Annotated in this window: 612 protein-coding genes, 33 pseudogenes, 6 riboswitches and 1 other annotated feature (2 of these 652 running past the window's edge); of the genes and pseudogenes, 306 read left to right on the top strand and 339 right to left on the bottom strand. The window is 40.3% G+C overall.

Annotated elements, in window-relative coordinates; translation table 11 throughout:
- The 23 genes from BRLA_RS12870 to BRLA_RS12760 form a co-directional block, all read left to right on the top strand.
- Nucleotides 1-2,996 carry the 3' portion of a non-ribosomal peptide synthetase gene (locus BRLA_RS12870; RefSeq protein ID WP_003336209.1) on the top strand. 742 nt of this gene lie to the left of the window's left edge, so 2,996 of the gene's 3,738 nt are visible here — the last part of the coding sequence; the start codon falls outside the window, past its left edge; the stop codon is at nt 2,994-2,996.
- Nucleotides 2,997-3,021: 25 nt separating this feature from the next.
- Nucleotides 3,022-9,087, top strand: coding sequence for a type I polyketide synthase (locus BRLA_RS12865; protein ID WP_003336210.1), 6,066 nt, complete (start codon nt 3,022-3,024; stop codon nt 9,085-9,087).
- A gap of 29 nt (nt 9,088-9,116) precedes the next feature.
- Nucleotides 9,117-10,406 (top strand): diaminobutyrate--2-oxoglutarate transaminase, encoded by a 1,290-nt coding sequence (gene ectB, locus BRLA_RS12860; RefSeq protein ID WP_003336211.1) that lies wholly within the window; start codon nt 9,117-9,119, stop codon nt 10,404-10,406.
- A 21-nt stretch (nt 10,407-10,427) separates the two neighbouring features.
- Nucleotides 10,428-11,396: an ornithine cyclodeaminase gene (locus BRLA_RS12855; protein WP_003336212.1), complete on the top strand. Its 969-nt coding sequence runs from the start codon at nt 10,428-10,430 to the stop codon at nt 11,394-11,396.
- Nucleotides 11,397-11,423: 27 nt separating this feature from the next.
- The gene (locus tag BRLA_RS12850) at nt 11,424-19,187 is read left to right on the top strand and encodes a non-ribosomal peptide synthetase (RefSeq protein WP_003336213.1); all 7,764 of its coding nucleotides are present in this window, start codon (nt 11,424-11,426) and stop codon (nt 19,185-19,187) included.
- A 223-nt stretch (nt 19,188-19,410) separates the two neighbouring features.
- The gene (locus BRLA_RS12845; protein ID WP_003336214.1) at nt 19,411-27,171 is read left to right on the top strand and encodes a non-ribosomal peptide synthetase; all 7,761 of its coding nucleotides are present in this window, start codon (nt 19,411-19,413) and stop codon (nt 27,169-27,171) included.
- 116 nt (nt 27,172-27,287) lie between these two features.
- Nucleotides 27,288-40,160, top strand: coding sequence for a non-ribosomal peptide synthetase (locus BRLA_RS12840; protein WP_003336215.1), 12,873 nt, complete (start codon nt 27,288-27,290; stop codon nt 40,158-40,160).
- Between the two features lie 138 nt (nt 40,161-40,298).
- Nucleotides 40,299-44,306: a non-ribosomal peptide synthetase gene (locus tag BRLA_RS12835; RefSeq protein ID WP_003336216.1), complete on the top strand. Its 4,008-nt coding sequence runs from the start codon at nt 40,299-40,301 to the stop codon at nt 44,304-44,306.
- Nucleotides 44,307-44,333: 27 nt separating this feature from the next.
- Complete coding sequence (locus tag BRLA_RS12830; protein WP_003336218.1) at nt 44,334-50,021, top strand: MupA/Atu3671 family FMN-dependent luciferase-like monooxygenase; 5,688 nt, start codon at nt 44,334-44,336, stop codon at nt 50,019-50,021.
- A 19-nt stretch (nt 50,022-50,040) separates the two neighbouring features.
- A complete protein-coding gene (locus BRLA_RS12825; protein WP_003336219.1) occupies nt 50,041-51,642 on the top strand; it encodes a serine hydrolase domain-containing protein in 1,602 nt (533 codons plus the stop codon).
- 46 nt (nt 51,643-51,688) lie between these two features.
- Nucleotides 51,689-55,639, top strand: coding sequence for a non-ribosomal peptide synthetase (locus BRLA_RS12820; protein WP_003336220.1), 3,951 nt, complete (start codon nt 51,689-51,691; stop codon nt 55,637-55,639).
- 207 nt (nt 55,640-55,846) lie between these two features.
- Complete coding sequence (locus BRLA_RS12815) at nt 55,847-57,361, top strand: spore germination protein (RefSeq protein ID WP_003336221.1); 1,515 nt, start codon at nt 55,847-55,849, stop codon at nt 57,359-57,361.
- Nucleotides 57,362-57,367: 6 nt separating this feature from the next.
- Nucleotides 57,368-58,471 (top strand): GerAB/ArcD/ProY family transporter, encoded by a 1,104-nt coding sequence (locus BRLA_RS12810; RefSeq protein WP_041752193.1) that lies wholly within the window; start codon nt 57,368-57,370, stop codon nt 58,469-58,471.
- Entirely contained in the window at nt 58,468-59,589 is a 1,122-nt protein-coding gene (locus BRLA_RS12805) for a Ger(x)C family spore germination protein (protein ID WP_041752191.1), read from the top strand. The genes BRLA_RS12810 and BRLA_RS12805 overlap by 4 nt, the downstream gene beginning before the upstream one ends.
- An 81-nt stretch (nt 59,590-59,670) precedes the next feature.
- Complete coding sequence (locus tag BRLA_RS12800) at nt 59,671-60,267, top strand: hypothetical protein (protein ID WP_003336223.1); 597 nt, start codon at nt 59,671-59,673, stop codon at nt 60,265-60,267.
- A 145-nt stretch (nt 60,268-60,412) separates the two neighbouring features.
- A complete protein-coding gene (locus tag BRLA_RS12795) occupies nt 60,413-60,928 on the top strand; it encodes a hemerythrin domain-containing protein (RefSeq protein ID WP_003336224.1) in 516 nt (171 codons plus the stop codon).
- Between the two features lie 156 nt (nt 60,929-61,084).
- Nucleotides 61,085-62,665 (top strand): acyl-CoA synthetase, encoded by a 1,581-nt coding sequence (locus BRLA_RS12790; protein ID WP_003336225.1) that lies wholly within the window; start codon nt 61,085-61,087, stop codon nt 62,663-62,665.
- A 321-nt stretch (nt 62,666-62,986) separates the two neighbouring features.
- Nucleotides 62,987-63,637, top strand: coding sequence for a DsbA family oxidoreductase (locus BRLA_RS12785; RefSeq protein WP_003336226.1), 651 nt, complete (start codon nt 62,987-62,989; stop codon nt 63,635-63,637).
- 45 nt (nt 63,638-63,682) lie between these two features.
- Nucleotides 63,683-64,087 carry a nuclear transport factor 2 family protein gene (locus BRLA_RS12780; protein ID WP_003336227.1) on the top strand — a complete coding sequence of 135 codons (405 nt, stop codon included), beginning with the start codon at nt 63,683-63,685 and terminating at the stop codon, nt 64,085-64,087.
- Between the two features lie 257 nt (nt 64,088-64,344).
- Nucleotides 64,345-65,085, top strand: coding sequence for a 2,3-diphosphoglycerate-dependent phosphoglycerate mutase (gene gpmA, locus BRLA_RS12775; RefSeq protein ID WP_003336228.1), 741 nt, complete (start codon nt 64,345-64,347; stop codon nt 65,083-65,085).
- A gap of 62 nt (nt 65,086-65,147) precedes the next feature.
- Nucleotides 65,148-66,155 carry a tagatose 1,6-diphosphate aldolase gene (locus BRLA_RS12770; protein WP_003336229.1) on the top strand — a complete coding sequence of 336 codons (1,008 nt, stop codon included), beginning with the start codon at nt 65,148-65,150 and terminating at the stop codon, nt 66,153-66,155.
- Nucleotides 66,156-66,385: 230 nt separating this feature from the next.
- Nucleotides 66,386-67,927 carry a PTS transporter subunit EIIC gene (locus tag BRLA_RS12765; RefSeq protein WP_003336231.1) on the top strand — a complete coding sequence of 514 codons (1,542 nt, stop codon included), beginning with the start codon at nt 66,386-66,388 and terminating at the stop codon, nt 67,925-67,927.
- Nucleotides 67,928-67,956: 29 nt separating this feature from the next.
- Nucleotides 67,957-68,640: an N-acetylmannosamine-6-phosphate 2-epimerase gene (locus BRLA_RS12760; protein ID WP_197718116.1), complete on the top strand. Its 684-nt coding sequence runs from the start codon at nt 67,957-67,959 to the stop codon at nt 68,638-68,640.
- A 95-nt stretch (nt 68,641-68,735) separates the two neighbouring features.
- On the opposite strand, the gene BRLA_RS12755 is transcribed toward BRLA_RS12760, so the two are convergent.
- Nucleotides 68,736-69,548 (bottom strand): MurR/RpiR family transcriptional regulator, encoded by an 813-nt coding sequence (locus BRLA_RS12755; RefSeq protein WP_003336233.1) that lies wholly within the window; start codon nt 69,546-69,548, stop codon nt 68,736-68,738.
- A gap of 236 nt (nt 69,549-69,784) precedes the next feature.
- Here BRLA_RS12755 and BRLA_RS12750 point away from each other — a divergent pair, with 236 nt between their 5' ends.
- From BRLA_RS12750 to BRLA_RS12740, 3 genes are all read left to right on the top strand, one after another.
- Nucleotides 69,785-73,114, top strand: a complete 3,330-nt coding sequence (locus BRLA_RS12750) for a DEAD/DEAH box helicase (RefSeq protein WP_003336234.1) — start codon at nt 69,785-69,787, stop codon at nt 73,112-73,114.
- A gap of 280 nt (nt 73,115-73,394) precedes the next feature.
- Nucleotides 73,395-73,685, top strand: a complete 291-nt coding sequence (locus BRLA_RS12745) for a hypothetical protein (RefSeq protein WP_022586925.1) — start codon at nt 73,395-73,397, stop codon at nt 73,683-73,685.
- A gap of 56 nt (nt 73,686-73,741) precedes the next feature.
- On the top strand, nt 73,742-74,188 hold the full coding sequence (locus BRLA_RS12740; protein WP_003336236.1) for a GNAT family N-acetyltransferase: 447 nt from the start codon (nt 73,742-73,744) through the stop codon (nt 74,186-74,188).
- Nucleotides 74,189-74,588: 400 nt separating this feature from the next.
- Here the strand turns inward: BRLA_RS12740 and BRLA_RS12735 are convergent, their stop codons facing one another.
- Together BRLA_RS12735 and BRLA_RS24270 are read right to left on the bottom strand one after the other, a co-directional pair.
- The gene (locus BRLA_RS12735; RefSeq protein WP_003336237.1) at nt 74,589-75,152 is read right to left on the bottom strand and encodes an aminoglycoside 6-adenylyltransferase; all 564 of its coding nucleotides are present in this window, start codon (nt 75,150-75,152) and stop codon (nt 74,589-74,591) included.
- 269 nt (nt 75,153-75,421) lie between these two features.
- The gene (locus tag BRLA_RS24270; RefSeq protein WP_003336238.1) at nt 75,422-75,580 is read right to left on the bottom strand and encodes a hypothetical protein; all 159 of its coding nucleotides are present in this window, start codon (nt 75,578-75,580) and stop codon (nt 75,422-75,424) included.
- Between the two features lie 339 nt (nt 75,581-75,919).
- Here BRLA_RS24270 and BRLA_RS12730 point away from each other — a divergent pair, with 339 nt between their 5' ends.
- The 6 genes from BRLA_RS12730 to BRLA_RS12705 all read left to right on the top strand — a co-directional run bounded on the left by BRLA_RS12730 (nt 75,920) and on the right by BRLA_RS12705 (nt 80,224).
- Entirely contained in the window at nt 75,920-76,459 is a 540-nt protein-coding gene (locus tag BRLA_RS12730) for a cupin domain-containing protein (RefSeq protein ID WP_003336239.1), read from the top strand.
- Nucleotides 76,460-77,223: 764 nt separating this feature from the next.
- Entirely contained in the window at nt 77,224-77,541 is a 318-nt protein-coding gene (locus tag BRLA_RS12725) for a magnetosome magnetite crystal formation protein family (RefSeq protein WP_003336240.1), read from the top strand.
- Between the two features lie 142 nt (nt 77,542-77,683).
- On the top strand, nt 77,684-78,214 hold the full coding sequence (locus tag BRLA_RS12720) for an RNA polymerase sigma factor (protein ID WP_041752189.1): 531 nt from the start codon (nt 77,684-77,686) through the stop codon (nt 78,212-78,214).
- Nucleotides 78,198-79,385, top strand: coding sequence for a hypothetical protein (locus tag BRLA_RS12715; RefSeq protein WP_003336243.1), 1,188 nt, complete (start codon nt 78,198-78,200; stop codon nt 79,383-79,385). The genes BRLA_RS12720 and BRLA_RS12715 overlap by 17 nt, the downstream gene beginning before the upstream one ends.
- Nucleotides 79,386-79,577: 192 nt before the next feature.
- On the top strand, nt 79,578-79,778 hold the full coding sequence (locus tag BRLA_RS25145; protein ID WP_003336244.1) for a P-loop NTPase family protein: 201 nt from the start codon (nt 79,578-79,580) through the stop codon (nt 79,776-79,778).
- A 173-nt stretch (nt 79,779-79,951) separates the two neighbouring features.
- On the top strand, nt 79,952-80,224 hold the full coding sequence (locus tag BRLA_RS12705; RefSeq protein WP_197718115.1) for a hypothetical protein: 273 nt from the start codon (nt 79,952-79,954) through the stop codon (nt 80,222-80,224).
- A gap of 213 nt (nt 80,225-80,437) precedes the next feature.
- On the opposite strand, the gene BRLA_RS25300 is transcribed toward BRLA_RS12705, so the two are convergent.
- The 5 genes from BRLA_RS25300 to spoVAC all read right to left on the bottom strand — a co-directional run bounded on the left by BRLA_RS25300 (nt 80,438) and on the right by spoVAC (nt 82,997).
- On the bottom strand, nt 80,438-80,587 hold the full coding sequence (locus BRLA_RS25300) for a winged helix-turn-helix domain-containing protein (RefSeq protein ID WP_003336247.1): 150 nt from the start codon (nt 80,585-80,587) through the stop codon (nt 80,438-80,440).
- A 330-nt stretch (nt 80,588-80,917) separates the two neighbouring features.
- Complete coding sequence (locus tag BRLA_RS12695; protein ID WP_003336248.1) at nt 80,918-81,124, bottom strand: DUF1657 domain-containing protein; 207 nt, start codon at nt 81,122-81,124, stop codon at nt 80,918-80,920.
- A gap of 28 nt (nt 81,125-81,152) precedes the next feature.
- Entirely contained in the window at nt 81,153-81,506 is a 354-nt protein-coding gene (spoVAE, locus tag BRLA_RS12690; RefSeq protein WP_003336249.1) for a stage V sporulation protein AE, read from the bottom strand.
- Nucleotides 81,503-82,516: a stage V sporulation protein AD gene (gene spoVAD, locus BRLA_RS12685; protein WP_003336250.1), complete on the bottom strand. Its 1,014-nt coding sequence runs from the start codon at nt 82,514-82,516 to the stop codon at nt 81,503-81,505. Before spoVAD ends, spoVAE begins: the two co-directional genes overlap by 4 nt.
- Nucleotide 82,517: 1 nt before the next feature.
- Entirely contained in the window at nt 82,518-82,997 is a 480-nt protein-coding gene (spoVAC, locus tag BRLA_RS12680) for a stage V sporulation protein AC (protein WP_003336252.1), read from the bottom strand.
- 140 nt (nt 82,998-83,137) lie between these two features.
- Here spoVAC and BRLA_RS12675 point away from each other — a divergent pair, with 140 nt between their 5' ends.
- From BRLA_RS12675 to BRLA_RS12660, 4 genes are all read left to right on the top strand, one after another.
- Nucleotides 83,138-83,998: a DUF421 domain-containing protein gene (locus BRLA_RS12675; RefSeq protein ID WP_003336253.1), complete on the top strand. Its 861-nt coding sequence runs from the start codon at nt 83,138-83,140 to the stop codon at nt 83,996-83,998.
- A gap of 398 nt (nt 83,999-84,396) precedes the next feature.
- A riboswitch (cobalamin riboswitch) is annotated at nt 84,397-84,593 on the top strand.
- A 250-nt stretch (nt 84,594-84,843) separates the two neighbouring features.
- A complete protein-coding gene (locus tag BRLA_RS12670; protein WP_003336256.1) occupies nt 84,844-85,941 on the top strand; it encodes a FecCD family ABC transporter permease in 1,098 nt (365 codons plus the stop codon).
- 1 nt (nt 85,942) lies between these two features.
- The gene (locus tag BRLA_RS12665) at nt 85,943-86,746 is read left to right on the top strand and encodes an ABC transporter ATP-binding protein (protein WP_003336257.1); all 804 of its coding nucleotides are present in this window, start codon (nt 85,943-85,945) and stop codon (nt 86,744-86,746) included.
- 25 nt (nt 86,747-86,771) lie between these two features.
- A complete protein-coding gene (locus tag BRLA_RS12660; protein ID WP_003336258.1) occupies nt 86,772-87,797 on the top strand; it encodes an ABC transporter substrate-binding protein in 1,026 nt (341 codons plus the stop codon).
- Between the two features lie 508 nt (nt 87,798-88,305).
- Here BRLA_RS12660 and BRLA_RS12655 read toward each other — a convergent pair.
- Nucleotides 88,306-89,166, bottom strand: coding sequence for a polysaccharide deacetylase family protein (locus BRLA_RS12655; RefSeq protein ID WP_003336259.1), 861 nt, complete (start codon nt 89,164-89,166; stop codon nt 88,306-88,308).
- A gap of 152 nt (nt 89,167-89,318) precedes the next feature.
- Nucleotides 89,319-90,710 (bottom strand): hypothetical protein, encoded by a 1,392-nt coding sequence (locus BRLA_RS12650; RefSeq protein ID WP_003336260.1) that lies wholly within the window; start codon nt 90,708-90,710, stop codon nt 89,319-89,321.
- Nucleotides 90,711-91,106: 396 nt separating this feature from the next.
- Here BRLA_RS12650 and BRLA_RS12645 point away from each other — a divergent pair, with 396 nt between their 5' ends.
- Nucleotides 91,107-91,925: a purine-nucleoside phosphorylase gene (locus BRLA_RS12645; protein WP_003336261.1), complete on the top strand. Its 819-nt coding sequence runs from the start codon at nt 91,107-91,109 to the stop codon at nt 91,923-91,925.
- Between the two features lie 54 nt (nt 91,926-91,979).
- Nucleotides 91,980-93,188 (top strand): NupC/NupG family nucleoside CNT transporter, encoded by a 1,209-nt coding sequence (locus BRLA_RS12640; protein WP_003336263.1) that lies wholly within the window; start codon nt 91,980-91,982, stop codon nt 93,186-93,188.
- A 101-nt stretch (nt 93,189-93,289) separates the two neighbouring features.
- Here BRLA_RS12640 and BRLA_RS12635 read toward each other — a convergent pair whose 3' ends face one another.
- Nucleotides 93,290-94,090, bottom strand: a complete 801-nt coding sequence (locus BRLA_RS12635; protein WP_003336264.1) for a DeoR/GlpR family DNA-binding transcription regulator — start codon at nt 94,088-94,090, stop codon at nt 93,290-93,292.
- 364 nt (nt 94,091-94,454) lie between these two features.
- Between BRLA_RS12635 and mtnA the strand changes: the two genes are divergently transcribed.
- From mtnA to BRLA_RS12620, 3 genes are all read left to right on the top strand, one after another.
- Nucleotides 94,455-95,516 carry an S-methyl-5-thioribose-1-phosphate isomerase gene (gene mtnA, locus BRLA_RS12630; RefSeq protein ID WP_003336266.1) on the top strand — a complete coding sequence of 354 codons (1,062 nt, stop codon included), beginning with the start codon at nt 94,455-94,457 and terminating at the stop codon, nt 95,514-95,516.
- Between the two features lie 36 nt (nt 95,517-95,552).
- Nucleotides 95,553-96,404, top strand: coding sequence for a class II aldolase/adducin family protein (locus BRLA_RS12625; protein WP_003336267.1), 852 nt, complete (start codon nt 95,553-95,555; stop codon nt 96,402-96,404).
- A gap of 165 nt (nt 96,405-96,569) precedes the next feature.
- Entirely contained in the window at nt 96,570-97,832 is a 1,263-nt protein-coding gene (locus BRLA_RS12620; protein ID WP_003336268.1) for an MFS transporter, read from the top strand.
- Nucleotides 97,833-97,933: 101 nt separating this feature from the next.
- Here BRLA_RS12620 and BRLA_RS12615 read toward each other — a convergent pair whose 3' ends face one another.
- Nucleotides 97,934-98,272, bottom strand: coding sequence for a histidine triad nucleotide-binding protein (locus BRLA_RS12615; RefSeq protein WP_003336269.1), 339 nt, complete (start codon nt 98,270-98,272; stop codon nt 97,934-97,936).
- Nucleotides 98,273-98,580: 308 nt separating this feature from the next.
- On the opposite strand from BRLA_RS12615, the gene BRLA_RS12610 reads away from it, so the two are divergent.
- The 3 genes from BRLA_RS12610 to BRLA_RS12600 all read left to right on the top strand — a co-directional run bounded on the left by BRLA_RS12610 (nt 98,581) and on the right by BRLA_RS12600 (nt 101,331).
- Nucleotides 98,581-99,846, top strand: a complete 1,266-nt coding sequence (locus tag BRLA_RS12610; protein ID WP_003336270.1) for a Glu/Leu/Phe/Val family dehydrogenase — start codon at nt 98,581-98,583, stop codon at nt 99,844-99,846.
- 279 nt (nt 99,847-100,125) lie between these two features.
- On the top strand, nt 100,126-100,986 hold the full coding sequence (locus BRLA_RS12605; protein WP_003336273.1) for a M15 family metallopeptidase: 861 nt from the start codon (nt 100,126-100,128) through the stop codon (nt 100,984-100,986).
- A gap of 111 nt (nt 100,987-101,097) precedes the next feature.
- Nucleotides 101,098-101,331: a hypothetical protein gene (locus BRLA_RS12600; RefSeq protein WP_003336274.1), complete on the top strand. Its 234-nt coding sequence runs from the start codon at nt 101,098-101,100 to the stop codon at nt 101,329-101,331.
- A gap of 91 nt (nt 101,332-101,422) precedes the next feature.
- Here the strand turns inward: BRLA_RS12600 and BRLA_RS12595 are convergent, their stop codons facing one another.
- On the bottom strand, nt 101,423-102,304 hold the full coding sequence (locus BRLA_RS12595; protein WP_003336275.1) for a LysR family transcriptional regulator: 882 nt from the start codon (nt 102,302-102,304) through the stop codon (nt 101,423-101,425).
- Nucleotides 102,305-102,410: 106 nt separating this feature from the next.
- Here BRLA_RS12595 and BRLA_RS12590 point away from each other — a divergent pair, with 106 nt between their 5' ends.
- On the top strand, nt 102,411-103,682 hold the full coding sequence (locus BRLA_RS12590; protein WP_003336276.1) for an APC family permease: 1,272 nt from the start codon (nt 102,411-102,413) through the stop codon (nt 103,680-103,682).
- 112 nt (nt 103,683-103,794) lie between these two features.
- Here BRLA_RS12590 and BRLA_RS12585 read toward each other — a convergent pair whose 3' ends face one another.
- Nucleotides 103,795-104,676 (bottom strand): YitT family protein, encoded by an 882-nt coding sequence (locus tag BRLA_RS12585; RefSeq protein WP_003336277.1) that lies wholly within the window; start codon nt 104,674-104,676, stop codon nt 103,795-103,797.
- 244 nt (nt 104,677-104,920) lie between these two features.
- On the opposite strand from BRLA_RS12585, the gene BRLA_RS12580 reads away from it, so the two are divergent.
- The 5 genes from BRLA_RS12580 to BRLA_RS12560 all read left to right on the top strand — a co-directional run bounded on the left by BRLA_RS12580 (nt 104,921) and on the right by BRLA_RS12560 (nt 110,000).
- Complete coding sequence (locus BRLA_RS12580; protein WP_003336278.1) at nt 104,921-105,388, top strand: MerR family transcriptional regulator; 468 nt, start codon at nt 104,921-104,923, stop codon at nt 105,386-105,388.
- Between the two features lie 59 nt (nt 105,389-105,447).
- Nucleotides 105,448-106,776, top strand: a complete 1,329-nt coding sequence (locus BRLA_RS12575; RefSeq protein ID WP_003336279.1) for a hemolysin family protein — start codon at nt 105,448-105,450, stop codon at nt 106,774-106,776.
- A gap of 381 nt (nt 106,777-107,157) precedes the next feature.
- A complete protein-coding gene (locus tag BRLA_RS12570) occupies nt 107,158-108,540 on the top strand; it encodes a glycine--tRNA ligase (RefSeq protein WP_003336280.1) in 1,383 nt (460 codons plus the stop codon).
- A 372-nt stretch (nt 108,541-108,912) separates the two neighbouring features.
- Nucleotides 108,913-109,242, top strand: a complete 330-nt coding sequence (locus tag BRLA_RS12565) for an antibiotic biosynthesis monooxygenase family protein (RefSeq protein ID WP_003336281.1) — start codon at nt 108,913-108,915, stop codon at nt 109,240-109,242.
- A 515-nt stretch (nt 109,243-109,757) separates the two neighbouring features.
- Nucleotides 109,758-110,000: a hypothetical protein gene (locus BRLA_RS12560; RefSeq protein ID WP_003336282.1), complete on the top strand. Its 243-nt coding sequence runs from the start codon at nt 109,758-109,760 to the stop codon at nt 109,998-110,000.
- Nucleotides 110,001-110,137: 137 nt separating this feature from the next.
- On the opposite strand, the pseudogene BRLA_RS12555 reads toward BRLA_RS12560, so the two are convergent.
- Nucleotides 110,138-110,759, bottom strand: a pseudogene (locus BRLA_RS12555) (pyridoxamine 5'-phosphate oxidase family protein).
- A gap of 376 nt (nt 110,760-111,135) precedes the next feature.
- Between BRLA_RS12555 and BRLA_RS12550 the strand changes: the two are divergent.
- Genes BRLA_RS12550 through BRLA_RS24735 form a run of 3 tightly spaced genes read left to right on the top strand, consistent with a single transcriptional unit; the run spans nt 111,136 to nt 113,484 of the window.
- On the top strand, nt 111,136-111,789 hold the full coding sequence (locus tag BRLA_RS12550) for a MalT transcriptional regulator family protein (RefSeq protein ID WP_003336285.1): 654 nt from the start codon (nt 111,136-111,138) through the stop codon (nt 111,787-111,789).
- A 9-nt stretch (nt 111,790-111,798) separates the two neighbouring features.
- The gene (locus BRLA_RS12545) at nt 111,799-112,218 is read left to right on the top strand and encodes a winged helix-turn-helix domain-containing protein (protein ID WP_142179992.1); all 420 of its coding nucleotides are present in this window, start codon (nt 111,799-111,801) and stop codon (nt 112,216-112,218) included.
- A 51-nt stretch (nt 112,219-112,269) separates the two neighbouring features.
- On the top strand, nt 112,270-113,484 hold the full coding sequence (locus BRLA_RS24735) for a YcaO-like family protein (RefSeq protein WP_003336288.1): 1,215 nt from the start codon (nt 112,270-112,272) through the stop codon (nt 113,482-113,484).
- A 17-nt stretch (nt 113,485-113,501) separates the two neighbouring features.
- On the opposite strand, the pseudogene BRLA_RS24730 reads toward BRLA_RS24735, so the two are convergent.
- Nucleotides 113,502-113,609, bottom strand: a pseudogene (locus BRLA_RS24730) (branched-chain amino acid transport system II carrier protein); the annotation flags it as partial.
- 410 nt (nt 113,610-114,019) lie between these two features.
- Between BRLA_RS24730 and BRLA_RS12535 the strand changes: the two are divergent.
- Together BRLA_RS12535 and BRLA_RS12530 are read left to right on the top strand one after the other, a co-directional pair.
- Complete coding sequence (locus BRLA_RS12535; protein ID WP_003336289.1) at nt 114,020-115,465, top strand: alkaline phosphatase family protein; 1,446 nt, start codon at nt 114,020-114,022, stop codon at nt 115,463-115,465.
- Nucleotides 115,466-116,049: 584 nt separating this feature from the next.
- Nucleotides 116,050-117,390: a globin-coupled sensor protein gene (locus BRLA_RS12530; protein ID WP_003336291.1), complete on the top strand. Its 1,341-nt coding sequence runs from the start codon at nt 116,050-116,052 to the stop codon at nt 117,388-117,390.
- A gap of 90 nt (nt 117,391-117,480) precedes the next feature.
- Here BRLA_RS12530 and BRLA_RS12525 read toward each other — a convergent pair whose 3' ends face one another.
- The 9 genes and pseudogenes from BRLA_RS12525 to BRLA_RS24720 all read right to left on the bottom strand — a co-directional run bounded on the left by BRLA_RS12525 (nt 117,481) and on the right by BRLA_RS24720 (nt 122,635).
- Nucleotides 117,481-117,690 carry a DUF2905 domain-containing protein gene (locus BRLA_RS12525; RefSeq protein ID WP_003336292.1) on the bottom strand — a complete coding sequence of 70 codons (210 nt, stop codon included), beginning with the start codon at nt 117,688-117,690 and terminating at the stop codon, nt 117,481-117,483.
- Nucleotides 117,691-117,735: 45 nt separating this feature from the next.
- Nucleotides 117,736-118,257 carry a peptide deformylase gene (def, locus tag BRLA_RS12520; protein WP_003336293.1) on the bottom strand — a complete coding sequence of 174 codons (522 nt, stop codon included), beginning with the start codon at nt 118,255-118,257 and terminating at the stop codon, nt 117,736-117,738.
- Between the two features lie 251 nt (nt 118,258-118,508).
- Nucleotides 118,509-118,913, bottom strand: coding sequence for a VOC family protein (locus BRLA_RS12515; protein ID WP_003336294.1), 405 nt, complete (start codon nt 118,911-118,913; stop codon nt 118,509-118,511).
- A 78-nt stretch (nt 118,914-118,991) separates the two neighbouring features.
- Complete coding sequence (locus tag BRLA_RS12510; protein ID WP_003336295.1) at nt 118,992-119,573, bottom strand: SMI1/KNR4 family protein; 582 nt, start codon at nt 119,571-119,573, stop codon at nt 118,992-118,994.
- A 574-nt stretch (nt 119,574-120,147) separates the two neighbouring features.
- Complete coding sequence (locus tag BRLA_RS12505) at nt 120,148-121,722, bottom strand: FAD-dependent oxidoreductase (protein WP_003336297.1); 1,575 nt, start codon at nt 121,720-121,722, stop codon at nt 120,148-120,150.
- 109 nt (nt 121,723-121,831) lie between these two features.
- Complete coding sequence (locus BRLA_RS25140) at nt 121,832-122,065, bottom strand: TIGR03943 family putative permease subunit (protein WP_338012097.1); 234 nt, start codon at nt 122,063-122,065, stop codon at nt 121,832-121,834.
- A 14-nt stretch (nt 122,066-122,079) separates the two neighbouring features.
- A complete protein-coding gene (locus BRLA_RS24725; protein WP_236867796.1) occupies nt 122,080-122,253 on the bottom strand; it encodes a permease in 174 nt (57 codons plus the stop codon).
- Nucleotides 122,222-122,368 (bottom strand): annotated as a pseudogene (locus BRLA_RS24985) (permease); the annotation flags it as partial. The pseudogene BRLA_RS24985 and the gene BRLA_RS24725, both read right to left, overlap by 32 nt.
- A gap of 21 nt (nt 122,369-122,389) precedes the next feature.
- Nucleotides 122,390-122,635, bottom strand: a complete 246-nt coding sequence (locus tag BRLA_RS24720) for a hypothetical protein (RefSeq protein WP_003336301.1) — start codon at nt 122,633-122,635, stop codon at nt 122,390-122,392.
- Nucleotides 122,636-122,993: 358 nt separating this feature from the next.
- On the opposite strand from BRLA_RS24720, the gene BRLA_RS12495 reads away from it, so the two are divergent.
- The 6 genes from BRLA_RS12495 to BRLA_RS12470 all read left to right on the top strand — a co-directional run bounded on the left by BRLA_RS12495 (nt 122,994) and on the right by BRLA_RS12470 (nt 129,700).
- Nucleotides 122,994-123,581 carry a TetR/AcrR family transcriptional regulator gene (locus BRLA_RS12495; RefSeq protein ID WP_003336302.1) on the top strand — a complete coding sequence of 196 codons (588 nt, stop codon included), beginning with the start codon at nt 122,994-122,996 and terminating at the stop codon, nt 123,579-123,581.
- A 36-nt stretch (nt 123,582-123,617) separates the two neighbouring features.
- Nucleotides 123,618-124,238: a DUF47 domain-containing protein gene (locus BRLA_RS12490; RefSeq protein ID WP_003336303.1), complete on the top strand. Its 621-nt coding sequence runs from the start codon at nt 123,618-123,620 to the stop codon at nt 124,236-124,238.
- Nucleotides 124,239-124,255: 17 nt separating this feature from the next.
- Complete coding sequence (locus BRLA_RS12485) at nt 124,256-125,254, top strand: inorganic phosphate transporter (RefSeq protein ID WP_022584741.1); 999 nt, start codon at nt 124,256-124,258, stop codon at nt 125,252-125,254.
- Nucleotides 125,255-125,430: 176 nt separating this feature from the next.
- Nucleotides 125,431-125,859: an Rrf2 family transcriptional regulator gene (locus BRLA_RS12480; RefSeq protein ID WP_003336305.1), complete on the top strand. Its 429-nt coding sequence runs from the start codon at nt 125,431-125,433 to the stop codon at nt 125,857-125,859.
- 186 nt (nt 125,860-126,045) lie between these two features.
- Nucleotides 126,046-128,328, top strand: a complete 2,283-nt coding sequence (locus BRLA_RS12475) for a DEAD/DEAH box helicase (protein ID WP_003336306.1) — start codon at nt 126,046-126,048, stop codon at nt 128,326-128,328.
- Complete coding sequence (locus BRLA_RS12470; protein WP_003336307.1) at nt 128,318-129,700, top strand: ribonuclease H-like domain-containing protein; 1,383 nt, start codon at nt 128,318-128,320, stop codon at nt 129,698-129,700. The genes BRLA_RS12475 and BRLA_RS12470 overlap by 11 nt, the downstream gene beginning before the upstream one ends.
- 193 nt (nt 129,701-129,893) lie before the next feature.
- Here the strand turns inward: BRLA_RS12470 and BRLA_RS12460 are convergent, their stop codons facing one another.
- Together BRLA_RS12460 and BRLA_RS23990 are read right to left on the bottom strand one after the other, a co-directional pair.
- Complete coding sequence (locus BRLA_RS12460; protein WP_041752593.1) at nt 129,894-130,382, bottom strand: DinB family protein; 489 nt, start codon at nt 130,380-130,382, stop codon at nt 129,894-129,896.
- A 646-nt stretch (nt 130,383-131,028) separates the two neighbouring features.
- Entirely contained in the window at nt 131,029-131,181 is a 153-nt protein-coding gene (locus tag BRLA_RS23990) for a hypothetical protein (RefSeq protein ID WP_003336311.1), read from the bottom strand.
- Nucleotides 131,182-131,437: 256 nt separating this feature from the next.
- Between BRLA_RS23990 and BRLA_RS12450 the strand changes: the two genes are divergently transcribed.
- The 4 genes from BRLA_RS12450 (at nt 131,438) to BRLA_RS12435 (ending at nt 184,921) form a co-directional block, all read left to right on the top strand.
- On the top strand, nt 131,438-133,231 hold the full coding sequence (locus tag BRLA_RS12450) for an ABC transporter ATP-binding protein (RefSeq protein ID WP_003336312.1): 1,794 nt from the start codon (nt 131,438-131,440) through the stop codon (nt 133,229-133,231).
- Nucleotides 133,232-133,245: 14 nt separating this feature from the next.
- Entirely contained in the window at nt 133,246-135,036 is a 1,791-nt protein-coding gene (locus BRLA_RS12445) for an ABC transporter ATP-binding protein (protein ID WP_003336313.1), read from the top strand.
- A gap of 528 nt (nt 135,037-135,564) precedes the next feature.
- Complete coding sequence (locus tag BRLA_RS12440; RefSeq protein WP_003336314.1) at nt 135,565-172,137, top strand: non-ribosomal peptide synthase/polyketide synthase; 36,573 nt, start codon at nt 135,565-135,567, stop codon at nt 172,135-172,137.
- 175 nt (nt 172,138-172,312) lie between these two features.
- A complete protein-coding gene (locus BRLA_RS12435) occupies nt 172,313-184,921 on the top strand; it encodes a non-ribosomal peptide synthetase (RefSeq protein ID WP_051876119.1) in 12,609 nt (4,202 codons plus the stop codon).
- A gap of 116 nt (nt 184,922-185,037) precedes the next feature.
- Here BRLA_RS12435 and BRLA_RS12430 read toward each other — a convergent pair whose 3' ends face one another.
- A complete protein-coding gene (locus BRLA_RS12430) occupies nt 185,038-186,489 on the bottom strand; it encodes an MFS transporter (protein WP_003336317.1) in 1,452 nt (483 codons plus the stop codon).
- 30 nt (nt 186,490-186,519) lie between these two features.
- Entirely contained in the window at nt 186,520-186,912 is a 393-nt protein-coding gene (locus BRLA_RS12425) for a hypothetical protein (protein WP_003336318.1), read from the bottom strand.
- 405 nt (nt 186,913-187,317) lie between these two features.
- Between BRLA_RS12425 and fdhF the strand changes: the two genes are divergently transcribed.
- The 4 genes from fdhF (at nt 187,318) to BRLA_RS12405 (ending at nt 193,611) form a co-directional block, all read left to right on the top strand.
- Nucleotides 187,318-190,272 carry a formate dehydrogenase subunit alpha gene (gene fdhF, locus BRLA_RS12420; protein WP_003336319.1) on the top strand — a complete coding sequence of 985 codons (2,955 nt, stop codon included), beginning with the start codon at nt 187,318-187,320 and terminating at the stop codon, nt 190,270-190,272.
- On the top strand, nt 190,272-190,766 hold the full coding sequence (locus BRLA_RS12415) for a helical membrane plugin domain-containing protein (protein ID WP_003336320.1): 495 nt from the start codon (nt 190,272-190,274) through the stop codon (nt 190,764-190,766). Before fdhF ends, BRLA_RS12415 begins: the two co-directional genes overlap by 1 nt.
- A gap of 471 nt (nt 190,767-191,237) precedes the next feature.
- Nucleotides 191,238-192,437, top strand: a complete 1,200-nt coding sequence (locus BRLA_RS12410) for a dicarboxylate/amino acid:cation symporter (protein ID WP_022584755.1) — start codon at nt 191,238-191,240, stop codon at nt 192,435-192,437.
- A 184-nt stretch (nt 192,438-192,621) separates the two neighbouring features.
- On the top strand, nt 192,622-193,611 hold the full coding sequence (locus tag BRLA_RS12405; protein ID WP_041752184.1) for an acrylyl-CoA reductase family protein: 990 nt from the start codon (nt 192,622-192,624) through the stop codon (nt 193,609-193,611).
- A gap of 142 nt (nt 193,612-193,753) precedes the next feature.
- On the opposite strand, the gene BRLA_RS12400 is transcribed toward BRLA_RS12405, so the two are convergent.
- Nucleotides 193,754-194,578 carry an MBL fold metallo-hydrolase gene (locus BRLA_RS12400; protein WP_003336324.1) on the bottom strand — a complete coding sequence of 275 codons (825 nt, stop codon included), beginning with the start codon at nt 194,576-194,578 and terminating at the stop codon, nt 193,754-193,756.
- A 420-nt stretch (nt 194,579-194,998) separates the two neighbouring features.
- On the opposite strand from BRLA_RS12400, the gene BRLA_RS12395 reads away from it, so the two are divergent.
- The 8 genes and pseudogenes from BRLA_RS12395 to BRLA_RS12355 all read left to right on the top strand — a co-directional run bounded on the left by BRLA_RS12395 (nt 194,999) and on the right by BRLA_RS12355 (nt 203,778).
- Nucleotides 194,999-195,433: a hypothetical protein gene (locus BRLA_RS12395; protein ID WP_003336325.1), complete on the top strand. Its 435-nt coding sequence runs from the start codon at nt 194,999-195,001 to the stop codon at nt 195,431-195,433.
- Nucleotides 195,434-195,889: 456 nt separating this feature from the next.
- The gene (locus tag BRLA_RS22820; RefSeq protein ID WP_003336326.1) at nt 195,890-196,804 is read left to right on the top strand and encodes a collagen-like protein; all 915 of its coding nucleotides are present in this window, start codon (nt 195,890-195,892) and stop codon (nt 196,802-196,804) included.
- Between the two features lie 699 nt (nt 196,805-197,503).
- Nucleotides 197,504-198,346 (top strand): BclA C-terminal domain-containing protein, encoded by an 843-nt coding sequence (locus BRLA_RS24980; protein ID WP_425304190.1) that lies wholly within the window; start codon nt 197,504-197,506, stop codon nt 198,344-198,346.
- A 913-nt stretch (nt 198,347-199,259) separates the two neighbouring features.
- On the top strand, nt 199,260-200,294 hold the full coding sequence (locus BRLA_RS12375) for a hypothetical protein (RefSeq protein WP_003336329.1): 1,035 nt from the start codon (nt 199,260-199,262) through the stop codon (nt 200,292-200,294).
- Between the two features lie 235 nt (nt 200,295-200,529).
- Nucleotides 200,530-201,398, top strand: a pseudogene (locus BRLA_RS12370) (AraC family transcriptional regulator).
- Nucleotides 201,399-201,421: 23 nt separating this feature from the next.
- Nucleotides 201,422-202,027, top strand: coding sequence for a GNAT family N-acetyltransferase (locus BRLA_RS12365; RefSeq protein ID WP_041752181.1), 606 nt, complete (start codon nt 201,422-201,424; stop codon nt 202,025-202,027).
- Between the two features lie 187 nt (nt 202,028-202,214).
- Nucleotides 202,215-203,084 (top strand): DMT family transporter, encoded by an 870-nt coding sequence (locus BRLA_RS12360; RefSeq protein WP_003336334.1) that lies wholly within the window; start codon nt 202,215-202,217, stop codon nt 203,082-203,084.
- Between the two features lie 319 nt (nt 203,085-203,403).
- Complete coding sequence (locus BRLA_RS12355) at nt 203,404-203,778, top strand: DUF423 domain-containing protein (protein WP_003336335.1); 375 nt, start codon at nt 203,404-203,406, stop codon at nt 203,776-203,778.
- A 199-nt stretch (nt 203,779-203,977) separates the two neighbouring features.
- Here the strand turns inward: BRLA_RS12355 and mgtA are convergent, their stop codons facing one another.
- Together mgtA and BRLA_RS12345 are read right to left on the bottom strand one after the other, a co-directional pair.
- Nucleotides 203,978-206,581, bottom strand: a complete 2,604-nt coding sequence (mgtA, locus tag BRLA_RS12350; protein ID WP_003336336.1) for a magnesium-translocating P-type ATPase — start codon at nt 206,579-206,581, stop codon at nt 203,978-203,980.
- 325 nt (nt 206,582-206,906) lie between these two features.
- Nucleotides 206,907-207,082, bottom strand: a riboswitch (M-box (ykoK) riboswitch).
- A 62-nt stretch (nt 207,083-207,144) separates the two neighbouring features.
- Nucleotides 207,145-208,302: a 1-propanol dehydrogenase PduQ gene (locus BRLA_RS12345; RefSeq protein WP_003336337.1), complete on the bottom strand. Its 1,158-nt coding sequence runs from the start codon at nt 208,300-208,302 to the stop codon at nt 207,145-207,147.
- A gap of 198 nt (nt 208,303-208,500) precedes the next feature.
- On the opposite strand from BRLA_RS12345, the gene BRLA_RS12340 reads away from it, so the two are divergent.
- The 23 genes from BRLA_RS12340 (at nt 208,501) to BRLA_RS24685 (ending at nt 227,194) form a co-directional block, all read left to right on the top strand.
- Nucleotides 208,501-208,854 (top strand): BMC domain-containing protein, encoded by a 354-nt coding sequence (locus BRLA_RS12340; RefSeq protein WP_003339475.1) that lies wholly within the window; start codon nt 208,501-208,503, stop codon nt 208,852-208,854.
- Nucleotides 208,855-208,856: 2 nt separating this feature from the next.
- Nucleotides 208,857-209,297 carry a EutP/PduV family microcompartment system protein gene (locus tag BRLA_RS12335; RefSeq protein WP_003336339.1) on the top strand — a complete coding sequence of 147 codons (441 nt, stop codon included), beginning with the start codon at nt 208,857-208,859 and terminating at the stop codon, nt 209,295-209,297.
- A gap of 12 nt (nt 209,298-209,309) precedes the next feature.
- On the top strand, nt 209,310-210,743 hold the full coding sequence (gene eutA, locus BRLA_RS12330) for an ethanolamine ammonia-lyase reactivating factor EutA (RefSeq protein ID WP_003336340.1): 1,434 nt from the start codon (nt 209,310-209,312) through the stop codon (nt 210,741-210,743).
- 19 nt (nt 210,744-210,762) lie between these two features.
- The gene (locus tag BRLA_RS12325; protein ID WP_003336341.1) at nt 210,763-212,127 is read left to right on the top strand and encodes an ethanolamine ammonia-lyase subunit EutB; all 1,365 of its coding nucleotides are present in this window, start codon (nt 210,763-210,765) and stop codon (nt 212,125-212,127) included.
- A gap of 176 nt (nt 212,128-212,303) precedes the next feature.
- A complete protein-coding gene (gene eutC / locus BRLA_RS12320) occupies nt 212,304-213,077 on the top strand; it encodes an ethanolamine ammonia-lyase subunit EutC (RefSeq protein WP_238547475.1) in 774 nt (257 codons plus the stop codon).
- 32 nt (nt 213,078-213,109) lie between these two features.
- Nucleotides 213,110-213,763 carry an ethanolamine utilization microcompartment protein EutL gene (gene eutL / locus BRLA_RS12315; RefSeq protein WP_003336343.1) on the top strand — a complete coding sequence of 218 codons (654 nt, stop codon included), beginning with the start codon at nt 213,110-213,112 and terminating at the stop codon, nt 213,761-213,763.
- A gap of 16 nt (nt 213,764-213,779) precedes the next feature.
- The gene (locus BRLA_RS24975; RefSeq protein ID WP_003336344.1) at nt 213,780-214,433 is read left to right on the top strand and encodes a BMC domain-containing protein; all 654 of its coding nucleotides are present in this window, start codon (nt 213,780-213,782) and stop codon (nt 214,431-214,433) included.
- On the top strand, nt 214,430-215,911 hold the full coding sequence (locus BRLA_RS12305) for an acetaldehyde dehydrogenase (acetylating) (RefSeq protein ID WP_003336345.1): 1,482 nt from the start codon (nt 214,430-214,432) through the stop codon (nt 215,909-215,911). Before BRLA_RS24975 ends, BRLA_RS12305 begins: the two co-directional genes overlap by 4 nt.
- A gap of 43 nt (nt 215,912-215,954) precedes the next feature.
- Complete coding sequence (gene eutM / locus BRLA_RS12300; RefSeq protein WP_003336346.1) at nt 215,955-216,248, top strand: ethanolamine utilization microcompartment protein EutM; 294 nt, start codon at nt 215,955-215,957, stop codon at nt 216,246-216,248.
- A gap of 121 nt (nt 216,249-216,369) precedes the next feature.
- Entirely contained in the window at nt 216,370-216,996 is a 627-nt protein-coding gene (gene pduL / locus BRLA_RS12295) for a phosphate propanoyltransferase (protein WP_003336347.1), read from the top strand.
- Between the two features lie 5 nt (nt 216,997-217,001).
- Nucleotides 217,002-217,805, top strand: coding sequence for a hypothetical protein (locus BRLA_RS12290; RefSeq protein WP_003336348.1), 804 nt, complete (start codon nt 217,002-217,004; stop codon nt 217,803-217,805).
- Nucleotides 217,802-218,092 carry a EutN/CcmL family microcompartment protein gene (locus BRLA_RS12285; RefSeq protein ID WP_003336349.1) on the top strand — a complete coding sequence of 97 codons (291 nt, stop codon included), beginning with the start codon at nt 217,802-217,804 and terminating at the stop codon, nt 218,090-218,092. Before BRLA_RS12290 ends, BRLA_RS12285 begins: the two co-directional genes overlap by 4 nt.
- Nucleotides 218,089-219,189, top strand: coding sequence for an ethanolamine utilization protein EutH (gene eutH / locus BRLA_RS12280; protein WP_003336350.1), 1,101 nt, complete (start codon nt 218,089-218,091; stop codon nt 219,187-219,189). Before BRLA_RS12285 ends, eutH begins: the two co-directional genes overlap by 4 nt.
- Nucleotides 219,190-219,648, top strand: a complete 459-nt coding sequence (locus tag BRLA_RS12275; RefSeq protein WP_003336351.1) for a cupin domain-containing protein — start codon at nt 219,190-219,192, stop codon at nt 219,646-219,648.
- Between the two features lie 207 nt (nt 219,649-219,855).
- Entirely contained in the window at nt 219,856-221,079 is a 1,224-nt protein-coding gene (locus BRLA_RS12270; protein WP_003336352.1) for a M20 metallopeptidase family protein, read from the top strand.
- A 285-nt stretch (nt 221,080-221,364) separates the two neighbouring features.
- A complete protein-coding gene (locus BRLA_RS12265; RefSeq protein WP_003336354.1) occupies nt 221,365-221,844 on the top strand; it encodes a TlpA family protein disulfide reductase in 480 nt (159 codons plus the stop codon).
- A 13-nt stretch (nt 221,845-221,857) separates the two neighbouring features.
- A complete protein-coding gene (locus BRLA_RS12260; RefSeq protein WP_003336355.1) occupies nt 221,858-222,301 on the top strand; it encodes a TlpA family protein disulfide reductase in 444 nt (147 codons plus the stop codon).
- Between the two features lie 15 nt (nt 222,302-222,316).
- Nucleotides 222,317-222,844 (top strand): MauE/DoxX family redox-associated membrane protein, encoded by a 528-nt coding sequence (locus tag BRLA_RS12255; protein ID WP_041752180.1) that lies wholly within the window; start codon nt 222,317-222,319, stop codon nt 222,842-222,844.
- Nucleotides 222,819-223,256, top strand: a complete 438-nt coding sequence (locus BRLA_RS12250) for a hypothetical protein (RefSeq protein ID WP_041752178.1) — start codon at nt 222,819-222,821, stop codon at nt 223,254-223,256. Before BRLA_RS12255 ends, BRLA_RS12250 begins: the two co-directional genes overlap by 26 nt.
- A complete protein-coding gene (locus tag BRLA_RS12245; RefSeq protein WP_003336358.1) occupies nt 223,256-223,660 on the top strand; it encodes a hypothetical protein in 405 nt (134 codons plus the stop codon). Before BRLA_RS12250 ends, BRLA_RS12245 begins: the two co-directional genes overlap by 1 nt.
- An 877-nt stretch (nt 223,661-224,537) precedes the next feature.
- Nucleotides 224,538-226,361 (top strand): ABC transporter ATP-binding protein, encoded by a 1,824-nt coding sequence (locus BRLA_RS12240; protein WP_003336361.1) that lies wholly within the window; start codon nt 224,538-224,540, stop codon nt 226,359-226,361.
- 181 nt (nt 226,362-226,542) lie between these two features.
- Nucleotides 226,543-227,004 (top strand): N-acetylmuramoyl-L-alanine amidase family protein, encoded by a 462-nt coding sequence (locus BRLA_RS24690; RefSeq protein WP_338012095.1) that lies wholly within the window; start codon nt 226,543-226,545, stop codon nt 227,002-227,004.
- A 4-nt stretch (nt 227,005-227,008) separates the two neighbouring features.
- Nucleotides 227,009-227,194, top strand: a complete 186-nt coding sequence (locus BRLA_RS24685) for an N-acetylmuramoyl-L-alanine amidase family protein (protein ID WP_238547445.1) — start codon at nt 227,009-227,011, stop codon at nt 227,192-227,194.
- Between the two features lie 83 nt (nt 227,195-227,277).
- Here the strand turns inward: BRLA_RS24685 and BRLA_RS12230 are convergent, their stop codons facing one another.
- Both BRLA_RS12230 and BRLA_RS12225 read right to left on the bottom strand, forming a co-directional pair.
- Complete coding sequence (locus tag BRLA_RS12230) at nt 227,278-227,622, bottom strand: branched-chain amino acid transporter permease (RefSeq protein ID WP_003336363.1); 345 nt, start codon at nt 227,620-227,622, stop codon at nt 227,278-227,280.
- Nucleotides 227,619-227,881, bottom strand: a pseudogene (locus tag BRLA_RS12225) (branched-chain amino acid transporter AzlC); the annotation flags it as partial. The gene BRLA_RS12230 and the pseudogene BRLA_RS12225, both read right to left, overlap by 4 nt.
- 145 nt (nt 227,882-228,026) lie before the next feature.
- Here BRLA_RS12225 and BRLA_RS12220 point away from each other — a divergent pair.
- From BRLA_RS12220 to BRLA_RS12205, 4 genes are all read left to right on the top strand, one after another.
- Nucleotides 228,027-230,597, top strand: a complete 2,571-nt coding sequence (locus BRLA_RS12220; RefSeq protein ID WP_003336365.1) for a J domain-containing protein — start codon at nt 228,027-228,029, stop codon at nt 230,595-230,597.
- 16 nt (nt 230,598-230,613) lie between these two features.
- Nucleotides 230,614-231,285 (top strand): DUF1266 domain-containing protein, encoded by a 672-nt coding sequence (locus tag BRLA_RS12215; RefSeq protein ID WP_003336366.1) that lies wholly within the window; start codon nt 230,614-230,616, stop codon nt 231,283-231,285.
- 170 nt (nt 231,286-231,455) lie between these two features.
- Entirely contained in the window at nt 231,456-231,719 is a 264-nt protein-coding gene (locus BRLA_RS12210) for a hypothetical protein (protein WP_003336367.1), read from the top strand.
- Between the two features lie 667 nt (nt 231,720-232,386).
- Nucleotides 232,387-232,632 (top strand): hypothetical protein, encoded by a 246-nt coding sequence (locus BRLA_RS12205; protein ID WP_003336370.1) that lies wholly within the window; start codon nt 232,387-232,389, stop codon nt 232,630-232,632.
- 495 nt (nt 232,633-233,127) lie between these two features.
- Here the strand turns inward: BRLA_RS12205 and BRLA_RS12200 are convergent, their stop codons facing one another.
- Entirely contained in the window at nt 233,128-233,694 is a 567-nt protein-coding gene (locus BRLA_RS12200) for a DUF4256 domain-containing protein (protein WP_003336371.1), read from the bottom strand.
- A 238-nt stretch (nt 233,695-233,932) separates the two neighbouring features.
- Nucleotides 233,933-234,022: pseudogene (locus BRLA_RS23735) on the bottom strand (DNA alkylation repair protein); the annotation flags it as partial.
- A 182-nt stretch (nt 234,023-234,204) separates the two neighbouring features.
- Between BRLA_RS23735 and BRLA_RS24680 the strand changes: the two are divergent.
- Nucleotides 234,205-235,082, top strand: a pseudogene (locus BRLA_RS24680) (IS3 family transposase); the annotation flags it as partial.
- Here BRLA_RS24680 and BRLA_RS12185 read toward each other — a convergent pair.
- Nucleotides 235,068-235,322: pseudogene (locus tag BRLA_RS12185) on the bottom strand (transposase); the annotation flags it as partial. The pseudogenes BRLA_RS24680 and BRLA_RS12185 sit on opposite strands and share 15 nt — an antisense overlap.
- Before the next feature lie 401 nt (nt 235,323-235,723).
- Between BRLA_RS12185 and BRLA_RS25295 the strand changes: the two are divergent.
- Together BRLA_RS25295 and BRLA_RS12180 are read left to right on the top strand one after the other, a co-directional pair.
- Nucleotides 235,724-235,810, top strand: a pseudogene (locus BRLA_RS25295) (DUF6979 family protein); the annotation flags it as partial.
- Between the two features lie 34 nt (nt 235,811-235,844).
- The gene (locus tag BRLA_RS12180; protein WP_238547473.1) at nt 235,845-237,524 is read left to right on the top strand and encodes an RNA-directed DNA polymerase; all 1,680 of its coding nucleotides are present in this window, start codon (nt 235,845-235,847) and stop codon (nt 237,522-237,524) included.
- A 693-nt stretch (nt 237,525-238,217) separates the two neighbouring features.
- On the opposite strand, the gene BRLA_RS12170 is transcribed toward BRLA_RS12180, so the two are convergent.
- Complete coding sequence (locus tag BRLA_RS12170) at nt 238,218-238,601, bottom strand: hypothetical protein (RefSeq protein ID WP_003336377.1); 384 nt, start codon at nt 238,599-238,601, stop codon at nt 238,218-238,220.
- 24 nt (nt 238,602-238,625) lie between these two features.
- Nucleotides 238,626-239,423: a hypothetical protein gene (locus tag BRLA_RS22815; protein ID WP_003336378.1), complete on the bottom strand. Its 798-nt coding sequence runs from the start codon at nt 239,421-239,423 to the stop codon at nt 238,626-238,628.
- 178 nt (nt 239,424-239,601) lie between these two features.
- Between BRLA_RS22815 and BRLA_RS24675 the strand changes: the two are divergent.
- The 3 genes and pseudogenes from BRLA_RS24675 to BRLA_RS23245 all read left to right on the top strand — a co-directional run.
- Nucleotides 239,602-239,729, top strand: a pseudogene (locus tag BRLA_RS24675) (YolD-like family protein); the annotation flags it as partial.
- Nucleotides 239,730-241,091: 1,362 nt separating this feature from the next.
- Nucleotides 241,092-241,904, top strand: a complete 813-nt coding sequence (locus BRLA_RS12160) for a pentapeptide repeat-containing protein (protein ID WP_003336380.1) — start codon at nt 241,092-241,094, stop codon at nt 241,902-241,904.
- 172 nt (nt 241,905-242,076) lie between these two features.
- Nucleotides 242,077-242,435: pseudogene (locus BRLA_RS23245) on the top strand (YolD-like family protein).
- 23 nt (nt 242,436-242,458) lie between these two features.
- On the opposite strand, the gene BRLA_RS25135 reads toward BRLA_RS23245, so the two are convergent.
- Nucleotides 242,459-242,782, bottom strand: coding sequence for an imm11 family protein (locus BRLA_RS25135; RefSeq protein ID WP_338012061.1), 324 nt, complete (start codon nt 242,780-242,782; stop codon nt 242,459-242,461).
- Here BRLA_RS25135 and BRLA_RS12145 point away from each other — a divergent pair.
- Nucleotides 242,731-244,155: an IS1182 family transposase gene (locus tag BRLA_RS12145; RefSeq protein WP_003336384.1), complete on the top strand. Its 1,425-nt coding sequence runs from the start codon at nt 242,731-242,733 to the stop codon at nt 244,153-244,155. The two genes, BRLA_RS25135 and BRLA_RS12145, sit on opposite strands and share 52 nt — an antisense overlap.
- Here BRLA_RS12145 and BRLA_RS12140 read toward each other — a convergent pair.
- Nucleotides 244,139-244,585, bottom strand: a complete 447-nt coding sequence (locus tag BRLA_RS12140; protein ID WP_003336385.1) for an imm11 family protein — start codon at nt 244,583-244,585, stop codon at nt 244,139-244,141. The two genes, BRLA_RS12145 and BRLA_RS12140, sit on opposite strands and share 17 nt — an antisense overlap.
- Before the next feature lie 905 nt (nt 244,586-245,490).
- Here BRLA_RS12140 and BRLA_RS12135 point away from each other — a divergent pair.
- The 4 genes from BRLA_RS12135 (at nt 245,491) to BRLA_RS12120 (ending at nt 248,018) form a co-directional block, all read left to right on the top strand.
- On the top strand, nt 245,491-245,811 hold the full coding sequence (locus BRLA_RS12135; RefSeq protein WP_041752177.1) for a hypothetical protein: 321 nt from the start codon (nt 245,491-245,493) through the stop codon (nt 245,809-245,811).
- A gap of 15 nt (nt 245,812-245,826) precedes the next feature.
- Nucleotides 245,827-246,060, top strand: coding sequence for an ArdC-like ssDNA-binding domain-containing protein (locus tag BRLA_RS24670; protein ID WP_003336388.1), 234 nt, complete (start codon nt 245,827-245,829; stop codon nt 246,058-246,060).
- Nucleotides 246,061-246,136: 76 nt separating this feature from the next.
- Nucleotides 246,137-246,682, top strand: a complete 546-nt coding sequence (locus BRLA_RS24665; RefSeq protein ID WP_338012094.1) for a zincin-like metallopeptidase domain-containing protein — start codon at nt 246,137-246,139, stop codon at nt 246,680-246,682.
- Between the two features lie 934 nt (nt 246,683-247,616).
- Nucleotides 247,617-248,018 (top strand): PDDEXK family nuclease, encoded by a 402-nt coding sequence (locus BRLA_RS12120; RefSeq protein WP_003336391.1) that lies wholly within the window; start codon nt 247,617-247,619, stop codon nt 248,016-248,018.
- A gap of 909 nt (nt 248,019-248,927) precedes the next feature.
- Here the strand turns inward: BRLA_RS12120 and BRLA_RS12110 are convergent.
- From BRLA_RS12110 to BRLA_RS23235, 3 genes and pseudogenes are all read right to left on the bottom strand, one after another.
- Nucleotides 248,928-249,741: pseudogene (locus BRLA_RS12110) on the bottom strand (YqaJ viral recombinase family protein).
- 18 nt (nt 249,742-249,759) lie between these two features.
- Nucleotides 249,760-250,371, bottom strand: coding sequence for a RadC family protein (gene radC, locus BRLA_RS12105; RefSeq protein ID WP_003336394.1), 612 nt, complete (start codon nt 250,369-250,371; stop codon nt 249,760-249,762).
- Nucleotides 250,372-250,470: 99 nt separating this feature from the next.
- A complete protein-coding gene (locus BRLA_RS23235; RefSeq protein WP_274518956.1) occupies nt 250,471-250,974 on the bottom strand; it encodes a DUF932 domain-containing protein in 504 nt (167 codons plus the stop codon).
- A gap of 582 nt (nt 250,975-251,556) precedes the next feature.
- On the opposite strand from BRLA_RS23235, the gene BRLA_RS24435 reads away from it, so the two are divergent.
- From BRLA_RS24435 to BRLA_RS12045, 12 genes are all read left to right on the top strand, one after another.
- Nucleotides 251,557-251,697: a hypothetical protein gene (locus tag BRLA_RS24435; RefSeq protein ID WP_193376687.1), complete on the top strand. Its 141-nt coding sequence runs from the start codon at nt 251,557-251,559 to the stop codon at nt 251,695-251,697.
- A 393-nt stretch (nt 251,698-252,090) separates the two neighbouring features.
- Nucleotides 252,091-252,465 (top strand): 4'-phosphopantetheinyl transferase family protein, encoded by a 375-nt coding sequence (locus tag BRLA_RS25290; RefSeq protein WP_081870816.1) that lies wholly within the window; start codon nt 252,091-252,093, stop codon nt 252,463-252,465.
- Nucleotides 252,466-252,702: 237 nt separating this feature from the next.
- A complete protein-coding gene (locus BRLA_RS12090) occupies nt 252,703-253,365 on the top strand; it encodes a Type 1 glutamine amidotransferase-like domain-containing protein (RefSeq protein WP_003336402.1) in 663 nt (220 codons plus the stop codon).
- 40 nt (nt 253,366-253,405) lie between these two features.
- Nucleotides 253,406-253,723: a MazG nucleotide pyrophosphohydrolase domain-containing protein gene (locus tag BRLA_RS12085; protein ID WP_003336403.1), complete on the top strand. Its 318-nt coding sequence runs from the start codon at nt 253,406-253,408 to the stop codon at nt 253,721-253,723.
- Nucleotides 253,724-253,757: 34 nt separating this feature from the next.
- A complete protein-coding gene (locus tag BRLA_RS12080; protein ID WP_003336404.1) occupies nt 253,758-254,003 on the top strand; it encodes a hypothetical protein in 246 nt (81 codons plus the stop codon).
- A complete protein-coding gene (locus BRLA_RS12075) occupies nt 253,996-254,994 on the top strand; it encodes a class-II aminoacyl-tRNA synthetase family protein (protein WP_003336405.1) in 999 nt (332 codons plus the stop codon). The genes BRLA_RS12080 and BRLA_RS12075 overlap by 8 nt, the downstream gene beginning before the upstream one ends.
- Nucleotides 254,972-256,204, top strand: a complete 1,233-nt coding sequence (locus BRLA_RS12070) for an ATP-grasp domain-containing protein (RefSeq protein WP_003336406.1) — start codon at nt 254,972-254,974, stop codon at nt 256,202-256,204. Before BRLA_RS12075 ends, BRLA_RS12070 begins: the two co-directional genes overlap by 23 nt.
- 23 nt (nt 256,205-256,227) lie before the next feature.
- Complete coding sequence (locus tag BRLA_RS12065; RefSeq protein WP_041752173.1) at nt 256,228-257,472, top strand: hypothetical protein; 1,245 nt, start codon at nt 256,228-256,230, stop codon at nt 257,470-257,472.
- Nucleotides 257,462-258,715, top strand: a complete 1,254-nt coding sequence (locus BRLA_RS12060) for an MFS transporter (protein ID WP_041752172.1) — start codon at nt 257,462-257,464, stop codon at nt 258,713-258,715. The genes BRLA_RS12065 and BRLA_RS12060 overlap by 11 nt, the downstream gene beginning before the upstream one ends.
- Nucleotides 258,716-258,737: 22 nt before the next feature.
- Nucleotides 258,738-259,514 (top strand): hypothetical protein, encoded by a 777-nt coding sequence (locus tag BRLA_RS12055; RefSeq protein ID WP_003337742.1) that lies wholly within the window; start codon nt 258,738-258,740, stop codon nt 259,512-259,514.
- Complete coding sequence (locus BRLA_RS12050) at nt 259,504-260,235, top strand: aldo/keto reductase (RefSeq protein WP_003337741.1); 732 nt, start codon at nt 259,504-259,506, stop codon at nt 260,233-260,235. Before BRLA_RS12055 ends, BRLA_RS12050 begins: the two co-directional genes overlap by 11 nt.
- A gap of 18 nt (nt 260,236-260,253) precedes the next feature.
- Nucleotides 260,254-261,492 (top strand): radical SAM family protein, encoded by a 1,239-nt coding sequence (locus BRLA_RS12045; protein WP_003337739.1) that lies wholly within the window; start codon nt 260,254-260,256, stop codon nt 261,490-261,492.
- Between the two features lie 959 nt (nt 261,493-262,451).
- On the opposite strand, the pseudogene BRLA_RS12035 reads toward BRLA_RS12045, so the two are convergent.
- The 5 genes and pseudogenes from BRLA_RS12035 to BRLA_RS25275 form a co-directional block, all read right to left on the bottom strand.
- Nucleotides 262,452-263,481, bottom strand: a pseudogene (locus BRLA_RS12035) (IS3 family transposase).
- A gap of 230 nt (nt 263,482-263,711) precedes the next feature.
- Nucleotides 263,712-264,104, bottom strand: coding sequence for a hypothetical protein (locus tag BRLA_RS24095; protein WP_003337735.1), 393 nt, complete (start codon nt 264,102-264,104; stop codon nt 263,712-263,714).
- Complete coding sequence (locus BRLA_RS25285) at nt 264,023-264,283, bottom strand: YqaJ viral recombinase family protein (RefSeq protein WP_119912818.1); 261 nt, start codon at nt 264,281-264,283, stop codon at nt 264,023-264,025. Before BRLA_RS25285 ends, BRLA_RS24095 begins: the two co-directional genes overlap by 82 nt.
- A pseudogene (locus BRLA_RS25280) lies at nt 264,249-264,631 on the bottom strand (JAB domain-containing protein); the annotation flags it as partial. The gene BRLA_RS25285 and the pseudogene BRLA_RS25280, both read right to left, overlap by 35 nt.
- A gap of 408 nt (nt 264,632-265,039) precedes the next feature.
- Nucleotides 265,040-265,276, bottom strand: a complete 237-nt coding sequence (locus tag BRLA_RS25275; protein ID WP_197718117.1) for a DUF932 domain-containing protein — start codon at nt 265,274-265,276, stop codon at nt 265,040-265,042.
- A gap of 20 nt (nt 265,277-265,296) precedes the next feature.
- Here BRLA_RS25275 and BRLA_RS22790 point away from each other — a divergent pair, with 20 nt between their 5' ends.
- Complete coding sequence (locus BRLA_RS22790) at nt 265,297-266,154, top strand: restriction endonuclease subunit S (RefSeq protein WP_003337731.1); 858 nt, start codon at nt 265,297-265,299, stop codon at nt 266,152-266,154.
- A 1,315-nt stretch (nt 266,155-267,469) separates the two neighbouring features.
- Here BRLA_RS22790 and BRLA_RS12000 read toward each other — a convergent pair.
- Nucleotides 267,470-267,871 (bottom strand): hypothetical protein, encoded by a 402-nt coding sequence (locus BRLA_RS12000; protein WP_003337729.1) that lies wholly within the window; start codon nt 267,869-267,871, stop codon nt 267,470-267,472.
- A 765-nt stretch (nt 267,872-268,636) separates the two neighbouring features.
- Here BRLA_RS12000 and BRLA_RS11995 point away from each other — a divergent pair.
- From BRLA_RS11995 to BRLA_RS11885, 21 genes are all read left to right on the top strand, one after another.
- Nucleotides 268,637-269,095 carry a hypothetical protein gene (locus tag BRLA_RS11995; protein WP_003337727.1) on the top strand — a complete coding sequence of 153 codons (459 nt, stop codon included), beginning with the start codon at nt 268,637-268,639 and terminating at the stop codon, nt 269,093-269,095.
- A complete protein-coding gene (locus tag BRLA_RS11990) occupies nt 269,068-269,700 on the top strand; it encodes an outer membrane protein assembly factor BamB family protein (protein ID WP_003337726.1) in 633 nt (210 codons plus the stop codon). The genes BRLA_RS11995 and BRLA_RS11990 overlap by 28 nt, the downstream gene beginning before the upstream one ends.
- Nucleotides 269,701-269,977: 277 nt before the next feature.
- Nucleotides 269,978-271,189, top strand: coding sequence for an MFS transporter (locus BRLA_RS11985; RefSeq protein WP_003337725.1), 1,212 nt, complete (start codon nt 269,978-269,980; stop codon nt 271,187-271,189).
- A 307-nt stretch (nt 271,190-271,496) separates the two neighbouring features.
- A complete protein-coding gene (locus BRLA_RS11980) occupies nt 271,497-272,225 on the top strand; it encodes a YwiC-like family protein (protein ID WP_003337724.1) in 729 nt (242 codons plus the stop codon).
- A gap of 12 nt (nt 272,226-272,237) precedes the next feature.
- On the top strand, nt 272,238-273,434 hold the full coding sequence (locus BRLA_RS11975; protein ID WP_003337723.1) for a DUF4272 domain-containing protein: 1,197 nt from the start codon (nt 272,238-272,240) through the stop codon (nt 273,432-273,434).
- Nucleotides 273,435-273,555: 121 nt separating this feature from the next.
- Nucleotides 273,556-274,104, top strand: coding sequence for a riboflavin biosynthesis intermediates N-glycosidase (locus BRLA_RS11970; protein ID WP_003337722.1), 549 nt, complete (start codon nt 273,556-273,558; stop codon nt 274,102-274,104).
- A 36-nt stretch (nt 274,105-274,140) separates the two neighbouring features.
- Complete coding sequence (locus tag BRLA_RS11965; RefSeq protein ID WP_003337721.1) at nt 274,141-275,064, top strand: DUF7638 domain-containing protein; 924 nt, start codon at nt 274,141-274,143, stop codon at nt 275,062-275,064.
- A gap of 1,626 nt (nt 275,065-276,690) precedes the next feature.
- Complete coding sequence (locus BRLA_RS11955) at nt 276,691-288,396, top strand: non-ribosomal peptide synthetase (RefSeq protein WP_003337719.1); 11,706 nt, start codon at nt 276,691-276,693, stop codon at nt 288,394-288,396.
- A gap of 140 nt (nt 288,397-288,536) precedes the next feature.
- On the top strand, nt 288,537-296,186 hold the full coding sequence (locus tag BRLA_RS11950) for a non-ribosomal peptide synthetase (protein WP_003337717.1): 7,650 nt from the start codon (nt 288,537-288,539) through the stop codon (nt 296,184-296,186).
- Between the two features lie 18 nt (nt 296,187-296,204).
- Nucleotides 296,205-303,860: a non-ribosomal peptide synthetase gene (locus tag BRLA_RS11945; protein ID WP_003337716.1), complete on the top strand. Its 7,656-nt coding sequence runs from the start codon at nt 296,205-296,207 to the stop codon at nt 303,858-303,860.
- A gap of 137 nt (nt 303,861-303,997) precedes the next feature.
- Nucleotides 303,998-318,298, top strand: a complete 14,301-nt coding sequence (locus BRLA_RS11940; RefSeq protein ID WP_003337715.1) for a non-ribosomal peptide synthetase — start codon at nt 303,998-304,000, stop codon at nt 318,296-318,298.
- A gap of 77 nt (nt 318,299-318,375) precedes the next feature.
- Entirely contained in the window at nt 318,376-318,750 is a 375-nt protein-coding gene (gene speD, locus BRLA_RS11935) for an S-adenosylmethionine decarboxylase (RefSeq protein WP_003337714.1), read from the top strand.
- A 112-nt stretch (nt 318,751-318,862) separates the two neighbouring features.
- The gene (locus tag BRLA_RS11930) at nt 318,863-319,930 is read left to right on the top strand and encodes a hypothetical protein (protein ID WP_003337713.1); all 1,068 of its coding nucleotides are present in this window, start codon (nt 318,863-318,865) and stop codon (nt 319,928-319,930) included.
- A gap of 193 nt (nt 319,931-320,123) precedes the next feature.
- Complete coding sequence (locus BRLA_RS11925) at nt 320,124-320,498, top strand: hypothetical protein (RefSeq protein WP_003337712.1); 375 nt, start codon at nt 320,124-320,126, stop codon at nt 320,496-320,498.
- A gap of 539 nt (nt 320,499-321,037) precedes the next feature.
- A complete protein-coding gene (locus BRLA_RS11920) occupies nt 321,038-322,423 on the top strand; it encodes an APC family permease (protein WP_041752164.1) in 1,386 nt (461 codons plus the stop codon).
- A gap of 336 nt (nt 322,424-322,759) precedes the next feature.
- Nucleotides 322,760-324,370, top strand: coding sequence for a multicopper oxidase family protein (locus tag BRLA_RS11915; protein WP_003337710.1), 1,611 nt, complete (start codon nt 322,760-322,762; stop codon nt 324,368-324,370).
- Nucleotides 324,371-324,744: 374 nt separating this feature from the next.
- The gene (locus BRLA_RS11910) at nt 324,745-325,506 is read left to right on the top strand and encodes a response regulator transcription factor (RefSeq protein ID WP_003337709.1); all 762 of its coding nucleotides are present in this window, start codon (nt 324,745-324,747) and stop codon (nt 325,504-325,506) included.
- The gene (locus BRLA_RS11905; protein WP_003337707.1) at nt 325,503-326,903 is read left to right on the top strand and encodes a sensor histidine kinase; all 1,401 of its coding nucleotides are present in this window, start codon (nt 325,503-325,505) and stop codon (nt 326,901-326,903) included. Before BRLA_RS11910 ends, BRLA_RS11905 begins: the two co-directional genes overlap by 4 nt.
- A 1,127-nt stretch (nt 326,904-328,030) precedes the next feature.
- On the top strand, nt 328,031-328,579 hold the full coding sequence (locus BRLA_RS11895) for a sigma-70 family RNA polymerase sigma factor (protein ID WP_003337705.1): 549 nt from the start codon (nt 328,031-328,033) through the stop codon (nt 328,577-328,579).
- A complete protein-coding gene (locus BRLA_RS11890) occupies nt 328,542-328,778 on the top strand; it encodes a helix-turn-helix domain-containing protein (RefSeq protein ID WP_003339429.1) in 237 nt (78 codons plus the stop codon). Before BRLA_RS11895 ends, BRLA_RS11890 begins: the two co-directional genes overlap by 38 nt.
- Before the next feature lie 126 nt (nt 328,779-328,904).
- Nucleotides 328,905-329,444 carry a DUF3238 domain-containing protein gene (locus BRLA_RS11885; protein WP_003337703.1) on the top strand — a complete coding sequence of 180 codons (540 nt, stop codon included), beginning with the start codon at nt 328,905-328,907 and terminating at the stop codon, nt 329,442-329,444.
- An 83-nt stretch (nt 329,445-329,527) separates the two neighbouring features.
- Here BRLA_RS11885 and BRLA_RS11880 read toward each other — a convergent pair whose 3' ends face one another.
- Complete coding sequence (locus BRLA_RS11880) at nt 329,528-330,706, bottom strand: RCC1 domain-containing protein (RefSeq protein WP_003337702.1); 1,179 nt, start codon at nt 330,704-330,706, stop codon at nt 329,528-329,530.
- A 348-nt stretch (nt 330,707-331,054) separates the two neighbouring features.
- On the opposite strand from BRLA_RS11880, the gene BRLA_RS11875 reads away from it, so the two are divergent.
- Both BRLA_RS11875 and BRLA_RS24655 read left to right on the top strand, forming a co-directional pair.
- A complete protein-coding gene (locus BRLA_RS11875) occupies nt 331,055-331,714 on the top strand; it encodes a PepSY-associated TM helix domain-containing protein (protein ID WP_003337700.1) in 660 nt (219 codons plus the stop codon).
- Between the two features lie 61 nt (nt 331,715-331,775).
- On the top strand, nt 331,776-332,024 hold the full coding sequence (locus tag BRLA_RS24655) for a hypothetical protein (protein ID WP_238547442.1): 249 nt from the start codon (nt 331,776-331,778) through the stop codon (nt 332,022-332,024).
- Between the two features lie 520 nt (nt 332,025-332,544).
- Here the strand turns inward: BRLA_RS24655 and BRLA_RS11865 are convergent.
- Nucleotides 332,545-333,024, bottom strand: a complete 480-nt coding sequence (locus BRLA_RS11865; RefSeq protein ID WP_003337698.1) for a hypothetical protein — start codon at nt 333,022-333,024, stop codon at nt 332,545-332,547.
- A gap of 139 nt (nt 333,025-333,163) precedes the next feature.
- Nucleotides 333,164-333,346, bottom strand: coding sequence for a cold-shock protein (locus BRLA_RS11860; protein WP_003337697.1), 183 nt, complete (start codon nt 333,344-333,346; stop codon nt 333,164-333,166).
- A 243-nt stretch (nt 333,347-333,589) separates the two neighbouring features.
- Here BRLA_RS11860 and fni point away from each other — a divergent pair, with 243 nt between their 5' ends.
- The 3 genes from fni (at nt 333,590) to BRLA_RS11845 (ending at nt 336,749) form a co-directional block, all read left to right on the top strand.
- The gene (gene fni / locus BRLA_RS11855) at nt 333,590-334,651 is read left to right on the top strand and encodes a type 2 isopentenyl-diphosphate Delta-isomerase (protein ID WP_003337695.1); all 1,062 of its coding nucleotides are present in this window, start codon (nt 333,590-333,592) and stop codon (nt 334,649-334,651) included.
- Nucleotides 334,652-334,750: 99 nt separating this feature from the next.
- Nucleotides 334,751-335,989 carry an MDR family MFS transporter gene (locus tag BRLA_RS11850; protein ID WP_003337694.1) on the top strand — a complete coding sequence of 413 codons (1,239 nt, stop codon included), beginning with the start codon at nt 334,751-334,753 and terminating at the stop codon, nt 335,987-335,989.
- Nucleotides 335,990-336,182: 193 nt separating this feature from the next.
- Nucleotides 336,183-336,749, top strand: a complete 567-nt coding sequence (locus BRLA_RS11845; RefSeq protein ID WP_003337693.1) for a hypothetical protein — start codon at nt 336,183-336,185, stop codon at nt 336,747-336,749.
- 338 nt (nt 336,750-337,087) lie between these two features.
- On the opposite strand, the gene BRLA_RS11840 is transcribed toward BRLA_RS11845, so the two are convergent.
- Nucleotides 337,088-337,459, bottom strand: a complete 372-nt coding sequence (locus tag BRLA_RS11840) for a YxeA family protein (protein WP_041752160.1) — start codon at nt 337,457-337,459, stop codon at nt 337,088-337,090.
- A gap of 175 nt (nt 337,460-337,634) precedes the next feature.
- Here BRLA_RS11840 and BRLA_RS11835 point away from each other — a divergent pair, with 175 nt between their 5' ends.
- The 5 genes from BRLA_RS11835 (at nt 337,635) to abc-f (ending at nt 343,567) form a co-directional block, all read left to right on the top strand.
- Nucleotides 337,635-338,603 (top strand): YbgA family protein, encoded by a 969-nt coding sequence (locus BRLA_RS11835; RefSeq protein ID WP_003337691.1) that lies wholly within the window; start codon nt 337,635-337,637, stop codon nt 338,601-338,603.
- 346 nt (nt 338,604-338,949) lie between these two features.
- A complete protein-coding gene (locus BRLA_RS11830; protein ID WP_003337689.1) occupies nt 338,950-340,224 on the top strand; it encodes a M20 family metallo-hydrolase in 1,275 nt (424 codons plus the stop codon).
- 46 nt (nt 340,225-340,270) lie between these two features.
- On the top strand, nt 340,271-341,068 hold the full coding sequence (locus BRLA_RS11825; RefSeq protein WP_003337688.1) for an EcsC family protein: 798 nt from the start codon (nt 340,271-340,273) through the stop codon (nt 341,066-341,068).
- 109 nt (nt 341,069-341,177) lie between these two features.
- The gene (locus BRLA_RS24265) at nt 341,178-341,321 is read left to right on the top strand and encodes a hypothetical protein (protein WP_003337687.1); all 144 of its coding nucleotides are present in this window, start codon (nt 341,178-341,180) and stop codon (nt 341,319-341,321) included.
- Between the two features lie 194 nt (nt 341,322-341,515).
- A complete protein-coding gene (abc-f, locus tag BRLA_RS11820; RefSeq protein WP_003337686.1) occupies nt 341,516-343,567 on the top strand; it encodes a ribosomal protection-like ABC-F family protein in 2,052 nt (683 codons plus the stop codon).
- Between the two features lie 168 nt (nt 343,568-343,735).
- Here the strand turns inward: abc-f and xerS are convergent, their stop codons facing one another.
- Complete coding sequence (gene xerS / locus BRLA_RS11815) at nt 343,736-344,857, bottom strand: tyrosine recombinase XerS (protein ID WP_003337685.1); 1,122 nt, start codon at nt 344,855-344,857, stop codon at nt 343,736-343,738.
- A gap of 489 nt (nt 344,858-345,346) precedes the next feature.
- A riboswitch (cobalamin riboswitch) is annotated at nt 345,347-345,543 on the top strand.
- Between the two features lie 199 nt (nt 345,544-345,742).
- Between xerS and nrdI the strand changes: the two genes are divergently transcribed.
- From nrdI to BRLA_RS11790, 5 genes are all read left to right on the top strand, one after another.
- Nucleotides 345,743-346,168 carry a class Ib ribonucleoside-diphosphate reductase assembly flavoprotein NrdI gene (gene nrdI / locus BRLA_RS11810; RefSeq protein ID WP_003337683.1) on the top strand — a complete coding sequence of 142 codons (426 nt, stop codon included), beginning with the start codon at nt 345,743-345,745 and terminating at the stop codon, nt 346,166-346,168.
- Complete coding sequence (gene nrdE / locus BRLA_RS11805) at nt 346,134-348,188, top strand: class 1b ribonucleoside-diphosphate reductase subunit alpha (RefSeq protein WP_051876157.1); 2,055 nt, start codon at nt 346,134-346,136, stop codon at nt 348,186-348,188. Before nrdI ends, nrdE begins: the two co-directional genes overlap by 35 nt.
- 15 nt (nt 348,189-348,203) lie before the next feature.
- Complete coding sequence (nrdF, locus tag BRLA_RS11800) at nt 348,204-349,196, top strand: class 1b ribonucleoside-diphosphate reductase subunit beta (protein ID WP_003337681.1); 993 nt, start codon at nt 348,204-348,206, stop codon at nt 349,194-349,196.
- Between the two features lie 211 nt (nt 349,197-349,407).
- Nucleotides 349,408-350,073: a GntR family transcriptional regulator gene (locus tag BRLA_RS11795; protein WP_003337680.1), complete on the top strand. Its 666-nt coding sequence runs from the start codon at nt 349,408-349,410 to the stop codon at nt 350,071-350,073.
- Nucleotides 350,074-350,109: 36 nt separating this feature from the next.
- Nucleotides 350,110-351,066, top strand: coding sequence for a bile acid:sodium symporter family protein (locus tag BRLA_RS11790; RefSeq protein ID WP_041752157.1), 957 nt, complete (start codon nt 350,110-350,112; stop codon nt 351,064-351,066).
- A gap of 55 nt (nt 351,067-351,121) precedes the next feature.
- On the opposite strand, the gene BRLA_RS11785 is transcribed toward BRLA_RS11790, so the two are convergent.
- Entirely contained in the window at nt 351,122-351,718 is a 597-nt protein-coding gene (locus tag BRLA_RS11785) for a sigma factor (protein WP_003337678.1), read from the bottom strand.
- Between the two features lie 70 nt (nt 351,719-351,788).
- Nucleotides 351,789-352,130 (bottom strand): NAD-dependent epimerase/dehydratase family protein, encoded by a 342-nt coding sequence (locus BRLA_RS11780; RefSeq protein ID WP_238547441.1) that lies wholly within the window; start codon nt 352,128-352,130, stop codon nt 351,789-351,791.
- Nucleotides 352,131-352,205: 75 nt separating this feature from the next.
- On the opposite strand from BRLA_RS11780, the gene BRLA_RS11775 reads away from it, so the two are divergent.
- From BRLA_RS11775 to BRLA_RS11685, 19 genes are all read left to right on the top strand, one after another.
- Nucleotides 352,206-353,681: a spore germination protein gene (locus BRLA_RS11775; protein ID WP_003337676.1), complete on the top strand. Its 1,476-nt coding sequence runs from the start codon at nt 352,206-352,208 to the stop codon at nt 353,679-353,681.
- On the top strand, nt 353,678-354,781 hold the full coding sequence (locus BRLA_RS11770; RefSeq protein WP_003337675.1) for a GerAB/ArcD/ProY family transporter: 1,104 nt from the start codon (nt 353,678-353,680) through the stop codon (nt 354,779-354,781). The genes BRLA_RS11775 and BRLA_RS11770 overlap by 4 nt, the downstream gene beginning before the upstream one ends.
- A complete protein-coding gene (locus BRLA_RS11765) occupies nt 354,778-355,899 on the top strand; it encodes a Ger(x)C family spore germination protein (protein WP_003337674.1) in 1,122 nt (373 codons plus the stop codon). Before BRLA_RS11770 ends, BRLA_RS11765 begins: the two co-directional genes overlap by 4 nt.
- Nucleotides 355,900-356,467: 568 nt before the next feature.
- Entirely contained in the window at nt 356,468-356,866 is a 399-nt protein-coding gene (locus BRLA_RS11760) for a PLAT/LH2 domain-containing protein (protein ID WP_003337673.1), read from the top strand.
- A gap of 402 nt (nt 356,867-357,268) precedes the next feature.
- Entirely contained in the window at nt 357,269-357,904 is a 636-nt protein-coding gene (locus BRLA_RS11755) for a M23 family metallopeptidase (protein ID WP_003337672.1), read from the top strand.
- Nucleotides 357,905-358,021: 117 nt separating this feature from the next.
- Nucleotides 358,022-358,669 (top strand): hypothetical protein, encoded by a 648-nt coding sequence (locus tag BRLA_RS11750; RefSeq protein WP_238547471.1) that lies wholly within the window; start codon nt 358,022-358,024, stop codon nt 358,667-358,669.
- A gap of 485 nt (nt 358,670-359,154) precedes the next feature.
- Nucleotides 359,155-359,820, top strand: a complete 666-nt coding sequence (locus tag BRLA_RS11745) for an MBL fold metallo-hydrolase (protein WP_003337669.1) — start codon at nt 359,155-359,157, stop codon at nt 359,818-359,820.
- Nucleotides 359,821-360,191: 371 nt separating this feature from the next.
- Nucleotides 360,192-360,590, top strand: a complete 399-nt coding sequence (locus tag BRLA_RS11740) for an Rrf2 family transcriptional regulator (RefSeq protein ID WP_003337668.1) — start codon at nt 360,192-360,194, stop codon at nt 360,588-360,590.
- Nucleotides 360,591-361,009: 419 nt separating this feature from the next.
- Nucleotides 361,010-361,609, top strand: coding sequence for a class I SAM-dependent methyltransferase (locus BRLA_RS11735; RefSeq protein ID WP_003337666.1), 600 nt, complete (start codon nt 361,010-361,012; stop codon nt 361,607-361,609).
- A gap of 504 nt (nt 361,610-362,113) precedes the next feature.
- Nucleotides 362,114-362,443 (top strand): thioredoxin, encoded by a 330-nt coding sequence (gene trxA, locus BRLA_RS11730; RefSeq protein ID WP_041752154.1) that lies wholly within the window; start codon nt 362,114-362,116, stop codon nt 362,441-362,443.
- 1,454 nt (nt 362,444-363,897) lie between these two features.
- Complete coding sequence (locus BRLA_RS11725; protein WP_003337661.1) at nt 363,898-365,013, top strand: N-acetylmuramoyl-L-alanine amidase; 1,116 nt, start codon at nt 363,898-363,900, stop codon at nt 365,011-365,013.
- A 34-nt stretch (nt 365,014-365,047) separates the two neighbouring features.
- Complete coding sequence (locus tag BRLA_RS11720; RefSeq protein WP_003337659.1) at nt 365,048-365,536, top strand: hypothetical protein; 489 nt, start codon at nt 365,048-365,050, stop codon at nt 365,534-365,536.
- Between the two features lie 921 nt (nt 365,537-366,457).
- Entirely contained in the window at nt 366,458-367,492 is a 1,035-nt protein-coding gene (locus BRLA_RS11715) for a TauD/TfdA family dioxygenase (RefSeq protein WP_003337657.1), read from the top strand.
- 13 nt (nt 367,493-367,505) lie between these two features.
- The gene (locus BRLA_RS11710; protein ID WP_003337656.1) at nt 367,506-376,967 is read left to right on the top strand and encodes a non-ribosomal peptide synthetase; all 9,462 of its coding nucleotides are present in this window, start codon (nt 367,506-367,508) and stop codon (nt 376,965-376,967) included.
- Between the two features lie 78 nt (nt 376,968-377,045).
- On the top strand, nt 377,046-378,281 hold the full coding sequence (fabD, locus tag BRLA_RS11705; protein WP_003337654.1) for an ACP S-malonyltransferase: 1,236 nt from the start codon (nt 377,046-377,048) through the stop codon (nt 378,279-378,281).
- A 7-nt stretch (nt 378,282-378,288) separates the two neighbouring features.
- On the top strand, nt 378,289-379,878 hold the full coding sequence (locus BRLA_RS11700; RefSeq protein ID WP_003337653.1) for a serine hydrolase domain-containing protein: 1,590 nt from the start codon (nt 378,289-378,291) through the stop codon (nt 379,876-379,878).
- A gap of 60 nt (nt 379,879-379,938) precedes the next feature.
- The gene (locus BRLA_RS11695; RefSeq protein ID WP_003337652.1) at nt 379,939-391,347 is read left to right on the top strand and encodes a hybrid non-ribosomal peptide synthetase/type I polyketide synthase; all 11,409 of its coding nucleotides are present in this window, start codon (nt 379,939-379,941) and stop codon (nt 391,345-391,347) included.
- 15 nt (nt 391,348-391,362) lie between these two features.
- Nucleotides 391,363-399,141 (top strand): amino acid adenylation domain-containing protein, encoded by a 7,779-nt coding sequence (locus tag BRLA_RS11690; RefSeq protein ID WP_003337651.1) that lies wholly within the window; start codon nt 391,363-391,365, stop codon nt 399,139-399,141.
- Between the two features lie 99 nt (nt 399,142-399,240).
- On the top strand, nt 399,241-402,324 hold the full coding sequence (locus tag BRLA_RS11685) for a cyclic peptide export ABC transporter (RefSeq protein ID WP_003337650.1): 3,084 nt from the start codon (nt 399,241-399,243) through the stop codon (nt 402,322-402,324).
- A gap of 234 nt (nt 402,325-402,558) precedes the next feature.
- On the opposite strand, the gene BRLA_RS11680 is transcribed toward BRLA_RS11685, so the two are convergent.
- From BRLA_RS11680 to BRLA_RS11645, 8 genes are all read right to left on the bottom strand, one after another.
- On the bottom strand, nt 402,559-403,527 hold the full coding sequence (locus BRLA_RS11680; RefSeq protein ID WP_003337648.1) for an ABC transporter ATP-binding protein: 969 nt from the start codon (nt 403,525-403,527) through the stop codon (nt 402,559-402,561).
- Entirely contained in the window at nt 403,524-404,609 is a 1,086-nt protein-coding gene (locus BRLA_RS11675; protein WP_003337647.1) for an ABC transporter ATP-binding protein, read from the bottom strand. Before BRLA_RS11675 ends, BRLA_RS11680 begins: the two co-directional genes overlap by 4 nt.
- 11 nt (nt 404,610-404,620) lie before the next feature.
- Entirely contained in the window at nt 404,621-405,550 is a 930-nt protein-coding gene (gene opp4C, locus BRLA_RS11670; RefSeq protein WP_003337646.1) for an oligopeptide ABC transporter permease, read from the bottom strand.
- Nucleotides 405,551-405,561: 11 nt separating this feature from the next.
- Nucleotides 405,562-406,518: an ABC transporter permease gene (locus BRLA_RS11665; protein WP_003337645.1), complete on the bottom strand. Its 957-nt coding sequence runs from the start codon at nt 406,516-406,518 to the stop codon at nt 405,562-405,564.
- A 132-nt stretch (nt 406,519-406,650) separates the two neighbouring features.
- Nucleotides 406,651-408,396 carry an ABC transporter substrate-binding protein gene (locus BRLA_RS11660; protein ID WP_003337644.1) on the bottom strand — a complete coding sequence of 582 codons (1,746 nt, stop codon included), beginning with the start codon at nt 408,394-408,396 and terminating at the stop codon, nt 406,651-406,653.
- A 236-nt stretch (nt 408,397-408,632) separates the two neighbouring features.
- Nucleotides 408,633-409,202 (bottom strand): manganese catalase family protein, encoded by a 570-nt coding sequence (locus BRLA_RS11655; protein WP_003337643.1) that lies wholly within the window; start codon nt 409,200-409,202, stop codon nt 408,633-408,635.
- 16 nt (nt 409,203-409,218) lie between these two features.
- On the bottom strand, nt 409,219-409,500 hold the full coding sequence (locus BRLA_RS11650) for a spore coat protein CotJB (protein ID WP_003337642.1): 282 nt from the start codon (nt 409,498-409,500) through the stop codon (nt 409,219-409,221).
- Between the two features lie 2 nt (nt 409,501-409,502).
- Nucleotides 409,503-409,718 carry a spore coat associated protein CotJA gene (locus tag BRLA_RS11645; RefSeq protein ID WP_003337641.1) on the bottom strand — a complete coding sequence of 72 codons (216 nt, stop codon included), beginning with the start codon at nt 409,716-409,718 and terminating at the stop codon, nt 409,503-409,505.
- Between the two features lie 297 nt (nt 409,719-410,015).
- Nucleotides 410,016-410,211, top strand: a riboswitch (cobalamin riboswitch).
- Nucleotides 410,212-410,377: 166 nt separating this feature from the next.
- On the opposite strand from BRLA_RS11645, the gene metE reads away from it, so the two are divergent.
- The 19 genes from metE (at nt 410,378) to BRLA_RS11550 (ending at nt 438,137) form a co-directional block, all read left to right on the top strand.
- A complete protein-coding gene (gene metE / locus BRLA_RS11640; RefSeq protein ID WP_003337640.1) occupies nt 410,378-412,672 on the top strand; it encodes a 5-methyltetrahydropteroyltriglutamate--homocysteine S-methyltransferase in 2,295 nt (764 codons plus the stop codon).
- A 706-nt stretch (nt 412,673-413,378) separates the two neighbouring features.
- Nucleotides 413,379-415,103, top strand: a complete 1,725-nt coding sequence (locus BRLA_RS11635; protein WP_041752152.1) for an ABC transporter ATP-binding protein — start codon at nt 413,379-413,381, stop codon at nt 415,101-415,103.
- A gap of 436 nt (nt 415,104-415,539) precedes the next feature.
- Nucleotides 415,540-416,556 carry a FecCD family ABC transporter permease gene (locus BRLA_RS11630; RefSeq protein WP_425304186.1) on the top strand — a complete coding sequence of 339 codons (1,017 nt, stop codon included), beginning with the start codon at nt 415,540-415,542 and terminating at the stop codon, nt 416,554-416,556.
- The gene (locus BRLA_RS11625; protein WP_003337635.1) at nt 416,556-417,578 is read left to right on the top strand and encodes a FecCD family ABC transporter permease; all 1,023 of its coding nucleotides are present in this window, start codon (nt 416,556-416,558) and stop codon (nt 417,576-417,578) included. Before BRLA_RS11630 ends, BRLA_RS11625 begins: the two co-directional genes overlap by 1 nt.
- A gap of 1,019 nt (nt 417,579-418,597) precedes the next feature.
- Complete coding sequence (locus BRLA_RS11620) at nt 418,598-419,896, top strand: hydroxymethylglutaryl-CoA reductase (protein ID WP_003337634.1); 1,299 nt, start codon at nt 418,598-418,600, stop codon at nt 419,894-419,896.
- The gene (locus BRLA_RS11615) at nt 419,889-420,815 is read left to right on the top strand and encodes a UbiA family prenyltransferase (RefSeq protein ID WP_003337633.1); all 927 of its coding nucleotides are present in this window, start codon (nt 419,889-419,891) and stop codon (nt 420,813-420,815) included. The genes BRLA_RS11620 and BRLA_RS11615 overlap by 8 nt, the downstream gene beginning before the upstream one ends.
- A gap of 21 nt (nt 420,816-420,836) precedes the next feature.
- Nucleotides 420,837-423,515 carry a PEP/pyruvate-binding domain-containing protein gene (locus BRLA_RS11610; RefSeq protein ID WP_003337632.1) on the top strand — a complete coding sequence of 893 codons (2,679 nt, stop codon included), beginning with the start codon at nt 420,837-420,839 and terminating at the stop codon, nt 423,513-423,515.
- Nucleotides 423,508-424,650: a BtaA family protein gene (locus BRLA_RS11605; RefSeq protein ID WP_003337631.1), complete on the top strand. Its 1,143-nt coding sequence runs from the start codon at nt 423,508-423,510 to the stop codon at nt 424,648-424,650. The genes BRLA_RS11610 and BRLA_RS11605 overlap by 8 nt, the downstream gene beginning before the upstream one ends.
- Entirely contained in the window at nt 424,647-425,966 is a 1,320-nt protein-coding gene (locus tag BRLA_RS11600; protein WP_003337630.1) for a diacylglycerol/polyprenol kinase family protein, read from the top strand. Before BRLA_RS11605 ends, BRLA_RS11600 begins: the two co-directional genes overlap by 4 nt.
- Nucleotides 425,967-425,999: 33 nt before the next feature.
- Nucleotides 426,000-427,028: a GNAT family N-acetyltransferase gene (locus BRLA_RS11595; protein ID WP_003337629.1), complete on the top strand. Its 1,029-nt coding sequence runs from the start codon at nt 426,000-426,002 to the stop codon at nt 427,026-427,028.
- Nucleotides 427,025-428,623 (top strand): AMP-binding protein, encoded by a 1,599-nt coding sequence (locus tag BRLA_RS11590; protein WP_003337627.1) that lies wholly within the window; start codon nt 427,025-427,027, stop codon nt 428,621-428,623. The genes BRLA_RS11595 and BRLA_RS11590 overlap by 4 nt, the downstream gene beginning before the upstream one ends.
- A 10-nt stretch (nt 428,624-428,633) precedes the next feature.
- Nucleotides 428,634-429,947: a cytochrome P450 gene (locus BRLA_RS11585; protein WP_003337626.1), complete on the top strand. Its 1,314-nt coding sequence runs from the start codon at nt 428,634-428,636 to the stop codon at nt 429,945-429,947.
- Nucleotides 429,948-430,228: 281 nt separating this feature from the next.
- Complete coding sequence (locus BRLA_RS11580) at nt 430,229-431,245, top strand: helix-turn-helix transcriptional regulator (RefSeq protein WP_003337625.1); 1,017 nt, start codon at nt 430,229-430,231, stop codon at nt 431,243-431,245.
- 96 nt (nt 431,246-431,341) lie between these two features.
- Nucleotides 431,342-431,833 (top strand): DinB family protein, encoded by a 492-nt coding sequence (locus BRLA_RS11575; RefSeq protein WP_003337624.1) that lies wholly within the window; start codon nt 431,342-431,344, stop codon nt 431,831-431,833.
- A gap of 126 nt (nt 431,834-431,959) precedes the next feature.
- Nucleotides 431,960-433,033: a P1 family peptidase gene (locus BRLA_RS11570; protein WP_003337623.1), complete on the top strand. Its 1,074-nt coding sequence runs from the start codon at nt 431,960-431,962 to the stop codon at nt 433,031-433,033.
- Between the two features lie 279 nt (nt 433,034-433,312).
- Nucleotides 433,313-433,741, top strand: a complete 429-nt coding sequence (locus tag BRLA_RS11565; protein WP_003337622.1) for an SRPBCC family protein — start codon at nt 433,313-433,315, stop codon at nt 433,739-433,741.
- A gap of 1 nt (nt 433,742) precedes the next feature.
- Entirely contained in the window at nt 433,743-434,090 is a 348-nt protein-coding gene (locus BRLA_RS11560; RefSeq protein WP_003337621.1) for an ArsR/SmtB family transcription factor, read from the top strand.
- 712 nt (nt 434,091-434,802) lie between these two features.
- Nucleotides 434,803-435,375, top strand: a complete 573-nt coding sequence (locus tag BRLA_RS11555) for a TetR/AcrR family transcriptional regulator (RefSeq protein ID WP_003337618.1) — start codon at nt 434,803-434,805, stop codon at nt 435,373-435,375.
- Between the two features lie 65 nt (nt 435,376-435,440).
- Nucleotides 435,441-438,137: a cytochrome P450 gene (locus BRLA_RS11550; RefSeq protein WP_003337617.1), complete on the top strand. Its 2,697-nt coding sequence runs from the start codon at nt 435,441-435,443 to the stop codon at nt 438,135-438,137.
- Nucleotides 438,138-438,408: 271 nt separating this feature from the next.
- Here BRLA_RS11550 and BRLA_RS11545 read toward each other — a convergent pair whose 3' ends face one another.
- A complete protein-coding gene (locus BRLA_RS11545; RefSeq protein WP_003337616.1) occupies nt 438,409-439,086 on the bottom strand; it encodes a TetR/AcrR family transcriptional regulator in 678 nt (225 codons plus the stop codon).
- Between the two features lie 175 nt (nt 439,087-439,261).
- Between BRLA_RS11545 and BRLA_RS11540 the strand changes: the two genes are divergently transcribed.
- From BRLA_RS11540 to brnQ, 7 genes are all read left to right on the top strand, one after another.
- The gene (locus BRLA_RS11540; protein ID WP_003337615.1) at nt 439,262-440,278 is read left to right on the top strand and encodes an NADP-dependent oxidoreductase; all 1,017 of its coding nucleotides are present in this window, start codon (nt 439,262-439,264) and stop codon (nt 440,276-440,278) included.
- Nucleotides 440,279-440,886: 608 nt separating this feature from the next.
- Nucleotides 440,887-444,114 (top strand): non-ribosomal peptide synthetase, encoded by a 3,228-nt coding sequence (locus tag BRLA_RS11535; protein WP_003337613.1) that lies wholly within the window; start codon nt 440,887-440,889, stop codon nt 444,112-444,114.
- Nucleotides 444,115-444,212: 98 nt separating this feature from the next.
- Entirely contained in the window at nt 444,213-454,979 is a 10,767-nt protein-coding gene (locus BRLA_RS11530; RefSeq protein WP_003337612.1) for a non-ribosomal peptide synthetase, read from the top strand.
- A 104-nt stretch (nt 454,980-455,083) separates the two neighbouring features.
- The gene (locus BRLA_RS11525) at nt 455,084-474,547 is read left to right on the top strand and encodes a non-ribosomal peptide synthetase (RefSeq protein ID WP_041752149.1); all 19,464 of its coding nucleotides are present in this window, start codon (nt 455,084-455,086) and stop codon (nt 474,545-474,547) included.
- Nucleotides 474,548-474,645: 98 nt separating this feature from the next.
- The gene (locus tag BRLA_RS11520) at nt 474,646-476,448 is read left to right on the top strand and encodes an ABC transporter ATP-binding protein (RefSeq protein ID WP_003337608.1); all 1,803 of its coding nucleotides are present in this window, start codon (nt 474,646-474,648) and stop codon (nt 476,446-476,448) included.
- The gene (locus tag BRLA_RS11515) at nt 476,439-478,223 is read left to right on the top strand and encodes an ABC transporter ATP-binding protein (RefSeq protein ID WP_003337607.1); all 1,785 of its coding nucleotides are present in this window, start codon (nt 476,439-476,441) and stop codon (nt 478,221-478,223) included. The genes BRLA_RS11520 and BRLA_RS11515 overlap by 10 nt, the downstream gene beginning before the upstream one ends.
- A 109-nt stretch (nt 478,224-478,332) precedes the next feature.
- Nucleotides 478,333-478,585, top strand: a binding site (T-box leader).
- A gap of 378 nt (nt 478,586-478,963) precedes the next feature.
- The gene (brnQ, locus tag BRLA_RS11510) at nt 478,964-480,334 is read left to right on the top strand and encodes a branched-chain amino acid transport system II carrier protein (RefSeq protein ID WP_041752148.1); all 1,371 of its coding nucleotides are present in this window, start codon (nt 478,964-478,966) and stop codon (nt 480,332-480,334) included.
- A 781-nt stretch (nt 480,335-481,115) separates the two neighbouring features.
- On the opposite strand, the gene BRLA_RS11505 is transcribed toward brnQ, so the two are convergent.
- The 3 genes from BRLA_RS11505 to BRLA_RS11495 form a co-directional block, all read right to left on the bottom strand.
- Entirely contained in the window at nt 481,116-481,334 is a 219-nt protein-coding gene (locus tag BRLA_RS11505; protein WP_003337604.1) for a helix-turn-helix domain-containing protein, read from the bottom strand.
- A gap of 10 nt (nt 481,335-481,344) precedes the next feature.
- A complete protein-coding gene (locus tag BRLA_RS11500) occupies nt 481,345-481,827 on the bottom strand; it encodes a DUF2975 domain-containing protein (protein ID WP_003337603.1) in 483 nt (160 codons plus the stop codon).
- 733 nt (nt 481,828-482,560) lie between these two features.
- Nucleotides 482,561-483,157: a hypothetical protein gene (locus BRLA_RS11495; RefSeq protein ID WP_003337602.1), complete on the bottom strand. Its 597-nt coding sequence runs from the start codon at nt 483,155-483,157 to the stop codon at nt 482,561-482,563.
- A gap of 196 nt (nt 483,158-483,353) precedes the next feature.
- Here BRLA_RS11495 and BRLA_RS11490 point away from each other — a divergent pair, with 196 nt between their 5' ends.
- The 6 genes from BRLA_RS11490 (at nt 483,354) to BRLA_RS11465 (ending at nt 508,917) form a co-directional block, all read left to right on the top strand.
- Nucleotides 483,354-484,028 carry a DUF1232 domain-containing protein gene (locus tag BRLA_RS11490; protein ID WP_022584903.1) on the top strand — a complete coding sequence of 225 codons (675 nt, stop codon included), beginning with the start codon at nt 483,354-483,356 and terminating at the stop codon, nt 484,026-484,028.
- Between the two features lie 376 nt (nt 484,029-484,404).
- Nucleotides 484,405-484,782: a replication termination protein gene (locus BRLA_RS11485; RefSeq protein WP_003337600.1), complete on the top strand. Its 378-nt coding sequence runs from the start codon at nt 484,405-484,407 to the stop codon at nt 484,780-484,782.
- 232 nt (nt 484,783-485,014) lie between these two features.
- On the top strand, nt 485,015-486,550 hold the full coding sequence (locus BRLA_RS11480) for an FAD-dependent oxidoreductase (protein ID WP_003337598.1): 1,536 nt from the start codon (nt 485,015-485,017) through the stop codon (nt 486,548-486,550).
- Nucleotides 486,551-487,276: 726 nt separating this feature from the next.
- Nucleotides 487,277-506,455 (top strand): non-ribosomal peptide synthase/polyketide synthase, encoded by a 19,179-nt coding sequence (locus tag BRLA_RS11475; protein ID WP_003337597.1) that lies wholly within the window; start codon nt 487,277-487,279, stop codon nt 506,453-506,455.
- 85 nt (nt 506,456-506,540) lie between these two features.
- On the top strand, nt 506,541-507,839 hold the full coding sequence (locus BRLA_RS11470) for an MFS transporter (protein ID WP_003337596.1): 1,299 nt from the start codon (nt 506,541-506,543) through the stop codon (nt 507,837-507,839).
- A 337-nt stretch (nt 507,840-508,176) separates the two neighbouring features.
- The gene (locus tag BRLA_RS11465; RefSeq protein WP_041752145.1) at nt 508,177-508,917 is read left to right on the top strand and encodes a YheC/YheD family protein; all 741 of its coding nucleotides are present in this window, start codon (nt 508,177-508,179) and stop codon (nt 508,915-508,917) included.
- Nucleotides 508,918-510,462: 1,545 nt separating this feature from the next.
- Here BRLA_RS11465 and BRLA_RS11460 read toward each other — a convergent pair.
- The 3 genes from BRLA_RS11460 to BRLA_RS24650 all read right to left on the bottom strand — a co-directional run bounded on the left by BRLA_RS11460 (nt 510,463) and on the right by BRLA_RS24650 (nt 511,717).
- A complete protein-coding gene (locus BRLA_RS11460; RefSeq protein ID WP_238547467.1) occupies nt 510,463-511,011 on the bottom strand; it encodes a tyrosine-type recombinase/integrase in 549 nt (182 codons plus the stop codon).
- Nucleotides 511,012-511,233: 222 nt separating this feature from the next.
- Nucleotides 511,234-511,545 (bottom strand): hypothetical protein, encoded by a 312-nt coding sequence (locus tag BRLA_RS11455; protein WP_147400933.1) that lies wholly within the window; start codon nt 511,543-511,545, stop codon nt 511,234-511,236.
- A gap of 40 nt (nt 511,546-511,585) precedes the next feature.
- Nucleotides 511,586-511,717 carry a DUF4158 domain-containing protein gene (locus BRLA_RS24650; RefSeq protein WP_022584911.1) on the bottom strand — a complete coding sequence of 44 codons (132 nt, stop codon included), beginning with the start codon at nt 511,715-511,717 and terminating at the stop codon, nt 511,586-511,588.
- Nucleotides 511,718-512,083: 366 nt separating this feature from the next.
- Here BRLA_RS24650 and BRLA_RS11450 point away from each other — a divergent pair, with 366 nt between their 5' ends.
- The 4 genes from BRLA_RS11450 to BRLA_RS11440 all read left to right on the top strand — a co-directional run bounded on the left by BRLA_RS11450 (nt 512,084) and on the right by BRLA_RS11440 (nt 514,034).
- Nucleotides 512,084-512,695, top strand: a complete 612-nt coding sequence (locus BRLA_RS11450) for a DUF2239 family protein (protein WP_003337591.1) — start codon at nt 512,084-512,086, stop codon at nt 512,693-512,695.
- 62 nt (nt 512,696-512,757) lie between these two features.
- Nucleotides 512,758-513,198: a DUF1330 domain-containing protein gene (locus BRLA_RS11445; RefSeq protein WP_238547466.1), complete on the top strand. Its 441-nt coding sequence runs from the start codon at nt 512,758-512,760 to the stop codon at nt 513,196-513,198.
- A gap of 18 nt (nt 513,199-513,216) precedes the next feature.
- The gene (locus BRLA_RS24970) at nt 513,217-513,351 is read left to right on the top strand and encodes a hypothetical protein (RefSeq protein WP_274518954.1); all 135 of its coding nucleotides are present in this window, start codon (nt 513,217-513,219) and stop codon (nt 513,349-513,351) included.
- The gene (locus tag BRLA_RS11440) at nt 513,345-514,034 is read left to right on the top strand and encodes an alpha/beta fold hydrolase (protein WP_338012093.1); all 690 of its coding nucleotides are present in this window, start codon (nt 513,345-513,347) and stop codon (nt 514,032-514,034) included. Before BRLA_RS24970 ends, BRLA_RS11440 begins: the two co-directional genes overlap by 7 nt.
- Before the next feature lie 542 nt (nt 514,035-514,576).
- On the opposite strand, the gene BRLA_RS11435 is transcribed toward BRLA_RS11440, so the two are convergent.
- Both BRLA_RS11435 and BRLA_RS11430 read right to left on the bottom strand, forming a co-directional pair.
- A complete protein-coding gene (locus tag BRLA_RS11435; RefSeq protein WP_119912721.1) occupies nt 514,577-515,218 on the bottom strand; it encodes a L,D-transpeptidase family protein in 642 nt (213 codons plus the stop codon).
- Between the two features lie 426 nt (nt 515,219-515,644).
- Entirely contained in the window at nt 515,645-516,490 is an 846-nt protein-coding gene (locus BRLA_RS11430; RefSeq protein ID WP_003337585.1) for a D-Ala-D-Ala carboxypeptidase VanY, read from the bottom strand.
- 529 nt (nt 516,491-517,019) lie between these two features.
- On the opposite strand from BRLA_RS11430, the gene BRLA_RS11425 reads away from it, so the two are divergent.
- From BRLA_RS11425 to BRLA_RS24640, 3 genes are all read left to right on the top strand, one after another.
- Nucleotides 517,020-518,483 carry a BglG family transcription antiterminator gene (locus BRLA_RS11425; RefSeq protein WP_041752144.1) on the top strand — a complete coding sequence of 488 codons (1,464 nt, stop codon included), beginning with the start codon at nt 517,020-517,022 and terminating at the stop codon, nt 518,481-518,483.
- Between the two features lie 269 nt (nt 518,484-518,752).
- On the top strand, nt 518,753-519,202 hold the full coding sequence (locus BRLA_RS24645) for a hypothetical protein (RefSeq protein ID WP_003337582.1): 450 nt from the start codon (nt 518,753-518,755) through the stop codon (nt 519,200-519,202).
- A 187-nt stretch (nt 519,203-519,389) separates the two neighbouring features.
- Nucleotides 519,390-519,839, top strand: coding sequence for a hypothetical protein (locus tag BRLA_RS24640; protein ID WP_003337581.1), 450 nt, complete (start codon nt 519,390-519,392; stop codon nt 519,837-519,839).
- A 152-nt stretch (nt 519,840-519,991) separates the two neighbouring features.
- Here the strand turns inward: BRLA_RS24640 and cyoE are convergent, their stop codons facing one another.
- The 5 genes from cyoE to BRLA_RS11395 all read right to left on the bottom strand — a co-directional run bounded on the left by cyoE (nt 519,992) and on the right by BRLA_RS11395 (nt 534,349).
- The gene (gene cyoE, locus BRLA_RS11415) at nt 519,992-520,843 is read right to left on the bottom strand and encodes a heme o synthase (protein ID WP_003337580.1); all 852 of its coding nucleotides are present in this window, start codon (nt 520,841-520,843) and stop codon (nt 519,992-519,994) included.
- A gap of 346 nt (nt 520,844-521,189) precedes the next feature.
- Complete coding sequence (locus BRLA_RS11410) at nt 521,190-525,134, bottom strand: non-ribosomal peptide synthetase (protein ID WP_003337577.1); 3,945 nt, start codon at nt 525,132-525,134, stop codon at nt 521,190-521,192.
- Entirely contained in the window at nt 525,131-526,369 is a 1,239-nt protein-coding gene (locus BRLA_RS11405; RefSeq protein WP_003337576.1) for a MupA/Atu3671 family FMN-dependent luciferase-like monooxygenase, read from the bottom strand. Before BRLA_RS11405 ends, BRLA_RS11410 begins: the two co-directional genes overlap by 4 nt.
- 30 nt (nt 526,370-526,399) lie before the next feature.
- On the bottom strand, nt 526,400-531,061 hold the full coding sequence (locus BRLA_RS11400; protein WP_003337575.1) for a type I polyketide synthase: 4,662 nt from the start codon (nt 531,059-531,061) through the stop codon (nt 526,400-526,402).
- 6 nt (nt 531,062-531,067) lie between these two features.
- On the bottom strand, nt 531,068-534,349 hold the full coding sequence (locus BRLA_RS11395; protein WP_003337574.1) for a non-ribosomal peptide synthetase: 3,282 nt from the start codon (nt 534,347-534,349) through the stop codon (nt 531,068-531,070).
- 361 nt (nt 534,350-534,710) lie between these two features.
- Between BRLA_RS11395 and BRLA_RS11390 the strand changes: the two genes are divergently transcribed.
- The 4 genes from BRLA_RS11390 (at nt 534,711) to BRLA_RS11375 (ending at nt 538,790) form a co-directional block, all read left to right on the top strand.
- The gene (locus BRLA_RS11390) at nt 534,711-535,229 is read left to right on the top strand and encodes a hypothetical protein (protein WP_003337573.1); all 519 of its coding nucleotides are present in this window, start codon (nt 534,711-534,713) and stop codon (nt 535,227-535,229) included.
- Nucleotides 535,230-535,635: 406 nt separating this feature from the next.
- Nucleotides 535,636-536,343 carry an iron-sulfur cluster repair di-iron protein gene (gene ric, locus BRLA_RS11385; protein ID WP_003337572.1) on the top strand — a complete coding sequence of 236 codons (708 nt, stop codon included), beginning with the start codon at nt 535,636-535,638 and terminating at the stop codon, nt 536,341-536,343.
- A 221-nt stretch (nt 536,344-536,564) separates the two neighbouring features.
- The gene (locus BRLA_RS11380) at nt 536,565-537,254 is read left to right on the top strand and encodes a Crp/Fnr family transcriptional regulator (protein WP_003337571.1); all 690 of its coding nucleotides are present in this window, start codon (nt 536,565-536,567) and stop codon (nt 537,252-537,254) included.
- Nucleotides 537,255-537,560: 306 nt separating this feature from the next.
- Entirely contained in the window at nt 537,561-538,790 is a 1,230-nt protein-coding gene (locus tag BRLA_RS11375; RefSeq protein ID WP_003337570.1) for a DUF438 domain-containing protein, read from the top strand.
- Between the two features lie 390 nt (nt 538,791-539,180).
- Here the strand turns inward: BRLA_RS11375 and fabZ are convergent, their stop codons facing one another.
- Together fabZ and shc are read right to left on the bottom strand one after the other, a co-directional pair.
- Nucleotides 539,181-539,606 carry a 3-hydroxyacyl-ACP dehydratase FabZ gene (fabZ, locus tag BRLA_RS11370; RefSeq protein WP_041752142.1) on the bottom strand — a complete coding sequence of 142 codons (426 nt, stop codon included), beginning with the start codon at nt 539,604-539,606 and terminating at the stop codon, nt 539,181-539,183.
- Nucleotides 539,607-540,324: 718 nt separating this feature from the next.
- A complete protein-coding gene (shc, locus tag BRLA_RS11365) occupies nt 540,325-542,217 on the bottom strand; it encodes a squalene--hopene cyclase (protein ID WP_003337565.1) in 1,893 nt (630 codons plus the stop codon).
- A gap of 94 nt (nt 542,218-542,311) precedes the next feature.
- Between shc and BRLA_RS11360 the strand changes: the two genes are divergently transcribed.
- The 5 genes from BRLA_RS11360 (at nt 542,312) to BRLA_RS11340 (ending at nt 546,387) form a co-directional block, all read left to right on the top strand.
- Nucleotides 542,312-543,499 (top strand): DUF2515 domain-containing protein, encoded by a 1,188-nt coding sequence (locus BRLA_RS11360; protein WP_003337564.1) that lies wholly within the window; start codon nt 542,312-542,314, stop codon nt 543,497-543,499.
- Nucleotides 543,420-543,899, top strand: a complete 480-nt coding sequence (locus tag BRLA_RS11355) for a CBO0543 family protein (RefSeq protein ID WP_324826041.1) — start codon at nt 543,420-543,422, stop codon at nt 543,897-543,899. Before BRLA_RS11360 ends, BRLA_RS11355 begins: the two co-directional genes overlap by 80 nt.
- Nucleotides 543,900-544,446: 547 nt before the next feature.
- The gene (locus BRLA_RS11350) at nt 544,447-545,256 is read left to right on the top strand and encodes a TrmB family transcriptional regulator (RefSeq protein WP_003337561.1); all 810 of its coding nucleotides are present in this window, start codon (nt 544,447-544,449) and stop codon (nt 545,254-545,256) included.
- Between the two features lie 79 nt (nt 545,257-545,335).
- A complete protein-coding gene (locus BRLA_RS11345; protein ID WP_003337560.1) occupies nt 545,336-546,064 on the top strand; it encodes an AzlC family ABC transporter permease in 729 nt (242 codons plus the stop codon).
- Nucleotides 546,055-546,387 carry an AzlD domain-containing protein gene (locus BRLA_RS11340; RefSeq protein ID WP_003337559.1) on the top strand — a complete coding sequence of 111 codons (333 nt, stop codon included), beginning with the start codon at nt 546,055-546,057 and terminating at the stop codon, nt 546,385-546,387. The genes BRLA_RS11345 and BRLA_RS11340 overlap by 10 nt, the downstream gene beginning before the upstream one ends.
- A 134-nt stretch (nt 546,388-546,521) precedes the next feature.
- Here BRLA_RS11340 and BRLA_RS11335 read toward each other — a convergent pair whose 3' ends face one another.
- A complete protein-coding gene (locus BRLA_RS11335) occupies nt 546,522-546,788 on the bottom strand; it encodes a hypothetical protein (protein ID WP_022586544.1) in 267 nt (88 codons plus the stop codon).
- A 157-nt stretch (nt 546,789-546,945) separates the two neighbouring features.
- Here BRLA_RS11335 and BRLA_RS11330 point away from each other — a divergent pair, with 157 nt between their 5' ends.
- Both BRLA_RS11330 and BRLA_RS11325 read left to right on the top strand, forming a co-directional pair.
- Entirely contained in the window at nt 546,946-547,146 is a 201-nt protein-coding gene (locus BRLA_RS11330; RefSeq protein ID WP_041752139.1) for a hypothetical protein, read from the top strand.
- Between the two features lie 1,171 nt (nt 547,147-548,317).
- On the top strand, nt 548,318-549,994 hold the full coding sequence (locus BRLA_RS11325) for a multicopper oxidase family protein (protein ID WP_003337554.1): 1,677 nt from the start codon (nt 548,318-548,320) through the stop codon (nt 549,992-549,994).
- Between the two features lie 1,498 nt (nt 549,995-551,492).
- Here BRLA_RS11325 and BRLA_RS11310 read toward each other — a convergent pair.
- On the bottom strand, nt 551,493-552,947 hold the full coding sequence (locus BRLA_RS11310) for an MDR family MFS transporter (protein WP_003337551.1): 1,455 nt from the start codon (nt 552,945-552,947) through the stop codon (nt 551,493-551,495).
- A gap of 174 nt (nt 552,948-553,121) precedes the next feature.
- On the opposite strand from BRLA_RS11310, the gene BRLA_RS11305 reads away from it, so the two are divergent.
- Nucleotides 553,122-553,727: a TetR/AcrR family transcriptional regulator gene (locus BRLA_RS11305; RefSeq protein ID WP_003337550.1), complete on the top strand. Its 606-nt coding sequence runs from the start codon at nt 553,122-553,124 to the stop codon at nt 553,725-553,727.
- 570 nt (nt 553,728-554,297) lie between these two features.
- Here the strand turns inward: BRLA_RS11305 and BRLA_RS11300 are convergent.
- From BRLA_RS11300 to BRLA_RS23980, 20 genes and pseudogenes are all read right to left on the bottom strand, one after another.
- The gene (locus BRLA_RS11300; protein ID WP_003337546.1) at nt 554,298-554,981 is read right to left on the bottom strand and encodes a hypothetical protein; all 684 of its coding nucleotides are present in this window, start codon (nt 554,979-554,981) and stop codon (nt 554,298-554,300) included.
- A 172-nt stretch (nt 554,982-555,153) separates the two neighbouring features.
- A complete protein-coding gene (locus BRLA_RS11295) occupies nt 555,154-556,047 on the bottom strand; it encodes a type II secretion system F family protein (protein ID WP_003337545.1) in 894 nt (297 codons plus the stop codon).
- A gap of 47 nt (nt 556,048-556,094) precedes the next feature.
- Nucleotides 556,095-556,661, bottom strand: a complete 567-nt coding sequence (locus BRLA_RS11290) for a hypothetical protein (protein ID WP_003337544.1) — start codon at nt 556,659-556,661, stop codon at nt 556,095-556,097.
- A gap of 127 nt (nt 556,662-556,788) precedes the next feature.
- Nucleotides 556,789-557,331, bottom strand: a complete 543-nt coding sequence (locus BRLA_RS22785) for an ATPase, T2SS/T4P/T4SS family (RefSeq protein WP_003337543.1) — start codon at nt 557,329-557,331, stop codon at nt 556,789-556,791.
- On the bottom strand, nt 557,328-558,233 hold the full coding sequence (locus tag BRLA_RS11280; RefSeq protein ID WP_003337542.1) for a DMT family transporter: 906 nt from the start codon (nt 558,231-558,233) through the stop codon (nt 557,328-557,330). Before BRLA_RS11280 ends, BRLA_RS22785 begins: the two co-directional genes overlap by 4 nt.
- Before the next feature lie 24 nt (nt 558,234-558,257).
- Nucleotides 558,258-559,082 carry an AraC family ligand binding domain-containing protein gene (locus tag BRLA_RS11275; protein WP_003337541.1) on the bottom strand — a complete coding sequence of 275 codons (825 nt, stop codon included), beginning with the start codon at nt 559,080-559,082 and terminating at the stop codon, nt 558,258-558,260.
- A 418-nt stretch (nt 559,083-559,500) separates the two neighbouring features.
- The gene (locus BRLA_RS11270) at nt 559,501-560,052 is read right to left on the bottom strand and encodes a PdaC/SigV domain-containing protein (protein WP_003337539.1); all 552 of its coding nucleotides are present in this window, start codon (nt 560,050-560,052) and stop codon (nt 559,501-559,503) included.
- Between the two features lie 145 nt (nt 560,053-560,197).
- Complete coding sequence (locus BRLA_RS11265) at nt 560,198-560,389, bottom strand: hypothetical protein (protein ID WP_003337538.1); 192 nt, start codon at nt 560,387-560,389, stop codon at nt 560,198-560,200.
- Nucleotides 560,390-560,608: 219 nt separating this feature from the next.
- Nucleotides 560,609-561,028 (bottom strand): hypothetical protein, encoded by a 420-nt coding sequence (locus BRLA_RS11260; RefSeq protein ID WP_003337537.1) that lies wholly within the window; start codon nt 561,026-561,028, stop codon nt 560,609-560,611.
- Between the two features lie 164 nt (nt 561,029-561,192).
- On the bottom strand, nt 561,193-562,377 hold the full coding sequence (locus BRLA_RS11255) for an inositol-3-phosphate synthase (protein ID WP_003337536.1): 1,185 nt from the start codon (nt 562,375-562,377) through the stop codon (nt 561,193-561,195).
- Nucleotides 562,374-563,705 (bottom strand): alkaline phosphatase family protein, encoded by a 1,332-nt coding sequence (locus BRLA_RS11250; RefSeq protein WP_041752569.1) that lies wholly within the window; start codon nt 563,703-563,705, stop codon nt 562,374-562,376. The genes BRLA_RS11255 and BRLA_RS11250 overlap by 4 nt, the downstream gene beginning before the upstream one ends.
- Before the next feature lie 32 nt (nt 563,706-563,737).
- Nucleotides 563,738-564,616 (bottom strand): UbiA-like protein EboC, encoded by an 879-nt coding sequence (gene eboC, locus BRLA_RS11245; RefSeq protein WP_041752134.1) that lies wholly within the window; start codon nt 564,614-564,616, stop codon nt 563,738-563,740.
- Nucleotides 564,613-565,443 (bottom strand): sugar phosphate isomerase/epimerase family protein, encoded by an 831-nt coding sequence (locus BRLA_RS11240; RefSeq protein ID WP_003337532.1) that lies wholly within the window; start codon nt 565,441-565,443, stop codon nt 564,613-564,615. The genes eboC and BRLA_RS11240 overlap by 4 nt, the downstream gene beginning before the upstream one ends.
- 14 nt (nt 565,444-565,457) lie before the next feature.
- On the bottom strand, nt 565,458-566,255 hold the full coding sequence (locus tag BRLA_RS11235) for a TatD family hydrolase (RefSeq protein WP_003337531.1): 798 nt from the start codon (nt 566,253-566,255) through the stop codon (nt 565,458-565,460).
- Nucleotides 566,256-566,268: 13 nt separating this feature from the next.
- A complete protein-coding gene (locus BRLA_RS11230; RefSeq protein WP_003337530.1) occupies nt 566,269-567,120 on the bottom strand; it encodes a sugar phosphate isomerase/epimerase family protein in 852 nt (283 codons plus the stop codon).
- Between the two features lie 66 nt (nt 567,121-567,186).
- A pseudogene (locus tag BRLA_RS24635) lies at nt 567,187-567,762 on the bottom strand (hypothetical protein).
- 441 nt (nt 567,763-568,203) lie between these two features.
- A complete protein-coding gene (locus BRLA_RS11225; protein WP_003337527.1) occupies nt 568,204-569,634 on the bottom strand; it encodes a PQQ-dependent sugar dehydrogenase in 1,431 nt (476 codons plus the stop codon).
- Nucleotides 569,635-569,921: 287 nt separating this feature from the next.
- Entirely contained in the window at nt 569,922-570,287 is a 366-nt protein-coding gene (locus BRLA_RS23210) for an IS3 family transposase (RefSeq protein ID WP_158332770.1), read from the bottom strand.
- A 917-nt stretch (nt 570,288-571,204) separates the two neighbouring features.
- Nucleotides 571,205-571,369 (bottom strand): hypothetical protein, encoded by a 165-nt coding sequence (locus tag BRLA_RS23705; protein WP_003337522.1) that lies wholly within the window; start codon nt 571,367-571,369, stop codon nt 571,205-571,207.
- Nucleotides 571,370-572,034: 665 nt separating this feature from the next.
- A complete protein-coding gene (locus BRLA_RS23980; RefSeq protein ID WP_041752131.1) occupies nt 572,035-572,331 on the bottom strand; it encodes a hypothetical protein in 297 nt (98 codons plus the stop codon).
- 323 nt (nt 572,332-572,654) lie between these two features.
- Between BRLA_RS23980 and BRLA_RS11210 the strand changes: the two genes are divergently transcribed.
- On the top strand, nt 572,655-573,524 hold the full coding sequence (locus BRLA_RS11210; RefSeq protein ID WP_041752129.1) for a metallophosphoesterase: 870 nt from the start codon (nt 572,655-572,657) through the stop codon (nt 573,522-573,524).
- Between the two features lie 1,098 nt (nt 573,525-574,622).
- Here BRLA_RS11210 and BRLA_RS11205 read toward each other — a convergent pair.
- From BRLA_RS11205 to BRLA_RS11195, 3 genes are all read right to left on the bottom strand, one after another.
- Complete coding sequence (locus BRLA_RS11205) at nt 574,623-575,324, bottom strand: DUF4367 domain-containing protein (protein ID WP_041752127.1); 702 nt, start codon at nt 575,322-575,324, stop codon at nt 574,623-574,625.
- Nucleotides 575,308-575,805 carry a sigma-70 family RNA polymerase sigma factor gene (locus tag BRLA_RS11200; protein ID WP_035318087.1) on the bottom strand — a complete coding sequence of 166 codons (498 nt, stop codon included), beginning with the start codon at nt 575,803-575,805 and terminating at the stop codon, nt 575,308-575,310. Before BRLA_RS11200 ends, BRLA_RS11205 begins: the two co-directional genes overlap by 17 nt.
- A gap of 99 nt (nt 575,806-575,904) precedes the next feature.
- Nucleotides 575,905-576,822: a stalk domain-containing protein gene (locus BRLA_RS11195; protein ID WP_003337515.1), complete on the bottom strand. Its 918-nt coding sequence runs from the start codon at nt 576,820-576,822 to the stop codon at nt 575,905-575,907.
- 470 nt (nt 576,823-577,292) lie between these two features.
- On the opposite strand from BRLA_RS11195, the pseudogene BRLA_RS25270 reads away from it, so the two are divergent.
- Nucleotides 577,293-577,412 (top strand): annotated as a pseudogene (locus BRLA_RS25270) (IS1595 family transposase); the annotation flags it as partial.
- A 115-nt stretch (nt 577,413-577,527) separates the two neighbouring features.
- Nucleotides 577,528-577,935 carry a YybH family protein gene (locus tag BRLA_RS11190; RefSeq protein ID WP_003337514.1) on the top strand — a complete coding sequence of 136 codons (408 nt, stop codon included), beginning with the start codon at nt 577,528-577,530 and terminating at the stop codon, nt 577,933-577,935.
- Nucleotides 577,936-578,145: 210 nt separating this feature from the next.
- Here the strand turns inward: BRLA_RS11190 and BRLA_RS24625 are convergent.
- The 3 pseudogenes from BRLA_RS24625 to BRLA_RS11175 form a co-directional block, all read right to left on the bottom strand.
- Nucleotides 578,146-578,646: pseudogene (locus BRLA_RS24625) on the bottom strand (LCP family protein).
- A 26-nt stretch (nt 578,647-578,672) separates the two neighbouring features.
- Nucleotides 578,673-578,905 (bottom strand): annotated as a pseudogene (locus BRLA_RS24620) (hypothetical protein); the annotation flags it as partial.
- Nucleotides 578,895-579,422: pseudogene (locus tag BRLA_RS11175) on the bottom strand (sigma-70 family RNA polymerase sigma factor); the annotation flags it as partial. The pseudogenes BRLA_RS11175 and BRLA_RS24620, both read right to left, overlap by 11 nt.
- A 399-nt stretch (nt 579,423-579,821) precedes the next feature.
- Between BRLA_RS11175 and BRLA_RS11170 the strand changes: the two are divergent.
- Nucleotides 579,822-580,427, top strand: a complete 606-nt coding sequence (locus tag BRLA_RS11170) for a prolyl hydroxylase family protein (protein WP_003337505.1) — start codon at nt 579,822-579,824, stop codon at nt 580,425-580,427.
- A gap of 212 nt (nt 580,428-580,639) precedes the next feature.
- Here the strand turns inward: BRLA_RS11170 and BRLA_RS11165 are convergent, their stop codons facing one another.
- Nucleotides 580,640-581,074, bottom strand: a complete 435-nt coding sequence (locus BRLA_RS11165) for a hypothetical protein (protein ID WP_041752123.1) — start codon at nt 581,072-581,074, stop codon at nt 580,640-580,642.
- Nucleotides 581,075-581,328: 254 nt separating this feature from the next.
- On the opposite strand from BRLA_RS11165, the gene BRLA_RS11160 reads away from it, so the two are divergent.
- Complete coding sequence (locus BRLA_RS11160; RefSeq protein ID WP_041752121.1) at nt 581,329-582,108, top strand: alpha/beta fold hydrolase; 780 nt, start codon at nt 581,329-581,331, stop codon at nt 582,106-582,108.
- Nucleotides 582,109-582,432: 324 nt separating this feature from the next.
- Here the strand turns inward: BRLA_RS11160 and BRLA_RS25265 are convergent, their stop codons facing one another.
- Entirely contained in the window at nt 582,433-582,525 is a 93-nt protein-coding gene (locus tag BRLA_RS25265) for a hypothetical protein (RefSeq protein ID WP_425304189.1), read from the bottom strand.
- Between the two features lie 108 nt (nt 582,526-582,633).
- Between BRLA_RS25265 and BRLA_RS11155 the strand changes: the two genes are divergently transcribed.
- Both BRLA_RS11155 and BRLA_RS11150 read left to right on the top strand, forming a co-directional pair.
- Nucleotides 582,634-583,293, top strand: coding sequence for a GntR family transcriptional regulator (locus BRLA_RS11155; RefSeq protein WP_003337499.1), 660 nt, complete (start codon nt 582,634-582,636; stop codon nt 583,291-583,293).
- The gene (locus BRLA_RS11150; protein WP_003337498.1) at nt 583,280-584,272 is read left to right on the top strand and encodes a DMT family transporter; all 993 of its coding nucleotides are present in this window, start codon (nt 583,280-583,282) and stop codon (nt 584,270-584,272) included. The genes BRLA_RS11155 and BRLA_RS11150 overlap by 14 nt, the downstream gene beginning before the upstream one ends.
- Nucleotides 584,273-584,791: 519 nt before the next feature.
- Here BRLA_RS11150 and BRLA_RS11145 read toward each other — a convergent pair.
- On the bottom strand, nt 584,792-585,307 hold the full coding sequence (locus tag BRLA_RS11145) for a hypothetical protein (protein ID WP_041752119.1): 516 nt from the start codon (nt 585,305-585,307) through the stop codon (nt 584,792-584,794).
- A 304-nt stretch (nt 585,308-585,611) separates the two neighbouring features.
- Here BRLA_RS11145 and BRLA_RS11140 point away from each other — a divergent pair.
- Nucleotides 585,612-586,123: pseudogene (locus BRLA_RS11140) on the top strand (DUF4062 domain-containing protein); the annotation flags it as partial.
- A gap of 54 nt (nt 586,124-586,177) precedes the next feature.
- Here the strand turns inward: BRLA_RS11140 and BRLA_RS11135 are convergent.
- The 6 genes from BRLA_RS11135 to BRLA_RS24615 form a co-directional block, all read right to left on the bottom strand.
- Complete coding sequence (locus tag BRLA_RS11135; protein ID WP_003337495.1) at nt 586,178-588,769, bottom strand: ABC transporter permease; 2,592 nt, start codon at nt 588,767-588,769, stop codon at nt 586,178-586,180.
- The gene (locus BRLA_RS11130) at nt 588,766-589,449 is read right to left on the bottom strand and encodes an ABC transporter ATP-binding protein (RefSeq protein WP_003339250.1); all 684 of its coding nucleotides are present in this window, start codon (nt 589,447-589,449) and stop codon (nt 588,766-588,768) included. The genes BRLA_RS11135 and BRLA_RS11130 overlap by 4 nt, the downstream gene beginning before the upstream one ends.
- Before the next feature lie 24 nt (nt 589,450-589,473).
- The gene (locus tag BRLA_RS11125; protein ID WP_003337493.1) at nt 589,474-590,412 is read right to left on the bottom strand and encodes a VanZ family protein; all 939 of its coding nucleotides are present in this window, start codon (nt 590,410-590,412) and stop codon (nt 589,474-589,476) included.
- Nucleotides 590,413-590,513: 101 nt separating this feature from the next.
- Nucleotides 590,514-591,515, bottom strand: a complete 1,002-nt coding sequence (locus tag BRLA_RS11120) for a sensor histidine kinase (RefSeq protein ID WP_041752117.1) — start codon at nt 591,513-591,515, stop codon at nt 590,514-590,516.
- Nucleotides 591,516-592,199 (bottom strand): response regulator transcription factor, encoded by a 684-nt coding sequence (locus tag BRLA_RS11115; protein WP_003337491.1) that lies wholly within the window; start codon nt 592,197-592,199, stop codon nt 591,516-591,518.
- Between the two features lie 12 nt (nt 592,200-592,211).
- A complete protein-coding gene (locus BRLA_RS24615) occupies nt 592,212-592,424 on the bottom strand; it encodes a hypothetical protein (RefSeq protein WP_003337490.1) in 213 nt (70 codons plus the stop codon).
- A 466-nt stretch (nt 592,425-592,890) separates the two neighbouring features.
- Between BRLA_RS24615 and BRLA_RS23700 the strand changes: the two genes are divergently transcribed.
- Nucleotides 592,891-593,157: an IS3 family transposase gene (locus tag BRLA_RS23700; protein ID WP_148305480.1), complete on the top strand. Its 267-nt coding sequence runs from the start codon at nt 592,891-592,893 to the stop codon at nt 593,155-593,157.
- Nucleotides 593,158-593,181: 24 nt separating this feature from the next.
- On the top strand, nt 593,182-593,625 hold the full coding sequence (locus BRLA_RS23695; protein ID WP_119912715.1) for a DDE-type integrase/transposase/recombinase: 444 nt from the start codon (nt 593,182-593,184) through the stop codon (nt 593,623-593,625).
- A 474-nt stretch (nt 593,626-594,099) separates the two neighbouring features.
- On the opposite strand, the gene BRLA_RS11100 is transcribed toward BRLA_RS23695, so the two are convergent.
- The 11 genes and pseudogenes from BRLA_RS11100 to BRLA_RS11060 form a co-directional block, all read right to left on the bottom strand.
- Nucleotides 594,100-594,864 carry a CPBP family intramembrane glutamic endopeptidase gene (locus tag BRLA_RS11100; RefSeq protein WP_003337485.1) on the bottom strand — a complete coding sequence of 255 codons (765 nt, stop codon included), beginning with the start codon at nt 594,862-594,864 and terminating at the stop codon, nt 594,100-594,102.
- A gap of 285 nt (nt 594,865-595,149) precedes the next feature.
- On the bottom strand, nt 595,150-595,818 hold the full coding sequence (locus BRLA_RS11095; protein WP_003337484.1) for a hypothetical protein: 669 nt from the start codon (nt 595,816-595,818) through the stop codon (nt 595,150-595,152).
- Nucleotides 595,815-596,513: an ABC transporter ATP-binding protein gene (locus BRLA_RS11090; RefSeq protein ID WP_003337483.1), complete on the bottom strand. Its 699-nt coding sequence runs from the start codon at nt 596,511-596,513 to the stop codon at nt 595,815-595,817. Before BRLA_RS11090 ends, BRLA_RS11095 begins: the two co-directional genes overlap by 4 nt.
- Nucleotides 596,510-596,890, bottom strand: a complete 381-nt coding sequence (locus BRLA_RS11085) for a GntR family transcriptional regulator (RefSeq protein ID WP_003337482.1) — start codon at nt 596,888-596,890, stop codon at nt 596,510-596,512. Before BRLA_RS11085 ends, BRLA_RS11090 begins: the two co-directional genes overlap by 4 nt.
- Before the next feature lie 591 nt (nt 596,891-597,481).
- Nucleotides 597,482-597,709, bottom strand: a pseudogene (locus BRLA_RS23685) (helix-turn-helix domain-containing protein); the annotation flags it as partial.
- Nucleotides 597,710-597,975: 266 nt separating this feature from the next.
- A complete protein-coding gene (locus BRLA_RS11080; protein WP_003337479.1) occupies nt 597,976-598,635 on the bottom strand; it encodes an ankyrin repeat domain-containing protein in 660 nt (219 codons plus the stop codon).
- Nucleotides 598,636-598,745: 110 nt separating this feature from the next.
- The gene (locus BRLA_RS11075; protein ID WP_003337478.1) at nt 598,746-600,227 is read right to left on the bottom strand and encodes an S-layer homology domain-containing protein; all 1,482 of its coding nucleotides are present in this window, start codon (nt 600,225-600,227) and stop codon (nt 598,746-598,748) included.
- A 132-nt stretch (nt 600,228-600,359) separates the two neighbouring features.
- Nucleotides 600,360-601,055 (bottom strand): response regulator transcription factor, encoded by a 696-nt coding sequence (locus BRLA_RS11070; RefSeq protein WP_003337477.1) that lies wholly within the window; start codon nt 601,053-601,055, stop codon nt 600,360-600,362.
- Nucleotides 601,030-602,532, bottom strand: coding sequence for a HAMP domain-containing sensor histidine kinase (locus BRLA_RS11065; protein ID WP_003337475.1), 1,503 nt, complete (start codon nt 602,530-602,532; stop codon nt 601,030-601,032). Before BRLA_RS11065 ends, BRLA_RS11070 begins: the two co-directional genes overlap by 26 nt.
- A complete protein-coding gene (locus BRLA_RS23170; RefSeq protein ID WP_238547468.1) occupies nt 602,522-602,914 on the bottom strand; it encodes a LysR family transcriptional regulator substrate-binding protein in 393 nt (130 codons plus the stop codon). The genes BRLA_RS11065 and BRLA_RS23170 overlap by 11 nt, the downstream gene beginning before the upstream one ends.
- Before the next feature lie 224 nt (nt 602,915-603,138).
- The gene (locus BRLA_RS11060; protein WP_003337473.1) at nt 603,139-603,591 is read right to left on the bottom strand and encodes a nucleoside deaminase; all 453 of its coding nucleotides are present in this window, start codon (nt 603,589-603,591) and stop codon (nt 603,139-603,141) included.
- Between the two features lie 1,289 nt (nt 603,592-604,880).
- Between BRLA_RS11060 and BRLA_RS11055 the strand changes: the two are divergent.
- A pseudogene (locus BRLA_RS11055) lies at nt 604,881-605,021 on the top strand (helix-turn-helix domain-containing protein); the annotation flags it as partial.
- Between the two features lie 12 nt (nt 605,022-605,033).
- On the opposite strand, the gene BRLA_RS11050 reads toward BRLA_RS11055, so the two are convergent.
- Complete coding sequence (locus BRLA_RS11050) at nt 605,034-605,243, bottom strand: hypothetical protein (protein WP_238547464.1); 210 nt, start codon at nt 605,241-605,243, stop codon at nt 605,034-605,036.
- Between the two features lie 161 nt (nt 605,244-605,404).
- Nucleotides 605,405-606,757, bottom strand: a complete 1,353-nt coding sequence (locus tag BRLA_RS11045; RefSeq protein ID WP_003337469.1) for a glycosyltransferase family 2 protein — start codon at nt 606,755-606,757, stop codon at nt 605,405-605,407.
- A gap of 302 nt (nt 606,758-607,059) precedes the next feature.
- On the opposite strand from BRLA_RS11045, the pseudogene BRLA_RS24610 reads away from it, so the two are divergent.
- A pseudogene (locus BRLA_RS24610) lies at nt 607,060-607,385 on the top strand (IS3 family transposase); the annotation flags it as partial.
- 528 nt (nt 607,386-607,913) lie between these two features.
- Here BRLA_RS24610 and BRLA_RS11035 read toward each other — a convergent pair.
- From BRLA_RS11035 to BRLA_RS10990, 12 genes and pseudogenes are all read right to left on the bottom strand, one after another.
- Complete coding sequence (locus BRLA_RS11035; RefSeq protein WP_003337466.1) at nt 607,914-608,114, bottom strand: hypothetical protein; 201 nt, start codon at nt 608,112-608,114, stop codon at nt 607,914-607,916.
- Between the two features lie 87 nt (nt 608,115-608,201).
- Complete coding sequence (locus BRLA_RS23965; RefSeq protein WP_003337465.1) at nt 608,202-608,372, bottom strand: hypothetical protein; 171 nt, start codon at nt 608,370-608,372, stop codon at nt 608,202-608,204.
- An 88-nt stretch (nt 608,373-608,460) separates the two neighbouring features.
- Nucleotides 608,461-608,781 (bottom strand): hypothetical protein, encoded by a 321-nt coding sequence (locus tag BRLA_RS11030; RefSeq protein ID WP_003337463.1) that lies wholly within the window; start codon nt 608,779-608,781, stop codon nt 608,461-608,463.
- Between the two features lie 14 nt (nt 608,782-608,795).
- The gene (locus BRLA_RS11025; RefSeq protein ID WP_147400934.1) at nt 608,796-609,413 is read right to left on the bottom strand and encodes a hypothetical protein; all 618 of its coding nucleotides are present in this window, start codon (nt 609,411-609,413) and stop codon (nt 608,796-608,798) included.
- Nucleotides 609,414-609,420: 7 nt separating this feature from the next.
- Nucleotides 609,421-609,561, bottom strand: coding sequence for a hypothetical protein (locus tag BRLA_RS23680; RefSeq protein ID WP_003337461.1), 141 nt, complete (start codon nt 609,559-609,561; stop codon nt 609,421-609,423).
- A gap of 279 nt (nt 609,562-609,840) precedes the next feature.
- A complete protein-coding gene (locus tag BRLA_RS11020) occupies nt 609,841-610,398 on the bottom strand; it encodes a hypothetical protein (RefSeq protein WP_003337459.1) in 558 nt (185 codons plus the stop codon).
- 18 nt (nt 610,399-610,416) lie between these two features.
- A pseudogene (locus tag BRLA_RS11015) lies at nt 610,417-610,863 on the bottom strand (RHS repeat-associated core domain-containing protein); the annotation flags it as partial.
- Between the two features lie 442 nt (nt 610,864-611,305).
- Nucleotides 611,306-611,665: a DUF7674 family protein gene (locus BRLA_RS11010; RefSeq protein WP_003337456.1), complete on the bottom strand. Its 360-nt coding sequence runs from the start codon at nt 611,663-611,665 to the stop codon at nt 611,306-611,308.
- A gap of 22 nt (nt 611,666-611,687) precedes the next feature.
- Nucleotides 611,688-613,469 carry an RHS repeat domain-containing protein gene (locus BRLA_RS11005; protein WP_003337455.1) on the bottom strand — a complete coding sequence of 594 codons (1,782 nt, stop codon included), beginning with the start codon at nt 613,467-613,469 and terminating at the stop codon, nt 611,688-611,690.
- Between the two features lie 83 nt (nt 613,470-613,552).
- Complete coding sequence (locus tag BRLA_RS11000; protein ID WP_003337454.1) at nt 613,553-613,852, bottom strand: hypothetical protein; 300 nt, start codon at nt 613,850-613,852, stop codon at nt 613,553-613,555.
- A 12-nt stretch (nt 613,853-613,864) separates the two neighbouring features.
- Nucleotides 613,865-619,558, bottom strand: coding sequence for a polymorphic toxin-type HINT domain-containing protein (locus BRLA_RS10995; RefSeq protein ID WP_003337453.1), 5,694 nt, complete (start codon nt 619,556-619,558; stop codon nt 613,865-613,867).
- Between the two features lie 23 nt (nt 619,559-619,581).
- The gene (locus BRLA_RS10990; RefSeq protein ID WP_003337452.1) at nt 619,582-621,513 is read right to left on the bottom strand and encodes a fibronectin type III domain-containing protein; all 1,932 of its coding nucleotides are present in this window, start codon (nt 621,511-621,513) and stop codon (nt 619,582-619,584) included.
- An 808-nt stretch (nt 621,514-622,321) separates the two neighbouring features.
- Between BRLA_RS10990 and BRLA_RS10985 the strand changes: the two genes are divergently transcribed.
- On the top strand, nt 622,322-622,978 hold the full coding sequence (locus BRLA_RS10985) for a multicopper oxidase domain-containing protein (protein ID WP_003337451.1): 657 nt from the start codon (nt 622,322-622,324) through the stop codon (nt 622,976-622,978).
- On the opposite strand, the gene BRLA_RS25260 is transcribed toward BRLA_RS10985, so the two are convergent.
- The 3 genes from BRLA_RS25260 to BRLA_RS10975 form a co-directional block, all read right to left on the bottom strand.
- Nucleotides 622,964-623,146 carry a carboxylesterase family protein gene (locus BRLA_RS25260; protein WP_081870810.1) on the bottom strand — a complete coding sequence of 61 codons (183 nt, stop codon included), beginning with the start codon at nt 623,144-623,146 and terminating at the stop codon, nt 622,964-622,966. The genes BRLA_RS10985 and BRLA_RS25260 overlap by 15 nt on opposite strands.
- A 206-nt stretch (nt 623,147-623,352) precedes the next feature.
- Nucleotides 623,353-624,276, bottom strand: a complete 924-nt coding sequence (locus tag BRLA_RS10980; RefSeq protein WP_003337449.1) for a hypothetical protein — start codon at nt 624,274-624,276, stop codon at nt 623,353-623,355.
- A gap of 190 nt (nt 624,277-624,466) precedes the next feature.
- On the bottom strand, nt 624,467-625,462 hold the full coding sequence (locus tag BRLA_RS10975; RefSeq protein ID WP_003337447.1) for a DUF2167 domain-containing protein: 996 nt from the start codon (nt 625,460-625,462) through the stop codon (nt 624,467-624,469).
- 425 nt (nt 625,463-625,887) lie between these two features.
- Between BRLA_RS10975 and BRLA_RS10970 the strand changes: the two are divergent.
- A pseudogene (locus BRLA_RS10970) lies at nt 625,888-626,284 on the top strand (RidA family protein).
- Between the two features lie 409 nt (nt 626,285-626,693).
- Here BRLA_RS10970 and BRLA_RS10965 read toward each other — a convergent pair.
- From BRLA_RS10965 to BRLA_RS10915, 11 genes are all read right to left on the bottom strand, one after another.
- Nucleotides 626,694-627,677 (bottom strand): glycerophosphodiester phosphodiesterase family protein, encoded by a 984-nt coding sequence (locus BRLA_RS10965; RefSeq protein WP_003337445.1) that lies wholly within the window; start codon nt 627,675-627,677, stop codon nt 626,694-626,696.
- Between the two features lie 250 nt (nt 627,678-627,927).
- Nucleotides 627,928-628,884 (bottom strand): carbamate kinase, encoded by a 957-nt coding sequence (arcC, locus tag BRLA_RS10960; RefSeq protein WP_003337444.1) that lies wholly within the window; start codon nt 628,882-628,884, stop codon nt 627,928-627,930.
- Nucleotides 628,866-629,780 (bottom strand): oxamate carbamoyltransferase subunit AllH family protein, encoded by a 915-nt coding sequence (locus BRLA_RS10955; protein ID WP_003337442.1) that lies wholly within the window; start codon nt 629,778-629,780, stop codon nt 628,866-628,868. Before BRLA_RS10955 ends, arcC begins: the two co-directional genes overlap by 19 nt.
- A 26-nt stretch (nt 629,781-629,806) precedes the next feature.
- Nucleotides 629,807-631,072, bottom strand: a complete 1,266-nt coding sequence (locus tag BRLA_RS10950; RefSeq protein WP_003337441.1) for a YlbE family protein — start codon at nt 631,070-631,072, stop codon at nt 629,807-629,809.
- A gap of 102 nt (nt 631,073-631,174) precedes the next feature.
- Nucleotides 631,175-632,917, bottom strand: a complete 1,743-nt coding sequence (gene fdrA, locus BRLA_RS10945) for an acyl-CoA synthetase FdrA (RefSeq protein ID WP_003337439.1) — start codon at nt 632,915-632,917, stop codon at nt 631,175-631,177.
- A gap of 121 nt (nt 632,918-633,038) precedes the next feature.
- On the bottom strand, nt 633,039-634,088 hold the full coding sequence (gene allD, locus BRLA_RS10940; RefSeq protein WP_003337438.1) for an ureidoglycolate dehydrogenase: 1,050 nt from the start codon (nt 634,086-634,088) through the stop codon (nt 633,039-633,041).
- Nucleotides 634,089-634,125: 37 nt separating this feature from the next.
- The gene (gene allD, locus BRLA_RS10935) at nt 634,126-635,175 is read right to left on the bottom strand and encodes an ureidoglycolate dehydrogenase (protein ID WP_041752562.1); all 1,050 of its coding nucleotides are present in this window, start codon (nt 635,173-635,175) and stop codon (nt 634,126-634,128) included.
- 120 nt (nt 635,176-635,295) lie between these two features.
- Nucleotides 635,296-636,060, bottom strand: a complete 765-nt coding sequence (gene allE / locus BRLA_RS10930) for a (S)-ureidoglycine aminohydrolase (RefSeq protein ID WP_041752113.1) — start codon at nt 636,058-636,060, stop codon at nt 635,296-635,298.
- A gap of 64 nt (nt 636,061-636,124) precedes the next feature.
- Entirely contained in the window at nt 636,125-637,405 is a 1,281-nt protein-coding gene (locus BRLA_RS10925; RefSeq protein ID WP_003337435.1) for an MFS transporter, read from the bottom strand.
- Between the two features lie 55 nt (nt 637,406-637,460).
- Nucleotides 637,461-638,693 (bottom strand): allantoate deiminase, encoded by a 1,233-nt coding sequence (allC, locus tag BRLA_RS10920; protein ID WP_003337434.1) that lies wholly within the window; start codon nt 638,691-638,693, stop codon nt 637,461-637,463.
- Nucleotides 638,694-638,876: 183 nt separating this feature from the next.
- Complete coding sequence (locus tag BRLA_RS10915) at nt 638,877-640,559, bottom strand: PucR family transcriptional regulator (protein WP_041752560.1); 1,683 nt, start codon at nt 640,557-640,559, stop codon at nt 638,877-638,879.
- Nucleotides 640,560-640,760: 201 nt separating this feature from the next.
- On the opposite strand from BRLA_RS10915, the gene BRLA_RS10910 reads away from it, so the two are divergent.
- Entirely contained in the window at nt 640,761-641,627 is an 867-nt protein-coding gene (locus tag BRLA_RS10910; RefSeq protein ID WP_003337432.1) for an alpha/beta hydrolase, read from the top strand.
- A gap of 562 nt (nt 641,628-642,189) precedes the next feature.
- On the opposite strand, the gene BRLA_RS10900 is transcribed toward BRLA_RS10910, so the two are convergent.
- From BRLA_RS10900 to BRLA_RS10890, 3 genes are all read right to left on the bottom strand, one after another.
- The gene (locus BRLA_RS10900) at nt 642,190-643,182 is read right to left on the bottom strand and encodes an ABC transporter substrate-binding protein (protein ID WP_003337430.1); all 993 of its coding nucleotides are present in this window, start codon (nt 643,180-643,182) and stop codon (nt 642,190-642,192) included.
- A gap of 95 nt (nt 643,183-643,277) precedes the next feature.
- Nucleotides 643,278-644,585, bottom strand: a complete 1,308-nt coding sequence (locus tag BRLA_RS10895; RefSeq protein ID WP_003337429.1) for an NtaA/DmoA family FMN-dependent monooxygenase — start codon at nt 644,583-644,585, stop codon at nt 643,278-643,280.
- 567 nt (nt 644,586-645,152) lie between these two features.
- The gene (locus BRLA_RS10890) at nt 645,153-645,968 is read right to left on the bottom strand and encodes an AraC family transcriptional regulator (protein WP_003337427.1); all 816 of its coding nucleotides are present in this window, start codon (nt 645,966-645,968) and stop codon (nt 645,153-645,155) included.
- A gap of 140 nt (nt 645,969-646,108) precedes the next feature.
- Here BRLA_RS10890 and BRLA_RS10885 point away from each other — a divergent pair, with 140 nt between their 5' ends.
- Nucleotides 646,109-646,669 (top strand): DUF4386 domain-containing protein, encoded by a 561-nt coding sequence (locus tag BRLA_RS10885; protein WP_003337426.1) that lies wholly within the window; start codon nt 646,109-646,111, stop codon nt 646,667-646,669.
- Here BRLA_RS10885 and BRLA_RS23160 read toward each other — a convergent pair.
- From BRLA_RS23160 to BRLA_RS10875, 3 genes and pseudogenes are all read right to left on the bottom strand, one after another.
- Nucleotides 646,646-646,822 (bottom strand): annotated as a pseudogene (locus BRLA_RS23160) (cyclic nucleotide-binding domain-containing protein); the annotation flags it as partial. The gene BRLA_RS10885 and the pseudogene BRLA_RS23160 sit on opposite strands and share 24 nt — an antisense overlap.
- Before the next feature lie 703 nt (nt 646,823-647,525).
- The gene (gene dhaK, locus BRLA_RS23155; RefSeq protein ID WP_003337424.1) at nt 647,526-649,289 is read right to left on the bottom strand and encodes a dihydroxyacetone kinase subunit DhaK; all 1,764 of its coding nucleotides are present in this window, start codon (nt 649,287-649,289) and stop codon (nt 647,526-647,528) included.
- A 1-nt stretch (nt 649,290) separates the two neighbouring features.
- Entirely contained in the window at nt 649,291-650,424 is a 1,134-nt protein-coding gene (locus BRLA_RS10875; RefSeq protein ID WP_003337423.1) for a glycerol dehydrogenase, read from the bottom strand.
- A 197-nt stretch (nt 650,425-650,621) separates the two neighbouring features.
- Between BRLA_RS10875 and BRLA_RS10870 the strand changes: the two genes are divergently transcribed.
- Both BRLA_RS10870 and BRLA_RS10865 read left to right on the top strand, forming a co-directional pair.
- Nucleotides 650,622-651,650 carry a PocR ligand-binding domain-containing protein gene (locus tag BRLA_RS10870; RefSeq protein WP_041752111.1) on the top strand — a complete coding sequence of 343 codons (1,029 nt, stop codon included), beginning with the start codon at nt 650,622-650,624 and terminating at the stop codon, nt 651,648-651,650.
- 186 nt (nt 651,651-651,836) lie between these two features.
- Nucleotides 651,837-652,613 carry an ANT(4')-I family aminoglycoside nucleotidyltransferase gene (locus BRLA_RS10865; RefSeq protein WP_041752109.1) on the top strand — a complete coding sequence of 259 codons (777 nt, stop codon included), beginning with the start codon at nt 651,837-651,839 and terminating at the stop codon, nt 652,611-652,613.
- A gap of 205 nt (nt 652,614-652,818) precedes the next feature.
- Here BRLA_RS10865 and BRLA_RS10860 read toward each other — a convergent pair whose 3' ends face one another.
- Complete coding sequence (locus BRLA_RS10860) at nt 652,819-653,508, bottom strand: hypothetical protein (RefSeq protein ID WP_003337419.1); 690 nt, start codon at nt 653,506-653,508, stop codon at nt 652,819-652,821.
- 635 nt (nt 653,509-654,143) lie between these two features.
- Nucleotides 654,144-654,698, bottom strand: a complete 555-nt coding sequence (locus BRLA_RS10855) for a helix-turn-helix domain-containing protein (RefSeq protein WP_003337418.1) — start codon at nt 654,696-654,698, stop codon at nt 654,144-654,146.
- A 113-nt stretch (nt 654,699-654,811) separates the two neighbouring features.
- Between BRLA_RS10855 and BRLA_RS10850 the strand changes: the two genes are divergently transcribed.
- Nucleotides 654,812-655,396, top strand: a complete 585-nt coding sequence (locus tag BRLA_RS10850) for a LysE family transporter (RefSeq protein ID WP_003337417.1) — start codon at nt 654,812-654,814, stop codon at nt 655,394-655,396.
- A gap of 305 nt (nt 655,397-655,701) precedes the next feature.
- On the opposite strand, the gene BRLA_RS10845 is transcribed toward BRLA_RS10850, so the two are convergent.
- Together BRLA_RS10845 and BRLA_RS10835 are read right to left on the bottom strand one after the other, a co-directional pair.
- A complete protein-coding gene (locus BRLA_RS10845; RefSeq protein ID WP_003337415.1) occupies nt 655,702-656,715 on the bottom strand; it encodes a hypothetical protein in 1,014 nt (337 codons plus the stop codon).
- Nucleotides 656,716-657,063: 348 nt separating this feature from the next.
- Nucleotides 657,064-657,729 carry an MBL fold metallo-hydrolase gene (locus BRLA_RS10835; protein WP_003337414.1) on the bottom strand — a complete coding sequence of 222 codons (666 nt, stop codon included), beginning with the start codon at nt 657,727-657,729 and terminating at the stop codon, nt 657,064-657,066.
- A gap of 548 nt (nt 657,730-658,277) precedes the next feature.
- On the opposite strand from BRLA_RS10835, the gene loaP reads away from it, so the two are divergent.
- Nucleotides 658,278-658,859, top strand: a complete 582-nt coding sequence (loaP, locus tag BRLA_RS10830; RefSeq protein ID WP_022585241.1) for an antiterminator LoaP — start codon at nt 658,278-658,280, stop codon at nt 658,857-658,859.
- A gap of 310 nt (nt 658,860-659,169) precedes the next feature.
- Here the strand turns inward: loaP and ribH are convergent, their stop codons facing one another.
- The 5 genes from ribH to BRLA_RS10805 form a co-directional block, all read right to left on the bottom strand.
- Entirely contained in the window at nt 659,170-659,643 is a 474-nt protein-coding gene (gene ribH / locus BRLA_RS10825) for a 6,7-dimethyl-8-ribityllumazine synthase (RefSeq protein WP_003337412.1), read from the bottom strand.
- Between the two features lie 19 nt (nt 659,644-659,662).
- Nucleotides 659,663-660,859, bottom strand: a complete 1,197-nt coding sequence (locus BRLA_RS10820; protein ID WP_003337410.1) for a bifunctional 3,4-dihydroxy-2-butanone-4-phosphate synthase/GTP cyclohydrolase II — start codon at nt 660,857-660,859, stop codon at nt 659,663-659,665.
- 25 nt (nt 660,860-660,884) lie between these two features.
- Complete coding sequence (locus tag BRLA_RS10815; protein WP_003337409.1) at nt 660,885-661,559, bottom strand: riboflavin synthase; 675 nt, start codon at nt 661,557-661,559, stop codon at nt 660,885-660,887.
- 15 nt (nt 661,560-661,574) lie between these two features.
- Nucleotides 661,575-662,729 carry a bifunctional diaminohydroxyphosphoribosylaminopyrimidine deaminase/5-amino-6-(5-phosphoribosylamino)uracil reductase RibD gene (gene ribD / locus BRLA_RS10810; protein WP_003337408.1) on the bottom strand — a complete coding sequence of 385 codons (1,155 nt, stop codon included), beginning with the start codon at nt 662,727-662,729 and terminating at the stop codon, nt 661,575-661,577.
- Nucleotides 662,730-663,047: 318 nt separating this feature from the next.
- A riboswitch (FMN riboswitch) is annotated at nt 663,048-663,187 on the bottom strand.
- A gap of 298 nt (nt 663,188-663,485) precedes the next feature.
- Nucleotides 663,486-663,869 carry a VOC family protein gene (locus BRLA_RS10805; protein WP_003337406.1) on the bottom strand — a complete coding sequence of 128 codons (384 nt, stop codon included), beginning with the start codon at nt 663,867-663,869 and terminating at the stop codon, nt 663,486-663,488.
- Nucleotides 663,870-664,197: 328 nt separating this feature from the next.
- On the opposite strand from BRLA_RS10805, the gene BRLA_RS10800 reads away from it, so the two are divergent.
- From BRLA_RS10800 to nadE, 5 genes are all read left to right on the top strand, one after another.
- The gene (locus BRLA_RS10800) at nt 664,198-664,974 is read left to right on the top strand and encodes an NUDIX hydrolase (protein ID WP_003337405.1); all 777 of its coding nucleotides are present in this window, start codon (nt 664,198-664,200) and stop codon (nt 664,972-664,974) included.
- 75 nt (nt 664,975-665,049) lie between these two features.
- The gene (locus BRLA_RS10795; RefSeq protein WP_003337404.1) at nt 665,050-665,604 is read left to right on the top strand and encodes a cysteine hydrolase family protein; all 555 of its coding nucleotides are present in this window, start codon (nt 665,050-665,052) and stop codon (nt 665,602-665,604) included.
- A gap of 53 nt (nt 665,605-665,657) precedes the next feature.
- A complete protein-coding gene (locus BRLA_RS10790) occupies nt 665,658-667,292 on the top strand; it encodes a nicotinate phosphoribosyltransferase (RefSeq protein WP_003337403.1) in 1,635 nt (544 codons plus the stop codon).
- Between the two features lie 14 nt (nt 667,293-667,306).
- The gene (gene nadD, locus BRLA_RS10785; protein ID WP_003337402.1) at nt 667,307-667,945 is read left to right on the top strand and encodes a nicotinate (nicotinamide) nucleotide adenylyltransferase; all 639 of its coding nucleotides are present in this window, start codon (nt 667,307-667,309) and stop codon (nt 667,943-667,945) included.
- A 1-nt stretch (nt 667,946) separates the two neighbouring features.
- A complete protein-coding gene (gene nadE, locus BRLA_RS10780; protein ID WP_003337401.1) occupies nt 667,947-668,768 on the top strand; it encodes an NAD(+) synthase in 822 nt (273 codons plus the stop codon).
- Between the two features lie 153 nt (nt 668,769-668,921).
- Here the strand turns inward: nadE and BRLA_RS10775 are convergent, their stop codons facing one another.
- The 22 genes from BRLA_RS10775 to BRLA_RS10685 all read right to left on the bottom strand — a co-directional run bounded on the left by BRLA_RS10775 (nt 668,922) and on the right by BRLA_RS10685 (nt 688,698).
- A complete protein-coding gene (locus tag BRLA_RS10775) occupies nt 668,922-669,818 on the bottom strand; it encodes a macrolide 2'-phosphotransferase (RefSeq protein ID WP_041752558.1) in 897 nt (298 codons plus the stop codon).
- 660 nt (nt 669,819-670,478) lie between these two features.
- The gene (locus BRLA_RS10770; protein WP_003337398.1) at nt 670,479-670,868 is read right to left on the bottom strand and encodes a DUF6941 family protein; all 390 of its coding nucleotides are present in this window, start codon (nt 670,866-670,868) and stop codon (nt 670,479-670,481) included.
- A gap of 26 nt (nt 670,869-670,894) precedes the next feature.
- Nucleotides 670,895-671,311, bottom strand: a complete 417-nt coding sequence (locus tag BRLA_RS10765; protein ID WP_022585231.1) for a hypothetical protein — start codon at nt 671,309-671,311, stop codon at nt 670,895-670,897.
- On the bottom strand, nt 671,308-671,838 hold the full coding sequence (locus tag BRLA_RS10760) for a MauE/DoxX family redox-associated membrane protein (protein WP_338012092.1): 531 nt from the start codon (nt 671,836-671,838) through the stop codon (nt 671,308-671,310). The genes BRLA_RS10765 and BRLA_RS10760 overlap by 4 nt, the downstream gene beginning before the upstream one ends.
- A complete protein-coding gene (locus BRLA_RS10755) occupies nt 671,838-672,272 on the bottom strand; it encodes a peroxiredoxin family protein (RefSeq protein ID WP_003337395.1) in 435 nt (144 codons plus the stop codon). Before BRLA_RS10755 ends, BRLA_RS10760 begins: the two co-directional genes overlap by 1 nt.
- Nucleotides 672,273-672,276: 4 nt before the next feature.
- Nucleotides 672,277-674,058, bottom strand: a complete 1,782-nt coding sequence (locus BRLA_RS10750) for an ATP-binding cassette domain-containing protein (protein ID WP_003337394.1) — start codon at nt 674,056-674,058, stop codon at nt 672,277-672,279.
- A 71-nt stretch (nt 674,059-674,129) separates the two neighbouring features.
- A complete protein-coding gene (locus BRLA_RS10745; RefSeq protein ID WP_003337393.1) occupies nt 674,130-674,615 on the bottom strand; it encodes a hypothetical protein in 486 nt (161 codons plus the stop codon).
- An 88-nt stretch (nt 674,616-674,703) separates the two neighbouring features.
- Complete coding sequence (locus BRLA_RS25255; RefSeq protein WP_158332768.1) at nt 674,704-674,856, bottom strand: laterosporulin family class IId bacteriocin; 153 nt, start codon at nt 674,854-674,856, stop codon at nt 674,704-674,706.
- Between the two features lie 254 nt (nt 674,857-675,110).
- Entirely contained in the window at nt 675,111-675,788 is a 678-nt protein-coding gene (locus tag BRLA_RS10740; RefSeq protein WP_238547463.1) for a helix-turn-helix transcriptional regulator, read from the bottom strand.
- A 184-nt stretch (nt 675,789-675,972) separates the two neighbouring features.
- Complete coding sequence (locus tag BRLA_RS24250; RefSeq protein ID WP_003337391.1) at nt 675,973-676,137, bottom strand: hypothetical protein; 165 nt, start codon at nt 676,135-676,137, stop codon at nt 675,973-675,975.
- A gap of 71 nt (nt 676,138-676,208) precedes the next feature.
- Nucleotides 676,209-676,763 (bottom strand): DUF4241 domain-containing protein, encoded by a 555-nt coding sequence (locus BRLA_RS10735; protein WP_003337390.1) that lies wholly within the window; start codon nt 676,761-676,763, stop codon nt 676,209-676,211.
- A gap of 114 nt (nt 676,764-676,877) precedes the next feature.
- On the bottom strand, nt 676,878-677,210 hold the full coding sequence (locus BRLA_RS10730) for a hypothetical protein (RefSeq protein ID WP_238547462.1): 333 nt from the start codon (nt 677,208-677,210) through the stop codon (nt 676,878-676,880).
- A gap of 107 nt (nt 677,211-677,317) precedes the next feature.
- Nucleotides 677,318-677,803 (bottom strand): GAF domain-containing protein, encoded by a 486-nt coding sequence (locus BRLA_RS10725; protein WP_003337388.1) that lies wholly within the window; start codon nt 677,801-677,803, stop codon nt 677,318-677,320.
- A 124-nt stretch (nt 677,804-677,927) separates the two neighbouring features.
- Nucleotides 677,928-678,101: a hypothetical protein gene (locus tag BRLA_RS24245; protein ID WP_003337387.1), complete on the bottom strand. Its 174-nt coding sequence runs from the start codon at nt 678,099-678,101 to the stop codon at nt 677,928-677,930.
- A 117-nt stretch (nt 678,102-678,218) separates the two neighbouring features.
- A complete protein-coding gene (locus BRLA_RS10720) occupies nt 678,219-679,088 on the bottom strand; it encodes a GNAT family N-acetyltransferase (RefSeq protein WP_003337386.1) in 870 nt (289 codons plus the stop codon).
- A 12-nt stretch (nt 679,089-679,100) separates the two neighbouring features.
- Nucleotides 679,101-679,526 (bottom strand): MarR family winged helix-turn-helix transcriptional regulator, encoded by a 426-nt coding sequence (locus tag BRLA_RS10715; RefSeq protein ID WP_003337385.1) that lies wholly within the window; start codon nt 679,524-679,526, stop codon nt 679,101-679,103.
- Nucleotides 679,527-679,548: 22 nt separating this feature from the next.
- The gene (locus BRLA_RS10710) at nt 679,549-682,035 is read right to left on the bottom strand and encodes an ATP-binding cassette domain-containing protein (RefSeq protein ID WP_003337384.1); all 2,487 of its coding nucleotides are present in this window, start codon (nt 682,033-682,035) and stop codon (nt 679,549-679,551) included.
- Nucleotides 682,036-682,236: 201 nt separating this feature from the next.
- A complete protein-coding gene (locus BRLA_RS10705) occupies nt 682,237-685,521 on the bottom strand; it encodes a collagenase (protein ID WP_003337383.1) in 3,285 nt (1,094 codons plus the stop codon).
- A 438-nt stretch (nt 685,522-685,959) separates the two neighbouring features.
- Nucleotides 685,960-686,781: an SPL family radical SAM protein gene (locus BRLA_RS10700; RefSeq protein WP_003337380.1), complete on the bottom strand. Its 822-nt coding sequence runs from the start codon at nt 686,779-686,781 to the stop codon at nt 685,960-685,962.
- Between the two features lie 58 nt (nt 686,782-686,839).
- Nucleotides 686,840-687,553: a 2OG-Fe(II) oxygenase gene (locus BRLA_RS10695; RefSeq protein WP_003337379.1), complete on the bottom strand. Its 714-nt coding sequence runs from the start codon at nt 687,551-687,553 to the stop codon at nt 686,840-686,842.
- Nucleotides 687,546-688,094: a methylated-DNA--[protein]-cysteine S-methyltransferase gene (locus BRLA_RS10690; RefSeq protein ID WP_003337378.1), complete on the bottom strand. Its 549-nt coding sequence runs from the start codon at nt 688,092-688,094 to the stop codon at nt 687,546-687,548. Before BRLA_RS10690 ends, BRLA_RS10695 begins: the two co-directional genes overlap by 8 nt.
- Nucleotides 688,078-688,698 carry a bifunctional transcriptional activator/DNA repair enzyme AdaA gene (locus tag BRLA_RS10685; RefSeq protein ID WP_003337377.1) on the bottom strand — a complete coding sequence of 207 codons (621 nt, stop codon included), beginning with the start codon at nt 688,696-688,698 and terminating at the stop codon, nt 688,078-688,080. The genes BRLA_RS10690 and BRLA_RS10685 overlap by 17 nt, the downstream gene beginning before the upstream one ends.
- 146 nt (nt 688,699-688,844) lie before the next feature.
- Here BRLA_RS10685 and BRLA_RS10680 point away from each other — a divergent pair, with 146 nt between their 5' ends.
- Nucleotides 688,845-689,951, top strand: a complete 1,107-nt coding sequence (locus tag BRLA_RS10680; protein ID WP_003337376.1) for an Ada metal-binding domain-containing protein — start codon at nt 688,845-688,847, stop codon at nt 689,949-689,951.
- 209 nt (nt 689,952-690,160) lie between these two features.
- Here the strand turns inward: BRLA_RS10680 and BRLA_RS10675 are convergent, their stop codons facing one another.
- From BRLA_RS10675 to BRLA_RS10640, 8 genes are all read right to left on the bottom strand, one after another.
- Complete coding sequence (locus tag BRLA_RS10675) at nt 690,161-691,087, bottom strand: DMT family transporter (RefSeq protein ID WP_003337375.1); 927 nt, start codon at nt 691,085-691,087, stop codon at nt 690,161-690,163.
- Nucleotides 691,088-691,132: 45 nt separating this feature from the next.
- On the bottom strand, nt 691,133-691,798 hold the full coding sequence (locus BRLA_RS10670) for a GntR family transcriptional regulator (RefSeq protein ID WP_003337374.1): 666 nt from the start codon (nt 691,796-691,798) through the stop codon (nt 691,133-691,135).
- A gap of 260 nt (nt 691,799-692,058) precedes the next feature.
- Entirely contained in the window at nt 692,059-693,075 is a 1,017-nt protein-coding gene (gene namA / locus BRLA_RS10665) for an NADPH dehydrogenase NamA (protein ID WP_003337373.1), read from the bottom strand.
- Between the two features lie 48 nt (nt 693,076-693,123).
- The gene (locus BRLA_RS10660) at nt 693,124-694,149 is read right to left on the bottom strand and encodes an LLM class flavin-dependent oxidoreductase (protein ID WP_003337372.1); all 1,026 of its coding nucleotides are present in this window, start codon (nt 694,147-694,149) and stop codon (nt 693,124-693,126) included.
- Between the two features lie 118 nt (nt 694,150-694,267).
- Nucleotides 694,268-694,573: an ArsR/SmtB family transcription factor gene (locus tag BRLA_RS10655; protein WP_003337371.1), complete on the bottom strand. Its 306-nt coding sequence runs from the start codon at nt 694,571-694,573 to the stop codon at nt 694,268-694,270.
- Nucleotides 694,574-694,634: 61 nt separating this feature from the next.
- Complete coding sequence (yfcE, locus tag BRLA_RS10650) at nt 694,635-695,180, bottom strand: phosphodiesterase (protein WP_003337370.1); 546 nt, start codon at nt 695,178-695,180, stop codon at nt 694,635-694,637.
- 52 nt (nt 695,181-695,232) lie between these two features.
- Nucleotides 695,233-696,069, bottom strand: a complete 837-nt coding sequence (locus BRLA_RS10645) for a protein phosphatase 2C domain-containing protein (RefSeq protein WP_003337369.1) — start codon at nt 696,067-696,069, stop codon at nt 695,233-695,235.
- A gap of 149 nt (nt 696,070-696,218) precedes the next feature.
- Nucleotides 696,219-697,448: a D-alanyl-D-alanine carboxypeptidase family protein gene (locus BRLA_RS10640; protein ID WP_003337368.1), complete on the bottom strand. Its 1,230-nt coding sequence runs from the start codon at nt 697,446-697,448 to the stop codon at nt 696,219-696,221.
- A gap of 185 nt (nt 697,449-697,633) precedes the next feature.
- Here BRLA_RS10640 and BRLA_RS10635 point away from each other — a divergent pair, with 185 nt between their 5' ends.
- Nucleotides 697,634-699,013 (top strand): class II fumarate hydratase, encoded by a 1,380-nt coding sequence (locus BRLA_RS10635; protein WP_003337366.1) that lies wholly within the window; start codon nt 697,634-697,636, stop codon nt 699,011-699,013.
- A gap of 107 nt (nt 699,014-699,120) precedes the next feature.
- On the opposite strand, the gene BRLA_RS10630 is transcribed toward BRLA_RS10635, so the two are convergent.
- The 9 genes from BRLA_RS10630 to BRLA_RS10590 all read right to left on the bottom strand — a co-directional run bounded on the left by BRLA_RS10630 (nt 699,121) and on the right by BRLA_RS10590 (nt 706,418).
- Nucleotides 699,121-699,954 (bottom strand): GTP pyrophosphokinase, encoded by an 834-nt coding sequence (locus tag BRLA_RS10630; protein ID WP_003337365.1) that lies wholly within the window; start codon nt 699,952-699,954, stop codon nt 699,121-699,123.
- 140 nt (nt 699,955-700,094) lie between these two features.
- A complete protein-coding gene (gene cbiB / locus BRLA_RS10625; RefSeq protein WP_003337364.1) occupies nt 700,095-701,081 on the bottom strand; it encodes an adenosylcobinamide-phosphate synthase CbiB in 987 nt (328 codons plus the stop codon).
- A gap of 2 nt (nt 701,082-701,083) precedes the next feature.
- The gene (locus BRLA_RS10620; RefSeq protein WP_003337363.1) at nt 701,084-701,779 is read right to left on the bottom strand and encodes an adenosylcobinamide amidohydrolase; all 696 of its coding nucleotides are present in this window, start codon (nt 701,777-701,779) and stop codon (nt 701,084-701,086) included.
- Entirely contained in the window at nt 701,767-702,405 is a 639-nt protein-coding gene (locus BRLA_RS10615) for a histidine phosphatase family protein (RefSeq protein WP_003337362.1), read from the bottom strand. Before BRLA_RS10615 ends, BRLA_RS10620 begins: the two co-directional genes overlap by 13 nt.
- A complete protein-coding gene (gene cobS / locus BRLA_RS10610; protein ID WP_003337361.1) occupies nt 702,399-703,169 on the bottom strand; it encodes an adenosylcobinamide-GDP ribazoletransferase in 771 nt (256 codons plus the stop codon). The genes BRLA_RS10615 and cobS overlap by 7 nt, the downstream gene beginning before the upstream one ends.
- Nucleotides 703,166-703,762, bottom strand: coding sequence for a bifunctional adenosylcobinamide kinase/adenosylcobinamide-phosphate guanylyltransferase (cobU, locus tag BRLA_RS10605; RefSeq protein WP_003337360.1), 597 nt, complete (start codon nt 703,760-703,762; stop codon nt 703,166-703,168). Before cobU ends, cobS begins: the two co-directional genes overlap by 4 nt.
- A 16-nt stretch (nt 703,763-703,778) precedes the next feature.
- The gene (gene cobD, locus BRLA_RS10600; protein ID WP_003337359.1) at nt 703,779-704,882 is read right to left on the bottom strand and encodes a threonine-phosphate decarboxylase CobD; all 1,104 of its coding nucleotides are present in this window, start codon (nt 704,880-704,882) and stop codon (nt 703,779-703,781) included.
- Nucleotides 704,883-704,941: 59 nt separating this feature from the next.
- On the bottom strand, nt 704,942-706,006 hold the full coding sequence (gene cobT / locus BRLA_RS10595) for a nicotinate-nucleotide--dimethylbenzimidazole phosphoribosyltransferase (protein ID WP_003337358.1): 1,065 nt from the start codon (nt 706,004-706,006) through the stop codon (nt 704,942-704,944).
- Nucleotides 706,007-706,139: 133 nt separating this feature from the next.
- A complete protein-coding gene (locus BRLA_RS10590; RefSeq protein ID WP_003337357.1) occupies nt 706,140-706,418 on the bottom strand; it encodes a hypothetical protein in 279 nt (92 codons plus the stop codon).
- A gap of 237 nt (nt 706,419-706,655) precedes the next feature.
- Here BRLA_RS10590 and BRLA_RS10585 point away from each other — a divergent pair, with 237 nt between their 5' ends.
- Both BRLA_RS10585 and BRLA_RS10580 read left to right on the top strand, forming a co-directional pair.
- Nucleotides 706,656-707,648, top strand: coding sequence for a hypothetical protein (locus BRLA_RS10585; RefSeq protein WP_003337356.1), 993 nt, complete (start codon nt 706,656-706,658; stop codon nt 707,646-707,648).
- Nucleotides 707,649-707,689: 41 nt separating this feature from the next.
- Complete coding sequence (locus tag BRLA_RS10580; RefSeq protein WP_041752104.1) at nt 707,690-708,358, top strand: hypothetical protein; 669 nt, start codon at nt 707,690-707,692, stop codon at nt 708,356-708,358.
- Nucleotides 708,359-708,461: 103 nt separating this feature from the next.
- Here the strand turns inward: BRLA_RS10580 and BRLA_RS10575 are convergent, their stop codons facing one another.
- Nucleotides 708,462-708,659, bottom strand: coding sequence for an alpha/beta-type small acid-soluble spore protein (locus BRLA_RS10575; protein ID WP_003337354.1), 198 nt, complete (start codon nt 708,657-708,659; stop codon nt 708,462-708,464).
- A 264-nt stretch (nt 708,660-708,923) separates the two neighbouring features.
- On the opposite strand from BRLA_RS10575, the gene BRLA_RS10570 reads away from it, so the two are divergent.
- Nucleotides 708,924-709,796: a 5'-3' exonuclease gene (locus BRLA_RS10570; RefSeq protein ID WP_003337352.1), complete on the top strand. Its 873-nt coding sequence runs from the start codon at nt 708,924-708,926 to the stop codon at nt 709,794-709,796.
- Nucleotides 709,797-709,900: 104 nt separating this feature from the next.
- Here the strand turns inward: BRLA_RS10570 and BRLA_RS10565 are convergent, their stop codons facing one another.
- Nucleotides 709,901-711,628: a VWA domain-containing protein gene (locus BRLA_RS10565; protein WP_003337351.1), complete on the bottom strand. Its 1,728-nt coding sequence runs from the start codon at nt 711,626-711,628 to the stop codon at nt 709,901-709,903.
- A 15-nt stretch (nt 711,629-711,643) separates the two neighbouring features.
- Nucleotides 711,644-712,947 (bottom strand): annotated as a pseudogene (locus tag BRLA_RS10560) (AAA family ATPase).
- A gap of 141 nt (nt 712,948-713,088) precedes the next feature.
- Between BRLA_RS10560 and BRLA_RS10555 the strand changes: the two are divergent.
- Nucleotides 713,089-713,292 (top strand): hypothetical protein, encoded by a 204-nt coding sequence (locus BRLA_RS10555; protein WP_003342165.1) that lies wholly within the window; start codon nt 713,089-713,091, stop codon nt 713,290-713,292.
- A 180-nt stretch (nt 713,293-713,472) separates the two neighbouring features.
- On the opposite strand, the gene BRLA_RS10550 is transcribed toward BRLA_RS10555, so the two are convergent.
- The 7 genes from BRLA_RS10550 to BRLA_RS10520 form a co-directional block, all read right to left on the bottom strand.
- Nucleotides 713,473-714,948, bottom strand: coding sequence for a protein adenylyltransferase SelO (locus tag BRLA_RS10550; RefSeq protein WP_003337347.1), 1,476 nt, complete (start codon nt 714,946-714,948; stop codon nt 713,473-713,475).
- 781 nt (nt 714,949-715,729) lie between these two features.
- Nucleotides 715,730-717,169 carry a glycoside hydrolase family 1 protein gene (locus BRLA_RS10545; protein ID WP_003337346.1) on the bottom strand — a complete coding sequence of 480 codons (1,440 nt, stop codon included), beginning with the start codon at nt 717,167-717,169 and terminating at the stop codon, nt 715,730-715,732.
- Between the two features lie 120 nt (nt 717,170-717,289).
- Nucleotides 717,290-718,726, bottom strand: coding sequence for a glycoside hydrolase family 1 protein (locus BRLA_RS10540; RefSeq protein WP_003337345.1), 1,437 nt, complete (start codon nt 718,724-718,726; stop codon nt 717,290-717,292).
- A 2-nt stretch (nt 718,727-718,728) separates the two neighbouring features.
- Nucleotides 718,729-719,082 carry a PTS lactose/cellobiose transporter subunit IIA gene (locus tag BRLA_RS10535; protein ID WP_003337344.1) on the bottom strand — a complete coding sequence of 118 codons (354 nt, stop codon included), beginning with the start codon at nt 719,080-719,082 and terminating at the stop codon, nt 718,729-718,731.
- A gap of 42 nt (nt 719,083-719,124) precedes the next feature.
- Nucleotides 719,125-720,375: a PTS sugar transporter subunit IIC gene (locus BRLA_RS10530; RefSeq protein WP_081870809.1), complete on the bottom strand. Its 1,251-nt coding sequence runs from the start codon at nt 720,373-720,375 to the stop codon at nt 719,125-719,127.
- A 1-nt stretch (nt 720,376) separates the two neighbouring features.
- Complete coding sequence (locus BRLA_RS10525; RefSeq protein WP_003337342.1) at nt 720,377-720,691, bottom strand: PTS sugar transporter subunit IIB; 315 nt, start codon at nt 720,689-720,691, stop codon at nt 720,377-720,379.
- Nucleotides 720,692-720,850: 159 nt separating this feature from the next.
- Nucleotides 720,851-721,477 (bottom strand): YczE/YyaS/YitT family protein, encoded by a 627-nt coding sequence (locus BRLA_RS10520; RefSeq protein WP_003337341.1) that lies wholly within the window; start codon nt 721,475-721,477, stop codon nt 720,851-720,853.
- 167 nt (nt 721,478-721,644) lie between these two features.
- Between BRLA_RS10520 and BRLA_RS10515 the strand changes: the two genes are divergently transcribed.
- The gene (locus BRLA_RS10515; protein WP_003337340.1) at nt 721,645-723,546 is read left to right on the top strand and encodes a BglG family transcription antiterminator; all 1,902 of its coding nucleotides are present in this window, start codon (nt 721,645-721,647) and stop codon (nt 723,544-723,546) included.
- Between the two features lie 296 nt (nt 723,547-723,842).
- Nucleotides 723,843-724,007: pseudogene (locus BRLA_RS23150) on the top strand (tyrosine-type recombinase/integrase); the annotation flags it as partial.
- A gap of 228 nt (nt 724,008-724,235) precedes the next feature.
- On the opposite strand, the gene BRLA_RS10510 reads toward BRLA_RS23150, so the two are convergent.
- From BRLA_RS10510 to BRLA_RS10480, 8 genes and pseudogenes are all read right to left on the bottom strand, one after another.
- On the bottom strand, nt 724,236-725,081 hold the full coding sequence (locus tag BRLA_RS10510; protein ID WP_158332767.1) for an IS3 family transposase: 846 nt from the start codon (nt 725,079-725,081) through the stop codon (nt 724,236-724,238).
- A gap of 17 nt (nt 725,082-725,098) precedes the next feature.
- Nucleotides 725,099-725,395, bottom strand: coding sequence for a helix-turn-helix domain-containing protein (locus BRLA_RS10505; protein ID WP_003337336.1), 297 nt, complete (start codon nt 725,393-725,395; stop codon nt 725,099-725,101).
- A gap of 812 nt (nt 725,396-726,207) precedes the next feature.
- Entirely contained in the window at nt 726,208-727,485 is a 1,278-nt protein-coding gene (locus BRLA_RS10495; RefSeq protein ID WP_003337332.1) for a hypothetical protein, read from the bottom strand.
- 18 nt (nt 727,486-727,503) lie between these two features.
- Complete coding sequence (locus tag BRLA_RS10490; protein ID WP_193376689.1) at nt 727,504-729,705, bottom strand: hypothetical protein; 2,202 nt, start codon at nt 729,703-729,705, stop codon at nt 727,504-727,506.
- 1,410 nt (nt 729,706-731,115) lie between these two features.
- A pseudogene (locus BRLA_RS25250) lies at nt 731,116-731,275 on the bottom strand (DUF3147 family protein); the annotation flags it as partial.
- Between the two features lie 444 nt (nt 731,276-731,719).
- The gene (scfB, locus tag BRLA_RS10485) at nt 731,720-733,126 is read right to left on the bottom strand and encodes a thioether cross-link-forming SCIFF peptide maturase (protein ID WP_003337329.1); all 1,407 of its coding nucleotides are present in this window, start codon (nt 733,124-733,126) and stop codon (nt 731,720-731,722) included.
- Between the two features lie 77 nt (nt 733,127-733,203).
- Nucleotides 733,204-733,353: a six-cysteine ranthipeptide SCIFF gene (gene scfA / locus BRLA_RS23145; protein WP_003346275.1), complete on the bottom strand. Its 150-nt coding sequence runs from the start codon at nt 733,351-733,353 to the stop codon at nt 733,204-733,206.
- Between the two features lie 314 nt (nt 733,354-733,667).
- Nucleotides 733,668-734,282, bottom strand: coding sequence for a hypothetical protein (locus BRLA_RS10480; protein ID WP_003337328.1), 615 nt, complete (start codon nt 734,280-734,282; stop codon nt 733,668-733,670).
- Nucleotides 734,283-734,617: 335 nt separating this feature from the next.
- On the opposite strand from BRLA_RS10480, the gene BRLA_RS10475 reads away from it, so the two are divergent.
- Both BRLA_RS10475 and BRLA_RS10470 read left to right on the top strand, forming a co-directional pair.
- Nucleotides 734,618-735,217, top strand: a complete 600-nt coding sequence (locus BRLA_RS10475; protein WP_003337327.1) for a CPBP family intramembrane glutamic endopeptidase — start codon at nt 734,618-734,620, stop codon at nt 735,215-735,217.
- An 88-nt stretch (nt 735,218-735,305) separates the two neighbouring features.
- Nucleotides 735,306-735,860: a hypothetical protein gene (locus BRLA_RS10470; protein ID WP_003337326.1), complete on the top strand. Its 555-nt coding sequence runs from the start codon at nt 735,306-735,308 to the stop codon at nt 735,858-735,860.
- 299 nt (nt 735,861-736,159) lie between these two features.
- On the opposite strand, the gene BRLA_RS10465 is transcribed toward BRLA_RS10470, so the two are convergent.
- The 5 genes from BRLA_RS10465 to BRLA_RS10445 all read right to left on the bottom strand — a co-directional run bounded on the left by BRLA_RS10465 (nt 736,160) and on the right by BRLA_RS10445 (nt 741,845).
- Nucleotides 736,160-736,810, bottom strand: a complete 651-nt coding sequence (locus BRLA_RS10465; protein WP_003337325.1) for a helix-turn-helix transcriptional regulator — start codon at nt 736,808-736,810, stop codon at nt 736,160-736,162.
- A gap of 95 nt (nt 736,811-736,905) precedes the next feature.
- Nucleotides 736,906-737,520, bottom strand: a complete 615-nt coding sequence (locus BRLA_RS10460) for a superoxide dismutase (protein ID WP_003337324.1) — start codon at nt 737,518-737,520, stop codon at nt 736,906-736,908.
- Between the two features lie 619 nt (nt 737,521-738,139).
- Nucleotides 738,140-738,916 carry a nucleotidyltransferase domain-containing protein gene (locus BRLA_RS10455; RefSeq protein ID WP_003337323.1) on the bottom strand — a complete coding sequence of 259 codons (777 nt, stop codon included), beginning with the start codon at nt 738,914-738,916 and terminating at the stop codon, nt 738,140-738,142.
- Nucleotides 738,917-739,009: 93 nt separating this feature from the next.
- The gene (locus BRLA_RS10450) at nt 739,010-739,582 is read right to left on the bottom strand and encodes a hypothetical protein (RefSeq protein WP_003337321.1); all 573 of its coding nucleotides are present in this window, start codon (nt 739,580-739,582) and stop codon (nt 739,010-739,012) included.
- Nucleotides 739,583-739,880: 298 nt separating this feature from the next.
- Nucleotides 739,881-741,845: an AraC family transcriptional regulator gene (locus BRLA_RS10445; protein WP_238547461.1), complete on the bottom strand. Its 1,965-nt coding sequence runs from the start codon at nt 741,843-741,845 to the stop codon at nt 739,881-739,883.
- 481 nt (nt 741,846-742,326) lie between these two features.
- Between BRLA_RS10445 and BRLA_RS10440 the strand changes: the two genes are divergently transcribed.
- Complete coding sequence (locus BRLA_RS10440; RefSeq protein WP_003337319.1) at nt 742,327-743,151, top strand: CPBP family intramembrane glutamic endopeptidase; 825 nt, start codon at nt 742,327-742,329, stop codon at nt 743,149-743,151.
- 186 nt (nt 743,152-743,337) lie between these two features.
- Here BRLA_RS10440 and BRLA_RS10435 read toward each other — a convergent pair whose 3' ends face one another.
- From BRLA_RS10435 to BRLA_RS10425, 3 genes are all read right to left on the bottom strand, one after another.
- On the bottom strand, nt 743,338-743,925 hold the full coding sequence (locus BRLA_RS10435; protein ID WP_003337318.1) for a hypothetical protein: 588 nt from the start codon (nt 743,923-743,925) through the stop codon (nt 743,338-743,340).
- Between the two features lie 270 nt (nt 743,926-744,195).
- Nucleotides 744,196-744,738, bottom strand: coding sequence for an RNA 2'-phosphotransferase (locus BRLA_RS10430; protein ID WP_003337317.1), 543 nt, complete (start codon nt 744,736-744,738; stop codon nt 744,196-744,198).
- Nucleotides 744,739-744,805: 67 nt separating this feature from the next.
- Nucleotides 744,806-745,264: a hypothetical protein gene (locus tag BRLA_RS10425; RefSeq protein WP_003337315.1), complete on the bottom strand. Its 459-nt coding sequence runs from the start codon at nt 745,262-745,264 to the stop codon at nt 744,806-744,808.
- Between the two features lie 328 nt (nt 745,265-745,592).
- Between BRLA_RS10425 and BRLA_RS10420 the strand changes: the two genes are divergently transcribed.
- Entirely contained in the window at nt 745,593-745,955 is a 363-nt protein-coding gene (locus tag BRLA_RS10420; protein ID WP_003337314.1) for a hypothetical protein, read from the top strand.
- A 144-nt stretch (nt 745,956-746,099) separates the two neighbouring features.
- Here BRLA_RS10420 and gltS read toward each other — a convergent pair whose 3' ends face one another.
- Together gltS and hutG are read right to left on the bottom strand one after the other, a co-directional pair.
- On the bottom strand, nt 746,100-747,287 hold the full coding sequence (gltS, locus tag BRLA_RS10415) for a sodium/glutamate symporter (protein ID WP_003337313.1): 1,188 nt from the start codon (nt 747,285-747,287) through the stop codon (nt 746,100-746,102).
- Nucleotides 747,271-748,248, bottom strand: coding sequence for a formimidoylglutamase (hutG, locus tag BRLA_RS10410; RefSeq protein WP_003337312.1), 978 nt, complete (start codon nt 748,246-748,248; stop codon nt 747,271-747,273). Before hutG ends, gltS begins: the two co-directional genes overlap by 17 nt.
- Before the next feature lie 129 nt (nt 748,249-748,377).
- On the opposite strand from hutG, the gene BRLA_RS10405 reads away from it, so the two are divergent.
- The 6 genes from BRLA_RS10405 to BRLA_RS10380 all read left to right on the top strand — a co-directional run bounded on the left by BRLA_RS10405 (nt 748,378) and on the right by BRLA_RS10380 (nt 755,162).
- Nucleotides 748,378-749,262 (top strand): LysR family transcriptional regulator, encoded by an 885-nt coding sequence (locus BRLA_RS10405; protein ID WP_003337311.1) that lies wholly within the window; start codon nt 748,378-748,380, stop codon nt 749,260-749,262.
- A gap of 514 nt (nt 749,263-749,776) precedes the next feature.
- Complete coding sequence (locus BRLA_RS10400) at nt 749,777-750,475, top strand: VOC family protein (RefSeq protein ID WP_003337310.1); 699 nt, start codon at nt 749,777-749,779, stop codon at nt 750,473-750,475.
- A gap of 262 nt (nt 750,476-750,737) precedes the next feature.
- Nucleotides 750,738-751,163 (top strand): VOC family protein, encoded by a 426-nt coding sequence (locus BRLA_RS10395; protein WP_003337309.1) that lies wholly within the window; start codon nt 750,738-750,740, stop codon nt 751,161-751,163.
- Nucleotides 751,164-751,796: 633 nt separating this feature from the next.
- Complete coding sequence (locus tag BRLA_RS10390; RefSeq protein WP_003337308.1) at nt 751,797-753,206, top strand: GH1 family beta-glucosidase; 1,410 nt, start codon at nt 751,797-751,799, stop codon at nt 753,204-753,206.
- Nucleotides 753,207-753,236: 30 nt separating this feature from the next.
- The gene (locus BRLA_RS10385) at nt 753,237-753,944 is read left to right on the top strand and encodes a GntR family transcriptional regulator (protein ID WP_003337307.1); all 708 of its coding nucleotides are present in this window, start codon (nt 753,237-753,239) and stop codon (nt 753,942-753,944) included.
- A gap of 594 nt (nt 753,945-754,538) precedes the next feature.
- Entirely contained in the window at nt 754,539-755,162 is a 624-nt protein-coding gene (locus tag BRLA_RS10380; protein WP_003337305.1) for a class I SAM-dependent methyltransferase, read from the top strand.
- Nucleotides 755,163-755,561: 399 nt separating this feature from the next.
- On the opposite strand, the gene BRLA_RS10375 is transcribed toward BRLA_RS10380, so the two are convergent.
- The 5 genes from BRLA_RS10375 to BRLA_RS10355 all read right to left on the bottom strand — a co-directional run bounded on the left by BRLA_RS10375 (nt 755,562) and on the right by BRLA_RS10355 (nt 762,027).
- Nucleotides 755,562-756,764 carry a macrolide family glycosyltransferase gene (locus BRLA_RS10375; RefSeq protein WP_003337304.1) on the bottom strand — a complete coding sequence of 401 codons (1,203 nt, stop codon included), beginning with the start codon at nt 756,762-756,764 and terminating at the stop codon, nt 755,562-755,564.
- A gap of 584 nt (nt 756,765-757,348) precedes the next feature.
- Complete coding sequence (locus tag BRLA_RS10370) at nt 757,349-758,254, bottom strand: YIEGIA domain-containing protein (protein WP_003337303.1); 906 nt, start codon at nt 758,252-758,254, stop codon at nt 757,349-757,351.
- 157 nt (nt 758,255-758,411) lie between these two features.
- Nucleotides 758,412-758,870: a (2Fe-2S)-binding protein gene (locus BRLA_RS10365; RefSeq protein WP_003337302.1), complete on the bottom strand. Its 459-nt coding sequence runs from the start codon at nt 758,868-758,870 to the stop codon at nt 758,412-758,414.
- Between the two features lie 2 nt (nt 758,871-758,872).
- Entirely contained in the window at nt 758,873-759,703 is an 831-nt protein-coding gene (locus BRLA_RS10360) for an FAD binding domain-containing protein (RefSeq protein ID WP_081870808.1), read from the bottom strand.
- Nucleotides 759,703-762,027, bottom strand: coding sequence for a xanthine dehydrogenase family protein molybdopterin-binding subunit (locus BRLA_RS10355; RefSeq protein ID WP_003337300.1), 2,325 nt, complete (start codon nt 762,025-762,027; stop codon nt 759,703-759,705). Before BRLA_RS10355 ends, BRLA_RS10360 begins: the two co-directional genes overlap by 1 nt.
- Nucleotides 762,028-762,120: 93 nt before the next feature.
- Between BRLA_RS10355 and BRLA_RS10350 the strand changes: the two genes are divergently transcribed.
- The 4 genes from BRLA_RS10350 (at nt 762,121) to BRLA_RS10335 (ending at nt 765,491) form a co-directional block, all read left to right on the top strand.
- On the top strand, nt 762,121-763,161 hold the full coding sequence (locus BRLA_RS10350; protein ID WP_041752097.1) for an XdhC family protein: 1,041 nt from the start codon (nt 762,121-762,123) through the stop codon (nt 763,159-763,161).
- Nucleotides 763,162-763,164: 3 nt separating this feature from the next.
- Entirely contained in the window at nt 763,165-763,803 is a 639-nt protein-coding gene (locus tag BRLA_RS10345; RefSeq protein WP_041752096.1) for a nucleotidyltransferase family protein, read from the top strand.
- 173 nt (nt 763,804-763,976) lie between these two features.
- Complete coding sequence (locus tag BRLA_RS10340) at nt 763,977-764,774, top strand: DUF2935 domain-containing protein (RefSeq protein WP_003337297.1); 798 nt, start codon at nt 763,977-763,979, stop codon at nt 764,772-764,774.
- 468 nt (nt 764,775-765,242) lie between these two features.
- Entirely contained in the window at nt 765,243-765,491 is a 249-nt protein-coding gene (locus BRLA_RS10335) for a DUF1259 domain-containing protein (protein WP_258426276.1), read from the top strand.
- Nucleotides 765,492-765,719: 228 nt separating this feature from the next.
- Here BRLA_RS10335 and BRLA_RS10330 read toward each other — a convergent pair whose 3' ends face one another.
- Nucleotides 765,720-765,968, bottom strand: a complete 249-nt coding sequence (locus tag BRLA_RS10330; protein ID WP_003337294.1) for a hypothetical protein — start codon at nt 765,966-765,968, stop codon at nt 765,720-765,722.
- 311 nt (nt 765,969-766,279) lie between these two features.
- Between BRLA_RS10330 and BRLA_RS10325 the strand changes: the two genes are divergently transcribed.
- Nucleotides 766,280-767,074: a hypothetical protein gene (locus tag BRLA_RS10325; protein ID WP_003337293.1), complete on the top strand. Its 795-nt coding sequence runs from the start codon at nt 766,280-766,282 to the stop codon at nt 767,072-767,074.
- Nucleotides 767,075-767,401: 327 nt separating this feature from the next.
- Here BRLA_RS10325 and BRLA_RS10320 read toward each other — a convergent pair whose 3' ends face one another.
- The 41 genes from BRLA_RS10320 to BRLA_RS10130 form a co-directional block, all read right to left on the bottom strand.
- Entirely contained in the window at nt 767,402-767,941 is a 540-nt protein-coding gene (locus BRLA_RS10320) for a GNAT family N-acetyltransferase (RefSeq protein ID WP_003337292.1), read from the bottom strand.
- A 283-nt stretch (nt 767,942-768,224) separates the two neighbouring features.
- Nucleotides 768,225-769,409 carry an MFS transporter gene (locus BRLA_RS10315; protein WP_003337291.1) on the bottom strand — a complete coding sequence of 395 codons (1,185 nt, stop codon included), beginning with the start codon at nt 769,407-769,409 and terminating at the stop codon, nt 768,225-768,227.
- A gap of 47 nt (nt 769,410-769,456) precedes the next feature.
- On the bottom strand, nt 769,457-770,428 hold the full coding sequence (locus BRLA_RS10310; RefSeq protein WP_003337290.1) for an ABC transporter substrate-binding protein: 972 nt from the start codon (nt 770,426-770,428) through the stop codon (nt 769,457-769,459).
- A 344-nt stretch (nt 770,429-770,772) separates the two neighbouring features.
- Nucleotides 770,773-771,759, bottom strand: coding sequence for a helix-turn-helix transcriptional regulator (locus BRLA_RS10305; RefSeq protein WP_003337289.1), 987 nt, complete (start codon nt 771,757-771,759; stop codon nt 770,773-770,775).
- A gap of 136 nt (nt 771,760-771,895) precedes the next feature.
- A complete protein-coding gene (locus BRLA_RS23960) occupies nt 771,896-772,066 on the bottom strand; it encodes a hypothetical protein (protein WP_003337288.1) in 171 nt (56 codons plus the stop codon).
- Between the two features lie 106 nt (nt 772,067-772,172).
- On the bottom strand, nt 772,173-773,213 hold the full coding sequence (locus BRLA_RS10300; protein ID WP_003337287.1) for a sigma-70 family RNA polymerase sigma factor: 1,041 nt from the start codon (nt 773,211-773,213) through the stop codon (nt 772,173-772,175).
- A 194-nt stretch (nt 773,214-773,407) separates the two neighbouring features.
- Nucleotides 773,408-774,019, bottom strand: a complete 612-nt coding sequence (locus tag BRLA_RS10295) for a transglycosylase SLT domain-containing protein (protein WP_003337286.1) — start codon at nt 774,017-774,019, stop codon at nt 773,408-773,410.
- 170 nt (nt 774,020-774,189) lie between these two features.
- Nucleotides 774,190-774,435, bottom strand: coding sequence for a hypothetical protein (locus BRLA_RS10290; protein WP_041752094.1), 246 nt, complete (start codon nt 774,433-774,435; stop codon nt 774,190-774,192).
- Nucleotides 774,432-774,719, bottom strand: a complete 288-nt coding sequence (locus BRLA_RS10285) for a hypothetical protein (protein WP_003337284.1) — start codon at nt 774,717-774,719, stop codon at nt 774,432-774,434. Before BRLA_RS10285 ends, BRLA_RS10290 begins: the two co-directional genes overlap by 4 nt.
- A gap of 37 nt (nt 774,720-774,756) precedes the next feature.
- Nucleotides 774,757-775,086, bottom strand: a complete 330-nt coding sequence (locus tag BRLA_RS10280) for a hypothetical protein (protein WP_003337283.1) — start codon at nt 775,084-775,086, stop codon at nt 774,757-774,759.
- Between the two features lie 101 nt (nt 775,087-775,187).
- Nucleotides 775,188-775,517: a hypothetical protein gene (locus BRLA_RS10275; RefSeq protein WP_003337282.1), complete on the bottom strand. Its 330-nt coding sequence runs from the start codon at nt 775,515-775,517 to the stop codon at nt 775,188-775,190.
- 34 nt (nt 775,518-775,551) lie between these two features.
- Nucleotides 775,552-775,836, bottom strand: a complete 285-nt coding sequence (locus tag BRLA_RS10270; RefSeq protein WP_003337281.1) for a hypothetical protein — start codon at nt 775,834-775,836, stop codon at nt 775,552-775,554.
- The gene (locus BRLA_RS10265; RefSeq protein ID WP_003337280.1) at nt 775,823-776,056 is read right to left on the bottom strand and encodes a hypothetical protein; all 234 of its coding nucleotides are present in this window, start codon (nt 776,054-776,056) and stop codon (nt 775,823-775,825) included. The genes BRLA_RS10270 and BRLA_RS10265 overlap by 14 nt, the downstream gene beginning before the upstream one ends.
- A gap of 34 nt (nt 776,057-776,090) precedes the next feature.
- Nucleotides 776,091-776,246: a hypothetical protein gene (locus BRLA_RS10260; protein ID WP_236867742.1), complete on the bottom strand. Its 156-nt coding sequence runs from the start codon at nt 776,244-776,246 to the stop codon at nt 776,091-776,093.
- A gap of 62 nt (nt 776,247-776,308) precedes the next feature.
- Nucleotides 776,309-777,439, bottom strand: coding sequence for a hypothetical protein (locus BRLA_RS10255; RefSeq protein WP_003337277.1), 1,131 nt, complete (start codon nt 777,437-777,439; stop codon nt 776,309-776,311).
- Nucleotides 777,440-777,806: 367 nt separating this feature from the next.
- A complete protein-coding gene (locus BRLA_RS10250; protein ID WP_003337276.1) occupies nt 777,807-778,340 on the bottom strand; it encodes a sigma-70 RNA polymerase sigma factor region 4 domain-containing protein in 534 nt (177 codons plus the stop codon).
- Between the two features lie 714 nt (nt 778,341-779,054).
- Complete coding sequence (locus tag BRLA_RS10245) at nt 779,055-779,351, bottom strand: hypothetical protein (RefSeq protein WP_003337275.1); 297 nt, start codon at nt 779,349-779,351, stop codon at nt 779,055-779,057.
- Nucleotides 779,348-779,539, bottom strand: a complete 192-nt coding sequence (locus BRLA_RS23650; RefSeq protein WP_141397653.1) for a hypothetical protein — start codon at nt 779,537-779,539, stop codon at nt 779,348-779,350. The genes BRLA_RS10245 and BRLA_RS23650 overlap by 4 nt, the downstream gene beginning before the upstream one ends.
- A gap of 96 nt (nt 779,540-779,635) precedes the next feature.
- Entirely contained in the window at nt 779,636-779,953 is a 318-nt protein-coding gene (locus BRLA_RS10240) for a coiled-coil domain-containing protein (RefSeq protein ID WP_003337273.1), read from the bottom strand.
- Between the two features lie 217 nt (nt 779,954-780,170).
- Nucleotides 780,171-783,971, bottom strand: coding sequence for a DNRLRE domain-containing protein (locus BRLA_RS10235; RefSeq protein WP_003337272.1), 3,801 nt, complete (start codon nt 783,969-783,971; stop codon nt 780,171-780,173).
- A gap of 37 nt (nt 783,972-784,008) precedes the next feature.
- Nucleotides 784,009-786,999, bottom strand: a complete 2,991-nt coding sequence (locus BRLA_RS10230; protein WP_003337271.1) for a hypothetical protein — start codon at nt 786,997-786,999, stop codon at nt 784,009-784,011.
- A complete protein-coding gene (locus BRLA_RS10225; RefSeq protein WP_003337270.1) occupies nt 786,984-787,601 on the bottom strand; it encodes a hypothetical protein in 618 nt (205 codons plus the stop codon). The genes BRLA_RS10230 and BRLA_RS10225 overlap by 16 nt, the downstream gene beginning before the upstream one ends.
- Nucleotides 787,602-787,649: 48 nt before the next feature.
- Entirely contained in the window at nt 787,650-788,141 is a 492-nt protein-coding gene (locus BRLA_RS10220; protein WP_003337268.1) for a hypothetical protein, read from the bottom strand.
- 239 nt (nt 788,142-788,380) lie between these two features.
- Nucleotides 788,381-789,613 carry a hypothetical protein gene (locus BRLA_RS10215; RefSeq protein WP_003337267.1) on the bottom strand — a complete coding sequence of 411 codons (1,233 nt, stop codon included), beginning with the start codon at nt 789,611-789,613 and terminating at the stop codon, nt 788,381-788,383.
- A gap of 75 nt (nt 789,614-789,688) precedes the next feature.
- On the bottom strand, nt 789,689-790,522 hold the full coding sequence (locus BRLA_RS10210) for a hypothetical protein (protein ID WP_003337266.1): 834 nt from the start codon (nt 790,520-790,522) through the stop codon (nt 789,689-789,691).
- A gap of 13 nt (nt 790,523-790,535) precedes the next feature.
- Complete coding sequence (locus tag BRLA_RS10205) at nt 790,536-791,654, bottom strand: hypothetical protein (RefSeq protein WP_003337265.1); 1,119 nt, start codon at nt 791,652-791,654, stop codon at nt 790,536-790,538.
- Complete coding sequence (locus BRLA_RS10200; RefSeq protein ID WP_041752091.1) at nt 791,630-795,775, bottom strand: hypothetical protein; 4,146 nt, start codon at nt 795,773-795,775, stop codon at nt 791,630-791,632. The genes BRLA_RS10205 and BRLA_RS10200 overlap by 25 nt, the downstream gene beginning before the upstream one ends.
- A gap of 22 nt (nt 795,776-795,797) precedes the next feature.
- Entirely contained in the window at nt 795,798-797,633 is a 1,836-nt protein-coding gene (locus BRLA_RS10195; RefSeq protein ID WP_003337263.1) for a major virion structural protein, read from the bottom strand.
- A 34-nt stretch (nt 797,634-797,667) separates the two neighbouring features.
- Nucleotides 797,668-799,089 (bottom strand): hypothetical protein, encoded by a 1,422-nt coding sequence (locus BRLA_RS10190; protein ID WP_003337262.1) that lies wholly within the window; start codon nt 799,087-799,089, stop codon nt 797,668-797,670.
- Between the two features lie 39 nt (nt 799,090-799,128).
- Nucleotides 799,129-801,789, bottom strand: a complete 2,661-nt coding sequence (locus BRLA_RS10185) for a PKD domain-containing protein (RefSeq protein WP_003337261.1) — start codon at nt 801,787-801,789, stop codon at nt 799,129-799,131.
- A 16-nt stretch (nt 801,790-801,805) separates the two neighbouring features.
- On the bottom strand, nt 801,806-802,192 hold the full coding sequence (locus tag BRLA_RS10180; protein ID WP_041752553.1) for a hypothetical protein: 387 nt from the start codon (nt 802,190-802,192) through the stop codon (nt 801,806-801,808).
- Nucleotides 802,193-802,195: 3 nt separating this feature from the next.
- Nucleotides 802,196-802,615 carry a hypothetical protein gene (locus BRLA_RS10175; RefSeq protein WP_238547460.1) on the bottom strand — a complete coding sequence of 140 codons (420 nt, stop codon included), beginning with the start codon at nt 802,613-802,615 and terminating at the stop codon, nt 802,196-802,198.
- Nucleotides 802,616-802,730: 115 nt separating this feature from the next.
- Complete coding sequence (locus BRLA_RS10170) at nt 802,731-806,192, bottom strand: peptidoglycan DD-metalloendopeptidase family protein (RefSeq protein WP_003337258.1); 3,462 nt, start codon at nt 806,190-806,192, stop codon at nt 802,731-802,733.
- 10 nt (nt 806,193-806,202) lie between these two features.
- Entirely contained in the window at nt 806,203-807,255 is a 1,053-nt protein-coding gene (locus tag BRLA_RS10165) for a hypothetical protein (RefSeq protein WP_003337257.1), read from the bottom strand.
- On the bottom strand, nt 807,255-807,872 hold the full coding sequence (locus BRLA_RS10160) for an S-layer homology domain-containing protein (protein ID WP_003337256.1): 618 nt from the start codon (nt 807,870-807,872) through the stop codon (nt 807,255-807,257). The genes BRLA_RS10165 and BRLA_RS10160 overlap by 1 nt, the downstream gene beginning before the upstream one ends.
- A gap of 126 nt (nt 807,873-807,998) precedes the next feature.
- Nucleotides 807,999-812,480: a hypothetical protein gene (locus BRLA_RS10155; RefSeq protein WP_119912807.1), complete on the bottom strand. Its 4,482-nt coding sequence runs from the start codon at nt 812,478-812,480 to the stop codon at nt 807,999-808,001.
- A 65-nt stretch (nt 812,481-812,545) separates the two neighbouring features.
- Nucleotides 812,546-812,695, bottom strand: a complete 150-nt coding sequence (locus BRLA_RS24240) for a hypothetical protein (protein WP_022584841.1) — start codon at nt 812,693-812,695, stop codon at nt 812,546-812,548.
- 185 nt (nt 812,696-812,880) lie between these two features.
- A complete protein-coding gene (locus BRLA_RS10145; protein ID WP_031309176.1) occupies nt 812,881-813,372 on the bottom strand; it encodes a hypothetical protein in 492 nt (163 codons plus the stop codon).
- Between the two features lie 161 nt (nt 813,373-813,533).
- Entirely contained in the window at nt 813,534-814,592 is a 1,059-nt protein-coding gene (locus tag BRLA_RS10140) for a hypothetical protein (protein ID WP_003337252.1), read from the bottom strand.
- Nucleotides 814,593-814,948: 356 nt separating this feature from the next.
- Nucleotides 814,949-815,215: a hypothetical protein gene (locus BRLA_RS10135; protein ID WP_041752551.1), complete on the bottom strand. Its 267-nt coding sequence runs from the start codon at nt 815,213-815,215 to the stop codon at nt 814,949-814,951.
- A gap of 198 nt (nt 815,216-815,413) precedes the next feature.
- Entirely contained in the window at nt 815,414-815,659 is a 246-nt protein-coding gene (locus BRLA_RS10130; RefSeq protein WP_236867739.1) for a hypothetical protein, read from the bottom strand.
- Between the two features lie 276 nt (nt 815,660-815,935).
- Here BRLA_RS10130 and BRLA_RS10125 point away from each other — a divergent pair, with 276 nt between their 5' ends.
- Complete coding sequence (locus BRLA_RS10125; protein ID WP_003337249.1) at nt 815,936-816,943, top strand: DnaA N-terminal domain-containing protein; 1,008 nt, start codon at nt 815,936-815,938, stop codon at nt 816,941-816,943.
- A gap of 474 nt (nt 816,944-817,417) precedes the next feature.
- Here the strand turns inward: BRLA_RS10125 and BRLA_RS10120 are convergent, their stop codons facing one another.
- The 4 genes from BRLA_RS10120 to BRLA_RS10105 form a co-directional block, all read right to left on the bottom strand.
- On the bottom strand, nt 817,418-818,005 hold the full coding sequence (locus tag BRLA_RS10120) for a hypothetical protein (protein ID WP_003337248.1): 588 nt from the start codon (nt 818,003-818,005) through the stop codon (nt 817,418-817,420).
- Nucleotides 818,006-818,325: 320 nt separating this feature from the next.
- Nucleotides 818,326-819,477, bottom strand: a complete 1,152-nt coding sequence (locus tag BRLA_RS10115) for a flagellin N-terminal helical domain-containing protein (protein WP_003337247.1) — start codon at nt 819,475-819,477, stop codon at nt 818,326-818,328.
- Nucleotides 819,478-819,817: 340 nt separating this feature from the next.
- On the bottom strand, nt 819,818-820,966 hold the full coding sequence (locus BRLA_RS10110) for a flagellin N-terminal helical domain-containing protein (RefSeq protein ID WP_003337245.1): 1,149 nt from the start codon (nt 820,964-820,966) through the stop codon (nt 819,818-819,820).
- 227 nt (nt 820,967-821,193) lie between these two features.
- Complete coding sequence (locus tag BRLA_RS10105) at nt 821,194-822,390, bottom strand: flagellin N-terminal helical domain-containing protein (protein ID WP_003337244.1); 1,197 nt, start codon at nt 822,388-822,390, stop codon at nt 821,194-821,196.
- A gap of 925 nt (nt 822,391-823,315) precedes the next feature.
- Between BRLA_RS10105 and BRLA_RS22775 the strand changes: the two genes are divergently transcribed.
- Both BRLA_RS22775 and BRLA_RS10095 read left to right on the top strand, forming a co-directional pair.
- Nucleotides 823,316-827,197: a polymorphic toxin type 35 domain-containing protein gene (locus tag BRLA_RS22775; protein WP_003337243.1), complete on the top strand. Its 3,882-nt coding sequence runs from the start codon at nt 823,316-823,318 to the stop codon at nt 827,195-827,197.
- A 14-nt stretch (nt 827,198-827,211) separates the two neighbouring features.
- Entirely contained in the window at nt 827,212-827,859 is a 648-nt protein-coding gene (locus BRLA_RS10095) for a tetratricopeptide repeat protein (protein WP_003337242.1), read from the top strand.
- A 150-nt stretch (nt 827,860-828,009) separates the two neighbouring features.
- Here BRLA_RS10095 and BRLA_RS10090 read toward each other — a convergent pair.
- Nucleotides 828,010-828,699, bottom strand: a pseudogene (locus BRLA_RS10090) (IS3 family transposase); the annotation flags it as partial.
- Nucleotides 828,700-828,733: 34 nt separating this feature from the next.
- Nucleotides 828,734-828,931, bottom strand: a pseudogene (locus tag BRLA_RS25245) (IS3 family transposase); the annotation flags it as partial.
- Nucleotides 828,932-829,664: 733 nt separating this feature from the next.
- On the opposite strand from BRLA_RS25245, the gene BRLA_RS10080 reads away from it, so the two are divergent.
- The gene (locus BRLA_RS10080) at nt 829,665-830,192 is read left to right on the top strand and encodes a hypothetical protein (RefSeq protein ID WP_003337238.1); all 528 of its coding nucleotides are present in this window, start codon (nt 829,665-829,667) and stop codon (nt 830,190-830,192) included.
- 99 nt (nt 830,193-830,291) lie between these two features.
- Nucleotides 830,292-830,669 (top strand): annotated as a pseudogene (locus BRLA_RS23635) (MFS transporter); the annotation flags it as partial.
- A 358-nt stretch (nt 830,670-831,027) separates the two neighbouring features.
- On the opposite strand, the gene BRLA_RS10075 reads toward BRLA_RS23635, so the two are convergent.
- From BRLA_RS10075 to BRLA_RS10060, 4 genes are all read right to left on the bottom strand, one after another.
- Nucleotides 831,028-831,654 carry a fumarylacetoacetate hydrolase family protein gene (locus tag BRLA_RS10075; protein WP_003337236.1) on the bottom strand — a complete coding sequence of 209 codons (627 nt, stop codon included), beginning with the start codon at nt 831,652-831,654 and terminating at the stop codon, nt 831,028-831,030.
- Between the two features lie 418 nt (nt 831,655-832,072).
- Nucleotides 832,073-832,603 carry an NAD(P)H-dependent oxidoreductase gene (locus tag BRLA_RS10070; protein ID WP_003337235.1) on the bottom strand — a complete coding sequence of 177 codons (531 nt, stop codon included), beginning with the start codon at nt 832,601-832,603 and terminating at the stop codon, nt 832,073-832,075.
- 58 nt (nt 832,604-832,661) lie between these two features.
- Nucleotides 832,662-833,411, bottom strand: coding sequence for an oxygen-insensitive NADPH nitroreductase (gene nfsA, locus BRLA_RS10065; RefSeq protein ID WP_003337234.1), 750 nt, complete (start codon nt 833,409-833,411; stop codon nt 832,662-832,664).
- Nucleotides 833,412-833,558: 147 nt separating this feature from the next.
- The gene (locus tag BRLA_RS10060; RefSeq protein ID WP_003337233.1) at nt 833,559-834,782 is read right to left on the bottom strand and encodes an RtcB family protein; all 1,224 of its coding nucleotides are present in this window, start codon (nt 834,780-834,782) and stop codon (nt 833,559-833,561) included.
- Nucleotides 834,783-834,994: 212 nt separating this feature from the next.
- Between BRLA_RS10060 and BRLA_RS10055 the strand changes: the two genes are divergently transcribed.
- Nucleotides 834,995-835,555 carry a GNAT family N-acetyltransferase gene (locus tag BRLA_RS10055; protein ID WP_003337232.1) on the top strand — a complete coding sequence of 187 codons (561 nt, stop codon included), beginning with the start codon at nt 834,995-834,997 and terminating at the stop codon, nt 835,553-835,555.
- Between the two features lie 157 nt (nt 835,556-835,712).
- On the opposite strand, the gene BRLA_RS10050 is transcribed toward BRLA_RS10055, so the two are convergent.
- Complete coding sequence (locus tag BRLA_RS10050; RefSeq protein WP_236867746.1) at nt 835,713-836,033, bottom strand: hypothetical protein; 321 nt, start codon at nt 836,031-836,033, stop codon at nt 835,713-835,715.
- Between BRLA_RS10050 and BRLA_RS23140 the strand changes: the two genes are divergently transcribed.
- From BRLA_RS23140 to BRLA_RS10030, 4 genes are all read left to right on the top strand, one after another.
- Nucleotides 836,032-836,403 (top strand): EamA family transporter, encoded by a 372-nt coding sequence (locus BRLA_RS23140; protein ID WP_336603402.1) that lies wholly within the window; start codon nt 836,032-836,034, stop codon nt 836,401-836,403. The genes BRLA_RS10050 and BRLA_RS23140 overlap by 2 nt on opposite strands.
- A gap of 249 nt (nt 836,404-836,652) precedes the next feature.
- A complete protein-coding gene (locus BRLA_RS10040) occupies nt 836,653-837,825 on the top strand; it encodes a VanZ family protein (protein ID WP_003337228.1) in 1,173 nt (390 codons plus the stop codon).
- 219 nt (nt 837,826-838,044) lie between these two features.
- The gene (locus BRLA_RS10035; protein WP_003337227.1) at nt 838,045-838,833 is read left to right on the top strand and encodes a hypothetical protein; all 789 of its coding nucleotides are present in this window, start codon (nt 838,045-838,047) and stop codon (nt 838,831-838,833) included.
- Nucleotides 838,834-838,875: 42 nt separating this feature from the next.
- On the top strand, nt 838,876-839,853 hold the full coding sequence (locus BRLA_RS10030) for a hypothetical protein (protein WP_003337226.1): 978 nt from the start codon (nt 838,876-838,878) through the stop codon (nt 839,851-839,853).
- A gap of 160 nt (nt 839,854-840,013) precedes the next feature.
- Here the strand turns inward: BRLA_RS10030 and BRLA_RS10025 are convergent, their stop codons facing one another.
- The 16 genes from BRLA_RS10025 to BRLA_RS09950 all read right to left on the bottom strand — a co-directional run bounded on the left by BRLA_RS10025 (nt 840,014) and on the right by BRLA_RS09950 (nt 881,789).
- Complete coding sequence (locus BRLA_RS10025) at nt 840,014-841,303, bottom strand: NAD(P)H-dependent oxidoreductase (RefSeq protein ID WP_003344928.1); 1,290 nt, start codon at nt 841,301-841,303, stop codon at nt 840,014-840,016.
- A 36-nt stretch (nt 841,304-841,339) separates the two neighbouring features.
- Complete coding sequence (locus BRLA_RS10020; RefSeq protein ID WP_003337224.1) at nt 841,340-841,705, bottom strand: PTS glucitol/sorbitol transporter subunit IIA; 366 nt, start codon at nt 841,703-841,705, stop codon at nt 841,340-841,342.
- A gap of 61 nt (nt 841,706-841,766) precedes the next feature.
- Entirely contained in the window at nt 841,767-842,825 is a 1,059-nt protein-coding gene (gene srlE, locus BRLA_RS10015; RefSeq protein ID WP_003337223.1) for a PTS glucitol/sorbitol transporter subunit IIB, read from the bottom strand.
- Between the two features lie 23 nt (nt 842,826-842,848).
- Nucleotides 842,849-843,382 (bottom strand): PTS glucitol/sorbitol transporter subunit IIC, encoded by a 534-nt coding sequence (gene srlA / locus BRLA_RS10010; protein WP_003337222.1) that lies wholly within the window; start codon nt 843,380-843,382, stop codon nt 842,849-842,851.
- A gap of 162 nt (nt 843,383-843,544) precedes the next feature.
- Complete coding sequence (locus tag BRLA_RS10005) at nt 843,545-844,015, bottom strand: transcriptional regulator GutM (protein ID WP_041752086.1); 471 nt, start codon at nt 844,013-844,015, stop codon at nt 843,545-843,547.
- A 129-nt stretch (nt 844,016-844,144) separates the two neighbouring features.
- On the bottom strand, nt 844,145-844,510 hold the full coding sequence (locus BRLA_RS10000; protein WP_003337220.1) for a VOC family protein: 366 nt from the start codon (nt 844,508-844,510) through the stop codon (nt 844,145-844,147).
- Between the two features lie 154 nt (nt 844,511-844,664).
- On the bottom strand, nt 844,665-846,317 hold the full coding sequence (locus tag BRLA_RS09995; protein ID WP_003337219.1) for an aromatic amino acid ammonia-lyase: 1,653 nt from the start codon (nt 846,315-846,317) through the stop codon (nt 844,665-844,667).
- Between the two features lie 38 nt (nt 846,318-846,355).
- Nucleotides 846,356-847,735, bottom strand: a complete 1,380-nt coding sequence (locus BRLA_RS09990) for a condensation domain-containing protein (protein ID WP_041752084.1) — start codon at nt 847,733-847,735, stop codon at nt 846,356-846,358.
- A gap of 3 nt (nt 847,736-847,738) precedes the next feature.
- Complete coding sequence (locus BRLA_RS09985; protein ID WP_003337217.1) at nt 847,739-851,551, bottom strand: alpha/beta fold hydrolase; 3,813 nt, start codon at nt 851,549-851,551, stop codon at nt 847,739-847,741.
- A gap of 5 nt (nt 851,552-851,556) precedes the next feature.
- Nucleotides 851,557-861,894, bottom strand: coding sequence for an SDR family NAD(P)-dependent oxidoreductase (locus BRLA_RS09980; RefSeq protein ID WP_003337215.1), 10,338 nt, complete (start codon nt 861,892-861,894; stop codon nt 851,557-851,559).
- Nucleotides 861,895-861,961: 67 nt separating this feature from the next.
- Nucleotides 861,962-867,961, bottom strand: coding sequence for an SDR family NAD(P)-dependent oxidoreductase (locus tag BRLA_RS09975; protein ID WP_003337214.1), 6,000 nt, complete (start codon nt 867,959-867,961; stop codon nt 861,962-861,964).
- A 43-nt stretch (nt 867,962-868,004) separates the two neighbouring features.
- Nucleotides 868,005-874,724, bottom strand: a complete 6,720-nt coding sequence (locus BRLA_RS09970; RefSeq protein WP_003337213.1) for a type I polyketide synthase — start codon at nt 874,722-874,724, stop codon at nt 868,005-868,007.
- 39 nt (nt 874,725-874,763) lie between these two features.
- Nucleotides 874,764-878,057: an ACP S-malonyltransferase gene (gene fabD / locus BRLA_RS09965; RefSeq protein ID WP_003337212.1), complete on the bottom strand. Its 3,294-nt coding sequence runs from the start codon at nt 878,055-878,057 to the stop codon at nt 874,764-874,766.
- Between the two features lie 73 nt (nt 878,058-878,130).
- Entirely contained in the window at nt 878,131-880,005 is a 1,875-nt protein-coding gene (asnB, locus tag BRLA_RS09960; RefSeq protein WP_003337211.1) for an asparagine synthase (glutamine-hydrolyzing), read from the bottom strand.
- 16 nt (nt 880,006-880,021) lie between these two features.
- Nucleotides 880,022-880,297 carry an acyl carrier protein gene (locus BRLA_RS09955; protein ID WP_003337210.1) on the bottom strand — a complete coding sequence of 92 codons (276 nt, stop codon included), beginning with the start codon at nt 880,295-880,297 and terminating at the stop codon, nt 880,022-880,024.
- Between the two features lie 25 nt (nt 880,298-880,322).
- Entirely contained in the window at nt 880,323-881,789 is a 1,467-nt protein-coding gene (locus BRLA_RS09950) for a class I adenylate-forming enzyme family protein (protein WP_041752544.1), read from the bottom strand.
- Nucleotides 881,790-882,663: 874 nt separating this feature from the next.
- On the opposite strand from BRLA_RS09950, the gene BRLA_RS09945 reads away from it, so the two are divergent.
- On the top strand, nt 882,664-882,912 hold the full coding sequence (locus tag BRLA_RS09945) for an aspartyl-phosphate phosphatase Spo0E family protein (RefSeq protein ID WP_003337204.1): 249 nt from the start codon (nt 882,664-882,666) through the stop codon (nt 882,910-882,912).
- A 260-nt stretch (nt 882,913-883,172) separates the two neighbouring features.
- Here BRLA_RS09945 and BRLA_RS09940 read toward each other — a convergent pair whose 3' ends face one another.
- Nucleotides 883,173-884,597 (bottom strand): hypothetical protein, encoded by a 1,425-nt coding sequence (locus BRLA_RS09940; RefSeq protein ID WP_236867745.1) that lies wholly within the window; start codon nt 884,595-884,597, stop codon nt 883,173-883,175.
- A 435-nt stretch (nt 884,598-885,032) separates the two neighbouring features.
- Here BRLA_RS09940 and BRLA_RS09935 point away from each other — a divergent pair, with 435 nt between their 5' ends.
- Nucleotides 885,033-885,665 carry a nitroreductase family protein gene (locus BRLA_RS09935; RefSeq protein WP_003337202.1) on the top strand — a complete coding sequence of 211 codons (633 nt, stop codon included), beginning with the start codon at nt 885,033-885,035 and terminating at the stop codon, nt 885,663-885,665.
- Nucleotides 885,666-885,890: 225 nt separating this feature from the next.
- Here BRLA_RS09935 and tyrS read toward each other — a convergent pair whose 3' ends face one another.
- The 3 genes from tyrS to BRLA_RS09920 form a co-directional block, all read right to left on the bottom strand.
- Nucleotides 885,891-887,174 (bottom strand): tyrosine--tRNA ligase, encoded by a 1,284-nt coding sequence (tyrS, locus tag BRLA_RS09930; protein WP_003337201.1) that lies wholly within the window; start codon nt 887,172-887,174, stop codon nt 885,891-885,893.
- Between the two features lie 156 nt (nt 887,175-887,330).
- Nucleotides 887,331-888,011: a response regulator gene (locus BRLA_RS09925; RefSeq protein WP_041752083.1), complete on the bottom strand. Its 681-nt coding sequence runs from the start codon at nt 888,009-888,011 to the stop codon at nt 887,331-887,333.
- Between the two features lie 2 nt (nt 888,012-888,013).
- A complete protein-coding gene (locus tag BRLA_RS09920) occupies nt 888,014-889,612 on the bottom strand; it encodes an ATP-binding protein (protein WP_003337199.1) in 1,599 nt (532 codons plus the stop codon).
- 80 nt (nt 889,613-889,692) lie between these two features.
- Between BRLA_RS09920 and BRLA_RS09915 the strand changes: the two genes are divergently transcribed.
- Nucleotides 889,693-890,745: a DctP family TRAP transporter solute-binding subunit gene (locus BRLA_RS09915; RefSeq protein ID WP_003337198.1), complete on the top strand. Its 1,053-nt coding sequence runs from the start codon at nt 889,693-889,695 to the stop codon at nt 890,743-890,745.
- A gap of 7 nt (nt 890,746-890,752) precedes the next feature.
- On the opposite strand, the gene BRLA_RS09910 is transcribed toward BRLA_RS09915, so the two are convergent.
- Entirely contained in the window at nt 890,753-891,988 is a 1,236-nt protein-coding gene (locus tag BRLA_RS09910; protein WP_041752081.1) for a glutathionylspermidine synthase family protein, read from the bottom strand.
- Nucleotides 891,989-892,053: 65 nt separating this feature from the next.
- Here BRLA_RS09910 and BRLA_RS09905 point away from each other — a divergent pair, with 65 nt between their 5' ends.
- Entirely contained in the window at nt 892,054-892,503 is a 450-nt protein-coding gene (locus tag BRLA_RS09905; RefSeq protein ID WP_003337196.1) for a hypothetical protein, read from the top strand.
- 107 nt (nt 892,504-892,610) lie between these two features.
- Here BRLA_RS09905 and BRLA_RS09900 read toward each other — a convergent pair whose 3' ends face one another.
- The 3 genes from BRLA_RS09900 to BRLA_RS24430 all read right to left on the bottom strand — a co-directional run bounded on the left by BRLA_RS09900 (nt 892,611) and on the right by BRLA_RS24430 (nt 893,866).
- Nucleotides 892,611-893,009 (bottom strand): DUF350 domain-containing protein, encoded by a 399-nt coding sequence (locus BRLA_RS09900; RefSeq protein WP_003337195.1) that lies wholly within the window; start codon nt 893,007-893,009, stop codon nt 892,611-892,613.
- Nucleotides 893,010-893,029: 20 nt separating this feature from the next.
- Entirely contained in the window at nt 893,030-893,290 is a 261-nt protein-coding gene (locus BRLA_RS09895) for a hypothetical protein (RefSeq protein ID WP_041752079.1), read from the bottom strand.
- Between the two features lie 306 nt (nt 893,291-893,596).
- Entirely contained in the window at nt 893,597-893,866 is a 270-nt protein-coding gene (locus tag BRLA_RS24430) for a hypothetical protein (RefSeq protein WP_193376688.1), read from the bottom strand.
- A 195-nt stretch (nt 893,867-894,061) separates the two neighbouring features.
- Between BRLA_RS24430 and BRLA_RS09885 the strand changes: the two genes are divergently transcribed.
- On the top strand, nt 894,062-895,312 hold the full coding sequence (locus BRLA_RS09885) for a dicarboxylate/amino acid:cation symporter (RefSeq protein WP_003337191.1): 1,251 nt from the start codon (nt 894,062-894,064) through the stop codon (nt 895,310-895,312).
- A 101-nt stretch (nt 895,313-895,413) separates the two neighbouring features.
- Here the strand turns inward: BRLA_RS09885 and BRLA_RS09880 are convergent, their stop codons facing one another.
- The 3 genes from BRLA_RS09880 to BRLA_RS09870 form a co-directional block, all read right to left on the bottom strand.
- Entirely contained in the window at nt 895,414-896,721 is a 1,308-nt protein-coding gene (locus BRLA_RS09880) for a D-arabinono-1,4-lactone oxidase (protein ID WP_003337190.1), read from the bottom strand.
- On the bottom strand, nt 896,718-898,031 hold the full coding sequence (locus BRLA_RS09875; protein ID WP_003337189.1) for an amino acid deaminase/aldolase: 1,314 nt from the start codon (nt 898,029-898,031) through the stop codon (nt 896,718-896,720). Before BRLA_RS09875 ends, BRLA_RS09880 begins: the two co-directional genes overlap by 4 nt.
- A gap of 110 nt (nt 898,032-898,141) precedes the next feature.
- Entirely contained in the window at nt 898,142-899,431 is a 1,290-nt protein-coding gene (locus tag BRLA_RS09870) for an NCS2 family permease (RefSeq protein WP_003337188.1), read from the bottom strand.
- 476 nt (nt 899,432-899,907) lie between these two features.
- A riboswitch (SAM riboswitch) is annotated at nt 899,908-900,015 on the top strand.
- A gap of 139 nt (nt 900,016-900,154) precedes the next feature.
- Between BRLA_RS09870 and BRLA_RS09865 the strand changes: the two genes are divergently transcribed.
- Complete coding sequence (locus BRLA_RS09865; RefSeq protein WP_041752077.1) at nt 900,155-901,453, top strand: homocysteine synthase; 1,299 nt, start codon at nt 900,155-900,157, stop codon at nt 901,451-901,453.
- Between the two features lie 100 nt (nt 901,454-901,553).
- On the opposite strand, the gene BRLA_RS09860 is transcribed toward BRLA_RS09865, so the two are convergent.
- Complete coding sequence (locus BRLA_RS09860) at nt 901,554-901,895, bottom strand: hypothetical protein (RefSeq protein WP_003337184.1); 342 nt, start codon at nt 901,893-901,895, stop codon at nt 901,554-901,556.
- 338 nt (nt 901,896-902,233) lie between these two features.
- Nucleotides 902,234-902,593 carry a VOC family protein gene (locus BRLA_RS09850; RefSeq protein WP_003337183.1) on the bottom strand — a complete coding sequence of 120 codons (360 nt, stop codon included), beginning with the start codon at nt 902,591-902,593 and terminating at the stop codon, nt 902,234-902,236.
- Between the two features lie 624 nt (nt 902,594-903,217).
- Here BRLA_RS09850 and BRLA_RS09845 point away from each other — a divergent pair.
- From BRLA_RS09845 to BRLA_RS09830, 4 genes are all read left to right on the top strand, one after another.
- A complete protein-coding gene (locus tag BRLA_RS09845; RefSeq protein ID WP_003346086.1) occupies nt 903,218-903,544 on the top strand; it encodes an ArsR/SmtB family transcription factor in 327 nt (108 codons plus the stop codon).
- 174 nt (nt 903,545-903,718) lie between these two features.
- A complete protein-coding gene (locus BRLA_RS09840; RefSeq protein ID WP_003337180.1) occupies nt 903,719-905,479 on the top strand; it encodes a SulP family inorganic anion transporter in 1,761 nt (586 codons plus the stop codon).
- A gap of 386 nt (nt 905,480-905,865) precedes the next feature.
- Nucleotides 905,866-906,300, top strand: coding sequence for a hypothetical protein (locus BRLA_RS09835; protein ID WP_003337179.1), 435 nt, complete (start codon nt 905,866-905,868; stop codon nt 906,298-906,300).
- The gene (locus tag BRLA_RS09830) at nt 906,290-907,333 is read left to right on the top strand and encodes a phosphodiester glycosidase family protein (RefSeq protein WP_003337177.1); all 1,044 of its coding nucleotides are present in this window, start codon (nt 906,290-906,292) and stop codon (nt 907,331-907,333) included. Before BRLA_RS09835 ends, BRLA_RS09830 begins: the two co-directional genes overlap by 11 nt.
- Before the next feature lie 89 nt (nt 907,334-907,422).
- Here the strand turns inward: BRLA_RS09830 and BRLA_RS09825 are convergent, their stop codons facing one another.
- Nucleotides 907,423-908,505, bottom strand: coding sequence for a hypothetical protein (locus BRLA_RS09825; protein WP_003337176.1), 1,083 nt, complete (start codon nt 908,503-908,505; stop codon nt 907,423-907,425).
- A 279-nt stretch (nt 908,506-908,784) separates the two neighbouring features.
- Between BRLA_RS09825 and BRLA_RS09820 the strand changes: the two genes are divergently transcribed.
- The 3 genes and pseudogenes from BRLA_RS09820 to BRLA_RS09810 form a co-directional block, all read left to right on the top strand.
- Entirely contained in the window at nt 908,785-909,231 is a 447-nt protein-coding gene (locus tag BRLA_RS09820) for a MarR family winged helix-turn-helix transcriptional regulator (protein ID WP_003337175.1), read from the top strand.
- Nucleotides 909,232-909,798: 567 nt separating this feature from the next.
- Nucleotides 909,799-911,661, top strand: coding sequence for an NTTRR-F1 domain (locus BRLA_RS09815; RefSeq protein ID WP_081870805.1), 1,863 nt, complete (start codon nt 909,799-909,801; stop codon nt 911,659-911,661).
- A gap of 438 nt (nt 911,662-912,099) precedes the next feature.
- Nucleotides 912,100-912,504: pseudogene (locus BRLA_RS09810) on the top strand (CatB-related O-acetyltransferase); the annotation flags it as partial.
- A 322-nt stretch (nt 912,505-912,826) separates the two neighbouring features.
- Here BRLA_RS09810 and BRLA_RS09805 read toward each other — a convergent pair.
- The 5 genes from BRLA_RS09805 to BRLA_RS09790 form a co-directional block, all read right to left on the bottom strand.
- Nucleotides 912,827-913,687 carry a spore coat protein gene (locus BRLA_RS09805; protein WP_003338655.1) on the bottom strand — a complete coding sequence of 287 codons (861 nt, stop codon included), beginning with the start codon at nt 913,685-913,687 and terminating at the stop codon, nt 912,827-912,829.
- 95 nt (nt 913,688-913,782) lie between these two features.
- A complete protein-coding gene (gene kapB, locus BRLA_RS09800; RefSeq protein ID WP_003338654.1) occupies nt 913,783-914,172 on the bottom strand; it encodes a kinase-associated lipoprotein KapB in 390 nt (129 codons plus the stop codon).
- A 30-nt stretch (nt 914,173-914,202) separates the two neighbouring features.
- A complete protein-coding gene (locus BRLA_RS24235) occupies nt 914,203-914,343 on the bottom strand; it encodes a hypothetical protein (protein WP_003338653.1) in 141 nt (46 codons plus the stop codon).
- A gap of 143 nt (nt 914,344-914,486) precedes the next feature.
- Nucleotides 914,487-914,729, bottom strand: a complete 243-nt coding sequence (locus BRLA_RS09795; RefSeq protein WP_003338652.1) for a hypothetical protein — start codon at nt 914,727-914,729, stop codon at nt 914,487-914,489.
- Between the two features lie 376 nt (nt 914,730-915,105).
- The gene (locus BRLA_RS09790) at nt 915,106-915,369 is read right to left on the bottom strand and encodes a hypothetical protein (protein WP_041752074.1); all 264 of its coding nucleotides are present in this window, start codon (nt 915,367-915,369) and stop codon (nt 915,106-915,108) included.
- A 290-nt stretch (nt 915,370-915,659) separates the two neighbouring features.
- Here BRLA_RS09790 and BRLA_RS09785 point away from each other — a divergent pair, with 290 nt between their 5' ends.
- Entirely contained in the window at nt 915,660-916,268 is a 609-nt protein-coding gene (locus BRLA_RS09785; RefSeq protein WP_003338651.1) for a nitroreductase family protein, read from the top strand.
- 99 nt (nt 916,269-916,367) lie between these two features.
- Here the strand turns inward: BRLA_RS09785 and BRLA_RS09780 are convergent, their stop codons facing one another.
- The 7 genes from BRLA_RS09780 to BRLA_RS09750 form a co-directional block, all read right to left on the bottom strand.
- Nucleotides 916,368-917,792 (bottom strand): hypothetical protein, encoded by a 1,425-nt coding sequence (locus BRLA_RS09780; protein ID WP_003338650.1) that lies wholly within the window; start codon nt 917,790-917,792, stop codon nt 916,368-916,370.
- Between the two features lie 67 nt (nt 917,793-917,859).
- Nucleotides 917,860-918,825 (bottom strand): DMT family transporter, encoded by a 966-nt coding sequence (locus BRLA_RS09775; protein ID WP_003338649.1) that lies wholly within the window; start codon nt 918,823-918,825, stop codon nt 917,860-917,862.
- A gap of 168 nt (nt 918,826-918,993) precedes the next feature.
- Complete coding sequence (locus tag BRLA_RS09770; RefSeq protein WP_003338648.1) at nt 918,994-920,064, bottom strand: YheC/YheD family endospore coat-associated protein; 1,071 nt, start codon at nt 920,062-920,064, stop codon at nt 918,994-918,996.
- A 110-nt stretch (nt 920,065-920,174) separates the two neighbouring features.
- A complete protein-coding gene (locus BRLA_RS09765) occupies nt 920,175-921,086 on the bottom strand; it encodes an RluA family pseudouridine synthase (protein WP_003338647.1) in 912 nt (303 codons plus the stop codon).
- Complete coding sequence (locus BRLA_RS09760) at nt 921,083-921,823, bottom strand: glycerophosphodiester phosphodiesterase (RefSeq protein WP_003338646.1); 741 nt, start codon at nt 921,821-921,823, stop codon at nt 921,083-921,085. Before BRLA_RS09760 ends, BRLA_RS09765 begins: the two co-directional genes overlap by 4 nt.
- A 129-nt stretch (nt 921,824-921,952) precedes the next feature.
- Complete coding sequence (locus tag BRLA_RS09755; RefSeq protein WP_255253159.1) at nt 921,953-922,336, bottom strand: thioredoxin family protein; 384 nt, start codon at nt 922,334-922,336, stop codon at nt 921,953-921,955.
- A gap of 19 nt (nt 922,337-922,355) precedes the next feature.
- Nucleotides 922,356-922,746, bottom strand: partial view of a LysR family transcriptional regulator gene (locus BRLA_RS09750; RefSeq protein ID WP_003338644.1) — the 3' portion only. It continues 512 nt past the right edge of the window; the window shows 391 of its 903 coding nt (coding positions 513-903); the start codon falls outside the window, past its right edge — the gene reads right to left on this strand; the stop codon is at nt 922,356-922,358.

Here is a 922,746-nt window from a genome sequence, read left to right as displayed (position 1 = left end):
ATAATGCTACATTAAGCACGGTATGGGAAGCAATATGGGGACTGGTGCTCCAACGATATAACAATGTAGACGATGTAGTGTTTGGATCTGTTGTGTCTGGCCGAAATGCCGAAGTAGCAGGCATTAACCAGATGATCGGATTATTTATTAATACAGTTCCTGTGCGTATTCGGACAGACCGGGTAGAAACGTTTGGACAGCTTGTACAAATGGCTCAGGAAAGCTCAACTAGAGCAAAGATGTATGATTTTTTCCCGCTTTATGAGATGCCAGTAGGTACAAATATGAGTCAAGGCATCATTGACCATGTTTCTATTTTTCAAAAATCACCAATTGATATGAGTGAATCAAGCATTGAGTCAGGTACGAGGGGGCTTGCTCAAGCAATCACTCATCTTGAGTTATTGGAACAAACCAATTATGACTTTAGCATAATGGTCATCACGGGAGAGTCCTTGATCATTCGGATGGGCTACAACGCGAATTTACATAGCTACGACTTTATCAAAAGAATCTTTGGTCATATCGAGGAATTGATAGAACAAGTCATAGCGAATCCAGAAATCGAGCTTAGCCAGCTCAAGATTACGACTCTAGCAGAAGAGAATGAGCTGCTTGAGCGATTCAATGACACCATGCTTTCATATGATCGTAGTAAGACTATTCATGAATTAATTGCGCTACAAGCCAAAAAAACACCGGATCAGATAGCGGTCGTATGTGAGGGAGCTCAGCTAACATATCGTGAATTGGATGAACAAGCCAAGAGAGTCGCTTGCAGTTTGATTGATAAAGGAGTAGGCCCCAATACGATTGTTGGGTTAATGACCGAACGTTCATTGGATATGATGATCGGCTTACTTGCGATTCTTAAAGCCGGAGGAGCATATTTACCAATAGATCCGACCTATCCTGAGGAGCGTGTGAAATACATGCTTACAGATAGTGGCGCTACATTGATTCTTACCCAACGGCATTTAGTCTCAGATAACCAAATGGGGCAGGAATACATTTATCTTGACGAGACGGTAGCGTATGAAGAAGAGTCCTTGTGGAAAGCAGATACTGCTGGGTCAGAGGATTTAGCGTATGTGATTTACACTTCTGGATCAACTGGGCAGCCAAAAGGAGTCATGATTCCTCATAGAGCGGTTCATAATTTTATCCAAGGAATCACTGAGAAACTTGCTTTTACTGAAGGAAAATCAATCCTAGCTCTTACTACCATTTCCTTTGATATTTTTGTATTAGAGACGTTAGTGCCACTCACTCAAGGAATGCGTGTAGTTGTTGCAACAGAAGCACAGCAGCGTGATCCAAAATTATTAAATGAGCTGATCAAGGTTCAAAATATCAATTCCTTGCAACTCACACCTTCTCGACTGCAATTGCTTTTATACAGTGAGGCAGATTGCTTTAGCCAATTAGAACAAATCCTGATAGGAGGAGAAGCTCTTCTCCCTTCCCTATTAGCTCAACTGAAAGAACGTACACAAGCCAAGATATATAATATGTACGGTCCTACAGAAACAACGATCTGGTCGTTAATACAGGATGTGACAAATACAACTGCTATTACAATCGGAAAACCAATCGCGAATACACAAGCCTACATTCTCAATCAGCACAATAGCTTACAGCCAATCGGTATGACAGGCGAATTGTGTTTAGCAGGTGACGGCTTATCAAAAGGTTATCTGAATCGAGAGGAACAGACTTCCGAAAAGTTTGTGATAAATCCATTCCAAACAGATCGAATGATGTATCGCACTGGTGATTTAGCAAGATGGCTTCCAGACGGAACGATTGAGTTTAAAGGTAGAATCGACCATCAAATCAAGATTAGGGGCTTCCGCGTTGAGCTTGGCGAGATTGAGAATTGCTTAGTAAAACACCCAGCGGTTCACGAAGCAGTGGTGATCGTGGAGGAGGTTGGCGCTTCGCAGAATCTAACCGCTTATTACGTAGGGCAGCATGATGTAAATCCGCATGAGCTTCGTCAGGTACTTCGTCAGGAATTACCAGAATATATGGTTCCAGCACACTTTGTTTTTCTAAAGGAGCTTCCGCTTACAGCTAACGGGAAGATCGATCGAAAGCAATTACCTAAACTGAGCGAAGGTGTACGATCAAGTGAAGTGCTCATTCAGTCTCCGCATACAGAGGTTGAGCGGGAGTTAGTGGAGATCTGGAAAAATGTATTGAAACGGGATGTCATTGGTTTACATGAAAGCTTTTTCGATTTAGGCGGAAATTCCATTCTGCTAGTTCAGATGCATGCCCAAGTAGATAAAAAATATGCGGGGAAAATAGATATTGGAGATGTTTTTTCCTACTCTACAATTGCGAAGTTAGCCAGCTATATTGAATCGAGGACAGTAGAGAATCTACCATTGATTCAAATTCCAGCCATCCAGCTCCCTTCAGAATATTTTAATGTAACTGAAGGTCATAACAGTACGCTATTCACGTTTGCTTTTCAGGAAGAAATGGTTGCTGGCTTACATATGGTAGCAGATCGGTACAGTGTCGAGATAGCTGATATTTTACTTGCAATGAATCTGTATTTGTATGCTGAAGTCGGCGAACTGACTGATGTCACCCTTCAGTTGCAGACAACGGATCATAGAACCATAGCTATTCACGTAAATATGAGCAGCATTGAAGATTTTGGCGACTTATTTAGATATGTAAGAGAAGCGCGAATACAGCCAAATCTCCTTTCTCTATATTCTATACAGTCATTGGAAAAGAGCTATACAAGTAAAAAAAATGAACAAATATGGCCGTTATTTACCGAATATTCTTCTCAGTCAAACGAATTTAATCGCTTGTTTGATCTCATATTTGAATTGCAAATCGAGCCAAAAATGATTGCTTTTGAATGTCGATATGATCAAAACAAATTAAACCATGGAAAAGTCGAGGAACTCATTTATGGGTATCTCAAGCTACTTTCTCTCATGCTAGAAAATGAGCATCAAGCAACTATCTAATCGAGCTGGAAAAGAGGGGAGATAAGTGAAGAAAAAATTACTGGATTTAACAGGGGTGAATTTAACCCAAAAAGACGAGCGCACGGTTGTTCAAATGAAAAGTGTGAAAAAAAATGACATTGCGATCATCGGAATCTCTGGACGCTTCGGTGAAACGCAAAATTTGGAAGAGTTTTGGGAGACATTACGTAATGGCAACGATTGTATTCGTACGATCCCAGAGTCACGACAAAAGGATATTGATCGATTTATTAACCATGTTCAGCCGCATATCCAAAAGCGGTATTTACATGCTGCCTATTTAGAAGAAATTGATCAGTTCGATTACCAGTTATTCTCGATTTCACCTAAAGAAGCTAGTTTAATGGACCCTAATCAACGTCTATTTTTAGAAGAAGCATTCTCAGCAATTGAAGATGCTGGTTATGGCGGTCAAAAAATTACGGGAACCAGAACAGGTGTTTTTGTTGGATATAGTGCAGATGCAGACTCAGGGGAGGACTATAAGCAATATATTAAAAATGTTGCTCCATCTCTGTCTGGGGCAGCCATTCCCGGTAACATAAAGTCTATCATTGCGAGCAGAATTGCCTACACGCTCGATTTGCACGGGCCAAGCATGGTAGTGGACACAGCTTGTTCTTCTTCTTTGGTTGCTGTTCATTTGGCGTGTCAGGCGATCATTAATGGTGAATGTGATATGGCTCTTGCAGGAGGAGTCAAAATTATCATGCTTCCCTTAGACGGAGACTTTAATTCAGGAATCGGCATTTCTTCACAAAATGGACGGGCGAAAACCTTTGATAATCGATCAGATGGAACTGGCTTTGGGGAGGGTGTTGGCGTTGTAATGCTAAAAGCCCTTGATCAGGCTATACAAGATAAAGACCATATTTATGCCGTAGTCAAAGGCAGTGCTTTCAACCAGGATGGTCATTCAATTGGAATAACGGCGCCTAATTCACTAGCACAGGAAGACGTGATTGTCAGGGCTTGGAAAAATGCAGATATAGAGCCGTCGACTATTCAATATATTGAGGCACATGGGACCGGAACCTCACTAGGAGACCCTATTGAAATTAAGGGGATTCAGCGAGCTTTTGCAAAGTATACAAATCAGCAGCAATTTTGCGGTATCGGTTCGATAAAAACGAACTTTGGGCATCTCGACCATGCAGCAGGAATTGCTGGTTTAATCAAAAGTATTTTATCACTAACACATAAGGAACTTCCTCCTACAGTTAATTTCCAATATCCCAATCAAAAAATTCCGTTCGACAGTTCACCGGTCTATGTTAACGACTGTCTAAGGGAATGGGAATCGAATGGGCATCCGCGTCGTTGTGGAATCAGTTCATTTGGCTTGAGTGGTACCAACTGCCATATCGTCTTGGAGGAAGCGCCTGCACCTAAGCTGCGTCCTCCATTATCAGATCAAGCATCTAAGCCACACATTTTGTCCCTCTCCGCAAAAACTGAGGATGGACTGCGTCAGCTAGTGGATGCTTACATTCAGTATATTGAGAAAAATGAAAAGGTAAGTATAACTGATCTTGCCTATACGTCTAATACAGGCAGAGGACATTATGAATCACGATTGGCGCTGGTAGTGCGTGATCGTACTGATTTAATAGAAAAGCTATCCTTATGTAAAACGGAATTATTTGCTACGGAAGAGCGGATCGGCTGCTATTCAAATTCATTTAAGATCATACATGATCAGAAACCCAATCGAAGTGAAAAAGAGATTACGGAAGCAGATATCAGACAATTGAGCGAACAGGCAAATGCTTTAATTAGTCAGCTTGTTAAGGCAGAGTCTTCCGAAGTGCTTCTTCATCAGTTGAGCCAATTATACGTCCGTGGAGCAGAGGTGGATTGGGAAAGACTGGTGCAGAAGGAACATGCTCATAAGATAAGTCTTCCCGTATATCCATTTAATCGTAAGCGGTGCTGGGTGGAGCCAGAAGCCGTAAATTCTTACCCGCTTATGAAAAGAGCAGAAAAAGAGCTTGATTTGCCTCTACTAGATCGATTAGAAGCAGAATCGATTGATTCTATTATTTATGCAACTGATTTTCATGTAGATAAACATTGGGTGCTACATGAACATATCGTCAATGATAAATTTGTTGTGCCGGGAACTACGTATCTTGAAATGCTACTTGAAGCTTGCTATCAACAAATACCAACTAGACAAGTGAAAGTAGAAGATATTGTGTTCCTTGCGCCATTCATTTGCGAAAAAGGAGAGTCTCATAAGGTCCAAACCATTTTAAAAGAAAATGGACAAGCTTATGACTTTATCATTGCCAGTCGTTACAACGGAGAGTGGGTGCGACATGCCCAAGGGAAAGTAATAGTTGGCTTAGATGATCATGCTCCGCTGTTACAACTTGAAGAAATAAAAAACAGATGCAGCATCGAGCGCAAAGAGTTTATTCAATACGAAGAGGATTTCTCTGGTTCAGGGGCTATCATTACAGGACCTCGCTGGAATAATGTGCAGCAGGTATATGTTGGTGATGGTGAAGTGCTCGCACACTTTAGTCTGCCAGAACGCTTTGCAGCAGATAAAGATTTGTATCATTTCCATCCTTCTCTGATGGATAATGCTGTTAACTTAGCGATTAACACAGTTAGTCAGGATTTTTATCTGCCGTTTACCTACCGTATTTGTAAAGTGTACAACACAATGCCCAGCAGATTTTACAGTCATCTCAGACTAAAGCCTGATCAGTCTGAAAGTAAGGAAATTATTAATTTTGATGTGACACTAGTAAATGAAGAGGGTGTCGTATTTGCAGAAATTGAAGATTATGCGATAAAACGTGTACACCAAATGGATTTGGGAGTAAACAAAGCAAAAAATGCTAGCTTTTATTATGGCCTGGATTGGATTGAGAAGGAAATAAATCTTACAGATGAGAGCTCCAAAGATATGGGGACTGTACTTATCTTTAAAGATGAAACAAGCATTGGTGATCAAATGAGACAAGCATTTGATTCCATGGACAGGCCGTGGATTCAGGTTGAATGGGGAGCCGAGTTTGAAGAGCTTGACCAGCGCAGTTATAAAATAAACGGCCTTCAATCCGACTATATGACTTTAATCGGATTACTAAAAGAAAGAGGCATTACTCAAATCGTGCACTTGCTATCTGTTGTGGAAAAGCAGGATGTCAACGATCTTTTGGACTTGGAAGAAACGCAGAAAAGAGGCTATGAGAGTCTCGTTCGCCTGACGAAAGCTCTTTTAGAGCATAACATTCATGATGAGATAGAGATTTTGCTCGTGGCTCCATATGTATACGAGTTGAATGAACAGCAGGAATACATTCAGCCACATCACGCTACCTTATTCGGATTGGGAAAAGTGGTAACGCAGGAGTACCCGCATCTATTGTGTAGAGCAATCGATATTGACAAATGGACTACTGCAGAAACCATCCTTGCTGAACTAGGGAGTAAAGACAAGGATTATCTTGTGATGCACCGTAAGGATCAACGATTTGTGGAGGAATTCTGCGAGTGGAATTTAGATGATATTGCAGACGATTCTATCGAAATTCGCGAAAATGGAGTTTATTTACTTACAGGTGGTCTTGGTGCAATTGGGCTCGAAATGGCTCATTATCTTGCTTCGCAGGCTTCTGTCAATCTTGTATTAATTAATCGTTCTTCGTTGCCAAGTAGAGAGCTTTGGGACCAAGTAGAAGAACAGTCCCAGCCAAAATTATATCGACAAATCACAGCTATCCGCCAGATTGAAGCGTTGGGAAGTCATGTCACGGTACTAAGCGCCGATATCAGTGATCAGGATGAATTACAAGCAGTACTTGCTCAAGTTCGGTCACAATTCACGAGGATCAATGGCATCATCCATAGTGCGGGTGTAGCTGGCGAGGGATTTATCCTGCGTAAAGAGGAAGCTAGCAGCCAACAGGTGTTATCGCCAAAAGTAAAGGGTACCTGGTTATTAGACCATCTGACGAAAGGTGATCAGCTTGATTTTATGGTACTGTTTTCCTCGATTAACTCACTGTACGGTGGAGTTGGACAAGGGGACTATGTGGCTGCCAATGCTTACCTAGATGCATTTACGTCCTATCGTAATCGCCATACTGGGAAGACACTGACTATCAATTGGGCGGCATGGAAAGAAGTAGGGATGGCTGTAGAATACGGAGCTAATCGTGATGTAGGATTCTTTAAGTCCTTGTCAACTCATCATGCCATCCAAGCATTTCAGCAGGTTTTGCATAAGCAGTTGAAAAGAGTAACCATAGCAGAAATCAATTATGATAACACTCCTGAACATTTGGATGCTCTATCATTTCATCTCGCAAACCCAATTAAAACCAAGTTGGAAAAAATGGAGAGATTAAAAGATAGAAGACAACGAGCAGTAGCATCTCAAGGCTTACCAGACATTACGTTGCTAGGGCGTAATGCTAGTGAGAGTTATTCTACCAATGAGCGATTAGTAGCGCAGGTCTTTTGCTTGGAATTAGGACTCGACGAAATAAATATCTACGATGACTTCTTTAGTCTCGGTGGAGATTCTATTATTGCCGTCAAGATCGTCAATTCGGTTCAAAAGCATCTGAATAAGAATATTGGGATAAGTGAAATATTCCAAAACGTAACGATTTTTTCACTTGCGGCACATCTTTCTTCTCAAGAAGAGGGTACGAAAGAAAGCATCAGCTCTGAGCAAGCTACAGAAGCACTGAATTTGATGCCGAAGTCAGAGGAAGGAATGGAGCTAACGGGTATGCAACGTCATATCTACTTCCTTCAATCCTATAATCCTTTGATGACTGAACTTACCCTATTGATTGAACAAGAGCTTTCTGCATCTGTTGACATTGAGTTGTTGCAAAAAGCGATTGACGTAGTTACCCAACAGCATGAGGCTCTGCGGACAATTTTCCGTGAAGAGAATGGACTACCCAAACAAGTTATTTTGCCAGCTTTGCGTGTAGAGCCAGAATATGAGGACCTCTCCTATGAGGCAGATGCACATCAATTAGCTAGAAGAAAGCTGAAAGAAGCTAGAATTCGAGCTTGCGAGCTTTCAAAGTCAACATGGCGTCCGATTTTATATCGTTTACCAGAAAAGAAAACGCTCTTTGCTCTCATTATCCATTCACTGATTGCAGATCAATCGAGTTCTGAGTATATTGCGAGTGAGATTCTTCAGGTCTATCACGATCTAAAAGAAAAGAAGCAAATCGTGCTTTCACCAGAGGGTAACTATATCTCCTGGATACGCGATCAGCTTAGCTGGGAAAAGAGTGAAGGGTTTCAACTAGACCAGGCATACTGGCAACAGGAATTACAGAATCCACTTCCTCAATTAAACCTAGCAACAGATTTTCAACGTACTAAGACTCCAAGCTATCAAGGAAGCTTTTTTCCTTTTCAGGTAACGGATAAAAAGATCTACACATCCATTCAAGAAGCAATCAAACGATTAGATATTCCAATGGAAACCTATCTATTGTCAGCCTATTATCTTCTGCTACACAAGCTTACTCTTGATACGGATATCATCATAGGGATGACGGCTCGTCACCAAGGTCATTCAGATAGCAATGAAATAGTGGGAGCACTAACGAACATCTTTTGTATGCGTGTGAAGATAGAAGAAACAGATACAATCGAAGCATTATTTGCCAAGGTAGTAAAAACGAGAATGGCCGCCACTACACACAGTCGTTACCCATTTGATGCTATTGTCGCCCAGGTTAATGCCAAGCGTAGTCAACGAAATCCGATCTTTTCTACGATGTTTAAATGGCATGAATCAATGCCTGCTAACAACGATGGCGTCAGTTTGTATGATGTAAGCTTGGTAGGCGGAGCTGACACAGAACAACTGGATTTTAGATTCGAGTTCAATACGAATCTGTTCAAAATAGAAACGATAAGTAAGCTAGCTGACTATTATTTGAATATCTTGTATGAAATCAGCAAGAGTGGTTTGCGCATTCCTGACGTACAGCTTTTGTCCCAAAATCAACTGCAGGAATGGAAAGAAGCACAGGTATCAAGCATCATGGGAGATTTTGATTTTAATTTCTAACTTATAAAACAAACTAGAGGAGAATCTCTATGCTTACGCAATCAACTTCCATATTCGAACAACTAGAGTCTAATGTCCGTTCTTATTGCAGATCCTTTCCAGATGTATTTATAAAAGGAAAAAACGCAACGATGTATACCAGATCAGGAGCAAAGTTCATTGATTTCTTTGCAGGAGCTGGGGCTCTCAACTACGGGCATAATAATGATTTTATTAAAAAAAAGCTCATCGATTATTTAGACGCGGATGGGCTTGCTCATGGTCTAGATATGCATACGTCTGCCAAGGAAAGTTTTTTGCAGACCTTTAATGAGTTGATTCTTCGTCCCAGAAACTTGGAGTATAAAGTCATGTTTTGTGGTCCTACGGGAGCAAATGCGGTAGAAGCGGGACTAAAGATTGCCCGCAAGACAAAGCAACGCGCAGGTATTTTTGCTTTTACAGGTGGCTTTCATGGTATGTCTTTAGGTGCTTTGTCTGTTACCGCCAATAGCTACAATCGGCAGGCGGCAGGTGTTGATTTGCCTCAAGTCACATTTATGCCGTACCCTACTGATTTTTCGTTCGATACGATTGAATATATGGACAAAATGCTTAGCGATAGCCATTCGGGCATTGCGAAACCAGCGGCAATCATTTGCGAGACGATTCAGGCAGAAGGGGGGATTAACGTTGCCCCTATCCAGTGGCTTCAAAGATTACGCCAATTGTGTGACAAGCATGATGTGCTGTTGATTTGCGACGAGGTTCAGATTGGATGCGGTCGAGCAGGCTCCTTCTTCTCATTTGAAAGAGCGGCCATTGTTCCGGATATTGTCGTGCTTTCCAAATCTATCAGCGGTTATGGTCTACCAATGTCTCTTTTGTTGTTTAAACCAGAATTAGATATCTGGCAACCAGCAGAACATAATGGAACATTCCGCGGTAATCAACTAGCCTTTGTTGCTGCCGAGGCCGCCTTGCATTACAGAGAGCAAGAACAATTAGAAGCAGAGGTTCTACGTAAAGAAGGGTATGTAAAGCAATTCTTACATGAACAGATTGCTAGCCTGCACGACCAGATTGAAGTTCGTGGAATGGGATTAATTTGGGGTGTGGATGTGGCTAAAGCTAGTGGTTCAGATGTAAACACTGCGAAAAAGATAGCAAAACGCTGCTACGAGCGCGGTTTAATCATCGAGTGTGTAGGTCGCAATGATACCGTGGTTAAGCTTCTGCCTCCATTAACCATTGAATGGGATGAATTACAAAAAGGCTGCGCGATCTTGCAAGAATCAACGAGGGAGATCTTGAGCGGTTTCGAAACAAGCAAGATGTAAAAAGGGAGAGGAGATTACCGAATGAGATATCTACATGAAAAGGACTTGCTGAGCATCGGAATTAACTGGGATGAAACGACTTCTGTTATTGAACAGGCAGTGAAGTGCTTACAGCAAGATGACTTTTCCCAACCAATAAAACCTTATTTACGCTATGGACAAGAGCAAAATCGAATTATTGCTATGCCGGCTTTTGTAGGAGGTACGATTAATCAAGCGGGGATTAAATGGATTGCTAGCTTTCCAAATAATATTCATCAAGGTATTCCACGAGCGCACAGCGTCACTATTCTAAATAACGCAACGAATGGGGTTCCAGAAGCCATTGTTAACACAGCATTGCTTAGTGTAATTCGTACTGCTTCTGTCAGTGGAATGATCTTGAAACATTATGATGATGTTCGCAAGCAAAAAGATATCACGGTTGGCATTATCGGCTGGGGTCCGATCGGTCAATATCACTTTAAGATGGTCACTTCATTACTGGGAGATCGAATAAAAAATATTTACTTATATGATCTCAATCCAATTGACATCACGTCGATTGACCCATCTGTGAAAGAGAAGGTTATCATTGCTAAGGACTGGAAGGAAGCCTATCAACATTCGGATATCTTCATGACATGCACAGTCTCTAAAGCACCATACATTGATGCAGCACCAAAAGCAGGCTCACTTCTACTCAATGTTTCGTTACGAGACTTTACTACAGAGATTTTCCCGCATGTAAAAGGTTCAATTATTGTAGACAACTGGGAAGAGGTATGTCGGGAAAAAACGGATATAGAGTCTATGCATTTGCAATGTGGTTTGCAAAAAGAAGACACAAAATCGATTATTGATGTGGTTTGTCATAATGCCATATCTAGTTATCGTGAAGATCAGGCTATTATGTTTAATCCTATGGGGATGGCTGTTTTTGATATTTCGATGGGGCATTATTTTGTGAAAAAAGCAGAGGATTTAAAAGTAGGACAACTATTGGAATAAACATAGCATGTAGAAAGGGGGATTCCAATGAGCACCAATTTTTTGCATAACATTTTACTTGCAAGCGGACAATTTGAGCAAGAACGCTCCTACTGGCTTCAGAACTTGGAGGGTGTCGCTGATTTTAGTGGTTTCCCCGTTGAAACACGCCCTCTTGCCAATAAAGTAGAGGATATGAATTCCGTCAGCTATCCAATTCCACCTGCAATAGTGGAAAGCATTATGCGCATGAGTAACAACTCAGACTACGGCATATACATGTTTTTGCTTGCGGGAATAAAGTATCTTTTGTCTACATACCAACAGCGTTCCGATATTATTGTCGGAATGCCTGTTTTTCAACAAAAAGAGGGGGGTCAGCAGGCTATTTCCAATGTCTTGCCGATTCGCAGTTCCTTAGAGCGTTCCCTAACCTGGAAACAGGTGCTTCCTACCTTAAAAGCTACGATAGCCAATGCAGTGAAACATCAAAGTCTGCCGCATCATGTAATTGCTAGCTTATTGGGGATGTCAAATGAGGAAAAAAGCAGACCGATCTTTGGAACCATCGTTCTGCTAGATAACATACATGATCAAGCAAGTGTAGAGTCTATTCCTGCTGATATGGTGTTTCATTTTAAAAAACAAGATAAGGGTCTGATTCTCCAATTAGATTATCACCCAGCTCTCTACAGTGATGAGGGTGTTGGACAGCTAGTGAATCGTTTGTTTGTTGTTTTACACTTGATTACCAGTAAAACGGGGGATTCACTGCAAGCAATGGATCAACTTCTCACGCATTGGAATGGGTTACTGACGGGTGTGCCTACCTTACAGCTACCATTGGAGCATTCTCTTTTACATCATGCCCCAAACAAATGGGGAACTATTGAATTTACTCTCTCAAATGAGGAAAGCAAACAACTTACAAAACTAGCAGAAACAGCTGGCAGCTCTCTTTTTGTTACGCTATTAAGTGTCTGGCAATTGCTTCTTCACCGTTATACAGGTGAGAACGGCATTGTAAGCGGATGGATCAGACAGGATGATCCTAGCAAAGATGCTCCGCTTTCTATATACAGTGACTTTTCTGGAAATCCAAGCTTCAATGAATTGCTTCAGCGTGTCCAACGTACAGTAGACGCTAGCGCTTTTGAGCAGGAATTTTCGGTCTATCGAGAGTCTGCATTTCAGATTTTATTTGTAACGGGTGAGATAGATGATCCATTCTGGAGTGATGATACAGAGCTTGCTCTTGCTATTTCCCAACAAGAAGCAGGTTTAGTAGGGACCATCATTTTTGATGCGGAACGCTTTGAAGAGGAAACGATCAAACGCTTTACAGGGCATCTAACTACAATGCTAAGAGATATCATGGTTCATCCGGAAACTTCGATCGGGCAGGTTTCTCTCCTAGATGATTCCGAACGTAACCTACTTCTTACGACTTGGAATGAGACGAATATTCCATTTCCAAGTCAAACGCTTGTTCAAGAGTTATTTGAAGAGCAGGTTAGACAATCTCCAGACCAAATCGCAATTATTGACGGAAAAAGTCAGCTTACCTATCGAGAATTACATGAGAAATCCAATCAGATGGCTCATCGACTTCAACGATTAGGTGTGCAGCCAGACACGCTTGTGGGTATCAGTATGGAACGATCGCCAGAGATGATCATAGGCATCCTAGCAATACTGAAAGCGGGAGCAGCGTATCTACCGATTGATCTTACCTATCCTGAGGAGAGAATTTCCTTTATTATCAAGGACTCTCAATTATCTGTGCTGATTACCAAACAGTCTCATTATCAACAGTTTTCAAACGATGATCTGACACTAGTACTACTAGATAGCGACGCTCAGGACCTTGATCAGGAAAGCTTATCAACACCTAATAGCAACGCTACTGCTATGAATATGGCCTATGTTATCTATACCTCCGGATCAACAGGTATCCCAAAAGGGACAAGGGTTACACATCAGGGGATTGTTCGTCTCGTAAAAAATCATTCCTATATAGAATGGGAGCCTAGCGATCGTTTAGCGCAGATTAATAACACATCCTTTGATGCATTTACCTTTGAGCTATGGGGGACGCTACTGCATGGTGCGACGCTTGTGCTTATTGCGCCGGACGTTGTTCTATCTCCGTATGCTTTCCAGAAAGAGATTCAACGTTATGGGATAACCGTGATGCTATGCACGACTGCCCTGTTCAACCAATATGCAGGGGAAAGTCCTGACATGTTTACAAATATTACGGTTTTATTCGGGGGAGAAGCGGCTGATGCGAAATGGGTAAGAATAGCCTTAGAAAAAGGTAAGCCGAAGAAGCTGATTAATGTTTATGGTCCGGCAGAATGTACAACGTTTACTACGACCCATCATGTTACGCAAGTCCCTGCTGATGCTTTATCAATCCCAATCGGGAAGCCTATTGCTAATACTCAGGTCTACGTTCTCGATCAATATTTACAAATCGTCCCTATCGGAGTTCCAGGTGAGCTGTATGTAGGAGGGCCTGGTCTTGCTCTAGGATATTTACATCGACCAGAGATCACAAATGAACGCTTCATAAAGAATATATTTTCACCAAACGCAACGGATCGTTTATATAAGACCGGGGATATTGTTCGGTACTTGCCAGATGGGACTTTAAGCTACATCGGACGCAAGGATGATCAGGTGAAAATCCGCGGATTTCGAATTGAATTAGGTGAAATTGAAGCTGTTTTGGGTCAGCATCCAGAAATTCGAGATGCAGTAGTAATCATGAGAGAAGATCAAAATAGCAACAAGCAACTGATTGCTTATTTTACGACCTACAATCAAGAGATACTTTCCGCTAGTGAGCTTCGCAGCTATGCAGAGAAGAAATTGCCAGTGCATATGATCCCTGCTGCGTTTATTTATTTGGATCATGTGCCGGTTACTCCAAATGGGAAAGTAGATCGAAAAGCATTGCCGGCTCCTTTAATAGAACGAGAGGAAAGCAATACACCGCTTATTGAACCTATTACAGAAACAGAGCTCATTTTAGCTGGATTTTGGAAAGAAATAGTAGGAATTGATCGCATTAGTATCATTGATGATTTTTTTAATAGTGGTGGCCATTCCCTACTAGCTACTCAGTTGTTATCGAGAATATACCATACGTTTCATATCGAAATATCCTTGCGAACGTTCTTTGAAAATCCAACGATCCAAGCAATGGGAAAACAAATTGACGAAATCATAGCTTCCGGAGAGCAATCTGTATCAGTTCCATTAGTTCCGGTGTCACGCGATAGTGATCTTGTCCTATCGTATACACAGCAGGGAGTTTGGTTTGTTGAGCAGCTTGAACCTGGAAGTGCAACCTATAATGTCCCAGTGGCAAATACACTCAAAGGGAATTTGAACATTGATGCTCTGGAGCGTGCAGTCAATGAGATTATTCGTCGACACGAAATTCTGCGCACCAGCTTTATCTCAAAAGACGGAAAACCTTATCAGGTCAGTTATCCATTCCAGCCCATTCGCATTCCGGTGATTGATATGAGTGACGTTGTGGCTTCAGAACGCCATCAGCGTATCATTGATATGGCCAATGAGGATGCTAATCGACCGTTTGATTTAACGAAATGTCCGTTGGTGCGGTTCATATTATTCAAAAAAGATGATGAGAATTATGTCTTTTATTACACCATGCATCACCTTATTATGGATGGTTGGTCCTTACAGATATTTACACATGAGTTATCTGTTTTATATGAAGCATTTAGCCAAGGAAAACCGTCACCTTTACCAGAAATGCAGCTACAATATGCCGATTTTGCCGCATGGCAGCGTAAATGGCTAGATGGTAAAGTGATGAATCAGCAACTAGCCTATTGGAAAAAGCAGTTGGCTGGAGATTTACCTGTTTTGCAATTACCAATAGACCGGACTCGTCCGAGTGTAGCCAGTGGTGCAGGTCAGCGGGACACGTTAGTTATGCCGAAAGAGCTTGTTACGAAATTACATGTTCTTTGCAAGCGTCAAGGTGTGACTCTTTATATGGCTTTGCTGTCAGCGTTTAACGTATTGCTTAGTCGATATTCGGGCGAAACAGATATCCTAGTTGGTTCTCCAATTGCTAATCGGACACGCTTGGAGACTGAAGGGATGATTGGATTCTTTGCTAATACAATTGTATTACGCTCTCAATTGGCGGATAATCCAACATTTACTCAACTCTTAAAGCAAGTGCGGGAGGTTACGCTTGAAGCGTTTTCCAATCAGGATGTTCCATTTGAAAAATTAGTGGAGGTTTTACAACCTGAACGTACCAAAAACATCACGCCCATTTTTCAGGTGATGTTCACATTGCAAAATACTCGTCGCACAGATTTTAAACTCTCTGATGAGACGCTGATTCATCCGGAAATTGATAGAGGCACGTCTATGTTTGACCTTTTGTTTGATATCGCAGAGCATCCAGACGGCCTACTGTTGGTAGCGGAATATAACATGGATATCTTTTTTTCTACCACCATTAGCCGGATGATGGAGCATTATCGAGAGCTGCTTGAATCCATTGTGGAGAATCCAGAACAACCTATTTCTGATCTTACGATGTTGACAAAACAGGAAAAGAAACAAATTCTCGATGATTTTAATAACACTACATGTGATTTTCCAATGGACAAAACGGTGCATGAATTATTCGAAGAGCAGGTGGAATGTCGACCTACTGACATTGCTGCGATACATCGAGATCAACAAATCACGTATGAAGAGTTAAATGCTCGGGCAAATCAAATGGCGCGGTTTATCCAAAGAACTGGTTTGCAAAAGGAAGAGATCGTTGCTGTTTTCTTAGAACGCTCCATTCCAATGATGGAAAGTATTCTAGGGATTTGGAAAGCAGGTGGGGCTTATATCCCTATTGATACGGCCTATCCTATACAGCGAATTATGGGTATTCTCGAAGATTCAGGAGCGACGGTACTGATAACTATATCTGCATTTGTAACGCCTGAGATTAAACAAAACTACAAGGGCACCATTCTTTGCCTCGATGCTCAAATGGATGCCATCAATCAGGAAATGAAAGATGACCTCAGAGTGAGGGTTGAGCCTAATCAACTTGCTTATATCATTTATACATCAGGATCAACGGGCAAGCCAAAAGGGTCGATGGTAGAGCATATCGGACTTACGAATCATCTACATATGATGAAACAGCGGCTTAATTTGGGTGAAGATTGTCGAATCGCTCAAACAGCTTCTCACTGCTTTGATATTTCGGTGTGGCAATTTTTTACATCTATTATCTTAGGTGGAACAACCATTATTTATGATAATCAGATGACAATGGAGCCTAACGCTTGCATTGAACAAATTATTCAAGATCGGATAAACATCTTCCAAGTTGTTCCATCTGTTTTGTCTGTGATGTTAGATCATGTAGAAGAAAACAACTTGTCGTTAGATTGTTTTCGATATGTAAGTGTCACAGGAGAAGCAATTAAACGTAGCCTGGTAGCGAGATGGTTTAAGCTCTTCCCGCATATTCCGCTAGCGAATGCTTATGGGCCTAGTGAGGCGTCAGACGATGTTACGATTCATATCATAGATCAATTGCCTCAGAGCGAAATCGTTCCGATTGGTAAACCTCTGCACAATTTTAAGGTGTACATCGTGGATGAAAAAATGAATCTTTGCCCGGTTGGAATTAAAGGTGAAATTTGTGTGTCTGGCATAGGGGTTGGACGAGGTTATTTACATGATCCAGAAAGAACCGCCAAAGTATTTATGGACGATCCATTTGCTGATCATAAAGGGGTACGACTCTATAAAACAGGAGACATGGGACGATGGCTCTCTGATGGAACACTTGAGTTTTTTGGGCGTAAAGATTATCAGGTTAAAATTCGGGGATTCCGTATTGAATTGGAGGAAATTGAGAATCAGATCAACAATCATCCCAATATTTTAGAAACAGTAGTAATGGATATTGAGGATGCAAGAGGTCAGAAGAGCTTATGTGCATATGTGGTGCTAAAACAAGATGTGCCAATTAATCAGTTGAAAAGTCATTTAGCAAATACATTGCCAGACTATATGATTCCAGCCTTCTTCGTAAAAATGGAGAAACTCCCCTTGACTGCAAATGGCAAGGTAGATCGCAAGGCGTTGCCAAAACCTGATCGAAATGTACTAGAAAGCAAATACGTAGCACCGCGTAACAAGATTGAAGAAAAAATAATTGCGATCTGGGAAAGCGTGCTTGATACGGCTGGGATAGGTATTGAAGATCATTTCTTTGAAAACGGTGGCCATTCACTCAAGGCAACGACCGTCATCTCACGTATCAATAAGGAGCTACAGGTAGATATCTCGTTACGGGACTTTTTTGACAGACCTATCATCAAAGACTTAGCACAGCTAGTAGAGAGCAGTGGAAAAAAAGCTTATCCGATAATCCAACCTGTCCAAAAACAAGAAGCCTACCAGCTTTCTTCTGCACAAAAACGGATGTTTCTTGTAAATCTACGTGATTCAGAGAGTATCGCCTATAATATTCCGAATATGTTTATTATTGAGGGAAAAGTGGACAAACAGCGTCTACATCAAGCCTTTCAAAAACTGGTGGAGCGTCATGAGATTCTTCGTACTTCTTTCGGATGGGAAAGAGGAGAGCCTGTTCAATATGTTCAGGAGAAGCTGGAGCTAGACATAAAAGAAGTGACCTCAACACACGAACAGCTCTACTCCGTTGTGCAGTCACTTGTGGCTCCTTTTGACTTGAGCAAGGCACCACTGCTACGTGTTTTCGTGGTCACAGTAGAAGATGAATACCATGTACTTGTTCTGGATATGCATCATATCATCATGGATGGGTCATCCATAGCTATTTTGTTAGATGAACTGGTGCAATTCTATCAGGAAAAGCAACTTCCAGAACCAAGAATTCAATACAAGGATTTTTCAGCTTGGCAAAACAAGCTACTGGCGTCTGAGGTTATGCAAGGTCAAGAGAATTACTGGTTAGAGCAATTTAGCGGTCAATTACCTGTGCTTGGGTTGCCAACAGATTATCCGCGTCCGTCTGTGAAAAGCTTTGAGGGTAGTTTTGTTGAGTTCTTTGCCGATAAAGAATTGACGTTAGGATTGCGTAATCTAGCTAGCACTACAGGTACAACACTTTACATGGTGTTACTTGCTGCCTATCACGTGCTGCTATCCAAATACGCTCATCAACAGGATATCATTATCGGAACACCGATTGCTGGCAGACATCATGCAGATTTGGAAAAGGTAATCGGTATGTTTGTCAATACATTGGCCATCCGAATACAATCTGATACGCAACAGACATTTACCGAGTTCCTGCTTATGGTTAAGGAGCATGTGTTACAAGCCTTTGATCATCAGGATTATCAATTTGACATGCTCGTAGAAAAGCTGGATGCAGCAAAGGATGAGTCCAGAAATCCTCTGTTTGACACCATGTTTATCCTGCAAAATATTGAGGAGCCTTACATCACAGAAGGTAATGATGCTACTGATAAGCTATCCATATCTCGCTTTGATTATAAATATCGTATGTCTAAATTTGATGTAAGCGTCATTACGATAGAAGCTGATGAGGAGTTAGTATTTCAATTTGAGTATGCCAATGCATTATTTACAGAGAGTACGATCAACATTCTCGGAGAATCCTTTCTTAAGCTGCTAACGATCATTGTTAATGAAGCGGGTACAAAATTAAGTGATATAGAGATTGCTGAATCCTATGACTTAATCGAAATGGATATTTCTGATCAATTGGACTTTCAGTTTTAAATAAAATGGATTGGAAGTAAGACCTTGGGATAAAAACCACGGTCTTACCTTTTTTCCTTATTTTATTATAGTATTAGTGAATTTTTTTTAATTGTATGATATTGTTAAGTCATGGAATTTTCTGGCGTATGTACATTTTTCTTTTTTCATCAACTTCTGTTTTTCTAAGTACGTTTTTGAACTGAATAGAAGGCCGACAAGAGTACAAATGGAGTGGATGTATATGGGGGAAACAATGAAGATTGACAAAGCGAACGTCGAAGAAATTTTGGGATTAACGCCTTCTCAAGAAGGGATATTATTTTACTATTTATATAATCTTGAAAGTAGAGAGTATTATGAACAGTTGTCGTTAAATCTGGAAGGCAGTGTTCAACCAGAGCTAATGAAACAAGCATGGGATTACATGGCCCAACAGAATGAGATGCTACGCACGATATATCGATGGGAAAACTTAGAAAAACCTGTGCAGATCATTTTAAAGGACAAGCCGGTTTCTTTTAGACAGATTGACCTGTCGATAGTACCTGCAGAACAAAAAATGGAGAAGCTTGCAAGTGTGAAGCAACAAGACCTCCAGGAACCTTTGCATCTACATATCGAGCCGTTCCGTGTTACTTTGTGTAAATTGACGGACAATCAATATGAAATGATTATTACAAATCATCATATTTTGTATGATGGCTGGAGTAATGGTGTTTTACTGAACGAATTTTTCCAAGCTTATCATAATCTTAAAGCAGGACAGGAGCATACGGCAAAAGAGAAAAGTAAATTTAAGGATTTTATCAAATGGAGTCAGTCTCAGCAGAAGAAGGAAGAAGTTACTTTATTTTGGAAAAACCTGCTTGATGGATTCGACACAAAATCAGACGTACTTGCCCGTAAAGAATATAGCCTTGAAGCTATGAAACAGGGGAAAAGCTATACATATGGTTTCACTCAAGGATTGACCAAACGTTTACAAGCATTTGTCCAAGAGCAGAATATTACGATTGCTACCTTTTTTTATACCGTTTGGGGCATGGTGCTGCAACGCTACAATAACAATCAGGACGTTGTGTTTGGCGTAACGAGTTCGGGACGTACAGCACCGATCAAAGGGATCGATCAAATGGTAGGTCTCTTTATCAATACACTACCGTTCCGTGTACAAAACCGCTCAGACGAGACAATTATCAATTTGCTGCAAATGGTTCACCAACAAGTGAAAGCCCGAGAAGCTTTTGAGGCAAGTCCACTTGTTGATGTTAAAAAATGGACCCAACTGGATCATCAGGAGTCGATATTTGATTCTATTATGATCATTCAGAACTACCCGATGGATTTTAGTCTGATGAACAAATTTTCCGATTTGTCAGTACGGTCCTTCGAGATGAACGAATTAACCAACTATCCGCTCTGCTTGGAAATCGTCATGAACGAGGACGTAGAATTACGAATTACTTATCACCAAAATCGCTTTGACGAATCTACCATCGAGCGTATTGCTGGGCATGTGCTACAAATGACAGAAGGGATACTAAGCGACCCAAATGCAAAACTCTTCTCGATTGAGATGTTGACTCCTTTCGAGAAAACATTGATCCTTGAGAAGTTCAACGATACAACAGTAAAGAATCTACAGCAGCAAACGATTCATCAGTTATTTGAAAGTCAGGTTGAGCGTACCCCGGATCAAGTTGCTATCGTCTGTGAAGGAGCGCACCTCACATACCGTGAGTTAAATGAACGAGCAAACCAATTGGCACGTACTCTAAGAGCAGAAGGAGTAGCTCCTGATCAACTTGTTGGTATTTTGGTCGAGCGTTCCATGGACATGATAGTTGGGCTGCTAGGAATCCTGAAGGCCGGAGGGGCCTACGTTCCGATTGATCCAGGGTATCCAGAAGAGCGAATTCGCTACATGCTAGAGGATACGGATGCCAAACTGGTAGTGGTACATAGTCATTTACAAGAGAGAATCACCTTTGCTGGAAAATGTCTTGCTGTGGATGAAGAATCTTCTTATCAGGATCTCACAACCAATCTTGAACCGATTAGTACCCCATCTAATTTAGCCTATGTTATGTACACATCAGGTTCAACAGGTAAGCCTAAAGGGGTAGTGATTACTCATCAATCAGTTATCAATCAGGTGGATGGCATTACGGATCGAATTGATTTTTCTCCAGGGAAGTCGATCCTTTGTATTACGACGATTTCATTTGATCCATTCATTTTGGAAACGTTCCTTTCGCTAAGTAAAGGGGTAAAGGTTGTCATCGCTAGTGAAGCTCAACAGGCTGATCCAAAAGTATTGAGTGAAATCATTTGGAAAGAGAAAATTGATATGCTTCAAATGACACCTCCTCGTATGCAAATGTTATTGTCTTCCATGCATGGCACAGAGCGTGTCAAATGTTTAGAGGGAGTTCGTGAGATTATGCTGGGTGGAGAAGCCCCACCTGTTTCATTGCTACAAACCTTGCGTACCTACACGGGGGCACGACTGTATAATATGTACGGTCCCACGGAAACCACTGTTTGGTCATCTGTTGCAGAAATAAAGACAGGAGAGGCTATCACAGTCGGTAAGCCGCTCATGAATAAATACTTCTATGTTTTAAGTGCTCAAAATCAGCTTCAACCAATAGGTGTGGCAGGTGAGCTATGTATTGCGGGTGAAGGACTAGCAAAGGGCTACTGGAACCTTCCAGAATTAACGGCTAAAAAGTTTGTAGAAAATCCATTTGTGCCAGGGAGCCTGATGCATAAAACAGGTGATTTGGCAAAATGGCTCCCAGATGGAACCATCGAGTGTTTAGGAAGAATCGATCATCAAGTTAAAATTCGAGGCTATCGCATTGAGCTTGGAGAAGTAGAAGCGCAGCTTGTGAAAATAAAGGATGTACGGGAAGCTGTCGTAGTTGCGCGGGAAGATCAAGAGGGGACGAAGCATTTGTGCGCTTATTTTGTGGCGGATAAGCAATTAACGGTAAATGAACTAAAAAGAAGCTTGTCGTCTGAGCTTCCTAATTATATGGTTCCCTCTTATTTTATGCAGGTAGATAAATTACCTCATTCACCAAACGGAAAGATTGATCGTAAGTCGCTCCCTGCTCCAGAGGGGATTAGCATCAACACAGGAGTAGAATACGTAGCGCCTCGTACAGAGCTAGAAATCAAAATGGTGCAAATCTGGAGTGAAATTTTACAGGTAGAAAAAATAGGAATTCATGATAATTTTTTTGAACTGGGTGGACATTCACTTAGAGCATCCCAATTTATCTCGAAATTACGAAAAGTCTCTAACAAACAGATTTCGTTACGAGCAGTATTTCATACACCAACCATTGCAGAATTAGCGTCATTGATAGAAAGTGAAGCATCCATAGCAAACGGGCACATTGAAAGAGCACCTGTACAGGATTATTATCCGATTTCTTCTGCACAGAAGAGATTGTTCGTATTAGATAAAATGGAACAGGGTTCAACAACCTATAATATGCCAGCAATGATCACACTAAAAGGCAATGTAGATCGTAACCGACTGGAAAAAGCATTTCATCAATTAATTGATCGCCATGAGGCTTTACGGACATCCTTTCATTTTATAAATAATGAGGTTGTTCAACAGATTCATTCGAAAGTTACCTTTTCCATATCCGAACACTCATTACTAGAGTATATGGATGAGGAAATAGGTCAGTCTGAATTGATCAAACAAATCGTAGAAGCCTTTGTACAGCCGTTTGATCTACAACAAGCACCACTCTTAAGAGTCAAGCTAGTACATATAGAGAAGGAAGAATATCTACTCTTGTTTGACATGCATCACATCATTTCAGACGGTTCAACGCTTGAGTTATTTATCGAAGAGTTCATGAGCTTATATGCAGGCAAATCATTACCTGAATTGGCTATTCAGTATAAAGATTATACGGTTTGGCACAATTCACAGGGAGCCTCAGATGAATGGGCTAAAAAAGAGCAATATTGGCTGTCACAATTTGCTGAAGAAATTCCAATCTTGCATCTTCCGACCGATTTTCCCCGTCCTCCATTAAAAAGCTTTCGTGGAGATTCTATATGGATGGGGTTGAATAAAGAAGAGACTGCCGCGATAAATCAATTTGCCTTTGAAAACAACGTGACTCCATTTATGGTGCTTCTTGCAGCATATCATTTCTTACTGGCTACCTATTCAGGACAAAATGATCAAGTGATTGGATCACCAATTGCAGGAAGAACACATGCTGATTTACAAAACGTAATGGGGATGTTTGTAAATACGTTGCCAATTCGTAATCGTGTGGATCAAGAGGATAGCTTCGTTTCCTTTCTTGCAAGAGTGAAACAAAACGTATTGCTAGCATATGAGCACCAAGAGTATCCGTTTGAGGAATTGGTCCAAAAGCTGGATGTTGAACGGAATGTAGACAGAAACCCTGTGTTTGATACCATGTTTATTTTACAGAATATGGATAGTAAAGAGCTGACATTAGAGGATATTTCCATTAGCCAATTGGAGTTTCCAAATAAAACATCTAAATTTGACCTAACTCTTGAAGCAAAAGTAAGGGAAGGACGATATCATTTCCGTCTGGAATACTGCAAAGATTTGTTCCTTAAAAGAACGGCAGAGCAACTATTAAAACATTTTATCCATTTCGTACAAATGGTGACAAAGAATCCGAATTTGACGTTTGAAAGTTTGGAATTATTGTTGCCTGAGGAAAAAAATCAGCTTCTCGTTGAATTTAATGATACGGCAATGTTCTATGACAAGGATAAAACGATTCATCAATTATTTGCTGAACGTGTAAAGCTAACGCCTAATCAGATCGCTCTCATGTGTGAAGAACGATCGCTAACGTATCAGGAATTAGATGAGAGGGCTAACCAAATTGCTCATTATTTACTTGAGCATCATCGGGTACAACCAAATCAATTAATTGGAATCCTGATTGAACGATCTGAATTTATCTTAATCGCAATGCTTGGCATTCTAAAGGCAGGAGCCGCCTATGTACCAATTGATCCTGTATTACCCGATGAACGAGTCAAGGTAATCGTAAATGAAGCTAGCATAAGTGTTGTCCTATCTACTTCGCGTTTTATCCATCAGCTTAATGCGTTGCAATGGGAATGTCCAACGTTAGATACCTTTGTCTGCCTTGATAAAGATGAGATTACTTCCATAGACGCCAACCAAACGAACGATCTGATTGATCAGAAATTGTGGAATCATATCGGTTCAGTTGGAAATGATGAAATTTCAATTGGCGGCTGGGTAAGCAGTTATACAGGACAGCCCCTCTCTTTAGAGGAAATGAGTGAGTATAGTAAAAACGTGCTGCATAAGCTAAAACCTCATCTACATTCTCAGACGAGAGTTTTGGAAATTGGCTGCTCATCAGGTTTGACAATGTTTGAGCTAGCTCCATATGTTGGTTCTTATTATGGTACGGACTTATCTGATGTCATTATTGAAAAAAATAGGCAAAGAATGCTACGTGAAGGTGTTCCGAACATAAAACTTGCCACTTTGCCTGCTCACGAAATTGACCAATTGGATGAACGAGATTTTGATGTAGTGATTTTAAATAGTGTCATTCAATATTTCCCTAATCATAATTATTTACGCTTTGTCCTAGCAAAAGCGCTAGAGCTAATGGGGAAAAATGGGGTTTTATTTGTTGGCGACATTATGGATTTGTCGTTGAAGGAAGAGATGATACAGTCATTAACGGAGCATAAGAAAACACAGATTCAAGATGATAAGCATCGTACAAAAACTGAATTTACAACTGAACTGTTTATCTCGCGTTCTTTCTTAGAGGATTGGCTATCGAAGCATGACAAGGTTACACATGTGACTTTTTCTCAAAAAGAACACACCATCGAAAATGAGTTAACTCGATATCGATATGATGCTTTATTTACGATTGATAAAGCGTGTCTATCAGAGGATGCTTTGACGAAAAAGAATGTGAGCATTCAACGCAGACAACAACATGGTGCTTCTATGATAAATAGTCAATCTACAGAAGCAATCCATACTTTAATCGACGCTAATTCGCTTTGTTACGTTTGCTTTACTTCTGGTTCAACTGGGAAGCCAAAAGGTGTAATGATTGAGCATCGCGGAGTCCATAATTTTATCGAAGCTGCTGTGAAAATCATACCTTTCCAAGAGGGCAAAAGACTTGTCTCTGTTACTAATATTAGCTTTGATGTGCTAGTGCTAGAGACCTTTGTCCCATTGTTAAAGGGAGTTACTGTCGTTATTGCTACGGAAGGTGAGCAACGTGATCCTAAACGCTTGAGCAGGTTAATCATCAATAAAGAGGCAAGCATGATACAGGTCACTCCATCACGCCTCCAGCTTCTGATGAATGATAAGGAATGTCATCGCAGTTTGCATTTGCTTGAGGTCATTATGATTGGCGGAGAAGCTTTTTCAACTGTTCAATTGAATGGACTGCAAGCCATCACACAGGCCAAGCTGTTCAATTTGTACGGGCCTACTGAGACGACGGTTTACTCCGCGATTGCTGATTTGACCAATGAAGAAACAGTAACCATCGGACAGCCAATAGGAAATACAAGGATCTATATTGTAAACAAAGATAACAAGCTAGTCCCCCTTGGCGTCCAAGGAGAATTGTGTATAGCCGGTGATGGTGTAGCAAGAGGTTACTTGAACCAGCCTAAGCTAACCTCTGAAAAGTTTGTGTCCGATCCGTTTCATGCTGACAGCTCTGTTCGCATGTATCGTACAGGTGACCTAGCAAGATGGTGTGAGGACGGAACGCTTGAATATTTGGGAAGATCTGATCATCAGGTAAAAATAAGAGGATATCGAATCGAATTAGGGGAGATTGAGCAACGCTTACTAAGCCATGATGAGATTACGGAAGCGATCGTTCTTAGTAGCGAGGATACGTTTGGCAACAAAATATTGATTGCCTACATTGTCGCTCACAACGAGCTTTCGGTTGCTCCTCTGCGTGAATTTGTCAAAGAAGCACTGCCAGAATATATGGTTCCGGCACATTTTGTTCAAATAGAGAAGATGCCACTTACACCAAGCGGTAAGGCTGATCGCAAGGCACTTGAAAATACGACATCTAGACTTTCTACAGGTACGGCATTTGTCGCTGCCTCAAATGAGATAGAGGAAGTGCTACTTTCTATTTGGGAAGAATTACTTGGAGTCACTGGCTTTGGTGTTCACGACAATTTCTTTGATCTCGGTGGAAATTCTTTATTATTGGTGCGGATGCACAGCCGTGTGGATGAAAAATACCCCAATCATGTGACTGTTACCGATATGTTCACTTATCCATCAATTAGTAAGATCGCGAATCTAATTATGCATGGTGATAAGGAGCAAGCCAGAACCTTTACATTACCAAGCATTCCTATGGGACGAGATTATTTTGCTAGTAATCAAATGAGCGAGCCGGGTTCTATATTTGAAGCAGAATTAACATCCGCCACTATGCTGAAATTACAGCGATTAGCGGAAGTAGAACAAGTGAGCATAGACGATATATTTGTCGCTGCTTATGCATTTTTGCTATCGCAAATTAGTGGTTCCGAGCAAGTGTCTGTTCAGCTACTGATGCAAGCGCCTAATCAGTTTATGTCACTAGATGTAGATATAAGCTCAATGACTAATTTTTCTGAGTTGTTCCGCTATGTTCATCAGAAGCAAAAAGCAGAAGAGGAGATCAAGGTATACGAGGCAGATAGACTTTCTGGACTTGTTATGTCCAAGGAACCATTCACTGTTACTCCGTTACTTTACCGAAAAGGACTTGCAACGAAGCGCAGTGAGATAAATGACTTATTTGATATCCTGCTTGAGATCGAATCAGGTAGCAACTATATCAACTTCCGTCTCGACTATCAGCCTCAAAGGCTTAGAAGCGAAAAAATGAAAGAATTACTTCATGCTTATCGGAAACTCCTTGCAATGATCTTAGAAAATTAGTAACTTTCGACAGGATCGGTATTTTCAAAAAGATTGTTGCCTGATTCAATCCGTGGCAAGTATCAAGGGATCAGGCAACAGTCAATGTAACCTGAAGAAGTAGGAGTGAGACATCTGTGCTTAATTTTGATTCATTTAAATTAGATAGCTTAATCAGCGAAACTGAGAGTGACATTAAAGCTGTTGATAAAAAATCGATTGCAATTATTGGTATGTCTGGTCAATTTCCTAAGGCGTCTCATTTGGAAGCTTTTTGGAATAATCTCTGCAATGGAGAGGATTGTATAGGTCCTTTCCCTGAATCTAGGCAGGCCGATACAAAAGCGTATCTACGTACGATTAAATCTACTGCTGAAGATACTTATTATGAGGGTGCCTTCTTAGAAGAAATCGACAAATTTGACGCTGCATTTTTTCGGCTCTCACCTAAAGAAGCCTCGTACATGAGTCCAACCCAGCGTTTGTTTTTGGAATCAGCATGGCATGCTCTTGAGGATGCGGGCTACGGTGGTGAAACATGCAAAGGTAGCAAGACAGGCGTATACGTGGGATTCAGTGGAGATGCTTTGCATGATTACAAAGGATTGATAAAAGAAGTGGGACATGAATCGATCCCTTTGTTTATACCAGGCAATTTGTCACCGATTATTGCCAGTCGAATCGCATATTTATTAGATTTGAGAGGTCCGTCATTAACAATTGATACGACTTGCTCCTCATCGGCGGTGGCTATACATACCGCTTGCCAAGCTCTCCGTAACGGAGAATGCAATATGGCCATTGCCGGGAGTGTAGGTCTTCATTTTATGCCGTTAGACAATGAATTAAAACTAGGGATTGAATCATCGACACGACGTACAAGGGCTTTCGATAGGAATTCGGATGGAACAGGGGTGGGAGAAGGTGTGGCCGCCCTTATTTTAAAACCGCTGCACCAAGCCATTCATGATCGTGACCATATCTATGCAGTGATTAAAGGAAGTGCGCTTAATCATGATGGTACGTCCAATGGTCTGACTGCACCTAATGTACTGGCTCAAAAAGAAGTAATTCTTGCCGCTTGGCAGGATGCAGGTATTGAACCTGAAACCATTTCTTATATAGAAGCGCATGGTACGGGTACGGCGTTAGGTGATCCTATCGAAGTAGAGGCCATCCAAAAAGCATTTCGTACATTCACGGATCGTAGCCAATTTTGTGCAATCGGATCTGTTAAATCAAACATTGGTCATCTAGGAGCAGCAGCCGGCTTAGCAGGGATTATCAAATCGGTTCTAGCATTAAAACACAAGAAAATCCCACCGACTCTTCATTTTGAAATGCCGAATCGTCAGATTGCATTTGAGAATTCGCCGGTTTATGTTAATACGGCTTTGCGTACATGGGAAACAAAGGAAGAACCTTTGCGATGCGGTATTAGCTCCTTTGGATTAAGTGGAACAAATTGCCATATCATCTTAGAGGAAGCTCCCGTACAGGAGGATGAGGCAGCAGATTATTTGCCTCAGCGAATTGAAGTTTTAGCGATTTCTGCCAAAAGCTTGACCTCTCTTCAAGCGCTGGTACAAGAATATATCCGTTTTTTGTCGGATAAACCAGATGAGATTTTATCAGATATTTGTTATACGGCTAACAGAGGCCGCGCACATTATTCTCATCGTCTTGCTCTTGCATTTTCTACCAAACAGGAATTGATAGAAGAGTTAGAACAAGCAGCTACCGTATTATCAGCAGTTCATCCAAACGAATCCAGATTACATGTGAGTCATCATGTATTCTATGGAATCCATAAGATCGTACGCGAACAACAGTGTGATCTTTCAAAAGGAAAAGTTAGCGAGCGAGAAATTCAAGAATTTACGCAAGAAGCAAAAGAAGCAGCCCAGAAATACCTGGATACAGACCGGACAAGTTCTGAAGCCTTAGTCAGCTTATGTCAGGCATATGTGTCAGGAGCGATTATTGACTGGGATCTTATCTATAGGAATGAAAAGCGAAAAAGGATCAGCGGACCTGTGTATCCATTTGATCGCAAGCGATATTGGATTGAATCCCGAACAGCATGTATCGACGAAAGAGAGGGAAACATTTTGAATGCACATTCTACTAACTCTGAAGTAAACAACGATCATTTTGAGAGTCAGAGAATAGAAACGATTTTACAGAACGTAAAACACATGGTGTGCACGCAAGCAGAAATAAATGAGCAAGAATTTGATGTGCATGCTAATTTTTATGATCTAGGATTTGACTCAATTCTATTTATTCAACTGAACAACCAAATCAAGGATACATACGGTGTTCAAATATCCTTTACTATGTTTTTTGAAGAATTAAATAACACATACAATGTAGCAAATTATCTAGCGCAAGTCTTACCTGACAGTTTTTTTGCAAGTTCTATGAAGTGCGAGGCTATGGCTACGAAACCATCTGAAGAAACTGTACAGGTAGCAAGTAGAGAGGCTTCTCAACCACACGTATCTGACTATCAACCAGTTCCAACGGGCAATGGACATGGACAGACCGATCTAGGTGGGCTTGAGCAATTGATGAGTCAGCAATTAGAAATAATGGCAAAACAACTGGATGTATTTCGTTTACTACAGCCGAATGGTCAGAGGGAGAGCTTAGCCCCAGCTCCTATAGCAATTGATGAGCGTCGTTTACAAGCTAGAGGAGAAGCTACGATTGTACAAGAACCTCCTGTTGGTTTTAGAAATCTAGCAAAAGAAAACAACCAAAAAGAAGTGTTCGTTCCCTATCAAAAGGTTTCTTTTGAGTCAGCACATAATGTAACAATGCAAGAACGTAGCCATCTACAGGATTTTATAACGAGGTATTCTGACAAAACTCGCTCCTCCAAGCTGTTAGCGCAAAACTATCGCAATGTACTTGCTAATAATCGAAATGTGGCGGGATATCGTTCCAACTGGAAAGAAATGATATACCCAATCGTTAGCGATCGAGCTATGGGTTCTAAGCTGTGGGATATCGATGGAAATGAATATATTGACATATGCATGGGATTTGGGGTTAACCTGCTTGGACATAATCCTGCCTTTATCACAGAGGCTATCAATGAAGAGTTGAAGCGAGGCTTCCCTGTAGGTCCCATGTCACGATTAAGCGGAGAAGTGGCTGAATTAATTTCTGAAATCGCAGGAGTAGATCGGGTTGCCTTTTATAACTCAGGTACGGAAGCGGTTATGGTTGCTGTCCGGATAGCCCGAGCTTATACGGGCCGCTCGAAAATTGCTATCTTTGCAGGCTCTTACCATGGCAGCTTTGACGGTATCTTAGCTCGCACTGATACGGCTAAAGACGATGGTAGCTCCAAACCGATGGCTCCAGGTGTTCCAGCAAGCATGAGCGATGATATTTTGGTGCTTGAATATGGCAGTGAGAAGGCCTTGCAAATCATCCGGGAGAATGCCGATGATCTAGCAGCGGTATTGGTTGAACCAGTTCAAAGCCGTGATCCAGAATTACAGCCAAAAGAGTTTTTACACTCCTTGCGTGCTCTGACAACTGAGCTTGGCACAGCCCTCATTTTTGATGAAGTGATTACCGGTTTCCGTATCCATCCCGGCGGTGCCCAAGCATGGTTTGGTGTTCAGGCTGATATGGTAACCTATGGGAAAATTGTTGGAGGCGGAATGCCTATAGGTGTTGTTGCTGGAAAAACTGCCTATTTAGATTGTATTGACGGAGGATACTGGCAATACGGTGATCAATCTTATCCACCAGTTGCGGAAAAGCGTACATTCGTTGCAGGGACATTTTGCCATCATCCCTTGACCATGGTAGCCGCAAAAGTGACTCTAGAGCATCTGAAACAACAAGGAAGTACCCTACAAGAAGAGGTAAACCAACGAACAGCACGTATGTGCCAAACGCTTAACGCTTATTTTAGAGAACAAAATATCTCTATTCGAATGGTTCATTTTGGCTCTTTGTTCCGTTTTGTATTAAAAGGTACGCAAGAAATATTATTTTACCATCTGCTGTTCCGTGGTATTTATACCTGGGAAGGAAGAAACTGCTTCTTGTCCACTGCTCATACTGATCAAGATATCGAAAAAATCATTGACGCAGTTAAAGACAGTATAGAGGAGATGAAGAAAGCAGGTTTTTTTCCTGACACTCCCTTAGAAGAGAGCCTAGATAAGGGAGTTAAAAATAAGCTACAGGTACCGTTATCAGAAGAGCAAAAGCAATTATGGTTTTTTTGTCAATTAGGAGAAGAAGAGTCGCGTTCGTATAATGAATGCTTCGTGCTTCAACTAACAGGTCAATTAAAAGTGGATAGCATGCGTGATGCCATACAGCAACTTGTTGATAGACATGAATCCCTACGAACAACGATAAGCGCAGATGGCGAATATCAGTGTATCCATCCCAAAATGGTGCTTGACGTACCATTGGTTGATTTTTTAGATCAACCGGGCGTGGATGCCAAAAAACAAGCACAGGCGTGGATGGATAACGAGGGTAAACAAGTCTTTCATCTGGAAAAAGGTCCGTTATTTAAAGCCTATATCCTGCAAATAGAAAAAGATGTTTATCAGCTCGTTTTCATTATCCATCATATTATTGCTGATGGATGGTCAGTAGGTATTCTTGTAAAGGAATTGGAGTCGCTTTATACCGCTGCCTATCATGATCAGAAAATAGTTCTCCCTGAGCCTATGCAGTATAGAGATTTTATCGCATGGCAAGATAAGCAGCAGAGTCAGCTTTCAGAAGCAGTACCTTTTTGGGAGCAACAGAGTACAAAACCGTTTGAAGTACTGGATTTTCCAAGTTCAAAAATGAAGCCTGCAAAACGTAGCTACATAGGAAATCGCACAACTCTCATTCTACAAGCCGATGTTGTAAACAAACTAAGAGAGTTTAGTAAGAAGCAGAGAAATAGCTTATTTATGACTCTTTTAGCCTCTTTTCAGGTGTTTTTGCATAAGATAACAGGTCAAAATTCGATGTTCATTGGTATCCCTAGTGGAGGACAAGCGCTTGCAGGCTCCTCACATTTAGTAGGGCAATGTGTAAATATGCTACCGATTCATGGGCACATTGAGCCAGATATGACCTTTGAAAAGGTTAGTAGCGTAGTGAAAAAGAATGCCTTTGAGGTTTACCAATATCAGCATTGCTCAATGGCTTTAATTGGCAAAATGCTAGCAGCTCAAGCAAAGAGTCCTAAGCTACCTGGAATTACTGCAACCTTCAACATGGATCGGCCGACAGGCAATTTGCAATTTCCTGAATGTGCAGTAGAGTTTGTACCTTTTCCTAAGGTTACAACCAAGCAGGATATCGGACTTAATGTTATTGAAGTAGGGGCCGAATTACATCTTGAATTTGAATACAATGCTGATCTCTCTGAACATGGAATCATAGATGGATGGATCAATGGATTTGCTAGATTAGTAGAGGATTTGGTCCGTTATTCTGATCGCTCACTTTCCGGTATACCACTGCTTACACATCATCTGAAAGCGTCGCAGAACCTGAAAGAGCAAGTCCTTCTAGAAAGTAAGGATCAATTGTTTATTCATGAGCAGGTAGAAAAATGGGCGTTTGAGCATCCCGACAAGAATGCTGTTTTATGCGGGAATAGCGAAATTACGTATCAATCCCTTCATGAGCAGTCTAATCAATTAGCGCACTGGATACAGCAGATGAATATCGAACCAAATCAGCAAATGATCATTTGCTTACCTACTTCTATAGAAGCGATTGTAAGTATTCTTGCTGTGATAAAAGCAGGCTACACGTACACCTATCTAAATGAAGAACCGAGCGATCTATTACAGCATGCGGTAGTCATAACACGAGAAGCGACAGCATTTGTCAAGGAGCATGCTAAGCAGATTATTGATCTTCAAGAAATACAGGAAGATGTAAAACAGGTAGCTTCTACAAACCTACAATCACAGAATCGCAAAGACAAAATGGTGCAAATCGTACCAGATGTTGGCGGCTTTACACATCAACAGCTCATGTGTTATGCAGAGGCAGTAAAAGAAAAATGTGAGCTTACAAGCTCAGATTGTGTATATATTACTTCGGCTGATGAAGCAGGCTTCTGGGAAAAGCTGTGGATACCAGCTCTAGTAAATGGAGCGACTCTACGAATTGCTCATCAAGATGATGCTTTCCTTGGCAAAAGCAATGACACTGGAAAAACCATTTTCATTCATAAGGGTAGCCAGCTAGACGAGCATACAAAGCGTATACTGACTTCCCTACAAGAAGTTGATCTGCTCAAGCTTATTGTCCTTGATGCAGAAGTATTACTTTACCAACACCTAGCTCAATGGAAGGAATTTTTGCCGAGTGGTTCAAGGCTGTTGCGCACCTTTAGCATGAAGAAAGTTCCGATGCTTATAACAGCACATGAAGCATTTGACCGAGAACGGGCGGACCTGCAAAAGGTTCCATTAGGTTATCCAATAGGCTTTTTTCAACCAGAGATCGTAGATGATCAGAGACAGCCTGTACCAGTGGGTGTAGCAGGGAATTTGTACCTTACATGGGGACATGTTGATAAACAATTTGCGTATGCGACCAGGGAATTAACTCGATTCTTACCAGAAGGCGAATTGGAGTATATAGGAAACACAGATAACCAAGCGAGACGTAATAACCATCGCATTTATACACAAGAAATTGAAGCCGTGCTGGAGCTATTTCCTGGTGTAGATCGAGCAATCGTGAGGAATGCTGATGATCAGGCCCACAATAAAGAGCTTCTGTCTGCGTATCTCTTTACTAGTCAGCCAGATCAATTGAATATTCAAAAGCTTCGCTCGTTCCTATCGTCTTGTCTTCCAGAATTTATGCGGCCTACTCATTTTGTAAAACAAATGGGAATGCCTCTACGCAGTGCTGGAGGGCTCGATCTTTCTGAATTACCTGATCCATTTTCCTACCAAGAAGTTGAGAGTGGTTTTACTTTACCTGCCAATGATACGGAGGAAAAAATTTGGGCGATTTGGAGTGATGTTTTAGAAAGTAAGCAATTTGGCACGGAAGATAACTTCTTTGATTTAGGCGGTCAATCTCTACAGGCATCTACCATTGCTATGAGAATGCAGAAGGAATTTGATTGCTTTATCCCTTTGCATCATATGTTTCTCTATCCAACCATCAGGGAACTAGCGGCTAATACTGTACAGGGAACTGGTATGGGTGTACCTCTTATTACGAAATTGACAAAACAAGATGATTATCCGGTTTCTTCTGTTCAAAAAAGGTTATACGTTCTAGCAGAGCAGGAAGCCCAGAATGGAACTAGCTATAACCTGCCTGTCGGGATTTGTATCGAAGGAAATTTGGACTATGCAAAACTTCGTGAACAGATTAAGCATGTTATTTCTCGGCATGAATCATTGCGAACATCTTTTCACCTTAGAGAGGGAGAGATTGTTCAACAAATTCACGATGAAGTAGACATTCCATTGGTGTATACAGAAGGAACAGAGGAACAGCTAAGTAGTCTCACAGAGGAATTTGTTCAACCCTTTGTGCTTTCTGAGGCACCTCTAATACGTCTGCAACTAGTAAAAGTCGCAGAGGAAAAGCACATTTTACTACTGGACATGCATCATATTATTTCAGATGGACTAAGCATGAATATCCTGATAAAAGAACTGCTTCATTTATATCAGGGTGAACAGTTGCCAGAACTAAGTGCCACCTATAAGGATTTTGCAGCCTGGCAGAATTCATTCTTATCTACAGAAAATGTGCAGAAGCAAGAAACCTATTGGCGTAATCTACTAGCTGAACCGCTTCCTGAATTAAATTTGCCGGTTGATGTTGACGTGAATTCGACTCAAAATGGCCGGGGGCATGTGCAAAGCTTCAAGATCGATGCAGAAACAACAGCAGCTCTCAAAAAAATCAGTGATCAGTGCAAGGCAACCTTATATCATACCCTATTTGCCGTTTATGAGATTTTTCTTGCTAAATGCTGCTACACCGAGGATATAGCGGTACTCACAGTAACCTCTGGTCGTACTCATCCGTTCGTCGAAAATATGGTAGGTATGTTTGTCCATACACTACCTGTCCGCTTACAGGTGACGAGTAATAAAACATGGCTGCATATAATTGAAGAGATGAAACAGCAAATTGTGGAAATGATTGAAAATCAGGATTACCCACTGGAATACATGGTAGAGCGGCTTCAATTTCCTATTGAAAAGGTCCGCGCAGGCTTTACGTATCAAAGCGCAGATCATGAATTGCCAAATACCTTATCAGCAGGGGAATTAACGCTGACACCTTTTGAGGTTAAAAATGCAGCTACTCGTAGTGATGTAAGCTTGTTAATCCAAGAAACGAATGATGGTTTATCCTGCCTTATGGAATGCAATGCTGCTATTTTTAGCGAAACAAAGCTGGATGTATTGATCGATTGGTTCAAAAAGCTACTGATAGAGCTGCTTGAGCATCCTATGAGCGAAATTAGTAAGATACAAATGAGTAACGGGACGGAAAACTCATTATTTAACCATTTAGCCTTATCAAAGTCTGATTATGAATGTGTTTATCCATTGACAACCACTCAACGAGACATGTATTACGATATTTTGCTTACTCAAAACAATGGGCTATGTTATCTTTTCTCCACCTCCATCGATCTCCCAGCAAAGATCAATCAAGAGCGATGGAAGCAGGCAACCGAGCATGTTTTTAATCAGACACCGCAGCTTCATGCTCATCTACTTAAGAATGGCGCTACACTTTATCAAGCTGTAAAGAAAAATAGTCCGTTTTCCTACGAAGAATACAAAACAGAGGGAGCCGAAACAAGCAGTGCTTTTATAACAAAGCTGATTGAACAGGAGCTAAACGTTCCATGGAACTTATTTGAGCCAAAGCTTGTCAGATTCGTATTTGCTACTGATCAGGCTGGGAATCATACGTTTTGTATTTTAGCTCATAACCTCATCATTGATGGTGTAGGAGTAAAAATTATTATTGAGCATATCATCGCAAGCTATGAAGCTTTGGAGAACGGTACAGAATATAAACCAAAGGAAACAGAGAGCTTCCCTGCTTATGTTTCGGATAACTTACAATCGTTTGATACCAATATCATCAAAAAACATTGGAAGGAAAAGCTTTCTAATGTGGAGCAACTTTCTACTAGCGGTATAGAACAGGAATCTGCAGTTGTAAGTCAAACCACTCGGATACCAGCTGAATTGTTTGTACAGATCAAGAGATATTGTGAACAGGAGAAGGTACGGCTATCCCATTTCTTATGGGGGGTATATGGTTTGTTGGTTAAAATTTATAGCAACCAGCAATCCGATTTTCTGATACGCAATGTTATTAATGGACGTTCGCGAGAGTACTCCCATACTGTCGGAAACTTTTATCAAGTGACACCCTTATTGTTTCCACGTCATATTTTCAAACCAGATATGGAAATGAAAGACTATTTCGCTCACTTGATGAAAATAAAATCGGAAGATCATGCCTATCGAGATATTTCCATGATGGAGCAAAAAAATATCATAGGGGAAGAAGAAGTATCTTTTTACTTCAATTATCTTAACTTTACGATGATTCCGGTTTGTCAAGAGATGACTTATATTCACTATTATCATCCTCGTTATTCTGAGCGACAGGTTAATATATGGGTCAAAGCGTTATCAGATACCGTTGAGCTTTCCGTTTACTATGATCAACAGCTATTTCCGGGTGAATCATTTTTAGATTGCTTCATTCATATAGCTAAGCAGATTACAGATGGAAAGAATACCTTGTCGGAATTAGACTATCTGGGAAATCAAGCGGAGATTATTGATCAATTTAACGCAACAGAGCAAGCTTTTGACACAGAACGTTCGATTTACCATTATGTAGAAGATTACGCGCTGAAACAGCCTAAGAAGGTAGCGTTGCATTACCAAGATTGTCAGATAACCTACCAAGAAGTAAATGAAGGGGCGAATCGACTGGGTCATCTCCTACGTAAAACAGGACTAACAACAGAAGGATTGGTCGGTATTTACATGGAGCGAGCTCCACGTATGGTAGAAAGCATCCTTGCTGTGTGGAAGGTAGGAGCTGCTTATACGCCAATTGATCCAGAATATCCGCTGGATCGTGTGCTTGGAATCCTACAGGAATCGCAAGCACAGGTACTACTAACTACAAGTGATTTGGTTAGCGACACAGTAAGAAATGGCTTTGCGGGAAGAATAATCTGTCTCGACCAAATTAGAGATGATCTTATGAAGGAAAGTGCAGATAACGTAAACATACCGCTTGATATGAATCAGTTGTCTTACGTTATTTACACGTCTGGCTCTACTGGAAAGCCAAAAGGTGCGATGGTGGAGCATATCGGGATGATGAACCATATTTTTGCGAAGGTTGATGGAGTAAAAATAACATCAGAAAGTATCGTTGCGCAAAATTCTTCCCATTGCTTTGATATTTCGGTATGGCAGTTTTTTGTTGCCCTTGTATGCGGCGGAACTACAGTGATCTATCCCAATGAGCTGATTCTCAATACAAAGCACTTTATCGATCAAGTAGGACAAGACAGTGTTACTGTACTAGAGGTGGTTCCTTCTTATTTGTCAGTCATGCTTGATTTGTTGGAAAAAGAATGTCAAACCTTCCAGTCACTTGAGTACCTGTTAGTCACAGGAGAGACTCTTAAACAAAACGTAGTAAAGAAATGGTTCAGCCTGTATCCTTCCATTCCAATAATCAATGCTTATGGTCCTACGGAGGCATCTGACGACATCACCCATTATTATATGGATACAGTACCAGATATGCCGACTATTCCAATTGGACAGCCATTGCAAAATTTTAATATTTACATTGTGAATGAAAACCTTCAGCAGTGCCCAATTGGTGTAAAAGGTGAAATTCTTGTCTCTGGGATTGGAGTAGGTCGTGGATACCTGTATGATACCAAGCGAACTCAAGCAGCATTTATGGATGATCCGTTTCCTGTAGAAAAAGGACGGCGTATGTATAAAACAGGGGATTTAGGAAGATGGCTCCCAGGCGGAATCATCGAATTCTATGGACGCAAGGATCATCAGGTAAAAATTCGTGGCTTCCGAATCGAATTAGGTGAGATTGAGAGCAAATTGGTTCAAATTCCGGCCATCAATGAAGCAATTGTCACTGATCTTGAAGATGAATTTGGCAATAAGTATCTTTGCGGATATATAGTCTGCAACAGCCAGATCGATAACGCAGAAGTGAAGGCAATCTTATCGAAGGTATTACCTGCATATATGATTCCTTCCTACCTGATCCAATTAGATAAGATGCCTGTGAATACAAATGGAAAGGTAGATCGTAAAGCGTTACCTGTACCTGTAAGCGATGAAACAAGAGAATCAGTGAAAGCAGCAAATATAACAGAAGAAAAATTGCTTCAAATATGGGAAAGCGTGCTTGGAATAAAGGGAATCAGCGTGACCGATCATTTCTTTGAAAACGGTGGGCATTCATTAAAGGCAATCATGCTGTTATCACGTATTCACAAGGTTTTTGATGTCGAGATGAGTCTACGGCAAATCTTTGAAATGCCGACGATCAAGGAGCAGGCTACGTATCTTCGTAATGCACAGAAAAGCATGCATGTTTCCATTCAGCCAGCTCCAAAAAAGGATTGTTATCCATTATCTGACGGACAGAAGAGTCTCTTCCTACAGCATCAATTAAATATGGAAAGCACCAGCTATAATATGCCGGGCATTCTGCTGTTGGAAGGTGAGCTGGATAAAGGACGCCTTGAAAAAGCATTGCAAGAAATCGTACATCGTCATGAGAGCCTACGCACCTCGTTTGACCTAGTAGATGGGGAGCCGATGCAAATTATTCAAGAAGAATCTCAGCTAACTCTCAATGACATAAATGTAGAGGAGCGCGAGATTGAGGAACAAATCAAACGGTTTGTCCAGCCGTTTGATTTGAGCAAGTCTCCATTACTTCGAGTTACAATCGCGGAGTTGTCGGCTACAAGACACTTGTTATTCGTTGATTTGCATCACATTATTTCTGATGGTGTGTCTCTGGGAGTATTTATTCGGGAAATAATGGATTTATATCAAGGTAAAGAGCTTGCTCCACTGTCTATTCAGTACAAGGATTTTACCAATTGGCAGGCGCAAGAGGGCAAAAAAATCATGGATACACAAGGGGAATACTGGAAAAACATGTTTGCTAATGAAGTTCCTGTTCTCTCGCTTCCAACGGATTGGGAGCGCCCAAAAATGAAGAGTTTTGAGGGTGAACGGATACGTTTCGTGCTTGATTCGGATATAAGTCAAGGAGTATATGAGGTAAGTAAAAAAAGCAATACAACCCTTTTCATGTTGTTAATGGCGGCTTATCAGATATTACTGGCCAAATATGCCAATCAAGAGGATATTATTACAGGTACTGCGGTTGCCGGGCGTTCGCATGCTGATCTTGAAAACGTAATGGGGATGTTCATTAATATCCTACCAATACGTACGCAGCCTCAAAGCGATAAAACATTCGTACAATATCTTGGCGAAGTGAAGCAACTTATCCTTCAGGCATTTGAGCACCAGCAGTATCCGATGGAGCAATTGCCTGAATCATTGAAGCTTTCACGTGATCTTAGCCGCAATCCACTATTCGATACGATGTTTACTATGCAAAACATGGAAATCCCAGAAATAGAACTGGAGGGCATGCGGGTTTCATCATATCCATATGCTACTAAAGTGGCAAAATTCGATCTTACGTTAGAAGCAAAAGAGCAAGATAATCGACTTCATTTCGAATTGGAATATGCGACAAGCCTATTTACACCAGAAACCGCGGAACGAATGACCAGAGATTATCAGCATATTCTGCGTACGATTGTGTTAGACGATCAAGTACGATTACGAGATATCTCCTTGGAAAAAACCTTTACTAAAGTTAAAAAAGCAATTCAAACAGAAATCGACTTTCATTTTTAATGGTGTATGAAAACACAAAGTCTGATCACCCTTGAGCGAAAATTTTGGTCCTGAGGGTGATCGGGACTTATATAGAAAACCTAGAGGAAATGCATAACCAGGGGCAATCATGCAAATGGAGAGGAGAAAAAAGTAGCGATGGATAACATTACACAGAATCTGCTTCTCTCAAGCGGTGAATTAGAAGAAGAACGACATTACTGGTTAAACAAACTAGCTGGAGCTGAACAGGTAACCATTTATCCACCTGATTTTTCAAGAGGTGAACAGAAAGAAGCCCACAAGACGAGTATACCTTTTACTTTTCCTGATGAAGTGAGTAAATGGATGGTACAACTTGTCAACGGGTCAGAGCATGGCATCTATATGGTTCTTTTGAGCGGGATCAACTGTCTACTCTATAGATATACTGGTTACGAGGATTTGATCCTTGGAATGCCTGTGTTCAAGAACGATGACGCCATAGACCTGAGTCAACGGTTAGCCATTCGAACGCAGATGACGCCAAATGATACCTTTCGCACCATCTTGCATCAAGTGAAGCAATCAGTCATGGAAGCAGATCAATATCAAAATATTCCTATCATGAAAATTTTTAATGAATTAGGGCTGGTACCAAAAGATCAGCGACTCCCCGCTTTTCCCGTGGTAGTAAGCCTTCGCAATATTCATAAGGATGTACATAATGAGTTAGACCTTCTTTTTCAGTTTCATTTTTCTGGAGAACAACTGACGGGGGAAATTATTTATTCGAATGACTTATTTTATAAAGAAACTGTGGACCAAATGTCCAAGCATCTCTTCCAGATATTTACGAATGTGATGGAAAACTCTTCCCAACCACTAACAGAGCTACAAGTAATGAGTGAAGAGGAGGCTAATCAGATTATCCATGGCTTTAATCAGACAGAGAGAGCCTTTGCACGAGACAAAACCATTACAGACTGGTGGGAAATACAAGTTACCAAGAAACCTGATCAAATTGCAGTCGTGTATAAAGATCAGGCACTTACCTACAAAGAGGTAGATGAGAGAGCAAACCAGATTGCTTGGCATTTACAGCGTCATTCCTTTATTCAGGCCAATGATTGTGTGGGAGTAATGGTTGAGCGGACAGAGGAAGTGGTGATTAGTTTACTGGCAGTGCTTAAATCGGGAGCAGCGTATGTACCGATTGATCCTACGTATCCAACCGAGCGGATCGCTTATATGATTCATGATAGCAAGATGAAGGCAGTCATTACTCAATCTGCTTTTTTGAATCACATTGAGCATAATGATTCTGCTGAATACAAACCTATTTCGCTTGTGGTTCTTGATCGGGATCAAGAATTGATAGATACGGAACCAACAGCTCGGCTAGACACGATCCGTAACGCTGACAATCTAGCTTATGTTATCTATACATCAGGCTCAACAGGCAATCCGAAAGGTGTTATGGTAACCCATAGAAATGTAGGGAATTTTTTTGTCGGGATGGATGAAAGCCTACAGCCTATAGAGAGTGATACGTTTCTATCGGTGACAACCATCTCATTTGATATTTCTGTTTTGGAGCTATTATGGACAATGACTAGAGGAATTCGTCTTGTCTTGGTAGACACGCAGGAGGATACGTTAGGTAGCTATGACCATTATCTTGACCAACCGCATGTTGAGATGATCACGATGATGCAATGCACACCGTCCCGACTTAAACTACTAATGGATGCGCATGACTCACAGCGTTTGTTACAGTCTCTTCGGATTTTGTTAGTAGGAGGAGAAGCATTTCCTGCCCAATATATAGACGATCTCCATAAGAAAACCAATGCAAGAATATTCAACATGTATGGTCCTACGGAGACAACAATCTGGTCTGCGGTTCAAGAAATACCTAGACTAGCTACAAAGCACAACGAAAATATAACAATAGGAAAGCCAATCGCAAATACGCAAATCTATATTCTTGATCAGCATCAAAAGCTGGCTCCCATCGGAGTGCAAGGAGAGATTTGTATAGCTGGTGAGGGAGTAGCGAAAGGGTATTTGAATCGCATTGAATTGACTGAGGAAAAGTTTGTAACGAATCCCTTTGGTAAAACGAAGGATGAAAAAATGTTTAAAACGGGGGATATTGGTAAATGGCTCCCGGATGGAACGCTACAATGTCTCGGGCGTGCCGATCATTTAGTAAAAATACGTGGGTACCGAATCGAATTAGGCGAGATTGAGCATACATTAAACCAGCATCCGGGAATTTCTAATTCGATCGTGCTTGCCGAACCAGACCATCAGGGAGATATGCAACTCTTAGCCTTTCTAGTCATGAATTCAGAAGGAGAGAGGGGAACATCGACACAAGAAATACGTGAATATCTAATGCAGCATTTACCTGCGTATATGTTGCCACATTTTTTCAGCAAGATATCTAGCTTTCCGCTTAAACCAAACGGAAAAATTGACCGTCAAGCGCTTTCGCTACTGACTAGAAGTGATGTAGGCTCCACTGTGTTTGAAGCGGCCAGAGATGATGAGGAAGCGGTACTTATCAGTGTTTGGAGCCAGGTACTTGGCGAGGATAAGATTAGTATTCATGATCGCTTCATCGATTTAGGCGGAGATTCAATAAAAGCCATGAGGGTCGTTTCTGAGCTTTATAAGCGTGGATACAAGCTTCAAGTGAAAAGCCTGTTTGAATATCCAACGATTATAGAATTGCGACCACATCTACAGCCAATTAATCACCGGGCTAATCAGGAAGTTGTACAAGGAATCGTTCCTCTGACTCCTATTCAACACTGGTTTTTTGCCCAGCCGATGGAAGAAAAACATCATTATAATCAATCAGTGATGTTAGATAGCAAGTCTCCAATTGACTATGAAAGCTTGATGAAGGTTCTGGACAAGCTCTCTGCTCATCATGATGCTCTACGGATGGCCTTTCGACAGGAAGGAAATTCCATTGTACAGACGATTCGGGATATAGCTCAACCGGTCTATGAATGTCAGGTTTTTGATTTGACAGGTAAATCAAAAACAGATAAAGAGGTGAAAAGTGACATTCAAAGCATATGTCGAGAGCTGCAATCAAGCCTTGATTTGTGGGGTGGTAAGCTAATTAACGTTGGTTTATTCCACACGGATTATGGAGATCATTTATTTCTTACCTTCCATCATTTGATTGTCGATACCCTTTCTTTACGAATTTTATTAGAGGATCTAGAGCAAGGATATCAGCTTGCTGTGAATAATCAAGCTGTTTCGCTTCCTGATAAAACAGATTCTTATCTTGTCTGGTCACAGCAACTATACGAATATGCAACCTCATCTGAGCTGCAAAAAGAGCTTTCTTACTGGGGAAAAATAAAAGAGAACTCTGTAGAAGAAGACCGTGCCTTGGGGAGCATAGGCGAGAACGAGCGGCTGGTTGGCAGACTTTCTGCATCAGATACTCAGCTATTGCTAAAAGAGGTTCACCGTGCCTACAATACTCAAATTTATGACATTCTCTTAACGGGGCTCGGCATGTCTCTTCGCTCATGGAAGAACTCTGACATGATACTCATTGATGTCGAGGGGCACGGACGCCACGAGCTGAGTGACCAACTGGACATAACTCGGACTGTGGGATGGTTTACCACACTGTATCCAATACTTTTGGATATGAGACATCATGCTGATCTCTCCATGCAAATAAAGGAAATGAAAGAACTGTTAAAGAAAGTCCCCAATCAAGGAATCGGATATGGGCTACTCAGATACCTTGGAACGGACATGAATAAACAAGCATTGTCAGGTGGATCGCAAGCGACTTACTTATTTAACTATCTTGGAGAAATAGATGAGGAAAAGGAAGATGCTATTTTTCAGCTTTCCTCCATCCAACCAGACCATCCAATCAGCAATGCCAACAGTCGCACCCATAAGCTAATCTTTACAGGAATGATCCAAAATGGAGAGCTGACATTTTGGATGGACTACGACAGAAATCAATTTTCGCGAGAGACGATGCAAAAGGTATTGGATGGTTTTTTCAGACATCTACAAGAAATTATTCGTCACTGTACGAGTAAAAAGACCCAAGAGTTTACACCAAGCGATTTTGGGGACAACAATTTATCTATGTCAGATTTGGATGACATTTTAAGTCTATTAGAAGAATGATCTCTTATACATGAGCAGAGGTGAAATATGGAGACTAACAACGCACAAATTCAGAAAATATATTCACTCACTTCGACCCAAGAAGGAATGCTGTTTCATTCCATGCTTGATCGTACATCGGGAACATACTATCAGCAAGCCGTCTTTACAGTAGATGGCTTGCTTCAGCCAGAGCTTTTAGAGCAAAGCTTTAATATCCTGATTGAACGGTACGAGATTTTTCGGACAATGTTTGTATATGAGAAGATTCAAACGCCAAAACAGATTGTATTAAAGGAACGACCACTACAAATCCAGGTTGTCGATATATCACATCTTGATGAGGAAGAGAAAGAGTCCTATATCGAAGAATTTGTTAGGTCAGATCGTTCAAAAGGGTTTGATCTTACTCATGATACTTTATTTAGAGTTACAGTCATTCAAGCGGCAATTGATAGCTTTTACATTGTTTGGGGATTTCATCATATCCTTATGGATGGTTGGTCATCAAGTATTGTCCTAGATGAGCTTTTCCATATTTACGATTGTCTTCGAAATGAAAAAAAATGTGAGCTTAAAACGGTACAGCCCTTTAGCCAGTTCGTCAAATGGCTAGAGCAACAAAACCATGAGGAAGCGGGCGCATATTGGAAACAATATTTGGAGCAATATGAGCAGCCAAGAAGTCTTCCAGCTTTTGGTGAAGGGAGCGCATCTGGAAAATTTAAACATGGCGAAGTTATCTTCGAATTAGACGAGAAGATTACCGGAAAGCTAATGCAAATTTCTAAGCAACGCCAAGTTACGATCAATACAATATTTGAGGCATGCTTCGGTATCTTTTTGCAGAAGTATAGCAATCATACAGATGTTGTGTTCGGTTCGGTTGTTTCGGGTCGCCCTCCTACGCTACTCGGTAGTGATGAAATGGTTGGTTTGTTTATCAATACTGTTCCAAAACGAGTGAAATGCGAAGAAAATCAGGTTTTCTCATCCTTATTACAAAAAATACAGCAAGCTTCCCTTGAGTCTAAAGATTATGAGTACTATCCTCTTTATGAAATTCAGTCACAATCTCAGTTGAAGCAAGAACTTATTTCACACCTTTTGATTTTTGATAATTATCCACTCTCAAAAGGATTAGAACGTTTGCAAGATAAACAAAACATGGGCTTTTCTGTAACAGACATTCAATTTACTGAACATCCAAATTATGATTTAACTTTGCATATTCAATTTGATCAAGTAGTCAAGATAAAAATTATTTTTAATGAACTGGTTTACATAAAAGAACAAGCGGAACAATTCAAGAAGCATTTTATGCATATCCTTCATACGGTGACGTCTGAACCAGATCATTTGATCGCTCATATAGAATTATTGGATCAAGTAGAAAAAAATCATATCATTCAAACATTCACGAACGAGGAACTAGTCTTATGTGATGAAAAAACAATTCAAGAATGGTTCCAGATGCAAGTCACGGAAATTCCAGATGAGATCGCAATCGTTTATAGCGATAAAACATTGACGTATCGTCAACTAGAAGAGCTTTCTAACCAACTTGCCCATTATTTGCGGGGACAGTATCAAATTAAGCCAAATGATTTGGTCGGAATCATGCTAGATCGTAGTGAGCAGATGATCGTATCTTTGCTGGCAATTTTAAAATCCGGGGCAGCGTATGTACCGATTGATCCAACGTATCCAGTTGAGCGCATTCGTTATATTATCAACGATAGTCAAATGAAAGTGCTTGTAACAAAATCACGTTTTCAAAATCGAATTGGTGATAGATCTGAAACGGCTATCCTACTCCTTGATGAAGTAGATGCAAAGCTGGTAGCTCAATCCATTACTGTTCCCCATGGAATAAACAAAGGATCAGATTTGGCCTATGTGATCTATACATCTGGTTCAACCGGTAATCCAAAAGGGGTAATGGTTACACATGCAAATGTAAGCAACTTTTTTACAGCAATGGATCAAAAGCTACAGCCAACTACAACGGATGCTTTTTTATCAGTAACAACGATTTCCTTTGATATTTCTGTTCTAGAACTATTCTGGACACTAACACGCGGAATCCAAGTTGTCATAAGCCCTGATGATACGTACGAAAACTACGACAGTTTTTTAACGAATACGGAACAGCCACAGATGGATTTTAGCGTATTCTTTTTCTCAAGCTACGATCATCAACAGGTAGATGATAAATATTCATTGCTTTTGGAAACAACCAAGTTCGCAGACAAGCATGGCTTTAATGCTGTTTGGACTCCAGAACGCCATTTTCACGAGTTCGGTGGACTATATCCTAATCCGTCCGTAATCAGTTCGGCGCTTGCTATGATTACCCAAAACCTGCAGATCCGTTCTGGTAGCATCGTATCTCCCTTGCATGATTCTCTACGCATTGCTGAGGAATGGTCAGTCGTAGATAATCTTTCTAAGGGACGTGTTGGCCTATCGTTTGCACCGGGCTGGCATGTAGACGACTTCGTTTTACGTCCGGAAAACTACGAAGAGCGTTATGATCTTATGTTTAGACAAATAAAAGAAGTCCGCCAATTATGGCGCGGTGAAAAAGTAACACGTATAAATGGGAAGGGATACCCTGTAGAAGTCCAAGCATTTCCAAAACCAATTCAATCGGAGGTTTCAGTTTGGGTAACAACAACAGGGACAGCCGAATCCTTTATTGAAGCTGGAAAAATGGGAGCCAACATTTTAACGCATTTTCTTGGACAGGATATTTATCAATTAGAAAAAAATATTCGTCTGTATCATGAGACCCTCCGCGAGAATGGGTATGATCCAAAGCTGTTCAAGGTGTCACTCATGCTTCATACCTTTATTGATGATGATATTGATTATGTACATGACAAAGTAAAAAAACCATTTTGTGACTATCTAAGATCTAGTGTGAGCTTGATACGTAATCTGGCTAAAAATCTTACTATCGGCACAGATATGCTGGATATGAACAACGTATCAGAGGAGGATATTGAACAAATTCTGGAAGTCGCTTTTCAACGCTATTGGAATACGGCGACTTTACTTGGGACACCAAAGACTTGTCATAAATTAGTTGAGCAGCTCTATCATATCGGTGTGAATGAAATCGCTTGTTTACTCGATTTTGGTATTGATCATGCTTCTGTAATTCAAAGCTTGCATCACTTAGCTGCTTTCAAGGATAAGTACGCTAGAAAAAGCGAGGTCAAAGCTTTAGCTAGCGATACAACTCCGAGTATCCGTCCGATCACCATGATGCAAACGACGCCGTCACGGCTCAAGATGATTGCCGCTGATCCTAGCTCTCAGAAGTTTTTACAATCTCTTGAGGCCTTGCTAGTGGGCGGTGAAGCTTTCCCAGCTTCTCTGATGCATCAGATACAAAGGCAAACAAAGGCAAGCATATACAACATGTATGGTCCGACCGAAACAACAATTTGGTCGGCGATTCATCAGATAGCTGAGACAGATCAAATTGCCTACATTGGGAACCCGATTGCTAATACCCAAATTTTCATTCTTGATGAGCACCATCATATTCTACCGATTGGGGTGATCGGTGAGATTTATATCGGTGGAAAAGGAGTAGTGAAAGGTTACTGGAATAAAGAAGATTTGACTAGTGAGAAATTTATTCCGAATCCATTCTCTTCCGATCCACAGTCTCGATTGTACCAAACAGGTGATTTGGGGCGATATCGAGCAGATGGAACACTTGAATTTATAGATCGAAAAGATTATCAGGTCAAAATACGTGGCTATCGCATGGAGTTAGGCGAGATTGAAACAGCGATTCTTAAACATCCAGATATTGCAGAAGCAGCGGTTACTACTCAAACGGATGAAAATGATGATAAACAACTCGTTGCCTACATTGTCTGGAAAGCAGGAACAAATAAAATAAACAAAAATGTAACTCAACTGCGCAGTTTCCTTGCGGAGAGGTTACCGGGCTATATGATCCCTGCATATTTTGCTCCCCTGGAACAATTACCTTTAACTCCAAACGGCAAAATAGATCGGAGTGCTTTACCAGTAGACTGGACCATGATAGACACGGGCGTTGAATATGTGGAGGCTTCCAATGATAAAGAGGATGCATTAGTTGCTGTTTGGCAAAAAGTCCTAGGTGTCACTAATGTAAGCGTTCATGACAATTTTTTCTCACTGGGTGGAGATTCGATACGTGCGATACAAGTGTCTTCCTTAATTCAGAAATATCAATACAAAATTCAAATCAATGATTTATTCAAATACCCAACCATTAGAGAGCTTTCTATGCATGTAAAACAAATGAAAACAAAACGGACAACAAACCAGCTAGTTGAGGGGAATGTACGTCTAACACCTATTCAGCATTGGTTCTTTCAGCAAAATGTAACAGATGCCCATCACTACAATCACGCAGTAATGCTTCATCATGAACAAGGCTGGGACGAGCTATTGCTCCAAAAGGTATTTACACGACTTGTTGAACACCATGATGCTCTGCGTATGACGTTTCATGTAGAAGGGGAGCACGTTATACAAAATATCCGTGGACTTTCAGATCGTTTGTTTGATTATACATGCTTAGATTTCAGAGGTAAGCATGTGACGCCAGCTATGATCGAGGCTGAAGCATCTAATATTCAGGCTGGATTTACACTTAGCACAGGTCCGTTGATCGCGATTGGACACTTTAAAACGGATCAGGGTGATCATTTATTGATCGCGATTCATCATTTAGTAGTTGATGGAATCTCTTGGAGAATTCTGCTTGAAGATCTTGCCAGTGGTTATATGCAGGTACAAAACGGAGAAGCCATTTCTCTTCAGGATAAAACGGATTCGTTTAAAGAATGGTCAACAGAGCTTCATGTTTATGCCAATAGTCAAACCATTCTAAAGGAATCTACTTATTGGGAGCAACTGGCTAATGTACCGATAGCGTCCTTGCCTCAGGATCATATTGTCATTGATGATCGGATGCAGGATAGCAAGACATTAACCATGGAACTTAATCAGGAAGAGACTAACCATTTATTAAAAGAAGTTCACCATGCCTACAACACAGAAATAAATGACGTATTGTTAACGGCACTTGCTCTTACAATGAGAGAGTGGACTGGTGAAAATCGCACTCTCATACATGTAGAGGGTCATGGTAGAGAACCCATCAGTGAGAATATAGACATTTCGCGGACGGTTGGCTGGTTTACCTCTCTTTATCCAGTGTTGCTTGAAACAAAAGACACAGATATCGCCTATCATATTAAATATACCAAAGAGTATCTGCGGAAGGTTCCGAATAAGGGAATTGGCTATGGCATCTTACGCTACGTAACATCTGCTGACATAGAGACCGTCAGTCATCTAAATGTAAAGCCGCAAATTATGTTCAATTACCTGGGACAATTTGATCAGGATATCTCAACAGATGCCTTTTCAATTTCACCTTTTCGTACAGGTCCAACTCTGAGTCGCAGGGTACAGAGACAGTACAATTTTGAAATTGTTGGCATCATTCAGAATGGTGCATTACGACTTCACTTTGAATATAACCAAAACATGTACGATTTTAGTACAGTACAAAATATGATTGATCTATATAAAAAACATTTGCTTGACATTATCAATCATTGTCTCAATAAGAAAGAAAAAGAGATCACTCCAAGTGATGTAGGGAATCATACGCTCTCGATTGAAGAATTAGCTGATTATCTAGAGAATTTATAGAAGAAGAGGAGAGATTTGCATGCTACGTATAAAAGAGCTTGAGCATCAAATCACGATGGAAATGGAGCAGGCCCGTGTACCGGGTCTGGCCATCGCTATTATCCATAATAAGGAATTAGTCTATACAAAGGGATTTGGTGTGACTAGTGTGCAAGATTCAGGAGTAGCGGTAAGTCCACAGACATTATTTCGTATAGGCTCGATTTCGAAGCTGTTTACCGCCACGTTGATCATGAAATTAGTAGAGGATGGACTTCTTGAATTAGATACTCCCATCATCAATTACATTCCTTGGTTTTCACTCCAAAATCCCACGTACAATAATCTGTTAACTCTTCGGACTTTATTGAGCCATTCGGCAGGATTTAATAACGGTGGAGATTATCTTGGAAGTCGCGAATCAGATGGCTTACGGCGACATGTTTCTGAGGAGCTTTCTAAAATGAAATTGATGGCTCCACCAGGAAAGCTTCATACATATAGTAATTTTCATTACAATTTAGTAGGCTGTGTAGCAGAAGAGGTTACAGGAAAAGCTTTTGCAGCCTTAATTCAAGAAGTAGTCTTTGCTCCTCTAGAAATGAATAGCAGCACATATGATCCATTGTTTGCCATGACCCATTCTCTGGCATTGCCGCATTATATACATGATGATCAGATTTGTGTCCTGCATCGCTTTGTAGAAAATACAGCGTATTATCCATCCTTTTTTGCGATGTCAACAGTGACAGATTTAGCTAAGTTTGCCCTTTTACATATGAATAAGGAATGTGATATGGATAAGCAATTCCTTCAGGCCCAATCCATTCAGCAAATGCATGAATATAACACGCCATTATTTAACACGTATCAAAGTGGATTTGGATTGGGATTTTTCTTGCAAGAAACAGAGGCAGGTCATCGTATCTCTCGACATTTTGGCGATATTAGTAGCTATAGTGGTGATTTTGTTATGCATAAGGAGGCGGGGAGTGCTGTCATTATCCTTAATAATCGCCCCTTTCCGCATGAAAAAATTATCCGTCTCGTGTTCGAGCAATTGCAATTACCGCTTGTCCAAGCAAAAACCTCCGCAGAGCTTCTCCAAGATCAAAATAACGCCGGGGAATGCTCAGGCATTGCGGGAACCTTCTTTGGAGCTAACGTAGGATTTATAGAAATTACGAAGGAAGATCAGTCGCTATTAACCTTAAATAACCAACCAATTAGGCTACAGCTAAGGACAGGCGATTTCTTGCAGGGATATGACGAAGAGGGAAATCATGTGTTGAATCTGAAAGTGATAAGGGAAAGTGACGGTTGTGTGCAGTATCTTATGATCAATAACAATCGCTGTCACCGTTACTTATTGCCAGATGATCGGACGTCTCTAACAGCAGAGGAACTAGAAGCTTGCTGTGGGACTTATTCACACCATGGATTTCCAGACTGGGTTTATCATGTAACGTGTCAGGATCATAAACTTATCATGGAAGAGGATGGGGTTACAGAAGTTCTGATCCCAATGGAACACGGTTTATTTGTCAGTGATACGTTTAAATCGGTGCAATTTCACATTGATGAGCAAGGGCAGGTTCCCTATTTTCATCTCCATGGCACTTGGAAAATGCAGCGATTATAACGTCTAGAGGAATCATCTATCTTCTACATCTAGGAGGCTTGCATTCATGACGACTAGCAAAATCACAGAAAATCTCATACTCTCTCATGAAAAATTAGAAAAAGAAGAAGCATACTGGCTAGATCAAATGAACGGGATTAGTGCTCTTTCTACGTTCCCTATTGAATTTTTACGTACATCGCTGGAGGAATTCCAAAAGGGAGTCATCACTCATTCGTTTTCAGCAGAGGTAACAGAAAAAATTCGGATGATTGCAAATCAATCTCCATATGCAATATTGACGATTCTTGCTACTGCTCTTGCAGATCTTCTTTCACGCTACACCGAAGCAGATGATATTGTGTTTAGTACACCTGTCTTTAAACAAAAGCAAGAATTGAAAATCGTAAATAAATTACTACCGTTACGTATTCAGATACAACGAAATAAGATGACGTTTAAGCAGTTACTTATGCAAATGAGTAAAAACATCAAGGAAGCTAGCCAAAATTCCAACTATCCATTTTACCAGGTGATGACAAAAGCTGGATTGCAGGTTGAAGATGGGATATTCCCATTATGTAATACAAGCATTATGCTAGACGACATCCACGAGAAAAGCAGCGTAAGCCAATTAAAAGCTGACTCGCTCTTTAGCTTTTCTCAGAAAGCGGATCATTTACAACTCGCTCTTGAATATAATGCTAGTCTGTATAGTCATGATCGGATGCAAATGATCGTTCATCATCTAGACAATTATCTCTCTGAAGTGATGAGAGAACCGGATAAAAGCTTAATGGAAATCTCATTCCTAGATGAAGCTGAGCGTTGTCGGTTACTTTATGATTTTAACGTGAGTAGCTTTGACTATCCACGCGATAAATCGGTATCCCAGCTTTTCGAAGAGCAGGTAGAACGGACGCCTGATCGGATTGCTGTTGTATTCGAAGGGAAATCATTAACCTATCGTGAATTAAATGATCGTGCGAATCAAGTTGCCTGGTTCTTACATGAACAAGAGGTGAGTGCGGGGACAATTGTTGGTTTTATGGTGGAACGTTCTCTTGAATTATTAATTGGTATCCTCGGTATTGTTAAATCAGGTGCGACATATCTACAAGTCGATCCTGATTATCCAGAGGAGCGAATCAACTATTTACTAACACATTCTCAAGCCTCTGTGATACTAACCCAACAAAAACATAAAATGAACGGCACACAAGAACAAGCTCGTACTTTCATCATCGAAGAAATTTTGACGCAAGCAACTGCTCCTACGGAAAACCTAAACTTACCTTATCAACCTGAAGGAATTCTGTATGTTCTCTATACATCAGGTTCTACAGGAAATCCAAAAGGAGCTATGATTAGACATCATTCGTTTGTTAATCTTTTATACTGGTATATCAAGAAGCTGTCTTTTTCAGAGAATGAACGGGCTTTGCTGATTGCTCCCAATAGTTTTGATTTGGCACAGAAAAATTTGTTTAGCGTGTTACTTGTTGGAGGAAGATTAATCATCTATTCCCCGGGTCCTTTCGATTATCGTCAGATGTCGACTGTGATCGATAGAGAGCAGATAACTACGATTAACTGCGCTCCTAGTGCATTTTATCCCTTACTTTATGAAAATGTCGCCGATGATTATGCTAAGCTGAAAAGCATTCGCCACATCAGTCTTGGTGGTGAACCGATCAACATGGTTCAACTACAGCCTTGGATCAAATCGCCCCATTTTAGAGCGGAGTTATCCAACACATATGGTCCAACAGAGTGTACAGATATTTCTGGGTACCATATCTTGAACAAGGAGGAATTACAGCAACTTACTACGGTTCCTATTGGAAAACCAATACATAACGCCAAGCTTTATATCTTAGATAAACATTTGCAACTGCTTCCTCCGGGAATTCCAGGTGAATTATGTATTGGTGGGGAAGGCGTGGGGAATGGATACTTTAACGCTCCAGAGCTGACCAAAGAGCGTTTTATTGATACACCGCATCTATGCGTGCCACGCGTCTATAGAACTGGTGATTTAATGCGTTGGCTTAAAAGTGGTGATCTGGAATTTATAGGTAGAATGGATCATCAAGTAAAAATTCGAGGTTTTCGTATCGAGCTGGAGGAAATAGAAGCAAGGCTATTACAATTCCCTAGCATGAGAGAAGTGATTGTTCTTGATAAAACAGACGAGGATGGGATCAAATACTTAATTGCTTATTTCGTTTCGGAAAATGAAGTAACCCTTGATGAAATTTCCGAGTTTGCTCAAAGCCATTTACCAGATTATATGCTTCCATCTCAATTTATGCAGTTGCCTGAATTTCCGCTTACTCCAAATGGGAAAATCAATAGATTAGCACTAGCTCAATTGAAAGATTACCTTACTTCAGCTACTTCATATGAGGCGGCTAAAACTCCGCTGCAAGAGGAATTGGTACGGATTTGGAAAGATATTTTGAAGCTAGACAAAATCGGAATACAGGATCATTTTTTTCGGATAGGAGGTCACTCTCTAAAGGCAATGACGCTGGTTACTATCCTGTACAAAGAACTTAATGTGAGTCTTTCGGTCAAACAAATTTTTGATCATCCTACCATTGAGTCGCTGGAGCAGTTGATTCAGGTGTCTGGAGATTCTGCCTTTATTCAAACCCCATTGGAACCCGTGGAAGAGCGTTCGTATTACCCGATTTCTGCTTCCCAAAGGAGAATGCTGATTGTCGACGAACTGAATCAAGGGGATACAAGCTATAACATTCCTACTTGCGTAATCATTGAAGGTCCAGTCAATCCGGAACGTTTTGAAACAGCTCTTACTCAACTAATTGAACGTCATGAAGCACTCCGTACCTCGTTTGAGTGGCAAGGAGAAGAGCAGGTTCAGCGAATCCATAAACAGGTAACCTTTCATCTGAGTCAACGTAAGATACAAGAGGATGAGCTTCGTGATGCAATTCAAGAATTCATAAAACCCTTCCATTTATCACAGGCACCTCTGTTTCGCGTCGGCTTGTATGAGTTAGGACCAGAGCGTCATTTCATGATCATGGACATGCACCATATCATTTCTGATGGTATATCTATGGCAATCCTGATTGAGGATTTGATTGATTTCTATAAAGGAAAGGAACTTTTGCCATTACCTATACAATACAAGGATTTCACACATTGGCAGAATCAATGGTTTGCTTCTGAGCAGGTAAAGATACAAGAACAATATTGGAAGGATACGTTCGCTGTTCAGCCACCAGTTCTACGTTTGCTGACCGATTATCCACGCCCTTCCATACGTACAAATGCAGGGGGACGAATTTCCTTTACCCTTCCTAAGACTGAAAGTGAAGAACTTTATCAAATCGCTCAAGATACTGAATCTACCTTATATATGCTTCTGTTAGCAGCCTATAATATTTTGCTGTTTACATGTACAGGACAGGAGGATATTGTAGTTGGCACCCCAGTAGCGGGAAGGCAGCATGCTGATCTGGAAAGAGTGGTAGGGATGTTTATTAACACCCTACCAATGCGTAATTATCCTCAAGCTGCGAAAACATTTGAAGAATTCTTTACAGAAATAAAGGTACGAACACTTAAAGCGTTCGACCATCAAGATTATCCCTTTGATGCTCTAGTAGAAAAGCTTAAAATCCCAAGGGATACGAGTCGAACACCACTATTTCAAACGATGCTTACCCTTCAAAATATGAACCAAGCAAGGATAGAATCAGAAGAATTAACTTATATAGCCTATGACTTTGCGGATACTACCTCCAAAATGGATTTATCCATCATCGCTGTTGAGACGCCTGATGAGGGTCTATTATTTGATCTGTACTATTCAAGTAACTTATTCAAAAGAGAAACGGCGGAGGACTTGGGGCAAGCTTATTTACAAATTTTAAAGCAAATCCCATCTCGGTTCGACAAGACAATCGCTAGTTTTGAGCTTAGTAGGAACTCAGATTCGTCAGCGCTACCAGATGCCTTTGAGGATGAAGAATTCGATTTTTAATGTAACGTGTAAAAATAGTGTAGTAGCAAGGGAATCTTTTCCTGCTTCTACACTGTTTTTTTATCATTTTCGAAGTGGATCGATTTAAAAGAAATGGGGTCTTTGCAAGTTTGTATTAGGAATATCCAAGGTTTTCTATTATGTGCATAATCCTCCATTAACAGTACATACTTAACATACAGTCTAAGGACATGTAGAGGTGATTGCATGCCCAAACATCCATTTTTTAAACGAAGCATGGGAAAAGGACACGCGCAAGCTGATTCTATTATTACTACATCACTGAAGGACAATATAAATCAAATTCTGTCCAAGCTTGATCAGATGCCAGATCTTACCGTACAACGCTTTTCGTGGAATCAAGGTGAAGAGGCTGCCATCTTATATATGGAGGAGCTTTCTGATAAAAAATTAATCTATGAAGATGTACTTTCTCCTATGTTAAAAAACATGACGTCACTTACACAGATTGAGGATTCTTCCTTAATAAGCTGTGAGATGAAGCCAACACACTCGCTAGAGGAGATTGTACAAAGCTTATTAATTGGTAAAAGCATCTTACTGTTTCATCACCATGCTATAGCTTATCAGGTCAATACCATTTCATATCCTGATCGTTCGATTGAAGAGCCGTATCTTGAGCCAACAATCAAGGGTGCGCATGATGGTTTTGTAGAGAATGCTTCAAAAAACCTTGGTTTACTACGTAGATACATACCTAGCCCAGAATTAAAGCTTCGGCAGCTAAAAATTGGAGAACGGGGAAAAGTTACTATTACCCTGGCCTATTTGGAGGATGTAGCTAACCCAAAGGTCATAGAGGAATTGGAGCGGCGCATTCAAGCGCTGAGTCTGGATGTCATTATAAATATCGGTGAATTACAGCAATTAATCTCGAAGAATACATTCACAGTATTTCCGCAGTTTTTGGTGACAGAACGTCCTGATACGACAGCAATGCAAATTTTAAAAGGGCGTGTCGCTATTATCATGGATCGTTCCCCAGGAGTACTCATTGCACCAATGGATCTAGTTGGTTTTTTGCAAACGAAGGATGATTATAATGTCAATTGGCTATTAGCTTCGTTTGTTCGGCTGCTGCGCTATATTGCTTTTATGATTTCTCTTGTGCTTCCGGCTTTTTATGTGGCGACAATTTCGTTTCATTTCGAAGTGATCCCGTTAAAGCTGTTATTATCCATTGGAGAGTCAAGGGAAAAAGTACCTTTTCCGCCCGTATTAGAGGCTTTAGTAATGGAATTATCATTGGAAATGCTCCGGGAAGCGGGATTGCGTCTGCCGGGGCCAATCGGTCAAACGGTTAGTATTGTAGGTGGTATTGTAATTGGTCAGGCTGCAGTTCAGGCTGGTATTGTAAGCAACATTATGGTGATCGTGGTATCCATTACAGCAATTGCTTCCTTTATCATTCCTTACTACGATATGTCGTCAACCATTCGTTTACTTCGCTTTCCCATGATGATGCTTGCTTATTTCTTTGGCTATGTAGGAATTATCATGGGGTTAATGATCATGTTTATCCACCTTATTACGCTAACCTCTATTGGAACGCCGTATGGTTCGCCGCTTGCTCCGGTTCGAATGAAAGAATGGAAAGATGCCGTCGTACTTACTGCACCAAAATATTTGACTATCAGACCTCATAGTGCAAGTCCATTACAGGAAAAGAAGAAAAAGGCTACTGATCCAACAGATAGGTGATGGTAGATGGGTTATGTGAAGCATAATCAAATAACGCTGTATCAATATATTTTTTTAATTGCGGGGAATCAGGTAGGTTTGGGGATTTTATATATTCCGCGAGACTTAGCACGTGAAGTAGGAATAGATGGCTGGATATCTATTGTGCTGAGCTGGATCATCGTTTGTATCGCTAGCATCATTATCACAAAAATGATGGCCCGAAATCCCGAACTTACGCTATTCCAGTCTTTACGTATCTATTGTGGTCCAATTGTTGGTTGGTTCATGTATTTTTTGATAGCGCTCCATCTCATCTTGTTTACCTATGCGATAGTAGCAGGGTCCATTTTTTTAATCCAGGTATGGGTTCTCCAGAGAATTTCGAGCTTTTGGCTAATGAGCTTATTTGTTATCCCGATTTATATGCTGTGTTCTCATGGGTTTAAAAACATTACTCGCTATGCTCAATTTGCTATTTTGATAAGTGTGTGGATGCCTTTGCTGTTGATTTTTCCCTTACAATATGCTAATCCATTCTATCTGCTTCCGATTATGCGGGAAGGACTAGAACCTGTGATAAAAGGTATCATGCCTGCCATTACCTTCTTTTGGGGCTTTGAGATGATCATGTTTTTCTATCCTTTCTTAAAGGATAAATCAAAAGCAACAGCGGGTGCTCTCATCGCCAATACTATTTCGATGCTGGTTTTGCTGTTTGTCACCATCATCTGTTTTCTCTTTTTTTCACAGGAACAAGTGGCTAACTATATGTGGCCCACGCTTACCTTATTAAAAGTAGTGGAGTTTCCGTTTTTAGAGCGTTTTGAAGTCATTTTTCTGTCGTTTTATTTGTTTGTTCTTTCGATATCATGGATTACCCTCAGCTATTTTTCTGTCTATACCGTAGAGAATCTATTCCATGCTGAGATGAGGAAGAAACACTTTCTGATTTTTTTAGGATGTTTGATCGTCATTTCGCTTTTATATTCGCCTAGTTTTTCGGACATCCGTCATTTTTTAGAGATAGCACAGCCACTCAGCTATTTCGTGAGCTATTTGTTCCCTCTCATCTTCTTCCTGTATCTTGTCCTATTTCAAAAGGTCATACAGAGGAGGCGAGAGAGATGATTAACAAGTATTATGTTCACATGTTTCTGTGGATCGTTCTGCTCTCTTTATTGCTGAGTGGATGCTCGCAACGGATCAATATTGAGAATGCAACGTTTAATTTAACACTTGGTTTGGATAAAAAAGGGAAAAATCTGTATTACTATTCAGTAAGTCCTATTTTTAATGAAGATGCACCTAAAAAAGTAGAAACACATGAAGTTAAAGCAGATAGTATTCGTAACGCACGTAATTTTTTTGATGCTAGCTCTATCGGACTTTTAACTACTGCCAAACTCCAGCAGGTATTGATTGGACGGGAATTATTGGAGTCACATGATGTGTTTCCCTTATTAGATGTTTTGTATCGGGATGTGACTAGTGCTAGTAATGCGAATGTTTTAATGGTGGATGGGCCGGTGAAGGATGTGATTATGTTCGAAGCGAAAAACAGGCCCCGCCTGCCCATATATCTTGGTCAGTTAATTGATTCGACAGCAGTGCGGAACCTGATTTCGCGTTCTACGTTACTCGATTTTCAATGGACGGTAATGGAGAAGACGATTACACCTTATATTGGAGTTGTCAAGAAAGAAAAAAATCAATTGGAGATAAAAGGAACCGCTTTATTAAATGGGCAGGGAAAGGCTGTAACGACGCTTTCTCTTCAGGAGACTACGATTATGCATATGCTTCAACGCTTTCATAAAGGCTTGTTCTCCCTGTCGTTACCTCTGAAGGAAACAAAAAATAAAGTTGACAGCAAAATCATAAGCGCTACCTTTGAACGTGTGACTCGTAAGGTGAAGCTAGTAAAAAAGGATGATCAATTCTACTATAACATCAAGCTAAAAATGGATGCGAACCTGAATGAAAGCGTAAATTTATTTCCTGCGCAGAACACCATGAAATCAATCGAAAAGTTTCTTGAAAAGGCAGTAAAAAAAGAAACAGAGAAGGTCATAAAAAAACTCCAGCAGCACAAAGTAGATCCTCTAGGCCTAGGAGATTACATGAGAGCATACTATTATCAGGATTGGAAAAACATGCAGATGGACTGGGGAAGTGCACTTGCAAAGATAACGATTATGATCGAGCCAGAAATTAGGGTAATGTTCAACGGCTTAGTTCAAGAATAACAGGGCAATAGTTACGCTATACAAAACAGAGAAAAGCGAGTAGAATAACTGTATTATAACAGATGAGGGGGAGAACGTGTTATGGTGTCATGGGAACAAGTAGAGCAAATGCCATTAGAACAAGTCGTAGATGAAGTAATTGAACGACACACTAGCATTCATGCAAGTTGGAGCATTCCTCCTCGATCGAAACAACTGTCTACTGCTCATCTAGTCACGGCAGATACCTTATTGTGCCAGATTAGTTTATCGAAAAGCCTGCACCGTTGGCTACATATGCAGAGCACAGAGCCTGGGGATTTATTACTTGCTTGGACGAATATCGGACTTTTAGTGGAAGGTACGATGAAATGGTTCCTTAGCGTTTTTCATGAGGAAGTCCGAAATGAATGGGAGAACCAAGTCGTAAAGTTTCAAGATCACTATTCCCAAGAATCATTTTTATACATGATGAGAAAATTTTTTCATCAGCGTATTTGGTTTGGAAAAGGAGACTTCGATCGCTGGGTGATGCATGTTCACGAATGCCGCTTCTATGGTCTTAGTGAACAGCAACAATTACAAAGTCGTATGGAGCGCTTTGATGAGGCTGTCCGTGTCTATTTACACTTTTTACGTTTTCACCAGGAATTGGTCGAACAGCAATTCATCCATCAGGAAGAAGAGAATACAAGGTAAACGGTAAAAATCCAAAAGGATATAGGCATCTCTTGAGGGGCAAAAGGAGGTGCCTATTTTATTTTGGTAAAAACGTTACAACTTCTCACTATTTCTAGCAAAAACAAGTATACTAGAAGCAGAGAAAACAAGGAGGAAAAGTGCCATGCATAAAGATTTATCACCTGCATTTGAACAATTAAAGAACGAGCATGGTCCGCTCCGGCAGTTAATGGAAGAGTTGTATGAACAAGCCGTTACAATGGGGAAAACGGGAGATGAGAAGAGCTATGCTCAAAGTCTGCATTCATTAGAAGAAAAGGTAGACAGTTTTTTGCTTATGCTAGAAACGCACGCCGAACGTGAAGAATCCTTCTTTTTCCCCATGATATTTGAGCTGACGGGTGGAGAGAACGGACCTATTGCAGTCATGGAAGAGGAACACCGAGAAGCGAAACAACATTTCGTACATTTCAAAGAAAAAATGAGCACAGTAGGTGTAACGATTGACAAGAACTCAGCTATTATGACAGCCGATCCTGTAGCGAAAGCCTACGTAGTTTTATCCGATCACTTTATGAAAGAAGAGATGGTTCTTTTTCCAATGGCAAACCAACTGCTAGTAGAGGAACAGAAGGACGAGTTGCAGAGACAGTTAATGAAAGCAGACAGAAAAAAATAGGGGTAACCAAATCGGATAAAGAGACTGTTCAACGTCTGAGCAGTCTCTGCGACAGTCACTGGTGCATGAGCAAGAAAAGGTTTTATTTATGACGAAACATTCTGAAAACGTACCAAACCCATATATAATAAAGAGAAATAGTGGGGAGGTATGAAAATGAGCGAAATTCAACGAACTCGCCGCAATACATTAGGGGATATTATCAGAAGAAGCAGTCTCCGTTTTCCGAAAAAAATAGCTTTGCGTTTTAAAAGGGAGGAGGTTACCTACCAACAACTCGATTCATTAATAAACCAAACAGCTCAATACATCTGCTCTAAGGGACTGCAAACGGGTGATCGTGCTGCAGTACTATCCCGTAACTCACTTGACTTTGTAATTGTTACGTTCGCTTTAGCCAAAGCGGGAGTTATTATGGTCCCGATCAACTATATGCTGAATGTAGAGGATGTTGCATATATCATGGGACATGCAGAGATTCAGGCTTGTTTTGTTGCGCCAGAATTCCTAGCTGTAGCAGATAAAGCGAATGAGATTGCGAACTGCGAGTTGCGATTACGAGCCATCATATCAAGCCCTGCCGATCCTATTTTGGAATGGATGCCATTACGTACGATGATTGCTGACTTACCAACAGTGGAGCCCGATGTGAACTTGGATGATGATGACGTCGCTCAGATTATGTATACAAGTGGTACGGAGTCCAAGCCAAAAGGCGTTATGCTTACTCATAAAAACTTGATAGCGCAATACATGAGTGTAATCTTAGATGGTGATTTGACGGAGCAGGATATTTTGGTTCATGCTTTACCGTTATTCCACTCCGCCCAGCTTCATTGTTTCTTAGGTCCTCATTTATATGTTGGCGCAAGCGGTACTATTTTAGAGCATGCTGCACCTGCACTGATGCTTGAGACGGTAGAACGATACGGGGCAACACAGCTTTTTTGTCCGCCTACTGTGTGGATCGCATTGTTGCGTTCCGAGGATTTTGCAGCACGTAATTTATCTTCGTTACAAAAATGCTACTACGGAGCTGCCATCATGCCTGTAGAGATTATCAAAGAGCTTTGTATGCGCTTACCTCAAAGCAAGCTGTATAATTTTTATGGACAAACAGAAGTAGCTCCACTAGCCACCGTATTAAAACCACATGATCAGCTTCGCAAAACAGGCTCGGCTGGGAAGCCTGCATTACATGTAGAAACAAAAATTGTTGATGAGTCAGGAAACGAAGTGCCAATTGGCCATATCGGCGAGATTGTACATCGGAGCAGTCATATCATGCTTGGCTATTTTAAGGATGAGGAGAAAACGAGAAGTGCTTTTCAAGGTGGCTGGTTTCATAGTGGTGACCTCGGTAGCATGGATGAAGAGGGCTATATAACAGTGGTTGATCGCAAAAAGGATATGATTAAAACGGGAGGTGAAAACGTAGCTAGTCGTGAAATTGAAGAATGGATGTATCAGCATCCAAAGGTTTCGGAGGTGGCAGTGATCGGTATTCCGCATCCGTATTGGATCGAAGCAGTTACAGCGATTGTAGTAGCGAATGCAGGAGAAGAAATAGAAACAGAAGAATTATTGCAATTTTGTAAAAAAGGTCTCTCCTCCTTTAAAGTGCCTAAGTTTGTTGTGGTCACAGATCAGCTACCGCGTAATCCTAGCGGGAAAATTGTAAAAAGAGAGCTGCGCAGACAATATCAGATGTTGAGTGAAATGGATAAATTACATTGATAAGCTTTGTCTGGAAGCCTTTTTCGTAACGGAGAAAAGGCTTTTTTTCATATGCGGCAAGGTAAGGAGAGAGGTGATTATGAAATGTGGCTGAATGAGGATAAATTTTTAACGTATTAGTAATTCTAAAATGGATCGTATAAAATGGTTGACTTAAACTTTAGTTGTAACTATAATTGTTACATGTTAACAAGACGACAAGTACTGTAGAAGATTCTTTGTGAATCCCCAGTCGTTGAATAGTATATTCTTGAATCTTTTTATATGACTAGCATGGTTATGACAATAGGATTATAAATGGAAAGCTGAGGTAATGTAGCGATGACGATAAAAATTAAAGCTTACTCTGATTTTATATGTCCATTTTGTTTTTTAGGAAAAGGCCCTTTAGATGAGATCGCGAAGGAAAAAGATGTAGAGGTAGAATGGATGCCATTCGAATTGCGTCCAAGTCCTTATTCAAAAATTGATCCATGGAAGGAGCCTGACAAGCTTGGCTCCTGGGATTCCTTTATTCTTCCGACTGCTAAAAAGCTAGGAATTGATATGCGTTTGCCACGTGTTTCACCACATCCATATACACACTTGGCATTTGAAGCCTATCAGTACGCGAAGGAACAGGGGAAAGGCAATGAGTATCACCATAGAGTGTTTACAGCATTTTTCCAAGAAGAACAAAACATTGAAGATATTGATGTGCTGACAAAACTAGCGGGTGAAGTTGGACTTGATATGGATGAGTGCAGGGAAGCCTTGGTAACACGAAAATATAAAGAAGTGCATCAGAAGCTATTAAAGCATGCCTATGAAGAAGCGCAAATTATGGCTGTTCCAACGCTTGTGATTGGTGACGAAGTGGTACAGGGATTAGCTAACAAGGAAACCTTAGCAAAAATTATTGATAAGGAACTAGATAAAAATAAGACAAACGAGTTTGATGGATTGCAATGCTCACTGGACGGAGAATGCTAATAGATTGATTTCAGACTTGCTTATCTGAATTTGGAGGATACTTATATGGGTCAACTAACTAACTTAGAAATCATTCGCAGAACATACGAGGGTCCATCTTCTTCTAACGCTCAGCATTTGCTTGCAGCCCTTTCGGATTTCGTAGAATGGACGGAGGCACCAGGCTTTCCATATGGTGGAACATACATTGGTGTAGAGGCTGTCATGCAGAATGTATTTAGCCGTTTGGCAACGGAATGGGACGATTTCAAGGCAAGCGTACACACCTATCATGAAGTAAACGAGAAGGATATCATTATCGTTGAAGGGGTTTATTCTGGAACCTATAAAGCAACAGGCAAAGCGTTTCAAGCAGAGTTTGTACACATTTATCACCTTCATGAGGGAAAAATTATCAAATTTAAACAATATGTTGATAGTCATGTTGTGCAACAGGCTATGACCTTTTAAATCATCAACCGTAAATAACAGCGGTAGCAATATGGAAGGACTTGAGGCAACTAGGAACAAAGGATTCAACTGTTCTAGTTGCCTTTTTTATTTGTTTGTATCGTTTGTGTCGTTTCCACGCAGGAAATAAAATACCAATTTAATGCTATACTACATATGAATAACCTTACTTGAAGTTGAGAAAAAGAATCGTTCATGTATACCTGACAGGCTGATCACTTACGAAAGGACCTTTTGGGAAGAAAGGGGTATCAGTGATGATGAAACTAGTACTTATTCGGCATGGACAAAGTTTATGGAATCTCGAAAATAGGTTTACAGGATGGACAGATGTGGACTTATCCACGAATGGACTCCAAGAAGCAAGAGAAGCAGGAATGATCCTGAAGAAAAATGGATATGTGTTTGACGTAGGCTACACCTCTGTTTTAAAAAGAGCAATTCGTACCTTATGGATTGTTTTACATGAAATGGATCTCATGTGGATTCCTGTCCATAAAACATGGCAGTTAAATGAACGTCATTACGGGGCCTTGCAAGGTTTAAATAAGGCAGAAACGAGTCAAAAATATGGAGCAGATCAGGTTCAATTATGGAGAAGATCAACCGATGTACGCCCGCCTGCTCTGACAAAGGATGATGAGCGCTTTGAAGCCTCTCATCCAAAATATAAAGCACTAAAGGAAGGGGAATTTCCTCTCACTGAAAATCTTGAGGATACCGAAAAACGAGTTTTAGCCTATTGGGATACGGAAATTGCCCCTACATTGAAAAAAGGCCAAAAGGTCATTATCTCCGCTCATGGAAATACGATTCGGGCCTTAATCAAATATTTAGATCAAATTTCGGCGGACGGTATTGTAAGCTTAAACATTCCGACTGGTATTCCGCTGGTATATGAATTGGATGATCAATTAAACCCAATTAATCATTACTATTTAAGTATGGACGGCAAGGTTCCTGAAGGCCAAGTTCCCAAGCATATTGATATGCATTAACTGGATTGTTTGGCATTGGAGTATCTCCTTTTCCACAATGAATAGTAGGGAGTGAAGGTAAGATGAAGATGCAACGCGGAAAATTTGAAGGATTACAGAGGTTATCGAACGATAAAGGAGTAATCGCTGCTTTAGCCATTGACCAGAGGGGCTCTATGAAGAAAATGATTCAAAAAGTCAAAGGAGACTCATATCATATAGAACAGGTCAAGATTTTTAAAGAGGCTGTTTCCCGTGAATTAACTCCTTACGTTAGTGCGATCCTATTAGACCTAGAAACAGGAAAATACGGTATGAAAGCAAAGGATGATCGAGCAGGATTGTTACTTTCTTATGAGAAAACAGGATATGATGCTACGGAACCCGGACGTTTACCAGATGTGATAGAAGATTTGTCTGCTCTTCGAATTAAAGAACAGGGAGGAGATGCCGTTAAGATTTTAGTCTACTATGATCCTTGCGAACCTGCCGAGATTAATGAAAAGAAGCATGCATTCCTGGAAAGAGTAGGAGCGGAATGCAGAGCGGTAGATATACCGCTTTTTGTGGAGCCCATTGTTTATGATCAGTTTGTGGAAGACACAAAAAGCATCGAGTTTGCAAAAATAAAGCCGGCTAAAGTTAAGGCATCCATCCAAGAATTCTCGAAACCACGTTACGGGATAGATGTATTAAAGGTAGAGGTTCCTGTTAACTTCAACTATGTTGAGGGATTTGCAGATGGAGAGCATGCTTATACGAAAGAAGAAGCTGCCAGACATTTTAAAGAGGCATCAGACCTAGCTACCCTACCCTTTATCTATTTAAGTGCAGGCGTTACATCGGAATTATTCCGGAAAACCATTGAGTTCGCAATCGAAGCTGAGTCTGCCTTTTGCGGTGTACTTTGTGGACGGGCTACTTGGTTTGACGGTGTAGCTGCTTATGGAGAAGGAGACGAAGAGGGGTTGCGTCAGTGGCTACAAACCAAAGGGAAGTATAATATTGATCATTTAAACGAATTATTAGATAAAGCTTCTCCATGGTGGTCCATTTATGGAAAAGTAGAAGACATCCAAATTATAGATTAGTTCAGCTACTGCTTTGTGAGGAAAGCTAAACATAGATAGAATAAAAAAGAGTAAAACCAGTACATTCAATCCAAAACAGGAGTGTACTGGTTTTTTTGTCTTTGTACGTAGGAAAAAGGAGAGGATTGGGGAATCATGAGAACGATTACAAAAATACCTTGACGAAAATGATTACCTTATTTTAAAATTAAAACGAAAATAATTTTCATCATAGAACTGGGGAGAAGAAAATGAGCGGATTCTTTGAACATGCACAACGCTTTGGGAAATCATTCATGCTACCTATCGCTGTTCTTCCTGCAGCAGGTTTATTACTTGGTATTGGAGGAGCCCTGTCAAATCCCAATACATTGGTAGCGTATCCATTTTTAGATGTACCTTGGTTACAAGCCATTTTCACCATTATGAGTTCAGCCGGTTCTATTGTGTTTGCTAACCTAGCTATCATCTTCGCTGTTGGGATTGCAGTAGGTTTGGCTCGTTCTGATAAAGGAACCGCTGGATTAGCAGCAGTATTAGGATATTTAGTTATGAACGCCACTATTAACGCGATGCTCATTATTACGAGCAAGCTAGCAACTGAGAATTTGGCAGCCGTTGGTCAGGGAATGACGCTTGGCATTCAAACATTAGAAACTGGGGTTTTCGGAGGTGCTGTTGTTGGTGTTTTAACAGCCCTTCTGCATAATCGGTATAACAAGGTTGAACTGCCTCAATTTTTAGGATTCTTTGGTGGTTCACGTTTTATACCTATCATCACTTCATTTGCCTCTATTTTGCTGGGAGTAGCGATGTTTCTTGTATGGCCACCTATTCAATCAGGAATTTTCAAGCTAGGTGGCCTCGTTGAATCAACAGGATACATTGGAACATTCTTCTATGGATTTATTCTTCGTCTACTAGGTCCTTTTGGCTTGCATCATATTTTCTACATGCCATTCTGGACGACAGGTCTTGGCGGTTCATTGGTTGTCAATGGAACATTGGTGGAAGGAACTCAGAAAATTTTCTTTGCCCAATTGGCTGATCCAAACACAACGCAGTTTTATATCGGAACGGCTCGTTTTATGTCAGGACGCTTTATTACCATGATGTTTGGACTATTAGGAGCGGTACTGGCCATGTATCAATGTGTGAAGCCAGAAAATCGCAAAAAAGTTGCCGGTCTACTGCTTTCGGCGGGTCTAACCTGCTTTTTGACAGGAATTACGGAGCCGATCGAATTTTCATTCTTGTTCATCGCACCTGTTTTGTATGCTGTGCATGCATTCTTTGATGGTCTAGCGTTTATGATGGCTCATATTTTCCAGATTACGATTGGTCAAACCTTCTCTGGTGGCTTTATTGACTTTGTTCTGTTTGGAGTTCTGCAAGGTACTGCCAAAACAAACTGGTTATATGTTCCAATAATCGGTGTTTTCTGGTTCTTCTTGTACTACTTCACTTTCCGCTTTGCGATTAAGAAATTTAATATTAAAACCCCAGGACGTGAAACGGATCAGGGTTTACATGAGGCTGAAACGGATGGAGCACAAACAAGCCGTGCCGTTACTATTATTGAAGCCTTAGGTGGAAGCGAAAATATTAAAGATGTGGATTGCTGCGCGACTCGCTTACGTATGACCGTTTTTGACGGAGAAAAAGTGTCTGAAGAAGAGCTGAAGAAGACAGGAGCAAAAGGTGTCATTTTGAAGGGAAACGGCGTTCAAGTTATTTATGGACCACATGTGACTATCATTAAAAATGAAATTGAAGAAACATTGGGAGTGTAGGTACCGTGAATGAGATTACAAACGAAGTAATAAAAGAACAAATTAAGCATGGCTTGGTAGTATCATGTCAGGCTTTGCCTGATGAACCCTTGCACAGCGCTTTTATCATGGGGAGAATGGCACGGGCAGCTGAGGAAGGCGGTGCTGTTGGTATTCGTGCCAATACGCGGGAAGATATTGCAGAAATTAAAAAGCAGGTCAAGCTACCAATTATGGGAATCGTCAAACGCGATTACGACGATTCAGAAATTTATATCACCCCAACGATGAAAGAAATAGATGAGCTAGTCGAGACAGGCTGCGAAATTATTGCGCTAGATGCGACTGATCGAATTCGACCAGCCGGGAAAACACTAGAACGATTTGTTCAGGAAGTAAAAGAGAAATACCCGTCCCAATTGCTTATGGCGGACGTTGCTACCTTGGCAGAAGCGAAAAAGGCAGAGGAGCTTGGTTTTGATTTTGTCTCTACTACTCTCGTTGGCTACACCTCTCAGAGTATCGGGCAAAGGCTGTACGATAACGATTTTTCCCTTTTGCAAGAAATACTTGCATGTGTTTCTGTGCCAGTCATTGCGGAGGGAAATATCTTGACTCCTGCTATGGCTAAGCGCTGCTTAGAGCTAGGGGTTTATGCTGTAGTTGTAGGAGGGGCCATAACGCGTCCACAGCAGATTACAAAGCGTTTTGTTGGTCAGCTTGCGAAAGCATAATAATCACTATATCTCTCTATTAGTAAGAGAAAGGCAGATGTAGAGTCTAAAAAGAAGGCTTCGCCAATTGGTGAAAGCCTTCTTTTTTTCAAAGATTATCCTTGTTTATGCTGGTAAAGAACGCGCAATGTTTCTTGGCGTTTTGCCAATAATTCAGCATCCTCGGCTAACAGCATCGAAATGACATCAATGATGAAATAGAATGCAAGCTGGCTTTGCACCAATTGTAATTCATCACTTCGTCGAAGGTTGGATGTGAACAGGACGATATCAGAGGTATCGGTGAGGGGCGTGTGATTATAGTTTGTGATGCTAACGACAGTGGCTTCATGCGACTTAGCTTCCCTAGCAGCATCAATGACTTCACGTGTCAGCCCCGTATTTGACAGGCAAATGACCAAATCATTGCTGGTTAAAAGCGAAGCATCCATCAGCATCATATGAGGATCAATAATCGCATCGACCAGCAAGCCAAACCGTACCAATCTGTTTTTCATCTCCAGAGAGGTCAAGCCTGAGCTGCCGATTCCATAGATGTGAATAACCCGTGAGTTTATAATCAATTGAACAATCTGTTTGATAATCGCTGGATCAATCATTTCAATCGTAGACTGGATGATCTGCAAATAGGTATTTCCTACTTGAGCAAATGTATTTTCACTTGTTTCTGTAGGAGCAACCTCACGACTTAACATGATTTTAAATTCGACAAAATTATTACAGCCAATCTTCTTACAAAACCGTGTGATGGTCGAAGTGGATGTTTCTACTTTCTGTGCTAATTCTTTAATATTAATATTTAACATCAGATCCTTATGCTTCCGGATGTACTCTGCAATTTCTTTTTCCTTAGAAGATAACAGGTGAAAATTAATTTGAATACGTTCGAAGACTCCTGCTGTAGACAAAAGCCGGGCACCTTCCTCTCATGCATGAAATACTTTCATTATACTGTTTGATTTACATTTGGACAAAACATATTAACTAGGGATTGTCTTGCAGAAGGAACATTTTTTTCGATTCTAGTAGCAAAAGATGTTTGTTATCAAGGAACCTTTTCTTATTTGGAGCTGTTTCTGCTATCATAGGTACGAAAGTAAAACCGGATAGAGTAAATTAACATGCAATAGGAAGGAACAGTGCAATGAGCTTTCAGTTAAGTCGAAGGATCATTAAAACCTTGTGCGGTCAGGTCTCTTACGAAAAAGGTGACGTATATTATCGAACGGGCAAGGTGATGATTACGAATTATGACCCAGATCAACAAAGCTATCAAGCAACGGTAAATGCCGGGAGTGGTTACCAGGTTACTGTTAGAATAGACCGAGGGGAAGTGAGTGCGGAATGCACTTGTCCTACCCTTTCTTCGTACGATAAATTTTGTCAGCATACTGCTGCTGTATTGTTAAGTATACGGGATAGTGATCAGGATAGTAGCGGACCATTTAATAATCGTATCAATGCTAGTCAGATACAGGCTAGAGAGGGGATAGCTGAGGGGCGCGAGTATACCAGAGCAAAATTTGCCGATTCTATGGAGCGGTCTACAATGTTCTCTGATTCAGATGCACAAATGGCAAAACATATGCTGAGGATATTTAGCCGCCAATCGTTGCGTCCAAGCAGTACACGTACACCCCTAGATACAAGGGAGGTTCTTGACGTAGAGTTTATTTGTAGGCCCTTCCATTATGGTTATGGTAGGTACATGTTTGGTCTAGAGCTTAAATTAGGGCCAAAACGACTCTATGTGGTTAAACATATAAGAGAATTTCTTGACCGAATGGATCGTCGTGAAGGGGTTATATTCTCGAAACACTTTGCCTATGATCCTGAGCTTCATAGCTTTCAAAAAGAAAATGATGAAGTTCTTCAGCAATTAGTCCAAATTAGTAAAAACGAAAGAATGTTTCAAGATACATGGAATATATCCGTCCATGCTAATAGGAAGAGCGATGATCGGATGCTTTTGATTCCTCCTTTTTCATGGGAGCCTCTTCTAGCTCTGCTAATGAAGGCCCCATTGGTAAAACTTGAGCAGGGAGATCGTCTACTTGATGGTATCCATTTATCCGATGGGCCATTGCCTCTGGAATTTGAATTCGACCAAGCGCAGTCTACAGGCTATCGGTTGGATATTCGAGGCTTAGATAAGCTCACCATCATGGAATCATATGAAGTAGTCCTTTCGGATGGAAAGCTTATCAAGCTCCAGCAGGAACAGTGCAAGCGTCTCCTTGAATTAAAAAGAATGCTTGATCCATCGCACAGGAATCAGGTTCAGATTCAGCCCGAGCAAATGGAACCTTTTATGGAAAAGGTTATACCTGGTCTGATAAAGCTAGGAAGTGTGCATATTGCTCAAGCTGTTTCTGAGAAAATCGTACAAACACCGTTACAGGCAAGGCTATACCTAGACCGAGTGAGAGATCGATTGCTTGCAGGTCTTGAATTTCAATATGGCGATATTATCATCAACCCTTTGGAGACTACTAGCCGGAAGAGAGATACTGATCCGATTCTCATGAGGGATGGTGATCAGGAGCGACGTATTCTGGAGCTTATGGAAAACAGCTCCTTTGTGCAGACGGAAGCAGGATATTTTATGGATGATGAAGAGGCAGAATATGAATTTTTATACCATGTCATTCCCGTGCTAGAGAAGCTCTTAAAGGTATATGCAACCACAGCAGTAAAAGTAAGACTTCACACTGGGCATACTCCTCCTAAGATAACAGTAGATGTAGATGAGCGAATGCAATGGCTTGAATTTAATTTTGATATGGCTGGAATACCTGATTCAGATATTCGAAAGCTACTGAAATCGCTTGAAGAGAAGCGAAAATACTATCGATTACCTAATGGAGCATTATTACCGTTGGAAAGTGTGGAGTTCCAGGAGGTTTCCCTCTTTATAAATGAGCTAGGAATACGAAAAGAGGAGTGGAAGGAAGCGAATCTACGCCTTCCATTAGTCCGTGGACTTCATTTGATTGATTCACATGAAAGGGGCAAGAACGTCAAGCTGGGCAAATCGCTTCGACGTCTTTTAGAAAATATCCGAAATCCTGACAATCTGGATTTTCCTGTACCCGAAAGCGTAGCTCATGTACTTCGAGACTACCAGATATATGGATTTCAATGGATGAAAACGTTAGCGCACTATCGTTTTGGCGGTATTCTAGCAGATGATATGGGACTGGGCAAAACATTGCAAAGCATCGCTTTTATCGTGTCCGTGCTACCAGAGATCCGAGAGCAGGGAGTGCCAGCGTTAATTGTCTGCCCAGCTTCTTTGGTGTACAACTGGCGCAATGAGCTGAAAAGATTTGCACCCGAGATTCAGACAGTCATCGCTGATGGCAGCAGGGTGGAGCGCACTAGCATCATACGAGAAGCATCAGGGGCAGATGTTATCATTACCTCTTACCCACTACTGCGTAGGGATATTGATTTGTATGCTGCCTCGATGTTTCATACTCTTATTTTGGACGAGGCACAGGCTTTCAAAAATTACGTCACTCAAACGGCACAGGCAGTAAAGGAAATTCAGGCCAAGTATCGCTTTGCTCTTACTGGAACACCTGTGGAAAACAAACTGGAGGAATTGTGGTCGATCTTTGACGCCGTGTTCCCAGAACTCTTTCAGAATAGAAAGGCGTTCCATAATGTAACGCAAGAAGTGGTAGCTAAAAAAATTCGACCGTTTATATTACGCCGCGTGAAAACCGATGTATTAAAGGAACTCCCCGAAAAGATTGAATCACTGCAAGCGTCTGCGCTTCTACCAGATCAGAAAAAATTATATGTCGCCTATCTGGCAAAATTACAGGAGGAGACATTAAAACATTTGGATGAGGATGACTTTCAGAAAAACAAGATTAAAATTCTAGCTGGTTTGACTAGGCTTCGCCAGATATGCTGTCATCCTGCTCTGTTTGTCGAGGACTACGCAGGAAGCTCCGCCAAGCTTGAACAATTGCTAGAGGTTATTCAAGAGTGCCTAAGCGCTGGGAAACGAATACTGGTGTTCTCTCAATTTACCCAGATGCTTGGATTAATTGGTCGTGAGCTGGGGTATTTGGGGGTACCGTACTTTTATTTGGATGGGAGTACACCCGCTGCTGAACGGGTTGAGCTGTGTAACAGATTTAATGAAGGGGAGCGAGAATTGTTTCTTCTTTCCTTAAAAGCAGGTGGCACTGGCTTGAACCTGACCGGGGCAGACACGGTTATTCTCTATGATCTATGGTGGAACCCAGCTGTAGAACAGCAAGCAGCTGATCGTGCCCATCGAATAGGACAGAAAAACGTAGTGCAGGTTCTACGTCTGGTCACTCAAGGCACAGTGGAAGAGAAAATGTACGAGCTTCAGCAGAAAAAGAAAAATCTAATTGAGGAAGTAATTCAGCCAGGTCATGAAGCTTTATCTACTTTAACGGAGCAGGAAATCAGGGAGATTTTGATGATTTGATGAAATATGTATACACGAAGAGGATTTGTGTTTTACAAACGATCAATGATACGGACTTCTAGAAACACTCCGTATCATTGATATTGATATGAGAAAAAATAGAAATGATGAAAACACCTATTTTACATATAAAGAATTATAATATAAGATTATATAAATTCCAAATGTTACATGCTCATATAGTAGACTATTGTCAATAGCGACATACAATATGTAAAGATAGAATGAATGAAGATCATACAAATATAAAACAGTCATAATGAAATATTGGAGGAATCAAATGTCAGACAAGAAAGCATACGTAAACGTTGAACTATTAAAACCATTGCAACTCATTCCAACTAACTTAACATGTATTCAATGTGAAGCAAATGCCTCTTACATTCAGTGTGCGATTCCTAATCGAGAAAGCAAAGACATTCAAATAATAGCTAGATCAACGTATTGTAAAAATCATGTAGGATCAATAGCAACAAAGCGAGATATACCAATAGCAAGCACCGATGAAGAACTCAAAAATTTACGAGTAAATGGCGACTATGATGAACTATGGAAGAAACTACTGAGCTGATGATAATTGTTTCTAGTCGAGTGTAGACACAAGATATACCTGGGGGTGAATGGGTGATGATACTTAGAGAGGCCCTTGTATCGGAAGCAGAGGAACTAAGCCAACTTGCTCTAGATTCTAAGGCAACATGGGATTATGACGAGGCGTTTATTTTAGCTTGTAAAGAGGACTTAACCATAAACCAAGCATACATAGAAAAAAATCATGTTTATGTGCTAGAAAAGGAAGGCAGAGTCATTGGCTTTTTTTCATTTGTGAGGAAAAAGCTTGATAGCCTCGATTTCCTTTACATGCATCGGGACTATAAGGGGCAGGGATACGGTAGCATTTTATGGAGCTTTGTAAAAGAAAAAGCAATTGAATTAGGAATAGACAAATTTACGATTGACAGCGATCCTCATGCAAAAGGATTTTATTTAAAAATGGGAGCTAGACAAATAGGAGAAATACCTTCTACTGTGTGGAAAGATAGGATGCTGCCATTATTGCAGTATGAGCTCTAAGCTTTTGAATAGATGATGTAACAACGGGAAATGATTGTGTAAAAATACTATATGATGCTTACAAGACATGTTACATCTAGATCAAAACCAGTACCAGTATCAGTTAACCGCTAAGTCTAACGGGGAGCCTAAAAAGGACTTCCCTTAAAGTCTAGATGGTAACTTGTACAGTATTTTGTTTCATGTTAAATACGATAAAGTAAATCTATAGTGTGCAGTGACCTCTTAGGGAGAAACTGATCAAAAACGATTTGAGGCTAACAGTAACGCACCATTTCTATAATAGAAATGAAGTGCTTTAGTTTTGGCGCGCACATTACGGAAAATAAATCTGTCGATACGGCAGATTTTTTTGTACAAACAAAGCACGCAAACATAAGCCCTGTAAAGTACCTAAAAATCAGTAGATTTTGGTGGCATCCAAGGGCAATGTTTGGACATGCTTTAAAAAAGCCGTAACACGCTGATCATCATCCTGAGGATAGGTATAGTGCAAGTGATCTGCTACATATTTTGCTGTACTTCGAAATAATTCCCCCATCGTAAAGAGCGCTTTCCATGAACCTTCGTAGCTCCCATCGGCATAGGTGGATAGAAGGGATTCCCAGCATTGCTCTGAAAGATATTTCTCCAAATATTTGCTATTTTTTCCTACACTAATTGAAAAGTCCGTTTGGATACCAACCTTCCATTCCAGCATTGTCAACAGCATCGGCCTCACATATCTGTTAAGGTGGTCCAGGGCGTAAAGAATTTCTCTTCTCCATAATCCTTTTGCTACATAAGTAGAGACCCACCAGAATTCATTGCAGCAATCTGCAAAAAATGCAGCTGACGGACGCTTTACCCAATAATCTACATCGGTCACTAGATAGCTAATATCAAAATCCTGAAACAGGTCCTTGGGCACATTTGGATTCGTCCGTGATTCTTCTAGCGTTACTGCACGAATGACCCTTTCCAATATATCCCGGGAATAAACTGATTTGTCTGTTAGCTTATTATAAAACTGTAGGAAATGCGGACTCTGTTATAAATTGTTTTCATGGTTGTCTTCTGCTAGGAGGGGGGAGTAGCATTTACCATAAAGCTCGGATGAGACTTTTTAAACACGTGTTACAAGCATAAAAAAATGAACGGGTGTCTCGCTAACAATTTATACTGCTAAACCACAGCCGATCTTGACGCAAGATATGATGAGGACAAAAAAAGAAACGGACATGTTACCCGTTTCTAATCTTCTGGAGTGCGGTCAAGAAAAAGCTTAGTGACGGAAGTATACTCTCCTTTTTCTACCTCATCAGCGCTCGCTTTTTCTTCAAGTGGATCATGACCGTTCATACTTGGAGCTATTGTTGGTTCTTCCTTTGAGGAACGTTTTCTTGAGTCCATTATAATCACCACCCTACGGATTTGATCTTTCTAACATGTAGCTGTTTATGTCCTAGGTTTTACTAATTCTTAAAAACCTATCCAATAGCCGATTTTTATTTTATTATATTGGACGGTGTTTCCCTTTCAGCGGTGTTATGCTGCCTTCCTAAAGCCATCGGAAAAATGTAAGTTATTCCTCATGAGGGCAGTTTCTTCAATAACGATATGAAAAGTACAATAGTTTCACAAATGATTAGGCTACAGGCTCCTGCCCATTAATGCCCATTTTGCATTCCGATAAATAGGCAATTGCATAGGATAAAAGAAAAATATAGAAATCTCGGGAGGAGAATGAGTATGTACCCTAGACCATGCAATTACTATCAATGGAATAATCCAAGTTATAACCATAATTGGGGTTATAATTGGTATCCGAATTATTACAATTGGAATAACAACGGGAATCCTTATTATAGAAGCATCCTTTTAAAAGATTATGGATCAAAACCATTTGTAGTGAATATTGCGAAAGCTGCTAAGCAAAACAATACTTACCGCACCGCTTTATGGACAGGGAAGCACTTCCAAGTGACGCTGATGAGTATTAATGTTGGAGATGACATTGGTTTAGAAGTCCATCCGAATACTGATCAATTCATACGCATTGAAGAAGGCCAGGGACTTGTTCAAATGGGGAATAGCAAAGATAAATTAGACTTTCAAAAAATGGCCTATGATGGTTATGCAATTATGATACCAGCTGGAACATGGCACAATGTAACCAATACGGGGAAGAAGCCACTGAAAATTTACGTTATCTATGCTCCGCCTGAGCATCCATATGGTACTGTTCATAAAACAAAGGCAGATGCCATGTCTGCAGAAGGGGGTCAATAGACAAATACTGTAGTACAAGAACAGCCTTAAGGGGGGGGTTGTATTTGATTGAAAGGCTAATCAAATAGAATCCGACAAACAGAATCCAACAAAAAGTAGGACAAAAATAGGGATAAAATGCCGTACGGTTGACCACGATCCTAGAGAGAGATAGAAAATGTCTGCCGCAATATTGATATGAAAACGAGGCTGCTATTCAACATTTTGATGATTTGGCGGGGCGATAGACTTCCAGCGAGATAAGAAAACAGATACGGGCGTTTTCCGTATTTTAGTAAGTGATGAAGTCGAACAATATTACGAACTATTTAAAAAAGTCGGGGTTTATTCTCGACTTTGTTATCAAAGTCCGTTGACCGCGATCGTTTTGCAGAAAGAGAAAAGAGACATTCGAGACTAGAAAGAAGCGTATTGGACATAAATTCAGGAAACGACTTTTTCTTTTACTAATCACTTCAAGATACGTAAATGAATATAATTAAGGAGTTGTTGGCAAGTTGTTGACTAAATTCGTCAACAAGTATTACAAAACATCATAACGCCATTAAAAGTAAGTGTAAAAACTCTATCTAATCACAAATAACGACACGATAACAGAGGATCAAATCAACTGAGCTTCCCTCTGAGGAGGTATGTTTTACATGATAGAATATAACAGTAGGTGAACCTTACAAATTTGTTATATTTGCGTAAGGTTATTCGATAGTTAAAATAGAAGGTAAATGCAATAATAGTAGCATAAGAAATCAGTTGAGGTGAATGTTATGAAAGGAAATCATATTTTATCTTCTTTATGCTACTTAAGTGTCTTTTTTGCTCCATTTTTATTACCGATTATTGTTTATTTCGTAGGTGACCATGCGGTTAAAGTTCATGCTAAAAAAGCGCTGTGGACGCATCTTATTCCGTATGTAACCCTAGTTATTGGCCTTGTAGTATCAGGAACCATTGGCTTGAATCAAGGAACAGAGACAGCAGTGGGATTTAGTATCATCGCTACCTATGGTATTACTGCAATTGTAATGATTTACTATTTCATTTGGAATATTGTAAAAGGTGTAAAGGTATTAAATGAAATGTAATGGTATTAACATAATATATGATCGCTTGTTTCGTTTAGCAAAACCGTGTAGATAGAATCTATACGGTTTTTTTATCTTGTTGTAATAAAACAAAAAGATCGTCCGTCTAATTTGTGTATTAATTAAATTGGAGTGAAGAAATGTGGAGTGCAATCATGAGGTCGAACGCTTATTTGTTCATTACAAAAATGATATTTACAATTACCTTGTCTATTACACAGGAAGAACAGATGTCGAGGATTTGGTGCAGGAGGTGTTTATCAAAGTATTAACCAATTTACATCGTTTTGAGTACAAGTCTAATCCCAAAACATGGCTCTTTAGCATTGCACGACATGCTGCGATTGACTTTTACCGAAAGAAAAAGGTAAAAAAGCTACTAAGTGGGAAACTATTCCACCATCTTATCTCAACTCAAAAAACGCCAGACGAGGCTCTGGAAGCAAGCGAAGAAAGCAGGGAGCTACATACAGCAATCAGCAAGCTAAAAAAAGCTTATCGCGACGTTGTGATACTGAGAGGAATTCAGCGTCTAACCGGAGCTGAAACCGCTGAAATATTAGGATGGAGTCAAACGAGGGTAAATGTCACGATGCACAGGGCAATGAAACAACTGGAAAAAGAACTGCTCCATTCTGCAAAGGGAGGAATTAGACATGAATCTTTCTCATGAGCAAAAAAAGCTGTATGATCAATTACAAAATATGCCTCGTTATGCTTTAGATAGGCAGAAGAGTCAAGAGATTCAAAAAATGATTGGAAGAAAAGTTCAACAGCGAAGAGCTATGAATCGGATGGGACATCGTATTAAATGGGGGGCCACATGTGTAGCCATATTATGCATTTGTTTCATGTTATATAAAAATAACACTTTAATGTTACCTGCTCTTCAGTCAACAGGTAGTATTAACCTGAATGCCTCACAGGAAACGTCTGGCAAAATGAAACTAATCTCACCATTAGATGCAATGTCAGCTCCTGCAAGAGTTACCTTTCGGAAATTTTTGACAGTATTTCCGGAATTGCAGTTGTATTCCAAGGTTGAGATAGAGGAGAAAATCGATTTTGCAGAAAAACATATCTATGATGTAACTCTAGAAAAGGGAGAAAACAAAATCGCTTCTATGGAGATAGACAAGATTACAGGACAATTGAAATCATTTAATCGCATTAAGCAGGAATCAGATTCCCAAACGGCCTTGTCTGTTTCTGAAGCTCAAAAGAAAGCTACCTTGTGGCTGAAGCGTATCGATGAGAAAATCACACAGGATTACACTGCTTCTCACGTTGAATCTGCTGCACAAATTGGTGGTATAGAAGGAAAGAAACCAACGAATGTAATTCTGAGCTCTATTGTCCAATTTAAACCTGTGAATCTGCCAGAGACTTCATCGTACGATACTTATTTTGTCACACTGGATGCACAGGGGGAGTTGTTACAAATTGCATTCAAACGTACGGCAGCAAGAAGTGAGGAAGTGGAGCATAAGATTCAGACAGCGTGGAATGAAACACGGGAGGCTTTTGCTTTGAACCAACCAAACTGGGTAACGATTGGTTACTTCGAAATGAGGGGATTGCTCCATCAGCCTCCAAAGAGCCTTGGCAATCCAATTGAAGCGGCTTACTTATTGGAAATAGCAGAAGGAGAGCTAATTAAACATCGAATACGAGGGGATATTATTCCATTACTACTTGTCCACCCGACTCAAAAGAGAGGGTATCTGATTTGGAAGAGAGAAAATGGAAATAAGGCTGCAATTGAGCTAAATTGGGTAAAAGACAAGTGGGTTAGCAAGTTTATTGAAAAACAGCCAGAGGATCAACAGAAAACGAAACACTGAGGAAATGACGTTCAAAAATCAAGGAATAAAAACCGAGACCTTTTCCATAAGGCTCGGTTTTTATTTATTCACATTCAGATCAGTGGTGAACATATTTTTTCTAGTTGATAAAAAGTTGATTTTTATTTGCTTTAATTGAAAAAAAGAAAGGAGCACAAGGGAAATGACAAAGTCAAAACGTATTCGCTGGGAATGAAGCAACGGTTAGGAATTGCTCAATCACTATTAAATAACCCTCGCATTGTCATATTGGATGAACCTGCAAACGGACTCGACCCTATGGGGATGAGAGAGCTAAGAGAACTAATCACGAGACTAAAAGAAAGCCTCGGTATTACATTCTTTATAGCTATTTACTTGATGAACTTCAAAAAAAATGCAACCGGTATGTGATTATAAGGAAAGGCAAGATGATATGGTATGGCGACGATAAAGCACTTCTTGAGCAGATGGAGGAGGGAATGACGCTTGAAGATACTTTTATGAAATTAATGTCAGAATGATACCAATCGTGGTGGAGGTTTTTTTATGTTTCGTTCTGTATTTATGTACGAATGGGAAAAGTTTTGAGGAAGGCAAATGTTCTTTGTTTTATCGCGGTTCCTTTTATTGTTTGGCTTACATGCACGTTTTCGCTGGAAACGAATGCAAAAGTTAAGCTGACAGAAGTGGCTTTTAGCTCCAACATGAATTTTCATATTACTAGTTTACAAGAGATGCTTCTTACCGCATGTAATGCTATTACGATCGTGTTCTTTTCATTAAGTTTTAACGAAGAATATCGGCGTGGCAACCTGCGAATGGCTTATGTAAGACCTATTTCGATCAAGCAGGTATAAGGAAAAGTACACAAATCATGTTTGGAATTATGATGTTTTTTCCAATCCTGACCTTTTTGCTCTATCAGGTGAGATGGGGCTTATATTCGACTAAAATTAATGGAATAACGTATCCTTTAGACGGATTAAATTGTTCCCCCACACTGTTTTAATACAATCAAAGGATTGCGCATGTGTCATAAATTTTTGCTCTAATCCGCTTAATATGCTCTGTTACCGTCGTAACATTCTGTCGCTATCGTACCCCCAGATTTTTTCAAAAATTTGTTCTTTCGAAAAGACTTGTCCAGGATTTGTTGCTAAAAGCTCGATAATATCAAACTCCTTTTTCGTCAGTTCGATTTCAACTCCATTTCTCCTCATCAAGCACAATGTTATGACTGATAAAATGGATTTTCTCAGAAGGTATTTTCCCTCTTTCCTCCCTTCGAATATGAGCATGAATTCTAGCGATTAGCTCCACTAAAGAAAAGGGTTTGACGATAGGAGCAATGAAGGCCTATAATCACAGTGAGTCTGGCGGTGCTGTTATAGAATTTACGATCCCAGTGTAAGAAAAGCGCAACTGACAAATCCTCCGTAGAATTTGTAGATGCTAGCAAGGTATTTTATGAAATGCTTTATTTACAAAAAGAAAGAGGGTAAAAAGGGATGGTATTAACCAGCCCCCTTACCTCTTTTTTGTGTGATAGGCTAGAAGCCCTTATACTGAGGTTCCTCTTGTTCTAACTGTTGAACACGAGATTCCAGTTGGTCAATAATGGTTTGTGCTTGTTCGGCAGATTTTGTAAAAGCTTGCTTTGCTTGTTTATTTTGTGTACTTAATGCAAAGGTTTCTAAATCGGCCTGTGCACCTTTTAAGCTAGCCAGGGTTTGTTTTACTGAAGAAGCTACTGTCATCGATATCACCTCCTGATTTAGTATGTCTCTAACTCTTTGGTTTAAATACAACTGCGCCTAAAAAACCAAAAATAATGGCTGCCGAAATACCTGCACTGGTTACTTCAAAAATGCCTGTAATAATCCCGACAATACCATCCCGTTGCATTTCTTCCAAAGCCCCATGTACTAGAGCATTCCCAAAACTTGTAATGGGGACCGTAACACCGGCTCCGGCCCATTTGATTAACGGTTCATACCAACCTAGTCCATCCATAATAGCTCCAACTACCACTAGGGTAGACATGGTATGAGCAGGTGTTAATTTGGCAACATCCATCAATAATTGACCGATGACACAGATGATGCCTCCAACAATAAATGCCCAAATAAAGATGCTCACTCATTTCCCCCCCTCTCAATAGCTACAGCGTGTGCTACACAAGGAATCGATTCATTTTGTTGAAAGCTGAGCGGCGATAGTAGGGCGCCTGTTGCTACAACCAAAATTCGGTTCCATTCCCCATTAGCTAACCGGTTTAGCAAATGACCATATGTAACAGTGGCACAGCATGCACAGCCGCTACCCCCAGAGAAAACCTCCTGATTGTCGTGATAAATTAATAATCCACAATCTGTAAAGGCTTCGTCTCGAATCGAAAATCCATGCTTTTTCAAGAGTTTTCCTGCGATCGAATGGCCAAGTTTTCCAAGGTCGCCCGTAACGATTAAATCATAATAATCAGGCCCAATCTGCATATCTCGAAAATGAGCTTGAATGGTATCTACTGCCGCGGGAGCCATAGCTGCCCCCATATTTTGGGGATCAGTTAGTCCCATATCGACAACTTTACCAATCGTAGCAGAGGAAACCCTCGGACCTGTTCCTTGAGGTGCAACCACGGCCGCTGCGGCACCGGTTACCGTCCACTGTGAAGTGGGAGGCTTTTGTGCACCATACTCTGTGGGATAACGATACTGTTTCTCAGCAGTCGAATTGTGGCTGCAAGTACCCGTAAGAACATAATTAGCAGCCCTGCTATCTATCAATTGAGCTGCTAAAGCTAACCCTTCCATAGAGGTTGAACAAGCACCAAATATCCCTAGATAAGGTACCCCAATCGTACGTGCTGAAAAGCTTGAGGAGATGATTTGGTTCATTAAGTCCCCTGTAATAAGGTAATTGATATCTCCTTTTTGCAAGCTAGCTCGTTTGACAGCGAGGTCAAAAGCTTCTTCCATCATCATTTTTTCGGCCTTTTCAAAGCTGTCTTGCTCCAGCCAGGTATCACTATGAAGAATATCAAAATCATTCGCAATTTTTCCTTGTGCTTCAAAAGGCCCACCAACTGTTGCCGTGGATAAAATCGTTGGTTTGCTTGGAAAAATCCATGATTGATGTCCCTTTAACATCTCAAGATCCTCCTACCGCAAAAGTAAAAAACCATTTTATTAACGCGATGAAAAATGCGGCAACTACACCAAAAACGATAACAGAGCCTGCTAATTTAAACATGTTGCCGCCCACACCAAGTACATATCCTTCACTTTTGTGTTCAATAGCTGCTGAAGCAATCGAATTGGCAAAACCGGTAACAGGCACAGCGGTTCCCGCACCTCCAAATTGTGCAATCTTGTCGTAAACGCCAAAACCAGTTAGGAGAACAGAAATGGCGATTAGGACAGCAGAGGTTGGGTTTCCAGCGCTTTTTTCATCAAAGTGAAAAAAGTGAATGAAAAAGGTTTGAATAAATTGTCCAAGTAAACAAATCAAACCACCAACCCAAAAAGCCCGAATGGTATTTTTAAGCACAGGTCGTGGAGGTTCTAACGCTTTTGCAAAGGCTTGATATTCGATTTGAGTTGCGGTTAATTTACTGTTTTTTGTAGCCATTGTTAACTCCTTTATTGATGTAGTCAAAGTTAATTTGGAATACAAAGCCAGTTTTTATACCTTACTTTTATATATAAAAAGCAACAAAGTAACACAATCTAAATACATAGTAGGATTAGATGTTACTAGGGAGGATATTTATGCCTGAATTCTGGGAGATAGTTTTTAGATCAATCGTTACGCTTTTTACTTTATTGTTCTTAACCCGTTTAATGGGAAAACGCCAAATTGCCCAAGCCACTTTTTTTGAATATATTGTAGGTGTTACGATTGGCTCCATTGCGGGATTCATTTCAGCTGACGTCGATGACAGGTTTTTGAACGGATTCGTTAGCATGATCATTTGGGCCCTTATTCCATTTCTTTTCAGTTATCTATCGGTCAAAAGCAAGACAGTGAGCGATATAGTTGAAGGAAATGCTCGTGTACTGATCAAAGATGGAAAAATTATGGAGGACAATCTCAAGAAAGAGAATTATACAGGTGAGGAATTGTTAGAACAATTGCGCCTAAAAGATGTATTCTCGATTGCAGATGTTGAGTATGCGCTATTAGAGCAGAATGGTCAGATTAGTGTCCTGCTCAAAAAAGAAAATCAACCGCTTACTACCAAAGATCTGAATATCCAAGGAGCTCCAAGCCGAGAGCCTCAGACGGTCATTTTGGATGGGAATGTCATGTTAGAGCCTTTGGCAACCACAGGATTGTCGAAAAGATGGCTCCACACAACTCTCAATAAGATGGGAATACCATTGGAAAACGTTTATATAGGACAAGTAGATAGTTATGGGCAATTGAATGTAGATTTATATGATGACCAAATTACTGTACCAGTCCCTCAGGAAAAACCATTGACATTGTCTACGTTGAAAAAATGCCAAGCAGATTTGGAGACTTTTTCACTTGAAACAAAAAATAACGTGGCCAAAAAAGAATATGAAAAGGGAGCGCAAAGCTTAAAAAAAATAATAGAAGAGGTAAAACCTTTTTTACAGAGCTAATAAGGGATCGATACAGAAGCCTTTATAATAGAAACTTTGTCCAGACAAGTTACTCAAATTATCAAGAGGCTAATGTTTAGGCTACATGACAGGAACTTGGTAATGGCAGGGGGAAATTTGATTGGGAAGGCAAGCTATCCTGAATTGGATAGCTTTTTTGCCTTTCTATTACATTCATGGAAAGATAGAAACGAAGAGTGAATAAAATGAGAAAGAAAGAAATTTTGGTATAAATTAAATAACATAATTAACATTATGTGAACAAACAACTGACCGATTACTACTAAACTACAAACATTACGTAAATATTTTACAAAGTTCTTACAAACCTATCACAAATTCACCATTACCTTGCCATGTTCCACCAAATCGTGTTACACTCACAAACAATTACAACTGATTTATAGCCATGTTACGGTGTTTGATTTCAGGATCAGACTTAAAAGGGAAGTTCGGTGAAAATCCGATGCGGTCCCGCCACTGTAAATGAGGAGCAACATCCGATACACCACTGTTCACTTTTGCAGAGAATGGGAAGGGAGGATGCTTGCGAGGATTCATGAGCCAGGAGACCTGCCGTAAGATGTAACACTCCCACGAGGATGGGCAGGTGTTTGGGTAGGTCGTATGATGATAGTGTACATACACCTATAGGAATTGATTTGTCCAAAAACCCAAGCATCTGTCTCCTTTTGGAACGGATGCTTTTTTGTGCGAATCTTTAAGGAATAACATGTTAGCGGGGCGTAGAGGTCCAATTACGGTGCCACCTGCACTTGAAGCTTGGGTGATCACCGAGTTAGTAATTTCATTTCGTTACTTTGTTTTAAATAGGGGGGAGAAGCATGCAACAAACCGCCACGACAGCCCCAAGGTCAGTAAACAGCATCGGTACGCAATATACAAAAAATTGGATAGCGAAATTGATGGGAAGCGGCGTGGTATTATTTTTATCGCTGACGGTTGCAATCATGCTGGGACCAGTACAAATAGACCCAGTTACCGTTTGGAAGGTCATAGGCTCACATGTTCCTTTTGTTCAACAATGGGTAGGGACAGACGTGTCTAACGCGCAAATGCATATTGTTTGGGATATTCGACTGCCACGTGTTTTATTATCTGCGGTTGTAGGTGCCGGGCTGTCTATTGTTGGGATAGCCATTCAGGCATTGATTCGTAATCCTTTAGCTGATCCATATATCTTAGGCGTATCATCAGGGGCATCGGTGGGAGCAACAGCAGTGCTGTTATTTGGTAGTTTGGGAGTATTTGGTTCGTATGCGCTTTCTTTAGCGGCCTTTTTAGGTGCTTTGGCTTCCGTTATATTGGTGTTTCTGTTGTCTTTGGTAGGCGGAAGGGTGCAGCTAATACGTCTGTTGTTAGCTGGAATAGCTGTGTCTATTATGTTGTCAGCGCTTACTAGTTTTTTTATTATGCTGGCACCAAGAGCGGAAAGCCTTTCAAGTGTGCTGTACTGGATGATGGGAAGCTTTACTCGTGCCAAGTGGGAGTCACTTGTATTGCCAACGATTGCAGTACTTTCGTTCTTTATATTTTTATGGGTAAATGCACGCAATCTAAATTTGTTGATCCTAGGGGAAGAAACCTCTACGCTACTTGGTCTACATCCAGAAAATATGCGTAAGATTCTACTGATTACGATTTCTCTCGTTACAGGCTTACTGGTTGCTGTAAGCGGTAGCATTGGCTTTGTTGGTTTAATGTTACCCCATATTTTTCGCTTGTGGGTGGGTTCTGATCATAGGCGACTAATCCCTCTTTGTGCCTGTGGTGGAGCGATTTTTATGATCTGGGCGGATGTATTAGCTAGACTAATCATTGCCCCTGAAGAATTGCCGATAGGAATAGTCACAGCGCTTTGCGGCGGTCCATTTTTTATCTGGATGCTACGTCGTCGGGCGTATACGTTTGGAGGAAGCTAATGTGCCCACAAAATTGGACGTAGACAAGCATGTTGAGTTAAAACAAGTTGGATATGAGATCCAAGGGACATGTATCTTGCAGGATATAGATTTACACGTACAAAAAGGAGAATTCGTGGGCTTGCTTGGCCCGAATGGTAGTGGTAAATCTACTCTCCTTAAGCAGGTATATCGGACTCTATTACCCACTACAGGCAGTATCTATTTACTGGAAAGAGAGCTTGGTCAATACCAACAGAAGCAATTAGCAAAAGAATTAAGTGCAGTGGTTCAAGAAACGCAGATTCAATTTGATTTTAGTGTATATGAGCTTGTACTGATGGGACGTTCTCCACACAAGAGTATGTGGGAGCAGGAGAATAAGCATGATCTAGCGTTAGTAGAGCAAGCTCTAGCTCAAGTTGGCCTACAGAACATGGGTGATCGGAGTTATCTGAGTTTATCTGGGGGAGAAAAGCAGCGCGTCTTATTAGCAAGAGCAATTGTACAAGAGACCGATCTGTTACTGCTGGATGAACCGACTAATCATTTGGACATCCATCATCAATTAGGGATGCTCAAATTACTGAAACAACAGCAGAAAAGCGTACTGGCCGCCTTACATGATTTAAATTTGGCCGCTATGTTCTGTGATCGTCTTTATATGCTAGAAAAAGGAGTTATCGTTTGCTCTGGAACTCCACAGGAAGTTCTTCGGCCTGAAATTTTAGAACGAGTGTACAAGATTCAAACAGAAGTAACCGTTCATCCAGTTACAGGAAGAGTGAACATTCATTATATGATCCCAGATCAGGTTATCTGTTGAATAAAGGAAAAGGTAGGAAAACAAGATGAACAAACATACTATGCAAAGCTCCACTACCAAGAAGCAAGGCCTTTTGTATAAAGGTCAAAAGATGATGCTTACAATCTTTGCCGGTCTTTCATTACTAGTAAGTGGCTGTGGAAATGGGACGACTCCTCAGGCAGCTTCTACTAATTCACAGCCAGTAGCTGAGAAGATTCAAATTAAAAATGGAGAGCATACGTTAACCTTTGAACAAGCACCGAAGCGAGTAGTGAGTATGAATCAGCATGTGACCGAAATGCTACTAGCATTAGGTGTTGAAGACGTAATGGTCGGTACAGCTTATCCTGACGACGAAGTCTTGCCCGAATATAAGGCAAAATATGATCAAATCAAGCTTTTGTCTAAGCAATATCCTTCCTTAGAAGTCTTTCTAAGTGTAGAGCCGGACTTCGTTATTGGCAGAAGCTCTGCATTTACAGCAAAAGGAATTGGCAGTGTAGAGGAGCTGCAAAAAATGGGTATCCCAGCTTATACCATTACAGGAACGATATCTAAACACCCTACAGTCGACGAGGTTTATGAGGATTTGATGCAATTAGGCAAGATTCTGCATGTAGAGGATCGTGCTAAGGATATTGTTGCTAAAATGAAAACGGATATTCAGTCCATTCAACAAAAGATAGGAAATATAGAAAAACCAGTCAAAGTATTGGTCTTTGATAGTGTTAATTCAGGTTTGTATACAACAGGAAATTCCTTAGAAACGCGTTTAATCGAAATGGCTGGCGGACAAAACGTTTTTGGTGATTTAGAAAAATCATGGAGTGAAGTGAGCTGGGAAGAAGCCATAAAACGAGCTCCCGATGTAATTGTAATTAATGATTATGATAAACCAAGTGCAGAAGAGAAGATCAAATATTTACTAGAAAACAAAGCACTTTCCGATATCCCTGCTATTAAGAATAAGCGATTTGTTAGCTTGCCACTTTCCGATGTATTTGAAGGTGTTCGAAATGTACGAGCGGTAGAAATACTTGCAAAAGGATTTTATCCAGAGAAGTTCTAATAGAAGATTTCATAAGGTAGCTTTTACAGGAAGCATATGCTGGGGATATGGATTATCTTATCCTCGCATGTGCTTTTTTTATAAAGATAAAAATACAATTATATTTGCAACCTTTTTGTAACCAAATCGGTCATAGATTGTGCATAGGTACATTCATGCGGATTGATACCAATTGCACCAGGAATCGTGTGGGAGAATTAGCGTAACAGTTCCTATGAAAGGAGTTCTACATGGAAGAAATAAGGATCTATCTTCCTTAGTTTACCTTGACATGGATTTATACTGACAAGGTAAACTTTACATTCAAGACACATTGATAAAAACAAGCTAACAAAACCATTTCACAGCAACAAGCGAAAAGTTGTTTGATAACTCAAAGTCGATGATCTGAATATAAGCCAACTAAAATCCTTTTCGTAAAAGGAATCTGTTAACTAACACTCTCCCATACACTTTAACCGCCATGCTGCCACCACAGCTATGGCGGTTTTTTTAAGACGTAAAAAATCTATTTATGGCCTCTATTGGGGACAAGGGAAGGTAAATTTGCTTTCACAGGGTACTGATTCCGTATGGAAATCAACTCTGATACCGTAATCATTTCAAAGCCGCGTTTTTTAAGCTCTGGCAAAATGATTTTCAAGGCATCTACCGTTTGCTGACGATCTCCGCCATGGTCATGAAATAAGATGATATCGCCATTTCGTACATTTTTCAGCACCTTGTTGACAATCTTTTGTACCCCTGGATTCGTCCAATCCTTAGTATCCTGATGCCAGGACCACATGACAACCAAGTAACCCATCTCTTTTGCGGCAGCCACAATCTTTTCGTTATAACTACCACCAGGTGGACGAAATAGAGTAGGTACTACCCCTGTTGTTGTTTGAATAATGGATTGAGCAGACTCCAATTCGATTTTTAGTCGTTGCTTTGAAAGACGTCTCAAATCGGGATGCGTAAAGGTATGGTTTGCCAGCTCGTGATTTTGCTGTACCATCTGCTTAGCTAGCTTGGGATTTTTTTTAATGCGGTTACCGACTGTAAAAAAAGTGGATTTAACTCCATATTTCTGTAGTAGCTCTAAGATTTGAGGGGTGTAGGTTTCGTTTGGTCCATCATCAAAGGTTAGAGCAATGGCTTTTTTTTCTGTAGGCAAGTCCCAAATAGCTTCTCCCCGTTTTTCATAATAATCGCGGTTTTTTTGCCGAATCGTTACTTCATAAGAGGTGGGCTGCTCGTTGAATAGCTTTTGCTCATCAAGAAGCGATTTTGCTTGTGTTGCTTGGGGAGTATCAGAGAAAGCTTGTATAGCTAGTAGGACTATGACAAAGAGCAGGAAGAATCTATCGCTGATTTTACGTAGCATGAAGGGCTCCTTTCTGATCCGCCTTTTCTTCTTGAACGTCTTCGTGAATTTCTTACATAAACGTTAGTATGCGCTTTTTTTAGCAAAGCATGAGACATACAAGGAAGAAAGAAAAAAGCTCTGCCAGTAAGCAGAGCGTTTGGAACGATTTCTTATTTGTAGTCACCGATCAGATAATTATAGAATGGAGCATCTACATAAAAAGGATAGGAGGTAACTTTTACCTTAGGGTCAATCTTCTTAAAACCGTCAACAACTTGTGCGGATTTCTCGTTTAACGAGAAGGATTGAGCCACATAATTGTCTTTTTCCATATAGTTATTGGTAATCTGTTTATACCCATTCATTTCATTCAGCGAGAAGTAGAGTGGCTGCCACCAAGATGAAATAAGCAAACCAGTCTGATTTTCCTTATCTTTTTTTGCATACGTATGAATGATTTTGTCAAAGGCTTCTTTATCAGCTACAGATGTGAATTCAAAACTGATATCGTATTCTTTGGAGTAGGCGATGTATTTACCGTTATCAATTTTTACTACCTGATAATCAGGAGTGATGACAGGCTGACCCCATTCGGCTAAATAGATAAAAGCAGATGTTTTCGGCTCTAGTTGTACTTTTGCTACCAGCCCCTCACTTTTTAGCAAACCGATCAGTTGAATGGCATGCTGTATGTCACTATGACCATAGGTGAGTGAAAGAGCCGGGTCAAAGCGTGGGGCGAATCGTTTATCCTTGAGATTATACCCCGTAACGATATCTTGTTTAAGTGCCTCGTCCACGATCTTTTGTAATTCTTCAGCTTTGATTAAATTGGTGGTTTTCCAGGAATGAGACACCTTACTATAAATATCCTCATCAGTTGTTAGACCTAGGAAATGCTTATATTCTCCTTTATATTCGAGTACTTTTCCGATCAATAAAGCTGCTACATCAGGCGAAACAGCTTGATTTTTGATAACTGTTTGAGCAAGAGATTCTGGGAGTAGCTTTGTATCGATTGCCACAGCAATCTCTTGCGCTGCCTTCATAGGAAGCTGACCTGTTTTATAGGAGAGGGCTACAGAAGAAAAGGCTTTTTTTACTTTCGCTTCCTGATACGTATAAGCTAATTCTTTCAGACCAGCAGCACGGACCGTATACGAGATGGCATCTTGAGCGGTTAAGGATTCATTTGGCTTTAGTGTAGTGGCATTAACGATCCCTTGTTCTTGCAGAGCACTAGCGGCTTGTGCTAAAGTAGAACCCTCTTTTACATCAGTAAATGAGATTTTGCTTTCTTTTGATGGTTGTAAAGCAAGTATAGTCGATAGAGCTTGTAGATAATCAGCGCGGGTTACCTGTTTTGAAAAGGTTAACTGATAATTGGTCTGTAAGAATTGGGCATATTCATTCAAATGAGGGGCAGTGACGGCCGAAGATGTCCCCTGAGTGGCAAGCAGTAAAGTCTCCTTGGCATAAACAGATGAAGAAGCTGTTAAAACACTTAAAGCTAAGACAAAAGCTAGTCCAGGCTTTTTCATTGGATGCAGGGTTCGTTTCATGTTAGTTTGACCTCCCAATTTAGATAAATTTTAACTGAACTAAACTTTTTGCGGAAAAAGGTTTAGTTTGCTACCTGCCAGTAAAATCCATAAAATTACAATAAAAAGACGTTTTTATACTCATATTATAAAGGGATAGAAGAGCTTTTTAAAAGGATTATTTTTTTTGGAATGTAAGTAAAATGCATTAAAAATTCTGTTTATTAATCAAAAAAAACAATTTAACTGGCTAAAATACGTACAATGTTTTGTTTTAGCTTGATTAAATTCGGATATTAAAATAAAATAAGATTGCACCGATCAATTGTTGATTTCTTTTTGGTAATGTTGTGTTTTGTGATATTCTGACAGACTACATATGAGTTAAGACAGAAAAAAACAACAGGGAGGTTTCTTATGCATAAGTGGGAAGCTATAGATGAAGCTAACAAATACATAAAAGAAAGAATAAATCAAACACCAACCATCGGATTGATTCTAGGATCGGGCTTAGGTGAATTAGCGGAAGAGTTAGCTGATGCCATTGTTATTCCCTATCAAGAAATTCCTCATTTTGTGATGTCGACAGTGGATTATCATGCAGGTAAACTAATTGTTGGCAAGCTTGAAGGGAAGACGGTTGTTGCTATGCAAGGCCGCTTTCATTATTATGAGGGTCACAGTATCGAATCGGTAACATTTCCAATTCGAGTAATGAAAATGCTGGGGGTTGAGCAACTTATTTTAACTAACGCCAGTGGAGGCTTACATATCGACCAGCAGCCAGGGGATTTAATGCTCGTGACGGATCACATTAACTTAATGGGGATAAATCCGTTGATCGGGGCTAATGATGAGAGGCTGGGAGATCGCTTTCCTGATATGAGTGACACCTATTGTAAATCCTTAGCTCAGTTGGCAAGGAAGGTAGCAACACAGATAGGTGTACCTTTAAAAGAGGGTGTCTATGTGGCTTTTACAGGGCCTTCCTTTGAAACGCCAGCTGAAGTCAGAATGGCACGGACAATAGGGGGAGATGCAGTAGGTATGTCAACAGTACCAGAGGTGATTGTAGCCAAGCATGCTGGTATTAAAGTGCTGACTATCTCATGCATTTGCAATTTAGCGGCTGGTATTCTGCCTCAACCTATTACGGCTGAAGAGGTTTATGAGGCAGCAGGACAAGCAAAAGAGAATTTTTCTAAGCTTCTACGAGGCATCGTGGAGAATATGTAAGGCACAAGGTTATAAGAGTAGGTATTAAATAAAAAACAGAGGTGTAAAGTCATCATGGATTTTCTTCGAGGCCTCCTTGGGGTAATTGCAGTTCTATTTATTGCATTCTTGTTTTGTAACAATAAGAAAGGGATTAGATGGCGTCCGATTGTTGGAGGATTAGCTATCCAGTTTCTGTTTGCATTCATTGTGTTAAAGTGGGAGGCAGGTCGAGCTGTACTAAGTAAGTTCACTGACGTAATGAACCATATTATTGGTTATGCGAATGAAGGGATCAAATTCCTTTTTGGCGGGCTGTACACTCCTGATTCTAAAATTACGTTTGTCGTAGCATTTAATGTTGTGCCAATGGTTATTTTTTTCGCAGCTCTGATTGCTGTTTTGTATTATGTAGGCGTTATGCAGCTATTTATCAAATACATTGGTGGCGGTATTTCTAAAATATTAGGTACGAGTAAGGCTGAGTCAATGTCAGCAGCAGCGAATATTTTTGTAGGTCAAACGGAAGCACCTTTAGTTATTCGTCCCTTTTTAAGCCAACTGACACGCTCAGAGCTGTTTGCTGTGCTAACAGGGGGACTTGCTTCTATAGCGGGAACAGTGCTTGCTTCCTACTCTTTACTAGGTATCCCGATGGAATATTTGCTTGCAGCGAGCTTTATGGCTGCTCCTGCTGGATTAGTTATAGCTAAGCTATTCTTCCCGGAGACGGAAAATATAAAAGACCGGGAAATAAAACTGGAAAAAAATGAATCAGCGAATATATTTGATGCAGCAGCACGCGGTGCAGGAGATGGCCTGTTTTTGGCGTTGAATGTAGGAGCCATGCTGTTGGCATTTGTAGCCTTGGTTGCTATGGTGAATGGCTTGCTTGGCTATATTGGAGGACTGTTTGGTCTGGAGATAACCTTGCAGGGGATTTTTGGTTATCTGTTCTCTCCTTTGGCTTTTGCAGTTGGAGTACCATGGAGTGAGGCTGTTCAAGCAGGTTCTTATATTGGCCAAAAAATCGTATTAAACGAATTTGTTGCTTATATTGATATGGCTAAGAACATGGCAAATTTGACACCGAAAACAGTAGCAATCCTAAGCTTCGCGCTTTGTGGATTTGCTAACTTTGGCTCTATGGCAATGCTGATTGGTGGCCTTGGTACACTTGTACCTGAGCGTCGAAGTGAAATAGCTCAGGTTGGCATGAAGGTTATCTTTGCCGGTACATTGGCTTCCTTGTTAAATGGTGCGATTGCTGGGATGTTCTTGTAAGGGGTAAAACCACAAAACGCAGTTCCTTACCTATGATGTAGGCAGGAGCTGCGTTTTCGTATGTAGTCACTTACTTCTACGTCTTCTCATGCTTGGAAGTTTTAGGAAGAGGTAGGAGTTTCCTCGAAAGCGGTATCAATATCCTCATCGTCAATTTCGATATTATATCTGCTTAAAAGCTGTCGCCATTCTACAGATAAGGGCTGGTCTGTGATCACTTTTGTAATGCCTTGAAAGTCAGTAATAAAAGTAAAGCCGGCTTTATCAATTTTAGTATGATCGAGCACTAGGATTTTTTGCTCTGAGTTTTTTAACATCAGTTTTCTAATTTCCGCTTCAAATTCGTTAGAATCTGTAGCGCCTCGTTGAAGATGAAGGCCGGTACAGGAAACGAAGGATGCATCGGCAAAATAATGAGAAAGGGCTCTAGTTGCTGAGTGGCTAACATACGAAAGGGAACGGCGTTGTAGAGTGCCACCCGTTGAAATTAGTTTTACGTGTTCAGCATCCGATAGCTCTAGCTCGACCTTAAATGAATTGGTGATAACCGTAAGATTCTGTTTATTTTTTATTTTTTTGGCAATATATAATGAAGTAGTGCTGGAATCAAGCATGATTGTATCGCCGCTTTTTATGAGCTGAGCGCATTTTTCTCCTAGTTTTTCCTTTACCTCGACATAATAGCTTTCACGTACCCAAAGTGGGAAATCAGAGCGTAGTCCATCTTCTAAAATAGCTCCTCCATATGTACGGACTAAAATACCTTCCTTCTCTAATTTGTCTAAATCACGACGTATAGTCTCTTCAGAAACAGAGAATTGTTTACTAAGCTCTGTTACCATGACATTTCCTTGTTCAAATAGCATGCTCATGATTTTTTTGCGACGTTCGATTGCTAACATAATACCTCCCAAAACAATGATCTAATCCCAATCGACCTACAGGTATGTCTCTTGCCAAAAAGGATACCAAAAATAACGTTGTAAAAAAAGATAGAAAGAAAAGAAATTTGAATCATCATTTACAGAAATCCAGATGGAGTGTCGAAAAAGTTTTGACCAAAGGGCCAGAAGCAGTTGAAAATAAGTATGCAGATTAGTAAAATCAAGGTATCAGTCAATAAAAATGTTAGATTATGTGGTTTTGTGTGACTTTTGATTAGTAGCAGAAAATTTTTTGTTTTTTTGCTATAACAAAGATAAGACAAATCGTAATCTTAAGTCATTCAAATTTGAATCGACTTATCAAATAGGGGGAGGCTCTCACATGGCGACGTTTATTCAATCGGTCCGTTTTGAAGACAATACTTTATTTATTTTAGATCAGACGAAACTTCCAACTTTGAAAGAATTTTTAGAAATAGACAACATAAAGGATGCCTGGGATGCCATTAAGGAGCTAAAGGTAAGAGGAGCTCCTGCGATTGGAATTGCTGCCGCTTATGGACTATTGTTGGGAATTCATGATGCACCTGAGGACTCCTTTGAAGCCTTCTACGATGCATTCACAAAGCATAAAGACTACCTCGCGTCGTCACGACCTACAGCAGTTAACCTATTTTGGGCATTAAACCGTATGGAGCAACGAGCTTTGGCTGACCAGAACCTACCAGTGGCTGAAATTAAACAGCGTCTTGTTACAGAAGCGCATGCGATTCGTGATGAGGACGAAGAAACATGCCGAATGATTGGTGAACATGCATTGACGTTGTTTGAGGATGGCATGGGTGTGTTAACGCATTGTAATGCTGGTGGAATTGCTACGGCACGTTATGGCACAGCGCTTGCACCTATTTATTTAGCAAAAGAAAAAGGCTGGGATATCAGGGTATTTGCCGATGAGACTCGTCCTTTGCTGCAAGGAGCTCGTCTGACAGCATGGGAATTACAGGAAGCAGGTATTGATGTTACGTTAATTACGGATAGCATGGCTGCAATGGTGATGTCTAAAGGCTGGGTACAGGCAGTTATCGTAGGATGCGATCGGGTTGCGGCTAATGGTGATGTAGCGAACAAAATTGGAACGTATGGTGTAGCACTACTGGCAAAGGCTCATGGTATTCCATTTTATGTAGCAGCCCCAATGTCTACAATTGATCTGGATACCGCTACAGGGGAACAGATTCCGATTGAGGAGCGAGAAGCTGGTGAAATTATTGAAGGATTTGGCAAGCAAACGGCACCCAATGATGTCAAAGTCTTTAATCCTGCCTTTGATGTAACTCCACACGATTTAATAACAGCAATCATTACGGAGAAGGGTATTTTACGAGCTCCTTACGACAATGCATTGACAGAGTTGTTCCAGGTCACTGCAAAAAGCAACTAGATGGACCTACAGGAAACAAGGAGGACAAAACTAATCATGACCGAACCAGCGTACAAACAGATGAAAGATGAAGCTAAAATCAAACAGGATATCTGTGAGATTGGGCGTAAAGTATATGAAAAAGGCTTTGGTGCGGCTAACGATGGAAATATTTCGGTTCGTCTTTCTGCCAACGAGATCTGGATCACGCCAACCGGCGTAAGTAAAGGAGCTTTGCAGCCAGATATGCTGGTCAAAGTAAACCTCCAAGGGGAAGTATTAGAAGGAGAGCTTCAACCAACCTCTGAGATGAAAATGCACTTGAAAGTATACGAAATGCGTCCAGACATTGGCGGGATCGTTCATGTTCACCCTCCGTATGCTACAGCTTTTGCGATAGCAGGCATTCCCTTAGATTTTGCAACCCTGCCAGAATCGGTAGTGCTGCTTGGAACCATACCTTTAGCGAAATATGCGACTCCATCCACCCATGCTCTTCCGGAGTCCATTGTACCTCATATCATGAACCATCAGGGGGTTTTGCTAGAAAACCACGGGGCACTTACATGGGGAAAAGACCTGCAAACAGCCTACTATTTGATGGAATCGCTCGAATTTACTGCAAAAATTAATTGGATTGCAAAACAAATGAACGGAGCACGGGAGTTGTCAGTAGAACGGGTACAAGAGCTAGTAGCGTTACGAGAAAAAATGGGCTTAATGGGGGAGACACCACCAGGAGTCATTTGTCCACCAGGAGTCGATGTATGCTCTGTAAATAAACAAGCTATCTCTATGAAGGAGCCACAACCACTGACAGTCAAATTAGATGAACAACAAATGGAGGAGCTTGTTAGCATGGTAACCAAGGCGGTTATTTCCCAGCTACAGCATTCAAAACTGGAATAGGAAATGGTAGTGATAGAAAAAATGCGAAGCCTGTTTTCAAGGTTTTCGCATTTTTCCTTTTGGTTAAAAGTTATGTAAAAAAAAGAATGTATACTATAAAACAGATGTGATAGGATATAGGAATGCTTCTACTTGTAAGTCTGTATTTATAGGAGGGGGAATCAGGTGGAAACCGTAAAAAAACCGCATATTTTATCAAATCCATTTATACGCGTTATTCTATTGTCAGGTGTATTTTTACAGCTAGGTACCTGGGTGCGAAATTTTGCTATCCTTTTGTATGTTATGGAAGTTACCAATAATGATCCTTATGCGGTCTCCATGATTTCTGTAGCCGAATTTGCTCCTATCTTTATTTTCTCATTTATAGGCGGGACGTTTGCTGATCGTTGGAGACCAAAAAGAACAATGGTGTGGTGTGATATTTTAAGTGCCGCTTCTGTTTTTGGTGTTCTATTGACTCTTATGTTTGGGTCTTGGAAAGCAATATTCTTTGTTACGCTGTTTTCTGCTATCCTGTCTCAATTTTCGCAACCATCGGCAATGAAACTATTTAAACAGCATGTTCCAGCAGAACAATTGCAAGCGGGAATGGCGATGTTTCAAACGCTGATGGCAATCTTTATGATTGTTGGACCAGCTATTGGTACCATGGTATTTCAGAGCTTCGGTATCGACGTTTCGATCGCCCTGACTGGACTTGCCTTTTTACTCTCAGCAGCGGTGCTTTATAGATTACCAGCTGATCTGAAGCCGAAGAAGATTGATGCTACCACTGGTATTTTAAAAGAGATGACTGATGGATTCCGTTACGTTTGGTCAAAAAATGTATTACGGACGCTCAGCTTATGCTTTATGATGGCAGGCTTAGCAGTGGGGCTATTACAGCCTTTGGGTGTATTTATTGTAGTGGAGCAGCTAGGATTGCCTAAAGAGAACCTCCAGTGGTTTTTGATGACCAATGGTGCGGCTATGCTGGTAGGTGGGGGATTAGTTATGGCGATCTCTAAAAAAATCTCTGCTCAGAAGCTATTAGCTATCGGGATGATTAGCAGTGCAATTTCGGTAATTGGCATTAGTTTTTCACAAAATTTTATGCTGGCCCTTGCTTTTCAATTTATTAATGGATTGTTTTTCCCCTGTATTCACATTGGGGTCAATACATTGATCCTAATGTCTGCGGAAGAAGAATTTGTTGGTCGGGTCAATGGCGTGCTTAGCCCTTTATTTTCCGGAATGATGGTCGTAATGATGAGCGTATCTGGTGTTGTAAAAGAAACCTTTACGTTACAGGGAAGCTACCAGCTAGCAGGATTATTTTTTATCATCGGGGTCTGTGCGGTGATTCCGCTGTTTAAACTTCAGCTACAAAAGCTGGAGCCTACACAGAATACGTCTCAGCCAGCCTCTGAACCACAGCCGGAATAGTAGGATATGCATCGTTTTTTAGAGAGTTGAATAAAGAAAACACACAAGTCAGCTTGATTTACTGGTTTGTGTGTTTTTTTATTTATATGCAAAGGATTAGCTTACATATTCCATTCTAATTGTCTGCCGCCGATAATGTGGTAATGCAAGTGGAAGACCGTTTGTTGTCCATGCTTTCCGATATTTGTCACCACACGGAATCCGTTTTCTTCCAAACCGGCTTCTTTTGCTACTTTTTGAATTGCCAAATGGAGACTACCAATTCGTTCTTTATCTGATTCATCCACGCCCATAACAGAGGAAATATGTTTTTTAGGGATGACTAAGATATGTACAGGTGCGATCGGATTAATATCGTGAAACGCGTAGACATCATCATCCTCGTATACTTTTTTGGAAGGGATTTCACCTTGAATAATTTTACAAAATAAGCAATCCATCTAAAATTCTCCTCTCAAAGTTTAATATTCTTCCTCTTATTGTAGTAAAATTCCAGTGAAATTACTAGTTTCCTTCCTAATTCAGTGCTTTATTTTCTGGGAAACCGCAAAAAGAGGCAAAAATCCAACTTATTATGAATACAAATAGCAAAATCATACATACTAAATAGAGAGGGAATTTGTTACAAGAGTGCGAAAATTCTCAGTAAAATCAAAAACATAGGGCATTTTATATTTCATTTTTTGTAATATTCCTTTACAATGTTAGAAATCCTTTATCCTAGTAGAGAAAGAGAGTGGGGGAAACCATGGCACAACAGGCGACAAAAATGACGGAAAACTTAAATCCGTACGAAATTGTTCAAAAGCAAATTGAGAATGCTGCAAAATTGCTTGATCTTCCTCGGGCAGCGGTAGAGATTTTGAAAAAGCCCAAACGTGTTGTCAGTGTATCTTTTCCAGTGAAGATGGATGATGGAACTGTTCGTGTATTTGATGGGTATCGTTCGCAACATAATGATGCCATTGGTCCGACTAAGGGAGGAATTCGCTTCCATCCACAAGTAACTCTTGATGAAGTTAAGGCTCTGTCTATGTGGATGTCTTTTAAATGCGGTGTTGTGCATTTGCCGTATGGTGGTGGTAAAGGCGGAGTCATCTGTGACCCGCGTACGATGAGTCAGGGAGAATTAGAGCGTGTCAGCAGAGGATTTATGGAGGCTATTCACGATATAGTTGGACCTGAAAAGGATATTCCTGCCCCTGATGTTTATACGAATGCGCAGGTAATGGGCTGGATGATGGATACTTATAGCCGTCTAAAAGGAGCTGTTTCGCCGGGGGTTATTACCGGGAAGCCTCTTATTCTCGGCGGGTCAAAGGGTAGAAATGAGGCAACAGCGCGTGGCTGTGTGTATACGATCCTAGAAGCTTTACATGAAAAGGGCATGTCCCCTAAGGATGCCACAGTAGCAATTCAAGGCTTTGGGAATGCTGGACAAATCGCTGCTAGACTTTTGCATGAAATAGGGGCGAAGGTAGTGGCAGTGAGTGATTCAAAAACGGCTATTTATGCAAAAGCAGGACTGCATATACCCGATGTTATTACAGCCAAGGAAGCAGGTTCCCTAGGAAGTGTAGCCGGAGCTAGTCTCATTGCCCATGATGAACTGTTAGAAGTAGAAGTGGATATTTTAATTCCTGCTGCATTGGAAAATGTGATTACAACAGCTAATGTAGATCAGATAAAGGCTAAAATTATTGCAGAAGCCGCTAATGGCCCAACAACACCAGCAGCAGATGAGGTCTTGCAGCAAAAAGGGATTCTGGTCATTCCAGATATTTTAGCAAACGCAGGTGGAGTGACGGTTTCTTACTTTGAATGGGTGCAAAACCTCATGAATTTTTACTGGTCTGAAACAGAAGTAAATGACAAGTTAAAAGATGTAATGGTGCGTTCTTATCAGGAAGTAGGTCAGATTGCTAAACAATATCAAACAGACAGAAGAACTGCCGCTTTTATGATCTCTTTACTTCGCATCACAGAAGGAATGAAAGCGAGAGGCTGGATATAATTCCTTGCTAACTCAAGCGATTTTTCTTATGATATCTGTATGATATATTGTTCCCCGCCGGAAACTATACCCGGCGGGTTTTGCTGTTCCCCCACGTTCCTGTAGGTGCTTCTATAGTATGTTGATCAGGTTGGTCAGCGTGTTTTATTTAGTCGCCTTTTTTATGCAAAAAGGAAACCCTTTCCTTATCAGGATCGTCACTAACGTTGTACAAAATTTTTTCCTCATGAAGCAGTTGGATAAGCCTTGTGATTGGAAAGAGGAGGATAAAAGGAATTTATGAAAAGTGTACGTACTATTTCAGCTACTGCAATGCTCGTTGCACTATCTGCTTCTTTGGTTGCTGGGTGTCAGGGAACACCGAATAAAACACCATCTACAGGCTCAGAAAATGCACAAACGGCTGAGACTAAGGGAACGCAGCCAAGTCAGCCAACTGAGCCATTGACAGATCAGAAGGAAAGTACCGGAAATGAGACTGAAGGGGCATCCTCAGGAAATACTTCACCGGCTACCTCATCGGAAGGGACAACAGTAAAGTCAGGAAACAAAGCACAAGCAGTGTCTCCAGAGAGTATACAGGTACTAGTTAATAAACAGTATAAGCTACCAGACAGCTATAAACCTCAAGATCTCGTCTATCCAGATGTTCCTTTTTTGTTTCAAGAAAAAATTGAAAAGCGTATGATGCGTCAGGAAGCAGCAGATGCGCTTCAGCAATTGTTTGCTGGTGCGAAGCAGGAAGGCATCATGCTGGCGGGCGTATCCGCATATCGTTCGCATACAACTCAAACAAACCTATTTAATCGTTATGTGAAAAAGGATGGGGAAGAAGCGGCCAAGAAGTACAGCGCAGAGCCAGGCCACAGCGAACATGAGACTGGACTTGCCATTGATGTTTCCGGAAGCACAGGAAAATGTGCGGCAGAGGACTGTTTTGAGGGTACTCCTGAGGCCGTCTGGTTAGCTGATCATGCGCACGAATATGGATTTATTATTCGCTATCCAAAAGGCAAAGAAGCCATCACAGGCTATCAATATGAGCCATGGCATCTGCGTTATGTTGGGAAAGAAGCAGCAGGTGAGATTCACGATAAAGGTATAACACTTGAAGAATATTCAAATACTCCAACAGCATAAACTCATCAATGAAATATTTTTTTACGTTTTGTTGGGTAAAAATGTGACCCTTTTGGATTGTTACTCGTCTTACTAGATAGGGGAATGCCCCCTATGTAAGGAGTGAGTTACATGAATATGAAGCTACAATCGATCACGGCTAGCTTTTTAACAGCGAGCATGCTGTCCATAAGTCCGGTTTGGGCAGAAGAAATGACAAGTAGCATGCAAACCAAAAGCAAAGAAGTTGTGACCATACAAACACCTGAGAAAACACAATCAAACATACAAAAAAAGATAAGAAAACCAAAAAATGCTTCCATGAAAAAGTCTACTCGTGGAAACATTCAATCCGATAAAAGGTGATTTGTATTCTAAGTCAAAAAAGGCGAGTGTGCACAAAAGAAGGCACACTCGCCTTTTTTTATCGAAAGCCTGAAAGATGTACTCAAAAGGATTATCGGTTACCCTCCAATAAATCTAAAAAACACTGGAAGGCTTTAGAAATACGTTTTTTACGATGATATACAATCTGACGAAATACTCGGATATCTGGATGGGTAAAGGGAAGAATGCTGAGCTTTCCTTGCTTTACTTCCTCAATCACTGCAAGCTTTGGCAATATCGAGACCCCTAAACCATACGAAACACATTGCTTGATAGCTTCTAAGCTGCCAAATTCGTAGGATAGCTCCGTTTTGACTCCGTTCTGTTGAATTACTCTTTCTAACATATCTCGGTAGCTACAGCCCTCTTCGGTCACTATCATGGTTTCCCCTTCAAGATCATGAACGCTGATTTGTTCTAGAGAGGCTAAGGGATGATGGGGATTGCCGATTAGGACAAGCTGTTCTTCTGTTAAGACATGACAGATCAAATCGGGATCATTATGCTGTCTGTCCATGATGATTGCAATATCATAAGTGCCATTTTTGATACCCTGAACCAGATCACGGCAAATTCCTGGCTGTAGAAACAGCTTTAGACGTGGATGCATCCGACGAAGGGCTTGTAGATGAGGAGGCAAATAAAATGCCGCTAATGACTCGACTGTACCAATCGTTAGCAAGCCAGTTAACTGGGTTTGCTCGGATAAATTTTCTTTTACCTCATCTAAGAGAGCTAAAATCTGTGAAGAATAATGTAGGAGCTCTTCACCACTGTCTGTTAATTTAATTTTTCGACCATAGCGTTCAAATAAACTGGTTTGAAACTCTTCTTCCAGCCGTTGGATTTGAGTTGTGACGCTTGATTGGGCGTAGCCTAGTATCTCTGCGGCTCGTGTAAAGCTTTGCTGTCTGGCCACCTCGCGAAAGGTTCGAAGATAATAGATGTCCATATTTTCCCTTCCCATCAAAATTATCGATTGAATTTATCAAATATTATAGATAACACCGATAGAAAAGTATATGGTAAAGTGAGGTCAACTAATTTCAGGGGGACTCATGATGACAACGCAAAGTCTAACAGCTCAAACCTTACAAAAGACGTTGACCTTACCTCAAATTGTGGCTTTATACATTGGAGCAGTGCTTGGATCAGGAATCCTGCTAATTCCTGGAATAGCTGCTGAAATGGCTGGGCCCGCGTCTTTACTATCTTGGATAACGATGTCATTGGTCATGATACCAATGGCGATTACGATGGGACTCTTATCAGCCATATATCCTAGCGCCGGGGGCGTTTCTCATTTTGTCAGACTCGTTTATGGTCATCGCTTTGGCAATTTAGTTGGTTGGTTCTTCTTATTGTCAGTTCCCATTGGAGCACCAATTTTGGCAGTAACCGGTGCTACCTATGTAACCACATTGCTAGGCTGGGAGCATAGCCGTGTATATCTAATGGCAGGCCTAATAATCGCTGTTGTTGTAGGCATGAGCTTTTTGGGGATGCAGGTGACAGGACGTATACAGACGGTTGTGGTTTCCTTTATTCTGGCCATGTTAGTAGTAGCCATTGCTTCTGCTGTACCACACGCTAAGATTGAGGCCTTCACACCATTTGTTCCTCATGGCTGGCTTTCTATTTTTCAATCGGCTAGCTTATTGTTCTGGTGTTTTATTGGATGGGAAGCAGTAACTCACCTATCAGAAGAGTTTATTGATCCAAAGAAAAATGCCATGAAGGGCGTCATGATTAGCTCCGCTCTAATAGCTCTGCTGTATGTAGGTGTAGCGATCATGACGATCGCCACCTCTAGCTATGGTACAGGTATCAAAGCTTCACTCAGCACGATGGTTCAGTTAACGTTTGGTCAAGTGGGGGGCTGGGTAGTTGCGATTACCGCTCTATTTATTTGTCTAGCTACTGCCAATGCTTATGTAAATGCAGCCGCCCGCATAGCTTTTGCGTTAGCTAAGGAAAAAAGTGCTCCTGCCTGGATGGGTACCTTGCATTCACGCACACAAGCTCCATTAGGAGGACTGCTTTTTCTTAGTGGTGGTTTTGTACTAACGCTACTGTTACTCGCAAGTGGAGCGATCTCACTAGAGAAGCTAATTCAAATACCGAATGCTACCTTTATGGCTACATATCTAGGCGGGTGTCTTGCTGGGATCAAGCTTTTGCGCGGCAACAAAATGGGACATGTCTCTGCATGGATTTCTCTACTGGTCACCCTGTGCTTATATCCTTTTCTGGGGTGGGGTGGTTTGTACCCTATATGTATTTTTCTATTAGTGCATATCTTTAATAAAAAGCAGGGCAAATCTGCATAAAAAATCGTCAGATGCTTAAGTATTCTTTTTTTCAGCAAAAAGACCCACGAATGCCAGTGCTTCGTGGGTCTTACTATAGTATGTACCTATAGATCTAATGAAGGAAGAAAGGTTACCAAGTCTCTTTAAAGTTACCTACAATACGTTTAATTGGTGCCACTGTGATAAAAGCTTCTGGATCAGTAGTAAGCACTATCTTTTTGGTTTCCGACCATTGGTGTTTTACAATAACGCACATTAGTACTTGTTTGTCCTGATGAGTATAGGCACCGCTCGCATTCCAAATCGTCACACCGCGTCGGACAACAGATTTTGTGATCGCTTCAGCTACTTCGTCTCCCTTTTTGGAAATAATAGTAACTGTGATCCGATCGATATGATTAAGAACCAAATCAACTGTACGAGATCCAATGTACATAGAAATGATGGTGTACATCCCTAACTCCGGATTACCAAAATAGGAGGAAGCTATCACGATTAGTGCATTTATACACAGTCCAAAAACGCCCATCGGGATTTGAAAATACTTCACAGCGATTCTGCCTAAAATGTCCGTTCCGCCAGTTGAGCCACCTACGCGAAGGATAAAACCTGTTCCCATACTTGCAATTAGCCCACCAAAAACGGCACCCAGTAAAATATTGTGGGTCCATAATTGCTTTTGTGGAATCACATTGAGAAAGATTGAGATACAAATAACTGCGTAAATGGTATAGCAAATAAATTTCTTGCCGATTTTAAGATAACCGAGAATCAATAAGGGAATGTTTAGTACAAAATATAAAGTACCAACACTCATCCCTGTCAGTCGATATAGAAGGGTACAGATTCCGGTTAAACCACCAGGTAAAAGCTGATGGGCGGCAATTAGCGTATTGGCTCCAAAGGCAAATACTGCACAACCGATTAAAATGCCTAGCAGATCACGACAAACACACCAAACAGGATGATAAAAAAAGCGTTTTGTTTTCTCAGGAATGTCAGCAGTACTCATGTCGTTTCGTCTCGTTCTCCATTATTTTTTCTAGTTTGTAATACTCGTATGATTTTACCTAAAGCTATGCCAAGATTCAATAACGATTGAGAGTTTTAACAAGGCAATGATATGAATTTTTTGTGAGAGCTTGCGTGACAGAGAGCAACAATGTCTGTCAGGCTGGTAACATTCGCATATAGGCTAAAAATGCTCCTTTTTCTCCAAATTCGACAACCATCACGTTTGACTGTACGCTTTTGATATGACATCATTAGTAGCAGAAAGGAGGGAAAGTGATGGGACAGTGTATCGGATAGGAGAATTGGCTGTTTTGGCAAACATTTCAAAACGGACTGTGGATTACTACACGAACTTGGGGCTTTTGCAACCGAAGCGGTCTTCTTCCAATTATCGTTATTATGATGAGTGTGATTTGGAAATTTTGCAGATGATTGAACAATGCAAGTCATTACACATGCCGCTCTGTGAAATAAAGGAATTGGTAAGGAATAAACGGGAGGCTCCCAATGCCGAACAACTGTTGGCATTGACTAAAGATGTTAATCAACGTATGCAACAGCTCGAGCAGGAGATGAGTTTGCTGATAAGCCAGATTAATTCTCTGTCGGAAGAGGAGCAACATGAAGTTCGACAAAAACTGTCGGTACAAGGAACCACGCTTTTACACTCTTTATTGCTACTTTTGCCTTACAAGCAGGAAAAAAATTAGAGAGAGAAAGACTCGATGGAGGTGAACACCTTAATTCAGCGATGGATTAAGGTAACTGGTTGGAGATATTTAATTTAGTCATGGTGTTTATTTTAATTGCCTTTACTGGATTTTTCGTGGCGGTAGAATTCGCGATAGTCAAGATTCGTACCAGTCGCATTGATCAATTAGTCGCGGAAAAGAAACCAGGTGCATTAGCCGCAAAGAAAGTAATTACCAACTTGGATGAGTATTTGTCAGCATGTCAGTTGGGAATAACGATTACAGCGATGGGTTTGGGATGGCTAGGCGAACCTACTGTACATCATATGCTACAGCCACTTTTTGAAAGCATGAATATTTCAGGTGGAGTGGCCAATACCCTTTCTTTTATTATTGCATTTGGAACCATGACATATTTGCATGTGGTAGTAGGAGAATTGGCTCCTAAAACCTTTGCTATTCAAAAGGCAGAGCGAGTGACTCTGTTATTTTCAAAACCATTAATTTATTTTTATAAAGTGATGTATCCGTTTATCTGGGCTTTGAACGGTTCCGCACGCTTTCTTACTGGGGTGTTCGGGTTAAAACCAGCCTCCGAGCACGAAATGGCTCACACAGAAGAAGAACTGCGACTGATCTTATCAGAAAGCTACCATAGCGGTGAAATCAACCAAACTGAATTTAAATATGTGAACAATATTTTTGAATTCGATAACCGGATTGCTAAAGAAATCATGGTACCACGCACCGAAATGGTTGGTCTCTATCTAGATGATCCGATAAAAGAGCACATCAAAACCTTAAAATCGGAACAATATACACGTTACCCGGTTTTTGGCGAGGATAAGGATGATGTAGTCGGGATTGTAAACGTTAAAGATTTCTTCATTCATAGCTTGGGTGAGAGCGAGCTACAGATCACCAGCTTGAAAGAGTTTACTCGTCCTGTCTTAAAAGTAATTGAGACGATAGCAATCCATGACCTCTTAGTTCAAATGCAAAAGAAACGCATTCAAATGGCTATTTTGTATGACGAATATGGCGGCACTGCTGGGTTGGTTACATTGGAGGATATCATTGAAGAAATAATCGGTGAAGTCCGTGATGAATATGATGAGGATGAACGCCCACGCATTCAAGAGGTGGGATTAAACCATAAAATTATTGATGGAAAAGTGCTGATCAGTGAAGTAAATGAGATGTTTGATCTGTACATGGATGATGAAGATGTAGATACGATCGCGGGCTGGATGCTTATGCAAAATCCCGATCTACGTAAAAACGACCCAATTGTATACGAGGGCTACGAGTTCCGTATATTGGAAAAGGATGTTAATCACATTAAACGTGTGGAGATTAAGCCTGCTGCTCAGCCAGAAAAAGAAGATTCCGTTGAGAAGGAATAATCTACCTGTAAATTAGCCAAAAAAGTATAACATGCAAAGAAGGCATTTCTGGATTCGTTTATTCCGGAAATGCCTTCTAATCGTTATTCTAAAAAGCATTGCAAAGATTATCTGGTATTTATATGAACTCTCAATTGAATTTTGGACGTAAACCATGTAACATGTAATACATGGTTTACAATACCTAAGAGTTTATGTAGGCTAAACTTCTGGTGCCTTATCTTACAGGGTAAGCGCAAACCGAGCAGGTCATACATACACATTGGTCAAGAGCATCGTTTTGCTGTTGACTGTTAAGTGAAGCATAGGCTCTCATCCCGTATTTTTTAAAAGGGGCGAGAGCTTTTCAATACTTATTTGGATAAAAAGGAGTTTTAGAGAATGAGTGTAACCATGGACAAAATCGTCGCTCTTGCTAAACACAGAGGATTTGTATTTCCAGGATCTGAAATTTATGGAGGTCTTGCGAATACGTGGGATTACGGTCCGCTTGGTATCGAGTTAAAGAACAACATTAAAAAGGCTTGGTGGAAAAAATTCATTCAAGAATCTCCGTACAATGTTGGTATTGACGCGGCGATCTTGATGAATCCAAAAACTTGGGTTGCATCTGGTCACGTGGGCAATTTCAACGACCCAATGATCGATTGTAAAAAATGTAAAGCACGTCATCGAGCGGATAAGCTGATTGAAGATAAACTTGCAGAAAAAAACATCGAGCTAGTTGTTGATGGTCTTCCTTTTGAAAAAATGCAAGAGCTTATCTCAGAACATAGCATTACTTGCCCGGATTGCGGCAGCCAAGACTTCACGGATATTCGTCAGTTCAACCTGATGTTTAAAACATTCCAGGGTGTGACAGAATCTAGTACGAATGAAATCTTCCTACGTCCCGAAACTGCACAAGGTATCTTCGTAAACTTTAAAAATGTCCAACGTACGATGCGTAAGAAGATGCCGTTTGGGATTGGACAGATCGGTAAAAGCTTCCGTAATGAAATTACACCAGGTAACTTTACCTTCCGTACACGTGAATTTGAACAAATGGAGCTTGAATTCTTCTGCAAACCTGGCGAGGATATGAAATGGTTCGAGTTTTGGCGTAACTACTGCTTCCAATGGTTGTTGTCGTTAGGAATAACAGAAGAGAATGTTCGTCTTCGCGATCACAATGAGGATGAATTATCCCATTACAGTAAAGGCACTAGCGATATTGAATATAAATTCCCGTTTGGCTGGGGAGAGCTTTGGGGTATTGCGAACCGCACAGATTTCGATCTGAAGCAGCATATGGAGCATTCTGGGGAAGATTTCTCATATCTTGATCCTGAAACAAATGAACGCTTTGTACCGTATTGCATTGAGCCATCTCTTGGTGCAGATCGTGTAACGCTATCATTCTTGATCGATGCGTTTGAGGAGCAGGAACTTGAAGGTGGGGATAGCCGTACCGTTTTACGTTTCCACCCAGCGTTAGCGCCGTATAAAGCGGCTATTTTCCCATTGTCCAAAAAATTGTCTGAACCAGCTATGAAAGTGTTTGCAGACTTGTCCAAGGATTTTGTGGTAGATTATGATGAGTCAGGTTCTATTGGTAAACGTTATCGCCGTCATGACGAGATTGGAACACCACTTTGCATTACGTATGACTTCGAGTCCGAGCAGGATGGCATGGTAACGGTACGTGATCGTGATACAATGGAACAAACACGTGTAGCGATTGCAGATTTGAAAGCCTTCATTGAAGCTAAAATTTCTTTTTAAGCTTGTACAATTGTAGCATCATATGATAAGTGATAAATGGCCTGTAAGGGCTTGAGTTCTATTCAAAAAACATTTCTTTCATCAAAGCTTTTACTGCTACAAAAAGCCGTTCTCACTACAGTGTGGAGAGAACGGCTTTTTCGTGCGGAGCTTATACGATAGCAGGTTAACAAGATACTCGGAGATTGTTTGCTTTTTTACGTCCTCCTATATTTGTTCGATAATAATCTAAAACCTAATATGCCTGTTTTACAATTTACAGGATTCAACAATTGACTATGATAATCTTTATCAACTAAAATGAAGAGAGAATGAGTCTGAATAGTATAGAAATAACTGCTATTACAATACATAATAGGGGAGTGTTAGTTTATGTTTATCGAAACAAAAACGATTATTGTAAAAGAGGGTACTTCAGATTTAGTCGTGAAGCATTTTACTGGGGAAGGCGAAATCGAAAAGATTGAGGGGTTTATCGATTTAAGCGTGCTAGTAAAACGAACTCGTAAGGGACATGATGAGGAAGTTATCGTGTTAATTCGCTGGGAATCAGAAGCGGCTTGGAAAAGATGGGAAACCAGTGAAGCTCATCTGGAAGGACACCGTCAAAGCCGTGGGAAACCAAAACCAGATCATATCGTAAGTTCATCCCATGGTGTATATGACGTAAAGTCTAGTAAATCTGCCATCGTACAATCATAATTAGGATGTGTTGAAAAGAGGCGCTCATATAGCGTCTTTTTTCATGTTGTTTAACTTATGAATTTGAACCTAAATATGCTATTTAAGGTAAATTTTAGGAAAAATTAAGTGAGTCTTAAGGTATATCGCTATAAACTTATAGGCAGATATGCTACCATATTAGTAGATAAAAGGATTAATTTCCCATTATTCACATAGCAGATGAAACGGAAAAAAGATCGCATCGCATCGTATCGTATGCAAAATATCAGAGTAAACCGAGCAAAAGGTCAAATTGATTTTAGGCGAATAGGGGTAGTTCGTCATTGAAAAAGCAGAATCTAGCGAAGCAATCAGCTTTTTTCAGGTATAAGAAATAGCTACTTGCTACGTACACGAAAGAGATTTTTTGTGCGGTAGAATATAATAAAATTGTGATGATTTTTCTATTAGTTTTCCATATTATTTCTTTATTTTTCTAGTAGAATAAAAAACAGCGAGGGAGAGATCACAAAACCAAGGAAGGAGCGAAGAGCATGTCTTATGAAATTTCATATTTTACTGGACCTGTTTTATTATCGATGGCTATGATCGGCTTCTGGTTCTCTACGGTTTTGGTACGTAAAGATCTTCGCACACAAACCGTTGAGGCAGGTATTCAGGACGTAAGTGAACATCATAAACTATTGAAAAAAATGGATGATGCCACCTATAAAGATGTAAAGCAAAAATTGAAAATGAAATCGAAGAAAAACAAGAGCAACAATAGTGGAACATAGGAGTATCTTACATGCATGTGAATTGGACAATCTAATGCAGAAAAGTGAATAAGTGAGCTCCCAAAGGCTGTCGGATACATTCCGGCAGCCTTATTACGTTGGAAAAGGGTTATGAAACCAGCTCTTTTCACGAGGTTTTAATATAAGCGTTTGGTGTAGCTATCATGTAATAAGTCAGCTACATCTTCCGGGGAAAATTTTGCATGCTCGGCCAACATGACCGCTGGTTTGGGTAGGTTTTCCTTAGGTAGCCAGCTAGTTGGTTGCCAGAGGCCAGAACGTTTAAAAGCTTTAGCACAATGAACAAAGCATTCCATTACCTCTACCGCAATTCCCAATTGAGGTACTCGTTTTTGTACTTGCAATGGTTCGAGAAGCTCCTGATCTGCAATGATCTGGGCTTTTCCGTTAATACGTAATGTTTCTTCAAGTCCTGGAATGACAAAAAAGTAAGCCTACGTATGGATTAGATAAAATATTTCGCAGTGAATCTACTCGACGATTGCCAGGGCGCTCAGGTATGAGAAGATGGTGGTCATCTAGTACATGCACAAAGCCAGGATGGTCTCCACGTGGAGATGCGTCACAAAGCCCCTCTTTATTGCTTGTAGATAAAACGAGAAAAGGTGCTTTCGCTAAGAAGGAACGGCAATGCGCATCTATGAACGGAATAACTTTGTTTTTGGCTAGAGGACTTGGTGTACCAATCATTGTAAGCAGTTCTTCTTCAGATCCGATAGTATGTTGAAAGGATTTCATTTAATCAGACACCTCTTTTGAAAATAGTTGCAAATTATTATTATAATGTTCGCTAAATTTTATAAGCAGTATCAATCATATCATATTTTAAATATTTTGGCGTGGTTGGCGTAAAAGAACAAGTGGATTGGAATGGCAAAGCCTCGTTGAAATTATTGAAGCGGTTTTAGGATTAGACAACGACCACAAGTGCGTCCGCATCGTTCATTTTGGAGGAAGAAGTAACTGCTGTATGGAGAACAAGAGCAAATGTATAGGATTTATATATATGATTGTTATATATGGGAATAAATGGATAAATATACTAAAATATAATATTGATGGTAATTGTTAAAGTTGACACCTATTAAGTTACAAATGGATGGAGGGTTAGAAAATGGTAATTGGCACTAAGCTACTTGTACCAAGAACAACATCGGCCTTCGTTTCACGAAAGGAGCTCTTTAGAAGATTGGACCAAGCATTATCGCTCCCAATCACACTAATTGTCGCACCAGCATGCTATGGAAAAACGACGTCAGTAGGTTTGTGGATTAAAGAAAATCTAAAGTGTGTAGGATGGCTTTCGTTAGATACGCAAGACAATGAATATATTCGTTTTTGGAGCCATCTGATCGCGTCATTGGAAGTAGTGCTTCCAGGTGTAACTGAGAAATGTTCTCACATTTTAGATAAAGGATATCAAGATTCGTTTTCACTAATCAAAACTTTAATTGAGCACATGCAGCTCGTAAAAAAGACAGTGGTATTTGTTCTTGATGACCTCCATTTGATTTATCGAAATGATATTTTGGAGTCACTTACATGGCTGATAGAATATCTCCCTCACCATGTCCACGTACTCATCACAGCTAGAACCGAGCCTCCGCTGCCAATAGTGAAATGGCGGGCAAGAGGTCATATTTTACAGCTAGGCGTACATGATTTGCAATTTAAAAAAGAAGAAACTAGGGTGTTTTTTCATGAATGTGCGAATCTTCACTTAACGGATCAGGAAATAGAGATTCTTGTAAGTAAAACAGAAGGCTGAATTGGGGGAATGAATCTCATAGCTCTCTCAATGACAGAGAAAATCGATTTTTCAAAAAGGATACATCAAGTTAATGGCTTACATCGAGACATTTCTGACTTCTTATTTAATGAAGTGTTTCAACTTTTACCCGATGAATTGCAATTGTTTTTATTGCAAACATCTTTATTGAAAAATATGAACAGTAGCCTCTGTGATACGATAACGGGACGTTCAGACAGTCAAAGTATTCTGGAAAAGCTAGAGAAAATGAACCTCTTTATTACTCCGCTTGATGACAATCGTTCCTGGTATAGATTCCACATGTTATTCTCTGAATTTTTGAGAAATCATTTCGCGTATAAGTATCCAGAAAAGGCCTCTGAGATTTATCAAGTAGCAGGGAGGTGGATGGAAAAGTCCAATTCCTTTGAGGAAGCGGTAGAATAATATCTAGCAGGAGAACATTTTCTTGATGCGTCCCGACTTATCGAGGAATTGATGCCTTTATTGTATCAAGGCCGATATCACTTACTGGCTGGATGGATTAAGGAATTGCCAGAAAGGTATCTACTAGATAGGTCGAGTCTACATCTCATCAGCACGTCTCTTATCATAGAACAGGAAGGCGTACAGAAAGCAGATAAGTATTTGGAGAATGTCTCTGAGCACTATCAAACAATAAAGTGTACACTTTCAAGGGAAAATATAAACGAGTACGAATTTCAACTATTAGGATGCAGAGGATTAGTTTCACTGTTCAAGGGAGAGGCAGACAAATTTTTGCAATTAGTAGAAGAGAAGATAGAGCGTTTTGATCAACGTGCTTTTGAGTTTTTAGGTATATTATACGATGATCGAGAGATAAAGGTGACGGCTAGTCCAAATGATTCACTAAAAGAAGTAATGGATTTTATATCTCGGTTCATTGAAATTGAAGAGAGATCAGCGTATTGCAAAGAGACTCCACATCTAGGGACTTTGTATACATATTGGGCGGATATGAAGTATAAGTGCAATGAACTAGATGAAGCCCAAGTATTAGAAAAATTAGTTCAGCCTATGGTGGGATTGATTAGTCGGGTTGATCGTCTTCCTATATCCCCTGGAAAACCAGAGTTTCCCATTCATTTATCTTCATTAGGTGACATTTCCCATTCCCATGCTCAGATAAAACGTGCAACGCAAGGAAGGTCCATTAGCGGGGGAATGAACGGAGCGGGTGGTTCTAGAGACGTGGCCGAAAGCCGTATTCGTTCGATGGCAGAAGGATTAGAATGTTATTCCAGTTGTACATATGATGAAAGACAATTCATTTGGGCAACTGCGGATGAGCTAGGCGATGATGCCTTGGATCTGCGAAAAGTGCCTGTGTGCTCGGATGCAGAGCTTCGTCATCCAAAATGTGGAGTCATTAATCCTGTGACGGATGCTCCAATCCGATGGGTGAAAGGAATCTCTTTACTGGATCAAAGAGAGGTATGGGTTCCTGCCATTATGACATACCTTCACCTTTCTGCAGAAAGCATGGGAGAGAGGTTCTGGCTACCGATTTCTACATGGTGTGCTGCCCATGTATCTATCGAGGAAGCATTAATCAGTGCCATTTGTGAAGTGATAGAACGAGACGCTATTTCACTGACTTGGCTCCAACAGCTCCCTTTGCCACACATTGAATTTGATGAGATGGAACTTGGAAGCAAAACTATGCCGTAACCCATGTGGAGTTAATCCAGGGTTGTAAAGTATTGACTGCATGAAGTAATAAGTCCAACCGATGTAGTTAAGCATGCCAAAGAAAATACAAGACCTAGTAATATTACGCCAGGTTTACCAAATAAAGCACCAAAATTTGGTAACGTGGAGACGGATAGTTTCGTTTTTTTGAGTCATTTTTAAGAGGTTTCTGTCATATCATGCAACTTAACAATACAATTTTCGGCATTTTCTAAATGTGTATAGTTTTGAGGAGCATTTGCGTGACTTTCTATATCTCCTTATATTAGCTCCAAATACCTACTTTGTAGAGAGTATTTTAAGTGCTACTGCTATTCGTATGAGCTTTTTTACAGGAACAAGCTACTAGATTTCTGTGTGTCTGTTTTTCGATAAATAATTTTATAACATATCAAGGAACAATTAGGTTGTTTAGGTTGTATTGTATTAAGCTGACCGCAAAAAGGGAATGTTTTTCCTAATAAGGAGGAATGGTGACTTTATTGCCATTCTTTTAAATTCGGGAGGATAAAAAATGTTGGGTAAAATTGATCATATTGTGGTACTGATGTTGGAAAATCGTTCTTTTGATTCCATGGCTGGAAGACTATATGATCCTCAAAATCCAGCTCCCTTTAATAAAGTACCTCGAAATCAACCCTTTGAAGGACTGGCTGGGAAAAATCTATCTAATCCGATTTCAGTTGGAGAAACAGGGGCAGATCACAAAAAGGTACCGGTGGGAAAAGCCGGCTCATTTACTACCCCTGAGATAGATCCAGGGGAAAGTTTTGAACATGTTTTCTTCCAGATTTATGGCAAACCATTATCTTCTAAGACTGCATCTTTACCACAATCAGCGACAATGGACGGTTTTGTTACGGACTATATTCATGTACTACGCGAAAAAAACAAGCCAGTAGATGAAAGACTATATCGTCAGGTGATGGCGGGATACACTCCTACGATGTTACCCGTGTTAAGCAGACTTGCTAACGAATTTGCGATTTGTGACCAATGGTTTTGTTCTGTTCCTAGCCAAACGTGGACGAATCGCTCGTTTCTACATGCTGCTTCCTCTAGTGGTTGGGTAAATAATACTCCTTATGAAAAATGGCTCTTGGGAAATCATGCTGAGACCATTTTTGATCGTATACTTGCACAGAATAGGAAAGATCTCACATGGAGAGTGTATTACGATAAGCTTGATATGGTGTCCTTAACGTTGTTAATTCATTTTCCAAGGCTTTCACGTTATCGGAAAAGTCATTTTTCGTACATGAAGCAGTTTAAAAAAGATGCGAAAGAAGGGAAGCTTCCATCGTATTCTTTTATAGAACCTAGGTTTTTACTAGATGCGAATGATCAGCATCCCCCTCATAACGTCTTACTTGGGGAAAATCTTATATCGGAAGTTTATCAGGCAGTAAGAGAAGGTAAGAGGTGGGATCGAACACTCTTAATTGTTACGTATGACGAACACGGAGGGTGTTATGATCATGTGGCTCCTCCAAAAGCTGTTCCTCCCACGATCAACCAAAAGCACGGAGAAAAAGGATTTACCTTTGACCGCTTGGGAGTACGAGTTTGTACATTACTTATTTCTCCCTATATTGAAAAGGGAACTGTTTTTCGAGCGAAGAGAATACTAGGCGGCGTGGAACATGATGTACCACTTGACCATACCTCTATTATTAAGACGATTACAAACCGTTGGGGGTTAGGAAACTTAACAAATAGAGATAGAGCGGCTGTTGATATTAGCCAAGTATTAACCAAAAAAGAGCCAAGAAAGGATTGTCCTGTGCTGGGGCCAATTTATGCCATTGAGACATTTACTTCTGAGCTTCCTTTAAATGATTTACAATATGGGATGATCAAAGGCCTTTCTTCGTATTATAACGTGCCTATGCCTAAATTGAATAAGGTGTCAGAAGCGCTGCCTTTCCTAGAGAAACTTGTCAGACATATGGACTTATAGAAAATACAGGTTCATAAATGGTTCTCCTTTTGATAGAAAGAAACTAATTATACTCATGTGTATCTCCTTTTTTATCAATGATTACAGTAAAGCAACATTGTTTACCATAAAAAAACCTCCGATTGGATGTTGCCTTTAGATTTACCAATTATTTAAAAATTAATTTATGTCGTGATCGAATAAACGAATCGGCACGTTCCTGTTTGTGGCGTAGTTGCAAAAGTGGCGACAGAAACTGAGGAAGACAGAGAAAAGCACTATGTTTTGAGCGATTGGCTAAACATAGGATGTATCTACAGGAACAGTTCCTTTTTTGACATAGTAACAAGTGGCATTTTTGTGTGGAAAAATGGTACGAAATACAATGTATATCTTCCTTAACATAAAACTTCTGTAGGAAACTATAGGGGCTTTTTAGATTTGTAAAACAAATAAATATTTCCTATCAAAAATAATTCACAGGCTTTTAACGAATAGGGACTGGTCAATGATTTACAATGTTGTATAAGGTTTGTATAATTGTGATGGTTTGTGATTGATTAATTTATTTATCAAAAATATATTAACAAAGGTGATAACATAATATGGGAAAAAGCTTTTTGTTTTCGAATTGGTTTCGCACAAAGATCGAAGAATCTCCACAAACAAAAATGTTTAAAAAACAGATTGCAAGTAGCCAAGTCAGCATGAATATAAAGCACTCTGAAATTGAAACCCAGATGAATATGATTCGACTAAGCCAAGAGGATTTAAAGATAGCGAAAGCATTGCAACCAATGATTGCCACGCATATCCATGAGATTGCCAAAACCTTTTATAAAACAATTCTCAGTGTCCCTCACCTTAAGCAAATATTGACCAAGCATAGTACAGTAGAGCGTCTCGCAAAAAGTCTGGAATTACATTTGATGGATATGTTTGATGGTCATATAGATGATGTGTTTTTACAAAAGCGTTTCAAAGTGGCAGAGGTACATGTACGTATTGGTTTGGAACCAAAATGGTATATTGCAGCGTTTCAAAATGTTCAAGAGCATGTATTGCGAATTATTTTTGAGCAAATTTTAGATAAAAAACAATTATTAGAAGCAAGTAGTGTTATTTCAAAGATGTTTAATTTTGAGCAGCAGGTTGTCATTGAAGCGTATGAAAAAGAAAATAAGCGACGCGAGCAGGAGTATCGGGGACGGGAGCAAATTCAAACCAAAATGGCGGATATTAGCCTTATGCTTGCCTCATTAAGCCAGCAAACCACTACTTCTGTAGAACAGTTGATTTCTAGCGGCCAAGATATGAATATAGCGGTTCAGCATAGTGCAGACAAATCTAAAGAAACCCTTCAATTAGCGAGTGAAGGACAGCAACGAATGAAAGAATTGGAGTCACGTATTCGAGATATCAATAATGGTATGAATGATATGGAAGAGTTGATTGAAAAGCTTAATCACTCATCGAATGAAATTCAAAAAATTGTAAATCTTGTACAACAAATTGCAGAACAGACAAATCTACTTGCGTTAAATTCAGCGATTGAAGCAGCTAGAGCTGGAGAGCATGGACGTGGCTTTTCTGTCGTCTCACAAGAGGTACGTAAACTTTCCGAACAAACTAGACAATCCGTTCAAGATGTATCTTCACTTATTGCCCAATCGAGTCAATTTATGCAAGAAGTAGTCTCCTCCATCCGTCACATCCAACTCCTAGTAAACAAGGGACAAAAAGAGTCAGATCAAACCGAAGCAGCACTTAATCAAATCGTAATTTCCATGCAAACAAGTATAACCGAGATTGACCGAGCTACTGCGAAAATGGCACAATTCATTGAAGATGTCGAGATGATAGGGAATTCAACCCATAAAGTTTCTGAATCAGCCCAATCATTAAATCAGTTACAAGAAGCATTAGAGCAACAAGGCAGAAGATAGCGCTTTAATCTGACAAAGACGACATATAACAAACAGGCAAGTTACACAATGCCAAACTTCATTGGTAACTTGCCGAAGATTTACGATCATTTATTTAAAAAAACGAATGACATACATGATAAGTGATAGCACAACGCTAATAATAATGCATGTAACTACAGGAAAATAAAAACGAAAGTTCTCCTTTTCTACTACGATGTCACCCGGTAACCGCCCTAGATTCAGAAAGCGGCCCCCAACTTGCCAGAGTAAGCCAACTACAATCAAGACAACACCAATCACGACTAAGGTTTTCCCCATATGTACTCCTTTATTTGCACCATAACGATTCGGAATTATTCCCAATTACAAAGCGTTTTGCTTAGAGAGCTGAATCATTTGATACACGTCCACTGGTTTTTTTGTTTTCTCTTGAAAAAGATGCCCATTTTTTACATGATCAATGTACAATATTCCATCCAAGTGGTCCATTTCGTGCTGAATACAACGTGCTTTATGTCCGGAAGCCTCGATGATTTGCTCTTCACCCTGACGATTTAATGTTTTTACTACGATTGATTCAGCTCGCTTCACAGCTCCATACATTCCAGGCAGGGAGAGGCAAGCTTCATATTCAAAGGTTTCTCCCGATTGAGAAATCATTTCTGGATTAATTAATTCAACTAATCCGTCACCACAGTCTAGGACTGCTATTCGTTTCAAATAGCCCACTTGTGGCGCAGCCAAGCCTGCTCGACCAGGGTCAGCATATAGAGTATCGATTAAATTTTGTAATAATTTTTGTTCACGATCTGTGATACTGGTAATCGGCTTACATACCTTGCGCAGCACAGGATCACCCAGTTTTCGAATCATCAATTCAGCCATGTTAAAAATCAATCCTTCCATTTCGGTCTTCTTATATTGTTTTTTTCAGGGCTTACAGTACTTGTTTTACAAAAGGACTGTAAATTTATGTATTTATTCATATTATACGTTTTATTAGCTTGTTAGGGAAAGGGTTACTATTGTTGATAGGTAATTTACCTATTAAAGATGCTATGCGAAGCCTATAAAGGCTAATACAGAAAATAAACAAGGGACTGTCTACATGGGAAGGACAGCCTCTTGTTTATTTTTTAGATCCCTTGATTGTCTCTAAGCTCAACAATTGTCCCTTCAGGAGCGAGCAATTTCAGTAATCGCCCATTTTCAACTGTATAGATTTCCTGTCCATCCTTCATTTTAAGGCGATAACCTAAATGCTTCATTCTTTGAAGCTCTGCATCCAAATTTTCTACCCATAAACACAGATGTACGAGTCCTTGGGTATTGGCGTTAGGAGGATCAAGTAATTCTCCCGTTTTTCCAGTTTGGAGCTCGATATAGAAGGAATCTAGTCTTAACCAGGTATTAAAATCACGTTGGTGAAAATGAGGTGTTTCCTGAATCAGCTCAAATCCTAAAGCTTCTTGATAAAACCGCAGGGACTCTTTATACGTATTGGTTTGGATACAAATATGATGAACATAGTTTCGACTCATAACATTCTCCTATAACTAGATGTTGTTTTGCAAGTGAGCTTAAAACGTGACCATCGCTCCTTATATAACAAATCAATCTTAGTAGTCAATCTCTTCCCAATCCTGTAAATTCGTATTTGATTCTGATAATAGCTCAGTAAAGGACGAGGCAATGTAATAAATAAAATCTGGGTCATGAACATACGCGATAATCTGCCCAGCTTTTCCGCCCGGGGCCGGATCATAATCTAGCATAAGATATAGACTGCCACCTGCTAATTGAGCGAAGGGGAACCATTTCTTGTTGAATAGATATGGTTTAATTCTAGCATCTAATTCGGAAATCTCTTGCTCATCATAATATTCACTGAGGAGTTCATCTTCTTTGCAGAAATATTCTTTTGTTTCTATCATTTCGTCAAGAGAGTATAGATAAAAGGGCTCAATACAGCCTTCGCTATATTCAGGATATAGAATATGAAAATGGTAGCCACTCCCATTCTTATAACGATAAAATTCTTTGAAATCTTCAGGGAGCTTGATATCAAAGAGCGTTTCTATCTCCTGCAGGTTTTCTTCAGAAGCACCCTGTAAAGAGAGATAATTGTTATATTCCTCCTGTACATCTTCGCCGACCTTACTCAATAACAATCGTTCAAGCTCTTCAATTCGTGTTTTCATTGGGCTCATTCCACCTCTGTATATAATATTACGGTTGCAGGATTGACAGGTAGGACGTAGTTTTTCGAATCGTATCATTATCTAGCTTTCATACGAGGATATGTAGTACCCATTAATTATACTTGAAGATATGCTGGTTTAAAAAGAGCGTAATTTGTTTAGTGTTTGTAATCCTATTTTGATGGATTGAGGAAGGGTTCCATGAGTATTTTGCTAACATTCTCGTTGCTGATTGATGTTCGACTTTGAAAAGGATCATCGGCAGATTCTGTGGCTTCAAACAAAGTACGATCAGGACGTTTCTTATATTTGGATTAGTAAATAGCTTGTGTAATAGAAAATCCAAATGGGAGTCCTGTGGACACAGTTGAATGATACTCAGAAATTACCGGTAAATAGGAGCTTTATCTGCTTCTTACTCAATCAAAGGGGACACCGATCTATTAAAAAACTCGGCTAGTGTAGCAAACAATTCCCTGAGTGATGAGTGAATAGGGGCTTGTGCTGACTAATAGCCGAGCTTTATTTCGAACTGGAATGTAATTTTGGACCGGTGGTTGAACGCCGAAAATGCTTAAACAGCTGAGAGCTTAGGCCAGTACAGCTCTACTCCCTGCTTGGTGAGCAATTGTTGATAATCAGCAAGCTTGGCAGTATCCTCCCACACTTCTCTAGGCTGAAATCCTTTTTCAACACAAAAAGCGGCTAGCATTCCTGCTGACTCTCCAATATTCCATTCAACGGGATGTAGTCGATAACAACCGTTCGTGATGTGAGTGGTCCCAATATTTTTGCAAGCAGGCAAAAGATTATTTACACGAATAGGGATGAGCGCACCCAATGGGATTTGAAATGGCAAGGAGGCTACATCTATATAATTTGTACCTTCCGTGGTTGGATGCAAGTCAATGCGATAGCTGCCAATGCCAATTGTATCAAGGAAACGCTCGGCGCCCTCGTCACCTCTCCATTCTGCGCTCACATGCTGCTCCAGAACAGTAAATGCTGCTTTAATCCGGCGAGATTCTCGAATGTATGGGTACTTAGCTAATCCATCCATTGTTCCCATCACATCTGGGCGTAATCGTAATCCAGGATATCCTTCCTTTCCATCTGGTCGAGGTGCCTCTGTTTGCATCCAGTACAATAACGACAAGCTTAACTGCTTTGCCTGATTTAAATGCTTCGAGACCGCTTCTTCTGGAAGGTCATAAATAGGGGCCAGCCAATAATCGTTTTGTGGCCAGTTTACTAGGGTAATATCTGTAGAAAAGGTGCCGGGAACAAAATTTAATTGATCAATGATTCTTCGATACGTATATAAAGAAAATTTTTCTGTATCAGGGAACAAGGAGTATTCAATTGGCTGTAATGTTCTGGGGTCGGCTGCCGTAAAGCTTAGCTGACGAGCTGGCCAAAAGTCAGGCTTGTAATTCCGCCAAAACTCGTAGTCTGCTGGTTTATCTATAACGTGGTTTTCTCCTTCTACATAGTCCATCGCAAACACATATGTCGAGGCCTGAATGTCAAAGGGTCTTGCATCCCCGTCTATAGCATGAGGCTCACCGGTTTCGTATTGAGACTCAGCCCCAGTGACATATTCGACATTAGCCATAGGTAAAAGATCACCACATTCTGTAGCATCTAGGAAATAGGGGGCTTTTATCGTCAGGGTAATCTCGTTGTCACATTGGGAAAGCGTAACAGAACTAACGGTATCACCGTGTGTTTCAACTGAAATCGGTTTAAAACGAGTTAAAATCGTAACTAGTCCACTATGCACATAAGGTGCTAGCATTTCTTCCATTACGGACAAATAGACGCGGGGGTCAGCACATAGTCGACTAACACTACCATTACCCGGATCAAGATTGTATTTTAAACGTGCTTCTGTCGTCAATGGGAAGTGCAAACGGTAGTAGTCCCGAACTTGATTACGAAATTGACGATAGGTTTGGGTGCAACCAAACTGCTCAATCCAACGATGCTCATCAGGTGGTACGGCCTGACTAGTAAATTGCCCGCCAATCCAATCTGTTTCCTCTGTAAGTATTACTTTTTTTCCAAGCCGTGCGGCGCCTAAAGCTGCTGCAAATCCACCTACACCGCCGCCGATAATGGCAACCTCTGTTTCTAATTCCTTATGCATCTAAACGACCTCCTTTAGTGTATATGAAAAAACAGGGTATATATTGGTTTTAACACAGAAAGAGGTAAATGAAACCTAAAAATTGTAAAAAATAAAATATTTCATAAATCTAGCTGTTAGGGAGAGCAGAATAGTAGACATAAGGGTCTTTCGGTGCTGGTACCTGTGAGATTTGCTGAGCCTGTAAAACGAGAAGTTCATTGCCTTCAAATGTTGTCATGCCTAATGTTCCCTTCACCTTCACCCAGCTATCTGTCTTAAATTCCTTGGCAGTGGGCGAATGTATAAAAACTCCGGATACCTGTTCGTCTGCTGTACAGCAGGATACATTGTTCGGTGTTATCTCATATTCACTCCCTAGCTTAAGGGGGTGGTTTTTTGTGTGAGAAAGAGAACAATTCCTACCACTGCCGCAACGATAAAGGCAAACAGCGTTCGATATAATACCATCTGCGAATCAATAGGAAATGCTGTATATGTTGCTGCCATCACAACAGGATTAATGATTGGACCTGCTAATAAGAAAACCATTCCCACATAAACAGGCATACCTTTTATGAATCAACCGGCGCACGATTGGTACGATGGCACATTCACAGACAGGAAAAATAAATCCCAGCAGCGTAGCGAAAGGGATAGCTATTAATGGGTGCTTAGGTGTCCAGTTTCAAACAGTTTCGTCACGTACGAAGGTTTGTAATAATGCAGAAAAAAACACACCAATCAACACAAAGGGAATGGCTTCTAGCAAAATGCTAAAGAAAAGCGTTTTTACATCTAATAGCTGTGGGGAAGAGAGTAGGGCAGGAAGAAAGGAAGTGAGCTGATCACCCGACAAAAATAGGTATAAAAAGGCTCCGATGATGAGCACAAAGCCTAATTCCAATGTGATCGTACGAAATTTTGCGAGCATGTAAAACCTCCTGTACAGATATTTTGCGAAGGAACATCCATCCAACAATTCATATGTACATAAACATTTCATTGACATGTTCAGTTCTGCTCATAGTCATAACAATACCAGAAAATCGAAATCATTACGATTTATTTCAGGGAAATTTTTCTGCATATAAGCTAGTACAGAAGGGAATAGATTCGGAACCCGCGAAGACTATTTTGAGGGGGAAAAAACTGTTTGTATAAAAGCCAATTCTATCTTTTTCATTTCTGACACAGCTAAGTTTTCTAACAAATTGACATCTGTTCTGTCTGTGAACTATACTTTTCTTTGCAAGTAAGTGCTTGCATTCATAAAATTAGGGTGAAAAGAGATGAGGAAAGAATCGACAAATGATAAAATTCTGCAGGCTACGATAGACTTGTTAAAGGAACAGGGCTACAGAGCTACGACTACAAAAGCAATTGCCGAAAAAGCCGGAGTCAATGAAGTGACGATTTTTAGGAACTTTGGCAGTAAAGACAAAATTATGGAAATGATCGTGCAAAGGCACACTTTTCAGATGGACATCATAAGAGATTACTTCACATGGGAACTGGAAGTGGACCTGTTACATATCGGCCAATATTTTTTGCGGCAACTTACTGAGATGCAGGATATTATTTCAATTAGTTTTCGTGACCCGACTGTGTTTGCTGAGCTTGTGAAAAAAATCTCGATCCAGCCAAATCAGTTTAAACAAATGTTGACTGATTATTTTGCTAAAATGAAGGAAAAGGGTAAGATAGCTGATATTGATTGTGTTGCTACGGCAGAATTATTTATTTGTCTCACGACGGGCTACTTTTTTATGCGATTCAGTTTGTGTCGTTCGTTAATTACGTTGAATGAGCAAGAAATAATGCACCATACTATAAACACATTCATCCGAGGGATATCACCTGGGACTCCTTCTGAATAGTTTTGCACGAGATTTGGAGAAAGAGGAGGAGCATTTATGATTTTTAGACCAAAGGACGATAAATTTTTTAGTACGTTAAGCCAGATTGTAAGTATAATTGAGGAGTCTGCTCAGTATTTTGCTCAATTTCCTGAGAAGAACGATGGAGATCTGGTTACCTTCTCTAGTGTCATGAAAGACTACGAGCATAAGGCAGATACACACATACATAAAGTAATTATGGAGTTAAACAAGGCATTTATCACACCTATTGAGCGCGAAGACATCTTGGCATTGGCTGTGAAGCTAGACGACGTACTAGATGGTTTTGAGGAGCTTTCCTCTCGCTTGGAGATTTATAATATCCAGAAGTGGGACGAGCACATGAAGGAGTTTACGGTTCTATTGCTTGCAGCTACTAAGGAGATTGCAGGAGCGACCGATCTGTTGTTCCAGAAGAAAATGAACGAGATTCATCCTTATGTAGTAAGAATAAACGATCTAGAATCAAAAGCGGATGCCGTATTAGATAAAAGTATTCGTCAGCTTTTTGCTTCTCAAAAAGACCCGATTGCCATTATGCAGTATAAAGAGATTTATGAGATGTTCGAAGGCGTTGCAGATAGCTGTGAGGATGTAGCCAATGCACTGGAAACGATCATCATGAGAAATGTCTAAAGAAGAGGGGTTCCATGATGGATAGTGTACTTTTTATTTTGGTTTGCATCATCATCCTGGGTTTAACTTTTGACTTTATTAATGGGTTTCACGATACAGCCAATACGATTGCCACTTCCGTTTCTACAAGAGCATTGCCTCCCCAAGTAGCAATTGTGATGGCAGCATTGATGAATTTTTTTGGTGCCTTATTGTTTACAGGTGTAGCTCAAACCATTACAAAAGATATTGTCGATCCTTTTTCTCTTGAAAATGGTTCGATCGTCCTCTTATGCGCCCTTATTGGTGCGATAGCTTGGAATCTAATTACCTGGTACTATGGCATACCTAGTAGTTCTTCCCATGCGCTAGTTGGTTCGATTGCTGGTGCTGCTATCGTTTCAGAAGGTTTATGGAGCTTAAATTACTCAGGGTTTATTCGGATATTGGAAGCATTGCTCATCTCCCCTGTTGCAGCACTGATTATTGGATTTTTAGTTATGTCCTTATTCAAGATAGTATTTCGCAATTCTAATCTGGCTAAAACGAACAAGGGATTTCGCATTCTTCAAATCATGACGGCTGCTTTGCAATCATTTAGCCATGGAACTAATGATGCACAAAAAACCATGGGGATTATGACGATGGCTTTGATCACAGCAGGCTTCCAGACAACTACAGACATTCCAACCTGGATTCGTGTCTCTGTCGCATTAGCAATGGGACTTGGTACCATGGTAGGCGGATGGAGAATTATTAAAACAGTTGGAGGCAAAATTACCAAATTGAAACCGGTTAGCGGTGCGGCAGCAGATTTGTCGTCAGCCTTTATCATTTTTGGATTTACTTTCCTACACTTGCCTGTTAGTACAACACATGTCATCTCTTCATCCATTATGGGGGTAGGATCAGCACAGCGTGTGAAAGACGTAAAGTGGGGAGTAGCACGACGGATCGTGTTTACTTGGATAATCACTATGCCGATTACCGCACTCTTGTCAGCATGTTTATACAAGGTAGTCATGCTATTTGTGTAAAAGAATACACCTAAAAGATAAAGGAAACCGATCATGTTCATCAAGGACAGAGTCTGTTTGAATGCTACCCTTTCCATGTACCTTGAGGTATATCTTTTAGGTGTTTTTTTTGTGGCAAAAAAGGTATAAAGTAGGGGTAGCGACTATCTAATCATAGAATAGGGGGGAAAACGCAGATGGTAAATAGTCGTTTTGCAGTAGCTATTCATATCCTTTCAATAGTAGCCTCCACTCCCTGTGGACAGGCTACATCAGCTTATATTGCTGGGAGTGTAAATACAAATCCTGTAGTAATTCGCCGTATTAGCAGCATGTTAAAAAAAGCAGGAATGATAGAGTCTAAGGTCGGGTCCCCAGGATCGACGTTAACCAAAAGTCCAGAAGAAATAACTCTTCTTGATGTTTACAAAGCAGTACAAAGCCCTGATGAGCTATTCGCAATTCATGAGGAGCCCAATCCAGCATGTCCAATCGGAAGGCAGATTCAACACACCCTGACTGATGTTTTTTTAGGTGCCCAGCAGGCGATGGAGCAAGAATTGGCAAACAAAACCGTAGCAGATGTGTTAAGCGGAATGGGTATGGGTAAAAATGTGACAGAATAGACCTTGTCGTCGAGTATGAGGAGTCTCAATATATTGTTCATTGAAAGCTAGCGATCGGTCTGAAGAGAAAGATTGTTAGCTTTTAGCTTTTTCTAATCAGCGAAATCTGCACATATCAGGAAGGGCAGAGAGCTTTTTTCACCTTGACACTCTACGTACAATAGAAAAGAAGAGGGTGATCAATACATGTTACGAAAGAAAACCATGGCGGAACTTTTAGAAGAGTTTCGTTCTGATGAGCGGATGAAACAAAACATCGTTAACTGGACAACGATTCCGCCACGCGATCCACAGGTAGTACCATTTCCAGAGCAAATAGATGAACGGATTGCTCAAGCTTTGAGTAGACGAGGGATTTCATCTTTATATACACATCAAGCAACAGCCTTTCGCCATATTCAGGATGGGAAGCATATTGTGGCTGTGACTCCAACCGCTTCAGGAAAAAGCCTGTGCTACCACCTGCCAATTTTGCAAACGTTGGCTAATGATGCGCAAGCGAGGGCACTATACATGTTTCCTACTAAAGCCCTGGCTCAGGATCAAAAGAGTGAGTTACATGAATTGATCAATGATATGGGACTAAGCATTAAATCGGAGACCTATGATGGTGATACGCCTGCTGCTATACGGCAAATGGTCCGCAAGGCCGGCAATATTGTCATTACAAACCCGGACATGCTACATTCTGCGATCCTGCCTCACCATACGAAATGGGTCGCTTTTTTTGAACATTTGAAATATGTGGTAATTGATGAGCTACACACCTATCGCGGTGTATTTGGGAGCCATGTTGCCAATGTGATCAGACGGTTAAAACGTATATGCGCATATTATGGTTCTTATCCACAATTCATTTGTACTTCTGCCACTATTGCAAATCCAGTGCAATTAGCAGAACAAATCACAGAGGAACAGATGGAACTTGTAGATAACAATGGAGCTCCGGCAGGAACGAAGCATTTTATATTTTACAATCCACCTATTGTAAATCATCAGCTAAATATTCGTAGGAGTGCAACATTAGAAGCAAGGGACATAGCATCTACTTTTCTAACAAATGGAGTGCAAACAATTTTATTTGCGAGAAGCCGTGTGCGTGTAGAGATACTTTTGACCTATTTACAGGAGCTGATTCGAAAAAAACTGGGGTCCAAAACAATTCAAGGCTATAGAGGCGGATATTTACCAACACAAAGGAGACAAATTGAACGAGGATTGCGACAAGGTGATATTGTCGGGGTGGTTAGCACAAATGCACTAGAGCTAGGTGTAGACATTGGCCAATTACAGGCATGTGTGATTACAGGATATCCTGGTTCCGTGGCTAGTACCTGGCAGCAGGCAGGAAGAGCCGGACGTCGGCAGGATGAGTCTGTCGTGGTTATGGTTGGAAGCTCTTCTCCACTTGACCAGTACATTATTTTGCATCCAGAGTATTTCTTTGAACGAAATCCGGAGTCAGCTCGTATTAATCCTGACAATCTAATCATTCTTGTGGATCATATGAAGTGTGCAGCATATGAACTGCCTTTTACGACAGGAGATACTTTTGGGCGGGCAGAAATAGCAGAAATTCTAGAATTTTTAACGGAGGAGCAGGTCTTGCACTTCTCAAAGGGGAAGTGGTTCTGGATGAACGATTCTTTTCCAGCTCATAACATCAGCTTGCGCTCTGCTTCACAGGAGAATGTGGTGATTGTCGATATTACCGAGCGTGGACAGGAAAAGGTCATTGGAGAAATGGATCGTTTCAGTTCGATGACATTGCTGCATGAGGAAGCGATTTATCTGCATCAGGGGGTGCAGTACCAAGTAGAAAAGCTGGATTATGAAGAGAAAAAGGCCTATATTCGCGAGGTGAAGGTCGATTATTACACAGATGCGAATGTAGCGGTCCAGTTAAAGGTTCTAGAGTCAGATTTTGCACGGAAGCAGAACGAGACTGAATTGGCTTATGGGGAAGTAGCGGTTAATGCGATGGCTACGATTTTTAAAAAAATTAAGTTCGAGACCCATGAGAACATCGGATCAGGGCCGATACATTTACCAGAAGAAGAATTGCACACGAATGCAGCTTGGATTAGTTTTCCGGAATCTATTTTACAAACGATTGGTCAAGAGGAGGTAGAGCTTGGGCTGGTTGGGGCAGGACATGTGCTGCAACACGTTGCTCCTTTATGGGTGATGTGTGATCCGAAAGATTTGCATGTAATCTCGCAGAGAAAAGCTGTCCATTCGAATCAACCAACGATATTCTTCTATGACCGATATCCAGGTGGCATTGGCCTTAGCGAACAGGTGTATCACCAGATGGAAACCATACTTGCTAAAGCAGAAGAGATGATTAGCTCATGTCCATGTGCGTCGGGATGTCCTTCGTGTATTGGCTATGTGGAACGGGATGGAAAAGAGCTAGCACTATCTCTATTGCGAGTGGCGCAAGGGGGAGTAGCGTTTGTCTCTTAAAAATAAATTGCAACGAATGAAAAAGCATCTGACACTCGAAAGTAATAACGAGCAAGCAGATCGGCAGGAAAAGCAGGCAGAGCCCAAACAACAGAGTGATATATCCGCTTCCAGCTTACAAAGACCCGAGCAGTCGGACTGTAAACGAAGCGTTTATGAATCACCTCAAATCCAGATACCTTATGCAGATACGTGGCGACGTCTTCAAGCCAAACCATTCTTTGGCGAAGAGGAGTACGCTATGGTACGAGAAGTTCGTTATCCCTTAGACATGATTCATGGGAACTATGAATTTTCGGCGTTACTTGATGTTATTGACAAATGGAACGAAAGCGGCATGGAGCATCCTCTGTCTGCTGCTAACAAACGCCCAGAGGATTTACTATTCTTTGATACAGAAACAACTGGTTTACATGGTGGGGTGGGTAATACCATCTTCTTATTGGGTTATAGTAAATGGGAACAGGACGAGGTGGTCGTTCGTCAGCATTTTTTAACCGATCCTTTTTCGGAAATTACGTTGTATCAGTCATTTTTAGCCGATGTAAAAGAATCCAAGCAACTTGTCACCTATAATGGAAAAGCGTTTGATTGGCCTCAGGTAAAAACACGACATACGCTGGTACGAAACGATGTGCCAGCCTTACCTGTGTTTGGTCACATCGATTTGTTGCATGGGGCGAGAAGACTATGGAAAAATGAACTCGTTTCTTGTCGCTTGTCGATCGTAGAACAACAAAAGCTAGGAATCAGGCGCTTGGAAGACATACCTGGCTCACTAGCCCCAATGCTATATTTTGAATACGTCAGAGAGCAGAATCCAGAACATATTGCTGGTGTGCTTCAGCATAATGAAGTGGATGTACTATCCCTTATTACCCTCTATATTCATATCTCTTATATGCTGTTGTCTGTAGAGTCTGTTACGATGTCTATGGAAGAGCGATATGAAGTGGCACGCTGGTATGAGGCGATCGGATCAGAGCAATTGGCTCTGTCACATTACAAGGAAGTGGCTCGTAGCAAGCATCCTTATGCTGGGCGGGCAAAAGCTGCGCTAGGACATATATTTAAGCGTCAAAAGGAATGGGGTAAGGCTCTTTATTGCTATGACGCCTGCTTACAGGACAAAGAATGGGGTACTGAAGAGATTTGTATCGAGGCAGCCAAGATTTGTGAGCATCAATTAAAAGAATATGACAAGGCATATGCGTATACCAAAATGGCCTTCGAGCGCTGGCAAAAGAAAACGTCATATCTGCGGCAAAGGAATAAATCAGAACGCGAAATGTATGAAAAAAGGCTTTTGCGCTTAGAGAAAAAGCTAGAGCAGGTAAGTGAGAGCTTGTTTGATGAAGAGGTTACAAGATGAATTGGGGCTAGGAATGTGCTGTCATTTTATCAACTTATATGGTTTAACAAAGGACGTTTCCGCAGTAGGCTGTAATTGCACTGGTGGGAATGTCTTTTTTTATGAGATGGAGAAGACCAATGCTATAGCAACCTCAATTTTTCATTTCGTTATTTTTCTACGAGGGTATCAGATTATTAAGAAATAACACTTTCTAATCTCTTGGGTCAGGGACTTGCTCGATTTTCAAGCCGAATATTTGTGGGGGATCAATATGATTTACCTGCATGTATACAGAAAGCTGACCTCGATGATGAATTTCATGTTCAGCCATTGCCATTATGATTCTCCAGGCACTGACTTCATAGCCTAAGAGGTTTTTCACCTTCCTGGTTAGTTGCTCAGGCTCTAACTGATGAAGACCTGTCAGAACAGTATTGTGACAATTCTGTAAATAACGAATAGCTTCCTCCATACTCGGCCCCTTATCGGGTTCATGCCCGCAGTACTTCCATTCATTATGTATAATCGCATGATAAAACATTAATTCTGCAGAGCCCAAATGCCGGACGATATCACCAAAAGAAAATTTGTGATCGTCTGGACGCCAATCGATGACTTGCTCAGGTATTACCGCTAAAGATTTCAAGGTTCGTTTACGAACACCTTCGAAATTTGATAGTAAATCGTCTTTCAGTATCATATAATCTACCCCTTTCATTCAACATTTCCTCTTTTCAATTATATAGCTAAGGCAGGGCGTCTTTCCATCGTTTTTGGTGGTCAGACTCGATCTATTAACAATAGAAGCAAAAGAAATCAAACAAGTAATCACAAGCTTAATCAACTGGATGGGCAAAATAAACGGAAAGTGGATGGTCGCGACTATTACGATCATGAGTTATGATAAATAAAACGGCAGAAAGAGTTGAAACGAATGACTTATCTCATACCTTTCATTTTTTTGATCGTATTGGTAGCTGCCATTGGGACTATCCTGGTAGGGATAAAGCCAAAGGATCATAATTATGGTACGAAGACAAAAAGAAATTTGACCAGATTAACAATGTTTTACGTCATATGCACCGTTATTTTTTTGGGAATTTTCTTTTATTTCTTTTATAAGTAAAGAATGGTTTAAAGCATGCAATATAAAAACAAACCCATAACAGGTCATAAAGAAATGAGAGTTTGTTCACGTCGAGAAGCTTGGTATGATGGCCGGGCTTTTTTTGGCATCTTAGCTTATTTTGTTACGAGTAGACTGCCACTTTTTTCCGGGCGTTACAGCTTTCCATGATGACCTGCAATACGAGCAAGATTTTATGTGTGACAAATCTGTTCAGCACTCATGCTTGATAGCGAAGAAGCTTGATAAACTGTTCTTTTTCGTTATCTTCTATAATCTGTTCTACTTCAACTGGATGAAGCCAGTATAATTTGTGACAAAAAGGCTCATGACCGAGAGAATCAAATTTTAGATAATGAAACAGCATAGGCACGATAAGTAAACCTTCTTTGCCAACATCCTCCCCTTAATCTGAGTTAGCCAACTTTACGACTATGCAACATTACTAACATTAGGTAACTATTTTTTACCAATAAACCTTTTTGAAAGGAAAGAAGGGTAGGTATAAAAAATTGCTTAATTTAAAATTTGAAGAAGGTTTGTAAAAAATTAACTAAACAACTGCTAAAAAATAGTGTACTCTTATTTACAGGTAACAAAAATCAGGGAAATCTTGGGGAGAGAACAACTTGATAAAAAGAATACGTAGTCAATTACAAGAATCAATGTGGGGAAAAATAGTAGCAACAATTTTTACATATTGGTATTTATTGGTACTAATTGTGATCTGTAGCATTGTAGCTGTTCTTGTAGAAGTTGTGATTGGATACAATATTCAGCAGATGGTTTCGTATTCTATCGTTGACACTCAGGATCATATGAGCACTTTATTGTATGTGTTTGGGATTTGTGTCATGATCGGGATGATTGCTCACTTTTTTGTGAAATGGTTGTCTACGAAATTTAGTGCTTCCATTATCAGAGATTTGCGAAATCGCTTTGCCGAAAAATTAGAGCGTGCTTCCTTTGCCTCTGTAGAAAAATACAGCACTGGGGATCTTTTATCCCGATTCTCCAATGATTTAACGATTGTACAACGATTTTTGACTGAACACTTTCCAAAACTAATCATTGAGCCTCTCATGTTTATCGCTGCTTTTGTCTACCTTTTCTTGATTAGCTGGAAACTTATCCTTTTTAGCTTGTCTTTGGTTCCATTTGCATTACTTTTTGCAGCTATGATAAGCAAACCTCTTAATGCCTACTCCTACGAACTACAACAGCAGGTCGGTCGTACAGCCTCTATTATGAAAGATACTATCTCAGGAATTCCAATCATTAAAGTGTTTCATTTATATGAAGCTTTCTTTCGAAGATTCAAAACGGCAATTGAACAAATGCTACATCTGAATTTAAAAATTGAACGCAGACATGCTTGGTTAAATCCGCTGCATATTATATTTATGTCAAGTCCGCTGGTGTTTTGTATTCTGTTTGGAGCTTATCTAATTGCCCATCAGGAATTGAAACCAGCGGAGTTAATCGCCTTTATTTATTTCTTGGGACATATTATACAGCCAGTCTCAGTGCTTCCCGAGTTAATCATTCAATTTCAACAAGCATTAGGATCGTATAGACGTACGGGGGAGATTCTGTCTTTACCTGAAGAGGAAATCATTCCCACAGAGATACCTAAGGATCATGTAGCGAAAGATTTTTGTTTACAATTCAATCAAATTTCCTTTACATATGATGAACAAAAACCTCCCGTGTTACATCATTTAAATTTTGAGCTAAAAACGGGCAGGCATATCGCGATTGTTGGGCCAAGCGGAGGCGGAAAATCAACGATTGTGAAACTACTTTGCGGCCTTTATGTTCCAAATACGGGACACTTCCGGGTCAAAGGCGATAATTCTTATTCACAATATTGGGATATCGCTTCGCTTCGATCCTTTATTGCGTATGTCCCACAGGATGTCTTTTTGTTTTCTAAGTCGATTGCAGAAAATATTGCCTTTGGAAAAGAAAATGCAACCCTTGGAGAAATTGTAGAAGCAGCTAAACTAGCGAATGCACATGAATTTATTTCCGGATTGTCTCAGGGTTATCAAACTGTTGTGGGTGAGGGAGGCTTCCAATTATCTGGTGGTCAAAAACAACGGATAGCCATTGCCCGCGCCTTTATAAAGAATGCGCCCTTTATTATCATGGACGAGCCTACTTCGGCTTTGGATGCTCAATCAGAGCTTTTGTTCCAAGAAGGACTTAAAAAGCTTTTAGAAAAAAAGACCGTTGTGATGGTGGCACATCGTTTTTCTTCCATTCGACATTGTGATGAAATCTGGGTGTTGGATCGTGGAAATATTGTAGAACGGGGAACCCATCGCGAATTAATGAAGGCAAACGGATTGTATCGAAAGCTCTACGATCCACAGGTTCAGGATCACTATCTCATACAGCCTAGCCTTTCAGTGAAATAAATGGGAGGAATACAATGGGATTACACGGACTTCAAAAGGCCTATTTAGAATGGAAGGATATGCTAATATTTCTAAAATCACGACGGCGGGCTTATCTGTTCGCTTTGCTGGCTGACTGCACCATCATGGGGGCATTACCAGTCGCGATCAGCTTTGCGCTCAACGAACTAATTACGGCATCAGTAAATGGCAGCGTAGAGTCATTGGTTCGATCCTCCATCCTGATAAGTCTAACCTTTCTTTTTTTTAGTGCAGCAGTTCCTTTTATTCACTATAGTCTGCAACGAATCATAAAAAAGACGATGGCCGATATTAGAGTAACGCTGTACGAACATCTTACCAAACTGCCCGTTTCTTATTTTGAAGCTAATCATCCTGGTGAAATGGTATCACGTATCATTAACGATGCACACAACATGGAAGAGGCATATGGAGAAAGTATGCGCAATATTTTGCAAAATGTGATGACTTTGGTGATGGTAACTACCACAATGCTGATCATGGATTGGAGATTCTCTCTCATTTTTATCGTGCTAGGACTTGGCATTACGTTTGTAAATATTCGGTTTGTTCAGCCGTTGAGGGAGACAAATGATCGACTTCAAGCTACATTGGGAGAAATAACAGCAAAGATAGCCGGGTTTATAGAAGGATTGCCTATTATTAAAACCTTTTCTGCCGGGAATAAGGTTAGAGAGGACCTAGCTGATACAAATAAGGAGCTAACACAAACCGCAAATAGTCAGGGTTTTAAGACAGGGCTATTAGATGCTATCAATTTTTTGTTTAGTTTTGTGATGTTCGGCGGTATGTTAGTTGTTGGGTTGTTTATCTATACCAAAAATGAATTAGGTGTCTTGGGACAACTAGTGCAGTTACAGACGACTATGGTGTTTATTTTCCTAGAGTTTGGCAGAATTATTGCTTCCCTGCAACATTCCTTATCGGGCTCAGCTAGAGTGTATGGTCTATTGAATCACCCTGTTGAACAAATTGATCTGGTCATCTCTCGTGAAGAATCTGAAAAACAGTCCAATCATGTCAAAAGTTGCTCATCTACCGAGGCATTCTCGTTACACGATGTTGTCCTACAACGCGGCATGAATCAGGTATTAAATCATGTTTCTCTTTCGGTTGGGGCCGGTGAACTAACTGCGGTTGTCGGAACAAGTGGTTCTGGTAAAAGTACGTTATTAAAAGCGCTTTTAGGATTTTATCCCCCTGCGGAAGGAGATATTTATTACTTTGCTAAAAACGTAAAAGCTCACACGCTTACACAGGTGAGGGAATTGATAGCCTACGTTCCTCAGGAGCCGCATTTATTTGAAGGCACGATTGAAGAAAATATTAGATTCGGGAGACCAGATGCAGAAATGGAGGAGCTTGTTGAAGCAGCTAAGGCGGCATTTGCGCACGAGTTTATACTGGAGCTACCTGATGGATACAAAACAAGAATTGGAGAGGACAAGGCACGTTTATCAGGAGGACAACGCCAGCGAATTGCCATTGCCCGGGCTTTACTATCGAAAGCTCCCATTGTTTTATTTGATGAGCCTACGTCTGCTCTAGATTCACATTCAGAAACATGTGTGCGGGAAGCGATTCGTGCATTAAAGGGGCAACGTACGGTGATGATCGTAACACATCAAAGGCAAACAGCAGAAATTGCAGATGTCATTTTTGTGATGGAACAGGGGGCTATTGTGGATCATGGATCACCTAATGAGATAAAAGCGAAAGAAGGCCCGTACCAACGTTTATTTGCAGAGGAAAACAATTCTAACGAAGCTATCACGATCTACTAATACAGTGCGATCATGTTTAGGATTTCTACATCTTTTCATCTTAGGATTCATTGAGATATTAAGTGAAGTTCATAAAATTTACAAAAAAACAGATGGAAGAATAATACTGATATGTTATAATAAGTTTCGAATGTTTATTTGTTATTAAAATATATTTTTGTGAAATATGCGATTGTGCTATATACAGTAGTTTCACGTTTTTTGCTGAAAAATATGTTATGTATAAAGAGAGGAGGCTAATTATGGTAGCATACTACCGTTTCAATTATCCTTGAACAAAGAGGTGATGGTGCATATGTATTAACTTTATCCATAAACAAAAAATCTTTCACATCATGATGGTTCCTCTTCATAACTTACGATTTTTCCTCAAACATTTCCTACATCCCAAGACATAACTCCCGTAATAGAGATTACGTTCATTTTTCCTAACATACAGTCAAACCCTGCAGCATGTCGCATCCACATAGTAAGCAATCATAGTATTTTTTATAAGAAACTATAATGTCTAACAAGAGGTGCAGCAATATGAATAAGGATTTGATTCAATTATTTTCGTTGACTCAGCCTCAACAAAGGATTTGGTACTCCGAATTACTTTTTCCAAATACGGGTGTGTCGTCGATTTCATCGATCACTAAACTGAGAGGAAATATCAATCTAAGTGCCCTGCAACAAGCTCTAAATACAGTTATTGGACTGCATGATTCCCTCCGGATTCAATTAACTTCTCAAAATGGATTTCCTCAGCAATATGTGGAGGAGCATAGTGATAAAGAGTTCGAATGTTTAGATTTTTCTGGTGTTGACGGGGAAGCTCAAGCATTGAAGTGGCTGGATGAACATAATCGTACACCTTTTGAACTTTTCCATTCGGAGTTGTATACATTCACCATCTGCAAGATTAGCGATCAAGAATATTGGTATAACCTCAAAATTCATCATATTGTTTGCGACGGAATCTCTGCAAATATGTTCATGAATCAAGTGAACAAATGCTATTCTCAGATTGCAAATGGTGAGCCTTTAGAAATAGCTGCAAATCATGCTTACTTCGACTTTATACAAACGGAGCAGGACTACGAGAAATCAGAGCGTTATCAAAAGGATAAGACGTATTGGGTTGATAAATTTAGCACTTTACCTGAAGTGATAGGGTTTAAATCATATAATCCGTTTACTCAAAGCACTGCTGGTATACGAAAAAATATAATCCTGGAAGACAGTTTGTATCATAGCCTGTACGATTTTTGCAAACAAACAAATAGCAGTATGTTAACAGTCTTTATGACTGCGATGTACATCTATATGCATAAAAAGACAGCGCAGAATGATGTTTCTATTGGTACATTCTATGCAAATAGAACAACCAAAAAGGAAAAAGAAATGGTAGGAATGTTCGTTAGTACAGTACCTACACGAGTATTTGTAGATCCTGACATGGACCTACTAGCGCTTCTGCAAGCCGTATCTAAAGAGCAGATTTCGATCCTACGCCATCAAAGGTTCCCATACAATCAAATGATGCAAGACGTGCGAGAAACGCATCAGCATAAGGATCTTCAACGTCTCTTTGGCGTATCTGTACAGTACCGGGCGATGGATTATCCGCAATATGAAAATGTGAAAGTCGAAGTTGTTGAAAATTTTTGTGGAGACGTTATCAATGACTTTGAGATGAACGTGATTGAATTAGATAATGAAAAGATTAATCTTCAACTAAACTATCGAGCACAGTTGTTTACAGATGAAGAGATGGAACAACTAGTTCAACAGTTCTCTACCATTATTGAAACAATCATTCATCATCCTACTTCAAAAATTGCAGACATCTCCCTGCTTGGTGAAGAAGAGAAGAATGTCATTTTATCTGAATTTAATAATACGTTAGTTGACTATCCGCGGGAAAAGTTGATTCATCAGCTGTTTGAAGAACAAGCAGCACGTATACCCGATGAAGCGGCTGTAATTTTCGAAGGGAAGCAACTCACTTACCGGGAACTAAATGAAAGAGCGAATCAGTTAGCGCGAAAGCTACGTGCTGAAGGAGTAGTAGCCGATCAATTAGTTGGAATCATGGCGGAACGATCATTAGAGATGATGATTGGAATTTTTGGGATTTTAAAAGCTGGCGGTGCATATATGCCGATTGATCCGGAATTTCCAGAGGAAAGAATCCGCTATATGCTAGAAGATTCAAATGCAAAGCTACTTTTGACCCAGAATCATTTGGTGGAGCGAGTAACTTTTGCCGGGAAAATAGTAGATATCAATGATGCTCAAAGCTATCACCAAGATGGTTCGAATTTGGAAGCGATAAATGGTCCGAATCACTTAGCCTATGTTATTTATACATCAGGTTCTACAGGCAAGCCTAAAGGAGTTATGATAGAACATCATTCAGTTATAAATCGACTGATGTGGATGCATGCAAAATACCCTATTTCATCCGCTGACACCATTATGCAAAAAACAGCGATTACGTTTGACGTATCAGTATGGGAGCTATTCTGGTGGTCGATGGTGGGTTCCAAAATGTGCCTATTATCTGTAGGAGGAGAAAAGAACCCTGAGCAAATCTTAAAGACAATAGCCGAGCATCGCATTACAACAATGCATTTTGTTCCGGCAATGTTGCACGCTTTCTTGGATTATGTTGAGCAACAATCACCTGAGATTGTAAAAGAAAAGCTTCAATCTTTACGTCAGGTTTTTGCGAGTGGTGAAGCATTGCCGCCACAGCATGTAGATAGATTCCGCCGAGCAATTTCTTCAGTATGTCAAGCTAAATTGATCAATTTATATGGACCGACTGAGGCTACTGTAGATGTTACGTATTTTGATTGTGATACTGATGAGGAACTAGCTGCAATTCCAATCGGTAAACCTATATATAATACCCAACTTTACATCGTCCAAGCTGATTCTGTTAACCTTCAACCGATTGGGATAGCAGGTGAGCTATGCATTGCTGGGGTCGGTTTAGCTAGAGGGTACCTGAATCGACCGGAGCTTACGGAAGAGAAATTTGTGAAAAATCCGTTTGCCCCAGGAGAACGAATGTATAGAACGGGAGACTTAGCAAGATGGTTACCAGATGGAAATATTGAATATTTGGGTCGGATTGATCACCAAGTAAAAATCCGTGGCTACCGTATTGAGCTTGGCGAAGTCGAGTTGCAGCTATTGAAAATAGAAGCGATACAAGAAGCGGTGGTAATTGTTAGAGAAGATGCAAGCGGTCAAAAGCAAATGTGCGCCTATTATGTAGCGAACAAGCAACTGACTGTAGGTGAGCTAAGAGCTGACCTTTCCCGAGAATTACCTACATATATGGTTCCATCCTATTTTGTTCAAATGGATAAAATGCCACTGTCTCCAAATGGCAAGATTGATCGTAAAATGCTACCAGCACCAGAGGAGAGTATCCAAACGGGTGTAGAGTATGTAGCACCTCGCACTGCTATAGAGCAGACATTGGTATCCATTTGGCAGGCTGTTCTAGGAGCTAAGAAAATTAGTGTATTGGATAATTTCTTTGATCTGGGAGGAGACTCTATCAAGTCTATTCAGATCTCTTCTAGGATGCTTCAGGCAGGCTATAAACTGGAAATGAAGGATTTGTTCACCTATCCAATCATTGCCCAATTAAGCCAACATATTCAGTTAGTTACGAAGATTGCTGATCAGAGTGAGGTAGTAGGGGCTACCTTATTAACTCCAATTCAGCACTGGTTCTTTGAGCAAAAACTAGTTGAACAACACCATTATAACCAAGCTTTCATGCTTTTCATGGAAAAAGGTTTTAATGAAACATTGCTTCGGATGGTCATGGAGAAGATCGCCATTCATCATGACGCGTTACGAATGATTGTTCGCGAAACAGAAAATGGTTATGAAACGTGGCATCGAGGGGTAGAGGAGGGCGAGCTGTATAGTCTTGAAGTAATAGATTTGAGAAGTGAAATAGACTGCGCCCGACTCATCGAAACGAAAGTAAATGAAATTCAAGGCAGTATTTCTCTGACTGAAGGCCCATTACTAAAAATGGGACTATTCCAGTGTCAAGAAGGAGATCACCTGCTGATTGTTATTCACCATTTGGCAGTTGATGGAGTTTCTTGGCGAATTTTATTCGAAGATATCGCGAGCGGTTATGAACAAGCACTTCGAGGGGAAACCATCAGCTTCCCGCAAAAGACAGATTCCTTCCAAAAGTGGGCAGAGCAACTCTCTGATTATGCTAAAAGTGATGAATTGCAGCGTGAAAAAGCTTACTGGAAGCAAATCGAACAAGTTACAACTATAGATTTGCCAAAGGACTTTATCCAAGAACAATCGGTCATTGCGGATAGTGAAATTGTAGAAATTCAATGGACTGAGCAAGATACAGAACAATTATTGAAACAATCAAATCGTGCCTACAACACGGAAGTTAACGACTTATTGCTTACTGCGTTAGGAATGGCATTACACGATTGGACGGGCAATCATCAATTTTTGGTGAATGTAGAGGGCCATGGTCGCGAGTTGATTCATCAAGATATCGATGTTACTCGGACGGTAGGCTGGTTTACCAGCTTGTACCCTGTCATGCTCCAAATGGATGGGGATCAGGAAATCTCTCGTCGTATTAAGCAGGTCAAAGAAATGTTGCGTCAAATTCCGCAGAAGGGTTTAGGATACGGCATTTTACGATATTTGGATAAATCCGAGAAGCAGAACATAAGCAATTTGGAGCCTGAAATCAGTTTTAACTACTTGGGGCAATTTGATCAGGACTTACAGCATAATGATCTTCAGCTTTCTCATTATTCAAGTGGAGCATTTGTGAGTCCGCGGGCCAAGAGAAACTATACTCTTGACTTGAATACGATGGTCACCAATGGATCGTTGAAGCTTACGATTAGTTACAGCAGTAAAGAATATCGTACCGAAACGATGCAGCAGCTAGCAAAACACTTACAAGCCAGCCTACAACAGATAATTGCCCATTGCGTGACAAAAGAACAGGTAGAGCTAACACCAAGTGACCTGTTATTAAAAGACCTGACAGTTGAAGAGCTTGAACGATTAGTAGAACAGACCGCAGATATTGGTGAAATTGAGAATGTTTATTATTTAACACCAATGCAGAAGGGGATGTTCTTCCACAACCTGATGGATTCATACTCAGGGGCGTATTTTGAGCAATTAACGTTTACTATAAAGGGCAGCTTTGATGTCATCACTTTTGGGAAGAGTCTAGATGTCTTTACCCAAAGGCATGCGACGTTAAGAACCAATTTTTATAATGGTTTAAAAGATGACCCTATTCAGGTTGTATTCCGTCAGAAAAATAGTGAACTATATTATGAAGATTTGCGAGAAATGAGCGAAGCTGAACGTGAGGAACATCTGAGTAGCTTTGCCGAAAAGGATAAAAGCAGAGGGTTTGATTTAGCAGAAGATTCTTTGATGCGGGTATCCATTTTGCGATTGACAGAGGATACGTACCATTTTGTTTGGAGTTTCCATCATATCGTGATGGACGGCTGGTGCCTGCCAATTATGACCAAAGAGGTGTTTGAAGGCTATTTTGCTATCCTACAAAATAGACAACCTAAATGGGAAGCTGTAACGCCATATAGCCAGTACATCGATTGGTTAGAGCATCAAAATGAAGAAGAGAAAACGAGATACTGGAGTGAGTATTTGGCAGAATACGAGGGTCAAACGATTTTGCCCAAAGAAAAACATCCAAATAAAGAAGGTTATTCTGCTAAGAAAGTGATCAACGTTCTTGATAAGACGCTTGTAGAACGAATGGATCAGGTAGCTAAACAGCATCAGGTAACAATTAATACGTTCATGCAGACTGCATGGGGGCTTTTATTACAGAAATACAATGGTAATCACGATGTTGTTTTTGGCAGTGTCGTTTCAGGAAGAACAGCTGATATAGCAGGAATTGAAGGTGTCATTGGCTTATTTATTAACACCATTCCGGTTCGGGTTCGTTGCGAGGGAACAGATACGCTAAGTGAAGTATTGCGAAAGGTGCAAGGACAAGCTCTGCAATCGCATGCTTACGATACGCATCCGCTCTATAAAATTCAAGGGCTGACGGAACAAAAACAAGATTTAATTAACCATATTATGATATTCGAAAACTATCCGATCGATCATGAGATGGAGCAGTTGGGGATTGGAAAACAAGCCAACTTCACAATTGCAGATGTAAAAGTAACAGAACAAACAAACTATGATTTAAACATAGCTGTCGTGCCGGGCGAAGAGATGAAGCTTATGCTGGATTATAATGCACATGTATTTGATGAAGCTGGCATTAAGCGAATTGTGATGCACTTTGTTCAAATGCTGGAGCAAATTATTGAAAATCCAGATGCCCGTATAAATGAATTGGAAGCTGTAACACCTGTTGAGAAGGAGCAGATTCTCAATGTGTTCAATGATACGCAGGCTGACTATCCTAGTGCGCAGACCGTTTACCAGTTATTTGAAGAGCACGTAGCGAAAAACCCTGATAAAGTGGCAGTTGTTTATGAAGAAAAACCATTAACTTATCGTGAATTGAATGCGAAAGCTAATCAACTGGCTCGAACTCTGCGAGCAGAGGGAATTCAGAAAAACGAACTAGTCGGTATCATGGTAGAACGTTCATTGGAAATGATAATAGGTATCTTTGGGGTATTAAAAGCTGGAGGCGCCTACGTTCCTATTGATCCAGAATATCCAGAAGAGCGGATTCGTTATATGCTGGAGGATTCCGGGGCTAAGCTGTTGCTCACCCAAAGCCATTTACAGGAGCAAATCACCTTTAATGGAACACTCCTAATGCTAGATGATGAGAAAGTGTATAACGCAGACGATACCAATGTTGAATCGATTACTGGACCAAATGATTTGGCTTATGTCATATACACATCTGGAACTACGGGTAAACCAAAGGGTGTTATGGTGGAGCATCATGGTCTGTGCAATTTAAAAACGTATTTTGAATACAATTTGGGACTTAGCGCGGATGATCGAATCGTGCAGTTTGCCAGCGTGTCATTTGATGCGGCGTGCGCAGAATTTTTCAAAGCCTTTATTTGTGGCGGAACCCTATATATACCTTCTACCTCCGTCATTATGAATTATCGTTTGTTCGAGGACTATATTACTTCCAATCAAATAACTGTCGCGGCATTGCCTCCTACTTATGCAATATATCTGGAGCCAAGCAATCTGCCTAGTTTAAAAACACTGATCACTGCTGGGTCCGCTTCCTCTGTTGAATTAGTACAGAAATGGAAAGACCACGTGTCGTATTTCAATGCCTACGGTCCGACTGAGGATACGATTTGCTCCTCCGTATGGTCTTATGATCGCGAGTCAATGTCAGAAAACGTTGTGCCTATCGGTCGACCTCTTAAGAACCATCGCATCTACATTGTTGATGAAGAAGGTCATTTGCTACCTATCGGTGTTGCAGGCGAGCTATGCATCGCTGGCGTTGGATTAGCACGTGGTTATCTGAATCGCCCAGAGCTTACTGAAGAAAAATTTGTGAACAGCCGTTTTAGAGCAGGGGAACGAATGTACAAAACGGGCGATCTGGCTAGATGGATGTCAGATGGTACCATTGAATATTTGGGTCGAATTGATCATCAGGTAAAAATCCGTGGGTACCGTATTGAGCTGGGTGAGGTTGAAGCGCAGTTACTGAAGGTAGATACGGTTCAAGAAGCTATTGTCATCGCAAGAGATGACGAGGCAGGACAAAAGCATTTATGTGCCTATTTTGTTGCTGGAAGCCTGCTGAGTATGGCCAAGCTTAGAGGCGAATTATCTCATGAATTACCTAATTACATGATACCAAGCTACTTTGTGCAATTAGAGCAAATGCCACTTACCTCAAATGGAAAAATTGATCGTAAAGCGCTACCTGCACCAGAAGGAAACGTAGACACTGGGGTTGAGTATATAGCCCCACGCAATGAAGTCGAACAACTGTTGGCATCTATTTGGAAAACAATCTTAGGCAGTCAGCAAGTCGGTATCTTGGATAATTTCTTTGATCTGGGTGGAGACTCTATCAAAGCAATCCAGGTTTCTTCCCGCCTACTTCAATCCGGATATAAGCTGGAAATGAAGGATTTGTTTAAATATCCAACTGTAGAGATGTTAAGCCCACGTCTCCAACTGATTAGCAAAATGGCGGATCAAGGGGAAGTAGTAGGTCAAGTAGAACTTACCCCGATACAGCGGTGGTTCTTTGAGCAGATGCCAGTTGAACCGCATCATTTCAATCAAGCCTACATGTTATATCGTAAGCAAGGATTTACAGAGTCTGCGCTTCGCGAGGTTATGCAAAAGCTGGTCTCTCATCACGATGCCTTACGAATGGTATTTAAAGAGACCGAGAGTGGATTCGAAGCACGAAACCGTGGAGTGGATGAAGGGGATTTATATACCCTAGAAGTGATTGATCTCAAAGGAAACACGGATTGCTCCAAAGCGATTGAAAAGAAAGCAACCGAAATTCAAAGTAGTATCAACCTAAATGAAGGTCCGCTTCTGAAACTTGGTTTGTTCCATTGCTCAGATGGAGACCATTTATTAATGGTTATTCATCACTTGGTAGTAGACGGAATTTCATGGCGTATTTTATTCGAAGACCTTGCTACAGGCTATGAACAAGCAATGAATGGGATAGCCATTCAATTACCACAAAAAACAGATTCGTTCCAAACATGGGCTGAACAGTTATCACTTTATGCGAATAGTGCGGCTATGGAGAACGAACAAAAGTACTGGCAGCGACTAGAGCAAATGGAGATGCAATTACTTCCTAAGGATCATGTACAAGCCAAGAAGCTGGTTCGCGATAGTGAAATGATTACCGTTCAATGGACCGAACAGGAAACGGAACAATTGCTAAAGCAAGCAAATCACGCATATGGAACAGAAGTAAATGATCTGCTGCTCACTGCACTTGGTATGACAATCCAGGCATGGACAGGTATGGAGCAAATCTTCGTAAATCTTGAAGGGCATGGTAGAGAGGACATCGTTCGGGATATTGATATCACTCGTACAGTAGGATGGTTTACAAGTCAGTATCCAGTAGTTGTAGAGGTACAAGCCGATAAGAATTTGTCTCAACAAATTAAGGGAGTAAAGGAAGGGTTGCGTCAGATTCCTAACAAAGGAATTGGCTATGGCATCTTAAGGTATTTATCAGCACTGCAAGGTAATCCAATATTCAAGCTAGAGCCTGAGATCAGCTTTAATTACCTGGGGCAGTTTGATCAGGACTATCAAAATAATGAGATGCAATTATCACCGTATTCTGTTGGAGATGTTGTAAGTGAACAGCTAGAAATGAAAACCGCTTTAAATATAAACGGCATGATTTCTAATGGTCGCTTGGAGATGACCATCAGATACAGTAAGAAAGAATACAAGAAAGAAACAATGGAAGAAGTAGCTAACTTATTGCAGTCTTCGCTACAGAATGTGATTACACACTGCGTGGCGAGAAACAGCACAGAGCTTACTCCAAGTGATGTTTTATTAGCTGGTCTAAGCATTGAAGAGCTTGATCAGTTAGTAGAACGAATGAAAGAAACAGGTGAAATCGAGAACGTATATGAATTAACACCGATGCAGAAGGGTATGTATTTCCACAGCTTGATGAATCCTCATTCAGGTGCATACTTTGAGCAAACATCCTTTGATTTGACAGGAAGATTTGATCTCACCGCGTTTGCTAAAAGCTTAGATGCATGGGTACAACGGCATGAGGCACTGCGGACAAATTTTTACAATGGCTTTAAAGATCAGCCTATACAAGTGGTGTATCGTCATAAAAATGGTGAACTTTATTATGAGGACCTACGCGAAATGGATGCGGCAACCCGTAATTTCTATATAGCCAATTATAAAAGAGAAGACAAGGCAAAAGGATTTGATTTAGCCAAGGATTCCTTGATTCGTGTATCCGTTCTTCGTATGGAGGAAGAAAAGTACCGCCTTATTTGGAGTTTCCACCATATCGTGATGGACGGCTGGTGCGTGTCTATCATGGTCAAGGAAGTATTTGGTGGATACAATGCAATTCGGGAAAATAGACAACCTGAGTATACTGCCCTAACACCGTATAGCCATTATATTGAATGGCTGGGACGCCAAGATCAGGAGAGTGCAGCTAGTTACTGGAGCGAGTATTTAGCTGGCTATGAACAACAAACCCTACTGATACATGATAGAAAGCAGGGTAAGGAAGACAAAGCTTATGCGGCAACCAAATTACACTTCACATTTAGTAAAGAACTTACGAAGAGATTGGATCAAGCAGCTAAGCAGAATCAAGTAACAATCAATACGTTTATGCAGACTGCATGGGGAATTATGCTCCAGAAATACAATAATCACCACGATGCCGTCTTTGGCAGTGTGGTTTCTGGAAGACCGGCTGACATTCCTGGCGTTGAAAACATTCTTGGATTGTTTATTAATACAATCCCGGTCCGTATTTGTTGTGAAGCAGAGGAAACGGCTGCACAGGTAATGAGAAGAATTCAGGAGCAAGCATTGGCATCGAATGTGTATGATACCTATCCACTCTATGATATACAGGCGCTCACAGAACAAAAACAGGATTTAATCAATCACATTATGGTGTTTGAGAATTATCCAATGGAACAGCAGATTGAGCAATTGGGAAGCACTGGACAATCCAAATTTGCTATTGGAAATATCGAGACAGTGGAACAGACGAACTATGACCTTAACCTGATCATTATGCCTGGGGAAGAGCTGGGGATTTGCTACGGCTATAATACCTTGGTATATGATCAAACTAGCATTGAACAAATCCAGGGCCATTTTGTCCATATCGTAGAGCAAATTACGTCTAACCCACAATTGCGTGTGAACGAATTAGAACTGGTTACTGCGGCAGAAAAAGAACAAATTTTAACAGTGTTCAATGATACAAAAGAGATTTATCCGCAGGACATCATGCTTCATCAATTGTTTGAACGTCAGGCAAAACGTACACCAGACCAGATAGCGATTGTTTGCGAGCATGAGAAGCTTACCTATCGTGAACTAAATGCACGAGCTAATCAATTAGCAAGAACATTGCGTAAGCAGGGGATAAAAGCCGATCAATTGGTTGGTATTATGGCTGAACGCTCGCTAGAAATGATTGTCGGTGTGTTAGGCATCTTAAAAGCTGGCGGGGCCTATGTTCCAATTGATCCTGAGTATCCTGAGGAACGCATCAGCTACATGCTTGAGGATGCGAAAACTGCTTTACTCCTGACACAGGGGCATCTACAGGAGAGAGTATCATTTACAGGTAAAATCCTATTGTTAGATGAGGAAACATCCTACCAGACACTAGCTTCTAATCTTAGAGCGATACATGGACCACAAGATTTGGCTTATGTTATCTATACGTCTGGAACAACAGGCAAGCCTAAGGGTGTTATGGTAGAACATGCCAGCATTGTCAACACAATACTTTGGAAGGCAAACGCTTATCAGTTTTCACTAGAAGATCGCGTGCTTATGGTAACTCCATTTGTATTCGATCCATTCCTTACCCATTTATTTGGACCGCTGGCATCTGGTTCAACCGTATATGTATTGCGTGACGAAGAAAGTAAGGACCCGGAAGCGATCAAAAAAGCAATTACTCAACACCAAATGACACATTTCCAGAGCTCACCTAGCTTTTTATGGGCAATTGTCGAAACAATAAATCCTCAAGATTTACTGTCAGTAAAAAACATTGTAGTTGGTGGAGAGAAGATTGTTGCCTCCCTTGTAAAAAAAGTGGCGGAACTGAACCCGAGGATTGAAATTTGCAATGAATATGGCCCTACTGAAAGCAGTGTAGTTACTACATCACTATCTATAACGCAGCCAGACCAGGAGCTATCAATTGGCCGACCAATTGCAAACAAACAGGTGTATATCCTAGATCAGCACAATCAGCTTCAGCCAGTAGGCGTAGCTGGAGAACTGTGCATTGCAGGTACAGGATTGGCTAGAGGATATTTGCATCTTCCACAGCTTTCAACAGAGAAGTTCGTGGACAATCCGTTTACTCCAGAAGAGAAGATGTATAAGACTGGGGACTTGGCGAGATGGTTACCGGATGGAAATATTGAATATGTAGGGCGTATCGACCACCAGGTGAAAATTCGTGGGTATCGGATCGAGCTTGGCGAGGTGGAAGCCCACCTGTTACGAATCGATTCTGTGCAAGAGGCTATTGTGGTTGCCCGTGAAGAGCAAGAGGGGCAGAAGCACCTATGCGCGTATTTCGTAGCAGATAAGCAGGTAACTGTGGGTGAGATTCGAAACGTACTGGCTCAGGAATTGCCTAGCTTTATGATTCCCGCGTTCTTTATACAACTAGAACAAATGCCTCTTACTACAAACGGAAAGATTGATCGCAAGGGACTCCCTGCACCAGAGGGTGGCGTGCAAACAGGAGTTGAGTATGTAGAGCCGCGTACACCGGTTGAACAAACATTGGTTTCGATTTGGCAGGCTGTCTTGGGAAGTCAACAGATTGGTATTTTAGAGAACTTTCTAGATCTTGGGGGAGACTCTATCAAAGCTATTCAGGTATCTTCCAGATTGCTTCAAGCAGGCTATAAGCTTGAGATTAAAGATTTGTTCAAATATCCAACTGTAGCTCAGTTAAGTCCGCATCTTCAAGTGGTTAGCAAAATCGCAGACCAAAGGGAAGTAGTTGGTTCAATAAAGCTAACGCCAATTCATCACTGGCTTTTTGAACAAAAATCGGCTGAGCCGCACCATTTTAACCAAGCAGTCACCCTGTATCAAGAGCAAGGATTCGATGAAGTGGTACTGCGTCAAGTAATACAAAAGATTGTAGAGCATCACGATGCTTTGCGAATGGTTTTCAAAGAGACCGAAGTTGGTTTTGAGGCTTGGAATCGCGGGATAGATGAAGGAGAGCTATTCAATCTTGAAATAATAGATGTGAGAAACGAACGTGAAGTGGCCCAGATAATAGAGGCGAAAGCAAATGAGATTCAAAGCAGCATCAACATAACGGAAGGTCCACTACTGAAGCTTGGACTTTTCAAATGTTCAGATGGTGATCATTTGCTGATCGTAATTCACCACTTGGTCGTTGATGGTGTCTCTTGGCGAATTCTATTTGAGGACATTGCATCAGGTTACGAACAAGCATTGAATGGACAAGAGATTCGTCTCCCTCAAAAAACTGATTCCTTCCAAACTTGGGCTGAACAGTTGTCTCATTATGCCAACAGTTCGATGATGGAAGCTGAGCGAGCTTATTGGAATCAAATTGAACAAAGTAAGATGGTACCGATACCGAAAGATCAGGTTCTGGATAAGTCATATGTACGAGATGGACAAATCGTTACAATACGCTGGACAGAGCAAGAAACAGAACAGCTTCTAAAACAGGCAAATCGTGCCTACAATACAGAAGTTAATGATCTGTTATTAACAGCGCTTGGAATGGCTATTCATGCGTGGACTGGTACGGAACAAGTATTGGTGAATTTAGAAGGCCATGGTCGGGAATCTATCGTTCCAGATATTGATATTTCACGTACAGTTGGTTGGTTTACTAGTCAGTTCCCAGTTGTTTTACAAACCAGTGCGAACCAACATATCGGTCAGCGGATTAAGACTATTAAAGAGGGACTGCGTCAAATTCCGCAAAAAGGTATTGGCTACGGCATTCTTAGATATCTATCTGAACCTAAAGACGGTATGACATTCATGGCGGAGCCTGAGATCACATTTAACTATTTGGGACAATTTGATCAGGATTTACAGCGTAATGAAATGCAATTTTCGCCTTATTCAAGTGGCGAAGCTGTCAGTCAGGATAAGGAACGCAGATACACTCTGGATATGAATGGTTTGATTACCAAAGGTGCATTAGAGCTTACGATTGGCTTTAACGGCAAGGAATATCAGTACGAAACGATTATGCATATCGCTGATCTGTTACGTTCTAGCTTGCAAGAGGTCATTAGACACTGCGTAGCTTTGGAACGTGCAGAATTGACTCCAAGTGATATTTTATTAAAAGGCCTGACGATTGAAGAACTGGAACGATTAGTGGAGGGTACACAACACCTTGGTGAGATTGAAAACGTCTATCCGTTGACACCGATGCAAAAGGGTATGTATTTCCACAGTTTGATGAATCCATCGTCTGGAGCTTACTTTGAACAAACGACATTTGACTTAAAAGGAAGTTTTGATGTCATTGCGTTTGGAAAAAGTTTAGAAATCTTGACGCAAAGACATGTTGCATTACGAACAAATTTCTACAATGGCTTAAAGGACTTACCCGTACAAGTGGCTTATCGAAACAAACGGAGTGAGCTTTATTATGAAGATTTGCGTCAAATGGATAAGGCAACGCGTGATGCCTATCTCGCTAATTTCGCTGTAGAAGATAAGGCGAAAGGTTTTGATTTGGCCCAAGATTCACTCATTCGGGTGTCAATCTTACGCACAGATGAAAAAGCGTATCACTTGATCTGGAGCTTCCATCATATCGTGATGGATGGCTGGTGCTTATCTCTTATGACAAAAGAAGTGTTTGGCAGCTATTTTGCCATTCGAGGAAATAAGCAACCCGAGCTTGGAGATATAACACCTTATAGCAACTATATCGAGTGGCTGGAAAATCAGGATGAGGATAAGGCATCAGATTACTGGAGTGAGTATCTGTCTGGTTATAACCAGCAAACCTTACTGCCAAAAGGAAAGATGTCAAACAAACCTGAGGGTTATTCCGCTTCGCAGTTCACTCATCAGCTCGGCAAGGAGCTAACCGGCCGTTTGCATCAGATAGCAAAACAAACACAAGTAACAATTAATACGCTGGTACAAGCAGCATGGGGAGTTACCTTGCAAAAATATAATGATAGCCAAGATGTTGTTTTCGGAAGTGTTGTCTCTGGAAGACCAACCGAAATTCCTGGAATTGAAAACATTATTGGGCTATTTATCAACACAGTTCCTGTTCGTATTCGTTGCACAAAGGAAGAATCTTTTGCGGATGTAATGATTCGTGGTCAGGAGCAGGCTTTAGCATCTCAAGCATTTGATACGTATCCGCTATACGACATCCAACGACTATCTGCACAAAAACAAGATTTGATCAACCATATTATTGTGTTTGAAAATTATCCAATGGGCGAACAAATTGAGCAGTTGGGCAATGGCGATGATGAGGGCTTTGAGATTTCGAATATCCAAATAATGGAACAAACCAACTATGACTTCAACCTATCTATTATTCCAGGAGAAAATATGGATATTTGCTCCGAGTACAATGCAGTTGTCTATGATCAGGATAGCATTCAACAGATTCTAGGCCATTTTGTACACATTTTGGAGCAAATTGCGCAGAATCCACACATTCGTGTCAACGAGCTGGAATTAATAACAGTACCAGAAAAGGCACAAATCCTAGAAGGATTTAATGACACTGACATGGATTATCCTCATGCAATGACCATTCAACAGCTATTTGAGGCACAGGTAGAAGGTGCACCAGATCAGGTAGCGGTTGTTTATGAGGGAAGTCAGCTAACATACCGTGAGTTAAATGAAAAGGCAAATCAACTGGCCCATACATTGAGAGCTGCTGAAGTACGAGCTGATCAATTGGTAGGGATCATGGCTGAACGTTCAGTAGACATGATAGTCGGTATTCTTGCGATTTTAAAAGCCGGTGCAGCCTATGTACCGATTGACCCTGAGTATCCTGAGGAACGCATTAGCTATATGCTCGAGGATGCGGGAGCCAAACTGCTGCTGACGCAAACCCATTTGCGGGAGCGTGTAGCTTTTACAGGCAGCATCGTTATGCTAGATGATGCAGAAGCATATAGTCACGATCATTCCAATCTAAAACCAATTCAAGGACCAGATCATTTAGCCTATGTGATTTATACATCTGGAACTACAGGTAAGCCAAAAGGTGTCATGATTGAGCATCAACAATTAACAGCGATGGCCCATGCTTGGAAAGTAGCCTATGGATTAGGTGAAGAGCGACCAACAGTATTGCAGTGGGCAAGCTTCTCCTTTGACGTATTTACAGGTGATTATGTCCGGGCATTACTGCATGGCGGAACATTGATTATATGCCCAAGTCATTCCAGATTAGAGCCTGCGAGTATCTATGAGCTAATCAGAGGGCATAAGGTTACTATTTTTGAATCAACACCAGCCATTGTCGTACCGCTCATGGATTACATTTATGACAACAAATTGGACGTGCTTTCCTTAAAAACGCTAATTGTTGGTTCCGATCAATGTCCGCCAGATGCCTTTGCGACCTTGCTAACTCGATTTGGCTCGCACATGCGTATTCTTAACAGCTATGGGGTAACTGAGGCGTGCATTGATTCTAGCTTCTTTGAACAGACTGACTCTCTTTTCGCTATGAATATACCGATTGGTAAACCGTTGCCTAATGTTAACATGTACGTTTTACATGAAAACAACGTGATGCAGCCTATCGGGATACCAGGCGAGCTGTATATAGCTGGAAAAGGTGTGGGACGTGGCTACTTGAACCGTCCAGAGCTGACAGCAGAGAAGTTTGTAGAGAATCCGTTTATTGCAGGAGAGCGGATGTATCGAACAGGCGACTTGGTAAGATGGTTACCGAATGGCAATATTGAATATCTGGGTCGGATCGATCATCAGGTAAAAATCCGCGGGAACCGAATTGAATTAGGAGAAGTAGAAACACAGCTCCTAAAAATCGCGAAGATAAAAGAAAATGTTGTCGTTGCACAAGAGGACCAAGCAGGAAGAAAGTATTTGTGCGCTTATTTCGTAGCAGATCAAAAACTATCTTCAAGTGAGCTAAGAGAAGCTTTGTCACAAGTACTTCCGAAGTTCATGGTTCCTTCGTATTTCATGCAAGTAGAGCAACTACCGCTTACACCGAATGGAAAAATCGATCGTAGTGCGTTGCCAATTCCAGATGGAAATATCGAGAATGAAACCGAATACGTGGAACCTCGCACAGCGGCAGAGAGAATGCTGGTTTCCATTTGGCAAGCTGTTTTGGGTACAAAAGCAATCGGAATCATGGATAATTTCTTTGATCTTGGCGGTGACTCGATCAAATCTATACAGGTTTCTTCACGCTTATTGCAGGCAGGTTATAAGCTGGAGATGAAAGATTTATTTAGCTATCCAACTATAGCGGAGCTAAGCAAGCATATTCATTCGGTTACAAGAATAGCTGATCAAGGAGAAGTAATAGGGGAAGCGTTGTTAACTCCGATTCAACGCTGGTTCTTTGAGCAATCCTATGCAGACTCAGATCACTATAACCAAGCGATGATGCTATACCGGGCAGAAGGCTTTGATGAAACCGCCCTTCATAAAGCAATGGATAAAATCACGGAACACCATGATGCACTACGGATGGTCATTCGCGAATCTGAAGGCGAATATCAGGCATGGTACCGTGGAGTAGGTGAAGGGGAAGCCTATAGTCTCGATGTTTTTGATTTCAAAAACGTGAGCAACTGCGCTCAAGCGATTGAAGAGAAAGCAATTCAGTTGCAGGCGAGCATCAGCATGAGTGAAGGACCGCTTCTAAGGCTTGGGTTATTCCAATGCGAGGATGGAGATCATCTGCTGATTGTGATCCATCATTTAGTTGTAGATGGGGTTTCGTGGAGAGTCTTGTTTGAGGATATTGCAAGTGGTTATGAACAAGCTGTGAAGGGAGAAGCTATTCGCTTCCCATATAAAACAGACTCGTTCCGTACATGGGCAGAGCAGTTATCCCAATACGCGAATAGCGAACAAATCGAGCTAGAGCGTAAATACTGGCAGCAAATCGACCAAACAAAAACCTCCCCATTTCCAAAAGATAACAGACATGTTGCTTCGTTGATGAAGGATGTTGAGTCTGTCACTGTTCATTGGACAGAGCAGGAAACCGAGCAATTGTTAAAACAAGCAAACCGAGCTTATAACACAGAGGTAAATGACCTATTGCTGGCAGCCTTAAGCTTAGCGCTTCATTCTTGGGCAGGAATGGAACAAGTGCTGATAAATATGGAGGGACACGGCAGAGAGGCTATTCTTTCAGATGTCGACATCACACGTACCGTAGGATGGTTTACGAGTCAATATCCTGTCCTGCTACAGATGAATGCAGGCAAACAGATGTCAACATTAATAAAAACAACTAAAGAAGGTCTTCGCCAAATACCTCAAAAGGGAATTGGCTACGGTATCCTAAGATATTTATCTGACAGCCGTGAGGAGCATGCATTCACATCTGAACCTGAGATTAGCTTTAATTATCTCGGTCAGTTTGATCAGGACTTGCAAAACAATGCTATTGAGCTATCTCCACATTCAAAAGGCTCAGACATGAGTGAAAATGCGACGATGCAATATGCCATGGATATGAATGGCATGATTTCGAATGGTGCCTTGTCAATGACAATCCATTACAGTGGCAAAGAGTATCATCGCGAAACGATGGAGCAGCTCACTAAGCTTTTACAAGAGAGTCTAGGTCAAGTAATTGAACACTGCGTATCGAAAGAACATACAGAACTGACGCCAAGTGATGTTTTACTAAAAGGATTGACGGTAGAAGAGCTTGAACAGATCGAAGCAAAAACCAAACACATTGGTGAAATTGAAAACATTTATGAAATGACGCCAATGCAGAAGGGAATGTGGTTCCATAGTCTCATGGATCCGCAATCAGGAGCTTATTTTGAACAAACGGCATTTGATGTGCTTGGACGCTTTGATGCTACCGTTTTCGGACAAAGCTTACAAATGCTGTTCCAACGCCACGAGATTTTTAGAACAAGCTTCTACAATGACTGGAAGGATCAACCAGTTCAAGTTGTCTTCCAAAATAGAGCCCATGTTCTTCATTATGAAGAGCTGCTGGGAATGGATAAAGCTGAACAGGAATTGTATTTGAAAGACTTTATCCAAAGGGATAAAGAAACAGGATTTGATCTTAGCCAGGATACGCTGTTGCGGATATCCGTATTACGAACAGGTACGGAGGAATACAGGGTCATCTGGAGTTCCCATCATATTCTCATGGATGGCTGGTGCTTATCTCTGGTTGCTCAAGAGGTGTTTGAATGCTACTTTGCCATCATGCAAAATAGAGAACCGAGATTGACTGAGGTTCCGCCATATAGTGCCTATATCGAATGGTTAGAGCGTCAGGACATGCAGGAAGCATCTAGCTATTGGAGCAATTATTTGGCTGGGTATGACCAACAAACGACAGTGCCAAAAGAGAAACTTCCAAGAAAAGAACTTCCGGTTTTCGACCATCGTTTCTGCGATTTGAGTCGAGAACTGACTGTGCAGATGAATGGGCTTGCAAGAAAACAGCAGGTGACAATCTATACGTTAATGCAAACTGTGTGGGGTCTGATGCTTCAGAAATATAATGGTAGTAAAGATGTTGTTTTCGGAAGCGTTGTTTCAGGAAGACCGGCTGATATTCCAGATGTAGAGAGCATGATTGGTCTGTTCATTAATACCATTCCAATTCGTGTTCGTTCTGAGGCTGGTGATACATTTGCTGAGGTGATGAAACGAAGTCAAGAGCATGCAATAGCATCTCATGCGTATGACACGTATCCACTTTATGAAATCCAAGCCTTGTCTGAACAAAAACAAGATTTGATTAACCATATTATGGTGTTTGAAAACTATCCGATGGAACAACAGATGGAGCAAGTCGGTGGTAATAATCCGGAAGCCTTTGAGGTTGCTAACGTTTCGATTGTAGAACAGACAAACTATGACTTTAATCTAAATATTCTCCCTGGGGAAGAAATTAGAGTCCATATCGAATACAATGCGTCTGTCTTTGATCAAACAGGAATTGACAGGATTTTGGGCCATTTTGTTCACATGCTACAGCAAGTGGTCAATGATCCTCAGGTATCTGTAGATCAACTGGAACTGGTAACCGCTGAAGAAAAAGCGCAAATCTTACTTCAATCAAACAACGTAATAGCTGAATATCAGGAAGAGAAGACTGTCCAGCAATTGTTTGAGAATCAGGTAGAGCGTACACCAGATCAAGTGGCAATTGTGTGCGAAGACGAGCAGTTGACTTATCGAGAACTGAATGAACGAGCAAATCAGTTAGCCAGAACCTTGAGAAGTAAGGGCGTACAAGCTGATCAACTGATAGGGATCATGGTGGAGCGTTCTGTTGAGATGATGATTGGGATTTTAGGAATTCTAAAAGCGGGTGCTGCTTATGTTCCGATTGATCCTGAGTATCCTGAAGAACGTATCAGCTACATGCTAGAGGATGCGAGAGCAAGCCTGATTGTTACACAAAGCCACTTACAAGATCGTGTTGCCTTTATTGGAAGCATGGTGCTTCTGGATAAGCCAGAGTCTTATAGTGAAAATGGCTCAAATCTGGAACCGATACAATCACCAAATCATCTGGCTTATGTCATCTATACGTCAGGAACAACTGGTAAGCCAAAAGGTGTCATGATTGAGCACAAGCAATTGACTGCTATGTCCGATGCTTGGAAAGTAGCCTATGGGTTACATGAACAACATCCAAAAGTCTTGCAATGGGCTAGTTTTGCCTTTGACGTATTCACAGGTGATTATGTACGTGCTCTCTTACATGGCGGGGAATTAGTTATTTGCCCAAGTCATGTCAGATTGGACCCTGCTAGTATCTATGAGCTAATTCGTAAGCATCAGGTTAGCATTTTTGAATCAACACCAGCTATCGTGATTCCTCTTATGGATTACGTCTACGAGAACCAGCTAGATATCCATACATTAAAAACGCTGATTGTAGGTTCAGACCAATGCCCTGTAGAAGCTTTTGCTCAGTTGCTAAGTAGATTTGGTGACCAGATGCGCATTCTTAACAGCTATGGTGTGACAGAAGCGTGCATTGATTCAAGCTTCTATGAGCAGACGACAAATCTCTTATCGTTGAATCTACCGATAGGAAAGCCGTTGCCTAACGTGAAAATGTACGTTTTGGATGAGAATCGTGCAATACAGCCTGTAGGAATTCCAGGTGAGCTGTATATTTCTGGAATAGGTGTGGGACGTGGTTACCTGAATCGCCCTGATCTGACAGCAGAAAAATTTGTAGACAGTCCATTTGTAGACAACGAAAGAATGTACAGAACAGGTGATCTAGTCAGATGGCTACCAGATGGCAATATCGAATATGTAGGCCGAATCGACCATCAAGTTAAGATTCGTGGAAACCGAATTGAGCTAGGTGAAATAGAAGCACAGCTATTGAAGATACATGCGATTGAAGAAGTTGTGGTGATAGCTCAGGAGGATTCAGTTGGACAAAAGCATCTATGCGCCTACTTTGTAGCTGACGATCAGCTTATCGTGAGCGATTTGAGAGCAACGCTTATGCAAGAGCTACCTGCATATATGATCCCTTCGTACTTTGTGCAGCTTGAGGAGCTACCACTAACACCAAACGGAAAAATTGATCGAAAAGCATTACCTGCCCCAGAGGGTAGTCTGCAAACGGGAGTAGAGCATGTAGCACCACGCACTTCACTGGAACTTTCCTTAGCGCAGATTTGGGCAGAGGTACTGGGCGTATCAGACATTGGAGTGAAGGACAACTTCTTTGATATTGGAGGCCACTCGTTACGTGCGACAACTTTAGTGGCTAAAATACACAAAGAGTTGGGGCTAAACGTAGCGTTACGGGACGTATTTAGCTCACCAACGATTGAGCAAATGGCAGCAAAAATTACAGATACAAACTCTCAAGCTACGTATGCTTCTGTACCTATTGTTGAGCAAAGAGATTACTATCCTGTCTCATCCGCTCAAAAACGATTGTATGTCTTAGGTCAGATGGAAGGTGGAGAGCTCAGCTACAATATGCCGAGCGTCCTTCTAATAGAGGGTCCACTTAAGCGAACATCCTTAGAAGAAGCCTTTAGAAAATTGATTGAACGACATGAAGCACTGCGAACTGGCTTTGAAATGATAAATAGAGAGCCGATTCAGCGGGTGTATCAGGAAGTAGAGTTTGAAGTAGAGTATGCCCAGGCAACTGAAGAAGAAGCGAAGCATCTGATTAGAGCTTTTGTTCGCGCATTTGATTTGGAAAAAGCGCCGCTTCTCAGAGTCGGACTCATCGAGCTTGGCATAAATCGACACCTTCTCCTGTTTGATATACACCACATTGTTTCTGATGGTGCATCTTCAAGCATTCTGATACATGAGTTCGTTCAATTATATAAAGGTGAGGAGCTGCCAGCGCTTCGAATTCAATACAAGGATTATGCAGTGTGGCAACAAGAGGAAGTACAAAGCCAACAAATGAACAAGCAGGAAGAATATTGGCTAGATGTTTTCCACGGAGAAATTCCAGTCTTGGATATGCCAACGGACTTTGTCAGACCTGCGATACAAACTTATCAGGGAGATACTTTTGATTTCTTCATTGACAAAGAACGTAGTAAGGGATTAAAAGAGATCGCAGCTCAGACTGGTTCTACTTTATTTATGGTTTTGCTGGCTAGCTATTCCACGATGCTTCACAAATATAGCGGACAAGAAGATATCATCATCGGAACGCCAATTGCTGGTAGACCTCATGCTGATTTAGAAAACTTAATTGGTATGTTTATTAATACATTAGCGATCCGGACTCAGCCTGCAAAAGAAAAATCCTTCTATGCGTTCGTGCAAGAAGTCAAGGAACATGCGTTAGAAGCATTTGAGCATCAGGAGTATCCGTTCGAGGAACTGGTTGAACAATTGCACCTGGCTCGTGACTTCAGCCGAAATCCATTATTTGACACAATGTTTATCATGCAAAATACGGAGAATGAGGAGTTTGCTATTGAAGACTTGACATTTACTCCTTATGCAGATGAGCATGGTGTTGCCAAGTTTGATTTAACATTGAATGCAGTGGAAGAAGCAGAGGGCATCAGATGTGGAATGGAATATGCTACCTCACTATACAAACGTGAGACCATAGAACGGATGGCGGAACATTTCCTACAGGTGATCGATGGTATTATTAATGATCCACATGAAAAGCTGGCTACTCTTGAGATGATAACAGCTAGAGAGAAAGCGTTCATTCTTGAGACGTTTAATGATACAACAGCAGAATATCCTCGTGAAAAAACGATTCACCAGTTATTTGAGGATCAGGTGATGCGTACACCAGATCAAGTGGCCGTGGTTTACGAAGGACAGCAGTTGACATTCCGTGAACTAAATGAACGAGCTAACCAATTGGCACGCACACTACGTGCTGAAGGTGTTCAGCCAGATCAGCTAGTCGGTATTATGGTGGATCGTTCTTTAGAAATGATGATCGGATTATTAGGTATCTTGAAGGCCGGCGGGGCTTATGTACCGATTGATCCGGAATATCCAGAAGAACGTATCCGTTACATGCTAGAGGACGCTGGAGCCAAACTGGTCGTCATGCAAAATCAATTGTACGATCGCCTTACTTTTGTAAACAGACGTATCTCATTAGATGAAGAAGCCTCTTATCATCATGATGGCTCAAATCTAGATGCGTTGGGTAGTTCCGATGATTTGGCTTATGTCATCTATACGTCTGGATCAACAGGTAAACCAAAAGGGGTTATGCTTCAGCATCAGTCGGTCGTAAACCTGATACAAGGTATCACCGATCGAATTGAATTTGTTCAAGGCAAGTCGCTCTTATCTGTTACCACGATCTCGTTTGATATCTTCGTGTTAGAGACATTCCTAGCATTAAGTAAAGGAGTAAAAGTCGTTCTAGCTAATACAGATCAGCAAACAGATCCAAAAGCATTGAGTGATGTGATTGTCGAACAACAAATAGACATGATTCAAATGACGCCATCTCGGATGCAGATGTTGCTATCGTCTAACGATCTGGATTGCTTGCAACAGCTACAAGTAATTATGCTCGGGGGAGAAGCACTGCCTACCTCCTTACTGGAGGCGTTACGCAAGAATACATCTGCAAGTCTATACAATATGTATGGACCAACGGAAACCACTGTATGGTCGTCAGTCGGAGATGTGACAGATGAGGAGCAAATAACAATCGGTAAGCCGCTTCTCAATACACGCTTCTATCTGTTAAATGCTGAGGGTCAACCACAACCGATCGGGGTTGCAGGGGAGCTGTGCATCGCAGGTGAAGGATTGGCAAGAGGCTATTGGAATCGTCCTGAGCTTACGGCAGAGAAGTTTGTTGAGAATCCGTTTGTACCAGGAGAAAGAATTTATCAAACAGGAGATTTGGCCAAATGGCTACCAGATGGAACGATCGAGTATCTTGGTCGGATTGACCATCAGGTAAAAATTAGAGGTCATCGAATTGAGCTAGGTGAAATAGAGACACAGCTATTACATGTAGGCTCGGTAGCGGAGGCAGTGGTCATTGCACGTGGAGATCAAGAGGGTCAGCAGCAACTATGCGCTTATTTTGTAGCAGATCAACAACTAACTGTCTATGATCTAAAAGCCCAATTGTCTCAGGAATTGCCAAGCTATATGGTTCCGTCCTACTTTATTCAATTGGAACAAATGCCACTTACACCAAATGGAAAGATTGATCGTAACGCACTGCCTGCCCCAGAAGGAGGCATTCACACTGGAGCAGAGTACGTGGCACCTCGTACTTGGATGGAAGTTAAGCTGGTACAAATTTGGCAAGAGGTACTAGGACTAGAAACCATCGGAATAAGAGATAACTTCTTTGAAATCGGTGGGCATTCCTTACGAGCCACCAACTTGGTAGCGAAGATCTATAAAGAAATGAACAAAAATCTTCCTCTTCGGGATGTATTCCAATACCCGACTATCGGGCAAATGGCCAACGTAATAGTTGGTAAGGAGCAAAGTACGTATACCTCAATTCCAGTTACTGAGGAGCGAGAGTATTACCCTGTATCTTCAGCACAAAAACGTTTATACATTTTAAGTCAGTTCACAGGTGGCGAAATTAGCTACAATATGCCAGATATCGTGATGATTGAAGGCTCGTTGGATAAACAGCGGGTGGAGGAAGCCTTCCAGAAGCTGATCGAGCGTCACGAAACCTTACGAACCAGCTTTGAAATGGTAAATGGAGAACCAGTACAACGAGTTCATCAGGAGGTTGACTTCTCTATTTCGCATGTACGGGCAAGTCTTGAAGAAGCAAAAGAGCATGTCCGTGGATTTATCCGCGAATTTGACTTAAAAATGGCACCATTGCTACGTGTTGGTTTGATTGAAACCAACCCTGATCGTTACCTCTTGCTATTTGATATGCACCATATCATTTCTGATGGGGTTTCAATGGGCAATCTTATTCAAGAATTCGCTCGACTATATGCAGGAGAAGAGCTATCACCGCTTCGCATCCAATACAAGGATTATGCGGCATGGCAACATACAAATGTTCACAGTGAGCAAATGCAACAGCAGGAAGCATATTGGCTGGATGCCTTCCGCAAAGAGATTCCTGTACTAGATCTGCCTACCGACTATGTTCGACCAGCTCTACAAAGCTTTGCTGGTGAAACGATTGAATTTGTGATAGAGGATCATGATAGAGAGGGCTTAAAGAAACTCGCGGCTCAAACGGGTTCTACCTTACACATGGTCATGCTAGCAGCCTATACTACGCTCCTGCATAAATATACAGGACAAGAGGATATCATTGTGGGAACTCCGATTGCTGGAAGACCACATGCTGACCTTGAAGACATGATTGGTGTTTTCCTGAATACCTTAGCACTTCGCAACTATCCGTCTAAAGACAAATCCTTCGATGAATATTTGCAAGAAGTGAAGGTAAATGCTCTCAAAGCTTATGAAAATCAGGATTATCCATTTGAAGAATTGGTAGAAAAGCTGAAAGTAAACCGAGATTTAAGTCGAAATCCTCTGTTTGACACGATGTTTGAATTTATCACATTGGAGCAAGGCGAGCTACAGATGGAAGGTTTACATGTTAAGCCTTATCCAAGTGAAAATATCGTGGCTAAATTTGATCTAACGCTAGAAGCTATGGAGAGAGAAGAAGGAATTGTATGCACATTAGAATATGCTACAGCTCTATTCAAGAGAGAGACTGTTGAGCGCATAGTGGGGCATTTCAAACAAATCATTTCTGCCATTGTCCAAAATCCTCAAAATACACTAGGGTCTTTCGACATGATTACTTTGGCAGAAAAAGAAGCAATTTTAGATGTGTTTAATGCTACGGCTATAGATTATGCAAGCGAAAAAACGATACATCGCTTATTTGAAGAGCAAGTGGAGCGTGCTCCAGATCAAGTAGCGGTTGTGCATGAGGGCGATCAATTAACCTACCGCGAACTCAACGAGCGAGCGAATCAGCTAGCCCGAACATTGCGAGCTGAAGGTGTTGAAGCCGATCAGTTAGTAGGAATAATGGTTGATCGATCGGTTGAAATGATGGTTGGGATCTTGGGAATTCTCAAAGCTGGCGGTGCGTATGTACCAATTGATCCTGAATATCCAGAAGAACGTATCAGCTATATGCTAGAGGATGCTCAAGCAAAATTATTGGTCTTGCAGAGTCATTTAGTAGAGCGTGTATCCTTTACTGGAAAACTCGTACTGTTAGATGATCCCGACAGCTACGATCAAGATGGAACGAATCTAGTAGCAGCATCGAGCCCAGCACATCTTGCTTATGTCATCTATACGTCAGGAACAACAGGCAAGCCTAAAGGTGTCATGATTGAGCACAAGCAGGTTACTTCAATCGCTGCTGCTTGGAACAAAGCGTACCGATTAGAAGAGAATGCCGTTCGATTGCTGCAATGGGCAAGCTTCTCATTTGACGTATTTACAGGTGATTATGTTCGAGCATTGTTACATGGCGGAAAATTAGTGATTTGCCCGAGTCAGTCCAGATTAGATCCTGTTCGTATCTACGGATTGATGAAAGAGTACAAAATCACCATTTTTGAATCTACACCAGCCATCGTTATTCCACTTATGGAGTACGTGTATGAAAACAGCTTGGACATTCGTTCTTTGAAAACATTAATTGTAGGATCAGATCAATGCCCTTCAGATGCCTTTGCTCAATTGGTGAGTAGATTTGGTTCACAAATGCGTATTTTAAATAGTTACGGTGTTACAGAAGCGTGCATCGATTCTAGTTATTTCGAACAAGTAACGATTGTACCTTCAGTGAGCTTACCTATTGGGAAGCCGTTGCCTAACGTCAATCTGTACGTGTTAAATGAGAACCATGCTATGTTGCCGATAGGTGTTCTAGGTGAACTGTATATTGGCGGAAAAGGAGTAGGGCGAGGCTATTTGAATCGACCAGAGCTAACGGCAGAAAAGTTTGTGGATAATCCGTTTGTTCCGGGAGAGAAAATGTACAGAACTGGAGATTTGGCAAGATGGTTGTCGGATGGAAACATGGAGTACGTTGGCCGAATCGACCACCAAGTAAAAATACGCGGTAATCGGATTGAACTAGGGGAAGTTGAGTCCAAGCTCTTGAAGACGCCATTCATGCAGGAGGCTATCGTAGTTGCTCAAGAAAATGAGGCTGGGGTTAAGCAGTTGTGCGCTTATTTTGTAGCGACGAAAACCCTGACCCTAAGCGAACTCCGCAACACACTATCTCAAGAATTGCCAGGGTACATGATTCCAACCTACTTTATTCAATTGGATGAGATGCCACTAACGCCAAACGGTAAAATTGACCGCAAGGCTTTGCCGGCCCCAGAAGGAAGTGTACAAACAGGTGCAGATTACGTAGCTCCACGTACACTGGTTGAGAAGACGCTTGTCTCTATCTGGCAAGAAGTACTTGGAACGGATGCAATAGGGATCATGGATAAATTCTTTGATCTTGGTGGGGACTCTATCAAGTCCATCCAGGTATCATCACGCTTGTTCCAAGCAGGCTATAAGCTGGAAATGAAGGACTTGTTCCAATATCCAACCATTGCCGAATTGAGCAAACGGATTCAATCGATCACCAGATTGGCGGACCAAGGTGAAGTGATAGGCGAGGTGGAATTAACTCCGATTCAGCATTGGTTCTTTGAGCAAGCATACACACAACAACATCACTATAACCAGTCCGTTATGTTGTTTAAAGAGCAAGGCTTTGAGGAAGAAGCGCTTCGCAAGGTGATGCAAAAGATTGCTGAACACCATGATGCTGTACGGACTGTATATATCCCAACGGATAACGGGTATAAAGCACGGAACCGTGGCATTGAGGAAGGCGAACTCTACAGCTTGGAGGTTGTTGATTTCCGAGATGTATCTGACGAAGCGACAGCGGTCGAAGCAAAGGCAAGTGAGCTGCAAAGCAGCATGAACATAAGCGAAGGACCGCTTATGAAACTGGGCTTGTTCCGTTGCAAGCAAGGTGATCATTTGTTGATCATACTTCATCACCTAGTAGTAGATGGGGTTTCATGGCGCATTCTATTCGAAGATATTGCGAATGGGTATGAACAAGCGCAGAACAAAGAGGACATTAGTCTTCCGCACAAAACAGATTCCTTCCAGATGTGGGCAGAACACTTGGCTCTTTATGCGAAGTCAGATGCGATGGAGCAAGAGCGAGAGTATTGGCAACACCTTGAACAAATTCCGATGACTCCGTTGCCAAAAGATAATGACCAAGCTACTTCGCTTATGAAAGACAGCCAGTCTATTATGGTGCATTGGACAGCAGAGGAAACAGAGCAACTGCTGAAACAAGCGAATCGTGCCTACAATACAGAAGTGAATGATTTGCTGCTCACAGCACTTGGCATGGCTATACATTCTTGGACTGGAATAGAACAAATCCATGTGAGCCTAGAGGGTCATGGTCGCGAATCTATTATTGAAGACATGGATATTACCCGAACTGTCGGCTGGTTTACAAGTCAATATCCAGTAGTACTGACACTACATGAAGGAAAACATGTTTCCCAGCAAATCAAGAGTGTTAAAGAAGGGCTTCGTCATATCCCACAAAAGGGAATTGGTTACGGCATTCACAGATATTTGTCTAAGCGAAACGAGGATCGTGCTTTTACGGATCCTGAGATTAGCTTTAACTATCTGGGACAATTTGACCAGGATTTGCAAAACAATGACATTAAGCTCTCTTTGTACGCAAGTGGTGCAGAGACAAGCCCGAATGCAGCAATGCCATTTACATTAGACATGAATGGTTTGATCTCAGAAGGCGCTCTATCCTTTGAAATTACGTACAGTGAAAAAGAGTACCAGAGAGAAACGATGGAGCAGCTAGCAGCATTACTACAAGCCAGCCTCCGAGAAGTTCTAAATCACTGCGTAGCCAAGGAGCGGCCAGAATTAACGCCAAGCGATGTCTTGTTACGTGGACTGACTGTTGATGAATTGGAACAGATCGTTGAACAGACCAGTCATGTAGGTGAAGTGGAAAACATTTATGCGATGACACCGATGCAAAAGGGAATGTGGTTCCATAGCTTGATGGACCCGCAGTCTGGAGCTTATTTTGAACAAACGACTTTTGACATCCGTGGAAACTTCCATGTAGACATCTTTGAAACAAGCTTACGTATGCTGTTCCAAAGACATGAGATATTTAGAACGAATTTCTACAACGGATGGAAGGAGCAGCCGCTACAGGTCGTATATCGAGAGAAAGATAGCTCGCTATATTATGAGAACCTGATGGTGATGGATGTAGAAGAGCGGGATGCTTACGTTACCTCCTTTATCAAGAAGGACAGGGAAACAGGCTTTGACTTAAGCCAGGATTTATTGATGCGCGTTTCTATTCTTCGGACAGAGGAAGAAGAATACAAAATGATTTGGAGCTCCCATCATATTTTAATGGATGGCTGGTGCTTATCTTTAGTTGCATCAGAGGTGTTTGAATGCTACTTTGCCATGTTACAGCAAAGAGTTCCACAATTGGCTGAAGTCTCACCTTATAGTGCCTATATTGAATGGCTGGAGCACCAAGACAGTAGGGAATCTTCTAGCTATTGGAGCAATTATTTGGCAGGCTATGAGCAACAAACAATCGTTCCAAAAGCAAAATCGCCAGATAAAGAAGCGGAGCAAATCTTTAGAACGAGCTTCTGCGATGTAGATAAAGATCTGACGGCACAGTTGAACAATCTAGCAAGACAGAATCAGGTGACAATCAATACATTAATGCAATCGGTATGGGGCATCATGCTTCAAAAATACAATGGAACGGATGATGTCGTCTTTGGAAGTGTAGTTTCTGGTAGACCAGCGGATATTCGAGACGTTGAGAATATGATTGGCTTGTTTATCAATACAATTCCTGTTCGTATCCATTGCGAGGAAGGCATTTCTTTCGCTGATTTATTAAAGCAGAATCAAGAAAAAGCTTTGGCATCTCATGCATATGACACGCATCCACTTTACGAAATTCAGGCTCTGACAGAACAAAAACAGGATTTGATCAACCATATTATGGTGTTTGAAAACTATCCTGTTGAAGAGCAGATGGAGCAGGTAGGAAAAGATGACGAAACGGCATTTGAGGTTACAAACGTCAAGATGGTCGAACAAACCAATTATGACTTTAATCTCATCGTAATTCCTGGTGAAGAAATTAGAATTCATGTCGAGTACAATGCGGCTATGTACGATCAAGCGGGTGTTGAGAGAATCCTGGGGCATTTCGTTCATGTTATGCAGCAAGTGATCAATAACCCTGCCATCGCTGTGAATATGGTAGAAGTAGTAACAGAGCAGGAAAAAGAGCAGATTATCAAGGAATTCAACCATACAGCAGTCCCTTATCCACAGGAGTACATGATTCATCAATTGTTTGAACAGCAAGCAGAACTCTCGGCAGATCAGCTAGCCATTGTATGCCAGGATAAGCAAATGACCTATCGTGAGTTAAATGATCAAGCAAACCAACTAGCAAGAACATTACGATTGAAAGGTGTGCAAGCTGATCAATTGGTAGCCATTATGGCTGAACGTTCCACAGAAATGATCGTCGGCATACTGGCAATCCTGAAGGCTGGCGGTGCCTACGTACCAATTGACCCTGAATACCCAGAGGATCGCATTCGTTACATGCTAGAGGATGCAGATGCGAAGTTGGTTGTTACGCAGCATCATTTGCTAGATCAGCTTTCCTTCTTTGCTACAGAAAGACTTGTTCTTCTTGATGATTCTGCGAATTATCAGGCTGGGCGTTCCAATTTGGAGTCAATCCATGGACAAAGTGATTTAGCCTATGTGATCTATACCTCAGGCACAACGGGCAAACCAAAAGGGGTTATGGTCGAACACGCAAGTATTGCAAATACGATCCATTGGAAATCAAATGCATTCGGGTTTACGAAAAACGACCGCGTGCTGATGGTTACTCCATTTGTCTTCGATCCATTCCTGACACACTTGTTTGGTCCATTGGTATCTGGTTCAACGGTGTATTTGTTGCCGGATGGAGAAAGCAAAGACCCTGTTGCTATTAAAAATGCTATTACGCAAGAGAGCATTACACATCTGCAAAGCTCACCTAGTTTCTTATGGAGTATTGTGGATACGATGAAACCAGAGGATCTGAAGTCTGTAAGGAATATTGTAGTTGGGGGAGAAAAGATCGTTTCGTCGCTAGTTAACAAAGTGATGGAAATGAAGCCAAGCATTGAAATCTGCAACGAATACGGTCCAACAGAGAGCAGTGTAGTCTCTACATCTCTAATGATTACGAATCCAGAACAGGAAATTTCTATCGGAAGCCCGATAGCAAATAAACAGGTCTATATCATTGGCGTTCACAATCAGCTTCAGCCAATTGGAGTAGCTGGGGAGCTATGCATGGCAGGAAGTGGTTTAGCTAGGGGATACCTGCACCTACCGGAGCTAACAGCGGAGAAATTCGTGGATAATCCGTTTGCAGCCGGCGAACGGATGTATAAAACGGGTGACTTGGCCAGATGGTTACCGAACGGTAGCATTGAGTATTTAGGCCGAATTGATCATCAAGTGAAAATTCGCGGCTATCGTATTGAGCTTAGCGAAGTGGAAGTACAGCTAATGAAGGTGGCTCCTATTCAGGAAGCGATCGTCATTGTAAAAGAAGGAGATGCTGGACAAAATCAGTTATGCGCCTACTTTGTTTCTGAAGATCTGTTGAAGGTACGTGAACTGCGAAAAGCATTAAATCAGGTTCTGCCTGAATTCATGGTTCCATCTTACTTTGTACAATTGGAGAAAATGCCTCTTACTCCAAATGGAAAAATTGATCGAAAAGCTTTGCCAGTGCCAGAAGAAAGCATTCAAACTGGAAACGAGTATGTTGCTCCCAAGACACCAATGGAAACAGCTTTGGCATTGATTTGGCAAGAGGTGCTTGGTCTTTCAACTGTTGGAGTGACAGAGAATTTCTTTGATGTGGGAGGGCATTCGCTACGTGCCACTACTTTAGTTGCCAAGATTCATAAAGTGATGAATGTTGCGATACCACTAAGGGACATTTTCAAATATCCGACGATTGAACAGTTGGCTCAGCTGATAGCCAGTATGGAGCATAACACGTACGCTTCTATTCCTGTCATAGAGAACAGTGAGTACTACTTGGTTTCCTCTGCTCAAAAGAGACTATACATTCTAAGTCATCTTGAAGGTGGAGAGCTAAGCTACAACATGCCAGGCATTATGATGCTAGAGGGTTCGCTAGATAAGGATCGTGTAGAAGCAGCTTTCCAACAATTAGCGCAACGTCACGAAACATTACGCACAGGTTTTGAGCTTGTAAATGGGGAACCAATGCAACGAGTACACGATGAGGTGTCGTTTAAGCTGGAGTATTGGGAAACCAACTTAGAGGAAGCAGAACCAATTATAGAAGGATTCGTACGTGCGTTTGATCTCAAACAGGCTCCGCTATTGCGGGTAGGCTTACTTTCAGTCGATGTGAATCAGTACATTCTGCTATTTGATATGCATCATATTATCTCTGACGGTGTATCTATGGGCGTTCTCATGCAAGAATTTGTCCAGTTATATCGGGGAGAAGAGCTTTCTCCACTACGAATCCAATACAAGGATTATGCCGCTTGGCAGCAAGCAGGCATGCAAAGCGAGTGGATGAGCAAGCAGGAAGCATACTGGATGAAAGTCTTTGCTGGTGAAATACCTGTTCTGGACATGCCAATTGATTATCAGCGACCTGCAAACAGAAAATTTGAGGGAGAAGCCGTCGAATTCATAATCAATAAACAGAGAAGCGAAGGCTTGAAAAAACTCGCTGCCGATCATGAGTCCACCTTGTATATGGTGTTACTTGCAGTCTATACAACATTGCTTGCTAAACAGAGCGGTCAGGAAGACATTATTGTAGGTACGCCGATTGCAGCAAGACCACACGCTGATCTTGAGTCCATTATCGGTATGTTTGTTAACACCTTAGCCATTCGGAATTACCCAGAAGCGGATAAATCCTTCTTGACTTACTTACAAGAGGTCAAAGACAATTCGTTACAAGCTTTTGAAAATCAGGACTATCCATTTGAAGAATTAGTAGAAAAGCTGGATGTGAAACGAGATCTAAGCCGTAACCCGCTGTTTGACACAATGTTTGTGCTGCAAAACACGGAACAAGGAGATCTGTCCATTGAAGGCTTGCAACTAAAACCTTATGGGGAACAACCAATAGTAGCTAAGTTTGATTTGACCTTAAATGCGGAAGAGCTTGAGGATAGCATCGTTTGCAGCTTTGATTTTGCAAGCTCCCTGTACAAGCGCGAAACCATAGAACGACTGATTGAACATTTCATGCAGGTGATTGATTCTGTTCTTGCAAATCCAGATGCACTCCTTTCCTCTATTGAGATGATTACGTCACATGAAAAGACTACCATTCTTGACACATTTAACGATTCAGAGGCGGATTATCCACGCGAGAAGGCAATTCATCAGTTGTTTGAAGAGCAGGCAGCACTTGTACCAGATCATGTCGCAGTCTTCTTTGAGGGGGAACAGCTTTCTTATCGTGATCTAAACGAGAAGGCAAATCGACTTGCAAGATCATTAGTAGCTCAAGGTGTTCAGGCTGATGAGTTAGTAGGCATCATGGCTGAACGATCCTTGGATATGGTTGTAGGAATGCTTGCGATCCTCAAAGCAGGAGGAGCCTATGTACCGATTGATCCAGAGTATCCAGAAGATCGTATTGCCTATATGCTGGAGGATTCGAATGTGAATCTGCTATTGTTGCAGTCCCATTTACTAGGACGTGTAGCTTTTGATAAACAGGTCTTGTTACTAGATGACGAACAATCCTACCAGACTGATCACTCTAATCTGGAGCTGCGCTCTGGACCAAGGAATCTGGCGTATGTGATCTATACCTCAGGGACTACAGGTAAGCCAAAAGGTACCTTGATCGAGCATAAGAACGTGGTTCGTCTGTTATTTAACAGCAAAAATTTGTTTGATTTTACTGATTCTGATACATGGACACTATTCCATTCGTTCTGCTTTGATTTCTCTGTGTGGGAAATGTACGGGGCACTCTTATACGGTGGAAAATTGGTTATCGTGCCTCCGTTAACAGCGAAGAGTCCGAAGCAATTCCTTCAGTTACTTCAGGATCAACAAGTGACGATATTAAATCAAACACCAACCTATTTCTATCAATTGCTTCAGGAAGAAGCGAAGGATAATAGAAAAGAGTTGTCTCTACGAAATGTGATTTTCGGTGGGGAAGCGTTAAGTCCAGCTTTATTGAAGGATTGGAAGGCGAAATACCCACAAGTCAAGCTAATCAACATGTATGGAATAACAGAAACCACTGTCCATGTTACGTACAAGGAAATTACCGAAGTAGAAATTTCTCAAGCGAAAAGCAATATCGGTAAAACAATCCCAACCTTATCTGCTTACATTCTCGATGAACATTTGCGCCTTCAACCTGTAGGAGTTAAGGGAGAATTGTATATTGCTGGTGAAGGATTAGCCCGTGGCTACTTAAATCGTCCAGAGTTGACCAATGAGCGATTTGTTCCTAATCCGTTTGTACCTGGTGAACGTATGTATAAGACTGGCGATCTGGCGAGATGGCTGGCAGATGGCAATATTGAGTATTTAGGCCGAATTGATCATCAAGTCAAAATTCGCGGCTATCGCATTGAGCTGGGAGAAGTTGAAACGCAGCTTCTAAACATCGAATCCATGCAAGAAGCGATTGTGATAGCACATGAAGACGCAAGCGGTGACAAATACTTATGCGCGTATTTTGTAGCAGATCATGAGCTGACTGTAGCAGAGCTAAGAAAAGCATTGTCACAACAGTTACCGGACTATATGATTCCAGCTTATTTTGTCCAAATGGAACGGATGCCTCTGACTGGAAACGGTAAATTAGACCGAAAAGCGTTGCCAACACCAGAAGAAAGCATGCAAACAGGTAGAGAATATGTTGCCCCTAGAACCCGGGTGGAGGCGAAGCTAGCTCAGATTTGGCAGGAAGTCCTAGGGCTAACGCAAGTAGGGATTACAGAGAACTTCTTTGAGATTGGCGGACATTCCTTACGTGCTACGACCCTTGTAGCCAAAATACATCAAGCATTGGACACAAGCATTACACTGCGAGATGTATTCCAAATGCCAACGATTGAGCAGATGGCTGAGCACATTGCCACTACAGAGAAGCAAGCTTATATATCCATTCCTCTTGCAGAGGAAAAAGAGTACTATCCAGTGTCTTCAGCTCAAAAACGTCTCTATATTTTGAGTCACGTCGATGGTGGAGAGCTTAGCTACAATATGCCGGGTGTGATGAGAATTGATGGTCAGCTTGATTGGATGAAGCTAGAGACAGCATTCCGCCAATTGATTGATCGTCATGAGTCATTACGCACAGGTTTTGAAATGGTCGATGGAGAGGTAGTTCAACGGATCTATAAAGACGTGGAGTTCACTTTAGAGAAGATACAAGCAAGAGAAGAGGAAGTGGATGCACATCTTAACAGCTTTGTGCGGAAATTTGATCTTCAACAAGCACCGTTGATCAGAGCTGGCCTAATAGAAATAGAGCCAGATCGCCATATCCTACTCTATGACATGCACCATATCATTTCTGATGGAATTTCGATGGGTATCCTTATACAAGAAGTGGCCGAGTTGTATGAGGGCAAAGAATTGTCCCCATTGCGGCTACAGTACAAGGATTATGCAGTTTGGCAGCAACAACGAGCGAAGAGCGAGCTCTATGAACAGCAAGAAAACTATTGGTTTGGTGAGTTCTTTGGTCCATTGCCTGTCTTGGATTTAATGATTGCTTATCCGAGACCTGCGGTACGCAGCTTTGAGGGCGCTGAGCATGAATTTGTCATTGACCGTGCTTTGGCAGACCAAGTCACCCAATTGGCTGAAAATAGCGGAAGCACTTTATATATGCTTCTCATGGCTACCTATACGATCTTGCTTTCTAAGTACAGTGGACAAGAGGATATCATTGTTGGTACTCCTGTTGGTGGAAGACTTTCTGCCGAATTAGAACCACTTATCGGTATGTTTGTTAACACCTTAGCAATTCGTAACTATCCGCAGAAGGATAAGACGTTCCAAGGATACCTTGAAGAGGTGAAAGAGCGCACGCTACAAGCGTTTGAAAACCAAGAGTATCCATTGGAAGAATTAGTGGAAAGGCTGAATGTGAAGCGGGACCCAAGCCGAAATCCACTCTTCGACACAGTGTTTGTTATGCAAAATACGGAGGATCAGGAAGCAACCATTGGATCGTTATCCGTTACTCCTTATGTACAAGACCATACTGTAGCTAAATTTGACCTAACCTTGTCAATGAGTACAGAAGAGGGAGAGATCAGGGGAGCATTCGAATATTGCACAAAACTTTTCAATAAAAACATGATTGAACAGGTAGCAAATGATTTCGTACGGATCCTATCTGAGGTTGTTAGCACTCCAGACAGAAAGCTAGGGGAATTCGAGCTAGTAGAGAATACAGCTAGCAATCAAGACCTAGTAGAATCTATTACATTTGATTTCTAAGAAAAAAAGCTTTACGAGCGTGTGTTTTGGGCGGGTTCCATTGCACACGCTCACCCTTCATTTTTGCACTCATTCATTTTTCTAGATGTCAATTCGATTAGAGGTGTGGATGCAATAGAAGACACCTCGCTATTGTTTAGCGTTCAAATGTGACTAAAAACTTGGAGTGATGTAATTGAAAGCTCTATTTGAAAAAGAAAAAGCTTTTTGGAGCAGTAAGTTTGATGCCGATGATCAAATCGTAATTCTCCCGTATAACAGAACTTCCTCTATTCATAGAAATACCGACAGCTACCAAAGCATTTCCAGTACATTGCCGCCTCAGATTTTCGAAAGAATCAGTTCCATTGCAGGCGGGTCACATATCGCTATCTTTATGATTTTATTAGCTGGTTTAGAAAGCTTGTTGTCCAAATATACGAGCCAAGAAACCATCATTGTGGGTGTCCCAGGATTTCGTACTTCACCTGATGCGCAACAACCACTTTCAAATCAGCTCATCATTTTAAAAAATGAAGTACATAGCAAGAATACTTTTAAATCCTTATTAAACCAAATCAAATCCTCCATTAGTGAAGCAATGAAACATCAGAGTCTTCCTTTTTGGAATTTTATTGATACTCTGAATGTACATTACGATTCGAATCGAGTCCCGATCATTAATACGATCGTGTCGTTAAAGGAGCTCCATACACTAGATTTCGAGGAACATGCTGTTTATGACATCCATTTTCAATTTGGTCTGGAAAATGGCTCTCTTCAATTAAACACCATTTATAACGAAAATCGTTATGATCAAGAGCTGATTAACCAAGTCAGCAGGCACTTATCTCACATTTTATCCATTGTCTTATTTGATCTAGACCTTTCACTAGAACAGGTTGAACTGTTATCAGAAAAAGAGCAGGAACAGCTTCTGCGTACGTTTAATAACACGGCTACCGCCTATCCCAGAGAGAAAACCATTCAACAGTTGTTTGAGGAACAGGTAGAGCGTACACCAAATCAAGTAGCGGTTGTATTACATGATGAGCAACTAACTTATCAAGAGTTAAATGAAAAGGCTAATCAACTAGCAAGAACGCTACGAAACCAAGGAGTCACTAAAGGGCAATTAGTCGGGCTCATGGTTGAACGCTCCTTAGAAATGATCATCGGAATTTTCGCGATTTTAAAAGCGGGGGGAGCCTATGTACCGATTGATCCAGAATATCCGAATGATCGGATTCGTTATATGCTGGAGGATTCAGGAGCAAAAGTATTTGTTACACAAAGTCACATACGGCATCGAGCAGATTTCGCGGGAACGTGCGTACTCCTAGATGATTCAGAGGCTTACAGTGAAGACCGTTCTAACGTAGAGCCAGTAGCAGAAGCAACTGATGTGGCTTATGTCATATATACTTCTGGATCGACTGGAACACCTAAAGGCACGCAAATCAGACACTTCAGTGCTACAAGAGTGGTACTCAAAACCAATTACATCGAAATAAAAGAAGACGATACCTTATTACAGCTTTCTAATTATGTATTTGACGGTTCTATTTTTGACATCTACGGCGCTTTGTTAAATGGGGCAAGGCTGATCCTCATGAAAAAAACAGATATGCTTGACCTTACTAAGCTTAGTAGCGTAATCGAGCAACAGAATGTAACGATCTTCTTTATACCTACTGCCTTCTTCAATACGCTTGTTGACAATCAGCTGACATGCTTTACAAATGTCCGCAAGGTTTTATTTGGGGGAGAGCGTGCATCTGTTACTCATATCCGCAAGGCATTCCATTATTTGGGGCCAGAACGACTCATTCATGTCTATGGTCCTACCGAGAGTACGGTATTTACCACCTTCTATCCCATTAATACTTCTTTTGATGAAGATGTCGCAACAGTTCCGATTGGGAAACCTCTAGCCAATACATTGGTGTACGTAGTGGATCAATTCAATCATCTTAGACCGATTGGGGTTCCGGGTGAATTGTGCATCGCAGGAGAGGGCTTATCGACTGGATATCTCAATAGAGAAGAGTTAAATGTAGAAAAATTTGTTGATAATCCATTTGTGCCAGGTACACCCATGTATCGTACAGGCGATTTAGTCAAGATGCTGCCAGATGGAAATATTGATTTTTTAGATCGGATAGATAAGCAGGTAAAAATCAGAGGATTCCGTATTGAGCTAGGAGAAATTGAAAATGCTCTTTTAGCATTCCCAGAGGTCAACGAAGCCATTGTGGTGGATGGAATAAAGGAAGGAAATAAATATTTAGCCGCCTATTACGTGGGAAAAGAGTCTATTCAACCAGGAGAATTACTCAAAAATCTGTCTGATAAATTACCTGAATATATGGTTCCTGATTATTGCATACCCCTTGACCAAATGCCGCTTACTCCGAACGGAAAGATTGATAAAAAAATGCTCCCATCTGTTGAGGAGACAATGCCAATTGAAGAATATGTAGCCCCCGGCACCTTGCTGGAAGAAAAATTAGCGGAAATTTGGAAGGGGATTTTAGGGCTATCTAAGATTGGAATAAAAGACAACTTTTTTGAAAGAGGCGGACATTCCTTACGAGCAACAGCTCTGGTGTCTACGATTCAGAAGGAGCTACAAAAGAATATCCAGCTAAGAGATGTGTTTTCACATCCGACGATCGAACAACTGGCTCAGCTCATTGAGAATATCGAGCAAACAGCTTATTCTGTTATACCCAATATTGAGGAACAACCTTATTACCCCGTCTCATCCGCTCAGAAACGACTCTATATCCTAAGTCAGCTAGCAGGTGGGGAAATCAGCTATAATATGCCGAATGCTATGTTGTTGGATGGAGAGATCGATCGAGAACGTATAGAAAAAACGTTTCAGCAACTCATTGCGCGTCATGAAATTTTACGAACCAGCTTTGAGCTAGTAGGCGGTGAACCAATTCAACGCGTACATAAAGAGGTTCCTTTCGCCTTGGAATATGTACAGGTTACCAATGAAGAAGAGGCGGAAGGAATCATTCGTGATTTTACAAGAATGTTTGATTTGCAAAGCGCTCCATTGTTGCGTGTAGGACTCATCCAGTTAGCCTATGATCGCCATGTCTTATTGTTTGACATGCACCATATCATCTCTGATGGAACCTCTATGAATGTTCTTATTCAAGAGTTTGCCAGCTTGTATCAGGGAGAGGTATTGCCTATACAACGAATCCAGTACAAGGACTACGCTTCTTGGCAACAGCAGCAGATGAAAAGTGAGTGGTATCAGCAACAAGAAAATTATTGGCTACAAGTATTTTCAAAAGAACTGCCTGTCCTTCAATTGCCTACTGATTTGACTCGGCCTGCTATTAGAAGCTTTGACGGAGGTCTGTTGGAATTTAGAATCGGCAAACACACAAGTGAGGACCTAAAGCAGCTTGCAGCACAAACCGGTTCTACGTTGTACATGGTGCTATTGGCGGTCTATACAACCCTGCTGAGTAAATATAGTGGACAAGAGGATATTATTGTTGGAACACCGATTGCGGGAAGACCCCATGCTGATTTGGAAAGCATGATTGGTATGTTTGTAAACACTCTCGCAATCCGCAACTATCCTGTGGGTGAAAAAACATTCTATGAATACCTACAGGAAGTGAAAGAAGCTTCCTTGAAGGCATATGAGAATCAAGATTATTTATTCGAAGAGCTGGTAGATAAGCTAGATGTAAACCGGGATATGAGTCGTAACCCATTGTTTGATACGATGCTTGTCCTGCAAAATTTAGAAAATCAGGAGCAGGACTTAGAGCAGTTACGCATCACACCATATGTAAGTGAGCATACGATTTCCAAGTTCGATTTAACTCTACATGCGATGGAGGATGCGGATACGCTTCTATGTAGTTTTGAATATGCGACAACACTATTCAAACGAGAAACCATCGAGCGTATGGCAAAGCACTTTATCCAATTGATAGATGGACTTGTAAGTGATCCGCATGCGAAGCTGTCGACCAACGAGATGATGACAACAGATGAGAAGACGTTGATTCTCGAAACGTTTAACAATACGACAGTAGAGGGTGTAGAGGAACAAACCATTCACCAATTATTCGAGATGCAGGTAGAACGCACACCAGATCAGGTAGCTGTTGTTTATGAAGGTGAACATCTGACATACCGTGAGTTAAATGAGCGAGCCAATCAAGTAGCACGAACACTGCGAGCAGAAGGAATAGGCTCAGATCAGCTAGTCGGTATTTTGATGGAGCATTCATTGGATATGATGGTTGGATTGCTCGGTATCTTAAAGGCTGGGGGGGCTTATGTACCGATTGATCCAGACTACCCAGAAGATCGAATTCAGTACTTGCTAGAGGATAGTCAAACAACTATTTTGCTCACGCAGCAAAAATTCTCTGAAAAACTTACTTATAACAAAAAGATTCTTTACCTAGACAATCAAGAGATCTATCAGGGAAATACCACTAATCTTGAACACGTAAACAACATGAATGATCTAGCATATATCATTTATACTTCAGGCTCGACTGGAAAGCCGAAGGGAGCTATGATCACTCATCAGGGGCTTGTCAATTATATTTGGTGGGCTAAAAAGGTGTATGTGCAAAATGAGACCGTTCATTTCCCGCTTTATTCGTCTATTTCGTTTGATTTGACTGTCACGTCCATTTATACTCCTCTGATTTCTGGAAATACGATCTATATTTATAGAGGAGAAGACAAGGTACAGGTCATTTTGGACATCCTTGCAGACAATAAGGTTGGGATCATCAAGCTAACACCTACCCATCTTAAATTAATAGAAGACTACGATGGCACGAACAGTAACATGAAAAGATTTATTGTCGGCGGCGAAACCCTACACACGCAACTGGCTAGCAAAATCCATCGTAATTTTGGTGGGAATGTCCAAATTATGAATGAATATGGACCTACCGAAACCGTAGTAGGCTGCATGCTCTATACATTTGATCCGAATCATATTTCTCAGGACTCTGTACCAATTGGTGTACCAGCGGACAATGTAAGGATTTATGTATTAGATAAAGCTCTGCGTCCAGTGCCAATCGGCTCTATTGGAGAAATGTACATTGCAGGGGATGGGGTTGCCAGAGGGTATTTAAATCGCCCCGAGCTAACCGCGGAAAAATTTATAGAAAATCCCTTTAGGCCTGGGGAAAGAATGTATCGAACCGGGGACCTTGCACGATGGTTGCCAGATGGAAATATGGAATATGCGGGAAGAACAGATGATCAGGTTAAAATCCGAGGATATCGGATTGAGCTAGGAGAAATAGAAGCACGGATCGTAAGCATGGAAGAGGTCCAAGAAGCAGTGGTAATCGCTCGGGAAGACCATGCTGGACTACAGCACTTATGCGCATATATTGTATCGGAAAAGCAATTGATGATTAGTGAGCTAAAAAGCAGACTGGCCCATCAGCTTCCTAGTTACATGGTACCGTCTTATTTCATACAGGTAGACAAAATCACGCATACACCAAATGGAAAGCTCGATCGAAAGTCTTTACCTGCCCCAGAGGATGGCACTATCCAAACAGGAGCAGAATACGTGCCGCCACGTACATGGATGGAATCGAAGCTTGTGCAGATTTGGCAAGAGGTTCTTGGTCTTTCCATGATCGGGGTGAAGGATCATTTCTTTGATATTGGTGGTCATTCCCTGCGAGCTACTCATTTGGTTTCCAGAATTTATAAAGAATTAAATCAAAACCTACCGCTACGGGATGTTTTCCAAAATCCGACTATTGAACAAATGGCAGAAGTATTAATAGGAAGAGAAAAAATTGCCTATACTTCCATTCCCATTATTGAAGAGAGAGAATTCTATCCGGTTTCTTCAGCCCAGAAGCGATTGTATATTTTAAGTCAATTAATTGGTGGAGAAATTAGTTATAATATGCCGAACGTGGTAAGGATAGATGGAGAGCTCGATCAAGAACGTTTAGAAATAGTCTTCCAGAAGCTGATTTCGCGTCATGAAATCTTACGAACTAGTTTTGAGCTGGTAAACGGAGAAACGATGCAACGAGTACACCCAAATGTAGATTTTTCTATCGAATATACTGAAGCCAGTAGGGAAGAGCTCGAAGCCATTATCCAAGGCTTTGTCCGTCCGTTCAACCTTGAGCAAGCTCCATTACTCCGTGTTGGGCTTATTAAGATAGAAAAAGATAGCCATGTTCTAATGCTAGACATGCACCATATTATTTCAGATGGTGTTTCCACAGGGATTTTGATGCAAGAATTTATCAGCCTGTATACGGGGGGAGAGTTATCTTCGCTTCGTATTCAATATAGGGATTATGCAGTCTGGCAACGAGAAGGCGTTCACCGCGAGGCAATCAAGCGACAAGAAGCCTATTGGCTTGAAGTTTTCCAGGGAGAGATTCCCGTACTCAACTTGCCAGTCGATTATGCCCGTCCAGCTATGAAAAGCTTTGAGGGAAGTACGTTTGAATTTGTGCTTGACCAAAAAAGCAGTGATGGATTAAGGCAAATCGCAGCCCAAACCGGTTCTACGCTGTATATGGTGTTATTGGCTGTATATACGACTCTACTGAGTAAATATAGTGGACAAGAGGATATTATTGTTGGAACCCCGATAGCAGGAAGACCTCATCCAGATTTAGAAAATATGATTGGTATATTTATAAACACGCTTGCGATACGTAACTATCCAGCTGGTGAAAAAACATTCTACGAATATCTACAGGAAGTCAAAGAAGCTTCCTTGAAGGCATATGAGAATCAAGACTATTTATTCGAAGAGCTGGTAGACAAGCTCGATGTAAATCGGGATATGAGTCGTAATCCATTGTTTGATACAATGCTCGTCCTGCAAAATCTAGAAAAGAAAGAGCAGGAGCTAGAGGGCTTACGCATTTCATCATATGCAAGTGAACAAACCATATCCAAGTTTGATTTGACCTTACATGCGATGGAGGATACAGATACAGTCCTGTGTAGCTTTGAATATGCGACAAGACTATTCAAACGAGAAACGATTGAGCGTATGGCGAAGCACTTTATCCAATTGGTAGATGGACTTGTAAGTGAACCGCATGCGAAGCTGTCAGCCATCGAGATGCTGACAACGGATGAGAAGAAGTTGATTCTCGAAACATTTAACAATACAGCAATGCAGGATGTAGCAGACAAGACCATTCACCAATTATTTGAGATGCAGGTCGAACGTACACCAGATCAAGCAGCAGTCGTTTATGAGGGTGAACAACTGACGTACCGTGAGTTAAATGAACGAGCAAATCAACTGGCTAGAACACTGCGAGCAGAAGGGATAAGCTCGAATCAACTAGTCGGTATTTTGGTGGAGCGTTCTCTTGACATGTTAGTTGGACTGTTAGGCATCCTGAAGGCTGGTGGAGCTTACGTATCAATTGATCCAGGATATCCAGAAGATCGCATTCGCTATATGCTAGAGGATGCGGGGGTTACGTTCGTAGTTGTACACGGTCATTTGCAGGATCAGATTAGCTTCGATGGATATCAGGGAAAAGGTATCGTAATAGAGGAAGAGGCTTCTTATCAGGAGGATGCATCTAATCTTGTACCAGGAAGCAGCCCGCTTGATTTAGCCTATGTCATCTACACATCAGGATCGACGGGGAAGCCTAAGGGCGTTATGATTACTCATCAGGCGGTTGTCAACCTGATACATGGCATAACGGATCGGATTGACTTTGCAGAAGGCAAATCTCTTCTTTCTGTTACTACCATTTCATTTGATATCTTCGTGCTAGAAACGCTCCTTTCGCTTAGTAAAGGGATACGAGTAGTAATGGCTAGCGAAATTCAACAGACGGATTCACAGGCCTTACGAAACGTCATTTCTGAGCAAAAAATCGATATGATCCAAATGACGCCTTCTCGCATGCAGATGCTGTTATCTTCAGTAGATAGTACAGAGCCGTTTAAAGAATTGCAGCATGTCCAAGAAATTATGCTTGGTGGCGAAGCGCTTCCTATTTCCTTAGTCAATGCGCTACATGAGCATACACCGGCACGCTTGTTTAATATGTATGGTCCGACTGAAACAACCGTATGGTCATCAATTGGATCAGTGACAGCGGGCCAGCCTATTACAATTGGCAAACCAATAACGAATACACAATTTTATATCTTGAGTATGGAAGGTCATCTTCAACCAGTAGGAGTAGCTGGGGAGCTGTGCATTGCTGGTTTGGGACTTGCAAGAGGATACTGGAATCGTCCCGAACTAACGATGGACAAGTTTATCGAAAATCCATTCCTACCAGGAAGTAAAATGTATAAAACGGGTGATTTAGCGAAGTGGTTACCTGATGGAACCATTGAGTATCTAGGTCGAATCGATCATCAGGTAAAGGTGAGGGGCTATCGCATTGAACTTGGAGAAATAGAAGAACAGATAAGGAATTTAAAAGAGATTGAAGAAGCAGTGGTAATCGCACAGGAAGACCATGCTGGGCTACAGCATTTATGCGCATATATTGTAGCGGATCAACCAGTACTTGTAAGCGATGTAAGAAGCACATTGCTGCAAAAGCTGCCTGGCTATATGATTCCTTCCTACTTTGTCCAGTTGGAGCAAATGCCTTTAACACCAAATGGAAAGATTGATCGTAAAGCATTACCTGTACCAAAAGGAAACCTGCAAACAGGAGTGGAATACGTAGCGCCACAGACACAGTGGGAAGTGCAGATCGCTGGTATTTGGCAGGAAGTTCTAGGAATTACTGATATCGGGGTGAGAGATAACTTCTTCGATAGTGGTGGACATTCCTTGCGAGCTACGACTCTCGTTGCCAAGATGCATAAAGAAATGGGAGTGAATCTTCCTTTGCGAGATGTCTTTGCATATCCTACGATCGAACAGATGGCCAAACGAGTATCTGAGATTGATCACGTGGCGCATTTCTCAATTCCTGTCATTTTCGACAGAGAGTTTTATCCGGTATCCTCTGCTCAAAAACGATTATATATTTTAAATCAGATTGAGGGTGGAGGGCTCAGTTATAACATGCCAACAGTCCTAGTGGTAGAGGGACAGCTTCATCGGAAAACTCTTGAAGATGCATTCCAGAAGGTAATCAATCGTCATGAGACCTTACGAACAGGCTTTACGATGATAAGTGGGGAACCAGTCCAACAGATTTATCGTGATGTGACATTTGAGATTGAATACACGCTGGCAAAAGAGGAAGAGATAGCTAGCATCGTTCAAGCATTTGTGCGTGAGTTTGATCTTGCAAAAGCTCCACTTTTACGGGTAGGCTTGATTGAACTTGAAACAGATCGACATGTTTTAATGTTTGACACGCATCACATCATTTCTGATGCGGCTTCATTAAGTATTTTGCTTCAAGATTTGGTTCAGTTATACACCGGCGAGGAACTAGAACCGCTCCGAATTCAATATAAGGATTACGCCGTATGGCAACAGGAAGAAGTGCAAAGCGAACGCATCCGAAAACAAGAAGCATACTGGCTGAACATTCATGGAAATGAAATTCCGGTTCTGAATTTGCCAACGGACTATCCAAGACCTGCTTTGCAAAGCTATCAGGGGGATATCCTTGAATTTGTCATCGATCAACGAAGAAGTGAAGGACTCCGACAAATTGCTGCACAAACAGGTTCCACCTTGTTTATGGTCTTATTGGCTGCATATACCACCTTGTTGGGTAAAAGCAGTGGACAAGAGGATATTATTGTAGGAACTCCAATAGCGGGAAGACCGCATGCAGATATTGAAAGCCTAATTGGTATATTTATTAATACACTAGCGATTCGTACTCAGCCAATGGCAACAAAAACATTCTACGAATATGTCAGAGAAGTTAAAGAGCATGCACTACAAGCCTATGAAAATCAGGAATATCCGTTTGAAGAGCTAGTAGAAAAATTACAGGTAGCTCGCGATTTTAGTCGCAATCCGCTGTTTGATACAATGTTTGCCTTACAAAACGTGGAGCAAGGTAATCAGACCATCGAAGGGTTACAGCTCAGACCATTTGAAGGAGAGCATAATGTCTCTAAATTTGATCTAAGCTTATATGCAAATGAAGATGATAAAAACATTGTGTGTACTTTCGAGTTTGCTACCTCATTGTTTAAGCGTGACACTATCAAGCGAATGTCAGAGCAGTTCCTACAGGTCATTGACAGCATAGTGGCTGATCCAACCGTAAAGCTGTCTACCATTGAGATTGCTACTGCGCAAGAGAAAGAGTTGCTACTGCACACCTTTAATGATACAGCAGGAGATTATCCAAGAGAGAAAACCATTTATCAATTGTTTGAGAGTCAAGTGGAACGTACCCCTGAGCAGATAGCTGTCGTTTACGAAAATGAACAGCTCACCTACCGGGAATTAAACGAGCAAGCAAATCAACTGGCTCGAATCCTGCGATCCGAAGGTGTGGGAGCCAATCAGTTAGTTGGAATTATGGTGGACCGTTCCTTAGACATGATGATTGGGTTAATGGGGATTTTGAAAGCTGGAGCCGCCTATGTTCCAATTGACCCAGATTATCCGGACGAACGGATTCGCTACATGCTGGAAGATTCGAAAGCGAATTGGGTAGTGACACAGAGTCATTTACAGGAGAGGATAGCTTTTGCAGGAAGCTTGATCCTTATGGATGAAGAGTCTGCGGATGATCAGCATGAGCAATCTAACCTTGAACCTATTAGTGGACCTACTGATTTAGCCTATGTTATTTATACATCAGGCTCAACAGGTAAGCCAAAAGGCGTCATGATTTTACAGCGTGCAGTCGTAAACCTATTACAAGGCATAACCGATCAGATCGACTTTACCCAAGCAAAAACACTTCTTTCCGTGACGACGATCTCATTTGATATTTTTGTGTTAGAGACTCTACTGCCGCTGTGTAAAGGTGTAAGGGTAATTTTAGCAAGTAGCCTTCAGCAAACTGACCCGAGAGCATTATGTGATGTGATTGAAAAACAGCAGGTGGACATGATCCAAATGACGCCTTCTCGGATGCAAATGCTGTTATCCTCGGAGCACATTCACTGCCTACAGGGATTACAAGAAATTATGCTCGGTGGAGAAGCACTGCCCGCTTCCCTGATCAAAGCCCTGCACGAGACCACCCAGGCACGCCTGTATAATATGTACGGCCCAACTGAAACAACGGTGTGGTCATCGGTGGGAGAACTGATAGACGGAGAACCGATAACAATTGGTAAACCGCTTGTAAACACTTCCTTCTATATTTTAAGCGATGAAAACCACCTCCAACCGATCGGGATAGCAGGTGAACTGTGCATTGCAGGAGAAGGATTGGCAAAAGGCTACTGGAATCGTCCTGAGCTAACAACCGAAAAATTCGTAGAGAATCCATTTATAACCGGGGAAAAAATGTATCGCACAGGAGATTTAGCAAAATGGCTCCCTGATGGAACCATTGAGTATCTGGGACGAATGGATCACCAGGTAAAAATTCGAGGTTATCGCATTGAGCTTGGAGAAATTGAAGCGCTACTCCTACAAATTCCTTCTGTTCAGGAAGCGGTAGTTATTGCAAGAGAGGAGCAAGCGGGACAGAAGCAGTTGTGTGCTTATTTTGTGGCAAATCAACAGCTTACAGTAGGTGAAATCAGAAATTCGCTGTCACAAGATTTACCTACTTATATGATTCCATCGTTTTTTATCCAGCTTGAACAGATGCCATTGACTCCAAACGGCAAAATGAATCGAAATGCACTCCCGACTCCAGAAGGTCATATTCATCTAGGAGTGGAGTACATCGCTCCACAGACACCAACGGAGGTACAATTGGCTACTATTTGGCAGGAGGTATTGGGTGTTTCTAAAATTGGTAAGAATGACAACTTCTTTGAATTGGGTGGGCATTCTTTACATGTACTTGAATTAATCAGGAAAATCTACACAGATATTCGGGTCGAGATCCCTATACGTGTAGTGTTCGAGATGCCAACTGTAGGCGCGATGGCCGAAGAAATAGTACGATCTATGTTTACAAAAAATAAGAGTAAACCAATCACAAAATTAAACGAGCATGGACGCTTACATGTGTTCTGCTTCCCGCCAGCAATCGGGTATGGCATGGCATACATCGAAATGGCAAAATTACTTGAACACCAGTGCGTATTGTATGGTATGGATTTTATTGAGGAATATACAAATGACGAGGAATTAATGGAGCAATATGTCAAACTCCTCACTGATGTACAGGGACATCAACCGTACGTGTTCCTAGGTTATTCAATAGGTGGTAATTTGGCATTTGAAGTGGCAAAAGCAATGGAGTCAAGAGGCTACGAAGTAAAAGATATTATCATGCTAGATTCCATTATCAGAAGTGGGGATTCTGACTCTTCAAAAGAGGACGCCTTACAGGAAATCGCTACTCTCTTAGAAGACACACCTGAACAGTACAAGCATCTTGTGACGCCTTCCTATACAAATAGAATCTATTCGTACGCTAGATATCGGAATCAGCTTGTTAATGAGGGGATGGTTCAAGCCAATATCCATGAATTACTAGCATCCGATTCTCAGAAAGTGGGCTCGACAGTAGAATCTTCTTGGTCATGGAAACAGGCAACTCATGGAAATCATATGCAATATCAAGCGGTGGGAACCCATGAAGAGTTGCTTGACCCTGAAATGATTGAGGGGAATGCAAGCATAGTCCGCATGATCTTACAGAAAATCATCGATGAAATGTATGCTGTCTCTACCCATGCAACAAATGATTTTCGTTAAAGACCGCGGTAAAGAATCATAAAAGATACGGGCATGACGTCGCGAATCGGAATTCGTGAGCGTCATGCCCGTATTTTTTTGCAACATATGGTGATCTAGCTTTACTGAGTGAACAGCTACGCCACTTTCCTTTTCTGTCGTTGAGGCTTATCACGCATAGAAGAGAGTACGGCAGCAAAAAGGCAAATCACGGCTGCTACCCAAAAGACAGTATGAAGAGCAGTCATGTAAGCTTCCACATTTAGGATATCAGTGCTACTAAATCCAGATTGATCTTCAGTTAATCTATTCAATTGAAAAGAGAATAGTGAGATAGCAAATGTCGTCCCTAATACCATCCCGATATTGCGGACTAATGCATTTAGACCGCCTGCTGCTCCTAATAGTGTGGGCGGAACTGATCCGAGAATACTAGCATTGTTTGGAGATAAAAAAAGACCAGTGCCAATTCCAAATATGCCCATATGTGTTGCGACAAGCCATGCCGGTTCATTTGTTGTAAGCTTCGTTAGCAGAACAAAGGATATCGCATTAATCACCAAGCCTGAGATCGTTAAATAGTAGCAGCCAATTTTATCAGACAGCCAACCGGAGAACGGAGCAACGATCGCCATCATCACAGCATTTGCCATCATCACATAACCCACGATATTCGGGGGATATTCTAGCACCAATTGCATATAAAACGGCATGAGAATAGTTATGCAAAAAAGAGAGAGAAAAGACAGGAGAGTCGCAAAGCTTCCTGAACGGAAGGTCCTTATCTTAAATAGTGAGAAGTCAAGCATAGGATGTGAGATTCGTGTTTCACGTCGATAAAATAAGACAAAGATGATGAATGAAAAGAGAAGACCACCTAATGTAATTCCCGTTGTCCATCCATGTTCCTCAGCATTAGAAATGGTATATAGGAAGGTAATCATACTTGTCATATACATAATAGAACCAAGATAGTCGAAAGGTTCTCCCACACGTTTTTGGTGCTGTTTTGGCATGATACGTAATGCTGCGATAAATCCGATTAAACCGATGGGTACGTTAATCCAAAAAATAGATTCCCAGCCAAACGAATCAACTAGAATGCCACCGATGGCTGGGCCGGATAATGAACCAAGTGATACCACCATACCGGTTATTCCGAGGGCCCGACCACGTTCTTCTTTGGGAAAAGTGGCAGCTATGATCGCTTGACTATTAGCCATCAGCAGTGCGGCGCCAGCAGCTTGTAGGACACGCATGCCAATTAACATCCAAATGGATTTTGATAAACCGCATAAAGCAGATCCAATCAAAAAAATTAAAAATCCCAGATTATATAAGTTCCCACGTCCAAAAAGATCCGATAATTTTCCAATAATAGGTAAAAGGGAAGCGATCGCTAATAAATAAGCTGTTACAACCCATTGTACAATATGCAGGGGAACGTCTAATGTACCCGAAATACTAGGGAGAGCTACATTCGTGATGCTGCCATCCAATGTTGACATAAAGATTCCCAAAGACACATTAGCAAGTATCCACCAGCGAAGTGTAGTCCTGATAGTAGGCAATTGACCTTCCTGACTCATCTTAATTCCTCCTTTACATAGCGAAACGGGTTACCCTTTTTTTATGAGCATACGAATAGTCTCAGAGAGGTCAAGGTTATTTTTTTGACACAGCGATAGTAATTTTTGATATGTTTCCTCGTCGAGTCTGACATGGATGGCATGATGTAGCCGATCATCCTCATGCTTTCGTGGACGACCGCGCCCTAGTTTTTTATCGAAAATTCCTTCCTTGTCGAGGTTTCTGTCAACAATGGTATATCCCTGTCTTTCTATCCATTCATCCCCTTTATTTTTCTTCCAGACAAAAAGTGCTTTTTTGCGGACTTTAGCTAAATATATATCCATTGGCTCATTCACTAATCCATGTTCTATTGCTATGGTTACCCATTTTTTCTCAAATGCTTGAGCGAATTCTTGAAAAGAGCTGTATCGATTATCCATAAATAATTCCACCCTTTTTTGTTCTACAAAAAATATAAACTGATTTCCAAAATTAGGCAATATATTTATTTTTCAAAAAATGTTAAAGTTTATTTTTTTGTTGTTGAATTAGCATAAAATTGAAAAAAACGGGCTCTTCTCTTGCAATTTCTGAAAGTTTGGTTATCATTAAAAAAGAAGTTCATTGATGTCTAAGTCTGGCTGATTACAGTCATACTATTCATCCTGTGCTTTTACGCATACGCGTACAGAGTATGGAGGGATTGATAACTGGTATATACCACTGCTAAGTATTAACCCACCATAAAACAGCTTGGGCAACGTTTTACGTTTGCGCTGGTTGTTTTGTGGTGGGTTATTTTTATTTTTTGAAGCAGATGGAGAAGGAAACGGAGGAAATAACCCTTGAACAAAATGATTTCATTTACCATCAATGATACGTTACACCAAGCAAAAGAGGGAACTAGAATTCTTGATTATCTGCTTGAGCAAGACATCAAGCATCCTCATATTTGCTATTCACCTATTTTAGGCCCAATTCAAACATGCGATACTTGTACCTGCGAAATTAACGGTCAACTGATGCGAGCTTGCTCTACTGTTGTGGAGGAAGGAATGAGTATCCAGACTGCATCTTCACCGGCAAAGGAAGCGCAAAAACAAGCGATGGATCGTGTCCTCGAAAACCATATGCTGTACTGTACGGTGTGTGATAATAATAATGGCAATTGTCGTGTACATAATACGGTAGAGCTGATGGAAGTGGAGCATCAGGAGCGACCGTTTAGAGAGAAGGGCTATGAGGTAGATATGTCTCATCCTTTCTACCGATATGATCCGAATCAATGTATCTTGTGCGGGCGTTGTGTAGAAGCATGTCAGGATTTACAAGTCAACGAGACACTAACCATTGATTGGGAACGAGAAATGCCGCGCGTTATCTGGGATCAGGATAAAGCCATTAATGAATCCTCCTGCGTCTCCTGTGGGCATTGCGTCACTGTATGCCCATGTAATGCTTTAATGGAAAAAACTATGCTAGGTGAAGCTGGTTTCATGACAAAGATGGGGAAGGAATTGCTTGATCCCATGATTGAATTGGTCAAGGAAGTAGAGCCTGGTTACAGTGGAATATTGGCCATCTCTGAAGCAGAAGCAGCCATGCGTGAAACTCGAACTAAAAAAACGAAAACGGTATGTACATTTTGTGGGGTAGGCTGTAGCTTTGAGGTTTGGACGAAAGGACGCCAAATTTTGAAAATTGAGCCATCTGAGGAAGCACCAGTCAATAGCATTTCGACCTGTATTAAAGGCAAGTTCGGTTGGGATTTCGTCAACAGCAATGAACGGCTGTCAACACCATTAATTCGACGGGGAGATGAGTTTGTTCCGGCTTCCTGGGAGGAAGCGCTTACATTGATTGCGTCCAAGTGGAAAGAGATGAAGCAAAAGTATGGAGGAGACGCTTTCGGTTTCGTTAGTTCATCAAAAACAACCAATGAGGAAGCTTATTTGGTACAGAAATTGGCCCGACAGGTCTTTGAAACAAATAATGTAGACAACTGTTCACGTTATTGCCAATCTCCAGCTACAGACGGGTTATTGTCAACTGTTGGTTATGGCGGTGATTCAGGTGTAATTAGTGATATTGCTGCTGCCGGGTTAGTCATTATCGTTGGAGCGAATCCAACAGAAGGTCATCCGGTTTTGGCGACGAGGGTGAAGCGTGCAAAGAAATTACATGGTCAAAAACTAATTGTTTCAGATTTGCGCAAGCATGAAATGGCAGAACGTTCGGATTTGTATTTACATCCGAATCAAGGGACAGATTTTGTCTGGTTAACAGCGGTAGCCAAATATATCATTGATCAGGGCTGGCATGATGTTGACTTCTTAGCAAAACGCGTTAATTACCTAGAAGAGTATAAGGAAGCCATCCAAAACTATACACTCGAATATGCTGAAAAAGTGACGGGAATTTCTCAAGAGCAACTAAAAGAAACAGCAAAAATGATTTGTGAGGCAGATGGTACATGCGTACTGTGGGGTATGGGAGTTACCCAAAACGTAGCAGGTTCTCATACATCCGCAGCAATTGCCAACCTTTTATTAGTCACAGGAAATTTTGGCCGGCATGGTGCAGGTGCGTATCCACTGCGCGGACATAATAACGTTCAAGGAGCTTGTGATATGGGCTCATTGCCAAATTGGCTACCGGGTTATCAGTCCATCTCTGATGATGAGGCGCGTCAAAAATTTGAAAAGGCGTATGATGTCAAAATTTCTAATAAGCCGGGATATACGAACATTCAGATGTTAGAGGCAGTAGAAGCAGGTACATTAAAAGCAATGTATCTGATTGGGGAGGATATGGCTTGGGTTGATTCCAATTCGAATCATGTACAAGAGACCTTAAGTAAGCTTGATTTCTTTGTCGTACAGGATATTTTCTTTACACGGACGGCACAATTTGCAGATGTCATTTTGCCAGCAGCACCTTCTTTAGAAAAGGACGGTACATTCACCAATACCGAAAGAAGGATTCAACGGCTCTATCAAGCATTGCCTACATGGGAGGAATCCAAACCAGATTGGTGGATCATTACACAGCTTGCAAACCACCTTGGCGCTAATTGGAGATACACTCACCCCGGTGATATTATGGACGAAATTGCCAGCTTAAGTCCGCTTTTCTCAGGGGTTAGCTATGAAAGGTTGGCAAATTGGAACAGTCTAATCTGGCCTGTATTGCCTGATGGAACAGATGAACCGTTACTCTATATCAATCGATTTAATTTTCCAGATGGTAAGGCACGCCTGTCCTTAGTAGAATATGTGCCACCTATTTCTTATTCAGCGGAATTTGATCTAGTGGTTAATAACGGGCGTTTATTAGAGCATTTCCATGAAGGGAACATGACAAATAAGTCAAAAGGTATTCAATATAAAGTACCAGAAGTATTTGTGGAGGTGTCACCTGAGCTTGCTTGTGAACGCGGGGTCAAGGACGGTTCCTTAGTGCGTCTAGTATCACCATATGGAGCTATCAAATTACGAGCAGTTGTAACGAATCGTGTACAAGGAAAAGAGTTGTATGTCCCAATGAATTCCATCAGTAGCGACAATGCTATTAATATCCTAACAGGTAATGTAGGCGATATTCGTACGCAAACACCAGCTTATAAACAAACCAAGGTACGTTTGGAAGTACTTGAACATAGCGGCCAAAATCCATTGCCAAAAAATAATCCACGTAATGCCAAACGAAACCCACAGCTAGGTGTTCAGGTAGACCGCAAGTGGGCACGGGCTGATTATGAGCCTATCGCCGATGTGAATGTAGCAGGAGGGAAGCAATAATGGCCAGACCCATTACAAAAATAGCCAAACCAACTATCACAAATGAGGGGCACCAGCAGCTGCATCTTACTCAATTAAAAGAAGAGATCGCCATGCATGCACAAAGTATTCGTCAATCCGTGAAACTGTTGGATGAGCTACACCAAGCGGGTGTCCTAGAAACTGTGCAATCTATGGTTCAAAGCAAGGAAAAGATGGCTGGAATTGCTGTTAAGCAGTTGGTAAAGCCAAATGTAACGAAATCCATTAATAACGTCATGGCATTAACAGAAGCGTTAGGCCAAATAGAGCCAGAGATGACCAAGAAGTTGGTCTCAAGTCTTACACATGGTCTGCAAAAAGCAGAAGAAGCCAGTGCTAAAGAGAATAAAATGGGTATGTTTGATCTATTCAAAGCACTACAAGACCCTGATATCAATCGTGCGATTTCTTTTGGCATACATATGCTAAAGGGAATAGGAGAAAATCTCAGAGAGCAAGAGAAACAGAAATAAAGATAGGGAAGTAATAGGAAGGAAAAGTAAAAGAGGCGGAATCCAACCGCCTTTTTTTACTATCAGCCCAATGGGAAATGGAAAAGGAAGAAAAAGGGGATTGTCTGCAATTATCAAGAGTAGAACAGAAAAACGGTGGTTCAGTGATTCTTCTAAAATTGACAAATATCCACCTGAGGAAAACAAACATACGTTCCATAAGCTGATGAAAGCCCTTACAAAAATTTATTTTTATTAAAAAAGGCATCTTTTTTGTGTGAAGAATGTGTAAGTGTTTTTGTGTTACGGTTAAAAAAGGCTTATTAACAAGGTTTTTTGATAAACGGCGGAAAATTCACAAGAATTACTTTATAAAAATTGCGGATGACAAAACAAAGCTGCTGTGGTACGTTAGCAGTAATCCATACCTGGCGGAATAGTGTACGCCTGACGTGTACACTTCAACACCAAGAAACATAAGGAAGTGAAATGATGAAGAAATTAGGTCTTTTACCCAAAATCATTCTAGGTATCATTTTAGGGGTAATTATTGGCTCTACCTCGCCTGAATGGATCATCAAAGGATTTGCAACATTTAGCGGTATTTTTAGTAATTTTCTTAACTTTATTATTCCATTAATTATTATCGGATTTATTGCTCCTGGTATTGGGGAGCTTGGAAAGGGTGCTGGAAAGCTTTTAGGATTAACGACAGCAATCGCATATGGTTCTACGATTGTAGCAGGCTTGGCCGCCTATTTTGTAAGCACCAACTTTTTCCCGCATATTTTAGAAGTTGGGACGTTAACCAGTGCTTTCAAAAATCCAGAGGAAGCGTTAACTAAGGCTTATTTTACGATTGAAATCCCGCCAATCATGGGCGTTATGAGCGCGCTTGTTCTTGCTTTTACCTTGGGATTGGGGGCTGCTTCCCTCAAGGGAGATTCTCTCCAAAACGTAATGGTTGATCTCAGAACAATTGTTGAAAAAGTAATCTCATCTGTAATCGTACCTTTATTGCCTGTGCATATCATGTGTGTGTTTACCAATCTCACATATGCTGGACAAGTACAACTGATTATATCTGTATTCTTTAAAGTTTTTATCATTATTATTGCTTTGCATATTTTGTATCTTTTCGTGCAGTATTTTATCGCTGGACAATTGGGACGCAAAAGCTATATTTCTTTAATGAAGAATATGCTTCCTGTCTACATGACAGCGATTGGAACACAATCTTCAGCAGCTACAATACCTGTAACCTTACGTCAAGTGAAGAAAAATAGAGTAAGCGATCAGATTGCAGATTTTGTAGTTCCCCTTTGTGCAACAATTCATCTATCCGGAAGTACGATTACGCTGGTTAGCTGTTCCATGGCTGTAATGATGCTGAATGGGATGCCTACTACTTTTGGGATTATGTTTCCATTTATCCTCATGCTGGGCATTACCATGGTGGCCGCCCCAGGAGTACCAGGTGGAGCCGTAATGTCAGCAATTGGTTTATTGCAATTAATGCTTGGATTTAGTCCATCACTGACATCATTAATGATTGCCCTTTATATTGCACAAGATAGTTTTGGGACAGCCTGTAACGTAACGGGAGATGGAGCCATTGCAATTATCGTGGATCGCATTAAAGGTAATGGAAAGGCACATCAGCCAGTAGAACAGATGGAACCCATCGCATAAAAATCTAAGGACTCTATCCTTTATTTAGGTAGAGTCCTTTTTGCTTTGAAAATTGCTCATACTCTTATTGGGAAGACTAGAAAAAATGAATGGATACATGAAAGTTTGCTAGATGTTTTCTTTTCATAAAAGGTAATTCAATTTATACTTCATAGGGAAAGCAATCATGGAAGGAGTGGATTTCATGCAGGATATCTATCGCGCACTTGTGCTGGATGTTGTAAATGGTCAATCCAACATGCAGATACAAGAACGGTCCATAGCTGATTTACCAGAGGGAGAAGTGACGATTCGTGTTGCCTATTCCAGTGTTAATTTCAAGGATGGCATGGCGACACTTCCGAATCGGATCATTCGCAAATATCCAATGGTTCCAGGAATTGATTTGGCGGGCATAGTAATCGCCTCGACGGATGAACGATATCAAGTAGGTGATCAGGTAATCGCTACAAGCTACGAAATAGGTGTATCTCATCCAGGGGGATTTAGTGAGATAGCTAGAGTTCCGGCTAAATGGGTTGTGCCCCTACCCGATGGTTTAACAATGAAGGAAGCAATGATTTTGGGGACTGCTGGCTTTACAGCGGCCTTATCTATTATTCGACTAGAGGAGAATGGTTTGTCGAAAGAGCAGGGACCTGTTCTGGTGACTGGTTCTACAGGTGGTGTAGGCAGTGTTGCAGTTGATATTTTAGCGAAAAATGGATATGAAGTGACGGCTAGTACAGGCAAAGAAAGTGAGCATGCCTATCTAAAAGAACTAGGCGCCACTACTATTTTACACCGTAATGAGGTTGTTGCCGTGGATGACAAACCAATGCGCCAGCAGCTTTGGGCTGGAGCAGTAGACCCTGTTGGGGGGAAAACATTAGAGTATCTCCTTTCGACCATGAAGTACGGGGGGTCTGTTGCTCTAAGTGGCTTGACGGGTGGAACAGATGTGTCTACAAGTGTATATCCCTTCATTTTACGTGGCGTGAATCTACTTGGAATCGATTCCGTCTATTGCCCGATGAATCAACGCAAAATGGTATGGGAACGTCTAGCATCCGATATGAAACCAAACCATTTGACAGATCAAATGGTTAAGGAAATTACCTTGGAGGAATTGCCTAAGACGCTTTCTCAGATCTTAGAGGGACAGATACGTGGACGGACGATAGTGAAATTGTAGTAAAACCTTAGTGCATATTTTAGGAAAAAATAAGCTAGGTGTTATGTGAAAGCTTTAGGTTCCTCTATTTTGTCAAAAAAACAAATAAGCAAGGCTGGCAATCCCAACAGTCTTGCTTGTATTCCATTTTTATATGAATGTATCAGGTTTCAAATAAGCTTCCTTCTAAAGCCTCGATATAGCGTTTTGCAGATTTTTGTACGGATTCATTAGCATTTTCGGCAACGATTCCATGAAACGCGTTATATAAACGATTAAATGGTAAACCCTGTACTTTATCGGCTATTTCTCTTACTTTTTTAGCTGGTAATGGAATTAAATTCGGATAGCTATACATAAAGCTCACCCAAGAATTGTCTGCCACTACTTGAATGATGTCTCCTGTTAAAAGAACACCTTTTCCGTTATTCCCATCCTTCCAGTGTAAGACAGACCCGCCTTTAAAATGTCCGCCTAAGCGATGAATAGTCAATTGATCCGTTATGCTATGAGATTCTCCTGACCAATACACGATATGCTCACTAGGACGAGTGATCCATTCTCTATCATCTTCATGCACATAGACGGGTACGTTAAAGGCTTCAGCCCATTCTACCTGAGTAGAGTAATAATGTGGATGGGAAAGAGCAATTGCTTGGATACCACCTAGACCCTGTATTTGCTCAATGGTTGATTGATCCAAATAGGTAATACAGTCCCATAAAAGCTGAAACCCATGACTTTGTAAGAGATACGCATTCTGTCCTATAGCAAACTTTGGCTTTGTCGTAATACTGAATAATCCGTCTTCTTTTTTTGCAATTTCATTCGTATAGTCTGCATTTTGCTGTAGCTCCCCGAGAGTTGTCCATGCCTGCCCAAGAGGATTCACAAATTGTCTTTCCTCCTTACAAATACGGCAAAAAAGCGGGGCTTCCTTGCTTTTAGAATATTGAACTCCGCAGGTAGTGCAGATGAAATGTTGCATATGTACCCTCCTGATTAAATGTTAGTATTTTCGGTATATTCTATACTTAGTATACATGAAACTAGACAAAGGAGACTTATTTTTTGAGCTGAAGTGCTTTTTAATAAAACCTAGCTTCCATAAATTTATTGAAAAATCATAAAAGTAAGTTTATTTTGTTGCGTTACGGGATTTTTATTTTAATATATAATTTGGGCTTATAAATTTTGTTTATTTGTTACATAAAAACGAAAAAAGGTAGCAGAGACTTTCGCGACAATTTGAGGAGCATCAGAGCTTGAAATCTTAAAATCTTGAAATCTTGAAGACTGAAAGACTGAAAGACTGAAAGACTGGGAGCCCTTCAACCACAGTTTTTTCACCATAGTAAAACTAATGAATAGGAACTATTAGTAGGCTAGTAAAAAGGGAGGAAGTGCAATGCTACATAGAATCTTTGCTGGGGTCGTTACAGCAATGCTTTTTTGTCTAGTTGTTGCAGTAGCAGAATATACCCCAATGATAGTACGCAAGCCAAATACCTATTATTTTCCTTTTATAACTCTAGTGATCATCTATCTAGTGTATTCCATTCCGATATTTTTGCTTATTGGAATTCCATGCACGATCTTAATCGATTTTATTACAAATAGAATGGGAATATCGAACAAAAGTAAGCTTTATTTTGTACATCTTGGATTATATTCGTTAGCAGGTATTTCCATAGCCTTGATTTTCTTCGGATTAACTAAAGGGGATATTCTACAAAAAATAAGTTGCTATAAAGCTTATATTGTTTATATAGGTGGATCACTACTTTTCTATCATATATCTCTTGCCACAATGATTATTTTTAAAAAAATGACTAAGGACTAACAAAATTTATTTTGCCTAAATCAAAGATGTTCCAGTAGCTTCATGAAGATTAGAAACGATCGAGAAACCTATTATTGATGAGGATGAGCTAGCTGAATTTTGTCAAAGATTATTTGACCCTCTACAGTATGACTATGCCTTTCAATTGTCCGATAGAAAGAGACAAAAGAGAGTAAAGGCATGATAGGATCCGCTAGAAGATAAGATGGGTAGATAAGTTTGAAAGCACTGTTACATAAATTAAATGAGTCAAGATAGAAACGATGAGGATTTTTGATGGATGACTGTAGAAGATGTTGTTAATGTAGAAAGTCTTAAACAGTACGTCTTACGTTAGAGAAAACCTGATAAAGAAGTGTTTTTTAGAAAAGTGCCAATTTTTAAGACGAGGTACTGTTTGTACAAGAAAATTCCTTAGGCATTGAATATCTTGGTAGTAAAAGCGAGGTGTGAATAGTGAAAGAACTACACGATATAAAAAGAATATGGGACGAAGTTGTAAATACCGATCTTGAAGAGTTTACTAGGAAAAATCCAATATACATGAAGAGTCCATATGGTATGTCTTCTTCATCGTCTACATTTTGTTGGACATTTATACGTGGAAAAACAGGAGCAACGGGACCCACTGGAGCCACAGGAGCAACGGGGGCTACCGGAGCCACAGGTACAACGGGACCCACTGGAGCAACGGGACCTACCGGGGTAACAGGAGCAACGGGACCTACTGGAGCCGCAGGAACAACGGGACTTACCGGAGCCACAGGAGCCACAGGACCTACCGGAGAAACAGGGGAAACGGGACCTACCGGAGAAACAGGAGCAACGGGACCTACTGGAGCCACAGGAAATACAGGGCCAATGGGGGAAACTGGGCCTACAGGAGCCACAGGAGAAACAGGAGCAACCGGACCTACTGGTGCGACAGGAGAGACCGGAGCAACAGGGACAAATATAAGTGCCAATTCCATGACTGCTACTTTAACACCCCCGACTAGTCCTTTTGTTATCTTTGTACCGCCGGAAGGGATAAATCTTCCTTTGCCTAACAATCAAAAGTTAGATGGTTTTATCGCTGTGGATGAGAACAGAGCTTTCATAGTTCCAGAAGATGGACGTTATACACTCAGATATAGCATCACCTCAATCGATTCTTTTACTCTTATTACCAGATTAGTAAGGAATAACACAGTTGAAATTAACGCCTCTAAAAGTGGGGGGAAATTAACTGATAAGTTTGCTGCAGAAACTCAGGAAAACTTAATAAAAGGAGATAAGATTTCTCTTCAGGTGATGGGAGAAAATGTTATTCTTAATTTCGCTGGAAACGGTATACAAGGGGCTTTTCTAACCATTCAACGTCTAGAATAATCAAAAATTTTAGATGCTAGTTTAGCAGATCACGTTATATGCTTCGAGTGAACATGCTAAAGAGCTTGAGATATTGGAAATCTCAAAAATCTATCAATTACGAGCTTGATAAATGACACGATTGGCAACATGAGCTAAAACAAGGGTGAAATGAAGAAAAATCGTCTCCTAAGACATGTGGAAACGATTTTTCTTCTATAAACGATTATTTGAAAAGAGGAATCAAACTGCATATATTATAAAAGAATTAAAATGATATATTTTTAATGAAGACCATTATTTTATAGAAGTTGTGATGTTTGAGATGCCATGTTAAGCATAAGGAAGGATATGAAACTAATTATGACTATTCAGTTAAGTTAATTGTATTGATTGAAGGTCAATCTAGCTAATAATATCACAAACAGTGATTAACAGTGGAACAAAAACAGCAAACTACTTAGTCTTAGTTATATATGAGATAGTGCATAATTTTGTAAAAGAAGATATCTTTTAATTGCAGATAGTTGTACTACTTACTGTATAAAACAACCATTTTAAGCTAGGGTTCTTTTTGTACAAGAGTATTTCCTATGTGTAGAATATCTTGAGATAAAAAGTGAGGTGTAGATCGTGAAAGAATTACACGATATAAAAAGAATATGGGATGAAATTAAACATACTGATCTCGATGAGTTTGCTAAAAAAAATCCAATACACATTAAGCGTTCATGTCATTTATCCTCCACATCTTCTACATTTTGTTGTACATTTATACGGGGAAAAACAGGAGCAACGGGACCTACCGGATCAACTGGAACAACGGGGGCAACGGGACTTACTGGAGCAACTGGAACAACGGGGGCAACGGGATCTACCGGAGCAACTGGAACAACGGGGGCAACGGGACTTACTGGAGCAACTGGGACAACAGGGGTAACAGGATCTACCGGAGAAACAGGAGAAACAGGGGCAACTGGCTCTACTGGAGACGTAGGGGACACAGGATGGACAGGTTCAACACAATTAGGAATTTTTAGTCCTCCTGGTCAAACGGGAGCGACAGGACCAACAGGGGCGACAGGAATTACCGGATCAATGGGGCAAACAGGAGCACCAGGTCCAACAGGAGCAATAGGACCAAATCTAAACATCAACACGATGACTGCCACTTTAACTCCACCTACTAATCCCTTTGTTATTGTTGTACCACCAGAAGGGATAAATCTCCCTCTTCCTGACAATCAAAAATTGGATAGTTTCACAGTTGAAGATGCGAACAGAGCCTTCATCGTTCCAGAAGATGGACGTTATATTCTCAGATATAGCATCACCACGTCCAGTTCTTTGACTCTTATTACCCGATTAGTAAGAAATAATACAGTTGAAATTAATACCTCTAAAAGTGGAGGGAAACAGACAAATACGTTTGGGGCTGAAACTCAGGAAAACTTAATCAAAGGAGATAAAATTACCCTTCAGGTAATGGGTGATAATGTCGCCGTTAGTTTTTTGGGAAACGGTATAGAAGGGGCTTTTCTAACTATCCAACGCCTAGAATAATAAGAAAACTACAAAAAATAAATCAACTTTTCGGATCACTAAAAAACCGCTAATGCCTAGCTATGAACATACCCGTTATAAGCTTGTCAGGGAAACGAAACATGTACCTATCTTTTTACAAATTCATAAAGAAAAATACAGGTGAGATAAAATGAGGAAAGTCGTTTCCTAAGAAATAAGGAAACGATTTTTCTTTTGCAATCTTTATATCGAATGTCATTTTCATTTAAATACTCGTCAAAGGATTCGACAAGGGCATCCATGCATGAAAGAAACCGACTTTTAAAAGCAGGTGATAAGAATAAAAAACAGTACATACGTTCTTGTCTTGTGGTACAATAAAATTAGATAAAATTCAGAAATTAAAGGCGGGGATTGCTTTGGAAAATATAATTACTGTTACATTAGAGCTTAAAAATATGCAAATGAACTAGAGGCGTCTGATCTCCCTGAGGAGCAACTTCAATTTTCTGAACTTCCAAAAGAAATTTTAAATACAACAGATGGGGAGTATGGCATTGTCATAACTAACAATGGACAAGCAGTTAGGTTCTTTGAAAAACTGGTCCAGTTGGTAAGCAAATCCTGATGAGTTTATCTATCAAATAATTTTGCAGGAAGGTTAAATCAAGGAGAAACAATGATTAGACTTTATCCTGTATTTTCGTAAAATTTGGTATTATATTAATTGTTAGGGTTAGGTAGGATGAGGAAATAAAAACTTAATGCTTCATAATCTAGGCATCAGCTTCTTAGGACGTTTTGAAGGAAATGGTTTTTAACGCTATGAGTTTAAGGCTATGGAAAATCAAGTACTGCCTCTCCCGGCTTACGTTGCGGCGCTACATGGCGGTGGTCGGATTACAATTTTGCCATATAAAAAGTAACAGTGTAGAAAGGAAGAAATGAAAAAATGAAGAAAATCGTTTTCCCGCTATTTGTAACAAGTTTACTTTTCTCATCACCCGTATGGGCTTCTGAAGATAAACATAAGATGCATGTTACATATGAAAACCAGAGAGTAGTAGATGAAAAGCAGATTAATCCTACTTTTTTATCAACTGCAAAAAATGAAGTGAATCGATTGTTGAAAAATGGAAAACAATTTAAACTAGAGAAGATAAAAAAATTTGAATTAGTAAAAGGATTGGATAGGAGAGTAATTTTATCTTTTGATTGGTCAATTGAAGGTGGAAGTGCTACTGTCGAACTAGAAGAAAAAACAGGTCGAATATTCAATGCGAAAATATTTCTTCCATTCAATGATTTACGTAGCGACCAGATCCAAATTGTTCAATCCTATGTAAAACAAATTAATGAGAACGCAATGAAATTTAATAGAGTGAACATTACCAATGATAATAGAGAAGAAACTAAAGAGCATACAGCAAGTTTCTTTACACTTAACTACAACGGTAACCCCAACTTCATAGAGATCGATTTATCTACAGGAAAAATGAAGGAGTACCATATTCGCATGAATGCGAAGTATGCAGATCAGAAGCATGCTAATATTGCTAAGAAAGCATTAGATTCCGTCGGGATAATTTCTCAGTTACGAGAAGCTGTACGTTCAAACGAAACGTTGCGAGGGGATGGAAGTAGTTACAAAACAGATGTTTGGAGATTTGAGACTGTAGATGGTGATAGTATCACTATGGGAGTAAAGACAGGTCGGGTTTATAGTTTGCACTTAACCTCCAGAGATTTTCATTTACCAGATAAAGAAATATCGAGTTCTGAAGTAACGACAAAAGCTAAAATAATTTTGGAGAAGGTTTTTGGAATGGATGGCAATGACTTCAAGTCAGCATACAGAGAAAATAAACATAAGTATAGTTCTTACATTATGGAGAAAAAGGATGGAACCGTAGCTGTTATAGATATTACGAAAAAAGGGGAAATTGATTTCATTAAGATAAAGGCTCCATACTTAAATCAAGACTAAAAAGAGTATTCTTGATATGGACCCAAGGGTCTATGGATGACAGTTTATTTGCTAAGTCGATACTTTTACAATGAGATAGAGCCTTTATTTATGCACACAATACCCTCTAGGAAGCCCTAGAGGGTCCATTTTATTTTACATAAAAAAAGAATCCCCTTACCTTGAAAGATAGCACAAGTTATCAAAAATATTTTTTACAGGAAGTGTATGATTAATATCCAAGAGGTGTTGACGAATGGATTATTTCGAAAGAATACAAGATTCAATTGAATTTATCGAAAAAAATCTACAAGGGGAAGTAAAAATTACTGAAATTTCCTCGAAATCTTGTTTTTCAGCGTTTCATTTCCAACGAATTTTTCAAGCCATTACAGGTTTTTCTGTACAGGAGTATATAAGAAGCAGAAGACTTTCAGAAGCGGCTGTATTACTGAAGGAAACACGAAAGAACATATTGGAAATAGCGTTATTTTTTCAATATGGTTCCCAGGAAGCATTTACCCGGGCATTTGTAAATCATTTTGGATTGACCCCAGCTAACTATCGAAGAGGGGGAACTATTATAAAACAACAAAAAAAATTAACTTTTTGGATTACAAAAATAAGATGATAGGTGATCTAATTATGAATAAACCTGAAATTGTTGTTTTAAATAAGAAACATATTATTGGTTATGAGTACAAAACGAGTTTAAATCATGAACAATATTTTAAGGAAATTCCTACATTCTATATAGATTTTGGGAAAAACAGATATTATCATAAGATACCTAGAAGAAGTTCACCTATTATGTCATTTGGTATATCGACAAATTTTCATGATGAAGGTCATTTTTCTTTTATTATTGGTGAAGAAGTGAAGGAGATGAATACAACATTAGAAAAGGGTTTTGTGAATCTTGAAATTCCGGAGGGTAAATATGCTAAATTCAAGGTCAATGGACCCGCTGAATTAGTCCAAAATACGAGAAGATACATTTATGGTACATGGTTACTTAACTCCAAATATGAGAGAGGAGATGGGCCGGATTTTGAGATTACAGATGTCTTGAACTCCATATATCCAAATGAAATGAAAATGAAAATATATATACCAATCAAATAAAAATCTATGTAGAGAAGAATAAAATGAATTTTGGAAAGATTTTTGGGGATTTTCCAGTATTGGAGTCTGATCATTTCATATTGAAAAAAATAGAACAGGAGCATTTACAAGAGGTCTTTACAATCTACGACAATGATAAAGTGTTTACATATTGTGGGATTATTCCTAAGCATAATTTACAAACTGTAAGGAAAATGATTGACCATTTTGATAGAGATTATCATAAGAAAAGCAGAATTAAATGGGGGATTTTTCAAAAAAGTGAAGCGAGTAAGCTGGTTGGAATTATGGAATGTATGGATTTTAATCAAAAAGTGAATATGGTTTCGATTGGTTATTTTTTGGCAGAGGAATACTGGGGAAAAGGTATTGCAACTGAATCTGTTGCGGAATTAGTAAGATTTTTATTTGAAGAGGTTGATGTTAATAGAATCCAAGCAGAGATCATGCCTGCAAATCAGACTTCAAAGAAAGTTATCGTAAAAAATGGATTTATAAAAGAAGGGTTAGTAAGACAAGCTTTTTTATGGTCTGGTAAAGGTGTAGTTGATTTGGAGATATATGGGTTACTAAAGGAGGACTACATCAATCGTAACATAAGGAACACCTCAAATGAAGAGGATTACTGATAATTCCGGGTTCCATCCGCAACAAAAGTATTGTACGATAAGCTAAACGTTTTGAAAGGGAGTTGTTAGCTGATGATGTGGTCACCATTATTTGAAAATGATGTACCTGTAGTTATTCTTCCTTAACGGTAGAATAATTCCATCTCCGTTAAGGACAGAATTGTCCATCTAAAACGGAGGGTACAACATGAAAAAATTATTAGGTTCTTTATATTTATCACTCGCTGCTAGCATTTGGGGCGGGATGTATGTTGTTGTAAAAGCAGTGGTAGACCTCGTGCCACCACTTGAATTAGTATGGTTTCGCTATGTAATTGCCATGTGTGCATTGCTAATGATCGGCGTTATAACAAAACAATCATGGCGGATTGAAAAACGAGACTGGCCATTAATTATCATCATTGGCCTTATTGGAAATACCCTCTCAATCGTGACTCAGGAAGTTGGTACGATGCTTTCTACTGCACAAACAGGGGCCATTATCACTTCAACCACACCTGCATTTATGGTGCTATTTGCACGTATTTTTTTAAAAGAAAAAATTACGTATAAAAAGGCAATCTCTATTTTTTTAGCAACGATTGGAGTTTGTATTATTGTTGGAAATGGACATATTGATTCGTCTCACCAGCTTGGGGGCTTATCGCTGCTTATTGCTGCACTGACGTGGTCACTTATGTCTGTTCTAATTAAACGTGTACCGGAGCAATATTCACAAATTGTCGTAACGAGCTATGCCATTCTTGTTGCGATTGTTGTTCTAACCCCTTTTACGATTGGTCGATTAGCTAAGCTTGATTTTCAAACCATGACGCATCCAACTATTTGGGGCGGGCTTTTATACTTGGGGCTTATCTCGACTGCATGTGCCTTTTTGCTGTGGAATCGTGGACTGCAGCTGCTTAATGCTTCAAGTGGCGGTTTATTTTTCTTTTTCCAGCCAATCGTCGGTTCTTTTTTAGGGTGGTTATTACTAGGTGAACAGATTGGTTTCTCTTTTTGGGTAGGTACGATATTAATTTTTATTGGTGTACTATTAGTCATTCGCGAAGAATAGACATCAGGAAAAAAGCTGATCGGTGTCACTTGCTGATCAGCTTTTTTGTGTACAATCAACTTTTTAATCCTTACGTATACAGAAAAAACGCTTTCTATGTAAAATGGATGTACTGGTGCTTTTACGAATGTCGAGATGCACTACATTATGAGGCATAAAACAAGAGAGCTGACCAAAATCAGTTTCTTTTTTCGTCACGCTTTCTCCATGGATTATGGGTCCCTTCTGTTTTTTCCATACAAGAAGAGATGCTATGATAGGATCATGCATGCTTTCTGACAAAAAATGAGAAGTGTTAGAGAAAAGTAAGGGGGACATTATGCTAAAACGTTACGTAACAGCAGGCGCTATACTAGCATTGTTAGGTGTAGCCTTGGGAGCTTTTGGTGCTCATGTACTTGAAAAGATGCTAGATGCCAAAAGCTTAGCTACTTTTGAAACAGGAGTACGTTATCAAATGTATCATGCCCTAGGCTTGTTATTTGTTGGGCTGTTAGGGAAGCAAGTAGGGGAAACTGCTATGCTGAAATGGGCTGGTACTTTTTTATTGGCTGGGATTCTCATTTTCTCAGGCTCCTTGTATCTCTTATGTGTAACAGGAGTCAAAATGCTAGGTGCTATCACTCCAATCGGTGGTGTCTGTTTCTTGTTAGGTTGGTTGTTTGTGGTTCTGGCAGTGAGAAAGAAATCATAAGAGGAGCACCGGTGTAGCTTGTCTTTCATCAAACGTTCGTTTACTGCTAACATAATAGATGAATGACCAGAAGCTCCTCAAATGAATGATATTCGTAAATAATTTACGTACTAGGTAGGTTATCTGCTTTGGGTCCAGATGACAGGTAGCTGTGGACCCAAAGCGAAGTAAGTAGCTTTGCCAGAATGATTTACTTACCTTATAGCCATTCATTAAAAGTACGAATGTACCATTTTTTTATGAGATGGGTGAGAAGTGCATAGCAAAGTAAGATGCCTACCAGCCAAGGGAAATATTCAAGTGGTAACGGCTGTAATCCAACACTTGCCCCAAAAGTAGAGAATGGAATATAGATACCTGCTATCATCACGATACTAGTTAAAAGTAAAACGGGTAAACTAGCTCGGCTTTGAATAAATGGGATTTTTTCTGTACGAATCATATGCACAATAAGCGTCTGCGACAATAAGCCTTCGATAAACCAGCCGGATTGGAATAAGGATTGGTCGGCAATGGTATTGGCTGCAAATACATAATACATGACGAAATAAGTAGCATAGTCGAAGATTGAGCTAATAGGGCCAATGAAAAGCATGAAACGCCCTACCGATTTCGCATCCCATTTTCTTGGAGTCTGCAAAAACTTTTTGTCCATATTGTCCCAAGGAATGGATAGCTGGGAAATATCGTAAAATAAATTCTGAATTAATAAATGAATGGGTAACATCGGAAGGAAGGGGAGAAATGCACTTGAGCCTAATACGCTAAATACATTACCAAAATTGGAGCTAGCTGTCATTTTGATATATTTAATAATGTTTCCGAACGTTCTACGTCCTTCCAGTATTCCATCTTCTAATACCAACAAGCTCTTTTCTAACAATATGATGTCTGCTGATTCCTTTGCAATATCGACTGCTGAATCTACGGAAATTCCAACATCTGCTTCGCGCAAGGATGCAGCATCATTGATTCCATCCCCCATAAACCCTACCGTATGCCCTTTGGATTGTAGCACACGAACAATTCTTGCCTTCTGTAACGGATTCAGCTTGGCAAACACGGTTGTCTTTTCGGCTAAATCAGCTAACATTTCATCCGTTACATCATCAATTTGGCTCCCCACAATTACCTGATCAACCTGCAGGCCTAAGTCTGTGCAAACCTTACGAGCAACCACTGCATTATCTCCTGTAAGGACCTTAACATTGACCCCGCTAGCATGTAGCTTTTGCATGGCGCTTGCGGCACTTTCCTTTGGTGGATCTAAAAATCCGAGGAATCCAACCAGAATTAATTCACTTTCGTCCTCCATGCTATACACATGATCTTGAGAATCACAAGACTTGATGGTTACGGCGATGACACGTAGACCATCTGTGTTTAAATCATGCACCGTTTTTTTAATGTTATCCGCTACTTGTGATGTGAGGGGCATGAGCTGTCCGTTACTAGATACTTGAGAGCAATGATCCAGGATTTCTTCTACAGCTCCTTTGCAGATGAGAATACGTTCTTCATTATTTTTTAATACCACTGACATCCGACGACGATGAAAGTCGAAGGGGATTTCATCTATTTTTTGATACTTTTCCTCGATCCCCGTAACATCACTATGGATTGCATGCTCTACGACGGCAGCATCGAGTAAGCTTTTTAACCCAGTTTGATGGTAACTGTTCAAATAAGCATATTTCAATACATTCTCATCATCATTACCGTGGATATCTACGTGTTTTTCTACAACGATTTTATCTTGTGTAAGTGTTCCAGTTTTATCGGTGCACAGAATATCCATAGCTCCTAAATTCTGAATCGCATTGAGTTTCTTTACGACTACCTTTTTGCGTGCCATGCTAATTGCACCTTTGGATAGATTAGCCGTTACAATAACCGGAAGCATTTCTGGTGTTAAGCCAACAGCGATGGATAATCCAAAGAAAAAGGCTTCCAACCAATCCCCTTTTGTAAAGCCGTTAATGAAGAAAATAATAGGGACCATAATCAGCATAAAGCGAATCAGGACAAAGGTGATACTGTTGACTCCTTTATCAAAGCTTGTCATTGGACGCTTATCGACCAATGTCTTTGCCATGGAGCCGAAGTAAGTAGAAGAACCGGTTGATATCACTAGGGCAGTGGCGGCTCCGCTTATCACATTTGTTCCCATATAACAAAGATTGGAACACTCTAATGCGTGAAGAGATGGTTCAACAGTAGCTTGTTTTTCAACGGGGAAAGCTTCTCCAGTGAGAGCCGATTCACTTACAATCAGATTTTTAGAATGAAGGATTCGGACGTCTGCTGGAACAAGATCACCAGCTGATAGATGAATGATGTCTCCTGGTACTAGCTTCTCCATGTCGATCTCTTGTTTTATGGATTGGCGAGTTACAGTTGCAGTGGTTTTGACCATCGCTTTTAGTTTTTCTGCTGTCCGTCTGGAACGGAACTCCTGGGTAAAAGTGATAAGTACGCTAATGGAAACCATCGTACTAATGATGATGGACGCTTCTAGATCATTTGAAAAATAAGAGAATATATCTAGCCCGAGTAATATTAGAATAAATGGATTCTTGAAGCATAACAGGAGCTGAATGTACCAGGCTGCCTGTTTTTCTTGGGCAATTTGATTTTGACCGTATTGATTTAATCTCTTATTGACCTCAGATTCTGATAATCCTGTCATAGATGTAGCCAAGGCTTCCATCAGGTTATCGATATTCGAGGTAGATGCGTCAAGGAGACGAGAAGAAATGTCGTTGTTCAACGATGCTTTTGTAATGTGTTTACGTTGTTTCATGGTAGTACCTCCCGAGTGTGAAAAATAGACACAAAAAAACTCTCCCTGTAAAAGAGAGAGCTAGCTGCACTATTTTTCTATGCACTCGCATGTCATGTACACATACTTAAATACACCCACGTAGTTGGTAAAGGAGGGCGAAAAAAAGAGCATAGCAAACATGTAAGGGCATAGAAAATATGCTTCTCTCTTGTTACAGATGATTGATATAGCTGTTTACATTGATTACTAGGACTGCCTTCCATGTGGAATCCCCCCTTTACAAAATGAAAAACCCTCTAGAAATAACTAGAGGGTTGGAAATATGCATAGCCAAAAAAAGCATTTTCGCTCCCCCTAGTCGAGTTTTGGCACTATACAACGTAAAGAGAGTAACACAATCTCTTAGCCACCTTAAGAAAAGCCTTAATCCGACAGTTCCTGTTCTACCCATGGGCATCTTTCGATATTTCTGGGCAGTGGCCTATGTTTGTATAGGAGCCTCACCTAACGAGGACTTAATTGTTATAGTGAATGATACTGGTACAATTCGAAATTGTCAATAGCAAAATTAATATTGATACCTAATTTCCTAAAAAAGCCTGTTCAAAAAGATTCTTTAGATCCCCAATGCTAGGGGAACGCGGATTTGTAATTGTACATTTATCCTTCATAGCTATCTCGGCTAAACTATCCAGCTCCTGATAAAACTCCTCTTTTTTTACTCCTGCTTCTTTTAGAGACGCGGGCATTCCTAAATCCTTTCGAAGCTTTTTCACTGCGATAATCAGATTTTTTACTCCGTTTCGTGTATCGGAGGAGGGCAAATTCAAAAGCTTAGCGATTTCCGCATATTTACTGGCCGCTATGCTGAAACTTCGATCTGTATACCCTTTAATGTGAGCATTGTATTCAATGACGTACGGCAACACGATGCCATTGCTTCTCCCATGAGGAATATGAAACTTGGCTCCAATAATATGCGCCATACTGTGGCTAATACCCAATGAGGCTGTATTAAAGGCAAGTCCGGCTATACAGGAGGCATTATGCATTTTCTCACGTGAAAGATGATCTTCCCCATTTCGAAATGATTTTTCTAAATAGGCAAACACAAGTCGTATGGCTTTCTCCGAGAAGGCGTCCGTAAAGTCTGAGGAAAGCGTAGATACGTAGGCTTCCAGAGCATGCGTTAGCACATCGATTCCGGTATCAGCTGTTATAAATGGAGGGACAGTTTTTACGAGCTCCGGGTCAAGGATTGCCTCAGTTGGGAGCATTTCATCAGAAACGAGCGGGTATTTTACATTTTTAGTCCGATCTGTAACAACCGAAAAACTCGTTACCTCAGAACCAGTCCCACTCGTAGTTGGAATGGCGATGAATGTTACCTCTTTTGTAATCGCTTCTTTTTGATTCAGGCGATTGTTAAACAGACAAATTGCTTTTGCTGCATCAATTGCTGATCCGCCACCTAAAGCGATCACGACATCAGGATCGGCTGCACTCATGACCTGTATACCATTCACGATGTTTTCGAGGGGAGGATCTGGCACGATATTATGAAAAATGGTGATATGTTCGTTTTTTTCCTCTAGCTGAAGCTTAACCTTATCAATCATCCCGGACTTAATCATGAAGGGATCGGTTACCACGAAAATACGTTTATTCTCTATACGCTGAAGACTAGATAAAGCATCTGTCCCGAAATGAATGCTCGTTTTTATTTGAAAATGATTCATATCTGTCTCCTTTCAACTCATCCTATATCTATCACAAGGTAGGGTTCCGATTTCATAGCTTTCTCCTTTAATAAGCAGACATAGTGTTATTTTGTCTTTTATCAGCTTGATTTATTTTAACCATTTTTTCATAAACACATGTTTGACTTAAAGCATACTTTGTCTAGCTAACAATCATAATAACTATGAAGTGTGGTGATGAAGCATATGGAAGAGAAACAACGTGTCATTCAAGAATATGTTCCAGGAAAGCAGGTGACTCTAGCCCACTTGATTGCAAATCCCAATCCCGATCTATATAAAAAGCTGGGTCTTCTCTCTGAAAATATCAAAGCGATTGGAATCCTAACGATCACGCCAAGCGAGGCTTCCATCATTGCAGCAGATGTTGCCACCAAATCTGCGGATGTTTCCATTGGTTTCGTAGATAGATTCAGTGGTTCACTTGTCATTACCGGTGATATCTCAAGTGTGGAATCTGCGCTACGAGAAGTTCTGAAAATGCTCTCTGAAGTCTTACATTTTTCAGCTACATCGATAACGAGGTCATAGCTATGGGAAAAATCATAATGCTAGTGGGTAGAACGGGCTGTGGAAAAACAACTCTGACACAAGCTCTTATGAATACAAAACTCAGCTACCATAAAACACAGATGATTGAAACTGTAGAAAATATTATTGATACGCCTGGTGAGTATATTGAGAACCGTAATTATTACCGTGCCCTTATCGTAACCTCAGCAGAGTGTGATTTGATTGGATTCGTACAAGCTTGCACGGATCAAGCTAGTTTGTTCCCCGTTCAATTTGCTAGCGCCTTTGCTAAACCAGTGATTGGGATTGTTACTAAAGTAGATCGGTGTAATCAACAGGAAGAGCTGGAGCGTGCCGAACAGTTTTTACGTGAAGCAGGAGCACAACAAATTTTTCATGTGAGTAGCTATGAAAAAAAAGGTCTTGAGAAAATCAAGGAATTGCTCGCAGGAAACACTTGAGGTGGTAACAGAATGAAAGAGGAAGTGCTTAGTGTCGGAATAGACATTGGTACATCAACCACACAACTCGTATTTAGCAAGATTGGCATCGAAAATACAGCATCTGCTTTTGGAGTTCCGCGCATTACGATCGTGGATAAAGAGATTATCTATCGAAGCGACATTCATTTTACTCCGTTACTTTCCCAGACCGAGATTGATAGTGACGCGGTTCGCAGGATTGTAGAAAAAGAGTATCAACAGGCACATGTTCGGCCTAGTGACGTGCAAACAGGTGCTGTCATTATCACTGGCGAGACTGCTCGAAAGCAAAATGCAAGGGATGTATTGCAGAGTTTGAGTGGTTTTGCCGGAGATTTTGTTGTGGCAACGGCCGGTCCTGATCTTGAATCCATTATTTCGGCAAAGGGAGCTGGAATAGACAAGGTATCAGAAGAGAAGGGGGCTAGTGTTGTCAATTTAGATATTGGTGGTGGCACAACCAATTTAGCTGTATTTAACGACGGGGAATTGGTGAATACAGGATGTTTGGATATTGGAGGCAGGCTCATAAAAATCGAACCCTCTACACGTAAAATTACCTACATTGCTGATAAAATCAAGCAGCTTATCAACGAGAGGAATTTACAGGTAAAAGAGGGGGATATAGCTGATATCGAACAGTTGCGAAAAGTAGTAATGGAAATGGTGAGCCTGCTGGAGCAGTCCGTCAATCTGACACAGCGTACCCCATTTTATTCAACCATTGTAACCCATCATGGAATTGATGATCGGATTCACCCGCAATACATTTCTTTCTCTGGCGGAGTGGCAGATTATGTCTATCATCCACAAGCTGATGATGTACTAGCTTACGGGGATATAGGAATTTTGCTAGGACAAGCGATTCGCCAGTCATCTCTTTGCGAAAAATTGAAATTGGTGCAAGCTGCAGAGACGATCCGGGCAACTGTCGTTGGAGCAGGGACGCATACAACCGAGATAAGTGGGAGCACGATTACATACACAGAGGAAAACTTTCCTATGAAAAATCTGCCTATTTTAAAGCTAACAGAAGAGGATGAATCACAAGGCTTTGCTCATTTACAAAATGTCCTACAGGAAAAATTACGTTGGTTCATATTAGAAAACGAATGGCAGCCTGTCGCCATTGCTATTCATGGGAAAAAAAGCCCAAGCTTTACAGAAATTCAGGAGCTTGCCAAAGCTTTAATCGGTGGTATGGAGGCGTTAATAAAAGCAGATTTGCCCTTGGTGGTCATTGTTGAAATGGATTTTGCCAAAGTGTTAGGTCAGACGATGCATAGGCAACTGCAATTTTCGAAAGAGGTTGTATGCATTGATAGCATCCGCTTAGAAAACGGCGATTACATCGATATAGGAAAACCACTGGCAAACGGCCGTGTGCTACCTGTAATCATTAAAACTCTAGTATTTCATTCCTAACAGTTATGAGGTGACGGCGTTGAAACTTAAAACAACCCTTTTTGGCAATGCATATCAATTTAAAAATGTGATGGACGTCATGGCAAAAGCAAACGAAGAAAAATCAGGAGATAAATTGGCTGTCCTCGCGGCGGAAAACTCAGAAGAGAGGGTAGCAGCTAAAATTGTGCTGAGTGAATTTACAATGGCTGACCTGCGGAATAATCCAGCTATTCCTTATGAAGAAGATGAAGTGACACGGATCATTCAAGATGGGGTCAACGAAAAAATTTATAACGAAATAAAGAACTGGACAGTCTCTGAGCTACGTGAATGGATTCTTGATGAAAATACAACAGAGGAAAATATCAAAAGAATTAGCAGGGGGCTAACCAGTGAAATGGTTGCCGCGGTCACGAAGCTTATGTCGAATTTGGACCTTATTTATGGAGCAAAAAAAATCCGTATTCAAGCCCACTGTAATACCACAATTGGCTATGAGGGCACACTGTCAGCTCGATTGCAGCCCAACCATCCCACAGATGATCCAGACGGAATTACAGCTTCCTTAATGGAGGGGCTTACCTTTGGCATTGGTGATGCTGTTATTGGATTAAATCCCGTAGATGATTCCGTGGAAAGCGTAAGTCGGGTATTGAAGAGATTTGAAGATTTCAAGCAAAAATGGTCAATTCCTACGCAAAACTGTGTGTTAGCCCATGTGACTACCCAGATGGAGGCAATCCGCAAGGGAGCTCCAGCCGATCTTATTTTCCAAAGTATTGCTGGTACTCAAAAAGGAAATGAAGCCTTCGGAATTTCAGGGGACATGATTGAAGAGGCACGTCAATTGGCACACAGAGACGGAACGGCAACCGGCCCAAATGTCATGTATTTTGAGACAGGACAAGGCTCTGAGCTATCTTCTGAGGCTCATCATGGTGTGGATCAGGTAACGCTGGAAGCACGTTGCTATGGTTTTGCTAAGAAGTACGACCCGTTTCTGGTAAATACCGTAGTGGGATTCATTGGACCTGAGTATCTGTACAACAGTAAGCAGGTCATTCGCGCAGGTTTGGAAGATCATTTCATGGGGAAATTAACCGGTATTTCCATGGGCTGTGATGCTTGCTATACGAACCATATGAAAGCGGATCAAAACGATATCGAGAATTTGGCGGTTCTTTTATCCACGGCTGGCTGTAACTATTTCATGGGTATTCCCCATGGAGACGATGTGATGCTGAACTATCAAACAACTGGTTATCATGAAACAGCAACTCTTCGTGAACTACTTCATTTAAGGCCGATATCTGAATTTGAAAAATGGATGGAAAAAATGGGATTCATCGAGAATGGTAAGCTAACAAAACGTGCTGGGGATGCATCTGTTTTCCTAGCGTAAGGAATGGAGGCTAGAGCATGCTTCAAGAAAATGACATCAGAAAAGTAGTAGAACAGGTTTTATTGGAATTAACCTCCAATGAAGGGGCAGTGAGAACGGAGGGAAAAATTGAAATTAAATCCGCCAAGCCTCGACCTGAATCTAATGTCGGTGGTGGATGGGTTGTCCAACCGCAGATGCCTTCCGATGGAGCTATTGATGATATTACGAAAATTGATCTAAAAAGCCAATTGTTAGTGCCTGATCCAGTAGATGCAAAAGGTTATTTAAAAATGAAAGAACGCACCCCCGCCCGTCTGGGAATTTGGCGTGCAGGTCCTCGGTATAAGACAGAAACCACGCTTCGCTTTCGGGCGGACCATGCTGCGGCACAGGACGCTGTGTTTTCACATGTAGATGAACAGTTCTTACAAGAGATGAATCTCTTTAGCGTACAGACTCTTTGTAAGGATAAGGATGAATATTTAACCAGACCGGATTTGGGACGAAAAATATCTGAAGAGGGCTTGCAAAAGATTAAGGAAAACTGTCAGAAGCAGCCCCAAGTTCAAATCTATGTGTCTGATGGGCTAAGCTCTGCTGCGGTAGAAGCGAATGCAAAGGATATTTTGCCAGCGATCATACAAGGATTAGAGGGGTATAAAATTCAGGTGGGAACACCATTTTTTGTGAAATTAGGCCGTGTTGGCGCTATGGATCAAATCTCCGAGATACTTGGAGCAGACGTAACCTGTGTATTAATCGGTGAGCGTCCAGGTCTGGTCACAGCAGAGTCGATGAGTGCTTATATCGCTTACAAGGCAACGATTAATATGCCAGAAGCACGCCGCACAGTTATCTCCAATATCCATAAGGGCGGAACACCCCCTGTAGAAGCGGGTGCCCATATTGCAGAGCTGATTAAGACTATGCTGGAGAAAAAAGCGAGCGGAATCGATTTAAAACTATAAACTCCCCATTGTCCTTAGGAGGGAATTTTTAAATGAAGAATGATGCACTTCGGGCGAATGTGTTGAGTGTAAAAATCATCCCAAATGTAGCTCCCGATATGGTAAAAGCATTTCAGCTACAACCCAACCAAAAAAGCTTAGGGATTATAACGGCTGACAGCGACGATGTAACCTATACTGCTTTGGATGAAGCGACAAAGGAGGCAGCCGTTGATGTCGTATATGCCAAATCAATGTATGCAGGAGCTGCCAATGCCAATTCGAAGCTGGCGGGAGAAGTAATAGGAATATTGGCTGGTCCAAATCCAGCAGAAATTCGAAGTGGCTTACATACAGCGGTCGACTTCATTCATAATGGAGCTCATTTTGTCAGTGCTAATGATGATGATTCTATCGCTTACTTTGCTCATTGTGTTTCTCGACCAGGAACATATTTGTCCAAGATGGCAAATTTAGAGGATGCAGAAGCTATTGCCTACCTGATTGCACCTCCTTTAGAAGCAATGTATGCCCTTGATGCTGCCTTGAAAGCAGCCGATGTTAAGCTGGCGACATTCTACGGTCCACCCTCGGAGACCAACTTCGGTGGTGCATTGCTAACAGGAAGTCAATCCGCTTGTAAGGCAGCATGTGATGCATTTGCCGATGCCGTCCAATACGTTGCAGAAAATCCACAAAGTTATTAAGTAATAAGGTGATCCTATGAGAAAAAATGCTTTAGGACTCATTGAGGTAAAAGGGCTGTTGGCGTCTATAGAAGCAGCGGATGCGGCCATGAAGGCAGCTAATGTTACCTTGATTGGGTTGGAGAAAATAAAAAATGGCTTTGTTACCGTAAAAATTACAGGAGATGTGTCAGCGATTACTGCTGCTGTGGAAGCAGGGGCAGAAGCAGTGAATAGAGTTGGCACACTAATTTCTAAGCATGTGATCTCAAATCCAGATGATAACTTATATCGAATGGTGGAACAGCCGAATAGCTTACCATTCCAACCAAGAGACCGCAAGCTACCTACACAAATTCTCCAAACACCTTCACAGACGAAGGAGCTTGGAGAATCGGGCAAATCAAAAACAACCGAAGAGCTACAAGACCTTGATATTGAATTGCTACCCGATCAAGGGGAGGCTCTTGCGGATACAGCATCGCCACCGTTGACTAACTCGGATAACGCCACCATTCCACTACCTGAAAGTCAGGCAGAGCAGCTAGAGAAAATGACAGTTGGTGAGCTAAGAGAGGAAGCGAAACGATTAGGAATCGTGACGATTAACAATAGGCAAGTGAGACAAGCCAAAAAAGCTCAGCTTGTTCAGGAGATTACCAAAATGCATAAAGAAGGGGTAACTACATGATGCTTTCTGATAAAGACTTACTTTCCGTACAAGAAGTAAGAAATCTGATAAAGAGATCGAATACGGCTCAAAGGACTTTAAGTAAAATGTCCCAGGAGCAGATTGATACCATTGTTAAAGCAGTGGCAAATGCTGGTGTCGCACATGCCGAACGATTGGCAAAGCTAGCGGTAGAAGAGACTGGCTTTGGCATCTGGGAGGATAAGGTAATCAAAAACCTGTTTGGCAGTCAGGTCGTTTATGAGCATATTAAGGAACTAAAAACGATTGGGATTTTAAACGAGGATACAGTGAAAAAAGTCATCGAGGTAGGAGTGCCAGTAGGAGTAATCGCTGGATTAATCCCATCGACGAATCCAACCTCTACTGTCTTATATAAATCCCTTATTTCCATGAAAGCCGGTAATTCCATTATTTTTTCCCCTCATCCAAATGCGAAAAAATGTATTTTGGAAACGATAAAGATCATAAGGGAAGCAATTGCCTCAGCAAGTGGTCCTGAAGATATTGTGACTTGTATGGAGATGCCTACCATTCAAGGAACCAACGAATTGATGAAACACAAAGATGTTCAGCTGATTTTAGCAACAGGCGGCTCAGCAATGGTAAAAGCAGCCTACAGTTCGGGAACGCCGGCAATCGGTGTCGGATCGGGGAATGGGCCTGCTTTCATTGATAAATCTGCTGATTTGCAGAATGCAGTCAAGCGTATTTTTGATAGCTCAACCTTTGATAATGGAACAATTTGTGCTTCCGAACAGTCAGTCGTCGTGGAAAGATGCATGAAAGAGAAGGTAATAGCAGAATTTAAAAAGCAGGGAGCTTATTTTCTAACCCCAGATGAAAAGGAAAAAGTTGGACGATTGATTATGCGAGAAAATGGTTCAATGAATCCGCAAATCGTAGGGAAGAGTGTACAACATATTGCCAATTTAGCTAAGATCACAGTTCCCGCTAACGCAAGACTTTTAATTGCAGAGGAAACAGAGGTGGGCTATAAAGTAGCTTTCTCACGGGAAAAACTGGCTCCTATTTTAGGATTCTACACAGCCGAAAGTATGGAGAAAGCATGTGATTTATGTGAAGAAATTTTGCTACATGAGGGAGCAGGCCATACTTGTATTATTCATGCACAGGATGAGAAGGTTATTCGTTACTTTGGTCTACGTCAGCCTGTATCTCGCTTTTTAGTAAATACACCAGCAGCATTAGGTGGAATCGGGGGAACAACCAATTTAGTACCTGCTTTAACATTGGGCTGTGGAGCAGTGGGTAACAATTCTACTTCAGATAACGTAGGACCTATGAACTTAATTAATATTCGACGCATTGCTTATGGGGTGAGGGAACTAGAGGCACTACGTCCACACCAAGTGGCTTGTAACACGCGGGGAGGGTTTGGAGTTCATGATGATTTAGTGAATTCCATTATCCAAAAAGTCCTACTCGAATTGAAGCAGAGCAACTGCATCTCTTAGGATTTTGTTGTAAATAGATGACATGAAAAACGGAGGAATTGAAATGGCAAGTACAAATGCGTTAGGTATGATTGAGACAAAAGGACTTGTGAGCGCGATTGAAGCAGCAGATGCCATGGTGAAAGCAGCTAATGTTGAGCTGGTTGGTAAAGAGCAGGTAGGCGGCGGCTTGGTAACCGTAATGGTACGTGGGGATGTCGGGGCAGTAAAAGCGGCAACCGATGCTGGTGCAGCGGCGGCAGAACGAATTGGCGAACTGATTTCTGTACACGTTATTCCACGCCCTCACACTGAGGTGGATAGCATTCTTCCTAAGTCCAAGCAACAACCAGTCTAAATACAGGAACATACTATCCCTTACAAGCTTTCTTTTGATAAAAATGGTTTTCTGAAGGCGAAATAGCGGATAGTATGCCCTCTTTACATAAACAAGCATATGACTGAAAAGAGGTGTGGAGTTGATACAAGATCAGGTTGATCAAATTGCGGAAAAAGTAGTGGCTGGAATTAAGCAAAAACTGTTTATTCCCGTTGAAGCTTCAGGAAGGCATGTGCATTTATCTCGCAAGATCATTGATATCTTATTTGGAGAGGGATACCAACTTACGAAAGCTAAGGAATTATCCCAACCAGGGCAATTTAGCTGCGTGGAACGGGTTGATTTGATTGGCCCAAAAGGAACGATTAAGAATGTGGCTGTTCTGGGGCCGGAAAGGCAAAACACACAGGTGGAGGTTTCCTTAACGGATGCAGTTGCCCTGGGAATTAGACCGCCTCTTCGTGAATCTGGGAATTTAGCAGAAAGTGCAGAAGTTACGTTGGCTACCCAGCTTGCATCAGTTCCGGTCAAAGCGGCAATCATTGCGAAACGCCATATTCATATGTCAGCTGAGGATGCTCAATGGTTTGGTCTTTCGGATAAGCAAAATGTGTGTGTGGAAGTCCTTGGAACGAGACCGGTTATCTTTCAAGAAGTAACCATTCGAGTAAGTCCACATTTTCGTACGTTTATGCATCTCGATTATGATGAAGCGAACGCTTGCGGGTATCAAAAAGGGACAGTTGCTAGACTTGTTAGGAAGTGACCGGTTTGGAGATACAGCAGCTAATAGAAGCCGTTACTAATGAGGTTATATCTCGATTGGACACGCTTTCTTTAGAGAACAAGCAAAAAATAATCGTTATCTCTACACATGAAAGCGAATGGCTTGCCATAAAGTCGGTCCTCAATAAGAAATTTGACGTTCATTCTATTGTAATCAATGATGTAACCTGCTCACAAAAGTGGCCTGATGACCTCTTGGAATGTAACGTTCAATCCTTTGCCTTCATTTTGATAACTGGATTACATTGCTGCGCGTTAGCTTCACTAGCATTGGGGCTCATATCTTCAAAGAATCTTATTACCCAAGCATTACTTCAAGGGAAAAAGGTGTACCTGTTACAAGAAGGTCTTGAGCATCGGCAATTCCACCGTACAGCTCCAGCTCATTTATATGATCTGTATCAATCGTACGAGCAGAAGCTTGTTTCCTATGGAGTGACTTTGATCAAAAAAGCAGACATTCATCTGCTAGGTCAGGAACAGCGCCATCTGGAAAGACCCCTAACGCAGTCCATATGCCAAAGGTCCTCTGAACACTTGGATTCAAATTGTGAGCGAAAGCATGATTTACATGTGAATGAGGCAAGTAATTTAGCAGATGCCGCAGAAAAAGTATGGCATATCGAACAGAGGGTCATATCTGAATCCATATTAAAAAAGCTGTGCTTATTAGGGGCTCAATCGTTTACCATTTTACCCAATGCCATCTTAACTCCACTGGCTAAGGATTTTGTACGTATGAATCAGCTTACTGTCAAGAAAACAAAGCAGGAGGGCAAACCTGTATGATTATCGGAAAAGTCATTGGTAACGTTTGGGCCACAAGAAAAGATGCAAAATTAGATAGTCTGAAACTGATGATTGTCTCTCCCACCGAAATTTTTGGTGGTGAACCAGCTAAGACCTTTGTAGCTGCAGATGGTGCAGGCTCTGGTATTGGTGATTTGGTATTGGTAACGAAGGGCGGTTCGGCAAGAGCGGCTTTTGATCAAGTTAAAGCACCAATTGATGCGACGATCGTTGGTATTATTGATAGCTATGAGCTAAGAGACTCGGGTAAGGAGGACAGTGTATGAGTATTAATGAAATTATCATTTACATAATGGTAATCTTCATGGTCTTGGGGGCAATTGATAAATGCTTGGATAATAAATTTAATTTAGGAGATAAATTCGAGGAAGGAATTATGGCGATGGGATCGCTCACACTTGCCATGGTGGGTGTTATTTCGCTGGCACCTGTATTAGCGACGTTGTTAAAGCCGATCGTTGTGCCACTCTATACGGCATTAGGTGCTGATCCAGCCATGTTTGCCACCACCTTGCTCGCTAATGACATGGGAGGATATCCGCTAGCAATGCAGATGGCTAGCAACCCAGAAGCAGGACGCTTTGCCGGTATTATTCTTGGCTCCATGCTTGGCCCAACTATTGTATTTACCATTCCTGTTGCACTTGGCATTATTGAAAGAGAGGATCGTAAATACCTCGCTACCGGGGTGCTAGCTGGAATCATGACCATTCCGATTGGTTGCTTAGTAGGTGGATTGGTTGCTGGCTATGATATTGGAATGATTTTGCGTAATTTAGTTCCTATCATACTAGTAGCATTAATTATTGGAGTTGGGCTATGGCTGGTCCCGAATGGGATGATAAAGGGCTTTAGTGTTTTTGGCAAAGGAGTCGTTATTATTATTACGCTGGCACTAGCGGCTATCATTATTGAGACCTTAACAGGAGTGGTTATTATTCCTGGGATGACTCGTATTTGGGATGGCATTGAAATCGTAGGTTCTATTGCTATCGTACTTGCGGGTGCATTTCCCATGGTATATGTCATTACGAAAGTTTTCCAAAAACCATTACTTAAGCTAGGCTCATTACTTGGTATGAATGATAAAGCGGCCGCAGGACTAGTAGCATCTTTAGCCAACAACATACCGATGTTTGGCATGCTAAAAGAAATGGATTCAAGGGGAAAGATCATAAATATCGCCTTTGCAGTTAGTGCTTCTTTTACCTTTGGAGATCATTTAGGATTTACGGCTGGTATAGAAAAAGATCTTATTTTTCCAATGATCGTAGGGAAACTAGTGGGTGGAATCACCGCAGTGCTAGTAGCTATTCTGATTGCTTCCAAATCAAAGCTAACTGCGGAAAGTGAGGTAAAATAAATGCAACTTGATCCAGCATCTCTTGAAGCGTTAATTCGTAAAATTGTTTTGGAAAAGCTTACGCAGCTTAACCAATCACCTGATAAGATAGATAAGAAGATTGATCCAAGCGGTGTAATGTCTGTTAAATTGAACTCGTTGAAATTAGAGCCTTTTGATACGGGAAAAGCAGGCGATCGCGTATATTTAAAAGATGCGTTAGATTTACAGGAGAGCCCTCGGCTTGGCTGTGGATTGATGGAAATGAAAGAAACGACATTTGATTGGACTTTAAAATATGATGAAATTGATTATATCATAGAAGGAACCCTAGAAATTGTAATAAATGGTCGTCGTATTATCGGACATGCAGGTGATATTATTCTCATTCCACGGAATACGAGCATTCAATTCTCCGTACCAGCCTATGCAAAGTTTTTATATGTTACGTATCCAGCAAATTGGCAGCAGCTTGAATGATGTAAAGAAGAGGATCGGTAGCCCTTTAGTCAAGGCATCGATCTTTCTTTGGTTTTAAAAGACTGAATTTTCGGTTGATTGTTCATGATACAAAACGTATAGTTATACAAAAGCAGGAATAGACATAATGTGCCGAAGCGGGAATCCGTTGGCTAAAATACTTCTGTGAGCATTAGTTTTCTCAATTTCCAAAGGAGGTCAGTTTTTATGATACAGCCAATGCTAGAACGCTTGGAACAGCTTTATCCTGAATTAGTTAAATTTCGCCGAGATTTACACATGTATCCGGAGCTTTCCTTCCAAGAAGTGAATACGCCTATAAAAATAGCCGATTATTTACGCCAAATTGGACTTGAGGTAAAAACGGGAGTAGGTGGCAATGGGGTACTTGGAGTTCTAAAAGGTGGAAAGCCAGGAAAAACAGTTGCTTTGCGTGCTGATTTTGACGCTCTACCCATTCAGGATGAAAAGGAAGTGATATATAAATCACGAGTACATGGGGTGATGCATGCATGCGGTCATGATATTCACACAGCGGGTTTACTTGGTGTTGCGAAGGTTTTGAGTGAGTATCGTGACGAGTTACCCGGGACGGTAATTTTTATTCACCAGTTTGCAGAAGAATTATTGCCGGGTGGTGCGGTTTCCATGATTGAAGCGGGATGCCTTGATGGTGTAGATGTTATTTACGGTGCCCACGTCTCATCAGATCAGCCTGTAGGAGTTGTTGGAGTAAAATCGGGTTATATATTAGCAGCGGCAGATTCATTTTATATGGAGATAACGGGTAAGGGAGGGCATGGCGCGTATCCACATAAAGCGATTGATCCGCTAGTGATTGGAAGCCAACTGGTATTAAACCTACAGCAAATTGTTAGTAGACGGATTGATCCTCTTCAAGCGGCCGTGTTAACAGTGGGTAGCTTTCACGCGGGGAAAGCGTTTAATGTCATCCCGCAAAGTGTTACTTTATCAGGAACGGTACGTACCTTTGATGAAAATGTTCGCCAAAAGATTGAAACTTCACTTGAACAAATTACCAAAACGACCTGTGAAGGGTCGGGGGCAATGTTCACAATCGACTATGAACGGGGCTATCCAGCCTTATGTAACGATGAGACAGAGACAGAGCGTATTCATCAGCTTGCCAAGCTTTTAGTAGGTGATGATCATACAGAGATACTAGAGGCTCGAATGGGTGCGGAGGATTTTGCTTATTATCTCCAAAAAATACCTGGTACATTCTTTTATGTAGGAGGACGAAACCCAGAAATTCAGGCGACTTATCCACATCACCACCCAATGTTTGACGTAGATGAACGCTCTATGCTTGTGGCTGGCAAGCTCTTTATTTCTGCGGTTATGAATTATCTGACTGAGGGGAAGGTACTACCGAAGTCACAGGATGCGAAGGTGGGATTAGAGATATAGGGTCTTGAATAAAAATCATAAAAAGAGAGGCTTTGTAGGCATTCTGTTTGATAGAACGGAGTGAAAAGAGGCTTCTCTTTTTTTATTTTTGTTTTGAAAAAAGCAGAGTTTCCCTTATCTAAATTAAGGAATGTATATACATAAAGAAAAATAAAGTAGTAAAATGAGAAAAATAGTTTACATTTATTTATATTCAATGTAATATAAATACATAAGAGGAAAATATATCCAATTTAATTTTCCTATATACGAATCTGATCCATACATAATAAAAGGAGGAATATTGTGAGTGTCGTAGAAACACCAGCCCACAGAAAATTTTATAAGGATAAAAAACTTGAAATGCTAAAAGTCGGGGATTATATCCCGAATGTTAAGATTTATGAAGACCAAGCGAAAGAGCTAAAACTGTATGATCTTGTTTCAGATTACCTGCTGTTGATGTGTTATAGCACGGATTGTGAATCCTGCTTAGCTTCGATGGAAGCCTTGGATGAATTTACTCAGGAGAATCCTGGAATCAATATTGCTGTGTTACTTCATACCAGTCCGGAAAATTTTGAATTAATGAAGGCGGCCTTCACGGATCGCATTGAACACATTTACTTGGTTCCAAAAGAATTGATTACGCGAAAGCTAAATGTTTATTTCATGCCAAGGGGTTATGCGATCAACAAGCTTGGACAAGTTCTTTCTACAAATGGGTGCTCCGACTTATATTGGTTTAACAAATTAATGGAACCATTACGTCGGATATTGTCATAGGAGGGGAACTTTTGTGAGTCGTATAAATTTTAAAGATTTATTTACTAAGAAGAAAAGCAGTGGCAATGAAAGCAGTAGTGGAGAGATTGTACCTTTCCGTGTAGGAGAAGATTTTCCTATTGAGAAGCTGGGAATGGAGTATGATTCTTCGGCGAACTGTGTATTTTGTTTTATCTCTTTGAGCTGCATTCTTTGTATCGATTTATTACCTCAAATTCCAGCGTTTCTCAAAGGATATACAGATCATTTTATACTTGTAAGCGATGGTACACCAGAAGACAATGATGAGATAGCAAAATATCATGAATTTCATTTTCCAATTCTATCGTATGCTGGCAGCTATGATGATTTACGGATACCGTTTACACCTTTTTCGTACTTTATTGATAAAAACGGAAAGGTTATCAAAGGAGTACATTCAACTGATACAGATAGTTTATTTCAACTTATTACATGATAGGAAGGTTGGAGTATGACCGTGTTGTCCTATGTTATAGACATGATAATAGCTGTAGTCTTTTTTCTATCCTTTTACATGAAGGTTTATCATTTTCATGATCTAAGGTTACAAATACACTCTTATCAAATAATCCCTTATCAGCTTACAGCTATTTCAGCCTGTCTTTTGCTGATATCCGAAATTTCTATTTTCTTACTTTTCGTAATTGGTATCGCATACATATGGAAAGAAATTTTGGTTATTCTTATGCTGTCTTCCTTTATCCTGTTTATTAAAAGAAAACGTAAGATTAGTGAAGCGGCTGATTGTGGGTGCTTTGGTAAGGTGGATTCCTTGAATAAATATCCGATTATTCGAAATCTTATTCTGATTGCCTTGTTGATAGGGAAATTGTTTCTCCCCACCCGTATCTTTTCATTAGATGAATCGATAGTCTCTGGAGCTATGATCGTCTGTTTTGTAATCGCCTATGATATTTGGAGCGAAGCTAAACAAGTAAGGGAGCTTATGACCGATGATAAACGTCCTTATCATTTTTAGCGGGATTATTGTGCTACTCATGATCGCCATTAGGTTCTGGTTAGCAAAGAAACGCCTCGTTCATGAAGTGAGATTGATCCACACATTACAAAAGCAGCTAGGGACAAGCTTTTCTACTATAATCCTTGTGGACTATGCTTCTCCTAATTTTAAGAGCATAGATCATTTGCTGGCTCAAGGTGAAAATAAAAAAATTATCGTATTTTTTTCTGCTCCGGATTGGCTTATTACTATCAAAGCGAAATTATGGAAAAATCATCTTGTTGTAAACAGTAGTTCGTTTTCTTGGTTTACACCTCTGCTACACAATAATCCTGTACTTGTGCAAAGACATCATAAGATATTTCATTTTTCGGATTCGTACGAGTACGTACGGTTTGTTATGACAGAAAAGGAGGAATTAATAAGCTGATGCAAACTATGCTTGACACATTCAAAATACAAATGATTATTGCTGAGAAGGTCCATTTTCATGAGTATGAAAAAATGCACTCTGTTGAAAAAGTACTAAACGCTATTACAGTTCCAATACTCCCAGCGGCCGTTATCACAGATGTACTTGTGAAAGTGTTTTTTGAGGAGGATACACCGCCACTGCAACCATCTATTCAAGTTTTGGATCAAGAGAATCGATTGGTTTGTCATGAAGAACTTCCCCCACTCAAAAATTTTAGAAAAGAAGGGATGGTTCCAGGGATCGACATACGTGTAAATATTCGATTTCCTGTAGTGGAAGAAGGGGTGTATACATACCGGCTTTATATTGATAATGAATTAATGGCTGAAAGCTATGTAAGCGTATTCTGTGAGGAATAGATATATAGGAAGGAGGTGAAAGATATGGGATGCCCTGCAGGATGGATTGCAATTGGAAGTTGCAATGATGATTACAAATGCGAATCAGTAAAATGTGGTACTAAACCAGAAACTAACTATAGAGAAATATACGTACGTTGCCAAAAAGGTAGTACAACAGAATGCCACTATGATACTAGATACAAATCAGGCTGCTGCTAAGTAGTAACGAGATTGAGGCATAGAAAATTTGAAAGGAGGTGAAAGATATGGGATGCCCTTCAAATGATTGGACTGCAATTGGAAGTTGCAATGATAATTACACGTGCGACTCAGTAAAATGCGGTAACAAAACAAATAAATGGAGACATGTTTACGTACGTTGCCAAAAAGGGAGCACAACAGATTGTTATTGGGATCAAAGTTACTACGCAGGTTGCTGCTAAGTAGCAAAGTAAAGCTGGTTGATAGGAAGTAATCCCTCTATTTTAGAATTTTAGGAAAAATGAATGCTTTCACCGATAGATATGTTTTCCTAATATTCGATTTCCTGTAATAAAAAAGGGATGTACATACCAGCTTTACACGGAACGAAACGATGATGGAATTCTATGAGGTGTAAATTTAAAGGAGGTATTAGATATGGGATGCCCTTCAGGATGGAGTGCAATTGGAAGCTGCAATGATAATTACACATGCGATTCAGTAAAATGCGGTAACAAAACAAATAAATGGAGACATGTTTACGTACGTTGCAAAAGCGGTAGTACAACAGATTGCTATTGGGATCAAAGTTATTACGCAGGTTGTTGCTAGATAATAACCTATAGTGGAGACTCCCTATCATTCTTGATAGGGAGCTTTCATTTCCATAATGTAATAGGAAAGAGGTGACTGTATGTCTTCATCGCGTTCTGAGAAAAAGGATTGGGGCATTTTATTTTCATTGCAGTGTACGAAAAAGGTCTTTCCTTTAATATGGAAGTGTACCTCCCTTTTAATGATCGCAACGATTTCAATGGCTATCATTAAAGCAGTCATCCCTCTTCTACAAATCTATCTAACCAAAACATTGGTCAATACGACGATGGATATCATTAATAAGAACGCCGACCTTACAGAAGGAGTGTTTCTTCTAGTTTTACAGATGGGGCTAGTTGTTGTTGGGCTTTTAATAAATAATCTTGATGATTTGATACGATTACGCATGTCTCAAAGGGTAAGCTATTATTTTGACAAGCTGATCATTGAAAAATCCTCTAAGCTGCCACTACTTTTCTTTGAAAATCCAGAAAATTATAATTACCTACATAGAGCCTCGGCTGGTATAGGAGCTCGAGGTCTTAAAATGAGCTTCTCTGTATTAGATGTCGTAAAAAATGTAATAACCTTAATAGGCTATTTGTATATTCTAGTTCAGCTACATTGGATTCTATTTGCCTGTATTTTATTGCTGGTACTTCCGCCGATTATCATCACTACCTGGCTTGGTAAAAAGCAATATACGCAAGCTCGGGAGTTCACAAGCACCAATCGTTTAATTTTCTATTTGTATCGCCTGTTAATTGAACGTGATACGGCTAAGGAATTACGTATTTTTGGTCATACAAAATACTTACAAGAAAAATGGGGAAATACCTATTGGAAATATGAGGATTCAGTTTACCGGCTTCGTAAAAAAAGTGTTTCGGCTGAACTTGGGAAAGGCGGGATAAATAGCTTAGCAGAAACAGCTTTTATAGCTGTGCTCCTTTGGTTCGGAAGTCAAGGGAAACTAACCATTGGTGACTATGTATCAATATCACAGGCCATTAGCTCAGCCATATCACTTATTCAATTCATTGCCTATAATTTAGGGCAGCTATATAACGAAACTCTTTATATTAAGGATTTCTTTGATTTTATGGAACTAGAAGAGGAAGAGCAGGAGCTGGCGATTGATCATACATTTTCTCTAAAGGAAAGGATCCGGGTCGAGAATCTGACTTTTACTTTTCCTAATCGTACAAAACCAGCGTTACATAATATTTCGTTTCAGATTAATAAAGGCGAAAAGATTGCTATTGTAGGTAAAAATGGTGCGGGTAAGAGTACGTTAATCAAATGTTTAGTCGGACTCTACAAAGTATCTGGAGGCAATGTTTATTATGATCAGCACAATATTAAGCATGTATCTATGAGACACATTATTAGTGCTATTTTCCAAGATTTCGTAACCTATAACCTAACAGTTAAAGAAAATATTGGGATAGCTGATGTGCAACATATTAATAATCAAGAGCGGTTAAAGAGTGCAACCAATCAAACAGGCGCCGATGAAGTCATTAATCAACTGTCAAAAGGCTACGAGACTGAATTGGGTACATCCTTTGCTGGAGGACAAGATATTTCAGGAGGCCAGTGGCAAAAAATTGCTTTGAGCAGAGCATTGTTTAAGCCAGCCGAGGTTATTATTCTCGATGAGCCAACAGCTGCATTAGATCCGATTGCTGAAGCACAGCTTCTAGAAAAATTTATTGAGATTACAGATAATAAAACCGCTATTTTCATCACTCACAGGCTTGGAAGCTGTAAAAATGTTGATCGGATTTTGGTTCTTAAGGACGGCAAACTCGTTGAAGAAGGCAATCATGAGGAGCTGATGCAAAGAAATGGGGAGTATGCAGAGATGTTCCGGTCGCAAGCACAATGGTATGCGGAAGTTGAGCATGCGACAGTGTAAGTACGCTTAGTATATGATTTGAAATAACCCAAAAGAGATGTTATTTTCTCAAAGTAAAAATGTAACCTAAATTCCTGATTAGCTCATTTGTTTGACATTAGCTCCTTACATGAGGTGGCTTTTCCGCAACAAATGGGCTTTTTTCTATGCAAGAACATAAGTAAACGCGGTAGGACTTTTTATACGGAAGGGGCATAGCGTTGGGTTATTATACAGCAACCTAAACAACAGCGATGCAAGCGACAGTTATGTAAACAAAAGCTATGCCAATACACCAGTCTACAAGATTGTCATTGACCCGGGGCACGGTGGAAAAGATCATGGCGCAAAGAGCGTCAGTGGTCAAGCTGAAAAGGACTTTACTCTGCAACTGGCACGAAAGGTAAAGGAGTTATCGGAGCAAGATTCGCGCATGAAGGTGTACTTGACCAGAAGCGATGACAGCTTTTTATCCTCGATTGATCGAAAGAGACCGGAATTTGCCAATCAGATGGGCGCAGATTTGTTTCTTTCCATCCATGGGAATACGTATACAGATTCCACTGTTTCGGGTACAGAAACGTACTTTTATCGTCCCGAATCTTTTCCGTTTGCTGAGAGCATACAAAAGGCACGTGATAGAAGCGACCGGATTTCACGATAGAGGGGTGAAAAAGGAGGATTTTTTCGTTGTCAAAGACACGGAAATGCCGGCAGTACTGCTTGAAGTAGGGTATGTAACGAATCCGATGGAGGAGCAAAAACTGTTGAAAGAAGATTTTCAATATCGCATTGCCACTTCGATTATCGAGGTAATTCAAGATTATCTATCAAACACAAGAGAGGAAGACTGACATGAGAAATAAAACTTTTGCAATTATGCTGACGGGGATCATCGCATTATAGCCCTTGCACCACTTAATCTTGGTCATAAGGTTCAATAAAATTGATTAAAAAACATTTGAACCAAAATCATATAGATAATTGTTCCCCCCGCTATAGAGAGGAGCATGTTTCTCCTCCAAATGTGAAGCATTGCAACTACAGCCACTGCAATAAATTCAGGGATTCCATGACTTCCAGAAAGTAAACTCACATTTTTAAAACAATAAATGACCAGAAGTCCAATTATTGCTGAAGGTAGAGCTTTACCTAAATACTGTACATACTTCGGTGTAGCTTTACCTGATGCAAAAACAATAAATGGAAAAAACCTTGTCAGCATAGTACCTAAAACAACCATCGTAATCGTAATAATTTCCTCGGTTAAATGCATTGTCATATCGTTTGAACCTCTTCTTTCTCTAATAACTTTCTAGTTAAGTAAGTAGCCCTAAAATTGCAATCATTGCAGGGATAATGAAATTGTTTTCACCAAAAATAATAAGGCAGACAATTGACATCCCAATCCCTATTAGAGAACTATAATGTTTTTCCTCTTTCAACCACTTTTCAATGAAAATAACAGCAAATAGAGCCGTCATAGCAAATTCCAATCCTTCTGTATTGAATTGGATAAGTGATCCAAAAATACCACGTACCTGCATCCTTACTATCATCTAACTAAACCTACATGACAGAGTACATAAAGAAATGTAATCGATCAGATAATATTCCGATTTATATAAGGTACTCATTACTGATCGTTTTACCTATTTAATATCTAAATTCCAAGGAGATCGTTACATGAACATATGGGAACTATTAGGAATCTCACCTACACTTGAAAGAAAAGTAATTAAACAGGCCTACGCTAATAAATTAAAATCTTATCATCCTGAACGCAATCAAGAAGGATTTCAAAACTTACGAAAAGCATATGAACAAGCACTACATAAAGTAAATTATTATAGAGAAGAAAAGCAACCTTTCCTAGCTAATCAGACAGTAAAGGATTGTGAATCAGAACTCGTAACAATAAAGAATGCCACACCCATTCATGAATCCGCTTTCTCTTATCTATCTACTGAAATGAGAAATCTTAGTGTTGATGCTGCTAGCAACCTTTTTATGAAGCAAATGGAAGCTTTATATAATAGTCCATCCAATCGAATTAATATATCTCTGTGGAAAGATTTACTGAATACTAAACAAGACTGGCAGCCTAGCTTAAAAAAATTACTAAGCGGGCGTGTGCTGACTTTCTTACAAGACAATTATTTTTTACCTCAGCCGGTATGGGTGTTGTTCAACGAGGTTTTCATGTGGAAGGAACAAGAAATACAATTATATGAATCCTATCCAGAAAATTTCATCGATCACTTATTGGAGAAAGTGACCAAAACTTGGGGATTACGCTATGAATTTTTTCCGAAAGACGCCGATATGGATAACTTTATCGAGTACCGAGACGACGCTCATGTTGCACTAACTAGCAATAATTTAGATTATTCCTACGAGTGTTTGTTAGCTGCACAGAAGTTATACACAAATGACCCTGATTTATTGAGATTGCTAGGGACATATTTTGTTCGCGTCGGCGAAAATGAACAAGCAATCGACACTTTTAACAAGCTTATTGATATTTACCCCGCTGACATAGACGGATTTATTAATCGTGCCAAACTGACTTTTGAGACTGGTGACATGAATCAAGCGTTCTCGGATTACCAATATATATTGGAGCAAATGCCTGATCACCTACAAGCAATGAACGGGTTAGCCCGTTGTTATTTATCGTATAATAGATTATTTGAGGCGAAAATACTGTTTGAGATTACAATTGAGAAACATCCGTACGATTTAGACTCAAGAATTTGGTTGTATAAAGTAAACAAGCTACTCTTGGAAAACACCCTAAATGAAGTAGCATGTTCCCCGAGCAATATCGAATTAAAGCTCACATTGGCACAACTTTATTATGACTTAGAATTGTATCAAGAATGCTGTCAGACGATCAGAGAGATCCAATCGCTTAGCACGCTTCATTCTGATATGTTTTTGCTGTGGGGGAAAGCTTTGTCCAAACAAGGCCAACTGAAGGAATGCTTGAAGATATTTAATAAAGCATTCGATCTTGCTCAAGGAGAAGGTCTTAATGGCTTTGATATTCTCGTTGAACACGGGATCGCTCATTTAAAATTGAAAAATGGTAAAGGCGCGATCAGCAAGTTGTCTGAGGCACTAAAAATCAAACCGGATGATACTCGAGTTCTAAGTCTTTTATCTAATGCTCATCAAATGATTAAGGATTGGGCTATAGGAATATATTTTGCCGATCGGGCTATTGAAGTTAATCCTTTGAATTGGAAACCTTATGTATACAGAGGGATTTGCCATTATAGATTAAAAAATTATAGAGAAGCAATACAAGACCATGCCGTCATGTTAGAACATGAATATCAATCGGAAGATGCTTGGTATCGAAAAGGCATGTGTCATTTTCAACTTCAACAGTATGAAGAAGCATCAGAGTGTCTGTCTAGGGCACTAGCATGGGGACATGACAAGTATACCTACTATTATCTAGCGACAGCTCACTATAAGAATAATGATTTTGAGTCTGCTTTAGAAGCTATTCAAAAATGTAAAGAGCATCACCCTGAAGATTCTAACGGATATGTAATAGAAGGTGATATTTATCGAGCAATAGGAGATTATAACGCTGCCAAGGAAGTCTACTGTAAAGGGTCAGAACTATTTCCAGATGATTATTACCCTTCTCAAAGAGCGCTATATGTTTTATTAAAGGAATGGAACAAAAGCGAATTTAAGAGAATTGATAAATTACTAGTTCGATTAATAAAATGTGAAGAATCAGATATGCAATGGGTACTGCTTGAAGGTATCCGATTTCTATTGAACGCCAAATCTTGGAGGAATGCACTGATTTTGACGGAAAAATATATCAAACTGCATAGTAAGAAAGGCAATTTTGTACCATTAGTTCAGTTTTATTCAGGCGTTGCTTATTTTCACGAGGGATTATGTAAGGAAAGTCTTACTCATTTGGAACAAGCCTACAAATCAGGTCATCGGAACTACATTAACATTTACTTAAGCTTGGCATATTATCAAACAAAGAATATGGAAAAGGCCCTAGTTTATGCTGAGCAAGCATGTCTGGACGATCCAGAAGATAAGGATTATCAATTGTGGTATGAGCAAATTCAACATCATGTTAATGGTAAGAGGGTTCTTTGGGGTCTGTTCAAAATTAAATTGAAGTCTGTAAAAATACCTGAAAACATCTATCTAGAGCATCAAGATGTAGACGAAATAGAAGATTTCCACTACATACAAGACGACAATGAGTGAAGGGATGAACCAAATCATGACAACGAATACTACTCTAACAAATCCCGCGAGTAAGATTACATTATGGTGCTATGGGCTAGCGGCTGTGATGAATGAAATGAATGGTCTTAAACTCAAAGATAATTATAAGCTGAACAAGAGTAAGGAAAATATACGAATACATAAACATTCCTTGGCGCGAGATTGGGGAATTGAGAACAAGGAAGATTTACTTCAATCGCTCCAATGGTTATTAAATGAAGGACATCGGCACTCATTTGATGAAATGAAGTTTTTTCTCTCCACGTTATCTGAGAGTGATCAATTACATTATATTGAGTCGATCCCTAAGACAAGTGAGACATATAGAGAATATTACATTGTAAGGGCATATATGGACAGACTTCCGTTAGCAGGAATTGCTGCGTGGGATTGGGGTAGATATGCTCACTTATGTCGGATAGGAGCTTTTGTTGGCTACCTTTCAGATGATGAGGTCCTAGAACTCGTAAAACATGTTGCCAGGATTGCTCAACAACAATACTCAAGCTGGCAAGAGTTTGGAACAAGCTTTCTAATAGGAAGACAATTCTGGTGGGGACAGACAACTAGTGAGAGTGCTGTGACAATGGCACGTTTTGTACGGAATTTGATCATACATCCAAACAGCGTGTGGAATCGTTTAGATTGGAATCAACCATTGAATTAGCTAAGATCATCTCCTACGCTTACCGGGGGTTAAGCATAATTAGTAGGATAATTCTCTCCTAATCGTCTATCAATAAGTAGAAGAATAATGCAAGTGCCAGAATAATATAATTTGAATAAATAATTATTCTGGATCATAATATTCCTATCTATATATTTAGGAGGGCTACTATGATTCTTATATTTGAAGCTATCGTTTTAGTTGCAGGTCTTTTCTTTTTTAAGAACAAAGTAAAACATAATGTTTGGGAAGCCATAAAAACTTTTTTAATTGTTTGCTTGTCCGATATTGTAATAATTCAATCAGCATTTTTTGAAAATTTTAGTGATGATTCTAGGATCATTTTCTTCTTTGCTGCTATGATTGTATTTTTGGGTATTACTGTTTATAAATTTAACGAAAAGAGATATCCAAGCCAAGACGAGCAAGCTTAAAAATAATGAGAAAGATTAACTTTTTGTTTTAAATTTTAGAAAGAAAAATTATGCCTTTCTAATCAATATCCAAGGTATCCATTACAATAGTTGTTGCTATGTTTACTTAAATATCGCTTCCGTAGAGCATACGGAAACCCAATACATAGGGATTGATTCAGTAACGGTTGAGTAAAAGGAATATTTTCATCAAACGATTTGTACTGTCTATGACTCCTATTTAGTTAATTGAGTAATTATGAACATTTTAAGAGAGTATGACAATCTTGATTTATGGTAATGAATTAGGAAAAGGGCTAACTCTAAAAGATGGCCCTTTGATCCTTCCTATATTAAACCGTAATACGTGTGATTGAGATGATTGGCACTAGTAGGCACATCAAGTGTATAGGCCCTTCGACACCATGTGAATTTATCAGTCTGATTGGTGGTAATGAAGTGTATTTATACTTTAGAAAAAAGTCTAGCAGTATGTCGGGCACCTCTATATACGTGTTTCTAGTATGCCAGATTCCAGCTTACCCTGACGGAATGTTCAGACGTTCTTTATTTAAAAAATTTAGCTTCCTTTCGATTGATCTATATAATACTTTAAGTTGACTGTGGTATAATGTGTTCAAATAATAGTTCTAATAAAAAACGTCTTACTTTTTATTAGGAGGTCCTAATGGAAAAATACAAAGAGGAAAAAGTGAAACATTTATATAGAGGCAGATATTATAGACTCATAAATGATACAAAAGCACATGAATACACATCTTTATATTATAAAACGTTTAGTAATCAACGAGTATCACTACAAATATTGGGTCAAAACACTTGCAATGAGGTAGAGATTGATAATATTCCTATTGCAATTCAAAAGGTCTTGTTGGAAGAAGGCTTTTATTCGGAGGAAACTCTTGAAAGTTAAAAGCAGTGCAGTATTCTTTTCAATATTTTTGGGGTAGGAGATAATAGGGTCAAATAATATCTTGTAAAGATCGGAACAGATCTTTCGATTAAACCTTTAATTTATCAACGTTCTAAATTAGAAATATCCTAATAGTAGATATAAAATCCTACACCTGGAAACCGTACTATTAACTATTAATCAAAATAAAGCCAACCAAATATTTTCTAACGGTTGGCTTTGTCTTTATTTTAGATAGATGTTGATTTATAATAAAGTTTGATTGGAAATAACTCTAAACTCTTGATTTCACTGCATATAAAAAGCCAACGTTTTGAATAAAGTTTGATCAAAACGTTGGCTTTCCTTTAATTTCAAGACCTGTTTTTTTATAAAAAAGATTGATTATTTTGATCCTCCTTATTCCACTAAAGCACCCGATAGTTGAAGAATGAAATTAAAGCCTTTCCCCAAGTGATCCGTTCTCAAATTCAAATTTAGCTGTCTATACAAAATTTAGACCCTTAGCGAGCCACGGAAGCCCCTTGCAGCATAGTAGGATTCTGCTCCATTGTGGTACACAAAGACAGTGTCGTAGCGACGATCACAAAAGATCGCCCCACCGAGTTTTCTAATATTAGCAGGTGTTTGCACCCAGCTCGACGTTTTCATATCGAAATTTTCAAGTTTCTGCAGCTCCCGGTATTGTTCTTCCGTTAAAAGTTCAATGCCCATGGTAGTTACCATATCAATAGCGTTATTTTCTGGTTTGTTTTTTTTCCTTGACTCCAGTGCTTCACGGTCGTAACAAACGCTTCTGCGACCTTTAGGACTTTCCGCTGAACAATCATAAAAAATGTATTCGCCCGTCTTTTTATCATGGCCAACAACATCCGGTTCACCGCCAGTTCCCTCCATTTCATTGAGCGACCACAGTTTTTCAGTATTAGCTTCAAGCTTAGCTTGTACTTTAGCCCATTCAAGACCCTTATGGCGGTTCATGTTTTTCTCAAAACGGGCTTTCAAAGTCCCGAGTAGTTCCTCACGTTGTTCTAGTGACAACTCCTTATTTTTCTTTGTCATATTAGTTTCCCCCTTATTGTTTTTACTCATAATGGTTTAAGGACTAAACTGCTCCGTTAGTTCAATAAAAAATTCAATTTCTACTAAATAATATAACCTACTTATGATAGGGTTCACCGTAATTGATCTTCAACTATCCTGCACCGTTAATTTAAGAAATTCAACAAAAATAGCGATAAATCCTTGTTGTATCAATGCCCCTGGATAATTGAAGATCGTCCGCAATTCGAGGCTGATTTTAACATCTTACATACTTGCGTTTAAATCCAAGCTTTCCTTTATCGACTTCTTTTTGAATTCTTTCGTAAGCATTTAGGAAACTGCTTTCAAAACAACATAATTATCGGTAATTATTGGTATTAAAAAGATAATAGGAAGATTCCATAATAAATATACGTCTTTTTATATCAACTTCAGTAAAAAGTTATCGAAAACTTGTGGAGTTAGTATAGTTTCATGGACACCTCTTAGTTAAGTCCTTACAATGAAAACAAGAGGAGATGAGTCCGGATGGAACACAAAAAAACGAACGAGAGATACAATGAAAATTTTAAAAGAACAGTGGTAGATCTTTATCACTCTGGTTACTCTGTAAAGGAATTATCTAGCGAATATGGTATTTCAGAAGTCACTATTTACAAATGGATCAAAGAATTTACTCTTCTCGGAGAAGCAGGACAATCTATTGCACCTAAAGAGATTGCTACTATGCAGAAGGAAATGCTTCGATTGAAACAGGAAAATGAAATTCTAAAAAAGGCTATGGCCATATTCGCGAAAAAGTAGAAATTGCAGAACTGAATCAATTTATTGCAGCAAACAGAGAAAAGTACTCTGTACAGACTATGTATGAGGTACTCAATCTTTCTAGAAGTACATACTATCAATTCCAAAAGAAAGAGCACTCTCCACGTCATAAAGAGAACCAACTGATTACAAAGAGAATGATTGAAATTTATCAGGATAGCAAGGGACGTTATGGTGCTCTCAAGATTCACTATCTTTTGAATAGAGAAGGCTTTTCTATTAGCCAGAAAAAAGTGCAACGATTAATGATTAAGGCCGATATTCGATCCATTACGCGTAAGAAATTCCGCCCACAAGGAAGCAAAGACAGGGTTATGGAGAGACCTAATCTACTTCAGTAAGATTTTAAAACAACATCTAGTAACGAGAAATGGGTAGCAGATATTACGTATATTCATACTCTTCAGGATGGTTGGTGTTATTTGGCATCCGTTCTTGATCTACATTCTAAAAAAATCATAGGATACTCTTTTTCACGTCATATGACAGTGGATGTAGTTTTGCATGCATTAAAAAACGCCTATGATACTCAAAAACCCGCAAGGGATTTGGTACTTCATACTGATTTAGGTGCCCACTTCTTGAGGTGTTTTGTATCCTAGACTACCATGTATTCGGGTTCGGTTATACCAACCTTCTATATATGTAAAAAGCGCAAGCTTTGCGGATTTATAATCAATGTAAGTCACATGGTTTACTTCTTCTTTCTTCAGAATGGCATGGAACGATTCGATACAGGCATTGTCATAGGGACAGCCCTTTCTGTTACATGAGTGAACAATGTGAAGTTGCTTAACATATTGCGTGAAATCCTTGCTTGTATCTTTCAAAGAAAAGTATCCTAGTACTTAACTTAATTGTGTCCAAGATATTGACTCAAATCCATACTTATACCAAGAAAGCCATTAGAAGAGGAATCGACTCTCCATCGAATGATACTTCATATTTGTGAAAGTAAAATTGAAGAAAAGTAGAAATGTTTGTATACATAGGTAAATATAACTAGATTATATGGTTGTTTAAAAGATCATTTTCGAAACATTGATAATAAGAGTATAAATCTATTCTATGAGAAGGTGTTTGATTATTAACAAATACGAGATGTTACTATCAAGACTGTTCAATTAATCCATGATATTCAGAAGTTAGATATACTTCCTGCATGGAATACAGTTGCTATCAGAAGTTTTTGATGAAGGGAACTTGAGCACAAAGATTAGGTTGTCCAAAGAATGCTTTTCTTGGTTTGTGTGAAGCTGACTTGATAAATAGTGTCAAACAAGATAAATACGCTGCTAAAAATTATTAATTGATTGATTGAGAGGTAATTTAAATTGAACATCATGGATTTTTTTACATATAATAGTTATTTTAGTATGGGTTATTTAATTGAATATGGTTATTTTGATTTTAAATATGCACACAGACAAGTAAATGAAGATTATTTGTTATCAAATCTGTTATATAAAAACGTTTTTACTACTGAGCAATTAGTAGCATGTTATGAAGACTTGAAGGAAAGCTATAAATTTTTTTCTACAGTAGATACGATACCTGTAGAATTATCTGTTTACAAGAATGAGGATGAGAGAAGAAAATATAAGTTGCCAAACATGTATTCATATATATGTCTGTGTAAGCATCTATCAGATAATCGGAAAACTTATAAAGAAATACTTCATTCTAGTGATAAATCATTATCAAATGAATTTTATAATAATCCTTTTTATATTGGAAAGAACAAGAGAGAAAATAATAGATTTGGTAAAAAGCATATTTTTAAAACAGATATTCAAAATTTTTATCCAAGCATTTATACTCATTCAATTCCATGGTTACTTGTCGGAAAAGTAGAAGCTAAACGAACGAGAACCAATCAAGGAAAGTACTATAACCAATTAGATAGTCTTATTCAAAGGTGTCAAAGAGGAGAAACGCATGGAATTCCTACTGGAACTTTCGCATCTCGTCTAATTGCGGAAGTATATTTATGTAAGCTAGATGAAAAGTTGGAAAAACATTCTTATGTAAGATATGTCGATGATTATGAACTCTCTTACAATGATGAAAAAGAAAAAGGAGAGTTCTATAAAGATTTAACGAAGGAATTAAATGATATTAATTTAAATATTAAAGTAGAGAAAAATCTAATTGATACATTTCCATTTAGAGGTGATAACAACTCATGGTTCTTTTTCGACTACTTTAACAGCACAAATCATCATCAGAAAAAGCGAATTTATAACTTTATTGACACTAGTATTTATAAAGAAAGAGAAGGATTTAAAGGTTCATTAAAATTAATGTTTAAAGCTTTAAAATCCAGTGTTGAAGAAGGAAAAATATCAGAAAGTGATTTATTGTCTAAACCTTTACAACAAAAAATTTTTAATTTGGTTCTAATGAAACCAGATTTATCAGTTTACTATCTCGAATTTGTTGATACTTTGAGTGAAGTTTTTATTGAAGAGACGATAATACCTTCAATAGATAGTATTAAATTACAAATTGAAAAAAATATAAATAGATATATTGAGTTTAATTATCATCAAGAACTTTTTTCATTGCTTAGTATTTTTTACCACCTCGAAATTGATGGATTGTGCAATAGGAATCAACTTTTGAATATTATAGAAATAATGGATGATTTAAGTTCGGTATTGTCCTTTGAGTTTTATGTTAATCAGGAAGATGGATTTGACGATACATTATTCAATACTATTGAACAAAAACTTAGTAACTCATTATCATGGATTGAAGAGTTTTGGTTCTTCAAGTACCATGTATTGTTGAGAATTAATGAAAAAAAAGACTCTGATATAAGAAAAAAGTATAAGGAATATATGTATCGAACGTATGGTGAAGGCAAGGAAAAGTCCTTGTTTTTTAATCAAGATAAATTTAGAAAGGTAGAGAGCCCTATCAATTTGATGTTTCAACATGATAATACACAGAATCAGGAAATAAGGGATTTCTATAATTATTTAATTGAAAAGAAAGTTTGTTTCTTGAAAAATCAATAGGATAGATAGGTATGTTTAAATGAAGTTGACATCAGATATAAACCACCATATAATTGTGAATGAAACAACAACAAGAAAGTGGTCAACACTAAATGAACCTTGATATATCAACGATTTTCAAGCTCAGCTGGGAGAGTACCATCTTGACAGAGTGGGGGTCGCTTGTTTGAACCCAGTCCGGATCACCATAATAGAAACATTAAAAGCCTTGATTATCAAGGCTTTTTTTGATGTTACAGGGCTGTTTAATTTACTGGTACAGGCTCTAAAATACTAACTTGGGGACGGATTGGGGACGAAACTTTTTTTGTCCTCTTTTTTGTCTTCTAAAATCGAGTTATGCATTTTTGAGGACTGATATATTTTGTAGTTTATATCCCGATCCGAAGGCATACGTTTCAACGTTGGTGAGATGAACCTTTAATTATTTATAAGCACGGAATCCCTCTAGGGGCTTCCTAGAGGGATAATTTTATTAAAACAACTTAATAATCACCTTAAAAAACATGAGAACCCCCTCCGAGTGTAGGAGGGGGTATCTTATTATCTACTGTATTCTTGAACTTCAAAGCTTTCAATATGACTGTAGCTAATGAAGTCTTTTCTAGAATTGAAAGGTCCGATGTTGTATTTCTTATTAACGATTGGGGATTTTCCACTGTTACTTAAAGGGGTGCATTTCATAATATCAATTTAAAAATCAAAAAATCCTTCATCATACAAATGGTCAGATTCAGGGGATACATCTTCAATTTTAGTAAATAAACTTTCGAATTTATCCTCTGTGATTAACTGATCGATAATGGATGTAATCGTCTCGGCTTTGATATTGTCGACTATCACCATATCGCTTGACCAGAAATATAGTCCACTCATATTTTCACCGCATTCTTTATTATGTTGTCTTATACTTTCAATGTTTTTATAAGTAAAGAATGAGGCAACATATCTTGTTCGATTCGGGAAGGTTACGATGACATCTGTATTTTCGTCGTAAGGATCAAACTCTCCTTCACCAATTTCTGATCTAATCCAAATGTTTTTTTTCTGATGTTTCTTTAATTGATTCATCTTCATCTATAGAACCCCTTTTACAAATATTTAATTATAAAGCTTTCTCAATCGATCAATTACTGTTTGCTGATTATGTTTATCTGATTTCCCTAAAATCTCAAAAGTATCCCCTTTCATTCTATAATATACTCTTGCTCCTTCCTCTCCTCTAAGTTCATGTACATTTCCAAATAAAGGTCTTGAACCTTTATTTGGGTTTAGGCCTCTTAGGTATTTTTCGACCAAGTTATTAGCTTCCCTTTGAATAATAGGGCTTTTCATAGCTTTTTCAGTCTCTTTTAAGATAACTTTATCTTCATCGATCCTAGATTTCACAAAATATTTACCAATCTTCTGTCGTCCTTTGAGGACATCATTTGCAAGATCGATTACATCATCACCGTATTTTTTCAGTAGGTCATACGTTTTTTTACCGACCTTTGCTCCCTTACCTGCAGGGAATAGAGAGAGAATTGCGAATCCTTTCTCTGCATCACTAGCTTTTGGATCAAAAATTGTTTTTACATCATCTAAAATTAAGAAGTCCAGTCCTGCTTTGGCAGCGTCTAATAAAAAATTACCAGCATCAACTAGCCATCTCTTACTAGAATCAATCCAATCAGAGGCTGTATCTTTTAAATCATCCCACCATGAATTAGAACTAGCTGAAGCGCTAGCTAGATATAATTGTTTACCTTCTTTAGATATTTGTATCCTATCGTTTTGAATATTACCCTGCAGGTGATCATTGTTACGTTGCTCTTGTTGATTTCTCAAAGCCATTACTTCTCTTGAACTGTTCATATTTTGCCTGTAAGAATTTGAAGCACTAGAAACTGATACCATGGTCATCCTCCTAATAAATAATAGTGGATATACAAATATACCCAAATGATATATCGGAAGATTATGTGGGAATATTTAGCATTAAACAAAAAAATATATCCTTTAGTAAAAAAATGTATATATAAAAAGATGATAGATTACTAAGTCCTTGGATTCACTTTTACCGTAATACGCAGAGATGTTACGTCAGTATCACGAAGATAAGAAACTGATCGAGAAGCCGATCATTATGAGCTGGCCGAGTTTTGCTACAGGATATCTGACTCACGTCAGTATGACTATTCTTTAACCATTAGTTGGTGGAAATAAACAAAAGAGGGTAGAGGCGTGATAGAATCCGCTTGGGGATGAAGGTCAAATAAATACCTCTAGAATTTGATAAAATATTTAAATAAAAATTTGTAAATAAAGATTATAATGGTTATAAGAGGTGCTATATAAATGAATAAAACAAAACGCAAACAATTGGTGCAAAACATATTAATATTTACAGTAATATTAATCATCGTTGGATTGTTTTAGCAATATAAGAACTATGGACAATTTAATATCATAAATATTTTTAACGAACAAACTATCTATCTTTTATTGGGCTATTTGTTGGTGAATATAGTCTACCAGTATTTTAAAAAATGATTACCAAAGACCCCTCGTTATTATTTATAACGAGGGGTCTTAATTGTTAGTTTATAAAGTAGTTCCGGATACTTCAATATCACCCACAACTGATTCTGTTAAATAAGCCGAAATTGTCGTAGCAACTGGAGCAGAATATTTACTATTTATCTTAAATTTGGACTCTACCCAGGAAGTTAAGGCCTCAACTGAAAGACCTATTAGACCTGAAATATGTTTTTTTCGATTATATAACTGTGCTTGAAAGAGCAATCCCAAGATGCTTTTGCATAAATCTTTGAATTAAAGTTATTACTTTATGACTCAGGAAATATCGGGGTAACCAATGTACCAGAATCATTACTTTGTGACTAAGCAAATACTGGAGTAACTGAAGATAATGCTAGAGTATAGGCTAAGGCACTAATGAAATTTGAATAATTAGTAAATTTTATTCATGCTGTATTCATATAATAATAGACATATTTGGTACACTTCATTCATCGGTTAAGACAATTGCGGAAAAAATGATGAGGATTATTGGTGGATTCCTGTAGAAGATGTGATTAGTGTAGAAGCCTAGGCAGTGCATTTTACAACTACATAGATTATATAGAGTGAAGGAACATGGATACTAAAATAGTAAAGATGAACATTAAATGTAGCTCGAAAAATAGCGAAATATTTTAAAATGAATATGTGAATATTTTAAAAAAAGTATTATTTTTGTATATGTGCCTGTTATATTGTTACACTACACTCTACAAACGGGGGGCAGTCCCCCATAAACAGTAAAGGGCTTTCTTCTTACTGTCTACCTAAAGGGGATAATACCAATCGTTGAAGGGGGCTTGTTATTCTCGTTTGTCGTTGTGCCACTAACGGGAGATTAGTTTAACAAAAGTTTAGGGCTTACTCAGGCTACGTATTACTTTGAATTAACAATAGGAATTTAACGGAAATAAATTTTCAGATAACCATCACAAATCAAAACGTCTATAATTGAATGGTATTAAATGAAGGGTACTAAGATAAAGAGGAAGTGTTCTTTAAATGGATGATTACTTAATGTCTGATTGCGAAAATTGTTTTGGCTTGTGTTGTGTCGCTTTACCTTATGCAAAATCAGCCGACTTTGCATTCAATAAAGACGGTGGGGAGCCTTGCCGGAATTTATGTACTGATAATCGCTGCTGTATACATAACCAATTAAGAGATAAGGGCTTTCGTGGATGTGTCTCCTATGAATGTTTTGGAGCTGGACAACATGTTTCGCAGAGAATATACAAAGGGAATGATTGGCGAAATAACATTCAAAAATCAAGTGAGATGTTTATAGTATTCCCTATTGTTCAACAGTTACATGAAATGCTCTGTTATCTCAGTCAAGCTTTAGGGCTAACAGAAACGAAGCCATTTCAAACAGAATTAAAAAAGGTTTATGATGAAACTGTACAAATGACAAACAGGACTCCTGAAGAAATTTTAAGCATAGACATACCTTCTCATCGACATACTGTTAACGATTTATTAGTCAGGACAAGTGATTTAGTTCGGAAAGACTTTGAGCAAGCAAATAAAAAAAGAAAGTTTAATAAAGGCCTAGACTATTTAGGAGCCAATTTAAAAGGTGCTGATCTAAAAGGTGCAAATTTAAGAGGAGCACTTTTAATTGCAGCTAACTTAAGTAATTCTGATTTAAGAAAAGTGGATTTTATTGGTGCAGACTTAAGGGATGCAGATCTAAGAAATGCGAATCTGACCGATTGCATATTCTTGACACAATCTCAAGTTAATTCAGCTAAAGGGAATCAATATACTAAACTACCTAATTATATAGATACCCCTGATCATTGGCTAAGATAACGAAAGTAAGATGTTTTTCAACTGAAGGAGCTTTAATAAGACGCTGACATGGAGAGGCCGAAATTCCTTGTGAAATGGAATCCAGTTTTTCATTTCATTCTAATTGTACGGTTTTCATTTCGTATGATTTAATAAAATAGGAATATATAATTGTGTTTAAGGAGATGTTTTGATATCTAGCAAAATTCTTGATCCACTTGTAACGAAATTCATCTTGCCAGAGCATGTCGAGATGCTACAACAATTTCATGAGGATAAGGAACTAATCGAGAAGCCAATCATTGAAGAGGATGGGCAGTCGAGTTTTGTTATAGAATATCTGACTTACGTCAATATGACTATGCCCTTACAATTAGCTGGTGGAAAGAAACAAAAGAGGGTAGAGGAGTAATTGAATCTGCTTGGGGATGGGTGGAGAAGTTTGATTCAACGTATAAACAAATCAAGTTAAAAAATGATAATGAGGGAGTAAATTTTAATTTGGAATTACTTAAAAATAAAACTAGTGCAGAGACCCTTATATCATGCTAAGGATCTCTGCTGCTATAGACTAACTATTTTTCAGAATCCCATTCTTCAATGAATTCCCATCCAATTATCCCATTATCTATCACGAGGTTTCGAAATTTATCTGAAACAAACACATGATTTTTGGGCATTTCAGGCAACTTGAAAATGTGTTGCCCGGAAATCTTCTCTTCAAGGAATGAGAACTTATCAATCCATATAATGGATTGATTCAGCGTGTAGACAAAATACCGAAAGGTATGAAGGTCTGCACGCTTTTTTGTTGAATGTATGAATATAGTGGAAAGGAGTGAGTTTCTTGTTAAAAAGACAAGATGCAGAAGCCCGTTACCAACTGTCCGTTGTTTCATTAGATGAGCTTGTCCCTTCTAATCATTTAGTTCGTAAAATTGAGAAAGCAATTGATTTTACTTTTATATACGACCTTGTAAAAGACAAATACTCGCAAGATAATGGGAGACCGAGTGTCGACCCTGTTGTTTTAATCAAGATCGTATTTATTCAATATTTATTTGGAATAAAATCTATGCGTCAGACAATCAAAGAACTGGAAACGAATGTAGCTTATCGGTGGTTTATCGGTTATGACTTCACTCAACCAATTCCTCATTTCTCTACCTTCGGTAAAAATTATGCTCGTCGTTTTCAAGATACAGACCTCTTTGAAACCATTTTCGCACATATTCTTGGACAAGCTCTTAAGCATCGATTTGTTGATCCTTCTGTTATGTTTATTGATTCTACTCATGTAAAGGCTAATGCTAATAAGAAGAAATACATAAAGACTATAGTTGAACAAGAGCCTAAAAAATATCTATCTTACTTAACAGACGAATTAAATCAGGATAGGATCGATCACGGAAAGAAGCCCTTGCCAAAAAAGTCTGAGTCTATAAAAAAGGAAGTGAAGTTGAGCACTACCGATCCTGATAGTGGTTGGTTTATTAAGGATGAAAAAGAAAGATTATTTGCATATTCTTTCCATGCCGCAAGCGATAAGAACGGATTCATCTTAAGTGCAAAAGTAACAGCTGCTAATGTTCACGACAGCCAAATGTTCCAAGATGTTTTAAGTCAAGCTATTCATCGAGTAGGAAAACCGTATGCAGTAGCAGTAGATGCAGGCTATAAAACTCCTTATATTGCTAAAACCCTCATTACGTCTGGTATACGTCCTGTAATGCCGTATACGCGACCACGTACAAAGGATGGATTTTTTAAGAGATACGAATATACTTATGATGAATATTATGATTGCTATATTTGTCCTGCAAATGAAATATTAGCTTATGAGACAACAACCCGTGAGGGGTATCGAATGTACAGATCGAATCCATCAATCTGCAAAGATTGTTCCTTTCGGAACCAATGTACAAATAGCAAGGATTCAGTGAAAAAAATCAGTCGTCATATATGGACGGAATACATAGAAGAAGCTGATCATCTTAGACATACGCCAAAAAATAAAGAAATCTATTCAAGAAGAAAAGAAACGATTGAACGAGTATTTGCAGATTTAAAGGAAAAGCATGGCTTGAGATGGACCACTTTACGAGGGATTAAAAAAGTGACCATGCAGGTGATGCTTGTTTTTGCTTCTATGAATTTAAAAAAGCTCGCTACTTGGCTCTGGAATCCTGAAAAGGAGAAGCGTAAGCTTCTTCAATTACTGACTTTTTACCAACAAAAAATAAAACAAACTCTCCTTATATCAGTAGCATAAGAAGAGTTTGTCCACAGTCTGTATCAATCCATATAATGGATTGATTGTCGTAAGGCGAATATCTAACAGCAGAATTTTCATAATCAAGAGCATCTACCATATTTGTTACATGAAGTATAAAATGCTCATTGATTTCCATTTTTTTGTTTTTTCTTTGTACATTAACAGGTAACCATTCTACACTATTTTCAATTAAGCAAATCAAAGCTTTTTTTGTTTTGGTGTTACAAAGAGGCATGATTAAATAGGAGTTTACATCTACCCATTTTGTCCCTTTGAAGCGAACTTCTTTTACATCAGGTGTTTTCCAATTGGAAGTCCAGCTTTTTCTAGCATCGTGCAAAGGGTTTGCTACATCTTCGTCAAAAGAAGATATCGGGGCAATTTGAGCATATTTGTTTTGGTCGTGATAAAGCCTCCATATTTTCATAGGTAAATCGCCCTTTCCATATAAAGGTACCGTTTAATAGAGCTTCTCTGATCTCGTCAAGAGTTCTGACTACTTCTTCCTTGAAACATTTGGAATCATGCTCATTTGCAGAAAGTCTATTATAGACCTCTTGGTAATACTTTTGTGGATGAGATCCTTTATGAATCACAGACTTATTGTTAGGATAAGTCTTAGAAAGCCATTTTCAGCACTATTAATGTCAATTCCAGCTTTCTTAAGGATATCTCTGATTTTTGGTATGCGACATACGGATTATTTTTTGTGTTACCTTTTATTGGGACGCTATGATGAGCTTGTGTTTTAACATTCTTAGGATGTTTGTTAATTTAAGTCCCAAGTTGTAATTCTAGCATTTTCAAGATTATTGTCTAGATCTTCTTCTAACGAAATTTTAAAGGATATCTTTATGACCAGAAAGGTGTAAAATTCACTCCATGAAGAGTAGAATATTGTTTTAACATCAACAAATATATTTACAGGTCGTTGGCCCTATACTATAATGTATTCAAATTCTATTTGTTTTTTTGGCCATCTTACCAGTTGAAAAACTTGTAAGTACTGAGAAGTTAACCAAAATAAATCAGCTCTTTGTGAGTACATGTACCCAATATGGGTTTATGTGTTCATAAAGAGCTTTTTTTGTTGTTTATACATTAAAAAAGAGCACTCGAAGTGTAAATGATTAGTCAGCTGAAATGTTGAAGCAAAATAGATCAGCAACTTAATACTAGATATGAGGATGTGGTGTTCTTAGAGGTACTACAAGTAATTAATTGGTGGTTACATGTAAACTTCCCACGCTATTAATCAGCTAATTCAAGAATTAAAAATACTAAAAAACAATATATATCAAAAAAATTCTCAAAACTAAAGGAGTTCATTACATGAAAAATCAATTAGCGCATTGTCACATTGACAATAATAATACCAGTATTCAATGTACGACGTATGAACTTATTCAAAATAAAATGGTTCAAATACGTAGTAAAAAATATCAAAATCTAAAGAAAGAGTTTTATTTTGAAAAAAATAAAATGCGAGAGATACTGAATGAAGGTGGATGTTTTCTTTACATGAATAATCCAGTCATAAGAGAAACAGCTAAGCTAATGAAGAGGTATCTAAGTTGTTTAAAAAAGATGAATAAATGCAAGGCAAGAATGAATCAAATAGAAAAAGAGATAAACCAACTAATTAAACGATAAGAGAAAGACTATTAGATGAGTAAGGTATATGGGATTATAACAAATAAAATCATAAAATTATTAGAAGAAGGAGTTGCCCCATGGAGAAAGCCTTGGAACTCAATTGGATTGGCTGTTAATTGGGTTACTCAAAAACCTTATAGGGGAATAAATACCATGCTACTTAAGCCTGGGGAATATGCCACAAAAAAACAAATCAAAAATGCTGGAGGTAAAATAAAAGAAAAGAAAAGGAAAAAGGACATATGATTGTTTTTTGGACATGGTTAGATGTTAATGACGATGAAGAAAGTAGTGTCGACCTTGACAGTGAAGCTACAAAAAAATACCGTATATCCGATACTATAAAGTTTATGAAATTAATACAGAGTGTGAGGGATTATTAAGTAAAAGAAAAGATAAGAAAGTATACGATCACAACCCGATTGAAGAAGCGGAAGCCATTATAAAAGGATATAGAAATGCTCCTACAATAAAGTTTGGCTATAATAGATCTTCATATAGTCCTCTCTTTGATTTGATTAGAATTCCATCGATGTGTAATTTTAAAAATGTCGAAGAATTTTATTGTACGCTATTTCATGAAATACTCCACAGCACAGGGCACAGAACAAGACTGAATCGTAGCGGTGTAATAGGAAAAATTATCTTTGGTTCAGAAACATATTCTAGGGAAGAATTAATTTCTGAATTAGGTGCAGCCATGCTTTGTGGAGTATGTGGAATTGATAATAGCACGATTGAGAATAGTGCCTCCTATATTAGTTCCTGGTTAAGAAAACTTGAACAAGATCCAAAATTAATTGTTCAAGCTGCTACACAGGCACAAAAAGGAGTGGATCTGATTCTTGACGTCCATTATGATATCTAATGAAAAAGAGTATATCAAGTCTTTTCTTGATACATTGGGTTAATATCAGACGATGAGGTAAGGTTAGGATTCAAAACCAAAATCTATAGAATTAACAATACCAAAATCAAAGAAAAAAACTATTAAATGGTAATAAACAGTAAAAATATTATAGAGGTAAATCCATAAACAATTAAACCATATGAAGACAACGGAATTGAAACCGCCGGCGGTCTTTTATATATTAATTAGGTTTTTAATAAAGAAAAGTAAACCAATCTATTATTTTTTATTGACGTTTACATTATAGTAGTAAGGAATTCATAAGATGTGTGGCACTTTTTAAAGCATATAGAGACCAAGCAACATCTCAACAAGAAAGAGACTATAAGATAGCCTTGGAGGAGGTGATGAATGATGGAACATTAAAAGGACGTTCTCACCCGCTCAGTGAGGAACGTCCAATTGTGAAACATTAACACACATTTATCTTAGCACAAAACGATTACGATTTACAGAATTTCTCAGGGGATTTAATGTAGAAGTTAGATAAAAATGCTTCATGAATATTTGTCGAAAAACCATAAAATCCTTTTGAAACAGCCGTTTTTCAACTATTTATGAAGCATCTAAGCCTGGAGTGTTATTTATGAATTTGTGGGGATCAGAAAAGAAAAAGCTCTTACAAGAAAATAAGAAGCAAGAATGGGAAGAACGGAGAATTTAACTTAAGAATGAAGCCAGAAAAGTTTTGATCAACAAGAATAACAAACCAAAACAATAAACCAAAAAATTTGGATGGTGATATGGTTTGAATTTAAAGCTAAAAAAGGGGATATTGTCTCTACTTTCAGTTACGTGCTTATCCTTGACATTTACTTCTGTTGTCACAGCTTCTTCTGCTAATACAAATGTTGTGAAAGATACAAAATATTTCGATCCGAGCTAATATAATATGCATTTTGACCATGAAACAGGATGGTATGTTGATGACTCTGGTAAGACAGTTTATGACCCAGTAAACTTTAGACTCGTCCTACTTGAAGCAAATGTTTATTTAGACTTGAAGAACAAAAAAATTATACCTATGGGAACTCCTAAAGGTATCGTCAAAGAGCAAAAAGTTGTAAGCGCTACTCTTAAAGCCATTAAAGGTTTCGGTAAAATCGTAAGAGCTGGTGGATGGGTACTTGAGAAGACTATAGATTTAATACGGAAATACTCAAGAGAAATCGCAGATGCTTGCGAAATGCTGGAAACGGGTACCAAAAAGGCTTTGATAAAAGCGTTAAAGAGATTTAACGTGCCAGAGGATGTAGCAAAGGATATTACTGATATCATTTTCTGGTTCATATAATTAATCATAACCTAGATCAAAATTGGTCTAGGTTATGATTAATTATATGAAGAAAGGTGAGATGAAAATGAAGAGGTACCCTTGGTTAAATGCTTCTGTTTTCTTTTACATTCTTGGAATAGTCGTATGTGGTGTCATGGCTGGCACCTTAATCCATACTCTATTTTTATATTTCATGTCTTTGATATTTGAAATTAGAATTGAATCCTTTTTTTCCGCGATTGCTTTTTCGACAATTGTGTATCTCTTGATAATACCATCTTTTTTATCCAGCTTTATCACTTCTATGATCAATACAAAGTTGGTTTCAAATGGCATAAAATTAAGACTTTTAGAAACTGTAGTATCATTCGTACTTTACTACTTCTCAGTATCTTTTTTAGAAAATATGTATTCTGGAATTTCTATTTCATCAATGGGAATTGTAGTATTAGCATTAATTTATGCCTTAATAATAAGGTTCGATGATCTCTATAATTATTTAAAAAATAAATTAATATCATAATTACTTACAACTGGGAAAAAGTATTTTTAACAAAGGGATTTCATTATATTAAATTCACTTACAACCTATTTCATTATAGCTACCTCAACTTGATATTACACATTCCTTTCATTCCCATCAGTAGTTGTAGTAGTGACTATCTTCATACTACATTCCATATCTAATAAGAGTGAGGTTTGATAAATGTTGTTACCATCAGACATAAATGGGGGAAGTGCAAGCATGAATGTGTCAGTTTTTATAGTGACAGCCATGTTTCAAAAGGTACACTATCCCCAAATGGTACTATAGAAATAGAATGTAAAAAGAGAAATGAACGAAGAGTCCGCTTTTTGAGTATTTTTGACACACGCCTGATAAATGGAAGGATACTCTTCCTTCAATTTTTTACTGTCAACACTAGTTCACCATCTGTTTTCCCATTTTACTTTGTATGATCCAGCTACCCCGATTTCATGCTCCCCCAGCAGAGATTTCATCTGATTCTCTATTTCAGAAGCCACTTCTTCAAGATGTTTGATTTGCTGTTTTTTCTCGAAATACTTCTCAAAAATGTCCGTTTGCTTCAACTGAATATTCAACTTATTAGTCGCTTTAGGATACATACGGCTTAATAGGGTAGTGGAAGCATCAGAACCGTCAACAGGAGGAGACTCACGAGCAAGCACATTATAATACCAACAATCACTCGCAAGCCGAAGCAATTGGTTAATCATTTCCTCATCACGCATGACTTCATATTCCCGATACTTGTTCCCTCCGATCAAAGTAGTAAAGTAACCCCAATCTAGCCCGGTGACAAAGAAGTACCATTGCAACTGGACGTAATAATAGTCAGGGATATTTCCGTCATCCCATTCATTACGCAAATATTCGCTTGCCGTTTTGATTTCAAGAATACCGGGCCCACGATTCGGACTGATGATCATGTGGTCAAGATTTCCTAAAGCCCAATTGTGTTGGGGATGAGCATAAATCACTTTTTGTTCAAGAACGGCATATTCAGGATGATTATTCGCAAACTTCTCAGCGATTAAAGGTTCTAATCTGGTTCCCCATTCGGCAGCCAGCTTCATTCGTTTTTTCAGGCGGATATTCACCTGTTTTTTCGAGATATACATGAATGGGCTGCTTCCATTTAGACAAATTGCAAATGGCTGCCAAGTCAGAACCTCCGATGCCATCGCGCCGATAACGAATCAGTTTCAACCAGTGCATTTGCTTGAAGAGTAGCAGTCATACGTTTACCTCCATATCCTGAAGTAGCAGCCCTTGCTCTTTCAGACTAAAGTAACGGCTGTGTCCAATGATAATATGATCGAGGACATCAATTCCAATGATGTTTCCTGCCTGGACTAATCTTTTTGTGATGTCGATATCCTCTTTATTGGGATTGGGATTGGGATTGGGATTGCCGCTAGGGTGGTTGTGAACAGAGGCGCAGCCGCGCTTAATAGCTGGGCGAAACCCCTCTCTTGGATGTACAATGCTGGCATTCAGTGATCCAATGGAGATCGTTTCTTTGCCAACTACGTAATTTTTTGTGTTAAGCAAAATGCAAACAAAATGTTCTTTTTGTAGATGACTTAATTCAGATGATAACGGTTTGTATACATCTTCCGGTTTGCGGATGGTGTATGAACAGTGAGAAGGAATAGAGAGCGTGTGAGCTAATCTTAGGGCAGATATAATTTGACGGGCTTTGGCTGTACCAATTCCCTTGATGCTCACTAGTTCTTCTACTGTTGCCTGGAGTAGTTCTGTTGTTGTTGGGAATATAGTAAATATCTCTTCAATAATGTAGCAGCCTGGCTTTTCACGTAAAGAATCTGTCAGTAAGGATTTCAATTCCGTTTGCTGTAAGAATCAATCTGGAAACCCTCCAATACATCTAATTGATTTTTACAAAAAGGAAATAAAAATGCCTTGGCAATCCTGTAAATGGGATTATGCCGAGGCTACAATGATTTCATAAGCTTTATCAATGAGTGGATTTCCTTCCATTTTTTGAAACAGGTTTTCTTTGTAAGATGCTGTTTCTCGCAGCGGTTTTGCATGAGTGGCAAAATCAGAAACGGCATTGATAAAGCGAAATGCATTTTTACCGACATCAATAAGATCTGGAGAATCGAAATATCTATGTTGCATATCTGCTCGCAACAGCCGGTTATTTTTTTCTTGAGTTATGGAGGCGTTGTCAGGCAAGGGAAGAAGGAGCTCGATGTATTCCATGACCTTACGATCTAGAAGTTTAATTTGATTTAATCGGTCTGACTCGACTCGTAGATGGTCCATATAAGATTCAGCCATAAGTAACGTCCTCTTTGCTTTCTCCAGTTTGGACTTGATATCTCCAGTATGAATGGTTCCCCATATTCTCTTTGCAGTACTAAGGGCAAGGTTCAAGGTATTTTGGCAAACTACAAGCCCCCGATTGTCGGAACCATGAATGTTTGCCTTGTAGCCAGGAATCTCTAACTGGTTGTTTGTTTGAATGGAACGTTGAACGATAGTCCAAAATCTAAACCAGCCTCCTTTAAGACTTCTTAGGAAGAAAATGCTTGCTCTACTTGTTTCCCAAGACCATGCTATGGAGATTGTTTTACATAAAACATACTATAAACATTTGCTGGCATACCTACATCTTTCTTTCTTTTCTGAATGTATAAAACAGCCAAGGTTAGCGTGTTTTTAATTGAATTCAGATACACCGGATCGGCATCTATATCGTTCTGATGTATCTGTATCAAGCTAATAATATACATTTGTTTCTTTGAACTATACTATTTTAGAGTTGAATCAAGTGTGTAAAATTTTGAAAGGGTGCCTGTGTATGGTGATAATGAAGTAGGCCACTATCATTAAAGGGGAAAAGGAAATGGAAGTACAGCGACCGACTAAGGTGGTAGATCAAGCGGGTCGTTGAAGTATTGAAAGGGAAAGGTGAATCGCAAAGATTATATACCTGTTTTGCAAACAGACAACAAATAAACGGTGGACTGATCAGTGTTGCAAGCAGGCAATAAAAACAACATGAAAATTATCGACATGTCGTACCATCAAGGAACGATCGTTTGGGAGAAGGTAGCTGCTGACGGTGTAAAGGGAGCATTCATTAAAGAGTGCTGTCAGCTACGCTGGTATCACCCCTACTCACAAAAAAATATCGAATAATAAGAATATTTAAATCTATTGAATTAGCAGAAAGCGAAAAAATATGACAATTATAGCTTAGTATAATTGAATTGAAAAAGTTGTATTTTAGGTGGAAAAAATGGTTGATATCTATGCAGTACGAATTCCTCAACATATTGAATCCCAACTTTTTATGCAATTGTTACGAATAGTTTTAGAAGAAAAGCGGCATAAAATCGAAAAATACAAAAGAATATATGACCAATATAGCACTTTAATTGGAGACCTGCTAATAAGATTTATAATCTGTAACAAATTTGATATGAAAATAAGGATATCTCTTTTGTATAAAATTCATTTGGGAAGCCTTTACTTACTCAAACCTAAAGGACTTTTTTTAATGTTTCACACTCGGGTAAATGGGTTGTTTGTATTACTCACAAGCAAGAAGTAGGAGTAGACATTGAAAAAATTCGGCCAGTTGATATTCAAATTTTCGAACGATTATTCACGGTTGAAGAAGTCCGTGCAATAAATAATAAAAAGAAAATAGAGCGGTTATATGAGTACTATCAGTTATGGACTAAAAAGGAAGGTTTTGTAAAGATGATTGGCAGGGGATTGGCTATACCATTAAACTCAAATTGCAGTAAATGTGAAGGAGTATTTAGTGTAAGGCAAACATATATCAATTCCTTAGTTTTCTTCAAACATTATACTTTTGAATCTGATTACGTAATAACTGCATGTGCAAGAGATGATAGTTTTCCTGATAAGTTGGAAATCGTCGAATTCTCTTCCTTATAGAAGGGATTATTCAAAAAATAATTTATTTTCTAATGTTAATTTGTTCTACTTTAACAATGATAGAGGGTAATCCAGTGTTAAAGAATATGATTCAAATTTATTGGTTGGCCTTAGCAAACAAATGTTTAAGAGGAATGAAAAAAACATTGCAATATTTTCCTATTTATGGTAGAGTTTTAAACGAAAAAACATTATGATTGAAAAGTTAATTTTGACAAAAAGGTGCAGATAATTGTAATGATTAGATATTTTTTAAGTAGATTAAATTATAATGAAGATTTCGATAAAGAACTAATTAGCTATTTGAAAAAAGATTTAGTTATCAGGGAGAGAATTGTATTTATTCCTACATCTCCTGAAAATATTTTAGTTTCAAAAAAATATGCTAGTGAAATAATTAGGTTATTTGAAATTAATGAAATAAATTTCAAATATGTAACTATTTTACATAAAAATATGGAAACTGCATTAATGGAGAACTTTATCAATGATGCTGATGTTATATTTTTGATGGGGGGGGATACATTATGCCAATATAAATTTCTAAAAGAAAATAACCTGATAGAACCTATTAGAAATTTTAAGGGGGTGGTAATAGGACTAAGTGCAGGAGCCATTAATATGTGTAAAAATGCAATCTTAACATCAGTTCACGAAGCTAAGGGAATAATAACTTTTGAAGGATTAAATTTAGTGGATTTTAGTATTGATGTACATTTTGATAAAGATAGTTATGTACAAATAAAAGATTTAATACAAATCTTTAATGAGAACCAGATTAAGACTATTTTTTGTTTATCTGACACGTCAGGAATTAGGGTATCAAATAATTCTGTCGATTTCCTAGGTAAAAAAATTTACAAAGTAGCTAACGATAATATTTTTAGATATTTAAGGTAGAAATATTTTATATGATTGGTTCAGGAGGAGTATTAATAAAATGGAAATTAAGGATTTTGAGGAATGGCTTATTCATTTTTATAACCGAAGAGGATGGACTGATACTACCAATTTTCAAAAATTAGGTTTTTTATTTGAGGAAGTTGGAGAATTGGCCCAGGCTATAAGACTTTATGAGATCAGAAAAGATTTACCAGATTCGATTCCTAATGATAGACATAGAATACAAGAAAATTTATATGAAGAACTAGGTGATTTATTAGCAAATGTCATAATCATTGCTAATAATTACAATATTTCTTTAGATGAATTAATAAACAAGCATAAGCATAAGCTTTTAAAACGATTTGGAAGTTAACTTTTTTAAATATGGCGAGAAAGTGGGATAAGATATGTTTTTTGAATTTGAAATGGTATTAAAGGAACATGTATCAGAAGAATTATTCTTGGAGATAAAAGAAAATTATGATAATTGGAAGGATTGGAGTATTTTTTCTACAGGAATAGATTCACTTTCTTATATGGGAATTCTTGTAGAGCTTGAAACAAAATACAATTTGTCTGAAGAAAAATTAAATGAAATTAATAGCTTACATGATATAGAACTTTTTTTAATTGAGGAATGTAAAAATGAATAATGTAGAAATATCACAATTTCCTAAAGAATTACAAGAAACTTTATATGAATACTTTCAAATTAAGAATCCAAATATAAAGATTAAGCTATTAAATCAAAAAGTTTATTCATCAGAAGATAAATCATTAGTTAATATATTCAAAGAAATCAGTGCTTTTGAAAAAATATGGAAGAAGAGTTCGATCAATTCTTTTAATGTAGAAAAATTAATATTAAACTCATCAAAAATAAGTGAATTAGATATAGTAGAGATTAGAGAACCTGTAAGAAATTTGATCCAAAAGTATATAGAAAAAAAATGTAGCATTAATGATATTAACCAAGATTTGATCGAACTACTATCTGATATCTTTGATATTGATTTAGAACGAGTAAAGGAAGCACCTAATAATATTAATATTCAATCAGCAAAACAATTGGGATTAGATAAAAATAAAAGTGTAGTAAGAGGAACTAGTGGAACTAGCGAAGAGTATAAAACTTTTGCGCTCTGTCATCATTGTTATAAAGAACAAATTATTACTGGCTTTTCAACCCAGATAATAACTGGTGAATGCTATAGGAAGGAAGAATTCTATAATAAATTTAGATTATCGAAATTTTTAATGACTGAATTAGTATTCTACGGAAATGAAGCAGAACTATTTAAAGTTAGGGAAAAAATAATTTATCTATTTTGGTGTATTGGTCAAAACTTAAACAAGAAATTTAGAATAAAAATAGCTAATGATACTTTTATGAGCGATAACCCTGAAGTTGTACTATATCAAATATTAAATAAGTCTAAACTAGAGTTGGAGGTATATTCCAAAAGTGAAGACAAATATATTTCCGTGACTTCAATAAATTTTCATGGTTCTTATTTTTCTCGTAAGTTTTTAATGCAAAATAATAATAAAACCTTTATACAAACAATGTGTGTTGGTTTTGGAATAAACAGAATTAGTGAAATTTTAGAGGAGATAAAAGATGAAAAAATTTATGGTTATTGAACCAATTCCCTTTTTTATTAAGGAGCTAATTTCACTTAAACAACAATATAATTATCAGATTTATATAGTATCTAAAGAATTAACTCCTTCCCCATCAGACGACATTAATTATATCAATTTAGATATTTTTATAGAAACAGATTTTCAAAAACTTGTGGATTACATTCTATCTATGGAAACTAGATTAGATGCATTATTTACAGCTTGTGAAAAACATGTAGTTGTAACGGAAAAACTGAAAAAATGTACTGGTTACTATGATAATCAATTTGATGACTTAAATGTTCTTAGAGATAAATCTCTTATGAAAGACAAATGGATTCAAGAAGGATTACCCACTAGTAATTATTTATATCTAACTTCACCTGATATAGAAGAATTACAATATCCTTGCATAATAAAACCAAAATCAAGTTATGGTAGTACAGGGGTTAAGCTGATTAATAATCCACAAGAAATGAAAGAACAATATCTAAAAATAAAAATGTGGGAAAAAGCGTCTAATCATGAACAAACACTTAGAGGTACTATCATTGAAGAATATTTTAATGGTGATGAGTTTTGCGTAGATACATTTTGGTATAAGGGTGAACCGGTTGCTTCATTTGTGATGGGGAAATACGGAACTAATCCGCCTTTTTTTCATGATGCCTTGTACTATATACCGCCTCATATAAATAAAGATTTAAATGACAAGCTTATAGATATTGCTAACAAGTCAGTTCATACGATAGGTATGAGGAATGGTGCGACGCATGTAGAGATTAAACATAATAATGGGAATTTTAGTTTAATAGAAGCTGCCTTCAGACCTAGCGGACATACAACTAATTACAGCTTATTTAAAAAACAATTTAACGTTGACATTTTTCATTTATATTTATCGATACTATTAGGAGAGGAAAATTATATTTCGAATTACAAAAAATTACTCCAACAAAAGAATCAGAAATTAACTTTCTATTATGATGTAGGCTATGAGAATTATGGACGAGTTAAGGGGATCCAGGGGTTAGAGAAAATTAATTCGCTAAAAAATATTTCTGGGGTAGATATACTTCAAATTACTAAAGAAAATGAATATATTGGTCCTAAAACTTTCAATTCAGGGAATAAACTGTGTCTTCTAATTGGTTATTATGATGATTTAGATCAATTGTTACATTATGTGGATACCAATTTCGGTTTAAACCTAAAGGTTGATAAATAAAAAATAGTAAAAGGAGGGGGAAAATGAATCAACAAAGTAACTTTGATACCTTTATAATTAATCAAAAAAAATTTACAAGACGAATTTTTCCTATACAGCGCAAGTATTTAGAATATAAAAATATAAAAGAATGGTTAGTGCCTTGTATTGTAAGTTTTGAAAAGGTTGATGTAAATCTATTAGTTAAAAACATGAAAGAGATAATCAAACAGGAAGAATTGCTGCGATGCACATTAAACAAAGAAAACCCTACTTTAGTAATGATGGAAATATACGAATATAACGAAAACATACCTATACCAGTGTATACACTTGATAAATCGGACTCTTTAGATGATCTGATTTTAAATCTATCTCTAGATTTAAAATCACGAGAAATTACTAATCATCTTTTATATAATATGGCATTTATAATAAAAGATGAAAAAATTTACTTTGTCGGGATATTTAACCACATAATTTTTGATGGAGGATATAATTTTAAAGATAATTTATTACATGGTCCAACTAGGACTAAAAAAGCAATAAATCACTATATTACATATATTAATAGTTTGGATGCTAGTAATTATCAAAGGTTCTCTAAGTATTCCGATATAAAGGACGAAATATATAAAGAACATAAAGTAATAAATAATAAAAGTTTTTCCTTTACGTATTCCACCAAAAGGTTATTAAAACAAAGGTACTTAACAATAGAAGAATTTTGGTATCTAGTTGTTTATAATTCTTTATTTAGGTTTTTCCCTGAGTACCTAAATATTCCACTTTGTTTATTAGTGGGAGGAAGAACTTTTGACGGAGTGATTTATGCTCGGGATTTTGGTGATTACCATGACGAGATAATGTTGGTTAAAAACAGATCTTCTAATAATGATGATAAGTTAGAAGAATTTAGGTTTTATAAGAATAACCCTTACAGGAATGCTAAAGAATATGCCAATTTTCTAGAGAATGAAAAAGTCTCAGCATCTTCTATTCAAAATATGGAACCTATTGTTCTTGTTGTTAATGGTAAATCTAAAAATGGTGATGAGCAAATAGAATATAAAAAAATATTGCCAAGAGATAAAAAACATTTTTTAAGTATTAAAGTGTTATGTCACTCTTCATTTACAAATTTTGATGTATCTTTTTTGTTTTCAGATAAACTAACAGATAGGAAAGAAAGCTTTGAAGTGATTATACGTGAAGAAGCTGAAAAACTAATAGACGAAATAAATGCTAACGACAAAAATATGTATATGGTAAAAAAGTATGGAAAATGAAAATTATTTAAAGGTTATTTGGAAAGATAAGAATTTTAGACTTTTATTTCTAGGCAAGTTTTTCTCAAGTGTGGGAGATCAACTTTATTTGCTAGGTTTACCGCTCCTTACTCTTAAATTAACAGGCTCAGGTTTTGCTTTATCTTTAGTTGTCGCGTGTGAGTATTTAGCCAAACTGTTAAGTTCACTTTGGGCGGGGGTAATAGTTGACCGTACAAATAGAAAAGTAATATTAATAATTTCAGCACTACTACAGGGAGGAATTGTAGGATTAATTTACTTATTAAGCATACATAATTTATTAAATACCTTAACAATTTGTATATTGGCAGCTTTTGTTGCGTTATTAAGTAGTTTTTACTTGAGTGCTGAAGGCGTTATACTTCCAATGCTTTTTAATAAGAAATATTATGCCGCCTTAAATGCTCAATTTGGGTTGATTAATTCTGCTAGCCGTTTGATAGGGCCTGTAATAGCTGGCAGTTTAATTGGAATCTTTGGTGTCCAAGATGTCCTTTTGATTGATGTAGCATCTTTCTTCATATTAATAGTATTGGCAGGTTTTATGTCAATCCCTAAATTAAATGAGTCAGTTGCTTCCTCAAAAGATTCAATTTTTCATTCAATAAAATTAGGTTTTGTTTTTCTTAAAGAAAATAACTTTTTAATAAAGGTAGCATTAGGTAGTTTTTTTATTAATATCGCTCTAGGACCAATATTAGCTTTATTAGTATATTTTTTACAAGATAGTTTTAATGCCTCATCTATGGAAATTGGTATTATTTATGCATGCGGTTCTATAGGTGGACTTATGATGGGGTTTTTAGTTCCCAAAATAAAAAATCATGTTAAATCTTTTTCAGTTATTTTCCTAATCAATATTAGTTTTTTAGGTATAGGTATAATCTCTTTAGGGTTCTCAACTAATGTTGTCATGGCATCTATTAGTAATTTTATAAATATTGCTATGATCATATTGTTTAACGTTAGTTATAACACTCTTGTTCAACAAATGACTCCCATAAATTTTTTGGGAAGAGTTAACTCTGTACTTTTTATTATTTCACAAATATCTTTACCACTATCAATTGGTGTATCGGGCCTACTAACTGATTTAATAAATATAAGAGTTATATATATAAGTCTTGGAATTTCAATGGTCTTAATAGGTTTAATATTTTATATGTTAGTTTATAAATCTATAGATATTGCAATAAGATCAAAGGAATCTCAATACAAATAAAAAACTGATAAGGGAGGATATTATGATAAGTAATAAAATTAAGAATCGATTGAATCAGATTACCTTAAATATAATGCATGTATTAAAACAACAAGAATATATTAATGGTATTGCATTAGTTGGTTCTATCAATATCAGTGATAGTTTTAATGATTATGATTTATTAATACTTCACGAACATGAGGAGGTTTTTGGGAAACTAAAAAATATATTCAGTGAATACAATATTTCAACTATTGATGACAGCATTAGGATTACATTTGAAGATAACAATAAAGATATTAATTTAGCTCTGTATACTAATAAAGAGTTTAGTAATAAGGTTTATAGTTTATTTAAAGAAAATAACCCCATCGGGGAACATAGAGAATGGGCGATAGGATATTGGCTTCCAGAAATGTTAATACAAGATCTGTTGAAATGCACAATAATTTATGATAGAGAGAATAATTTCAATGATATTTTAAATTTTATTAGTGGGAGAGAAGTAGATTTTAGAAATATGATAATTGAAAAATGTAAGTGTGAAATTAATACAAAAATTAACTACCTTAATAGTAAAATAAGTGATTTAGAAATTAAAATCATAAGAAATGACTTGTTACTTACTTTTATTAGGTTATCTTCATTATTAACTTGCTCGGACTTGACCGGGTTTAAAAAATTGGACTCCAAACTTAACACCTATTTTTATCAAATGTTATCCTATTTTTCGAAAACAGAAAATAGTAGAGATACAAGTATCTTTGCTAACAAGATATTAAACCATTTAGTTTTGGAGGGGAAATATGAATTTTAAAAAAATATGTTTTGGCACTTGGCAATTTGAAAAATCATTTAACAAAGTTACAAAAGAAGATGCTTTAAATCTGTTAGAGTTTGCTATTGATTTAGGTATAAGAAATATTGATACAGCTCTAGCTTATGAGGATGGTGAAATTGAAAGATTAATTTCAAAAACTAATGTTAATAGGTTAAACATAATTACAAAGATCCCTGCTAAAACAAAGCCTAGTTTACAAGTGCAAGCTCACATTTCTGAATACTATGATATTGATTGGATAGAATCCTGTGTAAGAAAATCTATTAACAATTTAAATTGCTATCCAAATACTTTTCTACTTCATAATTGGAGCGATAATTGGATATCTTCACTAGAGATATTAGATTATTTAAGGAAATTAAAAGAAAAAGGATATTGCGAAAAGATCGGAATATCTTTACCTAACTCATATTGTGGGAATCTATCTGATACTGTTTTGCAACTTATAGATATTGTAGAAGTTCCTTATAACGATAATGATCAGTGGGTATTAAGTAATAAAGAATTACTGACTTTGAATAAAGTTGAGATTATTACTAGAAGTTTATTTAAACAAGGGAATTTGATTCCAAAAGAAAATAAAGATTTATATATTAGAGAAAAGATCAGAAAAGCGGCAATCATTTCTGACCTTATTGCAATCGGAATGACTAATAAAGAACAAGTTAAACAAAATATTGATTTTATAATAAAATAAATGATGGAGAGTGTTTTTATGTTGATGAATAAAGAAATATCCAAGAATGATTACTTTAAATTAGCTAATATTGAAACTTTTAGCCCTGTTAAAGGTTTAAGAAGTGATAATGATTATCTTATGAGAGATTATATGTACGCTGTATTGGTACCAGATAGAAGTCATCCTCTTTCCTGTGTAAGTGTTTCAAACAATTCTTTTAGTATTGATTTGTGGACAGGCTGTTCTTTTCAATGTAGTTATTGCCACGTACAAGGGATGATTGAAGACATTGGTGATGATGGAAAAATGCTTGTTCAACCTGTAAAAAGGAATAATTTCTCCATTGACGAGATTGTAGATAGTCTTATAGAACATCCTTATTTTATTGCGAATACTAGTCTTATTAGTATTGGCACTTCAAGTACAGAACCATTTGCAAAAGGAGAGGTAGTAGACAGTACCTTTGATTTAATGCAGGCATTTGTAAAAAGAGGATTAACTAATCCATTTTGGATTGTTACAAAGTATGGTATCCCTTCTCAAAAAATAACAGATTTTGAGCAAATCACTAAAACAAATAGGATTATTATTTCTCTTTGTTGGGCTAATGCTCCAAAAGAAATAGAACCTGCCCAAAATAACAGATTTAGGAACCTGGAAAAAATTCAGCATATTGATAATATTTCAGTAAACTGGTACATGAGACCATTTGTTCCTGAGTGGAATGGAACACCTGAAAATGTTCTCCATATGGTGAAATATGTAAAGGAAAATTATGATGGAATGATTGATTCTATTGTACCTGGTGGTCTTAGGTGGACTGAGGGTATAGAATACGGTTTGACAGAAGCAAGAGATTTAGAAATGCCTCCAATTATAAAAGAGGATAATATTAAAAGTATGTCGGATGATTTATGGAACTATATTGTAAAAGTTACAAAAGAATATTTTCCTACGACCCCCGTATACTATCATTCTTCCTGTGCTTTAACACATGCTCTTGAAGTACCTAGTATTACTTTATTACAGTTTGAAAAACAACATGATTGTTCAATATCTGTTTGCCCAATATCACAACGAGAAAAATGTAACAACGCTAAAATAGACGATCAAAGTGTCTATAGAGCCCAGGCGGAGTTAGATAGAGTGGAAATACCTGTTAAGATTTTATCTTTGGATGAGAAAAATTTAAAAGTCGAGACTTCTCCTCCATTAAAGGAATTTACACCTGCTATCAAACAATCAATCTTAAGAATAATATCAAACTCAATTTAATTGAATAGTTTTATTATTAATTTATCTTTTTCTAATCTAAAAATTCAGAATGTCAATGTTATTACTTGACCAGACTTTAACCGACGTATAACCGAGATGTTTGTTTGAGAAGGGAAACGACGCCTTCCTAAAATGTGGACCTGTACCAACAGTTTCGCGGGAGACGTCTCCTATAAAAACAAAGCATGGTTATTTTATAAAATTATACGTTGATTGTCTAGGAGTCGGATGTTTGTTAAAAGTAATGAGGGGTATCTTTGTGGTGACTGCGATGGGTTTAGCAGTGTACTGATTGATAACTGATAATAATGAATTATTTCCTTATATGTTGTTTTTTAGGAGCATGATGTTGGTTAAGGGTGTCTCTGAACTAATAGAAAAGCGAAATAGGAATGCAATATTAGCTTTCCTTGGGTCTACTTTTGTCATTTCTGTTTACATCTATACTTTTAAAGTTAAAAAGAAGGAGCGATTATTGAGCATTACTGGTAAAATGGTAAAAAATATAACTTTATTTCAATGCTACAGCTGTTCGTTGACATTAATTTTGGAAATTTAAGAAGGGGCTGTCCCTAAAGTGATATGCTCCACTAAAAGTAGACAGGTGAAATAATAAAACCTGCTATTGAAGAGGGCTTTGCAAAATTCATACATTTTCTGTAAAAACAAGAACCAGTACGTTCGTGTACTGGTTCTTGTTATATAATTAAAGAAAACGAAAGAGTTGGATTTCATGCTTAAATTCTACGAAACAACAATCGCTCTCCTTCCATGCGGAGTTATATAAACTCATCCAATTAAACTAGCCCAGACACTATAATAAACATTAAGTTATAAAATTCGTCAGATATTGATAGAAAAATTAGCACTTTGTTAAGAATATTACTATTATACTAAACAGAAGATGTCTTAATTGCTATGGATTAGAGTCAATATCTTGGACACAATTAAGTTAAGCACTAGGATGCTTTTCTTTGCAAGTCTTCTACTTCTTGAGGTGTTTTGTAGCCTAGACTACCATGTATTCGGGTTCGGTTATACCAACCTTCTATATATGTAAAAAGCGCAAGCTTTGCGGATTCATAATCAATGTAAGTCACATGGTTTACTTCTTCTTTCTTCAAAATGGCATGGAACGATTCGATACAGGCATTGTCATAGGGACAGCGCTTTCTGCTAAATGAGTGAACAATGTGAAGTTGCTTAACATATTGCGTGAAAAAGAGTACCCTATGATTTTTTTAGAATGTAGATCAAGAACGGATGCCAAATAACACCAACCATCCCGAAGAGTATGAATATACGTAATATCTGCTACCCATTTCTCGTTACTAGATGTTGTTTTAAAATCTTGCTGAAGTAGATTAGGTCTCTCCATAACTCTGTCTTTGCTTCCTTGTGGGCGGAATTTCTTACGCGTAATGGATCGAATATCGGCCTTAATCATTAATCGTTGCACTTTTTTCTGGCTAATAGAAAAGCCTTCTCTATTCAAAAGATAATGAATCTTGGGAGCACCATAACGTCCCTTGCTATCCTGATAAATTTCAATCATTCTCTTTGTAATCAGTTGGTTCTCTTTATGACGTGGAGAGTGCTCTTTCTTTTGGAATTGATAGTATGTACTTCTGGAAAGATTGAGTACCTCACACATAGTCTGTACAGAGTACTTTTCTCTGTTTGCTGCAATAATTTGATTCAGTTCTGCAATTTCTACTTTTTCGCGAATATGGCCATAGCCTTTTTTAGAATTTCATTTTCCTGTTTCAATCGAAGCATTTCCTTCTTCATAGCAGCAATCTCTTTAGGTGCAATAGATTGTCCTGCTTCTCCGAGAGGAGTAAATTCTTTGATCCATTTGTAAATAGTGACTTCTGAAATACCATAATCGCTAGATAATTCCTTTACAGAGTAACCAGAGTGATAAAGATCTACCACTGTTCTTTTAAAATCTTCATTGTATCTCTTGTTCGTTTTTTTGTGTTTCATCCGGACTCATCTCCTCTTGTTTTCATTGTAAGGACTTAACTAAGAGGTGTCCATGAAACAATACTAACTCCACTAAACATAGAAAGAAACGGTGTTTGGTTAAGCGAAGCGTATCTGTTTTTGGCAAGTAAGAAATGTACCAAATGGCAATTAAAAATGTACTACTTACCATTCCTGAAACTATTTACTGTGTAATAGCGATTCTTTGTATCGATGACCATTGGAGACGATCAAATGAGAGTGATTTCAGAAACCTCTTCTTCAAGATGCTTGATTTGCTGTTTTTTCTCGAAATACTTCTCAAAAATGTCTGTTTGCTCCATCTGTATCTTCAACTTATTAGTCGCTTCAGGATACATACGACTTAATAGAATAGTGGACGCATCGGAACCGTCAACAGGAGGAGCCTCACGAGTAAGCACATGATGATACCAAAAGTCACTCGCAAGTCGAAGCAATTGGTTAATAATTTCCTCATCACGCATGACTTCATATTCCCGATACTTGTTTCCTCCGATCAACGTAGCAAAGTAGTCCCAATCTAGCCCGGTGACAAAGAAGTACCATTGTAATTGGACGTAATAATAGTCAGGGATATTCCCGTCATCCCATTCGTTACGCAAATATCGCTGGCTGTTTTGATCTCAAAAATACCGCGCCCGCGATTCGGACAAATGATCATGCGGTCCAGATTTCCTAAAGCCCAATCGTGTTGGGGATGAGCATAAATCACTTTTTGTTCAAGAACGGCACATTTAGGATGATTACTTGCAAACTTCTCTTGGATGTACGATGCTGGCATTAAGCGACCCAATAGAGATCGTTTCTTTACCAATTACGTAGTTTTTAGTGTTAAGCAAAAGGCAAACAAAATGTTCTGTAAATGACTTAAGTCGGATGATAACAGTTTGTATACATCTTCAGGCTTACGGACGGTGTATGAGCAGTGAGAAGGAATAGAGAGCGTGTGAGTTGATCTTAGGGCAGATATAATTTGACGGGCTTTGGCTGTACCAATTCCCTTGATGCTCACTAGTTCTTCTACTGTTGCCTGGAGTAGTTCTTTTGTTGTTGGGAACATAGTAAATATCTCTTCAATAATGTAGCTGCCTGGCTTTTCACGTAAAGAATCTGTCAGTAAGGATTTCAATTCCGTTTGCTTGTAAGAATCAATCTGGAAAACCTCCAATACATCTAATTGATTTTTACAAAAAGGAAATAAAAATGCCTTGGCAATCCTGTAAATGGGATTATGCCGAGGCTACAATGATTTCATAAGCTTTATCAATGAGTGGATTTCCTTCCGTTGTTTTTAGAAACAGGTTTTCTTTGTACGATTCTGTTTCTCGCAGCGGTTTTGCATGAGTGGCAAAATCGGAAACGGCATTGATAAAGCGAAATGCATTTTTACCGACATCAATAAGATCTGGAGCATCGAAATATCTATGTTGTTATATCTGCTCGCAACAGCCGGTTATTTTTTTCTTGAGTTTTTGAGGCGCTGTCAGTCAAGGGAAGAAGGAGCTCGATGTATTCCATGACCTTACGATCTAAAAGTTTAATTTGGTTTAATCGGTCTGACTCGACTCGTAGAGTCCATATAAGATTCAGCCATAAGTAACGTCCTCTTTGCTTCCTCCAGTTTGGACTTGATATCTCCAGTATGAATGGTTTCCCACATTCTTTTTTCAGTACTAAGGGCAAGGTGGTTCAAGGTATTTTGGTAAACAACCCGAATTGGGGTCATTGCCACTTTGATACTTCCGCTACCGTCATGGCTGTTAGAAAAGACCATGTATGGGCTAAGGATTTCCCATGTTAAGGTTCAAAGGTAAATGGCAAGAAATCAAGATAGGAGCTATTGCCACTGTATCCAGCGGGTTAACACCTCTAAGATCAAATCTAAGTTATTATGAAAAGGGCACTATTCCCTGGGTTAAAACAATGGATTTCAATAATTCATTCATAAAGGCTACTGACGAAAAAGTTAGTGAAAGGGCAATTTCTGAAACCTCTCTAATTTTGTTGCCGAGTGATACATTGTTAATTGCGATGTATGGCGGATTTAATCAAATCGGTAGGACAGGCATAACAACCTTTGTTGGAGTTACAAATCAAGCCATCTCATCTCTTATACTGAAAGGGGATTTCTTTGATGTAGTTTTTCTTCAAAACTACTTAAATCATAATGTAGGAAAGTGGAGAAATGTAGCAGCCAGTAGCAGGAAAGGCCCTAATTTAACGAAGAGTGATATAGAGAATTTCAAAGTGGTTCTGCCCGACAAAGAAGAGCAATCAAAAATCGCTTCCTTTCTCTCGCTTCTCGACCAAGAGATCGAGAAACAGCAAGAGAAGATCGAACAAATGGAACTGTTAAAGAAGGGGATGCTGCAGAAGATATTCTCGCAAGATATCCGTTTTAAGGATGAGAATGGGCGGGAGTTTCCAGAATGGAGAGAAGTAGCATTAGGTGATCTAGGTTCTTTTGTAAAATCGTACGCATATTCACGTAGTTATGAGGGGGAGGGTGAATATTACCACATCCATTACGGTGATATTCATTCCAAATTTAAAGGTATCGTCGATTCAGAAACGGAGATCCCCTCTTTATCGATTGACGCAAGTGTTGATTCTTTTGCTAACTCAACCGAGCTGAAAAAGCATATGCATTAACACCATAATGGAGGTAATTAATTTGGAGATTATTAAACATAAGATTAACTGGGATGAGTCTGAGCATGTATATAATGTGAGTGCCGATTCAGATGGAGATGAAGCACTACTCAAATGTCTTTTACGCTTCTTTGCATATTAAAAGCAAATTTATTGAAGGAGATTGGAAAGTAGCTTATGGCTACATGCCAAGTGTTGAGAATATTATGGTACGGCACTGTTTTATTGTAAACGAGATGGGAGAAGCTATTGACCCTACAAAAATTGCTTGTAGAACGTGTTAACGAAACTGACGATGTCTACGTATCATTTAAAATATTCGAAACCTATCAAGAGTATATTAGTGCTGTAGAGAATAATAGCTGCTTGCCTGATCTAATAAAACCACTCATGGATTTAGATGCTTTATTTAGAAGAAGCCCTTGGGCTGACAGTAGTAATAAGATTTTCATTGGATAGCTTGATCAAGAACGGATTGTGCTTCTGAAGAAATAGGAACGGAAGATGGAAAGCACAATAGCTCAATAAATTCGCTTTTATCAATTTTGAACAACATGCTAAAATATGTTTGTACCAGTTAACCTTAATGTTGAGTATTGAAGACTTCTATAAAGTATTGTAGTAACTGGTACATAAAACAAGAAGATTTGGCTACGAATAGTCGTATATATTGTGCAGTAATCTCTTAGGAAATAACCGCCCAGAATAGGGTTGTAGCCAGCAAGTATCCCCTCCAATGAGACGCTACATGTTCTTGGCACTCCGCATATTCAGAATCATTAATCTGTTGATATGACAGTTGTTTTGCTGTAAACAAAGAACTTAACAGAAAGCCTTTAAAGTTTTTGAAGCGAATCCTCGACCTCTTAGTTTATTTTGGGTTATGCACCGAATCTAAAACCTGACATGCTTCATCAGGTCCATTTTTGCCGTTCGTATTATAGGATCAACCAATTATTGTTGGTTGATCCTTATACATTTTTTGTCGACGATTGTAGGGGACTGAGTCGAAAGTACCTCCCGTAGAACTTGATGATCCTCCCGTCAGCTATAATGTTCAGACTTACTTTTTACTACCATGTTGAGGCTAGTTGGGACACTGTTCTAGTTAACAAACGATGGAATACAAGATAACATATAATCCAAACTTGAACATACTTAGAAAAGACTATCGGTACTCCTTCAAGCAACTTAAGAATTGCAAGACAGAGCCAAGGACCCGTAATTATTTTAGTAGCAACCGGCCTTTCTCAAACCAGATGTTCAACTTAGTCTTGGTTGGTATGGAAAAGTTGTTGGTATTATTATAAAAGGATTACTTAACGTTAAATAGATTTTTAATAAATCGAACGAATCGATTGATGGCTTTATTAGTAGTTCGTCCATATTTTGAAGGTTCAAAGAAATTACACCTTTCATTAAACAATCTATCACCTAATTCTTTTAGTTCGTCTAATTGGATAACTCTTTTAATAAATAACTTCCTGCATTGAAGCGTACCGCCACTAAAATTACTTTCGATTTCGCTTCGTGGTTCTACTTCAAAGAAGCATAGGTTATAAGGATTGTCAAATCCAGGATGACCACAAATTAATGAAGGAAAGTCCTTAACAAGGTATCCATTTCCATCTTCAAAGTCGACTTCTTCACCGATTTTTAGTGGCGTTCTTCCTCCATGCACAGTTGTTCCATCTTTTTTACATGCCTTAATATACATTTCTGTTCATTACCTCCTAAATTTTTTCATGAATCCATATATCTAAAGTTTATCAAATGACAATATTTTGACCCTCGAATTTATGTCTTACCCCGCCGAAGCAATGGTGTACAACAGGGCTATGCTATTTCTATGACACATAACGTCGTACGACTCATCTGGAAGTAGGACAGATTAGTCAGAGTGGGTAGAATAATGATAATGGGGAGGCCAAAGTAAACGAGGCGGTAATGAAATCTTCCCTCTACGGGTAAAGAGAACGCTGCGGGAGAAGTTGTTTGGAATATAGGATTTTAAAATTCTAATCAAGTGAACTCTGGAAAAATTGAAGTGACAGAGGATTTTATATTTGTAAGAAAAAAGTAATTTCGAGCAATTGCATAATGATCCACTTGTAATAAAATATTCAGAAATGTTATGTCAGCTTTATGTGACAAGAATCTGATTGGGAAGCCGTTAACAGAGGATGAGCTACTTTTGAAATTTGATAAGTACATAAATCAAAAGCGGTTTATAAAACTATGGAAGTGTCCATCCAGTAATTAAGATAGTAAAATTTATGTGGTATCTATTTAATATAATCCATCGCAATGTTATAATGTAAAAAATTACACATGATATTCATGGGTGTGCAGACACAGTGAAACAACAAAAGTCTATGAAAATAGGCTGTTGTTTTGCTGTGTCTTTATTTTTTTTTGAGGTGTTATTAGAATAGAGTTTTTTAATGGTTTTCTAGCTTTATTACTATCAATATCAGCGGTGATGATTGGTATTCCACCGGATTCAAGCTTTGCTTCCAATAATCTTTTCACTCAAAATGCTGGTTATGATCAAGAAACAGTAGATATTATGGAAGGAGGTTATGAAGAAGGGGCCTATGATAAAAAGGCAATAAATCCAATGAATCCTGTTTATACCCCTAGTAAAAACAGCAATAAAAGATATACAGAAAAGGAATATCCATATGTATGGAAGATAAACAATTTTGATCCTAAGTTAATTGGCAAAGATGGAACAATGTATGGAGCAGCTGGGAAAGAAATTTTGGCAGTAACACCTATAGGGAAAGTTTTATGGAGAGCTCCAGGACATGGGGTCATTGGATTAAGAAATGATGATGTTATTCTAGTCATGCAAAATATAGCTGGACATAATAAAACAATGAAGGCTTTAGATACTAAAAATGTAAAGAATTGTGGAGTTTTAAATCAGCGGGCCTAGTAGAAAACGGCTCTCTAGATGCTGCGGGAACCTATTATACTGGCGTTTATGAGAACTCCAAAACTTTATCAATCAGAGCTATTGATAAAGATGGTCAGCTTAAATGGGAACAAAAATTACCCCTATCATTTTCTTTGGAAGGATTAGTTCTTTCAAAGAAAGGGATTATTTACACAACTAGCAAGAACCAAATAGTAGCTATAAATAAAGAAGATGGGTCAATTAAATTTACAAAAAAAGTAGGTTCAGATAGCCTTCAACTTTCAACTCCTGCGATTAGACAGGATGGATTTTTATTGGTTGGCGTAAATAATTATACTCAAAATGGAACAAGTTTCTTGGCAAAGATAGACCCAAATACAGGGAGTTGGGTATCATCCAGTCAATTCCCTAATCCTGGATTTAAACAAATTGTTTTTGATGATCAACTAAATTTGTATACCTATAACAATCGTTTTGTTTTTAAATTGGATTACCAACTAAATAAAAAATGGGAGTGTTCCATTAATTTTCCCTTTAAATTATCTTTTGATTTCAACAAAAATTTACTAAATATGCACGATCAACCCGCACACATTATTAATCCGATAACTGGGCTAGTGTGAGTTAAATCAAATTTTTGTTTTGTCTGATAGAAAATAATCCGTTAAACGTCAGAAATCATCCGTTTATTGGCGGAACAGCATTTACATTTTATTGATAATAAATACAGATTTGAAGTAATAGGGAGGCGGTCAGAGCTTAATGGGGCAGAAGTTGCTCTTAAATGCACAAAAAGGTAACAGCAAAAGGGGGGGCATTCTCTTTTGCTGTCGAGTTTTTTGAAGCAATTGCAACGAACGGAATACCGCAAGAATTACAAGTACTAATGGAGGTGGTTACATGGAACCGAAACGTGTTATTTTCTTGTCATTAATGATTTGTTATATCGGCCTAGGAGTCATTAATCCGGTGCTGGCTCCATTAATTCAAGAGATGGGCCTCGATGAAATGCATGCAGGCTGGATCATTTCAGCTTCCGCCCTCATCTTGTTACTTGGTGCTCCCATCTGGGGGAAACAAAGTGATCGATTCGGTCGAAAACCGATTATGATTATTGGTTTGGTTGGGTTTACGTTTAGCTTGGTGCTATTTGCTTGGCTCTCTTGGATTGGTTTACAGGGGAGAACAGAGCTGACTTTGCTTTTTATCCTATTGTTGCTTTCACGGATGCTGTTCGGTCTGTTTTTCCCTGCAATGACTTCCTCTGGGCAAGCACTGATGGCCGATTTAACTTCATTGAATGAACGCTCGGCGGGAATGGCGATGATTGGTGCGGCAAGTGGTATTGGTTTTCTGATCGGCCCCGCCATGGGGGCAGCATTATCAGGGATTCACCTCCTGTTTCCTATTGTTGTTGCTGCTGTTCTATCATTATTTGCTGCTCTTATGGTGTATGTACGTATTCCGCGTTTTACACCAAAGTCATCTGGTAAAAGAAACAAGCTTAATCTACGAAAGCCAGGTATACGGCCTTATTTATTGATTGCCTTGTGTATGATGAGCGCCATTGTGATGCTACAGGTGACAGCAGGCTTTTATGTCCAAGATAAATTTGGATTAAACTCCAAAGATACGGCGCTGTGGGTTGGAATCAGTTTGTTTTGCGTCGGTTTTATGATGGCATTGGTCCAAATAGTAGTCATTCGGAAACGCTCCTTCATGCCGCGTACCTTGCTTCGTATCGGTCTGCCGATACTGGGGGGAGGCCTGCTGCTTCTTGTTTTCATTAACAATTTATTTAGTTTCGTCCTCGCTTTTTTACTACTGGGTGTTGGAGGCGGATTCGCCATGCCAGGTTATACAGCAGGTGTTTCGTTGGCATCAGGAGAAGAGGAACAGGGAGCAGCAGCAGGCTTGACTACGGCGGCAACAGGGGTGGGCTCTTTTGTAGCACCGATTGCTGGAACGGCATTATACCGAATTCAGCCGGAAGCTCCTTATTGGGTAGGGTTCCTTGTAGTTGCGTTGTTGACGATTTATGTCTGGAGTACGCATCGTGGCTTGTGGTCGAACAAATCGCGATCAAGAACAACTAGTGATATCGGTAAGTAAAAGAGAAATGGTGGAATTGTAGTTATTTCGTTTACCTACAATTTCCACCATTTTTTGTATGGACAGTGTTCTCGATTTCGATAGATTTACTTGCGGATGCTTTAGGATGTTTGGCTTTCTTGTGGCAGATTGATCGAAGGAATGGCAAACTACTCGTTGTAATGCTATACTTCGCTCTGTAGTCAGGTCTGTAAAGAGGCAGAAGGCTTTTTTTATTGCGTAGAACGTTTCGAATGAAAAGAGCTTAAAAAAACGAATTGTAAGAATTGATTTACGATTGAGCCCCTTTTGAAAGGAGTGAAATTCTGTGAAAAAAAGTAGTATTGTAATACCCCATGAACACGGGGGATGGGCAATGGTTAGCGTCCCGTTTCTTTTCGGAATGCTGGCTGGAAAACCTCAATGGATGCATATCCTCTTATTTCTAGCTTGGCTATTTCTCTATTTGTCATCTTATCCGTTTCTTCAATATATGAAACGAATCACACGAGCTGAGCACTTGCTGAAATGGGGATTATTGTACGGTTTACTTGCCCTTATTTGCTTAATACCAGCGCTTGTAAGCAATCCATTCCTTTGTGCTTTTGCACTACCGCTACTTATTCTTCTTTTGGTAAATGTATGGCATGCAAAACGTAAAAAAGAGAGGGCGATCGTTAACGATTTATGTGCCATTCTTATTTTTTCCATTGGAGGTGCTGCTTCTTACCTTTTGGCTGGTGGAGAGTTTGATGTAACGATGGCTGCTATTGTATTGTTCAGTTGGTTGCATTTTATGGGTAGTGCATTTTTTGTAAAGTCAGTTTTTCGGGAACGAGACAACAAGCGTTGGATCATGTATGCTCATATTTATCATGGACTATTACTGGTTGTTCCGTGGCTAATAGGCTTTCCTTGGATGGCAATTGCTTATGTCTATTCAACTGTGAGAGCTTTTGTCTATGCTGGAAAAGCGATGCGTCCATGGAAGGCTGGAATCATTGAAATTATAGGTGCGGTACAGTTTTTGATACTGTCTAGTAGCTTTTATCTGTAAAGGAGCGAACACATGGAAGAGGCCGTTATTACGCTATATACAGGGATAGGTAACCCAGATCGAGTTTTTAATTCCATTATCAGTAATTTTGAGCAAGTTAGCAAATCACATCAGGTAGATGGTGGGCAGTTAACGATTACCTTGCAAGATGATACTTTCATGAAAATAAATCGCATTGATTATATTGCGAATCAAGAAGAAGTGGAACAGCAAATAAACGGGATGGCTGCTTACTATTCCCAGGTAAAAACCGAACGATTTGATCTACAGCAAAGTGTTATTCAACAGATTTTGTGCTTTACCTGCATCGTTGGAATTCGATTTGAGCTTACCAATGATACGAATCGGACCCATTTTTTAATGGATGCTATTTATGCTGTTGCCAGCGAGATAAATGCTTATTTACTGTATCCAAGCATGGAGATATTTAATAGTGAAGGAAGGCTTGTGTTCTCATTAGAGGGAAAAAGTGAGCTGGAGCAACTCATTCCAATAGCGAATTCCGACCTGTTAGACCGTGATAAGGGGGAGGAATCAGAGGCAGATCGCGATCGAATGAATCGCTCTATTGCTTTATTAGAAGCAAGAAATATTCCATATATTTCTCATTTGAGAGTAGCGTTGGTGGAAGAGGATGCAGTCATTAGAGACCTTACATCTATCGCGAAAAGAGTTAGTGCCCTGTTCGCCGTAGCGCTATATTCGGAAGTAGTATTGTCTCCAGAGGGAAATCGGAAGGAAGCCTTGTCTTATTTTGAGAGGGTAGACGAGGTATATCAAGTTAGAGATTGGCTGACGCCAAAGGAAAGAGCATATATAGAAAAAGCAGAATGTAAGGAGATTGAATGTATTCAGTTTGTGTGGAGGTATGAGTGCTGCGAGGTCTTACTATGGGCGCTTGGATTGATAGATGAATTAACATACCCAGATAGCACGTGTCATGTCCCACGAATTTCGGAATTACTCATTCAATATCAAAGTTTGGACGATTTAATACAACATTGTGAACCGAGGTCTCAAAAAGAATTACTAGATGCAGCCGATCTAATTATGCGTTATGACTGGGCATGTGTGGATGCCCGCATTAACCAGCAAAATGCTCCGGCTGAATTAGACGCGGGGGTCGTGTTGGAAAGACATTATGCATTTAATTGGCTTGTTGGCGGAAATGGTCAAGCAGAATGGGATGATAGTATACCACATACCTAATTACGCTAGCTTATTACATAGAATTTGTACGGACAATGGTGAAGCAAAAGATAAATAGATCGAGCAAGAGTAGTCATTTTATGTGCATGATTGTTAGGATTATTTGCAAGGGGTGGAATAGATGGAACTGATACAAGATGTACAGACATTGATCAGGGAATCGCATAAAAAACAGTTGAAATATTTGTTTTTCTGGGGAAATACCCCGAAGAGAGAGGGAATTGTAGATAAATCCTGCTTCAGCCAGTGGTATCCAGCTCCTTTTGTAGAGGATGGCATTACATACCCTACCGCAGAGCATTATATGATGGCGAAAAAAGCGGAATTGTTTGGCGATGCTGCGATTCGTGATCAGATTTTGCAGCAGAAGCATCCAAATCAAGCAAAAGCACTGGGACGTAGAGTACAAGCTTTTAACGAAGAAGTGTGGAATGCACATAAACTCGAAATTGTTCAACAAGCGAATTTACTAAAATTCGGTCAACATCCTCAGTTAAAATCCTATTTACTCCAGACTGGGAATCGAGTTCTAGTGGAAGCTAGTCCTTATGACAAAGTATGGGGGATTGGACTAGCGCAAGATCATCCTGATGCTGAACGGCCACAGCACTGGAGGGGAGAGAATCTGTTAGGCTTTGCCCTTATGAGGGTGCGAGAGCAATTTCGGTAGTCGAGTCGATTAATAAATGACAAAGGGGAGAACCATATGCAAAAAATTCGCAGAACGAAAACGATAGAAGGAACGAAGATACCTGGTTTTATTTGCAATGGCGGGAGTTATTTTTTTATTTATGTAGACGTTTATGAGGATGGAATGGTTAATTGCTGGGAGCTAGTCGATTTAGATGGAATGGTTGAAAAGCTCAATAAGAATTGGCTCGTCCCTAGTGTCCCTCAAGGTGAAGCGATCTCTATATTTGGATTGGGATCGTATGAGATAGCGGATGCACAGTGGAATTTTGACCAAGGCCAATATATGAATTTGATCCGCGACACTGTTACACAACTAAATCCCTCACTCCGTAATATCTATCGTATTTCTGAGGAAGAGAAGGAGCTATGGAATGCTAGAAGGATTCTGCATTCTCCAACCCCCGAAGACTTCCGTGTTACTCACGAAATTGGATATGACACTGTAGCGGGTCAAGGATTCACAGCCTTTATGAAGCATGAGGGGAAAAATTATCTTGTGCGAATTGTTGTTTATAAGGATGATGCTGTGGTTTGTTACAATTCATTTTTTACATTTGAATATAGTATCGAGAGTGTTAAGGAATTGTGGGACAATAAAGTCTTATTTACTTCATTTGAAGAACCTACTGCTATCGTACTTGATCATTTAGGCGAGGTAACATTCTCAGTAGCTCAGTATGCAAGCGAAATCAATGATAAGTATGATGAATTGCAGGATATGCTTAAAAAGCTTAAGGGAGAAACAGCTTCTTTAGAACTATGCAGACAGGTCTATTATGAGTATTTAGAAGATCCATCCGAGTTTAATCGAGCTAGACTTCAGGAAAAGTATGAGCTTGTACCCGAGCATGAGCGAATGTTTCTAGGGGATATGGATTCAAAGGATTCGGATTATGTTCGAATTATCTATTATCCTGATGAGAAAAGAGAAGTCTAGAGTGTTTACATACAGCGATGAATGGTTAAACGGACTATACAATGAGTATCAGGAGAAGAGAATTCCCCACGGGGAATTGCAGCAATCTAAGCGTCAAATCGTTTTGTAAGATGGCTTTGATGTATGGAAAGGAAGAAGTAATCTGTAAGAATCACCTAGGAATGAAGATTTTGTTATAAATAAATTTTTAACACACGACGATAGCAGACTCCAGCAAACTAGAAGACAAAGAGAACTAGCTAATCCCCGAACTTGTCAGAAAGAACAGATGACCAGATGATGGCGATTTTGATAATTAGGAATACGATAGCGAAAGTATATCCAAACGTCAGCAAGCAGAGCTTGAAACAGTCAAATGAAGAAGCTATTGGATTATGCATTCTGCTGATATCTTTTGTTCAGCTACTTGTGGTACTTGATCTAACAGTAGAAGGCAAAAAGAGGGGAAAGGGTACCACTCGATCAGGAGCTAAGGAAACTCGACGCCGATTGAGAAAAAGTGAATAGGATTCTAGAAAAATAACAAATCTATCTTATTTCATTGCCCAAACGATGAGATAAGATAGTTTTGTTTTGTGAAATGGATATCGATCTCGATCTCGGAGGTGAGAAACGTGATCGAGTTGGCTTATTAAAGGGATAGGAAGTGTGATCGTATGTAAAAATGCTTCAAAGATCAACTAGCCCATACATGTACATGTTAGTGAGATAATAAAAAGTAACAATTTACTCTTTGATGTGAGGTGCATCAAAGAACCCCTTCTTTTTTTACGTAAAATGCTCCCCTCATCAACCGAAATGGACAAAACTGCTCCCTTTTTACAGGAAAATGATATTTTTATTTAACTAACAAATTGAAAATTCTAAGAGGAGGATTCTGAAAAAGAATTCTTTTACAAAAGATGAATCTATTTATTTTTTTGTAAAAATTATTTATAATATGATTTGTAAATACTTCCTAATACTTACAATACCAATTAGTAATGCGCTTTTTTATTAGCAGAGTTAATTGATTTTGATTGTCCGCGATTTGAACTGAGAAGGCGATTCTTGATTTTTGAGAGATTTTTTATGCAAGTAAATTTCGATTGATCGCTCCACGGAAATATTGAGTAAAGTACCTCGTTAGTCCTATCTGATATAACATCTGACACACCTATTTTAAATTTCACTAAAATGACTTTTTTACATGTATTCTTTCCTAGCATAGACAGTAAACAGAACAGACTGAACCCATTTGATGACTTCAGGTAAGCTTTTGATACCTTAGCAGTTACGATGTTGGACATAAGTGATAAAACAGTGTGGTGTTACTAAGGTTCAGTAGATAAAGCCTGGTATGTCAAGAACAGGGCCTTTATCTAGAGGGTGGATAAGCTGCGCTTTTTACTAGCACACATTTCATTTTCTTTCATGTAAATAAATGCTATTTATACTTGTTTAAAGATTAGCTTATATTTTTTTACATAATAAAAATTGCATTTATTTATGTTTTGGATTAATATTTTCTGCATACATATTTTTAGTCAGGTTGAAATTTACAGTTTCAAAAAATTTAGAACAATTTGTTTTATACAAGATTACCCAGTCTTTCACTATCCATCGTAACGAAGGGAGTTTCAGAATATGTCACAATCTGTTGATTCTCGGACGATTCCAATCGACTTGGAAAAAGAGCTGAAGACGCTGAAAGGGATTGGACAAATAGCGGTGCTGGCGACAGAGGACCCTGTTACAGTGCCAGCCGTTCATCTGAGTCACTTTTTCTCCGACTGGAAATCAGAACAATTATTGACCGGGAGCCAAACTTCTGCATCTACATCGCACCATGACGAGAGGGATGAAACCTTGCCTCTTGCTTACAGCTTTGGGGGAGAGCTACAACTGGCGGTGGATGAGCCGGGTACGCTAGTCGAGGTTCTCTTGAGGGCGACTCGTATCGCCCACGACAAAAAGCTGATTTTTGTTCAACTAGATGGTAGCGAAGTCACAATGACGTATGCCCAATTATTGCAAGAGGCGGAGTCGATCCTGCGGGGTTTGCGGCAACAAGGACTTCAACCAGGTGATCCAGTGATCTTCCAGCTCGATGATAATAAAAATTTCGTCACTGCGTTTTGGGCGTGTGTACTGGGTGGCTTTTTGCCGACACCGATCGCCATTGCACCAACTTATACAGACTGGAATTCTGGAATCAGCCGTATATATAATGCTTGGAAGCTATTACAAAAGCCATTGGTGCTAGCGGACGAGGCATTGATTGAATCGATTGATCAACTAAAAAACCTTTGGGAGACGGACGAGCTACGCTATGTAGCATTGGAGCCTTTATTACAAAACGAGCCAGATCAGCAGTATTACGAGGCTTCACCAGATTCACTTGTACTTCATCTTTTGACATCAGGCAGCACTGGAATCCCGAAATGTGTGCAGCATTGCAACGAAAGTATTCTCGCTCGTGCACGCGGCACCGTTGCATGCCATAACTTTACATCGGATGAAATCATTCTGAATTGGATGCCATTGGATCACGTGGGTGGAATCGTGATGTTTCATGTGCTTGGTGTCTATCTGGCAAGTGAACAGATTTTGCCCAAAATCGACAGCTTTATTGCAAATCCACTAAATTGGTTTTACTGGATTAACCACTATCGCGCAACAATGACCTGGGCACCGAATTTCGCATTTGCTCTGGTGAACGATCAAGCCGAAAAAATCAAGCAAAACAACTGGGATCTCTCCTGCATGCGGCATATTCTGAATGGGGGAGAGCCGGTCGTCTCTAAGGTTGTACAGCAATTCCTCAGCCTGCTTCAACCTCACGGACTGCCTGATGATACGATGGCTCCTTCCTTTGGGATGTCTGAGACTTCTTCAGGAATCGTTTTTAATAAGCTTCTCAATCGACTATCTCCGACCAGTGGGTATCAGATTTTGGATAAGGCATCGCTTGGGGGAACGGTTCGTAGTGTTCCTGTAGATCATCCAAACCATGTAATGTTTACCGAGGTAGGCGGGCCGATCCCAGGTGTATCCATTCGTATTGTCGATTCCAACAACAACGTAATTCGAGAAAACCAAATTGGACGCTTGCAGGTTAAAGGTAACAACATCATGGTGGGCTATTACCAAAACCCGGAAGCGAATGCAGAAGTATTCGTCGAGGATGGCTGGTTTATCACAGGCGACCTTGGCTTCCTGCATCAAGGTAGGCTAACAATCACCGGTCGTGAAAAAGACGTAATTATCATCAATGGAAATAATATTCATAATTATGAAATAGAATCGTTCGTGGAAGAGGTAAAAGGCGTAAAGGTCACGTTCTCCGCGGCTGTCTCCATTCCCAAGGTGTCTAGCGGCAGCGATGAACTGGCAATTTTCTTCGTTCCTGAAGAACCTGATCTGGAATCCTGCTTAGGTGTAATCAAAGAAATTCGCCGTCATCTGAACGTCAAGATGGGTCTAAATCCAGCGTTAATCGTTCCAATTACACAGGAGGAGTTCCCGAAAACGAACTCTGGAAAAATCCAGCGTCCCGAGCTTTCCAGACGTTTGGCTAAGGGAGAGTTTGACGAGATTCTCAAGCAAATTGATCTAAAGCTGGAAAATGACAACACGCTTCCGAGCTGGTTCTACAAGCCGGTATGGGTCGAATCTCCAGCGGAAGAGACTTCTTCTGTGAATATGACGAATATCGAGGATATGCAACTGGCTGGCCATTGTCTACTCATGATTGATTCGATGGATCTGGCGAGCAAGTTTGTTGTAGGGGAAATGGATGAAGGAGAATGTATTAGCGTTACAAACGGAAAAGAATTCTCCAAAATTAGTCGACTTCACTATGTCGCTAATTTCAATAAACCTCATGACCTCGATCAATTATTCGGCGCCCTGAAAGAAGAGCAGCTTGACGTTTCGTATGTGTTCTATTTGCATGGGATGAGTAATAATGTCACAGGGAATCAGCCACAGACGATAGACGAGTTGAAAGCCATTCAAGAACACAACTATGCGATCGTCCACCTAGCAAAAGTCATGGCTGATCGCAATTTACAACCATCAACGTTTAGCTTGGTTACACATAATCTCTACCAGACGAATGACATGGAAATGATTTCCTATGCATATTCTCCGTTGATTGGTTTTTTCAAAACATTACCACATGAATTCCCAGAGACAACATTTCTTCATATCGATTTTTCTGATGACGTACATGAGAACTACAGTCTATACATAAAAAAAGAGCTAAACAATCTTCTAGCCCTCGCCAAATTAGCTCAGGAAAAAGATGAAACGGATTATTCCAAAACAGCTATCGTTGCTTACCGTGGAAATAAGCGCTATAGCCCAAGAATAACCCGTGTGGAATTGGAAAATAAAGCGCTTTCGGATAGCCCGCTGAGACAAAACGGTTTTTATTTAATTACTGGTGGTCTTGGTGGAGTAGCGAAGCTTTTTACCGAGCATCTATTGCGTCACTGCCAGGCAAAAGTGCTTCTTGTTGGTCGAACAACGCTTCCAGACAATGTAGAGGAAGGCTATTTTGACAGATCAACTAGTACAAAAGAAAAAATGAAATGTCTCAAGGAGCTTAAAAGCTTGGCACAAAATGGTGGGGAAGTTCACTATGTTGCATGTAATATCGCTGATCCTGTGCAGCTCGAAGCTATCGTTGCTGAGTGGGAGGAACGTTTTGGCCAAGCTCTGAATGGAGTGATTCATCTGGCGGGTGTCTACCGAGAGACATTGCTCAAGGATGAAACCATGTCCACATTAGATGAAATGTTCAGGGCAAAGGTGTATGGTACGTTTGCGCTTTATCAGCTTTTGAAAAATCGGCCTAACAGCATTTATATCACGTCATCCTCAACGACTACATTGTCTTCTGGCTATATGGCGGGTGCCTATGCGGCGGCAAATCAGTTTGTGGAAAGCTTCAGTCAGCATATGCAGGCGAGTGGTGATGTGAAAACATATTGCTTTGCCTGGAGCTTATGGGATGACATCGGGATGGGACGTGACCTGCTGGTGATGAAAAAGATCCTGCAAAGCCGGGGGCATCAAGCGATCCGCTCTGTTAAAGGTCTTTATTCCTGGCTGATAGGCTTGATGGCCAATGATGCCTTCCTTTATGTAGGGATTGATGAATCCAAACCGGACATGTCCAGGCTTCTGGCTATCGAGCCTAAGAGACAAAAAATCCTTCATCTCTTTTTCCAATTGGATCAAACCATCGATCTGACGTATCAAACATTGAGAGAAAAGACAGAGCAAATTCTTCTGACCAAAAACTCTAGTGAGCCAATCCTAGTGGCGTTGCATGAAACAGATGAATGGTTGTACACCGAGACAGGGGAACCCGATAGTGAAGCAATGCTTGTGGCATTGGCTAAAAAAGCAGGAGACGTCGAACGTATCAAACCTAGGTCTCCCTTAGAAAATGCTCTGTTCGGCATTTGGTCAAGCTTACTTGGAACAGATGATTTTGGAGTCCATGATAACTTCTTTGCTCTTGGTGGACAATCAATTAAGGCGACACAACTGCTAACACAGGTTCGAGAAATGTGTCAGGTGGACCTTCCATTACGTGTATTGTTTGCTAATCCGACGATTGAGGAGCTTGCCAAAGAGCTTGAACATCAAATGGGGGCGAGTCCATGTAACACAGAAGAGCAGCGTAAGATCACAAAAGCTGTGTACGGAAACACGCTCCCAATGTCTAACGCACAAAAGCGTCAATGGTACCTATACCAATTAAACCCAGAAAGCCCATACTACAACAACACCGTCAGCCTCCATCTGAAAGGAGAGAAGCTTCACGTTCATCTGCTTTCACAGGCGGTGCAACTAATTGTGGACCGACATGAAATACTGCGAACCCGATTTGCTTTACAGGAGGACGAGGCGGTACAGATTATTGATCCAAAACAGGTAATGGAAGTGCCGTTGGTGGATTTGACTCATCTACCCCGCAGTGAACGTGAGCAGGCAGTACAAGCACACATCCGTCAAGAAGCGACTACACCATTTCATTTAGAAAAGGATCAACTTATTCGTGCTGTGTTGATCCGGGCCGGAGACGATGATCACGTCATGGTGGTCTCGATTCATCATATTGTCTCTGATGGTTGGTCTGTAGGGGTATTCATTGAGGAATTAGCTAATGCCTATGACCAAATGAGAGCTGGAAAGCGCGTAGAATTGCCAGCATTGCCGATTCAATATGCAGATTATACACTTTGGCAGCAAAACCTGCTCTCAGATGAACTGATCGTCCATCAATTAACCTATTGGAAAAATAAGCTTGCGGATGCAACTGAATTACAACTGCCAACCGATTATCCGCGTCCCGTTCATCCAAAACGTGTGGGTAAAACCATTGAACGAAATTTCAGTTCACATCTACGAAAAAAACTGGAGAAGTTGAGTCAACAAGAGGGCGCAACACTGTACATGACCCTGTTATCCTCCTTTTTAACCCTGCTGTCCCGTTATTCTGGCCAGCGTGATGTTATTGTCTCATCCGTTACTGCTAACCGGAATCAAGTCGAGATCGAGCGTTTGATAGGATTTTTCGTGAATACATTGGCTATTCGTGCAGATATCGATATGACAGAAAGCTTTGCTGATCTTTTGCAAAAAGTAAAAGCAGCTACACTGGAAGCGTTCGATAATCAGGACGTTCCGTTTGAGATGGTAGTAGACGAACTTTCTCTTGAACGTAGGCCACATCTTCATCCTCTTTCTCAAGTGTTGTTTATTGTTCAAAATGCCAAAATGCGTGCGATTGACCTGGCAGATGCTACGATGACGATGCATATCGAGAACAGCGAAACGTCTAAGTTTGATATTACCGTTCAGGTCTTTGAAGCGGGAGAAGACTTACAGGTTATGCTTGAATATGATACGGAGCTGTACCGCGATGATACGATGGATCGAATGCTGTCACACTTTGAACGGCTTCTTAGGGCAATAAGTGAAGATGTAGCTCAGCCTCTTTCTCAGGTAACGTTCCTCTCTGACGCAGACATCCATCTGCTCTCGGCATTTAATCAAACAGAGATGGATTATCCACGAGACCTGACGTTGCATCAACAATTTGAACAGCAGGTAGATCGTAGCCCAGATGCTGTAGCGGTTGTCGAAGGGGATGGAGTTCAGACGATCACCTATAAGGAACTGAACAGACGTGCAAACCAACTTGCCGTTCACTTAAGAACAAGAGGGGTCAAAGCAAATCAGGTTGTAGGGCTTATGGCTGATCGTTCCATTAAGATGTTAACCGGTTTACTTGCTATTCTCAAGGCGGGAGGGGCTTTTCTGCCAATTGATCCGGCGCTACCGAAAGAGCGAATCAGCTACATGCTAGAAAACAGTGGTAGTACCCTGTTACTAACAGATTTTGATATGGCAGATCTACCCTTCAATGGCGACTTGATCAAGCTAGATGACACCACATACCAGCATAACAATGCAGATAATCTAGATTGTATCAACACTTCGTCCGATTTGTTGTATGCCATATATACGTCTGGTACAACGGGTCATCCAAAAGGAATTATGCTTACACATCGCAATTTATCTAATATTGTTCATTTTGAATATAACCGGACCACGCTTGATTTTAGACGAGTTTTGCAGTTTACCACTATGAGCTTTGACGTGTGCTATCAGGAAATTTTCTCAACGCTGTTGGCGGGTGGGGAGCTTCATATCATCGGAAATGATGACAAGCGCGATATCCTAAAGCTTTTAGCATTTATTGAAGAATACAGGTTGGAGACAGCATTTCTGCCGACCTCATTGTTTAAATTCATCATCAATGAATCGTATTATGTGGAAAAATTACCGAAAACGTTGAAGCATTTGGTCGTTGCAGGCGAGCAGCTTGTCCTGCCAGAATCGTTCATCGCCTATCTACATCAGCATGATATCCAGTTGCACAACCATTATGGACCGTCAGAAACACATGTTATTACCAGCCTAACGATGAAGGCAAAAGAGTCGATCATGGGGATTCCACCGATTGGACGCCCACTAGCGAATACACGAATTTTCATTGTTAGTGAGGAAATGCAGCTTCAACCTGTTGGTGTACCGGGGGAACTTTGTGTCTCAGGTGACACGGTTGGACTAGGATATCTTAACCGGAAAGAATTAACTGCTGAAAAATTTGTGATAAATCCGTTTGCGCCAGATGAGATTATGTATCGCACAGGTGACATAGCCCGATGGTTACCAGACGGCACGATTGAATACTTAGGGCGTATTGACCATCAAATAAAAATCCGGGGCTATCGAATTGAGCCGGGAGAGATCGAAATTCAGTTGTTGAACCATCCGATGATTAGCAAAGCATTTGTCATGGTGTATCAAAATGGGACGAATGCCAGTCTGTGTGGGTACTATGTGGCGGAGGAAGCCTTGTCACCAGAGGCTGTCCATAGCTATTTAGCTGAATCATTACCTGACTATATGGTGCCAGCTTACCTGATTCCACTGAATGAATTGCCACTCAATCACAATGGCAAAATTGACCGTCGCGCTCTGCCAATTCCCGACTCGTCTATGACAATGGAAGAGTATGTGGACCCGAGTAATGAAATAGAGGAAACATTGGCCAAGATTTGGTCGGAGGTTTTGGGAGTCGAGAATGTGAGTGTAACCAGCAATTTCTTCAAAATAGGGGGTCATTCTCTCAAAGCAACAATGCTGGTAGCGCGGATTCATAAGCATTTTGGCATCGAATTCCCGCTCAAAGAGGTTTTTCACAAACCGACGATTCAACAGATGGCAGGCTATATCGAGCAAGCGGCTGTTCGATCCTTCACTACGATAGAGTCTGCGCCAGCCATGACTCACTATCCTGTTACCTCCGCACAAAAACGTCTCTATGTTATTAGTCAGTTTGATGGTGTGAAGACAGGGTATAACATGCCAGTCATCGCAGAATTACGCGGCAACCTGGATAAAGAACGCTTACGACAAGCTCTTGAAGCTGTTGTTCTTCGCCATGACACGCTCCGTACCAGCTATGAAATGATGGATGGCGTACTCGTGCAACGGATTCATGAGAGCGCTGATGTATCTTTGGAGATTGTACAGCTTCAGACCACCGAAGCCATATCTTCTGCTGATAGGAAGATACACGACTTGATTAGTAATGCAATACGACCGTTTCACTTGCGTATAGCTCCACAACTGCGAGCCACCCTGATTGAACTAGCTCCAGAGCATGCTATCCTCGTGGTCGATATGCACCACATCGCCGCAGACGGGGTGTCGTTGAATATTTTTATGAACGATCTTGGGGCGTACTACCAAGGTAAGTCACTGCCGCCGCTTCACATACAATACAAGGATTATGCAGTTTGGAAGCAATCTTACCTTGGCAGTGAAGAGAATCAACAGCATGAGGCGTATTGGCTTGACATATTTACGAACGAGCCACCTGTGCTAGAGCTACCAACTGATTTCCAGCGACCATCTGTCCAAAGTTTCGAGGGAGATCGTATTTGGATCGATCAGGACGAAGACTGGACCGCAAAACTGAAAGCTTTGGCTACAAGTCTTGATACTACGCTTTATATGCTATTGCTTGCTATATACAATGTCTTTTTGGCTAAATGGACGAATCAGGAAGATATTATCGTAGGATCACCGATTGCTGGTCGCCCACATGCCGATGTAGAGCCGATAATGGGTATGTTTGTCAACACGCTCGCACTGCGTAATTATCCTGAAGCCAATAAGTCATTCAGTCAGTTCGTTGCAGAAGTAAAGGAACACGTGCTTCAGGCCCACGAACACCAAGATTATCCACTAGAAGAATTGATCGAAAAGCTGGGCATACGCCGCGACTTAAGCCGTAACCCGTTATTTGATACGATGTTTACCTTGCAAAATGTGGATATTGATTACAACGTGATGCAAGATGTCCAAGTCAGCGCATATGATTACCAATACCCGATTTCCAAGTTTGATTTGACCTTATTGTGCGTGGAGAAAGACGGCCGACTCCGTTTTGAGTGGGAATACAGCACAAAGCTGTTTACTCGCGAGACGATTGTGCGGATGTCTAAACATCTGATCCATCTGTTGGAGCAAATCATAGAACAGCCCCAGCTCTCTATTGTCGACATCGAGCTAATAACAGAAGCAGAAAAAACACAACTATTGCATGATTTTAACCGTACGGAATGGGAGCATCCGGTTGAACAGACGATTCATGCTTTGATTGAAAAGCAAGCGCTCCAAGCACCTGATCAGACCGCAGTTGTATTTCGCTCAGAGGCATTGACCTATCAGCAACTCAATGAGAAAGCGAATCAACTTGCCCATACCCTGCGTGAAAAGGGAGCAGGTCCTGAGCAGGTCATCGCCATCATAGCGGATCGTTCCTTAGAGATGTTCATCGGTTTACTTGCCATACTAAAGGCAGGAGCTGCATTCGTGCCAATTGATCCAGAATACCCTGCTGAACGCATCCAATATATGCTTGACGATAGCCAGGCGAAGCTGTTACTCCATCACACGAATCAAGACGTAAAGCTCGATACTTACGCAAGGGAGGTTATTCGAATCTCTGATCAGTTTTCCTATCAGAGAGACATAGCCAACCTTCCAGAGATGACGCAGCCATCGAATTTGGCATATATCATCTACACATCGGGTTCAACAGGGAAGCCAAAAGGTGTTATGATCGAGCACCGTTCCCTTGTTAATCTGTGCTTCTGGCATCGGAGTGAGTATGGTATCACTGCCGATGATGCTACGACTAAATACGCTGGATTCGGCTTCGATGCCTCAGTTTGGGAGATATTCCCGTACCTGATTAGTGGGGCCACTATCCATGTAATCGGAGACGAAATTCGGTACGATATTCACAAACTTAATGAGTACTATGAACAAAATCGTATCACGATCAGCTTTTTGCCAACCCAACTATGTGAGACCTTCATGAGTCTTTGTAACCGATCGCTTCGTTATCTGCTTACGGGTGGCGATAAGCTTAGAACCTATGAACCGCAAAGCTATCAGCTGGTAAACAACTATGGGCCAACGGAAAATACGGTCGTTGCCACCAATTGCTTCATCACAGAGGCAGGTAGTAGCATTCCAATTGGTAAGCCGATCCACAACGTCAAGGCATATGTGCTTAATTCTTACAATCAGCTTCAGCCAATCGGTGTGCCAGGCGAGTTATGTGTATCAGGAATTAATTTAGCACGCGGTTACTGGAATAAGCAGGAGCTGACCGATGAAAAGTTCGTTGCCAATCCGTTTGCTACGGGCGAGCGTATGTATCGCACAGGCGATCTAGTGCGGTGGCTTCCAGACGGTAATCTTGAATATGTAGGCCGAATGGATGCCCAAGTAAAAATCCGTGGACACCGAATTGAACTGGGCGAGATTGAAACAACACTCATGCAGCATCCATCTGTCAAGGAGGTTGCTGTCGTCGCTTGGCAAGATAGTAACAGTAACATGCTAGCGGCATACTTTACGGTTGATTCGGTGGTAACTACGAATGAATTGCGCAAATGGCTTGCTCAATCACTCCCGGATTACATGGTGCCAGCCTATTTTATTGAGGTAGAGCGGCTACCGCTGACCGCTAACGGCAAGGTAGATCGAAAGGCATTGCCTGCTGTTGACAAATCCGCTGAGGTCGCTATTTCCTATAAAGCACCGCAAAACGAGACAGATGCTATACTCGCCACGATCTGGCAAGAAGTATTAGGAGAAGAACGAATCGGTATTCAAAGCAACTTCTATGATCTGGGAGGAGACTCGATCAAGGCTATCCAAGTAATTGCCCTGTTGAACAAGCATCAATTGAAAGTAGAGATTAAAGACATCTTCATGAATCCAACCATTGAGGAACTCAGCATGTATGTCAAACCGCTAGAAGCCAAGGCTGATCAGGGCATGGTTACAGGGGCGGTAGAATTGACACCAATTCAACGATGGTTCTTCGCTCAGAAATTCACTGATTCTCATCATTGGAACCAAGCAATGATGGTCTATCGTCGTGAAGGCTTTGACGAACAAGCCCTTTGTCGTGTCTTGCACGAACTGGTGTTACACCATGATGCTCTGCGTATGTCCTATGAAATATCCGAGCTTGATATCAAGCAAGTAAACCGTGGGGAAGAAGGGTGTTTGTATGGCTTTGAGGTGATTGACCTGAGTCATCTGAGTGCTGAGAAAGAGCTTGATTTAGCCATCCAAAAGGAGGCTTCCCGCATTCAACAAAGTCTCGACCTGACTTGTGGGCCGCTTATCCATGCCGGCTTATTCCATACGGCGGAAGGTGACCACCTATTGCTGGCGATCCATCATTTAGTAGTAGATGGTGTCTCGTGGCGCATCCTACTTGAAGATTTGGCCCGTGGCTACGAACAGGCTATAGGTGATCAGTTAATTCACTTTGCTGAAAAAACACACTCCTACCAAGACTGGGCAGAGGCGCTTACCAGATACGCCAGCACCCGTATGGGACAAAGAGAAATGAGCTACTGGCAATCTGTGCTGCAAACTACAACCGAACCAATACCAAAGGATGCAACATCGTCATGCAACAGTTGGGCTGAAACAACGGAAAAAACGATCTGGCTGAGTACAAAAGAAACGGAAGATTTGTTAAAACACGCTCATCACACTTATAACACCGAGATTAACGATATTCTGCTGACTGCACTAGGATTAACACTAAGCGAATGGAGTGGACAGACGCAGATCCGCGTTGATTTAGAAGGTCATGGCCGTGAAGAGATTATAGCGGATATCAGCGTCGCACGAACAGTTGGCTGGTTTACTTCTATCTATCCTGTGGTACTGAAGATGAATTCACTGCAAGACTTAGGTGAACAAATTAAACAGATGAAAGAATCTCTTCGCCAAATTCCCAACAAAGGCGTTGGCTATGGCATCCTGAATTACCTCGGCGAAACACCGCTTACCGGCAAACAGGCAGAAGTTAGCTTTAACTATCTTGGTCAATTTGACAACAGTCAACAGGTGGGATCATTCCAAGCATCTGACAAGTCTGTTGGTGAAATGTTCAGTCCAAGAGCCGAGCGAACCTATTTGCTTGATTTCCTTGGCATGGTAACAGACGGTAGATTAAAGCTTTCTGTCCTATATAACACCCAGATCCATCAAGCAAAAACGATCGCAAGCCTGTTGGAGCGGTTCAAAGAGAACTTGCTGCGTTGTATTTTGCACTGTGTAAGTAAGCAAACCAATGAGTTAACCCCAAGCGATTTTACCTCAAGCGGTTTGAGCTTTGATGACCTAGAAGCAGCGCTGGATCTTTTTAACAGATGAAGTAATTCGATCATCCCCGAAAACCAGCAAAAATACTCTGGCGCACACAGATACGGTCTTGTGGCTGTGTGTGCTGGAGATACTTTTTCTACCAATGGAAGAATCTACCAATTATTGGAATGAGGGGTGTATGTATAAGCATGTTTGACAAGCAAAATGTAGAAGATATTTACTTTTTATCTCCCATGCAAGCAGGGATGCTGTTTCATTCTTTAAAAGACACGGAGCAACATACATACTTTGAACAGCTCGATTTTCCCATAAAAGGCGAATTAAGTGTCGAACTTGTGGAACAGGCAGCCAATCACTTGATTAGTCGTTACAGCATTCTGCGCACTGCTTTTCTTTATAAAAATGTAAGCAAGCCATTACAAGTGGTACTCAAACAACGTCCGATCAAGGTGGATTATCGCGATATACGCCATCTAAATGAACAGCAGCAGCATACCTACCTGACTGATCTGAAAAATGCGGATAAAGCGAAGGGTTTTTCCCTGTCAGGCGATCCATTGACTCGATACACCGTCGTACAGAGAGGGGACGAAAGCTGGAATCTGATCTGGAGCTACCATCATATTTTAATGGATGGTTGGTGTTTCGGGATTGTGATGGATGATTTTTTCAGATTGTATGAAATTGCTCGCACGAATAAGCAGCTTCCAATGGATAGAGTCGTACCCTACAGCCGCTACATCAAATGGTTGGAGCAACAGGATCAAGAAGAGGCGCTTGATTATTGGAAAGCTTGCTTGCAAAACTACGACCAGCAGACCACTTTACCATCACCTTATCCGAATGGTGTCAAAATCGAATCGGGTTACCGTCAAGAGGAACTTTTCTTCAAGTTTGATGAAGCAGCTACTTCAGAGCTTTCCAAACTAGCGAAGAAATATCAGGTGACAATCAACCATCTGTTTCAAGCAGTCTGGGGCATTTTGTTGCAACGCTACAATAACAATGACGACGTAGTATTCGGTGCGGTAGTAAACGGTCGTCCTTCAGAGATTGAGGGCATTGATAAAATTGTAGGAGTCTGCATCAATACGATCCCAGTCCGTGTCAATGGTGGGAGTGGGATTACATTTGAACAACTCGTGCAGGAGATTAAAAAGCAAGCTCTCTCCTCAGAAAAGTACGCCTATGTGTCTCTCGCTGATATCCAAGCGGCCTCTGACGGTGGGCAGCAAGAAATGTTTGACAATATCATTGTTTTTCAGAATTACCCGCTTAAATCAGAATTAGGACACTACGGCAGTGGTCGCGACTTAGGCTTTACACTTGGAAAGCTAGAGGCGTTTGAACAAACCAACTACGGGATCAACGTAATTGTCGTTCCTGGTAAACAATTGACACTTACATTCAATTACAACGCCAATAAATATACGAACGAATTTATCCACCGGATCGGACGGCATCTTCAAGTGATTATTCAACAGATCACACACGACCCAGAGATTGCTGCTCAAAAGATCAATATCGTTACAGAAGACGATGTAAACACGCTGGCAAAATGTAACGATACTACAGCCGATTATCCACTAGACAAAACGATTCATCAATTGTTCGAGGAACAGGCGGCTCGGACACCTGATCAAGTGGCTGTGGTTCATGACGGGGAGTCGATTACGTATGCGGAGCTGAACCGTAGAGCAAATCAACTGGCTCATCGCTTGCGTGATCGCGGGATACAACCATCCGAGATCATTGGAATTCTGGCGGAACGTTCGATTCCAATGGTGATTGGTTTGCTTGCTATTTTAAAAGCAGGGGGAGCCTATTTACCAATCGACCCTGAATATCCAGCGGAACGGATTACCTATATGTTGAGGGACAGTGGAGCGCGCCTACTGTTAACTGACAAAAAGTCAGAGGTTGATCAGTTCTTTAGCGGTGAGGTGCTACAGCTCTCCGAAATACCGGATTCAAAAAATCGTAATAACCAAAATCCGGAGCGAATCAATACCTCACAGGACATCTTGTATGCCATTTATACTTCAGGGACGACGGGAAAGCCAAAATGTACTCTGGTTAAGCATCGCAATCTTGTAAACCTGATCAGCTTTGAATACGCGAGCACCTCACTTACTTTCGATCGAGTGATGCAATTTACAACGATTAGTTTCGATGTTTGTGCGCAGGAGATTTTTTCAACCTTGCTCAGAGGTGGAGAGCTACACATCATCGCTAGTGATGAAAAACGAGATGTGCTTCGTCTGCTTCAGTTTGTGGAGAAACATCAGATTGAAACAGCTTTTTTACCGACTGCACTAGTTAAATTTATCATCGCAGAGCCGCTTTATGTGGAGAAATTGCCTGTGAATCTCAAGCATATCGTTACAGCAGGTGAACAATTAGTTATTCCAGCTTCGTTTATCGATTATCTTCAAAAGCATGAGCTTCAACTGTACAATCACTACGGTCCGTCTGAAACGCATGTCGTCACCACACTGACCATGAAAGCAGGAGACAGCCTTTTAGAGCTTGTACCAATTGGTCGTCCGATCGCAAATACCCAAATCTACATCTTGAATCGCTTCAATCAATTGCAACCAGTGGGGATTAGTGGAGAAATCTATATCGCTGGCGAGAATGTGGGAGCAGGATATCTAAACCAGCCAGAGCTAACGACAGAGAAGTTCGTCGATGACCCATTCCGTCCTGGTTATAAGATGTATCGCACTGGTGACGTGGGAAGATATCTAGCAGATGGCATGATTGAGTTTCAGGGACGGATTGACCATCAGGTAAAAATACGTGGCTACCGAATCGAACTAGGCGAGATTGAGGCGCAATTACTTAACCATCGTGCGGTACAAAAAGGATTCGTCACTGTTTACGAACAGGGGGGGACCCCAGGTTTGTGCGCCTACTATGTTCCAGCCGAGCCAATTACGCAGGAGGAGCTTCGCAGTGATTTGGGAGTAATCCTTCCAGATTATATGATTCCTTCGGCGTTTATTGAACTAGAAGATATGCCGCTTACACCCAACAATAAGATTGATCGTCGCGCTTTGCCTAAGCCAGACATGCAATCGGGGCGTATCTATGTAGCTCCTTCTAATCCTACAGAAGAGACTTTGACAGTGATTTGGTCGGAAATTCTGGGGGTATTGCGGCTAGGGGTGACCGATAATTTCTTTGACTTGGGCGGTCATTCGCTTAAGGCGACCATGCTGGTATCACGTATTTATAAGCAGTTCAATGTCGATGTGCCGCTCAAGGTAATTTTCCAGCGTCCTACCGTACGTGAACTGGCTGCTTATGTTACCCAAAAGGAGATGGGGAATTACGTATCGATTCAGCTAGCAGCGCCGACTGAGGATAATGAGTATACAGCCACACCTGCCCAAAAACGGATATTTGTCATCAGTCAGTTCGAGGGTGTAGAGACCAGCTATAACATGCCGATGATGATTGATATCGAGGGAGAGATAGACCTTAACCGTCTGCGTGATGCATTGAATGAGATGACTCGCCGACATGAAGCATTGCGTACCTCTTTTGCTATGAAAAAGGATCATCTGGTACAACGCATCCAGCCAAACGCAGAAATTCCGCTGATCGTGAAGGAAGCGATGGAAGAAAATGTGGATGATGTGATCACATCGTTGATCCAGCCGTTTGATCTAGGACTTGCACCATTGGCACGGGCTGCACTCGTACGATTGAATGCGAGAAGCTCAGTTCTCCTGATCGACCTGCATCACATAATTGCAGATGGTGTTTCTATTCATTTATTTTTCCAAGAATTAGGGAAGCTGTATAGTGGTCAAGACCTGCCAATGCCCTACCTTCAATATAAGGATTATGCTGTTTGGCAACAAGAACGGCTGAACGATCGTGAAGCCGATGAGCAGGCATCTTTCTGGCAAGAACAATGTAAAGGTGAATTACCAGTGCTCCAAATGCCGACTGACTACCCGCGACCGGCTATGCAAAGCTTTGAAGGTGACCGAATTGGTTTTGAAATAGATACCGATTTGACAAACAAACTTAAAGAGCTGTCGGCACAAAATGGTTCTACGCTGTTCATGACCCTTTTGGCTGCCTACAACGTATTACTTGCCAAATATACGGGTCAGCAGGATATGATCGTCGGTTCAGCCATCGCCGGTCGACAACATGCCGATCTGGAGTCGATTATCGGGATGTTTGTCAATACGATCCCACTTCGGAATAAGCCAAACGCAGATAAAACGTTTCGGATGTTTCTACATGAGGTCAAGGAGAATCTGCTGAAAGCCTACGAGCATCAGGATTATCCGCTCGAATTATTGCTAGAACAACTTGGATTACGCCGTGACCTAAGTCGCAATCCGTTGTTTGACACCATGTTTACCTTGCAAAATATCGAGCTGGGATTTGATGGGTTCACGGGATTACAAACCAAACCGTATACATATAACTATCAAGTCGCCAAGTTCGATCTTACTCTGCAAGGGCGAGAGATGAACGATAAGCTGGTATTTGATTGGGAATATGCCACTAAGCTTTTCACGCGTGAGACCCTACAGAGGATGGCAAAGCATTATGTCCATATCCTCGCCCAAGTGGTAGAAAAGATTGATCTATCAATTGAACAGATTGAGTTAGTGACAGATGCGGAAAAAGAGCAACTACTCGATGGATTTAATCGGACAAGTCGTGATCATGAGCTGAACCAAACAATCCATGCATTAATTGAAGCGCAAGTGCATAAACACCCAGAGCAAACTGCGGTGGTATATCAGGATCAACGCCTCAGCTACAGCGAATTGAATCGTCGAGCTAACAATCTAGCTGCTTTCCTTCAGAAAAAAGGAGTGGGGGCAGAAAGCATCGTAGCAATCATGGCTGATCCGTCTTTAGAAATGATCGTTGGTGTCCTCGCTATCCTTAAAGCGGGAGGAGCCTTCTTGCCTATTGACCCGACGTATCCGAGCGATCGTGTGCAGTATATGTTATCTGATAGTGGTACGAAATGGATGCTGACTAACTGTGGTACGAATCTGGAGGCCCTTGACTTTGCTGGAGAAATACATGACCTGACTGATGTAGAGCTATATCAAGAAAGGCAAGCATTGCAGCCTACAGAAACCAACGAAAATCATCTGGCCTATGTCATCTATACGTCTGGTTCTACGGGACAACCAAAAGGGGTTATGGTGGAGCATCGTTCCCTCGTTAATCTGACTTTATGGCACCAATGTGAATATCAGCTTTTAGCAAACGATATCACTACTAAATATGCAGGCTTGGGCTTTGATGCATCTGTGTGGGAAATTTTCCCTACTTTAGTTGCGGGAGCATCGTTGCACGTAATAAGCCCTGATATCCGTCTCAGTATTGATCAGCTGAACGAATATTTCGAAAAAAACTGCATAACAGTAAGCTTTTTGCCAACACAGATATGCGAAGCGTTCATGAATTTGCCTGAATCAAACCAATCACTTCGTCTGTTGCTGACTGGTGGTGACAAGCTCAAATCGTATACCCCTCAGCGTTATCAGTTGGTCAACAATTATGGCCCGACAGAAAATACAGTTGTTACAACTCGATATCGTATCGAGTCAGAGATGCCGCACATACCAATCGGTCAGCCGATTCACAATGTCCGAGTCTATGTACTAAACCAAGCATCACAGCTTCAGCCAATCGGTGTGCCAGGGGAGTTATGCGTGGCAGGTGACAGTTTGGCGCGTGGCTACTTGAACCGTCCCGACCTGACTGCTGAAAAATTCGTTGATGATCCGTTTGTGCCTGGCGGACGAATGTATCGCACCGGGGATTTGGTCTCATGGAGCCAAGACGGTAATCTGATCTATCTGGGCCGCATAGATCAACAGGTAAAAGTAAGAGGCTATCGCGTGGAATTGGGTGAGATTGAAGCCCAACTCTTAACCTATCCAGAAATTATTGCCTCAGCGGTTATTATACACAACGACATGATTTGTGCTTACTATTGCGCATCTAAATCGATTGGCACGGACGAACTACGCCAACATCTGGCTCGCATTTTGCCAGATTATATGATTCCCAGCCATTTTGCCGCCATGGAAAAATTCCCATTAACTGCTAATGGCAAGGTTGATTACAATGCTTTACCGAAGCCAGATGCTACAATGCTTGCTCAAACCGAATATATTGCGGCCACCACCAGCATCGAAGAAACACTGGCAAACATCTGGGCCGATGTACTAAGCGTTGAACGTGTCGGGGTGAAGGATAACTTCTTTGACCTTGGTGGTGACTCGATCAAGGCAATTCAGATTGCGGCTCGTCTGAACAGTCAAAACCTTAAACTGACAATCCGAGATTTGTTTCAAAATCCGACAATTGAGCAGGTGACACCCTATATCAGTGCTACCAGCATCGTAATTGAGCAAGGAGCAGTTGAGGGTGAAGTCAGATTGACGCCAATTCAAAGGTGGTTCTTTACTCAAGATCTCACTGATGCACATCATTGGAATCAGGCGATGATGTTAACTCATCCAGCGGGTATAGACGAAGCAGCTCTACGCCAAGCCCTGCAAAAACTGGTGGAACATCATGATGCATTGCGGATGGTGTATATAACCAAGGAAGATGCTATCGCTGAGGTTTGTCAGATAAATCGAAGCAACACAGGAGAGCTGTTTACTCTAGAAGTACTTGATTTGTGTGATGAATCGGACGTGAGGGTCCGCCTTGAGCGCGAGGGAACGCGTATTCAATCTGGCATTAATTTGCAGGAGGGGCCACTCGTCCAAGCAGGTCTTTTCCGTACGAAACAAGTTGACTATTTGTTGATCGCAATTCATCACCTTGTGGTTGATGGTGTATCCTGGCGCATTATCCTTGAGGATTTGGAAAATGCCTATCAACAAGCCCTTTCCAAGCAACCCATCAACCTACCGCAGAAGACGCATTCCTATCAGCACTGGGCAAATGAGTTGGCGGATTATGCTTCAGGAAAAACAGTGCATAGGGAACTAGATTATTGGGTTCAGCTAGAAAAGAGCAAGGTGGCAAGTATTCCGGCAGATTACTTAGCTGGTGGAAATACATGGGGCGACATGCAGGTGATCACATCAGCACTATCCAAAGATGCGACAAAGAACCTGCTCACGAGCGTTCATCATGCATATCAGACCGAAATGAATGATCTGCTCTTGACCGCATTGGGATTGTCCTTGCATGAGTGGACAGGTGAGAATTGCTTTGCCGTCGAGCTTGAAGGTCATGGTCGCGAGGATATCATCCATACTGTCGACATTAGCCGTACCGTCGGATGGTTTACTAGCATGTATCCGTTTGTGCTAGATATGTCCTATATTTCAGATCTATCCTATCAAATTAAGATGATCAAAGAATCCATTCGTCAAATTCCGAATAAGGGGATCGGCTACGGGATTTTACGGTACATGAACAATTCGCTGGAAAAAGAGGATCTACCTATGATCAAGCCTGAAATCAGCTTCAACTATCTGGGGCAATTCGGCCATGGAAAATCCTCAACTGGTTTCCAACGAGCTGAGATGCCGACGGGCTCCTTATTTAGCCCGTCAAGTAACCGTAGCAATTTGATCGACATTACGGGCAGTGTTGCAGACGACCAATTGACCCTGCACTGGATGTATAGCTCCCAGCAATACAATTCAGCAACGATTGAACGTCTTGCTGAGATGTACCGTTCCCAATTGATTCGCTGCATCGACCACTGTCTTACGAAAGAAGGTACCGATCTGACCCCAAGTGATGTAGGCTACAACAAGCTTTCTATCGACAAGCTTACTAAAATATCAGGGAAACTCAAATCTATCAAAATCTAAGGAGAGGTAGTAAACCAAATGGGAGAACATGCAGAGATTAAGCTAATCCAACGGCTGTCCCCTCTCCAGGAAGGGATGCTATTTCATCACATACTGGATCGTAAGCATAACGCTTACTTTGAGCAGATGCGTTTCAAGCTGGAAGGGCCGCTAAATCTTGAGGCCCTCCAAAAAAGTCTTAACCTGCTTATTGATCGTTACGATATTCTGCGTTCGGTTTTCATGTACGAGGATTTAGATGAACCGATTCAGATTGTTTTGAAGCAGCGTAGTACGACCATACATTATGAGGACATCTCGTCTCTTCCCGATGCAGAAAAAAGGAACCAAGTGGAAGCTTTCTGCCAGCAGGACAAAGCAAAAGGATTCGATTTGTCCAGTGACTTGCTCACTCGTATGGCTGTACTCAAGACAGGGGAGGCTACCTATCAAGTCATCTGGAGCTATCATCATATCTTAATGGATGGCTGGTGCTTTGGAATCATTCTTGGAGAGTTTTTCGAGTTCTATAAGCAGGTGAGTAACAATCTACCTCTTACATTAGATGCTGTGGTACCGTACAGTCACTATATTCAATGGCTGGAAAATCAGGATCGAGAAGAGGCATTGGCCTACTGGAAACAGTATCTCTTAGGCTACGAGGAACGGGTAAGCGTACCGGCTCAGCTATCACCATCTCCGTCAGAGAATGGCTATCAACCGCAGGAATATCTCGTGACCTTATCGACAGAGCTCACTGCTAAGCTGACCAGACTTGCACGCCAGTATCAGGTTACGATGAACCATGTATTTCAGGCAGTGTGGAGTATCCTGCTTCAACGCTATAACAACACTGATGATGTTGTGTTCGGCGCAGTTGTTTCCGGCCGTCCATCTGATATCCCGGATGTGGAGAGAATTGTAGGGCTGTTTATCAACTCGATCCCAGTTCGCGTTCAGATACAAGACGGATTGACCTTTGAGGACCTGCTTCAGCAGGTAAAAAGTGCGGCACTTCATTGTGAAGCGTATGACTATGTGTCGCTTGCCGATATTCAACAGCAGTCTAGCCTTCAGCAAAATTTGTTTGACCATCTGCTGGCGTACCAAAACTATCCATCACGAATCAGTACGGACGAATTGGAGCAGCGAATTGGTCTTCACATATCGAATATCGAGGTATTTGAGCAAACCAACTACGATTTTAATATACTAGCCGCCCAATCTGACGACCAAATGCTACTTAAGTTTATTTATAACGGGCAAAGATTTACGTCAGATTTAATTCAAGGGATAAGCGGACATCTGATTAAGATGATGGAGCAGATATCAGCTGACCCTGGAATTGTAGTCAATCAGCTCGAAATCGTCACCGATGAGGAAAAACAGCGGCTACTCAACCAATTTAACCCAGAACAATGCCATAAACCTTACACTCAAAGCATTGCCGAGGTATTCGAATCCTGGGCCGAATGTCAAAAAGATAGCATCGCCATCGTGTTCGGAGACGATCAGTTAACTTATAAGCAATTAAATGAGAAAGCCAATCAGTTGGCCCGCCATCTGCAAGCGAAGGGAATTCGGGAAGAGCGTTCGGTTGCGTTGGTATTAGACCGGTCCATTGAGATGATTGTGGCCATGCTGGCCGTACTCAAAGCAGGAGGGGCCTATCTACCCATTGACCCTCAGTTTCCGGCAGAGCGCATAGGGTTCCTGCTAAAGGATGCTGGTGTTCAACTTGTATTGACCCAAGCACAGCTAATGAATGTGTATCCATGGCGGGTCGAAGCCATTCCTGTTGATGACAGCTCTCTCTACCAAGGTGATGCGAGCAATCTGCCGCCTCAGAGCGACGGACAAACACTTGCGCTCATTCAATATACTTCCGGCTCAACAGGCAATCCAAAAGGGAATCTGACTACTCATGCCAACGTGTTAAGGACTGTGGTTAAGCCTAATTATGTCAATATCCGTGAACAAGACCGGATTTTGCAGTTGTCGAACTATATTTTTGACGGCTCTATCTTTGATATTTATGGAGCATTGCTCAATGGCGCTAGATTGGTGCTGATTAAACGTGAAGAGATGCTCGACATGACTCAACTGCCCCGGGTAATCACGAAGAATGGCGTTACCATGACACTGATGACAACGGCTTTATTCAACGCGGTGGTGGACGCAGACTTACGCTGTTTAGCTCCGTTGCACAAGATTTTATTTGGTGGGGAAAAGGTCTCGGTTCACCACGTCCGTAAAGCGATGCGATATCTTGGTCCGAACCGACTTATTCATCTATACGGTCCGTCGGAAAATACGGTCTATTCGACATATTATTCGGTTGAACAGGTTTCAGCAGATGCATTCACAATTCCTATCGGCAAACCAGTAAACCAAACTCAACTTTTTGTCCTTGATCAAAAGCAAAATCTCCAGCCAATCGGTGTTCCAGGAGAGCTGTGCATCGGAGGGGGAGGCTTAGTACGAGGTTATTTGGATCGCGATGAGCTGACCGAAGAAAAATTCATTCCACATCCCTTCCTACCCGGTGAGCGTATCTACCGTACTGGTGACGTGGTTAAGTGGCTTTGGGATGGAAACCTAGAATACGTTTCACGTCTCGATCATTTGGTGAAAATCCGCGGTTATCGTATTGAGCCCGGCGAGGTTACACATGTTTTGTTGCAACATCCAAAGGTGCAGGACGCTATTGTGGTTGATCGCAAAGACTCTAGCGGACTTGTCTATCTCGTCGCCTATTACGTAGGCAACGATGTTGAGCCAGATGAACTCCGACAGGCACTTGGCCAAAGCTTACCTGACTATATGATTCCAGGCTATTTTGTTGGAATGGAAAAACTCCCACTTACACCAAACGGTAAGGTTGATCGCAACCAGCTTCCTGAGGTTAGCGAACAACTCCAACAGGGCTTCGAATATATCGCACCGTCAGATGAGTTGGAGATTGCACTTGTCCAGATATGGGAAGAAGTGCTGGGGCAGTCGAGGGTTGGAGTGAAGGACAATTTTTTCAGTATCGGCGGTCATTCAATCAAAGCGACCATGCTTGCATCACGCATCAGTATGCAGCTAGAAATTACTTTTCCACTCAAGGCAGTGTTTCAATGTCCGACGATTCGCGGAATGGCTGATTTTATCCGTAATGCTACCACGTGCGAATATGAAACAATCGAAAAAATTGACCATAAAAAATATTATGGTACCACTTCTGCGCAGAAACGCCTCTATGTAATCCAACAGTTCGAAGGAGCAGAAACCAGCTACAACATGCCTTTGATGCTCTCTATTCAGGGATCTCTCGATATACAGCGTACATGCTCTGTATGGAGAAGCTTGATGGATCGCCATGAAGCGCTACGAACCTCTTTTACATTGGTAGATGGTGTTCTCATGCAACAGGTACATGAAAATTTGGAAGTGTCCTTCGAGGTGAGGGAAGCACCAAAGGCGAGCGAAGCAGAATTGAATAAGATGATCGAACAATTCATTCAACCATTTGATTTGAGCCAAGCGCCACTTGTACGCGGCCTAATCATCCGTGTTAGCGACACACGCTTTGTTCTTGTTGTGGATATGCATCATATCATCTCTGACGGTGTATCCATGAAGCTTTTGGTTGAAGAGTTTAACCAACTCTACCTTGGAAAAGAATTACCAGAGCTGCGTATTCAATACAAGGATTATGCTGCCTGGCTGCAAACTCGGATGCAAGGCGGAGAGGCTGCGCGACAGGAAGAGTTTTGGCTTCATACCTTTTCAGGTGAGTTACCAGTGCTTGATATGCCTACAGACTATGCGCGTGGTTCTGTTCAACAGTTTAAGGGGGATCGATACACCTTTACCTTGGATGAGAAGCAGACAGCGATGATTAACCGTTTCTGCGAGCACAATCAGGTGACATTATTTATGACTCTGATCGCGGCGTATAATGTGTTGCTTTCTAAATATACCGGTCAGGAAGATATTATAGTCGGCTCACCTATCGCTGGGCGTCAACATGCTGAGTTGGAGCCGTTGGTTGGGATGTTCGTCAACACCTTGGCACTGCGTAACAAACCGACTGCTAACAAGAGCTTCCGAGAGTTTCTGAGTGAAGTAAAAGAGAACCTGCTAAATGCCTATGAGCATCAGGATTACCCACTTGAGGAACTGATAGACAAGCTTAGCCTGCGTCGGGACCTTAGTCGTAATCCATTGTTTGACATGACATTTGCCGTACAAAATATAACGTTTACCGATCAAAATCTGCCGGCTTTAACAATTGACAACTACGCCTATCCATACAAGGTAGCGAAGTTTGATATGACAGTTCAGGTCGCAGAAATGGATGGCAAACTGATGTTTGATTGGGAGTACAGTACCTCTCTGTATAAACAAGAAACCATCGAGCGTATGGCGGGGCATTTGATTCAAATCATTAGCGCAGTGGTATTAGACTCGGATCAATTGCTTGCTCAGATTGACATGGTAACGCCAGAGGAGAAAAAACAATTACTCACTACTTTTAACGATACGCAAGTGGATTACCCTGTTCATCAACTGGTGCATGAGCTAATCGAATACCATGCTAAAAAACGCCCAAATCACATTGCACTCATAGATGATTGGCAACAATTGACCTACCAGCAGTTCAACGAAAAAGCGAATCAATTAGCCCGCAAGCTGCGATCCAAAGGCGTTGGTTCGGAAAGCATCGTAGCCATCATCGCAGACCATTCAGTGGAAATGGCAATTGCTGTACTCGCAGTGCTCAAAGCCGGTGGTGCATTCCTGCCGATTGCTCCAGATTATCCTGTTGAGCGGATGGACTATATGCTTAAAGAGGCAGGTAGTAAGTGGCTGTTAATCCATACCAAATTACCAATCCCATTGGCTTTTGACGGAGACATTTTGGCTCTCTCCGATGCTTCCCTGTATCAGGGTGAGACTGATGATTTAGAGCCGGTCAATACCTCCAGCAATTTGGCATATGTCATCTTTACTTCCGGCTCTACGGGGCAGCCAAAAGGTGTGATGATTGAACACCGTTCACTCATTAATCTCTGCTGTGGAGTTAAGGAGAAGTACGAGCTGACCTCGCAAGATCGAATGACCAAATACGCTGGATTCAGTTTCGATGCAACCATTTGGGAGATTTTCCCTTGCTTAACTTCAGGGGCCACTCTTCATCTACTTAGTGATGAGGTGCGCTATGATATCGAGCGTTTGCACCGCTACTATCAACAACATCAGATTACGGTGAGTTATCTACCGACCCAAATGTTTGAATTATTCATGGAATGGCCGACACAGAGCCTGCGCATCTTGAACACAGGCGGTGACAAGCTGAATCGCTTTATCCCACAGCCATGCCGATTTATTAACAACTATGGTCCGTCAGAAAACACGGTATTAGCAACGTCCTATGAAGTGACCAAGGCTTTGCCAAATATCCCGATTGGCAAACCCGCTAATAATGTATTCATATATGTGATAAACCATCATGGACAGCTTCAACCAATCGGGGTGCCAGGTGAGCTATGCATTTCCGGGGCTGGTCTGGCACGTGGTTATCTCAATCGGGACGATCTTACTAATACGGCATTTACCCCTAATCCATTTGTTGAGGGAGAAAGGATGTACCGCACGGGTGACATCGCCCGCTGGCTCCCAGACGGTAATCTTGAATTTCTCGGCCGTAAAGATCAACAAGTCAAAATTCGTGGCTATCGCATCGAGCTTGGGGAGATAGAAAGTCGTTTGAATGCTTTCGAGACAATTCAGATGGCTGTTGTGGAGCCAAAGGAATTAGAATCCAAAAAAGTCCTATGTGCTTATATCGTCGCAGATGAAGCTCCTGATTATGGTGAACTGCGCAAATACCTTGCCGTACACCTACCGGACTATATGATTCCGACGTTCTACATAACCTTGCCGAAGCTACCCTTGACAACCAATGGTAAAGTCGACCGAAAAGCCTTACCATTGCCCAGCACCGATGAGCAATACGGGAAACAATATGTCGCTCCAACCAACGAAACGCAAGAGCTGCTAGCAAAGATATTTGCTGAGGTACTAGGGATTGATCGTATTGGGATTCAGGATAACTTCTTTGAACTCGGTGGTGATTCGATTAACGCAATCCAGATCGTGGCTCGTTTGGGCAAATATCAATTGAAGGCAGACATTAATCAGATTTTCCTGTATCCGACCATCGAAGAGCTCAGTCTCTATGTCAAACAGATGAAAAGTGTAGCGACTCAAGAGGAAATCGTGGGAGAGGTTCCGCTGACACCCATCCAACACTGGTTTTTTGCTCAACAAATGGCTGACCAGCATCACTGGAATCAATCGGTGATGTTGCATGCTCCAACTGGTTTAGAAGTGGAGATTCTTCGGGCTGTCCTGACAGAATTAATCAGTCATCATGACGCATTGAGAATGATCTATTCCATGGAATCGGTCGGTCATGTCATACAGATCAATCGAGGGGTCAAAGAAGCAGACGAGAAAGCATTCAGCCTTGCGATCATCGACTTACGTAACGAGTACGACTCAGCCGTTTTGACTTCACGAATCGAGGCGGAAGCCACTCGTATCCAAGAGAGTCTCGACTTGACCCAAGGCCCGCTGTTCAAAGCAACCGTATTTCAAACAGCGTGGGGCGATCATCTGTTGCTTACCATCCACCATTTGGTCGTAGACGGTGTATCCTGGCGAATCTTATTAGAAGATTTACAGACTGCCTACGACCAAGTACAACGAGGAGAAGTGATTCAGCTACCTGACAAAACGCATTCGTATCAGGATTGGGCACGGGCTCTGAAGGAGTATGCTGACAGTAAAACGATCGCTAAAGAATGGGACTATTGGAAAAAGCTCGAAACAATCCAGATACAGCCGTTGCCACAAGATCATATGGATGGAACGAATAAATGGCAGGACCTTCAAAGTGAAGTAGCTCATTTGACAAGTGAAGAGACAGATAACCTACTCAAGCATGCTACTCAAGCCTATCATACAGAGATTAACGACTTGTTGCTCACAGCGCTTGCCCGGACGATTCACGAGTGGACAGGAGAGAGCAACATACTAGTCGATCTAGAAGGGCACGGACGTGAAAATATCATTAAAGAAATCAACATCAGTCGAACGATCGGTTGGTTTACTTCCCTGTATCCTGTCAATCTGACTATCAGCTCTGAGCATGATCTCTCTTATCAAATTAAGGCGACTAAGGAATCCCTACGATCAGTTCCACAAAAGGGGATTGGGTACGGAATCCTTACCTATCTCGCTGGCTCAGACCAGTGTGAAGGCTGCCAACTCACTAGAAAGTCTGAAATTAGTTTCAATTATCTGGGGCAATTCGAGCAGGCGAAAGGAGAGGGACTGTTGCAACCCTCTGACATGCCTAAAGGTCCACTGTTTAGTCCCAATAGCAATCGCAGTTATCAGTTGGATGTGATCGGGAGTGTAAGTGAGAAACAGCTGCACATTCAAATCTTGTATAGTCAAAAGCATTATCAAGACAGCACAATCGCCAAATTAGTAGATCGTTACATGCACCATTTACGCTTGATTATCAATCACTGCTTGCAAAAAGAAGGCCCTGATATCACCCCAAGTGACGTAGGTGACGAGGAGCTAACCTTCGAAGAACTGGACGACATTGCTGACTTTATCAATAATCTCTAGTCTACTGCCGTCCTGTTAACAAGGGTTAAAAGGGAATGTGAGCTGTTAGGCTCAAAAACAACTTACGGCTCACATATCTCTTCCTTGTTATGTTCACTCATACATACCTAGGGAGAAAAAAATAGGGAGTAACCGACATGAAAAATAATCAAATCGAAAAGGTGTACCCTTTATCACCCATGCAGGAGGGAATGCTTTTCCACTCCTTACTTGGTGACACCCAGCATGCTTACTTTGAACAGATGAGGCTGATCATTCAAGGTGACCTCAACGTTAGTTATGTGGAACAAAGCCTAAACCATTTAATCAGCAAATATGATATTTTCCGTACGCTGTTTCTTTACGAAAAGCTACAGCGACCACGCCAAGTTGTGTTAAAAGAACGCAAGACCACTGTTGCCTTTCATAATATTGTAAACCTTTCTTGCGACGAACAAACGGCACATATCGAGGCTTTACTCCAAGCTGATCGAGAAAGAGGCTTTGATCTCTCCAAAGATATCCTAATGCGTATAAGCATCATTTTGACCAAAGAAAAGGAGTATCAATTGGTTTGGAGTCATCATCATATCTTGATGGATGGTTGGTGCTTTGGCATTGTCATGCAGGATTTTTTCCGTTTCTACAAAATGCTAGTCATGAATCAGGCCCTAGTCAAGGAAAAGACAACACCCTATAGCAGCTATATTCATTGGTTGCAAAAGCAAGATCAGACTGAGGCCATTACCTACTGGGAAAACTACCTCTCTGCTTATGAAAAGCCTGCGGTTATGGCACATCAGTTTACACATTCTGATGGTTTTGCCTATGGGGAAGTAACCGTTCCTGTAGATAAAGAACTAAGCGCGGGAATCTACCGCATCGCCCGCGAGCATCAGACCACGTCAAACAATGTATTTCAAGCGATCTGGGGTCTTTTGCTACAGCGTTACAATAACACCTCAGATGTCGTATTTGGTTCGGTTGTCTCAGGCCGTCCCTCAGAAATTGAGGATGTGGAGCAAATTGTCGGCCTATTTATCAATACCGTACCTGTACGAATTAAAAGTGGAAATGAGCAGACATTTAGCCAGTTGCTAAATGCGGTGAAGCAGAACTCCTTGGAAGCTAAATCCTATGAATATGTCTCGCTTGCCGATATTCAGTCCCGGTCTGGACTTGGAAGCGATCTGTTTAATCATATTATAGGTTTTCAAAATCATGTAGATAATCAGGGACTATATCAGACTGAATGGGACAAAGAACTGGGTTTTACTGTAGTCAGCGTGGATGCCCATGAGATGACGAACTATGACTTTCATCTCGTTGTCATTCCTGGAGATTTATTCACGATTCGCTTAAGCTACAATGCAAACAAGTATGACCAAGCGTTTATCGAGCGTATAGGTGCACATCTAACAAAGCTGATGAAGCAAGTCATTGCAGAACCTCATCAAGCTGTCCATAGCTATGAGTTAGTCACAGATGAGGAAAAACAACAGCTTCTTGCTACATTTAACAGCACGGCAGTAGACTTTCCGAACGAGAAAACGTTGCATCAATTGTTTGAGGAACAGGTTGCTCGCACGCCGAATGCCATCGCGATTGCATACAATGAACAGAGTCTGACCTATCAACAACTAGACGAGAAAGCCAACCAGCTAGCTCGTGTATTGCGAAGACAGGGTGTTGGACCCAATCAATTAGTCGGTATTGTAGCTGAACGCTCCATTGAGATGGTTGTAGGACTTTTTGCAATTCTCAAAGCAGGGGGCGCGTATGTACCGATCGATCCAGAATATCCCAAAGAGCGTATCGAGTACATCTTAACGGATAGCCATATTGAATTGGTTTTGATCCAAGAGCATCTGCATAAAACCATTACTTCTACTCTTGGGGAGAATGTTTCATCCTATAGACTGATTTCGATAACTACTGGAAACGACGACACTGACAATAGCCCGCTTGAGTCGGTAAATAGACCTTCTGATCTGGCTTATATGATCTACACTTCTGGCACCACCGGTAAACCAAAAGGGGTCATGATTGAACACCGAAATGTGGTTAATACAATCTATTGGCGTAGCCGTGAGTATCAATTTTGTGAGACAGACAGTGTGTTGCAGCTCTTTTCCTTCGCATTTGACGGTTTCGTCATTAGCTTGTTCTCACCACTGATCGCCGGTGCGAAAGCGGTCATTCTACCGACTGAGGATGCTAAAGATCCAGTGGCGATTAAACGTCATATCCTGCGCTGGAACGTAACAAGTTTTATTACCGTACCTGTCATGTACAGTGCAATCATCGATACCATGACTGCTGAAGAGACTCAGTCGTTACGCTTGATCTGCTTGGGGGCAGATAAACTGACAGAGAACGTCATCCGTCAGAGTAAAAACCTTAACGCTCGTATCGAACTAATTAACGAATACGGTCCAACAGAGAACGCGATCGTTTCTACCTTTTCTCGCAACATGCGAGTAGATAAGCCGATTACGATTGGCGGTCCGATTGCGAATACCCGTGCTTACGTGTTAACTGCTCATGATCAGCTTCAGCCTATTGGAATATCTGGTGAACTGTGTGTTAGTGGTGTAGGTCTTGCTCGCGGCTACCACAATCTTCCTGAACTTACAGCCGAAAAGTTTGTAGCAAGTCCATTTGAACCAGATGAGCGTATGTACCGTACAGGAGACATTGTGAGTTGGACGGAAGATGGGAATTTAATTTTTCACGGTCGCATCGATAATCAGGTCAAAATACGCGGTCACCGTATCGAGACTGGGGAAATCGAGACCTTGCTACGGAAGCATCCTGCGATAAATGAAGCGGTCATAACTGTGCAGGAGATCGCTGGCGATGCAGTTCTTTGTGCGTACTACGTGCCGGCTGATGAAGTAAGTATCAACGAACTGCGTGATTATATGTCAACAGAGCTACCAGATTACATGATGCCAGCTTATTTTATAGAACTCCAATCCCTACCACTTACTGTTAACGGCAAAGTTGATCATAAATCACTCCCGATGCCGGAGAACATTTTTAGTGAAAGTGAATATGTTGCACCGAAGAATCAAACGCAGGAACAACTAGCAAAAATATGGGTCGATGTGCTCGGACTGACACAAGTAGGGATTACTGATAACTTTTTCGAACGGGGTGGCCATTCAATTAAAGCAACGTTACTGGTTGCTAGAATCCACAAACAATTCGGTATCGTGTATCCGCTCAAAGAAGTGTTTAACCGTCCAACCATCGAGGAGATGGCGGCTTACATCACACAGGCCGATAAGGATGCCTTACCGCCGCTTATTCCAACAGAAGCCCGCGATTTTTATCCGGCGACCTCTGCACAGAAACGTCTGTATGTGAGTATCCAATTCGATGGCGCGGAATTAACTTATAATATGCCGTTGATGGTACGTCTTAACGGATTGCTTGATGTCGAATCTCTACAAGATGCTGTTCGTGCATTGACCCGGCGCCATGAATCGCTTCGCACTTCTTTCGTCACCGTGGAAGATAAGCTGATGCAACAGATTCATAAAGATGTAGAAATGCCGTTTTCTTATATCGAAACCACTGAAGATTTATTGCAAGAAGAGGTCCAGACATTTATTCAGCCTTTTGACCTAAGTCAGGCTCCACTGTCACGAGTTGGACTTTTCCAAATTGGCAAGCAAGAGCATTTACTCGTACTCGATATGCATCACATCATTTCTGATGGTGTTTCCATGAACATTTTCTTACATGAGCTGACGCAACTCTACGCCCGTAAAGAATTGCCGCCTCTTGCGATTCAATATAAGGACTATGCCGTGTGGCAGCAAGCAATCATGGAAAGTGGTGCGGCAAAGGTAAAAGAGAAATATTGGCTCGATACCTTTAGCGGTGACATTCCTGTCCTTGAGCTTGCGACTGACTTCCCGCGTCCGACTGTACAGGAATTCGCTGGCTCGCGCATTCAGTTCGAGCTAACCGAAAGTCAAAGTGAGCGTTTGCTGACCTATTGCAACGAACGGGGCAGTACCTTGTATATGACCCTGCTAGCCGCACTAAATGTCCTGCTTCACAAGTACACGGGCCAAAATGATATTGTCATCGGAACACCGATTGCCGGACGTCAGCTAGCTGAACTAGAACATGTGATGGGAATGTTTGTTAATACGCTTGCAATGCGCAACCAGCTTGAGTCTGATGAGACGTTCAACCAATTCCTAGGTGTAGTCCAAGCTAATAGCCTCAAAGCGTTTGAAAATCAGGACTACCCGCTTGAAACTTTGATTGAAAAGCTGGATGTACAGCGTGATATAAGCCGCAATCCATTGTTTGACATTATGTTCTCCTTACAGAACATTGAGGTTTCCACGTTTGCGATGGCAAACCTCGAAATGAGTTCCTATGAATTCACGCACGAAATAGCCAAATTCGACATGACAGTGGTAGCGGCGGAACGTGAAGGCAAAATTGTGTTTGACTGGGAATATCGGACCCAACTGTTTTGTCAGGAAACAATAGAGCGGATGATTCAGCATTATCTGAGTATCCTCAATCAAGTGATTGCTGACCCAAACATCAAACTAAGAGACATTGACATGATGACAGATGCTGAAAAAGAACATTTGCTTACAGAGATAAACAACACATTCAAGAGCATCCCGCAGGACGTCACTGCACTGACCTTATTCGAACAAGTAGCGGTTGCGATGCCAGAGCAAATTGCCGTGGTATTTGGTGCGCAACAGCTGACCTATCGTGAATTAGATGAAAAAGCTAGCCTTTTAGCACAGACCTTGCGAACAAAAGGAGTGGGACAGGAAGATATTGTTGCCATTCTCAGTGACCGTTCCTTGGAAATGATCATCGGATTGATTGCGATCGTTAAGGCGGGAGCAGCCTTTTTGCCAATTGACCCTGAGTATCCAACAGAACGTATCGAGTACATGCTATCCGATAGTAAAGCCAAAATCTTGCTTGTTCACCGTAATAGGGACATAGCTGCAGCATCAGAGGAATGGACTGACATCTGCGAGACTCTGTTGCTTACAGATGACAGACTGTATCAAGTAGTGACCGACGAACCGCTTGATGCGATTGTTCAGCCAGATAGTCTTGCCTACGTCATCTATACTTCAGGCTCTACAGGACAACCAAAAGGGGTGATGATCGAGCACCATTCACTTGTTAATCTGTGCTTGTGGCATCAAACGTCCTTCGATCTCACAGCAGCCGATCATACAACCAAATATGCAGGTTTCGGCTTTGATGCTTCGGTTTGGGAAATTTTCCCCACACTGATCACAGGTGCCACTCTGCACATCATTCCTGATGACATCCGTCTCGATGCAGAGTTGCTTAATCACTATTTTGAAGTACACGGAATTACCGTAAGCTTCTTACCAACTCAAATGTGTGAATTATTCCAAGAGCTGGATAACCGCTCATTGCGTGTACTGTTGACTGGTGGCGACAAGCTAAAGACCTTTATTCCAAGGTCATATCAGCTTATCAACAACTATGGACCAACTGAAAACACCGTCGTCGCTACATCTACTTTGCTGACTCAGGCATCCAATAACCTGCCGATAGGACGTCCTATTCAGAATGTACAAGCGCTCGTGCTCAGCTCAAACGGACAGCTACAACCAATCGGGGTACCAGGCGAACTCTGCATTGGCGGAGCAGGACTTGCGCGTGGCTATCTCAATCGACCGGACTTGACTGCGGAAAAATTCGTCTCACATCCGCTTCTCCCAGAGCAGACCATTTATCGTACCGGAGACTTTGTAAGGATAAGCCAAGATGGACAGCTTGAATACCTTGGACGGATTGATCAACAGGTAAAAATCCGAGGCTATCGCATCGAACTTGGAGAAATTGAGACCAGAATGCTTCAGTATCCCGGGGTGAAAGAAGCTGTTGTGACAGCCTTTGACACCAACCTTTGTGCCTATTACGTGGCTACAGAGGAGCTGAGTGATGTAGGTCTTCGCCAATACCTGAATAGCCAGTTGCCACCGTTCATGGTTCCAACGTTCTTCATCCAACTCGACAGTCTGCCGCTTACCGCAAATGGAAAAGTAGACCGCCGTGCCTTACCGGAACCAGACAGTGTACATGTGCCAGATCGTCCTTTTGAACCACCGATTAGCGAATTGGAGCAGAGACTGGCGGATATTTGGGGTAACGTCTTACAAGTTGAGCGTATCGGCCGTAACGACCATTTCTTCGAGCGTGGGGGACACTCGATTAGAGCGACTACCGTAATCTCTCGCATTCAAAAGGAATTCGGGGTGAAGGTTCCGCTCTCCGCATTCTTTCAAAAACCAACGCTTCAAGAGCTGGCGGACTGCCTAGAGCAAATCCTGCAACAGCAGAAGGAAGAGAACAGCTCAGACGAGTTAACGATCCTACCTGTCGGGACAAGCGATTATTACCCTGCTTCTTCTGCACAAAAACGTATGTATGTCGTCAATCAGTTCGCTGGTGTAGAAACGGCCTATAACATGCCACTTGTGCTGGAAATTAACGGTCCGCTTAACATCCCGCGCTTTACAGGTGTGATTGAAAAACTGATCGAACGACACGAAGCGCTACGCACCTCTTTTGCTGTCGTGGATGGAGAAGTGGTGCAACGAATTCATCCAAGAGTAAAGCTACTCTTTGAACTTATTCAGACCAGCAAGGCAAAGCGAGATGAGATGATTAAGCAGGCGATTCAGCCATTTGATCTCGGACAGGCGCCTCTGATGCGTTCTCGTCTGATTCAACTGGATGAACAGTCCTATGTGGCTGTGATTGACATGCACCATATCATTTCCGACGGTGTCTCGATGAGCCTGTTTATGGACGAATTCAGCAAACTTTATGCTGGTGAAACATTGCCAGAACTTCAGATTCAGTACAAGGATTATGCCGTTTGGCAGCAGCAACGTAACCAGTTACAATCATTTGCTACAAAGGAATCTTACTGGCTAAATCAGTTCGCTGATGAAATTCCGGTGTTGGAGCTTCAAACCGACTATCCACGTTCTGTGGTTAAACAGTTTGCTGGAGAGATACTTCAGACTGAGCTGCCTGCCGAGTGGACAGCCAAACTACAATCGTTCAACCAAAATGAACAGGTCACTCTTTTTATGACCTTACTTGCGCTATATCAAATGTTGCTAGCTAAATATACTGATCAAGAAGATATTTGTGTCGGAACACCGATTGCGGGACGTCCAACTGCCGACGTAGATCGGGTGATGGGAATGTTCGTTAACACGTTGGCATTGCGTAACCAGCCAGAAGCGGCGAAGAGCTTCCGCCAGTTTATTGCCGAAGTACGTGAAAGCGTCCTATTAGCCTATGAGCATCAGGATTATCCGCTCGAAGAACTAATTGAAAAGCTCGGACTTGCCCGTGACACGAGTCGTAATCCTCTATTTGATACAATGTTTACCCTGCAAAACCTCGAACTAGCATCTGTTCAGCTTACGGACGTGGCTATTACTGCCCTTCCTTATGAGATGAAGAAGGCCAAGTTCGATCTGACGTTACTCGCCATCGAAACGGACGGCAAGATATACTTCAACTGGGAATACAGCAGTCACTTATTTAAACGCGAAACAATTGAACGAATGGCTAACCACCTTAACCAACTGATCATCCATGCCTTAAAACATCCGAATAGTCCAATCTCAGACATCCAGATGATGACGGCAGAGGAGGAGAATCAGCTTTTAAAAGAGTTTAATTCAGAGCAAGGGCAAGCACCGATCACAGCTACCATCCCGCAATTGTTCGAACAGCAGGCCTCGCTGTATCCAGATAAGATTGCGCTGGTATTTGAGAAACAGGAGTGGAGCTATCGACAGCTTAACGAACAAGCAAACCTCCTTGCGCATGCACTTCAGGCACGAGGAGTAGGAAGAGAAGAAAAAGTTGGTTTGATTATCGACAGATCGCCGATGATGATCGTTGCGATGCTAGCGGTACTAAAAGCTGGGGGGGCCTATGTACCAATTGACCCAGAATACCCAATCGAGCGCATTCGCTTTATGCTTGCAGACACCAAGACTCGGCTGGTATTGTCCCAGTCCCATTTGATCAAAAATTTCACTCTGGACCAAGAGTTGATTAATCTTGATGATCCGACATTGCTTCACCAAGGTGATGTAAGCAATCCCGAAGCAGTTGACCTCCATTCACAGCATCTCGCCTACGTGATGTTTACTTCGGGAACTACTGGACAACCAAAAGGAACGCTTACTACGCATGCGAACATTATCCGGGTCGTTAAGGATACGAACTATGTCGACTTGAATCGTACAGATACGCTTTTGCAAATTTCTAACTATGTATTTGATGGTTCTACCTTCGATATCTATGGTGCGCTCTTGAACGGGGCGAAGCTGGTCATGATGAATCGCCATGAAATGCTTGATGTTCATGCCCTTTCCTATCTAATCACGACTCATCGAATTAGTGTGATATTTATGACGACAGCACTGTTTCACACTTTAGTAGACGTGAATTTAGAGTGCTTAGGTAACGTACGTAAGTTGTTTGTCGGTGGTGAAAAGATGTCGCCAAAACAAGCGAGGAAAGCACTGGCTTATCTTGGTCCGGACTGTTTTTACAACATATACGGACCGACAGAAAGTACTGTATTTGCTACCTATTATCACATCTTTGAAATCAAGGAGGACATGAGTTCCATACCGATCGGGAAACCACTCAGTCGTACCCAATTATATGTGTTAAACAAGCATCTCCATCTTGTACCAATCGGTGTACCTGGCGAGCTATACATTGGCGGAGAAGGACTGATCCGAGGGTATCTAAACCGACAAGACCTGACTGATGAGAAGTTTATTCCAAGTCCGTTTAACCCAGAGGAACGCTTGTACAAAACAGGAGATCTTGTGAGATGGCTTCCTGACGGTAATATTGAGTACCTTGACCGTGCTGATAACCTTGTAAAAATCCGTGGGTTCCGTATTGAGCCAGACGAGATTGCCGTACAGATGAAGGAGCATCCTCAGGTCAAAGAAGCGGTTGTGCTTGTTAAACATGATCAAACCAATCAGGCTTACTTGTGTGCCTATTTCTCTGCACATTCTGAAATTGGTATTGCTGAGTTGCGGGATCACCTTTCTAATCGAATGCCAGAGTATATGATTCCAGCCGTTTTTATGGAGCTTGAGATGATTCCTTTCACTCCGAATGGTAAACTAGACCGTCGCGCGCTACCAGAACCTAGTTTGGAGCTGTATGCTAGCCAGTACGTACCACCTACCACCCCGACCGAAGAACGACTTTGCCAGATTTGGTCCGAGGTACTTGGAGTAGAAAAAATCGGTGTCCATGATAACTTCTTTGAACGAGGTGGTCATTCCTTACGTGCCACGATGCTTTCGGCAAGCATTGAAAAGCAATTAGAAGTAGAGTTTAGTATTCAGCAGGTTTTTCTTCATCAGACAGTCAAAGAGATGGCAAACGCAATCAGCATATCCGATCGGAAAGCGTATCATGCAATTCAACCAGTAGAGAAGCGAGCGTATTATCCGACATCGCCATCGCAACGAAGACTTTATTTCATCAATCAGTTTGAGGGAGCAAGTATCAGCTATAATATGCCATTGATCGTGCGTTTAGATGGAGATCTTGATCTATCAAAGCTACAAAATGCACTTGATATGCTCATACAGCGACATGAGGCATTCCGCACCTCTTTTGAAATGAGAGGAGAAGAGGTGATCCAACTGATTCACGATCAGGTGAGCCTCCCGCTGACGTTGGTCGAAATAGATGAAGAAACACTACGCAGAACGTTGTCTGACTATATTCAACCATTCGATTTGAGCAAAGCACCGCTCATCCGCGCTATGATTTTCCGCGTGACTAGTAAGCAGCACGTACTTCTGATAGATATGCATCACATTATCTCTGACGGGACATCGCTTACTTTGTTTTTGCATGAGCTCAATCAATTATATCTGGGGAACGAACTGTCATCACTTACGATCCAGTACAAGGATTATGCTGTATGGCAACGTGAGCAATGTCAGGTTAGCGGCAGGGAGGAACGTTTTTGGCTGGATACCTTTGCAGGTGAGCTCCCTGTTCTTGAAATGCCGACCGATCACAGCCGACCGACGATTACTGATTATGCTGGTGACGTGATTAGCTTTGAGCTGGACAAGCAACAAACAGCCCAATTACTCACGTTTGTCCATGAGACGAATACCACTCTTTATATGAACGTACTGGCGGCTTATAATCTGTTCCTTGCTCGCTATACTGGCCAAGACGACATCATTGTGGGAACCCCGACAGCAGGGCGCCTCAAAGCAGATGTAGAGCATGTGATCGGGATGTTTGTTAACACACTTGCAATACGAAACTCCCCTGTGATGTCTAAATCGTTCCGTGAGTTTCTAGGTGAAGTGAAAGCGAATGTGCTACATGCTTATGAATACCAGACGTATCCACTAGAAGAGCTGATCGAAAAACTCGACATCCAACGTGACCGTAGTCGCAATCCGCTCTTTGATACAATGCTGACCGTGCAGAACATAGAGTTTGCTGATAATACGATTTCTGGCCTCAAGATGACTCCGTACGAGTATACGCACAACGCAGCTAAGTTCGACCTGACATTATCGGTGCTGGAGCGAGACAGTAAGCTTTATTTTGAATGGGAGTACCGGACCAGCCTATACAAGCGTACTACTATGGAACGTATGGCCAAGCATTTTCTCACATTGCTGATGGGTGCAATTACACAGCCTGATCTTTCGATGGGACAACTCATCATGGTAAACGAAGCTGAGAAGCAACAGTTGATTTATGACTTCAACCAAACTGATGCGAATTACCCGCGTGAATCTACCATTCATGCATGGATTGAAAAGCAGGTGCGTTTAACACCAGACCGTGTTGCAGTCACATACGGCGACAAACACCTTACCTACCGGGAATTGGACGAGCAGGCTAATCGTCTTGCTAATCGCCTATTACAGCAGAGTCAGCATCAGCGTAATCCGTTGATCGGAATACTTTTGGACCGATCCGAACGCATGATTATTTCTATTCTGGCTATTTTGAAAGCTGGGGGAGCCTATGTGCCAATTGATCCGGAATACCCGGTAGAGCGTATAGCAGCAATTGTTGAGGATACAGGCATGGACATGCTCATCACAGAGTCACATCATGCCGAAATCTATGAGGCTTTTGCCGAAGTCCATCCGATTAATATCGATCAGCTAGATGAGTGGGAAAAGCAGCCAGCCAAATTGCTAACAAAGCCAATTGGAACACAAGATGACCTCGCATACATCATCTTCACCTCTGGCTCTACCGGTAGGCCTAAAGGTGTTATGATCGAACACCGCAATGTGATCCGCTTGATGACGAATGATCGCATGAGGTTTGATTTTACCGACAACGATGTCTGGACAATGTTCCACTCTTACTGCTTCGACTTCTCTGTTTGGGAGATGTATGGCGCTCTTTTCTACGGTGGCCGTGTTGTGATCGTACCAAAAGAGATTGCTCGTGTGCCGAAGGATTTCATCCAACTTCTTAAGCAGGAGCGGGTGACCGTGCTTAATCAGACCCCTACTGCCTTCTACTCTCTGATACAGGAAGAGGCGAAAGGAAAAGAGAAGGAATTGGCTGTCCGTTACGTGATTTTCGGCGGTGAAGCCCTAGCACCAATCCAGCTTCACAAGTTCCATGAAAGATACCCGGCAACTCAACTCATTAACATGTATGGCATTACCGAGACCACTGTACATGTAACGTTTAAAGAAATTACGCTGGCCGAGATGAACAAGAATCAGCCAAACATCGGCACTCCGATTCCAACGCTGACTGTTTACATCTTGGATGAATTCCAGCAACCTGTCCCAATTGGGGTAAAAGGTGAGATATACGTCGGTGGAGAGGGTGTGGCACGCGGTTACCTTCATCAACCTGATTTGACTGCGGAGCGTTTTGTACCTAATCCATTTATACCTGATCAAAAAATGTATCGTGCAGGTGATCTGGCACGCTGGCTAGATGACGGTACACTGGAGTATTTGGGTCGACTGGACCATCAGGTAAAAGTGCGAGGCTTCCGCATCGAGCTAGGGGAGATTGAGACTTGCCTTCTGCAACATGATGCCATCAACGAAGCCCTTGTGATAGCTATCGACGATGCTGGCAGCACTGCACTTTGCGCCTACTATATTGCAACCCACGAGCTTAGTATCAGCGAATTGCGAAGACACATTGGTGAAACGTTGCCCAGCTTCATGATCCCAGCCTACTTTATCGGACTCGATACATTCCCGATGACTGTCAATGGCAAAGTAGATCGCAAAGCCCTACCGAAACCGGATGCCTCCACACTCACTCTTAACCGTTATGTGGAGCCGCAGGGTGAACTGGAAGAGAAGCTGGATATGATTTGGAGCGAAGTGCTTGGCAGAAGCCGCGTTGGACGGGAAGGAAATTTCTTTGAGCTAGGTGGACATTCTCTCAAAGCGGCATCCCTAATCTCCCTGATGCACAAAGAAACGGGTGTGAAGGTACCACTGAAGGTTCTGTTCCAGACTCCAATCCTATGGGAAGTAGCGGAGTACATCAAAAAACAAGATGCAGGAACCTACATCGCGCTTGAGCTACTGGAAAAACGTCCGTACTATAAAGCCTCTCCGTATCAGCGTTACACTTACGAGCGTGCCGCAGGGGAGATCAGCTACAATATTCCTTTCGCGATAACGTTAGAAGGTAAGCTGAATGTAGAGCGGTTACGCGATTCATTCCAGACGATGATCAACCGTCATGAGTCGCTGCGAAGCTCCTTTGATGTAGTCGATGATGAAGTAGTACTCGTAGTTCATGACGAGCTTTGTTTTGACCTTCCTGTAATGGTAGCAGAGGAGGAACAGGTGTCAGAATTGGTACAGGCTCAGGTTCGACCGTTTGATTTCCATGAAGCCCCACTGCTCCGTGCCGTTTTGATTCGTAGTGAAGAAGAAAAACACACATTGTTTGTTGACATGAACCACATTATTTCCGACGGAACTTCGCTTAGCGTTTTTATGGACGAACTGATGCAGCTTTATGCTGGCCATGAGCTACCTGAATTGACCGTCCAATACAAGGAATATACCTATTGGCTCGATCAATGGCTAACTAGCGAAGAGGGGAAAAGACAAGAGCAGTTCTGGCTGAAGTATTTTGATGGAGATATCCCACAGTTGGAACTCCCAACTGACTTCCCGCGTCCTGACCAAAAGAAATTCGATGGAGAAAAAATCTTCTTCCAAGTCGATGCCAAACGTACCAAGCTACTTCATGAATTTTCTGAAGCACATAGCGTCACAATTTACATTACCCTTTTGTCCGCTTTCTACGTACTTTTGCAGAAGTACACCGACCAGGAAGATATCATAGTTGGGACCTGGCAAGCAGGACGACCACGTGAAGAATTCAACAGGGTAATTGGTTTATTCATCAATACGCTGGCTTTCCGGGCTAATCCAAGAGGGGATTTGAATTTCCAGGAATTCCTCACCGATGTCAAAGAGAACATCGTTCATTGCTATGAGAACCAGCTCTATCCATTTGAAATGATAACGGAAAAACTAGCGATTCCTACCGTTGAGAACCGTACACCGCTCTTTGATGCAGTATTCTCCATGCTCAACTATGAGATGAACGATATCGAATTCGACAGTCTTCACGTCGTTCCTCATCCATTTGAGTTCAAAATTTGTGAATACGACATCTATTTAGAAGCGATTGAAAAGCACGATTTTATCCATTTCTCCCTTGGCTACAGCGTCGAGCTGTTCAAACAGTCGACTATTGAAGAGATGGCACAGGATTACTTGTCGTTACTTGATGAGCTCTTGAACAATGCACAAGCAAAACTTGCAGAGGTGGGGATTACCATTAAAGACAAACAGGCAGTTAAAAATGAAGTAAGGCTGGCAACCTCCGAAGTAGCAATAGCGATGGCACCGGAACTCTCACCTCCATCCACAAATCGTATCTATCCTGAGACAGTGCCGTACCATCCCTTTGAACCAACGAAGGATAGAGTAGAGGTAATTAATAGAGCAGAATTTGGCGACGGAGTGATCTCCAAAACAATCATTCAACCGGGTGAAATCGTCTTCCGTTTTGATGGCCCACAGCTTCCGTATCAAACGCTGTACACCTTACAAAAACATTCGGGACTTTTTGTGGAAGACCCATACTGCATGGGAAAAGTACTTCACTCGTGCGATCCTAACACCGTGGTTGACATGGACACTCAGGTTTTCACTGCTGTCAAAGAAATCAAGCCTGGTGACTACATAACCATGGACTATGAAACCACTGAAGACGAACTGTACCGCCAATTCGAATGCGGATGTGGTGCAAGCAAATGCAGAAAGATCATCACAGGTCGATTCATGAGGGCCAGAAATTAATTGAAGCTTGAAAAATTGGTTATCGTCACTATTCATTCTTTTATCGAAAAATAGAAAACACAAGGAGATGTTACAGGATGTATAAACGTATCATGCACGAAGGAAAAGCTTGCTATGGAAAACATGTGTTGGTTCACATGGAAAGATGCAACGAAAACATTCTCAGCATTGAAGTGGTAAAGGATTTCATTATGAAACTCGTTAAAGACATTGACATGGTTGCCTTCGGGGAGTGCCACTGCTATCGCTTTGGCGACGGTGAAGAAATCGGTCTTTCGGCAGTACAATTGATCTACACCAGCAGTATCACTCTTCACACCAATGATCTGCATCGTGAGGGGTACCTAGATGTTTTCTCTTGCAAAGACTTTTCTGAAGAGCAAGTCAAACAAAGCATCATTGATGTATTTGGGCCTGAAAATGTTCAGTACCAAGTGATCATCCGTGAATAAATGGATGATATCGGCTTAAACAGGGGAGGGGAGGAAAGTGGTATCGTTTATGGCGGTACCACCCTTTTCTTCCTTTTGTTCCCCTACGTAAAAGTTACGATGAGGTGTTCTGATGACAACCACAAAAAAGAACCGCTCTGTGGCACTGATAGCCTTCCTGATTTTGGCGGGAATCATCTATGGAGGCAGCTATTATTACATGCACGTACATACAGCCAAAAGTGATATAGTCGATCTATTCGTTACAGTAGCGCTGATGTTTGTGATACCATTCCTAGTCAATCTACTGGTTATTCCCAATAAAATTTCACTGTTTTTTGCCTTTTTTATTGAGATATTCGTCTCGAAATATTTGATAGCAGCTTCCCATCAGCGTTACTTGGACTATGTGATTTTCTATGTTGCACCTCTGGTTGAAATCTTTTTTCTTTGCTTTATCTTCTTTCAAATTATCCGTCTATACCGGGATAGCAAAAAGCACGCGGATCGAGAATTAAGCTTCTATGAGGCGATGGAAGTGGCACTGACCAAGCTGTTCGGCGATACGCCGCTCAAAAATGTTTTCCTCGCTGAGATTAAGCTTTTCTACTATTCTTTCGGTGTTCTGTTCAAAAAACCGGACATTCGAAAAGATATCTCATATAGCTACCATAAGACCACCATTATTAAAACGATGATGATTGTTTTCGGTCTGTTGCTCATAGCTGAGACCGTATTGCTTCACTGGCTACTCGCAAAGTGGAGTATCATCGCCGCGTGGATTGCAACAGCGATCAGTATCTACGCAGCTTTGTACATCGTCGCCTTCTATAACTCTGTTAAATACCTGCCTTGCACCGTGACTGAGGATAAAGTCACACTCTATGCCGGTTATCAGAGTATTGCTGTAATCGACATTGCTAATATTGAAGCAATTCAATCTCCAAACATGAGCAATGTTGCACTCAATCCGTTTGAAAAAGGAGATTCTGATGTGGTCAATACGACACTAATGATGGACTCTCCATCATTCGAGATCAAAGTAAAAGAATCAGCCATTTATTATGGTGTCTTTGGGATGAAAAAGGAGTTTAAACGCATCATGTTCAAAGTAGACGAACCAGAGTCTTTTGCCCAAGCTATTCGTTCAAGGATGGAAAAGCTCCAAGAGCAACACAATAAAGAAAACACGAATATGTAATTGCCTGGGAAACAGCAGGAACAGACATAGGCAGACAACAAAAAGACGGCTCTGGATGAAGGGAGTCGTTTTTTTTGTATTCATGTCGAAGAAAGACAATCGATTAGCAGCATTGTAGTTCTAGTCATATTCATATAGAAGACATACAACTATAAAGAGAAAGTAAACATCAAGAAAGAGAGGAAAACGAATTATGGATTTTTATCGTTTAACTAGCACAAATGATGTTTTATGTAACAAAGCTTTTGATCTATATAATGCTAGCTTTCCCGAGCATGAACAAAGATTATTTGAAGATCAAATAGTAGCTTTAAATCATTCGGAATATCATTGTGATGTTATTTTAGAAATTGATCCACCAGTAGAGTCTATTTCTATTAGACGTAAGAACTTTTATATGAGGCTTGGCTTTATGGAAAATCATTACCAACATAAACATCCTGCGTATCGAAAACAGAATGTACCACATGAACTTGTCATCATGAGTTTTCCAAGAAGAATTTCGAAATTGGAATATAGCCAATTCAATGAGTACTTGGTAAAAACGATTATGAAGTCTGACGTATAGTGAGATTATTGGATTGACACAATAACCAAACACCTATTTTCTTGAAAAGGAAGAAAATAGGTGTTTTTTATTTCTCGATTTGAACAAAAAAGCTTATTGTTTTTACTGATATTTAGAAAATTTTATTAAGTTGATATTATTATATACAAAAATGAAATAGTAAGATTTCACAACTATACCAACTCATGGCACAAACCCTGTGAACACTTAGAGTAGATCTAAAAGTGGCCTATTTTAGTAGAAATAATTGTAAGATTCATACCCGATTATTTCATTATTAGGAGAGATATCCTGTTACAGCGATGATACAGATATAATTCTACGTTTTTATTGACCTAATGTTATTTTTGCTACAGTCCAAAAAATAATATATAATATATAATTAAAAACTAGTATTATTGTTAACATAAGTTAAAAAACTTAATACAATATTCAGTTTTTTTGCCAGAAAGTAAGATGGGGGATCTTTAAAGATAAAATGAAGTTCATTTCAACACCATTACTCAAATCGTACCTATTAAAAGAAAGAGAGACAAATGATGAGCTATTTATTTAGAAAAAAAGATATTAAGGATATCTCAGATTCAAACCAATCAAAAAAATTAAAAAGGTCACTTGGCGCCTTGGATTTAATACTAATGGGGATGGGAGCAACCATTGGAACAGGTGTCTTAGTTATTACAGGGTTAGTAGCTGCAAGAAACTCAGGTCCCGCTATATCTCTTTCTTTTATTCTTTCTGCAATTGTATGTGGTCTGGTAGCTTTATGTTATGCGGAGTTTTCATCAGCGATTCCAAGTTCGGGAAGTGCCTACGCCTATACCTATGTAGCATTAGGAGAGATAGTAGCTTTCTTGGTAGGATGGTCTATTGTAGGAGGATATACAGTTTCGATAGCATCTGTTGCCGGGGGATGGTCAGCATATTTTAATAGTGCATTATCACTGGTTGGAATTCACCTTCCGAGTAGTCTAGTCACTATTCCTAGCCAAGGTGGGATTATAAATTTACCCGCAGTATTTATCGTAATTTGTATGTCTTATTTATTAACAAGAGGTCTAACGCAAAGTAAAAAAGTCAATAATATCACAGTGGCTATCAAAATTTCTATTGTTTTACTGTTTATTATTATAGGTGCATTTTTCATCGAACCTGAAAATTGGCAACCTTTTATGCCATTTGGAATAAGTGGTGTATTTGCTGGAGCAGCCTCAGTATTTTTCGCATTCACTGGTTTTGACGCTATTTCAACATCTGCTGAGGAAGTGAAAGACCCTCAGAGAAACTTGCCTCGGGGTATTTTAGGATCTTTACTAGCTTGCACTACTATTTACGTTATTTTAGGAACTATTTTAACAGGAATGGTATCCTATAAAGAATTAAATGTTGGAGACGCTTTGGCTTATGCACTTGAAAGTGTAGGGCAAGGATGGGCGGCAGTTATTTTATCTGTTGGCGCAGTAATTGGAATTATAGCTGTTTTATTTGCTTACATGTTTGCAGTGCCACGTATTCTACTGTCAATGAGTCGTGATGGATTATTACCTAAATTATTCTCGACAGTTAATAGTAAAACTCACGTTCCGACGTTCTCTACATGGATCATTTGTATAGTAGGGGCTATCGTGGCTGGATTAATTGATTTAAAAGAATTAGCAGATATTGCGAATATGTCTGCCATTTTGAACTTTGCACTCGTATCACTGTCACTCATTGTTTTAAGAAAAACGCAGCCAAATTTAAAACGTAATTTCAAAATGCCTCTTGTACCTATTCTTCCAATCCTGGCAATCATTTTTTGCTTATTTTTAGCTTTTAATTTATCAGCAAAAATATGGATGTATTATCTTTCTTATTCAGCAGTAGGTTTCAGTATTTATTTTGGTTATTCCCGTAATAAAAGTGTACTAAAGCATCGGGAGTAAATAATTCATAATAGAATATACGGTTGTATCTCTTACGATCATTACATTTCCATTTCCTACAAAAAAGTCCGTTCAAAATCCGAAAAGGTTTGAAAACGGACTTTTTTTTGCCTCAATTGATAGTTCTTGATTGCCATTACATTATGATTTTTAAGTACTAAAACGAAGAATTAATAATTAGATGCGAAAATTACTAAGGATGAAGAAAGACAGTGACTAAGTGTGTTGAAATGAAATTTTCAGATGTAAATAGTTGAAAATTTAAATTTCTTCATCGTTTCCACACATTTTTTGTTTAATCTTATAGGCATCAGAAAATGAAGTGGGGGATAGTAAATGAAAGGAAAAATCAAGCTATTGCTTGCGATTGGTGTGTTAGGAATCATAGTAGTAGGTTGTTCTAATTCCAGTGGTAAAGACGAGTTGAATATGGATAACACCCAGAAGACCACAGAGATGTCTTCTAAAACCAATCAATCAAGTAATAATATTGTTCTCACAGAAGAAACACAAAGAGTGGATGGAAAAGAATTTACCATCACGGCAAAAGCGAGTAATTTGAAGGTGTCTAATGACTTGACTTTGCCCGTATGGACATTTAACAATTCTGTACCCGGTCCAGAGATTCGTGTCAAAGTTGGAGATACGGTCAAGATTAACTTAAAGAATGAACTCGAAGAACCTGTCTCGATTCATTGGCATGGTTACCCAGTCCCCAACGATATGGATGGTATCCCAGGGGTCACACAAGATGCTGTCGTTCCAGGCAAAATGTTTACGTACCAGTTTAAGGCAACGGTTCCAGGGACGTACTGGTATCATTCTCATCAAGATAGTGTTAATCAACTCGATAAAGGGCTCTATGGTTCATTGATTGTGGAAAATCCAAAAGATAGTTATGATCGAGATTACACGCTTGTACTAGACGAATGGATGAGCTCTGGCAGCAGGGATATGGAAACAAATACGAGTGATTCCAGCCAATCGAATAAAAGTATGCAAGGCATGGATCATAGCAAGATGAACATGAAGGGAATGGATCACAGTCAAATGAGCATGAGTGGTATGAAAGATCATGATATGAGCATGTATGATCTATATACCATTAACGGAAAGACGGGAGATGCTATTGATAAGCTAGTAGTTAAAGAAGGGGAAAAGGTTCGAATTCGCTTGATTAATGCGGGTTATCTAACGCATACAATGCATTTGCACGGACATGAATTTAAAGTGGTTGCCTCCGATGGGCAATCTGTAAATAGCCCTGCTGTTATTACAGATCAAGGGATTGCCATCGCTCCAGGCGAACGTTATGACATAGAGTTTACAGCAAACAATCCTGGTTCATGGTTGCTTGAAGAGCATGGACGTGAAGACAGAGTGAAAAACATGAGAGTTGTTATTTCATACGAAGGGTCTACCCTACAGACTGACTCATCCAATGCATCTGAGCAATTACCACAATTCAATCTCTTGAAATACGGGAAACAAGTTGATACTAAATTTTCTTTGAATCAATCCTTTGATCAGGATGTTCAGCTAAATCTGAATACCGAAATGAAGGACGGAGAGATGGTTTATACTATAAACGGAAAGGTATTCCCAAATACTGATTCTATTAAGGTTGATAAAGGGGAAAAGGTAAAGGTCACCTTTGTGAACCAATCGAAAACCGATGATCACCCGATGCACCTACATGGACACTTTTTCCAAGTTTTAAGCAAAAATGGACAGCCGCTGGATGGAGCGCCTGTTATTAAGGATACCCTCAACGTGAAGCCAGGAGAAGAATATGTGGTTGCATTTGAAGCGGATAATCCAGGAGATTGGATGTTCCATTGTCACGATCTGCACCATGCGTCTGCTGGTATGGTTACCGAGGTTATGTATAATGATTATAAAACCAATTATACCCCTGACCCGAGCGTTGACAATAAACCAGAATAACATGAATAAACTCCTGTGGGTGTTTCATAAGCCTTCAGGAGTTTATCCTTTTAGAAACTATTTAAGGGCGTAGTAATTGATAGCCTCAATTCTAGGAAATCTTGTTTGTGTTGTAATCTGATCAAGACACATAGTTCCTACATGGTTTCCACACATTTTTGATCTACAATACAAATAAACAAACGTTGTTGGAAATGGATTAGACATGGTTAATATTATTGGATTGCCCTCTTATGTCCGCAGGATGAGTTTCAGGCAAAAATGAAAATGCAACTCAAAATGTTTAAAATATCGAACTTATACCATGAGTAACTCTTAAATCAGGTCAGGTAAAAGAGAGTTATCGAAAGTATAAACGCGAAACCTTAAATGAAATGGTTGTAGCTTTTAGATTTGGGGTAGATTTACACATAAAGAAGGTGATTACGATAGCGAATATTCAGGTGCTTGTGGTTGATGATGAATGGAATATGCGGAATTTGCTTCGCATTTATCTGATGAAAGAAGGATTTAACGTCAAGGAGGCTTCGTCTGGTTATGAGGCGTTATCGATGATAAAACAGCATACGTTTGATCTCCTGATATTAGATGTAATGATGCCAGGGATGGATGGTTGGCAGGCTTGTAAGACCATTCGAAAAACAGAAACCATGCCGATCCTTATGCTTACAGCCCGTTCGGAAACCAAGGATAAAGTACACGGGCTTGGCATTGGAGCCGATGATTACTTGACGAAACCTTTTGAACCTGAAGAATTGCTGGCACGTGTATTTTCGTTGCTAAGACGCTCCATGATCAATCAAGCACAAAAGCTTCAAGAAACGATCATGGTATTTCAACACCTTAAAATACATGCAGACGCTCGTGAAGTTCATATCCATGAAGTAAGCATTGATTTTACACCGAAAGAGTTTGATTTGTTTCTCCATCTAGCAAAAAATAGTCAGCGCACGTTTACTCGAGAGGAATTGGTTGAACGATTATGGGGATATGAGTATATGGGTGATGCCCGTGTCGTGGATACCCACATCAAGAATATTCGCGAAAAATTACACCGCGCAAGACTTGGCTATGATCCGATTCAAACCGTTTGGGGAGTAGGGTATAAATTTTCAGCACCAGGAGGAGGAGAATGAGACACAATCGGATTGGGATGAAATTAGGATTAGTCATCGCTGCGATTTTTTTTATCGTCCTCCTCTTTCTTGGTGTAGGCCTTTATCAGATGTTTTCAAGCTTTTATCATGCGGAAATGGAAACCGAGGTTGAAGAGATGACCTCTCATTTTACTACCATGGCAGAGACTGCCAAGACATCTTCGGAGGAAATGATCCTGACTTTCGCAGATTTTTCAAATGTAAGCATGTTTTATATCAATGCGACAGGTGAGATTACGCTTCATTCAGGTAGGCACAACGCTACGGATCAGTCGTTTATCCGGCCAGAAGATCTAAAACAGATCTTTTCTGGAAAGACCATTCACTTAGAACATGAAGATCCATTAGGTAATCGCTATATGGTGATTGGTCAACCGATCTACCAAGATAATCAGATATCTTCTGCCATTTATGTGATGGCATCTACGCAAAGCATGGATAAGTCCCTTGCTGCAGTGCGAAATCTGTTGATTCTCTCTGGAGTAGGAGCTTTTTTGCTTGCAATGGGGATCACCTGGATTATAGCATTACTTTTATCTCGACCGCTTATCATGATGCAACTAGCGACGAAGAAAATTGCTAGAGGAGAGTTAGAAACCCGACTAGACATCCGCAGTAAAGATGAAATTGGTGATTTGGCAGCAGCGATCAATAATTTAGCCGCTGACCTAAAGCGGTATCGAGATACACGACAAGAGTTTTTCGCAAATATCTCTCATGAGCTACGAACGCCAATCACATACTTGGAAGGTTATGCGAAGGTCGTGAAGAATCGTTTGTATACGACCGAGGAAGAGAAGGATCGCTATCTGGACATTATTTATCAAGAAGGTGTACGAATTCAGCACCTGGTGGATGATTTATTTGAACTTGCCAAGATGGAAGAAGGTAAGGTTAGTCTGTCCATGGAATGGGTGGACTTGAAGGATGTTGTAAATCAAGCAGTACAGAAGGTTTCGCTAAAAGCGAAGGAAAAAGGTTTAGAGTTGATTGTTCATTTCTCTGAAGATATACCGTTGATTCGTGCGGATGGAAAGCGCATGGAACAAATTATTCTCAATCTGTTGGAGAATGCGATCCGCTATACCGAGAATGGTCACATTGATGTTCATCTTCATTGTACATCTAGTACTCTCTCTCTTTCGATTAAGGACACAGGCATTGGGATACCAGAGGATGAGCTACCTTATATCTTTGACCGTTTTTATCGGATAGAGAAATCAAGATCACGGACAACGGGCGGTACTGGACTCGGTTTGTCAATCGTGAAGAAATTAGTCGAACTGCATGGTGGATCTATTGAGGTTAGCAGTACGAGGGACATTGGTACTTGTTTTACGGTTCAATTCGTTCTTCCGACGATGCAGGAGGAATAGACATGAAAAAATCGGACTGGCTCATTGCTTTGTTTTTTATGGTAATGGGGTTAATGTGTTTATTTATTTCAGCTTCTTATTATCGAACTGACTCGTTTTCGAGTGTATTCAGTATTTCCAACTCAGCGTGTATTTGGATGGCCATAATGGGTATTATCATTTACCTCATATATCGGTTTGTTCGCTTCAAATAAGGGAAAGGAATGAAAGGGTGACTTCGCGGTGTGGAGTCACTTTTTTTGTTATGTAGCAAATAAAATGTTCACTCTATTTTCTTCAAGTTATCAGTTGTTATTGATGAGGAGCTATGGCTTGGATTTAAAAGAATATGGCTAACGAAAAGGAGGGGAAATAAAACGAATAAGCAAGACAAGGTTACCTTTATTGGTGGTTTCCAAAATCTACGTGTCTCACAATTTTTCATAAATTCAGAAACGGCCTTCATTATTTTCATCAAAAAAGAGGGAAAAGACTGAGAGATCCAAATGGTTGAGTAGATCCGGCACGTGAAGAGAAGCTCATATAGAACAAAAAGAGCGAAAGATAATGTAAGTGGAAAGTCATGTAGCTACTCAGCAACAGATTGAGTGTATTTTATATCGCCTAGTGAATGATATTTAAGTACGAAAAGAAAAAGTAGGTAATTGAAGATAAAAAACTGGGTTCAGTGATGCAGTAGGAATGGCGTAAGCAGCCTGTTTGAAAAACAATGGTATCGTTTCTTCAAATTACATTCCACTCGCTATCGCTGTAATGATAGTAGCCTATAATGCAATTACCGCCTTCCTGAACGAAGGCGAACTATAACAAGCAGAAGATCATATTTATTGAGGAGAAAACGGCTTTTTTTTGATGTAATCAGGAGTAAAAAATTTTAGAAGGGAGGGTGTGTAGATGGATCACATGATTTTATAGGTAAGATTCAACTCGTGCTGTAGCTGGCATGTAGAAAGAAAGGTAACCTACATTTTTCACCATTGTTCAGGTTAAATTCCGAGATACAGATGCCTTTAATGGAGTCTCAAAATAAATATTTTTCCTAAGAGTGTATCAGCTCGTAGCTGGCAGATGATGTTGCTATTTGGAAGTAAAAATGTATGATCCTGCTTGAAGGGGAGGCATCTTTAGTGAATTCTATTGATCTAGCAGGTACAAAATTATTCAAAGCTTTTCTCAAACAAGAAGACAACTATAACCTTTATCAGAAAGTGATAGCTCATCCGGAAGATAGAGGGATATCCCAGAAACTAAAAAAACAATTTAATGACTTCTATGAAGAGGTTCTACTTATCAAATATATTTCTTCAACGATACACTACACGGCTATTGAACTTTCTATTCGAAAAAAAAAGCTAGACAAGGTTATCCAGCCATTCAAGTATGAGAGTGAAGGTGTAGCAGAAAATATCACTAATTTTCATGACAAGGATTGGAAAGAGGCCATTAGTGATGAGAAATTACTGCATTCCATTATGAAATTGACAGAAAATGAAAGGGGAATTATTACATATTATTATTTGCATGAATGGAAGGAAAAAGAGATAGCTCGTCTCTTAGATATCACTCAACAGGCTGTTTCTAAAACGAAAAGAAAAGCATTAGAAAAATTAAAAAAAGAGTTGTCACAGGGGGGATTCCATGAGCCTGCTCGCTCTTGTAAGAAAAGCAAAAAATAACGATGCAGACGCTATGCAAGAAATTATCCAAAGGTTTGAACCGAAAATTAGAAAATCTCTGAGATGTACAGATAAAGCCTTTCGAGATGATGTACGTCAGGAGATAGCACTACGAGTAATAAAGGTGATAAAAGACTATGATTCTGAGAAACTAGCAAATAAATATATTTTTTCAAAAGGTGACCCTTTACAAAAATAAAATGAAAAGGCAGGTTGTATTTATTAAGCCCTTCATCACTTTACTTTATGAAGCGAAAATCAAGCGTGAAAACGGGAGAGAATTCTACATTTTCGTTTCGAAAAAAGTAAAGAAAGAAGGATATATATGTCAGATATACTAGTAAAGATTAAAACGTTTATTCCTGAAGAGAATGTAAAAGATCCTTATGGAGATGTTTATGAGGGCGATAATCGAAAATTTCATTTTTCAGGTAATTACAGAACATTACAGGAATTTGCAATTGATTTTAAAAAGAAAACAGTCAAGCATACGAAACGTGTAGGTAAAACTTGTCGAATTAATCCTGATGAAGACCCAGTTTGTAAACGAGCAAGTGATAGTGAATTGAAAATGTCCGAGCCTACTTGGAAAAAAGACAGTGTTAAATTCACTGCAAGTTGCGGAGTCAGTAATCCCCTTAGTAGTAATGCTCCAGCGATCGATTATGAGTTTAAAATTACAGCCTATAAAAAGGACGGAAAAGTGTGTATTAGTGGCCTTCACGATGGTTTTCCCAATTATGAAATCTGGAAAAAGGTGGGAGATGAGGCGCCGATGCCATTTTACTTCTTTGATCATGGGGATAATACTCTATTAAGCCTATTTCCGCCAATGGATACGAGTGTAAGTCTTAGATGCTTTTAACGTTTGATGAAGAAAACGAACCAGTTAGCTAATGAGAACTGGTTCGTTTTATATTTCACCTATAGTCTTGGATAACACGAGGATTAATCGAAGAGATTAATAGTTTCTATTTTAGCAGGATACATTTGTTTTTTGGAATGACCTAGACCTAGTTCACCATTTGAATTAAAGCCCCAAGACCAGACTGTCCCATCTTTTTTGATTGCATGTGAGTGAAATCCACCTGCATCAATAGCAACAATTTGGTTGAGTGGTTCTGTTGACTCTAAAAATACTTGATTCGGTGTCATTGAATAATTGACAGGAGTACCATATCCTAACTGACCATGTGTATTAGTTCCCCAAGCCCAAACAGTCCCATCTTCTTTTAATGCTAAGGTATGTTGTTTTCCTGAATCCACCGCAATTACATCATAGATTCCGTCGATTAATACTGGTGAATTTCTGCTTTTATTTGTTCCATCCCCAAGTTTACCCTGATTGTAACCCCATCCATATACATCTCCATTTGATGTAACTGCGTAACCTTGTTTTTCACCAGTAGAAATAGCTATTACATCTGTTAGTTCAGAGACCTGAACGGGTTGTAAAGCTTTTTCTCTTGTCCCATTTCCCAATTGACCTACGCTGTTATTACCCCAAGCCCAAACAGTGCCATCTTCTGAAAGTGCTAAAGAAAATTCTTCACCAGCATCAATAGCTACGATATCCGTTAACCCTGAAACCTGAACAGGCTTTACTCTGGTCTCAGTAGTGCCATCCCCAAGTTGTCCAGAGCGGTTTTTACCGAAAGCCCAGACAGTCCCATCTTCTTTTAATGCTAATGTAAAGTTTTCTCCAGCACGTACTTGTTTTACATCAGAAAGCCATTTCACATGGTGAGGAGTCTTTTCAGTAGACTTTGCTTTTTCATTTCCTAGTTCACCATAAGCACTCCATCCCCAAGTCCAAACAGTCCCGTCTTTTTGTAGAGCGACAGTATGAGATGTCCCAGTATCAACCATCAAAACATCTGATAGATCATCAACAGGAACGGGGCTCGTAGTTTTTCCTTTTACAGAAGAGCTGCCTAATACGCCATTAGCATCACTTCCTGTTCCGTATATGACAGAACCATCTTTTTTCACCATAAAGGTTCTATTATTGTCTGCTGAAAGTAAATGATCATAATTAAATGAATCTTGAGCATGAGATGCAACAGGGCTAAACAAACTTGCAAATAAAACCGAGGAAAGTATGAGGGCGCTAAATTTTTTTTGCATAGACTAACTCAACCTTTCTATTTATGTAATATGCTACCAGTATTTAACCTAACATTTTACAATAATTGTGTAAACTATTTTATGAATTTTTGAACTTTTGTTCATTTTTAATAAACATATTTCTTTATAGATTCGAGGCCAGACTGTTTTGGCTTCTGGTAAAGCGATCATACAAGGGGCGATGGAATAAAAACGTAATAAAAAGATGAAATACAACAAGCAATGGCAACCCTGTTTTTTTCAACATTTTTTCACATTTTATATCAAATATTCCTTGTCGACACCGTTCAACATAGGATATGAAAGCAATCCCTATACTATCGAATGGTGGGATTTCATTAAATTCTTATGCTCATTGTTACTGGACTTCCTTGGTCAGGTGTAATGGGGGAAAGGATCAATCAGCTTGCTACCTCTACGAAGACTGGTTATCCTTCCTATGCATTCAGCTTTGGGGAGAAGCCTGAATCTACAGTGAAAACAAAGGACGTAGCAAAGGATGTCCCTTGGGCTACAGAAAATTTACCAGTACCGCAATCCTTGCATAATCAATATATACCGTTGTCACTAGAGGATATTGTGTGGGTGGCCGAGCAACAGAAGATAACAAAACCATTCACCATTTCATTGCCTCAAGGTGAAAAGGGTGTATACACGTTAACAACAGCACATTCAATACCAGGGCAGGAAGCAACCCTGCATATTGATCAATATACGGGAATGGTTTTAAGCGAGGTTCGTTATAGTGACTATGGCTTGTTGGCCAAAGGAATTACGTTAGGTATTGCATTACATGAAGGGCGATTATTTGGTGTGGCAAATCAATTCATTGGTTTAGTGGGCTGTCTAGGATTGATCGGAATTGTGGTTAGTTCCTTTATCATGTGGTGGAAACGTAAGCCTGAAGGGAAATGGGCGGCACCCTCGAAGCCTAAACAAGCAAAAGTAACAAAAATGATATTCTTCCTGATAGTCATTATGGGACTTTGCATGCCACTAGTAGGCTAAGGGAATAGCAAAGAATCTGCATTCCGAATAGCTGACAGCAAGCAGAGAGGAGAGTTTAAGCGTGCGCAATATGATTACCATCTGCATCATTAGTAGTGGCTTCCTTTTATTACCTGCATGTTCTGCTACAACGATTACCCAAGCGGAAAACACACTAAAACCAGCGAACATCAATGTAGACGTTGCCATTCCTGAACATGTGAAATCAGAGCAAGTAAGCTTGCTACAAGTGAAGCTAACACAAAATAACCAGTCCATATCGGATGCAGAAGATGTACATTTAAAAATCTGGAAGGCGAATCAAGAGTAAGGGAGCAAGCAATATAAAGCGGTATTAAAGGGAGAAAAAACAGACCATAACCATAGAGAAGGAAAGGTAGATCATCAAGAAGATTCGAATGGTGTCTATGAAAGTAACGTAATCTTTCAAGAGGACGGCGTATATTACGTACAAGCCTATGTCAAAGCACATGGGGTAGATTTACTTCCTACCACGCGTGTCCTTGTGGGTAGCCTGTCAAAAGAAGAGCTACAAGCCTTAAGAAAAGGGACAGCAGGGAAATCAAGATCAGCATGATCATTCGCACCACCATTGATACCAATGCTGAGGTAGTACTTACGAATAGAAGCAATTGAAGAGGCGTTTGCCGAATAAACAGGTTAATTAATGTCCGTAGCTATGAATGTAACGAAATGCGAAGACAGTAAAGAGTAAAGAGCAAAAAGGCTTTCCAGATTTCTTTCAAGGAAAGCTTTTTTGCTCTTAAAAAAATCGAATCTGATCAAGACGTTGAATGGAAGAACAAGTCCTTCATTAAGAGTCTTCAACCCTATTCTTGGCGTGTAAAGTCTTCACTTTGCAAGTACGTTACTGCACCTTTATAGGAGTTATAGGAATCCTCTAGATTGTTACCTGTATAGATGTTAAACAATTCATCCTCCTGTACCAATCGTAGCGTATCGCCTTTTTGGTTTACCCAAATCTCTTCAATAGGATCAACTGAATCCAAGGTGTTGTCGTTTGCTTCCTGTTCTGTTGATAGATACGCGATGGAGTCAGCGATCAAGCTACGCAGCTGCTCCTCGGAATAATCGCGGATATTGACCATACCTTTTGGGCCAGTCTTTTTTTTAGGCAGGTGACCCGCATAGACAAAGCCATTTCCATTTGGGTGAAGGTGATTTACCACAATCTTTTTGTCATGTAGACTTCCCTCAAAATGATAGTTTAAGCGTCCTAATGAGACCTCTTTTTTTGTTAGTTCTGGGAACGATTCAATAATCGCTTTTTTTTGTTCAAAAGTTAGCATGCAATCCTCCGTGGTTCTATATCTTCAAGATATACTATACATATCAAGAAAAATTATACCATAAGCTTCCTGTGGATGAAATCATAGAGAAAAGGAAGCCTGCCTCTCTTTGATGAGACACGCTTCCCATGAACAACGCTTAAGCAATAGGGGGGAGCATTTTAGAATCCTTAACCATAGAGGAGCTGCAGATCGGACAAACCGGTATTTCGTCAAAGGATAAATTTTCTCTCATCCAGCAGATGCAATCATCTTTGGTACATGCCCAGATTGAGGTTTCCACATCTTCTACCGGCTCTTCTTGTTTGCGAGAATAGTACATTGCAAAACACCTCCAAGCTTCATTTCGAAACTCTATGCTGTTTATCCTAAACCTTCCAGAGGTCTTTTTATTCAGAAATGAAGAAAGAAGTACAAGTCTTACTACGTTGAAAAGTTAGGCAACAAGGCAAAACGTTTTTTCTGACAGGAAGCTTATTTTTTTACAAGATAGAATTAGAGTAGTAGAATGGAGTATGGCAATGCAGGATTAGACATAGAATGACATGCAGGAAGGTGATTGTTAGTGACGCATCCGTCAGAGATTGAAAAACGTAAATCAGAGCATATTGAGATTTGTTTACATAAAGAGGTATCTAATCGACTGACCACAGGTCTAGAGCAATATCATTTTTTACATGCGGCCCTTCCAGAGATTCATTTTGCTGATGTTTCGTTACATACGACTTTCTTAGGAAAACATATGGGAACCCCTTTCCTTGTAAGCTCCATGACAGGTGGGACGAAGAATGCTCAGCAAATAAATACCAAGCTTGCGATTGCGGCAGAGGCTAGAGGCTGGGCTATGGGGCTTGGCTCCGTACGTGCAGCATTAGAGAGCGAAGAGCTTGCTCGAACTTTTAAAGTCAGAGAATATGCCCCGTCTATTCCAATCATCGCAAATCTAGGGGCTGTTCAATTAAATTATGGCTATACCGTAAAGGAATGTCTTCGCTGTGTAGAGCTTGTTGAAGCTGATGCACTGGTATTACACGTAAATAGTATGCAGGAGATTTTTCAACCTGAAGGTGATCAGGATTTTAGGCATCTTTTGCCCAAAATTGAGCAGGTTTGTAAGGCAAGTCAAATTCCCGTCGGAGTAAAAGAGGTAGGCTTTGGGATCGATTCACAAACAGCTAGACGGCTTGTGGATGCTGGAGTTTCCTTTATTGATGTAGCAGGAGCAGGTGGAACCTCTTGGATTGAGGTGGAAAAGCATCGATCTCATGAACCCATGAAGCAAATGGCCGCAGAAGCATTTCGAGATTGGGGGATTCCAACATCTATTTCTTTACAAACCATTCGAGAAGAGCTTCCTTTCTTCCCTTTAATCGGAAGTGGAGGAATTTATAACGGAGTCGAAGCGGCGAAAGCGATTGCTTTGGGAGCAGATTTGGTTGGATTGGGTCGTGCGTTACTTGAAGCGGCTACAACATCAGTTGAGGAGGTTGTAGCACTTATGGAGCGAGTAGAGTTTGAGTGCCGTGCAGCGATGTTTGGAATAGGTGTAGCAACAATTGAAGGTCTGTCAGCTACAGATCGCCTCTTGTCAAAGGCTGAAGCAAAAATAAATCGAAGTAAACGCTGAAAAATGAATTGACCAAGACGAGGTCTTCTGTTATTTTATTTGGTTGTATTCATTAACTTGTTTCGGCAGATTGTGACAGCATGAGAGGGGAGTACGACCGTGTTATCCAAAATGTTATCCACCTATCCTCGAACCTTGTGGATTTTGGCGATTGGGGCCATTATTAATGTAACGGGGATGTCTTTTATATGGCCGCTAAATAATATTTATATCACTCAAATATTGGGGAAACCAGCAACGGTAGCTGGACTCGTCCTGATGCTCCATGCTGGCATGGGAATTATCGGGAGTATGGCAGGTGGCATTCTGCATGACAAGATAGGCGGCATAAAAACCATTTTTGCTGGGGTGCTTATTTCGGCTGCCTGTGTTACCTCACTCGCTTTTTTTCGCGTATGGCCATTTTATGTTTGTATGATGGGCGTACTTGGCTTTAGCAATAGCATGGTGTTCCCGGTCCTCAATGCAATGGCCGGAAGTATTTGGCCTGAGGGGGGACGACGCGCATTTAACTTGTTATATTTGTCGCAAAATTTAGGTGTAGCGGTTGGCTCTGCACTGGGTGGAGTGGTTGCTAGTGTATCGTTTATGTTTGTTTTTTTAGTAAATGGTGCAACTAATTTGATCTTTTTAGCTGTTATTGGGTTCGGCCTAGATTTAAAGAAGATTGCGGCAGAGACTGCTGCTAGAAATCTGCAAAGAAAGACTGAGAAAGCTACTAATAAAGCTTCCAAGAATGAGACCTCTATCTGGAAAACACCCTCAGGTCTATCCTTATTAATTCTGTGTTTAGGCTTTGCGATAACCTGGATTCCTTATGTGCAATGGTCAACCAATCTATCCTCTTACATGACAAAATTAGGATACTCATTATCTCAATATAGTTTATTGTGGACGATTAACGGAGCATTGATCATTTTAGCCCAGCCGTTGTGCGCTTACGTCACACGTCATTATTTATCTAATCTTCGTTCTCAAATGATCGGTGGATTGTTTATCTTTGTTTGTGGAATGGGTGTTTTAGCATTTGATCAGGCGTATAGTCATTTTGTATGCGGTATGATAATTGTGACTTTAGGAGAAATGCTTTTATGGCCAGCAGTGCCAGCCGCTGCGGCAGAGCTTTCGATAACCGGTAAAGAGGGATTATTCCAAGGGGCTGTGAGTGGTGCTGCGACTGCCGGGCGGATGATTGGTCCATTCATCGGGGGGCTTTTATACGAAAGCTTTTCACCAGTCTTTATGCTGTACGTGATGATTGCTATTTGTGTGTTACCTCTGTTTTGTTATGTATGTTATGATCGCCCGTTATACGGCAGTCTTAGAGATCGAATATAATCAATAAAGGAAACGTTTAAAAATCATTCTGTTCTCTATTGCAGGTGTAAATCCTGTTGTTTTGAATTAGTGGAATTGGAACTCTCATGAAATAAAGGAAAGTATTCATGAAATGGTAGTTTCAAAAATTATTGACGTTTCGAAATAGATAAAAAGGACTGGTGTTGATAGAATGATCTGGAGGTTATATCAAATGAAAAAATGGAGTTGGATGTTAGCAGGTATAGGAATGGCAATACTCATTTTTGGTGGTACGACAGGTTTTGCCGCAAGTAAGGGGTCAAAAGATGATGATCAATGTTACTCCTCATCTCTAGAAAAATCCAATTTTTTTCTTAAAAAATGCCCGAGAGGATCAGCTAACCCAGATGGATTTTATTTAATCGATCATGGAAAACAGGTCAGATTTCCGTTTACAGGAAACACGATAATCGACTCGGTCAGCCCATTCTTATCCCTTACGGCCCCCTATCCCTCCCAGCAAGATATTCTTGTTGTAGAAAGGGATACGAAAAACTATTCATTAGTTTATCTTACAGCGTATAAGTATGAGAAGGGGAAATTTACCAAATTAGATTCGATTAAAAATAATCCACCCGCAAATGACCGAGAATTGCTCACAGAGTTTTTATTTAGTGATGATGGCGGATATACTGTCTATCTGCAAGAATTAAAGGGGGCATGGATAGCCACAAAAGTTTATGGATGGAACAAGGACCTTAAAAAGTTTGTTCTTATTGCCGCATCTCCTAACGAGTAGAATGAAACTAATAATAATATTGATTAAGAGCGCGAAAGTAACGCGATCTTTTTCGTTTTGCAAGGAGGTGTATGTCATAAGTAACATTTAGGGTAGAGAAGTTTGATTTATCCCATAAACCACTAAAGTGGAAGAACGGTAAAAGGATGTGGTGAATACCGATAGAGGATAGATTCGTGTAGAACCATAAGCAGTACAGAATATGACGAAAATAGGCTGTTTCGTGCTAGGAAGAACCCGGCAGGAAGCAGCCTGTTTTTATATCATTAGGATAGAGACCAAAATTACGGATAGAGCAAATGCTTCTAAGAGTTTTCTACATTGTGTGAACGATATGCTTAAGACTCTTGAGGGGAACTTAATTTTATCTGTGCTTTTTCAGGAATGCCTGCTGGAGTTATCTCCGTCCAGCCTTTTCCATTTAACCCCTTCGCATAAACCTCTAAATATGCCCCTTTACGCAGGTTTTTAGAAGCAATCATAATAAACGTATTTTGCTGACCTTCATCATCATACCCAACAAATTGATATTCCCACTGTGTATCGCTTAGTTTTTTACCGTCCGTTTGCACTATCGTATAGTAAGGCTTGACTGGAATAATAGGGTTGAGGCGATCAAGCATAACCGATTGACCTTTCAAGGCAAATAGAACGAAGAGTATACCAGCTACAATGGATGCTAGAATGATTGCAAATTTGTTGATAGACACAAAATACCTCCTAAGCTTTTCTAGTAGTGTTGCGTACAAGTCTACTAGGTTAATGAATATAACAAAATGCATCAAGCTTACAAGCATCTTACACTTCTGTAAGAAAGAGCTGTTCGTATAGTGTAGAAGTAAATGGATAAAATAAAGAAGATTTCCAATAAGTGGAGGGGCAAGTGTGGAGATAACAACCAAGCCTATTGTTGTTGTAAGTAAATGTTTAGAGTTTGCAGAGTGCCGGTACAATGGAGATGTGCTTTCAGATCAAACCGTTCGAAGCTTGGCTCCCTTTGTAACCTTTATACCTGTATGTCCCGAAATAGAGATTGGCCTGGGTATCCCCCGTGAAACGATTCGAATCATCAAAGAAGGCGGACAGCATCTGCTCGTTCAGCCTTCAACACGAGCAGATCTTAGTCAGCAGATGACTAGTTTTGCCGATGCTTTTTTACAAAATGTAGGAGAAGTGGATGGTTTTATTCTGAAAAGTCGCTCTCCAAGCTGCAGTGTAAAAGATGTCAAAGTATATAGTGGATGGGAAAAAGCACCCGTTGTAGAAAGCGCTCCTGGTTTCTTTGGTGCGAAGGTAAACACGTATTTTCCTTATGCGGCTATAGAAGAAGAGGGCAGGCTAAAGAACTTTACCATTCGAGAGCATTTCTTTACAAAGCTGTTCACACTAGCGTATTTTCGCCAATTGAGCTTGGACCCTACTATCCGAAATCTAATTCAATTTCATGCTGAGAATAAATATTTATTTATGGCATACAATCAAAAGCTTACAAAAGAATTAGGTAAGATTGTTGCAAATCATGAGAAAAAAGAGAAGCAACAGGTCTGGAACGAGTATGCTGCCCTTTTACCTAACATGTTTAAGCGTGCAGCCCGATATACTTCCAATATTAATGTTTGTGAACATATTATGGGCCATTTCAGTACAAGGCTTTCTACAAGGGAAAAGGATCACTTTAAGCATTTATTGCATCGGTATCGAGAACGAAAATTGCCGCTGAGTAGTATGACCAGTCTGTTGAAATCGTGGGTATTTCGATATGAACAAGAATATTTGTTACAGCAACGCTTTTTTGAGCCTTATCCTGAGGAATTAATTGATTTGGGGGATTCCGGGAAGGGACGAGATTATTAGGAAGAATGCTTTTGCAAGGCGCAAAACAGGTGGTAAAGCCAGAGGATGTAAAATTTCAAAGCAAACCCAGGATATGTCATGGTGTTTGATGAAAGTAATGAAGCTGCCGCCAAGACTGTCAAGGAAGGTCTTGCTATTGAAATTACATATGAACAAGCAAACATAGCATGCCTGCCTTTGTAGGTACAGAGAATAAACAAGAGATCAATGCAAAAAGCCGTTTTCCTGTTCTATAAGGGGAATCGGCTTTTCGCCTTTTTCTGGATAGTAAAAAAATCAATTCCATGAAATAATAGATTACTAACTACTGCATACGATTTCATCTAGATAGAGGAGATTTGGTGTTATGGACAGTTATAAAAAACAGAAACAGGTTGCTGACTTACACGTACAGATAAAAGAGCAAAGAATTGACAGTAGGTTGCGACAATTAGGTGAGATTGGTATGACACAGGAACAGGGTGTTACTAGATTAGCATTGACGACTGAGGATATGGTGGCACAACGTATGGTTTCCGGCTGGATGAAAGAAGCGGGAATGTGTGTTCGCAAGGATTGCTTCGGGAATGTAATTGGAAGGAAAGAAGGAAATAATCCATATGCGCCTGTCGTAATGCTTGGTTCTCATATCGATTCGGTTCCTAATGGTGGTAGATTCGATGGTACAGTTGGAGTCATTGGGGGAATAGAGGTTGTCCAGGTTTTACATGAAAATAATATTTTGCATGAACACCCGATTGAAGTAGTTGCTTTTTGCGACGAAGAAGGAGTTCGGTTTTCAGATGGTTTTTTTGGGAGTAGAGGGATGTGTGGTAAGCTTACCCCAGAGGATATGAAGAGACGCGACAATCAGGGTGTAACTAGAATAGAAGCTCTACAGCAGTGTGGCTTTCCTCCTCTAACAGATGCATCAAATATACGGAATTCTGGGGAGATCAAGGCATATTTAGAGCTACATATTGAACAGGGTCCATATTTACAAGCAGTGAACGAGCCGGTTGGAATTGTTACCAGTATCATGGGTGTGAAATTATTGACTATCAAATTAATAGGGAAGTCAGGTCATGCAGGTACAGTACCGATGAGCATGCGCAACGACCCGATCATGGCAGCGGCCGATGCCATTTTAGGAATAGAAAAAATATGTGGCTCTGATCGTAGCAAGCCTACGGTGGGTACTGTGGGTACTTTTGAGGTAGAACCTGGTGCTTGCAATGTTATTCCGGGTTCTGTTTCATTTACAGTTGATATTCGAGATATAGATGAAACACGGTTGTTGCATATCTTAACAGATATAGATGCCCTTCTCTCAGAAATATCCTTGCGACGCGGGCTAACGTATCAGCTAGAGAATACGCTGGCGATCAAAAAGGCAGATGCCGCGACTGAACTTGTACAGATGTTTCGTCAGATCGGCCTGAGAAGACAGAACGAATTGCCACTGATGCACAGTGGGGCAGGTCATGATGCGATGATTTTGTCTGAGGTAACGCAAATGGGGATGCTATTTGTTCGTTGTACGGATGGGATTAGTCATCATCCTGACGAGTGGTCCCATGCTTCAGATATTTGTATTGGCGTAGAGTATCTGTATGAGGCGGTTTGTCGATTAGCTACCTAATCGTGAGTGCGAGACAAGAGGTGTAGTGGTGAAAGGGGCATAATTCATGGAAAGCGTAGAGGAATTGCAACAGCAGTTTCGTAGCATTGAGATATGGGAACAAGAGCAGAAAGATTTATGGTTCTGGGAAAAAATAGGTCGCCTTCCGTTTGTATACTTAGATCGAGCTGTCCCGAAGTCATTAAAAGAAAAGGTGGGTGATTTGTTAAACGAATTGGGGGCCTATATCCAGACAGGCGGGAAATATCTAATCAGGAATCAAGATGTTTGGAGCCGTTTTAGCAACCCACCACATACACTTGAACAAGTGCAAATGAGATCGTTGCAGGAGATGGATCAGGTAGGGCTTCAATTAGCGGAATCGCGTACGAATGTTGCAATGGTTCAAGGGGCTACCACAGGCTTTGGCGGTATGTTTACACTTGCGATAGATATACCAGTTATCATAGGTCTCTCCTTAAAAGTATTGCAGGAGATGGCACTTACATATGGTTTTGATCCGCATGATAAGGTGGAGCGTATTTTTATCATCAAATGTTTGCAATTTACCTCGGCAGATGTTGTTGGCAAAAAGGCTATTTTAGCAGAGCTATCCGCCTTTGATGAGGGAGAAAAACATCAAGAAATCATTGCTCAGCTACAAGGCTGGCGTGAGGTGAGCTTGACATACATGGATAGTATGGCGTGGAAGAAGCTATTTCAGCTAATCCCGATCGTAGGCATGTTTTTTGGTGCATTTACGAATCGTACACAGATTGCGGACATAGCAATGACGGGGCAGATGCTCTACAAGAAAAGAAGAATCCTACAGAGACTAGCAGAACAAAACGGCGAGAAGCTATAAATCAATGAAAGAATGATATCAAGCAGCAGGGATTCGTCGAAAATCAGCTTTACAAGTGATAAAACGTTCGTTATACTATGGAAAAGTTTACTAAAGGAGGTGCAGGTACATGTCAGGAGCTGTTCAAGCGTGGTTTGTGGTAGAAATGTCCAGTCAAACACATGATTTCGTTAACAACGGGAGAAGTCTGTCCATTTTTCAATCTACTAATAAAACCGAACAGTTTCCTTTAACGCGTACCATGCATACATAACCTCTCTTTCACTTTTTCATAATCCTGATTGGATTTAGTAGAAGGAAAAACGATGCTACAGGTGGTAGGTGCCTGTGGCTTTTTGTGTTTTCAAAAAAATGTGTAGGGGCCAAATGGCATGAAATGATTCACGGGGTATGTTATCGCTTGTGTAACGCATGAGAGGGACTGATTTCCAAGGAGGAAATGAGATCATGATCGTTCTTGCTGCTAACTCTCTTTCAAAATCATTCGGAGCTACTATGGTAATAACCGAGATTACTTGCGAAGTGAACCGTATGTCAAGAATAGGGATTGTAGGCCCAAATGGTGCTGGAAAAAGCACACTTTGCAACTTATTACTGGGCTTGGATTCTCCAGATTCAGGAACTGTTTTTCGAGCGAAGGATGCTACATTTGCCTATTTACCACAACAACCTGTGTATCCGCTGGAGTGGACGGGGCGTCATGTTATTGAAAGTGCCTTTGCTAAGGTGCAGGAAATAGAAATATCTATACAAGCGTGCCAAGAGCTAATGTCGAATATCGATGAATATCAAAAATTATCAACTGAGGAACAGGAAAAGGTATTATTTCGTTATCAACAATTGCAGGATAGCTTTGAGCAATTAGACGGTTATATGGTGGAAGCGAGGATTCAAAAGGTAGTAGATGGTCTGCGATTGTCCTCGTCGCTACTTGAGACTCCTTTTTCTTTGCTTAGTGGGGGAGAAAAAACCAAGATTGGCTTGGCAAAAATGTTATGCGAAAAAAGTGATGTTCTCCTACTAGATGAACCTACGAACCATTTGGATGTAGAATCAATGGAATGGTTAGAGCAATTCTTACGTGAATATCCTGGGACTATTTTACTCATTTCTCATGATCGTTATTTCTTGGATGCAGTGGCTAAAAGTATATGGGAAGTGGATAGTGGAGAGTTGCAAACATATCAAGGGAATTATAGTCAATATGTACAGGAAAAGGAGGAGCGTCTCCTACGGCAATTCGCGGATTATCAAGAACAGCAAAAGAAAATCAAGAAAATGAAGGAAGCAATTAAGCGGCTAAGAGAATGGGGAAACCAAGCGAATCCTCCTAACGATTCCTTTCATCGCCGAGCCAAAAGTATGGAGAAGGCTTTGGAACGTATGGAAAAAATCGAACGTCCGCGTCTTGAAGCTGACAAAATGGATTTGTTTTTTCGCAGGGCAGATAGAAGCGGTCAAGACGTAATAAGAATAAATGATGTGACGAAATCCTTTGGGAATGTGTGTCTCTTGCAAGAAGCGGATTTTACTTTGCGATATGGGGAGCGGAAAGCTTTGCTTGGTTCCAATGGCAGCGGAAAATCTACGCTCCTTAAAATGATTCTAGGGGAGCTAGAACCGGATGCAGGTACGATAGCACTTGGAAGCCAAGTAAAGATCGGTTATTTATCACAACAGGCTTTAGAAGGAGATCCCAATCGGCGTGTGATTGATGCGTTTCGAGAGATCGCCATTGTAACAGAAGCACAAGCACGGCATATTCTGGCAGGTTTTTTGTTTTATGGAGAGCAAGTTTTTAAAAAAGTGGGTCAGCTCAGTGGTGGGGAGCGGATGCGACTACGGCTGGCACAGTTAATGCAACAAGACATCAATCTATTTATACTAGATGAGCCTACAAACCATTTAGATATTGAAGCGAGAGAAACAGTAGAGGCGGCCCTACTTCATTATCAAGGTTCACTTCTCGTCGTATCTCATGATCGGTATTTCTTGCAAAAAATGGTAGGTGGCGTCTACTGGATTGATAATCAGCGTCTAATCCATTATGAAGGAACTTATGAGGAAGCGAGAGAAAAGCGCAGAAAGCACCAATTCGTTCACAATCATACAATAGGAGTGGATAAGCAAAAAGACAGGATTGTAAAAGGGATACAAGACAAAACGCAGAGTCATACTGATCGGGAACAAAAGGGACGATGTGACCAGACTGAAACGGTAGATTTTGTACTTCAAACAAATCAAACAGTGAATGAGAAGTTGGTACAATGCAATTCTCTTCCTAAAGAGAAAGTTTCTAAAGTGAATGCATATAAGCTTCAGCAATTGGAAGCAGAGATCGCTCGAAAAGAGGAGCAATGTATGGAGTGGCAGCGAGAAATGGAGCAAGCGAAGGATGACTATGTTCAGTTAGTTCACTACCAGAATCAACTAGAAGCACAAGAACAAGAGATCAAACAGCTCTATGAAACGTGGTACGCCATGCAAGGGGAAGAATAGATTGGACCCAGCATAGTACGTAAATAGGAGCAGGCAGCTATCTTTCAAAAAGAAGGATGCTGCCTGTTTTTTGTATGTCTTAGCATAACGGGGGGATCGTGTAACGAATAAGATTAGGTGTAGCTTTGACGTTGTAGGTATTTCCATGTAACGAAGAAGGGCATTTCCTTACAATTTACTGGTTGTGCGATTGACTGCTTGACTCAATGCATCATCGAGTACATGGGCGTATTGCATCGTCGTATCTATTTTGGAATGTCCTAATTGAGCTTGAAGCTGATGAGGATCAGGGTTTAAGCGCAAAAATTGGGTAGCAAAGCTATGACGTAATTTATGTACAGAGATGTCTGGCATTCCGAATGCACTTCCATATTTTTTTACTAATTTTTGAACGGAACGTAGATCGATGCGGTGTCCGATTGGGTTCGTAGGCGATACCGTGAGAAATAAAGCGTCCTCATGAGCAGGCGGCTGATACTTTTGGCGTGTATTCAAATAACGAAGCAAATATTCCTTACCCCAATCACTGAAGAATGGAGCATCCTCTTTTTTGCCTTTTCGAATCATTAAGACCTGATTTTTTTCCAAGACCACATTTTGAAGGTTCAAATTAACAATTTCAGAGACACGAAATCCGCCAGAAAGGATTAGTGCGATAATGGCTACATCGCGATCCCGATTTCGATAGTGAAAATGTAGCTTTTTCTTAGTATCACAAAAATCTAAGTAGCCATAATATACAAAATCGACAAACTTTTGGATTTGGTCATCTATTAAAATCTTAGAGCGGATAGCGTTTGCACGTGCAAGCGGTGTAACCTCTTCTACATGTAACTCAATTTTTGCCATGACGTTTCGCTTCAAGTAAGATTCGCCGTGTTCATCCTCTGAGAGGGCAGATAAATAGTAAAACAGGGATTTTAAACTAGACAGCTTGCGAGATATTGTCAAATCACTGTATTCTTTTTTTGCACTTTTAGTGGGTTTTGTTAATAGCAGCGAACGCTCAAATAAGTGAGAGTCCTGTAAGTAGAGAAGATAGGCTTCGACGGTTTCTTTGCGTAGTCCCTCTAATTCATCGAGTGTAATTTCGCTCATTTCCTGGGCGGTGGAAAGGCCCTCTGCCATTAGCCAACGAAAAAAGAACTCAAAATCACGTAGGTAGCCGAGTAAAGTGGAGACCGAAGCGCGCTTTGATCTTTTGTGATCCACATATTTTTCAACAAACCAAGGAAAAGAAGGGATTTTCTCAAGGAGTTGCAAGGAATCCCGTTGTTTTGTAATAGACATGAGAATGACCACCATCCTTTGCTCAACTTCGTCTATTAAAATAAATACATATAAACATGTTATCAAAATGACTTTATACTGGTACAATGATATATCTGTAAGGGATGTAGATAGCTTACTTAAGTATAGAACATTCGTTCTTATGAAACAAGCTAAATATGGTTAATTGTGTTAGCCGCTACGCCTGGTTGTCGAGGTCTAGTTATGAGTTTCCCAGTAATAGTTACGTTACTAGGAATGCGGTAACAGTCTGAGCTGATGCTCTGTTATACAAGAATAGGAGTGTAATTATGAGAGGGAAAAACATATAAAAGAGGCAGTTTTGCATGAAATCTAGGTTGTTTTTCTGCCAATTTATGAGTCGAGTTTTAATTTAACTCGTAGGCATTTTGTATCTTGCTCTTTTGATAGAAACATTGTATGCTAGGTGACAAGACTACATTTAGTGTCTCATATGAATGTTATATACTACATACTGATAAAAAGTTACTTTACCGCCGAGAATTAGGTGTCATTTTGCGACTTAATAGGGAATCTGGTGAAATTCCAGAGCTGTCCCCGCAACTGTAAGTGTGGATGAAATGAGCAAAACCACTGTATAAGCATGTCTCAGGCGACTTATATGGGAAGGGCTCAAAGTAAAGTGAAACACAAGTCAGTAGACCTGCCCATTCTCTTAGTTTCGCATCTTCGGGGAGTGGGAAGTTGAAACGGTACGGGGATTAAATAGTAGCGGCTATTTGCTTTGCTATTTTTTCTTTGTTGTGCCGTTTTAAAGCTCACCCATGAAGGGATGAGCTTTTTATGTTGGCAAAAAGCGGCATTTATCAGCAGTCAGCTTGGCTACCATCTTATGTCCTTTATACATGAAAGGGGGGTGTATCGATGCTGATCGTATATGATTCCAAAACAGGAAATGTGAAACGCTTTGTCCAAAAACTAGATTTTCGCTGTATACAAATTTCCGATGATATCGTCATAAACGAACCTTTCATTCTGATTACATATACAACGGGATTTGGACAAGTTCCTGAAACGACACGACAATTTCTAACGCAACACTCTCAATGGATGAAGGGAGTTGCAACTAGCGGGAACATGAATTGGGGGACTCGCTACGGACTTGCAGCTGACCAGATAGCCGAACAATACAATGTACCATTGGTCATGAAATTTGAATTGAGCGGTACCAAACGAGATGTAGAAACTTTTAAGCAGGAGGTATTTCACTTTGTCCACGCAACTACCACAATGGATCACGTTGAACAACGAAATTATGGTGAAGAAAGACGGGAAATTTCAGTTTCATAAAGATTTAGAGGCAGCGAAGAGCTATTTCGTTGATTTCGTAAATCAGAATACGGTCTTTTTCCATAACTTACGTGAGAAGATTAACTATTTAATTGAAAATGACTACTACGAAGCTGAAGTGTTTGAAGGCTATGAATTTGCCGATATTGAACGGGTCTATCGCTATGTCTATGATAAAAAATTCCGCTTCCCATCCTTCATGAGTGCATTCAAGTTTTATAATAATTATGCGATGAAAACGAACGATGGAAGCAAATTCCTTGAACGTTATGAGGATCGAATTGCTGTTGTTTCCTTGTTCCTAGCAAAAGGGGATAGCGAAAAAGCATTGCAATATGCAGACCTGTTAATCTCACAAGAATATCAGCCTGCTACTCCTACCTTTTTGAATGCAGGTAAAAAACGTCGCGGGGAGCTAGTTAGCTGTTTCTTGCTTGAGGTAGATGATTCAATGAATTCGATTGGGTTCTCTATTAATTCCGCTTTGCAACTAAGTAAAATTGGCGGCGGTGTAAGCTTGAACCTGAGCAAAATCCGTGCCGCTGGCGAGCAAATCAAAGGACTAGATGGTAAAGCTAGTGGGGTTCTTCCTGTAATGAAGCTGTTTGAGGATGCGTTCTCATATGCAAATCAGCTCGGTCAACGCGATGGTAGTGGGGTTGTTTATCTCAATATTTTCCATGCCGACATTCAAGAATTCTTAGATACCAAAAAAATAAACAGCGATGAGAAAATCAGAATTAAAACCTTATCACTTGGCGTTGTTACACCTAATAAATTCTTTGAGCTAGTAGAAAAAGATAAAGACATGTACTTATTCTATCCTCATACTGTGTTCAAAGAGTACGGGCAGCACTTAGACGATATGGACATCACCAGCATGTATGACGAGCTGGTCAATAACCCGCGTGTACGTAAGAAAAAAATCGGCGCACGTGATCTGATCATGAAATTAGCTCAAATCCAGATGGAATCTGGTTACCCATATATTATGTATGTTGATAATGTTAATGAATATCACGCATTAAAAGAGATTGGCCGAGTTAAATTTTCTAATCTCTGCAGTGAAATCGCTCAGCTTAGTGAAGTTTCCACCATTAATGATTATGGGGTGGAAGATGTTATTAACCGCGATATCTCGTGCAACCTTGGCTCGCTTAACATTGTAAATGTAATGGCGAATAAGAGAATGCGAGACACGATTCATCTAGCAATGGATGCTCTGACAGAGGTGAGTGACCGTACAAATATTTCGATCGTTCCATCTGTGGCAAAGGCAAACCGAGAGCTTCATTCTGTTGGCTTGGGAGCTATGAATCTACACGGATACTTGGCTAAAAATAAGATTCCTTATGAGTCAAAAGAAGCGATTGACTTCTCGCGTACATTCTTTATGATCTTAAATTTTTATTCATTAGAACGTTCTATGCTAATTGCAAAAGAGCGAGGAATTACTTTCCAAGATTTTGAGCACAGTGAATATGCATCCGGTAGCTATTTCGAACGTTATCAGCAGCACGATTATTCACCAAAAACCGAAAAGGTTCAGCAATTGTTCGAAGGTCACCATATTCCTACGAAGGAAGATTGGGCTCGCTTGCAGGATGAGGTACAAACCCACGGACTTTACCATGCCTATCGTTTGGCGATTGCTCCAACGGGCTCGATCTCTTATCTACAGTCCTCTACGGCATCTATTGCACCTATTACACAGCGTATCGAGGAACGCGAATATGGTGATTCCAAAACGATTTATCCGATGCCGTTCTTAGATGATGACAATTTCTTCTACTACAAAGAAGCATATGACATGAACATGTTTAATGTGATTGATCTGGTAGCAGAAGTTCAGGTGCATATCGACCAGGCGATTTCTACTATTCTATATGTAAAAGATGACGCAACCACACGGGATTTGGCTATGTATTATATCTATGCTCAGAAAAAGGGCTTAAAGACGCTGTATTATACCCGTACAAAGAAAAAAACCATTGAGGAATGCGTTAGTTGCAGCGTATAAGAGAGGAGCATCGCAATGTCTAAATTTGAAGCAGTCAACTGGAATGAACCGGAAACCCAGTATACCGAGATGCTATGGACGCAAAATACATCTCAGTTCTGGCTAGATACAGAGATTCCAATTTCGAAGGATTTAAAGTCATGGACGAATCTAACGGACAATGAACGAGATACGTACATGAAGGTATTAGGTGGGCTAACCTTGCTTGATACAGAACAAGGAAATGTTGGCATGCCCATGATTGCCCAGCATGTTAAAGAGAAGCAAAAGAAAGCAATTCTAATTTTCCAGGCAGCGATGGAAGAGATCCATGCGAAGAGCTACAGCACTATTTTTACAACAGTAGCAAGTTCTGAGCGGATTCATGAAATTTTCCAGTGGGTAAAAGAAGATAAACATCTGCAGTATAAAACAGAAGTTATTGATGAAATCTACAGAGGTATCAAAGATGGCGACGATATGAGCCTATATAAAGCGATGGTAGCTTCCGTATTTTTGGAGAGCTTCCTGTTTTATTCCGGATTCTTCTATCCACTATTTTTAGCAGGTCAAGGGAAAATGGTAGCAAGCGGTGAAATTATCAAGCTAATTATCCGTGATGAAAGTGTGCATGGTGTATTTGTCGGCTTACTAGCCCAAGAGGTTTTTGCTAGATTAACAGAGGCTGAGCAGGAGCAAGCAACAGTGTTTGTTGATGAACTTCTCCAAGCTCTATACAAAAATGAATTAGAATATACCGAGACACTCTATGATTCCATTGGTTTAACACATGAAGTGAAAAAGTATATTCGTTATAATGCAAATAAAGCGCTAATGAACCTAGGGCTCGAACCGATTTTTGATGAGGAAGAAGTTCACCCTGTTGTATTAAACGGGATTCGTACAGAAACGAGTACACATGACTTCTTTTCCACAAAAGGAAGCGGTTATCAAAAAGGGAAAGTGGAGCCGCTCCATGATCAAGACTTTGATTTCTTGAACGAGCGCGTAAAGGATACCTCATTCTAATAAGAGATGCTAATAGCGGCCAGCGAGCCTTGCATACAAGCGACAACCAAATTATGTAGTTTGTAAAAGGAAAGCTAACGAAAAGGACCGTGGTTGGGATAAAGCCCAGCTACGGTCCTTTTGTATAATTTGGAAGTGTAAATAGATTGAAAATTCGGTTGAATGTACAAGCTGTATGCGATATATTACATATTGAATAAGGAGGGAAGACATGCCAATTCCTAGTAATTACGTAGCACCTATTCGAGTGTCAGCCAAAGACCATGCCTTCTCTCACATTCAAAGATGGATCATAGATGGGACACTAGAGCCAGGAGAAAAATTGGTGGACAATCAACTGGCGGAAGCATTAAACGTGAGTAGAACACCTGTAAGAGAAGCTCTTCAATTACTTGAAGTACAGGGATTGGTCCATATGCAACCAGGGAAAGAGACGAGAGTGACCAGTCTTGAGAAGGAAGATATCTTAAAAATTTATCCCACACTTGCAACATTACATGCACTGGCAGCCGAATTTGCTTCTGTGCACATCTTGCCTCAGCATATCGAACAATTGCAAGAATGGAACGAAAAATTTGCAGGAGCGATTGCCAGAGAACAGCCTTTCCAAGCGATGGAGTATGACGAGCAATTCCATAATCTAATAACAGATGTTGCCGATAATCCGTATTTGAGCAAGTTTCATGTTTCTTTGCAAAATCATATTCGTCGTTTTAAATATGTATTTTTGAAGCAGCCGTGTGAAATGAATCAGGCTTCCATTCATGAACATGAGGACATTATTCTTGCGATACAAACTGGGGATAAAGAAAAGCTTGAAACAAGTATTAAGCAAAATATACTCAGGCCTATGCGAGAAATATATGCACTTATGTAGCAAATATAGATAGAGAAATCACAGGGGGGCTTTATGATGGGATTTGTGGAGAGAGTCAGTTCGTTTGCAGGCAAGACATTTACCGTGTGGGTTCTGTTATTTTCTGTAATTGCTTATATATTTCCTAAGCATTTTACATGGATTGGGGCTTATATAATACCATTGCTTGGCATCGTGATGTTCGGTATGGGCTTAACGATTTCAGCGTCAGATTTTAAAGAGGTATTTCGCCGTCCAAAAGATGTGACGTTAGGTGTCATTGGCCATTATCTTGTGATGCCGCTATTGGCATTTATCTTAGCTTATGTCTTAGATTTGCCACCAGAAATTGCAGTTGGTGTTATTCTGGTAGGGTGCTGTCCAAGCGGTACTGCTTCTAATGTGATGGTATTTTTATCAAAAGGAGATGTAGCTCTTGCTGTAGCGATCGCTTCTGTATCTACGCTACTTGCACCTATTGTTACACCGTTTTTAATTTTGCTACTTGCAAGTAAATGGGTCGATATAAATATCTGGTCCTTATTTTATTCCATCATTCAGGTGGTTATCATTCCACTCATTCTAGGGCTCTTGGTGAAAAAGTGTTTTGCAAGACAGGCAGCCGCAAGCGTGAAAGCATTACCGCTAGTATCGGTAGTTGCCATAGTGATGATTATCTGCGGTGTAGTAGCTGGGAATCAGGAGAAACTAGCTTCAGCGGGATTGATGATTTTTGCTGTTGTCGTCCTTCATAATGTACTTGGTTTTCTGCTGGGCTTCCTGTTTGCCCGTCTTTGCGGAATGGATCTAGCCAAACAAAAGGCTGTCGCTATGGAGGTAGGTATGCAGAACTCTGGGCTGGGAGTCGCAATTGCAACCGCACATTTTTCTCCTTTAGCAGCAGTACCAAGTGCTATTTTTAGTGTTTGGCATAATATTTCAGGGTCCGTATTGGCGTCTATTTTTAGTAGAATGAGAGAAAAGTATGAAGAGGATATGGACCAAATGACATAAGAGAAAAGAAGAGCCGATTGTTACCTCAAAAAGGATCGATCAGGCTCTTTTTTTGTTATTTTTCAATTGATGGTGAAGAGAGGGGGAGAGATAGATCGATCTTTTGGAGTTTATCAGGGTTTACCACATAAAACAACTGGCGGATTTTATGCGTACTTGGATGCCAAACAAAACTAAATACCCCGATTGGCTTGTCATCCTTTACAATCAGAATGCCTTTTTGATTATTTACATGTACGACGTGTGCTGTTTTTAGGACATAGACTGCTCGCTCCATTGCAGACAATTCTTCCATTAACCTAAGAAGGGCATAACTGAGAGAATCATCTTGGATCACTTTTTCAGAAGGGTCTAGGATTTGTCCATGGATAATGGGCTCAGGTAACCAAGCACCTTGGTAAGCTTCTCTTTTTTTTCTAGCTGATTTCATTTCATTTATGCAACGATTTGTCACCATTTTGCTTAAATAAGATTTTGCATTGGTAATATATGAAATGTCGGTTCGTTGTAATTGAAGAAAGGTATCTTGAACAATATCCTCAGCATCAGTTAAAGAACCAAGCATCCGATACGCGATAGAAAGTAAATAGGGCTTAAAGGATAAATAAAATTCTTCTACCATTCCGTTATGTAAGTGTGAATGATACTCCACAAAAACCCCTCCTATGCTGAAAAATACCCTAGATACATGATCCAGGGTACCTCTTTATACATAAAGGTATTTATTTTAAAGCTTTTTTGAAACCCTCATGCCAAGTTGGATGAAGAGGTGTCCAGTCATAATGCGTACGTGCTTTAGCATTTGATGCACCGCGTTCGCCGCGATTGCTCTCTTCTAGGATTGTGGGCTGAGGTGCGCCTATTATAGAGGCATAAGCGGGGAGCCACACAGATCCTGCAGCTGGTTCGTCATCCACTATATTAACTGGACCAGATGGACAATCAAGTGCTAGGAAAGCCGCTCTAGCCGCATCTTCAACATGAAGGAAGGAGCTTATTCCCTCAGTTCCCATCATTTCCTTTTTAAGTACCCGCTCGGGAATCACTCCATCTACATCATACATTCCCATTTATAAAGAATAAAATGGAAACTTGTGAGGCAGACTTCACTCATATGAACAATCGTGAGGGTGAACAGAATGCCAGAACAGTACGGTAAAGTAAGTGAACAGCTGTCAGATAATACTCAACGGCTGAAATCCATTTTCTCTGACGCTCCTGATCTGGTCTACCGGAGTATCGAGTCGCCGCACGCAGATGAAACTATGCTCGTCTATTTCGAAGGCTTAATCGATATGAACTCAATCAATAATGATGTCCTTCGTCCGCTTATCGAATCACTGTCAATGACGGAGGGCTCCCTTCCTATTAGCGTGGGCAAAATCGAAACAGAGTCCGATATGGAACAAATTGAAAAGCTACTCCTTGATGGCAAGAGTGTGCTGTTTCTTTCTGGTTCTACGGAAGCTTACATCCTTGATACAAGCGGATGGCCACAGCGATCGATTGCCGACCCATCGATCGAAACGTCTATTCTAGGCTCACATCAGGGATTCGTCGAAACGGGCTCACAGAATATCGCCCTAATTCGGCGTTATATTCCTAACCGTGAACTTAAAATTAAGCAGGTTAAAGCAGGGGCGCGTTGCCCGGTTAACCTATCTATTATGTATCTACAGGATGTGGCTGCTCCAGAGGTTTTACAGGAGCTTGTTCAACGCATCGAAGGACTGGATATCGACTGCATTATCAATACAGGCGAACTGATAGAGCTGATCGAGGATAGTGCATTTTCTCCGTTCCCTCAGCTATTGGTGACAGAGCGAGCTGACTCTGCTGCTTCTCATATTTTGCAAGGCCGATATGTCGTCATTGTTGACCGTTCGCCGAGTGTGCTTGTCGGACCGGTGTCGTTTGTATCATTCTTTCAAAGCGTAGATGATTATAACATGCGGTGGATCTATGCTTCCTTCATTCGCTTGCTCCGTTTCTTTGCTTTTTTTGTCGCCCTATTTTTACCTGCGATCTACATATCTTTCATTACTTTTAATTATGAGGTCATTCCTATTAAGTTAATCCTGTCAGTCGCAGAATCCAGAGAAAGAGTTCCGTTCCATCCGCTTCTAGAGGCATTCATTATGGAAGTAACACTGGAAATGATGCGAGAGGCAGGAATTCGGCTACCGGCTCCGATCGGACAGACCGTCGGACTTGTTGGCGGTATAATTATCGGGCAGACAGCCGTACAGGCGGGAATTGTCAGCAACATCATGGTTATCGTTGTTGCCTCTACGGCAATTGCATCCTTCATTATGCCTAATTATGATATGGGAACTGCGATTCGCTTCCTGCGTTTTCCGATGATGCTGACTGCTTTTTTATATGGCTTTATTGGCATTGTAAGCGGTGGCATGCTTCTTGTCTCTCATTTGACTTCGCTAACATCACTTGGAGTCTCATATGGTAGCCCGTTAGCTCCTATCCGTTTTCCCGATCTGAAGGATACATTCGTACGCTTTCCATTGTGGTTGATGAGAAGACGTCCAGCTGGATCTCACCCTAAACAGCTTCGACGGCAAGCTAATAATAAGCCGGGAGGAGGCAATTCATCTTGAGTGGACATAGGAAATACCGCATCAGCTTTATGCAGTACACCTTGTTGATTCACGGTATTCAAGTGGCAACCAGCGTCCTGTCCTTGCCACGTCAGCTTGCGGAGATAGCCTCCACGGATGGCTGGATTGCGCTGGTGCTGTCTTGGCTGGTTAATCTGATATTAAGCATCATTATGGTGGCTGTAATGGCGCAATACCCGGAAGATACTTTTTTTCAATTGTTGGAACGACTCTTTGGCAAAATCATCAGCAAGCTACTTATTGCGCTGATTACTTTACATTTCGCATTTTCGGCATGGTCAACATTTGTCTCAACTTTGCTGTATATAAAGGCATGGTTCTTGCCCATGACGCCGATCCCGTTTATTATGCTCGTGATCGTTATTCCTGCCTACATAACAGCGAGGAAGCATATTCTTGCTATTGCTAGATATTGTGAGGTTGTGTTCTTCCTAACAATATGGATGGCTCCTGTATTGCTGATACCACTGCGTGAGGGATATTTCATTCATCTGCTTCCTGTTATCAAGGAAGGCTGGGAACCGATCCTGCAGGCGATGCCGACAACGACGAAAGCCTATCTTGGATTTGAGATTTTATTCATCATCTATCCGTATCTTCGCCGCAAGGATCTGGCAGTTCACGGGATCGTGCTGGGCAATACCTTGACAATGCTTATTTATGTGTTCAGTACACTTGTTTGCTTTATTTTTTTCAGTCCAGAGGAGATTCTGGATTACAATCAACCTGTTTTGAACCTGCTGAAGCTCATCGAATTCCGCTTCTTGGAGAGATTTGACATCATTTTCCTGGCGATCTATCTATTTGTTATTTCGACATCGTTAATTCCATTTATCTATTGCGCCTCCGTCAGCGGAGCAAGTCTATTTGGTACAAAAAACCACGGCCCGTATGCACTTGCGATCTGCATCGGAACAGTTTTGATTGCCTCGTGGCTGAAGCCATCTTGGATTGAATCGTTGCGCTGGAATCAGTGGGCAAGCTATCTCGGCCTGATCGTTTCTTATCTCCTGCCCGTTCTACTTTATCTATACATCAAGGTTTACCAGAAGTGGACACCGAGGGAGGCGAGTCGATGATGCGCCAGATATTGATAATCGTAATGATGCTGTTCGCCCTTTCTCCCATCTCGGGCTGTGGCTATACGACGATCGAGAATATGACATTGACACTGGTTATTGGGATTGATCTGGATGATGACGGGAATTTGGTATTCGGGATCTCAAGTCCGGTCTTCTCGAAAGAAGCGAAAGATAAGGAAGAAGAGTTTGAGGTTCGTGCAACTACCTTGCGACATGCACGCGAAGGCTTCGATAAGCGGGCTTTGGGCTTGACTACGGCAGGCAAAACACAGATCGTGATTATTGGAAAAAAACTGGCCAAGCAGAAGGATTGGTCGATATTGCTTGATCCATTCTATCGAGATACGAAAAGCTCGGCCACGGCGCGTGTCGTCTATTATGACGGTTCCATTGACGAAATAATACACTATACACCAAAAGACAAGCCTCGTTTACCATTGTATTTGTCAAACCTTGTGGAGACAGGTCTGTTTCGAAATGAGACGACCAAAACCACCTTACAGGAATTCCATCGCCAATTGAAGGACGATGGCATTACACCAAGCATTACGGTAATTCGCAAGGAGGAGGAGCTTGCCTTGGCCGGTACGGCGTTATTGGACAAAGATTCCCGCGTCAAAATGTTGGTTGATTCAGATGAAGGCAAGCTGATCTATATCTTGCGAAAAAAAACAAGGGGAGAATTTCCTTTTTCGTTACACCTACCGAATGCTCCAGGACAAGCCGTTGATAAAGTGGACACGAAACGAATTAGCGTCAATCTCCAAAGCATCAAGACAACAACGCAAGCTCGATATGAAAGGGACCGCTTCATATTTGATGTGAATGTTCATTCCACTGCTACTATTTCAGAGCGTCTATTCCCATTCAATGTGATGGAATCACCAGAGGAATTGGAGAAAATGATTGAAGAAAATCTGGAACAAAAATTCTCTAAAATGATTCGCAAACTGCAAAAAGCGAAAATTGATCCAGCCGGATTCGGTATGTACGCACGAGCGTATACCTATCCCCAATGGAGAAAGGTGAAAGAGAACTGGCTGGACAACTTCCAGAAATCAAGAGTAAATATTAAGGTGAATGTAAAAATCATTGGTATGGGGTCTGTCAAATGAGCAACGCTAGATTCTATAAATAATCGTACTGTCGATGATTCGTTTGAATACTATTAGGGGGCCGTATGTAATGGCAGGGGGACAAGCGGGAATTTGCTCCTATAAGTTGGAGTGGAACAATAAACCGCTGAGCTAATCAATGTCTATGAAAATGGAAGAGTCCAGACTAGCTACTATAAAGAAAAAGAAGCTCTTTTTTTGAAGAGGGCTTCTTTTTTTATCCTTTTAAGTGAGTGACTAGGGTGATTGCCTATTGAATAAAGGTAGATACGTTATGGATTGTTTTAGCACCTCTCATGAGCAGAAAGAGTAACATTCAAGACGATTGATGATTGTAACCCTAATGAATTTTGTATTATTCTAAATTTTCATTTCACTAGTAGATAACTAATGCGTGAAATGTTTTTACAAAAATGAAAAAATATTGAAAATAGTAAATAATTCATAGATCATTTTACAAATATGTGATATTTTGGTATCGAACTAATTCATTCCATATGAAAGGAAGATAAAAAATGAAAAATTAGTCTCAGTAGTTTGTCTATCTGTTTTTACACTCTGCTTCCCCATGGCATCACTTGCTGCACCTATCGAAGTTCAAGAAAAAGTGGCAGCCTTTCCTGAAAAAATTGGTATTTCATACGATGATGGGTATAAAAATACTGTCATTATAGAAACCGATTCAGAAGCGGATTCTGACACTGATGCCAATATTAGTATCGCACTGTACGGGTATAAATATCGTACCGATGCTATAGCACTTCAAGGTATTTTCGAAGCGGGAGATAAGGAAACGTTTTATCTATTTACAGAGAAACCAATGGATGGAAAGGGGTATGGATTATCTTGGGAGAAAGACGAATGGAAGCCAGCTTGGAAAATCAAGTCTGTCACTATTAATGGCACGTACTACAAGATAGATGAATGGATGGGTTTAAAAGGTTCACACGATTCGATTACAAGATAAATGCATGGATGAGTGTAAATGATAAAGGACAAGAGTTGATTGTAAGATTGAGTATGTAGCGAAGTAATATTACCGTCCTGGTTCTTAAAGGGTGCCCTTCTGTCAGAGTATACTTTCTAATCATAATTTTTCAGTCCCATTTCTTATATGAAAAGTTTATGGATACGAGGATCGTACTAAAGACAAGTAAAGTAGAGAATTTTTGTTTTTTGTGGAGTATAAATATGCACGCATCATAGAATATCTTGTTGTTGTTTATGACATAATTAAGATAAAGTATTTAAATTTATAATATTTTAAATAATCTAAATTAAATAAATAGTTTATTGGAAAATTATTGATATATTGGTAATTTAATATATAATGAACTTATGATTTTAAAAATAGAGTTAAGGAGAGTAGATGAATTTGAAAAAGCAAGCAATAGCACTGGTTACAATTCTATCACTAGTAGTTGGAGTAAGTTCTGCATATGCCAAAACGTTGCCAACAGAATCAAAAACACTATCCCGGGGCTATAGTGACAAGCATAAAGCACTCGATATTATTCCTAAGAGTGGTACAAAGGCTGGAGATAAAATTATGGCAGCCTATGATGGAAAAGTAGTTCAAGCAGGCTTCCATAGTAGTAAGACAAAGGGTGCAAGCTATGGATATCTAGTTGTCATTGATCATACTGTTGACAAAAAGAAAATCCAAACATGGTATGCTCATCTAGATAAAGAACCACTAGTTTCTACTAACGACAAGCTTAAAGAAGGTGATCAAATTGGAGTAATGGGGACTACTGGTGATTCAACAGGCGTTCATTTACATTTTGAAGTGAGAAGTGGTTCTGGTTTTAATCATTCAAATGAGCGTTTGAACCCATCTGATTATTTCCCAGAATATAAAGTAAAGAAAAGCCTTATTGGAGATTTTGAAGAAATAGAAGATCATGGTGAACTTGATTTAAGTGAAGGAACTTTTTACAGCATTGAGGAGATTAGAGAAATGACCCCTGAACAACGGGAAGAACTAGGGATTCCTCTTGAATAGTTAAAAAATGTATTTTTTGAATTTTTGTAATATAATAAGTGGTGTATAAAACTCAGGTTAGGATTAACCTGAGTTTTTCCATAACAAGAAGTAAGGAGGATAACTTTTGTGAAAAAAATGTTTTTGACGCTTTTCCTTTGCCTATCAATACCAATTAGTGGATGCGGTTCTAGTCAACCTGCTGCCAAGCCAGAAGGGAAGGACGCACAGCCTGTCCGTTCCGCAACAAATCCTACCCCTGAGTCTAAAGAGGGATTTTTAACAAAGGACAATGTTAGCTTAGTCATATCCTTATTAGAACCGTATTCCCCACCAATACTAGATGATCATGTGCTTAAAACGAAGGATGATATCTCCAAGTGGATCTGGTTTAATAAATTACAAACATGGACAGATGATCTTACTAGACTGCTTAGCTCGAACACCAAGCTGGACGAAACAGCGAAGGAAATCATTATTGCCCGACTCAATAAATACTTTGTACCAGAAGAATCGGAGGCTATTTTTGCAACCTTCTTTAGCAAGGAGTCTGATGGGACCTATGCTTCAATCCCCACAGAAAGATTCGGAAGTGGGACAGGTAGCATCGATGAAGATTTAAAAGTTATATTGGACAAAAAGGACTCTAAAATGATTGTAAGGATAACCGGCACAGAATATGATTACCTTGATCCCAAATCGAAACAGAAAAATAAGGTGGATGTAGAATTTAGTTTAGTTGAAAAGGATAATCACTTTTTAATTACTGGAATTGAACACCACTGATTCATGCAAAATCCCTTATTTAGGGAGGATAGGTATATAAATAGTGTCCCAGATTGTCTATATTTCTAATATAGAACGAAACGCCTGAATTTTTGGATTCGGGCGTTTTCTAAAGAATCAATTCAATTAGGGAAATGAATAAAGGTTCTAAGAATAGAATCTTGATTAGGAAAATTAGTAAAAATAGTCAGCGAAACCATTATACTTACATATTAATTATTACTGTAAGGCTTTGATTCATTCTGTCTTTCAATTAATAGACTACATGCTATACGCGTAAGGTCATTCATACATGGTGTTCGTTGAAAAAAGGTAAGTTATTCAACTAACGGGCAGTATCGTGCAAATCAATAGACATCAAGTAAGCGGCAGGGAACCGTTCTGTTATGTCGAGTGATTTATAGAGAAGATGTTGACAACAACTAAACCTACAAAATAGTATTGCTTTTTTGCGTAAAAGTTTAATTTTACGGAGGTCCGATATTATGGAAATTTCAAAGGGAGTAGAAATGCTTCATCTAGATTTTCATGGGAATATTATTCATCCAATTCTTTTGTGGGATCGAGAAATGGCTGTTTTAATAGACACAGGATTCCCTGGGCAAATTGAAGATTTACGCGTGGCTATGGAAAAGGTAGGAGTGTCGTTCGGCAAACTAAAAGTTGTGATTTTGACGCATCAGGATGTGGATCATATAGGCTGTCTTCCTGAGATTTTGCAGGAGTGTGGTACTAATGTTAAAGTTTATGCACACGAACTGGATAAGCCGTATATTCAGGGGGAAATACCACTTTTAAAAGACGGGCACCTTGATAATCCCCCGAAAGGCAGAGTGGACGATATCTTGATTGACGGTCAGGAACTGCCGTTTTGTGGCAGGATTCGCGTCATTCATACTCCTGGGCATACTCCCGGTCATATCAGCCTTTATTTAAGGCAAAGTAAGACTCTCATCGCCGGGGATTCGATGTACAGTGTAAATGGGATTCTCGCAGGCATTCATGTCCCGACCACACCGGATATGAATGCAGCTCGTCTCTCTTTAAAAAAGTATGTAGACCTCGACATTGCATCCGTGGTTTGTTACCACGGGGGATTAAGTAATGTAAATGTTAAAGATCAGATAGTAGGACTTAGCCAAGGATTCTAAGGATAAGGTTTCAGCGATGATCTTTGGTGAAACGATGTTGTTACGCTAACGGGTTCAATACTTGAATAGTGGTAGACAATCAACTTTTTTTCTCAACGAACACGTGGTTCAGATGCCCCTTTCGTGGGAGCTAGGCATTTTGGAGGACGTAGCCCACACGGGAGGTGTCGCAGGCTTGTACTCTCATTGCAGTAATAGGTGGCTTCAACGAATTAGTCCCTATAATTACGAGCTTATTAGCTAAACAGAGTACTGTAGTGCCTCCAAGCCATCAATGCTAGACAATATGAATTGATGAAAAGGTACAGCTTGACACACCATTGATTTCAAGGATATTATGGATACAATAAATCCGTAATTGAGGTGCGTTCATGAGATTCACGAAAGCAACAAACTATGCTCTGCACACGATGCTTGCGCTCGTTTCCGATTCTCCGGTAAAGCCGGTAGGAGTTCAGCAGTTGGCGGAAGCCCAAGGCGTCTCACCAACCTATCTTTCCAAAATTTTAACAAGGCTCGTGAAAGCAGGGATGATCGAATCAGTTTCGGGAGCCAATGGAGGATATCGGTTATCTCGCAAAAAAGACGATATTACCTTTTTGGATATTATCCATGCTATTGAAGGCACCAGTTCTTTATTTGAATGTGACTTTCTCCACGGTGACGAATGCCTGATTCAAGCTGTTATGATGGAAGCGGAACAGAAAATGGAGTCGCACCTCAAAAAAATGAAATTGTCAGACCTAGCTAAAAAGCAAACGCAGGTGTAAGCAAGTCACTTTACAATGAAAGGAGGCGAACAGTTGGCCACTTATAAAAGAGCTTTTTTTAACTTGATTATAGACATTATGAGTCTGTAATATCTAGTTATATGCAGATGAACGTTTTGCCTTACAATTTCACAATTACTTGCGTGGAATTTTTTCCACATAACTAAGATGCAGAACGTTGTTGTGACTTAAAGGCTTTTCCGGCAAAAAAATAGCAACAAGAGGGAGAACAATGAATGAGAATGAGAGGGGTTCTGGTAGAAAATCTACCTGATCGGCAAGGAGGATATGCTTGTTCGGCATTGGATACATACCGATCATCTTACCGCGGATATTTCATTACATGAAACCCTTGACAGAAGTCTTAGGCAGCGAAAAATATATCGCTAAAATAAAGGAATCACAGGAGGCTAATTACTATGGAAAGTACATGGAATGAGCGGTTTCGTTCAGAGGAATATATCTATGGAGAAGAACCGAACGTGTTTATTTATCAACAAGCCTTTCGATTAAAAGAATGCCCAAGGGTTATTGCCTTTGCAGAGGGAGAAGGTAGGAATGCTGTTTTTCTAGCAAGCAGAGGTCATGAAGTGACCGCCATTGATTATGCAGAGAGTGGTCTGCAAAAAACAAGAAAACTAGCTCAGAAGTATGCTGTTGATGTTCAGACTAAAAAAGTAGACTTGCTGGTAGATAACGTACCAAACGAGGAATATGATGCCGCAATCATGGTATTTGGACATTTTCATAAAGATGCGCAGGAAATGATCTTTCATAAAATGAAAAATGCTAGTAAGCCTGGTGGAATTATTATGCTTGAGGTGTACTCCAAGGACCAATTACATTATGGAACAGGTGGGCCCGCAGACGTTGCTATGCTGTATGAGCCACAGGAAGTTCTGTCTTGGTGTGAAGGTCATGAGGTGATTCATTTCTTCTATGGAGAACAAGAGAGAGTGGAAGGAAAATTGCACACCGGATTGGCCCATGTCATTCAGCTTGTAGTAAGAAAAAAGTAGATGAGGGGAACAAAATAGCCCTATTGCCAACTACATGTTATGGTGCAAAAGTCTCTCTAAAGTAGATGAATGGGGGATTCTCGATAAATGACTTGAATTATGATGTCAGCAGGAGTGAATCACTTTCACCAGCATAATTCGAAACGTATAATCGATGTGCTTTCATCTATGAAGGGGGAAAACGAGAGGGTCTCGACATTGTCCGAAGTAGAGGTGCATATCAGTCCTATGGGCGAGAAGACTGGATGCTGTAGCTATACGTTTACCGGGAAAGCTTGCTACTTATTCGTATCCTGCATTGCTTATAGGGAGGTGATGAGATATACGCCGGTTCATCATTGTCGGATGGGTATGAAGCACAAGTAATGGTAGAAATCGTACGGTTGCAATGCTTGAAGACTTGAAGCATGCGGCATTGAAACATTGCAGGCTATCCACTGTACCAATCCGTTGTTTAAGGTGTTATACATCTGTAAAAAAACTATGAAATGGAGGAAGCTGCAAATGACCATTTGTCATTCAATGGATCTTACCTTTAAAGAAGACATAAAGAGCGAGGGCTTTACATTGGTTAATTTTTGGGCACCTTGGTGCGGACCCTGCGACTTTTTTGGTTCTGTGCTTGAAGCGTTTGATCAGGAAGCTTGCAACGAAGTGAGGCTCCTCAAAATCAACGTAGATGAAGAAACCAATACTGCCAGTCATTTTGGAATTATGAGCATACCTACTACTATCTTGTTTAAAAATGGTGAGCCAATCGACAAAATAGATGGAATTGTTTCGGTCGAAAGATTAAAACAATTCATCGCAGATAAAAAAGATAGCACGACCTAAGTGCAAAAAATGTTCTGTGCTGGCACAAATTAATCAATATTAAACCAACATGTTTGGATTAAATAAGGTTTCTGTAAACAGAAAAACTTCTAACGAAAGCCGCCGATTTATGATGAGGCGGCTTTCGTTGCGTTATGGAGGTAAAATCTTCTTATCACGTTTGAGCAAAACAAAATGTTCAGCCATGGTGGCGACTCTTGTAATGAAGAATTTTTGGTTTACGTGTATCTAACTTTAACCACATTTGTTACATTGTGTCAGATGAACAAGTAAGTATTGGTAGAACAAGCTACATGAAAAGATGAAATACAGCATACTTTACTGGAAATTGTTTGTAATGGGATTCTTAGTAACAAAATCTCATTTGAAGAAAGCAAGGTTGGAATCATCCTTGTTACAAGTGGCATCCAGGCCGTATGGGGTTATATGGAAATAAGCTTTTATTTATATGGTACTCAGTATAAATATTAAAAATTACTGTTGATAACGGCATTATTTAATATTTCTATTTCTGGAAATCTATATTACATTTGATGGCGATGATCTAGACATCCCTAAACAAACAGCTTCAGAACTTAACTCTAAGTAGTTATGGTTAAAACATTACCGGTAATTATTCAGCATCTAAAAGATGAAAAAAGAAGTGAAGTGATAATGGATCTTGGCGAAAAATTCATGCTAAAAATAAAAAACACATGTAGATTTACGAAGAGCTACAAAGATTTACGAAGGCATATATAAATAAGAAAAGCTTTCATACGGAATTTTGGATGGGTAGTAAGTGAATAAAAATAATTCTATCAAGCACTAGTTACTAGTGAAAAGCGGTGACGAGGAAGAGTTCGACTCTGTGTTTCCTATTGTAATACAAAGTCCAAATGTGAAAACCATCATTAAAGAACAGATATTCAAGGAGATATAACTGTAATCGACGTATCATCATGAAAGGTACAAGAACAAGGTTACAGCGATCAGGACATAATCTAAAACCTGAAAAGCTTTTGATATAGACGGGGGTTTAAGCCCATTGCTAAGTTTGTATCTGTTGAATGAAAAGCCATGGGATATTTTGAAGTAGACAATGACGATGTTGTTAACCAAAAATTAAAAAAGATTGCGTTTTTCCAAATAAGAAGATACTGTCCATTTATATGGGAAACATGAGATTTCCTATCGTTTTTAATGGCTACCAGACTAGTTTTTGAGGGGAGCAAATAGGTTTATCTTCGCTTTATAAACGGAATATTCGCATGTATTTTAGCAATATTCCAAAAGTTAATCATCCCACACTCTGCTTACAGTAAAAATGTCAAAATCAGAGAGCTTTACGAATTCAAGAGTCATAGTGCAACCTATAACAAGAAAATCAAGGCTGTGTAACTCCAAAATGAAGGTCTGCTCGTTGAAAAGATGAAGGTTTTTTTCTTTGGAATACGAGAAAGGATGTTTCGTTTTTGAAAAGGCAAGCTATTAATCTCATTATTTTATGTACCCTATTATCTACGTTATTATCGAGTATACCTTCATTTATCACAAATCCAACGGTAGTATATGCTTCTCCACAAAGCCAACAGGAATTAGTTAAGTGGTTTAAAGAAGCCGCAGATGAATACAATGTTCCTATTACATTACTTATTTCCATAGGCTGGATTGAATCGATGCTAGATGATCACGACGGAGAGCCTAATAATATGAATGGATATGGATTTATGAATTTAATGTCAAATCCAAAAAGAAAAACACTTGAAGAGGCTTCAGAAATAACTGGAATTAGTACAGACGAATTAAAAACATCAACTCAATCAAATATTAAAGGCGGAGCCGCTATATTAGCAAAATATCAGCAAGATATTACAAAGAACAAGAATCATTCAAAGGATTATAAAGATTGGGTTGAAGCAGTAAAGTTATATAGTGGTGCTGATTCTGATGAGGTAAGGACGCATTATGCTGAAGATGTTTTTAGTTTAATTGAAAATGGTTTCATTGATTTATCCAGTGAAAAATTAATCAAGTTGCCATCAGAAAATTCAAAAGAATATAAAGGAAAAAAAGTCCTGCCTCAACTTGATATTAAATGGATTTCAGCCCACGAATCTAATTATGATTCTACAAGACGATCTGCAAAAGATATTACGCATCTAGTGATTCACGTAATGCAAGGCACATATGCTGGCTCCATTGATTGGGCACAAAGAGATCATGGGAGTATGGGTGCTTCTTCTGCTCATTATTATGTGAGTGATGATGGCGATATCACCCAAATGGTCGATGACAGAAATGTAGCTTATCATGCAAGAAGTGCAAATCCCTACACAATTGGCATTGAACATGAAGGATATATTGATGATCCAAAATGGTTTACCAATATTATGTATAGAGAATCTGCAAAGTTGGCAGCAAAATTAGCCTATACTTATGATATCCCCATAAGCAGAAGACACATTAAGGGACATAGCGAGTATCCAAATCAAACACATACGGATCCAGGGGGATATTGGGATTGGGATTACTATATGAAAAATATAAAGGTGTATCATGATAAATTTGTAAATGATGGCCGGAAATGAAATATAACTGCCATTAAATAAGGAGGCTTACAAATTGAAGAATTTGTTTTATTTGCTGGCAGTAGTAATGTTTCTTTCAGGCTGTGCACAGGATACGAAAACAGCTCAACTGGAGTACAAATTACAATATAATGGAGTATCAGTAGGAGATTCATATCATAAAGTGTTGCAGCAATACGGAAAGCCAGAGTCAGAGGATAACAAGGGAGAAACAAAATTACTGGCATATCGAAGTCAAAAGGGATTGTCACATACTCTGATTTTGCAAAACGAGAAGGTAATAAAAAGCACCTTTTATATGGAGTATCTTGAGGGAGACAAGTTGCCAAAAACAAAGGAAGAGGTCTTCAAAACGTATGGGACAAAGTATCAAATGGAAGTAAAGGCTTGTTATGAATCTGCTACGTGTGAAAATTATGTTTATACCTTTGGAAATGAGATGCTAACATTTTTAACCTCTTGGGATAATCAAAAAATTGATGTAGTAACCTTACAAGCAAAGGAATCTGATACTGTTCAGTAGCAGAACAATGCTTTCTTAAATAAAATGTGTAAAATTATGATCGACCGAATTCGTAAAGGGTGCCCTTATATAGGAGCACCCTTTACATATGTAAGCCTTCCAATTACGTGAACTCTAGTTGAAAGTAAGAAAGGGCGAAATCGCTAGAATGACGTAGGACTCGAACCCAAAAAATCCAATATTTTTTGTGAAGAATACCTCTATATCACGGAAAGTAGGAAAAAAGATTCAGTTTTACATATGTACGAATAGTATAGATACAATCTAGTGACACTAATACTTTACATAATGTTTATTAAGTAAACACAGCTCCATTAGAGCAAGCAAGCTTCTTTTCATGTGTGACTAGTCTAGCTGTTTTATATCTACTTATGCTGTTACTAGCATTTTTGGCTATCTTTCTGATAGGTGGCTATGCATGGGGGGAGTGTTTATTGCAAGATGCTTAGTTCAATCTAACAAACGTGTAATGTAGAGCCATTTGAAACAAGGACAGTATGCAGAGATACACAGTCCTTGTTCATTTTTTTGAACACGAACCATACGACCATCATCTCCGTCTTATTCGTGTTGTAGGAAACCCCAAGAAATTTTGCACGCTAGTGTTGCTGATTTAACTTTTATGTTTTCGTTTATGGATTTGGAAAATATATGGAAATTATTCCATTTATTGAATATACTATTAGATATTATCTCGATATAACTGAATTTTTTAGAAAAATGACTTTTCTATGCTATTACAATGCTAGAATTAGCGGAATTTCAGGGAGCAATTTCACGACTTGGTTATATACTGTCAGGAACAGGACAAGGCAGGTATCGCCATCTGATTTGAATCTACCTCTTTGAATCAAAAAGCGTTGATTAGTAGAAATAGGAATAAAAAGTTTATAAATAGGAATGAAGAAAGTGGGGATTAAGATGCAAAAAGAAGTGGTAGCGATTCAGGAAACGATGTTTGATCAGAAGGTAAGAGTAGAGCTATTGCCAAATGTACAGGGGACGCTTCCGCTCGTTATTCGACCAATAGATGAACAGCTTGATTTGCATGCATGGGTAAAGGAGCATGCTGAAAAAATCGAAAAAAGCTTGCTGAAATACGGTGGTATTCTTTTCAGAGGTTTTGACGTACTGACCATTGAGAGCTTCGAAAACCTAACGAAGCAATTCGCTCCTGAGCTTGTAGAGTACGGTGAACGCTCTACTCCACGAACAGAGGTGCAGGGAAGAGTGTACACTTCGACGGAATATCCAGCGGACCAGAGCATTCCGCAGCATAACGAAAACTCATATGCCCACCAATGGGCGATGAAAATTTGGTTCTATTGTGCACAGCCGGCTCAACAGGGAGGAGAGACACCGATTGCTGACAGCCGAGAGGTCTTATCGCTGCTTGATCCTGCTATCGTAAGGCGTTTTATGGAAAAGAAAGTCATGTATGTTCGTAATTACGGCGGAGGGCTCGACTTGCCATGGCAAGATGTGTTTCGAACAGAGGATAAAACAGTAGTGGAGCAGTACTGCAAGAAAATGGGGATGGAATATGAGTGGCTAAACGGCGATTGCCTACGAACTCGCTCCCTGCGTCCAGCCGTTGCGAAGCACCCAAAAACGGGCGAATGGGTTTGGTTTAATCAAGCTCACCTATTCCATGTAACCAACCTGCCAGAGGAAATTCGCGACTACATCATGATGGCCGTACCAGAAGAGAACTACCCACGTAATACATACTTTGGTGATGGGCAGCCGATAGATCTAGCTATTCTTGAGGAAATCCGAAATGTCTTCGAGCGCACATCCGTCTATTTTCCTTGGGAGAAGAGAGACGTTCTGATGCTAGATAATATGCTTGTATCACATGGCCGTGCCCCTTTTGTAGGCCCTCGGAAGGTAGTGGTTGCGATGGCTGATCCATCGACGAACTACACATTTGAATTTGATTCAGCATTAAACTGAGGAGGGTGTATCCATGAGTCGAGTAGCCACATTGGATCGGAAAAATGTTGAGGATATTCTAGGTCTGACTCCGCTTCAGGAAGGCATGTTGTTTCATTATCTGGAACATCAGGATTCCAGACAATACATAGAACAACTTTCGCTAACGATCCGTGGAATTATTCGGACAGAGCTGTTCGAACAGGCGTGGAACATCGTTGCCAAGCAAAATGAGATGCTTCACACGATTTACCGCTGGGAAAAAACAGGAAGTCCTGTACAGATTATTTTGAAGGAGCATCCCATTCCTTTTCGAGTTTTTTCACTTCAAAACAGGGATAGGGAAGAACAGGCAAACGAGCTAGAAATCATCAAAAGCAATGATCTGGACCAAGGGATTGATTTAAGTTCAGCCCCTTTTCGTATTACCTTTGTCCTCTTGAATGAACAAGAATGTGTGTTAATGATTACGAACCATCACATCTTATTTGACGGCTGGAGTACAGGGATTTTGCTTCAGACATTTTGGGATGTTTATCAATCGTTACTGAATAATGAATTAACGGAATATAAGGAAAAAACGAAATATAAAGAGTTTATCCAATGGATACAAAAGCAGAATAAAAACAAACAAGCTACTTATTGGCAAGAGTATCTGGATGGATTCGATTCAAAAACAATGTTACCCCATGATTACAATAGGGACGAAGTGGATAGCGCAGTTGTAAGTACCCGGCAGTTGATGCTACCTATACGGACGAAAGAGAAAATTGAGATGCTTGCCAAACAGCATGGGGTAACATTCTCGGCTTTTATGTACAGCGCGTGGGGGTTATTGCTGCAAAAATTCAACCGATGCGAGGATGTCTTGTTTGGCGTCACCTCTTCGGGGAGAAACGCTAAAATTCCCGGTATCGAGCAGATGGTTGGACTGTTTATTAATACGCTACCGTTGCGGGTGAGAGCCAGTGAACAGCTTCCGATTCTTGATGTAGTAAAGCAAGTGAACACGACCATGATGGGACGGGATGACGCTGAGTTTACCTCCTTGGCAGAAATTAAAGGCTACAGTCAAATAGCCCATGTCCCGTCGTTATTTGACTCAATTGTGGTGGTAGAGAATTATCCACTGGATCAACAAGTAGGAAACACAGATGCTTTATCGCTTCAGGAGTATTCTATTTTTGAAATGACAAACTACGATCTCACCTTGGTCATTTCTGAATATGAACAGGTAGAGATAAAGGCTATATACAGTTCCGATCGTTTCTCTAATGAGACGATTGGTAGATTGCTTACCCTATATGGACGGATTATTGAGTGTATGACAGAGGATGTGGAACAGAAGGTATCAAAACTTTCGTTGCTGACATTGCAAGAGGAGAAACAGATATTAGAAGAATTTAACGATAAACAAGATGAATACGTCCTCTATCAATCCATACCGCTCATGTTTGAACAACAAGTAAAGGAACACCCTAATCATGTTGCATTAATTCATGATGATCAAAGTTTGACCTATCAAAAACTGAATGAACAAGCAAATCAGCTAGCATGGAAGCTAATCGAATTGGGTATATCACGAGAGAGTGTGATTGCGGTTCTCGTGGAGGAGCCGATGCAATCTATTATCGCCACTCTAGCCATCCTAAAGGCAGGCGGGGCGTATCTGCCTATTGATCCTAGTTTTCCATTAGAACGAATTCAATACATGCTCAATGATAGTGGCGCCAAAGTAGTAATTACACAGACCGGCTTTACGTCTTTGCTTCAGGAGTACAACGGCTGCATATTCAACATCCAGAATTCTGCATTGGGCTCCTATTCTAAGGAAAACATGATTCATTCTGTTAGTCCAAAAGATTTGGCTTATATTATTTACACGTCCGGTTCTAGTGGTTTGCCAAAAGGGGTCATGGTGGAGCATCGTAATGTCATTCATTTGGTGCAAAATCAACAGACGGTTCGGATTTCAGCACAGGATTGTCTATTAAAAACAAGCTCGCTTGTCTTTGATGTCTCTGTATTTGAGATTTTTGGATCGCTGTTAAATGGAGCTACGCTTTGCTTACTTACAAAAGAACAGCTTTTAGACGTCGATCATTTTAGACAAACGTTACAACAAAATAAAGTCACACTACTATGGCTGACTAGTCCGCTGTTCAACCAGTTTGCTATGGAGAATCCATCCCTCTTCTCGGATGTACATACATTGATTGTGGGTGGGGACACAGTTTCTCCCATACACGTCAACCGAGTTCGTCAGCAATGTCCACAATTATTGATCGTGAATGGATATGGTCCAACAGAGAACACAGTGTTTTCTACCTTTTTTCCCGTCACCTCGGACTATGAGGTGAATGTTCCGATCGGCAAGCCTATTAGTCATACGAAAGCCTATATTGTAGATAAGAATTGCAAGCTAGTTCCCATCGGCTTTCCTGGAGAGCTGTGTGTGGCTGGAGATGGTGTATCTCGTGGATATTTGAATCGGCCTGAGCTGACAGAGAGTGTGTTTGTTGCTAGTCCTTTTGCTGATCATGAAATGATGTACCGGACAGGAGATTTGGCTAGATGGTTGCCTGACGGTAGCATTGAATATTTAGGGCGAATCGACAATCAGGTGAAAATTCGCGGATTCCGCATTGAGCTAACTGAAGTCGAACATGTATTACTTCAGTACGAATCGGTACGGGAAGTATGTGTAATCGTAAGAGAAGACGAGCAACAGCAAAAATATTTGTGCGCGTATTATGTGGCAAATCAACTGCTGGAGTCTTCCATTCTACGAAACTACTTGTCGCAACGTTTACCGGCATATATGGTTCCTGATTGGTTTGAACAAATAGAGAAGATGCCATTAAACACAAGCGGAAAAATCAATAAAGCTCTGTTGCCTAAGCCTACTATCATTTTTGAACAAGCCGTTTCTTATGAACCACCGAGTAATGAGACGGAGGAAACGTTGCTCGCGCTTTTCCAAGAAGTGTTAGAGATCAATAACATCGGCGTTCTAGATCATTTTTTTGAAAGGGGAGGTCATTCGTTAAAGGCAATGCAGTTGGTCGGCAGGGTTCACCGGATGCTGAAAATGAAACTGAGGATTTCGGCACTCTTTGAAAACCCAACGGTACAAAAGCTGGCACAATATGTTATCACGCAGCAATCAGCTAACTCATCGCTCATCCCAGTGGTAGAGAAGCGTTCGTATTATCCTGTCTCATCAGCACAGAAACGATTGTTTTTATTACACGAAATTGATGGAGCCAGCGTCAACTACAACATCTCGGCTGTGATGCAAATCGAGGGAAAATTAGACAAGGAGCGCTTGGAGAAGGCTTTTGTACAGATTTTACAACGCCATGATATATTAAGGACCTCGTTTGAATGGGTTGATGGGGTACCTGTTCAGCGAGTGGAACCAACTATCACTCTCTCCCTCCAGTCGCTTTCTCTTGATCCGTCATTTGACCTAACAACAGTTGATGAGATAGCCGACCGATTTATACAACCATTCGATTTGACAACAGCTCCCCTTCTGAGATTGGGACTGGCAAAGGCGGCTGAAGATCGACATCTGCTTTTCTTTGATATGCACCACATCATTGGTGACGGTGTAACGATTTCTAATTTTATTCAGGAAGTTGTCAAGATATATCAAGGAATAGAGCCACCAGCACTGCCAGTTCAATATACGGATTATGCTGTCTGGCAGAGTGAATGGCTATTATCAGAAGAATGCAAAAAACAGGAGACGTTTTGGCTGGAAAGCTTTGCTGGTGAGATCCCGATTTTACAATTGCCTATTGATTATCAGCGCAGTGCCGTTCAAAGCTTTGCCGGGGGGCTTGTCAAGATGGTTTTGGATCAATCGGAGGCTGAGACACTGAACCGACTTGCATTACAAAATGGAACGACTTTGTATACGGTATTGCTAGCTAGCTATTATGTATGGCTTATGCATATCTCTGGACAGACCGATATTGTGGTGGGAACGCCTGTGGCGGGAAGGCGTAATGAGGAGTTGGACAATCTACTCGGCATGTTCGTTAATACTTTGGCGTTGCGCAATTATCCGTCGGGCGAGAAGTTATTTAAAGATTTCCTGACAGAAGTGAAACAAAACATGCTTCTAGCTTTAGAAAATCAAGACTACCCATTCGAATTGCTGGTCGACAAGGTATGCGTAGAGCGTGACTCCAGTCGAAACCCTCTGTTTGACACGATGTTCACATTAGAATCTGCGCTTATCCATTCGTTTTCGATTGGCGAAGAGCTATCATTCCAGTCGGTTGAATGTAAACAGCAAGTGGCTAAATTCGATTTGTCAGTCACCGCACGAGAGGAAGCAAACGGCCTGTGCTTTGAATTTGAGTATGCTACCAAATTGTTTACAAATGAAACAATTGTCCGCCTAGCTAAGCAATTTATTAGCGTGCTGAAGCAGATTGCTGCGTCCCCAGATGAGCAACTGTCGGCAATCAGTCTGTTGTCCAAACAGGAGCAACAGCAGATACTCGACGAGTTTAATACGACGACTTCTACATATAGCACGGAGAAATTGGTACAAGAGCTATTTGAAGAACAGGCAAAACGACAACCAGAAAAAACAGCTATCATCGCGGACGGAAAGTCGTATAACTATGGGTTCCTAAATGAATATGCAAATCGTTTGGCTAGCAGATTGAAGAAAAAGGGAGTAGGCCCAGACACGGTTGTTGGTTTGATCGTAGAGCGTTCTGCCGACATGGTAGCAGTCATTTTGGCTGTGCTGAAAGCGGGCGGAGCTTATTTGCCAATTGATCCAGAGCTACCGATGAACCGAATTCGAGCCATTTGGGAAGACAGTGGTTTTCCATTGCTCGTGACCAAATCCCGTATCGCGGAACAACTTGATTTTATTGAAGACATACTTTCTTTGGATGACCCTTCGCTTGCAGAGGAGGAGGACATTAACCCACCATGTGTTAATAAGCTAACTGATTTGGCATATGCCATATACACATCAGGCTCTACAGGACAACCAAAAGGGGTAATGGTGGAACACGGAAATCTGCTTGCGTATCTGCATGCTTTTGATAAAGAGTTCCAAATAACCGCTGATGACGTGGTTTTGCAGCAAGCATCGTATTCGTTTGATGCATTCGTTGAGGAGATGTATCCGACTCTCTTGAATGGTGGCTGCATGGTAATTCCTCACCGTGAGGAAATCAGGGATGTGTCTGCTTTGGCTTCCATTTTGCGCGAACATCAGGTAACCGTCATTAGTTGTTCACCCCTACTGCTAAATGAACTAAATAAATACCCGGTTATCCCGAGTCTTCGATTGATCATCAGTGGCGGAGATGTGCTAAAGCCTGCATATTATACCAGCTACGCAGACCGAGTAGCGATTTACAACACATACGGGCCAACAGAGGCAACGGTGTGCGCTACCTATTTTCATGTTCAGGGTAGAGAAGAGCGAAGCATTCCTATTGGAAAACCGATAAGCAATTATCACGTGTATATCCTTAATCAGGAAGGAAGACTGCTGCCGATTGGCGTTCCAGGGGAGCTATGCATTGCTGGACCAGGCATAGCTAGAGGATATGTCAATCGGCCAGAATTAACAGCAGATAAATTTATTCAAAACCCGTTTGTTTCAGGGGAGAGGTTATATCGAACAGGAGATTTGGCAAAATGGCTACCTGATGGAAATATAGAGATTTTGGGCAGAATTGACCAGCAGGTGAAGATACGGGGATTTCGAATGGAGCTAGGAGACATTGAAGCTGTCCTCCTAGATCATCCGGCGATCGCTGATGCTTGTGTGATAAAAAGAGAGGATGCAGAGGACGAAGCTTACTTATGCGCGTATATCGTGTTCCAGAAGGAGAGCGACCTAATGGAATTACGTGAGTATTTGGCAGAGAGGCTTCCGATCTATATGATCCCTGCAAGCTTTGTGCAAATTGAGAGTATTCCTGTTACTCCGAATGGAAAGGTAGCAAAAAATCAACTGCCAGAACCGAGCGAGCAACGCCTTCAGACGAAGGGATATGTGCCTCCTACCACGGATTGGGAAATGCGATTGGCAGCAGTATGGTCTGATGTTCTTGGTTTAGAGCGAATTGGAGCGACGGATCACTTTTTCACCATAGGGGGAGATTCCCTGCGTGCCGTTAAGCTTGCGACAGCTATAAAGCAATCGTTTGACGCGGATATCTCAGTGACCGAGATATTTAGCCACGCTACTTTACAAGCAATGGCTACACGGATCAAAGGAAAATCTAAACAGATCGAATTCCCCATTCAGCAAGTAACCCAGAGCGAGCACTATCCAGTCTCCTCTGCACAAAAACGCTTGTTTTTGCTGGATCGAATGCAGGGCAGTAACACTTCATACAATATGTCAGGAATCTTACGGGCAACGGGCAAGCTGGATAAACAGCGATTGCAGGAGGCATATCAGCAGCTAGTGGATCGTCATGAGGCTCTGCGAACTTCATTTGACCTGGTAAATGGTGAACCTGTTCAGCGTATCTCCCAAAGTTGTCCAGTAGAAATCGAGATGTTCGAGGTTTCGGAAAAACAGACGCTTGATACGATCATTGCCCATTTTATTCGGCCTTTCGATCTTGCCGATGCTCCGCTGGTTCGTGTCGGACTCGTCCGTCAAAGCGATACAGAACACACGGTTTTATTTGATATGCACCACATTATTTCTGATGGTTTGTCCATGCAAATCCTAATTAGGGACATGGCGGCGTTTTATCAGGGCATTAAGGTATCTCCATTGTCTGTACATTATAAGGACTTCAGCACCTGGCAAAATGAGCGTTTTCAATCGGCTCATTTCCAGAAGCATGAGCAATATTGGTTGGATGCATTTGCGCACGATATCCCAATTTTAGAGATTCCTCTTGATTTTCCAAGGCCCTCGATGAAGGGACATGCAGGAGGCAAGGTATCTTTTACATTGATTGGAGATGACATGGCCGCATTGGAACGGTTGACGATGGAGACAGAAACGACTAAGTTCATGTTACTCATGGCGGTATATCATGTCTTTCTTTCACGATATTCGGGGCAGGAGGATATCATCGTCGGGTCGCCAGTTGCTGGGAGGTTCCATTCTGATTTGCAAGAAATGATAGGGATGTTTGTAAATACGATCGGCTTGCGAAGCCAACCAGCAGGTCACAAGCGTTTCATAGACTTTCTTACAGAAGTAAAAGCTCTTTCTCTCCAAGCCTTTGAATATCAGGAATATCCATTTGAAAAGCTGATTGAGAACCTCCAGCTACCTAGGGACTCCAGTCGTCATCCGCTTTTCCAAACCGTTCTGGTTTTCGAGGAGGATCAAACGGATAGCTTCCGTGCAGGAGATATACAGTTTGTCAGCTTGCATGATCCAAATCCGATCGAAAAATTCGACTTCACTTTATTTGCCAAACAGACAAAGAGCGGCCTGCATATTACCTTGTCCTACGATCTTCAGCTATTTTCTGAGGAGACAGCCAAGCGAATGCTGCAACATTTTCGTACGCTACTTTCCCGGGTAATAGAGCAGCCAATGGGCCAGATTTGTGGATTAGAGATCTTGCAGGATGAGGAGAAAGTGCAGATCAGTGAAATTTTTAACAACACAAAAACGAACTATCCAGTATATCCATCCATTCATGCGTGTATAGAAGAACAGGCAAAAATAGCTTCTCAGCGCCCAGCACTCGTTTTCAAGGATCAGAGCTTGACCTACGACCAGCTCAATCGAAAGGCGAACCAATTGGCCAGAGTGATTAGCAGATCGGGAGTGAGAAGTGACGAAATCGTTGGTATCATCGCTCATCATTCTCTGGAAATGGTAGTGGGAATGCTCGCAGTGTTAAAGGCCGGAGCGGCTTTTCTCCCAATTGATCCAGCGTATCCAGCAGAGCGGATTCAATATATTTTAGCAGATAGTAAAGTGAAGACGGTTTTGGCCTCTGCTGGGGTAAAAGAGGCATATAACGGCAACAGCGAGTCATGGTTAGATATGACTACACTTACGCTTGATATGGAGGATGATTCCAATCTACTGCTTCCTGTCGAACAACGGGATTTGGCTTATGTCATCTATACATCAGGATCGACTGGTATGCCTAAGGGTGTTTTAATCGAGCATGGCTCCTTGTTAAATCTATCTTTGTGGTACCGTGACTATTTTAAGGTTTCAAAGCAGGACGCCACCACTAAGTATGCAGGATTTGGGTTTGATGCTTCTATCTGGGAGGTTTTCCCATATCTTATAAGTGGTGCTTGTATTCATATCATTCCAGAAGAGATCAGACTAGACCTGCCAAAATTACATGAGTATTTCGAGGCAAACGGAATTTCGATCAGTTATTTGGCGACTGCAATAGGAGAGCAATTTATGAAACTGCCAAATCGTTCTCTGCGGATGCTACTAGTGGGTGGCGATAGGCTAAAGCAAATTTCGCCGACGAGCTATCAGGTAGTCAACTCTTATGGACCGACCGAGTGTACAGTCACGAGTATGGTCTATCCGATTGATCAGTCGACCCCATCAGAGATTCCGATTGGGAAACCGATCGCTAATGCAGAAATACTCATTTTGGACCCACTGTACAACCGACTTCAACCGATCGGTGTGCCCGGTGAGTTATGCATAGGAGGGGTAGGTTTAGCAAGAGGCTACATTGGACGGCAGGAGCTTCAAGCTGAAAAATTCATAGCCCATCCGTTTAAACCGGGGCAAAGGCTGTACAAAACAGGCGATCTTGCAAAATGGATGCCTGATGGTAACGTCCTGTTCTTAGGGCGAAGGGATACTCAGGTCAAAATTCGAGGGTACAGAATTGAATTAGAAGAGATTGAAGCACGGTTATTACAGCATCATTTGGTACAAGAAGCTGTCGTTAAGGTGATTGAGCATGTAGGTTATCCAGCGATATGTGCCTATTACGTATCAACTGAGCCGATAGCCGAAGTAAAGCTACGTACGTTTTTAAGTCAGACGTTGCCAGCTTTCATGCTGCCATCCTTTTTTGTTCAACTGGAAGCACTGGTCCTTACACCTAATGGAAAAATAGATTATAAGAAGCTACCGATGCCAGAAGTAGTGCATGGTGATCAAGCTCAGTTGCAGATACCTGAAAATGATATAGAAGAACAGGTGTTATCTATCTGGATGAAGTTATTACAAAACCCTAGCATCGGTTTACATGATAATTTCTTCGATCTGGGAGGACATTCTCTACTTTTGGTTCAGATGCAGGGGGAATTGGCAAAAATTTATCCTAACGTGGTCAGTGTCACTGATTTGTTTGCTTACCCTACTGTGAGTAAGTTGGCAGCATACATTCAAGAACAGCTAGAACCAGTAGCAGAAGAAGTAGAGGCGGAGGAAAGCATGGACCAGAAACTAGCGACGATGCTAGAAAAGGTAGAAGAAGGCGATTTGAGCATGGAGGATGCATTAGCCTTATTGGAAGAAATGGAAATCAAACGCTAAGAGTCAGTTTCCTGATGGGCAATCGAAAAATGACTGCCCTCAGGATTCTCAAGCTTCTACGAGAGTGAGGAGGAAGAAGTGAAAAAGCTCGCCATGATGTTCTCGGGACAAGGCTCCCAATATGCAGGAATGGGCTTGGATTTGTATACAGACTTTGAAATTGCTCGGCAGGCGTTTGAAGAAGCAAGTGATACCTTGGGATTTGACCTAAAAAAGTGCTGTGAGCAAAGCAGTCGGGAAGAACTAACACGTACGGAAATAGCACAGCCAGCCATTCTGACCGTAAGCGTGTCGGCATTTCGGGTGTTCATGCAAGAGTTTGGAATCGAGCCATCCTATCTAGCCGGTCATAGTCTGGGTGAATATTCTGCTCTGGTTTGCGCAGAAGCCCTTTCGTTTCAGGATGCTGTTCTACTTGTTTCCAAAAGAGGACAGTTCATGCAGGAAGCGGTTTCGCCGGGTGAAGGAAGTATGGTAGCTGTACGTAATATCCCCGCTACCCTAGTAGCTGACATGTGCCACAGCGTATCTGAGGGACAGAAGGCAGTGGAGATCGCTTGTTACAATTCTTTGCATGAGGTGGTGATTGCCGGTCATCGGGAGGCAGTCAGCAGGGTGAGCGAGATGATAAAGCGACAAGGTGCGCAGCTTATCTCGTTACAGGTAAGTGCTCCCTTTCATTGCATGCTGATGAAGCCAGCAGCCGAACGATTACATGCTGAGCTTGTGAAGGTCAATGTTGATACATTGAAATGGCCGGTTTATTCCAATGTGACTGGAAAGCCGTATGATGATCAAGCTTGCATTGCCGAGTTACTGACTAGACAAATGACTGAGCCAGTCAAATGGGCGCAAATTATGCAGGATGCTCATGACCAAGGAGTAGAACTTGCTATTGAGTTCGGGCCAAAAACGGTGCTTCGTAATCTGACAAGGAAAAACGTTCCGACACTTAGGGCTTTTTCCTTTGATGAACCATCAGATCGTCAAAAGCTTGAAGAGGAATTTCCGACTGTGGTGCAGACGTGCATCCGGATTGGTATCTGCACAAAGAATCGTAACAATGACGAAGCAGCATACCAAAAAGGATTTGTGCAGCCGTATCATAGATTGCAAGAGCTTGGGCATAAGCTGAAGGAGTGTGGAAGACGACCTGATTTGGGGGAAATAGACGAGGCGATGAAGTGCTTGCAGATGATGCTAGCTGCAAAACAGACGCCTTTGGAGGAACAGGAAAGAAGAATGGATCAATTGTATCAGATCACGGGATACAAACAAAAAGGATGCGTTAATTCTATACATGTGGAGGTTTGATGTCAGAATGCTATCTATTGAAAGCATTGATGCAATTATTCAGCAAACGTTTGACGAAACACGCATCCCAGGTTTTACAATAGCCGTTCTCAAGGGTGAGGAAGTCGTCTATGCTAAGGGCTTTGGCAGTATTAACAAGGAAGAAGGGGGGACCCCTGTAACTTGCGATACAATTTTCCGCATTGGCTCTTTGGGGAAGCCACTTACTGGAAGTGCCATCATGCGGCTTGTAGAAGCGGGGAAGGTAGAGCTCGATATACCGATTATAAATTACATACCTGAATTCCGTCTTAGCGATCCAGAGGCCGCTAGGAAAGTAACATTGCGTATGCTACTCAACCATACGGCAGGATTTCCAGACGGTGGTGATATGGTTGGCAAGCGTGATCTAGGGGCATTAGGGGAATATGTCCGGGAAGAAATCTCTCAATTAACCCTAATGGCACCACCAGGATTTTTGCATTCCTATAGCAATCACCATTTGAATCTGGCGGGATATGTAGCAGAACGGGTGACGGGTCAGTTTTTTCCAGAATTCATGAAAGAATGGTTATTTGATCCTCTTCAAATGAGCCGGACTTTGTATGATCCTTTGGTAGCTTTCACCTATTCATTGGCGCTTGCCCATGACCGCCATCCTGACGGTTCTTTACGCGTTCAGCATAACTTTCCAGAAAACGCAGCGAATTACCCGTCCTACTTTGCGATGTCAACGGTAAATGATTTAGCTAGATTTGCCCTTATGCATCTGAATAGGGGGCGTGTTGGTCAGACACAGATTCTTTCGCCAGAATCCATCGAAGAGATGCATTCGCTACAGGCGGACCGCTTCACCCTGTCTGGATTGGCAAGCGGACTTACATTTTTTAGGGATACTTACAAGGGAGTTCAGATGATAAGGCACGCCGGGGCAATCAGCACATACAACAGTGCAATTCTTCTTGTACCGGAACAAAAAGTAGGTGTCATAACTCTTTCCTCGCAGGATTATGGCTGGACAGAGGCACATGAGATTCTTGACCAAATGCTTGAGCTACCTAAGCAAATGCCGAAAGTTTTTGCAGCAGCCAGCTTCCAGGAACCGCCCGTGGATAAATCGCAATGGTCAAGCTATGAAGGAACGTATATCGGTTTTCTCAAGGGCGCGGCTCAGGTGCGAATGTCTGATAATGAGCTGTATTTGAATTTGAATGGCGAAGAAAGACAACTATGTTACGTCAGAGAGCATTTTTTTATCACCTACGATGACGAACAGGAACCGCTCGATCATATCGGTTTTATTCCTAAAGACGGGGAAGCTGCTCCGTACATCATGGTCAACAGTTCCGCATGCCAAAGAACGACCGAACGTCTGTATCAATCTGATTCATCCCTGTGGTATAAGTTTGAAGGGGATTACACGGACAACGTTCTCAATTTTTCATTCCGAGTGGATGATAGAGGCCCTGTTTTAATTGATGAGGACACCGAGACGGTTTGTGTTCCTCTTAAGGATAATCTGTTCTATGTAGATGAATTTGGATTAATGGAGTTTACGGAAGAAGAAGAAGGTATGATGCTTACTTTTCAGAATACCTGGCGATATGTAAAGGCGTAAACAAGATCATTTTTTCAAAAAACATTGCATGCGGAGAATAAAGAGGTGATCTAAACGAAAATGAATAATCTCTTGAAATACGTCATCGAGCAGTCAACGATAGGTAGCATTGAAAAACAGACGGCTATTGAGCTGTTGAAACGTATCAAGCAGGAAGAAAGTAACGTCACTCATGATGAGATTGCTGTCATTGGCATTTCCGTGAAGGCTCCCCTGGCAGAAAATCAAGATATGTTTTGGCAAACCATAGCAAACGGAATCGATTGTATCGGTCCGTTCCCCAAGTCGAGGAGAAACGATGCAGAGGCGTTTGTCCGGCATGCAGGGATGCAGGATGGCGAGTATTTGGAGGCGGCTTATTTAGATCGAGTGGACACCTTAGACTACTCATTTTTCGGTATATCGCCTAAAGAGGCAAGTGCAATCGATCCTTCTCAGCGTTTGTTCTTGCAAAGTGCATGGGAGGCGATTGAGGACGCTGGTTATGGCGGAAGTAGGATAACAGGCAGTCGTACGGGTGTGTTTGTTGGAATCAATAGTTTTCAGGCTAATCATTATTACCAAATGATCACTGAAATTGATCCTGAACTGGCACAGATGGCAATGGTCGGAAATATTCCGGCCATGATTGCCAGTAGAATTGCGTATTTACTAGATTTTAGAGGGCCTAGTATGGCGATTGACACAGCATGCTCCTCTTCATTGATCGCTGTTCATCAGGCTTGCCAGGCACTACGCAATCAGGAGTGCGATATGGCATTAGCTGGGGCCGTGAAGATTGATCTTTTGCCGCTTAGCTCACTAAGTGTTGACTTAAACATTGACTCTTCAGATAGACGAGCGCGAAGCTTTGACGACAGCTCAGATGGGACTGGATCGGGCGAGGGGATTGTCTCGGTTTTGCTGAAGCCGTTAAAAATGGCGCTGCGTGACGGCGATCATATTTATGCTGTGATCAAAGGTAGTGCCGTCAATCAGGATGGTGCCTCTGTGGGAATTACGGCCCCAAATGTCCTTGCTCAGGAGGATGTGATTCTCCGCGCTTGGAAGCAAGCAAAAATCGAGCCGGAGAGCATTGAATATATCGAAGCACATGGAACAGGTACCAAGCTAGGAGACCCGATCGAAATTGACGGAATAACCAGAGCATTCCGCAGGTTTACAAAGAAAAGTCAGTTTTGTGCGATTGGTTCCTTGAAGACAAACATGGGTCATTTGGACAATGCTGCGGGTATAGCAGGTTTTGTAAAAGCGGTATTGGCATTGTATAACAAAAAACTACCGCCATCCTTGCATTTTACCACGCCCAATCGAAACATAGCGTTTGAAAACTCACCTGTTTATGTAAACGATATGCTTAGCGATTGGGAGACAAATGGGCAGCCGAGACGGTGCGGCGTTAGCTCGTTTGGGATGAGTGGAACCAATTGTCACATGGTGCTGGAGGAAGCCCCAACTGCTTCAGCCATAGAAACAGCTCTAGAATGGCCTCACCTCTATACATTATCTGCGAAATCTACTGCTGCTTTGGCCGAACTGATTAGGAGGCATCAGAGCTTTAGCCGTACGTTAAACGAAAACGAGATAGCTGATGCCTGCTACACTGCCAATACTGGAAGATGGCACCACGAATACAGGATAGCACTGGTATTAAGCCATCCGGGTGAATTTCAGGAGGCCCTTGCTTCACTGGATGCGGATGCTGTCCAAAAGGGAGATATCGCTACTGCCGGGTATGGCTATGCCAAACAGGAAAATCAAGAGGCAACGCGAAAAGCAGTCGAGTTGCTCGGAAAGCTTTCACAAGCGGATAAATCGGAGCGGGGAGAAATCTATCTACAGCTAGCCCTCCTTTATATGCAAGGAGCTTCTATAGACTGGGATGTGCTTTATTCTAGTGCAGAGTATAAGAAGATTCGCCTACCCGTTTATCCATTTGAACCGAAGCGTTGCTGGATTGAGATACCAGAGGTCAAGGATGAAGCTGAGGAACTAAAGGATTCCTTGTTCTATGAAGTAGGCTGGAAGGAAGCGATGGTTGACGAAGCGAGTCAACAGACCATAGCTGGAGCGGTTTTGATCTTGAAGGACGAACGGGAATTAGGCGATCAGTTGGCACGACAGCTTCGTGAAATGGGAAATGATGTCATTGAGGTCTCATTTGGAACATGTTTTGAAAAATGCACAGAACACCAGTTTGTTTTAAGCGCCAAGGAAGAGGATTATCGCCGTTTGCTAGAGGAGCTTGACTCACGTGATATCGGCCATGTCTTCCATATGTTTGGCGTAAAGGATCACAAGAGTATACAAGCTTTGTCCGAGCTTGAGCTTGCACAGATGCGTGGCGTTCATAGTTTATTTTCGTTAACAAAACAATTAGTTGCTCATTCTAATGCAGCCAGAAAGCTTGGCATTACAGTAGTCGCCCACAATGTGCATGAGGTGACAGGAGCGGAAAGTACACTCAATCCGGAATATGCAACACTCTTTGGTTTAGCAAAAGTAATCCAGCAAGAGTATCCTCAGTTGGTAAGTACGTGTGTGGATGCTGACGAGATGGTGGGTGTAAAGGAACTTCTGCTTGAAGCTACGAAAGAGCAGACAAGTAAAGTTGTCGCCTATCGTAGAGGAAAACGATATGTAGAAGAGTTTCGCAGAAAGGCTCTTTCCGCTTCTGCCGATTGTGATGTGACAGTTCGTGAAAACGGTGTTTACCTGATCACGGGTGGTACCGGCGGCTTAGGGCTTGCGATTGCCAAGTATTTGGCTGGACAGCAAAGTGTGAAGCTGGCTTTGCTCGGTCGTTCTGATTTACCTGAAAAAGATGACTGGGACAGTATGCTTACTCGAAATGATGTTTGCCAAAAAACAATTCGTAAGCTCACAGCTATTCAGGAAATAGAGCGGATGGGTAGCAAGATTTTGTACTATCAGGCGGACGTATCCAAAGAAGCTGATTTGCAATATGTACTGGAAGACCTGCGGACACGTTTTGGGCGAATTGACGGAATCATCCACAGCGCAGGCCTTCCAGGAGACGGATTTATCATCCGCAAAGAACCTGAGGAGTTCTCGGCAGTGTTGGCCCCGAAGGTTCAGGGAACATGGCTGTTAGACAAGCTGACAGAGCAGGATCAGCTAGACTTTTTTGTTCTTTTCTCTTCAGGAACCTCCTTATTCGGCTCCGCGGGGCAGGCTGACTACACGGCTGCGAATGCCTATCTGGATTCTTTTGCGGATTATCGAAGAAAACAGAACAAACCGGTAATCACGATTAATTGGTCTGCTTGGAAGGAAACGGGAATGGCATTTGAGGCTGGTAATGATGAGAACGGGATCTTTGTCCCTCTTTCAACTGCATTGGCTGTTGCTGCTTTTCAGAAGGTGATGTCCAAAAAGATCAGTCGTGTATTTATTGGGAAGATTCGGTTCGATCATGTGCTGCTACAGCAACAAGTGCTTCCCTTTGCCTTAGCCGATGAGCTTCAAATCGTAAGCAGTAAAAAAACAGCAGGTAGCGCAGTAGCTGAAGCCGCTGTTGCGATCGACCCTGCCCGCAAACAGGTGAAGCTGGCTGGACGTGCCAACAATTCTTATTCTCAAACCGAACAAAAAACGGCCAATGTATGGGGCGAGGTTCTAGGATATGAGGAGATAGAGGTTACGGCAGGATTCTATGAGATTGGTGGAGATTCTCTTCATGCCATGCGAGTGGTAAATACATTCCAAATGAATTATGGAATCACTGTCGAGATTGGCAAGGTGCTGGAGTGTCAGACGATTGAAGAATTTTCTGCTTATCTGGAAGCAAAGGAGGGCAAAAGCAGTCAAAGCGATAGCTCCCGATCTATTCCTCCCATTCCTAGGGAAGAGTTTTATCCAGCATCGTCCGTGCAAGGACGCATTTTCCTACTCAGTCAATTTGAGGGAGCACAGCTAGCTTATCACATGCCGGCGGCTGTTGAATTGGAGGGGCCCCTTGACAAACAGGCGGTCACTCAAGCATTTCTGACGATCGTTAACCGGCATGAGGCATTCCGAACCTCTTTTGAAATGAGAGAAAATATCGTTGTACAACGAATTCATGACGAAATGTTGTTCCAGGTAGATTTCTTCCATTCAGATGAGGCAAGCCTATCAGAACAAATCAATCAGTATAGCCAACCCTTTGATCTGAATCGTGCACCGTTATTACGGGTAGGCCTGTTTGAATTGTCTGCGGAGCAGCATGTCTTATTTGTGGACATGCACCACATCATCTCAGACGGAGAATCAGTTAATCTTATGCTCCGGGAATTCTGTTCACTTTATCAAGGTCAAACGTTGCCTGAACTGCGTGTTCATTACAAGGATTACGCTGCTTGGCAAAAAGGAAACGAGAGCTCTCAAATCAAAAAACAGCACGAAGCGTACTGGCTACAAACGTTTTCTGGAGAAATACCCGTTCTACAATTACCGACGGATTATTCCCGTCCTCCGATCTTGTCCTACGATGGACAGGTACATGAGTTTTATTTGCCTCCTGATTTAGAGAATGCTTTGAAGGAATTGGCCACAAGTCAAGGAGTGTCACTCTATGTCCTACTACTGTCCGCCTATTATGTCTTACTATCTAAATACAGTGGGCAGGAGGATATCGTCATTGGCTCTCCTGTAGCGGGCAGACTGCACAAGGATACGGAAACAATGATAGGGATGTTCGTCAATTCGTTGCCATTGCGAAATCGTCCACAGGGAGACAAGCCGTTTAATCAGTTTGCTGCCGAAGTTAGGGACCAAGTACTCGCGGGATTACAGCATCAGGAGTATCCATTTGAAGAATTGGTGGAACAAGTGAACGTACAGCGTGATATCAGCCGCAATCCGTTGTTTGATACGATGTTTATCATGCATACCATTCACACAGAAGAATTACAGCTCCCAGGGATCGCTGTTACGCCTTATCCGATTGATGCTACGAAGGCAAAATATGATATCACAATGATGATTTCTGATCAGGACGATGGTTTAGGTGTAAGCGTGGAATACGCGCTGAAGCTTTTTAAACCGGAAACAATTCACCGAATGGGTACGCATTTTGTGCAAATCCTAAAAAGCATTGTTTCCAACCCGTCCGTGCCAATTTATAGGATTCAAATGCTGACGGAAACAGAAAGACATCTATTGGTAGAGAAGACTCAGTACAAAGGCAATACTAGTAATCACGATGGAATGACCGTTCAACAGTTACTAACGCTTCAGGCGCACAAAACACCAGATCGAATCGCAGTTGTATGTAATGGTGAAAAAGTATCATACGCAGAATTGCATCAACGCGCGATGAAAGTAGCGGCAATGCTACAGGCAAAGGGCGTCGGGCCAGGAAGTGTCGTTGGTCTAATGACAGATCGTTCGGTAGATATGATCGTCTGCCTGCTGGGTATTTTGCATAGTGGGGGATGCTATCTTCCTCTTGATCCGGCTTTTCCAGCCCAACGAATTCGCTTTATGGTAGAGGACAGCAATGCGACTCTCGTCCTATCACAAGCACCTATTATCGAGCGATTTGAGCTGCCATGCGAAGCTGTTGATAGTAACATGCTGTCTGTTCAATCAGAAACTTGCGAGCAAAATGTGGTTTCAAAGGCAAGCGGGGAAGACCTTGCGTATGTAATCTATACATCCGGCTCTACTGGTAATCCAAAAGGGGTCATGATTGAACAGCGTGCATTCGTTCACTTTATACAGGCAATGACAGAAGTGATTCCTTTGGAGCAAAACAAAAATATTTTGGCGTTGACAACCATTTCATTTGACATCTTTGTTTTGGAGACACTTGTACCGCTAACAAAAGGTCTTCAGGTGGTAATCGCTGATGAACAACAGCAAACAGACCCATTTGCGTTGAGTGAATTAATCATGGAGCAGCAGATAGAATTGTTGCAAATAACACCGTCTCGCATGAGCCTGTTATTGAGTAATGAGCAATGCAAAGAGGTGCTTTCACAGATTAAAACCATTTTGATCGGCGGAGAATTCTTATCTGATACGTTGCTCCATCAGATACAAGGTCTGTCTAAAGCTCAGATTTACAATGTGTATGGACCTACGGAAGCGACAGTATGGGCGTCTGTAAGCGATCTGACGACAGCAGATAAGGTGGATATTGGCAAACCAATCCCAGGGGTAAGCTATTACGTTGTAGATCGCTACGACCAGCTTGTACCTATCGGTGTTTCTGGGGAGCTGTGTATCGCTGGTTCGGGCTTAGCTAAAGGATACGTGAATCAGCCGGAGCTTACGGCAGAGAGGTTTGTTTCAAATCTGTTTGGTTCAGGAAGCATGTACCGTACGGGAGATTTAGTGAAATGGTTACCGAATGGGCATATAGAGTATCTTGCACGAGTTGACAATCAAATGAAGATTCGTGGATATCGAATAGAACCAAGTGAAATTGAGGCGAGAATTCTAAGCTTCTCCAAGATAAAAGAAGCGGCTGTCATCGACTTCACTGATAACACCGGAGAGAAAAATCTGTGTGCCTATTATGTTCAGGAGCAGCCGTTCGACGTTACGGAACTGAGTGAGTATTTATCACGTCATTTACCCGATTACATGATTCCGGTCTGCTTCATTATTATGGATGCGTTACCGTTGACTATGAATGGAAAGCTTGATCGAAAAGCCCTTCCAAAGCCAACAGCCGATTCATTTACTTCAAGGGAATATACGCCGCCAGCAACCCAATTAGAGGAACAGCTCGTGGAGATTTGGCAAGAGGTGCTTGGCGATACGAAGCTGGGTATAACCGATCATTTCTTTGAAAAAGGAGGCCACTCTCTTAAGGCAGCTCTGATGATAGGACAGGTTCAACAACGCCTTCAGATTAAGGTTCCGATCAGTGTTATTTTCCAAGCACCGACAATACAAGAATTCGCTAAACAGCTTGAAGCTATAGAAACCGGAAACTGCCTGTCTATTCAAAAATCGAATGAAAAGACACATTATCCTGTTACTCCAGCTCAAAGAAGGCTGTATCTTCTTCAGGAATTGGAGGCCGGTAGCATCACCTATAATCTGCCGAGTGCCTATGTTCTCAAAGATAAACTGGATGCAAAGAAATTAGAGCAAGCATTGGTCAAATTGACAGAACGGCACGAGATGCTACGAACATCCTTTGATTTCAGAGATGGTCTACCGATTCAGCGGGTTCATCCAGCTGTGAAAATTCCACTTACAATTGAACAAGTGGAGAAGAATGAATGGAATCAACAAATTCAATCGTTTATTCGCCCGTTTCATTTGTTTAAGGCTCCCCTGATGAGAGTTGGATTGTTCCGTACTCAGTCGGAAGAAGATCTTCTGGTTTTTGACATCCATCACATCATTGCTGATGGCTTGTCCCTTCAGATACTCATGCAGGATTTATTCTCTTTGTACCATGAGGAAGAGATGGTGATTCCTGACATTCAGTTCACAGATTTTGCTGTTTGGTATGAAGGCTTTTTGCAATCAGGCGACATGAAAAAACAGGAGGACTATTGGCTGAAGCAATATTCGGATGAAATTCCGATTTTACAGTTGCCTACAGATTACCTGAGGGTGGCAGTGCAGAGCTTTGCAGGTGATCGGATTTCGTTTGAGATTTCCAAGTCCGATCGTCAATTAATTGAAAAGCTGGCCAAGGAAACGGGAACAACAACCTATATGGTGATGCTGGCCATTTATAATATCCTGTTAGCCAAATACACAGGAGATGAGCAGATCATCGTAGGAACACCTGTGTCCAGACGACATCATCTGGAACTGCAAAAGGTTATCGGTATGTTTGTGAATACTCTAGCAATAAAAAATGACCCTAGAGGAAATAAAACCTTCTACGATTTTTTGAATGAGGTAAAGGAAAGTGTACTGCAAGCCTATGAAAATCAGGATTATCCGTTCGAAAGCTTAGTAGAGCGGCTACAGATCAATCGAGATCTCAGCAGAAATCCGTTGTTCGATACCATGCTTGTCATGCAGAGCATAGATGATCAACGATTGCAAAAGGGCACGTATGGCGTAACTCCTTATGATTTCGATTTTCAGGTAGCCAAATTTGATATAACGATGTTTGTCTCAGAGTGGAATCAGAATTTGTCTGTCACCATGGAATATTGCACCGAGCTATTTAAACGTGAGTCGGTGGAACGTATGTACAAGCATTTCCTAGCTATTCTGCGTGAAGCGACAGAAAAACCACATCAAAAGCTATGTGAAATTGAAATGCTTGCGGGTGAAGAGCTGGACGAAATCATCTATGACTGGAATCAAACGTCTATATCATATCCGAAAAACCAAACAGTAAGCTTTTTGTTTGAGGGTCAGGTAGAGCAGGGGCCAGATCGAGTAGCCTTGGTACATCATGATCAAGAGCTTACGTATCGCGAACTAAACGACAGAGCGAACCAACTGGCAAGGGTCCTGCAACAAGCTGGTGTAACAAAAGAGGTAGTGGTAGGGATTTTGTTAGATCACTCCTTTGAATTGGTTATTTCCATGCTGGCCGTAATGAAAGCGGGGGGAGCATATCTACCTATAGATACGCAATATCCACGAGAGCAAATCAATTATCTGTTGGAAGACAGTCAGGCACAGCTCATCATTACCCAAGCCAATTTGGCGAATTTGACCGATTTTTCAGGACGTTTGATTATGGCCGATGACCCTGCACTCTATAAGGGTGACCCATCTAATCCGGAAAAATCGGTGGATTCAGATCATCTCGCCTATCTTATTTACACTTCAGGGACGACTGGGAAACCGAAAGGAACCATGATTACACATCAAGGTCTGACCAATTATATTTGCTGGGCAGAAAAGGTATATCTCGAAGGGGAACAGCTCGATTTTGCCTTGTACTCGTCTCCGGCGTTCGATTTGACCGTTACTTCGATTTATACGCCATTGGTTTCCGGAAACAGAATCGTCATTTATTCAGAAGAGAATAAAGCAATGGTTATCCGCAAGATTGTAGAGGACAATCAGGTGGACATCGTGAAATTGACTCCTTCTCATCTGCATACGCTAGAGGGATTAGACTGCTCACGTTCTAGCATAAAAAAATTAATTGTAGGCGGGGAGGATTTAAAAGCAGAGCTGGCAACGAAAACAGTTCAGCGGTTTAACGGCGGAGTGAAAATTTACAACGAATACGGGCCAACCGAAACAGTCGTTGGCTGCATGATTTATGTGTTCAATCAAGAGAGAGATAGCAAAGGCTCTGTCCCAATTGGATTGCCTGCCGATAACGTACAGATTTACTTACTCGATCCATATCTTCAGCCCGTTCCCGTAGGAAGTATTGGGGAGATGTATATATCGGGAGAAGGAGTAGCACGAGGATACTATAACCGTGCTGACCTGACAGCCGAGCGTTTTCTGTCTAATCCGTATATTCCAGGAGCACGGATGTATAAGACAGGCGATTTGGCAAGGCGGTTGCCTGACGGAAATCTCTTATACATCGGTCGAACAGATGGACAAGTCAAAATCAGGGGACACCGTGTAGAACTGGCGGAGGTTGAAGCCAAACTGTTGGAACATCCGAATATTTCCGATGCTGTTGTGGTCGTCAGAACAAGTGCTCAGGGACACAATGAGCTTTGCGCCTACTATGTACCTGATTCCGAAGTAGCACCAGCTCAGATCAAACAGCATGTACTGCAAAACGCTGCGGATTATTTGGTTCCGGCATACATCGTGCGGATGGACAAGCTGCCGCTTACAGTAAATGGTAAGGTAGATAAACGAAAGCTACCGGAACCGCATACTCATTTATCTTCGGGCACAAATTTAGTATTACCTCGCACCGAAAAAGAAGAGATTCTTGCTGATATTTGGAGACAAGTGCTTGGAGTTGAAACGATTGGTGTTCATGATAGCTTTTTTGCTTTGGGAGGAGATTCCATTAAGGCGATTCAGATGAACGCCCGTCTAAAGGAAAGACTGCTTCACCTAGATGTGAAGGATCTCTTTCAACGAAAAACAATTGCAGAATTAGCTCCACTGATTAAACAGAAGAGTGAAAAAAGCGAACAAGGCATCGTCACGGGACATGCTCCGCTGACTCCCATTCAGCACTGGTTCTTTGCTGGTGAACGAAACGATGTTCATCATTATAATCACGCTATCATGTTGTATCGGAAAGAGGGCTTTGATCCGAGGATGGTGGAAGAGGTTCTTACGACGTTACTGCAACATCACGATGCCTTACGTATGGTATTTACCTTCGAGGAGAATCGGGTAATCCCGTATAACCGTGGCATGGAGGAGGAGCTCTTTACGTTTCAGGTTGTTGATCTTGCTGATGATCCTGACTTTGCACAAAAAGTTGAGGAGCATGCGAATAGATTGCAAAGAAGTATTGAGCTGCAAACAGGTCCTTTGGTAAAAGTAGGGTTGTTTACAAGTGTGGACGGTGATCATTTGTTGCTCGTCATTCATCACTTAGTTGTAGACGGGGTTTCCTGGAGAATTATTTTGGAGGATTTCGCCAAAGCGTACCAACAGATACAACAGAGAGAGGAAATTAAGCTTCCAAAGAAAACAGATTCCTTTAAGCAATGGGCGGAGCAGATTACAGCCTATAACAAAAACCAAAGGCTGAAAAAAGAGTATGCGTATTGGAGAAAAACGGTACAGACGCCTGTTTCCTCGCTTCCCGTAGATGTGGTCGTTCACCAGAACAGAATAATAGACACCAAGACGCAGTCCTTTACGCTTGATCCTGAAAAAACAGACCAGCTACTGCGTCACATTCATCAGGCCTATAACACGCAGGTAAATGATGTGCTTCTTGCGGCGCTTGGTCTGGCTATCAAAGAGTGGTCCGGACTGGACAAAATTCTGCTTGACCTAGAGGGTCATGGTAGAGAAGATATTCTGCCTGAGCTGGATATTTCCAGAACAGTAGGCTGGTTTACCAGCATATATCCGGTGCTTCTTTCAACAGAGCGGGCAGAGAATTTGGAATATCAGATCAAATTTGCTAAGCAGAGTTTGCGTCAAATTCCAAAAAACGGGATTGGCTATGGAATTCTTAGATATGGATCAGAGGATAATGAGGATGAGTCACTTAACTACACTGCGCCAATCAGCTTTAACTACCTGGGACAATTCGATCAGGACATGCCTGAGCATCTTGTACAAATCTCACCTCACTACACAGGAGAAGCGATCAGCAAAGAATATACCAGAAAGCATTCACTCGAATTTATCGGCATGGTGGAACGAGGTCAATTTACTCTCTCACTTACGTACAACAGCAAGGAATATAACGAGGAGACGATATTGCAGTTGCTGACCAGCTTGAACAAGAATGTGCTAAGCATCATCGAGCATTGTATGAAAAAAGAGGAAACAACTGTCACTCCATCAGATTTGGGCTATTCAAAAATGTCGATCGAAGGTCTTTCCAAGCTGCAAAACTTGCTCTCAAGAAAACTGTGAATTCGGAGGTTTCAGATGAATGAGAACATAGAGATTACCAAACTTTCCCCTCTTGCTCCTATGCAAGAGGGAATGCTCCTACACTATTTAATGGATCGGGATTCAGAAGCGTATGTTGAGCAGATGACAATGACAGTAGTAGGCGAACTAGATGTCGCCCTATTTGCTGCAAGTATGGAAAAACTGGTTGAACGTTATGATATTTTACGTACCATCTTTATATACGAGGAAGTGGAGGAACCTTTGCAGGTCGTTTTGCAACAACGACCTGCTGAGGTAATCCATAAGAATTTGTCTCAGATGCTTGAGACAGAGCAAATAGCCTACATAGAGGCATGGAAAAAACAAGACCGCGACAGAAAATTTGACCTTTCCAAAGATGTGCTTATGCGGGTTGCTATTCTGACAAATGCTCCACAAGCTCATACGATTATATGGAGCTTTCATCATATCCTGATGGATGGCTGGTGCGTTGGGATTCTTTTTCGCGATTTTGCCCGCATTTATCTTGCCCTGCGTGATGGCCATCCTTTACCAGATGACACACCTCCTGCTTATACAGATTACATTCAGTGGCTTCAGGAACAAGATCAACAGCAGGCCGCGACTTTCTGGAGTGAATACCTAGATGATTACGAGCATCAAGCTATCCTGCCTGTTTATCGCAGTGATTCAGAAGGGAAGAAACGAGAAAGTAACGAAAAGTCTTACACCATTCCTACGGCAAAGCTACAGGAGCTTGCCAACCATCTACAGGTGACACTGAACACGGTATTTAGTACGGCGTGGGGACTGCTATTACAAAGAATGAATAATGTGGATGACGTTGTATTTGGAACGGTTGTATCGGGGCGTCCAGCCGAGGTGTCGGGCATCGAAGATATGGTGGGCTTGTTTATCAATACAATTCCAAAACGGATCAAGTCAGAAGGGAATCAGTCAATTGCAGAGCTACTACAAGAAGTCCAACGATCGACTCTGGAAAGTGATCCTCACAGTTATCTCGCGCTGAGTGAGATTCAGAAGAAATCTGAATTGAAAAAAGATTTATTTTCACATATCTTCGTCTTCGAAAACTACCCAGCAGATCAAGCTTTCGCACAGGCAGGGGAAGAGACGAAGCTCGGTTTTTCCATTAAAGACGTTGAAATCTCTGAACAGACAGAATTTGATTTCATGGCAGTTGTAATTCCTGATGAGATGGCGACATTAAAATTGCAATACAATGCCCTTGTGTATCAGGAGGAGACCGTAGATCAGCTTGCTACCTACTTCTTGCGCATCCTGCAACAAATCGCAGACAATCCGAATGCAGTGGTGGATGGAATCGAGTTACTTTCGCAAACAGAGAGAGACAGGCTGTTAACCGAATTCAACCGTACACAAGCAGGCTATCCTTCGACAAAAACAATCCACGGGCTATTCGAGGAGCAAGTAGCTAGGCATCCAGAGCGAATCGCTGTAGTAAGTGGTGAACAAACAATAACCTACCGTGAACTAAACGAGCGAGCTAATCAGCTTGCACGTTTGTTGCAAAGCAGGGGTGTAGTTTCTGAAAGTATAGTAGGGATTATGCTGGATCGATCCATTGATATGGTGGTAAGCATTATGGCTGTGTTAAAAGCCGGGGGTGCGTACTTACCCATTAATCCAGAGTATCCTCAGGAAAGAATTACATATTTGCTCATGGACAGCAAGCCGGAAGTGATCATTACTCATCCTGCTCTTGCGGGAGCACTCTCGGATTCCTGGCAACTGGTTACTATTTCCGATGAGGCAATAGAACATTATGATACCTCCAATTTGAATGGATTTGACAGCCCAGAGCAGCTTGCTTACATCATTTATACATCGGGTTCAACAGGGGAGCCAAAAGGCGTAATGATCGAACATAAAAATGTCGTTCGCCTTTTGCATAACGATCGAAACCTATTTGAATTTGACCATAATGATGTGTGGGCTTTATTCCATTCGTTTAGCTTTGACTTCGCCGTGTGGGAAATGTACGGAGCATTACTTTATGGAGGTAAGCTAGTTTTGGTATCCCAAGAAGCTGTGCGCGATCCAGAAAAATGTAGCCACTTCCTTCAGTCAGAAAAGGTAACCGTCCTCAACCAGACGCCTTCTGCATTTGCTAACCTCATTCAGTTTGTTTGCAAGAATCAGGTGAACGGACTGGATGCACTTCGCTACGTGATTTTCGGCGGGGAAGCACTAAAACCTCAAATGCTGACAAGCTGGCATGAGATGTATCCAGACGTCAAATTAGTTAACATGTACGGAATTACAGAAACCACGGTGCACGTTACCTACAAGGAAATTCAAAGGGAAGAAATGAAACGAAATGCAAGTAACATCGGTAAACCGATCCCTACGCTTACAGCTTACGTGATGGATCAAAAGCAACGGCTGGTCCCAATCGGTGTGCCCGGAGAATTGTACGTGGGAGGCGAGGGTGTTGCACGTGGCTATTTGAATAAGCCAGAGTTGACCGCGAGTAGATTTGTACCGAATCCGTATAAGCCTGAGGAACGTTTATACCGCTCTGGAGATTTAGTCCGGCTTCTACCTTCAGGTGATATGGAGTATCTGGGACGAATGGACTTGCAGGTCAAAATTCGTGGACATCGGATCGAACTTGGTGAAGTTGAAAACATGTTACTAAAACACCCTGCTGTGACAGATGTTGTCGTGTTGGCGATTCAAGATCGCCATGCACAAAACCAGTTGCATGCCTTTTTCACCGCTCAGCAAAGAGTAACAACAGCTCAGTTACGCGAGCACATCAGCCAAAAGCTTCCTGAATATATGATGCCAGCTCGTTTTGTACAAATCGAAAAAATTCCCGTAACCGTAAACGGGAAGGTGAATCGAAACGCGTTATTGCAGCTCGATTGGGAGCTGGAGAGCGATGTTCAGATTATTCCTCCTGAAAATGAGACGGAGGAAAAGCTGGAGAACATCTGGCAACAGGTGCTTGATCTGGAGAATCAGCGAATTGGTGTAACTCAGGACTTTTTTGCACTTGGAGGAGATTCCATCAAGGTGCTTCGGTTGTTAACAGCGGTAAATAGCCAACTGGAAACGGCAGTAAGCGTACAGGATCTGTATAAGTTCCCTACTATTCGAAAACAGTCCGAATTGATTCGCCAAAACGGGACACCTACTTGGAGTGATCAATGGAATACGGCCAAAGCCAAGCTTACGGAATGGCAGACTGAAATAGTGGACAAGCTTCCATTGGCTGAGAAATTACCGGAGGATTTTGAAAGCATCTGCCCGATGAGTGATATCCAATTTGGAATGCTATACGCCTCAGGAAAAAATGCGGAAAAGGCAGTCTATCATGATCAAATGCTGTATCCGTTTAAAGATGGTGAATTTAATCTCGACCTGCTTCAAAAAGCTGTTTCGTTACTTGTGAAAAAACATTCGATTTTACGGACCACCTTTAACCTACAGGATTTTCCTGAGCCGATTCAAATCGTTCACAAGCAAGAAGCGTTCCATCTTGATTTGCAACATATGGACATAACGAATGAGCACGATCAAGAAATGGCTATCAATCATTATTTGTCTGAAGATCGAAAGGTACCATTCGCTTTAGACAAACCACTGTGGAAATTGAGAATTTTTACGATCAGCAACGAAGAGCATGTTCTGTGCATGATTTTCCACCATGCGATTTTGGATGGTTGGAGTGTGGCATCCTTTATCACAGAGCTCTCTAATACCTATACGAAGCTAAGAGTGGATGACAGCTATCTTCCTGAATGGTTACCGCATGACTACGAGGCATTTATTCTAGATCAGATGATTGTCAAAAACAGTCCAGAAGTACGTGATTATTGGCAAAATGAACTAAACGACATGCAGCTTTTCCGTTTTCCAAAAAAGCTGAACAAAGATGAAACAAATCGTATGCATCAGCTCATCCATCCACTTGATCCTGATTTGGTAACGCGTTTGGAGCGTATTGCTGCGGCGAATCAGACCAATCTGAAAACGGTCTGCTTTACAGCCTATAGCATGATGCTTCACATGCTATCCTACGAGAATGACATTGCGGTGGGCTTGGTGGAGCACAATCGACCACAGTGTGAGAAGGCGGATCAAATCCTTGGTTGTTTCTTAAATACTGTACCAGTAAGAGTCAACCTAAAGACACAGATGACATGGATAGACTTGCTTAGACAGATGAATCAAAAAATGATCGATCTAAAGCTGTATGGACGTCTACCATTGTTTGAGATTACGAAAATGGCCTCAGATGTAGATGCTGGCAGTGAATTTTTTGATTCTACCTTTAGCTATATAGATTTCCATGTTTTTGATCAGTTGGAGGGCAAGGATCAAATCGCGCTGAAGGAGAAAGAATGGCAATTGGAGGAGCACATTGTCGATCATCGCGTGTTTGAGTTTTATATCCGCCGACAGTCAGAAATTCAGATAGCCTACAGTGAAGCAGTGTTAGATAGCGTAGATGTGCAACGCCTGCTAGATTATTATCTTCGCATCCTGCAACTGATCGCCGACGAACCAAATGCCGTCATCACTAAGGAACAAATTCTTGCCGACAAGGAAAAGCATCTGTTGCTACGTACTTGGAATCAAAATAAAGCGGACTACCCGACTGATGTAGTGATGCACCGAATGTTCGAAAAAATGGTAGATGAGCATTCTGAGCGTAGCGCAGTTGTTTTTCAAGGGAGCGAGCTTACTTACAAGCAACTCAATGAAAAAGCAAATCAAGTTGCGCGGAAATTACGCGAACGCGGGATGCAGACCAATGATCTGGTTGCAGTCATGACAGAGCCTTCCATAGAAATGATTATTGCCATGCTAGCTGTACTAAAAGCGGGAGGAGCTTACTTGCCCATTTCCCACACATTTGCAGAGGAAAGGGTTCGCTACATGCTGGAGGACAGTGGAGCTAAAATTTTTCTTACATTATCTTCCACTAAACAACCTTCCCTCAGCGAATACGAGACGATCCTGTTGGATGATTCCCATTTATATCATGGGGATGCCACAAACTTGCCGGATACAGCTAAACCTGAGGATCTCGCTTATATCATCTATACCTCTGGCTCAACAGGTAAACCAAAAGGGGTCATGGTGGAACATCGAAACGTCACAAATTTTGTCATGAGTTTACATGATATTGTGCACAACGCCTACGATCGTTGCTTGCGCATAGCGCAGATAGCCCCGTTTATCTTCGACATGTCTGTAAAGCCGATCTACGGTGCGTTGTTGCTTGGTCATACCTTGTACATCGTGCCAGAGCATATTCGCGTAGACGGAGAAGGACTGCTTCGTTTTTACAGAGAGAACCAGATTGATATGGCTGATGGTACACCAACTCATCTGTCGATGCTGCTGAATGCCGTGTCTGAAATTGAACATAAGCTTACGGTTAAGCACTTTGTTGTCGGCGGAGAGCCGTTACGAGAAAGTGTTGTCAAAGGGCTGTATACCAAATTCGCGGGCGAATCCTTTGCAATTACAAATGTATACGGACCCACGGAGTGCACCGTCGACTCTACCTACTACCATGTAAACCCGGATCACTTGAATGAAAGGACATCCGTACCGATTGGGGCTCCACTTGCAAATCAGCAGATTTACATTCTTGATCAGAACGCGAATCTTCTTCCGCCTGAGGTAACAGGAGAAATCTTTATCGCGGGAGCGGGTGTTGCTAGAGGATATCTCAACAGGCCAGAACTGACTAACGAGCGGTTTGTTGCAAATCCGTTTATCCGAGGAGAGAAAATGTACCGTACAGGAGATACGGGACGCTGGCTACCTGGCGGTGTTATTGAATATGTAGGTCGGATTGACAATCAGGTAAAAATCAGGGGACATCGGATTGAAATCGGTGAAATCGAGGCATATCTGCAACAGCATGAAGAGATTGACCAAGCAGTCGTCATAGCACGAGAAGATGGCGAAGGGCACCAATATTTGTGCGCCTATATCGTGTCCGATCGTACATGGAACACAAATGAGCTAGTCGATTATTTGTCGCTCTCATTACCTGTGTACATGATTCCTTCCCATTTCGTATCTCTAGACAAGTTTCCGGTCACAGTGAATGGAAAAATTGATTTCAAAGCGTTACCTGAACCGAATGGACAGGACGAACAGCTAGGGGTTTTTGAAGAACCAACAACTGAAACAGAATTAATAGTAGCAGATATTTGGAAAAGTCTATTGAAAATCGAGAAAATCGGAGTGAATGATCCATTTTTTAGCATAGGCGGCAATTCCCTAAGCGCAATCATGCTGTTGGCACGGATTCACAAGACATTCCAAAAGGTGATTCCGCTCGATATCTTCTTCCAGAATGACAGCATCGGTAAGCTCGCAAAGCTGATTATAGGAGCGGAGGAAGAGAGCTATAAAGTTATTGAACCAGTTGCAAAACAGGAGCACTATCCTACATCAGAGACTCAGAAAATGATGTATTTGCTAAGGGAAATAGAGGGAGCAGAGACAGCCTATAACATGCCAAGCGTGTTAAAAATCGAAGGACATTTGAATAAAGAGCTCTTTGCTACAGCTTTGCAAAAGCTTGTAGATCGCCATGAATCCCTGCGAACCTCTTTCGAATATGTAAATGGCGAACTCGTTCAACGCATCGCAGACATAGTAGAGCTAGATGTCACCTATTTAGAAATGGAGGAGGAGCAAGCAAGCGAAGCGGCGCAGTTGTTTATTCGTCCATTTGAACTTGCGCAGGCCCCGCTTGCTCGGGCAGGTCTAATTCAGATCGCACCGAATGTTCATCTGTTCCTGTTTGATATGCATCACATCATTTCTGATGGACTGTCAATTAGTATCATCCTGCGTGATTTCATGCAGCTATATCATGGTGCAGAGTTGCCGGGGTTGCCTGTTCAGTACAAGGATTTTACCGTTTGGCAAAACAAGATGCTACAAACTGAGGCTGTAAAAAAGCAAGAGACATACTGGTTGAGCAGGTTTGAGGGTGAAATTCCTATTTTGAACATTCCGCCGGACTTCCCAAGACCTCCTATCCAGTCTTTTGACGGGGCGCAGATTGTCTTTCATGCAGATGAGCAGGTGTGGAGTGCCTTCCGCACTATTACAGAGAAGTCGAACTCAACCATGTTTATGACTTTATTGGCAGCTTATCACATCCTGCTCTCCAAACTTGCCGGTCAATCAGATATTAGCGTGGGTACATCTGTCGCCGGAAGACCTCATACTGACTTAGAACATGTAGTAGGTTCGTTTATCAATACACTAGTGTTGCGTCAAAAAGTTGATGATTCTCAGACATTCATGGCCTTTTTAGAAGAGGTAAGGAAAAATGTTCTGGAGGCATTCGATAATCAGGATTATCAATTCCAAAGTCTAGTCGATAAGATATACCCTGAGCTTGACCTGAGCCGTAATCCTTTGTTTGACACAATGTTTACCCTGAACAATTTTGAAACTCCCCAGCTACAGTTGGACGGACTTACGATCTCGGTGTATCCGGTTGATCAGCCTTTAGCCAAATTCGATCTATCAATGATTGCGGAAGAAAGACCAGATGGATTGGAATTCTCCTTAGTGTATGCTACTAAGCTGTACGCTACGGATACCGCGAAGCGCATTGCGGCGAGCTTTGTTCATCTTTTGCGCCAAATAGCGGAAAATGAACGGATAACAATAGCCGATCTTACCCTGCCAACACAAGTAGAATGGGAAGAAATTGTTGGTCAATGGCAAGAAAGTTCAAAAAAGATTACTTCCTTCTATCATCATTCACCTGTGTAATGGAACGATAAAAGGGGCAGCCGGCGTAGAAGGGCTGGTTGCCCGCTTTCTCTGACATAGACACAGTTTCTAAAAAAGGAGAGGATAATTCTGCCTCTAATGAAAGAAGTAGTGAAACAAGCACGATTCGTAATGCTAATGTGCCTGATCCTCGTACTTCAAATGAGCACCACCGTGTATGCCGAAATGGGAAGTGGGGAAGCCGCTGCGGCGATCGAACAACTGGTCAATAAAACGATGGAGTCGGAGAAAATTCCGGGTGCAGCCATTGTTGTCGTCAAAGAGGGGAAAACGATTTACAAACAATCATTTGGAGTTACTGACATTCAAAAGCAAACCCCCGTAACTGCTGACACACTATTTGAAATCAACTCGAACACCAAGGCATTTACGGCACTAGCCATCCAACAGCTTATCGAGCAAAAACGTCTTTCGCTAGACGATTCTGTTCAGTCCATCATACCTTGGTTTTCAGCTACATATAAAGGACAGCAGGAAACGATCCTGATAAAGCATCTGTTATATCATACCAGTGGTTTTCCGTTTGAAAGCATTGGTTTTATCCCCATTTCATCCAGTGAGCGGGCCCTTGAAGAAAACGTACGTGCGCTCAATAACAGGGAATTAGCCCGCAAGCCAGGAACAGAGTTTGAATATGCAACGGTTAACTACGATATTCTAGGCTATATTGTTGAAAAAGTTACCGGGCAATCCTATGAACAGTATGTCCAACAGCAAGTTATTACTCAATTGGGCCTAACCAACACCTTTATGAAGGCACAGGCACCGAGTGAGCAAATGGCAAGAGGGCACAAAATCGGTTTCTTTTCCCCACGAGTGTATGATGCACCGGATTATCGTGGAAACACACCGGCGGCTTACGTGGTATCAAGTCTCAACGACATGGAGCGTTGGTTACATATTCAATTAGGGTTGGAGGCTTCAGGGTTTCCTGCTGAGTTAATACATGCCTCCCATCTGCCAGATCGATCTGTAGCTCCTGCGGCAAACGGTTCCTCGTATGCCTCAGGCTGGATGATTTTTCAAAATGGCGGTGGACAAATTGCACACGGTGGCAACAATCCTACTTTCTCCTCATACATGGTGTTTCGTCCAGAGGAAAAGCTGGGTGCCATCGTTTTGACGAATATTGACTCGATGAATGTGTCCGTTATGGCGGAGGGAGCCGTCAAGCTCTTGCAAGGAAAAGAAGTTCCAGAAGTAGTGGATGACACCAATCTACAAACAGATCGATTGGCAAGCATTACTCTCGTGATCCTTAGTGTCCTTGTGGCGGTCCTTACTGTTGCAATTGGTCAGGCCATAGTACAGATCCTTCGAGGTGATCGTAAACTTGCCTTAAATCCCGGGCGCATCTGTCTGACATCTTTGTTTGCTTTTGTGATAACATGCGGTGTTTTGTCAGCCGCTGTATACTTCTTGCCAGATGTGTTTTTCTTCGGTTTACCGTGGCAGTTTATTGAGGTTTGGCTTCCGATAACCATTTTTTACGCAATGTACGTCTTGCTAGCATCCGTCACTTTGTTTACCGTCTACCTAACCATGATTCGTTTATTTCCGAAATCCAAGGAAACCTCCCTGACCCCTATCGTTATACAAGGGCTTGTCAGCGGATTTGGAAATGCGATGATTATTTTCATGATCAATATAGCGCTCACTTCCATTAATACGTTTCACGTTTCTGTCTTTTTGTATTTTCTGTTAGGTATCTCGCTATATATTGTTGGGGAGAAAATGATTCGCAGCCGCCTCATTGTTATAACGAATCAGGTGGTATATGAAAAAAGAATGGAGCTAGTTCACAGAATTTTTAGGACTCCCTATCAAAAATATGAACGGATTGATAACGGCCAGATCTATGCGAGTTTAAACAACGATACGGAAACCATCAGTACGATTTCTAATATTGTCGTTATAGCACTGACCAGTACGGTTACACTGGTATTTTGCTTTATCTATCTAGCTGCAATGAGCCTTTACGGATTCTTGTTTTGTCTGGCTGTCATAATAATAGCGGCCGGCTTATATACACTGGCAGGCCGTTCGGCAAACAAGGTATGGGAGGAAACCAGAGACATCCAAAATGTGTTTTTCTCCTATATTAACGATATGATAGGGGGCTTTAAGGAGCTATATCTTACTCGCGCACAAAGCAGGGAATTTGAAGAACACATGGATAGAAGCTGTTATGAATATCGACACAAGCGATCTGCAGGTCAATTCAAGTTTGTAAATGTGTATTTAGTGGGAGAATTGCTGTTTGTAGTGGTAATCGGGACCGTTACCTTTTTGTTCCCCATTTTCTTCCCGCAGATCCCAAAGCATATGCTGGTAAGCTACGTGTTTGTCTTCCTGTATATGACGGGGCCGGTTCACGGCATATTAAATGCGGTACCTGAGCTGATCCGTATTAAGATTAGCTGGGAACGGTTAAATGCCTTGTTAGATTCGTTATCTTCGGAAAAGAGAAGGGATGATGTAGATATAGCTGGTCTTGCTGTCCAAGATTTTGAGACATTTACCTCTGATCAGGTGCAGTTCAGGTACAAAAACAAGGAAGGTGAGGAGTTTTCGGTGGGACCACTCGATTTTTCCTGTCGCAAAGGAGAAATCGTCTTCATTGTAGGTGGGAATGGGAGTGGGAAATCTACCTTTGCCAAACTGATTACAGGATTGTATGAGCAGGATGATGGCGAGTTTTTCATAAACGGGCAAAAAGTGAATGCCGATCAACGTTGTGAATTTTTCTCAGTTATCTTCAGTGATTTCTATCTATTCGAGAAAATGTATGGTGTTGATTACCAAGCTAAACAAGACGAGATACGGAAGCATTTAGAGGTGCTTCGTATAGCTGACAAAGTCGAAGTGGATCAAACCGGGATGTTTAGCACGACCAAGCTGTCTACAGGTCAACGAAAGCGCCTTGCCTTGATGCTAAGTCAGATAAAAGACAGACCGATACTTCTCTTCGATGAGTGGGCAGCGGATCAAGATCCAGAGTATCGGCACTTCTTTTACGAATCCTTGTTACCAGAAATGAAAAAGCAAGGAAAATGTGTAATTGCGATTACCCATGACGATCGTTACTTTGACCTCGCTGATCAGGTGGTTAAAATGGAGAGCGGGCGAATTATAACTCAGCAAACTCTTTCGCATGCCTGATGCAACATCATATAAAAAAGAGGAGATGAGCAGCCTCAATATTTCACGCGAAAAGATCCACTCAACGCTCAATACCGATTGTAGGCTGATTCATTTCTAGGGGAATTTTGGTTATTAAATGTAATGTACAATATACTCTGAACTGAGCTTGTGCCAACTGGCCTGATTTCAAAGAGGATGAAATCAGGCCTGCTTTTTGTTCTGATAACCTAGGACAGATTTAGGCTTTTAGAATCATGAAACAAAATGACACGCGACATAATGATTGGTCCCGATTTCCCGATAAAGGGGAGCTTGCTCCAAGCACAATGCCGTTGCATATGGACATCTAGTATGAAATTTACAGCCAGATGGAGGATTAGCTGGACTTGGAATTTCGCCCTTTAATACGATTCTTTCTCGTCGAACCGTTGGATCCGGAATAGGCACAGCAGATAAAAGTGCCTGAGTATAAGGATGCTGGGGATGTGCAAATAATTCATCACGCGGTGCCACCTCCATAAAGGAGCCTAAGTACATCACTCCAATCGTGGTACAAAGGTGTTCTACCACGCTTAAATCATGTGAAATAAATAGATAGGTAAGGGAATGCTTCTCCTGTAAATCCTGAAATAAATTGATAATTTGGGCCTGAATGGAAACATCAAGTGCTGATACAGGTTCATCTGCAACGATGAAATCAGGCTGTAAAATAATAGCCCGAGCAATGCCGATACGTTGTCGTTGACCGCCAGAAAATTCATGCGGAAATCGATCATAATGATAAGGGGCAAGACCGCATAGGTCCATTACCTGTTGAACCCGTTCACGTAGATCACGCTTGGCTACCAACCCATGATCCAGCAGTGCTTCTCCTATGGCATCTCCAATCCGTATACGAGGATTAAGAGAGCTGTATGGGTCCTGGAAAATAAATTGCATGGAAGGGCGCAGCCTTCGTAGCTCTTTAGGTGAGAGGGTAGATAGATCAATGCCTTTGTAAAAGACATCTCCTGAAGTCTTCTCAATCATTCTTAGGATTGTGCGTCCCGCCGTACTTTTTCCACTGCCTGATTCACCAACCAGTCCGAAGGTTTCTCCCTTACTGATCGTAAAGGAGAGGTCATCAACTGCTTTTATCTGCCCTCTGCCAGTCGGAAAGGGACCGTCCCCTAGAGGAAAATATTTTTTTAGATGCTGTACATCAAGTAATAGTTCATTCATGCGTGTTCCTCCTCATACAACCAGCAGGCTACTTTCTGTTTATTGGATACGGGGGATAGGTGGGGCTGTTTCGTTACACATTGTGGTTTACGATGCTCACAGCGTTCTGCAAAGTAGCAGGAATCACCTAACCCAATCGGATTCGGAACCTGGCCCGGTATTGAATAGAGCCGAGTGGTTCGTTGGTTCATCACTGGTTTGGAACGTAATAATCCCTGTGTATAAGGGTGCTTTGGCTGGAGAAACAAATCAATAACAGGCCCTTCTTCTATCACTTTGCCTGCATACATAACAATGACATAATCAGCCATTTCTGCAACGACACCTAAATCATGTGTAATCAGAAGGATAGCGGTGTTTGATTGTTGCTTAATTTTCCGCAATAAGTCTAAAATTTGGGCTTGAATTGTTACATCAAGTGCCGTAGTAGGCTCGTCAGCAATCAATAAACGCGGGTTGCAGCTAAGAGCAATGGCAATCATGATTCTTTGCAGCATCCCGCCACTTAATTGATGAGGATAGGAATGAGCAATCTCCTCTGGGCGGGCAATTCCTACTAGGGAGATTAACTCGATTGCTTTTTCAAACGCCATTTTTTTGCTTATGTGAAGGTGTTCGATTAAGGGTTCCATGATTTGTTCACCGATAGATAATACAGGATTTAAAGAAGTCATCGGTTCCTGAAAAATCATGGCTAATTCATTTCCGCGTAATTGTTGCATGTCCGATGAATTGAGCTTCAAAAGATCTCTATGATCAAACCAGATCTCCCCATTAACGATTTTGCCCATGGGCCCAGTGATAAGCCCCATAAGAGACATCGCTGTAACACTCTTGCCACATCCCGATTCACCTACAATACAGACGATTTGCCCCGCATTGATTTGAAAGCTTACATCATCGACGGCTTTTACAATCCCTTCATCCGTATAAAAATAGGTGGAGAGATGTTTAATATCCAAGACTGTCTCTGGTGGCTCCTCAGTGTGTACATGTGTTTTTTCGGTTCCAGAAATAGGGCCTAGCTCATCACGATGTTCAATTGGATGTAAGGAAAAAGGCTGTTTATTTGAATGATTCATATGTCGTCCACCTACTTTTTCATTTTCGGGTCTAGCGCATCCCGCAATCCATCTCCTAATAGATTAATGGAGATGACTGTTACAAAAATGGCTAAGCCAGGCGGAATCCAGAGCCACGGTCTTTTTTGAAAATCAATGAGAGTGTTAGCGGAATCAATCATGTTACCCCAGGTTGCGGTAGGGGGGACGACGCCAAGTCCAAAATAACTAAGTGTTGACTCGCTCAGGATTGCTCCGCCAACGCGTAAGGTTGCTACAACAATCAGCAAAGGTAAAACATTGGGAAGCAGATGGCGAAATAAAATTCGACTACTGCGAAGACCTAGAACCTTAGCTGCTTGAATATATTCTTGCTCGCGCAGACTCAAAATCTGGCTACGAACCAGACGGGCCAAACCTGCCCAGCCTACGAAGCTAAGCATAATCATAACAATATATAGACGGTAACTAGAAGGAACTTTCCACTCAGATAATACAGCCGCTAGGATAAACAGCATTGGTAATTCAGGGATTGTCATCAGGATATCCGAGGCACGCATGATCAGTGCGTCGACCCATCCGCGAAAATATCCAGCTAAAACACCAAGCAAGGTTCCAAGAAAAACAGAAAGAACCATGGAAGCAAGCCCCACCGTCAAAGAGATTCGCCCAGCTTGCATCAGACGAGTTAAAATATCACGCCCCAGAGCATCTGTTCCAAGCCAATGAGACATACTTGGCGGTTTGTTGATCATTGCAGCATTAATTTTTCCTAATGTATAAGGGGAAAGCAGTGGTCCCAGAAAACAAAAGAGAAAGATGGCAACGAGAAAACAGAGACCGATAACTGCTATTTTGTTCTTTTGTAATTTCCTAAAGGACTGTCCCCATAGTGAGGATTTCGAATAAGAGGAGGCCGTATTAATGCCAGTCTCTATGTTATTTTTACCAATCGCGTTCATATGTGCCCCTCCTATTTCAATCTCACCCGTGGGTCAACAACACCATATAACAAGTCAGCCAGCAAATTACTGACAACGGTAAGTAATGCAATGAACATAGTAAATCCCATTAGTAGGGGATAATCCCTAAGTGATAACGCTTGCATATAGACCTGACCTACTCCGGGCCAGTTAAAAATTTTCTCAGTAATAATTGCTCCTCCAAACAGAGCTGGCAGTTCAAACCCAAGCAGGGTAATCGCTGGTAGCAAAGCATTGCGCAGAGCATGCTTATAGGTAATTACTTTTTCCTTCAGTCCTTTAGCGCGAGCTGTTCGAATAAAGTCCTGACGAATCACTTCTAATATATTGGTACGGAAATAGCGAGTGAGGGAACCGACACTCAGCATGGTTAATACTGTGACAGGCAAAATCATGTGCTTCATAACTTCAATCACATAGTCTAGACCTGTAGCATTGCTCCCCGTTGTCAGGATTCCGCCTGGTGGCAGTATTTTTAGGTCAACCGCGAAAATTTTAATCGCTAGCAAGCCTACGAAAAACGCCGGCAAGGCCATGGCCGCAAAAACACCGATTGTTACAAGCGAATCAAACCATGAATATTGTCGACTTGCAGAAAATACACCAATCGAGATGGCAATGATCCAGGTTAATGTGGTGGAGGTGATAGCAATTAAGAAAGAACTCCAGATATATTGACCTAAGATGGTCGTTACAGGCTGCTGATATTGAAGGGAATATCCCAAATCTCCTCGTAATACATTGCCTGCCCAAACAAAATAACGCTCTATAATCGGCTTATCTAAACCGTATAATGCTTTTAGTTCTATTTTTCTCTCAGGACTTAGCTTAGGATTGGTATCAACATAGTCACCGGGAGTCAGCGCAAAGAGAAAAAAGATTAAGAGAGAAGAGCCGATTAAGGTCGGGATCATAATCATCAGTCTTTTGAACATGTAGGTTTTCATGGACAGAGCGCCTCCTAGCTAAAACATAGATGGAAGGGGTACCTTTCATTTGATATAACGAATGAATAATGAAGGAATATGCTCAGTCCTACCTATCAAGTACATAGGGACTGAGCATGTTCGATGGGCGTTTTATTCCACAATTTTCAGATTAGGTAGGCTTGAGCTTATCCCGGTGTAACCGTTTGGTTCAAATCCTTCCACTCGTGCATTATGGCCTGATAAAATCTTTCGATAGTTCAGGAAAATAAAGGGAGGATCGTCGCTTAATGCTTGATAAAGCTCCTTATAAGCTTCCTTACGTTTTTCAATATCAAGTGTCCCTACACTTTTTGCGAGCAGTTCATCTACCTTAGGATTGGAATAACCATGTGTATTCGTAAAACTACCGCCACCTGTAGAAGAAAACTGAACAACACCATCTGATGGATCACCTAGCATGGTAGTAGAAAAGGAAGCAAGGTCGTGATCACCTTTGTCAGTTCTTGCAACAAGCGCTGGATAATCCATTAATTCTGCCTCTAGTTGAACGCCAATTAATTTGTAGTTTTCCTTCGCGATAGGAATAAGAATGTCGCTTGCTTTACTTTTCGTTGTCAGATAGTGAAGAACCAGTTTTTTTCCGTCCTTTTCACGGATGCCATCCGAGCCTTCTTTCCAACCTGATTCATCCAGTAGCTGTTTAGCCTTATTCACATCATAATCGTAGGGATTCACATCTTCTGTATACGCCCAGGATACTGGAGATATGGGGACATTAGCTACTTGTGCATAACCTTGATAGGCGGCATCCACAATTTGTTGACGATCAAGCCCATAGATTAGCGCCTGTCTAACACGCTTGTCTTTTAAATAAGGCTTGCTATGGTTAAAGGAAAGGTAGCTGTAGGCAGTCGAAGTATAAATATTGATGTTTGCAAAACCAAGGCTCTTTAAAAGCTCCAGATTATCGGCATTTGCAGGGAAGGAGCTATAATCAGTCTCACCTGTTTGGAAAAACTGCGTAGTATCTCCATCGGTTGTTTTATAAATAAAATGCGGAATGGCCGGTTTTCCCTCGTAATAATACTCATTGGCTACGAATCTCACTTCTTGACCGGGGATAAACTTTTCAAATTTATATGGGCCAGCTCCGACTGGTTTTGTATGCAAGGTACGCAGATAGTCAAGCTTACCTGGTTCATAGCCTTTTCCATAATAAGCTTTGGACAAAACGTGACCACCAAGCAGAAGAAGAGATCGAGCGTTTACTTTCTCAGTGGTTATCTTTATTGTCTGTGGGTCGATGACTGTAATTCCCTCAATGGTTTTTGCTTTTCCTTCTTTATAAGCTTTGCCGCCCTTAATGTGTGCTTCGGCGATTTCTGTTTCTCCGTCATACGTTTTATCATGCAAAACGGTGAGGGTGAAGGCGACATCATCAGCAGTTAAGGGATCTCCATTGCTAAATTTTACATTTTTACGTAGATGGAAGGTGTACGTAAGCTGATCATCGGAAATATCCCATTTTTCTGCCAATTTAGGAACTGGTTTGCCACTCTTATCAATATCAACCAGTGGAGAAAACATCACGGAGGTAACGTTACCGTCATAACCATTGTGATAAAAATATGGATTGAAAACCCCGCCTGGTTCAGTTAAAGCTACTACAACCGTATCTTTTCGATTTTTCGCCGATTGAGGCGATTTCGATTTGTCTGTAGCAGCGATAACAGCATCTCCTGCGTTCTGTACCCGAAGTGTTTGAGCCTGAGTATCTGCCTGACCATCGGCTGGAGTATTAGAGGTGGATGGAGCTGCTCCTTCGCTACTGCAACCGACTAATAAGGAAGCTCCTAATAGAAATGTGAAGAATGAATGTATAAAAGCTCTTCTCATGATGCTCCTCCTTATAAATGGGAAAATGTAGACTCATTATATTCTTATAATTCCGATCTGTAAAGTATGAATTAATCATATTTCTGCAAATCCCATTTGAAAAGCTTTTTGACATAAGGCTGGACATGAGCGTTGAGGAAAATAGCGCGTACAAAAAACATTTGACCAAATCTCTTACTAGAAATTTGGTCAATTAGCCTTTCATATTCACTTGTAGTGTCTAATTCGTTACGTAGTTAGAAAATCTTCTTCTGTTCCCGATCTGCTTTTAGAATTTCCACTGCTTCACGGAACCGTTGAGAATGTACAATTTCACGTTCACGAAGGAAAGAAAGGCTATCGATTAAATCGACATCATCAGTCATATTAATCAACCATTGATAAGTAGCCCGTGCCTTTTCTTCCGCAGCAATATCCTCATACAAGTCTGCAATAGGATCACCCTTTGCTTGAAAATATGTAGCTGTGAAAGGAACACCGGCCGCATCATGAAAAAACAAAGCCTTATCATGGCTTGCGTAATGTGCGCCAAGACCAGCTTCCTCTAGCTGTTCAGGAGTAGCGTCCTTCGTTAGCTTATATACCATTGTTGCAATCATTTCGAGATGGGCAAATTCTTCTGTGGAAATATCGTTTAAAAGACCAATGACCTTATCAGGAACCGTATAGCGCTGATTCATATAACGTAGAGCGGCCGCTAACTCTCCATCAGCTCCACCGTATTGTTCCATCAAGTACTTTGCCATTTTCGGGTCGCATTTGCTTACGCGAACAGGATACTGTAACTTTTTCTCATAAATCCACATTCAAAATTCCCCCTTTCTAGACCTGCCAAGGCCAAGGTACTTCGTTCCACGACCAAGGGTACTGTGAAAAGCTATTGCCAAAATTCATCAGAGGTCCGAATAAAGATTCATATTCGCGCTTTAGTGTCATACTTTGCTGAGCCATATCGTTGAATTGCCTAATAGCAGTCATATCAGTAGGATGTGTATCAAGATACAGGTTTAGCTCCACTAACACAAAGTCGATCGTCTGAATTTGGTGAAGCAGCTCATAAAATTGTTGCTGGCGTTCATCCTTAAAAGTATCATGATCGCTCACTTTTATTTGCCTCCCTTGTACGGATTTTCATAAGGCGCATACAGAGCAGGCCAGAGGGTTCCTAAGCAAAGAGCTTTGCATGGATCAAATTGCGGTAAATTCGGGGGTTGAAATCCTAAGTAGAGCTGTGGTGGTGTCTCATAAGTTACAACCCGTTGTGGCGGACAAGGATCACATGGACCGATGAAAGGAAAGTATGCTTTTCGATTTCGACTCATATGATTGCCTCCTTTCCTGTAGATGTCCTTATATGCTTATCAATTGGACAAGGAGAGTAGAACAGAAAACATAGGTAAAAAGAGAAGGAATTCCCCTTTTTCCGTGCAATTTGACAAAAAGGGCGAGCAGTGGTACAAAGGGCGGGCAAAATTCAGTTTGCCATGGAAGTGGCAGAAGTCTTCCTGCGACAATAGGAAACTGAATTAAATAAAAATATGGAATTTTATGTGAAGTTATATTATGATAGCAAGCATACCTAGAATAAAGGTTAGGTATTATCTTGGTGATATGGATGAATTAAATATGTGGAAATAGGTTCTTTGAACAATGAGTGTCAAGGATGAAAAGGGAAGCACGGTGTAAATCCGTCACGGTCCCGCCACTGTAAAAGAGGAGTCAGTACAAAAAAACCACTGATCAACGAAGGATTGGGAAGGTATGTGCTGATGTGGATTCTTAAGTCAGGAGACCTGCCTATTTCAACAACACTGTGTGACCTACGGGAGATAGGGAGGTGTTAGATAGCTGTGGCAGTTGTACAAGTATATTCACTGCTTGTTCGGGCATCTCTAACCATCTTTTGAACGGGGAGAGATGCTTTTTTGTTTGAGTTGTGTTTTTTACCGAAAATATAACCTGTTTAGGAGGGCGAACAAGCATGAATAAAGGAATAAGTAGCAGTTTAGGATATCCACGCATTGGGGAAAATCGCGAATGGAAAAAGGGATTAGAAGCATTTTGGGCCGGGACAATTGAAGAGAAGGAATTTCTTGCCCAAATGCAACAAAGCAGACTCCAGCACCTGCAAAAACAAAAGGAAATAGGGATTGATCTGATCCCGGTTAATGATTTCACTATGTATGATCACATGTTGGATATGGCTGTGATGTTTGGATATGTTCCAAAACGCTATGAATATTCTGGTGGGCTAGTACCTTTGTCCATCTATTTTGCAATGGCACGAGGAAATCAGCATGCAGTTGCTTGCGAAATGACCAAATGGTTTAATACCAATTATCACTACATCGTGCCGGAGTTTCAGGACATCAAACCCGTCCTGACCGAAAATAAACCGCTTCTTGCTTATAAAGAGGCGAAAGAGGAGCTAGGGATTAAAGGAAAACCTGTCATAATAGGACCGTATACCTTTATTAAGCTATCCAAAGGGTTCGATCGGCTCCAGATACCGGCGATTATCCTACAGCTTGTCCCTCTTTATGTGCAGGTTCTAACAGAATTAGCGCAGGAAGGCGTGGAATGGGTTCAGATAGATGAGCCCATTCTAGTAACATCTTTATCCGAAGACGAAATGAAGACGATCTCCTACATCTATGAACAGCTTCATGAGGCTGTTCCACAACTACAAATCATGCTACAAACCTATTTTGGTTCCGTTACATTTTACAATGAAGTGAGTAAGCTATCTGTAGCAGGAATTGGATTAGATTTTATCCATGATGGAGGACGCAGCCTTGAGCAGATTACAACAAATGGTTTCCCACAGGATAAAGTACTTGGGGCGGGCATCATTGATGGTAGAAACATTTGGCGGGCAAATCTGACTCAAAAGACAAATCTTCTCGCTACAATCAAAGAGCATGTCGATGCATCCCGTATTTGGATTCAGCCATCTAGTAGTCTACTTCATGTTCCAATCAGTCTAAATCAAGAGATACAGCTTGATCCACTAGTTAAAGATTCATTGGCGTTTGCAGATGAAAAACTAATTGAAATCAAGCATATTACAGATTGGTTGCAGAACGGAGAGGAAAGCGTTAAAGAGATTTTTGCTGAGAATCAAACCATTTTAGAACGGGTAGCCAACTCTGTAGCTCGCAATCGCCCACATATACATGAGGCTGTTGCCAGCTTGCAACTAGATCAGATCGGCCGTGCATCTGTTTATGAACAACGTCGAAAACAACAACAGCACCAATTACAGTTACCAATTCTCCCTACTACAACGATTGGTAGTTTTCCACAAACAACAGAAGTTCGTCAGGCGAGAAATAAATGGCGGAAGGGGGAATGGTCGGTAGAGCAATATGAGCAATTTTTGCAAGCAGAAATCCGGGAATGGATTGACATACAAGAGAAGGTTGGGCTTGATGTGTTGGTTCATGGGGAATTTGAACGGACAGATATGGTGGAATTTTTTGGCGAAAAACTAGGTGGATTCGCTTTTACTAAAAACGGATGGGTGCAATCCTATGGCTCACGTTGTGTAAAACCACCAGTTATTTATGGAGATGTAGAGTTTATTGAGCCGATGACAGTCAAGGAGAGTATCTATGCACAATCTCTTACAACGAAACCGGTCAAGGGAATGATTACAGGACCTGTTACGATTTTAAATTGGTCCTTTGTGCGTGACGATATTTCCAGACAGCAGGTAACCTATCAAATTGCACTTGCCTTACAAAAAGAAGTAGAGGCGCTAGAAGCTAGTGGGATCACGATGATTCAGGTTGATGAACCAGCACTACGTGAAGGGTTACCGTTAAAGAAAACGGAATGGGAAGCATATTTAGAATGGGCTGTAAAAGCCTTCCGCTTAACGACTTCTACTGTAAAAGACACGACCCAAATTCATACCCATATGTGCTACTGCGAGTTTCATGATTTTATCGATTCTATTAGCGAACTGGATGCAGATGTTATTTCAATAGAGACATCGCGCAGCCATGGTGAGCTAATCCATGCTTTCCATAATCATTCCTATCTGAAAGGAATCGGTCTAGGTGTCTATGATATTCATAGTCCCCGCGTTCCAGCTGTAGAAGAAATGGTAAAAATGATAGAGAATGCTCTACATGTCCTTGAACCCAGACAATTTTGGATTAATCCCGATTGCGGGTTAAAAACAAGGGGGCGTAAGGAAACGATCGCTTCCTTAGAAAATATGGTGACTGCTACTCGATTAGTTCGTAACACCATAACAGCTATTCCCTAGGATTTACTAGAGTGGAAGGCAGTCGAAGGGGAGAAATGGAAGTACCAGCAAAAAGAGTACGAGATTCAAAACATACCTTCACAGATCCTGTGTTTCCCCAATACGAATCATCACAATACAATACTGAAAATAAGTAAAGGACAGAGAATATAAAGATCAAAAACAACCGGGTTGGTTGATTGGCAGCATTTCTAAATGGGGTGATACCCTAAGCACTGAAATGCTGCCATTCTATTTTATACAAGGTTCTATAACGAAGATTCATGTGCTATAAGAAGGGATAAATAGTTGTTTTCTTACACAAGGAACAATAGAAGAAAATGGGTAGTTACAGACTCAGAAACTAGGGCAGCATGATGGCAGTCAGAGTCTTTTCAATATTTGGTATGAGTGAAGATTCATCAGAAGTGTTCCAAGCAATAAAACCGTCAGGGCGTAGATTTAGCTCCATTCTAGTTATTTTTTGATCCCTAGGATACAATTTAAGCTGGAATTGTGGAAAATACAACCATTTCCTTCTAACATTTTGTTGGAGAGTAACGTCAACGTGTGAGTAGAGTAATAAAGGTATCAAGTTTACAAAAAAGAGCAAAAAATTTTTACCTACACTTCTAATTGAGAAAGATATTCACTTTCAGTTTTTGATCGTTTATACTTAGCAGTAATGTTTTCATTAGTAGACAAGAGAGAAAAGAGTGATAGATTCGTGTTACGCCGGTTTTTTTCTTATTATCGCCCTTATAAAGGGTTATTTATTTTGGATTTTTCATGTGCCATTATTGCAGGCTTACTAGAATTAGTATTTCCTTTGGCAGTTAATCAATTTGTCGATAAACTGCTTCCTGGGCAAAATTGGTCGCTGATTATTGGGGCTTGTTTTGCTTTGTTGGGAATTTATGTTTTAAACACAGCCCTTAATTTTGTTGTCACATATTGGGGACATATGCTTGGTATTAATATCGAAACGGATATGCGGAAAAAGCTGTTTGACCATATCCAGAAGCTGTCATTCCGATTTTTTGACAATAACAAGACAGGACATTTAATGTCTCGTATGTCAAATGATTTGATGGAAATTGGAGAGATAGCTCACCATGGGCCAGAGGATTTGTTCATTGCTATCATGACCCTCTGCGGTGCATTTGGTGTCATGTTGTATATTAATTGGCAATTAGCCTTGCTCACATTCCTCGTTATTCCTTTTTTGATTTGGCTAACCGTTTTCTTTAACAAGAAAATGACGGTTGCTTTTCGAAGAATGTTTTCCGATATTGCAGATTTTAATGCGAGAGTAGAGAATAACATTGGTGGCATTCGTGTGGTACAAGCATTTGGTAATGAGGAGTATGAGAAAGCTCAATTTGCTATTAATAATGGTCGTTTTCGTTTGACCAAGCTGCTCTCTTACAAGATCATGGCTATGAATATGTCTATCAGCTACCTGCTTATGCGGCTAGTGACACTATTTGTCTTGATTTGTGGAACTTGGTTTGTCATTAAGGGGCATTTGACAGCAGGTGAATTTGTAGGTTTTGTATTGCTCACAAATATATTGTTTAAACCTATTGAAAAAATTAACGCAGTTATTGAACTTTATCCAAAAGGGATTGCTGGCTTTAAGCGCTATGTGGAGCTTTTAGATACTGCTCCAGATATAGCTGACTCTACTAACGCGATCGCTGTAGATCATTTAAAAGGAAACATAGAATATCACGATGTTACCTTTGGCTATCAAAATAAAGAAAATATCCTAAACAGTATCAATTTAACCATTCGTGCAGGTGAAACTGTAGCCTTTGTCGGGCCGTCCGGTGCTGGAAAAACAACGCTGTGCAGTTTATTGCCACGTTTTTATGATGTTACCTCAGGCAAAATTACCATTGATGGAATGGATATTCGAGATTTGAAGCTGGAATCCTTACGTAAACAGATTGGGATTGTTCAGCAGGATGTTTTCTTGTTCTCAGGAACACTTCGAGAGAATATTAAATATGGAAACTTACAAGCTAGCGATGAGGAAATATGGGATGCTGCGCGTCATGCTAAATTGGAAGAATTCATTCTCTCTCAAAAGGATGGATTGGAAACGATTATTGGTGAGAGAGGTGTCATGCTGTCAGGTGGGCAGAAGCAACGTTTAGCCATTGCGCGTATGTTCTTAAAGAACCCGCCTATCCTTATTTTGGATGAAGCAACATCTGCCTTGGATACAGAGACAGAGCTAGCGATCCAGAAATCACTGGAAAAACTGTCTGAAGGAAGAACGACACTTGTCATTGCACACCGTTTAGCAACGATTAAAAATGCTGATCGTATCGTGGTTGTGACAAAAGACGGAATTACAGAGCAAGGAAATCATCAGGAGTTACTTGCGGCAAAAGGAGTTTATAGTAGATTGCATGAAGCTCAATTTTCTACATTAGTACAATAAAAGTCATTTTTACGTGTCACGAAAAAAGCATTCCACAATATCCGAATAAAATGGATAAAATGGGATGCTTTTTTTAGTAGAAAGAATCTATAGTTGTTGGTTCTAAGGTGGTTTTTCGGCTTGAACGGGAATTACTGAATCGCTTGTGGTCTTCGATTAGACCTCATTTTTTCTATGTAAAAGTAGTAGAAGGTATGATACTATCATTTGAGAATGATAATCATTGATGTAACAAGAGGCGCTTTTTCAAGGATACTGGACTGAAAAAGAGGCTTGTTTCTGTTTATAAGGAATCCATGATACATACGACAAGGGGGCAGATGCATCTTTTTTCAGACAGATTATTCATAGCAATCAATAGATAACAGGATGAATTTTACAAAGGAATGATAGAGTAATGGTATCCCACGAATCACACAATGAGCAGGACGGGGCAATGAAACAGCTAAAGCACAAATCTAGACCCGCAATTGCTCTTATCATGATTATTGGTTTGTTCATAGCACTTGTTTTTGTAATGGTGGCTTCTATCTCTTTGGGAGCAGCAGATATTGATTTTTTGACGGTGTGGTCAAGCATTGTTTCTTTTAATCCTGACCTAACCTCCCATCAGATTATTCAAGAATTACGCTTGCCTCGGTCAATAGCGGCAGGTTTAGTGGGGGCTTTTTTGGCTGTATCGGGAGCTATTATGCAAGGCATGACCCGAAATCCCCTAGGGGACCCGTCCATTATGGGCATAACGAATGGAGCGGGGTTTGCGATTGCGCTGGCCTTTGCCTTTTTTCCAGGTCTGTCAAACATGAGCATGATGGCCTTTTCTTTTATGGGAGCAGGATTAGGTGCTGGTCTCGTATTCGCTGTTGGATCATTGTCTAAAGGGGGGCTAACTCCCGTAAAATTAGCACTGGCTGGTGCAGCGGTAGGCGCATTACTTACTTCGCTATCTTCTGCCATCGCGATTCATTTTCATGTAGCTAAGGATATAAGCTTCTGGTTTGCAGGAGGGGTGGCAAATACGCCCTGGATCAGTGTCGAATTGTTATGTCTTGTGGGGGCTATCGGGCTTCCGATTGCTTTGCTATTAGCGCGTTCTATTACGATTCTTAGTCTAGGTGAAGATGTTTCGAAAGGCTTAGGACAACGCAATTTTATCATTAAAGTGATTTGTACCTTGGTTGTGTTGCTACTGACAGGAGCATCTGTAGCGGTAGCTGGTTTTATTGGATTTATGGGGCTGGTAATTCCACATATAACACGTTCATTAGTAGGAGTAGATTATCGCTGGATTATTCCTTGCTCCGCTTTACTAGGAGCACTGTTGCTCATTGTATCTGATATTGGTGCTCGTTTAGTAAATGCCCCTTTTGAAACGCCAGTGGGGGCTGTGACTGCCATTCTAGGAGCACCGTTCTTTCTATATTTGGCTAGACGTGAAGGGAGGGGCTTATAATGCAAGTATTGCAAAAAGGAAGAAAAAGCCCCTGGGTAGTTCTTGGATTGATTACATCGCTGATCATCGTAGTATTTTTTGTCAGTCTACATTTAGGAGTTATTCGCATTGCACTCGTGGATGTCATAGTAACCTTGTTTGGATTTGGAACAGCGGATCATCAGTTGATATTATTTGAGTTTCGGCTACCACGGATGGTTATTGCTTTATTAATTGGAGCTGGTCTTGCTATTTCTGGAGCTATTTTGCAAAGTGTCTCGCAAAATGAATTGGCTGAACCGGGAATTATCGGAATTAATTCTGGAGCAGGCTTGTTTGTCGTCATCTATATTTATCTATTTAGTGGCTCGATGACAGCCATTGGCACCATGTCTATTTTTATTTTGCCAGTAATAGCATTACTAGGAGCTTCGCTATCTGCCTTTATCATTTATCTGTTAGCATGGAAAAATGGTGTGACTCCGACACGGCTGATTTTGGTCGGGATTGCTTTGAACGCGATATTGGGTGCATTCCTAATTGTGTTCCAGCTTAAAATGAACGATACAGATTTTATGAAGGCTATGATCTGGTTGTCCGGGAGCATTTGGAGTACGAATTGGACATATGTACTGGCTACACTTCCGTGGATTGTTTTTCTTATTCCTTATACCATGTATAAAGCACGCTATTTAAACGTGTTGCATCTAGGCGATGATATTGCTGTGAGTTTAGGGACGAATGTAGAGAGGGAACGAAGATTGTTACTAGCAACGGCTGTTGCGTTAGCAGGTGCTTGCGTGGCGGTTGGAGGAGGAATATCGTTCCTTGGTTTGGTTGCTCCTCATCTAGCTAAAAAAATGGTAGGACCGAAGCATCAAATTTTAATTCCTACGGCTGCACTGCTTGGAGCACTTCTTTTACTCTCTGCCGATACGATTGGACGCAATATCTTAGCTCCATCGGAATTACCAGTCGGAATTGTAGTATCTGCTTTAGGGGCTCCTTATTTTATTTATTTGTTAATGAAATCGAAGTCATAGACAGGTTTTCCACCAATAATACATTTTAAAAGACGTATACGAGGCTCCAAATAGGAGACTCTTCAAGCTGACAGGTTATCGAGTAAAAGATAACCTGTTTTTTGTACAAATCAGTTCTTTCTTCCTGTTCTTAGATAGGCAGGGAAAGCACTGTTGCTTGTTACTTGTAGTCGAATTACATTTGAAAGTGAAAAAAGTGAAAAAGAATGTTACTAAATGTCAATAAATTGTAAAAAAATATATATTATGTAAAAAGAAACTTGATTTACATTTAAGGTGTAACGTTTTTCCAGAAACAAGCAAAGAATCCCAGTATCAATATATTGCTGTGAGCTTATCTTGTTCTAAGAAAAAGGTTAGGATTGCATGTCTTGTGAATAAGAATGTGGGCTTACTATGTTCAGGAAGTGGGAATTACAAAAAGTTGTATTTTTTGACATATTGTGCTAGTATTCAGCAAGGGTAATTTTAAGTGTTCAGAATAGATTCCCTAAAGAGAGGAGGAATAATAGCTTTTCTAGCAGTTTCGCATTGTTTAATTTTTTGTAATAACTCATTTTTGTGTGGAAAATGATTTTTGTTATTGCGTAATTCACTCATTTCTAGCAGATTCAGCGGTCCGTTTTTTGTGAGTCAGATTTGCTTACTAGGTTTATAAAATTGTATCGTTGTCGCTTGAATTAATAGAAATTTCTTAATTGGGTTTTTAAGGAGCGAACTAATCCCATACAACCCACTTAGGATAAGAAAAATGTAGCGTAAAACACCAGTTTTTTGAACAAGAGAAACAATCATATTGAATCTGATAGGCAAAGATAGACAAAAAGCAAGGCTATTCATTTGGATAGTAGTATAAATTGTGCTTGGTACTGGTTTCTTATGACAGGAATTTTGCTAATATTGAAAATTTTATGCAGCTCTTTCATCCAGAGGCTCTCCATTCGCAAAAAAGCTTGGGAGAGGCTCATTTAAATGATTCTAGAACTATACCAGTACCATATTGCAAAGGAGATAAAACAATGAAATGTTCAACTAGTAAAAAAGTAGATAATCACATGCTGCGTAGTGTTGATGACAATCTATATCAGGAGCATTTTGCTACCAACGATAGCCCCCTTCCAAAACGTGTACCCGGGGGAGCAAGAGTTTCGTCCAAAGCTATCGAGTCTAGATGGGAATTACTGTCGGTTCGACCTGAGGCCAAGGAACAATTACTAGGCAATCAAACCGTAGACCAACTTGAGTTGTATCAAAAAAACATTGAGAATCTGATTGGCACTGTCAGTATCCCGGTAGGCTTGGCTGGTCCTTTACGGATCAATGGTCTTTATGCCCAAGGTGATTACTATATTCCTTTAGCTACTACCGAGGCTGCTCTCGTAGCTTCTTATAGTCGTGGTGCGCAGGTCATTAGCCAAGCAGGTGGATGCAGAACAGTGATTTTGAAAGAAGCGATTGGGAGGACCCCTGGCTTTATCTTTGAGAGCGTAGTAGAGGCGAGTCGATTTGCTAACTGGGCGGTTTTTGAATTTGATACCTTCCGCGAGGTTGCCCAGAGTACAACAAACTTTGGGCAGCTTATTAGAATGGATCATATGATCGAGGGTAACTACGTGTATCTTATTTTCGAGTTTTCAACTGGAGACGCATCTGGACAAAACATGGTAACGATCGCAACACAAGAAATCTGCAACTATATTCGACAGCATTCACCAGTTCCGTTCAAGAATAGCTTTGTTGAAGCGAACTTTTCGGGAGACAAGAAAGCTTCTGCAAAATCTTTCATGACCGTGAGAGGGAAAAAGGTTTGTGCTGAAGTGGTATTACCTGCAAAATTGGTTCGCCAACGCTTCCACACTACTCCTGAAAATATGGAAAAGTACTGGAGAATGGCATTTGTAGGTGGAGTTCTGCAAGGTATGATTGGTTCCCAAGGTCACGTAGCTAATGGTTTGGCTGCCTTGTATCTAGCAACAGGACAAGACGTTGCTTGTGTATCTGAATCGTCCGTTGGCGTTACACGATTCGAACTAACAGAAAATGGGGACCTGTATGCATCGATAACGTTACCGAATGTTATTGTGGGTACGGTGGGCGGAGGTACAGGGTTGCCGAGTCAAAAGGCATGCCTTGAAATTATGGGACTTTCAGGTGCTGGACATGTACACGCGCTTGCGGAGGTATGTGCCGGTCTAGTTTTAGCCGGGGAACTGTCGATCATTGCGGCATTGGCCGCTGATGATTTTACTAGAGCCCATCATAAGCTTTCTCGTGGCACAGATGGAACAGCTCAAGGGATGGTGAAGCAATATGTCTAATGTGAGCTATCAACAGCTTTCTTGGTCGAGACGTTGGTGGATTTATCAGCGGGAGAGATTTCCCGTTGTTCAAAATGGAATCGTGGTCGCTGTATTCAGTATATCTACGATGCTTTACTCTTCTATTCTGAGAAACGGGTCTTCACCCAGTTTCCAGTCGCTTGTAATTGGTTTCTTGTCGACTTTTTTGTTCTTTTTGCTGTTGCGCATTGCTGATGAATTTAAGGACTTTGAGGAAGACTCCCGATTTCGTTCGTATCGGGCTGTTCCGCGTGGGGTTGTAACCCTGAAGCATCTCGGAGTGCTTGGTGTTTTCATAGGACTTCTTCAACTTGGTATGGCATATTGGTTGTCTCCAAAGCTTATTTTTTGGTTAGTGCTTGCATGGGGCTATCTAGCTTTAATGAGTAAGGAATTTTTTGTCAAGGAATGGTTAAAAGCTCACCCAATTATTTACCTGCTGTCCCATATGGTAATGATGCCGATGATTGTGATGTATATCGTGGCATGCGACTGGGTGACAGCTTCAGATACAATTCCTTCTGGGCTTCCTTGGCTTTTACTAGCCAGCTACGGAAACGGAATCATTCTGGAGATCGGGCGCAAGATTCGAATCCCCGAGGATGAGGAATATGGTGTCGAGACCTACAGCTTTTTGTGGGGCTACAAAAGGGCAACCTGGATATGGGTGGCCGTTGTGTTTTTGACATCTTTCGTGGTTTGGATGGCTTCCGTACAAGTGGGCGCTGGCCAAATCGTGATGTGGTGTGCTGGATTAAATGTGCTGATCGCAGTTTGGATGGCAGTGACGTTTCTTAAATCTATGACAACGAAAGTAGCACAGGCTATAGAAAAAGTTTCGGGTCTACTCATTATTTTGCTGTATCTTAGCCTGGGACTTGTTCCACTTTTATTTTAGGTGAAAAGGAGGTTATAGCACATGACGTATATTTTACAAATGAACCGTGCAGAGGAGAATGAGCTGCAAAAGATGGGCGGTAAAGCTCGTGCCCTCGCTTTGCTGGGACAGGCAGGTATGGTGATTCCCGAGTGGTTTGTTCTTACACCAGAGGCTTTTATGGAAAGTGTTCCAAAAAGTCTTATGGAGGAGTTAAAGGGAGCGGTTCTTCAATCAGAAGAGGCAGTCACCCGGGTTTTAAGGCACATTACTTTAGAACCGAATGTGGAGGCGATGTTAAAAAAAGAAGTTGAGATACTTTGCGCAAATAATGAATTGGTGGCTGTCCGTTCCTCTGCATTAGATGAGGATGGGGCTGAACACTCCTTTGCTGGACAGCTAGAAAGCTACTTGTTTGTCAAACCAGAGGATGTGCCAGCTAAGGTGCTTCAGGTCTGGCGATCTGGCTTTAGTCAACGAATCTTGACCTATCGAAAAGAAAAGGGGCTTAGCTTGCTGCCCCAGCCACCCGCAGTTCTTATCCAACGAATGGTTGACTCAGAAACAGCCGGGGTAGCATTCAGTGCAGATTCCTTGACGGGACAAAGAAAAATTGCCATCGTGGGGGCCTTGTACGGGCTTGGAACAGCGCTAGTATCAGGAGAATGCGATGCAGACACGTATAAAGTGAATCGTAATGGGGAGATTGTGGAGCGTGAAATAGCGACAAAGCTGATTGCGCATCGTTTCTCAATGGAAAGCGATGAGGGCGTGGAGAGTGAAGAGGTAGCGGTTGAGAAGGCAAATCAGCCAGCCCTTACAGATGAACTAGTGCGATCAGTTGCAGAGCTAGCCCGCCGTTGCGAACGCCATTTCGGACGACCCCAGGATATTGAGTGGGCCATTCAGGATGGAAAGCTCTATCTCTTGCAATCACGTCCAATCACCAACTTAGCGGAGATGATTGACCCTGATGATGAGTTTAATCTATGGGATAACAGCAATATTTCAGAAAGCTATGGCGGTATCACAACCCCCCTGACATTTTCATTTGCCCGTCACGCTTATGCTGAGGTATACAAGTCGTTCTGCCGAATAATGGGGGTTTCCGCTGAGGAGATTGTTAATCGGGATTCCGTGTTCCGTTGCATGATTGGCCTTGTCAATGGACGAGTGTATTACAACCTGCTGAACTGGTATCGTTGTCTGGCACTGCTTCCTGGTTATCAAATGAATCGAGGTTTTATGGAACAGATGATGGGGGTTAAGGAAGCACTTCCCCAGCAACTGACGGATAATGTTCAACAGCAGGTGAGCATGCAAGACAAACTCAAGGATGCAATGCGTCTTGGTAAAACAATTGTTAAATTGATTGGCAATTTCAGACGTTTGCCAAAGACGATCGACGTTTTTTACCAACGCTTAAACAATGCGCTTGGTATTACACGCCCAGACCTGCAACAATACAGTACAGTCGAGCTAGCCAACTACTATCTGAAGCTACAAGGTCAGCTTCTAACTCGTTGGGATGCCCCATTGATTAATGATTTTGGAGCTATGATCTACTACGGTTTATTGCGAAAGCTGACGACTAAATGGTGCAATGATGAAGATTCTACCCTACAGAATTCACTGCTCGCAGCAGAAGGTGGCATTATCAGTGCAGAACCAGCAATGCGTATGAAAAAGCTGATGAAGCTAACGAACCAAGATGCCACCTTCATCGACATCCTCTGCAATGGCACTCTAGCAGAAATCATGAAGGAAATGGATCGATTCCCTGCATTTAAAGAAGAGTACGAGGCTTATTTGGACAAATTCGGAGATCGTTGTTTGGATGAACTCAAGCTAGAGAGCGTTAATCTGTTTGACAACCCGCTTCCGTTGTTGCGCTCTATTGGCCATCTTGCATCCCGTCCCGCCCCAACTGAGATGGGACCAAGCGAGGAAGAAATAAGACGCATGGCAGAGGAGCAAGCATTTCAATCTATCGGCTTCAATCTGTTTCGTCGAGTCCTTTTTCGCTGGGTACTTAAAAATGCGCGATTGCGTGTTCGTGATCGGGAAAACCTACGATTCGAACGAACACGAGTCTTTGGTCGTTGCCGTTCCATCTTTCTTGAAATGGGGCGTCGCTTTTATGCACTCGATCTGCTTGACGATCCCCGCGATGTATTCTATTTGGAAGTGGGAGAATTGCTTGGTATGGCAGACGGAACTGCAACATGCAGCAACCTAAAGGGACTAGTAGCATTGCGAAAAGCTGAATTTGAAAAATATCATGAAATGGATGTGCCTGAGGATCGCTTTGAAACGTATGGCGTCATTTATAAAGGTAATACGTTTAAAGCGAAAAGCCCTAAAGAACCACTGACAGGGGATGTGATGAAAGGAATCGGTTGTGCGACGGGTGTCGTACGTGGTCCGGTTCGTGTGGTTACGGATCCCCGTGATGTGACGTTGCTTCCAGGAGAAATCCTTGTAGCTGAGCGGACTGATCCAGGCTGGATCGTACTTTTCTCCTCAGCAGCCGGATTGTTGGTCGAACGAGGAAGTCTGCTGTCTCATGTATCTATTGTTTGTCGTGAGATTGGTATTCCAGGAATCGTTTCTGTAACTGGTTTGACTCGATGGTTGAAAACAGGAGATTGGGTTGAATTTGACGGTAGTACAGGGGTCATTCGTAAGATCACCCCGGAGGAGGGATCGATCAGTGCCTAGTAATATTGGAAATCTCGCCCAGAAAGTAACGATAGATGCGCGCCCCAAGCTAGCTAGCGAAGTTGACTTTTCCTTAATCCGTTATGCCCAGTGCTGGGAGGATGCTGACATCCTCCTAGAGGCACTAGATATTCAGCCTGGAGATAACTGTTTAGCTATCGCCTCTTCTGGTGACAATGCACTAGCGATGCTAAGCAAGTCGCCAGAGCGTGTTGTTGCACTAGATTTGAGCCATGCACAGCTTGCCTGCTTGGAATTACGCGTGGCAGCCTATTCTGCTCTGACACATACTGAACTGTTAGAACTTATGGGCTCGATCCCAAGTAATCGGCGAAATGAACTATACCAAAAATGTCGCAAGCAGCTCACACCGCTAGTAAAAAACTATTGGGATTCTCAATCAACCGCTATAGAATCTGGGATTGGAAGCATTGGGAAATTTGAGCAGTATTTTTCAATGTTTCGCGATTCAATCTTACCTCTTGTCCATTCTCGCTCTCGCGTGGAAAAGCTTCTTCAGAACCGCACGCCAAAGGATCGCCGCACATTTTATCAAAAAGAGTGGAATACGTTACGCTGGAGATTGATGTTCCAGTTCTTTTTTTCCCGATTTGTCATGGGAAGGCTGGGGCGTGATACCCGTTTTTTCCGCTATGTAGAGGGCAGTGTGGCAGCAAGGATTTTACAAAGAGCCCAATATGCCCTAACTGAGCTTGATCCTATGCAAAATCCTTATCTCCAGTGGATTTTACAAGGACGACATAGTCATGCATTACCGTATGCATTAAGACCTGAAAATTTTGATGCTATACGAAACAACCTGCATCGAATTGAATGGCATTGCTTATCAGTTGAAGAGTATTTACAGCATGTGGGCCAAAACGCATTTGATAAGTACAATCTGAGTGACATTTTTGAATATATGTCCGAAGACCAATATGAAAATTTACTGAAGGTTTTGGTACAAGCGGGGAGGAAAAAAGGACGATTGGCTTACTGGAATATGCTGGTTCCCCGAAGTCGCCCTGTGAGCATGGAGGAGTCACTTCGTCCACTCACCAGCTTGAGTCAGGAACTTTTTAAGCAGGATAAGGCTTTCTTTTACAGTGCGTTTGTACTGGAGGAAATCATATGAGTGGTATTATTCCCTTACATCCATGGTTCGGTATTGTGCTGCTGCTTGCCGCCATAGCATTGTTGATTGCAGGATTGCGTTTTTACCAGGTCAGGTACCAGCCTGATCCAGAATGGGTTCGTAAGCTTTTTCATATGAGCTCTGGTACATTCGCATTGGTTGCTCCATGGCTTTTTGGTCAGGATTGGCCTGTATTGGTTGTTTTAGGGTTTGTCGCAATTGTTCTATTTCTTTTCCGAGTTACTCGGCTAAAGAATGGACCCGGAAAAATCTTATCTGATGTTTCGCGTTATTCATTTGGTGAGATGTACTTTGTGATGAGTATTGCGATTCTTCTCCTTTTTACGGAACAAGAAGAACGGGTTTTGTACAGTATTTCTCTCATCATTCTCACGTTAGCTGATGCGATCGCTGCTCTTGTCGGCGTTCGCTACGGTCAGGTGAGATACGTAGTTCCCGAGGGTATGAAGAGCATAGAAGGGTCATTTGCCTTCTTTTTAGTTGCTTTTTTATCGACTCACATCACCTTATTTTTGTTTTTTCCGATGGACGGAATGGCTAATTTAATGATTTCTATTACAGTGTCACTGTTAGCCACTTTAGCTGAGTCCGTTTCCTGGGGCGGGAAGGATAATTTAGTTGTACCAATTGTGAGCTTTATGATGCTCAAGTTTCTCATCGTAAAGGACAATGCCCATTTGCTGTTGGCGCTCACTCTAGCACTCTTACTGTTTATCTTGCTTGAAGCATGCAGAAGAACGAAGGTCGTGTGTCCACAGGCTTTAATGGGAATATCAGTCATTTCGTATGTGAGCTGGGCTATTGGTGGAATAGACTTTCTAGTGGTATTGCTGCTGCATTCCGTGTCATCGCCGATTATTTTGAAGAGTTCAACTGAGCTGTTTTCCAGCAAAAAAATAGGTCTATTCATCGCCACATATACAATGAGTTTTGTATGGTTATTTTTGTACCAGCAAACACAAAGTGAAGTTTTTTTCTTCGCATTTCTGATCGGTCTATTGGCCCAATCCATTTGTTTTAGTCTCACGGAAATCTTTCAATCGTCTCAGAAAAGGCATCTGTTAATTTATCTTTTTTTAAACATTTTGAAAAACTGGGGGCTGACATTGACGGCTTTAGTGCTTCGTTCAGGTCTGAGCAGCGAAGTGGTTGTCCATTCGATTTGGGCGGCCGTAAGCATGCTTATGGCCAGCGGTATTTACTATCTCTTTGTCTTTAAAAGGTCGAAGGCAGCCGTATTAATCCAACCAATATGCGCAGCGGTTGGTTCTATTTTGGGAATTCTGCTTTTTTAATGATCAGCGAAAAGAGTAGGGAGGATATTCGACATGTTAAAAGCAGTACAGGTTACGAATACCAAGATGAAGGAAGAGTTTTGCTCACTACCAGGGCCTTCTGCAAATCGGATCGATTCTCTGGACGAATCGAATGCTGATACTCACTGGATGATACTAGACAAGGAAGGCGTAGCCGCACGCTGTTCACTATGGTGGTCAAACGTACCAGCATATCAAGATCATCAGGTTGGTGTAATAGGACACTATGCAGCGCGAAATGCTCCTGCAGCAAGTGAGCTACTACAACTGTGTTCAAGAGAATTGGCTAAAAAGGGATGTACAATCGTGATAGGCCCAATGGATGGAAATACGTGGGGGACACACCGATTGGTTACGAAAACAAAAGGAGATCTTCCTTTCTTCCTTGAGCCAAATACACCCTTGGAATGGGCCGATCATTTTACACAGGATGGCTTTGAACCGCTATCTCACTACATTTCGCGAATTGTTGATCTCGATCATAGAGATTTGGGCGAAGCGGGGCAGGAGTATGAGAAAAAACGGTACAAGCAACTGACACAGCATATGAATGAACGCGGCATTCGTATCCGGCAGTTGGATTTGACTCGAATCGATGAAGAGCTTACACGAATCTATGAACTCTCGATACGAGCTTTTCATCAAAATTTTTTGTACACCGAGATAAGTGAAAATGAATTCTTGAAACAATACACAAAGATTGTTCCATATATTAAGCCAGAACTGGTTTTGTTAGCCGAGCATGATGATCGACTGGTCGGCTTTATGTTCACCTTACCAGATGTGATGCAAGCCCAAATGGGAAAGGCGGTCGATCAGGTAATCTTAAAGACGCTGGCTGTTGATCCAGATTACCAAGGGTATAAAATAGGCTCCTTCCTCGTAAAGGCAGTCTACGATTTGGCTCAGAAGCTAGGTTATCAACGTGCGATTAATGCGTTAATGATCCAAGAAAATCGATCCACAAGGTTTAATGCGAATGAAGGCTACATTCTTCGTGATTACACCTTATTTGCTAAGAAATTGGAGAGGGAAGCATGAATATCTTTGAAATTGTCAAACCTCATATTCAAAATTGCCCCAATGCGATCGCGATACAGGATATGCCAGACAAAGAGACCCGTCAACTAACTTTTGCCGATCTGGACAAACGTTCTGCTCAAGTCGCAGGGATTTTCAAGAAACAAGGGTTAGTGGCAGGCGATACGGTTCTACTCTTTTATCCAATGTCGATTGAGTTGTATATCACCTTAGTAGCAATCTTCAGACTTGGATTGATTGCGATGTTTCTTGATCCATCTGCTGGTAAAAATCATATTGAACGATGCTGTACATTAAACCCACCTAAAGCGTTAATTGCAAGCCCAAAAGCCCAACTATTGAGGCTGTTATCCCCAGCTATTCGAAAAATTCCGCAAAAATTTGTGATTGGGAGGAGATTGCCTGGAGCCATTTCTTTAACTTCACAAACCAATGCAACAGAGTACAGTCAATACCACTCATGTCAACATGACACGCCGGCGCTCATCACCTTTACCAGCGGTAGCACTGGGGAGCCAAAGGCGACCGTGCGGACTCATGGATTTTTAATTGATCAATACGAGGTGCTCCGGCGCAGTCTTGACATGCAAGCTGGAGCAATCGATATGACAACACTACCTATTTTTGCTCTGTGCAATCTTGGGGCTGGGATGAGGAGCATTATTCCCAATGGTGACCTGCGCCGGCCAGGAGCGATTGAACCGGGTCCCGTCATTTCTCAGCTCCAAAAACAACATGCTCAGAGAATCGTAGCTTCACCAGCGTTTTTTGAACAACTGTTGGGATACTGTGAAAAACATGACATCGTTCTAACTGAGCTTACATATATCTTCAGTGGCGGTGGACCAGTATTCCCACGACTCATGTCCAGATTAAAACGGATTGCTCCAAACGCTCGCATAATGGCCGTATATGGGTCCACCGAGGCTGAGCCAATTGCAGAAGTAGATTGGAACGATATCCATACAAATGATCTTACCGCAATCAAGTCAGGAAAAGGTCTTTTAGTAGGAACCCCTGTTCCGGAGATTCAGGTACGGATTGTTCGTCATCAGTGGGGCAAACCGATTGGTTCTTTATCCAGTGCAGAATTTGAAAACATCTGCCTGACTCCTGAGGAAGCGGGAGAGATTGTGGTCACAGGTCCACATGTACTTTCCGGATATTTGCATGGAAGAGGAGATGAGGAGACGAAATTCCGCGTGGATGGAACAGTCTGGCATCGAACCGGGGATGCTGGGTACTTTGACCAATCGGGAAGATTATGGCTTCTGGGAAGAGTAGCCGCACGAATTAAAGATGAAAGGGGAGTTTTGTACCCTTTTGCTGTGGAGAGCGTGTTATCGTTTGATGAGTCGATCGGACGAACTGCTTTAACACAATATCGCGGTCGTCGTGTATTAATTGTGGAAAGAAATAGTAAGAGCTACATGACTGCTGAATTAGCTGAAATGCTAGAATGGGCAAACCTCGATGCCATTATCTATATGGATCAGATTCCAGTTGATAAGCGGCACAATGCAAAAGTGGATTATAGTCTTTTGAACAAGGCATTGGAACAAGGAAAATTTGAGCAACAAACTATTTCCGTTTGAGGAGGACATTATGATTCTTACACTTCCGCCTGGACCAAATAAACCTCTGTACAACGTGTTCCGTACTCTGCACAATATTCTGGATTTCATTAAGGAAAACGCAGACAAGTATGGAGACGTCGTGTATTATCCGTTGCTCAATGAACGCATTTATCAATTAAATAAGCAGGAGCTTATAGAAGAAGTATTTATCAAAAAACAATCGAGTTTTATAAAGAATGATCGATTACAAGCAAAGCTTATCAAAAATATTTTAGGCGAAGGTTTATTCACCGCTAACGGAGAGCATTGGCTTCGGAACCGACGGATGATGGCCCCGGAATTCCACCAAAAACGGATAGAAAGCTATGGAAAGACGATCATTGAAGTAACGAATCGTTACATTGAGAACTGGCAAGAAGGCGAAACGCGCGAAATCAAGATCGATATGCTCAATTTAGCACTTGATGTCGTAATGAAAAGTTTGTTTGGACATAACAACACCATTGACGAAGGAAAATTAATTCAGGCCTTGCAGACGATTCTAAGGTATTACGCTAAGGCAGTCATGTTCCCTATACCACTTCCAGGTTATAGTAACTATAAGCGCTGTGCAAAAGAGATGGATGACATGATTTTGCAGTTAATTTCTTCACGAAGATCATCAGGTATATATGGAGATGACTTGTTAGGAATGCTTCTTTCCATGCGCGATGAAAATGGAGAAGGACTTGATGATCGTCAAATTCGCGACGAAGTGATGACCTTGATTGTTGCAGGACATGAGACAACAAGCGCAGCGCTGGCGTTTGCTTTTTATCTTCTATCTGAAAATCCTGATGTTACAGAGAAAATGGCGGCTGAAATTAGTGAAGTGCTTGATGGTCATTTACCCCATATTCAAGATTTACCAAATCTACAATATACCACAATGGTGGTAAATGAGACCCTCCGGCTTCGTTCTCCAGCTTATATCTTGCTTCGTCAGGCTGCAGAAGACATTCAGATTGGCGAATATATGATTCCAAAAGATTCGATTGTGTTAGTTAGTCAGTATGTCATGCACCGTGATCCCCGTTATTTTGAAGACCCATTGGTATTTCGTCCAGAACGCTGGGCAGATGGGCTTGAAAAAAAATTACCGACGTTTGTCTACTTTCCCTTTGGCGGTGGACCGCGCATGTGCATTGGACAGCGATTTGCAATGGCAGAGGCCGTGTTGATTTTGGCTACCATTGTTCAACGCTACAAGCTAACAGCAGTTAATCAGGACAAGCTAGAGGTAAACGCTTCGATAACTCTATCCCCAAAAGCCTTGCATATGGTTGTAAATAAACGGATGTAACCACCTACCATTGATATAGGAAATGCAAATGCCAAATACTGAGAAAAAGAGCTTTTAGGGAAAAGTAGATGAAAACAATACCGTTCTACCGTTAGAGGTAACCGGTTAAACAAAAAATGAGAAATGATATAAAAACAGTGTGAACCGAGCTTGGATAAAGAGGGGGTTCAATGCTGTTTTTTTTGTTGTAGGTTGCTACACAGTCTTTTTGGTTTTTCCTTTTAAAAGTTTGCTATATTCTAGTAAAAGAAATAGATATGATGAAATATGGGGGCTAAAGAATGGCAAAAACGCAACGTTTGATTGAAATTATGATGACGATGAATGCGAAGAGAAAATTCACGGCACGGGAATTGGCAGAGGAATTCAAGGTTTCGTATCGCACCATTTTACGTGACTTAAATGAACTAAGTGTAATGGGAGTTCCTATTTATTCAGAGGTGGGAGCAGGGGGTGGCTATTATTTATTACAGGATCGCATGCTACCTCCTATTTTCTTTAAAGAAACAGAAGCAACTGCTATGTTTTTTGCTTATCAATCGTTGCAATTTTTTGATTCCCTCCCCTTTCAAACAGAAACGAAAGCAGCATTAAAAAAGTTTTATCACTATCTACCAGAAGATGTGAAGGAACGTATTGACCAAATGCGAGACAGAGTTGTTTTCTGGAATCCTACGTACGCTCAATCTTCTCATCATTTAGAAGTCTTGCTTGAAGCAGCCATGGATCAATCCATTCTGACTATTCAATACGATGGTAAAAAGGGAATAACCAAGAGAAGAATTCAACCAATCGGCTTGTATAGCTACAATGGATTTTGGTATTGCCCAGCTTATTGTTTACAGCGACAAGCGTATCGACTGTTTCGGACAGATCGGATTAAGCAAGCAGAAATAAGCGATCCTGATACAGCCACTTTAAAGCAGGTTCAATCGCAAGCAGATTGTGAAAAAAGAGCCCCCATACAGAATAAATCGGGAAAGGATAAACTACGTTATTGCTCCATCATGGATTGGCTTATAAACAGTGAACAAAACGGGAAAAATCTCGTTCCTTTTGTCGTCGAGCTGACAAGAGACGGTACACGACAAGCGAAATCGATATTAGATTTAGTCCGGGTGGTTGAAGAGCGCAGCGATGGGACAGGCTGGATCGATACAAGGATTCCGCGTGCTGAAATTCCCTTCTATGCTGAGCTTGTTTGGAATCTAGGCATGGAGGCGATGGCGAAGGAGCCGCAAGAACTTATTTCTTATGTGAGGGAAAAGATTACAAAAATGGCGGAGCATTATCGGTAAATAAACTTTTTTCATGCGTTCCATTATGACAGAGTTTGTCACTATTAGCTGTTAGAATCAAGAAGAGAAATCTAATAGACTAAAGAGGTGTAAAGCATGTCCAATGTTGTGAAGTTACGGGATGAGTTATTTCATCAGATGAACGTAGCTATGAAAAGTACAATTTTACTTCTTCAGAAGATTAAAGAAGAGGATTGGGGGTATCGACCTGCTCCGAACATGCGTACTCTACACGAATTAGCCTGTCATCTAGTAGCAATTCCTGAAGTAGACCTTCTTATTATGCAGGAGAAAGGAGAGGATACCATAAGACAGATTGAACAAAAATACAACAGATTGGATACGGCCAAGTCGCTGGCACAAGAGATGGAACAAGGATACCAGATGTGCATCTCTTATCTGTTAGCTATGTCAGAAGATGAGTTTTTCAACAAGAAAACAACTCCTTTTTATCATGAACACTCTGCTTCTCAGGCTCACTGGTTTACGGAGAGCGTTACCCATATGTTCCATCATCGCTCACAGTTATTTACTTATTTAAAATTGCGAGGATATGAGGTGAGCATGTTTGATTTGTATGTTGAATAGAGAGTGGTGTGTAAATGCTAGTAACAGATGCTGCTAAAGACTTGTTACTGTGGAAGATGTTAATTTTTATACTGAAAGCTGTATGTAATAATAAAAGCTAGATGAATGCTGGGGAGATGTGCATCCATGAGTCAACCTACAAGAAAAAAAGTTCGTGAGCTAGGAATCGTGATTGGAACGTTGCCAACAGGAAGGAAAAATTGCATTACAGATGTTAGCGGTGTAAAAGTTGGTCATGTCACCATAGATCGACCGCTAGATGATGGCACGCAAGATTATGCATGTACCGGTGTTACCGCCATTTTGCCTCATGGGGGCAATTTGTTTTTGGAAAAAGTGACAGCAGCTAGTTATGTAATCAACGGATTTGGCAAAACAACAGGTCTTGTACAGATAAATGAATTAGGAGTGCTGGAGTCGCCAATCATGCTGACTAATACGTTTTCGGTGCCGGCTGTTACGCAAGGGACCTTACAGGAAATGCTAGCACAAAATCCTGAGATTGGTGATACGACAGGTACGATTAATGTGGTAGTTGGTGAATGTAATGATGGTTATCTCAATGCTATCCGTAGATGTGTTATTCAACCAGAAGACGCTAGAGCAGCGATTATGAATGCGATGGAGAATCAATCCGAAGAGGGAGCTGTCGGCGCTGGAAAAGGTATGGTTTGCTTTGGGTATAAAGGCGGGATAGGGAGCTCTTCTCGTCTCGTCCAGATAGATGGTAAGGAATATTCAGTTGGTGTACTTGTGCTAAGCAATTTTGGAAAAAAAGAAGAATTTCAAAGAGATAAATATCAACAACAATTCGCAAATGTTCAGCGTTCCTCCACTGCTATTGAACATACGTCGGATGGTTCAATCATGATTGTCCTTGCTACCGATGCCCCCGTCAATGAGCGACAATTGCTACGTTTGGCCAAGCGTTGTGCCATCGGACTTGGGAGAACAGGTAGCTATTATGGTCATGGTAGCGGAGATATTGTGATTGCTTTTTCAACCGCACATAAAATTCCACATCATAGTGATCATTTTGTGGAAAAACGAATGCAGCTACGTGAGGATCATCCTGTAATGAATCAATTGTTCACTGCTGCAAGTGATGCGACAGAGGAAGCAATTCTTAACTCATTATCTAAAGCCAGAACAACGAAGGGACGTAATGGAAGAGTTGTTGAGGAATACGTATTCACATAAACAAAGATGATGGAGGAAGGAATTATTTGTTAGTTAAGATGGTTTGACACGAAACCAAATGGTGTCATATAATCACAAAGTGAAACCAAATCGTTTCGAATAAACGTGTTATAGATTTATCTCCTTAAGACTGCCAACCGGGGATAGTTTGGCACGAATCGAACAAAATAATTCATGATGTGGAAGATTTTGTTGTATGACCAAAAATGGATATGGGTCAGCTTTATATCTTCGTGGCGACAAATATCAGATAAGTAACAAATTGATGGAGGTAAATAAATGCAAACGAATCAATCTAACAAGATTCCTGAGATTCGCCAAACAATCGTGTGCAATGCACCAATTGAACGAGTATGGGAAGCTGTTGCGACATCAGAAGGAATTGCTGCATGGTTTATGCCTAATGATTTTAAGCCAATTAAGGGGTATGAGTTCCAGTTGAATGCTGGCCCTTTTGGTATGTCTCCTTGTAAGGTAATGGAGCTTGATCCGCCTAAGCGTCTTTCCTTTACATGGGGAAAAGATTGGACCGTTACTTTTGAACTAACTACCTTAGAGGATGGAACAACAGAGTTTACGCTGATTCACAGCGGCTGGGACCCAGATACAGTCACCGAGTTTGGTGAAACCCATGTCGTCGTGCGAGATAGAATGGCAAATGGCTGGGTAGGCTTACTGAAAGCATTACGTACTCACGTCGAGGCGTAATATGAGTGCACCAGCTCACAAGTATGATGTGTTTCAAGCCATTGCTGACCCAACGCGACGGCAGCTACTGGAATTGTTAGGTGATCAGGAGCTGTCTGTTACCGCAATCAGTAGCCATTTTCCGATGACCCGGACAGCGGTTTCTAAGCATTTACGGATATTAACAGAGGCTGGGCTACTCACGGAAAGAAAAGTGGGACGTGAAACAAGGTATCGACTTAAAGCAGATCCATTACTTGAATTGAAGAAGTGGCTCGAATACTATGAACGATTCTGGGAAAATAAATTGTCTGCGTTGAAACGTTATGTAGAAGCAGAAGATAAGGCAGTGGAAGAAAGAGGTCGCTAAATAGCGGCCTTTTTCTGTTTTTGTATAGCCTTGCAGGAAGATTTACTTCTTGAGATAGCAAAAAAAATTTATACGTGAAAGCAGAATAGGCGTTCAGGGTTACATAAAACGGTGAACAAACAAATAGAACAAATGTTCCTATACCGGAGAAAACGGCATTTTTCTTAGATACAACTGGATTATTTTAAAGGTTTACATGTATATAAATGGATTTATATACTGTTATTTACAAGTTATTAGGCCGAAAATCTTCATGTTGTTCAATCGTAAAAGGGATGAAGAATAACCAGCATAATCATACTTTTCTTGTCTTAAAGCACCTGCTGATAACACAAAAAGCCCATAAATATAAGCTTTTTACGAAGATAGTTTATTTTGTTTCCGAGGAGCAGGAGCTAGAAAACCATAAAACAGAACGAATGTTCGCACCTCGGTAATTTCATCATTTTAGAGAGAAATCACTCTCATGAACATATTTATATCGGGAAAAAATCAGGAACGGACAGCTTGAGAGAAAAATCTGTAACACAATGCTATCAGGGAAGACCGTACATAGCCTGTAGAAAAAGGTCAAGTAGGGAAACCAGATTATGTTGATGGAATTTTTTATCAGAAAAGTTGAATTTATATAATAATTGGTGTAATATTCTATCAAGTGATAGTTTCATCTATCAAAAAATGAACCGATCAAAAAGAAAGAGGGGCCTTCAAGATGAAAAATGCCAGATCAGCGACAAAGGAGGCTAGGCTTAATGCCATTTTGGATGCGGCTACAGAATTACTAGTCGAAAAGCCAACTGCATCTTTGAATGAAATTGCCGAATACGCTGGTATCGGCATTGCGACTCTGCACAGATACATCGAAAATAGGGATCAATTGATCCTGCAACTAGGATTAAGATCTTCTCAGGTGTTCAGAGAGACGATAAAGCAAATTCCGTTAGACGAGGAAAACATCGAATCCTATATTTCACAATTGATTGAGGCGTTAATTCCACTCGGGGCTAAGATTTATTTTCTAGCTCATGAATCTACGCTGTATTACAGTCAAGAGATGATGGAAGCTGAGGAGGAGGTAAAGGAACCTATTCGACACTCCATTCAGGTATTGCAACGCAAAGGTTACCTCCGTGCCGATATGAACAGCGAATGGATTTTGAATGTCCTGTACTCACTTCTCTTTATGACATGGCAGCAGGTTCAAGAAGGTCATATTGCGAAAAGATCGGCCGCGTCACTTCTTTTAGACACACTTTATCATGGTTTTAAACAAGAAAAATCATAAGCAGATTTGATGATGCGTAGCAGGGCAACTACACTTTCGCGAATAAATCTGAAAGGATGTTTGTGATGAAAGAAGTAGGATATATTCCGCAACCCAAAACGTATGGTCCGCTTGGCAATTACCCCTTAATAGAAAAAGATACACCGACACTTTCACTCTGTAAACTTGCAGAAGAGTTCGGTCCAATCTACCGATTAACCCTTTCTGGAAGTTCAAGCTTGGTTATTTCTGGTCATAAACTAGCGGCTGAGGTTTGTGACGAGTCGCGTTTCTTCAAAAACATTACAGGTGATTTGGAAAATGTTCGTGCCTTTAGTGGAGATGGTTTATTTACGAGCAGGATTGAGGAGCCTAATTGGCAAAAGGCCCATAATATCCTCCTACCTACTTTTAGTCAACAAGCAATGAAAGGATACCATTCAATGATGGTGGATATTGCCTTGCAGTTGATCCAAAAATGGGCACGTCTTAATCCTAATGAAAGTATAGATGTTCCTGGCGATATGACTCGACTTACATTGGATACGATTGGGTTATGCGGCTTTAATTATCGCTTTAATAGTTTTTATAGAGAAACACACAGCCCTTTTATCAACAGTATGGTTCGCGCACTTCAAGAAGCGATGCATCAGAGTGGAAGATTGAAAATTCAAAATACATTAATGGTGGGAACTAGACGTCAGTTTACCCAAGATATTGAAACGATGTTTTCATTAGTAGACAAAATCATCGAGGAACGAAAGGTGAATGGCGATCAGGGTGAAATCGATTTGCTCACCCGCATGCTTAACGGGAAGGACCCGCAAACTGGAGAGAGACTGGATGACGAAAATATCCGGTATCAAATCATCACATTTTTAATAGCAGGACATGAAACAACAAGCGGCTTATTATCATTTGCTCTCTATTTTTTGCTGAAAAACCCAGAGGTGCGAGAAAAAGCGTACCAGGAAGTGGATCGGGTATTAACCGGTGTATCTCCTTCGTATCAGCAGGTTCTACAACTTACATATGTGCGTATGATTTTACAGGAATCCTTACGTTTATGGCCAACAGCCCCGGGATTTGAACTTACCGCTCGGGCAGATACAATCATTGGAGGGAAGTATGCCATAAAAAAAGGCGAAGTTGTTGCATTACTCTTACCCCAACTTCATCGAGATAAAGATGCTTGGGGAGATGATGCTGATGAATTTTGCCCCGAGCGATTTGAGGACCCTGATAAAGTCCCCCATCATGCCTATAAACCTTTTGGAAATGGTCAACGAGCCTGCATTGGGATGCAATTTGCACTGCATGAAGCCACTTTAGTTCTAGGTATGATTCTCCAGAACTTTGAATTAATTGATCATACGAACTATCAGTTAAGCATTCAACAAACATTAACGATCAAACCAGAAGAATTTTACATACGTGTCAAACAGCGAAAGAAACAGAAGCTAGACCAATCTACCCAAGAGCCAGAAGTAGGAGCTGTAAACATACGAGGGACAGATAGTAGATGGGAACAGATTAAAACATCCATAGCTAGGGTCAACCATGTATCTTTACTAATCCTTTATGGGTCAAATTTAGGCACAGCAGAGCGTACCGCACGAGAGCTTTCTACTAATGCGGGTTTGCTCGGTATCAGAAGTGAGATGGCACCGCTTGATGATTGGCTAGGGAAGTTACCGAAAGAGGGAGTCGTACTGATTGTTACCGCTTCTTATAATGGAAAGCCCCCTAATAATGCCCGAAAATTCGTGCAATGGTTGGAAGGAGTAGAGGCAGGTGCGCTTCAAGGAGTTACGTATGCGGTTTTTGGATGTGGAGACCGCAATTGGGCAAATACCTATCAAGACGTCCCGAGATTTATTGATGAGCAGCTTACTTTAAAAGGAGCGAAAAGGCTTTCGTTGCGAGGCGAAGCTGACACTAGCGGAGACTTCGAAAAACAATTAGAAGACTGGCAGAAGCGTATGTGGCTTGACGTTATGGAGACTTTTATTCTACAGGAAAACCTTGAGGAAAAAGATCACGGAACCCTTACGATTCAATTTATGAATGACATGTCAGATGTACCGCTCGCCCTCAAGTATAATGCTGTCTATGCCTATATAACAGAAAACCGGGAACTGGAGAGTGCTAATTGTGGGCGAAGCATCCGGCAAGTAGAAATCACATTGCCAGATGGTCTTAGCTATCAGGAGGGGGATCAAATCGGGGTATTACCGAAAAATAGGAAGGAGCATGTCGAACGAATTTTACAACGCTTTGGCTTGAACGGGAACGATCCCTTGATTTTGAGGGCAGATGGACGTAACATAGCCCATCTTCCGCTGGATCGACCAGTACGACTTAATGATTTGCTGAGTCAAAATGTAGATCTGCAAGCAACCGCAACTCATGCACAGCTACATGAGCTTGCAGCTTACACGGTTTGTCCCCCACATAAACGTGAATTGGAGGATTTATTAGATGAGGTTGTCTATGAACAGCAGGTAGAGAAGACCGGGGTGTCGATGCTAGAACTGCTTGAAAAATATGAAGCCTGCGAGATGCCCTTCGAAAGGGTTATCGAGCTTTTGCCCCCGCTTCAGCCGAAATATTATACGATAACTAGTTCTCCAGAGAACAGTCCCCATCAGGCTAGTATTATGATAGGAGCTGATTCTCTAGAAAGTGAATGCGGAGTACATCTGGGAATGCTCGATCATTACTTAGCTGATTGCCGCCCAGAAGAGAAAATTATAATGTTCATCAGTACACCAGAATCTTAATATCCAACTCCTGAAAACATTCAAGAACACCGGCTATTATGGTCTGAAAAGAAGTGCAAGCTTTCTAATTTGTATTCAATTCCCATAAACAAAAGGTTACATACAAAAACCAGTCCAATACGTTACCATTGTGCTTTTGACTGGTTTTTTGTATTTGCGAGAGGTAGGATGTAACTACTTTTTGGAAAGACCAACGAATATCCTATATGGAATAGGGATAGTTGAGCACAGTTAGTCTGATTTGCAATGTAGCTTACACGCTTTATATGAGCTACTCTGTCCACGTAATTTTTTGAATACATTGTCCTACCTGCATGGGAATGAATGAGTCATCTACGTCAGGAATAAGCTCTGGTTTGAGCAGTTGATGCTTTTTCATCTGATAGTAATCAAATAAGGCTTGTTCTAAAGTCATGTGATTTTGAATCAAAAAAACAGGACTAAGTAAACTTGGCAGGAGTAGCTCGTCCTGAGCAATTAATAAAGAAGGATTAACAGAAAGGAACACACCTTCTCTATGACCAGCTTCATAAAAAGCTTTAATATGATCGTTACGAGCTTTTTGCGCCTCAACAATTCGCTGGTATAAATGAGGATACATGCTTTTTAGTTCCTGTAATAATAAATCTGATAAAAAAATAGCCAGAACCACCGAGTTTTCAAAAACCTTTTGGAAGCGGCGTACGAAAGAAGCAGATTCGTTATCAGATAAGTCATGAAGGTTCTCAAGGATATAATCAACGTACACTTCTACTGTCGCTTCTAAGATTTCTGTTCGAGAAGAAAAATATTTATACATCGTTGCTTTGCTTATATCCATATATTTTGCAATGTCTTCCATTTTCAAAGAGCTGATCCCTTGCTTTTTAAGAAAGGGAAGTAGACGAATAATCAATTCTTTTTTCGTCTCTTGCTCATTTTTACGTGATCTGCCTCGAGTGTTTGTCACTTCAATGCCTCCCAATCTAAAACATCAAATTACATTATAACGTAAAATTAGATATTACACATATAACTGCTATTTAACTGAACGAAATATACGAAAAAAGTTTAATTAATTCATTATGTATGATAATATAAGGTTGCAAAGGTAACGTTTCCTAATAAGCAGGGAGGGTATTCTAATGAGTGAAGCAGTTAATAATCAGATTTTACTTTCTAGTCGGCCAGTTGGCGTTCCAACAAGAGATAATTTCACCTTCATCAAATCCTCTATTCCTGAAGTCAATGACAATCAGCTTTTAATACGTACTCTATACCTATCTGTTGATCCCTATATGAGGGGGAGAATGAATGATCAAAAATCTTATATACCCCCCTTTCAGCTAGATCAAGTGATAACCGGTGGGGTAATTGGAGAAGTAATAGAAACGAAGTCCTCAGAATTTCAAGTCGGGGATGTTGTCCTTGGTCTATTGGGATGGCAAAATTACTCCGTGGTTGATGCTGGAGAAGTACAAAAAATCGATACAAATATAGCACCAATTACAACCGCATTGGGTGTACTTGGAATGCCTGGAATGACCGCTTATTTTGGTCTATTGGACATCGGCCAACCACAGGCAGGGGAAACCGTAGTTGTTTCAGGGGCCGCAGGAGCGGTGGGAATGCTTGTCGGGCAAATAGCAAAAATCAAAGGGGCACGTGTTGTAGGGATTGCTGGTTCTGAAGAAAAAGTTCAGTATGTAACAGAAGAGCTCGGATTTGATGCCGCAATTAATTATAAAACAACACCAAATATGCAACTAGCATTAGAAAAAGCTTGCCCAAACGGGGTAGACGTTTATTTTGATAATGTGGGTGGTCCGATATCAGATGCCGTTCTGAGCTTGATTAATCAGGGAGCGCGAATTCCTCTCTGCGGTCAGATTTCTCTCTACAATTCAGAGAAGCAGGATATTGGACCTAGGATTCAGGTGCAGCTCCTCAAGAAAACAGCTACTATGAAAGGTTTTTTGGTGACTCAATATACAGATCGTTATCATGAGGGAATGACACAGATGGCCCAGTGGATCAAGGAAGGAAAAATAAAATATTCCGAGAATATTGTAGAAGGTTTGGAGAATGTACCGGAAGCTTTCCTTGGGCTATTTACTGGAGAGAACACTGGTAAGCAATTGGTAAAAGTTTCTGATTGTTAAAAAATGTAATATAAGAAACGAAGCTTATATCCTTCATAAAGAAAAACCAGGCTTTCAATAGAAGGTCTGGTTTTTTTAGTAAGTAATCATGGAACCGCTTGTCAAGCTCAAAATATTATGGAATAAATCTTTATATGATGAATGAATTTAGTTTTGGATGTTGTAATTTTATGTAACTTATTGTAAATTTAATCCAAGATGAACATTTGTAAAATAAAGCAATTTGCTGAAATGCATGGTATGGCTGTAATGCTTACACGTCCATCATGGAAATGTAAGACAAAATTACAAAAAATTGATGTTGACTGTCGATTTGCTCGATATTGTATAAATAAGGTTGTAGCTGGATAATACCATATGTATCTATTTTTAAAGATGGCGAGACCTTTTATAACCTCTAAGATCAATGATTCTTTTTTCCTCTATGAAACACTCCTTGATTACTATAATTACGATCCAAATTCCTTTTGTTCTGCTTTCATAAAAAGTGAAGTCCCACAGAGTAAAATCTACGAATAGAAGGGGGTGTTAGGTGCTGAATATCATTGGCACGAATATATGAAAAAGAAGTATTTGTATATTTTTCGAGCATAGGAGGTTAAACTGTGATGATACACAGTCATTCGCTCACAACACCCTATCTATCTGACAAGACAATTCATCAGCTTTTTGAAAGTCAAGCTGAAAAAAACCCAGACAATCCTGCCATTATCCTAGAACAAGAAAAGCTTACCTATCAAGAGCTTAACTCCAAAGCAAATCAACTCGCACGATTATTGATTGAAAAAGGCGTTCAGACTGATCAAATAGTTGGTATTTTCATGGATCGATCGATAGAAATGGTTATTAGCATTCTAGCGATTTTAAAAGCTGGTGGGGCATATGTCCCGATCGACGTTGAATACCCGCAAGAGAGAATTCAATACATGCTAAAAGATAGTCAAACCAAAATAGTTTTAACCCAGCATGCTCTTGTTGGTCTTATCCGCGAAGCTGATTTCCAAGGTCAAGTTATTACTTTTGAAGATCCAGCAATTATGATGCAAGCGGAATTAAATCTTAATTTGGACTGCAAGAATACCGATTTAGCTTATGTAATTTATACATCTGGTACAACAGGAAGTCCAAAGGGAACCATGCTGGAGCATAAAGGTATTGTAAACCTAATCGATTACTTTCAAAAAATACTTGAAATTACACCAAACGACCGAGTCGGGCAATTTGCCAGCATCTCCTTTGATGCATCTGTATCAGAGTTCTTTATGGCATTGCTAACAGGTGCTAGCTTATATATGATTTCTAAGGATACGATAAACGATTTTGTAAGCTTTGAAACATTTATGAACCAGCATAAAATTTCGATTATCACACTGCCACCCACGTATCTTATTCATTTGAACCCAGAGCGCATTTTATATTTGCGTAAACTCATCACAGCAGGTTCAGCCACCTCTTTTCCCCTAGTGAATAAATGGAAAGATAGAGTAACCTACATGAATGCATATGGTCCAACCGAATCGAGCATTTGTGCTTCCACCTGGATAGCAAAAACAGAAGACGCAGGGCAGCAGGCAGTCCCCATTGGTTCACCTATTCAAAATACACAGATTTATATTCTCAATCCAAATTTAGAAGAAGTACCTTTTGGAGAAACGGGTGAACTATGTATCAGTGGGATTGGACTAGCAAGAGGCTATTGGAATCGTCCAGAATTAACTTCCGAGAAATTTATTACTCATCCGTATCTACCCGGTGAAAAAATGTACAAAACAGGGGATTTGGCGAAGTGGCGTTCAGACGGGACCATTGAGTATATAGGACGTATGGATCATCAAGTAAAAATTAGGGGACACCGAGTGGAATTGGGAGAAGTAGAAACTGTTTTATTACGGTATCACAAGATTAGAGAAGCCGCTGTCATTGCTAAGAAAGATGAGCTGGAACAAGCCTATTTATGCGCCTATTTTGTCGAAACAGAGCAAGTCTCACCTGCTGAACTAAGAGAGCATGTTGCAAAAGACCTACCCGTATATATGATTCCTTCCTATTTTGTACGCTTGGATAAGATGCCACTAACTCCGAATGATAAAATTGATCGAAAAGCCCTGCCTGAACCACATGCCTCTCTACTTGATACAACAGAATTTGAAGCACCGACTACTGAAATAGAAGCCATCCTTGCAGAGATTTGGCAGAGTGTATTAGGGAATAACAGAGTTGGTATTCATGATAACTTTTACGCTCTTGGAGGAGATTCAATTAAAGCGATCCAAGTAGCTGCTCGATTGTATGCCTATCAGCTAAAGCTTGAAACAAAGGATTTGCTCAAGCATCCAACCATTACAGAAATTGTCCCCCTTTTAAAGCAAACAAGTAAAAAGAGTGAGCAAGGCATTGTCGAGGGAGAAGTAGGATTAACTCCTATTCAGCAATGGTTCTTTGATCAACAATTTACTAACATGCATCATTATAACCAATCATATGTGCTTTCTCACCCGAATGGAATTGACGAGGTACTCATCCGAAAGGTATTTGACAAAATGATTGAGCATCATGATGCTCTTCGGATGGTATATAAGCGAGTAAATGGAAGGATTAAACAGATCAATCGAGGGAAAACAGGTCCACTATACGACTTTTTCACATTCGACCTAAGATCTAATCAAGATGTACAGCAAGCTATCTATGAGGAATCCTATCGTTTACACAGCCAAATAAATCTAAATGAAGGCCCATTAGTAAAGCTTGGATTATTTCATACCCAAAAGGGTGACCATTTATTTATTGCTATTCATCATTTGATAGTAGATGGTATTTCCTGGCGAATATTATTTGAAGATATTAGTACAGCTTATGCGCAAGTGTTGGAATCAAAAGAGATAGCTTTACCAGAAAAAACGGATTCATTTCAGGAGTGGTCCTTGGAAATTGAGAAATATGCTACTAGTAAGGAGCTTTTACATGAAATTCCTTATTGGCAAGCGCTCGAATCTATTGCAAAACCTACCCCTCTCCCCAAAGATTTTGAGAATTCCTTAGTCAAACAAAATAGTATCCAGCATATGAAAATGGAATTGTCAGTGGAAGACACGGGACATTTATTAAAAAACGTGAATCATGCTTATCAAACAGAAATAAATGATATTTTACTATCCGGGTTAAGTCTTGCACTTCTGGAATGGGCTAAAGTAGATCAAATCCTCATAAATGTAGAGGGGCATGGACGAGAGGATATTATCGAACAAGCTAATATAGCACGAACAGTAGGCTGGTTTACTTGCCAATATCCTGTTCTAGTAAAGATGGATAAATCAGATGATTTGTCTTATCACATAAAGAGTGTTAAAGAGAATTTGCGGAAGATTCCGAACAAAGGGATCGGTTATGAAATCTTAAAATATAAAACTGCAAAAGAAATAAACACTTCTCTTTCCTTTTCTCTTCAACCTTCGATTACTTTCAATTATCTGGGACAATTCGATTCTGATCTGGAGGGTCAAGGTTTTACCCGTTCACCATATAGTCAGGGAAATTCTCTTGGTGCGGATGGGAAGAACAATATCAGTCCGGAAATGGAAAGCAATATGGTTTTACATATCACTGGGGTGATTGAGAAAGGCAGGATGAATCTATCTTTTTCATATAGTGACCAACAATATAAGGAAGAGTCGATTAAACAGCTTGGCGATAAATACAAATATCACCTTCTACGCTTGATTAGACACTGTATGGAGAAGGAGGAAACTGAACGTACACCCAGTGATTTTAGTATAAAAGGTCTTGAACTGGAAGATGTGGACGATATTTTTGGGTTACTAGAAGAATCCATGAAGTAATCCTTAGAAGGATAGGTGACGAATGAAACGAGGTGTACTTACACTTTCCTGCTATTATTTTTTTAATAAAAGTAAAAAATAGAAATGAGGAATGCTGGGTGAGTACTTTTAGGAGAGAACTGGTTCAGGATATGTATATACTATCTCCTATGCAAGAAGGGATGCTGTTTCATTCCTTACTAAACGGGGATAATAACTCTCATTTGGTACAGATGACGATCCACATTCAAGGAAAAATGGATGTTGATTTGTTTGCAAAAAGTTTACAAATGCTGGTATCCAGATATGACGTATTTCGAACAACGTTTTTGCATGAGAAAATGAAAAAGCCAGTCCAAGTCGTTTTGAAGGAACGCGCCATTCCCATTCAATTTCATGATTTGAGTTCCTTTGACGAGTGGACAAAAATGGAACAAGCGGATCAAATGAAAAGAAAAGACCAAGAAGCTACGTTTCATATAACCAAAGATCCACTCATGAGAGTGATCATCCTACAAATGAAGGAAAATGAGTATCAGGTCATTTGGAGCTTTCATCATATTATTATGGATGGCTGGTGCTTCAGTATTATTTTTGATGAACTCATCCAGATGTATGATTCTTTAGTCGAAAATAAGCCTTTGTCACTACAACCAGTACAAGCATACAGCACCTTTATTGCATGGTTGGAGAAACAAGATCAAGAGACATCGCTTCAGTATTGGGCGGAATATATAAAAGATTATGAGCATCAGGCTGTATTGCCGAAAAAAGGTTCTTCTGGAGAAAAGACAGCGTTTTTGCCAAAGCAATATCATTTTTCATTTGATCGTGTGCTAACGCAGCAGTTACAGCAAATCGCTAAAAATAATCAGGTGACCCTACCTGTTATTTTTCAAACCATTTGGGGACTAGCACTGCAAAGGTATAATTCGTCAAACGATGTAATTTTCGGCTCAGTTGTGTCGGGTCGTCCAACTGATTTACAAGGAATCGAGAGAATGGTTGGTTTATTCATTAATACTCTTCCTTTCCGCGTTCAAACAAGTGCAGAGCAAGCCTTTTGTGAAGTAGTAAAAGATGTTCATCAAAGAACGCTAAGCTTCCAACAATACGAACATGTTCCTCTGTACGAGATTCAAAATCATTCTGAATTAAAACAAAACCTGTTTGATCATATTGTTGTTATTGAAAATTATCCATTAGTGGAAGAATTGAAAAAGAACAGTATCATGCAAAAGATTGGTTTTTCGATTCTTTCGGTCGAAATGTTTGAGCCAACCAATTATGATTTAACCATTATGGTTCAGCCAAGAGAAGAACTTCATGTTCGATTAGATTATAATGCTTTCGTTTTTACTACAGCGTTTATAAAAAAAATGGAAGGACATTTGAAGCAAATAGCAGCATGCGTGGCAAATAATCCAAATGTGGCTGTAAAGGATATTACGATGCTTACGCAGGAGGAATATCAGCAAGTAGTTGTTGAGTTAAACGACACAGAGACTCCGTATCCAGATAAGACCATTCATGAGTTGTTTGCAGAACAAGTAGAGAAAACCCCTGATCAGATTGCTGTTGTTTTGGAAAATAAACGCCTCACATATAGACAGCTAGATGCAAAATCAAACCAATTAGCTCGATTTTTGAGAAACAAGGGAATTGGTCCAGATCGGCTTGTCGGACTTATAATGGATCGCTCGATAGAGATGATGATCGGTATACTAGGAATTCTAAAGGCGGGAGGAGCATTTGTACCGATTGATCCTGCATATCCAGCCGAAAGAATTAGCTATACGCTGGAGCATAGCGGCGTGCAAATCCTTCTGACACAGCAACATCTCATGCATAAAAACCCTTCTTCAATAGAAACAGTAGATATCCAAGCTAGTAGCATTTGGTCAGAAAGCATGGACGATGTTGCAAACCTGAATTCCTCTCATGACCTGTTTTATATTATCTACACATCTGGAACAACAGGTAAACCAAAAGGGGTAATGCTAGAGCATAAGAATATGGTTAACTTAATGCAATTTACCTTTGCAACAACCAATATTGCATATAAGGAAAAGGTATTACAATATACGACTTGTAGTTTTGATGTATGCTATCAGGAAATATTCTCTACACTATTAAGTGGGGGAGAGCTGTATCTCATTACCGAAGATACCAGACGTAATGTAGAGAAGCTGTTCACTTTTATTGAACGGGAAAAAATAAGTATTTTATCACTGCCTGGCGCCTTTTTAAAATTCATTTTTAACGATAAAAGCTTTTCTAAGATATTTCCAACTTGTGTGAAACATATCATTACAGCCGGTGAGCAATTAGTAGTGACCCATGAGCTGAAGCGATATTTACGTAACAATCAGGTATATTTGCATAATCATTATGGCCCTTCAGAAACCCATGTTGTAACAACCTATACGATTGATCCTAACCATGAGATTCCTGAAATCCCGTCGATTGGTAAACCAATCTCAAACACTGGCGTTTATATTTTAGATAAAGAAAAGAAGCTACAGCCACACGGTATCGCAGGGGAATTATTTATATCAGGTGCCAATGTAGGCCGAGGATATATTCACAATTCGGAGCTGACTGCTGAAAAATTTAGTACCAATCCTTTTAAACCAAAGGAAAGGATGTATCGAACGGGAGATTTAGCCCGTTGGTTGCCAGACGGCAATATTGAATATTTAGGTCGAATCGATCAGCAAGTAAAAATACGCGGTCATCGGATCGAGCTTGGCGAAATCGAGTCCCACCTGCTCAATCATAAGGATATTAAAGAAGCAGTTGTCATGGATCAAATGGATGAAAAACTGACAAAGCATATAGTCGCATATCTTGTTTTAAGCAAAAAAGTAAGTATTATGGATCTGCGCAACTATATGGGGAAAACTCTTCCTGACTATATGGTTCCTTCATTCTTTGTGTCAGTAGACAAAATTCCTCTAACTCCTAACGGAAAAATTGATAGAAGATCCTTGCCAAAACCTGAGGGAACGATTGGAGCAGATGTAGCCTATGTGGCTCCATCCACTGAATTAGAACAAAAGCTAGCTATTATTTGGCAGGGTGTACTAGGTGTTCCCAGGATTGGCGTCCATGATCAGTTCTTTTCACTCGGCGGCCATTCTTTAAAGGCAATGAGTCTTATCTCTCTCATCCAGAAAGAGTGTGGGATTGATCTTCCGTTACAAATATTGTTTAAAACTCCAACGATCCAAGCCATTGCTAGATACTTGGAAAATGGCGGTAAAGAGGTAGACGAGAGGTATATTTCTATACCACCAGTTTCAGTCAGGGAATTTTATCCAGTATCATCTGCACAAAAGCGTATGATTATTTTACACCAGCTCTCAAAGGAAGGTACGGGATACAATATTCCAACCGTCATGATGATAGAGGGCCCTCTACAATATAAACGTCTTGAATGGGCAGTTGAGAGATTAGTGGATCGCCATGAAATTCTACGGTCTTCTTTTCATACCGTAAATGGCGAGTCTGTCCAACGAGTGAATCCAACTGTCAACATGAAAGTAATGTTTTTGGAGTCAAAAGAAGAGCATATTGACCTCATGATTGAGCAATTTATTCAGCCGTTCCCTCTTGAATCAGCTCCGTTAATACGAGTAGGTTTAGTTAAGGTGACGGAAGAGCGCCATTATTTACTTGTGGATATGCATCATATTATTTCAGATGGTGTATCTGCAAATATCTTTATACATGAATTAACCAAATTATATCAAGCTGAAACACTTCCTGAGCAACGAATCCAATATAAGGATTATGCTGTGTGGGAAAAGGACTTCTTCCAAACGGAAGCTTTTCACAAGCAAGAAGAGTTCTGGTTGACTGGATTTTCAGGAGAAGTAGCACCTTTGAATTTACCGACAGATTATCCAAGGCCTATGATTCAAAGCTTTGAAGGTGATCGCTACTCTTTTGAAATGGAAAAGGAGCTAGTAGATGGCTTGTATCGAATTGCTCAAGAGACGCAAACAACTCTCTACATGGTTTTACTAGCGATTTATAATGTGCTGGTTTCAAAATATTCAGATCAAGAAGAGGTTATGATAGGAACGCCAATAGCGGGAAGATCACATGCAGATACGAAAAGTCTGTTAGGCATGTTTGTCAATACATTGGTGATGAGAAATAAGCCTGTAGGAAGCAAAACATTCTCTAAGTTTCTAGCGGACGTAAAAAATAATGCTTTGCTTGCCTTTGAACATGCTGATTATCCGTTTGAGCTTCTGGTAGAAAAAATAAAGCTCCCGAGGGATTTAAGTCGAAATCCCTTGTTTGATACCATGTTTATTCTGCAAAACACGGAGCATACCATTTTTGAATTAGACGAACTAAAATGTACGCCATATGTTCCAAAAGGAAAGCACGCTAAATTTGATGTCTCTTTAGAGGTAAGTGAAGGTAACAATACATTGAAGTGCTGCCTAGAGTACTCCACGAGTTTATATAAGAAAGAAACAATAGAAAGAATGGCAGGTCATTGGCTTCAAATCATCCGTACAGTAGTGCAGAATTCAGAGATTAGCCTGTCTGACATCGATATGTTAACAGAAGACGAGAAACAGAAAGTGATCAAGCAATTTAATGATACGCAAGCTGTATTTTCTTCGGAGCATACGATCCAACAACTATTTGAACACCAGGTAGAAAGGCGATCTACTGGGGTGGCTGTTATTTTCGAGCAGGATCAGTTGACCTATCAAGAAGTAAATGAAAAAGCAAATCGGCTTGCGAGATTACTATGCCAAAAAGGGGTTCGGCCTAATCAACTAGTTGGCATTATGGTTGAACGATCATTTGATATGGTGATAGGCACGTTAGCGATTTTAAAATCAGGAGCAGCTTTCCTACCAATTGACCCTGAATATCCAGAAGATCGTATCCGCTACATGCTTGAGGATAGTCAGGCAAAATGGGTGATTGCTCAACCACACTTGATGAATAAGGTTGCATGCGATGCTGCGTATATTAATGTCTCGGAACCTATTTTAGCTGGTTTCGCTAGCACTAACCTTCCTCCTAACAGCCAACCAACTGATTTAGCATATGTGATTTATACGTCAGGTACAACAGGGAAACCAAAAGGAGTTATGCTAGAGCATACTGGTATAGCCAACCTTCAAGCATTTTTTGAAAATAGCCTAGGCATCAGTGAACAGGATTGCATTGGCCAATTTGCTAGCCATTCATTTGATGCTTCTGTTTGGGAAATGTTCATGGCTCTAACTACAGGTGCTAGACTAGCAATCATTTCCAAAGAGAAGATTTCCGATTTTATGAGATTCGAAGATTATATTACTTGCAAAGGAGTTAGCATACTTACTTTACCACCAACCTATGCCATTCATCTTGAACCAAAACATTTACCTACTCTACGTACTCTTATCACTGCAGGGTCTGCTACCTCATTTGGCTTAGTGGATAAATGGAAGGATAAGGTGAACTACATCAATGGATACGGTCCCACTGAAACCTCTGTTTGCGCGACATATTGGAAGGCAGAAGCAGAGAGTGAAAGAACATCAGTTCCGATTGGTATTCCTATGCAAAACGCTCACGTTTATATCGTAGATCAATATCTACAGCTTCAGGGTATTGGCGAGGTAGGCGAGATGTGCGTTAGTGGGGTAGGGCTTGCGAGAGGATATTGGAATCGACCAGAACTAACTGCTGAAAAATTTGTGGATAACCCATTTATACCCGGCGAAAAAATGTATAAAACCGGAGATTTAGCAAAATGGCTACCTGATGGAAACATTGAATACTTGGGGAGAATGGACCATCAAGTCAAAATACGTGGACATCGAGTAGAGCTAGGTGAAATCGAGAGTCTTTTATTACAGCATCCTGCCATACGAGAGGCTGTTGTTCTAGCACGTGATGACCATCAAGGACAATCATATTTATGTGCTTATATCGTTTCAAAGGAACAAGTCACGGTAACTGAGGTAAGGGAGTATGTAGCAAATGAATTGCCAAACTATATGATCCCGTCCTATTTTGTGCAACTAGATAAAATGCCGTTAACTCCAAACGATAAGATTGATCGTAGGGCTTTACCCGAGCCTGATAAAAATCAGGATTCAGGAAAATCATTTGATGCCCCACGAAACAAGATAGAGGAATCACTAGTAGATATGTGGCAAGCTGTTTTAGGGATTGAAAAGATAGGTATAAGGGATAATTTCTTTGAATTAGGTGGTGACTCACTCAAAGCAATGTCGGTGATCACACAAGTCCATAAAGCATTCCAAATTGAGCTATCTTTACAAATCTTTTTTGAAGCTCAAATAATTGAAGCTCTTTCAGAGTATATCTCTTTATCTGAAAAACAGCTCTACACGCCTATCCCAATTGTTTCGCGCCAAGAATACTACCCCGTATCGTCAGCTCAGAAACGGATGTACGTTCTTCATCAGCTTGAGGGGACAGGCATTAGCTACAATATGCCCGGAATGATGGTAATTGAAGGAGCTTTAGATAAGGATCGCTTCAAACGGGCATTGCAAGAAGTAATGAATCGGCATGAGAGCCTGAGAACTAGCTATCGGGTGGTGCAAGATCAAATCGTTCAGAGCATTCAGGAGCATGTAGAGTTTGACATGGAGTATATGCAAGCCCAACAACAGGAAATAAGTGAAATTTTCCAATCGTTTGTAAGGCCATTTGATCTTGTTGTCTCCCCATTATGTAGGAGCCGTCTCGTCAAGCTAGAAGAGGAACGACATTTGTTCCTGTTCGATGTTCACCATATTGCTTCAGATGGTACTTCGATTGGAATAATTCTGAGAGAGATTGCTGATATTTATGAGGGCAAACAGCTTCCTCAACTGCCTATAACGTATAAAGACTTCTCTTCTTGGCAAAATGAATTTTTCTTAACGGATGCCATAAAAAAACAAGAAGAATATTGGTTGAACAGGTTTGCTGGCGAGATACCTGTAGTGAATGTACCGACAGATTATACCAGACCAGCCGTAAAAAGCTTCGATGGCGATCAGTTCATGATGAGAACGGGAAAAGAGATATTTGATGGTCTGCAAAAGGTAGCGGCTCGGGCAGGTACAACGCGTTATATGGTTTTGTTAGCAGCGTATAATGTTCTACTCTCCAAGTATTCTGAGCAGGAGGATATTATTGTTGGTACCCCTATTGCTGGTCGGTCACATGCTGATGTAGAAAATATGGTTGGGATGTTTGTTAATACACTGGCGATGAGAAATAAGCCGGTAGGGAATAAAACCTTTCAAGATTTTCTTAAAGAAGTAAGACAGAATGCCCTACAAGCCTACGAAAATCAGGATTATCCATTTGATGAGCTCGTAGAAAAATTGCATTTGGAAAGAGACCCAAGCAGAAATCCACTTTTTGATACGATGTTTATTCTTCAAAATGGCGATGTGGAAACAAGAGTCTTTGATCAGCTTGTGATGCGCCCATATGAACAAGGGGATACCCTAGGAGTATCAAAATTTGATATGGCGTTTCATATGACGGAAGGACAAGACGAGATTGTATTCCGCATTGAGTATAGTACAAAGCTATTTACCCATAAGACTGTTGAGAGAATGGCAGGCCATTTCCTGCAAATTATACGGACCATTATTGCTAACACAGAGGTTACTTTGTCTGATATTGACATGCTAACGGAAGAGGAAAAACAACTGTTGCTAGTCCAATTTAATGACAATTCAGCCGTGTTCTCATCAGATCAAACGATTCATCAATTGTTTGAAGAGCAAGTAGAAAAGCATCCGCATGAAATAGCTGTTGTTAATGAACAGGTCCAATTGACGTATCAGGAATTAAACGCTAAAGCGAATCAGCTTGCAAGGCTACTCCGAGAAAAGGGCGTACAACCCAATCAATTAGTGGGCATCATGGTTGAACGGTCTCTAGACATGGTGATAGGTACCTTAGCGATTTTAAAATCAGGCGCGGCCTTCTTACCAATCGACCCAGATTATCCAAAGGATCGGATACGGTACATGCTAGAAGATAGTCGGACGAGATGGGTGCTTGCACAGCCTCATTTGATGAACGGTGTAGATTCAGATGCAGAATTTATCAATGTCTCCACGCAGCTACCAGCTACCATTGCTCCTACCAATCTAGTTTCTATCAGTCAACCAACCGATTTAGCGTATGTAATTTATACCTCTGGTACGACAGGGAAACCAAAAGGAGTTATGTTAGAGCACACCGGAATAGCAAATTTAAAAACGTTCTTTGAGGAGAATTTGGGCGTAACTAAAAAAGATCATATCGGTCAGTTTGCCAGCCAGTCATTTGATGCCTCTGTTTGGGAAATGTTCATGGCTTTAGTAACCGGGGCAAGGCTCGTTATCATTTCAAGGGACACCATTAACGATTTTGTCAAATTCGAGGAATTTCTGAACCAACAAAGGATTTCAGTTCTTACCTTACCGCCAACGTATGCTATCCATCTTCATCCAGAACATCTTTCTACATTACGAATACTGATCACGGCAGGTTCTGCTACATCGTTTGGCCTGGTCGATAAATGGAAAGACAAGGTAACCTATATCAATGGGTATGGCCCTACTGAAACATCTATTTGTGCTACGTACTGGAAAGCCTCTGAAAGATCAAGCATAGCTCAGTCTGTTCCGATAGGTGCTCCTGTTCAAAATGCACAAGTCTATATTCTAAATCAGCGCCATCAGCTACAGGGCATTGGTATAGCAGGAGAAATGTGTGTAGCAGGTGTAGGTCTAGCCAGAGGATATTGGAACCGACCAGAACTAACTGCTGAGAAATTTGTTGCGAATCCTTTTAACCCAAGTCAAAAAATGTACAAAACGGGGGATTTAGCACGATGGCTTCCCGATGGTACCATCGAGTATCTTGGTAGAATCGATCATCAGGTGAAGATACGTGGACATCGAGTAGAGCTTGGTGAGATCGAAAGTCTTCTGTTATTGCATCATCAGATCAAAGAGGCAGCAGTATTAGCGCGTGAGGATGAGCAAGGACAATCTTATTTATGTGCCTACTTGGTTTCTGACGAAGCATTGTCTGTAGCCGAGATAAGGGGATATCTAGCAGATGATTTGCCCAGCTATATGATTCCATCCTATGTTGTACAGCTCGCTAAAATGCCGCTGACACCAAACGATAAGATTGACCGCAGAGCATTGCCTGAACCAAATAAAAATTCTGATACAAAAAAAGCATACGACGCTCCTCGAAACGAATTAGAGCAATTGGTAACAGAGATTTGGCAAGACGTTTTAGGTATAGAGAAAATTGGAATTCGAGACAATTTCTTTGAATTAGGCGGAGACTCAATTAAGGCCATTCAAGTGCTGACTCGTCTGACTACTGCTGGTTGGAAATTAGAAATGAAAGATTTGTTCCAAAATCCAGCCATCGAGCATGTCATTTCTTATGTCACACCTAGCCGTAAAAAAAGCGATCAGGGTGTAGTAGAAGGAGAAATAGATCTCACGCCGATCCAGAGTTGGTTCTTCACAAATCAATTTACGGGTATGCATCAATGGAATCAAGCCGTTATGCTACACAGAGAAAAAGGCTTTGATCAAGAGGCAGTAGCACTCGCATTCCAAAAAATAGTAGAACATCACGATGCCCTACGTATGGTGTATAAACGTCAAAATAATAAAATCATTCAATGGAATCGGGGCATTGAGAATCATTTATTTGATCTTTACAGGTTTGATTTGGAAGAAGAAATCAATGTAGACAATAAAATCTTGGAGTTAGCCAATGAGATTCAAAGCAGTATTGATCTTACAGAAGGTCCATTGGTGAAAGTAGCGATTTTTCAAACAGGCACAGGAGATTATTTGCTGATTGTTATCCATCATTTAGTGATTGATGGTGTATCGTGGAGAATTTTGTTCGAAGACTTTTCTACCGCTTATTCGCAGGCACTTTTACATCAGGACATTACCTTGCCGGATAAAACAGATTCAGTGAAAGACTGGGCTATTCAAATGCAAAAGTATGCCAATAGTGAAACAATCATCAAAGAAATGGAGTACTGGGAGAATCTAGAGAAAACAGCAAAGATGACGATGCTCCCAAGAGACTTTAACGAAGTAGAAAATACGCAGAAGAACACCCATCTTCTTAAAACTGAGCTTACGAGCGAACAAACAGAGAATCTATTAAGAAATGTAAATCATGCGTATCACACGGAAGTTAATGATATTTTACTGACTGCGGTAGGATTAGCCTTTAAAGACTGGGCTCATACCAATCAAGTGATTATTAACCTAGAGGGACACGGACGCGAGGATATTGGAAATGATATGAATATTTCTAGAACCGTAGGCTGGTTCACCTCCCAATATCCAGTTGTATTAGATTTGGACGAGTCGGAGGACATTTCGCTTCAAATTAAGCTTGTAAAAGAAAACCTGCGGCATATTCCAAAGAAAGGGGTCGGATATGACATCCTGCGTTATCTAACGATTAAGGAGTTGCGACCTTCCCTATCGTTTGGTTTACAACCAGAGGTCAGCTTTAATTATTTAGGGCAATTTGATTCTGATGGAAAAGACGGTGTATTTGCACTTTCGCAAACCAATACAGGCAATTTGTTTAGTCCAGAATCTGAAAGACCATTTTTATTAGATATTTCATCTGTTGTTGAAGGACGAAAATTGCAAATTAGTATTGGATACAATAAGCTCCAATACAAGGAAGAGACAATTGCCACATTAGCAGAAACCTATAAAAAGTATTTGTTGCTAATCATTGAGCATTGCATGTCCAAGGAAGGAGGAGAATTAACCCCAAGTGATTTGGGCGATGATGATCTTTCATTTGAGGATTTAGAAAACATACTTGAGCTCATTTAATACATGATTCATGCGATTGTTCCTCCAATAGAGGATCACAGGCTATAGTTTCGTTGGAGGAACAACATTTTTCTCTTTTCATATCACATAGCTGAGGTGCCAATATGAAAAAACAAGATAATATTGCAAAAGTGTATCCATTAACTCCGCTCCAAGAGGGCATGTTATTTCATTCTATTTTGGATGAACAAACAAGTGCCTATTATCTCCAGATGACCGCCACGATTCAGGGTGATTTCGATCTTCCATTGTTTCAACAAAGCATGAATAAGCTAATCGAAAACTATGAGGTTCTCCGGACAGCATTTGTATATCAAAATTTACAACGTGCTAGACAAGTAGTGTTTAAAGAGAGAAAAATGCAGGTATATTTTGAGGATATCACGCGTTTTGCAGATGATGAACAAAAAGAATATATTGAAACTTATAAAAACAAAGGGAAAGACCAAGGCTTTCATGTAACGAAGGACGTGCTAATGAGGGCCGCCATTTTTAAAACCGGTGATCACAGCTATCAATTTGTTTGGGCTTTTCATCATATCATCATAGATGGTTGGGGATTAGGAATTCTTATTCATAAGCTTCTTAGCTATTATGCTGTCTTGAAGGCAAATAAATCAATTCCACGTGAAGTGTCTAAGCCTTACAGCGAATATATAAAATGGCTAGAGAAGCAAAATAAAGAAGAGGCACTAAAGTATTGGAATCAGTATTTGGAAGGTTATGAACTGCATACGGAATTTCCTAAAAACAAGCCTCAGACTGGTCAGAGAAGCTATGAGCTAAAGGAGACACTTTTTACGTTAGATCAGGAAACAACCAAAAATCTTCAACAGATCGCGAACCGTAATCAGGCAACGTTAAGCAATGTATTCCATGCCGTTTGGAGCGTTTTGGTAAGTAAATATAAAAATACGGAAGATGTTGTATTTGGTTCAGTCGTCTCAGGTAGGCCTCCTGGAATCCAAGGCATTGAAAATATGGTAGGCCTGTTCATCAATACCATTCCGACTCGATTATCTGTCAACCCCTTGCTGTCTTTTCAAGAAGTAATAAACAAGGCACGAGAAAATGCAATTCAATCTACGAAGTATGACTATGCTCCTTTATATGAGATACAAAGTCAGTCATTGGTAAAACAAGAGCTAATTGACCATCTGGTTACGTTCGAAAATTACCCAGACAACAACATGGATTCTTTGGAGGAAGCCTTGGGATTTCGTATCCGTATTGATAATGGAGAAGAACAAACCACCTATGACTTAAACGTAGTGGTAGCGGTAGCACCTTGGTACGAGATGATGATTAAATTCAGCTATAATGCTAATGTTTATGACTCAGCTTTTATTACTAGAATGCAAGATCATCTTCAAAACATTGTGGCACAGGTCATAAACACCCCTGATATACTCCTCAAGGATATAACAATTCTAACAGAACAGGAAAAACAACAGCTAGTAGTAGAGTATAATAACACAGCTTCTGACTATCCAAAAACAAAAACAATCTATGAGCTATTCGAGGAGCAGGTTGTTAAAACGCCACATCAAGTAGCAGCCGTATGTCGAGAAAAACAGCTAACTTATCAGGAAGTAAACGAATCCGCCAATCAACTCGCGCATGTTCTAAGAGAGAGAGGGGTTACTGCTAGTAGCGTTGTTTCCATCATGGCAGAGCACTCCTTGGAATTAGTTGTAGGGATACTCGCTATTTTAAAATCTGGAGCTGCTTATTTGCCGATTGATCCAGATTATCCAGAAGATCGAATTCGGTATTTGCTAGTGGATAGTCAAAGCACTTTATTGCTAACCCAACAAACGTTTTCCAATAAAATTGTTGACCACAATATAGAGAGCCTCTATCTAGACAATCAAGAGCTGTATCAGGGAAGTACTGCTAATCTGATTAATAAAAGCAGCGTGAACGATCTGGCCTATATCATTTATACCTCAGGCTCGACTGGAAATCCGAAGGGAGCAATGATCACTCATCAAGGGCTTGTCAATTATATTTGGTGGGCTAAAAAAGTGTATGTACAAAATGAAATCATTCATTTTCCGCTTTACTCGTCCATTTCGTTTGATTTGACCGTCACATCTATTTTTACCCCATTAGTTTCTGGCAATACGATCTATATTTATGGAGGAGAAGATAAGGTACAGGTTATTCAAGACATCCTCAGAGATAATAAAGTTGGAATCATAAAATTAACCCCTACACATCTAAAACTAATAGAAGAATTCGATGGTACGAATAGTAACATCAGGAGATTTATAGTGGGAGGCGAAAATTTACAAACACAGCTTGCTAGCAAAATAGCTCGCAATTTTGGTGGAACTGTACAAATTATGAATGAATATGGGCCTACGGAAACAGTAGTAGGTTGCATGCTCTATACATTTGATCCAAATCATACCTTTCAAGATTCTGTACCAATCGGGGTCCCAGCAGACAATGTAGAGATCTACTTATTAGACACAGCCTTACAGCCAGTGCCAGTTGGTTCGATTGGAGAAATATACATTGCTGGTGATGGTGTTGCTAGAGGCTATTTACATCGAGCTGAATTGACTACAGAAAAATTTATAGAAAATCCCTTTAAACCCCAAGAGAGAATGTATCGAACCGGGGACCTTGCGAGATGGTTGCCAGATGGCAATATGGAATATATGGGAAGAGTGGATCATCAGGTAAAAATACGGGGTCATCGCATAGAGATGGGAGAAATTGAAGCAAAATTAGTCCAGCATGAAATGATCAAAGAAGCTGTCGTCATTGTCGAAAAAGATGAATCAGCGCAGAATGTTCTCTATGCTTACATTGTCTCTGATGCTGAACTGTCTGTATCTGAACTGCGCGAACATATAGGAAGTACTTTGCCATCTTATATGATCCCTTCTTACTTTATTCGACTGGAAGAAATCCCTTTAACAGCCAATGGTAAAGTGGAGAGAAAAAAATTGCCAAAACCTGATGGCTCAATCCGTACAGGAGTTGAATTTGTAGCACCACGCAACCTTATCGAAGACCAATTGGTAACGATCTGGAAGGGAATATTAAACGTAGATAACATTAGTGTTTTAGATAACTTTTTTGAGTTAGGCGGACATTCTCTGAAGGCAATGACGGTTATTTCTCAAATCTCGAAAGCATTCCATGTTGATTTACCTTTAAAAGTATTATTTGATACACCTACGATTGCTGCCCTTTCTCATTATATAGCTAACACAGAAAGCGGAATGTACTCAGCAATAGAACCAGCGGCATTGCAGGAGTATTATCCGGTCTCCTCTGCTCAAAAGAGAATGTTTATTCTTCATCAGCTTAATGAGGAGAGCGTTAGCTATAACATGCCAGGTGCGCTCATCATGGAAGGGAATTTAGATATACAACGCTTTGAATATGCAATGCAAAGCATAGTAGACCGGCATGAAGCGTTACGCACTTCCTTTCATTCGATAGAAGGTGAACCTTCACAAAAGGTACATCCATCTGTGCAAGTAGAAATCATGAGAATGAATTCAAAGGCAGATCAAATAGAGCAAATTATTAGCGATTTTATTCAACCATTTGATTTATCAATGGCACCATTGCTTCGAGTCGGCTTACTTACATTAGAAGAGCAAAAGCATCTCTTCCTGTTAGATATCCACCATATCGTATCCGATGGAGTATCTATTTCTGTATTTATCGAGGAGTTTATGAAGCTCTATCGTGGTGAGAGCTTGCCTGAGCTACGTATCCATTATAAGGATTTTGCAGTTTGGCAAAATGAGCTGTTCCGATCCGAGATGTTTGTAAAGCAAGAAAACTATTGGATCAACACATTAAAAGGTGAAATACCGGTACTTCAGCTACCTACGGATTCACCCAGACCCGCTACCCAGAACTTTGAAGGGGATGGGGTTGACTTTGTTATTTCAAAACAGTTGACTTCAGGGCTCTATGAAATAGCAGCAAGATCAGGAGCTACCCTGTATATGGTGTTGTTGTCGGCTTATAGTGTTCTTTTATCCAAATATGCGGGACAGGAAGAAATCGTTATTGGTTCACCCATCGCTGGACGAAGACATGCTGATGTTGAACGAATGATGGGAAGCTTCATTAATACGCTAGCGATGCGAACCTATCCTGAGGCAGGTAAGACAGTAGACGAGTTCATTGCTGAAGTGAAGCAAATGACATTGGGTGCATTCGAGCATCAAGATTATCCATTTGAAGCCTTAGTAGATAAATTAGATGTACCTCGTGATTTTAGTCGAAATCCGTTATTTGATACGATGCTTGTCCTACAAAACATGGACCAAACCACATTGGAGCTAGATCAATTAAGAATCACACCATATGATTTTGTCCATTCCATTTCGAAAGTAGATATGACGCTCTTCGCTTCCGAGGCAGACGGAGAAATTCATTGTAAATTACAATACAGCACAGCGTTATTTAAGCGCGAGACCATTGAGCAGTTCGCCAAGCATTTCCGAATGATCATGCGTGTCTTTACGGAAAATATCGGGATCAAGCTAGCCGAAATTCCTTTATTAACAAAAGAAGAACAAGCTGACCTCCTGACAAGAACATCTAGAATAAAAGCAGATCCTCCACGTGATATAACGATGTATGATTTGTTTAAAGCATGCGTAAAGAAATACCCTGTACAAAATGCTGTCGTGTTCGGAAACGATAAACTGACTTATCAGGACCTACATGAAAAGGCAAACCATGTTGCAGCTCTATTACAGGCAAAAGGGGTACGTCCCAATAAGATCGTTGGAATTATGACTCCTCCATCGTTAGAAATGATGGTTGGGATCATGGGGATTTGGAGAGCAGGTGGAGCTTACCTACCAATCGATCCGGATGCTCCAATAGAGAGAATTACTTATATGCTAGAAGACAGCAAGGTAGACGTTGTTGTAACATTGACCGATTTGTCAAATGCTCTTCCAGCATCAGTAAGCACCCTTGCGCTGGATAAAGCGATGCTGGATCATGAGCTACAGCTACCTGCTACAACGAAGGTGAGTTCAGAGGATTTGGCTTATGTAATCTACACATCCGGTACGACCGGAATGCCAAAAGGAGTGCAAATTACTCATCGTAACGTAATAAACTATGTTTTCGCATTTTCGCGTCAGGCTAATGTAACATGGCAAGACAAGACAGTGCTCGTATCTTCCTACGCATTTGACTTAGGCTATACAGGGATTTTCTCTGCTCTTTTGTCAGGCAGTCAATTACATTTATTAACAAAGGATGAATATATCAATACCGAACGCTTACTATCGTATATCAGTGAAAATCAGATCACTTATGTTAAATTGACTCCTTCTCTTTTTAGTGTAGTCGTTCAAAGCGAGTCATTCATGAAGACAAAAGATTGCGATTCCCTACGTTTGATTGTAATGGGGGGAGAGCCAATTCGAGTGACCGATGTGATGGCATATGTTGATCAATACCCTTCTGCACAGATAATGAATCACTATGGTCCAACAGAGACAACCATTGGGTGCATCACTTCTATATTGCATGCAGGTAATTGTAAGGAATTTGCAAATCGACCGTTTATAGGTAGTCCAATTGCTAATACACAGGTATACATTCTTGACGGAAGATCTCAGATAGTCCCGCCTGGCATTGTTGGAGAGCTATGTATTAGTGGTGAAGGTGTATCTAAAGGATATTTGAACCAGCCTAGTTTAACAGATGAAAAATTTGTTTCAAATCCATTTAACCCCGGGACGATTATGTATCGTACAGGTGATCTTGCGAGATATTTCTCAAATGGAAATATAGAATTTGTAGGAAGAGCAGATCAGCAAGTTAAAATTGCCGGGTATCGCATTGAGCTGGGTGAAATTGAAAAACAATTATTACAGCATACATTCATCAAAGAGGCAGTTGTTATTGCTGTGCAAGAAGAAGAGTCTCACTCACTATATGCTTACTTTGTTTCTGAACAAGAAATTACAGTATCTAATTTGCGAGAGCATGTGGGTAGCATGTTACCCACCTATATGATTCCTTCTTATTTTGTTCGCATGGATAAAATTCCACTTACACCAAATGGCAAGGTAGACCGCAAAGCTCTTCCGAAGCCTACAGGAACCATTATTACAGGCGCAGAATTCGTAGCTCCGAGAAATCATATAGAAATGAAAATAAGTGACATTTGGGGTGAAGTCCTTTCTGTTACCAAATTTGGGGTAGAAGATAACTTTTTTGCATTAGGCGGACATTCGTTAAAAGCAATGAGCATGATTTCTAAATTAAACAAGGCATTTCAGATAGAGGTACCGTTTAAAACAATTTTTGAAAATCCGACAATTGCTACATTGGCTACATACATTTCCCAAGCTGAAAAAAGCGATTATGTGGATATTCAACCGGCTCCGCTGCAAGAATATTATCCTGTATCTTCGGCCCAAAAGAGAATGTATATCCTTCGTCAGTTAGCCGGAGCTGATCTTAGCTATAATATGCCAGGTGTAATGTATATTGACGGGAAACTGGATGTACAACGGCTTGAGCTAGCAATGAAGGCACTCGTTCAACGGCATGAATCGCTACGAACTTCCTTCCACTCCGTTAATGGTGAAATTGTTCAACGTATACATGAAGAGATCGACTTTTCCATGTCTTACTCGTCATCAACTGAAGATCAACTAGATACCCTGATTACAAACTTTATGCAGCCATTCGAACTTTCACTTGCACCGCTATTACGTGCTGAACTAGTTAAATTAACAGAAGAACGTCATCTTTTCTTAGTAGATATGCATCATATTATAGCGGACGGTGTTTCCTTAGGAATTTTTATCAAGGAATTTGTTCAACTATACCAAGGAGAGGAATTGACGGAGCTTCGTTTGCAGTATAAGGATTTTGCTGCTTGGCAGAATGAATGGTTTGAAACAGGTGTATTAAATAAACAGGAGACGTATTGGCTTACTACTTTTGCAGGAGAAGTCCCTCTTCTGAATTTGTCGACTGATTTTCCTCGTCCGCTTGTGAAAAGCTTTGAGGGGGATCGATTTATTTTTGGTACAGACACGAACCTGATGCAGGATTTATATCGAGTTGCAAATGAGACAGGGACAACTCTGTACATGGTCTTATTAGCAGCCTATAACATCTTCCTTTCTAGGTATTCTGGTCAAGAGGATATTATTGTTGGTTCGCCTATTGCCGGCAGAACTCATGCTGATGTAGATCAAATAGTAGGAATGTTTGTAAATACTTTGGCTTTACGAAATTATCCGGTTGGAACAAAAACGTTTAGAGAATTTATCGAGGAAGTAAAGCATAATACCTTACAGGCCTATGAAAATCAGGACTACCCATTTGAGGTGTTAGTCGAAAAATTGGATGTACATCGTGAATTGGGTCGAAACCCATTATTTGACACGCTTTTCATTTTACAAAATACGGACAAAAAGATCTTTGAGATTGATAAGTTAACTTTCCATCCCTATATTACAGATGTTACCCAAGCAAAATTCGATCTCACTTTAGAAGCAACAGAAGAGAATAGGGAAATCGTATTCTGCCTCGAATATTGCTCTAAGCTCTTCAAGAGGGAAACCATTGAACGTATGGCGTCTCATTTCTTACAAATTATACGAGCAGTAACTGAGAATCCAGAGGTCACTTTATCTGAAATCAATATGCTTTCATTAGAAGAACAACAACAGGTACTTGTTGATTTTAATGATAATCACGTGTCATATCCTACAGGAACAATTCAGAGCTTCTTTGAAGAACAGGTAGAACGAACACCTGACCATATCGCACTTTGTTATGCAGGCCAAACATTGACATATCGTCAGTTAAATGAGAAAGCTAACCAACTGGCAATGTTTTTGCGAAATAAAGGAGTACAACCTAATCAAATTGTAGGGATCATGGCAGAACGATCCTTTGAAATGATTTTCGCGATTTATGGGGTGTTAAAAGCAGGAGCAGCTTATTTGCCTATTGATCCAGCTTATCCACAAGATCGTATCCAATATTTGCTTGAGGATAGCGGTGCTTCCATACTTTTGATTCAATCGCATCTGATGAAACAACTCCCAACTGATATCGAATGGATAGACCTTGGGGATGAGCACATTTATGTAGGAAGTGGCGAGAATCTATTCAACGTAAATCAAGCATCTGACCTGGCTTATCTCATTTACACATCCGGTACGACAGGCAAACCAAAAGGAGTTATGATAGAACACCAGTCTGTTATCAATTGCTTGCTGTATCGAAAAGAGGAGTATGATTTTAGCCCTAATGATAAGATTTTGCAGATTTTCTCATTTGCCTTTGATGGATTCGTTGCTAGTCTGTTCCCTCCTATGATGGGAGGAGCGATTTCTGTCTTACCTAGAGAGGAAGAGGCCAAAGACCCATTTGCTCTTAGAAATGTAATAGCAGGTGAAAATATAACGCATTACCATGGCGTGCCTAGTTTGTTTCATGCCATTCTGGATTGCTCAACAGCCGGGGATCTAGATTCGTTGGGTAACGTTTCGCTAGGGGGAGAAAAAATAACTCCTCAGCTTGTACAAAAGGTCCAGCAAATAAATCCTGCAATCGAAATTAATAATGAATATGGTCCAACAGAGAATAGTGTTATCACAACAATTAAGCGCTCAATTGAGGTAGGGGAAACAATTACAATTGGCTGCCCTATTGCCAATGTAGCGGTGTATATTCTTGGTACCAATCATCTGTTACAGCCAGTTGGGGTAATCGGTGAATTGTGCATCGGCGGCCGAGGCTTAGCAAGAGGTTATTTAAATCGCCCAGACCTTACAGAAGAAAAATTTGTGCCTAATCCATTCGTGCCAGGTGAACAAATGTATAAAACAGGTGATTATGCGAAATGGTTACCAGATGGCACGATTGAATATATTGGCAGGATGGATGAACAGGTTAAAATTAGGGGCTATCGAATTGAGATTGGCGAAATCGAAAATGCTATTCTGACATTCGATCTGATCAATGAGGCAGTTGTTGTCGTTTCAGAGGATTCAACCGAGCAACAGTTATTAATAGCCTACTTTACAGCAGAAGAGGAGATCACATTAGCTGAACTGAGAGCGCATCTAGCAAAGGAATTACCTGATTACATGATTCCAACCTATTTTGTGCAGCTAGAGGCTTTCCCTACAACTCCAAATGGAAAAATGGATCGTAGGGGATTACCCAAGCCAGAAGGTGATCCGATACTAGGGACAATCTATGTAGCTGCTAGAAATGCAACTGAATCCAGGTTAGTAGAGATTTGGCAGAATGTGCTGGGACTTGCGAGAATTGGTGTGAATGATAGCTTTTTTGATATAGGCGGTCATTCATTAAGAGCTATGACAGTGATGTCGCTTGTGCATAAGGAATGTGGCGTAGAATTGCCTTTGAAGGTGTTATTTGAAAAATCTACAATTGCCCAATTAGCTACATTCATTGATCAGGCTGCGAAAAGTAGGTATGTCCCTATTCAAGCTGTGTCGCCAAAAGAGTATTACCCGGTGTCATCTGCGCAAAAAAGGATGTATATCCTTCGTCAGTTTGATGGAGCAGGAACCATTTACAACATGCCAAATGCGCTTTACATGGAGGGCAAGCTAGACTATTTACGCTTTGAAGAGACTCTACAGCAATTAATAAACCGACATGAGGCATTGCGAACCTCCTTCCACCCTGTAAACGGTGAACCAATGCAACGTGTACATCAGTCAGTTGAACTTCCCATTTTCTATAACGAAGCCTCGATAGATCAAGTAGATCAGCTTGTAGATGAATTCATTCAAATGTTTGATCTTGAAGTAGCTCCTTTATTACGGATTGGGCTCATCAAATTAGAGGAAGAAAAACATCTTTTCGTAATGGATATGCACCATATTATCTCAGATGGGGTATCAGCAGGAATCTTATTTGAGGAATTTGCAACGCTATATCGTAGGGAGAGTTTGCCAGAACTTCAGATTCAATATAAGGACTTCGCTGTTTGGCAAAATGAATTATTCGCGTCGGACGCCATCAAAAAACAGGAATCCTACTGGACAAACACATTTGCAGGTGAAATCCCTGTTCTCCATTTACCAACCGATTATTCTAGACCTACTGTACAGAGCTTTGATGGGGACCAAGTTATTTTTCATACCGGTAAGAAAGTAACGGAGGATTTATACAAGCTGGCGAATGAAACTTCAACAACATTGTTTATGGTACTGTTAGCTGCATTTCATGTCCTACTCTCAAAGTACTCTGGTCAAGAAGAAATCGTGATAGGTTCGCCCATTGCTGGTAGAGTTCATCCTGATACAGAAAAAGTAATGGGTATGTTCGTAAATACATTAGCGTTGAAAAACAATCCAAGTGCTCAGAAGTCTTTCAAAGCATTTTTAACAGAAGTAAAACAAAATACGTTGGAAGCCTATGAAAATCAGGATTATCCATTTGAATCACTTGTCGAAAAATTAGAAATCCAAAGGGACTTAGGGCGAAATCCTTTGTTTGACATTATGTTTATTTTGCAAAATATGGAGAAAAAAGCGTTTGTACTAGATGATCTACAAATAACACCTCATGTTACACAAAGGGGCTATTCAAAATTCGATTTGACATTAGAAGCAAACGAAGAGTCATCTGGCTTACAGTTCTCGCTCGTATTTAGTACGAGGTTGTTCAAGAAGGAAAGCATCGAAAGAATGGCTGGTCATTTCCTGCAAATACTCGATACTATTACGAAACAACCAGAATTAGCCTTGTCAGAGGTCAGTTTGTTATCTGAAGAAGAAAAGCACCAAATTCTTGGTGAATTTAACGAAACATCAACAGACTATCCGAGAATGCTCACCATTCATCAATGGTTCGAGGAGCAAGTAGAGAAGTATCCAGATCATATAGCTGTTGTAGCAGAGGGCAATACATTAACGTATCGAGAATTGAATAATAGGGCTAATCAAATTGCACGTATACTTCGCCAAAAGGGTGTTGTGGCAAATGACGTTGTCGGTCTTTTAGCTGACCGATCACATGAGATGATTGTAGGAATCATGGGAATCCTTAAAGCAGGAGGAGCTTATCTCGGCATTGATCCTGAGTATCCATCTGAACGAATTTCTTACATGATGGAAGATTGCCAAGTTAGCATTGTTCTTTCCCTGCGTCATCTGGCTTCGCGGCTTCAGGAAGAAGCGGACATAATTTTACTAGATGATGAGAGCTTGTATCAAGGAAAGCTGACTAATCTTCTAAATATTACACGTCCAGGTGATTTAGCTTATATCATGTACACGTCTGGTTCGACTGGTAAGCCAAAAGGTGTAATGGTCGAACATCGAAATGTAATTCGTCTTGTAATACATGCTAATTATGTTCAGGTGAGACCAGAAGATCGAATGATTCAAACAGGTGCTATAGGATTTGATGCTATGACATTCGAAATTTTTGGAGCATTGCTGCATGGAGCGCGTTTATACCTTGTTCATAAGGATATCTTGTTGGATTCAGCGTTATTAGCTGGCTTCCTACAAGCTAATCAAATAACAACGATGTGGCTTACATCGCCGTTATTCAATCAATTATCACAAGACAATGAGAGCATGTTTGCCAGTCTTACAGATTTAATTGTCGGGGGAGATGTCCTATCGCCTAAACACATCAACAAGGTAAAACAAATCAATCCCCAGCTTGTAATTTGGAATGGCTATGGGCCAACGGAGAACACCACCTTCTCAACATGCTTTAGAATTGATGAGGAATTCCTCGATAACATACCGATTGGTAAACCAATAAGCAACTCGACTGCCTATATCCTTGATAACTATAATCACCTGCAACCAATCGGGGTTCCAGGAGAGCTATGTGTAGGAGGAGAAGGCGTTGCTAGGGGATACATGAACAAGCCTGAGTTAACAGCCGAAAAATTCGTATCTAACCCATTTGTTCCAGGAGAGCGAATGTATCGGACAGGCGATTTGGCTAGATGGTTGCCTAATGGAACAATTGAATATTTAGGACGAATTGATCAACAGGTAAAAATTAGAGGATTCCGAATTGAAATTGGTGAGATTGAATCTGTTCTTGCTAGACAAGATAAGGTGAAGGAGTCTGTCATAACTGTAGTAGAGGACAAGCTTGGTCAAAAAGTATTATGTGCCTATTACGTTTCAGAGAATGCTGCTGTTATACCACAATTGCGTGAAGAGCTAGCTCAAGAGCTGCCATCCTATATGGTTCCTACTTTTTTTGTCCATCTGGAGAAAATGCCGCTTACAAGAAATGGAAAGGTAGATCGCAGAGCATTACCGATACCAGATGGTGACCTACGTGCAGGGGTAGAATATGTAGCTCCAAGCAATCAGATCGAGGAAAAATTAGTTGAGATTTGGAAAAATGTATTAGGTGTCTCCAAGATCGGAGTTATGGACAATTTCTTTGAATTGGGAGGACATTCCTTAAAAGCTATGACCGTAATTTCCTTTGTGCATAAGGTGTTTCATGCTGAATTACCTTTAAAAATTCTTTTTGAATCACCGACAATTTATGCACTAGCCGCCTATATTACTGGCGTAGAAAAAGGAAAGTACGTAGCCATTCAGCAAGCTGTCAAAGCTGATTTTTATCCCGTTTCCTCTGCACAAAAACGGATGTATATCCTTCATCAATTTGAAGGCTCTGGTATCAGTTATAACGTTCCAGGCGTGCTGTTCATCGAGGGTAGCTTGGATGACAAGCGTTTTGACTATGCGATGAGAGGTTTGGTCGACCGACATGAGGCACTGCGGACATCCTTTAAAACGATCAATGGTGATCCTGTTCAGATTATTCATGATCATGTAGACTTTTCCGTTGCTTATCAAGAGGCGACTGAGGATCAAGTCGAACAAATCGTGGATGAATTTATTCAACCATTTGATTTGGAAATAGCTCCATTATTTAGAATAAGTCTTGTTCGTCTATCAGAAAAACGACATCTCTTCTTAATGGATATGCATCATATCATTTCTGACGGTGTATCTATGCAGATTATCATCAAGGAATTCGCCCAGTTGTATAATGGACAGCATCTGCCTGACTCTAAGATTCAGTATAAAGACTTTGCTGTATGGCAAAATGAGCTGTTCCAATCTGGAGTGATTCAGAAGCAAGAAGCGTTTTGGCTCGATACATTTGCAGGCGAATTGCCAATTCTAAATCTTGAAACTGATTTCCAGAGACCTTCCGTGCAAAGCTTTGAAGGTGACCATATTCTTTTTGGCACTGGAAAACAGCTAATGGCTGAATTGCAGAATTTGTCTAATGAGACGAAAGCAACCTTGTATATGCTTTTGTTGGCAGCTTACAACGTGCTATTGTCCAAATACACGGGTCAAGAAGAGATTGTCATTGGTACACCGATTGCTGGTAGATCACACGCAGATGTAGAAAATATTGTGGGTATGTTTGTCAATACGTTAGCCCTGAAAAACAGACCATTCAGTGAGTTAACATTCCGTGAATTTATAGCCCAAGTGAAAGAAAATGCACTAGAGGCTTACCAAAATCAAGATTATCCCTTTGAAAGCCTTGTAGATAAGCTACAAATCCGACGTGATTTAAGTAGAAATCCAGTGTTTGACACTATGTTTAGCTTGGGTAAAACAGACTCAATTGGATTTGAGCTAGATGGACTCCACTATATCCCTTATAAAATGAAAGGAGAAATAGCTAAATTTGATATCTCATTGGATGCCTTTGAAATGCAGGATGACATTCAGCTTCAATTTAGCTATTGCACCAAATTATTCAGAAAAGATACCATCGAGCGTTGGGCAATCCACTATACTCAAATTTTACAGTCTATCGTTACGAATCCAGATAAACAGCTTTCGGAAATCAGCATATTGTCAGAGTCAGAAAAAAATCAAATTATTTTTGACTTCAATGCAACCAAGGCGTCTTATCCAATGAATAAAATGTTCCACCAGTTATTCGAGGAGCAGGTTGAGAAAACTCCTAACAATCTTGCTGTTATTTGTGAAAATGAACAGCTAACCTATCAGGAGTTAAATACGAAAGCAAACCAACTAGCACGCGTATTACGACAAAAGGGAGTTAAGCCCGAGCGGACTGTAGGCATTATGGTAGATCGATCGCTGCATATGGTCGTTGGTATGTTAGCCGTATTAAAAGCAGGTGGAGCTTATGTCCCAATTGATATGGATTATCCTCAAGATCGTACGGAATTTATGCTCAAGGATAGCAATGCGATGCTGTTGCTTACCTTGCAAAATCTAGCAGAGCAGCTTGCATTTGCAAATGAGATCTTGTATTTGGATCAAGCTGAAAATTACCAAGGTGATGATACTAATTTACTGAATGTCACTGAAAAACATCATATGGCTTACATTATTTATACTTCTGGGACAACGGGTAAACCAAAAGGAGTCGTAATCGAGCATCAGAGTTATATCAACATAGCATTTGCATGGAGAGAGAAGTATCACCTAGAGACATTCCCTGTTCGGTTGCTTCAGATGGCCAGCTTCTCTTTTGACGTATCTGCTGGCGATTTTGCTAGAGCTTTCCTTCATGGCGGACAATTGGTGATATGCCCAAATGAGGTAAAATTTGATCCAGCTTCCCTTTATGACATGTTAAATAGATACCAAATAACAATTTTTGAATCAACACCAGCTCTAGCTGTACCTTTGATGGAATATATTTATGAACACAAGCTTGATATCAGTCATATGAAACTCTTAATTATCGGAGCAGATAGCTGCTCAATGGAGGATTACAGCTCGCTACTTGGTAAATTTGGTCACTCCATTCGAATCATTAACAGCTATGGTGTTACAGAGGCCTGCATCGATTCTAGTTATTTTGAACAACCGTTAGAACTTCTGCCTTCAGTGGGAACCGCACCAATTGGTAAACCACTTCCTAACACCACAATGTATATCATGGATCACAATGGAGGGCTGGTACCAATCGGAGTAGTAGGGGAATTATGCATTGGAGGAGCGGGGGTTGCCCGAGAATATCTAAATCGACCAGAGCTTACTGCTGAGAAATTTGTGGAGAATCCGTTTGTACCTAGAGAGAAGCTATATCGGTCAGGAGATGTAGCAAAGTGGTTACCTGATGGAAATATAGAGTTCCTTGGCCGAATCGATCATCAAGTAAAGATCAGGGGAGTTAGGATCGAGCTTGGTGAGATTGAGTCACAAATGCGGAAGCTTGATGGCCTCAGAGAAGTAGTCGTTGTAGCGAAGGAAGATCAAGCAAAGGAAAAATTCCTCTGCGCATATATGGTCACAGATAGAGAGGTAAGTACAGCGGAAATACGTGCCCATTTAACAACTCAGCTACCGATCGCGATGATTCCTACTACGTTTATTTCACTTGAGGCGATGCCATTAACCGCAAATGGAAAAATTGATAAGCGTTCCTTACCAGATCCACATCATGCTTTACTTACTAGCACTTACGTGGCTCCTCGAACACCACTGGAATTACAGCTTGCTACGGTTTGGCAACAAGTTTTAGGCATCGAACGAGTTGGAAGCAAGGATGATTTCTTCGCACTTGGTGGTCATTCCCTACGTGCTATGATGGTTATTTCTCACATGCATAAAGAGTATCAACTCGATATTCCTTTACGTATTCTATTTGAAAAACCAACGATTGAAGAAATAGCGCAATACTTAGAAAGAGAGCGCACGAAGCAGATCATTTCGATCCCACCTGCTACAAAGCAAGACTACTATCCAGTCTCAGCAGCACAACGAAGAATGTTTATTCTTACTCAGTTTGATGGGGTAGATATCAGCTATAACATGCCTTCTATCATATTGCTGGAAGGAAAACTCGATTTAGCAAAACTAGAAACAGCGTTTAAAGGGTTAATCAACCGTCATGAGAGCCTACGCACATCCTTCGAGTTAGTGAATGGTTCTCCTGTACAGAAAATTCATACAGCAGTTGATTTTGCTATTACCCATCAGGTAGCTGTTGACGAAGAACTGGAAGAGATCATTGACGAGTTTATTAAACCATTCCAGTTGAATATGGCACCATTGCTTCGCGTCAAGCTTGTTCAAACCCGATTGGATCGTTATTTGTTACTGGTAGATACGCATCACATCATTTCTGATGGAGTATCATCTGGGATCATCATCAATGAATTAATCGAATTGTATCAGGGGCATATGTTACCAGCGCTTGCGATTCAATATAAGGACTTTTCTGTATGGCAGCATGAACAGTCTCAGACAGCTATGTATAAAAAACAGGAAGAGCACTGGGTGCAAACATTTGCAGATGAAATCCCTGTGTTAAATTTACCGACAGATTTTCCAAGACCTACTACACAAAGCTTTGAAGGTAATTTAATCACAATGGGAACAGGCAAAGAGCTCATGGAAGGCTTGTATAAAATAGCTACCGATACAGGTACCACTCTCTATATGGTCTTGTTAGCGGCATATAATGTGCTGCTTTCCAAATATTCCGGTCAAGAGGATCTGATTGTGGGTACTCCGGTTACAGGCCGGTCGCATGTTGATTTACAGAGCACTGTTGGGATGTTTGTCAATACATTGGCCATGCGAAATAAACCAGTTAGATCAAAATCCTTTAGGGAGTTTTTATTAGAAGTAAAACGAAATGCATTGCGAGCCTATGAGAATCAGGATTATCCATTTGAAGAGCTAGTGGAGAAACTGAAACTACAACGTGAAGTAAGTAGAAATCCAATGTTTGATACCATGTTTACTCTCCAAAACAGAGGCGAAGAGGCAATAGAAGTAGACGAGCTACGATTTGTCGGCTATGAAGGAGACAATAAATCAAAGCACTCTAAATTCGATCTAACCTTAATCGCTACTGAAGAAAGTGACCAAATCCTGATTAGTGTGGAATATTGCACGAAATTGTACCAGTCGGAAACGATTGAACGATTCCTGACTAATTTCCTCCAGATCATGAGAGCCATCATAGATAATCCTGATGTGAAATTAGCTTCTATCGAAATGCTGACGAATGAAGAGAAAAACCGACTTTTACTAGAGTTTACTAACACAGAGAAAAACGACCAGCAGGATACAACAATTCATCAGCTTTTTGAAGAACAGGTAAGAAAAACACCTGATCAAGTAGCACTTATTTGGAACAAGCAGAAAGTAACATATCAAAAGCTAAATGAAAAAGCCAATCAATTAGCGCGTACATTACGCAATAAAGGAGTCGTTGCTAATCAGCTAGTAGCGATTATGGCAGAACGTTCCGTTGAAATGATTATTGGTGTATTGGGAATCTTGAAAGCTGGGGCGGCGTATGTTCCTATTGATCCAGCTTATCCTATTGACCGGATTGAATATGTCTTACAGGATAGCGGTGCAACTCTCTTGCTGACACAGTCCCATTTGAGCTATAGCTCATCAGCTAATATAACGAGGCTGGATTTAGACGTGCAGAAGAATTATGTATCCGACGGGACGAATGTAAAAGCGATTAGCAAACCAATAGACCTGGCCTACGTAATCTATACCTCAGGTACAACGGGACAGCCTAAAGGCGTTATGATTGAACATCGGTCCATTGTGAACTGCCTGCAATGGAGAAGAGACGAGTATGCCTTTACTCCAAAGGATAAAGCGTTGCAGATCTTCTCATTTGCTTTTGATGGATTTGTTGCCAGTCTGTTTGCCCCCATGCTTGGAGGAGCTACTTCGATCTTACCAAGAGAAGAAGAAGCAAAAGATCCATTTGCTCTGCGAAAATTGATTGCTTCTGAATCGATCACTCATTACTATGGCGTTCCAAGTCTATTTAATGCCATTGTGGATAGCGCTATAACAGAGGATCTTAGCAAGTTACGTTGTGTCACTCTTGGGGGAGAGAAATTATCTTTTCAACTTGTACAAAAGATTAAACAAAAAAATCCTGCTATAGAGATTAACAATGAGTATGGACCTACCGAGAATAGTGTAGTTACGACTATTCAAAGAGCAATTGAAGTAGACCAACCGATTACAATTGGTCGTCCGCTTGCCAATGTAGCTGTCTATATTGTTAATGCCGAGCATCATTTGCAGCCTATCGGTGTAGTAGGTGAGCTATGCATAGCAGGACGTGGCCTAGCCAGAGGTTATTTAAATCGACCAGAATTAACAGAAGAGAAGTTCGTTCGTAATCCATTCGTACCTGGGGAACGCATGTACAAAACAGGTGACTTAGCCAAATGGCGTCCAGATGGAACGATAGAGTATGTTGGCCGTGTAGATGAGCAAGTCAAGGTACGAGGTTTCCGCATTGAGATAGGAGAGATTGAATCTACCATCCTCCAGTATCAAGGTGTTGGAGAGGTAGTGGTCACTGCTCAAGAGGATCAACATGCACAGCAATATTTATGTGCATACTTTGTAGCTGACACGGAAGTTGTTCTGGCTGATTTGAGAAAATTTGTTTCCAAGGCACTGCCTGCATATATGGTTCCTACCTATTTCGTACAGCTTATGAATCTACCGACTACTGCTAATGGAAAAGTAGATAAGAGAGCATTGCCAATGCCTCAAAATGTAGGCGTTGTAGGAAGAGAATATGTTGCTCCTAGCAGCATGATAGAGGAACAATTGGCCGCTATTTGGCAAGAAGTATTAGAAGTAGAGCAAATTGGCATCACCGATCATTTCTTTGAAATCGGGGGACATTCCTTAAAAGCAATGCTTCTCATATCAAAGGTGTATGAGTACATGCAGGAAGAGTTGCCTTTGCATCTCGTATTTCAGCAACCAACGATTCAAAAAATGGCAGAATTTATCTTGCATAAGCAGTACGAGCAAAACGCGGGTCACCCCATTCTATTAAATAACGAAACAATTCGATCTGTATTTAGCTTTACACCGATTGGAGCCCACAGCACCTTCTATCAAAAGCTTGCTAAAGAAATCCATGATGTTTCTTTGTATAGCTTTGACTTCATAGAGGCCGAGAATCGCATCGAGCAGTATATCAATGCCATGATACAGATTGATTCTGAGGGCCCGTACACGTTGATGGGGTATTCCTCTGGCGGTAACTTAGCTTTTGAAGTAGCTAAAGAGTTGGAAAACCGAGGACATCAGGTGTCAAGCATTATACTATTTGATTCTTATTGGAAGGAGAAAGAAATCGAGCAAACAGCTATTGAAGCAAGAAAAGAAATAGAAGCCTTCTTCACAGAAATAGGAACTCATAACGAGATGTTTAATATGACAAGAGAGGATCTTGAGCTGTTCGTAACCAACGATTTTGTCAAACAAAGCTTTATTCAAAACATGCTCAGCTATCTGATGTTTTACAACCAATTGGTAAATGAAGGCAGGATAAAGGCTCCCATTCATCTTATCCAATCCGAGTATGAATCAGAAAACATAGCGGCCTATGAGGCTGAGAAATGGAATGAGGAAGTGTGGGCACAAGCATCTGAGCAATTTATAAACTATCGTGGCCATGGGGAACATTCGAAAATGCTTAGCGGTGAACAGATTCCTAAAAATGCTTCCATGCTCGAAAGTATTCTTCAAGAGATTTTTGTCCTGAAGTAAATGTTGTACCGATGAAAGTTTCGTTTTCGTGATTTCCCCTATAAAGAATTTGAATTTGTAGGGGAAATCACTATCTATCTTTTCGAGAGGAGCAGCAGATGAATTTTCAAAAACAAGAGCAAGCACCCCTAAAAAAACCTGTATTCCAGTGGGTATTAACACATGTAAAACCATATCGTTTTTGGGTTTTTCTCTGTATCGTTACTTCTCTTATCGTAGCGACAGTCGAAATTTGGATGGGCATCTTAATTAGAACGATGGTTGAAAGCACAAATGACTATCAGAAGCTAATAAGCTTTGCTACCCTGATTTTCGGATTAACGATTGTCGGCTTTGTTTCAAAATATTTCATAAAATTTTCAGCCGTAAAATTTAGCGCAAACGCTCTCCGAGATTTAAAAAATAATGTTACTGATCATATCGAAAAAATGCCTATTTCGGCGGTTGAAAAATATCACTCTGGAGATATTACCTCTCGCTTAACAAACGATGCTACGGTATTACAGAATTTTTTGCAGCAGCATTTCTACCAAATTTTTTATATGCCAATTATTTTTATTGGAGCACTTTGCTTACTTGTTTCTACTAATTGGAAATTGGTTGTGTTAAGCATCTCCATTTTGCCAGTAGCAATTTTGATTATAAATTTTTTGAGTAAACCTTTACAAAAACATACGGAAGAATTACAACAGAACCTCGGGAAAGCTAACTCCATCGCTCAAGATACGCTGGCAGGGATACATATGGTCAAAGCTTTTAATTTAACAGATGTGTTATTTGGGAAATATTCTTCTACTATGGCTCTCGTTTTGCAGAAAGGAATTTTGGTAGAAAAGAAGCGGGCATGGATGACTGCACCTGGTATGTTGCTTTTCTCTGCACCAATCGTGTTTTTTATCGCATACGGAGGATATTTAATTCAAACAGGGGAGTTAGATTTAGGAAATTTGGTCTTGTTTAGTTATTTGCTTACCTACATTATAGAGCCACTTTCTCTCATGCCTGTATTATTTGCACAAGTTCAAGAGGTTTCGGGTGCATCTAAACGTATGTTCGATATTCTGGAGCAGCCAATTGAACAAGAGGACAAGCCTTGCTTGGACATGGGAGCAAACACACAACCAGTTGTTTTTAACAACGTATCATTTGCTTATGATGGTCATGAAAAAATATTGGATCGGGTTAGCTTTACTTTATCTGAGAACAAAACAATTGCATTAGTAGGGGCTAGTGGAAGTGGAAAAAGCACAATCTTAAAACTATTATGTGGTTTTTACTCCGCGACAGATGAGAAGGAAGGCAGCAGCATCACTGTTTATGGACACACTCTACAGGAATGGAACCTAAGCGACATGCGTAAGTATATTTCCCTAGTATCTCAAGACACCTATCTTTTCCCCGTATCTATTGCCGAAAATATAGGATTCGGAAAAACAGATGCTACAAGAGATGAGATCATTGCCGCAGCAAAGGCAGCAAATGCCCATCAATTCATTATGCAGCTTCCTGAAGGCTACGAAACTATCGCTGGGGAAAGAGGATCACGCTTATCCGGGGGACAAAAACAACGCATTGCAATTGCTCGGGCTATTTTAAAAGATGCACCTATTCTGCTATTAGACGAACCAACCTCCGCATTAGACACCCAATCCGAAGCACTGGTGCAAGAAGCACTTGAACAGATGATAAGAAATCGTTCGGTTCTTGTTGTTGCTCACCGTCTCTCAACGATTAAGGAAGCCGACGAATTGCTGGTATTAGATAGGGGACATATTGTCGAGCGTGGAACACATACGGAATTACTCACGAAACATGGAGTATATGCGAGACTTTATAAAAAGCAATTTATTGAGGGGGAAAATAAAAGGTTGGCAGACGAGGAGGTATACTCATGTTCTTAAAAAAATGGCTCGACGAACTTGTATATCTGCTATCTTTTATGGGTTCTAGAAAGAAGAAATATATTTTTGGTATGCTAGGTGACGGATTTATTCAAGCTGGTATTGTGATCGTTTTACCGTTTGTATTTAAAGATGTAACTGATTTTGCTAGCGGCAGCGGCAGGGATACCGCTTTGTTAATTCGTGCGGTACTCATGATTAGTGGAACTCTGCTGCTAGTGAGTATCTTGTCCCCAACGTTTAGCTATATGTATCGTCGTACGGTCAAAGAGGTAATGGCTGATGTGAGGCTAATCTTATTTAAACAAGTAGGGAGATTGCCATCCCGCTACTATGAACAGCATCATTCCGGCGATATTATGTCCAGATTGAGTAATGATTTACTGACGATGGAGCGGACGTATTCAGAACATATCAAGACGATTGCGATCGTTCTCATTTCTTTACTAGGTTCCTTGACAGGTATGTTTTTATTAGATTGGAGATTTGCTTCAGTACTGGTTGGCCTGAGTGCAGTAACTCTTTATATTAATACACGATTTGCTAAATCAGTGCGTAAGATAAGTGATAAAACACAACTACAACAAGGAGTTTTGACGGAAAGATTGAATGATTTTTTAGCCGGGCTACCTATTATTAAAATATTCCATTTAAAACATGTTGTCACACAACGCTACATCGAGATGAATGAACATGTAACCTCTTCAACAATTAAACAAGGTCATAAGAATGCATTGTTAGAAGGAACCAACTTTTTCATTAACTTTTTAAGCTTTGGTGGGATGCTGGTTTTTGGGATTATCATGGTTGCTCAAGACGTAATCGGTGTAGGCTCTCTTGTAGCAATCATTCAACAGCAACTATTAGTAACAGTAGGATTTCTTCACCTGGGCCAGGTTTTATCGATTCTACAAAGTTCTCTTTCAGGTGCTTCTCGTGTTATTGAGCTCCTTTCAGAACCAACTGAACCTGAACGTTATATCCCCTTACCCGATGAGCTACCTTATCAGAAGGATAAGGTGTTAGAAATGAATCAGATTGTTTTTGAATATGATTCTGACGCGAAAGTATTAGATGATTTTTCATTCTCGATTGTAGAAGGAGAAACGGCTGCTCTTGTAGGAGCCAGTGGCAGTGGAAAAAGCACAGTGATTAAATTATTACTGGGGTACTATCCAGCTAAAAGCGGGTCTATCCTCATGTTTGGCAAAACAATTGGAGAATATAGCCTTCAAGAAATGAGAAGCCTGATCGCTTATGTTCCACAGGATGCTTATTTATTTGAGGGAACAATTGAAGAGAATATTCGCTATGGAAAGCTAGACGCTACTCATGAGGAAATCGTTGAAGCTACTAGAGCAGCATACGCGCATGATTTTATCATGGGTCTTCCAAATGGCTATGAAACCCGTGTAGGGGAGCGTGGCGCCATGCTGTCTGGTGGTCAGCGTCAACGAATAGCGATTGCTCGGGCCATTATAAAAAATGCACCTATCCTTTTATTGGATGAAGCCACCTCAGCGTTGGATTCTGGATCAGAATATTGGGTGCAAAAAGCCTTAGCCGAACTCATGAAAGATCGAACAACCTTAATCGTCGCACATCGTCTTTCTACAGTAGAGGAAGCTGATATGATTTATGTTGTAGATCAAGGAAAGGTGGTTGAGAACGGGCGCCATCAAGAACTTCTTTCGAAAAATGGGTTTTACTCTACCTTGTATAAGATGCAAACAAGCCTTTCAGAGGAGCATGGGCTTAAAGCATCTTCTGTTTAACCATTTTTTCTCTCATAGCAAAAATAACAACGTACCGCTTGACAGTAGCAAAAAGCTGACTATAATTAATAAAAAGCAACTATGTTTCCTGCTTGTTAACATTTACATATAAAAGGCATTGAAAAGGATAGTAGATAATCAAGTGTGTGATTAGAGAGCTGCCCCTTGGCTGGAAGGGTGGTGACGGACTGATTATCGAATGTCACCTTTGAGCTTTACTCGCCAAAGATTGAGTAAGATCGAGTAGTGAGTAACGGTTGGTCTCGTTAATAGACCCGAGTCATGATAATTGACTTACAGAGCTTGTTTTTGTGAAAAAGCAAGAAAGCTGAGTGGTACCGTGTAAAATATACACCTCAGAATGAGATGATAAATGTCATTTCGTTCTGAGGTTTTTTATTTTTTTATAAATGATGTAAAATTTCATATCTTCATTACTTGCAATGAATAGGAGTAGTAGAAAGAAGCTCTAGATGTACAGAAATCCGTTCCACGGCTGAGAGAACGGTCACTATCTTTTTCCGAAGTCGCCTATGAGCAGTGTATGTGAAAAGCAAATGCCCAAGTAATATACACCGAGTGATCCACGTTATAGGATGAAAGTCTATGACTTCATAATGTCTAATTCTCGTGAGTGAATTAGAGAAAACTGGGTGGTACCGCGAACCTCTCGCCTCAGTCATCATTTTTACGATGATAAGGCGAGAGGTTTTATTTTTTTGAGAAAAAGGAGAAGAAAAATGAAACAGCTATCATGGAAGGAACAGTTGTATATTGGACTTATGTTATTCGCTTTATTTTTTGGAGCAGGTAATCTAGTATTTCCCCCTGCACTGGGCTTTTCGGCAGGCGAAAATTTATGGCAGGCTATGCTTGGCTTTCTCATTACTGCTGTTGGCCTACCAATCTTAGGGGTAACTGCGATTGCGAAAAGTGGGGGCTTAGATGTCTTAACGAATCGGGTGCATCCTATTTTTGCTATCGTATTTACCTTGACGACTTACTTATGCTTGGGGCCCTTTTTAGTTATACCGCGTGCAGGTAACGTTGCATTTGAAATGGGTGTTGTTCCCTTTTTACCTGATTTTTTACGTGCTAATTCATTGACATTAACAGTGTATACAGTTATTTATTTTGTCATCAATTTTTGGCTCTGTCTCAATCCTTCTAAGATGTTTGCACGTATTGGAAAAATTTTAACCCCTATTTTACTTAGCATGATTACAATCATTTTTATACAAAGCCAGTTTTATCCGATTGGTGATTTTGGGAAAGCAGTTGAGGCGTACCAACAGTCCGCTACCTTCAAAGGCTTTATGGAAGGCTATATGACAATGGATACATTAGCTGCATTACTATTTGGAGGAGTAATCGTTGCAGCCTTTGAGAGAAAAAATATCTCGAATAAAAAGCAAATTGCCCGTCTTACGATGAGAACAGGGGTATTTGCTGGATTCCTACTAGCTATAATCTATCTTATGCTGGGGTATTTAGGGGCGGTTAGCCAAAGCTTATTGCCTTCTTATCAAAATGGAGGAGAAATTTTGACGGCTGTTTCCACCAATTTATTTGGACAATACGGAACAATCTTACTAGGAACAGTATTTACTCTTGCTTGTATTACAACATCGGTTGGCCTGATAACCTCCTGCGGACAGTATTTCGCAAAGCTTATGCCACGTTTTTCTTATACGGTGTGGACGGGAATCGTGTGCTTTACGAGTATGATTATTGCTAATTTGGGACTTAATCAAATTATTGTTTTTTCAGTACCCATTCTGTTAGTGATTTACCCATTAACAATTGTTTTAATCATTTTATCCTTTGGACATTCCCTTTTTAAAGGATACAAGTCAGTTTATAAAATGAGCTTGCTGGGAACGGCTATGATTAGTTTAGTAGACGCCTTACAGCAAAGTAAATTCATAGATGTTTCGTTCATTACAAACATATATCGTTACCTTCCGTTGTATGAGCAAGGAATAGGGTGGGTGCTACCAGCCTTAATTGGTGCATGCATTGGATTTTTATGGGGGAAAGGAAAAGAAAATCAGTTGCAGCTAGGGAAAACATCCCATACTTCCTTTTCACAAATAGAGGAGAGCCAGTAAATAGATAAGGCGTTGCTGAATAAATCGCCCTATATCATCTGTGCCATATCAATCCTTATTTAATATTGCTACCCTGTGGAACAATCATAAGCAAACAGTCGATCTCACGAGCATGAGGGTGAGAACGGCTGTTTTTCCTTGGCATCCTTATGGTAATGTTATAGTGACCACTACTAAAAACTCTGCATCACATTCTCGATGCAGAGTTTTTAGTAATCAACGGGATAAGGGAACTGTTTGAGCGCCGTGTTCTCCAATCCATTCATCGTTGTGGAAAATCCATGGCTATTCCTGAGAATCTGGTGAGAAAAAGAAAGGGAGTTTGTGAGTTTTACTTACTGTTGTCACTAAATACTTGTTTTTTTCGTCTTTATTTAGTGTAATTTTGACACGAATTATAATATATTTTGTCATTAACTTTGTTTTTTATAACATGAATTGTCGTTATACTAAAGTTTTATCAGACGTTCACGAAAAATAAGGTTTTAGACTCGCACTCCAAAACTGGTGCGGGTTCTCAAACTTTAATAGCTTCTGTCTCTAATAAATATGTTTTAAACTGTGTTAACTAATATAAATAAATGCAGTCTAAAACTTGAAAATAAAGTCTTCTGTAGCTCTTTATTACAAATTTAAAGAACTACATGTTTATCGCATATGTGCTTAGAAATCTAATTGGAAAATCTAAAGAGGTAATTCAGGAACAAAATAACATGTTTCTGAATTACCTCTTTTTAATATACTATCGAACCCGTTAGTTAAATAAATTTGTTGTCTGTTTTTATTGAGTGTCTTCGTCGCTTTTGTACTCCAAAATATCACCCGGCTGACAATCCAAAGTCATACATATCGCTTCTAATGTTGAAAAACGAACCGCTTTTGCTTTCCTGTTTTTCAGAATGGAAAGATTCGCCATAGTAATTCCAACCCTCTCCGAAAGTTCTGTTACGCTCATTTTCCTTTTTGCCAACATTACATCAAGATTGATGATAATCGCCATGATATACACCTCAGATCGTTAAATCATTTTCTGATTTTATATTAATAGCTTCTTGTAAAAGTCTTTGGAGAACAGCAGCAAAAACGGCGATCACCATAGAGGCGAAAATAATAGCCAATCCGATTGGTCTGAAACTTGGAGGGTCAACTCTCTCCGCCATGAGATAGTAGAGTGGCATACCTAGCAGATACAAGGTACTGATTGTGATGGCACAGTATTTTATATTCTTTAAAGCCTTTACGGATAATTCCGAGAACGCTTGGTTCTTATCAATATAGCTTAAAAGTTTAAAAGCTTGATACAGAGCAAAGTAAAAAGGTATCGCTGCCGCGTACATATCGATTAAAACGAGGGATTTCATATAAGCAATATCTGGATACAATTCTCCAGCAAAATTCCCGATCTTAGGCACCAAAAATATGCAGAATGCAAGAACTGGGATTCCAATAAGAATATTAGCTATCTTCAAAAAGAGTGTTGTTCCCCGTTTCATAAAGAGCACCTCGCTAATTTAATTATAAAATGACTTTAACACGCAATTTATTGTTTTACAATAAATTTATATCGTTTTTTATTACATTGTTATTGTTAATGGAATATCCTTTTTATTTTAAGCAAAAAAATAAAAAGCATTTCTCATTACAAAGAAATGCTCTTACTTTAAAATGTTAAATTTACAACTTGTTCAACAAAACAATAAAATAAGCAGACTGCGGTAGTCTGCTCAACAATGTATAGTATTCAACTATCGTATCCGTTAGTTCAACACAATATAAGTGTGCTGAATAGCATAAAACACGATAAATCCTGGTATTTTGATCCTATTGCCACTTTGTCATAGACCGAAGAGCTTGCTGAATGATTGACTGGTGAGAAAAAGGCATAGCATGAAAAAAGGCTTAGCTATCATAAGAAAGCAAATAAAAACCCTTAGGGCTAAAAAATCCCGAGGGTTTTAAATCCTTTCAAGTCCTGATCTGTATGCATATCTTTGGCCATTACTCCTATTCTTATCAAAGCCTGCACGAAAAAACGGTTCAGGATGATTTCTTTTATCTACAGTATCTTCCAAAAGACCTCTTCTCCTCATGATAGTTTTTGGATTTTTGCAAGTTACAGCAATCCTATTTTTACATCCGTTTGTTTTAACAATAGACCGTCTCCTTGATGTAAGAGGGGAAGCCGGTCTATTTACGTGTTGGTGATGAGTGGAACAGACATCTCACTTACAGAAACATTTCAAGCACGCATAATAGGATGATTGTGCCGCTGATGAGGGTCCCAAATTTGCCAAGATGAAAGGAGCAAATTTTGATCTTTCTTACTTTTTCTCCAAAGGCTAGACTCATCCACAGAGTGAAAAAGCTGGAGAGAGATACTGTGAAAGTGATCGTAATCGCTGGGAGTTTATGAAAAAAAGCAATTACTTTATTTGATAAGGCATGAATCGAAAAAGCAAGTAGCAGAATCGTTGCTTCTCCTATTTTTAGTGGAGCAGATTTATGACAATAGGAGCATTCAGCAGTGCTTAGCATGTGTGTAAGCTGTTTGGAAAAAATGTTTTCAAGAACGATCACATTTTTTCGATCGATCGCTAATAAAATAATTTGACTAACAATTACACTTACTAAGAAGCCAACGACGAGAAGGGAAATCCACTGACCAAAATAAATGCTGCTTAAGCTAACGAGTAAATAGATCAGAGGGATCCATATCGCAGTTACATTTAAATTATGAAGTTCTCTTAAGCTATGAGCTAAGGTAGCACTTAATTGATCCAGACTAGATGATGAGGCAAGACCAACTAATAACAATGCATTCATTGGAATACACTCCTTTTTGATAATGAACTTAGTTGTTAGTTACTTTTCCTACGTGAAAGCTATCTATATCATGAAAAAGCTTTTTCTTACTTGTATGTTACGAAAACGTTTAGAAAATGTGCGTATTGCCAGTGCCCAATGTTTACTTTATCTAAACAGGTTTGCATTCATAAATGTAAATGGGGGAGGATGGGTAATGGGAAACCAGTCAAAAGAGACAGAATTAGGAATTCTCATTAAGAAATTACTTCAAGAACGGACAATGTCCATGCGCAAACTAAGCAAGCAGTCTAGAATCAATGTGGCAACCATTTCTCGAATTATAAATGGGAAACAAGCTGCTCGCCCAAGGCATTTGGAGCAAATCAGTAAGTGTCTTGAAGTATCAATGGACCTTTTATATGTAGCGGCTGGATATCCTTTAACAATCTCTAGAGAGCCTCTACCATCTGATATTCATACCTCCATTGACCACATCCAAAAGGTTCTTGAATCATCAGGTTTATTCGACTGGAAATATACAACGAAGCAGGTACAACAAGAATTAGAAAAATATGAAAAGCATGCACAAACGAATGAAGGTAGTAGAATCATTAAAGAAGAGTTTCAAGAGAAAGTGGAGAATGTGAATGGAGAAGGGCCGTTTATTGAGCAATTAAAAGAAATGTATGGGCGATTTTGCCATGAGGAGATTCAACCACTAGAGAAGGCTGTGATTGGCAGTGCGCTGCTATATTTTATTTTGTCAGTTGACATCATTCCTGATTATGTCTTTCCCATTGGATATCTGGATGATGCGATTGCAGTTCAACTGACCTTGCAAAAACTAGAGATGCTAGAAGAGCAAAGGAGGAATGAGGATAGGGAATAAAACTTTTTAACTGATTAATAACAGGGAGGCTTGTTCAGATATAAACGTAAGAGTTGTTCTTGATCAAGAACAAGTGTGTTTGTATTATGATGAGTAGAAAATAGAAGGTACATATAAATGGCATAGATAGAGTCTGATGGTTAATAAAAAGTATCAAAAACAAATTGTACTATGTACTAATTGTACATATATATTTTAGAAACATTGTGGTTTGTAATAGCTCCTTTTCCTCTTATAGCTCACTGCTTATCAGTTTAAACGAAAGTACTTATTCCTTTTACCAAAAGGAGGAAAGAAAAAGAAACCATTGTATATTTTTTCCTTTTATGTACAATTAGTACATAGTACAATAATAGAAAGAAGGTGACACTCCACTATGTCAGAACGAGAAAGCACTGGGTTTTTAATGAAACAAAGAGCCTTTCTTAAGTTATATTTGATTACTATGGTGGAAATGAAAAAAGGATATGCCCTACAAATGCTTGATATTTTACAGCATGACTTTAAAAATCTTGGTTATCGACCGAATCACGCGGAGATTTATCGTTCTCTTGATGATCTTGTAGAGGATGGAATTTTGTATCGTGTAAAAAAGCTTCAGCCTAATATGAATTCGAAGCATAAGGAAGTTGTTTATTATCATTTTGTTTCGGACGGCGGATATGAAGCAGCGATGCGTTATAAGGCAAACGTAAAAACGGATTTAGACAGATGTATCAAAATATTGCGAAAAGCAGTTGCAGATAATTATTAAGAAGATCATGACCAAGAACTGAACCAAAGGAGCCTTCTTACATGATTACCTTTAAAAGTCAAAATCAAATCAACCGAACCAGTATGACGAAACATGCTATTCTTCTTGTATTTCCTTTCTAGAGATTCAAAACGTGAAAAAGATTACTTCCAAATACTCTTACAAGGTATAAGAACCTATGGTTTTTGGAAACAACTGTTTTCAACAAGGATTGAAAAACGGAGGATAACGAATGACACGTAATGACATAGGAAGGGAAGACCTACCACGCTTTCCTGACCCATACTGGAAAGATTTCATTCAATTGCCGACATTTCCGGCCTTGCAAGAAGACCTAAAGGTAGATGTGGTTATTATTGGTGGAGGAATAACTGGCATCACAGCTGCCTATCTTCTCGTAAAGGAAGGCTTGAAGGTAGCATTACTAGAAGCCAATCGGTTAGTAAATGGAACTACTGGGCATACAACAGCTAAAATTACAGCCCAGCACGATTTGATTTATGATGAATTAATCAGCCATATGGGACAAACAAAAGCAAGACTGTATTATGAAGCCAATTCAGAAGCACTCCAATTTATTAAGCAGACTGTTTCGGAGCATCAAATCAACTGTGATTTTAGTCAACAGGATGCCTATATTTATGCTACTACCAAAGAGTATGCCCATAAGCTGGAGCAAGAGTATTCGGCCTATCAACAGCTTCGTATTCCTGGGGAGCTCGTCAATGACATCCCCTTTGATATTAACATTCATAATGCGTTATCAATGAAAGATCAAGCACAATTCCATCCCTTAGCTTATTTAGACAAGCTTGTACAATTGATTGTTGAAAATGGAGGCCTCATTTTTGAAAATTCGATGGCCATCGATCTCGAAGAAGGCGATCAGCCAACTGTAATTACCCGCGAAGGTCAACGCGTCACAGCAAATTATGTTCTTTCGTGTTCCCATTTTCCTTTTTACGATGGGATGGGTTTTTATTTTACAAGATTGCAAGCGCAAAGATCATATGTAATTGCCATTAAAACGAAAAAAGAGTTTCCAGGTGGTATGTATATTAGCGCAGATCAGCCAACGCGATCTCTACGATCCGTAAGCATGAATGGAGAAGATCTTGTGCTGATCGGAGGAGATGGTCATAAAACCGGGCAAGGAAAGGACACTCTTGAACATTACAAAGCATTAGAAGCATTTGCTCATGAAGTATTTGATGTAAAGGAAATCCTTTATCGCTGGTCAACTCAGGATCTCGTCACCTTAGATAAGGTTCCATATATTGGAGAGATCACTGCCAATCATCACAATGTTCTAGTGGCAACGGGCTACAGAAAATGGGGAATGACAAATAGTACTGCCGCAGCACAGCTTCTTCGAGATATGGTACTAAAAAGAGACAACCCTTTTCTTGAGCTATATCGTCCTTCACGGTTTTATATAAATCCTAGTTTGAGGGAATTCTTTGCAGTAAATCTTGATGTCGCTAAGCATTTAATTAGTGGGAAACTTGAAGTCCCTGATCGAAAAATAGAAGATTTAGCGGATGGGGAAGGCTGTGTTGTTCTATATAATGGAGAACGTGCGGGTGCTTATAAGAATGAAAAAGGTCAATTATTCGTCGTAGATACGACATGTACACATTTAGGATGTGAAACAGAGTGGAATCATGGCGATCGGACCTGGGATTGTCCTTGCCACGGCTCAAGATTTTCACATACGGGCGAAGTTCTTGAGGGTCCAGCAGAGCTTCCTTTAAAAAGATTACATTAGGTCTCTTAGAAAAGAGAGCAATCAATAAGTCGATTCCTTCATTAAAAAGGAATTGGCTTTTCTTTTTTGCGGTTTTACGCCTCAAGGGATCGTTTGGAGGATACATTGAAATCTAAATAATTAAAGTATTATATATTATTTCTTTGAAACAGTAAATGCTGCAAACTAGCATCTTTGGATCTGATCAGGAAAAAATCTCCTTCGCCAGTCTGTTATTGGTTAATTTTTACATGTAATTATATGTAACTATTTTACATTTTCAAGAATAAATAGGATTCTTGTTTTTTAGTCTACTATTTTGCAAAAGGTTCATTAGCATAGCCTGTTTGATTATTGTAAAGAAAACCCTATCATTTACAAATCAAGAAGATGGGGGAGAGAATCGAATCAGAATTAGCTTGTAAGCTTTACAAACATTGATAGATATAATGAGGACTTTGATTGTTTTATGCTCTAAAGTAGCAAATAACTCTTTTACTAGTTATAAATTTGTAATGTAAACATGCACAATTAACCTTCGTTATTTCGTATTTTAAGATTTTTATTTTTTAACTTTTCTGCTATTTTCGGTTTTATTTATTACTTTTAATTGATAAAATGGCAATAAAAAACAGAATGAAAAGACAGAATATTGATAATTTCACTTTAAAAAATAATGCTACAATTGTAAAAACACAACTTATTAACAAATACTTACACTAAATTCTATTAGGAGGAAAAATTGGGATGCTCAACCACGAACAGATTTACCCGCTCACTCACTCCCAGAAACGTATCTGGTTTACAGAGGAATTTTTTCCCAATACCAGTATTTCAAACATTGGAGGTCTTATTAGGCTACAAGCAGAAAAGCTAGACTATGCCCTTTTGCAAAAAGCAATCCAAACATTTATTCAAATGAATGATTCGATTCGCCTACGCATTATGGTGGATTCTCAGACCAATGAACCAAGGCAGTATATTGCACCTTATCGTAAAGAGGCACTGCCCATCATAGATTTTAGTGACAAAACGACTGAGGATGAGCTCTACTCTTGGGCTAATGAAAGATTTGCAATACCATTTGAACTTATAAACAAACAATTGTTTGAATGTTCCGTCATTAAGTGTAATGAACAGGAAGGGTATATTTACCTAAAAACTCATCACATCATTACGGACGGCATGGCTTATGTTCACATTGTGAATCATATCATTTCCATTTATACAGAATTGCTTGCCGGTACAGATGTATTAAACTCCCAAAACATGCATATACCAGCTTCTTTTATCGATTTTATTCACGATGAGGAAAAGTACATAAGCTCAGTGCGTTTCCAAAAAGATCGAGAATTTTGGCATGAGGAGTTTGCTACTTTACCAGAATTTACTGGGTTTAAAGCCTATGACGCTTATTCTGTAAGTACGAAAGCAAAAAGAAAAAGAATCATAGTACCACAGGAATTACGAGATCAGGCACAACAATTTTGCGCAGAAAATAATATTAGTATTTTCACACTATTCATGTCGATGTTTCATGCCTATGTGTATCGTTTGACAGGACAAACAGACATCACCATCGGTACAACCTGCAATAATCGGACACAGCGTAAAGAAAAAGATATGGTTGGTATGCTAGTTAGTACGATGCCGTTTAGGTTTCAAGGCAATCCCGCACAAGATGTTCTTACGTTTATTCGGGATGTAGCCAAGAAGCAGAATAAATTATTTCGTCACCAGAAATATCCATATGATCAAGTCATGCAAAAGGTTCGTGACAAGCATCCTCATGTAAATAGTCTGTTTCGCCTTTTTGCCGGGTATCAAATCCTCGATTTTGAACAAATAGCAGGGGTTTGTTATACAGTAGAACAGTTGTTTGTAGGTCATATGACAGAAGAGATCGCTTTACATATTCAAGAACATAAAGATAAGGACTTATTAACTATTGAAATAGATTATGTAGCGGAAATGTATACAGAAGATGAGATCAATAGACTGGCTGATCATCTATTACGCATAACCCAAGATTCAATCTCATTCCCTGAGAAGAAGATAGCTGAGCTAGAAATGCTCTCGGAAAGGGAAAAACATAATCTTATTGCTTTATCCAATCAAACTGTGAAGCCATTCCCACAAGAGAAAACGATTCATCAACTCTTTGAAGAGCAGGTGGCAATGAACCCTGAGCAGATAGCTGTCTACTTTGAGGGTTCAAGGCTCACGTACCAAGAATTAAATGAAAAGGCAAACCAACTATCCCATTGCCTTCGTGATATGGGAGTCACTACTGATCAGCTAGTAGCCATACTCGCAGATCGTTCTGTGGAAATGATTGTTTCCATGTTAGCTATTCTTAAGGCAGGAGGAGCCTATGTTGCCATAGATCCTGTACATCCATCAGAGCGTATTTCTTATATGCTACAGGATAGTGAGGCCAATATTCTGTTGGCTCAACAACAATTTGTAAAAGATATATCGTTTGACGGACACATCCTAGAGCTAGAGGATGAGAAGCTTTTCGTTGGAGATACTGCAAATCCTACATGGTCAGTGCAAGCGACTGATCTTGCTTATGTCATCTACACTTCCGGAACAACAGGTAAGCCAAAGGGGGTTATGGTTGAGCATCGTGGAATTATCAATTTACAACAATTCCTTTCTACACAATACGGGCTCTGCAAACAGGATCGAGTCGTTCAATACGCTAGCTCCTCTTTTGACGTATCTGTAAAAGAAATCTTCATGTGCTTGCTACACGGTGCTACCTTGTATATTCCGACCAAGGAAACAACACAAGATCCAGCCCTATATGAAAGCTATTTAAGTAATCATCAAATCACAGTGGCCGTATTACCGCCTGTTTTTGCTGTTCATGTAAATGCAGACAAGCTCCGTTCCTTACGTCTCTTATTTACGGGCGGATCTGCAACGACATTAGAAATGGTACGCACTTGGAAAGATCGTGTGATGTATGTAAATGCATACGGTCCCACAGAGGCATCCGTTCAGGCAACGGCATGGCTTGCTGAAGAGCGAGAAGACGGCATGATCTCGATTGGTAAGCCGATTGATAATGTTCAGGTGTATGTTCTTAACTCCGAGTATCAGCTACAGCCTGTAGGTGTAGCCGGAGAACTATGCATAGGCGGTGTGGGACTAGCGCGTGGTTACCTTAACCGCCCTGAGTTAACCCAAGAAAAATTTATCGCTCATCCATTTAAAACTGGTGAGAAAATCTACAGAACAGGTGACCTGGTAAGGTGGATGCCAGATGGCAACATCGAATATCTGGGACGTATGGACGATCAGGTAAAAATTCGTGGTTACCGTATTGAATTACTAGAGATCGAAGCACAAATGCTAGAAATCGAAGAGGTTGTTCAAACTACCGTCATCCCGTTTACCAACGATAATGGACAGACTGACCTATGTGCCTACTTTGTGGCGACACGAGAAATGAGCGTCCTGGAGCTGCGCCAATCTATTGGGAAAAACCTACCAGCTTACATGATTCCTTCTACTTTTATGCAGCTTGACGAAATGCCGCTTACTGTAAACGGCAAGATTGACAAGAAGGCTCTTCCAAAACCAGAGGGAACGCTCCATACTGGCTTGCCATATGTGGCACCGCGAAATGAGGTCGAGGAATTACTCGCCAGCGCATGGGAAAAAGTGCTCGGCGTAGAGCGCATCAGTATTATGGACAACTTTTTCGAGATCGGTGGAGACTCGATTAAAGCAATTCAAATTTCAGCACGTCTGCATAAAGATGGCTTAAAAGTAGAAATGCGCGATATATTTAAGCATCTATCTATTGCCGAGCTAAGCAAATACGTCAAGGTAGTGAAAAACTCCTATGATCAGGGCATGGTGGTAGGTGATATTCCGCTTACTCCTATTCAGCATTGGTTCTTCCAGAATCAAAGAAACAATAGACATCATTTTAATCAAGCTAATATGCTGTATCGGGCAGAGGGATTTGATGCTGAAATAATTAGACAGGTGTTTGAGCGCATCATCGAGCACCATGATGCATTACGAATGACCTATTCTACTCTAGAAAATGAAAGCATTCAGCAGGTAAATCAAGCATTCACTACTGATCGTTTTGATTTTGAAATAATTGATTTGACCGATGAAACAAACGAATCAGTCATAAAAGATCAAATGAAACAGCATGCCGATCGTCTTCAAACAAGCATCGATCTCGAAAATCAAGGGCCGTTGGTTAAGATAGGTTTGTTTAAAACTACTTCAGGAGATCATTTATTGATCGTGATTCATCACTTGGTTATCGATGGAGTCTCCTGGCGTATTTTATTGGAGGACTTATCAACAGGTTATAGCCAAGCAGCTAGAGGAGAAGCTCTCTTGCTTCCAGCAAAAACAGTCTCGTTTAAAGAATGGTCGAATCAGTTGCAATCCTATGCAGCAAGTAAGGCGTTTCTTAAAGAAAAACCTTATTGGAGACAGTTGGAGCAAACTACAATTCAGCCTTTACCAACTGATGGACCTATTACAAATAATCTCAAAATGGACAGCTCGGATATTCACATAGAACTTACTCCACAACAAACTAAACAGCTATTAAAAGATGTACACCATGCTTATCACACGGAAATCAATGACCTCTTATTGACTGCATTAGGTCTCACAGTGAAAAACTGGACAGGAGAAGAGAACGTACTCCTATTACTCGAAGGGCATGGTCGTGAAGATATCATGGCGAATATGGATGTTACTCGTACGATCGGCTGGTTTACATCTGCCTATCCGGTTCTTCTGCCTATCAAAGAAGATGAATTGTCGAAACAAATTAAGCTTACGAAAGAAGCATTGAGAAGCATCCCAAATAAAGGTATTGGTTACGGTATCCTACAATATATAACCCCAAAAGAGCATACTGAATCAATGTCGTTTACGTTACAGCCACAGATTAGCTTTAACTATTTGGGGCAATTCGATCAAGACACTGCAACAGATGTGTTCACATCTTCGCAGATGTCTAACGGGGAAGCAATCAGTCCATACTTTGTGCGTAATCAATTGCTAGAATGCAATGGTGGAATCTTCAATGGTAAGCTTCAAATGATTTTCACCTACAATCATCACGCCTATCATGAATCCACGATTCAACACATTGCCGATCAGTTTAAGACAAATCTGCTCCAACTTGTTGACCATTGCGTGATAAAAACAACAAGCGAGCTGACTCCATCCGATGTAGGGGCCCAGAATCTCTCTATCGAGGAATTCGAAAGCATTCAAGCCGTATTACAAGAGATGATTGGTCAGACAAGCATTAGCAAAATATATCCACTGTCACCTATGCAGGAAGGTATGCTCTTTCATTCTGAATTACAGCCTGACAGTCCCGCCTATTTTGAGCAAAATAGCATTCCGCTTCATGGCACCCTTGATCTAGCTCTTCTTGAACAAAGCTTAAATGCGGTACTAGCTCGCTATGATGTATTACGAACTGTGTTTGTCCATCAGGAATTGAAACACCCGGTACAGGTTGTTCTGCAAGAGCGGAAAACAACCATCCAGTTTGAAGACATTTCTCATTTAGACGTGGCCAACCAGCAATCATATCTTAATTCCTACAAAGAGAAGGATAAGCAGGAAGGGTTTGCAATCCATAAGGACGTTCTCCTACGACTTACGGTGTTAAAAACAGGGGAGGACACCTATCAATTGCTCGTAAGCTTCCATCATATTATTATGGACGGCTGGTGCTTCGTTCTCGTATTAGATGAACTGATACGAACGTACCATTCCCTGCTGAACAATACAGCCATTCAGCTTCATGCTGTTTATCCATATAGCGACTATATTGAATGGTTAGAGAAGCAGGACAGAGAAGATGCTCTTTCTTATTGGAAAAATGAACTTCTCGGATATGAGCAGCTAGCTACTCTACCAAAATGGCGCTCGCAGAAAACAAGAAACTACGTTCAAGCTAACCATCTTTTCCATTTTGATAACGAGACGACGCTTGGACTAGAACGATTGGCAAAACAACATCATACTACATTAAACAATGTTTTCCAAAGCCTATGGGGCATTCTTTTAGGTCGCTATAACGGAGTAGACGATGTTGTTTTTGGAGCTGTTGTCTCTGGCCGGAACGCAGATATACAAGGTATTGAACAAATCGTGGGATTATTTATCAATACGATACCTGTACGTGTGCAGCCTTTTGCCGAACTAAGCTTTACTGAGTTATTACAACAGGTAAAAGAACGTGGAACGGCTGCGTCTCAATTCGACTATTTATCACTTGCCGAAATACAGGCTATGAGCTCCTTAAAGCAAGGATTATTAGACCATCTTCTCGTCTTTGAAAACTATCCAACGCCTGACAAAGAACGAGCTTCCTCCCATCAGCAGAGATTGGATTTTGAGTTTGCAAGGATGGAGGTATTTGAGCAGACAAACTATGATTTCAATGTGCTCGTTGCCCCTTATGATCAGCTATATGTAAATTTTAGATACAACGAACAAATCTATGCGCCTCAGCTTGTAGAAAGCATAGCTTCCCACTTAACAGAATTGGCACGTGCGGTTGTTTCCCAGCCAGAAATGAAGCTAGGCAATATCAATATCTTATCTGAGGCTGAGAAACATCAGATCCTTTATGAATTTAATCAAACAACAGCAGATTACCCACGACATAAGACGATACATCAGCTATTTGAAGAAACTGTTGCTAGAATTCCCGACAATACCGCTGTTTATTTTGAGAATGAAGAATTGACCTATCGGATGTTACATGAGCGTACGAATCAGCTAGCTCGAACATTACGAGCGAATGGTGTAACACCGAACAGTATTGTAGGAATCATGCTTGATCGTTCCTTTGAGATGATAATTGGTATTTTGGGGATTCTGAAGGCAGGAGGAGCCTATCTGCCACTAGATCCGAAGCATCCACAGGATCGTTTAGAATTTACGCTAGAAGACAGTAAGGCACAAATCTTATTAACCCAATCAACATACAATGGACGAGTCGATTTTAATGGTCTTGTCATCGAGATAGATCAACCTGCTGCCTATCACACAGACAGCACCAATCTAGAACATGTGAATAAAGCGACCGATCTGGCTTATGTTATCTATACGTCTGGTTCGACTGGTAAACCAAAAGGCGCGATGATTGAACATACGTCTGTACTTAATCGACTGCTCTGGATGCAAAAAGCATATCCGCTCACTGAAAATGATGTCATCCTGCAAAAGACACCGTTTACCTTCGATGTTTCTGTATGGGAAATGTTCTGGTGGGCATTTGTAGGAGCCAAGGTGTGCTTCCTCATACCAGAAGGAGAAAAGGATTCGTCTACTATTGTAAATGCAATTGAACACAGGCGTGTGACGACCATGCATTTTGTACCGTCGATGCTTCATGCCTTCCTCGAGCATGTCCATTTACACGTAGCGGAAATCGAAAGACTGGCAAGCTTACGTACGGTCTTTGCTTCTGGAGAGGCATTGCAAGTCGCACATGTAGAACGTTTCCAATCGCTTCTTCACAATGCGTACCAGACCAAATTAGTGAATTTATACGGACCAACAGAAGCTACTGTAGACGTTTCGGTATTTGAATGCTCCGTAGAAGAAGAGAGAATGGATACTGTACCGATCGGAAAACCGATTGATAATACGCAGTTATACATTGTCAGTAAAGAAAATCAGCTCCAGCCTGTAGGAGTAGCAGGTGAACTTTGCATTGGCGGGGTACAAGTAGCACGTGGTTATTTGAATCGACCGGAGCTAACCATTGAAAAATTTGTTTCGAATCCGTATGTAAACGGCGAACGAATGTATCGTACCGGAGACCTTGCACGATGGATGCCGGATGGAAATATTGAATATTTGGGTCGTATCGATCATCAGGTGAAGATTCGGGGCTTCCGTATAGAGCTTGGCGAGATCGAAACCCAGATATTGGCATTTGGAGGTATAAAGGAAACCGTTGTGATTGCAAGTGAAGATAGTCAAGGGGAAAAATATTTGTGTGCCTATTTTGTAGGTACGAAAGAAATAGACTCCGCTGAATTGCGGGACTTTTTAGCAAATGATCTACCTAGCTACTTTATTCCAGCACGGTTTATTCAGCTTGAAAAAATGCCACTTTCTCCAAACGGTAAAATTGACAGAAAAGCACTGCCCAAAGACGAATTTATTGGAAAAACTACTGAATATATTGCTCCACGCACAAAAGTAGAAGAAAAGCTGGTTGTAATATGGCAGGAATTGCTTGGCATCAGTCCTATCGGGATACATGATGATTTCTTTGAACTCGGCGGACATTCTCTCAAGGCTACCATTCTTGCATCTAGATTGCATAAAGAATGTGATGTACAAATTGCATTACGTGATCTGTTCCAATATAAAACCATAGAGTCACTGGCAACACTGATTACAAATACACAGAAGACTCATTATTCGGAAATACAACCGGTTATGCCAAGCCAGTATTATTCTGTGTCCTCTGCACAGAAGCGCGTGTTAATTATTGCCCAAATGCAAGGTGCAGAATTAGCCTACAATATGCCTGTTGTATACAAATTAAGTGGTTATATCGACCGGGATCGATTGGAAGAAGCATGCAAAAATCTGGTACAACGTCACGAAAGTCTGCGTACTTCGTTTGATTGGATTGATGGGGAGCCTGTGCAAATTATTCATCCATCTGTTGATTTCAACATGTCTTGCAAAGAGCTGTCCACTGATCATTCAACTCATGAAAAAGCCATAGCTCGTGCAGTACAGGCATTTATTAGACCTTTTGATCTAAATCAAGCTCCGTTATTTAGAGTGGAATTAGTCACCATAAAAGAAGATGAGCATATCCTCATGATTGATATGCACCATATCATCTCAGATGGTGTCTCCACAAACATCATACTTCGTGAGCTATCGAAGCTGTATGCTGGGGAACAGCTACCAAGTCAACGAATTCAATACAAGGACTTTGCGGCATGGCAACAAGAGCTATATCAGACTGATAGGATGCAAAAGCAAGAGGCCTATTGGCTAAAAACATTTGAAGGAGAAATACCGACACTTCAAATGCCGACAGATTATGCTAGACCATCAATCCAAAACTTTGAAGGAGACATTCTTTCGTTTGACATCGATGCTGATTTGACCAAGAGCCTTCATCAAATCACCTCGCAAACGGGAACAACAATGTATATGGTTCTTCTTGCGGCGTTCCAGGTCTTGCTTGCTAAATACAGCGGACAAGAAGAAATTATTGTAGGAAGCCCTGTGGCAGGCAGACAACATGCTGATGTTGAGGAAACGGTCGGAATGTTTGTTGGAACACTTGCTCTGAGAGGATTCCCTGCTTTCGAAAAGACATTTACCAGCTATCTTAAAGAGGTAAAAGAAAGCACTTTGCAAGCGTTTGAAAATCAAGATTATCCGTTTGAAGAACTCGTGGAAAAGCTTAATGTTAATCGTGACATGAGCCGCAATCCGTTATTCGACGTTATGTTTGCCTTACAAAACGTCGGCAATGAAATGCTGAAAATAGATGGGGTTGCAACAACTCCTTATGAAGCCATTTTCAATCTAGCTAAATTTGATATTACATTAGCGGCATTTGAAGTAGGAGAAGAGATCAATTGCTACGTAAACTACAGTACGAAACTATTTAGAAAGGACACCATTGATCGTTTAGCAGGACATTTTGTGCAAGTATTGCGTTCCATTGTCAATAATCTCGATATTCAAATTTCTCAAATTGACATGGTCACACCAGCAGAAAAAGAACAGCTTCTCTTCACATTTAATGATACTGACAGAGAGTTCGATACCCAAGTAACGATCCAGCAGCTGTTTGATAAACAAGCAGCTTTGTCACCAGAGCAGGTAGCTGTTTATTTTGAGGGAAAACCACTCACTTATCAGGAATTAAATGAAAAAGCCAATCAACTGGCACGCCTGTTAATGAGCAAAGGGGTAGCGAAAGACAAGATTGTCGCTATCATGACAAATCGATCAATAGAGATGATTGTATCGATTATAGCCGTACTCAAGGCTGGCGGTGCGTATGTACCAATTGATCCTGTCTATCCGGCAGATCGGATTCAATATATGCTGGAGGACAGTAATGCAAAGGTTCTCCTTACACAGAAGCATCTTATGGACAAAGTTCCTTTTGATGGTAGTATCCTCGATATAGATGACGAAAAACTCTATCAGGGTGAAGTAGCTAATGTAGACATACAAGCTTCACCAACAGACCTAGCTTACGTGATCTATACTTCAGGTACTACCGGTAAACCAAAAGGGGTTATGGTTGAGCACCACGGAATCATTAGCTTGAAAACCTATTACCAATCAGACTTTGACATTGGCATTGGCGATCGTATGGTGCAATTTGCAAGCTCTTCTTTCGATGTTTCTATCTGGGAAATCATGATTAGCTTACTAACAGGAGCAACATTATACATTCCAACCCAAGATACAATTTACGATCCGGTTGCTTTTGGGGACTATATAGAGGCCCACCAAATTACGATAGGCTTACTACCACCTGTATATATCGGCAACGTGGAGCCAAACAAATTATCAGCGATGCGTCTTCTACTAACGGGTGGTTCTGCATCGAATAATGAAATTGTAGCTACTTGGAAGAATCGAACGACCTATATGAATGCCTATGGACCGACTGAATCGTCTGTTATAGCTACTACATGGATTGGTACAGATCGTGAAGATGAGGCTTTACCGATTGGTAGCCCCATTCCAAATACGAAAGCCTATGTTCTTAATAAGCAGAACCAGTTGCAACCGATTGGTGTCTTAGGCGAATTATGCATTAGCGGAGCAGGCCTAGCCCGTGGCTATCTCAATAAACCAGAGCTTACCGAAAAAGTGTTTGTTGAGCATCCATTTGCAGAAGGCGAACGCATGTACAAAACAGGGGATTTAGTAAGATGGCTACCTGACGGAATGATCGAATACTTTGGACGGATAGACGATCAGGTAAAAATACGCGGCTACCGTATCGAATTAGGCGAGATTGAAGCACATTTGCTTTCTCTTGATGAGATCCACGCAGCAGTAGTAATAGCCTTTACGAATGAAGAGGGACAACCCGATTTATGTGCATATATCGTTGCTGATCATGAAATTAATATAGCTGATATAAGACAGCAAATTGGACAGCATTTACCTTCTTACATGATTCCAGCTTACTTTGTGCAGCTAGAAAGCATACCGGTATCGGTAAACGGAAAAGTTGATAAAAAACGATTACCAAAGCCAGCTACATCAAACTCAACTGGTAGAGAATATGTAGCGCCACGAAATGAAATCGAAGCAACACTTGCAAGTATCTGGCAAGCTGTTCTAGGAGTAGAACAGATCAGTATTCATGATAACTTCTTTGAAATAGGTGGGGATTCAATCAAGGCGATTCAAATTTCCTCCCGCCTGCATAAGGAAGGTCAAAGACTAGTAATTAGCGATTTGTTTAAAAATCCGACGATTGCACAACTAAGTTCGTATGTAAAGGCAGGCACTCAAGCCTTTGATCAAGGATCGGTTGAAGGAAACGTACCACTTACACCAATCCAACGCTGGTTATTCACGGAACACAGTGCAAGCCTGCATCATTTTAACCAGGCGAACTTCCTCTACCGACCAGAAGGATTTAACGTAGAGCATGTTCATCAGGTATTTACCCAAATTGTCCATCATCACGATGCATTACGCATGGCTTATTCCTTTACTCCAAACGATATGGCAAAACAAGTAAATCGGGGAATCAATGAAACGGAAGCCTCTTTTACTATAGAAGTTATTGATTTGTTGGAGGAATCAAACGAAGAACAGGTGGCTGTACGGATTGAGCAAGAGGCAAACCGTATTCAAAGCAGTATGGGCTTGCTTCATCAAGGGCCGTTGGTCAAATTAGGCTTATTCAAAACTACAGAAGGTGATCATCTTCTGATCGCCATTCATCATCTTGTCATTGACGGTGTTTCGTGGCGCATCTTACTGGAGGATTTTACAACAGGTTATGAACAAGCACAAAATGGGGAGCCAATCGTTTTCCCTGCGAAGACCGTTTCGTTGCAAGAATGGGCAAAACGATTAGAGGATTACTCTACAAGTAAAGAGCTACTTAGAGAGAAGAGTTATTGGGATCAACTAGAACAAACAAGCATTGATCCGATCCCAACTGATTTCATAACTAGTCATAACCGTATGAAGGATAGTTCTACTCTATCTATGGAACTTTCCGAGACGGATACAGCTCTTCTATTAACAGACGTGCATCGTGCATATCGTACTGAGATGAACGACATCCTGCTAACAGCGCTTGGGATAACGCTTAAAGAATGGACGTCAAATAATGATATAGCTATCTTACTTGAGGGACACGGTCGCGAGGATATCATGGAAGAGATAGACATCAATCGAACAATCGGATGGTTCACATCTGCTTTCCCAGTCCTGCTACCTATGTCTAAGGTGTCAGACATTTCATACGGAATTAAGCAAGTCAAAGAAACCCTACGCAAAATTCCTAATAAAGGGATTGGTTACGGAATACTCAAGTATTTGACCCCAGAAGATCAAAAGCTAGATATGTCGTTTACCATACAACCAGAGATAAGTTTTAATTACTTAGGCCAGTTTGACCAGGAGGTAACAACAGCGGTATTTACCATTTCAAACATGTCGAGAGGTTGCCTTGTAAATCCAGAGATGAATCGGGAGCAATTAATCGATATTACTGGTGCAACCGTTGGAGGCAAGCTGCAATTGTCATTTGTATATAACCATCTTGCCTTCCAGAAGGAGAGTATTGAAAAGCTAATCGAAGTCTTCACATCAAACCTCCTTCTCATCATCACGCATTGCACGAGCCAATCAACACCTGAATTAACTCCTTCTGACTTAGGTTATGCAGGTCTATCTATTGAAGAGTGGGATACAATTCGAACCTTTGTACTATCTGAATTGGAAACCAATGAAATCAGCAAATTATATCCACTTTCTCCCATGCAAGAAGGAATGCTATTCCATGCAAACCTAGATACAAATACCTCTATGTATGTGGAGCAATACAGCTTGCCGATATCAGGGCATATGGATCTTTCTAAAATGGAACAAGCCTTTAATTCGATCATCCAACGCTACGATGTGTTACGTTCCATATTTGTACAAAAAGACCTAACACGTCCACTGCAAGTAGTTCTTAATGAGCGCAAAGCCACTGTTCACTTTGAAGATATCTCTGCTTTAGCTCAAGAGGATCGAGTGAACTATACGGAGGACTTTAAACAACAGGATAAAGAACGCGGGTTTAAGCTATCTAGTGATAGGCTCATTCGATTGGCTATCCTGCAAACAGCAGCAGAGGAATATCTTATGATTTTAAGCTTCCATCATATTCTTACAGATGGTTGGAGCATACCGATCATCATGGGAGAATTTATTCATACGTACCATTCTCTGCTTAATGATCTTCCGTTATCACTTGGTCCGGTTTATCCGTATAGTGACTACATCAATTGGCTGGAAAAACAAGATAAAGCAGAAGCAATCTCGTATTGGAAGGAATATGTGGCAGGATACGAACAACTGGCTACAATACCAAAGGAAAGAAAGGTTGAAGCTGTAGAATACAAGACAGAATTGTATGAGTTTTGCTTCGATAAAGCGATGACAAGTGGTTTAGAGCAGATAGCCAAGCAATACCAAACCACTTTAAACAGTGTATTCCAAACGATCTGGGGGATATTGCTAGCTCGATATAATCGTACTAATGATGTGGTATTCGGCGCTGTAGTCTCTGGTCGGAATGCTAATGTTACAGGTATTGAGCAAATGGTCGGTTTATTTATCAATTCCATTCCTGTTCGTATCCAACTAGATGCAGAGACACAATTTACTCAAGTATTGCAGCAGGTACAAGAAGATGCTCTTGCTTCTGCTGATTATGACTATCTTTCACTTGCCGAGATTCAATCCACAAGTGAATTACGCCAGGGCTTGCTTGACCATTTGATTGCTTTTGAGAATTATCCGACTCCAGCAGAAGATACCCATATTCATTTAGCTAAAAAGATAGACATTGACTTCCAGCAAATGGAGGTACATGAGCAAACCAACTACGATTTCAATATAGCAGTGGGACCTGGTGAGAAGCTTTATATTAAGTTTATGTACAACGCACATGTCTACAACAAGCAAATGATGGAGGGCATTGCGGCTAATCTGCAACAAATCGCCCGAAGCATTCTAGCAGATCCATCTAGTAAAGTTAGTGAAATAGACATTGTTTCTGCTGAAGAAAGACAAAAATTACTAGTGAAATTTAACCATACGCAGGTCCCGTTTGAACAAGACAAGACGATTCCGCAGATTTTTGAAGAGCTGGTCATGAAACATCCACATCATCCTGCTGTTTACTTTGAGGGTGATCAACTAACGTATCAAGAGTTAAATGATAAGGCAAACCAGTTGGCACGAGAATTACTTGCTCTTGGAATAGGAACAGACCAAATTGTTGCAGTTATGGCAGACAAAAGCATCGAAATGATTGTGGCGATTATGGCCGTTCTAAAAGCTGGAGGAGCCTATGTCCCAATTGATCCAGCTTATCCAGGTGAGAGAATCGCATATGTCTTAGAAGATAGCCAAGCTAAGGTTCTTTTAACACAAAGTCATTTACTTGAATCTGTTCATATGGATATCGCTACGTATCAGGGCAAAATTGTAGAGCTTTCAGATGATAGGCTGTATCAGGGAGATTCTACTAATCTGAAGCTATCAATCACACCAGCTGATCTAGCATATGTCATCTATACATCTGGAACAACAGGAAAGCCAAAAGGTGTAATGCTGGAGCATCACGGGGTTGTTAAACTAAAACAGCATATTTTTGATCATTACGGCATGTATCAGGAAGATCGCGTATTACAATACGTTAGTCCTTCTTTTGATGCATCTGTGAAAGAAATTTTTGCTTGCTTGTTACATGGAGCAACGTTGTACGTGCCTAAGAAGGAGACGACTCAAGACCCTGCCTTGTTTGAAGATTACGTAAATCGTCATCATATTACTGTGGCGGCCTTACCACCTGTCTTCCTCGTACATGTAAATCCTGATAAAATAACATCTTTGCGGCTTTTATTTACAGGTGGGTCTGCAATCACTACCGATCTGGTTCAAGCATGGAAAGACCGAACAGTATACGTCAATGCTTATGGGCCAACTGAAGCGTCTATTCAAGCAACAGGCTGGGTAACAGAAGAAAGAGCAGATGGACTCTTACCGATCGGGCGTCCAATTGATAATACCCAGATCTACATTGTTGGAGTCGATTACCAATTACAGCCGATTGGCATTCCAGGAGAACTTTGCATAAGTGGAGTAGGGCTGGCACGGGGCTATCTCAATCGTCCTGAGCTAACGCGTGAAAAGTTTGTAGGCAATCCATTTGTTCCTGACGAAAAAATGTATCGAACAGGTGACTTAGCAAGATGGCTTCCTGATGGAAATATTGAGTATCTTGGACGCGTAGATGATCAGGTAAAGGTTCGTGGCTTTAGAATAGAGCTAGGAGAAATTGAAGCCCACCTGCTATCACATGAGGACATTACTGAAGCGGTCGTCCTTGCTCTTACAGATGAGAGAGGACAAACTGATTTATGCGCTTATTTTGTCAGCACGACTAGCATAGCCATTACCCAATTGCGTCACTATCTTGAGCAGAGCCTTCCTTCCTATATGATTCCGGCCTTCTTCATTAAATTGGAGAAAATGCCAGTGACACTAAACGGGAAAATCGATAAGCGTAGTCTGCCAAAACCAGACAAAAATGTTGACACAGGATCAGTTTATGTGGCCCCACGCAATGAAATCGAATCTAAGCTGGTTTCGATTTGGCAAGAGGTATTGGGTGTAGAACGAATTAGTGTCCTTGATGACTTCTTTGCACTGGGAGGACATTCATTAAAAGCGACTGTACTCCTCTCGAAGATTCATAAAGAATTCGAAACAGAGGCATCTCTTCGTGAGATTTTTAAACACACAAAACTCGAAGAAATGGCCACACTCATCAGTCAAGGACAGAAGAGTGCCTTTGAGGAAATACACCCTGTGGAGATAGCAGAAAGTTATCCAGTCTCTTCCGCTCAAAAACGCTTACTTATCCTAACACAGCTGGAAGGAGCTGAGCTGAGCTACAATATGCCAATAGCCTTGAGGCTTTCAGGTGATATTGAAGCTGCTCGACTGGAAAGCTCATTCCGAGAACTAATCAATCGTCATGAAAGCTTGCGGACATCTTTTGATTGGACAGATGGACAAATGAGACAGATTGTTCATGAATCTGCAATGTTCCATTTGGTTCATACAGTAGGGTCAGAGGATGAGTGCAATCAAATCGTCTCGACATTTACACAACCATTTGATTTGAATCAAGCACCGCTTTTGAGAGCGCACCTTGTCACTTATAAGGATAAGGAACATCTTTTATTGCTTGATATGCACCATAGCATTTCTGACGGGGTTTCCATGAGTATCATACTCACAGAGCTAGCTAAGATTTATGCAGGAGAAGAACTACCCGCATTATCAATCCAATATAAGGATTTTGCTAATTGGCAACAAAAAATGTTTACTTCGGATGAAATGCAGAAGCAAGAGATGTATTGGCTTGAGAATCTGTCCGGCGACTTGCCAGTTCTCCAAATGCCAACAGATTATCCAAGACCGCCTGTTTATAGCTATGATGGTGATAATGTTCCATTTACTGTGGACAAGGAACTTTCAAGCGCTCTACGACAACTGGCCATGGAAACTGGTACGACTATGTATATGGTATTACTAGCAGCATTACAGGTTACGCTTGCCAAATACAGTGGTCAAAATGACATTCTTATCGGTAGCCCGATCGCTGGACGTCCACACACTGATTTACAACAAATTGTCGGGATGTTTGTAGGAACGTTAGTCATGCGTGGGTTCCCAGAAGCCGAGAAGCGTTTTTCGAGCTTCTTAGCTGAGATAAAAGATACAGCACTTCATGCCTATGAGAATCAAGACTATCCTTTTGAAGTGCTGATAGAAAAACTAGACCTCAAACGTGACATGAGCCGTAATCAACTCTTTGATGTCATGTTCACTCTACAAAATATGGATGGTCCAGAAAGCGGTTTAGCCTTTGGTGAAGCCAAGGTCTCGTTATATGAAACCAAGCAAAATATGGCGACCTTTGACCTTACTATGACTGCTCATGAATCTGAAGAAGGAATTGGTGTTGATCTAAACTATTGCACGAAATTGTTTAAGCGTGAAAGTATGGAGCGTTTCGCAGACCATTTTACACAGGTACTACGAGCAATTAGTAAGAGCCCTGACGTCATTTTAGCTGATATAGACATGGTGACAGATAGGGAAAAACATCAATTGGTAACAAAATTCAATGATACAAATAGGGATTTCCGATCTGATAAGACGATTCATCAGCTCTTTGAAGCTCAAGCAGAATTACACCCAGCTAATAGCGCTCTCTATTATGAAGGACAAGCTTTGACTTATCAGGAGTTGAATGAAAAAGCAAATCAATTGGCGCGTGTACTTGTTGCAAAAGGGATAAAGGCGGAGGATAACGTAGCAATTATGGCTGACCGCTCTCTTGAAATGTATATCGCTATTTTAGCTGTTCTCAAAGCGAATGGTGTTTATGTCCCAATCGATCCCGCATATCCAATGGAGCGGATTCGCTTTATTCTCGAAGATAGTCAAGTACAAATCCTGCTTACACACACAACCGTAGACGTACAAGCTAACATTTCAGACAGCCTTGAAATTATTTCTTTACATGACCAGTCTCTGTTCCAAGGGGAACCACAAAATCTAGCATTGCCAGCTTCACCAAGGAATCTTGCCTATATCATCTATACATCCGGCACAACAGGTAAGCCGAAAGGTGTCATGCTAGAGCATCGCGGAGTGGTTAACCTATTAGATCATATCCAAGCAGAATATGGTGTGAGCGAGCAAGACCGTATCATTCAATATACAAGCCAATCATTTGATCCATCCATCATGGAAATTTTCTTGGCATTACACAATGGGGCACAGCTATACATCCCTACCAAGGAGACAACTCAAGACCCTGCGTTGTATGAGACATTTATCAATAAACACCTAATAACAGTAGCAGAAATACCTGGAGCATTCGCTAGTGTAGTCAACCCAGAAAGACTCATTTCACTTCGCTTTGTCTCAACAGGTGGCTCTGCCTTGACACCTGGAGTAGCCAAAGCATGGAGAGATTATGTTCGTTTCATCAATGCATATGGACCAACAGAGACTACTATTCAATCAACAGAGTGGGTTGTAGAGGAACGACTCGATGGGGCACTACCGATCGGACGTCCAGTAGCAAATACACAAATCTATATCTTAAATCAAACAAATCAGCTCCAGCCTATTGGAGTACCAGGAGAGTTATGCATTGGAGGAATAGGGCTTGCCCGCGGTTATCTCAATCGTCCTGATTTGACAGCAGAGAAGTTCATTACGAACCCATTTGTTGTAGGTGAAAAGATATACAAAACAGGTGATTTAGCTAGATGGCTTCCTGATGGAAACATTGAGTTTTTAGGCCGGATTGATGATCAAGTCAAAGTTCGTGGATTCCGCATCGAGTTGCTTGAAGTTGAATCTCATATTCTAGAGCTTGAAGATATTGTGGAGGCGGTAGTGACTGTTACTCAGGATTTAACAGGTCAAAATCAATTATGTGCATACTTCGAAGCAAAACGGACAATTACAGTTTCCGAGCTGCGAGAGCAACTGGCAAAAACTCTACCAGCCTATATGATTCCTTCTTATTTTATTCAACTAGAGAACATGCCGCTAATGGTAAACGGTAAGATTGATAAAAAGGCTTTACCGGCACCTGAAGAAAATATGGTTATCGGTAATGAGTACATTGCTCCGCAGACTGAGATGGAGGAGAAGCTTGCGGTTATCTGGGAAGAAGTGCTTGGTATGAAACAAATCAGTGTAGAGTCGGATTTCTTTGAGCTAGGTGGACACTCTCTCAAAGCAGTTCAGCTTGTCTCCGCTATTAGTAGAGATATCGGAATAGAAATGCCACTTCAGCTTGTATTCCGCTACCGTAGCATTCGCCCACTAGCCGAGAAGCTAACTGTCGTGCAGTATGTGCAGGTGGATGAAGAAATTCCTGTTACCTTGCTAAATGAAGGAGGAAAACCAATCGTCTTTGCATTCCCGCCAATCGCTGGTTTAGGTGCTGCATTTAAAGAAATTGCAAATGAGCTTCCTGATTACTCGATCTATTCATTTGATTTTATCGCGCATGACTATCTGATTAATGAATATGTCGACCACATTTTGAATATCCAACCAGAGGGGCCATATCTACTGATGGGGTATTCAGCAGGGGGAAATCTGGCGTTCGAGGTTGCCAAAGTACTAGAAGAAAAAGGTCATCACGTTCAGGGAATCATTCTTTTAGATACGCTAAGGCAGACCGAGTATCAGCTTGTAAATGATGAAGAAATTCGTGAAAATGTAGCACTGATTGATAAAGCAGCAGAAGAGAATGAAATACTCAAGGTAGCGAGCATACGGAACAAAATTGTTCAAAACATCGAGAATTACGGTGCATTGCTCAATACTATCATCAATGACGGTATGGTTGAGGCAAGCATTCACCTCATTTTAGCAAAAGAGATTGAACGGGAAGAGGAACTTAAATGGAAGGAGTCGACGATGAGTACCTACATGGAATACCAGGGCTTTTCTACGCACCATGAAATGGTTGACAAGAAATATGCCAAACAACATGCTTATCTCATTCATGAAATTTTGGAATTGCTGCTGCATCAGGTTAAGGTATCCCATTAAGAAGTAACGTTTACATGGAACTGGGGGTTCATAACATGGGATACTCCCAGTTCCTTTCTTCTATCTCAATGTAAGGAGAACAAGCATGGGAGAAATGAAATCGTTGTTTACCAATAAAAATTTTACCTTGCTCATGATTGGTCAAGTTATTTCGTTTACAGGCAGTATCATCCAGCGTTTTGCTCTTTCCTTGTATGTCCTTGGGATTACTGGATCAGGTACGTTATTTGCTTCTGTTCTGGTTATGTCATTAATCCCAACCATTCTACTAGGACCAATCGCTGGTGTATTCGCTGATCGGTTTAGTCGCCGAAATATCATGATTGTACTGGACATTCTTTGTGCGATTATCGTCGGTGTGATGCTACTCTTGTCTAAAAACGGACTACTAGACCTGCCAGCAATCTACATAGGGGTAATTTTACTATCGGTTTTCACTGCCTTTTACGAACCGGCTGTACAAGCATCTATACCTTCATTAGTAGAGGAGAAACAGCTTCTTAATGCCAATTCGCTTAATAGCTTGTTCATGACGCTAGCTAATATGACAGGTCCAATTCTTGCAGGAATATTATATGGGACCTTTGGCTTGGATGCTCTTCTGCTAATCAATGGAATTAGTTTTTTATTGGCGGCAATTCTTGAAATGTTTATGGTTATCCCACAAACAATCCGTGACAAATCCTCCAGCATCGTTTCGGACTTTGGGAATGATTTAAAAGAAGGACTCAAATTCGTAGGGAAGAGCCAATATCTTGGTAAATTAATCTTTGCAACTCTTATTGCAAATGTGTTCATATCGCCGATTTTTACAGTTGGAATTGCTTATATCACGAAAATAAACTTGAAAATGTCGGATCAAATGTACGGATTGAGCGAAGGAGTAATCATGGCTGGTAGTCTCATGGCTCCGATCGCCTTGAGTCTATTAACGAAAAAACTGACGGTAAAAAATGCTTTTGTGTCCATGCTTTTTCTATCAGGTATTTTCCTATTAGCCACTAGTGGCTCCATTCTCCCATCTTTCACAAGTATTTTCACAGATGCAACAATTCCGTTCTGGATATTTACAACATGTGGATTTGGTATCATGGCTTCTATTACGATTCTTTCTATCGTTGGGATGACCATGCTACAAAACGATACACCAAATGAAATGCTTGGTCGTGTAATGGCACTGGTTACATCCATGACAATGGCTGCAATACCACTTGGACAACTGATGTATGGTTTGCTGTTTGATCGCTTTTCCGATAGTAGCTATATCCCGATGGTACTTTCTGCTATTGTCAGTGTCATTCTTAGTCTTTACATTAAATTTGCACTTGCCGGATATGAACATGATGCATCAGCACCGAAGAATCCAGATTCGACTTCTGCATAAGGATACGAATGAAAAGATAGGGGGAGTAGTAATCCCTGTAGCAATAGATTCACCTAGCAAAGCGAGAAAGGAACCTTAAAAATAAGAACTATGAAAAAACATATCTGGCATACAAAAAGAGTCGCTTGGTATCGCGACTCTTTTTTTGCGTTCAAATCGATACGAAGTTTGTTAGTGGTCGACAATAGCGAATTGAGCTTGAAAAGGCAATAGACTTTTTTTCTATTTTGTTTCCATGCACGGTAAAAAGTTATTTTGGAAATGTAGATATACGCCGTGTCTCAATAAATGCTGATTCATAAAATGTTTAACATGTCAAATTGAAAAGAGGATACCTGTGGGAATTGGAAAAATGAGAAAGCATAAGGAAATGTTACAGCATTCCGTACTGCGACACCATTTACCTGAGACACACTGGCTTACGAATAAAAAGGCTTTAAAGCTTTTGAAATCGCATTCAACTATCTATATTAAACCCAACCACGGTAGCGGAGGATCGGGGATAATTAGAGCTAAAAAGCTTACATGTGGTTATGAGATTCGACGCGGTCGTTATGTTAGTTATGTTGGTGCTAGTTCAGTGTACAAGGAGATTCAGTATTATCAGAAGGCCTCCAAGTGTTATCTTGTACAGAGAGGAATTAAATTGGCAACTTACAAAGGCTCTATTTTTGATATAAGAATCTACATGCAGAAACCGAAAAGAGATTGGGTCATTTCTGGTATTGTTGCTCGTGTTGCCGCCCCGAATCTTTTTGTGACTAATTATCAAAAAGGGGGGTATGGGGTACCACTCGATAAGGTGCTATGGAAGCTCTTCAAAGATAGAGAAAAAGTGAAAAGAACACGAAAAAAAATAAAAAATCTATCTTATCTCATTGCTCGAACGATGAGCAAACATCATTCGTTTCGTGAAATGGGAATCGATCTTGGAATTGAAAAAAGTGGCCGAATTTGGATTATTGAAGTAAATTCGAAGCCTGGTCATATGTTGTTTACTCGGCTCTCAGACAAATCTTCGTTGCGTAAAATTAAGGAAAATAAACGTTTGATTCGTAGAGATAGACTCCGGCGCTGAAAAAATGATCTAGAAATGTAAGAGTCAATGTAAATCTGAAATCAGTATATAGTAAGTAACAATTTCTTCTTTGCTGTGAAATATATCAAAGACTCTCTCTTTTTTCTAGTAAAATACTCACCGTATTACCCTGTAATGGATAAGTCGGTTCCCTTTTAATAGGGAATCGGCTTTCTAACAAATTGCCTAATGGGGGTAACCTACGTTTTTTACTAGTTCACATGTATATTTCACGATCCATTCGATCAGAATTAATATTGAATACGGATGGAGAAGAGCTATGGCGTAAGCTTTTTTTAAACAAATAAAACCACCAAAAGTTATATCTACAAACGTATTTCCGGATAATAAAAAGGGGAAGAAGTCGTGATCTAAGATAATGGTATTCGATCCAGATGAGTGAAAAGATATCTTATAAGTAAGATTGGGTTCCAGAAAGAATGTAAAAAAGCAAGATTGAATCCTTGTTATTAAAGAAAATCTGATCATTTAGGACATATTTGAAAAATTAAAGTGTAACTCAAATATCTAATCTAAATACAATATATGATATCCATATCTAAGTCATTAGGAAGCAAGAAACGATGGAAATCTGTAATCCTTAAAAAATTCCTAATTTCAGTTCTTAAAACAGCCATTTCATGAACTGAAATTAGAATAATAAATTCGATTCCTTTTACCACACTATCCCATTAGTTTCTCCTGTTTGTTCAATTATGTATGTTGAGGCAACGTGCTTTTTATCTAGTTTCAGCATGTGAAAAACGAAACGACAGGAAAAAAACTTGTCCATTTGATGTTTACTAACAGATTTAGCTTCCACGATCGTTGTTAATTTTATAACCAATTTGATCTAGACGGTTTGTACGTAATCAGAAACAGTCCATTTTATATCAGCAAACTTGGCTTATAATTATCGCTTATGATACGTAAACATCCCAAGGTATGTAATGAAAACCTCCAATCGAATACAACTCGTCGTATTATCATATACAGACACAGATACCTAATGTCTTATTGTCTGCCTCATTGTATTTTCTTTTTGTTTTATTTGTTTACATAATATATATTATCGGACTCAATAAAAATAAAGAGAATTAAAAGAAGAATATCTATTAACCCACTCAATCCTCAATCCCCCATAGCATATATCATTTTCCTACGTTGGTTTGATGGAAAAGCTTTGAGCCGACTCTAATGACCATATAAGCTTTCGATCTTGCTATTACCAAATCAAGGGAAAAAATTAAAATTCCTTACGTATTAATTCAGCGATCATCAGTCTAAATTTACTATATGGTTAAAAGAATTAGCCCTGTAGCTTTCTCGCTCAGGGCTTAAAATAATAGCCTTTAGTATTCTAGTAAAGGGTACGCAACATACATCTGTATTTTTTGTTTCGGTGGAAATTCCCAGCGTTACTTATTATCTCTGTAGATATTGACAATCTCCTGATATATCTCCCCTTTTCGAAATAGATGCCAGTACGTTTTTTAATAAGGGGTAATACCAGCGTAGCTGTCACCAAGGGCAAAGTAAATGTAATTAAATGGGGAATTTATTGATAACCTCGTTATATTCCTGCTGGGCATCGGTGATTGCAAGTTTTGAATCGATTTCCAATGACTTCCGGCTTTCATGTCCGGAATACGGTTGTATAAGCGCATCATCGATTCCCTGCTTCTTGAGCCAGGTTAGCAGGGAATGTCGTAGCTTGTGTGGCGACAGATTTTGCACCAGACCGGATTCCTCAGAATATTTGGCCAAAATCTTTCGTATTCCCCGGTCCGTGTACTTCTTCTTCCATGATGATTCAAATAAATAGACCGCATGCTTTTTCTTCATCGCGTCAGCGTGCATGGCCAGCAGTTCTTTAAATGACTGAGGGAACGGAACGATGCGATCTTTGCCCCCCTTTCCGTTATTGATGCGAACTTGGCAGTAGTGAAAATCAATATCCGTCAACCGAATATTGATTAGTTCGCTAACGCGGATACCGGTATACATGAGTGTCTTGACAATCATCATGTCTTGGAAATTTTTCGACTTCCAGACTACTTCGTAATAACGCTTGAGCTCTTCCTCTGTTGGCACGTATGGCAGCTTCTTGGATGCCTTTGGAACCTCGATTTCAAGTTCCGTTCTCAAGTGCTGGAACAAGCTTTTCAGGTAGGCGTAGTCTGGCCGCTCGCCGCGCAAATAATACCGTATTTATTACTTACCCGCCTGAGATCATTCAGTATTTCTTTCTCTACTTTCCGTTCGGCGCGAACGCTGATCCGGTGAATGATCTGCACCAGCAAGTCCACGAGGTTATCAGTGATTTCCTGACTTCTGAGCCAGAAAAAAGCGCATAACAGCGCTTAGCGAATCGGATCGGGGTGTCGGCGCAGTTCTCGGAATCGTCCGTAAAACCGTATCCTTTACATGCTCCCACTCCTGGCTATGATGCAAGATATGCTGGCATAGCCATTCCGACATCTCTTGTGAATCTTGAACGGTATTTTCTCGAAAGCCAAAAAATTCTCGGATTTGAGCACGATGATATTTAATCATCCGACCGTTCCAATCGTATTGTGCATACAGTTCTGCCGGCTTCGATTTGCTTGGCGATGTATGAAATGACATCCTTAGGAACTTCAAATTTGTGGAACGGAAATCGCGCCTCCTATTGGAAAAACTTAAACATGACCGCGAAACCGATCCTCGTTTCGCCGCTCTTATCCCCTATTTGCTGCATTTCGTTCGGAAGAAAAGTAAAATGCTCAATCAGCTCGTCCAGTTCCCAATTTCGCTTCACTGTATTCCCTCCAATTGAAATTTCCTATTACTGTGAGTATCGGAACTTATTACTTGAATAAGTATATCCAAGCTGTATATTTTAGACTATATGAGTCTCAAATACTTTGAAGTTCTATTTACAAAAGCAAAATCGGAACTTTAATTTATTAACGGGGACTTAAGTAACGGGAAGTTTTGCGACAAAACACAGCATGTACATCATAAAGCAAACACTAGCCCTCAACAGCGCGGTTCCTCTTAGACCGCGTCTTTTACATTTATTCCCTCCATAACGAACGACAAAAATACGTTTTACCCGGGTAATATTGACTTTTTGTTTTTATCCGGGTAAAATTAGTGAAACATTCAGAGGAGGAGGTGTAGCATGAGAAATGACCTAACGCACTTTTACTGCACGGCATTTTTGGGTGTGGGAGTCGTCGCCAGTGGTTCGTTACAGCACGTTGTTTCTACAGTGAAGGATGCTCTGGATGACAGAGACCTCACACAGCTGTTTATATTTGACGATACCACGGGGAAGCAAATAGATGTTGATTTTCGTGGGAAGACAGATGAAGTGTTCAAACGATTAGGAGAACAGTTTGGTGACTTGCCTGGTACGGAAGTGAATCACCAGCCTACACGGCGGGTCGGTCGACCCAAGCTGGGGGTTGTATCCGGTGAGGTTACGTTATTGCCACGGCATTGGGAATGGCTCAAGAGTCAACCTGGAGGGGCGTCGATAACATTACGAAAACTCGTTGATGAAGCTCGCCATGCTGGTGGAAAACAGAGCAAAATACGAGAGTCACAAGAAGCAACATATCACTTTATGACAGCTATGGCCGGGAACTTCCATCAATACGAAGAAGCTCTGCGGGCAATGTATGCTGGTGATTTGGATCGTTTTTACCACTTCATCGATGACTGGGCACCTGATATCAGAAACTATATCAAAAGATTAGCCGCTAATGCATTCCCTGAAGAGAACTTATGAATGAAAGCATGTGGAGGCGTAAAGAATCTGGAATGAAAAAAGGAACTACGAAAGGAGCCGCTATGACGGAGTTTGGATCTATTCGTTACATCGAACCATCGCAACGCGCTGGCATGAGGTTCATGCAGCGAGGCATTGAGGGCAGCATCGTCATGTTGAACCTGCTGCGTTTTCGTGATGTTGCCGATTACACAGCCAATCCTAAACTAACACCGGAGGTCCCAATCAGCGGTGCCGAAGCTTTCAACCGCTATATTGAGCACACCCTCCCATTTCTCCGTGAAAGCGGAGGTGAAGTCATGTTTCTTGGAGATGGCGGAGAGTTTCTTATCGGACCCGAAGACGAAAGATGGGATCTTGTCATGCTGATCCGCCAGAACAGCGCGCAGTCGTTTCTTGCTTTTTCAAGTCATCAAGACTACCTAGCCGGTATCGGACATCGGACTGCAGCGATCGAAGATTCACGCCTTCTGCCTATGGCAGAACTTCCGATACCGAATTAATTGGAGGAGAACATGATCATGAACATTCTGAAAGTCAACGGCGTTGATTTGGCCTATGACAGTTTCGGTAACGAAAATGACGAGGCTATTATCCTAATCGCCGGGCTTGGAACCCAAATGATCGATGGACGGTTCCGTTTTGTCGGATATTAGCAGCGCGGGGCTTTCACGTGATCCGCTTTGACAATCGCGACGCAGGTTGCTCGACACACTTTAGCCATTATCAGGCGCTGGATTTTGACGCACTGGCGACTGCTCTCATGTCGGGACAGCGACCGGACATCCCTTACACTCTCGATGACATGTCCAACGACGCTATCGGACTGCTCGACGCCCTTTCAATTGACCGGGCACATTTTGTTGGCAGGTCGATGGGCGGAATGATCGCCCAGATTGCAGCCAGTGAGTGCCCTGAACGGGTGTTATCACTCACCTCCATTATGTCCAGTTCCGGTAATCCCGCCCTTCCGCAAACTTCCCCGGATGTCATGGCGATGATGACTAAACCGGCGCCGAACCCATTTGAAGAGGACGCTTATCGAGCGCTCATTCTCGAAGAAGTCCAGCGAGCCTACGATCCAGGTAGTGTCGGACGACAAATTGCTGCGATCGCTGTCTCCGGTGACCGTCGTTCGCGGCTGGCGACCATAAAAGTACCAGCACTTGTCATTCATGGGATGGACGATCCCCTATTCGTCCCGGCGTGTGGCGAGGACACGGCTTCTGCCATCCCGGGCGCCGAGCTAATGTTGGTTGACGGCATGGGACACGACTTGCCGCACCAACTGTACAAAGTAATCGCTGATGGCATAGAGCGAACGGCTCGTCGCAATTGACACGCGCTTCCTGAATAGCAACTAACCGGAGTCCCGCGGTACCCAATGGGGCTGAGTAGGTCCAGGTGCGCAGCACTGATCAATTTGCACCCTTGGCGCATACGAGACCACGGGTGGAAGCGGCGGTGCTCTTGGAACGATTGTTAAAGCAGCTCCATATCATCAACAATTAACGGGGCTTCCTAACAGAGACTCCATTTGAACGTATATATGGAATCGATCGAATAAGCGCCGGTTTCATGATAACATCGTGAGTCGGCGCTTTTTCTGTGGGGATTTTTCCAAACAGACGATGGTCAGATTCAGAAATGAATTATTCAAGTAACGGGCAAGATAGTTCAACGAACAGAATGCAATTGGTACATTTATATCCATCTACATTGCCCCTAATGACAGCTACGCTGGTATACTCCAATAAGGAAACAGCTTCCCTACTCGCCTTCTGAGCATTAAACTATTGCCGCTGCTTTTCTTCCCCATTATCGAGCTAACACACCTTTGTTTTGCTGTACAGTTCCTCTCAAAGCAGATGCTTCAGCTTCTTACTCCAACAAACCAAATTCCTCGTAAACCCCTTTTGAAACAACACCGTCCTGTGGCAAGTGATGATCGCGTTGAAATTTTTTGAGAGCCGCAGTTGTATTTGAGCGAAACTTTCCGTCACATACTCCATTGAAATATCCAGCGCTTTTCAAACGTGATTGAATCAGCTGCACATCTCCACCGACATCCCCTTCAGCTAAATATCTCGGATTATGATTGGGATCCCCTAATACATGCCCATGAATCGTAACTTTTGTTCCGATGGGAATCATATCGAACAATTCAAGGATGTCTCTATTACGCATACGGATACAACCATGGCTCAGATGCTGTCCAATGGAATGTGGCTTGTTCGTGCCGTGAATACCATAAATTCCCCATGGTACGTTTAATCCTAGCCAGCGTGGACCAAAAGAGGGTCCCCAGTTTTTCCCTTTGTATATAACTCTATATTCACCAACCGGTGTAGGGGTAGATGGATTGCCCACGGCAACAGTATAAGTCTTAATTTTTTGATCCTGTATCCGCACAATTAGTTGATGTTGCTGAGGATTAATTTCAATAGAAAAAATCCCCTGACTAACTCCAATAGGTAGCGATGGTTCTGCATAAGCGGGCTGGCAATTGATTACTGCAACCATGATCAGACTAAGAAAAGTAGCTACAACGCCTCGACAGGAAGGATATCGTGAATTTCGTTTCATCATTTCATCACTACTTTATTTGATAGTTATTCAATATCGTGTACAACGTTTAGCTGTTTTTGTTAACACTCAAGTAGATATCTCCAAATAACATGGGAAAATCATGCATGTGTCCACACGCGATATTTGTCGAGATATCCCCTTCAACGAAAGTAATAAAATCACATTCCTACATATCTTACCCTCTTTTATTGCTTCCAATACGAATTATCAATCCACATTTGCCGTATTTGTGAGCAATAAAAATGGAGCAGCTGCGCTAGCACACTACTCCACTTCTGTTTTTTCGCCTTACTACTTAGCAATCGCTCTTTCACTGCTGTGTTTAATATAGCCCAAAGCTAAATATGTACATTCTTGTCATCACGATTTTCTAGGGTATACGGTCACTATTACCCCATCAATATTGTTTCCTGAAATTTCATAGTCCCGATTTTCTGGTATGCTGATCGTAAAATCTGGTTCGTTTGAAACCGGATAATAGTAAATATTATACGTTTCGCCATGATCATGAAATGAAATCGATTTTTCTGCTTTCAAATAATCCAAATACTCTTCTAATACAAAATCATACTCCTGAATAATAGCGCTGTGTGGCCACCCAACAAAGCGGTAATGCCAAGGCTCATATTGCGTGCCCGTAATCTCTGCTTTTTCTTTTGGATAACGTAAAATAAAACCATATTTATAAGCGTTCCTTTTAAGCCACTTTCCCTCAGATGCTTGATCCATCTTCATTTGCGTAGATCCAATATCAAGAGCCAAGCCTAAATTGTGTTCGCTATATCCATCAGGCAAAGCATAATCGGAGCCTAATTTTTGATAAAGCTCATTTTGTTCTTCGCTGCTTCGAAAACCACTATTAATCATAAAATGCGCAACGTTATCCCTTTTAGCGTCACGTACCAGCTCCATAAAAATTTGAGCCACACTCTTCGATAAATAAATATGCTCGTCAAATAATCTATATCCCCTTATCAGTTCCTTATGTTTCGAAAGATTGACCACATCGGATGTAACGCCTTCTTTATGAACTGGAATCTCCTTATTAACTAATAATAGATTCCCTTGATGAACCTGTTCCTTAGAAATTTCTATTGCTAGGTTATTTTTTTCAGAAATCTCTGTTTGCGCTCGATTGCTTTGGTATACGTTAATAGTTGTATAGACCAGTAGCAAAAGTATCGCGAAAAATAAAATCCTCTTCATTGTTCAGTTTCCTCCTTACTCTTGTTTTTCTAGAATAGAGAAAACTATTTAAATAAAAAGTAGGGTAAAAATAAAATTTATCTTAAATGTAGATGCCTCGCATAGCCCCTTCATTTCCCTCCCGCTTTGCTCACATTTTAATTTCAACCAATAAAACCCCTATTCTCTTCAGGCTTCATTCTCTATTTTGTCAAAGAAATAATCTCTTATTGCCTAGATTTGTTAAGGAGCTTGGGAATAATTCCCGATATATAAATTACAGGTTCTCCCTATTTAAGAAATCATAATGAAGCTTCTGTTACTGTCGATCAAAGACTAACATGTTTTGAAGCAATCACGAGTTAACCCCGCTCCTCCTGAAAATTTGTAATTTTTATGACATATTAATTATTTTTTTGTATTTGTTATTTATTTTAAGATAAAATATATCCTACGTTTTAACCTGCAACGTAAATCCTAAACACTACAACACACCTTACAGGAAATCATATAAATAAAAAATATAAGACTAGGAGGAATATGCAAAATAATGCTAACATTATATTTAGAAAAAGGAATTCTTCGCTGTATTCAGCTTGCTAAGCTAATAACAAGTGAAAATAGATGGTTTACCATCTCGGAGCTGGTGCAAAAATTAGGAGGTTCAAATCAAACCATTCGAAAAGACATTTCATTTATAAATGAAGTCTTACCCCCATCCTGGGAGCTTACTTGTCAAAAAGGGAGAGGGATTCAATTAATAAAACCCTCAAGCTCTTCTAATAATGAATTGTTCTGTTTGTTATACAGACGATCGGTGGCATTCGAAATATTTGACGAGCTGCTGCAAGGTGATGTAAAGACAGTATGTCACTTGACTGAGAAATTATTTTTGCAACCCCGCTCTGTCTACACCCATCTAAAAAAAATCCAGAAGCATATCCAGCTATACGGTTTGCATTTAGAAAAGAAGCCTTTGAGGATTGTGGGTAATGAATCACAGATCATCTTGATGTTTTATGATCTATACCTGCAAGCCTATTCAGATCATGAATGGCCATTTACTGAGATCAATCAAGAAGCTATTCTTCGTTATATTCATCGTTTTGAAGAGCTAGCTGGTATAAATTTTCATCAGAGTTCCAGACGAAAATTATCTTTTTTTCTAACTATTTTCTTTAAACGTAAGCAACAAGGGTATGTAGTAGAGTTAGAGCCTTGTAAAATAGATACTTATGTACATACAAGTATTTATCAAAAGATGTCAGTAATAAGTGAAAAAGTACGCGATGAACTCAATATTTCTTTAACAATTGATGATATCGTGCTGATCACCATTGCTATTAATGCTTCTCGGTACACTTTTAAGGATATTAATCTTGCAAAACAAACGTTCCTCCACTATTTTAAAGAAGGAAAGATAGCCATCTATCAATACGCGAAAGAATTTATTAGCATGCTAGAACAAGAAACCGGGCAACGCTTAACTGAAAATGAAGAGTTCATTTTTGACATCTGCAATTATTTAAGAAGAATTCCTTATCGTTTCCAGCGCTTGTCCATGATCAAAAGACCAGAAAAAATAACCACAAAGTATATTAAAGAAAAGTATGCTAATACGTATGAACAGGTGAAAATCGCCTTTGATACCTTTGTCCAAAAATACGGGTTGGCTAGTAATGCTTATGAGGAAGAAATTGCGAAGGTTACTTTGCGGATCGAGGCCTCTAACATGCTGGCTGCAACTGCTCACAAAAAGGCAATGCTTGTGATTGCAGAAGGTGAAAGCTGGAAGGCTTACATAAGAGCCGCTCTAATCCAGCGTTTTGGCGGAAAGCTTCACTGTGTGCAAAAAGATATGAATGACTTTACGAAAGATGAATTACTATCAATGGGTATCGATTTGATTATAACGACGACACCTCTGGAAATCGAAGGGATATCAACAATTTGTATCAACCCTATTATTTCGCAAAGTGATATTGAAAACATACGGGATTTTATAGACGACTAACATCCTGTCTGCCTGAAACCGCAAACGCCCCCCTAGACAGCTCGTATGCTTCTTCAGTTGAGAAGCTAACAAGTTATCCGAGGGGGGTTTTTTACAATGTTCATTTTTGTATCATTTCTTATAGAAAACAACATTTGTCAAAAATAGTTTTTGCTATAGTGAAGATTAGTGTAGTTTTGATACGATTTAACTGTAAGAAAAAGTTCTCAATTAAAGGAGGATTTAAAAAATTACTGATCCCCAACAGGAGCATCTAGGGAGGTTTTATTATGAAGAAAAAACTTATCGCTACCGCCGCCATATTGACTCTCGTAGTAACAGGACTAGAAGCAGGCATCCCCGTTAGTGCCCTAGCCTCCGATCACGTAAAAAATTATGTATTGCAAGATCAGATAGATTCCAAAGTATTTGATTTAGAATCATTGCTTTTTACGCATACAAAAAATGATATGGCTCTTCCCGATCTAAGCACTTCTACTAGAACGGTACTAAATTTAGATACCTTACAAGCAGATGTAGTCTTCGGTGAACAAGAAGTCATTGCCGATTCCTTAAAGAAAAAAACGAACTTTAAGACAGCGAATGTGTTTATAAATGAAGACCCTGAGCCTCAAGCGTTTCCAACTAGAGAATTAGTAGAAAATGTATCCGATACTCACTCTAAAACGATAACACAAGGCTTTAAAGCAGGAGCAAGCGTAAAGGCAGCTTCGACCTAGGCTTTACCAAGGGAGACGTTACGCTGAACACTGAGTACAATAGAACAAATCAGGAAGGTAATACAACCGTTACCTCCAAAACGATTAAGTACCCTCGCAAACAATTACAGCTCCGGCGAAATCCGTAGTCGTATTAGAATATAGTTTAGAAGAGAATAAAGCGAAAGCGTATACAGATGTAAACGCCGTGTTATCTGGGGAATATGAGAAAAAGTACTACTTTATTCCTGCCCATAAATTTATTCCTGATCCACTATGTATTGGCATTCTGACTGACCTAATCGAGACTGGCGATATTAAGCCGGAAAAGGAAAGAACACAAAAATTTAACTTATATGATGAATTAGCTAATAATGATTTACTTAAGGCTGACGATCCAGTGACTCTAGATGAAAAGAATAAAAAAGTCATTCTAAATGGTAAAATCTTAACCGATTCATCTGTTTATAGCGATAGATTTATCATTAAAAAGAAAACGTACTCCCTTGAGGAATATGAACAGCTTCAGAATAACAGAAAAGGTGGCAGAAGCAAGAGAGATGTTTCTAGCTTAGATGCTGCTCACAAGGACTTTTCTGCTTTAACACCAATCGATGAAGAAACTTACACTGTTCAGGCTATCGTTACTGAAAAATAGGCTTGATAGCAATCAACATTTGCCCACTCCCCGCGTGTAATCGTTTCAATAATAAAAGAGGCTCATACGCTATAAGTATGAGCCTCTTCTTTCTTCATCAACCCGATTCATTATGTTCCTCTGTAAGACAGCCATTAGAAAAGCCAATACTACTATGTCGTGTTGACAATCATAAGAATAAAGACGATCGATAAATAATTAATCGAAATAAAAAAATTCGTTTTCGCCCAGCTTTCATCATCTTTTACATAGAGCCCCTGTAGGGTGTGAATTAGCCAAATCACTCCTCCGAAAACAGAAACAGTCAGAAAAATAACACCGACATAGCCATAATAAAACATGAGTATGGTAGCCGGTATCACCAATACTACATAGGGAATCATTTGCAACTTCGTACGTTTTATTCCCTTTACAACCGGTAGTAGCGGAAATCCTGCTGCTCGGTATTCCTCTACTCTCCGAATGCCAAGTGACCAAAAGTGAGCAGGCTGCCAGAAGAACAAAAGAGCAAACAAGAGCCACGCTCCTATATCAACCTGATTCGTTACTGCACAATAGCCGATTACAGGCGGCATGGCTCCGGAAATGCCACCAATTGATGTACTCCAGGTCGAACTTCGCTTTAACCAAATCGTATAAATCACAATGTAGACAAACCAGCCAAGAAGCGCAAGCCAGCCGGCAACAGCGTTAACAAAGGTAAATAACAAGCCTGTTCCCAGAATGCCGAGCAATATTCCATAACCAAGAGCAAAACCAGGCGTAATGCGATCAGTAGCCATCACTCGGTTTTTCGTACGTTCCATCTTTTGATCAAGCTCGCGATCCCAGTAATTATTAGTCACGCAGGCTGATGCAATGATTAGCGTAGTACCTATTAGCACCCAAGTCAGCTCTAGCCAGTCTACACTCCATTTGGAAGCTACCCAGAAACCAGCTACAACTGCAAATACATTAAGCAGAAGGAGCCGTGGTTTCGTCAATGCAATCATATCCTTAAACACGAAGTAAACCTCCTGAAATAAGACAAGGTGTCACATGTACACCTAAGAATATTTTTGAATAACAGAAAATTTCACTAAATTCGTACCAATTACAATATCATACATAAAAGTAATAGTAATTACAACAGACCCTCTCCTTTGTTCATGATTACGCCACTTGGAATCGGCACGAAAATAATCAAATAGTCTCTTTGACAAAAAAATCTTTCCTTTTAGCATCATTAGCTAGTCAGGAAAGATTTTTTGTCTATAATCTTAGGCTTTTAATACATACAGGTAAATGCTTGTTGGGCCAAACGAATACACTGTTCGATTGTAAGTCCCGCTTTCTGTAATCTCCCATCATTTATTTATTCGTGCCTTTTAGAATTGAGTCTATAATTCGTGCATTTTCGGCCAGGTTATTCGGGTCAATAAGCATATTCATATGTTCACCCGCTCCTTTATACACATATACCTGATGAAGAGTGGACCTTTCCCAGGATTGAATATCATCCTTAGTTGTCTCATTGGAAGTGATGATATGAATATTTGCATTCAGTACGCCTTTATTGATCATTTTATTGGTATAGTCATAATACTCCTTAATCACATCGATGTTTTGATCTGCCACTGTACGAATACTTTCACCTAAATGCTCTGCCATTAGGTTTACTAGCTTCTGTGCTTCCGTTTGAATTTTTTCGCCATCCAATTCCACAGCCTCTACTCGTAGAGGTGAATCTATTATGATCAAATCGCTTACTGCTAACCCGCATTCTTCTAATTTCTTGGTGACTTCAAAAGCGAGATTACCTCCGGCTGAATATCCTAATACCACATACGGCCCTTCTGATTGAGCTACCTTTATATGCTGTATATACTTCTCAATCCGATCTTCCCCTCTAATAAAATCAAAGGCATGTAGCGTACAACCTGATAATTTTTGATGTAGCGCTTTATAAAGTACCCCCTGCCCTGTCATCGGTGGGAAGCAAATGACTTCCTTCCCATGCTCTGCTTGATCACGGAAGGAGATAAATGGTCTCTTCTGCACGTTCCCCTTTTCAAGCAAATGAGCCATTTGCCGTACTGTTGGGTATTCAAATACATTTCGAAGCAAAAGTTCAACTTGGAATGTCTCTTTGATTTTGTCAACCAATTCCGCCGTCTTCAAGGAATGACCACCTAGATCAAAAAAGTTCCCTACAACGCTGACTCGCTCAATATTAAGCACTTGTCCCCAAATTTTTGCCAACTTACTTTCCCATTCATTCTTTGGAGGCACATATTCAATCATCTGTTGCGAGAAGCTCTCCTCAGGAGCTGACAAAAGCTCCCGATTGAATTTGCCATTCGTAGTTTTTGGGAGAGAATCGACAAAAACATAATAGAGAGGCACCATATATTCAGGTAGCTTTTGCTGCAAATAGGTGCGTAGTTCCGCTGAGCTTATGTCTTGCCCTTCTTCTATCACGACATAAGAGACTAGGGAATCATTATTGTTTTTGTCGCGATGAACACTTACCTTAGCTTGAATTACACTAGGATGTTGAACTAAGGCATTTCCGATTTCATCGAGTTCAATTCGATATCCCCTGATTTTGATCTGATTGTCCCGGCGTCCAAGATATTCTATTGTGCCATCCACCAAAAAGCGTCCAAGATCACCTGTTCGATATAAACGGACGGACTGATCTGGCGTAAATTGATGGTGTATAAATGTGGCCGCTGTTAATTCAGGCTGATTTAAATATCCTCTGGCTACCCCGACGCCACCAATATAAATCTCCCCTTTTACCCCGATTGGAACAGGATTGAGAGAATCATCCAGTATATAAGCCTGCATATTGGCAAATGGACGACCTACTTGGCTCGGTAGACTATCCTTTGTACATAAATGTACGATGCTAATGATAGAGGTCTCTGTTTGACCATAGCCATTATATAGTTTACGTGATCCCTTACTCCATTCAGCCATGTCCACGGTGCAAAGCTCGCCTGCACTTACTATTGTCTGCAAGGAATCTGGCATCTCATCTGGGGTTAGCGTTGCTAGAACAGAAGGCGTAATAAACATAGTGGTAATCTGCTTTTCATGTAAAAAGGCAACAAAATTCTTTCCTCCCGCTCTAGCATCAGGACTTGTCAGGCATAACGTAGCCCCTGCACATAGAGCGGAAAATATTTCATGAGCGGACGCATCAAACCCGATAGAAAAAAACTGGGCCAGCTTACTATCTAAAGTAATCTGAAATCTGTTAATGGTGTCTTCGATTACGTTACATAAGCCTTGATGCTCAATCATGACCCCTTTTGGATTCCCGGTAGAGCCTGATGTATAGATAATATAAGCAAGACTGTGAGCATTCGCTTGTGACGGAAGATTTTGAGTATCTTCACCTAAAATCGCCTCTTGGTCACTATCCAGACAAATGCACTGCATTCCTTCCTTGCCCATCAATTCTTGTAAAGATTGGCTTGTAAGAACGATATGCAAACCAGAGTCCTGGAGAATATGTCGAACTCTTTCTATTGGATAGATAGGATCAATTGGAATATAGGCTCCCCCTGCTTTTAAAATGCCAAGGACTCCCACAATCATTTCAATCGAACGTTCCATATACAAACCAATGAGCGTCTCACCTTCTACGCCTCTTTTTCTTAATAAACGAGCCACCTGATTCGCACGATTGTTTAATTCCTGATAGGTAATGATTTGGTCATTATACGTAAGGGCAATTTGCTCTGGAATTTTCTTTACTTGGGCTTCAAATAATTCATGGATGCAAGCATGATCAGAGAATGGCTGCTTGTTACTATTCCAGTCAATAAGCAGCTGTTGTTTTTCTCCCTCCGTTAACATAGCCAAATCACTTATAGAGGCATGTGGATTTTCTAAAATGGCGTAAAGCAAGCGATGCCAATGCTCTCCCATCCGCTCGATCGTGTCTTGCCGGAACAAATCAGGTGAATATTCAAAAAATCCTTCTAGCCCTTTTTCCGTTTCAGAAAAACCTACTGTAATATCATACTTGGCTGTTTCACCATCAATCATCTCAAATTCTACGGTAAGATCTGGCAACTGTAATTTTTCCTCTGGCACATCAACATACACAAATATAGCTTGAACTAACGGGCTTCGGCTAATATCCGCAGGTACTTTCAATTCATCAATTAATAAACCAATCGGCATATCCTGATGCTTGTATACCGCGAGAGCTGTTTCCCTTACACTATGTAATAATTGAATAAATGTCATATCCTTAGACATTCGTGTGCGGAGTGTACCCAGTGTTAGGAAATAACCCATTACCTCCTCTAGCTCTACTCGGCTGCGATTGGCAAGGGGAGTACCGACCAAAATATCTGATTGACCTGTGTATCGATATAAAAGCAATTTAAAAGCGGCTAGTATAATCATGAAAGCAGACGCGTTTTCCTTTTGGGCGATCGCTTTTAGACCATTCAATACTTCGAGCGGTGTATGAATAAAGCATCTGGCACCACGGTAGGTAATAGCCGGTGGACGCGGAAAATCTGTACTGATATCCAAGACATAGTCACAGTTTTCTAGCTGTTCTTTCCAAAATGTTAGTAATTTAGCTTTCGTCTCACCCTGTAAATAATTTCGTTGCCATTCAGCATAATCTGCAAATTGGATGGCAAGCTCCGGCAACTGTACAGGGATGCCAGTAAGTATGGATTGATAGTGCAAAGATAGCTCTTTGAAAAAGATAGAGAAAGTAATACGGTCAATTACAATGTGATGTACAGTCATGACTAACATTGATTCTGTATTACTTACGTGAAATAGCTTAAAGCGGATGAGCGGACCTTTTTTCAAATCAAAAAGCCGCTGGACCTCTTCTTTCATTTGTCTTTGTAGTTCTTCATTCCGGGTTTCATTTGGAACAAGACGAAGATCAACCTCTGGCACCGTTACTTGGAGTTCTGGCAAGACAATTTGACGTGCTTGTCCATCTACGCTGTCAAACACGGTACGCCATGCTTCATGACGCTTTACAATCTCATTGATGCTCTTCTCTAAAGCCCAATGATGCACAGTGCCTGTTAATCTAGCGGCTCCATATACGTTATAGGTGTGACTTTCTGGATGCATTCGATTGAAAAACCACAAGCGTTCCTGATCATACGAAAGGGGACTTGCCTTTGTGTGCCCACGAGGATTAATCATTTCTTTATTAATCCCAATTTTGTTCACATCTACATTTTTCTTCTTCAATTGCTTTTCTAGTAATTCACGTTGTTCGTCAGAAAGTGAATTGATACGGTCCGTCAAGCTTTTCATAAAGTCAGCTCCTTTTGATTGCATGATTGCTTCAGATCAGTCAGCATTCTGATGCTATTCATAATCGTCTCATTATCAATGCCAAAGTCCATTAAGCAGGCCACCTCGTCTACACCAATGTCACCGAGCGTCTCGATCAGCTTTTTACATTTGTCGTGGCTTCCAAATAATGCACTTTCTTGGAAATAAGATTCAAACGCATGATCAACAATGACATCAAAGTCAGAGGCAGCCATGGATGCATAATCTGTCAGGATGTTCTTCTGTTGCTTCATAAAGGTTTTTAAATATTCCTTCATCGGCTTTTCTACCTTCGCCTTGACCTCTTCATCACTTGTTCCTAAGCAAGTATGAAGCATCACCGCTACTTTGCGAGATTCAGGCGAAAATCCACTTTGGGATAAAGTCTTCCGATACAACTCAATTTTTGCTTCTAAATCCGCTAAATCACCAGCCGTAATTCCTGTGAGAATATTAGCCCCGATTTTGGCCGCACGCTCATAAGTATCAGCACTACCGTTCGTCGCAATCCAGATATTTAGTTCATTTTGCAACGGTCTAGGTAAAGTGCGTATTTCGTGAACAGCTCCATTGGCATCTGTAAAAGGAATTTGCTCACCAGCCCAAAGCCTTTTTACCAATTCTATAGAGTTGAACATCTCGTCTTTTCTGGACTCGTAGTAATCGGGGGTTTGGACAGGGGCAATCACAAAATCAGCAGGATGCCAGCCCGTCGCAAAGGCAACCGAAACGCGTCCTTTTGAAAGATTGTCCACCACAGACCATTCCTCAACAAAGCGAATTGGGTGATGCAATGGTAGTACAACGCTTCCCGCCCTAAGCTCAATTCGTTCTGTAATCGTAGCTAGAGCAGCATTTAGCACCGAAGGATTTGGATATAATCCCCCAAAGTCCTCAAAATGTCGCTCAGGTGTCCAAACACCTGCAAATCCATGCTGATCAGCATAAGCTGTACTCTCCAAGAGCAAAGCATACTTATTCTGATCCTGCGTAGAACCATCACCTGAGAAAAAGAAGAGACTAAATTCCATCTTATCCACTTCTCTTTTTCGCTTCGGCACAAAGCTACTTTCAGCGCTGTTTCGATTTTTCACTTCCTGCTTAGCTAATCTAGTAGGAAACGGGGGTTGAATGCCTTTTTGTTTGAGGCGTTGTTCAAATAAAACCCGTTGTTCAGGAGAAAGTGCTGCTAACCTTTTATCTAACTGATTCATTCTTTATTCTCTCCTTAATTGTTCTCGCCTTTATACTTCGTTAACAAGCTTGAGTGACAGCTCCTCTGGTGACATTTTCTCGATTTCACTCAGCATACGCTCGATCTCATCCATCTCCTCTTGCCCGATCTGAGACATCGTTATCGCTTGAGCTAACTCAACAATAGTTGGAGATTGGAAAAGAATATCCATCGGTATATCGTTATAGAATGTATTTCTCAAACGCGTAACAAGCTGAATGGATAGTAAAGAGTTACCACCTAATTCAAAAAAGTTAGCTTTCGTACTGATTGCAGGGATACCGAATAGATCTTGCCAAATATCCGCTATTTTTCTTTCTGTCTCATCACGTGGTGCAACATATGTATCAGCTGCTTGCTTGCGATGATCATTAGCACGGTGAGAATGAGTGCTTGATTGTAAGGTATCGTATTGATTGAATTCATGAATCGCAGAATGAATGTCCTGTGTAGAAACAATCACTTGAGAGTAGTCGCTTGTAAGAATACGGTTCATGACATGGGTGCCTTCTTTGGCTGTAATTCCGTATTGTTCTTGCAATTGTTCCATATGCAACTGCATTTCTAATGGCATCCCTGTCTGGCTACGAATCCAATTATCGTTTTTCCACATGCCCCAGTTAATCGCAATCGTAGGTATTCCTTTTGCAGTTTGATACCTCGCGAATGTATCCAAAAAGACATTTGCTACACAATTGTCCATTTGACCTACCCCGCCTGTAAGTGAGAATGTACGCGAGAATAGCAGCATAAACTCTATGTTCATATGATCAATAAGCTTTTCTAAGACGAGTGGGCCATACACTTGCTGTGCAATATTTTGATAGCAGGAATCTTTACTTTTCAACGGGATGAAGCCAGAGCTAAACCGTTCTGCTGCATAAACGATACCTGTAATCCTTCCCACGCTATCTTCCGCTGAACGAATCACCTGTCTCATTTCCTCTTCGTCTGTTAAATGAGCCGAGTGATAACGTACCTGTTCACAATTTTGCTGAAGAAGACGGATTCGTTTGATTTTACTCGCAATCTCGTCCTCTGCATCATGAGCTTGCAGGTAGCTATCCCATTGCTCCATAGCTGGAAAATCCGGGTCGCCTATTAAAATGAGGGAAGCTTTTACTGCGTTGGCTATCTCTTCACTGACCGACAATCCTATTTCCTGAGTCGCACCTGTAATCAGGTATATGCCTTTATCACGGAAAGAAGGGGAATTGGTATGGGATTTCTTCTCTGGTAATCTTGTTTGTTCAAATTTTTGCACAAATCGGTGAGTGCCGCGAATAGCGACCATAAAATCAGAAGTAGTACTCAAAATCTCATCCAAAACTTTTTTGAGCAAGCGATCTGATTTTTTAGGTAATATATCTGTCAGTTGAACATCAATATAACGTGTTTTTATCTGTGGATATTCTTGTGCTATGACACGTAGAGGTCCGAGTATGGTTGATCGTACTGGCATATGAATCTCTTCATTGGATATTTCCTGAAGATTATTCGACAATGCAATGATTTCCATTTTTTGTTGGAAAGCATATATTCCTAATTGTTTAGCGATGTATAGCATGCTGTATAAGCCATAATGCTCTAGCAGTTCATCCCCCTGCTCTGATTCTTGCTCGTCTGTATGCTGAATGCTCCACATGTGAATGATTTTATCTGGCAATAAATTGTCCATATCCAATGTTTTAAACAACTCTTGGTAGGATTCTTCACTCATGATATCGATGGTAAAAACTTTTTCATCAATTTTAGAAAACGTCTGACCAGGAACGACTGTCACTACCTCAAGCCCAAGCCTTTCAGCATAACCCCCTACTTGCTTGCCTAAGCCTTGCTTATCTTGAAAAATCAACCATCTTTGATTGGTAGTAACGTTTTCTGCGTCTTCGATAGAGTAAGCTGTGCTCGATTGATTCCACACAGGAATATAGAACCAATCAGCCATTTCCCTTCTCTTTCGATCGAGTGCATCGACGTGATTACTTATTGGATTCTCCTTTTTCTCTAGGAAGTAGGTCTTTCTTTCAAAAGGGTACGTTGGAAGATGAACGCGACGAGCGTTTTCATGATTCCCTAAAGCAGACTGATCCATCTCTACTCCGTGGCACCACAAGCCCGCAACCGCTAATCGTAAGCTAGCCACGTCTGAGTGTTCCTTTTTTGCGGATGGAAGGGTAGTGATGGTGACCGCTTGTTCAGCCTGATGCGTTTCTCTATGCTGTCGTACAAGAGAGACAAGCGACTGGCCCGGTCCTACCTCCATAAAAATGCAATTTGGCTCTTCCATCAGAGTGCGGACTCCTGTAGAGAAGTGAACGGTCTCTCTGAGATGTTTTTGCCAATAAAGAGGGTCTGTTGCTTGTGAAGCAGTAATTTTTTCCCCTGTAAGATTAGAAATGTACGGTATTAGCGGTTCATGGAAGGTCTTCTGCTGAAGCGCTTCATAAAACTCTTCTAGCATAGGCTCCATCATCATCGAATGATAAGCATGAGAGGTAATCAATCGTTTCGATGTAATGCCTTTTTCCTCCATTACCTTCTCTAGGCTACAAATATCTGCATATGTACCTGCAATAACAGTAGATATCGGACTATTCACAGCTGCTATTGAAAGCTCTCCACCATGTTCCTGCAATAATTCACGAACCTGTAAATCTCCTAGTGAAACTGCTAGCATTGCGCCTTTCTCCATCTTTTGCATCAAGACACCTCGTGTTGAAACCAAAGACAGAGCTTCTTCCAATGACAGTACGCTGGAAAGGCAAGCTGCGACATACTCGCCAATACTGTGGCCGATCATGGCATGTGGGCGAACACCCCATGATTCCAACAATTTGGCTATAGCGTATTCAATGATAAAAAGCGCAGGTTGGGCATAGATGGTTTCTTGTAATTGTTCTTTTGCTTGTTCTTCCAGCTCCTTAGCTGGATACATCAGCTCACGTATATCCATGCCAATGTGTTTTGTTACTTGTAGGGCGCAATAATCTATTGTTTCTCTAAATATTTTCTCGGTCTCATATAGCTCTCGCCCCATATTCACATATTGAGAGCCTTGACCCGAAAACATGAATACGACGGAAGGACTTTGGACCACTTTTCCTTCTACGATCAGTTCCTTTGAGGTGCCCTGGTAGTGAGCAAAGGGAATAAACTCGTTTTGGAAAAGCATTTTCGCAGATGTCGCTTCACGAGCAATCACAGCGCTTCGATGAGAAAACTCCTTTCTTCCTGCTTGGAGCGTATATGCGACATCCCCTAGATTTACCTCCGGATTTTTGTCAAAGAATTCAGCTAGATTTTCTTTTGCCTGCATAAGGGCAGTTGGAGTCTTGGCAGAGAGAGGCAGTACATTCCACTCGCTAGGTGAAACCGCTTCTCTTTTCGCAGATACAGGTGCCTCTTCTAGGATTACATGTGCATTTGTTCCCCCTATGCCAAACGAGCTAACTCCGGCACGGCGAGGATAGTCACCCGTCTTCCACTCTGTAAGCTGCGTGTTTACATAAAAGGGACTTTGTTCAAAGTCGATCTGCCGATTAGCTTCTACAAAATGCAGACTTGGAGGGATTTGTTTATGGGAAAGAGCCAGCACTGTTTTAATTAAACCTGTCACTCCTGATGCATTATCAAGATGTCCAATATTGGTTTTTACAGACCCTATCGCACAATAGCCGGTCTTGGATGTATGCTCACGATACGCCTCTGTTAGTGCCGCTATTTCAATAGGATCTCCAAGTGTTGTACCTGTTCCATGTGCCTCTATATAGCTAATCGTTTCTGGATTCATATCAGCAATGCTAAGAGCTTCTTTGATTACCTCAGCTTGATGAGTAATGCTTGGAGCTGTAAAGCCCACCTTTTGCTTACCGTCATTATTAATAGCGGTTCCCCTTACCACTGCTAGGATATGATCGTTGTCAGCCAAAGCGTCCACTAAACGTTTAAGCAAAACAACTCCAACCCCATTTCCAATTACTGTTCCTTGGGCATTCGAATCGAAGGCACGACAATGCCCGTCTGGGGACAAAATGCTGCCTTCTTGTAATTCAAGATCATTACTTTGATCTGCCTTAACTGATACTCCACCTGCTAAAGCCATGTCGCATTCGTATGTCAGTAAGCTTTGGCATGCCATATGTACGCTTACCAAGGAGCTAGAGCAAGCTGTCTGCACCGCTATACTAGGACCCTTTAAATCTAGCTTGTATGATACACGCGTTGAAAGAAAATCAGGTTGTGTACCAAGCATGATCTGAAAGCTTCCAAGCGAATCTACAATTGCAGGATGACTATGGACATGAGCTAAGTATCCGGATTGTCCACTGCCTGCGTAAACCCCAATTCTCCCACTGTACTTCTCCGGATCATACCCTGCATGCTCCAAGGCCTCATATGCTGTTTCGAGGAACAAGCGTTGCTGAGGATCAGTGATCTCTGCTTCCCGTGGAGTCATTTCAAAAAACGCTGCATCGAATTCGGCCCTATTTTCCAAAATGCCCATTGCTGGGATCTTTTTTTCATTTTTCGGCTCAAAAAAATGAATGGATTCTTTCCCTTGACGAAGGTTTTGCCAAAATTCCTCTATGTTACTAGCACCCGGGAATCTCCCTGACATACCGATAATGGCAATTGAGGATTGCATATCCTCGCTTATCAACTCATGCATCTTTTTTTACCTCCCACGTTTTCTGATCTGTTTTTGTTTCTGCATTGCTTCCTTACGTTTTAAAGCTATTTCCCTATTTACAGTCACCGTTGGCACACTGCTTATCTCCTGACTCAGTCTATGTGCCAATGTATGGATGGTGGGGTAACGAAACATATCAATAACCGGCAATTCTCTTCTGAATATTTCATTAATTTCTTGATGAACATGAAGTAATCGATAGGAATCTCCGCCAATATGGAAAAAATGATCATGAATACCCACCTGTTCAACACTTAGTGCCTGCTGCCAAATTTTTGTCAACGTTCTTTCTATTTCTGAGATAGGAGCCAGATTTACCGTCTGCTCGTCTTTACGGTTGGACGGATTTGTTTCAATAAAATTAATTTTTTTGCGATTAATTTTGCCATTTGGAGTCAATGGAATATTATCGAGTAACCTGATTGCGTTTGGTATCATAAAGAAAGGAAGCTTTCCCTGTAAAAATTCTCGCAATTCTTTTTCTAGAGAAAGAGAAGCTCCTTCTTCTTGAGAAATAGGCACAACATATGCGACTAATTTTTTACCGTACTTCTCATCATCTTCTACTACTGTCACGCACTGTTTGACTACTGGATGCTCACATAAAACATGTTCGATTTCTCTGATTTCAATTCGATGCCCGCGTATCTTCACCTGATCATCAATTCGACCTACGTATGCAATACGTCCATTCGGTAAAAATCGAGCTAAATCTCCAGTGCGATAAAGTCGAATCGCCCCCTGCCCAAGCTCTTCAAACTCAACATAGATGAATCTTTCTCTAGTCAAGTCCTCTCGATTCAAATATCCACGTGCCAAACCAGTACCACCGATATACACCTCACCAATCACGCCAACAGGAACAGGCTGCTGGTTTTCATCTAATATAAATATTTTTGCATTTGAAATAGGCTGTCCAATGTCCGGTGGTACCGGGTTGTTCAGCTCTTCTTGTCTATTTGAACATACATACTCGCCACTAGTTGAACATACCGTTGCTTCCGTAGGTCCGTACGAATTAAAAAAACGACGGTTTTTTCCCCAACGAACAGCAACAGTAGCAGGACAAACTTCTCCACCTACCTCCAAGGTTTGAAGATGCGAAAGCTCTGCATCAGGAAGGATAGTCATTACCGAGGTTGGGACTGATGCTATAGTAATTCTTTTCTCATGCAACCAATCAATCAATTGTTTGCCTGGAAATAAGCGGTCTTTCGTATCCATGCATATTGTACCGCCGCTAGCAAGTGTCGGAATAATTTCACAGACTGAGGCGTCAAAGCTAAAGGAACAGAATTGTACCATCCTGGTTTCAGGCGATAATTTATGCAAATCGCGTCTTGCAAAGATTAAATTACTGAGACTTTTGTGTTCAATCATGACACCCTTTGGCCTGCCAGTCGAACCAGAGGTATAGATGACGTAAGCCAAATCATTCGGATGGGGAGAACATAATGTTTCCAAGTGACTTTTTACTCTTGGAGCGCGCTCTATGTCCGCTACAAACTGCAAAACGTCGATCCTCTCTCCCAAAAAGCCAATATCCGATAGAGCAAGCTCCCCCGTTGTAAGCAAAATAGATGCGGCACTATCCTTTAGCATGTACGCAATTCGTTCCGGTGGGTAATCAGGGTCAATAGGCAGATAAGCAGCACCAGCTTTACTTACAGCCAGCAGGCTGACAATCATCTCGATGCTACGCGGAACCATGATCGCGATTATGCTTTCTCTACCGGCTTTTTCTCGTAATGTATGTGCCATACAAGTAGACAACTCATCTAATTCCTGATAGCTTAGTGCCTTCTCCCCAAACTCTACCGCAGAATGCTCTGGTATCTTACTTACCTGTTCTGCAAATAAATCGACAAAGGTTTTCTCTAGCGGAAATTCCTTTTCTGTTCGATTCCAATCAACTAAAATCTTTGTTTTTTCTTCTACTGAAAGCAGGTCCAATTCTTTGATGCACTTCTTCGGGTCTCTCAAAGCGCTTTCAATGATTGTTCGGTACCGCTCGCTCCATTCCCTAATCTCTTCTTGAGTAAATATCTCCAGATGGTGATCAAAATCTAGCTGATAGCTTTTCATCTCACGTCGATCTTTAATATGTAGAACTAACTCCTGTGCCTCGTATCCACTGAATTGTATGTCAGATGTATAACGTAAATCATCCTGCATATCGAATTCTAACACCTGAAATTCCATTGCTATTGAAAAGAGCTGCTGGACGTCTGGGTGCTGCTCTCTCACCTTGGACAACAATGTTTGATAGGGATATTTCTGATGCCGAAGCATTTGCCTTTGCTGTTTCGCGATCTCTTGACAATGACTAACAAAATCCAAATCAGGATTGATCAGATGGCGAAACGGGAGCGTGCTTGCAAACATCCCAAATGTATGTTTATCACGAGCATTTGAGCGATTGCTAATAATATGTCCTACGGTAACATCTTTCTTACCCGTGATCCGATAGAGGTATAAGTAGAAGGTACCTAGAAAAAATACATTAGGGCTGATCCCATATGTATCACAAAAGCATTCAATTTGATTACGAAGATCATGTTGTATAAACAGGCTATGCCGTTCACTAGCGATATTGCGAGACAACTCATCTTGATCACTAAGACTTACTAATTCTGGAACCTTTTCGAACTGACTACTCCAATAGGCCTCATCCAATGAAAAGCGCCTAGACTCTAGATATTCCCTTTCTCTATCGAGCATCTCTATATAGGAAGGCTTTACTTGCTTCTCCCGCTCTTCCCCTTTGACTAGCTGCTGATAGCAAGCAACGATTTCTTTAATGGCATATAGCATGGCTACACCATCAGCGATCAGATGACTAAATTTCATATAGAGAATTGTCTCGGTATCTGTTTTTTGTAATATGGCAAAGGAATACAATGGCCCTTCCGAGAAGGAAAAAGGCTGTTTCGTGGTTTGACTAAGCCATTCTTGAATTGCCTGCTCTCTCTGTTCATGAAAACGAAAATCAATTATGGGTATACTTGGATGGGTGTCTTCGGAAATCATTTGCATGGGAAACTTATTTGTATCGGATTGGCTGAAGATCGTTGTGAGGCGAATTGAGTCATTTTCACTAATAAAATGATGAATTGCTTTAATCAAAAAATCATGTTGTAGGCTTGAAGAAAAAACAAACGAAGTAGCTAGATTCGTTGCCCCTACATTTGGATAGATATTTTCCACAAACCAAATTCGCTTTTGGGCATTGGTCAATGGATAGGACGAAACTGCTTCTACGTGCATAAATGCTGCCCTCCCATATGTAAAATTTTAACGACACGACATAAAACCTTACCTCCACATAAAAAAGAAGCATTGTATAAATACTTATCCTTTATACAACGAACTATAGATCACTATTTAGTAAGTAACACATGGCGAAAAGATTTTTAGGCATTCCTCCTGTAGTCATAAAAGATAAATTTTTATGGTATATATTTATTATTTAACCAATACTTTACTAAATTATCCTAATTCCGCCTTGAAATGTCAATCAAATCTGAATACTTTTATTACACATAAATTTTAAAGAAATAAAAGGATTGAATCCCAATTTATAGAAATAAATATATGTTTCTACATTTCATTCAAGGAGAGGGTTCAAATGAAAAAAAGTCTTGCCGCTCTGATGGTCAGCACACTTTTAGCCAGCATGTATTTTTCTCCAGCTTATGCTGCAACAAAAGCAACAGGAGTTGACTCCAAATCGATTACAAATGTAAAATCATTGGATGCAACGGTTTCTGATCCGAATCGATTCAACGGTTTACGTGTTAAGGTAGTCGATGAACCTACCGTGTTTCTTATTATGGATGGAAAGAAAAGAGGAATTGTTAGCGAGGCCGTGTACTTCAGATTATTCCGTTCATGGGACGGCATTCAATCATTCTTATCACTTGATGGCATCCCTGATGGACCCGTTATTAACGAAAATACACAATTGATCAAATATCAAAACAATCCAACGGTATATTTAATAGATCATGAGAACGGAAGAACTGTGAAACGCGGATTTGTTAGCGAGGCGGCATTTAACAAATACAGCTTTGATTGGAATAAAATAATTACGCTTCCCGATTCCTTGCAAAATACCATTCCTGATGGTACTCCCATCACCCATTAAAAGTTACGTTTAATAGCCTGAAAAACACCTCTTACCGTAGTTGCTTGTCTTTCCTGTGTGATGGACTGCCACCTTTAAGAGGTGTTTTTATGTTAGGTAACAGATTGGGGACACAACCATTTAGTCTCTTTTGTGTAATGTAAGAAATCCCTTACTTCTGCCCTTCGCCTACAAGCAAACCCCAAAAATACCCCCTGGTTCTCTAAAAGCTCTCCAGCTAAAATACGTTCACCTACTACCTATTTTTTAATACGTACTTTATCTTCCCTTTATAAAAAGAATGGATGTTTAAAACAAGTGATGACAAAATTAACACATTTTAAGTGATTGAAATCACGACATAAATTTAAAATTATTCATATTCTTAATCCAGATACAAAATTTTAAACTTTATGGAGGCATTCATATGGAACATACATTTACCGAGTCTTCTATTATTGGTGAGATTGTAACAAAATTTCCAAAGGCAAGCGACCTTTTCAAATTATATAAGATAGATTTTTGCTGCGGTGGTAATAGACCCCTTATTGACGCTATTCAAGAAAGAAATTTATTGGCTGATGAGGTGATAACAAAATTAAACACCCTGTATCATGATACAAAGCTTTTACATGAATCTGTAATTGATTGGACAACTGCCTCTTATAGCGAATTAATTGACTATATTGTGAATAAACATCATCGTTACTTAAATGAAGAATTGCCACAGCTAAGCCCTTATGTAACAAAAGTGCTACGCGTTCATGGATCGCAACAACCACATTTAGCTCGAATTCATACGTTATTTCATGAGTTAAAAACAGAATTGGAACAGCATTTAATAAAAGAGGAGACTGAGGATTTCCCATTGATTTTAGCATTTGAGCAGCATGCAACAGATGAAAATTATACAAAACTCTGCAAGGTAGTGGAAGAATTGGAGAATGAGCATAGCCACGCCGGCACTATTATCAAAGAGCTTCGGACCATTACAAATGACTTTACCCCACCAGAAGGAGCTTGCGGTACTTATCGTCTGGTCTACCAACGCCTTGAGGCACTTGAAGCCGATTTATTCCAGCATATCCATCTAGAAAATAATGTGTTGTTCCCACGTGCAATAGCACGAACCTAAGCCTCTTCCTAAGAAATGGGACATGAGTAAAAAGTCGCTCATATCCCATTTCTTCTATATTTTATGGGTTGAGTATAAGATTTCATGAAGCATGCAATGTCCCAATTTGCAAATACAATGGCAAAACCCTCTAACCTTCCTTCTAGACCAGTCTTTTGCTACATGTAGCCATTGATATTATATAGAAAGAATATGCCTAGATTGGGTAAGGAGTTGTCTATATGAAAGAAGATTTAATTCAGAAGTATGTGCGAAATATCCCCCTTTTTAACGAACTTTTGGATGAAGAGCTTCAAACTATTGTGGATATTTCTCAGGTTCGAACGTATAAAGCAAGGTCTTTTGTATTTTTACAGGGTGATTCACTTGATCGTATATTTTTTATCCATTCGGGTAAGGTGAAAATTCAAAAAACAGATAAAACCGGAAGAGAACAGATTGTTTCTGTACTCCAAGCTGGAGAAATGTTTCCGCATGCGGGATTCTTCAAAAAAGGTACTTTCCCAGCAAATGCCGAGATACTAGAGCTTGCAGAATTAATTGTTATACCAATCGTTGATTTTGAGAATGTTTTACTTCAGTATCCTCGATTATGTATTACATTGTTTAAAACTCTAGAAGAAAAGATTGTGGATCTCCAGAATAGATTAGAGGAAAAAATTCTTCATGATACCTATGAACAAATTATTATGCTATTGCTGCGCTTATGTAAATCAAATGGCATCCAGATTCAGGATAAATACAAAATAACGACTCAATTTACGAATCGTGAACTCGCGAGTATGATTGGCACTTCTCGGGAAACAATTAACCGCACAATTAATCGGTTAAAAAGAAAAAAGCTGATTGATATTGATGAAAACGGATTCTTTATTCTGACTCCAGAAAGATTGCAGGAAGAAATCGCATAATGGAAACCTCTCCCGCCTTATCTTTCAAAATAAGAAGCTCATCATTCAAGTTTGATTAGCTGCACCTTTTCATAGCCTAAGTGCTATCCCCCATTAGCTTCCTTACACAAATTCTAGTAAAGCCTTCAAAAAGTTTGTGATTTCACTCACAAACTTTTCATTCTCCCTATGCTACACTTTCAATGAGAATCACTATCACTCATTGCTAAAAGTGAGCAAACTGGCAAATTGATGGTTTTAGGTAAATAGATCGCGTTGGTTCTTTATCAAATGATAAGCACAAGCAAATAGTAAAGGAGAATTCCTATGAGTGAAATAATTAATAATCGTGAACAAAAAAGCATGAATTCATTTGAAAGGCAAGCTATCTTAAAAAAAATTATAAAAAATCTTCATCAAGGGAAAAGTGTAGAAGATGTGAAGGCTCAATTTGAAGAAGCTGTTGGGAATATTACGGTTGCAGAAATTTCTCAATTAGAACAAGCTCTCATGGAGGAAGAAGGAATTCCAGTTGAAGAGGTACAGCGCTTATGCTCGGTTCATGCTGCCATTTTTAAAGGTTCCATTGAGGAAATCCATAGATCAGACAAACCAGAAGACCAACCTGGCCATCCGATTCATACCTTTAAGCTTGAGAATAAAGAAATAAATCATCTTGTGAACTTCAAACTGAAGCAGCATTATGAGCATTTTGAAAAAGAAGATAAGCAAGAAAACGTCTATTTGCTTATGGAAGATTTAAATCTGTTGCTGGATATCGATAAACATTACAGCCGAAAAGAGAATTTACTTTTCCCTTTCTTAGAGAAGTATGGCATCTATGGGCCAACAAAAGTCATGTGGGGCGTCGATGATGGCATTCGCAATGGCATTAAAAATGTTAAACAAAAATTAACAAACTACACTGGAGACAATAAAGCAGTCTTAGATGGCCTTTCTTTTGTTATCCGTGAAGTCAATGAAATGATTTTTAAAGAGGAAAATATCTTATTTCCTATGGCATTACAAAATCTTACGGAAGACGAATGGATTAAAATTGCTCATGAAAGTGCTGAGATTGGCTTTTGCTTAACAAGTCCTGCCGGTGTATGGAAGCCTGAAAGACAAGCTATCGCACAACAGTCTATATCTGAAGGTTTTATTCGTTTGGAAACAGGCATTCTCTCTTTAAAGCAATTAGAGCTGCTCATGAATCACTTACCCGTGGATATTACATTCATTGATCAGGATGATGTGGTACGTTACTTCTCCCATGGAAAAGAGCGGATTTTTGCTCGCACGAAAGCAGTAATAGGCAGAACAGTTCAAAACTGCCATCCTCCGAAAAGTGTTCATATCGTTGAAAAACTCTTAGAAGATTTTAAAGCTGGTAATAAAGATTGTGAAGATTTCTGGATTAAGTTTCAGGACAAATATGTATACATTCGCTATTTCGCTATAAGAAGTGAAGATGGTGAGTATATGGGCACCCTTGAGTTTACACAAAATATTAGTCCTATTCAAGAAATTGAAGGCGAAAAACGAATACTCTCCTAAGCTTGGGATTGTCACGAATTACCTTGACCGTTTTCGAAGGAGGTTGAATCCTAGCCTGTATAGCGATTCACCCTCCTTAAGCGGTTCAGGCTATTGACTCATTCTTAAGCAATTAAAAATAAATAGTGGTTCGAGTTTGTGAGAGCTTTTTTATGATCATATTCTATATTTTTGAAGGCGTTATTGCTCCAGAAAATAATGAAGATTCCCTATTTAGTAGCTATGGTGCCTTTCTTATGGGCTTGTAACCAGACTACTTTAAGTATTATCTGTACTTCATTCAAATTTAGTTTACATAATAATAATTACGTTAAGTTTAACTTTACCTACCTCCTATGGTCTTCTGAATAGTTTATGCCATATCTCTTTCTTCAATTTAAACAGTGTCCTTTAATCCCCAAATGCAAATATTATTTCCGCCTCACAAGCTAGTTCTCCATCAACTGTAGCAATACCTTTGCCTTTCCCAATAGCACCCTTTAATCGAGTAATCTCAACCTCTAGACGAATCTGGTCTCCAGGTTTTACTTGATGTTTAAAACAACAATGATCTATACCGGCTAAAAGCCCTAAGCGCCCTTTATTTTCTGCCTTAGTCAGCATCACAATGGCTCCTACCTGAGCTAATGCTTCTATAATTAACACACCTGGCATAATCGGATCATTCGGAAAATATCCTGTAAAAAATTCCTCATTCGCTGTAACATTTTTTATACCAACTGCTCTCCTCCCTTTTTCTAACTCCACTATCTTGTCCACTAAAAGAAATGGATAACGATGTCTAATAACATCCATAATCTGTTGAGTATCTACCATCATTATTCCCCCTGAATAATTACCGATTATCCCAATTTTATCACTTCATACTAATAGTTGGTACTATAAATTAGTAGCTTTCACCTACACTCGCTAGTGTTTTTAGACGGTTCCATAGTAATTTTTGATTGCTGTATAACAAATCTACCCTATCACAAAAAGGAAATGAATGTTTGGTCAGCACTTATTCGTGAAAATGCTTAAAATCCCCGATGGTAGTAGGGATGGTTTTTCATTCGTGGAAAGTTACTTATAAAGATTCTCCTTGAATACTGTTTCTTAATTAGCATTCAGCAAATCAAATTAACCATATGGCATTATAGCCAACACGGGGCATGAAGCTAGTTTGACCTGTTTCAACAATTTGAACCTAATCGAAAGGTTGTAATCCTCCCTTCGGACCTTCTTCTTGGAATGGAGTTTTTTTTATTTAGGACCGGGCGGCTCCGGAACGAAAGGTTGCCCTCGTAGTTTAAATGTCAATAACACCCTTTTTCACAAAAATAAAAGAGCAGTCATAATCTGCTCTTTTATTCGGTGCAACTTCCCTGATGTTACTGAAATGTGGGTGGGATCTCTAAATGAGCCGTTGATTCTCCCATCAAGATTGAAATTCATTAGTGGTATAAGCCTCAGCAAAACCATAAAATGTCCATTTTCATCCAGAGTGTAAACCTTATCCATATACCCGTGTGAAACAAAAAACATAAAGAGATATTTAATATTTCTTTTTATAATTACCTAAAGCAAGCAAAGGCCAAATGTACCGGTAGCTGTGGTAGTGAAAGTAAAAACCGCCGGGTAATCCTCCTCCTGTCGGATAGGAGTGCGTCCAGTCCTGATTTTTTTCGGAATCAATTAAAAATTGAATTCCACGTTCAATTGCCGGAATTGGCTTTTGGAACACTGAAATGAGGGCATCCACTCCCCACGCAGTTTGAGAAGGTGTACTGGCACCTAAAGAAACATATGTTTTAACAATATCGCTCTTACATGACTCTCCCCATCCCCCGTCTTCATTCTGGATTTTTATTAACCACTGTACAGCTTTTTGAATTGCAGGATGTTCATACGAGACTCCGACAGCCATTAGGCCGGTAATAGCGGCCCATGTGCCGTAAATGTAAGAAATGCCCCATCTCCCGTACCAAGAGCCATTGGCTTCTTGATTGCTTAGAAGCCACTTCACCCCCTTTTGAATCTGGGGATGGCCGATGGTAAATCCCGCATTGTTGCCGAGAAACTCCAAAGTCCTACCTGTTAAATCTGCCGTAGAAGGGTCTGTACTAACTGCGTCTGCCGCATCGAAGGGAAGCCAATTTCCTATTCTTTTATCCGTATTTTTCTCAAATGCCGGCCAACCTCCATCGGCATTTTGCATCGATAACAGCCAATTGAGACCTCGATCCCATGAATGGTGGAAGGTCGGGTCTGTTTCTCTTAATTTGCTTATTGCTCTTAATGCAGCCGTTGTGTCATCGACGTCGGGATTGATGGTATTAATATCGGAAAAGCCCCATCCCCCTGGTAAAACAAAAGGATTTTTCATCATCCAATCACCATATTTATGATGCTGGCGAGAGAGTAAATAGCGGCCAGCGTTTTGAATTGTAGGCTCAGATGCAGAAACCCCGGTTCCTTGCATAGCATGAGCCAATAAAGCGGTATTCCAGACCGTTGAAGTCGCAATCTGAATATGTAAATGTCCATTGGTCAGGCAAGTCATTGCTTTCAGCCCTGAAATCGCACGGGTGATCACTGGATGATTGGCCGAATATCCAAGGGATAGTAGAGCGAATATCATAAGAAACGTGGAAGTGAAATAGCTGTACAAGGTTCCATCCGGTTCAATTCTTTCCAGTATATAGCGTTCAGCCTGACGTAGCGCCGTATTATGGATTTGCGACGGAAGGTAAGGAAGATTCTTGAGACCATCCAAGATTGTGTTAAGAAACGCACGGTATTGATGGGATCGTTGATTTGTCAGATAGGGATGGTTGCCCAATGCTGTTGGAAGGTCGTTTTTTCGAAGATCGGACATGTCTGGTGTTCTTCTTGTTTTCATTACGAACTTGCGGTCTGCAACGACCAATATGGGTGCGATGTGTACTCTAGCATATCCGACAAAATCGAAGAAATTGATGGGGAGCCAGTGCGGCAGCAGGATGATTTCAACCGGGATTTGAAAGTATCCCGACCAAGGATACTGCCCTGTCAAGGCAAGAAGGAGTTTTGTTAGCATACTTGCCTCCGAAATTCCGCCTTTGGTTAATATAAACTTCTTTGCTAATTGCATGTGCTCATCCGTTTTCTGGCTGTACCCTGAAAAAAGCAAGGCATAGTATGCTTCAATGGTTGCAGACAAATTTCCTTCCTCTTCATCATGAAACAGCTTCCAGGCTCCGTTTTTCTCCTGCCTTATCGTAATGCGATCGGCCAAACTTCTAATTAACTCCTCGTCATCAATCATTAAGGTGCGTAATAGGATTATCATATATGCATCGGTTAGTGGTCCGCTTTCCGAACAATAATGCCAGGCGCCGTCAGCTGATTGAGCTTTTTGCAATAGATGGATTATGCGTTTAATTTCTGATTCAGCTTTTTCTTTCATATTTCAAACATACCTTTCTAAAACCCAAGTGTAATGCCTATATCCACTCTATTCATTTTCAGACGAAGGGTTCTTACAAGGGAGAGGAAAAAGTATGGGAATCCGGATTCTGAAGAAGAATTTTGACTGGTTTAAACAAAGTCAATTTCCGCCTCTTCTTAAAATAAACAAAGAATTGAAGAAGAGATTGAAAGAAGTCAACAAGCCTCTCATGAAAGAAGCGGAATTACCCGAACAAGATCAAATATTGATTCGTCAAATTAAAGAATCCACACGCCGGCTAAACTTGAACAATGTAACGCGGACTACGGCGTATTTTGACTACTATCGAAAACATCCAGAGATACACTGGGCCTTGTTGGGTCACATGGTGTCGCGAAATGGCGGCTGGAATATGACGGATTTGAAGGGAGAGCTTCTGTCCAAATTACTTTCCGACTCGGAACAGAAGGATTATTTTCTGTTTCTGGAGCGCGGCAATTGGTTGATTTTCCAAGATGTCTATCCTCAATTACTGCTGTATGAGGAAAGTTTGAAAAGAGAGACGAGCTTGTTCTATCTGCTTTCTTTTTTTCATGTATCCATCTTTATGGAGGTTATGTGGGATCATTTCTGGAAGAATGGAGACCGCTATCTTCTGGCGATTGCCCTAGTCATCAACGAGCAGAGCTATCTGGAAAAAAGGGTGATTCAGAATCCCCATTATCAAAAAACGGTTCTGGAAACGAAAGAGTTCAAAGTTCAGGATTTATTGAGTTTAAATCAAATTCTTTTCCCATGTTGTAACAATATGAACAAGGTTCCCGGGCAGGTACCTGACCTTATCGGACAAACGCTTCATCATTTTGCTTCCCTTCAAGAACGCATATTATTGGGTAAACGATTATATTCAGTGCTTTTTGGCTCTTCTGAAATTCTACAGGGCGTAATAAACTGGGCGGCGGATCATCCGCATACGGGTTCCCGTAAAGATTACTGGCCCCATCTGTTTAACGACGTAAACGAATCTGTGCCATCTACGCCTAGAACTCCCTATAAGAGGCGAACGGATGATTGTCAATTGAAAGCTGGAGCTAATCGATTATTCAGCCCAAAATTACAGTACGCTTGGAAAAATATAGAGCATGGTGAAGCGGAAATCGAGGATTGGTTTGAGGATTGGCAAATCTTAACCTACTTTATCAATCAAGAAAAAAATGTAAATGGGGAGATCTATCATAAATACTGTAAAACACTGGAGAAAATCGAACTTGCGGTCATGGCCAAAACAGCCATCTTTTAGAGAGAAACTTAAATCTTATGTTCCAACAATGATATTTGTTTCTTGGTTGGGAACTTATCTGGATCTCATCTTCGTGGAGAAGCAATTGTATTCTTTTCCAGTGCGGCCGTTTTCCGATATTTTTAAAATCAATATTATGTTTACTCTGTGTATATTGCCGATTGTTACAGCTATCTTTCTACATTGCTTGCAGTCGATGAACTCATGGCAAAGAAAGGGACTCATCCTGTTTTCCGGCATAATAGCGGCAGGAATTGAACAGATATCGGAACAACTGGGATGGTTTGCCCACAGCAGCGAATGGCAGCATTTTTATTCCTTTTTCGGTTATATCTTATTTATGTGGCTTGTTTGGAAATTTCATCTATGGATCACTCATTTATCAGAAGAAGCCCCTTAACAATAATGGGGTTCAACCAAATATTTTTTCAAAACAAAAAAGGAACCAATGAGTTGAAAGCTTTCTCGATTTTGGTTCCGTTTAGATACTGGACATGTACGGTATCCCCTGCTGTGGATGTATCGTAGGTGCCTATAGAAACAAGGATACAAATCCCCCTGCCATTCATTAATATAATGGTAGGGGGATTTATGTAACTCATTTATAATAAAAATGGCAACAGATAGAGTTTATTCCTTTGAATATATCGACTAATTTGATGAAAATAATTTTAGATATCAATCCATGCTAGTGGTTAAAGTGAAGCTTACCAATGCACTAGAATCTCCACTATCATCATAATCTTATGAATAATCAAAATTGTTGAGGATCGTTTCAATACAATTGAAGAATAATACGAAAATATAGCATCAAAATGGTGAAGATTTTCTTTTAAACAAATGGGGCAGTTTAGTTGAAGATAAGCAACTAGGATTAGTGAATAGCTTTGACAGATAATTCATTTTAAATTATAGTAAGTACTACACTAACTACTAAAGGAGTTATCATGGAAGAACTCTACAAAGAACTTCAGAAATGGGGCTTTTCGCAATATGAATGTAAAGCATATATCGGACTTTTAAAAAATTACCCCATAACAGGATATGAAATAAGTAAAAGATCAAGTGTACCTCGTTCAACGATCTATGAAGTATTGGCAAAATTAATAGATAAAGGTGCGGTTTATGTAGTACCTTCTGACCCTGTGACCTATGCACCCTTACCAGCAAAAGAATTAATCCGCCGATTGCGTAATAACTTCGAAAATTCTATGGATTATCTTGAAAAGAATTTATCTGCTTTAGAAAGTGAACAGGAAGTAGATGTCATTCGACGCATCAGCAGTGATGAATATGTTGATGCCGAAATGATTGACATGATAGATAAAGCAGAAGAAGAACTATGGTTGTCGATTTGGGAACCACAGGTCTCTTGTATAAAAAGTGCTATAGATAGGCGTGTAAATGATGAAATCCATGTTTTTTCTATTCTTTTTGGAGCACCTGAGATTCAGCTTGGTGTAACTACTCACCACAATTACATGGCTCCAGAAGTAGCTGAGGAACGTATGAATGGTCGATTAACGATTGTTGCGCGCGACAATAAAGAAGTATTAATTGCAAATTTTTCTCCAAATACACCTGCATGGGCGATAAAAACAGAAGATCCAGCACTTGTATTAATCGCAATGGAATACATCAGGCATGACATTATGTTTTCAGAATTAGTTAAAGAAATTGGTCCAGAGAAAACAGAAGCTCTCTGGAAAAACGACCCTAACCTATTTCATGTTGTTACTGGAAAACGGTTCAAATAACTTGAACCGTATTTTCTTTCATTTTTTCGTAGTAGTTATTGTGTTAGCTTCTAATTTCCAAAAATAAGGAGGGAATGAAATGAGCCTATCGAACGTCCAAATGAATTCGTCTCAGAGGTATGAAGATAGCTTTATCAAAGGAGTAAAAGATTGTATCCCTACATTACTGGGTTATTTAAGTATCGGAATAGCTGCTGGTGTTATTCAAAAGGCTGCAGGACTTAGCATAGCTGAGATAGCTCTGATCAGTTTAATTCTCTATGCTGGCTCAGCTCAGTTTATTGCTGCAGGAATGATGGCAACAGGTAGTTCTCTTACTGCCATTATTATTACTATTTTATTTGTTAATCTTCGTCATATTTTACTTAGTGCAGCCCTAGCACCTTATTTTCGGCATCTTTCTCCACTTAGGAACATGCTAGTAGGTTCTCTCCTCACCGATGAGACATTCGGTGTCGCTATTAGTGAGACTGCGAAAAAAAACCAAATCAGTGAAAAATGGATGCATGGCCTCAACATAACAGCTTATCTAAATTGGTTTGTTGCTAATTTAGCAGGAGCATTTTTGGCGCAATGGATTTCAAATCCTGAAAAATTCGGTCTAGGATTTGCCTTGCCAGCCATGTTTATTGGAATTCTTATACTAACAATGTTAGGACGAAGTAAAATCAAACTTGATATAGTTGTCGCAATTATAGCAGTTGTCATTGCTGTGGGAAGTACTTTCTTGTTGTCCAGCAGTATGGGTGTTATTGTTGCTACAATTATTGCTTCAACAATAGGAATGGTGGTGGAAAAATGGAAGTAAGATGGGAAGTTTTTTTGATTATTCTAGGGTCAGCTTTTGTAACGTTCATTCCAAGGGTCGTTCCCCTCATGGTACTAAGTCGTTTCGAATTACCAGAATGGGGAATGCGATGGTTAAATTATGTCCCCATTTCTGTTATAGCTGCTTTGATTGGTCAAGAGATATTTATACATGATGGAAAGATTGCATCCCTTACAAATAACATTGAATTTTTAGCAGCCATACCGACTTTTTATATTGCGATAAAAACACGTAGTTTACTGGGAACCGTACTGGGAGGTATTATTTCCATTATAATTTTACGCTTTTTGTTTCAAATCTAATTTCGTTCCCACAGATAAATACATGCCCAATAATGACCGAAATGGTCAGCCAGCAAGACTAGTGATTGGTCCATCTAGAAGAAGTCCTGCTCTCCACAAAGGTTTAAGCAGGACCATTCTCTTTTACATTCTATCTACAAATTCTTAGCTATATGCGGCTTGCTGTAATGGCTCGTTCCGCCGCCGCCAACCAATACTCGTCCGCCCTTGTTGAAAATGAGCAGCTTGCTCGAACCGTTAGTTAACAAGACGGTCACTTTCGCGCGATTGGCTGTTGCAATATAGATCACGTAGCCGCTTTTTGACACAATGGTTCTCCATTTCCGGTCGAACTCGGATCTGGCGACACGGTTGGAATAGACTTGGTTCTCGACTTTGCGGGTTGCTGTTTTTTTGAGCATGCAGAATGTCACCTCCCGTCAGTATCATCATATGCATGCCCTGCCGATTGGAATGGACAATTATCAAGGCTTGGCAAGCCTGTTTTGTTTGCATTGTCTCTCAAACCGGATTATGATAACAGTAAACACAGCCGTACATCACAAAGGAGTGAATTAAATGGCAAAGAGCAGCGCACGCAAGCACCGGGATAAAATGATCCGCGAAGGGAAACGGAATCCCGAACTTAACAGGAGCATTTTTGCCCTGGTCGATATGACCCAGCGTCGAACAAAAACAAAAGCGGAAAAATTGAAACAGAAAAAGCATAAAAGACCGTTATCCTTTCAAAGTGATGATGGTCTTTTTTCTGCGGTTTGATCTACGCAATCCGCTCTACTAATCTTGTAGCTAACGCCACCAAGTTTAAAAATCACTTTTTAAATATTCTGGCGATTGAAGGTGATGCTAGGCGGAAGGCACATACCAATAAACAAGAACCACAACACAATGATTAGCCGTATCGTGAGGAAATTCTTTAGCTCCTCTTATTTTTGGGTTACTGAAAAATTATTTTTTATTGGTTGGGTATAATCCCAACTATCAATCTACTATTGTATTTTTTAATCAATTCATCTTCTTGTATACTACCATTCGCACCACTTCCATCCTGATACTGTTCTGAAAACGAAGCATTTGGAAAACCATATTCTATCCGTTACCACGTTCATAATCGCCCATATAATACCAAACCAGTCTTGGTTCATAATATACTACTTAGCTTCATGTTTTTTTGTTATGAAATGCTATTCCTGGAGCGCCTTCCGCATTCAATAAAAGTGCACGCAGATAAATCAAGCAAAAGACAGAAAAAATCCATTTTTGGTTAACGGTTATTTCAGGCCGTATTTCTAAGAATGGATTTTTTCTGTCCTATTTGCTATTGTAATTGTTCTGTGAACAAAGTTATCATTTATTCCTTCAAAGTCTATAACATCTCAATAGCCAAATGATTCCCCCTATCAAATTAAACTCTATCTTTTCTAAGTCATAAAAGTGCATGTATGACCTATATTTTCTTGCGTTACTCTTGCAGATATTCAATAAATTTCTACCTTCATAGTTGTAGGATTTAATGGAAGAATGCAATTTCTTTCAAGGGAAGCTTTTCGCTTATCAATTCTTGACTAATCCTTTTAAAATTTACTGAGTCATCCTTTTGAATCTTAGCGAGATTTTCTCCAACAATCTATATGTCTTTAATATCTGCTTTTGCGTATATTTTCTCTTCGTCTAATCAAAGTATCTAGAGACATGTTCGATTTTTGGTACTAGATTGCCCATTCTTGTCCATTCTTGTCCATTCTTAAATGGTATATTCCAGACCAGCTCAGAGTATAAAAAACGCCAAATCGGATATGTTCGGGGCTAACATATATTTTTGCGAAATGTTAGTGGGCCCCCTACCATTAGCCAAATCCTATTTATATATTCCCTCATAATATAAACAAGCTAAAACAATATTAAATTGGTTTAAAGGAGTGAGAACGAAGTGTCTCTAAAGAAATTTGTAGATGCATTACCTATTCCTCCTGTTATTGAACCAAAAGGTAAACGTGATGGCATACCTTTTTATGAGGTAAAGATGAGGCAAATCCAACAAAAACTACATCGAGATCTACCGCCGACTACCGTTTGGGGCTATAACGATATGTACCCAGGTCCGACATTTAATGTTCGCAGGAATCGTCCCATTCTTGTGAAGTGGGAAAATAAACTACCTTATCAACACCTTCTGCCAGTAGATACGACCGTTCATGGTGCCGATCCTAGTCAACCTTCTGTCAGAACGGTGACCCACTTGCATGGGGGGCGTGTTCGCCCGGAAAATGACGGATATCCAGAAGCCTGGTTTACCAAAAACTACGAAAACGTCGGCAGCAAATTCTTGCATGAAGTTTACTACTATCCGAATTGTCAGCGTCCGACTACTCTCTGGTATCATGATCATGCCCTTGGGATCACTCGATTAAATGTGTATGCCGGGTTAGCAGGGTTTTATCTTATTCGAGATCAGAAAGAGGAAAAACTGAATCTCCCGCGAGGAAAATATGAAATTCCCTTAGTGATCCAGGATCGTTCCTTCTATCCTGACGGTCAGCTCTTCTATCCATCCCAGCCCGGCCAAGAACCACCACCTGCACCACAGCCACCTCCTCCAACCGATCCAGACCTCCCGAATCCATCGGTTGTTCCGGAATTTTTCGGAAATACGATTCTCGTCAATGGAAAAGTGTGGCCCTATCTTGAAGTCCAACCGCGAAAATACCGATTTCGAATCCTCAATGGTTCCAATTCCCGTTTTTACCGTATGCGATTGAGTTCAGGTCAAGATTTCATCCAAATCGGTACGGATGGTGGGTTATTGAAAAAACCTGTACCGATTTCTGAAATTATACTGGCTCCGGCAGAACGAGCAGATGTAATCATCGATTTCTCCAGACATAAAGGGGAGAATATCATACTGACAAATGATGCACCAGCACCTTTTCCTGATGGAACTCCTCCGTCACCAGACATTTCGCAAATTATGGAATTTCGCGTTAAACAAAAAGGGTTCAAGAAGGATAACAGTAAAGTTCCCAAAAGACTAAGTTGCTTGGAGAAACTTGATCCTAAAGATGCTATAACTGTCCGAAAAAACTTTTTAGTTGAAAGTACCGATCAATTTGGACGACCGTTGCTCTTACTCAATAACATGAGGTGGTTCGATTTAATTACAGAAACACCATATAATGGAACAATCGAAATTTGGGAACTTTATAATGTAACCCCTGATACCCATCCGATTCATTTGCATCTGATTCAATTCCAGATTCTCAATCGAGCACCAATTACCGTGGATGAAAATGGGAATATCATTGATGTAGGAAAAGCAAAGGAACCTGATCCGAATGAAATGGGTTGGAAAGATACGGTACGTGCAAACCCTGGTGAAGTTACCCGTATCATTGCACGTTTTGGGCCGTTTACCGGAACTTATGTTTGGCATTGCCATATCCTTGAACATGAAGATCATGATATGATGCGACCATACGAAGTACTCAAAAACCACGATTTTGATCCATGCATCCCTATTCGAGGTGTATGCCGGGACGATTCATTCACCCAATGTTGTCATGAGGACGATGAAAACTGTAAATGTAAAGAACGCAACCCTAAAAAATAAAAAAAATATATGCTCCCCTCCAGATAGACAGGTGAAATATCATAACCTGTATCAGAGGGGGCTTTTTTATATCGTTGATTTTTCTAGTGAAGAGCATCAATCCTATAGATTCCATCACAAAAGTTTCGTTTTTAATTTGGTAAATGAAATAACGCAGATTTTTAGAGATTAAGTTTAAAAAAAGGTAGTTTTGATCTACATTTCCACCCTGCTTTAGTTCCGATACTAACCATTCTGCCTCGTTCGAGGGTTCCAATTGATCCAACCAATTCAATGATTCCAAAATAAATCCTCCAGTTGTTTATTGTAGTAAAAAACCTCATTCCTCCCTTCTTCGTAGTTTGGAATGAGGTAATAAATTCAGCTAGAATGGTTTCTGCTTTTTTCCGAGAAACAATTACAATAAATTCATCTGGAGAATCACCTTGAATTACATCTAAAACAATAACGTTATCGGTATGCCTAACGAATCCCTTCAATGAAATAAAATCATGTTCAGAAAACCCTTCATCTGAGCAAGTCGCCTTAACACCACCAAGGTCTAAGTGAACAATTTCTCTTCGTTCAATTTTCGTTTCTCCTTCTAGTCTTAAAGGGATATCTTTTGATTCAATTTTCTAAACTACTGCTTGTAATATCTCTTTGCTCTTTTTTGCTTGTTTTACAAAGTCTAAAGGATCACTCGTCCAAAAAATATGTTGTTCACTCATAAAAAATATCCTCCTCTAGCATTTATAGTTTTATGATCTTACATCTTGAAAAAAACAAAAAAGACAATACGATCTATGAAAATTCTAGAATCAAATTATAAATGTTAAGGTCTCTAATCTAGACCATTTCAAGAAGTAAATAGGTGTAATTTAGTAAACGATTTTAACCAAATTGGATATAGAATCATCCAAAATTGACAAAGATAATTTTAGACTTAATCCGGTTGTTTATAAGGTAATCTTGTGCAATCAAACAGACCAAAATCAGTTAAAAAGATTGGTCCACCAAATCAATATTTTACGATTATATGAATTACTTTATTATCCTTTTATTTACATTAATTGTTAACGATCTTATAATATAACGGAACTATTAAATTGGCGGGATTTGGAAAGTGAATTTTAGATTACTTACATTTGTACTTTTACTCAGCTTAGTTAGTCAAACCATTTTAACACCGTTTCAAGCATTTGCTGCTTCAGATGAAAACTATATAACGAACATTCTTTTTTAAGAAGAACAGGTGCATAAGAAAATATTTTATTTTCCTTGTTACGAACGTGAACAACCGGCATGTCCGAATTTAGTTTTTTCAATATCCAATCCTTATTTTTATAATATTGCAAAATAGACTGCCCTAAATAAGGACTACTTTCAGAAACTGTATATGGAGCAACTTCGTCATACACGTAACTAATATGGTAGAATCATATCTGCTTTTGTTTCCTTTTCCATTTTTCAATCGATTCATAATGTTTCCATCCCTAATGGTCATAATAGTGACTCGTTAGGTAGGATCTTGAGGTGGCTTCAACAGCAGACTGACAAATGCTCCGCCTAAAGCAAAGCATGCTGTCAGTAAAAAGGTGTCAGAATAAGCAATCATTTCAGCAGCAACCGGATTATCCTTATATTCATTTACTGTATGACTAAAGGTACGCATTGCTTGAAAGTTACTCAAGCAGGCAATCGCCACCGGTATGATTAGATTAGCTCCTGCTGCAGTTAAAGGTGTGATTCTACTGATCATCGAAGCCGGAGCTGATTGTAGAATATATGTGTTTAATGACATCATGCATAATCCCATTCCAATCCCAAGCAAACCGACTATTCCTGCAATTTGTAGATAATGTGTTATGTCACTTATCCGGGAAAGTAGTAATAAAGCCACAGCAATCGTTCCCATACCAGAGCAAGCTAATAGCCGGATCCCGAAGCGGTCGTATATTTTCCCACCTACTGGCATCAACAAACCAGAGGTTATAGCAAGCATGCTCATAATTATTCCCGCATCGAAAGGGCTGTAAGAACGATATTTTTGCAAAAATATCGGAATAAATACTAGCGATCCATTTAGAGCTGCATATTGAATTGTACTGACAATCATGCCCCTGCGAAAGCGATAGGCACGAAATGCCCTTAATTCTAGAATAGGGTTTTCATGACGGAGCTCATGGATACACAACCAAATCAGCAATAAAGTTCCTGTCCCCCCCATCAGAATGGATCCCCACTTATTGGTACTATGCTGATTTATACTCAAAGCAAGAAGTACAAAAGCTGTTGGTGCTAACATAGCCCCAAGTCGATCAAACGGCTGCTGTTTATTGTGAGTTTTTTGAAGATGTACATGTTTACACAGATGGCGCAAGCCAAGCCAAACAGCAATCGTTCCGATCGGAAGATTGATCAGAAAGATCCATTGCCAACCCATAGCCTCAAGAAACCAACCGGATAAAATCGGTCCTGTTGCTGGTGCAATCAGCATAGGTATACCAATCATCCCCATAATCTGTCCTTTTTTGTCTGGAGGCGCCAGCCTATAAATCATTGCCATGCCAATCGGCTGAACCATCCCCCCACCCAGTCCCTGAATGATACGGAAAGCGATAAGCTGTTCCGAATTTTGTGCCATCGAGCATAGCAGTGAACCAAAGATAAATAACATAATCGTCATTAAATAAGCCCGGCCTGCGCCAATTCTGTCAGAAAACCACCCTGATATTGGAACGGTAGCTGCCATCGCCAGCATATAACCGTTGATGACCCACTGTAATGTCTCAAATGAAACCTGAAAATCCTGTGTCAGGCTTGGAATAGCTACATTCATCGCTGTACTATTGAGCATAACCATCATCATGCCAGGAATAATTGCAATCATGGCATAAATAAACGATTTACGATTTAACGTAACTACAGTATTCATATTTGAAGTTGCAGCAGATGCGTCTCTTTTAAACATGTACCTCTCTCCAATTCATATTGATATAATGAACAAGGTGTTGATTAACATTGATAATAAAATTATAATTGATTGACTCGGATATCCAATGTTCATCCGCTATCCTTGTGTTCATTAATCAACGGCAACTAGAAAAATGATCAGTAAGTTACTGAAATTTTGGAGGAAAATAATATGACAAATAGAATTGATCGCCGAATTCTCAGGACTCGTCAACTGTTACGCGAAGTGTTTCTTGATCTGGCGTTAGAAAACGGTATAGACAACATTACCGTAAAAGAACTGACCGATAGAGCTGGTTTGAACAGGGGCACCTTTTATTTGCATTATCAGGATATACAAGATTTTGTTGAACAATTTAAGAACGAAATACTGGAAGGCTTCTATTCAATAATTAAAAAGCTTGGTCACGACATCGATCGGAAAGAGCCTTTTGGTCCCCCGCCACCTTATGGCTATGTTCGCCCCTTTGAATACGTGGTTGAACACAAACGATTCTTTCAGGTATTCATGAGACCAAATGGAGACACGTCCTTCGGATCTCGATTGACCCAATTAATACGTGAGCAGTTTCATGGTTCATATCGCTATTTCAAAACCGAAAACTTGAGTGAGATCCCCGTCAAACAGCAATATTTATTTGCCTACCTTGCCTCTGCCTATGTGGGAACCATTCACTTCTGGATACAGCGAGATCTCGACCTGTCACCAACAGAATTGACCATATTATTTTCACAAATCTCACGCCTCGGATCGGCACACCTGAATTTTAATTTCTAAATCCAATCCCACATAAAGCTCTCAGAGTCTCCCTAAATCCAGGGAAGATCCATAATTCCACGGTGTGTCCAGATCACGAATAGTTCTTCTTTACCTGCTTTCTCTTTTACAATTCGAATCCCATTTTTTGAACTTCCGCAATACCTCCTGCTCATTTGCGTAGGCTCGGCTACCCAAATAACCCATTTTGGCGGGAAGGCGAACCTGCTTTGAAGGAGCTTACAGGAATAGATTACTGTATGTAATAGGTAAAAGACCGTCCGAAAAACTATCTTTCCAATGATTTGAAGGATAGTTTATTGAAAACAGTGAGGAAGGATGATAAGCTTCCTTAAAGTAGACAGGTGAAATAATAAAATCTGCTGCTCTAAGGGGAGTTTTTTCATGCATAAAAAATGGAGTGCGCAAGAGAAATTGGCGGTGTTACAGGAAATCGAAAGAGCCAAATAGGATTGGCAGCTGGTGCCGCCGCTTGTTCTGCTTTCTCAACTTCAAACTCATGGCGAGCTTCTTCAGTAAGCTTCTAGAAAAGCCTTTTAGTTTCTTGAGTAGTTTTCTTAGCCACTTTTCTCATTTCCCCCTGTTTTCTCTTGTTTGGTTGCAGATGGATATGAGATCATTGAGTTGGAAAGTGCTATGAAATAGAGAAATTAAATCATTTGCAACAAAGCATGGGTTTAAAAGAAAAGAGGACGGGTTTACATCAGTTAAAGCATCATAGACTGTTTTGTTACCGGAAGACTGCATTAAATAGATCGTGACAAAACGAGTGAAGTCCTGTATTTTATTTTCCTCAAACTTTGCTTTTTTTTGTTTTAAATTTCTTATAGGTGCTCGATACATGTAGTAGCCTGCCAAAACTCCAAAACTAATAAAAAATGGTTTATAGTTCCCAGCAATAAACAAAGACAAAATTAAAAAGAAAAGTGGGTAAATACAGGCATTAGCAATTTGCGCGATCTGTATATCTTCTGGCCTTGTATTAAATTCCCCGGACTTTTCTAACTCAAATTTTAACTGCTCATATGAATTTTTTGATAATGGATTTATTTGCTGTATTCGTTGATATAACGGGTAAAATATTTTGTGAACAGATGATTTTGATATAATCTCCCGTTCTTTGTTAGCCATCGACTCTGATTTTATAAAATCATTACTAGCTGGTTTTTTAGAAGTGGGATTGTAAATTTGATAAAAGGCCCAAAAAAAAGCAGCTCCTGTTGCAATAGAAAGAGCCCCAATATTTATGCTCACTTCTTCTCCCCCTTTTTAGAAATCAAAAAAGCACAGTGAGTCCAATTTGCTAAAAAAGCAATACCGTAGAAATTATGGTTGGACCTCACTGTGCCTACGCACCCATGAGAAATTTCATTCAATTACCGTATATTGTATAATAATTTTGTTAGTTTTTCAAGAAAAATCAGTATTAAAATAGATTTTTAGCTTGTAGCTTCTTTCTATATGTCCAGGTTGTCCAACCGGTGATTCCTATGACAACGACATTCATAATCATTTGAATGGGTCCCCCGGCCATTGGATTATTATCGGGCAACATGAAGTGTAATGAAGCAACCATTACCACAATGAGATAGAACATATACAAACTTTCTTTTTTAGATCCATTAACTTCTCTATGATATCGTACAGTGTGCTTTTGCTGCCTTCTTAGCATATCCGAAGCATCCCGAACGATGTCCCTTGCCTTTTCTTCCGTTTCTTCAGCTATCTCAACAATCATATGAAAATACTCCAATTGATTAATATCTAATCGATGTGGGATATCTTCCAAAGCTTTTTTTAATGGGATACTTGCCTGCTCGACCTTATTAATAGCTTTCTGATACTCTTCTTTAAGAGGAGATTGCATAAATGGAATGGCTGCCTTTATAGCATGAAAGATAGGAATATCTGCTTGCATCTGTTGTTCAATTGCATTTATTGCTTGTTCCGCTCTAAGTGGAAGCTCGTCTGCAAATTTTTCTTCTTTAGATCGAAGAAGTATATAGGGAATCATAATTCCCAATGTAATTCCTGCAAGTAAAACGAGAACATTACTACATATCGCATATCCGACAGATCCGGATATGGTTCCTATGATAAACCATCCCTGTTGATAACCCTTAGAAATCTGCCAATTTACGCGTTGCGCTCTTACAGAAAAACTGCTGTTTATCTTTTTCTTCTTTTCTTCGGCACTTATATGCCTTTCTGACTCTTCTCTCTGAGAAATAAGGATAGATAATGGCTTCTTTTTTAATCGATTGGCTATTTCAGTAAATACCAAGAAAAGTAGGAATGTACCTATAATGAAATAGATCAAAATAAAATGTTCTCCCTTCCAATTATCAAGAATCGTCTTAACTCCCCCTAGTCTTCCCAATAAAAGAGCGCATCGTAAACTTTGTATGGCTTATCTACTAAAATTGTTGGAATATAGGCTTCAAAGCAAAGTGTTTCTTTCAAGTAATCCTTATCTAACAATTCATAAGAATAATCCTTTAGTATCCTTACAATATTCTCTACTTCGTTCTTCCAATTTCCTTCAGGTATCTCATAGATTTGATTAATGGTAAGAAAATCATGACCTATATTACTTCTATGTATTGAGATTTGACCTTTTCCGAACACTGCAACTGGTGCTAATCTACAAATATACAACCTAATCCCGGTATAATATCGGAGGCCACCCGCTTGTCGTGCTAAACTCTCCTCATTCTTCCAGCAAAATACGCTTACATATGATGCATATCCACTTCCATGACTATCAAAATCTACTTCAAAAGATAAACCCTTAATTTTTTGTATCGATTCGACTACACTCTTAATATACTTATCGGTTTGATCATAATCATACTCGTACAAATTATAGGGATGAAAGCTGCCAACTGGATTACCATCTATGATTGTTTCTAGTTCTTCTTTTGAAAACTTCACTTGGATAGCTCCTTTTACTACTATTTTAAACTGAAAAGCGGTCAACATTTATTAAGTTTGCTTTTTGGAATAGTTGTCTAATCCAAAGTTGATTTTTGGAGCCTCTTCAGGATTTTGAGTGAAACGTCTAAGCAAATTCATCCACTAGAAATTCCGCACGGTCCTGCGATAGTTTCCCTACTCTATAATGTCTTCCACGGATAGTCCCATCGGGATTTTTCCCCTCAACAACAAATTTAAAGAGAGTGTTATAGATAGGTTTTCCGTTTTCAAAATCAATAAGTTCGATAATCTCTTTGAAAACCATGTTTACTAATCGTTGAACGGCCTTTTCAGCTGAACGAGCATGTAGTGTCGACCAAACCTTATGTCCCGTATTTGCACCGTTTAACATATCATAAGCAGCTTTATCACGAACCTCACCATAAATCATGTAATCAGGTTTTTGTCTTAATGCTGTTTTCGTTAAAAACGCTAAGTCAAAGTTCCGCTGTATTGGGATTAGGTGTATTTGTAATTCCTTCTGAGAATGCCCTTCACCATCAACTACACTTGATCCAATGATTCCCTCTATTTTATCCCCTAATGTTAAAGCAAGTACAGCCGATGTATTGGCAATCAATCCAATAGGAGATTCGGCATAAATTACCATTACGCACTTTTTATTCATTTGCTAGTTCGCTTTTTCTTTAAATTAATTTTACTTTCTGAAATAAAAAGTCCAGCTAATGTAAGAATGGTCCCAAAGGAAGTCAGATATGTTATTTGTTCATGTAAAACAATGATAGAGGTAACTAATGTAACGATAGGTACTACGTAAATATAGACACTAGTTTTAACAACCCCTAACACTTTAACGGCATAATTCCATGTTATAAAACAAAGAGCAGAAGCACCAAGACCTAAGAATAATATATTGAATAAGGAAACAGGATTTGTAAAACGTTCCAGTTTCAATTGAAAGTTAAACAAAAATAAAGCAGGGAGCATAAATAAAATTCCATAAAAAAACATCCTTCTTGTTGTTTGAATCGTATGATATCCGTAACTACTGATTTTTCTAGTCAATACAGAATAAATAGCCCAAATTAGAGTAGCCAGTACTGCTAATAAATCTCCCAATGGGTTTAGCTGGAAATTGGAAGTTCCGTTAAGGCTGATGAGAGAGATACCCGTAATTGCAATAACAAATCCAATGAAAAAATTGATCCGTAATGGCTCCTCTTTTAAAAACAGATATGACAGAATAACTGTAAAAAATGGGACAATGGAACTTATTATTCCTACATTAGAAGCCATTGTAAAAGTTAGGGCAATGTTTTCTATAAGGTAATACAAAGTGACACCACATAAGCCAGCACATGCAAAAGTGAGTTCATGTTTTTTATTAGTTACTTTTAGCCGGTATGGGTATACAACTATTAACACCATAAAACCTATTACAAAACGAAAAAATAGGATATCGATAGGAGAAAAGTTATTTAATAAAGTTTTTGTAGAAACAAATGTTATACCCCAAATCAAAATGGTGATTAGTGCTGATAAATGACCAGCAGTATTTTTGTTTTTCATTCTCTAATCCTTTCCTGTAGTTAATTATTTAACATGTTCAATAAAAATATTTTGGTATTGTCCAGGTGTCAGTCCGATAAACTCCATGAAGAAATGGCTAAAATGGCTTTGATCTACAAAACCGCTTTTTAGGGCGGCGTCTAGCGGCTTTACTCCTTGTTCCAATAGTTTTTTTGCTTCATTGATACGTATTGTTTGCAGATACCGATACGGGGTAATTCCTCGAAATCGAGTAAATGAACGCAACAAAGAATATTTATTCATATTTGAAATTCTTGCTAAATCATCTAAGGAAATACGCTCTTTATAATGTTCTTCCAGATAATCACATATATTTCTGATTTTTTGTTCGTTCGTTCCATCTTCTTTTTCTTTGGGTGTCTTGGCATATTCCTCAATTAATTGTTCAATAAGGAAATAAAACGTTTCTTCCTTCTTAAAATTGGATGATTTGTTCATAATCATCTGATGAAGATTATGCAATAAAATCGTATGTTCACTTCGATAAGCTACTGGATTCGTGAAATGAGGAAGATAATCTTTTCCGTCAATCTCTTTTGTCACTTTTCGCATAACTTCAGGCTTAATATTCAAACAACGATAATGTAAAGTTTTGTTGTCAATCTGTTCACAAGCATGGTTATCTAGAGGATTAAAAAATATTAGATCACCTTTACCTATAACATACTCTTTGTTTTTGCAAGATAATCGTCTTTGACCACTTTCTATATACCCAATTACATAATATTCATGGAAGTGATTTGGGAATTTTTGCATGATTCCGTGAAAATGATAGGCTTCAATTTGTAAATCATGATCAAAGCAAACTGTTCTTTCTTCCTGTATCATATGAACACCTCTTTTCACTATTATGAAAGTAAGTGTAGCATATATTTTTCAACTTCTATTGTATGATATTGACTAAATAAAATTGGCATAACGATTATAAAGACTGACGCCTTAACAATTATTATTTTAATAAGAAGTATCATCGAAACACCTATAGCAGTTTTTGGAATCTTTGTAATGAATGTTTTAGTTTTTCTTTGTGGGGTCTGAGCACATTGTTATCTAGCTAGGAGTAACCAATATTCCTAAAACATAAAATGCGCTTCTAGGAAGGATAGCGCATTTGACAAAGGAACTTCAGTGTTGTCTATTTTCAAGTACCATTGGGCTTTCTAAACAAGAACGTAAGTATCGAGCACAATATCTAACAGTTGAGCAATTTTTACAGCGGATCGTACCCCAACTTCTAAGTCAAAAATTAGCTACATCTGGTCAGGTCATCCTCCTTTAACGTTACAGCGTTGATTGACTTCCTGAGAAATTGATAAGATAGGAGTGTGTTTACGTTATATGTATCTACAAAATTTTCAGCATTCGCTCCCCCAGTAAACTTGGAGGTCTCCATAGCAAAAGAGACAATATCACCCGTTGATGCAATCTGATGATCAATAATCAGCTCGCCTGAAAAAGCTTCTGGACCGATATTCTTTCCTTCTTTGGATTGTTGGTTCATCTCGTCTTCGATATTACTTTTGTATTTCATTGCATTCCCCAGAAGACGAATGTTTAACTCTGTTTCAAAATGCTTGTCCTTGAGCCCATATACAAGGGGAATCCTCAAATCAATACGTAACAAATTATTCTCTGACCTTATATTTTTGGAATCTATTGTTACACTATCTACTTTCTTTACCTGATTTGCAGGAGTTGAAATGGAATTAGGAGTTAAGGATACTGCATACGCAACTCCTATGCTACTTGTTATAATTCCCAAAAGTGTTCCTACTATAATTACTCGATTTTTTTTCAACTCTTTGCCATTCCTCTCGTAAATTTTCTTCTTATATCTTTAAATATAAAGATTCACAACAAGAAAGTATTTACAAAAGTATTACAAAAAATATTGGACACATACATCATGTAAGACTCCGTCCTTCTTGCACGTAACCAATCCGTCAGGCTTCTACACTAGCCACATTCTTAACAGGTATCCACCAGAAATCCTTCATCGTTTTTTTACATAATTTGTTTAAATGTTGGGGAGAAAATCTCCATGAATCTGTATCAGTATATTTTTTGTCCGTCAAGAAACCAATATCCTGTAGTCGATTTCTTACCATTTTTTGTACAGTTGTATCAAAATTCATTTTCAAACACTCCTTTCAATCTACCTCGGGTAAATGAGGTCAAGGTATAGGTATTGGGATACTAAATGGATATTTCCTAAAATATCAATGTTAAGTTCGAATCTATCCATTTTTCTGAACGGTTTGTTGCAAGTGATGCAAAGGCGGAAAGCACCTATCAATAAACAAGAACCACAACACGATGATTAGCCGTATTGTGGTTACATTCTATATCGTCTCTTATTTTTTTGTTGTTGAAAAATTATTTTTTATTGGTTGGGTATAATCCCAACTTATCAATTTAATATTGTATTTAGTAAGTAATTCATCTGCAGGTATAATACCATCCATGGTGCTTCCATCCTCATATTTTTCGAAATATCTTGCATTAGGAAAACCATGTATATACGTTACTCCTTCATTCATATCATCCATATAATATTGAGCAGGACCCGGATCATAATATATTTCTTTCGAATCATCAATCTTCAACAACAATAGTTGTTGTTTTCCGCTGGCTAAATGCTTCTTCCATTCCCGATATTTACCCTGTCCCTCGTTAATTCCAATACCATCATATTCACATAGTAAAGTATCTTGAATAACACTCTGTTTCCCTTTAATTTCATATTCCAAACGAAATGGAAATTCACCTTCCATTTACGGTATTTCCCATGCCCTTCATCTAAAGGAATATCCTTTGCAAAGAGTATTGGATGTTTTGTCGGTTAAGTTCTTACAATGAACTTATAGGAGATGAGTACGGATGAATGAAAACAGCTTATTTGCTGTGACTTCCAAAATAGTCAAGGCCACCAAGGAGATTAAGCATTGTATTCAAAATGTTTCACATACTTCAATAACATTTGGTATTGTTGATCAAGGGCATATTCATCTGTTCCAATTGGGGATTTAAAGAAAAGTGATAGATGTTCCATTATTCCTGTCTTCCCCTTCTGAAGTGCATGATCCATAAACCGGGAAAGGTCAATTATAAGGGGAGCAGCTAAAATAGAATCAATGCCTAGCCAATTGATTTTCATTGTCATCCTCTCACCTAACCACCCTTCAAAGTCAACCGTATCCCATGCTTCTTTTCTATCTCCTCGAACAGGAAAGTAATCAATCCTAACTTTATGATCAAAATGACTGTACCCTAATATACGTTCTAATCCAATGGACTTTGAATCAATCTTTGTTGAAGAATGCCTCGGATGATCCAAAATTGCACCATCCTGATTCCCTAGGATATTCGTGCTGTACCAACCAACAATATTCAACCCTCGCTGTTTGAACATTTTCCCTAAAACATGTTTATATAAAGTCTGTCCTGTCCTTCCATCTTTCCCTGCTGTCGGGACACCCTGAGTTTCTGCAAGCTTTTGCAGCGCCGGTATCTCAGATGTCACACTCGGCGTAAAGTTCACATAAGCACATTTTGCCTTCATTGCTGCATAAGCATAAAGCATACCTGGTCGAATATCCGGTGAATTTTCCTTTAACCCGGTCTCAAATGCTTTTAATGATTGATATAATGAATGAGTTTTTGTTTTTTCTTCTGTTGAAGCGGTGTTTATCACAACAATTCTCTCAAGATCATATTTTTTCCTAAATGCCTCGATGTCTTCTTGGATCTTATCCACTGCACTCTCTAAAGTCTCAGGCTCTCCTTTCAATTTATATACTCCTTTGACAAAATCATTCACATTAGCCAGTGGCGCTTGCCAAACAGGAACATCATTGAGATTCATTTCAATCTTCTGCAAAATAGGTTCCTGAATGATGCCATGTCTTTTTACCGCTTCTATCAATGAATCTTTTTGTATATCCCATCCACCAAAAGCAATCTGGTCAAGCGGAGTTAGCTGCAGCGTCTCAAATTCCTTCTCTGAAGAAATAACTCCCCTTAATGGGGCTAGATTTTGATTGACTGCAAAGAGTCCGGAAATCGTTGTTGTTGCAACTGCCCCTAGCATCCCCACAAATAACACACCCGTTTGATATGTCACTTTTTCACCTCTTCTTTTTTTCTGGAAAGTTGTAACAATAAGTCATGGACTTCGGTCGCTTCTAATGTTTCTGGAAGTTCAAAATCTTTCCCTGTTACTACAAGTGATACATAGTCACCTTCGTCCTTTGGCGGTAAACCGTGAGATCCTTTGATTCGCTCCGGTTCTAGTGGGATTTGGAATGTTTTTGGATTTACAAACAGCTCAACTGGATCATAACCGGGCTTCCTATGAATATCCACATTGTATGCAAATTCTGGTGCCTGTTCGTTGTTTAGCCACCAGTAGTACACAAACCAACTGTCGGGTTCTGCAATTGCAACTAACTGACCCGAAAGCTTATGATCAATCTTATGAGCTCGTTTCTCCTCTTCTCCCCATACCTCGGCTATACCTGGGATTTTTTCGAGAATTGCTTTAACTGCCCCAATATCATGTGGGTCTTGAATATACACGTGGGCCAATTGATGGTCTGCTAAAGTAAAGGCTCTCGACATCTCTAAATCGAGAAAATCCATATTTTCAACATGCTTGATAGCCACATAGCCCTCTTTATTCAGCGTTTGATTGATAAGGATAGGTCTATTAACTGACTTAAAGTTATATTCTGACAAAATAACAAGACGTGTGTGCTCCCTCAATCCGCGCTCTTCCAGTTGCCCGATAAAGTTTCCAATCAAATTATCAATTTCTTTAATCGATCTCCTTGCTGCTTCACTTTCAGGTCCGAACCTTTGCGCGTTATAATCGATATTGGGTAAATATACAAGTGATAATCTTGGTTTGTATTCTTCTAAAACATCTATTGCTGCATCTAAGATCCATTCACTGGACTTGACAGAAGAGAGTGGACCCCAGAAATATTTCAGATCAAATTCCCCATATTTCTCCCTCAATTTCCCGTATAAGTCCCTCGGCTTCGAATCACACCACAAAATCATTTTTTTATCGAGATGGATAGGGGCAGGTGTAACTACATAGTCCGCTGTGCTCAGCTTGCTGAACTGCCAAAATAGCACTGCCGTTTCAGCTGTCGGGTCTTCTTTCTTCAGCTTCTCCCAGATTTTTTCGCCTTGAATTGGAACCATCGTCTGATTCCACATTGTAATCTCTTTAGTATCCAAATTGGGGAGTCCGTTACAAATAACTCCATGTTCAGCTGGCGGAATTCCAGTGATATAAGTAGCCTGTATTGATCCAGTTACAGCGGGAAATACAGGCTTAATTCTTGCGTGTTGCCCACTTTCTAATAATTTTCGAATATTCGGAGTTAATTCAGCATCGTTCAGATGTTCTGTTGTTAAACTGATAATATCTAATACAACCACGTTTTTTTTCTCCAAAGATACCATCCTTTCATCTATGTGACCGGAAAGATACGAGACATGATATAACTCAGAATTAGGAAAGAGGATACGGAAAAAAAAGCTGGCCATCCTCCGAACGAAGCGGCAACCGCCCCATCCAATAATGGAAGACCTAGTATACATGTTCCGACAGCCTTTCTAATGTTAGGTGATGTCGGCTTTGCTAGTGCCGGTATAATTCCTGAAAAAGTCCATAACAAAAAAAAGATTACTGCAATAACTGTTGCTCCCCATGTACGGTCGAATTGCAAGAACAGAATAACAATAGCACACGTTAAAACCGCCCCTGCCATCATTCTTACTCGATTCGGATGAATGCCGTTTCCAACCTCGCCTTTGGACATCACAGTAACAGTGAAAATATATAAAAATCCTAATCCCGCTATCCACCAAAATTGCGCTAATTTATCTGGTGCCACACTCAACCCTAATAACAAATTGACTCCTCTACAAATTCCCATTGTCAACGGTCCAAAAACGTCATGATGCTTTGAATAGCGATTATAAATGAATACTAAAACAATGAGAATGCACGCAATCAAAAAACTTATTTTGGACACAAAGCTTACAGATACAATACCAGCCGTAAGGAGTACAAGACCAAAACGGAGCGCTGAACGAAGTGAGATACGGCCAGATGTCAAGGGTCTCTCAGGCCGCTCTTTTTTATCTATTTCAAAATCAAAAAAGTCATTTAAAATAATTCCTGTCGCATATATACATGCACTTGCAAATATGAGAAGGATAATCTGAATGAAGTGACTCTGATCCAAAACTACCCCTGCAATCCAAATACCTGCCAATATATCTGCCATAGCTGTAAAGGTATTCGGGAATCGTATGAGCTCAAAATAGGTGCGAATCTTTCTCATAGGCTGTTAAGGATACTTTTCACATAGTCATAAGATTCTTTGGCAGCCTGTATCGCCTGACTTTCATAGGGGTATAATTCAATGGTAACAAAACCATCATAACCCGTTTTCTTTATAGATTGTAAAACTTCTAGAATAGGAATAGCACCATGCCCTGGTATGAGATGTTCGTGAACACGGTCCCCGGCAATATCCTCCAGATGATAATGCTTTGTATAGGGTAGCAACTTATGAACTAATGTAGCCGGATCCTCTCCGACACAAAAGAAATGTCCTATGTCAAAATTTAATCCAATCGCCTGGGAAGGAACAGCTTTCTTGAATTCAATAAATTGATCAGATGTTTCAATCAGTAAGTCCGGCTCCGGTTCAACAAGAATTGTCACACCAGATTTTTCGGCATGGTCAGCCAATTCCTCCATTGCCGAAATAAAAACTTTATTTGCCCATTCTCTTCCTACATTGATGAGTGGTCCCCCGGGTTCGGTAGACAATGTCTTTGCACCAAGTTTTTGAGCCAAGTCAATGCAGTTATGTGTATGTTCTATACGCTGTCTTCTTTCTACTTCATCTGCCTCAACAAAAGACGGGTGCCAATTATCTTTTATTCCATACAGCATGAACGCATTCAAATTTGATATAGTCATGTTTCGTCGCTTCAACCTGTCTTTAATCATTTCTAACTTCTCATTGGTCACTTCAGGTGGAAAAGCATGCGGGATATCTAGTAAGATTTCTATTCCTTCATATCCGATTTCAGCCAATAAGTCGATTGTTTTTAACAGGTCATATCTTTTAAATCCATTACTGCTATATGCGAGTTTCATGATCTTTTCACCCCTTATGAATCTAGTTTCAATTTTCCGGATTGCTCATAAAAACGGACCGGATTATTCCAAACTAGCTCTTGAATGATATTTTCCGCATACCCTTTCTTTCGAATCTCAAGCGCAGTTTTTACTACATTAAGGGGATTAGACGGGCCCCAGTCTGCTGCCGTATTGATCATGACCTTATTTGTGCTGTAATGTTCGATTATTTCGATTGCTTCGCCAGTTGAAACTTTCGTCGGATAAATTGTCATCCCGCTCCAGCCGCCATATTCGACGGAAAGATCAATAGTATCTGAATTATTATGATCTATTAATACCCTGTCAGGTTCAAGCCCTTCTTCCCTTAGGATTTCTATCGTTCTTCTTGTTCCCTCCCGCTTATTTTGGTGAGGAGTATGTACCATAACCAACATATGGAGATTCTTAGCCAATTTCAGTTGTCTGCGCATCACGTCTTCTTCCTCTACAGTGATTCTATCAAATCCAATCTCCCCAATCCCAAGACACCGCTCATGTTGCAAGTACTCGGACAGTCCATCGATTACTTGATAGGCAATATCAAGGTTATTTGCTTCTTTTGGATTCATAGCTAAACAACAATAATGATCGATTCCATATTGCTTAGCACGCTGCGGCTCAAAGGTAAGCAAATGTTGGAAGTAATCAAAATAGGTCTCAGGATATCGGCGTTCACTTCCAAGCCAAAATGCTGGTTCCACAACAGCGCGTACACCAGCCAGACTCATATTTTCATAATCATCTGTTGTGCGAGAGTAACAATGGATGTGCGGATCAAAATATTTCATAGGTTTTCTCCCCTCATAAATGGCTATTCTTAAAGTATGGTGTAAGGTATTCGATAGACTCCTTTGCTGCCATAACCGGATTGTCACTGTAGGTATATAATTCTACTGTAATGAATCCTGTATATTCGATTTGCTTTACATGATTAAACAATTGATTAAAGTCAATGTTTCCCTTACCAGGTATAAGATGATAGTGTTTGTGATCTGCAATATCTTCTAAATGGATATTCCAAATTCGTGACGTTAGACTTGATAACAGAGTAGGAATATCTTCTCCTATTACGTCTGCATGCCCGAGATCTAGGTTTGCTCCCAGCCTATTTGACCCTACTATTTCAATCAGTTCATTTAATTCCTTGCCGTTTTCTATTAGAAGACCAGGTTCGTATTCAATCCCTACGTTGATTTCACGTCGTTCCGCATAGTCCATAATTTCCATTAATGAGTTTATCAGGTGGTTAATTGCCTGATTTGGTGGGTTTTCAGAAAGACACCTACCACTTGTAATACTGATGTTTTTTGCATTTACTTTTGCAGCTAAATCTATTAATTGCTTCGTGTATCTAATTCTCTGATTTCTCACCTCTTCTCTCGCGTTACATAGGGACGGCTCAAATGTAGGTTCTCCAGTAGAATGTGAAAAAAATCCGGCTGCCGTATTTCCGTTTATATTTGATATCTCGAGATCATATTGTTCTATTTTTTTTTGCACATCACTTACCCAAGGGGCAGTATGCAAAGGTGGGAAAGCATGAGGAACATCCGCTAGAATTTCCACACCCTTATACCCCAAACGTCCAATCTCTGAAATAGATTCGGGCAATGTGTATCTAGTAAATGCATTTGTACTAAATGCCAGCTTCATCTAGTCCCCTCCTTCTTTTGAAATATATGTGGCATTACAACGCTTATTTGTTCAAAAGGATTTCACTCAACTGTTAAGCAATGCCCGACATAATCCATTCATGAGTATTCTACAAAGTTCCGCGAAGAGCCGGCAGTAAAGAAAACTCAATATAAATATTATTGCAATAACCTTTGAATCCATAGTTGTATCAACAGTAGGGCCTAGCACGGGAAAAAGGAATAAAATACAGAATCACCATAATACCCGTAAGTAGACATATTGATGAAAAAGAACAACCACAATTCTCCTCTTCAATTGTAAAAAGGCCACACCATCGCTATACCTAATAAACCTGTTGTAAAGGGAAAGATGATTAGTTCACTCGGCTGAATGATAAATAAAAGGAAAATTGTAAGGATATAAGAGAGGATTCCTTGGGGGTAGAAAGCAAGTAACTAAAAAGATTGGTAATGTGGCTAGAAAACTAATCAGATAGCCTATACCAAGCATAAAGCCCCTGCTGATTGAAACCATAGTGGCAAATGTACTCAGTAAGGCTGTAATAACCAACTTGGCTGCAAGAGACATCTTTTTCAAATGAACATAGTCTCCATCTATCTCTATCATCGATTGATACCAATAACGAACAAACCGTTTTATTAAAACAACCTCCTAAAAATATCCAACTAGTCACTTTCTATACTATTCATTCCCTTGTAATTTTATGCGGTATTGCCAACGTTATAGATTGATGGGAAATGCTAATAAGATGCTGGAATCCTTTTTTCATGACCATTCCTGCTCCTTTATTCTGCTAGTTGGACAAAACTTTAGAACAAAAAATTATTTATCCGGTGTTTCAAGTGAGCAAGTATGGACAGGCGCATTCTCTCCCTTTGGTGTTCCTTCTTATTTTTCATTTTAAGGAACAAAGAATTCCATAAGTTGATGGGCATAGGGTTTGCAAGGTATTGTTGAACAAACCTTATTTCAAAGCTACAATTAGCCCTATTTTGAAATTTTCTCCTTTTTTGGATTTATCGTCACAAATGTAGTAAATGTACGATAAATACGCCAACCGTCGAATTCTATAGTTACAAATCATGGAACAATTTCAAAAATAGTACCTTGGTTAAAATCAGTCACCTTCATAGAGCCATAAACCCCTAAATATAATCTGGTTTGATCCAGATTCCTTCCCAAACTAACATAATAAGCTGATTGAGATCCAAAATTATAATCGGTTTCAATAACACTAAAATCATTTAGTTTACCATCTGTACTTGCCCTAGTATAAGCTAAAACCCCTCTAACCAGAGGTCGAGATTGTTCCTTCTGGGCAAGATCGGTAAACACAACGCTTCCCGTTAAATTTGGGATTCCATTCCCCATATATGGCTGGACTCCTGTAAGTGCAGTTCCTCCAAACTTATCGGGTCGGGGATCTTTATGAAAATAACTAGTTAAAGGCTGAAGACGCCTCACTGAAGTTTTGACTGTTTCATTGTAATAAGCCATTGTTTTCTCATCCAAAGTCGAATTCTCAGAACAGCCCCTTATAAACGAAGTAGGAAAATCACCTTCCCACCCTCGCCAACCAAAGTTAATAAATCCTTCTTGGTCAGGATTAGATCTCATTAAAGAAGCTTGAATAAGCTGAGTAACCGATATTGGTTTATAATGAACGAATGAAAAAATCGACTCTACCAAATCCTGTCCGACATTTCCCACATATTTGATATACTGATTATAAAACCTTTGAAATGAAATGCCTGTTATATTGCGAACTCCTTTAGCAATTACCGTAAGCGTTTCCTGAATAGATGAGGGAAGTTCATTAAAGCGCGTGACTACGGGTGGATTATTGATAAATGTATTCTTAACTACATCAATTTCAATTATTTTACCAGCTATCTCCATATCATCCTGACTTAAATTAAATGGATCATAGCCTGATCCACCATCTCCAGTTGTTAAAACAAGTTTTCCTGTTTCAGGTGAAAAGTTTAAGCTATTAACACCGTTATGATTAAAAAATGGTCTTCTTATATTAAGTAATGTCCGTCGCTTTTGAGGTTGACCATTCGATTGTAAAATCCATTCTTCAACTGTATCTATATGATCATATTGAGTTTCTCTATTTATCCATCTTAGGTTTAAAGTTTTGGGATCACACGGATTAGGCTTAAAAGATTCAGAAAGAGCCCCTGGCCCCTGTGTCCCCGCTACTGAATAATGAAGATAAAACAAACCGTTATAATAAAATTCTGGATGAAACGCTAGCCCTAGCAATCCCCGTTCGTCATATCCAATACCAGAAACACCTTGTTCAGACTTACCTAATTTTATAATTCGCGGGCGAATATCTAAAAAAGTCCTTATAACTCCGTTTCCTATGTAAAAGATCTCTCCTACTTGGGTTGCAATAAATAATCTTTCAATTGAGTCACCTGGAAGTAAAGTTGTTTTCAAAACGGTGGGTAAATTTATCTTACTTACAATGGGTCGTAAACTAACCTTTACTTTTATCACCTAACTTTACACCCCTTTTTATTGTTTTCTATTATAAGAATATGATTAGAACTGTTCTATTAGTATTAAATTAGGGCCAGGGAGTTGGGGAATTTTCCGTTTAATATTGGTCCGTTTTTGGTACGTTCTATGCGGATATTGAAATGGAAATTTAAAATTATTTAAATTACTCAATGCATTTGTAGGTCAAATTTCTGTTCATTTGTTTTGTAAGGAGTTTTTACTGTATGGATTTTAGTACATTACTGAAAGTAAAAGGGAATTTACTTAATAATATTATGAATTAATTATTTAAAGTAACGGAGGCTTGGTAGTATCTTGCTTGTCTCCAATATTGTAGGCGATGATCTCGCCATTGTATGGATAAGTACAACATTTTTCCGCCGTAAGGCAGGTAAGTAATGTCTGTGACCAGCTTCTGTAGCGGATGATTCGCCTGAAAATCCCGTTTCAAAAGATGATCCGCAACCTGTATCGGTTGTCCGATTCTCTTTCGCTTTTTTTACTTTGACTCGACATTGCAATCCTTCTTCTCTCATAATTCGTTGCACCCGCTTATGGTTAATTTGCATCACTCGTCGCAAAAGTGCAGTGATTTTACGGTATCCATAACGAAAGCGATGTTCCTGACACAAATCTTCGGATATGGACAACCAAAGGATTCACCAACCTGTACGTCTACTTGTTTTCTCCATCGATAGTACGTAGAGCGAGGAATCCGAGACATTGGCATGCTAATTGCGTTGATACTTCTCCCTTTATCTCGTTCATCCATTGAACTACTACTTCTGGTAACACCTCCTTTCCCATACGTGTACTGTTTACCTACATGCTGCTCAAAACGATGTGTCTCGCCATTTCTGTACCATCGCATCCATAGGGTAACTCACTCTCATTGCCAAAGAAAAAACACCTCCAGGTTACTTCCATATCTTACGACATGGTTGCATTCTCTTGAAGGTGTTTTGATTTGTCTCACGTTATGGGGTCAGTCCCCCCTCAACCTTGAGGTCTGAAAAGGGGGCTTTATTCTTAAACAACTTAAAGAAATTGCCTTCAAGGTTTTTTATGGCTTCAATTTCAGTAATCTTTTTCATATCAATCCTCCAAAAACTCGATTTTCCGAACCCCACTTATTCAGCAGAACCTACTACCGTATCGAAACTCCCCTTATTCCATACCGAAAAGTTATGAATTATGCGCCCAAATCATTAGGCACTTTTTTGGGAAAAGAAAAGACCTTAGGGTAGCTCTCTTAAGGTCTACATCAAAGTATTGAAAATTGCTTCGATTATACATGTTCTTTTGTGATGGTGAGATGTAAAAGCTTTTGTCATGTAACCGTTTTGGTATTAAACAAGTTCTTTACCAAGCTTAAATGGAACAAGATCATAAGAGAACCTCACCAAAATGCACGATCTCAATCTTCACTTTTGCTTGTTATACTTTGAAGCCACAAAAAATTGGCCAATTAAGGTTTAGACACAAAAGAAAATTTATAGAAAAATACGATCTATTTTTTCTCTATCATAATCCAAAATCCATTCATGAAAACTTGTATAAAGTTCTTTTAATGTTTCCTTCTTCGTTCAATTTTCGTTTCTCCTTCTAGTCTTAAAGGGATATCTTTTGATTCAATTTTCCAAACTACTGCTTGTAATACCTCTTTGCTCTTTTTTGCTTGTTTTACAAAGTCTAAAGGATCATTCGTCCAAAAAATATGTTGTTCACTCATAAAAAATATCCTCCTCTAACATTTATAGTTTTATGATTTTACATCTTGAAAAACAAAAAGAGCACACAAGAATAATCTTGTGTGCTCTTGGTTTTTCCAATTGAGCATTACTGTTGGTAATTATATGTTTGTAATTAGTATAAGTTATTAAAACAACAAAGACAATACGATCTATGAAATTTCTAGACTGAAATTCCTTTCATAATATAAAGAAATCTTCTTTATGCCATTTTGATTTTCCATTAATCTAGAGAAATATAGATGAGAATAATCTAGTAAATAGTCTACATTGAAGAAATCTTAATTAACATTTTTACTCTGTTATATTGAGAAGTTTCAAACTCTCTATTGAATAATAAGTTGCTTGTAAAGAAGCATTTCCACCTTTTTGAAAAGTGTATCCCCCACTTGGTACTCCAAGAATAAATATATAATTAGCAATAGATTCTTTGTTAGTAGGTTCAATATCTAATTCCTTAAGAATTTGCAAGTAGAAATATGTTTCTATACGGCGAGTGTTTCAACCCCGTCATTCCCAGAGGAACCAAAAAACCCAAGAAGCTGCCTTCTTGCGTTCCCATCTGCGAAGCTGGCCTTGCCATGAACCAGGACGGAAAAATTACTCATCAAATCCCACCCGCCAGAAATTCTACTACCCCTTCAAACTATCCAAAACTGCTTACTCCCCCTGTGATCATCCAAGCTGGTACAATGGCAGGAATCATCCCGGCTGCACCAAATATGTTACCATCCTCGATGATTACCGCCTTTCTATTGACCGACAGAGCATACACTTCAAATCTATCTATGCTCTGCGCACCGAATGCGAACGTTACAACTTCCGCTTCAAATCCACCGGGCAGCAGCTGTTTTGGGTTCGCAACCAATTCAGCGCCCAGAATCTCAATTCTATTGCCCATATTTCTCTGTTGGCCATCGCTTTGGCCGCTGTTCTCACTCACACAGATTCCTCTTACCGCTGCACAAAATCCCTTATGCGCATCGCTTCATTAATGTCCCTTTATATTTCTGCTCTTGACTGCTTGCGGTCTGTTTGCTTTACCTTTTGTGGGAATCCCTCATCGCTGTTCCATACTTTTCTTGCCCAACGCTCCCTTTGTTTTGCGTTTTGCTCATCTCTAAATGGGGTACTTTTCGTGATGCTTACCTTTTTTACATTTCTAAAATCTATTGAATACACATGAAAATGTGAGGGAAATGTGATGGAAAAAAGTAGCGACGCGTACTATGATAACAATTAAAATTTAACGAGGGAGCTACATATATGAAAAATATAAAAAAGGAAAAACGAAAAAAAATAGTAACAATTTTACTTGTAAGTCTATTTGCCTTTTCTGGTTGGGTATATTGGGGAAACACTGCCATTCAAACAACAAAAATTAACATCAACAGTGAAAAAATCCCGGAATCCTTTGATGGATTTACCATTGTGCAGGTATCTGATTTGCACAATGCAGAGTTTGGAAACAATCAAAGCACACTGCTTAATGCAATCAAAGCTGTATCCCCAGACTTCATTGCCGTTACCGGAGATTTGATTGATTCAAATCATACGGATGTTGCGAAGGCGATGGAATTCATCAATGGAGCTATTGAAATTGCCCCGGTGTATTACGTTACAGGCAACCATGAAGCACGGTCTGATCAGTATGCTAAGTTGAAACAGCAAATACTTGAAGCTGGCGTTATCATGTTAGAGGATGAAGGCACTACAATCAAACGCGAGGGAGCTTCCATCCGGTTGTTTGGGCTTAATGATCCAAACTTCACGGCAACTGATGATGCATACGAAAGCGTAGCCATGGTTGATACGAAATTAAAAGCTAGGCTGAGTAAGAACAATGAATACACGATTCTGTTGTCACACAGGCCGGAATTGTTCGACATCTATGCGGAAAACAGTATTGATCTGGTTTTAAGCGGTCACGCTCATGGCGGGCAGGTTCGCTTGCCCTTTATCGGAGGGCTTGTAGCGCCGAATCAGGGCTTCTTTCCTAAATATTCTGAAGGCGTGCATGAAAAAGAGCAAACTAAAATGATTGTCAGCCGAGGCTTAGGTAACAGCATTATCCCTGTGCGAATCAACAATCGACCGGAATTGGTTGTTATTACGCTTGATCATAAGCAGATATAACTACAATTCACTGAGCAGGCCAACTCTCTTTAACGAGTTGACCTGCTCCATTCATCACATTCTTCCTTGCTGATTATTTCATCTGTTGAATCTGTGATGTTCAAATTCCCTAAAGACCTCCAGATGACTTTCAACATTGTCATAGTTATGTTGCTCAGAATATGAATTAATCATTGCTAAGTATGCCTCTAGCTTTTAGCTCTGTATTATTTTCTTCTAAAGGAACCCCAGCCTCACATAGTTCAATACATTCAAAGTATTTCTTAATGTTATGAGCATGTAGTGACATTCTGAAGTAAAACGTTTTTCTCGTCGTCAGATAGAAAATCAATTTAATGTAAACCTTCTTCTCCTACTAAAACAATTCCTCCAACCGTTTTAAGTCCTCTCTCTCGATAAGGTACTTTTGATATAGTCCCTTGGCTATATATTTGGTGATGTGAAAGTTAAACTTTCAGCCATGTTAAGATATATCCACCAATAACAACTGTTTTCCATAAATAGAAAAAGCCGCCGTAAATGGCGACTATACTTTAACAAGGTTGTGTATTCCTTGATATCTCAGGGCTCAGATACTGAATCTAGGATTGCCAGTCCTTAAAGTTATACAAGCGGTTGACCTTTGAAAGGATTAATAACCAGGATCATCGGACCAACCGGGGTCACTTGTAATACATGTGTATTGAATCGACCAATCAGGCTCTGCCATAAGTATGTCCTCACTTAGATGATATCTGGGATCATCACGCCAACTTGAATCAAAAACCCATTCAGGTTTTGTCATAAGTACCCTCTCCTTGACTAACTTCTATAGAATTCCATTAATTCTAGATGATCTGATGTAACTTTCTCATTAAACGGTATTAATATTTGAGCGCTTTGATTAGGAGGAATCATTAATCTTTGAACTGATATATGTTTGCTCCTAATGATCGCATATAGAGCTTCTTTATCCCCTATCTTGGATAACAATAAAGCTGGTTACACCTTAGCGAAGTGAATACCGGCTTTATTGCTGTTCAAAATACCTTAGCGTAGGAAAAAATCGGCTTTTTACATATGCAAACGTCCTAGCAGTAGGATTTCTTTTCGCATCGGTCATGCTTTTTCCATACTTTCTATAATCAAAATCACTGCATTTTTTTCTATTCCTCTTGAAAAAGACAAGGAGTAGGAACAACCATCCTTTATCCAAGTGGCGAGGTTGATAAGCGAGTTACTTCCCTTGAGTGTTACCTCAATATCGCCAATTTTTTCAACATCGTTTTCTTCATAGGATGTATAGTTACCACTGATATCCTCTGCTCCCTTTGCTACTCTATATGTGATTTTTTTACTACCGTCAGAATAAATAATTTGTGCTAGTTTTCCTGAAATAACGGAAGAGTTATCCAATTTATATCCAGTTGGGAGTTTTCCCGGTACAAACAGTTCAAAGGGAACAGCGTTTTTAAGCTCGTCAATCCCTTTCATATTCTCAATCGGGCTAGTAACGAAAACCCGATTCGTTCCCGTTTGGGCGCCCATTCCCTTCTCATTATCTGCATGTGGAGATGTTTGAATCTGTTTATTGTCCCCGTTGTTATTTATCAATGATGGATAAATGGCCATAGCACCAAGTACAACGGCACAACAGGCAGCAATAGTGCTCGCTGGCCTGATCCATTTGAGATACTGTTGTTTTTTTATCACGGTACTCGCTTCTCTTTTCCTTGACACATTACTTAGAATTCTTTCCTCCATTTGAGGAGTAACTTCGATTTTTTCCATTGCGGAACGATATTTATTCTTCAAAATCATATGCTCCTTTCAGGTTTTTTTTGAGCATATCTCTTGCCCTATACAGAAGGGAACGTACCGTAGATTCTTTCTTTTGGAGAAGACAAGATATTTCAAATGTGGAATAACCCTCGTAATAATAGAGGTGGACGACTTCGCGGTACTTTACCGGCAGGGTATGAACTGCTTCCAACACCTCTGATTCTTTTTCTGTCATACTTTCTATTTGAAGATTTTCGGGAATTGCAATGGTTTTAAACCATGAAGATTTTAGTTTATTTTTACATAGGTTGATAGCGACGCGCATCAGCCAAGCTTTTTCATGTTCAGGACTGGAAAAAGCAGGCTTATTCCTCATCAAACTGAGCAAAGTATCCTGCAGAACATCCTCTGCATCAGAAAGATTATGTAAATACGAATAAGATAATCTTACTATCGTATTGCCGTAGAATTTCAATGCGTGTGCGACTGTCTCATCCGTACACAATGAAACATCGGGCACCTTGCTTACACTCCTTTCGCCTACAAGTATAAAATCTATGGAATCTAAGAAAGGAGCAAAGAGAAACACCCTAAGCTCCTTTCTCATTAGATAAACTTATTATTTGATCCCGTCAATGATTGTTGATAGTGTTTTCTCATTGACAGGTACGTCAAAGGATAGAGAGAAGCTTGTTCCGTCCTTTGTCCATGTAGCAAGATTGATACTGTCATCTTTACCTTTTACAGTAATTTGGGTATTTCCAACAGGAATCGTTTTAACTTTATCATAAACATTATAATCACCGCTGATATCAGCATTTCCCTTGGCAGTGCGGTATGTAATTTGATTGTCACCATTCAAATAGGAAATTTTGGCCATATTGTTACTTATCACGATAATCTCTTTCATTTGATAACCATCAGGCAGGGTTTCAGGTACCGCGAACGTAAATCCTACCGCTTTTTGAGCTTCATCCAACGTGCTGTAGTTTACCAAAGGGTTGGGTAGTCCGATGGAAGCTGGTTTTTTCGGTTTCATCGAGTCGTTTGATATGTTGATAACACGATCTTTTATACTAACACAATTCAGATCAGTCAATAATACCTTGTAGAGGTCAACAGGCACATAAATTGATCCTTCAATGATTGCCGGAGCCACACCCAAGCTTAGAGGTGCTGTCATTCCGATCGCTTTGCTGCTGTATGCAAAATAGGTAGCATTACCCATGCTTAAATCGGTTTGCATGGTACCATTATCCATATGGATGGTTTGCTTCTGTTCATCCAACGTCAAGGTGAATCCAAGTGCTTCTGACGTAATTTTGAGCGGAACCATAATTTGGTCTTCTATTACAACAATTTTTTCAGTTCCAAGCCCCACCGTCTTGTTGTTGATTGTAAGAGTATACTGCGCTACAGGAGATATCTGCGTCACTACAGAAGTGTGTTTCGGAGAGAATACATTGCTTGGCTCAGCGGCAAAAGCAGGAACTGACATCATTGTTGCAGCACATAAACCGACAAGTATTTTTTTCATTTTTAAAACAGTCCTTTCTTTGTATGAATTGTTTTGAATGTGAACTTCTATCCTAAATACAAATGAGCAGTGAAAAATGTTGCAAGCTTAAAAAAATTATTTAGAGCTTTAATTATGAACTCAACTTTCGCATCATAAAATTCGGTGCAACCTCTGGAGACTCATGGGAAATAACGCGAAAATTCCGCGATTGATAAAGCCCCCCCCTTTCTTGTTTGATATCATGGAAGTGACGAGCAACCATGCAAAAAAAAAACGGGTTGTACCCCTATGCTTCAAACATCAATATTAGAAGAAATATTTTTGAAATACCTCCTACATTAAAAAACACATAAGAAAAAGATCTTATGTGTTACGTGGTATTTCCACTTTTAGTCTTTTAAATTCAGGACTATCGAAAAAGAAAAACGGTTTACAATAACGATCCCCGCGTTCCCATTCAAGGTTATCGCTTGCCAGCTCGAATCGGATTAGATCCGGATTATAATGAAAGCACGATACAGCATATTAATGAATTTCTGCTAACATCATTTGTATTTGAAATGACATATACTTATGATAGCCTACGATTGTCAAAATTCAATGTGTAGTCCCTATTCAAAGGGTCAGATTAGCACACAACCAGAAGCATTAATAGAAAGATAGTTCAATAGATATTTATGATGTAAAATTTATCTAATATACTATTTAGGGGAGGAATATTTTATGGAATACGAATTAAAAGAGCTAATTAAAAAGTGTGACCTTGCAATAAAGCAAGAAGATTTTGATACATTGATGAATTACTATACAGATGATGCAATTTTAGTTGTAAAACCTGGAATGATTGCACGAGGCAAAGAGGAAATCAAAAAAGCATTTATTGCAATTGCAAAATACTTTAATAACAGTATTGTACCAACACAAGGGGAAATGATTATTTTAGAAGCAGGAGATACCGCTTTAGTTTTATCCCAAACGCTACTTGATGCTGATAAAGAGGATTCGGAATATTCAATAGATAGAAGGGCAACATATGTGTTTAAGAAAAATCGACAAGGCGAATGGCTTTGTGCAATTGATAACTCATATGGTACAGAATTAATTAATAAAGAGACTTTAAAAGGATTGTGAAATTTTGAACTTAAACTATCTGCAAGAATAAGGGAAACCTTTGATAAATAGGTTTCCTTAATTATTTATATAAATTTCAATAGTAAAGTTTAACAGAGCCATTTTATTAATAAGTACCTTTACTACTTCTTTCGTTTATTCCTATCCATGCCACTAGAAAAGTAATTTAATCCTAGAGCATCATGCCGGGTACCTTACAAAATCTAACGCTTATTTCCCATCCAAATGATGGTTTCCTGGTTGTGAGTTTATATTGGTTCCATCTGAGGGATCAGTATAGTTCATTCGTTTATCAACTACGATATCAATACCATTTACTTGATCTTTAATTCTTTGGAATCCCTCAAAATCCACCAAAACATAGTGGTAAATTGGTATCCCTGATAAATCTTGTAAAGTCTTTTTCAATAAATCAGATCCCGTAGTTGTGATATCTTTTTTCTTGTTCCCCTTAATACGGGCAATTTCTACTCTATCATAACAGAGTTAACTTTATAGAACACTCATATCCTGTATTTTTACCTTTGTATCACGTGGGATAGAGACCATTGTGATTTTCTTATCTTTAGGATTAAGGACTATAACCATAATGACATCTGTATTCAAGCTACTCCCCTTCTTTCTAGTGCCCTTTCCTACAATGACAATAGAAATTGGTTTTGCAAATTGTAGCAGTATCTGTAAGAGGTAACAGACGCTCCTACTAATCATACTTGTTTCAATCTTGAGTGTACCCTTGCAGTCATTGGTGTTCTAGTAAGCATGTCAATCGCAAATGCTACTGCGGTTGGAATCAAAATCGAAGCAGCAACTATTCCACCAATTAATCGTTTTCTCATGTTACTTTGCTCCTTTTTTGTTGCAAATATTGAGAATAGGATCGTTCTATTCGTTTGGAAATGGCTGGAGGACACTCCATCGTTTCTGCTTCTTTGTGTCGATGTTCACGGATTTTTCGTTCAATAGTCATTGATCTTTTCCATCCTTTCCGTGGGGAGATCCCTTAAGTTTTTTCGAAGCGTCTGGAGGCCAGCATAATATCTGGACTTGACTGTACCCAACGGAATATCGAGCAAAGTCGCAATTTCTACAAGAGTATAGTCGTGAAAAAAGCGGAAAATAACACTGTCCGCTGTTTGTCGGTTAGTTTTCGTATTGACTGCGATATCTCCTGGTTCATCCCATCCATCAACGTAGTACGTTGATCCCAATAAGACTCTTCCCGAGTGAAGATACGGATGCGTTCAAAAATTTGGAATTTCCTCCAACTCTTGATCCGAAATCTCTGCACTTGATGGATTACCAAGCCGTGTAGCCAGAATTGGAAAGGACGGTTCGTATCGTAGTTAGCAAGTGAGGTCCACATTTCATATAGATCTCATTCATGACATCTTCCCGATCCTGCTGATGATCCACCAGAAAGGAGACTGTCCGGTAGACGTCCTGATAGTGGCATCATACATCGTATGAAACGCCTGTTGATCACCGGCCCTCCTGAGTAAGTAGCTTACACACTATATTGTCTCTCTATCGCAAACAGCTAAGTGCAAGAGGTTATCGGTGAATTAAGTGAAGAACTTGATTGGCGCATATTATGAATGCAGAAGCAGAGAAAATACAGTTTACTCTAGATACTTTGGATACAGATACACACCCTTGTAGACGCAGCTAAAGAAAAGCCACTGCAACAGGCTTTTTTTGCTGGTAGGAATTCGGAAATAGAAGAAGAAGCTCCTACGTGTTTCTTGCGAAATTCTGCAAAACACGCTAGTGATGTGATATATAAGGGTGAAAAATATATATGCGTGGAGGAGCGAAATATCACCAAAAAAAGTCCTATACATAAATTAACTTAACTAAATTTACTTGGTGGGAGATGAATTTCTATGCAAGAACCTACACAGCTACTGAATCAACAACCGTTTATCGGGTGCTATCCTTCGTTGATCTCTTCAGAAGCTTGTCAATCCTTGATTAATTTAGCACGTGGCCAGTTAACACCGGCAACCGTGGTCGGTCAATCCGGGTTAGAAGTTTCTCATGTAAGGATTTCAGAATTGGCTTGGTTTTGCCATAATTACAATGAAGTTGTACAAAGCATATGTAAGCAAATCGCAGAAATTGTTGAGCAACCAATTCACTACGCGGAAAAATTACAAGTTGCTCATTATGGAGCAGGCGGGAAATTTGAGGCTCATTTGGATTGTTATGATTCGCAAGAAGCAAACAAACCATTTCTCGAGCATTCAGGTCAACGGTTATATACTGCGATCCTTTATTTGAATGATGTTGTGTCTGGAGGAGAAACATATTTTCCGAATTTAAAAATCGAAGTTTCTCCTACAACGGGAACGTTATTAGTTTTTGAAAACTGCCAACCAGATACATCCATTCCTGACCTACGATCGTTACATGGATCAAAAATTTTACAGAGTGGGGAAAAGTGGATTGGTACACTTTGGTTTTGTGAGCGACCACAATATCAAGTATAAACCTTTCTTATATTAAATCTAGAAGTGAGAGTATTCTTGCGTTATGTTAAAACTAAGAAAAGACGATCGCTTTAAACTAGTTCCATAGACTAGACACTTAGAAAAAAGGTGTTTAGTCTGTGGAGAGTACTGCAAAAGCCTTGTATTTTGAGAAGGGCTCTTCGGTGAAGGGGGCCTCATAGGTGTACATTAAAAATGCAGCGCGTATCCGGTTAGGACACGGGCTGCATTTTACTTATTAGCTTTGTCATTCGTTTGGCATTCACTAGCAAGATAACAACATCGGCTTTTTTGACACAAGCTTCAATGGATGCTATTGAATCTTTATCATCAACCGATAAAAAAATGCCCCCTCTCGATTCAATTTTTTCTTTATAGTGCACCTTATTAGGATCGTTCCCAACAATAAGTACGTGCTTTCCTTCTAAATTTAATTCAACTGATTTTAGATCTTTAGTAAATTGAATGTCCTTTTTTTTTTGAAATTTGTTACTCTTCTGGTCTATTTCTAAATGCTCAACTCGATGGATATATGTTATTCTACACAATTCTGGCTTTTCATCAGGAAATGCAATATCAATAATATCCCCTTCGCTTAGAGGTGGTTTAATTCTCCTTACAGTGGTGTACACCATTTCATTCGCCACGGATAAAATTTCCTTTCCAAACAAACCTGTCCTTTAGTTGAACAGACTGCCTGAGAAAATGCTGGCAGCCTGCTGTCATTGTTCTCTCGTGTCCCGTTAGCTCAATGATCTGAAGAAATTGTTTCACTCAAGCTATTCCTCAGAAATCTCTACGCACTATCTAAACCCAATTTGACGCAGAAATTAGGCATTCACCTTGCCTAAGGCGAATATCTTAATGGGGAAGTACATTTTTTAGAATTGAGGTGATACACTTGGGATACTTCGTTACTGTGGAACTGGGCGTAAAAGTATTTATAGAGGACATCAATCCGAAGGGAAATAAAACGATACTTTTTATTCATGGATGGCCGCTAAACCATAACCAGTTCGAATATCAGTTCAATTTCCTTCCTAAGCTCGGATATCGTTGTATCGGAATGGACTGGAGAGGATACGGCAATTCGGATAAACCATTCGACGGTTACGGTTTTGACAGATTAGCAGATGATCTTCGTATGGTCATCGAAGCGTTACAGCTAAAAAACATAACACTGGCAGGACACTCTACCGGAGGCGCGATCTCGATTCGTTATATGGCTCGTTACAAAGGGTACGGGGTATCTAAACTCGTCCTGATCGACGCTGCGTCTCCATCAAGCGTTCCAAAAGAATTTACGAATAAAATCATCGAAGAAACAAACAATGACCGTCCGAAAATGCTGCAAAACCAAACGGGGATTTTTTTCTTTCAGTACATTTCTGAACCGAAATCCGAATGGTTCTTTCTAATGGGTTTACAAGCTGCGAATTGGTCGACTTCCGCCATTATGGTCACGCTAAGAGACGAGAATGTTTACAACGATCTTGGACAGATCGATGTGCCCACATTAATTATTCATGGAATTCATGATAAAGTCGTTCCGTTTACCCAAGCTCAGGAAACAAATAAGCTGATTAAAAATTCGCGATTAGTTCCATTCCAATACAGCGGCCATTGCCCTTTTTTGGAGGAGCGTGATAGATTCAACCAACTATTATCTTCTTTTGCATAACGCCTCTGATTAGCCGCACCATCTCTCCCCATAAATATAATCCGATATGCCGGTACCAATTTCCGTAGCTAATTAATATAGCTCCCTCTTCTTTGTTCTCATTACACGATTATAAGTCAAATGTAATATTCTGTAAAACATAAAAGAATGTATTCTACTTACATATCCCTATTTAAGAAAATAAGCTACTTAACATATTAGTCATGTACAATATGTCAAGCAGCTTATTTTAATCGATTCTATAAAGTTAGGTCTTGATAAATATCATATCTAACATTACCAACCATTTTCGAAACAGAATATACTTTCATTTGACTTTCATCATTACGGCAATAATAAAGATTCCAATAATTCCCCTTCTTGCACCTCTCTGTCTAACCACAATGCTTCGTCTTCTCGCTTGAGGATTACAGGCATCCGATCATGTATGTTCCATAAACGTCTGTTTTTAGAACTTGTTAATTGAATGTATTTCATTGAAAAATTACAGTTGATCATAAAACCAATATCCGATATATTGGTTTTATGAAAAAAAATATTATTAAACCCATTAAACGTATGTCATTTAGAGATGAAGTATATCTAACTTTGAAAAAAGCAATCGTTACATTAGAGATGCAACCGGAGCAACGCTTAAATGACCAAGAGTTAGCAGAAGAATTCGGAATTAGCCGTACTCCGGTTAGAGAAGCTTTAAAACGTCTTGAAGATGAAGGACTTGTTGAATCTATTCCTGGTTCAGTAACTCGTGTTGCACCATTAAATCTTGAGGAGGCGAAACACGCATTTACTGTAGTAGCAGCTTTACATTCATTAGCTGCTCGTTTAGCAGTACCATTACTCAAAGAGGCAGATATTCAAGAATTAGAGTTCAGTAATAAAGCCTTACTACTATCTATTGAGAAAAAAGATATTATAAAAGCAATTGAAGCTGATGAGTTATTCCACAATGTTTTTTTAGATGTGGCGGGAAATCCTGAAATCATTCGTGCGTTAGAACGAAGTATATTTAAGATTCAACGCCTCGAAATTTCTCAGTTCACTTCTATAAATGGTTTAAAATCAGTAGAACAACATCAGCAAATTATAGAAGCGTGCAAAAATAAAGATAAAGAAACAACAGCACATCTTGTAGAACAAAACTGGTTAAGTCTGGGGAAATTGCTGACTTATGAGACAGATTGAGGTGAGAAATTTGCGCCCTATTTTTTTAGGTATATGTGCTGCTTTCTTTTTTGCTTTCACATTTATATTGAATCGAGCAATGGAATTATCAGGTGGTAGCTGGATATGGAGTGCCTCATTAAGGTTTATTTTCATGCTTCCATTCCTTTTACTTCTTGTTATGAGTAGGAAAAAATTAAAAGTATTATTACAAGTTATGAGAGAGGATTTAAGAGCATGGTTTTTATGGAGTTTCGTAGGTTTTGGTCTATTTTATGCTCCATTATGCTTTGCCGCTGCACATGCACCAGGATGGATAATTGCTGGGACATGGCAAATTACTATTATATCAGGATCTTTGTTAGCTCCTCTTTTTATTCAAGCCATTCAAACACCAGATGGAATTCTTAAGAAAAGAGGAAAAATCCCAATGAAGGGTATGGGAATGTCATTGATTATTCTTCTTGGTATTTTCCTTATGCAAATGGAACAAGCAAAATCGCTTGACGTAAAAGATATTTTGTTAGGTATTATCCCTGTTATTGTGGCTTCTTTTGCTTACCCGCTCGGTAATCGTAAGATGATGGAGGTTTGTGGAGATCGTTTGGATGCTTATCAACGTGTACTTGGAATGACATTAGCTAGCTTACCATTCTGGTTTTTACTATCCTTGTATGGTCTTTTTACAACAGGAGTACCTAGTAAAGAACAAGCTATGCAATCTATCTTAGTTGCTATTTGTTCAGGTGTAATTGCAACTATTTTATTTTTTAAAGCAACTGATATAGTTAAAGGAGATATGCAAAAATTAGCTACTGTGGAAGCGACACAATCCATGGAGGTACTGTTTGCTGTTATCGGAGAATTAGTTTTATTACATTCTTCATTTCCTTCTATTTTATCTTGGTTCGGTATGTTTGTAATAATGTTAGGAATGATAGCACATAGTTATGTTTCCCATAAGGGTGAAGTGGCACATAACCAAAATATTAGTGCCTAAATAATTCTTTAAAATGTATATTTAATATAGGTAATTTTATTACTTTTTGAAACATGTAGTTCTATAAGTTTCATGTCAAAAAATGATTGATTAAGTAAAAGAATAAAAACAACAGCCGATGCCCTTGAAGTGACACCCAAAAGTTAGACACGTTATTTCATTAGGCAGCTTTCTTGGGCATGGGCCCGGTATTGTACCGGGCTCATGGCTCATGCCTTGCCTTTATTCTTTTATGATTATAGTACTAGCGGGTAAACTAGGTATGACCGTACGACTCCGATTACCAGACAAGTCGTAGCAACCATGATTCAAAAACTTGAAGCAAATTCCAGCGATTTTTTGTTAAAGAAGCAAAACAATTCTTTCCTTGAGCTATCTGACTCAATGATGACGTATGTTAGATAGCCTGTCCATCTTTTTTAATAAATTAAGTTGTTTCATATATTCTTACTTCCTACTTATACAATGAATTCTGAATTTTATAATATCAAAAATACAAAAAAAGACCGCTTATAACGGTCAATTAGTTGTATATTCTAATTCTTGAATGCAATATTCTAATCGATCAATATATTCTTGAATCCTATCATCTTCGTAGACATCTAATGCCTCAATAATATCATCAAGAACACTGTATTTTTCTTCTAAGGACTCTCTTTTGGAATTAGATAATTTACTCATATAATCTTCTAAGTCTATCTTAAAATCTTCTAATAAATCCCTCGCGTCTTCAATACCGCAGTTTTCAACTAATGATTGTAAAAAATTAGACTCTACTTCTTTCCTTTCATTAGCTTCTAATTGCTCAAGTTTTTTAACTACCGTTTCATAACGCTCAATATCTTCTTGAAGGTCTTGAATTGCATCTTCAATTAAATCGATTACCTCGTTTATTCTTTCTTTCCGTTCTCTTTTATTCTTAACCCCTTCATTTGTGTAAAGATCATGCCTTATCAATCCAACGATTACACTTGTTAATAGCCCATAATCCTTAGATAGTCTAGTATAGCCAAATACCGTCCATAAAATAGCCATAATCACTGATAAGGATACACAGAATATAATATGATAGCACGATCTATAAAATTTGATTCCATAGTAAACCAGTATACAACTAGCAAGTATAATCATAATATTATATGCTGTATAGTTCCAAGTGTAATAGATTGCAAGGAACAAAAGAAATAGAATTTCGAATATTATGCACTGACGAATCTTATCGGCCGGCTTTAGTTTTCATTGCTTGATCAGTTTTTTATGGAAATGTTTCTACCAAACTCCACTATAAGTGAGAGGCATATGAAAGGAGTGTTTTTTATAAAGGAATTCATATGATTCTGATAGACATACCTCTGTTGAAGCCGTACTTCAAGCCGGTCATATTCCTGCTGGAATCGAGCAATTTTTCAAGGAAAGTCCAATGAAAATTAGGAAGAGATGGATCGACAAGTCCGATGTATATATCCGGATTCTCGGAGGATTCTATGGTTTAACGCTTCCTGATGAATCCAAGAGCTATACGCATTGGGAATATGAGTATGCCGGAAAAGCGGGCAAGCCTAGATTTGCTTATGTTGTCACAAATGAAGCATTAAGACAAAAGCCATACGACTTTGCAGCAATTGAATACAATCAGAAGTTTAAGAGTTTAAGCAATCGGTCATGGAACAAGTCCCTATCTATTATCTTGAAGATGTACGGCACATTAAAATGGTACTTCGTGATCAATTGCCGAAGTATGCAGCAAGAGACAATTTGTATGGCTGGGTTTCCGGCAAAGATGTCCCGGACGTTCAAAAGCTGTTGGAAGAGAATGCAAGATTAAAGGCGGAGTTGGATAAAAAGAAATGAAAGAGGAGCTGACACAACCAGCCCTGACTTCAACCAAGTCAGGGCCGATGGCTATCAGATATTCTCTTGCTTTAATGCATCAATAATATTTTCCTTTTTTACTTTCGCGCCGGAATAAACAATCGCGAAACTGACAATGACAAATACGGCGACAATGACAGACAGAATGCTCATCCAAGGGAGAGTGAACCCGTAGCTGAATTTGTTCGAAAATGCTCTATAGGTCAGATACATCACGACGAAACTAATGGGAAGCCCGAACAACAGCGATTTGACCCCATAAAAAATACTTTCATAGTTCATCATTTTCGCAAAGCCTTTTGGCGTCAGGCCTACGGATTTCAGCATCGCAAATTCTCGTTTGCGAAGAGACAACCCCGTCGAGATCGTATTAAAAATGTTCGCAATGGAAATCGCAGAGATTAATACTATAAAACCGTAAGAAAAGACGGACATCAATAGAATCTGTTGTTCTTCGCTTTTTCTGGATTGATATACATTGTAGACATTCAGATTGGTCTCATGCATCTCTTCAATTTCCTGCTGCGTTCTCATCGGTTCCGTACTTTTCAAGTGGAGGTACGTCGAAACGTTAACTAGATCCTCGTCGTCTGCCAGTCGATTCATGACGCGTTCCGACACGATCATATTTAACCCGCCTACGCCTGTCGGGTTCATCCCCATAGGGGCTTGATCCGTCAATGCGGCAACGCTCACTTTGTTTGCCTTCGTTTCTTCCCCATTCTCTTTATAGAAGTTCGTTAGCTCGATACTTTGACCGACATTCGTATACATGGCCTTCGTCTGAACATATTTCCCCGTGCCCATATCTTTGTAATGAATCGTATCCATCACGATCGCTGCGGGATGATCCGGATCCGTAAGCTGTTCGTAATCTGCTCCAACCTCTTTGGCATAGGCTTGCAGACTCGAATCGTTCAATGCATGAATTTTAATATCGTAAGGGTATTTCCCGTCTTGCAGCATACTCTTATCTTTCTTAACCTTCTCTTGCAATTCATCGGCGATAATCGCTACATCGACCCAAGCGTTCCCATATAACTCATGAATCACGTTGTATTCAGTGACGCCATCCAGGGATACAATCGATCGCATCAACCCTTCATCTATTCTTTTTCCATTGCTGTACGACACTTCAATATCGTAATTGACGCCTTCCCGTGACAGTTCCAGGGATTGTGTCATGCCGGCCGTAAAAAACGATACCGTCAAAAACAAAACGATGCTGATGACAAGCGAAAAGACGATGGCATGATATCTCCGTTTGTTCCTTTTTAAGTTTTTCAGCCCGATTTCCGCTTCGATCCCGAAGAACTTGCGAATGAACTTCGACGTTTTCACTGCTTTGGCCGTAAGCTTTACGTCGGTAGTTTGGCGAATCGCGTCCATAGCAGATACCTTGGATGCTTTGATCGCCGGGAGATACGTCGAAACGAAAATCGTCAGCATCGAAACAAGACAAGCAATCAAGAGTGATAACGGCGTGACGATGAGCCTCAGCTTTTCACTGGTCCATAATGCCCCTTCAATCATCGCGTTCATGAACCAAAAAGTGATCCCGATCCCGGCAATACCGCATAGGATGCCAATGGGAATGCTGATCAAGCCAATGACGATACCTTCAAAAAGCACTGAATTTCGCTTCTGCCTTTTCGTAGCCCCCACGCTCGCGAGCATCCCTAAATGGCGGGAACGTTCCGAGACGGATATCGCAAAAGCGTTATAGATAAGCGAAACCGAGCCAATCATAATAACCCCCATAATAATGGCCGATAAGGAGAACATCATGCTGTACGAGGCTTCGCTTTTGGACAAGCCGTAATAACGTAGCAATCCGTTATTATATTGGACCGTTTCAATTTGGTTTTGCTTAGCCAAATCCTCTGCATTAGCGAACAAGGACGGATTAACTTTCTGCAAGACCACCGCCGCATCGACTCGATCGTTTGCCCCGATGATATTGTCATCGACATAGCTAATGATCGTATAGCCCGGGGCCCAAGCCGTTTCCCATACGGGACGCTTGATGAAGCCAACCACCGTATAATCCCTTGTCTTGATATGCTGCAACGTCTCGGTCAATGTGCCGTCTTCCCTACGCAACGGTTCGGTCTGATCCAAGGGATGATCGCCCCCTTGTTCGAATCGTTCGCCGACACGAAGGGTTAGACGATCGCCGATTTCGTACTTCACTTTGGCGTTCGTTGCAATGGGTTCGGAGATAACGACTTCCTTGTCCGTATGCGGAAGACGCCCCTTGCTTAGGTCAACCGGAAATTGCGCGAAACCCTGCGCATCATATTCCTTGATGAACAAATACGGTTTATTGGGATTTTGCCCCCCTTCTAATGGGGCATAGCCAAGGTCTCTTGAGATCGCAACGGTTTTGGTTGCGTCATCTCCCTGTATCGCCGCAAGCTGTTCCTTGGTTACAGCTTGATATTGGACATGCCACTCCCCTGTATCCGCGATGGCTTGCCTGATCATTAAATCCGAAAAAGAAAAAACAAGCGTAGCGACAGCGGTCACCATGGCAACCGAAATGATGACGCCGATGATGGTTACGAGCGTTCGTCTCTTGTTCTGCTTCAGATGCCGGATGGTTAATGTATTGACAATATTCATCGTCGGATCACCTCGTCTTTAGCAATCCTCCCGTCTTCAATCGAAATGATCCTGTCGGCTTGCAAGGCGATCCGTTCGTCGTGCGTGATAACGATCAGCGTCTGATGATAGGTCTTATTCAGCATTTTTAATAAGTCAATGATCTCGCTGCTATTCTTGCTGTCCAGATTCCCGGTCGGTTCGTCAGCCAGCATAATGGCAGGATTGCCGATGAGTGCTCTGCCGATCGAGACCCGTTGCTGCTGTCCGCCGGATAGCTGATTCGGCAGGTGGTTTAATCGATGCTGCAAATTCAACGTATTCACAAGACCATTCAACTGCTTTTGATCTACCTTTTGTTTATCTAGCAAGAGCGGCAACGTAATATTCTCTTCTACCGTCAGGACGGGAATCAGATTGAAAAACTGGTAGATCAGGCCGATTTGCCTGCGCCTGAAGATGGCCAGCTGCGTCTCGTTCAAGGCATACATGTCCGTATCCTGAACATAAACTTTACCGCCAGTCGGCCGATCCACACCGCCCAGCATATGAAGTAGCGTCGATTTCCCCGAGCCGGACGGGCCGATAATCGCCACGAATTCGCCCTTTTGGACCGAAAAAGAAACATCGTCAAGCGCCTTCACCGCCGATTCGCCTGTGCCGTATTCTTTAGACAGATGCTCGATTTTTAAAATTTCCATGGCCATACCTCCTTCCCTAAATGCTCAATTCCAGGTATATACCATCTCTTTAAATCCAACATCCCATAGGGTTTCATTCCCCTCAATGGTTATCGTAAGCTCATTTGCTTGTGGGAGAAAAATTAAGCTCGTATCCGGTTCATGGCGTTGATCTTCTGCAGATACGGACAGGAACTCATGTCCATCAACGGTAAGCTTGATGCTGCCCTGGAAATCCTTTTGATCGGGAATTCCATAATTCAAGAAAAGATACAACTCCTTCTTATTGCCTAACGTATACGTGTACGTTTCCTTGTTTTTACCTTCGATGCTATACACATTATATTTGGGTTCCACGTCTTGACCGCCAATCTTAAGACTGGACTGTTTGGTTCCCGTTGATGGATTCCCGGTACTATCCTTCAATTCGTTTATCGCCACAAAGGGGCCCATTTCTTTGGTGAACGCTTGGTCAAGCATCCCGAAGACCCCACACACCCCAAGCATCAAGACAACACTGGAAATACCCGTAGTAGCAATATTTCTCCAGTTGTTTTTTGTACGAAAGCCAAGTTTGTACGCCCCGAATCCGACTGCCGCACCCAATGAGTTTGGTATGACGTCGTTAATGTCAAAGCTGCCGAGGAATGTTAGTGCCTGAATAGTCTCCAGCACGAGAATGGACAGGATAAACAAAGTCATCAAGCTTACAAAGTTGGTTCGATATAACAATGGAATCAATATACCAAAAGGGATGAAGGCTGCGATGTTCCCGAAATCTATTAAATCCATCAGCGTAGGGTGTAGAAGATCGGATAGACCTGGCAGCCTAAAAAAACTGTCCGGTAAAAAAATAAAGGTGTACTTGGTGATTTGATCTACCTTACCTACTCTGCCGAAAGCGAAAAACAAAAAATAAAGAATCAAAAGGGTATAGAATATAGTAATTGCAAAAATAATCTTACGCTGTTGCTTCAAATGCATTGTCTTACCTCCATCGTTCATCTGATGAATATCATTTTATCTGTCTAAAATGACTTTCCAGTGACAATGGAGGTGACAATTCAGTCACTTACGGAGTGCCGTTAAATCACGTGCTTATAAAATTTAATCCGAAACTGCGTACCATTCTCGCTGTCGCTCGTCACATCGATCACGCCGTTCTGGCTGGCAATGATGCTGTGAGCCATCGCAAGCCCTATACCAATGCTCCCATCGCTAGCGTTCTTTCCTTTGTAAAAACGTTTGAAAATATAAGGCAAATCTACTTTCGGAATGCCTTTTCCGTTGTCAGCAATGACGATTTCCGTAAATAGCGCGTTTTCGGAAAATGCGATGTCGATCGCTCCGCCTTCAGGCGTATGCTCCACGCCGTTCTTCAAAATATTGATGACCGCCTCAGCAGTCCAATTGAAATCTCCGACAAAAGAGACGTTGTCATCGCCCGCGATGGAAAACGTCTGTCCCTTAATATCCATCGGAATCATAACCGGCTCTAATGCCTTTTGGATCAGGCTTTTCATGGGGATTCGATCTTTTTTGAATTGGATGGTCTTCGCGTCCATTTTCGATAGCTTTAATAAAGAAGAAACAAGCCAGTCGATGCGTTCAAGCTGGATGCGAATATGATTGGTGAATTCCGTTCTTTTAGCCGGAGGCAGGTCAGGGGCACTTAACAAATCCGCCATCACCGTCATGGAGGTGAGCGGTGTTTTGAGCTGATGCGAAATATCAGATATGGCATCCGTCAGTTGAATTTTGTCGCGCTGCAAGAGCGACCGGTGTTCCGATAGCATGAGCGTCACTTTGTAAATATCATTCTTTAAAATACTTAGCTCGCCTTCTTGGTTATCGCGAACGTCGAGGGAATCATTACCGTTGCTTATTTCCCTCAAATACTCGGACAGCTTCGCTAGCTCGCGATATCTCCATCTCGTGAATAACAAACTCGTACCAATAAGCAGCATGGATACAATGAAAACGAATATCGCTGCGACGGATGAAAAGAAAGCAGAAACGGCGGTCGCCGTTATGCTGATCGAACCCATGACGAGCAATAACATTTGAAATTCCCGATTCCGCAGCATCTAATCACCAACCTTATAGCCTAAACCGCGTACCGTTTTGATCAAAGTCGGATGTCCTGGATCATCCTCCAACTTTTCCCTCAGCCTTTTGATATACACCGTTAATGTATTGTCGTTCACGAATTCGCCGGCCACGTCCCAGATTTGCTCTAAGAGCTGATTCCTTGTGAGGACCTGTCCAACGTGGTTGCCGAAGATCAGCAATAAGCGATATTCTAAGGCGGTCAGCGGAATTTCGGCGCCGTTTTTATGCACTTTGCCTTCCAGCGTATTGATTCGAACATTGTCGATGTCGATGATCGCTCTGGCATGGGACGGCTTCTGGTATCTCCGCAAGACGGACTTGATCCGGGAGAGAAGCTCACGAACTCGAAAAGGTTTGGTAATGTAATCGTCGGCTCCCATGTCGAGCCCCATCACGACGTTAACCTCATCGTCGATCACCGTTAAGAAGATGACCGGAATGTCTCGTCGCTCTTTCACCATCTTGCACAATTCATAACCGCTTCCGTCCGGAAGTTGTAAATCGAACAGGCATAAAGCGAACTGATCGATGTCTTCGGCGAGCACCTTTTTGGCTGAAGCGAAATCATGGCAGAGAACGGTTGAATAACCATCCTGCTGCAGCGAATATTCCAGTCCCGACGCGATCGTCTTATCATCTTCGACTAATAAAATTTTCAATGCAGATCATCCTTACGTTAGAGTAAATTCACTCCTCATCTTAGTTTCGATATTATAACAGATTTTCTCAACAGGTTTCACCGTTTTATTCTGTGGCTCCTGCCCACTTGCAACCCTTCCCCGATCGGTAAGCTCCCCAAGGTATTTCGCTTGCTCCTTCATCCCCATTGCGTCACTAACCTTCCATTGTGTTTTCAATACCAAAATGAGTTCATTTGCTAACATTCTATCCACAGTTGTTTCCCACCTTCAAAATTCCAGTCCAAAAGTCTTTTTCCATACAGTTCATGTCCACATTACCGTTAATACCAGCCACTTTCCCACAATCGGAATACTGAAAGACCGCCCAGCGGCTCCATGTAGGGTTTTGAGGTGCACCCCTTAAAGTAGACATTGGAAAAAGCCCTGAGGTTATCCGATGAACTTTAGGGGATGTATTTTTCATGGCGGTTAAAGGACAAAAATTTAAAAGTTATCCAGAATCATTGAAAATGGAAGCCATTCGTTTACAGAATGAAATCCTAAAATAGTGTTTGGAAATTTGGATGCGGGGGGTGTAAGGAAGAAGTATCGAATTGTGGAGAGCTTGTCTACAATATATCCGATTACTGATGTTTGTAAGTTGTTAGGGGTTTCGAGAAGTGGCTATTACAAGTACTTCTCTACTAGAAACTTAAATAGGGATAAATCAATGAAAAAACGGATCAGAACGATCTATGAACAAAGGAAAGGGATATACGGATATCGCCGAATTCAGGCTGAACTGTTACGCCAATTTGGTTGTAGAGTTAATCATAAGAAAGTATTACGCATCATGCAAAATCTGGGACTTAAATCCATCATTCGCCGTAAACGTGTCTATATGACTACCTATCAAGCAAAGGTTCGGATGGACGTGTTGCAGATAATTTACTCAAGCGTGATTTTACCGCTCAAGAGCCTAATCAAAAATGGGTAACTGACTGACGTTACCTAATATCGAATTGGTGAGGAACCTATCTACCTTTCCGCAATCAAAGATTTATGTACGTATGAGATCATCGCTCATCATATCAGTACTCGAAATGACAATGCGCTTGTACTAGAAACTTTTAGGAAAGCATTTGAAATGCAAAAAGACGTGACTGGTTTGATCGTTCACAGCGACCAAGGTTCCCAGTACACGTCCCATGCATACCACAACATGCTTCCTACGGTTGGCGCCCAAATCAGCATTTCCCGACAGGGCAATTGCCTAGACAATGCCTCGATTGAAAGCTTCTTTTCTCATTTGAAAACCGAAGCCCTATATCCCTATGATATACGAGATCTTCAAGGTGATCAAAGGAGAATTGAAAATTACATTTATTTTTATAACGAAGAACGTCTTCAACTGAAGCTAAATAAACTGACGCCTAGCGAATTTAGGCGTCAGTTAGCGGCCTAACGACCGGGGCTTTTCTTACTGTCTACAAAACGGGGGCTTGACCATCTTACAGCAGGGTCGTTTTTTATGAAGTCAGTTCACTACGGAAATGAGAGTGTTTTATTTTTTCAAAAGATATCCTCAGATATGAATTACTATAGCATTCTACTACCTGATACTTCTCCCAGTTTCTATTTGTTCGTTAAAATGCTTTTTGTATTTTTCAATAACCCCAATTTTTTGAAATGTAATCCAAGAAAGAATGTTGAACAGAAAATAACGGGTATATGGGCTTGTCTCACTTTCTTCATAAAAAAAACTATTCAAAGATGAAACAATCCCTTCATTTTATCATATTTCTGACTTAAGCTCTTGCCAACTCCTGATCCCAAGTCAAGTGGTGACGAAAACCGTAACTCAGCGGGTTCCATCAAGGTATTTTTAATTTATTCTCTTTACCTTATTAACGTTTATTTTCATAGTATACAGTGCATATTATACAACCAAAAATACCAATAAGAATCCAATCATATCGTGCAAGAAGTGAAGAATAAACGATACCCACAAATTTCGCGTTACAATATACGCAAGAGTATGAATAATACGTACGAACCCAATAACAACAATTACTTGAACTAAATTCCACTCATACGTTGAGAGATGTAATAATCCAAATAAAATAGATGATAATAGCAAGGCAACGAGCATGGCCTTCTTACGACTAAATTTTGTTTTTTTATAGAAAAATTGCATTACAGCAATAAAGGGTAAAATCGCAAGAAGTTCTTCCCCAAACAACTGTAATAAATTGTGAACACCGTTATTAATCAATAATTCTGAGACTGCTGCTGAAACTGCTGTTCTAGCTTCATCAGCACTTGCCGTAATTGCCGGATGATCACTCACTGGAAAGAATAGCTTTACGACAACTGCTAAAAGTCCGGAACCAATTACAGATACAGGTAGAAAAACTAGTACCATTCCTAAATCTCTCAAAGTTATCTTTCTAAAAAGAGCATATGCCTGGCGCCCTGCTGCCATTCTCCATCCACAAAATAAAACCAGTGGAAATAAAATAACTTGCAACCATTCTGCCAATTGTTCATTTTCAACAAATAGGATGATTATTGTTAAAAATAAAAAACTGAAGATTAATGCTCCAAACATCAACAACCAATTTTTTTGTGTCAATTCAACTGGTGTGCCATTATAAAAGGGAATATCAGATTCTTTGGGCTCCCATTTTAAAAAATTATTCATATTCTTACTCCTTACATTTTTTTGCACGCATTATAATATATGAATGCCAATATTTTTCCAACTGCCAGTATGACTATTGCAATTTTGAGAACATAATACTGTAAAAATACACTCTAGGGTTGTGAGGGTTACCCTGACTGAACGAGGTGAGCCTTATAAGGTTCTTATTCCTCCTTTTCTGGGGATGGGCAAAAACACCCCTCTATGAAAATTGTCTTTTTTTAGCATTGGATTAGATGTTATCATTTTTCCTCCTACATACATTCTACTTTTAAAGTGAAAGCTTTATATTTCTAATTTTTTATCGATGATACGACCTGTAATAGCTGCTAGGATAATTATGAACAAGCAATTAAAACATAAACCTGAAATAGTGAATCCTTCACTAGGATACAATGATGCATCAATAAATCCATTTTCATCTATAAACCCAGTACTCCTTATAGTAATTACATTACTTAAAACATCTATTACATATTTTTGGATTATTAAAAATATAGCAAAGAAAATGATGAATAAAATTATTTTACTCATTGATGACTTTATAGGAATCAGTTTTGTAATTACTATGATGAAATAACAAGTGACTAATATACTCATGAAATCAGTTCCCCATAAAAAAACAGCGAGTACATGTTGGAAGATTCCATGGTCATAATTTAAAAAAATTAGACCTATTACTAACAAAAAAATAAACATAGATGTGAAGAAAAATAAATTTGCATATATATTTCTTTGAGCTGAGATATCTGTATAGCGAATCATAGAATTGTTAATCGTTTTATTGAAAGACGACAGTGCTATTAAAAGAATAGAAAATGCAGCTATACATAGTAATGTTGTATCTTTTACTTTTAAAAATGACAGAAGTAAAGAAATAGTAATAAATCCAAAATAAAGGACGACTATCTTTTTTCTATTACACTTAAATAAATAGCGAAAAAGTGGATTCACTTCTCAAAAACCTCCTTAAATAACTCATGTACTGCTTTTCCATGGTGAAAACGAATTTCTTCTACATTTTCATGCAATACAATAGTGCCGTCTTTCAAAAAGATCACCTCATCAAATATATTTTCAATTTCCTCTATTAAATGAGTTGAAATAAGAATGGTACTATTTTCACGATAAAAGTTAAGAATTAAATCTAATACATGCTTTCTAGAAATAAGATCAATTCCACCTAATGGTTCGTCTAATACATATAACTTTGCTTTCCTTGAGAAAGTTAATATAAGCTGTAATATTCCTGTTGTCCCTTTTGATAAGGTGATTATGTTCTCTTCTAGCGGTATCTTAAACTCGGATATTAAATCCATTGCTTGTTGTAAATCAAAATCAGTATAAAAATCTCGATAGAAAAACATAGCATCTTTTACTGTCATCCACTTTTCAAAAACAGGACTATCAGGCATAAATGAAACGATTTCTTTCGTTACTAAGCCCACCTTCTTACCTTCAATGGTAATACTTCCTTTAGAAGGGAAGCGTAAACCAGAAATCATTTTTAAAAATGTCGTTTTTCCACTGCCATTATTACCAACAAGACCGATAATTTTTCCTTCTGATATTGTTACGCTTACATCTTGAATCACTGTTTTTAAATCGTATCTTTTCCATAGATTTTCAATTTTTAATAACTCTTTCATTCGTTTTCCTCCCTTTTCTTTTCCAAAGAGGACAGGAGTATTGAGAGAATTTCTTCTTCCGTAAATCCTAAGTTGTTCATTCCATTTATAAAATTATCGAGCAACTCTTTTGCCATTTCTTTACGTAGCTCTGTAATTTTTTCTTCATTAGTTGTTACAAATCTCCCTGTTCCTCTGCGTGTCTCAGCAATACCTTCTCGTTCTAACTCCTGAAATGTACGTTGAATTGTATTTGGATTTACTTGTAATTCAGCCGCTAATTCACGTACGGCAGGAATTTTATCCCCCGGGGCTAAACATCCTGTTACAATTTCCTTTTTGATACACTCCATTACCTGAATATAAATCGGGATATTAGGAGAAAACTCAGTTTTCATTTCTTTCCTCCTCAGTATCAGTGTACTAGATGAATAATACACTAATACTGATTGTGTGTAAATAGTTATTTTAAAAACTATAAATAGAAGATGATATATTTAGTGAATTAGTGTAATCAACCAAGTTCCTTATTTAAAGGTTAACCCTAGGTTTGATTCCGAATATAAGCATTACGTAAACAAACGTCCGAACCTAAATTCGGACGTTTGTTCTTTTATTATCATTATATATTCCTTTTTCATCAAAGAAATATTACTTATTCTGCGGCTCCTGTGATTACCCTTAGGCTTGTCTCTTGTACCATTTAAGATTAGTTTGAAATGATCGCAATAGACTCCCATTTGTGTTATGAGCGGTGATTGAAGTCCATTGACCGTTGTAATTCTTCTTTGTAGGTTTAGCGTACACGTAGAATCAATGAGAAAGGTTCGCTCATTCGAAACGATCATAGGAACATCAAGAAATATACACCCATCTTAGAATGAAGTGCACCCCTTAAAGTAACCAAAGCTCTTCTTTCAGCCGTAGGAGGTGCAGCAGAAGGGAAATTAAAAAAGTATCCACCTTCACACGCTGCTTGTTCCAATTGTGGAAATGCTGTCCACTTCTTTTAGCCATACGAATTCTTTTTTCAATTGAGTCAGATCGGCAGAGCACGTAATGTATGTTAATCCTTTACCCGTTCTCTTGTATGTGCTGTTTCATTGCGCAAAAAAATGATTGAAAACAAAGCGAGAACAACCGATTGTTTTAGCGATTAAAATTTCTTGTTCTTTATTCGGATAGATACGAAACTTATACGCCTTGTTTACAATCACTGTTCTCACCTCAGCTTTTTAGTATTACTAACCTATGATTATACCAACGGAGTAAGCTAACGCCTACCGACATTTATCCCCCACTTACTCATTGGGCTATGCCCTACACAATGATATCTCCAAAGAAAACAAAAAAGATTATTAGACATTACTTTTCATCAAGCATCACTGCAAACAAGATTCACGTTTCGATTCAAGATCGGCGATGCTAGCAAAAAAGGATAGAACCACACTGAAATCATCAGGGCTGTATCCTTTTTGAGTGATTATTTCCCACCAGCGCTCGTCAAAACGTCAACCATTTCCTGATAGCCGTGTTTTTTGGCATGCTGCAAAGGTGTTACTCCACTTCTGTCAGCCAGATTTACATCGGCTCCGTACTCAATCAGCAGATTTACGATCTCCTGATGATTTTTGCCGCCATCTCCAAGAATAATGGCTTCCAGCAGAACGGTCCAGCCCAGATTGTTGACGTGATTCACATCTACATCGGAGTTCGTGAGCAGCTCTCGAACAATCTCAACATGCCCGCGATCAGCCGCTGGAATAAGGGCGGTACCTCCATAACGGTTGGTAATCGTCGTGTCAGCGCCTGCTGCAATGGCTGCTTTCAAAAAATCCAACTTACCTTCCGCTCCTGCATAGAGTAAAGGATTGTCAAGTTGATTGTCCCTGATGTTAATATCGGCCCCCTTCTCGATTAGAAACGTAAACAGCTCTAATTGGTTCGTGTGTACGGCAATCATAACAGAGGTTCGGCCTCTTTCATCCGTAGCGTCAATATCAGCGCCATCCGTCAGAAGTTTCGAAATGGCTTCCTTGTCTCCCTGATTTGCAGCTTTCAACAGAGCGCGATTCAACTTGTCCATTTCTTCGTTCACCACTTGGGTTGTTTGCCGCTTTCCGCTTGATAACAAAGAGTCCATATTTATCTCGCTCCCCGAAAGAGTGATAGCCAAGATCAAAAGACTAATTCCGCGTAGCAAAGCGAACCCACACCTTTCCTTTGATTTCTAAAGCTTCATCTACAGATTTGTTATTTGACCGTCAGCTCAACCTTGGACTGGTCGGCCCAGTCACCAATGGGTGTAACGGTATAAGTTACTCCTTTAGTCAGTTTGCTGTCCTGCACAAGATCGAACACGCCCACTGCACCCTTGCGACTGGAATATTTATAAGTACCGGTCAGTTTATTACCCTCTCCATCGGTCAATTCCACACTGCGGCCGGAGAATAGCTCATCTCCCGGGTCCTCCGCCAAAGTAATGGCTATAGATGTTTCACTGATTGCCTCCGCTTTGACAATATTTAGCGGTGGGATATTCTCGGCTACGAATGTCGGATTGGCGATTTCCGTCCAATTCGAGGTAACGGTATACTTAACTCCGGGTGTCAGCACCTGACCTTCCGGCAAACGGAATTTTGGTTCTTGCTTACCATCCATTGATTGGGTGAACGGGACGTATTTAGCTACGATCGGTTGATCGCCTTCCGGTGTAATCATGACTTCTCTACCTTGACCGGAGGAGATGATCTGATAGGTTCTTCCATCCGCTCTGTTGTCCTCATCCAGGACGAATGCACTCGCTCCGCGGCCACCGCTGTATGCGCTGATAACATATCCGTAGTCTACAACTCCATTAGCCTTGAGAGCTTCCAATTCGAAAGTATCGTTCGAAACCTGTCTAGCTTCCGTCATGTCAAGTTTCGTTGCGTTTCCTATAAATGTACTCACTTTTTTGCCTCTGTAGGTCAGGGTATACGTTGTGCCTAGTTTTTGTACGGTTGTTGGTACGATATACGTAGCAATCGAACCCGTTTTTAACCGCGGCATATTATTCAATGTCAATCCATCGTTAAATACAAAGTCTTCTTTTGTCTTGGCAAAGACTTCATTCTCGGCTGTCAAAGGAGCGTCAAAAGTCACAATCAAGGTAATGGTATTCAACGGACGAACGCTCGTAATTTTCGCATTTGCCGAAGGAATCGCCTGACGAGCGATATTCAGCAAGTACGCTGTCTCGCCGCGAGTGGCATTGTTATCGGCTCGATAAAAACGCTCCATCCAGTAATTCACAGATTTCATATCACGTTTCAACGCTTTGGACACGATTTGTACTAACTCCGCATGTGTCACAGTTCCATATGGATTAAAGCGTCCTTCTTCCGCCTGCATGATTTCTTGTGCTACCAGTTCAGCGGCATACTTGTAGTACAAATCATCCTGATTTACATCCGTGAAGCTAGGTAAATTGCCCCCTTTCCCTTGGAGACCAAACACGAGGACGACCATTTTCGCCAGTTCGGCGCGAGTGATTTGGTTCTCAATCCGTATGGAGCCTTTTTCGTAGCCATGCATCACGCGAAGCTCAGCGAGATTATTGACTGCTTGTTGAATTTCCTGTGATGAGAGACTCGTTGATGCAGCTTCTACATGCAGAGCCGTAAATGGAACGGATGCCGTTCCCAAGGCCGATATCAGCATCATGACAGCCAGTTTATTAGAATATTTAATCATCGGTAACTCCTCCTTCAGATATTAGGCATGGTAGTAGTTCGTCATAACTGTATGATAAAGGAGGGATATAAACCCCAAAGAAACACCGGATAAACCGATTCTAAAATCTTTCTTAACAAATTATAAAAACGATCACACGGAAAATCGGTATCCGGCACCCCAGACCGTTTCGATATACTGCGGGTTGGAAGGATCGACTTCTATCTTTTCCCTCAACTTGCGAACATGTACGGTAACGGTTGCAATATCCCCACTGGAATCCATGCCCCATATTCGTTCAAATAACTCATTTTTGCTAAAGACACGATTGGGATGGCTTGCAAAAAACTCAAGCAGGTTAAATTCACGGGTTGTAAATATTACTTCTTGATTTCGTACGTAGACTCTGTGGGCAGCTTTATCAATGACCAGACCGCGAATATGAATTTTGGACTTATGATCGGTCTCCTGTTTGCCCAATAGCCGTTCATATCTCGCTAGATGAGCCCTGGCTCTCGCCACTAGCTCACTAGGGCTGAATGGTTTGGTAATGTAATCGTCGGCGCCAAGATTAAAGGCCCGAATTTTATCAATCTCTTCTTTTTTCGCAGAGACAATCAGAATCGGCACTTCCTTGCTTTGTCTGATTTGATTGCATAATTCAAAGCCGTTCATCACAGGAAGCTGCAAGTCCACAATAATAAGATTGTAATTCCCCTGAAGTGCAAGCAGTAAACCCTCATTGCCTGAATAACATAAATCAACGAGAAAACCATTTAGTTCAAAATAATCCCGCTGCAGCTCAGCGATCGTAGTTTCATCTTCAATGATGAGGATTCGTGTCGTCATAGGCTTGGATACCTCCTTGGTTCGTTATTCGTTTCAGGGTAAAGAACAGGCTCGTGCCGATGCCTAGCTCGCTGCTTACCCAGATGGAGCCTCCGTGTCCTTCTATGATTTGATTCGCAATGGCAAGTCCCAGTCCGCTTCCGCCTGTTGAAGAATTGCGGGATTGCTCTACACGATAAAATCGTTCGAAAACATGGGGTATGGCTTCAGATGGGATACCTTTCCCATTATCGCGTATCTCAATGGTGACCCATACTGGGGAAACTTGTACGGAGACGAGAATCATTTTTTGTTCTTTGTCCATAAAATTCTGAGCATTACCAATAATATTAAGTACTATACGTTTTAATTTCTCTACATCGGCAATTACTTGAATGCTATGATCTGGACGATTCCCCCACTCAAGCAGGATTCCTTTTTCCTCCAATTCATAATACAGTTCATCAATACACTCATCCAAAAAACCAACAATATCAACATGCTCAAAGAAGAACGATACTTGCTTTAAATCAAGCTTGGAGTAGAGAAATAGTTCGTCTACGAGTTTATCCAAATCAACGGCTTTGGAATAAATGATGTTCACGTACTTGTTCATTTTCTCAGGAGTATCTGCGACCCCATCTCGAATTCCTTCGATATAGCCTTTTATATTAGTAATAGGCGTTCGCAAATCATGGGAGATGTTGGAGATTAGTTCTTTCCGATTCTCCTCGTCTTTCAATCGAAGCTGAACCGATTCAAGCAGTCTCTTTCGCATATTTTCAAACGCCGCGTTCAATTGACCGATTTCGTCCTTTGAACGCAGATCAAGTGAAAATTGGAGATTACCCTCTTTGATGTGATCAGCTGAGGTCCGAAGTAAATTAAGGGGTTTGACGACGCTTCTGGTAATCCAGCGGTATAACAACATATTCGCAACCACGACGACGCCGATGAGAATCAGAATGAGGATGGGTAACAGCCTGCGTATCACTTCACCAAAAGGGCTTCGCTCGCGTATAACGAAGACGCCACCTTTGGCGCCATTCGAAAAGCGGAAGTCGTATTTAGCGTAGGCATAAAATCTTTCGCCAATGTTAAAGGTATTGCGAATCTGATTGTTGTCCAGATCATAGGAAGGGAGATTCTCCTCCAATGCAGGCTGGTTAAAGGTTCGCGACGCAAATACCTGATGGTTTTCCCGGCGGACAAAGAGACCTGCCCTCACGGTTTTAAGCTTGAAATCGTAGTCCAGCAAAAGCTCTTCATTTTGCAATTGATCTGGTTCGTTTTTGGCGAGATATTTTAATTCGAGAAAGATCGATTCCTCTTGTTCAGTCAGCGGATTAAGCTGGTAATGGACTTTATAGAGATCCCGAATACTGTTAATGTCACCTGTCGCTGCGATCGTGACCAGACTGGCAGTCAAGAAAAAGACCGAAAGGCTAATGATAAGCATACCTGTATAAGACAGCAATAGTTTGACTCTAATGGACATAGCTCACCTCGTTCGAATAGGGGAATAGAAAATACCATCGTTTTTTGACTATAACTCCTGGACTAGCTTTGAAAGTACTCTCTTGTATTTGTTCAATAAATGCTTTGGCTGCTCGGCTCAGATAACGGTCGGAGTGGTAAATAATTGACAAGCTGCGGCTGAGCGCGCCATCCTTGATGCGTATCGTGTGCAAAACCGGATCACAAATTTGCCGTATTAACGAATGTGGCTGTACGGTTGCACCAATATTGGCTTTCATCAGATTCATAATCGAAGAAGTTACTGAGCTGGTTTCAAGAACGGAATGGAGCTTACATCCACATTGACAGACAATCTCTTCAACGATATCACGCCCCAGAAAACCTTCGGGATACAGGACTATGGGAAGGTCTCTCAGTTCATCCAGATCAATGCAGGTCCGGTTAGCCAGCGGATGCCTCCTTAGACACTGTCAACACATACTCCTCCTTGCATTATGGGATGGTCACTAGGCGGTCCAGTAGCATATAAAGCTCATCCTCCTGCTCGTCGCTTCCATTTTACAAAGGTTCAGCTTCTTGGGGTTTGACAATAGAGGGACGGTCCGGATCTGTTTCTCCACATGAACTATTTTTTGTTCAGGTTGTGGAAATGCTCAAATAAATAATCGCAATCTTCTCTTTTCTCGACCTTGACCATGTTCAGAATGCTCTTATCCTCTCCTGTCAAATATTTACGAAGATGTATATCGGAAAAACCGTGCTTATCCGCGTCTTCTGCGGTGTTGCAATAGTACACTTTTTTTATGCCAGACCAAATGATTGCCCCTACACACATCGGGCATGGTTCGCATGTTGCATAAATTACGCAATCAGACAAGTCCATTGTGCTTAATTTTTTACAAGCTTCTCTGATTGCTACCATTTCCGCATGTGCAGTAGGATCCGTATCCCTGATCATTGTGTTGGCTACAGCGGCAATAACTTCATCTCCTCTAACAATGGTTGCGCCAAACGGCCCTCCCGCTTGATTATCCATACCTTCGATCGCCGCTTCAGCAGCCAATTTCAAAAAATCCATTGTTTTATACCTCCATCTCATTTGTTTACTCTAACGAATAAAGTGTACAAGACAAACAACACAATCAACCTGCTGAAAAAAACAAATTCATTCAATGCTATCTATTCTTTACCCTTTACTCTTGCAAGCTTTTTCCTAGAAGGATTTCTGCCATTTTATAAGCATACTTGTAAGTTTCAAAATCCTCATAATTACTTAATACGATCAATTGTCAATTTTACTTTCTGTTATTCTGTACCTTTTTTACATAGAACATGGTACCTATAGAAACAAGGATACAAATACCCCTGCCGTTAATTAAATTAATGGTAGGGGTATTTATGTAACTCATTTATAATAGGAATGGCAATAGATAAAATTCACTATTTTGAAAGTAATGAATAAATCATTGGAAATAATTTTAGATATCAATCCATGCTAGTGGTTAAAGTGAAGCTTACCAATGCACTAGAATCTCCACTAGCATCATAATCCCATGAATAATAAATCCTCCATCACCGTCACCGAAAGGCAAAGCTATCATCTTAAGTTCATGATTTACATGCGTTCTCTAGTTCTTAAGACCAAAATCATCATTATATTAATTAGCATAACCCCTATAGGTAATCTTTGAGTTTTTTTTGTTAAAATACTCTCCTTTTCAAACTATTTATATGGACAGAATCGATTATATAATCTAAATTAATAAATTTCAATATTTGCCAAATTTAGAATATACGTACGCACGTTCGGTAAACATATACCGAGAACTGTATAAGAGATGAGTAATATGAAAAGAAATCCTTATTTATTTTTCGGTTTTTTATGTGGTTTTATTGCTTCAGTAATGAGCATTTATTTATGGTATGTATCAATAATTCGTGATGAAACAATTAAAGCGCTATTCTTAGTATTTTTGTTCTTTATACTATTTCCTGCTATTTTTCGATTAGTATCGTCATTCGTTTCTCCACCAATAATCATTATTTCATTCGTCTGGTCACTACCATTAAGCATCTACTATATGTTTTCAAGTACTGGTATCTGGTTTGCTTTATGTTGTTTCCTATATGTAGTCTCAGCAATATTAAAATTCAAAGGGGTAAACAAATTATCAAATAGTTAATAACATGTTGGTTGGTTAGAATAATGTTTTGTTTTTCATATATCAAAAACTAAATTGAAGATTTATTAGCACAAACACCCCATCATTTAATAGTGGACGCATCATCCAGCTTTTTCAACGTATCATAACAATTTGTTCTTCCAATGAATATGTGCCAGCCCGGTACGGAAGAGAAGGCAATGTGGAAAAAACAAAAATATTGCAGCCATTAGAGCGCACAAATGGAAATAAAAAAGCAGCCGCACAACTATTAGGAATGTCACGCGGCACACTCTATAACAAAATGAAAAGGTATGGACTTTCAGAGGAATACAATAAACAATAACATCGCACTTAGTTACGACACATTTATATCTTGTGTTACTTCCTGCTCTCTGTGGCCAAAGTTGGCGTTGTCTTTTGTTAAAAAAGTTTTCTTAGATTCAATATACCGCTTACTTTCTATACCAAGTAAATCTACATATTTTTTAATTTCTTTTTGAGTTACCTTAAATTTTTTAGCAGAGATTTTTATTGCATCTTGCTTGGTGTAATTTAAATCAGTCATACGTTTACATGCTGATAAGATAGATTTGAACAAATTACTATCCAGAAACTCGTTACGTTCCATTAAAATTTTATGTAGACGGGAATACAAATATTTGACTGCTACTTTAGCTTGCTGAACTAATACACCCTAAGCTAATCGTTTATTCTTCGATAACTCTCTTACTTCCAGTTTCTTTTAAATTTAAGAAATTCTTGTATATAACCATACACAGAGATAGGTGACATAATCATTTGATAGCCAAGAATAAAGAAAATAAAGCCTATAAAGTTTTTTCTAATTCTAAGATTTAAAGGTTTAAATACAAAATTTCTTTGATAAAAATAAAGAATACTATAACTGATTAGGGTTAAAGGTAAAACAAGAAGTGTCATTGGGCCAACAATCCAGTAATAACCGAAAAAAGTCAATATCAGCCCAGGAAGCCAAAATAGTGTATAAGTAAGATCTAAATACGGCATGATTAAATTAATTCCAGTTAAGTATTTAACAAATACTTGAGGCTGGTTCCATGGCTTTATTTCATTTAAACCTTCTATCATACCTCTTGCCCATCTTGCTCTCTGTCTGACAAAGTGCTTAAGGGAACTAGGTACTTCAGTAAATGAAACTGCCAATGGCTCAAAATAAACTTTCCACTTTTTCTCAAGTAAACGCCATGTTAAAACAATATCTTCACCTATAGCATCTGGCCAACCACCGACTTCTTTTACACATTGTGTTTTATATATACTAAAGGCTCCTTGAGCAACTAAAGTTCCTTGATATAGGCCTTGAAGTCTTTTAATAGACGCAATACCCAAAAAGTAATCCCATTCTTGAATTTTTGTCCAAAAGTTTTCTCTGCTGTTTTTGGTCAGAACCGAGCCAGCAACAGCACAAACATTTTCTGGGCTAGATTTCATACGTGCTACAAGATAACGTATAGAGGATTTAGGAAGCAGTGTATCTGCATCGATCGTAATGACATAAGGAGTTTCAACAAATTTTAGAGCATGGTTCAAGGCATGGAATTTTCCCGGCATTTCTTCATGAAGTAATGTAATTTCAATACCTAATTCTTTTTTTGCTTTTATGACTTCGTGAACTGTTTGATCTGTAGAACAATTATTAATAACAAATACCTTAATTTTCCCGTGATAATCTTGTTTATTTATATATTGCAAAGTTTGATAGATTTGTCTCTCTTCGTTATAGGCAGCTATAAGAACGATAATCTCATCATGAGGAAATTCATTTTTGAAAGCAGGCTGACGATCAAGAATTAAACTTATTACTAAAAAGGCATTCATATAGCCAGGAATGTATGATATACCTCCGATAATTAATAAAGCTAAAGGAAAGGATACAATATGCGCAAGGTCTTCTAACCATGGAAGCGCCAAGTAAATAGAAAAGCACATCCAAAGCAAAGCAGCTGCGTGACTGATCCAGAATTTTGTTATTACTGGGATATACGTTTTCTTATAGGTATGTCCTGTATGGGGGTTAATGGGATTCAATTCAGGTTTCATGAGATTATCCCCTCTTTTAGATATAAGATGCAAATACCTATAAAAAATACTATACATACAATTGAAAGTAAAAATGTATATTTTGGAAATTTAACAATTTAATAGCAGGTTGTCGAGAAATCCAATTTATTAGTTAACCTTAAGCAGTATTTGATTGTCTTGTTGCACGAAGTGCATAAAAAAAGATCGTTCTCTACCTTAGCTACTCTTAGGGGACTGACCCCATAACGTGAGACAAATCAAAACACCTCCAGGTTACTTCCACATCTTACGATATGGAAGTAGCCTGGAGGTGTTTTGATTTGGCAACGAGAGTGAGTTACCCTATGGAAATTAAGATGAAGGCTGTTGAGATGAGATTGGCTGGTATCCCCGTGAAAGAAGTGATGGATCAGTTTTGTATTAAAAACAAAACACAACTTAAAACATAAATGCGATGGTATAGAAATGGCGAGACACATCGTTTTGAGCAGTCTGTAGGTAAACAGTACACGTATGAGAAAGGGGTGGAATTTACATCAGAGTTGGAGAAATTGAAACAAGAAAATAGGCTCTTAAAACAACAACTTGATGTTTAAAAAAAGTACAAGGAGTGGGAAAGGAGGTGTCACCAGAAGTAGTAGTTCAATGGGAAAATCCCGCCAAGTAGAGTGTACCACCCAAAAGGTCTTTTTGGAGTTCCACAACATCCCCATCTTTTCAATATTAGGAATTATGGGTTCGATAGATTGTGTGTATGGATAACCATCAGATAATCATATCCAAATAAAGAGTCTCATCACATTCTCGTAATACACTTCAGCACCAATATCTTCCCTTAACAGCAGTAATATCACAGACTCAATAATAAATCCTATGATGCCTGAAGACGAAGGATGTGAATTAAATAAAATATCTTCTTATTCGTAACGCCTGCTTGTTGCAACTTAACGACTGGCCAATTTGCAATTGTAAAAGCAACTTTATAAATATTGATTTCCAGATATTCAGGATTGAATTTGTCTCCAAAATATTCATCAATCCTATTAGGAGAATCATTTCCTAGTTCGTAATAACATCTAAAAACCCTTCTTTTGTCCTTTTTTCAACATTATGTTGTATAGACCATTCTCTTAATTCATCAAAAGTCAAATACTATCACTCCCAAATTAAAATTTTAATTATGCAATCCTTTATCAAACCAATCAAAGATAAATTGTGAACGTTCTTTATCGAAGCGTCCATAAATTCGATAGTCTCCCAGTTGTTTGTCAAGAACCTTTATTTCATGTGTATATATTACTCCATTTTTTTTAAGAGATCCTTTAAGTGGTTTTATTCCTTCTTGTCCCTTTGGACCTACCAAACCTTTTTTCATTGCTTCTGCAAATTTACAAGCCTTTTTTTTTCAAATTTGTCTGTAATAGCTTTATAAGCATTTTTTTGAATCCAAGGCTCAGTATATTTACTTGTTCCTTTGAAAAAAATTGTAAATCCATCTTAATAAGTTGGTAACTTCTTGTGTAGCCTTTTTGGCTCCTGTTTTTACAGCACCTTTTAGCAGGCCACCAACACCTGTGATGTAAGTAAATGGATATTCAAATCCTTCTAATTCTCTCGCTTCAATAACCGTCATCTGGATACGTATTATCCTCAGTACGAAATTCGAACAAAAAGAACCCCAGACGAGTTGTTTGCTCGTTTGGAGTGGAAAACAGATAAATCTAGTAAATAGTTAAGTAGTCGTCTTCTACCTCTCCTGTTAATTTAAAGACCATTTTGTATATGCCCGATGCTTTCCCCTTATACTGAAACCGCACGGAAATAACAACATGATTGTAGTCTTCATCAGGCCAATTTGTAATGGTAAGAGAAACTGTATCTACAAACAATGATATATGCTTACTTTCATAGTTCTTATAATCTTTTTCAAATGCATCAAAATTTTCTTCTTTGTAATTACTAAATGTATTCCAGAAGCCTTTTATAGCACGATCTTCTAGGTTATTTGTTAGAACCCACTCTTTAAGTGCTTTTATATCCATTATGTCACCCCCTTCTAATGCTTACCTTTATCAAAGTAATCGAATATGATATGACCAGATTTTTTATCATAGTTACCATAAACTCTCCAATCACCATATCTCTTATCTAAAACTTTAATTTGGTATTGATATGTTTTCTTACCAAATTTTATCCCATTACCCGATAGTCTTTTAATGCCGCTCATACTTTCAGGGCCAACAATTCCCTTTTGCATTGCCTTAAGAAATACCCCTATACCTTCTTTACCAAATCTATTCCTTACCTCATTATAAACCTCATGTTTAATCCAACCCTGTCCTATATTCTTAGAAAAAAACTGCAAATCCATTTTGATAAAAGTAGCAGTAGCTTCTTGTGAAGCTTTTTTAGCTCCAGCCTTGATTGCCCCTTTTAGTAGCCCACCAACACCTGTAATGTAAGTAAATGGATCTTCAAATCCTTCTAATTCTCTGGCCCCACTACCATCATCATATTTGAAAGCCCCAATAACTTTACCGTTTTCAATGATAAAGTCACCACTATGATCATTATCATGAGACTTTTTGCTAGATTTACTACTACATCCGCCAGGATGTGCCCACTTTCCATCCTTAGATTCACACCAATTCCCAGTAGGATCAACATTGCTCACAGGATTGTTATGCACATACGTATACCGATTTCAAACTAAGCGGATTATCCACTTGCCTCCTATACGTATCTTCTGTAATAAACCTTCCATCATTTGGATCATAATACCTGACACGCAGATCAATCAAGCCCGATTCTTCATCATACATACAAGAACGGATTGGACATCGTTTCCTGTTTCTCTTTACATTTCCCCATAGGTCGTACTCATATTTATTAGGGTCTGCCCGGCTTTATCCTTTATTTCTACGATTGTCCCATGGGCATTTGTATAGTAATAGCCTTGTTTTTCATCCTTTACATCATCCCGGTAGAGAAGCTCATTCCCCCAGATGTTCCGGGCTTGGAGGTTGTTCTTTTATCTAGCTTTTTCTATAGGAAAAAAGAAACCCCAACTGTGATTACTAGTTGGGGCAATTAATATGAGATTACACTAAGTTAGCATTATGAAACACTTTTATCTCTTGATCGCTAAGGTTGCTAATAAAAAAACCTGAAAGTTCCTTCTGACAGTCAAGTAAACAACCAAACTCCTCATTTATTTGTATCACTGTTGCCACCTCAATATCACCAAATAAACAATATAAAAAGTTATCAATAAGATAGAAGGTGTAATTTCCCATTTGCTCATGATAATATCCATCATTAGTTTCTTTACAGTCTAACCCTAATATAGGTACACCTTGTATTTTTTCTTGGTTGAGCATCCTAACAGATTTTTGAATAAAGGGTTCACTAATAAAAAATCTAATTTCTGTAAAAATCCCATTGCTAACATCTATATCATCTCTTATATCCAATGAAGCTATTAAAGGTTCTGCTTTATCATACAGCCTCCACTGAAAGCCCCCTTTAAAGAAATATGACTTTTCAGGTGTAGGGGCATCTATAGTAATAGTTACGAGTACGAACTTATCTCCCATATATTCAATACTGCGAGAAGTAGAAGTAATACTATCAGTGACAGACGAATAACGTAACTTCATATATACATACCTCCCCAATTATTTGAATAAGGCGTGATAAATCACGACCTCAGTCTCAGAGACATTTATTCCAATTTCCCACTGTCCTATATTCATAAAATTTTTTCCAGATTTAAGGTTTGGTACAGCCTTCTCCACAGCCGTCCTAAAACTAGTCAACATTGCCTGTTCTATCATCTGTTTACTCTTCGGGCTGAGTTCTTTCACTTGAGGGTTTTTAGTCAGGTAATCAACCATATGTTTAGTCGTATTTGGGTGTGCCCATTTTCCATCCTTAGATTCGTACCAATTCCCAGTAAGATCAACATTACTCACAGGATTGTTATGCACATACGTATACCGATTCAACGACAGTGGATTATCCACTTGCACCTTATACGTATCCTCTGTTATAAACCTTCCATCATTTGGATCATAATACCCATAATACCTTGCTCGCAGATAAATCAAGCCCGATTCTTCATCTTTTGAATGGCGGTTTCAAAGCAAAAAGAAACCCCAAACGAGATTACTCGTTGGGGTAAAATATATACTTTATAGCCTCCTCTTTACATATCAATCGATCTGGAACGGTATGAAAAAACAACAAATTTTCTTTCAAACTAATAATGTTAGGAGATAACTCTAATGCTCTCCTACTATGAAATAAAGCCGACTTATAAGCTCCGTCAATATGACGTAATAGATGGTTTAACAAGGATGAAGCTAGACAGCCAGATAAATCCTCCAACTTCATATCTTTAGCTTTATTCATAGTTTTTTAAGTAATTACCCGAAAGTAAAGCGTCGTTAATCATTGTATTGGTTTTCATCCACCCATTTTAGGATGTCTTCTACCACTATCACTATAATTTAAATCAATACCTCACCGAGAATAACGGCCCAATGAGGTGTCGAATAAATTTATTTAGTATCCATATGCTATTTCTAGCTGTTCACACAATTTCTTTGTTACACTCCCCATATAATGCTTTGCTTTAACAATAATGTTCCTTTCCGTTATTAACGATTCAAGAATAGTGGTAACTAATACCTCCTTTACTTTTTCATCAGAACTCATTGCCATTTTTTCTAAGAATATAAAAATCGCTTTTAGTTTTTTCTCTTGGTCATGTAAATTCAGAATTTCAATTAAATACGGATTAAAAACAATACCAAAAATTACATGAGGTAAATCTTCCTTTAACCACTCAATTTCTTCTTCATACACAGGGTTAAGTTCTGGTATTTCTACTAACAATGTTTGAACTAAATCATTGTACTCCATGTTTAATTCACTCCCAATATCTTTATTTACCAGCTAAAGCATTTCTCAGATCATTTAATAACGCCTGCGCAATCTGTTTCTCCTGATGATTTAATGTATTATTATTCACTAATTTTTCTAATGCTCTGCTATAGTCTCGACCTTTTTGACTATGGAATTTTCCACCAACTGGTATACCTGCTTTCAGCTCAAAACGAATAGCATCCATAGTAGTTCCATTTCCGATTAATTTAGGCATATTTTGCCCTTTATACAATTCATTTACAATGTTTTGTAATTTTTTATTACTTACAGCAGGCTTAATACTTAAATTAATTTTAGAAAAAAACTGCAAATCCATTTTGATAAAAGTAGCTGTAGCTTCTTGTGAAGCTTTTTTAGCTCCAGCCTTGATTGCCCCTTTTAGTAGCCCACCAACACCTGTAATGTAAGTAAATGGATCTTCAAATCCTTCTAATTCTCTGGCCCCACTACCATCATCATATTTGAAAGCCCCAATAACTTTACCGTTTTCAATGATAAAGTCACCACTATGATCATTATCATGAGACTTTTTGCTGGATTTACTACTACATCCGCCAGGATGTGCCCACCTTCCATCCTTAGATTCACACCAATTCCCAGTAGGATCAACATTACTCACAGGATTGTTATGCACATATGCATACCGATTCAAACTAAGCGGATTATCCACTTGCCCCTTATACGTATCCTCTGTTATAAACCTTCCATCATTTGGATCATAATACCTGGCACGCAGATAAATCAAGCCCGATTCTTCATCATATATCTCACCTGCATACAAGAACGGATTGGACATCGTTTCCTGCTTGCTCTCTACATTTCCCCAGAGATCATACTCATACTTATTCAGGGTCTGCCCGGCCTTATCCTTTATTTCTACAATGTCACCATGGGTATTTGTATAGTAATAGCCTTGTTTGTCATCTTTCACATCATCGCGGTAGAGTAGTTCATTCCCCCAGATGTTACGGGCTTGGAGGTTGTTCTTTTCATCTAACTCCTCAATCACGTTGCTATTTAGATAGACATAGTGAGTTGTTTTGCCGTCTATTTCCTTACTTGCCCTAAGTTCACCCGGATAGTATGTGTAGGTGCTTTCCTTTCCGTTCTTTGTATAGGTGTTAAGACGGTTAAGAGCATCGTAGGTGTAAGAACTATCTGCAATCATTGGAGATTTTGCTGTTACAACGCTTTGACGATTGCCCCGTTCATCATACGTGTACGTTTGTTTTCTTGTCGGTGTTGTTTCCTTACGAATCCGATCCAGTTTATCGTAGCCGAACGTGGAAGCAGATTGGTTTACTGTTGTTTCCACTAGATTTCCAAAACCATTATATTGGTTTTGTTCTTCCCATGCTTTGTTGTTAGCTTGGAAATGCTGCACGTCTGTTGTCTGGCCAAATGAGTTGAAGCCTTTCTCGATTTGGGTACCGTTTGGATACTGGACATGCACGGTATCCCCTGTCGTAGACGTGTCGTACTCATAGGTGATTTTGCCCATTCCTGGATATTTAACGGATAAGATGCGTCCTAGCTCATCATAGGTGTAAGCTGTTGCAGTTCCATCTGGATACACAATCGAGTCCGGGGTATCATCTTCATCCTCGTATCTTTGTTCGTACGTACGTCCAAATGTGGTCATGGAAGTCGGACGTAAAAAGCTGTCATACGTATAGGAAACCCTTGTATCGTTATTTTGCTGTGTGAGGAGCTGGCGTGTCGTTGGATCGTAGGTATTCTTCTCTGTCTCTACTACTTTTTTACCTGACAAGACCTGCATCGTATCAAGCTCATAGAATGGTGTACTAGATGGGGTTAAAAAAGAAAACCCTTGAGAACTTTCGTTCTCAAGGTCTTAAGATACTAATAGGAATCTCGATAATTCCCTGCCATTTTTTTTATTAACTCATGGATTTGGTCAATATGCCATATATAATCCGAGTATTTCAAGTGTAATTGTAACAGGTTCTCAACCACATCCCCCACTGAATGTTTATCCCCGTCCAGTTTAGATAAGACCGTCCTAAGTTCTACAACCAAATTTGTGAACTCTTCTAAATTCGCCATTTGTTCTTCTAATTCTTCTTGGGAAATAATCTTTTTACGACAAGAGTCGTTCAGCCGAGAAAGAATACCGATTGTTTTAATAAGCTCTTCTTGCATAAAATCTACCCCTTACAAGTTAATTCTACGACCTTCTTTTAGAGCCGCTTCTGTTTTCTTAGAATTAAACGAACCATCCAAATTCAGTACCGCTTTGACCTTTCCTCGGCTATCGAATACTTCTATGTGGTCATAATGCAATGTGTCTAAGTAGTATCCATCACCTTTTTTTAAATAATTATTCCCTGTTTTTCCATTTATCTTGTAGACTGTAGAACCTTTAACCACTGTGCTAGTTTTTTGCGAGACATTCTTTAAAGAACCACCAAAATCAAGCTTGAAAAACTGAGACATATTTTGAGCTTTGAGAATTTCACAGTTATGCACCCAAATGCCTAGGTTTGAAACAAAGTAAGAATTAAAGTCCTTAACTTCAAAGTTGTATACTGTCGTTTCTCTTGGTGCTTTCTCAATCTTTTCTATTGCCAATGTAGTCCCACTACTCGAAACAAGTAAGTCTCCAACTTTTAGGTCTTTAACAAACGTCCAACCCTTGCCATCCACCCAAAAAGGATGTTCCGCAGTAGCCTCTAAAACTTCATCCCCGACGTGTACATTATAGATTTGATCAGACTGTTTTTGAAACAGCCCCACGACTTCTTTATATGCCACTACTCCAGTTTCATCTGATTTAGAGAGAACTTTATCCCCTACCTCAATTTCCTCAATAGGTTTCTCCCCTTCGTCAGTCAATACCTTTGTACCTGCTGTAAAGCAATTACATTTTACAATTGCTTTGACAGCTTTATTAATTTTAACATTAACTTTAGCTGCTTTTAGAACTTTTGCAAATGGGAAAAGGCTAGCGGCAGTAAAAGCTTTTTCACCCAATGATTTAGTCGGATCCAAAAGCGTATTTATATCGTCTACTATTAAGAAATTTGCTCCTTCAGTTGCTATCTTCTTACCTGACGATACTTGTGCATCAAGATTTGTCTTGCAATTCGCCATATCAACAGCACATGTTAAAGACGGAGAAACCGGAAAAGCAACATTCCCTGTCGGGTCAGAATGAATTAATGGATTATTGTAAACATACGTATACCGGTTCAAACTAAGCGGATTATCCACTTGCCCCTTATACGTATCCTCTGTTATAAACCTTCCATCATTTGGATCATAATACCTGGCACGCAGATAAATCAAGCCGGATTCTTCGTCATATAGCTCTCCCGCATACAAGAACGGATTGGACATCGTTTCCTGCTTGCTCTCTATATTTCCCCAGAGGTCGTACTCATACTTATTCAGGGTCTGCCCAGCTTTGTCCTTTATTTCTACAATATCTCCGTGGGCATTTGTATAGTAATAGCCTTGTTTGTCACCTTTTACATCATCCCGGTAGAGAAGCTCATTCCCCCAGATGTTACGGGCTTGGAGGTTGTTCTTTTCATCTAACTCCTCAATCACGTTGCCATTTAGATAGACATAGTGAGTTGTTTTGCCGTCTATTTCCTTACTTGCCCTAAGTTCACCCGGATAGTATGTGTAGGTGCTTTCCTTTCCGTTCTTTGTATAGGTGTTAAGACGGTTAAGAGCATCGTAGGTGTAAGAACTATCTGCAATCATTGGAGATTTTGCCGTCAAAATACTTTGGCGGTTGCCCCGTTCGTCGTACGTATACGTTTGTTCTCTTGTCGGTGTTGTTTCCTTGCGAATCCGATCCAGTTTATCATAGCCGAAAGTAGACGCAGATTGGTTTACCGTTGTTTCTACTAGATTTCCAAAGCCATTATATTGGTTTTTCTCTATCCATGCTTTGTTGTTGTCTTGGAAATGCTGTACGTCTGTTGTCTGGCCAAATGAGTTGAAGCCTTTCTCGATTTTGGTACCGTTTGGATACTGGACATGCACGGTATCCCCTGTCGTAGATGTATCGTACTCATAGGTGATTTTGTCCATTCCTGGATGTTTGACGGATAAGATGCGTCCTAGCTCATCATAGTTGTAAGCTGTGATAGCTCCATCTGGATATACAATCGAATCCGGGGTGTCATCTTCATCCTCGTATCTTTGTTCGTACGTACGTCCAAATGTGGTCATGGAAGTCGGACGTAAAAAGCTGTCATACGTATAGGAAACCCTTGTATCGTTGTTTTGCTGGGTGACTAGCTGGCGTGTCGTTGGATCGTAGGTATTCTTCTCCGTCTCTACTACTTTTTTACCTGACAAGACCTGCATTGTATCAAGCTCATAGAATGGTGTATAGGTATATTTACGAGTATTTCCCTTCTGATCCGTAAAGCTGGTTAGATTTCCACTCTGATCATATTCGTAATTCTCTTTGACCTTTTTGGTAGCTGGATCAATTTCACGCAGCTTCCATGAAAGTCCATTGTATACGTAACGGGCCGTCTCCTTGTCATTTTCAAAGGTACTCATCAGGTTCCCGTTCGCATCATATTGGAATTTGTATATGTTCTTTTCCGGGTCTTTTACATAGATGGGTTCTCCTCGTAAATCATACTTATAGTCCCATTTACGCTTTTCTCCCTCTTCGTTTGTGATCTGCTTATGCGTTGGATTGCCAAAGCGGTCATACTGCATCTGAGTTTCCGTTGATAACGTGCCGTCTGCCGTATGAACCCTACTGGTAATCATTTGTCCATAGCGATCATAAAGCTCTGTGGTTTCTAATCCATTGGGAGCAATCGTTTTTTCTACCGGAATTATCAAACTGCTATCCTCGGCCTGATTAGCGTATTGCATGGTGGTCGTGCGTTTCAGCGCGTCTGTGACAGTCTTTAGGGTTCCATCACTGTGATAGCTGTATGTGGTTCCTTTTTCCTTTTTCCCATACGGATATGTTGCTACTAATCGTTTTCCATCCTCTGCATAGCTATTTTCTACAAGAGTACGTCGATTGCCCTGACTATCTACCTCTACGGAGAACACGACTTCCCCAGCAGGTGTATATGAAGTGATCAGACCTGTTTTGTTAGGCAACGATTTCATCACTGTACGATCCCTGTTTGTATACGAATATTTTGTTTCCCGATTATCGCCATCTGAGGAAATAAACATTTCCTTTTGAATCCTTCCAAGTTCATCGTAGAAATACCCTACTATGCTCTCATCAGGAAATTGTTTAGTTACTAAGAAATCTAAATCGTCATACCTATAGGTAAATGCATACGTTTCTAGGGAGTTTTCTCCGTTATAGACCGTAATTTGTTCCGTTGAGACATGCAGATCATTCTGGTCATAGGTAAAGGACTTCGAGAAATGGGAGAATTCATCACTTGCCCCAAATTGAACCTCTGTTAAGGAAATTGGAAGCTTTTTGTCCCCATACTTGTATGTACGAAGCAGCTTATCCTCATATTCCTGCCCTGGGTATTTGGCTGTAATGGTTTCTGTTTCCAGTAAATTGTCCCGATTGTAAACATACTCTTGCTTTTTGGAATGTCCATTTTCAGCAACTTGTTCCACGAGAACAGGCAGTCGCAAGGTCCCTACTTCTTTGTAGCTGTAATGGGTTGTTAAACCATTCGGGTCCTTTTGCTCTGTCACATCTCCATTTTGGTCATACTCATAGATCGCCTCATTTGCTAAGGAGGAGAGGTTTTCGATCTTGTCGCGCTTATCGATCTGAGGTGCCAATAAATACTGCTTAGCCTCTCCCTCTGGCAAGTTATCTACAAAATGATAGACATACGATGGCTTCGTTTTAATCCCTTCGTAGGCGTAGCTGGTATAGCTCACCGGGTTATATCGATAAGCTTTCCCATCTGCTGCTACCGACTCGGATTGCTCTTTGGGACTTGTCTTCTTTTCAAGAACCAGATTAAAATGTTCGTTTTCATTAACCCGATAGGTTCTTTCCGTCGATTGCGAGGAAAAACTATTAGTTTCTTCAATGGTCACAATGTCTCCCTGACGAAGCGGATGGTTACTCAAACGCGTAATACCAGACTTAGGTGTCTTCCAAATCTCTTTTGTTGGCTTTCCTTGATTAGTGAATTTGTAGTAATAGATAAAGCTTTTTCTTTCGGAATTCCCAAACAAGGAAGAGGTTTGATCATAGCTAAATCGAACCGAAGTGACCGGATGATACGTATAGTAGGATATCGCTTGGTTATCCTGATAAAGCCTAATGACTCCGCGTTCAAACGGATTGGCAGATTCAGGATTAAAGGTGCTATAGGTATAATCGACTGTTAAGCCCTGTGTAGGATACTCTACCTTTTGCAGCAATAAGTATTCAATAAACTGCCGTTTTTGTTTGTCTTTTGCTAGATAGGCTTCCGATTCAAGCTGATCTGGCTTCACAGCCTCGTTATTTTCTTTTGGTAATTCGTATGACTTGATGTAGTTATATTCCGCAGTTGCTGTTTTATAGCTGTATCTAGCAATTGTAGTAGATTTTCCATCCTTTACTTCTTCTACACTCTCCAGCCGCTGTGTATTGTTCAGATCTCCATAATGGTATCTAAGCTCTTTGATCAGGTTATTTTTTTGGTTATACACCTTAAGGAAATCGATCGTTCCTTCCTTCCCATACCCAATCTCCACTCTTCTTCCAACGGTATCAATAATTTCGATCGTACTTTTATAATCTGGAATCTTGTACGTAATTTTATCTCCATAGATATTTTGCTTTTCAACAATATACGTACTACCTTTTTCCCTATATTCAATGGAATAGGAATAACCATCTTTTGCAAAACCTAACTCTCTGTTTGTCATAAGAGAAGGCAATTTAATATTCTGGTAGGGAAGCTTTTTACTACTATCAATCGTACTCCAATCATCACCGGACATGATAAATTGGGAAACAGGGTGTTTTGTATTTTTTGCCTCATAAAATTGCTGATTACTATAATCATGTACGTTAATCCCTAATTCCTTTGTTATCTCATCAAAGGTTGGAAGATTAAAGCTCCAGCCTGTTCCTACCGTATGGGGCAAGGTACCGGATTCTTCTCTTACGATCGTGGTTCTATTCTCTTTCGCCGTTTCACTATATTCGAAACCAGGGGCCGTAATTTTACTAGATAGCGAGTTATATCGGCGCTGGATAACCAAATCCATTCCATGCTTTCCTTCAAGGGTCAAATCTGTTTCCAGCATGTTCGAGGTAAGATAGATATCATCTACGGGATTTTCCACATGATTGGTAAAATGACGAATAGGCTGTTCCTTTTCTGTAAAGTGCATACTTGGACTTGGTGCAGGAGCCGATGCCATGCGCTTTACTCTAGCTTTTGGTTTGTCCTTGTCTCTCCAATCCTGTAGAGCCTGAACGACACTAGGGGCTTTTTGCTCTAACAGCTGTACTTTTTCGGCTGATAAGTTGGCAATCTGGTCCATGACCTGTTCGTCATTCCACGTGTACAGCTGATTGATCTCTTCTTCTGTCAAAAGCTGATGCACATCGGTATAATAATAGGCAACGATTTGTAAAAGTGTGCGATCCCCCTGATCAAAAAGCTGTTGAACAGACGCAAGCGGAAGCTGTTCCCACTTCATTTGGGCTATTTGTTCTTTAGTTACGTCCCCTTTCGTAGATGTTGGTTCTTTTTCCTGCTGTTCTACTTTTTTCTGTTCCTCTATAATCCAATCTTTTGTATCCTTTTCATTTGTCTTTCTTATTTCCTCGTTTTTCTCTGGCGCATCTGTTGCCCCAACAACAAATGCGTTTGTAAATAACCCTGTCCAAAGAATGGCAACACATAAAAAAGAGGAAACCCATTTTCTATACATAAATTCCTCCCAAACCCTTTATTTTACTCCTGTACGGTTTTTTTCGTTAGTAGATTTCCATTTTCATCGTATAAATAACGAAGGATAACTGTTCCGTCTTTTTTAATAGCGATTAATTGATTCTGCTCATTGTATTCGTATTCATACAAGGCTGCGATATGGTTCTCTCGAAAAGCAATCGAGAAGGCATCGCTTTTTACTTCAGCAGTTGCACCAACAATACAATTCTTCTCTATTTTCACCATCAGGTTGTCCACTGGCTTATCATGGATCTTGGCTTTGCCATTCAATTGAATGGTTATCTGATTGTCTGAATCACGCTTTGTCGATACGATTAAACCTTCTGGCAAATTTTCAATCGTGATTCCGCTCGAGAGATCTTTTGCAAAAACTCCCTGCTTGAGATAAACGCTTAAAGGCATAGCTATGCTGCCATCGTTTTGACTTGACTCCTGAAGTACATTCGTAGATAGGATTAGTTGCGGATTCGTAACGGTACCAGGTATCTGGACTTTTAACTCATCGCTGAGTAGCGAGACGGTTAAGGATTCAAAAATGACAACAACCTGATAATGATATTGCATGCCAGGCTGTACATTCTTATCAATATACTTATTCTGGCTTACATTTTTGGGATTCTCCCCATTTCGGATCACGGTATACGATAGAATCGGATCGTTTGGTTTTACGACAGGGTCCCATGTTAACGTAACTTCGTTTTCGCTAACAGATGATGCTACGAGATTAACCGGCTTCGTGGAAAGTTCATGTAAGCTTCGATAAACCTCACCCTTGTAAATCACATCGATATCAGCATACTTATCCTCATTTTTTCCGCCACAACCGATGAGAATATAACTATCCTTCTTTACATATCCACTGTAGTTATCTTTATCCTGATAGGTAATTCGGCTAGGTGCCTCTCTGAAAGCAGATTCCTCTCTAATTGCACAGGATGTATCATCATAAAACCGTTCTTTCTTATAGATTTGGACCGATTTTTTATAGGGAATGGGAACCGCGACATTACTTGGCTCGGAACGTCTACCTGCTATATCGATCGCTCGAACCACATAGCTGTAAACCAAGGGGTCTTGATCACTATCCGTAAACGTAGTCGTTTTTGTCATAGCAATACGCTTTCCATTTCGATAGATTTCATAGCCTGCTAAAGCAACATTGCTTTTCGAACCAGTCCAGTTGATGACCATTTTTTGATCATCCGTTTCAAATGCTTTCAAAAGACCGGGTCTTGTTGGCGGCTCTTCCTCTTCTAAAATCGATCTTTTCTTGCGAAGCGAGACCTTAGGTTGATTTGTAGGCTGCTCGTCTCCTAGTTCAAAATGCTCAAGGGTAAGCGGGGAACGCTCAATGTTCCCACTGTATTCAATGCTGAGAATCACTGTTTTTTGATCGTCTTTATCTAGTACAGTAGCGAAGTATTTTCCTTTAACCAGTTGACCCCTATACTGATTGTCGTTATAAGTAATCTCTGGCGCAGCAGCTTCATACATCAACTTCTCTATTTCGATAAGTTTACTTGGATCAAGCTCTTCTTGTGGTAATGTTCGTTCAGACGTAAGAGAAATGGTAACGGCTTGTTTTGTCTCTTGTTCTTGCAGAATTTTTTCCACGGTCTCTTTTTCAAGCGTTACCTCATTTTCTTGAGTAAGCTGAGAGGAAACGGAAGATTCATATCCCGGTATAGAAATGAGTTCGGAGTTTGTTTGAGGCTCTTGGGTCTGTTGTTTTTGCTGGTTTCCCTGGTTTCCCTGATTTTCTTGTTTTTCATGATCCGGTTCTATCCCAGATTCTTTCTCAGATTTTTGTTCAACGGTTGAAGCCGTGTTTTCTGAGAGCGCTGTCGTTTCTGGTGTAGCTAGAGAGGAAGAATCAGAGCTGGGCGTCTTTTCCTTCGCAGTTTGTAAAATCCCCTCTGTTTCCCTCTGTTCCAACGTCTGGCTTGTCGTTTGTTCTAACGGTATTGCTTAAAGCAATGACTTCACCTCCTGGCAAGATACTGATACACAGCGTGATAATCCATATCATTGCTGTCCACTTTTTAATCGTGTTGTACATACGAGATAGTTACCTCCCATTTCCAAATTGGCAAAACATAGTTATCTTATAATGAAAGCTGGATCGTAACAAGGGTATTCATGAAGTTAATTTATTCCATTATAAAAAATCTTAATGACATTCCCCTCGCCCTTCCTTTAGAGCAATATTTTACCACGCTGTTCTACGATTTCAGTTTTTTAACTTTATTCGCAACGGCATTAAATTTTTCGACAAAAATAAACTGCTTTTGACAATAAAAAAGAACACTAAGTCAATAGCGTTCTACAACGTGGAGATAAAAGAACAGGAGGTATTGGGGATCTGCAAGCTGAAGACCTATAAAATGATGAATTCGACTTTGAATCCATATTGTGCAAGAACTCCTATTCATAGTCATCTTTCATCTATGAGAAGTATGAAGGCATAAAAATCCATTCTTCTTAAATAAGAAATAATGTAAGGTTGGTAATGATTCTCGTTTGTTCATTCTGCCCCTCAGTCACGTCATCAAGTAAAATATCACGGTTTTAGGAAACACATCTGTCCGAGATGATAATGCTACTGCACTTTCATGTAATACAAGCCATTTTGGGCTGTAAGTAGTTTGCTGTCTGTATCATATTTTCTACGAATGATGAACGAGCAGATATTCTGATTGATTTCTCTGCTCTAACTGCTAGTGCTCCGTTCCCTGATGGAACAATGGCGGACCCGCAAACAGTCGGTCAAATTATGCAATTTACAGTCATAAAGAAAAAAGTATTATCGCCAAAGAAATTACCATCCATCCTCCAGAAGATTCCGAAATTAAAGCCAACCAAAACGCGAACCTTAACATTATACGAGCTGGAAGGTCCTAATCGTCCCCTGCAGGTCACATTAGATGGCCAACTGTGGCAAAATCTTGTTTCAGAACTGCCTCAGGCGGGAACTACAGAGGATTGGCAAATTGTAAATCTTACCAATGACACTCATCCAATCCATATTCATCTCGTTCAGTTCCTACTTGTTAACCGCCAAAAGCTCCGAACTGCCGACTATTTAGTAGACTGGGAGAAACGAAATAAAGCAACACCGCCTGGAACCCCACCTTTTTATGTTAAGCCAAAGAAACTGCCGACAAAACCATATTTGCAAGGTAAGCCCATTAAGCCTGCAGGCAATGAGAAAGGCTGGAAGGATACAATACAAATGAATCCTGGAGAAGTAACGACAATAAGGATTAGGTTCGCGTCACAAGATGGCAGTCCCTATCCTTTTGATCCTAGCATTGGTCCGGGATATGTCTGGCATTGCCATATGATTGCCCATGAGGATAATGAAATGATGAGACCGTTAAAAATATTACCCAGTAAATAAGGTAGCCATTAATGCAACAGAATACCACGCACCAGCCGATTGTCCAGGTACCGTGATCTGGGTTGGGTCGTCACCGAAAACCTCAATGTTATTCTTTACCCAATGCAAGGCAGCAATCAAATCCCTTAATGCAAAGGTTTCCCTCGGATATGCCTGGTAAAAATAGATTTCCTAAAGCTTCTAACCGGTAATTGACTGTAACTACAACGATATCGCCATTTAAAGCCAGGTCAGGTCCGTTCCCATGGCAAAGCCCACCCACCAGTTAGCCACCCTCCCCCATGGATACAGAAAAGGACAGGTCTTTTTTCAGTTGTATTTTTGGTCCATGTGTACTGGACAATTCCCTAGTTCACCTTGTTCTGTTGATGGAACTAACAGCTAACCCGAATCGCATTTTGAAGCTTAGGATAGAAGGTTCTGAAAAAAGTAACACCTTCTTCTGTTTTTATAGCCGTGATTAGTTTATATGTTTCATCGTTAATGGTGATCATTTGCTCTTCGTCTCCATTGATATAGGCGACTGTACCCATCGCTAATAATCCTTCTGGACTCAATCCTACAAAGAATCCCCCAGTTCTTTTATATAAAACTCGTCCATCAGTTTCCGACGTTTTTTCCAGATATTTATAAGTAATAGTAATAACCTCTCCCAGCTTACTTTTTTCTGATCGTTGCAGTTCAAAATAATGAAGGAAGTAAATGACATCTTCCTGATGCGTGATTTCAAAGGGACCATCCTTTAGATAATAATGATACCAGAAATGATGACCATCTAAGATTATTTCTCCATGATCTAGTCCTTCCTCACCAAGAAAAATATGCTCAAAAGCAGATGTAGTGCCTCTTCGACGGGGTTCAAACCATATATCATACAATAATTTTATCCATTCAGCATCAGATGAAATAGTATGATTGCCGTTATGATTCATTACGTATTCTCTTGCTATTTTCATAGGTTCTGTACTGATCACGTATTGTAAAAATGTATTGATTTCATCAAGTTTGATAGGATCAAATTGCTCTTTTTCCCCAAGCTTCATATTATACTTATCAGTCAGCTTTTCAAATAATTCATAGGATTTCTTTTTATGGGAAGGAATAACAACATTAGTAAGAACGTTCACTTCTCGATTCTCGCTAGGCTCGTGATTAGGGTTATTACATCCTAAACGGGGGTTTTCATCTACAATCACATATCCTTTAGAATCATCCTTTTGATCCTCACTTACATTTTTGATTAACGGTAGTATCCCATTGTTAGCCATATCAGCTTGCCAGATTTTATTCCACAGCATCCTGTCGGTCCCTCCTTAATAGCTCATTTTTTTCATCAATAGATTCTCCTTCTCGCCTTCTACTTATTCTTTTATTTTTTTGAACAAGCTGCCGTATTTATTTTAGGGACAAATTAGCCAAAAATCGGCTAACTGTCCCCCAGTCAAACAAGTAAAAAACCACCTCGGTTACCCAAGATGGTTTCACTATTTATAGCGTTTTAGAATTATCGTTTGAAGCAGATGTCGAATCAGTTTGATTAGAAGGAGCCGATGATTCAGTTGATTCTACTACTGGAGCTTGCTCAATTGAAGAAGTAGGATTAGCCTCCGCATTCATATCACTGGATGTGTCCATATGGTTCTTTTTCTTTTTGAAGATGTTCATGACCATTTTAAAGATACCACCTAATACAAGAACTACAACAATCCATGCTTTTTTCAAAAATACTAAAATAAGTGCAAGAAAACCTACTTTTTTAGCGACAGCTAAGCCTAAACCACCTAGAACGAGTCCAGTCAAGCCATAGTCAGCTAGCTTGTCTGTAGACGCATCATAATCGTCGTATCGATTTCCTTCTACCAACTTGAACTGAGGCACAATTTGCTCCGTTAAGGTCTTTTTATCCTTCGCTAGTGTTGCTGGATCAGATACAAGAATAAACGAAACATATCCTTTTCTTGTTAACATTTGCAAATTGTAGTTGATAATCGGATTTTTGTTATTATCCTCGGCAAGCATTGACCATTGAAGGGTATGTGTTTTTGCATCATAGGAAGGGGGTACATCCCAGCCTACTACATGAATTTGTTCTTCTGGCTTACGTTCTTTGTTATGCTCTTCTGTTCCTTCTTTATAACTCTTCAGAATTGCATCTTGATCAATATTGTTTTGCTCATCGTCCATGATGTGTCCTACTTCATCATATTCCATTACTACGAACCAATTTTCCTGATCCGAAGTAGGATATACACTTCCAATCTCACGTGACGATGTAGAGTTACCGAATTGTTTTTGGACCATGATTGTATCTTCTTTGTTCAAATAAGCAAGCTTATCAGGGATTTTAAAAGTAGCTAAACGATCTCCTACATGAACGGTTGTCCCCCCTTTCACCCACTTTAGATTTTCTGCTGCATAGACAGAAGTGGTAAAAACGGCAATAAGTAATACAAGAATGACGGAATAAATGCTTTTCGATTTCACCTAGATGCCTCCATTGTCAAAATTAGTATGATATACAAACGTAATCTTAACAATTGATTTAATAATGGTAAATGATATATAAGTTGTGAATAATTAAGCAGAAAGTCATGGGCATTTAGGAACTAACCGCATTATTCTGATTAATTTATATTTTACAAGAGTCTTTGGATACATTTTACATTTTTATTCTCTATCTATTTTCCTTTTGAATAGCGACCTGTGTTCCTTGTATAGCAATTCATAAAGGGCTTAAGTAGGTAGATTTTTGTCATTTTATGTGAAATAATTGTACCAATCTTACGGGAAATGACATAATTATACCCCCATATGAATCCTAATTTTTAGATTTAGATTTGGTGGTTCTCATCTACAAGGTGAGTGTGTCACTCTAAAATTTGTTTGATAAAACAAGGAGGAGAAGCACCTTGCAAAAAAAATTTATAAATCCTGAAGCAATGCCAGCGACTTTTGGTTACTCCCATGTAGTAGATGTTAGCAATGCCCGTAGAACAATTTATTTTTCTGGACAGGTTGCAATTAACGTAGAGGGTAATATAGTAGGAATTGGGAGATTTAGCTTTACAAACAAAACAAGTATTTGAAAATATCAGAATAGCTTTGGAGGCTTCGGAATTAAACTTTCATGATGTAGTGAAATTAACTTTTTTCTTGACAGATTTCTCGCAAATGCCAGTTGTTAGAGATATTCGGGATCAGTACATTAATACAATGAATCCTCCAGCTAGTTCAGCAGTAGAAGTTAGAAAACTGATAAAAGATGAACTATTAATTGAAGTAGAGGCAATTGCGGTAGGAAACTGATCTTTCACGTACCTTACAGAGTTGCTGTTTGTATTACATAATCATCAATTGTATATAACCTTAAAATAAATAAAACAGATAAAGACTAAGATAAATGAGCTTCTATCTTTAGTCCTTATCTGTTTACAAAAAACACTTTTGCTTTTGTTTCGTAAGTTGAGAAATTTGTGTGATCTAAAAATGTTTCTTGCCAATTTTGTGTGGGAAGTGTTGTAGTTTTATATCTCTGAACCCTAGCAGAAAGGATGCTAACCTCATGAAAAAAAGACTGACTTTACATAATAAATATTATGTGTATTATTTTTATACCGATTCCTTCCTATTTAAATGTGCCTCGTCTCTTATTATCTTTCTGCCTATTCTATAGAAAGTACTACCGAGAAAAATCTATTTCCCCTAAAAGGATAGTCTACTGTTTATATAAAGGAGCTATTTTATCAATCCGATTTGTCCATATCCCACCGCTGTAATTGTTTGGTAGGCGTTTGATATCCTCAGGAGAGTCAAATCCACTTGAAAATCCTTCTCCATCTCCACCAACAATAATGACTCGTGTGTCCATTTCATCCATCCGATTCAGAAAACGATTTGGCCATCCCCATAACCAAGGAGCAAACTGATCAGGTATATGTAACTGGGCATGCTTTAGACTAGCGGGAACGTAGCCGGTCCACCCTATTGCCATATAAGTAAGAAGATCTTTTTTCAACGAAGCCTTTGACATGGTTCTCAGGCTAGGAATTCGCTCTTTTATCTCGGCTATCGGCTTATCCCCGCCATACACAGTTAATTGGTCCAGACGGCTAGCGGGTAGTTTTTGCAGATAAGCTGCCATTTGAATTCCTTCATTGGCATCATTGCTTTTGATATGAATCAGAAAGGAACGATCAGGAAAATGGTTTAGCACCTCATCCAGAGTTGGCATTAGATTGATTCCTTTCCCTCGGAATGGAAAGGTTTTACCGCCATCTGCCGTGTAGCCGTATCCAATATCGAGTGCTTGCAGCTCTTTGGTTGTAAAATCTCTTGTAACACCCTTCCCATTCGTACGACACTCAAGAGTCCAATCGTGGAAAACAACAAAATTGTTATCTTTTGTCCATTGAACATCGAATTCTACTATATCCGCACCAGCTTTAAAAGCGGCATCCATAGAAAGGATGGTATTTTCTAAATAAGGATGCTCTGGCATCATTATTCGCTCGGCTGTACAGGTATCATTCGTGATATTTTCCATGCTAAAGGTCTGAGCAAGTCCTCGATGGGCAAGCAACAGAGGTGATCCATCGGGTCGATGGGCAAACAAAGAACTGTTGTTACCATAAATAAATACAAATAGGACAAGACATATCCAGACGATTTTTCGTTTCAATAGTTTCTTTATCATGTTCATTGGTTTCTCCTGTTCCATCTCTTGTTGATAGCTCACGTTGTGTTTATTACATTCATCCTTTTACATACTATAACTGATCTGATTGGTTTTACAATGATGCTGAGATGACATTTTACTCATATAAAAATAACAAATTTGTAGTTGATTGTTAGTTGGAATAGTTTTCTTTGCCATAAAGTAGAATAGAGCAGTCCTATTGTCATTTCCATGACTATAGAACTGCTCGTATCGAAATTAGCTCTTCTATTATTTACTTTGCGCTAGATATAGCTTGAGTGATGCGGGTACCTGCTTTTCCTGCCAAAGCTAAATCCGCCTGATCCAAGGAACAAATGATAGCAGTCCCACCTTTTTCGGCAAAGCCTATGGCTGATTCCATTTTAGGTCCCATGCTTCCGGCACTGAACTGACCTTCATCAGCATACTGCTTAGCTTCTTCCAGCGATATCGTTTCGAGTGATTTTTGATTTGGTTTGCCATAGTTCACATACACATTCTCAACATCTGTCAAGATCATAAATATATCGGCATTCACATCTTGAGCAAGCTGGTAACCACTTCGATCTTTATCGATTACAGCTTCCACCCCTACAAGAGTTCCGTCCGATTGACGGGATACAGGTATGCCTCCTCCACCCGCAGCAATAACGATGTTCTCTTGATCGGTCAGGGATTGGATTAAGTCAGCTCCGATAATCGCTTTTGGCATTGGAGACGGAACTACACGACGCCAGCCTCTGCCTGCGTCCTCCTTCACAATCCAACCTTTTTCCTCAGTAAGGCGCTTGGCTTCTTCTTCACTGTAAAAAACGCCTATCGGTTTTGTCGGGTTTTGGAATGCTGGATCTTCCTTTGATACTTCCGTTTGTGTCAGCATGCTTATTACGGAATTAGTTAGTCCGAGCTTTTGTAGCTCATTTAATAGACATTGATTCATCATATACCCGATAAAGCCTTGGGATTCTGCACTGCACACATCAAGAGGGAATGGCGGAACTACTTCTTTTGCTTCGTCCTGTTGACGCAAAATATTTCCGACCTGCGGACCGTTCCCATGTGTGATAATTACCTCGTAGCCCTGCTTCACAATACGTGCGATTACCTCGCAGCTTTTCTGGATATTCTCCAGTTGATTTTCATAAGTAGCCTGCTGTTTGGGTTGTAAGATAGCGTTGCCCCCAAGAGCAATTACAACTTTTTGTGACAATTTGAATTCCTCCTTATTATCAGCATACCGATCAGTATGCCAAATGCTGTATCCAGACCTGAGCTATGACCTACGCGTAACAAATCTCTAATCCTCTCATCCAAGCTGTCTGTATCCTTTTGTAGTAGAGAATGTAAAACATCTGTCACCACCGAGCTAAAGTCCCGCTTCAGCGCATACTTCAGATATTCTCGACTGATATCTGTTGTCAGTGCTTCGTTCTCCACCAGACTGGTTACGTGCAAGCGGAAGGAGTCCGTCAGCACTTCCGTTACCGCATCCACTGCAAGCAGTCCCACCAGCATGTCGTCTCCAGAAGGAGTGAGGCCTTTTCCTCGACCAATCCAGTACCTGAGAACTTCATCGATCTGTGAGAAGCTCTCGGTTGAAGCAGCATCCATCAGTTGTAACACCTTCCGTTCGCTTTCCGAACAAAACCCAAAGGATTCCTTCATGAAGCAGTGGATGAAATGCTCTACGGAAATATCAGCTCCTGTAGGTCGATTATCCTCTATTAGCTCAACTACAAACGCCTTCAAATGTCGAAGCAAAGATGCAGGATGCTCCGTCATCGGTTCTACATAGAGATGATAAGCATGTTTAGGGTTCAATTTTATATAAAACGTGGAAAAGAGAAGAGCCGACATGCCGCTGTCATAGCGAACGATTTCCCCTTGCTTGATCAAAGAAACAAGCTTGGGTACCAGACTATCCTCCACGTGAATGCCAAAAGGAAGCAGTCCGTTCTTTGTTCCCCCGATAAAAATAAGCCCATCTTCCATTCCGATATTAAATCCGTTCTGAAACACACTATGGATATAGCCGGGGGTGCCGGTCTGGAGGAGAGGGTGTACAGACTGGCTGTACATCCCGTTTATCTGCAGTAATTCTTTCATGTCGCTCTCCCCTTTTCTGCGTTTTGTTAAATTAATCCCAGTTTTTGTGCATAAGCTTCCAGTGCTTTTTCAAAGCAAGCGAGAGGTGCACGAACCGTACCTGCACCAATTTGACCTACACCAGGCTCCTTGTGGGCAATTCCAGTATTGATGACTGGTGTGATGCCTGTTTCTACTACTTTTCGTGCATCGATTCCGAGGCAGATACCTTGGAAGTTCCAAGTTGGAATCGTGAAGTTAGGGTTATGATCAATGCAAATTTCTGTCATCTCATTGCTGGTTGCTAGCGCATCTTCAAATCCGCCCGCACCGACGAAACGAGTAACACCTGGAGCTGCAACCATAGCCATACCGCCAACGCCAAATGCTTCTGTAATAGCGCTATCACCGATATCAGGATTCGCCATTTCCTGGGAATAGCCTGTAAAGAATAATCCCTGAGGCGTATTAACTGGCGCTGTAAACCACTCGTCTCCCATACCGCTGATACGTATTCCGAAGTTTTTTCCATTTCTAGACATAGCTGTTACCACTGTGCCGTGCTGAATTGTTCTTGCAGCATCTAACACCGCTTTCGAGGTTGCCATCGCAACGTTCAGGAAAAACTGGTCAGTATCTGCTAGGAATTTCACTACATCGAATTTGTCTTTTTCAGATGCATCGGTTTGCAGGATATAAGGACTGATTTCTTTTAAAAATACAAGAGAGGCTGCGATGTTGCGTTGATGGAATTCGTCTCCCATCGTAATTGCCTTTGCCATCATGACGTTAATATTTAAGCCGTTCTCAGTTTGATGCAAAGCCTTAGAGAGAGTAGGCGCCAGAACATCTCTCATCCATCTTAGACGCTGGATAACCTCCTCAGAATAGGCTCCGAATCGTAGTACTTTTCCGATTCCTTCATTCATCGTACAATAGGCACGATTTCTATCTGTCTGATTTTCCACAACCAATAGTGGCATGTTGGCTGATGTAATACCGCCCATAGGTCCTACAGCTTTGACATGATGGCACGGAATGAATGTGATGTCCCCTTGTTTTAACATGGTCATCGCTTCTTTTTCATTCGCTGCCCACCCTTCGAATAAGCATGCTCCGACGCAAGCCCCTTGCATTGGTCCTGTCATGTCCTCGAATTGAATAGGTGGACCTGCGTGGAGAAGCACCCGACCGTTTAATTCCTCTACTACGGATTTGGCAGGAACTACATCTACTAGAAAAGGAGCACCAGCTACAATTTTTTGAATAACTGCCTGATTTGCTTCATCAATTGTTTGATAAGGTCCGTACATGCTACATCCTCCTAATTGGATATTAGTTTATTTGTATGTTCTTATATATATGCTTTGTAAGCGTTTTAATAATAACGAATTGTTTATGTTCTAAATGTCAGCTTACTTCAATAAGCTCAAAATCTTACGCATTCTTTCATTTCCTCCAGCTACCGGGCGCCAATCAAAATGTACAGCACTTCCACCGTAGCTAGTTACTGCGTTTACAAATTTTTTGAGTCCCACATTAATCACTACCGGCTTTCCACTCAAAAGTTTAACAATGGATTCAGAAACCTTGTTATCTTCTTGTTCATTCTGCTTACTAGCAACCAGTGATTTTTCCTTGTCCTTAAGCTGGATTCCCATCATGGCGAGAGCTGTCCGAACAGCCTGATTATTGCTTTCTTTTACGATAACGCCAGCTTGCTCAAGCTTTTGCTTTTGCTCGTGGTAATCTTGTGGATCTTTTTCAGTTCCACACACCGTTGCTACGAAATACAGGTTCTTGCCTTTTTCTCTAGCATTACGTTGAGCTTTCTCTATGACAGGCAACAATGCGCTAGCCATATCATCATGGGCACCGTAACCTAAAACAACATCTAGTAAAATGATCGCTGTGGATTCATCCAAAGCTGCCTGCTCAATGTAATGGATTCTTGTCTCCGGATCAATCATTGGATGAGGCTTGCCTTGTGTATACTTGTCATCCCCTAAGTCGATTACCTCATGTCCTTTGGCTTTTAGCATATAGCCGTCTTCATGAATGAGTTGTCCTAATTCAAGTCCTTTCGACATCAGGATAGCGGTTTCATAAGCAAGCGTACCACCTGAGTACAGACCTTTAATGGCGGTTTGTTCTGGTTTCAGCTCAACTTTCGGAGCCTCTGTACTTAGCATATTGTAGTTGGCCTTGATTTCTTTTCCTTTAGACAGATCCACGGCAATCATGGCAGTCTCTTCCAATGTGTGAGCATAATATACGCTACCTTCATGTGCTTCAGGCTCTTCACCTACAAAAATAGCAACTACTGGTTTTGAAATGCGCTGTAAAAGCTGAACCACCTGGTTACGAACTTCTTTTGCAGGAGGTTTTGAAATAACTACGATTACCTCGGTAGCTTGATGCTTCTCAAGTCCTGCAATAGCATCTAACATTGTAATTGCACCGATCGTTTCAGAAAGGTCTCGACCACCTGTTCCGATTGCATGGCTTACGCCTCCACCCAAACGGTCAATCAGAGTGGTAACTTCCTGAATACCAGTACCTGATGCTCCCACGACACCAATGTTGCCTTCTTTTACCACGTTAGCGAAAGCTACCGGAACACCGGACAAAATCCCTGTTCCGCAGTCAGGCCCCATAACCAGTAAGCCTTTTTCATGGGCTTTTTGTTTGAGTCGTAGTTCATCCTCAATCGTAACGTTATCACTAAAGATAAAAGCATGTAGCCCGCGATCAAGGGCTTTTTCTGCTTCTTCGGCTGCATATTGACCAGGTACAGAGATCAAAGCAAGATTTGCATTTGGCAGAGCCTGCATCGCTTTATCCCAAGTTCGAACGGATTCGAATTCCTGTTTGCTACTGCTGATAGCTTGGTTTTTCAGCTCTTCTTCAATGGTGGTCAGCACCTGAGCTACTTTGTCTTCATCGTCTGTATCAATCACGATGCACATGTCGTTCGGTCCTGCTTTTTCTAGCTCATCGGTAAACATACCCGTATTTTGGAAAATCTCTTTATTCGCAGGTGTTCCCATCATAATGGAGGCTTGTTTGACTCCATCCATCGTGGAAATCTTGTTTGTTAGGAGCATGAGATTAACCGAATCTTGATAGGAATTTTCTTTAATGATGGAATGTAGCATTAGTACGAGCACCTCTTCCGTCAGATAAGTTGATTTATTCATTAAAGCATCACAGCGTCAATTGATTAAAGAATAGGGATGCTGCTATAGGATGACATCTCTTTCTAGGCTAGCTATGAACTTACTTTGCAAAAGGATCTTTCTTGTCGTATTGGTTTTTATGAACAACGTCCGACACTAAATAGGCATACACATCATCCACGATTTCGATCCCGTTGCTCTCGCTCTCTTCCTCGCGAATTTTACTACGTTGTCCCGGATAAGATACTTCTTTAAACCCAGGAGCTGGTTTTATCTGATTCAAATCCTGCATTGTATTGGTAATGTTTTGTAAAAATCCAGACATGCTTGTAAAATAAGCAGGATTAATTACGATATGAAGCTGTCCCAGATTCCGGTATTCTGTCAGGTCATGATACATCGATGACACTTTATTTCCAAACGGCAATCCGAGTAAAATACCGGAAAGTACATCTACCATCATCATTAATCCGTATCCTTTAGGTCCAGCGATTGGTACCAAAGCGTTCACCTGGAATGGATCTGTGGTTGGATGACCCTCTTTATCTACCGCCCATGTATCTGGAATGGTTTCATTTTTTGATCTCGCATGTAAGATTTTTCCCCAAGCCTGTACGGTTGTCGCCATATCGAAAGTAATCATGTCGTCCCCATCCCCAGGTGCAGCAAAGGCGATTGGATTTGTACCATAATACGGCTCTGAGCCCCCAAATGGTACGACCATCGGATCAGATTGGCACAAAGAGATTCCAATCATCTTCTCTTTTGCTGCCTGCTGAACAAAGTAAGAGAGGGCTCCACTATGGCCGATTCTGCGAACACCTACAACTGCAAGACCGTTCTCTTTGGCCATTGCGATAGCTTCATCCATTGCTACCTTAGCCGCTACATGCCCTGCCCCATTGTCACCATCAAAAATAGCAGTGCAAGGACCCGTTTTTTCAAAGGTAAACGCAGGATACGCATTGGTACCACCCTTAGCAATCCGTTCGGCGTAGTATTCTACACGCATGGCACCATGAGAATGAACACCCCTTGCATCCGCATGAACCAGAACGTCAGCTACTCCTTCTGCATGCTCTTCTGTCAATCCGGCTTTATGGAGTTTGCGAGTGATTAACTCCGTTAGCTCTTGTTTGCTTACTCTCATTTATGCCACCTTCCTTTTCACACTACAACCGCCTATTTTATTTAGCAAAGGGGTCTTTATGATCATAGGCATTTCGATGGACGATATCCGAAACTAGGTATTCATAGACATCATCGACAACTTCAATGCCATTTTTTTCGTATTCTTCCTGAATCATGTCGTTGTTTTGACCTGGGAAAAGCACCTGTTTAAAACCGGGTGCCGGCTTAATTTGATTCAGGTCGTCCATTGTAGCAGAAATATGTTGTTTAAACATATCTGCATCTGTAAAGAAAGCTGGATTAATTACAAGATGAAGCTGACCAAGGTTCCTATACTCCGTCAAATCATGGTACATGGAGGAAACTTTATTCCCAAATGGAAGATTAAGCAGAATACCTGAAAGCACGTCCACCATCATCATCAAGCCATAGCCCTTAGGACCCGCGATCGGAAGCAGGGCATTTACCTTGAAAGGATCTGTAGTTGGATGGCCTTCTTTATCCACCGCCCAAGTATTCGGGATGGATTCCTGTTTAGATCGAGCATGAAGAATTTTTCCCCAAGCCTGTACAGTTGTCGCCATGTCCAGTGTCATGATGCGCTTATCATTGCTAGGGGCAGCAAAAGCAATTGGATTGGTACCGTAGTACGGCTCAGAACCTCCGAAAGGAACGACCATCGGATCAGATTGGCACAGAGAAATACCAATCATCCCTGATTTTGCAGCCTGACGTACAAAATAAGAAAGAGCTCCGCTATGTCCAATTCTTCTGACGCCAACAACAGCTACCCCGTTTTCTTTGGCCATCTTGATAGCTTCGTCCATCGCCTGCTTAGCGGCTACATGACCTACTCCATTATCCCCGTCAAATACCGCTGTGCTAGAGCCTGTTTTTTCAAATGTAAACGAAGGATCAGTATTTAGTCCGCCTTTTGCAATCCGTTCTGCATAGTATTCTACGCGCATGGCTCCATGGGAATGAATGCCTCTAATGTCGGCATGGACCAGAACCTCCGCCACACCTTCTGCATGCTCTTGGGTCAAACCTGCTTTGTGCAGTTTATTGGTAATCAGATCTTTTAACTCTTGTCTGGATACTCTCAATTCCGACACCTCTATTACATTGGATTTCAGCAATACTGTGATTGCTCCTTAGCTATAACAAGGAGAATGGTAAAAAGCAGTCACCTTTTACCATCTTCCTCGTCTGCTGAGGCACTTCTCTTAGAGATCCGCGTCTCGGTTGCAGTCTTTCGAGTAAACATAAGCAAGCTTCTCTCGACCGACAGCGTAGCAAGCCTGCTGCACATATGGACCCATAAAGATATAATCGCCTTTTTTCACAGGAATCCACTCGTTATCGAGGTTGTACACTCCTTCACCAGAGAGTAAGTATGCCCCATGCTCCTGAACGTGCGTTTCGATGAATGGATGGCATGCACCCGGATCAAAGGTCAAAATGTGGAAATTCATATCAAAAGCTATTTCCTTTGGTAGAAGATCCTGAATTCGCATATCAGTCATGCCATCATAATCTTCTTCCGGGATATCATTTGAGTTACCGGAAACGACCCATGGTTTCAAGTCTTTTAACGGTTTATGTTTCTGCTTGTACAAGAATAGCTTGCTGTCACCATCCTTTAGGTTTTCCAAATACATGGTTGTTCCTGGTGGGCAGTATAGGTATCCGCCACTTGTCAATGTGTAAGCCTGTTCATCAGCTGATGCCTTTACTTCACCTTCAAGAACATATACGAAGGTTTCGACAAGGTCTTGTCCACCAAAGCCATCTGTATTTTTGCCACCCTTATGCATCGTAATCACATAATCGACAAAGCTTGCTCCAAGCTTCGGAGTTGCCAAAATAGAAATCGAGCAGTTGTCAAAACCCGGAACCACGTTATTAACCAAGCCCTCCGGAGCAATCAAAGCATACTTGCCATGTTTGATGATGGAACGGCTGGATAGTAAGTCAGTTGGATAACCCATTGTCATTTCTCTCCAATTCTCTATTTTTTTGGGCCATGATTCCGTCAGTACAAGACTAACGAAATCATTTGCTAAATTTGAAGTCTTGTTCGTTGGCTTCTACCTTTTTCCTGCGTGAGGATTTTACATTCACAAAGAACAGGAATGCGGTACATACTATAATAATACCGATTGCGAGGTAAAAGCCCAAGATTTTGCTTCCTGTAGCGTCTGAAATTAAACCGGTTACAAACGGAGCAACTACAGATGACATCATTCCAAAAAAGTTAAACACACCAAACGTTGTGCTATATCCTTGTTTCGGAGCAATATCTGCCACGTAAGAGATCATAATTGGATCTACGGCTAGTTTACCGAAGAATCCATACATGATTAGGAACAAAATCAGTAATTCGTTGTTTTGCACCGCCACCGTTAGATACAAGGTAACTGCGGCTATAATTTGTAGCAAAATAACAACCATTATCTTTTTATGCTTGAACTTGTCAGACAAACGGCTGAACAATAGGGCCCCTGGTACTGAAGCAAAGGCAACCAAAGCAGAAGCAAAGCCGATAGCAGCACCTTGAAAGCCTCTTTCCATTTGCAGGTAACTAGGAAGCCAGGTTACAATCATGTAATACCCGTAACACACGGAAAAGTAAATGACATAAGCAGAAACCATGCGAATATCGCCAAAAAGCGTTTTCATTGTTGCTTTATCATTCGGATCTTTTTCCTTTGTTCCTTCAACAGCTTTTTCTGCTGGTTTTTCCTTAATCACTTTAGCAAAGGCAATAACAACAATAATAATTAAAGCACCTGTAACATAAATGAGAGGTCTCCAGTCCCAGCCGAGTCCCTTTACCATATAAGAGGAACCGATGTATCCTAGGGCCATTCCGAGCGCCGAGCCGCTGTTAATAATAGCAGTTGAAAAGCCTCGCTTCTCATTTGGAATTGCGGAGGATGAGATTGAATAAGCTGGCCCATAATAAGTACCTTGTCCAAGTCCTGCTAGAAAGCTTCCCACTAACAGGAAAGCCAAAGATGGTGCAATCCCTACTGTAAAGGCTCCAAAAGCAAAGATTAAGAAGCCCGGGATCAGCATTATTTTTCTTCCAAATTTATCAGCGAGAAAGCCGGATGGAATCTGCATAGAGGTATACGCCAGAAAAAACATACTGGAGATTAGACCCATGCTAGCATCTGATTCCACACCAAGCTGCACTTTAATTTCTGGTAAAATCGGGTTCAGTACAGTTCTGTAAATCCAGATGACAGTCCACCCAAGACAAAACAGAATGACGACCTTTTTCCAATACTCAAGACCACCTTGTTTAGCTGCTGGTGTATGTTCGTTCATCTCTTTTCTGCTCCTTACGATGAGGTTATGGGCAAACAATACGCCAAGATGTCACCTATTCTTTATAGGCTAGCTCATAAAGTGTACCGATCAGAGCTTTTACGCCCTCGGCTAAATCATGAGGCTCAGTATACTCAGCCGGGTTGTGGCTAATTCCCTTTCTACTTGGTACAAAAATCATTGCTGATGGAACAAACGGCGCTAGAATTTGAGCATCATGTCCTGCTCCGCTGTGCATTAGCTTATAATTCAAACCTTTTTCCTTACACTGTTTTTCGATTACTTCAACTACACGCTTATCCATAGGAACTGGGTCAGCATCCATCCACATATCAACCTTCAAGCCTACGCCCATTTCTTCTGCAATGGCATTCATAGAAGCCATAATTTCTTCCGTAAATTGAACAAGCGCTTCTTTCTCAGTATGGCGAATGTCCATTGTAAATAGGGTATAGCCCGGAACCACGTTAACCACGTTTGGTTTAACTTCAATTTTGCCTACCGTTGCTACTAATGGATCTCCGTGCTTTTTCGTTCTGTTCATCACGTCACAGATCATGGTACTAGCGGCATGAACAGTATCCTTGCGATAACCCATCGGGGTCGTACCAGCATGGTTAGCTTCCCCTGTCACTTCTACGGTAAATCTGCGTTGGCCAACAATACTATGGACTACACCTACAGATTTTTTCTCATTTTCCAGAACACTGCCTTGCTCGATATGGATTTCTACAAATGTTTTCAGATCTTTACGAATCTCAGTGGATTCTTTCCGAAAACCAAAGCCGCATTCTCTCATCGCATCCACAAAGGCTATGCCATCAAAGTCTGCTATGTTTTCTACTTCTTCGCGCTTGGCTGTGCAGACGATATTTTTGGAACCCCAGAATGCATAAGGGAAACGACTACCTTCTTCCTCAGCCATGGATACCACTTGTAGATTACGCAGTGGACTTCCGTATTTTTCCTTTAGGTATTTAATCGCAAGCAATCCTGCGATAATACCGTATTGGCCATCGTAGAATCCACCATTGCCTACCGTATCCACATGAGAACCGGTTAAAATAGTTTCATCCTGATACTTTGTTCCTCGTAGGCCTCCAAATAGATTACCTACCTCGTCAAAATGGAAGTCAAAGCCTTCTTTATTCATCCAATCTTCTAAAGCTTTTTGAGCTTCTAACCACTCTTTCGAGTAGAGAAATCGGGAAATGCCCCCTTCAGGTTCTTTTCCAAAATGGCCCAGCCACTCTAAATGCTGTACAATCTCTTTACTTAACTCTCCCATACTCACTGTTCCTTTCTCTGAAGATGAATTGATTCGTATGACGTTTTCCTAACTTGCACTCTCATTGTAAGCGCTTACTATCATAGAGTCATTAACAGGAGTGGATAAAAGTCCAGCTAGGTATTTATCCATCTTGGGTAAAAAAAAGACGGGCATAGGCCCGTTTATCTTGCTTTTGTTATTTTATTTTTCAGTTTTTACCAGATTTAGAATCTTAAGGCCTACCCGGACTCCTAGCATCTCCTCCGAGTCCTCAAAATCCATGCTCGTTATTTCTCTAATCCGTTCTAGTCTATACATGACCGTTTTATAATGGACAAATAAATCATGGGCTGCTTTTGCAGCATTTTGGTTATGCTCTAAAAATACCTCAAGCGTATGCAGAAGATCATTTTTAATAGCACTCTTACTTTCAACCAATCTATTTAAAGAAGGAGGTATGAAGGAAGTTAGGACAGCAGTGTCTGGAAATTGACAGAGCAAACGGAACAGTCCAAGCTCGGCAAAGGCGGTAATCGATTCTTTTCCATAGAGCTTTTCACCTAAATCCAATGCATCCTGTGCCTCTTGATAACTTCGAGAAATATCCATTACCGTTTCTGCTACATTACCGATGCCGACCTGTACAACAATGTCTTTGGCTTTAGCACGGATCTTCTCTTGAATCTCACGTGCCCTCTCCTTCACAGCAGATAGCCCGCTTTTCCCCTTTCCTTCCTGCTCGTTAACTGGCAAGAGCAGGATAATTGTATCTCCTCGTCTTCGCAAAATACCATTCACAAAATGAGAGCGCACAGCTTCATGTAAATCGCTGAAGGTTTTTGTTTGCAAGCTCCGTGAGCTTCGCAGCTTATCCATTTCATTTTGGCTCAATGACGTAAACTCTTCTTTTACATGAAACAAAAGCACAGAATAGGAACGATCTAAATCCCAACCGATCAAATTAGCTCGATGATAAACCGTCTCTAGCATTTGGCTTTTACCCGCTAAAAGATCGTCAATAATGTCATTTTTAAATTCCCGCTCCACTTCTGCTACGGCAAATTGCTTGACTAGCTCAAGAGATAGGGCAGTAGCAGCATTTTCCATCGCAATAAAATCTAGCTCTTCCAGCCGCTTATGGGCTTCCGTGATGACTAGATGCACTTTAATATGATTGATCGTCCGAATGGGTACGACTACCTGCTCGACAAATTGAGGCTGCGATTCACCTTCTAAAATCTGCGCCGTCAACCAGTAATAAGGGAATTTGGTTTCAACTTCTTTCTCACGTTCTACTAAACTGTCCCGTTGTTCGATAGGCATCGTGTATGAGGATGTAGCCGTCATACAAACAAAATTCCGGTCATAAATGGCGACAGGGTTTCCAATCAATTCACCTAATGTAGTAATAATGGATTCCAGACCGGCATCCGTTAGGGAAAGCGCCGTGAAGCGGTCATGGACTTCGATAAAGTATTTAAGCTTCATCACCTGATTATTAAACAGCTCTTCCATAACTGGATAAAGCACGTCCACATAAGGAATGTCTTGAGGAATCTGGATAATGGGCAAAGCTACCTGTTCACCCGCCTCCACGATCGCATCCGGGATTTTTTGGACGAATCGGTGGTTTTTGATCATCAAAGCACTGACTTTCTTTTCAGCAAGACGTAAGACAAATTCTCGTTGCTCGTCCTCTGTATAATTACGGATCGGATATAAGCTAGTCAGTAGCATCTCGCCACCCTTCAGCCAATCTGCAATATCGGGTGCTTCCATTATGGTGATCCCTTTAATCACATTGGAAAGCCCATTCTCGCCACCCAATACCTTCGCATCCTGTAATCTCTGCATTCTCAGTATATGCTCTACCCTGAACTCCATATCCTTAACTCCAACCCCTTCATTCGAAATAATCTTAGCTGTCTTTATATAGAGAAAAGGCTCCATTTTCTTATGTGTTCCCATGCCAGCTATTGAGTCTGATGACAGAAGACAGTACTATAAGCATACCAATACTATCACTAGAAGTCTTCGTTAAGATACATCGTAACAGAAAAGACAGACTTAAAAGGGAGAAATAAAGTGAGAACAATTTGTTATAAAACCGTTAATGGGATTCATTTGCTCGGGGATTTTTATAGCGCTAGCAAAACGAATGCCCCTGTTATTGTCTATATCCATGGTGGCGGATTTATTTTTGGATCGAGAAAAGATATTTTGCCGGAACACATCACGCAATATAATCAGGCTGGATTCCATGTTTTCTCTATCGATTATCGATTGGCTCCCGAAACCAAGCTGCCTGCTATAGCCGAAGATGTTCAAGATGCTCTACGATGGGTTCGTGACCAAGCCCCGGGCATGCTTGGCATCAAGCCATCAGCGATTGCTGTAATAGGCTCTTCTGCGGGAGGTTATCTCGCTTTACTTGCAGGCTCTAAAGAGTCGTATGTAAAAGCAATCGTCTCTTTTTACGGGTATGGGGATATTCGGGGGAATTGGGCGTCAGAGCCGAGTCCCTTTTACTTACAGAAAACGCTTGTCCCCAAGAAGTTAGCCGATCAATTAATTACGAAAGAAGTACTTACAGAAAGCTCCATCCAGCAAAGATTCGGTCTTTATTTATATTATCGTCAGCAAGGTAGTTGGATTCGGGAAACAACAGGACTGGACCCAATACGAAATCAGGAAGAGCTGAGACTACTTTGTCCGATTGAGTACGTAAATCCCTCGCTCCCTCCTATTATGCTCCTACATGGGGAAACAGATCATGATGTTCCTTGCGAGGAATCTATATCTATGGCCGAACGGTTAAAAGGCGCTGGAATCGAGCATACACTCCTTACCCTCCCTGGTGAAGACCACTTATTTGATCGACAACCAGAGAAAGAAAACGTCCAGCGTGCGTTTGCTCAAGTGCTTGACTTTCTGTATTGTCATTTGACTTAAAAACCGATAAAAAAAGTATTTTTTTGTAATTCTAACTAGTTACTGATTTCTACTCCCAGCGACATGACTATCTACCTATTAATTCTTTTTTCGAAATAAATAAAACCAATAAAAAACACAAAATAGTGTGGTTCTGTCGTTCTTTATTACAAATGGTAAGAGCTACATGTAAATCGTATATGTACTTTGATATCAAAATGAAAGAGGCAGTCAGGAACGAAAAAACATTCTTCTGACTGCCTCTTTTTATTACCTATCGAACCCGTTAGTTCAACAACTTATCCGTTACTTATGATACGGTTCATCGAACTATCTTTAAACAAAAAATACAATTTAACCACAACATACACATCAGTATCTAAAGACAATCACTCTGATAAGGAAGTGGTTTCTTTAAGTGAAACACCTCTTTTTTAATCTTTGATGATCTATAGATTCCAGCCATGCCTCTTTGATCGATGTCCACGAGGGACAACAAAAGCAAGCACCATCCAACAACCGCAAATGATATCGTCCCTTTCATGAGCATCGGATCCATTTGCTGCAATTTTTCTCCTTTCCATTATTTATCTAGATGCTTTTGCACACCTTCTAGAAACCTGATTCGACTATAAGCGGGACCTCCTTCCATAAGCGGATCAACCACGTTAACATATACGTGATCTTGTTGAAAGGCATTCAGGTTTTGTATGACGGGATTCTTTTTCAAGTCTTCAAATGCATGTTTCGCTTCTTGCGTTTCACTCGTAGAGAATTGCACAAATAAATAATCCGGGTTCATTTCCGCCAGTTGCTCGATAGAGATCGCTTCTTGCGTTTTCGCCATGCTTATCTGTTGCGGAACCTCCAAACCAATTTCGTCGTATAAGACAGGGTTAAAGTAAACATCTATCGGGTAAACGAAAGCTTGTGACCCACGAATGCGAACAGCGGCTACTTTTTTGCCTTGAAGCTTTTCTTTCAACAATGCTTTTACTGCTTGTGTATCTGTTTCATATTGAGATAGAATCTTGTCTGCCTCTGTTTGCTTTCCTGTTAATTCTGCCATTAGCTTCAAATTAGATTTCCAGTCTGTAGCAATATGCGATACCAAAATAGTGGGAGCGATTTTTTGCAATTTCTCCACTGCTTCTTTTTGGAACTTGGATGAACCTAAAATAACGTCTGGCTTTAATAGCAATATTTTCTCAAAGTTGGGTTCCTGTTTTTCACCAATTGATTCCGACTTGCCCGTTACCGAAGCAAACATTTCTGGAAACTTTCCACCTATCGATATTGCCCCTACTGGGTGAACGTCAAGCACTACCGCATCCTCCATCGCTTCCATAGCCCCAGTAATCACAATTTTTTCTACCTTTTGTGGAACGGTATACTTTTCACCGAGATACTCGATCGTTCTTGTTTTGCTCGCTCCTGCATTGTCCACTTCGGCTCGTGCTGTTTCTTTGTTGTTCATAGAGGTTGAACTTGCTTCTTTTTGTTTTGCTCCTCCACATGCAGCCAAAACCAGCATGAATAATGCTATCAATCCAACCAGCATAAGCTTTTTATTCATTTTTCAGCTGAGCCCCTTTTAAAAAAATCTCGAAATAGAAATTTTGATGATCTATATCTAGTTCCATTCTTGAATCCCTGTCTCAAAGCGATAGCTTATGTAATCCCCAAATGCTCACGCAAGGTGACACCCGTATATTGGCTTCTGAACAAGCCTCGTTCAACTAACTTTGGCATCAGTTTTTCAAAAAATAATTCCATTGATTTTTCTGAACCGCCCGGAAGAGCTATAAATCCGTCAATCGCTCCAGCCTCAAACCGCTCCATAATATCGCTTACCACGTCATCAACCGTTCCAACAGAAACCCAGTGGGCAGATCCGACAACCTCCGGCCTTGCTAACACCTCTTCGGCTGTAGGCTGATTGTTAGTAATATACCGGCGCAACAGCTCAGCATGGGTTCGGCTACGGACTGGCTGATTGGGATCAGGCAGCATATCGGCAGTGACACGATGATCCAAAGCAAAGCTGCTTAAATCAAGACCGAGCACTGATTGGAGCGATGCATGTCTGCGCTCCATACTCAAATGTGCATGTGCAGTCTTATGTAATTCATTCGCTTCCTCGCGAGTATCGGCCAAGAAAAAATATAATCCAGGCAAAACTTTGATGGCGTCCGGATTTCGTCCTTGTTCCTTGGCTCTTTTTCTCAGATCTGTTCGCAATTCCACTCCGGATTCAAGGTCTGGCATCGCCGCAAATATAGCATCCGCTACTGTAGAGGCAAAATTCCGTCCTGTATCCGACGCACCTGCTTGAAAAAAAGGAATGGATCCCGATTTATGGGCGGGCATAGTAAGCGGTCCCTTGACACTGAAGAACTCACCTGAATGATCAATTGAGGAAACCTTATCCCTTTCAGAAAACATGCCTGACTCCCGGTCCATTATAATTGCTTCATTCGGAAAGCTTTCCCAGAGCTTACGTACAACATCTGTAAATTCCATTGCTTTCGCATATCTTACTTCCGGTGAAGGCATAGGGAAATCACCGAAATTTTCGGCGCCTTCGATAGAAGTGACAATATTCCAGCCAGCACGTCCATTGCTCAGCCAATGCAAAGACTGAAGCTGCCTAGCAACAACATACGGTGGATTAAAAGTCGTAGAAATAGTCGTAACCAGCCCAATCCGCTCGGTTTCACGAGCAATCGCTGCGAATATCATCGTAGGGTCAGGGCTACCGAAATTAGCGGAATCGCCCAACATCTGTGGGCTCACATAAAGATAATCCGCCCTGAAAAGAAAATCGAGCTTTGCCTTCTCCGCTATTTTTGCCAAATCAATGTAATAATCTATAGAACCCATTTTTTCCACACCGCTGTCTGGGCGCCGCCATCCGTCACCTTTCATCCAAGTTGCAGACAGAGATAATCCGATGCACAATTGTCTATTTTCCGTCATTTTATCACCCTTTCAGACTAAATAATTCGATCAGAGACATACTTTAGAAAGCGAAGTCGACCGATTGAACATTCAGCAACATCGCCACTCCATGGCAACATCGCGATGATTATGATGAGAACCGCCTGGATTTGAGCCAAGCTCGGCAAAAGCGTTATCGCGGTCGAGCCTGTCCTAGGTATTCATGGTCAAATCGACCATTGACGGGCACGCCCTTACCTTTACTTATTCACCTCCAAAAATTAAAAATGATTATCATTATCAGTGAATAGTGTAGCAAGAACTGAATCAAAAGCAAATGCACAAATCACGAATGTCATATGTATCATTATCTAATCTAGGTATGCTAAATGATTAAGTAGCTGATATTCAGAACAGGGCAACGACGGTACAGGAAAGGAATACTGAGGTAAACAGGAAGTAGCCTGCCCTCCAGATTCATCACCAGCCGTTGCAGCCTGATGACGCACTCACTCGTCGATTCAAGGCACGCTCGAATACAGCATAGCCAAGATTTGGCTTGCTTTCTTCAATGGAATCCTGCTTTCACTAACTCTAGATATGTGATCATCTACTTGTTAGGTATGCGGTGGGAGACACACCGAATTTCTTTTTAAAGACTCTACTGAAATATAGCGGATTGGCATACCCTACACTGACCGCAATGTCGCTGATAGGAAAATTACCCACTTTCAGTAATTCGCTCGCTCTTTCCATACGATAATGAATGACATAGTCGATCGGACGGAACCCAGTATATTTGTGAAAGTAGTAGGAGAAGCGTTTGGGACTCATCCCATGCAACTCAGCCAATTCGTCGAGTGTCAGCGGATTCATATAATGTCTGTTAATGTATGCAATGGCTTCCTCTATCACCCTTTTACTCGGTGAACAGCCACTCTCTCGATGCTTGCAACCTACCAGAACTTGATGCATGATGCTTAAGAATAATTCCTTGACACGAAGTTTCTCAATCCCGCCAAGTGTATAGGCATTCTGATGCATCATGATCAGCAATTCTATCACTCTCGGATTTGCTCCCGGTTCCAGCTTGAAGTGAGAGTCGCATACATGACCGCTATTTTCATCACCTAGCTTCTCCAATCTATAAAAAAGCAAATAGTACTCGTACTCAGATTGGCCTAAAACCTGCGAGTCCAGTTGCATGCCTGGAGCCGCATGTAATACTGTTCCTGGATGTAATTCGTAGGCAGTTCCATTCACGCACATTCTAGCTTCTCCACGAATGGTAAAAAGAAATCCATGCCTTTCGGTTCTAAATTCCCGCAATATACTTTTCGGCTGGATGACTAACCGGTAGGCACCTTCTACATCATAGGAACCACTAGCAAATATCTCGGCTAATTTATCCACATCTATCATTGTTTATGCTCCTGCTCCTTATCCAATAGTAAAAAATTTGAAAACGAACAAATAAGTATGTTCTCTTGATTTACGTCAATGACCAGTCAAGCTCCTCCTATTAACATAAAAATAAACATTGTCATATAGGAGGCTATCTTATGGTTACCTCAGTAAAAGCGTTATCAAATGAGCGAAAAGCCGCCATAACTGCTGGCACATCAATTATTATCATGGCACTTGCTGCATTTTTTTCCTATGGTTTTGTCCATGAAAGCCTTGTGATAAAGGGCGATGCCAGCGCCACATTTCATATCATCATGTCATCAAATAGCCTATTCAAAGCCGAAATTTTTGGGTGGGTCATCATCCTGATAAGTGACACTATAGTAGCATGGGCCCTGTATATTTTCCTAAAGCCCATTCATAAAAACCTTTCATTGCTCGGTGCATGCTTCCGTCTAATCTATTCGACAATATTGGGAATTGCCATACTAAACTTGGTATTTGTGCTGCTACTCTCAAGATATCCAAATTATTTATCCTCTTTTAAAATCGAGCAAATTCAGCCACTTATGATGCTATTTCTTGAAACATTCGAATCTATTTGGTCTATTGGTTTGATTGTTTTTGGCGGGCACCTGTTGATGGTTGGCTTTGTGGCCCTCCAATCAGACAGCATTCCTAAAGTGATCAGTATATTGCCTTACACATCCCTGTAATACGAAATAACATTTTGTGGGGACATCCCCTTGTCTAAGGAGCACTGTTCCCTTTTTATATTCCTCAATTAGGATATCTTCAGCGATAGCCTTTTGTTCCTCTTCACTAAGAGATGTAAATTTAGACATATACTTGAACAATATGCTTTTCATTTTTCTCTCCTTTTCTCTCTTACATGAAGGAATTATGGGTAATCTCATCTCTTATTTATATCATATTCCGACATCTATACATTATTTTGAGAAGCTGTTGTCATAGATTGATAAAGCATGACCTAACCTCATAGCCCCCACATTCATGTAATGGAGCTTACAATTTAGAACTGCATCCTCTCTCCACTTTACCACTATTTGTGATAAGGTCTACTGCAAATAATCTTGAACTATCCTGCTATGTTGGTAACCCTGGAATGTTATTGTAACAAAGAGATCGGAAGTACTCTCTGTCGCAGGGAAAAAGAGATCAGTCATTGATTAATCCCCACCTGACAGAAAGACAAACAGGGCTACCAGAGAACCAATAAATATTATTGACCTAACTTACAAGCAAAAAATGCGATATATTTTAGGATGATCCTTATAAAAAGCGGAAGGTGAACGCTAGTGGGTTGGAATTAGAGGGGATAAATACGCGGAAGAGCCTTTATTGAATTACTAACTGAATTACTAATTAAATTACGTAATGCAATCGGAAGTAATTTGAATGATTTTATTCAAAGAATGAAAAGAGGAGTCTAAGAGTTACATGATTACGAGTAACAATAATAGGGCTGTCCTTTGTCATCTCTTACGACTCAGGGACAGCCCTATCTTACATTTAGGGAGTTGCATTAATCTAGGAGTTTCTTTAATCCGTTTACTCTAGAGCTTGAGCTAGCTGTGTGAAAATAACTCCCAATGCAAAAGCTCCTGCATCTGGATACCCGAGACTTCTTTCACCGACTGTTCCTGCTCGGCCCATTCTAGCGACAATGGACTCGGTCTTCTTAGCTCCGAGTACTGCAGCTTCTGCCGCTTTGGTAGCTGCTGTCTTACTATCATCGCCCTCTTTAGCACTTTGCTCCCAGGAATCGGAAAAAGGTACAAGCGCATCAATCAAGGTCTTATCGCCGACCACTGCTCCTCTTCCAAAGGACCTTTCACCCGTATCCTGAATGCCTTTGACAACAGCCTTCATCATGCCAGCGAACTCAGAAACGGATAATTCGGTCTTGTTTTTGGCAAATTTACTTGCGGCTCGGAAGGCTGATCCCCAAATCGGCCCAGAAGCCCCGCCACAATGCTCCATAATGACCAAGGAGCAGGCATTCAGAAAATCTCCTATATCGGCGACATGATGTTGGGTAATTTCCTGCCACTCATTTTTCAATTGCTTGAAGCCTTTCGCCACGCTCATGCCAAAGTCACCATCGCCTGCATGAGAATCTAGCTCGCAGAAAGCAACCTCATTTTCGATAATGACCTCACTCATTTTGTCAATCAAATATATTAGGTTGTATAGCGAGAATACATTCTTCTCAATCTTTGCATATTGCTTATCCGTCTCACACTGATAAGAAACGGTGTGATTCAGTTGTTGCGATTCCAATACTACTTCGTCTGCACGCAACGGGCTAAATGGCTGGTTAATTTGTAGTGCTGGGGTATCGCAGCTTGCCTCTAAATAACGCTTAAGTTGATCATCTAGTGAGATGAACGACACCGAAGCACCTGCCATATCTATGCTTGTCATATAGTTGCCAACGAATACCTTAAAGATCGATACGTTGCTCTTATTGATTTCACGAACAACTGCATTTGCCAGCAAATACAATTCCTGTAATGGTGATCCGCCGAATCCATTAATCAATACGCCAATTTCTTGTTGTGAATTGTCTTTGATGTTCATATCTCGGAATAAATCTGCTACCATTTTCTTGGCTAATTCATTAGCAGACACAAGCTTTTCTCTGCGGATTCCTGGCTCTCCGTGGATGCCTACACCGTACTCAATCTCATCCTCACTCAATTCGAAGGTAGGTGTCCCTTTAGCAGGAACTGTACAAGATGTAAGTGCAAAGCCAATGCTTCTGGTGCGATCTATAGCCTTTTGAGCTATTTCCTTTACTTCACTTAATTCCTTTCCTTCTTCTGCTGCTGCTCCGGCAATTTTATGAACCAATACGGTTCCGGCAACGCCCCTTCTTCCAACAGTGTACAGACTGTCTTCCACAGCGATATCATCATCAACTTTGATATAATCGACTAGCAACCCGTCTTCGCCTGCAAGATGTGCCGCATTTTTAAAATTCATGATATCTCCGCTGTAATTTTTAATGATCAGCAACGTACCTTTCTTACTGGCAGAGGCTTTGATCGCTTGATAGACCTGAATCTGAGATGGCGAAGCAAATACATCTCCACAGACAGCAACATCTAACATTCCGCTCCCAACAAATCCTGCATGTGCAGGCTCGTGCCCGCTGCCTCCACCGCTAATAAGCGTAACCTTATCTGTATTGATTTCTCTTTTCTTCATTATCTTATGTTTACTTATAAATTCTAAATCCGGATGTGCAAGTACCATTCCACTACACATTTCTCTTACCAGCGTTTCCGGCTTGTTCATGATTTTCTTCACATTACTCACCCTTTTTCTTAAATTCCTGCCCGATTTGATCCGCTACCATAATGGCGGCTACTACATCTTCTTCACTTACAGGAAAAGGCATAGAATGAATAGACTCTTCTAGTATACAAGCTTTCTTTGCGACATTCATCAGCTCGGCTCTAGTGACACTCGTTACACCGATATCAGAAAGACACACCGGAAGTCCTACACTTACGCAGAAATTCAATACCTCGTTTATTTCTTTTCTATCTGCATTTTCAAGCACCAATTGAACAAGCGTTGAAAATGCGACCTTTTCACCATGATAATACGAATGGGTTCCTTCCAATGCGGTTAACCCATTATGAATGGCATGTGCCGCCGCCAGACCTCCGCTTTCAAACCCTAGACCTGATAAAAGAATGTTGGTTTCAATTATGTTTTCAAGCGCAGGAGTAACAATATTAGAATCACAAGAGATTTTAGCTTTAAGTCCGTCTTGAAGCAGTGTTTCATAGCAGAGCTTTGCAAGGGCAAGAGCAGCTTTTGTTCCTTTAGCTGGCTGACCTACTCCAGATATTGCTCCACAAGGAATTCCTGCATTCACATTGGAATAAGAGTTAGAAGTTGCTCTAGCTTCAAAGTAAGTAGAAAGCGCATCTCCCATGCCCGAGACAAGAAAACGCGTAGGTGCATGGGCAATAACAGTTGTATCGATCAGCACTACGCTTGGACTTTGTTTAAAGTAGGCATAGTCATCAAATTCCCCTTCTGGTGTATAAAGGACAGCAGAATGGCTTGTTGGAGCGTCCGTCGCAGCAATGGTCGGAACGATAATTAACGCCTCGCCCTCTGCTACGCATTTCGCGGTATCGATCGCTTTTCCTCCACCCAATCCAATCGTGCAGGAACAAGCGTGTTCCTTCGCAAGTTGTTGTAATCTATGAACTTCATTACGAGAACACTCTCCATTGAAATCGCTTTCAATTATCGTTACGCCAAATTGTGCCATGGTATGTTCAAGCTTATCTTTTACACGATTTATGTCATCCTGATGAGCAATTAGAAGAGCAGAATCACCAAATGTCTTGATGAAATACCCTAGATGGACTAATTCATTTTCACCTTGAACATACTTAGTTGGGCTAATAAAAGCTTTTCTCATTTGAATAATCCTCCTCTGTGCGATTATATTCCCATTATAGAGCTACCTTGTCCGAAGATCATCGAACGATTTACTCCAAATAAAGCGCTTTCTCATCGTATTATCTTGTCCTGCATGTCCCAAAATAGGATTATCTTGTCCTGCCATCAGACTATTATGCTATAATAATGCGAAGGTACGAAAGGAGAGTAGATCTCATGACCTTGCATGTTAAATTGGACAAAATTATAGATCTAACAAAGTGGCAGAAACTGCAAGACTCACTCTCTCTAGTCACTAAAATGGCGATTATCACAACTGATTATAAGGGTGTACCCGTGACGCAGCACAGCCAATGCCAGAGCTTCTGTCAGGCGATACGAAAAGACGCTGCATTGTCCGAATACTGCCAAAAATGCGATGCAAGAGGCGGATTGGAGGCTGTGCGACTGAATAGGCCGTATATCTATCTGTGCCATTTCCATATTATAGATATCGCCATCCCTATTATTGTCAACAATCAGTATATTGGAGCTATTATGGCAGGTCAGGTAAAATTACGTGATAATCCATTGGAGCTGGAACAAATAGTAACCCGGCCAACCAATGTCGATACCCATAAAAAGCTCCTTGGCTTGGAACAAGACTATGCCTCCCTTCCCGTCTTGTCCTATGATGAAATAACAACCATTTCTGAAATGCTGTATCACTTATGCAATTACATTGTGGAAGAAGCCATCACGAAAAATTCAACTATTGATATGTATCGTCATGCGTTCACATCGGACAAACCTGTTATTGATGCCATTGCCGATCACTCGTACCGCAATATCCAAACCATAAAAAAAGAGCTGGAAAATACGCTTATTGATAGTCAGATCATAAACATGTCTACCCATAAAAGAATTTCCACCAGCACCATTCTTCAACCGGCCTTTGATTATATTTATGCTCATAAAAATGAAAACTTTACATTAGCGGATATGGCTGATATTTGCCATGTTAGCCCTAGCTATTTCAGTCGTTTGTTCACCAAGGAAACCGGGGAGAATTTTTCTGTGTTCATTCCACGCTTGAAGATAGAGTGGGCTAAACAAATTTTAGAGACAACCGATCTCTCCATTTCTCAAATCAGCAATGAATTAGGATTCAGTGAGCCTAGCTATTTTATTAAAACATTCAAGAAATTCGAAAGGATAACACCTTCTGTCTATCGTAATGTATATAGTAAGAGGGATGGTACCTAGGTAAGAAATGGGCAGAGAAAGATTTCCCTTTTCAATTGTCCCATGCAGGAAATTGAGTCTGATTGGGTATAATCCCCATAATGTATGGGGAGGAGTTCTTATGCATCAAAAAATTGGCCCCCGTTAATCCCGAGGTCCTCCATTCATGTATTCGTATCAACCTCACCCCAAAATTTACAAAGGGAGATGTATGAGAATATGAATGGACCTGTAAAAATTTCTCGAAGTGAAAGACTTCAAAACTGCCAAGAAATTGCCGCGAGGTTACATGAGGTATACAAAGATAAAGTCCTGGCCATAGGAATCTATGGATCTGTTTCCCGAGGTACAGACGGCCCTTTTTCAGACATTGAGATGTTTTGTGTATTAGAAGAATCCAGCGAAGACGTAGAATTTAGTTATGAATGGTCAGCGGGACCTTGGAAAGCTGAAGTGAATGTATACAGTGCAAATGTCCTTCTGAAAACAGCCGCTACTGTGGAAGGAGATTGGCCACTTACACATGGCCCCTTCTTTGCCCTGCTTAGTCTGTATGATCCTAAGGACTTTTTTTCAACGCTAAAAAATGCGGCAGATTCACCAACAAAGGAAGATTTTACACAGGCAATCAATGGAGTTCTTGTAGGAGAAATGTATGAATTTATCGGGAAGCTTAGAAATGCACGTCTAAACGGCCATCTTACCTATCTGCCCTATTTGACCATGCAATTTGCCCAATACGGTGCCATGGTGATCGGGTTGCACAATCAAAAACTCTACTCGACTGGGGCCATGGTTTTGCCCGAATCATTGGAACTCGCGAATCGTCCGGCAGGGTTTGACGAGGTAGCTAGACTGGTGATGTCTGGAAACTTAGCAGAACCGTCCAAAATAATTGTCGCCTGCGAAGATTTTTGGAATGGCCTCATAGCCTGGGTAGCGGAACATCATTATGTGATTCATTCAGAACGAATTCCTTTTTGATCAAGGAAAAAACGAGCCCCTGCAAGAGAGGCCTTAGATTGTTGAGAAAGCCCCGCTTTTTAGTGGGGCTTTCTTCTATTATGGTGATTTTTCTCAAGAAAAAATGGATTTATCATTTATGATGTTAGGCAAAATTACAAAAAAAAGAGGCCATCGAATTTTTTCAACAGCCTTCAAACAGAGTAATCACTGAATATTTTGTATGTTAGGCAATTTTTTCAATTACTAAAGAGGCACTTACAACTGCAGGACCCGCACCTGATACACTATTTTGTAATACGGTATTCCCATCAATGTTACGTAAGGTAAGAATATCCCCTGCTGTAAAAGTGGTGATCACTTGCCCGCTATAAGTTTGGTTACCTGAACCAGCTCCAAAATTTGAGCCTGGTATTTGTACTAGACCATTGAATAAAGCAAATGCGGAAGTACCCTGTTGTGGAAATACCTCATAAGTAATGAGATAAGTACCTGTTTGATTTATCGTGATGGGAGCAGTGCCTGGAGTATGGGTAACTAAAGTTGGAGGCGAGATGATTCCATTCGTATTAAAAGTGACCGCAGTATTTAATGCTAAGGTTTGTTGTGTTGTGTCAAATATATTTGCGAAACCTAAAAGACCTCCGCTTGCTCCGGTTGACCCTGTTGCCCCTGTTGCCCCTGTTGCTCCTGTTGCCCCTGTTGCTCCTGTTGCTCCTGCTCCTCCTGTTCCTCCTGTTGTCCCTGTTGCCCCTGTTGCTCCCGTTGCCCCTGTTGCTCCCGTTGCCCCTGTTGCTCCTTGTGCTCCGGTTGGTACATTAATCTTGATCTTATTCTTTACTTTGCACTTGCTATTATTTTTCTTGCATCTGCATTTTTTATGTCCACATTGCCAGCATTTTTCATGGTTACCCATAATGAAATTCCTCCTTTTAACATACGTTACTAAATCGTATGCTACAGAGATAATGTCCGATTGGACTATTTCTCCAATTAGTTCTTTTAAAAGGCAAAAACAGTATAAAACATGACAGTTGTAACAGAATTAGAAATATGATTAAGTTTGTTGTCGAGTTGCTCATGTATAAAGGTTCCAAAATAAGATTCTAGGTAAAGAGGCCAAAAAAACATAAACTACCTCTAATCCCCAAGCCGTATGCATTTGACATATAATTGCGATAAATTAATTTATCAATTTGAGGAGCTTAATGAAAAGAATCAGAAATCCTTTAATACGTGTATGGAGGGAATAGTATTCTCCTAGAAGTAAAACGTAGAATTTTGCTTCAAAATCATATGGAGAGAAAGTCATTTGGGAAATTTCGGGGTAAAATAGAAAAGTCCTTAGAAGAGATACTTCCTTCAAAGAACTTTTTCTATTAGGTATTGTGAATGGATAATGGGGAATTTAAAGAAGAATTAGGGACTTCTGTGTATAGAAGTCCCTTGTTAAGCCTTTCAGAAAATTTCAAAGTGATTAAAAAAATTCCGCTAACACAAAACTTATATAAGTTTAGCCTAAAGATGATGAAATACCCCTAACAGTAGGAATTAAGTTGGATAATACAAAATCATACTCAATCGGGTTAATGTCCTTCCTGCATTATGATAGGTATGGGGGCTATCTGCCTTAAATCTAATAGAATCACCACTTCTAATCGTATACTCATTGTTATTTACACATACAGTTAGCTCCCCTTCAAAAATAGTGAGAAACTCTTCCGTTCCCTCCATATGCGCATCAGAGCTTAGAAAACCACCCTTTTCTATCTCGACTGAGTACACTTCAAAGCGTCTGTCATCATCAAACAAAAAATTGGGAAAGACTCGATATTTTCCATTGTCTTCAGATAATGTTTTAATTTCATTTCTCAAAACAACTTGAGTATCTGGCTGTGGATTATTTATGAGTGAAGTAAAGGAAATCTTTAATCCATTTGCGATTTTCCAGATAGTTGTAATCGTAGGGCTCGATTCCCCTCTTTCGATTTGACCGATCATCGTTTTGCTTACTCCAGTTAGTTCAGCAACTCTTTCAAGACTTAATTTCTTACTTTCACGAAAGGCTTTTACGTTTTTTGCAATGATAAGATGTATCTCCTCCATAAAAACACTCCTACCTTTCTGTACAAGATAACGTTCGTTTCGTACAATAAGAAGTAAACCGTTATATTGTTCGTTCTGTACATTATAACATACACCACAAAGGAGGTTCTGATATGCCTTTCTTATCAATGCTGCTGTATGCTTTTATTTCTAGTTTTACACCAGGTCCAAATAACATAATGGCTATGTTATTCGCGAATAAATACGGCTTTAAACAGACATTGCGATTTTGTTTAGGAGTAGGGGCTGGTTTTTTCGTCATCATCGTAATGAGCTGTTATTTTAATCTTGTGCTTAAAAATTTTATTCCAAAAATTGAATTGATTATGTCCATTCTAGGTGCCGCCTATATGATATATTTGGCTATCAAAATCATTACTAGTACAAATCATGATCAAGATACTGATAGAGATAAAAGTAACAGTTTTTTAGCAGGTATGCTTTTACAATTTGTGAATCCAAAAGGTATTTTATATGGCATAACCGTAATATCAACTTTTATCATTCCCTATCACACTTTACATCTTAGCTTATTATATAATTCATTGCTTCTAGCTTTTATTGGCTTTATGGGAACTTTCAGTTGGAGTGTATTTGGTTCGATTTTTAAAACAGTCTTATCTAAGTATAGAAATCAATGTAACGTAGTTATGGCTTTATTGTTATTATATAGTGCGATTTCGATCCTTTTCATTTAGGCAGAAGAGTTTCAAAAATCTGCAAAGAAAGCTTTGATTACATGACGGAATACCAGCGTTGAGACTATCTTTTTACAGAAGAATCGAGTTCGGTCAGAAGTAGCAGAATGTAGCGAAAAGACTCGCTCTTTATCTGTTCGTGCAAGAGCTGGCTGATCTAGATCGTGCTGAACTTGCCATGGAAAAATCAGATCAAAAAGACAATTGGTAGCATCCCCGCCAGACAATTACATGGCGGGGTAGATACTGTATCCTTCTCTCTAACAGGAAGTAACCCTATAAGTGATGGACAGTCTATCATCAATTTAGTTCATCAACCCTTGTTCCGGTTTAATAGAAAAAGCCCAAAAGGTTCCTTTCTTATTGATGCTAGCCTTGATCGTTGGCATCCCTTTTTTAGTAAAAGTATACTCATTATCATGAACGGAAACATCGTAGCCTTTGAGGTCTAATTGAAACCACTTTTTTACCATTGGACTGGCCGCGAGTATCGCTTTTTCTTTGGTATAGAAAGGTTTTGCAAATACCTTTCGGCGTTCCTCATCGGACACATAGTCAACCTCTTTGCTTGAGGATACTGACACCAATTTACCTGTTTTAGCACCTACATATACACAGTAACCGTGCTGTTTGTCCCCAAAAGACCACACTTTATCGATGCTTTCTTTCGGACTAGTATAGATTCTGGCAGTTGGTAGAAGTTGAACCGATTGAGTTTTCGCCAGCTCTTTTATCGCTTTCTCGGCGATTTTTACTTTGCTTGGATCAATTTGTTCAGTCTTATACGAGGCTCCAGCAGAAATTACCTGTTCTGTCAGTGCATCAAGTAAGACAGAAGCTGAGTCATTATCTGATCGAAACAACCAGACATCCTCCTTCTCCCATTTCGTTCTTTCTACGCTAGTAATCTTAAAAATTCGTTTTTCATCTAGCCCCTTTAATGTTCTCATAACGGATTCTTGTAAGCTGGGTTTCACTTCTTCAAATGAAAATCTGACATTCACATGCTTTACCTCGCCCGTTTTTTTATCGACAAGGATATTGCCTCGATTACCTTTGGCTTTAACGACCCAGGAGCTCGGATTTTGCCCAACAATTTCGTCTAATTCAATTTCAACCCCTTCTGCTATAGATTGCATGGCCTTCTTCATTGTTTCAATCACATTTTTGTCTAGTTCTGTAAGAGATGGTAGTTTCATTTGTGTAGCCGGTAAAGCATTCTCTGCTGCATACCCGGATGATATCACCCCAGAAAAAGATGGTACGGTCTGTACCAATAGAGTAAGTGTGCATACCGCTAAAAGCGCTTGTTTTTTCATCGTATGACATCCTTTCTGTTTGTTAATCACTTATTTGATCCAGCAAAACAGATATTGTTACACCATCAATAAAAAAAGATAGGGTTGCTCTCCTCTCCTATTCCTAGTTTTTCTTTTGCTCGTTTGGAGCAATAAATTTTGTGAATCCGCCAAATAAATCTGAAAAAAAAAAGAGACCCGCCAGAAAAGGACAGGTCTCAAGAGCTTGTGGGAGTGAATTATCATCCTCATTTTGTTATATCTGGGGGTATCTAAGATCGAGCGTTGAAGTAGCTGATTTATTATAAAAACGACTGTAATCATCGGTTTTTCCATCCACGCTCCTCCGTTCTCATACAGCCAGTACCCTTATTTAAAATCAAATAAATTTTTCTGATTTTTACGCATCCGAAACTTGATGAATTGTTCTTTATTTTCGATTTGGAAATAAATATTATTTTTCAAAAGATAGCCCAAGGGATATCCTGGCTCTTTCCCATATGAGTGCCCCGGATATACGCGAACATTTGGGTCGACCCTATTTCGAATTTTTTGTACGCTTTCATACATTTGATCTGGGCATCCTCCCGGCGTATCGCAAATTCCACAGCCTTCCACGAAGATGGTATCCCCTGTTAACAATGCAGCAGATAAGAGAAAACAGGAACTTCCTGCCGTATGTCCCGGTGTTAGAAGACAAATGATTTTTGTCTCTCCCAGCATAATCTCATCTTCATCGGCAAAGGAATGCAAATGAGGAGAATGATACTGATAATAGTCGATTTCTTTGGAAGACATGTATACCTTTGGCTGATACCGATTCACTAACGGTTCTACCAAATGAACGTGATCGTAATGTGAATGAGTAAGCAGTATCATCGTTACCTCTGCACCGAGGTCAGCAAGCATGATCGTAATACGTTCCAAATCCCATGCAGGGTCCACAATTGCTGCCTTCCCTGTAGCTTGATCCATGATGATATAACTGTAGTTGAAACCAACTTTGAGTTTGTATAAACGATACGTATCATTCATATGATCCGCATATCTCCTTTCAAAGTTGTTTATCTAAAAACAAAAAAGAGGAATTACTCCCCTCTTACATTTTTTTATGTATGTAAATTGAGCTGATTGCGGTTACATTTTGCAGCTTATGTAAGCTTGCAGACATACCTTCTCCATATCGTCTACAAATATGTACACTACTTATCATTTCATGTATGTACCCTAGTTTCCCCTAACGTGCCGAAACAACGATTAATTTCCACTAGAGAATGAATAGTCGTTACAGTGAAAATGCTTTGCCTATATGATCAAGAAAAAATTCTTAATTTTATAATTAGTGGTATTATACAAATAATACTGTGGAATGTCGATAATTGTCAATTTGTTATTTTATACAATAGAATTGAATAACATTTTATGGTTATTAATTAACAAAAGTTTGAAAAAATTATGGTTGATTTACTTTTCAACTATCCTATAATTATATTCAACATAAATAAAAATCTTTACATATCACCTTAGACATTTTGACTACTGAAAGATGTACGTAAAAAAACTTTTTGAAAGGAATAATTACTTTGAAATGGTATGCTCTTTACGTAAGATCAGGCGGCGAAGAAATAGTTAAAGATCATTTGAACTATTATTTTGATGAACAAACTTTGTATGCTCTCATACCTAAGAGAAAAGTTCCTGAGAAAAAGAACGGAGCCATTTTTCACAATATTAAAATTTTATTCCCTGGCTATGTCTTAATTAAAACGGATATGACTTCAAGTATCTTTTACAAAATCAAAGAAATACCTAACCTATACAAATTTGTTAATATAGGTCCCATATATTCAAAATTAACAAGCAGCAATCATGCTAAGAAGGATATTTCAATCACGAATTTTTCAGCTATTGATGATGAAGAAATGTCCCCGCTCTTACGATTATTAGGCAATACAGACATCATTACGTATTCAAAAATTCACTTAGAAAATTCAGAGGTCTATGTTAATTCGGGTCCCTTAAAAGGAATGGAAGGACAGATTAAAAAAGTAGATCGACACAAAAAACGCGCTAAAGTACTCATAAAATTTATGGGTTCAGAGAAATTGGTCGATCTTGGTGTTGAAATACTTTCCAGCTTAAAAAATCTAAATATTAGCAACTAAAGAACTATTGTTCATTTTTTTGCCATTATCAGATGATTACTTCCACTTATCTGCCTATCACTGTAGTCATCCCGTAAAAGTTCTACCCTTCAAGCATCTTCGGATTGTAAGCTCCTTGGCTTAGTTACAATCTCAATAGCATTTATAGATTTTGTAAGAAAGCTTCAGTCTGTTCGTAAACAGATTTAAAATTATTAAAAATCCAAACATAAATCTGCTTTATTCGTATTCTTTCATTAACAATTACAACGTTCTATTTTTTGTAGAAAAGAGCTACCGAATCTATCGGTAGCTCACATTTTAATACCATTTAGCAAGTTTGTTCAAAGCTACGTGCCAAATTCGCCATTTCAATAGCGGAAGCGGCCGCTTCACATCCTTTATTTCCAGCCTTTGTCCCGGCACGTTCGATAGCTTGTTCAATATTATCAGTCGTTAGGACACCAAAAATAATAGGTACTCCACTGCTCATAGAAAGAGCTGCTACTCCTTTTGCACATTCATTGCAAACATAATCAAAATGGGGAGTCGATCCGCGAATCACTGCTCCTAATGTAATAATCGCGTCAAAACGCGCTGTTTCGGCCATTTTTTTCGCCATAAGTGGAATCTCGAAGGCCCCCGGAACCCATGCCATTTCAATTTGGGCTTCTTCCACACCATGCCGTTTTAATGTATCTAAAGCCCCACTTACTAGTTTACTGACAATTAATTCGTTAAAACGACCAGCAACAACTCCTATACGCAATCCTGAACCGACGAGCTTGCCTTCCCAGATTTTCATATTCATCCTCATTTCTTCATTATAATATAGTTAGCATATGTCCTAGTTTCTGTTGCTTGGTATGCAGGTAATGGTAATTATGCTGATGACTTTTCATTTGAAGCGGTACTCGTTCTGCTACTTTTAGACCATATCCATTGAGTGCCACGATTTTTCTAGGATTATTGGTTAAAAGACGCAATTTCTTAGCCCCCAGATCACGCAAGATTTGTGCACCAATTCCATATTCACGTAAATCAGCGGGGAAGCCTAGCCGTTCATTGGCTTCAACAGTGTCTAAGCCTTCTTCCTGTAGCTGATATGCTTTTAATTTGTTTATTAAGCCAATTCCGCGCCCTTCCTGTCTCATATATAGCAGAATTCCGGCTCCTACCTCGTCGATTTGTTGCAGGGCAGCATGCAATTGTGGTCCGCAATCGCAACGAAGAGAACCAAATATATCGCCTGTTAAGCATTCAGAATGCACACGCACTAAAACAGGTTGATAAGGGCGAATATCTCCCTTAACAAGAGCTACATGTTCCTTTCCATCCAACGTATTCGAGTAGGCAAAGATGCGAAAATCTCCGTATTCTGTAGGCAGAATGGTCTCCGCCTCCTTCTTCACCAGCGATTCGCTTTGCATACGATAATGAATCAGTTGTTCGATCGAAACAATTTTTACATCTAAACGCTTCGCTATTTCTAATAGAGCAGGTAAACGTGCCATGCTTCCATCCTCTTGCATGATTTCGCAAATTACCCCAGCAGGATAACCACCAGCAAGCCTTGCCAGATCTACCGCCGCTTCTGTATGTCCTGCCCGCTTTAATACTCCGCCCTCCTTGGCAACCAATGGAAAAATATGTCCAGGGCGCCGGAAACGATCAGCTTCTGCTTGCGGGTCAAGCATTGCCATGATCGTTTGTGAACGCTCATGCGCCGATATCCCTGTATGCGTATCCCTTTCATCTATGGACACTGTAAAAGCTGTTCCATGATGATCTGTATTATTTTCCACCATCTGTCTTAGCTGTAGCTCACGAGCTCTTTTATCCTCAATCGAAACGCAAACCAGCCCTCTTCCATGGGTAACCATGAAATTAATCATCTCAGGTGTTGCCTTCTCCGCCATGCACAGAAAATCTCCTTCATTTTCCCGATTCTCGTCATCGACCACAATAATGGGCTTTCCCTGACGCAATTCCTCTAGCGCCTCTTCTATCGTGTGAAGCATGTAGATTCCCTCCTAGCCATTGGTATTAGACAAACCCATTGTCACGTAAAAAGCTTTCTGTTACAGAATGTTGCTTGTTGCGAGCAGAATGCAAAGAATGGAGTAAGCTTCCTTGAGAAGCTAGTAGCCTTTCCACATATTTACCAATCACATCATTTTCAAGATTTACGCAATCCCCCACCTGTTTCTTTCCGAGCGTAGTAACTGCTGCGGTATGAGGAATGACCGAGACGGAAAAGGAGGTGGCTTTGATGGCAACCACTGTTAAGCTTATTCCATCTACTGTAATAGAGCCTTGGGGAATGAGATAACGCTGGATATCTGCTCCCGCTTCTATTTCGAATAGTATGGCATTTTCATTTTGCCTTTTCGATAAAATTCTTCCTTTCCCATCAATATGCCCTGATACCAGATGGCCACCTAATCTGTCGCCAATAGACATCGCCCGCTCCAAATTTACTAGCTCACCATTCCGGAGCTCACCCAAATTCGTTCTCTTCAGCGTCTCTGGCATAACATCAACTACAAAGCCGTTAGCGCTAAACTCGGTAACCGTTAAACAAACTCCATTTACTGCAATGGAATCACCTATTTTACTTCCCTCTACAACCAGCCTGGCGTTAATATGCAGGTTGCCAGCCTTTTGACTGACTAAAAATCCAGTGGTCGTACCTACTTCCTCAATAATCCCCGTGAACATGATCGTCCTCACTCCTTATGAATTGCTATGATCCGTCCAAAGTGGGTAACCCGTTATCTTTACTTCCTGTTCACTCACCTTCTCTACTGCTACATCTCTGAGTTGAATCGCATCTTTCATCAAAGGAATACCGTTTCCTCCGTAGGCGACTGGAGATTCCACTCCACCCACAAGTGTAAAAGCGACATAGGCTATTACCTTTTGAATCGCTTGTGCCTCTAAAAACGCCCCGCTTATCTTGCTGCCACCTTCTACAAGTACCGATACAATTTCTGCCTCTCCCAAGGTTTGGAGGACAAATGGTATCGTTACTTGATCCTCTTGTTGCACCGTGATTCGAATTCCTTTTGCACGCAGGAAATCTACTTTTTGTTGAGAAGCTCTTCTTGTGGTAAAAATCCAAACTGGCGATGTAGTATCTTTAAGAATCGTAGCTGTCTTTGGAATACGGAGAGTTTGATCAAGAACGACTCGTATCGGCTGCCTTCCCTTTTCATACAACCGGGCTGTCAGTAAGGGATCATCTTTTATCACCGTGTTTATACCCACTAAAATTGCGTCAGATTTAGCCCGTTCCGCATGAACTTCCCTGCGTGCCAATTCACTCGTTATCCATTTGCTATCGCCGGTTGCTGTAGCCAGCTTCCCATCTAATGTACTGGCCGTCTTCAGCGTAACAAACGGCCTTTTCGTATGAATATAATGAAAAAACGATTCATTGCATTCTCGGGCTTCCTTTTCTAATACACCGACCTGCACATCTATACCAGCATGTTTTAAAGTTGCTACACCTTTACCTGCCACCAGTGGATTAGGGTCTTCTATGGCAATGACAACCCGTGCCACTCCTGCATCTAGTAGCGCTTGAACGCAGGGTGGTGTTTTCCCATAATGACTGCATGGCTCCAAGGTTACGTATACAGTCGCCCCCGCTGCCTTTTCCCCAGCCATTCGTAAGGCATGAATTTCAGCGTGAGACTCACCTGCCCGCAGATGGGCTCCTAGACCAACAATGCTCCCATTTTTCGCAATAACAGCACCCACTGTAGGATTAGGAGATGTCTGATGACTCGCTCCTTCTGCCAATTGAATTGCTATCTTCATAAAAGCTTGATCCAACAGCACTTGATTCTCACATTCGCTCCTCTTCCATTCTTGAAGCTCATTCATAAGCGTTCCTCCTTTCTGTGTTTTTTTGTTCTGTGTATCTTGCTTTTACTCTTGCAAACGCACCTTGGTTACTTTCATAACCTATTTTTTACAATAAAAAAATGCCCTTTTCAGTAAAAGGGCATAGAGAAATACAGCCTACCATCGGATTTTTCAAAAAATGGATACATAAAGTGTTACACCACCGCAAATAGATCATGCCTTGACTGACATATTTTGAATACATCTAAATAAACCGTCTTCTCATTTATGAAAAAACAGTCTGCGATGGCCACCACAATCTAAGTCATGTATCCTCATTGAAAAATGTGATAAGCCTTGTACCTTCTCCCATCCGGACTATACCGTCGGCCTTGGATTTTCACCAAGTCAGTCGCAAAAACGGTTTGCGAGTCGCGGGCTCAGACATAATCGTCATTACCGCCGGTCGGGAATTTCACCCTGCCCTGAAGGTGGTTATGCAATTGCCTGTAGTATAACACAAGTATCCATACATGGGAACGGCTACTTTTCTGACTTCTTGTCAATCGCTTTGTATTTTGTTGGATAATAAGCTACAGCTTGGTCTTCCTAGTAACGGGAAAAATTTTGTGTTTACACTAAAAACCTACGTCCTACTATCCTGATTGTCACTGCTTGTCCAACGTCTAATGCCGACATCTTCATCATGGAGAATACGTTCATTTATGTTGAAAAGGAGAATTAGTAATGTCTGTCTGCTAATCTCCCAAGCCGCTTTTCCTTCATGCTTGTGTATCATCCCTGAAAAAGTTGGATAAGATTACCGCATGTATCATGAAACACAGCAATGGATGTCCCTTCTATATCTACAGGCTTACTCTTAAACACTACACCCAGTTTTAGCAGTCTGTCATACTCTTTGTGAATATCGTCAACAGCAAACGTCATTAAAGGAATTCCTGCCTCAAACATTTCTTTTTGAAATGTTTTCGCAGCAGGATGCCCCAGTGGTTCCAAAAGCAATTCAATATCTTCCGGGCCTTCCGGCGAAACAACCGTTATCCATTTAAAATCTCCTACTGGAAAGTCGCTTTTTTTCACAAAGCCTAAAACCTCTGTATAAAATGAAAGAGCTCTATCCTGATCGTTGACAAATATACTTGTTAGTTTAATTTTCATTGAAATTCCCTTTCCTCTAAGATAAATTCAAGCTGAACACGGAGAATATACCAAAATGGAACGAATTTGTGCATTTATCCATTTATATTATTGATCAAACTTTCACTTCCATTCCAACTTCTTAAAAAGACCGATTGACCTTTCCGCTTCCCTAATTTTTGCACAAGTATTTAGATATAGCCTTAGCTACATATATAATTAAATACAGCTCCTTTCCCATAAGCAAAGAATGTATGTAAAAAGTCCTGAATTTAATATAGTCGTATTGACAATATGAAAATAACTATATAAAATAACCTCAAGAACACGTAGAAAGGAGCTTCACACTTTGCAAATTCCTCCAAAGGAAAAGCCAGTCTATCGATCTCCTGATGGCTTACCTACCGACATTTGTATATTTACGATTACATCGGAGCCTAGAAAAGATACCAAGCACAAATCCCTTCCCGATCGTAAGCTAAAAATATTGCTGATTCAGCGTGATCCACAAAGCGATCGCTTTCCAGGGTATTGGGCTTTTCCAGGTGGTTTTCTCAATGAACACGAAACACTTGATCAATGTGCTGAACGTGAGCTGCGTGAGGAAACACACATCTTAAATGAGAAGGTACATATTAAGCAGCTAAAAGCCTACTATACTCCAGGCCGTGATCCAGGTGGATGGATTCCAACCGTTGCCTATTATGCCCTTGTTAATGAGCAGGCACTGTCTGGATTTAAGGCTGATGACGATGCTGTAGATGCGTGTTTGTTCACGGTTGAGGAAGCAATGTCCATGAATTTGGCGTTTGATCACAACGAAATCTTAAAGGATGCTCTACAAAAAATCCAAGAGATTATGGTTCAGACTAATATCGCGAAAGAATTTCTACCCGAAGAGTTTACCTTATCTGAGCTGCTTCAGGTCATTGAGACAGTCGTACCTGATTTTAAAGTAGATCGCTCTAACTTTAGCAGACGCTTGGTGTCTACCATAAATAGAAAAGGGATTATTGAAGAAGTCAGAGATGCGGAAGGTTCTGCTAAATACTCGAATAAATACTCACAAAATCCAGCCAAATTATATAAATTTACTGACTACGTGCCATTTGTGAGCATCTATTAATCCTTCTTTTTTTACTCATTTATATAGTCATATTAACTATGTTAAATCAAACAATTAAAATGGAGGTATATATTTATGAGTCAAAAAGCTATCCTGATCATCGATTACACAAATGATTTCGTTGCAACCAATGGCGCTTTAACATGCGGAGAGCCTGCCCAAAAAATCGAAAAGCGGATTGTTCATCTTACCAATCACTTTCTTCAGAATGGTGAATTTGTGGTAATGGCTGTAGATGCACACAAAGAAATTGATCCATTTCATCCTGAATCGAAGCTCTATCCGCCCCACAATATCATCGGAAGTGAAGGACGCGAATTATATGGCGAACTACATAGCCTCTATAAACAAAAGGAAGCGTCCATTTATTGGATGGATAAAACAAGATACAGTGCATTTGAAGGAACTGACTTAGCACTACAACTGCATACGCGCGGTATTCGCCAAATTCATCTTGTCGGCACATGCACGGATATATGTATTCTCCATACGGCCGTATCTGCTTGGTATCTTGGCTTCGAGGTGATTATTCATGAGGATGCAGTTGCAAGTTTCAACCCTGTAGGACACGATTGGGCATTACAGCATTTTAAAAACCAAATGGGAATACAGGTTGTTAATCATTATTGACTAATTATGTATGCTTTTCACTCAAAAAGATATAACGAGGGGACTGGCCGAAAATGACAAAAACAATCTTTGATATTGTTGATCCGAAAATATATCGCTATATTCATATGTGCCTCTTCTGTAAACAACCTGCTTTTAGAATGACGTCTGAAGAAACTCCCTGCCCTCTTTGCGGAAAACAAGAATTAGAAATCCTTCCCTTTTATGATCCCTCCAGAGATTACGGTCTTGATGTGGATGAATATGCGATTACGATGATGTATGCTTTATACAAAAAGAATCTACACCGCACGATAGTTGTCTTTGATGATTTTTATCGTAAAGCTCCTTTTGTTAAGCCAAGCAGTGATTTTACTGGTGAGCTAGGGGGATACGTTGCTTTTGGGGGACTTGACCAGTTAATTGATATTGTAGAGAATTTATACTTTAATGAAAGTGACATTGAATATCTGCGGTCCAAGGGCATGTATGAGGAAGCTTTCCTGTCAGAACTTCGCTCACTACGTTTTACCGGGAGCTTGCAAGCAATGAAAGAAGGTCAAATCGTCTTTCCAAACACTCCTTACATACGAATGATTGCCCCTATCATGGAATGTATCTGGATCGAAGCACAATTGCTTAATACAGTGAACAGTGAATCCCTGCTCATGACAAAAGCGTCTCGAATTGTGACAGCAGCAGATGGGCAAAGTGTAATTGAAATGGGAAAAAGACGTGCTCAGGGACGTGACGCATCCGTACAGGGAGCTAGATCAGCCTATATCGCTGGATTTGACTACACCTCTAATCTGAAAGCTGGGAAAAAATATGGTGTTCCTACTACAGGTACACATGCTCATTTATTTGTTCAATTTTTCCCAAATGAACTAGATGCCTTTCTCGCCTTTGCTGAGGTTTTTCCCGCTAAAAGTATTCTTCTTGTCGATACCTTTGATGTTTTAGGTTCAGGTATTCCCAATGCCATTAAGGTGGCTAAACGGATGGAGGAACATGGTCAGAAGCTTACTGGCATTCGTTTAGATAGTGGCGATTTAGCCTTCTTATCTAAACGAGCTCGAAAAATGCTAGATCATGCAGGTTTTCCCTATGTAAAAATTGCCGCTTCCAGTGACCTAGATGAGCACACGATTACCTCTCTGAAGCATCAAGGAGCTAAAATTGATATTTGGGGCATTGGAACCAAATTTATCACTGCCTATGATACTCCTGCCCTAGGTGGTGTACACAAAATTGTTGCAAGAAGAACCGAAAAGGACTGGGTGGCTCTAATTAAAGTCTCTGAAAATATAGACAAGATTATTAATCCTGGTTGTAAAAAAACCTATCGGATATACGATCAGGATGGTATGGCAAAAGGTGATTATATTTGCCTTGAGCATGAGAATATTCAAGGCCTCAAGGAGATTCAACTGAAGCATCCAGTGAATCCATTAAAAATGAAGCGTGTAAGCCATTTTACAGCAGTCCAGCTATTAGTTCCTATCTTTGAAGAAGGAAAGCTGGTTTATGATCAACCAACTCTGGAAGAAATCAAGCAGTTCCATCAAGCCCAAAAGAATACATTCTGGGAGGAATATCTTCGCTTAGACAATCCAGAGGTATATCCCGTTACTCTATCTGATGAATTACGGGAGCTGAAAGATAAAATGATTAACGAAATACGCGAGCTTGCTCTCATAGAATCTTAAAGGAGGAACCCTTCATGCGATATGGTATTTACGGAAGTAGCTTTGATCCTATTACCTATTCACATCTTTTTACAGCTGCTGCTGTGGCTAAACGTAAACGTCTGGACAAAGTGTTTTTTATTCCTTGCTCTTCCCTGCGTAGAGATAAGATACTTCAGACTGAAGATCACCACCGCTTACATATGCTTCAGCTTGCCTTAGAAACGTGCAAAAACAAGAAAAATCGTTTTGGGGAACCTTTATTTGAAATCTCTACCGTTGAAATGAACGCGTTACCCGGTGAAACATATACCTTTGACACAATGAATCATTTCAAAAATCTGTATCCGCAAGATGAAATCTTTTTTATCATGGGAGCAGATCTTTTAGAAGGCATATCCTCCTGGGGGAATGCTGAAAAATTGGTAAAAAACAACAAGTTTATTGTCATGGCAAGAGAAGGCTATCATTCTGATGATTTAATCGCTAAGGACCCCTTGTTACGCAATAATGATGAAAATTTCCTGACGATGTCAAAAGGAATCAGTATGGGAATTAGCTCTAGCTACATTCGCGGTGAGCTTCGCAATGATGGTGAAGCTAGTTTTCTCCTGCCTGAGGAGGTTTTGGATTACATCAAGGAACATCAATTATATGTGAGTGAGGTCCGTTGAGATGGCAAAACAAACAGAAATAATCAAAAAGCTACATGTTCATGTAGATGCGCAGCCCAAACGTGAATTTCGCGACAGGGTAGATTTTTTAAAGCAATACCTTCTTATCTCTGGAGCTAATGGATACATTGTGGGAGTAAGCGGCGGAATTGATTCTACCTTAACGGGTATCATGGCCCGGGTTGCTTGCGATGAGCTTACGCATGCGACGGATAAACGATATTATTTCGTGGCTGTTCGTCTTCCCTACGGAACTCAAATAGATGAAGCTGACGCCCAGAAGGCACTTCAATTCATCAAGCCACATGAAAATATGCTGGTTAATATCAAGCCGGCCGTTGATACTTCTCTTGAACAGCTTAAACAATCAACGGGGATTGAACTGTCAGATTTTCACAAGGGTAATGCAAAGGCAAGAGAACGCATGAAGGTTCAATATGATATTGCCGGCCACTTAGGACTATTAGTTCTTGGGACTGATCAGGCAGTCGAGGCAACTACCGGATTTTTCACTAAATATGGAGATGGAGGAGCTGACGTTGTCCCCCTTTCCGGTCTGACCAAGGGGCAAGTAAGACAAATTCTGCAATATCTAGGAACACCTGAAATTTTATATTTAAAAGTTCCTACAGCCGATCTTGAAGATGACCATCCTCAATTACCTGATGAAACCGCCCTTGGCTTTTCTTATGATGATTTAGATAACTATTTAACCCTGAAGCCTGTATCTGATGAAATCGTGGAAAAAATCGAAGAAAAGTATGATAAAACCGAGCACAAGCGCCGCTTACCAGTAACTCCATTCGATGACTGGTGGAAGTAAAAAAGGCCCCTTCAAGTAGAGTGTACCACCCTCCGTCAGGTTGGTGAGCTTTTTACACTGTCTACTCGAAGGGGATAATATCATGCTTTTTCGGAGGGGCAGCTTTTTCAATCCATACATTTTCAATCTGAGCCTTCTCTCTTTATCAAGGAATTATACACCCAGCACTTGTTTGGCCATCTGCTTGTACTCTTCTAGCCCTGATTTTTCGGCAAATTCAGCAATGGCAACAGGATAACTAGCAGCTAATTCAATAACATGATCAGTCATATTCGGCCAAACGTTTCCACCTGCTTGCTCATAGTGATAGATTAATCTTTGCAGAGCTTCTTCTCCAAAAGTCCGATAATGAGCCACAAAATCATGGGCAGGATCAGTTACCCTTGCCTCTGTCCAATCAATCAAGCCTGTTACTCGTGATGCTTCATCAACTAGGATATGTCCCGCATGCAGATCCCCATGAACGAGTACCGTTTTCGTGGGCCAAAGCGTATCATTTGCAAGCCAATTTTGCCAGCGATTCCAGAGATCATTACTTACTCCAAATGTCATTTTGATTTTATCCATCCTCGCTCTCATCGAGGCCCTTGCTTCTTCAGCAGTCTCTAGTTCTATCCCCGCCTCTCTGCAAGTGTTCGGATTAATCCGATGTAGGGAGGCGATTGCAAGGGCAAGCGTTTCATGAAAGACATCTGGTACATTTTTTTCGTCAATTTGCCAAATATATGCCTTTGCTTCTGGATCAATCGTTCCTGCTGGTACACCTTTTAACAACTGATAGGCAATCAGCTCTTCTGAGTAAATTCTCCAAATCGGTACTTGTACCAACACTCGCGATTCTATCAGGGTTAGAATCTGTCTCTCTTTTTTTGCCGAGGGTAGCACGTCTATTCGTCTTGGATACCGTAACACCCATTGTACTCCATTCAGATCGCGCGACATAACAACCTGAAAATCTATTCCAGAATCATTTCTCTGTAACGAATCCTCTTTTAGTAGCAGTCCATGCTTCTTCGCATCCGCCAGAATTTGTTCGTCTGTTTTTATCATCATATGCTGCACGTCCTTTATTTTAGTATTTTTACACCCGAAACTGTGTCAAAACAAAATACACAGGCATTGCTACCTGTGCTTGAGTAACGGGAAAAGAACACCAAAAATAAGTCGGGTGCCATTTACGTTGTTCGTGTGAGACGGCGCGATATAAGAGAACATGTAAATAGTAGGTGCAAACCTACTATTTACTAGCTATCAGGGTAGTAAAACAGCGTGCTTCTATCCCAAAATGATGATCTTACCATTACACGCGTCTCCTGGCTTACATAAATTTACGATACAAAAAAAGACAGACAGCGAATGTCTATCCCTTTTTTATATCGTTCTCATAGAGTTTTCTTATAAAAAGGCAGACTAATCCCGATTACTCTACACACAGGCAGAGCCTTTGATCACTATTAAATTAGTGGGACAAAGTAGTAAATCGGAATCTTATGTATGCCATGAGAAAACCCTCCGTTCAATAAATTTGTTTCAGAATACCATAAGTCTTAAAAAAAATACAATTTTTTCTTGCTATACCGCTTTGTCAGCGCCTTTCACATTTAGTTGTCTTTTTGCAATTCCGAAAAGCCCTAATGAATAACGAAGCTTAGGTAGCTTCATAAAATGATCATTCACTATCTATTGCAATAAAAAGCAGGCTTCCTGTTCCTATGACGCTTGCTCCAGCCGTACATGAACTGGATGAGTTGTAATCACTTCTCCATCATAATATAGTTCTGCTTTATATGTTCCTTCCAAGCTAAGTACCGTAGACATTTTTAACGATGTTTCCATTTCAGAGGATTGCTCATCCTTGCGTTCATGATACATTGTGATGGGACTCGAAATCCCAACATCTTTTCCATTCCGATCTTTGATTTTCAATTGAAGCTCAAAGGTTGCTTGATCAGGTAATTCTTTCAGAGCGATAAACATCTGAAAAGTATACACGCAGGGCAATGCTGGAATCGTGATGTCATGAAGGATTTGCCCTATGTCGTGTTTTTTATGTTCCTTGCTAAATTCGATGTTATCTACTACTACCAATTGACTATGCATGTATAACAAACACCTCGCTTGTAATTTTAATACGTATGAAAGCGTACAATCGATATTTTCTTGAAAACCTCCTGGTAAGTAAGAAAAGCAGGAAAAGCTGAAATCCCTAAATCATCAGACACGATCCCCTGTTCATCAACCCGTAGCTTCGTATGTTCATTGATTTGGCGAGAAAACACCCTTGCTTTCCATTCAGGCGCCTTATAGATGATATAGATCTGATAATCAGGGAAGCGACGGCTGATTTCCGCAAGATATTCAGGATTGCTAGGATCTGTATAAGATAGAAAGAGAAAAATACTTTTGTCATGCAGATCCGTAATCTCCTTACTGCCAGAAACATAGATTTGAAGATACCTTTTATAATAGAAGGCTTTGGTTATCTTCATCCCGATGATCAAAACAAGTATGATGCCCCCAACACTTAACAAGAAACCCATCATGGCACCAGCATCCTCATTTTCTTTCTCAGTTTAGATAAAATGGTCAATTCCTTGTAAATAGGTATGAAAAACGCTGCTACAATGAGGCACGGCATGATCTGCTCAGGGGGATTGGGTATCCCCTCTAGCTGGTTAGCTATCCAAAAACCTCCGCTCGCTCCAAGCAATAACAAGCAATTTCGCAGGATGGCAAGTTTTATGTTTGTCTTTTTGGTACTACCCCCAAAACAGCTACAGGCAAAGCTTTTTTTCTGCTTACTTGCTCGTATGAAAAGTCCGGTAAAAAAAATCATCAGCAAGCCAGTTAGGATAAAAGCCGCATGTAAAAAAGCAAGCTGGGCAAAACAAATCGCTAAGACAAATTCCATAAGAATAACCAGATAGGAGCTGAGCATCACATATTTTCTCGATATAACATCAAAGTGTACAATCGATTGTCTGAATTCAAACATTGAAAAGCACTTTGTAATAGTGGAAACAAAGAACATGAACGCAAAACCATACGGGAGTAAGAGCAGATATGACATCATTGGAGTGTTACACTTTCTAGAATTTTATGAAAATCTTCTGCCTTGTAGATATCTCCTTTGCTAATAATCACACCCTTTGAATCAGTAAGAAGGAGAAAAGGGTGGTAGCTAACCTTAAAGGTTTCGTTCATTTCCTGATGTTTTAGTTGAATCACGGGGAAATTCCATCCAAAATAATCTGCCATTTCTGCGTGATCCTCGATTTCTCCATCCGAAAAGAGATAAAGCTGCATATCCTGACTCTGACTTATCGATCCAAGGTGGGGTAATAAATCGATACAATAGGAGCAAAAGACGGAGACGAAAACTAAAGCAGCCCCTTTAGGCAAAAATTTCAGCTCTAGTTGTGATGAATCCCAATTTGTGAAGTGAATGTGTGGAATGGGTGTACCTATTTCTAAACCGGTATCACGAACTAGTTTTTTTGACATGGTATTATGACCCCCTATTTTCGTAGACTAATTCTGAATTGTACCACTCGCTTTGACGTTCCCAGGTTCGATAGTATTCACCCTTTGCATCCATTAATTGCTGGTGAGTTCCTTGCTCGATAATACTTCCTTGCCTCATATAATAGATGCGATCTACCTTTTTCCCGATTCCAATTCGATGAGAAATGATGAAGAGTGTCTTATCCTTCGCTAGCTCTAGGATATCGTCAAATACCTTCACTTCACTGTTTGGATCTAATGCTGAAGTGGGTTCATCTAAAACCATCAGATCCAGATTGCGATGTAATAATCTAGCAAGTGCGATTCTTTGCCATTGACCACCGGATAGGTCTACCGAATCCTCATGAATGTCTCCAAGCTTGGTAGACAAACCGTTTTTTAACCGATAAAAATCTTGTATATTCAGATGTTCAAGCAAATGATACAGCTCCTGATCATCTTTCCTTTCATTTCCCAAGCAGATATTATCCTGAATCGATACCTTATATTTCATAAAATCCTGAAAGATTGCCCCACAGCTTTTCCATAAACCTGCAACATCTAATTGCTTTTGCTCCACACCATCATAAAAAATCGTATTATCCGGTGCCTGATATAAGCCTAGCAATAGCTTGATCAGCGTAGATTTTCCTGCTGCATTATCCCCAATAATAGCAATCTTCTCCCCTTTTTTTATCGAGAGATTGATCTTATGAAGTGCGGGTTCCTCCCTATTCGGATAGGTGAAGGTTAAATCGATTACCTCTATCCCCTGCTTTAGCTGAAAATCTGTTATCGCCGCTTGATTTTCTCCCTTGCTCGGAGTAATCAAATCTAATTTCTGATACTCATCTACATAGCGCAGGTTTTCTAATAGATTTTTGCATTGGAGAAATAAAGACAGGATATTTCGTTCAGCCAACGAGGCAGCCAAAGATATTGCAACGAAATCTCCGATAGTCATCCTCTTCTCTACCACAAGGAAGACCATCATCACCATAATCATTAATCTGCTGCATACAGTTAACAAATTACTTATAAATTCTGGTCTTACATTTAATTTCGTGATTTCTATATTCATGTTCATGATGTTTGTTTTTGCATCGAGCCATTTTTCTTTAAAAAAGGAGAAAGCCTGAAATAAGAGAAACTCTTTTTGTGCCTCTTTTCGAACTAGCAGATCGCGAAAATATGTAGATAGGTTATGGGCCCGCGCCATTTGTAAATTCATAGAAACCAGCGGATCGATAACCTTAAATACAAATACACTTTTTACAATGGAAAACCCAATAATAATAGCACCGATAAGCCAATACCCACTTACCAGCACATAAATGGAAATTCCCCCCGTCAGTAATGCTTTTACACATTGTATTCCGGATTGAAAGGTAGCTTGTATTTTCATCAGTCCAAGCGACCATACCTGTATCTTTCCTAAAAAGCTGGGATGCTCACGCTCTAGCAATTGCATACCTGCTAGCTTGTCAAATAAGATTTGTTCCCTGTAAATTCCAAATTGTTCATCACATTTCGTATTATAAAATCGCAAGAAAAGTTCAAACGTCTCCTGAAGCAATTCGAGGAACAGCATTATTCCAATTCCAAGTAGTGCAAGATAGATTTGTGAACTGACAAGATTGTCGATTGTATATTTATTCGCAACAATAATAGCGTTTGATTGTAGAGCAAGAATAATACTTAAGGAGCAGACCAAAAGCATATAGGTTTTGTTAAAATTCCAGATGATTTTACATGCATACAGGAATAATTGTTGTCTGTGTCGCATCTTTTGAAAAAATCCCAAATGCTCTCGGTTGCTCGAGCTATGTACAGAACCCTTGCCATTTAGGCTCATTTTTAAATATTCTCCAAGGAGTAATAGACATCCAGAAACGGTTCCATTCTCATCTCAAGTGACTCCACTTCATTGCGAAAACTACCGCAAGTGATAATTTGGCCTACACGATTCATAGCAATCATAGTGGGAACCAACTCTATAAATAATTTTTCCCCTATCTCTTTTAGATCCGTTAACTCGATCGGAATAGAGATTCCATACTCTTCTTTTATCTGCTCTTTATATTCCTCTGATCCATATAAGAAAATCAGATGATTAAACTTATTATATTTATCAGCGAATTCTTTTATCGCATCATATTTACAAAAATTGCATGTTTCACTCATGATGTAAATAACGGTTCCGCAAGCCTCTTTACGAACCCATGTAAAATCTATGGCCGGTCCATCCTTCATTACATTCATTTCTTCCGGAAAATAAGTCCCGATCTTTTCCAAAAAACGATTGGGGTTTTTGAGAAATTTTTTATGATTATCTGTTTCCATTCTTTTATCCTCTCCTTTACATAAAGGACTAGGAACACTCTATATGAATATAGAGTGTTCCTTTTCTTCCCTTATTAATGTGTAGAACTTAGCAGCTGCTACCCCACTCTGTTCTGCAATATACTTGAGTACCGTTCATGCAAATTGCATAAACATGTCTATACATTTTATTCTCCAAACCGTGACACTGGTAATCTGTATGCGTCCAACCTGAGATCGCATCTGGACATTGGCAAGCCATATTCTTCATCCTCCATTCAAATGTTTGAATTTTTTGAATTTAATTAATTTTGTTTTGTGGTACAGACTTCATACTCTATTCCATGGAAAAAGCGCACTAGAGATATAAAGACCTGCGAACCACTTCGAAAAATTACCAGTAATGAATACTGAGGTAAAACTATCAGGTGATTCAATGTGGTAACTTTTACACTTTTATTATATTATATCCAATTTCATTTAAAATCACCTTCAGGGGGGATTTTTCTACTGTAGTTATACAAATCTTCTAACTAAGTCCACTCTATTATTTACTCCAACCTTATTGTATATATTTTTTACATGGGTTCGAACCGTCTCTACCGATATAAAATGATGTTTCGAAATATCTTTAATTGAAATATTTTCAAGAAGACTATGGACAATCTCGCATTCTTTCTTGGTTAACTGAAAATCTTTACATTTTTTCTCCAGTTCCTGCTCTTTGTGAGAAGTACTTACATTGTTTAATCGCCATTCTACTGTTTTTATGATGTAGCAAAAAATATTCACTATGTAGGAGATATGCTCTTCTGATTGATAGTTTAAGCTAATATATCCCTTTTTTGTATTATTAATAAAGATCGGACTTCCAATACTGATCCATCCTGGCAGTTCATTTGGAAACATTTCATTTCCATAGCAAATTGCGGGATTTCTTGTAGAACTTGCCTCTTGGATCGTTTCCATTGAGAACGCTATCATTTTCTTCTTAAAAGAGTCATCCAGCTCCTCATTCATCGTCTTTCCATCTGAGCACATGAAATCTATGCTGTTCGCATCCTTATTGGTAACAATGAAGAAATGAGGATTATGAAAAAAAGGCTGAACAAAGTGAATTTCTTCTTTAAGATACGCTAGCAAATGGTTAATTGTCACTATCGGTATCTCTGTGTGCTGTTGCAACGATAACACCTCACTAATATTTATGTTTTAATAAAACCTAACATATATTGTAAATTAAAACAAAAATATATAACAGATGTCGACTGAAAATTATATTTTTTCAAAAAATAAACATTTTTATTACCCGCATAAAATTGTATTTAAGTTATCAACTAAATGTAGGATATCCAGTCGTACAATTTCGCTACCATTGCTATATATCATTACTTTCACGAATTCCTAAAAATAAAAAACCTTTATGTTGCATGTCTTTCCAAAGAGAGAAGACAACAAAAGGTGAGGTTACTATCTTATCATTCTTTGTATAGGTGCCGATATCTATAAATTTATCTAATTTGTATGTAAATTTTTTCTTCATGGGCTTCTCCCTTCATGGACGTATCCCTACCACCAAAAAAAGGAACCGTCCAGGTCCCTTTGGATGTCAGGCTACTTCTCGTCTTCCTCGTCTTCCTCATCTTCCTCCTCTTCAAGTAAATCCTCTTCAGTAATAAATACGATCTGTACCGCTATTATTTTTCCTTCAGCATTTTTCGCGATAAATGCCTCATAGCCACCGTCACCAAATCCTGAGCTAGATACGACACCACCATTAATCACTCCAGCTTGGAGTTCACTCAATGTCTGGTCGCAGCAGGAAGAATACCATCTTTGCTCAGGCATGAATTTCGTTTCTCCAATTACAGACTCATCCACTCGATAGATTTGACGCTCAAAGATTCCCGCTTGACCACTGTCTACTCCTACAATAAAGTCACATACTTCCCAATTCGTCACCTGTTCAAGGTCAATTGACTCGTGATAAGCACATACTAAGGCACATCGCTCTCCCCAATCTCCTGTGTCTATTCGATCAATGACGCCAATCCACGTACCGACTACTGCTTCCTCTACAACTCCTGAAATGCCTTGTTCATAATTATAACAAGGATCTGATACCACTAATGCCCCAGATGCAACTTGAAATGTCCCTAGATTAATCATTCCTCGTTTCCTCCTCAAAAGTGATCAATATATACTAGTAAAAAAGAAGAGATTCCCAAACAGGTTGGAGAAAAAAATGATACGATCAGCATAAAAATGAATTCAGATTTCCTGTTATTCATTATACAGGTTCTTTTTTCTTACAACATGAACCATTCGGTATATTTCAGCCTTTCTTAACATAGTGACAAGATACTTGAAACAGCCCCAGCTTCCAACAGCTAGTAGTAATAAAATCCCACCAAACATTACTGCAATAAAAAAACTAGATAGCTGTGATACCTGACCAAACTTCCAAAGGCTTATATGTATGTCAATCCCCGCTATATACAGCACTCCGCCAATCACTGAGACAAAGCAGCAAATGTACATTCCTAAAGAGAAGACAGCAAGTACTGGCACTGCAACCAGACCCACTACACCTCTGCATAAATAATGAAAGGTCATAATACCCACTAATTGTTATGTAGCAAAAAGAAACCAAGCGCCCTTATTCGTGAGACGCCTGGTTGTTAGTCATTTCTATTCTGCTATCAATTCTGTTTTGTTCTATTCTACACACACTTTGCTACACGTAGGACAAATTCTTCTAAATACTTCTCGTCTATTTCGTCAAAACGATCTGTAATCGGGCTATCGATATCGAGTACCCCAAAGATTTCTTCCCCTTTAAAAATAGGAATAACAATTTCAGAGCGAGATGCCGCATCGCAAGCAATATGGCCAGGAAAAGCATGGACATCTGCTACTCTCATCGTGCATCGTTTCGAAACTGCTGCTCCACACACACCCCTCCCTGTTGGAATACGTGTGCAAGCCGGCAGTCCTTGGAATGGACCAAGAGTTAGTGAATCTTGCTCCTTGTCATATAGGTAGAACCCTACCCAGTTTACTTCCGTCAAAAATTGATTTAATAAAGCAGTTGCATTACTCAGATTAGCGAGCACATTGGGTTCCCCATCTACTAATGCATCTAGCTGTTTTATAAGAAGCTCATAGTTCTCTTGTTTATTGCCTGTATATCCCTCTGCTTGAAACATGGATGCGGTCACCTCACGATTTTAATAGCGAAATGAGATTGTCAGTTAGTACTCTCTCTTTTTCCTATTATAACGCTTTATCCTCCCATTAGAATTGAAATTGTATATCTTCTTACACTTTTATCTACTGAAACACGATCTGCTTATCCCCAGCTATTATGATTAGCGAACCGGCTTTTATGAGTTTACCTTTGTGAGTGAAATCCTGCTTTGAAACGTTAGCCATAACCTTCAAATCAGCTCCGTAAGCTGTCATTTGAACTTGAAGATCCGGGGACAAAATCTGATAGTCTTTCATTTGCGAGTAACTGCTTTTTCATTGCAGAATTAAGTAGACCCTGACAGGAGAATGTCAGGGTCTTATGTGTTTACCTGCTATTGCAACAAACGGGTGCTTCATTCAGATTGGAATGCTTCATCCAAATATCTGCGCTGCAATTCCGAATAATGTTTTGTTACGAGCAGGTAAATGATTTGCTTTTGTAATCATGATAGGTGGCTGATTCGCCTTTACAAACCCGCATGCTTCAAGATAAGACATAAACCGCTCATTGTCTGAGGGTACGTCAATTCTTACCTTACCTGAATGTTGCTTAGCTAATTGATTCACTATTGCGAATGCTATATCAGCATTCGGAGCGACGATAGGGCCTACTATGAGATTAATGGGCCCAAGTATAGATAAACCATAGCCTACTACCTGACCGTCAGGACTTTTCACAACCACTGCCTCTTTTGCCTGATTATATCTATGGCGAAGAAAAGCTCCTCTCTCTACACCAAAGGCATCTTTATCTATTTTTATGACCTGTGGGAAATCTTCTATATGCATCGGCTGTATATGAGCTACTATATTCCTACTTGAAGGGGTAAAACGATAGGTTGAGCAAAGATATTTATGAACACAGTCTGTAGAATGAAAGCCCATCTTTTCATACATGGGTTTCCCATCCTCTGTGGCAATAAGCATAGCTGGCATATGATCAGGAATCGATTCTAAGCATTTTTGTGTAGCTTTTCTTCCTAAGCCCAGTCCTCGATATTCCTGACTTACAATAACCATGCCAATAGAGGCTAGTTTCACGCCGTATGGAATAATGGCTGCACTTGAGACAATTCTCCCGTCTTTGTTTTTATGTCCATAAACGTTGCCAGATAACATAATGGTGTTGATTTCATTTTGGTCATAATCCCAACCTACCGAAGACGAGAGCTCTACTAATCCTGGAATATCAGACTCTTCAAATTTTGTTATCGGGGATATTACATTTTCTAGCCCATTCATAGGGTCAGTCACCTACTTTGCTTTATGATCAGTCAAATATGTATGCAACTTGGAACAAATTCGGCTAAAGGCTTCGATTTCTTCTTTTGAAAGTGCTTTTCCGATTAATTGAAGGATCTCCTTGCGTGAGTTTTCTGCTTTCCTGAGAAAATCCACTCCCGCTTCTGTCAAGACAATATGGTAATACCGCCTATCTGCTTGACTGCGTTGTTGTTCAATCAATCCTTTCTGCAAAAGTTTTTTGGTTAATTTTGAGATACCTGATACCGTTATCCCTAGTGCACTTGCCAGTTCATTTGTTGTTTTTGGACCTTGTGTTTGGACAAGCTCTAAAACATTGTACTGAGCAGACGTAATTCCCTCGATATTAAATTTATTATGACGGCTTACTATTTCACATTGAAACGGAATAAAGCTGTCTTCCAATGATTTTGTCAAAAAGGCACCTTCCTTCAAAGCTCTATAAATATGGTTTGATAACAGAATTCGGATTGGCCTTCAGTTGTTGAGGAGTTCCTTGGGCGATTACACGCCCCCCGTCTTCCCCACCGCCTGGCCCCATCTCGATAATCCAATCAGCCTGACGGATCAAGCTCAAATGATGTTCGATGACAACAACACTGTTTCCTCTATCAACCAATTCATGGAGAACCTGAATGAGTTTATCCGTATCTCTTTCATGTAATCCCACTGAAGGTTCGTCTAAAATATACAGTGTGTTTCGTCCAGCAGCAGTAGCTAGCTCCGAAGCCAATTTGATTCTTTGTGCCTCTCCACCAGACAAGGTATTCGCTGGTTGACCCAATTTTATATATCCTAAGCCAATTTTATCTAAGTAGACAAGCTTTTGTTTGATTTTATCCATCTCCGAAAATAAAGCTAGTGCTTGCTTGACAGTCATCTCTAATACATCAGCAATGTTATATCCATCTATTTTTACTTGCAGTACTTTTTCATTATAACGCTTTCCCTCACAAGTAGGACAAACCAGATAGCGTGGGGACATAAAATGCATCTGTAGCTTTATTTTTCCTGTGCCTTTACAGTGCTCGCATCTACCTCCTGCCACATTAAAGGAAAAATCAGATGCTGTCATTTTTATACCCTGTTGGTGTGCTGTTTCTTTATAAGCCTGACGAATATCATCGAACACCTTGGTATAGGTAGCCGCATTAGAACGTTCGATTCTGCCCATTGAGGATTGATCGACTACTACTATTCGATTGATTTTTTCTCTTTCTTCCATGTTACGATCCCACTTCTTTAGCAGCTCATCAAAGAGTAACGTTGACTTTCCAGAGCCTGAAACACCGACAATAGCCGTCATCACATGTAATGGGATATGCACGTCCACATTCTTTAAATTATGGCTATTCGCTTGTTTGATTGGTAAGCCAGCCTGACATCTCCGCGTTGTTTGCCTGATCGCTTCTCTATTCTGTCTCAAACATTTGCCTGTTACGGAGTTTCCTGTATTTTGTAACTCATCAGGTGTTCCTTGTACAACTAGAAAACCGCCTTCACTTCCCGCCTCAGGACCGATATCTACAACGTAATCTGCGTGCTTGACGAGCTCTAAATCATGCTCAATCACAATCACTGTATTGCCAAGATCACGCAGTAATTGCAAGGAGGTGATCAATTTATCGGTATCTTGCGGATGTAGTCCTGTAGTCGGCTCGTCCAGCACGCAAACCATGCCAGTTAAATTAGAGTTTAACAAAGCTGACAGTCGTAATCTCTGTGTCTCACCACCTGATAGCGTCGTAAAAGTTCGATCGAGAGATAAATATCCTAATCCAACTTTACAAAGACTCTCGACTCTCTCCTTCAGATCTGCCAAAATAGGATGAACGGCTTCATAATTGGAGATAGACAAATGATTTTTCAAAGCATCAATCCATTCGTTCAGCGTTTCGATTGATTTTGAAAAGAGCTGGTGGATAGGTGTGTTGTTCACTTTTACTTCTAGGCTAGCCTTCTTCAATCGAGTCCCTTGGCATTCGGGGCAGACTACATGTTGTAGGAACGGCATGTACTCTTCTCTTTCAACGCTTTCATCTTGCTGTGATTCTTCAAAATAACGCCTCATCAGACTATTAACAGCACCCTCATATTTTCCTTCTTTCATATCTTTAGGTGCTGGTTTATCTGGTTTCAAGACTCTGATTCGCTCATCCTCCGTACCATAGAAAAGCAATGTTTTCATGATCTCATCAAGCTCACCGATCGGAGTATGTAAATCCTCCTCTCGAAAAGGAATCCCATAGTAATTGGCCGCCCGGACAAGCAAAGGACCGAAATGCCAAACAAAGCCTTTCTTCCAAACCTTAATCCCGCCTTCTTTAATAGAAAGAGAAGCATCAAGAATCGTTTCAAAATTTGGTTCGACGATTTTCCCTAAGCCGAAGCATTTTGAACAAGCCCCTGCTACGGTGTTAAAAGAAAAGTGGGCCATTGTAATATTTTCTACAGGCCTACGACAAAAAGGACAAGCATACACCTCCAAGACCTCATGACCGTTTTTAATTGTATGAACGGGAGACGAGCGCAAAATTGAATATTCTATTGTTTTGGCACAATGCGGACATGCCCTCTCTCCTATTGCCGTATACAGAAGCCGGAGGTATGTATAAATTTCACTGTAGGTTCCGACCGTTGACCGGGGATTTTTATTAAATTGCTGCTGACTCACACTAATAATGGGAGATAATCCATAAATTTCGTCATAATCAGGTCTCTGTACATGATCCGGTACTCTACCAGTTGCACCAATAAACTTTCGCTCTCCCTCCTGACACAAAATATCAAACAGTAAGGTAGATTTACCTGATCCAGATACACCTGTTACCACTGATAACTTATTTCTTGGAAATTTGACGCTAATATTCTTTAAATTATTTTGTCTGGCTCCCCGAATTTCAATCCAATCCCGTTTGCTGTTCATGTGATCACCACACTTGAGTTAGTTAATAGTTGACACACTCAATTATATGGATCGAATTTCATGATGTAAAGTCTCCTCACTGCTAGATAAACATGAAAACCCCTTACAGCCACACTGTTCGATATCCATAGAAAGGATATCAATGCTTACTGTAAGGGGTGCATAATTATAAATATAATTGCTTCTTACTGCTTTATAATCCTACTTATTTACCGATACGGTATATGGGATTACCTCATCTTCATATTTATAGACAAATAGATAGTATAGACCAGGTTCGGCTGTATAAGTAGCGCTCATTCTTCCCTTGTCAAGCTCTACTGGATACGAAACGGGGTTCTTCAAATCATCCTCATGGTAGAGCAACCAGTTAATTCCCTCTTTTTTCGTATGCTTCAGAATAATTTCTAAATCACTTTCTTTTTTCAGTTCAAAACGGTATACATCTGCATTGTCGCCCTCATCTAGTATTCCTTTAACAGGTTCACCTAGCGGCAATGGACCATTCGCATCTTCGAATCGATTGTTAGGCTCACTTTCTGCAAAATCCTTCGAACCACCAGCCAGACTTACTTGATACTTGTAGGAAACGGGCTCCTCTGTTATTGAATACACATAAAGATAATATCGTCCTGGTTTTGCTTCAAGAGTCGCCATTAACTGATCGCCTTCGCCTTGATTTGGATAGGCAATATAATTTTTCAGATCATCCTCGTGGAATAATTGCCACGCCACTCCTTGTCCATTCTTTACTTCTACTGAAACTTCAATGTTATCAGTTTTTTTCACATCAAAATAGAATACATCCTCTTCTTTCTTTTGGTTCAGCTCAGCCTTTATTTGTTTACCAAATGCTTCTAGCTTGCTGGCATTTTCGAAAGAATCATTAGAGTTATCTGACGGTTTATTCGCTTTTTCACTAATGGTTACTGTTGTCTTTTTGGTCACTTTTTGTTTAGCATCATCGGTTACCTGCAAGCTTATCTCGTAGGTTCCCGCTTCAGCATACACGTGTGTTGGATTCTCTTCTTGGCTTGTCTGACCATCGCCAAAATCCCATTGGTAAGACATAATCTTTCCGTCTTTATCGCGTGTTCCTTTGCTACTAAACGAAACCGACTCAGCTACAACTCCTGTATACGGACCATTTATTTCTACTACAGGGGCTAGGTTCCCGCTATAACTACCTTTTGGCAATTTGCCGTGGAACACTACATCATAGGAGAATCTTCCATCCTTCGTTATCTTATAATTCACAAAGTAAGCGGTTGCGGTTCGATAACCATTCCAAGACTTTTTACTTAATTCTTTCAAGAAGTCATCTGTTACTTGATTCATTTTTTTCCAGTCTTGCTCTTCTCCTGCTGATCTGTCGCCAATATAGGTTCCGTGTAAGGTGAAGGTATTGAAAAATTCTGATTCGTGCTCTGCGGTCTCTATGTCACGCAAGCCTGTAACTTCAGAAATTTCCGCATAAATTTCTTCCTTCTGCTTTGGCTCCACATCCTTTAGATAATCATCCGATACCAGTGGCACATCCCAATCTTCATAATTTTGCACCAGCTCATCAATCGTCTGTTGATATGCGTCATTTACCCACTTGTCCCTACTCAACTGCTCAATATATCGATCAAATTGGGCCACGTCGTTTTTCATAATCGCATTATGAATGCGGTCCATCATTGAAAAATCGTTTTGGAACAAATGATACTGCATGGCAAATCCATAATTATAAAAATTCCAGGAACCATATTGAGCATGCAGAGTATCTGACACAGACATACGGCTAGATCGATCATCATATCTTATGTTACCTACAACAGATTTGCGTGGATGAATGCCATCTGTTCTAGTAGCGCCGGCAAAAAATTCTGCCCCACCTTCTTCAAACCAAGGCAAGCGTCCATTTTGATACATCTCTCCTCGACCGAACAATCCTGGAACCACATATCGACCTTGTAAGTAATGGGTAAACTCATGACGGAACAATTCCTCCAGTGAATAAATGCTTTGCTCTGGGGTTCTGTCATAGGTAAAGAATGTCCCATCCCCTTCAATGTAAATTCCACCATTTTCCGTTTCATAACCGTATAAAGATTTGTTCATTCTGTATTCATCAGGGCTATTGTAGATGACCACAGTTAGCACATCATCAGGATTACCCTTTTCTAGCTCCTGGTCATTACCTACGACACGGTGAAATTGAGCTTTTACTTCTTTCGCAGCCCAATAAAGTCGCTGTAGCTGTTCCTCCGTTAGCTGATCCCCTGTACGGAAGATAAATTTTCCTCCATCAAATTCATAGCGGTTTGGCAAATATTTCTTTTTTCCTTCTTCTTTTAATTGCTTCAGATCAATTTGGTTACCATAGTAATTCTTTTCATTATAGTGATAAGTAATCTGCTCTGCTGCCACAAAATACAATTCGCTATACTTTGGATACAAATGCATTGCTTCCGTCAAAATTTTATTACCTTTCTCCGGGGTATTGTGGTAATGCCCTAAAGAACCGGTGTAATACAAACCGTTGCTAACTAGCCACGAAAGATCACTAGATGCCCGATCCTTGTGGGCGATGCGGAACATTTGTTCCAAGTAATTATCAATACTACCATTGAACGCTTTTTGATCCTCTGGTTCACGCACTTGCCACATGAGTACGTATCCAATCCCTTGAATTACAGAATAAAAGGAACTGCTCATCTCTCGATCTTTTCCATATTCATCAAAATGATCAATAAAGTCTGATACTAGTCCAGTCATCTTCGTTATGATCTCAACATCTACCGTAGTGTTTGAGATAAGTTTCCCCGTAGCACCGATAACTTCCTGTTGTGTATTATTTCCCCATGCAAAATACTTGTTTGCCGTGATGGTTTTAACAGCAGGTAGTACCTTTTCCTTATAATCTGACTGATCAAGGTATTTTAACTCTTTATGGTAGTAGCCCAGATAATAACCTGAACGCAAAACCTCTACCAATGTCGAAATTCCGCGTGCATCCTGATCAGTAAAGGATCTTCCACTGTCCTGAAGGGCATTGATAACGGCCTGGACCCGATCGCGGTCTGAATAGAATTCAACTGAATCTGAATTAAATTTGAATAAATCAGGGATATTCTTCCATTCTATCTTACGTAGAACTTCTACTAGCTCGTCATAGCTAAGTCGATTTAAGTCCGACATACTGTACGTTTGTTGTTCAGCATGAGTTGCTTGAAGGGCTTGTCGCTTAGCTCGCTTGCTTTTTTTCTCTAGCTGGGAAAAAGTTTCAGTACGGAGCTCCTCTTCTCCCAGTGGAGTCACCTCAGCTCCGAGTACCCCTGCACCTGTTTTGAACTGAGGTAAAGGAGGCTGCTTACTTAGTGAAAATACGGATTTGTTTACTGTGTTTGTTGCTGCATTGGCAGGTGTAGGTAGCCATAATGCACCATTGGAGAGTAAAACTGCACTTGCCGTCATCATACTTAGCCACTTGTAATTCATTTTTTTAATCGACTCCTTTTTTAAATTGGAATTTTATTTCCATACAATAGTATCGGCTAAAAATCCAAAATTGGAAATATTCCCTAATGCCTTTTTTTATCTAAATTGTGTCGAAATATAGAATATTGTTAACCAAATGATTGTTTTGCATAAAATGTTTATTGAAAATTCGAAAAATAAACTATATTTTATTTTTGATTTCTTGCTACCTATGTTAATAAAAAATTGCTCTCATATTCTTTAAGACACGATGACAATCCTATCGTTTTCAAATTGGATGAAAGGCAACTTACTTTTAATGGAAACTACACCTGCTACAACTCAATTTAGAAAACTATTTAAGAAAGTTTCGAGCCGCACTCCAATTGATTATTCATTTTTACACAAAAAAATAGCCTCCCTTACAGGACGCTACATGCTACTAATCGTTTGGATTTTTCAGTAAGGAGCAAATCCCTTCTGACTTACAAATACCTGATCAGTGGGAAAAACACGTGTAAATCGCTCATACACCAATTGATAGGCAGAGGGATGATACCATTCGACTGCATTTAGCTTATGATAGAATGAGTCGATCCCCAGATTCCTAGTTCGTCTTCCTCCACTACCGTCCCCCATAAAATAATCATCTATACAGATGCGATCAACTAGCGTTCGTAGCTTATCAGGGAATTCTTCACTGCTGGGCAATAGTGGAGCGATGGTTGCCTGGGTGGGTACACCTGCATCTGCTAAACGCTGAAGTGCCTCTAATCTGGCAGGAATAGGGGGTGCATGAGGTGTAAAATGCTTACGGATATCCTCTCGATCCGTCTCTATGGTCATGCTTACTCGAACCTTCTTCTCCAAGCGTAATAATAAATCAATGTCTCGACTAACAAGAGGACTACGGGTCTGGATAAATAAAAAATCAGGAGGGTTCTCCAGCATGACCTCCAAAAGAGATCTTGTCACCTTTTCTTTATGTTCAATTGGTTGGTACGGATCTGTGCTTGATGACATGAATATTGTTACCTTTCCTTTGCTTTTTTCCCTTCTGAGCTCCTTACGTAATACATTTGCCGCGTCCCGTTTGATGTCCACCCAGGTTCCCCACTCCTCCCTACGAAAAATCGATACAGGCATTTGTCGTACATAGCAATAGGAACATCCAAAGGAACAACCCGTATAAGGATTCAACGAATGAGTGTAATCGGAAAGAAAGCCTGTCCCTTTATTTAGCAGTGTTTTGGGATATTTATAAAAAAACTCACTCTTCATCTCAGTCGCCCCTTTGCTGCATATTCGTTTGTTTTAGTGTATATTTGTCAGGCGTAGATCACTTTGCATCATGAAAAATAATACCAAGCGTATATCTTGTACCAGAAGTAATCGTGCTGACACCATGCCTTATCTTGGTTCTATAATACCCGCGTGAACCTAGTACAGGCCGATTGTTAGTAGGAAAAATGAGTCCTGATCCTTGTTCTAGGGTTATCACATGCCCTCGGCTTTGCGCCCTTGGCCGTTGTTCCAGCAACAAAAACTCACCGCCTGTATAATCTATCTCTTTTTGAGAGAGGGCGAATACTACTTGAAATGGAAAGTAGACATCTCCATACAAATCCTGATGCAGACAATTATAACCTCCAGCTTCGTATTTAAGGAGTAAGGGTGTTGATCTTGTCTGTCCCTGCTGATGGCATTCCGTGAGAAATTCTGAGAGCAAAGGTGGGTAACATGCCCCATCATCAAGCTGCTTCAGCCATCGGTTAGCCGTTTTAGCCAATTCAGGATAGAAGCCTTCACGAAGCTGTTGCAACATAGTAGGAAGGGGAGCTTGATAATATTTATACTCCCCGATGCCGAATCGAAATCTAGCCATATCAATCGTGTTCCGAAAATACTCTTCTTTTTCATACGTGTTTATTATTTCGTTACATTCCTTCTTCGTTAAGAATGCTGGAATTGTAGCATAGCCCTGCTCATCCATCGTCTGTTGCACTTTATTCCAATCTATGGCGGCACTCCGTTCTGTGAGGCAATCAGGCATATAGCTTACTCCCCTCTACCAAACTATTTTCATTTTCGAAGCGCAGAAGCTTGGTTTTCATTTCCAATCCACCCCGGTAGCCCGTTAGTGAGCCATTTTTCCCAATCACCCGATGGCAGGGAACCGTAATTAAAACGGGATTAGCACCAATTGCTGTTCCAACAGCACGTACCGCATTTGGTTTTTGTATTTGAAGCGCAATATCAGAGTAGGAACGGGTTTGCCCATATGGTATTTCACAAAGAGCATTCCACACCGCGAGCTGAAATGGCGTACCATATAAATCAAAGTCAATAGAGAAGTCTTTACGTGTGCCTTGAAAATACGCAACCAATTCTGCTGCATAGCCTTGTAATTTTTCATGATCCTGCACCAATTCACCTTTCGGAAACCGATTCCTTACCCAATTTTCCAATTCCTCAAAAGGATGATTTTGCGAACCTACATAACAAAGTCCCGCCCCTGTAGCAGCAATGTATAGGTTCCAATCCGAATGGACCAGCCTTGAATAATAAATGATCTGTTTACTTTTTGCTGTCACTTTGCAACACCTCCATGGCTTGTGTATTCTTATTTAATTGACGAAATTTTTTAGGCGTCTGTCCTGTTATCTTCTTAAACAAAGTGATGAAGTACGGTGTGTTGGGCATCCCCACAGTCATTGCGATGTCGGTAATCGTCATATCAGATTGGATGAGATAATCCATGGCTTTCTTTATTCTCGTCTGTTGAATATATTCAATTGGGGTCATTCCCTTAATGCGTTTAAATGTTCGATGCATATGATAAGGACTTCCATGACATATATCTGCTAAAAGCTCTAGCGTTAATTCTTCACTGTAATTCTTTTTGATATAATCCGTAATCTGTGCCACCCATTCAACATCAGGCAAACGTTGTCCTGTTGGCTTACATCGCTTACAAGGTCGGAAATTTTCTGACAGCGCCTCTTCTGCGCTACAAAATATTCGAACATTTTCCTTTTTAGGCTCTCTAGACCTGCAAGAAGGTCTGCAAAAGATACCTGTAGTTTTCACCGCATAAAAAAATGTATCATTGTACGATGCATCGTTAGTAATGATTGCTTGCCACTTTTCATCAGTTAGATAATTATTCTTCTCTCCTTGCCTTTGGATATCTCTCATCTGGTTCACCTCCATCCACAGTATACCCTCCAGAACGAACCTATGTACGATTTTATGATTGGAATAGCAAGATAGTGAAATTTTATAGAGGCCTTTTATGTTACAACTAGTAGTGTGCTTGTATTGCATGGAATGGAGGATTTTTTATGGAAAAAACAACAAGTTATCCGAAGTGGGATGCTCCTTATTTCACTGGTAAAAAAATAGAGAAGATATATTGTTTCCCATGGTGTACGGAAAAGTTTCATCCAGAAAACACGATTCGATTTCAGTCGCGGGCGAATGCTGAACAGGCAGGATACCGGCCTTGTAGAAAATGCTGTTCCACTCTTCCTATAGGCGCTTGGACGGATAAACAAAGTGAGCTAACACTGGTCGTGCCAAAGGAATTCAGCTTTAACGAAAATATGAAATATTTGTCCAAAGAGCCTAATGAATGCTTATTTTATTGTAAAAACCACCGAATTTACAGAGCTATTCCTATTGAAGCGGAAACACCTGTAGTAGAAATACGTTCGGATCAGGATAACATGCTACACATTCGTTTTCTAGGAACTACAATGCCATCCTGCAAATGGATACGAGCCGAGGTCGCCCGTTATGTAAGAGATTGGTTTGATTTGGATACAGACTTGCGCCCTTTTTACGACTTGGCTAAATCAGATGCATTGCTACAAAGAGCAGTTACTACTTTTAGTGGTCTCCGAAACATTGGAATTCCTGATCTGTTCGAAGCAATCTGCTGGGGAATTATCGGGCAGCAAATCAATCTGCCCTTCGCTTATACGCTGAAAAGACGACTGGTGAAGGCCTTTGGCCGAAGCATTGAATGTGATGATGAAACGTATTGGATATTCCCCTCCCCGCATGATATTGCCGCTCTGACAATAGAAGACTTGAAGCGATTACAAATGACAGGGAAAAAATGTGAGTATTTAATTGGTGTAGCTCAGCTTATGGTGGAAGGTAAAATAACCAAAGAGCAATTAGGGAACTGCGGAGATTATAAAAAAGCGGAAAACATGCTTGTCAAAATCCGTGGCATTGGACCATGGACTGCTAATTACGTTTTAATGCGTTGCCTGAGGATGCCCTCCGCTTTTCCAATAGATGATGTAGGTTTACACAATGCGATTAAATATCTTCAGGGCACCCCACAAAAGCCCACGAAAGCAGAAATTGTAAAGCTTTCTGCGACATGGACAAATTGGGAAGCCTATGCCACCTTTTATTTGTGGAGATTTCTCTATTAGCCTAGCTGTATAGCCGTATCAGATGAACTGTTCATCAGTGTTATAGCTTAGTGGAGTCAAAAATGGAGGTATTCAGGAATTTGCCCCTACAGAGAACAGCTTTTCTTTCTTATTCACAAAAACACGAAGCCAGTATTCCCTATCGGGATACCGGCCTTTTCCTTGTATTGCTCTATTTATTTATTTTTCGTTTCGATAAGTTGGAGAAGCTAATTGGTCTTAGCTGTCTCCTTATGCCCGCCCAAGGATAGGATGGCAATGGTAATAAGAATACACAGGGTACCCAACCAATCCGTTAAACCAAAGGGTATCTGTAGCCAAATCACTGATAGGACGGCGGCAGAAACAGGCTCGACACAAGCTAATAAACTAGTTTCGGGGGCACTAAGGTACTTAAGACTTTCCAAATAACAGTAAAAGGCAATCAGTGTTCCAAATAGTACAATAAACATTACGGCTAAAGTGGAAGACATCGACCATTGTCCCTCCAGCCTCCAAGGGGGATGAACAAAACTAAAGCCGATACCTCCGATTAGCATCGCCCAGCCTACAACGATAGCTGCTCCCCATTTAGCAAGAAGCTTGTGTGGATGTAATGTATAGAAAGCCAATGCTACCGCCGAGGCTAGCCCCCAGAATAATGCTAAGCCAGAAATAGAGAGGCTATTGATGCTTCCATGTGTAACCAGTAAGAACGTTCCTAAGAGAGCTAGAACGACAGCTAGTAATTCTTTTAACATGGGTAGCCTTTTTAGACGAATCGCCACATAGCATGTAATTAGCACAGGGGCCAAATATTGAAGAATAGTAGCTGTTGCTGCATTTCCATGCTTAATAGCTGCAAAATAAGTATATTGAACAGCCAACATTCCTAAAATACCAAACAAGATAAGGCTGAGTCGCTCTTTGGTGTTTTTCCATATGCCCCAGATATTTTGTTTCTCTTTTCTATAGGCAACTGCTAATAGAATAATACCCGACAGTAAAAGACGTATAACGACTAACCACTCAGGACTGAAGCCTTGTTGCTGAAACAAATATTGAGCAACAGTCCCAGATATTCCCCACAGCATAGCCCCTGTTAGTACGAGGGTAACTCCGAATTTTCTCGACATGACAATCTGTTCCGTTTTCATATGGTCTCCTCACTGATCTGTTCATCTTCAAAATTATTTATATCATTACATCAGCTGATATACTTCTTTCATAGGACGCAGCCAATTTTGTTCCATAATCTCTGCAGCTAATTTTCCATTTTTCTGGACAAAGGCTTGTACGATTCTCTCATGTTCATCAATAGATTCTTCCTTAGGAATGTGCTGTTGCTTAAAAAAGATATATTCTAAGCGTTGAATATGTAGCTGAAGAACAGATGTAAAATTTATGATATAGGGATTGTCCACAATTTCTAAAATAAATGTATGAAATTGACTATCCATTTCTACAATTTTTGGTACATCTTTATCGTAGATTGCCTGTTTATAGCTGGCATTGATCTCGTTTAATGTAGCAATTTGCTCTTCTGTAATTGCAGTCGCAGCTAATTGGGCCGCTAATGCTTGAAGTGAAGCAAGCGGTAAATACATTGTCTGTACATCTTCCTTTGAAACAGTAGTAACTCTTGTATCCCGTCCTCGATATGTTTCAATAAAGCCTTGGACCTCAAGTAGCTGAAAGGCTTCCCTCACAGGAGTCCTGCTCACACCGATCGCTTCTGCAATTTCAGCATCATATAGCTTCTCCCCTGGCTCTAAGGTTCCATCGATAATCCAGCTTTGTAGCTGACGAAAAGCTTTTTCTTTCGCAGTTAATCGAATAGAAGAAGTGTAATTCTTAGGAATTGGCATAGTAACCCCTCTTTATGAAATCATTTTGGTTTTATTTAAATTATCAGAAATATATTTCATATATATACTATAATTTATAACATTTTATCTATAAGGTCAAACGAATTGCTGGTTTTCTATACATTTCTAAAGTAGCATAGGCCTTTTAGGAATGATTTTACACAAAAAAGCTAGTATCCTATATGCTAAAAGGATTACTAGCTTCTAAAGGGTTAATCTATTTACATCTTGTAAGAAATTGATGTGGTCACAATTGTAGCTTACCAGCCCCTTTGATACTGTCTAGGTGCCTCAATTTCTACTTGTAATTCATCTGCCGCACCTCTAGCCCAATATGGATTTCGCAACAGCTCGCGGCCTAAGATGATTATATCTGCACGATTATTTTGTAAAATCTCCTCAGCCTGTAACGGAGAGGTAATTAACCCTACAGCACCAGTGGGGATGTTCGCTTCTTCTTTGATCTGTTCTGATAACTTTACTTGATAGCCTGGATACACATTAATAGCTGCCCGTACAAGTGCACCAGAGCTAACGTCAATGAGATCCACGCCCTGCTCTTTCATCCAAACTGCGAATTGTACGTGATCCTCGATCGTTAAGCCTCCTTCTGTATAATCGGTAGCGGAGACACGTACCATCAATGGCCCTTCCCAAACACTTTTCACCTCTGCTATCACTTCGGATAACATGCGGTATCTATTTTCCTGAGAGCCCCCGTATTCGTCTGTTCGTTGATTAGAGAGCGGGGATAAAAATTCATGTAATAAATACCCGTGAGCCGCATGGATTTCAAGAACATCAAAGCCCGCTTGTTTAGCTCTCACCGCACCTTGCTTAAATGCTTCTATTGTCTGTTTGATTTTTTCAACTGACATTTCTTCTGGAACACGGCTGCTCTCATCAAATGCAATTGCAGATGGGCCATAGATGGAACCAGGAACCTCTGCTTTACGCCCAGCATGGGCTAATTGAATTCCCATTTTAGCTCCGTACTGATGTGCTTGCTCGACAATTTTATGTAATCCGGCTATGTGGTCATCATTCCATATTCCCAGGTCAAATTCCGAAATCCGTCCCTGTTCTTCAACAGCAGTTGCTTCCACAATTATAAGACCTACCTGTCCAACTGCGCGCGTTGTATAGTGCGTAATATGAAAGTCAGTAGCTTTTCCGTCCTTTTCAGTTACAGAATACATGCACATAGGGGCCATGACAATCCGATTTTTCAATGTAACCTCTTTTAATTGATAGGGTTGAAATAATTTAACAGTCATCTTACTTCCTCCTCGATTTTGTTTTTTTACATATATTTGAATGTTTTTTTAGCGGTATGGTTTACCCGTATCGGCTTCAGCAATAGCCTGCTGTAATAAAGCATAGGATCGTTTACGGGCATTTATATCATAAATAGGGGAAACGGCCATCAATTCTTCAATCGGATATCGCTCTTGTAGCGCTCTGATTTTGAGGGCAATGGTTTTTACAGATCCGATTAGAATAGAATGCTTCATCGCTTCTAACTCAGTTAATTCATTTGCTGTATATGGATAGGTGCTTACCGTCTTTGGACTAGCAAGCGGTTGCAACCGCCCTCGATACAATAAATGCGTAAGATGTAACGCGCTTAACGCGAGTTCATTCGCCTCCTCATCCGTATCCGCCATAATAATTTTCATGGCAGCAAGTACTTTCGGTTGCAGAAGACGTGATGATGCAGTAAACGTACGTAGATAATGGCTGATAGCTTGATCCATCGCCCCTGGCTGGGAATTGATAAAATGTGCAAATGCATATGGCAATCCCAATTGTCCAGCTACAATTCCACTATTGTCACTAGATCCAAGCATCCAGATTTCAGGCTTATGCGATGGGACTGGGGTAGCTTTCAATCCTGGAAAAGGCTGCTTTTCACTCCATTTGTCATCAATATAGCTAGTCAGATGCTGGACTTGCTCTGGAAAGGTATCAATATCGCGCGCCTGTAAATCCTGTAGGGCTCTAGTTGAAAGCGGCATTCCCCCTGGCGCACGGCCAATTCCTACGTCAATACGACCTGGAGCCAAAGCACTTAAAACATTAAAATTTTCCGCCACTTTATATGCACTGTAATGAGGAAGCATTACACCCCCCGACCCGACACGGATTCTTTTTGTTTTTGCCGCTAAATAAGCGATAAGAACTTCTGGTGAAGAACCAGCCAGTGCTTCGGAATGATGATGCTCAGACACCCAATACCTGTGATACCCAATTTCATCTACGTACTGCGCTAGCTCAGTCGTTTGCTCCAAAGCTAGCTCTGGGGTTCCACCCTCTATTACATACGATTGATCCAGTACACTAATTTTCATGGGTCTCTCCTTTTGCAAATGCTTCATGTGAAATCGCGACAGTAATCTAAATCGGTATATCGGAAATTTTCGATATTGGCTTAAAAAAAGAAAAATGAAACGGTGTTCCACTCTTCTTTTACAACTCCTCTCGGAAGTATGTAGCCAGCTTATGCAGCATTTCTTCATTTCTGCGGTAGTACGTCCATTGGCCAAAGCGTCTAGCTTCTAATAACCCCGCCCGTTGCATAATCGCTAGGTATTGTGACGTGGTTGATTGAGAAAGACCTGCTTTTTCTTGAATTTGTCCTACACAGATTCCCCCTGGAAAATTCTCGTAGTTACAGGAAGATGGCGGAAAGTGCAGCTCTGGCTCCTTTAACCAATGTAACATTTGCAATCTGGTTTCATTTGATAAAGCTTTAAAAATCATAACATAATCCATAACGTTGATTATATCGATATTTTCCGATATGTCAATAGTAGTATTCATTTTCAAATCAGTGCTAGATAAGTGAAGTCTCCATATACACTTCTCCATTCAACCTTTTAATCCAGAACTGATCCCCCTCAATCACTCCATATGTATGCGGATGATTCTCTTTAGGAATAGCTACAGAACCAGGATTTAGTATAAACAGATCTCCTTTTTTCTTGGCCACCGGGATATGTGTGTGACCATGAATTAACACATCTCCAGCAGATAATGCTGGATGATGATCCTCATGATAAATATGTCCATGTGTCACAAAAATACGCCGTTTATCCATAACTATTGTATGAGAATCACTCATAATCGGGAAATGAAGAAGCATTTGATCTACTTCTGAATCACAATTTCCACGCACAGCTACAATGCTGTCAGCATACCTATTTAGCAGATTGGCTACTTCTGACGGATTGTATCCATCTGGCAAAGCATTGCGTGGTCCATGATACATCACATCTCCTACTAGGATGATATGGGTTGCTTGCTCACGTTCAAATGCTTCTAGGGCTGCTTTCGCATAGGTCAAAGAACCGTGGATGTCTGAGAGAAAAAATAACTTCATGCTGATTACCACCTTTTCATTTGGTTCATTCCCCTATTATACCAATCTTCGCTTATAGTGTAAGAATAATACCCGTTTTGTCATCAGACGTTTTAAATCTTGGGTATTTCACACATTCTGGATCGCTTCCTTCTAGCTTTGTTAAGGCTTTTGCATAGTTTTCGAGTCCCATCTCTATTATTTTATGAACCATCCTTGACCAATCCTGCTTTTCCTGATTGGCTAATGGCCAAAACAATCCGTCTGTAATAATGACCACATGCTTTACTCCCGCACGATTTATTCTGCCATATTCCACATATTCTATGGCTTGTTTCTCTCCGTTTAGTACGCCGTAACCATGTGGTTCATTTTGCAATTCACGATTTTGAATCATCAAATCTCGAATGAATAGGCTTAATTCCGTGCGAGATAGTAAACCATTCTCAATACCCTCGCACCATTTTTGCAAGGTGCGTTCTTCTACAACTTCCACTTGTGGACGAGTTAATATACGTACATTGTCATTTTCATATACAGCAAAAATCATGCAATCTCCCGTCTGAGCATAAGATATACCGTTCTTTTCGATTGTCACGATTCCAACTGCGGCTCCCCAAAGATTCTGTTTGGAAGAAAGATCAATTCCAGCCTCCTGCATATGTAGGCGTATGAGCAAATTAGCAGTCGATATATGCTCTTGTAACGGAATAAGACGATGTATCTGTGTAAAATAACGAGCAATGGTTGTTGAAGCCAAGTATCCGCCGGTCTGTTTACGATCATTCATGAAACCATGTAATGAAGTAACACCATCAACCACACCAAATAGAGGGAGGGTTGGATGAACAATCAACGTATCTTCATTTAAAAAGCCGATACCCTTGCTAGTAAACGTTTCCATTCTCATTATAGTACCCTCCTACATTCTTCAATGTATCTGTTTATATTTTAAATAATCATACTTATTTTTCTATTATAACTTTTTTCCACAAAAAAAGAACAACCGGCATGTCCGGTTGTTCTGTCGCATCTATCGCTCATAGAGCTGGCTTATTTTTAGTTCGCTCGTTTTCTCAGCACCACATTATTCGTACGCCTCGTACGTCGTTTCGCGCGTAATAAACGAATGAAGAAAAGGATGAAAAACAAGTTAAGTAACGCCCAGAATACGACAACACCATAAAGAGCAATTGGATTATGAGTAGGAGCCTGCTCGCCCGCCTCTGTAGTAGACACTGCTGTCGGGAGTACTTCAGGTTGCAGATGTAGCCTTCTCTCTTCTCCGTTGGATAAAGTCAATACAAGGTCCCCGTTGCTAAGTAGCTTTTGTTCGTATGTAGTCTGTTTGGGAACCGTGATGAATAAATCCTTATCCGTATAAAAGTTTGCTGCTTTCTCTGTATCATTCTGGGGTTGATACACCAGATACTGTCCTGCATTTACGATCTTTTTTGATTCATAATTTGCAAAGCCAAAATCGAGCATTTTGTGGACATCCTGATAGCTAACCACATTAGATGGTGCCTTCATGGTAACGGCGATCAGTTCTGTATCACCGCGTTTAGCTGTAACCACCAAAGTATTTCGTGCTTGATCCGTGAAGCCATTTTTTAAACCTGTCGTTCCCTCATAGGTGGTTAGCATTTTATTATGATTGACCAGCACGGTATCCCATTCTTTTTGGTGCCATTCATAACGTTTTGTACCCGCAATTTCACGTAAGAAGGGATTCTTCATAGCATACTGCGCAATCTTAGCCATGTCAGCAGCAGTTGTGTAGTGATTCTCATCATGCAACCCATGTGGATTTGTAAAATGAGTATGTTTCACTCCCACTTTTTCTTTTAAATAGGCATTCACTTTTTCAGCAAATGCTTCTGTGGAACCAGCCATATGTTCGGCAATCACAATGGCAGCATCATTACCTGAATTTAAAATCAATCCAAAGAGTAAATTCCGCATGGATACTTGTTCACCCTCTGCTAGATAAACCCGGGAACCTTCTACTGTTCTCGCCTTATTAGAAACGGTCGCTATATCATTACTATTTCCGTTCTCAATAGCATAAATAGCGGTGGCGATTTTGGTAATACTAGCAGGAAATAAATACTGCTGGGGATTTTTCTCAAATAGCACGGTTCCTGACGAGCCATCCATGAGAATAGCACCTTCCCCTTTTATTTCTTCAAGCGGCAGGGCTGGTGGCTGCGCAGCGTAACTTGGCTGAATTCCAAACGTAATTAGAGAAATACCGATTGCCAAGAACGTTTTCATCCATTTTTTCATGCTTGTAAAATCCTTTCTACGAACAAGTTACCTCACCACTCTATCAAATGGAAAAGGCATTGAACAAGTACAAATTTGGACATTCTATCGATAAAATGCTGGGGAAAATGGGTAAAAATGTTGTATTGACGGCATTTCTGGCTTTTCATTATTAACATAATTTTTTTATGGAAAGGGTGTTACAAATGGATGAACGCATCAGCAAAGACACATTAGGTGAGGTATATATCCCACGATCTGTATATTACGATGCGCAAACCACACGCGCTACCCATAACTTCCCCATTAGCGGCCTTCGTTTACCACGAGCCTTTATTAAAGCACAAGGAATCATCAAGGCCTCTGCGGCTGTTGCAAATACAGAGGTGGGGAATTTACCCGAACATATTTCTGGCGCTATTGTAACAGCCGCAGAAGAAGTGATTAATGGCAAATGGGACGATCAATTTGTAGTAGATGTCTATCAAGCTGGTGCGGGTACCTCTCAAAATATGAATGCTAATGAGGTTATCGCAAACCGCGCGATTGAAATATTAGGCGGTCAAAAAGGAGACTTCACACTTGTCCATCCTAACGATCATGTGAATATGGCACAATCAACGAATGACACGATACATGTCGCCATCAATATTAGTGCTGTCGAGATGATAAAAAAAGAATTGCTGCCATCTCTTCAGCGACTTCATTACGCTCTAAAACAGAAGGCCAGACAATTCGATCCCATTATCAAATCAGGACGAACCCATTTACAGGATGCTGTTCCCATTCGACTCGGGCAGGAATTTGGTGGCTATGCAGCAGCACTCGTAACGGCTGAAAAAAGTATTCGACATGCTCTGTTGGAGCTATACGTGATTGGTATCGGAGGAAATGCGGTAGGTACCGGGATTAACGCTCATCCTGAGTACGCTGATCGAACATTACGCGAGATTGTGCTTCGAACAGACCTGCCGTTTAAAAAGCCGCGTGATCGGTTCGCTTTTATGCAAAACACCTTAGGAGCGATTCAAGCAAGCCATGCTGTTAAGGAGCTCGCGATTCATCTATTAAAAATCTCAAGCGACTTACGCTTACTTGGCTCAGGGCCACGCACTGGACTTGGCGAGCTGATCCTGCCTGCTGTTCAGCCTGGATCATCTATTATGCCAGGCAAAGTAAATCCTGTGATGGCTGAGATGATGTATATGGTTTGTGCCCAAGTAATTGGTAACGATGCCACAATCACAGCCGCTACGATGGGTGCTCAATTGGAGATTAATGTGATGATGCCAGTTATTGCATATAATCTGTTACATTCCATTCAAATTTTGACGAACGCAATGGAAGTATTCCGTGCAAAATGTATAGAGGGGCTACAAGCTAATGCAGAGCGTTGTCAGTACTATGTTGAGCAAAGTACGGCGCTTGCAACATCCCTTAATCCTGTAATTGGCTATGAGAAAGCCGCCAAAATCGCCAAGACTGCTTATCAAGAGAATAAAACGGTCAGAGAAATCGTTGCGAGAGACACCGAATTGACAATAAGCGAAATCAATGAGTTATTAAATCCTGAACGGCTCGTCTAACCCAAACCAAACCAGTAGCTTATCGACAAACATTAATCTAAGCTTTATTGATAGTAAAATAGCCTCGTCACGTAGACTGAGGCTATTTTTTGTTATACCTACATCTGTTATTTTCCAAACCGTTTACTTAACAGTTCATTGATCATACGGAATTTTGGATTATCCAGAAAAGCTTCTTCATACCCAATAAAGTGTTCCTTGTATAACGCTTCAGCAGATTCAAAATCTTGTTTGACATAAAGTGAGAAGATTTCTTCCAATTTTTCTTCCATATCAGTGTCAAGCTCTGGCGGGGTCATAATTTCCTGACGTAAACTGTTCATCAGCTCATCTAACTGATTAGTGACAGTTGAAGCAATATGCAGTTGCTCTAATACGTCAGAAGGAATATTTCCGTCATATTTATAGCGTAATTCATGCTCATTTGTTGCCCAAAAGTTCATGCCCAACGTCCGGATTTGTACCTCACAAGGCAAGATTTTCTTTTCACTGCCATGATACACCGTATAATCACCAATCATATGAATACTACGATAGCCAGATTCTTTCGGATTGGTAATATAGTCTTTAACGTCATGTACCACAAAATCTTCCCGTTCCATCAACAGATTCTGCACTTCCCGCACATCATCAATATAGCGACAAACGACACGGATACCAGCGATGTCGGTAATTTCCTCACACAATCTTTTTTCCCAATCATCTTGGGCAAAATCAATGCCTCTAAGAAGGGCTTTTCGTATTAGACTATCTGTTTTCTTGACTCGCCCAACTACAAATTCAATTGGAGAGTAGCGTCCGCCTTTTAGAAAACCATATTTTATTCCTTTTACCTTTAGCTTTAATTCGTCAACAACCTGCTCATACGGATTTAAAATAGTGACGAGTCGGTTTAATACTTTTTTGGGTATGCGAGCTTTTATGTTTTTAATTTCGCTCATAGGTTAAGAACCCCCATCAATCTCGGATGACACGATAGTCTAGCATTTCTTTTATAGTATTTCGACGTAGCAGCAAGAAATCCTGCCGTTTTCGTGTCGAAATCCTGCAAACTCCAACCTTATTCGGACCGATCCTTCTTTTAGTATAAGAGCAAGCCTCTTAAAATGAAAGCGCATAAGGCATAGCAAAAAGTGGTTGCATACAGAATCTGAATGGTTTGTTTAATATGTTTTGCCTGAAGCTCCACCTTTGGTGTCCCCATGAGTGCACGGTGAGAAACAACCCCTTGATAGGTATTGGTTCCGCCTAGTTGAATGTGTAGGGCACCGGCAACAGCCGCTTCACTCCAGCCACTATTTGGACTTGGATGCTTGCTTGCATCACGAATTCCTGTTTTCCAGGCGTCTTTCCAATCCTTTCCCAGTAAGAACGCTGCTAGGATTAAAAAGATAAAGGTGATCCGAGCGGGAATATAGTTACAGATATCATCTAGCCGCGCGGAAGCCCAGCCAAGGTGTAAGTATTTCTCATTTTTATAGCCTACCATTGAATCTAGCGTATTAACCGCCCTATATGCCATAGCGAGCGGGGCCCCACCTAGCATGGCAAAAAATAAGGGGGAGGTTACTGCATCCACAATGTTTTCCGCTACTGTTTCCACAGTGCCACGTGAAATTTCTTTCTCATCCAACTGCTCTGTATCACGCCCTACTACCATGGACAATTGAAATCGAGCTTCTCCTAGATCGCCCTTCTGTAAAGCCGCATAAATCTTTTGCCCAGCCTGAGCCAGTCCTTTCGTAGCAATTGTGGTAGCAATCAACACAACCTCGGCGATATAAGACAGCCACGGATGAATGCTAGCGAGCCCCTTTAGCAAATAATAGGGAACAAAAAAAGCCAAGCCAACGACTATCACTGGAAACAAAAGACCCAGCAATCGACCTGAGAGAAAGGCCGAACGCCCGCGGTTGACAAGGGAATGATATACCGGTCGAATACGACGATCCAACCAGCTTATCACTTTTCCCATGCCAATCACGGGGTGTGGAATCCAACGTGGATCACCAATAATGAGATCTAATAGATAGGCACATAACAAGCTAGTTCCTAGCATTATTTCCATAATTATTCTGCACTCCTACGCTCTTTTCGATTTAGCTCATGGGTAAGCGCCATGCGAGTTGCATCCCTTACTGCACATGCGATTGCATGGCCCAAGTTCGTAGCAGTTCCAGCATAGGGATGGACGGACTGATAATGTGATTGGTCACATGTAGCCGCTACTACAATAGCATCTGTGGTGGTTCCTGTCGCACCCCTGCCCTCTCCATCGCTAATTCCCATTTCTGCCAATGCAATCGTTTTGGCCTCTGTTGCTGTAATAACAGCATTTACAAGAGCCCCGTCTGTCAAATTCCCATCAATGAATACGACAGTATTAATCGTACCTGCTGCATAGGCATTATAGCGCTGTTCTACGGTACCTGCTCTAGCTGCATTGCCGACACCGGTTGTCACAATTGCACAAAGTTCAAATTCGTCTCCCTTTAACGTAGAGACTCCTACATCCTCCACACAAGCTGCTGTCAACAATCCAATAGTTTGTTCAGGTATGGCTTGATTTTGCAATACAAACCTTCTAATATCCTCCTCGGGATTATCTGATAAGTAGCTCTTTCCCACATACTGGTTTAGGACCCACTTCGCCTCGCTAATTCCACCACCAAACACAGCACTAGAGCAGGCACGAAAGCCTTTCGGATAGTGAATAAGCACCCGTTTCTCGTTTACATCCAAATACCAATCTTTTATAAATTGCATGTTTCCCACTCTCCGTCTTCTCCACAACACGTAACCAGAAATTGCCCATGTCCAATGGACGAATCAAAATAACGACCTGGATCATTTTCTAATAAAAGAGCAGAAACCAAGCGCAGCATTCCACCATGAGTAACCACCAATAAAATTGGTTCTTTCTGAAGCCTCTCTTCAGCACCACTCGAATAACATTTTGTCTGGGTACAATAAGGGCTGATTTCTTTATTTACGAATTGCTCTAGCCGCTTTTGTAATTCGAGTAATTTCTCCCCGCCAGGAGGGGCAACATTCCATGGGTTATCATAAAATTGATAAATTCTCTCCCGATCCATTCGCTCGATCTCCTGGTACGTCAAGCCTTCCCATTCACCGAAAAACACCTCGCGTAAGTCACTACTGGTTTGGACCGGAAGCGTTGGATGAAATTCTGCCACGATCGCCGCTGTTTCCTTTGCTCTCATTAAATCACTTGAAAAAATAGCTGTGAGCGGTTGATTCGCTAAGAATTTTGCGACCTGCTGCGCCTGTGACACTCCTTTGTTCGATAAAGGTGCATCATAGTGTCCAATATATTGTTTTGCCAGATTTTCAGCCGTTACAGCATGACGTAACCAAATAACTTTTACCATCCGACAAAACCTCCGTGATACAGGTAGCTGACCGCCCCAAGAAGCAATACCATTTCAATGCATTCAATTTGTGCCCCATAGGTATCGCCCGTTAAGCCGCCCAGCTGTTTGACAATCATTCGGTTAAACAGATAGTGCGTGACCACCGTGAGTACGAAAAAAATGATCGCTAATTGGTATCCAACTAAAACGATAGCGACAAGACATGAGATAACGATTGAAATGATAATGTGCTTCATACACACATGCTCTCTAAATCCAGACGCCAATCCCTTTCCCTTATGCAAATAAGGCCAAAAATAAACGCATCCAAGCAAAGAAACACGAGCTGCAAATGGAATGATAATCAATAAGTAAATAAGTGACAGCAAAGGTACGCTAGTTGTGATCCAGTATAGAGACACCACCTTTACTGCCAATAAAAGAACACAAGCAAGGACTCCCATTGCTCCCACTCGGCTGTCTTTCATGATTTCTAGCATCCGTTCACGTGAACGAGCAGAACCGAGCCCATCTGCGGTATCCATCCAACCATCTAAATGCAAACCGCCAGTGATATAGACCCAAGAAGCTATCACTACAAGTGAAAGGAGAATATCAGGAAAAAGCCACTGCGTAATTCCTGCGATTCCCGCTAAAAAAATTCCTATTACCATTCCTACATAAGGATAATACTTTACGCTTTGATACCAATCCTGCTCTGTCGCTTGAAAGCGTACCGGAATGCGCGTAAGAAAGGTTAAGGCGCTCCAAAACGCATTCATTTGTCACTCGCCTCGCTCCCCTTGATCTTCATCGGGATACCAGCCACTACTAGATATACTTCATCAGCATATTGTGCTACGATCTGATTCGCAAAACCAGTAATATCCTGAAATGCCCTGCCTAATTTAGATAACGCTACCCCACCTAATCCCACTTCATCACTTACCACTATCCATGTCCGATCTAAGGAGCGCATAGCAGATACACAAGAGATGACTTCTTGTTGACAAGCTTGCCGGATGGTAGACTTACTTAGTTGATCTTCAGGAATTTGCATTAATATGTTCGCAATCCAGCCTGAGAATGTGTCCAATAAAACAATCGATGACTCTGAAGCTGCTTCATGCGTATCGGCTTCAGCCATGGTCCGGACCGCTGACTCTAATTCATACGGCTCTTCCACCGTCTCCCAATTATTCACTCTTCGTTCCCTGTGCAAATGAATCCGATTCTGCATCTCTTCATCCCAAGCTTGCCCTGTTGCAAGATACACGAGGGTTCCTCCATGCTCCTGCTTCTGTTGTTTGGCCAGCCTTTCAGCAAAAGCACTTTTCCCCGATCGAACGCCACCTGTAATAAGAATGATCCTCATGATACCTTCGCTCCTTTTATCTCCTAGTTGACAGGATTTGTAGGGATTCACGGAACACGCTTACCATTCGTTCATTCTCTTCCTGTGTTTTTATCGCAAGTCGTATATATCCTTCACCTAAACCTGGATACATACTACAATTTCGAATTAAGATGCCTCTTTTCGCCATCTCTTCCTGAAGAAGATGAGATGGAGTAGAGTCTATATGAACTAATAAGTAATTGGTTTCGCTCCTAAAAGTTGTAACCCCCTGTAGTGCTTCAAGAGATTTTAGCAAGCTCTCTCTTTGCGCAGCAACATATTCCTGTGTTCGCAGTACGTAATCATGCTGCTGAAGTAAGAATTCACCTGCCACTTGGGCCAAATGGTTCACACTCCACGAGATTTGTTTAGCTTTTAGACATTCGATCACTTGCTCTTGCCCAATGACGTAACCGAGTCGCAGCCCTGCAATCGCGTACATTTTAGTCATAGAGCGAAATAAAAGCACATGGGGAAGCTTGTGTAAGTCAGTTACTAAAGAATGCTCCTCAGTATGATTTACAAAATCCAGAAATGCTTCGTCCACACAAAGGTAGGTATTGTGTTGTTCACAAGCAACAGCCACCTTAAGTAATTCGTTACGTGGTAAAAAATTCCCCGTTGGATTGTTAGGATGTCCAATAAACAGCATATCCACCTGTTGCACAAAGCCGCATAGCTCCTCAACATCAGGTAAAAACTGCTGTTCTTTCGTTGTAAATAACATGCGAATCTCACAGTCAGCTTGCTTGGCAATCGCTTCATATTCCGAGAAAGAGGGACAAATAATCCCTACAATCCGTGGCTTGAGAGCAGAAACCGCCAAGTGCAAGCACTCAGCAGCTCCATTCCCTACCAAAATATTTTCCGGTTGTATATGAGATCCAAGCGAACTTGCTAACGCTTTGCGAAGATTACGGCATGTAGGATCAGGATATCGAAGGACCTGTGGTAGCGCTTGATTCAATATTGAAAAAAGCTGCTCAGGAGGTCCAAATGGATTAATATTTGAACTATAATCAAGAATACGATCCGCCTCTAGCCCAAAGGATTCTGCAGCCGTCCATATGTCGCCACCATGTCCAAAACGCTCTATCATAATCATGCTCCTCTTCTTTAATGCCTCACCTAATCTCAGTTGAACGATCTTTAGATCAATTACTCTGAATCAGGTAGACCTAAATCAGAGAAGGTAGCCATTTCTTGCAGTACACGACAAGCAGAATCCATCATTGGCATAAATAATGTAGCTCCAGTTCCTTCCCCTAAACGCATATTTAAGTGAAGAGATGGACGAATTCCTAAGTCTTCCAGAATATATTGATGGGCAGGTTCCACTGATAAATGAGTGGCCATAAGATAAGGAATAATTGCTGGTTGAAGACGTGCAGCTACCAATGCCGCCGCAGAAGCAATCACCCCATCTAATAGTACAGGAATGCGAGAAAGAGCAGCACCAAGCGTTACCCCAGCCATCCCGGCAATCTCTAAGCCACCTACCTTAGCAAGTACATCCAACGCATCGTCTGCCTGAGGCTTATTTACCTCAATCCCGCGTTGAATTGCTTCACGTTTGATTAAAAGAGATTTGTCATTTATACCCGAACCTCGTCCTACCAGACCTTCTTCCAGCGGACGGCCTAATAATACACTGGTAAGCGCCGCGCTAGGCGTTGTATTTCCGATTCCCATCTCACCCAGAGCGATGACATTACTACCCTTTTTCGCCAGTTCCTGCGCTGTTTCAATTCCAACCAAGATCGCTTGTGCAGCTTCTTCTCTACTCATTGCTGGGCCTTTAGCAAAGTTGTTTGTTCCTGCTTTCACTTTCTTATTGATTACATTCTCAGGTACTTCGGGTGCTTTAGAGCCAATGTCAACTACTGTTACCTCGGCACCCACTTGTCTAGCTAACACGTTTACTGCTGCTCCAGCATTGATGAAGTTAACCATCATGAGTTGAGTTACTTCCTGAGGGAATGCGCTTACACCCTCGTCCACAATACCATGATCACCACACATGACCACGACATCCTTACGCCCGATACGCGGTTTAGCTTGTCCTGTAATACCTGCTAACTGAACAACTATATCTTCTAAAACACCTAGACTTCCAACAGGTTTAGTCAAACGTTTTAGTTCTTTTTTTGCTTGCTCGGCTGCTACCATATCTATTGCTGGTATCGTATGTATTACCCCAGATAATTTATCGCTAAAGCTCATGTCAAATTCCTCCTCAGATGTCTAGGTCGATTGCCCGTTTAGAATAAATATCTTACTTTTCTAGTATAGCAGAATAAAAGAAAAAAGGGTTGGCTTCCTCACCACCACCCCACAAAATCCACAAATTATTCACTTATATTTTTTTGTTATCTGAAATAACGTCTAAAATACTTTGCAAACTGGTCAGCTTCTCATTTACTTTACGTGTCTTTTCGGAAATACTTTGTAAATTAACAAGGGATGCGAGAGAGGTTCGCTGTTGTCTCTTTTTTTCTTTTTCCCATTGCTCTAAATATTTATCCATCGTCGCAGGATTGCTTAACACTCTGGCAACACGTGTTGGCTGTTGCTTTAGCCACGCTTCAAATTCAGGATAATCACGCAAAATTCGTTTCGCGGTACTTTTTTTCACTGACTATTTCCCCTCTCCTGTGCATGATTGAAAAGCACATGATTTCCCTACTAACATATGACTAGTCCGCTCTTGCCGTTTGTGTGAATAACCAGTGCAACAAGAAAGGGCTAAAATCTAGGGCAAATGTGGAATTATTCCAGAAAAGGGCTCTTGTTTACAGCAAGAATGTCAGGGGATACATATACATGCATTGTAAATATCCTGATTGGTCAAATGAAAGGGGCTATGTATAACATGTTCGATATCACCACTTTACAGTCTCTGGTCGGCAAGACTGTGCGCCTCTATAGAGGTAGAGCTGAAACAATACGTGGAATCCTACTGGCTACCAAATCAAACTACCTCGTTCAATTAACAGAAGATAGCCAAGTCTTGTATTATTATTTGCCGCCGCTCACTAGTATTGAAGAGGATTTTCGAAACCCGCCTTTTGAAATTAAAAAAGGAATCCCTCAGGAGGTTATCGAAGCTGAATCATACGAACAGCTATTAAAATCGCTAGTTAATAAAAGAGTACGAATTAATCGAACTGGGAAAGATTCATACACGGGATTACTTCGTTTCGCTGGCACTGACTATGTTGCCCTGCAAACCGAAAAAGGGACATTTGTATATTATCAGCTAAGTGAAATCAAGTGCATTGGTATTCTAGACAAAACACATGGGCGTTCTCAAAAGAATGGAACTCATTCCAAAATTAGAACGAAAAGCCCTTTATATCAACTTCATGATGCACCTAATTTCTCCGCTTTATTAGACAAATTACGAAATACATTCGTTCACGTTCATTTTCCTAGTTATGAACCCATCTCAGGAATTTTGACCGAAGCTGATCAAAATCAAATTGCCTTAGTCCATAATAAAGAACTCGTCTGGATTTCAAAAGCAACTATTGCTAGTTTAACAACAACAACATCATCATCTTCATCATCATCTTCATCATCATCTTCATCATCATCTTCTTCATCTGACACTGTCTCCCCTGCTAATCAGAATGCTAGACATGTAGGTAATCGAGAAGTTTTCTGTCTGCGTGTTAAAAAACGCGATAGACAGAAACAAAAGTACTTCTCCACACCGCCTGCAGTAAGAATTCATCCAAAAAAGAAGCCCTCAAAGCATCAAATTTCGTTAAAAACACCATATCCTTTCAATCAAAGAGGAAATTCGCTCCAATCGGTTACCATAAAATTGCCAGGTATGTCTTATCCAAAATGGAACAGATAGATGTTACTTTCCCGTTCTCCTAGGAAAGGAGGAAACTCCTCTTGGAACCCATCTCTCCTTTTTTAAATCAGTTTGTTGAAGTAACATTATCTGAGAATAATAACGTAGTAGGCCAAGTGATGGATCAGGGGATTGATATCCTCGTTCTATATGAAGGTACACGTTACATCTATGTACCCTGGATTCATGTAAAATCAATCAAACAGATAAGCTCTGATCTAGTCAATACCTTTGAGCTACAAGAAAGTCCAATTCTTTTAAATAAAGAAGCTTTATCTTATCGCAATATTCTGAACAAAGCGAAGGGCTTGTTTCTAGAAATTAATGTAACAGGTTCACACTCTTTGCACGGATATGTGACGACTATACTAAACAATTATCTAGTGTTCTATTCCCCGGTCTTTAAGACTATGTTTATTTCCCTCCATCATGTAAAATGGCTGATCCCCTATTGCCGAAGCTTTACCCCCTTCTCTCTTAGTAATCATCATCTACAAATTAAAGCATCTCAAATTCCGCTTTCTCGTTCTTTTGAAGAACAGATGAAACGGCTGGAAGGAGAACTTATTATCCTTGATACAGGTGATGATCCTCACAAGATTGGAATAGTTAGCCGTTTAGAATACAATCTGTTAGAACTTATCAATATGACGGGTGATCGAACCAATTGGAATGTACAGCATATTAAAACGATTCATCTTTCTTCCTAACATCTCTGCAAAAAGTAAAGGAGGATCGGTGCTTAAAGCAACCGACCCTCCTTTTCGTATGAGGGGGTTTCATCCCTCATCATCCACGTATGCTGTTGTTTAATTAGCGAGCTAGTTGTTGCTCAGCGAAAGAAACAAGGCGCTTCGTGATTTCTCCACCAACAGATCCGTTTTGGCGAGAAGTAGTGTCTGGTCCCAATTGTACGCCGAATTCAGTAGCGATTTCGTATTTCAATTGGTCAAGAGCTTGGTTAGCTTGAGGAACTAAAAGGTTGTTGCTAGAATTGTTGTTAGCTGCCATAACCTTTCATCTCCATTCTATTTGGATTTTTGCTGAGGCTAATGTGGCCTTCAGCATTCAACCGATCCACTTTGGATAGGCTCAATGCTGACGGCTACGCTATTTCTTTACTGTTTATGGAGGTGTATCTATATGATGTATCATTTCATTTTTTTCATTCCTGCTTTTTTTTACTATTTTCTAGAAATCAGCCAATCCCCGCCTTTCATGCTATAATAGCGAAACAGAGACAGTTGGCGTTTATTATGGGAGGAGTTATTTGCTTTGAAGAATAAAATTTTACTATTGGATGGCATGAGCTTTCTTTTCCGTGCATTTTATGCCTCCTCATGGACAGGCAGTATTCGTCAAACCAAAAGCGGCTTGTACACAAATGCTGTCTATGGTTTTACCAAAATGATGCTTGATTATGCAGACCTCATTCAACCAACTCATTTGATCGTTGCTTGGGATGTTGCTTCACGCGAGTCCTTATTGCGTAGTCAATGGTACGATGGGTATAAATCGAATCGAGTCGAACCACCTGCCGAGTTAATTCCTCAGTTCTCGCTGGTGAAGGAGGTTACCCAGGCTTTCTCTATACCTAATGTAGGCTTGTCAGGTTATGAAGGGGACGATATCTTAGGTACGTTATCCAAACGATTTGCTGAAGAAGGTCATGAAGTAATCATATGCTCGGGTGACTATGACAGCCTGCAGCTTGTCTGTGATCAGGTACATGTTAAAATTTTGAAAAACGGCGGGAAACATGAGCATTACTGCCCGCAGTCCTTACTCGAACAAAAAGGTATTACATCTGCTCAGGTTATTGATGTAAAAGCCCTGCAAGGAGATACCTCTGATTGTATCCCCGGTTGTCCTGGCATTGGGGAAAAAACAGCAGTGAAATTAATAACAGAGCATGGTACCCTAGATAATCTGTATGCTAATGTAGATTCGCTAACACCTAAAATGCGAGCCAAATTGACAGAGAATAAAGAACAAGTATATCTAAGTCAAAAATTAGCAACCATTCTATCTGATGCTCCTGTGGAGTTGATGTTAGAAGAAGCAAGCTGGGAATATGATCCAGTATTGGTTTTAGAAAAAATGAATGAATTAGAATTTAGTAAAACGATGCTTGCGCGGATTGGATAAGAAGAAGAGTAAACCAAAAAGAGCTGTGGAACCTAATCGGTCTACAGCTCTTTTCGATATATAGTTTTTTATTTTGGACATACTAATGAAACTGTAGCACTCCGCTATGGAGCAAACACATCAAGGAAGAGTCCGCTGTTCTGTGGGTCATTGGTTTCCCATGAGGTAGCAAAGCGTACCTGATGGGAAATCCCAATCAGGTCATAGGTCTGAACGAGATGCTGTCGTGCCGTTCCCATGATTAAGGAATGCAATTTAACCTGCTTATCCACAGCCATCTGGCCCAATAATTGACGCACCGGCGGAGATATTTCTCCAATCCCATCAGTTATCATAACGAAATCAGCAGCTTCGAACTTGGGATTCTCATACAATATCTGTATGCCCCGCTTTATTGGCTCATCGAAATTAGTGCCTCCACCAAAAGCCTGCTGAGCTAGCTCATAAAACCCCATCCAATCCGGCTTTTTATAATACAAGGGTCGTTCAATAACCTCGCCCTTTGTGCCAAATAGCATAAGCATAAAATCACGTTTTTCCAATAAAGAGATAGCTGCAAAGGTCATAACAAAAATTTGGGCTAACCGAAGCTTTGCACCTCGCATAGAATGAGAACTGTCCAACATGCAAATTACAGGTCCACTAGGAGGCTCATCGCGCCAGCCTATCGTATCGTATGTTAGTAATTTTTGTTCCAACGCCTTAACCATAAAATAGGTTTCTAAATCAGGATCAGCAAGTAACAATGCTTCACTCGCCAATAAATGAGACAAATCTCCACTCTGCCTTAAATCATCATATTCTTCCGGCATACGTCGTTCTTTACGCTTTTTTTTACGCATAGAAAATTCGTGAACATTACGTCCCACTTCCTGCAAAAAGTGTAGTAGGTCTGGATGCTTGGAAAGCTGCTCCACCCATTTTAAATACTTTTCATATGTTTCCCTTCTGAGTTTCCCCAGATCACTTCCCCACCGTCGATTCGAGAAACGTTGACTCGCCTCTACCAAGGCAAACAAATATGAGGTATCCTGCTCTTCTGTCTGTAATGACTTCTTTAAAGATTGCTGTAACCAGTCACCCAATTCCTGTTCTAGGTGCTGTATTGCCGACTTTTCTTGCTTTATGAGACGCTCTACCTGCTTTTGTCTCTGCATCAATTCTGCTTCCAGCTTTTTTACCTTCTGCAACAGCTTGGGACGCTTTATATAATTCGTTTTCATCTCTTCTTGCATCTCTATGATTCGACTGCGCAGTAATTGCACCTCTTCTTCTGCCAGCGGACGAGCAGATTGAGATTCTTCCTTATCCTCTACCATTTGCTTCCCCTGCTGTAAGGTGTAGCCTACCAACCGTAATTGCTCCTGCTGTTTTTGGGTCAAGCGTTCTAGTAGCTGATCCGTTTGCTCAGGATCACTCGATTGCTGGTCAATATTTTGCCCTTGCTGTGATTGGTCTGAAACACCTAGTATCTTGTCCATTTTTTTACGCCGCTGTACCTCTTCTTCAAAGCTAGAGACTAGCCACATAAGTGCCTTACTCGCCGTTTTAAAGGAGGCGCTCTCGCTAGCTATGGTTCTTGGATGAATACTTTGGTAAAAATGCTGACGCAACAAAGAACGAACCATCCAACGATGAAAAGGAACAGCATCACTAACTTCATTTACCTCTGGCTGCTTCAAATAAAAAGCTAAGAAGAAATCAAACAACAGGGCCTCACTAAACCATGGCGATTTACGCATCGTTTCCTCGACCCATTCCTTTGCAATACGAGAAGAACGAAAATAAGCATCAAACACAAAGCGATCTACACGCTGGTGTCGTACAAACATCTCCCGTCACCACCATTACAAAGTATAGTCGTACTCGACTCCGGGAAGCTCTCGGTCAAACAGCGTGCGATACAAGCCCTGTAGGATTTGCAAATGTCGTTCTCCCTCCAGACGCAGGTGCGCAAACTTCACGTATAAGACTCCACATGTAATAGCATGAAATTTTTCTCCAAAAGATAACCAGATAAGTCCGCCTCCTGCTTAAGCCAGTCCGTCAGCTTTTGCTGTAGATGACGTCCTGTTTCTTCCAGTTCTATCCGGCACTGCTCCAGCATTCTTTTTGCTTGCTCTGAAGCTTCCTTAGTCATTTTGGAGCCAATTTCCTTTTTAAATTGGAAAGCATGAAGCTCATCCTCTTTTTCCATCCATTTGCTTGAAATCTGTTCATAATAGCGCAAGGGAAGCTCCTTCTCTAGCTCTATCTTCAAGGATTCCATAAATCTCTCTTGGTACAGCTCAGTCAGTACTGGTAAATCCTCAGGTACATCCCAAAGCATATGTGGAGTAAACACCGTATCCCAGAGAGAAACCTCATCCCGTCCATTCAATACAGCGGAGGTTTGCCATACTAGTGCAATTTTACGCAAACGACGATCAGATATAACGAACTCTTTATCTTCCATTTGCTGCTTTAATCTGTATAAGAAGTAAACAAGTGATTCCGGTATATGCACCTTAGAAGCCGCCTCTTGTACATCTTTTACTTCGTACATGTTAAATAAGGTAGGAAGAGGTTCAAAATCAAGCTGAAACATCTTCTCATAACTGGAGGCAAGCTTCAAATAGCCAACTTCATACCGAATAAGAAACCGATCATATAACGCCGCTAATTGCTCCTGATCGTCAGGCAGCTCGTTAGAGGCCGCCATCACAAACAATAATGGTACTTCCTCCTTCTCTTGACCATTAAAGAAGACGCGTTCATTCAAGATAGATAACAAGGCGTTTAAGATAGCGCTGTTTGCCTTAAAAATTTCATCCAAAAATGCAAATTGTGCCGTTGGTAAGTATCCTTTTGTTTTGCGCACATATTGATCCTGCTTTAATTGCTGTATGGAAATGGGACCGAATAATTCATCAGGTGTGCTAAAGCGTGTTAATAAATATTCAAACCAATGATTGGTACCAAATAATTGTGAGAAAGCACGAGCTAGCTGTGATTTTGCAGTTCCTGGCGGGCCTACTAACAAAGCATTCTCACCGCTCATGACCGCTAAAAACAGCAGACGAATCAATTCCTCCCGCTCTAAAAAACGCCCTTCCAATTGCTTAATAGCGCTTTGTATACCACGTTGCATAGCTTTCGTATTTGGCTTCATACATCTGCTGCTCCTCTCTGAAACAAATCTGCTTCCATGATGACATAAGGAAGAAAAAAAAGAAAGTTGAGCACTGATTAAAACCGCTGGTAGTAAGGTGACAATAAGGATACAACACATAAATTGGAAGGTGATTGCAACATGCCCCACGTGCATTTAAGCGAAGAAGAATATCAGGTCATGATGGATCGAATTTACAAAATTATTTCTCGTACGGAAGAATTGGATCACGTGACCCATCATCTTATCTTTGAAGTATGGAGAATTCTCCATTTCGGAAAAGTGGACAGCCGCTCTCCCATGCAAGCTTTACCAAAAGCTGAGTCCAAAAGCAATTCGTATTAACACAAAAAAGCTCGGTACTCCAAGAGGAAGCACGAGCTTTTTTTCATGAAATAATTCACATATCCTGACTGCCTAATGATTTACTTCTGCAAAGCTTCAATAAATAAAACAGGTGCTTGGTAAGCCAAGATAGTACAAACAATGGATGTAGTCATCTCATTCTAAAACGGCTCTATATAATCATGTACCGCAATAGGTTCGGTAAGGAATAGCTGACTGCGGAGGGAGTGTACAATATTCAGCCTGTTCGAGAGAGTGAGTGTAAGGATTGGAAAGAGCAATAAGAAGCCGCTCCATCACGCTGTAATCTCCTTGTTGTACTGCGCTTTCTAAAGCTTCTTCTACCCGATGATTCCGTGGAATTAGCGCAGGATTGCTGTTTTGCATCAATTGATACGAGGTTGATTTCGATCCCTGCTGTCTGCCTCGGCGAGCCTGCCACATTTCATGCCACTGGGCAAACTCTGGGGTTCCAGACAGAACCGTATCCTCTAGCCTACCAAAGGTTAATGCAAGGAAGGTATTGGTATAGTCCGCACGATACTTCTGCATTATAGTGAGGAGATCTTCAATAAGGGATTCATCCTGTTTCTCCTCATTACCGATTCCAAGCTTTGCTCTCATTCCCGCAATCCAATTACTGCGATATAACTCAGTAAAATCTGAAATGGCATCCTGGGCCAGTTTGACCGCCTGCTCATGATCGTCATGGAGCAGAGGCAAGAGGGTTTCAGCGAATCGCGAGAGATTCCATGCAGCAATACGCGGCTGATTGCCATAGGCATAACGCCCCTGAATGTCAATGGAACTAAATACTGTTGCCGGATCATAGGCATCCATGAAAGCGCAAGGACCATAATCAATGGTTTCTCCACTAATGGCCATGTTATCGGTATTCATCACCCCGTGAATAAAGCCTACTAGTTGCCACTTAGCAATCAGTGTGGCCTGACGCTTGATGACTTCCTTAAGTAATGAAAGATAGGGATTATCACCAGCCTCAGCCTCTGGAAAATGTCTTTGCAATGTATAATCCGCTAGGACTCGGAGTTCATCAATCGTGCCCCATTTTAAAACGTATTGAAAGGTGCCGACACGAATATGACTGTCAGCCACTCGTGTTAGAATTGCACCAGGCAGGTCAGTTTCACGAATGACTGTCTCACCGGTTGTCACCACCGCTAGACTGCGGGTAGTAGGAATACCAAGCGCATGCATTGCTTCGCTGATGATATATTCACGTAGCATCGGCCCAAGTGCCGCTCGACCATCGCCCCGGCGAGAGTATGATGTTTTTCCTGAACCCTTTAGTTGTATATCAAAACGTTTACCTAGAGGGGTGATCTGCTCTCCAAGCAGCAGAGCCCGTCCATCTCCTAGCATCGTAAAATGCCCAAATTGATGACCCGCATAAGCTTGAGCAATAGGAAAAGCACCTTCGGGGATTCGATTGCCAGCAAGCACTTCTACTCCATCTTCGCTTTGAAGTGCCTCCATGTTTAACCCAAGTGCTTCTGCCAGCTTTTTATTAAGAATAATTAGCTTTGGTGAGCGTACAGGGTTTAAGTTGAGACTTGAAAAAAATGATTCTGGCAAACGTGCATAACTGTTGTCAAAGTTCCATCCTGCTTCTTGCATTGCCTTTCTCTGCGTCATCGGATCTCCATTTCCCCTTTTCTTATTTATGTTTTTTGTATCTTTACTTTTCCTTTACACAAAAATCATTGATATTCTATGTACTTTTGGCTAACTCTATCTCAATTCCAGTACTAGCCAATCCCTTTTAGTGTCTACTTTTGCCAATTTATTATACCCTTTCCACACTTATATGGCACACTTTCTCATCTAGTTTCGTTTTTTTGAAAACAAGTAAATTCCTATTATACTAAGCAGATAGGCAATCAACTTTATGAAAAATAAAAAAGAGAGCTACTCCTGCCCTCCTTCAGACCATCATTCTTCAACCTATCCGCATTATAAAAATTGCTTTACAAGTAAGTCTTGAGCATATAAAAATATACCCCATCCCACTCCTAAAGCAAACTTACATAATGTTTTGTATTCATTTTTTATCATAGCAAACTATGCACAGCTTAATGCTTTATTTCAATTCTTAATCGCCTCCATAACAGATTGTCACACATAGTCATTTCCACGAAAAGAAATATTTAAACGGCATACCATTTCTCAAAGACAATATGGACATTATCACCGATATAAGCATAGTCCCCCAAAACCAACGTAGGAAAACGGTATTTCCTACATAGTTTTGAGGGAATTCGTTACAGTTTCCTGATCAGTAAATGAAACGACTCGCATGTATAGCAGGTGGCATTTTCGTTCTTACATGTAAGGACATCGTTACATGCTTCACCGGTTAACCAATTATCTTTCGGGATTCGTAAAAATATCAGGTAAACTTTTTTGTAAGATTCTTTTATGACAACTCTTCTCCGTTCGACTGAACAACCCTCTGATACCAATAAAAGCTCTCTTTTTTCTTTCTTTCGAGTGTTCCATTGCCATAATCATCTTTTTCGACGTAGATGAAACCGTAGCGTTTAGACATTTCGGATGATGAGCAGCTGACAATATCGATTGGTCCCCACGGATAGTAGCCGATTACTTCCACACCGTCTTTAATTGCTTCTTTTATTTGTTCAATGTGGCGTTTAAGGAATTCAATGCGATACGGGTCATGAATTTCGCCGTTCTCATCGACCTTGTCATATGCACCAATACCGTTTTCAGTAATCATGATCGGTTTTTGGTAGCGATCATAGTACAGATTTAAAGCAGTTCTTAAACCGATCGGATCAATGGACCAGCCCCAATCGCTTGCTTTCAGCTCCGGATTTAAGTATGCAGAGTTAAGCTTCTTTGCACTTTCTGCATCAGAAATTCGCGTGTAGTAGTATGAGAAGCTAAAGAAATCTGCTGTATTTTTAAAATCTTCTTCATCATGTTCTCCGAATTGAATCGTAATATTATTCTCCTCAAAGAAGCGGAACGCATAATTTGGATATTTACCACGCATGAGAATATCAGAGAAATAATACTCCATTTGGTTGCGTTTTACCGTTGCCAGTACATCTTCCGGCTTACATGTTGCGGGATGAGAAATTGCATCAAAGAGCATCATTCCGATTTGTATCTTAGGATTGATTTCTTTTGCTATTTTTGTTGCTCTCGCACAAGCAACAAGCTCATTGTGTGCACCTTGGTATTTGGCTTCCAACAAGTTTTCCACACGATCTGCCGGAATACCGAGGTGATTGAATGATTCAAACGTAATTAAGTTAATTTGGTTTACAAGAATCCAGTATCTCACTTTATCTTTATATCTGTTAAATAATACTTCACAGTAGTGGACAAAAAAATCGATCATTTTTCGGTTATACCATCCATTATATTCGGTTGCTAAATGCAATGGCATTTCATAATGGGAAACGGTAATGAGAGGTTCCATTCCATTTTTAATAATCTCATCAATAAGATCATCGTAAAATCTCAATCCTTCTTCATTCGGTTCTGTCTCATCGCCTTTCGGAAAAATGCGTGCCCAGTTGATAGATGTACGAAACGAATTCATTCCCGTTTCTGCAAGCATTTTTAAATCTTCTTTATAACGGTGATAGAAATCAATCGATGTCCGTTTTGGATAATGACCTTCTTTATCTTCTAGAGCAAACTGAATGTCTTTTGTTGTCAATTCATAATTGCCTTTTTCCTTAATACTCACGTCATCAGTAAACTTATTGATATCTGCTACACAAAGTCCTTTTCCGCCTTCTAAATAAGCACCCTCTGCTTGATTTGCCGCAATGGCGCCTCCCCATAAAAAGTTTTTAGGAAATGTAGCCGGATTTTTTCTCAAGTTGCTTGCCTCCCTTTATTGTCTTGTCAATACATTTTGCTGGATGCAGCATAATTTTATTTATATACAAACTCTTCCAACTTTAACTGGTATGCACAGGTGATCCGATTGAATATTCCGTTAAATAAACTCTCCGTTCGTTTCAATCACTTTTTTATACCAGTAAAAGCTGTCTTTTTTAATACGTTTTCGCGAGCCATTCCCTTCATTGTCTATATCAACATAAATGAAGCCATAGCGTTTTTCCATTTCAGCCGAAGAACAGCTGACAATATCAATCGGTCCCCAAGCACAATACGCGAAAATTTCCACACCATCTTTAACAGCTTCCTTAACTTGGGTGATATGCTCAGATAGATACGTGATACGGTAATCATCATGAACCATCCCATCTTCTGGCTTGTCATACATGCCAAAACCATTTTCAGCGATCATGATTGGCACTTGATAGCGATCATAATATTGGCATAATGCGTTATATAAGCCTTTAGGATCGACAGCCCAGCCCCATGGATTTGCCCTAAGATGCGGGTTTTTACTTAAATCAATGGGGTTCATACCATTCCTTTTTGCTGAAACCATGGAAGAATAGTAGTATGAGATGGCCAGAAAGTCCATAGTGTTTTGTTTTAAAATAGTTGCATCCTCTGGCTGTTCGTTAATTGAAATATCATTTTCATGAAAGAAACGTCTCATATAGCCAGGGTATTCGCCTCTAAATTGAACATCGGTAAAGTAATATTGTAGGCGATTTCTTTTCAGCGCCAGTACAATATCATCCGGATGGCAGCTCTCTGGATAGGCTGTACAATCGGCCAGCATAGTGCCCATATGAAGAGAAGAACTCAATTCTCGCGCCTTTTTAACAATACGAGCCGATGCAACCATCTGATTGTGAATAGCCTGGTACTTAGCCTCGTCTAAATGATCCACCTGATCTTTGCAAATCGCAACCGAGTTAAAGGATTCATGATACATTAAATTGATTTGATTGATCACAATCCAATACTTCACTTTGTCTTTGTAACGATCAAGCAATACTTCTCCATACCGGACGAAAAAATCAATTACTTTGCGATTATTCCATCCTCCATATTGAAGTGTAATGTTTAACGGTGTTTCGTAGTGAAGCATTGTAATAATTGGCTCCATACCAAGACTTCTGATTTCATCAATTAACTTATCATAGAAAGCAAGCCCTTCTTCGTTCGGCTCTTGGTCATCACCATTCGGAAAAATACGGGACCAATCAATAGATGTTCGAAAAGTTTTAAAGCCCATTTCGGCCAGAAGCTGTAAATCTTCTTTATAAGTGTGATAAAAGTCGATTCCATGTCTTTTCGGATAATAACCGACTTTGTCTTCAATTGCTTCTTTCACTTTCGCAAGAGTCATATCAGAATCATGACTTGTAATATCTTGATCACTACGATACCGGTGAACATCAGCAAGGCTAAATCCTTTTCCGCCAATCCCAAAAGCACCTTCGCATTGGTTAGCCGCAACCGCACCGCCCCATAGAAAATCTTTTGGAAAAGTACCTTCAAACGTTCTCATGGTTATGCCTTCTTTCCATCAATTTTTTCATCAATTCTTCTAAAAACGCGAACTAACCGTTTGGCAATTTCATATTCGCTCTTTACAGTCATTAACGTATCTTGGGCATGGGCAAACAGCAGTGAGAAAATGGCTTCCTCTCCCTGTGCTTCTTTTTGTACGGTTTCTGTTTGCAGCTTATGAGATGCAACGATATCTTTATTTGCTTTTTCTAATACTTTTTCAGCACGGTCGTATTCCTCCTCTTCGCAGCATTTTAACGCTTCCATGACATCATTGCGTGCATCACCTGCATGTAAAATCATTTGCATTGATATTAAATACAGCGCTTCTAGTTCTTGTTCTCTATCAATCATGGTACAATCTCCTTTATTGTTGTTTTGGAATGCTATAACGAATTACTGTTCATATTCGCTTACTTCTAATTCTTTCTTCCTCTCTTGAATATCGTAAGCTTTAAAGAACGGGAAGAAGATCATAAATGCTACGACAAATAATATCATTGCTAAAACGATAGCTCTCCAATCTTGAGTTGCCAAATATGATGAAATCGGCATTGGCAAATACCAAAGCATGAAAGTCTTCGTCGGGATACTTACCCAGCCTGCATGCAGCACCCAGTACGTAATACTCGGAATAACAATTGCAGTGATCCACATCGGAATCATTAAAAATGGGTTAAAGACTATTGGCGCCCCAAACATTAATGGTTCATTGATATTAAAGATAGAGGGAACGATCGTTGCCTGTCCAATAGCTTTCATACGCATTGATTTTCCTAGGAAGAACATCATGATAACGAGAGGTAAGGTTGTTCCGATTCCACCCATGCTTGTAAAGGCATAAAGCGTTTCCATAACTGCGATATTGGATGGGGTTCCTCCAGATGCTGCTACTTGTGCATTTTCGGCAAGACCTGATAAATAAACGGGATAAATAACTGGCATCATCACCCAGCCGCTAATACCAAAAGTGTACAGAAACGCTGGAATGAAGACAGATAAAACAAATCCAGGATAACTTTGAACAATATTTGATAATGGTTTAAAGATCGCTAGGATTACTTCAAAGAAATCAATTTTTGCTTGAACACCAATCAGCCATCCAGTCAGCATAATCAGCGTAATCGGAATAAGTGTGTCAAACCAAACAACGATAAAGTCCGGAATTGATGAATCCTCTGAGAAAAACGAGAATTTGGAGAATTGAACAAGTACAAATCCAACAAACAAGCCGACTATCAATGACAGGAACATACCAGTTGCTCCAAATCGATCTAGCATGAACTGAATTTGTCCGTTCTCCAAGATGACTGGCGACAATAAGAACAGATAAAGAGCCAAACCTGTTGAGCCTGCTATTAGCTTTTTATTATCGAGTTTCTTTTTCTCCATAATGAAATATGGGATTAAGAAGGAAACGAATAAGCCCAGCAGACCGAATGTAAATGTATTAATTAAAGAAAAATCAGGGAGCCACGAAAATACACTATTTAATAGACTGACAATCGTAATTAGCGAACCGACAAGGATTAGAGGCAGAATAGTCATAACCGCATCCTGGATCGATGATACCCACGGGTTTTTCGTGATTTTATTAACCCTTGGACTAAACGATTCGTTCATAAAAGTCATTATTTTCTCCATCATGTTATTCACCCGATTCAAGTAGGTTAGTAATAAGGTCGCACGCTTTATTGCCATCTAAAGTACCATAAATGATTTGCGGGATAACAGATACTTTAATCTGATAGTCTCTTACTTTCTCTTTCAATTCATCCTCCATATATTTCAAGTGAGGACCAATTAACAAAACATCGATTTCATTTAGATACTCCGATAATTGTGACTCGCTTCGTGCTTGTACAGACATTTCCATTCCTCTTTTTTTGCCTGCTTTACGAATAGCGTTTGCCATAAAACCACTAGAAGCACCTGCTCCACAGATTAACAATACTCTTGTCATTTGAAATTCCCCCTGAATCATTTTTTGGTTTCGCTTACATGCTTAGTATTGCATTGGTCGATTTTTAAAACCAACAATAAAAGTTCCTACCCATAGGAACGATAATTGACCTCATATTTCTATTCTCTACCTTTCAAAAAAGCAAATATACTATCCTTTCTACACAGATCGTTTTCCAACTTTTTTTGATAGCGATGTGAAAACCTTTAATGAAAGTTCAATAACAGGTCCAACTAAAAAGATACAAAGAATGGTTCCGATACCGTATAAACCACCTAATAAAATCCCCGTAACGACTAAAATTCCATCAATGGTCATTCTTGTTACCTTTAGGGTCACGTTTAATCGCGTGGAGAAAAAGAACATAAGGCCTTCTAACGGTCCCATTCCTGTTTTTGTAGATAAAAAGAGACCTGTTCCACATCCGTAAATCAAGATACCAATCAATGCAATACATATACTTGGTATAGATTGCAGGAATAATGAAGTCATTCCATCCACTGCAAGGAATAAGTTAATGAAATAACCGCATCCAATACTGAAAATAAGACTTCCCACCCCGAAAAACTTTCGGTTAAGAAAATAATTAATGACTAAACAGGTCAGACTAAAGATCTGACTTGCTGTCCCAAATCGAATCGGAATAAAATGTAGTCCGCCCAATAAGAACGTACTAATCGGATCAACCCCTAATTCCGCAAGCAAAACCAGTGAAATCCCAAAGGCTGTCACAACTGTGCTAATGACAACAAGTGTATAATTCATCATTTTTTGACTCATTTTCATAGTTCCCTCATTTAGCGTTCATTTGTATGAAAGTATTTCATCTTTCCTCTGAAGGAACCAACTAAAAAAAGTTCCTATCTGTAGGAACTTTTTTTATTCGAATGCATATTATTCTTTTTTTATAATAAAATGAGGAACCCTATATCTTTCATATAAGGAGCTCTGTTATGAAAAATGATCGTAAAGAGGCTTTCATTCAATACCTAGCATCTAAAAATGATTGGTGTACAGCGACAAGCTTGGCGAATTATTTTAAAGTGTCCACAAGAACCATCAGAAAATATGCTAACGAAATTAATCAGGATCAAATCATTATCGCTTCCTCTCCCCAAGGATATCAGCTTGTAAGTAGGAACCAAGTAAAAACAGACGATAATCCTACTTCTCCCATGGATCGTATGAAAGTCATATTGAAGGAATTAATTTTACACTCGGAAGGGGTAAATATCTTTGATCTTGGTGATAGACTTTTTTTAAGTGTTTCTTCAATCGAAAATGACATCGTTCATGCAAATAAAATTATTAAGCCCTATCAATTAAAAATCCGCCATAGAAAAGACATGCTCATTTTAACAGGTGAAGAGAGCGATAAGCGGAAATTAATGAGCTTTATTATTTCCCAAGAAACCTCCAACGAATTTTTAAGCTTAAAAGCTGTTCAAGATTCCTTTCCGGATTATGATGTTTCTTTACTAAAAAATGAAATCGTTTCCATTCTAAGCGAACATAATTTGTATGTGAACGATTATATTATGAATAATATCCTCCTCCACCTTGTTATTACCGTGGACCGAATAAAAAATAACAACTCGGTTATTCAAGCAACTAATCTCCATAAATTAAAAAGCAATCTTGAAACAAAAGCCGCCAATAAAATCGCTGATTTTCTGGAAGCACAGTACAGTATCCGTTTTAACGAATCGGAGCGCTATAATTTTATTTTGCTTTTATCAAGTAAAACGACATTGCTTAATTATCAGTCATTGACGCCTAGCTCTTTAAATCATTATGTCGATGAGCATTATGTGAACCTCTCTAAAAAATTGCTAGAGAAGGTACATGAACGTTATTTTATTGAAATCCTTGATGATGAATTTTTTGTCAATTTCACGCTCCATATACGCAATTTAATTTTTCGGGCAAAGAATGAGCAAATGGCTAAAAATCCTTTAACGCATAAATTAAAGCATTCCTATCCTCTCATTTATGAATTGGCTGTCTTTATATCCAATCAAATTCAGCTGATGGAAAACATCCATATTAAGGAGGATGAGATTTCTTATATTGCTTTTCATATCGGGTCTTACTTTGAACGAAAGGTAAGCCTAGAAAAGAAGATTTTATGTGCAGTTATTTGTCCTAACTACTATGATATGCAAGTACAACTGATTCAAAAGCTAGAAAAGAAATTTCATGATTCTTTAGAGATTATTAAAGTTTCATCTGACTCCAGTGAGGTTGCTTTATTCGAGGAAATAGACTTAATCATCAGCACACTGCCTTTACAGAAGGAACAAGTCCCATCTGTATTTGTTCATCCTTACCTGACAGAAGAAGATTATGAATATATTCAAAGTCAAATAAACAAACTAAATAAGCAAAAAAAGATACGCAGCCTAAAGCAATATCTTGACTTATATTTTGATAAAGATTTATTTATGAAGAATGTATATCTCGACAGTGATGAAGCCTACATTGCATTCATGTCGAATCTGCTTTATGAGAAAGGCTATGTGTCCCAAGACTACGGAAAGTCTGTATTAGAGAGAGAGCGAATGTCCTCCACTGCCTTTAACAACAATGTAGCTGTTCCACATTCTATGCATATGGATGCTGAAAAGACAGGTATTTGCATTATGATTCTGGACCGCCCGGTAAATTGGGGAAAAGAGAAGGTGCAAGCCATTGTGATGATTTCAATCAACAAACATCAGCGCGAATTATTCAGCCCCTTTTTCGAAGGCGTAATCAATATTCTATCGGAATGGAAAAATGTCAATGAGCTAATTAAAGCCAAGGACTATGAGGATTTTATGGACAAGATGACGAGGCTTTTACATGAGAGCTAATTATTTAAAAGCTGCTATTTTCTTTTGTAAGACTATTACGGTATATCTGCAAAAACCTTTATAATGGAAGCAACTGACTTTATGAGCAGTTGCTTTTTTACATTCTTATAAACACTTATGATAAACTCAGCTTGTTAAACTAAGAAATGTTCTAGGTGATAAAAGGAGGCTCATTATGGGGTATTCATTTGAAATTATTACACAAGAGCAAGCAGAAGAGATTGCATACCAATTTTCCTCCTCAACCATAAGCGTAATGACTTTACTAGCACTATGGTAAACCTGGATTAACTCCACATGGATTACGGCATAGTTTTGCTTCCAAGTATATTGAAAATCCAGACTCTACTCTCCCCTCACTACAAACTCAACTTGGGCATAGTGCAATAACGACAACTCAAACATATACCCACACATCAGAAGAGCAACAAAAAGCTGCGGTTGATCGTGTAACAAGATAGCAATTAAAAATGGGCTTGTAAGATTACTGGAGCTATTAACTTAATAATCATTATGGAAATTTTAGAAGTGTCACTGACCTGTTTTGCTACTTTTCAATCATAGATAATTCATTTTTTAGGAACTCAATTCCTCCCCACTCTCAGTGAGCTGGAATTATCCTTTTGAAAAACCCCTGAATTTTAATGGTCAAGCCCCCGTTTTGTAGACAGTAAGAAAAACCCCGGCCGTTAGGCCGTTAACTGACGCCTAAATTCGCTAGGCGTCAGTTTATTTAGCTTCAGTTGAAGACGTTCTTCGTTATAAAAATAAATGTAATTTTCAATTCTCCTTTGAGCATCTTGAAGATCTCGTATATCATAGGGATATAGGGCTTCGGTTTTCAAATGAGAAAAGAAGCTTTCAATCGAGGCATTGTCTAGACAATTTCCTCGTCGGGACATGCTGATTTGGGCGCTAACCGTAGGCAGCATGTCGTGGTATGCATGGGACGTGTACTGGGAACCTTGGTCGCTGTGAACGATCAAACCAGTCACGTCTTTTTGCATTTCAAATGCTTTTCTAAAAGTTTCTAGTACAAGCGCATTGTCATTTCGAGTACTGATATGATGAGCGATGATCTCATGAGTACATAAATCTTTGATTGCGGAAAGGTAGATACGTTCCTCACCAATTCGATATTGGGTAACGTCAGTTACCCATTTTTGATTAGGCTCTTGAGCGGTAAAATCACGCTTGAGTAAATTATCTGCAACACGTCCATCCGATACCTTTGCTTGATAGGTAGTCATATAGGCACGTTTACGGCGAATGATGGATTTAAGTCCCAGATTTTGCATGATGCGTAATACTTTCTTATGATTAACTCTACAACCAAATTGGCGTAACAGTTCAGCCTGAATTCGGCGATATCCGTATATCCCTTTCCTTTGTTCATAGATCGTTCTGATCCGTTTTTTTATTGTTTTATCTCTATTCAAGTTTCTAGTAGAGAGGTACTTGTAATAGCCACTTCTCGAAACCCCTAACAACTTACAAACATCAGTAATCGGATATATTGTAGACAAGCTCTCCACAATTCGATACTTCTTCCTTACACCTCCCGCATCCAGATTTCCAAACACTTTTTTAGGATTTCATTCTCGCGCTTCAGTTTTTGGATATATCTAGCCTGATCAATATAGGCCTCACGACGTCCGCGTCGATCTAGAAGTCCAAACTCACCCTGTTGTCTGTACTTTCTCATCCACTTTTTTAAGCGATCTTTGTCTTGAATTTCCAAATGCTCTACAATTTGTTTGTACGTCCAGCTTTCCTCAATGTGTAAACGAATGGCTTCTATTTTCAATGATTCTGGATAACTTTTAAATTTTTGTCCTTTAACCGCCATGAAAAATACACCCCCTAAAGTTCATCGGATAACCTCAGGGCTTTTTCCAATGTCTACTTTAAGGGGTGCACTTCATAAAAGTTCAGGGGTTTTCAAAAGGAGTTTTTCGTCAATCTTGCGAGGTTAATCCTAGTTAGTTTGTGAAAAATCCAGAACCTAGGTCTTTCACTCAAACTTATGATGTATTTTACATTCGGGTCAACACGTATTGCATCCTGGGCAGTAACTTTTGCTTTGATATACACATTAGAAGGCAGATAAACATACCACATTTCACGTCCAGTGTCTTTATAAATCTATTAGCACTTCCACCTGCAATGTCTAATTCACTAATAAAATAGTCTAGGCTACGGTTTTGGTAGGTATCAAAATTGACATAAAAACTCTTTCCTTCCCCAGTATAATTAGTCCATTTGAAATAATCAAAATCCATTCCGCTTTCTTGCTTTGAAATTGTACCTTCAAACTATCTCCAATCCCATAAAAGATATTAGGTGAAGAGGAGCTGTCTGGCTGTCTGGCTCTCTAGCGTCACCGTAAGCAAACGCTGAAGAAGAAATTCCAAGAATAGATAATTTCAAAATAAAACCTCTCCAATAAATGGTTTCTAGGAATCGATAAGCTAGTTGTATTTTAGGTTATTCTAATCACTGGTAATATTAGAATGTTTTGTTTTTGAATTTATTTTTTTGGGGGGTAATTTCAAACACTAATCTTAAAAGCAAAAGAGGGACGGTATCTTCCATCCCTCACAGACTGTGGACAAACTCTTCTTATGTAATACGTTTCTCAGGATTCCAGAGCCAGGGTTGTCATGGTGTCAAGTATTCCCAAGCAAAGTCAGGAAGTAGCAGGTCGTGGTTTTCTTCTCCGTCTCCTCCAGACCAACCGGGCAACTGGTTGCCCCAGATTAATTCACGAATACTACCCGATTTCGTTATTGAGCCCAGATGACTATAAAATTGCTTTATAACCCTCTCGTTATCTTTGTACCAACTAGAAAGAAGCACCTTGTCCGATGGCGGAGAGCCCCCGAAGACGTAACTCCAAGTGTTGGACTGGCTTACTACCTTACCTCTCGCCGGTACAATTCGCTTCATCTCGTCGAAAGCGGTATGAAGCGAAGAAGTGAGAGTAATTAGGCCATCGGCGATGCCACTCTCGAGGGCCCGAAAAGTAATTAGGGCGGAGTAAGCTGGGAAGACACTAGCAGTCATATAGGATAGGTCGACAACTCCATCCGAGCGAATAAGTCCGGGGTTTTTCCTGACCACAGAAAGATTGAAACTACTGTCTAGGCTATTTCCATTCTTGGTGCATTTATAAGCAATAATTTTCAAGCTTGGACCTGCCCTGCGCCTCGCAGCATTAAGCGCCTCCGCTGTGTTTCCACTAACCTTTTCATATAGGCAGTCATAGAAGATAATCCGCTCAACCTGGCTCACGTCAATCAAATTGTGCAACAGAGTCTGATTGAGGCCGTTGGCACCGGTACTATAGGCAGCCATCACCTTTGTATTGTATGTCACAGGTCGACTGACTGCAGATTTAAGCAGATTCATCAGATCCGAATCGTTAATACCAACCCCCCAACGAGGTAAGGGGGGTTCAATGCCAGGCACCACGACCAGCGCTGATGGCTCGGGATGAGTGGCTATTGCGGACCGAAGCCCGTGACGGTTCATCTCGAAACCGACTGCATACAGAATGGAGACTCGGATTGGTGTATCCCATGGCTGGTCGCTTCTTAGCTCCCTGGCGCGTATCAGAGTCGATGCTGAGAGGAAAAGCCACACTGGATGAGTGTCTCGATGGCCACTGGGGATGTTGGTCTGCACCCATTGACCTGTAAGACTAGGATTGTGCCTAGGGTTAGCCTTGTTGGTAACATCGGGCATTCGTACTGACTCAGCGAACTCTATAACTCCCCCTCCACGTAGTGGATGAACCGAAGTAAATTTATTCTTATGTAGAAGCGGAGTGCCTCTAGGCATTCTAGAATCTATGTTGTGGGAAGCATTTTGAACGCCGAACTCGTCGACATAAAAGGCATCCAAGATCAGTGATCCAGGTGTATTGCGCGATGTCATAGTTCCAACACCTTTTCTTTAAATTTGCTGTCCAGTCTTAGGGTCGTAGCGAACAGCCACGGCAGCCACCTGATCGGTTGGCAGAATCTCTATCCATTGGTCAAATACCTCGTAGGGCTCAGCTGGCCGAAAGCCACCGGCTAAGGGGTCAAAACCGGTTTCGAAGACCTTTTCCGATGCCAAAGTCTTGGATACGTCCGTATTTGCTACTTGAAGTTGTTCTGCAAGGATTTTTAGAACCTCGCCGACTTTCTTTCCTTGGAAAATGTCTGGGTCTCCTGGTTGGTATGGGTAAGGAAGGCCAAGTGCAGTCACTCCTTCAACCTTAGTAAGCCAAGAAAGAGCGGCTATTTCTTGTCCAGGCCGAATTGGAAGAATGGCTTTTACCCATGCAGAGTTGAGAAATTCATTCCGTCGCTCATCACCGTCTATTTGAATCAGCCACCCAAGCGAACTTCCCATCGGTGCAGGCTGTGTCTGCTCGGTGATAAGGTAATCCACCCGCCACTCAGATGGAGGAAACTCCTGTCCATTTATTACTTTGTATTCCTCTGCTCTGGAGTACCATCCTGCCACGGTCTGTCCAGCGAGAGGCAGAGACGTAGTTCCTGCCGGCGGCTCCTCCTCAAAAGGCGGAACTGGATATCTGCCTACGCTGTTTTGAGTAGGTGGAGGGGGAGATACTGGACCGGGCTGCCAATAATCAGGGGCGACGAAATATAGCATCTCGTCCACATCAAAAAACTGTTGAATTTGCTCCGATTCCAGGAAAGGAAGTTGTTGAGGATTCTGGGGGTAATGCCCAAGTTCCTCCAGCCTTCGAATAAGATTGCGAAACACGGATCGGCGCTCCTCGCTACGAAGATCCTCGGGAGGACGGGGGCGTATTGAACTAACCAGCCGAAGTCGTTCGCGGACAGCCTTGCCATAAGCTTCGTGTTGTAATCGTGCAACCTCCTTCTTATAAGCAGTCTCTGCTTCTAAGTTGAGTTTATCCACCTCCGCCTTCGCCTCGTCCGTTGGAATGTAGAGCAGGACAAAATCGAAAGGAAGAGACTTCCTGCCCTGAAAATTCGCGTAAGTAAATTGCACCTTGATAAGGGGCTTTACCGGATCAGAAGAAGGGACTAATTGATAAAAATATTGAACCTGAGCTCCATGATGGTCTACAGAAACAATTTTACTATGTACATAACCTGGCGGCGGTGGGGGCAGTTGCTTCTCGAAGCAGAACTGAATCGTATCGTCATGACCTGTCGTACTGGGATTCACTCCACGGCAGGGATTGTCAGGATGTGGTGTATACGTTTCCTCAGCTTCATCGTCCGGTCCTTTGTCATGAAGGAATGGGATTTCGAAGTGGAAGGGAATCTCTTTGTTCACTGGATACGGTAATTTCTCCGGTTTTCTAATAGCGGTAAGATCCGGAGCTTCCACCACATGAACCATATCTCCAAGTCCAAGGCTTTTACCTGGATCGCCAATGTACACCTGCCAACAAAAACGCGTACCGACATGTTGTAGTTGTACGCCCACCTTGCGCATCTTTCGCCTGAGTTCGTAGTTAACTAGATCGGGGGTATTGTTCTGGAGGATATAACGTCGGCTGGAGGTGTCCATAGTTTCGGTTACCGTTTTGAAACTGGTCCTGAAATTTCGCTTGATTTCACTGGTAACCTTGGCAGTTTGTGTCCTAGTACGTTTGTGCATTGCCTCCGAGGCCCGCTTTACGGTGTTTTGGGTACTAAAACTTGCACTCACATCAGCATGGTAGATCTTAGCGTTCACACCCCCAGTAGCGCTGACACCAAGTTTAGTGTCGTTGGAGTTTTCTTCTTTGACCGCGTCCGCGACATCGTCCTGTTCAGTGAAGCTCTCCTCTGTCTTACGGGAAATCTCCTCTGACTGCTCGGCCAACTTTTCAACTAACGTCCGTCGGGTACTGGTTTCGACCACCTCTACGGTACCACCGGGGCTGACCCAGATATGACCCGCAGGTTTTCCAAGGAAGGTATCAAATTCGAAAAAGTACTCCCGAAAAAGGTTTACTAATCCCACCGGAGACAGCACGCCGGTTGGAGCGGCCTCGTATTGCTCTGCAAGTGTAGCCAATGCCTCATTATTCAGAGTCTGAGCGCTTTCTCCGTGAAACTGCTCCGGACTTAGCTTCGATAACACTGACTTAGGATACAATGCAGCGGTCGAAAGTGCTGATAGCAAGCTGAACCACCCAGCTAAGGGCTGGTATACGCCGAATAACTCACTGGCATACGGCAGGGTACCCGAGAAGTCATACACAGGCCGGCCTGTGTATACTGGGGCACCAGGAGCAGGAAGTGTTATGTTTTGTCCATGGCTTGTCGTACCGTTTGGCATGGCAGAGAAGGCCACAGATACCCAGTTTTCGCCGGGGGTGGACTTGTAAAGGAGCACCTTACCGGAGGATGTACGGGCCGGTGCAACGAACGCGATAGTTAGACTATTGGTAGAGCTCGCTGTACGCCCTATATACTGAATACCTGACGATGGATCAGGTGTAACAAATGTTCCAACCAGTTCAGATACATCAGGGAAGAGGCTTGGATCTTGTACATTTACGTTACCTGGAAGGGCGAGAGCCCACCGCTGCCCCGTTGATATCTCTTGTCCGTTACCTTCGATTTTGTATGACCAAATCTTGTACGAGGCACTAGCCCCTGGCGTTGGGATTGGTGAAGTACCAACAAATGTGACTAAAAGTGCTATAAAAATCTCTCCTTCTATAGATAGGTAAATTTAAAGTTTTTTCGATTTCCTTATTAGACTGCTCGTTAAGCATAAAATTATCCTAAAAGAATGAATATCCATCTTTAAAATTGAAATGTTTGTAAAGAGATTCTTTTCAAAAATCCTATACTGTTAGGACCGTTTTTTTGATGAAGGGCAATAAGCTTCTATTGTTATGTTAAAAATCTTGAATATTCTAAGGAACTAAGCGTCTTCGAACGGTGTCATAATGATTTTTTTAAGTTTACCTACATTGGTTTTACTACAAAATTTTTAAAGTAATTAGAAGGGTGAGAAGCTTATTGATAGAATTATGTATTAAACTTTCAGTTATGTAGAGATGCCCATACCTCCGCATGGATTTTACATGTATTACCAGTTGGTGAGTTAAATGAATATCAGGGTCTAAACAAATTAAATAAATTTTTTCATCGTAGTTATAGTATTATAAACGAGAAATGAGAGGAACCTATAGAAAGTAAATATATTTAAAAATACCCAAAAAAATACTTATATGGACAATCATATCATTATTGCCAGTGTCCCTTATATGATTAGTACACGAAACATTTCCTTAACACTTATTTGGAAATGGCTAATTTTATTTTCTATAGTGACTATCTTAGATACTTTATCAATTTCTTCTTAAAATAACTTAAAAAATAATGTTTCCTGATAAGGATTATATAACTACTTTAGCCGTTGTTATTAACCTCTCTATGTCACTCACACAAATAGGTTTCTTGACTCCTACTGACATATGTTACCTAAATCTCCTGTGCCCTTCTTATGAGAGTCACTGATCTTTAATTGATTGTTTCCCTCAACCTTTATATATATAAGGCTTTTTAATTCCTATCGAATCTCCATATGCTCACCCTGCACATAAAGCCAAAAAATGCTCAAAATACTAACGGTAGGTAAAGCGGCAATGATTCCCACCCTGAGTGGGAAAACTGCGCGAGACCTCAGTGATTATTCCAATAATAATTGCCGATACGATAATTTTACTTAGTGTGAACATCTTCTGTCCTCTCCTTCATTAAAGTAAAGTCTTTTAAAACGAAGTGCCTCTCTTCAGCAGTCATTTTTTCAAAAAGAAGGTGTTCAAGCTTTTCCTCATCTAGACTGAAATGACGGTGCAAAGTCTCATTTACCACGTCAGTAAGTTTAAGAATTACTTTTCGCTCATCAAGAATATATCTTATACACGATATAAATACCTACAATGCAACTTGCAAGAACTAATGTGACATGGCAAGTAGCTTTTATCCTTCCAATCCCTATATCTAGAATACTGTTCCTCATTTGCATAAGGAAACCTTCCCACCTTTTCCTGTACCACTTCACATTTTATCCCTTAGTTATCACCTTACTATTGATGTATATAAAAAAAGAGTCCCATATTACTAAAGGAACTCTTCTCTACTGACAACATATGGGTTATTTATTTTTAAAACATTACACATTAGTGATCCCAGTCCACGACTTGCTCCTCCATAGCGCTGATCGATTCGGCTACCTTAACCATCATGGAACATTCAATTCTCTTCCGGAAAATATCACAACTGAAGTCGTAGGTTCCATTGAGGGAGCCTGTCACATGAAGCGCATTAGCAGGACAACCACCACTACAGTACAGTTTTGCCCAGCAGTCCTGACATTCCGGCTTCGAATAGCAGTTGCTTTCTTTAAACTTGTATTGCAACTCTGGTTTGGTAATCCCATCCCAAATGTTTCCCATACAATAATTCTCATTCCCTACAAATTGATGGCAAGGGAAAAGATCACCCCATGGAGTGACAGCAAGGTATTCGGTTCCTGAACCACAGCCAGCGATTCTTTTCTGAATACAAGGGCCTTCTGAGAGGTCAAGCATATAATGGTAGAAGGTAAACCCATTGCCCTTTTCCTTACGTTGAAGCATTTCCTTCGCGAGAATTTCATATTGGTTATAAATCTCTTGGAGGTCATTCTCGGTTAGCGCATAGGGCTCGCTCGGATCACAGATAACAGGCTCCATCGAGAGTTTATCAAATCCAAGGTCTGCAATATGAAAAATGTCATTGGTAAAATCGAGATTGTTCTGGGTGTAGGTTCCACGTACATAGTATTCTTTGTCTCCACGCTTCTTGACAAAATCCTGGAACTTCCGAACAATAAAATCGTAGCTTCCCTCTCCAGTGACTGTTTTACGAAGTCGATCATGAACCTCTTTTCTGCCATCAAGGCTTAATACAACATTATACATTTCTTGATTTAAGAAATCGGTAACCTCATCGTTAAGTAACATACCATTCGTAGTAAAGGTGAACCGAAAAGTCTTTTTGTACTCTTTTTCTTTACTTCTTGCGTAAGCGACAATCTGCTTGACAACCTTCCAAGCCATAAGCGGTTCTCCGCCGAAGAAATCGATATCGAGATTTCGGTGGTGACCCGAGTTTTCCAATAGGTAATCGATAGCTCTTTGCCCAACCTCATAGCTCATGATCGCTCTGTCTCCGTGGTATTTCCCCTGACTAGCAAAACAATATTCACATGACAGATTACAGGTATGCGCAACATTGAAGCATAGAGCCTTTACATAGGTCTGACGATTTCTCAGATCAATAGAGAGATCCTTAAATTCATCCTCAGTAAAGAGTTGCCCGTCTTTTTTTAGCTCCTCGACATCTGCTATGGTTTCACGGATGTCCAGCTCAGTAATAGCACAATCATGTGCATACTTTTCCAGCATCATTGCCACTATTTTTTCTGTAGAAGTATTTTCGTAAAGTGCGATGATTTCATAAGCGAGATCATCGACAACATGTACCGATCCACTGTAGGTGTCAAGCACAATGTTGTATCCGTTTAGTTTATATTGATGGATCATACTTGATAATCAAGCTCCTTTTGCCCATAAAAATTGCCGCCCATCCGCAAAGCAGTTGGGCGGTACATTTCCATTACCTATCTGTTCAATTTGTTTTCACATTGCTGATTAGCAATTCCACAGGAAGTTTTGCAAGCTGACTGACAGGATGTCTGGCATGCGCCACATCCACCAAACTTTGCGGTATCCTGCAATTTACGCGTGCTCAATGTTACGATTCTTTTCATGATGTACAACCCCTTTTCACTATTTTGAAGCAATGAGAATCAATATCGTGATTTTTTTCACAATATTACCTAGATAATTTTAACAACGCCTCAGGTTGACGTCAATTATAGCTAATGTCTTATCTGTGAAACTTCACTTGATTTCGCTTATATAGATGTCTCATCTACCCTCAAAAACCAATTCACGGAAGAATATCATCTTTTTTTCGTAAAATGCTCGCTGTTTTTCTTTAGAAAAAATGTAAAACCCTTGCCGGCATACCACGTTATCTGTTCATTTTAACAACTGGGGGAGTCAGCTCCCCCGCTGCGTTCTACTTCAATACATCTACTACGAATTTTGACCAGCTTTCTAATCTTCCATATATATCCGGCTGCAACAACTCCTCGATGGTTGTCCACTTGCCTTCCAACTGATCAATTTCTCTTACACTCACAGTCGCATCTTCATCTAAATCAAGTGTTACAAGAAGTCCAATATGTACTTTACCTACTTCTTCTACGTCATCATTGATAAAGCCAATCGTGTTAAACTCTCGATCTGCTGCTTGTATGTCCAGCTCTTCCTCTAGCTCTCTAAGTAAATTAATCTCTAAAACTTCCTCGAAGCTGCTGCTATTTTCGTCATTCATGTGACCCCCTGTACCTAATGACAGCTTGTCATGCAGGCGTGCTTCTCCACCGCCTGATAGACGTTTGTACATGAACAGCTCATTGCCCTTGCGAATTACTACATATGGAATTGGTTGCTTAAAGCCCTGATCTTCCTCAGCATCTCCGCGTCTCATAACAGAATAATGAGATGAAATATTACTCATTAGCCTCGTGATTCTGTCAGGTTCCTTTTCAATTCCTTGGAAAGCCAACCGCTCATTATCAAATAGTTCCGTTCGTTTTACCACTAAAATTTGTTCATCCATTTTACCCATTGTTAATGCTCCCTTACGTAATATCAATTTCCTCATCACAAATCGGGTTATACCATTTGCTAATAGAAGTCTTTAGTATACAGTATATTTGTTAATAGATGTTTGTTTAGAAAATCGTAGGAAAATTGCTTCAATTCTTTTCGTATCTACAGCTACATACTGAAAGAAATTTTGATCTAGTTCCTCCTTCTGACTTTTTGTTTGCCTTTTTCTTTAGGTTGTTTTCTAAAAGATTGTTGCTTTTTACATCATTATTTGTAGATATTATACCTTCTGATAAAATAGGAATATAAGGTATTTTCATTATTTTAAAGTCACAGAAAAGAAGGTAAGCTATGAAAGACAAAACCAAGAAAACAAAAAAGGATTTCAACCCAAAAGACGCTGTTTTCGTATTCTCTTCTTTTACATTCATTTGCGTGGCCATCATTTTTATTCTTATCGTTTATGATGTACTCACAATTCATAATTTCCTATCGTTCGAAAAACCAATCAGAATGATAATGCATATATGTAGTGCTTCGTTTGCTCTACTTTTGTATGGTGTAATCTTAACGCTTTACATACCCTCGAAATACATTGACGATACAAACAAGAGTTATCAAAATTATTCACTGTTACCTATTTTTGTCTTTATGCTTTTAGGAGCGTTATTTGAAGAACTTTTGTTTAGAGGAATTATTCAAAATTTACTTTTCATCTTTATAGAGAACCAATGGATTGCAATTATAGCAACTACTTTATTTTTCTTAGGTTTTCATACTCAATACTTCAAAAAGCCTATCATGCTAATAAATATAAGCATACCAAGTTTTACTTTTGGCTGGTTATATTTTGAAACCAACAATATTTTAGTACCATTTGTTGTGCATTTTCTAATGAACTTAGGAATTACGCTATTATTCAAATACAATTTAATAAGGGTTAAAAAATAACCTAGTTTACTGATATTTCGACTTTAGTACTGCTTATGGTCCACATAGATACACATTAAAAGATTTTGGTTATTAGGAAGGAGTTAATATGTTTCGTATTAATTATCAACTTGCTTTGTCTGAATCAGAAATTTCCTCCCTTACTCATGAAGAGCTTATAGAAGAGTACGGTGATGATTTCTTAGGATTGATACTCTTTTCTTTTAATGAGCAGGAATATGGATATTATTCTGAAGATGCGACGATCCATGAATTCAACTTTTTCGAAGAATGGATCATATCATGGTTTCAAATGCTAAATGAGGCTCTAATCATGTTAAAAAAGGAGGGGTATGCTGCTATTAAAACCATAGAAGAACCCGATAACTGGATCGTAATTAAAAATAGGAATGAAAATGTATTGATTGATTTCGTGCTGGCAACAGATAGGGTTCCTAAGGAATTTGTAACTCCCGTTCCGCTTTGTTCCATCTATGATACTGGATGGGAAAATGAGATTATAAATAAAGCACAATTTCTTTCTGAACTTAAAACGAAAACAGGCGATTTCATTCAAAAGATAGAAAGATTGAATAACAATCTTGCAAAATCAAGTGTAAACTTTCAAAGACTGAAAGAAACATACCTACTGGCACACTTTTAGTTATCATAGACAGACCTACCAGTTGTAGAAAATAAATCAACAGGACAAAAAGATTAAACTACCTTTTTGTCCTGTTTTATATGATCACGTATCAAACTCAATAGATTGTAATTCTCCTTTTCAAACATTGACTTTAAAAACCGTTCTTCTTATGTAAGGATATATTTTATACCAAGTTTAGTATTGACTCCCCAACCATAAATAAAATCGTTGCTAATGTAAAACCCTGACTCTCTCCTCCCTATTCATTGATCATTTCCGTTTTCAGCTGCGATTCATCTTTTTCTCCCCCACTAGCCTTAGCTCTTGCCCCTCTCCTTTATCAAATAACGACATCTCATATTCCCGTCTGCAATACATTCCGTACGCTGCACATCGGCGTCAAGCAACGCTGCGAATAGAGCAACCTCACATTGACATGCTTGGCGATTGCGGATTGCAATTTCTACAACAGGACAGTTTGCTTCATCCAATAAATATGTATCATCTTGTTTTTTTTCTAATTTGACCATGTATCCCTCTTGATCCTGAATTTTTGCCAGAGTTGCTACTCTTTCCTCAAAATTTTGTCCTGACATCGCTTCACGGTACTTTTTCTCGATCTTTGCCATTCTCCGTTCAAATAAGCTATTCACTAACGATTCCCCGAACATGTCATTGATCTCCTGAATCAATTCCATGGCCAGACTATCGTATTCATTCGGAAATAATTCTTCGGATAAAACCGTAAGTCGATAGGAATAAGTTGGTCTTCCTACATGCTGACGCAGAATACTAGATTGGATATAACTGTCCTTCTCTAACGCATATAAATGCTTGCGAACAGACATCCTCGTTACTCCCAAATGCTCCGACATTTCCTGGACACTTACTGAACCACGCTTCTTGAGCAACAGCAATATCTCATTTCTTGTTGATTGTTCTCGTAATCGAACCGCGTGTTTGTTCATGGACACCCTTCCTCTCTGAGCAAGATAAGAGATTTATAGTAAAAAACTTTGCAGAAGTATATCTGTCTCTTCTGCAAAGTTTAGAAAATTCAAAATTAACGAATCGCTTCGTTATAACGACGATTAACTTCCTCCCAGTTAACGACATTCCACCAGGAGGAGACAAAATCTGGCCTTTTATTCTGATACTGTAAATAATAAGCATGCTCCCAAACATCGACGACCAGAATCGGCGTTTTATTTTCCATAAAAGGAGTATCCTGATTGGGCGTACTGGTAACTTCCAACTTGTCCCCATTGACAACCAGCCATCCCCATCCCGCTCCGAATCGGCTTACAGCAGCTTTTGTTAGCTCATCCTTCACCTGTGCAAAGCTACCAAAATGCTTTTCAATTCCCTTCGCTATATCACCATCAGGATTCCCGCCCCCAGTTGGGCTCATGATGGACCAGTACAGGCTATGACTATAATGTCCACCTCCATGATTTCGAACCGCTGTACGAATTTCTTCCGGTACATCGTTCAAATTGCTGATCAATTCTTCTACAGTAGCATTCTTGAACTGTGGATAGTTCTCGATTGCCTTGTTCAAATTCGTCACATAGGTTGCATGGTGCTTACCATGATGGATTTCCATGGTTCTGGCATCGAGATAAGGTTCTAACTCGTCATAATTGTATTGCAGCTTCGGTAAAGAAAATGGCTCCATTCAATTATTTCCTCCTATCTTGATTGATTACATCCTTAGTTTACACGATATAAAATATTTTGTATACAACCAAATATTTTTGCCTTACGCAACTTATTTGGTATATATTTCAAAAGGAATATCCACGCATGCCTTTGAACAATTTTGCCTCCCCAAAAATCCTTATAACTTCCCTTCTTAATGGGACATAGACCCATCATTTCGCTCCATCTGAAAGATCGTGTTTGATTTCGAAAATAAGATCAAATTCCACTAAAAAAGAACGCTATATGCATAATAGCGTTCCTTTAATAGAAAGCTGATCAATGCCCTGGATCAGCGTTGATTGCGGTTATTAATAAATTTTTGTAAGAAAAATATACAGCGTACTTATTGCACCCACCTAGTTTCAGGTAATTATGCTCCTTCATTTAGAAATGTAAAAATAGCCGACCATTAAGGCCGGCTATTCAAATTATTCAAACTTGTCCTAGTAAAGTAATTGACTGTAGTGTCTGAAATGATCACAAGAGTAACAAGAATCAATTCTATTATGTATCACTAAACGAAAAAATGATCGAGATCAGATGTCTGTAAACAATCCGTCACCCGATGAAAAAGAGACGCTTCGATAAATCTCTTATTCGAAATCCCAGACTAGCCTTAGGTATTTACGATATACATCATCAAGTTGGGCAGTTGGATCGTTCATTTCACGACTATACGTAGGCGAAATGTCGCTAAGATGTGCAAACCCCTCTTCAATAAAGTCATTTAACACATCAATACGCTTTTCAAGGGCAATTTCTTTTCCAGCCATTTTGCTTTTAAGCAGCTTCTCAATTGCGCTTTTTACCGCTGCATCAGCTACTAATTTATTTACCAATTCTTGAAACAGTATGGGTGGATTCACCTTGTATCTCTCAATCCACATGCAAGCTAGCAAAGGCCGAAGAACATAGAAGTATTTTTTTATTTTTACCTGTTCTCCCTTGAGGTAATCTCTATAATTCCCCTTCGCCATGCCAAGATAGTGATGAATCGAAATTTTTGGAGAAAAAACACGCTCCCTCAGCTTTATCATCTCATCCTTAAATCCATAAGCATCGTGGTAAACGATTTCCGAACTCAGCCATTCCATCAAGGAAGGATTTGACTTTCTAAACAGTCTGAGCGCCTTTTTAATATCCCATCCGTTAATGTCTAGCAAATTAGTAATGGGTACTTCAATTACATCGCGTTTTTCATCGATTGAAAGATACCATTCAGGACGTCTGATATAGACAAAGCGCACGTCATAATCGCTATCTTGTGATGGGAATCCCCATGCCCGGCTTCCGGATTCTACGGCAAATAAAATTCTGATATTGTGTTCTTGTTCCAATTTTTTGATTTCATATTGTATAGCTTCTTTCATCTTTTTCTCCCACTATGAAGTTTATCTATAAATTTTGGTCATACCCTATTTTATCATAAGTTGTAAGATATCCTGCTAGTTTTGGGAGAAATGTTAGCTTGAGTAATCGTAATAGTCTCCTGCTCGATAAAAATTCCCATGTGAATCTCTGTTGGGAAATCCATCTTTATGTGCTGATTTTATTGGCATTTTACTTCCACAGGCATGACACCAGGTCTCAGTCGAATTTTTGTAAATATAATGAACGCCCTTATTCATGCAAATGGGACATTCATATCTTAATTTGTAGCGTTTTGTTCCGTTTGCATCTTCTTTAATTCCTGTTGTAAGATAATCTGCAACATGAACAACATTTTCATGACTTTCATTTGACTTCTTATCCTCCAGCAAATCCGCACTTACTTGTTCTTGGTTCTCATCGTTATTGTCTAGATGCTGTTCTATCTTCTGCTCCTCTTCTTGCTGCATATTTTCAAAGAAATTACTATAGGCCTTACCTATCTTTTCGAACTCGTTTACTGTTTTCAGAATATCCTTGTCCACACCAAAAAGATTAAATACGTTCTGAATAATCACTAATTTAGCTAAATAGTCGTTTTCCTGAAGCTCGATTCCCGCTTCTTTGCCCTTATCATCTTTAATGGAAATTTTGACTAATAATGACATTTTAGACCACCTCGAAAATGATTATAAGCAATAAATGGATAGAAAGCAATTAGGATAGCGTATTATAAGCATTCTTTTCGTAAATAACGGGAAATTCCTCTTTCATAATTATAACGAGTTAAATTGTGAAATATGAAACAAGAACATCCATAAAGCTCATATCTAGCAAAACAGTGAAGCATCCTCTTACATCGACTATGGAAAAGCTCTAGGCTCCCTAACATGTATACGGGACACTTCACTGAGTGATTGCTTTGTTTATTCAAATTTCATTTATAAATAATGTTTCTATACACACTTAGCGCTGACCTGCCAGCCAATCCGCGATTTCCTCTGTTTGTGACAATACTGCGATTGGGTCAAAGTACCAGGATCGCTCTTCTTTCCATATGTATACACGATTGTTTTTGACTGCATCAAGAGAAGCCCAGATCGGATCGGCTTTCAAGTCCTCTAAGGTACGGTCGTCAGAGGTCAGGATGATATAATCGCCTGCATATTGTTGTAGTAACTCATTAGACAGCTCAACCCACTGTTTTTTACTAATTTCGGCTGCTATCGGTGCTGGAGGCTTGAATCCCAATGCTTGATATACAGCTTGACCACCTCGTCCAAAATTGTCCCCGTAAGCATAGGTCCCCTTGGGTGTAAGCTCAAATATAGAAAAGGTAGCATTAGAAGGCACTGCTTTCCTTGCTTTTTCTCTTGCTACAGAAATACGATGATCGTACTCCGCAAGCCATTTTTCAGCTTCTTTTTCCTTACCTAGTAGCTTGCCAAAGTAAGTCAGCTCTTCATGGGCATTTTTTAATTCGCCATAAGGAATTGATATGGTAGGGGCAATCTTGGATAATTGCTGATATCTGCTATGATCTTCTGCCGACCCTGTTACGATCAGGTCTGGTTGTAAATCAATCACCTTTTCCAATGAACCCTCCACATCACCAATATCCTCCACTTCCTTGAGTGCTTCGGCAAAATACGGATTTTTCCGGTGCAGTCCGGGAGTTCCAATGGGGGTAATACCAAGCGCAATAAAACTGCCCAGATACTGGTCAGCTATAATCCTTTGGGGGTTAACGGGAATTCTTATGTCACCGCTAACCGTCGATATTATTTTGGTTGGTGCGCTTTCAGAAGCCTGACCGGAATTCGTTTGAGTAGAATTGTGCGATACTGAGCCAGCAGATGACGATTGATTTCCCGAAGTTGCTGTATTCGTGTTTGAAGTGCCAACAGAACACGCACTGAGAAGCAACGCAAAGCAAAGGAGTAATGTTGCCGTAGTAGTTGACCTAGATTGTTTGTACATCGGTGTAAGTCCCTCTCTCTTATATTGATCATGAATATCACCCTCAATATAGCGCGGACCCTTTTGAACTTCAATGGAGGATCGAATGAAGTTAGAAGGACTTTCTTCTGTTTGATGCTGTAGCTCTCTAACTCTATAACGGGCAGGCGAAACACCCTTGTACTTTTTGAATAGACGCCCAAAATAATACGGGTCCTCATAACCTACACTGACAGCTATTTCACGTAATGTTGCATCCGTTTCTACTAGTAGACTTGCTGCCTTATCCATTCTTATCCGAATCAGATAATGAATCAGACTGTGCCCGGTCTCCTTTTTGAACAAAGCGGATAAGTGGGGAACACTGTAATTCAAAGTCTCTGCAAGGGATTCGAGAGTGATCGATTCCGAGTAATGCTTTTGCATATACATAATCACTTGTGTAGCAATTCCCGGCTCTTTCACATCAATCTCTTGACCTTGGAGCTGCCGCAGAATACTGTAGACAAATGGATAAAACTCTGATTTAACATAAAAACGTTCAATTGACCTTGGTTGTTTCCATTCTTGATTCATAGCTTTCATTTTATGGAATAGTGAGATTGGGTCATTTGGTGAAAAGCTGTACTGTATTTGAAAAGGATTGCTAGTTTCCAACAGTGCCAGAATGTCCTGGCTACATGGACGTGGAAGTGTAGCCTTATATAGAATCATATAGTATTCAAACTCGTCTTCTATCCCTATAATCTCTAAGCATGTCCCCTTCCCGCTATGGAGTACATGGAATCTCTCTGATCGATGAACTTCCCCGTCAAGCAGTATTTGGGCAACACCACGAGTTGCATACAAAAAACTGCTTGTGGGGAGTCGATATGAGCCAAGCTCTTCTCCTACCCTCAGGATCGCATGACGGATATCCAACACCCGAATGAAAGCATGATTCCACAACACAAAATAGTCGTTCATTTGCATAACTGTCATTCATCTCCTTAAAGCACGTACATATCACGACTACCTGAACAAACTATGAGCTCCCCTTGCCATCATGCAAAAATTATGACATCAAGTTGTCAGGAAGCACTGCCGCACACCGCATACAATCCCACCGGATGGTTACCGATAGGATTGTTGCTTTCGTCATCCTAGCTTGTATCATTATGCATCCTTCATTATATATGATAATAGTTATCATTATCAATAAATGCACTGTACGATGAGTTATATCTACCATTCATCAAAGTTAAAAACTACTCCGATCTGTTAATGCTCCCTGCTTCTAAATGTAGAACAATCACGTTATGGATCAGTTATTTGGCAGCAGTAGCTTTCTATGATAATGTTTCAATCGAGTGGTGGAATATTTGTGAAAATAAGGTAATGAGTCTTTCATATACTCATCCAATAGCTTAAAATGGAAAGATATGATAGGTAAAAGATCTAGGAGGCCTCTTCAATGAAAACCATCGTACTCTCCCTACAAGTCATCGCAAAAATAGCACTTACAATCCTAATAGGCTTCCTCACTTCATTTCTCCTCCATGCACTATTGCCTGCCTCACTCAAATATTTGTCTCAAATAGGAATGCTGATTGGCGTATGGATTACCTATCGGCTATTTGAAAGAAAATCTCTTTGGCCTCTAGGATTTGGAAGAGAGGAAAGCTGGAAGCAGCTCATAATGGGTATTGGAATAGGAGCCTGCACAATTTTCCTTTCCTGTGCACTTATTTGGTTATTCGGTGGGGTACAGCTTACAAGCGTTCAAATAGATGTCTATCTTCTGGTGGCTATTCTGTCTACCATTCCCAAGTGGATAGCGGTTGCCATCGTTGAAGAAGGACTGGTGAGAGGATACATTCAGGGACTTGTAAAGGAGTCATTTGGCATGAAAGCTTCAATTCTGCTTACCTCTCTTTTGTTTGCATCTATTCATTTATTTAACACAGGTTCTACCGAGTCACTTCTCCCAATGCTGTTCCTCTTTCTCGATGGCTTATTTCTAGGTGTAATGAGAGAGATGACTGGCAAGCTATGGCTTCCTATTGGTGCTCATTTTATATGGAATTTCTTACAATCTGCTTTTGGATTTGCAGTTTCGGGTGGCGAATCAGGGGCGCCTTCCCTTATAAAGGTTCAACCGATCGGGGATGCCATGCTTTCTGGAGGAGCTTTTGGTGCTGAGGGGAGCTATCTAACTGCTTGCATATTACTGATTACTCTGTTTATTACATGGAAAATATATCGTAAACAAAATGTCAGAGCCATTAGTAGCCTATAAAATACTCGTTTTATGATGCTTTCACTGCTTATACTGGCATAATCCTCTTATTTGCCTACTAGCTAAAAGCGACTGAAAACCAAGCACTTCATTAAACCCCCAGAAACCTTCTGGGGGTCATCAGATTCATGTCACTTTTATACATCTCATCCAAAGTAATTTCGATTCAACTATGAGTAATCACTGTTAACAGGTGTAATCATAGTAATCTCCTGCTCGATAAAAATTCCCGTGTGAATCTCTATTTGGGAATCCATCCTTGTGTGCTGCTTTGATAGGCATCTTACTTCCACAGGAATGGCACCATGTCTCAGTCGAATTTTTGTAAATATAATGTACGCCCTTATTCATACAGATTGGACATTCATATCTTAATTTATAACGTTTTTTGCCATTTGAGTCTTCCTTGATACCTGTAGTTAAGTAATCTGACTCATCAACTGGCTTAGCTTCAGCCTCTTTCGTCTCTTCGATCTCCTGAAAGCTTTTGATCATTTGTTCCCTAATTTGTTCATTATTAACAATGCGTTTTTCCCTTATATCCTTTTCTTCCAACTGCTCTTCTTCTTGTTTCATATTGTCAAAAAAATGACTGTAAGCCTTGCCAATCTTTTCAAATTCGTTCACTGTGTCCAGTATATCTTTATCAACACCAAATAAGTTAAATACATTTTGAACAATAACTAATTTTGCTAGATTATCCGTTTCTTGTAGCTCTATTTCAGCTTCTTTTCCTTTGTCGTCCTTTATGGTAATTTTAACTGTTAATGACATATATTAACCACCTCGCTGATGATTATAAGCAATAAAAGGACACAACGCAATGTAGAATTGCATATTTATACACCTAGTCCATTACATGAACTTTTTTTGACCCTCCTTTCCTTGTTTATAGGGGTAATTCTCTCTTACCAATTCCGCTAATTTCTGTAAAAAACAGCTTCCTTACAGCATTTTGAAGCCTACTTCCAAATGATCTACCTAAAAGTATACTTATCCTTCAAGTCCAAAAAAACGGAATAACAGTATCCTTCTATTTACTCCTTATTCAAGGATTGAAATATACTGCCTATCTATTTTATCCGCCAGCCAAACCATTTCGTTTCCATGATAAAAGGTAACTTTATTCGCCCATGCTTTTTTTGCCTCTATCTTTAAAATAGTCGGATGCGTATCCCTTCTTTTCCCCACTTGTTTTGCAGTCTGAATTTCTTCTGATAGATGAACATATTGTCTTCCTTTAGGTAATAGCCCTTGTTCCAATATCAATGAAACAAATCGTTTTGGTGTACCATGATAAAGAAACTCTGGCGGTTCACTTTCCTCTTTCAAAACTCTTTTCGCTGTTGAGTGGCCATAGAGGGCTCTCATTTTTCCATTTTCCATTTCAAATCGTTTCTTATCAAATTGTGAAATCATAACTTGCAGGTCCTTTTCACTCACATTACGCCATACTGGTTGTTCATGTAGGGAATGCAATAATTGCTCAGTTTGAACCCATCCATATTCATCTAATTCTAATTCATATTCATGTGGTGCATGACGCAAAGCATATGAAATTTCTTTACTCAATTTTTGATAATTCATATTCTACACTTCCTATTTCAATGTTTGTCATTGTATTATGTAAAGCAGCTTCCAGTCCCTACCATTTTCAATATCCAGTTTCTTCTTCAATAATGTCACAGTCAAATATGTGAAGTAAGAATCGAAGAGCATCAGCGCTTCCATAAGGAAATGCCCATGGGTCATATTCAAAGTTCCCTCTATTTTGGTCTATACGTTCACAGCTTATAAGCGTATATTCAGCACTGGCGATTGCATCTAACCATGATTCAAAATCCCATGGTACTTTTAATCTAGGATCTGTATTTCTCTCGTCAACGGATAACGAATTATACAGGCTCCAATGCTCATTCAATTCCTGCTGTGACGGGTTCCAAAACTTTACCAATTGCTCTTTCTTAAAAAATGACTTCCAAAGTACATAGTCACCGTCATGCAGTTTACCAGATTCTTTTGCTGTTTTTAGTTTATGGAACAAGCTTTTTAATTCGTTAAAGGAATCATCATTTGTTATTTTACAGGTGAAATAAAGGAATTCTTTTTTCATTATATCTCCCTATTAGGCTTTATCTGTCGTTGATGTATGGGAACCACTTTTTCGTGCTACATGTAAGCATATTATATCAGTTTGGTCCGATATTCAGATAGTGATTATTTAGAAAAATCTCTAATCGGAATCTACGAATATGCTCGTGTTATTCTTGTTAATAGCCGCCTAAAATTAATTGTTTGTTCGACTTCTGTTCTGTATGTACATATGGTAAAAAATGCATATAATTCAAACATAACCCTTTGTGTAGCAATATTCATATTCATATTCAAAAAATACATATTATTGATTCTCATTGTGGGTGCCTAAATTTGAAGGAGTGGTAATGATGAAGAAAGTAAACATTCTTGCTTCCTCACTAATAGCAGTTTCTTTGATGTTTGGAGCACAAGCTGTTAGTGCACACTCTACTGTTGAACGATCCCCTGACCCAGCACATGCAATTCAACCAAGCATTGTGTATCCTGGTTATAGCATCGTTACGAAAAACCTTGTAGTCGACAATCATCTTTATATTCCAAATACAGGATTTTTTGTAGAAGGAGCACCAGGTACGATTCGACTTGAACCGGATATTGCAAATAACCGAACAAAAGTTATAGCTCTTAATCCTACCCCATTTGAGCCTGCGTTAATTCATGATCATAAAAGTAAAACGACTTATAGGATCCATATAACTTGGTTCTAATTCACAAACAGACCGTGGGCTCCCCCTCCCACGGTCTGTTTTTTGCTTAAAATTAATCTGAACCATATATGACCATACTTGAAATAATCTGAAATACCGCAACTTTTATCCGTCTGAATAAGATAAGGATCATTCTTCATCCTGTTATTTAAATAAATTTATTGTTGTAATAATGATCGGCATACCAAACACATCAATGAGAAAGGCACCGACAACTGGAACGACCAGGTAGGCTTTACGCGAAGGTCCAAATCGCTCAGTCACTGCAGCCATATTCGCCATAGCATTTGGTGTAGCGCCAAGGCCATGACCTGTAAAACCTGCGACCATTACTGCGGCATCATAGTTTTTACCAAGCAATCGGAATAAAATGAAAATCCCAAACAGGACGATAAATACAACTTGTACAAACACGATCAATAGCATTGGAAGTGCAAGATCAGCTACTTCCCATAATTTTATGCTCATGAGTGCCATAGACAGGAAGATTCCGAGTGTCACATCACTAATCAGGTTGATACTCTTCATGTCAATTGCATTCGGATTCCATTTATCTACAATGTTGCGGGCAATAACTGCCACGAACATGGCTCCTACATAACTAGGTAGAACAAAGCCTGTTGCTGATGTAAACAGCTCACCTAAATACGTACCAACTGCCATACAAAATGTAATGAGCAAGACCTGGATGAAGAAGGAGTTTGTCGTAATGGGCTGTGCTTTTTCTTCAACTGTCTCTATCTCATCTTCTATTTCAGTCGGCTTTAGATCGTATTTTGAAATTAAATATTTTACAGTCGGTCCGCCAACTAAGCCCCCCGCCACAAGACCAAAGGTGGCCGCCGCGATCCCAATGGCCAACGCTGATTGAATTCCCATATCTTCAAGGGTTTGTCCAAATGCGCCTGCCGCTCCATGTCCACCTTCCATAGATACTGAGCCTGCCATCATACCAATTAGTGGATGAATCCCGAACAATGAAGCCAAGGAAACCCCAATCACATTTTGTGCTAAAGCCAAGAATCCGCATGCAATCCAGTAAATGACAAGTAGCTTGCCGCCTAGCTTGATGAGTTTAAAGCTTGCTCCCAAACCTACAGTTGTGAAGAAGGTGAGCATGAACAAGCTTTGAAGTGAGGTATCCAATGTAATTTCCAAAAGTCCCATCGCTTTCACGGTCGTTGCAATGATTGCAAACAATAGCCCTCCAACAACTGGTGCCGGGATATAAAATTTTTGCAGAAACCCTGCTTTTTTTACTAGGTATGATCCTACTACTAGTAATGCAACCGCGAGAAAAATCGTATTTACTTGATTAAGTGCTAAAGTCATAGTTGTCTCCCCCTAGAAATCTCGTGATAGCTTCATTCGTCAAATAAGCACCTAACTTTACGGTTCTTCCGTTTTCATCTAAGACAGGATTCACTTCACAAATATCAAAAGAAAGCGTTTTCTTGTGAGCTGTCACTCTGCGAATCAAGGTACGAACAACCATTGGTGTTAATCCAAATGGAGATGGCGCACTGACTCCTGGGGCAAATGCCGCATTTAAAACATCTGTACAAAGCGTAAGCATGACATAATCCTGCTTCTCGATGAATTCGTCTAATGCAGTAATGATGTCTTCCATCCGTTCTTCAGTCATATCTTCTTCATAAATATACTGGGCACCGAGTTCGTCCGCTTTATCAAATAATTCCTGCGTATTCCCGAAACGTTGGATACCAAGTACAAAATATTGGCTATTTTGGTCATTTTCTAATATTTGTCGAAACATCGTACCAGATGAAGGCTGATTTTCATACGAACGTAAATCGAAATGAGCATCAATATTGACGATGCCAAGCGAAGCATCGTTGCCTATATGTTTTCGGACACCTAAATAATGTCCATACAACGTTTCGTGTCCTCCTCCTAAAATAATAGGAGTAGCCGATTTTGAAAAAATTTTCGAGACTGCCAGACCCAATTCTTCCTGAGCATCTTCGAGTTTTTCGTTTTGGCACTGAATATTGCCCACATCGATAATACGTTTACCTTCCTCCAGTTTCCAAGGAAGACTCGCAAGCGCTTGCCTAATAGCATTTGGAGCTTTGACTGCACCTAATCGGCCTTGATTGCGTCTAACTCCTTCTTCACATTCAAAGCCAATAATTGCACATGTGCTATCCTTGGAGGGCTGCAAATTCTCCAAGTCTACCAATTCCACAATTTGATGATAGCGAAAGCTGCTTCTTCTTTCCGTATGATCAGTTCGCCCGGTCCATAAATCAGCTAGAATATTCGTTGCCAATTTATTCACCCTTTCTGAAATTTCTGAAGTAGATTTGTTTTTTGATTATATAATGACAAACTTATTATTTCTAATATATAATTCAAATAATTTAATAGCTTTAAGCTATAAATAAGGAGGGGGTTTCTTTTGGACATCAAACAATTGCATTATTTTGTGACGGTTTCCAATCACTTGAGCTACTCCAAAGCCGCACAAAAACTGCATATTTCACAGCCTTCGTTAAGCAATGCTATTAAAAATTTGGAACAAGAGATTGGCTCCCCACTCCTTGAGCGAAATACAAGAAAAGTAGAACTAACTGACGCTGGTAAAATTTTATATAAAAAATCAATTCTCCTCCTTTCCCAAATGAACATGTTGAAAAAAGAGATGGAGGAGGTAAAACTGACCGGCAGTGGTGATCTAATCATCGGCATCATTGAGTCAGTGAAGCATTGGATTCCAAAAGTGATCCGTAAGTATCAGGATCGTTTTCCTACCATAAACATTAAGCTGATCGAAGTCCTGAGTGGAAAAGCTGTGAAGGAATCATTGAGAAAGTATGATACACATCTACTTATTACAAATCAGTATATAAATGAACCGGATATTGAATCATTGCCTTTATACGATGAAAGATTAGTGCTTGTTCTCCACAAAGATCACCCTCTGGCACAGAAGCGGGGATCTATTCTTTTAGAAGAGTTAGAAAGAGAGCCTTTTATCATTAGTACGGAGGGATTTCAGACAAGAGAAGATATTTTAACAGCCTTTACACTTGAACAAATAACACCGAAAATCAAATTTGAAATTGAACGCTTTGAAACAGCCTTAACACTAGTCAGAGAAAATCTAGGAATTACGATTATCCCCGAAAATTATTTATCTGAGCCAATGGATGAGTGCATCGTATCAAAAACGATTGATTCATCAGCATTGGAGAGGACTGTTTATTTAACGTTTATGAAAAATCGTTATTTGTCTCCCGCGGTCCAAGCCTTTTTGGAAGATATTCGACGGTACTTTGATTGACAAGTGAACCTCAACATATAAAAACTCTATGGAGATTATACTCATTACAAAAAGGAATTCAGGTGTAGCTACCAGAACTATCAAAACCCGCTTCAATACGGGAACAACATTATAGCCCTGCATGGCACTTGTCTCCTTTTTCTGATAAATATTAGCTAAGCGATATTCGACGATGTTACGTAATGATCCTGCTTTGTTGAGCTAAAGGTTGAAATTACAGCGATCTTAACAAAAAGAACCTACATAAAAAAAAACCACCTTAATCAGCAGGGGCAAAAAGTACAAAACAAATAACTAAAATGGTAGTCCTGCTCTTTTGTGGGAGAAGACTACCTTGTTACATCTTTTCAATCATAAAGCATCCTGAGAAAACGATGATTGATCTACAAATATTATCATTCATGGATCTGGAAGTACTGGGAATTCGAAAAAGATATGAAAAACGATGCGAATCGATTAAACTTGAATCAGATTAGCTTTCCAAAGACACAAACCCCAAAAAGGATGTGTTTTCATGCGTATCATGGAAATCGTACTACAATCGAATCGATTAGACGAAATGAAGTCTTTTTATAGTGAATTGCTAGGTTTTTGTATCAAACAAGCATCTGCTGAAGCATTTACTATTGCAACTGGTGAGTCTAAAATAACATTTCAAAAAAACGTTACTGATCTAGGTGCCTATTATCATTTTGCTTTTACGATCCCTTCAAATAAACTGACTGAATCAATACAATGGCTTCAACACAAAGGAATCTCCTGCTTTTCTACTGACAGACAGAATCAGTTCTTTTTCCCTGCCTGGAACGCAACTGCAGCGTACTTTTATGATCCAGACGGTAATCTAGTCGAGTTTATTGCACATCACTCCTTACACAACCCCTCTGAGGCTCCATTCAGTGAAAACAGTATCCTTTATATCAGTGAAATTGGCCTGCCTGTACCTCATGTTGCCGAAAGCTCCAAGCATATCTGTGAAGCGTTTGAACAGGAAATATGGCGAAAGGATGAGAAACAATTTGCTGCCGTTGGAGATGTAGAAGGATTATTTATTCTCATTGAAACAAGCCGCCTGTGGTTTCCAGATGAAAGAATACCAGGTGTGTTTCCAACTCAAGTAAAAATTCAAAGCGAGTTAGACAATCAAGTACAGCTTACTGGTTTGCCATATCAGCTATGGAGTACCGCGAAAGTGCCTATGGAGCAAATATAGGAACATGTTAACCTACTACTCACTTTCCCCCCTGTTGAGCTGAAATTTACTTCCGATTTTTTCGAAATGATCTAACCGCAGCATTTTCATTCTCACGCCTAATTCACAAACGTATGTTCTTTGTTTTATAATCACATTAATGTTAATAATGAGATATAGGGTTGGTTTCTCTGGTTAACAGCACTCAGAAAAAAGCCTGATCAATGCAGCAAGCAGCATTGTAGAAACGATCAAACATGTAACACCAAAGGAGCGGTTCGAAATGACATTGAAGTTGATCCCTTATCTAGTGATGGACGGGAATGCCAAGGAGGCTATCCAATTTTATGAAAAAGCTTTACATGCCAAAGTCCTTTTTAACCAAACGTTTGGTGAGATGCCCGAGAATCCTGAATTCCCTATCCCTGCAAATGCAAAAGATCGTGTGGCACATGCGATGGTTAAAGTTGGCGAAACTGACCTGATGTTTTCAGATACATTTCCAGGTCAACCGCATCAGAAAGGTAATCAAGTCACTATCTGTATTGCAACAAGTAATAAGGAAGAGTCTACACAAATTTATGAAGCTCTTCAGGAGGGTGGCCAAGTCAATATGCCACTGCAGGAAACTCATTTTAGTCCTGCTTACGGTATCATAACAGATGAGTTTGGAGTTACCTTCCAAATATATACAGAGGGCAAGCAATAATTTATTGCTAGTCTCCCCTCTCCCCTTTGATCGAAAAATTTCTTGACAGTTCCACTTCCTACTCATCTGTAGCCTATAAATCTCGTGTCTACAAGTCTCTTCAATCATTTTTTAATTTCCCTAAGTTGTCTATGTTCATCTTGTGGAACAATGAATCAAACGGCTCTGTCTACATCAGAGCCGTTTCGCTTTTTTACTCAACCGTTTGCTAGCCGTTAGCCGCTAGTCATACACCTGCTTAATCGTAACTGAAGCCTATTAGAAGACGCATTTACCTAAAAATACGTCACTGTTGCTCTCACGTTTACATTACATGGCGGTCTATCCTGAATCTCATTTACGTGCAATAGAGATCATGTTTTGTCTTTTAAAACGTTTAAATCTCCATATTTTATACCATCCTGCATAATAATCTACCTACGCTCTTCATGTAGCCCTGACTTGGTTTGATTTTTTGTAGTAATTCAATTTCACTTATGAATTCATGCCAAAATTACAAGCCTTGGTTCATTCATGATCTTATCTAGAAATAGGTTGTCGTTTAGAGTATAATTTTGATTAGATATTTGTACCTACCAATCTAACAAGTAGATATAAATGAAATTCATCATGATAAAAATGGAGGTATATACATTGAAATTTCCACATGATTTTTTGTTTGGAGCTGCTTCAGCATCCTATCAAATAGAAGGTGCTTGGAATGAAGACGGAAAAGGCGTTACCAATTGGGATGTTTTTTCAAAAATTCCTGGTAAAACATACAATCAGACTAATGGTGATGTAGCTATTGATCATTATCATCGCTTTGAAGAAGATATCCGATTAATGGCTGAAATGGGATTAGAATCATATCGTTTTTCCATTTCGTGGGCACGTATTTTACCAACCGGAGATGGTGAAATAAACGAAAAAGGCATTGAATTTTATAATCGAGTCATTGATGAATGCTTACAATATGGGATCGTTCCGTTTGTTACTTTGTACCATTGGGACTTACCATTAACACTAGAAGAAGATGGTGGATGGACGAATAAGCGAACCGCCGAGGCATTTGTAAAGTATGCCGAAATTTGTTTTCATGCATTTGGTGATCGAGTAAAGCATTGGATTACATTTAATGAGACAGTTATGTTTTGCGGATTAGGTTATGTAAAAGGAGCCCATCCACCGGGCATTCAAAATGATGTTCCACGTTATTTTCAGGCTACTCATTATGTGTTTTATGCCCATGCTAAAACAGTTCAATTGTACAAACAGTTAAAGCAATATGGAGAAATTGGCATTACCCATGTTTTCTTACCTGCCTATAGCGTAGATGATCAACCAAGTAATAAACTAGCGGAACGCCATGCGAATGAATATGAGACATTCTGGTTTTATGACCCAGTTCTGAAGGGAGAATATCCTTCTTATGTAATTGAGCAATTAAAAGAAAAGGGATGGATGCCTAACTGGACAAGTGAAGAATTAGAGATTATCAAACAAAACGCTGAAAAAAACGATTTTATCGGTTTAAACTATTACCAGCCTATACGAGTAGAACGATATGATAAGGATATCAGAAATGAAAAGCATTCTAGAGAAACATCTACTCTTGCTCCAGGCAATCCTTCTTTTGATGGATTTTATCGAACAGTGCGTATGGAAGACAAAACCTATACAAAATGGGGATGGGAAATATCTCCGAAAGGTTTTTTAGATGGATTGCATCTGTTAAAAGAAAGATATGGTAACATTAAAATGTATGTGACGGAAAACGGGCTTGGTGATGAAGATCCAATCATTGATGGAGAAATTGTAGATGTTCCGCGAATTAAATATATCGAAGAACATTTAAAAGCTGTAAAGCGCGCGATCCAGGAAGGAATTCACCTAAAAGGATACTATGCATGGTCTGTGATTGACCTGTTAAGTTGGTTAAATGGTTATAAAAAACAGTATGGTTTTATTTTTGTCGACCATAATGACAATTTAAAGCGTAAAAAGAAGCTTTCGTTTCACTGGTATAAGCACATCATTGAAACGAGGGGTGAAGAATTATAATGAGGAAAAGTTAATTTTAGGAGACGTAATATGAGTGTAAAGTATAAAAAAATTGCCGACATCTTAGAAAAAGATATCCGAGATGGGAAATTCAATGAGACAAAAAAGCTACCAACGGAAGAAGAGCTGATGAATATCTTCCAAGTTAGCCGCAATACCATACGTAAGGTTGTAAGTCAGCTTGTCAATCGAGGATATATTTTTCAAGTGCAGGGCAGTGGAATGTTTTTACGCGAAGCCCCTATTACCGATTATATTAATTTAGCAAGTCTACGAGGGTTAACGAAAGATCTTGCTTCCCAAAATATTGAAACCAAGGTAGTAGATCTACATGTAATGGAAGCCGACGAGACATTAGCAGAACGAATGCAATGTCAGGCAGGGACAAAACTATATTTTGTGAAACGATTACGAATTGTAGACGGTAAAGCATTTTCAATTGAAATAAGCCACTTTAAAAAAGACGTTGTTCCCTATTTAAATAACGAAATAGCAGCGAGCTCCATATATAGTTATTTAATTGAGGACTTACAGCTCCATATCGGTTTTGCAGATAAGGTGATTCATTGTGAAAAGATAGATAAAGAGAGTGCACAATTATTAGAAGTACATGAACACGATCCAGCCCTTCTTATTGAAAATACTGTATACCTTGTAAATGGAACAATATTTGAGCTGTCTCAATCGATGTTTCATTATCAAAAGGCGAGGCTTTTAAATCGTATTACTTTTAAATAAAGTGAGGTTTCTCTAGAAGCTTATATCGAGGATAAGTAACGGGTATAAAATTTATTAGGATTCAGGGAATGGTGACACGTTACCAAGTCAGATGAGAATGGTTCACTTATCGTTTGTTAACGAAATTAAGTCAATAAGTCGCCAACAACTCCTTTCTATATTCATTTATATCTTTTGAAATTGGTTTGCAAAAAGTCGTTTCCTACATGTTAGGAGACGACTTTCTTCATGAAAGTTAGATATCAACCTTCACTACATCCTCAATAGGCATCCAGGAGAAATCTTTATTTCTACAAGATAAAAATTTAAATGTTATTTCCTTTATTAATCTCTAAACCAAGCCTCCTGTTTATGTACAGAAGGCTTGGTTTTATTTATTTTGGGTAGCTTGCCCACTAGCCACCCTTCTAAGGAGGGATATTATTATTACTTTTGCTTTCATTTTTCTCCAAAATAAACAATAAAGCTCTCATCTGTCTTCTGTTTTATTCTTCTTCATTTTGACCTCACTTTCATAATATAATGATTGTTTGAATAGTAATTTTATTCTATAATGAAAACAGTCAAATAAACGTTTGAATATAGAGGTGAGGAATGAACAACATATGGAACAAAATCATTTATAAAGTAGCAGCACCTTTCTATGATGCCTTTTTTAACTCCGGTATCTTTCTGAACGCAAGAAAAAAGGTGTTTGAAGACCTTGTCTTACCAAAGAAGCAGCATGTCCTATTTGTTGGTATCGGTACAGGTGCTGACTTATGCTTTTTTACTGAACAGGACATTCAAATAACTGCCATAGATATATCTCCCTCAATGCTTTCTAAAGCCAAAGAAAAAACAAACAAAAAAATGAATATTCAATTTCTAGAAATGGATGCCCAGCACTTAGCATTCTCTGACCAATCATTTGATATGGTTGTAGCTAATCTTATTCTTTCTGTAGTGCCTGATGCAAATCAATGTATGAAGGAGATGATACGGGTAACCAAAGAGCGTGGTACGATCATCATTTTTGATAAATTTGAACCTACAAATAAAAAGCTTTCTTTAAAGAAAAGACTGCTCCGTCCAGTTATCTCTTTACTTGGCACTGATATTGGACGTAACTTTGAAGTAATTGTTAAGCCGTACAAGGAGCAGATCATAGTGCAAGGAGATATCCCGATCTTATTTAGGGATATGTACAGAAAAATTACCATGAAAAAGGTATACTAAGATCCTCTATTCCTCCTCATACAGCAAAAGAAATGGAGCATAGGTTAATGCAGGGTAGATGAGAATCACATTATGGTTTTGAACCAGGTCAAAGTTGGTCAGGTGAATTGAATTATTCCATTAAACCACCTAATTGGTAACCTAAAAGTTAAACATTCTTCTTCAACTCCCCTGCTTCATTAGTTGAAGAAGAAATGTGAACCCGTTCCCCTATTGCTCCTATAACTCTTTATAAACATCTGCGTAAGCTACTTTTAGTTGTTCTCTTAATCCCGTGTTACTTTAAGTATTTAAGTATACAATCTTTCTTTTATAATAGATCCTATTCCATTCCTTCATTACAAAAGAAGTTGCAGTAACCACTGGGAAAAACTCAACAATATAGTAGCGAAAAAATATTTAGATATGATATTGACTTTTAAATTCGAAAATCTCATCAACAGCTTGATGATATCCACCTGATTTCCGAAAGGATTCCCTAATATTTGTAGCAGCTTTCTTGAAAGATGAGAGGCTTAACACATGATCTACGGCTTCACGTAGTTGATTTGCCGTCAAGCTTTGCATTTGTAATGTAATGCCTGCTCCAATATTGGCGACTTGCTCCGCGATTATCGGCTGGTCCGCGCTTTGTGGGATTACAATGAGCGGAACACCGAAATAGAGACCTTCATTGGTACTGTTCATTCCACCATGTGTAATAAATAATTTAGTGTATTGCAGTACATCAGTTTGTGGAACATAATTTTTTACGATGAAGTTTTTAGGAATTTCCCCTAAATCAGAAATTTGGACTTTATTCCCAATAGACATGACAATCGTATGATCAGTGTTCCTAAATGCCTCAAAACATAGCTTATAGAAATCAATTGCTTGGTTTAAGACAGTACCCAGTGAAATGTAAATGGGGTTTTTCCCCTTGATTACAGTAAGGTCGAAGTTTTCCTGCGTTAATCGTGAAGAGATGGATGGACCTACAAATTTATAAGTTTGGTCAAATGCTTCTCCAAAAGGTTGAAACTCCCTAGTTATATACACAATTGTAAGTGGTGCAGGATTACAAAAAACTTCATAAGGAGAATGGATCTCCACATCATATTTTTCCTTCACCATGTTCGTCAGGCTTTGAAATTCATCTTGAATTCGTTTACTTATTTCTGTAGGAATTTTTTTAGAAACCTGTGCCAACATTTTATCGAATGATGCTTTTGTCTGCGCAAAAGAAGTACAAGAATTGATTGCGGGAAGCTTAAGGATCTGGGCCAGTAACCGTCCACAACCAAACATGGAATCGTGGATAATGTAATCAAAATGCTCGCCTTTGATTTGTTCAAGAACGCTAGGTATGACGACATCTGCCGTAAGTAAAAGACCGTTGATTCTTTCGAGTAAATAATCTCTTCCACCTGAGATAAAAGCTTTTATAAATTTTTGATCGTCAAATGTTCGTACAGTAGCGCCCGTCTTCTCAATACGCTCCCGAAAAGCTTCTATAGAAAAGTAAACTACCTCTTCTCCACGCGAAATAAGCTCTTGCACAACTCCAATAGTTGGATTGATATGTCCCTCTGATCCACCATTAATAAATAAAACACGCGCCATTTCTGCCACTCCTTAGGTATACTGTTCTCTAAATTATGTAAGAGTAAGGGGGCACTGTCCCATACCAGCCTGATCCAAGCCAAAGCAATAACAAAATCTGTAAATCAGCTTGTTCCACGTAGCTGAATTGACAATGTTGCTCACTCCTCAAAATCGCTTCATGGGCATGTACTTTTTGGGCCCCTATCTCGATGATAGCAAAACACTCTGACTCAAGTGTAAATTTACTCTCCCCTTCCCCCTCCTATGTAGAGCGATAAAACGTGTGTTTGTTGTATAAAGTACGGCAAGTGGGCGTTATACTCTTAAAAAACGCTAATAGCTGTAATCAGCAACAAACGTCCAAGGGATTCGGACACTTACATAATGCTTATATTGCTCAATTTATAGGCCTGATATGACGGTTTCCGTTTTAGTACGTCAGATGATTTAGCTGAATCAAATGACACTGTAAAAAACATGCCACGTTCCTAATTCAAGGACGCGTGAAACTTGTCTGTTTAGCAAGAAGTCACTCCTTTCCACTATATTCAAATCATTCAACAAAAAGGCGTGCAGACCTCCATACCTTTCGGTTATTTGGTCTACACGCTGGAATCCATTAATGATGGATTTTTCTTAACCGACTCAAGCAAAGGTGTATTTTTAACTGCATGTAAAAGCTTATCTATGTTTCGGATCAGTGGGACGATCACAATGATTGTTTTACCACTTTTAAAATCCATACAAGTATAATGATATCGTTTGACACCGATAGAACGTGTGGCCTCAAAGAGAATAGCTTTTCTTTGCCCATAATTGTCTAAAATAATGCGTAAATACTCTTCATTTGGCTCAATTGTCACTGCAAAAGCCTCTTCTAGAATTACATTTTGCACATTGGCTGTTCCAATTATGGTGCTTACAAAAACACCCTCGACGAATAATCCTGATTCCCTTATTTCAATTTTTCCTTTTTTAACGATTGCGATATCTCCAACTTGTTTCCCTTTTGAAAATCGTTTTATGAAGAGTAGAATAACCAGTCCCGTGATGACTCCTATTCCTACATTTACGATCAACATAAGGGATTTAAAAACATACATGACAGTAGCCGTAGAAATAGAGACAACTAATGCAAGATAATTACGAGATTCAAAAGTCTTCGCTATACCATCAATATAGGCTTCTCCTCTTGGGGTAAATTCGGTTTTTTCTAGATTTCTTAAACTTTCCTGTTCAATTTTCCTAACATCTCGAAACTGTTGGATTGCTAAAGAAAGGAATGTAACTGCTATCCAATTACTACTCATAATCGCTGGCACAAATACTGCTCCTAACGTGGAGGCAATGAATCCAATTAAAATATGAATCATAAAGCCATTTGGATATGAAGGGTATTGTCGATAATCCTCTTTTAAAACGAAAATCCTAGCCAACGTCCCCATTACCATCGCCGTCAAAATTATTGTTAGATGATCCACTGAAAGAATCGATTCTCTACCATCCATTAATCGGCCTCCTAGGGACTATTTTGTTGTAAAGTATTGACTAATACTACTACGAATAAACCTGACTTTCATCAACGATCCGAAAGGAACCCAAGGAAAAAAATAAAGCCGATTCTCCCTTAACATGGTGATAATCGACTTTGGCCCTCTATTCTATTTAACTTTTCTTTTCTGAAAGAATCAGCTGAATTGCTTCCTTAATTTCTTGGTAACTTGTACAACGACAAATATTGGATTGAAGCCAATTTTCTATTTCAAGCTCATCTGCGTCTGGTAGTGTTTCTACCAAAGCATGACAATTCATAATAAAGCCAGGCGTACAATAGCCGCATTGAAAAGCCCACTTTTCAAGGAAAGCCTGTTGAATCGGAGCATTTTGGAGACCTTCAATCGTATGAATTTCCTTTCCTTCACATTCTACTGCCAGCCATAGGCAAGATTTTTGTGGCACTTTATCAATAATAACAGTACATGCTCCGCAATCTCCGTTCTCACAACCAGGCTTTGCTCCCGTTAACCCCAAATATTCACGAAGTACCGTCAACAAGGTGTCTGCACAGCGACAAAATGCATTCCTGTCTTCACCATTGATGTTAAGCTGGATTTGTCTGTTCATTGTCAAGCCCTCTCAAAGCTTTCTATAGTATCTAAAATAAGGTTATGTACTATAAATTCCCGAAAAGATGCAGATGCATGATGATCCGCCATAATGGCCTCCGGAAATTTGTGAATAGCAGAGCGCACTCGATCTTCCAAGCTAAGCGTTTGATCATTTAGCGCACGTTCGACTTCTTTTGAGCGAAACGGAAAAGTACAAATCCCTGAAAAAGCAACTTGAATCTCCCCCTGATTATGAATTGCAGCAAGCGATACGGTGGGATATCCGATGCGATCGATTTTTGTTCTTTTCTCGCTTCGGTATGGCATTGTTGTTATTTGTTTATCTACTGTGATCTGCAATAAAATTTCATGAGGTAATAGACGCAATTCTTTTTCAAAAACATCATGAATCGAAACTTGTTTTACACCACTTTCTGTTGCAATATGGAATTCGGCATTTGCAACAAGCAGAGGTAAGACCGTCTCTCGATAGATGATTTTGCCACAAATGTTACCGCCAAGCGTAATTTTACATCTTGACGTATGATCGGCAATGCGGTTGCAAACTCTACTCAATAAAGGGAAAAACTGCACAGCCTCCAGCTGTGCTAATGTTACAGCGGAACCAATCACAAGTTGATCCTTTTTCCAGTCCAGTATACGACATTCTGGAATGTCTTTGAGATCAATAATTCCTTTCGTGTGTAGTTGCGACAATCTAGCCATGGTAATAATCTCTGTTCCACCACAAAAGTACTTTGGTTGTTTCCCTTCTAAATCCCATTGATGGAAAATGGCTATCGCCTCTTGAATGGTATCAGGCTTTACATAGTCGAAATCGTAAGGAATCAGGATGAACCTCCTCCTTTTGCTTCCCAGATCGATTCAGGAGTTAAAGGAAGCTTGTTAAGCGGTACTTGGGCTGCAATTGAAAGGACATTAGCTAACGCCGGTGCCATTCCAATGGTTCCATGCTCTCCAACTCCTCTTGCACCATATGGTCCATCAATTTGCGGAGTTTCCACGAATTCAACCTGATATTCTGGATTTTCACCGTATCTCATCAATTTATAGGTTCTAAATTGTGAATCGAGCACAACTCCTTCCAGGTTGTAGTTAAATCCTTCGCGGGAAGCGAAACTTAGACCCATGCTCATGCCACCCATCACTTGCCCTTTTGCACCCATTGGATTTAGTACTTTTCCTATATCAATGACTGAAATCGCTTTTTTTATCTCATAGGTATACGTTCGTTCGTCAAAGATAACTTCCACAGCCTGAGCACCAACTGTCCAATCTGGCCCAGGTGTTCCGGAACCAATATTTGGATCAATTGTTGTAAGATTTCTCATGACATAGCTTCCCCGACCGATTACCTGGCCACCAATTGTATTTCCATTCATATATTTGTAACCATGAACGATATCTTTAAGATAGACCCCTTTTTCCGGATTTGCCTTCAAAAATGCTCGTTCCTCAGCCACGTCAATATCTTCTGGTGAACAGCGTAACACAATGGAAGCAATAAGACAGATTTGCTGAATAGCATCTTCGGCAGCTCGAAGTACAGCATTTCCAACCATAAAAACGGATGAGCTTGCTACTGTCTTCCAATGCTCAGGATTGACCTCCGTATTCACTTCCATCATTGTATGAACTTTATTTTCACTAATTTTAAAACGCTCCGCCAAAATTTGAATGAGTGTTGTTTTTGTTCCTTGTCCCATTTCAACCACTCCACAGGAGAGATTGAGACTCCCATTCTTGTTAAACGTTATGACTGCTCCTGATGAAGCATTTGTTGGTGAATTCGAGGTTTTCCAAAAGCAAGCAATTCCTTTTGTTCTAACTCTCGAATTATCTTCTTTAATCCGTTGACCCTCATCCCATTTGATCAATTCTTTGGCCCTTTTTAAACATGTAAATAGATTTCCCACATTGCTTCGATTCAACTCGGCTAACGAAGGAGTTGTATCCCCAGGCTGAATCGCATTTAGTAGTCGAATGGAAATTGGGTCCATGTGTAACTTTTCAGCCAACAGGTCCATTGTCCGTTCAATTGGAAAGGTTAACTCTGTGTGAGCATATCCGCGAAAGGAGGTAGCATATGTATGATTAGTGTAAAGACAAATTGAATCACACCAGACATTGTCGACTTTATAAGGTCCCGTACAGTTTAATCCTGCCGATTTACTAATATCAACCGCTTCATCGGAATAAGCACCACCTATAAATTCATAGGTAATTTCAGCGGCCATCAATTTACCAGTTTTGGTAGAACCTAATCTGATTTTTGAATGCAGTCCAATGTGGGTTGGGGAGGAAATAAAATCTACCTCCCTGCTGTTAACCATCTTCACTTTTCTTCCACCAACTGCTCTTGAAGCCACATACGCCAGTAGTTCTAATTGAACGGCAGCTTTCCCACCAAATCCTCCACCAACTAAAGGTACTTGTACATGGATTTTTTCCAATGGTACAAAAAAATGTTTATGAATAAGTTTTTGGACATCGAACGGGGCTTGTGAAGCCGTCAAGATGATTACCTCCTCGTTCGGCAAAATCTCGACGATTGAACAACGAGTTTCCATAGCAGCATGATCTGTTTGGGGAAATGAAAAACTTGCTTCTACGGTTACTTCACTTCGTTCCCAGCCTTCATTCATGTCACCTTTTCTGATTTTGGTCCGGTTTGCTACATTCGTGTGAAACTCAGGATGCACGTTTTGATCTATTGTATAGCTTGCTAGATTTGGATGAATGAGTGTTGCATTCTCTTTTAGCGCTTCAGCCGGAGTTTGAACAATCGGTAAAATTTCATACTCAACCTCTATCTGATTACACGCAGCTATAGCTTGATGCTCGTGATCGGCTACGACGATTACGACAGGTTCACCGTGGTAACGTACTTTCTCAATAGCTAGAATCGGTCTTCCTTCGATGTGTGGGCCTACAAATATGGGAATCTCGGGGCCAGTGAGTATGGCCCGAACTCCTGCCCCTTGTTTCGCCTTCTCTGTATTTATACTGATTATCCGCGCATGTGCGTAAGGGCTTGTAAGTATTTTGGCGTGGAGCATACCTGGCGAGGAGAAATCGGCCGTATATTTGGCTTTCCCCGTTACCTTATTTACCGCCTCAATTCGAGGAACGCTTTTTCCTATTGATTTCATCTCTTCCCCACCTTTCTATTTCTACTAACAGTTTCTCATTGCTATTTTTACCTAAATGATTCGGATAATATACTTGTTAATGGAGTGAAAGGCATGAGCGACATCTATACTTTTTTTCCCTATATTTTACAGATGAATCACCCATCTGTTTTCGTCAAAATCGTACAAACGGAAGGGTCTGTGTATCGAAAAGAAGGGAGTTCGATGCTTATTTTGGAGAATGGCGATCAAATAGGAATGTTAAGTGGCGGTTGTTTAGAGAATGATTTGAGTGAACAGGCTAAAAATGTCCTAGCCACTAACGAACCTCGTCTGATCACATATGACCTTCGATCAGTGGACGATCTAGGCTGGGGAAAAGGAGCGGGGTGTAACGGTTCGTTTACATTATTAGTCGAACCAGTTACATTGGAGACAAAACAGGCATTGCTTGCAATGAAACACATTCTTGAGCAAAACCAACCGGTTATTTCGATTACATATGTATCGAAACAAAATCACGAATGCCAAACTTCCTATTACACAGCAAATGGATTGTTTCAGGGAAAAGAACCAACTGGAATCAGCTCATCACAATTACGGATGTATCTGAACCAGACAGTAGCTTCAAAACGAGGCTGTCTGTTCCTCCCTTCGCTGGATGACGATGGATTCTACTTTTTTCATTACATTGCACCGAAGCCGAGACTATTTATTTTTGGTGCTGGAATAGACGCTCGGTTTTTGTCTTCTCTCGCTACTAAAATCGGATTTTCCGTTTTTGTACTTGATTGGCGTGAAGCGTATTGCAATCGTTACTTTTTCCCAGACGCAAATCAATGTATCGTCGCCTCTCCATCCGAGTTGACAGCGAAAGTCTCCTTCTATCCAGATGACTCTATTATCATCATGACTCATCAATTTGAGCAGGATCACTTATTACTAGAAACTCTACTGAGCTTTCCAATTCATTATCTCGGTATACTTGGTCCACGTACCAGAACAGAGCGCTTGCTAGGAAATCATAAATATCCAGCCAATTTACACTCTCCTGTTGGTCTACCAATCGGTGCAGAAGGGCCGGAAGAAATAGCAATTAGTATTATGGCTGAGATCATTCAAGCGAAACATAAAAGAATGAGAACCTGGTGTTAACTTATGAGCGAATCCTTAAAGACGGTTGGGATCTATTTGGCTGCAGGAACCAGTTCAAGGATGGGGGTAGATAAACGGTATTTGCCATTAGGAAATCGGCCATTAGGAAGCTGGGCACTTCACGAAGCTCTGCATTCTATGCTGGAGAACGTTGTGGTCGTAGGAAGAAGCAATGATTTGTTTGAATGGCTGTCTCCCAAGTACGAGAATAAATCAAAGTTGCATATCGCACGTACTTTTTCACATACCATCTGTCAATCACATTCACTTCAAACTGGATTGGACAAGGCAATTTCTTTACAAGCTCAGGCAGTTTTAGTTATGCTTGCTGATCAACCTTTCGTAACTAGGAAACATATCAATCAAATAATTAAAGTGTTTCACTACACATACACTAAAAAACCGCTTTTCATCGCTTCAAAATATCAAGATATCACAATACCTCCAATACTTCTTACCAAATCCTTGTTTCCTGAGATAAAACTTCTTACAGGTGACCAAGGGGCAAAAACAATACTTAAGAGCCAAAAAGAAAATGGATTGTTTATTCGTTTTAACGATTCCTTATGGACAATAGATGTAGATACTCCCGAAATTTACAACCTAGTGTGTAAGAGACACTTTGCTTATCCTCCCTTTTGAATCAGTTATTCTATTCTAATCCACCTTGAATTCACCTCTCTACTTATAGTGAGCTTTCGTATGAAAAAAGCCTATCCGACAAGGAATAGGCTTGAAGTTACATCTATTGAATCCCCTAGCATACCTCTCGCTTTACACACATATTCTGGACGTATAAGGGAGGGGACGACGTGATGAAAACTTCTTGCGATGATATTCTTTTTGAAAACCGTTTCTGGCTTCAAATCCTGGGAGATCATTCCCGATTTATTTTTGAATCATTGGCTCCAAAAGAGCAAACAGAAATCGAGCAGGCTAACTATTTCATTCATACATTTGACAAGTTATTAGATTATGCACGCAGGAATTTGTCAGCTGAAGAAATTCATAAACTCAACCAAAAAGCAAATACCGAGGTACAAAATCTGCGCCAGTTTAAGCTACATCTTTTAGAACGACATCTTATTGGTAAGATTTCCATTAGCCTTCCTCCAACTTTTATAAACCATATGATTAATGAGCTGGAAGAATATGAACGAATCTTGGAGACCTGTTTATCTGGTAATTGGCCCCCATCCTATCATCCCCTACATTTGCATCTGGTATGGCTCTCTGATGCTGTTGGCCATGCTGAATCCATCTCTTCTAATCTGGATATGGTGGAAAATGACTATAAACAAAAAAGCATGCACTTTTCGAATCAATTTCAGCACTTTTATCTAAAAGCATTAGCTGGTTACCTACGAACAAATTTACCTGACTTTCCAGCACTCAATCGTTTTAATCATCAAGCTGAAATGGAAATTAAATTATTTCAGGGCTTTTTGCATGAACTTGAGGATCTACGATTAAAGGATGAGTTATTAGGAACGTTATCTCCACTTATGGCAGATCATATGTCACGGGAAGAGTGTTATTATTTGATGAAGCTATCTGAAGTGTCCGATGTGAAATCCCCGGATTGTTATCCAACCAGACCCCGGATTGAATAAAATTTAGGAAGAGAGACCTTGATGCTGAAGTTCTCTCATACTAGACTTCCCCATTTACGAACCGTGTGTTGTATGAAGTACTCATCTAAAAACGTTAGATCATCTTCGAGTTCACGAAATTTGTATCCATAACCCGATCCATACCGTTTTCTTCAGCCCACTCGAATAGTTCATCCAGAACCATGTGCGGTGGTTTTTGCCCATCATCCCCCCCCATTACGGCACACGATTTCTTATCTTTGAATGGTTTGTTCATTGTAAAATGGGCATACCTTGCTTTAAAAATCCTTAGCTTGATCGTATAGATTTTTTATTGTGTCAGCCCTACTCATCAATCCCACTCCATAATTCCCGTTTTGAAAATGGGCTATCACCTAAAGGCACTTTTTTTCCACAGAAGTACACTATAATAAAAACTTTAGAAGGAGACGAATTCAATGGCTATAGATCCACTTTCTAACAATACCGATGATGTTTTCATTTGAATCAATGGATCAAAATGGGAAGGCGCTTTGTTTGGGAGAAACAGTAATTCTCCCAGAAGAAATTAACCCATTCATTTCTGCTCTTCGACATTACGATATACTGGTTACCGCCCTTCACAATCACTGGCTTTTTAACAACCCTGGTATCATGTTTATACACTTTGAATCAATTGACGATCCCGTCCAATTTGCCTATAAAGTTCGTCACGCCATTTCAGTCCTGAAACCTTAATCTTTGCCCCATTATGGGGTATTTTTTATAAATAGGCATTTTACATAGCTCGCTTTTAAGGTTTTCCTCCCTAACTATTTTGTTAAGCTGATTTCAAATAGCCCAATTCAATTGCAAATTTTTGTATGGCTTCCTTCCTTCAATAGAGTATTATAATTTTGACTTATTATATTTCCATAAATAAAAATAAAGCTGGTCGTTAGCATCCATATACCTAGTACAAGCAGCTCATGAGTCCATAATATCTTTAACTTTGTATGCTTTTGCTTTGTCTCCATATAATTCTTTCAGGAATGCCATGGCTTTTTGTTTTGCTGTTTCGTCTGGAGGAAGGGATTTCAAAGGAGTTTGAATATGAACTACCGATTTCAATTTACCGGTTTTTTGATCAATAAATATACTAGCCCCCCATTTTTTCTCATCTCCCTGATGAAAGTAATATCTCAAAAGAACTAATCGAATAATGATAACTGACATTCATAACCGGGAATTTTTTAAGACTAGGAATGAGAGAAATAATTTTGTCATAGGTTGCTTTAGCTGGCTTAGAGAAAGAATCATTCTGTATCTCGCGCTTTTTTATATCAGCTGCATACCACTTATCAGAGAAAGTCGGCTTCGTTACATGAAGAGATGATACAGCGAAAAATAATGAATAAAATTGTATTACGACAAATTTATGGAAAAGTCTAGAAAAAAACCAAAAATTAGTATATTGTTAAATCGTTAATTGGAATTTTTTTTTAATCAGGCGGTTGTAAGTATTGAAATGAACTAGGAGGACTATTATGTTCAAGAAAATAACAAGTTTAATGATGGTTTTTGCCCTAATTTTCAGCATGTTCGGCATTCAAAATATTCAATCGGCAAGGGCTGAATCAAGCGATTTGGTTTATGATGAAAAAACCCCGATACTAGATATGGAAGGCAATGAAATCGGAGAAGAAATGGAAAAGGTTTATAGGGAAGTAACGAAAGATTCAGAAGAAACCTTAGTAAAATTGATAACAATAACAGAAAACAAATACTATCATGAGGAACATGAAAACACTACGGAGCGAAAAGTTACCGAGATTAAGATAACTAGTGATAAAAAGTTTTTTATTGATGGTGAACAATTATCTCAAGACTTTTTAAGTCAACCTGTTACAGCAAGCGAAGATAAGGCTTCCTTTGCAAAAGCCTTTAAAGGTGAGAGTGGCGGTCGTCCGGGAGTAGTCACTTACGATGAAATTAATGACGACTATTATTATCTTAAGGCTTTTCCAAAGGTAAATGATTTTTTAGAGGAGCCTAAAGGTAAAAGGTTAACAAAATATAGCAAAGGTAATAGTAACGTATCCAAATTCATTAGATATGCAGACAAAGTTGATAGTAAACATGCAGATATAATAGATGCACAAGTCGCAATTGCATCAATGCTAGGTGCGGCTTTGGTAACTTGGGAAACCGTCATTTTGCTACTTCCAGAAGCAGGGGTAGCAGGCTGGAATGCAGTCAAACTCTACAATGCCTCAAATGCAGGTAAAGAAGCTCTTGCAGATGCGTATGACCTACTAAAAAATAAAATTACACCCTATTAAGGATTAACTATGTTAGATATTATTATCTGCTTACTTATACTAGCCTCAAGTATATATGCTTTGGTTAAGGTGTGGGAAAATAAAAAAGCAAGAGGAATAGCAGTCATATTGTTGGCTATAACTCTTAACATGGTTTATAAAGCAATAAAGGCTTATTTTAGCCAATAAAATCTTTAATCTGAATGCCTGATTAGAATAAATCCCAATGGTTTTGTTATTTCCCCTTTCATATAGAACGCTTTTAACAATAATTAAGTTCGACCACGTTTTATGGAAAGGGGACTCTCTTATTGGATTATTCCCCCATTTACTTCACTGCTCCATTATTCACTTCAAGGATTGGGCCAATTCAATCCTGACCTCCTTTTTCTCAATGTCCTGGTTTGAATAGCTCATGACATTCAATCCGATAAACGTAAACCCACAGGCTAAATAAAATTGAATAGCTGGATGATTAGAAGTCTGAGTTTCTAGAGTAATCATGCGACTATTGAGTTCCTTGGCTCGTTTACAAGCAAAACGAATTAATTCTCTGCCTATCCCCTGTCTCTTGCACTCTTCATTTACATACAAATCCCAAATAACACAGCTCTGATTCCAGCTTGCATAAGCAATTGTGATAATCCCCACTTCTCTGTTATCTCGCAGGGCAGCGTAGCACTCAAGCTCATCTTTATCATCATCAAAGAGATTGCCAAGCTCCTTTTTTTGAAACGTTTTCTCGAATTTTTCTACGCTGAGGTCTACACTCCATCCCCTCTCACTAGATATCATCCGCACATCGTAATAATAATCTGATTGATATTGATATGTAATGACCTTCCCATTAGGGTAATCTTCTTTATTCAATTTTACAATTTGAAGCATACGTCCACCCCTTTGTTATTACATTGGTTCATTTGGGTAATTGAACCTTATCGCGCAGTCTCTCAACACAGCTTTCTCTAGTTGTTGAACTTTTCTCTAACCTACAAAGCCTCCCTTTACGAATATCGTCTATAGTTAAGCTTACCTACATTTTGAATGTTTTGAATTATACCATAAATCAAGAATAAGCTTTACTATTTTTTCCGATACAAAAAAAACTCCGAGAGCCAGTAAATCTTTACGCTCCCGAAGTTCATTCATCTATTTTTCCGCTTTTTTCCTGCTATACAGAAACCCTTACACGATGTCTTTTTCTAAATAAAGAAAGTCCTGACAAACAAATCAAAAGTACACAAAACGAGAATGGTAGCACCTTATTGCTTGTATACAGCAACGTACCGATAACAGGCCCAAAGAACGAGCCTCCCCCTTGTAGCGCAGCAATAAAGGAGGCAACACTTCTTTGTTCATGGTCCTCAACAGCTAGGGAAGCTCCCGAGCTATATCCTAATAAGGTAAACCCTATTCCAATTCCCAAAATAGCAAAATCAATGTATGCAAAGCGTATGAACAACAAAAATCCTACTAAACCTAAAGTCACACATGAAAGACCTACTCGCAGCACTTTTGCAGGTTTCCATTTCAAATACTTACTGATGAGAACTTGAGAAGCAACAACCATAATACCCGAAATAGCTAACCCAAGTCCGATAAGCTGTGTCGCTTTTTGAGCATTGTAGCCCAAGGTATCTTGGATATAAAATCCAATCGTAACCTGGACGATATTAAGTGCAGTAGATAAAATAAATCCAATCCACAGATAAAGGCGGATTCGTGAATCATTTGGGGAGATCGTGGCTGTTGTTCGACGAATCTCACTTTCCTGTTCATCTGGAATGGTTAACAGGAAAATAACGGTAATCACCAACATAAGAATAGCTACCCCATACATCGGTACGGTCAGACTAATCACTGCTAATCCGCCACTCATCGCTGGTCCCAGCACGAAACCAAGACCATTTGCCGCACCGAATAGTGCCATCCCCCATGTGCGTGTTTCCTGCGTTGTCCAGCCCATTACATATGCTTGAGCTTTAGCAGGAATACCCCCAAAGAAAAAGCCTGCAATGGCTCGTAAAATCAAAAATATCCAAAATAAACTAGCGGAACCAGCACCCAGCATATTACTCTTGGCATTGTCCGCGAGCAAAGCAAATACGATTAGGGTAACTAAATAGACAAACATAATAGAAGCTAGTAATTTTTTTCTACTTTTGGCTGGTCTTCGTTCCCAATAGTAACCACCTAGTAACCAACAAATTCCTGTGATCGAAACCAAGCAACCTGATTGAACCTCGCTTAGTCCTAAATTGCGTGAAAGAGGACCAATGACCGGGTTAAAGGCGGCTATTGAAATCATGCCAGCTAGCACAATTAAGAACATAACCGCGAATCTCAATTTCATCATACATCCCCTTTTCTATTATTTGTTAGATTATTTTCCCTTTACGCTTCTTATTTTTTCCCCATTGCTTGCATAATTTGTTCCAAACCGTCAATTTTAGCTAACGCCATCGGTCCAGGTAGTGAAGGGTCCTCTAAAAAATACACCTGCTTGTTTTTGACTGCCTTCAAACTGTTCCATACCTGATTATCTTTCAACGCTTCCTTGACTCCCCCCGCAATTGGATCTTGCCAATTATTAATCACAAACAGATGATCCGGATTTAGTTGGGCCAAGCTCTCCAATGACAATTGACCACCTTTTTTTGCTCCTGGCACCGGTTTTAGCCCTAATCCCTTATAAAAAGGCTCGAAGCGTTTTTCCTCCCAGGTTACAAATTGATCCTTGCTTCGTGACATGGTAAATAGCACAGACTCTTGGCTTCTAAAAGCCAGCTTCTTTTTGTAGTCTGCTGACTTTTGGTCAAAATCTGCTAATATCTTCGTCGCTGCATCCTCTTTCCCAATTACAGCAGCGATCTGCTCTAATGTCTCTCGCCAATCACCTGCTTGAGGAAAAATAACAGTTGGAGCAATCTGACTTAATTGTTCATACTGGCCAATCATGTCATCCGCTGCAATGATCAAATCTGGTTTCGCGCTTAGTAATTTTTCCATATTTGCCTCTAAGCCAAGGTCTATGATAGCTTTCCCTGCTATACGTTTACTAAGATTAGGAAAGTTTTGTTCAATGGTTGAAATCCCTGATGCGGCATAAGGATATTCATCCAGAACAGCTAAATAGTCTACAAAAGCAATGTATGGCGTAGCAATTTTAACTGGCTTATTCTGTATAACGGTTTCTCCCTTCATGTGTTTCATTGTTTTTGGGAAGGAATGGGAGGATGATTTTTCGTTAGCTGTGGTAGCTGTTGTTTGTTCTTCCGTTACTCCCGTATTCGGTTTGCCTGCTCCTGTGCATCCTGTAGCTAGCAGTAGCATAGCCACCCCTACGATAATAGTCAGTATCTTTGTTATCTGCATCTTCTTCTGCTTCTCCTTTTTTACCGCTTCCTTGGGCGGTTTTGTTTCATTACCCTAACAACTTGGCAAATGAGATTAATTATCAATGCATACATCTTATAATGCGGGTTCGCCTGATATCTACCAGTAGAGGAAATGAGATTGCGGTTAGCGGGATATTTATCAATCTATCATTTCATAACCTGTGTGAAGGCTTTCATTCTACATATCTGCACTTGTCCAGCGATTCGCCAATCCAAAAGCAATAAAAAAACTGCCCTTATCAGGCAGTTTAGGTGAAAAAATCCTTATGTTTTTTTATCAGCCAATATGACAGTGGATTGCTATGCCTGTGAATCTTATTTTCACTCGCGGTAAGAGGAAACGGAACGGCGAACCAACTCACTAGGGTTAACACCATACCTTTCCCGAAAAGCTTCTGCAAAATAACTAGGGTTAGAGTACCCGACTGCGCACGATACTTCGTTCACATTCATTTTGCCGCCTTGCAGTAATAAAAGCGCCGTTTCCATTCGTTTATTCCGTAAATATCCAAATACTGTAGTCCCGTACATTTCCTTAAAGCCGTTTTTTAACTTATAGTCATTAAGTCCGATCATTCGAGACAATTCGATTAATGTTGGCGGCTCTGCCATACATTCGAGCATGATCGCACGAGCTTGGCGAATTTTTCCCATATCATCCTTGGTAAGCTGAGTCGATTCTGAATTCCTATCTAGTAAAAAGGTTCGGAAGGCTGTAGACAGAATTTCCATGATCGTGCATTCTATCTCGAATTTTCGCGTTCTTGGTGAATCTACTAGCTTTATCAAGCGTTGCAGGATAATCGAGGAGGGGGGATCGATCGTTTGTTGAAAAGCCCGGAAAGAGCGTTTTCCCAAGATATCCGAAAAATAAACCGATCTAGTACCATCTGCCTCTTCCATAAAATGATGAAAGCTAGAAACTGGAATACCAATACCAAGCATATAAAAGGGCTGCTTTCCCATAAACTCAAAACGAGTTTGCTCCTGTTTCATAAATTGTAATGTACAAGTTCCTGAAACAATTTCCTGACGAACGCCCTGAAGACTAACCTCTCTTGCTCCTTGAAAGCAATAACTCAGCTCAACCATTTCTTCTCTCGGGGCAAAACTCATTGCATGCTTGTCATGGAAGGTGTAATCAGAAATCACAACCTCCATATCCGGACGCGGGACAAAGCGACGGATAGAGCCCTCTCCAATTGAAGAATGTAGCGTCATCCGCTCTGTACGATCTACATTTTGTCGAGCCAACCCAAGCTCGTCAAAGAATAGATTAAAGTTCTGGTGAAAGCCAATGTTGCTCATTTGTCCATCACTCCGGTTGTGTTACTTTTCCTCATTTGCTTCTCCATAGTTGTAAAATCTAATTATGATAATAATTCTCATTTATATTGTAACGAATTTTTGTCCATTTGACCATCTCTTCGATCATTTTGTTTCTTTACAGGTAGTCATCTATATATTGCTGAAGTTCATCCAAGTAATTATCAATGACAGATTTGCTCAAAGCGCTTGTAAATCTGCCTACCTCAGAGCCGCGGTAGGATATAATCACGAGTGGCACATACATAATTCCCAGTGTATCTTCCTTTTCAGCACATATCGAACGCATCGCAAGCTTCCTTTCCTCAATAATTTGATCTAAGGTCGCTGATAATTTCCTACATGAACTACAAGACGAGCGATAGTAAAATGTTAATTCCATCGTCCATTCACCATTACCTTGCGTTTTGTTTGGGGTTCAATTGCTGTACATCTCTAACAGAATTAGCCTTCTGCCCGGGCTTTCCAGCATTAGCAGGCTGATCCTGCCACTTTTTACTTACCTTTTGCCGAATGTAGTATAAAATTCGATTCGAATAAGCAGGCCTGTTAAATCCTGATTTCTTTAAGAGCTCTGCTATTTCGCTAACACACATAAGTTTGTTGCGCAATCTACTTTCCTCTTCAATAAGTTTGATTTCCCGATCATATTTAGAGGTGACATGCTGTTGCAGGTCCGTTTTGTTCGATTGAAAATTCAGAACTTTATTCCTAATACGCATGATTGCTCTGTTAATCGTCATAGGATAGACCTGAAGACGTTCGGCTATTTGAGTATTATTTATACCTTCCATGATAAGCTTCATAATTGTTTTCTCAAAATCATTGCAAATTGAGCTTCCCAGTAAATGTTCTACATAAACCTTATCCACTACATGCTCTTCAATATTACTGCAATTATGATCAATCATCTCGAAGTTCTCATACGCGTGATAATGTTCAATTTCATCACTAAATCGGGCTATTTCCTTATACCTTTCTACCGGTATAGCAAGCAGCTTAGCCATTTCCTCTTCGCTTGGTCGATATCCTAGCTTTTCCTCAATAGCGATCATACGCTTAATCTGTTCTACAGCTCCCCTGCTTAATCTTACAAATCGTGAATCGTTATAAAGCAGTTGATTGATCTCCCAGATTATCGGTCTAACCACAAAGGTTGTAAACTTGAATCCTCGATGAAAATCAAACTCCTGTAGAGCACTAATAACACCAATATAAGCATGCTGAAGCAATTCTTCTTCTGTTACTCGAAACTTAAAGCACAATTCCTCAACGTTACCTTTATAGTGTTTGATAATCGAGAAAAGAAACTCCTTGTTTTCTTCCAAAAACTCTCCTAACAGCTCTTTATCTTCTTTACAGGCATGAATAAGGTCTATATTGTGCATATCTTTTATGCTTTCTTTCCGTAAACGGAGGTATCGTTGACTTAACAAGCTTTCGTTCACTCCTAGTCATCTCTTTCTTTTCCCTTCTCCCTATAATAGTCGAGCTATCCTAACGAAAAGATGCAGATATGACCGGCATTTTTGGCGATAAAAAATACACTCCCTACTGGTCACTTGGATATGTCCCCTCAAGGATTATTCCAATGTTTGCGGTAAAGAGTGCATTATATTCCTTTCTATCATTACATTTTACAGTCCCCATATTTTTTATAAGATACGTTATTTTTAATGGCTGACCAGACCTTTTTCACTTTCATCAGGTAGGTTGTTTTAAATGTTCCACGTACGACATTTCCCTCTCCCTGGTTATAAGCAATAATCCCCAGCTCTGGTCCGAATCTGCTTTGCGTATAGGCCAGATACTTGCAGCCAACATGAATATTCACTTCCGGGTCTGTAAGCTCTCCTTTTATACCCATATATTTTTGTGTAGAAGGTAAGATTTGCATAAGGCCCGTATCTTTATGCTTGCCAATCCGATTGGGATGATAATAGCTTTCGACCTCGATTATTGCTACGATTAGAAAAGGATCTACGTTGTACTTTTCCGAAAAAGTAAGAATATAGTTGGATAATTTTGTTGCCTCTGTGATGGAAATATTTTTAGAGATCATATGGTGTATGATCGTCCCCTGCATTTGTTTTTGTTGAGTAAAAATGGAAGCTGTTGTAGCAAACGAAACCGTGTTCTTTTGACCTGCTGAGAGATTGTCTAATTGGGAGAACAGATTTATAGATGATAGCTCTGTTATCGTCAGCAGTATTACGATGATGGATTTCATTCCAATTATCATGCAACCATCCTTTACCTGAGAATGTCATACTATAGTTGTCGTGTTACCCTCTTGGATCGTTGCGATTAAAATAACATCTGTGATTCCTTCTATTCTTACAAATAGGCATTCTCCCTACCAGTTCTCCTACTACCAAATATCAAAACAAAAAAGACGGGAGTATTCCCGTCTCAAAAGTCTACACACTCTCGCATGCAAGCAGCTATTTGTTTCTGTATATCATCAAGGTCTACTTCCTTCAAAGATACGTCGGCATTATAGAGCTCCATATTACTCTCTTTTATCCTTAGCTGCTCATAAGTAACTAAGCAATTAGCTGTACCACAACCAATGTTTGCGATATCTAAACCCATGTCCATTAGAGACTTATGAGTATGCTGTAAAGCTTCATATAGATCCTTGCATTTTATTTTCATGGCGTATAGTCCCTGCTCCTCTCTGTATAGGGCCTTTTATTGCTATAAGATGATTCCATACATTCTCGCAAGCATTTTTTATGTTTCATCAGCATGCCCTCCAAATCGAGGGAGGATGAAATTTCTTGTTCCATAATATATTCTATGATCTCTTCTAGTTGTTCTTTATGTCGACGAAGCACTTCTACCGAAGCAGATGAAGTATGTCTCATCGCTCTGTTTATTTGCTCCATAACATTTTGAATCTCATCTATCTTTTCGATAAGTTTACCTAACGTGTACACTGCTTCCCTCCCATCTGGCGCTTCTTTCCTTCGTCATTTATTCTTTACTATCAAAAAAGCCCCAAAAAAACTGATCATGCTTTATCCATAATTCATTTTGATCTTTTTGGCTGCTGTCCTTACCCGTTTGATTTTGATTCGTAGCGATCTGGCTCTGTAACAGTTTTATCTGTTGATATTGATCCTGTAATTGATTACAAAGCTGTTCATTGTTGACCGATAAAGCTTGGTTTTTTTTCAATAATTGCTTGGTTTCTTCTCGCAAAGCTACATACTCACTCAAAATTTTAACAAGTAAGTGAAGATCAATCGTTGCCTTCGTATCACCAAACTGTTGATCTTGGAAAATGGTATCAAATTTTATCATATTCTCACTCCAAAATGAATAAAGTCAGTGTTTTTACACTATTATGCATGTTCCATCTGCTGAGTAGGATAAAAACGTGAAATCACTATCATAAACTCGAACTACTCGGTATCATTTTTATATACGTAATCAGTAAAATCTTTCAAATGTATTTCTACTCGATTCAAATAACAAGAGGAATCTTGTGCGATAGTCTCTTCTAGCATTTTCAACTTTTCCAACACTTCTTTTTTGATTGGAGGTGCGATCTTTTCCTCCCCCTGCTGGTGTCTTTCCCACCATCTCCGAAAGGTTTCTAATGTAAAGGTTTGATTGATGTAGTTCCCACACGAGCGGCACCAGGCAACCAGAGACTTATCGCATTCCAATTCCTCCAATACAAAGGATGCCTCTTCCTTGCAATGTGGACATTTATTTAAATAACCTATCATTACAACATTACCTGCTTCCTTTTATCTTGCTTATTTATGCACGATAGCTGATGAAATGGTCTAGTTTCTCATTAGATTTTGGCTCAAAAGGAGATTCTTTCTGCGCAAACCGTCTTGCCCTGGTTATCGTTTCTGGAATCGTCGCTTTTTCAATATAATCATGCATAAAAGATTCCATATTACTAAAATCTAGTTTATCAATCAGCCGCCAATAGTAAGAGAGTAGCAATTTATCATTGGTACGTGTTTCCGGAAAAAGTACCATCAGTTTTCTAACGTTTCGTACAACGGTCTCTTTTTTCACGTTATCCTTTTCCATTCTTGTTCTTTTGTTCCGTTACATATGAAAATTGATTCTCAAAATCTTCTGCCGGAATCTCCATTTGTATGTCTGCTACCTTTACTTTTACATATTCTCGAAGGCCATTACTTCCCTTCTGCGTACCTTCAATGATACCTACCGTACCGGATGTAATCATTTGATCCATGAATTCCAGATCCGTACATACTTTTACCTTTTGTCCTATCTCTTTTTTCATGTAATCCACTCCCAATGTATTGTTCATTCCTTTACTATCTAACCTCTCCCGAAAAATAAAGAAAATAATCCATTGTCTCATCCAAGGGCTCATACACGATTCCGTTATCACCCTCAAACGGAGTTGTATGGATCACCCTTAATTCTTGTATTTGCTTGGGAATCCCATTCGGAAAAGCCATGCAACTCATTTTTGTCCTGCTATCACGATTGAAATATTTACAAAAAACACAAGGTATCGTAAAATCCATTGCTATCCCCCCTTCCAGTTATTACATTCATATCCACCGTATTGCTGGTACCATTCTTGTATCTTCGGATCGATGGGGATATCGGTCACTTTCGCCGTAAATGCCTCTGGAATTAATTCGATTGGATACCAACTGGTCGCATAGCTACAGAGATGATTCGCAATATAAGTAGCCTCTGCATACGACAAGATGGTTTTCGGACCATAATTGTCAGGATCAAGCGCTGAAAATCGGTAAAATTGATCCGCTCCTACATTATGAAAATGTAGCCAATGACCTATTTCATGGATAATCGTTCGTAATTTATGAGGAGACGATTTTTGGCCAGATTGATATTCTGCTAGTGCAATCTTATCCGCATTGGCAAAATCGTATTTTTTGTTCACAACAACCTCGCCAGTAGGAGGATTAAAGTAACCATTTGCGCCTTTTGCATCCTTGATATTTATCGTGAGTTTATGTTTAGTGATCATGGTTTTGAAGCCGCAACAGTGATTCAAAAGATGAACAAGTCCTTCTGTTACATAGTTAGCTGCATAAATATTCCGTTGAAAATTAGCATCAATATTTATGCTGTTACACCATTTCTCAGCTTCTGCTGCTGTTACATACGGTTTCCATACAATTGGATTTTTACAGGTATCATCGTCGTCTGGAATGGGTAAGGGAACCGGATCAGGAGGTAGCGGATCGGGATAATTTCCATTATCAACGGTTCCAGTCAAAATTGGTTCAGCTTCTGGATCACAGAGAAGATGAAACATAACCTCTATTTGTTTTCGGTCGCCAGCCTCTGTATAGAATTCTAATTTACATATAGTCCCGGCCTTAATAGGGTGAGCGACTTGAAAATAGAGCCCCTCTTCAAAATTTTTACAATAAATATTTTTAGCAATCAATTTGTTCCCAATAAGAAGATTCCAATAATCTGAGGGAGTGATAATATCGGATTTTATGGATATCGCATACAGCTCTACGTCGTGTGATAAATGAAAAGTATCGGTAATTACTCTTTTAGTACCTGAGCTTCTCATTCCTTTTACATAAATATCACGTCCGATAAAATGGGCTCTTGTCTTGGTAGGATAATAGGGAGGGTCTAATCTTCCGCCTACTACATATCTAGCTAACATTTTCGTTAACTCTCCTTCATGCTTTCTTTAGCTAATCGTGTATAATAAAATGTTCATGTAAAAATAATGATCGGGGTAAACTCGTCATCCGATCCTGCCATAAGATCGCATACCTACATATCTAGTAAATTTTCATTTATAGTAAAAGTAGTCGATCTATATCATTGAAAAGATGCAATAAATCTAAATATTTGCTGTACTTGGTATGCATTTTTACTAGAAATTCATGGTTTTTTGCTTTTTTACTAAATATTGTCGTTTTATGACTTTAAAAAGTTGCGAAAATTCCTTCTAGTTAGATTGCAGATTTATTAGCATAATGATATATTTAATATGGAATGGATTTCGTCTCCTCTTTTTATCAGAATCACACCAAACATACGTGCTTAAGTTTGTTCATGGCTCGTGAAGCGTGGGACTTATTTAACCCTAATTGATTGGAAATTTGCGTAGGCTTCATATCTATTCCGTCTTCGGTAAATAGCATGTAGCTAATAATCTTCTGTTCTTGGTTTGTAAATAGGTGTTTATGAAACAGATAATCATTACGCACATCAGCCAATCCGTAGCCCACTTCATAATCTACACCATAGAAATGATCAACAGTCGATCCTTTTTCATCGTCGGCCCCATCACAAAAATGAACCATTGTACTTTTCTGGATAATCATTCGTCTTTTTTTTCGGTAGTAATCCATGACAGTTCTTCTAATTACCGTATGAGAAAAAGTAAAGATATCCTTTTTAATTGCTCCTTTATTCATTGCAGTTAATATTCTTACAATAGAATCATGCTTTACATCCTCTCTATCTGCGATGTGGACCCCTGACAACACAAAATCAAATATTGGATTTAAAATTCCAATATCTAGGATTTCCTCAGTGCCCTTGGCTTTTTCCATATCATAAATCCTCCTAACGACTACAAATATTATGAGAGCTAATCAACTTTGATAATTGGTTACTAGAGAAACTTATATTTGTGCATATAGGTATTAGAAGAATAGAGAATTCTAATTTTGTTGCATAGTACGTGTTGTCATTGATAGATAGTTGATACCAAAGGATTTCACTTCTATATATAAGTAAAGGCTGACATAATCTAACTAACCTTAGTAATTTTTTCTTAAGAAGTATATGTATAAGTAAGAAAATCCCCTAATTCTCTACATTTTGCTTTGTTTTTTCAACTCGTATTTTCATCTCCCCTTGTTAAGATATTTGTTTGTTGCAACTCTACTCTGGTGTACTTTTAGATCAGTAAATCTTGATTTACAAGGACTTATCACCTAAAGAATTACGGGACTAAAAGCAGATCATACGTGTAAGACCCAAGGTATCAACTATATTTTTACATCTAAGGTAATAGTCCTTCAGTAGCAAATACTATAGTAGTCGATACAACCTTTTGAAAAGTTGCACGATATTTCCACTTATAAATCACCTAGAAACAGGAATGTACGTTCCCTTAGTTAAAAGAGCAATTCTTCGCCATACATAAAAAGAGCCAATAACGAATCAATCGCCATTAGCTCCTTTTTCTTTTCTATCAATTATCGTTTTTGACAGTAACATAATACATTCTTAAGCTACTTGCAAATATGCTGTTAGTATCACTAGCGTCCTTTTTGTAGCATGCCTAGATTCTTGACAAAACTATGCACATAATTGGCACCTCGGCTCACAATTAGTCCAGCCGAAATAATAGAGACATGTTTCCACATATGTTGGAGGCCAAAAAGATTCAGCTCAAAAGCATAGCAGAGGATAATTCCTAGTAAGATGGACATAGAATAAGTCATTTGGTCTTTAACCCACTTCGAAAACAGTCCTTTTATTATTTCTGTTAAGGATTCTGTTAAAAAGGCTAATAAAATAAGTAGCTGAGCTTTTTCCAATATAAGATCTGTCATTTGCCTTCACCTGTTCGGATACGTTGTAATACCAACGTCATAATAAAGCTACGCTTACTCAGAGCTAACATTCGAGTTTTTACTTTTTCAGCCCAGGTATTATCAGTTACATAACCGTTACCAGTAAGATCAATCAAGGCTTGGGTGAGCATTTCAATTGCCACTCCTTTCGTTTCAATCCTCTTCATTTCCCTCTGCTGATTTTGTATCGACCATAGCTTTTCCACATTTGAAGGGGGAATAGGTTTTTCATACGCTTTTACATATCGAATTCATCTACATTTCTAATCAGTGTGATCCCCATCTAAACGTAGCATTAACGATTCCACTTTTGTATTAAGCGATCTGTTTTCCGTCAGAAGTTTGAAGTTTTCTTGCCGTAATACCTCAATCTCCTGTTTTAATGCCTTGATTTCTTCCTTGTAGATTCGCAATTCCTCTCGCAATTCTGCTCGAAATGTCTGTTCAGCTTGCGATAATAATTGACGATCTGAGATGCTAACTTCTTTTTGATTGTTATTTCGGCCGGATATATAACCAATAATACCTGTACTAAGGGATACTGCTCCCCCAATGATGGCGATCATCACATTCGCATCCATGCTCATTTCACCTTCTTTTTGTCTGTATACGTTACGTTACGTTCAAGGCTGTGATCCTCGTATAAGCTAGGGAAAGTTGCATCGTTTTCGATGCTTAATACTGGACTTACGTGAAACAATTTTGTACAGCAGTCATCACTTCTGTTTCAACATCTTTTAATATAAGTAAAATGAGTAAAAAATTAACCCCTGCCACGAAGGACAGAGGTTATTACTTTTACATAATAAAGACATACCCATATTCAGCTACGACATCAATATGACTTTCAATCTCACTGTATACGTTAATGATACATGAGCATGAGAGATCGGAGTCAATGTTCTTCCGTACGCTAATATTTCCGCTCAGTAAGGATTTTTCCCATATTTCCATGGATGACCAAATATCGGCATTATTTTGAACCCGAATAGCCATTGTTCCTAAGAGATTATGATGCTCTTTTAGGAGCAATAAGGAAAGTAATTCAGAGAAATCCTCTCGTCTGACAGCGACATGACTTACTAGATTGGCATTTGAGAATACTCTAATGGAAATGGTTGAATGTAAATCATCCCCATCAGCTACTCGAACGATCAGATTACTGTCTACTGAAGCAGAGTCGGATAATCGAACGGCAAAGAAACACCACAGAAAGGCGTAACGCATTTTACGGGCACTAATTTGGCCTTCTACATCAGCTTTCCCTAAGGCGTTTACCACCAAGTGAGCAGAACATTCGGATCTGTCTTGTAATTGAACGGCCAATGAAGAAGGAACATCATGTTGTGTACTAGTGCGAACCTGAATACTTGACCCTAAATATCCTGATTGAACCTGGTTGAAACTCTCCAAATCTGAGACAGCTTTTACCCTAATAGTGACAAAAGAAGGTATATCCTTTCCTTTCTGATAGGGAATAGCTAAGTGTCCTGTAAGATATCCAGAGAGCACAAATATATGAGAAGGAACATCAAATTTAGGATAAATAGATAAACTTGATAAAAGATTGTTTCTAAACTTTACTGCTAGTTTTGCTTTTAATTGCTCATCTTCTGCAATCCGAACGTGAAGGGAAGCGGCAAGATGGGATGCATACACCACATTCAAGCTGCCATGCATGTGGGTTTTATGGACTAGCAGCATACTTGACAGGCTGTCATGGAATTTTACAAATCCACTAGCTGATAAATCTACCTGATCCTCTACCGTAATAGATAAAAATCCTAAAGTGTCAAAGCCATTATAGACCGATAAGGAAGCATGCAAATCATCTCTATTTACAGTCAAATCGGAAAAGAAATCTATTTTGGACGATTGCCGTACAATCACTTCTCCAACGGTTACATCCCGATTAATGAATAGAGTTGAATGAATCTTTGGATATGGCAAACCCTCGCGTCTTACTGCTAGCTTAGAGTTTACATCTTCTCTATTTAAGATATAGATGTGAGAAGGCCTGTCTGGCACACTTACAAATAGACTACTCTCAATCCAGAAAGCTTCTTTTGTGAAGACCTTCAAATAACCTGCTGTATCATGGTGAGCTGACTGTCTTACAGATATACGACTTATCAATTGCTCCCTATTCACGGTCAGCTCAGATAAAAGATCCCGCGGACTGACAAGGAATAAGTGAACTGGCAAATCCCCATAACCTTGGAATTGTCTAATCCGTAGAGCTGAGACTACATCTGATGACTTACTTTGTCTAACCGTTATTTCCGACCAGCAGCTATCTCTTCCTAGGCTATATATTCGCGTGTCATAATACGTTATTTCTAAGATAGGTCTATGTGACCTTTGTTCTCTGGTAAAGAAAGTAAGCGATGAATTCTCAAGCTCATTGAAAGCTCTCACGATAAATCCAAAGTTGTCTTTCTTTTTCTCATACCATTTTTTAATAGAGTCTGTAATATCAAAAGGAATATACCTGGAATTCCCCTCGATGCTCTCTATTACATTAATCCCATCATACGACGATGTAGGCGAATCAAATCCAAATGGATAAGGCTGGTTCTTCCAGGTGATCCCATATTCAGTCCAATTTGTGACTGGTTCGATCATTTGGACCTGCTTAGGCGGTATATTTCTACCATCGACATACAGCTTTACGACCGCTTTTTTAATGGTAACATTGCTAGGTGGGATAGAAGCTACTGCTAGATCAAACCCTATATAGGAACGGAACGTATCTTGCAAAGAAGAATCGTGTCCGATATACATTTGTTGTTCAATGCCATAATTCAATCTTGGGACTGCTTCTCGAACAAAAGCATCCTTAGTTGCATACAAAATCGCAGTAAATTCAGGTGGAGCCAAAATCTCGTACTTACTTCTGATATAAGTGTAGGGAGAAATTCGTAGCAGTGCTGGCAGATTGCTACTCACCTTAATAGTCATATCTGCTAAAATATCAGAAGCATAGTTAGCAATGATTCCGTATTTGGCGATTACCCTTGTATACGGAGCAATGCCAAGAGACGAAGGTACATCATTTGTTTCTTTAATCGACAGGTTAGAGGCAAGATTAGAATAATCGCCTCTTATCATTCCATATTTGGCTTTTAGGAATCCACGTGTAGCTATCTTCAATCGACTGTTGAAATCAGCGTTGCTTGTTATATTAAGGGAAGAAACTAAATCACTGCCTTCAACCGGTATCATGTCGTACCTACCGATAAGTCGAGTCTGTGTACTAATTCCTACTCTAGAAGATAGCTGAGATGTAGCAGTGATGTTTAGCCAAGAGGTAAGATCGTCTACTGTAGTCTCGATGATCTTATATTGAGCTATCAGTTTTTGGCTGGATGTAACTCCTAGTTTTCCTGCTAAATTAGAGGTATTTGTAATTGTGAGAGAGGCCGACAACTCGTTAGCAGTTATGCCTTTCACTAGATATCGGCTCGTTAGCTGCCCCTTTAGCAAAAGAGATAGGTGACATACTAATGTGTCTCTTTGAATGATCTGGATGGTACTGTCTACATCCTGACTAAATAGCTCTTTTATCTGATATTTTCCTGACAGAATAGCCTTTGGCCGAACAGAAAGCTTTGATTCTAGGTGATTCGTATGATGGATAGAAATAGAGGATGAAATATCGCTATTAGTCTGCCGCTTAATATGGTATTTCCCTTGTAAAATTGTTTGTGGCGTTATATACAGACTACCTGCGAATCCAACTGCTTGATTAATCTTGATGCTGGATGGTATGTCCTTTACGCCCGATGGGATACTACGGTACTTCCCTTTCACAATGCCACTTGTACCTATTTGTAATGAGCAACGAACATCATGGCCTTTAGGGACTATGATATGTGAGGGTATCTGGCTCTCGTTTTTATATAACAGATACCCAGCCAAGTAGTTTTGAGCTACTTCATCCATAGACAAAGCCCTGTTATAAATGCGGACCACTGGAATTGTTCCTCGGAACCATTTTGTCATCTCTTTATGGTGTCGTCCTATCATCAAGTCAGATAAAGGATCTGTATACGTTCCAGATATGGCTTTAGACCTTCCTTGTGGAGCTCCATTGAGATAAGCACTTAAGTATCCTGTATGCTCGTCAAATGAGCCAATTACGTGATACCATTCACTTTTAGATTGGTAGCCCAGGTTAAACATGGCCTGGTTGTCAGGAGTTGTCACATGTAATTCCAATTCGCCCATATCGTTACATAAGAGAGCAATTCCTTGTGTACCCTCAACTTGCCCCCCTGAAGACAGCACAATACTTCCGCCAATGAAGTAGAACCAGGCTTCAAATGTAATACTTGCGGCAAGCTTCAGTTGAGAAGCTCTACCGCAAGTAACATAGCCGCCGTATCCATCAAAATAAAGGGTATACGGGTGCGAAGCTGTATTGTTTCCTGTCCACCCACTTTGGGAGTTGTATTGAAACCCATGTAAGGTACCGTGGTTGTTATTCCCACTAAGATCATGCCATTTGGTGGTAGGTGTGGCATTATTGCCTCTTGTCAGCCCCTGATCAGCAAGAGAAGCGTGAAGGGAAAGAACCAATCCTTCCTTAATAAACATGTAAGATCACGCCCTGTTCCATTGTATTGGAATGCCGTTATGCCGGACTTGCCTTAGCCTTGAGATCAAAGGTTCCACCCTGCTTCACCGTAATATCAGAACCTACTCTGACATAAAATTTAGCCGCTGCACCTGGTGCATAAGTACCGCTAAACTCTAATTCAGAAATGCTAATAAACGGTGTTTCACTTATGCTGAGCTTGACATCCATCCCTACTTCGACCGTTGCTTTATCGACCCACACCTGCATTCGATTGACAGGAAACTCGGCATTATTTTGTAACCACACTGCCTTTGGCAAGGAGGTCTGGCTAGCGATCAAGGTACCAAAATCCAGATAGCGCAATAATCCACCAGCATTGTCTGTGTAGTATTTTCCAAATTCATTGCGGAAACCTAATATTGGTGGGTCAATAGGCAGGAGATTTCGCAATGCTGGGTAGCCATCGTTGTATTTGGCATCTAAAATCCAGGTAGTGTTCATATCCCAATTTGTGTAGAGAGATGGGTGTTTGAGTTCTGCTGTATATTTAGGAATTCCGCCGTAGCCGCCGGTGGTTGTATTATAGGTTTGGCGGTCGAAATAGCATTCGGTTAGGGTTTTACTATTAGAGCTATTGTGATCATACGTAAAGCCTCCACCTTTTCCATAGATCGTACCGATAGCATTACATCGTTTAAAATTTCCTGTTGTAATATAACCAACAAATCCTGCAACATGACTACCGATGACATCACAAGAATTATAACAGTCCTCAATGCTGGAACTATTAGAATTCATATGTCCAATGAACCCAGCAACATAAGAAGAACCCTCGACTCTTCCTTTTGAGTAGCTTCTTTTCACGCTGATGTTACTGCCTGTGATATATCCGATGAACCCTCCGGTATAGCTAACGCCAATCATATTGGCATTTGCAGAGCAATCCTCAATCATTGTATTTGAGGAAGCATAACCAATCAGTGCACCTGCATAATCGCTTTTACTCGTTATTCGACATGATGAAAACGTATCCACATGACAATTTTTAATCAACGAATTCGTACTATATCCTACTAATGAACCTGTATGTGCGGCACCCGTAACATTACAGTCTATTATGTCTAGATTCTGGACGGTTGCTCCTGTAATTTGCCCAAATAATCCGGCATAGTTATTTGATGGTAGATTGATAAACAGATTCGCAATGCATCGTCCACCGCCATCGAAATTCCCTTGAAAGTGATTATCTTGACCAACGATAGGAAAACCTATAGGATAAAAACCACTATTTATTTGATGATCAACCATTTTGATATCATCTTCTACTTTAAATCTACTATGTCGAAACCACCGAATCTGATTGAGCTCATCTTCTGTAGTAATGATGTATGGCTCTGCCTGTGTCCCTTTTCCCGTTTTGTATCGAATAAATTGACGGTGCTCCGGATACCCTTCGTTTACATCTTTCTTTACATCCCAATACAAATCAAAATCCCAAGAATACGTAGCCTTATCCTTCATCTCTGAGGTTGCTTTGCCAATGCCAGCTGCACTTGTAGGGGCACCTGAGGATTCTAAGTCCCAAAAACAGTTGGTAGCAATAGATTTATCCTTATAATAGCCTACTAGACCTCCAATATTGGTTCTGTCCTTGGCAACCGTAATGTCCTCCACCTTTCCTGTGGAATAACAATTATCTGTATAAACCCCATTATTGTCCCAATATGCATTTCCTAGCACTCCACCAGCAATATTTCCAGCAGATTTAACATTACATTTATAGTTATAGCAGTATCTTATTTCTGTATTCCAACTACTTCGAGGAGAATAAGCATAAGCATCACCAATAAGTCCCCCAACTTTGCCTCCTCGACCTTCCACTGTTCCGCCAATAACATTGCAATTAAATATTCTGCATCCAACAATATATCCTATGAGGCCGCCTGTTGTTTGACTTTCATTTGTAATATTAGGATCTATAAGACGCAAATTTCGAATTATTGCTGTGCGACCGGCACCAAACAGACCTACATGATTCCTGTTTTGGTTCATAAAGAGACCCTTGATGAAATGACCTCGACCATCATAATTTCCAGTGAAGGGTGCATTGGTAGTCCCTATCGGTTCAAACCCTTCTCCAGATTGAAAGCTCGCCATTACAATATCCTGATCCTGGACATACCAAGCCCCTAGATTTTTTCTCACATTATTCAAATCCTCTTCATTTGAAACAATGTACGGATCAGCTTGTGTTCCACCACCTCCAGAAAAGTGGTTTACATAGAGATAGGTTTTCCCATTTTTCTTCTCAAAATATGGTCTCACCCCATTGGTCTCTTCCTTGCTTTGTAGAAACGTAATCTCATTTTTTCCATTTTGATCAGCATCACTCACAACAAAAACCTTGTCATAATCATCATAGGGAAGCACGATTATTCCCTTGGTATCCTTGGCACCATCTACCCAAACAAATTCACGTGAAAACGGAATATCTTCATGCTGCTCAATCGACTTCGTAATAGAAGGTAGGTTATCTTTTCCCTTTATATCAATCTCTGACAAATCAGTAGTCTCTAAAATTACCTTTGCCTCCAGATGTCTAGTCCCAAACGTACTGACAAAGGCTTGATATTCCTCATAGATGCTTTGCTCTTCTTTTGTTCGTTCGTTTGCTTCCTTGGCTACAAGCATATCGACTAAATAAATGTCTTTGACACTTACCCATCCATGTGGAGTCAGTACCTCAACAGGTACAGGAGAAGCCTTCAAGGTCGCTTGTCCCTTACCATCATGAACATGTGATGAAAAAAATCTCACCTGCAAAGGATTTGCTTCTATGCTTTTCTCTTCTGACACAGAAAGCACTTGCTGAATAGCAACTGATCTTACTTGTCTCTTGGCAAAGCTTCTTTTTTTCGGAGCACTCCGTTTCTGAGGAGCATTCCTCAGTTCTTCTTGAATAGCGGGACTTTCTTTGCTCTTTATGGCATCCTTTATAAACTTGCGGATTTCTTTTGCTAGCTGTCCATTTATACCACCTGCCAATTCAGCTCACCTCCTATATTGGGTCGTAATGGGGAATGAAACTCGTTAGCTATAAGTTCATTCACCCTAATTTGTAATTTGCCATCTAATTTTTTATCACTAACTAACCTGAAGTTCATATAAAAGGGAGACTGAAACGGAATGCAGCAAATTGCCTTAAAATGAATCGTCACATCATCTACTAGAAAAGTAGATTTGTATCCAAAATTGTATTGGGTAATCGTACTGCTAAGATTGCCACCATTACCAAGAGCCATAGGACTAAAGTTAGCCAATCCTCTTGCTTCTGCATCTTTATACGAAATAATATCTGTGTAGGTATTCTGAATGTTTCCAGTTAGCAAATAATCTTTATCAGGTGTCGAATAGGCAACATCAATAATTCGCCCTGCTAGATTAAACGTTCCGTCCTTTTCAAAAAAAAGCTTCTGGCCATGACCAACTACCCCGAAACGTATTAGCTTGCTTCTTTGAATGTGATAAAAATTATTTTCTTGTTTGGTAGTAAAATCAAACTCAGCTAGGTGAGTACCATCAACATACTCACCTAACCAAATGAAATCCTGTGTGACAGGCGAATAGCCGTTACAACGAGAAAACACGGTAAAAGTCCCCCTCCATTGCATTGGATGTACGAATAAGCATCCTCACTAGATATAGCGATAAGCTACCCGAGTCAAGAAATTGACATTGCCTGCTGTAGCAAGTGGAGGCACATTAGCACGTAGGGTAACCTCTACAAAATTTCCTTTTGAATTCACAGTGGAGCCATCATTTTGGACGCCCAGAATCTCCTGATTGTTTGGTGAATAGGTTCCTGTTGGATTGGTTGTATTGCCGCCTGGCTGAATAGCCTTCGTTACAGGACCGCCAATTTTAGAGAAATTACTTTCTTTCATGCTATCAACACGAACTTCAATCCATGTGCCGATCACCAAATCTCCTGTGTCGCCACCTGCACTATCTTTCGTTGTGATCGTACAATCCGTCATGGTCGAGACATCTGCCGTACCTCCACGGTTATTCCAGATTAACACCCCGAGAGCCGGTGAAATTGACCCAGCATCAATGGTGCCAATCTCCCATTTTGTTAATTGTGTTACATTATCAGTCTTATACCACGATACTGCTGGTGCTGGCATGTGAAAACCTCCTTGAGAGTGTTTAAAACACACTTGTTATACCTTCAATATAAGATAATCACATGAAACCTTAACAAAAGCGTAGAAACGAAATGCAAGCAATTATGCAAAAAACAATTGAGGAGCTAGTAATGAGAAGCGCCTACGTAATTAAACTGCTTTTTTCATACAACAAAAAAGACCCTCGATGAGAGAGTCTTTTCGCAACTTCATATTTTCCGATAACCACTCGTATTTACCTAGACGGATTTTTTATACCTGATATAGAGTAGATCTGGAATTCCATCTGTTACTTTTAGAGCATCTGGGGCAAAATCAATGCCGACAATTCTATTAGAAGCATCTCGTTTAAATTCAAAGTTGACCGTAGGCACTTGGATTTGACCATTAATCGCTACTAAAACAGATTTGTCCTTTGCCAATCCTTTTGTAAGAGAATAATTTGTTTCTCCGCCTTTTGCTTCGTAAAACTCTTCTTCCTCTTCCGTCTCAAGCAGAACGATCCGATCATCGAGCTCTTTTGTGCGAATATCTGTCTTATTTTCAATATCAATGAGACGTTCCTTCAGACTAGTAAAGCTCGCTTTTGGAAACAAGCCATTTTTCGATTCCACATCACGATTGTGGGCATCTACAACCTCTTTATCAGAACCATGCTCTACGGTTTTTATACGTTTTGCTAGATCTGTAAGCACTGTCTGAACAGTAAGGCCTGTGTAGTTTGGATCGTTAACAACCCCAACAATAGAGGCGCCAGTGGTAGCAGCAAGATCATCGCGAATAGCCTTATCGGCATTCTTACGTGCGCTTTCCTCGTCAGTAATTTGTTGAACAAGGGATGTTGCCAGATTAGCATTCCCATCATTATCAAGCGTACCGCCCTTACCATAGATATCCTTCATAAGTTGAACCAGGTTCATGTAGGCTCTAGCATCTGTTGCGCCCTCTACAAAGCCTGCGCCGCCTTTAACAATCGCATCTACAGGAATAACTGATAGATTCGTGCGGATAACAAAGCGATAATCAATATTTTCCGCTTTGTTATCAAACGTATAAGGCTGCTCTGCTCCTTTTTCCATACTAAAGAATTTAAGAGTAAATACTCCTCCTGCTTCTTCCAGACGACCATACACCACATCAGAATCAGCATCCCCGATAGGTGTATCGCTTCCCGTCAATCGAAGCTGAACCTTTTCCGTTAAGACAACCCCTTCTACGTCCACGCCTGTCGAGATGCTACGAGCACCAATGTCAGCCGTAACATCAATCTGAGAAGCCCCTTTTACTTCTTTGTTGTTTGCCTGTACAAATACATCAATCTTGGTATCTTCTAGAATTTCCCGGTGGTTGTGAAATTGAATATCTAGGTATGTTTCACTAATTTTGTTAGCAGAGTCGAAATGATTATTTCGCATAATCTTATTATGAAACTGCTCACCGCGTAATCTAGCAATCCCTCTTGTTCCAGCCATTTATGATCACCTCTTTTGAAATATTCACAATCATTATAGGTATATTGGACTGGATATTCTCTAAAAATGGGAAAATTAGATGATAACCTTTATTTCAATGGTTACGCCCTCAATGCCTTCGCCGAGTTCTGCAATATGAATTCGAAAATGATCATCCTTTATAATTGTATCCTCGGCTAATGTATAGGTGGGATGAGCTGTATTTGAGGACTTTTCATTTTTATCTATGACAAGATTATCCTGGAAAATATTTTTCCAGGATGGGGTGCTGTCATAATTGACTTGCGAGCATTTTTCGATTTGAAATACTGTTTTCCCGTTGCCTGATTTAGCACAGGAAGCGTATACTTCCTGAATCTTTGCATCGAATGGAAACCGTATTTCAAGCTTTGCAACTCCTAAAAAGACCCGATTTAATACAAACACCATCGTTTTTACCTCAGCTCTTTCCTGTATATGATCGAGTCTGTCGTCAATAGAAAAGTACGGCAAGTCATTCGTTTTATATCTTCTTGCTGAAATAATTTCTTCTTCTAAACTTTTAAATCTTAGATCATCGATGCCACTCCCGCTACCTTGGCGATATTCAGGTTTCCAGGTACGTATAAAGATCTCGTCGCCAAGCATCAGCGGAACAGCTAGGCCCTTCAATGGATGGTTTTCTGGATAAACACCTAAATCGAGACGAATCATATATTCATTGATTTCTTCATAGCCACCATCTGCAAGTATATGTTGACCATTAAAATATACGTCCAGCATTTTCGTACCCATTTGATAAGGATGTGTTAAAGGAATAAATAATCCTCGATTGAGATCCAAATAAGCTTGGTCTACAATAATCTCTTGTTCCTTCCAATATAGATATTCGTTTCCATATCGGCGTAGATTCATTTTAGTTCCTGCCATGCCCAACACCTCCTTACAAATGATTAATATCCAGAATAAAATGCAATGGCTTTAATCCGAAGCGTTCGCTTTTTTTCTCTACCCTCATCCAAAACTTTTTACTAGTAAGCGGAGCTAGATCTCCCATGTCAAGGGTTTGAGAATATTTGTTCGTCGGCATATTTGATCCATCGTCATGACAAATTTCTGCCCATTCATATCCAAATTCCTCTAAGTATTTTAAAATACTCATGGATATGCTTGTTGCTGCTTTATTGGATGACGGATTGGAAAGCTCCATTTGAACGATAATGGTTTTATCATACATCGTACCTAAATAGGTTTCTCCTGTAGAGCTTAGTTCAACGCCTTTCCACATGACACGTAAATCTGTTCCGTATAAAAAAACATCCCCACCATACATATCCACGGGTCCTAGACTAGTCAAGAGTGTACCTGTGGCATCATAAATTCGAATCATACCGTGGTAGGACAACGTCGGTAGTTCTAGCTCGACTCCTGTCCAGTTTGCTTCCAAGGTCGAAGAGGCGACGGTATACCCATCTTTGTCACACAAAAAAACAGAAAAGCCTGGTGGCAGATTCCCAATCGTGATTTTGCTATCTTTGCATACAACTAACCGATCAATGCTTACATTCTTATAGCCTGCTGATGATGGATTCTTGACAACGACCCCCATCTTTTCAGCCACTACACTATCTGTATCAAATAACTCCCAGCCATATCCTCGATTAGCAAAAAAAGTCCATTTGTTGCCTTTTTTATAGGCGCGCCATTTACTATATTCCGTTCCTGTTGTATCTCTGCTTTCCAGAAACTCTAGTCGGTGATAACCATCCTGCCAAATCAGAATGCCGCCTTCATCACCAAGCTCCACGGGGACATAATCAGCTGTTACCTCAAACATGAGGGTATGTTCCTCCGCCGGCACATCGAATAGTACCGAGGTTTCCAAATCTGAATGAGCCATAACAAGCTGATTTCTATTACGATCAAGTGAGCAGGCATCGCTTGGAGATAAATTGTAACGGGAGTGAATACTCCCGTTATCAAACCTATCATCCAAAATCAAACCACTCCATTTCTTGTAAATTCCCATAAATTCCCCTACCTTGTTTTCTTCCAGTTCCATATGCTCCAGGAAGCAATTTTACCAAGAATCATCCAAATTTTTCTTTTTGTTGAGGTCGGGATGGTTTCATTGGTAGCTCTCGATCCATGTTCTAGAACTGTATTTATCTTTTTGTTAGGTCTTCTTGCTTCCCTAGGCTGAATCAGATCTGTTGTCATTACATTCTTTTTGCGTTTGCCCTTCAAACCATGAGACAAGAGGGTTGGATAAACTCGTTTACGCCTTCCAGACTCTTCTTCTATTTGCAGATGCGTTACGATACGTTTCTTCTTCCGTACACTATCTGTGTGAATGTGAACGTGGCTGTCCTGAGTCATTGTAATAGAATCAGCCTTAGTCTCCAGAGAAACCGTGGTTTGAGTAGATCCACCATCAGTTGCTGCATGTACTTGACGGTGTAAAATCCCTAATTTATTACTTTGGTCCATATTAGATTCTTCAAGCTTTTGGGTAACGCTGATTGAAATGGTATCCGCTCCTGAGCTTTCAGCGGTTTCCAGAAGCGCATCATAGATGCTATCTCCTACTTGCATCGTCATTTCTTCTATAACAGTAGTCAAACCTTTATCAAAGGAAGCTAACTCATCATTCTGGAGGGTGGCGTTATCACATTTATGATTTTCTCCTGATTCCAGACCACTTGAAATCGTATCTATAGAAAGCTGTTGTCTACTACCACGATCCCACTCAATAAAACTAGAATCATCGGTGGATTTTTGTACAGATGCCATATTATTTACAGAAGCATAGGTATTCAGAATTTTTTCTTGATAGACGCCTGATTCGCTGTTACTTGTCTCGGCATCATAAGTAACTTCATACACTCCTGATTCTAGCTTATCTACAGCTAGTTTATTGTAATCTATTACATAATCAGCGGTTTCCAGCTGTTGCTCTGATGATTCGTAATTTGTTATATAGTCGGCCGTTTCTGGCTGCTGGTCTAATGCTTCATAGTTGGTTACATAGTCAGCCGTTTCTGGCTGCTGGTCTAATGCTTCATAGTTGGTTATATAGTCAGCCGTTTCTTGGTGTTGGTCTAATGCTTCATAATTGGTCACATAGTCAGCCGTTTCTGGCTGTTGTTCTAATGCTTCATAATTGGTTACATAGTCAGCCGTTTCTGGCTGTTGTTCTAATGCTTCATAATTGGTTACATAGTCGGCCGTTTCTTGGTGCTGGTCTAATGCTTCATAGTTGGTCACATAGTTGGCGGCTTCTGGCTGCTGCTCTGAGGCCTCATAGTCTGTTACATGATTCGCTGTTTCCGGGTGTTGCTCTGAGGCTTCGTAGTCTGTTACATGATCAGCCGTTTCTGGGCGTTGCTCTGAAGCTTCGTAGTCTGTTACATGATCAGCCGTTTCTGGGCGTTGCTCTGAAGCTTCGTAGTCTGTTACATGATCAGCCGTTTCTGGGCGTTGCTCTGAAGCTTCGTAGCTCATTACATGATCAGCCGTTTCTGGGCGTTGCTCTGAAGCTTCGCAACTCATTACATGATTCGCCGTTTCTGGCTGTTGCTCTGAGGCTTCGCAGCTCGTTACATGATTCGCCCTTTCTGGCTGTTGCTCTGATGTTTCGTAATTCGTTAGATAATCAGCTGTTTCTGTCGAGTCTACTCTGCTTGAATCTTCTGCTAGGGAAGACGCAGCCTCTGTTAAGAAAACAAAGATTCCATTATCGGTATGCTCTCGTTTGGATAATTTCGTGAAATCAAGAATACCTTCAGCATAAACAGCCTTTGTTCCTAACCCCTTGTACTCCAGCATAGCAATCGGAAAATCTGTCCCTTCCCGGATTTTCTCGCCTTCTTCTACTACAGCATGCCCACCTGTAGTTGTATGTGCTGTATGCTGTGGTTGATATTCACTTTCCTGGTCCATTCGTTTGTCCGCCCATAATATGGATTCTTGCTGTGTATCTTCAGTATACCCACTACAGCCTTTCGCACCTTTCTCAAGCTCTGCATTAGAAATGTAATTTTTATAAGCAGGTATTCCATCATCGGTTATCGCTTCACTAGCAGAATAAATATTCGTCCCGCACGTTTTTTCGAGCATAAGAGATTCTGCTACATAATTTTTATTTCCTATTTCTAACCACAATGCATTTTCTGCTGCTTTATCACTGATAAAATTTGCTCTTATATCATTCAGTGGCGTATCGGAAGCAGCGTCTTTTTCTACTTCTGCCAACTGGAATTGATGCTGGTGATCCAGCTCTTGAACAAACCCTTTATTCGATGAAATCAGCTCTTCCAGATCAATCCTACGATTTTGGCTTTTCGTTACAAAAACAGCATCATCGACATTCAAAGGCAAATGGTTGTTTATTACACCATGGATTATGCTTCCTGACTCATCTGAGTATTGTGTACGTACAAGCTGACCCATTAGGAATATAGAATGATTTGCTAGCTGGTTAAAATTGCTATGCTCTGTAGCTACAAAACAGCTTGCAGTAGCCTCTTTTCCCCTAGTACTGATAGACGCATCCATTTGTTTGTCTTCAAATCCATTAGCTTTTGTCTGATTTTGTCCAAGCCCTTCTTTTTCTATCTGGACATCCTTGGTATAAGCCGCTAGACCTTCTGTGAATTTTTGCATTCCTGATTCTGAGTGTTGACTGCTATTCCCCTTCATAAGGTGCTGTATTACTGATTGTGAGACCGAATAAATATCGACATCTGAAGTAGCTTGTATTACCGTATGTTTAATCACATTTTCCATGCCTGCCTCAATCATTTTAAAAGCTTGAGCACCATGCATAATTTCTAATAAACGACTTAGCTTACTTATCTCAGGATTTTGGGCTAAGATACTTTTTAATCCTTCTACAGCATGGAATGTTTGCAGATCGCCACCCTTATCAATTCCCAGATTTGAAGCAGACAATTTATCTAACGTTACCCCACCATCTCGTTTGACGTAGCTTTGTATGAAATCCAAAACATGTCCAGGTACATATTCAGAAGCTAATCCATTGATTACTTTCTGAGGCAGCTTTGCATCTGCTTGAATTGATAGCGAATCACTTGCTGAAAAAGCACGAATAGAATATACATCTGTGTTTTCTTTTCTATTAGGATGAAATAAGGTTTCAATTACTATTTGTTCTTTATGGTTAAAAACGGGCTTGGCTGCTTTTTTATCTATACAATCTGCTAGATAAGAGGCACGCCTTACTGGATCAGGTACGTCATCTAATGCATCGGCATCATAGATGGATTTCCTATATCCAAGAGCATTCTGTTCCCCTTTTGCATCAAGCATCTCCCCGTGAAGACGAACAGCAGTTGTACTTCCTTGATTCTCTAGATCGTAATCCATTTTACTAGTCAAATATGTCTTTTGAAGCTCGCCTTCTTTTTCATAGAGAGTGTTTTGGAGAAGGAGCATTTCCTCACTCTCATAGGTTGGCGTTTTCCTTTTACTATTCATCAGTTGATTCGGATGAGAAGCATCAAGCTTTTTGCGGGTAGATGCAAGCTCCTGATTCTCCACCGTTGCTTTGTAGGTATTTAAGATTTTATCTGCTAAAAAATTAGTGTCTGTTTGAGTATGCTGGACATATCCTAAAGCCCTCATGGTAAGCTGATTCAAAACCTCTAGGCTTGGTGATCCATAGATAAATGAGGACTGACAAACGGGAACTAGTGTCTCTGATAAGACCGTTCGTTCCTGATTAGCATGTAAAATAGAATCAGCTTTTGTAGTTCTGACGATCTGTTCCTGGACATTCAAAAATGATGTTCCTTTATACAGGTCATGATGGTTGCTCTCTTTCCCTGCATACTCCCCGTTACTGTATTTATAGATGTCCAAAAGATAGGATACGACATTACCAAAAGCTAACTCTACTTCTACTCCCTCCACTTCTGTCACGTTAGAAGCCAACTTTATATTTTTTCCAAGCAGACCGGTAGCAGAGTTTGGGACTTTATTTGCTGTCTTGTAGGTATCCAATTTTAGGCTTCTATAAGTACTGTTAACAGGGGCTGTTACATGGTATTTAGTATTTCTGGTTCCATTAAACACTGTGTCTATACCAAACGCCAGTTCATAGCCCTTTTTAGAAAAAAGGGCGGTGAAACTGATTAGGTAAGATTTTTTACCGTTCAGCACACCGCCAACCTCCCCCGCCTTATTAGCTGTTTTTAACAAGTGTGTCTTTTAGGATACCAAGACCGATAGGTGCAAACGGGCTGATGGTCGCTAACGTTAACGGACATACAGGTGTATCTGCCAACGTATAGCGATACAACTGCTTATAGTCATAAGTAGCAAGTACTTCTGCATCTTTCGCAGGTTCTTTTCCGTCTAAGAACACAATTCTCTTTGTTTCAAAATCAAGCGTATAGTCTTTACCGAGCACCATCAACGCACAATCAACCTTTACCTCAAGCTTGAATGGAGTTCCATCGTCTTTTAATGAAGGCTGATGGGAAAGATGAAATGTTTTTTTGACTCCATCACCTTTACCTAGGTCTTCATTCTCAGAAGTTTCAATCACTTCAAGCTCGTCCAATTGGGAGATATTTTTAGGGTGAATAGCGTAGCACTCATCCAGTTTCCCAACAAAACCATCGTTAGGATGGACGACATACATTGGCGAAATATGATATTTCCCACTATACACAGATGGATTAAAGCGCGATTCGCCTTCATCAACCATTTTGTCATGCGTAATAAACGCGAGATAATGCTCTTGATAGTAGGTACCACCAATAGACTGTTGCAACTGAACGCTACTATTACCATTGGAGGTATGGTTACCATAGTCAACAAATAGCGCCCCTAGCTTCATATCCTTTTTCCATTTAATCTCATCTTTTTGACGACATCCTGATATAAGTACATGATTTTTACGAGGAGATTTGCCAAGCGTAGTCATACGTCCAATATATAAAGGAGCATAATAGGTGTTCTCGGGACCCGCTGTTGGATCAGGCCGTAAGAATAAAACGATTCGATCCTTCGTCATATTTCCCCAATAAAACATTGTTGAGTCGCGCTGCCAACCACGATCAAAGTGATCTAAAGGTGTAAAGGACAAGGCAGTTGGCATAGATGGATAAATATACGTAATGGCGGAATATACACCATCCATCATAGACTTACCGTCATCTGGATCAAATTTTTTCACTAAGATATCGCCATAGTTAATTGTTTTTGTCCCTGTTCCAACTAACACGCGTACATAAGAAGCATGTAGCTCTGCACCTAAATCAGGGGCTGGACGAGTTGAAAGAATTTTGATTGTGTTAGTCGTATAATCTACCTCGTACTCATCAGCCGAAATTTCAATTTGGTTAATATAAAGACGTACAGTTCCTTCCTTAATGGTAGCGGCTGTTGGAATCTGGAAGCTTCGTTTAGCCCCGTCTCCATCAGGTAAAATAGATTCAGGATCACCCACTTTTACATTGCCATCCATTCCTTGCACAATCTTCTCACTTCGCACATCATCATAGGTAAAGAAATACAATCTTTTCGGCATATCAGGTGCATTTGGTGCTGGAGCATAGGAAGCAGTGAATTTATCATTTGGGTCTGCTGGAGCAGTAAGAGTAACCACTCCGGTAAAGTCCTCTACCTTGTACTCGGCTTTATCAACAAATACTCCATTTTTGTAAAGCATTAATGAGCCTTTTTCAATAGGGTACACAAGGACCTGTAATTGGGTCGTTGAACCTGGTAGGAATGCAGCTTCACCTAACACTGAGTTTTGTGAAATATAATCTACTTCACCAGGTTTCTTGAATTTGCCACCATACCCATAAACCATACCAAAGTTTCGAACCTGACCATCACTTCCAACAGATCGAAACAATCTTACATCTGCAAATTTCGTTGTCACTTTCTTTGCCTGATCTGTTACTGCACGATATTTCACATAAGTTTGCCAGCCATGCTCATTAAATAATTTTTCCAGTTTATCAGGAAACAATTGAATGGTAGAATCTCCATCAAACCATGCCATTACGCATTCACCTCTCTACGTGTTTTACCTAATCCTAAGGAGTAGGGATTTCTTTTCCTTCTTTATCAACCGTGTTCAAATACAAACCAATTCCCGCAGGTCGGAACTGAGTCCCTGGCTTCTTGGTAAGAGGAGAAACACCTTCGACCATGAAATAACGATATACATCAAATTCGTCTGGACAATGAGCTTTTTTAACCCGTAATTTATTTGCATGAAAGGAGAAAGCAGCCAATGCGATGGTGTCTTTTAACGTTCCACGCACACCCTCCTCAGGATGGATGACATATACCTTGGAGGTATGAACCTTGCTACTATATCGAGATGGATTAAAATTGTATTTATATAAAGGATTTTCTGCGTTATTCCAAGCTCGCGGGTAATCTCGTTTTCCATCGACTGAAGATCGTGCTGGCGGCATTTGATTAGGTGGCGCATTCCAGGACAAATAGTGCGCCTGATAGCGAGCACCCAGCTTACCGCGATGCACACATACGTTATCCAGCCCGTTTGCAGGGAATTTTGGATATGATTTTAACAACGGCATAATATTCGGCTGACGAGTAGCTGTATTGTCGTAATCATATTCCGTAATATCTTTGAGATTTTTCTCAATAGGTACACTGCCTACAAACAAAGCGTAAGCATTATCTCCCTCTTCAACCGGGTCCAGCTTGCCAAAGTAAAATGGAATGCTTGGGACTAAGTTCCCTTCAGGTGCGGGCACATTATCACATTGCATAACAAAGAATAGATTCGTTTTAGAAAGAGTCCCTTTGATTGATATCTCAGAATCAGCCCACCAGTTCGTAAACTGAACAGCCGAATTGTAAGAGGGTTCGAAATATTTTTCCAATAAATTGGTGCGAAGACCAGCCTGCATGACAGGTGATTGCATTCGGTCACCCTCAGCCTTTTCAATGGTAAATACCACATTTGATGACCCAGAATCGCTCCATTTACTGGATTCCACCTCAATATCGACTGCTGCACGCAATTGTTCCTTTTCCAGACTTGTATCCCAAGCCAAGACAATATCAGGATAATTCAGAGTCATGCCCTTTAGGTCTTCAACCATATAAACAAATAAGGTTTGAGGGGAACGATATTTTCTAAATTCATTTGTTGTCCAATCAGCAAAGTCAGCTAAGGCATCTTTATCAGGTCTGAACTTATACTCAAGTAGTTTTGGACTCCAAGATCCAGCGATAGCAATCCCGAACATCTTATTTTCCTGATTGGCATAAATAAAGTGCTCGGCTACCGTTATTCGATACGCTGTGCTGGGTGTTTTCGTCGATCGTGGGTTTGTTAGGACTGCATCAAAAATGACCTTCTTAAAGTTCGCCACAACCTTCCAGCCTGCTGTTGCGAGCAGATCACCCAATCGTGCTTGTAAATCAGACTCTGTTACTTTTGGTGAAAAAGTAGCAGCAGTCGTGTCAATGAAAGGCATATCATACACCCCTTATATGTTTTATTTACTCCCCTACTCCTATGGACTAGGGCAATGCACCAAGTATTCCCATTGCGTACCCGAGCTGCTTGATGATACGACGACTTTAATTTGGGTTATTCCACCAAATGGATTATATTGAAACGACAGGCTCCCTTTGTTACTTACTTCGCCATGAGTACTAGCCACTAGATTATCTTGATAAAAGACATCCATACGATCAGGTACCCCGTACATGTCGTATTCAATAACGACATTCCCTCCATTAGAACCAAGCTCATGATATTTTTCCGTCCGCTGTCCTCCACCTGATTCTGCCAGCTTGCCACATTTTTGTGTGTTTGGAGGTGGGGGTGGCGGAGGAGGTGGTGGGGGTGGTGGCGGGTCTATAACCTCAATCGTTGCCGTCGCTTTCCCCTTTTGCCCCTGTTCATTTACAATCATGAAGGTTATCGTGTAGGTTCCACTCTGTTTGAATGTAAATTGAGCCTGATCTACGGAATAACTCCCTTTATGGTGATCTCCTGAGCCATTCCATTCAAAATGAAGGATGGGTGAATGCCTACTATAACTTGATGTAAAGTTAACGGATTCCCCAGTCTTTATTCTCGAAAAGGATGGTGCAATGGTTACCACGAATGGCAGTGGCGGCGGTGGATCGGGAGGTATTGGCGGAAGCGTGAAGTTTCCATCTTTTAAAATCCCGAGTCTTGCTGGACGAAAAGAGGTTCCAGGCCGTTTCGTCATGGGGGAAATTCCCTCAACCAAATAGTAGGAATAGATTAGATATTTATGATTTCCGTCTACATCGCAGTATTGATCGGCTACAGCTAATTCATCACCATTCATTATAGGTAAGGGCGATACAAAAATAACATGTCGTAGCGTTCCATGAGCTCCATCTTCAGGATGAATCAGCATCGCTTTCGATGCATGTGCTTTTTCACTATATCTAGAAGGGGTGAATTGATACTTGTATAGCTCTTGCATATAGTTGTTCCAAGCCCGTGGATGTTTTTCTTTCTTCTTAGTTTCACGCAACGGAGGCATACTATTAGGGGGAACATTCCAAGAAAAATAATAGGATTGATAACGTGCACCGTATTTCGTTCTTTTAACCATAACAGAGTCGATTCCGTTACTCGCATGGACTGGATATTCCTTTAAAATAGGCAGTAAGGTATCTTGCCAGTTAGCATCGTCGTAATCATCATAGTCAAATGCGGCAGAAGCCCTTAGTGCATTGTCTACGCTAGCACCCTTTTTACTTATAGCAGACCCCGCGAACAAAGCTGCAGGTTTGCCACCCTTATCTGTATAAATAGTAAAATCCAGCCATACGCGGGCTGATACAGGAGGATAAGCATTCACTCCAGCAGTACTCTGAACCTCTATTGTTATCGTGCTCTTAGCATCAATTCCAAAAACATCAAACTCTCCTAGGTACTCTGCATCCACTTTTTTATCGACGGGTTTTTGATAGCCGGTTGTATGAAAAACACCTACCTCTACCCCTTCAACAGATACCTTTACAAGCTCACCTTCATCTCCATTGACATCTCCAGATAACCAAACTTTGACCTTTGATCCCTTCGAATTCATGGGATTATTGGATACAATGGTCATCTTTTTCCTAGTGGCTTGGTCCAGCTCGAAGACAAGCTCTCGCTTCAACACTTCCTCTGTCTCGCCTTCTACGTCAAAATCCCCCATATAAAGAGGAATAGCCGGTACGGCATTACTATTCCAAACAGGTGCGGTATCAGAAGTAATGATAAACATCAGTGATTTACCATCCACAAAGCCTTTAACAAACACTTTGCTATCGCTCCACCAATTGGTGTATTTTACATGCAATCCATGGATATCACCAATGCTTTCTAGCTGTGGAATGCGGGTTCTCGAAGTAACAATTGGAGACTGATAAAATTGCGGATATTGCTCTGTAACCTTGTATTGCAAGGCTTGTGACTTGGCCTGTAATCCCCACATCGCGGCCTGAACCTCTACATCCAGTGCAACTCTTTGGAACTCTTTTGGATCTTGCCAACCTACGATCATATTTCCGCCTAAAATAAATTTATCAAGCTGATAGAAATACAACGTGTGCCGTTCATACAGGTCTTCTTCCTCCACTTTTTTTATTGCCCAAGAAAAAATGCCCGTATCATGTGGCATTAGCTGTGTACCCCAATCTGCAGATGGATGATAAACAGCGAAAGGTACTCTCTCACCTGTGTTATAAATTTGTTCCTTTACCTTTCCAAGCACAGCCATCCCAAACAGATTTCCGGAGATGTTTCGTACAATATAGTGTTTAGCGACGTAAAACTCAAACTCATCTGAGCCTTCTATCTCGCTGTAGTAAATGGCAGCTTGCCCCTGTACACCTGGCTCGAATTCAATTCGTAAACCGCCATCTGCCTTCTCCATAACGCTATAATACGTACTAGGCATCAATTCTCCATCCAAATAAATATAAAAATCATCTGGATATGCTAGCTTGGGAATATCGACATAGGGGCGAGCCAAAGGTAAAAAGAAACGAACAATTGTTGGCTTGGTCAGTCGTGATGCATACACTACTTTGTGAAATTCAGCTTCCTTCCTCCAACCATTTGCTATACATAGATCAGCGAGGCCTTCAAGCAAATGTTTTTCAGTCAGCATAACATCAAGCCAAGGGTGAGCATTAGGCATATAATCTCCTCCCTTCCTACCTCAGCATTTGATAATTCACCCAAATATATTTATTTTTTCCACCCTCATTAAAAAATTCAAAATAGAAGGTACTCCCTGCCTTACATGGTATAAGAGCTGTTAAATACATTCCCTCAGGTAAATCCTTTGTATAGATGTTCTTGCAAATCAATTGATTGTTTACGTAAAAATTCCAAAAATCCTTTGCTTCATAATGGGAAGACCCAACAGCAATGGAAAGTAGTTCACTATCCTCAGCAATAGCTAACGTATGATCTATCTTGCCAAGGCCTTTGGAGGTAAGAATGATCCCCTCAATATAAGGAGTTGTTTTCGTTGGCATAAAAGGCGGATCAAGCCTTCCGCCAACTACATAACTAGCAAAATTAGCACCACTCGCCAACACCTACACCGCCCTTACATAATCAAGTTGAAGACTCTTAAACAAACCGTTTTCTCGAATAATGCTGCCCTGAATCGCTCTACATGCTTGAATGTCTGTCTCCTCCTCCAGCTCCTCATTTACAATGGAGGATTGCTCTACTTCGATTAAAAAACCCGTGATTAGTAAGCTATCATCACGTTCAAGACTGAGCTTTTCAATTGTCCCATTGTCATATGTATAAATAACGGTAGTAACCAGTGATGGATGTGATGCCAATTCTCGCAATACCTCAACACTCACAACCTCAGGCTCCCTCTGGCTCTGGACAATGGTTAAATCATCCCCCCCTGCGTATAGCCCCCCTTTTTTCAGCTCTCTTCTAATCAGGTCTATAATGGGGAAAACTTCATTTGCGTTTGTAAAGTTACGATTGAACATCATCAACACCTCAGCTTCTATTTCAATATAAGAAAAAGCAAGGAACAGTTATCGTTTGATACGTAAACTTTCCTTGCTTTTTTATGGAGATGTCATACAAGTACGATGAGTCTTTTCACTATTTAGGCTGTGGCAAAGAGTGCCAGGTTAGTTCCAAAAAGTTAACCATGCCGCTTTCATTGCCAACAAGCCTGTTTCCTTTAATCAGATAGTAGCCGGCTGTATACGTATTTTGATCATACACGTAACAGCCATCTAGCAATTCAATAAATGGATTGCCCTTCACCACTACATTTTTTGTACGTGCCTGACGTTTCATATCAAAGAAAATTTTATTAGCAATCTCTTCCTTCAAACCACGCATGGTAGCTCCATCCTTTTCCTCAATCCAAGCCATATGCATACCAGCTGTTCGAATATTTCCTTTCGTGGCCACTAATAAACTCTTATCAAAAAAATGCTCAACCAAACCTGCTGAGCCCGAAATCATCAGGTGATTTCGAATTCGCGAATAGTCTGTAGAGGAGGTCATTTCTAGCAGATTGTTACTATCGACAAACTCCCATTTCGCTGAATCTATCATTTGCCATTGGGGGACATCGAGGAAGGAGAGACGTTTTACATGAAAGGTTCCATATCTATCACAGTAGGCTCTGTAGGGCATATCTTGTAGCAATGACTGAATAGCATCTGCTGCTCTGGTTCCTGGCTGGAAGGTGACAGACGAAACAAATGGATTTTGCCAGCCTCCCACTGTTTTCGCACTTTCCTGCGTAACTGCCTCTAATTCATTTGTCTTTCTATTAAATTTCATAAAGGTGTTCTTCCCTTTATTTACATCAATATAGACTGTCTCCTCAATTTCGTAATCTGGGTATTTGGTATCTTCATAATGAACCCGCCAATTGCTTAATCCAGCAGTCACTGCGATATCTTCAACAATACTAGATTTTAGCCAAGCAAAGGCTCCACCATCACCTGCATACGCTTCTTCTGGTGGGTAGGACATCTGTTTATAAAATACAAATTCCTCCAGCATATCGTACCGATCAACACAATGAAAGGTGATCGTTTTAGCCTCGGCGTCCTCTTCAATTTCACCCTTAATTAGTCCTGTAAAAATGCGAACCACATCTTCTCCATAGCCAGCATAGATTCGAATAGGCGTCCCTTCACTAATAACATGGCGCATTTCGCCTTCCTCCCAATAAGAATAGGGAGACGGTAAACTTTTATAGGTGTCAGGAAAAATCGTATTTCTCTCAAATGTAGGAGAATATTTCCCCGTTACGTTATTTAGCGTAATAGTAGCAGTTGTAGAGGAGGTATCTAGATGTGAGTTCACCTCCCAGGACATGATGTCACCTTCTAAGACGAACGTATCCTCGTATTGAAAGCTCCCCACCTCATACCACTTTTCTTTGTACGTATTCCCAATGTGCGTAGCAAACTGTTCGATAGCATAATTACTGAATGCATACCTCACATCAGCAAGGTGTATGGCTCCCTTCGAAACAGCAAACAAAATACGGTTTGTCCCATAAGGAACGGCTGTTCCGCGCACACCTGTATTTTCCCACTTTTCTTTATCATCAGGGAGCTGCTTCTTAATATAGACATCCATATCCGTTTCATTATGACAAACAACAACATACTCCACAAAATCCTTTTTATTGTCCACTTGATAGGCTCCACCATTGGTACTGATCCCCGCGTCGGTAATCTCGATTTGATACCCTTTTTTTCCATCAGAGATATATACCTTTCCTTGGGAAGCTTTATCAACCTTCACCTTAAATTGAATGGTAAATGGGAAGCTTTTCACCCTGCCCACTCGTTCTAGACCTGCTTCTTTTCCCTTAGACGTAATGGTTTGATAGGCACCATTATCCTTAATATCTGCTTGCTGATACATAATCCAATTCTTCGCAGAACTCATCGTATCTTCATAATCCCAAACCGTTTTCCTATTAATTGATTCTACATCGAATTCACGTGCTTTTAAGAAAAGAATGCCAAAACGTCCAGTAGAAGCTTTTGAGGGATTGGATAAAGCAAATTCGATTTTGTGTTTTCCTTTTGGGACAGGAATAGATGGTGGATATGCTATCCCATACTTGGCATTTACACCTTTTATCGTAGCTACTGTGACCCCATCAACCTTGACCTGAACCACATCTTCCAATTCCAGATTGGCCATATAAGCCCAGCCTAAACTGCCAGCCTTAAACCAGTCATGCTCAAACGTAAACTTTTTCATTTGTCCGGCCGCATTGGTTTTCTTAAATCCAAGAAGATGATAGGTTTTTTTGTGTGAATCGTAGTCGATGTACTGCTCGGCACCTGCTATCTCTATATATTTAGCAAGGTCTAATGCCGTCTTTTTTGCAGTAAAATCCTTATAATAGGAAATCTTTTCAGTTGTCCGGTTAAATTGATAGGTGGAAACGGCATGATCAATCTGACCATCCGACTTGCGTGCCCTACCATCTCCCCAGCTTTTTACCCGAACAAGAACTTGTTTTCTGCCAAATGCCCTGCACTTTTGATCATTTTCCATTAAAATATCAATCTTATTACCCTTGATCGCTCCACCAATGTCATCAGCCAGATATTCTCCCCAGCTAACGCCATCGACAATTACCTCTACTTTACTTTTGAGGGGGATGATAGAGGGATCGACAGCGATGATTTTATCGTTTTTCCAGACACTAACATCCGTTCCCCCTTTTGTAATTCCTGTACACCCCATACATTTTGCATGATAGGCAGTGGCTTCCATCGAATATTCAATAGTGGTACCTGCTGATTGCACGGATTTTTGAGTTGGTGACAGGATACGTGCTGGAGCCTGAATTACCTTCTCACCCCGTAGAAATGGCTCCGGATTAAGGTCCTGACCATTCTGCCGCACCTCAAAATGAAGATGGGAACCGTCACCTCCCCCTCCTTTAATCACGAGTCCCGAATTCCAGCCAATCCCAATCGGTTGCCCTGCATGAACCGTTTCCCCTTTTGTAACCAGCAGGTGATTCGGTTTCATATGAGCGTAACGAGTAGACCAGCCGTTCCCGTGATCAATGTACACAGCAGCGCCGTACCCATTTATCCAGCCTGCTTGCACGATACGGCCTCCCCATACAGCATGGATATGGTCACCTTTTTCACAGTCCAAATCGATCCCTTTATGTCTTTTTCTAGAACACCTTGGATCAGAGTCATGCCAATCTGTAATCAGCATCCCATTTATATGAGTACTGTCATTCTTCTTACCAATCATCGTTCTACTGGACAAAATCGGCATTGACATCGTTGTATTAATCAATTCGGTCGGGGCGATAATTGGTGTACCATCTGTTTCATTCGTTAATGGTGTGATCCCGTCGATGGACAGCATATTTCCTACAACTGAGTCATACACGTACTGTACCGTATCATATTTTTGCCGAACTCCAGGCACGTAAGACAGCTTATCTAGCTCAATAATTACACGTGGCTGTGTTCCATACGCATTTATTCGTCTCATAATCGACTCCAGTAATCTGGAGGAAGGATAGTTCACATCACTTACAAAAGCCATTTTGCGTCACCTACCTAAACCTTTCTATTGCCCATTCAATGAATCGATTGAGAAAAACGATTGCTTCGGCACGCGTGATACATTCCTCTGGTTCAAAGCGTTCATCCTCATATAGTGGAAACGCGTAGCATCCATCCAAAAATCTTTCCTCTAAAATATCGATCACATCCGACTCGTACCACTTGCCAGAAAAGGTATCCTGATCAGCAATGTAACGAGTTGGATATGGATTAGGCTTGTACTCCTTATCTGTAAAACGATTGTAAAAGCTTCTTCTCATACGTTGCAGGAATACCATAAATTCAAATCTTCTTAATTGGACTTTTGGGAAAAATCGATCATTATAACGAACACAGCTTGACTCTACTATGACTGTGTCTGTTGTTGTTTTGAATTTTCCCCCCACCTTGTAGGTGTACGTCACTTTTGCCGGATAGCCATTATACATGTATGGTAGATATACTCGTCCTGCGTGCATAACAAATACATCTCGATTAAAGCCAATCGCTTCTTTTATTTTCTGTTCTGGATGATCTCCTGGTTGAATATCTACTAGCTTGCGCTTTAGCTTCACCCCTAAAACCGTACAAGTTTCGGGCGTTAAGCGTAGGCTAAACGTATATTGGGATTTTTTCATCACATCCGCAGATGGCATGCGGACAGCATTTTCCCCGCAAGTGCTAAAGGGTGTATATACACAGCCTTCCTGCTTATATTTGGGCTTCCCGAAAGTAATACAGACAACTTCAATTCCACCTGACATCGGATTGGACAGCGTAATTTTCCCATTCTCTACCTTCTCGGGCTGAACCTCCACCCCATGTACGATCACAAAAATTGGATTATCATCATGTACTTTATAATCAGGAATGAGAAATTCCTGTTGTCCATCCACGGTAACAAAGCGCTTGACGATACGCTCGTAGCCTTTTTCAAAAGCATCATAATACATCCCATCAATAAAACTCTGTGTGCCTTCACCATCCAAATGAAGACGAGTAGCCTCCAGCAAGTCCCGATAAAACCAATCTAGTGGATCAATGTCAATCCAACGCCTCACCATTAATACCCCCTTAAAATCCGATCAATATGACGGTAGGTCCTCATCAAAAAGGTGATTCCTTCTGCGCGTGTACATACTTTGTCAGGTCTGAAGTAAGAAATTGCCTCACCATCATCTTCATAGTTGGCAATTAAGCCTCTCTGTTGCATTTCATCAACATATGTTTTTGCCCAATGCTTCTCCATATCAATGAATTGATTTTTATATCGGTATTCATGCTCTTGTTTCCGAATAAGAGAAAGTCCAATCGTCACAATATATTTCATTTCCATCTCTGCTGTTCTAATGTCTGGTTCCCCGGTTAGAATCCCGACATAAATCGTACCCTTTTCATCATAGTAACGATGCTTGGCTCCACTAAACTGTAGCCAGTCTGCAAATTCCTTTTTACTGTAAAACAATAAGGTAAGCGTCGTTGTATAATGAGAGGTTCCATGACTGATTAAACCAGCGGAAGACGACAGCGTTTGGTTTACATGTGTCTTTAGATTAGGCGAAGGCGGTTTGTAATCATTAATAAGCTTTGCTTTTACCTCGGTAAAACGAATGCCATTATCATAAAAGAGGCGCTTTTTATATATGTAATCTTCTGAATGAAAGCTGTTTTGCTGAGTCATATTACTACCTCCTTGTTAGAGCTTTAGCCTTTTTTGGGAAAATATTTAGGAAAAACATGCTCGTTGCTCAGTAAAAGAAATACCCTACCTCAATATAAGGTAGGGCTTCATTTTCATAACGAAATATTACGGATAACTTGAACGATAAGCTGCCGTCCCCATTAGCATTTGGTCGCGTATGCTACCTACTCGACCTGTGAATAAGCCACGACCGATCCCATTCCCAATCGCAGTTAATTGTGCTGATGTAGTATTGTTGGTTACATTAGGCAATGCGATATTTACTACTACATCACCTGAACCAACTGTAAAGGACTGATGCGTATTTCCTCGCGTCAAATAATCATAGCGGCTCATGGCTGTTATGCCGTCTGGCAAATTAAAGGTACCTACAGGCGATTTCACTTCTTCAAGAATGCCTAGCTGAGCCTGTAGAGATTGTTTGGTTAAATCCCGAATTTCTTGCATATACTTCTTCTGTTCTTCTGGACTCTTTCCAACCATATCCTTCTTGTATTGCCCGATTAGCTTATTGATGTCCTGAACTTCTTGTTTGGCAGAAGCAATACGTAGTGCCCGCAGTCCAGGGGAATCGTCTGATGCGCCTCCTCGTCTCAGCTTTTCTGCCAGGTACGCATTTTCTCGATCTCCCGCTTTCTCTTCTAAATCTATCCGCTCAATGCCAATTTTGGATAGCGATAGATCCTTATAGCGAAGCTGTTCATTCAAAATGCTATTATTCAAATCCTGAATAGCAAAGGCTAACTCATCTCTTTGATCGCCCTTCGCCTCCATCGCTTTTAATTCAGCAAGCCTCTTTTGTAAGTCGCTAATTTTGGAGCTTGTAATTTTTTGTAATGCACCAACATAAGCCTTAGATTGTCTGTCCATGTTGATAGCAACCATCAATTCCTTGGCTTGAGCGACTTGTTCTGTCTGCTGTAGCCTTTTTTGTACGGAAGAAAACTTTGTTTGAAATTGTCTTTGCTGTTCCAGCTTTCTGTCCATATCTATCTGCTTTTGGCCTTCTTCGTCTGTACTTTTTCGATCATCGATTAATTGCTTATAGCGCTTTTCTTCTTCCTTGTATTCTGCAGAATTTTTATTTTGAATGCTTTGTAGGCGCTTCTTAGATTCTTCAATATACCTATCAAAAATTGCTAATTCACGCTGTAATACCTCTTCTAAGCGTTTTATCTGTGCCTCCTTCATATCAAGGAAAGCTTTGCTATCAGTAGCCACGCCATCCAATTCTGCCTGTAAGCTCTCCGCCTCGTTTTTTTTCTGTACCTCTGTGTAGCCCTCTTTAAGCCTAATCTTAGCTTCATCTGCGGTAATGTTGGATAAGAGTCCCTTTTGATATTTCTCATCGTAGCTTTTCTTAGCTTCTTTTTCGATTGAAGCTTTCTCTTTATTTTCAAGCTGGGTCCGTTCATATTGTTTGATAAAAGCCTGTTTTTTCTTTTCCTGAATTTCTTTTTTCTTCCCACTTGCCTCAGACCAAGCATTCACAGCTTCTTCTTCGGAAATATCATTATCTTTTAGATAATTGGCAAGATCTTCATTATTTTTGAGGTTCGCTCCCTGTTTATTGTACATTTCGCGAATTCCATCCATCATTTCCTTAGCATGCCCGACTCCTAAGTGTGTATCTTCTCCTCCAAAAAAGCGACTGACACCATTCATGAAGGTCCCATACATGAGATAAAGAGTATTCCCAATGTTAGGTAAACTCCAAACTCCATTATCTCCCGCCACTCTTAATGTGTTCGCCACACCTACTATGTCTTTCTCTTGTTTTTCCGCACTCATTAATTGACGCTGATCATCTGTGGTCGTCATGTTCATCGCTACTGTCTTGGCAGCTTGGGCCAAAGCTAGCATGGCTACAAGCTGTGCCCCCATCTTGAAAATGTTAGCTGTTAAACCACCAATGGCTCCCCCAGCTCCCCTAGCGAGATCGGAGGTTTCACTTAGAAAGCGCTTAAATTTGTCCCCCACTTTGTTTCGATTAACTTGCTCATTCATACTGCGCATCGCATGAGATAGCTCTAGATAGGTGGAAGAAGCGTTGCGTGTAACTGCCGAACTTTGCCTTAACGAATTCTGATAACTATCTAAAGCTTGTTGTAGACTCATAATGCTATTGACCGCTGGAGAACCATTCCTCCGTAATTCCTGAAGATGCTTTTCAAAACCCTCGAATTCAGTTTGACTCATTGCACCCATGCGTGAAGCAACATTTTTAAATTCTGTATGGGAAGCCATGTTTTGCACAAAGGAAGTGCGGTCCGCTGTACTTGCTAGCAGAGAATTCAAAAATGCTGGCTGAATGAGCTGATTGGAATCAGGATTCGTTTTCAACCGATTCGCATAAGTCTGATTCCGATTAAATCTTTCTTGATAGGAAACCTTCCCTTTTTCCTTCCAGCTTTTTGATTCCTCCATCATCGCAAAAAAAGTAGGAAAATCATTTACTTTATGTCCAGAGCTGGCTACATACTTTTTAAAATGGTCGTGCTGAGCTTTACTCATGGAATTAAACTCTTGCATTCGTTTTAAAAAGATGTCATTTCCCTGAAAATCTGCGGCCTGCTGCCGTAATTTCCTATGATTTCCCTTTAAATCATTCCCCATCATGCTCGTTACTACAGGGTCTGATACCATCCCTTTCATACGATCCGCATAAGCAGTCCGCTCTCTTTGCTTTTCCCAGTTTTCAGGAATTCCAGATTTTTGCCAGCCCCATTTGATGCCTTTCATCAGTGTAAGACCAAGCAATGCGTTAGACAGTACATCTGCTAAACTAGCAAAAAGCTGCATATTCCTTGAAACTCCATCTGCCATATTCATCAGCATATAAGACACCTTATTAATAGATGGTGTCAGTTCAGTAACTAATGCGTCCAAGGCTACTTCTAAGCTTGTATTAACTCGATTCATATTGACTGTAGGATTTTGCAGGGACTGCTGAAGCATTCCCTCAAATGCTGACTGATCAAAGCCTTTCATCTTCGTAATAAGCTCTGCATGAGTTTTAGCTAAAAGGGCTTCCTGACTGGCGCCACCCCTCCCTCCTTCTGTGGTACCAAAGAAAGAATCGATCAGCCTATCTCGTTCAGCACTATTACGCAAGGAGGAAAGCATATCCGCAAAATCCTTATACATGGACTCTGCACTTCTGTTTTTCATTCCACCAGTTGCTGGGTCCATCTCTTCTGTTTTGACACCGAGCTCTTTCGCTTTATCTCTTCCTTTGTCCGTTTCAAAGCGTTTCAGGATTTTTTCATAGATTCCGAGATTTGTATTTGTTTGAATGGAGGCAGCAGAAAGTCCTACGAGCATATCTGCGTCTGTTTTTGATTTAAAAGTATTACCAGTTTTATTAATCATTTGCAGAATTTGTTCACTATTCGCCGTTCCCATTTGAGTGACAGCAGCAATAGAACGAATAATCTTATCATCCATTTCTTGCATGGATAGACCCAGCTTATCTTTAGTAACCAACAGGCCGTTAGCTACTGCTTTCATATCAGTAGAAGGGTCAATTATTTTGATCTGGGCTACCTGTTGTACTAGCTTTTTCATCTCTGCTGGTTCCGTAAGTGTTTTACCACCTATAGAGGCTACTTCAAAAAGCTGCTTAAAGGAAAGACCATAAAAAGAACTTTGTTGACGAACGAATCCTTTAATCCCTTCAATTGCACTCGCTACTTTTCCCTGATCAACCGGGCTTTGAGCGTGATTAGGATCAACTCGATAATCTTTTAGTAGCGAGAGACTGCGGTATAGCTTGATCTCTTCCTGCTGAATATGATTAAAAATATCAATAGCTTGGTAGAAAAGTGAGGAAGGGTCTTTAGCTCCGCTTACCGCTAAGTTATTGCGAATAGAAGCAATAGCAGCGTTTTGAGCGTTGATAGCTGTCACTACACTAGTAGCAGGAGCCGCCTCGTTTGAAACTGGAGAAGCACTAGTCTTCTTACCTGCTGTTATACCCGTGTCTGTAGTACCATGATCTAATGAACGTAACATGACAGGAGAAGAGCGAAACGGTGGCAAGGTGCGGTTATGTCTCTGTATGCGCCCCGTACTTTGCCCAAATTCTTGCAATATATGCTCCACTTGGAGATCGAATTGTTTCTTAATCTTTTGAATTAGCTTTTCGTTGATCAAATTGATTTGACTAATGAGATGTTTTTTTAGCCTAGGACTCGATTTAATATCTAATGTTTCAATGCTGTCTGCTACCTTCTGCAGTTCAAGCTGAATACCTCGTTTTACTTTTCCTTGCACCTCATCAGAGACTCTTTGCATATGGGATTGTAATTCTGGCATTCGCTGAGTGAGTGTTCCAGCCCTCTGCCCCATATTCTTGCTTGCAGGCATGGAGCTACTATCCTGATTCATTTGTTGGTGCAGCTTTCTTCCCATGTCTCTATTTACTTCTCTGTGAAAGGAACGTAGAGAATTGTGTACCGCATTGATCCGAGCAGCCAAATTGCCAAATCGGGAGTCAAGTCGCACCAGCTCCTTGCTGTATTGAATGGAGCTTTGAATGGAAGCACGCAGCTCAGTGGCAAAAGTTGCCCTCATTTCATTATTCATCGTCTCACCTGCCTTATAAAATAAAACTCCTGCCCCTCCATTCAGGAGCAGAGCAGGAGTATGTATTAACCCAAAACGTTGGCAAGCCATTCCATATCTGATTCATCTGCTACTTTATAGCCATCCAGGTAAGTTCCATCTGATCTAGTCCCGGTCTGTCCATGTGATTGATCCTTGGTGGATAGCCCTCCGCCAAAGAGGCTTCCAAAGGACATGGTTGAAACCTTCACAGTGAATTCGATATGTTCATTGCATTGCTCTAAATAAAAACCCAACTGAGGTAATGTCAGTTGCCAAACCTGATATTTATCCAGATGACAATAATGAGCTAGTTTAAAGAAAATATCAGCCCAATTGATAGGAGCTCGTGCCTTATACTCCTCATCTTCCTCCTCAGTGGTTACATTGACTTTTTTAATCCATTTAATCCGATCATTGCATCAATAATTTTCTTGGCCGTTTCTAAGTCTACATAATCAGCTAAGTAATCTGTATCCACGTGCTTATAGTAGGGTTTAAACGCCATTAGAAGTACACGTAATAATTCCTCATAACGATCATCGTCTAGCTCTGACTCTGGAATTAAGTTAGCAATAATAATTCCTGAATCAATCGTATTTAACAATTTCATCAATTTTCGGGCATCCCTGATACCTAGAGGAGGAATTGAGTACGTTTTACCATCACGCAGCCGCACCTTTTCATCCTCTTCAAAAAATACCTTTTCGCGAATGGACGCCTCTTCTTGGCTCAATACTTTAGCTGGTGTTTCCTCCGTTGTTGAAACGGCTTGTTGCTTCTCAACCTGACCGGCTACCTCTTGTTGAATAACCTGCTCTTGCTCCGAGTTATTTTCCTGATGCTTTGGAATTGCAAAATTTCGATCACTCAAAACGTGGCACCCCCACATGTGTTTTCCCCCATTGACTGTTAAACATAGGTAAGCTAAATGGCGGGGGTAACCAGATAGAGCTACCTATGCTGTCATTCTAAGCACTTCTTAGTGTTTTCGAACATGATTATGGAAAGAACCCCTCCTAGAGGGGTCCCTACCTAACAAAGATTTTTGGCATTTGCACTTTGGGCTTCATATCGTTTGATTGTTCCGAGTTTTCCATCTACACGATCAGGATCAATAACGGTTAAGGTTACGCTATGTGTAGAAGCCTGTTGACGTTGCGCATCCACCGTAAAGTTTGATTTTACACGGCACAAGTACAGTTCTGTTTGATAGCCTTGGATAGACCCGTCCTTTTGTTCAAATTGACCATCATGAATGACATGGACAGTAAGAGGCACATCCTTCGTGCTAATATCCAACACGTCCACAACTTCATTACGTTTGTAGTTTACGTAAATATCCACGTCTTTTAAGGAAGAATGAAAAGATAGCGTACCGCCATTTACAGTGTACTCGTTCTCTTTTGGAGTAGCGTTTGTCGTTTTCTTTAAAAGCTTGTTGCCTTTTAGGGTACGAACAGAAATTTGAGGGTCTTTATGCAGGGCAGCTCCGAAAACAAGATCGACTTCGAATTTGCCGCCCGTTTCTTTTACAGTATTCTTCTCTTCTATTACCCAAACAAAGCCATCCTCATCGTACGATACTCCACTAAGAGCAACTGGATACAAGATAACCACGGTTTTACCTGCAAGAGCATCATCAAACGTGATTGTTTTACCTGCAAGTGTTACTTTAGATGTTACGTCTGTTCCGTTGATCGTACTCTCATACGCTTTATGAGCAGGATTTGATACGGATGCTTCAGAAAGCGTACCCTGATAAGGTGCAGAAGATGGTACCTGTACCGCTTCCGTCACCATTTTATAGGTGGCACCACTAACACCTTCTCGTAATTTTGAGCCAAGAGCCAGACGGACAAGGTTTAAGTCAAATTTTGCATCTTCGGCCGTGATATCAATCGTCTTTTTTCGTAAAAGGGTATCGAGAGCAACGCTTGAATCCCCACCTTCAATATCTTGCATGTCAAGCTGAATATCCAAGCGCATGTTGTTCAACGTACCAATCGTGATTAATTCATCACAATTAGGCAATTTTGCCATAAATTTACCTGCACCCTTAATTAGCATTTTCTTATTCTTCGTTGTACTCATGTATAAAACCCTCCTCTAATCATCTCAAAACAATGGTTATAGTAATTCGTGCTTCCTTACGCTTTTTAATAGGCTACACCTTTGAAAACCTTTGAATCTATCAATTCCTAACCAAAACATGAAGGTCAGCGTTCTCTGATCAGTAACGCCTACCATATGCGTATAGATTCGAAACACAAAATACTACTAGCACCCATCATCTTTTTCATGGTTCGTATCACAATATAAGTAAAAGCAGTGCAGGCTTTAACTAACCTGCGTATGGAAACGAGTTTTTTTCTGTTTATCTTTTCTTTTAACTAAACGGAAAGTATTGTTCATGTAAGCCCTCTTTAAGACAACACGTGCTTCAAAAGTCATTTGTAAAGAAACCCTCTTCTCTTCATACAAGGACGACAGCCTTCAATCACCGTTTTAGGAATATACAGTTGTTTATTAGATGACTCAACTTCATGTGGAAATACAAGATTTCCAGAAGCATTCATTACTTTTCCTGTTTTCTCTCCCAAACAATGCAAGCAGGTTTGCGGCTCTCCTGTTAATCCTTCCGCAAAATAATTTTGTTTTGCCTTTTCCGTTACGTAGCGGAAACCACATTGTATACATTTCTCTAATTTTTGCATTGTATCCATCCAATCTACTAGCAATCAACCAATTCTTCTATCTTTCATTTATAGCTCTGCTTTCGGATGTTCACTACATCTCAAGTATTCCTATTTCCACTTCTTGTGCCTCAAGAAAAAAATGAAAAGTTTCGCAACCTTTCCTTAGGATAGAACCACTACTATAAAAGTAAGGTGCAATATTTACAATCGAAAAGGCTACATAGCAAGCTCTTGAATAACTCGATAAAGCTCCTCTTTACTTTTTACGATTACATATACTGGCGGCTCATGCTCGATAAAACTAACAAACTCTAGTGTATATTCTGCTTTTTGTTGACTATTAACGTATATATCCGTCATCACAATACCTTTTTTGAATCGAAAAGCCAGTCCCATAAAATAGGTATCCTGACCGAAGCTGGACGTAATTTGTTTACAAAGGTTGTCTAACAATAGGATCATCTCCCTATTCGCAAAGATGGTTTCCATTTCAATATAAGTAAGCGGCAAGCATTGTTAACAATCTGTGTTCAAATAATAAGCTGCCCACTCCACTACCCCATTTACAACTGACAGTTGTCCATGAAATACAAAACCCTCTCTTGTTACATTGAAAGAGAGGGACCTTCTTTATCTATAAAGATATCATTTGAAACTGTACATTTTGATGGAACACAAACTCATTCATTGTCCCGTTCATAAGATTGCTACTTCTTTTCTATAGAAAGGATTTCTTCTATGAAAAAAAAGAAACATCTCGATTTAAAGAAATTAACCTATTATCGAATTGAAAAAACAGGCATTAAAAAGCCTGTCTCACGGATAAGAATCGTAAAAGGAAAGCCTGTTGAGCAGACCTATGATCAGGAGGTTTTACAACGAATCTATTACACCTATCAAGATTTTCAGACTCTTCGACTAGAAAAATTGGGGGTAAATCTACCCATTGATAACAAGGGGTTTACCACGATTAGTAATTATTTTTTGGACTTCTGGGGTGCTGTTATGGGAGCAACAGCCACTTCCCTTTTTATTCACCTTACTAGATATTGCTATGGAGACAAAGACTTCTGCTTTCCTGACTTACCTACGATCGCCGTAAAAATGAAGATAACAACCACGACCTTACATAAATATATGGATATTCTTGAACAGCATGGCTTTATCTTTCGATTTTGGTTACAAAATCCTGAAGAGAATAATAATGATTGTGGAATTATCTATAAGGTAAGACGAACTATTCCTATTTTGAGCAGAGAGTTGATTGAAAATCTGTCTAAGCCCTTTCAATCCATGCATGATCGATACATGGAACAGGTCATGGAGGTTACGCATATTGAGCTTGCAGAAAGTTACGATTACACCAATGATTTCGAGAAATTACGCGAAAAAGGTAAGCTTGGTAGGCTCCCGATTGACCTTTCACCTGCGGAACGTATCGTATATGCTAAAAGGAGGATTACAGCTATAATGGATCAAAGGAGCATAGCAGATGAACAACTGTGGATTAACGTGCTAGCTTATATCCGGAAACGGCTAACTCTTAATTCATTTAAAACCTGGTATGCCGACACTTTTTGTATCTCAAAAGAGAAAGAACTTATAATCTACGCCAAAAATGCATTTCATCGGGATTGGTTATCCAGTCGTTATCGGGAATTAATTATAGAGGCTCTCCACGATGCATCTCATTTTTTGGAATTTGAACAAATAACTTTTATGGCCTCTCTAGACGAAAACGAATAAAGTTTCTCTGAACTTTTGTTTCTTTCCATAACCAATATTTTATGGGTTGCCCATTAAAATCCTATGGGCAACATCCGAGTTCTATAACAAAAGGCTGATACAATTTTTATGGGTAGGTTATCCACAGATTTTTGGCCCCTAAAAAAATGATCTGGTCAGGGCAGATAAAAAAGAGATCGGCATCTGCCCATAAAAAAACTATGTACATCAAAAAAACTAAGTCTTTATCTTTTCCTTATTACTTAATATAAAGAGGAATGTTGTTTTTGATGTAAACATATTAGGAAGCTTGAACAAAAGAACCTATGACATATTGTATTCATATGTATGGGCTAGAGGAAATTGTATTTTTTCATTCACATCTACAAAGAGATGCTACTGTAGCGTATCCATATTTTTAAGGCTACGTTTTTCATAACTGAAAATAACAAGCTGGGTTATTCTACTATACCACCCAGCTTTTAGCCCAAATTTTTACTTTTCAAAAACAAGAGGAGTTCTAACCGAAATAGAACTTACTTTTCGATCTGAAGAATTATTATCTACCTGGATAAAAATTATATATTTTCCCACATTATAATACATCTCATAGCCACCATAGGCTTCATTATTATAAGCATTCGTTGGTTCGCCTAAGCCTTGTCGAATATCATGTTCTGTAAGCTGAACATTGTAATAGGTTGGTTCGACCGTTATTCGGTTAAGCTTAGTAGTTGGCTTTACTTGATTTAATTCTTCTCCGCAGGAATCATGGTCATAAAAGAAATTGGCAGTGGTCTTAGGATGGTCATAGCTATACGTCCAGCATTCAACATTTGCCACTTTAGGTTTTCCATAGGCTTTTTCGATTTCATTGTAAGCGGTTCCTATTGAAGTCTTGATACCTTTCAGCTTACCTTTTTCCGCTTGCTCTTTTATATCGAGGAGCAGTTTTCTCTTGGTCGAATCGAGGGGTTCTGTAGATTTAACAGTAGGTTTGTCTGTAGTTGCTTTGCTTATTACCCCTGAATCAGTTGAGTTTCCTTCTTCTGTTTTTCTTATTCTTTTCTTTTCTGTCGCCACTTCTTTTTTCTCTTCTGAAATTTGGATGTCGACGTCCTTGTCTGCTTGTTTCGATATAGAACAGCCTACTAATAATAGCGAGATAGCTGTAAAATATTGCGAATATATGTGCTACTTTTATTATGTGCCATCTTCTTATAAGAGAAATCTTTCTATTGTCGATGACATAAAATAATGACAACGCCCTTATAATTGTAAGATACTGGTCATTTTACTTCAACACAACTTTGATGATATTTTAATGGAGGACTCTAGTCTTTTACGCAAATAAAAAAGACCTAGCGCGTGGCTAGGTCTCTTTTGGCTGTATAGACGATCAATTAACGAAGTAATTGAAGTACACCTTGAGGCTGTTGGTTAGCTTGTGCAAGCATTGCTTGAGCTGCTTGACTCAAGATGTTGTTTTTCGTGAAGTCCATCATTTCTTTTGCCATATCAACGTCACGGATACGGGATTCAGCAGCTGTTAGGTTCTCTGCAGTTGCTCCCAGGTTGTTGATTGTGTGCTCTAGACGGTTTTGGTTTGCACCTAGTTTAGAGCGCTCTTCGGATACTTTGTTAAGAGCGTTGTTGATGGTTGTGATTGCTTTGTCTGCTGCTTTTTGAGTGGAGATGTTAACACCTCTTGAGTCATCAACGTCTGTAGCGGCAGCTTTAGCTACTGTAATAGCTGCAGGTGCTGTAGTTTGAATACCAGTCATTTTAGTAGGATCATTAGCTTTTACTTCTAATCCTACTTTTTTAAGTGCTTCCATAATATCAGCTTTAGTAGCTGTACCAGCAGTTGGTCCAGCATTCTGAGCTAGTGTAACAGTAATTACATTGCTATTTTTTGGATCTACTGTAGCAGTAGTTTCTGCTACTGCAGTAGGACCAAGTGCATTAAAATTAATAGTAATATCGCTATCACCACTGCGGTTCGTAATTGCTAAGTCTAATGCTACAGTATCTTTAGAAAGGCCGTTTACACCAAGCTCTTTATTGCTCATGTCGTTAATGCTCAATTTGATGCTTTGTCCTTGGTTAGCACCGATATGGAATGTTTTGTCTTCAAAAGATCCATCTAGTACTTTTTGGTTGTTGAACTCTGTGTCTGTAGAAATACGTTTGATTTCTTTGGACAATTCATCAACCTCTGCTTGAAGCTTTTGACGGTCTACGCCTTCGTTTGTGTCAGAAGATGCTTGAACGGCTAGTTCGCGCATACGTTGTAGGATGCTGTGTGTTTCAGTCAAAGCACCCTCAGCTGTTTGGATCAAAGAGATACCGTCTTGTGCGTTTTTAGAAGCCATTTCTAGACCGCGGATTTGACCACGCATTTTTTCAGAGATCGCTAGACCTGCTGCGTCATCACCTGCACGGTTGATGCGAAGACCAGAAGACAATTTCTCCAGGTTTTTACCAGATGCTCCAGTGTTTACACCTAGTTGGCGGTGCGTGTTTAGGGCTGATACGTTGTGATTGATTCTCATGATTTGTTACCTCCGTGTTTTTCATTTCTTGAACCATCCATTTGTTCAAGATGATGTTGTATTGTTCATTTTAAATAAAGTTGCTTCATTCAAAATGACAATTGATACAATCACCTCTATAGGCTAGTAGTAACTCTACGCCTAGTACCTATCGTTCAGAAAATATGACTTAGGTGACTACTACTTATATCGGATTCGTTTTATAAAACTTTACAGTACCGTAGAATGTTTTTTTATTCAAACTTTTTGTACAGTTGATTGTAGATTACGGGGCTCATTTTTACAAAAAGAAAAGACCTAACTGATTCGTTAGGTCTTTCTTATCATTATCATCGCTCAATTAGCGAAGTAATTGAAGTACGCCTTGAGGTTGTTGATTAGCTTGTGCAAGCATTGCTTGAGCTGCTTGACTCAAGATGTTGTTTTTCGTGAAGTCCATCATTTCTTTTGCCATATCAACGTCGCGGATACGGGATTCTGCAGCTGTTAGGTTCTCTGCAGTTGCTCCCAGGTTGTTAATTGTGTGCTCTAGACGGTTTTGGTTTGCACCTAGTTTAGAGCGCTCTTCGGATACTTTGTTTAGTGCGTTGTTGATGGTTGTGATTGCTTTGTCTGCTGCTTTTTGAGTGGAGATGTTAACACCTCTTGTGTCATCAACGTCTGTAGCGGCAGCTTTAGCTACTGTAATATCTGCTGCAGGTTTTGCAGTTACAACATCAGTCATTTTAGTAGGATCATTAGCTTTTACTTCTAATCCTGCTTTTTTAAGTGCTTCCATAATATCAGCTTTAGTAGCTGTACCAGTTGTAGCATTCTGAGCTAGTGTAACAGTAATTACATTGCTATTTTTTGGATCTATTGTTGCAGTCGTTTCTGCTACTGCAGTAGTACCAAGTGCATTAAATTTAATAGTAATATCGCTATCACCACTGCGGTTCGTAATTGCTAAGTCTAATCCTACAGTATCTTTAGAAAGGCCGTTTACACCAAGCTCTTTATTGCTCATGTCGTTGATGCTCAATTTGATGCTTTGTCCTTGGTTAGCACCGATATGGAATGTTTTGTCTTCAAAAGATCCATCTAGTACTTTTTGGTTGTTGAACTCTGTGTCTGTAGAAATACGTTTGATTTCTTTAGACAATTCGTCAACCTCTGCTTGAAGCTTTTGACGGTCTACGCCTTCATTAGTGTCAGAAGATGCTTGAACTGCTAGTTCGCGCATACGTTGTAGGATGCTGTGTGTTTCAGTTAATGCACCCTCAGCTGTTTGGATCAAGGAGATACCGTCTTGCGCATTTTTAGAAGCCATTTCTAGACCGCGGATTTGACCACGCATTTTTTCAGAGATTGCTAGACCTGCTGCGTCATCACCTGCACGGTTGATGCGAAGACCAGAAGACAATTTCTCCAGGTTTTTACCTGATGCGCCAGTGTTTACACCTAGTTGACGGTGTGTGTTTAGTGCTGATACGTTGTGATTGATTCTCATGATAATACCTCCGTGTTTTAATTGTGTAGTCTTGAGCCATCCTATGCTCATGCTTATCTATAATAATCACTCTTCCCACAGTATGCTTTTGGGATAAAATCACCCTAAATGACTACGTAAGTCGAATGTTATTATCAATGGGAATGAGACGATAAAAATAATAATTTTAAGGAGAGAAGAAACCTATAGTATCTAGGTTTCTTCTCATTTAGTTAATAGCTAGTCAATTAACGAAGTAATTGAAGTACGCCTTGAGGCTGTTGGTTAGCTTGTGCAAGCATTGCTTGAGCTGCTTGAGTAAGAATGTTATTTTTTGTGAAGTCCATCATTTCTTTTGCCATATCAACGTCGCGGATACGGGATTCTGCAGCTGTTAGGTTCTCTGCAGTTGCTCCCAAGTTGTTGATTGTGTGCTCTAGACGGTTTTGGTTTGCACCTAGTTTAGAGCGCTCTTCAGATACTTTGTTTAGAGCGCTGTTGATGGTTGTGATTGCTTTGTCTGCTGCTTTTTGAGAAGAGATATCAACACCAATTGTGTCATCAGCAGTAGCAGTTTTCAAAGCATTAGCAGCTGGAGCTGTAGGCAGAGCAGCAAGCTTTCCAGAAAGATCTAAATCTTTACCAGTTGCATCCTTTTTAGCGGATGCAAATGCTGCTCCAGATTCCCTCAATGCGTTCAACACATCTTGCTTAGTAGCAGTGATTGCCCCTGGATTTACTTTATCACCACCAGCTTGTGCTAATGTAATAACAATTTTCTTGTTGGCTTCATCGTATGTAGCCGTTGTTTTTTCAACAGCTTTTGCATCTTTGTCGCCCAACGCTGTATATTCAATAGAAAGATCATTAGCAGTAACTTTGCTGTTTACAATAATGTCCGTACCAGCCAATTCTAAATCTGCACCTTTGTTACCATTCACACCAAGATCTTTATTGCTCATGTTGTTGATGCTCAATTTGATGCTTTGTCCTTGGTTAGCACCGATATGGAATGTTTTGTCTTCGAAAGATCCATCCAATACTTTTTGGTTGTTGAATTCTGTGTCTGTAGAAATACGTTTGATTTCTTTAGACAATTCGTCAACCTCTGCTTGAAGCTTTTGACGGTCCACGCCTTCGTTTGTGTCAGAAGATGCTTGAACTGCTAGTTCGCGCATACGTTGTAGGATGCTGTGTGTTTCAGTTAATGCACCCTCAGCAGTTTGGATCAAAGAAATACCATCTTGCGCATTTTTAGAAGCCATTTCTAGACCGCGGATTTGACCACGCATTTTTTCGGAGATTGCTAGACCTGCTGCGTCATCACCTGCACGGTTGATGCGAAGACCAGAAGACAATTTCTCCAGGTTTTTACCAGATGCGCCAGTGTTTACACCTAGTTGGCGGTGTGTGTTTAGTGCTGATACGTTGTGATTGATTCTCATGATAATACCTCCGTGTTTTAGTTGTGTAGTCTTGAGCCATCCTATGCCCAAGCTGATATATAATAATCACTCTTCTTGGGGTAGCACATTGTTCGGAGGATCGATGCATATTCACGTGCTTCCACCTTCTTATGCACTTCTGCCCCATACGTACTACTTCACAATAGAATGTTATTACCGATGAAAGTGTTCGTTCCTTTTAGCTGTTCATAGCCAGTCAAGCTATTCTTTTCCTAGATTGTAGTTCAAAATCAGCTTACTATTATTACTATCGGAATTAGTAGTAGCATCCTTAACAGTTTCTAAAAAAATTTTCTTACAAAACTGCACTCTTATAAAAACGTAAAGATTTACCTCCAAAAAATGTTATTTATTTGTTACTCATACCTCTATTTGCAATGTTTTTAACAACCATTCCCAACTGTTTCATATTTACGTTTGTTTTGCAATACACTCCCTGTCCTTAGGAATCATGAGCTGAATAGAGCTTCTCTTCTTTATAAGCGATTCTGTAGATCTGCTCGTGTTACTAGTCAGTGATTAATCGTATCCATATGCACCACAATTATAGTAGCTGCTCAACTTTATCAACACTATCAAATTGAACTCTATATCTTCTTGAGTTAATCTTGCTGATATTTCTATATAATCCTATTTGCATGGTTGCTGAATTTAATGATAGAATGCAATTTCTTTCAAATCGGATATAGAATCATGCGAAATTGATGAAGACAATTTTAGACTTTATCCAGTTGTTTATAAGGTAATCTTGTGCAATCAAACTGACCAAAATCAGTTAAAAAGATTGGTTCACCAAATCAATATTTTACGATTATATGAATTACTTTATTATCCTTTTTTATTTACATAAATTGTTAACAATCTTATAATATAACGGAACTATTATATTGGAGGGATTTGGAAAGTGAATTTTAGATTACTTACATTTGTACTTTTACTCAGCTTAGTTAGTCAAACCATTTTAACACCGTTTCAAGCATTTGCTGCTTCAGATGAACTTTCAACCATCAGCAAATCTGAAGCACAAAAAGAGTTTACGGACTTACATCAGGGTTCTGAAGAAGATAATTCCCCTGATGACACACCTATTGTTCTCCCCACTGAATCATCTGAAAGTAGCGAGGATATAGAATTAAAGGAGCAAGTCTCCAGAGATATAACTAATCCTATTGAAAAAGAACCGGAAAACAATATAAGTGATACAAATAAAGATAGTACTGTTTTAGAAGAAGTAGAAGAAGTAGAAGAAGCAGAAAAAATAGAAGAATCAGAAGAAACAGAAGCTAATGTTGATGATTTTAAGAAGCGTAACAAACGTGCAATCGTAGCAGTAAAAGAGGAAGTAACTGTACATAAAGGAGAAACAATTGTATTTGAAAGTGATACAGCTGTATCAATATCAAGTAATGCAACAAGCTCTAAAAATAACCTGTACCATTATATAAAGTATGACACTAAGGGTGCACCTGTTGAGTTTTTTGAGAATGCTAGAGGTGGAAAGTCTATAAAAGGTAAAATGATCGCTACAGTCATTACTGATGAACCTGTAACCTTTACATACCCTACAGGGGTAAACGTCTCATTTCCTAACACCTCTGCATTGAGGACTGTTGAATTAGAAGGAAACGAAAGCTATACATTTACAAACACTTCAGATTTCAAATTTTATGTGAAAGCTAAAGGAGGAACGAAAAGTCCCTCTCCTAAATATGATTATTCTCTTTATGACTCTGATGATAATTTAATCAAAGCTTTAGTAGCTCAGGGGTCTGGATCTCAGGCAGGTGGGGTTCTTTTAAAACCGGGTGAAAAAGCTGTTGTAACCACAATTTCGGGTGATTCTATTAGATTTTTAGCCCCATTTGATTTAACAACAGGTGGACATAGTGATACCCCGGCTTTGATCAGAACAGAGTTATCTTTGGATGAATCGTTGACTCTTACCAATATAAGTAATAAGTTAATTCATTTGCAAACGAATGCTTCATCTAAAAAACCTTTTAAGTATGTAAAATACAAAAGTAATGGAGAACCCGGTCTTCTTAATCTAAAACATACAACAAACACTTCAATAAGTCCTGGTGAAACAATTGTAGTATCACCGTCAACAAGTGAGCCTGTAACATTCATCTACCATCCCCTTCAGTTCCTCAATGAGGAAGAATCTGATCCTCCTTTTTATGAACAAGTACTGCAAAAGGGTGACAGTTATTATTTTGATAATTTGAGTGACTTTCCATTAAGTCTGAAAGAAATCCGAGTTTCTTCCTCTGATAAATTTGATTATAAAATTTATGATGACGAAGGTAATTTTGTCAGAGAATTTGTAAATACATCAACACCTCCAAAATTATCACCTAATGGTAGAGCTTTAATTAGTAATGTATCAGATAACCCAATTACCATTTACAGCCATTATAGATATTTATCTTCTACAGATAGCGCTGAACCAGCTCTTGAACGTGTTGTGTTGCATGAAGGAGAAACAATTGAATTTGCTAATATCTCTGATAAAGCACAAAAAATCCGGACGGATACTTCTAAAAAGGATGACAACCTAGTTCATATGGCTAAGTACAAGTCTGATGGTTCGATTAGAAGTGATGCATTTTCGTATCTTTGGGGTTCGGTTGTTGGAACAAATTCAAAAGAAAAAACGGTATTACGAAACGAAAAAATCGTATTTACTAGTATTTCTAAAAACCCAGCTACATTCATTTACAATAAAGATAACTTTTCCATGCGTTATTCTAAGAAGGAAGCTCTCACCTATAAACTTTTACATCAAGGTGAAAGCATAACTCTCTATAATAACACTGATCATGATACGTTACTTAAATCATTTGGGATACGCGAAAAATCAAAATACAACTACAAACGTTATTTAAAGGATGGCAGAACGCAAGAATATGAAGGCTATATTAACAATACAGCGTTACCAGCCCATAGTCGTGTAACGATCACCCTTTTAAGCGAGGAACCAATTACATTCTATGGACCGACTGAACTTATTACTGAAGCAGCCAGTATGCTCCCAACATACAATACGCTTGAGCTTCATTCATCTCAAACATTAGACCAAGAAAATACCGATACTCTTTATTACAAATTTACAACAAACAAATCAGGATTACATCGCCTGTTTACTGACTCTATTGACGTTAATAGCACTGATATCAAAATATACGAAGATCCTCAGCTAACTACATTAATTACGGAGAGTTCCGAAAACATTACGCTTGGATCCTCTCATTATAAAAAAGCGGAAGCTCTTTTGAGAGGAAACCAAACCTATTATGTTCAACTAACAGGTGCTAACTCCGGCAGAAGCATTACTCTTGAAGAGGATTTTGATTCAACGCCTCAAGATGCAACACTGGGTACTCTCAATGCTATTTATGACTTTGATCTCAGTTCAGTATTTGACATTGATTATTATCGATATATTTTACCTGAATCATCTCAACTGAACATTATTCTTCCAAAAGGAATAGCCACTATTGAAAATGGAAACGGGGATATTTTAAAAATAATAGTAGCTGGCAGTGATGATACTGTATTCATACCCGAAAATCCCGGCGTTTATTTTGTAAAGCAACAATTAAATCCTGAAGAACCTCAGTATCGAACGAAACGAAGCATTGGAAGTAGTAAAGGAAAATTTGCTGTTAAAGATTTAACTCCTACCCCGATCTTTACTCCTATCGTTTCGGTGCCTGGTTCTAAACAACCTGTCTCTTTTAAATGGAAATATTTAAGTCCACATAACAAAACTATTTTTGAAGTTTATTTAAAAGTTGATGGGAAAAAGAAATATTTAGTTTATCGTAACGAAAAAAATGAGTTATTTGAAGCAAATAAAAACTACAGTTTCCTTTGGGATGGGTTTATAAATGTAAATCAAGAAGGTTTCGGGGCTTATGCAGGTAATGGGCGATACACGGTATCTATTTTTGCTGAGGATGCTCCTCAATTTAAATATGAAGCCGATGTTATTGTAAATAATTCTATTGCCGCTGCTGAGATTAATGCAGATTTATTGATATCTAAATATAACAGTACGATTCCACAGGCTAAAATTTCAGAAATGCAGATGCTCTTGGAGAAAATGAGCTTTTATGAAGGCGAAATTACTGGGAAATATGATACTGAAACATTGATGGCAGTAATCGCATATGAAAATGTTCTAAATAAATGGAGTCGTCAATTAGCTGTAGAAGTATATACAAAAGGGACAGGTTATTTTTCTGAAGTTGGACAAATAGATAACAGACTCCTTAATTACGCAAAAATAGATGCAGGTTTAGGCCGTGATAAATTTGGAAGTATATATGATATATTTTACACTGGAGATGTCTTAATACTTTCTGAAGTGGCTTCAAGTGTAGCTGGAGTTGCATATGAGTCTATTATCCTTACTAAAAGAGGATCTCAATTAGTTAAGGAAACGGCTAAAATTTTGAAGTCAAGTAAAGTTGAATCGGTTATTAAAGTTTTTGATAAAAGTGTAATAAAAATAGAACATATTTTTTCAAAAAAGCACATTAATAATGGAATAATGGATCTAGGAAAAAATCAAAACGAAATACTAGAAAAATTTATTAACACAGTAAAAACAGCGGATAGTAAAGGGATGCTCAAAGAAGGAATGAACCAGATTCAAACCATAATTAACGGGCATGAAGCCGAGATTCGAGTTTTTGTTTCTGAAGGAAAAGTACTGAATCTGGATGGTTTTAAGGGGTTCTCTACACGAAAAATGGGAAACAGTATTAAATTCCCTTAGAAAAGGAGATATTCATGGAAAAGCAAGAACTGTTCAAGAACATATTAGATTTATCACCATCTCATGATATAGAACAAATTGAATCTTTTATAGATAGCTATCTTCATCTTCATCCCACTGACATTGACATATTGATTCGTGGTGCTGTCTTAGTTTTAAGTCCCCCTGTTGCTGATGTATATAAAAGCTTAGATTATTTAGAAAAAGCGGTAACCATCGACCCTACTAATCATAAAGCTTGGTTTATTCTTTCCCATATTCATGAAACAAGACTGGGAGGTATTGACATCAGGGTTATCGACCATCTTTCTACGTTACATCCAAAGGAAAAAGAAACCCAATCTATCATTGAATTAATAAAAGGATGGTATTCTTGTAAAATTGATGACCTAAACAATTATAAAATCTATTTACAGAAATCAATTGATTTAGCACCTAACTTCGTTTTTAATCGTGTAGAATTAGGAAAGCTTCTATTAGACCTAGGGTATAAAACAGAAAGTAAGCATCAATTTAAGATAGCTCTTCAAAACGTTGTTAAAATATACACTATAGAGGAACCAATTATGGATTTAACTGATTATGATGAATTTATTAATGAGAACATCAAAGGGATATACCTTACAGAAGTAGTGGTTGCTGGTTATAAAAAATATCTATAAAAACCCAGGGCATTACTAAGTACATCTTAGAGATAATTTTTATCTCAAAAAATCGTATAAAAGCTCATCTCTAGTTAAAGGGGGGACTGACCCCCGTTTCTAGGACAGGGATCAAAACACCTTACAAGTTTAAGCAGCCAGTCGACAGGTTAATCCTTCGAGGATGAACGTTTCCGACTTGAGGCAGGCGTGAAACGATTCAATCGGGGCGTTATCAGCAGGTGTTCCCTTCCGGGACATACTCATGGTAATGCCTCTTTCCTTTACAGCTAATTGGTAAGCCGACGATGTATAGACTGACCCTTGATCACTATGCAACATGCATTGCTCCAGTGGTGGAAGTTGCTGCAACGTATCTAAAACCAAGGTAGTATCTTGCTTGTCTCCAATATTGTAGGCGATGATCTCGCCATTGTATAAGTCCATGATACTGGATAAGTACAACATTTTTCCGTCGTAAGGCAGGTAAGTAATGTCTGTGACCAGCTTCTGTAGCGGATGATTCGCCTGAAAATCCCGTTTTAAAAGATGATCCGCAACCTGTATCGGTTGTCCGATTCTCTTTCGCTTTTTTACTTTGACTCGACATTGCAATCCTTCTTCTCTCATAATTCGTTGCACTCGCTTATGATTAATTTGCATCACTCGTCGCAAAAGTGCAGTGATTTTACGGTATCCATAACGAAAGCGATGTTCCTGACACAATCTTCGGATATGGGAAACCAAAGGATTCAGAACCTGTACGTCTAATCGTTTTCTCCATCGATAGTACGTAGAGCGAGGAATTTCGAGCCACTGGCATGCTAATTGCGTAGATACTTCTCCCTTTATCTCGTTCATCCATTGAACTACTACTTCTGGTGACACCTCCTTTCCCATACGTGTACTGTTTACCTACAGGCTGCTCAAAACGATGTGTCTCGCCATTTCTGTACCATCGCATCCATGTTTTAAGTTGTGTTTTGTTTTTAATACAAAGCTGATCCATCACTTCTTTCACGGGGATACCAGCCAATCTCATCTCAACAGCCTTCATCTTAATTTCCATAGGGTAACTCACTCTCGTTGCCAAAGAAAAAACACCTCCAGGTTACTTCCCATATCTTACGACATGGTTGCATTCTCTTGAAGGTGTTTTGATTTGTCTCACGTTATGGGGTCAGTCCCTTAAAGCTTGAGATGGGCTTTCTATTCTTTTAATACCAGTGGAGTCAACAGAGATAGTATTCTCTCTAATAAATTGGGACAACTTCAATAAATACTGCACGCTACACTTTTGGCGCGAATTAAAAATCCATTAGAGGCTACAATGCCGGTAAACAGATGTCTTGATGCTCGGACACATGAGAAGCAAATTGATTTGTATTATCAATGGCTTGTGGGTCCATGGCTAAGAGCATAAGATCCTCCTCGTATATCAAATGTTTCTGACAAAGCTCTTGTTACCAAATGTAAGACCATTGGGAAGAACCGGTAACTGCTCCATCGTGTATAGTAGCCCATTTTCTTAAATGGTATTAAGACATGTCTCCCCCAGACGGTAGAAGCTCCATTACAGATTCCAACTGAGTCACTATGGGCTTCTTCTGATATCGTTCTCCATGTACTTCTTCTCATTCAGTTATTTCGCAATGTTGACGAATACCCCATTATTGAGTAGTTTTAAAGCAGCTGTTGAGAAGGCTTAAAAAAATGGTATAAAATATGGTGAACTAATAATTGTAGATGGATGGGAGTTAGTGTTTGCTAAAACGGATTGCTACCATTGATAAAGCATGCATTATATAGATAAAAGAGGGATATACATGTTACGAAAAATAGGAATCCAAGAAATAGTACATGAAACTCTAGAACTAGATGATTATACTCCGTTCAATGTTTACTGGAAAACTCCATTTGTATTTCCTACTCAATACTGGAGAACTGGCGATTTAAAAGAATCCTTTATAGAGATTGGGATTAATTTAGACTCAGGTGAATTACTCTCCATTACATCACTATTACTACCTTCTATATCTTATGAGTCGCCCACTTTCTTAAATAGTCAAAAAGCTATTGATCAATCTGGCATCCCAGTCTTTGATATGTCTGCTTGGGAAAATATCAAATATATTGATAATCCTATTGATTTCCAATCATTCTTTTTTAATGGAAAGGTAACCATAGTTTTTGATGATACAAATGCAGCAGCTTCTACGTTATCCTCGGAACATTTTACGTTTTATTTTGATTCCAATCATTTTTTGATAGCCTTTGACCTTGGAAATCTTTCTGAAGAGGAAATCCTTCAATTGAGTTCTTCAATTAAATTGAATACAAATTGTAACATGTAACGTTATACCAGATTTAATTGCCCCCATTTGTTTAAAGGTTTCTTGTTAACTTATGGAGGCTAGGATGCGGAAAGGATTGACTTATGTGTTTCGACATTACGCGGCTGGACTCGACTTGCTACAGAGATAGCTCTCGTTGTTGTCATCGTTTCGCTGTTATCTTCGCTTCTTTATTACTACCACTGATAATTCAAAGTAACTCGCCCGTTTGAATAGCTGTTCTAGTATTCACAGCTATTTTGTTGGACATAGGAGTATCCGCAAACCTTGTGCTCAGTCAACGTTCGATTTTTCGTTGAGGTCAGAAATTTGTAGTCGATTAAACAGGCTATTCATGGCTATTTTCTGTTTGGGTGATGCTATCGGCTCCTCTCTATCGGAGCATGGGCATACGCCTTAGGTAGATGGAGTACAGCATTATGGATTAGAATAGCTTTTCCGGTCATAGCATTGCTTTATTTTGCAACAGAGAAATAGTTCTTTGATCAAACTTTAGCCGTCAGGATTCGCCTGACTGCATGAATATGGTTTCTATTTCCATCCGCTGTGGAGAAGAAGGTAAAAAGTCCACGTTTAAAACACTATAGCCACAACAAGCAGCATAGCTGGATTTCCAGTAAGATAAATGTGATACGTCACACAATTTCGGAATATTGTCCCTATGTCTTTAACCTTTCTTCTACAAAAAAATCCCGTTTCACTGTTAAAAAGCGAAACGGGATCTCATCCTTAGCAATCAAAATATATACAAAAACACAGTTGCCTACACGAGTCAAAATTACGGCATTCTGTTACATGCCCTTCTCATTCATGATTGACTCGACTCTTTGATCCATCAGCCCAGTTTAATCACACAACTACCTAACACCTTATCTCCAAAAACTAGCTCCAGATGGTCGCCATCTGCAATCGCACCCACGCCTGACGGTGTGCCTGTAAACAGGACATCTCCTTTTCCTAACCCAAAATGCTCACCTGTAAAATCAACCAAGGACTGAATGTCAAAGATCATGTCTGTGATATTGCCCCGTTGTACTTCCTGACCATTTTTCAACAGGCTAAAATCCACCTTTTCTAGCTCAGCAATACTGCTAATTGGTGTGCTTGCAGTCAGGATCGCGGAGTTACGGAAGCCTTTCGCCAATAGCCAAGGAAGCTTCTTCTCTTTTAATTGGTCCTGTAAATCTCGCATGGTAAAATCAATGCCTAGTGAAACACGATCGATTAACTCGTCAGCTTTCATTCCTTTTTGATAAGCTTGATTTATATGTACGACCAGCTCCACTTCGTAGTGAATGGCCCCCTGATCATTTGGCAAGCGGATATCTTGTCCATCCGCAATTACCTGAGCATGGGTTGGCTTCATAAAAAGAAAAGGAGATGTCGGCACCTGATTACCTAGTTCTGCTACATGTAAACGATAGTTACGACCTACACAAAAGATGTTTTGCACTTGTTCCATGTCTTCTACCTCTTTTCTGCTAGCTAAGGAATGAGTCTAGTAACAACGAATCATTGATCGACTTCCTTGCGTTATAGATGTCATTGCTCTCTTATTTTAACACTGAACACAGGGATTTGGTGCATGCTTATGAAAATTCTCGGAGTCACTAACTGCATATGATGTTGAAATCGGAAAGGATAACTCACATTCGTCCTACTCCACTTTTGCCCTATCATGATCGAGCAAATGCTACGTCCTGCCCAAAAATGTAGTCGAACCCCTTGCACATGAAATGATTTTTCCATCAATTATTTCCAGTTTGATCCTCGATAGCCAGCTTCCCTTCTTCCATTTCCATAGATCATAACCGTTCAAGTACGAGGCATGAAAAAATCCAAGACCCCTTCATAATAGGATGTCTTGGATCTCACAAGCTTTACACCTGACGCTCTGCTACAATATATTGCACATACTCTTCTGCACTCTTTTGAACCGTATGCTTATCTGCTTGAAATACCCCATGGAAAATATACGCAGGCAAAAATGTCGTACCGATAAAATTACTTGTTGCTTGGAAAGGCTTCAATAATTCGCTCATGGAATACTGATTAAGGCCACCAGCACGATATTTGTCCTCCGAGCTACCAGTGGATATCGCAAGGATTAAATCTTTGTTGTGTAAGTTGTTGCCATTCGTCCCGTACGCCCAGCCATGTGTGAGAACTGTATCCTGCCACTTTTTCAGTAACGACGGCGAGCTATACCAATAGAGAGGGAACTGTAAAACAATTCGGTCATGCTGCTCACATAGCTTTTGTTCTGCTTCTACATTTATTTGTTCATCAGGATATTCCTTATACAGCTCATGTACGGTAATCGCTTCATGCTTATTTGCTTCCTCTATCCAAGCGCGATTAACAACCGATTCCTCCATATTTGGATGAGCAACAATAACTAACACCTTCATGAGATTACCTCCGAATTAACTGAGATTACGCTTCCTGAATAAGTGCTGTCCTATTATCCTACTTTTTGTTCAATCCTTGCTTCTCAACAAATTCCTTCATATACATACGAGCAGGTTTGGACAGCATATTGGCCATCTGTCCTGTCCATGTATCTGAGCGTTCCCCTTGTGTACGTTCCTGATAGTAGCTAGAAATCGTGGCGTTATACTCCTGTAATTGCTGTTGATAGCTCTGTTTATCCTGATTATATTTCTCCTGATGGTACACATGCCCAATTGGCAGACGCGGCTTCTGACTTGACTCCTGTAATGGATAGCCTACTGTCATCGCAAAGAGTGGCATAACGTGAGTAGGGATGTCTAAAAGCTCTGTGACAGCCTGCAATTGATTGCGCAAACCACCAATATAGCAAATGCCAAGCCCCATAGATTCTGCTGCAAGAGCCGCATTCTGTGCTGCAAGGGTCGCATCAATCACCGCTACCATGAATTTTTCTGTGCTTTCAATGGCTGGAGACAGGTCTTGCCCTTCCATCTCGGCAATCACCTGATGACGGTGTAAATCGGCGCAAAACACGAATAGATGCCCATTGGTTTCCACATACGGTTGATTACCGCATAGCTCAGCCAACTTGCGTTTTGTCTCTTTATCTGTAATTCCGATGATGGAATAAGCTTGTATGTAACTGGAGGTAGAGGCCGCTTGGGCACATCTGACAATGGTCATAATTTGTTCTTCTGATAACGGACGATCCTCATACTGTCGAATAGAACGGTGGTTCAACATGGTTTCAATGATGTTATTCATAGATATCTCCTCCCATTTCCTGCTCTTGCCTAACAAGGAACGAAAAAATCTGTCCCTTCCTCTATTAAATATCCAAATGAAAGGATAAGCAAACGCTGAAGGAAAAGAAAGTGTAACAAGAAAAGTCAGTCTTTTCTTTTCCTTGTGTTAATCCTTATACGGATCAAACTCATCCGCCCCTGCCATGCATACTCCTACAGGCTTTAACACATGTAAAACGTCCAGAGTTTCGGCGTGAGCTTGTAGGACGTCCTGAAGCTTTTTATAAACGAAGGGACTTTCATCGGGTCCTGCACCTCGAAGCTCTACCCCAAAATCCTGCACCGCTTTTTTCATCTGCTCCTCGGTAATCTTTCCTCCGCTACGCTTGCGAGTTTTCCAATTAAGCCGACCGGCGGCCTCTGTTCGGCTCATCATTCTACCCGCACCATGCACCGTACTGTAAAAAGCTTCTTTATTTTCCTTCGAATCCTTTCCTTGAACAATGACAGAAATATCTCCCATACTACCACCAATAAATCCAAGCTGACCCGGAGCTGAAGGAGTTGCCCCTTTACGTACAACAACATACTCCTTCTGATCATGTATTTCCTTCCATGCAAAATTATGATGATTGTGCACCTCAAACGTACTGGAGGCTCCTAAAATTTTTAATACCTGATCAATCACATAATCCCGTCCTGCATAAGCATACTTACCGGCTAAGCTCATTGCTCGCAGATACATATCACCAATTTCCGTATCTAAATCTAGCAGAGTCGGTGCTTGATCCATGGACTCTCCTGGTGTCTTGTCGGAAAAACTACGACCGTGAGCCAAATTAAGAAACCCACTTGCAGTCTTATGACCAAAGCCACGACTGCCAAAATGATTCGCAATCCATACGACGTCCGTAGCTTCTTCCACAAAAATATCGACAAAATGATTACCGCTACCTACCGTCCCTAATTGGTTGTGCGCCAATGAATAAAGGGATTGGTATTCTTTTTTGCCAATTTGCTTATACACGTTCCAGTTATCATCATCAAACAGCTCGTGATCTACTTTTTCTTTATTAACGCGGCCCATTCCAAAAGAGATTCGCTTGGCAATTTTGTTCATGATAGCAGGCATTTTTTGCTGAATATCCCGATACAGTAAATTAGTACGAACAGCCTTGTTTCCGCATGCTATATCATAACCTACCCCAGATGGGGAGATTTGTCCTTCGTAGACGACAACTCCCCCAACCGGTTGGGAGTACCCTTTATGATGATCTGCCATCAATAACACCTGCACAACATTTCCATGCTGAGCGCAAGTTACAGCTTGCGAGACAGCATTATCTAGGGGTGTTCCCCAGACACGCACATTTTGAATCGTTTGGTACATGTTACACTCTCCTAGTTGCTTATTCTTTTCAAAATACTCCGATTTTACCCTTTGCCAGTGGTCTTATAACATGATTGTAGCAAACTTGCCTCAATCTTTGCATCTTTTATCCAATTCGATTGTATATTTTTCTCCTTATGCTAAAATAATTCCAACTATCTGATAATTCCACAATAAACCAATAAACGAAGATCAAGAGAGGAACAGGTAAAATGAATCCAGAACATATCTTTCCAAAGCTTGAAACAGAGAGACTCATTCTTCGTCAGTTGCAGCCCTCTGATGCACCTGCCCTATTTCATTATTTCTCCAAGGATGAAGTAATGAAATATTATGACTTAGAAACGTTCTCAGAACTAGAACAAGCAGAAAACCTCATTTCTTTATTTAACGAACGTTATATGGCAAAGCAAGGGATTCGCTGGGGCATTACACAAAAAGCGGACGATGTAGTGATTGGAACCTGCGGATATCATAATGTTCGTACGGAGCATTCCAAAGCAGAGATTGGTTACGAGCTATCTCCTACATTTTGGCAGCAGGGGATCATGACTGAAGCGGTTCAAGCCATTATTAAATTTGGATTTTCTCAATGGAATTTGAATCGGATTGAGGCCTTTATTAATCCGGAGAATGAGGGGTCCAGAAAACTTTTAACCAAAATAGGGCTTCGAGAGGAAGGCTTCCTGAAGGAATATTTTTTCGAAAAGGGCTGTTTTGTTGACGCTGTTATTTTTGCCATTTTGCGAAAGGAGTTTACTCATAAAAGGTAAAAATAAGAGACCTTTATCCCAAAAGATAGAAGGTCTCCCTCTCTTTTCTGATGCGGCTGTTGGTGACTTTAATCCTTCCTGAGAATTTGATAGCTGTGGCGAAAGAGTAACCTGTAGCTATCTGTATCCTCAAAATAGTTGTTCTATTCCTTTAGCTTTATAAGCGCAGGACCTCCGCAACCTCCCCTAGTGCCTTCGCAATCCGAGCTTCCTCTACATTGGAAACATTGATTCGCCATAATAGCTCTTTTTCAGAGTCCTTCATGTAGTAACGGTCTACAGTGTCTATAATAATTCCGCGTTTGAGCAGATTTGTTTTTACCTTGGTTTCCGATATTCGCTCTTTTGTCTTTATATACGAGTGCACACCACCATTTAACGGAGCTTCCACCACATTATGACTTTGTTGCCATTCGCGAAGCGTACTTGCACGTTCCTTAACAAAAATCTGGAAACCCCTAGAGTTAACCTTTATCATGATGTCATTAGGTTTCGTTTGCTTTAATATCCTTTCCCTGACCCAGCACCTCGGTAATGGTACCATTTCGGCTTTTTTTGCACCTTGGAGCGATATGCGCTTTGTGTTGGCTATAATATATCTGAGCATTCTGTCTTCTGTAGGCACTGCCTTTTTATCCAATTATGTTCTATCTAAAATAGAGGCTACTAAGATGAGCGTATTTAACAACCTTTCAACACTTATCTCAATGCTAGCTGGGGTCATTTTTCTACAAGAGGAATTAGGGTATTACCATTACGTAGGAGCAGCCATGATTATAGTCGGAGTGATTGGTACTTCCTTTTTAGGCCAAAAGAGACACCAAACACAAAGCATCCCAAAATCTTAAAAATGAATGATGTTATTACGGAATCCATGGGTACTAGCCTTGAGTCTTTCTAAGACCTCAAGGCTTATTTAAGTAAGAAAGCATTTCGTTTATTGTTCATTTCGAAGAGGATGTACGAAAGGCTGTCTAACACTTTTTTCTCTGAAGTTGCAAAAGTATACGATTCAAATATTGTTTTTTTTGTTAAAATGAGAGCTGGGAGTGCCAATCTGCAAACTTCCTCTATTCCATCATCTAAGGAGTGTCAAAATGGGAGCCTATCTCGTACCAATTCAAACTGCATTATTCATCTTTCTCCTTGTAGCCTTCGTCTTGACTGTTCCTTATATGATCTTTAGCTATAGACGCTATGGTTACATCAATAGGTATCGTGTCCTTTTCCTGTCTTCCTTTTTGTTTTACGCACTATGTGCCTATTTTCTAGTGATTCTACCTTTGCCGGACATCATTGATACTTGTTCCATGCAATCACCGGGAACCGTTTATTACAATTTACAGCCATTTTCCTTTGTACAAGACTTTCTCAAGGAGACAAATCTTGTCTGGTCCAAACCAGCTACCTATCTGTCGGCCTTACGAGAACGTGCCTTTTTGCAAGCAGCCTTTAACTTCCTATTATTGTTGCCATTAGGTGTCTATGTACGGTATTTCTTTAAGAAAGGTTGGAAGTTTGCATTAGGTGTAGGCTTTGCAACGTCACTCTTTTTTGAAATAACACAGCTAACTGCCCTCTATGGCTTTTATACTTGTCCATATCGTCTATTTGATATTGATGATTTGATGCTAAATACGTCCGGTGCAGTAGCTGGATTTTTCATAGCGCCATTTCTACTGATCATGTTCCCTCCTAAGGATCAATTAGATCAAGGGATTAACTTAGACGAAAAGCCTGTTGGCTACATACATCGTTTGTTGGCCTTCATGATTGATTCTCTAATCGTAGAAAAGCTAACATCTGTGTTTACGGATTTGTTTGTTAGAAATACGCCTTCTACGAACTGGGGGGTTACGACATTTCAGTATCCGATCATTACCATTGCCTGCTTCATTCTTTACTTTATAGGAATGACCTATTTATGCAAAGGGCAAACCGTTGGACTATGGCTATTGCGTCTTAGGGTTGTATCCACCGCACATCAGGAGCTAACAATAAAAGAGATCGCCAAGCGGAACATCTCCTTCTATATCGGGAATATCGGAATTACCTCCATAGGTTATTTTATCCTGAATGGATTGCCAACCACCCTATCATACTATCCGCTGCTCTATATTATGATTTTTGGAGTAGTTTTCTTATATCAGTCCGTGTTAGTACTTCACTTCGTACTGATCATCCTACGAAGAAAACGGCAATTTTACTATGAAACCATTAGCCAAACAAGAATTGCACGTAAAATAAAAGAACCTAAAACAACAGATTAAAGACGAGCTAATCTCAGCGAAAAAGCTTGGAGTTTCATTCTCCAAGCTTTTTTATATGCATCGCAAATGACTAGAGTACCCCCTACAAAAAAGAATAGCTATCCTGAAAAGAAAATATCGGCAACAACTATCGGTAAATTTTATTGAATTTTTCTGAATTTTAAAATAATATAGAAGAAATTTGTTTTATATCATAATTTTTAGGAGGATTGTTATTCTATGAAAAAAATGTCACTTGCAGCCATCGGTCTTGTTAGCTTATTAAGTACGTCTAGCGTTTTTGCATGGGATGGTACCGCTACATCAATAGCATCTAAGGACAAGCTTACAGTAGAGGATCTGCCCGAAAAGATGCCTGGTAAAACTGTTCTTGCATTCTCAAATGGAACATTTACGGTGAAGGAAGAAGCTAAACCATCACAGGTAAAAGCACTTTCAGCTAATGAAGAATATTCAGTTGAAATACTAGAAAAAATGCAGCACTCAGAAATTGTAACTGATGAGGAGCTAGCCCAATTGCCTGTACACCCAGAAATCGCATATAACGAGATTGAACCTCAAGAGGGAATGCTTGCCTACTACAATGCGGAGGGAGATCTGTATAAGGTAACCCTAGACGGAGTAAATGTGTTAGCAGCTTGGGCAAAGGGACCAGCAACCCCAGGTACTTATGGCCCGTGGGGTGCGCACAAAAACAAGATTATTGCGACTGCTACCGATGTTGAAGGTACAGGACGTGTCACCAACTTCACTGATGCAATCGGAGATCATGATAATCGACTTAAAAAATATGACGCCGCTACTAAAGGCGTATACGATAATCCAAAAAGCAATACCTCGATTCGTGTTCGCAATTTTAATAATGATCGCATTGTCTATGTATATAAAAATGATATAGGTGCCTTACCAGATGCAGTCCTCGATGTTTGGCAGCCTACTCTTGCGGATTTTGGTGAAAAAGTCTCAGACTATACTAGTTTCCCTGGCCGCTATTATTATGTAAAATAAGTAATATCGCAATTCACCACATTATTCAGGAGATTCTAATCAATGAAAAAACAACTCCTCTTTTTCTTTTTGATACTTTCTACCTTACTTGTTTCTTGTAGCCCTACCAAATCACCTTATCTCTCCATTACTGTAACAGCAGGCGAAGGTGACCAGCTTTTATCCACTATCTATGAATATGACCTATCTACGAAAAAATTATTGATGCGAGGACAAGTACCGTATACATCGCAGTACCCTTTAACTGCTGTGGATGTCAAACGACAGGTGATTTACTATACCGGACGCGATCAATCTGGGTTAGCCGATCAGTTACAGGTGTATGATTTGACATCAAAGCAATCTCAGACGCTTACAACTGATTTATTCGCTATCAATGAATTGTTTGTTATTGATAAACAAGTAATTTTGGCTGCTTCCTCCAAAAAAGCAACAGACAATCATATCATGCCACTCGCTTCCTATGATTTGGATCATAAGCAATTCCGATTCTGGTGGGACCCCAATAAGGAGGATACCACCGTTAAGTTTGCAAAACCCATTCCTGGAACCAATCGGTTATATGCTGGGCTATACTCATTTGGGGAAAGTTTCACCAATCTTGAAAAAGCAAATCAGCTACAGCTACAGGCCGGAGCAGAGCCCCCTCTCTACACAGTATTCGAGTTTGATGATAGGGGAAATAAAATCAAGAAATGGTTTGAGACAAAAGAGGAGTTACCTTTCTTTGCACTATCTTCTGATCAAAAACAAGCCTTTTATAGCAGTGCTACTACCACCTTTACGCCTAGAAGCTATCAGTTCCTTGAGCTTGCCACTTCTTCCAAAACTCCTTTTACACCATTTGAACAGATTTCTGATGCGTTTTTTGAACCCGGGGATCAGGGCTTGCTGCTGCTTGGTACCTATCAAAAAAAACGTGGCGTTTATCGATACGATCTCCAAAGCAAGGAGGTTACTTTACTAATGGAAGAGCCTACTAAAGCATTTATAAACAATTTCACTCTAATGGAAAAGTAACACAAAGGGACACGCAACAGGAACCATATTGCCGACTGCCTTTCTTGTACAGTATAGTCGAGAGAATTGGACCAAACGACTTATAACTGGCAAAAGCTAGTACCTTTTCAATAAAAATGCCCGCAGCTCCTCTTGGCCACGGGCATTTTAGAGACTTTCCTTACATCTGTGCATCCATCATTCTTCGCAGATGTAAGATTATGTTTTCCTCCATAAACTCTACGTCGTCATACGTAATATAGTCACCTTGTTTTACGATTCTTTTCAAACGGATGTGCGGACCAATTAAACCAATCGGCAATGCATTCATCCGCTGTTTATCCGTAGCTGTCACGATCCTGCCAAATGCCGTGAATCCACCGATACAATCTAATGCGTCACCGGGCAGCAAATCTTTTTTAGCTACCGCCACGGTTTCAGCTACAGAGCCGTAATACGGTATAATGGTTGGCTCTTGATCTAAATAAGCTTTGGCTACCGAAAGCGGTGTTTCTAAACTACACAGGTGATACGGGCGATATAATACATAATGTGGGCCATTCCCCATTTTGAGATATCGCATTTCGTGGTGTACTTCTTCTTTATCAGAAGTAATGATTGCAAACACACCTGGAGCAATTCCATCCACATACTCTACGATCTTGTGCTGATGTAAAATACCGCCATGCTCTTGTAATCGGAAAATGTCCGGCAATTCTCTCACTCCTGATTTTACTCCATGCATACCCGGTATATCAGGAATAAAGCCAGTAGCATTGGCTACACATGTCATCTCGACCATCGTCTTGGTTCCATCCTGGAAAGAAGCAATCATCTTCGGACTAGCACCTTTTTGGAGCGCTTCCTCACGCGCCGTGTCCGGATTTGCAAAGTAATTTACTTGATTGTTTTTTCCCTTTCCAAGCGCCACAATCTCAAATCCTAATGCATCTGCAAAATCATGCAATTCCATAATACATCCAGGCTCGTCCCCTGCTGTCCCTGTATAGACCAACCCTGCGGCTCTAGCCATTTTTGAAAGGAGCGGGCCAACAGTCACATCTGCTTCCGCATTTAACATCACTACATGTTTTTGATTCATAATACCATCCCATGCCATTTTAGCGCCGATAGTAGGAACCCCTGTCGCATCAACGATCACATCTACTTCCTTGAGACTAGCTATCAGAGAGGCATCCTTCGTGACAACTACGCTTCCTCGATTGATGGCTTGATCTGCTTTATCATTATCTTGCGTTTCATAAATGTCGGTATCTCCTACCCCAGCCTTTTTGTACGCATTCACTGCATTTTCTGGCGCAATATCGGCTGTAGCAACCACTCGCATGCCTTTCATCGACTCAATTTGAGAAATCAGCCCGCGCCCCATTTGCCCTGCCCCGACCAAACCTACCTTGATAGAGCCTCCGTCTTTTGCCAATTCAGCTAGTTTTCGATTGATGTTTAGCATCATACTTCTCCCCCTTAGTTTTGTAGGAACGGATTTTTAGTAACGTACAAAAGCAATGACCGTATCAATAGCAGGAACCGGCAACTCATTCTCTTCCACATGGATGGTACCTGGTAACTCTGGGGTAGGCTCTCCATCAAACCTAAGTGTACAGTGACCCATGCTTTGAAGTGTTTCATTAGCTGTTCCTCCGACTGCTGCAATCCTATACTTTCTATCTCCAACAACCAGAAAATCGCCTGCTTGTACAGGTGCAAACAAATCCGCTTTGGTGTGTAGAACAGCGATATCGTGCAATTCGTCTGGAACATTATCATCAAAAATAATCAGCGTACGCTCTGTTAGAAAGCTTTCGACCAATTCGCCAATTTTGGTGGCTTTTACTTCTAGCAATGTTGTCATTGGTTTCTCTCCTTCACGAATACTCCCTGCGTATTTTTTATCCCACACACAAATGGATTACTTATTCTGAATAAAGTCCAAAGCTGAATAAATAAGCAATCACAACAGCAAGAGGACCTGTAATTAAGCGGGAAATTAAAACCGCTGGCACGCCAACCTCGATTGTTTCCGGCTCCGCTTCTCCCAAAGTAAGTCCTACTGGGACGAAATCACATCCTACCTGCGGATTGATAGCAAATAACGCTGGTAAAGCAAGCTGTGGTGGAATATTTCCTCGACCGATCTCTACACCAATGAGAACACCAACCACTTGAGCAATCACCGCACCTGGCCCTAAAACTGGGGATAAAAACGGCAAAGCCGCAATGATTGACAATAACAAGAGTCCTACTAGATTACCAGCAAGAGGAGAAACAAATCGTGCAATCACATCTCCAATACCGGAATAGGTGATAATGCCGATCAGTGTACTTACAAATGCCATAAACGGTAATATATTTTTAATAACCTGTTCAATTGTTTCACGGCCAGCCTGATAAAAAACATTGACGATGCCTCCCATCACACGCCCAATTTTTTCGATGATAGTAGGTTGTTTGGCGGCTTTCATCTCAGCTACTCTTGCTTTGGCTTCCTCCTTTAATTCCTTCGCGCTTTTACCTGTTAGAGACAATGAAGCCTGAGCTGTATCCGTTTCTGCATTTCCTTTCTCTGCTACCAAAGCTCCTTTTGTTTCTTGCCCTGCGGTTTCGGCTTCCATGATATCCTGTTCACGTACACCAGATACAAAAATCTCTTCTTTAATAAATTGAATGAGCGGTCCAGATGGTGAGGTGGCCGTGATGTCGACAGTCATGACGTTTAAGCGAGGATATACACCGCAACGAGCCGTTCCACCACAATCAATGACCACGCAAGCCATTTCATCTGGTTCCACCTTATTGTTAAACGCATCAACAGCAATACCACCAGTCAACTGAGCAATTTTGTTCGCTACAGGATGGATACCCCCTCCCGTTACGCAAGCGATATATTTCTTTTCATGGGTTGGTAAAATGGTCAGTGGACCACCCCAGCCGCCAGAGCCCTTGACAATATGAACAGCACGGTAGTTTTGCATTTCCGCTCCCTCCTTTTCACCTTCTATACACTTGCTTGTTGAGCTTTGCGTTTTAGCATCATCTTAGTGATATACTCCGTCAATACGCCTCGAATTAGGATCACGATTGCACCAACGATGAAAAAGCGAATGGCGATTGGTCCCAATGTGTAGCCTAATTGCTGAATGCCTGTGGCAATTCCCATATAAACAAATAACTCAGCAGGGTTCGCATGCGGAAACATACCCGTGATCGGATGACACATCGAGACGGCGGAATCATAAAAAGCTGGTTTCTGCTCTTCCTTTAAGAAGCGTCCAAAGGTATATGCCATTGGATTCGTTAGGAAAAACATCGCCATAATGGGAAATACCGTGTAGCGTAACACAATATTTCCTGTACACTTTTGTGCAAAGCGAGCAATTCGCTCCTCACCGCAAAATTTGAGTAATGCGTTTACTGCTGTAATCAGACAAACTAGCGTAGGAATGATCCCTGTTACGAAACCAATAAATGTTTTCCCCCCTTCATTAAACATTCCAATAAATCCTTCAGCCAGATGGATAAGGAAATCCATAGCCATACCCCCTCACAGTTAATGAATTACTCGGAATAACCGAGCTTTTTACCCTTGAAGATAAAAAAACAGGCCGAGTCATGCATCCTTTTTGCATGTACTCGGCCCACGACCCAAGTATGAATCACTACTGTAGTTGTAAAGTTGAAGCTGGGTAAAAATCTATCTAGGTGTTATAGGTGTAATCAATGTAGGTATTGACTTAGCGTCGCCTTCCATAGCTGTTGTGGAAGGGAATGCGGTTTTTGCTCTCTGTAGTTGTTTTCGTTGTAGGTCAATCTGTTGAATCGCTATTTGTAGCGCTTTTTCTTCTGGTGTAACTGGAGTAGCAGGGTAACAATCTTCGAGCTTCTTCCCGATTAGCTCAGGTACTTCCTTGAAGGTAGCAAAAACAGTAACCCCCGTCATTCTCTTGCATCTAGTAATAGATCCATCTGGATGCGTAGTAAGTATGACGACAGAGCCGATCGACAATCTGTTTTTCTGCACTCCAACTCCTAGAAAACCAGCACGTTGCTGTTTCATTTCATCTATGCTTTGACGATAATGTTTCACCTGACGAAGCGTAAAGTAAATTTGGCAAAGCCACATCCCAATGAAAAAGAATAGAAGTGCTCCCCACAAGCCCATCATCGCTCACCTCATTACATTTGTTCTAGTTGCTTACAATTGTAATTTGAAAGCGTTTACTTGTCAAAGGATTTTTAATAAAGAAAAAACGAACCCTCTTTTTCCTTGGGTTCGCTTTCATTCAGGCATTACTTATTTTGGCTGTTTTAAACCGAATTGATTGCCATCCTCGTCTCTAAAAAAGCAAAAGATGCCAAATTCCATTTCATTCGGTTTATCAACGTCTACTCCTTTTGCTTGCAGGTCTTCATACAATTTATAAATATCGTCACATTCAAATACGATGGATGGCTTTAACTCTGCCCAGTTTTTCATCATTGCTTTTGGATAAAGAACGAGGCGTGTCTGGGCATTTTCGGGACCTACTTCCAACCATGTTGCTTTAGGCCCCATAGGAAAGTTAGCATATACAGTAAATCCTACTTTCTCTGTCCAGAAAGCTAGTGCTTTTTGTTGGTCTTCTACGTATACCCCTACCGTTGAAATGTGCTTCATCATAATTATTCACCTAATTTCTATTTGTTAAAAAGTATAATGTCCTTGTATCATATGTGAAATTCGATTCCCTTTGCAAGTCCTGCTACTAATAAAAGACTTCCCAAACTCGCTGGGAAGTCTTACATATTCTTCTATCTGAAATAACTTTCGTCAGCTAGTCATTCACATTTTGATCGTGAATTTCTTTCTTTAGATTTCCAGAGCGGATAAGCTGGACAACTTTCTCAATGTCTCCATCCAATGCCCTATCACGTTCTACAAAGGGTACTTGCTTGCGGATCATATTGTAAATCTTTGTTGTTTGGGGAGACATTTTTTTACTATCACGCAAATCTAATGCCTGACAAAGGGCGATGAGATGAATTGCCGCTACATGTTGGGTCAATTCAACAATGGTACGTGCATCTCGTGAAGAAATTGTGCCCATACTCACCTTATCCTGATTATGGGCTTCTGTAGAACGTGAAAATACACTTACTGGACCACTCATCTTTAAAGCCTCCGCCGTTAAGGCTGAGCTTGCAATTTGCATACCCTTAAATCCATGATGCAAGCCGATCTCGTAATTGTCATTGTTAAAACGCGGAATTAAATTGGGGGTCAAATCCTTATTGAATTTTTCGTCGACCACCAGTTGCAATTGTCGATCTAGTAAATCTGCAATATTTGCAACTGCTACTTTAAGTGAATCCATAGCTTGTACAACATGACCACCATAAAAATTTCCCCCATTGTAAACGTCACGTGTTTCCACATCAAAGATAGGATTATCGTTCGTTGAATTAATTTCCACCTCTAGCCATTTTTTCACCCAATCTAATGTGTCATACAGCACGCCAGTAACATGGGGAGCGCAACGGATCGAATAGCGATCCTGGATGCTTTGTGTTAATTCCAAATAGGCCTTTGAATCCAATTTTTCATTATTCCCTACAATTTGTGAATATTCTTTAGATAATTGAGAGCCTTCTAGCAGGGTATAAATATTTTTCGCACTTGCCATTTGTCCAAGGTGCGGTTTTTGTTCATGAATGAATGAATAAAAGTGTCCTCGGTTTCCAAGCAATGCTTCTGAAGCCATCGCCGTACAAATATCGGCTATAAATGCGATTTCTTCTGCATCCGCGTAAGCGAGACAAGCAAAGGCAGACATAAAAGAGGTCCCATTTACTAAAGCAAGTCCTTCCTTGGCTTCCAAAGTCAAAGGCTCGAGTCCCTCGGCTCCAAGTGCTTCTGCTACCTCACGCTCCTCCCCTTTATACAGAACTTTTCCTTCCCCAACTAATATAGAGGCAAGATAGCTTAACGGTACTAAATCACCACTCGCTCCAACCGATCCGCGTTCAGGAATAATTGGCGTAATTCCCCGTTCCATATACGCTATAAGTTGATGAATGACCTCCAATCGTACCGCTGAATTGCCCTTCACCAAACAATTCGTGCGTATGAGCATAGTTGCTCTTGCCACAGCCTCATCTGCTACTGGACCAACCCCACACGATAGAAATCTAATTAAATTTCGTTGCAAATCCCATGCTTTCTCACCAGAAATTTGTCTGTGTACACTGTCCCCGAAGCCAGTCGTAACCCCATAAATGGGATTATGCTGATTCATAATTTCATGTTTTAGCTCGTTACACTCTTCGATTCTCTTGTTCGCTTCTTCTGATATGTGAAAAGTAAATGCTTCGAAGGTACCTTTCGCCATCTGGGCTACATCTGTTATGGTCAGATCATTTCCATTTAATAGAAGTGTATGCTTTCCATGTAGCATCAACTCTTGTTCGAAAAGGGCTACTTGACTCATTTTCAACCTATCCTCTCTATGTGTATCTGGTTTCTTCTCTATTTCTCAACCGCTTGAAGGTATGAGCACAAGGTGGAAATTTTCACCTGATCATCTTCCATAACCGAAGTGATGAATGTTATGAAAATACGACTTAGCTTCTCTATCGTTTTTTTATCAAAAATATCAGCATTATATTCAAAGATAGGTAAAATGCCTTTCTTACGATCTTCTTCTACATACAGAGCAAGATCAAACTTTGAGATTTTCTTTTCTGTATAGTAGTGGCTCATTTGTAATCCATGTAAATTGATCTCGTGTGTGGAATCCCCAAAATGAAACGTTGTGTTTTGTCTAGGCCATTTTTGAATGGAGAAGCAGGTTTGAAACAAGGGAGTTAAACCTGTTTTGATATCCTGCTCTTCCATCATAAGCGTCATAGGAAAATCCTGATAATCCAGACATTGTTTAATTTGTTCATCAACAAAATGCACCAGCTCAGCATACGTGGCATTTTTCGGCATTTTCAATCGCAATGGAATTAGATTGACAAAAACACCACACGTATTATAATAGCTTGTCGATGCACGTCCATACCTAGGTGTTCCAATTACGATTTCTTCTTGCTGTGAATAACCATGTAAAAACGTGAAATATAAGGAGAGCAGAACTCGATCAAGGGTCGTCTCTTTCTGTTGACAATAAGCAAAAACTTGATCGCTTACTGTTTTCTCAAGACGAAACGATACCGTCCCTCCTTTATACGTACGAACTTGTGGAAAATCTCGATCTGCTGGAAGCTTCAGGACAGGAAGCTCCCCTGACAGCTTTTCTTTCCAAAATAAACGCTGTCTTTCACCTTCTGGACTTTCCAACATTTCGTTTTGGGCTACAACAAAGTCTGAAAACTGTTTTCTGATCGGAGTAAGCTCACATTCCTTTCCTTCCAATAAACTCTTGTATAATAATCCAAAATCATCGATTGTAAGAGAAGCAGACCATCCATCTACAGCAACATGATGCCACACTAAAAGCAAGATAAAATCATCCTCTGAAAAGCGGAACAATCTAATTCGAAAGGGAGGATTTTCTTCCAATTGAAAGGGGCGGTAGGTTTCCTCACTTAAAAACTGTGTTACGAGCTCTTGTGACCAATCGCTAGCATCCACCACTTCAAAATCCAGAATCGCTTCCTCATATACTTTATGCACCGGCTCATCCTCCATGAGAAAATTGGTACGGTACATTTCATGTCGCTTGATCACCTGTAAGAAGGCTTCCTTCATGACATCTATATTGATCTTGGAATGTATACGGTAAAGGATTTTTTCATTGTTTCCATAGGAATCAGGAAGCAGGGCATAATGTTGATAAAATACACTCTGCACTTTTGATAACGGATACGTTTTAATCACCGTTTTTTTCACCAATGTAACCATCCCCTATTCATGTTCTTGTAAATACTGAAGTAGAATGCGATTAAACTCCTCGTAATGAGTGATATTACATCCATGACCACCGTTGATCTCGACTAGTGTAGCTTGCGGAATTTTTGTTACTAATTGATTTGTTTGAGAATAAAAGCCCATGATGTCTCGTTTCGCTGATACGATCAATGTTGGCACAGTAATATCTTTCAGGATTTTGTAGGTATTTAATTTACCTTGTCTTTCGATCTCGTTATATTGGAAGGCAACTGGATTTACAAATTTACTGGCTTGAATCAGTTCATACGCACCTTGTCGATAATTCACATAGAAATCAAGTGCAAAGGCATCCTTTAAGGATTGTTCATCCCATAATTGATTCATGTCGCAGAAACTTGTTGCCAATGCTAAGGAAACAACCTTTTCAGGGAATTTCGCTGCAAAGGTCTGGGCAAGCATTCCTCCCCAGGAAGTTCCCACCACATAAAGAGGAGAAGGTATTTGTAAGATATCTAATACCTCACAAACCGTACTTGAAATACCCTGAAACGTAAGATCGCCGTTATCTTCACTTAAACCGACTCCTGGTGGGTGGATAATAATGAATTGACAGTCCTCTCGCAGTTCCTTTATTTGGTAGTACCATTGAGAAGCAGTTAAACCGAAACCGCAGAATAACAGAACCGTTTTTTTCCCTTTTCCACAGATAACCACTTCAATCTGTCGGGAGGTTTGCGTGCGAATTAGTAAATGCAGGATATCATTTTCTTGTTCTCTCAATGACTGAACCTCTGTGATAGTTGATGGATGTCTACTGATCGGCTGTCCAGCTTTCATGTTTTTCCAGTAGGTTTTCAAATCTTCTGGAAAAGTAACATGATCACAGCATATTCTCGTTATGACACTAGCTGTTTCTTCCTCTTGTTCTGCACGCAATGCATTTAGCTTTTGAATTTGGCTCCTAATAGCACGCTCCTCACCATATAACACGATCGTTTGCGTGCTGTGTTGTGATAAGATATGGTCCAGTGCTACTAATCCTTCGGTACTTGGCAATACAGATAACCCTGTTGAAGCACTCATCATTTGTAACAGGTCTTCCTGAAGCTGCATTCCACCATCTGCCCATAGTGGCCAGTTAATCGTAAAGGTTTGGCCGCATCTCTTGCCGCTATTGACCAGTTCCTGTCGCTTTAGGGCAAACAAATCCATAGATGCGTTGGCACAAGCATAATCAGCTTGACCTACATTTCCCATAATGGCTGAAACTGATGAAAAGAGAACGAAATATTCCAATTCATCATCCTCGGTGGCCCGATCTACATTCCACGTTCCCTTCCATTTTGGTGAGAGCACAGCTTGCAAATTATTGGAATCCTTATGAAGGAGTAATCGGTCTTGAATCACGCCAGCACAATGAAAAATACCTGTGATCGGTCCAAGCTCTTCTCTAATAGACTGAAAAGCTTGAGCCGTGTCTGCCTGTATGCATAAGTCTACTTCTAGATAACGTACGTCCGCTCCCAGTTCCATTAAGCGATAGATCTGTTGCTGTTTCTTTTGATCCAACCGGGAACGTCCCAATAAAGCAAGCTTGATACCCACCTGCTGTGCCAGATGACTGGCGATTAAATACCCTAAGCCACCTAAGCCGCCTGTAATAACATATACACCATGCTCCATGACATAATGAGATCGGGGGGGAGATTTAGGAGTCATTTCTCTTAGCTGATAAACATACCGGCTTACGTCCTTACCACGATACTGAATGCTAGCTACCCCTTCATCGTGGCAACGTGCCTCTTTTTCCAGCAAGACTGCGATTTCATGTGCAGGTGTCTTATTCAAATTCTCAAAATGAATGATTTGACTGTGTATTTTTGGTTGTTCTAGGTAGGCTGTCCTGAGCATTCCTTCTAAAGCTTCAGCGTATTGATCTACTTCACCTGAACCAGCGACAATCTGAATGAGAATGTCCGTTACCGGTTTTTGCTGTAACAGTTCCTGAATGTGCAGAAGACATTCCTTGCACTTAGCTTGAAATTGATCAATCAGGTCCACCCCATCGGATTTCAAGGCAAACACATTCTCAAGCTGCATATGTCGCTTCAATTCAGCTTGTAGGCCCCTATCATCATGAAATAAAAGAACAACTTGCTTGCGACTGATAGCGGAAGAGCGAGTTTCCTTGAGCCCTAGCTTTTTCCAGTGTCGATTAAAATAAAGCACGGTAGCTTGCTCAGCTTGTAATTTGCTCGACAGAGGCGACACAGCTATTTCTTTTGTATCCACTTTAGCTTCCGCTATAAAAGCTCCCCCCCAATTTTCCTGCAAATAATCAGACAGCTTGGCGACTGTTGAATATTCAAATAATAGAGTTGGATAGAGGGGTGCATCTACCTTTTTCTCCAAGACTTTGACAAGACTTAGTAAATGTGTTGAGTCTAATCCTAATTCATAAAAGCCTGTATGCAACGGGATGTCTTTAGGATTTGTTTGTAGTACGGAGGCGATTTCTTGTTGTAGGTATGAGTGGATCAAATCCGCACGTGATTCTGGCGGTTTAGCGGTACCATGTTCTGTCACAAAAACTGGTTCAAAATGATCTAGCAAATATTGCGATAGACGTTCTACTGTCGAATATTCGAATAGCAGAGTCGGGTACAGAGCTGTCTTTACTTTGTTCTCCAGGACCTTTACAAGCCCTAGTAATTGCGTAGAATCTAGTCCCAACTCATAAAAGCCTGTGTTCGTTTGCACACTCTCTGCATGTATTTTCAGCACGTCTGCTATTTCCTGCTGTAAATATCTTTGAATAGAGGCTAGATGAGGACTCTCTCTTCCTTGGTGGATGGTCTTTGTTGTCTGTATCATCTCACTCTGTTCAACTGCATGCGCAATGGAATGAGTCTTTGCGATGTCATTAATATGCAGGGAGCGTGTTTCTGTTAATTTTTTTATAAGCTGTGGCTCCCTAACTCGTTTTACAGTGAATGTATTATATTCGGCTAATATATCACCTCCTTCATTAAAAATAGTAATATCACGAGATACAATATCTGGGGCAGATGATATCTTTTCTTGCGTTTTTGTCTGCTCGGTGTACGTATAAACCTTATTTGGCAAAGGCTTATAGATACAAAACCGTTCAAGCATAAATGGTATATAAGGCGTATTCTTCTGAAAAATATTGTATTGCATCCCCGTTACCATAAAAGACGCTCCAGCTAAACATGATCCATCTAAAAAAGCGGCATGGGCATAAAATTGATCGAGGTAGGATTCTGCTAGGCTACTAAGTCTAAGCTCCATTAATTCCTGATTCCCCCATTGATACACCGTGCCTTCCGTTTTCATGAAAGTATCATGGAAGATTTTCGTCTTTCGCACTAAATCGTACATTTGATCCATATCCCACTGCTTGGTGGATTGCTTCATGAAGGCTTGCACATCGAATGCTTGGGAGTTATTCCTATTATTCATGACATACATAAAGCATTCCATGTTTACTTCCATTTGCTGATCAATAATCACGTCATCTTTTATTTTTTGGCTGGTGATCGTCACTTTCCAGTAAGAATCAATAGGTGTAAACGTAACATAAATATTCTTGTCAAAATCCTCTGATGTCACGATAGGCTGCTTGAACAAAACCTGTCTCAACTCTATAGGCTGTTTATCGAGATACAGAGCCGCTACACGATAAACCATATCCATGAGAGCTAAGCCTGGAACGGCACAAATGCCATGAACACGGTGATCTTGTACTAAATAGTGACTATGATACAATCGCTGTAAAAAAGTCTCTTGTACTTGTGTTTGCTTCATCTCATTTATTCTCCCCTACGCTCCACTCGGATCGGCTTATAATAGGCAAGGTTTTCCTCGGTTCGTTTGTTATTTCGTTCATGTTCTCCTATATTAACTGCCTCTTGCCTTCCTTCTGGCCAGTATCTTCTTCTTTGGAATAATATGTTTGGATTGATACTTTCCAGAGGTACTCGATGTGTTCGGGGAATACCTTCATTACTCACAATGATATGAGCATTGTTTCCGCCCAATCCAAACGCACTAATTCCTGCTCGTAAAACAGCATATTTACTTGTCCATTTCATTGGCTCCTGCACGATAAAAAATGGTGAATCCTCAAAATGAAAACGTGGATTCGGGTGTTCACAATGCAAGGTGGCAGGAAGCTCCTCATGAACAAGCGATAACAATACCTTAATAAAGCTGGCTACCCCTGCAGCACTCATCAAATGCCCGATGTTACTTTTCACACTGCCCACACCACAAAATTGCTTTTGCATCGTGTGCTTCTTAAATACTTGGGTCAAAGCTTTTAATTCAATCGGGTCTCCAATTAAAGTGCCAGTACCATGTGTTTCCACATAGCTTATGGTCTCAGGGTTTATTTTTGCATCTACAATCGCTTTTTCAATCAATTCTCTCTGCGCCTCTGGATTTGGAGTTGTAATGCCCATTGTGTTGCCATCATTATTAATCGCTGAGCCCTCAATCACGCCATAAATTTTATTGTTATCTCGGATGGCTTGCTGTAGAGGCTTTAAAATGAGGACTCCGCAGCCTTCTCCTAGACCTATTCCATCGGCTTCGGCGCTAAAGGTTTTGCAACGCCCATCCGGGGATAATACATTAGCTGCACTCATAGCAAGATAAGGTGATTCATCTAATAGAATGTCTACTCCCCCTGCTAAAGCAAGCTCACTCTCTTTATTTTGAATGCTTCTTACAGCAAGATGAATAGCTGTTAATGAACTTGAGCAAGCCGTGTCAATCACCATGTTAGGTCCTTTAAAGTTATATACATGGGCTAAATGCGCTGCAATGAAGTTTTGCCCGGTTCCCACAATGGTATCCTTCGTGCTTTGATCCAGCTTTTGAGAAAAATTGCTAGCTCTCGAACCTACAAAAACTCCTACTTGCTTATTCCACAGTTCTTTTTCCTTGTAACCAGCATCAAGAAGCGCTTCTGCACTCACCTCTAACAATTGTCGTTGCAATGGATCAATTTGAGTGGCTAAGGATTTTGAAATATGGAAATAATCAGGATCAAAATCCTCAATTGAATCTAGGAAGCCTCCCCATTTCCTTTTCGTTTTTCCTTCGGTGTAATCGTGTAAGGTGTATAACTTTTTACTATCCCAACGAGATTTTGGTATTTCACGAATACTGTCCTTTCCCGCCATTAGATTTGCCCAATATTCTCTTGCATTCTTCGCATCTGGAAAATGACAAGCTATGCCGATGACAGCAATTTTATCCGTATGATTCAGCTTATTTTCATGTTCATCGATTACATCGGATCGTTCTGATTCTGCGACGCGATTATGTTCAATCATAGGTGTTACATGAGTCTTTTTCCTTTTGATTGAGAATAATGTCGCTACTACATCTGGGTAGGTTTCGATCAAATAGGCAGCCAGACGTCCTATTGTTGGATATTCCAGCAGGATAGAAGGATCTAAGGCCACAACCTTTAATTCACGGTCCATTTTCGTAATAATTTGTGCTAATAAGATAGAATCCATGCCATATTCTTGAAATAGGCTATCAGCATCCAACTGGGAAGCATCTAGCATGAATTCCTTTGAAAATAAGGTGAGTAGCCACGCTTGAGTTTTCTGCATTAGCTCGTCGTGAGCAAATTCCTCGTTAGTCAGGATTTCTTGCTTTCCCTGAGCATGCTGTTCACCAGTAACTTTTTTCTGCGTTTGCATAAGCGTTTCTGGCTTCCAAATTGCCTCTTGAATCATAGCGGGAAGAATAACCGGTCCCAGCTTATTAGCTAAAATCTGATCAAGGAGGGAAAGCCCTTCTTTATTTGTCATACTGAGCATTCCAGATTGTTCATAAGCGCTACTTTTCACTTCTCCCATACCAGTCTCTTTCCAGCTTGGCCATTGAATGCTCACAATTGGGCAGGAATGGGCATGAGCTTCACTAAAATAGTCCATATAGGCATTCGCCATCGCATAATCGCTTTGACCCGCTCCTAAGCTAGGAACAATGGCAGAAACGGATGAAAACAATACAAAGAATTGTAATGGCTCTTTTTTGAGACTGTTGTAGAGTATGTTTAATCCTTGAATCTTAGGTTCTAGCACTTGATTGATTGTTTCTAAGGATTTTCGAATAAATGCCGGGTTTTCTAGATCTACAGAGCCCGCACAATGAATAACCCCGCCTATTGGCCCCATCGTGCGTTTCACTTTCTCTACACTACTGCGTACCTCATCCTTGTCTGATAAAGCGATGGACAATACTTGGATTTTGGCTCCTAACTGTTCCAATTGTTCAATGGTTCTAATTTTATGAGCCGTAGATGATTGTTGTTCCTTATATAAATCCCATGCTTCCCGCGGCGGCAACGATTCCCGCCCAGTTAGCACAATTTGCTTCACACCATAGTTTTCCACAAAATGCCTTGCACATAATAATCCGAGTCCTCTTGTTCCTCCTGTAATCCATAACACATGGGTAGACGGGAAATTCTGCTTTTGACTTTTTTCCATTTTGCTGTGTTCTACATCCAGATAAGCACGGTATCGCTGTCCATCCCGGTAACAAACCTCCACATCCTGACTTTCTGCAAATAGCTCCTCGACGATTTGATCTGCTAGCACATGATCCTCAAGATGTCGTTCTACATCCATATGTCTTGAACAAACATAGCTGTATTCACTTTGTAACGTACGATACAACCCAACCCGTGAAGCTCCTGCTACATTTATTGAGCCATTTTTAAAAGATTCCAGCCCTTTTGTGACACATAAAAGCACGATAGCTTCTTTTTTTCCTAGCCCGATTATATGTTGAAGTGTGAATAGCCAACGCATATCGGTCTGATTTGTAGCGCCACATCCAGCTAGATCAATAATACCGGCATATTTTTTCCACTCTTCTTGTGATTGGTCTAGCTTTCGTGGCATTTCATACATATTTATGATTCGTGTATTTGTAATACGTTCGGAGATTCGCTTCGCTAGCGCCTCTGTTTCATTCGTTGTTAAAATGGCAATGGTTCCATGTAATTCCTTCGATTTAGTTACACTAGCTAGCTTCCAATGCTTTTTGACAAAGCAAGTCGCACGTGATGTTATTTTGCTGTGATGACTTGATTCCGTTAAGGCCTTTCCAAAGGTAGATGCTGAACCCTTGCGAGATGGAGAAATCCAATATGGTTCTTTGGCAAAAGGATAGGTGGGCAAACTTATTCTCCGGGGCTTATTTTCCCGATATAATTCGTTCCAGTCTATATTCAAGCCCTTTACCCATAAGCGCAGTAATTTTGCATATTTTTTACGCTCTATCCACTTTTGAACTGCCTCTTGTAATTCTTCATCGGCAAGAAAGATAGATACTGTCTCTTTATTTTGTTTCACTTGCCCTTGGTACACATTTTCTATATTCGCTTGATTATTACACAGGCCCCTAAGCTTCTCTTCAAGCTCACCGATAGATTCCACAATCATTCCTAGACGTTCTTCCATTGCCTCTCTTCCTGTTTGTAACGTATACGCTATATGTGGCAAATCACGATCGGTATAGGCTTGCTCCTGAAGTGCAGCCAATAATTGGTTACCCTGCTCCTTCAAGCGTTCTTCATTCTTGGCAGAAAGAACAATGATGACAGGATGGTTGTCGTGTGAACCGCTAGATTGAGCTTCTTCGTGTGGGATAAATTCCTCCACGATTACATGTGCATTTGCTCCTCCCGCTCCGAAGGATGATATACCCGCAATTCTGGGGCATTCTTGGGCTACCCCATTTATTTCGATGACAGGTCTCTTCCATTCGCTGAGCTTTTGTTGAACCGTGAAGGGAGTTTTGGCAAAATTGATATTTGGGTTTAATTCCTGGGCATGCAAACTTGGAACTAGCTGCTGATGCTTCATTTGAAGAATAATTTTTGTTACCCCTGCTATACCTGCTGCGGCCTCTAAATGACCAATATTACTCTTCACAGAGCCAATTGCACAGAAGTTCGTATCTTGCGTATCTTTACTAAAGGCCTGCTGAAGGCCTGTAATCTCTATTGGATCTCCTAACTCCGTCCCAGTGCCATGAGCTTCGATACAACTGATCGTTCGAGCATCTATACCTGCTTTCTCCATTGCTTCTCGTACAAGCTCACCCTGGGCTACTGGATTTGGTACTGTATACCCATTTGTTTTTCCTCCATGATTAATGCTCGTTGCACGGATTAAGGCATGAACCTGATCACCATCTTCAAGAGCTTTTGAAAGAGGCTTTAATAAAACCGCACCTACCCCTTCCCCAGGAACAAAACCATCGGCAGCTTGTCCAAAGCTTTTGCATTTTCCTTTTGCAGAAAGCATTTGTTGGCCACATAATTGAATGTAAGTAGATGGATGCAAATATAGATTAACCCCACCGGCTATAGCCATGTCACATGCTCCATGACGGATATGCTCACACGCTTCGTGTATAGCTGTTAGAGAGGAGGAACACATCGTATCGATTGGCATGCTTGGGCCTTTTAGGTTAAGTAAATACGATACTCGATTCGCAATAGAACTAAATGAGGTATACGGGAATAACTCCTCCCCCTGCTCCCATAGCGGTGGACCATATAACTGGAACCCTGTCTTCGTAACGCCAGCAAATACACCCACTCGTCCCTTATGTCGCGATGCTAGTAGCTCCTTGGTATATCCTGCATCCTCTAGAGCTTCCCAGCAAGTCTGAATGAATAAACGTTCCTGCGGGTCCATATTCATTGCTTCACGAGGTGAGATAGAAAAGAACAAAGGATCAAAACTGGCGAAATCTTGGAGAAAGCCACCCCATTTGCAATAGCTTTTTCCCTTAGCAAAAGCGTCTTTTCGATTCGGATCATAGAACGTTTCCGTTGACCAGCGCTCCTCCGGGATTTCTACGATACAATCCTTACCCTGAGTAAGGTTATGCCAGAATTGTTGCAAAGTGCTTGCCTGCGGATAATGACCACTCATGCCAATGATCGCAATTGGTTCAAGCTGATCTGGCGTATTTTGCTCCATGGGCACATAGCTAGGTAATTGTTTTGTTTGATTACTAGTGATTTGTTGACTCGGTAATTCTTTTATCATACCTTGGTCTGGTGCTGGTATCTGTGTCTCAATCTTCCGTGTCTGAGCTAGTCCTGTCCATTCCAGACACTGCTCCAGATTCTGTTGAGTAAAATATTGCGTTAATTCCTGCACGGTTTGATATTCATAGAAAATCGTTTTTGAGCATTCCCCAAAGATGCCTTCCAGCTTTTGATTCAGCTCCATAATGACCAGTGAATCAATTCCATATTGATCTAAAGTCTCGAAAGCATTAATTTGGTCAACACTTATCTTTAACTGTTCCCCAAGCAGATTTTTCAATTTCATCTGGGTTCTTTCCTCTAGAACAGCCTTGTCGATCTGAGGAACAGCTTGCTTCATAGTAGTCTCCATTTTCATCGCTTGCTTTGTCGTAAAATAAGACCTAAGCTTAGGAACATCTCCCTGTAAAAGCACCAATCTATTCCTTTTAGCTGTAAACATTTGATAGATATTTTCAATGCCAGTTTTAGATTCAATCCCAATCATACCGGTACTATTCCGTAACATTTTTTCCGTTTCCAGGTCAACATGCATACCGCCTTCCTTCCAAAGCGGCCAGTTAATGGAGTAGGTCAGACCCTTACGCTGATCTGCATGAGCCAGTTGATTCCGATACTCAGCGTAGTTGTCCATAAACGCATTCCCCATCGCATAATCTGCTTGTCCAGGATTGCCAATGGCTCCTGACATGGATGAAAATAAAAGGAAGAAATCCAATGGAATGTCTTGGGTAGCTTCATCCAAGTAAATGGTTCCTGCTACTTTGGGAGAAAGGACGTTTATTACCTCATCCGTATTTTTCTTCAAAATATAATTATCTTGAATGATTCCCGCACTATGAATAATCCCATGTAGACTTCCAACCTGTTCCTTAATTTGTGTAACCAAGTTCTCTACTTCATCCTTTTTCGACATATCAGCTTGCTTATAAATAATTTTGGCACCTAATGATTGCAGTTCCTGTAACTTCGCTGTTTTCTCTTCCTTCCATTCAGACCTGCCAGTGAGAATTACCGTTACATTTTTGCTTTTTTGCACAATTTCTTCTGCAAAAATAAGTCCTATTCCGCCAGCTCCACCCGTTATAAGATAGACGCCCTGATCCTTCCAAGGAATCGTAACGGCTTTCGCTACGTCTTCGCGTTCCTTCCAACTAGCGACCCACCGTTTGCCTTTTTCATATCGAATATGCCTGTCTTCAGGATATTGCTTTTCATTGATTATTTTTTCAATCAGTTCGGTGTGGCTGACTCCTTGCTCGATTTCAATCATTTGTCCAAGAATTTTGGGATTTTCCAATCTGGCTGTTTGCAATAATCCTACAAGTCCTGAAAAAACCTGCTGTTCTCCTTGATAAGAGCCAACGATTTGAATCAAAACATTCCCTTTTGGTTTGGACTGGATCATTTGCTGTACGGTTTGAAAAGCTTCCACAGCATAACACTCAAACCTTTGTTCGAGCCTGGTCTTATCTGAATGTAACGGGATAAAGGTAATCCCATTTGATTGTGCTACTAACTGAGCATGTAAATGGGCAAATGGTTCACCAAGCATTACAAGGTGCTGATCGTAATTAGGTACGTGCTTTTTTTGAATGATTTGTTGTTCCTGCCAGACTGGCTCAAGAACTATCTTGTTGATCGGCCCAACATTTTTAGGCTGATTATCCTCTTCTTCTGGTATCCAATAACGCTCCTTTGCAAACGGATAGGTTGGAAGAGGGATTCTCGAATAATGATTTTGTAAAAATAATGGCTCAAATTCTAACTCATAGCCTTGCGTATACAGGGACGCCACGGTAGACAAATGTTGTAGATAAGCATTGGCATCTGTTTCAATCTTTACTTTTTGAATGCATTCATTCCCATATTGCTTCATCGCTATTTGTTCGTGCTGCCCCTTTTTATCGACAACAGAAGCATATACCCCAGTTGCTTCCCCTGTTTCTATCCATTTTTTTAAGGCATCCACAAGCTCATTCTGCTCATGCACAACACAAGCTAGACGATGAGTACAGTGTTTTCTTCCCATGAGTAATGTATAGCTCATATTGCCATAATCAATCTGATCCGTATGTTCACAATACTTGATGAGTTGTTTCACCTGCTGATGTAGCTGATCTGCTGTACGAGCAGATAAAGTGATTACATAGCCTGGTTTGATTTCAGAAGTCTTCTTTACATATGGCGCTTCTTCAATAACCATGTGTGCATTTGTACCACTAAATCCAAAGGAGCTGATGGCGGCGCAACGTTTCATGCTTGGTTTCACAGACCAATTGCTAAGCTTGGTATTTACATAAAAGGGACTTTCTTGGAAATTAATATTCGAATTACCGTTCTCAAAATGCAGTGTTGGTGGAATTTGTTTTTGCTGTAAGGACAACAAGATTTTAATAAGTCCTGCTACCCCTGCCGCAAAGGTTAAATGTCCTATATTACTTTTTATTGATCCGATTGCACAATAATTTTTCTCATTTGTATAGTTGCTAAAGGCTCGTGTCAACGCCCTATATTCGATGGGGTCACCAAGCTTTGTTCCTGTGCCATGCGCTTCAACCATTTGGATGTGCTGTGGATTAATTTGAAACGTATCATATACTTCTCGCTCTAAACGTTCCTGGGATTTCGCACTGGGTGCTGTAATTCCATTGGTAGTCCCATCTTGATTAATAGCTGAGCCACGAATAACCCCATAAATATGATCACGGTCAGCTATCGCATCTGAAAGTCGTTTAAGTACAACCACCCCTGCTCCTTCACCAAGCACAAAGCCATCAGCACGCTCGTCAAATGTATAGCAGCGGCCTGTAGGAGATAACATTCCAGCACGATTTGTAAATTGATAGATTCCCGGTGTTGATTGAATGAATACGCCACCCGCTATGGCCATCTCCGTTTCGTTTGCCCATAAACCCTGACAGGCTAGATGAATGGCTACTAGAGAGCTTGAGCATGCTGTATCTACAGCGATGGCCGGACCCTGCAAGTCCAAATAGTAAGCAATTCGTGCCGGAATGATGGAATTAGCCGTACCCCAGAAGGCCTGTGGTGGTGGATTATGGCCAAGTAGCTGTTGGTAATCATTCGCACCGCATCCTACGTAGATGCCGCATTTTTTCCCTTGAACACCCGCACCAGCATATCCCGCGTCCTCTAAGGCCTTCCACGTTTCTTCTAAAAAGATTCGTTGCTGTGGGTCCATATATTCAGCCTCAGAGCCTGAGATATTGAAAAAAAGTGGATCAAACCGATCGATATGTTCTAAGAAGCTGCCTTGATGACAGTCGCTCATACCCTGCTTATTATATTCAGATAAATCCCAGCGAGATACTTCTCCGACTAAATCGCTGCCACTAGCAAGATGCTTCCATAAATCTTGGACTGTTTCTGATCTTGCGAATCGCCCACTCATACCAATGATAGCTATATCCGTTTGATTCCTTGTATTTGTAACACCACTGTCAGATTCAGTTTCGCCAATTGAAACAGGCTGAGAAGTCATATCTTCTTGATATTTTGTTTCCTCTGCCAGCATCGTGATTGGTGTTGCATCCTGTTCTATATTTTTAGATAACTTCTGCATGATGACCGTTTTATACTCCGCAATAATATGCGAAGCTAATAAAGTGACTGAGCTATAATCAAATAACGTAGTCGTATCTAATGTAATATGCAAGGCTTGATTAATTGCTTGTACCAGCTTTACCCCTGTAATGGAATCTACTCCATAATCAGAAAACGATTCATGCTGATCAATCATGTGAGCATCAATTAGTAGTGATTCTGAAAGCTTTTGAATAATCGTGTTCCTAACAGAATCAAGCATTTTAGCTTCGATTTCCTGATGCTCTGTAGAGGCAACTCTTTGTTGGTTGGATGCCGCAGGCTTTCTCTCATTTCTTTTTTGATCCGTGCTTGCTTGTTTTTGAAAGTCTTGTTTGTATCGTATAAGTCCATCACTTTTGGCAGAAACAATTTGTTGACCCAGCTCCTGTGCATCAATAGTCGGAAATGAGACAAAGGTAAAGCCTTCTACTGTTAATGCCTTTTTCCATCCTTCTGCACTTAGCCCTGGGCAGCCTGGGATTCGCAGTTTCGCATCTTCATATAGCCACCATCCCTCTAGTAGCCCAAATGTAAGATGGTGAAACAATGTCTTCTCTGTGATTTCATTTATGACAATGATTCCATTTCTCTTTAACAAGGCTTTTGCATGTCTTAGCGTTTGATGGATGTTGGGAGTTGCATGCAGAACATTAGCAGCGATGACCACATCATAACCACCTATATCTACCTTCTGCTCGGTGACCGATTTATTGATATCTAGCATTTTAAAGGTTAAAAAAGGATGGCTAAGCTCATATTCCTTTGCTCCATGCATGAGAAACGCTTTGGAAATATCCGTATAGCAGTATTCCTGAATGTAGTCGTGATAGGGTGTTAATGTTTGTAAAACGCTAGCGCTTGTACCTCCTGTACCGGCTCCAATTTCTAATATTCGAAGCTTCACATTGGATTTGTGGTCTATCTGATCCTGTACATAAGAAATGACGGTATGAGCTAGCACATTATTAAAATAATCTGCCATCTGATTATGTTTATAAATTCCCTCAACCAGTTCCATAGAGGAATGAGGAAACATGATATCGGTAGCTTTTTTTGATCCAGTCAAAATATCGGGCAATGCACGTAGCATTGTTTCAGCTAATAGTACCTTCGCCTTTATGCTACTGTCCTTCATCCACTCACGCTTCTTAGTCTCCCACTCGTTCCAGAGTAATTCCTGGGCTACTAGAGCTTCGCCACATACGTGAAATGTTTCTTCCGTTTGTTTGATATACTGCTCCTCAGCCAAAAAATCTAAACTTACCTTCAGCCATTTGTCATAAAAATCCGGTAATTCGGTTTGCGCTTGAAAACGAGAGGGAGATTTCCTTGAGAGTAAACCCATATTTGACAATTGAGCCATCAGCAGCTTCAACAATAATCCCTGGATTACTTCCATTTGTTGTTTCTCTTCATATATTTCTTTACGTTGGAATGCTTGCATGTTCATCTCTCCACACATCAAGATTCGATAAGCTAAAAACCTTTTATTTCACATTAGAGTTATTTTATTACATCAAAACAAAAGAATGTTCCTTGTTAACGTTTATCCACGTAGAAGATGTAGTCATTTTTGCAAACGCTAATTGGTTCATCGGTCCGACCAAAAGGGCCTCTAATGCTTTCATTGCTTCTGCAGGCTCAATCGAACCAACCCCTCTGCTTTTCATCCGTCTTTGATACTCCTCGGATGCTACCGTACCTACCGTTCCCCAATATCCCCAGTTCATCACCTTTACGGCACATGGCCATTCCAGAGCTAATTGACTGGCAAAAGCATCCTTAAATGTACAGCCTGCTACATAATTGCTTTGTCCAGCGGCTTTGACAAACGAATTCATTGACGAGAAAAATAACACGAAATCAAGCGGCTCACCCTGAAATACCTCTGCTATATTCACACTCACGTCTACTTTGACACGAAGCCCAGCTCGGAATCTTTCCTCCTCCATATTCGCTAGACTTTTATCCAGCAGTACGATGGCAGAATGGACGATTCCATGAATGGGGCCGTATTGCTGTTTGATTTCTTCATAGGCTCGGTACAGCTCTTCTTGGTCTGTTGCATCTGCCGCGATATAGCTAGGTGTAGGGCCAATTGATGCTAGTCGGTCTATCTTTGCTTGAATATTGGCATCCTTTTCTCTTCTGCCAATCCAAATCACCTTAGCTTCATACATTCGAATCACGTATTCACTCCATACCTCGCCAATTCCCCCGGCGCCTCCAATCACCACATACACGCCACCGGTTTTATACAGGGTTTCCTCCTGCTGGTTATAACGTACAGGAACCAGCTCCTGCTGATGCCATTGCTGTTCTCGATAAACGTAAGGGTTCCCGTCTGCATCACTTGGCAGGGTAAACAGCTCCTGCATGGGCCAGCTCGCTAGGGATTCTAGGTCAATGACTCGGATTTTCCAATGGCTATATTCCTTGGCCAGCGTCCCCATTAAGCCGTGAATACTGGCATGGGTTGGATTTACCTCCTCGTATTTATGAAGAGGCTGTGCTTTTTGGGTAATAACCGTCCAGCCTAATTGTTTACGATCGTAACCTAGGGCTAACAGGCTTTTGATGATTGTAAAGAGATAAATTACCCCTTTTTCCTGTCCCTCGATGATGCTGTCGTCTGCGAGGGATGGCAACTGCTCCTCTGGTGCAATCCATAACATATGATCGATGGGATCGAGCTGGCTGAATATCTGGACCATTTCCTCAACTGGATCATCATGATGAATGGATAGCACACGCGCATGCGGGTATTGCTTTCGGATTTCATTCCAGATGCTTTCATTGCCTCCGACTATGACGAGATTTTCATGTAGCCCAGGAATCATTTGCTGCTTGTCATAACAAAGTGGCTCCCAAACGGGCGCTACCATAATAGCTTCTTCATCAATCGCGGAAAGCTTATCAGACTGGCTCACTTTTTCTTGTATCTCGGATGTATGTGGTGGCACTAATGAAGGCATTTCATTTGCTGTTCCTTGACTTGCTTTATTCTCATCCCCAATGACATCCACGTCTCTTTCAGGCACCCAGTAAAACTCTTTAGCAAACGGATAAGTTGGAAGCGGGATTCTCGCAAAGTGATCTTCTTCAAATAGATGCTCAAAATCTAATTCATATCCTTGGGTATACAAGGACGCGAGAATAGACAGTTGTTCCATATATTCATTGGCAGTCATATCCCCATTTATATTTCGTAAGCATTCATTTCCGTAGCGTTTTAATGCGATTTGCTCGCGTTGTTCATTTTTATTTACGATAGAGGTATATACATCTGGTGCTTTTCCTTTTTCTAGCCATCTTTTCAAGACCTGTACGAGTTCATTGCGCTCGTGAACCACAATGGCTAAGCGGTGATTAAAGTGCTTTCTTCCCAACAATAAGGTATAACTCATATCTCCATAGTGAATCTGCTCTGCTTTTTCACAATACTGAATGATCTGTTCTACTTGTTGTTTTAACTGGTCTTGTGTACGAGCGGATAATGTTAGTAAATAGCCTGATTTTGGTGAGGATGTTAGCTGTCTTCTCGGCGCTTCTTCAATAACCGTATGTGCATTTGTTCCACTAAAGCCAAATGAGCTAATAGCTGCACAGCGCTTCTTGTTTGGTTCAGCCGTCCACTCTGTCAGTGCGGTATTGACATAAAAGGGACTATCTTCAAACTCGATATTTGGATTTCCCTTCTGAAAGTGTAGCGTTGGTGGAATCTGTTTGTGCTGTAAAGACAATAAAATTTTAATGATGCCTGTGACTCCGGCCGCAAAGGCTAAATGTCCAAGGTTACTTTTTATTGATCCGATTGCACAATAATTTTTTTCATCCGTGTATTTCGTAAATGCCCGCGTCAAGGCTTGAAATTCGATGGGATCCCCCAGCTTCGTGCCTGTTCCATGGGCCTCGATCATTTGAATGTGTCGGGGCTGAATGTTAAAGGTATCATATACCTCTCGCTCCAATCGTTCTTGTGATTTGGCGCTAGGTGCGGTAATGCCATTTGTACTGCCATCCTGATTGACTCCCGAACCACGAATCACTCCATAAATATGATCCCGGTCCGCGATGGCATCAGACAAACGTTTCAGTATGATGACCCCCGCTCCCTCACCGGGAACAAAACCATCCGCCCGTTCGTCAAAGGTATGACAGCGACCAGCAGGAGACAGCATCCCTGCTCGATTCGACTCTAAGTAAAAAGCAGGGGTCGATTGAAGGAATACACCGCCGGCCAATGCCATTTCTATTTCTTTTGTCCAAAGACTTTGACAAGCAAGATGGATCGCTACTAACGAACTAGAACAAGCAGTATCTACAGCTATCGCTGGACCCTGTAAATCGAGATAGTATGCAATGCGTGCTGGAATGATGGAAGCCGCATTTCCCCAAAACGAAGTGGCAGGAGGCTTCGTATCGAATAAATTTTGATAGTCTTTACCGCTACAGCCCACATACACGCCACACTTTTTACCCTGAACTCCCGCTCCTGCATATCCAGCGTCCTCTAATGCTTTCCAGGATTCCTCCAAAAAGATTCGTTGCTGCGGGTCCATATACATGGCCTCAACACCTGAGATATTAAAGAAGAGTGGATCAAATTGGTCGATTCGATCAACAAAACTGCCCTGATTACAATAGGATGCATCTTCTTCGTAATACGGTGAGAGATCCCAACGCGATACGTCTTCTACGAGGTCATGGCCCTTTGCTAGATGCTCCCATAGCTCATGAACCGTTTTAGATTTTGCATATCTTCCACTCATCCCAATAATCGCAATGGGGTCTCTCTGGATAGCTAGGGCTGGTTTATATTGGTATCGCTTAGGTAGCTGTACGACTATTTTTCCGATATTCTCTCGATTTTTCATACATTGGTAAGCTTCTTTTATCTCGTCAAATGAAAATACTTGATAGATAGTCGGCTGAATCACATTGTCCTTTATTAATCGAAGCATCTCGTTTCGATAATCACGTAGTGCATTAGGCTGCTCCAGCATCAATTTTCTCAGATCAAGGCTTATAAAAGATTGATTGTTGTTTAAAATGGACAAATCAATCTCTCGGGCGCTTTTCAGTGCTGTCATCGCAATTTCAATGTATCTACCACCTCTTGCTAGACAGCCTAAGCCTTTTTGAATAGCATCTCCTGCTAACGTATTGATGACGACATCAACACCCTTACCATTCGTCAGTCGAGAGATTTCTTGCTCAAAATCAGACTCCATGTAATTAATCGCATGTGACACACCCATTTGCTTTACATACTCTAGCTTATGCTCAGAGCTTGCAGTCGCATAAATGTCAGCTCCATAATGCTTAGCCAGTTGAACAGCAATAAGTCCAACTCCGCCCGTCGCTGTTTGGATGAGAATTTTTTCGCCTTTCTTTACCTGCGCTCTACGAAAAGCAGCTATCACCGTCATCGATACAACCGGTAAGGAGCATGCTTCCTCAAAGGACAGCGAAGAAGGCTTAGGAAAAACATAGGCTGCCTTACATGTAAGTAAACTGGCCTGTCCAGCCAAATGCTCTCCCCCGCAATACACAACCTCATCTCCAGGACGGATCGTGCTCACTGCACTCCCCACTTCAACTACTACACCACTAGCTTCAAATCCAGGAGTAAACGGATAGGGGGGCATAGTCGGGTATAAGCCTTGTAAACATAATAGGTCCCCAAAATTTAAGGAAAAAGCTCGAACCGAAATTCTTACCTCATCTTCTTTCAATTCTAAAATATCTGATTCTACAATCTGAATATCATCGATTCCCCCTGGGGATTCAATAAGCACCCTATGAAACGTAGACCTTTCCCTATTAAGGGATGAATGTTCATTCGAATGTTTCATGCCAGCTTTTATAGAATCACTTTTTTGGATCATTTTTTCACTAGTTGCAGTAACTGTTCGTTGATTGTTTTGCATGTCCTCTTCTTTGTTCCATTTCGTTGAGCTTGAGACATCCATAGGTTTTTGGATATCAAAAAGAGCTACTAATGTCTGTCTATATTCCGTTATCATGTAGTGAACCAATTGATTTACGTTATTATAATCAAAGACAACAGTCGTTTGCAGCCGTGTATGACATTTATTATTAATGCGCTGAATAAGTTGAATGCCTATAATGGAATCTACACCGTACTCCGAAAAACTCTGATCATTGTGAATCATTGCCTCGTTGATCTTCAATTCTTCAGAAATGCTTTCTCGGATTATCTGGATAAGATGCTCCTCGATCATTTGATCCGTTATATCCATATGCCCCAGCTTGTCTTTCGGACTTTCCCCTTCAGACTGCTTTTGTTGATGCCCCTTATGAGCAACCGGTGTCTTTCTCTCGTCTTGTTTGTTGTCTGCCATAGCTGTAACAGGGCCGAGTTCTTGAAGCTGTAAGGTGACTCCATCGCTTTTTGCACAGATAATCTGTTGCTTATAATCGTTTTTTTCATCTACGGGGAAGTCAATAGAATGGAAGCCTTCCGATTTTAGTACCTTTTTCCAGATATCTGGATATAAGCCTGGGCAGCCCGGAATACGTAGAGCTGTATCTTCATACATCCACCAGCCTTGTAAAAAGCCAAAGGTAAGATGTGTAAACACAGAACGATCAGCTATTTCATTTAATAGCAATAAACCATTATTTTTCATTGCCGCTTTTACATTGCGTAGCGTATGACGGATATTTTTCGTGGCATGCACAACATTTGTAGCAATGACCAAATCATATCCGTTCGGATCAATATCCTGAGTCGCAACAGGTTGTTCAATATTAAAAATCTTACATGTGACAAATGGATACTCTGAGCCATATTCCTTCTCTCCATGTCTAAGAAAAGCCAAAGAAAGATCTGTATAGCAATATTCCTCGATATACTCCTGAAACGGCTTTAGTCTAGGAAGAACACTAGCACTGGTTCCCCCCGTCCCGGCTCCAATCTCTAAGATTCGGATTGATTTACTTGTAACATTACTTTGATTGATACGTTCCTGCATAAACGCGACTATTTTTTCAGCGAGTACATCATTAAAGTAATCTGCGAGTAAATTGTGCTTATATACTCCTTCCACCAAAGTCATAGATGACTGGGGAAACATGATATCGGTGGCAGGTTGTTTCCCTGTAAGCATGTCAGGTAATGCACCTAGCATCGTCTCTACCAATACAACCTGAGATTTTAGGTTATCATCCTTTAGCCACTCTTCTCTTCGGTATTCCCACTCTTTCCAAGAGCTGGTATCTTCAATAGATGTATGTTTCGTGACTGTATACGTTTCGCCGTCAAATGACAAATACCCACTCCTCGTAAATATAGCAAGCGTCTCATCTACCCATTTTTTATATAAATCGATGATTCCTATTCTTGTAATGACAGTTGCTGGATCGAAGGAGTTAGATGTAAACATCTGTATCCCTCTACATTTTTCCCACATTAATTTGATGAGAAGCTTATCCATATCGCCCAATTGCTTAGTCACATAAATGAATTGATCATCATTTTTCATGTTTTACCTCTCTATTGGTTGATTTCTGACGAATACGAATTTTTTATTGATAAATCGTTATACACTTTCCTCGATTAACTTCAACCCAGGTTGAAGACGTAGTCATTTTTGCAAACGCTAATTGGTTCATCGGTCCGATCAAAAGGGCCTCTAATGCTTTCATTGCTTCTGGAGGCTCAATCGAACCAACCCCTCTGCTTTTCATCCGTCTTTGATACTCCTCGGATGCTACCGTTCCTACCGTTCCCCAATATCCCCAGTTCATCACCTTTACGGCACATGGCCATTCCAGAGCTAATTGACTGGCAAAAGCATCCTTAAATGTACAGCCTGCTACATAATTGCTTTGTCCAGCGGCTTTGACAAACGAATTCATTGACGAGAAAAATAACACGAAATCAAGCGGCTCACCCTGAAATACCTCTGCTATATTCACACTCACGTCTACTTTGACACGAAGCCCAGCTCGGAATCTTTCCTCCTCCATATTCGCTAGACTCTTATCCAGCAGCACGATGGCAGAATGGACGATTCCATGAATGGTGCCGTATTGCTGTTTGATTTCTTCGTAGGCTCGGTACAGCTCTTCTTGGTCTGTCGCATCTGCCATGATATAGCTAGGTGTAGGGCCGATTGATGCTAGTCGGTCTATCTTTGCTTGAATATTGGCATCCTTTTCTCTTCTGCCAATCCAAATCACCTTAGCTTCATACATTCGAATCACGTATTCACTCCATACCTCGCCAATTCCCCCGGCGCCTCCAATCACCACATACACGCCACCGGTTTTATACAGCGTTTCCTCCTGCTGGTTATAACGTACCGGAACCAGCTCCTGCTGATGCCATTGCTGTTCTCGATAAACGTAAGGGTTTCCGTCTGCATCACTTGGCAGGGTAAACAGCTCCTGCATGGGCCAGCTCGCTAGGGATTCTAGGTCGATGACTCGGATTTTCCAATGGCTATATTCCTTGGCCAGTGTCCCCATTAAGCCGTGAATACTGGCATGGGTTGGATTTACCTCATCGTATTTATGAAGAGGCTGTGCTTTCTGGGTAATAACCGTCCAGCCTATTTGATTACTGTCGTAACCTAGGGCTAACAGACTTTTGATGATTGTAAAGAGATAAATTACCCCTTTTTCCTGTCCCTCGATGATGCTGTCGTCTGTGAGGGATGGCAACTGCTCCTCTGGTGCAATCCAGAGCATATGATCGATAGGATCGAGTTGGCTGAATTTCTGGACCATTTCCTCAACTGAATGATCATGATGAATGGATAGCACACGCGCATGCGGGTATTGCTTTCGGATTTCATTCCAGATGCTTTCATTGCCTCCGACTATGACTAGGTTGTCAGTGAGAGCAGGAAGCTTTTGTGCTTCTTCATGACGGATTGCTTCCCAAATCGGGGATATCATCACAGGTTCAAATGGCTGTGTTATTATCGTTTCTCTCTGTGTAGAATCAATAGAGCCACCGGTTGCAATATCTCCCTCTAATATCCTTGACGAAAATCCAAACATTCGGACACAAACGTTTCCTCTGTCGTCACAAAGGTCGATATCATACTTCTGTGTCTCATTTCCACTGATATAATCTTCACTGTGTCGTACATGAGCCCACATTTTTGATGTGCACGGACGAACGATTTCGATCAATTCCAAAGCAAAAGGTAACGATGGCTGTACGGATGTGTTGTAGGTATTCTGTACTTGCATCTGAATTACAAGGGATGCCTGTAAAGCAGCATCCAATAGACTAGGATGCAGGACATATTGTTCTTGGGTATGTTTTATGCAAGCAGGCAAGACTAGCTCGGCCAACAACTGATCCTCTGCTATATGCACACGCTGTATTCCCTGATGACTTTTGCCGTAAGTAATCCCTACCTGCTGAAAGGCTTGATAACATTCTCTACCTGTCAGCACATGCTGCTTACACGCGGAGAGTATGCCAGAGATATCCAAGACGAATGCTTCCTTTTGCTCTCTGCATACTGCATAGCCTGAACTAAACACTACAGGTTTGCCGCTTCCTGGTATTTCCTCGCTGTAAATCTCATAATTTATCTCATTTTGTACTCCTGAAAAAACGCGAATCTGCACTTGCTTTGATTCTTCCTCTAGAAGGATGGGCTTTTTCCAAATCACGTTATGAAGTTCAATCACCTGATCATGCTTATTTTCCAGAGCTTGCTCCATAGCCTTGCGCGCCATTTCCAGATGAGCAACACCAGGTAAAACCTTGCTGCCACTCACTACATGATCCTTTAGAAAAAATTCCTTGCCTGTAAACGTGGAGCAAAAGCGAATCGTTGATAAATTAGATGTATTTTGCTGCAACAGCGGATGAAGTATATCGCGTGTGTCCGCAGATATTTGTTCTGTCTGGCTCATGTCGTAACGGGAACTTATTTCTGATATCCAATAACGTTCTCTTGCAAACGGATATGTTGGAAGTGACATTTTTCGATAATCTGCCTCGGATTTGTACAGCACCTTCCAATCAATGTCTAGTCCCGACACCCATAAATAGGCCAATTGATGCAAATCATTGTTAACAATAAAGTGATTAACCATCTCATGCTTTTCTTCATTTCCAATCGATAAACTAGAAATCGAATGATTCTCATTCACATTCCCCTGATAATTGCTTTTCGGTGTTCCTTTCCTATCAAGGTAATCGAGTAATGATTTTTCTAATTCATCAATATCGCATACGACGGTAGCAAATCTCTCCTCCATTGCCTCTCTTGCAACATGAAGGGTATAGGCCATATCTTTGAGATGAACATCAGTCAGGTTTTGGTTTTTAATTGCTTGTAATAATTGCTTCACTTGCTCTTGTAAACGATTTTCATTCCTAGCGGACAGCACAATCATGACAGGATTGCTATTACTGGTAGCCCTTTTCGTATCTACACGATGGTTAGACCGATATTCCTCAATCACAATATGAGCATTTGAACCACCCGAGCCAAAACTGCTAATTCCCGCTCTACGCAAGCCTTCTCTATGAGGTGGCATCCACTTTTGATTGCTCGTTACAAGATAAAATGGGGAGTTTTCAATAGGAATGTGTGGGTTCAATTCCTGAAAATGCAACGATGCCGGTATCATACGATGGCGCAAACTGACTAAAACCTTAACTAAGCCTGCCAACCCGGCGGCAGCTTCCAGGTGTCCGATATTTGTTTTAATAGAGCCTAACCCACAATAGGGTTCATTTCTGTTGTCACTTTGCTGTGAAAGCTCTAAAAATGCGTCCTTCAAGGCTGCAAATTCAATCGGATCACCTAATGAAGTGCCTGTCCCATGTGCTTCAATATAGCCTACAGACTCTGGGGCAATATCGGCCGAGCGGAAGGCCTTCTTGATTAAGGCAGCTTGCTTTGCTGGATTGGGCACAGTTATTCCGTTTGCCTGTCCTCCATGATTCGTAGCTGTTCCTTTTATGACACCAAGGATAGAGTCACCATCGCGCTCTGCCTGTTTCATAGGCTTTAACAGTAGTACAACTCCACCTTCCCCACGAACATAGCCATTTGCAGCTTTATCAAACGTCTTACATTTTCCATCTGTGGACAGCATTCCAGCTTTATAATAAGCAATGCTGTTAGCAGGATGACACATAAGATGGACCCCGCCTACTAAAGCCTGCTCGCACTCTCCACTTTGTAGAGATGTAACGGCTTGATGAACGGCAACCAAAGAACTAGAGCAAGCTGTATCGATTTGAACACTAGGACCATGAAAATTATAAAAATAAGAGATTCGATTAGAGAGAATCGCCATGGATGTAGCTATGCCATACTTAGCTTGAACCTCATCACTGTAGCGATCTAAAAGCTTGCTATAATCGGAGCCGCTTGCCCCTATAAATACACCTGTATTACTACCTGAAATCGTACTTGCAGAATAATTAGCCCCTTCTATACACTCCCAGCTTAATTCCATAAGTAAACGTTGCTGAGGGTCCAAAATCTCCGCCTCTGAAGGGGAAATTCTAAAAAACAGCGGGTCAAATTCAGCAATATGATCCAAAAATCCACCTTGATCTATTCCCTTATGCTCCGTAGCAGGATGAATTTTATCAGGCCAAGCCCATCTATGCTCAGGCATCCGTCTAATAGCATCACGATTGTTCACTAATAATTCCCATAATTCATCAAGATTGCTCACTCCTCCAGGAAGACGACAGGCCGCGCCTATGATGGCAATGTCATCCTTTTCTACATTAGAATGACTCCATGAGACTGCCTCGTTTTTTGAAACAGATTCTTCAGATGCAGACGCCTGCGCTATTTCATCTGCATTTTCTATAAGATACGAAATGATTTTTCTAACGGTATTGTATGTAAAAAAGAATGTTGTTTCGAGTTCTATTCGAAACCTCGTACCCAGCTGATCGTTTAATTCCAGCAAATCTCCTGAATCCAAACCAAGCTCCATAAGAGGACGATCTACATAAGCTAGAACATCCTTTCTCTCTTCATTTAAAAGAGAACCGATACAATCTAATACAAAAGCTGTAATAGTCTCAGAACGATCCGTGCTCCCTGTTTGAAAAGAATGGCTATTCTGCTCATGACATTCTTGATTTCGTTCAATAGCAGGAGGCTCATCATTTCCCCGATTTAACATGTCATATTCAACAAGTACACCATAGCCAAGGTTAGCATCATCTAATGGCCGATAGTTCGGGATTAATTCTTTAATCGTTGCTCCATGCATTTCGTGAAATCGCAATGTTTTATCGACTAATTTATTATTTTTATTACGAAGAGTGATATATTTGTCCGAAGCTATCGTAGAATATCGCTGATAATCCTTGCACCTTGTTATCCCAATGACACTCCTGACTCCACTTATCAAACTACAGCGCTGAAGCATAAATTCTAAAAGCTGATCTCCCAGCTTACGATCCTGCATCTCTGGCAGAATATTGATAGCTAACAATTGTATAATTGTCCCTTCAGTATGGTGAAGCTGTTCAACAGTATTGCTTTGAAGTCCCTTTATCTCGTTCATATCTCTAATTTTTTGAGAATAAATCACACCAACTACTCGATTCTCTACTTCAAGAACTAACTGCCCTTCTGGATATTTCCTTATTCTGTGTAAAATCCTTTCAGTAGGAGCAGCTAGTTCCTCCCCCCAGCATTGTAGCTCAAGCTGCCTTAATACCGAAATGTCATTCTCATTTGCCATCCTAATCCGGTATTCTCTCTGCTCAAGCAAATGTAACGTAATCCGTGAAAAAAGCATAGTTTTTGGATATTTATGGAAGTGTTGTTTATGAGGAAACAACCCTATCTCTGCGGCAGTCAACATATAAGTATCTGCTTCTACTAGCAGCTTTTGCGAGAATCTATGAATCGCATCTACATGTAAGCCCTCATATTTATCCATATATGGACGAATCGTTTTCGGTTCCAAACAATGCGCTTCTAAAAGGATCAATCCATGCTTATTTACTAGATGTGACCAATGTTGTAGTTGTTCGTGCAGTTTTTTCATGCCTAATGTAGAAGAACATTCACGTCCATTTTGATCTACAAAAATTGACTTGGTGAAGCTTGGAGCCTGACCCCTTGCTTCAACTGTTTCTGCTGATATGATACAAGGTCGATCGTGATTAAAAAATGACTGAACATATAGGATATGTTCTGTGTCACGAATTCCTTCTTTTCGTAAATCAATCATAAGCTCATTTAGATTATCAAGCGTTCCTTTGAACAAAACATGGTTGATATCCTTTAGAGTGATAGCCGTTTTTGCTAGAGATTCTTCCTTGTTGTCAATTCCAATTAACGTCAAGGGATATTCATCAAACCTCTTGCCTCTTCGTGATTTCATTTTGATCGTCTCGTATATCTTTTTTAGAAGCAACCCATTGCCACATCCCATATTAGCTATATATTTCGGCTGCTCCTCTACTGGTTCTCTATCAAAAACAGAAATAATGGTCTGCTCTAAATCGCAAAAATACTCCTCTTGCTGAAAGCCACACTCTAGCATCTCTAGCATACGTTCCATATATGTCTCATACGCTTGATTCGTGCTAGCAACAAGAGCTTGGCAATCACCAAATAGTAGCTGATCCATATTTTTTATTATGGAACGATAGGAATGAATGGATGCCGTATTCAAAATCGCGTCTAGCATATACTTGCCGGTTTCCGTTAAAACCCCGTTCTTTCTTGTTTGATCCATCCAATTCTTTTGCTGAAATAACTGTGTAATTTCTTGCTTCGCGATGCCAGATAGATTTTGGAGCACTAATTCATTTTGCTGAGGAGAATCCCGCAAAATGAATCTATGTTCATTTAACGCGAATAACAACGGAATCATTACGATCCCATCTAAAAAATGTGAATACATCGCATTGTCGACATTCCATTGTTTACCGGACAGCTCAATCCATTTTTGCAAACGATACTTTCTCTGAGATTTTTTGAAGTATTCCTTCATCGGAAAATTGAATAGCTCCATGACATCTTCCGGAATTGTTTCTACCACATTCCATCCGGGCAGTAACGCATACGTATCCTTACTATCTCGACACAGGATTTGTAGAGATTCTAATAACTGAAGAGCACTGCGTAAGTGACCACTATTGGCATGTAGCTCATCTACAAGCTGACTAAACGGAGTAGACCGACTTTTTTGCAAAAGATCAAATAAACCTCGTTTTTTGCACGATAAAAGCACTGGAATTGCCAAATACCCATGAGAATAATGATGTAAGGTAGATAACATGAAATGTACCTCGTTTCAGTAATGAATTTTCCAATCAGACTAGCCCATCACAAGATTTTGAAATTTTTCATTCAAAACTTTAACAGTTTCTTCCATTATTTTTACACCGATCTCATCTACATGACGATTTTTCCAGCTCTCCAAGCTTGTTCCCCTTACCCAGTCATTAAACGCCCCTAACGCTGGCCCGCAATAAATCTGGTAATCTGCTTGTTGTTCCAAAATACCATCGATTGCTACATGAACAGAATGAGCTAGGTACCACTTAAAAATCAAAGCCATTTTATACTTCTGATTTTTTTCTGCTTTATCTATTTCAACTGGGGAGGCGTTCTGTTTGCATTCCTCATAAACCTCCTCAAAACTACGTTTCAGGTATTTAACCTGAATGAGTTTTTTATCTTTTTCGCTCATTTCGTCAAGTGATTGGTATCGAGAATATAATTCAAACAGCCTGCTCGCTCTAGCAGGGAAAAACACTCCCTTTTTTACAACCTGAGCCTTCGCTCCTATTTCAAACCGTTCTTTTGCCGGTGCATATGCGGTATCTTGAATGTGTACCTGCTGTAGCAAGTCTTTAACAGCCTCGCTTGTGCCCGCTTCTACGGTACATTGATTAATAGAGCCCGTTAAGATAAAATCCGCACCTAGAATAAAAGCTGCCGCCGCTGCCTCAGGAGTACCAATTCCTCCTGCTGCACCGATTCGGATTTTCTTAGGGTACTTATATTTTTTCATCATCTTATCACGTAGCTGTATCATAGCTGGCAATAAAACATAGGCTACTGCTCCATCTGTAGGCCCCCCTGAGTCAGCTACGATACACAAGTCATCTGCCATAGGGATTTTACTGAGCAAATGAGCTTGTTCTCTGGTAATTTGATTTTCCCGAACCATTTTCTCGACTAGGTACTCTGGGGCAGGACGTAGAAATAGTTCAGCCACTTCTGCTCTTGATACCTTGCCGATGATTCGATTTGTACTCATTACAGCTCCATCCGGGAGCATTTTGACTCCATGTGCACGATACTTTAGTAATGCTGGAGTAATGCTCATGTAAGCAGATGCTTCTATGACGTTGATACCGTATCGAATATATAATTCAACCAGTTGATCTTCTCTTTCTTGTTGATCCGGAGTGTGAAGAAGGTTCATTCCATACGCTTGTCCGCTCGTTAGTTCCTTTTGAATGTATTGAATCGATTCCTCGATTTGAGCTAGTTGTAAGCCTCCCGTACCGAAAAAGCCCATCATCCCAGCCTTCCCCAGCTTCACTACTACATCTTTAGAGGCGATTCCCTTATACATACCACCAGCTACATAGGGGTACTTCAAATGATAATCCTGCATAAATTGCTTGCATCCAATAGCTGTAATTCGTTTATCGTATGGTTGCTCAATGAAGTGCTTTTCATCGCTATCGCTATTGGATTGCTGAAGAATAGTTGAATTTGTAGGCTGCTGATGCTCTGTTTCAAGAGGTAAGTAAATGGGAGTTGCTTCTGCTGTTATTTTTCGCATCAGTCCTGTTAACACGTTTCCTGGTCCAATTTCTTTGATTTCCATTCCTTCAAATCCCATTAACACTTGCACCGTCTCACACCAGCGGACTGACTCCGTTATTTGTCTGACCAAATTTATTTTCATATCGTTTTTTTGATAGTATCTTGCGTTGACGTTTGACAATACAGGGATGGTACATTCAGAAAGCGCGAATGAATCAATATAATTTTTAAACTGCTCTCTTGCCTCTCCCATATATCTTGAATGAAAGGCTCCACTTACTCGTAACAGAATATACGTGATGCCTTCCGTTTCAAACACGAGCTTGGCCCGAGCAATATCTGATTGTAGTCCGGAAATGACAAACTGGCGAGGAGAATTAAAATTCGCAATATCAATGCTATCTAATTGATTTTGAAGCAAGATATGCTTTATCTGCTTCTCATCTATTCCTATAACCGCTGCCATCCCCCCTCCAACGGCTTGGCTCATTACTTCCCCTCTTTTTTTCACCAGCTTTAATCCCGTTATAAAATCAAAAGCTCCTGCTGCAAACAACGCATTATATTCACCTAAGCTGTGCCCCGCTAGGATATCTGGTTTTCTTCCCGTCTCGTTAACGGTATTCAAATACATCAGTGCGTTTACCGTATACAGCGCAGGCTGTGTGTACTCGGTCTGTTGTAATCTTCCTAATGGGTCTTCTAGACACAATTCTTTAATGGAGTATCCTAAAATCGAATCTGCCTGACTCGTGATTTCAGGGTATTGATCAAATAAATCTCCCCCCATTCCTTTTTTTTGCGATCCTTGTCCAGGAAATACAAAAGCAAGCATACTTTTATTCTCCTTTTTTACTGTAGTCCTACTTTTGCTAGCGTAGTTCGTTAGGATATAATCCAAATTTTGTAGTTCCGTTTTATATGGAGTGATAATGGGTAGCATCATTTGATTCTTTTTTAGATTGGACATCGATTTACACAGAGTAGATAGCGTTCCTGAAGGACCTACATCTATATAAATTCGATCATCATCGTCCTTTTGTAAGAAGGTGATCCCCTCTGTAAATTGAATGGGCTTTCGAATTACCTGCCAAAAATAATCCGTATTCCATTCGCTGAGCAAGCTGCCGGACACACTCGATATATAAGGGATTTTAGGATCAAGAAAAAGTTGCTTTTGTAAAAAAGCAACGTATTCATCTGATGCAGGATCAATGCTAGAAGAATGAAATCCATGAGTAACCGGTAATTTGCTACACATGATTCCATTTTTCTTCGCATGCTGTTCAATCATCGCCATATGTTCTTTTCTACCTGATACAATAAAATGATTCTCGTTATGAATAGAAACCAATTCGCTATTCTCATATAACACCGGATCAGACAAGAAAAGGGACGGACGATCCAAAATAGCTAACATAGCCCCTACATCACAATGTTTTTCTAGTAATTGTGCCTGCTTCACAACGGATTTGAGTGCCGTATCCACACTACATACACCTGCTGCTACCGATGCTGCAAATTCCCCCATACTCACACCAATAACAGCATCTGGGACCATTCCATTTTCTAATAGAACCATCGTAGTGGCATATTCCACCATAAAAATACACACATGCGTATGCAGCGTACGAGTAAAAGGCTCGGTCATGTTCCTATTGGTCCTATACAACTCACTCTGTACCGATATGCCAATCAGCTCGCGCGCTTTCGCATCTAATTCATTCATGCACGATCTAAAAATTCGATTGTGTTCAAATAAGGCTTTTCCCATTTGATAATACTGCGAGCCTTGACCCGAATACATAAATACAAGCGATGGACTCATCTGGAAACACCTCAAGGTAGAATTGAATAAAGATTAGTCTTACCTACTCAATATTGTGCTGGTATCTCAATGTTTACATTGAGCCGTGTAGATTACGGTTAGCGGATTGTAGCACAATTTTATATTCGCTTAGCCACATATTTACTTGAATAAAGTACTCCATTAGCTTGAGTAACAATCCTTGACTAGAGTGCATTTTTCCCTGCAAGAGCGAGGAGTTCCCACCTACTACATGCATCACTTTCTTTTTATCCAATAAATCATGAAGAGGTGCATTCGGATTTGACATGATCTCTTGAAAGATAGACTGAACACCTGTGAAATAGACTGGGTCTTGGGTAGATGGATAAGCGCTCTTTCTACGAAGTCGTACTTCTTCTGGTATCGAACCTAGGAAGGCTTGACGAAGTATACCTTTCTCGATGTTCCCCACGGTCTTCAGCTCAAATGGAATATTAAATGCATACTCCACTAAACGGTAATCACAAAAAGGAACACGTACCTCAAAGCCCGCATACATACTTGCCCGATCCTTGCGCTCCAATAAACCGACTAAAAATCGAGTGATGAATAAGTATGACATTCTGCGTTGATGCATCTGTGTTATTGTTTCATTTTCAAGCAGTGGTACTTCCTTCGTCGCTTCAGCGTATCTCATCGTTGCATAATGATTTGGTTGAATGCCCTCTATCACATCCTGCTGTAATAAAGAGGCAAATTTATCCCATGTGTTTAACAGCCATGGATACATACGAGAGTCCAAATATTCTTCTTGGTGGAACCATGGATACCCGCTAAATATTTCGTCTGCCGACTCACCTGAAATAGCTACCGTAGCATCCTTCTTCATCTCCTTACATAATAAGTGTAAGGATGTTTCCATATCGCCATAGCCGGGTAAATCACGCATACGCATGGGGATAAGTAAATTTTCGAGCAATTCTTCAGAGGTAAGCGTTATAAAATGGTGCTTCGTTCCCACGTACTCAGACAGCATTTTTGCATACGGTGCATCTAAACTAGGACGAGCTTTATCCGCTACAAAATCCTGATCACTTCCTACAAAGTCAACTGAGTATGTAGATAACTGCTGACCTTTATCAAAAAATTGACGTCCCGCAATCGAAACTAAGCCGCTTGAATCCAATCCACCTGAAAGCATGGATACAACCGGAACATCAGCAATTAATTGGCGCTTAACTGTATCTTCTAGCAAATATCTGATATGATCAGCAGTTTCTGTTGCCGTTTCAGTATGCAACTTACTCTGGAGCTGCCAATATCGGGTCTCTCTTGTTCTTTCCTTTGTAAAAGTTATGGAATGAGCAGGCTTTACTTCGAAAATATTTGAAAAAATCCCATTGCCAGGCGTACGTATGCCACCAAGAGCAATTAATTCAGCTAATCCTTGAACATCAACTTCGCGTTTCACTTCTGGGTGAGCCAGAATTGCCTTTATTTCAGATCCAAATAAAATGGAGCTTCCTTGTTGATAATAAAATAAGGGCTTAACGCCTAAATGATCTCGTGCTAAAAACAGACTCTGCTTCACCTGATCCCAAATCGCAAAGGCAAAAATACCATTCAAATGTTTGACACAATCTTCTGACCATTCCATGTAAGCATGTAGTAATACTTCCGTGTCAGAATTGGTTTTAAATCGATGTCCTCGTTCAATTAATTCACGACGTAGTTCTAGATAATTATAAATCTCCCCATTATAAGTCATAGCATATAAAGGCTCAGACTCGTGATAGATAAAGGGTTGAACCCCGCCCTCAGGGTCAATCACTATTAAACGCCGATGTGCTAATGCTGCGTGTTCCGTGATCCAACATCCTTCAGCATCTGGTCCCCGATGACGAATAGAATCAGACATCTGCTGTAAAATATGCTTTTGATGCAACAAGTTATGTTCCCAATCGATCCAGCCTGTTATCCCGCACATATCAAGGACTCCCTCTTTATCTTTTTTTCGACTGAATATAAGTCACTACCGTATGAATTGTCCGTACTAATTCTGAACTAAGCTCATCATCTTCTATTTGAATATCAAATCGCTTTTCGATCGTTACTAGCAATTCCATAATAACAATGGAATCTAAATTATATTGTTTGATAATATCTAGGTCGTTTGAAATACTAGCGGGATCAACTTCCTGACCATAATGTGATTTTATAATCTCCGCCAGATCATTTTTAATGACTAGACCGTAGTCTGTTGAATTTGTAGTTCCCACGTTGGTTCGCCCCTTTTGTCTTAAGCTATCTCACTTCTTTTCGACGTACCTTGCCTGCCGCCGTTTTAGGTAAATCATCTCGAAATTCAATTCGTCTTGGTACTTTGAAATCAGATAGTTTTGCACGACAATATTCTAGTAACTCTGCTTCCGCAATGTGATTTTTAACTACTACATAGGCTACCGCCATTTCCCCACGGATAGGGTCATGTTCGCCAACCACTACTGAATCTTCTATTGCTGGATGCTGACTTAGTACCTCCTCAATTTCATACGGATTCACTTTTTTACCATTCACATTTATTGTAATATTCAGACGTCCAACCAGATGAAGCTCATTCTCTTTACTTAAATAGGCCAAATCCCCAGTTCTCCACCATCCATCCTCTACTACATAACCACTATCATCCACCTCATCCTTACGCAAGTATCCCTTAGCAAGCGAATCGCTTTTGATAAGTACTTCATAAACCGTCTTTCCATCAAATTCAAATGGACTCGTCTCATCAAGCATTACATCTACGCCATCAACAGGAACGCCTACGTTAGTAGCTTCGCCGATAGATTGAGGATTGCGTTGAATGGAAACAACCCCTGCTTCTGAAGACCCATATATGTTTTGGATTGATAGGTTCAATTTTTCCTTACAGGTCAACATCAGGTCATCTTGCAATGGAGAAGTTGCTGATAAAGCAATCCTAATCCGATCCAGCGGCTTCTGAACATGCTCCACCAGCATTTTATAATGGGCAGGTACAGCCATTAGTATATTACATGCCTGCTTGTCTATTTTCTTTTCCAAGCTAGATGGTAAAACATACGCACCAGTAAACGATACCGATGCTCCACATAAGAAAGGAACAAAGCATCCACAAATTGTGCCATAAATATGATAGGTGGGTGCTGCACATAAGATACGATCTTCAGGGACAATTCCAAGAGCCTCACCTATTCGTTTTCCATCAAGCATAAAGCTTTCCATTTTTTTAACCACTGCTGACGGTATCTTGGTTGATCCGGACGTTAGAAACACCAGATGGCTCTGATTTACCTCTGGCTTTAAGTATTCGTTCCAACACGCTGCATGCTCGCCTATATTCCCAATTAAAAAAACATGCTCAAAACAGGAAAGCTCGTACCATTCATTGTCTCCAAGTGAATCTATTGACTTACTATTTATTTCACGCAGTACATAATCTGTTTGATACATTGTCATGATCTTCTGCATTTCCTCTTCTTTTAAATGAGGATCAACTAACATGACCGAAATTTCCAGATGACTAGCGGCTATGATCGCTGCCCAGATAACTTCACTTTTTTGGAGAACAATGGCTAGAGGCGTCTCTTTATTCAAGCCAAATTTTTGAAAATTTCGAATCAGATGATCTACTTCCCTTACCACAGCCTGATTAGGTATCTCTTCTGTCTCTTTGATAATGGCTATTGCATGAGGGTTATTGTCGTTTCGTTGCTTCAAATGTTGATAAATCATGAAATCACCAGCTTTCGCTTCTAAATACCTATTCATCTAATGCAACTGAGTGTTAACAGCCCTCAGCCTTAATGTTTTTCAGCCTTGTTCATATCTGTTTTATTCCGTTGATAAAATGTTAATTTTTACTTCATTTGCTAGTTGCAAACTAAAGTTACCACAAAATGTCATGTTAGTAAATATAAATAAAATCATGTCACGAAAGCTTAATATTTCACTATATGTCAGTAACAAATCCATCTGATTTCTGATGAATGTATATCACTATACCATCGAATATGAACCCTCATTCGAAAACCGTCTCTCATGTGACTTCCCCACTGCTAGCCACTGCTGAACCTCTCCTAAAATCCATCCATTCGAAGTAATTCGAAAAACTTTGACAGGATAACAGAGTATTATTCCGACATCCCACTTTATATGTGGAAAACAAAGTAGAAAAAAGCAGAATTACCAATTCACTCGACATTTTCTTATTTTGGCGGTTTTGTCTGCTGATGACATTGTAAAAAGAAGGCTCTGTTTGTTTATTTACTTTTTTAGAATCATAATAAAAATTAACGCAAACCACATTAGAAACCGCGAATCTCCATCAGCAATATGCTTATGTAACGGTGTAATTATCAGATGAAATCGAGTGTTTTCAGGATGCAGACGACATCGTATCATGTTTTTATTTTTTAACTTTTTTATCTTATATGAATGTTATACAAAATAACAATATTACTAGTGAGCATCTGTAGAATTATGTCTGAAAGAAACCGGACGACGACTGTCGAAGGCTGTAAAACGTTTCTAATTAACGAATAAGTCCTTTTCCTTTGATACGCTAGATATAGTAAGGGTAAGAAAAAGATGAGAGGAGAAAAATTCGATGGAACCAAAACAGCTAAAAATACGGACAAATGTCCCTGAGCCCTTAGAGGATGAAATCGAGCTACAAAACGTAATTAATCAATTAAAAAATGAGTTGGTTCAATTAGTATCAGAAAAGGGTAGCTTTTTAGATCACTCGGTTATTCACCTGAGTCAAACTTTGGATACCTACATCTTGCAGATGCAAAAAAGAAAAATTCACTCAACCTCATTTTTCTCACCCAGCCTTCTTTGGCAATACGCCTAACAGACAAAACTCAATTCATTAGAAACTCAATCTCGCTGCCCATGATAAATGGAGGAAAAACATGAACAAACAGACAAAACCCTGACGAAGTGCTCCCCATTTGGCGTTTATCTCCAAATAAGCATTTCGTCTTTTATTTGTTGGATCAAAAAAATGCAAAAAAAAAAGCAAGAGCCTACGCCCTTGCCTCGTACCTTATTTAGTTTTAGTTCTCGTTCTCACAGCGCTTCTTCATGCTTATGCAACTTGCAGACGCTTACCTATTTTCTATAACCTGTCACGTTATTTGCATCCATCCATTGCTTTTTCATTTGCATTAAATAAGCTAAGTCGGGATCTTCCCAGCCTTGTATAAGCAATAGAACACTTTGAACGGCATGCAGATCATTATACGTCAGGAATGGATAATCTTTAAGTCCCATCGTACCATCAGGCATATATGCATAATGTAAGTTAGAATTTGGCATCACCCAAGCATCCCGCGTTAATTTAATTCCCCACAGCATTTTATCTGCAAGCTCTTTGAATCGCTCGTCTTTTGTTTGCATATATAACTCATACAGATAATTCATCTCCTGTAATTGATGGTTCAAGGAGCTATGAGTTAATTTATGTGGCTTTTCATGGGAATAATCACTTACTAATATCCCTACTTGACCATTTCTTTCAATTAGAAAATGATTTTGCTGGCTATGCTGTAAGAGAAACTCCGCATACCGCATACTTGCTTGTAATAATCGTTCATCATGATAAGATTGATACGCTTTCAATAACAAATAGGCAATATCCGTATTAAATCGTGTATCATAAAACCCAGCATCTACTTGGTAATCATTCCATAACCATGTTGATTTAGGAGCTGATGGCCAAAATCCTTGTGCATTTTGATTTGGCAAAATAGTGTGAAGCATCATCCAGCCAAGATCATGCGCTGCCCTACTTCCTCGCGTAATCACAAAAGAAGTAGCAAAATAGTTATCGGGATTGCGCCAGAAATAATTGGGACCTGTAGGAACATATGTAGTGGGTGTTCGATCGTAAAAACCATCCCAGCTCCAGCGTAACCGATCTTCAAAATCAATACTTTTCCAGATAAGCTCCATATTTAGTGCATCCCAGTCAATTAATGGTTGAAACGATTCTAATGCCCACACTTCTCCAAACATATGAGATTCCACTGGCATTTCAATACTCACGTTAAAACCACCATATGTCTTTTTCGCAATCATTTTAATTTGATTCATATTTTTAGGTACAATCTCAATTGAATTATGTGTCCGTGGTATATAAATATGTGGTTTACTTAAAATGATCGAATACTGATCTGTCTTGATATACCCGGTATGTACAGGTAAGTTTCCCTGTAAAGATGCTTTCGTCCATTTCGTTTTGGCCCCATTGCTTGTAAGATAGCGGAATTCCCCTTGCGTTCCGGGAATAAACAGGGAAATTTTTTGCTTGATTTGCTTTACGCCTGGTCTAGATTGTATCCGTTCGATCCAATAACGATCCTGATTGGAGAACATTATTTGTTTTTTCTGTAAATTATATTGAGTTGTACGCTGTTCTGAGTAAGTTTCTTGTAAGCCTTGGTGTGTGTCTCCCCCTTGTACATTAGGGTAAGGAGTAAGACATGTAAGTAGTAGCATACCCGAAAGCGCCTGTATCCATTTTTTCTTTGTCAACAAACGTTCACCTCAATCTCCCCTTGAATTAGAACCATGTGTCTGTTTCTTTTGAGTAAAAGTAAGCGTTATCCATCCTACTTGATCCAAGCAATCCCTCATTTATTAGTGATATGTTCGGTTCTCCTATATACTAGACGCTACAAATTAGACTTTGTTATTCTACTTTTCAAAAATATAACTTTATTCTTACTGATTTTATATATACCTATATGATAAACGAGACTTTTTTCCTAAATATTCTCGTGAAAACAAAATATCCCTGAGTGACTCAGTTCTAATCGCACCATTTACTTTATACACATTTTGGTTAGAATATAACCAGCAGCTTCAATAAACATGAATAAATCATGCATAGCACACTATATTATTGTAAGTAACTTCGATTTATGTTACAGTTATGCTACTTCATTTAATGATTGGAGAGATTTCCCTATGAATACTGCTACATTCGAAACACTTGTTGAGGTTATGAAAGCACGTCATAGTGTACGCAAATACGAGACTGGAGTAGAAATTCCTCGTTCCGAGCTTGATGAAATTTTGGAACTAGCTGCATCTGCTCCTTCCTCTTGGAACCTGCAACATTGGCGTTTCCTAGTAGTTACAAATCAAGAGAAAAAAGAGAGGCTGCTCCCACTTGCTTACAATCAGCAGCAAGTCGTAGATGCATCTGCGGTAATTATCGTTCTAGGTGATGTTAAAGCAAATCTAGCTGTACGCGATATCTACGGAAAAGCTTTAGAAGAAGGTCTAATTAACCAGCAAGTGTTTGATATCATGGTAAATCAAGTAGAAGGTGCTTATGCAAGCAATTCTGAAATTGGCATGAAGGAAGCTATTTTGAATGCCTCTCTTGCTTCCATGCAATTAATGCTTGCAGCAAAAGCAAAAGGCTATGATACGTGCCCAATGGGTGGAATTGACCGTGATGGTATTGTGAAGGAATGCAATATTCCGGATCGTTATTACCCGGTCATGATGCTAACATTGGGAAAAGCAAGTACTCCTGCACATGCTACTGGTCGCTTACCTCTTAGTGATCTCGTCATCAATGAGAGCTTTTAAGCTATAGAAATAAAACAAAGGCTTGGTGAGAGCAACTCCTCTTACCAAGCTTTTTTTATTGTGTAAAAACTAGCACGAGCTTTACTTGCATTTTACTAGGTAAACGCTATTTGACATACGAAGATTAATCTAAGCCAAACTCTTCCTTTATGTAAGAAAAAGGGCTGTCGTCATGATAACAACAACCCTTTTCTATTCCCAGTAAGGATATTTTTAAAAAGATACTTATCCTTTGTACTCAACAAGGTAGTAGTTTTTCTTCCCGCGGCGAATTACCAGGTACTGACCGCCTAGAAGCTCAATATCGGCCAGCTTGGTTTCTAAATCAGTGAAACGAACATCATTTACTGTGATAGCATTGTTGTTCAGATATTCGCGGGATTCACGTTTTGATTTAGCTGCACCTACTTGAACTAGTACATCTACCATTGTTAGCTCTCCATCCTCTAGAGTAGTAGATGGCACATCGCTGAAGCTATCAGCAATTTCAGATGGCGTTAGTTCTTTTAGTCCCCCATTAAACAAAGCAACAGAAATTTCTTCGGCACGTTTCATTGCTGCTTCCCCATGAACCAGACTTGTTACTTCACGAGCTAGAGTACGTTGCGCTTCCCGTTTTTCCGGTTCAGTTGCTACTGCATTTTCTAATGCATTCAACTCTTCCATGCTTAAGAACGTAAAGTATTTTAAGAACTTCACAACATCACGATCATCCGTGTTTAACCAGAACTGATAGAATTTATATGGAGAGGTTTTGCTAGCATCTAACCATACTGCTCCACCTGCTGTTTTACCAAACTTTGTACCATCACTTTTAAGAACCAATGGTAGCGTCAAGCCAAATACTTTTTTCGCTTCCGTCTGATTTTCATTATCTTGGTTCGCACGTCGAATGAATTCTGTACCAGCAGTGATATTTCCCCACTGGTCACTACCACCCATTTGCAATTCACAGTTATGGGTTTGGTTTAATTTCCAGAAATCGTATGCCTGCATAATCATATAGCTAAACTCAGTGAAAGAGATTCCGTTTTCCAAACGAGCACTTACAGAATCCTTAGCGAGCATATAGTTAATCGAAAAATGTTTTCCAATATCACGAAGGAATTCAATTAGGGTTAGCTGCCCTAGCCAATCATAGTTATTAGCCATGATCGCTGGATTACCCTCACGATCAAAATCTAAAAAACGCTCCAATTGGTTTTTTAGCTTGTCGGAATAGCCTTTTACAACATCTGCTGTGTTTAATGAACGCTCTGTAGAACGACCGCTTGGATCGCCAATCATACCTGTCCCCCCACCTACTAGGGCGATTGGCTGATGACCTGCCTGCTGAAAGCGGCGTAAGGTTAGAATGGGAAGAAGGTGCCCAATATGTAAGCTATCAGCAGTTGGGTCAAAGCCCGTATACAGTGTGAGCTTACCTTGTTGAAGACGCTTTGTTAGTTCTTCTTTATCTGTTGTTTGGTAGATCAGCCCTCTGCTTTCTAGCTCTTGAATAATATCCATTGCTACCTAATTCTCCTTTGCAATAATTTGTGTAATTTGTATATCATAGCATAAGTTCGCACATAATTTTATATTGTACCAAAAAAAATATTTACAAGCGATAAAGACGAAAATAAATATGTTTCATTATAGCTCATGCAAGATACAAGCTTTTACCTATTTTTTGATTAAATAGCGATTAACAGGCCTGCCAACTCCACCATATTGAACATCACGCTCCACCATCTGTGTACGTTCCAAGTATTCGAGATAACGCCTAGCTGTAACTCGGGCAAGCCCCACATGTTCAGCTACCTCCTCAGCCGACATGGACTGCTTTTGTTCAACCATGAATTGTTTGATTTGATGCATGGTGATCGAATGTAAGCCTTTTGGTAATTCCTGCTGCTGACGCTCTTGTTTAGCGGGTTGCCCAAATAAGAGAGAATCTAGTTCGGATTGTGACATTGTGGCGTGTTCGCCTGTCTGCTTCGCATATTTACTGAAATTATCAAGTGCTTGCTTTATTCGTTCAAATTTAAACGGTTTCATAATATAATCAAAAGCTCCGTGACGCATCATGGTTTGGATAGTCTCCATGTCTTTAGCGGCAGTAATTACGATTATCTCTACTGGATTATCGCCACTACGCAATTGTTTTAGTGTCTCAATACCATTTTGGGAGGGCATGAAAATATCCATGATGGCCAAATCCGGCTGTAGCTCTTGAATCATAGAAAGTCCTTCCAATCCATTAGAAGCCACTCCTATTACTGTAAATCCTTCCACCTGTTGGATAAACAAGCGATGCAATTCTTGAACCATCGGATCGTCCTCGATAATAACGACACGAAACATACTCATTTCTCTCCTTTCATGGGAAGCTGAATGAAAAAGGTAGTTCCATATCCCGGTTCAGAGTCAACCGAAATTTCCCCACGTCCTTTTGTCACAAGCGTTTTTACCAAATATAGTCCTAATCCCTGATTATGCTCGTATTTGGTTGTAAAACCTCGCTCAAACACGCGTGCTTCGGTACTGGCATCCATTCCAGTTCCATTGTCTTCTATCATTAATGATAAGCTTTCCTCGTCTTGGTGTATGCTGATAAATAAGTGCTTGTCTTCCCTCTTTGACATCGTTAAAGCGTCAAAAGCATTTTCAACTAGATTACCAATGATCAGCACAAAATCATGGTGATCCATCCTGTTTGGAAATGCATAGAATCTACTTTTCCGGTCGATTTCCACCTGTATGCCCAGTTCTTTGCCTCGACCCACTTTACTGAGTAATAAACCTGAAAGATTATCGTCATAAATATTTTCAGTCAGGAAGCTGCTTAGCTCCTCATGTTTTTCGGAAACATCAAACACGTACTGCAAGGCTTTCTCTGCTTGATTTAATTGGAGTAAGCCTGCGATGGTATGCATTTTATTGCGATGCTCATGGTTTTGTACCCGCAGTGCTTCTACAAACGCTTTCACTCCCGTTAATTCCTCAGCAATTTTGGCAAATTCTGTGCGATCCTGAAAGATTGCAAGTGCCCCTACTGTTTTATTATTTACCTTAATCGGGACACGATTGGACCAAATGACGGCATGCTGCATTTGCAATTCCTGATTATAGATAGGTTGATCTAAACGTAAAATTTCCGGCAGTCTGGAATCGGGGATTACATCATTAATTTTTTTACCGATCACATCCCCTGAAACACGAAAGATTCGCTTGGCGTGCTCATTAAAAATCGTAATCGTTAAAGCGTTATCAATCGCAATCACACCTTCATGCATAGCTTGAAAGGTTGCAGTGCGTTCAATTAGTAACCGGGCAATTTCCTGGGGCTCTAGATTTAACAGTTGCTTTTTCATATGCCGAGCTAACTGCCATGAGCCTATTACGCCAAACAAGAGAGATAGAAACAACGTGATGGTGATGCTCTCTTTTTGATTGGCCAGCATTTCATATAAAGTAGGCAGCATATGTCCTGTCATCACTACCCCAATCTGACGGTGCTCCGCATTCATAACAGGTACGTAAGCCCGTAAAGCCACCCCAAGTTCCCCTTTTACCTTATGCACAAAGGTGTGTTCCGCAAAGGCTGGCCCGGCTTCTTTCCCGGTAAAGGCTGTGCCAATTCGCTCTTCCATTACATCCGATAAACGAATTCGATTCATCGACAATACAACGATATAGCTCACATCATTTACAATCTGGATGCGTTTCGTTGTTGATTGAATCGACTTCCAGCCATCTGGTTTTACGATATTTTCTGCTATCGCAGGTATTTCAGCAACGGTACGCGCAGTAACCAACAACCGCTGCCCTAACTCTGACTCTATCTCCATTGACATTTTTCCGATAATAATAATTCCCCCAATCAAGAGAGAAAATAGTACAATACCAAAGGAGAGAATCGTAATTTTCCAATGAAGTTGTAGGTTTTTGAGCAGAATCTTCACAATCCTTCCGCTATCATCTTTATTGTTTCTATTTTGAAATAGATTGACGGATTCTTCAACTAAGAAAGCAGGTGAATTGTTTGAAATCAGTTGTCGGTATTTTTTCCTTTATCCTGATCGGGCTTTTAACGGCTTTGTTCATTGGTTTTCGTACAGAATTAATTCCTGGAATAAAACCTCTTGACGAGGAACAAAGCGGACTAAAGCATCGAGTTATCATAAAATTTAGTCATGTAGTAGCAGAAAATACTCCGAAGGGCTTAGCCGCTGAGAAATTTGCTCAATTAGTCAAAGAGAAAACAAACGATCAGGTTGAGGTTCAAGTATTCCCAAATGGTATTCTCTACTCAGACAAGGATGAATTTGAAGCTTTAGCCAAGGGTGAGATTCAGATGATCGCCCCGGCCTTTTCTAATCTGTCTAATGTGATACCGCAGTGGCTTGCACTGGATTTGCCGTTTGCTTATCCCGATCAGGATTCCATTCATCAAGTCTTTGATGGTGAGATTGGTCGTCTTCTGTTTCAAACACTAGAGCAAAAAAACATGCATGGCTTGGCCTTTTGGAGTAATGGCTTTAAACAGGTAAGCAGCAATCAGCATCCCTTGCTTCGCCCTGCTGATTTTACTAGACATACCTTTCGCATTTTACCCAGTAAAGTCCTTGAAAGCCAATTTAAGCTGTTAGGGGCTACTACCGTAGTCATGCCCTTCACAGAGGTCTATCGTAATATTGAATCGGGTTACGTCAATGGACAAGAAAATACGATTTCGAACATTTTCACGAAGCATCTGGACCAAGTACAGCCTTATATCACTATCAGTAACCATGGATATTTGGGTTATGCGGTCATTGTAAATAAAGACTTTTGGGAAGAGCTTGAACCACAAACCCGAGATCTGTTAACAGAAGCTTTAGCAGAAACAACAGCGTGGAACCGGCAGCGAGCAATTGAGATGAACAGACAGCAATTAGCTTTATTACGCCGAAAAAAGGACGTTTATATTCAAACGCTGACACCTGCACAAAAAGAAGCTTGGATTGCTACACTCCAGCCCATATACAAGCAATTTGAACCATTCATCGGTAAGGAGCTCATGCAAAAGATAGCTGACTTGAAGGCAAAAAAATAAGAGCTTATTACTTATAGCCGCAAGGGAGAAAATACGCCATATTATCTGTGATAGGCCCGCCTAACCGATAGCCAAAGGCAGAGGCCTGACCATTGATAAGAAAGCTTCCAACCATGAGGTGTCCCTTGACAATTTTTTCAACGGTCTGGACATAAGTAGTTGGAAGCGGTACATATTTCTGATAAACAGATAAAAAGTCAGCATATGATTTGTTACTATCTTCATGGAGAATGGCATCATCCTTCATAATCTGCACGGTATCCCCCTCTCTTCCAAAGGCAGGCTTTTGTACATAAGCTACTCCTTGTTCTCGGAAAAGATCAGGCTCTAAATAAGTGGGTAAAAAGTGTTCAGCAATCCAAGCGTGTTCCTCAGTTGAATAAAAAGGATGCTGCTCCTCATGCAGGCCCCAAATAACAGCCTGGATGGCTTTGCTTTGCAACAAAAATGCTGAGATTGGGTTAAGTATAGCCAGCTTACGAAGAGCTACTAATTCAAGGAGCATCTCACCCACGGGTTCTTTGGTAATCGGATCAAAATCAGCTAGCATTTGCTCAATGGGGTATGTTTGACGGTATAAAAGATCAATGCGTTGGCCGTCAGCATCATATAACCCCTTTCCCTCGACGATTTGTAGTTCATGAAGAGGTATATAGCGGCTAGGTAACGGTGTCATTTCACGTAAATACTCTGCTGTATATCGATCTTCCGGGTTATCAGCATGCGAGGTAAATACGATATGCGGCGTCTCTACATGGCTTGGCACCATGCCCGCAAGGCTCATAAAAATCGCAGCTTGAACAGCCTCCTTGAGCCTTTTTTCCTCCCCTTCATTCGGGTTTTTATAACCAAATTCCTTACAAATCCGCTCATTTACAAAGAATAATTCCTTCAAAAATGTGGGCGTGTCACTATTGATTTCGAGGACTACATATCGTTTATCGACCTGAACGAGGTCTAACCTTGCAATAACACTCTCTACATTGATGTGGTGAATACGCAAAAAACGCAAGGAGCTAGCAGGAAAGCCTAACGAAAGCAGTAGATCATCATCTAGCTGACGCATTAACTCTGCTGTTTTAAAGAATAAATGCCCTACCCGATTAGTCGTTTTTCGAATGGTAGAGGCTTCTTGCTCTGTCACCAGATGCATGTCGTATAAGCTATACTCCTGACCATATAAATCTGCCCAATATTGTGGGATCTGCTGATAAAATTGCTTTCTTTTCTCTTTATGATTCATGAAGGAGAGTCGCATCCTTTTCTATCGTAAGAGCGTATGTCATAATCAATCTATCAGATGAAAGGGTGATTTATATCCATACGTGTACGTGTTATATCAGACAAAAGGAAGATGAATTCACGGCCTTTGCCGAATACCATTCTACAGAAATCGGAGAGGATGGTATTTTAGCTCGTCACTTATGCCATTATCTCGTTAAAGATGGGAAGCAATATCAGCTTCTTTCGAATGAGATGGAGGAAAATAGAGAAATCCTCATTTATGAATACCAAGGAAGTGCAGAATACTTTCACGACGAGCTATTTAACAAGAATAAAGGGGTTCTCATTGAGTTTCGGAGACTGCTAGCCGCTGGCGATACAGAGCTTCTAAGCCACATAACCGTCCGTCATCATATGGATGTGGTCCGTTATTTGTTGAAGGATTATATCCATATCCCAGAGCTAGGACATTTCGAGGTGGATTCTACCGAACTTGATGAAGATCGCGGTGTCTACGTCATTTATGTGGTGTAGCATTTCGAGCATTTTACGCTTTCCCGTATGAATTTTTTATTCTGGGAAATTCATCACCCGGGAAAGCGCAAAAGCTGATTCGCTTCGACAACTTTTTTCGTATCAGCCTAATAGGTCAAGCATTGCCCTACTATCCAGCCAATTGATAACGATAGCATCATTAAAAGGATTCCGACAGCCGTATTATTCTTTTCTATTGCTTCCCGAATGCTAAATCGAATCGTAATGATTTCAGCTAGATAAGAGAAAATGATTTGAGCTACGATTCCAACTCCGCTCCAAATCACCATATCCATCAAGGAGACGGAATTGGCCACAGCGGAACCGAGTACATACGCAAGACCAAGCATTTTTCCACCAAGGGTCAATGCGGCTGCCTGATTATTATTTGCAATTAATTGAAACTCTTTTACTCTTGTAGTACTGACAACAAATAAAATGAATCCAATTAGCATCATGGCAAAAGCTGTGCCAGCATAGCTTAAAAAATTTATGACTAAAGACATGAATGCATCACTCCTGTATGTTATATCCTTATTGCTTGCTCTAAGGAACACTCTTTTGGACTAGCTTCAGCCACCCGAAGAATGAGACCCGCTACCAAATCCGCTTCGAGATGAGCTTTTAAAGCTGGAGCTATTCCTGTAGCTTTTATATGAGCTGCTCTCATAGAGCTGGTTTTTATTACTGTAATAGGAGCCTGCATGATAGTAGCTACCATGATAAGACGAGCTCCTATCTGAACACTTGTATACATCGTCATCCCCGTCATAATCCCACGAGCCACAATTACGATCCTCTGGTAACGATGGCCCAGACTCTGAGGAGGAACATCCTGCTATGCCCATCGACACGAGCGCGATGGCTGCTACCTTAGAAACCACTTTTTTTGTTTGATTCATGGTGATCCTCCTAATCCTTCCTTTTCCAGCTTTATTGGTGTCCTATCTATCGCCCTTTTCGATAAAAACTTCCTCCAAACCTCTTTTGGTACTACTAGCTGAGCTTTTGTTTCCAAATCCGTTACTTTCTGCGATGGAAGAAGAATGGTTCGACAGCTCGAACCTTTTCTATACATATGATCATTTGATGGTTACATGCTGCTTACTTTATTGCTTACCTGAACATCGCCTCTATACAACAGTTGATTATAATGGGAGGAGTTGCTGTCTGTACAGCTATAAATTTCCATATTATATATAAATTTATAATGTTTAAAATCTAACTTTCCTGAATAACACATTTCCCCTTCCATTGGCTCTGTGCCGATTGTTCCTTTTAAAGCGGCTCGTGTTACGGTAACAGCAGCATTTTCTAAGAGAATCACTTTTTGGTCTAACATTTTAATATCGGTAAAATTCAATAATCCAGAGCGATGAGCCTCAAGGTCAGCTTACTAACCCATTATGGTTTACTTATCGTCGAAACAACTTGATTTGTTCATGACCAAAAAAACCAAAAAGAACAATAAGACCATATTCTTTTATAACTTCCCAAAAGCTTTTACAATAAATTCAGATAAATAAAAGCGCTTACAAGCAAAGGAAGTGAACTATCCATGAAAATATTGAAAAATTTAACGTTCCAGGTTATTACGGGTGTAATTTTAGGTATTATAGTTGGTTTTATCTTCCCCGAATTTGGAGCGAAACTAAAAGTCCTAGCAGACGTCTTTATTAAAATGATCAAGATGGTTATTCCACCCATTGTATTTTTCACAATCGTTCATGGTATTGCTGGTATGGGAGACATGAAAAAGGTAGGCAGAATAGGCGGAAAGGCCTTGCTCTACTTTGAAATTGTAACAACACTAGCACTTACGATCGGAATTTTTGTCGTTAACATCATAAAGCCAGGCGTGGGCATTGATACATCAAAAGCTGCTAGCACAGATATTTCAAAATACACCTCATCTGCAACGGAAAGTGGTAGCTTTTTAGACTTCCTTATTAATATCGTTCCAGACAATGTAGTAGGTGCTATGGCAAAAGGCGAATTACTTCCTATTTTATTCTTTGCGGTTCTGTTCGGCATTTCATTAACGGCAATGGGGTCGCAGGCGAAGCCCGTTCTACAGTTATTCGAGAAGCTGGCACAAGGATTCTTCGGCGTTGTTAACATGATCATGCGCCTCTCTCCAATCGCAGCATTTGGAGCAATGGCCTACACAATCGGTAATTTTGGTATCAAATCTTTGATTAACCTAGGCCTTCTGATGAGCTCTGTTTACCTAACCATGTGCTGTTTTATCATCGTAGTATTAGGTCTTATCGCAAAAGCCTACAAATTTAATATCTTCTCCTTTATCCGTTATATTAAAGAAGAAATTTTATTGGTTGTTGGTACCTCTTCTTCAGAATCTGCCCTACCCGGCATGATGCGCAAGCTTGAAGCGTATGGTTGCTCCAAATCCGTAGTAGGTCTAGTGGTCCCAACCGGGTATTCCTTTAACCTTGACGGAACCTCCATATACCTGTCAATGGGAGCCATCTTCATTGCGCAAGCTTATGGAATCGACCTTACAATCTGGCAGGAAATTACTCTATTGGCTGTGCTGATGCTCACTTCAAAAGGTGCTGCCGGTGTTACAGGCTCTGGTTTAATTACACTTGCTGCCACTCTAGCTGCTTTTCCTATGATTCCAGTTGAAGGAATCGCATTATTAATAGGTGTAGACCGGTTCATGTCTGAAGCGCGGGCTGTCACTAATTTAATTGGTAACGGTGTTGCTACTGTAGTGGTTTCCAAATCGGAGAAAGAATTCCATCCTACGATGGCTTCTCATTCAGATTCTACTATCGCCTCGTAATTCAATTGTTAAAAGCCCAAAAGTACAACCTATCTCTTCTATCGAAAAAGCGTTCTCTCCTCCTCTACAGGATCACGAACGCTTTTTTCGATGGATAACTATTATACTCCAAACAGCCGTGACAAGTAGGGATTTAAAAATAATCCATTTGGGTCCAGCTCTTTGCGAATTGCGATAAACTGACTCCACATGGGTAATCTCTCTTGTAAATCAGTAGCTGTTAATTCATGCAACTTCCCCCAATGCGGCCTCCCATCATATTTGAGAAAAACACGCTCCATTTCCTGAAAATACGCCTTATAGGGCATTCCTTTATACATATGCACCGCAATATACGCAGAATCTCGCTTGTAAGCCGGGCTAAGCCAGATTTCATCTCCTTTCACATACCTACATTCAATCGGAAAGTGGACAGCAAAACGATGCTTTTGTATGCATTCTCTGATCTCTTGAACTACCTCTTGCATTTTATCAGCAGGCACACTATACTCCATCTCACTAAATCGAACCCAGCGTGGAGTAGCAAACAATTTATGACTAGCCCCCACCTCCTCCATATCAGGAACAGCTCTTGCGGAAAGTTTACTTACGGGTGCACACAACTGAGGAAATAAACGACATCCCTCTGATAAAAGCCAGAATAGACCATTTTCAATGCCTATTTTTTTAAACTGATTCCAAGCACTATTTTTAGTAGCCGGCTCTTGAGTAATTTGCATGAATTTTGCTTGTACCATATCTGTATACACAAACCAGTAAAATTCGAAATGACGATGACGATCAGTAAAGCTGGTCAAACTTTTTAAACAGTCGTTTAAATTCATCCGTCTGCTCTTATAATAAATGTTATACGCAGGAAGCACACGTATCTTCACTTTGACAATGATCCCGAGTGCGCCAAGAGAGATTTGTAATGCACGAAAAAGTTCAGGATGAGAGCTTTCGGAGCATTCCAACAAATCACCCTGAGCGGTTACTACAGTTAAACCAACTACTTGCGTGGAAACACTTCCGAACCGAATCCCCGTACCATGTGTTCCTGTACTAATCGCTCCGCCAATGGACTGGGCATTAATATCTCCTAAATTCTCTTGCGAATAGCCTCGCTCATATAGCAATTCTCCCAAAAGCCTGAGCTTTGTCCCTGCCCACACAGTTGCTGTTTGTTCCTTTTCATCAATTGACAGTACACCTTGTAAATCATCTAATGATAGAAGAATTTGATCTGTTTCTACAAGCGCAGGAAAGGAATGCCCTGAGCCGACTACACGAATCGTTTTTCCCTGTTGACTAGCTTTTTTTACAACTTCTACCACTTCCTCCAAGCAGGATGGATAAATCGCTTGCTGTGGTGTGCTAGTAACTAATCCTGCCCAATTCTTCCATGGTTTCATTGCTACTATTCTCATAGAAAACACCTGCCCTCTCCCCGATACGTTATGGCCTCCCCTATCCTTTTCCCTTTCCGTAGCAAATGTAGTGTTGGAAAGCGTTCACATAATTCTCCTGCCTTACTATGCCGAAAAAAGATGGGATCTCCAATTGCAAGCTTTTGATCACCTTCATAACGTACAGGCGTTTGGACCTCTCCTGCTCCTTCCAAGCGCAATAACGCAGCCTGTGGTGGCAAATATGGGAGGGGCAGTTTTTCTTTCCCTATCGCTCCAGAGGCCACATACCCGCCCCCCATACAAGTATAGATATTGAATCTAGGCTGTCGCACTATCTCAACAGCAAACCCCGCGGCTGGCTGGAAATGAAATTCTTTGTAGTAATCAAATAAGGCAGGAGCGTAAAAACCAGAGCCTACCGTTACTTCTGTCACTGCATTCTCGTAGCAAGTAGAGCTCATACTTCCGGTACCGCCACCATTAAAAAAGCGGAGCGAAATATGCTGTCGTTGTAATTCGTCATCTACACGTTTCCGTTTTTCCCTCACTACGCGTATAGAACGTTTTTTTAGATAAGAGATAACACCATTTTTGAAACCGTGCCCTGGCATATTATCACCGACACCAGCAATTTGCGCCTCATAGCTCATGATTCCATCCAACACAAGCCAAGGACTCGATCCAATTCTTTCAACCATCTGCATCACTTGCTCGAATGTACGTAAGGATGAGCGGTATACACCAATATGCAAGCCCCAAAATGAGTCAGAGGCATCCATCTCCACACAAAGCAACAAGGGCGTACTTACTTGTTTGGCCACCTCCTCCGCCAAGTTAATATGCTCCAATGAATCGACCATTAATGTAATTTGTGCGCCCTGCTGTACAGCTCGTGCTATCGCAAGTAGCGAAGATCTGTCCACCACAGGGTAACCAAGTAGCAGATTATGAAATCCGTTCTCCCACAAAAACAATGCTTCTGATGCTGTAAAACACATGATGCCCTGGATCAAAGGATCATAATCTAAAATATATCGGAGCATAGGAATAGAACGAATTGACTTACTGGCAATTCGTATACGTTTACCATTGCTCCTAGCTACAATTTCAGCCATATTCTGATCCAACAAATCAAGGTCAATATAGGCAAACGGCATAGATAGGTTCGCGAAAGCTTCTCTGTAATAGCGATATCTACTCGTCGTCTCGTACAGAAATCTCACCTTCTTTACTGTTTCATAGATTGGAATGTATTTCTCTTCAATATATTCAGTCACGCAAGCGTCTAAAACTAGTAAAAAAAGAAAAATGCTTGCTCCATCTAGCAACAGTGACTAGCCGTTCCATATCCATTCTGCATTCCTTCATTCATACTTTTCATGCCCGTATGCAAAAAAGCAGCCATCCTCTCAAAAGAGAAAATGGCTGCCTTTTACCTTTAATGAAGCTGCAATGCTAGCAACACAAAATATAAGAAAAACATAAACGAAATGATTAAAAGCGGCAAGGGAATTTCTTTACGTCTGCCCATCGCCAGTTTAACAATTGGATACGCCATAAATCCGAAAGCAATTCCATCTGCAATACTCGCTGTAAAGGGAATTAGCACAATGATCAAGAACGCTGGCAAGCCTTCTGACATGTCAGAGAATTTGATCTGATTGACACTTTGCATCATTAGGCTACCAACTAGAATTAAGATAGGAGCAATCGCTGTATCCGGCACGTAACGAATGACAGGAATGCAAAAGATTGAGATCAAGAACAGAATTCCTACCGTAATTGCTGTAATCCCTGTTTTCCCGCCAGCGGCAATTCCTGCAGAACTTTCCGCTGAAGACACAGTTGGACTCGTACCAAACAATCCAGAAAGCATAGCTGAAATGGAGTTTGCTTGAAAAGTACGAGCAAATTTACTTTCTGGAACCATGCTGTGCAAAAGCCCCATATTTTCAAAAACAATCACCATGGTTAGCGGAAACACAGCCAGCCAAAATCCAGTAGTAACTATGCCGTCAAACGAAAATGCTCCAAAGACAGTGAGGTATGTCGAGAACGAGAAATCACTTCCCTGACTTGTACCACCTACCGTACCAAGGGCAATAGCAATCAGCGTATTTACAATAATACTGATTAAAAAGCTACCTTTTACATTGCGTAAAAATAGCACGACGGCAATTACCAAGCTGACCAATCCCAATACTACCTTCGTATCGCCCAGATCGCCTAAAGCAATAAAGGTAGATGGATTAGGTACGATTAAGCCGCCTTTTTGCAAACCAATAAAGGTAAGAAACAACCCAATTCCAACCGTCATTCCTTCTTTTAGAGACAGTGGAATGCTTTTCGCTAAGATTTTGGCAACCGGTGTAAAAGCAATCACGATAAATAAAACACCTGACATGAATACAACTGCCAAAGCGCTCTCCCATGACAATCCCATAGATTTAACAATCGTATAGGAGAAAAACGCATTAATGCCCATACCGGGAACAAGTGCTACAGGAGCATTCGCCCAAAAACCCATGATCAAGCATCCTATGAAGGAGATAACAATCGTGGCAACAATACCTGCTTCCAATGGTATACCTGCATCCGATAAGATCATTGAATTCACGGCAATGATGTAGACAGCGGTGAAAAACGTGGTTAAACCAGCCAAAATTTCGTTGCGAACCGTTGTTTGATGACCTTTTACATCAAATCTTTTACGAAAAAATGAGTACAATATCGGTTCCCTTCTTTAAGCAAAACAACCCCTCGGCCCACCCGTGCCAATTCACCCCAAAAATTGGGGCAAGACACCTTTCCCTATAGTAGCAAAAAGAACGAAAAAGAGTAAATAGGAAAATGTAAAAATGGCACATAAAAAAGGCAGTGATGCTTGTATGTAGGTTTTCATGTTTCCAGCTACTTCTATTTTACCTTCCAAAAAGCAAGCTTCTATACAAGTTATACATCTTATTATGTATAATTATACTTATTTGTATTTTTATTCACGATTATTCACTTCATGTATCCTGTAAATAAATCTGTTTTGCTGTCGATATGTAGCTAAATTTTTAGAAGTTTAATCAAGTTAAAACAAGATGATTTCAATCGTTATCATAAACGGAAACTGAATTTGATTCCGCTATTTTTTCAGAATGCACAAAATATTATTGACTTATCATTCCAAGCTCCTTACAATAAAACAAACTTTTATTTTCATCAAGAGTGGTGGAGGGACTGGCCCGACGAAGCCCGGCAACCGGAACATAGTGTTCTTGGTGCTAAATCCTGCAGAATCCGCAAGGTTCTGAGAGATGAATGTATGCGAAATTAGTAACGCAGCCTTCCTCTACTCAGAGGAGGGCTTTTTGCTATGAGAAGCCTGTCTTCCCTCTCTACTGCGCCACCATTGAAACCAAGAGAATCACCTTACTTTACATGGAAAAGGAGTGGTTTTTTTATGTCAAACCTCAATTGGAAAAGAGAAACACTAGCTCTTCACGGAGGTCAGGAGGCAGACCCAACTACCGGCGCTCTTGCCGTCCCCATCTATCAAACATCCTCCTATGAGTTTCGTGACACCAGCCATGCAGCAAATCTATTCGCGTTACAGGAGCCTGGGAACATTTATACCCGCATCATGAATCCAACCCAGGATGTATTTGAGAAACGTATCGCCCTATTAGAAGGCGGTATTGGGGCACTTGCAACTGCATCTGGTCAAGCCGCCATTACATTTGCCTTATTAAATATTGCACAAGCCGGTGATGAAATCATCTCCTCTAGCAGTTTATATGGGGGAACCTACAATTTATTTGCTCATACCTTTGCAAAGCTTGGAATTACCGTTCATTTTGTTGACCAATCCAACCCAGACAATTTCCGTTCAAAGATTACAGACAAAACCAAGGCGATTTTCTGCGAAACGATCGGAAATCCTCAAATGCAGGTTGCCGATCTAAACGCTCTTGCTACCATAGCTCATGAATATAAATTACCGCTCCTTGTGGATAATACCTTTGCCTCCCCTATTTTGTGCCGACCGATTGAACACGGGGCAGATATCGTTATCCATTCTGCTACTAAATTTATTGGCGGTCACGGCACATCTATCGGGGGAATTATCGTAGACTCCGGTCATTTCGATTGGAGTAACGGCAAGTTTCCTGGGCTCTCCACTCCAGACCCTACCTACAATGGAATTGTATATACAGAGGCGGTTGGCAATGCTGCTTATATCGTAAAAGCTCGTGTGCAGCTACAGCGAGATGTAGGAGCTACCTTATCTCCTTTTAACTCCTTTTTATTCTTACAAGGTCTAGAGACTCTCCACCTGCGGATGGAACGGCATAGTCAAAATGCACTTGCTGTTGCTCAATATTTAGAACAACACAACGATGTAGAGTGGGTGAGCTACCCAGGGCTTGCTAGCTCACCTACCTACGAACTTAGTCAACGCTATTTACCAGATGGTCAGGGGGCTTTGTTGACTTTTGGAATCAAAGGTGGAGTAGAAGCTGGCAAAAAAGTAATTGAATCTGTTCAATTGTTCTCGCATTTGGCTAATGTAGGAGACTCCAAATCATTGATCATTCATCCAGCTAGTACTACTCATCTCCAACTTACCCCAGAAGAACAAGCTAAGGCCGGGGTGACCCCTGGGATGATTCGTCTTTCCGTAGGTACAGAGGCAATTGATGATATTTTGCAGGATGTAGAGCAGGCTATTCAAAAAGCTGTGGAAGCTGTACAAGTGTAAGCTGATAATCGTGTAGGATGTAAAAAGGCGTGCTCCACTGTTGCCAGTTCGCACGCCTTTTTCTATATGTAAGATGTAAATTTGACTTTTGGCTCATCGCTTACTTTTTGGATACCTGAACATATGAGGTCTGCTTCACCGTGTACGTATCTGCGAGTGTTTCTTCTTTTATGACACCTAGCTTAAGTAGGCTGTTTATTTTTGCCACATCCACCTTGGACATCAGCCTCCATATTTGTGGATCTTCTACGGCTTTAAGCAGGTGTTCCTCATTAAACTCTTTCTTCTCTTGTTGACTAATTTTCAGACGGTAGTCTCCTATCTCAATCTCACACGGTTCTGGATAAACAGCCAACAGAATCCGGCGTAGCTCTGCCAGCTCCTCTTCTAACTCTTTTTGCTGTTGTTTGATCGCAAAATACCGAGCAATTGTAGCTTCCATGTGCCCCTCTCCTTTCGTTCTGACAACAATGTATGTAGAAAGGTCACACATAAGAACCGAGAAAGAAGGGATTTATCACATCTTTTCCGTTATTCTGAATTCTTATTTTGATATCTTCTTCCACAAATAACGACAAGCAACACTAGAAGGAAACTAACGACACTAATGATATTTTTTGCAGTGCCTTCCTTAATAAATAGATTCAGGAAAAATGTAGGCCCGACAATCAGCAGCAATAGATTTAGCGAGTGTTTTCCAATAAAGTTCAATCACTCTCTCCCCCATGTTTTTATGATCAATAAAAGTTACATTCCTCCCATTGTATCATATTTATCAGCCTACTTCCCGATTAATACAAATACATTACCATCCGGGGCCTCCATAATAGCTACATGACCACCTAATGAATTGGAAAATGGCGGACGAATCCACTGAATGGAAGGATCGTCTTTCCACTGTTCATAGAATGCAGTGACATCTTCTACAAAAATCTCTGGCTCTATGAAATGTAATTCAGGGTTATTTTTCAAAACTAACTCTGCATGGCCTCCTTCAAACCCCATACCTACTAGTTTCCATGGTTTACCCGGAATTTGTTCAGCCTCCCACTTTTTTACTAACCCCATTTTCTCATAGAAAAGAATAGCTGATTCCAAGTCTTTCGTATAAATGGCAAGGCAATGTAATTGCTTAAACATAATTCTCCCCCTTTTCTCCCTCCATTCTAGACCCTAATAGTGACATTTCCTGACACTGTTTAAAAAACAATTGAGTTGATAATAGAGCCACTACCAAAATAGTTTACTAGTTCAAAAATGCCAAAAGGCCAGCTCATAGGAAGCTGGCCTTTTGGCAATAATGTTAAAAATAAGGACATTAAAACAATTTGAAAATGATTAGTCCTAAGCGATCGCCTTTAGAAGATCAATTACTAAAGGGATAACTGCGCCAAGGAATTGTAATACAGCGATTGCGATGCTCATAATATCTCCCCCTTGGGTAAAAATAGAAAGTCACTTTCTATTAAGATCATAACCCATATTTTGAAAAAAATCTAGCAAAATTTGCCTATATGGAAAAAATGTGTACACAAATTGAACAGTTTGCAAAATTTTATATATATGATCATAATATGAATAAAATAAAATGGTAAGAAAATCACCCTCCTGTTACTATTAAAATCGGTATCTACAGCATAGATGATTAGAATGAATCAAAAAATATTACTAGTAGCCATGTACTCTTTTACAACTTCCTGACTATCTGTGTTATCTTATTCTTATATTCCTATCATTAAAATTGTTTGTAAGGAGTTTAGATATATGAACCGAGAAATTCAACAATTTAAAGCAGAATTTTTTAAAGCCCTGGCCCATCCCTTGCGTATTCGAATCCTTGAGGTTTTATGTGAAGGTGATAAAAACGTTAATGAACTACAGGCTATTTTAGGAACGGAAGGTTCTGCTGTGTCCCAACAATTAGCTGTCCTTAGAAATAAAAATGTGGTAAGTGGAACAAAAGAAGGCACCTCTGTGATCTACTCACTGAGAGATCCCCTTATTAAAGATTTACTTAAGGTTTCCAAGCAGATTTTTGACAATCATTTAGTAGATGCCATTTCTTTACTTCAAAACATGCGGGATGAATAAACATAAAAAAAGCAAGAGAATCTCACTGAAACAGGATTTTCTTGTTTTTTTGTTTGTAATCCAAATTTTTACCAGATGTATCAGCTCTTTTCCTACATTGACAAAAACGGATCAGCGGGTGTATATTCCCCTTATATTCAAATAATCAAATATATAAAAAAAGAAGGGTTAAAAATGAAATTGTCGGGAAGATTCGAGCACTACAACAGTACTTATTTTCGACATGATCTCATATCAGGGTTAATTGTAGGTGTCATTGCCATTCCTTTAGGAATGGCTTTTGCTATTGCTGCTGGCGTTAGCCCTCAATATGGAATTTACACAACGATTATTGCTGGTTTTCTTATTTCTTTCTTTGGTGGGTCCAAATTTCAAATTGGGGGACCTACTGGGGCTTTTATTCCCATCTTATTTGCGATTGTCATGCAGTACGGGTATGAGAATCTACTAATTGCAGGCTTATTAGCTGGAGTAATGCTCGTTCTGATGGGAATCTTGAGGCTAGGTGCACTTATTGCATTCATTCCGCGTCCAGTTACCATTGGATTTACGTCTGGCATAGCTGTCATTATTTTTACTGGCCAAATTGCAAACTTTTTGGGGTTAACAGGAGTCCAAAGGCATCAAGACTTTCTTTCGAATATGCGGGAGCTTGGAATCCATCTGTCCACAATCAATCCATACAGCATTGTAACCGCACTTATTTGTTTCGCTATTCTTTTGATTACACCCAAGCTGTTTCCCAAAATACCTGGGTCTCTCATCGGACTTATCTTATCCAGTTTGCTGGCAGCATGGTTTTTTGAAGGAAAAGTAGCAACCATAGGTTCGACATATGGGGAAATTCCCAGCACTCTTCCCCACTTTCATATACCTGATATCACCTTGGATCGAATTGTTCAGTTGCTTAAGCCTGCCTTTGTGATTGCCTTACTCGGAGGAATTGAATCTCTGTTATCTGCGGTAGTGGCTGATGGTATGACCGGAACCCGTCATAAAAGCAATCGTGAGCTAATTGGGCAAGGAATTGCAAATATGATTACCCCCTTGTTTGGTGGAATCCCTGCGACTGGAGCCATTGCTCGTACAGCTACCAACATAAAAAGTGGTGCCAAGAGTCCGATTTCAGGAATAATTCATAGTCTGGTTGTGTTAATCGTATTAATGCTGTTTGCTCCGTGGGCCTCTTCCATTCCTTTAGCCAGTATGGCCCCTATCTTAATGGTTGTGGCCTGGAATATGAGTGAACGCAAGGCATTTACTCATATCGTAAAAACCAAAACAAGTGATTCGCTTGTCTTAGTAATCACTTTCTTCCTAACTGTATTAACCGATTTAGTAACGGCGGTCGAAGCAGGTTTAATCTTGGCAATTATCCTGTTTGTGAAGCGAATGAGGGACATTTTAACCGTTGCAAAGGTACTGCCTGATCCGACAGTAAAACACGAAAAAATGTCTCCTCATATGGTAAAGGAAGGACACGATTGTCCTCAAATAGCTATTTTTACCATTGAAGGAGCGCTATTCTTTGGTGCGGCTGCTATGTTTGAATCATCAATTATGCAAACCATTCATTATCGCCCTAAAATACTACTCCTGAAGATGGCGAAGGTTCCTTTTATGGACACCACTGGTGAGTCTAACCTTGCAAATGTAGTGAACGATTTTACAAGAAACGGTGGAAAAGTTCTCATATCAGGCATTCAGACTCAGCCTAAAGAAGTGATAACAAAAACAGGTCTGGCAGATAAAATTGGGGAGGAGCACTTTTTTGCGCATACAGGTGAAGCTATTGAGTACGCTTTAACTCAATTAGATTATCAAAAATGCTTAGGATGTAAGCATTTTAGCTTCCGTGAATGCACGGTCTTATCCGATCCAAATGCAGCGAAACAGCAATCCGTTCTGCCAATCAAACAATTATCAGAACAATAAATAGGAATGTAACGAACGGACAGTTTTCGATTACGAAACTGCCCGTTTCCATTTTTTACATAAATAGCTAAATCCAGCTTTAGTACTGCAAGCAAGTAGTCTACCCTTGCTATACAGGTCGAAAAACAGAGAAATTCCACGTATTTAGCAGATAACTGCTGAAAATAAGCTCTTTTCTTCGTTCTTCCATTTTGTTGGTAAAATACACGTAATTCATTCCATGCTATAATAGAGTGTCGTGTAAAAAATGTCGTACTAACGCTACATTACACGAATGGTGTCTTGTTTGATGCCTTTGTTTGGACAAGCTTTTTCGAAAAAGAGAACAAGTAAAAAGCTCCCTAACTACAAGGGACTGTCCTGACTTCTTGAATGGGGGGAATGGAATGAATCAAAGCTATATGGAGCAAACAAAATCAGCTTCAGCAGCCGTGCGACCATCAAAACAAAAACGACTAAGCACTCCCAAACGCAAGGGAATATTAGTCGCTGGTATTGTGCTACTCTGGGGTGGATTGTGCTTTGGCGGTTTTTTGCTTGCCCAAAGTTATATCTCTGCTTCACAGAGTTATCTGGATCAGCGCATAAGCATGGTGGAAGCCAAAAATGATGAGTTGATGAAGATGATTGAAACACAAATGGGAGATGTACAGTCCGAGATGAATGGAATTAAAGAGGAATTAGCATTAACTGGTGAGACCATCTCTGGAACAGACAAGACGAAGCAAGCTCTGTCACAACGAATTACAACATTAGATAAACAATTGGCGGAACTGAAGGGCTCTCTGAAAAAACTGGAGGATGCTGCTCGTGCTTTCTAGGCTGAATCTGTTTTTTGTTTTATTGCTGGCTCCCCTTTGTGGGATTCTGCTTGCTTTTGCCAAGCCCTCACCCTTGGAAGCCAATATGGACAAGCTATCGTTAAAAAGTGCTCAACTCGCTGCCCAAATGTCGGAGCTGGAAAAAACCTCTAATGAAACGAAAGACATTTTGGCAAGTCTACGTAAAACGGCTGATCAGGATAAAAAAGAAGCAGAGCATTATCAGAAGCAGCTTGATAATCTGGTCGCAGCTAGCAAAAACCAGACGAAGCAATCTACTGGATTACTAGATGAAATCCTAGCAAACCTGCTAGGAGATCCAATTGGACAAAACTTCGGTAAAAATTCGCGAATTAAAGTGTACTCGCTTAAAGAAGCTGGATATAGCGGCTACATGGCAAAAGTCCATCTGTTTAACCCCAATGCGCTGAAAATGGTCTTGGCCAACGATAGCGTTTATAGTAGAGGGGAAACAACAAGTCATGCAGCAAAACGAAAAGGTGCCGTCTTAGCAGTGAATGCAGGTGGTTTTGATAAGCGCAATGGTAAACTCGCTCCACTCGGCATTACAGTGGTAGATGGACAGGTCAAGACATTTTCCAATAATCCGAATCTAAGCTTTGTCGGTTTTAATAAAAATGGTCGCTTGCACAGTGGACGTCTTACCTCACAAGAGCAAGTGAAAAAGAACGGCATCATGCAGGGAGCGAGCTTCTTGCCAATCCTTTTGGAAAATGGTCAGAAAAAAGCAATTCCAAAAGCATGGGCAAACCGGCGTGAACCACGTACACTGATTGGAAATTTTGAAAATGGTGATCTGTTATTTATCGTAATTGACGGACGCAACAAAGGTGGCAGTAAAGGGGTTACCCTAGAGGAAGCCCAACGTAAATTGCTTGAGTTTAAAGTACGTGACGCATACAACCTAGATGGTGGAAGTTCCAGTGTCTTTTATTATAATGGTAAAGTTTTAAACCATCCTTCTAGCGGGCGTGAATTATCTTTGACTACTCATTTAGTAGTTCTTCCTTAACTTTTCGTACTGCACGATTCATTACAAAACGCGTTCCTGAGGTCGACTTAAACAGGGACGCGTTTTGTTTTTCCTTATAGACTATCAAATTATGCTTCCTTCAACTGATTTAGTAACCGATCTGTAATCACATCTAACTTTTCAAAATATACTGCTTGCTCATTTTGATTAACGATCTGATCTCGGAACCATTTAGCTTGAATCAAATGCTCCTTCGCCCTTTTGATTGTCTGATTATATTTTTTCAATATGGTACGCAATTGAAAGGCATACTTCTGGTCCGTAAATGGAGTAATTGCTCGTTCATACATATCAATAACGCGATCAGAGCTCCGGTTGGGAAGATATTCATGCGGGGCTGTACTATCAAAAATCGCTACATTAGCTTCCGGTACAATAACCATGTCTAAGCTATTTGGATCTAAGGCACAATGATAAATTTCCATGTCAAAACCACGCTGTTTGGCTTCCTGAACTACCTTTTTTAGCAATGTAGACTTCCCTGAACCAGGACGTCCCTTAATAAAATACCGCACGATCTCTTCCGTTAGGCTCATAATATAATCCACATTACCATTTGGCGTAGCTGCCCCAAAATAACATTCTTGCACACGTGATTCCTTCTGTAAAAAAACATCCCCAAAGATTGTTTGGCAGACTTCCTCTGCTGCCTTGTTGGCTTTCTCAAAATCTAGATTACTTATATAAATTCTCTCCCAATCATCATGAACAAACAACGCATCACGATAAGAAGCATACGCTTCTTCTAATTCGGCCTCCATTTGTTCTTCGTATTCCCTATTTTGATACTCTGATTGGGTAAGCCTTGTTACATCACAAGCTTCTTTTATATCAATAACAGTTCGTTTAAATCTTGATTTGTCGGCAACTGCCTTCTCATAAATGTTCCCATCTAAAATGGCAATTCGTTGGGTTGGTAATAGCAGAGCATCTATATCTTTTTGCTCCCAAGGAGAATGAACCACTTGTATGGTATCCCCTTGTTCAGCCAACCTTTGTTGGATCGATGCAAGAACAGTCGACTTCCCGGTACCGATCGGACCATCTATCAGGTACAGGTAATTTATATCTTGTAAAATGGAATCATAAAAGCTGTAATACCCTTTGGAGGTATAGACTGCTGCGAAAATATGGCGTACATGGTTTGGCATATGAAATCCCCCCTCTTCATTGTCATAGACGAACAACACCCCTGCGTAACACACGGTTAGATGTCAGATGAATACACCCAGTCAACCTCTCGGACACTTTCCTGGTCATATCCGCTTCCTATACTATATGCAAGCTCACTAAGTGTGTTGAAAGCATCCTTTACAATTTATAAAGCATCAGCTAAACTTATGCATGCAATCGTTCGATATCCAATAATTCAAACTTAAACTATTTATCAGAAATCAAAGGTGTTAAAATTGAATAATAGGAGGGTAGAAATGAAACAATCCCTTGCGTTTCTGCAATCATTTTGGGCTATCAATAGGATCACATCTAAATTGACCCAGCTAGATGCTGCCGATGCTGGCCTTACCTTGCAACAGTTAGCTATTTTACATGTCATTCGCTTCCATCCGGAGTTAAAAACATTGAAACAAGTAACAGATCGCTTGTTAACAGCTAAAAGCACTCTGAGTATTTCTATAGATGGACTAGTAACGCTTGGATATCTTACCAGAGAACCTTCTCAAGATAGACGCGAAACTATTTTGTCGTTGACACCTGAAGGACACAAGTTATCTCAAACGATCAATAATCACTCTTCTGCTCATCATGTTATGGAAACGGCTTTACAAAGCATGGACCCTGAAGATGTGGATACCTTACTTAGATTGTTAAAATCCTTACATACGCAGCTAAACAGCCTTAAAACGGGAGTACATTAATTTAGATAATACCAGCGTAGTATCAGCTACGCCGGTATTATCTCATTTTCATATGGAAGTTATAAATTAGAATCATTTTATTATCGATAAAATCCTCTATTATTTTTATCAGGCTTCTTTTTGATTCGTTCAAATTAGGAGTCAAAAGTGTATTCTTTGAAAGAATGAATTCTTCCCCCTGCTACTTTTATCAAGCCCGATTTAGTTTAATCCCTCCCATTCATCTATTATTTTTTGCTTCCTTAATTATATGAATTGTTTTTATTCATCTCTCCTCTGCTTTTCCATGGAGCTCAATATTTAGGAAAGAAACGTTTTTTGTAAGAACTAGTTATAAAATTATTTTGCTAATATACGGTCTTTTATTATCTCTGCTTTTTTACATCTGTACGCTTTTATGTGAGTAAGCTTTTTAATCTTCTTTATGTGATTTTTATATAATCTATTACTCTAGGCAATTCTTTCAAAATTGGGGTTCGATCTAATGATACTTACCGTTCCCTTAATAGAATGGGCAACATACGATGTACTAGCACCAAAACCTTTTTCATGAAAGTGGTGGTTTAGTTGCCCTTTAGTAACAAAATTGTAAATGGTGATTTTGAAACGGGAACCCTGATCCCGTGGAGCTTTACAAATGTAGCAATTACTAATCTACAAAGTCATTCCGGTTTTTTTAGTGCACGATTATTTGGAACTACAGTAAATAGTCTATTGTTTCAATCAGTACCTGTAACACCTGGAGATAGTTTTGAATTTTTTCTATCCATTGCAAAATTAGGTACTTTATTGAGTCCTCAAGTAAATATTGCCCTTCTCTATTTAGACGTAACAGCTACCCCTGTTGGTATTGGACTTAATATTACAATACCTATCGGCCATCTTCCGGATAACACCGCTAATATTTGGACTACAATTTATGAAACCACTACTGTTGTTCCAGCAACGGCTACTCAAGCTTTGCTTATTATTAATAAAATTCCTACCCTAACTACTGCGGATATAGTTGTTGATGACATCGAATTATTACAGGTTAGTGGAGGGGCTACTGGACCTACCGGAGCTACTGGACCGACTGGCGCTACTGGACCTACCGGAGCTACTGGGCCGACTGGCGCTACTGGACCGACTGGCGACATCGGACCGACTGGACCGACTGGACCGACTGGACCGACTGGCGACACCGGACCGACTGGACCTACCGGAGACATTGGACCGACTGGACCGACTGGCGACATCGGACCAACTGGACCTACCGGAGACACTGGACCAACTGGACCTACCGGTGACACCGGACCAACTGGTCCAACTGGCGACATCGGACCAACTGGACCGACTGGTGACACTGGACCTACCGGAGACATCGGACCAACTGGACCGACTGGCGACATCGGACCGACTGGACCGACTGGCGACACCGGACCGACTGGACCAACTGGACCTACCGGGGACACCGGACCGACTGGACCTACCGGAGACATTGGACCAACTGGACCGACTGGCGACACTGGACCAACTGGACCTACCGGAGACATTGGACCAACTGGACCGACTGGCGACACTGGACCAACTGGACCTACCGGGGACACCGGACCGACTGGACCTACCGGAGACACCGGACCGACTGGACCGATCGGCGACACTGGCGCTACTGGACCGACTGGCGACACTGGACCAACTGGTGACACTGGTGCTACTGGACCTACCGGGGACACTGGCGCTACTGGACCTACCGGTGACACTGGACCAACTGGACCTACCGGAGACACCGGGCCGACTGGACCTACCGGGGACACTGGTGCTACTGGACCTACCGGAGACATCGGACCGACTGGACCGACTGGCGACATCGGACCGACTGGACCTACCGGTGACACTGGACCAACTGGACCGACTGGCGACATCGGACCAACTGGACCGACTGGCGACATCGGACCAACTGGACCTACCGGTGACACTGGACCGACTGGACCTACCGGACCGACTGGACCAGCTGGAGTGTTCTCACCTTCTTACGGTTTCTTCGAATTAAGCAAGACTATGTTAATATCTTCAAATGAAGCCATACCTTTTGATATTACTGGTCCATCTCATGGAGGAATTTCACAATCTGATGCAACCACTATCAGCGTTACTCAGGGAGGAGACTATTCCATTTGCTTCCTTGTAACAGTGAATCCAATCAGCGCATTGCAACCAGATTATATCGAAGTTGGCTTGACTATTAATAACAAAGAAATTCCTGGTTTCAAAACTTCCACAGTAACTGCAAATACTGACTCTACAGGTACTATCCAAATCTCAAGAGAAGCTATTGTGACAATACCGTCTAACTCCACTCTGCAACTGAGAAATTTACTGAATAATGCTTTCACTATCAATAGCAGCAGTGTAAGTGGAGTCATAATAAAAATTATTAAATTAAACTAAAAATCTAAATAGGAAAGGCGATGAATATCGCCTTTCTTTTTTATTAAAACTAAAATTTCTATGTATTTATATCTTGCATCAAAAATCCTAAGCATCTTGATTCCCCCCTCTGCACTATTCCTTTCAATTTGTTCAAGAATCCATTTCTTTACAAGAACATTCTGCTCAATATAGTAGAAAACATGTAATTCGAAAGGGTGAACAAAAGTCCAATGATTAACTCATCCTATTTTTAATGAAAATTTCGTATCATACGAAACACTTTCTAGACAGGATTAGTGCTGGCTTTTTTAATTTTTAGATGAAATAATTCTGCCTTTATCAGGTAAATAATTCTGTTCATGATTAGCCAACCTCCTCCTATCCAGAAAGTGGATTAGGAGTTTTTTTGTTGTATAAAATTTAGACATTTTCATTCTAATCCAAAAGGAGTAAATCATTATGAATGGGGCTAATCATAAGATGGAGGGCTTTTCTACCTATCCCTTTAACATTTTCGGGCATGGATAGGAAAAGTTTACACCAGCTATCGAAGAACTTCCATGTAAAGGAGACATCGTGGTTGGAAACGATGTTTGGATAGGTATGGATGCCTGTATCATGCCAGGAGTGAAAATTGGAGACGGTGCAATTATTGCCGCCAAATCAGTTGTAACCAAAGACGTTCAACCTTATACGATTGTAGGTGGGAATCCCTCCAAGGAGCTGAAGAAGCGATTTTCAGACAACATCATTACTGCCCTGCTCGATGTGGCATGGTGGGAATGGGACATTGAAAAAATCTCAAATCACATTGATATCATTATGAATGGAGATCGTGCGGCATTGCTACATATGAAATAAGCCGCACAAATACACCTTCATAAAATGCAAAAACGCTAATCCCTTCTCTGATAAGATTAGCGTTTTTTCTCATTTCCATTTTTTAATGTAGTAGACCATTGCCCCAAAGAGAACCAGAGCAACTATTCCAAAAAGTATTGCATCTATGACAGCCCGAGACATTAAAAACTCTCCTTTTATATAAACACTCCCCTATTATAGTACAAAACATGTAACATGAACATTGCCAAACTTTCGATGATACCCGAGTTCGCAAAAACATCCCGAGTAAAAGCCCCTGTTAAAAAAGGAGGTAGCTTTTATCGGGATGTACTGTCCTTCGTTATTCCGTTGTGTGCGGAGCATGTCCCACATGATTACTAAAGATACTAGCAGCGGATGGTTGTTGCTCCCCATGAGGAATAGTATGATCTAGCGTTTGAGCATGCATAGCTTGATTTCCTATTCCACTTGCTACATTTTGATTGCTGTGCTGCACATCAACACTTCCTGAAGTCCCAGAATAATTAGCATATGTATGCTGAGGTAAAATCGATGCGCTTGGTTGATTCATGTGTTGGACTTGTGAGACCAGTTGTGGAGATGGCTTAACTGGTTGATTCATAAGAGGAGAATGTAGACCAAATGATTGGTTCATAGTGGGCTGATATGTATTGATCATGGTCTGCGTGGTTACTTCCTTCAAAGTAGCCACCTGATAATAGCCTCTCTGGTTCATGTACTGCCACACTTCATATGCCATATCTGCACAATTAACAGCAGCTTGTGATAGTGCCCGTCGCAACGTTGGGTCTGCACACTCCAATGTCGCCGTCATTTTAATAGTCGCCGCAGATTTATGTAATCCCAACATGCAACTAGCAATATCGCGATCATCTATTTCCTGTGGAGAAGTAGAAGGAGCTAACGGAGTAGGTTGACGCAAACCATATGTAGGTTGTGAATATCCCAAAATTTTCAAATGGCGCTCTTGGATGGGTTTCTGATAATTTGTCTGTTGCAAAATAGAAATGAGCATGTTGTAGGATTGCAAATGAAATTGCAGTTGATTTTCCAATATACTCATTAATTGCGGATCTTTCACATACGAACGATACATTTGCATATTGTTGCCAGTGTTAATCATGCCATCTAAGACTTCATGTAAATCTAGCACCTCATGTGCACCTAATCCTGCTGCCATACACGAAAACCCCCTTGGTTTGATAAAAATCAGAGTTATATCCCTAATTAGGATTCCCTGTTTTTCCGTGTTTTATGACCAAAGAGGGTTGCCTTTTATGAAAAATATTCCTCACGAAGCTGAGTTAATTGATGTAGCGCAAGGTTAGCATACTCATCGCCGCGCTCACGCAATTGCTCTTCTAGCTTTTGCAATGCCTGCTGTAAAGAGTCGGGATAGGATGGCACACCTTCTCCTGAATAGGGTTGTAAAACGGCTGTAGGAACATATACCTTTTCAAGAAAAGCCATTGCTTTGCGCTGATGAAACAAAGGTACATTCGTTTCGTATAAATTATGTAAATCACCTTGTGTAGGGTGTGTGAGCACTGCTAATGTTTTGACTAACGCTTTACTTGGCGTCAGTTCAATAATCTCACTAATATATTCACCTGTTCGATGTCTTACTGTAACGATATCACCTAGTTGTAGAGATCGTTCTGACATATTACTACACCTGCTTTCTTCGTTTGTATCCTAGCGGAGAAACATAAACCAGCCAATAATAAACACACAAATGACCATTAACCCAATAAAAGTAATAATGACAACCTTAGCTTCCTTATTTACTCTAGGCTCTGTATGATTTTGTGGTTGTTGATCCTGGTTTTGTGACATGTGTATTTCCCTCCGTCATCGTTTTACAGCTGATGCTCCTATTGTAGCAGATGCAGGTAGGATACGAACAGATGACAACTTTTTATGTAAAAAATCATATCTATTATTATGAAAAAGGAACCCCATCTGGGGCGATGAGGTTCCTAGGAAGCGTATTCTTTTACTCGTAAAAGTTTTATCTTAAAATCAATATAAGAAATTAATTTTTGTAAGGTTTCTACTTCCGATTCGGTGGCTTGCAGAAGTTTAAGAGTGTCTGCGCAATGAGCGTCTCCCTTTGTCATGATAAGTTGCGAGAGAGATTTTTCGCTTTGTTCTAAATAATGTACATACCTTTGTTTATCTTCATGTAGCTCCTCAAGCATTTCAAGTAAATCTTTTGACATATAGGTTACCTCCTCTTGCTTCCAGTTCCGATTTTGAATTCTTATCTATAGGATAGAGTGAAACAGTCGCTTGTACAAGTTAATTTATTTGCACATTTTCTACAAGAATAGACAAGCGTTTATTTTTATGCATGAAAGAAGGGCTGCTATTGTTTACTCTCACAAAACATTGTGAAGCAAAGAATAACAACCCTTACTAGTGTTCGGTTCTCTCATTTACATAAAGCTTACTCTCTCTTAACGTATCTCCTATTTGTTTAGTCATCCTACAAATACATAAATCCAGCTAAGATACATTTGATGTGCTTTTTGTGGGCTTTTGTCGACTTTTTTTCACTATGTTCAACTGAAAGCAAGTAAAACTGTCTATGTTATTTTAACTAAGAACGAAAACACGTTCCTCGTCTGGTTCCATTGTCCCTGTGCGTGGCACTCCAAGCTGTGCTCTCCGTTGTATTTGCAAACGCTCCATACTACGTCGCTTCATCTGAATTTCCCTGTAAAAACTACAATGGGTAGCACAGAACTGATTGTTCCGCTTTTTTTGACCAGGACGGCGATGAAGCAGAGGCAAATTGCAAGACTGACACTGATTTAACATAGCACAGATTTCTAAGCGTGCTGATTTTAATTCTTGCATACTCTTCCCGCCTTTCTATCGTTATCTTAGCGAGTACATAAAGCAGGAGTATGGAGGAAATGTGGAAATCATGTAGGAAATGGTTGCTTATAATTTTATTATGTAAACAAAAATCAGTAGCCTCTTGATAGATGCGTTACGATAATGGATACCCTAAAAGGCATAACTTTCCCCTTAAACAGTTTTAGAAGTGCCAAAAAGGATTTGCATTGCTATACTTACATCAAGCGATAATAACAGAAAATTCAGCCAAACATTTTTTGCTTCAACCAAAAAGGAGGGCAAATCAAATGAAACATAGTGAAAAATCTACATGGGGACAACTTCATCGCAAAAGTCAGCATGCGATTGATCCTATTTATTTAAATCGCTGGTCTCCACGCTCATTTGCGGAAAAGCCTGTCGAACCTGAAAAATTATATCGCATATTTGAAGCGGCACGTTGGGCTCCATCAGGTAGTAATGAACAGCCTTGGCGATATATTTTGGCTCGCTCACCAGAAGATCGGGCTACTTTTCTGGAATTTATTATGTCTGGTAATACCGCTTGGTGCGACAAGGCTCCTGTGCTTGCCCTTCTCTTATCTCACAAGCTTTCCTCACGTAATGAACCGCTTCGCTCTCATTCCTTTGATGCGGGCACATCATGGGGATATTTAGCACTAGAATGTGTTCGTCAGGGTCTGGTCACTCACGCAATGGGTGGCTTCTATCCTGACAAAGCCCGTGAGCTACTGAAGATTCCAGATGAATACGAGATTGAAGTCGTTATCGCTATTGGCTATCAGGGAGAAAAAGAAGCCTTATCAGAAGCCTTTCAAGAACGTGAGATGCCTAATTCTAGACGAAAATTAGACGAAACCATTTTTGAAGGCAGATTTGGAGATCCATTTTCCTAATCATATGAAAATGAAATATATGGAAGCCCATCTAGCGAAAAACCACCCGGTACCTCAAAAAGACCAGAGTATCTCTTCACGCCTCTCTGGTCTTTTCTCTCAAAGTAGAAGAACAGCAACGATTGTTGTCGCACCTAGTCCGATTAAAACTGGGATCAAGTTGCGCCTCGCTAACTCAAACGGACTGACACCACAAATCGCTGCTGCTGGGATTAACGCCCAAGGAACTAGAGTACCTCCACCAACCCATATGGCTGCAACCTGACCTAAAGCCGTAAGAGTGGCAACACCATCATACATCGAAGAAGCAAAAAGATGGGACACCGACCCAGTCAAACTAATACCAGAGAATCCTGAGCCATCTAAACCAGTTATAATTCCGACTCCCGCAACAGTCGCTGCTGCTACTTCCTTGGTTAACGGAATGGTCTGAGCCAAAGCAACCCCTAGATCATTCACTATTCCCTGAGAATGAACAGGTAAAATTTCACCAAATACCTTGATAAAACCACTATCTCCCATATAAAAAAAGGCTGCTATTGGAATAACAGGCCCAAACACTTTGAAGCCGAATTGAAACCCTTGGATGAGATACTCTGTAGTCTTTTCCAAGCCCCTTTTTTTGTGCATAGACATAGTGACAAGCAACATAATTGACATGGCTGTGCCACCAACTAAAGCTGTTGCATCCCCTCCCTTTAGATCAAAAAGCCACATAGCTAGAACATCTAAGGCAAACAAGGCGGGAACTAAAATAGAAAAAGCAATACGCACTGGCTTTGAAAGCAAGGGAATATCTGCTGAAGCATCCTCCCTTATTTCCCCTTTTTCCTCCACAAAAGCTTTATTTGGTAACAAGCCTGAATCGGCTTGCAATTTTCCTTTTTTCATATCTCGACGTAATAAAAAAAACGCAACACTTGTTGAAACAAGTCCCATGACCATGATTAAAGGGACGCTTGCACGTATGACATCCTCCACTGCTATCCCAGCAGCTCCTGCAGTAAGGGTGGGTGCGCCTTGAATAATAAAATCACTAGATAATGCTATCCCATGACCAAATAAATTCATCGCTATGGCAACGCCTATTGCTGGTAACCCTATTCGAACAGCAACAGGGAGCACAACAGCACCAATTAAAGCCACTGCTGGTGATGGCCAGAAAAACCATGAGATCACCATCATAAAAACTCCAATGATCCAGTAAGCTGGGCCTGGTGCCTTGATAAAATACGTCATAGGTGTAATCATTGTTTCATTTACTCCAGAAGCTGATAATACTAGGGTCATGGCAACAATTACGCAAATAATGAGAATGGTAGGTAATAACTCATTGATAGCATAAATGAAGCTATTAAAGATTCCCTCTACTGCTGTATACAAGGAGCCACTTGCCACAAAACCCAATACAGCAATCCCTACTATACTGATAAGACTTGTGTCTCTCCTCAGCACCATTAGCAAAATAATAAGCAGGATAAAAAAAACGTATATCCAATGAAGCCATCCAAACTCAACCTGCATCAGTTCCAACACCCCTCCCCTTTTGTACCATATGCCTAAAGGAGAGGGTGGGTGAATGCACATATCTTTATTTCAATGGTTTTCCAGCTTTTTCTACATGATCTGTAGCTGATGTTGCGGACCGTTGTTTATTAACAATGATAATGCCGCCAGCTACACAAACCAGAGCAACTAATACCACGAGATGAATGGCTTCTTGTAGCATAACGGAGGAAAGAAGAACTCCAAATACGGGAATCAAAAATAAATACATGGAAACATTTCCTACTTTGTTGTACTTCATGATGTTGTTCCATAATACAAAACCAGCACCTGAAATAAATGCCAAATAGAGCAACATCAGGCTGGTGTCCCAATCAAACTGAAAAGGCATTATCCCTACCTGCCTAGCTCCAACTGCAAGTAAACCTAATCCCCCTAGTAGCATTTGATACGAGGTCAAATATAGAATATCGAGATGAGCTGCTTCCTGCTTTGACAAAATATTTCCCAACCCACCACAAAACATAGCAGCCAATAAACAAATCTCTCCTATTCCAAATGTGATTGCCATTGAACCTCCACTCGGTAAATTAACAATAATAACACCTAGAAATCCAATCGCTAATCCCACACATTTTCGAATACTTAATGAATCATTTTTATACATAAAATGAGCTAGGATAATCTGAAAAAAGGAAGTAGTTCCTGCAATAATGGAGCCTTGAATCCCTGAACTATAGCTAAGGCCAATATAAAAAAAGATATATTGCAAAAATGTTTGAAAAGCTCCGACCCTTACCAATCGCTTCAAGGAGCCTGTTTGATACGCTAACTGTTTACGAAGCAAAAACATCACCAATAAGATTCCAAGGGCGGCCAGCACAAAACGATAGCCAGCAAAAAGCATCTGTTCAAAGATATCTGACTTTGCGATCTGTAAATGCTCATAGCTTTTTTTAATAAACGGGAAAGAACTTCCCCATAAAAAGGTAGTGACTGTGGCAGCAACAGCAATACCCGCGGGATGTGTAAAGAATTTTTCAGCTTTCATACATTCGTTTCTCCTTCTACTCCTGTCAGCTTTTATAACATGTAGTATTTCTTGTCCATCCTCGAAACGAAAAAAAGCAGGCGGTAGCCGGTCAATTCCTTAGAACTCGGGCGCCTGAATATTTGTATTTCCGTTGTATTCGAGGTAACTCGTGCCACCAAAGCTGTGCTATTGTTGTGAAGCCAAATACTTTGCATATTGAATGGGACGTTCAATCGCTTGCTGGTAGGTTTTCATTTGTCCTAATTCCCGGAAAATTTCCCGGCCAGGCTTAGGATTTACCTCGATCAGCCAAATAAGCCCATTTACATCGATGCCAATATCAAGGGCAAGCTCCAGCATCCGGCCAAAATGCCGTTCGACTGTGAGAGCGGTCCGTTTTGCTAATTGATGACACTCTTTTTTAATCATCTGTGCTCTTTCTGCTCCAAATAACGATTCCAAAAACGAAGCTAACTCTTTTGCCTGTCCCCCACCATGCAGATTAGAGGTAGCTGAATGAATTGGGCCAATCCGAACACCCATTCCAGTCACATCCCAGACACCTGTTTCTTCCTTCTGAATGAGTAAACGGACATCAACTGATCTTGCAGGTAGCAGGTCTATGTGCAAGCCTTGCTGTACAATCCATTTATCCTTCCTTTTCCATGTATCCAGCCATTTGGTTGTTTCCATGAGTGTTTTACATGTAGCTTTGATTTTCTTTCGCTGATCATTTCTTCCCAATAGCTCATAATGATTCCCTACACGTTCCACCTTTACGATTCCTCTGCCACCCGTACCATTGACTGGCTTTATATACACAAGAGAATAGCTTCCTAGCAATTTCGCTATTCTCTCTTCTGTATACAAATAGGTTTCTGGTAGCCACTTTACCATAGAAGGCTCTGCGGACAAGACCTGGTGTACCTTCCATTTATTAGCGAGTCGATTATTTGCATAATGCATGTGATTTCGCTTACGAAAATCTAGATACTTCTTGAAAGCCTGATCAGATCGATAACGATAGCGATCAATCACCACATCCGGCCAAGGAAAGCGTTTAGAAAGCCACCCTTTGTCACGGGACCAATAAAATCCTTGCACTAGCTTCGCTTTTTTATCTACATCTTGAGGGGAAAACAGGTACAGAATTACTCCCAATCGCTTTGATGCTTGGAATAGCTTTTTAAAATAGCCAGGTTCTGCAAACGTCCGTCCTGATCGCCAGGTTAGCACACCGATGATGGTTTTTTTCATACCATCGCCCTTTCATGTGATCTCTAGGCATTGTATTCATTATACGGACATTCGTTTCCTGGCTTTCAGCTTTTTCTCTAGGGTTTGTCTTAAAAGGACTTTTTATTGCTTTATAATCGGGTCTTAAGCTCTTGTAAATCCTGTGGCAGCTTTGCTGTGACCTCCACATGCTGCTCCCCAAATGGGTGGATAAAATGAAGTTTCGTTGCATGTAATGCTTGTCTATTTTGCAGTGCTTGATTTTTTCTAGCCCCATACAAAATATCCCCGAGCAATGGATAGCCCAAATAAGCGAAATGAACACGAATCTGATGAGTCCGTCCTGTTTCAAGACGACAGGATACTTGTGTCGTATCACGATAGCGTTCAATCACATGAAAATGCGTAATAGCTCGGTCACCTTGAGGCGAAACACGTCTTCTCGTTGCATGATGACGATCTTTTCCTATAGGTGCATCTATTTTACCTTGTTCTTCCTGCATGATTCCTTCCACAAAAGCGATGTACTGGCGAGAAATATCTCGTCTTTCCAATCTCTCAGCAAGCATAGCTCCTGCGAGTGGATGTTTCGCATACATCACGAGTCCAGATGTATCTTGATCCAAACGATGAATATGTCGAACCTTGTTCTTTATGTTCTGTTCTTGAAAATAGCCGGCCACCCAATGATCTAATGTCTCATGGTGAGTAGGCTCGGTAGGATGTAAAAGCAAGCCCGCTGGTTTATCAACAATCAAGATATGATCGTCTTCATAGACAATTTGTAAATAACCTTTGACTGGCTCTAATCCCAGTTCCTCTTCCTGACAAACGCGGATCGCAATATGTTGTCCGCTTTCTGTTTTTTGGACTTGGGTTGCTGGTTGGCCATTGACCAGAATCTCTTTGTTTTGAAATAAAAGGTGCGCTGTTTTTTTGGGAAATCCCCATCTTTTTCGAAGCAAGTCTCCAAAAGAAAGAGCAGCCTCTTGTTCGCCTAGCGTGCCAAGAAGCCACTCTCCCTCTCTTTTCATTGAAATCATACCGTACTTCCTTTCTTTGAAAACCATCTATCGGGATGATTGGTGCAGATATGCACATGCGATCCAAATTCAGCTACCTGTCGCATATGTTCTGGATCATCTATCGTCCAAGCTATGATATGAAATCCCCAATCCCTCGCTTGGTCCGCAATCTCTTGGGTCAGATAAGGATACGCGAGCGATAACACGTCGGCCCCGATATGCTGGGCTTGTTCGTGCAATAAAAGTGGCATTCCATAAATCAATGGTCCCACCTGCAATCGTGGAGCCAATCTTTTTACGTGATAGACGCTCTGATGTTGAAATGATGTAATGATCACATGCTCTTCCATATCATACTGTTCGATTAAACGGATCACTTTTTCTTCCAGCACCTGCTCCTTGCTTGCCACCATCTGCTTTAGCTCTATATTGAGCCATTTTTTCTCACGATTGGCAATGAGCACTTCTTCCAAGGAAGGAATCGTCTCGCCGACAAATTGCTTGTTGAACCAACCGCCTGCATCGAGAGAACGCAACTCTGCAAACGTATGATCCTTAACCCATCCAGTTCCATTCGTGGTACGTCCCAACGAATAGTCGTGAATAACCACAGGAATTTGGTCCTTTGTCAGTTGAACATCAAATTCAATCCCATCTATGTTTGGGTGTTCAAGTGCCATTCGGATAGACGCCAAAGTATTTTCTGGAGCAACTCCTGACCAACCCCGGTGCGCGATGCATACATTGCTTCGCAAGCTCAACCCTCCTTGAAAGAACTCCAGTTTTCCCTCATTGCTTATAGTTATGAGCATTTTCAGCAAAATCTGCTCAAATTGTTTGCAAAAGCTATAACGTCCTTACATTTTTGAGAGCGAATTTTTGCTTTAAAGTTCTGCGCTAATTTGCACGGAACGATCTAAAAATTGCTCGATCTCTTCACGACTTTTAGCTAATTTGCTTACAAAACGTATAACTTCCTTGCCATTCTTGAACGTAACAAAGCTAGGGATACCCATGATCTCTAACTGCTGAGACAATTCAGGAAGGTCATCACGGTTAACTGCTATCATATCCAATTGTTCTTTATAGGCTTCCTCTAACTCCGGCATAAACGGGTCGATCCGAAAGCAGTCAGGGCACCAGGTCGTATAAAATTTAACTACAACCGGTTTGGAAGAACGAATGGCTTCTTGGAATGCTTCTTCTGTTTTAATCTCTTTCATGTATGTATCCTTCCTTTCCATGATGTTTTGTTGATAGTGTAACACACCTGCTACTTTTTTGTCTCTACACCAGGTTTAGTGAGTACTGCTTTCCGGCTAAGGCTATCTCTTCGCGTAATGCTAGCATTGGAGCAGATAAATGCTTATCTTTATGGGATGCGACTACTAAGGTTCGATTAGGGCGCGTTAATAGATGCACATAAGCGGGACAGACGTTACCGTTCATTGAACCTGTAATCATATGAGGCGCAAAAGAAACTCCCATGCCTGATGCTACTAAAGCTTGCACCGTCTGAATGTTGGAGCTTTCAAACACTACTTTAGGCATAAAACCAGCCTGCTCGCACAATGTGAGTGAGATGGTACGAAATCCTTGCCCCTCTTTTAACAGAATAAATGGTTCATCTGCCAATGCCTTTAATTCAACAACCGGCTCCTCCGCAAATGGATGCTGA

It is taken from the genome of Brevibacillus laterosporus LMG 15441 (assembly GCF_000219535.2).
Lineage (GTDB): Bacteria > Bacillota > Bacilli > Brevibacillales > Brevibacillaceae > Brevibacillus_B > Brevibacillus_B halotolerans.
This window is presented reverse-complemented; position numbering and strand designations above follow the sequence as displayed.

What these genes read in the sequence shown, in the direction of transcription:
- namA (WP_003337373.1), bottom strand. Translation starts at nt 693,075, where the DNA reads ATGACTGTTAAATTATTTCAACCCTATCAATTAAAAGAGGTTACATTG.
- BRLA_RS11240 (WP_003337532.1), bottom strand. Translation starts at nt 565,443, where the DNA reads ATGAAACTCGCATATAGCAGTAATGGATTTAAAAGATATGACCTGTTA.
- BRLA_RS10865 (WP_041752109.1), top strand. Translation starts at nt 651,837, where the DNA reads ATGTATGAGAATATGAATGGACCTGTAAAAATTTCTCGAAGTGAAAGA.
- BRLA_RS11645 (WP_003337641.1), bottom strand. Translation starts at nt 409,718, where the DNA reads ATGAGTCGAAATCGAAAAGCATACTTTCCTTTCATCGGTCCATGTGAT.
- BRLA_RS11495 (WP_003337602.1), bottom strand. Translation starts at nt 483,157, where the DNA reads ATGAATGCATTGTTATTAGTTGGTCTTGCCTCATCATCTAGTCTGGAT.
- BRLA_RS10345 (WP_041752096.1), top strand. Translation starts at nt 763,165, where the DNA reads ATGAGCGAATCCTTAAAGACGGTTGGGATCTATTTGGCTGCAGGAACC.
- BRLA_RS10125 (WP_003337249.1), top strand. Translation starts at nt 815,936, where the DNA reads ATGAAAAAAAAGAAACATCTCGATTTAAAGAAATTAACCTATTATCGA.
- BRLA_RS11010 (WP_003337456.1), bottom strand. Translation starts at nt 611,665, where the DNA reads ATGGAGTACAATGATTTAGTTCAAACATTGTTAGTAGAAATACCAGAA.
- BRLA_RS10805 (WP_003337406.1), bottom strand. Translation starts at nt 663,869, where the DNA reads ATGAAAATTAAACTAACAAGTATATTTGTCAACGATCAGGATAGAGCT.
- BRLA_RS11915 (WP_003337710.1), top strand. Translation starts at nt 322,760, where the DNA reads ATGAAAGGAAAAATCAAGCTATTGCTTGCGATTGGTGTGTTAGGAATC.
- BRLA_RS11280 (WP_003337542.1), bottom strand. Translation starts at nt 558,233, where the DNA reads ATGAAAAACAAAAATACTGCTGGTCATTTATCAGCACTAATCACCATT.
- BRLA_RS10265 (WP_003337280.1), bottom strand. Translation starts at nt 776,056, where the DNA reads ATGAAAAAAGAGATAGGACAAAAGGTAAAAGTATGTACGGATCTGGAA.
- BRLA_RS12585 (WP_003336277.1), bottom strand. Translation starts at nt 104,676, where the DNA reads ATGAGTACTGCTGACATTCCTGAGAAAACAAAACGCTTTTTTTATCAT.
- BRLA_RS10030 (WP_003337226.1), top strand. Translation starts at nt 838,876, where the DNA reads ATGAAAAAACAACTCCTCTTTTTCTTTTTGATACTTTCTACCTTACTT.
- BRLA_RS11375 (WP_003337570.1), top strand. Translation starts at nt 537,561, where the DNA reads ATGAGTGAAATAATTAATAATCGTGAACAAAAAAGCATGAATTCATTT.
- BRLA_RS11035 (WP_003337466.1), bottom strand. Translation starts at nt 608,114, where the DNA reads ATGAAAAAAGGTTTGGTAGGTCCAAAGGGACAAGAAGGAATAAAACCA.
- BRLA_RS12545 (WP_142179992.1), top strand. Translation starts at nt 111,799, where the DNA reads ATGAATCTCATAGCTCTCTCAATGACAGAGAAAATCGATTTTTCAAAA.
- BRLA_RS11205 (WP_041752127.1), bottom strand. Translation starts at nt 575,324, where the DNA reads ATGATTTTGAAGAATAAATATCGTTCCGCAATGGAAAAAATCGAAGTT.
- BRLA_RS11610 (WP_003337632.1), top strand. Translation starts at nt 420,837, where the DNA reads ATGACGTATATTTTACAAATGAACCGTGCAGAGGAGAATGAGCTGCAA.
- metE (WP_003337640.1), top strand. Translation starts at nt 410,378, where the DNA reads ATGAATAAAGGAATAAGTAGCAGTTTAGGATATCCACGCATTGGGGAA.
- BRLA_RS10255 (WP_003337277.1), bottom strand. Translation starts at nt 777,439, where the DNA reads ATGTTAGCTAGATATGTAGTAGGCGGAAGATTAGACCCTCCCTATTAT.
- BRLA_RS11580 (WP_003337625.1), top strand. Translation starts at nt 430,229, where the DNA reads ATGGCAAAAACGCAACGTTTGATTGAAATTATGATGACGATGAATGCG.
- BRLA_RS10955 (WP_003337442.1), bottom strand. Translation starts at nt 629,780, where the DNA reads ATGAAAGAATTACTGCAGATAAACGGGATGTACAGCCAGTCTGTACAC.
- BRLA_RS09765 (WP_003338647.1), bottom strand. Translation starts at nt 921,086, where the DNA reads ATGATTTCAATGAAAAGAGAGGGAGAGTGGCTTCTTGGCACGCTAGGC.
- BRLA_RS12805 (WP_041752191.1), top strand. Translation starts at nt 58,468, where the DNA reads ATGATTAACAAGTATTATGTTCACATGTTTCTGTGGATCGTTCTGCTC.
- BRLA_RS12675 (WP_003336253.1), top strand. Translation starts at nt 83,138, where the DNA reads ATGCCTGAATTCTGGGAGATAGTTTTTAGATCAATCGTTACGCTTTTT.
- gltS (WP_003337313.1), bottom strand. Translation starts at nt 747,287, where the DNA reads ATGACTTTAGCACTTAATCAAGTAAATACGATTTTTCTCGCGGTTGCA.
- BRLA_RS11995 (WP_003337727.1), top strand. Translation starts at nt 268,637, where the DNA reads ATGATTGGTATTCCACCGGATTCAAGCTTTGCTTCCAATAATCTTTTC.
- BRLA_RS11600 (WP_003337630.1), top strand. Translation starts at nt 424,647, where the DNA reads ATGAGTGGTATTATTCCCTTACATCCATGGTTCGGTATTGTGCTGCTG.
- BRLA_RS12240 (WP_003336361.1), top strand. Translation starts at nt 224,538, where the DNA reads ATGTCTTCATCGCGTTCTGAGAAAAAGGATTGGGGCATTTTATTTTCA.
- BRLA_RS24735 (WP_003336288.1), top strand. Translation starts at nt 112,270, where the DNA reads ATGCCTTTATTGTATCAAGGCCGATATCACTTACTGGCTGGATGGATT.
- BRLA_RS12400 (WP_003336324.1), bottom strand. Translation starts at nt 194,578, where the DNA reads ATGCAACATTTCATCTGCACTACCTGCGGAGTTCAATATTCTAAAAGC.
- nadE (WP_003337401.1), top strand. Translation starts at nt 667,947, where the DNA reads ATGGCAAAACAAACAGAAATAATCAAAAAGCTACATGTTCATGTAGAT.
- BRLA_RS12565 (WP_003336281.1), top strand. Translation starts at nt 108,913, where the DNA reads ATGTTTATCGAAACAAAAACGATTATTGTAAAAGAGGGTACTTCAGAT.
- BRLA_RS10735 (WP_003337390.1), bottom strand. Translation starts at nt 676,763, where the DNA reads ATGATTAATCTAGGGACATTTCAAGTTGCATCTGGGGCATTAGTGGTA.
- BRLA_RS12285 (WP_003336349.1), top strand. Translation starts at nt 217,802, where the DNA reads ATGATTATCGGAAAAGTCATTGGTAACGTTTGGGCCACAAGAAAAGAT.
- BRLA_RS10325 (WP_003337293.1), top strand. Translation starts at nt 766,280, where the DNA reads ATGTTCAAGAAAATAACAAGTTTAATGATGGTTTTTGCCCTAATTTTC.
- BRLA_RS09785 (WP_003338651.1), top strand. Translation starts at nt 915,660, where the DNA reads ATGAAACATAGTGAAAAATCTACATGGGGACAACTTCATCGCAAAAGT.
- allE (WP_041752113.1), bottom strand. Translation starts at nt 636,060, where the DNA reads ATGGGTTATCCAACTGACTTACTATCCAGCCGTTCCATCATCAAACAT.
- BRLA_RS11655 (WP_003337643.1), bottom strand. Translation starts at nt 409,202, where the DNA reads ATGTGGATTTATGAGAAAAAGTTACAGTATCCTGTTCGCGTAAGCAAA.
- BRLA_RS11195 (WP_003337515.1), bottom strand. Translation starts at nt 576,822, where the DNA reads ATGAAAAAAATACTTGTCGGTTTATGTGCTGCAACAATGATGTCAGTT.
- BRLA_RS11750 (WP_238547471.1), top strand. Translation starts at nt 358,022, where the DNA reads ATGTTTTTGACGCTTTTCCTTTGCCTATCAATACCAATTAGTGGATGC.
- BRLA_RS11560 (WP_003337621.1), top strand. Translation starts at nt 433,743, where the DNA reads ATGAGTGCACCAGCTCACAAGTATGATGTGTTTCAAGCCATTGCTGAC.
- BRLA_RS09995 (WP_003337219.1), bottom strand. Translation starts at nt 846,317, where the DNA reads ATGAGTCAAGTAGCCCTTTTCGAACAAGAGTTGATGCTACATGGAAAG.
- BRLA_RS10435 (WP_003337318.1), bottom strand. Translation starts at nt 743,925, where the DNA reads ATGTCATTAACAGTTAAAATTACCATAAAGGACGACAAAGGAAAAGAA.
- BRLA_RS12845 (WP_003336214.1), top strand. Translation starts at nt 19,411, where the DNA reads ATGGGGGAAACAATGAAGATTGACAAAGCGAACGTCGAAGAAATTTTG.
- BRLA_RS10630 (WP_003337365.1), bottom strand. Translation starts at nt 699,954, where the DNA reads ATGAGCGAAATTAAAAACATAAAAGCTCGCATACCCAAAAAAGTATTA.
- BRLA_RS10095 (WP_003337242.1), top strand. Translation starts at nt 827,212, where the DNA reads ATGGAAAAGCAAGAACTGTTCAAGAACATATTAGATTTATCACCATCT.
- BRLA_RS12770 (WP_003336229.1), top strand. Translation starts at nt 65,148, where the DNA reads ATGAAGATGCAACGCGGAAAATTTGAAGGATTACAGAGGTTATCGAAC.
- BRLA_RS10860 (WP_003337419.1), bottom strand. Translation starts at nt 653,508, where the DNA reads ATGGGTAACCATGAAAAATGCTGGCAATGTGGACATAAAAAATGCAGA.
- BRLA_RS23705 (WP_003337522.1), bottom strand. Translation starts at nt 571,369, where the DNA reads ATGAGTGAACAACATATTTTTTGGACGAATGATCCTTTAGACTTTGTA.
- BRLA_RS12475 (WP_003336306.1), top strand. Translation starts at nt 126,046, where the DNA reads ATGTTACGAAAGAAAACCATGGCGGAACTTTTAGAAGAGTTTCGTTCT.
- BRLA_RS10080 (WP_003337238.1), top strand. Translation starts at nt 829,665, where the DNA reads ATGTTACGAAAAATAGGAATCCAAGAAATAGTACATGAAACTCTAGAA.
- BRLA_RS11480 (WP_003337598.1), top strand. Translation starts at nt 485,015, where the DNA reads ATGACACGTAATGACATAGGAAGGGAAGACCTACCACGCTTTCCTGAC.
- BRLA_RS11525 (WP_041752149.1), top strand. Translation starts at nt 455,084, where the DNA reads ATGAAAAAACAAGATAATATTGCAAAAGTGTATCCATTAACTCCGCTC.
- BRLA_RS12670 (WP_003336256.1), top strand. Translation starts at nt 84,844, where the DNA reads ATGCAACAAACCGCCACGACAGCCCCAAGGTCAGTAAACAGCATCGGT.
- BRLA_RS10340 (WP_003337297.1), top strand. Translation starts at nt 763,977, where the DNA reads ATGAAAACTTCTTGCGATGATATTCTTTTTGAAAACCGTTTCTGGCTT.
- BRLA_RS12785 (WP_003336226.1), top strand. Translation starts at nt 62,987, where the DNA reads ATGACGATAAAAATTAAAGCTTACTCTGATTTTATATGTCCATTTTGT.
- BRLA_RS11585 (WP_003337626.1), top strand. Translation starts at nt 428,634, where the DNA reads ATGATTCTTACACTTCCGCCTGGACCAAATAAACCTCTGTACAACGTG.
- BRLA_RS11665 (WP_003337645.1), bottom strand. Translation starts at nt 406,518, where the DNA reads ATGAAAACCTACATGTTCAAAAGACTGATGATTATGATCCCGACCTTA.
- BRLA_RS22785 (WP_003337543.1), bottom strand. Translation starts at nt 557,331, where the DNA reads ATGAATAAAAAGTGCGTAATGGTAATTTATGCCGAATCTCCTATTGGA.
- BRLA_RS23700 (WP_148305480.1), top strand. Translation starts at nt 592,891, where the DNA reads ATGAAAAAACGGATCAGAACGATCTATGAACAAAGGAAAGGGATATAC.
- BRLA_RS12590 (WP_003336276.1), top strand. Translation starts at nt 102,411, where the DNA reads ATGATGACAACGCAAAGTCTAACAGCTCAAACCTTACAAAAGACGTTG.
- BRLA_RS09840 (WP_003337180.1), top strand. Translation starts at nt 903,719, where the DNA reads ATGAAATTGTCGGGAAGATTCGAGCACTACAACAGTACTTATTTTCGA.
- BRLA_RS10730 (WP_238547462.1), bottom strand. Translation starts at nt 677,210, where the DNA reads ATGACCTTTCATTATTTATGCAGAGGTGTAGTGGGTCTGGTTGCAGTG.
- BRLA_RS11080 (WP_003337479.1), bottom strand. Translation starts at nt 598,635, where the DNA reads ATGGACTCTTTGTTATCAAGCGGAAAGCGGCAAACAACCCAAGTGGTG.
- BRLA_RS24975 (WP_003336344.1), top strand. Translation starts at nt 213,780, where the DNA reads ATGAGAAAAAATGCTTTAGGACTCATTGAGGTAAAAGGGCTGTTGGCG.
- BRLA_RS23960 (WP_003337288.1), bottom strand. Translation starts at nt 772,066, where the DNA reads ATGCGTTCGATATGTGCTGAAAAGGAAGATACACTGGGAATTATGTAT.
- BRLA_RS10645 (WP_003337369.1), bottom strand. Translation starts at nt 696,069, where the DNA reads ATGAGAATGGAAACGTTTACTAGCAAGGGTATCGGCTTTTTAAATGAA.
- BRLA_RS10240 (WP_003337273.1), bottom strand. Translation starts at nt 779,953, where the DNA reads ATGGATGCGAATGTGATGATCGCCATCATTGGGGGAGCAGTATCCCTT.
- BRLA_RS12360 (WP_003336334.1), top strand. Translation starts at nt 202,215, where the DNA reads ATGAAAAAATTATTAGGTTCTTTATATTTATCACTCGCTGCTAGCATT.
- BRLA_RS12800 (WP_003336223.1), top strand. Translation starts at nt 59,671, where the DNA reads ATGGTGTCATGGGAACAAGTAGAGCAAATGCCATTAGAACAAGTCGTA.
- cobD (WP_003337359.1), bottom strand. Translation starts at nt 704,882, where the DNA reads ATGATAGAGCGTTTTGGACATGGTGGCGACATATGGACGGCTGCAGAA.
- BRLA_RS09860 (WP_003337184.1), bottom strand. Translation starts at nt 901,895, where the DNA reads ATGGAAGCTACAATTGCTCGGTATTTTGCGATCAAACAACAGCAAAAA.
- BRLA_RS10985 (WP_003337451.1), top strand. Translation starts at nt 622,322, where the DNA reads ATGGCGGACCCGCAAACAGTCGGTCAAATTATGCAATTTACAGTCATA.
- BRLA_RS12135 (WP_041752177.1), top strand. Translation starts at nt 245,491, where the DNA reads ATGAAAAATCAATTAGCGCATTGTCACATTGACAATAATAATACCAGT.
- BRLA_RS12725 (WP_003336240.1), top strand. Translation starts at nt 77,224, where the DNA reads ATGAAAGGAAATCATATTTTATCTTCTTTATGCTACTTAAGTGTCTTT.
- BRLA_RS10520 (WP_003337341.1), bottom strand. Translation starts at nt 721,477, where the DNA reads ATGAAAATGAGTCAAAAAATGATGAATTATACACTTGTTGTCATTAGC.
- BRLA_RS10515 (WP_003337340.1), top strand. Translation starts at nt 721,645, where the DNA reads ATGAAAAATGATCGTAAAGAGGCTTTCATTCAATACCTAGCATCTAAA.
- eboC (WP_041752134.1), bottom strand. Translation starts at nt 564,616, where the DNA reads ATGAGAAAGATTCGCACCTATTTTGAGCTCATACGATTCCCGAATACC.
- BRLA_RS12460 (WP_041752593.1), bottom strand. Translation starts at nt 130,382, where the DNA reads ATGATACTGAAAGACGATTTACTATCAAATTTCGAAGGTGTTCGTAAA.
- BRLA_RS10915 (WP_041752560.1), bottom strand. Translation starts at nt 640,559, where the DNA reads ATGGAGTTCAGGGTAGAGCATATACTGAGAATGCAGAGATTACAGGAT.
- BRLA_RS10005 (WP_041752086.1), bottom strand. Translation starts at nt 844,015, where the DNA reads ATGATGGGCTTGTGGGGAGCACTTCTATTCTTTTTCATTGGGATGTGG.
- BRLA_RS11345 (WP_003337560.1), top strand. Translation starts at nt 545,336, where the DNA reads ATGAGCCTATCGAACGTCCAAATGAATTCGTCTCAGAGGTATGAAGAT.
- BRLA_RS09770 (WP_003338648.1), bottom strand. Translation starts at nt 920,064, where the DNA reads ATGAAAAAAACCATCATCGGTGTGCTAACCTGGCGATCAGGACGGACG.
- BRLA_RS11430 (WP_003337585.1), bottom strand. Translation starts at nt 516,490, where the DNA reads ATGAAGAGGATTTTATTTTTCGCGATACTTTTGCTACTGGTCTATACA.
- BRLA_RS10530 (WP_081870809.1), bottom strand. Translation starts at nt 720,375, where the DNA reads ATGATGGAGAAAATAATGACTTTTATGAACGAATCGTTTAGTCCAAGG.
- BRLA_RS12410 (WP_022584755.1), top strand. Translation starts at nt 191,238, where the DNA reads ATGAAGAAATTAGGTCTTTTACCCAAAATCATTCTAGGTATCATTTTA.
- BRLA_RS11050 (WP_238547464.1), bottom strand. Translation starts at nt 605,243, where the DNA reads ATGACTGATTTAAATTACACCAAGCAAGATGCAATAAAAATCTCTGCT.
- BRLA_RS10770 (WP_003337398.1), bottom strand. Translation starts at nt 670,868, where the DNA reads ATGCATAGTCAATTGGTAGTAGTAGATAACATCGAATTTAGCAAGGAA.
- ectB (WP_003336211.1), top strand. Translation starts at nt 9,117, where the DNA reads ATGCTTACGCAATCAACTTCCATATTCGAACAACTAGAGTCTAATGTC.
- BRLA_RS12070 (WP_003336406.1), top strand. Translation starts at nt 254,972, where the DNA reads ATGAAAAAATTTATGGTTATTGAACCAATTCCCTTTTTTATTAAGGAG.
- BRLA_RS10190 (WP_003337262.1), bottom strand. Translation starts at nt 799,089, where the DNA reads ATGCCTTTCATTGACACGACTGCTGCTACTTTTTCACCAAAAGTAACA.
- BRLA_RS11445 (WP_238547466.1), top strand. Translation starts at nt 512,758, where the DNA reads ATGACGGAGTTTGGATCTATTCGTTACATCGAACCATCGCAACGCGCT.
- BRLA_RS10670 (WP_003337374.1), bottom strand. Translation starts at nt 691,798, where the DNA reads ATGCCAATTCCTAAGAATTACACTTCTTCTATTCGATTAACTGCGAAA.
- BRLA_RS09820 (WP_003337175.1), top strand. Translation starts at nt 908,785, where the DNA reads ATGAAACAATCCCTTGCGTTTCTGCAATCATTTTGGGCTATCAATAGG.
- BRLA_RS10000 (WP_003337220.1), bottom strand. Translation starts at nt 844,510, where the DNA reads ATGATGAAGCACATTTCAACGGTAGGGGTATACGTAGAAGACCAACAA.
- BRLA_RS12245 (WP_003336358.1), top strand. Translation starts at nt 223,256, where the DNA reads ATGCAAACTATGCTTGACACATTCAAAATACAAATGATTATTGCTGAG.
- BRLA_RS11235 (WP_003337531.1), bottom strand. Translation starts at nt 566,255, where the DNA reads ATGAAATATTTTGATCCGCACATCCATTGTTACTCTCGCACAACAGAT.
- BRLA_RS12200 (WP_003336371.1), bottom strand. Translation starts at nt 233,694, where the DNA reads ATGACAAAGAAAAATAAGGAGTTGTCACTAGAACAACGTGAGGAACTA.
- BRLA_RS12335 (WP_003336339.1), top strand. Translation starts at nt 208,857, where the DNA reads ATGGGAAAAATCATAATGCTAGTGGGTAGAACGGGCTGTGGAAAAACA.
- BRLA_RS12835 (WP_003336216.1), top strand. Translation starts at nt 40,299, where the DNA reads ATGGATAACATTACACAGAATCTGCTTCTCTCAAGCGGTGAATTAGAA.
- BRLA_RS12645 (WP_003336261.1), top strand. Translation starts at nt 91,107, where the DNA reads ATGCATAAGTGGGAAGCTATAGATGAAGCTAACAAATACATAAAAGAA.
- BRLA_RS10155 (WP_119912807.1), bottom strand. Translation starts at nt 812,480, where the DNA reads ATGAATAATGAAATGAGGGCAACTTTTGCCACTGAGCTGCGTGCTTCC.
- BRLA_RS10060 (WP_003337233.1), bottom strand. Translation starts at nt 834,782, where the DNA reads ATGTACCAAACGATTCAAAATGTGCGTGTCTGGGGAACACCCCTAGAT.
- BRLA_RS11735 (WP_003337666.1), top strand. Translation starts at nt 361,010, where the DNA reads ATGGAAAGTACATGGAATGAGCGGTTTCGTTCAGAGGAATATATCTAT.
- BRLA_RS11075 (WP_003337478.1), bottom strand. Translation starts at nt 600,227, where the DNA reads ATGATTAAATATTCTAATAAACTGGCTGTCATGATGCTGATATCGGCC.
- BRLA_RS12045 (WP_003337739.1), top strand. Translation starts at nt 260,254, where the DNA reads ATGTTGATGAATAAAGAAATATCCAAGAATGATTACTTTAAATTAGCT.
- BRLA_RS11070 (WP_003337477.1), bottom strand. Translation starts at nt 601,055, where the DNA reads ATGACGACACGAATCCTCATCATTGAAGATGAAACTACGATCGCTGAG.
- BRLA_RS22790 (WP_003337731.1), top strand. Translation starts at nt 265,297, where the DNA reads ATGTTAAGGTTCAAAGGTAAATGGCAAGAAATCAAGATAGGAGCTATT.
- xerS (WP_003337685.1), bottom strand. Translation starts at nt 344,857, where the DNA reads ATGTCTATTACAAAACAACGGGATTCCTTGCAACTCCTTGAGAAAATC.
- abc-f (WP_003337686.1), top strand. Translation starts at nt 341,516, where the DNA reads ATGATCGTTCTTGCTGCTAACTCTCTTTCAAAATCATTCGGAGCTACT.
- BRLA_RS12570 (WP_003336280.1), top strand. Translation starts at nt 107,158, where the DNA reads ATGAGTGTAACCATGGACAAAATCGTCGCTCTTGCTAAACACAGAGGA.
- eutH (WP_003336350.1), top strand. Translation starts at nt 218,089, where the DNA reads ATGAGTATTAATGAAATTATCATTTACATAATGGTAATCTTCATGGTC.
- BRLA_RS10220 (WP_003337268.1), bottom strand. Translation starts at nt 788,141, where the DNA reads ATGCCAGCACCAGCAGTATCGTGGTATAAGACTGATAATGTAACACAA.
- BRLA_RS12655 (WP_003336259.1), bottom strand. Translation starts at nt 89,166, where the DNA reads ATGCTACGTAAAATCAGCGATAGATTCTTCCTGCTCTTTGTCATAGTC.
- BRLA_RS12270 (WP_003336352.1), top strand. Translation starts at nt 219,856, where the DNA reads ATGATACAGCCAATGCTAGAACGCTTGGAACAGCTTTATCCTGAATTA.
- BRLA_RS10440 (WP_003337319.1), top strand. Translation starts at nt 742,327, where the DNA reads ATGAAAACCATCGTACTCTCCCTACAAGTCATCGCAAAAATAGCACTT.
- eutM (WP_003336346.1), top strand. Translation starts at nt 215,955, where the DNA reads ATGGCAAGTACAAATGCGTTAGGTATGATTGAGACAAAAGGACTTGTG.
- BRLA_RS11190 (WP_003337514.1), top strand. Translation starts at nt 577,528, where the DNA reads ATGGAATACGAATTAAAAGAGCTAATTAAAAAGTGTGACCTTGCAATA.
- nrdF (WP_003337681.1), top strand. Translation starts at nt 348,204, where the DNA reads ATGTCTAAATTTGAAGCAGTCAACTGGAATGAACCGGAAACCCAGTAT.
- BRLA_RS11340 (WP_003337559.1), top strand. Translation starts at nt 546,055, where the DNA reads ATGGAAGTAAGATGGGAAGTTTTTTTGATTATTCTAGGGTCAGCTTTT.
- BRLA_RS10370 (WP_003337303.1), bottom strand. Translation starts at nt 758,254, where the DNA reads ATGGATGGTAGAGAATCGATTCTTTCAGTGGATCATCTAACAATAATT.
- BRLA_RS12275 (WP_003336351.1), top strand. Translation starts at nt 219,190, where the DNA reads ATGCAACTTGATCCAGCATCTCTTGAAGCGTTAATTCGTAAAATTGTT.
- BRLA_RS11125 (WP_003337493.1), bottom strand. Translation starts at nt 590,412, where the DNA reads ATGCATTTGAAGCAACAGCGTAAGATTATTTTTGCAATTACTATATTC.
- BRLA_RS11005 (WP_003337455.1), bottom strand. Translation starts at nt 613,469, where the DNA reads ATGCAGGTCTTGTCAGGTAAAAAAGTAGTAGAGACAGAGAAGAATACC.
- BRLA_RS10675 (WP_003337375.1), bottom strand. Translation starts at nt 691,087, where the DNA reads ATGAAAACGGAACAGATTGTCATGTCGAGAAAATTCGGAGTTACCCTC.
- BRLA_RS10395 (WP_003337309.1), top strand. Translation starts at nt 750,738, where the DNA reads ATGACATTGAAGTTGATCCCTTATCTAGTGATGGACGGGAATGCCAAG.
- BRLA_RS25300 (WP_003336247.1), bottom strand. Translation starts at nt 80,587, where the DNA reads ATGAGGAGAAATGGAGTTGAAATCGAACTGACGAAAAAGGAGTTTGAT.
- BRLA_RS10215 (WP_003337267.1), bottom strand. Translation starts at nt 789,613, where the DNA reads ATGGCTGGAACAAGAGGGATTGCTAGATTACGCGGTGAGCAGTTTCAT.
- BRLA_RS11355 (WP_324826041.1), top strand. Translation starts at nt 543,420, where the DNA reads ATGGGGAGATCTATCATAAATACTGTAAAACACTGGAGAAAATCGAAC.
- BRLA_RS10460 (WP_003337324.1), bottom strand. Translation starts at nt 737,520, where the DNA reads ATGGAGCCATTTTCTTTACCGAAGCTGCAATACAATTATGACGAGTTA.
- BRLA_RS11520 (WP_003337608.1), top strand. Translation starts at nt 474,646, where the DNA reads ATGAATTTTCAAAAACAAGAGCAAGCACCCCTAAAAAAACCTGTATTC.
- BRLA_RS11975 (WP_003337723.1), top strand. Translation starts at nt 272,238, where the DNA reads ATGGAAGAGGCCGTTATTACGCTATATACAGGGATAGGTAACCCAGAT.
- BRLA_RS11550 (WP_003337617.1), top strand. Translation starts at nt 435,441, where the DNA reads ATGAAAGAAGTAGGATATATTCCGCAACCCAAAACGTATGGTCCGCTT.
- BRLA_RS12170 (WP_003336377.1), bottom strand. Translation starts at nt 238,601, where the DNA reads ATGAAGATGAATCAATTAAAGAAACATCAGAAAAAAAACATTTGGATT.
- BRLA_RS12750 (WP_003336234.1), top strand. Translation starts at nt 69,785, where the DNA reads ATGAGCTTTCAGTTAAGTCGAAGGATCATTAAAACCTTGTGCGGTCAG.
- BRLA_RS10750 (WP_003337394.1), bottom strand. Translation starts at nt 674,058, where the DNA reads ATGCGACACAGACAACAATTATTCCTGTATGCATGTAAAATCATCTGG.
- BRLA_RS11555 (WP_003337618.1), top strand. Translation starts at nt 434,803, where the DNA reads ATGAAAAATGCCAGATCAGCGACAAAGGAGGCTAGGCTTAATGCCATT.
- BRLA_RS12120 (WP_003336391.1), top strand. Translation starts at nt 247,617, where the DNA reads ATGCATTTTGACCATGAAACAGGATGGTATGTTGATGACTCTGGTAAG.
- BRLA_RS11490 (WP_022584903.1), top strand. Translation starts at nt 483,354, where the DNA reads ATGGGAAACCAGTCAAAAGAGACAGAATTAGGAATTCTCATTAAGAAA.
- BRLA_RS09945 (WP_003337204.1), top strand. Translation starts at nt 882,664, where the DNA reads ATGGAACCAAAACAGCTAAAAATACGGACAAATGTCCCTGAGCCCTTA.
- BRLA_RS10195 (WP_003337263.1), bottom strand. Translation starts at nt 797,633, where the DNA reads ATGGCATGGTTTGATGGAGATTCTACCATTCAATTGTTTCCTGATAAA.
- BRLA_RS10445 (WP_238547461.1), bottom strand. Translation starts at nt 741,845, where the DNA reads ATGCAAATGAACGACTATTTTGTGTTGTGGAATCATGCTTTCATTCGG.
- BRLA_RS12140 (WP_003336385.1), bottom strand. Translation starts at nt 244,585, where the DNA reads ATGAAAATATGGAGGCTTTATCACGACCAAAACAAATATGCTCAAATT.
- BRLA_RS11335 (WP_022586544.1), bottom strand. Translation starts at nt 546,788, where the DNA reads ATGCTCAAAAAAACAGCAACCCGCAAAGTCGAGAACCAAGTCTATTCC.
- BRLA_RS09985 (WP_003337217.1), bottom strand. Translation starts at nt 851,551, where the DNA reads ATGAAGCAAACACAAGTACAAGAGACTTTTTTACAGCGATTGTATCAT.
- BRLA_RS10820 (WP_003337410.1), bottom strand. Translation starts at nt 660,859, where the DNA reads ATGCTTCACACGATAGAAGAGGCGCTAGAGGAATTGCGTCAGGGAAAG.
- BRLA_RS24265 (WP_003337687.1), top strand. Translation starts at nt 341,178, where the DNA reads ATGTCAGGAGCTGTTCAAGCGTGGTTTGTGGTAGAAATGTCCAGTCAA.
- BRLA_RS10275 (WP_003337282.1), bottom strand. Translation starts at nt 775,517, where the DNA reads ATGATAGGTTATTTAAATAAATGTCCACATTGCAAGGAAGAGGCATCC.
- BRLA_RS12090 (WP_003336402.1), top strand. Translation starts at nt 252,703, where the DNA reads ATGATTAGATATTTTTTAAGTAGATTAAATTATAATGAAGATTTCGAT.
- BRLA_RS11590 (WP_003337627.1), top strand. Translation starts at nt 427,025, where the DNA reads ATGAATATCTTTGAAATTGTCAAACCTCATATTCAAAATTGCCCCAAT.
- BRLA_RS11260 (WP_003337537.1), bottom strand. Translation starts at nt 561,028, where the DNA reads ATGGAAGGTGAATTTCCATTTCGTTTGGAATATGAAATTAAAGGGAAA.
- BRLA_RS10535 (WP_003337344.1), bottom strand. Translation starts at nt 719,082, where the DNA reads ATGATTGATAGAGAACAAGAACTAGAAGCGCTGTATTTAATATCAATG.
- BRLA_RS11795 (WP_003337680.1), top strand. Translation starts at nt 349,408, where the DNA reads ATGCCAATTCCTAGTAATTACGTAGCACCTATTCGAGTGTCAGCCAAA.
- ribH (WP_003337412.1), bottom strand. Translation starts at nt 659,643, where the DNA reads ATGAAAATCTGGGAAGGCAAGCTCGTCGGTTCAGGATTGCGTATAGGA.
- spoVAD (WP_003336250.1), bottom strand. Translation starts at nt 82,516, where the DNA reads ATGTTAAAGGGACATCAATCATGGATTTTTCCAAGCAAACCAACGATT.
- BRLA_RS11760 (WP_003337673.1), top strand. Translation starts at nt 356,468, where the DNA reads ATGGCATCACTTGCTGCACCTATCGAAGTTCAAGAAAAAGTGGCAGCC.
- BRLA_RS10250 (WP_003337276.1), bottom strand. Translation starts at nt 778,340, where the DNA reads ATGGAAAAAGCCAAGGGCACTGAGGAAATCCTAGATATTGGAATTTTA.
- nfsA (WP_003337234.1), bottom strand. Translation starts at nt 833,411, where the DNA reads ATGAATAACATCATTGAAACCATGTTGAACCACCGTTCTATTCGACAG.
- BRLA_RS10685 (WP_003337377.1), bottom strand. Translation starts at nt 688,698, where the DNA reads ATGAGAGATATCCAAAGGCAAGGAGAGAAGAATAATTATCTAACTGAT.
- BRLA_RS12830 (WP_003336218.1), top strand. Translation starts at nt 44,334, where the DNA reads ATGGAGACTAACAACGCACAAATTCAGAAAATATATTCACTCACTTCG.
- BRLA_RS12215 (WP_003336366.1), top strand. Translation starts at nt 230,614, where the DNA reads ATGACAACGAATACTACTCTAACAAATCCCGCGAGTAAGATTACATTA.
- trxA (WP_041752154.1), top strand. Translation starts at nt 362,114, where the DNA reads ATGACCATTTGTCATTCAATGGATCTTACCTTTAAAGAAGACATAAAG.
- spoVAC (WP_003336252.1), bottom strand. Translation starts at nt 82,997, where the DNA reads ATGGCTACAAAAAACAGTAAATTAACCGCAACTCAAATCGAATATCAA.
- BRLA_RS12595 (WP_003336275.1), bottom strand. Translation starts at nt 102,304, where the DNA reads ATGGACATCTATTATCTTCGAACCTTTCGCGAGGTGGCCAGACAGCAA.
- BRLA_RS11435 (WP_119912721.1), bottom strand. Translation starts at nt 515,218, where the DNA reads ATGGTTGCAGTAATCAATTGCCAGCCCGCTTATGCAGAACCATCGCTA.
- BRLA_RS12650 (WP_003336260.1), bottom strand. Translation starts at nt 90,710, where the DNA reads ATGAAACGAACCCTGCATCCAATGAAAAAGCCTGGACTAGCTTTTGTC.
- BRLA_RS10620 (WP_003337363.1), bottom strand. Translation starts at nt 701,779, where the DNA reads ATGCAATTTATAAAAGATTGGTATTTGGATGTAAACGAGAAACGGGTG.
- ric (WP_003337572.1), top strand. Translation starts at nt 535,636, where the DNA reads ATGGAACATACATTTACCGAGTCTTCTATTATTGGTGAGATTGTAACA.
- BRLA_RS12820 (WP_003336220.1), top strand. Translation starts at nt 51,689, where the DNA reads ATGACGACTAGCAAAATCACAGAAAATCTCATACTCTCTCATGAAAAA.
- srlE (WP_003337223.1), bottom strand. Translation starts at nt 842,825, where the DNA reads ATGCAAAACTACCGTGCTGTTCATATTGTCAAGGGCTCTGGCGGCTGG.
- def (WP_003336293.1), bottom strand. Translation starts at nt 118,257, where the DNA reads ATGGCTGAATTGATGATTCGAAAACTGGGTGATCCTGTGCTGCGCAAG.
- BRLA_RS24970 (WP_274518954.1), top strand. Translation starts at nt 513,217, where the DNA reads ATGAACATTCTGAAAGTCAACGGCGTTGATTTGGCCTATGACAGTTTC.
- BRLA_RS10280 (WP_003337283.1), bottom strand. Translation starts at nt 775,086, where the DNA reads ATGATAAAATTTGATACCATTTTCCAAGATCAACAGTTTGGTGATACG.
- BRLA_RS12535 (WP_003336289.1), top strand. Translation starts at nt 114,020, where the DNA reads ATGTTGGGTAAAATTGATCATATTGTGGTACTGATGTTGGAAAATCGT.
- BRLA_RS10775 (WP_041752558.1), bottom strand. Translation starts at nt 669,818, where the DNA reads ATGATAAAAACAGACGAACAAATTCTGGCGGATGCGAAGAAGCATGGA.
- BRLA_RS10965 (WP_003337445.1), bottom strand. Translation starts at nt 627,677, where the DNA reads ATGAACATGATAAAGAAACTATTGAAACGAAAAATCGTCTGGATATGT.
- BRLA_RS11595 (WP_003337629.1), top strand. Translation starts at nt 426,000, where the DNA reads ATGTTAAAAGCAGTACAGGTTACGAATACCAAGATGAAGGAAGAGTTT.
- BRLA_RS11745 (WP_003337669.1), top strand. Translation starts at nt 359,155, where the DNA reads ATGGAAATTTCAAAGGGAGTAGAAATGCTTCATCTAGATTTTCATGGG.
- BRLA_RS10310 (WP_003337290.1), bottom strand. Translation starts at nt 770,428, where the DNA reads ATGCAGATAACAAAGATACTGACTATTATCGTAGGGGTGGCTATGCTA.
- BRLA_RS10565 (WP_003337351.1), bottom strand. Translation starts at nt 711,628, where the DNA reads ATGTTTGTACGACACCAGCGTGTAGATCGCTTTGTGTTTGATGCTTAT.
- BRLA_RS10870 (WP_041752111.1), top strand. Translation starts at nt 650,622, where the DNA reads ATGACCTTGCATGTTAAATTGGACAAAATTATAGATCTAACAAAGTGG.
- BRLA_RS10020 (WP_003337224.1), bottom strand. Translation starts at nt 841,705, where the DNA reads ATGACAACATTGCTAGAAGTAAAAGCCACCAAAATTGGCGAATTGGTC.
- BRLA_RS12730 (WP_003336239.1), top strand. Translation starts at nt 75,920, where the DNA reads ATGTACCCTAGACCATGCAATTACTATCAATGGAATAATCCAAGTTAT.
- BRLA_RS10980 (WP_003337449.1), bottom strand. Translation starts at nt 624,276, where the DNA reads ATGCTGTGGAATAAAATCTGGCAAGCTGATATGGCTAACAATGGGATA.
- yfcE (WP_003337370.1), bottom strand. Translation starts at nt 695,180, where the DNA reads ATGAAGTTATTTTTTCTCTCAGACATCCACGGTTCTTTGACCTATGCG.
- BRLA_RS12530 (WP_003336291.1), top strand. Translation starts at nt 116,050, where the DNA reads ATGGGAAAAAGCTTTTTGTTTTCGAATTGGTTTCGCACAAAGATCGAA.
- BRLA_RS09880 (WP_003337190.1), bottom strand. Translation starts at nt 896,721, where the DNA reads ATGAGAATAGTAGCAATGAAACCATGGAAGAATTGGGCAGGATTAGTT.
- BRLA_RS23650 (WP_141397653.1), bottom strand. Translation starts at nt 779,539, where the DNA reads ATGAAGAGGATTGAAACGAAAGGAGTGGCAATTGAAATGCTCACCCAA.
- BRLA_RS11350 (WP_003337561.1), top strand. Translation starts at nt 544,447, where the DNA reads ATGGAAGAACTCTACAAAGAACTTCAGAAATGGGGCTTTTCGCAATAT.
- BRLA_RS24615 (WP_003337490.1), bottom strand. Translation starts at nt 592,424, where the DNA reads ATGTTAGCAAATGAACTCATTTTGGTATTGAAAACACAATGGAAGGTT.
- BRLA_RS25255 (WP_158332768.1), bottom strand. Translation starts at nt 674,856, where the DNA reads ATGGCTTGCCAATGTCCAGATGCGATCTCAGGTTGGACGCATACAGAT.
- gpmA (WP_003336228.1), top strand. Translation starts at nt 64,345, where the DNA reads ATGATGAAACTAGTACTTATTCGGCATGGACAAAGTTTATGGAATCTC.
- BRLA_RS10655 (WP_003337371.1), bottom strand. Translation starts at nt 694,573, where the DNA reads ATGGATTATGTTATGATTTTTAAAGCTTTATCAAATGAAACCAGATTG.
- BRLA_RS10900 (WP_003337430.1), bottom strand. Translation starts at nt 643,182, where the DNA reads ATGAATAAAAAGCTTATGCTGGTTGGATTGATAGCATTATTCATGCTG.
- BRLA_RS11535 (WP_003337613.1), top strand. Translation starts at nt 440,887, where the DNA reads ATGATACACAGTCATTCGCTCACAACACCCTATCTATCTGACAAGACA.
- BRLA_RS11085 (WP_003337482.1), bottom strand. Translation starts at nt 596,890, where the DNA reads ATGAAAACTGAGTTTTCTCCTAATATCCCGATTTATATTCAGGTAATG.
- BRLA_RS10035 (WP_003337227.1), top strand. Translation starts at nt 838,045, where the DNA reads ATGAAAAAAATGTCACTTGCAGCCATCGGTCTTGTTAGCTTATTAAGT.
- BRLA_RS11475 (WP_003337597.1), top strand. Translation starts at nt 487,277, where the DNA reads ATGCTCAACCACGAACAGATTTACCCGCTCACTCACTCCCAGAAACGT.
- BRLA_RS11740 (WP_003337668.1), top strand. Translation starts at nt 360,192, where the DNA reads ATGAGATTCACGAAAGCAACAAACTATGCTCTGCACACGATGCTTGCG.
- BRLA_RS10335 (WP_258426276.1), top strand. Translation starts at nt 765,243, where the DNA reads ATGATGTTTTCATTTGAATCAATGGATCAAAATGGGAAGGCGCTTTGT.
- BRLA_RS12560 (WP_003336282.1), top strand. Translation starts at nt 109,758, where the DNA reads ATGTCTTATGAAATTTCATATTTTACTGGACCTGTTTTATTATCGATG.
- fdrA (WP_003337439.1), bottom strand. Translation starts at nt 632,917, where the DNA reads ATGCTACATTCCATCATTAAAGAAAATTCCTATCAAGATTCGGTTAAT.
- BRLA_RS24720 (WP_003336301.1), bottom strand. Translation starts at nt 122,635, where the DNA reads ATGCTCGCAAAATTTCGTACGATCACATTGGAATTAGGCTTTGTGCTC.
- BRLA_RS09900 (WP_003337195.1), bottom strand. Translation starts at nt 893,009, where the DNA reads ATGTCTTTAGTCATAAATTTTTTAAGCTATGCTGGCACAGCTTTTGCC.
- BRLA_RS11395 (WP_003337574.1), bottom strand. Translation starts at nt 534,349, where the DNA reads ATGCACGTAGAAGCAGTTTCGTCCTATCCATTGACCAATGCCCAAAAG.
- BRLA_RS10420 (WP_003337314.1), top strand. Translation starts at nt 745,593, where the DNA reads ATGATGAAGAAAGTAAACATTCTTGCTTCCTCACTAATAGCAGTTTCT.
- BRLA_RS10055 (WP_003337232.1), top strand. Translation starts at nt 834,995, where the DNA reads ATGAATCCAGAACATATCTTTCCAAAGCTTGAAACAGAGAGACTCATT.
- BRLA_RS10205 (WP_003337265.1), bottom strand. Translation starts at nt 791,654, where the DNA reads ATGGAACTGGAAGAAAACAAGGTAGGGGAATTTATGGGAATTTACAAG.
- BRLA_RS12180 (WP_238547473.1), top strand. Translation starts at nt 235,845, where the DNA reads ATGGATTTTTTTACATATAATAGTTATTTTAGTATGGGTTATTTAATT.
- BRLA_RS10755 (WP_003337395.1), bottom strand. Translation starts at nt 672,272, where the DNA reads ATGTCAAAAAAACTAGTTCGTGATACCGGTTTAGAAATAGGTACACCC.
- cobS (WP_003337361.1), bottom strand. Translation starts at nt 703,169, where the DNA reads ATGAATGCGTTTTGGAGCGCCTTAACCTTTCTTACGCGCATTCCGGTA.
- BRLA_RS10160 (WP_003337256.1), bottom strand. Translation starts at nt 807,872, where the DNA reads ATGACTCAGCAAAACAGCTTTCATTCAGAAGATTACATATATAAAAAG.
- eutA (WP_003336340.1), top strand. Translation starts at nt 209,310, where the DNA reads ATGAAAGAGGAAGTGCTTAGTGTCGGAATAGACATTGGTACATCAACC.
- BRLA_RS11275 (WP_003337541.1), bottom strand. Translation starts at nt 559,082, where the DNA reads ATGATACAGGAAGAAAGAACAGTTTGCTTTGATCATGATTTACAAATT.
- BRLA_RS11330 (WP_041752139.1), top strand. Translation starts at nt 546,946, where the DNA reads ATGGCAAAGAGCAGCGCACGCAAGCACCGGGATAAAATGATCCGCGAA.
- BRLA_RS11630 (WP_425304186.1), top strand. Translation starts at nt 415,540, where the DNA reads ATGAAACAGCTAAAGCACAAATCTAGACCCGCAATTGCTCTTATCATG.
- BRLA_RS11360 (WP_003337564.1), top strand. Translation starts at nt 542,312, where the DNA reads ATGGGAATCCGGATTCTGAAGAAGAATTTTGACTGGTTTAAACAAAGT.
- BRLA_RS10505 (WP_003337336.1), bottom strand. Translation starts at nt 725,395, where the DNA reads ATGGCGGTTAAAGGACAAAAATTTAAAAGTTATCCAGAATCATTGAAA.
- BRLA_RS10295 (WP_003337286.1), bottom strand. Translation starts at nt 774,019, where the DNA reads ATGATAATTGGAATGAAATCCATCATCGTAATACTGCTGACGATAACA.
- BRLA_RS10260 (WP_236867742.1), bottom strand. Translation starts at nt 776,246, where the DNA reads ATGAGTTGCATGGCTTTTCCGAATGGGATTCCCAAGCAAATACAAGAA.
- nadD (WP_003337402.1), top strand. Translation starts at nt 667,307, where the DNA reads ATGCGATATGGTATTTACGGAAGTAGCTTTGATCCTATTACCTATTCA.
- BRLA_RS10175 (WP_238547460.1), bottom strand. Translation starts at nt 802,615, where the DNA reads ATGATGTTCAATCGTAACTTTACAAACGCAAATGAAGTTTTCCCCATT.
- BRLA_RS12160 (WP_003336380.1), top strand. Translation starts at nt 241,092, where the DNA reads ATGGATGATTACTTAATGTCTGATTGCGAAAATTGTTTTGGCTTGTGT.
- BRLA_RS11885 (WP_003337703.1), top strand. Translation starts at nt 328,905, where the DNA reads ATGTCAGATATACTAGTAAAGATTAAAACGTTTATTCCTGAAGAGAAT.
- BRLA_RS10385 (WP_003337307.1), top strand. Translation starts at nt 753,237, where the DNA reads ATGAGTGTAAAGTATAAAAAAATTGCCGACATCTTAGAAAAAGATATC.
- BRLA_RS11825 (WP_003337688.1), top strand. Translation starts at nt 340,271, where the DNA reads ATGGAAAGCGTAGAGGAATTGCAACAGCAGTTTCGTAGCATTGAGATA.
- BRLA_RS11875 (WP_003337700.1), top strand. Translation starts at nt 331,055, where the DNA reads ATGCTCATTGTTACTGGACTTCCTTGGTCAGGTGTAATGGGGGAAAGG.
- BRLA_RS11090 (WP_003337483.1), bottom strand. Translation starts at nt 596,513, where the DNA reads ATGAAAGAGTTATTAAAAATTGAAAATCTATGGAAAAGATACGATTTA.
- BRLA_RS10075 (WP_003337236.1), bottom strand. Translation starts at nt 831,654, where the DNA reads ATGGAACAAGTGCAAAACATCTTTTGTGTAGGTCGTAACTATCGTTTA.
- BRLA_RS11675 (WP_003337647.1), bottom strand. Translation starts at nt 404,609, where the DNA reads ATGAATCATTCAAATAAACAGCCTTTTTCCTTACATCCAATTGAACAT.
- BRLA_RS10710 (WP_003337384.1), bottom strand. Translation starts at nt 682,035, where the DNA reads ATGAACAGCAAACGGGATTGGATTGAAATTCGGGGAGCCAGACAAAAT.
- BRLA_RS10765 (WP_022585231.1), bottom strand. Translation starts at nt 671,311, where the DNA reads ATGATGGGTTTCTTGTTAAGTGTTGGGGGCATCATACTTGTTTTGATC.
- BRLA_RS25285 (WP_119912818.1), bottom strand. Translation starts at nt 264,283, where the DNA reads ATGCCAGCATCGTACATCCAAGAGAAGTTTGCAAGTAATCATCCTAAA.
- BRLA_RS12625 (WP_003336267.1), top strand. Translation starts at nt 95,553, where the DNA reads ATGACCGAACCAGCGTACAAACAGATGAAAGATGAAGCTAAAATCAAA.
- BRLA_RS11890 (WP_003339429.1), top strand. Translation starts at nt 328,542, where the DNA reads ATGAGCCTGCTCGCTCTTGTAAGAAAAGCAAAAAATAACGATGCAGAC.
- BRLA_RS12405 (WP_041752184.1), top strand. Translation starts at nt 192,622, where the DNA reads ATGCAGGATATCTATCGCGCACTTGTGCTGGATGTTGTAAATGGTCAA.
- BRLA_RS11400 (WP_003337575.1), bottom strand. Translation starts at nt 531,061, where the DNA reads ATGCATGAGTTGATAAGCGAGGATATGCAATCCTCAATTGCCATTATC.
- BRLA_RS11615 (WP_003337633.1), top strand. Translation starts at nt 419,889, where the DNA reads ATGTCTAATGTGAGCTATCAACAGCTTTCTTGGTCGAGACGTTGGTGG.
- BRLA_RS11880 (WP_003337702.1), bottom strand. Translation starts at nt 330,706, where the DNA reads ATGCAAAAAAAATTTAGCGCCCTCATACTTTCCTCGGTTTTATTTGCA.
- BRLA_RS11625 (WP_003337635.1), top strand. Translation starts at nt 416,556, where the DNA reads ATGCAAGTATTGCAAAAAGGAAGAAAAAGCCCCTGGGTAGTTCTTGGA.
- srlA (WP_003337222.1), bottom strand. Translation starts at nt 843,382, where the DNA reads ATGGATTTCCTTATCCATCTGGCTGAAGGATTTATTGGAATGTTTAAT.
- BRLA_RS12050 (WP_003337741.1), top strand. Translation starts at nt 259,504, where the DNA reads ATGAATTTTAAAAAAATATGTTTTGGCACTTGGCAATTTGAAAAATCA.
- mgtA (WP_003336336.1), bottom strand. Translation starts at nt 206,581, where the DNA reads ATGAAACAACGTAAACACATTACAAAAGCATCGTTGAACAACGACATT.
- BRLA_RS10070 (WP_003337235.1), bottom strand. Translation starts at nt 832,603, where the DNA reads ATGAAGGTGTTAGTTATTGTTGCTCATCCAAATATGGAGGAATCGGTT.
- BRLA_RS10455 (WP_003337323.1), bottom strand. Translation starts at nt 738,916, where the DNA reads ATGAAAGAAGCTATACAATATGAAATCAAAAAATTGGAACAAGAACAC.
- BRLA_RS10615 (WP_003337362.1), bottom strand. Translation starts at nt 702,405, where the DNA reads ATGGTAAAAGTTATTTGGTTACGTCATGCTGTAACGGCTGAAAATCTG.
- BRLA_RS12250 (WP_041752178.1), top strand. Translation starts at nt 222,819, where the DNA reads ATGATAAACGTCCTTATCATTTTTAGCGGGATTATTGTGCTACTCATG.
- BRLA_RS12230 (WP_003336363.1), bottom strand. Translation starts at nt 227,622, where the DNA reads ATGACAATGCATTTAACCGAGGAAATTATTACGATTACGATGGTTGTT.
- BRLA_RS12205 (WP_003336370.1), top strand. Translation starts at nt 232,387, where the DNA reads ATGGAAAAATACAAAGAGGAAAAAGTGAAACATTTATATAGAGGCAGA.
- BRLA_RS10105 (WP_003337244.1), bottom strand. Translation starts at nt 822,390, where the DNA reads ATGAGAATCAATCACAACGTATCAGCACTAAACACACACCGCCAACTA.
- BRLA_RS10845 (WP_003337415.1), bottom strand. Translation starts at nt 656,715, where the DNA reads ATGAAAAAACAAGCGCTTTTAGCGGTATGCACACTTACTCTATTGGTA.
- BRLA_RS10330 (WP_003337294.1), bottom strand. Translation starts at nt 765,968, where the DNA reads ATGTCAGTTATCATTATTCGATTAGTTCTTTTGAGATATTACTTTCAT.
- BRLA_RS12765 (WP_003336231.1), top strand. Translation starts at nt 66,386, where the DNA reads ATGAGCGGATTCTTTGAACATGCACAACGCTTTGGGAAATCATTCATG.
- BRLA_RS12505 (WP_003336297.1), bottom strand. Translation starts at nt 121,722, where the DNA reads ATGCATAAGGAATTAGAAACAGAGGTTGCCATTATCGGCGGCGGTGTA.
- BRLA_RS24670 (WP_003336388.1), top strand. Translation starts at nt 245,827, where the DNA reads ATGAGTAAGGTATATGGGATTATAACAAATAAAATCATAAAATTATTA.
- kapB (WP_003338654.1), bottom strand. Translation starts at nt 914,172, where the DNA reads ATGTCAGAACGATCTCTACAACTAGGTGATATCGTTACAGTAAGACAT.
- BRLA_RS09775 (WP_003338649.1), bottom strand. Translation starts at nt 918,825, where the DNA reads ATGAAAGCTGAAAAATTCTTTACACATCCCGCGGGTATTGCTGTTGCT.
- BRLA_RS12000 (WP_003337729.1), bottom strand. Translation starts at nt 267,871, where the DNA reads ATGTATATTAAGGCATGTAAAAAAGATGGAACAACTGTGCATGGAGGA.
- BRLA_RS10640 (WP_003337368.1), bottom strand. Translation starts at nt 697,448, where the DNA reads ATGAAAAAATGGATGAAAACGTTCTTGGCAATCGGTATTTCTCTAATT.
- BRLA_RS11230 (WP_003337530.1), bottom strand. Translation starts at nt 567,120, where the DNA reads ATGAAGCTGGCATTTAGTACAAATGCATTTACTAGATACACATTGCCC.
- nrdE (WP_051876157.1), top strand. Translation starts at nt 346,134, where the DNA reads ATGGTGAAGAAAGACGGGAAATTTCAGTTTCATAAAGATTTAGAGGCA.
- BRLA_RS24235 (WP_003338653.1), bottom strand. Translation starts at nt 914,343, where the DNA reads ATGTCACAAAACCAGGATCAACAACCACAAAATCATACAGAGCCTAGA.
- BRLA_RS10925 (WP_003337435.1), bottom strand. Translation starts at nt 637,405, where the DNA reads ATGAACGAACATACACCAGCAGCTAAACAAGGTGGTCTTGAGTATTGG.
- BRLA_RS12355 (WP_003336335.1), top strand. Translation starts at nt 203,404, where the DNA reads ATGCTAAAACGTTACGTAACAGCAGGCGCTATACTAGCATTGTTAGGT.
- BRLA_RS11135 (WP_003337495.1), bottom strand. Translation starts at nt 588,769, where the DNA reads ATGAATATTGTCAATACATTAACCATCCGGCATCTGAAGCAGAACAAG.
- BRLA_RS10720 (WP_003337386.1), bottom strand. Translation starts at nt 679,088, where the DNA reads ATGAATGGGCTAGAAAATGTAATATCCCCGATAACAAAATTTGAAGAG.
- BRLA_RS11830 (WP_003337689.1), top strand. Translation starts at nt 338,950, where the DNA reads ATGGACAGTTATAAAAAACAGAAACAGGTTGCTGACTTACACGTACAG.
- BRLA_RS12610 (WP_003336270.1), top strand. Translation starts at nt 98,581, where the DNA reads ATGGCACAACAGGCGACAAAAATGACGGAAAACTTAAATCCGTACGAA.
- BRLA_RS10525 (WP_003337342.1), bottom strand. Translation starts at nt 720,691, where the DNA reads ATGACAAGAGTATTGTTAATCTGTGGAGCAGGTGCTTCTAGTGGTTTT.
- BRLA_RS10700 (WP_003337380.1), bottom strand. Translation starts at nt 686,781, where the DNA reads ATGAAGAGTGAGTTTTTTTATAAATATCCCAAAACACTGCTAAATAAA.
- BRLA_RS12375 (WP_003336329.1), top strand. Translation starts at nt 199,260, where the DNA reads ATGAAGAAAATCGTTTTCCCGCTATTTGTAACAAGTTTACTTTTCTCA.
- BRLA_RS11940 (WP_003337715.1), top strand. Translation starts at nt 303,998, where the DNA reads ATGAAAAATAATCAAATCGAAAAGGTGTACCCTTTATCACCCATGCAG.
- BRLA_RS11500 (WP_003337603.1), bottom strand. Translation starts at nt 481,827, where the DNA reads ATGAAACGGGGAACAACACTCTTTTTGAAGATAGCTAATATTCTTATT.
- BRLA_RS12495 (WP_003336302.1), top strand. Translation starts at nt 122,994, where the DNA reads ATGAGGAAAGAATCGACAAATGATAAAATTCTGCAGGCTACGATAGAC.
- BRLA_RS24725 (WP_236867796.1), bottom strand. Translation starts at nt 122,253, where the DNA reads ATGGTTTTCTTATTAGCAGGTCCAATCATTAATCCTGTTGTGATGGCA.
- BRLA_RS09805 (WP_003338655.1), bottom strand. Translation starts at nt 913,687, where the DNA reads ATGGCAGCAGGATTAGGTGCACATGAGGTGCTAGATTTACATGAAGTC.
- fabZ (WP_041752142.1), bottom strand. Translation starts at nt 539,606, where the DNA reads ATGGTAGATACTCAACAGATTATGGATGTTATTAGACATCGTTATCCA.
- allD (WP_003337438.1), bottom strand. Translation starts at nt 634,088, where the DNA reads ATGAGAGTAAGCAAACAAGAGCTAACGGAGTTAATCACTCGCAAACTC.
- BRLA_RS11515 (WP_003337607.1), top strand. Translation starts at nt 476,439, where the DNA reads ATGTTCTTAAAAAAATGGCTCGACGAACTTGTATATCTGCTATCTTTT.
- BRLA_RS09975 (WP_003337214.1), bottom strand. Translation starts at nt 867,961, where the DNA reads ATGAAAAATGATGATCAATTCATTTATGTGACTAAGCAATTGGGCGAT.
- BRLA_RS12365 (WP_041752181.1), top strand. Translation starts at nt 201,422, where the DNA reads ATGAATTTTGGAAAGATTTTTGGGGATTTTCCAGTATTGGAGTCTGAT.
- BRLA_RS12855 (WP_003336212.1), top strand. Translation starts at nt 10,428, where the DNA reads ATGAGATATCTACATGAAAAGGACTTGCTGAGCATCGGAATTAACTGG.
- BRLA_RS10855 (WP_003337418.1), bottom strand. Translation starts at nt 654,698, where the DNA reads ATGGAGGAGATACATCTTATCATTGCAAAAAACGTAAAAGCCTTTCGT.
- BRLA_RS10635 (WP_003337366.1), top strand. Translation starts at nt 697,634, where the DNA reads ATGGATGAACGCATCAGCAAAGACACATTAGGTGAGGTATATATCCCA.
- BRLA_RS11410 (WP_003337577.1), bottom strand. Translation starts at nt 525,134, where the DNA reads ATGAAAAGCTTGACGGACCGTATCAATTCACTTTCTGACGAACAACGT.
- BRLA_RS11265 (WP_003337538.1), bottom strand. Translation starts at nt 560,389, where the DNA reads ATGAATTTTGATACAACTGTACAAAAAATGGTAAGAAATCGACTACAG.
- BRLA_RS24435 (WP_193376687.1), top strand. Translation starts at nt 251,557, where the DNA reads ATGAAAATTATCGACATGTCGTACCATCAAGGAACGATCGTTTGGGAG.
- BRLA_RS12395 (WP_003336325.1), top strand. Translation starts at nt 194,999, where the DNA reads ATGCTACATAGAATCTTTGCTGGGGTCGTTACAGCAATGCTTTTTTGT.
- BRLA_RS11865 (WP_003337698.1), bottom strand. Translation starts at nt 333,024, where the DNA reads ATGCTAACTTTTGAACAAAAAAAAGCGATTATTGAATCGTTCCCAGAA.
- BRLA_RS12440 (WP_003336314.1), top strand. Translation starts at nt 135,565, where the DNA reads ATGAATAAGGATTTGATTCAATTATTTTCGTTGACTCAGCCTCAACAA.
- BRLA_RS23965 (WP_003337465.1), bottom strand. Translation starts at nt 608,372, where the DNA reads ATGACGGTTATTGAAGCGAGAGAATTAGAAGGATTTGAATATCCATTT.
- BRLA_RS10245 (WP_003337275.1), bottom strand. Translation starts at nt 779,351, where the DNA reads ATGACAGATCTTATATTGGAAAAAGCTCAGCTACTTATTTTATTAGCC.
- BRLA_RS12660 (WP_003336258.1), top strand. Translation starts at nt 86,772, where the DNA reads ATGAACAAACATACTATGCAAAGCTCCACTACCAAGAAGCAAGGCCTT.
- BRLA_RS12425 (WP_003336318.1), bottom strand. Translation starts at nt 186,912, where the DNA reads ATGGATAATCGATACAGCTCTTTTCAAGAATTCGCTCAAGCATTTGAG.
- BRLA_RS10790 (WP_003337403.1), top strand. Translation starts at nt 665,658, where the DNA reads ATGACAAAAACAATCTTTGATATTGTTGATCCGAAAATATATCGCTAT.
- BRLA_RS11045 (WP_003337469.1), bottom strand. Translation starts at nt 606,757, where the DNA reads ATGAAACCTGAATTGAATCCCATTAACCCCCATACAGGACATACCTAT.
- BRLA_RS12085 (WP_003336403.1), top strand. Translation starts at nt 253,406, where the DNA reads ATGGAAATTAAGGATTTTGAGGAATGGCTTATTCATTTTTATAACCGA.
- shc (WP_003337565.1), bottom strand. Translation starts at nt 542,217, where the DNA reads ATGAAAGAAAAAGCTGAATCAGAAATTAAACGCATAATCCATCTATTG.
- BRLA_RS10380 (WP_003337305.1), top strand. Translation starts at nt 754,539, where the DNA reads ATGAACAACATATGGAACAAAATCATTTATAAAGTAGCAGCACCTTTC.
- BRLA_RS10795 (WP_003337404.1), top strand. Translation starts at nt 665,050, where the DNA reads ATGAGTCAAAAAGCTATCCTGATCATCGATTACACAAATGATTTCGTT.
- BRLA_RS12635 (WP_003336264.1), bottom strand. Translation starts at nt 94,090, where the DNA reads ATGTTAGCAATCGAACGTCGCAAAAAAATCATGAGCATGCTATTTGAA.
- BRLA_RS11450 (WP_003337591.1), top strand. Translation starts at nt 512,084, where the DNA reads ATGAGAAATGACCTAACGCACTTTTACTGCACGGCATTTTTGGGTGTG.
- BRLA_RS10290 (WP_041752094.1), bottom strand. Translation starts at nt 774,435, where the DNA reads ATGAAAATAAAATGCAAGGATCTATATGAAGCTTTACAGCATACTCAT.
- BRLA_RS11695 (WP_003337652.1), top strand. Translation starts at nt 379,939, where the DNA reads ATGAATAATCTCTTGAAATACGTCATCGAGCAGTCAACGATAGGTAGC.
- BRLA_RS11565 (WP_003337622.1), top strand. Translation starts at nt 433,313, where the DNA reads ATGCAAACGAATCAATCTAACAAGATTCCTGAGATTCGCCAAACAATC.
- BRLA_RS11690 (WP_003337651.1), top strand. Translation starts at nt 391,363, where the DNA reads ATGAATGAGAACATAGAGATTACCAAACTTTCCCCTCTTGCTCCTATG.
- BRLA_RS09950 (WP_041752544.1), bottom strand. Translation starts at nt 881,789, where the DNA reads ATGATTTATCAACATTTGAAGCAACGAAACGACAATAACCCTCATGCA.
- BRLA_RS11485 (WP_003337600.1), top strand. Translation starts at nt 484,405, where the DNA reads ATGTCAGAACGAGAAAGCACTGGGTTTTTAATGAAACAAAGAGCCTTT.
- BRLA_RS12210 (WP_003336367.1), top strand. Translation starts at nt 231,456, where the DNA reads ATGATTCTTATATTTGAAGCTATCGTTTTAGTTGCAGGTCTTTTCTTT.
- BRLA_RS10550 (WP_003337347.1), bottom strand. Translation starts at nt 714,948, where the DNA reads ATGACGCAGAGAAAGGCAATGCAAGAAGCAGGATGGAACTTTGACAAC.
- BRLA_RS10470 (WP_003337326.1), top strand. Translation starts at nt 735,306, where the DNA reads ATGTTTCGTATTAATTATCAACTTGCTTTGTCTGAATCAGAAATTTCC.
- eutL (WP_003336343.1), top strand. Translation starts at nt 213,110, where the DNA reads ATGAAGAATGATGCACTTCGGGCGAATGTGTTGAGTGTAAAAATCATC.
- BRLA_RS12255 (WP_041752180.1), top strand. Translation starts at nt 222,317, where the DNA reads ATGACCGTGTTGTCCTATGTTATAGACATGATAATAGCTGTAGTCTTT.
- BRLA_RS11710 (WP_003337656.1), top strand. Translation starts at nt 367,506, where the DNA reads ATGAGTCGAGTAGCCACATTGGATCGGAAAAATGTTGAGGATATTCTA.
- BRLA_RS24645 (WP_003337582.1), top strand. Translation starts at nt 518,753, where the DNA reads ATGAAGAAAAAACTTATCGCTACCGCCGCCATATTGACTCTCGTAGTA.
- BRLA_RS10210 (WP_003337266.1), bottom strand. Translation starts at nt 790,522, where the DNA reads ATGGCAGGAACTAAAATGAATCTACGCCGATATGGAAACGAATATCTA.
- BRLA_RS12580 (WP_003336278.1), top strand. Translation starts at nt 104,921, where the DNA reads ATGACATCATTAGTAGCAGAAAGGAGGGAAAGTGATGGGACAGTGTAT.
- BRLA_RS12525 (WP_003336292.1), bottom strand. Translation starts at nt 117,690, where the DNA reads ATGGGGAAAACCTTAGTCGTGATTGGTGTTGTCTTGATTGTAGTTGGC.
- BRLA_RS12345 (WP_003336337.1), bottom strand. Translation starts at nt 208,302, where the DNA reads ATGAATCATTTTCAAATAAAAACGAGCATTCATTTCGGGACAGATGCT.
- BRLA_RS12510 (WP_003336295.1), bottom strand. Translation starts at nt 119,573, where the DNA reads ATGAAAACACGAATTGAAGAGCTTGAACGATTGTTATTGAGTAAGGTC.
- BRLA_RS11030 (WP_003337463.1), bottom strand. Translation starts at nt 608,781, where the DNA reads ATGGATATAAAAGCACTTAAAGAGTGGGTTCTAACAAATAACCTAGAA.
- BRLA_RS11620 (WP_003337634.1), top strand. Translation starts at nt 418,598, where the DNA reads ATGAAATGTTCAACTAGTAAAAAAGTAGATAATCACATGCTGCGTAGT.
- BRLA_RS11930 (WP_003337713.1), top strand. Translation starts at nt 318,863, where the DNA reads ATGACAACCACAAAAAAGAACCGCTCTGTGGCACTGATAGCCTTCCTG.
- brnQ (WP_041752148.1), top strand. Translation starts at nt 478,964, where the DNA reads ATGAAACAGCTATCATGGAAGGAACAGTTGTATATTGGACTTATGTTA.
- BRLA_RS25145 (WP_003336244.1), top strand. Translation starts at nt 79,578, where the DNA reads ATGAAGCAACGGTTAGGAATTGCTCAATCACTATTAAATAACCCTCGC.
- BRLA_RS12065 (WP_041752173.1), top strand. Translation starts at nt 256,228, where the DNA reads ATGAATCAACAAAGTAACTTTGATACCTTTATAATTAATCAAAAAAAA.
- BRLA_RS10170 (WP_003337258.1), bottom strand. Translation starts at nt 806,192, where the DNA reads ATGGCTTTTGTAAGTGATGTGAACTATCCTTCCTCCAGATTACTGGAG.
- BRLA_RS11780 (WP_238547441.1), bottom strand. Translation starts at nt 352,130, where the DNA reads ATGTATGATGTAGATGGAGTGATTCCCGAGCGGGTACTTAAAAAGGAA.
- scfA (WP_003346275.1), bottom strand. Translation starts at nt 733,353, where the DNA reads ATGAAAAGAATCGTAACATTGAGCACGCGTAAATTGCAGGATACCGCA.
- BRLA_RS11680 (WP_003337648.1), bottom strand. Translation starts at nt 403,527, where the DNA reads ATGAATGAACTATTACTTGATGTACAGCATCTAAAAAAATATTTTCCT.
- BRLA_RS10475 (WP_003337327.1), top strand. Translation starts at nt 734,618, where the DNA reads ATGAAAGACAAAACCAAGAAAACAAAAAAGGATTTCAACCCAAAAGAC.
- BRLA_RS24245 (WP_003337387.1), bottom strand. Translation starts at nt 678,101, where the DNA reads ATGAAAGACTATCAGATTTTGTCCCCGGATCTTCAAGTTCAAATGACA.
- BRLA_RS12600 (WP_003336274.1), top strand. Translation starts at nt 101,098, where the DNA reads ATGAATATGAAGCTACAATCGATCACGGCTAGCTTTTTAACAGCGAGC.
- BRLA_RS12430 (WP_003336317.1), bottom strand. Translation starts at nt 186,489, where the DNA reads ATGAGTCAGGAAGGTCAATTGCCTACTATCAGGACTACACTTCGCTGG.
- BRLA_RS09865 (WP_041752077.1), top strand. Translation starts at nt 900,155, where the DNA reads ATGTCAAACCTCAATTGGAAAAGAGAAACACTAGCTCTTCACGGAGGT.
- BRLA_RS11570 (WP_003337623.1), top strand. Translation starts at nt 431,960, where the DNA reads ATGAGTCAACCTACAAGAAAAAAAGTTCGTGAGCTAGGAATCGTGATT.
- BRLA_RS10875 (WP_003337423.1), bottom strand. Translation starts at nt 650,424, where the DNA reads ATGAGAAAAGCTTTTATTAGCCCAACTAAGTATGTTCAAGGTGAAAAT.
- BRLA_RS10890 (WP_003337427.1), bottom strand. Translation starts at nt 645,968, where the DNA reads ATGATAGATGTGGATAAATTAGCCGAGATATTTGCTAGTGGTTCCTAT.
- BRLA_RS10995 (WP_003337453.1), bottom strand. Translation starts at nt 619,558, where the DNA reads ATGTATAGAAAATGGGTTTCCTCTTTTTTATGTGTTGCCATTCTTTGG.
- BRLA_RS10540 (WP_003337345.1), bottom strand. Translation starts at nt 718,726, where the DNA reads ATGAGAACGTTTGAAGGTACTTTTCCAAAAGATTTTCTATGGGGCGGT.
- BRLA_RS25135 (WP_338012061.1), bottom strand. Translation starts at nt 242,782, where the DNA reads ATGAAACAACGGACAGTTGGTAACGGGCTTCTGCATCTTGTCTTTTTA.
- BRLA_RS10705 (WP_003337383.1), bottom strand. Translation starts at nt 685,521, where the DNA reads ATGAATTACAAGTGGCTAAGTATGATGACGGCAAGTGCAGTTTTACTC.
- BRLA_RS11060 (WP_003337473.1), bottom strand. Translation starts at nt 603,591, where the DNA reads ATGGATTTTTTGAAATTGGCTGCTGAAGCGGCGATCGAAGGTATGGAT.
- BRLA_RS12780 (WP_003336227.1), top strand. Translation starts at nt 63,683, where the DNA reads ATGGGTCAACTAACTAACTTAGAAATCATTCGCAGAACATACGAGGGT.
- BRLA_RS22815 (WP_003336378.1), bottom strand. Translation starts at nt 239,423, where the DNA reads ATGGTATCAGTTTCTAGTGCTTCAAATTCTTACAGGCAAAATATGAAC.
- BRLA_RS12515 (WP_003336294.1), bottom strand. Translation starts at nt 118,913, where the DNA reads ATGAGTCGAAACTATGTTCATCATATTTGTATCCAAACCAATACGTAT.
- BRLA_RS11390 (WP_003337573.1), top strand. Translation starts at nt 534,711, where the DNA reads ATGAAAAAAAGTCTTGCCGCTCTGATGGTCAGCACACTTTTAGCCAGC.
- BRLA_RS09925 (WP_041752083.1), bottom strand. Translation starts at nt 888,011, where the DNA reads ATGTTTCGTGTCGTTATTATCGAGGACGATCCGATGGTTCAAGAATTG.
- BRLA_RS10465 (WP_003337325.1), bottom strand. Translation starts at nt 736,810, where the DNA reads ATGAACAAACACGCGGTTCGATTACGAGAACAATCAACAAGAAATGAG.
- BRLA_RS10270 (WP_003337281.1), bottom strand. Translation starts at nt 775,836, where the DNA reads ATGGAAAAGGATAACGTGAAAAAAGAGACCGTTGTACGAAACGTTAGA.
- BRLA_RS11210 (WP_041752129.1), top strand. Translation starts at nt 572,655, where the DNA reads ATGAAAAATATAAAAAAGGAAAAACGAAAAAAAATAGTAACAATTTTA.
- BRLA_RS09990 (WP_041752084.1), bottom strand. Translation starts at nt 847,735, where the DNA reads ATGGTTACATTGGTGAAAAAAACGGTGATTAAAACGTATCCGTTATCA.
- BRLA_RS11000 (WP_003337454.1), bottom strand. Translation starts at nt 613,852, where the DNA reads ATGCAAGAAGAGCTTATTAAAACAATCGGTATTCTTTCTCGGCTGAAC.
- BRLA_RS12615 (WP_003336269.1), bottom strand. Translation starts at nt 98,272, where the DNA reads ATGGATTGCTTATTTTGTAAAATTATTCAAGGTGAAATCCCTTCCAAA.
- BRLA_RS12740 (WP_003336236.1), top strand. Translation starts at nt 73,742, where the DNA reads ATGATACTTAGAGAGGCCCTTGTATCGGAAGCAGAGGAACTAAGCCAA.
- BRLA_RS10025 (WP_003344928.1), bottom strand. Translation starts at nt 841,303, where the DNA reads ATGCTAAACATCAATCGAAAACTAGCTGAATTGGCAAAAGACGGAGGC.
- BRLA_RS10355 (WP_003337300.1), bottom strand. Translation starts at nt 762,027, where the DNA reads ATGAAATCAATAGGAAAAAGCGTTCCTCGAATTGAGGCGGTAAATAAG.
- BRLA_RS09780 (WP_003338650.1), bottom strand. Translation starts at nt 917,792, where the DNA reads ATGCAGGTTGAGTTTGGATGGCTTCATTGGATATACGTTTTTTTTATC.
- BRLA_RS24250 (WP_003337391.1), bottom strand. Translation starts at nt 676,137, where the DNA reads ATGAAGAAAAAATTTACATACAAATTAGATAAATTTATAGATATCGGC.
- BRLA_RS10235 (WP_003337272.1), bottom strand. Translation starts at nt 783,971, where the DNA reads ATGTTTATTAAGGAAGGATTGGTTCTTTCCCTTCACGCTTCTCTTGCT.
- BRLA_RS10835 (WP_003337414.1), bottom strand. Translation starts at nt 657,729, where the DNA reads ATGAATGATACGTATCGTTTATACAAACTCAAAGTTGGTTTCAACTAC.
- BRLA_RS10695 (WP_003337379.1), bottom strand. Translation starts at nt 687,553, where the DNA reads ATGCCTGATTGCCTCACAGAACGGAGTGCCGCCATAGATTGGAATAAA.
- BRLA_RS10365 (WP_003337302.1), bottom strand. Translation starts at nt 758,870, where the DNA reads ATGAACAGACAAATCCAGCTTAACATCAATGGTGAAGACAGGAATGCA.
- scfB (WP_003337329.1), bottom strand. Translation starts at nt 733,126, where the DNA reads ATGATCCATCAATATAAACTAAACGGATACAACATTGTGCTTGACACC.
- BRLA_RS10110 (WP_003337245.1), bottom strand. Translation starts at nt 820,966, where the DNA reads ATGAGAATCAATCACAACGTATCAGCACTAAACACACACCGTCAACTA.
- BRLA_RS11920 (WP_041752164.1), top strand. Translation starts at nt 321,038, where the DNA reads ATGAGCTATTTATTTAGAAAAAAAGATATTAAGGATATCTCAGATTCA.
- BRLA_RS09835 (WP_003337179.1), top strand. Translation starts at nt 905,866, where the DNA reads ATGAATCAAAGCTATATGGAGCAAACAAAATCAGCTTCAGCAGCCGTG.
- BRLA_RS10425 (WP_003337315.1), bottom strand. Translation starts at nt 745,264, where the DNA reads ATGAAAAAAGAATTCCTTTATTTCACCTGTAAAATAACAAATGATGAT.
- BRLA_RS12810 (WP_041752193.1), top strand. Translation starts at nt 57,368, where the DNA reads ATGGGTTATGTGAAGCATAATCAAATAACGCTGTATCAATATATTTTT.
- BRLA_RS12850 (WP_003336213.1), top strand. Translation starts at nt 11,424, where the DNA reads ATGAGCACCAATTTTTTGCATAACATTTTACTTGCAAGCGGACAATTT.
- BRLA_RS11965 (WP_003337721.1), top strand. Translation starts at nt 274,141, where the DNA reads ATGCAAAAAATTCGCAGAACGAAAACGATAGAAGGAACGAAGATACCT.
- BRLA_RS12550 (WP_003336285.1), top strand. Translation starts at nt 111,136, where the DNA reads ATGGTAATTGGCACTAAGCTACTTGTACCAAGAACAACATCGGCCTTC.
- BRLA_RS11155 (WP_003337499.1), top strand. Translation starts at nt 582,634, where the DNA reads ATGAAAAAAAATATTATTAAACCCATTAAACGTATGTCATTTAGAGAT.
- allC (WP_003337434.1), bottom strand. Translation starts at nt 638,693, where the DNA reads ATGGGAGAGTTAAGTAAAGAGATTGTACAGCATTTAGAGTGGCTGGGC.
- BRLA_RS11685 (WP_003337650.1), top strand. Translation starts at nt 399,241, where the DNA reads ATGAAAGAAGTAGTGAAACAAGCACGATTCGTAATGCTAATGTGCCTG.
- fabD (WP_003337212.1), bottom strand. Translation starts at nt 878,057, where the DNA reads ATGAGTCCATCGCTTGTATTTATGTATTCGGGTCAAGGCTCGCAGTAT.
- cbiB (WP_003337364.1), bottom strand. Translation starts at nt 701,081, where the DNA reads ATGGAAATAATGCTAGGAACTAGCTTGTTATGTGCCTATCTATTAGAT.
- BRLA_RS10350 (WP_041752097.1), top strand. Translation starts at nt 762,121, where the DNA reads ATGAGCGACATCTATACTTTTTTTCCCTATATTTTACAGATGAATCAC.
- BRLA_RS10850 (WP_003337417.1), top strand. Translation starts at nt 654,812, where the DNA reads ATGCCTTTCTTATCAATGCTGCTGTATGCTTTTATTTCTAGTTTTACA.
- BRLA_RS11955 (WP_003337719.1), top strand. Translation starts at nt 276,691, where the DNA reads ATGTCACAATCTGTTGATTCTCGGACGATTCCAATCGACTTGGAAAAA.
- BRLA_RS09935 (WP_003337202.1), top strand. Translation starts at nt 885,033, where the DNA reads ATGAATACTGCTACATTCGAAACACTTGTTGAGGTTATGAAAGCACGT.
- BRLA_RS12605 (WP_003336273.1), top strand. Translation starts at nt 100,126, where the DNA reads ATGAAAAGTGTACGTACTATTTCAGCTACTGCAATGCTCGTTGCACTA.
- cobU (WP_003337360.1), bottom strand. Translation starts at nt 703,762, where the DNA reads ATGAGGATCATTCTTATTACAGGTGGCGTTCGATCGGGGAAAAGTGCT.
- BRLA_RS11425 (WP_041752144.1), top strand. Translation starts at nt 517,020, where the DNA reads ATGCTAACATTATATTTAGAAAAAGGAATTCTTCGCTGTATTCAGCTT.
- BRLA_RS10495 (WP_003337332.1), bottom strand. Translation starts at nt 727,485, where the DNA reads ATGACATCGCGCAATACACCTGGATCACTGATCTTGGATGCCTTTTAT.
- BRLA_RS10660 (WP_003337372.1), bottom strand. Translation starts at nt 694,149, where the DNA reads ATGAAAATTAGTGTACTGGATCAATCGTATGTAATAGAGGGTGGAACC.
- BRLA_RS09850 (WP_003337183.1), bottom strand. Translation starts at nt 902,593, where the DNA reads ATGTTTAAGCAATTACATTGCCTTGCCATTTATACGAAAGACTTGGAA.
- BRLA_RS10165 (WP_003337257.1), bottom strand. Translation starts at nt 807,255, where the DNA reads ATGGTGAGGCGTTGGATTGACATTGATCCACTAGATTGGTTTTATCGG.
- BRLA_RS11540 (WP_003337615.1), top strand. Translation starts at nt 439,262, where the DNA reads ATGAGTGAAGCAGTTAATAATCAGATTTTACTTTCTAGTCGGCCAGTT.
- BRLA_RS12715 (WP_003336243.1), top strand. Translation starts at nt 78,198, where the DNA reads ATGAATCTTTCTCATGAGCAAAAAAAGCTGTATGATCAATTACAAAAT.
- mtnA (WP_003336266.1), top strand. Translation starts at nt 94,455, where the DNA reads ATGGCGACGTTTATTCAATCGGTCCGTTTTGAAGACAATACTTTATTT.
- opp4C (WP_003337646.1), bottom strand. Translation starts at nt 405,550, where the DNA reads ATGAACGCGATTGGTAAAAATAACATAGAGACTGGCATTAATACGGCC.
- BRLA_RS23140 (WP_336603402.1), top strand. Translation starts at nt 836,032, where the DNA reads ATGATGTCATTAGGTTTCGTTTGCTTTAATATCCTTTCCCTGACCCAG.
- BRLA_RS24270 (WP_003336238.1), bottom strand. Translation starts at nt 75,580, where the DNA reads ATGGACTCAAGAAAACGTTCCTCAAAGGAAGAACCAACAATAGCTCCA.
- BRLA_RS10680 (WP_003337376.1), top strand. Translation starts at nt 688,845, where the DNA reads ATGGAAAAAACAACAAGTTATCCGAAGTGGGATGCTCCTTATTTCACT.
- BRLA_RS10140 (WP_003337252.1), bottom strand. Translation starts at nt 814,592, where the DNA reads ATGAGTACAACGAAGAATAAGAAAATGCTAATTAAGGGTGCAGGTAAA.
- BRLA_RS12795 (WP_003336224.1), top strand. Translation starts at nt 60,413, where the DNA reads ATGCATAAAGATTTATCACCTGCATTTGAACAATTAAAGAACGAGCAT.
- BRLA_RS11380 (WP_003337571.1), top strand. Translation starts at nt 536,565, where the DNA reads ATGAAAGAAGATTTAATTCAGAAGTATGTGCGAAATATCCCCCTTTTT.
- speD (WP_003337714.1), top strand. Translation starts at nt 318,376, where the DNA reads ATGTATAAACGTATCATGCACGAAGGAAAAGCTTGCTATGGAAAACAT.
- BRLA_RS11910 (WP_003337709.1), top strand. Translation starts at nt 324,745, where the DNA reads ATGGTTGTAGCTTTTAGATTTGGGGTAGATTTACACATAAAGAAGGTG.
- BRLA_RS11925 (WP_003337712.1), top strand. Translation starts at nt 320,124, where the DNA reads ATGGATTTTTATCGTTTAACTAGCACAAATGATGTTTTATGTAACAAA.
- BRLA_RS11985 (WP_003337725.1), top strand. Translation starts at nt 269,978, where the DNA reads ATGGAACCGAAACGTGTTATTTTCTTGTCATTAATGATTTGTTATATC.
- BRLA_RS12415 (WP_003336320.1), top strand. Translation starts at nt 190,272, where the DNA reads ATGGCCAGACCCATTACAAAAATAGCCAAACCAACTATCACAAATGAG.
- ribD (WP_003337408.1), bottom strand. Translation starts at nt 662,729, where the DNA reads ATGAATGAGCTTCAAGAATGGAAGAGGAGCGAATGTGAGAATCAAGTG.
- BRLA_RS12815 (WP_003336221.1), top strand. Translation starts at nt 55,847, where the DNA reads ATGCCCAAACATCCATTTTTTAAACGAAGCATGGGAAAAGGACACGCG.
- BRLA_RS10040 (WP_003337228.1), top strand. Translation starts at nt 836,653, where the DNA reads ATGGGAGCCTATCTCGTACCAATTCAAACTGCATTATTCATCTTTCTC.
- BRLA_RS12485 (WP_022584741.1), top strand. Translation starts at nt 124,256, where the DNA reads ATGGATAGTGTACTTTTTATTTTGGTTTGCATCATCATCCTGGGTTTA.
- BRLA_RS25275 (WP_197718117.1), bottom strand. Translation starts at nt 265,276, where the DNA reads ATGGTCTTTTCTAACAGCCATGACGGTAGCGGAAGTATCAAAGTGGCA.
- BRLA_RS10745 (WP_003337393.1), bottom strand. Translation starts at nt 674,615, where the DNA reads ATGGAAACAGATAATCATAAAAAATTTCTCAAAAACCCCAATCGTTTT.
- BRLA_RS11765 (WP_003337674.1), top strand. Translation starts at nt 354,778, where the DNA reads ATGATGCGCCAGATATTGATAATCGTAATGATGCTGTTCGCCCTTTCT.
- BRLA_RS09825 (WP_003337176.1), bottom strand. Translation starts at nt 908,505, where the DNA reads ATGCCAAACCATGTACGCCATATTTTCGCAGCAGTCTATACCTCCAAA.
- BRLA_RS09795 (WP_003338652.1), bottom strand. Translation starts at nt 914,729, where the DNA reads ATGTCAAAAGATTTACTTGAAATGCTTGAGGAGCTACATGAAGATAAA.
- BRLA_RS12695 (WP_003336248.1), bottom strand. Translation starts at nt 81,124, where the DNA reads ATGACAGTAGCTTCTTCAGTAAAACAAACCCTGGCTAGCTTAAAAGGT.
- BRLA_RS11945 (WP_003337716.1), top strand. Translation starts at nt 296,205, where the DNA reads ATGGGAGAACATGCAGAGATTAAGCTAATCCAACGGCTGTCCCCTCTC.
- BRLA_RS11020 (WP_003337459.1), bottom strand. Translation starts at nt 610,398, where the DNA reads ATGAAGTTACGTTATTCGTCTGTCACTGATAGTATTACTTCTACTTCT.
- BRLA_RS10815 (WP_003337409.1), bottom strand. Translation starts at nt 661,559, where the DNA reads ATGTTCACGGGGATTATTGAGGAAGTAGGTACGACCACTGGATTTTTA.
- BRLA_RS10315 (WP_003337291.1), bottom strand. Translation starts at nt 769,409, where the DNA reads ATGATGAAATTGAGATTCGCGGTTATGTTCTTAATTGTGCTAGCTGGC.
- BRLA_RS11145 (WP_041752119.1), bottom strand. Translation starts at nt 585,307, where the DNA reads ATGGCTATTTTATGGACGGTATTTGGCTATACTAGACTATCTAAGGAT.
- BRLA_RS12825 (WP_003336219.1), top strand. Translation starts at nt 50,041, where the DNA reads ATGCTACGTATAAAAGAGCTTGAGCATCAAATCACGATGGAAATGGAG.
- BRLA_RS12790 (WP_003336225.1), top strand. Translation starts at nt 61,085, where the DNA reads ATGAGCGAAATTCAACGAACTCGCCGCAATACATTAGGGGATATTATC.
- BRLA_RS10375 (WP_003337304.1), bottom strand. Translation starts at nt 756,764, where the DNA reads ATGGCGCGTGTTTTATTTATTAATGGTGGATCAGAGGGACATATCAAT.
- BRLA_RS11405 (WP_003337576.1), bottom strand. Translation starts at nt 526,369, where the DNA reads ATGAATCAGTTAGATAAAAGGTTAGCAGCACTTTCTCCTGAACAACGG.
- BRLA_RS10400 (WP_003337310.1), top strand. Translation starts at nt 749,777, where the DNA reads ATGCGTATCATGGAAATCGTACTACAATCGAATCGATTAGACGAAATG.
- BRLA_RS10320 (WP_003337292.1), bottom strand. Translation starts at nt 767,941, where the DNA reads ATGCTTCAAATTGTAAAATTGAATAAAGAAGATTACCCTAATGGGAAG.
- BRLA_RS24240 (WP_022584841.1), bottom strand. Translation starts at nt 812,695, where the DNA reads ATGTCCTTTGGAAGCCTCTTTGGCGGAGGGCTATCCACCAAGGATCAA.
- BRLA_RS12060 (WP_041752172.1), top strand. Translation starts at nt 257,462, where the DNA reads ATGGAAAATGAAAATTATTTAAAGGTTATTTGGAAAGATAAGAATTTT.
- BRLA_RS10950 (WP_003337441.1), bottom strand. Translation starts at nt 631,072, where the DNA reads ATGTACGGACCTTATCAAACAATTGATGAAGCAAATCAGGCAGTTATT.
- BRLA_RS12075 (WP_003336405.1), top strand. Translation starts at nt 253,996, where the DNA reads ATGAATAATGTAGAAATATCACAATTTCCTAAAGAATTACAAGAAACT.
- BRLA_RS10725 (WP_003337388.1), bottom strand. Translation starts at nt 677,803, where the DNA reads ATGTTTCAAGCAGAGGGATATACAGGCAATAAACAAGAGAACTATGAG.
- BRLA_RS11130 (WP_003339250.1), bottom strand. Translation starts at nt 589,449, where the DNA reads ATGGAAATTTTAAAAATCGAGCATCTGTCTAAAGAATACGGCACAGGC.
- BRLA_RS23680 (WP_003337461.1), bottom strand. Translation starts at nt 609,561, where the DNA reads ATGTATGATGAAGAATCGGGCTTGATTGATCTGCGTGTCAGGTATTAT.
- BRLA_RS10480 (WP_003337328.1), bottom strand. Translation starts at nt 734,282, where the DNA reads ATGGGTAAAATGGATGAACAAATTTTAGTGGTAAAACGAACGGAACTA.
- BRLA_RS12490 (WP_003336303.1), top strand. Translation starts at nt 123,618, where the DNA reads ATGATTTTTAGACCAAAGGACGATAAATTTTTTAGTACGTTAAGCCAG.
- BRLA_RS11905 (WP_003337707.1), top strand. Translation starts at nt 325,503, where the DNA reads ATGAGACACAATCGGATTGGGATGAAATTAGGATTAGTCATCGCTGCG.
- BRLA_RS11700 (WP_003337653.1), top strand. Translation starts at nt 378,289, where the DNA reads ATGCTATCTATTGAAAGCATTGATGCAATTATTCAGCAAACGTTTGAC.
- BRLA_RS10450 (WP_003337321.1), bottom strand. Translation starts at nt 739,582, where the DNA reads ATGTCATTATTAGTCAAAATTTCCATTAAAGATGATAAGGGCAAAGAA.
- BRLA_RS09845 (WP_003346086.1), top strand. Translation starts at nt 903,218, where the DNA reads ATGAACCGAGAAATTCAACAATTTAAAGCAGAATTTTTTAAAGCCCTG.
- BRLA_RS11505 (WP_003337604.1), bottom strand. Translation starts at nt 481,334, where the DNA reads ATGGCGATTATCATCAATCTTGATGTAATGTTGGCAAAAAGGAAAATG.
- BRLA_RS10050 (WP_236867746.1), bottom strand. Translation starts at nt 836,033, where the DNA reads ATGATAAAGGTTAACTCTAGGGGTTTCCAGATTTTTGTTAAGGAACGT.
- BRLA_RS12640 (WP_003336263.1), top strand. Translation starts at nt 91,980, where the DNA reads ATGGATTTTCTTCGAGGCCTCCTTGGGGTAATTGCAGTTCTATTTATT.
- BRLA_RS10575 (WP_003337354.1), bottom strand. Translation starts at nt 708,659, where the DNA reads ATGGCAGCTAACAACAATTCTAGCAACAACCTTTTAGTTCCTCAAGCT.
- BRLA_RS11150 (WP_003337498.1), top strand. Translation starts at nt 583,280, where the DNA reads ATGAGACAGATTGAGGTGAGAAATTTGCGCCCTATTTTTTTAGGTATA.
- BRLA_RS11120 (WP_041752117.1), bottom strand. Translation starts at nt 591,515, where the DNA reads ATGCTGCGGAATCGGGAATTTCAAATGTTATTGCTCGTCATGGGTTCG.
- BRLA_RS11860 (WP_003337697.1), bottom strand. Translation starts at nt 333,346, where the DNA reads ATGTACTATTCTCGCAAACAAGAAGAGCCGGTAGAAGATGTGGAAACC.
- BRLA_RS10760 (WP_338012092.1), bottom strand. Translation starts at nt 671,838, where the DNA reads ATGTCATATCTGCTCTTACTCCCGTATGGTTTTGCGTTCATGTTCTTT.
- BRLA_RS11950 (WP_003337717.1), top strand. Translation starts at nt 288,537, where the DNA reads ATGTTTGACAAGCAAAATGTAGAAGATATTTACTTTTTATCTCCCATG.
- BRLA_RS09970 (WP_003337213.1), bottom strand. Translation starts at nt 874,724, where the DNA reads ATGTTATCTACCTTACATCATTATTCTCATGGGTATTTGGCAATTCCA.
- nrdI (WP_003337683.1), top strand. Translation starts at nt 345,743, where the DNA reads ATGCTGATCGTATATGATTCCAAAACAGGAAATGTGAAACGCTTTGTC.
- BRLA_RS11170 (WP_003337505.1), top strand. Translation starts at nt 579,822, where the DNA reads ATGCAAGAACCTACACAGCTACTGAATCAACAACCGTTTATCGGGTGC.
- BRLA_RS10430 (WP_003337317.1), bottom strand. Translation starts at nt 744,738, where the DNA reads ATGAATTATCAAAAATTGAGTAAAGAAATTTCATATGCTTTGCGTCAT.
- BRLA_RS12220 (WP_003336365.1), top strand. Translation starts at nt 228,027, where the DNA reads ATGAACATATGGGAACTATTAGGAATCTCACCTACACTTGAAAGAAAA.
- BRLA_RS11715 (WP_003337657.1), top strand. Translation starts at nt 366,458, where the DNA reads ATGCAAAAAGAAGTGGTAGCGATTCAGGAAACGATGTTTGATCAGAAG.
- BRLA_RS12055 (WP_003337742.1), top strand. Translation starts at nt 258,738, where the DNA reads ATGATAAGTAATAAAATTAAGAATCGATTGAATCAGATTACCTTAAAT.
- BRLA_RS11660 (WP_003337644.1), bottom strand. Translation starts at nt 408,396, where the DNA reads ATGAGAAGAGCTTTTATACATTCATTCTTCACATTTCTATTAGGAGCT.
- BRLA_RS10115 (WP_003337247.1), bottom strand. Translation starts at nt 819,477, where the DNA reads ATGAGAATCAATCACAACGTATCAGCCCTAAACACGCACCGCCAACTA.
- BRLA_RS11790 (WP_041752157.1), top strand. Translation starts at nt 350,110, where the DNA reads ATGGGATTTGTGGAGAGAGTCAGTTCGTTTGCAGGCAAGACATTTACC.
- BRLA_RS11775 (WP_003337676.1), top strand. Translation starts at nt 352,206, where the DNA reads ATGCCAGAACAGTACGGTAAAGTAAGTGAACAGCTGTCAGATAATACT.
- BRLA_RS12745 (WP_022586925.1), top strand. Translation starts at nt 73,395, where the DNA reads ATGTCAGACAAGAAAGCATACGTAAACGTTGAACTATTAAAACCATTG.
- BRLA_RS11310 (WP_003337551.1), bottom strand. Translation starts at nt 552,947, where the DNA reads ATGTTTAAAAGAGACGCATCTGCTGCAACTTCAAATATGAATACTGTA.
- BRLA_RS12480 (WP_003336305.1), top strand. Translation starts at nt 125,431, where the DNA reads ATGGTAAATAGTCGTTTTGCAGTAGCTATTCATATCCTTTCAATAGTA.
- BRLA_RS10305 (WP_003337289.1), bottom strand. Translation starts at nt 771,759, where the DNA reads ATGAGCAACATTGGCTTTCACCAGAACTTTAATCTATTCTTTGACGAG.
- BRLA_RS12305 (WP_003336345.1), top strand. Translation starts at nt 214,430, where the DNA reads ATGATGCTTTCTGATAAAGACTTACTTTCCGTACAAGAAGTAAGAAAT.
- BRLA_RS10555 (WP_003342165.1), top strand. Translation starts at nt 713,089, where the DNA reads ATGCCCCACGTGCATTTAAGCGAAGAAGAATATCAGGTCATGATGGAT.
- BRLA_RS10130 (WP_236867739.1), bottom strand. Translation starts at nt 815,659, where the DNA reads ATGATCCTATTGTTAGACAACCTTTGTAAACAAATTACGTCCAGCTTC.
- BRLA_RS10885 (WP_003337426.1), top strand. Translation starts at nt 646,109, where the DNA reads ATGGTTACCTCAGTAAAAGCGTTATCAAATGAGCGAAAAGCCGCCATA.
- BRLA_RS10895 (WP_003337429.1), bottom strand. Translation starts at nt 644,585, where the DNA reads ATGACGGAAAATAGACAATTGTGCATCGGATTATCTCTGTCTGCAACT.
- BRLA_RS25265 (WP_425304189.1), bottom strand. Translation starts at nt 582,525, where the DNA reads ATGCCTGTAATCCTCAAGCGAGAAGACGAAGCATTGTGGTTAGACAGA.
- BRLA_RS12340 (WP_003339475.1), top strand. Translation starts at nt 208,501, where the DNA reads ATGAAGCATATGGAAGAGAAACAACGTGTCATTCAAGAATATGTTCCA.
- eutC (WP_238547475.1), top strand. Translation starts at nt 212,304, where the DNA reads ATGCCTTCCGATGGAGCTATTGATGATATTACGAAAATTGATCTAAAA.
- cobT (WP_003337358.1), bottom strand. Translation starts at nt 706,006, where the DNA reads ATGAGCTTTAGCGATAAATTATCTGGGGTAATACATACGATACCAGCA.
- BRLA_RS11455 (WP_147400933.1), bottom strand. Translation starts at nt 511,545, where the DNA reads ATGTCATTTCATACATCGCCAAGCAAATCGAAGCCGGCAGAACTGTAT.
- BRLA_RS09910 (WP_041752081.1), bottom strand. Translation starts at nt 891,988, where the DNA reads ATGAATCATAAAGAGAAAAGAAAGCAATTTTATCAGCAGATCCCACAA.
- BRLA_RS09885 (WP_003337191.1), top strand. Translation starts at nt 894,062, where the DNA reads ATGAAAATATTGAAAAATTTAACGTTCCAGGTTATTACGGGTGTAATT.
- BRLA_RS11575 (WP_003337624.1), top strand. Translation starts at nt 431,342, where the DNA reads ATGTCCAATGTTGTGAAGTTACGGGATGAGTTATTTCATCAGATGAAC.
- BRLA_RS10585 (WP_003337356.1), top strand. Translation starts at nt 706,656, where the DNA reads ATGTTCGATATCACCACTTTACAGTCTCTGGTCGGCAAGACTGTGCGC.
- BRLA_RS11755 (WP_003337672.1), top strand. Translation starts at nt 357,269, where the DNA reads ATGAATTTGAAAAAGCAAGCAATAGCACTGGTTACAATTCTATCACTA.
- BRLA_RS11470 (WP_003337596.1), top strand. Translation starts at nt 506,541, where the DNA reads ATGGGAGAAATGAAATCGTTGTTTACCAATAAAAATTTTACCTTGCTC.
- BRLA_RS09790 (WP_041752074.1), bottom strand. Translation starts at nt 915,369, where the DNA reads ATGCAAGAATTAAAATCAGCACGCTTAGAAATCTGTGCTATGTTAAAT.
- BRLA_RS11845 (WP_003337693.1), top strand. Translation starts at nt 336,183, where the DNA reads ATGAAAAAATGGAGTTGGATGTTAGCAGGTATAGGAATGGCAATACTC.
- BRLA_RS11100 (WP_003337485.1), bottom strand. Translation starts at nt 594,864, where the DNA reads ATGAATAATTTTTTAAAATGGGAGCCCAAAGAATCTGATATTCCCTTT.
- asnB (WP_003337211.1), bottom strand. Translation starts at nt 880,005, where the DNA reads ATGTGCGGGATAACAGGCTGGATCGATTGGGAACATAACTTGTTGCAT.
- BRLA_RS09980 (WP_003337215.1), bottom strand. Translation starts at nt 861,894, where the DNA reads ATGCAAGCATTCCAACGTAAAGAAATATATGAAGAGAAACAACAAATG.
- BRLA_RS12080 (WP_003336404.1), top strand. Translation starts at nt 253,758, where the DNA reads ATGTTTTTTGAATTTGAAATGGTATTAAAGGAACATGTATCAGAAGAA.
- BRLA_RS11305 (WP_003337550.1), top strand. Translation starts at nt 553,122, where the DNA reads ATGACAAATAGAATTGATCGCCGAATTCTCAGGACTCGTCAACTGTTA.
- tyrS (WP_003337201.1), bottom strand. Translation starts at nt 887,174, where the DNA reads ATGGATATTATTCAAGAGCTAGAAAGCAGAGGGCTGATCTACCAAACA.
- BRLA_RS10185 (WP_003337261.1), bottom strand. Translation starts at nt 801,789, where the DNA reads ATGCCTAATGCTCACCCTTGGCTTGATGTTATGCTGACTGAAAAACAT.
- BRLA_RS12445 (WP_003336313.1), top strand. Translation starts at nt 133,246, where the DNA reads ATGGGATTACACGGACTTCAAAAGGCCTATTTAGAATGGAAGGATATG.
- BRLA_RS10135 (WP_041752551.1), bottom strand. Translation starts at nt 815,215, where the DNA reads ATGCAAAAATTAGAGAAATGTATACAATGTGGTTTCCGCTACGTAACG.
- BRLA_RS11970 (WP_003337722.1), top strand. Translation starts at nt 273,556, where the DNA reads ATGGAACTGATACAAGATGTACAGACATTGATCAGGGAATCGCATAAA.
- BRLA_RS11065 (WP_003337475.1), bottom strand. Translation starts at nt 602,532, where the DNA reads ATGTCCATTAGAGTCAAACTATTGCTGTCTTATACAGGTATGCTTATC.